The organism is Bdellovibrio sp. ZAP7 (genome assembly GCF_006874645.1).
Lineage (GTDB): Bacteria > Bdellovibrionota > Bdellovibrionia > Bdellovibrionales > Bdellovibrionaceae > Bdellovibrio.
Map to the genome: position 1 here is coordinate 1,728,988 of NZ_CP030082.1, position 922,746 is coordinate 2,651,733.

876 protein-coding genes, 8 tRNA genes, 3 rRNA genes, 1 pseudogene and 1 riboswitch (2 of these 889 cut by a window edge) are annotated in these 922,746 nt (G+C 45.2%); of the genes and pseudogenes, 459 read left to right on the forward strand and 429 right to left on the reverse strand.

What is annotated here, in order from left to right:
• Positions 1–117, reverse strand: the 5' end (the start) of a protein-coding gene (locus DOM22_RS08360; RefSeq protein ID WP_142699924.1) for a sensor histidine kinase. 936 nt of this gene lie to the left of the window's left edge; only the first 117 of its 1,053 coding nucleotides appear in the window; its start codon is at positions 115–117; its stop codon lies beyond the left edge, outside the window.
• 156 nt (positions 118–273) lie between these two features.
• Here DOM22_RS08360 and DOM22_RS08365 point away from each other — a divergent pair, with 156 nt between their 5' ends.
• Together DOM22_RS08365 and DOM22_RS08370 are read left to right on the forward strand one after the other, a co-directional pair.
• Positions 274–513: a hypothetical protein gene (locus tag DOM22_RS08365; RefSeq protein ID WP_142699925.1), complete on the forward strand. Its 240-nt coding sequence runs from the start codon at positions 274–276 to the stop codon at positions 511–513.
• The gene (locus tag DOM22_RS08370; RefSeq protein ID WP_142699926.1) at positions 510–1,505 is read left to right on the forward strand and encodes a hypothetical protein; all 996 of its coding nucleotides are present in this window, start codon (positions 510–512) and stop codon (positions 1,503–1,505) included. Before DOM22_RS08365 ends, DOM22_RS08370 begins: the two co-directional genes overlap by 4 nt.
• A 30-nt stretch (positions 1,506–1,535) precedes the next feature.
• On the opposite strand, the gene DOM22_RS08375 is transcribed toward DOM22_RS08370, so the two are convergent.
• Complete coding sequence (locus tag DOM22_RS08375) at positions 1,536–2,663, reverse strand: hypothetical protein (RefSeq protein ID WP_142699927.1); 1,128 nt, start codon at positions 2,661–2,663, stop codon at positions 1,536–1,538.
• Positions 2,663–3,238, reverse strand: a complete 576-nt coding sequence (locus DOM22_RS08380; RefSeq protein WP_142699928.1) for a cob(I)yrinic acid a,c-diamide adenosyltransferase — start codon at positions 3,236–3,238, stop codon at positions 2,663–2,665. The genes DOM22_RS08375 and DOM22_RS08380 overlap by 1 nt, the downstream gene beginning before the upstream one ends.
• A gap of 62 nt (positions 3,239–3,300) precedes the next feature.
• Here DOM22_RS08380 and DOM22_RS08385 point away from each other — a divergent pair, with 62 nt between their 5' ends.
• The 17 genes from DOM22_RS08385 to DOM22_RS08465 all read left to right on the forward strand — a co-directional run bounded on the left by DOM22_RS08385 (position 3,301) and on the right by DOM22_RS08465 (position 23,193).
• A complete protein-coding gene (locus DOM22_RS08385; protein ID WP_142699929.1) occupies positions 3,301–4,110 on the forward strand; it encodes an N-formylglutamate amidohydrolase in 810 nt (269 codons plus the stop codon).
• A 60-nt stretch (positions 4,111–4,170) separates the two neighbouring features.
• On the forward strand, positions 4,171–5,580 hold the full coding sequence (locus tag DOM22_RS08390) for a cytochrome c biogenesis protein ResB (protein WP_142699930.1): 1,410 nt from the start codon (positions 4,171–4,173) through the stop codon (positions 5,578–5,580).
• Positions 5,581–7,236 carry a cytochrome c biogenesis protein gene (locus DOM22_RS08395; protein WP_142699931.1) on the forward strand — a complete coding sequence of 552 codons (1,656 nt, stop codon included), beginning with the start codon at positions 5,581–5,583 and terminating at the stop codon, positions 7,234–7,236.
• 287 nt (positions 7,237–7,523) lie between these two features.
• The gene (locus DOM22_RS08400; protein WP_246845905.1) at positions 7,524–8,009 is read left to right on the forward strand and encodes a cytochrome c3 family protein; all 486 of its coding nucleotides are present in this window, start codon (positions 7,524–7,526) and stop codon (positions 8,007–8,009) included.
• A 17-nt stretch (positions 8,010–8,026) separates the two neighbouring features.
• The gene (locus DOM22_RS08405; RefSeq protein ID WP_246845906.1) at positions 8,027–11,170 is read left to right on the forward strand and encodes a TAT-variant-translocated molybdopterin oxidoreductase; all 3,144 of its coding nucleotides are present in this window, start codon (positions 8,027–8,029) and stop codon (positions 11,168–11,170) included.
• The gene (nrfD, locus tag DOM22_RS08410) at positions 11,167–12,528 is read left to right on the forward strand and encodes an NrfD/PsrC family molybdoenzyme membrane anchor subunit (protein ID WP_142699933.1); all 1,362 of its coding nucleotides are present in this window, start codon (positions 11,167–11,169) and stop codon (positions 12,526–12,528) included. The genes DOM22_RS08405 and nrfD overlap by 4 nt, the downstream gene beginning before the upstream one ends.
• A complete protein-coding gene (locus tag DOM22_RS08415; RefSeq protein ID WP_142699934.1) occupies positions 12,528–13,052 on the forward strand; it encodes a DUF3341 domain-containing protein in 525 nt (174 codons plus the stop codon). The genes nrfD and DOM22_RS08415 overlap by 1 nt, the downstream gene beginning before the upstream one ends.
• A 2-nt stretch (positions 13,053–13,054) precedes the next feature.
• Positions 13,055–13,636, forward strand: a complete 582-nt coding sequence (locus tag DOM22_RS08420) for a cytochrome c (RefSeq protein WP_142699935.1) — start codon at positions 13,055–13,057, stop codon at positions 13,634–13,636.
• Positions 13,637–13,638: 2 nt separating this feature from the next.
• Positions 13,639–14,838 (forward strand): molybdopterin oxidoreductase, encoded by a 1,200-nt coding sequence (locus tag DOM22_RS08425; RefSeq protein ID WP_142699936.1) that lies wholly within the window; start codon positions 13,639–13,641, stop codon positions 14,836–14,838.
• Positions 14,839–14,985: 147 nt separating this feature from the next.
• Complete coding sequence (locus tag DOM22_RS08430; RefSeq protein WP_142699937.1) at positions 14,986–15,531, forward strand: hypothetical protein; 546 nt, start codon at positions 14,986–14,988, stop codon at positions 15,529–15,531.
• A 69-nt stretch (positions 15,532–15,600) separates the two neighbouring features.
• On the forward strand, positions 15,601–17,847 hold the full coding sequence (locus tag DOM22_RS08435; RefSeq protein WP_168196603.1) for a hypothetical protein: 2,247 nt from the start codon (positions 15,601–15,603) through the stop codon (positions 17,845–17,847).
• Positions 17,848–17,925: 78 nt separating this feature from the next.
• Positions 17,926–18,504, forward strand: coding sequence for a hypothetical protein (locus tag DOM22_RS08440; protein WP_142699939.1), 579 nt, complete (start codon positions 17,926–17,928; stop codon positions 18,502–18,504).
• Between the two features lie 169 nt (positions 18,505–18,673).
• Positions 18,674–20,638 carry a threonine--tRNA ligase gene (gene thrS / locus DOM22_RS08445; protein WP_142699940.1) on the forward strand — a complete coding sequence of 655 codons (1,965 nt, stop codon included), beginning with the start codon at positions 18,674–18,676 and terminating at the stop codon, positions 20,636–20,638.
• Between the two features lie 131 nt (positions 20,639–20,769).
• Complete coding sequence (gene infC / locus DOM22_RS08450; protein WP_246845942.1) at positions 20,770–21,360, forward strand: translation initiation factor IF-3; 591 nt, start codon at positions 20,770–20,772, stop codon at positions 21,358–21,360.
• Between the two features lie 135 nt (positions 21,361–21,495).
• Positions 21,496–22,059 (forward strand): hypothetical protein, encoded by a 564-nt coding sequence (locus DOM22_RS08455; protein WP_210415710.1) that lies wholly within the window; start codon positions 21,496–21,498, stop codon positions 22,057–22,059.
• A gap of 167 nt (positions 22,060–22,226) precedes the next feature.
• Positions 22,227–22,706: a carboxymuconolactone decarboxylase family protein gene (locus tag DOM22_RS08460; RefSeq protein ID WP_142699942.1), complete on the forward strand. Its 480-nt coding sequence runs from the start codon at positions 22,227–22,229 to the stop codon at positions 22,704–22,706.
• A 1-nt stretch (position 22,707) separates the two neighbouring features.
• A complete protein-coding gene (locus DOM22_RS08465) occupies positions 22,708–23,193 on the forward strand; it encodes an Rrf2 family transcriptional regulator (RefSeq protein ID WP_142699943.1) in 486 nt (161 codons plus the stop codon).
• On the opposite strand, the gene DOM22_RS08470 is transcribed toward DOM22_RS08465, so the two are convergent.
• The 5 genes from DOM22_RS08470 to DOM22_RS08490 form a co-directional block, all read right to left on the reverse strand.
• Positions 23,190–24,179, reverse strand: a complete 990-nt coding sequence (locus DOM22_RS08470) for a hypothetical protein (protein WP_142699944.1) — start codon at positions 24,177–24,179, stop codon at positions 23,190–23,192. The genes DOM22_RS08465 and DOM22_RS08470 overlap by 4 nt on opposite strands.
• Before the next feature lie 100 nt (positions 24,180–24,279).
• The gene (locus DOM22_RS08475) at positions 24,280–24,819 is read right to left on the reverse strand and encodes a metalloregulator ArsR/SmtB family transcription factor (RefSeq protein ID WP_142699945.1); all 540 of its coding nucleotides are present in this window, start codon (positions 24,817–24,819) and stop codon (positions 24,280–24,282) included.
• A gap of 2 nt (positions 24,820–24,821) precedes the next feature.
• Positions 24,822–25,205 carry a hypothetical protein gene (locus DOM22_RS08480; protein WP_142699946.1) on the reverse strand — a complete coding sequence of 128 codons (384 nt, stop codon included), beginning with the start codon at positions 25,203–25,205 and terminating at the stop codon, positions 24,822–24,824.
• Between the two features lie 94 nt (positions 25,206–25,299).
• The gene (locus tag DOM22_RS08485) at positions 25,300–26,580 is read right to left on the reverse strand and encodes an NAD(P)/FAD-dependent oxidoreductase (RefSeq protein ID WP_168196604.1); all 1,281 of its coding nucleotides are present in this window, start codon (positions 26,578–26,580) and stop codon (positions 25,300–25,302) included.
• A gap of 91 nt (positions 26,581–26,671) precedes the next feature.
• Positions 26,672–27,631 carry a D-glycerate dehydrogenase gene (locus tag DOM22_RS08490; RefSeq protein ID WP_142699948.1) on the reverse strand — a complete coding sequence of 320 codons (960 nt, stop codon included), beginning with the start codon at positions 27,629–27,631 and terminating at the stop codon, positions 26,672–26,674.
• Positions 27,632–27,836: 205 nt separating this feature from the next.
• Here DOM22_RS08490 and DOM22_RS08495 point away from each other — a divergent pair, with 205 nt between their 5' ends.
• Both DOM22_RS08495 and DOM22_RS08500 read left to right on the forward strand, forming a co-directional pair.
• Positions 27,837–28,163, forward strand: coding sequence for a multidrug efflux SMR transporter (locus DOM22_RS08495; RefSeq protein ID WP_142699949.1), 327 nt, complete (start codon positions 27,837–27,839; stop codon positions 28,161–28,163).
• Positions 28,164–28,217: 54 nt separating this feature from the next.
• Positions 28,218–29,144: a glycerophosphodiester phosphodiesterase family protein gene (locus DOM22_RS08500; protein ID WP_142699950.1), complete on the forward strand. Its 927-nt coding sequence runs from the start codon at positions 28,218–28,220 to the stop codon at positions 29,142–29,144.
• Positions 29,145–29,147: 3 nt separating this feature from the next.
• On the opposite strand, the gene DOM22_RS08505 is transcribed toward DOM22_RS08500, so the two are convergent.
• Together DOM22_RS08505 and DOM22_RS08510 are read right to left on the reverse strand one after the other, a co-directional pair.
• Positions 29,148–30,635, reverse strand: a complete 1,488-nt coding sequence (locus DOM22_RS08505) for an acetyl-CoA hydrolase/transferase family protein (RefSeq protein ID WP_142699951.1) — start codon at positions 30,633–30,635, stop codon at positions 29,148–29,150.
• Positions 30,636–30,655: 20 nt separating this feature from the next.
• Positions 30,656–31,684, reverse strand: a complete 1,029-nt coding sequence (locus tag DOM22_RS08510) for an esterase family protein (RefSeq protein ID WP_142699952.1) — start codon at positions 31,682–31,684, stop codon at positions 30,656–30,658.
• Between the two features lie 149 nt (positions 31,685–31,833).
• Between DOM22_RS08510 and DOM22_RS08515 the strand changes: the two genes are divergently transcribed.
• The 9 genes from DOM22_RS08515 to DOM22_RS08555 all read left to right on the forward strand — a co-directional run bounded on the left by DOM22_RS08515 (position 31,834) and on the right by DOM22_RS08555 (position 39,575).
• Positions 31,834–32,292, forward strand: coding sequence for a DUF2844 domain-containing protein (locus DOM22_RS08515; RefSeq protein WP_142699953.1), 459 nt, complete (start codon positions 31,834–31,836; stop codon positions 32,290–32,292).
• On the forward strand, positions 32,285–33,583 hold the full coding sequence (locus DOM22_RS08520; protein ID WP_142699954.1) for a DUF3443 family protein: 1,299 nt from the start codon (positions 32,285–32,287) through the stop codon (positions 33,581–33,583). The genes DOM22_RS08515 and DOM22_RS08520 overlap by 8 nt, the downstream gene beginning before the upstream one ends.
• 189 nt (positions 33,584–33,772) lie before the next feature.
• Entirely contained in the window at positions 33,773–33,964 is a 192-nt protein-coding gene (gene rpmI / locus DOM22_RS08525) for a 50S ribosomal protein L35 (protein ID WP_088614378.1), read from the forward strand.
• Between the two features lie 75 nt (positions 33,965–34,039).
• Positions 34,040–34,387, forward strand: a complete 348-nt coding sequence (gene rplT / locus DOM22_RS08530) for a 50S ribosomal protein L20 (protein WP_142699955.1) — start codon at positions 34,040–34,042, stop codon at positions 34,385–34,387.
• Positions 34,388–34,414: 27 nt separating this feature from the next.
• Complete coding sequence (gene fni, locus DOM22_RS08535) at positions 34,415–35,470, forward strand: type 2 isopentenyl-diphosphate Delta-isomerase (protein WP_142699956.1); 1,056 nt, start codon at positions 34,415–34,417, stop codon at positions 35,468–35,470.
• Positions 35,467–36,777 (forward strand): hydroxymethylglutaryl-CoA reductase, degradative, encoded by a 1,311-nt coding sequence (locus DOM22_RS08540; RefSeq protein WP_142699957.1) that lies wholly within the window; start codon positions 35,467–35,469, stop codon positions 36,775–36,777. Before fni ends, DOM22_RS08540 begins: the two co-directional genes overlap by 4 nt.
• A gap of 11 nt (positions 36,778–36,788) precedes the next feature.
• Positions 36,789–37,721: a hypothetical protein gene (locus DOM22_RS08545; protein ID WP_142699958.1), complete on the forward strand. Its 933-nt coding sequence runs from the start codon at positions 36,789–36,791 to the stop codon at positions 37,719–37,721.
• Positions 37,718–38,698 (forward strand): diphosphomevalonate decarboxylase, encoded by a 981-nt coding sequence (mvaD, locus tag DOM22_RS08550; protein ID WP_142699959.1) that lies wholly within the window; start codon positions 37,718–37,720, stop codon positions 38,696–38,698. The genes DOM22_RS08545 and mvaD overlap by 4 nt, the downstream gene beginning before the upstream one ends.
• Positions 38,688–39,575, forward strand: coding sequence for a mevalonate kinase (locus tag DOM22_RS08555; protein ID WP_142699960.1), 888 nt, complete (start codon positions 38,688–38,690; stop codon positions 39,573–39,575). The genes mvaD and DOM22_RS08555 overlap by 11 nt, the downstream gene beginning before the upstream one ends.
• A gap of 212 nt (positions 39,576–39,787) precedes the next feature.
• Here the strand turns inward: DOM22_RS08555 and DOM22_RS20065 are convergent, their stop codons facing one another.
• The 4 genes from DOM22_RS20065 to DOM22_RS08575 all read right to left on the reverse strand — a co-directional run bounded on the left by DOM22_RS20065 (position 39,788) and on the right by DOM22_RS08575 (position 43,286).
• Positions 39,788–40,552: a transglycosylase SLT domain-containing protein gene (locus DOM22_RS20065; RefSeq protein ID WP_246845907.1), complete on the reverse strand. Its 765-nt coding sequence runs from the start codon at positions 40,550–40,552 to the stop codon at positions 39,788–39,790.
• 159 nt (positions 40,553–40,711) lie between these two features.
• Positions 40,712–41,953, reverse strand: a complete 1,242-nt coding sequence (locus DOM22_RS08565) for an FtsX-like permease family protein (RefSeq protein WP_142699961.1) — start codon at positions 41,951–41,953, stop codon at positions 40,712–40,714.
• Entirely contained in the window at positions 41,950–42,555 is a 606-nt protein-coding gene (locus tag DOM22_RS08570) for an ABC transporter ATP-binding protein (RefSeq protein ID WP_142699962.1), read from the reverse strand. The genes DOM22_RS08565 and DOM22_RS08570 overlap by 4 nt, the downstream gene beginning before the upstream one ends.
• Before the next feature lie 20 nt (positions 42,556–42,575).
• The gene (locus DOM22_RS08575; RefSeq protein WP_210415711.1) at positions 42,576–43,286 is read right to left on the reverse strand and encodes a DNA alkylation repair protein; all 711 of its coding nucleotides are present in this window, start codon (positions 43,284–43,286) and stop codon (positions 42,576–42,578) included.
• Between the two features lie 120 nt (positions 43,287–43,406).
• Between DOM22_RS08575 and DOM22_RS08580 the strand changes: the two genes are divergently transcribed.
• Positions 43,407–44,021 (forward strand): hypothetical protein, encoded by a 615-nt coding sequence (locus tag DOM22_RS08580; RefSeq protein WP_142699964.1) that lies wholly within the window; start codon positions 43,407–43,409, stop codon positions 44,019–44,021.
• A gap of 58 nt (positions 44,022–44,079) precedes the next feature.
• Complete coding sequence (locus tag DOM22_RS08585) at positions 44,080–44,655, forward strand: hypothetical protein (protein ID WP_142699965.1); 576 nt, start codon at positions 44,080–44,082, stop codon at positions 44,653–44,655.
• A gap of 75 nt (positions 44,656–44,730) precedes the next feature.
• On the opposite strand, the gene DOM22_RS08590 is transcribed toward DOM22_RS08585, so the two are convergent.
• Positions 44,731–45,705, reverse strand: a complete 975-nt coding sequence (locus DOM22_RS08590) for a DMT family transporter (protein ID WP_210415712.1) — start codon at positions 45,703–45,705, stop codon at positions 44,731–44,733.
• 115 nt (positions 45,706–45,820) lie between these two features.
• Between DOM22_RS08590 and DOM22_RS08595 the strand changes: the two genes are divergently transcribed.
• The 3 genes from DOM22_RS08595 to DOM22_RS08605 all read left to right on the forward strand — a co-directional run bounded on the left by DOM22_RS08595 (position 45,821) and on the right by DOM22_RS08605 (position 48,153).
• A complete protein-coding gene (locus DOM22_RS08595) occupies positions 45,821–46,876 on the forward strand; it encodes a S41 family peptidase (protein WP_210415713.1) in 1,056 nt (351 codons plus the stop codon).
• A 2-nt stretch (positions 46,877–46,878) separates the two neighbouring features.
• Entirely contained in the window at positions 46,879–47,640 is a 762-nt protein-coding gene (locus tag DOM22_RS08600) for a CPBP family intramembrane glutamic endopeptidase (RefSeq protein WP_142699968.1), read from the forward strand.
• A gap of 147 nt (positions 47,641–47,787) precedes the next feature.
• Positions 47,788–48,153 (forward strand): hypothetical protein, encoded by a 366-nt coding sequence (locus tag DOM22_RS08605; RefSeq protein WP_142699969.1) that lies wholly within the window; start codon positions 47,788–47,790, stop codon positions 48,151–48,153.
• 64 nt (positions 48,154–48,217) lie between these two features.
• Here the strand turns inward: DOM22_RS08605 and DOM22_RS08610 are convergent, their stop codons facing one another.
• Together DOM22_RS08610 and DOM22_RS08615 are read right to left on the reverse strand one after the other, a co-directional pair.
• Positions 48,218–49,258 (reverse strand): hypothetical protein, encoded by a 1,041-nt coding sequence (locus tag DOM22_RS08610; RefSeq protein WP_142699970.1) that lies wholly within the window; start codon positions 49,256–49,258, stop codon positions 48,218–48,220.
• On the reverse strand, positions 49,255–50,145 hold the full coding sequence (locus DOM22_RS08615; RefSeq protein ID WP_168196605.1) for a TIGR02147 family protein: 891 nt from the start codon (positions 50,143–50,145) through the stop codon (positions 49,255–49,257). Before DOM22_RS08615 ends, DOM22_RS08610 begins: the two co-directional genes overlap by 4 nt.
• Positions 50,146–50,350: 205 nt before the next feature.
• Here DOM22_RS08615 and DOM22_RS08620 point away from each other — a divergent pair, with 205 nt between their 5' ends.
• Positions 50,351–50,767 (forward strand): hypothetical protein, encoded by a 417-nt coding sequence (locus DOM22_RS08620; protein ID WP_142699972.1) that lies wholly within the window; start codon positions 50,351–50,353, stop codon positions 50,765–50,767.
• A gap of 30 nt (positions 50,768–50,797) precedes the next feature.
• Here the strand turns inward: DOM22_RS08620 and DOM22_RS08625 are convergent, their stop codons facing one another.
• From DOM22_RS08625 to DOM22_RS08635, 3 genes are all read right to left on the reverse strand, one after another.
• Complete coding sequence (locus tag DOM22_RS08625) at positions 50,798–52,129, reverse strand: PAS domain-containing protein (RefSeq protein WP_142699973.1); 1,332 nt, start codon at positions 52,127–52,129, stop codon at positions 50,798–50,800.
• Between the two features lie 230 nt (positions 52,130–52,359).
• Positions 52,360–53,118, reverse strand: a complete 759-nt coding sequence (locus tag DOM22_RS08630) for an RNA methyltransferase (protein WP_142699974.1) — start codon at positions 53,116–53,118, stop codon at positions 52,360–52,362.
• Positions 53,115–53,990, reverse strand: a complete 876-nt coding sequence (locus DOM22_RS08635; protein WP_142699975.1) for a 16S rRNA (guanine(527)-N(7))-methyltransferase RsmG — start codon at positions 53,988–53,990, stop codon at positions 53,115–53,117. The genes DOM22_RS08630 and DOM22_RS08635 overlap by 4 nt, the downstream gene beginning before the upstream one ends.
• A 665-nt stretch (positions 53,991–54,655) precedes the next feature.
• On the opposite strand from DOM22_RS08635, the gene DOM22_RS08640 reads away from it, so the two are divergent.
• Both DOM22_RS08640 and DOM22_RS08645 read left to right on the forward strand, forming a co-directional pair.
• Positions 54,656–55,654 carry an HNH endonuclease gene (locus tag DOM22_RS08640; RefSeq protein WP_142699976.1) on the forward strand — a complete coding sequence of 333 codons (999 nt, stop codon included), beginning with the start codon at positions 54,656–54,658 and terminating at the stop codon, positions 55,652–55,654.
• A 167-nt stretch (positions 55,655–55,821) separates the two neighbouring features.
• Positions 55,822–57,252 carry a short-chain fatty acid transporter gene (locus DOM22_RS08645; RefSeq protein WP_142699977.1) on the forward strand — a complete coding sequence of 477 codons (1,431 nt, stop codon included), beginning with the start codon at positions 55,822–55,824 and terminating at the stop codon, positions 57,250–57,252.
• 31 nt (positions 57,253–57,283) lie between these two features.
• Here the strand turns inward: DOM22_RS08645 and DOM22_RS08650 are convergent, their stop codons facing one another.
• The gene (locus DOM22_RS08650) at positions 57,284–57,985 is read right to left on the reverse strand and encodes a hypothetical protein (protein ID WP_142699978.1); all 702 of its coding nucleotides are present in this window, start codon (positions 57,983–57,985) and stop codon (positions 57,284–57,286) included.
• 175 nt (positions 57,986–58,160) lie between these two features.
• Between DOM22_RS08650 and pheS the strand changes: the two genes are divergently transcribed.
• From pheS to DOM22_RS08675, 5 genes are all read left to right on the forward strand, one after another.
• Positions 58,161–59,186, forward strand: a complete 1,026-nt coding sequence (gene pheS, locus DOM22_RS08655; RefSeq protein ID WP_142699979.1) for a phenylalanine--tRNA ligase subunit alpha — start codon at positions 58,161–58,163, stop codon at positions 59,184–59,186.
• A complete protein-coding gene (pheT, locus tag DOM22_RS08660) occupies positions 59,183–61,648 on the forward strand; it encodes a phenylalanine--tRNA ligase subunit beta (protein ID WP_142699980.1) in 2,466 nt (821 codons plus the stop codon). Before pheS ends, pheT begins: the two co-directional genes overlap by 4 nt.
• Positions 61,649–61,763: 115 nt before the next feature.
• A complete protein-coding gene (locus tag DOM22_RS08665; RefSeq protein WP_142702159.1) occupies positions 61,764–62,099 on the forward strand; it encodes an integration host factor subunit alpha in 336 nt (111 codons plus the stop codon).
• A complete protein-coding gene (locus DOM22_RS08670) occupies positions 62,068–62,694 on the forward strand; it encodes a MerR family transcriptional regulator (RefSeq protein ID WP_246845909.1) in 627 nt (208 codons plus the stop codon). The genes DOM22_RS08665 and DOM22_RS08670 overlap by 32 nt, the downstream gene beginning before the upstream one ends.
• A gap of 73 nt (positions 62,695–62,767) precedes the next feature.
• The gene (locus DOM22_RS08675) at positions 62,768–63,187 is read left to right on the forward strand and encodes an EamA family transporter (RefSeq protein WP_246845910.1); all 420 of its coding nucleotides are present in this window, start codon (positions 62,768–62,770) and stop codon (positions 63,185–63,187) included.
• A gap of 50 nt (positions 63,188–63,237) precedes the next feature.
• On the opposite strand, the gene DOM22_RS08680 is transcribed toward DOM22_RS08675, so the two are convergent.
• Complete coding sequence (locus DOM22_RS08680) at positions 63,238–64,002, reverse strand: ABC transporter substrate-binding protein (RefSeq protein WP_142699981.1); 765 nt, start codon at positions 64,000–64,002, stop codon at positions 63,238–63,240.
• 321 nt (positions 64,003–64,323) lie between these two features.
• On the opposite strand from DOM22_RS08680, the gene DOM22_RS08685 reads away from it, so the two are divergent.
• Together DOM22_RS08685 and DOM22_RS08690 are read left to right on the forward strand one after the other, a co-directional pair.
• Positions 64,324–65,046, forward strand: coding sequence for a PA14 domain-containing protein (locus DOM22_RS08685; protein WP_168196606.1), 723 nt, complete (start codon positions 64,324–64,326; stop codon positions 65,044–65,046).
• A 64-nt stretch (positions 65,047–65,110) separates the two neighbouring features.
• Positions 65,111–65,881, forward strand: a complete 771-nt coding sequence (locus tag DOM22_RS08690; RefSeq protein WP_142699983.1) for a YoaK family protein — start codon at positions 65,111–65,113, stop codon at positions 65,879–65,881.
• 21 nt (positions 65,882–65,902) lie between these two features.
• Here the strand turns inward: DOM22_RS08690 and DOM22_RS08695 are convergent, their stop codons facing one another.
• Positions 65,903–66,325, reverse strand: coding sequence for a hypothetical protein (locus DOM22_RS08695; protein WP_142699984.1), 423 nt, complete (start codon positions 66,323–66,325; stop codon positions 65,903–65,905).
• Between the two features lie 560 nt (positions 66,326–66,885).
• On the opposite strand from DOM22_RS08695, the gene DOM22_RS08700 reads away from it, so the two are divergent.
• Genes DOM22_RS08700 through DOM22_RS08720 form a run of 5 tightly spaced genes read left to right on the forward strand, consistent with a single transcriptional unit; the run spans position 66,886 to position 75,166 of the window.
• Positions 66,886–72,201 (forward strand): HAMP domain-containing protein, encoded by a 5,316-nt coding sequence (locus DOM22_RS08700; protein WP_371716812.1) that lies wholly within the window; start codon positions 66,886–66,888, stop codon positions 72,199–72,201.
• 12 nt (positions 72,202–72,213) lie between these two features.
• Positions 72,214–74,268: a response regulator gene (locus tag DOM22_RS08705; RefSeq protein ID WP_168196607.1), complete on the forward strand. Its 2,055-nt coding sequence runs from the start codon at positions 72,214–72,216 to the stop codon at positions 74,266–74,268.
• The gene (locus DOM22_RS08710) at positions 74,258–74,638 is read left to right on the forward strand and encodes a hypothetical protein (protein ID WP_142699986.1); all 381 of its coding nucleotides are present in this window, start codon (positions 74,258–74,260) and stop codon (positions 74,636–74,638) included. The genes DOM22_RS08705 and DOM22_RS08710 overlap by 11 nt, the downstream gene beginning before the upstream one ends.
• Positions 74,639–74,640: 2 nt before the next feature.
• Positions 74,641–74,898, forward strand: coding sequence for a DUF5985 family protein (locus DOM22_RS20240; RefSeq protein ID WP_142699987.1), 258 nt, complete (start codon positions 74,641–74,643; stop codon positions 74,896–74,898).
• Position 74,899: 1 nt separating this feature from the next.
• Complete coding sequence (locus DOM22_RS08720; RefSeq protein WP_210415714.1) at positions 74,900–75,166, forward strand: DUF5985 family protein; 267 nt, start codon at positions 74,900–74,902, stop codon at positions 75,164–75,166.
• Here the strand turns inward: DOM22_RS08720 and DOM22_RS08725 are convergent.
• The 4 genes from DOM22_RS08725 to DOM22_RS08740 all read right to left on the reverse strand — a co-directional run bounded on the left by DOM22_RS08725 (position 75,132) and on the right by DOM22_RS08740 (position 77,642).
• Positions 75,132–75,665 (reverse strand): GNAT family N-acetyltransferase, encoded by a 534-nt coding sequence (locus tag DOM22_RS08725; protein WP_142699988.1) that lies wholly within the window; start codon positions 75,663–75,665, stop codon positions 75,132–75,134. The two genes, DOM22_RS08720 and DOM22_RS08725, sit on opposite strands and share 35 nt — an antisense overlap.
• The gene (locus DOM22_RS08730; RefSeq protein WP_142699989.1) at positions 75,665–76,315 is read right to left on the reverse strand and encodes a transglycosylase domain-containing protein; all 651 of its coding nucleotides are present in this window, start codon (positions 76,313–76,315) and stop codon (positions 75,665–75,667) included. The genes DOM22_RS08725 and DOM22_RS08730 overlap by 1 nt, the downstream gene beginning before the upstream one ends.
• A gap of 148 nt (positions 76,316–76,463) precedes the next feature.
• Positions 76,464–77,063, reverse strand: a complete 600-nt coding sequence (locus tag DOM22_RS08735) for an LA_2272 family surface repeat-containing protein (protein WP_142699990.1) — start codon at positions 77,061–77,063, stop codon at positions 76,464–76,466.
• Between the two features lie 111 nt (positions 77,064–77,174).
• Positions 77,175–77,642 carry a GNAT family N-acetyltransferase gene (locus DOM22_RS08740; protein ID WP_142699991.1) on the reverse strand — a complete coding sequence of 156 codons (468 nt, stop codon included), beginning with the start codon at positions 77,640–77,642 and terminating at the stop codon, positions 77,175–77,177.
• Between the two features lie 120 nt (positions 77,643–77,762).
• Between DOM22_RS08740 and DOM22_RS08745 the strand changes: the two genes are divergently transcribed.
• Positions 77,763–78,119, forward strand: coding sequence for a helix-turn-helix domain-containing protein (locus DOM22_RS08745; RefSeq protein ID WP_142699992.1), 357 nt, complete (start codon positions 77,763–77,765; stop codon positions 78,117–78,119).
• A 2-nt stretch (positions 78,120–78,121) separates the two neighbouring features.
• On the opposite strand, the gene DOM22_RS08750 is transcribed toward DOM22_RS08745, so the two are convergent.
• Entirely contained in the window at positions 78,122–79,057 is a 936-nt protein-coding gene (locus DOM22_RS08750) for a trypsin-like serine protease (RefSeq protein ID WP_168196608.1), read from the reverse strand.
• A gap of 224 nt (positions 79,058–79,281) precedes the next feature.
• On the opposite strand from DOM22_RS08750, the gene DOM22_RS08755 reads away from it, so the two are divergent.
• Complete coding sequence (locus tag DOM22_RS08755) at positions 79,282–79,656, forward strand: hypothetical protein (RefSeq protein WP_142699994.1); 375 nt, start codon at positions 79,282–79,284, stop codon at positions 79,654–79,656.
• Positions 79,657–79,703: 47 nt separating this feature from the next.
• On the opposite strand, the gene DOM22_RS08760 is transcribed toward DOM22_RS08755, so the two are convergent.
• The 5 genes from DOM22_RS08760 to DOM22_RS08780 all read right to left on the reverse strand — a co-directional run bounded on the left by DOM22_RS08760 (position 79,704) and on the right by DOM22_RS08780 (position 85,105).
• A complete protein-coding gene (locus DOM22_RS08760) occupies positions 79,704–80,624 on the reverse strand; it encodes a trypsin-like serine protease (RefSeq protein ID WP_168196609.1) in 921 nt (306 codons plus the stop codon).
• A gap of 107 nt (positions 80,625–80,731) precedes the next feature.
• The gene (kdsA, locus tag DOM22_RS08765; RefSeq protein ID WP_142699996.1) at positions 80,732–81,586 is read right to left on the reverse strand and encodes a 3-deoxy-8-phosphooctulonate synthase; all 855 of its coding nucleotides are present in this window, start codon (positions 81,584–81,586) and stop codon (positions 80,732–80,734) included.
• Between the two features lie 93 nt (positions 81,587–81,679).
• Positions 81,680–83,776, reverse strand: a complete 2,097-nt coding sequence (locus tag DOM22_RS08770) for a hypothetical protein (RefSeq protein WP_210415715.1) — start codon at positions 83,774–83,776, stop codon at positions 81,680–81,682.
• A 205-nt stretch (positions 83,777–83,981) separates the two neighbouring features.
• Entirely contained in the window at positions 83,982–84,761 is a 780-nt protein-coding gene (locus DOM22_RS08775; RefSeq protein WP_142699998.1) for a hypothetical protein, read from the reverse strand.
• Positions 84,761–85,105 (reverse strand): hypothetical protein, encoded by a 345-nt coding sequence (locus DOM22_RS08780; RefSeq protein WP_142699999.1) that lies wholly within the window; start codon positions 85,103–85,105, stop codon positions 84,761–84,763. The genes DOM22_RS08775 and DOM22_RS08780 overlap by 1 nt, the downstream gene beginning before the upstream one ends.
• A 230-nt stretch (positions 85,106–85,335) precedes the next feature.
• Between DOM22_RS08780 and DOM22_RS08785 the strand changes: the two genes are divergently transcribed.
• Positions 85,336–87,579, forward strand: a complete 2,244-nt coding sequence (locus DOM22_RS08785) for a fused MFS/spermidine synthase (RefSeq protein WP_142700000.1) — start codon at positions 85,336–85,338, stop codon at positions 87,577–87,579.
• Here DOM22_RS08785 and DOM22_RS08790 read toward each other — a convergent pair.
• The 6 genes from DOM22_RS08790 to DOM22_RS08815 form a co-directional block, all read right to left on the reverse strand.
• A complete protein-coding gene (locus DOM22_RS08790; protein ID WP_168196611.1) occupies positions 87,576–89,672 on the reverse strand; it encodes a hypothetical protein in 2,097 nt (698 codons plus the stop codon). The two genes, DOM22_RS08785 and DOM22_RS08790, sit on opposite strands and share 4 nt — an antisense overlap.
• A 77-nt stretch (positions 89,673–89,749) precedes the next feature.
• Complete coding sequence (locus DOM22_RS19995) at positions 89,750–90,568, reverse strand: hypothetical protein (RefSeq protein WP_210415716.1); 819 nt, start codon at positions 90,566–90,568, stop codon at positions 89,750–89,752.
• A gap of 30 nt (positions 90,569–90,598) precedes the next feature.
• Complete coding sequence (locus tag DOM22_RS08800; RefSeq protein ID WP_142700002.1) at positions 90,599–91,807, reverse strand: hypothetical protein; 1,209 nt, start codon at positions 91,805–91,807, stop codon at positions 90,599–90,601.
• Complete coding sequence (locus DOM22_RS08805; RefSeq protein WP_142700003.1) at positions 91,804–92,841, reverse strand: hypothetical protein; 1,038 nt, start codon at positions 92,839–92,841, stop codon at positions 91,804–91,806. Before DOM22_RS08805 ends, DOM22_RS08800 begins: the two co-directional genes overlap by 4 nt.
• Positions 92,805–93,275 (reverse strand): prepilin-type N-terminal cleavage/methylation domain-containing protein, encoded by a 471-nt coding sequence (locus tag DOM22_RS08810; RefSeq protein WP_142700004.1) that lies wholly within the window; start codon positions 93,273–93,275, stop codon positions 92,805–92,807. The genes DOM22_RS08805 and DOM22_RS08810 overlap by 37 nt, the downstream gene beginning before the upstream one ends.
• 1 nt (position 93,276) lies before the next feature.
• Entirely contained in the window at positions 93,277–95,778 is a 2,502-nt protein-coding gene (locus tag DOM22_RS08815; RefSeq protein WP_142700005.1) for a hypothetical protein, read from the reverse strand.
• A 226-nt stretch (positions 95,779–96,004) separates the two neighbouring features.
• On the opposite strand from DOM22_RS08815, the gene DOM22_RS08820 reads away from it, so the two are divergent.
• Positions 96,005–96,184 (forward strand): hypothetical protein, encoded by a 180-nt coding sequence (locus tag DOM22_RS08820; RefSeq protein ID WP_142700006.1) that lies wholly within the window; start codon positions 96,005–96,007, stop codon positions 96,182–96,184.
• Positions 96,185–96,208: 24 nt separating this feature from the next.
• On the opposite strand, the gene DOM22_RS08825 is transcribed toward DOM22_RS08820, so the two are convergent.
• From DOM22_RS08825 to DOM22_RS08835, 3 genes are read right to left on the reverse strand one after another with little or no spacing between them, the layout of a single operon-like run.
• Entirely contained in the window at positions 96,209–96,589 is a 381-nt protein-coding gene (locus DOM22_RS08825; protein ID WP_142700007.1) for a hypothetical protein, read from the reverse strand.
• 35 nt (positions 96,590–96,624) lie between these two features.
• Entirely contained in the window at positions 96,625–97,767 is a 1,143-nt protein-coding gene (locus tag DOM22_RS08830) for a hypothetical protein (protein ID WP_142700008.1), read from the reverse strand.
• Between the two features lie 55 nt (positions 97,768–97,822).
• The gene (locus tag DOM22_RS08835) at positions 97,823–98,296 is read right to left on the reverse strand and encodes a hypothetical protein (RefSeq protein ID WP_142700009.1); all 474 of its coding nucleotides are present in this window, start codon (positions 98,294–98,296) and stop codon (positions 97,823–97,825) included.
• Between the two features lie 150 nt (positions 98,297–98,446).
• Between DOM22_RS08835 and queA the strand changes: the two genes are divergently transcribed.
• The 8 genes from queA (at position 98,447) to DOM22_RS08875 (ending at position 106,717) form a co-directional block, all read left to right on the forward strand.
• A complete protein-coding gene (queA, locus tag DOM22_RS08840; RefSeq protein ID WP_142700010.1) occupies positions 98,447–99,457 on the forward strand; it encodes a tRNA preQ1(34) S-adenosylmethionine ribosyltransferase-isomerase QueA in 1,011 nt (336 codons plus the stop codon).
• 2 nt (positions 99,458–99,459) lie between these two features.
• Positions 99,460–100,611 carry a tRNA guanosine(34) transglycosylase Tgt gene (gene tgt / locus DOM22_RS08845; protein ID WP_246845912.1) on the forward strand — a complete coding sequence of 384 codons (1,152 nt, stop codon included), beginning with the start codon at positions 99,460–99,462 and terminating at the stop codon, positions 100,609–100,611.
• Positions 100,612–100,675: 64 nt separating this feature from the next.
• Positions 100,676–101,017, forward strand: coding sequence for a preprotein translocase subunit YajC (yajC, locus tag DOM22_RS08850; protein WP_168196612.1), 342 nt, complete (start codon positions 100,676–100,678; stop codon positions 101,015–101,017).
• Entirely contained in the window at positions 101,017–102,705 is a 1,689-nt protein-coding gene (gene secD, locus DOM22_RS08855; protein ID WP_142700011.1) for a protein translocase subunit SecD, read from the forward strand. Before yajC ends, secD begins: the two co-directional genes overlap by 1 nt.
• Positions 102,706–102,719: 14 nt before the next feature.
• The gene (gene secF, locus DOM22_RS08860; RefSeq protein ID WP_142700012.1) at positions 102,720–103,673 is read left to right on the forward strand and encodes a protein translocase subunit SecF; all 954 of its coding nucleotides are present in this window, start codon (positions 102,720–102,722) and stop codon (positions 103,671–103,673) included.
• A 34-nt stretch (positions 103,674–103,707) separates the two neighbouring features.
• Positions 103,708–105,450, forward strand: a complete 1,743-nt coding sequence (gene recJ, locus DOM22_RS08865; protein WP_246845913.1) for a single-stranded-DNA-specific exonuclease RecJ — start codon at positions 103,708–103,710, stop codon at positions 105,448–105,450.
• Positions 105,447–106,142, forward strand: coding sequence for a 7-cyano-7-deazaguanine synthase QueC (gene queC, locus DOM22_RS08870; protein WP_142700014.1), 696 nt, complete (start codon positions 105,447–105,449; stop codon positions 106,140–106,142). The genes recJ and queC overlap by 4 nt, the downstream gene beginning before the upstream one ends.
• A gap of 5 nt (positions 106,143–106,147) precedes the next feature.
• Positions 106,148–106,717, forward strand: a complete 570-nt coding sequence (locus DOM22_RS08875; protein ID WP_142700015.1) for a DUF366 family protein — start codon at positions 106,148–106,150, stop codon at positions 106,715–106,717.
• On the opposite strand, the gene DOM22_RS08880 is transcribed toward DOM22_RS08875, so the two are convergent.
• Both DOM22_RS08880 and DOM22_RS20190 read right to left on the reverse strand, forming a co-directional pair.
• Entirely contained in the window at positions 106,714–107,154 is a 441-nt protein-coding gene (locus DOM22_RS08880) for a hypothetical protein (protein WP_142700016.1), read from the reverse strand. The genes DOM22_RS08875 and DOM22_RS08880 overlap by 4 nt on opposite strands.
• Before the next feature lie 56 nt (positions 107,155–107,210).
• On the reverse strand, positions 107,211–110,528 hold the full coding sequence (locus DOM22_RS20190; RefSeq protein ID WP_142700017.1) for a DUF3857 domain-containing protein: 3,318 nt from the start codon (positions 110,526–110,528) through the stop codon (positions 107,211–107,213).
• A 162-nt stretch (positions 110,529–110,690) separates the two neighbouring features.
• Between DOM22_RS20190 and DOM22_RS08890 the strand changes: the two genes are divergently transcribed.
• Complete coding sequence (locus DOM22_RS08890) at positions 110,691–112,853, forward strand: cation-translocating P-type ATPase (RefSeq protein WP_142700018.1); 2,163 nt, start codon at positions 110,691–110,693, stop codon at positions 112,851–112,853.
• Here the strand turns inward: DOM22_RS08890 and DOM22_RS08895 are convergent.
• The 3 genes from DOM22_RS08895 to DOM22_RS08905 form a co-directional block, all read right to left on the reverse strand.
• Positions 112,850–114,445: a hypothetical protein gene (locus DOM22_RS08895; protein WP_142700019.1), complete on the reverse strand. Its 1,596-nt coding sequence runs from the start codon at positions 114,443–114,445 to the stop codon at positions 112,850–112,852. The two genes, DOM22_RS08890 and DOM22_RS08895, sit on opposite strands and share 4 nt — an antisense overlap.
• Positions 114,446–114,511: 66 nt before the next feature.
• Complete coding sequence (locus DOM22_RS08900; protein WP_142700020.1) at positions 114,512–114,850, reverse strand: DMT family protein; 339 nt, start codon at positions 114,848–114,850, stop codon at positions 114,512–114,514.
• Positions 114,850–116,457: a Na/Pi cotransporter family protein gene (locus tag DOM22_RS08905; RefSeq protein ID WP_142700021.1), complete on the reverse strand. Its 1,608-nt coding sequence runs from the start codon at positions 116,455–116,457 to the stop codon at positions 114,850–114,852. The genes DOM22_RS08900 and DOM22_RS08905 overlap by 1 nt, the downstream gene beginning before the upstream one ends.
• An 83-nt stretch (positions 116,458–116,540) precedes the next feature.
• Between DOM22_RS08905 and DOM22_RS08910 the strand changes: the two genes are divergently transcribed.
• The gene (locus tag DOM22_RS08910) at positions 116,541–116,954 is read left to right on the forward strand and encodes a (deoxy)nucleoside triphosphate pyrophosphohydrolase (RefSeq protein WP_142700022.1); all 414 of its coding nucleotides are present in this window, start codon (positions 116,541–116,543) and stop codon (positions 116,952–116,954) included.
• Here the strand turns inward: DOM22_RS08910 and DOM22_RS08915 are convergent.
• A complete protein-coding gene (locus DOM22_RS08915) occupies positions 116,939–117,349 on the reverse strand; it encodes a thiol-disulfide oxidoreductase DCC family protein (protein WP_142700023.1) in 411 nt (136 codons plus the stop codon). The genes DOM22_RS08910 and DOM22_RS08915 overlap by 16 nt on opposite strands.
• A gap of 56 nt (positions 117,350–117,405) precedes the next feature.
• Here DOM22_RS08915 and DOM22_RS08920 point away from each other — a divergent pair, with 56 nt between their 5' ends.
• Positions 117,406–118,023: an LON peptidase substrate-binding domain-containing protein gene (locus tag DOM22_RS08920; RefSeq protein WP_142700024.1), complete on the forward strand. Its 618-nt coding sequence runs from the start codon at positions 117,406–117,408 to the stop codon at positions 118,021–118,023.
• Positions 118,024–118,026: 3 nt separating this feature from the next.
• Here DOM22_RS08920 and DOM22_RS08925 read toward each other — a convergent pair whose 3' ends face one another.
• A complete protein-coding gene (locus DOM22_RS08925) occupies positions 118,027–118,944 on the reverse strand; it encodes a heme A synthase (RefSeq protein ID WP_246845914.1) in 918 nt (305 codons plus the stop codon).
• 57 nt (positions 118,945–119,001) lie between these two features.
• On the opposite strand from DOM22_RS08925, the gene DOM22_RS08930 reads away from it, so the two are divergent.
• From DOM22_RS08930 to DOM22_RS08970, 9 genes are all read left to right on the forward strand, one after another.
• The gene (locus tag DOM22_RS08930) at positions 119,002–119,931 is read left to right on the forward strand and encodes a cation diffusion facilitator family transporter (RefSeq protein WP_142700025.1); all 930 of its coding nucleotides are present in this window, start codon (positions 119,002–119,004) and stop codon (positions 119,929–119,931) included.
• Between the two features lie 125 nt (positions 119,932–120,056).
• Positions 120,057–123,182, forward strand: a complete 3,126-nt coding sequence (locus DOM22_RS08935) for a PT domain-containing protein (protein WP_142700026.1) — start codon at positions 120,057–120,059, stop codon at positions 123,180–123,182.
• On the forward strand, positions 123,182–123,631 hold the full coding sequence (locus tag DOM22_RS08940) for a hypothetical protein (protein ID WP_142700027.1): 450 nt from the start codon (positions 123,182–123,184) through the stop codon (positions 123,629–123,631). Before DOM22_RS08935 ends, DOM22_RS08940 begins: the two co-directional genes overlap by 1 nt.
• The gene (locus tag DOM22_RS08945; RefSeq protein WP_246845943.1) at positions 123,631–124,629 is read left to right on the forward strand and encodes a type II secretion system protein J; all 999 of its coding nucleotides are present in this window, start codon (positions 123,631–123,633) and stop codon (positions 124,627–124,629) included. Before DOM22_RS08940 ends, DOM22_RS08945 begins: the two co-directional genes overlap by 1 nt.
• 46 nt (positions 124,630–124,675) lie before the next feature.
• On the forward strand, positions 124,676–125,947 hold the full coding sequence (locus DOM22_RS08950) for an EF-hand domain-containing protein (RefSeq protein WP_142700029.1): 1,272 nt from the start codon (positions 124,676–124,678) through the stop codon (positions 125,945–125,947).
• A gap of 212 nt (positions 125,948–126,159) precedes the next feature.
• A complete protein-coding gene (locus tag DOM22_RS19895; RefSeq protein ID WP_168196613.1) occupies positions 126,160–129,267 on the forward strand; it encodes a hypothetical protein in 3,108 nt (1,035 codons plus the stop codon).
• On the forward strand, positions 129,264–129,722 hold the full coding sequence (locus DOM22_RS08960; protein ID WP_142700030.1) for a hypothetical protein: 459 nt from the start codon (positions 129,264–129,266) through the stop codon (positions 129,720–129,722). The genes DOM22_RS19895 and DOM22_RS08960 overlap by 4 nt, the downstream gene beginning before the upstream one ends.
• On the forward strand, positions 129,719–130,735 hold the full coding sequence (locus tag DOM22_RS08965) for a hypothetical protein (protein ID WP_142700031.1): 1,017 nt from the start codon (positions 129,719–129,721) through the stop codon (positions 130,733–130,735). The genes DOM22_RS08960 and DOM22_RS08965 overlap by 4 nt, the downstream gene beginning before the upstream one ends.
• A 21-nt stretch (positions 130,736–130,756) precedes the next feature.
• Positions 130,757–132,028 carry an EF-hand domain-containing protein gene (locus DOM22_RS08970; RefSeq protein ID WP_142700032.1) on the forward strand — a complete coding sequence of 424 codons (1,272 nt, stop codon included), beginning with the start codon at positions 130,757–130,759 and terminating at the stop codon, positions 132,026–132,028.
• Here DOM22_RS08970 and DOM22_RS08975 read toward each other — a convergent pair whose 3' ends face one another.
• Together DOM22_RS08975 and DOM22_RS08980 are read right to left on the reverse strand one after the other, a co-directional pair.
• On the reverse strand, positions 132,029–132,523 hold the full coding sequence (locus DOM22_RS08975; protein ID WP_142700033.1) for a TlpA disulfide reductase family protein: 495 nt from the start codon (positions 132,521–132,523) through the stop codon (positions 132,029–132,031).
• A 6-nt stretch (positions 132,524–132,529) separates the two neighbouring features.
• Positions 132,530–133,960, reverse strand: a complete 1,431-nt coding sequence (locus tag DOM22_RS08980) for an AarF/ABC1/UbiB kinase family protein (protein WP_142700034.1) — start codon at positions 133,958–133,960, stop codon at positions 132,530–132,532.
• Positions 133,961–134,048: 88 nt separating this feature from the next.
• Here DOM22_RS08980 and DOM22_RS08985 point away from each other — a divergent pair, with 88 nt between their 5' ends.
• Together DOM22_RS08985 and DOM22_RS08990 are read left to right on the forward strand one after the other, a co-directional pair.
• Positions 134,049–135,347: a deoxyribodipyrimidine photo-lyase gene (locus DOM22_RS08985; protein ID WP_246845915.1), complete on the forward strand. Its 1,299-nt coding sequence runs from the start codon at positions 134,049–134,051 to the stop codon at positions 135,345–135,347.
• Positions 135,348–135,359: 12 nt separating this feature from the next.
• The gene (locus DOM22_RS08990) at positions 135,360–136,724 is read left to right on the forward strand and encodes a TIGR01777 family oxidoreductase (protein ID WP_142700035.1); all 1,365 of its coding nucleotides are present in this window, start codon (positions 135,360–135,362) and stop codon (positions 136,722–136,724) included.
• Between the two features lie 42 nt (positions 136,725–136,766).
• Here DOM22_RS08990 and adeD read toward each other — a convergent pair whose 3' ends face one another.
• The 5 genes from adeD to DOM22_RS09015 all read right to left on the reverse strand — a co-directional run bounded on the left by adeD (position 136,767) and on the right by DOM22_RS09015 (position 143,779).
• Positions 136,767–138,527, reverse strand: a complete 1,761-nt coding sequence (gene adeD, locus DOM22_RS08995; protein ID WP_142700036.1) for an adenine deaminase — start codon at positions 138,525–138,527, stop codon at positions 136,767–136,769.
• Between the two features lie 13 nt (positions 138,528–138,540).
• The gene (gene xdhC / locus DOM22_RS09000; protein ID WP_142700037.1) at positions 138,541–139,344 is read right to left on the reverse strand and encodes a xanthine dehydrogenase accessory protein XdhC; all 804 of its coding nucleotides are present in this window, start codon (positions 139,342–139,344) and stop codon (positions 138,541–138,543) included.
• Positions 139,331–141,664 (reverse strand): xanthine dehydrogenase molybdopterin binding subunit, encoded by a 2,334-nt coding sequence (locus DOM22_RS09005; RefSeq protein WP_142700038.1) that lies wholly within the window; start codon positions 141,662–141,664, stop codon positions 139,331–139,333. Before DOM22_RS09005 ends, xdhC begins: the two co-directional genes overlap by 14 nt.
• Positions 141,655–143,133, reverse strand: coding sequence for a xanthine dehydrogenase small subunit (locus DOM22_RS09010; RefSeq protein ID WP_142700039.1), 1,479 nt, complete (start codon positions 143,131–143,133; stop codon positions 141,655–141,657). The genes DOM22_RS09005 and DOM22_RS09010 overlap by 10 nt, the downstream gene beginning before the upstream one ends.
• Positions 143,134–143,260: 127 nt before the next feature.
• Positions 143,261–143,779, reverse strand: coding sequence for a hypothetical protein (locus DOM22_RS09015; RefSeq protein WP_142700040.1), 519 nt, complete (start codon positions 143,777–143,779; stop codon positions 143,261–143,263).
• A gap of 55 nt (positions 143,780–143,834) precedes the next feature.
• Between DOM22_RS09015 and DOM22_RS09020 the strand changes: the two genes are divergently transcribed.
• Positions 143,835–146,162 (forward strand): fatty acid cis/trans isomerase, encoded by a 2,328-nt coding sequence (locus DOM22_RS09020; protein WP_246845916.1) that lies wholly within the window; start codon positions 143,835–143,837, stop codon positions 146,160–146,162.
• Between the two features lie 34 nt (positions 146,163–146,196).
• Here DOM22_RS09020 and DOM22_RS09025 read toward each other — a convergent pair whose 3' ends face one another.
• Both DOM22_RS09025 and DOM22_RS09030 read right to left on the reverse strand, forming a co-directional pair.
• Complete coding sequence (locus DOM22_RS09025) at positions 146,197–146,676, reverse strand: Fur family transcriptional regulator (protein WP_246845917.1); 480 nt, start codon at positions 146,674–146,676, stop codon at positions 146,197–146,199.
• A gap of 25 nt (positions 146,677–146,701) precedes the next feature.
• The gene (locus DOM22_RS09030; protein WP_142700042.1) at positions 146,702–147,427 is read right to left on the reverse strand and encodes an EI24 domain-containing protein; all 726 of its coding nucleotides are present in this window, start codon (positions 147,425–147,427) and stop codon (positions 146,702–146,704) included.
• A 54-nt stretch (positions 147,428–147,481) separates the two neighbouring features.
• Between DOM22_RS09030 and DOM22_RS09035 the strand changes: the two genes are divergently transcribed.
• Positions 147,482–148,072 carry a histidine phosphatase family protein gene (locus DOM22_RS09035; RefSeq protein ID WP_142700043.1) on the forward strand — a complete coding sequence of 197 codons (591 nt, stop codon included), beginning with the start codon at positions 147,482–147,484 and terminating at the stop codon, positions 148,070–148,072.
• A 1-nt stretch (position 148,073) separates the two neighbouring features.
• On the opposite strand, the gene DOM22_RS09040 is transcribed toward DOM22_RS09035, so the two are convergent.
• The gene (locus DOM22_RS09040) at positions 148,074–149,582 is read right to left on the reverse strand and encodes a PAS domain-containing protein (RefSeq protein WP_142700044.1); all 1,509 of its coding nucleotides are present in this window, start codon (positions 149,580–149,582) and stop codon (positions 148,074–148,076) included.
• A 116-nt stretch (positions 149,583–149,698) separates the two neighbouring features.
• Between DOM22_RS09040 and DOM22_RS09045 the strand changes: the two genes are divergently transcribed.
• The 4 genes from DOM22_RS09045 to pstB all read left to right on the forward strand — a co-directional run bounded on the left by DOM22_RS09045 (position 149,699) and on the right by pstB (position 153,437).
• Positions 149,699–150,715 carry a PstS family phosphate ABC transporter substrate-binding protein gene (locus DOM22_RS09045; protein WP_142700045.1) on the forward strand — a complete coding sequence of 339 codons (1,017 nt, stop codon included), beginning with the start codon at positions 149,699–149,701 and terminating at the stop codon, positions 150,713–150,715.
• A 74-nt stretch (positions 150,716–150,789) separates the two neighbouring features.
• Entirely contained in the window at positions 150,790–151,665 is an 876-nt protein-coding gene (gene pstC / locus DOM22_RS09050; protein WP_142702168.1) for a phosphate ABC transporter permease subunit PstC, read from the forward strand.
• The gene (gene pstA, locus DOM22_RS09055) at positions 151,666–152,583 is read left to right on the forward strand and encodes a phosphate ABC transporter permease PstA (protein ID WP_142700046.1); all 918 of its coding nucleotides are present in this window, start codon (positions 151,666–151,668) and stop codon (positions 152,581–152,583) included.
• A gap of 80 nt (positions 152,584–152,663) precedes the next feature.
• Complete coding sequence (gene pstB, locus DOM22_RS09060) at positions 152,664–153,437, forward strand: phosphate ABC transporter ATP-binding protein PstB (RefSeq protein WP_142700047.1); 774 nt, start codon at positions 152,664–152,666, stop codon at positions 153,435–153,437.
• Positions 153,438–153,520: 83 nt separating this feature from the next.
• On the opposite strand, the gene DOM22_RS09065 is transcribed toward pstB, so the two are convergent.
• Positions 153,521–153,895, reverse strand: coding sequence for a hypothetical protein (locus tag DOM22_RS09065; protein ID WP_142700048.1), 375 nt, complete (start codon positions 153,893–153,895; stop codon positions 153,521–153,523).
• Positions 153,896–154,095: 200 nt separating this feature from the next.
• Between DOM22_RS09065 and DOM22_RS09070 the strand changes: the two genes are divergently transcribed.
• The 5 genes from DOM22_RS09070 to DOM22_RS09090 are packed head-to-tail and all read left to right on the forward strand — an operon-like array spanning position 154,096 to position 158,345.
• Complete coding sequence (locus tag DOM22_RS09070; protein WP_142700049.1) at positions 154,096–154,917, forward strand: hypothetical protein; 822 nt, start codon at positions 154,096–154,098, stop codon at positions 154,915–154,917.
• Positions 154,917–156,317, forward strand: coding sequence for a glycosyltransferase (locus DOM22_RS09075; protein WP_142700050.1), 1,401 nt, complete (start codon positions 154,917–154,919; stop codon positions 156,315–156,317). The genes DOM22_RS09070 and DOM22_RS09075 overlap by 1 nt, the downstream gene beginning before the upstream one ends.
• Positions 156,314–157,000, forward strand: coding sequence for a hypothetical protein (locus tag DOM22_RS09080; protein ID WP_142700051.1), 687 nt, complete (start codon positions 156,314–156,316; stop codon positions 156,998–157,000). Before DOM22_RS09075 ends, DOM22_RS09080 begins: the two co-directional genes overlap by 4 nt.
• Positions 157,001–157,041: 41 nt before the next feature.
• The gene (locus DOM22_RS09085) at positions 157,042–157,347 is read left to right on the forward strand and encodes a hypothetical protein (RefSeq protein ID WP_142700052.1); all 306 of its coding nucleotides are present in this window, start codon (positions 157,042–157,044) and stop codon (positions 157,345–157,347) included.
• A complete protein-coding gene (locus DOM22_RS09090) occupies positions 157,344–158,345 on the forward strand; it encodes an NAD-dependent epimerase/dehydratase family protein (protein ID WP_142700053.1) in 1,002 nt (333 codons plus the stop codon). The genes DOM22_RS09085 and DOM22_RS09090 overlap by 4 nt, the downstream gene beginning before the upstream one ends.
• A gap of 1 nt (position 158,346) precedes the next feature.
• On the opposite strand, the gene DOM22_RS09095 is transcribed toward DOM22_RS09090, so the two are convergent.
• Positions 158,347–159,057, reverse strand: coding sequence for a glycosyltransferase (locus tag DOM22_RS09095; protein ID WP_142700054.1), 711 nt, complete (start codon positions 159,055–159,057; stop codon positions 158,347–158,349).
• 177 nt (positions 159,058–159,234) lie between these two features.
• Here DOM22_RS09095 and DOM22_RS09100 point away from each other — a divergent pair, with 177 nt between their 5' ends.
• On the forward strand, positions 159,235–160,419 hold the full coding sequence (locus DOM22_RS09100) for an acyltransferase (protein WP_142700055.1): 1,185 nt from the start codon (positions 159,235–159,237) through the stop codon (positions 160,417–160,419).
• Positions 160,420–160,423: 4 nt separating this feature from the next.
• On the opposite strand, the gene DOM22_RS09105 is transcribed toward DOM22_RS09100, so the two are convergent.
• The gene (locus DOM22_RS09105) at positions 160,424–161,887 is read right to left on the reverse strand and encodes a glycosyltransferase family 39 protein (RefSeq protein ID WP_142700056.1); all 1,464 of its coding nucleotides are present in this window, start codon (positions 161,885–161,887) and stop codon (positions 160,424–160,426) included.
• 56 nt (positions 161,888–161,943) lie between these two features.
• Complete coding sequence (locus DOM22_RS09110) at positions 161,944–163,032, reverse strand: glycosyltransferase family 1 protein (protein WP_168196614.1); 1,089 nt, start codon at positions 163,030–163,032, stop codon at positions 161,944–161,946.
• A 137-nt stretch (positions 163,033–163,169) separates the two neighbouring features.
• On the opposite strand from DOM22_RS09110, the gene rfbB reads away from it, so the two are divergent.
• From rfbB to DOM22_RS09140, 6 genes are read left to right on the forward strand one after another with little or no spacing between them, the layout of a single operon-like run.
• Complete coding sequence (gene rfbB / locus DOM22_RS09115) at positions 163,170–164,234, forward strand: dTDP-glucose 4,6-dehydratase (RefSeq protein ID WP_142700058.1); 1,065 nt, start codon at positions 163,170–163,172, stop codon at positions 164,232–164,234.
• Positions 164,234–165,106, forward strand: a complete 873-nt coding sequence (gene rfbA, locus DOM22_RS09120; protein WP_142700059.1) for a glucose-1-phosphate thymidylyltransferase RfbA — start codon at positions 164,234–164,236, stop codon at positions 165,104–165,106. The genes rfbB and rfbA overlap by 1 nt, the downstream gene beginning before the upstream one ends.
• Positions 165,106–166,656 carry a glycosyltransferase family 39 protein gene (locus DOM22_RS09125; RefSeq protein WP_142700060.1) on the forward strand — a complete coding sequence of 517 codons (1,551 nt, stop codon included), beginning with the start codon at positions 165,106–165,108 and terminating at the stop codon, positions 166,654–166,656. Before rfbA ends, DOM22_RS09125 begins: the two co-directional genes overlap by 1 nt.
• A 56-nt stretch (positions 166,657–166,712) precedes the next feature.
• The gene (locus DOM22_RS09130; RefSeq protein WP_142700061.1) at positions 166,713–167,540 is read left to right on the forward strand and encodes an N-acetylglucosaminyltransferase; all 828 of its coding nucleotides are present in this window, start codon (positions 166,713–166,715) and stop codon (positions 167,538–167,540) included.
• Between the two features lie 2 nt (positions 167,541–167,542).
• Positions 167,543–169,090 carry a hypothetical protein gene (locus DOM22_RS09135; RefSeq protein WP_142700062.1) on the forward strand — a complete coding sequence of 516 codons (1,548 nt, stop codon included), beginning with the start codon at positions 167,543–167,545 and terminating at the stop codon, positions 169,088–169,090.
• Positions 169,087–170,244, forward strand: coding sequence for a glycosyltransferase 87 family protein (locus DOM22_RS09140; protein ID WP_142700063.1), 1,158 nt, complete (start codon positions 169,087–169,089; stop codon positions 170,242–170,244). Before DOM22_RS09135 ends, DOM22_RS09140 begins: the two co-directional genes overlap by 4 nt.
• Here the strand turns inward: DOM22_RS09140 and DOM22_RS09145 are convergent.
• The 3 genes from DOM22_RS09145 to DOM22_RS09155 are packed head-to-tail and all read right to left on the reverse strand — an operon-like array spanning position 170,225 to position 173,675.
• Positions 170,225–170,962, reverse strand: coding sequence for an SDR family oxidoreductase (locus DOM22_RS09145; protein ID WP_142700064.1), 738 nt, complete (start codon positions 170,960–170,962; stop codon positions 170,225–170,227). The genes DOM22_RS09140 and DOM22_RS09145 overlap by 20 nt on opposite strands.
• Positions 170,959–172,266, reverse strand: coding sequence for an FAD-binding oxidoreductase (locus tag DOM22_RS09150; RefSeq protein ID WP_142700065.1), 1,308 nt, complete (start codon positions 172,264–172,266; stop codon positions 170,959–170,961). Before DOM22_RS09150 ends, DOM22_RS09145 begins: the two co-directional genes overlap by 4 nt.
• Positions 172,263–173,675 carry a UbiA family prenyltransferase gene (locus tag DOM22_RS09155; RefSeq protein ID WP_142700066.1) on the reverse strand — a complete coding sequence of 471 codons (1,413 nt, stop codon included), beginning with the start codon at positions 173,673–173,675 and terminating at the stop codon, positions 172,263–172,265. Before DOM22_RS09155 ends, DOM22_RS09150 begins: the two co-directional genes overlap by 4 nt.
• 125 nt (positions 173,676–173,800) lie before the next feature.
• Between DOM22_RS09155 and DOM22_RS09160 the strand changes: the two genes are divergently transcribed.
• The gene (locus DOM22_RS09160; protein ID WP_210415717.1) at positions 173,801–175,039 is read left to right on the forward strand and encodes an O-antigen ligase; all 1,239 of its coding nucleotides are present in this window, start codon (positions 173,801–173,803) and stop codon (positions 175,037–175,039) included.
• 22 nt (positions 175,040–175,061) lie between these two features.
• On the opposite strand, the gene DOM22_RS09165 is transcribed toward DOM22_RS09160, so the two are convergent.
• Entirely contained in the window at positions 175,062–175,787 is a 726-nt protein-coding gene (locus DOM22_RS09165; RefSeq protein ID WP_142700068.1) for a hypothetical protein, read from the reverse strand.
• Between the two features lie 87 nt (positions 175,788–175,874).
• Between DOM22_RS09165 and DOM22_RS09170 the strand changes: the two genes are divergently transcribed.
• The 4 genes from DOM22_RS09170 to DOM22_RS09185 are packed head-to-tail and all read left to right on the forward strand — an operon-like array spanning position 175,875 to position 180,006.
• A complete protein-coding gene (locus DOM22_RS09170; protein WP_142700069.1) occupies positions 175,875–176,657 on the forward strand; it encodes a hypothetical protein in 783 nt (260 codons plus the stop codon).
• Positions 176,651–177,361: a GNAT family N-acetyltransferase gene (locus DOM22_RS09175; protein ID WP_142700070.1), complete on the forward strand. Its 711-nt coding sequence runs from the start codon at positions 176,651–176,653 to the stop codon at positions 177,359–177,361. The genes DOM22_RS09170 and DOM22_RS09175 overlap by 7 nt, the downstream gene beginning before the upstream one ends.
• A 6-nt stretch (positions 177,362–177,367) precedes the next feature.
• Positions 177,368–178,567, forward strand: coding sequence for a glycosyltransferase family 4 protein (locus DOM22_RS09180; protein ID WP_142700071.1), 1,200 nt, complete (start codon positions 177,368–177,370; stop codon positions 178,565–178,567).
• Positions 178,564–180,006 (forward strand): polysaccharide biosynthesis C-terminal domain-containing protein, encoded by a 1,443-nt coding sequence (locus DOM22_RS09185; RefSeq protein ID WP_142700072.1) that lies wholly within the window; start codon positions 178,564–178,566, stop codon positions 180,004–180,006. The genes DOM22_RS09180 and DOM22_RS09185 overlap by 4 nt, the downstream gene beginning before the upstream one ends.
• Here the strand turns inward: DOM22_RS09185 and DOM22_RS09190 are convergent.
• The 8 genes from DOM22_RS09190 to DOM22_RS09225 all read right to left on the reverse strand — a co-directional run bounded on the left by DOM22_RS09190 (position 179,993) and on the right by DOM22_RS09225 (position 187,338).
• Positions 179,993–181,219: a glycosyltransferase family 4 protein gene (locus tag DOM22_RS09190; RefSeq protein ID WP_142700073.1), complete on the reverse strand. Its 1,227-nt coding sequence runs from the start codon at positions 181,217–181,219 to the stop codon at positions 179,993–179,995. The two genes, DOM22_RS09185 and DOM22_RS09190, sit on opposite strands and share 14 nt — an antisense overlap.
• A 12-nt stretch (positions 181,220–181,231) precedes the next feature.
• Complete coding sequence (locus tag DOM22_RS09195) at positions 181,232–182,587, reverse strand: hypothetical protein (protein WP_210415718.1); 1,356 nt, start codon at positions 182,585–182,587, stop codon at positions 181,232–181,234.
• Positions 182,588–182,817: 230 nt separating this feature from the next.
• Positions 182,818–183,519 carry a hypothetical protein gene (locus DOM22_RS09200; RefSeq protein ID WP_142700075.1) on the reverse strand — a complete coding sequence of 234 codons (702 nt, stop codon included), beginning with the start codon at positions 183,517–183,519 and terminating at the stop codon, positions 182,818–182,820.
• On the reverse strand, positions 183,519–184,247 hold the full coding sequence (locus DOM22_RS09205; protein ID WP_142702169.1) for a glycosyltransferase family 2 protein: 729 nt from the start codon (positions 184,245–184,247) through the stop codon (positions 183,519–183,521). Before DOM22_RS09205 ends, DOM22_RS09200 begins: the two co-directional genes overlap by 1 nt.
• Before the next feature lie 5 nt (positions 184,248–184,252).
• Positions 184,253–184,975: a glycosyltransferase family 2 protein gene (locus DOM22_RS09210; RefSeq protein ID WP_142700076.1), complete on the reverse strand. Its 723-nt coding sequence runs from the start codon at positions 184,973–184,975 to the stop codon at positions 184,253–184,255.
• Position 184,976: 1 nt separating this feature from the next.
• Positions 184,977–185,612 (reverse strand): HAD family phosphatase, encoded by a 636-nt coding sequence (locus DOM22_RS09215; protein WP_210415720.1) that lies wholly within the window; start codon positions 185,610–185,612, stop codon positions 184,977–184,979.
• An 11-nt stretch (positions 185,613–185,623) separates the two neighbouring features.
• Positions 185,624–186,253 (reverse strand): hypothetical protein, encoded by a 630-nt coding sequence (locus DOM22_RS09220; protein WP_142700078.1) that lies wholly within the window; start codon positions 186,251–186,253, stop codon positions 185,624–185,626.
• Positions 186,254–186,345: 92 nt separating this feature from the next.
• On the reverse strand, positions 186,346–187,338 hold the full coding sequence (locus DOM22_RS09225; RefSeq protein ID WP_142700079.1) for a glycosyltransferase: 993 nt from the start codon (positions 187,336–187,338) through the stop codon (positions 186,346–186,348).
• Positions 187,339–187,405: 67 nt separating this feature from the next.
• Between DOM22_RS09225 and DOM22_RS09230 the strand changes: the two genes are divergently transcribed.
• Complete coding sequence (locus DOM22_RS09230; protein WP_142700080.1) at positions 187,406–188,617, forward strand: glycosyltransferase family 4 protein; 1,212 nt, start codon at positions 187,406–187,408, stop codon at positions 188,615–188,617.
• Here DOM22_RS09230 and DOM22_RS09235 read toward each other — a convergent pair.
• The gene (locus DOM22_RS09235) at positions 188,603–189,424 is read right to left on the reverse strand and encodes a WavE lipopolysaccharide synthesis family protein (protein ID WP_142700081.1); all 822 of its coding nucleotides are present in this window, start codon (positions 189,422–189,424) and stop codon (positions 188,603–188,605) included. The genes DOM22_RS09230 and DOM22_RS09235 overlap by 15 nt on opposite strands.
• Before the next feature lie 405 nt (positions 189,425–189,829).
• Here DOM22_RS09235 and DOM22_RS09240 point away from each other — a divergent pair, with 405 nt between their 5' ends.
• From DOM22_RS09240 to DOM22_RS09260, 5 genes are all read left to right on the forward strand, one after another.
• Positions 189,830–190,711, forward strand: a complete 882-nt coding sequence (locus DOM22_RS09240) for an SDR family oxidoreductase (protein ID WP_142700082.1) — start codon at positions 189,830–189,832, stop codon at positions 190,709–190,711.
• 2 nt (positions 190,712–190,713) lie between these two features.
• Complete coding sequence (locus DOM22_RS09245; protein WP_142700083.1) at positions 190,714–191,784, forward strand: polysaccharide biosynthesis protein; 1,071 nt, start codon at positions 190,714–190,716, stop codon at positions 191,782–191,784.
• A 4-nt stretch (positions 191,785–191,788) separates the two neighbouring features.
• Positions 191,789–192,904, forward strand: coding sequence for a non-hydrolyzing UDP-N-acetylglucosamine 2-epimerase (gene wecB, locus DOM22_RS09250; protein ID WP_142700084.1), 1,116 nt, complete (start codon positions 191,789–191,791; stop codon positions 192,902–192,904).
• Positions 192,905–192,993: 89 nt separating this feature from the next.
• Positions 192,994–194,061, forward strand: coding sequence for a hypothetical protein (locus DOM22_RS09255; protein ID WP_142700085.1), 1,068 nt, complete (start codon positions 192,994–192,996; stop codon positions 194,059–194,061).
• Entirely contained in the window at positions 194,054–194,623 is a 570-nt protein-coding gene (locus DOM22_RS09260) for a hypothetical protein (protein ID WP_142700086.1), read from the forward strand. Before DOM22_RS09255 ends, DOM22_RS09260 begins: the two co-directional genes overlap by 8 nt.
• A 37-nt stretch (positions 194,624–194,660) precedes the next feature.
• Here DOM22_RS09260 and DOM22_RS09265 read toward each other — a convergent pair whose 3' ends face one another.
• The 6 genes from DOM22_RS09265 to DOM22_RS09290 form a co-directional block, all read right to left on the reverse strand.
• Positions 194,661–195,194 carry a hypothetical protein gene (locus DOM22_RS09265; protein WP_142700087.1) on the reverse strand — a complete coding sequence of 178 codons (534 nt, stop codon included), beginning with the start codon at positions 195,192–195,194 and terminating at the stop codon, positions 194,661–194,663.
• A gap of 93 nt (positions 195,195–195,287) precedes the next feature.
• Positions 195,288–196,376: a glycosyltransferase family 4 protein gene (locus DOM22_RS09270; protein WP_142700088.1), complete on the reverse strand. Its 1,089-nt coding sequence runs from the start codon at positions 196,374–196,376 to the stop codon at positions 195,288–195,290.
• A 112-nt stretch (positions 196,377–196,488) separates the two neighbouring features.
• A complete protein-coding gene (locus tag DOM22_RS09275) occupies positions 196,489–196,959 on the reverse strand; it encodes a hypothetical protein (protein ID WP_142700089.1) in 471 nt (156 codons plus the stop codon).
• Between the two features lie 87 nt (positions 196,960–197,046).
• Positions 197,047–198,507, reverse strand: coding sequence for a glycosyltransferase family 39 protein (locus DOM22_RS09280; protein WP_142700090.1), 1,461 nt, complete (start codon positions 198,505–198,507; stop codon positions 197,047–197,049).
• A gap of 98 nt (positions 198,508–198,605) precedes the next feature.
• Positions 198,606–200,045 carry a phosphomannomutase gene (locus DOM22_RS09285; protein WP_142700091.1) on the reverse strand — a complete coding sequence of 480 codons (1,440 nt, stop codon included), beginning with the start codon at positions 200,043–200,045 and terminating at the stop codon, positions 198,606–198,608.
• A 68-nt stretch (positions 200,046–200,113) separates the two neighbouring features.
• Complete coding sequence (locus DOM22_RS09290; RefSeq protein WP_142700092.1) at positions 200,114–201,340, reverse strand: hypothetical protein; 1,227 nt, start codon at positions 201,338–201,340, stop codon at positions 200,114–200,116.
• A gap of 391 nt (positions 201,341–201,731) precedes the next feature.
• Here DOM22_RS09290 and cysK point away from each other — a divergent pair, with 391 nt between their 5' ends.
• Both cysK and DOM22_RS09300 read left to right on the forward strand, forming a co-directional pair.
• Positions 201,732–202,721 (forward strand): cysteine synthase A, encoded by a 990-nt coding sequence (gene cysK / locus DOM22_RS09295; RefSeq protein ID WP_142700093.1) that lies wholly within the window; start codon positions 201,732–201,734, stop codon positions 202,719–202,721.
• 7 nt (positions 202,722–202,728) lie between these two features.
• Positions 202,729–203,475, forward strand: a complete 747-nt coding sequence (locus DOM22_RS09300; protein ID WP_142700094.1) for an endonuclease/exonuclease/phosphatase family protein — start codon at positions 202,729–202,731, stop codon at positions 203,473–203,475.
• On the opposite strand, the gene DOM22_RS09305 is transcribed toward DOM22_RS09300, so the two are convergent.
• Together DOM22_RS09305 and DOM22_RS09310 are read right to left on the reverse strand one after the other, a co-directional pair.
• Positions 203,472–203,996 (reverse strand): hypothetical protein, encoded by a 525-nt coding sequence (locus DOM22_RS09305; RefSeq protein ID WP_142700095.1) that lies wholly within the window; start codon positions 203,994–203,996, stop codon positions 203,472–203,474. The two genes, DOM22_RS09300 and DOM22_RS09305, sit on opposite strands and share 4 nt — an antisense overlap.
• On the reverse strand, positions 203,983–204,522 hold the full coding sequence (locus tag DOM22_RS09310; protein WP_246845919.1) for an RNA polymerase sigma factor: 540 nt from the start codon (positions 204,520–204,522) through the stop codon (positions 203,983–203,985). The genes DOM22_RS09305 and DOM22_RS09310 overlap by 14 nt, the downstream gene beginning before the upstream one ends.
• A 54-nt stretch (positions 204,523–204,576) precedes the next feature.
• Between DOM22_RS09310 and DOM22_RS09315 the strand changes: the two genes are divergently transcribed.
• From DOM22_RS09315 to DOM22_RS09330, 4 genes are all read left to right on the forward strand, one after another.
• Positions 204,577–205,206 (forward strand): hypothetical protein, encoded by a 630-nt coding sequence (locus tag DOM22_RS09315; protein ID WP_142700096.1) that lies wholly within the window; start codon positions 204,577–204,579, stop codon positions 205,204–205,206.
• Between the two features lie 11 nt (positions 205,207–205,217).
• Entirely contained in the window at positions 205,218–205,493 is a 276-nt protein-coding gene (locus DOM22_RS09320; RefSeq protein WP_142700097.1) for a heavy-metal-associated domain-containing protein, read from the forward strand.
• The gene (locus DOM22_RS09325; protein ID WP_210415721.1) at positions 205,468–205,845 is read left to right on the forward strand and encodes a hypothetical protein; all 378 of its coding nucleotides are present in this window, start codon (positions 205,468–205,470) and stop codon (positions 205,843–205,845) included. Before DOM22_RS09320 ends, DOM22_RS09325 begins: the two co-directional genes overlap by 26 nt.
• 207 nt (positions 205,846–206,052) lie before the next feature.
• Positions 206,053–208,119 (forward strand): sodium-translocating pyrophosphatase, encoded by a 2,067-nt coding sequence (locus tag DOM22_RS09330; RefSeq protein ID WP_142700099.1) that lies wholly within the window; start codon positions 206,053–206,055, stop codon positions 208,117–208,119.
• 145 nt (positions 208,120–208,264) lie between these two features.
• Here DOM22_RS09330 and DOM22_RS09335 read toward each other — a convergent pair whose 3' ends face one another.
• Positions 208,265–208,657 (reverse strand): TMEM165/GDT1 family protein, encoded by a 393-nt coding sequence (locus tag DOM22_RS09335; protein WP_246845920.1) that lies wholly within the window; start codon positions 208,655–208,657, stop codon positions 208,265–208,267.
• On the opposite strand from DOM22_RS09335, the gene DOM22_RS09340 reads away from it, so the two are divergent.
• Together DOM22_RS09340 and DOM22_RS09345 are read left to right on the forward strand one after the other, a co-directional pair.
• The gene (locus DOM22_RS09340) at positions 208,628–209,191 is read left to right on the forward strand and encodes an exopolysaccharide biosynthesis protein (protein WP_142702171.1); all 564 of its coding nucleotides are present in this window, start codon (positions 208,628–208,630) and stop codon (positions 209,189–209,191) included. The two genes, DOM22_RS09335 and DOM22_RS09340, sit on opposite strands and share 30 nt — an antisense overlap.
• A gap of 68 nt (positions 209,192–209,259) precedes the next feature.
• Positions 209,260–209,697, forward strand: coding sequence for a cysteine rich repeat-containing protein (locus DOM22_RS09345; protein ID WP_168196618.1), 438 nt, complete (start codon positions 209,260–209,262; stop codon positions 209,695–209,697).
• Between the two features lie 33 nt (positions 209,698–209,730).
• Here DOM22_RS09345 and tsaA (DOM22_RS09350) read toward each other — a convergent pair whose 3' ends face one another.
• From tsaA (DOM22_RS09350) to DOM22_RS09365, 4 genes are read right to left on the reverse strand one after another with little or no spacing between them, the layout of a single operon-like run.
• Entirely contained in the window at positions 209,731–210,504 is a 774-nt protein-coding gene (gene tsaA / locus DOM22_RS09350; protein WP_142700102.1) for a tRNA (N6-threonylcarbamoyladenosine(37)-N6)-methyltransferase TrmO, read from the reverse strand.
• A complete protein-coding gene (locus tag DOM22_RS09355) occupies positions 210,486–211,268 on the reverse strand; it encodes an RNA methyltransferase (protein ID WP_142700103.1) in 783 nt (260 codons plus the stop codon). The genes tsaA (DOM22_RS09350) and DOM22_RS09355 overlap by 19 nt, the downstream gene beginning before the upstream one ends.
• Positions 211,268–213,343: a methionine--tRNA ligase gene (gene metG / locus DOM22_RS09360; RefSeq protein WP_142700104.1), complete on the reverse strand. Its 2,076-nt coding sequence runs from the start codon at positions 213,341–213,343 to the stop codon at positions 211,268–211,270. Before metG ends, DOM22_RS09355 begins: the two co-directional genes overlap by 1 nt.
• Before the next feature lie 18 nt (positions 213,344–213,361).
• A complete protein-coding gene (locus DOM22_RS09365) occupies positions 213,362–214,279 on the reverse strand; it encodes a carbonic anhydrase (RefSeq protein ID WP_142700105.1) in 918 nt (305 codons plus the stop codon).
• A 130-nt stretch (positions 214,280–214,409) separates the two neighbouring features.
• Between DOM22_RS09365 and DOM22_RS09370 the strand changes: the two genes are divergently transcribed.
• Positions 214,410–215,369, forward strand: coding sequence for an aminotransferase class IV (locus DOM22_RS09370; RefSeq protein WP_142700106.1), 960 nt, complete (start codon positions 214,410–214,412; stop codon positions 215,367–215,369).
• A gap of 52 nt (positions 215,370–215,421) precedes the next feature.
• Here the strand turns inward: DOM22_RS09370 and DOM22_RS09375 are convergent, their stop codons facing one another.
• Together DOM22_RS09375 and DOM22_RS09380 are read right to left on the reverse strand one after the other, a co-directional pair.
• A complete protein-coding gene (locus DOM22_RS09375; RefSeq protein ID WP_142700107.1) occupies positions 215,422–216,465 on the reverse strand; it encodes a rod shape-determining protein in 1,044 nt (347 codons plus the stop codon).
• Between the two features lies 1 nt (position 216,466).
• On the reverse strand, positions 216,467–217,084 hold the full coding sequence (locus tag DOM22_RS09380; RefSeq protein WP_142700108.1) for a hypothetical protein: 618 nt from the start codon (positions 217,082–217,084) through the stop codon (positions 216,467–216,469).
• Positions 217,085–217,142: 58 nt separating this feature from the next.
• On the opposite strand from DOM22_RS09380, the gene DOM22_RS09385 reads away from it, so the two are divergent.
• The 3 genes from DOM22_RS09385 (at position 217,143) to DOM22_RS09395 (ending at position 218,991) form a co-directional block, all read left to right on the forward strand.
• Positions 217,143–217,928, forward strand: coding sequence for a glycosyltransferase family 2 protein (locus DOM22_RS09385; protein ID WP_246845921.1), 786 nt, complete (start codon positions 217,143–217,145; stop codon positions 217,926–217,928).
• Entirely contained in the window at positions 217,909–218,835 is a 927-nt protein-coding gene (locus tag DOM22_RS09390) for a hypothetical protein (RefSeq protein WP_246845922.1), read from the forward strand. The genes DOM22_RS09385 and DOM22_RS09390 overlap by 20 nt, the downstream gene beginning before the upstream one ends.
• An 80-nt stretch (positions 218,836–218,915) precedes the next feature.
• Positions 218,916–218,991 (forward strand) — tRNA-His (locus DOM22_RS09395).
• A 51-nt stretch (positions 218,992–219,042) separates the two neighbouring features.
• Here the strand turns inward: DOM22_RS09395 and DOM22_RS09400 are convergent.
• Positions 219,043–219,435, reverse strand: a complete 393-nt coding sequence (locus tag DOM22_RS09400) for a hypothetical protein (protein ID WP_142700109.1) — start codon at positions 219,433–219,435, stop codon at positions 219,043–219,045.
• Positions 219,436–219,644: 209 nt separating this feature from the next.
• On the opposite strand from DOM22_RS09400, the gene DOM22_RS09405 reads away from it, so the two are divergent.
• Both DOM22_RS09405 and DOM22_RS09410 read left to right on the forward strand, forming a co-directional pair.
• On the forward strand, positions 219,645–219,959 hold the full coding sequence (locus DOM22_RS09405; RefSeq protein WP_142700110.1) for a BON domain-containing protein: 315 nt from the start codon (positions 219,645–219,647) through the stop codon (positions 219,957–219,959).
• A 124-nt stretch (positions 219,960–220,083) separates the two neighbouring features.
• Entirely contained in the window at positions 220,084–220,311 is a 228-nt protein-coding gene (locus DOM22_RS09410) for an AbrB/MazE/SpoVT family DNA-binding domain-containing protein (protein ID WP_142700111.1), read from the forward strand.
• Positions 220,312–220,328: 17 nt separating this feature from the next.
• Here the strand turns inward: DOM22_RS09410 and DOM22_RS09415 are convergent, their stop codons facing one another.
• From DOM22_RS09415 to DOM22_RS09430, 4 genes are read right to left on the reverse strand one after another with little or no spacing between them, the layout of a single operon-like run.
• Positions 220,329–220,754 (reverse strand): hypothetical protein, encoded by a 426-nt coding sequence (locus DOM22_RS09415; RefSeq protein ID WP_142700112.1) that lies wholly within the window; start codon positions 220,752–220,754, stop codon positions 220,329–220,331.
• Positions 220,751–221,179 carry a hypothetical protein gene (locus tag DOM22_RS09420; RefSeq protein ID WP_142700113.1) on the reverse strand — a complete coding sequence of 143 codons (429 nt, stop codon included), beginning with the start codon at positions 221,177–221,179 and terminating at the stop codon, positions 220,751–220,753. The genes DOM22_RS09415 and DOM22_RS09420 overlap by 4 nt, the downstream gene beginning before the upstream one ends.
• Positions 221,179–222,024: an alpha/beta hydrolase gene (locus DOM22_RS09425; RefSeq protein ID WP_142700114.1), complete on the reverse strand. Its 846-nt coding sequence runs from the start codon at positions 222,022–222,024 to the stop codon at positions 221,179–221,181. The genes DOM22_RS09420 and DOM22_RS09425 overlap by 1 nt, the downstream gene beginning before the upstream one ends.
• A 43-nt stretch (positions 222,025–222,067) precedes the next feature.
• Entirely contained in the window at positions 222,068–222,403 is a 336-nt protein-coding gene (locus DOM22_RS09430) for a helix-turn-helix domain-containing protein (protein ID WP_142700115.1), read from the reverse strand.
• A gap of 83 nt (positions 222,404–222,486) precedes the next feature.
• On the opposite strand from DOM22_RS09430, the gene DOM22_RS09435 reads away from it, so the two are divergent.
• Together DOM22_RS09435 and DOM22_RS09440 are read left to right on the forward strand one after the other, a co-directional pair.
• The gene (locus DOM22_RS09435) at positions 222,487–223,137 is read left to right on the forward strand and encodes a hypothetical protein (RefSeq protein WP_142700116.1); all 651 of its coding nucleotides are present in this window, start codon (positions 222,487–222,489) and stop codon (positions 223,135–223,137) included.
• An 11-nt stretch (positions 223,138–223,148) separates the two neighbouring features.
• Positions 223,149–223,772 (forward strand): iron-containing redox enzyme family protein, encoded by a 624-nt coding sequence (locus DOM22_RS09440; RefSeq protein WP_142700117.1) that lies wholly within the window; start codon positions 223,149–223,151, stop codon positions 223,770–223,772.
• Here DOM22_RS09440 and DOM22_RS09445 read toward each other — a convergent pair.
• Positions 223,729–224,424, reverse strand: coding sequence for a hypothetical protein (locus DOM22_RS09445; RefSeq protein WP_142700118.1), 696 nt, complete (start codon positions 224,422–224,424; stop codon positions 223,729–223,731). The genes DOM22_RS09440 and DOM22_RS09445 overlap by 44 nt on opposite strands.
• Before the next feature lie 179 nt (positions 224,425–224,603).
• On the opposite strand from DOM22_RS09445, the gene DOM22_RS09450 reads away from it, so the two are divergent.
• The 5 genes from DOM22_RS09450 to DOM22_RS09470 all read left to right on the forward strand — a co-directional run bounded on the left by DOM22_RS09450 (position 224,604) and on the right by DOM22_RS09470 (position 229,066).
• Positions 224,604–225,863: a hypothetical protein gene (locus tag DOM22_RS09450; protein ID WP_142700119.1), complete on the forward strand. Its 1,260-nt coding sequence runs from the start codon at positions 224,604–224,606 to the stop codon at positions 225,861–225,863.
• 164 nt (positions 225,864–226,027) lie between these two features.
• Positions 226,028–226,780 carry a bifunctional 2-polyprenyl-6-hydroxyphenol methylase/3-demethylubiquinol 3-O-methyltransferase UbiG gene (locus DOM22_RS09455; RefSeq protein WP_142700120.1) on the forward strand — a complete coding sequence of 251 codons (753 nt, stop codon included), beginning with the start codon at positions 226,028–226,030 and terminating at the stop codon, positions 226,778–226,780.
• A 21-nt stretch (positions 226,781–226,801) separates the two neighbouring features.
• Positions 226,802–227,869, forward strand: a complete 1,068-nt coding sequence (locus DOM22_RS09460) for a beta-propeller fold lactonase family protein (RefSeq protein WP_142700121.1) — start codon at positions 226,802–226,804, stop codon at positions 227,867–227,869.
• Between the two features lie 267 nt (positions 227,870–228,136).
• Entirely contained in the window at positions 228,137–228,595 is a 459-nt protein-coding gene (locus DOM22_RS09465; RefSeq protein ID WP_142700122.1) for a hypothetical protein, read from the forward strand.
• 198 nt (positions 228,596–228,793) lie between these two features.
• Entirely contained in the window at positions 228,794–229,066 is a 273-nt protein-coding gene (locus DOM22_RS09470; RefSeq protein WP_142700123.1) for a hypothetical protein, read from the forward strand.
• A gap of 1 nt (position 229,067) precedes the next feature.
• Here DOM22_RS09470 and DOM22_RS09475 read toward each other — a convergent pair whose 3' ends face one another.
• Positions 229,068–229,991 (reverse strand): SMP-30/gluconolactonase/LRE family protein, encoded by a 924-nt coding sequence (locus DOM22_RS09475; protein ID WP_168196620.1) that lies wholly within the window; start codon positions 229,989–229,991, stop codon positions 229,068–229,070.
• A 605-nt stretch (positions 229,992–230,596) separates the two neighbouring features.
• Complete coding sequence (locus DOM22_RS09480) at positions 230,597–230,857, reverse strand: hypothetical protein (protein ID WP_142700125.1); 261 nt, start codon at positions 230,855–230,857, stop codon at positions 230,597–230,599.
• 687 nt (positions 230,858–231,544) lie between these two features.
• On the opposite strand from DOM22_RS09480, the gene DOM22_RS09485 reads away from it, so the two are divergent.
• The 5 genes from DOM22_RS09485 (at position 231,545) to DOM22_RS09505 (ending at position 237,557) form a co-directional block, all read left to right on the forward strand.
• Positions 231,545–233,058 (forward strand): 16S ribosomal RNA (locus DOM22_RS09485).
• A 152-nt stretch (positions 233,059–233,210) separates the two neighbouring features.
• Positions 233,211–233,287 (forward strand) — tRNA-Ile (locus tag DOM22_RS09490).
• 123 nt (positions 233,288–233,410) lie between these two features.
• Positions 233,411–236,351: ribosomal RNA gene (locus tag DOM22_RS09495) — 23S ribosomal RNA — on the forward strand.
• A 252-nt stretch (positions 236,352–236,603) separates the two neighbouring features.
• Positions 236,604–236,720, forward strand: a 5S ribosomal RNA gene (gene rrf / locus DOM22_RS09500).
• Together the 16S, 23S and 5S rRNA genes with 1 tRNA gene alongside form the textbook arrangement of a ribosomal RNA operon.
• Positions 236,721–237,110: 390 nt before the next feature.
• Complete coding sequence (locus DOM22_RS09505; protein ID WP_142700126.1) at positions 237,111–237,557, forward strand: multidrug efflux SMR transporter; 447 nt, start codon at positions 237,111–237,113, stop codon at positions 237,555–237,557.
• A gap of 151 nt (positions 237,558–237,708) precedes the next feature.
• Here the strand turns inward: DOM22_RS09505 and DOM22_RS09510 are convergent, their stop codons facing one another.
• Positions 237,709–238,332 (reverse strand): NADPH-dependent FMN reductase, encoded by a 624-nt coding sequence (locus DOM22_RS09510; protein WP_142700127.1) that lies wholly within the window; start codon positions 238,330–238,332, stop codon positions 237,709–237,711.
• 380 nt (positions 238,333–238,712) lie between these two features.
• Between DOM22_RS09510 and kdpA the strand changes: the two genes are divergently transcribed.
• Genes kdpA through DOM22_RS09535 form a run of 5 tightly spaced genes read left to right on the forward strand, consistent with a single transcriptional unit; the run spans position 238,713 to position 246,376 of the window.
• A complete protein-coding gene (gene kdpA / locus DOM22_RS09515; protein ID WP_142700128.1) occupies positions 238,713–240,377 on the forward strand; it encodes a potassium-transporting ATPase subunit KdpA in 1,665 nt (554 codons plus the stop codon).
• Between the two features lie 14 nt (positions 240,378–240,391).
• Positions 240,392–242,470 carry a potassium-transporting ATPase subunit KdpB gene (gene kdpB / locus DOM22_RS09520; protein ID WP_142700129.1) on the forward strand — a complete coding sequence of 693 codons (2,079 nt, stop codon included), beginning with the start codon at positions 240,392–240,394 and terminating at the stop codon, positions 242,468–242,470.
• Entirely contained in the window at positions 242,467–243,006 is a 540-nt protein-coding gene (kdpC, locus tag DOM22_RS09525) for a potassium-transporting ATPase subunit KdpC (protein ID WP_142700130.1), read from the forward strand. Before kdpB ends, kdpC begins: the two co-directional genes overlap by 4 nt.
• Positions 243,003–245,687, forward strand: a complete 2,685-nt coding sequence (locus DOM22_RS09530; protein WP_142700131.1) for a sensor histidine kinase KdpD — start codon at positions 243,003–243,005, stop codon at positions 245,685–245,687. Before kdpC ends, DOM22_RS09530 begins: the two co-directional genes overlap by 4 nt.
• The gene (locus DOM22_RS09535) at positions 245,687–246,376 is read left to right on the forward strand and encodes a response regulator (RefSeq protein WP_142700132.1); all 690 of its coding nucleotides are present in this window, start codon (positions 245,687–245,689) and stop codon (positions 246,374–246,376) included. Before DOM22_RS09530 ends, DOM22_RS09535 begins: the two co-directional genes overlap by 1 nt.
• Here DOM22_RS09535 and DOM22_RS09540 read toward each other — a convergent pair.
• Entirely contained in the window at positions 246,373–247,008 is a 636-nt protein-coding gene (locus DOM22_RS09540) for a chalcone isomerase family protein (protein WP_142700133.1), read from the reverse strand. The genes DOM22_RS09535 and DOM22_RS09540 overlap by 4 nt on opposite strands.
• Positions 247,009–247,194: 186 nt before the next feature.
• Between DOM22_RS09540 and DOM22_RS09545 the strand changes: the two genes are divergently transcribed.
• The 8 genes from DOM22_RS09545 to DOM22_RS09580 all read left to right on the forward strand — a co-directional run bounded on the left by DOM22_RS09545 (position 247,195) and on the right by DOM22_RS09580 (position 253,898).
• The gene (locus DOM22_RS09545) at positions 247,195–248,472 is read left to right on the forward strand and encodes an HD domain-containing phosphohydrolase (RefSeq protein ID WP_210415722.1); all 1,278 of its coding nucleotides are present in this window, start codon (positions 247,195–247,197) and stop codon (positions 248,470–248,472) included.
• Positions 248,473–248,568: 96 nt separating this feature from the next.
• Positions 248,569–249,069, forward strand: a complete 501-nt coding sequence (locus DOM22_RS09550; RefSeq protein ID WP_142700135.1) for an organic solvent tolerance protein — start codon at positions 248,569–248,571, stop codon at positions 249,067–249,069.
• 18 nt (positions 249,070–249,087) lie between these two features.
• Positions 249,088–249,465 (forward strand): RidA family protein, encoded by a 378-nt coding sequence (locus DOM22_RS09555; RefSeq protein ID WP_142700136.1) that lies wholly within the window; start codon positions 249,088–249,090, stop codon positions 249,463–249,465.
• A complete protein-coding gene (locus tag DOM22_RS09560; protein WP_142700137.1) occupies positions 249,434–250,027 on the forward strand; it encodes a YdcF family protein in 594 nt (197 codons plus the stop codon). The genes DOM22_RS09555 and DOM22_RS09560 overlap by 32 nt, the downstream gene beginning before the upstream one ends.
• A gap of 113 nt (positions 250,028–250,140) precedes the next feature.
• Positions 250,141–250,923 (forward strand): ABC transporter permease, encoded by a 783-nt coding sequence (locus tag DOM22_RS09565; RefSeq protein WP_246845923.1) that lies wholly within the window; start codon positions 250,141–250,143, stop codon positions 250,921–250,923.
• On the forward strand, positions 250,923–251,633 hold the full coding sequence (locus DOM22_RS09570) for a cell division ATP-binding protein FtsE (protein WP_142700139.1): 711 nt from the start codon (positions 250,923–250,925) through the stop codon (positions 251,631–251,633). The genes DOM22_RS09565 and DOM22_RS09570 overlap by 1 nt, the downstream gene beginning before the upstream one ends.
• Positions 251,630–252,592, forward strand: coding sequence for an MlaD family protein (locus tag DOM22_RS09575; protein WP_246845924.1), 963 nt, complete (start codon positions 251,630–251,632; stop codon positions 252,590–252,592). The genes DOM22_RS09570 and DOM22_RS09575 overlap by 4 nt, the downstream gene beginning before the upstream one ends.
• Positions 252,593–252,638: 46 nt before the next feature.
• The gene (locus tag DOM22_RS09580) at positions 252,639–253,898 is read left to right on the forward strand and encodes an FtsX-like permease family protein (RefSeq protein ID WP_142700140.1); all 1,260 of its coding nucleotides are present in this window, start codon (positions 252,639–252,641) and stop codon (positions 253,896–253,898) included.
• Between the two features lie 51 nt (positions 253,899–253,949).
• Here DOM22_RS09580 and DOM22_RS09585 read toward each other — a convergent pair whose 3' ends face one another.
• Together DOM22_RS09585 and DOM22_RS09590 are read right to left on the reverse strand one after the other, a co-directional pair.
• Positions 253,950–254,771, reverse strand: a complete 822-nt coding sequence (locus tag DOM22_RS09585) for a 2,3,4,5-tetrahydropyridine-2,6-dicarboxylate N-succinyltransferase (protein WP_142700141.1) — start codon at positions 254,769–254,771, stop codon at positions 253,950–253,952.
• Between the two features lie 12 nt (positions 254,772–254,783).
• Positions 254,784–255,488, reverse strand: a complete 705-nt coding sequence (locus tag DOM22_RS09590) for a M14 family zinc carboxypeptidase (protein ID WP_371716814.1) — start codon at positions 255,486–255,488, stop codon at positions 254,784–254,786.
• Between DOM22_RS09590 and lysA the strand changes: the two genes are divergently transcribed.
• Entirely contained in the window at positions 255,482–256,657 is a 1,176-nt protein-coding gene (gene lysA, locus DOM22_RS09595) for a diaminopimelate decarboxylase (RefSeq protein WP_142700143.1), read from the forward strand. The two genes, DOM22_RS09590 and lysA, sit on opposite strands and share 7 nt — an antisense overlap.
• On the opposite strand, the gene murI is transcribed toward lysA, so the two are convergent.
• From murI to DOM22_RS09610, 3 genes are read right to left on the reverse strand one after another with little or no spacing between them, the layout of a single operon-like run.
• Positions 256,654–257,454 carry a glutamate racemase gene (murI, locus tag DOM22_RS09600; RefSeq protein ID WP_142700144.1) on the reverse strand — a complete coding sequence of 267 codons (801 nt, stop codon included), beginning with the start codon at positions 257,452–257,454 and terminating at the stop codon, positions 256,654–256,656. The genes lysA and murI overlap by 4 nt on opposite strands.
• 2 nt (positions 257,455–257,456) lie before the next feature.
• Positions 257,457–258,494: a guanosine monophosphate reductase gene (locus tag DOM22_RS09605; protein WP_142700145.1), complete on the reverse strand. Its 1,038-nt coding sequence runs from the start codon at positions 258,492–258,494 to the stop codon at positions 257,457–257,459.
• A complete protein-coding gene (locus DOM22_RS09610; RefSeq protein WP_142700146.1) occupies positions 258,487–259,164 on the reverse strand; it encodes a hypothetical protein in 678 nt (225 codons plus the stop codon). The genes DOM22_RS09605 and DOM22_RS09610 overlap by 8 nt, the downstream gene beginning before the upstream one ends.
• Positions 259,165–259,259: 95 nt before the next feature.
• On the opposite strand from DOM22_RS09610, the gene DOM22_RS09615 reads away from it, so the two are divergent.
• Together DOM22_RS09615 and DOM22_RS09620 are read left to right on the forward strand one after the other, a co-directional pair.
• On the forward strand, positions 259,260–260,150 hold the full coding sequence (locus DOM22_RS09615; RefSeq protein ID WP_142700147.1) for an SDR family oxidoreductase: 891 nt from the start codon (positions 259,260–259,262) through the stop codon (positions 260,148–260,150).
• Positions 260,151–260,165: 15 nt separating this feature from the next.
• The gene (locus tag DOM22_RS09620) at positions 260,166–260,717 is read left to right on the forward strand and encodes a HutD family protein (protein ID WP_142700148.1); all 552 of its coding nucleotides are present in this window, start codon (positions 260,166–260,168) and stop codon (positions 260,715–260,717) included.
• 2 nt (positions 260,718–260,719) lie between these two features.
• Here the strand turns inward: DOM22_RS09620 and ydiK are convergent, their stop codons facing one another.
• The 5 genes from ydiK to DOM22_RS09645 form a co-directional block, all read right to left on the reverse strand.
• Entirely contained in the window at positions 260,720–261,859 is a 1,140-nt protein-coding gene (gene ydiK / locus DOM22_RS09625; RefSeq protein ID WP_142700149.1) for an AI-2E family transporter YdiK, read from the reverse strand.
• A 121-nt stretch (positions 261,860–261,980) separates the two neighbouring features.
• Positions 261,981–262,484, reverse strand: a complete 504-nt coding sequence (locus tag DOM22_RS09630) for a DUF1993 family protein (protein WP_142700150.1) — start codon at positions 262,482–262,484, stop codon at positions 261,981–261,983.
• A gap of 103 nt (positions 262,485–262,587) precedes the next feature.
• Positions 262,588–262,947 carry a hypothetical protein gene (locus DOM22_RS09635; RefSeq protein WP_142700151.1) on the reverse strand — a complete coding sequence of 120 codons (360 nt, stop codon included), beginning with the start codon at positions 262,945–262,947 and terminating at the stop codon, positions 262,588–262,590.
• A gap of 15 nt (positions 262,948–262,962) precedes the next feature.
• Complete coding sequence (locus DOM22_RS09640) at positions 262,963–263,331, reverse strand: hypothetical protein (protein WP_142700152.1); 369 nt, start codon at positions 263,329–263,331, stop codon at positions 262,963–262,965.
• Between the two features lie 103 nt (positions 263,332–263,434).
• Positions 263,435–263,511: transfer RNA gene (locus tag DOM22_RS09645), tRNA-Met, on the reverse strand.
• 144 nt (positions 263,512–263,655) lie between these two features.
• Here DOM22_RS09645 and DOM22_RS09650 point away from each other — a divergent pair.
• Positions 263,656–264,588, forward strand: a complete 933-nt coding sequence (locus tag DOM22_RS09650; protein ID WP_210415723.1) for a hypothetical protein — start codon at positions 263,656–263,658, stop codon at positions 264,586–264,588.
• A 12-nt stretch (positions 264,589–264,600) separates the two neighbouring features.
• Entirely contained in the window at positions 264,601–265,452 is an 852-nt protein-coding gene (locus DOM22_RS09655; RefSeq protein ID WP_142700154.1) for an SDR family NAD(P)-dependent oxidoreductase, read from the forward strand.
• A gap of 18 nt (positions 265,453–265,470) precedes the next feature.
• Here DOM22_RS09655 and DOM22_RS09660 read toward each other — a convergent pair whose 3' ends face one another.
• Positions 265,471–266,514, reverse strand: a complete 1,044-nt coding sequence (locus tag DOM22_RS09660) for a rhodanese domain-containing protein (RefSeq protein WP_142700155.1) — start codon at positions 266,512–266,514, stop codon at positions 265,471–265,473.
• A gap of 200 nt (positions 266,515–266,714) precedes the next feature.
• Here DOM22_RS09660 and DOM22_RS09665 point away from each other — a divergent pair, with 200 nt between their 5' ends.
• From DOM22_RS09665 to DOM22_RS09720, 12 genes are all read left to right on the forward strand, one after another.
• Entirely contained in the window at positions 266,715–268,322 is a 1,608-nt protein-coding gene (locus DOM22_RS09665; protein ID WP_142700156.1) for a peptide chain release factor 3, read from the forward strand.
• Positions 268,322–269,212, forward strand: coding sequence for an ABC transporter ATP-binding protein (locus DOM22_RS09670; RefSeq protein ID WP_142700157.1), 891 nt, complete (start codon positions 268,322–268,324; stop codon positions 269,210–269,212). The genes DOM22_RS09665 and DOM22_RS09670 overlap by 1 nt, the downstream gene beginning before the upstream one ends.
• Positions 269,209–269,985, forward strand: a complete 777-nt coding sequence (locus DOM22_RS09675) for an ABC transporter permease (protein WP_246845925.1) — start codon at positions 269,209–269,211, stop codon at positions 269,983–269,985. Before DOM22_RS09670 ends, DOM22_RS09675 begins: the two co-directional genes overlap by 4 nt.
• Positions 269,986–270,079: 94 nt before the next feature.
• A complete protein-coding gene (gene ffh / locus DOM22_RS09680; protein ID WP_142700158.1) occupies positions 270,080–271,411 on the forward strand; it encodes a signal recognition particle protein in 1,332 nt (443 codons plus the stop codon).
• Positions 271,412–271,479: 68 nt separating this feature from the next.
• Positions 271,480–271,728: a 30S ribosomal protein S16 gene (gene rpsP, locus DOM22_RS09685; protein WP_142700159.1), complete on the forward strand. Its 249-nt coding sequence runs from the start codon at positions 271,480–271,482 to the stop codon at positions 271,726–271,728.
• A gap of 62 nt (positions 271,729–271,790) precedes the next feature.
• Complete coding sequence (locus DOM22_RS09690; RefSeq protein WP_038446499.1) at positions 271,791–272,030, forward strand: KH domain-containing protein; 240 nt, start codon at positions 271,791–271,793, stop codon at positions 272,028–272,030.
• 77 nt (positions 272,031–272,107) lie between these two features.
• Positions 272,108–272,620: a ribosome maturation factor RimM gene (rimM, locus tag DOM22_RS09695; protein ID WP_142700160.1), complete on the forward strand. Its 513-nt coding sequence runs from the start codon at positions 272,108–272,110 to the stop codon at positions 272,618–272,620.
• Positions 272,621–273,448, forward strand: a complete 828-nt coding sequence (gene trmD / locus DOM22_RS09700) for a tRNA (guanosine(37)-N1)-methyltransferase TrmD (protein ID WP_142700161.1) — start codon at positions 272,621–272,623, stop codon at positions 273,446–273,448.
• Positions 273,441–274,022, forward strand: a complete 582-nt coding sequence (locus tag DOM22_RS09705; protein ID WP_142700162.1) for an RNA methyltransferase — start codon at positions 273,441–273,443, stop codon at positions 274,020–274,022. The genes trmD and DOM22_RS09705 overlap by 8 nt, the downstream gene beginning before the upstream one ends.
• Before the next feature lie 48 nt (positions 274,023–274,070).
• On the forward strand, positions 274,071–274,505 hold the full coding sequence (gene rplS / locus DOM22_RS09710) for a 50S ribosomal protein L19 (protein WP_142700163.1): 435 nt from the start codon (positions 274,071–274,073) through the stop codon (positions 274,503–274,505).
• Positions 274,506–274,673: 168 nt separating this feature from the next.
• Positions 274,674–275,423, forward strand: coding sequence for a ribonuclease HII (locus tag DOM22_RS09715; RefSeq protein ID WP_142700164.1), 750 nt, complete (start codon positions 274,674–274,676; stop codon positions 275,421–275,423).
• A complete protein-coding gene (locus tag DOM22_RS09720; RefSeq protein WP_142700165.1) occupies positions 275,365–275,763 on the forward strand; it encodes a YraN family protein in 399 nt (132 codons plus the stop codon). Before DOM22_RS09715 ends, DOM22_RS09720 begins: the two co-directional genes overlap by 59 nt.
• A gap of 5 nt (positions 275,764–275,768) precedes the next feature.
• Here DOM22_RS09720 and DOM22_RS09725 read toward each other — a convergent pair whose 3' ends face one another.
• Positions 275,769–278,156, reverse strand: coding sequence for an LPS-assembly protein LptD (locus DOM22_RS09725; RefSeq protein WP_142702176.1), 2,388 nt, complete (start codon positions 278,154–278,156; stop codon positions 275,769–275,771).
• 175 nt (positions 278,157–278,331) lie between these two features.
• On the opposite strand from DOM22_RS09725, the gene DOM22_RS09730 reads away from it, so the two are divergent.
• Complete coding sequence (locus tag DOM22_RS09730; RefSeq protein WP_142700166.1) at positions 278,332–278,658, forward strand: STAS domain-containing protein; 327 nt, start codon at positions 278,332–278,334, stop codon at positions 278,656–278,658.
• A 26-nt stretch (positions 278,659–278,684) separates the two neighbouring features.
• Here DOM22_RS09730 and DOM22_RS09735 read toward each other — a convergent pair whose 3' ends face one another.
• Positions 278,685–279,806, reverse strand: a complete 1,122-nt coding sequence (locus tag DOM22_RS09735; RefSeq protein ID WP_142700167.1) for a hypothetical protein — start codon at positions 279,804–279,806, stop codon at positions 278,685–278,687.
• Positions 279,807–279,947: 141 nt separating this feature from the next.
• Here DOM22_RS09735 and DOM22_RS09740 point away from each other — a divergent pair, with 141 nt between their 5' ends.
• Entirely contained in the window at positions 279,948–280,541 is a 594-nt protein-coding gene (locus DOM22_RS09740; RefSeq protein ID WP_142700168.1) for a hypothetical protein, read from the forward strand.
• A 38-nt stretch (positions 280,542–280,579) separates the two neighbouring features.
• Here the strand turns inward: DOM22_RS09740 and DOM22_RS09745 are convergent, their stop codons facing one another.
• On the reverse strand, positions 280,580–281,788 hold the full coding sequence (locus DOM22_RS09745; RefSeq protein ID WP_142700169.1) for a DsbA family protein: 1,209 nt from the start codon (positions 281,786–281,788) through the stop codon (positions 280,580–280,582).
• Positions 281,789–281,866: 78 nt separating this feature from the next.
• Between DOM22_RS09745 and DOM22_RS09750 the strand changes: the two genes are divergently transcribed.
• Both DOM22_RS09750 and DOM22_RS09755 read left to right on the forward strand, forming a co-directional pair.
• Entirely contained in the window at positions 281,867–283,525 is a 1,659-nt protein-coding gene (locus DOM22_RS09750) for a ChaN family lipoprotein (protein ID WP_246845926.1), read from the forward strand.
• The gene (locus DOM22_RS09755) at positions 283,522–283,968 is read left to right on the forward strand and encodes a GYF domain-containing protein (RefSeq protein WP_142700170.1); all 447 of its coding nucleotides are present in this window, start codon (positions 283,522–283,524) and stop codon (positions 283,966–283,968) included. The genes DOM22_RS09750 and DOM22_RS09755 overlap by 4 nt, the downstream gene beginning before the upstream one ends.
• On the opposite strand, the gene DOM22_RS09760 is transcribed toward DOM22_RS09755, so the two are convergent.
• The gene (locus tag DOM22_RS09760; protein WP_142700171.1) at positions 283,961–284,233 is read right to left on the reverse strand and encodes an HU family DNA-binding protein; all 273 of its coding nucleotides are present in this window, start codon (positions 284,231–284,233) and stop codon (positions 283,961–283,963) included. The genes DOM22_RS09755 and DOM22_RS09760 overlap by 8 nt on opposite strands.
• 88 nt (positions 284,234–284,321) lie before the next feature.
• Between DOM22_RS09760 and DOM22_RS09765 the strand changes: the two genes are divergently transcribed.
• The 5 genes from DOM22_RS09765 to pyk all read left to right on the forward strand — a co-directional run bounded on the left by DOM22_RS09765 (position 284,322) and on the right by pyk (position 289,769).
• Entirely contained in the window at positions 284,322–285,047 is a 726-nt protein-coding gene (locus DOM22_RS09765) for a hypothetical protein (RefSeq protein WP_142700172.1), read from the forward strand.
• A gap of 42 nt (positions 285,048–285,089) precedes the next feature.
• On the forward strand, positions 285,090–285,770 hold the full coding sequence (locus DOM22_RS09770; protein ID WP_142700173.1) for a tol-pal system YbgF family protein: 681 nt from the start codon (positions 285,090–285,092) through the stop codon (positions 285,768–285,770).
• Entirely contained in the window at positions 285,770–286,507 is a 738-nt protein-coding gene (locus tag DOM22_RS09775; RefSeq protein ID WP_142700174.1) for a hypothetical protein, read from the forward strand. The genes DOM22_RS09770 and DOM22_RS09775 overlap by 1 nt, the downstream gene beginning before the upstream one ends.
• 96 nt (positions 286,508–286,603) lie before the next feature.
• Positions 286,604–288,277: a hypothetical protein gene (locus tag DOM22_RS09780; RefSeq protein ID WP_142700175.1), complete on the forward strand. Its 1,674-nt coding sequence runs from the start codon at positions 286,604–286,606 to the stop codon at positions 288,275–288,277.
• Positions 288,278–288,281: 4 nt separating this feature from the next.
• The gene (gene pyk, locus DOM22_RS09785) at positions 288,282–289,769 is read left to right on the forward strand and encodes a pyruvate kinase (RefSeq protein ID WP_142700176.1); all 1,488 of its coding nucleotides are present in this window, start codon (positions 288,282–288,284) and stop codon (positions 289,767–289,769) included.
• A gap of 86 nt (positions 289,770–289,855) precedes the next feature.
• Here the strand turns inward: pyk and DOM22_RS09790 are convergent, their stop codons facing one another.
• The 4 genes from DOM22_RS09790 to DOM22_RS09805 form a co-directional block, all read right to left on the reverse strand.
• On the reverse strand, positions 289,856–290,866 hold the full coding sequence (locus DOM22_RS09790) for a Crp/Fnr family transcriptional regulator (RefSeq protein WP_246845927.1): 1,011 nt from the start codon (positions 290,864–290,866) through the stop codon (positions 289,856–289,858).
• A gap of 165 nt (positions 290,867–291,031) precedes the next feature.
• Complete coding sequence (locus DOM22_RS09795; protein WP_142700178.1) at positions 291,032–291,688, reverse strand: CoA transferase subunit B; 657 nt, start codon at positions 291,686–291,688, stop codon at positions 291,032–291,034.
• Between the two features lie 3 nt (positions 291,689–291,691).
• A complete protein-coding gene (locus tag DOM22_RS09800) occupies positions 291,692–292,390 on the reverse strand; it encodes a CoA transferase subunit A (protein WP_142700179.1) in 699 nt (232 codons plus the stop codon).
• A gap of 50 nt (positions 292,391–292,440) precedes the next feature.
• The gene (locus DOM22_RS09805; protein WP_142700180.1) at positions 292,441–293,616 is read right to left on the reverse strand and encodes an acetyl-CoA C-acetyltransferase; all 1,176 of its coding nucleotides are present in this window, start codon (positions 293,614–293,616) and stop codon (positions 292,441–292,443) included.
• Between the two features lie 83 nt (positions 293,617–293,699).
• Between DOM22_RS09805 and DOM22_RS09810 the strand changes: the two genes are divergently transcribed.
• From DOM22_RS09810 to DOM22_RS09825, 4 genes are all read left to right on the forward strand, one after another.
• Positions 293,700–294,683, forward strand: a complete 984-nt coding sequence (locus DOM22_RS09810; protein WP_246845928.1) for a hypothetical protein — start codon at positions 293,700–293,702, stop codon at positions 294,681–294,683.
• Between the two features lie 68 nt (positions 294,684–294,751).
• Complete coding sequence (locus DOM22_RS09815; RefSeq protein WP_142700181.1) at positions 294,752–295,669, forward strand: hypothetical protein; 918 nt, start codon at positions 294,752–294,754, stop codon at positions 295,667–295,669.
• A gap of 343 nt (positions 295,670–296,012) precedes the next feature.
• Positions 296,013–296,111: riboswitch (purine riboswitch) on the forward strand.
• Positions 296,105–296,581 (forward strand): HNH endonuclease signature motif containing protein, encoded by a 477-nt coding sequence (locus tag DOM22_RS09820; protein WP_142700182.1) that lies wholly within the window; start codon positions 296,105–296,107, stop codon positions 296,579–296,581. It overlaps the preceding riboswitch by 7 nt.
• A gap of 160 nt (positions 296,582–296,741) precedes the next feature.
• Positions 296,742–297,182, forward strand: a complete 441-nt coding sequence (locus DOM22_RS09825) for a hypothetical protein (protein WP_142700183.1) — start codon at positions 296,742–296,744, stop codon at positions 297,180–297,182.
• 12 nt (positions 297,183–297,194) lie between these two features.
• Here DOM22_RS09825 and DOM22_RS09830 read toward each other — a convergent pair whose 3' ends face one another.
• Entirely contained in the window at positions 297,195–297,818 is a 624-nt protein-coding gene (locus tag DOM22_RS09830) for a hypothetical protein (RefSeq protein WP_142700184.1), read from the reverse strand.
• 81 nt (positions 297,819–297,899) lie between these two features.
• Here DOM22_RS09830 and miaB point away from each other — a divergent pair, with 81 nt between their 5' ends.
• The 7 genes from miaB (at position 297,900) to guaA (ending at position 306,947) form a co-directional block, all read left to right on the forward strand.
• The gene (miaB, locus tag DOM22_RS09835; RefSeq protein ID WP_142700185.1) at positions 297,900–299,273 is read left to right on the forward strand and encodes a tRNA (N6-isopentenyl adenosine(37)-C2)-methylthiotransferase MiaB; all 1,374 of its coding nucleotides are present in this window, start codon (positions 297,900–297,902) and stop codon (positions 299,271–299,273) included.
• Complete coding sequence (locus tag DOM22_RS09840) at positions 299,273–299,827, forward strand: bifunctional nuclease family protein (RefSeq protein WP_142700186.1); 555 nt, start codon at positions 299,273–299,275, stop codon at positions 299,825–299,827. The genes miaB and DOM22_RS09840 overlap by 1 nt, the downstream gene beginning before the upstream one ends.
• Positions 299,828–299,900: 73 nt before the next feature.
• Positions 299,901–302,108: a cation:proton antiporter gene (locus DOM22_RS09845; RefSeq protein ID WP_142700187.1), complete on the forward strand. Its 2,208-nt coding sequence runs from the start codon at positions 299,901–299,903 to the stop codon at positions 302,106–302,108.
• Between the two features lie 74 nt (positions 302,109–302,182).
• Positions 302,183–303,331 (forward strand): formylglycine-generating enzyme family protein, encoded by a 1,149-nt coding sequence (locus tag DOM22_RS09850; RefSeq protein WP_210415724.1) that lies wholly within the window; start codon positions 302,183–302,185, stop codon positions 303,329–303,331.
• A gap of 30 nt (positions 303,332–303,361) precedes the next feature.
• Positions 303,362–303,880 (forward strand): gamma carbonic anhydrase family protein, encoded by a 519-nt coding sequence (locus DOM22_RS09855; RefSeq protein ID WP_142700188.1) that lies wholly within the window; start codon positions 303,362–303,364, stop codon positions 303,878–303,880.
• 74 nt (positions 303,881–303,954) lie between these two features.
• On the forward strand, positions 303,955–305,418 hold the full coding sequence (guaB, locus tag DOM22_RS09860; RefSeq protein ID WP_142700189.1) for an IMP dehydrogenase: 1,464 nt from the start codon (positions 303,955–303,957) through the stop codon (positions 305,416–305,418).
• A gap of 5 nt (positions 305,419–305,423) precedes the next feature.
• Positions 305,424–306,947: a glutamine-hydrolyzing GMP synthase gene (guaA, locus tag DOM22_RS09865; protein WP_142700190.1), complete on the forward strand. Its 1,524-nt coding sequence runs from the start codon at positions 305,424–305,426 to the stop codon at positions 306,945–306,947.
• 7 nt (positions 306,948–306,954) lie between these two features.
• On the opposite strand, the gene DOM22_RS09870 is transcribed toward guaA, so the two are convergent.
• Together DOM22_RS09870 and DOM22_RS09875 are read right to left on the reverse strand one after the other, a co-directional pair.
• Positions 306,955–307,329, reverse strand: coding sequence for a cupin domain-containing protein (locus DOM22_RS09870; protein WP_371716816.1), 375 nt, complete (start codon positions 307,327–307,329; stop codon positions 306,955–306,957).
• A gap of 73 nt (positions 307,330–307,402) precedes the next feature.
• Entirely contained in the window at positions 307,403–307,915 is a 513-nt protein-coding gene (locus DOM22_RS09875; RefSeq protein ID WP_142700192.1) for a hypothetical protein, read from the reverse strand.
• Positions 307,916–308,078: 163 nt separating this feature from the next.
• On the opposite strand from DOM22_RS09875, the gene DOM22_RS09880 reads away from it, so the two are divergent.
• The 8 genes from DOM22_RS09880 to asnS all read left to right on the forward strand — a co-directional run bounded on the left by DOM22_RS09880 (position 308,079) and on the right by asnS (position 320,053).
• Positions 308,079–308,825, forward strand: coding sequence for a DUF5602 domain-containing protein (locus DOM22_RS09880; protein ID WP_168196621.1), 747 nt, complete (start codon positions 308,079–308,081; stop codon positions 308,823–308,825).
• Positions 308,826–308,851: 26 nt separating this feature from the next.
• Positions 308,852–309,793: a hypothetical protein gene (locus DOM22_RS09885; protein WP_142700193.1), complete on the forward strand. Its 942-nt coding sequence runs from the start codon at positions 308,852–308,854 to the stop codon at positions 309,791–309,793.
• A 66-nt stretch (positions 309,794–309,859) separates the two neighbouring features.
• A complete protein-coding gene (locus DOM22_RS09890; protein WP_142700194.1) occupies positions 309,860–311,116 on the forward strand; it encodes an MFS transporter in 1,257 nt (418 codons plus the stop codon).
• 36 nt (positions 311,117–311,152) lie between these two features.
• A complete protein-coding gene (dnaE, locus tag DOM22_RS09895) occupies positions 311,153–314,689 on the forward strand; it encodes a DNA polymerase III subunit alpha (protein WP_142700195.1) in 3,537 nt (1,178 codons plus the stop codon).
• A gap of 6 nt (positions 314,690–314,695) precedes the next feature.
• Complete coding sequence (locus DOM22_RS09900; RefSeq protein ID WP_142700196.1) at positions 314,696–315,862, forward strand: hypothetical protein; 1,167 nt, start codon at positions 314,696–314,698, stop codon at positions 315,860–315,862.
• An 11-nt stretch (positions 315,863–315,873) separates the two neighbouring features.
• Positions 315,874–316,800, forward strand: a complete 927-nt coding sequence (locus tag DOM22_RS09905; RefSeq protein WP_246845929.1) for a hypothetical protein — start codon at positions 315,874–315,876, stop codon at positions 316,798–316,800.
• Between the two features lie 38 nt (positions 316,801–316,838).
• Positions 316,839–318,602, forward strand: coding sequence for a substrate-binding domain-containing protein (locus DOM22_RS09910; RefSeq protein WP_246845930.1), 1,764 nt, complete (start codon positions 316,839–316,841; stop codon positions 318,600–318,602).
• Between the two features lie 59 nt (positions 318,603–318,661).
• Positions 318,662–320,053: an asparagine--tRNA ligase gene (gene asnS, locus DOM22_RS09915; protein WP_142700197.1), complete on the forward strand. Its 1,392-nt coding sequence runs from the start codon at positions 318,662–318,664 to the stop codon at positions 320,051–320,053.
• 36 nt (positions 320,054–320,089) lie between these two features.
• Here the strand turns inward: asnS and DOM22_RS09920 are convergent, their stop codons facing one another.
• On the reverse strand, positions 320,090–320,671 hold the full coding sequence (locus DOM22_RS09920; protein ID WP_142700198.1) for a TMEM175 family protein: 582 nt from the start codon (positions 320,669–320,671) through the stop codon (positions 320,090–320,092).
• A gap of 138 nt (positions 320,672–320,809) precedes the next feature.
• Between DOM22_RS09920 and DOM22_RS09925 the strand changes: the two genes are divergently transcribed.
• Positions 320,810–320,885 (forward strand) — tRNA-Val (locus DOM22_RS09925).
• 46 nt (positions 320,886–320,931) lie between these two features.
• Here DOM22_RS09925 and DOM22_RS09930 read toward each other — a convergent pair.
• Positions 320,932–321,291 (reverse strand): hypothetical protein, encoded by a 360-nt coding sequence (locus tag DOM22_RS09930; protein WP_142700199.1) that lies wholly within the window; start codon positions 321,289–321,291, stop codon positions 320,932–320,934.
• Between the two features lie 145 nt (positions 321,292–321,436).
• Between DOM22_RS09930 and DOM22_RS09935 the strand changes: the two genes are divergently transcribed.
• The gene (locus DOM22_RS09935) at positions 321,437–322,048 is read left to right on the forward strand and encodes a glutathione S-transferase family protein (protein WP_142700200.1); all 612 of its coding nucleotides are present in this window, start codon (positions 321,437–321,439) and stop codon (positions 322,046–322,048) included.
• Here DOM22_RS09935 and ttcA read toward each other — a convergent pair.
• Both ttcA and DOM22_RS09945 read right to left on the reverse strand, forming a co-directional pair.
• Positions 321,990–322,814, reverse strand: coding sequence for a tRNA 2-thiocytidine(32) synthetase TtcA (ttcA, locus tag DOM22_RS09940; RefSeq protein WP_168196622.1), 825 nt, complete (start codon positions 322,812–322,814; stop codon positions 321,990–321,992). The two genes, DOM22_RS09935 and ttcA, sit on opposite strands and share 59 nt — an antisense overlap.
• Positions 322,795–323,853: a mechanosensitive ion channel family protein gene (locus DOM22_RS09945; protein ID WP_142700202.1), complete on the reverse strand. Its 1,059-nt coding sequence runs from the start codon at positions 323,851–323,853 to the stop codon at positions 322,795–322,797. The genes ttcA and DOM22_RS09945 overlap by 20 nt, the downstream gene beginning before the upstream one ends.
• A 114-nt stretch (positions 323,854–323,967) precedes the next feature.
• Here DOM22_RS09945 and DOM22_RS09950 point away from each other — a divergent pair, with 114 nt between their 5' ends.
• From DOM22_RS09950 to DOM22_RS09965, 4 genes are all read left to right on the forward strand, one after another.
• Positions 323,968–325,515 (forward strand): hypothetical protein, encoded by a 1,548-nt coding sequence (locus tag DOM22_RS09950; protein WP_246845931.1) that lies wholly within the window; start codon positions 323,968–323,970, stop codon positions 325,513–325,515.
• 123 nt (positions 325,516–325,638) lie between these two features.
• A complete protein-coding gene (locus tag DOM22_RS09955) occupies positions 325,639–326,292 on the forward strand; it encodes a murein L,D-transpeptidase family protein (RefSeq protein ID WP_142700203.1) in 654 nt (217 codons plus the stop codon).
• Positions 326,293–326,553: 261 nt separating this feature from the next.
• Positions 326,554–328,455: a hypothetical protein gene (locus DOM22_RS09960; protein ID WP_142700204.1), complete on the forward strand. Its 1,902-nt coding sequence runs from the start codon at positions 326,554–326,556 to the stop codon at positions 328,453–328,455.
• 203 nt (positions 328,456–328,658) lie between these two features.
• Positions 328,659–329,057 (forward strand): RDD family protein, encoded by a 399-nt coding sequence (locus DOM22_RS09965; protein ID WP_246845932.1) that lies wholly within the window; start codon positions 328,659–328,661, stop codon positions 329,055–329,057.
• Here the strand turns inward: DOM22_RS09965 and DOM22_RS09970 are convergent.
• Together DOM22_RS09970 and DOM22_RS09975 are read right to left on the reverse strand one after the other, a co-directional pair.
• Positions 329,040–330,182: a class I SAM-dependent RNA methyltransferase gene (locus DOM22_RS09970; protein WP_142700206.1), complete on the reverse strand. Its 1,143-nt coding sequence runs from the start codon at positions 330,180–330,182 to the stop codon at positions 329,040–329,042. The genes DOM22_RS09965 and DOM22_RS09970 overlap by 18 nt on opposite strands.
• A complete protein-coding gene (locus tag DOM22_RS09975) occupies positions 330,179–330,817 on the reverse strand; it encodes a 2'-5' RNA ligase family protein (protein WP_142700207.1) in 639 nt (212 codons plus the stop codon). The genes DOM22_RS09970 and DOM22_RS09975 overlap by 4 nt, the downstream gene beginning before the upstream one ends.
• Before the next feature lie 142 nt (positions 330,818–330,959).
• On the opposite strand from DOM22_RS09975, the gene DOM22_RS09980 reads away from it, so the two are divergent.
• Positions 330,960–333,806, forward strand: coding sequence for a M28 family peptidase (locus tag DOM22_RS09980; protein WP_246845933.1), 2,847 nt, complete (start codon positions 330,960–330,962; stop codon positions 333,804–333,806).
• Between the two features lie 88 nt (positions 333,807–333,894).
• Here DOM22_RS09980 and DOM22_RS09985 read toward each other — a convergent pair whose 3' ends face one another.
• On the reverse strand, positions 333,895–334,596 hold the full coding sequence (locus tag DOM22_RS09985; protein ID WP_142700209.1) for a hypothetical protein: 702 nt from the start codon (positions 334,594–334,596) through the stop codon (positions 333,895–333,897).
• Between the two features lie 167 nt (positions 334,597–334,763).
• Here DOM22_RS09985 and DOM22_RS09990 point away from each other — a divergent pair, with 167 nt between their 5' ends.
• From DOM22_RS09990 to DOM22_RS10010, 5 genes are read left to right on the forward strand one after another with little or no spacing between them, the layout of a single operon-like run.
• On the forward strand, positions 334,764–335,165 hold the full coding sequence (locus tag DOM22_RS09990; protein ID WP_142700210.1) for a hypothetical protein: 402 nt from the start codon (positions 334,764–334,766) through the stop codon (positions 335,163–335,165).
• A 44-nt stretch (positions 335,166–335,209) separates the two neighbouring features.
• Positions 335,210–336,067: an alpha/beta hydrolase-fold protein gene (locus DOM22_RS09995; protein WP_168196623.1), complete on the forward strand. Its 858-nt coding sequence runs from the start codon at positions 335,210–335,212 to the stop codon at positions 336,065–336,067.
• The gene (locus DOM22_RS10000) at positions 336,064–336,381 is read left to right on the forward strand and encodes a KH domain-containing protein (protein WP_142700212.1); all 318 of its coding nucleotides are present in this window, start codon (positions 336,064–336,066) and stop codon (positions 336,379–336,381) included. Before DOM22_RS09995 ends, DOM22_RS10000 begins: the two co-directional genes overlap by 4 nt.
• Before the next feature lie 9 nt (positions 336,382–336,390).
• On the forward strand, positions 336,391–337,326 hold the full coding sequence (locus tag DOM22_RS10005) for a hypothetical protein (RefSeq protein ID WP_142700213.1): 936 nt from the start codon (positions 336,391–336,393) through the stop codon (positions 337,324–337,326).
• A 32-nt stretch (positions 337,327–337,358) separates the two neighbouring features.
• Entirely contained in the window at positions 337,359–338,120 is a 762-nt protein-coding gene (locus tag DOM22_RS10010; RefSeq protein ID WP_142700214.1) for a tetratricopeptide repeat protein, read from the forward strand.
• Positions 338,121–338,123: 3 nt separating this feature from the next.
• On the opposite strand, the gene DOM22_RS10015 is transcribed toward DOM22_RS10010, so the two are convergent.
• The 10 genes from DOM22_RS10015 to DOM22_RS10060 form a co-directional block, all read right to left on the reverse strand.
• Positions 338,124–339,050: a hypothetical protein gene (locus DOM22_RS10015; RefSeq protein WP_142700215.1), complete on the reverse strand. Its 927-nt coding sequence runs from the start codon at positions 339,048–339,050 to the stop codon at positions 338,124–338,126.
• An 889-nt stretch (positions 339,051–339,939) separates the two neighbouring features.
• Entirely contained in the window at positions 339,940–341,514 is a 1,575-nt protein-coding gene (locus DOM22_RS10020) for a hypothetical protein (protein WP_142700216.1), read from the reverse strand.
• Positions 341,493–343,832 carry a hypothetical protein gene (locus DOM22_RS10025; protein WP_142700217.1) on the reverse strand — a complete coding sequence of 780 codons (2,340 nt, stop codon included), beginning with the start codon at positions 343,830–343,832 and terminating at the stop codon, positions 341,493–341,495. The genes DOM22_RS10020 and DOM22_RS10025 overlap by 22 nt, the downstream gene beginning before the upstream one ends.
• A 150-nt stretch (positions 343,833–343,982) precedes the next feature.
• Positions 343,983–344,360 (reverse strand): hypothetical protein, encoded by a 378-nt coding sequence (locus tag DOM22_RS10030; protein WP_142700218.1) that lies wholly within the window; start codon positions 344,358–344,360, stop codon positions 343,983–343,985.
• A gap of 23 nt (positions 344,361–344,383) precedes the next feature.
• The gene (locus tag DOM22_RS10035; protein WP_142700219.1) at positions 344,384–345,541 is read right to left on the reverse strand and encodes a PQQ-binding-like beta-propeller repeat protein; all 1,158 of its coding nucleotides are present in this window, start codon (positions 345,539–345,541) and stop codon (positions 344,384–344,386) included.
• 19 nt (positions 345,542–345,560) lie between these two features.
• Positions 345,561–346,367 carry a tol-pal system YbgF family protein gene (locus DOM22_RS10040; RefSeq protein WP_142700220.1) on the reverse strand — a complete coding sequence of 269 codons (807 nt, stop codon included), beginning with the start codon at positions 346,365–346,367 and terminating at the stop codon, positions 345,561–345,563.
• A gap of 208 nt (positions 346,368–346,575) precedes the next feature.
• Positions 346,576–347,691 (reverse strand): Glu/Leu/Phe/Val dehydrogenase, encoded by a 1,116-nt coding sequence (locus DOM22_RS10045; protein WP_142700221.1) that lies wholly within the window; start codon positions 347,689–347,691, stop codon positions 346,576–346,578.
• A gap of 139 nt (positions 347,692–347,830) precedes the next feature.
• Positions 347,831–348,292 (reverse strand): ASCH domain-containing protein, encoded by a 462-nt coding sequence (locus DOM22_RS10050; RefSeq protein WP_142700222.1) that lies wholly within the window; start codon positions 348,290–348,292, stop codon positions 347,831–347,833.
• A gap of 6 nt (positions 348,293–348,298) precedes the next feature.
• Entirely contained in the window at positions 348,299–350,044 is a 1,746-nt protein-coding gene (gene argS, locus DOM22_RS10055) for an arginine--tRNA ligase (RefSeq protein WP_142700223.1), read from the reverse strand.
• Positions 350,041–350,664: a hypothetical protein gene (locus DOM22_RS10060; protein ID WP_142700224.1), complete on the reverse strand. Its 624-nt coding sequence runs from the start codon at positions 350,662–350,664 to the stop codon at positions 350,041–350,043. The genes argS and DOM22_RS10060 overlap by 4 nt, the downstream gene beginning before the upstream one ends.
• 370 nt (positions 350,665–351,034) lie before the next feature.
• Between DOM22_RS10060 and DOM22_RS10065 the strand changes: the two genes are divergently transcribed.
• Positions 351,035–351,568, forward strand: a complete 534-nt coding sequence (locus DOM22_RS10065) for a tyrosine-type recombinase/integrase (protein ID WP_142700225.1) — start codon at positions 351,035–351,037, stop codon at positions 351,566–351,568.
• Positions 351,569–351,667: 99 nt separating this feature from the next.
• Here the strand turns inward: DOM22_RS10065 and DOM22_RS10070 are convergent, their stop codons facing one another.
• Positions 351,668–352,000 (reverse strand): hypothetical protein, encoded by a 333-nt coding sequence (locus tag DOM22_RS10070; protein ID WP_142700226.1) that lies wholly within the window; start codon positions 351,998–352,000, stop codon positions 351,668–351,670.
• 272 nt (positions 352,001–352,272) lie between these two features.
• Here DOM22_RS10070 and DOM22_RS10075 point away from each other — a divergent pair, with 272 nt between their 5' ends.
• The 14 genes from DOM22_RS10075 (at position 352,273) to DOM22_RS10140 (ending at position 363,413) form a co-directional block, all read left to right on the forward strand.
• Entirely contained in the window at positions 352,273–352,830 is a 558-nt protein-coding gene (locus tag DOM22_RS10075) for a 2OG-Fe(II) oxygenase family protein (RefSeq protein ID WP_246845570.1), read from the forward strand.
• Between the two features lies 1 nt (position 352,831).
• Positions 352,832–353,575, forward strand: coding sequence for an ABC transporter ATP-binding protein (locus DOM22_RS10080; protein ID WP_246845572.1), 744 nt, complete (start codon positions 352,832–352,834; stop codon positions 353,573–353,575).
• A complete protein-coding gene (locus tag DOM22_RS10085) occupies positions 353,572–354,324 on the forward strand; it encodes an ABC transporter permease (protein WP_142700228.1) in 753 nt (250 codons plus the stop codon). The genes DOM22_RS10080 and DOM22_RS10085 overlap by 4 nt, the downstream gene beginning before the upstream one ends.
• On the forward strand, positions 354,321–355,268 hold the full coding sequence (locus DOM22_RS10090; protein WP_142700229.1) for an ABC transporter substrate-binding protein: 948 nt from the start codon (positions 354,321–354,323) through the stop codon (positions 355,266–355,268). The genes DOM22_RS10085 and DOM22_RS10090 overlap by 4 nt, the downstream gene beginning before the upstream one ends.
• 80 nt (positions 355,269–355,348) lie before the next feature.
• Positions 355,349–355,903, forward strand: coding sequence for a DUF177 domain-containing protein (locus DOM22_RS10095; protein WP_142700230.1), 555 nt, complete (start codon positions 355,349–355,351; stop codon positions 355,901–355,903).
• Positions 355,904–355,980: 77 nt separating this feature from the next.
• On the forward strand, positions 355,981–356,166 hold the full coding sequence (gene rpmF / locus DOM22_RS10100) for a 50S ribosomal protein L32 (RefSeq protein WP_142700231.1): 186 nt from the start codon (positions 355,981–355,983) through the stop codon (positions 356,164–356,166).
• Positions 356,167–356,190: 24 nt separating this feature from the next.
• Positions 356,191–357,186, forward strand: a complete 996-nt coding sequence (locus DOM22_RS10105; RefSeq protein WP_142700232.1) for a beta-ketoacyl-ACP synthase III — start codon at positions 356,191–356,193, stop codon at positions 357,184–357,186.
• A 4-nt stretch (positions 357,187–357,190) separates the two neighbouring features.
• Positions 357,191–358,165: an ACP S-malonyltransferase gene (fabD, locus tag DOM22_RS10110; protein WP_142700233.1), complete on the forward strand. Its 975-nt coding sequence runs from the start codon at positions 357,191–357,193 to the stop codon at positions 358,163–358,165.
• A 132-nt stretch (positions 358,166–358,297) separates the two neighbouring features.
• Positions 358,298–359,047, forward strand: a complete 750-nt coding sequence (gene fabG / locus DOM22_RS10115) for a 3-oxoacyl-[acyl-carrier-protein] reductase (RefSeq protein WP_142700234.1) — start codon at positions 358,298–358,300, stop codon at positions 359,045–359,047.
• A 92-nt stretch (positions 359,048–359,139) separates the two neighbouring features.
• The gene (gene acpP, locus DOM22_RS10120; RefSeq protein ID WP_142700235.1) at positions 359,140–359,376 is read left to right on the forward strand and encodes an acyl carrier protein; all 237 of its coding nucleotides are present in this window, start codon (positions 359,140–359,142) and stop codon (positions 359,374–359,376) included.
• 6 nt (positions 359,377–359,382) lie between these two features.
• Entirely contained in the window at positions 359,383–360,654 is a 1,272-nt protein-coding gene (gene fabF, locus DOM22_RS10125) for a beta-ketoacyl-ACP synthase II (protein ID WP_142700236.1), read from the forward strand.
• A 56-nt stretch (positions 360,655–360,710) separates the two neighbouring features.
• Entirely contained in the window at positions 360,711–361,187 is a 477-nt protein-coding gene (locus DOM22_RS10130) for an RpiB/LacA/LacB family sugar-phosphate isomerase (protein ID WP_142700237.1), read from the forward strand.
• Positions 361,188–361,342: 155 nt separating this feature from the next.
• Positions 361,343–362,590, forward strand: a complete 1,248-nt coding sequence (gene glyA, locus DOM22_RS10135; protein WP_142700238.1) for a serine hydroxymethyltransferase — start codon at positions 361,343–361,345, stop codon at positions 362,588–362,590.
• A gap of 250 nt (positions 362,591–362,840) precedes the next feature.
• A complete protein-coding gene (locus tag DOM22_RS10140) occupies positions 362,841–363,413 on the forward strand; it encodes a M23 family metallopeptidase (protein ID WP_142700239.1) in 573 nt (190 codons plus the stop codon).
• A gap of 313 nt (positions 363,414–363,726) precedes the next feature.
• On the opposite strand, the gene DOM22_RS10145 is transcribed toward DOM22_RS10140, so the two are convergent.
• Entirely contained in the window at positions 363,727–364,728 is a 1,002-nt protein-coding gene (locus DOM22_RS10145) for a hypothetical protein (protein ID WP_142700240.1), read from the reverse strand.
• Between the two features lie 491 nt (positions 364,729–365,219).
• Here DOM22_RS10145 and DOM22_RS10150 point away from each other — a divergent pair, with 491 nt between their 5' ends.
• Positions 365,220–365,501, forward strand: coding sequence for a hypothetical protein (locus tag DOM22_RS10150; protein WP_142700241.1), 282 nt, complete (start codon positions 365,220–365,222; stop codon positions 365,499–365,501).
• Between the two features lie 154 nt (positions 365,502–365,655).
• A complete protein-coding gene (locus DOM22_RS10155) occupies positions 365,656–366,828 on the forward strand; it encodes a patatin-like phospholipase family protein (RefSeq protein WP_142700242.1) in 1,173 nt (390 codons plus the stop codon).
• On the opposite strand, the gene DOM22_RS10160 is transcribed toward DOM22_RS10155, so the two are convergent.
• Positions 366,825–368,693: a potassium transporter Kup gene (locus DOM22_RS10160; protein WP_142702185.1), complete on the reverse strand. Its 1,869-nt coding sequence runs from the start codon at positions 368,691–368,693 to the stop codon at positions 366,825–366,827. The genes DOM22_RS10155 and DOM22_RS10160 overlap by 4 nt on opposite strands.
• A gap of 202 nt (positions 368,694–368,895) precedes the next feature.
• On the opposite strand from DOM22_RS10160, the gene DOM22_RS19900 reads away from it, so the two are divergent.
• The gene (locus DOM22_RS19900; protein ID WP_168196624.1) at positions 368,896–369,072 is read left to right on the forward strand and encodes a hypothetical protein; all 177 of its coding nucleotides are present in this window, start codon (positions 368,896–368,898) and stop codon (positions 369,070–369,072) included.
• On the opposite strand, the gene DOM22_RS10165 is transcribed toward DOM22_RS19900, so the two are convergent.
• Positions 369,053–369,628: an NADPH-dependent FMN reductase gene (locus DOM22_RS10165; protein ID WP_142700243.1), complete on the reverse strand. Its 576-nt coding sequence runs from the start codon at positions 369,626–369,628 to the stop codon at positions 369,053–369,055. The two genes, DOM22_RS19900 and DOM22_RS10165, sit on opposite strands and share 20 nt — an antisense overlap.
• A gap of 77 nt (positions 369,629–369,705) precedes the next feature.
• Between DOM22_RS10165 and DOM22_RS10170 the strand changes: the two genes are divergently transcribed.
• The 12 genes from DOM22_RS10170 to DOM22_RS10225 all read left to right on the forward strand — a co-directional run bounded on the left by DOM22_RS10170 (position 369,706) and on the right by DOM22_RS10225 (position 382,446).
• Positions 369,706–370,395, forward strand: a complete 690-nt coding sequence (locus tag DOM22_RS10170; protein ID WP_142700244.1) for a PilZ domain-containing protein — start codon at positions 369,706–369,708, stop codon at positions 370,393–370,395.
• Between the two features lie 148 nt (positions 370,396–370,543).
• Positions 370,544–371,365, forward strand: a complete 822-nt coding sequence (locus tag DOM22_RS10175) for a M14 family zinc carboxypeptidase (RefSeq protein WP_246845573.1) — start codon at positions 370,544–370,546, stop codon at positions 371,363–371,365.
• Positions 371,366–371,719: 354 nt separating this feature from the next.
• On the forward strand, positions 371,720–372,400 hold the full coding sequence (locus tag DOM22_RS10180) for a MotA/TolQ/ExbB proton channel family protein (RefSeq protein WP_142700246.1): 681 nt from the start codon (positions 371,720–371,722) through the stop codon (positions 372,398–372,400).
• Between the two features lie 33 nt (positions 372,401–372,433).
• On the forward strand, positions 372,434–372,895 hold the full coding sequence (locus tag DOM22_RS10185) for a biopolymer transporter ExbD (RefSeq protein ID WP_142700247.1): 462 nt from the start codon (positions 372,434–372,436) through the stop codon (positions 372,893–372,895).
• Positions 372,896–372,899: 4 nt separating this feature from the next.
• A complete protein-coding gene (locus DOM22_RS10190) occupies positions 372,900–373,385 on the forward strand; it encodes a biopolymer transporter ExbD (protein ID WP_142700248.1) in 486 nt (161 codons plus the stop codon).
• Positions 373,382–376,339, forward strand: a complete 2,958-nt coding sequence (locus tag DOM22_RS10195; RefSeq protein WP_142700249.1) for a lipopolysaccharide assembly protein LapB — start codon at positions 373,382–373,384, stop codon at positions 376,337–376,339. Before DOM22_RS10190 ends, DOM22_RS10195 begins: the two co-directional genes overlap by 4 nt.
• Entirely contained in the window at positions 376,336–376,602 is a 267-nt protein-coding gene (locus tag DOM22_RS10200; RefSeq protein ID WP_142700250.1) for a hypothetical protein, read from the forward strand. The genes DOM22_RS10195 and DOM22_RS10200 overlap by 4 nt, the downstream gene beginning before the upstream one ends.
• Before the next feature lie 8 nt (positions 376,603–376,610).
• The gene (locus tag DOM22_RS10205; protein ID WP_142700251.1) at positions 376,611–377,840 is read left to right on the forward strand and encodes an AgmX/PglI C-terminal domain-containing protein; all 1,230 of its coding nucleotides are present in this window, start codon (positions 376,611–376,613) and stop codon (positions 377,838–377,840) included.
• Positions 377,841–377,868: 28 nt separating this feature from the next.
• Complete coding sequence (locus DOM22_RS10210) at positions 377,869–379,299, forward strand: hypothetical protein (RefSeq protein ID WP_142700252.1); 1,431 nt, start codon at positions 377,869–377,871, stop codon at positions 379,297–379,299.
• A gap of 2 nt (positions 379,300–379,301) precedes the next feature.
• A complete protein-coding gene (locus DOM22_RS10215; protein ID WP_142700253.1) occupies positions 379,302–380,087 on the forward strand; it encodes an outer membrane beta-barrel domain-containing protein in 786 nt (261 codons plus the stop codon).
• Positions 380,088–380,104: 17 nt separating this feature from the next.
• Positions 380,105–381,151: a hypothetical protein gene (locus tag DOM22_RS10220; RefSeq protein WP_246845574.1), complete on the forward strand. Its 1,047-nt coding sequence runs from the start codon at positions 380,105–380,107 to the stop codon at positions 381,149–381,151.
• Entirely contained in the window at positions 381,148–382,446 is a 1,299-nt protein-coding gene (locus DOM22_RS10225; RefSeq protein ID WP_142700255.1) for a vWA domain-containing protein, read from the forward strand. Before DOM22_RS10220 ends, DOM22_RS10225 begins: the two co-directional genes overlap by 4 nt.
• On the opposite strand, the gene DOM22_RS10230 is transcribed toward DOM22_RS10225, so the two are convergent.
• Together DOM22_RS10230 and DOM22_RS10235 are read right to left on the reverse strand one after the other, a co-directional pair.
• Positions 382,443–383,168, reverse strand: a complete 726-nt coding sequence (locus DOM22_RS10230; protein ID WP_142700256.1) for an ABC transporter substrate-binding protein — start codon at positions 383,166–383,168, stop codon at positions 382,443–382,445. The genes DOM22_RS10225 and DOM22_RS10230 overlap by 4 nt on opposite strands.
• A 49-nt stretch (positions 383,169–383,217) precedes the next feature.
• On the reverse strand, positions 383,218–383,997 hold the full coding sequence (locus tag DOM22_RS10235; protein WP_246845575.1) for an MnmC family methyltransferase: 780 nt from the start codon (positions 383,995–383,997) through the stop codon (positions 383,218–383,220).
• A gap of 34 nt (positions 383,998–384,031) precedes the next feature.
• Here DOM22_RS10235 and DOM22_RS10240 point away from each other — a divergent pair, with 34 nt between their 5' ends.
• From DOM22_RS10240 to DOM22_RS10255, 4 genes are all read left to right on the forward strand, one after another.
• Complete coding sequence (locus DOM22_RS10240; protein ID WP_246845576.1) at positions 384,032–385,039, forward strand: TIGR01212 family radical SAM protein; 1,008 nt, start codon at positions 384,032–384,034, stop codon at positions 385,037–385,039.
• A 511-nt stretch (positions 385,040–385,550) separates the two neighbouring features.
• Positions 385,551–387,974, forward strand: coding sequence for a ribonucleoside-diphosphate reductase subunit alpha (locus DOM22_RS10245; RefSeq protein ID WP_142700257.1), 2,424 nt, complete (start codon positions 385,551–385,553; stop codon positions 387,972–387,974).
• A 98-nt stretch (positions 387,975–388,072) separates the two neighbouring features.
• The gene (locus DOM22_RS10250) at positions 388,073–389,071 is read left to right on the forward strand and encodes a ribonucleotide-diphosphate reductase subunit beta (RefSeq protein ID WP_142700258.1); all 999 of its coding nucleotides are present in this window, start codon (positions 388,073–388,075) and stop codon (positions 389,069–389,071) included.
• Between the two features lie 31 nt (positions 389,072–389,102).
• Positions 389,103–390,026 (forward strand): hypothetical protein, encoded by a 924-nt coding sequence (locus tag DOM22_RS10255; protein WP_142700259.1) that lies wholly within the window; start codon positions 389,103–389,105, stop codon positions 390,024–390,026.
• Here the strand turns inward: DOM22_RS10255 and DOM22_RS10260 are convergent.
• The 6 genes from DOM22_RS10260 to DOM22_RS10285 are packed head-to-tail and all read right to left on the reverse strand — an operon-like array spanning position 390,010 to position 395,683.
• Entirely contained in the window at positions 390,010–390,501 is a 492-nt protein-coding gene (locus tag DOM22_RS10260) for a hypothetical protein (protein ID WP_142700260.1), read from the reverse strand. The two genes, DOM22_RS10255 and DOM22_RS10260, sit on opposite strands and share 17 nt — an antisense overlap.
• A 50-nt stretch (positions 390,502–390,551) precedes the next feature.
• Positions 390,552–391,469 carry an HTTM domain-containing protein gene (locus tag DOM22_RS10265; RefSeq protein ID WP_142700261.1) on the reverse strand — a complete coding sequence of 306 codons (918 nt, stop codon included), beginning with the start codon at positions 391,467–391,469 and terminating at the stop codon, positions 390,552–390,554.
• Complete coding sequence (locus DOM22_RS10270; RefSeq protein WP_246845577.1) at positions 391,466–392,026, reverse strand: hypothetical protein; 561 nt, start codon at positions 392,024–392,026, stop codon at positions 391,466–391,468. The genes DOM22_RS10265 and DOM22_RS10270 overlap by 4 nt, the downstream gene beginning before the upstream one ends.
• Positions 392,001–393,536: an SMC-Scp complex subunit ScpB gene (gene scpB / locus DOM22_RS10275; RefSeq protein WP_142700262.1), complete on the reverse strand. Its 1,536-nt coding sequence runs from the start codon at positions 393,534–393,536 to the stop codon at positions 392,001–392,003. Before scpB ends, DOM22_RS10270 begins: the two co-directional genes overlap by 26 nt.
• 2 nt (positions 393,537–393,538) lie before the next feature.
• Entirely contained in the window at positions 393,539–394,972 is a 1,434-nt protein-coding gene (locus tag DOM22_RS10280; protein WP_142700263.1) for a ScpA family protein, read from the reverse strand.
• 45 nt (positions 394,973–395,017) lie between these two features.
• Entirely contained in the window at positions 395,018–395,683 is a 666-nt protein-coding gene (locus DOM22_RS10285) for a site-2 protease family protein (protein WP_142700264.1), read from the reverse strand.
• A gap of 192 nt (positions 395,684–395,875) precedes the next feature.
• Here DOM22_RS10285 and DOM22_RS10290 point away from each other — a divergent pair, with 192 nt between their 5' ends.
• The 3 genes from DOM22_RS10290 to DOM22_RS10300 all read left to right on the forward strand — a co-directional run bounded on the left by DOM22_RS10290 (position 395,876) and on the right by DOM22_RS10300 (position 399,817).
• Complete coding sequence (locus DOM22_RS10290; RefSeq protein WP_142700265.1) at positions 395,876–397,042, forward strand: acyl-CoA dehydrogenase; 1,167 nt, start codon at positions 395,876–395,878, stop codon at positions 397,040–397,042.
• A 79-nt stretch (positions 397,043–397,121) separates the two neighbouring features.
• Positions 397,122–398,600, forward strand: coding sequence for a peptide ABC transporter substrate-binding protein (locus DOM22_RS10295; RefSeq protein ID WP_142700266.1), 1,479 nt, complete (start codon positions 397,122–397,124; stop codon positions 398,598–398,600).
• On the forward strand, positions 398,543–399,817 hold the full coding sequence (locus DOM22_RS10300) for an EAL domain-containing protein (RefSeq protein ID WP_246845578.1): 1,275 nt from the start codon (positions 398,543–398,545) through the stop codon (positions 399,815–399,817). Before DOM22_RS10295 ends, DOM22_RS10300 begins: the two co-directional genes overlap by 58 nt.
• On the opposite strand, the gene DOM22_RS20195 is transcribed toward DOM22_RS10300, so the two are convergent.
• Positions 399,810–401,006 (reverse strand): IucA/IucC family protein, encoded by a 1,197-nt coding sequence (locus DOM22_RS20195; RefSeq protein WP_210415607.1) that lies wholly within the window; start codon positions 401,004–401,006, stop codon positions 399,810–399,812. The two genes, DOM22_RS10300 and DOM22_RS20195, sit on opposite strands and share 8 nt — an antisense overlap.
• Positions 401,007–401,190: 184 nt before the next feature.
• Between DOM22_RS20195 and DOM22_RS10310 the strand changes: the two genes are divergently transcribed.
• The 6 genes from DOM22_RS10310 to DOM22_RS10335 all read left to right on the forward strand — a co-directional run bounded on the left by DOM22_RS10310 (position 401,191) and on the right by DOM22_RS10335 (position 406,681).
• Positions 401,191–401,409 (forward strand): hypothetical protein, encoded by a 219-nt coding sequence (locus DOM22_RS10310; RefSeq protein ID WP_142700268.1) that lies wholly within the window; start codon positions 401,191–401,193, stop codon positions 401,407–401,409.
• A gap of 221 nt (positions 401,410–401,630) precedes the next feature.
• The gene (locus DOM22_RS10315) at positions 401,631–402,809 is read left to right on the forward strand and encodes a C1 family peptidase (RefSeq protein WP_142700269.1); all 1,179 of its coding nucleotides are present in this window, start codon (positions 401,631–401,633) and stop codon (positions 402,807–402,809) included.
• Positions 402,810–402,931: 122 nt separating this feature from the next.
• The gene (locus DOM22_RS10320; protein ID WP_142700270.1) at positions 402,932–403,681 is read left to right on the forward strand and encodes an SDR family NAD(P)-dependent oxidoreductase; all 750 of its coding nucleotides are present in this window, start codon (positions 402,932–402,934) and stop codon (positions 403,679–403,681) included.
• Positions 403,678–404,067 (forward strand): 6-carboxytetrahydropterin synthase, encoded by a 390-nt coding sequence (locus DOM22_RS10325; RefSeq protein ID WP_142700271.1) that lies wholly within the window; start codon positions 403,678–403,680, stop codon positions 404,065–404,067. Before DOM22_RS10320 ends, DOM22_RS10325 begins: the two co-directional genes overlap by 4 nt.
• Positions 404,064–404,804, forward strand: coding sequence for a pseudouridine synthase (locus DOM22_RS10330; protein WP_142700272.1), 741 nt, complete (start codon positions 404,064–404,066; stop codon positions 404,802–404,804). Before DOM22_RS10325 ends, DOM22_RS10330 begins: the two co-directional genes overlap by 4 nt.
• Before the next feature lie 137 nt (positions 404,805–404,941).
• Positions 404,942–406,681: a hypothetical protein gene (locus DOM22_RS10335; RefSeq protein ID WP_142700273.1), complete on the forward strand. Its 1,740-nt coding sequence runs from the start codon at positions 404,942–404,944 to the stop codon at positions 406,679–406,681.
• Here the strand turns inward: DOM22_RS10335 and DOM22_RS10340 are convergent.
• The 4 genes from DOM22_RS10340 to DOM22_RS10355 form a co-directional block, all read right to left on the reverse strand.
• Complete coding sequence (locus DOM22_RS10340) at positions 406,678–407,304, reverse strand: hypothetical protein (protein WP_142700274.1); 627 nt, start codon at positions 407,302–407,304, stop codon at positions 406,678–406,680. The two genes, DOM22_RS10335 and DOM22_RS10340, sit on opposite strands and share 4 nt — an antisense overlap.
• A 57-nt stretch (positions 407,305–407,361) precedes the next feature.
• Positions 407,362–408,183: an ABC transporter substrate-binding protein gene (locus DOM22_RS10345; RefSeq protein ID WP_168196625.1), complete on the reverse strand. Its 822-nt coding sequence runs from the start codon at positions 408,181–408,183 to the stop codon at positions 407,362–407,364.
• Positions 408,176–409,003, reverse strand: coding sequence for an ABC transporter substrate-binding protein (locus DOM22_RS10350; protein ID WP_142700276.1), 828 nt, complete (start codon positions 409,001–409,003; stop codon positions 408,176–408,178). The genes DOM22_RS10345 and DOM22_RS10350 overlap by 8 nt, the downstream gene beginning before the upstream one ends.
• A 508-nt stretch (positions 409,004–409,511) precedes the next feature.
• Positions 409,512–410,309: a DUF455 family protein gene (locus DOM22_RS10355; RefSeq protein ID WP_142700277.1), complete on the reverse strand. Its 798-nt coding sequence runs from the start codon at positions 410,307–410,309 to the stop codon at positions 409,512–409,514.
• 65 nt (positions 410,310–410,374) lie between these two features.
• On the opposite strand from DOM22_RS10355, the gene DOM22_RS10360 reads away from it, so the two are divergent.
• Positions 410,375–411,079: a YebC/PmpR family DNA-binding transcriptional regulator gene (locus DOM22_RS10360; protein ID WP_142700278.1), complete on the forward strand. Its 705-nt coding sequence runs from the start codon at positions 410,375–410,377 to the stop codon at positions 411,077–411,079.
• Positions 411,080–411,361: 282 nt separating this feature from the next.
• A complete protein-coding gene (locus DOM22_RS10365; RefSeq protein ID WP_142700279.1) occupies positions 411,362–411,628 on the forward strand; it encodes a hypothetical protein in 267 nt (88 codons plus the stop codon).
• Positions 411,629–411,733: 105 nt separating this feature from the next.
• On the opposite strand, the gene DOM22_RS10370 is transcribed toward DOM22_RS10365, so the two are convergent.
• The 5 genes from DOM22_RS10370 to DOM22_RS10390 all read right to left on the reverse strand — a co-directional run bounded on the left by DOM22_RS10370 (position 411,734) and on the right by DOM22_RS10390 (position 415,177).
• Positions 411,734–412,096 (reverse strand): hypothetical protein, encoded by a 363-nt coding sequence (locus tag DOM22_RS10370; RefSeq protein ID WP_142700280.1) that lies wholly within the window; start codon positions 412,094–412,096, stop codon positions 411,734–411,736.
• A gap of 353 nt (positions 412,097–412,449) precedes the next feature.
• Entirely contained in the window at positions 412,450–413,061 is a 612-nt protein-coding gene (locus DOM22_RS10375; protein WP_142700281.1) for a hypothetical protein, read from the reverse strand.
• 72 nt (positions 413,062–413,133) lie between these two features.
• Complete coding sequence (locus DOM22_RS10380; RefSeq protein ID WP_142700282.1) at positions 413,134–413,571, reverse strand: SufE family protein; 438 nt, start codon at positions 413,569–413,571, stop codon at positions 413,134–413,136.
• Complete coding sequence (locus DOM22_RS10385) at positions 413,571–414,386, reverse strand: hypothetical protein (protein WP_142700283.1); 816 nt, start codon at positions 414,384–414,386, stop codon at positions 413,571–413,573. The genes DOM22_RS10380 and DOM22_RS10385 overlap by 1 nt, the downstream gene beginning before the upstream one ends.
• A complete protein-coding gene (locus DOM22_RS10390; RefSeq protein WP_142700284.1) occupies positions 414,386–415,177 on the reverse strand; it encodes a phosphatase domain-containing protein in 792 nt (263 codons plus the stop codon). Before DOM22_RS10390 ends, DOM22_RS10385 begins: the two co-directional genes overlap by 1 nt.
• 233 nt (positions 415,178–415,410) lie before the next feature.
• Here DOM22_RS10390 and DOM22_RS10395 point away from each other — a divergent pair, with 233 nt between their 5' ends.
• The 3 genes from DOM22_RS10395 (at position 415,411) to DOM22_RS10405 (ending at position 417,199) form a co-directional block, all read left to right on the forward strand.
• On the forward strand, positions 415,411–415,674 hold the full coding sequence (locus DOM22_RS10395) for a hypothetical protein (RefSeq protein ID WP_142700285.1): 264 nt from the start codon (positions 415,411–415,413) through the stop codon (positions 415,672–415,674).
• Positions 415,675–415,760: 86 nt separating this feature from the next.
• Positions 415,761–415,955, forward strand: coding sequence for a hypothetical protein (locus tag DOM22_RS10400; protein ID WP_142700286.1), 195 nt, complete (start codon positions 415,761–415,763; stop codon positions 415,953–415,955).
• Positions 415,956–416,017: 62 nt separating this feature from the next.
• Entirely contained in the window at positions 416,018–417,199 is a 1,182-nt protein-coding gene (locus DOM22_RS10405) for an MFS transporter (protein WP_142700287.1), read from the forward strand.
• A gap of 1 nt (position 417,200) precedes the next feature.
• Here the strand turns inward: DOM22_RS10405 and DOM22_RS10410 are convergent, their stop codons facing one another.
• Entirely contained in the window at positions 417,201–418,094 is an 894-nt protein-coding gene (locus DOM22_RS10410) for a LysR family transcriptional regulator (RefSeq protein WP_142700288.1), read from the reverse strand.
• A gap of 77 nt (positions 418,095–418,171) precedes the next feature.
• Here DOM22_RS10410 and DOM22_RS10415 point away from each other — a divergent pair, with 77 nt between their 5' ends.
• Positions 418,172–419,119: an NAD-dependent epimerase/dehydratase family protein gene (locus DOM22_RS10415; RefSeq protein WP_142700289.1), complete on the forward strand. Its 948-nt coding sequence runs from the start codon at positions 418,172–418,174 to the stop codon at positions 419,117–419,119.
• 18 nt (positions 419,120–419,137) lie between these two features.
• Here the strand turns inward: DOM22_RS10415 and DOM22_RS10420 are convergent, their stop codons facing one another.
• The 3 genes from DOM22_RS10420 to DOM22_RS10430 all read right to left on the reverse strand — a co-directional run bounded on the left by DOM22_RS10420 (position 419,138) and on the right by DOM22_RS10430 (position 425,821).
• On the reverse strand, positions 419,138–421,456 hold the full coding sequence (locus DOM22_RS10420) for an ACT domain-containing protein (RefSeq protein ID WP_142700290.1): 2,319 nt from the start codon (positions 421,454–421,456) through the stop codon (positions 419,138–419,140).
• 27 nt (positions 421,457–421,483) lie between these two features.
• A complete protein-coding gene (gene mutS / locus DOM22_RS10425; protein WP_246845580.1) occupies positions 421,484–424,012 on the reverse strand; it encodes a DNA mismatch repair protein MutS in 2,529 nt (842 codons plus the stop codon).
• Positions 424,013–424,144: 132 nt separating this feature from the next.
• Complete coding sequence (locus tag DOM22_RS10430) at positions 424,145–425,821, reverse strand: methyl-accepting chemotaxis protein (RefSeq protein ID WP_142700291.1); 1,677 nt, start codon at positions 425,819–425,821, stop codon at positions 424,145–424,147.
• A gap of 199 nt (positions 425,822–426,020) precedes the next feature.
• On the opposite strand from DOM22_RS10430, the gene DOM22_RS10435 reads away from it, so the two are divergent.
• The 4 genes from DOM22_RS10435 (at position 426,021) to DOM22_RS10445 (ending at position 429,420) form a co-directional block, all read left to right on the forward strand.
• A complete protein-coding gene (locus DOM22_RS10435) occupies positions 426,021–427,118 on the forward strand; it encodes a helix-turn-helix domain-containing protein (protein WP_142700292.1) in 1,098 nt (365 codons plus the stop codon).
• A gap of 164 nt (positions 427,119–427,282) precedes the next feature.
• The gene (locus DOM22_RS19910; protein ID WP_168196628.1) at positions 427,283–427,426 is read left to right on the forward strand and encodes a hypothetical protein; all 144 of its coding nucleotides are present in this window, start codon (positions 427,283–427,285) and stop codon (positions 427,424–427,426) included.
• Between the two features lie 63 nt (positions 427,427–427,489).
• Positions 427,490–428,080, forward strand: a complete 591-nt coding sequence (locus tag DOM22_RS10440; protein WP_142700293.1) for a 2OG-Fe(II) oxygenase — start codon at positions 427,490–427,492, stop codon at positions 428,078–428,080.
• Positions 428,080–429,420 (forward strand): ABC transporter ATP-binding protein, encoded by a 1,341-nt coding sequence (locus DOM22_RS10445; protein ID WP_142700294.1) that lies wholly within the window; start codon positions 428,080–428,082, stop codon positions 429,418–429,420. Before DOM22_RS10440 ends, DOM22_RS10445 begins: the two co-directional genes overlap by 1 nt.
• 41 nt (positions 429,421–429,461) lie before the next feature.
• On the opposite strand, the gene mpl is transcribed toward DOM22_RS10445, so the two are convergent.
• Genes mpl through DOM22_RS10470 form a run of 5 tightly spaced genes read right to left on the reverse strand, consistent with a single transcriptional unit; the run spans position 429,462 to position 435,480 of the window.
• Positions 429,462–430,871 carry a UDP-N-acetylmuramate:L-alanyl-gamma-D-glutamyl-meso-diaminopimelate ligase gene (gene mpl, locus DOM22_RS10450; RefSeq protein ID WP_142700295.1) on the reverse strand — a complete coding sequence of 470 codons (1,410 nt, stop codon included), beginning with the start codon at positions 430,869–430,871 and terminating at the stop codon, positions 429,462–429,464.
• 27 nt (positions 430,872–430,898) lie between these two features.
• Entirely contained in the window at positions 430,899–431,960 is a 1,062-nt protein-coding gene (locus DOM22_RS10455; protein WP_142700296.1) for a serine hydrolase, read from the reverse strand.
• Complete coding sequence (locus tag DOM22_RS10460; RefSeq protein ID WP_142700297.1) at positions 431,957–432,892, reverse strand: LD-carboxypeptidase; 936 nt, start codon at positions 432,890–432,892, stop codon at positions 431,957–431,959. Before DOM22_RS10460 ends, DOM22_RS10455 begins: the two co-directional genes overlap by 4 nt.
• On the reverse strand, positions 432,893–434,182 hold the full coding sequence (gene purB / locus DOM22_RS10465; RefSeq protein ID WP_142700298.1) for an adenylosuccinate lyase: 1,290 nt from the start codon (positions 434,180–434,182) through the stop codon (positions 432,893–432,895). It lies immediately after the preceding gene.
• Entirely contained in the window at positions 434,179–435,480 is a 1,302-nt protein-coding gene (locus tag DOM22_RS10470; RefSeq protein ID WP_142700299.1) for a hypothetical protein, read from the reverse strand. Before DOM22_RS10470 ends, purB begins: the two co-directional genes overlap by 4 nt.
• A gap of 372 nt (positions 435,481–435,852) precedes the next feature.
• Between DOM22_RS10470 and DOM22_RS10475 the strand changes: the two genes are divergently transcribed.
• Both DOM22_RS10475 and DOM22_RS10480 read left to right on the forward strand, forming a co-directional pair.
• Positions 435,853–436,464 carry a glutathione peroxidase gene (locus DOM22_RS10475; RefSeq protein WP_142700300.1) on the forward strand — a complete coding sequence of 204 codons (612 nt, stop codon included), beginning with the start codon at positions 435,853–435,855 and terminating at the stop codon, positions 436,462–436,464.
• Between the two features lie 109 nt (positions 436,465–436,573).
• Positions 436,574–437,356 carry an outer membrane beta-barrel protein gene (locus DOM22_RS10480; protein WP_246845581.1) on the forward strand — a complete coding sequence of 261 codons (783 nt, stop codon included), beginning with the start codon at positions 436,574–436,576 and terminating at the stop codon, positions 437,354–437,356.
• Here the strand turns inward: DOM22_RS10480 and DOM22_RS10485 are convergent.
• From DOM22_RS10485 to DOM22_RS10515, 7 genes are read right to left on the reverse strand one after another with little or no spacing between them, the layout of a single operon-like run.
• A complete protein-coding gene (locus DOM22_RS10485) occupies positions 437,353–438,723 on the reverse strand; it encodes a sodium-dependent transporter (protein ID WP_246845582.1) in 1,371 nt (456 codons plus the stop codon). The two genes, DOM22_RS10480 and DOM22_RS10485, sit on opposite strands and share 4 nt — an antisense overlap.
• Positions 438,723–440,072 (reverse strand): ribosome biogenesis GTPase Der, encoded by a 1,350-nt coding sequence (der, locus tag DOM22_RS10490; protein ID WP_142700301.1) that lies wholly within the window; start codon positions 440,070–440,072, stop codon positions 438,723–438,725. Before der ends, DOM22_RS10485 begins: the two co-directional genes overlap by 1 nt.
• Positions 440,050–440,958: a GTPase Era gene (era, locus tag DOM22_RS10495; RefSeq protein WP_142700302.1), complete on the reverse strand. Its 909-nt coding sequence runs from the start codon at positions 440,956–440,958 to the stop codon at positions 440,050–440,052. Before era ends, der begins: the two co-directional genes overlap by 23 nt.
• Positions 440,959–440,960: 2 nt before the next feature.
• On the reverse strand, positions 440,961–441,650 hold the full coding sequence (rnc, locus tag DOM22_RS10500; protein WP_142700303.1) for a ribonuclease III: 690 nt from the start codon (positions 441,648–441,650) through the stop codon (positions 440,961–440,963).
• Positions 441,647–443,026 carry a tRNA (N(6)-L-threonylcarbamoyladenosine(37)-C(2))-methylthiotransferase MtaB gene (gene mtaB / locus DOM22_RS10505; protein ID WP_142700304.1) on the reverse strand — a complete coding sequence of 460 codons (1,380 nt, stop codon included), beginning with the start codon at positions 443,024–443,026 and terminating at the stop codon, positions 441,647–441,649. The genes rnc and mtaB overlap by 4 nt, the downstream gene beginning before the upstream one ends.
• A complete protein-coding gene (gene mnmA / locus DOM22_RS10510; protein WP_371715053.1) occupies positions 443,011–444,141 on the reverse strand; it encodes a tRNA 2-thiouridine(34) synthase MnmA in 1,131 nt (376 codons plus the stop codon). The genes mtaB and mnmA overlap by 16 nt, the downstream gene beginning before the upstream one ends.
• Complete coding sequence (locus tag DOM22_RS10515; protein ID WP_142700305.1) at positions 444,113–445,318, reverse strand: cysteine desulfurase family protein; 1,206 nt, start codon at positions 445,316–445,318, stop codon at positions 444,113–444,115. Before DOM22_RS10515 ends, mnmA begins: the two co-directional genes overlap by 29 nt.
• Before the next feature lie 154 nt (positions 445,319–445,472).
• On the opposite strand from DOM22_RS10515, the gene DOM22_RS10520 reads away from it, so the two are divergent.
• On the forward strand, positions 445,473–446,972 hold the full coding sequence (locus DOM22_RS10520; RefSeq protein WP_142700306.1) for a hypothetical protein: 1,500 nt from the start codon (positions 445,473–445,475) through the stop codon (positions 446,970–446,972).
• A 36-nt stretch (positions 446,973–447,008) separates the two neighbouring features.
• On the opposite strand, the gene DOM22_RS10525 is transcribed toward DOM22_RS10520, so the two are convergent.
• From DOM22_RS10525 to DOM22_RS10580, 12 genes are all read right to left on the reverse strand, one after another.
• Positions 447,009–447,566 (reverse strand): GNAT family N-acetyltransferase, encoded by a 558-nt coding sequence (locus DOM22_RS10525; protein ID WP_142700307.1) that lies wholly within the window; start codon positions 447,564–447,566, stop codon positions 447,009–447,011.
• 298 nt (positions 447,567–447,864) lie between these two features.
• Positions 447,865–448,317 (reverse strand): tRNA (adenosine(37)-N6)-threonylcarbamoyltransferase complex ATPase subunit type 1 TsaE, encoded by a 453-nt coding sequence (gene tsaE / locus DOM22_RS10530; protein ID WP_142700308.1) that lies wholly within the window; start codon positions 448,315–448,317, stop codon positions 447,865–447,867.
• Positions 448,318–448,323: 6 nt separating this feature from the next.
• On the reverse strand, positions 448,324–449,049 hold the full coding sequence (locus DOM22_RS10535) for a pyridoxine 5'-phosphate synthase (RefSeq protein WP_142700309.1): 726 nt from the start codon (positions 449,047–449,049) through the stop codon (positions 448,324–448,326).
• Positions 449,049–450,449 (reverse strand): phosphoglucosamine mutase, encoded by a 1,401-nt coding sequence (glmM, locus tag DOM22_RS10540; protein ID WP_371715066.1) that lies wholly within the window; start codon positions 450,447–450,449, stop codon positions 449,049–449,051. Before glmM ends, DOM22_RS10535 begins: the two co-directional genes overlap by 1 nt.
• Positions 450,427–450,849: a CdaR family protein gene (locus DOM22_RS10545; RefSeq protein WP_142700310.1), complete on the reverse strand. Its 423-nt coding sequence runs from the start codon at positions 450,847–450,849 to the stop codon at positions 450,427–450,429. The genes glmM and DOM22_RS10545 overlap by 23 nt, the downstream gene beginning before the upstream one ends.
• Complete coding sequence (gene cdaA, locus DOM22_RS10550; protein WP_142700311.1) at positions 450,846–451,658, reverse strand: diadenylate cyclase CdaA; 813 nt, start codon at positions 451,656–451,658, stop codon at positions 450,846–450,848. Before cdaA ends, DOM22_RS10545 begins: the two co-directional genes overlap by 4 nt.
• A 77-nt stretch (positions 451,659–451,735) precedes the next feature.
• Positions 451,736–453,691 (reverse strand): ATP-dependent zinc metalloprotease FtsH, encoded by a 1,956-nt coding sequence (gene ftsH / locus DOM22_RS10555; protein WP_142700312.1) that lies wholly within the window; start codon positions 453,689–453,691, stop codon positions 451,736–451,738.
• A gap of 140 nt (positions 453,692–453,831) precedes the next feature.
• Positions 453,832–454,812 (reverse strand): tRNA lysidine(34) synthetase TilS, encoded by a 981-nt coding sequence (tilS, locus tag DOM22_RS10560; protein ID WP_246845584.1) that lies wholly within the window; start codon positions 454,810–454,812, stop codon positions 453,832–453,834.
• Complete coding sequence (locus tag DOM22_RS10565) at positions 454,809–456,158, reverse strand: aldehyde dehydrogenase family protein (protein ID WP_142700313.1); 1,350 nt, start codon at positions 456,156–456,158, stop codon at positions 454,809–454,811. The genes tilS and DOM22_RS10565 overlap by 4 nt, the downstream gene beginning before the upstream one ends.
• Before the next feature lie 59 nt (positions 456,159–456,217).
• Positions 456,218–456,451, reverse strand: a complete 234-nt coding sequence (locus DOM22_RS10570) for a hypothetical protein (RefSeq protein ID WP_142700314.1) — start codon at positions 456,449–456,451, stop codon at positions 456,218–456,220.
• A 47-nt stretch (positions 456,452–456,498) separates the two neighbouring features.
• Positions 456,499–456,870 (reverse strand): hypothetical protein, encoded by a 372-nt coding sequence (locus tag DOM22_RS10575; protein ID WP_142700315.1) that lies wholly within the window; start codon positions 456,868–456,870, stop codon positions 456,499–456,501.
• Entirely contained in the window at positions 456,860–457,291 is a 432-nt protein-coding gene (locus DOM22_RS10580; protein ID WP_142700316.1) for a type II toxin-antitoxin system RatA family toxin, read from the reverse strand. Before DOM22_RS10580 ends, DOM22_RS10575 begins: the two co-directional genes overlap by 11 nt.
• A gap of 173 nt (positions 457,292–457,464) precedes the next feature.
• On the opposite strand from DOM22_RS10580, the gene DOM22_RS10585 reads away from it, so the two are divergent.
• Complete coding sequence (locus tag DOM22_RS10585; RefSeq protein ID WP_142700317.1) at positions 457,465–457,830, forward strand: response regulator; 366 nt, start codon at positions 457,465–457,467, stop codon at positions 457,828–457,830.
• 9 nt (positions 457,831–457,839) lie between these two features.
• Here DOM22_RS10585 and DOM22_RS10590 read toward each other — a convergent pair whose 3' ends face one another.
• The 5 genes from DOM22_RS10590 to DOM22_RS10610 form a co-directional block, all read right to left on the reverse strand.
• The gene (locus DOM22_RS10590) at positions 457,840–459,207 is read right to left on the reverse strand and encodes an ATP-binding protein (protein WP_142700318.1); all 1,368 of its coding nucleotides are present in this window, start codon (positions 459,205–459,207) and stop codon (positions 457,840–457,842) included.
• A gap of 189 nt (positions 459,208–459,396) precedes the next feature.
• Positions 459,397–459,771: a hypothetical protein gene (locus DOM22_RS10595; protein ID WP_142700319.1), complete on the reverse strand. Its 375-nt coding sequence runs from the start codon at positions 459,769–459,771 to the stop codon at positions 459,397–459,399.
• Between the two features lie 346 nt (positions 459,772–460,117).
• Positions 460,118–460,414, reverse strand: coding sequence for a hypothetical protein (locus tag DOM22_RS10600; RefSeq protein ID WP_142700320.1), 297 nt, complete (start codon positions 460,412–460,414; stop codon positions 460,118–460,120).
• 3 nt (positions 460,415–460,417) lie between these two features.
• Positions 460,418–461,386 (reverse strand): class II fructose-bisphosphatase, encoded by a 969-nt coding sequence (gene glpX, locus DOM22_RS10605; RefSeq protein WP_142700321.1) that lies wholly within the window; start codon positions 461,384–461,386, stop codon positions 460,418–460,420.
• A complete protein-coding gene (locus tag DOM22_RS10610) occupies positions 461,365–461,775 on the reverse strand; it encodes a thioesterase family protein (RefSeq protein ID WP_142700322.1) in 411 nt (136 codons plus the stop codon). Before DOM22_RS10610 ends, glpX begins: the two co-directional genes overlap by 22 nt.
• A gap of 68 nt (positions 461,776–461,843) precedes the next feature.
• Here DOM22_RS10610 and pgsA point away from each other — a divergent pair, with 68 nt between their 5' ends.
• A complete protein-coding gene (pgsA, locus tag DOM22_RS10615; RefSeq protein ID WP_142700323.1) occupies positions 461,844–462,407 on the forward strand; it encodes a CDP-diacylglycerol--glycerol-3-phosphate 3-phosphatidyltransferase in 564 nt (187 codons plus the stop codon).
• A gap of 165 nt (positions 462,408–462,572) precedes the next feature.
• On the opposite strand, the gene DOM22_RS10620 is transcribed toward pgsA, so the two are convergent.
• Both DOM22_RS10620 and DOM22_RS10625 read right to left on the reverse strand, forming a co-directional pair.
• A complete protein-coding gene (locus tag DOM22_RS10620; RefSeq protein WP_142700324.1) occupies positions 462,573–463,529 on the reverse strand; it encodes a hypothetical protein in 957 nt (318 codons plus the stop codon).
• Positions 463,529–463,852, reverse strand: a complete 324-nt coding sequence (locus DOM22_RS10625) for a hypothetical protein (protein WP_246845585.1) — start codon at positions 463,850–463,852, stop codon at positions 463,529–463,531. Before DOM22_RS10625 ends, DOM22_RS10620 begins: the two co-directional genes overlap by 1 nt.
• A gap of 122 nt (positions 463,853–463,974) precedes the next feature.
• Here DOM22_RS10625 and DOM22_RS10630 point away from each other — a divergent pair, with 122 nt between their 5' ends.
• Positions 463,975–465,414 carry an anion permease gene (locus tag DOM22_RS10630; protein ID WP_210415610.1) on the forward strand — a complete coding sequence of 480 codons (1,440 nt, stop codon included), beginning with the start codon at positions 463,975–463,977 and terminating at the stop codon, positions 465,412–465,414.
• A 17-nt stretch (positions 465,415–465,431) separates the two neighbouring features.
• Here the strand turns inward: DOM22_RS10630 and DOM22_RS10635 are convergent, their stop codons facing one another.
• From DOM22_RS10635 to DOM22_RS10660, 7 genes are all read right to left on the reverse strand, one after another.
• Positions 465,432–465,743, reverse strand: coding sequence for a hypothetical protein (locus DOM22_RS10635; protein WP_142700326.1), 312 nt, complete (start codon positions 465,741–465,743; stop codon positions 465,432–465,434).
• 222 nt (positions 465,744–465,965) lie between these two features.
• Complete coding sequence (locus DOM22_RS20155; protein WP_255489925.1) at positions 465,966–466,091, reverse strand: hypothetical protein; 126 nt, start codon at positions 466,089–466,091, stop codon at positions 465,966–465,968.
• Positions 466,091–466,882 carry a hypothetical protein gene (locus tag DOM22_RS10640; protein WP_142700327.1) on the reverse strand — a complete coding sequence of 264 codons (792 nt, stop codon included), beginning with the start codon at positions 466,880–466,882 and terminating at the stop codon, positions 466,091–466,093. The genes DOM22_RS20155 and DOM22_RS10640 overlap by 1 nt, the downstream gene beginning before the upstream one ends.
• Positions 466,883–466,995: 113 nt before the next feature.
• Entirely contained in the window at positions 466,996–467,463 is a 468-nt protein-coding gene (locus DOM22_RS10645) for a hypothetical protein (protein WP_142700328.1), read from the reverse strand.
• Between the two features lie 252 nt (positions 467,464–467,715).
• Positions 467,716–468,336 carry a phospholipid scramblase-related protein gene (locus tag DOM22_RS10650; RefSeq protein WP_142700329.1) on the reverse strand — a complete coding sequence of 207 codons (621 nt, stop codon included), beginning with the start codon at positions 468,334–468,336 and terminating at the stop codon, positions 467,716–467,718.
• Between the two features lie 47 nt (positions 468,337–468,383).
• Complete coding sequence (locus DOM22_RS10655; RefSeq protein WP_142700330.1) at positions 468,384–468,743, reverse strand: carboxypeptidase-like regulatory domain-containing protein; 360 nt, start codon at positions 468,741–468,743, stop codon at positions 468,384–468,386.
• A 72-nt stretch (positions 468,744–468,815) separates the two neighbouring features.
• Positions 468,816–469,253, reverse strand: a complete 438-nt coding sequence (locus DOM22_RS10660; protein WP_210415611.1) for a hypothetical protein — start codon at positions 469,251–469,253, stop codon at positions 468,816–468,818.
• Positions 469,254–469,538: 285 nt separating this feature from the next.
• On the opposite strand from DOM22_RS10660, the gene pgaB reads away from it, so the two are divergent.
• The 5 genes from pgaB (at position 469,539) to DOM22_RS10690 (ending at position 475,706) form a co-directional block, all read left to right on the forward strand.
• Complete coding sequence (pgaB, locus tag DOM22_RS10665; protein WP_142700332.1) at positions 469,539–471,179, forward strand: poly-beta-1,6-N-acetyl-D-glucosamine N-deacetylase PgaB; 1,641 nt, start codon at positions 469,539–469,541, stop codon at positions 471,177–471,179.
• Positions 471,176–472,405 (forward strand): poly-beta-1,6-N-acetyl-D-glucosamine synthase, encoded by a 1,230-nt coding sequence (pgaC, locus tag DOM22_RS10670; protein ID WP_142700333.1) that lies wholly within the window; start codon positions 471,176–471,178, stop codon positions 472,403–472,405. The genes pgaB and pgaC overlap by 4 nt, the downstream gene beginning before the upstream one ends.
• The gene (locus DOM22_RS10675; RefSeq protein ID WP_142700334.1) at positions 472,389–472,835 is read left to right on the forward strand and encodes a hypothetical protein; all 447 of its coding nucleotides are present in this window, start codon (positions 472,389–472,391) and stop codon (positions 472,833–472,835) included. The genes pgaC and DOM22_RS10675 overlap by 17 nt, the downstream gene beginning before the upstream one ends.
• Positions 472,836–473,262: 427 nt before the next feature.
• Positions 473,263–474,615 (forward strand): trypsin-like serine protease, encoded by a 1,353-nt coding sequence (locus DOM22_RS10685; protein ID WP_142700336.1) that lies wholly within the window; start codon positions 473,263–473,265, stop codon positions 474,613–474,615.
• Between the two features lie 98 nt (positions 474,616–474,713).
• Positions 474,714–475,706: a PAS domain-containing protein gene (locus DOM22_RS10690; protein ID WP_246845587.1), complete on the forward strand. Its 993-nt coding sequence runs from the start codon at positions 474,714–474,716 to the stop codon at positions 475,704–475,706.
• Positions 475,707–475,717: 11 nt separating this feature from the next.
• On the opposite strand, the gene DOM22_RS10695 is transcribed toward DOM22_RS10690, so the two are convergent.
• The 3 genes from DOM22_RS10695 to DOM22_RS10705 are packed head-to-tail and all read right to left on the reverse strand — an operon-like array spanning position 475,718 to position 477,736.
• A complete protein-coding gene (locus DOM22_RS10695; protein ID WP_142700337.1) occupies positions 475,718–476,344 on the reverse strand; it encodes a hypothetical protein in 627 nt (208 codons plus the stop codon).
• Positions 476,322–476,987, reverse strand: a complete 666-nt coding sequence (locus tag DOM22_RS10700) for a hypothetical protein (RefSeq protein ID WP_142700338.1) — start codon at positions 476,985–476,987, stop codon at positions 476,322–476,324. The genes DOM22_RS10695 and DOM22_RS10700 overlap by 23 nt, the downstream gene beginning before the upstream one ends.
• Positions 476,987–477,736 carry a TIGR02147 family protein gene (locus tag DOM22_RS10705; RefSeq protein WP_142700339.1) on the reverse strand — a complete coding sequence of 250 codons (750 nt, stop codon included), beginning with the start codon at positions 477,734–477,736 and terminating at the stop codon, positions 476,987–476,989. Before DOM22_RS10705 ends, DOM22_RS10700 begins: the two co-directional genes overlap by 1 nt.
• Positions 477,737–477,947: 211 nt before the next feature.
• Between DOM22_RS10705 and DOM22_RS10710 the strand changes: the two genes are divergently transcribed.
• A complete protein-coding gene (locus DOM22_RS10710) occupies positions 477,948–478,598 on the forward strand; it encodes a hypothetical protein (RefSeq protein ID WP_142700340.1) in 651 nt (216 codons plus the stop codon).
• Positions 478,599–478,600: 2 nt separating this feature from the next.
• On the opposite strand, the gene DOM22_RS10715 is transcribed toward DOM22_RS10710, so the two are convergent.
• The 22 genes and pseudogenes from DOM22_RS10715 to DOM22_RS10820 form a co-directional block, all read right to left on the reverse strand.
• The gene (locus tag DOM22_RS10715) at positions 478,601–479,173 is read right to left on the reverse strand and encodes an iron-containing redox enzyme family protein (RefSeq protein WP_142700343.1); all 573 of its coding nucleotides are present in this window, start codon (positions 479,171–479,173) and stop codon (positions 478,601–478,603) included.
• A 40-nt stretch (positions 479,174–479,213) separates the two neighbouring features.
• The gene (locus DOM22_RS10720; RefSeq protein WP_142700344.1) at positions 479,214–479,888 is read right to left on the reverse strand and encodes a hypothetical protein; all 675 of its coding nucleotides are present in this window, start codon (positions 479,886–479,888) and stop codon (positions 479,214–479,216) included.
• Between the two features lie 199 nt (positions 479,889–480,087).
• Complete coding sequence (locus DOM22_RS10725) at positions 480,088–480,576, reverse strand: hypothetical protein (RefSeq protein WP_210415612.1); 489 nt, start codon at positions 480,574–480,576, stop codon at positions 480,088–480,090.
• Between the two features lie 362 nt (positions 480,577–480,938).
• Complete coding sequence (locus tag DOM22_RS10730) at positions 480,939–481,226, reverse strand: hypothetical protein (RefSeq protein WP_142700348.1); 288 nt, start codon at positions 481,224–481,226, stop codon at positions 480,939–480,941.
• A 2-nt stretch (positions 481,227–481,228) separates the two neighbouring features.
• Entirely contained in the window at positions 481,229–481,795 is a 567-nt protein-coding gene (locus tag DOM22_RS10735; RefSeq protein ID WP_142700349.1) for a hypothetical protein, read from the reverse strand.
• Positions 481,796–482,018: 223 nt separating this feature from the next.
• The gene (locus DOM22_RS10740) at positions 482,019–482,402 is read right to left on the reverse strand and encodes a hypothetical protein (protein ID WP_210415613.1); all 384 of its coding nucleotides are present in this window, start codon (positions 482,400–482,402) and stop codon (positions 482,019–482,021) included.
• A gap of 16 nt (positions 482,403–482,418) precedes the next feature.
• Positions 482,419–482,703: a hypothetical protein gene (locus tag DOM22_RS10745; protein ID WP_142700351.1), complete on the reverse strand. Its 285-nt coding sequence runs from the start codon at positions 482,701–482,703 to the stop codon at positions 482,419–482,421.
• Between the two features lie 2 nt (positions 482,704–482,705).
• A complete protein-coding gene (locus DOM22_RS10750; protein ID WP_142700352.1) occupies positions 482,706–483,089 on the reverse strand; it encodes a hypothetical protein in 384 nt (127 codons plus the stop codon).
• A 164-nt stretch (positions 483,090–483,253) separates the two neighbouring features.
• A complete protein-coding gene (locus tag DOM22_RS10755; protein WP_142700353.1) occupies positions 483,254–483,706 on the reverse strand; it encodes a hypothetical protein in 453 nt (150 codons plus the stop codon).
• A gap of 659 nt (positions 483,707–484,365) precedes the next feature.
• A complete protein-coding gene (locus tag DOM22_RS10765) occupies positions 484,366–485,385 on the reverse strand; it encodes a hypothetical protein (protein ID WP_142700355.1) in 1,020 nt (339 codons plus the stop codon).
• A gap of 315 nt (positions 485,386–485,700) precedes the next feature.
• Positions 485,701–486,756, reverse strand: coding sequence for a hypothetical protein (locus tag DOM22_RS10770; RefSeq protein WP_142700356.1), 1,056 nt, complete (start codon positions 486,754–486,756; stop codon positions 485,701–485,703).
• Positions 486,757–486,774: 18 nt separating this feature from the next.
• Complete coding sequence (locus DOM22_RS10775; RefSeq protein ID WP_142700357.1) at positions 486,775–490,689, reverse strand: RHS repeat domain-containing protein; 3,915 nt, start codon at positions 490,687–490,689, stop codon at positions 486,775–486,777.
• A 339-nt stretch (positions 490,690–491,028) separates the two neighbouring features.
• Positions 491,029–491,295: a hypothetical protein gene (locus tag DOM22_RS10780; protein WP_142700358.1), complete on the reverse strand. Its 267-nt coding sequence runs from the start codon at positions 491,293–491,295 to the stop codon at positions 491,029–491,031.
• 103 nt (positions 491,296–491,398) lie between these two features.
• The gene (locus DOM22_RS10785) at positions 491,399–491,671 is read right to left on the reverse strand and encodes a hypothetical protein (RefSeq protein WP_142700359.1); all 273 of its coding nucleotides are present in this window, start codon (positions 491,669–491,671) and stop codon (positions 491,399–491,401) included.
• Between the two features lie 28 nt (positions 491,672–491,699).
• Positions 491,700–494,930: an RHS repeat-associated core domain-containing protein gene (locus tag DOM22_RS10790; RefSeq protein WP_168196630.1), complete on the reverse strand. Its 3,231-nt coding sequence runs from the start codon at positions 494,928–494,930 to the stop codon at positions 491,700–491,702.
• A 941-nt stretch (positions 494,931–495,871) separates the two neighbouring features.
• Complete coding sequence (locus tag DOM22_RS19920) at positions 495,872–496,030, reverse strand: hypothetical protein (RefSeq protein WP_168196631.1); 159 nt, start codon at positions 496,028–496,030, stop codon at positions 495,872–495,874.
• 98 nt (positions 496,031–496,128) lie between these two features.
• Complete coding sequence (locus DOM22_RS10795; RefSeq protein WP_142700362.1) at positions 496,129–496,437, reverse strand: hypothetical protein; 309 nt, start codon at positions 496,435–496,437, stop codon at positions 496,129–496,131.
• A 12-nt stretch (positions 496,438–496,449) separates the two neighbouring features.
• Positions 496,450–500,358 carry an RHS repeat domain-containing protein gene (locus tag DOM22_RS10800; RefSeq protein WP_168196632.1) on the reverse strand — a complete coding sequence of 1,303 codons (3,909 nt, stop codon included), beginning with the start codon at positions 500,356–500,358 and terminating at the stop codon, positions 496,450–496,452.
• Between the two features lie 400 nt (positions 500,359–500,758).
• On the reverse strand, positions 500,759–501,163 hold the full coding sequence (locus tag DOM22_RS10805; RefSeq protein ID WP_142700364.1) for a hypothetical protein: 405 nt from the start codon (positions 501,161–501,163) through the stop codon (positions 500,759–500,761).
• A 106-nt stretch (positions 501,164–501,269) separates the two neighbouring features.
• Positions 501,270–501,752: pseudogene (locus DOM22_RS10810) on the reverse strand (RHS repeat-associated core domain-containing protein); the annotation flags it as partial.
• Between the two features lie 232 nt (positions 501,753–501,984).
• Positions 501,985–502,215 (reverse strand): hypothetical protein, encoded by a 231-nt coding sequence (locus DOM22_RS10815; protein WP_142700367.1) that lies wholly within the window; start codon positions 502,213–502,215, stop codon positions 501,985–501,987.
• Between the two features lie 390 nt (positions 502,216–502,605).
• A complete protein-coding gene (locus tag DOM22_RS10820) occupies positions 502,606–506,406 on the reverse strand; it encodes an RHS repeat domain-containing protein (RefSeq protein WP_142700369.1) in 3,801 nt (1,266 codons plus the stop codon).
• Between the two features lie 743 nt (positions 506,407–507,149).
• Between DOM22_RS10820 and DOM22_RS10825 the strand changes: the two genes are divergently transcribed.
• From DOM22_RS10825 to DOM22_RS10845, 4 genes are all read left to right on the forward strand, one after another.
• Positions 507,150–508,028: a hypothetical protein gene (locus DOM22_RS10825; protein WP_142700370.1), complete on the forward strand. Its 879-nt coding sequence runs from the start codon at positions 507,150–507,152 to the stop codon at positions 508,026–508,028.
• Positions 508,025–508,702, forward strand: coding sequence for a hypothetical protein (locus DOM22_RS10830; RefSeq protein WP_142700372.1), 678 nt, complete (start codon positions 508,025–508,027; stop codon positions 508,700–508,702). The genes DOM22_RS10825 and DOM22_RS10830 overlap by 4 nt, the downstream gene beginning before the upstream one ends.
• An 18-nt stretch (positions 508,703–508,720) precedes the next feature.
• On the forward strand, positions 508,721–509,593 hold the full coding sequence (locus DOM22_RS10835) for a hypothetical protein (protein WP_142700374.1): 873 nt from the start codon (positions 508,721–508,723) through the stop codon (positions 509,591–509,593).
• Positions 509,594–510,104: 511 nt separating this feature from the next.
• Positions 510,105–510,287 carry a hypothetical protein gene (locus DOM22_RS10845; protein WP_142700377.1) on the forward strand — a complete coding sequence of 61 codons (183 nt, stop codon included), beginning with the start codon at positions 510,105–510,107 and terminating at the stop codon, positions 510,285–510,287.
• A 62-nt stretch (positions 510,288–510,349) separates the two neighbouring features.
• Here the strand turns inward: DOM22_RS10845 and DOM22_RS10850 are convergent.
• The 5 genes from DOM22_RS10850 to DOM22_RS10870 form a co-directional block, all read right to left on the reverse strand.
• Positions 510,350–510,425 (reverse strand) — tRNA-Gly (locus DOM22_RS10850).
• A gap of 202 nt (positions 510,426–510,627) precedes the next feature.
• On the reverse strand, positions 510,628–510,945 hold the full coding sequence (locus tag DOM22_RS10855; RefSeq protein ID WP_142700379.1) for a hypothetical protein: 318 nt from the start codon (positions 510,943–510,945) through the stop codon (positions 510,628–510,630).
• Positions 510,946–511,006: 61 nt separating this feature from the next.
• Positions 511,007–511,360: a hypothetical protein gene (locus DOM22_RS10860; protein ID WP_142700380.1), complete on the reverse strand. Its 354-nt coding sequence runs from the start codon at positions 511,358–511,360 to the stop codon at positions 511,007–511,009.
• Between the two features lie 176 nt (positions 511,361–511,536).
• Positions 511,537–512,367, reverse strand: a complete 831-nt coding sequence (locus DOM22_RS10865; protein ID WP_142700382.1) for a DUF6279 family lipoprotein — start codon at positions 512,365–512,367, stop codon at positions 511,537–511,539.
• A gap of 112 nt (positions 512,368–512,479) precedes the next feature.
• Complete coding sequence (locus tag DOM22_RS10870; protein ID WP_210415614.1) at positions 512,480–512,848, reverse strand: putative quinol monooxygenase; 369 nt, start codon at positions 512,846–512,848, stop codon at positions 512,480–512,482.
• A 173-nt stretch (positions 512,849–513,021) separates the two neighbouring features.
• On the opposite strand from DOM22_RS10870, the gene DOM22_RS10875 reads away from it, so the two are divergent.
• The 5 genes from DOM22_RS10875 (at position 513,022) to DOM22_RS10895 (ending at position 516,832) form a co-directional block, all read left to right on the forward strand.
• On the forward strand, positions 513,022–513,210 hold the full coding sequence (locus DOM22_RS10875; RefSeq protein ID WP_142700384.1) for a hypothetical protein: 189 nt from the start codon (positions 513,022–513,024) through the stop codon (positions 513,208–513,210).
• A 181-nt stretch (positions 513,211–513,391) separates the two neighbouring features.
• Complete coding sequence (locus tag DOM22_RS10880) at positions 513,392–514,414, forward strand: gamma-glutamyl-gamma-aminobutyrate hydrolase family protein (protein WP_142700386.1); 1,023 nt, start codon at positions 513,392–513,394, stop codon at positions 514,412–514,414.
• 85 nt (positions 514,415–514,499) lie between these two features.
• A complete protein-coding gene (locus tag DOM22_RS10885) occupies positions 514,500–515,696 on the forward strand; it encodes a hypothetical protein (RefSeq protein ID WP_142700388.1) in 1,197 nt (398 codons plus the stop codon).
• A 129-nt stretch (positions 515,697–515,825) separates the two neighbouring features.
• Positions 515,826–516,368 carry an SCO family protein gene (locus tag DOM22_RS10890; protein WP_246845588.1) on the forward strand — a complete coding sequence of 181 codons (543 nt, stop codon included), beginning with the start codon at positions 515,826–515,828 and terminating at the stop codon, positions 516,366–516,368.
• The gene (locus DOM22_RS10895; RefSeq protein ID WP_142700392.1) at positions 516,365–516,832 is read left to right on the forward strand and encodes a copper chaperone PCu(A)C; all 468 of its coding nucleotides are present in this window, start codon (positions 516,365–516,367) and stop codon (positions 516,830–516,832) included. Before DOM22_RS10890 ends, DOM22_RS10895 begins: the two co-directional genes overlap by 4 nt.
• A gap of 121 nt (positions 516,833–516,953) precedes the next feature.
• Here DOM22_RS10895 and DOM22_RS10900 read toward each other — a convergent pair whose 3' ends face one another.
• The 6 genes from DOM22_RS10900 to DOM22_RS10925 all read right to left on the reverse strand — a co-directional run bounded on the left by DOM22_RS10900 (position 516,954) and on the right by DOM22_RS10925 (position 522,336).
• Entirely contained in the window at positions 516,954–518,033 is a 1,080-nt protein-coding gene (locus DOM22_RS10900) for an ABC transporter permease (protein ID WP_142700393.1), read from the reverse strand.
• On the reverse strand, positions 518,030–519,139 hold the full coding sequence (locus tag DOM22_RS10905; RefSeq protein ID WP_246845589.1) for an ABC transporter permease: 1,110 nt from the start codon (positions 519,137–519,139) through the stop codon (positions 518,030–518,032). The genes DOM22_RS10900 and DOM22_RS10905 overlap by 4 nt, the downstream gene beginning before the upstream one ends.
• On the reverse strand, positions 519,139–519,882 hold the full coding sequence (locus DOM22_RS10910; protein ID WP_142700397.1) for an ABC transporter ATP-binding protein: 744 nt from the start codon (positions 519,880–519,882) through the stop codon (positions 519,139–519,141). Before DOM22_RS10910 ends, DOM22_RS10905 begins: the two co-directional genes overlap by 1 nt.
• Positions 519,879–520,622, reverse strand: a complete 744-nt coding sequence (locus DOM22_RS10915) for an ABC transporter ATP-binding protein (protein ID WP_142700399.1) — start codon at positions 520,620–520,622, stop codon at positions 519,879–519,881. The genes DOM22_RS10910 and DOM22_RS10915 overlap by 4 nt, the downstream gene beginning before the upstream one ends.
• On the reverse strand, positions 520,613–521,338 hold the full coding sequence (locus DOM22_RS10920; RefSeq protein ID WP_142700401.1) for an efflux RND transporter periplasmic adaptor subunit: 726 nt from the start codon (positions 521,336–521,338) through the stop codon (positions 520,613–520,615). Before DOM22_RS10920 ends, DOM22_RS10915 begins: the two co-directional genes overlap by 10 nt.
• A 104-nt stretch (positions 521,339–521,442) precedes the next feature.
• A complete protein-coding gene (locus tag DOM22_RS10925; RefSeq protein WP_246845590.1) occupies positions 521,443–522,336 on the reverse strand; it encodes a hypothetical protein in 894 nt (297 codons plus the stop codon).
• A 232-nt stretch (positions 522,337–522,568) separates the two neighbouring features.
• On the opposite strand from DOM22_RS10925, the gene DOM22_RS10930 reads away from it, so the two are divergent.
• Genes DOM22_RS10930 through DOM22_RS10940 form a run of 3 tightly spaced genes read left to right on the forward strand, consistent with a single transcriptional unit; the run spans position 522,569 to position 526,576 of the window.
• Positions 522,569–524,233: a methyl-accepting chemotaxis protein gene (locus DOM22_RS10930; protein WP_142700403.1), complete on the forward strand. Its 1,665-nt coding sequence runs from the start codon at positions 522,569–522,571 to the stop codon at positions 524,231–524,233.
• 42 nt (positions 524,234–524,275) lie between these two features.
• Positions 524,276–525,412, forward strand: a complete 1,137-nt coding sequence (rffA, locus tag DOM22_RS10935; protein ID WP_142700405.1) for a dTDP-4-amino-4,6-dideoxygalactose transaminase — start codon at positions 524,276–524,278, stop codon at positions 525,410–525,412.
• Between the two features lie 12 nt (positions 525,413–525,424).
• Positions 525,425–526,576 carry a glycosyltransferase family 4 protein gene (locus DOM22_RS10940; protein ID WP_142700407.1) on the forward strand — a complete coding sequence of 384 codons (1,152 nt, stop codon included), beginning with the start codon at positions 525,425–525,427 and terminating at the stop codon, positions 526,574–526,576.
• A gap of 243 nt (positions 526,577–526,819) precedes the next feature.
• On the opposite strand, the gene DOM22_RS10945 is transcribed toward DOM22_RS10940, so the two are convergent.
• The 4 genes from DOM22_RS10945 to DOM22_RS10960 all read right to left on the reverse strand — a co-directional run bounded on the left by DOM22_RS10945 (position 526,820) and on the right by DOM22_RS10960 (position 531,107).
• Positions 526,820–527,155 carry a hypothetical protein gene (locus DOM22_RS10945; RefSeq protein ID WP_142700409.1) on the reverse strand — a complete coding sequence of 112 codons (336 nt, stop codon included), beginning with the start codon at positions 527,153–527,155 and terminating at the stop codon, positions 526,820–526,822.
• 103 nt (positions 527,156–527,258) lie between these two features.
• Positions 527,259–528,761 (reverse strand): hypothetical protein, encoded by a 1,503-nt coding sequence (locus DOM22_RS10950; RefSeq protein ID WP_142700411.1) that lies wholly within the window; start codon positions 528,759–528,761, stop codon positions 527,259–527,261.
• A 205-nt stretch (positions 528,762–528,966) separates the two neighbouring features.
• A complete protein-coding gene (locus DOM22_RS10955; RefSeq protein WP_246845591.1) occupies positions 528,967–530,901 on the reverse strand; it encodes a ferrous iron transporter B in 1,935 nt (644 codons plus the stop codon).
• Positions 530,874–531,107, reverse strand: coding sequence for a FeoA family protein (locus DOM22_RS10960; protein ID WP_142700413.1), 234 nt, complete (start codon positions 531,105–531,107; stop codon positions 530,874–530,876). The genes DOM22_RS10955 and DOM22_RS10960 overlap by 28 nt, the downstream gene beginning before the upstream one ends.
• 214 nt (positions 531,108–531,321) lie before the next feature.
• Between DOM22_RS10960 and DOM22_RS10965 the strand changes: the two genes are divergently transcribed.
• Complete coding sequence (locus DOM22_RS10965; protein WP_142700414.1) at positions 531,322–532,371, forward strand: hypothetical protein; 1,050 nt, start codon at positions 531,322–531,324, stop codon at positions 532,369–532,371.
• Here DOM22_RS10965 and DOM22_RS10970 read toward each other — a convergent pair whose 3' ends face one another.
• On the reverse strand, positions 532,372–532,860 hold the full coding sequence (locus DOM22_RS10970; protein WP_142700415.1) for a 6-carboxytetrahydropterin synthase: 489 nt from the start codon (positions 532,858–532,860) through the stop codon (positions 532,372–532,374).
• 28 nt (positions 532,861–532,888) lie between these two features.
• Between DOM22_RS10970 and queD the strand changes: the two genes are divergently transcribed.
• Both queD and DOM22_RS10980 read left to right on the forward strand, forming a co-directional pair.
• A complete protein-coding gene (queD, locus tag DOM22_RS10975; protein ID WP_142700416.1) occupies positions 532,889–533,248 on the forward strand; it encodes a 6-carboxytetrahydropterin synthase QueD in 360 nt (119 codons plus the stop codon).
• Between the two features lie 141 nt (positions 533,249–533,389).
• Complete coding sequence (locus DOM22_RS10980; RefSeq protein ID WP_210415615.1) at positions 533,390–534,445, forward strand: DUF4421 family protein; 1,056 nt, start codon at positions 533,390–533,392, stop codon at positions 534,443–534,445.
• 98 nt (positions 534,446–534,543) lie between these two features.
• On the opposite strand, the gene asd is transcribed toward DOM22_RS10980, so the two are convergent.
• Positions 534,544–535,371 (reverse strand): archaetidylserine decarboxylase, encoded by an 828-nt coding sequence (gene asd / locus DOM22_RS10985; RefSeq protein WP_246845592.1) that lies wholly within the window; start codon positions 535,369–535,371, stop codon positions 534,544–534,546.
• 115 nt (positions 535,372–535,486) lie between these two features.
• Here asd and DOM22_RS10990 point away from each other — a divergent pair, with 115 nt between their 5' ends.
• The 8 genes from DOM22_RS10990 to DOM22_RS11025 all read left to right on the forward strand — a co-directional run bounded on the left by DOM22_RS10990 (position 535,487) and on the right by DOM22_RS11025 (position 544,362).
• On the forward strand, positions 535,487–537,031 hold the full coding sequence (locus DOM22_RS10990; protein WP_142700418.1) for an NAD(P)/FAD-dependent oxidoreductase: 1,545 nt from the start codon (positions 535,487–535,489) through the stop codon (positions 537,029–537,031).
• 53 nt (positions 537,032–537,084) lie between these two features.
• Positions 537,085–538,446: a TldD/PmbA family protein gene (locus tag DOM22_RS10995; protein ID WP_168196634.1), complete on the forward strand. Its 1,362-nt coding sequence runs from the start codon at positions 537,085–537,087 to the stop codon at positions 538,444–538,446.
• Positions 538,446–539,666 carry a metallopeptidase TldD-related protein gene (locus tag DOM22_RS11000; RefSeq protein ID WP_142700420.1) on the forward strand — a complete coding sequence of 407 codons (1,221 nt, stop codon included), beginning with the start codon at positions 538,446–538,448 and terminating at the stop codon, positions 539,664–539,666. Before DOM22_RS10995 ends, DOM22_RS11000 begins: the two co-directional genes overlap by 1 nt.
• Before the next feature lie 75 nt (positions 539,667–539,741).
• On the forward strand, positions 539,742–539,987 hold the full coding sequence (locus DOM22_RS11005) for a GlsB/YeaQ/YmgE family stress response membrane protein (RefSeq protein ID WP_142700421.1): 246 nt from the start codon (positions 539,742–539,744) through the stop codon (positions 539,985–539,987).
• Between the two features lie 167 nt (positions 539,988–540,154).
• Positions 540,155–541,051, forward strand: coding sequence for a hypothetical protein (locus DOM22_RS11010; RefSeq protein WP_142700422.1), 897 nt, complete (start codon positions 540,155–540,157; stop codon positions 541,049–541,051).
• Positions 541,048–542,532, forward strand: a complete 1,485-nt coding sequence (locus tag DOM22_RS11015) for a DUF1588 domain-containing protein (protein ID WP_142700423.1) — start codon at positions 541,048–541,050, stop codon at positions 542,530–542,532. Before DOM22_RS11010 ends, DOM22_RS11015 begins: the two co-directional genes overlap by 4 nt.
• On the forward strand, positions 542,529–543,128 hold the full coding sequence (locus DOM22_RS11020; protein ID WP_142700424.1) for a hypothetical protein: 600 nt from the start codon (positions 542,529–542,531) through the stop codon (positions 543,126–543,128). Before DOM22_RS11015 ends, DOM22_RS11020 begins: the two co-directional genes overlap by 4 nt.
• Before the next feature lie 10 nt (positions 543,129–543,138).
• A complete protein-coding gene (locus tag DOM22_RS11025; protein ID WP_142700425.1) occupies positions 543,139–544,362 on the forward strand; it encodes a DUF1501 domain-containing protein in 1,224 nt (407 codons plus the stop codon).
• A gap of 83 nt (positions 544,363–544,445) precedes the next feature.
• On the opposite strand, the gene DOM22_RS19930 is transcribed toward DOM22_RS11025, so the two are convergent.
• The 4 genes from DOM22_RS19930 to DOM22_RS11040 all read right to left on the reverse strand — a co-directional run bounded on the left by DOM22_RS19930 (position 544,446) and on the right by DOM22_RS11040 (position 549,919).
• Complete coding sequence (locus DOM22_RS19930) at positions 544,446–544,601, reverse strand: hypothetical protein (RefSeq protein ID WP_168196635.1); 156 nt, start codon at positions 544,599–544,601, stop codon at positions 544,446–544,448.
• A 326-nt stretch (positions 544,602–544,927) separates the two neighbouring features.
• A complete protein-coding gene (gene icmF, locus DOM22_RS11030) occupies positions 544,928–548,167 on the reverse strand; it encodes a fused isobutyryl-CoA mutase/GTPase IcmF (RefSeq protein ID WP_142700426.1) in 3,240 nt (1,079 codons plus the stop codon).
• A gap of 78 nt (positions 548,168–548,245) precedes the next feature.
• Positions 548,246–549,046, reverse strand: coding sequence for an enoyl-CoA hydratase/isomerase family protein (locus DOM22_RS11035; protein WP_142700427.1), 801 nt, complete (start codon positions 549,044–549,046; stop codon positions 548,246–548,248).
• Between the two features lie 12 nt (positions 549,047–549,058).
• Entirely contained in the window at positions 549,059–549,919 is an 861-nt protein-coding gene (locus DOM22_RS11040) for a 3-hydroxybutyryl-CoA dehydrogenase (RefSeq protein ID WP_142700428.1), read from the reverse strand.
• Between the two features lie 240 nt (positions 549,920–550,159).
• Between DOM22_RS11040 and DOM22_RS11045 the strand changes: the two genes are divergently transcribed.
• From DOM22_RS11045 to DOM22_RS11055, 3 genes are all read left to right on the forward strand, one after another.
• Positions 550,160–551,527, forward strand: coding sequence for a hypothetical protein (locus DOM22_RS11045; RefSeq protein ID WP_246845593.1), 1,368 nt, complete (start codon positions 550,160–550,162; stop codon positions 551,525–551,527).
• Between the two features lie 164 nt (positions 551,528–551,691).
• Positions 551,692–552,288 (forward strand): hypothetical protein, encoded by a 597-nt coding sequence (locus DOM22_RS11050; protein WP_210415616.1) that lies wholly within the window; start codon positions 551,692–551,694, stop codon positions 552,286–552,288.
• Between the two features lie 14 nt (positions 552,289–552,302).
• Positions 552,303–553,478: a zinc-dependent alcohol dehydrogenase gene (locus DOM22_RS11055; RefSeq protein ID WP_142700430.1), complete on the forward strand. Its 1,176-nt coding sequence runs from the start codon at positions 552,303–552,305 to the stop codon at positions 553,476–553,478.
• Positions 553,479–553,491: 13 nt separating this feature from the next.
• Here DOM22_RS11055 and DOM22_RS11060 read toward each other — a convergent pair whose 3' ends face one another.
• The gene (locus DOM22_RS11060; protein WP_142700431.1) at positions 553,492–553,965 is read right to left on the reverse strand and encodes a DUF421 domain-containing protein; all 474 of its coding nucleotides are present in this window, start codon (positions 553,963–553,965) and stop codon (positions 553,492–553,494) included.
• Positions 553,966–554,084: 119 nt separating this feature from the next.
• On the opposite strand from DOM22_RS11060, the gene DOM22_RS11065 reads away from it, so the two are divergent.
• The 7 genes from DOM22_RS11065 to DOM22_RS11095 all read left to right on the forward strand — a co-directional run bounded on the left by DOM22_RS11065 (position 554,085) and on the right by DOM22_RS11095 (position 564,841).
• Positions 554,085–555,092 carry a ligase-associated DNA damage response exonuclease gene (locus DOM22_RS11065; RefSeq protein WP_142700432.1) on the forward strand — a complete coding sequence of 336 codons (1,008 nt, stop codon included), beginning with the start codon at positions 554,085–554,087 and terminating at the stop codon, positions 555,090–555,092.
• Positions 555,089–556,714: an ATP-dependent DNA ligase gene (locus tag DOM22_RS11070; protein ID WP_142700433.1), complete on the forward strand. Its 1,626-nt coding sequence runs from the start codon at positions 555,089–555,091 to the stop codon at positions 556,712–556,714. Before DOM22_RS11065 ends, DOM22_RS11070 begins: the two co-directional genes overlap by 4 nt.
• Positions 556,701–559,148, forward strand: coding sequence for a ligase-associated DNA damage response DEXH box helicase (locus DOM22_RS11075; RefSeq protein WP_142700434.1), 2,448 nt, complete (start codon positions 556,701–556,703; stop codon positions 559,146–559,148). Before DOM22_RS11070 ends, DOM22_RS11075 begins: the two co-directional genes overlap by 14 nt.
• Positions 559,117–559,761, forward strand: coding sequence for a ligase-associated DNA damage response endonuclease PdeM (gene pdeM / locus DOM22_RS11080; RefSeq protein ID WP_142700435.1), 645 nt, complete (start codon positions 559,117–559,119; stop codon positions 559,759–559,761). The genes DOM22_RS11075 and pdeM overlap by 32 nt, the downstream gene beginning before the upstream one ends.
• Positions 559,762–559,829: 68 nt before the next feature.
• Positions 559,830–560,585 (forward strand): ABC transporter substrate-binding protein, encoded by a 756-nt coding sequence (locus DOM22_RS11085; RefSeq protein WP_142700436.1) that lies wholly within the window; start codon positions 559,830–559,832, stop codon positions 560,583–560,585.
• Between the two features lie 106 nt (positions 560,586–560,691).
• A complete protein-coding gene (locus tag DOM22_RS11090; protein WP_142700437.1) occupies positions 560,692–561,165 on the forward strand; it encodes a hypothetical protein in 474 nt (157 codons plus the stop codon).
• Between the two features lie 535 nt (positions 561,166–561,700).
• Positions 561,701–564,841 carry a S8 family serine peptidase gene (locus tag DOM22_RS11095; protein ID WP_142700438.1) on the forward strand — a complete coding sequence of 1,047 codons (3,141 nt, stop codon included), beginning with the start codon at positions 561,701–561,703 and terminating at the stop codon, positions 564,839–564,841.
• Positions 564,842–564,923: 82 nt separating this feature from the next.
• On the opposite strand, the gene DOM22_RS11100 is transcribed toward DOM22_RS11095, so the two are convergent.
• Positions 564,924–565,145: a hypothetical protein gene (locus tag DOM22_RS11100; protein WP_142700439.1), complete on the reverse strand. Its 222-nt coding sequence runs from the start codon at positions 565,143–565,145 to the stop codon at positions 564,924–564,926.
• A 195-nt stretch (positions 565,146–565,340) separates the two neighbouring features.
• Positions 565,341–567,359, reverse strand: coding sequence for a response regulator (locus DOM22_RS11105; protein ID WP_246845594.1), 2,019 nt, complete (start codon positions 567,357–567,359; stop codon positions 565,341–565,343).
• Between the two features lie 242 nt (positions 567,360–567,601).
• Between DOM22_RS11105 and DOM22_RS11110 the strand changes: the two genes are divergently transcribed.
• From DOM22_RS11110 to DOM22_RS11130, 5 genes are all read left to right on the forward strand, one after another.
• The gene (locus DOM22_RS11110) at positions 567,602–567,871 is read left to right on the forward strand and encodes a hypothetical protein (protein ID WP_142700440.1); all 270 of its coding nucleotides are present in this window, start codon (positions 567,602–567,604) and stop codon (positions 567,869–567,871) included.
• Positions 567,872–568,003: 132 nt separating this feature from the next.
• The gene (locus DOM22_RS11115) at positions 568,004–568,522 is read left to right on the forward strand and encodes a hypothetical protein (protein WP_142700441.1); all 519 of its coding nucleotides are present in this window, start codon (positions 568,004–568,006) and stop codon (positions 568,520–568,522) included.
• Positions 568,523–568,529: 7 nt separating this feature from the next.
• Positions 568,530–569,279 carry a TfoX/Sxy family DNA transformation protein gene (locus tag DOM22_RS11120; protein ID WP_142700442.1) on the forward strand — a complete coding sequence of 250 codons (750 nt, stop codon included), beginning with the start codon at positions 568,530–568,532 and terminating at the stop codon, positions 569,277–569,279.
• A gap of 83 nt (positions 569,280–569,362) precedes the next feature.
• The gene (locus DOM22_RS11125; protein WP_142700443.1) at positions 569,363–569,740 is read left to right on the forward strand and encodes a hypothetical protein; all 378 of its coding nucleotides are present in this window, start codon (positions 569,363–569,365) and stop codon (positions 569,738–569,740) included.
• Between the two features lie 133 nt (positions 569,741–569,873).
• Entirely contained in the window at positions 569,874–570,866 is a 993-nt protein-coding gene (locus DOM22_RS11130) for a phosphatidylserine/phosphatidylglycerophosphate/cardiolipin synthase family protein (RefSeq protein WP_142700444.1), read from the forward strand.
• Positions 570,867–570,893: 27 nt separating this feature from the next.
• Here the strand turns inward: DOM22_RS11130 and DOM22_RS11135 are convergent, their stop codons facing one another.
• From DOM22_RS11135 to DOM22_RS11150, 4 genes are all read right to left on the reverse strand, one after another.
• The gene (locus DOM22_RS11135; RefSeq protein ID WP_142700445.1) at positions 570,894–571,628 is read right to left on the reverse strand and encodes a 1-acyl-sn-glycerol-3-phosphate acyltransferase; all 735 of its coding nucleotides are present in this window, start codon (positions 571,626–571,628) and stop codon (positions 570,894–570,896) included.
• Between the two features lie 3 nt (positions 571,629–571,631).
• Positions 571,632–572,726, reverse strand: coding sequence for a TIGR04552 family protein (locus DOM22_RS11140; protein ID WP_142700446.1), 1,095 nt, complete (start codon positions 572,724–572,726; stop codon positions 571,632–571,634).
• A 46-nt stretch (positions 572,727–572,772) separates the two neighbouring features.
• A complete protein-coding gene (locus DOM22_RS11145; RefSeq protein ID WP_142700447.1) occupies positions 572,773–573,423 on the reverse strand; it encodes a hypothetical protein in 651 nt (216 codons plus the stop codon).
• Positions 573,424–573,609: 186 nt separating this feature from the next.
• Positions 573,610–576,360 carry a zinc-dependent metalloprotease gene (locus tag DOM22_RS11150; protein WP_142700448.1) on the reverse strand — a complete coding sequence of 917 codons (2,751 nt, stop codon included), beginning with the start codon at positions 576,358–576,360 and terminating at the stop codon, positions 573,610–573,612.
• A 107-nt stretch (positions 576,361–576,467) separates the two neighbouring features.
• Between DOM22_RS11150 and DOM22_RS11155 the strand changes: the two genes are divergently transcribed.
• Together DOM22_RS11155 and DOM22_RS11160 are read left to right on the forward strand one after the other, a co-directional pair.
• Positions 576,468–577,898, forward strand: a complete 1,431-nt coding sequence (locus DOM22_RS11155) for a peptide MFS transporter (protein ID WP_142700449.1) — start codon at positions 576,468–576,470, stop codon at positions 577,896–577,898.
• Between the two features lie 150 nt (positions 577,899–578,048).
• Positions 578,049–578,813: a 4-hydroxy-tetrahydrodipicolinate reductase gene (locus tag DOM22_RS11160; protein WP_142700450.1), complete on the forward strand. Its 765-nt coding sequence runs from the start codon at positions 578,049–578,051 to the stop codon at positions 578,811–578,813.
• On the opposite strand, the gene DOM22_RS11165 is transcribed toward DOM22_RS11160, so the two are convergent.
• Positions 578,810–580,996 carry a bifunctional alpha,alpha-trehalose-phosphate synthase (UDP-forming)/trehalose-phosphatase gene (locus tag DOM22_RS11165; protein WP_142700451.1) on the reverse strand — a complete coding sequence of 729 codons (2,187 nt, stop codon included), beginning with the start codon at positions 580,994–580,996 and terminating at the stop codon, positions 578,810–578,812. The genes DOM22_RS11160 and DOM22_RS11165 overlap by 4 nt on opposite strands.
• Positions 580,997–581,042: 46 nt before the next feature.
• Between DOM22_RS11165 and DOM22_RS11170 the strand changes: the two genes are divergently transcribed.
• Positions 581,043–582,848: a glycoside hydrolase family 15 protein gene (locus DOM22_RS11170; protein ID WP_142700452.1), complete on the forward strand. Its 1,806-nt coding sequence runs from the start codon at positions 581,043–581,045 to the stop codon at positions 582,846–582,848.
• A 9-nt stretch (positions 582,849–582,857) separates the two neighbouring features.
• On the opposite strand, the gene DOM22_RS11175 is transcribed toward DOM22_RS11170, so the two are convergent.
• A complete protein-coding gene (locus DOM22_RS11175) occupies positions 582,858–583,127 on the reverse strand; it encodes a hypothetical protein (RefSeq protein ID WP_142700453.1) in 270 nt (89 codons plus the stop codon).
• 196 nt (positions 583,128–583,323) lie between these two features.
• Positions 583,324–584,010, reverse strand: coding sequence for a HAMP domain-containing sensor histidine kinase (locus DOM22_RS11180; RefSeq protein WP_142700454.1), 687 nt, complete (start codon positions 584,008–584,010; stop codon positions 583,324–583,326).
• A 212-nt stretch (positions 584,011–584,222) separates the two neighbouring features.
• On the opposite strand from DOM22_RS11180, the gene DOM22_RS11185 reads away from it, so the two are divergent.
• Positions 584,223–585,023 carry a TIGR02147 family protein gene (locus tag DOM22_RS11185; protein ID WP_142700455.1) on the forward strand — a complete coding sequence of 267 codons (801 nt, stop codon included), beginning with the start codon at positions 584,223–584,225 and terminating at the stop codon, positions 585,021–585,023.
• Between the two features lie 154 nt (positions 585,024–585,177).
• Here DOM22_RS11185 and DOM22_RS11190 read toward each other — a convergent pair whose 3' ends face one another.
• The 3 genes from DOM22_RS11190 to DOM22_RS11200 form a co-directional block, all read right to left on the reverse strand.
• Positions 585,178–587,328: a 3-hydroxyacyl-CoA dehydrogenase NAD-binding domain-containing protein gene (locus DOM22_RS11190; RefSeq protein WP_142700456.1), complete on the reverse strand. Its 2,151-nt coding sequence runs from the start codon at positions 587,326–587,328 to the stop codon at positions 585,178–585,180.
• Between the two features lie 182 nt (positions 587,329–587,510).
• Positions 587,511–588,854 carry a thiolase family protein gene (locus DOM22_RS11195; protein WP_142700457.1) on the reverse strand — a complete coding sequence of 448 codons (1,344 nt, stop codon included), beginning with the start codon at positions 588,852–588,854 and terminating at the stop codon, positions 587,511–587,513.
• A gap of 348 nt (positions 588,855–589,202) precedes the next feature.
• Positions 589,203–590,165, reverse strand: coding sequence for an HNH endonuclease (locus DOM22_RS11200; protein WP_142700458.1), 963 nt, complete (start codon positions 590,163–590,165; stop codon positions 589,203–589,205).
• A 504-nt stretch (positions 590,166–590,669) separates the two neighbouring features.
• On the opposite strand from DOM22_RS11200, the gene DOM22_RS20200 reads away from it, so the two are divergent.
• Both DOM22_RS20200 and DOM22_RS11210 read left to right on the forward strand, forming a co-directional pair.
• Positions 590,670–593,033 (forward strand): NADP-dependent malic enzyme, encoded by a 2,364-nt coding sequence (locus tag DOM22_RS20200; RefSeq protein WP_142700459.1) that lies wholly within the window; start codon positions 590,670–590,672, stop codon positions 593,031–593,033.
• 149 nt (positions 593,034–593,182) lie between these two features.
• A complete protein-coding gene (locus DOM22_RS11210) occupies positions 593,183–593,368 on the forward strand; it encodes a hypothetical protein (RefSeq protein WP_142700460.1) in 186 nt (61 codons plus the stop codon).
• A 42-nt stretch (positions 593,369–593,410) separates the two neighbouring features.
• Here the strand turns inward: DOM22_RS11210 and DOM22_RS11215 are convergent, their stop codons facing one another.
• Positions 593,411–602,098: a GH36-type glycosyl hydrolase domain-containing protein gene (locus DOM22_RS11215; protein WP_142700461.1), complete on the reverse strand. Its 8,688-nt coding sequence runs from the start codon at positions 602,096–602,098 to the stop codon at positions 593,411–593,413.
• 200 nt (positions 602,099–602,298) lie between these two features.
• Between DOM22_RS11215 and hflX the strand changes: the two genes are divergently transcribed.
• The 4 genes from hflX (at position 602,299) to DOM22_RS11235 (ending at position 605,963) form a co-directional block, all read left to right on the forward strand.
• Entirely contained in the window at positions 602,299–603,564 is a 1,266-nt protein-coding gene (gene hflX / locus DOM22_RS11220; protein WP_142700462.1) for a GTPase HflX, read from the forward strand.
• Positions 603,565–603,658: 94 nt separating this feature from the next.
• Positions 603,659–604,915: a hypothetical protein gene (locus tag DOM22_RS11225; RefSeq protein WP_142700463.1), complete on the forward strand. Its 1,257-nt coding sequence runs from the start codon at positions 603,659–603,661 to the stop codon at positions 604,913–604,915.
• Positions 604,897–605,316 carry a hypothetical protein gene (locus DOM22_RS11230; protein ID WP_142700464.1) on the forward strand — a complete coding sequence of 140 codons (420 nt, stop codon included), beginning with the start codon at positions 604,897–604,899 and terminating at the stop codon, positions 605,314–605,316. Before DOM22_RS11225 ends, DOM22_RS11230 begins: the two co-directional genes overlap by 19 nt.
• A 110-nt stretch (positions 605,317–605,426) precedes the next feature.
• Positions 605,427–605,963 (forward strand): hypothetical protein, encoded by a 537-nt coding sequence (locus tag DOM22_RS11235; protein ID WP_142700465.1) that lies wholly within the window; start codon positions 605,427–605,429, stop codon positions 605,961–605,963.
• On the opposite strand, the gene DOM22_RS11240 is transcribed toward DOM22_RS11235, so the two are convergent.
• A complete protein-coding gene (locus DOM22_RS11240) occupies positions 605,960–606,436 on the reverse strand; it encodes an acyl-CoA thioesterase (protein WP_246845595.1) in 477 nt (158 codons plus the stop codon). The two genes, DOM22_RS11235 and DOM22_RS11240, sit on opposite strands and share 4 nt — an antisense overlap.
• A gap of 124 nt (positions 606,437–606,560) precedes the next feature.
• A complete protein-coding gene (locus tag DOM22_RS11245; protein WP_142700466.1) occupies positions 606,561–606,956 on the reverse strand; it encodes a response regulator transcription factor in 396 nt (131 codons plus the stop codon).
• A 199-nt stretch (positions 606,957–607,155) separates the two neighbouring features.
• Here DOM22_RS11245 and DOM22_RS11250 point away from each other — a divergent pair, with 199 nt between their 5' ends.
• Genes DOM22_RS11250 through DOM22_RS11260 form a run of 3 tightly spaced genes read left to right on the forward strand, consistent with a single transcriptional unit; the run spans position 607,156 to position 609,476 of the window.
• Positions 607,156–607,572, forward strand: a complete 417-nt coding sequence (locus DOM22_RS11250; protein ID WP_142700467.1) for a response regulator — start codon at positions 607,156–607,158, stop codon at positions 607,570–607,572.
• Positions 607,573–607,596: 24 nt separating this feature from the next.
• The gene (locus DOM22_RS11255) at positions 607,597–608,097 is read left to right on the forward strand and encodes a chemotaxis protein CheX (protein WP_142700468.1); all 501 of its coding nucleotides are present in this window, start codon (positions 607,597–607,599) and stop codon (positions 608,095–608,097) included.
• Positions 608,097–609,476: an HD-GYP domain-containing protein gene (locus tag DOM22_RS11260; RefSeq protein WP_142700469.1), complete on the forward strand. Its 1,380-nt coding sequence runs from the start codon at positions 608,097–608,099 to the stop codon at positions 609,474–609,476. Before DOM22_RS11255 ends, DOM22_RS11260 begins: the two co-directional genes overlap by 1 nt.
• 68 nt (positions 609,477–609,544) lie before the next feature.
• On the opposite strand, the gene DOM22_RS11265 is transcribed toward DOM22_RS11260, so the two are convergent.
• From DOM22_RS11265 to DOM22_RS11275, 3 genes are read right to left on the reverse strand one after another with little or no spacing between them, the layout of a single operon-like run.
• Positions 609,545–610,000: a hypothetical protein gene (locus tag DOM22_RS11265; RefSeq protein WP_142700470.1), complete on the reverse strand. Its 456-nt coding sequence runs from the start codon at positions 609,998–610,000 to the stop codon at positions 609,545–609,547.
• Between the two features lies 1 nt (position 610,001).
• Positions 610,002–610,649: an RDD family protein gene (locus tag DOM22_RS11270; RefSeq protein ID WP_246845596.1), complete on the reverse strand. Its 648-nt coding sequence runs from the start codon at positions 610,647–610,649 to the stop codon at positions 610,002–610,004.
• A gap of 10 nt (positions 610,650–610,659) precedes the next feature.
• Complete coding sequence (locus DOM22_RS11275) at positions 610,660–611,856, reverse strand: CCA tRNA nucleotidyltransferase (protein ID WP_142700471.1); 1,197 nt, start codon at positions 611,854–611,856, stop codon at positions 610,660–610,662.
• A 47-nt stretch (positions 611,857–611,903) separates the two neighbouring features.
• On the opposite strand from DOM22_RS11275, the gene queG reads away from it, so the two are divergent.
• Positions 611,904–612,953, forward strand: a complete 1,050-nt coding sequence (gene queG / locus DOM22_RS11280; RefSeq protein WP_142700472.1) for a tRNA epoxyqueuosine(34) reductase QueG — start codon at positions 611,904–611,906, stop codon at positions 612,951–612,953.
• On the opposite strand, the gene DOM22_RS11285 is transcribed toward queG, so the two are convergent.
• Positions 612,942–613,526 (reverse strand): hypothetical protein, encoded by a 585-nt coding sequence (locus DOM22_RS11285; RefSeq protein ID WP_246845597.1) that lies wholly within the window; start codon positions 613,524–613,526, stop codon positions 612,942–612,944. The two genes, queG and DOM22_RS11285, sit on opposite strands and share 12 nt — an antisense overlap.
• 5 nt (positions 613,527–613,531) lie before the next feature.
• Here DOM22_RS11285 and DOM22_RS11290 point away from each other — a divergent pair, with 5 nt between their 5' ends.
• The 3 genes from DOM22_RS11290 to DOM22_RS11300 all read left to right on the forward strand — a co-directional run bounded on the left by DOM22_RS11290 (position 613,532) and on the right by DOM22_RS11300 (position 616,054).
• Positions 613,532–614,437, forward strand: a complete 906-nt coding sequence (locus DOM22_RS11290; protein WP_246845598.1) for an HD-GYP domain-containing protein — start codon at positions 613,532–613,534, stop codon at positions 614,435–614,437.
• 66 nt (positions 614,438–614,503) lie between these two features.
• Complete coding sequence (locus tag DOM22_RS11295; protein ID WP_142700475.1) at positions 614,504–615,838, forward strand: chloride channel protein; 1,335 nt, start codon at positions 614,504–614,506, stop codon at positions 615,836–615,838.
• 9 nt (positions 615,839–615,847) lie between these two features.
• Positions 615,848–616,054 carry a SlyX family protein gene (locus DOM22_RS11300; protein ID WP_142700476.1) on the forward strand — a complete coding sequence of 69 codons (207 nt, stop codon included), beginning with the start codon at positions 615,848–615,850 and terminating at the stop codon, positions 616,052–616,054.
• A 237-nt stretch (positions 616,055–616,291) separates the two neighbouring features.
• On the opposite strand, the gene DOM22_RS11305 is transcribed toward DOM22_RS11300, so the two are convergent.
• Positions 616,292–616,573 carry a helix-turn-helix domain-containing protein gene (locus DOM22_RS11305; RefSeq protein WP_142700477.1) on the reverse strand — a complete coding sequence of 94 codons (282 nt, stop codon included), beginning with the start codon at positions 616,571–616,573 and terminating at the stop codon, positions 616,292–616,294.
• 92 nt (positions 616,574–616,665) lie between these two features.
• A complete protein-coding gene (locus DOM22_RS11310) occupies positions 616,666–617,505 on the reverse strand; it encodes a hypothetical protein (RefSeq protein WP_142700478.1) in 840 nt (279 codons plus the stop codon).
• 129 nt (positions 617,506–617,634) lie between these two features.
• Between DOM22_RS11310 and DOM22_RS11315 the strand changes: the two genes are divergently transcribed.
• The 5 genes from DOM22_RS11315 to htpG are packed head-to-tail and all read left to right on the forward strand — an operon-like array spanning position 617,635 to position 623,174.
• A complete protein-coding gene (locus tag DOM22_RS11315) occupies positions 617,635–618,228 on the forward strand; it encodes a hypothetical protein (protein ID WP_142700479.1) in 594 nt (197 codons plus the stop codon).
• Positions 618,228–619,184, forward strand: coding sequence for a formimidoylglutamase (locus DOM22_RS11320; protein WP_142700480.1), 957 nt, complete (start codon positions 618,228–618,230; stop codon positions 619,182–619,184). Before DOM22_RS11315 ends, DOM22_RS11320 begins: the two co-directional genes overlap by 1 nt.
• 4 nt (positions 619,185–619,188) lie before the next feature.
• Positions 619,189–620,214 (forward strand): low specificity L-threonine aldolase, encoded by a 1,026-nt coding sequence (locus tag DOM22_RS11325; RefSeq protein ID WP_142700481.1) that lies wholly within the window; start codon positions 619,189–619,191, stop codon positions 620,212–620,214.
• The gene (locus DOM22_RS11330; RefSeq protein WP_142700482.1) at positions 620,211–621,293 is read left to right on the forward strand and encodes a tryptophan 2,3-dioxygenase family protein; all 1,083 of its coding nucleotides are present in this window, start codon (positions 620,211–620,213) and stop codon (positions 621,291–621,293) included. Before DOM22_RS11325 ends, DOM22_RS11330 begins: the two co-directional genes overlap by 4 nt.
• A gap of 15 nt (positions 621,294–621,308) precedes the next feature.
• Positions 621,309–623,174: a molecular chaperone HtpG gene (htpG, locus tag DOM22_RS11335; RefSeq protein ID WP_142700483.1), complete on the forward strand. Its 1,866-nt coding sequence runs from the start codon at positions 621,309–621,311 to the stop codon at positions 623,172–623,174.
• 277 nt (positions 623,175–623,451) lie between these two features.
• Here htpG and DOM22_RS11340 read toward each other — a convergent pair whose 3' ends face one another.
• The 3 genes from DOM22_RS11340 to DOM22_RS11350 form a co-directional block, all read right to left on the reverse strand.
• Positions 623,452–623,874: a DUF4288 domain-containing protein gene (locus DOM22_RS11340; protein ID WP_142700484.1), complete on the reverse strand. Its 423-nt coding sequence runs from the start codon at positions 623,872–623,874 to the stop codon at positions 623,452–623,454.
• A 168-nt stretch (positions 623,875–624,042) separates the two neighbouring features.
• Positions 624,043–624,531, reverse strand: coding sequence for a peroxiredoxin (locus DOM22_RS11345; RefSeq protein WP_246845599.1), 489 nt, complete (start codon positions 624,529–624,531; stop codon positions 624,043–624,045).
• Positions 624,503–625,684 (reverse strand): hypothetical protein, encoded by a 1,182-nt coding sequence (locus DOM22_RS11350; RefSeq protein WP_142700485.1) that lies wholly within the window; start codon positions 625,682–625,684, stop codon positions 624,503–624,505. The genes DOM22_RS11345 and DOM22_RS11350 overlap by 29 nt, the downstream gene beginning before the upstream one ends.
• Positions 625,685–625,796: 112 nt before the next feature.
• Here DOM22_RS11350 and DOM22_RS11355 point away from each other — a divergent pair, with 112 nt between their 5' ends.
• On the forward strand, positions 625,797–627,461 hold the full coding sequence (locus tag DOM22_RS11355; RefSeq protein ID WP_142700486.1) for an AMP-binding protein: 1,665 nt from the start codon (positions 625,797–625,799) through the stop codon (positions 627,459–627,461).
• 293 nt (positions 627,462–627,754) lie between these two features.
• Here the strand turns inward: DOM22_RS11355 and DOM22_RS11360 are convergent, their stop codons facing one another.
• Together DOM22_RS11360 and DOM22_RS11365 are read right to left on the reverse strand one after the other, a co-directional pair.
• On the reverse strand, positions 627,755–628,114 hold the full coding sequence (locus tag DOM22_RS11360; protein ID WP_142700487.1) for a high-potential iron-sulfur protein: 360 nt from the start codon (positions 628,112–628,114) through the stop codon (positions 627,755–627,757).
• Between the two features lie 180 nt (positions 628,115–628,294).
• Positions 628,295–628,822, reverse strand: a complete 528-nt coding sequence (locus DOM22_RS11365) for a MerC domain-containing protein (protein WP_246845600.1) — start codon at positions 628,820–628,822, stop codon at positions 628,295–628,297.
• 115 nt (positions 628,823–628,937) lie between these two features.
• Between DOM22_RS11365 and DOM22_RS11370 the strand changes: the two genes are divergently transcribed.
• On the forward strand, positions 628,938–630,347 hold the full coding sequence (locus DOM22_RS11370) for a protein adenylyltransferase SelO family protein (RefSeq protein ID WP_142700488.1): 1,410 nt from the start codon (positions 628,938–628,940) through the stop codon (positions 630,345–630,347).
• Between the two features lie 36 nt (positions 630,348–630,383).
• On the opposite strand, the gene DOM22_RS11375 is transcribed toward DOM22_RS11370, so the two are convergent.
• The 3 genes from DOM22_RS11375 to DOM22_RS11385 form a co-directional block, all read right to left on the reverse strand.
• Entirely contained in the window at positions 630,384–633,488 is a 3,105-nt protein-coding gene (locus DOM22_RS11375) for an efflux RND transporter permease subunit (protein ID WP_142700489.1), read from the reverse strand.
• A gap of 3 nt (positions 633,489–633,491) precedes the next feature.
• Entirely contained in the window at positions 633,492–634,916 is a 1,425-nt protein-coding gene (locus DOM22_RS11380; RefSeq protein WP_142700490.1) for a TolC family protein, read from the reverse strand.
• Between the two features lie 211 nt (positions 634,917–635,127).
• The gene (locus DOM22_RS11385) at positions 635,128–635,325 is read right to left on the reverse strand and encodes a hypothetical protein (RefSeq protein ID WP_142700491.1); all 198 of its coding nucleotides are present in this window, start codon (positions 635,323–635,325) and stop codon (positions 635,128–635,130) included.
• 264 nt (positions 635,326–635,589) lie between these two features.
• Between DOM22_RS11385 and DOM22_RS11390 the strand changes: the two genes are divergently transcribed.
• The 4 genes from DOM22_RS11390 (at position 635,590) to DOM22_RS11405 (ending at position 639,113) form a co-directional block, all read left to right on the forward strand.
• Positions 635,590–636,528, forward strand: a complete 939-nt coding sequence (locus tag DOM22_RS11390; protein ID WP_142700492.1) for an HNH endonuclease family protein — start codon at positions 635,590–635,592, stop codon at positions 636,526–636,528.
• Complete coding sequence (locus DOM22_RS11395) at positions 636,528–637,202, forward strand: RluA family pseudouridine synthase (RefSeq protein ID WP_142700493.1); 675 nt, start codon at positions 636,528–636,530, stop codon at positions 637,200–637,202. The genes DOM22_RS11390 and DOM22_RS11395 overlap by 1 nt, the downstream gene beginning before the upstream one ends.
• A 171-nt stretch (positions 637,203–637,373) precedes the next feature.
• Entirely contained in the window at positions 637,374–637,763 is a 390-nt protein-coding gene (locus DOM22_RS11400) for a KH domain-containing protein (RefSeq protein ID WP_168196636.1), read from the forward strand.
• A 63-nt stretch (positions 637,764–637,826) separates the two neighbouring features.
• Complete coding sequence (locus DOM22_RS11405) at positions 637,827–639,113, forward strand: helix-turn-helix transcriptional regulator (protein WP_142700495.1); 1,287 nt, start codon at positions 637,827–637,829, stop codon at positions 639,111–639,113.
• Positions 639,114–639,168: 55 nt separating this feature from the next.
• On the opposite strand, the gene DOM22_RS11410 is transcribed toward DOM22_RS11405, so the two are convergent.
• The 3 genes from DOM22_RS11410 to DOM22_RS11420 all read right to left on the reverse strand — a co-directional run bounded on the left by DOM22_RS11410 (position 639,169) and on the right by DOM22_RS11420 (position 640,776).
• Positions 639,169–639,627 carry a hypothetical protein gene (locus tag DOM22_RS11410; RefSeq protein ID WP_142700496.1) on the reverse strand — a complete coding sequence of 153 codons (459 nt, stop codon included), beginning with the start codon at positions 639,625–639,627 and terminating at the stop codon, positions 639,169–639,171.
• 116 nt (positions 639,628–639,743) lie between these two features.
• Entirely contained in the window at positions 639,744–640,271 is a 528-nt protein-coding gene (locus DOM22_RS11415; protein ID WP_142700497.1) for a hypothetical protein, read from the reverse strand.
• Positions 640,272–640,362: 91 nt separating this feature from the next.
• Entirely contained in the window at positions 640,363–640,776 is a 414-nt protein-coding gene (locus DOM22_RS11420; protein ID WP_142700498.1) for a GFA family protein, read from the reverse strand.
• A gap of 122 nt (positions 640,777–640,898) precedes the next feature.
• On the opposite strand from DOM22_RS11420, the gene DOM22_RS11425 reads away from it, so the two are divergent.
• Positions 640,899–640,990 (forward strand) — tRNA-Leu (locus DOM22_RS11425).
• Between the two features lie 276 nt (positions 640,991–641,266).
• Here DOM22_RS11425 and DOM22_RS11430 read toward each other — a convergent pair.
• From DOM22_RS11430 to DOM22_RS11450, 5 genes are all read right to left on the reverse strand, one after another.
• A complete protein-coding gene (locus DOM22_RS11430; protein ID WP_142700499.1) occupies positions 641,267–641,746 on the reverse strand; it encodes a hypothetical protein in 480 nt (159 codons plus the stop codon).
• Positions 641,747–641,965: 219 nt separating this feature from the next.
• A complete protein-coding gene (locus tag DOM22_RS11435; RefSeq protein ID WP_142700500.1) occupies positions 641,966–643,813 on the reverse strand; it encodes a hypothetical protein in 1,848 nt (615 codons plus the stop codon).
• A gap of 53 nt (positions 643,814–643,866) precedes the next feature.
• On the reverse strand, positions 643,867–644,550 hold the full coding sequence (locus tag DOM22_RS11440) for a hypothetical protein (RefSeq protein ID WP_142700501.1): 684 nt from the start codon (positions 644,548–644,550) through the stop codon (positions 643,867–643,869).
• The gene (locus tag DOM22_RS11445; protein ID WP_142700502.1) at positions 644,547–645,227 is read right to left on the reverse strand and encodes a DUF3943 domain-containing protein; all 681 of its coding nucleotides are present in this window, start codon (positions 645,225–645,227) and stop codon (positions 644,547–644,549) included. The genes DOM22_RS11440 and DOM22_RS11445 overlap by 4 nt, the downstream gene beginning before the upstream one ends.
• Complete coding sequence (locus tag DOM22_RS11450; RefSeq protein ID WP_142700503.1) at positions 645,202–645,954, reverse strand: phosphatase PAP2 family protein; 753 nt, start codon at positions 645,952–645,954, stop codon at positions 645,202–645,204. The genes DOM22_RS11445 and DOM22_RS11450 overlap by 26 nt, the downstream gene beginning before the upstream one ends.
• A 96-nt stretch (positions 645,955–646,050) precedes the next feature.
• Between DOM22_RS11450 and mdtD the strand changes: the two genes are divergently transcribed.
• Positions 646,051–647,490, forward strand: coding sequence for a multidrug transporter subunit MdtD (mdtD, locus tag DOM22_RS11455; RefSeq protein ID WP_142700504.1), 1,440 nt, complete (start codon positions 646,051–646,053; stop codon positions 647,488–647,490).
• 99 nt (positions 647,491–647,589) lie between these two features.
• Positions 647,590–648,474, forward strand: coding sequence for a 3'-5' exonuclease (locus DOM22_RS11460; RefSeq protein ID WP_142700505.1), 885 nt, complete (start codon positions 647,590–647,592; stop codon positions 648,472–648,474).
• Here the strand turns inward: DOM22_RS11460 and DOM22_RS11465 are convergent, their stop codons facing one another.
• Positions 648,475–648,954: a GreA/GreB family elongation factor gene (locus DOM22_RS11465; protein WP_142700506.1), complete on the reverse strand. Its 480-nt coding sequence runs from the start codon at positions 648,952–648,954 to the stop codon at positions 648,475–648,477.
• Positions 648,955–649,015: 61 nt separating this feature from the next.
• On the opposite strand from DOM22_RS11465, the gene DOM22_RS11470 reads away from it, so the two are divergent.
• The 4 genes from DOM22_RS11470 to DOM22_RS11485 all read left to right on the forward strand — a co-directional run bounded on the left by DOM22_RS11470 (position 649,016) and on the right by DOM22_RS11485 (position 652,966).
• Positions 649,016–650,302, forward strand: coding sequence for an Hsp70 family protein (locus tag DOM22_RS11470; RefSeq protein ID WP_142700507.1), 1,287 nt, complete (start codon positions 649,016–649,018; stop codon positions 650,300–650,302).
• Positions 650,303–650,459: 157 nt separating this feature from the next.
• Positions 650,460–651,134, forward strand: a complete 675-nt coding sequence (locus tag DOM22_RS11475; protein WP_142700508.1) for a PilZ domain-containing protein — start codon at positions 650,460–650,462, stop codon at positions 651,132–651,134.
• Between the two features lie 105 nt (positions 651,135–651,239).
• Positions 651,240–652,319 carry an AI-2E family transporter gene (locus DOM22_RS11480; protein ID WP_142700509.1) on the forward strand — a complete coding sequence of 360 codons (1,080 nt, stop codon included), beginning with the start codon at positions 651,240–651,242 and terminating at the stop codon, positions 652,317–652,319.
• 179 nt (positions 652,320–652,498) lie between these two features.
• Positions 652,499–652,966, forward strand: coding sequence for a hypothetical protein (locus DOM22_RS11485; protein WP_142700510.1), 468 nt, complete (start codon positions 652,499–652,501; stop codon positions 652,964–652,966).
• A 94-nt stretch (positions 652,967–653,060) separates the two neighbouring features.
• Here the strand turns inward: DOM22_RS11485 and DOM22_RS11490 are convergent, their stop codons facing one another.
• Positions 653,061–654,677 carry a fumarate hydratase gene (locus DOM22_RS11490; RefSeq protein ID WP_142700511.1) on the reverse strand — a complete coding sequence of 539 codons (1,617 nt, stop codon included), beginning with the start codon at positions 654,675–654,677 and terminating at the stop codon, positions 653,061–653,063.
• A gap of 523 nt (positions 654,678–655,200) precedes the next feature.
• On the opposite strand from DOM22_RS11490, the gene DOM22_RS11495 reads away from it, so the two are divergent.
• Entirely contained in the window at positions 655,201–656,727 is a 1,527-nt protein-coding gene (locus tag DOM22_RS11495; RefSeq protein ID WP_142700512.1) for an MFS transporter, read from the forward strand.
• 125 nt (positions 656,728–656,852) lie between these two features.
• Positions 656,853–657,824, forward strand: a complete 972-nt coding sequence (locus DOM22_RS11500) for a universal stress protein (protein ID WP_142700513.1) — start codon at positions 656,853–656,855, stop codon at positions 657,822–657,824.
• A gap of 62 nt (positions 657,825–657,886) precedes the next feature.
• Here DOM22_RS11500 and DOM22_RS11505 read toward each other — a convergent pair whose 3' ends face one another.
• Positions 657,887–658,378 carry a helix-turn-helix transcriptional regulator gene (locus DOM22_RS11505; protein WP_246845601.1) on the reverse strand — a complete coding sequence of 164 codons (492 nt, stop codon included), beginning with the start codon at positions 658,376–658,378 and terminating at the stop codon, positions 657,887–657,889.
• 498 nt (positions 658,379–658,876) lie between these two features.
• On the opposite strand from DOM22_RS11505, the gene DOM22_RS11510 reads away from it, so the two are divergent.
• The 3 genes from DOM22_RS11510 to DOM22_RS11520 all read left to right on the forward strand — a co-directional run bounded on the left by DOM22_RS11510 (position 658,877) and on the right by DOM22_RS11520 (position 661,753).
• Positions 658,877–659,503 carry a TetR/AcrR family transcriptional regulator gene (locus DOM22_RS11510; RefSeq protein ID WP_142700515.1) on the forward strand — a complete coding sequence of 209 codons (627 nt, stop codon included), beginning with the start codon at positions 658,877–658,879 and terminating at the stop codon, positions 659,501–659,503.
• A 65-nt stretch (positions 659,504–659,568) separates the two neighbouring features.
• A complete protein-coding gene (locus DOM22_RS11515) occupies positions 659,569–660,771 on the forward strand; it encodes a voltage-gated chloride channel family protein (RefSeq protein ID WP_210415617.1) in 1,203 nt (400 codons plus the stop codon).
• On the forward strand, positions 660,755–661,753 hold the full coding sequence (locus tag DOM22_RS11520) for a nitronate monooxygenase family protein (RefSeq protein ID WP_142700517.1): 999 nt from the start codon (positions 660,755–660,757) through the stop codon (positions 661,751–661,753). The genes DOM22_RS11515 and DOM22_RS11520 overlap by 17 nt, the downstream gene beginning before the upstream one ends.
• A 79-nt stretch (positions 661,754–661,832) precedes the next feature.
• On the opposite strand, the gene DOM22_RS11525 is transcribed toward DOM22_RS11520, so the two are convergent.
• Positions 661,833–662,267, reverse strand: a complete 435-nt coding sequence (locus DOM22_RS11525; RefSeq protein ID WP_168196637.1) for a GNAT family N-acetyltransferase — start codon at positions 662,265–662,267, stop codon at positions 661,833–661,835.
• Positions 662,268–662,289: 22 nt separating this feature from the next.
• Positions 662,290–662,772: a DUF4442 domain-containing protein gene (locus tag DOM22_RS11530; RefSeq protein ID WP_142700519.1), complete on the reverse strand. Its 483-nt coding sequence runs from the start codon at positions 662,770–662,772 to the stop codon at positions 662,290–662,292.
• A gap of 594 nt (positions 662,773–663,366) precedes the next feature.
• Between DOM22_RS11530 and DOM22_RS11535 the strand changes: the two genes are divergently transcribed.
• From DOM22_RS11535 to DOM22_RS11545, 3 genes are all read left to right on the forward strand, one after another.
• Entirely contained in the window at positions 663,367–663,633 is a 267-nt protein-coding gene (locus tag DOM22_RS11535) for a hypothetical protein (protein ID WP_142700520.1), read from the forward strand.
• Between the two features lie 128 nt (positions 663,634–663,761).
• Positions 663,762–664,985 (forward strand): M48 family metallopeptidase, encoded by a 1,224-nt coding sequence (locus DOM22_RS11540; RefSeq protein WP_142700521.1) that lies wholly within the window; start codon positions 663,762–663,764, stop codon positions 664,983–664,985.
• Complete coding sequence (locus tag DOM22_RS11545; protein ID WP_142700522.1) at positions 664,982–666,112, forward strand: hypothetical protein; 1,131 nt, start codon at positions 664,982–664,984, stop codon at positions 666,110–666,112. Before DOM22_RS11540 ends, DOM22_RS11545 begins: the two co-directional genes overlap by 4 nt.
• Positions 666,113–666,137: 25 nt before the next feature.
• Here DOM22_RS11545 and DOM22_RS11550 read toward each other — a convergent pair whose 3' ends face one another.
• Genes DOM22_RS11550 through DOM22_RS11560 form a run of 3 tightly spaced genes read right to left on the reverse strand, consistent with a single transcriptional unit; the run spans position 666,138 to position 667,745 of the window.
• On the reverse strand, positions 666,138–666,524 hold the full coding sequence (locus tag DOM22_RS11550; RefSeq protein ID WP_142700523.1) for a DUF1634 domain-containing protein: 387 nt from the start codon (positions 666,522–666,524) through the stop codon (positions 666,138–666,140).
• Positions 666,524–667,336 (reverse strand): sulfite exporter TauE/SafE family protein, encoded by an 813-nt coding sequence (locus DOM22_RS11555; protein WP_142700524.1) that lies wholly within the window; start codon positions 667,334–667,336, stop codon positions 666,524–666,526. Before DOM22_RS11555 ends, DOM22_RS11550 begins: the two co-directional genes overlap by 1 nt.
• A gap of 16 nt (positions 667,337–667,352) precedes the next feature.
• Complete coding sequence (locus tag DOM22_RS11560; protein ID WP_142700525.1) at positions 667,353–667,745, reverse strand: hypothetical protein; 393 nt, start codon at positions 667,743–667,745, stop codon at positions 667,353–667,355.
• A 52-nt stretch (positions 667,746–667,797) separates the two neighbouring features.
• Here DOM22_RS11560 and DOM22_RS11565 point away from each other — a divergent pair, with 52 nt between their 5' ends.
• Positions 667,798–669,036 carry an MFS transporter gene (locus DOM22_RS11565; protein WP_142700526.1) on the forward strand — a complete coding sequence of 413 codons (1,239 nt, stop codon included), beginning with the start codon at positions 667,798–667,800 and terminating at the stop codon, positions 669,034–669,036.
• Here the strand turns inward: DOM22_RS11565 and arfB are convergent.
• The gene (arfB, locus tag DOM22_RS11570; RefSeq protein ID WP_246845602.1) at positions 669,033–669,437 is read right to left on the reverse strand and encodes an alternative ribosome rescue aminoacyl-tRNA hydrolase ArfB; all 405 of its coding nucleotides are present in this window, start codon (positions 669,435–669,437) and stop codon (positions 669,033–669,035) included. The two genes, DOM22_RS11565 and arfB, sit on opposite strands and share 4 nt — an antisense overlap.
• Positions 669,437–669,904 (reverse strand): OsmC family protein, encoded by a 468-nt coding sequence (locus DOM22_RS11575; protein ID WP_246845603.1) that lies wholly within the window; start codon positions 669,902–669,904, stop codon positions 669,437–669,439. Before DOM22_RS11575 ends, arfB begins: the two co-directional genes overlap by 1 nt.
• Positions 669,905–670,021: 117 nt before the next feature.
• Here DOM22_RS11575 and DOM22_RS11580 point away from each other — a divergent pair, with 117 nt between their 5' ends.
• The 3 genes from DOM22_RS11580 to DOM22_RS11590 all read left to right on the forward strand — a co-directional run bounded on the left by DOM22_RS11580 (position 670,022) and on the right by DOM22_RS11590 (position 673,385).
• Positions 670,022–671,605, forward strand: a complete 1,584-nt coding sequence (locus tag DOM22_RS11580) for an Rnase Y domain-containing protein (RefSeq protein ID WP_142700528.1) — start codon at positions 670,022–670,024, stop codon at positions 671,603–671,605.
• A 170-nt stretch (positions 671,606–671,775) separates the two neighbouring features.
• Positions 671,776–672,213, forward strand: coding sequence for a response regulator (locus tag DOM22_RS11585; RefSeq protein ID WP_142700529.1), 438 nt, complete (start codon positions 671,776–671,778; stop codon positions 672,211–672,213).
• Positions 672,214–672,356: 143 nt separating this feature from the next.
• Positions 672,357–673,385 (forward strand): hemolysin family protein, encoded by a 1,029-nt coding sequence (locus DOM22_RS11590; protein ID WP_142700530.1) that lies wholly within the window; start codon positions 672,357–672,359, stop codon positions 673,383–673,385.
• A gap of 32 nt (positions 673,386–673,417) precedes the next feature.
• Here the strand turns inward: DOM22_RS11590 and DOM22_RS11595 are convergent, their stop codons facing one another.
• The gene (locus DOM22_RS11595) at positions 673,418–673,954 is read right to left on the reverse strand and encodes a hypothetical protein (protein ID WP_142700531.1); all 537 of its coding nucleotides are present in this window, start codon (positions 673,952–673,954) and stop codon (positions 673,418–673,420) included.
• A gap of 256 nt (positions 673,955–674,210) precedes the next feature.
• On the opposite strand from DOM22_RS11595, the gene DOM22_RS11600 reads away from it, so the two are divergent.
• Positions 674,211–674,543 carry a hypothetical protein gene (locus DOM22_RS11600; protein WP_142700532.1) on the forward strand — a complete coding sequence of 111 codons (333 nt, stop codon included), beginning with the start codon at positions 674,211–674,213 and terminating at the stop codon, positions 674,541–674,543.
• A gap of 101 nt (positions 674,544–674,644) precedes the next feature.
• Positions 674,645–675,133: a hypothetical protein gene (locus tag DOM22_RS20005; RefSeq protein WP_210415618.1), complete on the forward strand. Its 489-nt coding sequence runs from the start codon at positions 674,645–674,647 to the stop codon at positions 675,131–675,133.
• A 70-nt stretch (positions 675,134–675,203) separates the two neighbouring features.
• On the opposite strand, the gene DOM22_RS11610 is transcribed toward DOM22_RS20005, so the two are convergent.
• Positions 675,204–675,509: a hypothetical protein gene (locus DOM22_RS11610; RefSeq protein ID WP_142700533.1), complete on the reverse strand. Its 306-nt coding sequence runs from the start codon at positions 675,507–675,509 to the stop codon at positions 675,204–675,206.
• Positions 675,510–675,724: 215 nt separating this feature from the next.
• Here DOM22_RS11610 and DOM22_RS11615 point away from each other — a divergent pair, with 215 nt between their 5' ends.
• Entirely contained in the window at positions 675,725–676,624 is a 900-nt protein-coding gene (locus tag DOM22_RS11615) for a TIGR02147 family protein (protein WP_142700534.1), read from the forward strand.
• Entirely contained in the window at positions 676,621–677,661 is a 1,041-nt protein-coding gene (locus DOM22_RS11620) for a hypothetical protein (protein WP_142700535.1), read from the forward strand. Before DOM22_RS11615 ends, DOM22_RS11620 begins: the two co-directional genes overlap by 4 nt.
• Positions 677,662–677,723: 62 nt before the next feature.
• On the opposite strand, the gene DOM22_RS11625 is transcribed toward DOM22_RS11620, so the two are convergent.
• The 3 genes from DOM22_RS11625 to mutM all read right to left on the reverse strand — a co-directional run bounded on the left by DOM22_RS11625 (position 677,724) and on the right by mutM (position 681,880).
• Positions 677,724–680,177, reverse strand: a complete 2,454-nt coding sequence (locus tag DOM22_RS11625; protein ID WP_142700536.1) for an acyl-CoA dehydrogenase — start codon at positions 680,175–680,177, stop codon at positions 677,724–677,726.
• 536 nt (positions 680,178–680,713) lie between these two features.
• Positions 680,714–680,941, reverse strand: a complete 228-nt coding sequence (locus DOM22_RS11630; protein ID WP_142700537.1) for an acylneuraminate cytidylyltransferase — start codon at positions 680,939–680,941, stop codon at positions 680,714–680,716.
• Positions 680,942–681,061: 120 nt separating this feature from the next.
• Entirely contained in the window at positions 681,062–681,880 is an 819-nt protein-coding gene (gene mutM / locus DOM22_RS11635) for a bifunctional DNA-formamidopyrimidine glycosylase/DNA-(apurinic or apyrimidinic site) lyase (protein ID WP_142700538.1), read from the reverse strand.
• Between the two features lie 72 nt (positions 681,881–681,952).
• Between mutM and DOM22_RS11640 the strand changes: the two genes are divergently transcribed.
• The gene (locus DOM22_RS11640; RefSeq protein ID WP_142700539.1) at positions 681,953–682,315 is read left to right on the forward strand and encodes an ASCH domain-containing protein; all 363 of its coding nucleotides are present in this window, start codon (positions 681,953–681,955) and stop codon (positions 682,313–682,315) included.
• Between the two features lie 85 nt (positions 682,316–682,400).
• Here the strand turns inward: DOM22_RS11640 and DOM22_RS11645 are convergent, their stop codons facing one another.
• Positions 682,401–683,909, reverse strand: a complete 1,509-nt coding sequence (locus tag DOM22_RS11645) for a methyl-accepting chemotaxis protein (protein WP_142700540.1) — start codon at positions 683,907–683,909, stop codon at positions 682,401–682,403.
• 319 nt (positions 683,910–684,228) lie between these two features.
• Here DOM22_RS11645 and DOM22_RS11650 point away from each other — a divergent pair, with 319 nt between their 5' ends.
• The gene (locus DOM22_RS11650) at positions 684,229–684,774 is read left to right on the forward strand and encodes a hypothetical protein (protein ID WP_142700541.1); all 546 of its coding nucleotides are present in this window, start codon (positions 684,229–684,231) and stop codon (positions 684,772–684,774) included.
• 69 nt (positions 684,775–684,843) lie between these two features.
• Here DOM22_RS11650 and DOM22_RS11655 read toward each other — a convergent pair whose 3' ends face one another.
• Both DOM22_RS11655 and DOM22_RS11660 read right to left on the reverse strand, forming a co-directional pair.
• A complete protein-coding gene (locus tag DOM22_RS11655) occupies positions 684,844–685,134 on the reverse strand; it encodes a hypothetical protein (RefSeq protein WP_142700542.1) in 291 nt (96 codons plus the stop codon).
• A 122-nt stretch (positions 685,135–685,256) separates the two neighbouring features.
• The gene (locus DOM22_RS11660; RefSeq protein WP_142700543.1) at positions 685,257–685,805 is read right to left on the reverse strand and encodes a hemerythrin domain-containing protein; all 549 of its coding nucleotides are present in this window, start codon (positions 685,803–685,805) and stop codon (positions 685,257–685,259) included.
• Positions 685,806–686,171: 366 nt separating this feature from the next.
• On the opposite strand from DOM22_RS11660, the gene DOM22_RS11670 reads away from it, so the two are divergent.
• Positions 686,172–686,444, forward strand: coding sequence for a hypothetical protein (locus DOM22_RS11670; RefSeq protein WP_142700545.1), 273 nt, complete (start codon positions 686,172–686,174; stop codon positions 686,442–686,444).
• A gap of 127 nt (positions 686,445–686,571) precedes the next feature.
• A complete protein-coding gene (gene gstA / locus DOM22_RS11675) occupies positions 686,572–687,180 on the forward strand; it encodes a glutathione transferase GstA (protein WP_142700546.1) in 609 nt (202 codons plus the stop codon).
• Between the two features lie 53 nt (positions 687,181–687,233).
• On the opposite strand, the gene DOM22_RS11680 is transcribed toward gstA, so the two are convergent.
• The 5 genes from DOM22_RS11680 to DOM22_RS11700 all read right to left on the reverse strand — a co-directional run bounded on the left by DOM22_RS11680 (position 687,234) and on the right by DOM22_RS11700 (position 689,771).
• On the reverse strand, positions 687,234–687,524 hold the full coding sequence (locus tag DOM22_RS11680; RefSeq protein ID WP_142700547.1) for a hypothetical protein: 291 nt from the start codon (positions 687,522–687,524) through the stop codon (positions 687,234–687,236).
• 126 nt (positions 687,525–687,650) lie between these two features.
• Positions 687,651–688,256, reverse strand: coding sequence for a hypothetical protein (locus tag DOM22_RS11685; RefSeq protein WP_142700548.1), 606 nt, complete (start codon positions 688,254–688,256; stop codon positions 687,651–687,653).
• A gap of 15 nt (positions 688,257–688,271) precedes the next feature.
• Positions 688,272–688,826, reverse strand: coding sequence for a hypothetical protein (locus DOM22_RS11690; protein ID WP_142700549.1), 555 nt, complete (start codon positions 688,824–688,826; stop codon positions 688,272–688,274).
• 143 nt (positions 688,827–688,969) lie between these two features.
• A complete protein-coding gene (locus tag DOM22_RS11695; RefSeq protein ID WP_142700550.1) occupies positions 688,970–689,320 on the reverse strand; it encodes a trypsin-like serine protease in 351 nt (116 codons plus the stop codon).
• Between the two features lie 97 nt (positions 689,321–689,417).
• Positions 689,418–689,771 (reverse strand): hypothetical protein, encoded by a 354-nt coding sequence (locus DOM22_RS11700; protein ID WP_142700551.1) that lies wholly within the window; start codon positions 689,769–689,771, stop codon positions 689,418–689,420.
• A 175-nt stretch (positions 689,772–689,946) separates the two neighbouring features.
• On the opposite strand from DOM22_RS11700, the gene DOM22_RS11705 reads away from it, so the two are divergent.
• Positions 689,947–691,068 (forward strand): hypothetical protein, encoded by a 1,122-nt coding sequence (locus DOM22_RS11705; protein ID WP_142700552.1) that lies wholly within the window; start codon positions 689,947–689,949, stop codon positions 691,066–691,068.
• Between the two features lie 40 nt (positions 691,069–691,108).
• On the opposite strand, the gene DOM22_RS11710 is transcribed toward DOM22_RS11705, so the two are convergent.
• Positions 691,109–692,068, reverse strand: coding sequence for a hydrogen peroxide-inducible genes activator (locus DOM22_RS11710; RefSeq protein ID WP_142700553.1), 960 nt, complete (start codon positions 692,066–692,068; stop codon positions 691,109–691,111).
• 166 nt (positions 692,069–692,234) lie between these two features.
• Here DOM22_RS11710 and ahpC point away from each other — a divergent pair, with 166 nt between their 5' ends.
• The 4 genes from ahpC to DOM22_RS11730 all read left to right on the forward strand — a co-directional run bounded on the left by ahpC (position 692,235) and on the right by DOM22_RS11730 (position 696,158).
• A complete protein-coding gene (gene ahpC, locus DOM22_RS11715) occupies positions 692,235–692,801 on the forward strand; it encodes an alkyl hydroperoxide reductase subunit C (protein WP_142700554.1) in 567 nt (188 codons plus the stop codon).
• Positions 692,802–692,965: 164 nt separating this feature from the next.
• Entirely contained in the window at positions 692,966–694,537 is a 1,572-nt protein-coding gene (gene ahpF / locus DOM22_RS11720) for an alkyl hydroperoxide reductase subunit F (RefSeq protein ID WP_142700555.1), read from the forward strand.
• Between the two features lie 149 nt (positions 694,538–694,686).
• The gene (locus DOM22_RS11725; RefSeq protein ID WP_142700556.1) at positions 694,687–695,367 is read left to right on the forward strand and encodes a DUF2259 domain-containing protein; all 681 of its coding nucleotides are present in this window, start codon (positions 694,687–694,689) and stop codon (positions 695,365–695,367) included.
• 74 nt (positions 695,368–695,441) lie between these two features.
• On the forward strand, positions 695,442–696,158 hold the full coding sequence (locus DOM22_RS11730; RefSeq protein WP_142700557.1) for a VC0807 family protein: 717 nt from the start codon (positions 695,442–695,444) through the stop codon (positions 696,156–696,158).
• 18 nt (positions 696,159–696,176) lie between these two features.
• On the opposite strand, the gene DOM22_RS11735 is transcribed toward DOM22_RS11730, so the two are convergent.
• Complete coding sequence (locus tag DOM22_RS11735) at positions 696,177–696,908, reverse strand: hypothetical protein (protein ID WP_142700558.1); 732 nt, start codon at positions 696,906–696,908, stop codon at positions 696,177–696,179.
• Between the two features lie 109 nt (positions 696,909–697,017).
• Here DOM22_RS11735 and sohB point away from each other — a divergent pair, with 109 nt between their 5' ends.
• From sohB to DOM22_RS11780, 9 genes are all read left to right on the forward strand, one after another.
• Positions 697,018–698,037 carry a protease SohB gene (gene sohB / locus DOM22_RS11740; protein ID WP_142700559.1) on the forward strand — a complete coding sequence of 340 codons (1,020 nt, stop codon included), beginning with the start codon at positions 697,018–697,020 and terminating at the stop codon, positions 698,035–698,037.
• A 15-nt stretch (positions 698,038–698,052) separates the two neighbouring features.
• On the forward strand, positions 698,053–699,024 hold the full coding sequence (locus tag DOM22_RS11745; RefSeq protein WP_142700560.1) for an ABC transporter ATP-binding protein: 972 nt from the start codon (positions 698,053–698,055) through the stop codon (positions 699,022–699,024).
• Between the two features lie 12 nt (positions 699,025–699,036).
• Entirely contained in the window at positions 699,037–700,023 is a 987-nt protein-coding gene (locus DOM22_RS11750; protein WP_142700561.1) for an ABC transporter ATP-binding protein, read from the forward strand.
• Between the two features lie 77 nt (positions 700,024–700,100).
• On the forward strand, positions 700,101–701,789 hold the full coding sequence (locus tag DOM22_RS11755) for a peptide ABC transporter substrate-binding protein (protein ID WP_142700562.1): 1,689 nt from the start codon (positions 700,101–700,103) through the stop codon (positions 701,787–701,789).
• Between the two features lie 23 nt (positions 701,790–701,812).
• Positions 701,813–702,784 (forward strand): ABC transporter permease, encoded by a 972-nt coding sequence (locus tag DOM22_RS11760; protein ID WP_142700563.1) that lies wholly within the window; start codon positions 701,813–701,815, stop codon positions 702,782–702,784.
• A gap of 28 nt (positions 702,785–702,812) precedes the next feature.
• Positions 702,813–704,009, forward strand: coding sequence for an ABC transporter permease (locus DOM22_RS11765; protein ID WP_246845604.1), 1,197 nt, complete (start codon positions 702,813–702,815; stop codon positions 704,007–704,009).
• A 221-nt stretch (positions 704,010–704,230) separates the two neighbouring features.
• Complete coding sequence (locus DOM22_RS11770) at positions 704,231–704,707, forward strand: hypothetical protein (protein ID WP_142700565.1); 477 nt, start codon at positions 704,231–704,233, stop codon at positions 704,705–704,707.
• 80 nt (positions 704,708–704,787) lie between these two features.
• Entirely contained in the window at positions 704,788–705,042 is a 255-nt protein-coding gene (tatA, locus tag DOM22_RS11775; RefSeq protein ID WP_142700566.1) for a twin-arginine translocase TatA/TatE family subunit, read from the forward strand.
• 32 nt (positions 705,043–705,074) lie between these two features.
• Positions 705,075–705,314, forward strand: coding sequence for a twin-arginine translocase TatA/TatE family subunit (locus tag DOM22_RS11780; RefSeq protein WP_142700567.1), 240 nt, complete (start codon positions 705,075–705,077; stop codon positions 705,312–705,314).
• A gap of 369 nt (positions 705,315–705,683) precedes the next feature.
• On the opposite strand, the gene DOM22_RS11785 is transcribed toward DOM22_RS11780, so the two are convergent.
• The 3 genes from DOM22_RS11785 to greA form a co-directional block, all read right to left on the reverse strand.
• The gene (locus DOM22_RS11785) at positions 705,684–706,382 is read right to left on the reverse strand and encodes a glycerophosphodiester phosphodiesterase (protein WP_246845606.1); all 699 of its coding nucleotides are present in this window, start codon (positions 706,380–706,382) and stop codon (positions 705,684–705,686) included.
• Positions 706,383–706,471: 89 nt separating this feature from the next.
• Positions 706,472–708,448 (reverse strand): hypothetical protein, encoded by a 1,977-nt coding sequence (locus tag DOM22_RS11790; RefSeq protein ID WP_142700569.1) that lies wholly within the window; start codon positions 708,446–708,448, stop codon positions 706,472–706,474.
• 51 nt (positions 708,449–708,499) lie between these two features.
• A complete protein-coding gene (gene greA / locus DOM22_RS11795) occupies positions 708,500–708,988 on the reverse strand; it encodes a transcription elongation factor GreA (RefSeq protein ID WP_168196638.1) in 489 nt (162 codons plus the stop codon).
• A gap of 136 nt (positions 708,989–709,124) precedes the next feature.
• On the opposite strand from greA, the gene DOM22_RS11800 reads away from it, so the two are divergent.
• A complete protein-coding gene (locus DOM22_RS11800) occupies positions 709,125–709,394 on the forward strand; it encodes a (2Fe-2S)-binding protein (protein WP_142700570.1) in 270 nt (89 codons plus the stop codon).
• Here the strand turns inward: DOM22_RS11800 and DOM22_RS11805 are convergent.
• Complete coding sequence (locus DOM22_RS11805) at positions 709,391–709,831, reverse strand: bacterioferritin-associated ferredoxin (RefSeq protein WP_142700571.1); 441 nt, start codon at positions 709,829–709,831, stop codon at positions 709,391–709,393. The two genes, DOM22_RS11800 and DOM22_RS11805, sit on opposite strands and share 4 nt — an antisense overlap.
• A 47-nt stretch (positions 709,832–709,878) precedes the next feature.
• Here DOM22_RS11805 and DOM22_RS11810 point away from each other — a divergent pair, with 47 nt between their 5' ends.
• Positions 709,879–710,721 carry a RimK family alpha-L-glutamate ligase gene (locus DOM22_RS11810; protein WP_142700572.1) on the forward strand — a complete coding sequence of 281 codons (843 nt, stop codon included), beginning with the start codon at positions 709,879–709,881 and terminating at the stop codon, positions 710,719–710,721.
• Positions 710,696–711,454 (forward strand): hydroxyacylglutathione hydrolase, encoded by a 759-nt coding sequence (gloB, locus tag DOM22_RS11815; protein ID WP_142700573.1) that lies wholly within the window; start codon positions 710,696–710,698, stop codon positions 711,452–711,454. The genes DOM22_RS11810 and gloB overlap by 26 nt, the downstream gene beginning before the upstream one ends.
• A 129-nt stretch (positions 711,455–711,583) precedes the next feature.
• On the opposite strand, the gene DOM22_RS11820 is transcribed toward gloB, so the two are convergent.
• From DOM22_RS11820 to DOM22_RS11845, 6 genes are all read right to left on the reverse strand, one after another.
• Positions 711,584–711,991, reverse strand: coding sequence for a hypothetical protein (locus tag DOM22_RS11820; protein WP_142700574.1), 408 nt, complete (start codon positions 711,989–711,991; stop codon positions 711,584–711,586).
• 173 nt (positions 711,992–712,164) lie between these two features.
• On the reverse strand, positions 712,165–713,766 hold the full coding sequence (locus tag DOM22_RS11825; RefSeq protein WP_142700575.1) for a tryptophan halogenase family protein: 1,602 nt from the start codon (positions 713,764–713,766) through the stop codon (positions 712,165–712,167).
• A gap of 62 nt (positions 713,767–713,828) precedes the next feature.
• A complete protein-coding gene (locus DOM22_RS11830; protein WP_142700576.1) occupies positions 713,829–714,578 on the reverse strand; it encodes a tyrosine-protein phosphatase in 750 nt (249 codons plus the stop codon).
• 15 nt (positions 714,579–714,593) lie between these two features.
• On the reverse strand, positions 714,594–715,331 hold the full coding sequence (gene tsaA, locus DOM22_RS11835) for a tRNA (N6-threonylcarbamoyladenosine(37)-N6)-methyltransferase TrmO (RefSeq protein ID WP_142700577.1): 738 nt from the start codon (positions 715,329–715,331) through the stop codon (positions 714,594–714,596).
• Positions 715,331–718,495: an isoleucine--tRNA ligase gene (gene ileS, locus DOM22_RS11840; protein ID WP_142700578.1), complete on the reverse strand. Its 3,165-nt coding sequence runs from the start codon at positions 718,493–718,495 to the stop codon at positions 715,331–715,333. Before ileS ends, tsaA (DOM22_RS11835) begins: the two co-directional genes overlap by 1 nt.
• Positions 718,496–718,571: 76 nt before the next feature.
• The gene (locus tag DOM22_RS11845; protein ID WP_210415619.1) at positions 718,572–718,958 is read right to left on the reverse strand and encodes a helix-turn-helix transcriptional regulator; all 387 of its coding nucleotides are present in this window, start codon (positions 718,956–718,958) and stop codon (positions 718,572–718,574) included.
• A gap of 39 nt (positions 718,959–718,997) precedes the next feature.
• Between DOM22_RS11845 and DOM22_RS11850 the strand changes: the two genes are divergently transcribed.
• Positions 718,998–720,224, forward strand: a complete 1,227-nt coding sequence (locus DOM22_RS11850) for an MFS transporter (RefSeq protein WP_142700579.1) — start codon at positions 718,998–719,000, stop codon at positions 720,222–720,224.
• A gap of 66 nt (positions 720,225–720,290) precedes the next feature.
• Here the strand turns inward: DOM22_RS11850 and DOM22_RS11855 are convergent, their stop codons facing one another.
• The 3 genes from DOM22_RS11855 to DOM22_RS11865 form a co-directional block, all read right to left on the reverse strand.
• A complete protein-coding gene (locus tag DOM22_RS11855; protein WP_142700580.1) occupies positions 720,291–720,971 on the reverse strand; it encodes a hypothetical protein in 681 nt (226 codons plus the stop codon).
• Positions 720,972–720,987: 16 nt separating this feature from the next.
• Positions 720,988–721,755 (reverse strand): TIGR02147 family protein, encoded by a 768-nt coding sequence (locus DOM22_RS11860; protein WP_142700581.1) that lies wholly within the window; start codon positions 721,753–721,755, stop codon positions 720,988–720,990.
• A 265-nt stretch (positions 721,756–722,020) separates the two neighbouring features.
• Positions 722,021–722,692 carry a carbonic anhydrase gene (locus tag DOM22_RS11865; protein ID WP_142700582.1) on the reverse strand — a complete coding sequence of 224 codons (672 nt, stop codon included), beginning with the start codon at positions 722,690–722,692 and terminating at the stop codon, positions 722,021–722,023.
• A 225-nt stretch (positions 722,693–722,917) separates the two neighbouring features.
• On the opposite strand from DOM22_RS11865, the gene DOM22_RS11870 reads away from it, so the two are divergent.
• Positions 722,918–723,715: a DUF4476 domain-containing protein gene (locus DOM22_RS11870; protein ID WP_142700583.1), complete on the forward strand. Its 798-nt coding sequence runs from the start codon at positions 722,918–722,920 to the stop codon at positions 723,713–723,715.
• 6 nt (positions 723,716–723,721) lie between these two features.
• On the opposite strand, the gene DOM22_RS11875 is transcribed toward DOM22_RS11870, so the two are convergent.
• Positions 723,722–724,510 carry a hypothetical protein gene (locus DOM22_RS11875; protein ID WP_142700584.1) on the reverse strand — a complete coding sequence of 263 codons (789 nt, stop codon included), beginning with the start codon at positions 724,508–724,510 and terminating at the stop codon, positions 723,722–723,724.
• Positions 724,511–724,742: 232 nt separating this feature from the next.
• On the opposite strand from DOM22_RS11875, the gene DOM22_RS11880 reads away from it, so the two are divergent.
• The 3 genes from DOM22_RS11880 to DOM22_RS11890 all read left to right on the forward strand — a co-directional run bounded on the left by DOM22_RS11880 (position 724,743) and on the right by DOM22_RS11890 (position 727,485).
• On the forward strand, positions 724,743–725,345 hold the full coding sequence (locus DOM22_RS11880) for a pyroglutamyl-peptidase I (protein WP_142700585.1): 603 nt from the start codon (positions 724,743–724,745) through the stop codon (positions 725,343–725,345).
• A 114-nt stretch (positions 725,346–725,459) separates the two neighbouring features.
• The gene (gene proB / locus DOM22_RS11885; RefSeq protein WP_142700586.1) at positions 725,460–726,245 is read left to right on the forward strand and encodes a glutamate 5-kinase; all 786 of its coding nucleotides are present in this window, start codon (positions 725,460–725,462) and stop codon (positions 726,243–726,245) included.
• The gene (locus DOM22_RS11890) at positions 726,229–727,485 is read left to right on the forward strand and encodes a glutamate-5-semialdehyde dehydrogenase (RefSeq protein ID WP_142700587.1); all 1,257 of its coding nucleotides are present in this window, start codon (positions 726,229–726,231) and stop codon (positions 727,483–727,485) included. Before proB ends, DOM22_RS11890 begins: the two co-directional genes overlap by 17 nt.
• Positions 727,486–728,128: 643 nt before the next feature.
• On the opposite strand, the gene DOM22_RS11900 is transcribed toward DOM22_RS11890, so the two are convergent.
• Positions 728,129–729,235 (reverse strand): calcium:proton antiporter, encoded by a 1,107-nt coding sequence (locus DOM22_RS11900; protein WP_142700589.1) that lies wholly within the window; start codon positions 729,233–729,235, stop codon positions 728,129–728,131.
• Positions 729,236–729,295: 60 nt separating this feature from the next.
• Entirely contained in the window at positions 729,296–730,870 is a 1,575-nt protein-coding gene (locus DOM22_RS11905) for an aldehyde dehydrogenase family protein (RefSeq protein WP_142700590.1), read from the reverse strand.
• A 188-nt stretch (positions 730,871–731,058) separates the two neighbouring features.
• Here DOM22_RS11905 and DOM22_RS11910 point away from each other — a divergent pair, with 188 nt between their 5' ends.
• Both DOM22_RS11910 and DOM22_RS11915 read left to right on the forward strand, forming a co-directional pair.
• A complete protein-coding gene (locus DOM22_RS11910; RefSeq protein WP_142700591.1) occupies positions 731,059–731,895 on the forward strand; it encodes a trypsin-like serine protease in 837 nt (278 codons plus the stop codon).
• A 22-nt stretch (positions 731,896–731,917) separates the two neighbouring features.
• Complete coding sequence (locus DOM22_RS11915; RefSeq protein WP_142700592.1) at positions 731,918–732,358, forward strand: OsmC family protein; 441 nt, start codon at positions 731,918–731,920, stop codon at positions 732,356–732,358.
• A 251-nt stretch (positions 732,359–732,609) separates the two neighbouring features.
• Here DOM22_RS11915 and DOM22_RS11920 read toward each other — a convergent pair whose 3' ends face one another.
• Both DOM22_RS11920 and DOM22_RS19935 read right to left on the reverse strand, forming a co-directional pair.
• Entirely contained in the window at positions 732,610–732,972 is a 363-nt protein-coding gene (locus DOM22_RS11920) for a hypothetical protein (protein ID WP_210415620.1), read from the reverse strand.
• An 8-nt stretch (positions 732,973–732,980) separates the two neighbouring features.
• On the reverse strand, positions 732,981–733,145 hold the full coding sequence (locus tag DOM22_RS19935; protein WP_168196640.1) for a hypothetical protein: 165 nt from the start codon (positions 733,143–733,145) through the stop codon (positions 732,981–732,983).
• Between the two features lie 226 nt (positions 733,146–733,371).
• On the opposite strand from DOM22_RS19935, the gene DOM22_RS11925 reads away from it, so the two are divergent.
• The 10 genes from DOM22_RS11925 to DOM22_RS11970 all read left to right on the forward strand — a co-directional run bounded on the left by DOM22_RS11925 (position 733,372) and on the right by DOM22_RS11970 (position 740,760).
• Complete coding sequence (locus DOM22_RS11925; RefSeq protein ID WP_142700594.1) at positions 733,372–734,121, forward strand: SDR family NAD(P)-dependent oxidoreductase; 750 nt, start codon at positions 733,372–733,374, stop codon at positions 734,119–734,121.
• A 35-nt stretch (positions 734,122–734,156) separates the two neighbouring features.
• Positions 734,157–734,690, forward strand: a complete 534-nt coding sequence (locus DOM22_RS11930; RefSeq protein ID WP_142700595.1) for a hypothetical protein — start codon at positions 734,157–734,159, stop codon at positions 734,688–734,690.
• Positions 734,691–734,780: 90 nt separating this feature from the next.
• A complete protein-coding gene (locus DOM22_RS11935; protein ID WP_142700596.1) occupies positions 734,781–735,422 on the forward strand; it encodes a phosphatase PAP2 family protein in 642 nt (213 codons plus the stop codon).
• A 145-nt stretch (positions 735,423–735,567) separates the two neighbouring features.
• Positions 735,568–735,990, forward strand: coding sequence for a hypothetical protein (locus tag DOM22_RS11940; RefSeq protein ID WP_142700597.1), 423 nt, complete (start codon positions 735,568–735,570; stop codon positions 735,988–735,990).
• A 242-nt stretch (positions 735,991–736,232) separates the two neighbouring features.
• Positions 736,233–736,451 (forward strand): hypothetical protein, encoded by a 219-nt coding sequence (locus DOM22_RS11945; RefSeq protein ID WP_142700598.1) that lies wholly within the window; start codon positions 736,233–736,235, stop codon positions 736,449–736,451.
• Positions 736,452–736,807: 356 nt separating this feature from the next.
• The gene (locus tag DOM22_RS11950) at positions 736,808–737,569 is read left to right on the forward strand and encodes a TIGR02147 family protein (protein ID WP_142700599.1); all 762 of its coding nucleotides are present in this window, start codon (positions 736,808–736,810) and stop codon (positions 737,567–737,569) included.
• Positions 737,570–737,571: 2 nt separating this feature from the next.
• Positions 737,572–738,615 (forward strand): hypothetical protein, encoded by a 1,044-nt coding sequence (locus tag DOM22_RS11955; RefSeq protein WP_142700600.1) that lies wholly within the window; start codon positions 737,572–737,574, stop codon positions 738,613–738,615.
• 77 nt (positions 738,616–738,692) lie between these two features.
• Complete coding sequence (locus tag DOM22_RS11960; RefSeq protein WP_142700601.1) at positions 738,693–739,610, forward strand: hypothetical protein; 918 nt, start codon at positions 738,693–738,695, stop codon at positions 739,608–739,610.
• A 115-nt stretch (positions 739,611–739,725) separates the two neighbouring features.
• Positions 739,726–739,808: transfer RNA gene (locus DOM22_RS11965), tRNA-Leu, on the forward strand.
• Positions 739,809–739,965: 157 nt separating this feature from the next.
• Positions 739,966–740,760, forward strand: a complete 795-nt coding sequence (locus DOM22_RS11970) for an ABC transporter substrate-binding protein (RefSeq protein ID WP_142700602.1) — start codon at positions 739,966–739,968, stop codon at positions 740,758–740,760.
• 1 nt (position 740,761) lies between these two features.
• Here the strand turns inward: DOM22_RS11970 and DOM22_RS11975 are convergent, their stop codons facing one another.
• The 5 genes from DOM22_RS11975 to DOM22_RS11995 all read right to left on the reverse strand — a co-directional run bounded on the left by DOM22_RS11975 (position 740,762) and on the right by DOM22_RS11995 (position 743,713).
• On the reverse strand, positions 740,762–741,760 hold the full coding sequence (locus tag DOM22_RS11975) for a hypothetical protein (protein WP_142700603.1): 999 nt from the start codon (positions 741,758–741,760) through the stop codon (positions 740,762–740,764).
• On the reverse strand, positions 741,757–742,578 hold the full coding sequence (locus tag DOM22_RS11980; RefSeq protein ID WP_142700604.1) for a TIGR02147 family protein: 822 nt from the start codon (positions 742,576–742,578) through the stop codon (positions 741,757–741,759). Before DOM22_RS11980 ends, DOM22_RS11975 begins: the two co-directional genes overlap by 4 nt.
• 91 nt (positions 742,579–742,669) lie before the next feature.
• The gene (locus tag DOM22_RS11985; RefSeq protein ID WP_142700605.1) at positions 742,670–743,020 is read right to left on the reverse strand and encodes a hypothetical protein; all 351 of its coding nucleotides are present in this window, start codon (positions 743,018–743,020) and stop codon (positions 742,670–742,672) included.
• A complete protein-coding gene (locus DOM22_RS11990) occupies positions 743,007–743,324 on the reverse strand; it encodes a hypothetical protein (protein WP_142700606.1) in 318 nt (105 codons plus the stop codon). The genes DOM22_RS11985 and DOM22_RS11990 overlap by 14 nt, the downstream gene beginning before the upstream one ends.
• The gene (locus DOM22_RS11995) at positions 743,306–743,713 is read right to left on the reverse strand and encodes a hypothetical protein (RefSeq protein WP_142700607.1); all 408 of its coding nucleotides are present in this window, start codon (positions 743,711–743,713) and stop codon (positions 743,306–743,308) included. Before DOM22_RS11995 ends, DOM22_RS11990 begins: the two co-directional genes overlap by 19 nt.
• A 597-nt stretch (positions 743,714–744,310) precedes the next feature.
• Between DOM22_RS11995 and DOM22_RS12000 the strand changes: the two genes are divergently transcribed.
• Both DOM22_RS12000 and DOM22_RS12005 read left to right on the forward strand, forming a co-directional pair.
• On the forward strand, positions 744,311–745,714 hold the full coding sequence (locus DOM22_RS12000) for an aldehyde dehydrogenase family protein (protein WP_142700608.1): 1,404 nt from the start codon (positions 744,311–744,313) through the stop codon (positions 745,712–745,714).
• 82 nt (positions 745,715–745,796) lie between these two features.
• Complete coding sequence (locus DOM22_RS12005; protein ID WP_142700609.1) at positions 745,797–746,447, forward strand: transposase; 651 nt, start codon at positions 745,797–745,799, stop codon at positions 746,445–746,447.
• Here DOM22_RS12005 and DOM22_RS12010 read toward each other — a convergent pair.
• The 3 genes from DOM22_RS12010 to DOM22_RS12020 form a co-directional block, all read right to left on the reverse strand.
• On the reverse strand, positions 746,440–748,659 hold the full coding sequence (locus tag DOM22_RS12010) for a cation:proton antiporter (RefSeq protein WP_142700610.1): 2,220 nt from the start codon (positions 748,657–748,659) through the stop codon (positions 746,440–746,442). The genes DOM22_RS12005 and DOM22_RS12010 overlap by 8 nt on opposite strands.
• 270 nt (positions 748,660–748,929) lie before the next feature.
• The gene (locus tag DOM22_RS12015) at positions 748,930–750,549 is read right to left on the reverse strand and encodes a S8 family serine peptidase (RefSeq protein WP_142700611.1); all 1,620 of its coding nucleotides are present in this window, start codon (positions 750,547–750,549) and stop codon (positions 748,930–748,932) included.
• A 339-nt stretch (positions 750,550–750,888) separates the two neighbouring features.
• A complete protein-coding gene (locus tag DOM22_RS12020) occupies positions 750,889–752,979 on the reverse strand; it encodes a site-specific recombinase (RefSeq protein ID WP_142700612.1) in 2,091 nt (696 codons plus the stop codon).
• 109 nt (positions 752,980–753,088) lie between these two features.
• Between DOM22_RS12020 and DOM22_RS12025 the strand changes: the two genes are divergently transcribed.
• The 4 genes from DOM22_RS12025 (at position 753,089) to DOM22_RS20100 (ending at position 754,983) form a co-directional block, all read left to right on the forward strand.
• The gene (locus DOM22_RS12025) at positions 753,089–753,643 is read left to right on the forward strand and encodes a redoxin domain-containing protein (protein ID WP_142700613.1); all 555 of its coding nucleotides are present in this window, start codon (positions 753,089–753,091) and stop codon (positions 753,641–753,643) included.
• On the forward strand, positions 753,644–754,087 hold the full coding sequence (locus DOM22_RS12030) for a FixH family protein (RefSeq protein WP_142700614.1): 444 nt from the start codon (positions 753,644–753,646) through the stop codon (positions 754,085–754,087). It begins immediately after the preceding gene.
• On the forward strand, positions 754,084–754,458 hold the full coding sequence (locus DOM22_RS20095) for a hypothetical protein (RefSeq protein ID WP_246845607.1): 375 nt from the start codon (positions 754,084–754,086) through the stop codon (positions 754,456–754,458). Before DOM22_RS12030 ends, DOM22_RS20095 begins: the two co-directional genes overlap by 4 nt.
• Before the next feature lie 138 nt (positions 754,459–754,596).
• On the forward strand, positions 754,597–754,983 hold the full coding sequence (locus tag DOM22_RS20100) for a hypothetical protein (protein WP_246845608.1): 387 nt from the start codon (positions 754,597–754,599) through the stop codon (positions 754,981–754,983).
• A 2-nt stretch (positions 754,984–754,985) separates the two neighbouring features.
• On the opposite strand, the gene DOM22_RS12040 is transcribed toward DOM22_RS20100, so the two are convergent.
• Positions 754,986–758,660 (reverse strand): efflux RND transporter permease subunit, encoded by a 3,675-nt coding sequence (locus tag DOM22_RS12040; protein WP_142700615.1) that lies wholly within the window; start codon positions 758,658–758,660, stop codon positions 754,986–754,988.
• A gap of 156 nt (positions 758,661–758,816) precedes the next feature.
• Complete coding sequence (locus DOM22_RS12045; protein ID WP_142700616.1) at positions 758,817–759,626, reverse strand: trypsin-like serine protease; 810 nt, start codon at positions 759,624–759,626, stop codon at positions 758,817–758,819.
• 186 nt (positions 759,627–759,812) lie between these two features.
• Here DOM22_RS12045 and DOM22_RS12050 point away from each other — a divergent pair, with 186 nt between their 5' ends.
• Both DOM22_RS12050 and ybaK read left to right on the forward strand, forming a co-directional pair.
• Positions 759,813–761,654 (forward strand): monovalent cation:proton antiporter-2 (CPA2) family protein, encoded by a 1,842-nt coding sequence (locus DOM22_RS12050; RefSeq protein ID WP_142700617.1) that lies wholly within the window; start codon positions 759,813–759,815, stop codon positions 761,652–761,654.
• Positions 761,651–762,142 (forward strand): Cys-tRNA(Pro) deacylase, encoded by a 492-nt coding sequence (gene ybaK, locus DOM22_RS12055; RefSeq protein ID WP_142700618.1) that lies wholly within the window; start codon positions 761,651–761,653, stop codon positions 762,140–762,142. The genes DOM22_RS12050 and ybaK overlap by 4 nt, the downstream gene beginning before the upstream one ends.
• A 233-nt stretch (positions 762,143–762,375) precedes the next feature.
• On the opposite strand, the gene DOM22_RS12060 is transcribed toward ybaK, so the two are convergent.
• On the reverse strand, positions 762,376–763,374 hold the full coding sequence (locus DOM22_RS12060) for a 3D domain-containing protein (protein WP_142700619.1): 999 nt from the start codon (positions 763,372–763,374) through the stop codon (positions 762,376–762,378).
• A 240-nt stretch (positions 763,375–763,614) separates the two neighbouring features.
• Here DOM22_RS12060 and DOM22_RS12065 point away from each other — a divergent pair, with 240 nt between their 5' ends.
• The 9 genes from DOM22_RS12065 to DOM22_RS12105 all read left to right on the forward strand — a co-directional run bounded on the left by DOM22_RS12065 (position 763,615) and on the right by DOM22_RS12105 (position 771,968).
• A complete protein-coding gene (locus DOM22_RS12065; protein WP_142700620.1) occupies positions 763,615–765,882 on the forward strand; it encodes a cation-translocating P-type ATPase in 2,268 nt (755 codons plus the stop codon).
• On the forward strand, positions 765,879–766,043 hold the full coding sequence (gene ccoS, locus DOM22_RS12070) for a cbb3-type cytochrome oxidase assembly protein CcoS (protein WP_142700621.1): 165 nt from the start codon (positions 765,879–765,881) through the stop codon (positions 766,041–766,043). The genes DOM22_RS12065 and ccoS overlap by 4 nt, the downstream gene beginning before the upstream one ends.
• 61 nt (positions 766,044–766,104) lie before the next feature.
• A complete protein-coding gene (gene ccoN / locus DOM22_RS12075; protein WP_371716819.1) occupies positions 766,105–768,153 on the forward strand; it encodes a cytochrome-c oxidase, cbb3-type subunit I in 2,049 nt (682 codons plus the stop codon).
• Positions 768,150–768,332 (forward strand): CcoQ/FixQ family Cbb3-type cytochrome c oxidase assembly chaperone, encoded by a 183-nt coding sequence (locus DOM22_RS12080; RefSeq protein ID WP_142700623.1) that lies wholly within the window; start codon positions 768,150–768,152, stop codon positions 768,330–768,332. The genes ccoN and DOM22_RS12080 overlap by 4 nt, the downstream gene beginning before the upstream one ends.
• Positions 768,319–768,897 carry a cbb3-type cytochrome c oxidase N-terminal domain-containing protein gene (locus DOM22_RS12085; protein WP_142700624.1) on the forward strand — a complete coding sequence of 193 codons (579 nt, stop codon included), beginning with the start codon at positions 768,319–768,321 and terminating at the stop codon, positions 768,895–768,897. Before DOM22_RS12080 ends, DOM22_RS12085 begins: the two co-directional genes overlap by 14 nt.
• Positions 768,894–770,300: a cytochrome c oxidase accessory protein CcoG gene (ccoG, locus tag DOM22_RS12090; RefSeq protein WP_142700625.1), complete on the forward strand. Its 1,407-nt coding sequence runs from the start codon at positions 768,894–768,896 to the stop codon at positions 770,298–770,300. The genes DOM22_RS12085 and ccoG overlap by 4 nt, the downstream gene beginning before the upstream one ends.
• Positions 770,297–770,941: a sulfite exporter TauE/SafE family protein gene (locus tag DOM22_RS12095; RefSeq protein WP_142700626.1), complete on the forward strand. Its 645-nt coding sequence runs from the start codon at positions 770,297–770,299 to the stop codon at positions 770,939–770,941. The genes ccoG and DOM22_RS12095 overlap by 4 nt, the downstream gene beginning before the upstream one ends.
• A 78-nt stretch (positions 770,942–771,019) precedes the next feature.
• Positions 771,020–771,532 (forward strand): hypothetical protein, encoded by a 513-nt coding sequence (locus tag DOM22_RS12100; RefSeq protein ID WP_142700627.1) that lies wholly within the window; start codon positions 771,020–771,022, stop codon positions 771,530–771,532.
• Between the two features lie 142 nt (positions 771,533–771,674).
• Positions 771,675–771,968, forward strand: coding sequence for a hypothetical protein (locus tag DOM22_RS12105; protein WP_142700628.1), 294 nt, complete (start codon positions 771,675–771,677; stop codon positions 771,966–771,968).
• Here the strand turns inward: DOM22_RS12105 and DOM22_RS12110 are convergent.
• Together DOM22_RS12110 and DOM22_RS12115 are read right to left on the reverse strand one after the other, a co-directional pair.
• A complete protein-coding gene (locus tag DOM22_RS12110) occupies positions 771,949–772,233 on the reverse strand; it encodes a YheU family protein (protein ID WP_210415621.1) in 285 nt (94 codons plus the stop codon). The two genes, DOM22_RS12105 and DOM22_RS12110, sit on opposite strands and share 20 nt — an antisense overlap.
• Positions 772,234–772,236: 3 nt before the next feature.
• Positions 772,237–772,710 carry a ribonuclease H gene (locus DOM22_RS12115; RefSeq protein ID WP_142700629.1) on the reverse strand — a complete coding sequence of 158 codons (474 nt, stop codon included), beginning with the start codon at positions 772,708–772,710 and terminating at the stop codon, positions 772,237–772,239.
• Positions 772,711–772,832: 122 nt separating this feature from the next.
• On the opposite strand from DOM22_RS12115, the gene DOM22_RS12120 reads away from it, so the two are divergent.
• The gene (locus DOM22_RS12120) at positions 772,833–773,120 is read left to right on the forward strand and encodes a DUF3817 domain-containing protein (RefSeq protein WP_142700630.1); all 288 of its coding nucleotides are present in this window, start codon (positions 772,833–772,835) and stop codon (positions 773,118–773,120) included.
• Here DOM22_RS12120 and DOM22_RS12125 read toward each other — a convergent pair.
• A complete protein-coding gene (locus DOM22_RS12125) occupies positions 773,117–773,863 on the reverse strand; it encodes a hypothetical protein (protein ID WP_142700631.1) in 747 nt (248 codons plus the stop codon). The genes DOM22_RS12120 and DOM22_RS12125 overlap by 4 nt on opposite strands.
• A gap of 76 nt (positions 773,864–773,939) precedes the next feature.
• On the opposite strand from DOM22_RS12125, the gene DOM22_RS12130 reads away from it, so the two are divergent.
• The gene (locus DOM22_RS12130) at positions 773,940–774,851 is read left to right on the forward strand and encodes a hypothetical protein (protein WP_246845611.1); all 912 of its coding nucleotides are present in this window, start codon (positions 773,940–773,942) and stop codon (positions 774,849–774,851) included.
• On the opposite strand, the gene DOM22_RS12135 is transcribed toward DOM22_RS12130, so the two are convergent.
• From DOM22_RS12135 to DOM22_RS12145, 3 genes are all read right to left on the reverse strand, one after another.
• Positions 774,848–776,908 carry an ATP-binding protein gene (locus tag DOM22_RS12135; protein ID WP_142700633.1) on the reverse strand — a complete coding sequence of 687 codons (2,061 nt, stop codon included), beginning with the start codon at positions 776,906–776,908 and terminating at the stop codon, positions 774,848–774,850. The genes DOM22_RS12130 and DOM22_RS12135 overlap by 4 nt on opposite strands.
• Positions 776,909–777,078: 170 nt before the next feature.
• Positions 777,079–777,903, reverse strand: coding sequence for a pyridoxal-phosphate dependent enzyme (locus tag DOM22_RS12140; protein WP_142700634.1), 825 nt, complete (start codon positions 777,901–777,903; stop codon positions 777,079–777,081).
• Complete coding sequence (locus DOM22_RS12145) at positions 777,903–778,754, reverse strand: ThiF family adenylyltransferase (protein WP_142700635.1); 852 nt, start codon at positions 778,752–778,754, stop codon at positions 777,903–777,905. The genes DOM22_RS12140 and DOM22_RS12145 overlap by 1 nt, the downstream gene beginning before the upstream one ends.
• A 136-nt stretch (positions 778,755–778,890) precedes the next feature.
• Here DOM22_RS12145 and DOM22_RS12150 point away from each other — a divergent pair, with 136 nt between their 5' ends.
• Positions 778,891–779,640 carry a hypothetical protein gene (locus DOM22_RS12150; protein WP_142700636.1) on the forward strand — a complete coding sequence of 250 codons (750 nt, stop codon included), beginning with the start codon at positions 778,891–778,893 and terminating at the stop codon, positions 779,638–779,640.
• Here the strand turns inward: DOM22_RS12150 and DOM22_RS12155 are convergent.
• Complete coding sequence (locus tag DOM22_RS12155; RefSeq protein ID WP_142700637.1) at positions 779,637–780,521, reverse strand: hypothetical protein; 885 nt, start codon at positions 780,519–780,521, stop codon at positions 779,637–779,639. The two genes, DOM22_RS12150 and DOM22_RS12155, sit on opposite strands and share 4 nt — an antisense overlap.
• A gap of 174 nt (positions 780,522–780,695) precedes the next feature.
• Between DOM22_RS12155 and DOM22_RS12160 the strand changes: the two genes are divergently transcribed.
• Entirely contained in the window at positions 780,696–781,034 is a 339-nt protein-coding gene (locus DOM22_RS12160) for an FKBP-type peptidyl-prolyl cis-trans isomerase (RefSeq protein ID WP_142700638.1), read from the forward strand.
• Between the two features lie 53 nt (positions 781,035–781,087).
• A complete protein-coding gene (locus tag DOM22_RS12165) occupies positions 781,088–781,693 on the forward strand; it encodes an HAD family phosphatase (protein WP_142700639.1) in 606 nt (201 codons plus the stop codon).
• Between the two features lie 41 nt (positions 781,694–781,734).
• Here DOM22_RS12165 and DOM22_RS12170 read toward each other — a convergent pair whose 3' ends face one another.
• The 8 genes from DOM22_RS12170 to DOM22_RS12205 form a co-directional block, all read right to left on the reverse strand.
• Positions 781,735–783,006: an MFS transporter gene (locus DOM22_RS12170; RefSeq protein ID WP_142700640.1), complete on the reverse strand. Its 1,272-nt coding sequence runs from the start codon at positions 783,004–783,006 to the stop codon at positions 781,735–781,737.
• A 78-nt stretch (positions 783,007–783,084) separates the two neighbouring features.
• Complete coding sequence (locus DOM22_RS12175; RefSeq protein WP_142700641.1) at positions 783,085–783,651, reverse strand: quinol:electron acceptor oxidoreductase subunit ActD; 567 nt, start codon at positions 783,649–783,651, stop codon at positions 783,085–783,087.
• Positions 783,652–783,663: 12 nt separating this feature from the next.
• Positions 783,664–783,999: a BON domain-containing protein gene (locus DOM22_RS12180; RefSeq protein WP_168196641.1), complete on the reverse strand. Its 336-nt coding sequence runs from the start codon at positions 783,997–783,999 to the stop codon at positions 783,664–783,666.
• Between the two features lie 251 nt (positions 784,000–784,250).
• Positions 784,251–784,324: transfer RNA gene (locus tag DOM22_RS12185), tRNA-Cys, on the reverse strand.
• Positions 784,325–784,382: 58 nt separating this feature from the next.
• The gene (locus DOM22_RS12190) at positions 784,383–785,831 is read right to left on the reverse strand and encodes an ATP-binding protein (RefSeq protein ID WP_142700643.1); all 1,449 of its coding nucleotides are present in this window, start codon (positions 785,829–785,831) and stop codon (positions 784,383–784,385) included.
• Positions 785,832–785,915: 84 nt separating this feature from the next.
• Positions 785,916–786,794: a site-specific tyrosine recombinase gene (locus DOM22_RS12195; protein WP_142700644.1), complete on the reverse strand. Its 879-nt coding sequence runs from the start codon at positions 786,792–786,794 to the stop codon at positions 785,916–785,918.
• Between the two features lie 125 nt (positions 786,795–786,919).
• Positions 786,920–787,552 carry a hypothetical protein gene (locus tag DOM22_RS12200; protein WP_142700645.1) on the reverse strand — a complete coding sequence of 211 codons (633 nt, stop codon included), beginning with the start codon at positions 787,550–787,552 and terminating at the stop codon, positions 786,920–786,922.
• 66 nt (positions 787,553–787,618) lie between these two features.
• A complete protein-coding gene (locus DOM22_RS12205) occupies positions 787,619–788,395 on the reverse strand; it encodes a hypothetical protein (protein WP_142700646.1) in 777 nt (258 codons plus the stop codon).
• Between the two features lie 428 nt (positions 788,396–788,823).
• Here DOM22_RS12205 and DOM22_RS12210 point away from each other — a divergent pair, with 428 nt between their 5' ends.
• Entirely contained in the window at positions 788,824–789,630 is an 807-nt protein-coding gene (locus DOM22_RS12210) for an ABC transporter substrate-binding protein (protein ID WP_142700647.1), read from the forward strand.
• Here DOM22_RS12210 and DOM22_RS12215 read toward each other — a convergent pair.
• From DOM22_RS12215 to DOM22_RS12230, 4 genes are all read right to left on the reverse strand, one after another.
• Positions 789,627–790,835, reverse strand: a complete 1,209-nt coding sequence (locus DOM22_RS12215) for a SpoIID/LytB domain-containing protein (RefSeq protein WP_246845613.1) — start codon at positions 790,833–790,835, stop codon at positions 789,627–789,629. The genes DOM22_RS12210 and DOM22_RS12215 overlap by 4 nt on opposite strands.
• Positions 790,836–790,933: 98 nt before the next feature.
• Positions 790,934–791,683 carry a slipin family protein gene (locus DOM22_RS12220; RefSeq protein WP_142700648.1) on the reverse strand — a complete coding sequence of 250 codons (750 nt, stop codon included), beginning with the start codon at positions 791,681–791,683 and terminating at the stop codon, positions 790,934–790,936.
• Positions 791,684–791,688: 5 nt separating this feature from the next.
• A complete protein-coding gene (locus DOM22_RS12225) occupies positions 791,689–792,969 on the reverse strand; it encodes a nodulation protein NfeD (RefSeq protein WP_246845615.1) in 1,281 nt (426 codons plus the stop codon).
• Complete coding sequence (locus DOM22_RS12230; RefSeq protein WP_142700649.1) at positions 792,966–793,487, reverse strand: hypothetical protein; 522 nt, start codon at positions 793,485–793,487, stop codon at positions 792,966–792,968. The genes DOM22_RS12225 and DOM22_RS12230 overlap by 4 nt, the downstream gene beginning before the upstream one ends.
• A 164-nt stretch (positions 793,488–793,651) precedes the next feature.
• Here DOM22_RS12230 and DOM22_RS12235 point away from each other — a divergent pair, with 164 nt between their 5' ends.
• Positions 793,652–794,146, forward strand: coding sequence for a hypothetical protein (locus DOM22_RS12235; RefSeq protein WP_142700650.1), 495 nt, complete (start codon positions 793,652–793,654; stop codon positions 794,144–794,146).
• A gap of 6 nt (positions 794,147–794,152) precedes the next feature.
• Here the strand turns inward: DOM22_RS12235 and DOM22_RS12240 are convergent, their stop codons facing one another.
• Genes DOM22_RS12240 through uvrB form a run of 4 tightly spaced genes read right to left on the reverse strand, consistent with a single transcriptional unit; the run spans position 794,153 to position 800,949 of the window.
• A complete protein-coding gene (locus DOM22_RS12240) occupies positions 794,153–795,364 on the reverse strand; it encodes an MFS transporter (protein WP_142700651.1) in 1,212 nt (403 codons plus the stop codon).
• 35 nt (positions 795,365–795,399) lie between these two features.
• The gene (gene murJ, locus DOM22_RS12245) at positions 795,400–796,965 is read right to left on the reverse strand and encodes a murein biosynthesis integral membrane protein MurJ (protein ID WP_142700652.1); all 1,566 of its coding nucleotides are present in this window, start codon (positions 796,963–796,965) and stop codon (positions 795,400–795,402) included.
• Positions 796,966–796,994: 29 nt separating this feature from the next.
• A complete protein-coding gene (gene uvrC / locus DOM22_RS12250; protein ID WP_142700653.1) occupies positions 796,995–798,884 on the reverse strand; it encodes an excinuclease ABC subunit UvrC in 1,890 nt (629 codons plus the stop codon).
• Positions 798,871–800,949: an excinuclease ABC subunit UvrB gene (uvrB, locus tag DOM22_RS12255; RefSeq protein ID WP_142700654.1), complete on the reverse strand. Its 2,079-nt coding sequence runs from the start codon at positions 800,947–800,949 to the stop codon at positions 798,871–798,873. The genes uvrC and uvrB overlap by 14 nt, the downstream gene beginning before the upstream one ends.
• 107 nt (positions 800,950–801,056) lie before the next feature.
• Between uvrB and DOM22_RS12260 the strand changes: the two genes are divergently transcribed.
• Both DOM22_RS12260 and DOM22_RS12265 read left to right on the forward strand, forming a co-directional pair.
• Entirely contained in the window at positions 801,057–803,351 is a 2,295-nt protein-coding gene (locus DOM22_RS12260; protein ID WP_246845616.1) for a penicillin acylase family protein, read from the forward strand.
• A 51-nt stretch (positions 803,352–803,402) separates the two neighbouring features.
• Positions 803,403–805,316: a glycosyltransferase family 39 protein gene (locus tag DOM22_RS12265; protein ID WP_168196642.1), complete on the forward strand. Its 1,914-nt coding sequence runs from the start codon at positions 803,403–803,405 to the stop codon at positions 805,314–805,316.
• Between the two features lie 319 nt (positions 805,317–805,635).
• On the opposite strand, the gene cysS is transcribed toward DOM22_RS12265, so the two are convergent.
• From cysS to DOM22_RS12295, 6 genes are all read right to left on the reverse strand, one after another.
• The gene (gene cysS, locus DOM22_RS12270) at positions 805,636–807,087 is read right to left on the reverse strand and encodes a cysteine--tRNA ligase (RefSeq protein WP_142700656.1); all 1,452 of its coding nucleotides are present in this window, start codon (positions 807,085–807,087) and stop codon (positions 805,636–805,638) included.
• Positions 807,088–807,235: 148 nt separating this feature from the next.
• A complete protein-coding gene (gene gltX, locus DOM22_RS12275; RefSeq protein WP_142700657.1) occupies positions 807,236–808,723 on the reverse strand; it encodes a glutamate--tRNA ligase in 1,488 nt (495 codons plus the stop codon).
• A gap of 79 nt (positions 808,724–808,802) precedes the next feature.
• Positions 808,803–809,297 carry a CarD family transcriptional regulator gene (locus tag DOM22_RS12280; protein ID WP_088613941.1) on the reverse strand — a complete coding sequence of 165 codons (495 nt, stop codon included), beginning with the start codon at positions 809,295–809,297 and terminating at the stop codon, positions 808,803–808,805.
• Between the two features lie 190 nt (positions 809,298–809,487).
• Positions 809,488–811,596 carry a S8 family serine peptidase gene (locus DOM22_RS12285; RefSeq protein WP_246845617.1) on the reverse strand — a complete coding sequence of 703 codons (2,109 nt, stop codon included), beginning with the start codon at positions 811,594–811,596 and terminating at the stop codon, positions 809,488–809,490.
• 69 nt (positions 811,597–811,665) lie between these two features.
• Positions 811,666–812,073: a hypothetical protein gene (locus DOM22_RS12290; protein ID WP_246845618.1), complete on the reverse strand. Its 408-nt coding sequence runs from the start codon at positions 812,071–812,073 to the stop codon at positions 811,666–811,668.
• A gap of 175 nt (positions 812,074–812,248) precedes the next feature.
• Positions 812,249–813,694: a hypothetical protein gene (locus DOM22_RS12295; RefSeq protein ID WP_142700659.1), complete on the reverse strand. Its 1,446-nt coding sequence runs from the start codon at positions 813,692–813,694 to the stop codon at positions 812,249–812,251.
• Positions 813,695–813,835: 141 nt separating this feature from the next.
• On the opposite strand from DOM22_RS12295, the gene DOM22_RS12300 reads away from it, so the two are divergent.
• From DOM22_RS12300 to DOM22_RS12310, 3 genes are all read left to right on the forward strand, one after another.
• Complete coding sequence (locus tag DOM22_RS12300) at positions 813,836–814,648, forward strand: DUF4423 domain-containing protein (protein WP_142700660.1); 813 nt, start codon at positions 813,836–813,838, stop codon at positions 814,646–814,648.
• Between the two features lie 85 nt (positions 814,649–814,733).
• Entirely contained in the window at positions 814,734–815,651 is a 918-nt protein-coding gene (locus DOM22_RS12305) for a TIGR02147 family protein (protein WP_142700661.1), read from the forward strand.
• 13 nt (positions 815,652–815,664) lie between these two features.
• Positions 815,665–816,735 carry a hypothetical protein gene (locus DOM22_RS12310; protein ID WP_142700662.1) on the forward strand — a complete coding sequence of 357 codons (1,071 nt, stop codon included), beginning with the start codon at positions 815,665–815,667 and terminating at the stop codon, positions 816,733–816,735.
• A gap of 94 nt (positions 816,736–816,829) precedes the next feature.
• On the opposite strand, the gene DOM22_RS12315 is transcribed toward DOM22_RS12310, so the two are convergent.
• Positions 816,830–818,029, reverse strand: coding sequence for a hypothetical protein (locus tag DOM22_RS12315; protein WP_142700663.1), 1,200 nt, complete (start codon positions 818,027–818,029; stop codon positions 816,830–816,832).
• A gap of 157 nt (positions 818,030–818,186) precedes the next feature.
• A complete protein-coding gene (gene recG, locus DOM22_RS12320) occupies positions 818,187–820,274 on the reverse strand; it encodes an ATP-dependent DNA helicase RecG (protein ID WP_142700664.1) in 2,088 nt (695 codons plus the stop codon).
• A 59-nt stretch (positions 820,275–820,333) separates the two neighbouring features.
• On the opposite strand from recG, the gene DOM22_RS12325 reads away from it, so the two are divergent.
• The 4 genes from DOM22_RS12325 to DOM22_RS12340 all read left to right on the forward strand — a co-directional run bounded on the left by DOM22_RS12325 (position 820,334) and on the right by DOM22_RS12340 (position 825,047).
• Entirely contained in the window at positions 820,334–821,278 is a 945-nt protein-coding gene (locus DOM22_RS12325) for an HD-GYP domain-containing protein (RefSeq protein ID WP_142700665.1), read from the forward strand.
• 4 nt (positions 821,279–821,282) lie between these two features.
• On the forward strand, positions 821,283–821,672 hold the full coding sequence (locus tag DOM22_RS12330) for a hypothetical protein (RefSeq protein WP_142700666.1): 390 nt from the start codon (positions 821,283–821,285) through the stop codon (positions 821,670–821,672).
• Positions 821,673–821,834: 162 nt separating this feature from the next.
• Positions 821,835–822,782 (forward strand): c-type cytochrome domain-containing protein, encoded by a 948-nt coding sequence (locus tag DOM22_RS12335; protein WP_142700667.1) that lies wholly within the window; start codon positions 821,835–821,837, stop codon positions 822,780–822,782.
• Positions 822,783–822,860: 78 nt separating this feature from the next.
• Positions 822,861–825,047 carry an ATP-binding protein gene (locus DOM22_RS12340; RefSeq protein WP_142700668.1) on the forward strand — a complete coding sequence of 729 codons (2,187 nt, stop codon included), beginning with the start codon at positions 822,861–822,863 and terminating at the stop codon, positions 825,045–825,047.
• Here DOM22_RS12340 and DOM22_RS12345 read toward each other — a convergent pair.
• From DOM22_RS12345 to DOM22_RS12360, 4 genes are all read right to left on the reverse strand, one after another.
• Positions 824,942–825,433 (reverse strand): YiiD C-terminal domain-containing protein, encoded by a 492-nt coding sequence (locus tag DOM22_RS12345; protein ID WP_142700669.1) that lies wholly within the window; start codon positions 825,431–825,433, stop codon positions 824,942–824,944. The two genes, DOM22_RS12340 and DOM22_RS12345, sit on opposite strands and share 106 nt — an antisense overlap.
• The gene (locus tag DOM22_RS12350; RefSeq protein WP_142700670.1) at positions 825,424–826,353 is read right to left on the reverse strand and encodes a sulfurtransferase; all 930 of its coding nucleotides are present in this window, start codon (positions 826,351–826,353) and stop codon (positions 825,424–825,426) included. The genes DOM22_RS12345 and DOM22_RS12350 overlap by 10 nt, the downstream gene beginning before the upstream one ends.
• 170 nt (positions 826,354–826,523) lie before the next feature.
• Positions 826,524–828,002: a lysine--tRNA ligase gene (gene lysS / locus DOM22_RS12355; RefSeq protein ID WP_142700671.1), complete on the reverse strand. Its 1,479-nt coding sequence runs from the start codon at positions 828,000–828,002 to the stop codon at positions 826,524–826,526.
• Positions 828,003–828,026: 24 nt separating this feature from the next.
• Positions 828,027–828,950 carry a class I fructose-bisphosphate aldolase gene (locus tag DOM22_RS12360; RefSeq protein ID WP_142700672.1) on the reverse strand — a complete coding sequence of 308 codons (924 nt, stop codon included), beginning with the start codon at positions 828,948–828,950 and terminating at the stop codon, positions 828,027–828,029.
• Between the two features lie 170 nt (positions 828,951–829,120).
• On the opposite strand from DOM22_RS12360, the gene DOM22_RS12365 reads away from it, so the two are divergent.
• From DOM22_RS12365 to DOM22_RS12385, 5 genes are all read left to right on the forward strand, one after another.
• The gene (locus tag DOM22_RS12365; protein ID WP_246845619.1) at positions 829,121–829,675 is read left to right on the forward strand and encodes a NifU family protein; all 555 of its coding nucleotides are present in this window, start codon (positions 829,121–829,123) and stop codon (positions 829,673–829,675) included.
• Positions 829,656–831,002, forward strand: a complete 1,347-nt coding sequence (locus DOM22_RS12370; protein ID WP_142700674.1) for an MATE family efflux transporter — start codon at positions 829,656–829,658, stop codon at positions 831,000–831,002. The genes DOM22_RS12365 and DOM22_RS12370 overlap by 20 nt, the downstream gene beginning before the upstream one ends.
• 97 nt (positions 831,003–831,099) lie before the next feature.
• Positions 831,100–831,612: a hypothetical protein gene (locus DOM22_RS12375; RefSeq protein ID WP_142700675.1), complete on the forward strand. Its 513-nt coding sequence runs from the start codon at positions 831,100–831,102 to the stop codon at positions 831,610–831,612.
• The gene (locus tag DOM22_RS12380; RefSeq protein ID WP_142700676.1) at positions 831,609–834,770 is read left to right on the forward strand and encodes a tail fiber domain-containing protein; all 3,162 of its coding nucleotides are present in this window, start codon (positions 831,609–831,611) and stop codon (positions 834,768–834,770) included. Before DOM22_RS12375 ends, DOM22_RS12380 begins: the two co-directional genes overlap by 4 nt.
• A 126-nt stretch (positions 834,771–834,896) precedes the next feature.
• Positions 834,897–836,180: a PA14 domain-containing protein gene (locus DOM22_RS12385; protein ID WP_142700677.1), complete on the forward strand. Its 1,284-nt coding sequence runs from the start codon at positions 834,897–834,899 to the stop codon at positions 836,178–836,180.
• Positions 836,181–836,287: 107 nt separating this feature from the next.
• Here the strand turns inward: DOM22_RS12385 and DOM22_RS12390 are convergent, their stop codons facing one another.
• From DOM22_RS12390 to DOM22_RS12405, 4 genes are all read right to left on the reverse strand, one after another.
• Positions 836,288–836,779: a hypothetical protein gene (locus tag DOM22_RS12390; protein WP_142700678.1), complete on the reverse strand. Its 492-nt coding sequence runs from the start codon at positions 836,777–836,779 to the stop codon at positions 836,288–836,290.
• Between the two features lie 177 nt (positions 836,780–836,956).
• Positions 836,957–838,597 (reverse strand): response regulator, encoded by a 1,641-nt coding sequence (locus DOM22_RS12395; protein ID WP_142700679.1) that lies wholly within the window; start codon positions 838,595–838,597, stop codon positions 836,957–836,959.
• A gap of 177 nt (positions 838,598–838,774) precedes the next feature.
• On the reverse strand, positions 838,775–839,254 hold the full coding sequence (locus DOM22_RS12400; protein ID WP_142700680.1) for a hypothetical protein: 480 nt from the start codon (positions 839,252–839,254) through the stop codon (positions 838,775–838,777).
• A 28-nt stretch (positions 839,255–839,282) separates the two neighbouring features.
• Positions 839,283–839,957: an SOS response-associated peptidase gene (locus tag DOM22_RS12405; protein WP_142700681.1), complete on the reverse strand. Its 675-nt coding sequence runs from the start codon at positions 839,955–839,957 to the stop codon at positions 839,283–839,285.
• Positions 839,958–840,117: 160 nt separating this feature from the next.
• On the opposite strand from DOM22_RS12405, the gene DOM22_RS12410 reads away from it, so the two are divergent.
• The gene (locus DOM22_RS12410; RefSeq protein WP_142700682.1) at positions 840,118–841,179 is read left to right on the forward strand and encodes a hypothetical protein; all 1,062 of its coding nucleotides are present in this window, start codon (positions 840,118–840,120) and stop codon (positions 841,177–841,179) included.
• 72 nt (positions 841,180–841,251) lie between these two features.
• Here the strand turns inward: DOM22_RS12410 and DOM22_RS12415 are convergent, their stop codons facing one another.
• From DOM22_RS12415 to fucP, 3 genes are read right to left on the reverse strand one after another with little or no spacing between them, the layout of a single operon-like run.
• Positions 841,252–842,043: an MOSC domain-containing protein gene (locus tag DOM22_RS12415; protein ID WP_142700683.1), complete on the reverse strand. Its 792-nt coding sequence runs from the start codon at positions 842,041–842,043 to the stop codon at positions 841,252–841,254.
• Between the two features lie 2 nt (positions 842,044–842,045).
• Positions 842,046–842,477: a hypothetical protein gene (locus DOM22_RS12420; RefSeq protein WP_142700684.1), complete on the reverse strand. Its 432-nt coding sequence runs from the start codon at positions 842,475–842,477 to the stop codon at positions 842,046–842,048.
• Positions 842,478–842,505: 28 nt separating this feature from the next.
• A complete protein-coding gene (gene fucP / locus DOM22_RS12425; protein WP_142700685.1) occupies positions 842,506–843,774 on the reverse strand; it encodes an L-fucose:H+ symporter permease in 1,269 nt (422 codons plus the stop codon).
• Positions 843,775–843,980: 206 nt separating this feature from the next.
• On the opposite strand from fucP, the gene DOM22_RS12430 reads away from it, so the two are divergent.
• Complete coding sequence (locus tag DOM22_RS12430; protein ID WP_142700686.1) at positions 843,981–844,904, forward strand: lytic murein transglycosylase; 924 nt, start codon at positions 843,981–843,983, stop codon at positions 844,902–844,904.
• 54 nt (positions 844,905–844,958) lie between these two features.
• Here DOM22_RS12430 and DOM22_RS12435 read toward each other — a convergent pair whose 3' ends face one another.
• From DOM22_RS12435 to DOM22_RS12465, 8 genes are all read right to left on the reverse strand, one after another.
• On the reverse strand, positions 844,959–846,329 hold the full coding sequence (locus tag DOM22_RS12435; protein ID WP_246845620.1) for an MFS transporter: 1,371 nt from the start codon (positions 846,327–846,329) through the stop codon (positions 844,959–844,961).
• A gap of 176 nt (positions 846,330–846,505) precedes the next feature.
• Complete coding sequence (locus DOM22_RS12440; protein WP_168196646.1) at positions 846,506–848,191, reverse strand: thioredoxin family protein; 1,686 nt, start codon at positions 848,189–848,191, stop codon at positions 846,506–846,508.
• 225 nt (positions 848,192–848,416) lie between these two features.
• Positions 848,417–849,388: a deoxyhypusine synthase family protein gene (locus DOM22_RS12445; protein ID WP_142700688.1), complete on the reverse strand. Its 972-nt coding sequence runs from the start codon at positions 849,386–849,388 to the stop codon at positions 848,417–848,419.
• Between the two features lie 155 nt (positions 849,389–849,543).
• A complete protein-coding gene (locus DOM22_RS12450; protein ID WP_142700689.1) occupies positions 849,544–850,335 on the reverse strand; it encodes a hypothetical protein in 792 nt (263 codons plus the stop codon).
• Between the two features lie 54 nt (positions 850,336–850,389).
• On the reverse strand, positions 850,390–851,445 hold the full coding sequence (locus DOM22_RS12455) for a class I SAM-dependent methyltransferase (RefSeq protein WP_142700690.1): 1,056 nt from the start codon (positions 851,443–851,445) through the stop codon (positions 850,390–850,392).
• Entirely contained in the window at positions 851,420–851,551 is a 132-nt protein-coding gene (locus DOM22_RS20160) for a hypothetical protein (protein ID WP_255489968.1), read from the reverse strand. Before DOM22_RS20160 ends, DOM22_RS12455 begins: the two co-directional genes overlap by 26 nt.
• Entirely contained in the window at positions 851,548–852,423 is an 876-nt protein-coding gene (locus DOM22_RS12460; protein WP_142700691.1) for a ThiF family adenylyltransferase, read from the reverse strand. Before DOM22_RS12460 ends, DOM22_RS20160 begins: the two co-directional genes overlap by 4 nt.
• Before the next feature lie 33 nt (positions 852,424–852,456).
• The gene (locus DOM22_RS12465) at positions 852,457–853,290 is read right to left on the reverse strand and encodes a TatD family hydrolase (protein WP_142700692.1); all 834 of its coding nucleotides are present in this window, start codon (positions 853,288–853,290) and stop codon (positions 852,457–852,459) included.
• 91 nt (positions 853,291–853,381) lie between these two features.
• Here DOM22_RS12465 and DOM22_RS12470 point away from each other — a divergent pair, with 91 nt between their 5' ends.
• Positions 853,382–854,440: a hypothetical protein gene (locus DOM22_RS12470; protein ID WP_142700693.1), complete on the forward strand. Its 1,059-nt coding sequence runs from the start codon at positions 853,382–853,384 to the stop codon at positions 854,438–854,440.
• 76 nt (positions 854,441–854,516) lie between these two features.
• Here the strand turns inward: DOM22_RS12470 and DOM22_RS12475 are convergent, their stop codons facing one another.
• Both DOM22_RS12475 and DOM22_RS12480 read right to left on the reverse strand, forming a co-directional pair.
• A complete protein-coding gene (locus DOM22_RS12475; RefSeq protein WP_142700694.1) occupies positions 854,517–855,452 on the reverse strand; it encodes a hypothetical protein in 936 nt (311 codons plus the stop codon).
• A 134-nt stretch (positions 855,453–855,586) separates the two neighbouring features.
• Positions 855,587–856,258 (reverse strand): DedA family protein, encoded by a 672-nt coding sequence (locus tag DOM22_RS12480; protein ID WP_246845621.1) that lies wholly within the window; start codon positions 856,256–856,258, stop codon positions 855,587–855,589.
• 95 nt (positions 856,259–856,353) lie between these two features.
• On the opposite strand from DOM22_RS12480, the gene DOM22_RS12485 reads away from it, so the two are divergent.
• On the forward strand, positions 856,354–857,202 hold the full coding sequence (locus tag DOM22_RS12485) for an RluA family pseudouridine synthase (protein ID WP_142700695.1): 849 nt from the start codon (positions 856,354–856,356) through the stop codon (positions 857,200–857,202).
• Between the two features lie 277 nt (positions 857,203–857,479).
• Here DOM22_RS12485 and DOM22_RS12490 read toward each other — a convergent pair whose 3' ends face one another.
• Positions 857,480–858,406, reverse strand: a complete 927-nt coding sequence (locus DOM22_RS12490) for a hypothetical protein (RefSeq protein ID WP_142700696.1) — start codon at positions 858,404–858,406, stop codon at positions 857,480–857,482.
• 135 nt (positions 858,407–858,541) lie between these two features.
• On the opposite strand from DOM22_RS12490, the gene DOM22_RS12495 reads away from it, so the two are divergent.
• Positions 858,542–859,723 carry an endonuclease/exonuclease/phosphatase family protein gene (locus tag DOM22_RS12495; protein WP_142700697.1) on the forward strand — a complete coding sequence of 394 codons (1,182 nt, stop codon included), beginning with the start codon at positions 858,542–858,544 and terminating at the stop codon, positions 859,721–859,723.
• 100 nt (positions 859,724–859,823) lie between these two features.
• Here the strand turns inward: DOM22_RS12495 and DOM22_RS12500 are convergent, their stop codons facing one another.
• The 5 genes from DOM22_RS12500 to DOM22_RS12520 all read right to left on the reverse strand — a co-directional run bounded on the left by DOM22_RS12500 (position 859,824) and on the right by DOM22_RS12520 (position 866,829).
• Positions 859,824–860,759, reverse strand: coding sequence for a hypothetical protein (locus tag DOM22_RS12500; RefSeq protein WP_142700698.1), 936 nt, complete (start codon positions 860,757–860,759; stop codon positions 859,824–859,826).
• Positions 860,760–860,811: 52 nt separating this feature from the next.
• Positions 860,812–861,993 carry an RNA methyltransferase gene (locus DOM22_RS12505; RefSeq protein ID WP_142700699.1) on the reverse strand — a complete coding sequence of 394 codons (1,182 nt, stop codon included), beginning with the start codon at positions 861,991–861,993 and terminating at the stop codon, positions 860,812–860,814.
• Positions 861,994–861,995: 2 nt separating this feature from the next.
• A complete protein-coding gene (locus DOM22_RS12510; protein ID WP_246845948.1) occupies positions 861,996–863,030 on the reverse strand; it encodes a hypothetical protein in 1,035 nt (344 codons plus the stop codon).
• A gap of 93 nt (positions 863,031–863,123) precedes the next feature.
• Complete coding sequence (locus DOM22_RS12515; protein ID WP_142700701.1) at positions 863,124–865,523, reverse strand: hypothetical protein; 2,400 nt, start codon at positions 865,521–865,523, stop codon at positions 863,124–863,126.
• Positions 865,513–866,829 carry a hypothetical protein gene (locus DOM22_RS12520; protein WP_246845949.1) on the reverse strand — a complete coding sequence of 439 codons (1,317 nt, stop codon included), beginning with the start codon at positions 866,827–866,829 and terminating at the stop codon, positions 865,513–865,515. The genes DOM22_RS12515 and DOM22_RS12520 overlap by 11 nt, the downstream gene beginning before the upstream one ends.
• 168 nt (positions 866,830–866,997) lie before the next feature.
• Here DOM22_RS12520 and DOM22_RS12525 point away from each other — a divergent pair, with 168 nt between their 5' ends.
• Both DOM22_RS12525 and DOM22_RS12530 read left to right on the forward strand, forming a co-directional pair.
• Positions 866,998–868,044: a glycosyltransferase family 9 protein gene (locus tag DOM22_RS12525; protein ID WP_142700703.1), complete on the forward strand. Its 1,047-nt coding sequence runs from the start codon at positions 866,998–867,000 to the stop codon at positions 868,042–868,044.
• Entirely contained in the window at positions 868,041–869,321 is a 1,281-nt protein-coding gene (locus DOM22_RS12530) for a 3-deoxy-D-manno-octulosonic acid transferase (RefSeq protein ID WP_142700704.1), read from the forward strand. Before DOM22_RS12525 ends, DOM22_RS12530 begins: the two co-directional genes overlap by 4 nt.
• Before the next feature lie 147 nt (positions 869,322–869,468).
• On the opposite strand, the gene DOM22_RS12535 is transcribed toward DOM22_RS12530, so the two are convergent.
• Positions 869,469–870,479 carry an HNH endonuclease gene (locus DOM22_RS12535; RefSeq protein WP_168196648.1) on the reverse strand — a complete coding sequence of 337 codons (1,011 nt, stop codon included), beginning with the start codon at positions 870,477–870,479 and terminating at the stop codon, positions 869,469–869,471.
• Positions 870,480–871,304: 825 nt separating this feature from the next.
• On the opposite strand from DOM22_RS12535, the gene DOM22_RS12545 reads away from it, so the two are divergent.
• Both DOM22_RS12545 and DOM22_RS12550 read left to right on the forward strand, forming a co-directional pair.
• On the forward strand, positions 871,305–872,438 hold the full coding sequence (locus DOM22_RS12545; protein ID WP_142700706.1) for a hypothetical protein: 1,134 nt from the start codon (positions 871,305–871,307) through the stop codon (positions 872,436–872,438).
• Positions 872,425–875,697, forward strand: coding sequence for a hypothetical protein (locus DOM22_RS12550; RefSeq protein WP_142700707.1), 3,273 nt, complete (start codon positions 872,425–872,427; stop codon positions 875,695–875,697). Before DOM22_RS12545 ends, DOM22_RS12550 begins: the two co-directional genes overlap by 14 nt.
• Here DOM22_RS12550 and DOM22_RS12555 read toward each other — a convergent pair.
• From DOM22_RS12555 to DOM22_RS12565, 3 genes are read right to left on the reverse strand one after another with little or no spacing between them, the layout of a single operon-like run.
• Positions 875,687–876,109: an NUDIX domain-containing protein gene (locus DOM22_RS12555; RefSeq protein ID WP_142700708.1), complete on the reverse strand. Its 423-nt coding sequence runs from the start codon at positions 876,107–876,109 to the stop codon at positions 875,687–875,689. The two genes, DOM22_RS12550 and DOM22_RS12555, sit on opposite strands and share 11 nt — an antisense overlap.
• Positions 876,109–876,843, reverse strand: coding sequence for a helical backbone metal receptor (locus DOM22_RS12560; RefSeq protein ID WP_246845622.1), 735 nt, complete (start codon positions 876,841–876,843; stop codon positions 876,109–876,111). The genes DOM22_RS12555 and DOM22_RS12560 overlap by 1 nt, the downstream gene beginning before the upstream one ends.
• Positions 876,844–876,866: 23 nt before the next feature.
• Complete coding sequence (locus tag DOM22_RS12565; protein WP_142700709.1) at positions 876,867–877,400, reverse strand: DUF3465 domain-containing protein; 534 nt, start codon at positions 877,398–877,400, stop codon at positions 876,867–876,869.
• 171 nt (positions 877,401–877,571) lie between these two features.
• Between DOM22_RS12565 and DOM22_RS12570 the strand changes: the two genes are divergently transcribed.
• Together DOM22_RS12570 and DOM22_RS12575 are read left to right on the forward strand one after the other, a co-directional pair.
• Positions 877,572–878,864 carry a hypothetical protein gene (locus DOM22_RS12570; RefSeq protein WP_142700710.1) on the forward strand — a complete coding sequence of 431 codons (1,293 nt, stop codon included), beginning with the start codon at positions 877,572–877,574 and terminating at the stop codon, positions 878,862–878,864.
• A 23-nt stretch (positions 878,865–878,887) separates the two neighbouring features.
• Positions 878,888–879,730, forward strand: coding sequence for an MBL fold metallo-hydrolase (locus tag DOM22_RS12575; protein ID WP_142702218.1), 843 nt, complete (start codon positions 878,888–878,890; stop codon positions 879,728–879,730).
• A gap of 55 nt (positions 879,731–879,785) precedes the next feature.
• Here the strand turns inward: DOM22_RS12575 and DOM22_RS12580 are convergent, their stop codons facing one another.
• Positions 879,786–880,496 carry a hypothetical protein gene (locus DOM22_RS12580; protein ID WP_142702219.1) on the reverse strand — a complete coding sequence of 237 codons (711 nt, stop codon included), beginning with the start codon at positions 880,494–880,496 and terminating at the stop codon, positions 879,786–879,788.
• 70 nt (positions 880,497–880,566) lie between these two features.
• Here DOM22_RS12580 and DOM22_RS12585 point away from each other — a divergent pair, with 70 nt between their 5' ends.
• The 3 genes from DOM22_RS12585 to DOM22_RS12595 are packed head-to-tail and all read left to right on the forward strand — an operon-like array spanning position 880,567 to position 884,113.
• Positions 880,567–881,709: a phosphatidylserine/phosphatidylglycerophosphate/cardiolipin synthase family protein gene (locus tag DOM22_RS12585; protein ID WP_142700711.1), complete on the forward strand. Its 1,143-nt coding sequence runs from the start codon at positions 880,567–880,569 to the stop codon at positions 881,707–881,709.
• A gap of 44 nt (positions 881,710–881,753) precedes the next feature.
• Entirely contained in the window at positions 881,754–882,356 is a 603-nt protein-coding gene (locus tag DOM22_RS12590; RefSeq protein ID WP_142700712.1) for an ATP-binding protein, read from the forward strand.
• Positions 882,353–884,113 carry a hypothetical protein gene (locus DOM22_RS12595; protein WP_142700713.1) on the forward strand — a complete coding sequence of 587 codons (1,761 nt, stop codon included), beginning with the start codon at positions 882,353–882,355 and terminating at the stop codon, positions 884,111–884,113. Before DOM22_RS12590 ends, DOM22_RS12595 begins: the two co-directional genes overlap by 4 nt.
• Before the next feature lie 46 nt (positions 884,114–884,159).
• Here DOM22_RS12595 and DOM22_RS12600 read toward each other — a convergent pair whose 3' ends face one another.
• The 3 genes from DOM22_RS12600 to DOM22_RS12610 form a co-directional block, all read right to left on the reverse strand.
• Positions 884,160–886,100, reverse strand: coding sequence for a response regulator (locus tag DOM22_RS12600; RefSeq protein WP_142700714.1), 1,941 nt, complete (start codon positions 886,098–886,100; stop codon positions 884,160–884,162).
• A gap of 118 nt (positions 886,101–886,218) precedes the next feature.
• On the reverse strand, positions 886,219–886,689 hold the full coding sequence (locus DOM22_RS12605) for a hypothetical protein (protein ID WP_142700715.1): 471 nt from the start codon (positions 886,687–886,689) through the stop codon (positions 886,219–886,221).
• Between the two features lie 72 nt (positions 886,690–886,761).
• Positions 886,762–888,510: a SpoIIE family protein phosphatase gene (locus DOM22_RS12610; RefSeq protein ID WP_246845623.1), complete on the reverse strand. Its 1,749-nt coding sequence runs from the start codon at positions 888,508–888,510 to the stop codon at positions 886,762–886,764.
• 194 nt (positions 888,511–888,704) lie between these two features.
• Between DOM22_RS12610 and DOM22_RS12615 the strand changes: the two genes are divergently transcribed.
• Positions 888,705–890,555, forward strand: a complete 1,851-nt coding sequence (locus DOM22_RS12615) for a FecR domain-containing protein (RefSeq protein ID WP_142700717.1) — start codon at positions 888,705–888,707, stop codon at positions 890,553–890,555.
• Entirely contained in the window at positions 890,552–892,501 is a 1,950-nt protein-coding gene (locus tag DOM22_RS12620) for an ATP-binding protein (RefSeq protein WP_142700718.1), read from the forward strand. Before DOM22_RS12615 ends, DOM22_RS12620 begins: the two co-directional genes overlap by 4 nt.
• Positions 892,502–892,503: 2 nt before the next feature.
• Here DOM22_RS12620 and DOM22_RS12625 read toward each other — a convergent pair whose 3' ends face one another.
• From DOM22_RS12625 to DOM22_RS12635, 3 genes are all read right to left on the reverse strand, one after another.
• Entirely contained in the window at positions 892,504–893,394 is an 891-nt protein-coding gene (locus DOM22_RS12625) for a hypothetical protein (protein ID WP_142700719.1), read from the reverse strand.
• A 12-nt stretch (positions 893,395–893,406) separates the two neighbouring features.
• The gene (locus tag DOM22_RS12630) at positions 893,407–893,814 is read right to left on the reverse strand and encodes a response regulator (protein WP_142700720.1); all 408 of its coding nucleotides are present in this window, start codon (positions 893,812–893,814) and stop codon (positions 893,407–893,409) included.
• A gap of 71 nt (positions 893,815–893,885) precedes the next feature.
• Positions 893,886–894,764 carry a ChaN family lipoprotein gene (locus DOM22_RS12635; protein ID WP_142700721.1) on the reverse strand — a complete coding sequence of 293 codons (879 nt, stop codon included), beginning with the start codon at positions 894,762–894,764 and terminating at the stop codon, positions 893,886–893,888.
• Positions 894,765–894,899: 135 nt separating this feature from the next.
• On the opposite strand from DOM22_RS12635, the gene rpmG reads away from it, so the two are divergent.
• From rpmG to DOM22_RS12650, 3 genes are read left to right on the forward strand one after another with little or no spacing between them, the layout of a single operon-like run.
• Positions 894,900–895,079 (forward strand): 50S ribosomal protein L33, encoded by a 180-nt coding sequence (rpmG, locus tag DOM22_RS12640; RefSeq protein WP_142700722.1) that lies wholly within the window; start codon positions 894,900–894,902, stop codon positions 895,077–895,079.
• Positions 895,079–895,615: a dCTP deaminase gene (gene dcd / locus DOM22_RS12645; RefSeq protein WP_142700723.1), complete on the forward strand. Its 537-nt coding sequence runs from the start codon at positions 895,079–895,081 to the stop codon at positions 895,613–895,615. The genes rpmG and dcd overlap by 1 nt, the downstream gene beginning before the upstream one ends.
• Complete coding sequence (locus DOM22_RS12650; RefSeq protein WP_142700724.1) at positions 895,597–896,298, forward strand: hypothetical protein; 702 nt, start codon at positions 895,597–895,599, stop codon at positions 896,296–896,298. Before dcd ends, DOM22_RS12650 begins: the two co-directional genes overlap by 19 nt.
• A 596-nt stretch (positions 896,299–896,894) precedes the next feature.
• Here the strand turns inward: DOM22_RS12650 and DOM22_RS12655 are convergent.
• The 3 genes from DOM22_RS12655 to DOM22_RS12665 all read right to left on the reverse strand — a co-directional run bounded on the left by DOM22_RS12655 (position 896,895) and on the right by DOM22_RS12665 (position 902,662).
• Positions 896,895–899,975 (reverse strand): hypothetical protein, encoded by a 3,081-nt coding sequence (locus DOM22_RS12655; protein ID WP_142700725.1) that lies wholly within the window; start codon positions 899,973–899,975, stop codon positions 896,895–896,897.
• A complete protein-coding gene (locus tag DOM22_RS12660) occupies positions 899,965–901,386 on the reverse strand; it encodes a transposase (protein ID WP_246845624.1) in 1,422 nt (473 codons plus the stop codon). The genes DOM22_RS12655 and DOM22_RS12660 overlap by 11 nt, the downstream gene beginning before the upstream one ends.
• Before the next feature lie 241 nt (positions 901,387–901,627).
• The gene (locus DOM22_RS12665; RefSeq protein WP_246845625.1) at positions 901,628–902,662 is read right to left on the reverse strand and encodes a M14 family zinc carboxypeptidase; all 1,035 of its coding nucleotides are present in this window, start codon (positions 902,660–902,662) and stop codon (positions 901,628–901,630) included.
• An 80-nt stretch (positions 902,663–902,742) separates the two neighbouring features.
• On the opposite strand from DOM22_RS12665, the gene DOM22_RS12670 reads away from it, so the two are divergent.
• Positions 902,743–903,543 (forward strand): DUF1338 domain-containing protein, encoded by an 801-nt coding sequence (locus DOM22_RS12670; RefSeq protein WP_142700727.1) that lies wholly within the window; start codon positions 902,743–902,745, stop codon positions 903,541–903,543.
• Between the two features lie 137 nt (positions 903,544–903,680).
• Here DOM22_RS12670 and DOM22_RS12675 read toward each other — a convergent pair whose 3' ends face one another.
• Positions 903,681–904,328, reverse strand: coding sequence for an HD-GYP domain-containing protein (locus DOM22_RS12675; RefSeq protein WP_142700728.1), 648 nt, complete (start codon positions 904,326–904,328; stop codon positions 903,681–903,683).
• Positions 904,329–904,482: 154 nt separating this feature from the next.
• On the opposite strand from DOM22_RS12675, the gene DOM22_RS12680 reads away from it, so the two are divergent.
• Positions 904,483–905,145, forward strand: coding sequence for a hypothetical protein (locus DOM22_RS12680; RefSeq protein ID WP_168196649.1), 663 nt, complete (start codon positions 904,483–904,485; stop codon positions 905,143–905,145).
• A 173-nt stretch (positions 905,146–905,318) separates the two neighbouring features.
• On the opposite strand, the gene DOM22_RS12685 is transcribed toward DOM22_RS12680, so the two are convergent.
• Complete coding sequence (locus DOM22_RS12685; RefSeq protein ID WP_142700730.1) at positions 905,319–906,305, reverse strand: hypothetical protein; 987 nt, start codon at positions 906,303–906,305, stop codon at positions 905,319–905,321.
• A gap of 130 nt (positions 906,306–906,435) precedes the next feature.
• On the reverse strand, positions 906,436–908,472 hold the full coding sequence (locus tag DOM22_RS12690) for a hypothetical protein (protein WP_246845626.1): 2,037 nt from the start codon (positions 908,470–908,472) through the stop codon (positions 906,436–906,438).
• Between the two features lie 111 nt (positions 908,473–908,583).
• Between DOM22_RS12690 and DOM22_RS12695 the strand changes: the two genes are divergently transcribed.
• Together DOM22_RS12695 and DOM22_RS12700 are read left to right on the forward strand one after the other, a co-directional pair.
• Positions 908,584–909,309, forward strand: coding sequence for an FAD-binding oxidoreductase (locus DOM22_RS12695; protein ID WP_246845627.1), 726 nt, complete (start codon positions 908,584–908,586; stop codon positions 909,307–909,309).
• Positions 909,310–909,322: 13 nt separating this feature from the next.
• A complete protein-coding gene (locus tag DOM22_RS12700; protein ID WP_142700731.1) occupies positions 909,323–910,219 on the forward strand; it encodes a DMT family transporter in 897 nt (298 codons plus the stop codon).
• On the opposite strand, the gene DOM22_RS12705 is transcribed toward DOM22_RS12700, so the two are convergent.
• From DOM22_RS12705 to lepB, 5 genes are all read right to left on the reverse strand, one after another.
• Positions 910,158–911,192: a DUF475 domain-containing protein gene (locus DOM22_RS12705; RefSeq protein ID WP_142700732.1), complete on the reverse strand. Its 1,035-nt coding sequence runs from the start codon at positions 911,190–911,192 to the stop codon at positions 910,158–910,160. The genes DOM22_RS12700 and DOM22_RS12705 overlap by 62 nt on opposite strands.
• Before the next feature lie 14 nt (positions 911,193–911,206).
• The gene (uvrA, locus tag DOM22_RS12710; protein ID WP_142700733.1) at positions 911,207–913,807 is read right to left on the reverse strand and encodes an excinuclease ABC subunit UvrA; all 2,601 of its coding nucleotides are present in this window, start codon (positions 913,805–913,807) and stop codon (positions 911,207–911,209) included.
• Positions 913,808–913,943: 136 nt separating this feature from the next.
• Positions 913,944–914,408, reverse strand: coding sequence for a hypothetical protein (locus DOM22_RS12715; RefSeq protein ID WP_142700734.1), 465 nt, complete (start codon positions 914,406–914,408; stop codon positions 913,944–913,946).
• A gap of 73 nt (positions 914,409–914,481) precedes the next feature.
• Positions 914,482–915,147: a J domain-containing protein gene (locus DOM22_RS12720; protein ID WP_142700735.1), complete on the reverse strand. Its 666-nt coding sequence runs from the start codon at positions 915,145–915,147 to the stop codon at positions 914,482–914,484.
• Positions 915,148–915,333: 186 nt separating this feature from the next.
• Positions 915,334–915,984 (reverse strand): signal peptidase I, encoded by a 651-nt coding sequence (gene lepB, locus DOM22_RS12725; RefSeq protein ID WP_168196650.1) that lies wholly within the window; start codon positions 915,982–915,984, stop codon positions 915,334–915,336.
• 78 nt (positions 915,985–916,062) lie between these two features.
• On the opposite strand from lepB, the gene DOM22_RS12730 reads away from it, so the two are divergent.
• Positions 916,063–916,269, forward strand: coding sequence for a helix-turn-helix transcriptional regulator (locus DOM22_RS12730; protein ID WP_142700737.1), 207 nt, complete (start codon positions 916,063–916,065; stop codon positions 916,267–916,269).
• A complete protein-coding gene (locus DOM22_RS12735; RefSeq protein WP_142700738.1) occupies positions 916,266–916,535 on the forward strand; it encodes a hypothetical protein in 270 nt (89 codons plus the stop codon). Before DOM22_RS12730 ends, DOM22_RS12735 begins: the two co-directional genes overlap by 4 nt.
• Positions 916,536–916,592: 57 nt before the next feature.
• Here DOM22_RS12735 and DOM22_RS12740 read toward each other — a convergent pair whose 3' ends face one another.
• Both DOM22_RS12740 and folE2 read right to left on the reverse strand, forming a co-directional pair.
• Positions 916,593–917,090, reverse strand: a complete 498-nt coding sequence (locus DOM22_RS12740; protein WP_142700739.1) for a Fur family transcriptional regulator — start codon at positions 917,088–917,090, stop codon at positions 916,593–916,595.
• 83 nt (positions 917,091–917,173) lie between these two features.
• A complete protein-coding gene (gene folE2, locus DOM22_RS12745) occupies positions 917,174–918,085 on the reverse strand; it encodes a GTP cyclohydrolase FolE2 (protein WP_142700740.1) in 912 nt (303 codons plus the stop codon).
• 80 nt (positions 918,086–918,165) lie between these two features.
• On the opposite strand from folE2, the gene DOM22_RS12750 reads away from it, so the two are divergent.
• From DOM22_RS12750 to DOM22_RS12760, 3 genes are all read left to right on the forward strand, one after another.
• A complete protein-coding gene (locus tag DOM22_RS12750) occupies positions 918,166–918,735 on the forward strand; it encodes a nucleoside triphosphate pyrophosphatase (protein WP_142700741.1) in 570 nt (189 codons plus the stop codon).
• A gap of 18 nt (positions 918,736–918,753) precedes the next feature.
• Positions 918,754–919,158, forward strand: a complete 405-nt coding sequence (gene cdd / locus DOM22_RS12755; protein ID WP_142700742.1) for a cytidine deaminase — start codon at positions 918,754–918,756, stop codon at positions 919,156–919,158.
• A gap of 171 nt (positions 919,159–919,329) precedes the next feature.
• Positions 919,330–919,842 (forward strand): hypothetical protein, encoded by a 513-nt coding sequence (locus DOM22_RS12760; RefSeq protein WP_142700743.1) that lies wholly within the window; start codon positions 919,330–919,332, stop codon positions 919,840–919,842.
• Between the two features lie 43 nt (positions 919,843–919,885).
• Here DOM22_RS12760 and DOM22_RS12765 read toward each other — a convergent pair whose 3' ends face one another.
• The 5 genes from DOM22_RS12765 to DOM22_RS12785 all read right to left on the reverse strand — a co-directional run.
• Complete coding sequence (locus DOM22_RS12765; RefSeq protein ID WP_142700744.1) at positions 919,886–920,323, reverse strand: hypothetical protein; 438 nt, start codon at positions 920,321–920,323, stop codon at positions 919,886–919,888.
• Positions 920,324–920,347: 24 nt separating this feature from the next.
• Positions 920,348–920,773 carry a hypothetical protein gene (locus DOM22_RS12770; RefSeq protein ID WP_142700745.1) on the reverse strand — a complete coding sequence of 142 codons (426 nt, stop codon included), beginning with the start codon at positions 920,771–920,773 and terminating at the stop codon, positions 920,348–920,350.
• A gap of 152 nt (positions 920,774–920,925) precedes the next feature.
• Positions 920,926–921,390: a hypothetical protein gene (locus DOM22_RS12775; RefSeq protein WP_142700746.1), complete on the reverse strand. Its 465-nt coding sequence runs from the start codon at positions 921,388–921,390 to the stop codon at positions 920,926–920,928.
• 10 nt (positions 921,391–921,400) lie between these two features.
• Positions 921,401–922,264, reverse strand: a complete 864-nt coding sequence (locus tag DOM22_RS12780; RefSeq protein WP_142700747.1) for a hypothetical protein — start codon at positions 922,262–922,264, stop codon at positions 921,401–921,403.
• On the reverse strand, positions 922,264–922,746 hold the 3' portion of the coding sequence (locus tag DOM22_RS12785) for a TIGR02147 family protein (protein ID WP_142700748.1). The gene runs 285 nt beyond the window's last position; the window shows 483 of its 768 coding nt (coding positions 286–768); the start codon falls outside the window, past its right edge — the gene reads right to left on this strand; it ends in the stop codon at positions 922,264–922,266. Before DOM22_RS12785 ends, DOM22_RS12780 begins: the two co-directional genes overlap by 1 nt.

Genomic DNA, 922,746 nt, shown 5'->3' on the forward strand with positions numbered 1-922,746 from the left:
AAATGTAACAATAATGCCAGCGATACCAATGGCAGATATTACCAACTCGGCATACGGAATGATATCTCCCGTATATGTATCCTTGATTTGGTCCGCAATCGGTAGGTTGTTTTTCATCCCCGTTAATTCGGAACTGAAAAGTGTCAACTAAACAGATCTCAAGAAATCTTGGCCCGAAAATTCAGATGTTTGCGAGTTTGTTCTATATAACTTCAAAACAGGACGCCGATAAGAAGAATGTCCTTTTTAACCCATACAATACATGGGAGACGTATGATTCCGCCGAAGGAGCATCCGCGCTGGAGAGAAATTGTTGCCCACGATGGCAATCTTTCTTTGCACGCTTTATCAACCAAGATGGTTATGACGCGAGTTAGAACCGTTTTAGGTACGAGCCCCACTGAAGAAAAGGTTCAGGAAGCCATTACTATCGCTTTTGACTTTTTTAAGAAGAATGAATTCGCAGTGGCAGATGATATTAAAACTTTATTTGGTGAGGATTCCGGAAGATGAAAAGTCTTTTAAAAGTAAATGAAGTGGTGGAGTTAATTAAGTCCGGAAAAAAACTAGTTTTAGCAGCTGATGAAAAGTTGCTGATGGCCCTGCCAAAGGGGCAGTGGATCGGCGGGACTATTCCGTATTTCATGTCAGAGAATGGCGGAATAGAAACCACGGAGCTCATTCAGGTCGGTGTACTGCCGGATTTTGTTGAGCACTGTACTGTCATTCACTACAGAGCCGATAAATTGCATAAGATACCTTCTGATTATGAACAAAATGGCGTGTCCTTTATCATGATACCTGCTTTTTCAAATGCACATTTTGAGTTTGCGAAAAATTGTTCAAGTTACCAAGGAATCTTTGATCATCCTCTTTTGGGTTGGATCACGGGCTATCAATTGGGACAGACTGTTCTGACTAAGCCAAAAACCTTTAATGGACTCACAGGTGAATTTTCGGAAGATGGCGCGCTGGTTATGCATTTAAATCTTCGCGAGGATAAATTCGGCAAAGTTAATATTATTAACATTTTTAACCAGGGATCTGGAGACGCGATTTCATTCAAGGAAACGGGGTTTGAGGTATCGTCCTGTTTGGTGAATGGTGTGGAAACGAGCTTTTTCGACTATATCAAATCCAATAATATCAACACGCAATTGCCACTGGTCGCAAATTATTCAGGCGCAGCCGTTAATGTGAGTATTATGACTCTTAACGAAGACAAAAGGACAGTCAGTTTATATGCGCCCGTATTTCCGGGGGTGGATTACAAAATCGCAGCTGCAGTGGAAAGTTACGAAGGCGAATTTGAAAAACATGTTTCCCGAATGAATCTAACCAAGCCAACGTTGTCCTGCAATTGTGTTCTGAATTACCTTTATGCAAATCTTGAGGGTAAAAAAACCGCGAATATCCTGGGGCCGATGACGTTCGGAGAAATCGCGTACATGCTCTTGAATCAGACGATGGTATATGTAACTTTTGAAGACAAGGTAGCGCCTTAAGTCGCGCTACCAAGAAAAGCCGCGTTAAACCTAGAAAGTAAAAAACGGCTCCATCTCAATCGGACGTTCATTGGACGGATGCATGAACTCCGGTGGTTCCGTATCCGGCGGCATCATCAAATAAACTCCAAATGGAATTTTCGCCGACACCCAATTCATCGGGCGACGGTAAACGTATTCAGAACGCATCTGATTATAAACCAGGAACTCATTTTCTTGAGCATCGTCAAAGGCTTTCCAAAGCAAAGCTTCAAAAATATCGCCATTATCCGCATGCAGGAAATTCAAATATTTAAAATTTAAACTTGCTTCGATTTTCAGACGAGAAAACGGCTTCGTCATCGTGCGAGTCCAGCCCAGCATTTTTCCGAATTTCAAAAACTGACGGAAGTTGTGGGCTTTCAAGTTGTAAGTCATCGGGATGAAGTCTTGCTTGCCCTCGGCGGACCAAGGAGCACAACAACCGACGATGTTGTCGTTCTTATCAATCGCGATAATGAAATCTTCAAGCTTCAAACCTTCCCAACGATCCAATTTATCGTGGAAGCTTTGTGCATCCCAAACCGTCGCCAAATCCTTAGAGCGGGATTTTTGCGAGATATAATAAATCAAAGCATCCACATTCGCGGGACTTCCATGGCGCATACGCAAGTGTGGCAGTGGATTTTTCGCCCAAGGAAAGCGTCCATGGACAGAAACCATGTTTAAACGACGGAACAAGTAATAACGAGGCAAAGGACGTTTCAAAGTTCTTTGGCGAACGAAGGCATTCATGGATTTTGCTTCGTTTAAGCTCATCACCGTAAAGAAATACTTCGCATCCAAGACGGAGGAGACTTCATTCATCACTGGCAAAAAGTGCTGACCCCATTCCAAGATCGCTTTACGATTCGAAGAAATACGTAAGTCCCGGCCAAAGGCCACGGTGCGAACTTTATTATCCAGCAAAACATCGCGAACCACAAAGCTCGCCATGCCTTCCAGTTTTCCTTCGTCCTTCAACATATAAGTTAAAGACTTTTCCCCATGAACTTCATAAGGATGAAAAAAATTTCCGTCACGATCAATTTTGATCTGCAAGGGACCATCTAACGGGAAACTTTTGTAAAATTCAACTAACGCGGCCGAATCATCCGGCGAGGCAATCTCAAGTTTCATTAAGTCTTTTTCCAAAGGACTTCAGATTGTCCCATTTTAAGGTTGGCCCAACGAGCAGCAACGAATAAGAAATCGCTTAAGCGATTCAAATACTGCAAACACATGGCATAGCGCTCATCTTTCACCGCGATTTCAGCAGATCTGCGTTCGCTGCGACGGCAGCAGGTACGTGCTACGTGCAAATGCGAAGCGACAATGTGGCCTGCTGGTAAAATGAAATTGCGCAGTTCCGGCAACTCCGCCGTTAATTCATCAATTTTAACTTCCAGCACGCGAATTTGTTCGCCAGTGATCGGTGGCAACATTTGAAAGACTTCGTCTTTCTCCGTTGCCAGCAGGCTTCCGATGTTGAAAAGCTCGTTTTGTATTTTCTCAAGGATCTCATCCAAAGCAAGCAGGGTCGGATAGGCATACAAAGTGGAACGACAGACTCCGATATAGCTATTCAACTCATCCACGGTGCCATAGGCCTCCACGCGTGGATTGAATTTTTCAACGCATGAACCATCCACCAATCGTGTGGTCCCTTTGTCGCCAGTGCGAGTGTAGATCTTTGCTTTGGGAGGTGTCGTCATAACTTTTGCCCTTTTCAATTTAAGTGTCGCGTTTTACTCTGGTGGGGTCAAGAGAGGTTCCTATGGAAATCACAGCTCCGTTAATGGTCACAATTCCACATTCGGGTGAGAAAATTCCACCCCAAACTCCGTGGTTAAACACGTTGCCTGAAGAAATCGTCATGTGCGATGTGGACCGTTACGTAGACTTCTTGTACGAACCGACACTTCGCAAACTGCAAATCCCATTTGTTAAGACCGAGTGGCATCGTTATGCCGCTGATATGAACCGTGTTCCAGAAGATGTGGATTCCTCCTCTGTGATCGGGAATAAAAATCCCGCGGGAATGCACAACCGTGGTTTCCACTGGGTGATCACAACCTACAAACATCAGTTGATGAAAGAGCCGATGACAAGCCAGGCGCATGATGAGTTGGTGAAACTGATTTATGAGCCTTTCCATAATAATATCCGCGACCTTTACGCGAAACTTCACGAGAAAGGTTATAAAAAAACCTTTCACATTGATGCCCACAGCATGCCGTCGGTGGGAACAAGTGAGCATCGCGATCCCGGGGAGCGCCGAGCTGATATCGTGGTCAGTGATAGCAAAGGCAAAAGCTGTGATCCGCGTTTCAAAGACCTGGTGATCGCTGCCTATGTGACTGCAGGATTCAAAGTTGGATACAACTGGCCGTATTTTGGCGGTCGCGTCACAGAGCAATACGGAGATCCGTCTCGTGAAATGCATACTTTGCAGGTTGAAATGAACCGCGAGCTTTACATGGACGAGAAAACGAAGAAGTTGAAACCGGAAGAAGCCAAGAAGGTTCAGGAGAAAATCGCCTTTGCTTTGAGCTATATCCGCAACAATTTACAGCACCTAGCGTAGGGCGTCGAAGACCGAAAAGCATAGTCATAGGGCAGGGTTTCATCTAATGATATTCGCTCTATGGCAGAATCATCCAAAAAATCTCTTTTGAAACGCATCAATAAGCCGCTCGCAAGTTTGAAGCTCGCGGTTTTCATTATTCTTTCGATTGCAACATTGACCGCTGTTGGAACTTTCGTTGAAGCAAAGTACGACGCGTACGCAGCTAAAAAACTCGTTTACGACACTTGGTACATGTACACAATTATGGGCATGTTGGTGTTGAACTTGGTCGCGGTGATGGTGGATCGCCTGCCGTGGAAAAGACGTCACGCTTCTTTTGTGCTGGCACATATCGGTATCATCATTCTGCTTTTCGGTGGTTTGCTGACGATGAAATACGGTTTGGATGGTTCCATGCGTATCGAAATCGGTCAGAAAAACAACCTCGTGCAAACTCCTGAAACTGATCTTGTGGTCTATAGCTCTTTTGATGGTGATCGCTATTCAAAAACTTTCGAGCAGGAAGTGGACTTTTTCAAATACCCACCGACAAAAGAAAAGCCGACAGATGTGCCGGTTTATGTGGGCGAGATTAAAGTTGTCGACTACAAAAAATACGTTCTGCCTTCTCGTAAAGTCGTAGTGGATGAGAGCGGCAAGGCGGGATCTGCTTTGCGTTTCCAAATCCAAAATCCCAATGTGAATGTGATCGAATGGCTGGTGCAAAAGAAAGCCAACTCCATTCAAACTCACGATTTTGGTCCGGCCCAAGTTCACATCGGTCCTATTCCTGAAAAAGGCCAAGGTCGCAATGAAATTTACCTGCAGCCAGATAAAGACAAGGGCGGACTTCGTTACGCTGTTTTCTATAAGGAATCTGAAAAACCTGGTAAAACAGGTTTTGTGAAAGAAGGCGACGTGTTTAATCCGGGCTTTAAAATGGCTATGGATTTCCGTATCCTAAGATTCATTCCTGCCGCTTTGGAAGACTGGGATCTGCAAGACATGCCAGCGCCAACGCCATTGACGACCTCTGCGATTCAAATCCTGTTTGAAGGCAAACTTCACTGGGTTCTTTTGAACGACATGGTGAAGCTGTTCACCAAAGATGCGGTTTATCTTTTCACATACGGCAATCGCCGTATCGACATCGGTTTCCCAATTCAGCTAAAATCCTTTGCGGTGGATCGCTATCAAGGAACAATGAGAGCGGCCGCTTACAAAAGCGTCGTGGAAGTTCCGGAGTTGGGCGAGCGTGAGATCTCCATGAATGAACCGATGAAGCACAAAGGTCTTACGGTTTATCAGGCCAGTTTCCAGGAGGAGAACGGTCACCCAGTGGCTTCGATTTTCTCGGTGAATGCGGATCCAGGTCGCGTGTGGAAATACATGGGCTCACTGATTTTATCGGTCGGTGTGGTTTTATTGATGTGGTTTAAACATTTAGATTTCAAAATAGCTAAAAAGAAAGAAGACGGGGAAGAATAGATGAAAAAGCTTTTGCTAGTTTTGACAACAGTTTTGCTTTCATTCTCCACAGTGGTGGCGTTCGCAAAGCCTGGTGACCAGCTAAAATATCTTCCAGTGCAAGATGGCGGTCGTATTAAACCTTACGACAGTTTCTCTAAAGAGATGCTGGAGATCGTTTACGGGAAAAGCACTTATGAAGGCCGCAAAGCGACCGAAATTATTCTGACCTGGATGCTTTCTCCGCAAGCCTGGGCTGACAAGAAAATCTTTGAAGTGCGCAATCACCAGGTCTTGGAGGCTTTGAAACTTCCTAAAGACCAAAGATATTTCAACGGCCAGGAACTTTTTGGCAGTGAACGTTTCACGCTGATTCGTCAAGAGCTTCAAGCCAAGCGTGAAACCAAAGAAAAATTGAATCCTTATTTCCAGGCGTTGCAACGTCTGGAAAATCAATTTTTCGTGTTTCAAGAAGTTGCAGCGGGACGCATGATGAAGGTTCTTCCTCCGAAAGAGGGCAGCAACTGGATTGCAGTGGCGGATTTGCCTGAGGCGTTTCAACAAAAATTCGTGGGTATCACGACGGCATTTGTGACTTATATCGGTCAGGTGGCGAGTGGGGCGAATGCGGCTGATATTGAATCTTCAGCGACAAAGCTTGATGAAGCTATCGTCGCATTTGAAACGGCGGCCCGTGCGGAAAATCCAACGGCTTACGATCACGATACAAAAATCAAAGCGGAAGTTCACTACAACGACTTCCATCCATTCCGTTGGGCTTACGTATTCTATATCCTGGCGGCGATTGTATTATTGCTAGTGTGGGCTCTTTCCAAAGAGTCTATGATGAAGGCTTCGTGGGTCTTGTTGGGCTTGGGCTTTATTCTGCACACGTATGGTTTCGGTTTGCGGATGTATATTATGGACAGAGCGCCGGTATCTAATATGTACGAGACGGTGATTTGGGTTTCTTGGGGCGTGATCTTGTTCGCGTCGATTTTGGAACTTATCTATAAATTCCGTATGATTTTGTTTGCAGGAACATTGGTTTCGGCGTTCGCGCTTGTGATTGCCGACTTCGCGCCCGCAGTTTTGGATCCTACTTTGCAACCTTTGGAGCCAGTGCTGCGCAGCAATTATTGGTTAACAATCCATGTGATGACAATCACTATCAGTTACGCAGCCTTTTTCTTGGCTTTCGGTTTGGGCGACCTTGGTTTGTTCTACTATTTAAAAGGTGAGGAAAAAAATCACGAGAAAATTCGCGCGATCGTGACAGCCATTTACAGATCGATGCAAATTGGCGTGGCATTCCTCGCACCCGGAATTATTTTGGGTGGTATCTGGGCGGACTATTCTTGGGGCCGTTTCTGGGGTTGGGATCCAAAAGAAACTTGGGCGTTGATTGCGCTTCTTGGTTATTTGGCGGTCCTGCATGCAAGGTACGCAGGAATGATCAAAAATTTCGGTATGGTAGTGACAGCGATTATCACTTTCTCTTTAGTGATCATGGCTTGGTACGGGGTGAATTTCGTTCTTGGTGCGGGGCTTCATTCTTACGGCTTCGGTGCTGGAGGTATCGAGTATGTGTCTGCTTTTGTGGCTGCACACATGCTGATGGTGCTTTATGTGTGGGTTATCCGTCAGGGTCGCACAAAAAAATCTGCAAAATCGTAGCAGATTCTTTGCGTAGGAAGTAGCGTCGCTATGCTCCGAGGCGAAAAGCTTTTGCACAAAAAGTAAGCGAAAGGGTTAAAACTCTTTCGCTTTTTCAATATGCTTGCAAAAAGAATATGGACAACTGGACTTTTAAGTCATTAAATAAGGGCAAAATAAATATAGGACAGCGTTGTTGGCCTCAATCCTCAATGTCATTAAGAGGATACGAGTTTGGCAAAAGGATGATTATGCATCGGGTATTTAGAAGTACGACGGCGGGCGTGTTAGCTTGTTTGAGCGCGCTCATGATTTTTTCAACACTTCTCACGGGTTGTAAATTCCAAACCGGTTGGGGATACAACAAAGGCTACGCTCCAGAGCAACCAATTGCCTTTGATCACCAATTGCATGCGGGAACCAACAAAATTCAGTGTCAATACTGCCACAATCAAGTGGAAAGAACGAAACACTCGAATATTCCGGCTCTCTCAACTTGCATGAATTGTCACTTGCAAGTAGCGACAGATAAACCAGGTATTCAAAAACTGCGTGATGCATACGACAGCGGCGGCTCAATTGAGTGGGTTCGCGTTCATATGCTTCCAGATTTTGTTCACTTCAACCACAACGCTCACATTGCGAAAGGCGTGAACTGTCAAACGTGTCACGGACCTATCGAAACGATGACGCGCGTGGAGCAATTCTCTGACCTTTCCATGGGCTGGTGTGTGAACTGTCACCGCCAACCAGAGAACAAAGCTCCTCTTAACTGCTCAACTTGTCACTACTAAGGGTTTCGGAAGGTATTATGTCTGAAATGCATACTGATAATGAATTAGAGATGAAAAAAGCGTTGCGCCCGAAGATCGTGCGCGACACGAAATTCTGGGAAACGATCGAAGAAAAGATCGGTGATGCTGAATTTCAAAAAATGGCAGAGACAGAGTTTAAATCTTCTCCTCTTCGTGAAAGCGACGGGGAAGACGGTTGGGCACGTCGTGAGTTCTTGAAACTTATGGGTGCATCTTTGGCTATGGCGACAGCTTCTTGCGTACGTCGTCCCGTGCAAAAGATCGTTCCATACAACAAAATGCCTGAAGAGGTTACTCTTGGTCAGGCGAACTACTATTCATCTGCTTTCTTTGATGGTAACGATGCGATGGGCTTGCTTGTTAAAACTCGCGAAGGCCGTCCTATTCATATCGAATCAAATCCTTCTCATCCGTTCAGCGCGGGTGGTTTGAGCGCTCGTTCTCAAGCGATTTTGATGTCCCTATACGATCCAGAAAGATTGCAAGGACCGAAACGCAACTTGTTCAATGAGAAAAAATCAAACTCTCAATTGATCGACGTTAAATGGGAAGAGCTAGATAAAAAAGTATCTGAGCAATTGGTAAAAGGCGGCGTTGTTGTCCTTTCTGCACCAATCTCTTCTCCTTCAACTCGCGCCGTGATCTCTGACTTCGCTCAAGGCTTCAAAGCTAAGACTGTGGTTTGGGATGCTTTCGCTCACGAAGAAATCCGTGACGGTCAAAAAGCTTCTTACGGTGAAGAAGTTGTCCCTCAGTACTGGTTCGATAAAGCGAAAATGATCGTTTCAATCGATGCAGACTTCTTGGGTACTTGGTTGAATCCGACTGCTTACACGCATCAGTTCACGCAAGGCCGTAAAGACATCAAAAACATGAGCCGTATGGTTTCCTTCGATTCCAACTACTCATTGACGGGTGCAAATGCGGATATCCGTTTCAAAATCAAACCTTCACAACAACTTGATGTGGTGATGGGTCTTCTTCACGAAATCATCGTGAAAAAAGGCCAATCTTCATACGCTGGTAACAGTGCTGTGAAATCTGCTCTGGAGCCATTCGCTAATACAGCTGCGAAGTTGGGTCTTGATGCTGAAATGTTCGCAAAAGTAGCTTCTGATCTTTGGGCAAACAAAGGGACATCACTGGTTGTTGCTGGTGGTATCACGACTTTGACAAACAAAGCGACGGAACTGCAAATTGCTGTGAACATGTTGAACTCTGTTTTAGATAACGACGGTAAAACTGTTGATGCTAAAGCGGGTAACGTTGCATTGTCTGCTTCATACGCTGAAATGGCGCAATTGATTCAAGATATGAAAGACGGCAAAGTTCAAACTCTTATCATGCACAAAGTGAACCCAGGTTACTCTTTGCCAGCAGCGATGGGATTTGCTGAAGCTGTAAAAAAAGTTAAAATGGTTATCTACACAGGTGACCGTGTTGACGAAACGGGTGTTTTCGCGGACTTCATCACTCCGGATAACCACGCGTTGGAATCTTGGAATGATTTGGAAGTTGGTAAAGGCGTGATCTCTATCTGCCAACCAGCAATTCGTCCTATGTACGACACGCGTTCGTTCCAGTTATCTTTGATGACTTGGGCGTTCATGGCGAAACAAGGTCCAGCACGTCTTCGTGATTACGAAACATTCTATGACTACTTGAGAGTTTACTGGAAATCAGACATCCACCCGAAATACGGTAAAGGCGCAGCCTTTGAAGATTTCTGGTTGGAAGGTCTGCAAAAAGGTTATGTTGGTGAATTGAGCCGCGGTTCTTCTGCGCGTTCATTCAAAACTGACGCCTTCACTAATATCAAACCTGCGAAAGCCCAAGAAGGTATGGAACTTGTTCTTTACCCTAAAGTGGCGATCATGGATGGGTCATTGGCGAACGTGGCTTGGTTGCAGGAGCTTCCAGATCCAGTAACAAAATTGACTTGGGATAACTATGCGATGGTTTCTATCGGCACAGCCGAGAAAAATCATATGAAAACGGGCTCTATGATCACTCTTAAAGTGGGTGATAAGTCTGTTGATCTTCCTGTTTACATCCAACCAGGTCTTCATGACGATGTTGTGGCAGTAGCTGTAGGTTACGGTCGCACTCGCGCTGGTAAAGTGGCAAACGGCGTTGGTAAAAACATGACTGAGTTCGTGTCAGTTGATAAAGCAGGCAAAGCAATCTTTGCTGGCCAAATAGCGACATTCACTAAGCTTGGCAAACACTACGATCTAGCTGGTACGTCTGGTAACTTCTCTATGGAAGGCCGTCAAATCGCTGCTGAAGCGACTTTGAAAGACTACGTAAAAAATAAATCTGCGGGTATCCACAGACACGAGACTTGGTCTATTTGGTCAGGTCACGAATATTCTGGTCACAAATGGGGTATGGCTGTTGATCTTCACACTTGCACAGGCTGCTCGGCTTGCGTGATTGCGTGCCAATCTGAAAACAACATCACTGTTGTTGGTAAGAAGTACGTTCTTGAAGGTCGTATCATGCACTGGTTGCGTATCGACCGTTACTATCAAGGTGATATCGCAAATGCAGAAGCGGTTTTCCAACCGGTTATGTGTCAACACTGTGACAACGCTCCTTGCGAAACTGTTTGTCCGGTATTGGCGACAACTCACTCAGATGAAGGTCTGAATGACATGGTTTACAACCGTTGCGTTGGTACTCGTTACTGTGCGAATAACTGCCCGTACAAAGTACGTCGCTTCAACTGGTTCAACTATGCGAAGTTGATTGAAAAACCAATGCACATGGCTTTGAACCCATCTGTTGGAGTTCGTACTCGCGGGGTGATGGAGAAATGTTCATTCTGCGTACAAAGAATCCAGGATGCTAAAACTGTGGCTCGTAACGAAAAACGCCAGTTGAAAGACGGCGACGTTAAAGTAGCTTGCCAAACTGCGTGCCCAGCCGGCGGTATCGTGTTCGGTGATCTTAATGATCCAAACAGTGAAGTAGCTAAGATTTGGAAAGCGGAAGAGAAAGAGCGTGGTTACGCATTGCTTGAAGAATGGCATGCAAAACCATCTGTTCGCTACCTATCCAAAATCCGTAACAATGATAAAGAATCAACTGGTGGCCACGATGGTCACGGTACTGCAAAACAAGGTGAGCACTCATGATTAAGCGTAGCCCATTAGTCCTTGGTAACAAGACTTTGAAAGATGTCAGCGATGACATCTGTGCTCCAGTGGAAAGATTCCCATCCAAAGGTTGGATCGGGATGTTCCTTGGCGCCAAAACATTGCTTCTATTTTACATCGTTATCCTTGCGTGCGTAGTAGGTATCGGTATCGGTTTGCTGGGTGTTACTCATCCGGTTTTCTGGGGTACGATGATCGTTACGTTCGTATTCTGGATCGGTATCGGTCACGCCGGTACGCTGATCTCTGCGGTTCTTTTCTTGTTCCGCCAAAAATGGAGAACGTCAGTTGCTCGTACAGCTGAGGCGATGACGGTTTTCGCCGTTATGACGGCGGGTCTTTTCCCGTTGCTACATACAGGTCGTCCTTGGTTGGATTACTGGTTGTTCCCGTATCCGAATCAACGTGGTCCATTGTGGGTGAACTTCCGTTCCCCACTTCTTTGGGACGTTTTCGCCGTATCTACATACGCGACGGTTTCCATGGTGTTCTGGTACATCGGTTTGGTTCCTGACTTTGCAACTATCAAAGACCGTGCGAAAAACAAACTTCGTCGCGCAGTTTACGGTGCGTTGTCTCTAGGTTGGAGAGGGACTGCGAAAAACTGGTCACACTACGAAATGTTGTACTTGTTGCTAGCGGGTCTTTCGACTCCACTGGTTCTTTCCGTACATACAATCGTATCCTTCGACTTCGCGGTTTCCAATTTGCCAGGTTGGCATACAACGATCTTCCCTCCATACTTCGTTGCCGGTGCGATCTTCTCCGGTTTCGCGATGGTTGTGACGTTGATGACTTTGGTTCGTATCGGTTTCCCTGAATTCAAAAACTACGTAACTCTAGACCATATGGAAGTGATGAATAAAATCATCATGACGACTGGTATGCTAGTTGGTTACGCGTACGCTTCAGAGTTCTTCATTGCTTGGTACTCTGGTAACCCGTACGAGCGTTTTGCCTTCGTAAACCGTGCATTCGGTCCTTACGCTTGGTCATATTGGATCATGGTTTCTTGTAACGTATTGTCTCCGCAAGTTTTCTGGTTCAAGAAACTTCGTCGTTCAATCCCAGTGATGTTCGTGGTGTCTATCTTCGTTAACATCGGTATGTGGTTCGAACGTTTCGTGATCACTGTGACATCTCTTCACCGTGACTTCTTGCCAGCCAACTGGGGTATGTACCAATGGTCATGGTTCGATACGGGCGTTTTGGTAGGCTCGTTCGGTATGTTCCTGACATTGTTCTTGTTGTACTTGCGCTTGTTCCCAGCGGTTTCTATCGCGGAAGTTAAGCCGGTTCTGCACGTTGGTTATGACACTGAAGGAGGGCACCACTAATGGCTGCTCAATATACTAAAGGTATTGCTGGTATCTGGCTTGAAGAATCAAAAATTCTTAAAGCCGCTACAAAAATGCGTGAATCTGGTTCTGATAAATTTGAAGCCATTTCTGCATACCCAATTCACGGTATGGAAGAAGCTTGCGGTATCAAACGCTCTTGGATTCCTTACGTAACTTTCGTTGCGGGTGTTGTAGGTTTGTCTGCTGGTTTGGGTCTGACTTATTGGACTTCAGCAGTCGACTGGGCAGTGAACGTAGGTGGTAAACCATTCTTCTCACTTCCAGCTTTCGTACCTATCATGTTCGAATTGACTGTCTTGTTTGCAGCTCTTTCTTCTGTAGGTGCTTTGTTCTATGCGTGCAAAATGCCACGTATCGACCCACCGGTTATCGATCCAGATTTAAGCTGCCATAAGTTCGCAATCTTCGTTCCTCACAATGACAATATCTATGATGAGACGAAACTGACGAACATGTTCAAAGAACTTGGCGCAGTTGAAGTGAAGAAGACGGAGTACTAGAAATGAAACATCTTGTGAAAATTACTCTAGGTGTAGCAGCAGCAGGCTTGGTGGCGTCAGCGCTAACAAGCTGTGGTCCTCGCGGCAACAATCCTAACGTTGAGATCATTCAAGATATGATGGAATCTCCGGCGATCAAAGCTCAGGAGTATGATGAATCCTCTCCTCACCACAGCGGCATGCGCGTACCTCCGGAACATACAGTTCCTCAAGGTTTCGAGCCATATCGTTATGCAACGGATGTTGAAGGTGCTGCAAAGAACCTTAAAAATCCACTTGCTGGTAAAATGGATGATGAGACTCTTTTGACGGGTCAAAAATACTACGAAACAAACTGCGCAGTTTGCCACGGCTATAAAGGCGAAGGCGGCGAGAAGTCTGGTGTACCGGTGTCTACTAAAATGGCATTGAAGCCACCTGCACTTTTGACTGACAAAGTTAAAGGCTGGCCAGATGGTCACTTGTACCACGTGATCACGATGGGACAAGGTGTGATGGGCCCTTATGCTTCTCACATTCCGCAAAAATACCGTTGGCAGGTTGTTAACTACATTCGTTTCCTTGAGAAACGGGATGGTAAATAGATATGGGCGAACATAAACACGTAGATCTACATTTGGGTAAATTCGAAGCACCTCAGTGGATGAAAACATTGAGCTTCGTTTTGATGGCGATCGGTTTGATCACATTCGCAGTGGGCTTGATCAAAAATCAAGACCGCTTGTGGACTTCATACTTGGTTTCTTTCTTTTTCTTCTCTTGCTTGGGCTTGAGCGGTCTTTTTTGGGTTGCTTTGAACAACGTTGCGAAAGCAGGTTGGTCAGTTTCTATCCGCCGTTTTGCTGAAGCGACGACGGCATTCATTCCATTCATCCTGGTATTTGGTTTGATCTTGTTGTTCGGTTTCAAAAAACTTTTCATCTGGGCAGATCCAAAAATCATCGCTGAAAATCCAGTGATCGCGGCAAAAACTGCTTACTTGAATCCGACATTCTTCGTGATTCGTTTGTTGGTTTTCGTTGTGGGTTGCATGATCTTTAAATGGGTGATGGTTGGTAACTCTTTGAAACAAGATAAATCAGGTGATGACAACTTGACTCACAAAAACGTGGGGCCGGCAGTAGGCTTCATCGCGTTCTTCGCGTTGTTGTTCTCGTTTTTCTCTGTGGATTTGATCATGTCATTGCTTCCAACTTGGTACTCTACAATCTTCGGGATCTATTGCTTCTCTGGATTGTTCCAAGCAGGTCTTGCGTTCTTGGCGATCACGATCGTGTTCATGAGACGCTCTGGTTTGGTCAAAGGCTATGTTACTGTTGAACATCAACATGACGTGGTAAAATACCTTAAAGGTTTCTCGATCTTCTGGGCTTACATCGCATTCTCTCAATTCATGTTGATGTGGTACGCGAATTTGCCAGAGGAAACTGAGTACTACATCATGAGATCTTTGGGCGGCTGGATGCAAATCTCCGTAGCTCTTTTGGTCTTCCGCTTCGTAGTTCCTTTCTTGGCTTTGCTTCCTCGTGATGCAAAAAGAAATGATGCGAACGTGTTGTTGATCTCTACAATCGTATTGATCATGCAATATGTAGATATCTACTGGATGGTGTATCCAAACTTTAACGATGGGGCGATCGTATTCGGTTTCTGGGAAATCGGTATCTTCGCGGGCTTCGCTGGTTTATTCCTTCTTTGCATCATGAACTTCTGGAGCAAAAACAACTTGGTTCCAGTTAAGGATCCACGCATGCACGAGGCACTAAACCACCACGTTGCGTACTAAAATTCGGAACGGAATTTTAAATAAGAGAGTGACAATGCGTTAATAACGCTGGACTCTTAACAAAAGCCACCCCAAAGGTGGCTTTTGTCGTTTAGACTATGATTAGATCTTTCATCTATCCTGGTGATGGGTGAGTTGGGGAGTCTTATGAGATTTCTATTGGGAACAATGATGGCAGCAACGGTACTTTCGGGCTGCGATTTTAAATTTGATTCTTTGGAAGCAACCAAAGAAGTAAAGGCCGTCAAAGCAGAGATGGCCTTTCTAAACAATCTTCAAGAGCCACAAACGGCGATAGTATATTCTTTGGATCCCACTCAAAAGGGTGACGGTGCTACAGACTTTCACGGCTTTAAAGTTTTGGGGGAGATCAAGTTGAATCCTGAGGACGTGACTGAAGCTGCTTTGGAGTTTAAAGACGCTGCTGAATCTTTTAAAGATGGATTGGCGCTGCCAGGTTGTTTCAATCCACGTTACGGTATTCGCGTAACGAAAGGCGGAAAAACTTACGACTATGCTTTAAGTTATGAGTGTAATCACTTGCGTGGTTACGACGGTGGTAAAGTGTATGATTTTGATGCCGCCGGAAATCCTCGTGTTCTGAAAGATTTATTCACGAACGCAAATATCCCTCAATCGACTCCACCAGCGACGACTCCAACACCAACGTCTAGCATAACTGAGGCGAAATAGCTGCTGAGTTATTCGTTAGACTGACTTTTCCTCTCAAATGGAAACTCATTGTGACCGATGAGTTTCCTGATGATCCTGCTTAAATTTCTGATTTCATTTTATATTTTCGTACACGCCACACTTGTGAGTGCAGGCCCGCTGGAAGCTTTGTCAGAGAAAGCCTTTAAGATCACGGGTCATACTTGCGAGCCTACGGCGACGAAGAGCGGACCGGCAGAAGCTTGCAATCCAAACGATTCAGAACTTCAGCGCAACAGCAAAGATGTTAAGAAAATTGCAGAGATAGCAGGACAATCTGAAGAAGATCGTTACTTTGCATTATTAGGGCAACAGCAAGTGCGTGAGCTTCAGTGTGCCAGTGATTTTGCACGAGATATCGTCGCACAAAATACCAAAGATTTTGCCAATTCAGATCTCAAGCAGAAGTTAACTCTTGCACGCCAAGTGCGCGCAAAGACCTCGGAACTCGCGAAAAAAATCGTTTCCGATCCGATGCTTGCGACGCCGGTTTGTCCGACGACTTTTGAAGCGCTTGAACAACAAGTCAAAGGCTTTAAAAAGAATGCTCGATATAATTCCTGCAAGAAGCTGATCTCTCTTCAGAATTCATACAAAGTGATTCTTAGTGCGATTCCTTTATCCGGCGCCCCGGAAGTGAAATCAGTCATCGAAAAGTATTCCACTAGTTCCACCGAAATTTCTGACCAGGACCTCAGCGGAAAGTTGAACGAAGCTTATTCCCAAACGCAAAAAGCGCTGGATGAGACTCGCAGCAATCTGACCCAAGCTTTGGTTGGTCAAGGTGGGACCGGTCTTGATCGAACGGCTCGCCATGATTTATTGGCGGACCCGGGATTAAGTGCGTCGGTGGTTCAAAGCGAACCGAAACTGGGTGAAGTGGCGTGCCTCGCAAACGCTCGCTATGGTTTGGGAGCTGACAACTTAAATAACGGTGTGATGATTGGTTCTTTGTTTTTAGGGGCGGGTGCTTCCGTTGTTGGTAAAGTCGGAGCTTTCACGGCCAAGGCCTTTTCAACGGCTCAATCCGCAAGAACATTGGGAATGGTTTCCTACAATGCCATGAACATGATGAAGTATGCGGTGATGGCCACAGACTTTGCAAGTATGGCAGCCGTGACCGATCAAGCTTGTTTCAAAACTAAAATCGCAGACTTAAAAACCAGTGGCGCGTGTGTGAGTGCGCCCACGGCGGAACGAATTGAGCAGGATAACTGTATCATGGCGGCGTCTTTGACGGCCCTGGGAGTGGTCCCGCAAAAAGCCCTCTCTGCAGTGACCGCCAAAGTTAAGAAAGCAATCAAAGAAGAAAACGCCAGTCAGGCACGCAGAATTGCTGATGCCGATGCCTTCATGGATACCAAAGCTTCCATTAAAAGGAATAACACGGCTTCGACGACAGCAGTTTCACCAGCTTCGAATGGCTTAAGACCCGGGGCCACGGCTTCTTCCGTTGCTATTGAAAAGAAGTTGGCAGAAGGAAATATCGTTTCTGAAAAAAGAGTCGGGCAAGGGGTTTATGGCGCCAGATTCGTTCGCTATGAAGATGGCTCCGAAGGCGTGTGGAAGCCAAGAACGACAATCGATGAAATCGACACGGCAAAAAGCGAAGTGGCCGCTTATAATATCGATAAATACCTGGGGCTTAATTCAGTGCCGGTCACCGTAATGAAAGAATACAAAGGCGAAGTCGGAACAGTTCAATACCGAGTGAAAAACTTAAAAGATCAAGCGCCGAACGAAGTTTTCGCAGATGATCCGGATCAACTTGGATTCTTTGATTATCTGGTCGCCAACGGGGACCGCCACGGTTTCAATTACCTGCAAAAAGAAGACGGAAAACTGGTGGCTATCGATCACGGGTTGTCATTTGGCGGTGGCAGAGGAAAAGACCCTTTTGTCACATTTCAGGGAAATGTGGGCGCTCTGGATAAGAACTTACGGGCCCAAGAAAAAATGACTAAGTCCATCCAAGCTGGCGGTCGTAATATCACTTCAATGAAAGAGCAACTGGCAGAACTCAAACGTCAGGAATCAGCATTGCAATCAGCTATCAAGGCCTTTGCTCCCCAGAAGGAAGTTGTCGAGAAATTAAAATCTACGGCTTTCGAAGACTGGAAAAAAGTGACTGACGGCAAATTAACAGATTATCAAATTCAAGATATGCAAAAGCGCCAGGAGACACTTTTACGCGCGATTGAAATGGCCGAGAAAAAAGTCGGTGCAGAAAGACTTTACCCAAGTGGTGATTCCTCACCACTCATCAAAAAAAACCGCCTGCAGTTTTATTCAGAGTAATTGGTTTTTGCCAAATTCATAAGCCCCAGTTTGTGAGTCCTCGCCCCCTCTGTTGAAATAGAATCCTAGGGGGAAGCGATGACTTTGATCAAGGCAGCGGCACTTGTTCTCGTTTTTGTTTTTGGTGGAGGCCCGCAATTCGCAACAGCCTCTGATGCAGACAGCAGACCTATTCAAGCGAATTATCAAAAATTGCAACTCTATGAGCAGATCCTGCGGGGGGAGCTTCCTCCACCGTTGCCTTTACCCGATGAACCAGGTGATGGTCCGCAGGAACCAACTCAACCCGGTCCGCAACCGCAACCACCCAGTCATCCGCCACGTCCACCAAAGCCACCTTCCAGCTGCGATCTTCGTCAAAATATCGGCTGCGTTCGTGCCGTCTGTGATCAGCTGCCAAACATGAATTGCAGTAGTGATCAAAAAGTGAAAGACATTGCCTGCCAGTGCGATGGTGTAAATGGAGAATGTGTTACGGCTGTTTGTAATCAACTGGATCGTTTCGATTGTGATGAAAAGCGTGAGCTTTTTGCGGTCACTAAAATGTGTCGGGGCGTGTATGATGCCAGATGTATTGATCGCATCTGTGGACAGCTGGGAAGATTTGAATGTGATGACATGAACGACATGAGAAGAGTGACTGAACTGTGTCGTTAAAAGCAATCCCGCATGTGCAATGCGTCATCGCCTGCGGGATCTCGCTCTGCGACCAAGAACACTTGACCCTCTCCAGCCGCAGGATTAGTAATAATGTGATGCAAAATTTCCCGTTTTATTCATCACTTATCTCTCTTAAAAATGGCTCGTTCACGAGCACGCAATCATAATGTCACAAATTACAATTATTCTGCCGGATAACTCGACGAAGGTTTTTGACCATGAACCGACAGCGCTAGAAGTGGCGCAGTCTATTGGCCCTCGCTTGGCTAAAGAAACTCTTGGTGCAAAACTGAATGGTTCAACTGAAATTTCTGATCTTCGCACTGTTTTGAAAGATCAAACGAAAGTGGCGCTGGTCACCACCAAATCTCCTGAATCAGTTGAAGTGGTTCGTCACTCTTGCGCGCATATCATGGCGCAAGCGATTCAAGATATTTGGCCAGAAGTAAAAGTGACGATCGGTCCTGTGATCGACAATGGTTTTTACTACGACTTCGATTCTCCGTTTGCCTTCACTGAAGAGCACTTCGAGAAAATCGAAAAGAAAATGACTGAGATCGTTTCTAAAGATCTTGCGATTCACCGTGAAGACTGGCCGATTGCGAAAGCAATTGAGACATTCAAAGGAATGGGCGAGCGCTTTAAAGTTGAATTGATCGAAGACCTTGCGAAAAAAGGCGAGACAACTGTTGGTATCTACTTCAATGGGACGAACTGGTTTGATCTTTGCCGTGGTCCACACATTCAGTCCACAGGTCAAATCAAAGCCTTTAAATTGCTGTCCGTAGCGGGTGCATACTGGAGAGGCGACGAGAAAAACGCTATGCTTCAGCGCGTGTACGCGACTGCGTTTAACGACAAGAAAGACTTGGATCTTTATCTGCACAATATCGAGGAAGCTAAAAAACGCGACCATCGTAAATTGGGTAAAGAATTGGGCATGTTCTATTTCAATGAACTGGCTCCAGGTTCTCCATTCTTCACAGGTAAGGGCGCAACGGTTTACAACTCTTTGCAAACATACCTTCGTGAATTGTATTTCGAAACAGGTTACCAAGAAGTGATCACACCGCAAATCTTTGACGTGAACCTGTTCCATACTTCTGGTCACTATCAGAACTACAAAGAAAACATGTTCTTCACAAAAGTGGACGAGCGTGATTTTGCTTCTAAACCCATGAACTGTCCTTCTCACTGTTTGCTTTATAACTCCGAGAAATATTCTTACCGTGATCTACCAATCAAAATGGCGGATTTCGGTCGCCTGCATCGCTATGAGAAATCAGGTGCAATGCACGGTTTGACTCGTGTTCGTACCTTTTGTCAGGACGATGCGCACATCTTCTGCCGTATGGATCAGTTGCAAGAAGAGATCGCAAAATTCATGGGCTTGCTTAACCGCGTTTACGACAAACTGGGCATGAGCAATTACAAAATCTTCCTTTCCACTCGTCCGGATAACAGAATGGGCAGTGAAGAGTACTGGGATATGGCCGAAGGTGCTTTGGCCGAAGCCTTGAAATCTCTGAATTTGCCGTTTGAATTGAACCCTGGCGATGGTGCGTTCTATGGACCAAAGTTAGATATCATGTTTGTCGATGCTTTGAATCGTCCATGGCAATTGGGGACACTTCAAGTGGATCCGAACCTGCCAACAGCGTTCGATTTGAAGTACACAGGTGAAGACAACAAGGAGCATCGCCCCGTGATGCTTCATCGTGCGATCTTGGGCTCATTAGAGCGTTTCATCGGTGTTTATTTGGAGCACACGGCGGGCCATTTGCCGCCGTGGATGATGCCGGTCCAGGTAGCGATCCTAAACGTTACCGACCGTGTAAATACGTTCTGCGAGGAATTGATGAAATCCCTCAAAGATCAAAAGGTGCGCGTGGAGTTTGACCGCCGCAACGAAAAATTGAATTATAAAATCCGTGAGGCTCAACTTCAAAAAATCCCATACATGATTATCGTGGGGGATAAAGAGGCGGAAAGCCGTACGGTTTCATTGCGTTTGAGAGACGGGTCTGAACATAAAGGGATGACTGTGGATCAAGTAATGAATTTGATTACGACAGATATTAGTACAAGAAGTTTGCAGAGCTCTCTTGCGAAGTCTGCAACAGTAAACTAGCCGTCACACTTACGTGACGCTGGTATTTAACGAAACCCCGGAGGTTTACCATTAGCAAGTTTTCAGGAAATTTTGGAGGCGGTGGCGGTCGCTTTGATCGCAACAAGAAGGACTCTAAAGACTCATTGAGAGTGAATCGTGAGATTCGCGCCCAGCAAATTCGCGTTATCGACGATGAAGGCAACATGTTGGGTGTCATGACTGTACCTGAGGCAGTTCGTATTGCAGAAGAACGTGGATTGGATCTACTTGAGATTGCTCCAACAGCAACTCCTCCTACTTGTAAAATCATGGATTACGGCAAGTGGAAGTACGAGAAAAAGAAACAAGCAACGGCAGCTCGTAAAAAGCAAACTGTTGTGACGATCAAAGAGGTGCAAATGCGCCCTCGTACGGATCAACATGACTTTGAAACTAAGATGAATCACGCTCGTCGTTTCTTGCTGGATGGCGATAAAGTGAAAGTATCTTTGCGCTTTATGGGTCGTGAATTGGCCCATCAAGAAATCGGTATGGATGTTATCAAGAAAGCCATCGCTTTCGTTGACGATTTGGCAATGGTCGAATCTCAACCGAAAATGGAAGGTAAGCAAATGTTCTTGATGCTGGCTCCAGATCCTTTGAAAATCAAAGAGTATCAAAAAGCACATCCGAACAAGTCTAAGCAAGACTCTAAAGAGCTCGATGAGCTTAAAGAAGTCGAAACAGACGACGAAGACTAAAATCTTCCGAAATAAAAAGGCAGCTTACGAGCTGCCTTTTTATTTTCTGAACCGGGTAAAAGGTGCCTGCCGGTTTTTTGGAATGCGGTGCGGAACCGTTGTGGAAATTTTGTTGCTGGTCTGAAGGGTGAATTGGTGGCTCAAGCTTTAGCGTTTAACTCGGTTAAAAATTCTTGGGATGTTTTTATGCTGTTCGCGGTGCCGATTGGTGGGGGCATTCCTGCGGGGGTGGTCTTAGCGAAAAGTCGCGGCATTGGTTGGCTTGCGATGTCTCTGCTTTATCTTGTTTCTGATCTGCTGCTGGCAATCGTGTTTGAGCCGATGATGTTTGTGATCTTGTGGATTGCAAGGCATTTGCCTTTTCTGCAAAGAACGATCGATATATCTCGGGATATCACTGCGAAAACCATAGCTCGTTATGGAGCTAAGCCGGGGCCCATCGTTTTGATCATGATTGCTTTTGGTGTGGATCCTATGACGGGGAGAGCGGCGGCTTTATCTCAGGGGCATGGTTTTTTTGGAGGCTGGGCCATTGCCATTGCTGGGGACATGCTTTTCTTTTGGGTCGTGATGTCTTCGACATTGTTTCTTAATAACTTATTGGGCGATGGCACTTGGGCTGCGGTGATCATTATGGTCTTGATGATTTTAATACCAACGCTTGTTCGAAAATGGAAAGACAGGAATCAAACTGTTTAATATGGAAAAGGCAGCTAAAAGGCTGCCTTTCTGGTTTTAGGACGCCTGTGTCGTTGTTGTAAGCGCCTGTAAATACTGTTGTTTATCGTCACTTTTATTAAGGATAAAAAATGTCTGGAATAAGCCCTATTAAGGATATATTATATCCTTAATAGGGAGGTTCACTTATGAGCCAAAGAGTTAACTACAACCAACAATCACCTGAAATCGTTCACAGTCTAATGGAAATCTCCAAACAGCTTTCTAAAAGCGAAATCAGCCAAACTTTGCGTGATATGGTTAATATTCGCGCGTCTCAGATAAACGGCTGTGCCTTTTGCATCGATATGCACGTGAAAGAAGCCCGTATTCACGGGGAGCGCGATCTGCGAGTGCACCACGTTCAAGTGTGGCGTGAATCTACATTGTTTAATGCACAAGAGCGTGCGGCGCTAGAATGGACGGAGGCTGTGACAAAGTTGACAGCGGAAGGAATCTCCGATGAGATTTATAACCGTGTGAAAGAGCATTTCTCTGAAAAACAAATGTCAGATTTAACTTTGGCAATTGGTCTGATCAATCAGTGGAACCGCTTAAGTATCGCATTTCGTGCGGTCCCAGGATCCGCGGATAAATTTTTCGGCCTTGATAAGGCAGGAATGAACTAAAATGATTTTAAGAAACCAGGTCGAGTGGGCTTTGCATTGTTGTAGTATTCTTTCGGCGTTGCCGGAGGGGGTCTATCTTGCAACCAAAGATCTGGCCGAGTTTCATGGCGTGCCGAAAGAGTATCTTTCAAAAGCTCTGCAGGCACTTTCCAATGCGGGCTTGGTTGATGCGACGCTAGGGCCTCGCGGTGGTTACCGTCTGGCTCGCGCTGCTGATAAAATCACGTTTTTAGATATCGTGGAAGCAGTGGAGGGGAAGACCTCCACTTTTGAATGTTCAGAAATTCGTAAAAATGGTCCCTGCAAGCAAGAAAAAAACGCTTTTAAAAAGCCTTGTCAGATTGCTCGCGTGATGTGGAAAGCAGACGAGGCTTGGCGTAAGGAATTGCGTGGCATCACTTTGAAAGACCTGGGGGATCAGCTTCTTCGAGAACTTCCTAAGGAAGTCCTCGAAGAAAATATGAACTGGCTTCTGTCCCGGTCTTAGTCAGCGATGCAAGGGCCTTCACGATCAGGTCCCGTCACATCACGGTGAGTGATGATTGCGGAATACACCGATTGTGAGCTGCTGTTTAAGATATCCATTTGAATAGTATAGTTGGTTGCATTCATAGTGCTACGCACAGTTCGGTGCCCAGGTCTTGTCGTTGTGATCACTTCGCAGCGTTCGCGATTGTAGTCGTCATGGTGATCACGATCGCCTTTATGGTCGTGTGGACCTCTGTCATCATGATGATCGTAATCACGATAGTCGTACTCAGGACGACGGCATTCGCGAGCGGAGTATTCAACTGTGCAAGATTGGCTGTGTTCATAATTATATGAAGGTTCTGATTTCACTTCCATGACACGGAATTTAATTCCCAAGTTTTGACCAGAAGAATTTTGCAGGATTTGAATCTGTGGAAAGTCTTTGGAATCACGGATCTGTTCGACGGGGCTTGCAATTCTAAAGGCAGCCTGTTTCCCCTGACTCGTGTGCGCGATCAGGTAATTGCCTTTTTTCTTATCCAATGAAAAGGACAGACGATCGATTTCTGCACTCACGGTTTTTGACGGTTTCTGACCAACCAAGGCCATACCCAGACTTTGCAAAGACTCCATAAAAATTTCGCAGCGTGGAGTTTTGCGAATCAGAGCGATTTCACGACTCGTAAGTTCACGTCGTTCAATTTCAATTTGGCTTGCGATCGTCAGGATGTCTACTTGGCGTCTAAGTGAAGGTTGCCCAGATCGGCAAAGGCTTTGATCCGCTCCTGATGCTTCCGGTAGATACTTCAAATAGTTGATAACTACAGGTGAGCTGAATTGAATGCGGCTACCATCAGTGGCGGTGAGCGCAAAGGATGCGTGAACTTGAGCTTCCTCGATAATTTCGTCACTGATATAAGGAATGCGTTTCCCCATCGCGTGAGATTGATGTGCGAAACACAAAGTTATAAAAGAAAGAGAAAATAAAATAACAGATTTCATGGTTAGGCCCCTCCCCAGTGGCGAGTTGGGCCTATTGCAAGCACTTTGCCAAGACTAAATGGTCATCTTGGCACCGTGAAAAAACTAGATGTTGCGAGAATTAGCAACGCTTGTATTTGCCGTCGTGCAAAGCAATCAATCCTGCCGCGTTCATTTCTGTGATCAGCAAGCCAGGGTCAGGGAAAATTTCCTGCAGAAGCTCCTTAAGATCATTGGGAGAGTAGGATTTGTTCGTAGCCAAGTTTTCTGAAACACGAGCCAAAACCCATTCGCGTTTCATTTTCTGCGAAGGCACTTTTACCAGTTTGCCATATTTAAAGAAGGATTTTAGCACCTTCTCTTTATACTGCTCTTCGACTTTGTCTTGTTCCTTCAGTTTTATGCCCGCGCCTAAAACCAACTCGCGCAGACTGACTTCTGCAACATCAGGAACGGCAAAGTAAATCGTGTAGTATTGATCCTTTTTGCTGGAAACAAGACCGGCCTCCACCAACTTCTTTAAATGAAAAGAAACAGTGGAGGGGGCCAGTTTCAAGCGCTCTGAAATCACCTCGATATAAGCGTCCCGCTCCAGTAAAAGGCGGAAGATGTTTAATCTTGATTCATCGGAAAGAGCTTTCAGGATCGTGAGGCTTTGCATAATTAATTACTCGCTTCATGCAAATTACGTCGCATGCTATCCAGGAAAGCGATTTGAATTTTGCCGATTTCGACTTCCTTGGTAAGATCGTGTTTCACGCTGTTAACAAGTTTCAAAGTGAAATCAAGCTCCATGCGTTCAATCAAATCTTGTAAAGCATAAACCATCTGATGTTCTTTGGGTTTTCCTGTAACTGCGCGCAAAACAGGGAAGTCGCTGCCATCATTGACTGCCTGTTCGTATTTATCTGCCATTGTCAGATAGATACCTGATAGTTCACTGATGATTTTGTTTTCGATCGTTGGTTCCAGCTTGCCACGGGATGCGGCCTGCATAGCGCTTTGAGTTTTCATAACTCGTTCTTTAAATACATCCTTATTGTACATAATAAGATACTCCATTTCTGATTTGATGAGTATCGAATCAGAAATGGGGAGTCAATAGGAAATAATTCGATATATATCGAATTGAAAACGCGCGTCAGAGTTTAATTCTCAGAATTTGCCGGGCGGCCCGCTCCCCGGAGGCCATTGCTCCTTGAATTGTACCGATCATGGATCCCACAGATGTTCCTTCTCCAGCAAGGACGATTCTTTTATGAAAGACCTTGCGAAGATTTCTATATTCACCATTCTTCTGAACACCCACATAAGTGTAAGCACCCAATGAGTAGGGATCCTGGCTCCAGTTATGTTCGTGTGAACGGAGGCAATGCCTTTTTAAGAAGGCAGGGCTTCGGCCCGTTATCAGACTTAACGTTTTAAAAGCGTGATGGACCCGTTCCTCTTTTGTCCAAAATGAAATTTCGTAAGCTTTCGGGCCCCCTTGCCACGCAATCAGAATGTTCGAGCGATGGGGAGCTTGGGTCCACCAAGTGGGATAATAATATTCTGGGCTTGCGTGCAAAAATGCCACAGGCCGCTTTGAGAGATTTTCCCAAAAGCGATGTGAAAATTCAAATGAAGTGCGCAATGCGTGTCCCATGTGTACGGATTCTAGGGCCTCTGCGAGTTTGGGGATTTCAGGAGTGAAAAAGTTTTTGGATCTTAAAACTCCGATGGGCAAGGTGACGACAGCAAAGTCTGCTTCCAAAGCTTTGCGCTTGTTATTGCAATAAACTCGAATCTTTTTATCGGTCCATTCAATTTCGCTCACTTCATGACGAAGTAAAATATCTGATTTACTTAAACCCGATGATTTGTACAGTTCCTCAATAAAATGACTATGGCCCAAGGAAGGACGAAACTGACTTTGCCCATTTAGTTCCGGTTCTTCAGCTTTTTCAGCTGCGGCTAATCCTCGTTCTCCCACTAAATCGGGATCTGCAGCATCAAAACCTTCAATAAAGGATTTAAAGATTCCCACATCGAGTTGGGGGAGGCTTCTTCGATGAGTTTTTAAAAATTCAGTAAGAGAGCGGTCTTCTTTGCGATCAGCTTTAAGGCGAGAGCTGATACGTTCGATCTTTTGCCAAAAGTCCCGAGTCTCATGAAGTTTGTTATTTTCGAAAAAAAGATGATTGTCGCATAGATCAGTAAAGGAAATTTTTCGATCGTTTAAGAGATCCATCATCGGAGCATAGGCTCCGTGAATGAATTCGGCCCCCAATTCGATAGCTGGAAAGGTGTTTTGAACCGACAGGGCTCGGCCGCCTATACGGTTGCGAGCTTCCAGAAGGGTGCATTTGATTCCGGCTTGAATCAGATGTTTTGCGCAAGTTAAGCCCGCGGCTCCGGCGCCAATGATGATTACACGTTTCACAGCAACCTCCCATATGAAAGGTTGCCGTTAATTCAAAACGTCATGCACGAATGACGGAAAGAAATGTAGAAAGACATGCAAAAGAAGCCTATCACCACAAGGCGTCTTGGGGTTTCTTGCCTTGTAGAACTTGTTCGATATTTTCCAAAGCACGGAATCCCATGGCATCCCGAGTTTCCCGAGTGGCACTGCCCATATGCGGTGTCAAAAAGACATTGTGAAATTCTTTAAGTCGTAAATCGTAAGCAGGTTCATTTTCGAAAACATCCAAACCTGCCGCAAATATTTTTCCGGATTGCAGGGCGCGAATCAGCGCCTCTTCCTGAACTAAGCTTCCACGAGCTACATTCACCAAGACTGCATCATCGGGCAAAAGCGCCAAGGTCTGGTCATTTATGATATGTCTTGTGTCAGCAGTTCCGGGCGCATTTAAAGAAAGAATCTGGCAATGCGGAAGCATATCTTCCAGTTTTGCAAAGTATGAAGCACCTTTTTCCAGTTCTGGGGAAAGACGGCGACGATTGCAATACACGATCTTCATTCCAAAGCCACGTGCGCGATCAGCCACGGCTTGACCGATACGTCCCATGCCATAAATTCCCAAAGTTTTTCCGCTGACTTTGATTCCCAGCATTTCGGATTGGCTGAAGGGTTTTCTCCAGCCCGCTTCCATGATCTCCAGATACTCGCGTCCGCGGCGGCAGGCGTTTAAAAGTAAAAGCATCGCAATGTCGGCGGTGCATTCTGTTAAAACGTCAGGAGTGTTTGTCAGTTGAATGCCACGTTCTTTCGCTGCCGCAATATCCAGATGGTCAAAGCCGACACTCGAGGTTGCGATGACTTTTACGCTGTTAGGAAGTTTTGCGATAATATCTTTTGTGAACTTTTGTTTTGGCACAACAATCATTCCCTGAGGTTTTTTCTCGTTCGCCAGCTGCACGATCTCGTCAGTCGTCATTTCATGGTCTGAAACAAAAGCATCAAATTTTTCTTTTGCGAGGGTCGCCACATTTTTGGGAGCAATGTAGGGAAGAAGGATCGTGTTTTTCATAAAGACAGTTTTATCCTTTGTGTTTTGAGTCGCAAGAAATTTTAGGCTTTTCTCAGATGATAGATTGTGAGATGCTAGAGTCATCTAAGCACGCTATGTTCACTCCAACTTCGTCGGAGTAGGGTGCATCTGGGATATAAAAGTCTCCCGCCAGTAACGACTTAATAAAAAATTGAATAGGTTTTCCTAGTAAAGGTGCTGAGTTATGACAACTACAACAGCTTGGATTTTATTGGTTATTGCAGGAGTTCTGGAGTTTATCTGGGCCACAGGCCTTAAATATTCTGAAGGCTTCACGAAATTAGTGCCGTCCGTTTTTACTTTGGTCACCATGGGGATCAGTTTTTACTTACTTTCCCTCAGTATGCGGGTTTTGCCAGTCGGTGTGTCGTACACAGTATGGACGGGGATCGGCGCGGTTGGTGCCGTCATCGTTGGTACTTTGGTATTCAAAGAGCCCCTGTCGTTGATGAAGCTTCTGTTTTTGGGAATGATCATTGCGGGCATACTTGGCCTAAAGTTCGTAGAATAGTCCTCTGTCGGGAAATCATTGGAAAATAATCCCAAGGCACGCCATTCTTAAAGCATGCGTTTCAGTGCTGTTTTCCTATCCTCACTGTTCTTAAGTGCTCCCTCAGCTTTTGCGGTTATGCCGCTCAAAATTCCGCGTGGTATCGCGAGTATCGGTGCCAGCGCCGTTCAGTGTTTAACCGCAAAGAAAATGGAAGTACACGGTCATCGTGGGATGAATGGTTATCCTGATAATACAATTGCTTCATTCAAGGCCGCATTCGATGCGGGTGTGGATGTTGTCGAGTTGGATTTACAAGTCACAGACGATAATCATCTGTTGGTCGCTCATGATGCTGTTCCGAATGTGGGGACTGAAAGATGCGGTGTTGATCACAAATCCTTACTAAAAGCAGCGCTGCGCGACCTGGATTTCACGACCGAACAAAAAGTTCGTTGTGGGATTAAAAAGTTTGATGAAGAAAAGCTTGAACCCATCCCCGAGCTGAAACAAGTTTTTGCAGAATTCAAAGATCGTAAGACGGCAGCTGGTAAGCCTGCGCGCTTAAACATCGAAGTGAAATACTTCATGGATCAAATCCAGTTTTATCCACCTGAAAACGAATACATCGACCTGATCATAAAAGTCATTCGCGAGAGTGGCTGGGCGACGGATCGTTTCTTTGTTCAGTCCTTCAATGTCGAGTTCCTAATGAAATTCAAAGCCAAAGCCCCGGATATCGAAGTGGTTCCATTAGTGGGTGATGCGCGTGCTGCAGAAAAGACGGCTCTGGAATTAGGATCTAAAAAAGTGACTCCCGGCTTTTGGCATGTGAACCCTGAATTGGTGTTCAATATGCAAAAGCAAGGAATTAAAGTCATCGTGTGGACGCCGAATCTTGAGGGCGAGATCCGCCAGGTCATTGAATCCGGTGCCGATGGTATCATCACGGACTATCCTGAATTGTTTTACAAAATCCGCGACGAGCTTTGCGGGATTTAAGCCTTAGAACTTCATAGTCCCGCGTTCATTAAAGTTCTGATGCCAGGAAAACGCACGCTCAATGATGTGCGGAGTGTGCCCACCGCGGGCGACAGCGTCTTTATAGTAAGACTTTAGTTGATCGCGATATTCGGGATGGCAGCAGTTCTCAATCACTCGCAAAGCACGTTCGCGAGGTGCTAAACCCCGCAAATCCGCAAGTCCCTGATCTGTGACCAAGATATCCACGTCATGTTCATTGCTATCCACGTGAGTGACCATTGGAACCACATGCGAGATGCTGTTATTCTTAGATGCTGACTGAGTGACGAAAATGCTTAAGTAGGAATTTCGGGCGAAATCTCCGGAGCCACCAATACCATTCATCATTTTGTTGCCGCCAATATGCGTGCTATTGACGTTACCGTACAGATCAAACTCGATGGCCGTATTAATAGCGATCACACCCAGGCGACGAATGACTTCAGGCGAGTTGCTGATTTTTTCCGGGCGTAAAAGAATTTTCCCGCGATAGTGATCCAGGTTGTTGAAGAATCTTTCATAGCAGGCTTCCGTCACCGCAAAAGAGCAGGCTGAAGCAAAGGCCATTTTTCCTGTATCAATCAGATCAAAGGTGCTGTCCTGTAAAACCTCAGAATACATTTTAAGATTTTCAAAGGGACCTTTTTGAAAGCCGCTGAAAACGGCATTGGCAATATTTCCGATTCCAGTTTGCAGGGGAGGAAGGTTTGCCGTCAGACGGCCTTTTTTGACTTCGTAATTAAAAAACTCCATCAGGTGATTCGAAATCGCCTGAGTCTTGTCATCCACAGCGCTGAGGTCCACTGGACTGTCTTTAATATCTGACAAAACCACGCCCACAACTTTTAAAGGATCAATGGGCATGGTCTCGGTTCCGATGCGAGTGCTGGCCTCGGTCACAGGGATAATTGAGCGCTGCGGAGAAATTCCGGTAGCGAAAATATCGTGAAAGCCCCGAATCTCGAGGGGAATCGTCGTGTTCACTTCCAAAATAATTTCTTTGGCATGACGAGCGTAAGTTAAGTTATTGCCAATTGAAGTCGTCGGCAACACAGATCCGTCGTCGTAAATCGCTGCTACTTCGATGACGGCAATATCGACCGCCGGTAAAAAGCCATAGGCAAGCAGCTCCGCCGTTTCCCCCAAATGAGGATCGGTGAACATCACTTCACCGGTATTAATTTTTTTTCGCAAAGTCGCATCAGATTGAAAGGGCATGCGACGGGCAATAGCACCAGCTTCCGCCAGCAATCCATCCAGATTGTGTCCTAAAGAAGCTCCCGTCATTAGATTGATTTTCAGTGGATTCTTTTTGGCTTTCTCCGCCAGAGCTTTCAAAGTCGCTTTTGCATCGCCAGCTTTGGTAAAGCCACTGGCTCCGACGACCATGCCGTCTTTAATGAGTTCAGCAGCTTGTTCGGCGGAGATAATTTTAGAGCGAAATCTTTCTGCAATGCGATCTTGAGCCATGGAATCCTCTGGATAAGAAACTATTTTCTCCAATAAGTCGTAAGCCACTTCCAAACTTCAGGGCGACGTTCGCCTATGTCAAAATGATTTCCGTCAAATTCGACATAGTCATGCGCAATGCCCATTGCCGTCAGCACTCCCGTGATTTGACGGGCACCGTACTGCAAGTGGAAGTTGTCTTTGGTGCCCACATCTAAATACAACGCGTGAAGATTGCGTAAAGCATCCTGACGTTTTGGCAAAAAGTGGACAGGATCTTTTTCCAGCCATTGCTGCCAAATTTCAACAATCTTGTTGCCCGTGCGCGGATCCAGTGGAAAATGAAAATCACCTGAGGAACCTTTTGGTGAATAGCATGCTGACATTCCAAAGGCGTTTAATAATGAATGCCAATTGCGAAACTTGGTCAGTTTGCCACTGCGGAGTTCTTCTAATACGCGTAATCCCGACTGGCCGTATTTTTCCCACACGGGTAGTGCCTGGTAAAGATCGTTGATGATGCTCGCATCAAAGAATGAATCCGGTGCAATCGCAGCACATAAACCGAAGATCTCTGGAAAAAGACTCGCCAGTTGTAAAGCTCCGTAGCCGCCACTGGAGCCACCCATCACACACCACTCTTTGGGATCTTTCGAAACCGGATAGTGTGAAAGTGCGGGAACGATTTCAGTCATAATATAGTCTTGGTAGTTTCCGACAGCCGCTGAATTCAAAAACTGCGCTCCACCCCAAGTCGTTAATGCATCCACAAAAACATACAATGCTTCTGGAGCTTCGCCACGGGAGCACGCCTGATCAATCACTTGAACAGTATTTTGCTCATTGAATTTCGCATTGAAATAAAAAGGCGCATTCCCACTGAATCCGCCCAAGACCAAAACCACAGGCCAAGGTCCTTTGCTCTTCGGCAAAAGCAGGGGGTTAAAGCGAGTGGCAGAGTCTTTCAAAGGATTGTCTTTCAAACATTGACTGCGAATTTGCAGTGTCTCGATTTGAAAGTTATGGACTTCATAGGCGCGATAATTAGTGAGTGTGTCGAAGTGTTTCATATTGAGAATGCTATCAGGCCTTTTAGATTAAAGGCAATATTCTCGAATTAAGAAAGCAGCGTCATGATGTGGGACTTAAGTGTTAAATCTTCATGTCGCCCTTACAAAACTCTCTGAAAAATCCGAAAATATAAGTATCGGGAGCACCAATGAAACTTCATTTCTGTGGCCTTCTTATGGGGGCGTTTATTCCGTTGTTTTCAATGACTGCCAATGCAGCATTGGGCGACCAACTTGTCACGACCTCATCAACAGCGACAGCACGCAAAGCCACATCATCTGGTTCCAGTTACTCCGTTTCTGAAGCCACAACGGACGACGGTGTGAAGGTTCGTCAGTACGCCGATTCCCAAGGACGCGTGTTTGGGATTTCTTGGAAGGGTGCAACTCTTCCGCCATTGAGTGAACTTTTGGGGACATATCTGCCAGAGTATAAAAAAGAAGTGAAAGCTCGTGGTCGTCAGTTTGGCCGCCGCTCTTTAAAAATTTCCACAGACAATATCGTGGTCGAAGGTTCCAGTCGTCAGACGGATCAACGCGGTCGCGCGTATATTCCTGCAAACTTACCGCAGGGCTTTGACCTAAAGGAAATTAACTTCAATGAATAAAATCAAAGCAGCTCTTATTCTGATCGGTGGACTCATTGGGAGTTTGAACCAGGTGGCCTGTACCGCCAGCGGCACAAGTTCGCGCTCGTTGGCGGCAGCCGTCTATTTTCCGACGACTCTGACTGGCAATAATGTCGTTCCCATGTCTGTGGGGGCTTGTGGCGTCAATGGCTATGAAAACGAGCCATGTATTAGCATCACCCTTTGCACTCCAGGCACCACGACTTGCCAGACGATTGATAACATCCTGGTCGATACGGGCAGTTATGGTTTGAAAGTATTTAAATCTTTAATCACAATTCCTCTGTCGCAAATTTCTGTCACTGGAGGAGGCTCTCTGGCAAGTTGTACCGGATACCTTGATGGTTCAGGTCACTGGGGTGAAGTCGTCCGAGCGGATGTGAAGCTGGGGGGCCTTAGCACTCAAGCGACAGTCACTGCGGGGATTCCGATTGTGACTTTGAATGCGAGCTATGCGAATGCTTCGGGTTGCAGTGATGATCCTGATACGACTCCTGCTGTGGCAGGGTTTAACGGCATCATTGGTGTGGGCCCCTTCGTTGAAGATTGCAGTGTGAATGACACCGGCACAAATCCTTGCATAGTGGCTGCTAAATCACTTTATTGGAAGTGTACCGGTAACAACTGTCAGAAAACGGCGGTGCCAGCTTCTGATCAAGTGGCCAATCCCGTGGCTAAACTCGCGGCTCCGTATAATACCGGCGTCGTCTTAAAACTTCCTTCGGTCAGTTCGACAGGAGCGGGCGCAGCTTATGGCTATATGGTCCTGGGGATTGGCTCTGATTCCAATAACACGGCGACGGGCACAACGATCTTTCCTGTGGAAAATGATGCGACCTTCGTGACGACCTATAACGGAACTTCGAATCCAAGTGGTGGATCCGACTATGATTATGCCTTTATCGATAGCGGAACGAACTTCAATGGTTTCCCTCGTCTGGGTGGCTCACCAACATTGTGTTCCGGTGGTTCAGGGTTTTATTGCCCGGCCTCTGAAATAAATGTCTACGCGATTATGAAATCCGGCTCAGTAACCCAGCAAGTTACCTTCAAAGTGGGGAACATGTTCACGCTGGCTTCGGCGGACCCACAAAGTAAGGTCTTCAATAATATCGCGTTCGACACTTCTAGTATGGGCAGCACCGTGGCTGATATCCCCTTTGACTGGGGATTGCCGTTTTTCCTAGGTCGCTCGGTCTATGTGGGCATCAAAGGAACCTCGCCTACGATCAATGGATCTGCTACGGCGGGACCCTTCTGGGCATTCTAAGTTATTGAAATCATAAGATTATTAAAAGGACGCCTGGGTGTCCTTTTTTCGTTTGAAAGTGCCCTTAAAGTGCTTGCTTTTCGTCAGTATTCGACCTAAAACCATGAGTCCGTATTTATGACTGACTAGGGCACTACTAAGAGTCTTCCCCATCGGGAGGAACGCCTTATCGGAGACAAGGGAATACCTATGAAAATGCGTACTCACTCAGGCGCTAAAAAACGCATGAAAGTTACAGCGAGCGGCAAAGTTAAGAAAAAAAGCACTCGCATGCGTCACTTGAACTCTCACATGAGCTCAAAAACAAAAAGACAACTTGGTAAAACATCTTACGTAGAAGACGCGAACATGCTTCAAGCACGTCGCTGCCTAGTATTCTAATTCGTTTTTAGTTAATTAAATTTTTCTCCTACGCCGTAATTAGAAAAACTGGCAGTAGACAAATAGAGGTTCAAAATGGCTCGTGTAAAATCTGGTAAAACAAATCGTGCTCGTCACAAAAAAGTTCTTAAAAGAGCAAAAGGTTACTACAGCGCTGGTTCTCGCGCATACATCCACGCGGTAGAAAAAAATGACCGTGGTATGGCTTTCGCTTACCGCGATCGTAAAGCTAAAAAACGCAACTTCCGCACTTTGTGGAATCAACGTATCAATGCAGCTGCTCGTGAAAACGGCACTACATACTCTCGTTTGATTGGTGGCTTGATTAAAGCTGGCATCCAAGTTGACCGTAAAGTTTTGGCTAACTTGGCTATCACTGACGCAGCAGGTTTCGCAGCACTTTGCAAACACGCTTTGGCGTAAGCTGATCTCCTCTAAGGAGCACCGGCAATGAGCGAATCCAATACTCAGTTTGAAAATAGAAAGCGCGATCATATTAGAATCGCGCTGGACCCAAGGTCTCAGACTGAAGGGCAAACGGGATTGGATTCGATCGAATTAATTCATGAGGCTCTGCCTGATTTGAATTTTAAAGAGGTCGATATTTCGACCTCTTTTTCTTTTTTTAAAGGGATGTCTTCTCAGGCACTCTCTCTTTCTTCTCCGATTTTTATCTCATCGATGACTGCAGGCCATGAGCATGGTCGTGAAATCAATATGGCTTTGGCTCGCTTAAGCGATCGTCGCCAGATTTTGATGGGTGTCGGATCACAACGTCGTGAATTGAATGATACCAATGCTGCCGAGGAATGGACTCAGGTGCGCAAAGTCGCTCCCAAAGCCCGATTGCTGGGAAATATTGGTATTGCACAATTGATCAAAACACCTCTGGATGGCATCCGTCGCTTGGTTGATGCGACAGAAGCTGTTGCGTTGTTTGTCCATGTGAACCCATTGCAAGAAGTCTTGCAGCCAGAGGGCACGACAGACTTTAAGAACTCCTTACAAGCCATTGAAAACCTCGTGAAATTCGCGGAGGTTCCTGTGATAGTGAAGGAAGTTGGCTGTGGGTTTTCAACAAGTACTTTGAAGCGCTTAGAAGGCACTGGCATTGCCGCTGTCGACGTTGCGGGCAAAGGTGGAACTCACTGGGGGCGTGTGGAAGGCTATCGTTCCGAAGAGACCGAAATGCTTTATCATGCAGCTCAAACTTACGCGAACTGGGGCATCAGCACGGTAGAGTCTTTACTTAATGCTGAGCAAGCCAGAGTAAGTTACGAGGTTTGGGCGTCGGGCGGCGTGCGTACGGGCCTTGATGTCGCTAAACTGTGTGCGTTGGGTGCAAAAAAGGTCGGCATCGCAAAACCGTTTTTAGAAGCGGCTTTGCAAGGTGATGACGCCTTGGAGAGTTTACTCAACCGTTTGGAAACTGAACTTAAGATCGCGCTATTTTGTACAGGCAGCAAGACAATCGCTGAGCTGGCAACGAAGAAGGTGATTCGATGAAAAAACAACTGCAAGAGATCTTTAAAGGTTTCTCAAAACTCACTCGCCAGGAACGTTTAGATTCTTTGGTGGAAGTTGGTGCTTTACAACAAGCAGACGTAGACTACATCTCTAAGGGTGGTTTGCGTGACACGACTCTGGGTGAGAAGTTCATTGAAAATGTGATCGGTTATTTCCAGATGCCATTGGGAGTTGCAACGAACTTCCGTATCGATGGTAAAGACTTTGTTATTCCTATGGCGGTGGAAGAAACTTCTATCGTAGCGGCTGTTTGTAAGTCGGCTAAATGGATCCGTGAGTCTGGCTCTATCACAACGGAAGTTGTGGGGGCTGAGATCATCGGTCAAATTCAAATCGCCAAAGTGAAAGACTTTGCGACTTTCGAAAAACAATTACTCGCTCAAAAAAACTACATGATCGAAATCTCTAACCGCGAAGTGGCTTTCGGGCTGGTTCGTCGCGGTGGTGGTGTTCGTGATATTCAAGTGCGCCGCGTTCCTCGTGGTGATGGCACTGATATGGCTGTGGTTCACGTTCTGATGGATCCTTGTGATGCCATGGGTGCGAACATCATGAATCAAGTATGCGAATACTTAAAAGAGCCAATCGAACAATTCACGGGCGAAAAAGTGACGATGTGTATCCTATCAAACCTGGTGGACACTAAAATCACTCGCGCCGTGGTTCATATCAAAGACATTGATCCTGCTTTGGCAGAAAAAATCGAAGAAGCTTCTTTGTTCGCGCAAATGGACCCGTACCGTGCGGCGACGAACAACAAGGGCGTCCTTAATGGTATCGACCCCGTGTTAGTGGCGACGGGTAATGACTGGCGTGCGGTGGAAGCGGGCATTCATGCTTACGCTTGCCGTGATGGTCAGTACCGCTCGATCACGAAATGGTACCGTGATAACGGTGGCCTAACGGGCGTATTCGAAGCTCCATTGGTTGTCGGCACTGTGGGTGGGGTTACAACTCTGCATCCAACAGCGATGATGTGTATGAAAATGCTTGGCACTCAGTCGGCAAACGAGCTTTCTCGTGTGATTGCGGCTGTGGGCTTGGTGCAAAACTTGGGGGCTTTAAAGGCTCTAACGACTGTTGGAATCATCGAAGGTCACATGAAACTTCATACGAAAAATCTGGCATTGGGTGCCGGCGCTGAAGAGCGTGAGATCCCGGCTGTTCAGAAAAAGCTTGAAGAGATTTTGACCATCCGTAAGCGTATTTCCCTTAGCAATGCGATTGAAGTTCTTAAGGAACTTCGTGCGGGTCAGGCGACAAGCTCGACTCAGCACCCTCATTAGAGGAGGGCCTTTTGGCATTGTCGTGCACGATTCCTGGTAAGACTTTTTTGGTGGGCGAGTATTTAGCTCTCCATGGTGGGCCGACCTTGTCGGCTCTGACAAAGCCTTGCTTTGAATTGATCGCACACAAAGGCAGCGGATGTTTGGGGAGTATTCATCCTGAATCTCCCGCTGGAAAATTCATTTTAGATCACTCCGATTATTTTAAAAAATTCGACCTTCAGTTCTCCGATCCTTATCAGGGCATGGGTGGCTTTGGTGCATCGACAGCTCAGTTTTTGGGAGCCTATGCTCTTTGGATGTATCAAGAATCTCATCAGATCGGGATGGAAGCGCCCTTTGATTTCAAGCATTTGCTTACAGAGTACCAGAAATATGCTTGGAACGGTCAGGGCACTCCGCCAAGTGGCGCCGATCTGATTGCGCAAATGAAGGGGAGCATGTGCTTTTTTGAAAAGCGCAAAGGCTTGGTGTCGATTGCCGGTTGGCCGTTTGAAGATCTGGAATTCTATCTGATACATACGGGCAATAAGGTGGCGACCCATGAGCATCTGAAGAGCTTAAAAGAATTTGATTCCGGCACTTTGGAAAAAGCCGCTTATCAAGTTCAGGATGCCTTTGCGACAGCGGATTCGGCTGAATTGCTTGCAGGTGTAAAAGCTTATGCACAAGCTTTGCAGACTTTGGGATTCACCTGTGAACCGACGTTAAAACTTTTGGAGGGCATCCGTGCCGTGCCGGGAGTTTTAGCGGCTAAAGGTTGCGGCGCTTTGGGTGCTGATGTTTTGTTTGTCTTTACTGGGAAAAATAAATCTGCTGCCTTGGAACAATATTGTCAGACGGTGAATGTGAAGCTGGTAGCTTCTCACCGCAGTATTTCTCTGGGTCTTCAAGTTGCAGAACGCACGGACATAGTCGGTGTGGTTAAGGAAATTGAGTCATGAATCAAGTTTTAGTCTCTGCTCCATCAAATATCGCTCTTATCAAGTACATGGGTAAAATCGAAGGTACTGGCAATAAGCCAACGAATGCTTCTTTGTCTTATACTCTAGATAACTTGCGCACGTTTGTGCGTTTGACGGAAATCGATGGTGGGGCTGACCAATGGAAGCCTTTGATTCGTGAAGATCTTGAAAAAATCGATCTTTCTGAAAAAGGTCAGCAACGCTTTCTAAAACATTTTGCGAATTTGAAGGCAAAATGGGGAGTCACAAAAAACTTCCTGGTGGAATCGGCAAATAACTTTCCTTCTGACTGCGGCCTTGCCAGTTCTGCTTCTAGCTTTGCTGCTTTGACATTGGCAGCTGCTGAAATGTTTCAAAAACTAAATCCACAACCGTGGGGAGCTGATCTGAAAACTTTGTCAGAGCTTTCCCGTCAGGGTTCTGGGTCTTCTTGTCGCTCTTTGTTTTCTCCCTGGGCTTTGTGGAAGCATGAATATGCGCAGCCGATGAATTTGCCTGTTAAAAACATGCATCACATCTGTGTCGTGGTAGAGGCTTCTAAGAAAGAAGTGTCTTCATCTGACGCTCACAAACTGGTTACAACCAGCCCTCGTTTTGAAGGTCGTGTTGAGCGTGCCGAACTTCGCTTGGCAGATTTAAGTCAGGCCTTGCAGTCCACAGACTGGCACATGGCTCGTCAAATCGTGTGGGATGAGTTCATTGATATGCATCGCCTGTTTGAAACCAGTCAGCCAGCTTTTAGTTATATGACTGACGCTTCCAAACAAGTATTGGAAGAGTGCCAAAAGCTTTGGAATCGTTGGCAAGATGGACCGCTGGTGACGATGGATGCGGGTGCCAATGTGCACATGCTTTTCCGTCACGATCAAATCAAACGTTACTCTGAATACCGCGAGCATTTCGGTAAGCAGTTTAAGATTTTAGCTTTTGAAGGCGTCATTCCAGATGTCCACTAATTTTCAGTGCACAGCTTATGGTAAATGGATTTTAGCTGGCGAACACTCAGTGATTCGTGGCTATCCTTCATTGGTATTTCCGATTCCGTCACGTACTTTGGAATTGGAATACAAAGCGGGTGATCATGCTTTGCAATTAGAACTTCGTGGCGATCATGGTAAGGAACTGCAATTATTGATTTGGGGAGTTCTGGAAAGAGCTTTCCAGTTAAAAGGAATTGCTCGTCAGAATTTGACTGGCACTTTGTATATGGATTCATCGTTGCCTGTGGGTGCGGGCATGGGGGCTTCGGCTGCTTTGTGCGTCGCTTTGACTCGTTGGTTGGGTCACCTGGGTTATGTGCAAGAGGCAGAGTATTTTGATTTCGCACGTAATCTGGAAGATCTTTTCCACGGTGAAAGCAGTGGGATTGATATCGCTGTTGCATTATCTGGCGAAGGTTTGCGTTTTGTTCGTAACGGGGAACGCAAGCAAATCACTCCGAAATGGAAACCTCGTTGGTATATTTCTTATTCTGGCAAACGTGGGGTGACTGTGGATGCCGTCAATAAGGTGAAAGACCTTTTGGCGAAGCAACCTCCGACGGGCCAGCAAATTGATTTGAACATGGCAAAAGCAGTCGAAACCGCTCAGCAGGCGTTGATGATGGACGAAGAACAAGGACGTAAGGTCTTGGTTCAAGCCATCGAAATGGGTGCAGAATGCTTTGAGCAATGGGGCTTGAATGATGGAGCACCAGCGAACCACATTCAGTGGCTGCGTAATCAGGGCGCCATTGCCGTAAAACCCACCGGTTCAGGTGGTGGCGGCTATGTGATCTCTCTGTGGGACAGAGAGCCTTCAGCAGAAGCTCTCAAGGAATTAATTCCCTGTTAGTTTAAGAAGTTCTTTTGACGATATAACCTATTGGGATATTTCTAAATAGCTTTTGGTAGTCAATATCCTCATCGGAGAGTGTTATTTGAAATTGGACGGATGCAGTGCGGAACCGCAGCGGAAATGAAAATGACAACTTTGTCTGCGGTTTAAAAAAAAAGCCTCTCGTTTTGCGAGAGGCTTTTTAGTTTTAATGGGGAATGAGTTGTTGGTTATTTACAGATCGAGATGGCTTTGGTCGCCGCCACGATTTTTGCGTAAGGCGAATTTGTTGAGCGTAATACCGCCCAATAACGTGCGCCACCTTTCCAGCTGCCGCTGACTTGGCCAGCGATGCGCGCGTCTTTGCCCATCCAGCGATTCAAGATGCGAATACCGCAGCTCAAATTTTTGTAAGGGTCATGCAGATCATTCGTCGATTTCAAACCGCATCCATAGGCATTGCCGCTTTCAACAGAAAGTTGTAAAAGGCCGGCACTGATCACGTTGTTGCCTGAGCTGTCGTTAAAGTTTTCAGTGTAGTTCAGGTTCGTATTGAAACTGCTTTCGTACTTAGTCATCTGCGACAACAAGTAAACCCAGAAGTTTTTGCGCTGATCACGCGTCAGGCTATTGTACTTCGGACAGAATGTCGTGCCATCTGCTGGGATTACGTCCAGAAGGTCGTCGCCCAGAACATCAAGTTGAGTCATCACGTGAGCAGTCCAGAGCTTGCCGTCAGATTTTGCAGCTTCCCAGATGGGTGCTACAGCCAGGGCGCCAGGGCTTGGGCTTGTCGTCGGTGTCGGCGTTACCGTTGGTGACGGTGACGGTGAAGGGGTTGGTGTTGGATCAGGGGTCGAAATTCCGGAAGATGAATTGTCATCGCCGGTCGTGCTAGAAAGTTGACTGGAGCTGAGGGAACCATTGTTTCCGCAGGCAACCAGAAATCCCGAGATCAAAATAAAAATTGTTGTTTTTAGTTTCAATCTTGCCATGACCAACAGATCGGTCGCGGCCCGGAAAACCTTTACAGTTGCGGAAACTGTAAAAAATGTGAACGGCAATGAATGGATTTTGAGACTAAAATTTAGACGCTAGTCGCGTGAAAAACACGACTGGCGCGGGCTTCATAGTGTTGACTCAGAGTGAATGCTCTAGTGAATATTTCGCAATGTCGAGTGAATATCCTGCCGGAAAAGTCTCCAGACGGGAGGAAGGCTTGCAATCATCACAGCGAAAACTGTGAAGGCTCCAGTAACTAATATCATCCACCACGGCCAATTGTTTGCCGTCGGAGCGGGCAAAGTGCTTCCTGCGGTCGAGAGAATAATCGGATTTAGTATAAATTCTAAAATGGCTGCGATGATGATGGCAGAGAAGCCCATCATCAGTCCTTCCAATATCAATAGAGCTGTTAAATCCTGACGAGAACGGCCCAATGCACGCAAAACTGCTAATTCCACAGTGCGACCTTCTATGCGCGTGTAAAACACCGCCAGAACCGTCAGTGTGCTTAATAAAAGAAGAATACCCACAACTAAAAGTTGCAGTGTTTGATTGGAACCAGCGAGCTCCTGAAGGCGAGTTTTTTCTTTTTCGACGAAGGCTATTTGTGAGACAGTTCGCTGATTGATGAGGCTCGCTAATGAATCCTGCCCATCGTTTTGAATGTTTAATATGAAATAACTTAGAACTCGAGGGCCCCAGATGGTTTGATATCCAGGGGTCGACGCAACCGCGGTCTGCGCCGTCGTCAAATTCGTAAATATTCCTTTGTCCCAGGATTTTCCGGTGGCTTTTAAAACACCCGTAATTTTTAATGGAAAAGCAGCACTCGAAATTTTAGATCCATAGATTTCGGCATGTGTGTAGATGCTTTGTCCAACCGTGAGCGATTGGGACTCCGCCACTTGCGAGCCGATGACAGCTTCTCCAGGATTTTGCGGAAACTGCCCTTCTTGGAGTTGCGGAGCAGATTCAGTGGGAACCATCGAGAGCAAAGATTCATCAGTCCCGACTAATTTAAATTCTTTGTATTTACCAAAAAATAAAAGCGGTGTGATGTGAGACACCGTAAAGCTATTTTGAAATTTCGCTTGGTCTTCAAAGGAGATATCTTTTTTCGCCTTTAAAGTTTCGTAAAGATTTTGGGGGATATAATTTGGAAGCTCGCCCTCGAAGTTCAGGGCTCCCAAAAGAATATCAATCCCACCGGATTTTGCACCAACGATGGCATCACCTTGAGTTGCGAGAGTATCAAAGCGTGAATGGGAAAGCACTTCTAGTTTTAAAAGGACCGTCACGGCGGCAATAGCAATGGCTAATGAAAACACGGTGATCGCCGTCGTCAGTAAGTGGCGTTTTAGATAAAGGTAGGAAAGTCGCAATAAACTCATTTCGCGATCTCCTTCATATCTAGAATGCGGGTGAAGTATTTCTCCACGCGGTGATCGTGGCTGACCATGACTACGGAGGGATTGTGAGATCCCTCGATAAGAAGCTTCATCACTTGTTCTGAGTTTTTATCATCCAGACTGGAAGTGGGTTCATCTGCTAAGATAATCGATGGCATAAGTCCCAAAGCGCGGGCTACGGCTATTCTTTGCTGCTCCCCCAGGCTCATGCTTTGTGTGCGGCTAAAGGACTTGTCTTTCAAACCTACGGCACTGAGCATTTCTTGTGCGGCATTTTTGTTTAAACCTACCAATTCCAAATTTTCTGTCGCTGTTAAATAGGGCAGCAGGTTTAGATTTTGAAAAACCAGCGACATGTTCTCTTTGCGAAGATGGCTGATTTTACTTTCCGAAAGTTTCGCTAGGGATTCTCCATCCCAAAAAACTTCGCCTGATTGGGGAGTGTAAAGTCCCGCAAGAAGATGCAAAAGTGTCGTCTTGCCTGTGCCACTGGGACCTTTAATTAAAACTCTCTCATGACTCGCAATAGTCAGTTCAGGCAGTTTAAAAAAAGGTGTGACGATGTTCTGCAGGCGAAGTTCCATAGCCCTATGCTATGCGCGGGTTACTTCAAGTTCAAATAATACTTGCGCTCTTTCTCGGGGAATTTTTCGATAGCATAGCGAAGCATCGTGCGCGGCATTTGTGTCGCGTATTTGTCGAGGAATTTTCTCTCGGCTTTGGCGTCACGATTTCCCACTTCACGAAGCATCCAGCCCACAGCTTTGTGAATCAGATCGTGCTTATCGTGCAAAAGAATTTCCGCAATTTTAAAAGTGTCGACAAAGTCTTTTTGGCGCAGGAAATAGAACGTCGACATGATCGCAATTCTTCGCTCCCACAGATTTTTTGATTTCGCGTATTTGAAAAGGATCGCGCGGTCTTTTTCATACAAGTAAGGCCCTAAAACCGCCGGGGCAATGGTGTCCACCAGATCCCAGTTGTTGATGCCTTTCCTATATTTAATTAAAAACTTAAAAATACGGGTTTGGCCGGTGGCATTTTCCTTAGGAAACCTCTGTGACAGAATTATTAAGGAAATGAGTCGTTCCTCATGAATGGGGGATTGGAGCAGGGTTGCAAGCTCTGTGAAAGGTAAGTCCTTGAAAGTCTTAGCAACCGCGCGGCTTTGACCCACGGTTAGCCCTAAAAAGACGTCGCCCTCCGCGTACTCGCCCGGGCCGGTTTTAAAGAATCTCTGTAATACAGGAACCCGTGTTTTGCTTTGCAAACGCTTGATTTCTTTTTGAATTGTCATGAATTGATCATATTCCATTTTAATCACCCGCGTCGACAGCATTTTGATAAACAACAACGCTTGATTGGAGTCATGGTCTTCATTAGGATGCGCCTCTATTCTTTAACAAATTTGAATACTAAAAAACAGGAGAACAAAATGAAAAAGTTTATGATGATGCTTTTGTCTTTGAGCTTTGTTGGTACAACAGCAATGGCATTCGAAGGTGCATTCGTTCCAAACGAAGATGGCGCGACAGTTCAACCTTTGAGAGGCATTTGCCCGGCTAAACCAGTTAAAAATGGTAACTACTGCAAACCAGTTGGCAACTCTTGCCCATCTGGATACGACCAATTCGCAAAACTTTGCTGGGGTGGTTGGAAAAAAGGTTTCTACAAATGTGGTATCTCTTGTAAGCCTAAAGAACAATGCGGTTGGAATCCACACGGTGACTACCGTTGCGGCAACCCAGGTTACGGTCCAAATCCAGGGCATCACTTTGCAGCCGTTGAAGGCGTGTTGAAATTGAATGTAGACGGCGCCGTTGAATTGAAAGCTGCTAAAAACATCTGTGAAGTTCAAGGTTCTGTTGCTGGTGATAACGATCATTGGACAGTTTGCCGTCCCGCTGACGGTGTGAACTGTGCTCCTGGTTACAAACGCATGAACAAATATTGCATCGGTAGCTGGAAAAAACCTTTGTACCGTTGTGGTTATGTTTGCGAAAAATCTCGCAATGCTAACGACGATGGCAACGGTGGCGGCATTAACTAGTTAGTTGGATTATTCAAGGCTCCCGTTCCGGGGACCTTTTTGTTTTTTCGGAGAAGATATGAAAAAAATGATGATGATGATTTTGTCTTTGGGATTTGTCGGCACAACAGCAATGGCTTTTGAAGGTGCTTTTGTTCCAGCTCTTGATGGCAACGCTAGTGTTCAACCTTTGAAAGGTACTTGCTCTGCGGAACCAACTCCAGGTGGCAACTATTGTAAGCCAGTTGGCAACTCTTGCCCTGCAGGTTACGACACTTTCGCAAAACTTTGCTGGGGTGGTTTGAAGAAGGGTTTCCACAAATGTGGTATCTCTTGTAAGCCAACATCTCAATGTTCATGGAACAACAGTGGTGATTACCGTTGCTCTGGCGATCACGCTCACAACTTGTCTGCAGTTTCAGGTGCTTTGCAATTGAATGCAGAAGGGGGCGTTGATCTTTTGAAAGCTAAAAAAACTTGTGAAGAGCTTGATCCAAGCCAAGCTTACCAAGGAAACACTTGTACTCCAGCTGATGGCAAAACTTGCTACGCTCCCTACAAGCGTATGGCTAAATACTGCTTCGGTGGTTGGAAACGTCCATTGTACAAATGCGGTATCGTTTGCTCGGTTCCTCGTGAACCAACTCAAAACTAAGATCGTCTGATTTTAGATTGAAAGCTCCGGTCGCGGAGCCAAATGAAAAGCCTGTTCTGAGAAGAACGGGCTTTTTTATTTTTCAACGGCCTTGGTGCCGTTTGAATTGTAACTCAATATCAAGATCGTGCAGATAATAAGAGTCGCACCAATCCAATCCGACGTATCAAATTTTACGTCCATCCACAGAACTGCAACAAATGAGGCGGAGAGTGGCTCGGCACAGGCAAGGAGACTTGCCTTTGTGGGGCCGATGAAGCGAACGGCAGTTAAGTAGGCAAAGAAAGCAAATAAGCTTCCGATCAAAACGATAAATCCAATCGAGGCGATGCTGGTAAAGGTCCAAACAGCTTCCGATGAAAACGGAGACTTGAATAGTGATATAATTATTCCACCGATTATCATGCCCCAACCCAAAACAACGGTTGAATCGTTATTTTTCAACAGGGGAACGGGGATGATGGAGTAAATGGCGAGTGTCACCGCTGATGCCAGGCCAAGAATTAGCGCTTTGTTGCTGATCGCGAGGGTCTTGAGATCTCCATGTGTTACCAGGAGCGCGGTTCCTAACATGGCTAAAATCACCGCCGTGGCTTCAATTCGTGTTGGGAGTCGTTTGTATTTTGCAGCGTAATAGGCCGTGATAAAAAGCGGCCCCAGGTATTGCAAGATGGTTGCGGTCGCCGCATTCGATGCTGCAATCGCCGCAAGGTAAGTATATTGAACTCCCAACATGCCAATGACTCCGAACGTTCCCAGGCGGAGTGCAGTTCTGCGATCTTTCCAGAGTGCAAAGATTTTGCGACCGGAAATCTGTGAAAAGATCAAAAGTATTAATCCTGAAATCAGAAGGCGAATGGTGACCAGCCATTCGAGATTCACGTTATAGCTTTCGAACACAAGCTGAGAAAAATTGCCGGAGACACCCCACGCCGTTGCCGCCAATATAGCAAGCAGACTTCCGATAAGTGTTTCACGCTGTTTAGAACTATTCATAATGTGAAGATAGCCCGTTGCTAAAGTAAGTAAAGAATAAACTATATGGTTCATTTACAAATCATCAGTCGTTAAATATCCTTATGTCATGAAGAGTTCCACTTATATAAACCTTCTTTTAAATCCTCAGAGTCTCAATAAGGGAAAGTCTATCCTTACTGCGAGCGAGGTGGCGAGTGACGTCGGACTTCTGATTCAGGCTTTAGAGTACGCTTATCCGGCGAAATGGATCATGAGTTCCGATTCGTGGGCCGATGTTCTGCAAAAAATTAAAGCGGTTCATTTTGAAGAAAATGTTTCGAATGAAGTTTTCGGTTCTGCTTTGGCCGATATCTTGTGGCAGATCCCTGATGGTCATCTGGCGGTGAAGCTCGATGGAAAAGTATTGGGCGAATTCCTTCATATACAAACGAAAATGCCCTCTACCGGTCATAATCTGGTTAGTTCTGGATCAAATTTAGCTTGGAATGTTGAGCAGAGGAAAAGTGCGACTGGCGTAGTATCGATTGTCGCTATTTCTCATTTTCCTCCGTCTTCGGATCCTCAGTGGTTTGGTTTTTCGGAAGCGATTCGCGGCACCCTGGATTCATCAGCTGTGATCGTAGATTTACGGGGAAATGTTGGCGGGGACGACGCCAAAGGTATTGAGATGGTATCCATTCTTCTGGGGCGAGAGCTTGAGATGGATTGGGTTCAAGAGGTTGTCTGTGAGACAGCTGAATCGTTGGCTCTTCAAATCAATACTTACGAGCTCATAATTTGGAATCGCTATACTTCTAAAAATATAACACCACCTGCCGAGCTGACAGATCATCTTGATTCATTAAAAGGTAAAGCGAACGCACTTGCGCTTGGTGCGAAGGATGGTGGCAAGGTAGTCGTTGACCACGCGCCAAGGTCTGCAACCTCTGAGACGACGCTGGCTTTTAAGAATAAGATATTCGTTTTAGTTGATCCGGTGACGGCCTCCAGTGGCGAGTGGGCCGCACTTTATTTAAAGCGACACCCCAATGCTGTGATTGTGGGTGAAAACACCCGCGGGATGATTCACTTTGGAAATTCGGGTTTGCTGTATTTGCCCCATAGCGGTCTTTGTATTACTCTTTGTATGAAAATTAATGATCTCACAGATGGCCGCTTTTTTGAAAGAACGGGAATTGTTCCCGATATGCGAATTGCGAACAGGGATTCTCTCGAATATGTTCTAAGTTTAGGTATTGAATAAGAATGAAAAACATCATTTATGGACTGTGGCTTATTGCCTATATCGTGCTTTCTTACTTCTTTTTTGTGGAAAGAGATTTTGCCACGGCTTTTTACAGTTGGTTGGGGTTGGTGATCGCAGTCGGTTTCGTTAAATCGCAGCGAGAACAATTGAAGCTTCTGATTTTGATCGGGGCATGTTTCACGGTTTTAAGAATCTTAGTGTATTCCAGTCCATTTTTAGAATGGCCAGTGGATTTTTATCTGGTGGCACTTTTTGGATACTTCCTTCTGCGCTTTGGTTTTCGCCAAAAGCCCGAAAAATTAAAGTGGTCTTTAAAGTTTTCAAAGCGGGAGTGGGCCTCAATATTTATCATTAATATTCCGGCCGTCGGTATTCTGCTTTGGTACTTTAAATTGCATCCCCAAGTCGCAGAGATGTTTCCGGAGCTGAATGTGCCGCTGTGGGGACTGCCTTTGGTGGTTTTGCTCCTGGCTGCCGTTAATGGTTTGCGTGAAGAGATCTTTTATCGAGGCCTGATACAGCCGGCTTCTTCGGTCAGCTCTCCTGCATGGTTCGTTGTTGGTTTACAGGCGGTGTTGTTCGGTTTTATGCATTACGCGAATTCGTTTCCCGAGGGTTGGTTGGGAGTTGTTATGACCGCCGCATGGGGAGCTGCCATTGCCATTCAGTATCGTATGTTTAAATCCATTTCTTTGGCCTGGTTGACTCATACGATCGCTGATGCCGTGATGTTTGGAATTATTCTATTTGTGCGATCTTAATCAAGATTGTCGGGAATTTTTAGCGTGTTTTCATTAAGGGAACACTTTCGCTATTTGCGCTTGAATCATTACAGAATTTATCAGTGACAGGAATAGCTGTTCCGAATTTAGCTTAGTGCACTTCAATCAAAAAAATAAGGAGTCACTATGAAGTTCTTGTCCACGCTTGTTCTTTTGTTCGCCTTCCTGGGGTCGGCAGCTCATGCCTACCAAGGCACTTTGGAGTTCACGCAAGACGGTTCTGTGGTTGTAAAGCCTTTGTCTGTGAAATGTACGCCAGATATCGCGGATCAGGACAATGCGCCTAGTTCTTGCGTTCCAACCGGCAAAGACTGTCCTGAACACTACACTCACTCAAGAAAATACTGCTGGGGTGGCTGGAAACGTGGGTTCTATCACTGTGGATACGCTTGCAACCGTAAGGCGGAATGCAAATGGGGCCCTCACGGTGATTACAAATGCGGTAACCCAGGCAGCGGACACAATCACGGCAGCAACCCAGGTCACGGTTAATTGAGATTTTTGTAAAGCCCGTTCAGAAATGAACAGGCTTTTTTCTTTCGGGGGAGACCGACGATTAAGGCTTTGTGAGCTCCATGCGTACCAAGTTGCGGCCGGCATAAATGTTTAATAATGCCATTTGAATCTTTTGATCCATTTCTTCGATAGCCGCGACCAGTTTTGCGAAGTCTTCTCCAGAAGCATTTTTTACGTCGATACGAGGCAAAAGATCCTGCGGCCGTTGCAGGTTTTTGACGATCCTTAAAAACATTTTATCGTTGAAGGCTTGAACCGTCACCTCTTTGGAGGGTCCAAAGATTCGTGTGAGTTGGTCTTGCGCCATCTTGTCAGCGCGGGCTGCGCGATAGCCGTCCGCCAGGATTTTCATATAGTTCAATCTGATAAAGATATCACCAGTGTAGTCACTCAGAGGCGGCAAGGCCGGGTAGTTGGTTAGCAGAATGCCATCGTATGTTGTCAGCTTTGCTTGATATTCAGTGATATAATCATTTACGAAGCTATAGAGCTCTTTTTTGTTTTTGCTAAGACGTCTGAACATATCTGCTCGACCTGCAATCCCACCGAAATCAGTCTGCAAAGAACCCGGCTTGGCGTAGCCGTTCACAGCTAAATAAAATCCAGACTGCTGTTGCAGTGTCGTTGCCTGTTCCTCGTTAAACCCGATCAAATGAGAATACTCATGAATCATTAGCGACAACACCTGGGACTTAAAGTTATCCAGTTGAAGCTTCGTTTTAAGTGTCCACGTGCTGACGCAAATGCTGTTGCTTGGAGTGCTGTAAGCGGCAGCATCTTTGCTTTCGCCATTGGCATAGCAGGCGTCGTGGCCAATGACGTTGATTGGGGTGTTGATTACCACCTGACGAAGTTTTTCCAATAATTCTGGCGTCAGAGGTGAATTTGCGGGATTCCACATCCAGCTGTGAATCAGAAATTGGGCATCTCTTTGGATGTTGCGAAGAGTATCGACCAACAGGTCTTCGGGAACGTGTTCGCTTTGCTGGGAGTCGCCACCACTGCCAATACGTACGGTATTGGTCCATGCGGCAAAGGGAATAAGAGTGATATAGATCAGGCTTAAAATAAACTTCTTCATACTGGTAACTCCGTAAATGATTCCATTTTTTGCCCACTGTGAGACGTGTTTTCTTTTAAAACTTCGCTGGTCGCAAAGATGTTAAAATTCATTTGAAAAATGCGGGCGCCATTCAATTCTTTTGAAGTGTAACGAGCAGAAAGGGCATCAAAAAACTCTTCCAGGTCGCGTTTTACGAGCGTGTACTCGTTGTCGTTCAAGGTCATCAGAAGGGTTCCAAAATGCCGAGTATTAATAGGAGCAGAGAGAGCATCCTGAGCTTCACCGAGGCTTTTATGATGAAAAGCCATCAGGGCCACATTCCCCAGTTCCGTTGGGATGTCCAAATCTTGCTCAGTCGCTTTCCAGCTATTTGATTCATCATCGAAATAAGATAGTCCACAGGCTTCGATGCTTTCCAAAATTTCTAGTGCTTCTTTCTGGGGCAAATTAAAAGTATTGGCCACGTATTCCACAGTACAAGTCAGTGACTTCAGACTCAGAAGTAAATGAACCCGGGGAGTTTTTGGATTGCGCAGAAAGTTGTAAACATCGGAAACTTTTTTTCCGCGCTGGTTTTTATTGAGCCTTAACATCTGCTGGAAATGATATTCTTTAATACGTATATTTGTGGCGTGGGTATATGCCACCAGATTTTCAAAGTATTCGCCATCAATTTGGCTGAGCTTTAAAGATTGCAAGACCGGCGCAATTGAATCGAGCCCCAGGTTTCTTTTGCCGATGGAAACCTGTTGCAGGAAGCTGCGACTTTTAAAACCGCATTGCAAAGTCCATGTACCAAAGGAGAATGTCGCTGATCGTTCCTTATTATACTGATACCACGCCTGCAAAAACTGCCGATAGTCGACGTAATCCATGACTTGTGGTTTAGGTTTGCTCGTACTCATTTTCGTGTTCTCTTTCGAAACCTTGAATACACTTAAAAATGAAATCAGGAAAGGATTGTGCATAACCATATGAAATATTTGCTGTATTCAAGGTGGACTACGAATTGTAGTTTTGGATTCTCGTAAATTATTGAATTTTCAGTGTACGCCACGTAGTTTTCGCCAAAACAAAAAAGCTGGTGTCAGCGAAAACAAGGAGAAACCAATGAAACAAATTATTTTGACGATTCTGACGTCCCTTATGAGTGCATCTGCTTTTGCGGGAGGAGCCCTCATCCCACTAAAGGTTGAAGTGACACGCTATCAAGACGGCGCTATTCTTTGCTCAGTGACTAATTATGTAGGGACTGACGAAGAAACATTGTTCCGTTGCCCAGTGGCTTTGCAAATGAATGTTAACGCAAAGTTTACCTCTGCCCCAGGCGTGCGAATTGGTAACGGGGATGTTTATTTCTTCGCTGATTTGTCTGCGGCAATTCAATTGGATAATGGTGCTGTTGGGTATGAGTTCATTGGATTTAATGAACGAAATCAAAAGGCCGTGTTTCATGCCAACAGCAAGCAGGGTATTGTGACCATCACCCTGACTCCTGATTATCGTCCGAAACAAATTGAACTTTAATAACCCCCGGGCATGGGTTAACTCCATCGCCTAAGACATTTTAAGAAGACGACTTTTTATTTCGTCTTCTTTGTCGCTGAGGTCTTCGCAAGTTTTTATATTCAGTTTGCACTCTCGTTCAAGGTTACCCAAGGTCTGCTTGAAAAGACTGTTGAGGGTGTCCATTTCTGAAAGTCTGGAGCTCAGGCTTTCTCCCGCACCCACTCGTGCCATTTCTATTTTTCCCACCACATGCAGCACTCCCATACCCGAAGTTACTTTGTTTAAAGTTTGGATGGAACTGAGCAGTGATTTACTGATGTGATTTAATTTCTCAGAGATTTCTCCCACCGATTGAATATTTTTGTTGATCAGATAGCGGATGGGTTCGCAGTTCAGTTGAAAAGATCTTTCAGTCTCAGCATCAAAGTCCTCCTTTTTTTGGCACGCCAACGAGGTTTCTTCTGCCAGCTGATTCATCATTTCAATTTGAAAACGAGAAATAGCCACCGCCACAAACATTTCAAAAACAGATTTTGAATAGTTTTTGAAAACGTCTTCGAAATGACCGGAGCTGATGGCAATTTGCGAGGTGAGCTCTTGGAGGTTGGCAGCGACGGCACCCAGAGGTTTGCCCTCTTCTTTCAGGCGAGAGGCGGCGACCATCAGGTTGAGGGTCACAAATTTAACTTTGTGGCAGGTTTCAAGAATTTCTTCGCAATCTTTAAACAGGGGCGCGGTTTGCTCAAACAGTTGATACGCTTTGGAAAAGGTGAGGCGGGCGGCTTGCGTATTCATTGTGGAGTCGTGAATGAATTTTTCCAAGGCTTCTATTTGAAATTGTGATTTGATCTCGGTGATTTCGGCGGATTGCAGAAGGTGGTCGCGGCTGGACATTTCTTCCAGTAAAGCGCGGCACATAAAATCAGAATAGTCAGCAAAGCCCAAAGTTCGCAGGCGTTCTTCAATCAAGGTGATTCCTTCGTCTAAAGGTAGACCCATGGTTTCCTGTGCTGTTAAGTCTTGATAGAGAGCCTGTACGATCGGAAAATATTTTGAACTGGGTTTTAAACGAATCGATAAAAATCCGTCTTCTAAGGGAAAGGCCATCGCAAAAACCCAATAGTACCGACCAGTTTTACTTTTGTTTTTTACATAGGCGGCGATGGGTTTGTTCGCGTCGAGGTAATTCCAAAAGAGTTTAAAAACCGCGCGAGGAGTGTCGGGATGGCGAATGATATTGTGGGGGCGGTTTAATAGGTCTTCGCGCTCATACTCACTGACTCGGACAAAAACGGTGTTGCCAGATTGGATGATCCCTTTGCGGTTGGTTTTGGAAAAGAAGAGTTCGTGATACGAAAAGTCGGCTTCCTGCTTGCTCATCTGAAACGTCCTTTAACAAGTTCTTAACAATATTATCGCGCGGATCTTTACAGAACTTTAACAACTTTTTACGGATCGTGTTTCATAAGTAGTTAGAACGACTTGTTTTGCCCATTTAATGTGCAATTTTGCAGGCGAGATGCTGTTGTGAGAGTTTTAAAGGATTACTAAATCCGGGGTGGATTTGCAGCGAGCAGTGACTCGAAATGAGTCACTGCATTTCGCAGGCTTTAAGAATGCTTTTGTGCGTAAGTAAAGAGGGCGATGGACGCCGCCACGGTGGCGTTCAGGGACTCGACGCCTTCAGTAGGCACAGCCAAGCGATTCAAGCCCTTGATGCCACTAAAGCCGGGACCTTCTTCGCCAATCACTAGGCGTAAGTTCATTGGCCAATTGAATTTAGCGACACTTTCGCCCTTCATATCCAAGGCATAGATATCGCCATGCGATTGGACGAATTCAGAAAACTTTCCAGCTTTTAAAATTGGAAGCTTCAGTAACGCCCCTGCAGAGGCTTTGATGGCTTTCGGATGGTAAGGTGTGCAGCTTTCCTCGGTCAGGATGATTTTGCTGACTTTAAAGGCCACCGCAGAGCGCGCCAGGGCCCCTAGGTTTGAAGGGTCCCCTAGGGGAGCAATGACTTCTAATCCCTCTGCTTTCGCTGAAGGATTCAGTGCTGGGATTTCTTTGGGTTCAAGCACCAAAAGATTGAAATGCGTGCCGATGACGTCCACTTCGTTAAACATCGCTTTCGGAAGTTTATAGATAGGGATGCGCTGAGTTTTTGAAATCGGGTGAGTCAGAGTCACGGACTTTAAGTCTTCGTGAACGATCTCGGCTTTGATTTTATAATTCGGATTAGCTAGAAATTCCTGAATAAGCTTTTCACCCATCAAGATAAACTCGCCGTGTTTTTTAATACCGCGTGAAGATGCTAAATCTGTCCAGCGACGAAAGTGTTCGTTGGTTTTTGAAGAAATCTCGATCATTTGTAAGCCGCCCAGCGTTTTTTCTCTTCAGGAGAGAGTTCTTCAAAAAGCATTTCTTCGCCTTCATCGTATTCCGGCAAAGCCATGTGTTTGATTTTTTCATAAACCACCATACGGCGTTCATGGGGAGTGTGAGGCAAAGAGTACGCTGTGTCTTCAACCAGTTTGAAATATTCAGACCAGTTTTCTTTCGCCATTTTGATTTCAGGGTCCACACCTGGGCCCTTCATGAAATACACGCGGCCACCGATATTCAAGCAGTTGATAACATTGCCCAAAGTGTTGCCGATATCTTCCACGGCGCGGGTGATCGCACCATTCACAGGATACACGCAGTGCTTGTTGATGTTGCGGCCCAGGATATCCAGTTTTGGAAGTTTCATTTCCGTGCGCACATGCTTTAGGAATTCCACACGGCGTTGCACGCCCTCGCCCAAAAGAATTTGTTCGTTCGGGTACATGATTTTAAGAGGAATACCAGGGAAGCCCGGGCCGGTTCCGACGTCCAAAAGCGGGAATTGAAGTTTCGTGTGCTTCATGATGATGATGGAATCAATGAAGTGCTTAATCGCAATGTCTTTTAGTTTTAACAAACGCGTGAAGTTTTCTTTTTCTTGGTTCAGCATCAAGAGACGGTAGAATTGCGCAAGCTGCATGCGCTGTTGATGATTGACCAAATCAAAATCGTGATTGCGAAAGATATCAGCCAAACGATCGTTGGCTTCGTTCACTTCGAAAATAGACTCTGGCTTTTTATGGCGTCCCTTTTGTTCGGAAGGAGCGGCGGCCGCAAACTTCGCACCGATCGCTTGAGCGCGGGCTTCTTGGCGGGCTTTATAGGGACTGTAATTGGTTTTATTTTTATGTGCCATGCAGGGTCGCAGTTATACCCCTTTTTCCCTGAAGATAGAAGGACTTAGCGGGTTTTTCAGGGAAATCGCCGGGAAGGGGAAAGCCGCCCTGTAAAAAGCCCCCGGCCTTGGAAGGATTTGTCGTCAAATTAGACACTGGTGAGGTTTTTTATCCTTTTTTTGGGGAGGGGGGCTTTCTGCTGATTTGGGATCGCGCTGGGATATCCATCTGTGAGACGGCTGCTTGCCGCCATCGTGGCGGTAAGAGGTTAGTTCTGAAACCGAGATCGTTCATGAGATTGGCTGCGATTTTCTTGCCGATTTTAGCGAATGAATGAATAGTTGATTTAGGGCGGAGCAAGTTCTTGGTCGTTTTTTGAATTCGTCCCAAATCAGTTGTCTGTTTAACTTTGAACACCAGAGGATATTTACTATTGTGAGCTGTTTTTTATTAACGACCATTAATGATTTTAGAATTTATTTTGTTGACGAGAAAAACGTGTGCTTTAGATGGTAGTGGTTCAACAAACAGAAAAGTTTTGCTTCGAAAAAGGAAATTCTGTTTTTCGCTCGTTAGAAGAGTCATTGGGAACTTATGGAAGGGATTCGCGTTGCATTAACGTTCTCCTGTGAAATCAGTCTGAAAAACCTGTGATAGATTGCCTTCTGAAATCAAGGAGGCACTTGTGAATTTGAAATATCTAAACCGAATTGAACTTGATCAAAGAATTAAATCTCTTTCGGCGAAAGAGCGTGACCTTTTGCATGAAGTGCTTTTGACAATCAAAGAGATTGATTCTCGCAGAACTTATTTGGATATGGGGTTTGGCAGCCTGTTTGATTATCTTGTGAAAGGCGTCGGATATTCCGAGGGAAGCGCGCAGCGTAGAATTGACGCTGCAAGATTGATTCGGGAACTTCCGCAAGTGGCTGAGAAAATTCAGTCTGGTGAGTTGAAGTTGAATCAAATTTCTCTGGTGCAAAAAGCTTCCCGGGAAGTTTGGAAGTCTCAATCAAAACAAGTTACAGCAGAACAAAAAATGGAAGTGCTTGAAAGTTTGATTGCCAAGGGGCATTCCGAATCTCATCAGCAAGTGACAGCGTTTTTTGATTTGCCTGCTGTGCAAAATAGTTACCAAAAAGTGCAGGCCGACGAAAGCGTTCGCGTTGAATTCACATTGTCTAAAGAAGCCTTTGCCAAAGTAAAGATAGCCCAGGAGTTGCTATCGCACTCCCTGCCAACCCAAGATATTGGCGATTTTTTGGAGTACTTGGTCGACAAAGTGATCAAACAAAAATTAGGGCCTGCTAATAATTCGGCAGAGAAACACATGGCAGAATCGGGTAAGGCTGCGACCGAAGCAAGAGAGCAAGAACAAAAAAATCAGGAGGATTTTCGCAACCAAGCGGCGAAAATCGTGCCGTCAGAACAGATTACTGCCACGATGGCGGCAAAATCGGCTCCTTCGCCGAAAGATATCAGAACATTAAAAGCCCAACAAAAATGCTGTCAGTTTAAAGATCCTGTCACTGGGAACAAATGCCAAAGTCGTTGGCTCTTGCAAGTTGACCATCAGCAAAGCCGCTGGGCGGGAGGAAAGCATGATCTCCCGAATCTGCAGCTGCTCTGTGCTAGTCACAATAAGCTAAAATATAAAAAAGAGACCGGAATCCGGTATCTCTAAAATGAGATTGCGATCGGGGTAATATGAAGAACCGCGCTTATCCCGCCGTTGTTTTCGAGTGATTCCTCTGAGAGGCGGCAATCCATTTTTCGAATTATCAATAAATGCTACCCGGCCGACCATATAAAGTTCATGATAAAGTTATATATTTGAAGGGGATTCTCATCATGGCAAAGTCGGTCGGTACTTTTAAAACTAGTCATTTGGAAAGGCTCGCTTCTTCGGTTACGAATTGGGCTGAAAAATGGTTTCCGGATTCTTATATATTCGCGGTGCTTGCGATCATTGTTGTCAGTCTTGGGGCTTTCTTGGTAGGGGTTTCGCCTAAAGCGGTGGCAACTTCCTTCGGAGATGGGTACTGGAGTTTGATTCCTTTCACGATGCAAATGGCGATTGTCACTATCTCGGGCTATATCGTGGCGTCATCTCCCCCGGCGGGGAAATTAATTAATTGGCTGGCGAAGTTGCCCAAGACCGAACGTCAGGCAGTGGCCTACGTGGCGTTCTTTACGATCTTGGCTTCCCTTTTAAATTGGGCCTTCAGTTTGGTGTTTGGTGGCTTGTATGTGCGAGCTATTGCTCGTCGCCAGGATTTGCGTGTCGATTATCGTGCAGCGGGTGCCGCAGGGTATTTGGGATTGGGTGCGACTTGGGCCTTGGGGCTTAGTTCTTCGGCAGCGCAGTTGCAAGCCAATGTGGATAGTATTCCGAAATCATTGTTACCGATCACAGGAGTGATTCCCTTTGCCGAGACGATCTTTTTGCCGCAGTCGTTGATTATGTTGGCCGTGTTGTTGATCGTCTCAGTAGTAATTGCTTATTTATCCGCTCCAACTCGTGAGCGCGCGGTGACCGCACAAGATCTGGGTATCGATGTTCAAGATGACGTAGAAAAATCCATAGCTCCACCGAGGCAGCCAGGGGAGTGGTTGGAGTATTCACCCATCCTTACGATCTTGGTTGTGGTCCTGGGCTTTTGGTGGCTGGCGCAGGAGTTCGCGAGTAAAAACGTGATCATGGCGATCTCGAATTTGAATACTTACAACTTTTTATTCCTGATGATGGGGATGCTTTTGACCTGGAGGCCGAAACGCTTTTTGCATTCCGTTGCCAAGTCAGTTCCTTCGGTGGCGGGGATTTTGATTCAGTTCCCGCTGTACGGAAGTATCGCTTATATCCTGACCAAGGCGCCGGGGGCTGATGGTCAGACGTTGTCCCATCATATTTCTAATTTCTTCGTTTCTATTTCCACGAAAGATACTTTCTCGGCATTGATGGGTGTGTACTCGGCGATCCTGGGATTCTTTGTGCCATCCGGTGGTGGTAAGTGGATTATTGAAGCGCCTTACCTGATGCAGGCGGCGAATGAACTTAAAGTCCATTTGGGTTGGACAGTGATGGTTTACAATGCGGCAGAGGCTTTGCCGAATTTGATCAATCCATTCTTTATGATGGCACTCCTTGGAGTGTTGGGATTAAAGGCGCGCGATATCGTGGGTTATACGGTGACTCAGTTGGTGGTGCATGCGCCGCTGGTGATATTCATGCTGTGGGCGCTCGGGGAGACGTTGACGTACCATCCTCCCGTCATACCGTAAAAAGAAAAAGGCAGCTCGAGGCTGCCTTTTTTTATTTCCCGTAAGGAGTTGATCCGCCTTCGGAGCTGACACCGCGGTAAACACGGCTGCCGTCCGCGCGGGCTCTTTCGTTATAGGATTCTTTTTGTTTCGCCTTGGCTGCGGCGTATGCGGCATCACGTTGCGCTTTCAAAGCTTGTTCTTTGGCTTCACGAGTCCACTTGGCGATGTTGTTGCCCTCTTCATTGAGGCGATCCAGCTCTTTCAAAGAAGCGTCTCTTTTAGCTCTGTATTCGCCAGCCACTTTTTTATAGTGTTCAGCTTCGGCTTTCGAGAATTCCATTTGTTTTTGCGCTTTAGCTTTGCGCTCTTCGTTCATTTTGATTTGGCGTTGATATTCTTTCACTTGCACCGTCAGCTGTTCTTTTTCAACACGTGTGCGTTGGGCTTCACGGGCGGCAGCGGCTTCCATGTTTTTTGCTTCTTGAGCAGACTTCAGAGCCTGTTGTTTCATTTGCTCTTTGCGGATCTTTTCGCGAGCCAAGAAGTTCTTTTGTTCTTGGGCGTCGATCTTGGCTTCTTCTGATTGTCCCATGGACATTTCAGCTTCGATGTCGGCATCAAGTTGTGCAAAACTTTGGTGTGAATATGTCATCATCGCAAGAGCGATCAACAAATATTTCATAAGAACTCCCATAGGAGTCATATCGGCTTTGGGCGTATTCGACTGAACGTCCTGAAGTCTGTTTCTCATGCTACAAATGCTATTTTCCGAGGAGAAATCTCAACTTGATACAGGCCTGGACGAGGTGTTTTCGGAGGAAATCCACGAGATTTGCTTAAAAGCTTAGCAGAGCGCCTTTGCTGCCATGAGCTAATTCGGGCCAAATCCTTGAATTTAGAGGGTTTTGGCGGGATATTTGGTCCCTATGAGCACAAGCAAACTCGACTCCATTAAAGAAGCAGCTCTGGCAGCCTTCAAGGCAGCGCCAGGCTCGAAGGAACTTTACGATCTCAAGGTTCAATACCTTGGGAAAAGTGGTTCATTGACTGAAATCATGAAAGAAATGGCATCGCTCCCGAAAGAGGAAAAACCTCTTTTTGGTAAGAAGGTCAATGAAGTGAAAGCAGTTCTTGAAGCTGCTTACACGGAAGCTGAAGAGCAACTAAAAAAATCTGAGATCGGTGCAAAGATGGCAGCTGAAGAGCTGGATCTGACTTTGCCAAGTGCTTCTCGCGCCAAAGGTTCGCAACATCCGGTGAACATGGTGATCGAAGAGATCTTCACGATCATGTCGCGTTTGGGTTACTCTGTGCGCACAGGTCCGGTGATCGAAAAAGATTACTACAACTTTGAAGCCTTGAACATCCCGGCAGATCACCCTGCGCGTGACATGCAAGATACTTTCTTTATCGACAAGACTCATGTGTTAAGAACTCACACCAGTCCCATCCAAATCCACACGATGGAAACTGAAAAGTTGCCGTTGCGTGTGATCGGGACGGGTCCTGTGTTCCGCTGCGATAGCGATATTTCGCATTTGCCGAACTTTCATCAAATCGAAGCATTGTGCGTGGATGAGAAAGTTTCCATGGCGGATCTTAAAGGCACGATCAGTTTCTTCGTTCGTGAATACTTCGGTCCGGGTTTGAAAACTCGTTTCCGTCCAAGCTTTTTCCCCTTCACAGAACCTTCTGCGGAAGTGGATTGCTCTTGCCCCATTTGTAAAGGCAAAGGCTGCAGCTTGTGTAAGCAAACTGGTTGGATTGAGATCGGTGGTTGCGGTCTAGTGAATCCTAAAGTTTTCCAAATGGCGAAAATTGAATATCCCAAATATCAAGGTTTCGCGTTCGGATTTGGTGTTGAGCGTATGGCCATCATCAAGTACGGAATCGAAGACATCCGTTTGTTCCCTGAAAATGACGTTCGTTTCTTAAGGCAGTTTGTAAAATGAAGATCAGTTTAAAATGGCTCCAAGAATATGTAGATGTGAAAGAGTTCTTCGCTAAGCCTGAAGAGCTTGCGGAAACGTTGACTCGCGCAGGTCTTGAGGTTGAAGAGATCACGAACCTTGCGAAAGATTTCAATCACGTGGTGATTGGTCACATCCTTGAAAAAGACAAACATCCGAATGCTGACAAGCTTTCTTTGTGTCGCGTTTCCACTGGTGATGTTGTTCACCAGATCGTGTGCGGTGCTCAAAATCATAAAGCGGGTGACCGTGTGATCGTGGCTTTGCCAGGCGCTGTTTTGCCGGGCAATTTCGCGATTAAAAAATCTGCGGTTCGTGGTGTGGATTCGGCCGGCATGCTTTGCTCTTTGAAGGAGCTGGGCCTGGCGAAAGAATCAGACGGCATTGAAATTTTGCCTGCTGATGCGCCGATTGGTAAGTCCTATGCTGAGTACGGCGGTTACGACGATATCACTTTCGAATTGAAGGTGACTCCGAACCGTGCAGACTGCTTGAGCCACTTTGGTTTGGCTCGTGAAGTGGCATGTTTGCTATCTAAAGAATTAAAATCTCCAAAAGCAGAACCTAAATTGGGTTCCAAGTCTTCTAAGAGCGAAATCGCTTTGGAAGTGAAAGCTTTTGATCTTTGCCCTCGTTACACGGCTCGTGTGATCAAAGGCGTAAAGGTCGGTCCATCTCCAGCTTGGTTGAAACACCGTTTGGAATCTGTGGGCATGAACTCGATCAATAACATCGTCGACGTGACAAACTTCGTGATGATGGAATTGGGTCAACCTCTGCATGCTTTCGATGCGAAATTCATCGGCGGCAAAAAAGTGATCGTGGATCGTGCAACAGCGGGAGAGAAATTCACTACACTGGATGGCACTGAGAAAACTTTGACGGGTGATGAGCTGACGATCCGTGATGCCTCTCATCCAATGTGTTTGGCGGGTGTTATCGGTGGTAAGAACTCTGGCGTTTCTGAAGTGACGACTGAAGTATTCTTGGAATCAGCTTACTTTGTGCCAATGAGTGCTCGTAAAACATCTCGCACTCATGGTGTGGATACAGATTCTGCTTACCGCTTTTCCCGCGGTGTGGATCCAGACGGGGCTTTGCGTGGGTTGAACCGTGCGACAGCTTTGATTTTGGAAGTGGCGGGTGGCGAAGCTTACGCTGATCATCATGATTTCTATCCAAATCCAGTTAAGAAAAATCCAATCTCGATCACTGTGAAAACTGTGTCGGATCGCTTGGGTTACACAGCTGTTGAAGCGCAATTCGTGGATTACATGAAGCGCCTGGGCTGCGGAATTGAAAAAAATGGCGAGACTTTCAAAGTATTGCCTCCAACATTCCGTTTTGACCTAGAGCAAGACATGGACTTGGTTGAAGAGTATGCACGCTTGAATGGTTACGACCATATTCCTGAAGCGTTGCCAGTCTTCACAAATCCTCCAGCTCACCATGATAAAGGTTTCTTGCTAAATAAATCAGTAAGTGAACTGGTGCGAGCGGATGGCTTCCAACAGGCATTTAACTTTGCCTTTGTTGGTTCTAAAGCTGAAAAAGCTTTCTTGGGTGATGTATCAACTATGAAGGCTGCGGGCCTCAATGCCACGGCGAAAGAGATTCGCATCATGAATCCACTCAATGAAGAGATGGACGTGATGAGATCTTCTTTGAGCTTTGGTTTGTTCCGTAACCTTACGACGAACTTCCACTATGGCAACATGATGGGTCGTTTGTTTGAAATCGGTTCGACATTCTTTACCGGTGATGATGGTTCTTACGGTGAAAACCCACGTTTGGGTTTTGCTTTGTGGGGCCGCAATGAAAACCTTTGGAATAAATCTTTGGATTATCCCATCGTGTTTGAATTGAAAGCGACGGTTGAGACTCTTTTGAAGTCATTAAATATTTCGTCCTACACGTGGGTGACTCCGGCAAACAGCGGTAAGTCTGGTGGCACCACAGGTGCCAACGAAGTTCCAGCTTTCATGCACTCGGGGCAATTTGCTCAGTTGTTGGTGGAAGGTAAGAAAGTGGGCTTTATCGGAACTCTTCATCCAGTTCTGTTGGATGATGCAAAAATCCGTGTACCTGCCGCAGTCGGTGAGTTCGACCTGGATCAATTGTACAAAGGTCAGCCTCGTCCATTCCGTATTCAAAGTGTTTCTAAGTTCCAGGTTGTTGAACGTGACTTTGCTTTCGTCATGCCAAAAACATTGAAAGTGGGCGACGTTCTGAAGGACATCCGCAAAGCTGCGGGTGCGCTTCTTGTGAATGTAGACGTGTTTGACTTGTATGAAGGCGACAAAATGGAAGCGGGTAAGAAATCCGTGGCCATCCGTTTGTGGCTTCAAGACAAAAATGGCACACTGCAGGAAGAGCAGATCTCAGGAGTGACAACGAAGGTTCTAGAGTCTTTGAAAAAGAATTTTGATCTTTCCGTGAGATAAATTCTTGATTGTTTTCAGATGCTTGTTACGCTTTAGTTAATTAAGCCCGCGAAGATATTCGCGGCAGGAAAAGTGAAGGATCACAATGGCTGGCCAAAACTTGGGAAAATCAACTGTGACGAAGGCCGATATCGTCGAAAACGTCTACCAGAAGATCGGCTTCTCTAAAAAGGAAGCTTCTGAATTGGTTGAATTGTGCTTCGATACCTTGAAGCATGTTTTGCAAAATGGCGATAAAGTTAAGATTTCTGGATTTGGAAATTTCGTCGTGCGTGGAAAAAACGAACGTATTGGTCGTAATCCACAAACGGGCGAACAAATCAAAATCTCTGCTCGTCGCGTTCTAACATTCCGTCCTTCTCAAGTGTTGAAGGCGATGTTGAATGGTGAAGAGTACGAACATCTCAAGGATGATGAAGATGACGATGACGACTACGGCGACGATGAATAGTCCTGAAGCGGATACGACAACGGCATCACACAGTGAGCGTACAGAGTATCCGATGACTCCGATCGTGGATCAGTCCGACGATCAACAAATGAGCTTTGATAGTTCTGAGTTGTCTTTGGGGGATCAACATTTGGAATTCGTGGAAGCGGAAACCGCGGGAGTGGCTACAGGCGCTGTACAAACTCAACAAATCTCAATCCCTGCCATGCTTTGCGATGATAAGCTGATGGATGAGATTAAAGCGATTCCAAATAAAATGGCTTTTAAAATCGGCGATGTGGCCGAGATTTTGGGAATCAAACAATACGTTCTTCGTTACTGGGAAACTGAGTTTGATGTTCTAAAACCAAAAAAAGCTTCCAACAACCAACGCATGTACACGCGTAAAGATGTTGAGAATGCTCTTCTGATTCGCAAGCTTTTGCACCGTGATCGTTTCTCGATCGAAGGCGCCAGAAACGCGATGAAGGAATTGAAAGCTCATGTTCGTAAAGAAAAAGACATGAGTCAGGTCTATCACAAGCTCGACAATGTGAACGAAATGGTCGAGGGATTGTTGATGGATATCCGCAAACTCCGCGGAATGTTTATGTAAACCTAAAAAGGGCTTCGGAAACGAAGTCCTTTTTATTTTCTGAATGCGCACTTAAATCACACCCGGAGAGTTTGTGAATAACTGGCTTATATATGCAATGGGCTCTGCTGTATTTGCGGCACTAACGGCAATCTTGGGTAAGATCGGTGTCGAGGGCGTAAATTCAAATCTGGCGACTTTCATTCGTACAATTGTGATCTTGTTGGTTGCGGCAGCCCTGATCAGTTTTCGTGGAGAATGGCAACGGGCGGATTCTATTTCTACTAAGACTTATGTGTTCTTGATCTTATCTGGAATCGCAACCGGGCTTTCTTGGCTTTGTTATTATCGTGCTTTGCAATTAGGGCCAGCCTTGAAGGTTGCTCCGATAGATAAGCTCAGTGTGGTGTTTGTCATTATTCTGGCTTTGATTTTCTTGGGTGAAAAACTGACATTGAAAACAGCCGTAGGTGCCGGGATGATTGCTATAGGTTCTTTGGTTTTAGCTTTTTAAAACTGCCCCCTTATGATGTGCCGGGATGAGCAGATCATCCTGGCTAGTTTTTACAGGTCGTGATCTTTGTATTTTAGGTTTATTTTTTGATAGTCGGTCGAAGCCTTCACTTTGTCGAGGGCTTTTTGCCAGCGCTGTATTTCCTGATCGGGAATGTCCAAACTTGCAGCGATATAAAGCGGAGAACTACTGATTTTTACGGAAGTTTTTTGCAAGGCGTCCGGCGGGAGGTTGGATTTTTTAAGCCAGTAAGCCACACCCCAAGAATCTTCTCCAATCGATAGGTCGCAGCGGCCGTGGATTGTTTTCAGATAGATCCCTTCAGGATTTACTCCCACATCGAGATTTTTAAAGCCGGAACTTTTTAGAAAATTAAATACAAATCCTTGGTCACGGCAGCAAATTCGGCGGACTTTTTTTACGTCTTCCAAGGTTTCAATTATTATTGGATTGCCTTTCTTTTTGAAAAAATAAATGGATTGTTCTCCAAAGGGCCCGATCCATTTAAACTTGTGTTTACGGTCCGGAGTTTGGATGAAAGAAAAAAACATCACGTTGCTTCGATTCTCAAAGGTATTCATTCCACGGGTTGAAGGATATAGCTCGACGGCGTAATTGGTGTTGAGTTCTTTCTGAATCAGTTTTACGACTTCCGTAGCAAAGCCTTTAAGTTCACCTTTTTCGGTGTAGTTAAAGGGTGGCCATTCTTCAGTTAAAAGTGTTAAAGGTGGAGTCGTTACGGCACCAACTGCTGTTTCATGAATCAGAGACAGAGCAAATAAAATCAGCAGAAATGAAAAGTTGTTGAGCCGCACTTTATATCCTTCTTAGGGGGCGTTATAACACCGATCATTCGATCTTTGCAGGAACTGAATGTCAATGCCGAGAGTAATGATTAATTGTGTCCCTGAGTTTGCACAATAAAAGCAGCTTTTGTTTCAGTATAAGACGTCTAATTTGAGTGCACCGCTTATCCCCTGAGCGAATACTATTTTTTACCTGTGGCCTGGCTGGCTTAGGATGTTAGCTGGTCAAAAAACAGACAACTTCTTTTTCATGTTTGCGCCTTCATTTCAAAGGTGGTGTTCCCTGGGCGGTCCTAAAATTGCTTTAGTATTTTGATGGAGGGCTGCGGGATGAAAAAAATCAAATATATAGTCTTCAGTGGACTCCTGGTTTTGGGCTTTCAAAATTGTTCGCCACAGGGTTTTTCTCAAGTATCTCCGCAGGCGGCTGCGGGCATCGCGGATGCTGGTGATGGCGCACAGACTGTCTGCAATCCATTTTCAAATAGTCAAAGCTCGAACAGTTCAGATTGCTCGACGGGTGATGGGTTGTTGGGGAATGTTTACTATTTTCTAAAAGGCGTCGGCGTTCAGAACTATATCGATCTTGGAATTTTATTGCCGATTTACGTGCAGATGTCTGATCTAAATATTCCACAGCGTTCATGGGTGGATGGTTTCCCAGGGCCTAATGGTGTGAAACTAACCCAAGCGGATGGTACTGATTTGAACGAGTATTTCGCGTTGAATTTAAAGGGATATTTACAGTTGAATTCTAGCTATCCTTCGGGAGCTTATGAATTTGCTATTTCCTCGGATGATGGGGCTATTCTAAATATCGATGGCCAAGAGATTGTAAATAACGACGGAACTCACAGTTTGGCTTGGGCTTGCTCAGGTCAGTCAGTTCAATTAACTCAAGGAACGAAACACAACATGCAGGTTCGCTATTATCAAGGACCTCGCATCTATATTGCTTTGCAGGTTTTTTGGCGACCCGCCTCTATGCATAATAAGCCTTGTGATTCCACAGGTGGCTGGTCGATCGTTCCTGCGGAACTCCTATCCCATTAAATCCCCATCCAGTTGATTAACAATTAGATTGGACTTCCAGCGTCTCCAGGCGAATAATCTAGAGGTGCTTTACGGTAATGAATCTATTTCCCATTATACTCGCAGTAATATCCTGATTTGGATGCTGATGGCATTCCAAGCGGGTGTCCTTAATATGGGCGGCTTTTTAGCCTGTCATCGTTTTGTATCCCACGTAACGGGGTTTGCGACGTTCTTTGGATATGAGTTTACGCAGAAAGATCGCGGTCATGCCTGGGGGATGTTGATTGTTCCTTTGTTTTTTCTGTTTGGAGCCATGGTCAGTGGTTATCTGGTCGACATTCGCGTAAAGCTTCGTAAAAAGCCTAAATACTATATTGCCTATGCCGTGATGCTGGTTTTGATTCTGGTTGCAACCCTGGGGGGTTGGTGGGGGTGGTTTGGCCCCTTTGGCGCGTCCCTCGAGGAATCGCGTAATGGTTATTTGCTTTTGATTTTGTTGTGCTTCACCTGCGGGGTTCAGAATGGCACGATCACCAGCGTTTCCCGGTCGGTGGTGCGTACGACTCACTTAACTGGTATCACCACGGATCTTGGAATCGGTTTGGTGCGTATTTTCAATAAAAAAATTCTGGGTTTCGAACATACCGAACTTGTTGAAAATGAATACAAAGCGACTTCCATGCGCTTGGGAATCATCACGATGTTCGTGTTAGGTTCTGTCTTAGCCGGTTTCGTTTATCCAGTCGCGGGCTTTTTGGGTTTTTTGATTCCCGCATTCACGACAGGCGTTTTGCTTGTTTCGATGATTTATTTTCAGATCATCAATCCACGAAAAAAACAGGCCGCCGCATAGGAAACCTGTTTCGGTGGTAAACTACTCAACCGCGCATTTCATAGCGATATTTGTTGCAGACCCATTTTCGCAAGTTCTGTTTACAAAACCGGTAAAGACGCTTCCCTCTGGAAGTGCTGCCAACTGTTTTGGAAGAAACGGTGAATACCAGCACCAAGCATCCTCTAAGGCGCTAAAGCGTGTGTAGTCTTGATAGCGAGGGTTTTTAGAAGTGAAGCCGGTGTCTGGAGTCGAAACATCTGCAGAGGCCAAAACAGCGCCGGAAAGTTTTGCAGAAGCCAATTCGTTATTCGCAGAGACCGCCGCAGTCAAATGAGCGAAGTCATGAGTGGCAGATCCGGTCCATCCCTCAATTGCCTCGAAAGACTGACAAGTTAAAAATTTTGCTTCGCTGATCGATGCAAAAGACAAAGTGAATATGATAGCAGAAATAAATGTTTTCATAAGTGAACCTTTTTAAAGTTGAATGTGAATTTCGAATTCGTGGTCTTATAGGTAAATGAGACTGTGAAGTACAATAGGCACTTATCAAGTTACTATGCTCTTTTTGAATAGTATTTTCTTCACGAGCGGAAATTTTAAAAAGCAGAGGCGATTCTTCGCAGGAACGTTCGTTGGGAAAGTTAAACCAAGCCTGAGTGAAACATGTTGTGATTTCTTAACAACTTTATTAAGTGCGAAAATAAATTAAAAACCATGTTCACTGCAGCGATCAAATGACTCTTTTGTAATTGACCGAGTGTGGTCAAAATCCTGCGTTAATCAATTAAGACCAAGTAATAATTCTGTTTTAGTTACATTTTTAAAATTGCCTAAGGTTAATTTAGGGTATCGAAAATGAGGGGGCCACCGTGGCAAAAATCGATTCCGTCGTTGAACCAAAAGCAAAGTCTGCGAAGAAAATCGCACCAAAATTAAAGGCGTTTTCAGAGGGAAAGAAAGCTTTGAATAAAACGCGAGAGAAAAATCACAATGAGGCTGAAGTTGATTTTTCCGGAGACGGTTTGGTTTTTGACAGCAATGCCAAAGAGCAATTACGCCAGCTACTTTTTACAGTGAAGGCTGTGCGTCGCGGAGATTTTGCGGTCAGAATGCCCATCAATCAGGAAGGCATTATCGCCGAAATCGGCGAAGTATTAAACGATATCATTGAACTCAATGAGAACATGGCCGACGAGTTTGTCCGTGTTCGTGCGATCGTAGGTCAAGAAGGTAAGATGAACGAACGTGTGTCGATGGGTTCCGTAAAAGGCGCTTGGTCGACATCTGTAGATTCAGTGAACTTACTAATCGGTGATCTGGTTCAGCCCACTCAAGAAGTGGCCCGGGTCATCACCTCGGTTGCCAAAGGGGACTTGTCACAAAAGATGTCGATGGAAATCGATGGTCGTCCGGTAAAAGGGGAATTCTTCCGTATTGGTACAACAGTAAACTCGATGGTGGATCAATTAAACTCTTTTGCATCCGAGGTAACTCGTGTGGCAAAAGAGGTAGGTACAGAAGGAAAACTGGGTGGACAAGCAGATGTTCGCGGGGCTTCTGGTATTTGGAAAGACTTAACAGATAATGTAAATAGCTTGGCGGGAAATTTGACCGACCAGGTTCGTAATATCGCGAAGGTAACCACGGCAGTTGCCAAAGGCGACTTGTCACAGAAAATCACCGTGGATGCCAAAGGTGAGATCTTTGAACTGAAAAATACCATCAACGTCATGGTGGATCAGCTTTCTTCATTCGCAGCCGAGGTAACTCGTGTGGCAAAAGAGGTGGGAACTGAAGGTCGTCTGGGTGGTCAGGCTGATGTAAAAGGCGTAAGTGGAACTTGGAAAGACTTAACAGATAACGTAAATGGTCTCGCGAATAATCTGACGGCCCAAGTGCGTAACATCGCTAAAGTAACAACGGCCGTTGCCAATGGTGACTTGTCACAAAAAATCACGGTAGATGCTCGCGGAGAAATCTTTGAATTAAAAAATACAATCAACGTCATGGTGGATCAGCTTCGCTCATTTGCTGCCGAGGTTACACGTGTTGCGAAAGACGTAGGTACCGAAGGAAAACTGGGTGGTCAGGCCGACGTAAAAGGTGTAAGCGGAACATGGAAAGACCTAACCGATAACGTAAACGGTCTGGCGAATAATCTGACAGCCCAAGTACGTAACATCGCGAAAGTAACAACAGCGGTGGCTAACGGAGACTTGTCACAAAAGATCACGGTTGATGCCAAAGGCGAGATCTTGGAACTTAAAGATACTATCAATACGATGGTGGATACACTTCGCTCGTTTGCTGCCGAGGTTACTCGTGTTGCCAAAGAAGTAGGTACCGAAGGGAAGCTGGGCGGTCAGGCCGACGTAAAAGGTGTAAGCGGTACCTGGAAGGACCTAACCGACAACGTAAATGGTCTGGCGAATAATCTGACAGCCCAAGTACGTAACATCGCGAAAGTAACCACGGCCGTGGCAAATGGAGACTTGTCACAAAAAATTACGGTTGATGCTCGTGGAGAAATCTTTGAATTAAAAAATACGATTAACGTCATGGTGGATCAGTTGAACTCATTCGCGGCCGAGGTGACTCGTGTGGCGAAAGAGGTGGGAACTGAAGGTCGCCTGGGTGGTCAGGCCGACGTAAAAGGTGTGTCGGGCACATGGAAAGACTTAACAGACAACGTAAACAGCCTTGCCGGAAATCTTACTGCACAGGTTCGTAATATCGCAAAAGTTACCACCGCGGTTGCCAAAGGTGACTTGTCACAAAAAATCACCGTTGACGCCAAGGGTGAGATCTTTGAACTAAAAAATACAATCAACGTCATGGTGGATCAGCTGAACTCGTTCGCGGCCGAGGTAACCCGTGTCGCCAAGGAAGTTGGTACCGAAGGGAAACTCGGCGGTCAGGCCGAAGTAACCGGAGTCTCTGGTACTTGGAAAGATTTGACCGACAACGTAAATGGTCTCGCAGGAAACTTAACAGCCCAAGTACGTAACATCGCAAAAGTAACAACGGCAGTTGCCAAAGGCGACTTGTCCCAAAAAATCACCGTTGATGCCAAGGGTGAGATCTTTGAACTAAAAAATACTATCAACGTCATGGTGGATCAGCTGAACTCGTTCGCAGCCGAGGTAACTCGTGTGGCAAAAGAGGTGGGTACTGAAGGAAAGCTAGGTGGTCAGGCTGACGTAAAAGGTGTGTCGGGGACCTGGAAAGACTTAACCGATAACGTGAATAGCTTGGCCGGAAATTTGACCGATCAAGTACGTAACATCGCGAAAGTAACCACCGCGGTTGCCAAAGGTGACTTGTCCCAAAAAATCACCGTTGATGCCAAGGGCGAAATCTTTGAACTAAAAAATACCATCAACGTCATGGTGGATCAGCTGAACTCGTTCGCAGCCGAGGTAACTCGTGTTGCCAAGGAGGTAGGTACCGAAGGAAAACTGGGTGGTCAGGCCGAAGTAAAAGGTGTTTCCGGTACCTGGAAAGACTTAACGGATAACGTAAATGGTCTTGCCGGAAATCTAACAGCCCAGGTTCGTAATATCGCGAAGGTAACCACTGCGGTGGCGAACGGGGACTTGTCACAAAAAATTACCGTCGATGCCCGAGGAGAAATCCTGGAGGTAAAAAACACTATCAACTCGATGGTGGATCAGCTGAATTCATTTGCAGCCGAGGTAACCCGTGTGGCGAAAGAGGTAGGTACCGAAGGAAAACTGGGTGGTCAGGCTGAAGTACGTGGAGTATCTGGTACTTGGAAAGACTTAACTGATAATGTAAATTTCATGGCGTCGAATTTGACGAAACAAGTACGTGGTATCGTGAAGGTCGTAACGGCCGTAGCCAACGGCGACTTGAATCAAAAATTCGTCCTGGAAGCAAAAGGGGAAGTTGCGGCCCTTGCGGAAACAATCAACTCGATGACCGATACCCTTAGAACCTTTGCCGATCAGGTAACGACAGTTGCCCGCGAAGTGGGTATCGAAGGAAAGCTGGGAGCGCAAGCCCGCGTGCCCGGTGTTGCCGGAACTTGGAAAGACTTAACCGACAACGTAAACTTCATGGCCTCCAATTTGACGACGCAAGTACGTGGTATCGTCAAAGTCGTAACCGCGGTTGCCAATGGGGACTTGGAACAAAAATTCGTTCTTGAAGCCAAAGGGGAAGTTGCGGCCCTTGCCGAAACAATTAACTCGATGACTGATACCTTAAGAACATTCGCTGATCAGGTAACGACCGTGGCCCGTGAGGTGGGTATCGAAGGTAAGCTGGGTGGTCAGGCAAGCGTTCCGGGTGCTTCTGGTACTTGGAAAGACTTAACGGATAACGTGAATCAGCTGGCCGGAAACTTAACAGCCCAGGTTCGTGCTATTGCGGAAGTATCCACAGCCGTAACCAAGGGAGACCTCACTCGTTCCATCTCGGTTGAGGCTGAGGGCGAGGTTGCAGCTCTGTCTGAAAATATCAATCAGATGATCTCAAATCTGAAAGACACGACTCAGAAAAATAACGAGCAGGACTGGTTGAAAACCAATCTCGCGAAGTTCTCAGGGATGATGCAAGGTCAAAGAAGTATCACGTCGGTCGCGCAATTGATCATGTCGGAGCTGACTCCGCTGGTTGACGCCCGCCAAGGAACGTTCTTTATGCTTGATAGCGAAAGTAACGAGCCGACTTTGAATCTGATCGCAAGTTATGCATTCACAGAACGCCGTACCGTTTCAAATAAATATAAACTTAAAGAAGGCCTGATTGGTCAGTGTGCCTTTGAGAAAAAACGCATTCTTCTGACGAACCCGCCAGATGATTATGTCGTGATCAGCTCTAGCATCGTGGAAGAAAAACCAAGAAACATTATTGTACTTCCGGTTCTTTTTGAGGGCGAGTTGAAAGCTGTAATTGAATTGGCGTCATTGCAGCCGTTTACTCAGAACTATATCAACTTCCTGGATCAATTGATGGACTCCATGGGAGTTATCTTGAACATGATCTCGTCAAGTATGAGAACGGAAGAACTTTTGCAAGAGCTGAAACGTTCCAACGTGGAGCTAGAAGCCCAAGCAAAAGAACTCGAAGACAAAGCAAAACTTCTGGAAGTCAAAAACCAAGAGGTCGAGCTTGCCAGCCGTTCCCTGGAAGAAAAAGCCGAACAGCTTTCTCTTATCTCTAAGTATAAATCAGAGTTCCTGGCGAACATGTCTCACGAGCTCAGAACACCGCTTAATAGCTTGTTGATCTTGTCTAAAACGTTGGCCGACAACCGCGAGAAAAATCTCAACGGGGAGCAGGTGAAGTTTGCAAGCACCGTACATTCTGCCGGTCAGGACTTATTGGCATTGATTAATGAGATTCTGGATCTTTCGAAAGTGGAAGCTGGTAAAATGCCAGTCACACCTAAGATCGTGGAAATCGCCGAAGTAAAAGAATACTTGGAGCAAACATTCCGTCCTGTGGCTGAGCACAAAGGATTGGAGTTTGTGATTACGGCGACACCAAATTTGCCAAAGACAATGGTCACTGATGAAAACCGTTTGCATCAGATCTTGAAAAATCTTTTGTCGAACGCCTTTAAGTTTACCGACAAGGGGCATGTGACTTTGGATGTGAAGCACGAATCTGGAAACATTGTTTACCGTGTGACGGATACGGGAATTGGTATCCCGGCTGACAAACAGAAGCTGATCTTTGAAGCTTTTCAGCAGGCTGATGGAACAACCAGTCGTAAATACGGTGGTACTGGTTTAGGTCTAACGATCAGTCGTGAAATCGCGCGCCTTTTGGGTGGTGTGATCAGTGTTGAAAGTACTCCAGGGCAGGGGAGCAGTTTCACTTTGACTTTGCCGGTGAAGTATTCAGCGCCAGAGGGTGCTATGGTGAATATAGCCGATGAACAATCTGAAGTGACACCACTTCCGAATGATGCTGATTTTACCGGCAAAAAAGTTTTGATCGTCGATGACGATGTTCGCAATGTTTTTGCACTGAGCAGCGTTTTGAAAATGCGCGGCATGAATGTGATCTTCGCTGAAAACGGCAAGCAGGGTATTAAGACGCTTATGGAAAATCCAGATACCGATTTGGTGTTGATGGATACTATGATGCCGGAAATGGACGGATTGGAAGCGATTCAAGAAATTCGTTCTTTGGAACAATTCATGAGTTTGCCAATCATCTCGTTAACTGCGAAAGCCATGAAAGGTGATCGCGAGAAGTGTCTTTCTGCGGGGGCATCAGATTACGTCACTAAACCAGTGGATGAAATTCACTTGTTAGCTGTTATGTACTCGTGGTTGCCGCAAAAGAGTGTTTCGCTAAATTAGGATGAGATGACCATGAAAACAGTGGATGTTCTTATTGTCGACGATCGCATGGATGGATTGCTTGCGTTGCAAGCAGTTCTGAGTATGCCCCAAGTAAATCTGGTGAAAGCGCAATCAGGCCCAGAGGCTTTGTCGCTTCTGGATGGTTACGAGTTCGCGGTGATTCTTTTGGATGTGCAAATGCCGGGGATGGATGGCTTTGAAACCGCCCGCCAGATTCGTCAAGACTCTAAAAATCGCCAAACTCCGATTATTTTTGTCACCGCGATCAATAAAGATGATCAATATATTTATCGCGGTTACGAAGCCGGTGCTGTGGATTATATTTTTAAACCCTTTGAGCCCAGTATTGTTCGCGCCAAGGTGAATGTCTTCGTTGAACTGTTCATAAAATCGAAACAGCTTGAAGAACAGGCTGAATTGATTCGCGAAAGTGAAACGCGTGAGCGTTATTTACGCCTGGCTGAATTGGAAGTCGAAAACTTGCGTCGTTACCGTAGTCTTGCAGATGCGATTCCTCATATTATCTGGCGCGCTAAGGCTGATGGGACTTTTGATTATTTTAACAAAGGCTGGACCGATTACACGGGGCTGACAATTGAACAAAGTCTGGGAAGTGGTTGGCAAAGTGTGGCCGTCGAAGAAGACTTACGTGAATTCTTAAAAACTTGGATGATGGCGATGAGTGACGGTCGTTCCTTTGAAACCGAGTGTCGCATGGTCAATAAAGAGGGCGAGGCGCGTTGGTTCTGGGTTCGCGCCGTTTCTGAAACTAATTTCTTGGGCCAGGTGGTTGCCTGGATTGGTACTTGTACCGATATTCACGATCGCAAAAAAATTGAATTGAAGCTGATCGAGGCTGAGCAGAAAGCCAATGCAGCGAGCGTTTCGAAAACTAATTTCCTGGCAAATATGAGTCATGAAATTCGCACTCCTATGAATGCTATCTTGGGATTTACGGAGTTGATGCTGGATGAAGAGCAAACAGCTGAAGAACGACATAAATGGATTCACACAGTGCAAAGAAATGGTGATCAGCTTTTAAAAATTATCGATGAAATTCTGGATATTTCGAAAGTGGAATCTGGTCGCTTGCAAATCGAGAAAGTCGATGTGGACGTCGAAGGTGTCCTGGAAGATATTCGCTCCCTTTTAAGATTGCAGGCCCTGGATAAGGCTTTGGATTTCAGAATTGATTTGGATACGCACATTCCTAAAATAATCACTTCCGATCCAACAAGGCTGCGCCAGATTCTGCTAAACTTAATTGGCAATGCCATCAAGTTCACCAGTGCAGGACACGTTCACGTGGACGTGGAGTGGAAGCCGCGTGGTTCTCTGGATCTGCACAGTAAAATGCAGTTTTATATTTCAGACTCAGGGGTGGGAATCAATCCTGCTCATGCAAATCACTTATTCCAGCCGTTCGTGCAAGAAGACAGTGCGACGACCCGTAACTTCGGAGGCACCGGCTTGGGGTTGGCCTTGTCTCGCCAGTTGGCGCGAGCTATGGGGGGCGATGTCACACTAGTCAGTAGTGTTCCTGGTCAGGGCAGTACCTTTTTGGTTGAAGTGAATGCCGACCCTGTCGATGGAACTATTTTTGTCGAGTCTTTAAGTTCAGAAGTTCCTCAGAATGACAAAGAGGCTCTTTATAAAGAGCGCAAAAAGCTTTCGGGTATGAAGATCTTGTTAGTGGAGGACGTCGAGGACAATCAAGCGCTTATCGCTCATTTCTTGGGAGCGGTGGGAGCGAGTGTCGATTTTGCTGACAATGGACGAGAGGGAGTCGAATCTGCACTTAAAAATGAATACGATGCTGTCCTGATGGATATCCAAATGCCCATTATGGATGGATACGAAGCCACGCGAAGATTGCGTGCGCAAGGGTATGATAAGCCGATCATTGCTTTGACGGCACACGCACTTAAGGAGGAGACGGTGAAAAGTATGAATGCGGGATGTACATGTCATTTGTCCAAGCCTGTGAATTTTAATCAGTTAATCGAAGTTCTAGCGAACATTCATCGGGACAGAGGGCACCGGGAGGATCATTGTGCCATTTGATGAGGCGGGTGACATTTCGATCGAGCTTAAAAACTTTATCAGACGTCACATTCACTCGATCGCAATTTTAGATGTTTTGTTTTTTTTGAAGCATCGCGAGTATAAGGCCTGGACTCCGCAGGAAGTCAGTGTGGAAATGCGTTCCAATCCCGGGTATGCCAAATCTCAACTAGAAGAACTGTTGAATTTGGGAATTGTGAGTTGTGAAGGGGCGGCCTATCGCTATCAAGTGTCTGATTCAGATACAACGATAGATAAGCTTGAGATACTTTATAATACGCGGCGATCCACTGTGATGAATTATATCTATTCACAACCGATCGATAACATTCGCGACTTTGCGAATGCATTTAAAATTAAAAAGGACTGATCGTGGCGTTCTATGTTTATTTATTGTGTTCGATCACCAGCTTCGGCTGCGCCCTTTGTTTAGGTCGGGCTTACTTCCGTAGTAAGACCCGATTGCTTTTTTGGAGCAGCATTTGTTTTGTCGGTGTAGCTCTGAATAATATCCTATTGTCAGTGGATTTTATGCTGGGGCCAGCCTATGATCTGTCGCTCTTTCGCGCCTGGATTATTCTTCTTGGAATGTTAGCCATGGTTTACGGCCTTATTTGGGATACGGTGTAAAATGAGTGCAGATATTTTGAAGCAATTTATTTATGGTGCGGTGATGATGGCTTCTTTCACTTCGGGTGTTTTCTTTTTAAAATTTTGGAGAAAAACCCGAGATCGTTTCTTTATGCTTTTTGCGGCAGCCTTTCTGATCCTGGCGGCGGAACGTTGGTTTTTTATTTTTCTGCCGAACTCGGATGAAGAAAACGCGTGGATCTTTTCAATGAGGCTGTTGGCGTTTCTTTTGATTATCGGTGCAGTGATTGATAAGAATCGCGAGTAAGCTCGTAGAGGTTTAAAAGCACCTCTTTTTGTAAGACTTTGTCTAGCTGCGAGTACTGCTTTACAAAGGCAAAGCCTGATTTTTCCAGAACACGGATGGATTGAGTATTTTTAGCATCCGTGACAGCACTAAGACCTGGATAGTTCAACTCCACCAGTGCCAGGTGAATCAGTCTTTGGCAGGCCTCGGCCGTATAACCTTGGCCCCAATGTCTTTGCACGATCATAAACCCCAGCTCCACGAACGGCAGATCCCGTTGCAGAAGCATCAACCAACCCACAAAGTCAGAACCGTCAGCCAGTTCCGCGGCCCAGATGCCTAGCGGAGCGCGAGAGGCTTCATTATCGATCATCGCTTGCAGCCGTTCCTGGATTTTTTCATCAGGTAGTGGAAAGCGGTGAGGGCTGTTGCACATCACATCGGGATTTGCTTCCAGCTCCCGCATGTTAGCGAAATCATTTAAATTGAATCGGCGAAGATTTAACCGGAGAGTTTTCATCAGTACGCGGGTGAGTCTGGTGGACGAATGACATTTAAAAGGAATGTTCTTTGGCGCAGGTACATTTTATTGCCTTCCCAAGGAGTGAAGTATGGGGGATTGCGCCCGATAATAACCAAGCCTGCAAGTTGCTCTAAATTCAACTCTTGCAGATTCTTTTTGAAATAATAAGGGCTGGCGTTTTGATAACCACTCATTTCCTTACCTTCAATCATTCCAAAGGGATAACGATTGATCAATTGTTCAATCTGATCGTTATAGCTGTACTTTAAAAATAAGCGTATGAAAGCCAATTGATCTTCATACATTTTGATGAAGCTTCCCTGATTACCTGCCGGCATCAGAATTTTGATTAACTCCCAGGTCAGGGCACAGTCCGGGTGCAATTGAGGAGTGTCTGAAAAAGCGCGCTCGAGTCCCGACCATTCATGGCACATCGCGGACTGAGGGTATTCCACATCATTGATAATTTTTACGAGAACTGGAGGCAATTGGGCATAAGAGACATAGGGATGAGGCTTGAATGCCATAGCGCGGTCTAAATTTTTACTGACTCGACGGTATTCTATCAGCGCAAAAAAGGACATTGCTGCCGCCAGAAACAGGGAACCGACTAAAAAAAATGTCACCGTGAACTTAACTGATCTCATGTTGTAAGCACGCTCCGGGATAAGAGGAGAATAGCAAAGCAACGGGAAAATACATAGCTTTTAAGAAAAATAATTTCCTATGAAACACCTCGCTGTCGTTGGTCGTGAGGAATCGACGACAGGAGGGGCTAAGGAGAGTTTTCTAGAGTTAGAAACCTACATTGAGGATCGGAGAAACTTTGAAAACGCCGGTGTTATTGAAATTAACTAGACCAATTTGCAAGCCATGAAGGTTGTCAGTGATATTTACCAACCCCAACTGAATCCCGTAAACTGATTTAGCACGATTATATACGCCCAGCTGAGCGCCATATACAGACGTATTCGTGCTTAAGTTCGTTACCGCTAACTGCACACCATAGACATTGCTTTCAGCGACGTTGATGTTACTGATGAGAGCGGCCTGCAAACCTACGACATTTGTCTTTTGTTGATTGTAGTTACCCAATCCTGCCAACTGGAGACCTATGATATTTGTGGAACCATAAGTGGCATTGAATCCACCTGCGATACCAATACCCACGAAGTCTTGATCAGTGATATTGCCCAGGACACCAAAATCCAAACCATAAACATCACGATGGTGGCCCCACAGAGCACTCAAACGAATCCCGGTAATGGAGAAGTCCTGAGGAGGAAATTGAACGGGTGGAGCAATAGCCACGGAAATCGGTGTGACTGCTGCAAAGCTTGCAGAGGCAGAACAAACGATAGTGAAAATGAGGGAAAGAAGGATATTTTTTTTCATATCCCCATTCTAGAAACAGACTGTGCTTTGCCGCAAATATTCGACAAAGATCAAGACTTTGGTAACTGGACAATTGCAGTGTTATGGAAACCACTGGAGCATATGAGGTCATTACTCGAGGCAAAGTTTCATTTCAATATTGCATCTCTCATAATCAGGATGGGCGCCCAAATGCACTGTTTGAAAGCCGTGCTTTTTGTATAGTGAAATCGCTGGTTCAAGAATAGTATTCGACAGCAGACTGATTTCTGCCGCTCCTTTCTGACGAGCCCACGCGATCGCGGTCTCCATTAATAAATCTCCCAAACCTTGACCTTTATATTTTGGAGAAACTGCCATCTTCGCAAGTTCAAAGGAATTCTTACCGTGTGGAACAAGAGCGCAAGTTGCGACGGCCTGATCCTGATCAAGAATAAAGAAAATCTCTCCACCGATATCTAAAATACTTTCTTTCGCTTGATTCAGTTGCAGCAGATCCATGGTTTCTAGGCGAAAATAGTGTTCAATCCATTGCCTATTCAAGTCGACGAAGGCTTGGTGGTATTCCGGTTTATAAATAGTGGTGGAAAATTTTGACATGAAGTTCTCCTGGTTGACGAGGGGATGTTATCACAACTATTTTGACGAGGAATAATAGTTAATTCTAAGTACTAGTATTATCTATGATACTAGATGTATTTTAAAGATTAGGACGAGCCCATGAATTTTAAAAAGAGAAAATTTAATTGCCCTGCGGAATTAACGGCGACGTTGCTTCAGGGAAAGTGGAAAGTCATTTTGTTGTACAACCTGCGAAAAGCGCCCAAAAGATTCGGTGAACTTCGCCGCCTGACTCCGGGAATTACTCAAGCAACTTTAACGAAGCAGCTGAAAGAGCTGGAAAACTCTGGCATTGTGAAGCGTTCTGTTCTGGGGAAAGACAAACTCTCTGGTGTGGAATATGAATTAACCAATGTCGGAGCGGAATTAAAGCCAGTCCTGTATGCGATGATTCGCTGGGGGCTGGCTCACCAAAAGGACTATGTCGCTGGATCTTTTGTAATGCTGGGAACTTAGATCTACTTTTTCTTTTTAAGCAAAGCCGCGGATTCTGTTTTTATCCACGAGCGATAAGGAACGATGTTTGTGTAGACTGTAGATGTTGCGCAACCCATCTCGCTGCGGCTGGTGAGTCCCCACACGAAATAGTCAGAACCGGATTTTACAAAGGCCGGGCCTCCGGAATCACCCGAGCAAGGACCGTGTCTTTGATCGTGAAGCAAGATTGCCTCAAAGGCATTTGGAAAGCTTCCGATATTTACAGAAGTGTATTTCAGAATCGCCGGTCCGTCCATTTCTTCAGTGAAGCATCGAGTTTCCTTAATCTCCATATCAAAGTCGCAAACAACTGTGCCGTCTTTCACCAGAGCTTGCAGTTCCTCGGGAGGAGTCTGCTTGGTATCAATTTCCACCAGATTGTCCGTCTCAACGCCATATCCCGCAATCAACGTCTCCGCACCTTCTTTTAATGAAGCGGCGTTATTAAGGATTTGTGCGGGCATATAGCCTTTAGGAATGGTGCCATTGAATTTCAAAAGAGCGATGTCGTGAGTGGCCTGGTTTGGCTCTTCCAGATCCGCGACGTTTTTGTATTTGTCATTGATAACTCCCGCACTGGCTCTACGAGTCAGGGGAGATTTGCGGATTTTGTCGTAATCCGTCAGCAGAGATTCCATGTCAGGAGAAAATACGATGAAGGTTTCGCTGATATCGTCTGATTGCACGCAGTGAGCGGCGGTCAGGATAATATTATTTTCTAAAAGAATGCCAGTGCAGACAGCGCCTATGTTCGCATTGAAAATACCCACTGTGCTCTTAGCAACGCGGGAGTCTTTTTTTACCACAGTTCCGCCGATAATAGCGTCGCCTTGGGCTTTCAACTCGCGATCTTTCTCCGGAGTGCAGGCCACCGCTGAAATCATTAATGTGAACGCCAATATTCCGGCAAGCTTCATAAGAAACATTCCTTAGGTAAAGTGGTATTTTAGCGTTAATTCAGGTGTTTACCAGCCCCACAAAATTTTTACCAAGCAGCCCTCAAAACTGTCGAATGTCTCCACAGGGGGAGGGGAAAACCCTGTCAAAACTGTTAGTTAGGCTGGGATTTGTGGGCTCTTTTATAAAGCGTTTGCCCCTCGTTCCTGGATACTCGAGAATCAAAAAATAGTGAGGAGTCCCTATGAAAACAGCTTTAAGCCTCTTTGCAGTCGTTTTTATGTTGATCAGCATATCGGGGGCGCAAGAGCCCGGGCCGTATTTTGAAAACACCATCGTACCCCGACAGGGCCGTTTATTTGCGATCGATTTTGATGCGGGCTCAAGAACGGTGCGAGTCTCTGCTGTGGGTAAGACAATAAAAGGTCTTAGCTCCTCTCGTTATGCGGTTTCCGCTGAAACAACAGATGCCGAAGGGATGGCGCGACAGTTGGATTTGGTATCGGTCGCTAGCGGCGGCTATCAGTTTAAAGATAAATTAGAGCCTAAAAAAGATGTGAAAATTAAGGTGCAAGATAAGCAAAGTAAAGAGACTGAAATTTTCTTGTTAAAACCTTAAGAAGCATATTCCTGAAAAAGAAAAGGCGGCTCGTAAGCCGCCTTTTTTTATTTTGCACCGAAAGATTTCGCAGTGTCTTTGATCCAAGTCGCGTAGTGCAGGATGTTCATGTAGATGATGTCGTTATTGCAGCCAATACCGCTACGGCTCGTCACGCCCCAAAGTTGAACTTCGTCACCAACTTGAATGTAGGCTGGGCCCCCAGAATCACCAGAGCAAGCCGCTTTGCCGCCTCTTTGATCCAGAATCACTTCGCCATCGTTCGGGCTGTATTTGATTTTTACTGTCACAGCTTTCAAAATCGCAGGACCGCTGATTTCTTCACGGATGCAGGTCGTGGCTTTTCGAGCGTCGTCGTTGTTACAGAAAACTTCGCCCTTATCGATCAGGTCTTGAAGGTTTTCAGTTTTCTTTGGATCAACTGGGATCACTTCTGCGTAATCCACGCCATAACCGGCAAGAATTGTTGTAGCGCCCGTTTTCAAAGCCGCTGGGTCCGTTAGGATCTTTGCAGTTTGATAGCCTTTTGGAGTTTCGCCTTCGTACATCATCAGGCCCACGTCGTTACCTGGGAAAGCCGCGTTTGCTTGGCCTGGATTCCAGTCTTTGTTTGCCTTCATCTGCACAACTTGGCGCACGGCTGGGGAGTTTTTGAAATTATTACCCATGTTCAGGATGGATTCCATGTCAGGGTGAAAGACGATGTAAACGCCAGACGTTTTTTTGCCGATGCAATGAGCGGCTGTTAAAACCAGATTTCCTGGAAGTAAAGAGCCTGTGCAAGTGTAACCTTCGTTGTCGTCGTAAATACCAACAACGCTTTGAGCGAGAGCAGTGCCCTCTTTCACCAGTTGGCCACCGATGATTGAATCGCTGTTTTTAGCAGTCAAATTGTTAGAATTTACAGATGATCCGCAACCAGCCGTGATCAATGCAACAGTCAAAAATAGAGAGCTTAAAACTTTCAACTCAGTGTCCTCGCAATAAAAAAGTATGGGGGCTCCTTTTATAGAACCCCCACGCATTTGCAAGAAAAATTAAAGACCTGCAATAAATTATTTTTTATCGTTTTCGATTAGGATTCAGTATCCAAAATCGGGAACGCCTTGACGAGGTCATCGATCGCTTTCATCTGTTGCAGGAAGGGCTCTGCTTTAGCCAGGGGCAATGCCGAAGGGCCATCGCATTTTGCTTTTGCCGGATCTGGATGAGCCTCAATGAATAGACCCGCAAGACCCACTGCTAGGCCAGCGCGAGAAAGTTCAGCCACCTGACCACGGCGACCTGCAGACGCAGCTCCACCTGGATCGCGGAACTGAAGCGCGTGAGTCGCATCCAGAATAACCGGAGCGCCTTTAGAAACTTTCTTCATGATATTAAAGCCCAGAGTGTCGACGACCAAATTGTCGTAACCAAAACAAGAGCCGCGCTCGCACAAGATGACCTTGTCATTGCCACACTCTTCGATTTTTTCAACGATGTTACCCATTTGCGAAGGGCTTAGGAATTGGGGCTTTTTCACGTTGATGACGGCACCCGTGCGAGCCATCGCTTCCACCAAGTCTGTTTGACGGGCCAGGAAAGCTGGCAACTGAATCACATCAGCGACTTCAGCCACAGTTTTTGCCTGAGCTACTTCATGAACGTCCGTGATGACTTTCACGCCGAAAGTGCTTTTAAGTTCCGCGAAAATTTTAAGGCCTTCTTCCATTCCCGGCCCACGGTAAGAATGAATGGAAGAGCGGTTGGCTTTATCGAAAGAGGATTTAAATACATAAGGGATGCGCAGGCGGTCTGTTAGCTTCACGAAATGCTCACAAACTTGCATCGCCAAATCACGACTCTCAAGAACGTTCATACCTGCGAAAAGCACGAAAGGTTTGTTGTTGCCGACTTCTATATTGCCAATTTTTACGATTTTATTTTGCATGAAGATGCCTTCTGGAAGTGATTTTCCACGGATTTTAACACCATTTTTGAAAACGGCGCAAATCAACAAACCTGAGGGTTTTGCAAGGCGTCTTTAAAAGATGCGCGAGCAGGGTTCTCCTTTGTCCTTAAACTCTTTGTGAAAGATCCAATTGCTGAATATACGGCACTTTTTATCGATTGCGGGGGACTTTAAAGCTGCCTCTTGGTCGACCTGCTCGTAAAGCTTAAAATACTGAACAATATTGTCCCTGGTTTGATCGCCGACCCAGCCAGGAGGGCGTTGCGCAACCAAAACATCCATGTACGGCTGGTCTAAGGTGTTCATCGGGGCATTTGGATTTTGTGGCGTGGTATTTACGGCGGGGAATCGCAGGGCTTCAAAAAAATCGGCATAACTTCTGGTGTCTGTCTGCATTAAATTTGCAGCGGCTGAGGGATGTTCATGCAAGGTAAGAGGGTGGTCACCCTTGCTGCAGACCAAGCTATAGAAATTAAACTGCAGATAAAACATATCACAGTGTTTAAACAGGTCTTGAGATGTTTGCAGGAGAATGTTTACGCTCTCTAAACTAAGCTCCCCATCCAGCCACTGGGCAAAGATGCCATCGTCTTCCAAGGAGTCGTAGACGCCCTCTAGGGCTTCTCGACTCCACAGTTTTGCTGCTGCAAAATAAACCGGAGAAGGGACATTGTTGATGATAAGATCATAGCGGCGTTTTTGGGTACGGAGAAAAGTCAGGCCATCTGCCTCGGTGAATTTAACATTCTTAGATTTAACTTTTTCAGCGACCAGAGGCATGAAGTCCAAGACTTTTAGCATCGTCGGGTCCAAGTCGACGACATCCACGTGCGAGAACAGCTCAGCAGCACCCATGACGGTTGTTCCTGTTCCTAAGCCAATGACGAGTGCATTGCCGTGTTTGTTTGTATAAGACAAAGGGGTGAGGCCCATAAAGGTATCCGCGGGGGAGTAGGACCTCCATGACGGCAGGTTGATCGAATGATGGCCATTCATAATCATGAGTTTATGGGAATGATCCAGCTCGACAAAGTTTACTTCGCTGGAGTTGTGTTTGAAAACTTTGACGTCCGTCACACTGCGGCTGTCTTTGACCCAGCGAGTGAGATTTCTATGGGAATAACTGCCCAAGGCCCACGAGAAATCAGTGACTAAAAAGTAAGTCAGCGTACACAATACAACGCTGACACCAGCGGTTAGAATACGCATTTTGTTTTCTTTGTTAGCAAAGATCAAACAAAGCAAACCCAATAAGGTCCACAACTGAAATATACCGGTTGCTTCGAACAGGATTGAAATAAACAGCAGAATTCCTACAGCATTCCCACTGCAGTTCACCGCAAGATACGTTCCCAATGGAATTTGATTATTCTCTTTTTTAACCAAAGGGAGAAGGCTGCCAAAGAAAAAGCCCGTCGGAAGTATCAAACCCACGCAAAACAAAGACCGTTGGAGGAATGTTGCCGTTGCGCTATCAGGCCATGAAATGAGCTCCATAATAGCAGCCCAAAAGACGGGCCACGAAAGACTCCAAACGAGGAGTGATAGAATAAGAACGGCGGAATGTTTTTTAAAACTATTCCAATTTAAAAATTCATAACCGCGCTTGCCTCGGAACCACAAGCTGGCCATGGCCCAACTTAAAATTAATGCTGCCAAATAAAGCGAATAGTGAAATGCCAATGGAGCCAGAACGTTTTGAATTTGGCGATAAAGAATGGATTGTATAATTCCGCTAACCACCGAAAAAGTAAATAACGGCAACAGTAGCGAAGGGAAGTGTCGTAGGTCCTCTTTAAAGGAACTTGTGGGAATCACTAAAGCTGTCGTCCTGGAGTGCTTCCACCAGTACATCGCCCAAATCCACTCCATGGCACATAAGGACAGTAAAATCTTGTTAAGTCCCCAAGTATGTAAAATGCCGAGCTCCATGTACACCAATACGACAACCACCAGGAGATGAAAGTAGAAATAGATTTTATTGAAGGCTGAGACCTCTTCCAGTCCTCGGCTTCGTTGCTCTTCAAAATAAAGAGGCAACAATAATGACGAAACAAAAGAGATCGCAAAAAACAAAATAAACCCGAAAATAAGGCTCATAGTGGGGAAAGCTAAAAGTTCTGAGCTTGCCTGGTCGAATCCAATAAGGAGCAAAATAAGGCCGAACATAAGGCCATGACTCTTGGCGAGGTTCAGTTTTAAACGAAGGCTTAGATAAGAACCTAAGGCTGTTCCTAAATAAGCCACAGCAATCAAAAAAAGCTGAATAAAAAATAGACTGCCAAAAACCTGGGTCAAAATTCTAGAGATAAGAATTTGATAAAGTAAGACGGGAGCGCCAAACCAAATTAAATAAAGAAACTCTATTTGAGCATTACGCAGTTTTATCATTATTTCTATTCACCCATTCTGGCAGTGCGAAAAGATACAACACTACAAAAAGATGCAGGAAGTATCGATACCCAAAAATTTCTTCGATACCAACATGAAACCCAATAAGCCCCAGTAGCCAGGTACGTCGCAGCCAACGATGGCCAAACAATAAAAAAGACCCGCACTCTAATAATAAAATCCCTGCCTGCAGAAATCGCGCGAAATCAACGTTCTGTAAAATCAGATCGCGTAGTAAGGACTGTCCACGGCCCGTGTAATGCACAAATATCTGAAGACTCGTTCCATTAACCCACGACAGCCCTGAAAAAAATATTTTCTCCCAACCCGCTAAAAAGTAAAATGAAACAGTAATGGATGCAGCTACCGGAAAAAAATAGTTCACTAACAGTCGATATTCACGGGCAGCAAGAGCCATCAAGAGTAAGCAAAATACAGACTGGCGATGATCGCCAAAGGGTTCGTTTTGCAAATAAAGTGATGTCGAGAAGATGAAAAGAGCGATTGTTAATACGGAGGCAAGTCGAGGCTTTAATTTAAACAGCCATAGCGTTGCACTAAGAATAGCCGCCAGCGTGACGCCTTGGAAAAGAGGATGGGAACTCATGATGTTTTCCGGCATCCATCCGGCGAAGGAGACAACGCGTATTTCGCCCCCTGAATGCCAAGGAATGAAAAGTTGATCAAATAAAAGAGCGATCGCTGATAGGATCGTTAGAACGCGAAAGCCTTGAAAATACTTTTCATGAGTAGGCCACTTCATTACTGTACTCCAGCGCTATGGCCGCACATGGATTTAACTATATTCTGATCTGCAGTAAGCTGTTGGTTTGCCCAGGTTAAACTTTCGGTAGTGACTGCGCCAAATGTTTTGTCAGGTTGAGTGCCCCAGATTGTGCGGGTTATGCAAAGGACCGGAAATTGCGAGATCACTCCCGAGCGAGGTGATTTGAAGTGTTCCTGAAGTTCGGCAACACTTAAAATGTGACTCCATTTATATGCGGTGGTTGGGTGTCGACCCACTGAATAAGTTGGATCACCGTCGTAAATGTTTTGCAGGTTGAATGATTGAGGTAAAAGCTCAAGGCCTTCTGGAGTTGTGATCAAATACGTCTCGTAAGATAAAGGCGCATCAGCAAAGAGTGGATAGCGCTGCACCGGAAATAACGGGTGCGCAAAAAAGCAGATGAAAAAAAAGGCCGCGCAACAAAAAATAATAGTGAGTTCGGCTCTTTTAGTCATTGCACATTTCCATAGAAATAAGGCTAGACCATTGATAGCATCTTTGACAAGTAAACAAGGAGGAGATTCTGAAATCAAAAATATTCAGACTGGGTATGATTGCCATGTTCCTGACTGGTTTTTCGGGACTTCTTTATCAGGTTCTTTGGATTCGCCTGTTTTCTTCCTTACTGGGTGGTACCACGCTTTCGATTTCCTGCGTGATCGCCCATTTTATGCTGGGTTTGGGGTTGGGCACAGCATCAGCTCCCAAATTTTTGCAGCGAGATTCTAAAAAACAAATTCCCCTGTATTCTTTGTGTGAAATTGCGATTGTGGTGGTGATTGGGGTTGGAGCGCTGTTTTTATTTGGAGCCCATGAAGGGTTGGCGCATGTCTTGAAAAGCAGTCCTTTGCCGAAACTTCTGAATCACTTTATTATGTCTGGAATTTTTATTTTTCCAGCGACTTTCTTGATGGGGCTTTCTTACCCGTTCATGAGTTATAAATTTCCATCCCCTAAAGAACATCAATGGCTTTATGCAGCGAATTGCCTGGGGGGAGCCTTTGGGGCATTGTGCTCATATGTTGTTCTTATTTATAATTTCGGACTTTCTGGAACTTTGATTTTTGGATTTGTTCTGAATCTTCTTGCGGCCGTTTTATTTTTTAAAGAAAAGTACACTTTTACTTCGAGAGCGGAAAATAAAATAGACGGAAACATGCCGTCAGCTGAAACCGGGGAGTTTTCTCCGGGCAAACTAAAAGTTTGGGCCATGTCATTGAGTGCTTTAAGTGGTTTTTTTGTTTTAAGTTTAGAGCAAATTTGGTTTCGACTGGCGCATTTGTTTTTGGGTGGTCGTGTGTACGTGCACACACTGGTCCTGGCGGTCCTTTTGTTGACCTTGGCTGCCGGAGCATTCTTAAGTCCTAAACTTTCAAAACTCTCGTCCGAGATTCAGTTGAAAGCGGTCTTGTTTATTCTGCGCTTAACCGGGGTTTTTGCAGCCCTGGGATTCATTTTTTTACCGTCAGGGATCGCTCAGGGAGTTGATTTAGACCATCCCTATGCGAAAACAATCAAAGCTGTTTATTTTGCAGTTTTGATATTTATTGCCGTTCTTCCTGGTTTTGTTCTGGGGCTTTGTTTTCCGTTGTCACTTGAGGTGATTCAAACGGGAATGAAAACAGCTTTACAAAAAACGCGCAGTCTGTCGCACGCGGTTTATATCAATACATTTGCATCTGTGTTGGGAAGTCTTTTGACGACCTATCTTTTATTTTCCTGGCTGGGAACGATTGGAAGTTTAAAACTGCTTTATATAACGCTATTAAGTTTAGGCTTGATTGGAACGTTATTGTTTGTACGTGGACCTGCGCGGATTTCTTCAGTCATTGTTTCAATTTTGTTGATTGGTTTTATTGGGACTCGTTCCACAAGTTTGAATCCCGCCGGCTCGGCACTTTTTGAAGCCGAGGATGAGTTTGGGTATTTGAATGTCATTCCTTTAATTCAGAATGAAAAAAACAAAATGGATCGCTGGGCCATGTTTCACAACTATACATCCTTAGTGGCTCCTTATGGATTTGGCGAAACCTCAACAGTGCAGCGAAGTTTGGCGTTATTCCCGACGGCTTTTGCGAAAGATATAAATGACGTTCTGGTTGTAGGCATGGGGTACGGAATTACCACGGAGGCTTTTAGTCGTATTCCGGATATTAATAAAATAACCAGTGTGGATATCCTGCCTTTGGTGATGAAGGCTCAAAGTGCACTGACCTTTAAAGATAATTCTTATCTGCAAGACCCTCGGGTAGAGAACGTCGCTGATGATGGCCGAAGTTTTATCGCTCTCTCAGACAGAAAATGGGATATCATCACTGTGAATGTTGATCCCTATGGGCCGGGCACCACATATTTGATGTCTCGGGAATTTTACAAGATCGTGCGTGGACATTTAAAACCCGGGGGTATTTATGCCCAGCTTATTTTTGGGGCGAATCGAGATCTAGTTTCCCTGCTTCATACCTTAAGCTCTTCATTTCCTTATTACCGGATTATGCCAGGATATTCCTATGATGGCTTGATCGTCATCGCAAGCGAAACTCCGTTGCCGGAGTGGTCTGAGGCCTCATTGCAAAGAGTGAAGCCCTTGCTGCCGATTGGGAGCTGGGATGGGGCTTCCCTAGAGAAAAACTCTGACTTCGCCTTAGCTGAATCGGTGGCTCGTGGTTGGGTGGAATACGTGCAGCGTGAAGTGCCTGGTCCTTGGAAGTTAATAACGGATGATAATCTTTTGGTTGAATCCAGTCGAACGAAGTTCACAGACCTCTTATTAACATATCCGAAAGACTACTAAAAACATTCTTGTGAGCGGGGCAGGCCTGAGTACTCCGCAAATATATATTCATCTCGTTGGTAGATATTTTGAATAATATTACGGATCGAAGTCGCTTCCAAAATGGCACGATCCAGAGTGTTCATCTTGCCACCTAAATAAAGTGGAATGTCTCGGTAAATTGTATTGCACTTTAGATTGAAAATGGGTTTTTTCTTTAAAGTCTCGTTGTAAAAGTGTGCATCACTTTCACGAAGAAACGACTCCATGGGGCCTGTAGTTAAAGCGCGGCTTTCATTGTAGGCAATCAAGATGGGGTAGTATCCCGCGATAATATCGATATGTCTAAAGTGAGCTTGGATGGGAGCTAGGAAATTCGCCAATTGTTCAGTGTTGTGAACAGTTGAGCCGTCGAAATAGGTTTGATAGATGCCATTGGGTTTCAGACAATTTTTTACAAGTTCCACAAACTCCACCGTGTACAGTTTTGCGGCGTTGAAATTTCCAGGATAGGTCGCTGTGTTGACTATTAAGTCATAGCTCCCAACTGGGCAGTTTCTTAAATAGGACATTCCATCGATCAGGTGAATGGATTTGTGGGAACTGTTCGCAAGATCATTATTGTATTCTTTAAAGACCTTCAGATTTTTCAAAACAGTCGGGGAGATTTCAATCAAATCCGTGTGCTCGCTGATTGCAGCAACACCCCAGGAAGTCTGCCCGGTACCGACACCAATGACTGCTGATTTTTCTAAAGTATCAGGAAAGTATCTTCGTGCATACAGTCCGATTAAATTTTCTGTGCCCCTGTCGATAATATGTGAACGATGTCCATCAATGATATAGTGATGGGATACTTGGTCGTCTGTAATGGGATCTTCCATGACAGCAATTGATGAAAAGGCTTCCGAGAAAATCTGCGAATTGATAGTGGCCGGTCTGATCTGCTTAACGAAGCGATTGTTAAATAATCCCGAAGCCTGATCTTTTTGAAATGCAAAAAAAGAAACAACAACAAGGGCCGCAATGCCCCAGGATGTTGAGACGTATTTTTTGTCAAAATAGGCCAGAATCACGGTGGCGACAATCACTATTGCCAGAGCGAGGGAAAAATAGAAATTCGTCCATAGGTACGGTGCCATGAGGGCAGCAAGCACCATCCCCAAAATATTCCCCACGCATGCGATCGCATTCAGATACCCGCTCGCCTGGTCAACTGCAAAATCAATAGATAATTCTTGCGTGCTTTTGATGAACACTAAACTGGATGCAAAAACGGGAAGTGTGAGGCAAAGAGCGAGTACCGAAGACCAAATAAAGTAGTTGGGCAGCTCGCCCGTAAAGTTCTCGGTGATTAGCGCTGGGAGCGTGGAAAAACTTGCCTGGAGAGCGAGTAGAGCTGCAGCCCATGCAAAAAATAAGAAGGTCCGAGAAGCATTTTGCAGATGTTTTTCGCTAAATCCAGCAACCGTCATCCAAAAGAAAACTGCTGCCGAGATTAAAGTGGCATGCAGGCGAAACGCTTCAGTTAAGAACACCTGAGTTTTTAGCGCCCAAAAAACTTGATAGGAGCTCAATAGGGATATGAGAAAAACAGAGAGCGGTATAACAATGAGCTTCTTAGTTAGAAGCTTTCTCCATGCGCCTGGGGGGCTTTGGTCAAGGTGAAATATATCGTGATTCAACAGATAACCAAGGACGGCACCCAGGGTGATCTGACCTAAGGAAAGCGCCAACAACGAAGCCTTAACCGAGAGGCCATAGGTAAAATAAATTTCAAAAGCCAACAGACCAATGATGGCTCCGCCATGATATAGGCCATAGATAAAATTAAAGCGAATTTGGCGTAGGTAGTAGCTGTACAGGGGAAGTTGAATGCCCAGTGATATTGCCGGTATCAAAAGTCCCAGAACAACCACGAATTGTGGAAGTTGGGTTTTATAAAAGTCTAAGGAAAGTGCCAGGAATAAACAGAGGTTGTAAAGACCCGTCAGAATTTCAACCCAAGGTAAAAAGCGACGGACTTTCGCGCTAAGTAGGCTTCCCAGTGCAGTTCCCGTAATGAAAGTCAGGGTGACCAATAAGAACGTAATATAAAGATCGCCCAAGGTCATTGAGACGATCTTTTGATAAAGGATTTGAGATGATAAATTGAGTAGCCCTGAGACCAGGGCTACGAAACTTAAAAACATTACTTATTAGAACCCGATGATGAAGAGCAGACCTTTCTCCCTGCAACGCAACCAGAACTTGATCTGCCTGGTGCAGAGAAGGAGTACAAACTGTTTCCATTCGAGCAGGCGTAATACCTAGTGGACGTTGTGTAACCCGCATTCTTGGACGTTTGCACGTAATTACTTTCCGTACAAGTCGGAGTCGCTGAACATCCTGAGCATGTCGGATTTCTTTTTTCCTCTTCCTCTTTGGCCTTTTTCTCCGCCGCAATTCGCGCCGCTTCTGCTTCTGCGGCTTTGCGTTGTTCTTCCGCGATTCTTGCTGCTTCCTCTGCTTTGCGTTTTTCCTCGGCTAGGCGCGCTTCTTCTTCCGCGCGGGCTTGAGCTGCCGTTTTGGCCACGCAATTCGCAGATTCAAGGATTGTCGTTCCATTGACACATCTAACGTTCAACTTTCCAGATGTCGTCGGATAACCATCCATATTTCTCATGGTTGGCTGAGCCGCCGTGCACTCGAATTCGGCTGCATCGCCATTTTTTAAGCGTCCCACAGTCAGACGGGACTTACCTTGGTCGCTTGGGCTATCGAACACTGTGTTCATCAATAGAACCGAATCGCGACAAGGAGCATTGCCACTGCCCGTATTCACAGGCGAAGCTGGGGCGACGGGCTCATTTTGTGTCGTTGAAGACGTCTTTGCCGGGGTGTCTTGTTGATAGCGATATTCATAGCGGTTTCCCGACTTCTCTCTTGAAAAACCTGTTTCTGATATCACTGCGATTACGAATAACAGCAAAACACCGGATGCTAATTTATAATGAGTTTGCCTTTTCATGGAATCCTCCCAGAAAAAATGCTATCTCAATTAGGGAACAATTTTAAGAAAAATATCCCAGACGCGGCCTTTCTTAATGTCGCCTTTTTTAGTTCGGTAAGTAAACTCGCCCGGGCCGACCACCTTAGCATGATTGTTTAGGTCCTGCGTGGTGTTTTCGTACTTCAAGGAAATGGATTCTACGCCCATATCTTTAAGTGTTTTAATTTCTTTTGCACTGCTTTTACCATCCTGATTGGAGTCTCTCCAAAGGCGGAGATGAGCCCAGATCGGGTCTTTAGCGTCAATGACTCCATCTTTGTTTTCATCGTAAGCGGCAAGGTTTTTGAAACCATCTTGGTAGTTATTAATATCACCGAAGAGCTCGGAGCCTGCGTCGACTTTGCCATTTTTATTCGCGTCATACGTCAACAAGTAGGTTTCGCTCTTAAATGTCGGCCAAGAGATCTTATGGGGCTTACCTTCAAACAATGGGAAGTAAGAGGTATCATTAACCACGGGAAGACTCTCGTCGTCGAACTTCAGTACGATCGGGGAGAAGTAACCGCCGCAAAAGCGATTTTCACCTGGGAATGATGCAAGCATCGTCAGGGTCTTGCCATTCTCTGAAACATACCATTGGCTAGAGGCCGTCACCGGACCATTGAACGCCATAAATTGGGAAGGAGTTGTAGCTACTTCCTGTCTGAAGCTGATATCTTTAAGGAATTCAGATTTGACCGCAAATTCAGAAAGCTTTGTAAAGTCCGTCCCTGAAGCTAAGACGTCAACGGGGATGGTTTTGGCTTCTGAAAGGTTGATGCGAATCAGGTTTCCCTTCAACGATGCATCCAAATGAACCTTCGCATCGCCATTGACTACCGTATTATTTGTTATATTTTGAGCGGCACCAGCACCATAAGTGTTCATCGTTGCAGTTGCCGGAAATTGGATCTCAACTTGTTTATAAGCGCCACTCACAGTCAAGTATCTTAGCTTCGCAAATAGCTGCGAGTACTCGGAGATCGGGTTGGGCACGGAGCGCAGATTCGTTCCAAAGCAACTAACATAAATATCGAGTGTAGTAAGGGCTCCGCTAGAGCCGCTTACTACCAATTGCGAATCCAAGACCACGTCATTTAGATTCGGACCTGTGAAAGGCAGAACACTTGTCGTTGCAGCTTTTGTATCCGCAGCAAACGCAGATGAACTTAGCAAGGAACTCATTGTAAGGAGTGTTGTTAGGAATTTAGGTGTCATCTGATGACCTCCATACTAATAAGCGGAAGCGTCACTGATTTACGAACTAAAGTGACGGACTTCAAGTCTGAAAGAAGCATGTTTTTATCAACATATTGACCTTGTTGATAAGTTTGGAAAACCAGATCATATTTGTTAGTCTTCGCATTCAATCGGATGGTCAATCGCGATAAATTAACGGGCTCAACCTTTACGAATGGGGCTGCGCCCCCCACTGGAGGCAGCGTGCGCAAAAAGATGTCTGCATTATTATAGCTCGCATTCGTTACCGGATGCGTATTTTGAAAATTGACCGATGCCAGTGCTGGCGTCATAGGGATAAGATCGTTACCCGCAACTCGTCCCAGAAAAGAAGCAAAACGTGGAGCGGTTAAGATATCAATTCCACCAGCGCTATTCAAGGGACGCAAGTAAGTTGGGCAGGAGAGCAAGAACAGCTTGCCGTCGGCCCAGCGAGTGGAAAAAACTTTGGTCATAGTGCCCGAGTTCGGACCTCCGGCAGTACCCGTCACATTCGCTATGGAATTTAGACCCACATATTGAATCGATCCGTTGTTCATGAGGTCCGGCGAATTGCCAGCATTCTTATAAGCAAACATTGGGTCATATACCAAAGAGTCAAATTGGTCTTCCTCAGTCTGCAAGAGATAAAAATACTTACCAGGAGTTAAGGTAAACTTTCTTTCCGCAATATTCGCTTTGTTCAAAGTCGAGTAAGGCACGTCAGGATAGTAGTCATAAAAGTTTTTACCAGTATCATCTGTCATGGAAAGCTTATTGAAACTTGCTGCCGATTTTTTTAGGATGTTGACCGTTGCGATATTCAACGTTGAAAGATCCGCCTCGCCCTCAGAACGTGCCGTTTGTTTTTTTAAAGCGGTCGTAAAGTCAGCAATAAACTTGGCATTACCCAAGGCCACAACGCCGATCATGCCGACGACAACCATTAATTCAGTAACCGTCATCCCGCGTTTATTATGAAGAGGATTAAATTTAGCTATTTTACAGTGATGAAGTAAGTGTACTTTTTCCACTGATCCTCCTTCCATTTGTTCGCAAGAATGTTTTGGCTTGCGAGGGCGATTTTAATGTCCACCTGATATAAATTTCGAACGAATAAACTTGGGATGATAACGTATCCAAAATAGGCCTGGCAGCCATCCTTCGCACATTGAGCTCGCGGAATTAAGTTGCCATTGGAAATTCCGAAGGGAAGCTTGTCAGCAGCCAGTAACGCATCTTCCTTTTTAACATTGGTTTCAAATGTCACTTGGTACATGGAAAGATTAAAGCGAATGCTTTCAACGATCGCTTGAACATTGTCGTTCGCAACACGCGATAGTTTAAGTTGAGAAGTCATATTCGCGACGTAACTGATATAATAATATGTAGAGTAGCTGACGATAATGCCGACTGCTACAGCCGCCAATAATTCGATCATTGTGAATCCGCGATTACCGAGTTTCATACTATAAACCCTTTCCGCGGCTCACTTCTTTGATCAAGAAGCGATTAGTTTGTTTTTTACATTTAACCAAAGAATCTTTTGCAGATACAATTCCGCAATCTGGATCCACTGTTGTCCATTTGAAGGGGTCCGATGTTCTTAAGCTTACAGGATTACAAATCCAGTGCTGGTACCTGTCGTTGACACCGATATTCGATTGCCACAATGGAGCAAGGGTGTTGGAGCAACCTAGGTAGTTGCCAGCTTTATCCTGGCCTAAGATCTTTGCATTGATAAGTTCTTGAACCGCTTGAGGTTGATAGATGCTGCTCCAACGAATGCCCGCAGTGTAGGCGGTCGGATGGATATTAAGTTGATTGGTGATGACTGTGCCGATGATACGTAGTGGTTGGGTACGCTGATTGATCGTCAGTTTTTCACAGACAAAGAAGCCGGTGATAAAAGTTTGATCTTGTGTGATCACGCAGTTAGCCACCAATGAATCGGTACGGAATCTACCACCGGAAAGATTTACGGTTCCCTCGTTGTAGCCCGGATCATTATTGTTAGCATAGGCAGGATTAAACTTCCAGGCGTGACGAGCTTGATCAGCGAAAGATGTATTCCATTTTGCAGCTGGGAACGCAGAATAGTCGGCGCCAGCATTGCCGGGATCTGGTGAGGCAAAACAACGGTCATCGAACTCCGCCAGATTCGTAGCGATTTCTGAAGGGCGGTGAAGTTTGTCATAATCAGCTTCATTTGGCATCGGATATTGAGGATCGTCTTGCCCCGTCATACCAGAAAAGTTAACCCATCTTGCCGGCGTCATGCCGTTGGGAAGTGCCCCGGTCAGTACCATGGCACTTCCGGACTTTGTAAATGTCACGCCGTTTGTTTTTCTATAAAATTCACTCGTCGTGTTTTGGCGTAAGTTTTCCCCATCCAAGTAACCATAATCGTAGGCTTCAAAAAGAAACTTAATACTTGGAGCCGATTTCACGTTGTTGTTAGCGGCACCGTTAGAATACGGTGCAAGATTCGGTTCGCCGTTAAAGGTAAATTTAAGATCCACTTGGTTGAACTGCTGACGTCCGGCGACGACCAAGGGAGTAGATTGAATGACGATTGAAGCGCCACCCATGCCGGAAGGATAAAGCGTAACTTGTCCTTCGCGGTGAACGTAAAATTCAGTATAGTAAATTCCGCGGTTTCCGGTTGGGCCTTGAAGGCCGTTATAGTAAACCTTTGCTTTCATGATCGGGGTGCCCTGCGCGACAGTTACGGCGGCGTTCGCAAGAACTCCGGGTACATTCGTTTTTGAACTATATCCGTCCACTTGACCTTGTTCGATGAAGTTGTCGACGTTTCCTAAGTTAAATTGAACTACTGCTTTGTTCGATTCACTTAATGTCGGTCGCACCCACAATTGTGACGTTGTCGTTTGACTCAAATCATAAGATGCCATGATACGCTTACGGCACATTTTCTGAACGTCGAATACGCTTTCGCTGGCCTTGATGATATTGAACAGGTAATCAAGTCCTGTGTCGCGAGTCGCATCCAGTTCGAAACCACCTAACATGCCTGAAAAATTCGGCATGCTATAGTTGTACATATAGCCATCGCCGCCGGCCGTTTTCACGATGTAGGGAGCATTGTCCATCTTGATGGTACCACCACCAAGAACAACTTTGTCTACAAAGATAACGTTGTTCATTGCTGGAGTTGTGTTGCTTGGAGGAAGACTTAAATCTCCATTAATAAAAACCGGACTTTCAAAGCGCAGACCACCATTGGTATTTTGTACGCCAATATTATCCAGGCGGATATTTCCCGTCCCTGCATCGTTAGTTCCAGAACCCAAATTCAAGTTGTTTGAAACAATCAAAGCGAAATAGGTGAGCTCCCGTGGATAAACGATATTTCTGGAAGTTAAAGTTTGATTTAACTCAGGGTTGGTTTTGTGCTTCAAGAACACAGTGATTCGTAATGGTACCTCGCGACCACGAACGGCGGAGATGGCTGTGGAATCGCGGTCGATCGTGATGTTGGCAGATTCAAATTCGTCAATAATAGGCGTCACCACGGAATAAAGCGGATGGCTGTTCGTCAAAGTGCTGAAATTAATATTACCCGTGATATTCATCAGGCGAGTGCTTGCCAATGGTTCGGGATGTGGAGTCTCAGAGTTTTTAATGAATAAAAGAGTTTCATCAGAAAGAAGAAGACGTTGAGTATAGCCTGCGTTTGTAAGACCACAGTTCATATCCTGCGACCAGTTGGGCGATAAGCACCAGCTCTGTTTAATCGCATTGACCGTATAAGAATAAACCCCATCCAAAACCACCCGGTGGTCAGTCTTAGTCGCGGCCTTGTTTAATACTTTTGCCTGAGTTTCGATATAGGCAATGGAGGCAAAGAACATAATGCAAATCACCACCCCACCAATCAATGTGGTGAGGAGCACGGAGCCCTGTTGCGAGCGCAACAATCGCTTATGAAACGCACTTTGCTGGTTCAAACAATCCCCTTTGTTCCATATTAATATCGGCAGAAATGTTCCCTTATGTGAGGAACGGCTGACAAAAAAATCCGACCGTTTTGTCTGGGATTGAGACATAATATTTTTAGGCGTGCTATATGCCATCTGAGGATTGCGAATAAGTATTCATATTCCGGTCTTGAGGTCGGTTCCTCGATTGAGCTTCCTTGGTAGTCTAAAGAGACCATACAAAAGGGAGGTCCCTATGTCTCGCCATAATAAGGGAAAAGGATTTAGTCAGACCAGTAAACGTTATGATGGAAACCTCAAGGAGCAGCGTCGTGCCGCCCATAATAAACAGATGGATCATTCTTCAGATGTTCAAGAGGAAGCACAGAGTGAGAACCGAGGTGGTGGTGAGAAAAACTCTACCAGCAGCCGCTGAGAATAAGTTCCGATAAATTAAATTTTAGGTAGAGCCTTGGCGGGAGCCAGGGCTTTTCTTTTTCGGAGATTTAGCTTTTTTCCCCGTCGATTTTTTCACGCTGGCGCTGTTACGAATTTTCTTTTTGGAAGCCGTTTTGCTGTTCGATTTTTTGGACTTTTTGCGGGACTTTTCAGCTCCGTACTTCTTTTTTGCTTCCTTCCGAATGGTGGCGTTTTCCTGAATGTACGGAAGCATTCCTTGATAGCCCGTAACAGGTTCTGCAGCAGAAGTGGGAGCAGTTTCAGCCGGTGCTGTTACTGGGCCAGCTGCCGGAGCTGAGGTTTCTTGCGCCAACGCTTGAGTGAAAAATAATGCCGAAAATGAAATCACCAGGGTGTTCTTCAGAAGCTGTTTTATGTTCATGAGCAAAGATTAACGTGAATTTTCTGTAAGCTCAACTATTTCCACACAGCTAATTCATCCCACGCACTGCGATTTTCAATCTGGCTGAAGTCATATACATCAATATGTGGAACATTTTTGGAGATCACCTGCAGACTTTGTTGAAACTCTTCCAGATTCGGAGTGACAGTGCTGTGCTGTCCTCGCCACGGGGAGATTTCAATATGAATGATGGAATCACTTCGGTTCGCGACCAGATTTTCAAACTCTTTTGAGGCGGGCAAAGTCCATTGTGGAGTAAATACTGGAGTGCCATATTCCGCGCGCCACTGTTGCCACAAAAGTTCACCCACAATGAAGTCGATTTTCTGCTGTTTTTTTAAACTCAAAATTTCATTCAAATCAAAACCCACAGCATCACGCATTTTTTCGGACGTAAATAAATGGCCTTCTGATTCCGCAGGCCAAGTTTGCACAACACCGGCTTTGATATTTTGCTGATGACTGATCTCAGCCATCATTCCTAAAAGTTCTGTCACACCTAAAGCACGCACCTTTTTCCAGTTTTCATCTCCTAATTTTCCAGAGGGAAAACGGGCAAAAAAAGCTTTATTGGCTTCGGAATTAAAATCGGCTTCGCCACGCCAGTAACAATCCACCGTGGGTTCGACAGCTTCCACCGCGTAAAGTTCGGGAAAGCGCATAACCAGATCTTGTAAAAATCCTTTCAGCCACACGCGATACTCTGGATGCCATGCTGAAAGAAAATAAGTCTGTGGCATCGGTTTATAATCATGACCCAAATTATTTTTTGAGCGCCATTCAGGACGAGCGTCCCAAACAGTTTTGTAATCGGTCAGTGAAATAACGGCGACAACTTTAAAGCCGTTAGCGCGGGCTAAATTATAAAGTTCGAGAAAAATATTTTTCTCTCCAAAGTGAGTTTCAACTTCCGTCAAAGGATACTCGGTTGGATAAAAGGCTCCATGATTTGAAACATAGGCATAAACGAACAATGTATTCACATGGGCTTCTTGCGCTCGAGAAATCACTTTTTGCGCAATTTCAGCAGCTGAAAGATGGGGATATAGTTCGTAAAAGTAGGAGGGGTCTACTCGCAGGCCGCGCAAAGATTCGCTGGCCCATACGAAAGAAGGAAGAAAGAAAAGTAAGAAGGCAGAGATCCATCTCGTCATCATGAGCTCCTAAAAGGGTCATGGTAACGAGGCTTAGTTTAGGAATCTACCGGCGATGCTATGGTATTTGACAAGCGCGACGAAGCAGGTCTGCTTCACGCCAAGTTTGTAGGTCGCGAAGCGCGCCTTTTAAGTACCACATGATTTTAAATTGCTCATTAAACGGAAGCTGACAAAAACCTGTGTCGACATAGCAGCTCACATGATCATCAATGGCTTTGGTTTTAATGTCCCCACATTGCAAGCCTTCAACAGTTTCACGAAGTCGCTCCTGCAAACACAGGCGAACATCTTGCAGCCACAACTGACTGGAGATCTTAAATTTGGGCTCGTCCTTGACGAAAAGTTCGCAGTAAGGAATTCCGAAATTCTGCCAGTAGCCTTTTTTACCACAAGGATGTTCCTGTTCCATGCAGTGATAAAACTCACAGGATTTATTAGAGATCGGGCAGTCCAAGCCGCTGGCTTTGGCAGCTAAGGGCAGGGTGAAACTTGAAATAAGAATAAGGATCCAATTTTTAAGCATTTTCATGAGATACCCGGGACTTTCTCAAAGAAGGGGCTTTTTAGCAATTTCGGAGGACCTGGTGGGAAATAACTATCGAATTTTCCAGGTTTTTGACAGGTAAAAGTTACTTCCGGAGCTTCATTCCCGCAGGGAGCTGTGGTAAGAAAGCCCCCTATGAAAATCACAGACCTCGTTTTTACATACCCCGAAGAGCTGGTGGCAACCAGTCCGCAACGTCCGTCCCGGGTGATGTGGGTCGAAAACAATCAGCCCCGTGAGATTTCACTCGTTGAGTTGTTGGGTAAAATGAGTGCCGGCGACGTGCTGGTGGTGAATAACACTCGCGTGCTTAAGCGGCGTGTGTTTTCCGGTGATGTTGAAATTCTATTTTTAAAACAAAACTCTGAGTTGGAGTGGGAAGTTCTATTTCCTTCCAAGAAATATAAAATCGGGCAGTCCCTGGAGCTTCCTTTGGGAGTCACCATGACTTTGAAAGAAAAGGGCCGTCCACAAACTGTGACTTTGAATCAAGCTGTCACGGAAGACTATTTCCAGAAGGTCGCAGAATTGCCGCTACCGCCGTATATTCAAAAAGCTCGTAATGAACGTCACACGGTGGATGCCGACGAGTCTTGGTACCAAACGGCATGGGCTAAAGAGCCGGGAAGCTTTGCGGCCCCCACGGCAAGCCTCCATTTTTCAAAATCTGATATGGATCAATTGCGTGCTCAAGGAGTGCAAATTGTTGAAGTGACATTGCATGTGGGGTTAGGCACGTTCCTGCCGGTGACGGCGGAAGATTTGAATGATCACGACATGCATGAAGAGTACGTCGAGATCTCGGCGCAAAGCTGGCAAGCGATCCAAGCTGCTCGTGAAGCCGGAAACCTCATCTGGTCTCTGGGAACCACGACGACACGCTCATTGGAAAGTGCTGCTGGTGGTCTGCTTCAAGGTTCTGCTACAGAAGGATTCCGTGGCTTTACCAAGCTTCTGATTCAGCCAGGATACAAATTTAAAGTCGTGCAGCGACTTCTTACGAATTTCCATCAACCCGAGTCGACATTACTGGCGTTGGTTTCGGGATTTTCGTCTTTAGAAACAGTAAAAACTTGCTACTTATGGGCTATTGAGAGAAAGTTCCGACTCTTTTCTTATGGCGATCTCACGGTTTGGGTGGATTGATTATGCTAGATGGTAAAACGATGACTGAAACAAAAAATGAAATGAAGTTGGGCGAGTTCACAGTCCACAAAACTGAAGGTCACGCTCGTCGTGCGACTTTGATGACCGCTCACGGTCCAGTGCAAACTCCTGTATTCATGGCAGTGGGAACGAAAGCCACAGTTAAGGCTATGACGCCGGAAGAACTTAAAGAGTGCGGAACTCAAGTCGTTTTGGGCAACACCTATCATTTGCATCTTCGCCCTGGTGAAAAGACGATTCAAAAAATGGGTGGTCTTCATAAGTTTATGAACTGGCATGGGCCGATCCTGACAGACTCAGGTGGTTTTCAGGTTTTCTCTTTGTCTAAACTTCGTAATATGTCTGAAAAAGGGGTGGAGTTCCGCTCACACCTTGATGGCGCAAAACACTTTATCTCTCCCGAAAAAAGCATGGAGATCCAAATGGATCTGGGCTCGGATATCATCATGGCCTTTGACGAGTGCCTTCAATATCCGGCTACTGATGAGCAAATCGATAAATCCATGGCTCTGACTTACCGCTGGTTGCTTCGCTCTAAAGAGGCGATGACTCGTAAAGAAAGTCTTTTGTTTGGAATTATCCAAGGTGGCTTGAGCTTAGAACACCGTTTGAAATCTTTAGAGCAAATCACATCTGTTGATTTGCCAGGTTATGCCTTGGGTGGTTTCTCGGTAGGTGAGCCGATTCATTTGATGCATGAACTTTTGCCGCACGTGGCTCCAAAAATGCCGGCCAATAAGCCGCGTTATCTGATGGGCGTGGGAACGCCAACGGATTTAATTATTGCAATCGATTCGGGCATCGACATGTTTGACTGCGTCATGCCTACGCGAGTGGCACGTAACGGAACGATCTTTACGTGGCAGGGTAAGGTCAGCATCAAGCGCAGCGAGTACAAAGAAGACCCATCTCCGCTTGATCCAGAATGTGATTGCTATACGTGCACGAACTATTCGAAAGCGTATCTTCGTCACATGTTCTTAAGTGGTGAAATTTTAGGCTCTCGTTTGAACACGATTCACAACATCCATTTCTATATGAAATTGATGGAAAAGGCTCGTGAGGCGATCGCAGAAGGCCGTTGGGCAGCGTTCCGTGATGACTGCTTAACGCGTTTCGTAAAGAAAGCGTAACTGACATAACTATTGATTCTTCCATGGAATAATGCTGAATTTTAGCGTCATCATTGGAGGAATCATGTTATTCAGACTACTAGTTAATGCAGCATTCGCGCAATCTGCTCCAGCAGCAGGCGGCCAACCATCCACTCTTGAGATGTTTGTCCCATTCATCTTTATCTTCGTTATTTTCTATTTCCTTATTATCCGACCTCAATCAAAACGCCAAAAAGAACATCAGAAGTTTTTGACTGAACTTAAGCGCGGTGACGAAGTCATCACGTCTTCTGGTATTTTGGGTCGTCTTGAAGGCATCACTGACCAATTCGTGACTGTAGAGATCGCGGATGGCGTGAAAGTTAAAATGCTTCGTACTCAAATCGCGACAACTCAGAAAGCAGCAACAGAGGAAAAGAAATAATGGAAGGACTACGTTGGAGAACCATCGGCGCGGCCGCTGGTATCGTATTGGCTCTCGTATGGTTTATGCCGAATATCGCTAACTTCGGTAATTCTTGGTGGCCATCTAAGCAAAAAATGAACTATGGCTTGGACATTCAAGGTGGTTTGCATCTTGTAATGGGTGTTGACGTTGATGGCGTGGTGAAAGAATCCACGACTCGTTTAATGGCATCCATTAAAGCAGACACTGCGAAAGACAACATCGCATTGACTGACGTTAAATCTGAAAAGCCTGAGTCAGGCGAGTTGACTCTGCATTTTGCGGCGGGAGACAAAGCTAAAGTTCTTAAATACATGGCTGATAAACATCCTGCAGACCTGCAAGAGGTTGGCACGACGGATACAACAGCGACTTATCGTTATTTCGATGCCTATTTGAATGACTATAAAAATCGCGTGATCCAGCAGGCGATTGAAACGATCCGTAACCGTATCGATGAGTTCGGTGTGGCGGAGCCTTCAATCTCTCAACAAGGTGCAAATCGTATCCTGGTTCAATTGCCGGGTATGGCCGACGCTGAAAAAGCAAAACAGTTGATCAATACAACTGCGAAACTTGATTTCATGATCGTGTCTCACGAAAAAACTCCTCAAGAACTTCAAGTTTTGATTGCTGAAGCTGAAAAAGCTGGCGGTTATAAATTGGAAGGCATGAAGTACTCTGACTACGTCACTCGTATCAATAACGACCTTAAAGGTAAATTGCCTGAAAAGTCTGTTGTGTACTTCGAGAAATCTTCGAATGCCGCGACAATGGAAGCTGGCGCCGTTCCGTATCTTCTTAAAACAGATACAGATCTAACTGGCTCTGCCTTGGATGACGCTTCTGTTGGTTATGACCAATATGGCGCTCCGATGGTAACTCTTCGTTTCAACTCTGCGGGCGCGACTAAGTTCAGCGACCTGACGGGTGCAAACGCTGGTAAGCAAATGGCGATCGTTCTGGATAAAATCATCAAATCTGCTCCAAGCATTCGAGAGCGTATTGGGGGTGGTTCTGCAACTATCACTTTGGGCGGCGGTCGTGACCGTAACCAAATGATGGATGAAGCGAAAATGATTTCCACAGCTCTTCGTGCGGGTGCATTGCCTGCGTCTTTGGAGCAATTGGAAGAACGTCGCGTAGGTCCTACATTGGGAGCTGACTCTATCAATAAAGCTAAAATGGGTGCCTATATCGGTGCTGCACTGATCGTTCTATTTATGCTTATGTACTACAAAGGCATGGGTGTTGTGGCGACTGTTGCTTTGGCTGTGAACGTTTTGGGTGTTTTGGCGCTTCTAACTTCATTCGGTGCAACTCTGACTCTTCCGGGTATCGCCGCGATCGCCTTAACGGTCGGTTTTGCGGTGGATGCGAACGTTCTGATCAATGAGCGCATTAAGGAAGAATTGGCAGCTGGTCACAGTTTGAAAGTGGCGATCAAAGAAGGCTACAACCGTGCGATGTCTGCGATCATCGACTCCAACGTAACGACGGGTGCGACAGCTGTGGTGCTTTTGTACTTCGGTACGGGCCCAGTGCGTGGTTTCGCGGTGAACTTGTTGATCGGTATCGTTACGACTTTGTTCGCGAACGTATTCTTCTCCAAAGTGATCGTGGATCAATTGGTTTACAAATTTAACGTGAAAAAGTTGTCAATCTAGGATCGGTAGAAAAAATGGCTAATAATAATACAAAAACTACGGCAACTGAATTTTCTGGCAAATACGACTTTATCGGTAAAGTAAACCTTTTCACTGGTATCTCGGTTTTGTTGGTAGTTATTTCTTTGGTTTACTTGGGCGTGAAAGGCATCAACTACGGTATCGACTTTAAGGGCGGTACCGAGTTCCAGGTAAAATTTGATAAAGGTGTTTCCATTGATCAGGTTCGTAAATCTGTTGATGAATTGCACCTAGGTGAAGTGGGCGTTCAATCTTTTGGTGATAATGATGAATTCATCATCCGTTTCCAAGGTAAGCAAGGTGCTACTGATAAAGAAACGAATGAAATCTTGAATGCAGATATCGCTAAGATTAAGGACATCGTTCTTAAAACATTCGCAGCAAACAATCCTGAAATTCGCCGTGTTGATACGGTAGGTCCTCAGGTGGGTGCAGAATTGAAACGTAACGGATTGCTAGCGGTATTCTATTGCTTGCTTGTGATCTTGATCTACGTGGCACTTCGCTTCGACTATAAATACGCGCCGGGTGCAGTATTTTGCTTGTTCCATGATGCGGTGATCACTTTGGCGATCTTCGTGGCTGTGGGTAAAGAAGTAAACGTACCTATCTTGGCGGCGATTCTGACATTGATCGGTTACTCGCTGAATGACACGATCGTCGTGTTCGACCGTATCCGTGAAACTGACTCGCACTACCACGATAAAGGTTATGCCTTCATCATCAATAAAGCGATTAACGACATGTTACACCGTACATTGATGACTTCCGGAACAGTATTCACTTCAGCATTGTGTTTGTGGTTGTTCTCCGGTGGTACAGTTGGTGATATCGCCTTTGCGATCTGCGTGGGTATCGTGTTCGGTACTTACTCATCTATCTACGTGGCAGCTCCGGTTGTCTTGATGATGGATAAATTGACGGGTAAGAAAACAGCTAAAGCTTAGTTAATAAAAACCAAAGGCCCCTTACGGGGCCTTTGTGCTTGGAGAATTTGTGAATCCATTGTGGAAGTTAAGAGAATCAGATACCGAGGTGGCGACACCTGAGAAAGTCGAGGGGCAATGGCCATCCTTGATCGGTAAGCTCTTGGCTGCGCGTGGATTCACTCAACCTCAAGAAGTTGAAAAGCTGTTATTTCCAAAGCTCGTAGATTTGAAAGATCCTCTTTTGTTAAAGGGGATGTCTCAAGCACTGGAGCGTCTGGGACAAGCTTATCTCAATAAAGAAAAGATCTGCATTTATGCGGATTTCGATTTGGATGGGACTTCAGGACTCGCTCTTTTAAAAACCGGTATGCAGGCTTTGGGTTTTACCGAAGTGTTGCACTATCAGCCCAAGCGCTTGTCTGAAGGTTACGGCTTTCATGCGGCAGCGGTGGAAGAGTTAAAGTCCCAGGGTGTGTCTTTAATTATCACTGTCGACGTCGGGATCACCGCTCATGCGGCGATCGATAAGGCTCGGGAGTTGGGTGTGGATGTGATCCTTACGGACCATCACTTGCCAGCAGAAACTTTGCCTCAAGCTTACGTGATCATTAATCCCAATCAGGGAACTTGCGAAAGTGGTTTAGGTTATTTATGTGGTGCGGGAGTTGCATTTTATCTGCTTCGCGGATTGAAAAGATACTTTCATGATCACGCCGAACTGCCTAAAAACAATTGGGATTTAAAAGAAGTCTTAGATTACTTCACGATCGGTACTTTGACCGATATGGTCCCGTTGGTTGACGATAATCGCGTGTTGGTAAAACACGGTTTGGTTAAACTTGCCGAGACGAAAAGAGCCGGACTTCGAGCATTACTTGAAGAGTTGGATCTGCAAGATCGTGCTTTAACCAGCCAAGACGTGGCGATTCGCTTTGCCCCCAAATTAAATGCACTTTCCAGAATGGAATCGGGGATTCTTCCGATTGATATTTTTCTTTTAGATGATGTTTCTAAAGCTCGCGATATGGTTCGTCAGGTGATGAAGAACAACTCGACGCGCGTTCAGCTTCAAAGTGATGCAGAAACAGAAGCTCAAGAATTACTTAAAGAGTGGCCACATAAAGACTTTGTATTTGTGGCTTCTCCAAATTTCCACCGCGGTGTTGTCGGTTTGATCGCGACGAAGCTGACTCAAGTCTATAACAAACCAGCCTTCGTCGGTTCTGTGGGTGATGACGGTATGATCGTCGGATCCGCTCGTTTGCCACAAGGTCAGGAAGCATGTCTGGTCGAGGCGATGGGTTCGGCAGCAGAGTTGATGAGCCGTTTTGGTGGTCACTCGGCGGCAGCGGGATTTGAAATCGCAGAAACGAAAGTCGCTCAGTTTGTGGATCGTTTGAGCGGGCATTTTTCGGATCTTCGCGAAAAGCCAAAGCCGTTAGAAATCTTTTACGATGTTCAAGCAAGTCTTCCCGAAGTCAGCGCCAGCCTAATGAAGTGGTATGATTTTGTCGGTCCTTTTGGGGCAGGCTTTGCGATTCCATTAATTCATTTTTCAAATATTCAGATTTTATCCAAACGCGAGCTTAAGGGTGGTCATCTGCGCTTAAAGCTGTTTGATCCTGATAGCAACGCGACGATGGAAGCCCTGTTATTTACACCGACTCCTCGTCAGGTGGAAACTTTGCACACGGTGCCGGGTTTTTATGATATCTTAGGGGAGCTTCAGTGGAATTACTTTGCTGGGCAAAAAACAATACAAATCCTGATTCGTGATCTGAAGGCCATGTCATGAAGAATAAGAAAAAAGTCGTTGTCCTTTTGTCGTCGGGCTTAGACTCGACTGTTAATATTTTTGAAGCGATCAAGCACCATCACGAAGTGGTGCTGGCTTTGACGTTTAATTATGGTCAAAAGGCAGCAAAAAAGGAAATCGAGCAGTCTGCTAAAATTGCGAAATTCTTAGGTGTGCCCCATAAAGTTTTGGATGTGACTTGGTTTAAGGAATTTAACAAGTCCTCTTTGCTGGTCGATGATCAAAAAGTTCCCACAGGCAATGATGTTGAAATCGACAATATGGAAAAATCTGCGGAATCTGCAAAATCTGTTTGGGTTCCCAATCGCAATGGGATTTTCCTAAATATCGCTGCTGCTTATGCAGAAGCCTTGGGTGCAGACTCCGTGATTCCGGGATTCAATGCTGAAGAAGCCGCGACCTTCCCTGATAACTCAATTGATTATCTAAAAGCGGCAACTCACGCGTTCTCATTTTCCACTTCCAACAAAGTGACAGTGGGTTGTTATACGGCTCACTTAAATAAACCTGCGATCGTTCTTTTAGGGCAAGGCCTGGATGTTCCTTGGGAATTGACCTGGCCATGTTATTTCGCCGGGGACGAGTGGTGCGGGCAGTGTGAATCTTGTAAGCGTGCGAAGCGCGCCTTTGCCTCGGCAAATGTTGACGTGAAAAACCTCTTTAAGGAGTAGTCGCCATGGAAATGCATTTTATTGAAAAAAAATTCGCTTACGATGGCAGTCAGCTTCATTCCTTGTTTGCGTATCTGGAGCACGGGGTTTTGGGGCCTTCCATTATTTCCTGGATCGGCCGCTGTGATATTCCGTTTTCTCATATGGTCGACGGAGAGGATTTGCTGGCGAACGCCGTGATCGCTGGCGATGAGATGCTTCACTTCATTATTGAAGTGTTCGATCGTGATCTGTTTAGTGGAGTGGCGTTGCAACGCCTGTTTGCCTCGATTGCCCGCGATTATATGCAGGCCCATGCGGGGAGTGCTTTAAAAACTGAAACACTGATCCGCGATGGTGACGACATCTATTGGGGAGATCGCAAACTTTCCATCAGTATCGCCACTCGTTCGCCGGTTTCTACGATGGTGCATTTTGCGATGAATATCACGAATGAAGGCACTCCGGTAAAAACAGCCTGTCTGAATGACTGGAAAGTAGATCCCCGCAGAACTGCGGAGGATCTAATGACTTTATTTAAAAAAGAATACGAGACGATTGTTACGGCGACTCAAAAAGTTCGCCCTGTTCCTTAGTGTCGAGAATGATCTACCGCCGGGACACCCGTGGTCTCGGTGAATTTTTTTAAAGGTAGATCATAGACGACTTCATGACCCACAGCATTTTCACGAACAGCTTTGATTTTCAGCTGGCCTTGGCCTGATATTTTTCCTTGCGGCACGCAGTGAAAATGATTTCCGCCCATGATTCCACATTTGTATGCGATCACTTTTGCGCGGCCTTTTCCTTGGAAAACCGCCGTCACTGAAGAGTTTTGAACAGTGGGATTTTTAAATTCCATGTCCAATAAGAAAATATGAGCACCTTGAACTGGGTCGATTTCAAGCTCGGTATGAAAAGGTCCTGGCATTTTTATGTGCCCGCCATTGGGACCAGGGCTATCTTCGCCGTGGGCTTGGACTAAAAGAGGAGAGGTGGCTAAGGCAATGGTAAGTAGGGTTTTATAAAACATGGCGGGCTCCTTATCCTGTAATAGGAATCAGGAGCTTACTTTGTGACAGCGAATTTTTATTTTGCGGGACTGGTCGCTGGAGAAGCTGCGGATACCGCTGGTGCGACCGGAGGCGCAGCTGGAGTCTTAACTCCAGCAGGTGTCGCACTCGCAGCCGGAACTTGAGCTGGTGTTGGCGGTGTTACGCTAGCTGGAGCTTTTGAGGGAGACTCAGCAGGGGCTGGGGGCGGTGGTACTGCAGGTGCCGTAACTGCCGGAGTCGACTTCGGAGCTTCTGTCGTCGGAACCATTGGCGCTGGTGCAGTTACGCTCGCTGGTGTTTTATTCGGTACGATGGCGACTGTCGGTGATGGCGATGGCGGCTTAGGTGGTTCTGCTTGAACCATGTGAACCGGTGTTGAAGAAGTCACCTGGTTTGCTAAAGCTGCGGCCTTATCTTTTGGCATCGAGCGCAGTGTGCCGGAGACAATCATATTCAAAGTGTTTCTCATCGGGATGAAAGCCTCTGAACTGATTTTTTTGCCGGCAATAGCTTTATCGATATAGCGCAAGGACTTTTGCGCCGTCATTGGATTGAAATCGGTCATCGCTCTTGCAAAATAAACCTCTGCCAGTCCCTTCAGACATTTTTCATTGTCAGGCGAGTGAGAAAGACCCTTGGCATAAAGCTGTTCAGCCGTATCTAAAGACTTCGCTTGATCCAGGGGATTCTTAGCCGCTTGAGTGCGGATATTTGTACCCTTGCCCGCATAGGCATCGGCTAAAGATTTCTTCGCCATGCCGTAGGGATTTGTTTTCACAACTTCTTCGCCCACGGAGATGGCATCATCCCAGCGGCCAAGTTGCTGAATGTAAGCCGTGAAATTACCAGCAAGCCAAGAATTACCTGGGTCGGCCTTGATCGCGTATTTATAAAATGCGATTCCATTTTCGACTTTACCTTGTTGAATTAACAACTCACCCAAGGCAGCACCAGCACGGGCTTTGTCGGCATTGTTATGGGCAATCTCAAGTGCTTTATTGTAAGAGCCAATGGCCGCCTGATTTTGATTTAATTCTTCCAGAACCTTTCCGCCCAGGAAATACAAATCAAAATCTTTTTGAGAGGCCTTATAGGTCTGATTGAAAGTATTAGAAAGACTTGATTTATCGTCCCGAGACAAAAGAATCCACGTTTTCTGTTGCAGAATTTTTGGATCATTCGGGTAAGCGCTATTAAGCTTGTCTACAATTTGCGACGCCAGGTCCAAGTATTCTTTTCTATCCACACCGTTATGAATATAGTTGATGCGTCTTAGGGCGCGAGCTTTAACTAGCAAAGCGTCCTTGTTTTCAGAATCTCTGTCTAAGATCTGGTTTGCGATGTGATAAGCATCATGGGCGCCTTGAATTGATTTTGGTCCACCGATGTCGAGTTTTTCGTTGGCCTTAACGATCGTGTAGTCTTCCAGACGGCTTTGCAGGGTTGCTGCCGGTGCAATCGGGTTGATTAAAACCTGGCGGCCTTTAAAGCACTCGGGGATATCTCCCGTCATATATTGGAATTTTTCTGAATTTAAATCCTTAGCAGAGATGCGCACTTCATTGAAGGCGATATCATCGACGATTTTAAAACCACCGTCTTCTTTGATAAAGTCGCGGGAAATCGTGTACCAGGGGGTGAAAATCGAACAGCCTTCTTGATAGCCAACGAAATCAAAACCTTTCACGTGAGTGATGGTTTTTTCCGAGTAACGTGCGATAAGATTCGCATCGGTCACACGGTAACCCATAAGCGCCATCGTATATAAAACAGTCTGCGGGAATCCCGTGTCCAGATAAAGCTTTTGATCATGCCAAGTGGTGAGCTCTTCGCCAATAGTCTTTTGAGTTCCAGAAATTTTATTGACGATACGATTTCGGAAGTTAACTCCCTCGTACATTCCTTTGGAGTTTTCAGGGTTCGAGCGCAAGTAAGTCATGATTGTTTTCTTACCTGCGTCTTCGCTTTTTGCTAAGGAGGCTTCGATCATGTATTTTGCGTACTCGCCCGTCGCTTCAAACTTTGTTGTCGTGTCGGAGGTATTGTCTTGATTGATTTTGATTGTTTTATCAAATGTCAGAAGGGACTCGCCGGATTTTGGGTAGGGCAGGTATTCCAAAGCTTTCGCCTGGTCGCTGACTTCGATCGCATGTGAACCCGCGATATCCGCAAACACATAGCCAGAGTTGCTCACCATGTTGGTCGGATCCACCCAAAGGATGTTGTCTCCATCTTTAACTTTTACGATCGCATGATTGAAAAGAGAAGGATTAACCAGCTCCGGAGCCGATAGTTCTGGTTTTAAACGAGACAATTCTTCCAGGCCTGAACGTTTAACCAGGGCCACCTTCGCATCCAGCCCCAGGGCTCTTAACATCGCCGTCGTCGCTAAAGAGAAGTCTTTGCAGTCTCCGGTTTTAGTGCGAGCAATATCTTTTAACGGTTGCGCGATGTACATCTTCTCAAGACTTGTCCAGTTGCCTGAATAAGTCATGACGTTGGCAAGCTCTGACGTCACGATATCGATTTTTTCTGTCGTCGTTGCGGCTTTTTTGGCTTTATTCACAATGCGCGTGAACGGAGCTGGCAATGTTTTTACAGCCAGGATCTTTTCCCATTTTTGAGAAACGGGAGTGATAAATTCAGCCCAGTTATTCATGGTGCTGACGTCAACACGGGAGATTTGGTCTTTGCGAAGGATCGCCAGGGCTTCTTCCGGAACTTTAAACAGAGGCTTAACTTGTTTAAATTCAAAAACGTAATATTCGCCCTCTTTGCTTTCTTTGGTTTCTAGAACTTTCCAAGGGTCGTTGACGTTCACGTACAGAGGCAGCAAAGACTTGATTTTTGCACGGCCAGCCCATTCCGGAGCGTGCACACCCATCACATAAGTTTGTTGAAAAAGACCTTTAACAAGGTTCTTTTTCGTTTTCATTTTTACTGTGTATTTAGTGATGGAGCCAATCTTGATGTTGTTAAAGGGAATGACCATTTCGCGAAGGTGATTGATGCCTTGTTGGGGGCCCTTGGCGCTTCTTGTTGTGACATCCTTGGGATTTACCGGTGACTCAACACCATCCGTGAAAGTGGAGCCTTTGATAAAAGTGACTGTGGCTGCATCCGGAGCAAAGGGAATGGTTTGTAATACCAATTCGTTACGACCTTTTTCATTCATCACTTTCATTTCCGATTCCAAAGTGGATTCGGCAAAACCATTTTTGTCGATGATGGCTTCATGAGAGCTATTCACGATGGTGAACGGCATTTCTTGTTCTTGCATCCAATCAGCCTGGGCAGAAAATGACATAAACAAGAAAGCTAGCGATGTTAGTGAAATCAGTCGTGTTTTCATATTATCTTTTTCGGATTTTAAGGGCCCAACTTAATTAGTTATCTGTTTATATTGTTCCTGGACCTACCGTTCTCAAATTGATTCGCTGATTTTTCTGTTTTTTGTATAGGAATCTGTCACAAACCTCGACCTTGTGCCCTAATATTACAGCAGGGAGATTTTATGGAATCGCAGCAATCAGAACATTCAAATTCAGTGACGGATCTTCAATTGGTGGGGATGTCTTGCGTAAACTGTGCTGCAAAGATTGAAAAAACACTTAATGCCATTCCTGGAGCTGTGGCCACGGTGAATTTTGCGACTGAAAAAGCGCATATTGAACATTCAGAATCTGTGGCTCCAGAGGATTTGATAAAGGCGGTCCAAAAAGTTGGTTATCAAGCCTTTGAAATGAACTCGCCAACAGATGTTCAGGCTTTTAAAAATGAAGCCGCTGCGGAATATCGTCGTGATCTGACTCATTTTATCGTTTCCGCACTTTTAACAGCTCCGTTTTTGCTGGAGATGGTGATGATGTTTTCCGGTCATCACGAATTTTTGCCTCGCTGGTTTCAGGTTGTTCTCGCGACCCCTGTTCAATTTTGGATTGGCTGGCGTTTTTACCGGGGATCTTATTATGCGTTAAGGAATAAAAGTGCCAATATGGATGTTCTTGTCGCCTTAGGCACATCCATGGCCTATTTATTGAGTGTGGTCGTGACCGTTTTAAACTGGCACGAACAGCATGTGTATTTTGAAGCCAGTACAGCAGTGATCACTCTGATTCTTTTAGGAAAATTGATGGAGTCCCGCGCGAAAGGAAAAACTTCTGAAGCGGTAGAAAGCTTGATTCGCCTGCAGCCAAAATCAGCGATGGTCAAAAAGGGCAGTGAGTGGGTCGCAACCTCCATTGAGCATGTTTTAGTGGGAGACGTCGTCCTGGTAAAAAACGCTGAGTCTATTCCTGTAGATGGCGTGGTGGTGGAAGGTTCATCGACCATCGATGAATCTATGTTGACCGGTGAAAGCATGCCCGTGGAAAAAAGTATTCAGGATCATGTTTTTGCGGCCACTCTAAATCAAGATGGAGTTTTGCAGGTTCGCGCTACGAGCGTGGGATCTAAGACTCAGCTTGAACAAATTATTAAAATCGTTTCAGCAGCTCAAGGATCCAAAGCCCCCATCCAAAGGCTTGCAGATAAGATTTCAGGAGTCTTTGTGCCCGTCGTGGTTGCAGTTAGCATTGTAACTTTCTTTGCAACTTGGTTGATTATGGGTGATTTGCAGGCGGCGTTTATTTCATCCGTATCAGTTCTGGTGATTGCTTGCCCGTGTGCTTTAGGTTTGGCAACGCCCACTGCAGTGGTGGTGGGGATCGGGAAGGCGGCTCCCCTAGGGATCTTATTCAAAGATGCAAAAGCCCTGGAGCAAGCTGAGAAAGTCAATTACGTGGTTTTAGATAAAACCGGAACGATCACGGAAGGACATCCCGTCGTAACAGCACACACCTCGGATGACGTATTGAAACTCGCAGCAAGTCTTGAGCGAGGTTCTTCGCATCCCTTGGCACATGCGATTATCTCCGAAGCGCAGCGCAAGGGTTTTGAATCGTATGAGGTGAAAGATTTCAAATCTGTGACCGGTCTTGGCGTCGAAGGCGTGATTGGAGGGTTGCATTACCGTCTGGGGCGTCCTCATTGGGTTTTGAATGGTCAGGGAATTGCTGCAGAAATGAAAGACGCTGAAAACAACGGGCAAACAGTGATGGTCCTAGCAAGCGAAACGAACGTATTAGGATTTATCGCCGTTGCCGATAAAGTCCGTGAAACCTCGAAGCAGGCTATTGCCGCATTAAAAGACCTGGGTATCACGGTGATAATGTTAACCGGGGATAACGAAGGAACCGCAAAAGAAATCGCTCGGCAAGTCGGAATCACTGAGTTTAGGTATGGTGTTAAACCAACTGACAAAGCCAATGTCATCGTATCCCTGAAACGTAAAAAACACGTGGTCGCTATGGTGGGTGATGGAATCAATGATGCCCCAGCGCTGGCTATGGCGGACATAAGTTTTTCTATGTCGTCAGGAACGGATATCGCCATTGAAACGGCGGATGTCACTTTGATGAATAACGATTTGATGTCTATTGTTCACGCAGTGAAACTTTCGCAAGTCACTTTAAAAAAGATTCGTCAGAATTTATTCTTCGCGTTTATTTATAATACTCTGGGTATTCCGCTCGCCGCATTAGGGATGTTAAATCCTGTGATCGCAGGGGCCGCGATGGCGATGAGCTCAGTTTCTGTAGTCAGCAATTCTCTATTGCTTAAGAAAAAGAAAGTTTAAGCAGAGTCTTTTTCTTTGGATTTAATATAGGCGTCCACCAACCACAGACGAATGTGTTTAAGGTAGGCGTCCTTCATTCCGAAAAAGACGAAATGGTTTAAATAACCTTCATCAGTTTTGTTTTCTTCAGAATAATTGACCGTCGCGATGATTTCAGGATTTTGATGTTCTTCCATACGCCATAAGATGAATTCGCGGAAAGCTCCCGTGCTGATTGCACGGTGATATTTCATCACAACTCCAGCTTCAGAGATTTGCGTGATTTCAACAGGATTCGCTACTTTCGCATCAAGCTCTGCTTTAACATATGGAAGCGTTGTCGGTTCCACGGTGGTGATCGCAAAGTTCGTGATAAGTTTCTTTGCAATATACATTTTGTCCAGCGGTGTGAAGTAAATGTCTTTACACCAGCGACTCATGTCAGCCACTTCTGGTGGATTAATTTTAGTGCGGGAAACAATAATCAGCTGGGGAGTTTCTTTCCACTCCGTGCTGTGTTTTTTTGCGCGTTCTTTCATTTTTTCAACCAGCGCGTTCCAAGTTTTCTCTTTCTCGATATCCAGCATGTGATAGTTGATGATGACCAAATCAGGATTGATTGGAGGATTTTGGCGTTCTTTGCTGTCTAAATCCTGCAGGTCAGAAAGAAGTTGCCCCTGGCTTTTATAGCTAAAGACTTCCACATTTTGAAAGCGCTGATTGAGCATCGTTTTAAACTCGATATCCAAGGGCTCGTCATCATTCAAAAGAATGATGCGAGTTTTCAAATTCCCCAGGGGAGTTTGTAAATCCAAGGTTTGATGGTTTTTATTTTGCAAAATGTCCCGTCGGATCTTGGCGATTTGGGCTGGATCCGCAGCGACAAATTGGAAGGTGCAAAGATACTCTTTGATCGAGATTTCTTTACAAGCGACACAAACAGCCAGCAAACTTTTCTTGCTATCAGAAGAAAAGGAATCGCTATAGTACTTGGTAATCGCACCAATTTTAATCTCGTGATTGTTCAAACTTGTAAACCCAATCTCAGACAATGACTGCAACTGAATATCTTTAAGCATTTCAATAGTCGCTGATATCTTCGCAGCAGTCAGTGTTGAGCTTGTCACAGGGTGGTGACCCGTCAAAGCGTATTGCAGATGCTCTTTGACGATTAATTTATCAAACGGCTTATAAAGGACGTTATTGATAATGCGATCTTCGGCAAGCTTGATATCAAAAGTAGGGCTTTCAAAAGCCGTCAAAATCAAAGCGGTGGGTTCTTGTTCAGAACACATTTTTTTACGAATGAAAAAGTCACGGGCGCGCCGAACAAGGCCCAAATTTTTAGTGCCCAGGAATTCATCTTTTGCAATGACCAGACGAAGTTCATCCGCGATGGAGGGCTCGGTTAAGTCGGAAAGGTCTGAGGGGTGTTTCGTGCCAGCACCAGCTAAAGCCTTAGCGCCTTCATGCACGGCAATTTTCAGAAATTCATGGAAGCTTGCAAGATTCTTGAAGAAGCGAATATGAAGCTGAGGATCTATACTTTTCAGGCTTTCATATAGATCCTGACTTGTTCTCTCATCATCTTCGAGTATCAGGATAAACTTCATAGTACTATTGTATCTTGAAATGGGACCAAAAACCAGATGGCTGGATTTTGGTCTCGAAATGAGAGTTTAGCGAAACAGGAAGTACACCGCTCCCACGAGACAAAGCCCCGCATAGAGGTAATCCATCTTAAGTGGTTGACCCATATACCAATAAGAAAATCCCGCAAAGACCACCATCGTAATGACTTCCTGGATGATCTTTAGTTGCGGCAAAGTATAAACTTGGGAACCCAATCTGTTAGCCGGTACCTGGAAAATATACTCAAACAGGGCGATACCCCAGCTGACCGCGATGGCGATCCAAAGGGCTGAGCTCTTAAGACTTTTCAAATGCCCGTACCATGCGAAGGTCATAAAGATATTGGAAATCAACAGCAGGACAAGAGGGCTTACGTATTGAAGCATTACTTATGGGTCCTTTGATTGTAGGCGTGATTGCACAGAAGACTTGCGATGCGACGATACTCACTCAATAAATCCAAATGGATCGAGCTGGTATTGATCGAAGTATTCAGGCCGCGATTCAAGCGGCTGATATGATTTTCGCGCAAAGAAATTTCAAGCTTCGCCAAATCCCGTTTCAGCTGAATGGCTTCCTCGCAGAGCTCACGGTTTTGATAAGCGTTGACCGCCATCGCAGCAACCTTCACAACTTGTTCGTGCATTTCGCGAATTTCAGCCCAGCCTTCACCAGAAAACTCCAGTTTTAAAGCATTCTTTTTAATCGCAAGCGCCAAAATGTTGATGTCAATTGCATCCGCCGCACGTTCTGCGTCACTTAGAAACATGATCATGTTCATGATGTTTTGATGAACTACGGTGCTGGATTTATTAGCATGGTCCAATAAGAACATTTTTGTTTCGCGGTAAAGGAAGTCGACCTTGTTGTCGCGATCTTTGATCGAATCAAAAACCTTTGGATCATTGGTTTCAAAAAGTTTGATCGAATCCTTGATCATGCCGATCACGATATCGGCCGTGCGCATGATTTCGCGGTTCGCATAAGACACTGCCAGGGCCGAACTCTGGTAGTTGTTCATGTTTACGAACTCTGTACCAAATTCCTCAGAGGCGGCTTTCGGGAACATTTTCTCAATCCACTGAGCCCCTTTATCGATGAACGGATAAAAAAGGATCGCTGAAATAATATTGAAAATCAAATGGGCGTTCGCAATCGAACGCTCCACAGTCGAGTCAAAGGTCATTAAGAAATCAATAAAGAGCTGCGTAAAGGGGTAAAAGATCACGACACTTATGGTTTTGTAAAAGAAATGGGCCCAGGCGACCTGACGCCCGATGTAGTTGCCGCCCGCTGCGGAAATCAATGCAACCGACGTCGTTCCGATATTAGCTCCGTAAACCCAGATCATGGCATCGTAAAAAGTGATCGCTTTCACCGCTGCCAAACTCATCGCCAGGCCGATCGTGATCGCAGAGCTTTGCACAAACGCGCAGAACACGATAGAAATCATCAACGAGTACCCAGGATTGTCACGAACACTTTGGAAGAACTCCGTTAGCATCGGATTTTCTGCAAAGTGATGAGAGGCCGTGGATACCAGCTTAAGACCTAGAAACAATAATCCAAAACCCATGCAGGCCAGTGCCAGATTTCTGAAAACAGTCTTTTTGGCTTTAAAATAAAACGCAAATGAAATTGCAAAAACGGGAAGTGCATACTGAGTCAGATCAAAAGAGATCAATTGTACGGTCAAAGTGGTACCAATCGCGGTCCCAATGATAACACCCATGACCTGACGTAAGTTAATGACTCTAGCGGAGCCCAGGCCCACAAGCATGGAGGTCGCAGCGCCCGAACTTTGCATCAGAGTGGTGAGGCCCACTCCGGTCAGGATGGCCAAAATTTTACTTTGGGAAAGATGATTTAAAAGGCTTGTGATCTTACCAGCCATCAACTTTTCCAGCGACGAACTGGTGATAGACATTCCGTATAGGAAGAGCGCAACACCGCTGACAAGTAAAATAAAGAAGGAATTCTCTGTATTGATCATAAAGAATTATTTTAGCAGCATTTTTTTAGTTTTAGGAAGCAGCAATTCTGATTTATGCTGAGTCTACCTCGAAGGAGTTTCCGATGTTGGATCTAAAAAAGCCCGTTTTGGTAGTGGCTGCAGTCATTCGTAAAGAAAATGACTCGGATAAGCGCATTTTGCTAGTGCGTCGAGGCCCCGAACAAAGCGGTGCAGGATTTTGGGAGTTCCCCGGGGGAAAAGTGGAGCCTTCAGAGTCGCCCGAGCAAGCGCTTCGGCGTGAAATTGATGAAGAACTCGGAATTGCTATCACCGTAGGCAAGTTTATTGGTGAGCAGGATTTCGCTTATCCTTCGAAAACCATTCGTCTGAGAGTTTACGAAGCATTGACTATGAGTTCAGAGATTATTTTAACTGAGCACGATGCGATGAAATGGTTAAAGGCCGATGAAATCGTCAAAGAAGAGCTCTCAGCCGCGGATCGACCTTTTGTAGAGATGCTTCAAGGTAAAAGATAAGTTCGTTCATTTGGAGTGGGAAGGCGGCAAAAGTCTCTTTTTCCAAACCATGAATAGCGATTTTTTGCGACAAGTTTGTAGAGACTGTCTCGGATAAATCCAGGGAGGACCCACCCAAGTCGAGACAGACCATAGACTCCACCCAAACCCGAAAGAATTTTAAGTACCGCCGCAGATCGGTGATAGATCTTACCTGACTCATAGTAGATCACTGTATCCAGGTTCTCGCGATCTTGAGCGGGAAGAAGCGCCTCCGCCGTCGAACCTTGGAGTGGGGCGAACAAAAAACGATGCTGTGGATCGCGAGTAATGACAGCATCCACAAAGCCATTACAAAGATGGCAGACGCCGTCGAAAAACACCACATTTCTCATTTTTACATCTTCCTTTTCCATAGCAATCCCAGGCTACAATCATTATACTACTTAAACAAGCTGTGGGGGCCTCACGAATGGAAGTATTTTTGTTTCCTTTGGTCAATGTGACGTTGTTTCCGCATACGACCAAACCCCTAAATATTTTTGAGCCTCGATATCTGACCATGGTGAAAAATGCTGTGGCCAATAATATTCCGATCGCCATGGGTTATATCGAGGATCCATCCAAAGTTGCTCCGGTTCCTCCGGGTGAGCCAGTGCCTTTTGTCCGTGAAATCGCTGGCTACGGCTATGCCCAAATTATCGAAGAACGAGTGAATGGAACTCTTCTGGTCTTTTTGCAGGGGCAAGGCAAGTTACGTTTGAAACATACTGTGGATTACAAAACTCCCTACATCGTTTGTCAGTCTGAAATCATTCCTGAGCAAACAATCGTCGATCCACATCACCTAGTGCGCCTGCATGCGCTTAATAAAGTTCTTATTCGCTGGATTCACACACACATCCCAGATCCTGCTCAGCGGGACATGTTTTTGCGAAATCTAAATCGCCCCGAAGAAGTTGTGGGAGCCTTTGCCTCTTACATGGTGCGCGATTACGACTTGCAGCAGATGGTGCTTGAGTACAACGATATTAACGAAAAGGTGGATTTTCTCCACCGTCTGACTGAATCAAATGAACTGACGACTTAAGGTTTAAGTCGTCGTCGGCGCAGGATTGCGCGTGAAGAAAACCCATTGAAGTAAAACCACCCAAATCACCTGCGCCAAGCAAAGGTGCGTGATTTTCATCCAGGTAGGCGCGTGTAAAAAGAGCGTGCTGAAGCCAAACAGAATTTGCACAATCAAGATCACACTCATCTGTACAGATTTTTTCTTTAGCAGAACGTTTTCCGTGGTCTGCGCTTTAAGCCAGAAAAACAAAGCCAGGCTTCCTGCCCCCACAACCGCAAGAACCGGGTGAAGTCCGCGCAGGCGAATTAGATAGTGAGAGTCTGAAGACAAATCCGCAAGCAAACCTTCCATAATATTATCAGTCGGGAACAGGGAATTTGAAAGGGCCGCCCAGGCACCGGTCGTACCAAGAGCTACGATAATCCAGGGAAGCAGTTTATACTTTTTGTAGTTCGCAAGGGGAGTCGGTGTCGTGTCATTCAAAGCGGCTGCTGCATAAGCCAAAGCCACAGCCCCCGTTAACATAAATGAATTCACCTGATGCAGGGCCATCACGAAGGCACGATAAGGTGTATCGTTCGTTGTCACGAGTTTAAAAAGAACAAGCTTTGCTCCCAGGAGCGCTTCGGTGACCATGAAAATCAGCGTTGCCACGGCGGCTTTACGTGCAAAGTGACCGACTGGATAAAGTTTTCGCGCCATCCAGAAAAAGTAAATCACGACAAAACCATAAATACCCGACATCAGGCGATGACCATACTCGACCCAGGTTTTCCCGCGTTGGGCTTCAGGAATCAACTGGCCGTGGCATAGTGGCCACGTATCGCCACAACCGTCGCCAGAGTGAGAAATACGCACCCAAGCGCCCCACAGAATCACCAGAATCGTGTAAATCAAAAGCCCAAATGCAAGTTTCTTGTATTGAGTTCGTGTCATCATGGGCAAAGGGCTATCACGGGCTTGAAACTCGGTCAATAAACGGCTCTAATAGACCGCATGAGTAATCAACATCACCATCATCATCACAGTCATAGCTCAGGCCATCATCACCATCACAGCCATGGAGCTGTCATCGGACGTATGCGCTTTGCATTCATTCTCAACCTGGGGTTTGCCTTGGTGGAGTTGGTGGGTGGCTATTTGACGAACTCCGTTGCAATCATGAGTGATGCTCTTCATGACTTTGGGGATGCGTTGGCGATGATTATTGCTATTGTGATGGAGAAAGTTTCTCACAAAACCAGTGATCAGAAATTTTCCTATGGCTATCGTCGTTTTTCTGTTTTAGGCGCTGTTATTACGGGCATGGTGTTGATCATCGGCTCCGTTTTTATTTTGATTGAAGCGGTCCCTCGTCTTTTGAACCCGCAGCAGGTTCATGCTGATGGGATGTTGATTCTTGCGGTGTTCGGAGTGGCCATCAATGGTTTTGCGGCACTGCGAGTTTCCAAAGGCACTTCATTGAATGAACGCATGTTAATGTGGCACATGATCGAAGACGTTTTGGGTTGGGTTTTGGTTTTGATCGGCGCCTTGGTAATGAAGTTTTGGGATGTTCCTCAAGTGGATGCGGGACTTGCCGTGACATTGTCGCTGTGGATTTTATTTAACGTCTTTAAAAACCTGCGTGAAGCAATGAAGGTTTTCTTGATGGCTTCCCCAACGGGGGCCTCTGTTGAATCTGTCTCTGACAATATCAAAATGAACCCGCTTGTCGTGGATGTTCATCACGCGCATCTATGGTCTTTAGATGGAGAAAATCACGTTTTTACCGCTCACGTAGTTCTAAAAGGGGATGCAACTCCGGCCGATATGGAAGCTGTGAAACACCAGATTAAAAAACAAGTGAAAGAATTTGGGATCATAGAAGCGACTATTGAAACAGAACTTATGGGCGTTTCCTGTGTCGATCCTCATCACGCCTAGGCTGAAACATTGTTCTCATTATATTCGGAACCTTCTATAAGGATCTGAAAAATCACGACAACTCGCGGATGTTCGTGGTGTCTTGTTTGTTTTGTTCCGATAAGGAGCGATCAAACGAGGCTTCTATGTCGGTGAAAAACAAGTCAGGGAACGCTATATTGCAGGTGCTTGCCGCGATCGTGGTTATGGGCATCAGTTTCTATTTCTTGTCGGCCTACGTAATCGCTCAACGAAAACAAATCGTAAAAACTAAAAATGTGGTGACGTTGAAATTCGCAGTGAATAGTGCGATGGACTACGTCGTATTCGGTGTTCGTCAAAAGTATTGCTTCGACAACGGAACGATTTTGCAAAACATCGATGCTTGTAATTGGAAGCACGCAGGGAATGTTGAACGCCTGGTTATGTCAGATGAGCAACTTCAATCTTTAAGAGAGATGGTCGCAGCCGGTGCCAATATCGGACCGCATGATGCCGATATGAGTAAGCTGCGCCTGGATAAGATTGACCTGATGTTAAACTTTCCGGTCTCTCCAGCACATCCCTTGTTTCCGATCGTGGATGCTTTAAAAACAGTTGTGAATGAAACAAACGGTCAAGTGATCAAGGTTAAAGGAATTCACATCGTACTTAATCGTCCTGAAAACAGTGGCTATTTACCCAAGGCAGGACGCGAAGTTTACATAATGGCCGAAGCTTCGTTATTAGATGATGGCAACGAAGTGATCCAAGTGGGACGCGTACCTTTAAGTGTTCGATCACAGATTGCGATTTATCCCCGGGAAATGGGTTCCTTCGCTTTGGTGCTGCCTAAGGATCTTCATATGGATCAGTCGTGGAATGCATCTACGACAAACGGCGACGTGATTCTTCACAAGTTTAATGACCGAGCCTCACTCGGTACAAGCACGGGGCTTGTCTTTAATAGTCCGGTGTTTGTGAACGGTAACATCTATTTACCGAATGACACCGGAGATGCAGGGACTTCGAACTATGCTGCGGTTACATTTGCAGACCGAGTTTATATGGGGAATGGGTGGATATTAAAGTCCGACGGAAATCCCTATGCTCCTGCGACCCTGGGTGGCTTGCCAGACCGGTATTGGTCGGACTCTCGCGTGTTTGGTGGTTTTTTAAATGGAATTGAAAATGACGGAAGTTCTGATGCCGGATTGGAAGTGATGTCTGGGCAAGTGAGTAATTTGCCCGCCGGCGATTTTGACTGGAATCGTATTTGTGCCGATTATAATAAAAAGACAGTCGACATTGGCACCATGAAAGTTTCTAAGATCAAAGCAAAAATGGTTGATGATTCAACTGACGGTTCCACGCAAAAATCCAAATATAAAATTACTTTGAGTAACTATAATCAGTACTATCCGCAAAAAAATCCGATTCCAGCTCCGAATGTTGAAAAGTGGAAGCCGGGGACAGCCTCTGTCACGAATATTAATAAGTATGGTGATGCAACGACCACGGGGGCAGTAACTTCCATCATTCTGGCCTACGGGATTGGATCAGACTATCGCGAAGTGATATTTGATATGACGAAATACGGGACAGCTGTTTTGCAGCCGCAGGTTGTAAATGAAGATCGTCGTAAAAATTTGGAAGCGGCTCTTAAAGAAGCTAACGATACGATCAATAAGTCCTCTGACAAAACGAATGCTCTGCAATCTGATTTAAATAAATCGAATACTGATTTAGCCGCTGCAAATACAGATTTAGCAAAAAAGAAAGATGAATTGAATGCAGAATTGGCAAAACCAGTTTACGCAAGCCCTTCTCCGAGTCCGACCGTAAGTCCAAGCCCCACGGCAAGTCCGAGTGCCAGCCCAACTGTGAGTCCTTCTCCGACGGCTTCACCATCTGTATCTCCGACCGTATCTCCTTCGGTAACTCCGACAGCGTCGGCCAGTGTGACTCCTTCACCATCAGCGACAACAAGTCCTTCTCCAAGTCCTTCTCCAACTCCAACTCCGACAGCAACCGTGGGAGATCCATCCCTGTATCAAAATCCTGATACGATAGCTAAGCTGAACCAGGAGATCGATGCTTTAAACAAAAAGATCAATGATCTGCAGGCGCATATTGCTGATTTAAAAAATGTTCAGATTCCAGCGAATGATAAAAACAATTCGGAAGCAAAGGCCACTGTGTCTTCAGCTACAGCGGCCCTGGCCGATTATCAGCAAATGATCGACAATCCTCCGAAATTTACGATTGAGATGGATGCGATGAAAACGGGAAGTGGTCGTGAATATCTGGACCGCGCCTATTTATCTGTGAACCTAACAAATGCAGCTAACTTACGCGACACTGATGGAAATAAGATCACCGTTTTTTCGGTCCGTTTTAAAGCCTATGATGGAACTTATTGGAATAGTATACCGGTTGCGCCCGATGCAAACAGCCCCACGCATTTGCTTGGTTATCTCAATTATTCTATTGATAGTGCTGGTAATATCACAAGACCTTCGGGGCTTTCTGCCACAGCTAACACCTCTGGCACAGAAGAAGATGAGTCCGGTAATTCAACCGACATTGCGCAAGCCTGTGAAGATTTTTACGACAACATGAACTCTCAATCCTTCGGAGCCGCAAACTGGGGAACAAGCTTTGCCGGAGGTACACGTTCTTCATGGAATTTTGCGGGTGTTGATAGTTCCGTTCCTAAAGAAAAGGGACACGAAAGTGAACCGATCTTGGAAGAAAGAATATTTAATTCAGACAGTACTGAATTCTTAGTGAATTCCATCGTTGGAAATTGTGTCATTAAAGCCGGTACAAACTTTGTCACGGGTTTTTATACTTGTGACAATTTGACTATCGAGGGTGGACGTACGAAGCCTCTGACAATCATTGGGACTTTTATCATTGGTAAGACTTTGAAAATCAATGAACAGGCCATTCGTATCGGAATTCAGTGGAGTAGCATTTATCATCCGCAATCTACGCGTATCTTGCGTTCACGAAAAATTTTGAAACCCATGACTGAGCCAGATAACGTCGCGAAGTGTGATAATTTACCATCTCCCATTTGGCATCCCATTCCTTCCATTCAAGAAACTGCAGATCGCATGGCTTGTAACGTGATCAGTCTGCGTGCGAAGGCGGATCCTTTCAAGTGGACGGCGGTGGATCCTGATTGTGGAGTGGATCCGGCAAAACAACAGACAGTTCCAACATGCAAACGTCGTATTATTCGTTATTTCGTGGTTGAGCAATCCAGAGAAGGGTTGGGAATGTAATGAAAAAACTTAATTCTCGGGGACAAACAATAGTTGAATCTCTGGTGGCGTTGGGATTGATTTCCTTTATCGGTCTTATCTTTTTTGGTGGTTTGGTGCAGCTTCGTAAAACGACGTCTGATAGTTTGCTGGATTCCGCTACGGATAGGCAGATTGCTGATATCGCTGAAAACATCAAGGCGGGCGTACAAAAGTACCAGGTGAATTTCAATCTTGATAAAGCAGCGCTAGAAACTTTATTAAAGCCGGAAAATCTTCCCATGGTGTGGGATGTCGGTGTGGTGGCTGAAAAAGGTCAGTGTGATCGATGTCAGGGAACCTATGGGTATGTCATTCAGCCTTTCGACAAGTATCGGGGTCTTTACATGGTGACCCTTCGTCTTTCACATAAAAGCTGGCTCCCGCATGAGACCTATCGTGACTACAACTTTATAGTGAGTGCGAAGTGATGTTTAGAAATCAAAAAGGCTTAACTTTAGTGGAAATGATGCTCGGGATCGGTTTATTCGCGATCGTGATTTCTATTATTGTTTCAGTTCAGGTGAAAATGTCTCAACAACAGGTCGAGATGATTAGAAAACTGGATGATTCCGTTGATCAGCATTTGGCTGAAAGGATCCTATTCAAAGATTTAAGTGGCATCGATATTTCCTACAATAATCTTATCGTTAAAGACGACCATGGAAATAACTTTTATGATTTTTATCCCGATATCACAGAGAACATTTTAAAAGTTCGGGCCGATCGCGAATTGAATTTAAAGCTAGGTGGGAAGGATTCATTTTTCGTTTTCTCTCAAAATTCAGCGGCAGGCCCACTTTTAACCTATGACCCTATGTGGGCCTATGATGTCGGTCCAGAACCCGCAGATCCAAATACTCCAGCAACACTGGAATTCAATGGTGAAAAAAATAGGAAATGGATTTCAAATGAAAGTAATGGCGGTCGTCCTGGCTTTTGGAAAGTCGGGCACCTTTTGTTTTATGATACTCCCAGCCGTATTCGTCCCAGTGTTGGGGATGTCATTGATAAAACGATTCCACCACGAAGTTCATTTTATTTGGGCGCTGTTATTTCTGGAAGCGATCTTTTACAAAATGTTTCAGGTGAGGCTGCAGGGCTTTTTAATATGACTGAACCAGACAGCGGGGATGCGATCCCGAGCCTTGACGGTTTTTTAAGAAATGTACCTTCTGTGGGGGGCGGTCAGACGGTGGTGCGTGTGCGTGCTGCTAGACTTGTAAAGTATTACATCGAACCTGATACGAAAAAAAATGCAGATCTTTATAAGCTTGCTCCAGCGAATTTTTTTATGGCGGAGTATCGCGATGGTCAGTTTGAAAAGCCCACATTGCTTGCTGACGGTGTGGGGCGAGTTTTGTTTCGTCGTGATTCAGTGGTCAAAAAAATGATTTACTTCAAAATTGAAAAAGCAGAGTTGAAATAGAATGAATTTGGATAGTTCAGGACGTTTTTTGCGCAAGGGGAGCGTTATGAAAAAAAGTATTTGCTTGATAGCTATCGTCGCGTGGTATTCCGCAGTTGCTCACGCTGATCAAGCGTCCGTGGTGACGGTCGGTAAAGACGTACCTATGGCGGTCAACTCTGTTTCCACTGGTGAATCCCTATCGGGTGCTCCAGCCTCTGGAACAGTGACTCGTTCGGGAAAAAGCACCATGACAGTTCGCTTGATCAACTCCTGCTTTGCAACGAATTTGCGGGCGGTTTCAAATCCGTTGGCGAAAAGCTCGCTGATTAATGCTGATATCGATATCATGGTGGGTGGTACCAAGTACCATCTGTTTGCAGAATATCCCGCTGCCCTCGTGGGTGCTGGCGGAAGTGGTGTTCCAGCTTCTGGGACCGTGTCGAACTTTAATGCTTCTAAAGCCAGTGTCGATCCTGTCGGGGGGACCGTTTCGGCGTTTGGTAATATTGTCGAATTCAGAACGAAAATACCTACGGCGGTTACCGTTGATAATGAAGCTAATATCACGATTTCGAAAGATTCAGTTTCTTTAGGAAAGATGTCTTTCCTGCAAACGGTTCAAGACTGCAATGCGGGACCTGTGTTTGGTGATTATGGTTGGTCATCTAAAATGCCGACTTATAAATGTGGTGCATTCATGGGGAAAGACGGGGATATAACCGCAACATTTGGTGGTTTTAACGTTGCTCCCGACCGTTCCTTGGTTGAACTTTTCATCAGCTTTCCGGGCGAGACGGGTTTTTGTGGAGGGTTCTGGTCACCGTTGATGGTATTCTTTGATGATAAACTTCCTAAGTTTAATACTCTTTCTGATTTCCCTTTAAACCCAGGGGGAAAAGTCTATTGGCCAGATGCAAAGAGCCCTGGATTTTTTCTGGCGATGGATCGCGATCGCAACGGAAAGATCGATCAAAAGGATGAACTTTTTGGTGATAACAATTCGGCTATTAATGGCTTTGAGTCTTTGAAGAAACTCGATAGCAATCATGATGGTTTCATTGATGCTAAAGACAAAGACTTTGCAAAATTAGTCTTATGGAATGACGAAAATGCAGATGGTATCAGTCAACCTCGGGAACTGACAAAAGCAGGATTGAAACTTACTAGAATTTCTTTGAAATACCGTGTGAGTGCAGAAAGTTTAGGAAACGCGGAAATTCGCGAGCGTGCAAAGTTCTGGTACACCGATTCGAAAGGAAAGGTGCGCGCGGGTAATATTTATGACATTTGGCTTGCACCTCATATTCCGAGCCGTCTTGCAGAAACGAAATTATGAGATGACAGGTCTCATGAAGAGACGTTTCCTATATTAGGATTTCAGTGCAAATTTTGAAATGTCTTTAAATGAAACAGAAGGACGTTTTTATTGATACAAAAGTGCGCAGATACTTAGCGTAATTACCTAAAATTCCTTGAAAAGTCCGGTTGTTCCATAAGGTTTGTCGGGTTCTTTACCGATAAGTTCTCACAGGAGCCATCGGTATGTTTATGAAAACGAGTAAACAAAAAGGTAACGCAATTCTGCAGGTGCTTACCGCTATCGCGGTCATGAGCATTAGTTTTTATTTCCTGTCTGCGTACGTTATCTCTCAACGAAGACAAGTAGTTAAAACTAAAAACGTAGTAAACCTAAAATTCGCAGTAAATAGCGCGATGGACTACGTGGTGTTTGGTATCCGTCAAAAGTATTGCTTTGATAATGGATCACTTTTGCAAAACACCACCAGCTGCGACTGGAACAACCCAGGTAACGTCGAACGTTTGGTGATGTCAGATGAACAGTTGGCATCCCTTAAGGGAATGGTGGCTGCTGGCGCGAATATTGGTCCCCATGATTCCAATTTGGATAAATTACGCCTTGATGCCATTGATATGACATTGAACTTTCCGGTGTCCTCAGCCCATCCCTTATTTCCGGTCGTGAACAATTTGAAACGTGTCGTGGATGAGCAAACGGGTAAAGAAATTCCCGTTCAAGGTATTCGTATGTATTTGAGTCGTCCAGCTAACTCCGGTTATTTGCCGAAAGCGGGACGTGAAGTTTACATCTCGGCACAGATTTCATTGATCGATAAAAACAAAACGGTCATCCAAATCGGAAGTGCACCTCTTGAAGTGCGTGCGCAAATCGCTATCTATCCACGCGAGCTAGGTTCCTTTGCGCTGGTTCTTCCCGGTGACCTTCGCATGGACCGTACGTGGGATTCCGTTCCGCCGAAAAATGGCGACGTTATTTTCCATAAATTTGCAAACAAAGCAACCATGGGCACAAGCCCCGGCATGATTTTTAAAAGCCCCGTTTTCGTAAACGGTAACATCAACTTACCTGTGGATAGCGGCAATGCTTCTAACTCGAACTACGCTGGCGTAACCTTTGCGGATCGCGTGTACATGGGGAATGGTTGGATTTTAAAACCCGACAACTCTCCGTATAATCCACCAACTCAGGGTGCACTTCCTGACCGTTATTGGTCTGATTCCCGCGTGTTTGGCGGTTTCCTAAGAGGTATCGAAAACGATGGTATGCGTGACTTGGGTCTTGACGTTATGTCAGGAACTGCCAGTGGCTCATCTGGTACTGAATTTGACCTTAATAAGATTTGTGCGGAACTTAATCAAAAAAGTACACAACTTGAATCCATGGAGGCGTCTAATATTAAGGCCACTCCTGGAACGAATCCAGACGACCCATATCGTGTTGTTCTTACGAATTACAATACGTTCTATCCTCAAAAAAATCAGTTGCCGTCTCCAACCACGTCAGGAGACTGGAGTACTGGTAAGTGGTCTGTTGATAATAAGAATAAGTTAACGGGTGCTATTATGAACGTTGAATTTTCATACGGTACAGGTGCTGATGCCCGTTCATTTAGTGTCGATCTGGTTAAGGACGGGAATGTTACAATTTACCCTCCTGTTCTAAATCCAGCGAGAAAAGCAGCAATCGTCGCAAGCTTAAATCAGGCTAACACTGATTATAAGAACGCAAAAAATGCAGACACATCGAATGCAGATAGCTTAACTAAGCTAAAAAATAAGTTAAATACCGCAGAATCGGAGTTAAGAAATTTAGAAGATCAATTAGATGCAGAGCAAGCGAAGCCAGTGGAGCCAGTGGCAACACCGTCTCCTTCACCGACGGCTACGGCAACAGTTTCGCCAAGTCCGACGGCAACAGCTACGGCAACGGCATCTCCGACTGCCACGGCTTCACCGACAGCTTCACCGACAGCTTCACCGACAGCAACAGCTACGGCATCTGCTTCGCCGACAGCGACAGCGTCGGCTTCTCCAACAGCAACAGCCTCGGCTTCTCCAACAGCCACAGCAACAGCAAGTGCTACAGCATCACCAACAGTTTCTCCGACAGTGACACCTCCTCCAGGTGGGTACCAGGATTCAGATAAGATCAAAGACTTAAAGACTCAGATTTCAGTCAAAAAATCGGAAATTTCTGATTTGAAAAATCAGATCAGTGCTGCTGAAACAAATTCGACGAATTATTCCAAGGCCATGACAGACGCCCAAAATAATATTGCGAAGTATACGGCACAGCTTGATGCCTATACGGCTTTGGAAAAAAATCCTCCGTCATTCGAAATTGACTTGGACAAAGCTTACAGCTGGACAGGAAAAGAATATAAAGATCGTCTGGATGTTTTTATCAGTATCAATAATGGGTTGTACCTAATGAACAGTGCGGGTGTCCGTATTGCTGATTTCTCAATTCGTCTTAAAGGTTACGACGGTACTTACTTTAATAGTATTCCGGTCCGTTCAACAGCGGATCCCGCCCATCTGCGTGGTTATTTAAACTACCATATCGGAGCTAGTGGTAATATCACTCGTCCTACCGGTCTTTCCTCAACGTCTTCAGCAGGTGTTACGTCCGATGAGACGGCAGATATGGCTGCAAAGTGCGAAGACTACTATAATATGATTAACTCCCAGTCTTTCGGTGCTGCGAACTGGGGTGTGAGCTTCTCTCCAGGTACAAGAAAATCTTGGAACTTCGCAGGTGATTTGAACGCGACCGCGGCTGACCCTGTGGTGCCAACAAGAGTTTGGCAAGTCGATGATCAAGACTTCTATGTTCGCTCGATCGTTAAAGACTGCGTGATTACTCCTAAGGCGAACTTTGTGGCTGGATTCTATACTTGTGACAACTTGACGATCCAAGGCGGTCGTACGAAACCATTGCGCATCATCGGTACCTTTATCATTGGTAAGACTCTGAAAATCGATGAACAGGCGATTCGCACGGGTATCGTTTGGAGCAGTATCTACTATCCTCAGGCGACTCAAGAATTGAGAGAGCGTGGAATTTTGCATCCATTATCAGAGCCTAGCAATATTACGAAATGTGATAATTTGCCGTCACCGATCTGGCATCCGATGCCGTCTATCCAAGAAACAGCGGATCGTATGGCTTGTAACGTGATCAGTTTACGCGCGAAAGCAGATCCATTTAAGTGGACAGCAGTGGATCCGGATTGTGGTATCCCGGTAGGGGCGACACAAACCGTTCCGACTTGTAAACGTCGTATCTACCACTATTTCGTTGTCGAGCAGTCTAGGGAAGGTTCAGGACTATGATTAAAAAATCACTTCTTCAACAATCAAAAGGTCAATCCATCGTTGAAGCACTGGTTGCTTTAGGTCTGATCTCGGTGATCGGTCTGGCTTTTACGGGTGGACTGGTGCAGCTACGTAATACTTCAAGATCGAGCTTGCTGGCTTCTGCGACAGATCGTCAGGTGTCAGATATTTCCGAGAACATCAAAGCCGGAGTTCAAGACTATCAAGTGAACTTTGACTATGATCCTTCCCAAATCGATACCTACCTGGCTTTGAACAATCTTCCAATGCAGTGGGATGTGGGCCGAGTTGCAGCCAAAGGGCAGTGCGATACTTGTCAGGGAACTTATGGATATTTGATTCAGCCGTATGAAAAATATCGTGGTCTTTATTTAGTGACCTTACGTATGACTCATAAAAGCTGGTTGCCTGAGAAATTTAGAGACTACACATTCGTGGTGAGTGCAAAATGATGATTCGAAATCAAAAGGGTCTATCACTAGCAGAGCTTCTGGTCGGGATAGGATTATCCGCGGTGGTTATTTCTGTTGTCGTTGCAGTGCAGGTCCAAATCACGAAAGAGCAAACAAAATTGACAAGACAACTGGACGATTCCATCGACCAGAATCTTGCCGAGCGTATTACATTTAAAAATCTAAATGGTGTGGAAGCTTCTTATAATAACATCGTCGTCAAAGACGATAACGGGAACAACTTTTACGATTATTACCCTGATATCACCGAAAATGTTCTAACTGGTAAAACTGACCGTGATTTTACATTAATCTACTCTGGCAAAAGAGCATTTTACGTTGTCACTCAGGATATGGGAGCAGGGCCTCTTTTAACTTACGATCCGGTATGGGCGTATATCATCGGTACGGATCCTGGGGATCCCAATAAACCAGCGTCTCTTACTTTTAGTCCCGCGAATAACAGAAAATGGATTTCTAACGAAGCCAATGGCGGACGCCCCGGGTTTTGGCGAGATGGAAATCTATTGATGTACGATACTCCAAGTCGCATTCGTCCTGCACCAGGGGGCGTGATAGATATGAAGATTCCACCACGCAGCCCCATCTATGTAGGCTCAGTTTCTACGGCAGCAGGTGATTCGTTGCAGGGATTGAATAATGAAGCAGCAAGCTTATTTAAGAATACACAACCGTATAATGGTAAAGTGATTGATAGTTTAGATACGTTTTTACGTACCCTTCCATCTGTGGGTGGGGGACAAACTATCGTCCGTACAAGAGTTATTAAAATCGCAAAATACTATGTTGAAATCGATGACAAGAAAAAGGCCAGCGAGTATCGCACGACGCCTTTAAATCTGTATGTCACAGAATACAGAAACGGCGGTTGGGAAAAACCGACGTTGCTTGCGGACGGGGTGGAAAAAATGATTTTCCGCCGCGATTCAGTCTTAAAAAGAATGATTTATTTTAAAATTTTTAAAGCGGAAAGATTAGACGGACAAAACTAGTATCCGCTTTAGGGGGACGTTATGAAAACAATAGCTATTTTGGGAGGCGCGCTGGTCTTGTTGACTTCCAGTGCTTTTGCAGACCAAAACAACGTTGTGACAGTCAGTAAAGACGTGCCGATGGCAGTGAACTCGGTGAGTTCCGGGGAATCCGTTGTCGGAGCTCCAGCTTCTGGAACAGTCACGCGGTCCGGCCGAGAAACGATGACGGTGCGTCTAGTGAATTCATGTTTCGGTACGAACCTTCGTGCTGTGACAAATCCACTGGCGAAGAGCTCACTCATCACCGCAGATATTAATATTCTGGTCGGTGCCACAAACTATAATCTGGGTGTTGAGTATCCAGCCGTTATCGTAACTCCGGAAGGTACCGGGAATGTCGGTAACGGTAGCGTGGGCAACATTAAAGCCTCTAAGGTAAGAATGACCCCGGCCGGCGGTACAGCTGCGGTCTACGGGAATATCGTTGAGTTTAAAACGAAAATTCCTACGGGCGTGACAGTCGATAACCAAGCAAATATCTCCGTTTCAAAATCAAATGTTTCTTTAGGGAATATGAGTTTTGAGCAAGAGATCTTGGACTGTAAAACGGGCCCGGTTTTCGGGGATTATGGTTGGTCATCAAAAATGCCAACCTATGGTTGCGGAGACTTCATGGGTAAGGACGGAACCGTTACAGCCACTATTGGTGGCTTCAACGTTTCTCCAGACCGCTCGACAGTTGAAATCTTCATCAGCTTCCCAGGTGAAACAGGTTTTTGCGGCGGTTATTGGTCACCTCTAATGGTGTTCTTTGATGACAACTTGCCAAAGTTTGAAAACGTAAGTTCATTTCCTCTGAATCCAGGCGGAAAAGTGTATTGGCCGAATGCCAATCATCCAGGGTTTTTCTTAGCGATCGACCGCGACAAAAACGGCATGATCGATAAGAAAGACGAGCTTTTTGGGGACAACAACACGGCGATCAATGGTTTTGAATCCTTGAAGAAATTCGATTCCAATAAAGACGGCGTGATTGATGCCAAGGATAAAGAATTTAAACGCTTGGTGCTTTGGAAAGACATCAACGGTGACGGCGTTTCCCAAAAAGGTGAACTGACGAAGGCCGCTTTGAAATTGGATAAGATTTCTTTGAACTATGAAAACTACGAGGAAGCTCGCGGTAAAAACGCTGAGATTCGCCAGCGTGCGAAGTTCTGGTATACCGATGCCAAAGGTAAAAAGAAAACTGGAAACGTTTACGATATTTGGTTTGCACCGTATATCCAAACGAATCTCGCTGACACCAAATAGTTATTTCCCGTTCAGTAAGTCCTGAACGGTTTTCTCTAAAGCCTGTGCTTTCTTAGCGTCAAAGCCGCGAACGAAAGTCACAGGCTTTGTGTTTTTATCAAACACGAAAACCGTAGGAATCGCCACGACATCAAAGGAATTCATAAATTTTCGATCTGGATCTACAAAGACAGGAAACGGGTACGGAGATTTCTTTAAGTAAGCATTCCGTTCCTTTTCGTTGTCGTCTTCATTGACCGCTAAAACCACTAAGCCCTGGTTCTTATACTTCTTATAAAGCGCCGAATAGTGGGGCAGGGCCTCTTTGCAGGGCTCACACCAGGTCGCCCAAAAATCCACCAGAACGACTTTGCCCTTTAAATCCTCAAAGCGAATCTTGTGTTCGTTAATTGAGTTTCCCGGAAGCTTATTAAATGAAATGTTCAAAGCCGTATCAGCAGCAAAAACCTGAAGCGAAATCAAAGAACCAAATACCAGGGCTAAGGCACGTAACATAAAACATCAATCCATTTTGTTTAAGTACTTAAGAAGCAAGTCGCGACCGCGCATTTTTGCTTTTAAGATTGATAGGAAAATAAAAACACCACCGGTTTTGCGATCCAGAAAAATAATTTCCCGCGGTGGGGTTCTAAAAGAAAACTGACGGGCAATCTGAAAAACCTTTTTTGATAAGCGTTGCGGAAGATCCGTATTTTTCCAGTCGTAATTACCTTGTTGGTCAATGACTCCCAAAGTATTGCGAGGATCATTAAACTCGATAAAGGGCTCGACCGTCTCAAAGCAGAAAGCTTCAAACACAGATTTTAATTCTGCGCTATCACCTTCTTTGATAAAGCCAAGCTTTAGGGCTGCTTCCGTGAACATCTCACGATTATTGAACAGGGAGCCTTTCACCATTTGGCGATAAGGAATCAAAAAGGAAGCGTCGTAAATGCGGGTTGCACCGAAATCCAGAAGGATCAATTGATCATGGCCTTGGGGATCGATGCGAATACGATAGTTTCCGCTATGTGGATCCGTTTGCACAACTCCCCATTCAAAAATTTCTTTAAAATACAGATCCAAGAAATTGGTGGCGAGACGATTGCGACGCTCCTGAGGCAAAGATTGAATCACCGGATCATCAGCACGAAGTCCGCGCTCAAACGAGGTCGCTAAAATCTTAGGCCCCGAAAATTCACGGAAAACTTTCGGGACGACAAAACGTTTATCTCCCTCCAGACGGCGGTGATAGTCTTCGGTGGCATCTGCTTCTTGCAGGTAGTCCGTTTCCTGCAGCAGCATCTCGCGAATTTCGGAAAATAAAGAATCCGTATTAAAGTCTTTAGGAATCAGCTTTAAAGTGGACAGCAAGGTTTTAATCGCACGTAAGTCGCTATCGATAGCTTTATCGACGTTGGGATACTGAATTTTTAAAACAATCAGTTCTCCAGTGGCTTTGATTTTTGCGCGATGAACTTGGCCCATGGATGCTGATGCCAGGGCTTCTTTTTCGATTTCAAGCTGTGCCAATTTTTCAGGCGGCAAAAGTTCCTTTAAGCGCTTCTCGATTGCGACCCAGTTCAACGAAGGAGAGTCCGACTGCAAAGACTTCAAAAATTCATTCGCCTCCGGCGGAAGGAAGTGCTCCCCATACATGGAAAGCATTTGCCCGGCCTTCATCAGGCTGCCTTTAAGCTGTCCCAATTCGGTGCTGATATTGGAGGCTTGAGTTTCTAAAAGCTTTTTCCAATTGGCTTCTTTAAATTCTTTGGATTTTAAAACCGTTGTGACTCCATGTTGCGCCACGGATGCCCCGGTTTGCAGGGTGAGCTTCGCGATAGAAAGACCCCGAGAGAAAACCGAGGACTTGATTTTATGAAGCCCCTGATCTTCATTCTTAGATGCCTGCGCATCATTATTCTGTTTTTTAGCAGACTTTTTCTCATCCATGCTTCAAAATTTTACCCATAACTTGATCAATGTTAAACCTTAAATGTCCACGCGCCGCATGAGTGTGTTGCTGAGCAAAGAGGATCCCATGGTTATTTTCTGGTTTCGTCGCGATTTAAGGCTGAATGACAATGCAGGTCTCTATCACGCCTTAAAAGAGAACACTGCTGTTCAACCGCTTTTCATTTTTGACTCAGATATCTTAGATAAAATCGAAGATAAGGCCGACGCCCGGGTGTCGTTTATTTACGACACCGTGGCAAATCTAAAAGCTTCTCTCCAAGAAAAAGGATCGGACCTTTGGGTGCGCCATGGGAATCCGCAAGATGTTTTTAAAGAGCTTTTTGAAAAAAATAAGATCACTGCAATTTATACGAATGGTGATTATGAACCCTATGCCCGAAAAAGAGACAAAGAGATCGCCACGATAGCTAAATCCTTCGGTGCTGAATTTAAATCGTACAAGGACCAAACTCTTTTCGAAAAAGATGAAATTCTAACTGGTCAAGGTAAGCCCTATACCGTCTATACACCCTATAAGAATAACGTGTTAAAAACTCTGACGCCTTTTTACTTGAAGTCTTATCCGAATGATAAGTACGAGTCAGCGTATCTAAAAAGTAAAAAGGCAGAAAAGCTTCCGAGTCTAAAAGACTTGGGATTTAAAAGAACTGCGATTCAGTTTCCGCCTCTGCAGATTTCTGCAAAAACACTTAAAAACTATGCAAAAATCAGAGATCTTCCAGCCGTTGAAGGTGGGACATCGCACTTGGGCCTGCATCTAAGATTTGGAACGGTCAGTGTTCGTGAACTTGCAAGGGAGGGAAATAAGTTTTCCCCGGTGTGGCTTAGCGAGTTAATCTGGCGCGATTTCTTTATGCAGATACTGTGGCATTTTCCGGAAGTTGAAAAACGTAGCTTCCGCCCTGAGTACGATAAGATTGCTTGGCGCAACTCCAAAGCCGATTTTAAAAAATGGTGCGAAGGTCAGACCGGGTATCCGCTGGTGGATGCAGGTATGCGCGAGCTTAATGCCACTGGTTTTATGCACAATCGTGTGCGCATGGTGGTCGCAAGCTTTTTATGTAAGCATCTTCTTATTCATTGGTCGGAAGGCGAGAGATACTTTGCTAAAAAGCTCTTAGATTATGATCTGGCTGCGAATAATGGCAACTGGCAATGGGCTGCTGGGTCGGGTTGTGATGCGGCTCCTTATTTTCGAATTTTTAACCCTGAAACCCAGGCGAAAAAGTTTGATCCTGACAATGAGTATATAAAAAAATGGGTGCCGGAGTTTGAAACAGAACAGTATGCTAAACCCATGATTGATCACAACGAAGCTCGTGGTCGTTGTCTGCAGGAATTTACGAAAGCGCTTAAAAAATAAAGGACGTGTCCAGTGAAAGTATTAATGACCGGTGCTACAGGCCTCATTGGTAAGGAACTTGGAAAAAAACTTGCAAGTGAAGGACATGAAATCACGGTGATCAGTCGCAGTCTGGCAAAGGCTCGTGAAGTCCTTCCTTTTCCCTGCGAAGTCGTGGTGGGAGATTTAGTTCATGGAAAAATCGAAGATAAACGCTTAGAACACATCGAAGCGGTGATTAATCTTGTGGGCGAACCCGTGGTCGGCATGCGCTGGACGGAAGATAAGAAAAAAGCAATCTATCAATCCCGAGTTCTAGCGACGGAAAATCTGATTAAAAGCATCCCACCAGATGTTCGTGTCTTTGTGGGTGGTTCCGCCATCGGCTATTACGGAAGCTGTGCTGATACCATTTTAAAAGAAGATCATCATGCCGGTATGGATTTCTTAAGCGAAGTCTGCAAAGAGTGGGAGCGCGCCTCCAGTCACGCACCTGGCAGAAAAGTTTTTATTCGCACCAGTATCGTTCTGTCCAAGCAGGGCGGTGCTTTGGAAGAAATGTTATTTCCCTTTAGAGCCGGGGTCGGTGGCGTTCTAGGTGACGGAAAGCATTGGATGAGCTGGATTCATATCGACGATATCGTTGCGATGTTTGCTGAAGCGTTGGCAAATAATAACTACGTCGGACCTATTAACGGCAGTACTCCGCATCCGGTTACGAACCGCGAATTTTCTCAAACCTTGGTAGACGCTCTGGGGAAATCGTTAGGACCAGCCGTGCCACCATTGGCGCTAAAAGCTCTCTTTGGAGAAGCAGCAGAAGTTGTTTTATCTTCTATTCGAGGCAGTGCTGAAAAAGCCATGAGTTTAGGGTTTGCATTTCAATATCCCAATCTGCGTAATGCTTTAGAGGAGATCTGTGCTCCCTATAAAGACGGTGAAGAAATCTTTTACGCAGAACAATTTATTCCTCAGCCACCAGAAGAAATCTTTCATTTCTTTAAAGACCCAGGAAACTTGGAAACAATCACACCGCCAAGTTTGAATTTTCATATCGAATCGGTTTCTACACCAGAAATCGAGCAGGGGACGGTTATTGATTATAAATTAAAGATTCGCGGGTTTCCCGCTAAATGGAAAACAGAAATTGACGAATGGAAGCCGCCTTTTCGTTTCGTGGATAACCAAAAAAAAGGTCCTTATCAGTTATGGCATCACACGCATGAGTTCAGGCCGTTTTTAGGAGGCACTCTGATGGTGGACCGGGTCCGCTATCGTTTGCCGTTGGGATATATCGGGTGGCTGACTGCGAGTAAGTTTGTCCGAAAAGACGTCGAGGAGATTTTCAAGTACCGCCGCAGTTATATTTCCCGGATGGATACGCCAAGAAAGCCTTAAGAAGGTCCAAAAAAAGCCACCTCTAAATGGTGGCTTTTTTATTTAAACCGTTGCTTCCAGGGGAATAAATTTAAACTGAGTCACATCGACCAAACCTTTATCAGTAAGCTTCAAGGTCGGAATAACTGGTAACGCTAAAAAGGCCATTTGAATAAAGGGTTCTTCTAAAACCACGCCCTGACTTTTAAAGGCACCTTTCAAATTCTCGATACCAGCTTTGATTTCATCAGCACTTTGCAGACTTAAAAGACCCGCAATCGGAAGTTCGACGGAAGCCTTCACTTGTCCCTGATCTGCAACGACAAAGCCGCCGCCCGTGCGAATGATCTCGTTCACGGCTACGCACATGTCGCTAAGATTGGTTCCGATCACCATGATGTTATGGGAATCATGGGCTACGGAACTTGCCAAAGCCCCTGAGGTTAAACCCGTGCCTTTGACGAATCCCAGTCCCGGCGGAAGGTTTTGCCCATAGCGTTCGATATTAGCCATATACAAAATATCACTTTGATCGAACTGCACACCATCGTAAAAGCACTTTAAATGCTTCGTGATGATTTCATTTTGCACGATCTCGATCACGTTATAGTGACCTTTTTTACCAGGATACTTCAAATCACTCTCTTTCAACGGAGGGCGTTTAATCGTATTTTCCATTGGAGGCTGGGAAGCCTGCAATTTTGCCGGAACTTCGTCGTGTAAACGCAGCTCAGAAACAAGTCGCCCACCAATCATCACGTCTTTGATTTTCACCTCAGAAAGATCAGTCAACAGAACCAAGTCAGCCTTTTTGCCTGGAGCGACCAGCCCCAAACGCTTTAAACCAAAGTGCTTAGCTGCGGAATAAGTGGCTAAGCGATAAGCGACATGAACTGGCACTTTATGAGTGTTGATTAATTCCTTAATAATATAGTTGATGTGACCTTCATGCGCGATTTCAAAGGGATTGCGATCATCCGTGCACAAAAGACACTGCGGAGATGAAAAATCATTCACCAACGGCGCCAGTGTCTTTAAGTTTTTAGCCACACTGCCTTCGCGAATGATAAGGCCCATTCCTTTTTGCAGTTTTTCTCGGCCCTCTTCCAAGGTGACCGTTTCGTGACAGTTCTGAATTCCCGCAAGCAAATAAGCATTTAATGCTTTTCCGCGAAGCAGGGGAGCATGACCATCCAGATTCAGATCAGAAAAGGCTTCCACCTTATCCAAAACATCTTTGTCGGCATTAATCACCCCTGGAAAATTCATCATCTCAGCCAGTCCCAATACGGCGGGATGGTCTTTGAGGTGTTTCATTTCGCTTAAAGTAAAATCAGATCCCGTGGTTTCAAATCCCGGTAAAGCCGGCACGCAAGAGGACATCTGCACAAAAAGATTTTGTTTGGTCAGCTCGGCGCACCTTAAAAACCATTCAAACCCGCGAGCTCCCAGGACATTGGTAATTTCATGCGGATCACAGATAGCCGTTGTGGTACCCAAGGGTAAGGTGGCTGCTTCAAACTCAAAAGGTGACATCATCGACGATTCAATGTGCAAATGTCCATCAATAAAGCCAGGAGTGATAAAGGCCCCTGCGGCATCAATCACGCGCTTTGCTGTCGCATCCTGGTAATCAAGGCCGACGCCAACAATATATTCCCCGCCAATGGCTATAGCACTGGGATAGGTTTCACCAGTGATGACGTCGAGAATTTGGACATTCCTGATTAACACGTCTAAAGCTTCATCACCCCGGGCCTGCGCCAGTCGTGTCGGTAATTCAGTGCGAGAAATATTTTGCGTTCTTTTGTTTTGCAATGACACGGGGAGAGTGCTCCTAGTTTTTAGAATTTAAAATGGCATCTCGGGTTTTTAAAATCTGGGCAACAATACTAAAGGAAATTTCCGCTGGATTATTGCCACCAAAAGAATCCCCCATCGGACAGTAAAATTCTTTAAGCAGGTTTTCAGAAATACCAGCCGCCAAAAGATCACTCTCAAGGCGTCTTCTTTTCTGATCGCTGCCCACGTTTCCCACATAACTAAAGCGACTGCGATTTTTCATGACTTCCACTAAAACAGGAAGGTCCGAAGAATGCCCCATCGTCATGAGTGTTACATAAGAGTTCTCTGGAAGTTTTGCCACTTCCTCTGAAAGTTTATCCGTTACAACAGTTTTTAATTTTGTAGACTGAGGCAGGCGGGAAATCCATTCCTCGCGTTGATCAAAGCAAGTGACGTGGCAATCCAGGAACAAAAGCATGCGCACAAATTCCTGAGAAATATGTCCTGCTCCGAATACGGCAATATGAAAAGGATTTTGAGATTTATGAAGTTCAAAAAAGAAACTTACAACTCCGCCGCAGGTCATGCCGATGTCTTTTTGTAAGTTCCAATCCACAAAATGATTCTTATGATCTTCACGGATCATGCGTTGAGCTTCTTTGATGGCAGCAGCTTCTACTTTACCACCACCGACAGTGCCAAACTCCAGGCCGTCAAGACTCACCAGGGCTTTTGCACCCACATCCTGAGGAGCAGACCCAATTTGTTTAACCATGGTGACCGCGACAAAGTTTTTTCCTGCCTCTTGCAGTTTTTTATAAGCGCTCAGGAAGGTTTCAAAATTAGGCCCGGTCATAGCGTGAAAGCTCCATCAAAACCACTTCTGGAGTGGCCGGTGATATGATCTGCGGGATTTTTCCCTGAGCCTTGTAGCGAAGAGCATCCTTGATTGCAGTCCAAGCACTGATTCCCAATAAAAACGGCGGCTCACCCACAGCCTTAGAGCCGTGAATATTTGCGGTGTTCCCATTGTTCTCGATGAATTCGACATTAAATACGCGAGGCGTATCTTGCACATTCGGAATTTTATAAGTCGTTGGCGAATGACTTAATAGTCTTCCGTCTTTATTATGGTAAAGCTTTTCAGAAGTCACCCAGCCCATGCCTTGAACAAAGGCACCTGTGACTTGCCCGCGATCAATGCCTGGATTTAAAGGACGACCCAAATCCATTAAGATATCTGTGCGAAGCATTTTGTATTCGCCAGTATTAGTATCGATCTCAACTTCCGTCGCGGCGACACCATTGGTGAAATACTTAAAAGGTGTTCCTTTGCCCGTGGCTTTGGAATAACCCAAACCTTCAGTTTTAAAATGAGCATACTCACCTAGGCTTACGCGGTTAAAGTAAGCTTTTAAAAGCAAATCCACCCACGAGAGCTGCGTCTTAGTCGGCAAGTGGGTGACTGTGCTATCTTTGAATTCAAATTCTTCAAACTTAAGAGCTGCCTCATCAAACGCCGGGCACTCTGCGATATCATCCATCGGAGCCTTGGCCAAAACCTGTTGAAAGACCCAAGCTAAACGCTTGCGGATCCCCATGGCCGCTTTCAAGGCTGCGGCTCCATTGATATCTGCCCCGCTAGATGCGGCGGTCGGAGAGGTATTGTGATTTTTCTCAGTCGAGGTTGCCATCACACGCACTTGCTCTGCGGGAATTCCAAAGCAGTGTGCAACGATTTGTTGGATCTTGGTGTTTACACCCTGACCCATTTCAGTGGCGCCCGTAGAAACCTGCACGGTTCCATCTTTATGCACATTCACGGAAGCGTTGCCTTGATTTAAAAAGCGTGCGGTAAAGGCGATACCAAACTTAGTGGCTGAGACAGATAGGCCGCGAATTTTTCCTTGGGAGTTTTTATTAAACTCATCAATCGCCAGACGGCGTTTATCATACTCGCAGTCTTTGCGCAGACGCGTGAATAAATCCGTCAGGGGAGTATTTTCAAGCTTTTGACCGTAGTGAGTGGTGTTGCGAGTGTGCTCCTGATAACAATTTCGCTCGCGAATCAGAAGAGCATCGATTTTTAAATAAGCAGCCATTTCCTCAATAATGCTTTCAATGGTCATCGTTCCTTGTGGACCACCGAAACCACGGAAGGCGGTATTAGAGTACATGTTGGTACGAACGACATGACCTTCAATGAAAGCATTTGGTAAATAGTAAGCCCCATCGATATGAAACAAAGCGCGATCTAAGATAGAGCTGGATAGATCGGCATAGGCTCCGCCATCCGCATAAAGATGGCATTTAAGTCCCAAGATCATTCCTTGGTCGTCAAAAGCCACATCCCAGAAGTTTTTAAACGGATGACGTTTGCCAGTCATCGCCATGTCGTCATCTTTAGATAAAATCAGACGGGCAGGACGATTCATTTTTTGTGCGACTAAGGCAGCCATCGCTGCAAAGGGTGCCGCCTGACTTTCCTTGCCACCAAAGCCACCGCCCATGCGCTTCACAACGCAGACGACTTGATGAAGAGAGAGCCCCAAGGCTTCTGCCACCAGATGTTGGGTTTCCGTGGGGTGTTGGGAACTGGAATGAACTTCGATCTGGCCATCCTCTAATGGGTAAGCGATACAAGCCTGAGATTCTAAATAAAAATGCTCCTGGCCACCACACTCAAAAATTCCACTTAATCTGTGGGGAGCTGAAGCCATCGCTGCATCGACGTCACCGCATTTCATCGGTCCCGCGTGATACATGAAATCTTTCTTTTCAATACCAGCATCAATGGTTAAAACTGCATCAGCTTTTTCAATATCAAAAGTGATCAACTGACGGGCTTGTAACAGTTGATCGTAATTTGTTCCGACCAAAATCATGGCCGGCTCTTCGTAATAACCAATTTTGCTTTCAACCAAAATAGGCTGCTCAACAACGATCGTGCCCCAGGTATTGTGATGTAAATCCTTCGCTGTAAAAGCCGCAAGAACTCCCGGAGCTTTCAAAGCTTTTTCATAGTGTATGGCTTTAAGTGTTCCCGCTGCCGCAGGCACACCCACGGGCAGGACCAAGACTTCTCCATGTTGCATAAGTCGATCATCAATAAATACACTGGTGCCGCTGACATGACCCGTAGAGGAATCATGCGGGATGTTTTTTCCTATGGACATAAAACCTCCATTGGTGACGACAACTCGGCCTGCATTTCATGGAAACACTTTTTAAACAGATTTTCAGTCACCAAGTGACGATATTCGGCGCTTGCGCGTAGATCTGAAATCGGCTTAATCGATCCCGAAGCCAGCGATCCCGCTGTAGTAAAGGTCATTTCATTAAAGGTTTTACCGACCAAATGAGCTTCAACGGAAGGCATGCGCGTAACGGTAGGGCCAACCCCACCCATTGCGACGCGGGCTTCAGAGATATTAGTCCCTTCCAATTTTAAAACGATGGCACAAGTAACCGCAGAGATATCCAGATCTTTACGCAATGAAACTTTGAAATAACGATGTAGGTAGTTGCCTTTAAGAGCTGGAACGAAAATGCCAGTGGCGATTTCATCTTCCGCTTTATCAAAGACCTTATAGCCCTTGTAGTAGTCATTTAGTTTTACAGTGCGAGCGCCGCGAACCGACTGCAGTTGGATTTCCGCATCCAGCACCATCAGTGCGGGAATGCTATCACCAATCGGTGAGCCATTTAGAATATTTCCTAGCAACGTGCCCTGGTTTTTAATCTGCGGAGAAGCAAAGATATGCAAAAGACGTTTTAGCTCCGGGTGAGCGGATTTTACAAAATTCTCAACATCGGTCAGTGAAGCCATGGCGCCAATCAAGATTCCATGAGCGGAGCCATTCACGGCGTGAACACCAGAAATTTTATTAAGAACCAGAATCTCCTGCAAAGAAGTTTTGGCTTTATTAATTAAAACCCCCAAATCCGTCGCCCCGGCCACTAAACGGACTTGCTTGGAAGCGGCCTTAATTTGGAAGGCCTCAGGTAAAGTCGTGGGCATATAGAGCTTTTTATTCTCAGAAGTGATTTCAATTCCGGCGTGAAGCTCTGATTGGAAGTGAGCCGTTAAGGCCGATGTTAAATAACGAGCTGCCAAAGACTCCCATTTATTTAAATCCAAATTTGTCGCAGCCTTTAAAATCGGCTCATAACCCGTACAGCGGCACAAATTTCCAGTCAGGTAATTGCGGGCCTTTTTCTCGGTGACTTCTTGTTTGGACTCTTTGCAGTCCTCTGCAAGTTGCGCCATCGAGCACACCATGCCCGGCGTGCAAAAGCCACATTGCCCACCGTGAAATTCACGCATTTTATTTTGCACTTCACTTAAAGACTCCGCATGCTTCATGCCTTCAACAGTCACAATGCAAGAAAGATCAAAAAGATAAACGGGAGCGATACAGGAATTAATCGCGCGCAAGGGAGGCCAACCGTCTTGACGTAAAGTCGCTGTCACAACCGTGCAGGCACCGCAGTCGCCTTCAGCGCAAACAACCTTAGTTCCGGGTTTATGAAGAGTATTACGCAAGAATTGAGCAAGAGGCAGAAAAGCCTCTTCGCCAGAGACCTTTATCGTCTCGCCATTGACGTTGATTAGAAGATGATTTCTTTTTGCTATTTGACCCATCCTATAGGCGTCTCATGGATTTTGTGAGGTAGCAAGTAGTCTGAAGTATCTAACGAGGCAGAGCGTAAAGAAAAAGGCCCTCCAGGGGAGAGCCTTTTTTAAATTATTGCAATAGTGAGAACTAAGATTAGTGGCGAACGATATCAGTCGCAGTTTCTTTAGCCACTTCGTTCAAGCAATCAGCAAAGAATTTGCAAACCATGAACAGGTGAATTTGTTCATCTTGTTCAAGGGCTGGTTCCAAATCTGGAGACATGAAAAGCTCTTCGATCATATAATTTACCAGCTCTGGCTGACCTTCCGCTTTTGCACGCTCTTGAATTTGCGTGATCATCTCGTCGTTCATTTGCAGGTAAGATTCCATTTCTGGTTCTGCTTTTTCGAAACGAGCCACAACTTCATCTTCTGTGATTGGGCGAAGTTTTTTATATTTTTCTTCAAAGGCGCGATTCAAGATCAAAGCCATCATAAAACCCAAGTCTTGAGCGCTTTCAGACATGTCTTCGATGAATTCCATGAAAAAGCCACCCAAATCTGGTTGCACATCAAACAGGTGCTCAGACGCTTTTTCCAAATCTGCTTCTGTGGTCATGCCGCAGATCACGTCGATAGAATCTTGTACAACTTCAAATGGGATTTTTTCCATGCTATTCCTCTTACTTGTGTTTACTATGGCAGAGGATACAGGGGAGATCGGCACGATGCAATTCATTAAGACATTAGTTATGATGCTGTTTACGACGCTGGGCTTCTGCCTTTGCTCTGGAGCATTGGCCGCAGAGACGCTTTCTGAAGACCTTTTCACTCACAAAATTCAGCCCCTTTTTGACAATCGCTGCCTGGCTTGTCACAGCTGTTTCAATGCTCCTTGTCAGCTGAATCTGCAAAACTTTGATGGTTTTGCCCGGGGAGCAAACAAATTAAACGTCTATGACGGTACTCGCAGTAAGAGTGTTGAGCCTTCGCGCATCTGGATCGATGCAAAGTCCACCAAAGAGTGGCGTGAGAAGGGATTTTTCACGGTTCATAATTCCATCGAACCTGAGAAAAATATCTTTTTCCAAATGCTGAATTTGCGAGCAATTAATACGTCTTCTGTTAAAGCGCAGGTACATGAAAGCCAAGTCTGCGCCGCCAACAGCGAAGAATTAGATTCCATGAAAACGGCCCAATCGCAGCTGGGGATGCCTTACGGTTTGCCGGCTTTGCGCGAGACAGAACTTGAAACTATCAAAGCCTGGATTAGCAAAGGTGCCCCGGGGCCAAGTCTTGATGCGGATAAGAAAGCCCATTCTATTTCCACGAAACTGGTGTCTCAGGTGGAGATTTGGGAAAAGTATTTAAATCAAAATGAGCTTAAGCAAAAGCTGGTCAGTCGTTATCTTTTCGAGCATCTGTTCTTGGCGCACATTTACTTTCCCGAAGAACCTCGAACATTTTTACGCTTAATTCGTTCTAAAAGGTCTTGTGATAAACCAGACGAAATTGCCACGCGCAGACCCAATGACGATCCGGGAGTTAAAAAATTCTATTACTGCCTGGTGAGGTTTCCCGGCACGATTGTATCAAAAACGCATTTGCCTTACGAGCTGTCTCACCAAAAGCTTGCGCGCTTTAAAGAGCTATTTGATCAAAAGTGGGATGTGCAAACCTTGCCGTCTTACGAATCTGGCGTGGCGGAAAACCCATTCATCGCCTTTCAAGATATTCCGGTGAAAATTCGCTATCAGTTTTTACTCGACGATGCCCAATACCACGTGGCGACCTTTATCAAGGGGCCTGTATGTAATGGCACCATGGCCGTTAATTCCATTCAAGAGCAGTTCTATACGTTTTTCTTAAATCCCGATTCTGACAATATGGTTCTGTCTAAGGAATATGAAAAGCAAGCGGCCCCTTTGTTGGCACTTCCTGGAAAATTTGGCTCTGATGTGGAGTTTACGTCGGCGCCATTGGACCTAAAACGCATCACTGATTATCGTGAGGCCTATAGACTGCTTCGCAGTAAAGAACTTATTAAGAATCGTCCCGACGGCTATACACTGAATGATATCTGGAATGGTGATGAGAAAAATAATAACGCTGTGTTGACCATTTTCCGTCATGACCAAAATGCCGTGGTGATAAAAGGGGCGGTCGGTGATCTTTCAAAAACTGTTTTCGTTCTTGATTATCCGCTTTTTGAAAGATTGGTTTATAACCTAGTTGTGAATTTCGATGTTTTTGGAAATATCGGGCACCAACTTCTGACTCGAGTTTACATGGATATGATTCGTATGGAGGCCGAGGAGTTATTCTTAAGATTTTTACCACCCGAGGAACGCCTGCAATACCGTCGGACCTGGTATCAAGGAATTTTGGCTAGCGCCAAAATGGAATATATTTATCCTCCAGTAGGGGCTGGAGAGCCCACGGGAGTTCGCTTTACCAAGGGAACCCAAACCAAGCGGCAAATGGTTGAAAAAATACTTTTTTATCGCATGAATGAAAAAGTGCGAGGAGAGATCGACGACATTAACTGGCGAAAGGTCACTCCGCCGGCGAGTCTGGGACTTAAAGTAAAAGCCACGGGACTCAACAACGAATTCCGTAAAATTTCTTCCATCGCCGCAGGAAACAGCACTCCCTTTGCGCGCTATTTTCCTGATGTGGCCTTTGTGATGGTTAAAGGCAAAGACGAAACTCGAGTCTTTTCACTCATTCACAATAAAGAGCATGAAAATGTCTCTTGGATCACGGCCGAGTCCTTACGGATGTCTCCGAAAGAAGACACTCTCACTGTCCGAGAAGGTTTCTGGGCCTATTATCCGAATATGATTTTCCAGGTACCTGAAAAGGAGTTGCCAGCATTTACGACTCTCATCACGCGTATAAAAAATGACCAAGGTTATGAAGCCTTGGTAGACAAGTGGGGAGTGCGCAGACAAAACCCCCATTTCTGGAGCGCCTACGACGAACTCCAAAAAGTGTATCTAGATTTCGATAGAATCAACGCTGGCTACATAGACCTCACCCGCTATTCCTTATAAGGTGCCAGGTCCTATTCCTGTATGCGATGCAGAACTACTGGCACTTCGAACAAAGACCGAAAAAATCCAAGCGGTGAGATAATTGTGTGTAACCCATTTTTTCGACCATTTGGATGTGTTGATCCAAATCGCAAATATGCAGAGGTTCCACGCTCTGACAATTACGGCAAATCACGTGATGATGGTGATGGCCTGATTCTAGTGTGAGTTCAAACCGAGCTACACCGTCGCCAAATTCCAAACGCGAAACAAGTAAGGTCTCTTCGAATTTTTTAAGAATGCGATAAATCGTAACCAGATCTACACCAGCGTCTTTACCGCCTAATTTTTTAAAGATCTCGTCTGCAGAAATAGGTTCAGGATGATGCAAAAGAATTTTAAGCATCTGACTGCGCTGCTGGGTCAATTTCATGCCTGCTTTGCGCACTCTTTCTTCAAGAGTGTCGATATCGATATTTTTACGTTCCTGACTGCATTTATTCACCGGGCCAAGATAGCTGATTTGCGGCCACAAAGCCAGCCCGGTGTTGTGAATATACTTAGGTTTTCTTAGATCTCAGTACTGTAAGTGCATTTAATGCGTAATAGGTGTAACAGATGGCTGCGAACACGGGAATAAAGAACAAGGCAAAGGGAATATAGGCACAAAATCCCAGGATCAGGCCCATGCCAAAAAGAGCTTTCCCCTCTTTTTCTTCAATCAACTGGCGCTCTTCCTCGCTCGCATAATCCTGTAAAACGTCGTACAAAAACACCTTTTTATTGAGCCAAGAAGTCAGACTTAAAGGGACCAGAATCGGGCCCATCGGTAGCAACCACAGTGGTAAAGTCACGGTGAACCAAAAAATAAATAAGGCTGTCGCATACAGTGTGTTCCAAAGGCTTCCGATTAAAGTGCCTCCGCGCTTTTTTTCAAGGTGAGGAAAATCTTTTTCAGCAATCCATTTTAAAGCCAATGGTAAAACAAAAATTGAAACCAGGATCAGCGCCAATAAAAAACAGGCCGGCACAAAAAGGAGCACCAATAAAATCGCGGCAATCGCATCGATGTATCCCTCTGCGCCCGTGAAATTGTGAATCCACTGAAACGGCCACAGCCCTTGTAAAAATCCTTCAAGACCAACTGTCCAGCTGCCCCAAAAGAAAAAGAAAACAGCAAAAACTGCCACGACGGCAAGAATAGGAGGAAGAAACGTTAGAAGCAAAAGGCGAGAGCTAAACAAGGATTCAAAAGACTGTCTGAAAGTTTTGATTATCTTGTGCATGAAAACATTTTTCCTCTTTTAAATTCAGCTTGCAAGTGTTTCAATGAGGCGATCATGAGAAAAACGATTTATCTTTTCCGACACGGACAAACTGACTGGAATCTGGTGCGCAGACTCCAAGGACATTCAGATATTCCCTTGAATGAGGAAGGCCGCAGACAGGCACAATGTCTGCAAAGTTTTTTTAGCGAAAATCCGGTTGAAATCATGGCAAGCAGTGATCTTTCCCGCGCCCAACAGACGGCGGCCATTGCCAATGAAAACCTCAATGCGCCCACATTTTTCTCAGAAAATTTCCGCGAAGTATTTCTGGGGGATGCTGAAGGTATGTCTCAAGATGAAATCCTGGAGAAACACGGCGAAGACAATTGGAAGCGGTGGACCTCTCATGAAACCAAACATTTTGATTTTACGTATCTTAATGGGGAGTCAGGTGTTGAAGCGATTGAACGCTTTAAAAAAGGCTTGCTGGAATTTTGTGAAGGCGAAGATTTCACCGTAGCCGGTCTTTGCACTCATGGATTGATGCTAAAAAGATTTTTGCACTCGCTTCGTCCTGATCTACAAGAGCCCCTGCCGATTCCAAACTGTGTCGTTTACAGAATCGAATGGAGCCCGGAAGCAGGTTTTGAGTTTAAACTTTGATCTACTGCAGTCTTGGAAGTCGCATCACGAAAGTAGTGTTCGCGGCACCGCGGTCCAAAAACAGACTTCCTTTATGATTTTTCATAATCCCCGAGGAAATACTGAGTCCCAAGCCGGTCCCTTTGCCAAGCTCCTTGGTCGTGAAGAAGGGCTGCATGATCTTTTGGGCCACGTCATCGGGAATTCTTGGACCGGAATCTGTCACGCGAATATCGATATAGTCTCCGTACTCGACGGCGTCGACACGAATCCATTTTTCCTCTGATTTTTGAGCCGCATCGAACGAATTATTCAATAGATTTAACAGCACTTGCTCGACTTGAATAACCCGGCATTCGATTTCAAAATCTTCGTCGATAGGAGAAACCTCAAGTTCCACACCGTAATTGTAAAAACGCGTTTTACAGAATTCCAAGGTTTCTTCAACCATCGCTTTGGCGGAAACCAACTCAAACGGATCTTGTTCGCCTTCACGGGAAAAGGAACGTAAGGATTTAATGATTCTTGCGATTTTGTCAGCGGTCTTGCTGATACTTTCCGCGGCCTGTTTGATTTTTTCGGGATCGAGTTTTTCTTGCTCCACCATCTGGGTCAGTTGAAAGGAGCGCGCCTGAATGACGGTCAAAGGGTTGTTAATTTCGTGAGCGATGCCCCCAGACATTTCACCAAGGGCTGCCATTTTCGCAGCGGAAATCATTTTCGCCTGGGTTTCCGCAATTTGCTTTTCCGTTTGAATTTCACGCGTCGAATCCCAGGCCACACCATAAAACCGAGTGCCCATCTGTGATTCTTGTTTTCGGCCATACATGTTGATGTGATGAATGGAGCCATCATCGTGGCGAACTCGATAGCGAATATAAATTTCGGGATCGTTACGATTATAAGCGTCCATAAAGGCGGAGTACGAAGGCTCTCGATCTTCCGGCAAAACACGACGACGGAAGGTTTCTAAAGGATCTTCATTGGGTTGTTCTCCGTGAAGTTCAAACATGCGTTTGTCCCACACACCGATCGGAGCCACCGGGTCGTATTCAAAAGTCGCCATCTTTGCAGCTGACAACGAGAGATTTAATTTCTCCAAAGTTTGCGAAAGCTGCATTTCGTGTGCTTTTTGATCATCAATGACTGCGGCAATTCCGACAACGCTGATCGGAACACCTTTATCATCGCGTTTAAAAACAGAAATACGATCATCAATCCAGTGATACTGACCCCATACATCTTTAAAGCGATACTCAAAGTGCAGGACTTCGCCGTCCACCATTTTGTTCAAAACATAATCACGGGACTTTTCCAGGGTTCCTAAATCGTCAGGATGCATCACTGTGGGCCAGTAATTTTGGCCCATGGCTCGAAGCTGTTCTTGAGTCCAACCGAAGCGGCTAGCGACATTTTCGTTAAACCACGCCATGGTGCCTGTTTGTAAATCAAACAGGTAGACAGCACTCGGCAGGAATTCAAAAACCTGCTCCACAAGATTTTTTTGGTTCTTCAAAATTTCTTCAGCCATATGGCTTTAAATGATAGCTTGAACAGCCTCATAACGCAAAATGGCTAAATCATAATCAAACCTTAACAATACACAAAAAATACCCCGTGCTAGATTCCGTTCGAATGGGAAAGTGTATGAAATACCTTCAGTTACTGTCAGCTTTGCTTATATTTGCAGCATCTTTGATTTTTAGTTCGCACGCGCACGCTCAAGTGCCAGTGATTCGCATTGATGGATCCAGCACTGTGTTCCCAATTACTGAAGCCATGGCTGAGGAGTATCAAACTTCCAAACGCGGTAAAGTCCGTGTGACAGTGGGCATCTCTGGTACTGGTGGTGGCTTTAAAAAATTCTGCCGTGGTGAAACGGACATTCAAAATGCCTCTCGTCCCATTCAAGCTGCTGAAATTGAAAAGTGTCGTGCAAAAGGTGTGACGTTTATCGAGCTTCCAATTGCATATGATGCGACAGCCATTATCGTAAGTCCTAAAAACACCTGGCTTAAATCCATCACGGTTGATGAGCTTAAAAAAATGTGGCAACCAGCAGCTCAGGGTAAAGTGATGTTGTGGTCTGATGTGAATCCCGCTTGGCCAAAAGAAAAAATGAAGCTTTACGGTGCAGGTTCTGATTCCGGGACTTTCGATTACTTTACGGAAGCTATTGTCGGCAAAGCTAAAGCTTCACGTGGAGACTATACGGCCAGCGAAGACGACAACACCTTGGTCACGGGAGTTGCGAATGACCCCAATGCCTTGGGATATATTCCACTGGCATACGCGGAAGAGAATGTTTCAAAACTTCGCATGGTGCCAGTCGTGGGTGGCGAGAAATCACCAAAAAAAATGGAAGCAGTCATCCCAGCTCGCAAAACGGTTGAAACGGGGGATTACTTCCCACTTTCAAGACCGGTGTTCATCTACGTCAGTGCAACGTCGTTGGCTAAGCCTGAAATTTTGGAATTCGCCAATTTCTTCTTAAAGCAATGTCCAACTATCGTTCCTGAAGTTAAGTATGTTCCACTTCCAGGGTCTGCTTATACGATCGGGCAAGATCACATCAAAATCAAAAAAGTGGGAACTGTATTCGGTGGCCACTCTGAGATCGGGATTAAGATCGAAGACCTGATGAAGCGCGAAAGCGCACAGTAAGAAGTCACACCGTGAGTAAAAAACAACTTAAGAAACTATCTGAATTTACCTCTGCGGATCATCCTGTCCGCCGCATGCGCCGTTTGAAGGAACGCTTAATCGAGGGCGCTTTATTCCTGGCGGCAGCAAGCTCCGTATTTGTAACCTTGGGGATCGTCGGTATCCTGATTACCGAAAGTATTCCATTTTTTGAACACGTAAGCATTTGGGATTTCCTGACAGACCGTGAGTGGACGCCGTTATTTGAAAATGCCCATTATGGAATTTTGCCGCTGCTTTGCGGGACATTCTTAACGACAATCATCGCGTTGATCATCGCGATTCCCTTGGGAACAGTGGCGGCAGCATTCTTAAGTGAATATGTTCGTCCGAATGTGCGTGAAGTGTTAAAGCCGGTTTTAGAGCTATTGGCAGCGGTGCCAACGGTGGTTTACGGTTACTTTGCTCTTTTGTTCGTGACCCCACTTTTGCAAAAAGTTTTCCCTTCCATGGGGGGCTTTAACGTACTCAGTGCAGGGCTCGTGATGGGTGTGATGATCATTCCTTACATCAGCAGCTTAAGTGAAGATGCCATGCGCGCAGTGCCCGGACATTTGCGTGAAGCTTCGTTTGCAGTGGGTGCTTCTCGTATGCAGACGGCCTTCCGTGTGGTTATTCCGGCGGCTTTCTCGGGTATCACGTCAGCTTACATCCTGGGTATTTCCCGTGCGCTGGGGGAGACGATGGTCGTTGCGATCGCAGCCGGCATGCAGCCAAATCTCACTTTAAATCCTCTTGAGCCCTCAGCTACGATCACAGCTTTTATCGTGCAAGTAAGTCTGGGAGATCTCCCGCACGGATCGATTGGATATCAATCGATCTATGTCGCGGGACTCAGTCTTCTGTGTCTAACGTTATGTTTTAATGTGATTGGTTTGTGGCTTCGTAAAAAGTTTCAGGAGAAGGAATAGATGGAATCCAGACAAGACCTTCTTGCCAATATTAAACGTCGTCAGCTGTGGGATTTTTTCTTCGCACTGGCGGGGCTTCTTGCATTATTATTTGCTTTGGTGACGTTGCTTGCGTTGATTGTGGATCTGGCGATGACAGGTGTTCCGCGTATCAACTTTGATTTCTTCACAAACTTCCCATCGCGTTTCCCGGAAAAAGCAGGGATTTTGTCTGCGTGGGTGGGCTCTTTTTGTATCATGCTGACAACAGCATTCTGTGCGATTCCTTTGGGAGTGGCGGCAGCCGTTTACCTTGAAGAGTACGCTAAAAAGAACTGGGTTTCCTCCCTGATTGAACTCAATATCGTGAACCTGGCGGGAATTCCATCCATCACTTACGGTTTGATGGCACTTGGACTTTTTGTGTACAAATTAAAATTAGGTCAAAGTATTCTAACTGCGGGTCTAACTTTGGGTTTATTGGTGTTGCCAATCATTATCGTAACCACTCGTGAGGCCATCAGATCCATTCCCAATATTATTCGTGAAGCTAGCTACGCAATGGGAGCCAGCAAGTGGCAAACCATCCGCTATCATATTTTACCGTACTCTTCCGGTGGTATTTTGACTGGCGTGATTATTTCCCTTTCGCGTGCGATCGGTGAAACAGCTCCTTTGATCACGATTGGTGCCTTGACGTTTATCGCGTTTTTACCAACGTCGCCGGTTGATACGCATTTACCGTATTTAAATTTCAAATGGTTGATGGATCCGTTCACAGTCATGCCGATTCAAATGTTTAACTGGTTGTCTCGTCCCCAAGCGGCGTTCCACACGAATGCAGCAGCCACCGGTGTGGTGTTGTTGTTGATGACGTTGATAATGAATGGGGGAGCCATCTGGCTTCGTTCCCGCTTCCGCAAAAAAATGAAGTGGTAAAAGGTACGACACAATTTCTCCATTTGTTTTTTGAAAGCAAAATGTCCGAAGAAGTTTAGTTTTAGAGTTTAGGAAGTTTTATGAGTAACGAATTAGTACTAAGAGCCGAAGTAAAAGATCTGGTTTTCTCTTATGGAGAGAAAAAGGTTTTGAACGGTATTACTTTGCCTATTTACGAAAACCGCGTGACGGCGCTGATTGGACCTTCCGGTTGTGGTAAGACGACTTTGCTTCGTTGTTTTAATCGTATGCATGATCTGTATGCGAATGCTCATTATCAAGGTGAAATCACTCTGCATCCGGATGGCATCAATATTTTGGGTAAAGACATTGATCCTATGGAAGTGCGCATGCGTATCGGGATGGTTTTTCAAAAACCAAATCCGTTTCCAAAAAGCATTTATGAAAACGTGGCTTACGGTCTAAAAGTTCGCGGTGTGAAAAAGAAAGCCTTCATCGAAGAGCGCGTTGAAAAGTCACTTCAGCAAGCCGGTCTTTGGACGGAAGTTAAAGATCGCTTGAGTTCTTCAGCAACGGCATTATCAGGCGGTCAGCAGCAACGTCTGTGCATCGCTCGCGCATTAGCAACAGAGCCAGAAATCTTGCTACTAGATGAGCCGACGTCTGCCTTGGATCCGATTTCCACTCGTCACATCGAAGAGCTTATTCAAGAGCTTCGTAAGGACGTGACCATCGCTATCGTCACGCACAGTCTGCATCAGGCAGCCCGTGTTTCAGATTATACGGCGTTTATGTACCTGGGTGATTTGATTGAATTCGGTGGAAGTGATCAAGTGTTTACGAATCCGAAAGATCAAAAGACCGAGAACTATATCACAGGCCGCTTCGGTTAACCCGGATCGGTGAAGAAGGCACGACTGCGTTGTTGAATCGTGCCTTACGCTTGTACCTTTTTGACCGATCCTTGTGACCAGTTTTAAGCTTCCTTTTTTTCCATTCGCACTACGCGTGCGCAGCTTTGGCAGATTTCGGTGACCGGCCAGTTGAGTTCGCCTTTTCCGACTTTGATGTTATTTCCGCAATGAGGGCAGGTGGTTTTTCCATCTAAAACCTGTCCTTCAGACTTAAAGCCTTTCCAGGCAAAGAAAAACCCTAGAAAGAAAAACAGTGGCACTAAAACAAAGTGAACGACTGGCAACAGAACAGAGATTAAAGACAATCCCCACCAAAGTGCGAGCTTTTTAAGGGCCGTGCGCGTTTTGTCAGATTGATTAAAAATTTTGATTTCAAGCTCGCCAGATGTGCGGCGCTCATCCATCACGTTTGATTCGATGCTAATTTTTTCAGTCATGTCATGAAGCTTACGCCTAACAAATGATAATAGATATACGCGCCGTTTCGATGCAACGCCCAACACTCAGGTACGCTAAGAAGTTTGTATTCCAGCAAGCGATCCGGACTTTCACGTTCGTAACTCCTCTTTAGAAATGCCTTCTTTTAACCTCATTTTTCGTCGGAACTTTCTAATTTCCAACCAGTTCGGAGAATGAAATGCGTCAGATAAAAGTGGCCATCATGGCGATGGCACTTGTCGGTTTAACACAGTCAGTGATGGCACAATCTCAAGGCGGAAGTGCGGAGGCCGCGGCCTCGGATGTGCCCGCAACTCTTTCCATGCCCATGGATTCTTCCACTTTGATCCTTAAAAAAGGCTTTTTCGATTTTTATTCCGAAAGCAGCTATTACTACGACTATGATTTCGTGACAGATTCACGACTTCGTTACTATCAACCAGTGACTGATCTCGGCTCCATTGGAGTCTCTGCCTATATCGGTGCGAACATCCAGTATCAATCACCGGGTGCGAGTGAAAAATACTATGACAATACTTTTAATCCAAATGTGGGTTTGCAATTTCAATTTGTACCAGGGGTGAAACTAAATGCTCAAGTCGGTTACCGAACAGTGACAGGAATGAACGATGAACCCCGTCAGACCACTTGGGACCCGCGTCTGGTATTTAGCGCCGGTGATATTTTGATGTGGGGAATGACCAGAAACTTTACCGAGGGGTATCTTGAGTCAGCCTTTGTTCCGCGTTTGGATCGAACACCCGTGTCTTTGGTTTGGATCAAGCAAGGGTATCGTTGGTTTCCCAAAGCGAAGCTCTCCCTGGATGCCTATGGCGAAGGTTATCAACGTGTCAGCAACAGTGAAGATCTGGGGCCGACAATTACCGAGTGGCGCGCCGGGGGGCGTTCTACCTGGACTGAAAAATCCTGGAACATCAGTGCGCTCGTTTATCATCCCTTTCCTAAACATGTTTCCAGCGGAGAAATTGAAGGCTTGGTAACTTTGGGAGGCCAGTTTTAATGGAGAACGTGGGACTAACAGACCTATTTTCAACGCTTACATATTCCGTAATCATCGCGACCAGCGTTTTTATCTTGGATGATCTTTTTATTGATCTGATCGCCCTTATTAAACGTCTTCGCCCACTGGCGATCTCGAAGCAGACCTTGCAATTGATGAAGCAAATGGACCAAAAATCCATCGCCATCATGATCGCAAATTGGAAAGAGGCCGAAGTCATCGGTCCTATGATCCGCGGAAATATCCGCGGCATCGACTATCATAACTATAAATTCTTTTTGGGGGTTTACCCCAATGACACAGCAACTTGGGAAGAGGCCGCTCGTTTAGAAAAGCTCTATCCAGATAAAGTAACAGTGGTTGTGAATTCAGAACCAGGACCCACTTCCAAAGGGCAAATGCTGAACGAAATTGCCCGACAAATTCTGGAATCAGAAAAACAGACCGGAAAAAGAATGGATTTATTCCTGCTGCAAGACTCTGAAGATGTTTTGCACCCCCATGCCTTTTCGCTTCTAAACTATTTTAGTCGCGAGGCCGACTTTATTCAAATTCCCGTGTTCTCCTTTGATGTCCCAAAAACTTCCTTGGTCGGGGGAGTGTACATTGATGAATTCAGTGAGTCCCACACCAAAGATCTTTTAGTACGGCAGGCTCTCGGGGCAGCAATTCCGTCGGCCGGAGTGGGGACATGTATTTCTCGTGAATTCGTCAAAGCCATGATGCTTCATCAAGAGGGCCAATTGATGAAGGAAGACACTTTGACTGAAGACTATCACTTAGGAATCACGGCAAAGCCCATGGGGTTTAAATCGCGTTTCGTCTGTGCTCAGTTGGTCGATGAAAATGGCGGCAGAGAATTCATCGCGACACGTGAATACTTCCCGAATAAGTTCACCGCCAGCGTTCGCCAAAAATCCCGTTGGACCTTAGGAATTGCATATCAAGGTCTTGCGAACCTTCAGTGGTCCGGTGGATTGATTGACCGTTACTTTTTACTGCGGGATCGAAAAGGTCCTGCGTGCAGTGTGCTAACCGTTTTTTCCCTGATCGTACTTTTGGGTATGATCTCATTGCAAATGGTGGACGGTGAAATTCCACCTCTTTTGCGCACGGATTTTTTCTCCGTACTCTTGACCTTTAATGCTCTAGCGATGTTTTTAAGAATTGTGCAAAGAATGTCTGCTGTGAACCGCGTGAATGATTTCAGCCAGGCCGCAATGGTTCCGGTGCGCTGGTTGGTTGCGAACGCTGTTAATGTTCTGGCTTCGTTAAAAGCGCATTTGCAGTACCGGGAAAGTGTTAAAACAGGAAAACGACCCGTGTGGATTAAAACCGAACACCAGATGCCAGCGCATTTCGGAATGGATCTCTCCGAGGTCGAGGTTCAAACCAAATGAAGAAATACATTTTCGCTTCGATGTTAATTTTGACGGCAGCTTTCGCGACCCTCGCGGAGCTTCAGGTTTCAAAACCATCAGGTGAAAGATGTATTTTGGTGATTTATGATAATGCAAAAGTGCTCAGCAGTATTCGCAGCTCACTTGCGCATTTTCCCGAATTTCAAAGCCATATGATTGCCATGGCTGACTATGAAGCTGGAACCATAGAACGGTGTCAGGCCACGTTTATCGTGAATACAGAATTTGATAATCAAGTCCCGCGCCGCCTGGTCGAAGACTATTTGGCAGCGGAAAAGCATGTAGTGTGGATGGGATATAACATTTGGTATCTGGGAGAGCAGTTAAGTAAAAAGCTCGGCATTCGCTATATCGGATCCCTCTCGAAAGTGCGTAATCAGTCTTGCGCCTATTTTTATATGGGCCATTCGGCTCGCTGTGATGACGAGGGCCTCTCAATGCAGCCGGAAATCGTGCCAACCAATGAAGTGCGAATCGAAATCATGGCTGAAAGTCGCACCCGGGGGCGGGAGCTAAGTCCTTATGTTGTGCGCGCAAAAAACCTTTTTTACATGGCCGATGTCAACTTCGGAAGCGTCTTTCAGGCACTACTCACTGAATTTGTGGGCAGTCCGATGCGGGTAAAAACCCTAAAACCACAGCAAGTCGCTGGCCCCAACTGAATTGGCCTTGACCTGGTCCTGTCCTTTTTTAGAATAAAGGCATGACATCATTTCACTCAGACAAATATTTTATCCGTGATTCCGTTTACAACTTGGTCGAGCTATCTCTCTTGGCGAGAATGTATGAAGAAAACTGTCTGCCAACTTCGGGCAACGGTGTTCTGAATAAAACTTCTTTGTCCCAGACGCTTTTAAAAATGAAAGCAACGGAAGGTAAAGGTCAACTCCGCGTGGCTATTCATGATACGGATCCCGTGGGCTTTTACTGGAACTACGAAGGTCATGAAACGCTATGGGTTCATCCCACGCATCGTGCAGAAGGTGTTGAACAAGGGCTTCGTGGATGAGTTCTGATTTCTGGCGGGGTCGCAGAGTTTTTATTACCGGTCACACGGGCTTTCGCGGCAGCCACCTGGCACTCACTCTTAAAAAAGCGGGTGCCGAAGTTTTTGGATTTTCTTTAAGTCCTTCCACCAATCCCAACTTTTTTGAAGTCGCCAATGTCGGTCAAGGCTTGAGCTCCACTTTTGGAGACGTGCGCGATGTCGCGGCTTTAAAAGCTTCTCTGGAGTTTTCTCAAGCCGAAGTGGTTTTTCATTTAGCCGGTGGCGGTGGCTTGCGGGATTCCTGGGATAAAGTTTCTGAAACCTATTCCTCCCAAGTTATGGGCTCCGTGAACTTACTTGAATGTCTACGAGAGACAGCCACAGTTCGCGCGGTTGTGTTTTTATCCTCTGATAAAGTTTATCGTCCCTCAAAAGCTGATTTAGTCGAAACGGATCCTCTGGCCGGTGGAGCCCCTGCTGCGACGGCAAAGGCCTGCACTGATTTGATTTTGGAATCTTACCTGCAAGGTGTATTTGCTCCTGAGAAATATAATAAGCATAAAATTGCTCTCGCCTCAGCACGCATGGGCTCGGTCATCGGCGGAGGAGATTTTTCTCCCGAGAGTTTCATCTGGCAATTGGCTCAAGCAAATCAAGCGGGCTTGGATTTGCCTTTAAAAAATCCTGATTCCATTCGTCCCTGGATGCACGTGGATGATGCGGTCTCTGCACTTATGATGTTAGCCAAGGCTTTGTTAGAGCAAGGCCCCAAAGCTTCAGGGGGATGGAATTTCGGAGTCGGTAGCGCACATCAAATGTCCGTCGGCCAGGCGGCCGAGATTTTTAAATCCAAATATGGCAATAGCAAAGCTCAGGAATTTCAACTGACCTCTAAGGGCTCCACTCACGGCATGCTTAATAGCGAAAAAGCCAAGAACCAGCTTTCTTGGAGTCCACAAATTACAGTCGAAGCAGGACTGCAAAGAACGGCCGAGTGGTATAAGAACTATTTTGCTTAAGCTATGAGATATATTTTTTGCGAATCTTCAAAATTTCCCAGAACACGCGGAAAATTTCACGACTGATTTTAACTTTGGAACCCGGAACGTCTCTCCAGATGGTGACAGGATATTCAACGACGTTGTGATTTTTCAGGCGCAGTAAAATCTCTACGTCAAAAACCCATTTACCAATGAACGTTTCTTTAAAGGCCACAGGAACGATCGAGGGTCTAAATAATTTAGCACCACATTGAGTGTCGTAACTTTTCACGTGCAAAAGCTCGCCCACCAAAGTTGCAAAGCCCCGGCCCAGATAGTGACGAAGCGGAGATCTTTTCACATCAGCACCCAGGCGATAAACGCGGCTGCACCAGATGGAATCAACATTTTCATAAAGATTAGAATACTGAAGCATTTTGGGAATTTCAGACAGGGGAGTCGCTAAATCCGCATCCCAAAATCCAATCCAAGATCTATCATCCCAGCTAAGTTTTTTATAAACTTCCAGCATCCCATGACGAACGGCTTCCGCTTTGCCGCGATTCTTATCCATACGTACCAGATGGATAAAGGCATGCTTTTGTGAGGCTTGCTCTATGATTTCCGCGGTTTTGTCCTTGCTGCCATCGTCGACAAAGAAAAAATCGATACCCAGATCGTGATGCTGGATAAAGTTTTCAATGTGCAGGCGCTTTTCTTCGTTATAGCAAGGAACAATAAGTGCGATCATGGGCTCTCTATGGTTGTTAAATTATGCTACCACACGTCAGACCTATTTCAACGCATAGGGCAGTGAGGGCCAGAAGATCGTTCCCGTCTCAATGTTCCCTACGCAGCGCAGCAGTCTGCGTGAGGTTTGGAAATTACCAAAAGTTCATCTATATTCGGCATCTTTCGAGAGTAAAAAATGAAGACGATTGAATTCTTTAGAAAGAGCTTTTTCAGTGCGGCCAAGTACCCGGCGTTAACGGGTTTGCGCGCGCTTGCGGCGTATTTAGTTTTCACTCGTCACTATCCAGTCCTTGAAGATGTTTCGCCAACACTTTCTTCGATGCTCTCTCAAGGTTATTTAGGGGTGGCGATCTTTTTTGTTCTGAGCGGTTTCTTGATTCATCAGACCTATGGACTTACACGCAGACTTTCTGAAGAAGGTCTCTTCGTTTATTTCGGCAGACGTTTTGCCAGAATCTATCCTCTTTACTTTGTGGTTTGTATTGCGACGTTTGTGTATGCGAATAACTACGAGCCTTTTGATCTCTTTATTAATCTCACAATGTTAAAGGGTTTTTTTAACGATGTGATCTTCACAGGGGTTGCTCAGGCTTGGTCTTTAACGACTGAAGAGACCTTTTACTTCTGCGCACCGATCATATTCTTTTTCGCCAAGGGCTGGCGCCGTCTCGCATTAGCTTTAATTGGCACTTATTGCGTGGGCGGTCTGCTAACGGTTATCGGCTCCCAACTTAATTGGCTGGGATTCTTCGAAGATATTTACTTCACTTTAGAGTGGAGTTTCTTTGGTCGAGCTTTTGAGTTTTTTGCCGGCATCGGTCTATCGATGTTTCTTTCTTCGCGTAAATCCGTTCGCTCCTGGAAACTGCCGCTTGCAACCTATACAGGTGTCGCCGGTGTGATGCTGACTTTGTATTTGTTGGCAGTGGTGGGGCAGGAGAGATCTGATGGTTTGGGTATTTTCAGTCCCAAGGGGATTTTCCTGAATAACTGGTTCTCTGTGGTATTTATCGTGTTGCTGATCTATGGACTGGCGACAGAGTCGAGCCTGCTTTCAAAGTTGCTCTCCACGCGATTGTTCAGTCTTTTGGGTAAAAGTTCCTATGCGTTCTATTTACTTCAACAGGGGCCGCTACAGAACATTTGTGATGGTAATGATCTGACCGTCGCTGAAACTTTCGGTGTGACTATCTTGGTTTCGATTGTGGTATTCGCTCTGATCGAAGAGCCGATCAATCATGTTATCCGTAGTCAGCTTCTAAAATTTAAGAAAAGCCCTGTTCGAGTCGCTCACACTGAGGCTGCACCGGTGGCAGTTACCACTCCGGTTTCTGCCCCAGCCCCAGCTCCCGCGACTTAATTTCCTATCTTGTAAAAGTCTGCGTTTTTGTTTCAATAGGGCGATAGCTTTGCACTGACGAAGGACACTGTTCTTCAGTTGCAAGTAAGATCAATTCTTCATTCCACAAACATTTATGGTGAATATCGCCATCTTCTTTTTTGAATGAGAGTTCATTAAAGGTCTTCGTTTCAACGATCGCTAAAACTTCCGGATGCTGTCTTAAAGTCTCTTTGAATTTACTCGGTTCCACTCCTACGGGTGTTTTATCCAAATACCAGGAAATGAATGATCCGGTAATTTCCCACATATCCTGATCTTCGATGGTGCTGGGGAAGTACATTTCTTGAACTTTACTGAAGGACCCCATCGCGGGCATAAAAGCTCTGAAAGGAACTTCATTTCCGGAGTGAACGCGAATCGGCAGCAAATCGACGGCGACGAAAAAGAATAAAGCAATACCGGCTAAAACTTTGGAAATTTTAATGGGGTTGGCATTTGCGAATTTGGTTGCCAGCAAATACCCCGCCGTTATTGCAAGCCAAGGATAAATAGGCAATGTGTATTGGTCATAGTGACGTGCGCTTGTCGAATAAACGGCAATGTGGATAAGCAGCTGACCCAGAACCAGAATGCATAAAGGGCGCTGATCTTTCCAAAGTTTTCTAATGGCGAACGGAAAAAGAAGTAACAAAATGGCCGCTCTTTCCCAAGTCGCGCGGAAATACCAAAACGGTTCGTGCGCAGACTGCTGAACAACGTTTTGACCAAATTGACGTTTCAAATAGGCGGACCAAAAGATGAAGCCCTCTTGCTGATAGTGAAGGAACGTAAAAAGCGACAGGGGAGCAACAATCCCTACGGCGAAAGAGGCTAAAGCTTTAGGTGATTTGAAATTATAAATTAAAATAAAGAGCCCAACCGGAATCGTCCCTAAAGCACCGGCTCCTTTTGTCAAAACCGCACAAGACAGGCAAAGTCCTGCAAGAAACACGTTAAGACTGCGATTTTTACGTTCAGCTAATGTCGCAAAATAAAATCCACCCAAAGTGAAAGCCACCATGGGCATGTCCAGCCAACCACTCGCCATGAAATTAAAAAATGTCGTCACCGGAATGATGATTAAATAAGTAAAAACAGCATGGCGTTCATTTGTAAGATTCTTTACGGCACCAAACATCGCGGCAATTGCCAGAATTCCTGCTATGGAAGAAACCAGACGAATTGTTTGCGCTGAAATTCCAAAAAGCTTAAAGGCCAAAGCATCTAGCCACAAAGCCAAGGGCGGGTGATCCACGAAGGGATCATAAAGTCCCGGTCCTAAGTTAAAATGAAACAGATTTCCAGTCGACAGAATGTTTTTCGCTAAGGCTCCGTAAGTGGTGCTGCTGACACCAATGCCGGGCTCCCAGTTCTTCGCAAAAACCAATAAAAAAACACCAGCGATAATATATAAGAATGTGCGAAGACTGTTTTTACTCTCTGTCATGCCGACATTTAAGCATGCTAAGTTCGGGCAAGCCAAGTCAGAACGGGTAATGAAGTTTAGATTTTTTGATAAACCTTCAAGGTCTCTTCTGCGCAGGTTTTCCAAGTGAAACGACGCGAATGCTCTTTGCCAAGTTTGATCATTTTACTGCGAAGTTCTTCGGAATGAATTAACTGTTCCAGTTTTTCAGCAATTTCTTGTGGGGAGTGAGGGGAGGCGTGAAGTGCGGCCTCGCCTGTCACTTCTTTTAAAACCCCTTCGTTGGATGTGACAACCGGGCAGCCGAGGCTCATTGCCTCGAGCACTGGAATTCCAAATCCTTCATACAGGCTCGGAAACACAAAGGCCGTGGCTTTTTTAAATAGTTCTTCGATCTGTGTGTTCGGGACATAGCTTAAATGAACAAGTTTTTCAGGAAACGGAAACTTCGCAATTGCCGCTTTGATTTCGTCATCGCCAAAACCCCAAGTGCCCGCTAAGACCAGTTTGTGGTCTGTGCCTTTTTGGCAAAGGATTTTAAAGGCTTCAAGTACTGCCGTTACGTTTTTGCGTTTTTCTAATGTTCCAAGGAACAGAATGTATTTCTCTGTCGATAATGAGGCGATTTTCTCTGGTAGAGGATAAGAACGATCGCATCCCAAGTAAGTTACATAAGTTTTCGAAGCGAGTTCTGGGAAATATTTTAAGACCTCTTGCTTGGTGAATTCCGAGTTCACGATCACGGCACTCAGGTCGCTTTTTAAGACGGCGGTAAGGTCGTCTATTCCCTTATTGTAAAATGCAGAGGTGTTGTACGACTTTTCAAAAACAACCATGTCGTGAATCGTGACGACCTTAGGAATGCTTGAGCCCATGGAGATTTTAAAATCGGGTCCATGATAGACGGCGTTTTTAGTGGCGATCCCGGTCCAGGGCCACAACGGTTGAATTTTTCGTCCCAAGTAGGCTTCAAGCTTCTTCCTATTTTTTAGGCGAGAAAGCTTAATAACTGGGATGAATTTTACCTTGGGATGGTCTTTCAGGTGCTGCCACAGTTGATTCATGTACACGCCAATCCCCGTGACCTTGTCTGGGTTTAACGTACTAACGTCAAAGAAGACTGTTCGTGGCGCTTGATGCAAGGTGTTGGCTGTCTGTGAATCCATAGGCATAATCTTTGGTACCATAGAGATTTGGGGTGCGCCTAGAAAGAATCTTTCTGCATTGCATTCTAGTACAGCTTAGTAACCAAAAAAGCATAGAGTATTCCTCTATAAAAAATGTGTAATTCGGGGTTTTTGACATGATTTTTGTTACGGGCGGCGCGGGCTTCATTGGTTCGAATTTTATTCTAAACTGGATCAAGAAACATAACGAACCTGTCGTTAATATTGATAAATTAACTTATGCGGGGAACTTGGAAAACCTTAAAGAGGTTCAAGACAATCCCAACTACATTTTCGCCAAAGTCGATCTTTTGGATCTGAATGCTTTGGAAAAATTAGTGAAAGAACACAAGCCTCGCGCGATTTTAAATTTCGCGGCAGAAAGCCACGTGGACCGTTCGATTCATGGTCCTGGTGAATTCATTCAGACAAATATCGTTGGCACATTCAATCTTCTGCAAGTGGCAAAGGAATACTGGTCACAACTTCAAGGCAGCGACAAAGAGAAATTCCGTTTCTTGCATGTTTCAACTGATGAAGTTTACGGAAGCCTTGAGTTGAAGGATCCTGCCTTCAGCGAAACGACTCCTTATGCTCCGAACAGTCCGTATTCTGCTTCTAAAGCCGCGAGTGATCACTTGGTGCGTGCGTATCATCATACGTACGGTCTTCCGACGGTGACGACAAACTGCTCGAATAACTATGGGCCATATCAATTCCCAGAAAAGCTGATCCCTCTCGTAATTCACAATGCTTTGAATGGTAAAAACTTACCGATCTATGGTGATGGCTCAAACATCCGTGATTGGTTGTATGTGGTTGATCACTGTGAGGCCATCGAACTTGCTTTGGAAAAAGGTCGCTTGGGTGAGACTTACAATGTCGGTGGCTGGAACGAAAAAAAGAACATCGAAGTTGTCGACACTATCTGCAAAACGTTGGATCAAGTTCGCCCTCGCAGCGATGGTAAGAGCTATTTGACTCAGAAGGTATTCGTTACCGATCGCCCAGGCCATGACAAGCGCTATGCGATCGATGCAACAAAAATTGAAAAAGAATTGGGCTGGAAACCGAAAGAGAATTTCGAAACAGGTCTTGATAAAACTATTCGCTGGTATTTAAGCAACGAGACTTGGGTTTCTAATATTGTTTCAGGTAGCTACCGTGAGTGGTTGGATAAAAACTATGGAGGACGTCAATAATGAAGGGAATCATCTTAGCTGGCGGCTCTGGGACGCGTCTTTATCCTGCAACGACTGTGGTCAGTAAACAGCTTCTGCCGATTTACGATAAGCCAATGGTTTATTATCCACTAACGACTCTGATGATGGCAGGGATTCGCGATATCCTGGTTATTTCTACTCCTCAAGACACGCCTCGTTTTGAACAGCTGTTGGGGGATGGTTCGCAGTGGGGAATTAAGATTTCTTATGCGGTTCAGCCGTCTCCGGATGGTCTGGCACAGGCATTTATCATCGGTGAGAAATTTATTGATGGTGATGAGTGTGCGTTGGTTTTGGGAGATAATATTTATTACGGTCACGGCTTCATGCAGCTACTTAAAGAAACTGCGAAGCAAAAATCTGGTGCGACTGTGTTTGCGATTAAAGTTCCAGATCCTGAAAGATACGGCGTCGTTGAATTTGATAAATCTTTCAACGCTGTTTCTCTCGAAGAAAAGCCAGCAAATCCTAAATCCCATTATGCAGTGACTGGTCTGTATTTTTACGACAAGCATGTCGTTGAATATGCAAAATCACTTAAGCCGTCACCGAGGGGTGAACTTGAGATCACTGATCTCAATCGAATTTATTTAGAAAAAGGCAATCTGGACGTTCAAGTAATGGGTCGCGGTTTTGCGTGGCTTGATACAGGAACGCATGAAAGTCTCCTTGAAGCGAGTATGTTCATTCAGACGATTGAAAAGCGTCAAGGGGTGAAGATTGCTGCTCCTGAAGAAGTGGCTGCGCGCATGAAATATATTAACAAGGAACAGTTGTTGAAGCTTGCTGAGCCTCTTAAGAAGAATGCTTACGGCCAGTATCTGATTCAGCTTAGCCAAGAACTTGAATAATGGACAAATTGGATTCTATATCCTCCATATTAACGAACTTTGTTCTGGTGTTAATTATTGGAGGTTGGGCTCAACGCTACCAGCCGGTTCGTTTCATTTTTAAGAAACTTTTGGTTGTCGTGTTGTTTGCTTGCCTGGGCTGGCATTTGTTAACTGCTTTAGCCTACCTTTGTGTGCCTCAATTCTTCGATCACGTAGAGTTAAATATTGCAGCGGTAGCTAGTATCTGGAAGCTAGGGAATCCAATTTATACGCTACCGGATGCAGCCTCCAGATATTCTTTGTTATATGGATCATGGCCTTATTTAGTGAATGCAGCTTTTCAGTCCTTAAGTGGCTCCGTTTACCTTTTAAGTAAGCTTCCGGGGGTTTTGAATTTCTTTATTTTATTTTCTGGATTTTATCTGACCATCAGAAAATTGAACCTGTTAGATCGCTTGCTCAGTATGGGTGTGTTGAGCAGTGTCCTCTTGGTGTTTTACCATTTCAGTTATTGGAATCGACCTGACTCATTTCTGATGACGTATGCTTTCCTGGCGCTGATGCTTGTTGTCTATAATGAAAAGATCGGAGACCTGGCGACGTATTTGGGAGTGGGGCTTCTTTGTGGACTGGCTGCGAACTGTAAGATTCATGGAGTCGTCTATTTTATTCCCCCAGTGGTTTATTACTTTGAAAAATCGGGGAGAAAGATCAATTGGTCCTACCTGATTTTTGGTGCTTTGCTTGCATTTGCAGGACTGCTGTTGCCGTTCTTTCTTAAAAATGTCGGTGAAGAGAACTACCTTGTTTGGCTTAAGCTTGCCTCCAAGCATGGTCTGGATGCCCTGGATTTTGTTAAGACCACAACATTTATTTTTTGCTTCCTACTCTTCCTGTTCCTGTTGAAGTTTCACAAACGGTATCGTTGGACGTATTTATCATTGTGCATCACCGGATTTATGGTGGCGATTGTTGCTAGTAAGCCTGGGGCGGGTACTCATCACTTTATGCCCTTCGTTCCGGCTATAATATTTTTTGCGATCCAATCTTATTTTGGTGTTTCAATGGAGGATCGTCGTTCGATGAACTATGTCCTTGCGGCCTTTGTAATATCAATGGTGTTTGAAGCACATCACAGGCAGAGACGCGTTGTTAAAGAGTTTGAGCAGACCCGAAATGCAATCGCGCAGCTGAAAGACTTTGAAAACATATTAAAGGAAACGTCTGGTCTGATAGAAATGGGATATTCCAATAGCGAGTCCTATGGTGCAACTTTCTTTAGGCTGACGGCCATTGCAGATCAGCGTTCGGGGTTGTTAATAGAGGGATCTGCTTTGATGGATATGAATGCCAGTGGACTGAGTATTCCGCCATCCACTGTGGAGACAATTAAAAGTTGTCAGATTCCTACATTCGTTTTTCCGGCGGAGGGTGCTCCATGGAATATCATGAGTTACTACGGCGAAAAACCTCTGTATTCCCAGGAATTCAAAGATGTCTTCGCTGAAAAGTATGAAAAGGTCCGCCAGACCGAATATTACGCAGTTTACACCTGCGTAAAGAATTAGCAATTTGGCGGGAGTTTCACATTGCAATTTCAAGGTACGAGGATTAGGTTTTTCGCATGATTTACGACTGTTTTGCATTTTTTAATGAGCTGGATTTACTTGAGATTCGTTTAAACACACTAAACGACGTTGTAGATCGTTTTGTTTTGGTCGAAGCGACTAGAACTTTTCAAAAGAAAGAAAAACCGCTTTTTTTTGAATTGAATAAGGAACGCTTTAAGCCTTTTTTGCATAAAATCGAGCACGTCGTAGTCGATGAATATCCAACTTTCTTTTCTAAATGGCGTATTCCAAAAACCTGGGACTATGATGATCATCAAAAGGAAGGCATTCTTCACGGATTAAAAAAATGTCATCCGAACGATGTGATCATTGTCTCCGATGTGGATGAAATTCCTCGTCCAGAATTAGTCCGTGAATACGCGAGCAAGCCGGGAATTAAAGTTTTCCAGCAAAAGCTTTACTATTACTATCTAAATTGTTTCATCAAAACCTATCCAGAGCCAATTCCGTTGGTTGATGGTTATATGCCCTGGTATGGCACCGTGATGTTGAACTATAAAGACATCAAAACGATCAAAAAGACGCGTCTTCATCGTGAAACACGTCAAAACACTGATCTGGTCACAATTGTACCAAACGGTGGTTGGCATTTCAGTTATCTCGGTGGCGCTAAGAAAGTGATCGAAAAGATTGAGGCCTATGCTCATAAAGAGCATAATCGCGATGAATTTAAAGATCCGAAAAAGGTAGAGGATATCATCCGCAAGGGTGGCAGTCTTTACGGGGATAAACTAGATTCCCAGTTTGTTAAAGTGGATGAATCATTCCCAAAATACGTTCAGCAGCACAAAGCTGAACTGCACGAACTGATACTTGAGTAAATATGCCAGTCTCATCCTTGCTCGTTAATTTTTTATCATTGATGTTGTTGGGGTTCTATCTCCAACGATTTTCATTTCTGCGAGCTGGTGTTGCTTTCATATTGAAAGCACTTTTGTTTTCGTCATTGGCCTGGTTGGTATTTACCGGCGCAGGTTATTTATTTACGCCGCTTTATTTTGATCATGCCGAAGTTAACATTGTGTCCGTCGCAAGTTATTGGCTTCAAGGGCATCCTATTTACACAGCCCTTCAAGATCCCTCGAGATACTCATTGTTATACGGGCCTTGGCCTTACCTGGTGAATGCGTTCTTTCAAAGTAGCGGGTTGTCAGTTCTGGTGATGGGAAAGATCCCAGGGGTTCTAAATCTTTCTATTTTGCTGGCCGCTTTTTACTTAAGTATAAAGCAAATCGGGCTATCGCGTTCTAAGCTTTTGTTGGCACTGGGAACTCTGAGTGTTGTTTTGCTCGGCTATTATAATTTCAGTTACTGGAATCGACCGGATTCTTATTTAACAGCCTATGCTTTCCTGGCTCTTTTTGTCGTTCTCATGAGTGATAAGCTCGGAGTCTATGCGACCTATGGACTTCTAGGATTGCTTTGTGGTTTATCTGCAAACTGCAAGCTGCATGGAGTTTTGTACTTCGTGCCGGCGGTGGTGTTCTATTTGGAAATGAATCGCACCAAAGTAAAGCTGCTTCCGTTGCTGTGTGCATCGGTTCTGGCAGTCTTTGGATTGCTGATGCCCTTCCTGCTTAATAATGTCGGTGCCGAGAATTATTTCGCCTGGATCGAAATGGCTTCCAAGCATGGTCTCGTGATGAAGGATTTCGTAAAAAATCTGACCTTCATCGGCAGCTTTTTAATCTTCATTTATTTATTGGGGTTTCAGCGAAAGTACAGATGGACTTTCATTGCGTTAGTGATTGTAAGTGTCGTGGTTGCGTTGGCGGCCAGTAAGCCGGGGGCTGGGCCTCATCACTTTATGCCATTGCTACCACTTGTGCTTTATTTTGCCGTAGACGCGTATTTCAGTATGGGCTCTCAGGAGCGCAGCCGATTGAATTTTGTCGTTGCAGCCTTTTTGTTAACTGTTTCCTTAAATGGAGTGAATCGACAAAAGCGTGTGGCAGCGTTGTTTCAGCAAACCATCGTGCGTAAAGAAGAACTTTTGGATTTCTCAGAGGTCTTAAATAGTACGGAAGGGAAGCTCGAAGTCGGATATTCAGAAGTAAAAAACTATGAATCGAGTTTTTTAAAAGTAGTTTCAGTAGCTAAGGAGCGTGGCCTTTTGTTGGATGGAGCCGCTCTGATGGATATGAAGGCTTCAGGTTTAGCTATTCCCCAAGAGACAATTGAATCAATTAAAAACTGTTCCATTCCCAATTTCGTGTTTCCAAAAGATGGTGAACCATGGGGAATGACCAGTTTCTATGGACATAAACCCCTGTTTGATGAAGAATTCAAAGAAGCTTTTCATCGTGCATACCTTAAAGAGCGTGAGTCCAAGTTTTATTCTCTTTATAAGTGCAGAGAGGGGTTGCGATGATAAATCGTAAGAAGACAATAGGAGAATTTATTTTCCTATTTGTTATCATCGCAGCGTTCATCCAGAGTGTTATTAAGTTAATGCGTAGAGCTTCTACAGGATGGGATCATGAGATCTACTGTAAGGCTTCTGAAGTATGGAGCAGCGGCTTAGATCCATATATTGCAGAAAATCTGGGGATGAAGCTTTCTTATTCATATCCGGCGTTATTTCTGACTTTTTACCAGTACCTATGTTCAATTAAGTTTATCTTCATCTATATCGACATACTTCTCATTGGTGTTATCGTGTGGCTTCTGGTGCGTAAGCTTTCAAGTAGTTTGATTGTTGCGCTTCCTGTTGTGCTTCTGGGCTATAACTCGACATATTCCAATATCGAAACGGGGAATCTAGGTGTCGTTGAAGCTTTTCTGCTAACTCTTGCACTCGTATTTACGGTTCAGAAAAAAAATTGGTCTTCGATCTTTTTGGTTCCAATGGCATTTTTGAAAATCGTTCCTTCGATGCTGGCTTTGCCAATCTGGTTTTCGAGCCCAAAATGGAAAGACAGAGCGATTCAGTTTATAGTGTTTGTAGGCGGAATGATTTCTCTTATTGTTGCGAATATTATTTTCTCAAAAGAGCTGGCCTTATCATTTTTTAGACAGCTTACGGGTGGGTATTTAAATCAACATAGCCCCGCTAATGAAATGACGGCAAACGCATCGAACCCGACAGTTCTTTTGTTCTTCAAAAACCTGGCAATGATGTTTACAGAGCAATATTGGTTTGCGATTTTTGTAATTTTGGTTGCAGGGCTGGCTGCTCTTACATATTGGGTTTGGAAAAACACAATTCGTAACGAAGCAAGTGCCCTCTATAGGCTCTGCTGGAGTTACCTTCTGATTTTAATGTGGATTCCACGTTTGAAGCCGTATGCGCTTATTCTTTTATGTGTTGCCATGGTGCCATTGCTTTCGCGTGTTCCAAGACGATTCGCATTTTGGATCTTCTTTGTTACCGTGTTCCATCGTGTATTAAATGGAACTAAGAACAATGAATGGTGGGAATTGATTTCGAACAACACAGCAATCTATACGATGATTGCCGTGTTGATCCTGCTGACTCTCCAATGGAGAAAGCAAAGACAAACGTCTAAAGACGTAGACGTTTAAAAATATTTTCAGGAATAGAACAAATAATCCACATGATGTATCGCCAGAAGAACGGCAGATAAACAGTGTTTTTCTGATCTTCGATGGCCCTGGCGATACCCGCACCCACTTGTGGAGCCTTTCCAAATAACGGCGATTTCTTGTGATCTTTCGTCATGGGTGTGTCTACAGGTCCCAGTTTTAAATTTACAATATGGACGCCAGTTCCGAAGAGTCTGTTGCGCATACCATCCAGGAAACAAGTCATACCGGCTTTGGCAGATCCATAGACATAATTAGATTGTTTGCCACGGTCTCCCGCCACGGATGAAATCACAGCGATCGTACCATTTTTTTGCGCGACCATTTTCGGAGCTATATAAGTCAGCAGGGAAGCATGGCTTACGAAGTTACTGTTTAGCAGGTGAAGCATTTCGGCTTGATCGACTTCGGCTTTTCTTGGATCTCCCAAAACCCCGTGAGCTACCAGTACGACATCGACGGACCCATGATTTGTCCAAATGTCGTTAACAAGCTTTTGATGAGATGAAAGATCATTCAGGTCATGGCTGATGACTGAAACTTTTCCGGCACCACGGACACGAAGATCACTGGCAATCGCTTCCAGCATTTGGGAGTTTCTGCCCCACAAAATAAGTTCATTTTTTGCTGTGGCATATACTTTAGAAGTCTCTTGAGCAATTGCTGAAGTGGCTCCAATAATCAGGATTTTTTTCATCGGACTCGTCTCCAAAAACTAGAAGAAAACTGAGGATCAATAAATTGTTCAAAGGATTTACGCTGGGGATAGAAGGCGGAAAAACTTTCTTTCGACATTCTGGCGTCTTTTGCCGGATAGACGGCGCCACCGGCGGAGCGCACGATTGCGTCGCACTCTTCCAGGACCTGATAAAGGTCTTCGCCGTAGTTTGCAAAATCTAATGCAAGTGTCACGCCCTCTTTAGGAAATGACATCATTCCCTCTGAAGGTACGTTTCCAAAGGTTTTCAGCACCGCCAGGAAAGATCCCATTTGGCTCTTGTTCAACAGTTGGATGATCTTTTGTACTGCGGCACCGGAGTCGTTCTTATATGGAACGACGAATTGATATTGTAAGAAGCCTCTTTTGCCATAGATGCGGTTCCAGTTGTGAATTGCATCCAAAGGGTAAAAGAAGGGTTCATAGTGAACAAGGTTTTTCTTTCGTGGAGTAATATTCTTTCTGAAATACAACTCGTTGAAGGCGCGAATCGAAAACTTGTTGAGTGTTATCTCGGGGAAATACACTGGGATATTTTTGAGGCTCGTTAGTTTGTGAACTTTGTAGTTTTCTGTGGCTTGTGGTTTTGCAAAGTTGCCACGAATAAAAATACCACGAATATCTTTTTCGCTGCTGACACAATCTACCCAGGCAACTGTATATTCATAGCCAGTTTCAGATTCGGCAGCGATTTCGAAAAATTCGCTGAGGGAGTGGAATTGAATTTGCTCTTGATCGATCCACGATGAATCGATTTTTGTAAGATTAAACTCAACCCAGGTGATGAATCCTGTCAGCCCAAGACCACCGATGGTCGCATAGAAAAGATCGCTGTTTTCATTTCGAGAACAAATCAGTCTTTCTCCAGACGATCGAAGAATTTCAAAGCGGCTAACGTGATGGCCAAAATTTCCCGCGATATGATGGTTTTTTCCATGGATATCATTGGCAATGGCGCCGCCGACCGTTATAAATTTTGTACCCGGAGTAACGGGTAGGAACCACCCTCGCGGGACTGCAAGTTGAAGTATTTCGTCAAAAGAAACTCCCGCTTCGCAACACAGAACTCCCGTTTCCTGATTAAAATCGATATAGCGATTTAATCCGGTCGAGGAAAGAAGTACGCCATGGTCATTAAGGCAAGAGTCACCATAGGATCGTCCCAATCCGCGAGGCAATAATGAAGCACTGACCTTTGGCAATAACGAGAACCGGTTCGAAAAGGGATAAAGGGTCTGATCTGTCGCCAGGGGATATTGTCCCCAGCTCTGATTATCTCTCATGTCGAAATCCAACCGATCAAACCTAGAATAGCAAAGCAGACCCAGCTGATTTTGTCTTTAACCGCAAATACAACGGGATCATCATGCATTTCATCTCTATTGGTAAGAATCCAAATTCGCGAGATCCAAAATAGCAATATCGGCGTCGCAAACCACAAATGTTGTGGATTTGTGTAAAGGGCACGAACATCTTTACTTTGAAGGTAAAGAAGAATGATGAGAATCGCAATCAGTCCCGAGCCGGCCCCCAATGACTGAATCATGGGATAGTCAACTTGGCGATAGCCTCGTCCATCTATCGTCAGCTTGTTTTTACTTCTGATGATTTCTGTACATCTCTTAACGCAAGCCAGACTGAAAAAGAATAACGTCGCAAAACTCAATAACCATTCTGAAACTGGAATAGATGTGGCGCCTGATCCCGCAAAGATTCTCAAAGTATACATCATGGAAAGAATGATGATGTCCACGACAACACTTTGCTTAAGGTAAAGTGAATAGGCCAAATTCAACATCAGGTAACCTGATATCCACGCCAGATATTCATTTGGCAATGGAAGTGCGAAAAGAAACGACCCCAGGAGAAGTGTCGGTAAAAGCAGTATTCCCCATTTGATTGATAGATTGCCCGAAGCGAAGGGTCTATTCTTTTTGGTGTGATGGTTGCGATCAGAGCGTAGGTCCAAGATGTCGTTGAATATGTAAACGAAGGATGCGGATAGGCTAAAACCTGCAAACGCACAAAGGCAATTGATGACAATGTCTATATTCCAAATTTTGTGACCTGCGAGTGCAGGGAGGAACACCAAAGCATTCTTGATCCACTGGTGTGGTCGCATTTGCTTGATAATTAGTTTAAAAATACTTTTTTTATCGTCGACGATGTACTGCGTAGGTTTTTCCAGCCGTCTAATTTTTGCACGTAAATTGTTCGTCGGATTAACCGCAATAACTTCATCTGCATCAGTCCAAATTTTTAAATCTGCATCATGGTCCCCAACATATGCGAATTTTTGACTTCCAATCATTTCTTTTATAGCAGCGAGCTTATTTTGACCTTTATAGTTTTTCTCCATAGTCGAACCGATTGAGCGATTAAATATACCCAAGTGATTGGCTACTTCTTGGACCCATAGATCAGGGCTTGCAGATGCCAAAATGACTTCTCGACCTTCCGCTTTAGCATTGCGCAAAAGATCTAAGACAGAGATGCGATAAGGCAAAAGTTTGGCAACAACGGGAGCATGTTTTGCAAGTTGTGCTTTGAAATATGCTTTGCCTTTAAGTAGCCACAAAATACTTTTCAAAAACTGTAAAGGGTTACTCTTAAGTAGCACAAGCCATTGCTCATAAAGTAAATCAGTTTTTATGAGGCAATCATCTAAATCACAAACAAGCGTATGTTTCATAGGAGGTGGATGTTAGCGACTCCACTCGGGGAGAGCAAGTGGGCGCGTTGTGTCAACCTGATTCGCAAAATATTTGCCACAGTGTGGAATGGTTGGAATAATTCGACCCTTGCGAGGGCAGGTCAGTGACTGAAATAGTGCAGAATGAAGAGAGAAAAATTTGGAGTATCTTAGCGATACTTTTAACTCTAGCAACTGCAGTTAGTCGAAATCTCGTAGATCTTCTTTTCGTTTTGTCGGCGCTTATTATCATTTACCATGATTTTAAAAGTTGTAAATTGCGTGGTCTAAAACAAATTTTTTCTAATTTAAAGTACGCCTCGATCCTGATTGGAGTGTGGACCGTTGCAAATATCGCAGGCTACTTTTGCTCCTCTGGAGTTGGCCCTTTGCAGCTGAAAGAAATATTGAGTCTGCGATGGGTACTTAGTTTTTATGTCTGCATATATCTGGGAATGCACATGGCTTTCCGCGAGAGTGTTTTTCGCAAAATTGCGGTAGCATACTGCCTTATTCTACTTGTGAGTACTTATCTTCAGTATTTTGTCTTCGCTCAATTTGGACGATTTCAAGGTTTATTTGAAAATCCCAATATCGCCGCATTTTGTATAGCGATGCCTTTGGTTTTCTTGTTTGTATGGGAATCGGTGAGTTATCAGGAAACTAAAAAGATTGATTGGACTCTTAGTGTTTGCAGTCTGTTTTTAGCGATCCTGATTTTCTTTACGTTGGGTAGGGGAATTTGGATTAGCGTAATCTTTAGTTTTTTCGTTATTTCGCTGCTTTTAAAGATAAAAAGAAATCTTCTTGTCGCGATAATTGCCTCCTGTTTCATAGGTGGTTTATTTGCGGGTAACGTCTTTGGGCTAAAAGACCGTGTTATGTATTCGTTCGACACGACCGAGAACTCTTCTCAAGGCATTCGATTTCTTTTGTGGCGTAGTAATTGGGAAATCCTTAAAGATTATCCTTTGTTTGGCGTGGGATATTTAGAAAACTACCGTTTGGAAATTCCCTATTTCAAAAAAATTGGTATTTCGAGCTATGTGGATGAAACAAATCAATACAGCAGTCATGCTCACAACGACCTGTTGCAGGTTGCGGTGGGGGGAGGGGTTGTTGCTGTTATTTCGTTCTGCTTGCTATTTGGTGGTGCGATTAAGCTCAGTTATGGTGTATTTCGTAGGTCCAGAAGTCAGGAAATACGGATGTTTGCGTTGGGCGGCCTTGCGATTTTGATCGTATTTCTCGGAATGGGGATATTTGATAGTCCTTTCGTCATTCCGTTTTCAAGGAATTCCTTTTTGATCTTTTTTGGGCTTTGTCTTGGACGAATGCAAAGAATGTCCAAAGGTTCTATTTAAAAATAGCTTGGGCGAAATGTTGTTATCTCAAAAGGGTAAGCCACTTTTCGATGGACTTCTTGCAATTTATTTCTAGGATTTCACTGATTTTTCTCAGTGTCTCTTCTTGGAGGCCGATATAAGAGATCATTTTTTCTTCATTCTCTAAAAGAGGTAACACAGATTGCCGAAAGTAGTTTGGTTCTGTAATGGCGCCGGCGAGCACTACAGTTGTTGTGGCAGAGTTGAGTATTCTATTCTGTAAGTTATTTTGGGCGCAGATATCATATGCAAATTTTGTTTTTCCATCCTCTTGCGTCGCAAGTATGGAGTCTTCGTTGATTGATATAATCAGCTCATTCGCCGCGTCACTCGCATCGAGATCATAGTAACGTGGCGCCGTTTTTTGGTCAAAATGCTTAAATAAGATACATTTATCAGGCATTGACAGTTTTGAAACGCTGTATACATATTTCCCAAGGCACTTGAGTACCTGTAGTAACCGTCTTTTTCTTCCTGCTGAATAACGATGGTAATCCAGGTTAACCAATTCAAAAAAAGAATTTATTTTGAAACCATCATTTAAAATTGTGTCTTTTGAAGTCGGATTGAATTCGCCGAGTGGTCGGAACTCACAGCGACCTTCTGGCCAACGTTCATTACCATAAAAGCAAGCTCGAATGCCGGCAGAGTTTAGGCTATTCACTAGATGGATTTTGGCAAGTGTCGAGATACTTGGCCCCGTATAAGCGGAAATTAATTTAACCATGATGCTGTACTCTAATGTATTATGCTTGTTTTAACTAGAAAATTTGTGTGAGATAGTTGGCTATCTTGAATTTATGACGAGAGCCCGATGAAGAGTTTTGAGAACGATTTTTATAGAATATTGGATCTTTTGAAAAAAAGAATTCCATTTGCGTTTAATCGTTTTTCTGATGGCGAGCTTTTCATTTTTCAGAATAAAGAACTGATCTTGGGTGATAATCTTATTAAAATTGGTAGCGAGAGTCGAGGTGGTCCTTATAAGAAGGAAGATCACAAGCACTTCGACCCAAACCAGCACTCTTTCTATCGTGATAGACTAATGGATGCATTTATATTTCGTAAAGACAATTACTTCAAAGGCATCAGTTGTCGTTGTTGTGTTGGAAGAGAAAATCTAAATTGGCAATTGAAACATCTGCAAGAGTCTGCTGATGATCAATTTCTTACTTGGGCCAACCTTCTCGTTAATGGAAACTATCCGAAATTCATGGCAGAGATGCTTCCGCTTTTTGCGTCCTATCCAACAGTTTTCATCTGTAATGAGAAAGCTGAGTTAAAGAATTTGCCGTACGTAGTGAAGGACTTCAGGGTCGGATATAATGCGATGATCAATGATTATCATAAAATTGAAGAGATCGCATCTTGGATTGGGCAAAACAATATTACGGGGCATCTGTTTCTATTTTCGGCGTCTTCATACAGTAAAATGGCGATTCACCAACTTTACGATAAATTCCCTCTAAATACTTATATTGATGTTGGCACAACGATGAATGCATTTATGAATATGAGCATTGAGCGAGTGTATTTGGGCGATTACTGGTTTGAGAAACCAAGTCCATCCGACATCTATAAAATCTGTGTATGGTAGTTATGTTATTAGATCATATAAAGGTAACTAAGCTTGAATGGGATAGCCACTTTTTTGAAAAAGGTGTTTATATAGTTGAGACGTCAGACTTTTCAGCCTTGAAAGAGTATCTATCTAAATCTAACGAGCCGGCGCTTTACTATCTTTTCTCCAACATAAAAATAAATGAATTGTCTGATCGCCTTATGGATCATAAAATGACGTACGCTATTGATGTTAAGGGCATAGTCAATTTTCCTACTCCAAACTCCTGTGTTTTTTATGATGGAAAGAATGCGCGTACTGCAGAACTTGAGCATTTGGCCGTTCTATCCAGCAGAAATTCGCGTTTTCGCACGGATGATTTGATTCCAAAGAATAAAGTAGATGAGTTATTTAAAATGTGGATTGGTAATGCTTTAAAGCCAAATCCTGCGACAAAAATACTTCTCAAACATATAGATGGAAAAGTGGCTGGCATGGTCTCATTTCGGCCAACTCCAGATCTACTAAAAATCGAGTTGGTTGCAGTACGCGAAGATTTTCAGCGAAGAGGATGTGCTGCCGAAATGTTGAAGGCTTGTATTGGGTACGCTCAAGATCACAGCATTAAACGAATTGAAGTGGTAACTCAGGAAGTTAATAAAGGTGCTTGTGAGCTTTATGTAAGAGCCGGATTTAAACTTGTAGATAGTAAGTATATATATCATGTGCATACAACTTAGGAATTCATGAAAATTGCCATTGTCTCTTTGGATAATTCAGATCGTATTCTCGCTGGAGGCAAGCACGTCCATCAGCAGTTGCTGAAGAAGGCTTTTCAGAAGCAAGGGCATTCAGTTTTGATGATTTTTCCCAAAAGAACATTGATTTTTTTGTTTGGAAGAGGCCTTATTGCTGTGCTATCGAAGTTGCGCATCTTAGATCGATCTTTTAGTTATGCTTGGACTCTTGAATGTTATTGCAAAAGCATAAGTCAGCAATTGAGAACAGTATCACAGGATTTAAATGTTGTATTTGCACAGGATCCTGTTTCCTCCGTAGCTGCAGGACGTGTCTTAACAAATTCGGTTCCGATAGTGATGACATTGCATGGTTACCTAGCTCGTGAGTCCGTCAACTACGGAAATTATTCATCAGATGAACAGAAAAAGGTGACTAAAGAGGCCCTTTGGTATGAACGGGAGTCATTGAAATTTGCTAAAAGAGTGATCACCGTTGACAGCAAAATTGAATCTTACTTATCAGAGTTTTTTGATTCCCATAAGTCAGTCACAGTCCTTAAAAATGCGGTGAACCCTGAATTGTTCCGATTACTCGATTCAAACTCGTCTAAGATTCTAAAAAGCGAACTTGGCTTACCAGGAAATAAAGATATTGTATTGGTGCCGCGTCGGCTGGTTCGTAAAAATGGTGTCGATATCGCAATAAGGGCCTGTGCCGAGTTAAAAAAGACAAATACTTCTTATTATTTTGTAGTCATTGGTGGCGGCCCTGAACATTCCAACTTAGCCGATCTTATTCGACAGCTGGGTTTGTCATCCGACGACATTGTTCTGAAAGGAGACACGAATCACGATCTTGCTATTAAATATTACGAAGTAGCAGACGTGGTCTTAGTTCCTTCGGTTATTCGAGATGGTGTTGAAGAGGCTACTTCTTTAAGTATGTTGGAAGGTATGGCTGCCCGAAAAGTCGTCGTCGTATCTGCGATTGGTGGAATGAAAGAAGTCATCGTTAATAGAATTAATGGTTTTTCCTTTGAACAAGGGAATGTAGGTGAGCTCACTGAACTATTGAGTGGTTTGAAAAAACTAACTAACGAAGAGAGGTCCAAAATAGTTGATAGGGCCTATCACGATGTGTGTGAACGCCATCATTACGAAAGACATGCTGAGAATTACCTTCTGGAATTTGAGAAGTCCAAATGAGCAAAAAGAATATCAGAATTAATGTCATTGCTCGAAGTGTTGTAACAATTGTTGAATTGTTATTTTCACTTTTCTCATTTCCCTATGTCGCACGTATCTTGGCACCCGAAAGTATTGGGCATATTGATTTCGTCAATGCGGCAGTGGCCTACTTTATAACTATCGGTTCATTTGGTATAGCAGAATATGCAGGTCGGGAGATTGCTCAACACAGAGACGACCTTAACGTTGTAAGTTCCGTGCTGTCGAAATTTCTGGGATTACGGCTGAAGCTAGCCTTTGTTTTAATTATTGTTTACCTTGTTCTGGTTGTGCCATTTTATGGGCACAGCACTCCGTTGTTTTATTGGTCGACAATTCTTATTCTGACGTCCGCATTCAATTTGGTCTGGGCATTAGAGGCCTTGGAAGATTTCTCTTACCTAGCAACGGCGCGTATTTTATCTAAAGTTGGACTTTTGGTTTATCTTCTTACAATGGTAAGAACGAAAGAAGACGTCGTTACCTATTTTCTGGGAATGATACTGTTCGATTTCATTTATTATATTTTAGCCGTTTTTAGATTGAAGGCTACCTATCATGTGAAGTTTGGCTTAAAAGTCCTACGTGAAAAAATTGATACTAGTGAGTTTAAGAATCTAATCCGAATATTCATGATGGTGCTTATTCAGGGTTCAATTGCGGGAGTACCTTCTCTGGTAATGGGCCATCTGCATTTGTTCCATGATCTCGGACTACTATCGACAGCTATGAGGTTCTTTTGGATGGGTTATTATTGTATTACACCGCTCTCGACGGTTTTACTTTCCAGAAGCATGAGCTTTAAGTCCCACGTTCATAAGAATGAAAGATTTGATCATCTAGATGGAGCTGCATTGTCATTATTGACTCTTGGTGTGCCCGTGACATTTGGTTTGATTGCGACCGCTGCCGATGTAATTCCGCTATTAGTCGGTGGAGAATATACAGGATCGATTCTTCTTTTGATGATGTTGTCGCCTTTGATTTTGCTTTTTGTATTAAATAATTTCTGGAGTATGCAGGTCGTTTTTTCTCACAGAGGTGATCGTGCCTTGATTATTTCAAATTCCTGCGGATTGGCGACAGTGATACTTTCATCAGTGATATTGATCCCCTGGTTAAGTGCCGCAGGTGCAGCAATATCATATTTTTTAACCTACGCAGTTATGTGTGCTATTCCGTATTTCTATGGCCGAGAATATTACAGAATGTCAGGGGTCTTATTGGATATCGGAAAAACCTTAATTGCCGGAATCGTAATGTGTGCCGCAATTTACTTCGTTCAGGCGACGTCGTTTGCTAAATTAGGTGGCAAGATTGCGATGGGGGTTGCAATATATCTCTTGGTTCTATTTATCTTCCGCCATCGCATGGTCGTCTCTTTTTTAGACAATTTTAAGAGTGCTAAAGTTCAATAATTTTTTCAGCCTGTTTTAATGGGTTGATTGTTGTTGTGTATGTCTTCAAACTCTTACGTTTTTCATAAATTGTATAAACTTCGTTGGCGATCGCTTCTATATCCGAAATATTCGCATGGAAATGGCCCTGGGAAATTAAAAGATTCTCTAGCTCAGTGTTATTCGTAAGCCCAAGTATTGGCTTACCAGAATTTAAATAGTCATAGAATTTATAGGGAATCGTCGTAGCGCTACGTTCGTCAGTATGTTGAATTAAAACACAAACGTCATTTTCCTGAATAAAACTAATTGCCTCTGTGCGGGGGCGAATCGGAAACTGCTTAACATAGCTCTTTTTCAGATAGGACTCTTTATACTCACTATAAATTTCACCTAAGTTAATAAGTTCAATATCGTTTTCTTTAAGTTTATCGTTTTTAATCAAATGTTCTAATGCGGCTATAAGCGTATTGAAGTTTCTATTTGAATAAAGCGTTCCGAGGTGAAGGAGTCTAAATTTTTCATGTGCGATAGGAGCTCCTGAAGCTTCAAATTTGCGGGCGCCTGGATACACACAGATAATATTTTTAGCTTTGTACTTCTCGCGAGCCTCAGTCGCTGCTTTTTCTGTAACGAAAATAACTTTCTTAGAGAATTTAACAATGAACTTTTCAAGTAGAGCAAGAAGTTGTGCAGATCGGGAGTTTCTGCCTATACCGCTGCCGCTTAAAGGATCCTGGAGTTCTACTGTGACATCTTTTCTAAAAATTGTGCCGGCTGCCACCGCAGATAAATGTGAAGACGCTGCTCCGCCCGTCGAAAAGACAACATCGAATCGATTAGTCAACAAAAGCCAAATAGAGGCCAAAAACGAAGTTACTGCCCAAGATAATTTGCCTCCGCCAAGTCCATTCGTGAACACGATTAATAACCAATCGATGGGATATCCGATAAGCACGATTAACGGAGACCACAGCCATGCGGATGCAGGAGTTTTGCGGTGAGTACTTTTGAGCTCGTTGCGCTCTGTTTTGAAGTCTGCCGGTGATAAACTTGGAATTCTGTAGTGCTTGACGTTCGGGTTGCTATTTTTTGCAGAGGACATTCCTGAAATCAATGTCACCTTATGGCCTAGCTTCGTCAGGCTATCTACTTTATCGTCTAGCCATTCAGCAGGGCAGCAGCCTGTGATTCCAGCAAAGTAAGATACGACTAGGATATTTTTGGATGTCATGCTCAAGTACCTTTAATCTTCAAATTTACCGCGAGCATTGGCGTTAATGCCGTACTGGGGGAGGAGTGTCTGAAGTTCTTTTTTATATTCTTTGAAGTTCCATTTACCTTTTACGATTGCCGTCGCAACATAGGGATAAATATTGTTGTCCCAATGGTGGGCGCCGCGCTTAATGCCATTTCTATGCATGTATCCACAGCGTAGTTTTAATGAACGACATGTTTTTTGGGCTTTGAGTTCGAGTTCCCAAATTGTATTGCCTTTATGCTTACTCAACATGGCGGTAAAAGAATCGATATTCCAAAGTGTGGGTTGTACCGAAAATAACCATTTCGAGATAGGCAGCATGCGATAAATATTTTTTCGTCGAAGCACAGGAATTGAAAAGCTTTGAGATGCCTTAATCAGACGGATGCTGTCTAAGCCTTTCATTAGAAAGCGCGGATGTTTTCTACGAATTAACAAGTTAATCGCGGTCTCAATTTGTTTGTAATCAACATCTTCAACCAACGGCATATCTTCGTGTTCAAAAAGGCAATATTCAAAGCCTCTTTTTTTAAGCTCACCAAAACAATGAAGTAAACGTTCAGGATACGATTGCTTGTCGTCGAATATAACTTGCTCGAATCCTTCAGGAACAAGATCCGAATGTTTATTCAAGAACACGAAATTCGTGCCTAAATTCGGACGATGCTTTTTAAGTTGTCCGAAATAAAGAGGCCAGACGTCTGAATAGTCCGTGTGACTATACATAACTGTACAAACACTGGTTGAAGGGCGACTAAGAAATTTTGATTTTTCGTAGAGGCCTGAATCCATAAAAAACCATTTGTGCAACAGGTGGTTGTTCAATCCTTGGGATGGAGAGAGCGTGACTAGCGCTCTAGGGGATTTTTTACTTTCAGATAGCATTTCGTTGCTGAATGGATTGTCACGGTTACTGTCAGGTAGTCCGATCTCAATAGTTTTTAAGAACTTGCTATCAGGTGCAAGGTATCCCAAGGATCGTTGGTACATTTTACCGAGGATGTCGATGTTTTCGCTGGAGGAATAGAACCACATATCTGCGTATCCCTCGTTAAGCTGGTTCCACATCGCAGAATAAACAAAGTTCATGTCTTTATTCACATCAAATACAATTTCAGATACTTTGTAAGGCTGATATTGATTGTATTTGTCCATTTGGCCAAGATCGAATCGCGACACAACGACGACATCATATTTGAAGTTATTTTTCTGCTCGTATTCAGCCTTTAAAGAAATTGCTTCTTTTCGCGAGTAAAAAAAACTTAATGAATTTTCAACCGTGCGAAAAGCTTGGCCTCCAGGAGGGATAAAGAATTCTTCGGTCACGCCTGCAGATGCCATATCTTGCTTAAAGGACTTCTGTTGCTCAAATGTTGAGGTTTTTAGATAGGGGCCATAGCACTTTTTAATAACATTTTCGTTTTCAATATCCCAAGAGTGAATAAAGACATCAACATTCTGATTATTTAAAACGTGTTCTTTGATGTATTCGAAGCCATCCATACCGGAGCTTTTAGACAAACGATTGTTGAATTTTCCATAGAGGCAAAGTGCAATTCTTTTCATAAGACCTAATGAAACAATAGACTAAGGTTTACGACGTCAGTGACATCGTGGTTTATGACCTTTAATTTATCGTCGATAAGAAAGTTAAATGACGGACAAAGGAAAAGGCTGTTCTTAAATGCCACTCGTTCAGGATTCTTAACGCTGCCCAAAGCGGCGTGCAAAAACGTTGGTAAGTTTCGGAAGAAATAGGTACCTGCTGAGGCAACGTCAGAAATGACCTTTTTCTCTGCACACTCAAGAACTACATTGTTTTGCATTTTAAGATAGCTGAACTTTGGATTAGAATCATTGAATGTAGGAATGATTCCAAACAGTGTTGGATCCAAAGCAAACATTTTGCTTGGTGAGAAGTCTGGGGCCGAATAATCAATATCGACAAGATCTACGGCGATTGGCTTCCCGAAATCTTTAACTAGGGATACTCCAGCCAGGGCCGTGTTTAGCGCCCCACGTGTCATTTCTTTAAGTATGACTTGTTTTGATCCTGGAAAACTACTTTCTAAATAATCTTGGAGTTCAGGTAGTTTTTCAACTTCACGAAGTACAAAGATAAGATCTTCTGCTTTAGCTTCTCCAGATTTGAACCAAGGACGGCTACTGATTATTTGTGTAATCATAGGCTTTCCTTGATATGGAAAAAACGGGCGAAATGTCCCGTCTTTCAACACAAGATCCGGGCCTGCTAAAGGGACGATGATATTCATTAATTAGTCTCTTTTAGTAATTTCAGATAAACTTCTAGATCTTGAGGTGTGCCGGTACCGTGCATTTTGTGTTTATCGATTTCGTAAATACCAATTTTAGCACCGTCGTTGATGCAGTAGTTGTAAGTCGGACAAACATAGAATTCGTTATTTACGCGATCGTTTTGAGTGATCATGTCAATGGAAGCGTCTACAAACATTTTTCCAGATTTATATAGGTAAATGCCCACAGTTGCTTGATCGCTAATAACTTCCTTTTCGCGCACCATAGTTACATGGTTTTTAGCATCGAGCTTTGCATAGCTCCATTTTGGATCGTTATCGATGAAAGTCATAATTGATCCGTCTAAAGAGCGATCAAACATATCATCTACATAGGCTTGAATATCGACATCGACAATCTGATCACTGTTCGCAATTAATAGTGGCGAATCATTATTGATATGTTTTCTGGCGTGAAGAACTGTGATTGCAGCGCCTTCAGTAAGGCGATCAATAGTTACAAAGCTAGCGTTGTAGTTTTGTTGTATTTTATTGGCAAGTTCGCGTTCTTGCTCAAGATGTTCTTTGCGAGCAATCAAAATATAACGAGCATCCTTAACTTTAAGGTTGTTCATAACTCTTTCGATCATTGGGACACCCATTACATCGATAAATGGTTTTGGTTTTTTATAACCAGCATTCGCGAAACGGGACCCTGCACCAGCCATAGGAATCAAAACATTAATGCTCATTACTTATCTGCCTTTGCGTAAGTGTCGTAGGCGCGTGCTCCTTCAACGGTAGCAAGCGAGTGATATTGATTGCGATCGATTTTGAAAGTGCCTAATTTTCTTTGCTCCAGAATTAGTTCGTTAAAAACTGGGCACACGTAATAATTTCCATTCACGTGTGCATCTTTTTTGATCATTGCAGAGGCACCAGCGACGAAGTCCTTACCTTTTTTGAAGTAATAAACACCGGCAGTAGCATTGCGGCTGATTGGACGCTTTTCTTCTGCCTGAACAATGTAGCCATGTGAATCTAGGCTTACGTAAGACCAACGTGGGTGAACAGAATCGAAAATAACAGTGCCACCGTCATAAGTACGGATCGCTGTTACGAACTCCTTTAGGTTAATGTCTAAGATCTGGTCGCCATTGGTGATCAAAAGTTCTTCGTCGTTATTGATGCTGTCGATAGCATAAAGAGCTGAGCAAGCTGCACCTTTGGTGCTTCCTTCGACAACCATTACTTCAGCCGTAGGACATAGTAATTTAATAACGTTGTCCATATGCCAGCGTTGTGCGTCCTCTTTGTTGATTAAAAAGATGAACTTGGATGCGACTGACGAAAGGTTCTTTACCACGCGTTCAACAAGGGGAGTTCCATTTACTTCAAATAGGTATTTCGGGTATTTTAGGCCTTCTTTAAAAAATTCTTCAGAATTTCCGGCCATTAAAACTACGATATTCATTTTACATCTTTCCCGCTACTGAGTTGATCTCGTTGATGCGTTGACGGATTTTTTCATACGAAACATCGTAAACAGTTTCGATTTTCATAAGGTGAGCACCACTCGCTAACGCAGCCTTGATCCCGTTCTCATTGTCTTCCAAAATCAAACACTCTTCGGGCTTCAATTCGAAGTGCGCCATCATTTTTTCATAGATTTCAGGATGTGGTTTCGAGTGAGTAACGTCCTGATTGCTTAATGTGCGATCAAGATATTTTGCTAAGTCACTTTTTTCCATCATCAAATCGATTGTCTGGCGAATCGAGTTCGAGCATACACCGAGCTTGTAATTTTCAGATTTCAATGTCGATAAAGCACGTTGATGGCAAAACATAGGCTTACAACGTTGATAGATCATTTCCATGGTGTAGATTTGCTTCAAATTATTGATTAAGCCGTGCAAACCTTTGGGAAGTGCTCTTTCCATGCTAAGCATTTCAAGTTTCTTTTTGGTCGGAAGTCCATCGTACGTTACTAAGTGATCATAGCGGCTGATTTGAAAGCCAAACACGTCCAAAGCTTTGTTCAAAGACTCGTAGTGCCAGTCTTTTGCATCGATGAGTACGCCGTCCATGTCGAAAATAATGGCCCTAATCATTCCAATTCCTTTTATTCTTTAATAGCCAATTGAAGATCTTCCGGGATGTCGGTGCAGATCCATAGGTTTTCTTGTTTATGCATGTTGTTTTGCATCAGCTCACTCCAGAAGGGTTTATGGTCTCGACCATGAAGTTCGGGGGATACGAGACATACTATTTTATTCTGTCCGAGGTAGGAGTGAATACGTTCAAGATTTAAATAGCTTTTGCTAAAGTGATCGTACCAAATTCCCTTCACACCTTGAAGCAAGGTCGGAGTGGGAACTTCGTATTCACTTTCTCTTGCGAAACAAGTTAGGCCTTTTGCTAAGCTTTTTACTGTATCTGGAATGGACATATCGAAAAGAAAGTAGTTTTCAAGTCCATATTCATTCAACGCTTTTTTCAGAATATCCTGTAAACCGTCTGATTTGATATTGATGGCTAAAGGCAAATTTTTAAATGGTTTAAAAATTTCAAGAAATTGTTCGAGTGGCATTTCTCCGCCAGTTGGTAAATCGTGGCAGATAACTAATTTGCCGTTTGCATCTCTCAAGTCGGTTTCAGTTCCATACCCCAGTTCGAAAGATCTACGAAAGGCTACTTCCGTATTCTTTTCGGACGCGATTTTCCAATAGCCTCTATGACTTAAAATTTTCATGCAGTCAAAATACATTGCCCGATTAAGTTTCTCAAGAGATCTAGATGCTTTATCGTTGTTTTAGTGACGTCTTTGCGCCTGGCGTAAATGGGTCATGGGTTTTTATTAAGAAAAGCCGCTACCGCAGTCGCTATGCTCTCTGCCGACATGGGGTTAAAGGTTTCTTGAGGATCGCAAACGTCTCTGACGAACTCGCGATCTGAAGCAACAATTGGAGCGTTCAGTTGATTGGCCTCAACCAATGGCAATCCAAATGATTCAAATAGTGACGGGTAAATAGTGACAGAATTAGCTATAGCATTGAGCAAATTTGAATGCTCCATTTCATTTACGATGCGGACATTGAGACGTTTTTGACTTGCGATGTCGACAAGTATCTTGTGAAGGGTGGGGTAGTTTTTTGCATTTAAAATAAGCACTAATTCAGGATGTAAACCGAATTTTGAGGATAGTATTTCCCAGGCCAAGATCAGATTTAAATGATTTTTATGTGGTTCGCCAGATGCCACATAAAGGAATGGCTTTTGACTGTTAGGCTTGTTTTCAAATCTAATTTTCTCCCAGGAAACTTTTTCGGTAAAGGGTAAGACCTTTAAAATGGGAGAAAAGTGAAGAGATTGTTTTACCAAAGCTGCCATCGTTTTTGTTTGAACAATGAAGGTATGTTCTTTTCTACTGCAAAGTTTGAATAGAGTTTTCTGAAGTGCAACTTTGATGGCGAAGATTCTGGACACTTTTAGGTCAAGTGGTCCGACGATATAGCGGTTCTGGCAGAATACATAAGTTTTAATCGGTAAGGGAAGAAGTGGTGGGAAGTTGCCAAAATATAAGGCCGCAGTGTTGGGCGTATTGTGATTTTTAAGAATGACTAGGTCTATCTTCAAACGAGCAAAAATCGAACGAGGCATTCTTATAAATTCAACCCCCGGTATTGGCTCTATTTGAAAAGTGTCGTTAATTATGCAAACTACACTTTTCTTGGTAGAAGCTTGTCTGAGTGTCTGATTAAGTAAAACGGCGCCGCCACCTGAACTAATATTTTGGGCGACGATAACTATATTTTCTTGTGGCAATTCTTCTAACATAGCGTAATCTTGGCGATCAGCAGAGTATTGGTCAATTATATATATTAAGTGGCCAACGGAGGCATTTTTGAGGGTTGCAATTCATTCCTATGTTTACTATCCAGAATCATTTTTAGTGAATGAATTGGCTGCAGAGTTAGTTGCAAGGGGTTATGCAGTTCAGGCTTACACGGGCTTACCCAATTATCCAAAAGGTGAGTTCTTTGCGCCATATTCTTTGTTGTCCGGGCCGTACACCGAGAAACACGAAGGTGTTGAAATTATTCGCTACCCAATCGTTCCGCGGAAAAAAGGTTTTTTTTGGCTTGCACTTAACTATTTGTCCCATCTCGTGAGTGGATTGTTATGCAGTTTTCGCCTAGAAAAAGTAGATGCTCACATTGTGTTTGCAACGTCGCCAATTACCACTGCAATTCCCGCTATTATAAAAGCGCGTTTTACGGGAGCAAAGGTTATTATTTGGTTGCAGGATTTGTGGCCGGAAAGTGTTTCTGCGGTGGGCGCTCTCGGCAGGAAGTCAATATCCTATAAAATTATCGGTAGTATGGTTCGATGGATATACAAAAATACTGACGTTATGTTGATCCAATCTCCCGCCTTTAGGTCGAATTTGAATGAATTTGGCTTCAAAGGTAAAATAGTCGATGTGCCGAATTGGGCTCCTTCAGAAATTGAGCAGACGAAAAAAGAAGAACCATCCTGGCTTAAAGAATTTCCTCAAAATGAATTAACTATTACTTTTGCTGGTAATATTGGCAAGGCGCAAGCTGTTTCGACGGTCCTGAGTGCAGCCAACTCCTTGAAACATCATCAGGAAATTAAATTTGTTTTTGTTGGTGACGGAAGTCAGAAAGAATGGGCAGAGAAGTATGTTCGTGATCGTGAGCTACCAAATGTAATCTTTTTTGGAAGAAGGGCGGTAGCTGACATGCCAGCATTGTTTCGTAGATCCAGTGCTTTATTGGTGAGCCTTTCCGATGAACCCATTTTTTCTATGACAATTCCGTCTAAAATTCAGGCCTATATGGCCGCGGGACGTCCCATTGTTGGCTGTTTAAATGGGGCTGGTGCCGACGTTATCAGGCAGTCTGGTTGCGGCCTCGTCGCATCAGCACTGAATAGCGAGGAATTGAGTCAGGTAATTTTAAATTTCAAGAATTCGTCGAAAGATCAGGTTAGCGAGTTTGCTGCAAATGGTAAAAGTTACTATCAAAAACATTTTGCCAAGGAAGTTGCTATTAATGCGATTGAAGGTGTTTTGAAATTAGGGAGTTCTTAAAAATTTGCGCATTTTAAATTGAATTCTATCAGCAAAATGTAAAATTGGCCCCCGAGGTGCGCAGTCTTCGATAGTTTTAATGTTTAATAGATTCAGTACTGTATCACGTTTCAAAAAATCTTTTAATGAAGTGATTTCTCCCGCTGCAGATGAACGTATTAGGTAAGGGGAGAAGTTTTCAACGTTAATGATTTTGAATTCATTTTTCATTATTTCAAATGCTCGTGTTTCCGGGCAATTCAAAAGTAAATCAATTTCGTAGTTAGAATTTAGAAGGTATAGAAGTCCAATTTTTGCTTCAGCTGGTGTTCTGTCTGTCCAGATTGGGTACGGTACTTTAGACGTATCCTCGAGTACCTCGCGGAGTCGCTGAAACGTCTGAAGTAGCTTTACGGTTGTTCCGCCAAATAGATGGTCTGAAATATGATACCGTTTGTAGCTAACATCACGGACAAAAATATTGCCATATACAAGTTTCGATGGATCAAGTTCTTCAACGAACTTATTTAAATTCGAATAAAATTCATCCGTTCGTGTTTTTACTACTAACGGCGTCATAACAGACTCAAGACCCAACAGCGTGCTTCGTGTCTGATAGTAAATATTTTGGGCATTGTGAGTTTGGATAATTTTCGGAAGTTCTTGATGAACTATATGCACGTTGGGAAGGTTTACCGATGGCGCTGCGTTAGACCAAGTTGAAACTATAATGTGCTTAAAATGATCGGCGTTTTTCTCAATCATTTTCATTGTATTTGCGTGCCAAGGGCCCGCGATCAACAGCGTGCAATCATAATTCGTATTCATGAATATCCTAAATCGGTTTCAAAGATATTCCGGATGTTAAGAAGTTCGTGCAACACAATTCATTCGAGCAATAAAAAAATGATCGCTGCGTTGCGCGGTTTTGCTGTATTCGCAAACATACAATATGTGAACCCAGATTTTAGGAGTAACATCAACTTTACGAAGTTTATTGTGAAATGCCGTTCGGGTTTGATGGAGAATATTATTTTTGTTTCCCCTTAAGCTAAATGCGCAAATTACCGTTAATGGAAGTTTAAAGGTAAATTGGGCGATGTGGACGTAGTGGTGTAATAGCTGACCTCATTTGTGGTGAGGGTTGGAAATAAAAACTTACTGAAGCATTGAGTTAAAACTATCTAAAATACTAAAAACACTGAAATATCTTCGCTTAAAGTGGGGTTGTAAGTGAAAGTATTAGTGCTAGGTGCTGCCGGAATGTTGGGGCACCAAGTGTGGTTAAAATGTTTAAAGTCTTTTGGTGTTGGTAGTGTCGCTGCAACACTCCGCAAATCTAAATCCCATTACGATAATTTCGGAATTTTTAAAGAAGGTGACGTCTATGACGGAGTCGATGTTTCCAATTTTGAATCTTTATCGGGAGTTCTTACTACGATCAAACCAACCATTGTCGTAAATTGCATCGGCCTGACCCTTCGAAAAGAAGAATTAGGCAATATCGAAAAATGTATCGAAGTGAATTCAATGCTGCCACATAAGCTTGAGCTGTGGGGGAAAAATAACGACTGTCGCGTTATTCATTTTAGTACAGATTGTGTCTTTGACGGTGCGAGAGGTAATTATTCTGAATACGATGTGCCATCGGCAAATGATCTTTATGGTAAATCCAAATTCTTAGGCGAAGTTGGTGGCGTAAATGCATTAACTTTGCGCCTATCCATTGTTGGTCGGGAGCTTGAAGGTAAAACAGAACTAATCGAATGGTTTTTGTCTCAATCCGGACGCAAAGTAAATGGTTACAGTCGCTTTATGTACTCTGGTTTGACGACCAACTTTGTCGCAGACGAAGTCGTGCGATTGATTCGCGATTTCCCTCAGCTAAGTGGGGTCTATCATGTCTCTAGCGAATATATTTCCAAATATGACTTATTAGTGAAAGCAAATGAGATTTATCATTGTGGCGTAGAGGTGAAGCCTTACGATGGTTATGTCGGCAATAAAACTTTAAATTGTGAGCGTTACGCGAAGGCCACTGGATTTGTTAAACCAAGCTGGGATCAAATGTTGCGTACGATGAATCAAGACAGTTCAGTGAATTACGGAGTTTAGTTATGTATTTTGATGGCAAAGTGGTTTTAGTTACGGGTGGAACGGGATCAATGGGTAAAACTTTCGTGCGTAGAGTTTTGACTGGCGAGATGGGCGTTCCTAAAAAACTGATCGTCATGTCACGTGATGAAGGCAAGCAACATAACATGCGTCTTTCATATCTACATAAGACGGTGTCCACTGATGAGGTCGTATATAATAACTTTAAAAATGTGCTGGAGTTCAGAATTGGTGATGTTCGGGACTACGCTGATGTTTGTGCTTCCGTAAAAAATGCTGACATCGTAATTAATGCGGCTGCTCTAAAGCAGGTACCTACGTGTGAGTATTTCCCAGAGCAAGCAATTATGACTAACTGTCTTGGAGCATATAATATTTCGCGCGCTATCAGAGAGCACGACTATCCGGTACATACTGTTGTGGGCGTTTCGACTGATAAGGCTTGTAAACCAATCAACGCTATGGGGATGTCTAAAGCTCTTCAAGAGCGTGTTTTTATTTCTGCTAATGTTTCTGCACCTAAAACACGATTCATCTGTGTTCGATACGGTAACGTTCTTGCTTCGCGCGGGTCAGTTATCCCGTTATTTCATGAACAAATTAAAACGGGCGGTCCAGTAACAATTACTGATACGCGTATGACACGATTCTTATTAAGCCTGGATCAAGCGGTTGATACCGTCTTTAATGCATTGAAATATGCAAATGCAGGAGAGATCTTCGTGCCACGCGCACCTGCGGCGCTTATGACTGATGTCGCAAAATGTTTAATCGGAGAAAGAAATATTGAAGTTAAAGTAACGGGAATTCGTCCTGGTGAAAAACTTCATGAGATTATGATCTCTGATGAGGAGGCTCCATATGTCGAGCCAAGAGGCGACTACTTTGCCATTAAGTCAATGCTTCCAGAACTAAATGGTGGCACTGTCGATGTGAGAAACTCCTTTTTGAAAAAAGAATTTGCATCGACTGACACGCTTTTGGATCTAAGTGGTACAATGGCTCTTTTAAAGAAACATCAACTCCTGATCGATGATTCTCCTGGATTCACGGATGACGAAATGTTGAGGTAATTTTATGAAGGTGATGACTATTGTCGGAACACGGCCTGAGTTGATAAAGTTGTCTCGTGTGATCGCTGTTCTTGACGCGCATTTGGAGCATATTTTAGTTCATACGGGCCAGAACTATGACTATGAGTTAAATGAAGTTTTTTTTGGTGATCTGGAAATTCGCCGTCCCGATTGTTTTATGAATGCAGCAGCGTCAACACCAATTCAGACAATAGCCAATGTTCTTGTCGAGTCGGAAAAGTTGATGCTTGAGCATAAACCTGATGCAGTATTGCTTTATGGAGACACGAACTCCTGCATGGCTGTTATAGTCGCAAAAAGATTGAAAATTCCGATTTTCCATATGGAAGCTGGAAACCGTTGTTTCGACCAACGTGTACCAGAGGAAATTAATAGAAAAATTGTAGATCATCTTTCGGATATCAATATGCCGTTGTCCGAGCATGCGCGAGGCTACTTGATCAGAGAAGGGCTGCCGGCTCAACAGACTATTAAAGTTGGATCCAGCATGAAAGAAATTTTTGAGTATTATATGCCGAAAATTGATAGTTCCAAGATTCTCGAGCAGCTTGGCGTACAGTCCAAAAGTTTCATTCTCGTTAGCTTGCATCGTGAAGAGAATGTCGACTATACAGAGAATTTAAATAATATATTGGAGTCTTTTCAATTTTTGGTGAAGACTTTTGATAAAGATGTTTTGGTTTCGACTCATCCGCGTACTCAGAAAAAGCTCGATAGCTTAGGGTTTGATATTAATGCGAACAAAAGGGTTAAGTTTCTTAAACCGTTTGGATTTTGTGACTATATTAAGCTACAGAAGAATGCTTTTTGCGTTGTATCGGACAGTGGAACGATTACTGAGGAGGCCAGTCTGCTTAGAGTCCCTGCAGTTACAGTTCGTAATGCCCACGAAAGACCGGAAGGAATGGATGTCGGCACGTTGATTATGTCTGGTACTGAGCCTCAAAGCATTGTGGATTCGGTTAAAATCGCAACGGCGACGGAAATATCAACGATTGTGTCTGATTATGACAATGGAAAAGTTTCAGAAGTAGTTCTTAAGGTCATTTGCAGCTATGCCCACTATGTGAACCGCTATAATTGGCGAAAGATGATTTAACTATTGTGTCTAACTTAATGGGGAAACTAATTTGTCTGTTTTACTCACGAAGAAGTACTCGAAAGTTTTTTCACAAATGAGGAATAGCTGTGCGTAAAAGACTGGTAGCCTACTTTGAAGAGATTTTGTCGACCAGGATTGTTGAACAATTGTTAACTGCGGTATTCTATGGAATTTTGCTGTGGGCTAGCTATCACTATTTATTTGAAGTTAGACCATGGCTTGAAAATCTAAGTTTTGACTACCCCGCCACGCTCACTATGTTGCCAGCGGATCCGCATGTGTACTGGAAGTTTTCTGGATTTATGGATTGGAAGGATCTCCAGATTAATTTATATGGTCCCTATTTTGTGTTGAAACTGTTCGGTTGCAATCCTGATTTGGTTTTTACCTTCAATTTGTTGTTGTTGCTTGGTGCTTTATATTATTTTGCCCAAGCTGTTCAGAAATCATTCTTTGCAGTTTCTTGCTTAGTATTGCTCAATCCGATTATTCTTAGTCAGGTTTTTTATCCGAATAAAGAAATATATATGCTTGTTTCTTCTTTTCTGTTGTTAACCTCAGAAAAGTTGGAAAATAAAAACCTTCTTTGTTGTGGGCTTTTTGTCGCATTTTTTGCAAAAATTGAGTTTATCCTAGTTGTGCTCTTTTGGGTTTTTGCGCGACGGTATTCAACACGCATCTACTACGTTATTGTTTCTTTAATTTTAGTGGTGATATCGATAGGGTATAGCATGATCCCGGGTATGAGTGGGAAGTTGACTGTGCTAGGTGCCGCCGAGCAGTTTAAGAATTTCGGTTTTACTGCTGTGCTTCAATATTTGGCTGAAAAGTATCATCTATTCTTTTTGGTTGTTATACCTCGTGTCGCGATTTCAATGCTCGAGGGCGTCATTAATTTTATAAGGGTTCCATCTTCTTTTAGTGAAGGTTTTCATACGATTATTTCCAGTTTCGTGATGAGTACGCTATTTTTACTTGTTCTTTTTCGGACGCGTTTTAATCGTCTTTCAAGTGAATATTTGTTTCTTGCGTTGTGGCTAATTGCTGTGGGTACCGTTCCATTCGCATTGCATAGATACATGATTCCAATTTACCCTTTTCTGTTTTCTATTTTGCTTTCCCCGAAGCTCACAAATGAGACTGTGAATGAGTAAGATTATTCTCTCCATAAGTATTTTAATTTCGGTTCTTTGTGGAGTGTGGTATTTGAGCGTTCCTCAGCAGTATGTTACACGCGTCAGCGTGATAACCGGGCCGCGTGTATTGGACGGTGAATTGAGTCTCATTCCACCTCAGTTTAAAGTAGAAGACTATTTCCAACAGATGGTCGAAGAATTGAATCCTGATGTTAAAATATTAGCAATTCAGTCGACTCAAGGAAGTCGCATCTTTTTTGACTTTAAGGCTTCGAATGTTGATGAGGTAAAACCATTAGCAAGAAAAATTTTCTTTGCGGCCCTACAGAAGCAAATTAATCTCGTAGATGAGAAATATCCCAATGCGCATCTTTTGGCGGGATATAGTTCAGTGATTGATTTTTATTATTCTAACCTTTTATCGCGAATAAATGTAGATCAAGGCAACGCTTTCATGACGTTTAGATTCAACTATATATTTATAGATCGTGAAACGAAGTCTGGTCTCAAATATGTTATCTTTGCCGTTATCGCCATGGTACTAGTCAACCTGGCAGTTTGGCAAATAAGGAAGATTTAGCTATTTTTCTAAAAAATGGATCTAGTGCGAACAGTGGCTATTTTTCACGAAGTTTGATAATTTCCTCGTAGGAGGTCGGGCACATATAGTTCTCTATATGGCCATATTCTATCTCTTGTAATTTATTTTTACGATACTTTGCAATTGCTACGGAGCCTGTGCCGTGAATCTCGTCACAGTAAATTCGAGTTGTAACATCATTATCAATGTGGCTCCTGTAGTGGCTCCACTTGATAAAAATTCTTTGCCTCTTGATGGTCTCATCCATGACATCTTCAATTTCTTTATTTTCTACGTAGTTATCTGCGAAATTTATACCTATCCAAGTAGAGCCTGGAATTCTCATTGTTTGTACTAAAGAAATGCTTTTCGAAAAGAATAGTTCCAACCTTCTGGTTGATATTCCCTCATCATTTTTTGACTCGTTATAATTGCATCTTAGAGGGGGGCCATATTTTGATGTCACGTATTTGAAGAGATACTCGTTAGGGATAGAGTCTACTGCCTTTTTAACCCAATGTTTTTGAATTTGCTCAGGGCAAATAGAACTCCAGGAGTTTAATGAAAACATCGTTAGAATTGTCGTGATTAATGTAAAATACTTCCTCGTTATCAGCATTGAATATCCTGTGGGCTAGACTAATTTGAAATTGCGGCAAAACGATTAAATCATTTTTTTTTCGGGACGAAAGGTAAACCTTTCTTTACGAGTTAAGTGGCAATATCTAATTGCCACACTCATAATAACGCCAAGTCCGGCTAGAACTCCAACAAGCTCCAATGATCGTAGGTTTTTTAGGTAAACTGCTAGTCCGATAATTGAAACGGAAATAATATAAAGGACGAGAGCCGCTTTTGTGTGGCTAAGCTTTTCATCAACTAGTTTGTGATGAATGTGAATTCTGTCTGCTGAAAATGGGCTTTTTCTTTTTACTATTCTGATAAGAATCACGCGAGTCATATCGAACAATGGAATGAATACAGCTGCAATCGCCACACCGGGAGCTGCTTTAACGTAGAAAACTGATGTTTCGAATCCCGGGATACGGTTGCATTCGATAAATTTGATTGCAAGGATTGAAATGATGAATCCAATAAGCATGGACCCGGTATCACCCATAAAAATTTTGGCTTTTCCAAAATTAAAGTAAAGAAAACCCAGTAGTGCGCCTGCTAGAGAAAACGCAAGTATGCTTAGTGATTGAAAGTTCGTTGCGGAAAACCAGGCGCCGAAAAATATACTGGCTATGAAGCCAAGCCCACCGGCTAATCCATTAATTCCATCGATTAAGTTAAACGCGTTGATCAGAGCCACAAATGTGATGAATGAAAGGAACATTCCTAAGATCGGTGGTATTTCATTTATTCCGAACATGCCCCATAGGTTTGTAAGATAGAGGTTTCCAAATACGGTCACAAGAAGTGATGATGCACACTGAATTAAAAGCTTCTTAATGGGGGATAGAACCAAAATGTCATCTTTAATGCCAGCCAAGAAAAGAAGGATAATTGATGGAGTCATGAAGCGAATTTCGTCGGCATGAATAAAATCGGTAAAGAATGAAAACGAAATGCTTAATCCGGCAAAGATGGCGACCCCACCTAATGTGGGTGTTTTAATTGAGTGGAATTTTCGGTCCTGATCGGGCTCATCCATCAAGTGCTTGAGATCAGCAACTCGAATGATAACTGGAATGCTGACGACTGCGATAATTAGAGATAAAATGAATGGACCTATGCAGCTAAGAAACATGCTTCGAGTCTAAATTTGGTAACGGTTGATTTCAATAAATATTACGAATGTTGCAGTAAGCCTCATGGGGACAAATATATCGCCCCCATGCCATTGTTGCTGCGCAGTTTAATTAAAATCTAAATCTCGCCCCAGCCCCAATATCCAAATCCGCATCCACTTTCGGAGACACATCCAGAATCAAAGCCGCTTCAGCAAAAAACTCAACCTTAGGATCCGCCCACATGTAAGTCATGCCCACAGGTGCGCGAGGTCCAAATGCCACATCGCCGTCATATTTACCATCATTGATAAAGATCATGCGAGCGCCGATACCCAAATAAAGGTTCATCGGGCCTTCTTTCGCCATCTCCCAAGATTGGAATTTATCGAACAAGAATGTCGAGTGCAGTTGCAAGCCACGGTATGTGCCGCCAGATGCTCCAAGGAATGCATCCACTGAATTTTGGTCATTCAAAGACATGCGACCAGAAAAACCGATCGGATCGCCGATCATAGCTCCCAATGCATATTCAGCACGGGCATAAGAAGTCGAAAATAGAGAAGCAGAAAGAAGTAGTCCTGCGATTAACTTGTTGCTCATGAGTATAAACCCTCCGCGATAAATTCTGGGGGGCGTGTCCGGGATTGTCAATTAATCGTGTCCAGGAATTTCCCTGCGGCAATCTGCTTAATTGGCTGGCACTTTTTTGAATTTTCGTTCCACGCTGGAGCAGTTTTCTTTAGTGGAAATAAGAATCCAAGCGTCATTCCAGGCACAAACCAGGTCGGGTGTTTGCAGGTAGTGATTGTTCGCGCCATTAAGAGCCAACAAGATGGCATCGCTATTCGTGAGCGATGAAATCACGAGGGGTAATTCGGGGGCGGTAAACATCACCGGTACAACTTGCCAGTACCAGGTAAAATAAGAACTCCTTAGCTCGCCAGTCGCTTTCTCTTCTTCAGTGACCTCAAAATAGACATTTTTAATGGGCGAGTTCTTTATTACGGAAGTGAACGCATAAAACTCCGCTCCACTCATCGAGTGAACCGTCACTGGCAGAACGGAAACCGTAAAGAAATAAACGACACTTAAATAGAAAAGACCTTTTGTCCACTTTTCTGTATTGAGCTTCCAGCGAAGAGAGATAAGGAATCCCGCGCCTAATGCGAACCATGGAAAGATCGGAAGTAAATATTGTCGGTTTTGACGTATACTAAAGGCGTAGACGGCAAGGTGAATTAAAAATTCAAATGCTGCGATGAATGCGAGCCAACGAAAATTTCTTTTCCAAAGTATAACCAAGCCAGGAATAAATAGCAGCGCAACTAAATGTGCGTGGGATACAGCATCCTGAATATACCATGTCCATCCAGCGGAATCGGGACTGGCTTCGCGAGGATCGTTATGAATAACAAATTGCTTGTGAAAGTACTCTTTCCAAAAGGAAAACCCTTGCGATTCATAATGAGCAATCGAAAAAGCGGCGATTGGTGCGACAAGTCCCACACTTAAAAATAAAAGTGGACGCCAACGCCAATGACATCGAGAAGCAGTAAATAAAAGAATCGGAAAAATTCCGACCGCGGCGGCGCCTTTTGTCAGAACCGCAAAACTTAGAAAAAGTCCCGTAAGGAAAGCTGTGAGCAGATCATCGCCGTCTGAAATTCTGCTTGAAAAATAAAATCCGATCAACATGAACGCAACCATTGGCATATCGAACCAGCCACTGGACATAAAGTTCATGAACACATTGATGGTCATTAAAAGTATTGTTGCTAACAACGCCGTATTTTCATCAACCAGCCTACGGATGGCGCAGAAGAAAGCAAGGACCCCGAGAATACCTAATACTGAAGATACAAAATGAATTCCCATGGCTGTAGCGCCCCAAGCTTTAAGTGAAAGGGTGTCCAGCCAAAGTGCCAGATACGGATGTTCCACAAAAGGGTCGAAAATGTGCGGCGCTAGTTTTGGATTAAACCACGTACCGTTGTGAAGAATATCCTGCGCGATCGAACCATAAGTCGCACTGTCGAGTCCAACGCCAGGTTCCCAACTTTTGGCGAATACAAACAGGATCAGAGCAAATACCAGCCATCTAATTCGAGAGTCTATTTGTGCAAGATTCTGGAATATTTTTTTGCTCATTAAATTGATCCTCGACCGTGAATTCTTACGGCTCAGGATTGAGATGTCTAATTGCGATATTGTTACAATTGCCCTGCGAAGGCGGGGCGTCGGCGAACTTAACCCTGAATCATCGCCAAGATCTTGTGCAGCGCAGCCGCACTTAAAAGATCAGCATCTTTCTGCGAGTCAGATTCCGTATAACATCTAAACTCCGGCGCATTCCCAGAAGGACGCAGGTGAATCACTTTGTTTTTATCCGTCGTCATGCGCAGTCCATCTTGGGTGTTGATCGACTGGATCTTTGCGTCAGGAATGATTTGCTTCACAAAAACTTCAGGTGCAGCGCCCGCAGCTTGCAAAATCTTTTGGCTTTTCTCAAGAGGGCAGTTCTTCGCGAGAACGCTGGAAGTAAATCTGTTAGGAAGTTGGTCAACGACCTCGGCCACACTGCAATTGTGTTTTTTAGCAGAAGCAATAATCGTAAGCGCCGGTAAAACAGAATCTCTTGTCGGAAGCGGTTTCAAAACACTCGCGCGCTTAACCGGCGTGGCAAGAATAAATCCACCATTAGCTTCAAATCCGGCAACAGACTTAAATTCCGTCATCAGGTTATTCAGCGCCTCGACTACGTACGGTGAACCAATTTTAGTAAAATTAATCTTCTTAAAACTAGAGATCCCAGAAATTCCAGAATTGCAGCTAATAGGCAAAGCAACAGCTTCGATAGCTAAAAACTCAGAACAAATAATTCCAAGCTTATCCCCTTGAACCAAACGTCCTTGGTTATCGATAACCAAGGGGCGGTCACCATCTCCGTCTGTGCTCACCAAAATGTCAGCGTTATGTTCTTTGATCCACTTGCTGAAAAGGTCCAGTGATTCAACAGCCTCAGTATCTACGGGAATAAACTTATCACTGTAGCCAAGGCGAATCACTTGTGCACCCAGCTTTTCCAAAATAGCGCCGAAAATTCCGCGAGCTGCCGAAGAGTGCTCGTAAAAAATCACTTTCATGCCGTTAAAAGAAATATCAGAGAAGGCATTAACATAGCGCTGAACGAACAGGTCATTTGCTTCTTTAGAGCAGTCAGTACTTTTAGAATTTGAGCTTTGTAGAAATTCGCCCTTGTCGTTAAAGAGCTCCTTTTTATAGTTCTCTTTTTGCAGGCTTTCGTAGTTGTTAAAAATCTTCTCGTCATCACTTTTCAATGTTTCACCAGAAGTCAGATAAAACTTGATCCCATTGCGATCGGCAGGAATGTGACTCCCAGTGATCATCACGGCCATTGACCCTTTTTCAGCAGAAAAATATGCCAATGCAGGTGTCGGTAAAACACCGCAAAATTGAACAGTCTTGTTATGATCTTGAAGAGCTTTTTGAACAGCGGCCGTGATCTTGGGACTGCTTTCGCGCAAATCCATTCCAACAGCCACAGTTTGAGAAGGGGAGACGATGTCAGCATGTTTCAAAAAAGCGCAGGTTAAAAGATACGCTTCTCTATCAGTAAACTCAGTAACCAACCCACGAACACCACTAGTTCCAAACTTCAATGCCATAAAGCCCTCAATAAGGGCTCGATTGAATCAAATCTGATGGGAAAAGTCTTGTCGAGGTGCGTATAGGGCTATCTAATTCGTTGGTTTCTTACCTTAGTATCCAAGACAATTGCTCTGCCCTCAACTCCGTCTTTACCATCCGGGCCGGGATTGCCAGACTTTCCATCAGTGCCGGCAGAAGCGCTTTTAGAGCACGCAGGTGGTTTTTTTCCAGCAGCACCGCCTTTTCCGCCAGCCTGACCTGGTGATCCTTTTCCACCAAGTCCGCCTTTTCCGGGTTTTTGATAGATTTCCAAAAAGAATTCGGAGTCATCAGTAACTTCAATTTTAACAAACCCGGCGTCGCCCCCATTTTGACCGTCTTGGCCCGGAAAACCATCCGCGCCGTCCGCGCCATTAGAGCCGCTTGTGGGAGATGATGTACAAGAATCAGGAACGCAGGTATCAGGGTTTTTTTTGAGAGAGCAAATGTTGCGAGTCATGGTGCCATCTTTCCCATTGATTCCGTCCATAGCGCGCGCAGGAAGTAATGAAATCCCTCGTTCAGTTGCAAACTCTTCGCCATTCTTTCCGTTTTGACCATCTTTACCAATCATCGCGATTTGCAATGTGCCGATAGCAACTTTTGCTTGAATATTAATTTTTGACGAAAAATTTGTTTTTGATGGTTCACTTGTTTCGTGAGTAACAATTTGGGAATATTGTGCTGGGTTTCCAGACTGTGGACCTTTAAATTCCGCCACAATCAGTTTTTCAGCTTTTATTGTGAGATTATGCCCATTCGTTACTATTTTTGAACCACTATGAATATATGCTCTTTTGGCTTCAGCGACGACGTCTTCTTTCATGTTGAAATTCTGGTATATTAGGAAGTCAAACGGAGCCTGTGAGGTATTAAAATACTCCTGGATAAATGCACCACCACGCTGTACGGATGCATATGCACGAATACGGTAACTTACGACTTCGTTGTGCAGGACAACTTTAGTGAAATAGTTCTTCCCTGTAACAGTAGTCTCAAAGTTATTGTTCAAATAAACTTCAACAGACCCAACTGATTCGGGCCATTGAATCTTAAATTCATAATAACCAAGATCCTTCTCCTCAAAAGTAACCGGAACAGTAGATTCCTTAAGCTCCACAACCGAATTCTTCTGATCCTCTTGAATCTTTTTAGCGACATCGTCTGCGAGGTCTTGACGCTGTTTATCTTCAGCATCTTCCTTCTTAAAAGCACAAGCTCCCAAGGAAACACATAATCCAATGATCAAAATATTTCGCATCGAAATCGACATAGTGGACTCCACCCATGACGGGCTAGAATAAAAAATCACATTCTTTATAACCGAAAATCAGTTTGGAAAGGGTCTCAAATCAAGGGCCAGAAATATCTACTAAGGTTGTCTGAGTTTTAGACAGGACGGGGTGATTGGATCCATCGGGCATCATCTAGGAATGAGGTGCGGAACCGCAACGGAAATGAAAGTTACCACAAGGGCCGCAATAAAATGCCGGGCGACACCTGTCTAAAAACTCGACATCCGCGCTCGCCCAAGCCCCATTAAACCTTACGAGCTCAAAAACTCCCCAGACCCACGAATCTTCCCTAGAATCACTCCCAAAGCAGGAGTAGAATAGACATCTAATCTCCAGTCCGAGGAGACCAACAATAAAGGACACTTCAGCATGAGAATCTATTCAGATATCACAAAAACCATCGGAAAAACCCCGCTCGTACAAATGCAACGTCTGGGTAAAGACCTGCCAGGAAAACTTCTGCTAAAACTCGAGTTTTTTAATCCCCTAGCGTCAGTTAAGGACCGTATCGGTCTTGCCATGATCGAAACTGCCGAACTCGAGGGTAAATTAAAAAAAGGTATGGAGATCATCGAACCCACAAGTGGAAACACGGGAATCGCACTAGCCTTTGTCGCAGCTGCAAAAGGCTACTCCATCACACTCACAATGCCAGAAACAATGTCCCAAGAGCGCAGAACTTTGCTTTTGATGTTGGGAGCAAAAATCATCCTGACACCAGGTCCGTTGGGCATGAAAGGCGCCATCGCGAAAGCCATGGAACTTCATGAAGCCAATAAAAACTCCTGGATGGCAGGCCAATTCGATAACCCTGCGAATCCAGCAGTCCACGCTGAAACAACTGCTCTTGAAATCTGGCAAGACACTGACGGACAAGTCGACATGGTCATCAGCGGAGTAGGAACATCAGGTACTATCACAGGTGTCGGCCGAGTTTTAAAATCTAAAAAACCATCAGTAAAAATGATCGCAGTGGAGCCAACAGAAAGCCCCGTCCTCTCCGGCGGCAAGCCAGGCCCCCATAAAATCCAAGGTTTGGGAGCGGGCTTTATTCCATCCGTAATGGATCGCTCTGTGGTCGATGGAATTGAGCAAGTATCTTCTGAGGAGTCCATGAAAATGGCTCGTGAAGTAATCAAAACTGAAGGCATCCCCGTGGGCATTTCTTCAGGGGCTGCGATCCTAGCAGGTCTTCGTCAAGCGGCTAAAGAAGAAAATCGCGGAAAAAATATCGTGGTCATCATACCAAGTACAACCGAGCGATATCTTTCAACGCTTCTTGCAGAACAAGAGCGCACTGAATCTCAAGCTTTGAAAGTCCACGAAGTGGACGAAAAATATTTGGCGCGAGTGAAATAAGGAGTCTATGGTTCCTTTTAAAATTCCAGACATGGAGAAAGTTTTAATGAAGATCGGGGAGGCTGGCCAGGTGCTGGCTCCCACGTCTGAATTAAACATCTTTGTCTGGAATGTGTATAAGGGGCAGGGCGCGAAGATTTTTGAAAATGATTTTCGCAAACATGGGAGCGGTAAAGACTTTATCATGCTTCAAGAGGCCCTCGTCGATAACAAAATGCCGCTGCTTTGGACCAAAGATTTTTCCACTTACGAGTGGCATTTAGCTCAAAGTTTTCACTATAAGAAAAATCAAAACAGCACGGGCGTTGCGATCGGTTCCAAATACACTCCGAGTGCTGTGGACTTCATTCGTTCAAGCTCCAGAGAATTTTTTTGGCTGACACCGAAGCTGACACTTTTTAGTGAATATGATTTTGAAGGAAAAAAAATCTTAGTCGTCTGCACCCACGTCCTAAATTTCGTTACAACCGGGGCGTTCACGACATCCCTTTACGAGATCGCCGAGCGCATCGCAAAATTCGAAGGCCCCGTGGTGCTCGCCGGGGATTTCAACACGTGGAATGTAAAACGCCATCTGATTATGAAAAGCATTTTCCGAGATTTGGGCTTAGAACATATTGATTTAGAAAATGACGGACGCCTGTTAAAACTAGACCACGTCTTCGTCAGAGGCTTTGAAGTTCTAAAGGCAGAGGTGCATGGCTCTGTGATAAGCTCTGATCACTTCCCCTTAGAAATTAAATTGAAACTTTAAGAACGGCTAAAAACCTTTTTCAAAGTCATGCGTGAAGCAGATGCCATCTCTGCGGCAACCACCGCACCAAAGACCCACAACAGCCCCGCTTCAAATGAAATCCCACGAGCGAGCATTGCGAACGCCCCCAACGACAACAAAGCCACAGAGCCAATCGTCAGCACACGAGAGCGCATCAACACCAACCATTCGTCATATTTCAAAAGCACACGAGCCATTAAGAATGTAACCGCCAGGTAAAAGGCGCCACAAAATGCCTGACAGAAGGAGGGGGAGATCTTCATAAAGAAGTCCATCAATCCCTCGCCCGAAAAAAACAAGCGAGTTCCAAATTGAGGACACGCCATCAAAGTAAAGAACGAACTCACCAGGTGAATCCCGCCCAGTTTCAAAGCTACCGAAGATGTTTTCGGAGCAGAAGCAGAAATTTCCGCACGAATTTTGTTCAAGACAAAAGAAGAACCCGCAGTTTCCCCTGCATCGTTTTTAAAAGACTCAAAATCATTTTTAATGTCTTTCATTGTTATTTCTCCTTAAGGCTTTCAATGCACGGCTGACCAGTTGGCGGATATTGCTGTTTGAAGTTTTCATACGTCGAGCCATCTCTTCGTATTCCAATTCATCCAGATATCGCAGCCGCAAGGCTTCCTGCTCCCGAGGCCCCAGTTCCTTTAATAAAACTGCAGCCTCTTCCTCATGCTCCACACTAGGAGCGGACTCGTCACTTTGTGACATTTTGTCGTCCCATTCGAGGTGGTTTTTGATTTCACGATTTCTATAGTCTTTTAGCTCACTTCGAGTGATGACATAGATCCAGGCCAGGGCCTGGTGTTTTGGATCATAGAGGTGCTTTTTACGAAAGATCTGCATAAACACGATTTGCAGGACATCATCAGCGCGTTCCGCCGATAGACCACGCTTCTTAATATAAGATAAAACGCGGCCAGAATGTCTCGTATAGAGATAATCCAATGCCTTTGTTTCTCCCTCGGCGAGGGAGATCAAAAGTTCTTCGTCTGTTTGGTCTTCCAACTTTTTTTCAATCACTTTGTCACAAAGCCTCTATCTCCATCCTAATAGCGTATGAAGGAACAAACAAGTATGAAGATGCTCACCTTATTTTTGATACTCATCGCAGGCTTTAGCACACAAGTGAACGCCCATCCTGTGTCCTATCAGGGTGCCACGTCGTTGATGTCCTATAATAAGCCCGGTGAAAACGAGTTGCTACTGACCTATTCTTTTCGGTCGTATCTCGCAGCTGGTCTGTATTATTTCAAAGTCGAAGATGTGAACTATACCTTGCCGCGAATTAACTATCTCGCCAAACGCTGGAATAACGAAGACTCCCAGGGAAATATCTATCTGAGCGCTGGTTACGGTGCTGAGAAATCCTATGATCAAAATAAAGGTGTGGGGTACGCTTCCATCGATCTTGATTGGGAGTCGCGCAAATATTATACCGCTGCTTCTTACGGACGGTTCTTTCGTGATCACTCCGAACCGCAATTAAGACCCGATTTTGAAATGATGAAGCTACGAGCGGGGATTGCTCCGTATCTGGCAGATTATAACGACATCAATGCCTGGTTCATTCTTCAGGCCGACAAACAAAATGATACGGGTGTGGAACTCACACAATTTATCCGTCTTTTTTACCGCAATGTTCTGGTTGAGTTCGGCGCAGGCTTTAACGGCAATTGGGCTTTTAATTATATGGTGCATTTTTAAAGGGAGAATTTATGAAGTCGTTGATTTTGGTTTTGTCACTTTTGTTTTCGATGAATGCCTTCGCTGCTGAAACAGAAACCGTAGGCGTTAAAGGCATGGTGTGCTCTTTCTGTGCGCAAGGAATTACAAAAAAATTCCAAGAGCAACCCGAAGTATCCAAAGTTGAAGTAAGTCTTGAAAAAAAATTCGTGAAGCTTACTTATAACGAAGGTAAAAAACTGACCCACGAAAAAATTGAAACCTTGCTAAAGGATGCTGGCTATGAAGTTAGCTTCGACAAAAAATAGTTTTTTAACTTATCTGACTTTATTTAGTTCTGCGGGAACGCTTGTATGTTGTGCGCTTCCTGCTTTATTTGTAAGTCTTGGATTGGGAGCGGTCCTTGCCGGTGTTGCTACAAAAGTGCCTGGGCTGATCTGGATATCCGAGCATAAAGTAGAAGTGTTCATTTTTGCGGCAGTCATGCTTTCTGCAAACGGATTGTGGATGTGGTTTAACCGCAACGCTCCTTGTCCCATCGATCCTGTTCTACGAGATGCCTGCATAACAGGCAGAAAGTTCTCAGCTCGAGTTTATGTGATCTCTGTGATCATATTCTTGATCGGAGCCTTCTTCGCTTTCATCGCACCCCTTCTTTAAAGGTCGCGCCAGAGGTAAAGACACACTTTCTCCATAAGCTGGAAAAAGTGTGTCTTTACCTCTGGCGCGACCTTTTCCCGGCATCCATCTAACGCAGTGAGCCTCAAAAAGCGAATCCGCGAAATTCACTTCGTTGACTGGATGCAATGTTTTGATTATCCCTAAGTCTTCGTAATTTAAACGAGAAATCAAACATGGAGTGCAACAATGTTTAGTAATAACTTGCTAATGTCTCCAGCGATCGCTGGGGTTATTGGTTTGGTGTTGGCAGTAGTTCTGTACCTTCGCGTGAAGGCACAACCGACTGGCAATGAAACTATGAATCGTATCGCGGGCTACGTTCGTGAGGGCGCGATGGCTTTCCTTGTACGTGAGTACAAGGTTCTTTTTGTCTACGCAATCGTCGTAGGCTTGGTTCTTTGGTACGCTCTAGGCGCGATTGCAGCAGGATCATTCATCCTGGGCGCATTCTTGTCTTTGCTTGCGGGCTTCTTCGGTATGAAAGCTGCGACTTACGCAAACGTTCGTACGACTCAGGCAGCAGCAACTGGTTCTAAACCAGCAGCTCTTCTTGTTGCGTTAGATGGTGGCGCTGTTATGGGTCTTTCCGTAGCAGGTCTTGCATTGATCGGTTTGGGCGTTATCTACATGATGTTCAAAGATCAAACTGAAATCGTTGGTACAATTCTTCACTCGTTCGCAGTAGGTGCTTCTTCTATCGCACTTTTCGCGCGTATCGGTGGTGGTATCTACACTAAAGCGGCTGACGTAGGTGCAGACATCGCTGGTAAAGTTGTAGAAAACATTCCTGAAGACGATCCTCGTAACCCAGGCGTTATCGCCGACAACGTTGGTGACAACGTGGGTGACGTTGCGGGTATGGGCGCAGATATCTATGAATCAATGGTTGCGGCCATCGTTTCTGCAATGGCGATTGCTTTGACAATCCCGGCAGAAGGTCTGAGCAAACTTTTGACTGATGCTTCTGATGCAGCTGTTGTTCGTGGTGCGGGTGTGGCTTTGCCTCTGGTTCTTTCTGCTCTTGGAATGGTTATCTCTATCGTTGTGATCTTCTTGGCGCGCGCTTTTAAAAACGGCAAGCCAGCGACAGTTCTTCGTAACGCTTTGATCATCCCACCAATCTTGTTGACGATCGCAGCAGCAATCGTTCTTCCAATGTTCGGTATTTCTCAAGCAGTAACTGTTGCTTTGGCAGCGGGTGCGTTTGGTGGTGCTTTGATTGGTCTTATCACTGAGTACTACACAGCTCATCGTCCAATCCGTCTGGTTGCTGAGGCAGCTTTGACTGGTGCTGGAACTGGTGTGATCCGTGGTTTGGCAGTAGGTATGGAATCAACTGCTATCCCAATGTTGATCGTTGTGGCTGCAGCGTACATCGCTGACCACGCTTTGGGTCTATATGGTATTGCTATCGCAGCAGTTGGTATGTTGGCTGGTACTGCAGTTGTAATGACTGTAGATGCTTACGGTCCAATCGCTGACAATGCGGGTGGTATCTCTGAAATGTCTGGTCTTGGTAAAAACGTTCGCGATATCACTGACGAATTGGATGCTGTTGGTAACACAACTGCAGCTATCGGTAAGGGGTTCGCGATCGGTTCTGCGATCTTGACAGTTCTTGCTCTATTCTCTGCGTTCAACATGGAAGTGAACCACATCCGTTTGCAAAAAGGTTTGCAAGCAATGTCTTTGGATCTTACTTCTTCTGGCGTATTGATCGGTATCTTGATCGGCTCCATCCTTCCGTTCCTAGTTGGTTCAACAACTATGACTGCGGTTGGTAAAGCGGCTCAAAAAATAGTGGTTGAAATTGCTCGCCAATTCAAAGAGATCCCAGGTCTTCGCGAAGGTAAAGCTGAACCACAACCGGCACGTATCGTAGACATCGCGACTCAAGCAGCGTTGTTCGAAATGATCTTGCCAGGTATGATCGCGATCCTTGCTCCAGTAGCCGTTGGTTTCTTGTTGGGGCCTCAAGCTCTAGCGGGTCTTCTTGCTGGTGGTTTGGCTGTGGGCGCGACTTTGTCTCTGTACATGGCGAACGCTGGTGGTGCATGGGATAACGCTAAGAAATTCATCGAAAAAGGTGGATTACCAGGTCATCCAAAAGGTTCCGACGCTCATAAAGCGGCAGTTGTTGGTGACACTGTAGGTGACCCGTTCAAAGATACTTCTGGTCCTGGTATCGCGATCTTGATCAAAGTTATGTCTGTCGTATCTTTGTTGATCGCTCAATTGATCGCTACTATCTAGTTGCGATCTTCTGACCGAAGTCGAAAATAAAAAAGGAGCCCATGAGGCTCCTTTTTTTATTTTGTCGAATGCTAGTGTTACATAACGCAAGTTTGCCAGTTATCAGATGTTAGCGCGCAAAAAAATCCCTGTCGTTTAACGACCTCTAACTTTTAGCAGTTAAAACCCAAATACCGACCAGAATAAATAAAGTCCCCGAAACGTATTTCATAATCTGCGGATTTAACATTTGTCCAAGATAGCGTCCAAAAATCACGCCCAATGCCCCAGCTAAACCAAGAGCCAATACCACAGCAATTAAAACCGTCATGGTTGATTTCGTCTGGCTAGACGCAGCGAGTGCTGCGAACTGAGTTTTGTCGCCCATTTCTGCCAGAAAAATAGTGATGAATGTGCTCGCAAAAATCTTCCAATCCATAGCCGGTCCTTTAGAATATAAGTCAACTTCGACTATTTTATGAAACAGGTTGAAAGGAAGGCAAGATTGAAAAGTGAGTTTATTGCCGCCATGGATCTTTTGCAGGAAGAGGCGAGCCATGGTGACCTCTCGCTAAAAAAGGTATTCAATCTTCTGGGGGAGGAGGGCCACGGCATGATTTTGCTCGTGTTGTGCCTGCCGTATCTGTTTCCCATTCCTGTTCCAGGTCTTTCAACAATATCTGGCGGCTTGATCATTCTGGTTTCATTTTTTCTTTTTCTGCGCAGACCCCCGTGGCTTCCGCGCCGCTGGGAGAATGTTAAAATTTCTGCGAGCACGATTTTAAGAATCAGCAATCATGCTGAAAAAGTATGGACCTATGTCGCTAAGATCGTAAAAAAGCGCATGCTGTTTTTGCATGACACGCATTTCTTTCGTCTGTTGAATTTCTTGGTCCTGGCCGTGAATGCAGTTCTGCTGGCGCTTCCGTTGCCAATTCCTTTTTCAAACACGGTTCCCGCTATTGCCATCGTCCTGTGTGCAATCGGTTATCTGGAAAAGGACGGACTTTTCACACTGTTTAGTTATTTGTGGTGTGGGGTCGTTGTTAGTTTTTTTGCATCCCTTGCCATGGGAGCAAAGCATCTGTTTTAGTGCAGAGATCATTTGCAATCATAGGTTCACCCGCTATGATTTATATGTTCAATCAACAGGAGGAAAGAATGAAATCTTTGATCGCACTTTGTGCTTTCGCCATGACGGCAACTTTAACTACAGTTTCTTTTGCACAAACGCATGAAACGACGGCGCCAACGACAACACCTTCACCATCTGAACCTGCATCAGGTGCAATCGGCATGGGCCCTTGCGCAAAAGATATGGATCTTTTGTGTCCAGGAGTGAATCCGGGCAAAGAGATGCATAAATGCATGAAGGACAACCGCAAAAAGGTTTCAAAAGAGTGTAAAGCAAAAATGGCTGACATGAAAAAAGCCATGAAGGGTATCCATGCGGCCTGCCACGAAGACGCTGAAAAATTCTGCGGCGATGTAAAGCCAGGCAAGGGTGCAATGATGTCTTGTATGAAAGATCACAAAGACGAAGTTTCACAAGTCTGCAAAGACAAAATCGAAAATGTGAAAGCCAAACGCAAAAAGTAAAAAATAAAGCCGGGGAGACCCGGCTTTTTCTTTTCAAAAATGCTGCTTTAAAAAATCACGATGCAATTCTTTATCCTGATAGGTGTCTTCGGGATTTTTTAAATCCTGTTCGGAATAACCACTTTCAACTCGCACCACTGTGATTTTTTTCTCCGCCAAAGTGAAGACTCCGCGCCAAGTGCGATACGCGATCATGAATTCATTTTCAGACAATGCTTTCACTCTTTTCTTCTTTGAATTCACGGGTTCAAATTCCAACTGATGTTGAAGAAATCCCCGCAAGTTTTCAAGGCCCTTGGCTTCCAGATAAACCAAAGCTTTTTCGGCACTCACTGAAAATTCCACCTCATGCTTTTCAGCCTCATTCAGCCATTCAGGTTCAATACCTGGAAATGCATCTGCGTAGGCAACATAAGGTTTGATGTCCAGAATCGGGGATCCGTCTAAGATATCGGCACCCGCAACTTCGATTTTCAATTTATCAATCGAAACGACATCGACACAGCTCATGCCTACGGGATTTGGACGATAAGGTGAGCGTGTGGCAAAGACGCCAATCTTTGTGCTGCGACCGCGGGGAGGCAGCACCATAGGATTCCAGTGATTATTACGATGGAATGTAAAGATCACCCAGACTTTTTTGCAGCCCTCAAGGCCATCCAGAGCTTGCTCAAAATTTTGTCCAGCTAAAAGCTCAATCACACCATTGGCGTGATGGGCATCAGGCTGTCTCCCAGCTTCATAGGGATGCACCTGTGAGCTTCTAAAATGCCCAATGGGAGTTAGTTCTATTTTTTCGCTCGCCATTGCCTCATCCATTCAAAGCCCGCCACAGCGGCCGTCACACCAACATTTAAAGAGTTCTTGCGCCCGCGAAGAGGAATCACTCGAACCTCATCGATGACTTTTAAAATTTCGGGATCCAGACCGAAACGCTCATTTCCTAAAATGAACGCGGTCGGCTCTGTATCAAAAGATTCGTATAGATCTGAAGCAGAAGCTGCCGTTTCTAAAGCCACCAAGCGATAGCCATCTTCTTTTAAAGTTTCCAGGCAATCCATTAAATGGGAGTGTTCTTCCCACGGCATGTATTCCTGAGTGCCCATCGCGGTCTTTTCAACTTTCCACTGGGTGGGATTAGGAGTGTAGCCGCAAAGTAAAACGCGTTCAGCACCCAGACATTCTGCCGTACGAAAGATCGAGCCCACGTTAAAAGCGGAGCGAATGTTGTCCAGGACAAAAACCAGCGGCAAAGATTCCTGCGGCGTCGCTACCTTATCATTTTCAATAATAAGGAATTCGTCGTCCTGCAAATTGCGATGCAAAACACGCTCAAAGGGAATTCCATAAGCTACAAAATGCTTTAGAGTCATTTTGCCATGAAGGTGGGCCTCTGAAGCAGCCAGACGACTGACGTCGCTATTTTCGCTGCCAGAAAGTGCCGTGATCTTTTTCTTAAGTTCAGAAAGTTTTAAAGCATCAAAAGAAAAATCCCCCGATGATTTTTCAAGCTCCATAAAAAGCTTATGAATTTCTTCGAGGGATTTTTTATCTTGAACAGAAAGACTCATTATTTGACTCTTTGGCCGACCTGAGCGCCGTCATCCGGAGAAAGCATGAATAAATCGCTTCCACCAGTTCCCGCGGCTAAGACCATGCCTTCAGACATGCCGAATTTCATCTTGCGAGGTTTCAAATTCACACAAACCAAAAGTTTGCGACCGATCAATTGCTCGGCTTTGTAAGCCGCCTTGATACCAGAAATGATCTGACGAATCTCGCCACCACCAATATCAATTTTCAATTTCAAAAGTTTATCTGCTTCTTTGATTTCTTCGGCTTCAACCACCAAACCGACACGAAGCTCGACTTTTTCAAAGTCAGCAAATTCAATTTCGCCTGGTTTCGTGTCGCCCGCAGCTGCAGCTGCTTTTTTATCGCCACCAGTCGCTGCCGCAGCAGTTGGAGCCGTGGAGGCTGCCTTTTTAGCTGCTTGAATCTCTTCATTGATCTTACGGCTTTCTTCGACCATCGCTTTTACTTTGTCAGCTTCCACTCGAGTTGCCAGATGCTCGTAATCACCAATCTCACGGTTCGTAAGAACAGTGTTCACGTCATTCCAAACGTAATCTTTTTCACCCAAAAGCTTCGCCACTTTTTCGGTGTAGTACGGAAGAACTGGTTTCAGATAAATCGCAAGCATTCTGAAAACATTCAGAGTCGTCGTGATAACTTGCTTCGTGCCAACAGGATCCGCATCCAATGTTTTCCACGGAGCTTTTTCGTCAAAGTACTTATTGGCATCATCCGCCAAAGTGCGAATCTCAGCCAAGGCTTTAGCAAAATCACGAGCTTCATAATGGCCAGCAATCACTTCCGATTTTGCTTGAGCATGAGCGATCAGCTTTTGCCCTTCAGCATCTGGAGTGCTCATTTTGCCGTCCATTTTCTTTTTCAGCATCTGGCCACCACGAGAGCCCAAGTTTGTGATCTTGCCCACAAGCTCAGAATTCACGCGATTCACGAACTCTTCCAAATTCAAATCGATATCATCCACAGAGCTATTGAGCTTCGTGGAGTAATAGAAGCGAAGGTATTCAGGATTTAAGTGATTCAAATACGTGCGAGCCGCAATAAATGTCCCTTTTGATTTAGACATTTTTTCGCCATTCACCATCAAGTGACCGTGAACGAATACTTGATTTGGTGAGCGGAAGTCCGCAGCTTTCAAAAACGCTGGCCAGAAAATAGTGTGGAAGCGAGCGATGTCTTTACCGATAAAGTGGTAAATTTCACGCGTCGGATCCTGCCAGATGTCTTTCAATGTCTTGCCATTGTTCTTAGCCCAGATTTCTGTCGTGGACATATAGCCCATTGGAGCATCCACCCAAACATAGAAAAACTTTTTGCCATCAGTTCCCGGAATCGGAAAACCAAAGTACGGCTCATCACGAGAAATATCCAAGTCATGAAGATCTTCGTTAAACCACTCCAGCATTTTTTTAGCAATATCCGGTGCCGAGTGCTTTGGAATCCACTCTGCCAAATAATCTTTAAAGTCATTAAGCTTAAAGAAAATACTCTCAGAACCTTTAAGGACCGGAGCTGTTCCGCACATAGAACAGTGCACATCTTTCATGTCACTTGGAGAATAAGTCGAAGCACATACGTCACAAGAATCGCCATACTGCTCTTTAGCGCCGCACTTAGGGCATGTGCCTTTCACGAAGCGGTCTGGTAGAAACATTTTATCGTGATTACAGTAAAGCTGTTGAATCGCTTGGGTGCGGGTGTGACCACCTTCAACAAATTTACCATAGAACTGCTCAATCAAAGCTTTGTTCTCAGGTGCATTCGTTGAGCCATAGTGCGAGAACTTCACTTGGAAGTCTGCAAAGTCCGCCGTGTGTTCTTTAAAAGAATTAGCAATCAATTGTTCCGGAGTGATACCCAATTCACGGGCTTTTACCATGATCGGAGTTCCGTGAGTGTCATCCGCGCAAATAAAAACGCATTCATTGCCGCGCATATTTTGAAAGCGTGCCCAGAAGTCAGCTTGCAAGTACTCCACCAAGTGGCCCAAGTGAATGTAGCCGTTGGCGTAGGGAAGGGCGCAGGTCATCAAAATTTTACGCGGGGAACTCATCAGTTAAACTCCGTTTTTTTACTTATCTTGCCACTCCACCTTCCCGGTCTCGAGATGGTAAAGGGCTCTAGCAATTTTTACCTCACCAGAGGCTACAGCGTCACGCAAGATTTGTGATAGAGCTAAAAGATCGTGAGCTACTCCATTCACGTTTGCTGTGGATTCCTCAACGACACCTTCACTAGGTTTTTTGCTCGCGTATTGCTGCAAATGAGGCTTTAAATCCGCCACCAGGCCGTTTAATGCGGGGCTACCAAGGTCGGCTCCATCCAAAGACGCTAATGCCGCCCTCACGGCTCCACAGGAGGTATGTCCCATGACTACGATCAGATTAGACCCTAAGTGATCCACTGCGTACTCAATACTTCCGATGACATTGTCATCCAGTGCTTCGCCAGCCGTGCGCACAACAAAGATTTCGCCCAATTTTTGGTCAAACAAAACCTCAGGTGGAACGCGGGAATCACTGCAGGACAAAATAACCGCATGGGGTTTTTGACCTGAGACCAGGCGAGCCCGGTCTTTGGCGGAGGCGCCGTCTTTACGAACGCTGCCTTTCACAAAGCGCGTGTTTCCATTTTTTAACCAACCCAAAGATTTTTCCGCTGTCACGGGGCCTGCTTCGCGAGGTTTATGTTCGGCTGGTACTTGATGATGATCGCTGTGGTCGTGCTCATCTTGAGGAGGTTTGGTGATTGCTTGAGCCGTCGTTGCTGTCGCCGTAGCTTCGGGGTTTCTTTGTTTTTGTTTCGCCGTTTCAGCTGCAACCGCGTCGCGCAGTTCTTGGGCGCGGGCTTTATCTGCGGCAGTAGTTTTGTCTTCCGCCGGGGTTGTTAGGGGAGGAGTTTCGGTTTGATTTAAAGAGCGTCGACCTTGAAAGGCCGAACAAGCGGACAAACTTAAGGCAGCCAGTAAAAGAGTCACACGAAAAAACATTGAATCCTCCCTGATCGGTAATCTTATTGTCCAAATCGAAGCTTAAGATCGTCAAACTAAAAAACAAAAAACTTGCCAGAGTGAAAAGCTCTTCTGAGAATAGAAAAAGCACCTTAAGGAGTCGTCATCTATGTCAGTTGCCTTACTTACCGCCGAACAAGCCCGCGCGAAGCTTGCAGATAAAAATTATCCCGCACAGCAGACATATCTGGCCATGTATTCAACTTGGTGGGACGGCATTGTGACCGAGCCCGGAATGATGGTGGTGCCTATCGATGATCATCTGGTTCATCGAGGTGACGGGGTGTTTGAGGCCATCAAGGTCGTAAATGGTCGAGTTTTTTTATTCGAAGAACATCTGCGTCGCTTGGAAAATTCCGCCAAGCTCATCGGAATCAGTCTCCCGATGTCTCTCGATAAAATGAAATCCATCATTGCCGAAACCGTGACGGCAGTAGGAGTAAAGGACGCCCTGTTAAGGCTCTATGTTTCTCGTGGGCCTGGTGGCTTTACGACAAATCCTTATGACTCCGTGAGTTCCCAAATGTACCTGGTGGTGACGACACTTAAATTGCTGCCGTCAGAGAAATATCAGCAAGGCGTAAGCATCGGTAAAAGCTCCGTGCCACCGAAAGATCCTACGCTCGCAAGAATCAAATCCTGCAACTATCTTCCCAACGTTCTTATGAAAAAAGAAAGTGTCGACCGCGGGATTGATTTCACCATCAATGTGGACGAACAAGGAAATTTCCTTGAGGGGAGTACGGAAAACATCGTTATTCTAGATCAAGACGGATTCCTGGTAAGACCACCTCTTCATCAAATTCTTAAGGGCACAACCATGATTCGGACATTTGAACTTGCTGAAAAACTGGTGAAGTCCGGAAAAATCTCGGGCATCCAGGAGAGAAACTTTACCGAAGCCGACGTGAAATCCGCAAAAGAAGTCATGATGATTGGAACAACGCTCGATGTTTTGCCAGTGACGGTTTACGAAGGATCTAAAATCGGTTCCGGTAGTCAGGGGCCTGTTGCCAAAGAGCTCAACGAGCTTTTGCGCGAAGATATGAAAAACGCTGTCTTGATATAAAAAAAGCTCCGGCATTCCCCGGAGCTTTTTTAATTTTGACTCTAAATAAAAACTAAACTTCCAGCTGAATCTTATCTAAAAGTTCAGGATCAGAAAGCACAGCCTCGCCACCCATAGCGATCGCTGTCAGTGGGTTCTCAGCCACGCGAACAGACAGACGCACTTCATTTTGAATACGCAAATCAAAATCACGAATCAAAGCGCCACCACCAGCAAGGACAACACCACGTTCGATGATATCAGATACCAATTCCGGTGGAGTGTGTTCCAAGGCTTTGTGAATCGCATTGATAACTTCCTGAATACAGGAGTTCATCGCAAGACCCACATCTTCCGAGCTCACTTCGATCGTTCTATTCATGCCTGTCTCAGCATCACGGCCGGTAATAGTCGCCATTTTTATATCTTTTTTCGGAACTGCAGTTCCGATAGTGACTTTGAGATATTCAGCAGTTTGATCGTTGATGTGTAATTTTTTATAGCGTTTGAAATAATCGATAATCGCATCATCAATTTTGTGACCACCCACGCGAGCCGCTTCACAATAAACGATATCGGCAAGTGCGATAACAGCAACTTCCGTCGTGCCGCCACCCATATCGATGATCATATTGCCTTCCGCAGATTTAACATTCAGACCCGAGCCAATAGCCGCAGCCATCGGTTCGTCGATCAAAAATACTTCTTTGGCGCCCGCTGCTTTACAAGATTCAATAACGGCTTTCTTTTCCACTTCAGTCACGCCGTAAGGTAATGAAACCACGATGCGAGGGCGAGAGAATGCGGACTTTACACCCGGCTGACTTAAGAAATGTTTTAACATCACTTCCGTCGTTTCAAAGTCGGCAATGACTCCGTCACGGATTGGTTTTTGTGCGAAAATATTCCCGGGATTGTTGCTCAGTTTTTCCTTGGCATCAGTTCCAACCGCGATCACGCGTTTGCGACCGGGGCTGGTTTGTTGGTAAGCAATCAAAGAAGGTTCGTTCAGGATAATTCCTTTACCGCGAGCTGCGATCAAAGTATTTGCAGTTCCCAAATCCACGTAAAGGTCTGCAGCAGTACCGGCTTCGTCTTTAAACAACCATGAAAACATACTATCTACCGAATCCTTTGCTCGTCTCGAACGGAAAAGTCGCGAAAATGCTGATGTAAGTGTAAGACTTATTCAAGTCTACACCAAGTTCTGCACCCAACGTCATTGTGTCTTTTAACTCGGGATGATGCCATTCCGTGCCCACTGCCAGATTTGTTGCGACGTAATTATCATCTTTTGTGTTCAGGTAAGTGAATGGAATCGCCAGATATGGAACTGTCAGTCCATACTCGGTATCAAACTTTTTGCTCACCAGTGGAGCTACTTGAAGTTGAACAATGTTTTCATCTTTTTCACGAGCGATGCCCGCGCCGAAGCGAAGTCCCATCGCTGGTTGATTGGCAACGTCTGGAAAAGGAACCCATTTAACACTCGCGAAAGCATTAAAGTCGATGGAGCCGCCACCCAAAGTTAAGCGACCGCTTGTGGAATCATTGAAACCAGTTTCCGCAAAAATATTAAAATTTGCGCCGCTCTCTCTGTTTGTCAAAATTTGCGGCTCAACCCCGAATTGAAAAAGGTTGGAAGGAAGAACCTCCGCTGATTCGATAATGCTTAGGTAAGCATGGGCAGTGGAGGATAAAAAGAGACAGAAAACGAAGTATTTAGCAAATTTCATCAAGAAAGACCTTTCACTCAAAAAAATGGTATCGAGTTGCGAATCATTTGACAAGACCTTGATCGAACACCAAGCTAAATCAGTGACGAAACTTCCAATTTCCCTTGTTGTGATTGCCTTGAACGAAGAAGCCCATATCGACCGCTGCATTCGTTCCGTTCCCTTTGCTGATGACGTTGTCGTCGTGGATAGCTTTTCGACGGATCGCACCGTGGAGATTGCTGAAAAAGCGGGCGCCCGTGTTTTCCAGGAAAAGTGGCGCGGATTTGGTCCTCAGAAAGCCTTCGCCGCCGATCAGGCTAAGAATCACTGGATTTTGTCATTGGATGCTGATGAAGCGCTCAGTCCTGAGTTGGCTTCGGAAATCGTAACTCAGTTTTCTTCGCTCAATCCTGAAGCTGGCTATCTGTTTCCGCGCAAATCATTTCATATGGGACGTTGGATAATGCATGGAGGTTGGTATCCTGATTTCCAACTTCGTCTGTTTAACAAAGCTCAAAGTCGTTGGAATTCCGCAAACGTACATGAAAAGGTCGAAGTAAAAACTGTGCTTAAGATGAAGTCACCGCTGCTTCACTATGTCTTTGATGATCTCAGCGATCAGGTCGTCACCAATGATCGCTATTCCAGTCTGGGAGCTCGCGAACTTCAAGCCAAAGGCAATAGCTTCTCATATCTTAAGATGATTTTTAAGCCCTTCGGAAAATTTGTGGAAACCTATTTTGTCAAAGCTGGCTTTATGGACGGGCTTCCAGGATTTGTTATCGCTATCGGGGCGGCTTATTCGCTATTCTTGAAGTATGTAAAACTCTGGGAGCTTGAGCGTGTTAAAGAGACTACTTAAACTTAAAGTCCTACTTTCACTTTTATCTTTAACTGCTGTCACATCACGGGCGGCCCCCAGATACCCGGCGGTCGAAGACGTGCAGGGTATCGCAAGCTTAACTGGCAAAGACGGTGCAAAAATTAAACTGACGACTAAGACACCTCTTCAAGAGAAAGCTCTTTTCGAAACTGCCGATGATTCCACGGTGCGTGTCGCACTCGATGGAGTTCGCTATTTTGTGGTTCAACCCAATAGCTCCGTTTTATTGCCAACCATCAGTTGGGAGGGGGGCGAGGCGCCCGTCTTAATCCTGCGTTCTGGAAGCGTTCGCTGGGTGCAGAAAGATAATGAAAAGCCGAGCTACAACACGGTTTTGCGCTCCGACCTTTACGAATTCCTTCCGCCAGCTGGGGATTTTATTTTCCATATCAACAGCCCCAAAGCCTATGGCGAAGTGAAAGTTCTAAAGGGTTCCATCGAGTTCTCGGCTTTAAATGGTGAAACTACCGCGCAGGCAAAAGCCGGGGAGCAGGTCGGATTCCAAGGCATGGTTGAAGGCGGAGAGATTGCCTATGATGTTTTGTTAAAGGGTAAGAAAATCCCCCGAGGGAATCTCACTCCGGTGACCAAAATCAGCGACAAAGAACTTGCTTCCTTTGATGGGGCCGAGAAAAAACGCCAAGCCCACGCAGCACAGCTGGCGAAAAAGCAGCAAAAAGCTGCCCAGGCAGCAAAAAAGTCAGGGGCGATTTGTTCTGCTCCCAACGCTCGTTTTAATGAATGTGCATGGGTTAAGCTGGGGAGTTCGTGCCAGCGTCGCCGCTGTAACGCGAATGGGGATTGGGCTGAAGAAACCCTGCTAAATGCGCAAAATGCGAGCATCAACTGTAAGGCGCAACCCGTCGTAGCTCCTTGTGATTACTAGGCTTTAAAGAATTTTAAGATTCCGCATTTTTCCAACTTGCACTTTACCTTGGGAAGCTCTATAAAAGACCTTCCTTTGTGGTGGCCGTAGCTCAGTTGGTAGAGCATCGGATTGTGATTCCGAGTGTCGCGGGTTCAAGCCCCGTCGGTCACCCCAATTTTTCCTTTCAAATCCCCGAATAATTTAAAAGCAACTTCTCATCGAAACTTAAATCGCAGTGAACTTTACACAGCGAACGCGGTGATTTTTACCATAGCTCGGTCCATAAGATCCCCCTGAAGAAAAGCGATACACCGCTGGCAATCCGTCGCCAACAGCATAAAGTTTTGATTTGGTCCAAACGAAGCGAGCGGAAGGAATCTTGGGTGAAAGCTGATCTAACTCTTCTTTGGCAGGAATCACCCATTTTGCATAAACCTTATCATCACAAGGCCCCTGAGTTTTGCTTTCACAAACAGATTCAAGCTCGCGACAATATTCGTGAGACTTAGAGTAAGGCATTTCAGAAGAAGACTCCGGCGACATCATCAGAACATATTTAGAGCTACCCCAAGAAACATTCGCCGACACTAAAACGGTCAACACGATCAAGGCCTTCATCGCATCCTCCAAAAGAGGCTCAACATCTTTTGATTTTACTCCAAAGTCACATCGATAAAATTTATGGCAGTTATCATGTCATTCTAATGGTGGCAGGCTTTTGCCCAGTCATAAATAAAGCTCGTCGTCGAGGTTTTGCGTTCCTAAGTTTAAATTACTTCTCAAACCAGGAATTGGCCCTCACACTTAAAGAAACTACAGAGGATATCATGAAAAGATTTTTGATATTTGCGGCTCTGTTTCTAATATTGAGTGCTCAGGCAAACGCGATTCCTGAAGGCTCGGTCCAGGAACAAGAAGAATCAGCAGCAGAAACTTTGGAAATCAGCGATGCGATCCGCGCTCTTCTAAAGAATGATTCCACTCTCTCTGTCGGCGCTCAAAATGTCGGTATCTTTGAAAAACACAACTGCATCATTCTAAAAGGCTCTGTTAAATCCGCAGAAGAGCAAGCCAAGATCGGTAAAATCGCCGAAGAAGCCAGCCCCGGAATGAAAATCATCAACGACACCAAAGTTCGCTAAAAATAACTGGTACAAAGGATTGTTTGTAAGGTCTGGTCGAGACATCTGTTCGACAACAGACTAGTAAACCCCCTATCCTGGTGTCAGCAAGTCCCTCAGTTAAGTCACGTTGGAGCAAGCAACAATGAGTAAAACAGCTGCCACTTCCAAAGCTTCTAGAAAAAATCAAACGACGATTCCAGCTCGAGTGCGCAAGGCCTTAAGAATCGCCAAAGGCGATACCCTGCTGTGGACGATTAACGGCGATGAAGTATCGATCAAAATCATCGGCAAGGTGAATGTCGATTGGACTAAAACCTCTGAAATGTCACTTCTTGAATGGACAGACAAAGACGAAGAAGTCAGCCTCTAGGCTGACTTTTTTTATGATCAAGATTCCTTTTTGGGAGTCTCAAAATACATAATTGAAAGAGTCAGTAAAGCCGGCAGAACAATCGCCACAATCAGTGGATTGTTAAGCGGGTGATTGCGCAAGGATGAAAATTCCAGCGCATTTAAACTGATCTGTTGGTAAAAGCCATACAGGCATCCCAGTAAAGCCGCAGCCTTGTATCCACTGAGGCGGCGACTGATCACAAAAAGTCCCGCAAGAATCAAAATGTAATAATTAACAGAATGAAGAGTGAACGCTGCCGTTCTTATTGCCAGGGTATTCGTTGCACCGTACTTTTCATCCCATTGGTTGAATCCATAAACCACGACGACACTGCATGCTGCCGTGATTGCGAATGTAAGGCCCAGAGCGGTTAAAATATAAAGCAGTTGATTTTTAATATCTAAGACATTCTTTTTCACGGCTGATCCTTTGCTTTGATTTCTTGCAAAGTTCCGCCGAACTTAAATTTAAAAAAGCTCAAGCTCCCTGAGTCGCCCTTGTAGGCGATAAGTACCTGATAGTCGTCTTTACCAACATAAGGTAAATCTTCAACAGACAGTCGATTCTTGTACTCCTGAGGAACTTTATCAGCTTCAAGATAAAATTCTCCTCGCAGCTGTCCTTCAGGTGAGTATCCAATGGCGCTAAAGTCGGCAGAGTATTTGTCGTACTCTTGATAAAAAGCCTCTTCCGCCGTGATGAGCGAGGCTAGATTCGTTTTGATCTCGCTCAAACGAGCCTTATCCACCATGTCTGTCCCATAGATTTTCCACCACAGAAAAGACATTCCCGCACACAACAGAATGATAGCAATAGCGGTTTTAATATTCTTCGAACTAAACATCAGCGAACGTCCTTGCTCCCAGTGTGTTGATTCAAAAATCCTTTTATAGAATCCGAGAACTTCGGAAACTCTTCCAGATCATTGTGATGGCCGCGATTGATTTCAACGAACACGGCCTTCTTGGAAATTGCTGAAAGCTCTTTGCCTTGAGTGAATGGTATCACCTCATCCTCATTACCATGAAGAATTAAAATAGGTGCAGAGACTTTCGGAATCCACTCAGAACTTTGCATGGGATATTTCATCAGAAAAGCAGGGATTAGGGGAAATCGATGTTTTGCCATAGCAATCAAACTTAAGTAAGGTGTTTCCAAAATCAAAGCTTTAACCCTGGGATCACTTCCCAAATAGACAGCGATTCCTGAACCCAAAGACCGTCCAAATAAGATGATATTTCCGGTGGGGTATCTCTCTTTCGCTTGCGCTAAAGTCGCTTCTGCAATTCGCAAAAGCTGCTCTTGTGAAGAAATTTTCCCGGAACTTTTGCCATAGCCCGGGTAATCAATCATCCACACATCAAAACCGGTTTGTTGCGACAGAGTCTGTCCTACCTCACCCCAGCCTTCTAGGGAGCCAGCATTTCCATGAAAATAAACGATCACACCGCGAGACTGTTCAGCTTTTAAGAGCAAACTGTGAACGCGGTCGTCGCCAGATTTTATGTAAATTTCTTCAAAGGAAATATTAAAGGGAAACTTGAAGTCCTCGGGGAGAGGTGAAGGGAAGAAGATCAATTTTTCTTGTTGGAAAAATACCAATGCGAGAATCCCAAAGTAAGAGGCCGCGCCGATTGTTGCGATCTTAACAAGGTAACTTTTTAAAGTTGAGACATCCACCGAGAACATAGGAAAAGTATAACCCAAGTCGCAGAGATAAAATTTTGAAATCTTATTTGGCTGTTGGATTCACTAGCTTTTGTTCCAAAATAATATCTTCGGGCTTTTTAATGTCACCCACCAGATCTCTATGGAGTTGGATTGCGATATCTCTTAGATGCTGTTCTAAAACCACGTTAAAGATTGTTTCTTCAGGAATTTGGAAAAGCTTAGCAAGATCTTTTAACACAGGAATCGGCGGTTGAGACTTGTCACGTTCCCAGTTCGAGATGAACTGTCCATTTTTATAACCCAAATAGTCCGCAACATCTTTTTGAGACAACCCTCTGACTTTTCTACAATGCGCGAGGAAACCACCGCAGGTAACCATGAAAAAACCCCTAAACATTATTCGTTTATTTACCGAAATATCACCGTACCGAAGTTTATACAAACTAAAACATGTTTGAGCAAAATACTTAGAGGAATTACATGAACTTTTCGTATCGTCTCATCTATACGCTCGGATCAAAAACTCAACAAGAAATTGACTATGTTAATAAGTGTTTTCGTCTATGGTCTGAAGAGTTTGGCGCGGATCTAGCCTCTCGTGGCGCCAAATTGAACCATGATGAGTTTCAGCGTGCTCGAGTTATCGCTGTCATTTGTAAGGATGACGAAGTAGTTGGATTTCATCTGTATTCGCCCTTCGATTTGCGTGAAGACAGTAGCTGCGAACATTCCTACATTCGTGCAATCCCAGATGACGTAAAAGTAAAGCTAAGAGAACACCAAATCAATTCATTCATGGCTATGGAGTATTTAACTGTCGCTCCTGCTTTTCGCTCGCGAGAGGCAGGTGGGCCCAAAGTTGCGGAGCTCATCATACGCTTGGGACTCAAAGTAATGTATGAACTGGGAGTTGATGCTGCCGTAGGAATCGCGCGCGTAGATCGCAAGGTGAATTTCCTAGGCGAAATCATCGGCTTTTCCGAGTTCGCCCAAATCACAAAATACAATAACCAATGTGCCGTCATGGTTTTTGGCAGACAGAACAGACTCATTGAGTCTGATGAGTTCACCAAAAGAACGGTCGATGCACTTTGGACTGAAAAATATCAACCAAGAAAAATCGCAGCCTAAAAGGAGAACGTATGAAATCAAACGAGTTTAATGAAAAGGCCCATGCCAAAGTAAACGAGCTTTGCAAAACAATCGAAGCACTTCCCTGGGAAAACGTCAGATTCTATAATTCCTGGTGCGCGCAAACTCATAACTTCGTAGGGCATACATCGATCTTTCTAAATCTTTGCAACGAAAGACTGCCAAAGGATCACCCTTTGAAATCTCAATTCGAACATCATATCGAAGAAGAGGTTGGTCACGAAAAGATGAGCGAAAATGATCTAAAATTCATGCATGCGGAAGGTACAAAGGTATTTGAGGTCACCAAAGCGTTTTGGAAAACTCAATACTACTGGATCAAAGAAGTCGGACCAACAGCCCACTTGGGTTACTCACTTTTATTGGAAGGCTTGGCGGCTAAATCTGGCCCAGGAATTTTAAAACGTGTTAAGGCCGCTGGCATTCAAGGTTATACCTTCCTTAAAGTCCACGCTGAAGAAGATACAGAACATTTCAATGATGCCTTAAAAGCGGTTGCAAAAGTTTCTGATAAAGAGCGCGAGCACATTTATCAAAATCTTTGTGAGGGTATGGATATGTATCTCAGAATTATGAATGAATGTGTGCGTGAGTCAGTGCAGTTAGCATCGTAAAACGTTCAAGTGCCGCAACGCCAACAATCGTGTCCCCTGCATTGACGGGGGACATGAGTTTGATTTCCACGTCAGACTCATAACGACCTTGAGAGCGAATTTCTTTAACTTTATGCACAGGCAACCCCGGGCGGAATGGGATTTTATTCAAACCCATAAATGTCGCATAAGCCATTTTTTGAATCTTCGCCGAGATGTCAGTGTTGCGCTCATAAAGATTCCACCACTGTTTGGAAAACATCACGTCAGGCGCATAGGAAGAATAATCAAAAAGTTCGGGATTAAAGAACAAACGCTTGGAATCGCTTCCGTAAATTTCAACGATGTCACCATCCTGAATTTGTTCAATAAAGGCTGAAGGAATTGTGACATTCAATCGCGAGAGATAATAGCGAACCAGGTCCTTGGTGTTCTTTGGGTTGCCGTTATGAGCAACGAAGTCCAGCATCAGATGCGACCATCTGCGGATTCCATCAAGCAGGCTGAGTTTTTCATTTTCACTTAAAGAAAAGAAATGATCATCGAAGCGATAGGAAAGGTAAACCCGTCCTGTAGCTTTTAGGGCGTCTCGCAAAAGCAGCCTTGCCGCCGCATACTGTTCAGTCATACTCGGCTCTTGGTTTTCAAGGTTCGCAACTTGTTCCAATTCCATTCCCACTATTTACCGATTTCTGGGCGGTTAAACAAATATTTTGTAATAAAACTGATTAACTACGGGGGTGACCCTCTGGAATCATTCATTTTCGATGTACTGTCTGTAATAAATGCCTGTTTGTTTTGAGTGTGGGCACACTTTTGGATTCACATCAAAGATGAATAGGAAAACAGGGCATGAAAAAGTATATATTCCTTTACGCATTCATAGTTTTGACAGTTGGCTGCCAACCTTCCAAAGACGGCACCTTATTGACTCATTATGAGACAGATCCTTTTGCTGGAAAATCCAAGGATCGACAAGATACAACCGTCCTCAAAGTCGATGGGCAAGTCACTCAAGGCTACAATACCACAACGTCAGAATCGAACATTGGTGGGGTGGCGGAAGAGCCATCATCAGTCAATGATAAAGCCCTGGCGACGGTTTATGATGCCATCGTTCGCCTCAGGATGGATATTGCTGGAACCACGGATCCGGGCGAGGATCTAAAGCTTTTAGAGAAACTGCTGCAAAGTAAGCAAGGTGCAGAAGGTCTCGATATCCTAAAAGCGATCGAAGCTAAAAAGCTAGCGCTCCATTTTCAGCTAACTGACGAAGAAAAATCATCCCCAGATGTCGCGATGAACATTCTCGCTCAAGCCTTTAAGCAAATGGCTGCAGCAAATGGCCTGGACGAGGAGTCTCAAAGTTTGATTTCTAAAGCCATCTTGACTCGTGCAAAAATGCTCGCACCTTCTGAATCGCAAAAAAGCCTCGCACAAGTAAATGGTCAACTTTTGCAGGATAAAATGAATGCTTTGATCGTTGCCGCGACAACTAATAAGACTGCAGCGTGTGCAGCGATGTCAACCTTTGCGGGGGCCATCACTAATTTCTATGAAGACACGCAATATTCTTTGCCGGCACTCATTAAGAATAAAATTAAATATGTCAGAGCAGAACTCGTCGGGTCAGCGCAATGCCAGCTTTCCTATGCTTCTCTTTTGTCTGTCGTTGATATGATCACATTTGATCTTGGATCTTTGGAGCTCTATTTGACTCCTAAAAACACCTTTAACTGGGAAAATCTCGAAGACTATAAAATCAAAGCTCCACTTCAAGAGGCTGTCGCGATGGTTAAAGAAGGAAAAGAAATCGGCACACTTGCGGCGACTGATGTTGTCTGTAAATTAGACGGGGGAGAGGTGAATTTTCAAGAATATCCACTTAAAATCGAGAAAGCCGGTAATCAAAGGGGCGTCACGGTTTCATTTGTGGCTGAGAAAGGAAAAGTTCCCGACTTTCAAAAAATGAATCTGACGAAAATAGAGCCTGATATTTTGGTTCTGGCCGTTAATGTTATCCCCGGAAGTGCGGTCCCATTTCAATTCACGTTTTTTAATGCCAAGCGCGGTGCAAACTCGACTATCAAATGTAGTCTAGCTACTCCTTAGGTAAATCTGCCGGGCTCCCGGCAGCAACCGAAAGCCCGACAGAGGATCTGTCGGAATCCCGGCAGCTCACATCTCAAATCAAGTTTACGCCGTATTGAAGGTCATTTTGCCTGGCATTCCCTGTGCTTTATTGAAGTTCATCAAGTCAACAACCAGGAGGACTTATGAAAGCACAATACCAAACATTCATCGGAAGCAACGTTCAAAACAATCCCGAGTCAAACACCTTCGCTAACGTAGTTGCTCTTAAAGGACTTTGCGAGCGCGACACTATTCGCCACTTGCAGGCGGTCATTCATGATTACTACCCACAAGTGATGGGTCTCTCAGCCCTCGATTTGTCTTCAGGTCAGGGAGTGGCAGCAATGACTTTGGCAGAGCTTGGCTTCAACGTGGCCGCATTTGATATGAATCGTGAATCCATAGCTATTCTACAAAGAATCGCTTGGCAGCAAGATCTAAACATTTATTTCGGAATGGGTGGAATTTTGCAGATCGAAAAACTGCAAAAAAGATTCGATCTGATTCATGAGTCTGATTGCTTGGTAAAAATCCCTCATGCGCATGAGCGTAAAGCGTTCCTGGCTGCGGTACGAAACACATTGGTGTCAGGTGGTAAATTCGTCATCAGCACTTCAGTATTAACTGAGAACTATGACGTGACTGACACTTTTGAATCTATCCGTATGGGGGAGGATCACATCGTATGGCGCCAAACTCCGGATGCAGAAGCTCCAGGTGTGGTTCAAGATGATGGTAAAAACTGGGTTGCGCAAAAACGACTTTCAACTCCAGCTGAAATCAAATTAGAAATGATGAATGCCGGTTTCGAGGTTTTAGAAGAACAATTAACAGTTCACCCTGGTAACAATCCCGGCACTCTTCGTATGGTCTTAGCTAGCACTTCGCAGTGCTAGCTTCTTTTTCTCGAGGCATTCATGAAAACCATACTTGGAATTTTATCCTTTCTGCTTTTAATTTTGTCTGGATGTGCCCCTGAGACAGGCTCAAAAGCTTCACCGCAAATGCGCACCTCTCGATTGGTATACATTCTTAATTCCGGAGATAACACCATCGGACAGTTTCGGCTGAACACATCAGGAAATTTGGAAGCATTGACTATTCCAACAGTGGCGACTGGTTCGTGTCCACGAATGATGGTGATGGATAAAAAAGGGGAGCACGTCTACGTAGGAAACTATTGCGACGACACGATCTCTCAATTTCAAGTGGGGCAGGATGGGGCTTTAAGTGAAATCGGAGCTCCTGTGTCAATTCCCGCGTTAGCAGAAGCCATGGTGCTTTCACCAGATGGTAGATTTATTTACACAACCAGCTTCCAGGACAGAAGCATTTCTCGGTACCAAATCAACACAGACGGCACTCTTTCTTTAGTCGGGGCCACCTCACATCCTGATGTTCCGCTAAATTTGATTTTCTCACCCTCAGGAAAATACGTCTATGTTGCAAGCCTCGCGATAGACGACATTACTCAGTACGAAGTTCACTCTGATGGCAGTCTTTCGCTGCTATCACCTGCAACAGTTCCAACACAAAGTTGTCCCTCTGGCCCATTGGGGGTAAAGACAGTCCAAGGGCATGACTACGTCTATGTTTTAAGTTGCGCGGGAGCGCAAATAGAAAACTACAAAATTGGCACCGATGGCGCCCTTAGTTCACAAGGAGTTGTGACGACCGGATTGTTTCCAATAAATTTTGCGTTTACTTCCATGAATGTCTACACGGCGAATATCGGTGATGCGAGCATTTCATCATACTCGATTCAAGTTAATGGCGAGCTTCAGAATCTTTCACAGATTTCGATTCCTGCGGGATTAACTCCGGAAAATGTCGAAGTTGATGAGTTGAATAATGAGGTCTACATTTTGGATTCGTTCTCCAATAAAATTCTAAGATACGCAAAAAATGTGGGCGGCACGCTGAGATCAGAGCCAAATCTAGTTATTGATTCAGGCGCTACTCCTAGCCGTATTTTATTTAAATAAGTATTCCTATGCCGAGTATCTCGCACTCCTGCTGAGGCTTTCTTCGCGATTAGAGTCGCAATTTAATTTTGGGGCTGAGGATTGTTGTTAGCCTCCCGAGGTACAAAATCAGAAGTGGAGTCACAGAGTTCGGAAATATCACTCACGATTTCTCTCGAGAGATTCCACGAGCATCTAACAATGAAACTATCAAATCCGAATATTCTTATTCTGCATTACGAATGTTTAAGATGCGTCTATTCTACCTTCGTTAGGTGGGGAATTCGTATGAACTTTTTTGTATCCGTTGCCGTGGGAATGCTCGTTGTATTTCAAGCTTTCAAAATGATGGGCCCGTTGCCCGAAAAAATTCATAACAAACTAAACACTGAGCTTTCGGTCCGAGAGCGCAACATGCAAGCCGCTATGGCAGACGACTTTTCATCGAGACTGTCTTACTCGAAGCCAACTCGTATGATTGCATCAGCCGGAAGTTTTGGTTCTACACCAAACACTGTCAGTCCAGAGGCAACGCCGATTCGCAGATGGCCTGAAGTTAAGCACACCAATAAACCCCTTGTGACGTTTGAACGTTACATCGCTCACCAAAAGAAATTGAAAAAACACAAACGCACAGTTGCGAGTGCCTCGGTGGCCAAGAAAGCCAAAACCAATAAATACCAGCAGGTTAAAAAACCCGCATTTAAGCGCAATCAAAAGGTCGCGAGCTCAGCGACTCGCGTGTAGCAGTGTGAGACGTTTCCGCTGTAAAGATTGGGAACATGTCGTGTTTCCAGGCAATTTCCTGGAAACTCATTGTGGAATCAAGGTCTTTTGATTGCGATCGATTAAAAGTCACCCAAATCTTGGCCACCTCAACTCAAAATCAAAGCACTTTAAGGGTGGTCCAAGCCTTGCTTTAAGAACTCATATCACGGGGGAATTATGAGCATTCAAGTTTTAGCTGTAATTGGAGTGATCTTATTTTCATCCTCAAGCTTTGCTCGCAACGATTTTGGATCACTCATCGAGAATTCAAATAAAGAAGGCCAAGCTGTTCAGCAAAAGGTGAAACGCGCTGTTAGCTCCAATAAGGATTTTCAGGCCGATGTGGTCTCTGCAAAAAGAGTCCGTGCCTATAATCCTGTGACGTACAACCCGATGGCGTCCTCAGATGGCGACGTCGAAGTGATCGTTCACCGCGACGCCGATCAATAAACTATTTCACATCAATGAAATACACGCGATTCGTACTCATCTCAGGGATACCAATCACTTTTAACTCAGCCGAGTAACCAACGTCTGCAATATGCGAGAAACCCTGTGCCCAAACGCGGGGTTTCTTCTTTTCGTCAAAGCGGAAAATACGTCCACCCATCCAGTCGGTACCAAACATGTACTTTCCCGCCTTAGTGATTCCGTCCATGTTGCCCAAGGCATCTCCCGTTCCCATCGAGATCTTCTTGGTCTTCATATCAATAAAACGCAAATACCCCGGGCGAGAGGTTTTAGAAGTGGCCGTATCTACAATCGGACCCCAAGTGATTACATATAATTTGTCACCATCAATCTCAAGGCCGTTCGGAGTATCCAAATCCCGAGACTCAAACCATACCTCCGCTTTTTCCATGCCTTTTTTCCAGCGATAGATCTTATTGGCCGCCATATCTGTCACATACACAGATTGATCTCGAGGATCGCAGGCAGAGTCATTTGGAAATACGACACCCGGCATTTCAATTTTCGCGGTAATCGCAGCTTTATCTATGTTCACCACCACAATGCCGTCGCGATCTACTACGTAAAGATCTTTCCCCAGGTGGCAAATCCCACCCGGCGCATGGAAGCCTGCCTGCACCCAGCGCGGGTCAGTGACTTTACCATTCTCATCCAGGCGAGTGATCCAGCCATAGTTATCTTTCGCCAGGATATTGGGGCCGCCCATGCTGCTCACGAACCAAGCGCGCACCTCTGGGACCCAGTGAACTGACTCAGGGGAATCATAAACTTCCGAAGAGGGTGCTTTTGAAATATCAATTCCCGCAAGCGTTTGCGGCTCTGTCTTGCCTGGTTTGCTTTGGCAGGCGCAGATGAAAACAGAAACAAGAGCAGTCAAAAACAGTGAATGAATAGTTTTATTCAAAACGAACTCCCGAAGTTGATTGATAAAGTCATTCTACAAAAACTACTTTGAACTGCAAACGAATGTCTGCAAGGCCGCATACTTTGCTCGGACGACAATTCGCATCTGCATGTCCGCACCTTGTATTGATGCACTTATCGCGCGTCCTATCGCAGAGTCTGATCCTTGTAGGATTACCGCACCATTTTCTTTTCAGAAATCACGTAATCAAATGCCTTGTAGCCGTTGTTGGCATTCAACTTTTAACCGTCGCCTAGAGTATCAGACTATGGATTTGATCAGCAAAGCCCCTTCCCTTTATGGAGCCGTCAAGCTACCGCCTGTATTTGACGCTTCAGCATCGCTAACTGCCTTAGTTATCATTGCCGTTTATTTCGTTATTCATGATTTAAGGAAAGGCAAAGGATGGCCTTGGGTCGGAGGACTCAGAGTTTTTGTGTTATCACTCATGACATTCGCATTCTCTGTGACCATCTATAATTGATTGATCTGTCTTATCGACGAAAGAGTTCGTACGGATTATATCGCTGAGCTTGAGGTCGCAATTTAAATAAAAAAAAAGAGCAGGGGTTGCCTGCTCTTTTCGCTTTATCTCTATAAAGAGATTAGTGGCTTTCAGTGTGCTCAGTCTCAGTAGTTGTTTTAGTAGAACCATCTGAATGTTTTTTAGTTTTCTTTTTGGACTTCTTTTCCATCTTAGAGTTATCACCCTTAGCTTTCATCTCCTCTTTTTGAGTAGTTGTCTCTGTTCCAGTCATTGGATTTTTAGAAGTCTCAGTTGAAGAACTGTGAGATTCGCCTTCAGCCAATGCCAAGTGACCAGTTAACATCATAGAAGCTGCCATTAATAGAACGTGCTTTTTCATGTATTATCCTCCTTGTGGATATAAATAGGGCACGGTCCGATAGTGTCAGGAATCAGCAGCAATCATAATTTACAAACAAGTAAGATGTCGGAACACATAAGGGAAAGTACATGAATTCCAGTGTGAGGGGCTGCGGATAGGGCTTTTATGGGAATTTCTGCCTATATATTAGGGCCCTATTTTTGGGCATGAAGCGCTGCGGAGGCGTTTTCTGCCTAATAAGTCAGCAGAAAGTGCACTTTTTTGCCCGAATAAGCTGCAAACGAAAATAAAATAAAAACCCCTTGCGCGGTTTAGGGATTGAGCCTATAACTCAGCCTCACCGCCGCGATGTTTGAAAAACCAAGCATAAACAGCTGATCTAACTTATTGATTTGTATTCAATATGTTTTCTTTCGCTGGCAGCCGTGAACCCGAACAATTTTCTGAATTTTTTGATTTTAAAAAAATTGAGAAAAAAGTTTGAACGGGTGTTGACAAGGACTTCGGTCTTCGATACAACCGTCTACCTCGTCGCTAAGTAACATTAACGATGAGAAATGTTTCGCTCTTTGAAAACTGAATAGCTAGAAGAAATAGATTTTTGGGCTCTTTGAATACTGGGTAACTAGTATTCACAATTTCAAAATTAAATATATTCGAACAAACAACAGCGTAAAAGCTAGTAGTTTGATTGATACAGAATTTAAACTGGAGAGTTTGATTCTGGCTCAGAACAAACGCTGGCGGCGTGCCTAATACATGCAAGTCGAACGGGGAAAGCTTTCGGGTGAGTACTAGTGGCGCACGGGTGAGTAACGCGTGGATAATCTGCCTTAGAGTGGGGGATAACGAATCGAAAGATTCGCTAATACCGCATAAGACCACAAGAACTGCGGTTCAAGGGGTCAAAGGTTTTTCGCTCTAAGATGAGTCCGCGTAAGATTAGCTAGTTGGTGAGGTAATGGCTCACCAAGGCAACGATCTTTAACTGGTCTGAGAGGATGATCAGTCACACTGGAACTGAGACACGGTCCAGACTCCTACGGGAGGCAGCAGTAGGGAATATTGCACAATGGAGGAAACTCTGATGCAGCGACGCCGCGTGAGTGATGAAGGCCTTCGGGTCGTAAAGCTCTGTCGCAGGGGAATAACACAATGAATGTACCCTGTAAGAAAGGATCGGCTAACTTCGTGCCAGCAGCCGCGGTAAGACGAGGGATCCTAGCGTTGTTCGGAATTATTGGGCGTAAAGCGGGTGTAGGTGGCTATGTAAGTCAGGTGTGAAAGCCTAGGGCTCAACCCTAGAAGTGCATCTGATACTGCGTAGCTTGAGTGGTAGAGAGGATAGTAGAATTCTTGGTGTAGTGGTGAAATACGTAGATATCAAGAGGAATACCGGTGGCGAAGGCGGCTATCTGGCTACACACTGACACTCAGACCCGAAAGCGTGGGGATCAAACAGGATTAGATACCCTGGTAGTCCACGCCATAAACGATGGATACTTGTTGTTGGAGGTATTGACCCCTTCAGTGACGAAGCTAACGCGTTAAGTATCCCGCCTGGGGAGTACGGTCGCAAGATTAAAACTCAAAGAAATTGACGGGGGCCCGCACAAGCGGTGGAGCATGTGGTTTAATTCGATGCAACGCGAAGAACCTTACCTAGGCTTGACATGTACTGGAATATTGGCGGAAACGCCGTAGCTCGCAAGAGTCGGTACACAGGTGCTGCATGGCTGTCGTCAGCTCGTGTCGTGAGATGTTGGGTTAAGTCCCGCAACGAGCGCAACCCCTACATTTAGTTGCCAGCATTCAGTTGGGCACTCTAGATGGACTGCCGGTGTTAAACCGGAGGAAGGTGGGGATGACGTCAAGTCCTCATGGCCCTTATGCCTAGGGCTACACACGTGCTACAATGGTAGTCACAAACTGAAGCGAAGTCGCGAGATGGAGCTAATCGGAGAAAAGCTATCTAAGTTCAGATTGGTCTCTGCAACTCGAGACCATGAAGTTGGAATCGCTAGTAATCGCGGATCAGAATGCCGCGGTGAATACGTTCCCGGGCCTTGTACACACCGCCCGTCACACCATGAAAGTTGGTTGTACCAGAAGTCGCTGCGCTAACCGCAAGGAGGCAGGCGCCCAAGGTATGGTCGATGATTGGGGTGAAGTCGTAACAAGGTAGCCGTAGGGGAACCTGCGGCTGGATCACCTCCTTTCTAAGGATTATGGTGATAGGCGTTTCAAGTTTAACTTGAAAAAAGCAATCACAATCTTAGGTCAACTCACTCTTCCCGAGTGGGTGAGTCCCAAAAATCTATTCTAGCTGTTTAGTTTTGAAAGAGTGAAAACTCTTATACGCATCTAACATGGGCCAGTAGCTCAGTTGGTTAGAGCACACGCTTGATAAGCGTGGGGTCGGAAGTTCGAGTCTTCCCTGGCCCACCAACTTTCAACAAATTGAGTTGGTCTGTTAGAGGTGAATAAGAGATTTTTTGCGCTTGAAGGTTTTCGTTCTTTGACAATTGAATAGATTGATTTAGTTGATTTTTAGCGAGGTTAGTTCCATTTTTTAAAGCTACAAAGGGCTTACGGTGGATGCCTTGGCACTAAGAAGCGATGAAGGACGTGGTAAGCTGCGATAAGCTTCGGGTAGTGGCACACACACTTTGACCCGGAGATCTCCGAATGAGGAAACTCATCATTTTATGATATCATTCACTGAATACATAGGTGTCTGAAGCGAACGAGGGGAAGTGAAACATCTCAGTACCCTCAGGAAAAGAAATCAATTCCGAGATTACCCTAGTAGTGGCGAGCGAACGGGTAACAGCCTAAACCTTAATCATTTATTTGATTGAGGGGTCGTGGGACCGCGATATGGGACCGGAGAGTATAGAACAACAGTCTGGAAAGTCTGGCAAGATAGGGTGATAGCCCCGTGTTCGAAATGCTCGAAGGCTCTAGCGGCATCCCGAGTACCACAAAACACGTGAAATTTTGTGGGAATCTGTGAGGACCACCTCATAAGGCTAAATATTCCTTAGTGACCGATAGTGAACAAGTACCGTGAGGGAAAGGTGAAAAGAACCCCGAGAGGGGAGTGAAATAGAAACTGAAACCGTAAGCTTACAAGCAGTTAGAGCCCCTTACGTGGGTGATAGCGTACCTTTTGCATAATGAGTCAGCGAGTTATGTTTGCAAGCGAGATTAAGCCGTTGAAGGTGTAGTCGTAGCGAAAGCGAGTCTGAATAGGGCGTTTAGTTTGCAGGCATAGACCCGAAACCCGGTGATCTAATCATGGACAGGTTGAAGCGAGGGTAACACCTCGTGGAGGACCGAACAAGTTGAGGTTGAAAACTCTTTTGATGATCTGTGATTAGGGGTGAAAGGCCAATCAAACTGGGTGATAGCTGGTTCTCCCCGAAATATATTTAGGTATAGCGTTGAGTAAAAAGTATCGTGGAGGTAGAGCACTGAATGGGCTAGGGGTCTTTACCGGATTACCAAACCCAAATAAACTCCGAATGCCACAGATATGTTCCTCAGCAGGCAGACGCAGGGTGATAAGGTCATGCGTCGAGAGGGAAAGAGCCCAGACCAACAGCTAAGGTCCCTAAATGCACGCTCAGTGGAGAACGTTGTGGAGTTACTTTGACAACTAGGAGGTTGGCTTAGAAGCAGCAATCCTTTAAAGAAAGCGTAATAGCTCACTAGTCTAGTGACTCTGCGCGGAAGATACAACGGGGCTAAGCGTGTTACCGAAGCTTTGGATTAAGATATTTTATATTTTAGTGGTAGGGGAGCGTTCTAGCGTAGGATGAAGGTTGACCGGTAGGACAGCTGGACGAACTAGAAGTGATCATGCTGACATAAGTAGCGTTGAACTCGGGTGAAAAACCCGGGCGCCGAAAACTCAAGGATTCCTGGGTAAAGATAATCTTCCCAGGGTTAGTCGAGTCCTAAGATGAGGCCAAGTGGCGTAATCGATGGCAAAACGGTTAATATTCCGTTACCTAGCAAATTGTGTTTAAGGAATGACGGTATAGGCTATCTCAGCCTCTTATTGGATTGAGGTGTAAGCGTGTAGGTGGTGTCGTAGGCAAATCCGCGGCACATAACACTGAGGCGTGAATGCGAGGATCTTTGATCCGGAAGTGAGAAAAGCCATGTATCCAAGAAAAGTTTCGTAAATTTAGATTTGTTAGCTCGTACCGTAAACCGACTCAGGTGAGTGGGGTGAATATCCTAAGGCGATGGGGTGAATTTTGGTCAAGGAACTCGGCAACTTAACACCGTAACTTCGGGAAAAGGTGTGCCCGCGAGAGTGTAAGGATTTACTCCCCAAGCTTTTTCGGGTCGCAGAGAAATGGGAGTAGCGACTGTTTATCAAAAACACAGGTATGTGCAAAGTCTCAAGACGAAGTATACATACTGACGCCTGCCCGGTGCTGGAAGGTTAAGAGGATTAGTTAGCGTAAGCGAAGCTGAGAATCGAAGCCCCAGTAAACGGCGGCCGTAACTATAACGGTCCTAAGGTAGCGAAATTCCTTGTCGGGTAAGTTCCGACCTGCACGAATGGCGTAACGACTTCTCCGGTGTCTCGACCAAATGCCTCGCGAAATTGAATTCTCGGTGAAAATGCCGAGTACCCGCAGAAAGACGGAAAGACCCCGTGAACCTTTACTGTAGCTTGGCAGTGATTTTAGAGTTGGCATGTGTAGGATAGGTGGGAGACTTTGAAGCAGGGGCGCTAGCCCTTGTGGAGTCAACCTTGAAATACCACCCTTGGCACCTTTGAAATCTAACCTGCTGCTCTTTACGAGCAGAGGGACACTGTCTGGTGGGCAGTTTGACTGGGGCGGTCGCCTCCCAAAAAGTAACGGAGGCGCGCGATGGTCCCCTCAGCCTGATTGGAAACCAGGCGTCGAGTGCATTGGCATAAGGGGGCTTGACTGCGAGACCTACAAGTCGAGCAGGTGCGAAAGCAGGCCAAAGTGATCCGGTGGTCCCGCGTGGAAGGGCCATCGCTCAACGGATAAAAGGTACTCCGGGGATAACAGGCTTATTCCATCCAAGAGTCCATATCGACGATGGAGTTTGGCACCTCGATGTCGGCTCATCACATCCTGGGGCTGGAGCAGGTCCCAAGGGTTTAGCTGTTCGCTAATTAAAGTGGTACGCGAGCTGGGTTCAGAACGTCGTGAGACAGTTTGGTCCTTATCTTCTGTGGGCGCATGAAATTTGAGTAGACCTGTCCTTAGTACGAGAGGACCGGGATGGACGAACCTCTGGTGTTCCTGTTGTTCTGCCAAGAGCAATGCAGGGTAGCTATGTTCGGAACTGATAACCGCTGAAAGCATCTAAGCGGGAAGCAGACTACAAGATTAGATTTCACTGGGGCTTCGGCCCCCTAAAGACTCCTCGGAGACTACGAGGTTGATAGGCGGAAGGTGTAAGTACAGTAATGTATTCAGCTGATCCGTACTAATAGGTCGTGAGGCTTTTTTAAAAAATATTCTTCTAACTTTAAGTTACGAAGATTTCGTCTCAGTGACTTCCCTTTATTGGGAACGAGAGACTAGCTCTCTGAATAAGTAAGAGAGTTAAAACTTGGAACTAACAACGACTCGCTAAAAATCAATTAAATCAATCATTCAGTTGTCTGAAATAGAAAGTAACTTCTCCATTTGTATTGGAAGTAAGTTGCAAAGAAGAACGACGAAGTATAAACGTACTTCATCTTTGTTTTAATAAACGCTTTGCTGGTGTTTATAGCAGAGGGGCCACACCTGATCCCATTCCGAACTCAGAAGTTAAGTCCTCTTGCGGCGATGGTATTGCATGGGCGACCATGTGGGAGAGTAGCACGACGCCAGCTCTTTTTTACTCGAACCCGGTCTGGAAACAGATCGGGTTTTTTTATGTCTTCACGTCAAACAAGTTCATATTTGTTTTGACCTCAAAATAAGTTATTTATCCTATCAAAAGTACGGTCCAAAATATCAAAATAAGTCGATCAAAATGAGACTAATCACGCAGTTAAGTTATTGATTTAACGGCACTTATTAAAATTAGTCCAGTCGCGAGAGCTTTTTGTCATCCATCATGGTATCCTAGTTATATCAAAGACAGGAATTTTCTTCCTGTTCGCTTTTTTAAGTCTTTTTTCCGCTATGGATTCAAAAAAAGATCTCCCAGAGGGTCATCTGGGACACGGGAAATGAAAACTGAATAAACGACAAGAAAGGTTCATCCTAAAAGGTGCTTTATGCCATATGCATATCTTGCGGCGGCAATTGTATTCGAGATCTTGGGGACTATCGGTATGAAATACGCGGACGGCTTTACTCGGCTGATTCCGTCGGTATTAATGGTTCTCTGTTTTGCTATTTCTTTCTTCTGTATCACTTTTGCTTTGAAAACACTTCCAGTCAGTCTCGTCTATGCGATTTGGGCTGGGGTTGGAACAGCTATCATGGCAGTTGTGGGCCTTGTCATGTTCAATGAACCACTTCCTATTCAGAAAGTAGTTGCGACATCTCTTATCATTCTTGGTGTGGTGATGTTGAACTTCTCTGGTCAGCACGCTGGTGAACAAGTTGCTGCCGAAACGGAAGTGAAAGAAATGAAAAGAGTTCCTTCAACCACAGTCGTAAACCCTTCTTCGGTAGAAATGCCAGGAAGAACGGCATTGGTGAATCGAAACTCTGGCTAAAGTAAGAAACAGCAAAATAGAAAACAAAAAGACCGAAGGAAACTTCGGTCTTTTTGTTTTCAATCAATCAATCAATCAATCAATCAATCAATCAATCAATCAATCAATCAATCAATCAATCAATCAATCAATCAATCAATCAATCAATCAATCAATGTGGGTGTTTTTCGTCGTGGCTGTGTTTTTGTTCCTCGAAGAATTCTCCCAGGCGATCGAAAGGTGTTTCTGTTCTTGAGGCGTACTGCAGGAAACTTGAAACAAGTTTTTTTAATCGTTCGCTTTGCTTTTGATCTTTTAGCTGATCTTCTTCGTCGAAGGCAGTTTCCGAGAAAGCTACGCCGAAATAGTCCGGGTAAACGAATGATTTTAATACGTGAAATGGCACTCGGCTGTGGAAGTTGCCTTTAATCGCTGCAAATTGGCTTATAGACGCTCCGATCAGCAGGATCTGCTTTGACTCGAGTGGAACCGGTTTAAGTCTTGAGATCCAGTCTATGGCGTTTTTAAACGGTCCTGGGATACTGCCGTTGTATTCGGGTGAAGAAATGATGATGGCATCGGCTGCCGTGATTTTCTCTGCGAGTTTATTTACAGCTTCGGGAATTCCTTTTTCTACTTCGAGGTCGCCATCGTAGATGGGCATGGGGAATTCATTGAATTCGCAGAGTTCGACTTCTGCTCCGGGAAATTCTTCGGCATAGGATTTGGCGATGCGGATTAGTTTTTTATTGAAGGAGCCTTTTCTTAAAACGGGTGCGAAACAAAGTATCTTCATCGGAGCATCCTTTCCTTACCGTTCAACGACAGCGAAAGCCCTATAAAGCTCTTCTATTTTCTCCGAAGTAAATCGGTTCGATAAGAAATCATCACCTAAACCTGCCAAGTTACATTCGTGACTATGAAATCCAAATCCGTATTCAAAGCTTGAAACATAAGATTTGTTTGGTTTTGCTTTGGTTTTTTGATCGCGTGTTCTTTTTTTGGGAGAGCTAATAAATGCTCTCTGCAAATTGATTTGGACGGAAGACATATGGGTGATCAGAAATGAGTCATTTTCAGAGCGGTTTTTATGTTTTCTTTATGCTGTTGAGCTGGGTTTTTATCTTCGATTGAGGTCCTGGGGAATATAGTGAAAACAATGTAAAGGACTGTTTTATGGCATTTGCTGGTGTGAATCTCGTCCAAGTGATTGCGGCGTTGATGGCTGTGATTTTTGTGACCCCGTTTTTGGGTGGCTATATGTTCAAAATATTTAGTGGGCAGCGAAATATTTTGATTTCTATTTTACGACCTGTTGAGAGAGCCGTTTATAGGGTTTCTGGTATTCAGGAAACAGATGAAATGAATTGGAAAGAGTATGCGAAAACTCTGCTGATTTTTAACTTAATTGGGATTGTGTTTTTGATGCTGCTGCAGATGGTGCAGGCACATTTGCCATTGAATCCGGAAAAGCTGGGAAGTGTTTCGTGGCATTTGGCTTTTAATACGGCTGTGAGTTTTGTGACGAATACAAACTGGCAGGCGTATTCTGGAGAAAATACTTTAAGTTATCTTACTCAAATGCTTGGTCTTGGAGTGCAAAACTTTGTGAGTGCGGCGACGGGGCTTGGAGTCTTATTGGCAATCGCTCGTGGTATTTCTAATAAGCAAAACCCTCATCTTGGAAATTTCTGGGTGGATTTAACTCGCGGGACGGTTCATTTGCTTTTACCACTGTCGGTGATTTTCGCAATCGTCCTGATGGGCCAAGGAGTGATTCAGAACTTTCTTCCATATGACCATGTGAAAACTGTTGAAGGTTATGAGCAAGTTATTCCTCAAGGACCGGCGGCTTCGCAAATTGCGATTAAGCAGCTGGGCTCAAATGGTGGTGGATTTTTCGGAGTTAACAGTGCTCATCCATTTGAAAATCCGACACCGCTGACTAATTTTCTGGAGTTGATTGCGATCCTGGCGATTGCGGCTGGTTGCACTTACTTGTTTGGTTTGATCGTTGGATCTCGTCGACAGGGATGGGTGTTGTTTGGCGTGATGATGACTCTGATGACGGCGTTGCTTGCTGCCTCCCTGTGGTCTGAGTATCACTTTGGGAGCATGGAGGGAAAAGAGACCCGATTCGGAATGACCAACACCGTGATTTGGTCGGTCTTTACGACGGTTGCTTCCAATGGGTCGGTGAACGGAATGCTTTCAAGCATGTCACCTCTGTCTGGTGGGATTGCGATGCTGAATATGATGTTGGGCGAAGTGATATTTGGCGGAGTTGGTGCCGGCATGTATGGAATTCTTTTGTATGTCATTCTGACTGTTTTCTTGGCGGGACTGATGGTCGGTCGAACTCCTGAATATTTGGGCAAAAAAATTGAGGCGCGTGAAATTACCTGGGTGATGGTTGGAGTCTTGGCTCCTTGTGCGACGATTCTGTTGGGCTCGGCGGTATCGGTCGTGAGTTCTCTTGGGCTTGCGGGATTAGGACATCAAGGCCCGCATGGTTTGAGTGAAATCTTATATGCGTTTTCTTCGGCTGCGGGTAATAACGGCTCGGCATTTGGCAGTCTTAGTGTGAATACGGTTTTCTATAATTTGATGTTGGGTGTTGCTATGTTGATTGGGCGTTTCGCGATCATCATTCCTGTATTGATTGTCGCTGGCAGTTTGAGCATTAAGAAGATCGCGCCGCCGTCTTCTGGAACTTTTAAAACAGATTCTCTGTTGTTTGGAGGATTGTTGGCAGGTGTGATTTTAATTGTCGGTGCGCTGACATTTTTTCCGGCTCTTTCTTTAGGGCCTATTTTAGAACATCTTTTGATGGTTACTTAAGGTTAGGTGCTGTTATGAAAAATTCGTTTTTTGATAAGAGTCTTTTTATTGAAGCCGTTAAGGCAAGCTTTGTGAAGCTGGATCCACGGGTTCAGTGGGGAAATCCTGTGATGTTTGTCACCTGGATGGGAGCAGTTGTGGTGACGATGATTGTAGTATCGTTGATCACCCAGGGACGGGCGTTTTCCTTTGAATTGCAAATTGCTATGTGGCTATGGTTTACGGTTTTGTTCGCAAACTTTTCAGAGGCATTGGCGGAAGGACGTGGAAAAGCCCAGGCCGAGAGTTTAAAGAAAACGAAAGCTCACAGCGTTGCTCGTAAAATGGTGCACGGTAAAGAGATAAGTTTGGCGGCGGCTGATCTTCGCTCTGGCGATGTCGTGGTTTGCGAAGCGGGTGATATTATTCCGGGTGATGGAGAAGTGATTGAGGGGATTGCGACTGTGGACGAATCCGCTATCACTGGAGAGTCGGCTCCCGTTATTCGTGAAAGTGGCGGAGACCGCAGTGCGGTGACAGGGGGAACACGAGTGATCAGTGATCGCATCCTTGTTCGTATCACTGCAGATCCTGGGCAAAGTTTTTTGGATCGAATGATTAATTTGGTTGAGGGTGCCAGTCGTCAAAAGACTCCTAATGAAATTGCCCTCAGTATTCTTCTTATCGCACTGACGGTGGTGTTTGTTCTTGCGGTATCGACGCTGAAATTCTTTGCCGAGTTTTCGGCAGCGGCGGCTCATCAGGATCTTTCAGGAGTTGTGACATTTACGGTGTTGATTGCGCTGCTGGTTTGTTTAATTCCGACAACGATTGGTGGATTGCTAAGTGCAATTGGTATTAGTGGCATGGATCGTATGATTCGAAAAAATGTAATTGCAAAAAGTGGTCGTGCGGTTGAGGCCGCAGGAGACATCGACGTTTTGATGCTTGATAAAACAGGCACAATCACTTTGGGAAATCGCATGGCCAGTGAGTTTATTCCTGTGCCTGGCATCAAAGACGAAGCCTTGGCGGAAGCAGCGCAATTGGCTTCGCTTAGTGACGAAACCCCTGAAGGACGTTCGATCGTGGTGCTTGCGAAACATAAGTATTCTTTGCGCGCAAAATCTTTGGAACCACATATGGCGGAGTTTGTACCGTTTACGGCGCAGACTCGAATGAGTGGCGTTAATTTAAACAATCAGCAAGGTGTTGTGATGATTCGCAAAGGGGCTGGCGACGCGATTCAAAAACATGTGGAATCGCTGGGCGGGAATTATCCTTTGGCTGCACGAGAAATTGTTGAACGCATTGCTAAGCAAGGTGGAACACCGTTAGTTGTTTCAGAGGGAAGTAGAGTCCTTGGTGTCGTCTATCTTAAAGACATCGTAAAGGGTGGAATCAAGGAGCGATTTGCCGAGCTTCGCAAAATGGGCATTCGTACGGTGATGGTGACAGGCGACAATCCTTTAACTGCGGCGGCAATTGCTGCGGAAGCCGGTGTGGATGACTATATTGCGCAAGCAACACCGGAAATGAAGCTCGCTCGCATCAGGGAAGAACAAGGGCGTGGCCATCTAGTGGCGATGACAGGTGATGGAACGAATGACGCTCCGGCATTAGCTCAGGCGGATGTGGGGGTAGCGATGAATACGGGAACTCAGGCGGCCAGAGAAGCTGGAAATATGGTTGATCTGGATTCTAATCCGACCAAGTTAATTGAGATTGTTGAAACAGGAAAGCAGCTTTTGATGACTCGTGGAGCTCTGACGACGTTCAGTGTGGCGAATGACGTTGCGAAATATTTTGCAATCATCCCTGCGATGTTTGCGACTTTATATGCGACCCAGACAATGAAGGGTCCTTTGGCGCATTTGAATATTATGGGGCTGCATTCGCCACAAAGTGCAGTTTTAAGTGCCGTGATTTTTAATGCACTAATCATTGTGTTCCTCATTCCTTTGGCGCTGCGAGGTGTGGAATACAAACCGATGGGTGCCAATGTCATTTTAAGAAAAAATATTATCAACTATGGATTGGGTGGTTTGATTGTACCTTTTGTCGGAATAAAACTCATTGATCTGTTGATCGTGGCGGTGGGAGTTGTGTCATGAAAAATCTTTGGACCGGTGTTCGTATTTTTACTGCTTTGTCGCTGCTCGCAGGAATTGCTTATCCTCTGTTGGTCACTGGAATAGGTCTGGCTGCCTTTCCTGAGCAAGTTCGAGGTTCCTTAGTTACGAAAAATGATGTGGTGGTGGGCTCGTCTTTACTGGGACAGAAATTTACTGGTGAGGGCTATTTTAAGTCCCGTCCCTCGGCCGTGGATTATAATGGCATGAGCTCGGGAGCCAGTAATATGTCTCCAACAAATGAAACTTTAAAAAAAGCAATTGCTGAGCGTCAGGCTCAAGGCTTAACGCGAGAAATGCTCTATGCGTCTGGAAGCGGATTGGATCCTGAAATCAGTCCTGAGGCCGCAATTGACCAAGTCGAGCGAATCGCCAAGGAGCGTAAATTAACGGCGACGCAGACAGAACTAGTCAGTCGCTTGGTTCAGGAATACACTCAGCCTCGGCAATGGGGTTTCATGGGTGAGCCCCGTGTGAATGTTTTAAAGCTTAATTTAGCTTTGGATCAGAAATTATGAATGATGACTATCGTCCCGATCCGGATCGTATACTCGATGGTATAAAAAAAGCGGAGGAGTCCACATATCGTGGTCACCTACGCATTTTTTTTGGGATGTGTCCTGGGGTTGGCAAAACCTATGCAATGCTTGAGGCGGCACAAGAACAATTCCGTCAGCGAGTGGATATTGTTGTCGGTGTGGTTGAAACTCACGGCCGTAAAGAAACTGAAGGACTGCTGCTAGGTCTGGAAGTATTGCCTCGTAAAAAAATAAAATACAAAGATTCTGTTCTTGAAGAAATGGATATTGATGCCATTTTAAAGCGGAAACCTGAGATCGTCTTGGTCGACGAGTTGGCGCATACCAACGCTCCCGGTTCTAGGCATCAAAAAAGATATCAGGATGTCTTGGAGCTATTAGATGCCGGCATTCATGTTTATACAACGGTGAATGTTCAGCATATTGAAAGTCGTGCGGACCTGGTGCAACAAATTACTGGCGTTCGTGTTTTTGAAAGAGTTCCCGATTCCGTCGTGGATCAGGCTCAACAAATTGAACTGGTCGATATCAGTGCGCAGAATTTGCGTAAGCGCCTAAAAGAAGGCAAGGTCTATCACGGGGATCGTGCCGCGAAAGCCGGAGAGAACTTTTTTAAGGAAACTCATTTGCTGGCTTTGAGAGAGTTGGCGCTTCGTTATACTGCCGAGAAGGTAGATCAAGACCTTCAAGATCAAATGGTCGTACAAAGAGTGAGTGGGCCTTGGAATACTCAAGAGCGTCTTTTGGTAGCGGTGGGATACAGTCCTTATTCGGCACGCTTGATACGTGCGACTCGAAGGATGGCTTACAGTTTGGAGGCTCCTTGGCTGGCCTTGTACGTGGATACGGGAGAGCAAATTTCTGCGGACGATCAGGCCATGCTCAATAAGAATTTGGCCCTGGCTCGAGAGTTGGGTGCGGAAGTCGTGGCGGTTCGTGATGCCAATATCGTGGAAGCCATCCATCGGATCGCTAACGAACGAAATGTTACCCAAATTATCATGGGGCGTCCGGTGGGGCGCTGGTGGGATTTCATATTCCGCCGAGGATCTTTGTTGGATCAACTGGTGCAAAGAGCCAGTCTGGTCGATATCCATATCATTCGCCAGGAAGAACAAAAGACTAAGAAAAAGTTTCGGTGGGCTCCGCCAGCATTGTATGCGCCAGGGACGTCTTACTGGAATGCATTTTGGTTTGTGGGTGGAATTTCCTTTATCAGTGAATTGCTGAATCCTTATTTAGGATATCGAGCGGTGGGGTTTATATTCTTGCTGGCGATTTTATTGATGGGATTTGTTAGTACGTTGGGGCCGATTTTATTTGCCGCAAGTTTAAGTGTTCTTGTTTGGAATTTCCTATTTATTCCACCATTATTTACTTTTCACATCACCGCTGCGGAAGATGTGATGATGTGTTTTGCTTATCTTTTTGTTGCCATAATGGGTGGTTTTTTAACTGCTAAGATTCGTCGTCGTGATCGCGATTTGTTGCAAAGAGACCAATACAATCGGGCTCTTTTGGAATTGGTTCAGGATATGTCTACGGCGGTCACTCCTACTGAAGTGGCTTATTCAGCTGCAGAAAACCTTGAGAAAGTTTTAAATGGAAAAATTAAAATTCTATTTTCCACTCAGGAAGGAAAATTGGAGCGTCGTCCTTATAATTCCGCCAAGTTAGATGAAAAAGATTTGGCGTTAGCACTGTGGTCTTTTGACAATCGCAAGAAGGCAGGATGGAAGACGGAGACGCTGACAGAGTCTCGCTGTTTGTGCTTGCCGCTAAAAGGCAAAAACAGTCTTGAAGGTGTGATGTTATTCTATCCTCGAGTTCAGAATCCGTTATCATTGGAACAGGATAATCTGATTGAAACGGTCGCTTTGCAGTTAGGAGCGTCTTTAGAGCGTCTGAAATTGCAGAGCACATTGCAGGATGTGAAGTTGCTTGAAACCTCTGAAAAGCTACATCAGGCTCTTTTGAATTCTGTTTCCCATGAGTTGCGGACTCCACTGACAGCAATTATCGGATCTGCCTCAGCTTTACAGGATTCAAAATTGAGTGCTGAAAACAGGGTGCGAGAAGACCTGGTTGACTCTGTCATTCAGTCTTCGCGAAGACTGGATCAAGTCGTTGAGAATTTGTTAGATATGTCACGGTTGAATTCGGGAGTTCTGACGCCTAAAAAAGTTTGGGTGGATTTCGTGGATTTCTGTTCGGAATTAACTCAAAGGATGAAACCCTCTGTCGTTGGCTATCATTTGCAATTCCAATCATCCGAAGAACAGTGTTTGCTGCAGATCGATGAAAAATTGATGGAACATGCGATTTCAAATTTAATACTGAATGCGGCAAAGTACTCCAAGGCAGATTCAAACATTGTCTTGAAACTTCAACATGAGGGACGAAAGGTCACCTTGAGTGTTTTAGATGAAGGAAGTGGAATTCCTGTGGAACAGTTGGAGAAAATATTTGAGGCATTTCATCGTGTGCCGGGGACGGCCGCTGGTGGAGTCGGTTTGGGATTGGCCATTGTTAAAGCATTTGTTGAAGCCCACGCAGGACAGGTTTATGCTGAAAACCGTGGGGACCGTAGCGGGGCTGAGTTCGTTATTCAGCTTCCGTATGAAAATCCTCCAGCTATTTTAACTTCAGAGGGTCGTTAATGAAGGATCTGCGTCGAGTTCTGGTAATTGATGATGAGGCACCGATTAGAAAGCTTTTGCGAGTCACTCTTGAAGGCAATTCTTATCATGTCATTGAGGCCCACAGCGCACAACAGGGTATTTCCATGGCCGCTTCGGAAAGACCTGAGTTGATTCTTTTAGATCTAGGGCTGCCTGATAAAAATGGCTTGGAAGTTTTGCGTGAAGTCCGCGAGTGGTCCCAAGTTCCTATTGTGGTTCTGACTGTGCAAGATTCTGATGAAGATAAAATTGCGGCTTTGGACGGCGGAGCTGATGATTACGTCACCAAGCCCTTTAGCGTTCCTGAGCTTTTGGTTCGTATGCGCGTGGCTCTTCGTCACTCAAGTGGGGTTACAGAAAAAACTGAATTTAAAAGCGGCCCCTTGGTTGTAGATATTCCCGGACACGTCGTTAAGGTTTTGGGTCAAGAAATCAAACTGACCGCGACTGAATTCAATATTGTGAAAGTACTGATGAAGCATAAAGGGAAAGTGGTCACGCATCGAATGCTTTTGAATGAAATCTGGGGGCCCAATTCTGTGGAGCATACTCACTATTTACGCGTGTATGTGGGCGCTGTCCGAAAAAAGCTTAAGCTGGATGAAGCAACGCCTGAGTTGATTAGCACAGAAGCCGGCGTGGGCTACCGGCTTCTCGATTTGGATTAATCTTTTAGTAGGGATTTTTTAAGTTCCGCAACGCCGTCATCTGCTGGCTTACCCAACCAGATTGAGAAAACTTTTTCAATTAGTCCGGACGAACCTTTGATTTCAGTGACTGCGCCTGAGGTTGTTTCATAAGAAATTTTCTCTGATCCGTCTTTCATGCGCGACCCCAGAATTGTCAGGGCTTTTCCTTCTTTTGCTTCGCCGCCTTTAGAAACAGCATCTAAAAATTGTTTAAGAGAAGCATCATCCAAATTCACAGAGTTTGCAGAAAGGGCTTCTTTGAAGGATTTCTGAACATTCTCACCGTCCACCGCGCGCAGGAAGTGAAGTTGAATCGCTACGGCCTTTTGATCTTTTAAAGAGGCCAGGGCATCTGTTTTTTTGAATTTCGCCATATCAGCCACATAAAGTTCGCCGATATAGACTTTTACGTTAACAAAAACGACTTTTTTCGCACGAAGTCCTGCGCCGACCTCAGTGAGTTTCACTTCTTCTCCATCTACATTTGCAGTGGCAGAAGGCGACAGCGCAATTTTCTCCATTTTTTGAGTGCCAGATTCTGTTTTCAAAAGAGCGGCGTTTGCAGAGAAGGACAAAAGTGAAGCGATTAGAGGTAAAATGATTGTTTTCATAGCACTATGATTGGATTTGCAAATGAATATGTCAATGCTGAAAAGTTTTGTTGGCAGTCAGAGAGTGCGTAAAGTAACATTTTAATGTTTATGGCTGAAAAACGTCCCGCTATCTTTTTTAGACAGAAATTGGAGCTCTTGCTGTTGAGTCAGCGAGAGGACGTTTTGTCTCGTGTTCAGAAGCTTATGTCTGAGCATAAATTTACATTCAGACATGTTTTGGCTATGGATGATCTTAAAGCACGGCCCTTTGAGCTGCAACGAGCTTTGACTATTGTGGTTGCACAAGAAGAGTCGGAGCATATCGGGGCATTTACAGAAAGAATTCTCGCGCTGGTTGAGAAATTTCCCCTTTCCACGATTTTTACGCTGACCCACGAAGCACCTGAAAAAAATAAATTTTCTGGTCCAAAGTTTTCGCGAGTGCTTTTAATAACTCCCTTCGATTTCTTTCAGAATTTCAAATTTGAATACATGCTGTTGTTGAAGTGTCGGGCGCAGTTTTTTGATATTTTGCCTTCAGATTTATTTTCTATGACGACGTTGCCATTTACGGTTTTTGTGCGCATGCCGATTAATCAAAGAATTATGGGTGTTGCATTCCGGGGGGCTGTTCTTTCGGATTCGAAATATCAGAAAATGCTGACGAAGGGTGGATTTTTAGTTCATGGGCGCGAAACCCCTGCGTATGTTGAATACATCAACACTTATTTTGATCGTTCTGGAATGTCGCTCAAAAAGAGAATGCGCGCCGTATTCCTGTCTGTTGCAGCAGTTTGGGTTGAGTTAAGTGAAGTTATTCTTTTTGAATTTAAGACGGCATCGGATGAAGAGATCGTCGCACTTTATAACCAGTTGGAGCAATTGGCTCAGCAGATGATCGATGTCTTTAAAAGCGATGAGAACCTGTGGGAAGCTTTGCGCGAAGTTTTAGAGAATGATCTTTTCGATAAATGGCGCAGCCCTTGGGTAGCTGCCTATGGCGCTTATATATCTGTGAAGTCAGGTTTGGGAAATCCTGTGGATGTTTTGCTTGCTGGAATATTTTGTGATGTGGGGCTTTTGGATATTCCGGATTCCACCTATCAGAAATTCCTGAAGGAGGGGGAATCTCAGTTGGATCCTCAGCAAACAGAAGAGTATCGAAAGCATCCAATGATGTCTTTGAATCGCTGTCTTTTTAAAAAGGTTCCAGTCAGTGAATCTGTTAAGGCAATCATGGTTTGCGTCCACGAGCGCGCAGACGAAAAAGGATATCCAAGTCAGACACCCTTTGAGATGGTTCCGGTGGAGTCCTCTTTGATCCGATTCGGCGAAATGATCGATTTTGGAGTGCGGACGACTATGGCTGAACAATCGATCGGCTTCGGTTATCTTCGAGACAAAATATGGCAAGAAGCCAAGGAAAAGCCCGGTAATTTTTCAAAAGACTTCCTTGAACAGATTTCTCAGAGCTTGAAGTAGTCATTCTGCCTATGACACCTATTGTAAGAGTGAAAATCTTTTGCCCCTATTTCGGCTTTTGCATTTAATAGAAGCCTTAATAAGGAGTACTAGAAAATGCTTAAAGTTGTGGCAGTGGTATTTGCATTTTTGGCTGGCGTAAGTGTAGCTGAAGCGAAAGATTTGACGAACCGTTTGGGGGTTGGGGTTAAATCTCATTCAACTTTGGATCTTCCAGAGCTCGCTATTGTTTATAATCCTTCCACTGAAATTCAAATTTCGGGTGGGTTGGGAATTGATACTCAAAAAGATCAATCCAAGTTTGCAGCGACTGCTGGTGTTCGTCGTATCGTTTTTAAAGAACAAAACATGAACTTCTACATGGGTGGAACTTTAGGCTTGGTTAACTGGGAAGAAGTTAATGCCACGACTGCGAAAAATGAAAAGCAATCCGGCTTTGAGTTGGATGCAGTTTTCGGTGGAGAATTTTTCTTTGCAGGTCTTGAGTCTTTGGGTTTCACATTTGAGGGTGGTGTGGGTGTGATTTCTGCCGATAACGTTCGCTTTAGAACAATTGCGGATAGCCCTTTCCGCGCTGGTATTATTTTTTACTTCTAATTCACAAAGGAAATTTTCATGAAAAAAGTTATTCACACAGACAATGCTCCTAAGGCCGTAGGTCCATACTCTCAAGCCGTTGCCATGGGCGATTTTTTGTTCTGCTCTGGTCAAATTTCTATCGATCCAAAAACGAATGAAGTTTTCACTGGTGACATCAAAACTCAAACTGAAATGGTTATGAAAAATGTTGAAGCAGTTCTAGCTGCAAACAACATGAATTTCACAAACGTCGTAAAAACAACAATCTTTCTGACGAACATGGCGGATTTCGCAACTGTGAACGAAATCTATGCGAAATCATTTACGGCGGCTCCTCCAGCACGTTCTACAGTGGCTGTTGCAGCTTTGCCTAAAGGTGTGAATGTCGAGGTTGAAGTCCTTGCTCACCGCTAAAGCCCTAGTGCGCACGCGTACTTTTTGGATTTTGATCGTTCTGGGGGCGCTGGTTGTTCAGCGCTTTATTCATGAATATCATCAGATCGAAAAAGAACCGATGATCTCTTGGACGAAATCACAGAATGCAGATTGCGCTGTGGTTTTGACCGGGGGAGCTGGGCGTGTGCGTGAAGGCTTTGATTTGCTTGCGAATCAAAACGTTAAAAAACTTGTGATCTCGGGCGTGTATTCGAATGCAAGAATGCGCGAGATCATGCCGGTATGGCCTTTTTATGGCAACTTGAATGAGAATGACGTGGTGTTGGACCGTCGATCTGAAACTACGTTCGGAAATGCTCAGCAAAGTTTGCCAATCGTGGAAGCTTTAAAGTGCCGGGATATACTTTTGGTGACTTCGCGTCTGCACATGTATCGTTCGTATAAAACCTTTCGTTCCGCTTTTCCGGAGAATATTTTCATCCAGAAACATCCCATTGTGGGAGGCCGTTACGAGCCTTCGGTCGTGGAGATCTCTTTTGAGGCATTAAAGTCTTTCTTTTATTCGTTGTGGGCCTACTAAAACCAGACCTTGGTTTGTAAACGAAAGTTCTATTTTCTCCGATAAATCACCTAGGAAACTGGGGATCTTCGATGAATTCGTTACTCTTGCAAATAGACTCCCTCGGGAGATTTGTGACCAAGAATGTGGAGTATACATGGCGTGTACTCTTGATGGTTTATCTTTCCCTTCGCGCTACCATTCTTGATCAGACTCAAGGTGCACGTGAAATCGTGCGCGTGATTTCGGCGCAAATTTATTTTACAGGCTGGCAGGCTTTGCCGCTGGTAAGTGTACTGGCGCTAACTTCTGGAAGTGTCCTGGTTCTTCAATCCCTTTCAAATCTCTCCATGTTCGGCGGAACGCAGATGATCGGTCAGTTTTTGATCGTGATGATTTTACGTGAAGCGGGGCCGTTGTTGGTGGCTCTGGTCGTGGTTGCTCGATCTGGAACAGCCGTGGCCTCGGAGATTGGCAATATGCGCGCCAACCGCGAGATTGAAGCCTTGGAAGTGATGGGAATCAATCCGTTGAGCTATATCGTTTTCCCACGTGTATTGGGTGGCGTGATCAGCATGTTATGTCTGGCATTTTATTTCAATTTCGTCGCTTTGATTGGCGGTTTTTTTGTGACGAAGTTCATTCAAGACATGCCCTTTGCGTTTTATGCTGAGTCACTGATGACTTCGTTTGCTATGGATGACTTTTTGATATTCCTTCTGAAGAACAGTTTCAGTGGAATGATTATTTTCGTTGTTTCCTGCTATCAGGGATTGTCGGTTAAGAAAAGTCCTACCGAAGTTCCGCAAGTAACAACCCAGGCGGTTGTGAACAGTATCATCTTCGTTATTATTTTCAATTTAGTTGTAACAGCTTTGTTTTATTTAAATCAGTTACGCAACCTGGGAGTCATTTAATGAAAATCGAAAGTCTAAAATTTGAAGGCGTTTCTTTTTGCCACGAAGGTCAGGACCCCGTCGTTGCCAATGTTGAATTTGATTTTCCGATGAATGAAATTCTTTGGGTAAAGGCTGAAGAAGGGGCCGGTAAGAGCTCTTTACTGCAAATTCTTGCGGGTTTGCAAATGCCTCAATCCGGTCAGTTCTTGATCAATGGAAACAATGTTTGCGATATGTCTTTCGAGGAGTTTTTGCCTTACAGACTGCAAATTGGCTATTCGTTTGATTACGGTGGATTGATCAACAATCAAACGTTGTTCGATAACATGATGTTGCCGCTTTTGTATCATAAGACTTTAAGCCCGGCGGATGCGAAAGCTCGAGTGGATGAGATCTTTAAAATTTTTGATGTGACGAAGTATGCACACGAGAGGCCAGCTCACGTACCGGGGCGTTTGCGTAAACTTGTCTGTTTGCTGCGTGCGATGGTTATGCGTCCACAAGTGTTGTTGCTGGATGATCCAAGCGTGGGCTTGGGACAAGACAGCGTTTACACGTTGGTGGACTATATCCATCAGCTGCGTAAAGAGGGCTGTTTGCAGCACGTCTTTATCAGCTCTTATGACGAAAAATTTATGAATCTTTTCAGTTATCAAATTGTTCATTTGGATGATGGACAGCTTTATTTTCAACCGGTTGATCCAGAGAAGAGAGTTGTACATCTATGATGAAGGTTAAGTTCAATAAATTTGAACGAATTGCGGGACTGTTTGTGGGGCTGGCGATCCTGGGTGTGATCGTGACTGCAATCAGTATCGCTATCAAACAGGGTTGGTTTGACTCAAAAGTCTTTTATACAACGACGTTTGAGAATGCCGATGGTCTCCATCAAGGGACGACTGTGCAAATGGCAGGTCTTCGTGCTGGCGCTGTTGAAGACGTGGAGCTTCGTGCGGATAATAAAATCCAAGTGACTTTCTATGTTTTAAGCAAATTCCAAGAGCGTATTCGTCAGGACAGTTCTGTTTCCATGAATCGCCCGTTTATTATCGGGGAAAAAATCCTTGAGGTGACGGTGGGTTCGGAAAAGCTTCCTATGCTTGCTAACAACAGTTTGATTGGTTCACATGAAACAATGGACGTGGTGACAATGCTCTCTAGTCGAAACATCAGTACGACAATGTCTCGGGTGGGTGGGCTTTTGGAAAATATGCAGATGTTGGTGGAAGCTTTCGCGGATAAAAATCGCGCCCAAAGTTTCGTTCGCGTGATTGACCGGATGGATCCGTTAATGAAAAATATGACGGTGATGTCACAAGAGGTGATCAAGCTCTCCAAGCAGGCGACTAAAAACGACTCGATGGAAGTGTTGATGACGAATCTGGCGACGACCACGACAGAAATCAATCGCATCCTGCCAGAATTAAATAAGCAGAATCCAGAGCTGGCAAAAGATCTGGCCGTTATGACTCAAAATCTGGCTGTCATGACTCACGCGTTGGGGCCGGTTATGAAAGAAGTGGAACCCGAGCTTCCGCATGCTTCGCGTCGTTTGCTTGAAGTCATGAATGAGACTGTCGTCACATTGAAGGCGATGCAAAAAAGCTTTTTTATGGAAAGCAATGTGCGTGAGGTTCGTAAAGAAGAAGCTCTGCAGCGTGCTCCGGCCAGCGACAAAGCTAAATAGCCGACAAAACGCTTGAATCCCTAAAATGAAACCATAAGATAAAGAGATGCTAGTTGGGCATCTCTTTCGTCATTTTATCTTCTCAAAACGCGCAGGCGCACTGATTCGTCGTATCGCGTTTTTGTCAATTGGTGGCATCACGGTCAGCGTGACGGCATTCTTGGTTGTCTTGTTTGTGATGAATGGAATGAATGCCAGCATTCGTAAGCGCATCTTGGGGCTTGAACCGCATCTTTATGTCACGGTTCCGGGAATGCAAAATGCTTTGGGACTTGAAGCTCACCCGGTATTTTCGCGAATCAAAGAAGACACGACAACTCAAGCCTATGTCTACGAAACACAAGATGTGATTCTGCGCAGTCAGGATGGTCAATTTCGCGGAGCTTTTGCGCGAGGTGTGACTCGCCCGAGTCTTGAGCATTTCATTTCACAGCTAGCGAAGCTTGATTCAGATAAGCCGCAAAGTTCTCGCGGTGGACCTCCTTCTTTTACTTGGGATCCACAGGATGTGCCCGATGAAGGGGAGGTCGTGTTAGGTGTTGACCTGGCGCAATCCCTGGGTGTGTTTGAAGGTGATTTTATTACGGTGGTTTCGCCATCGGGATTGCTATTGCCTCCAGGAGAAACTCCTAAGTTTGAGCGGGTGCGAATTAAGCGTGTCGTGACGACAAGTTTAACTGACGTAGATTCTCAGTATCTTTTTTATCAGCGCGGTAAAGCCTTGAAGGCTTTGGGCGGCGGGGATTTAAAGAAAATGGGAATCGAGATGTGGCTGGCTGATGAAGGTCGCGTTGATAGCGTTAAAAATGATTTGATGAAGTTTACGGATGTTCAGGTTGAGACTTGGAAGGATCGTAACTCGGCATTGTTTTATGCGTTGAAATTGGAAAAGCTGACCATTGGTGTATTTTTGGGATTGGCTGGTATGATTGCGGCGAGTTCTATCTTAACTGTACTCGCCCTGTTGTTATCACAAAAGCGTCGCGATATTGCAATTCTTAGAACGATTGGTTTGTCTGGGAAAGAAACAGTGAAGATCTTCACTCAAATGGGTTTTTTCCTTTCGGGAGCGGGCGTTGTGATGGGCACGATCTTGGGTACGGGCCTTAGCTTGTATGTGCAAAAAAATCCTATCAGTATGTGGTCCTCACAAGTTTTTTACGATACGAGTATTCCAGCGCTGGTTGATTGGTGGTTGGTTGTGGGAGTGATTGTGGTGAGCTCCGCGATTGCTTATTTTGGATCTTACATTCCGGCACGAACGGCTTCGGATGTTCAACCTTCTGAAGCTTTGCGAGTGAAATAACAAAAAGCCCAATGATTTGTTGGGCTTTTTAGTTCCAGCTGTCTTTTTAATCTACACGCTGACTTGGAAGTCTCTTAAAGCATCTGTTAACGATGTCTTAAGATCCGTACTTGGTTTGCGTTGACCAATGATCAGTGCGCAAGGAACGCCGAATTCACCCGCGGGGAACTTTTTCATTTGTGTTCCTGGGATGACGACAGAGTTCGCTGGCACGCGACCTTTCATTTCAACGGATTTTCCACCAGTGACGTCGATGATTTTCGTGCTTGCAGTGATCGTGACGCCCGCACCAAGTACCGCACCTTCTTCGATTACAGCTCCTTCAACCACGATACAGCGGCTGCCGATGAAAGCGTTATCTTCGATGATCACCGGAGAGGCTTGAACAGGTTCAAGAACGCCACCGATTCCGACTCCACCAGAAAGATGGACGTTTTTACCGATCTGAGCGCACGAACCAACAGTCGCCCATGTGTCGACCATAGTGCCAGCGCCTACGTAAGCACCGATGTTTACGTAAGAAGGCATCAAGATCGCGCCCTTTTCAATGAATGAACCTTTACGTGCCAATGCGTGAGGTACCACACGCACGCCGTCTTCTTCAGACCACTTTTTTACGGGGATTTTATCGAAGTAAGTAAAGTCTCCGGCTTGCATCACGGTCATGTGTTGAACGCGGAAATAAAGAAGGATGGCTTTTTTAACCCACTCATTCACAATCCAGTTTTTATCTTTTTTCTCAGCGACACGCAGACGACCTGCATCCAGACCTTCGATCACTTCAAAGATCACTTTCAGCTCACTCGCCATCAATTGATCAACGCGTTTGCCGTTTTGAATTTCTGTATAGAGTTGTTCAACAGATTGTTGCATCTCGGAGTCTCCTTACTTGTCGTAAACTTTCAAAGCGTCCAGAATTGCTGGGACGTGGATTTTAATTATGTCTTCAGCTGATTGACCGCGCTCAATTTCGTAAGTCAAAGTCGGGCATGGTCTTTCAAGGCCCGCATAAGTGCCAAGGCAGCCTGGTGTAGGATAGCCGATGTCGTCATCGATCTTATAACCCGTGTGTTGAGCTAAGACATTTGCAAACTCGTAGCAGTCACCATTGACGTTCAAGACGGGCTGCCAAGAGTGAAGCGAAAGAACTAATTTTGGTTTTTTTTGTTCAAGATAAGTCATCAAACCATGATTCTCAGTTTCGCTGCCTGCTTTTGGTCCCGGATGATAACGAGGAGTTTTGATTTCTGGAGACCAGTCTTTGGTTGGCAGGTTGCGATTCAAATCAACGCCGTTACCATTGCCGCGAGTTTTGTAAATGACTCCCTCAAGATTGAATTGAGGAACTACGGTCAAAGTGAATTTATGATCGAAAGATTTCATGAAGTACTTAAGAAGTTCTTGAGCACAGATCACGCCTTCGATTTCATCGCCATGCACGCCACCCAGAATAAGCAATTCGGGACCCGGGCCATTTCCGAATTCGTAAGCCAGTACTGGCATGCCTTTGGAGGTGTAAGTAAAAATAGAAGTTTTCATGACAAACGTCCTTTGTTCGGCGATGATGTTAGCACGAGGTTTTTGTGGAATACATCAATAATGAGCTTCATTTTGGTCCCGGTAAAAAGAAATTATCTTCATTATGTGCGAACTACATTCGCCCGATCTATGTCTACGACCTTGATTTCATTCGCAGCCGCTTTAAGCAGATGGCAGACGCGCTTGCTGGTGTGCGTTTATACTTCGCAGTGAAAGCCAATCCGAATCCTCAAGTTTTGCAATGTTTGAAGTCTGCTGGTGCGGGGGCCGATGTTGTTTCCCTCGGGGAAATTAAACGCGCCTTAGAGAGTGGTTTTCAGCCTGAGGACATCGTTTATTCCGGCGTTGGTAAAACGCGCCATGAGATTACGGAAGCACTGCAGTTGGGAGTCTTGCAAATCAACGTAGAAAGTTTGCCGGAGCTTGAGCGTATTGGCGAGATCGCTGAAAAATTGGGCAAAAAAGCTCATGTGGCTTTGCGCTTAAATCCCGATGTGAGCATTCAAACTCATCCCTATATCGCGACAGGACTGCGCGATAATAAATTCGGTATGGAACTGTCGATGATTCCGGAGCTGACGACTTGTTTGAAAAAATATGCGAGTTCGTTGGAGCTCGTAGGTGTCAGTTTGCATTTGGGATCGCAAATGTTGGAGTTTTCTGGTTATCAGGAAGCTTTGATGAAACTTAAAGAAGTGTTTAAAAATCTGCAGCGGGATTTCCCAACGCTTCGTCGTTTTGATTTTGGTGGTGGCCTGGGAGTTGTTTATGAAAAGCAAGACCTGGAGCTGGAAGCACGCCTTTTAAAAGAATATGCAGGGATCACTCAAGAGATTCTTTCCGATCTAAAGTGCGAGTTACAATCAGAGCCGGGCCGCTGGTTAGTCGCTCACGCAGGAACTTTGTTGACTCAAGTTCAGTATGTGAAAAAGACCTCTGCAAAAACCTTCATCATCGTGGATGCAGGAATGAATCATCTGATCCGTCCTTCTTTGTATGAAGCAGAGCACTTAATCAAACCTTTGGTGAAATCCGCAAAGCAAATTAAATGCGATGTCGTGGGGCCGATCTGTGAGTCGTCAGATTTCTTTTTGAAAGACTATGAAATGGATGAAGTTAAAGAGGGAGATATCTTAGCGGTTCTGGATTCGGGGGCTTATGGTTATTCGATGGCGAGTACTTATAATCTACAGGAACTTCCTTTGGAAGTTTGTATCTAAACTAAATCCACCACTCGAAACTCATCAGCTTTAATGGGTTTCAAAATTTTAAGCGCCATCTCTGTAAAGTGCGCAGAAGAATCCGTCGTCATGATTTCAATTTTCTGACGGTTGTCTTTGGAGTTCATTTCTAGGCGATTCTTACTAAAATCGCGATTAAGCCAGCGAGCAATAGCCTCGCCAGAATCAACCAATTCAATGGATGAACCTGTCACACGTGCGATTGAATTTTTCAAGAGCGGATAATGAGTGCATCCCAAAATCAATGTATCGATTGAGTGCTGAAGGATCTGACTTAAGTAACGGAATACGATCAGATTCGTCACCGGATCAGAATCCCAACCTTCTTCGGCTAGAGGTACGAAAAGAGGGCACGCCTGATCAATCACTTGAGCAGTGGGTTCTAGCTCTAAAATTTTATGACTGTAGGCTTTACTGTTGATGGTCGCTCTTGTTCCGAGAACACCAATGCGTTTGCTTTCGCTCACTTCAAGGGCTCGCTGAGCACCAGGGCCAATCACATTGTAAATTGGAAGTCCCTCAAGCTCCGGTTCAGGAACTTGAGTGGAAGCCGTGTTACACGCAATCACGATGGCTTTGACATCGAGTCTTTTTAAGAACGCAATGTTTTGCTCTGAGTATTTGCGAATGGTGTGAGCTGATTTCGATCCATAGGGAAGGCGTGCGGTGTCGCCCAGATAGAGAAAATTCTCATGGGGAAACTGCAGGGCCAGTTCTTTAAGAACAGTAAGGCCCCCGATGCCTGAATCAAATACCCCTATGGGTCTGGAATCCATTTTTACTTTACTCCATGTGCACGAGACTCAGAGATACCATTAGAAGACATTTCCATAAAGAGGGCTTTCTCTTTTATCTCAGCAATGCTCGTTGCATTGATGTAGCTCATGCCGGAACGAATTCCGCCAGTGACTTCGTGGATAACGTCTTTCACGTGTCCTTTGACATTTACTTGAGTAGATTCGCCTTCTGGAGCCATTCCTTCAGGAACGCCACCGCGCCAAGAATCTTGAGCGGATTTAGAAGCCATGCCGCGATATTGCTTCTTGCCGTTTTTAATTTCTCCCGGAGTTTCAATTGTTCCGGAAAGCATAGATCCAAGCATCACAGTGCTTGCGCCGGCTGCGAAAGCTTTCACCATGTCACCAGAAGTACGGATACCTCCGTCTGCGATCACAGGAACACCGTGAGAGGCTGCAACTTCTGCGCACAAAGCGATTGCTGTTAATTGCGGAACTCCGCAACCGGTGATGATACGGGTAGTACACATTGATCCTGGCCCGATACCGACTTTGATAGCATCAGCTCCCGCTTCGATCAGATCGTGTGCAGCATCTGGAGTTGCCATATTGCCGGCGATCAAATCGACTTTAGGATATGTGTCTTTAAGCCACTTCATTGTCTCCATCATTTGAACGGAGTGACCGTGGGCGATGTCGATCGTGATGATATTAACACCGGATTCAACCAATGCTTTCGAGCGTGTTTTGAATTCTTCACCCACGCCAACGCTTGCAGAAATCAGTTTCAATCCCGCTTCTTTCAGGCGGCGTGCTTGGGCCGCTTGCTCTTCGATGGGAAGGAAGCGGTGAAGAATGCCCATGCCACCTAATTGGTGCATTGCCAGAGCCATGTCGTACTCCGTCACCATGTCCATATTGGCGCTGATGATCGGAGTATCCATTGTGAAGTTGCGAGTTACTTTTGTCGTCAACTGAGGATCGCGACGGGAGCGTACATCCGAACGTGCCGGGATAATAAGAACGTCATCGAAGGTTAAACCTTTGCCGCGCGATTTGATATCTTTCCAATTAAACATGAGAGTCATGTCGTCTTACCTCGTCTTGAAATACATTAAATAAAAGCTGTGTTGAAATAATAAGTAAATAAGTGTCCAGCAGATTCAAAAGAAGACTCGCCACCGGCGTCTTCCAAAGCAGGCGATAGGAATCAAACACGCTTGCTAAGATCAGTGGAATAAAGAGATGAAACAAAATAAGAATGCCGATAATTTTAAACCAGTGTCTTCTAAAAACATAAGACGAGGCTTTCAGCGCATCGATCTTGCCTTCGTCATAGCGAGTGGAGCTTGTGACCACCATCGGAACCAGGCTGTATTCAAGATACTTCCAGATTCCCGGAACAATGAATAACAGCGACCACATCAGGGTCTTGCCCCAAGTGCGAAGTGTTTCAATAAAAATCTGATTGATATATTTACCGTAAAAGTCATTCAGGCTTTCCACGAAGCGGCTGACTTGCATGGCGTACAAAGTCGTTGTCATCAAAAGGATCGGAAAGATGATGCTGCTGATGACTGACAAAAATCCAAACCAATAAACCTGCGGAGCGGCTCCTAAAGGATCGCGTAAGGCGTCTTCGACTTTGATATTTAGAAACTGATCGATGTTAGTAGACAGCACCACAAGGATGAACAAAGGAAAGGCAACTTTTTTAAAAACCTTGAGGTTCTCGGTAAAGAATTTCACCCCCCAACTAAATCGAGAAACTAGAGGGGAGTCAAGCGGACCTTTGCTAATATACACCTCCCAAAGAAGGCCCATTCTCGAGATACTAAGACCCTATGCAAGAAAAAATATTAGTCACCGGTGCCACCGGAAACATCGGCCGTGAATTGGTGGGACGCCTTCATGATAGACAGGCTCATTTTGTTGCTACAAGTCATCAGGAGTCGATCTTTACTCCTGAGGTGCGGCATCTGAAATGGGACTTGGGGGAGCGATCCTTGGTGCAAGAGGCAGTGAAGGACGTCGATGTCCTGTTTTTGCTTTTGCCTATTTCAGATTCGATGTTGATCTATGCGCAAAATGCGATTCTTGCCGCTAAAAATTCAGGCGTTAAATTTATGATCTTAAGTTCGATCATGGGAGCGGATACGGAGTCGCATTTTCTACTCCACCGGATGCATGGCGAAATTGAAGAGATGGCTAAAGAAAGCAAGATTCCTTTAGTGATCTTGCGTCCGAATGTATTCATGCAAAATTTTGTCACTCGCCATTCGGAATCTATTCGCCAGGGAGCTTTGTTTCTGCCTGAAAGTGAAGCAAAAAGTTCCTATGTGGATGTGCGTGATATCGCAGATGTGGCAATCAAGGTGATCGAAAATCCATGGTTGTATGAAAATCGCGTTATTGATCTGACGGGGCCTGAGGCTTTAAGTAACGAAGATGTCTTAGCGAAAATCTCTCAAACCTTGGGGCGGCGGGTGACCTATGTTCCAGTGACGGAGGCTGCGACCAAGCATCGTCTTGTGCGAGAAGGGTTAAGCTCCTGGATGATTGATGCCTATTTAAGCATACATCGTGCCGCGAGAGAAGGTATGACCGCAATGGTTCATCCCAGCAATCAGCAAGTTCGGGGAGTGGCGCCGAGGAGCTTTGATCAGTTCTGTACGGAGGTGAGTCATTTATGGCAAACGCCTTATTCAGAAGCTTTGCGTGAAGCGAGCCTCTGATTTAGTATTTTAGGAATGATCACATATTTGCCAAAAGCTTCCTATAACATTATGCCCTGGAAAAATGGAAAGGGTCTGACTTCGCAAATTGCGTTAGGACCTGAAGGCTCGACTTTTCCTGATAACTTCTCTTGGAGAATCAGTTCGGCGCAAGTTAATAGCAATGGTCCATTTTCTAACTTTTCTGAGTGTGATCGATTATTGACGGTGACTCAAGGGGCGGGGCTTTCACTGAACGACAGTCATTTGTTGCCTCTTCAGGTTATTTCATTCGCCGGTGAAACAGAAATTCAAGCGGAACTTATCGAAGGTCCTGTTGTTGATTTGGGTGTCATCTTTAAAAGAGATTCCGTGCGTTCGGAAATGAAAGTTTTAGATCTTTCAGAAGTTGCTGAATTGCCTCTCGAAGATGGAGTTCATTTTATTTATTGTTTGCGGGGGCGCTTGAATCTTCAGGGGTTGGTTATTCATGCGGAAGACACTGTCAGGATCGAGAAGGAGTCTGTGATTAAGCTTGATGGGCTTAATCACAGTTCATATGTTTTGATTTCTGTTTTTCCAATATAGAATTAATGATCTAAGGGTTTTTCTTTTGGAGATTGAGTGGCTTTCGGTCTTATAGCGTGTGGCAAGGGCTTGATGTTCGCGACTAGCTCCAATTCAATTCTTTGTTCGGTCACCCAGGATTCCAAAAGTCGGTAAGTCACAGCTAAGATGACGGGGCCGATAAATAGACCAATGGGTCCGAAAGATAATAAACCACCGATGACCCCCGCAAGAATCAGGATCATGGGAAGATCTGCGCCTTTGTGAATTAAAACGGGTCTTATAAAATTATCAATCGCTGTGACGAACAATGCCCAAACCAAAAGACTTGTTGCGACGACAGTTTGTTCTTTAAAGTAAAGCCAACCCACTGCGATCAACATTGGGATGATGACGCCGATTTGAGCAATGCAAAGAATAAAAGCCACTGCGGTTAAAACTCCGGGCAGTGGAACGTCCGTCAGGAAGAGGCCTATTCCTGCTAGTCCCGTTTGAATTGCAGCGGTGATGACGATTCCCATGGCGACGGCTTTTACAGATTGAGCGGCTAAGATGACGGCGTGATCTCCGCGTTCTCCCGCGAGGCGAATAAAGAATTTTCGAACTCCATTCGCAGCGGTCTCACCGGTGGCATACAGAAATCCGGTCAACCCCAGAGTTAGCAAAAGATAGACGAAGAACAGCGATGCTTCCTTGGCGGCCGTTGCCATGTAGTTCATGGCAGACAGAGAAAACGCACGAACTTGTTCCGTGATATAAGTGGGATCTTTAGCTCCAAATTCGGCCCACTTTTCACTGATTTTCGGCCCAACCACAGGCATTGTTGTTACAAATTCAGGAAGTGGTGGGAGTTGTTTGTTGGGAAGGTCTCGTAACCAAGCGATGCCATCATCCACGTGAGTGAAAAGTATGTAAGCACCGGCTCCTATGGGTGCGATGACCAAAGTTGCCATTGCGATCATCATGATAGTGATGGCGAGTCCACGTCGGCCGCCCATTCTGCGTGTGAGTTTTTCTAAAAGAGGCCATGTGGTGATGGTGATCATCGCCGCCCAAAACAGGGACGGTATAAAGGGCGATAGCACCCAAAGGCTTACTAGACCTAACGAGAGAATAACGACCGAAGTCAGGAGCGTTTTTGTGATCGGTGTGGATGTTTGCATGGCATCAGCGTACACCCACCATGAAAGTCGGCAATTCAATCAGATCAAAAATGAGACCTTACAAAGATCGGCCCCGACTTTAGAGTCGAGGCCTTAATAGATCGAAATAAATTCGGGCAGATTACTTAAGGGAAAGTGTTCCCAAGAAATCTTTTTTACCCAAATCCACGCCGTTATGACGAAGAATCGCGTAAGCCGTCGTCATGTGGAAATAGAAGTTTGGAATGGCGTGCTCATTTGCGTAGTCTTCACCCATCATGTGTTTACCTTCCCAGCGCGGGTTGGTGATTTGCTTTGTTCTCGCATTTTCAAAGTTCGCTGGCTTCAGTGTCTGCAGATATTTGATGGTATTTGCAATACGCTCTTTGATTTCAGGAAGAGTTGTTTCTTTGTCTTCAAATACCGGAGCTTCAACACCAGTCAGGCGAGCTGATGCAAGTTTCGCAGTGTCGCAAGCGATTTGAATTTGGCGCATCAAGGGAAATTGATCCGGCGCCAGACGAGAGTTCAACAGAACTTCTGGTTGGAACTTTTTGGCATCAGCAAATTGAGCGCTTTTGTCTAAGAAATTGTTCAAATTACCGAGCATTTTCGTGAATTGAACTACAAGAGTATCGTACATCATAAAGTCTCCTTTGATAGTCAAAAGGTAGGATTATAATGTAACCTTGTCTAACACAAATGAGTGTCGACACTAAGTTCCAGCAGGAGTTCGTGTCGACTGGTCTTTATTTTTGCGTGGGCATCGGAAGGCATTCCATAATTTCCACGGACTCGCCCGGAAAAATCGTGAAATGCGGATGATTCACAAACATTTTTGCCGCTGCTTCGTGGGATTCAGCTTCGACAACTGTGAATGCAGTGATCATATTGTGAGAATTGGAAATGCCATCTTTGTTGGCTAATTTCGTTTTGCCGATGGGAGCACCCATATCCACGATCGCTTTGTGATGCTCTTGACCCCATTTTTGCCAAGCTTCCATGCCGGCTTTTTCTAAGGACTTTCTTTGTTCTTCGGGTAGTTTGTCCCATTCAGCTTTTTTGGAGGAGTTCGGAGATCCCATATAGGTCGCTAAAAATCTTTTCATGTGTTCTCCTGAAAATTAAAACTTACATGTTCCGGGAATTTCACGAGTGGGCCCCGACATAGACGGATTGATTAATTTACTTTTCATTGATCCGCCATCAGCCGCGGGCAATTGAACTTTCATATGAATTTCATTCTGTGGGTCATCTTTAAAGAAAATCACATTCAAAAAATCACCATGTTTAGGAATAACCGGAGTTACAGGGGCATCCTTTGCGGGCGTTTGAAAAAGAGCAACTGATGCATGATCAGCAGGATTGCCTTCCGCGGAAACTTCCATTCGCACAGTGCCAGCGGGGGCTCCATAGAAAATAAAATCGCAGTTTAACATCGCAGCCATCGCAAGATTCGGAAGCAAAAGGATAAAGATAATAAATGTTTTCATGTTTCAAGCTTAGGCGTGGAATGCGGGAAATGTAAATGCTGAGATTAAACAGACGAGGGTATAAAAATGGAAAAGGCCCCAAGGTTTACCTTGGAGCCTTTATTGGTTGCGGGGGCAGGATTTGAACCTACGGCCTTCGGGTTATGAGCCCGACGAGCTACCAGACTGCTCCACCCCGCGACAGTGACAAGTGAATGTCTGAGCAGTCAGTTGTAGTCACTTACTTACCCTCGGTCAATCACTCATTTGCTAATTTTTGAAATGGCTCCTCGTATCATTGCCTCTAATTTGCTCATCCAAGGCGATTGTGCTCTAGTTGAAGGCATGAATTGGAAAAAACTTCTTAAAATCACCGCAATTTGCGTTTCATCTGTCGTCGTCGTTTTCGGAATTCTCGGAGTATGGCTCCTGACAAAACTTCCGGGACCTTCCCAGGTAAAACAAGTTTTGAATTCTTCAGCGAGTAAGTTGGAAGAAAAAGCTCAGCTTGCAGAAGCGAAACATCCAACAAAAATCGAAGACACCTATGCCGCTGAGGAAAATCAGGCGACGCAAGAGTCATCTGCACAGACTGAAACGAAAATTCATCACCAAACCACTAAAATGGATATGTACGTAATCTTAAATGATCTCGCCAATCCTGATGCGCCCGTGGTTTCTGCCTGCCGTGATCTAGGGCGTGCGGGGGAGAGTGGCTTCTTTCCAAAAAGAACCGACAGAACCGCGGTTAAGTTCTTAGATTCAATTGTTAAGCCACAAAAAGATCCAGTTTTGGAATCGGTTGCTCCCTTTTTGCGTTATGTGTTTCGCGCTCCAGGCGTGAGAGAAATGATCCAGCTTTCGCAAAATGCTCAAGGCGATGACAGTTTGTTTCAAAAGGCAGAGTTTTACAAAGAAGCCTATCGAGCAGCGAACTTCCTTCGTAATAACACTCAAGAAATGAATCAGGTGGTCCAAAAGTCCTACAACCTGCATATGTTTGCAAAGGCCGTGGCTCTAAACCCGCAGCTTGCGAATGACAATGCGGCGATGAGTTTCTGTGAGCAGATGGAAAAAAGTCTGACTGAAAATCAGAATCTGAATGTTGAAGAGCAAGTTCAAGAAATGCAAAAATTCCTGCAAGATGCTGGTATAGACGCAAAATCAATTGGTTTCGACCCGAAATATCGTGCGCACGTCCAGTCGGAGTTTTCGAAAAACTCGCTGACGGTGACTGATAGTTGGCTGAAAGAACTGGTCAGCAAGGGCATGTTCTAAAAGGAGAACTCTTTGAAACAAGTTTTGATCACGGGCGCTTCGACAGGAATTGGATTTGATCTTACCAGAACTCTTTGTGAAAAGGGCTATAAGGTATGGGCGGGAGTGCGTAAGCCAGAATCCCTGGATCGTCTGACTCAAGACTTCTCCGATAAGTTAACTGTCCTAAAACTGGATATCACCAACAGCCACGATATCGAGCGCGCACTTAAAATCGTTCAAAACGAAATAAATCCTGATCAAGAATTGATTTTAGTAAATAACGCCGGCATCGCCAGTGGGGGGCCCATCGAAGGACTCAGTCTTGAAGAGTGGCGCAAAGTTTTTGATGTGAATCTTTTTGGTATGGTTGAGATCACGAAAATGTTTCTGCCGCTGATTCGTCACACCAAAGGCCGTATCATCAATATGGGGTCAATCAGTGGGCGAGTCGCATCTCCCTTTCTGGGGCCTTACACGGCTTCAAAGTTTGCAGTGAAAGCATTTTCAGACAGTCTTCGTCGCGAAACTGCAAGCTTAGGTGTGCATGTTTCCCTGATCGAAGCGGGGCCGATTCGTACGGAGATCTGGTCTAAGTCGATTGATAGTTCAGATGAAATCGCAAAAAAGCTTTCTCCCGAAGTTCGTGAAACATATGGTTCCATGATGGCAGCCCTTCGCGAGGGAGTTGTCGAAACTGCCAAAGAAGCGGTGCCTGTACAGCATGTGACAATGGCGATTCTGCACGCCATTCAAAGTCGCTTGCCACGAGTGAATTATCTGGTTGGAAAAAATATCAAGCTTCAAGCGGGATTGATGAGATTTATGTCCACGCGAATGATGGATAAGGTGATCAAAAAAAGTCTGCGCTTTCAAAAAAGCTAAAGCGCAGACCTAAATATACTATTCTTTGATAGAAACAGTTTGGGCTTCACCTTTGTCGTTCAATTGAACAACTTTGGTTTTGCTGACACGGATGGTAGGGATGTCAGTAGCACCCTCGGCCTTCATCTTTTCAATATTGAATGGAACGATTTGCTTGCGAGCTTTTTTACCAGGATGAAGTTTCAAACCGTGAGCACAGTTTCTTGAGCAAGTGTCTTTTTTAAACTCAAGCTCGCTACAGTTCACACAAACCATACCTGGTTCATCACAACGCAAGCATTCAATTTTGATTTCAGACGGCTGGCCGCAGTGAGGGCATAATCCGTACTTTGTCGAAGGTTTCAACTCTTGATCGACAGCCACACGGTGGTCGAATACGAAGCACTCGCCTTCGTACTGGTCATTTGGATACTCGTTTAAATAATTCAAAATCCCGCCTTCAAGTTGGAATACGTTGTCGTATCCTTTGTCTTGAAGTTCCAAAATACCTTTTTCACAACGGATGCCGCCAGTACAGAAGATCAACATCTTCTTATCCTTAGGAATCCCTTGAGCCTCGATGTATTGAGGGAAGTCAGTGAATTTTTCGATATTTGGATTCAAAGCGCCTTTGAAAGTACCGATTTTGTACTCGTACCAGTTGCGGGTGTCGATCATCACGTAATCAGATTCTTCCTTCATCACTTTGTTCCATTCAGTCGGAGTCAAGTGATGGTTCACGCCTTCTGGCGGTTGCATTTCAGGAATCCCTGTCGTCACGATCTCTTCGCGGATTTTAACTTTAAAACGGCGGAAGGGGGCTTTGTCAGAATAAGAATCTTTGTAGAACTGAGTCGGCTTGTGGAAATACTCACGAACGAACTGCTTCCAGGCTTCAAAAGATTCTGCGGTAACTGCTGACACCGTGGAGTTATAACCTTCAGTTCCTAAAATGATCAGACCTTTCACATTCAGCTCTTCAGCCTTTGTTTCCAGATCTAATTTAACTTGTTCGGGATTTTCGATTTTTTGGAAGCTGTAAAAAGTCGTAACATAATGCTTCGGAGCATTTTCGGTCGTCATATTATCACCTTCAGTTGTCCTAACCGGGTTCCAAACCAGGCGGAGTTGTTAGTTCGAAGAGGGTTATAATGCCCCGGTGGTCCTCAGTGCAAGAGGGAAAAAGACAGCGGGCGTTAATTCCATCCCGGGAGGGGATTCCCTTGCCCCTCTGGTTGTGATCGAATAAAACGGTTTTTTATAGTCAATTTAAAGGTTTAAGTATGTTAGCGACACCTCAGATTCAAAAAGAAATTCAAAGACGCCGTACCTTTGCGATCATCTCGCATCCCGACGCTGGTAAAACCACGCTGACGGAAAAATTACTTTATCACGGGGGCGTGATCCACGAAACCGGCGAGGTCAAAGGTAAATCAGGCTCTAAAGCAGTGACATCTGACTGGATGGAGCTTGAACGACAAAAGGGTATCTCGATCACATCATCTGTCATGACGTTTGATTACAATGATCTTCGTGTGAATCTGTTGGATACACCGGGACATAAAGATTTCTCCGAAGATACCTACCGTGTATTGATGGCTGTGGATTCTGCCGCAATGTTGATCGACGTTGCCAAGGGTGTGGAGGAGCGTACGAAGAAACTTTACGAAGTTTGTCGCCTGCGCAAAATTCCTATTTTTACATTCGTAAACAAACTTGACCGTGAAGGTAAGGATCCTCTGACATTGATCGACGAAGTTGAAAAAACTTTGAATATGCAATGCTATCCAGTGACTTGGCCTTTGGGTATTGGTCAGCGTTTCCGTGGAATCTACAATCGCCTGACTCAAGAAATCTGGATCTATGATCAACGCCGTGAGGAAGTGGAAGACTACCAAAAAATACCATTCGTAAAAGGTAAAGACGATCAAATTCTTTACAACTACCTGGATAAAGAATCCGCTGACCAAGTTTTGGAAGAGCTGGATTTGATCGAGAGCGCGCTTCCGCCGTTCGACGTGAACGAATTTCTAACTGGCCAAATTTCGCCTGTGACATTCGGTTCAGCGAAACAAAACTTCGGGGTGGATACATTCCTTCAGTTTTTTACCAAGTACGCTCCAGGGCCTCAGGCTCGTGTAACCAAGGATGATCAAAAGATGGATCCTTTGGATGCGAAATTCACAGGCTTCGTGTTTAAAATTCAAGCCAACATGGATCGTCGTCATCGTGACCGTATTGCCTTTATTCGTATTTGCTCAGGTAAATTTGAGCGTGGCATGAAAGTGCAACATAGTCGTTTGGAACGCGAGCTTCGTCTTTCATACTCATCGCAATTCGTTGCGGCTGACAAAGAAACTGTCGATGAAGCCTATGCGGGTGACATCGTCGGAGTCGGCGATACAGGAAACTTTGCCATCGGGGACTGTGTTTCTTCCTCTGGAAAAGTGCAGTTTGAAGATATTCCAAAATTTGCGCCTGAGTTGTTTGGTCGTCTTTCAGTCCGCGATGCTTTGAAGCGTCAAAAACTTCAAGAGGCACTCAAGCACTTGTCTGAAGAAGGTGCAATCCAGTTATTCATCGAACCACATATTGGACCACAAGATCCAATCATCGGTGCGGTCGGGGAACTTCAGTTCGAAGTTTTGTTGCACAGACTTCAAGATGAATACAACTTGGAGGTAAAACTGGCTCGCTTGCCGTACAGTGTGTGTCGTTGGCCGCGTACTGCTGATGGCAAAGCTGTTACCAGCCTTAAAGGTGGCGCAAACATGGCAGAAGACCTTATCGGCAATCCGGTTGTGTTGGTGAATCAAGAGTGGGATTTGAACTGGCTTAAACGTGAAAATCCAGATGTGGAATTCCAAACAAGTATTTCGAGAGCTCGTTAATGTTGCCTTTAAAAATCGATAATCTGAAAAAGAAATATCCGGGCGGCCAAGAGGCCGTCAAGGGTGTGAGTTTTGATGTAAAACCAGGCGAGATCTTCGGTCTTTTGGGGCCGAATGGTGCTGGTAAAACCACAATCATCTCCACGATCACAACTCTAGAAGAGCCTTCCAGTGGTGTGGTTGAAGTGTTTGGACAAAACGTTGTGGCAAGTCCGCGTTTTACAAAACAACAGCTGGGAGTTGTACATCAGGAAGTCATCACGTCCGGTTTTTTCAGCGTTGATGAAATTCTGAATTTTCAGTCGGGCTATTACGGAATTCGCAATAACAAAGATCGTATTGATTTTCTGTTACATAAGCTTTCCTTGTATGAACACCGCCACAAGAAAGTAAAACAGCTCTCCGGTGGTATGAAACGTCGTCTGATGATCGCTAAAGCCCTGGTGCATACGCCTCGCTTGCTTTTGCTGGATGAGCCGACGGCGGGTGTGGATATTGGTTTGCGCGAAACTTTGTGGCAGTTCGTACAAGAGCTTCGCAAAGAGGGTATGTCGATCCTTTTGACGACTCATTATCTGGAAGAGGCGGAACAACTTTGTGACCGGATCGGCATCATCAACTTGGGTAACCTAGAAGCCTTGGGTGAAACCAAAGAGCTGGTTCGTAAATACACACAAAAGAAAATTCGCTTAACTCTGTCCGAATCTTTTGCTTTCGATACTCAGTATTTGTTCTTCCAAGAAGGTCTGGAGTTCATGTTCATGGTGCCGCCTGGAAAATTAATGGGTGAGTTTTTAAACGAAATAAAAGTGCCCGTAAATATCATCAAAGACGTGAAAATCGAAGAGGGTAATTTGGAAGAAGCCTTTATGAAGGTGGTGAGCAAATGATGATTCCATTTATCGCTCTTTTTCGTCGTGAAATTGCGCGTTTTTTAAAAGTGATCGTACAAACGATCGTAACACCCTTCGTCTCATCATTTCTGTATTTGCTTATTTTCGGTGTGTCTTTGGGGGCAACGATGCCGACTCATCAAGGTGTAAAGTATCTTTCATTCTTGATCCCGGGTTTGATGATGATGGGCTTGATGAATAATGCTTTCCAGAATTCATCCTCTTCGATTGTCTCTTCGAAATTTTCAGGAGATCTGGAAGACTTGCGCGTGGCCCCGATAAGCAATCAAGAAATTATCTGGGCTATGAGTCTGGGGGCCTTGGTTCGCGGCTCTATCGTGGCGCTGATCACTTATATCGTGGGCTCCATTTTCTGTTGGTATCAACAGGGGGAGATTCTGACAATTGCCCACCCACTGTATGCAGTTTTCTTCGTTATTGTGGCGGGATTGATTTTCGCTCTTTTGGGAATTTCCGTGGCATTCTGGGCAACAACATTCGATCAGCTCTCCGCATTTTCAGCATTCATTTTGTTGCCTCTGACTTATTTAGGGGGAGTGTTCCTATCTATCGATCACTTGCATCCTTTCTGGCAGATGTTGTCAAAAATGAACCCGCTGCTTTATTTGATCAACGGGCTTCGATATGGCGTGATTGGTGTCAGTGACGTGGGGATGGAAGTTGCCGTTCCTGTTTCTGTTCTGGGTTTTATTGTGTTCTATGGCCTGGCAAATTTTAGCCTCAAGCGCGGATCATTCCAGCGCTGGTAGCGTGATTTCGACAAGTTGACGCTGATAGTAAAACTGAGTTCTTTGTGAATCAGCGTCTCTTGGGTTAATTAATTCGATCATTCGGAGAAATACGATGTTTGAAAACTTATCTGATAAAATTATGGCGTCCCTTAAAAAGGTGCGTGGTCAAAACAAGATCACGGAAGCCAACATTGAAGACGTTATCAAAGAGATCCGCTTAAGCTTCCTGGAAGCTGACGTGAATTTTAAAGTCGTAAAAAACTTTGTAGACCGCGTAAAAGCCAAAGCCCTGGGGGCGGAAGTTCTTCAGAACGTAAATCCAGGTCAGCAATTCGTAAAAATCGTGCACGATGAATTGGTGCAAACTTTGGGTGGCGGTGCCGTTGATATCAACGTGCGTGAAAACCCAAGTGTGATCTTCATGGTGGGTTTGCAAGGTGCTGGTAAGACTACCTCCTCTGCAAAATTGGCCCTTTATATTCGTCAGAAATTGGGCAAAAAACCAGGTTTGATTCCAGCCGATATCTATCGTCCCGCGGCGATTGATCAGCTTCAAACTTTAGGTAAACAAAACAACATCCCAACATTCCCAACTCCCATTGGAATGAAACCAGAAGAGATTCTGGAAAAATCCAAACAATGGGCAAAAGACAATATGATCGACGTGGTTATTGTCGATACGGCTGGTCGTTTGCAGGTTGATGATGAGTTGATGGGTGAGCTGGGCCGTTTGAAGGATATCTGGGCTCCACAAGAGATCTTGTTGGTGGCGGATGCAATGTTGGGTCAGCAGTCTGTGAATGTCGCAGAGGGGTTCCACAAGCGTTTAAACCTGACGGGCCTTGTCCTTACTAAAGTAGACGGTGACGCCCGTGGTGGTGCTGCCTTGTCTATTCGTGAGGTGACCGGCATTCCTATTAAATTCCTTGGCGTCGGCGAGAAGGTGAATGCTCTTGAAGTATTCCATCCAGATCGCTTGGCTGGTCGTATCCTTGATATGGGTGACGTCCTTTCTTTGGTGGAAAAAGCCGCTGAAGTGATGGACGAAAAAGCGGCTCGGGAGTCCGCTAAGAAGATGATGAAGAATGAATTTACCTTGGATGACTTCCTGGGCCAGATTCAGCAGCTTAAAAAGATGGGTGGCTTTGAGACTATCTTGAAATTTTTACCGGGCATGGGTGAGATTTCAAAACAGCTTAAAAATATGACCCCTCCTGATAATGAGATTAAGAAAATCGAGGCGATCATTCGTTCGATGACGATCCAAGAACGTAATAACCATAAGATTCTTAACGCCTCGCGCCGTACGCGTATTGCTAACGGTTCGGGGACCCAAGTTTCTGACGTAAACAAGCTGATTAAGCAGTTTGAGGACGCTAAGAAGATGATGAGTGGGATGATGAAAATGGGCATGGGTCGCGGTGGGATGAAGTTCCCATTTTAAGGCTTGATATTTTATTTTAAACACAGTACACACTTGAGCTTACTGTTTTGAACAAGAGGTTTAGAAAAATGGCAGTTGTAATTCGTTTGGCTCGTATGGGCGCTAAGCATGATCCTAAATACCGCATCACTGTTGCGGATTCTCGTCGCTATGTTACTGGTAAATTCCTTGAGATTCTTGGCGTTTACAATCCAACTCCACGTGGTAACGACAAAAAGGTCGAGCTTGATCTAGCAAAAGTAGAAGCTTGGATCAAAAAAGGTGCACAACCTACTGACCGTGTGAAACACGTTATTAAGTTGGCCCAAGGTAAATAAATAGTTGGCATCTGAGTGATATGCGATAAAATATCACTTAGGTAACTTCTGTTGGGGGTAATATGGATAGCTTGAAAGACCTCGTTGAATTCATGGCGAAGTCCCTTGTTGATAAGCCTGAGAATGTTGAAGTGGATGAAATTCCAGGTCAGCAAACGACTCTACTTGCTCTTAAAGTAGATAAAGAAGATCTTGGTAAGGTTATCGGTAAACAAGGTAAAACTGCGGCTGCGATGAGAACAATCATCCGTGCGGCAGGTACTAAACTGAATAAACGCTATCATTTGGATATCGTTGAATAGTATTCAGACATATTAAATTTTAGATTCTTAGGGAAGGGGTTGTGTTACACAACCCCTTTCTGTTTCTTGAGGTACTTATGAAATTGGTTGGAAAAGTCAGAGAAGCCCATGGTTTGAAGGGCGATCTTTATGTTCTTATTTTCTCGGGCGAGATCGCTTGGGCAAAACGTATGAAGAAATTCGTTCTTCAAGGTAAAGATGGTTCTACAAACGAATACACTGTTGAGCGCACAAAACCTTTCAAAAAAGGTTTGATCGTGAAAGCCGCTGAGATCGCGGATCGCACGGCTGCTGAAGGTGTTGAGCACATGGAATTCTTGATCGAAGAAGATCTGATGGTTTCTAAACCAGGCGAAACGATTTACCTAGCGGAAATCAAAAACTTCAAATTGAAAGACACGGAACAAAACATCCTGGGCGAGATCGTGGATTTCTCCAGCAATGGTGTTCAAGATCTTTTGGTTGTGGAAGCGAACGGTAAAAAAGTTGAAGTTCCGTTCGTGGATGCATTCATCAAAAAAATCGATTTCAAACACCAAGCTGTGGTGATGGACCTACCAGAAGGCTTGTTCGACCTAGAGAACGCATAAATGCTCAAAGTCGATGTGATCACTCTTTTCCCAGAGATGATTGAGAGCGCTGTATCTTACGGCGTTCTGGGGCAGGCTCTAAAGAGTGATCGACTGACCGTTGCAGCTCACACGCCTCGTGAGTTCGCGGCAGATCGCCACAAAACTGTGGATGATCGTCCTTTCGGTGGCGGCGACGGCATGATCATGCTGGCCGAGACTCTGGAAAAAACAATTCTAAAAGTGAAACATAAAAATTCAAAGGTGATCTATATGTCTCCGCAAGGAGAAGTGCTCACTGATGAAAAGGCCCGCGCCCTTGCTAAGGAAGAACATTTGGTTCTGATTTGTGGTCGGTACGGCGGGATAGATCAACGTATTATTAATTCTTACATCGACGAAGAGATTTCCATTGGAGATTATGTTTTGTCAGGTGGGGAGTTGGGTGCATTGGTCGTTGTGGATGCAGTATCGCGCTTTATCCCTGGGGTTCTGGGACACAATGAGAGCGCTGATAAAGACAGCTTCTCGGCCGGGTTGTTAGAGCATCCCAATTTTACTCGCCCGCGTGAATTTCAAGGTGTTGTGGTTCCAGAAGTTCTGTTGGGTGGGAATCACAAATTGATCGGGGAGTGGAAGGATAAAGTTTCGGCTTTGGTCACTTTGGTGAAGCGTCCTGATCTATTTCAAGCGTACCTTGAAAAAGAAAACGAGCAGTATCGCTCGCTGAAGAAAAAGAAAAAAGAAGCTCCTCTAAAAGAGCTTAAAAAATTTTGGATGAATTTGTCTGAGCAGGAGCGCCAGTCTTTGGGGCTTGCTGAACTCAGTGAGGAAGACTTCAATGGCTGAAAACTCTGTCTATGTTCCACGTCTGGCAATTGGCCTGGTTCATTATCCGGTTCGCGACCGTCAGAACAAAACGGTGGCGACTAACATCACGAATTTCGACATTCATGACATTGCGAGAGCGGCTCAAACTTTCGGAGTGGAAAAATATTACATCATCCATCCGATGCAAGAGCAGCTAATGTTCGTAGACCGCGTTCTGGATCATTGGAGAACGGGGCAAGGCTCCAAGTTCAACCCGATGAGAAAAACGGCGCTAGGGACGGTTAAAGCGATCGAGAGCGTTGAAAAGGCCCTGGAAGACTGGAATACTCCTGAGACCTTGCTTATTTCGACTTCAGCTCGAGATGAGGGCTTGAAAAAATACTCGTTTAGCGAGTTGCGTCATGAAATGCACGTAGAAAAAAAGCCCGTATTCATGTTATTTGGTACTGGCAACGGCATGACTACAGAGCTTCTAAGATCCTGCTCCGGCGTTTTAGAAAGCATCCGAGGGGCACCGCCCCAGGACTATCGCCATCTCTCTGTGAGATCGGCAGTAAGTATCTGTCTTGACCGCGTAATGGGTCCATGGTAGACCCTTGTTTTACTTTTTGAAAATTCGATTGGCATAAGGGACTAAGCAATGGCTAAAGCTGCAAAAAAGACTGTTAAAACTAAGACTGTAAAAGCTAAATCTGATGTTAAAGAAACGAACCTAGTTCGTCGCGTAAGCATCAAGGCTGCTAACAAAAGCATCCAAGCTTTCGACTCTGGCGACACTGTTAACGTATACGTAAAAGTAAAAGAAGGCGAAAAAGAACGCGTTCAGCTTTACAAAGGTATCGTAACTAAAATTCAAGGTGCAGGCGCTGCGAAATCTTTCACAGTTCGTAAAATCTCTGCAGGCGTTGGCGTTGAAAGAACTTTCCCGTTCAACTCTCCAGCTTTGGATAAAGTTGAATTGGTTAACGTAGGTAAAGTACGTCGTTCTAAACTTTACTTCCTTCGCAAACTTTCTGGTAAAGCTGCGAAAATCGAATCTGAATTGGTAACTCAATCTGCAACTGCAGCTGAGTAGTTTTCCAATTTAAATTTCTATAAATGAAATTTCAAAAGACCTGATTCTAACGAGTCAGGTCTTTTTTTGTCCATTGTGCATCTCGTTTTCAAGTGACCACCTAATTCGCCTCTGTCTAAAATCACCGTGCTTTAACTTTTAAGCATCAAGCAACGGGATACGACAGCCATGGCAAAAACTAAATCAGCAAAATCTAAAAAGACGTTGAAAGCTGCCAAGGCAAAACGTCCAGTGATCAAGTATGCGGCGGCAGGGAAATCTGCGAAGTCTGTGACTGTAGTTAAGGCAAAAAAAGCGACGAAGCCTAAAAAGAATCTGGATCTTCCCAAAGTGGAATGGAGAGATTTTTCTCCCACCCCGGTGATCGGTGTCGATGAAGTAGGTCGCGGTTGTCTGGCGGGTCCTGTGTATGCGGCTGCGGTGATTTTTGAGTCGGAAGATCTGCAAGATCTGGTGACGGACTCAAAACTTTTGTCCGAAGAGCGTCGTGAAGAGTTAGCGATACTTATTAAAGCAAAACATAAAGTCGGTATCGGCTCTGCAAGTGTCGAAGAGATCGATGAACTGAATATCCTGCAGGCATCTTTGCTTGCGATGAAGCGCGCGATTGAAGCACTTGGTGTGACTTCTGGACATGTATTGGTGGATGGAAATCAAAAGATTCCGAATCTAAATGGATTTCATCAAACGACCGTGATCAAAGGTGATTTGCGTGTGGCTCCAATTTCTGCGGCATCGATTGTTGCGAAGGTAACTCGTGACAACTTGATGAAAGATTTGGGAGTGAAATTTCCAGTTTATGGCTTCGAAGGACACAAAGGTTACTCAACGCCAGTGCACAAGCAATCCATCGTCGAGCATGGACCGTGTGACCATCACCGCAAGTCCTTTGCCGGTGTTAAAGAATACGTCCGTTAAAAAAGCTTACTGGGCTCACGAGCGCGGAGTTCAGTCGGAAGAGTTCGTTTCTAAATATTATAGCCATCGAAACTATCAGTTACTTAAGCGTCGTGTGAAAACTCCGTACGCCGAAATCGATTTGCTGTTTCGAACTCCTGATGGCAGAAATCTTTTAATGGTCGAAGTGAAAACGGCCAATCAAACAACATTCTACAACGCAAGAATCTCACCTCGACAAAAATTTCGTTTAAAAGGGGCTGCCGTATTTCTAGCTGCGCGATTCAATTGCCTGGTCGAAGTCCATTGGGCCTTTGTCACCAAGTTTGGAGAAATCACAATCATAGACGATGTAACATAAATTTATTAGAAGCCGAATTGGTCCAATGCTTCTGGTGGCATTGGTGGTTTTGGTGTTCCGTCGAAGTTGAACTCGGCACTGAGACGCAAGTTGGTGTCACCGCCAGTCACTTGGTCTTGAATCAAAGTGATCATCCAGCAATCGCCGGGGGGTTTAAACTGAGCGATGTAGGCCCAGGACTTTGGATTATCGGTGCTTCCGCGCGCATTTGCATCGTAAACCAAACGACCCATTAAATTTACATAACGAGAAATAAATCCTGCGGAGAAAGCCCAGTCTTCTGTACGTGTTGTTGGGTCAACAGGTTTACCCGGAGAAATTTTGTACTGCTTCGTTAAAGCGACTTGAGCAAATTGACCCATATCATTCAAGACGCGCACACGTGAAGATGCATTGGTGACGCCGTGATAAGGATAGTAATTGAAAATAGAATATGTCTGGAAACGCGCCAAGCGCACATCTAGCGTCGCACTTAAGTCAGACCAGGGTTCACCCTGCGCTTTATTGTTTTGAGTGCCGTCATAGGATTGCGCAAGTTTCAAGTAACCGATCTGTTGATATTCAGGGCGGTCACTCAACCAGGTTTTTCGAATAATTTTATTCGTTAAAGCAAATGTCACCAGATTTCGATCGTACACGCGGTCCGTATAGTCAAACTGCAAGCCGTAATCAGATGCCAAGTCCAAGTCGGAAATGGAATCTGTGGAGGTATAGGGAGCATCATTTACTTTGCCTTGGCCGTAAAAAGGATGCGTCCCTTGATCAATCCAAGGTATGTTGGTGTAGGAAATTTCGGGTATAATTTCGTGCTTAAAGCGAGTGGCTTTGGAATCCACTTGATCGCCGTAAATACGACTGAAATCCATGCGACCGGTAAGTTCAGTACGGGCGTATCTGCGCACGTAGTTTTTTTGATCGCTGACTTCGAAATTATAATGAGTCTCGCGGTAGCTTACTCGTGGAAGGACGTCGATACCGTCAGACACTTTGATCGGATAAGAAAGTGTCGGTAAGAAATCCAAACGTTGACCGGTACGAATAAGATCCGTCGATGGGTCATAATTGCCGTCGTACTTTTTTTGACAACCAGGAGTGTCAGACCATTGTGGAGTTCCGCAGGTGCTGTCGACATAGCGGATTTTGTTTCCATTTGCGTCGACGCCATAAACCATGTCGTCATAGGCCTGCCCACTGCGTGCGAAATTCACATAGTCCAAATTAATTGTGTAAACGAAATTTGTCTCGCCAATGTTTTTTTCAACTTGCGACCAGCGGATTTCCGGCAACCGGTGAACCGCGTCTTCATTTCCTGCTAATGGATCCGCTTGTAAAATATTGTAATAGTATGACGTATCGACACTGGTGTGAGTGTCTTTGGTATTTTTTGTCACTGACACGCGACTTTCCATCGCTGAGTCACCGTGATTCATTGTCTCCAAAGGGAAATCTTTGGGATACTGAAGGTCACTGGCCAGATTTACGCTGGCACGATGAACGTAATCGTTGGGCATTGTTTGGTAGTGATCGTATTTAACGTACCAACGCTCAAGCGGCGTATTTTTATCGGCTGGGGAGCGGTAGTCATTGAGGCGCGAATCGTGACCGAAGGCGCTATCGTAAAGTGTTGCCGTATTTAAAATACCGCCACTGTCTTCATTTAAGGCATAGCGGTATTCAAGCATTCCTTTTAGACCACGCTTTTCGTAATTCTTAAGTGTGATCGTGGCATCGGTATTACGAGAAATTGCCCAGAAGTACGGTTGGTAGAATGTAAAACCCCCGTTGTCAGATAACTCGAAACCAGGTGTTAAAAGACCTGTTTGTCGGTCACTCTTGAGTGGAACAACCAGATACGGAAACCAAAATACGGGAATGTCAGAAACTCTTAAGATCGCATTCTTGATATAAGCGTAACCACCCATTTCAGCGCGAACGGTGGAACCTGAAAAACTCCAGGATGCCGGACAGTTCGTGCAAGTCGTATAGTCGGCGTTGCTAACGATAAATTCCTGATCGCCGGTTTTTTCTAAAACACTTCCGGAAAACGCAACAGGTCCTGATGAGACATAACCATTATAGATAATACCCGTGTTGTTTTCGTAATCGAGATTGATATGTGAACCAGCGATCGTATTTTTCATGTCGCTGATTTCGACATTGCCCACTAATTCTGCGCGATGAGTGCGAAGGTGAACGACGGCTTTGTCGGAGCGGATGTGTTGACCTTGATAAACGATCTGTACGTTGCCCTCAAGTTCAACCGTTTCATTCTCGTTATCGCGGAACATGCTGTCAGCATTCAGCATTATCCCCTGAATTTTTGCAGCTGGTGCTGTCGGCGTTGCCGCAGGAGTCGGCGTTGGTGTAGGAACCGGATCCACAGCAAAAGCCATAGATGACGTCACCAAAGACAGGAATAGAGATGAAAACAAGATGAACAAACGTAGATGCACCAAACTATGGTAGGGAGTCTTTAGCCCTTTGTCGAGCTTGAAATTTGGACTCAAAACGGCATGAAAATACGCCGTTAAGTTAGAACCTGATCGGTGAAGAAGAAGGGATTATTTCATGGATTTGAAACTCGTTTTAGACGGGGATATTACTATTATTTCTTTAAGCGGCCGCATTGAGATCGAAAAAGCTCAGTCATTCAAAAAAGCCTGCTTAACCGCTTTCGCCGACAAAAAAGTCGTCTTTTGTATGAAGAATTTAAATTTCGTGGGATCATCAGGCATTCAGTCATTTTTCGGTCTGTTAAATGAGATGAATGAAACTAAGCAATTGAATGTGAAAATCGCGGGATTGAATCCAGATTTCCAGCGCCTTTTTGCGTTTTCTCAGTGCCTGGCGCTGGAAGTTCATGAAAGTATTGAAGGCGCTCTACAAAGTTTCTAGGTCCGTCGCCGCAGCGACGGCGGAAGTTATTCCTGTTTACGCATATCGTTCAATTTCTGACTCAACTCAAGGTTCAAGCGCTCCAAAGCAGCGGCTGCAGCCTTGAGTTTTTCATTTTCTTCGTTCTTGGCATTCCACATGTAGCGAAGACTTTCGAGTTGCTCGAAATACTGGCGATTTTCCTTCTCCAGTTTTTGAATCGACTCTTGGTCTTGTACCACGCGGATTTGCAAGTCGGCATGCTCAACACCCAGCTTTTGATTCTGACGCGTAAGCTCGCTCATGCGCTCTTGTTGGCGCGCGATTTCTTGCTCCAGGCGATGACGAATTTCTTCTTTGCTACGGCGAACAACAATCAACTCATTCTCAAGGGTGTCTTGGCGTTCAAGTGCTGAATGCAGTTTTGCTGTCTTCACCTCAAGATCTTCTTGAGCTTGATGTAGTACTTGAAGTTCCTTATTCATACTCGCGATCTGGTCTTCATAATGTTGAACCATTTCTTGAGCTTTTTTATCCGAAGTCTCGACTTGGTAGCGAGCATTCTTAGTAACTTCAATGACTTGATGGCGAAGGTCACGAAGCAAGGCTTCGTTATGATTGAGGCTCGCTTCAAGTTCTGAAACACGAGCATCTTGAGCAGCTGAATATTCTTTCAGCTGCTGGATGTAGGGTTTCACCTGAGTTTTGATGCGATCATGATATTTCTCATGGCGGACGATATCCGCTGTCATCACTCGGACTTTTTGCTCAAGGGCACGCATTTTTTCTGCCTGAATTTCTTTTTCGCGCTCGATTTGATCAACCTTGTGTTTCCACATGTTGTCTTTTTCGCGCCAAACAAGAATCTGATCCGTTACGGACGACTGTGACAGACGAGCTTTTGCGCTTTCCTCGCTTAGACGTTGATTCTCATTTTCCAATAAAGAGAGTCTGCGTATCGCAACTTTAAGTCGCGCCATCAAATCTTCATTCTGGGAAATAAGGTTTTCCACAGTTGATGATTTCAAAATCTCTTTTGGTAAATGACTGACGTCAGCTCTTTTGGGAAGCTCGTCGGGAAGTGGAATAGGAGCGACCCTGGGCTGGTGTTGCTCAAATTCGAAGTCTAAATGTGCTAATTTCGCGCTCTGGAATTGTTCGGTGTCCATAGCCCTCCTCCATGAAGTCTAGGTCGCCCTAAATCCAGTTTCTCAGCCTGAGACAAATCCGTCAAACCAAAGGCTTAAGACTAGACTAAGATCTCGTGAAATAGGCTTTATGGTTTGATATTAAAGTCCGAAAAGTAATCCATGGCAGTTCCAGCATTAAAAGACAATGCCGCTATGGCATCAGAAATTAAGAAGATCGATGACGCTGGCCTATTTGATATGGGTAAGGTGGATAGTTCTGAGTTGGGAAGTCCTGAGTCTTTCCGCTATAAAATTCTGACATTGGTGTTGGGCGAAAGATACGATCGCGCGATCGAAGAGTTAAAAGACTTTTTGGATGAGCCGTCGGAGTATCCAGACTTTAAAGGTAAGATCACAAGATTTATCCACCACGGGATTGATTTGATTTATGCGATCAAGGCGAAGCGTGGTTTCCCGGGGATTAATTCTTTGACTCGCGCCAAGCAACAAGAGCTTCGCGAGAAATTTAAAGAACACTTTAAAGAGCTTCAGTATATCCTTAAAACTATTGAAAAAATTCAGACGGATCTGCGTATTGCGGATGCTCGTTCTACGATTTATGTGGTGCGCGCGTTGTGTGCGGCTGCGTTGGGTATCATTATCTTGGCATTTTGGATGGATATTGTTCACGGTCTCGCTCAGACGAGTGTGATTGTCTTTGATGATGCCTTCGGGCGGCTGGCAAACTGGCTGGTTGAACTCGTCGGACTTTAATAAAAAAGCCACCTTCTGGGTGGCTTTTTTATTTTCTATTACTGCTTAATAGTTCTGTAGACCTCTTCTAGGATCGGTTTAGATTGGCCGCCGCTTAGAAGTTTTCCGTTAACAAACACCGTTGGTGTCCCTTGGATTTGAGCGTCGCCGCCTTCTTTAGCCATGGAAGAGATCATCTCTTTTGTTGCCGGGTCGTTCACGCATTTTTTCAGATCTTCCAAAGGAATTCCAACCTTTGTGGCGATTTGCTCAAGCATTTTGTCGATCAATTGAAGCTTGTACATCTCCATTTGATTTTCGAAAACAAAGTCATGGGCTTCCCAGCCTTTTTTAGCAATTTGCTCTGAGCACATAACGGATGCTGCCAATCCGCAACGAACTCCGTCTCCGCCGCCCCCTTGCATCGCAGGGTTGCAAGTCGGATCCAATGGGAATGGTTTGAAAACCAATTTTACATCGGGGTGAGCTTTTACGAAGGCATGAATTGGTGGAGCTGCATCTTTGCAGTGAGGGCAAAGGAAATCTGCAAACTCAACAATAGTCATCACGGCTGGTTCTGTTCCTGTTTGTAGGACAAGGCCCTTCGCGATATCGAATTTTTGCTCTGGTGATGGAATCCAAGAGCGTACTTTATCTTGAGTCATTTTTTGCAGATCACCGAAGCCTTGGCTTTCCATATACATTAGGTTTGCAACAAAGGCGAAAACCGGGATGCAGATCAAAGAACCCAAAATCCAACGATCTGTTACGAAAATGTCCTTAATATCCTCAGTCAGGTTGCGAGCTGACAGGTTTTCAGCGCCTTTAAGTGCGCCCACGAATGTGATGATTGAAAGTACGTACGTACCAATGCAAACCAGGCAGTAGGCTGTCATCGCTGTTGCGGAAATCAGGCCCATGATGACGGATCCTAAAAGGACCAAGCTTGCCATCAAGAACGTATAGCGTGAAGTTTTCTCTGGATCTTGAGTTAGATTCCAACGAGTTACGCTTAAAAGGAAAAGTAAAATAACATTTGTTACCAAGCCCCAAAGTGCAACGGGAATTCCTAGAAACGAAGCAAACTTGCTGGCTGTCACCGTGTCGCAATTAAATGTTGCGCTCACATTGCAGAAAGAGGTTCCAGTCAAAGTCCCGAACTTAACCGCATAAAAGTGCTGAGTCAGATACGCGTGGCAGCCGATTGCGATCAAAGTTGCCAAAAGAGCGACAGTAAGGAAGACATTTTTATTTGAAGTTTGTTTCATGCCTTATTCAATCTTAGATTCGTGTTTGAAATCAATAAATTTTATGTAAAAATTGAAAGGCTATCAAGGAAGACAGCTTTGAACGACATACAGAAGTGGATACGCATTCGTAAAGATCTCTATTTGCAAATGGAGAAACAAGTCCGTCATCGTCTGGGGGAAGATACCCCAGAGTTGATGCGTTATCATAAAACCTATCAAGGTGAGTTTACCCGTAAATGGCAGCCGGCCGCACCTGCGGACCTGTGGGAGCAAATTGCGAATTCTCAAGTGGTTCTTATGGGGGATTTTCATGCTCTTCATCAATCACAAAAAGCTCAGCTTCGTGTCTTAAGAAATATTCCTAAGGAACGTAAAACGGTTTTGGCTGTGGAGTTTTTTGATGCTGCTGACCAGTCAAAAATTGATAAATTCATGCAAGGCAAAATGGCTGAAAAGGATTTTTTAAAAGCCATCAAATGGGAAACGCGATGGGGTTTTCCATGGGAGCACTATCGGCCTCTTTTGCGTTACGCTCAGAAACATAAGATTTCCGTGTATGGTCTTAATAAGTCCTTCACAAAACGAAATGCTACGACTTTAAAGTCGCGGGATGTTTTTGCCGGTAAAAAAATTGCAGAACTGACCAAGGCGCACCCGGAGAGTCTGATCTTTGTGATTTACGGTGATTTGCATCTGGCTTCGGCACACATTCCCGCTGAAATTCAAAAAAATCTGGGTAAGCCATTTTCGAAAAATGTTCTTAGTATCTTTCAAAATGCGGAAAAGATCTATTTCCAGCTTTTAAATCAAGGTGCCGAGGGAAATACTGACCTCATTCGTATCAATCGCAACACCTTTTGTCTGATGAGTGTTCCGCCCTGGGTGAAATGGCAAAACTATTTGATGTATCTAGAGCAAACTTACGACGAGGGTTTGCAATTCCAAAGTGAAGACGATGATGATTGGGATGATGACGAGGATTCTGATTTTGAACCTCTGGATTTCACGGATCACATTGGACGCTATGTAAAGATCATGGCCGAGGAATTGGGCTTGGATGTGTCCTTGTCGGCTTTGTCGGTCTACTCCGCCAATGATGATTCCTTTTGGACTCAGGTGCGTGAACATTATGACGCGAAAAAGCAGATTTGGATTCAACGTCTGATTGAGGATGAGTATTCTTTCTATTTGCCTGAAATCAGCGCGGCTTATTTGGCGCGGGGGACGGTGAATCACGCGTCAACTTTAGCGATGCAGTACATTCATGCTCAGGTGAGTGGAAGTAAGAATTTGTTTTGGGAAATGCCCCAAGACTTTCTGCGCTGGATTTGGATGGAGGCAGTTGCTTATTTTGGATCCAAAATGATCAATCCAAAAAGAAAGACCGACACCATTGCGGATATCAAAGCAAGCTTGGTGCATAAGGATTCGTCCGATATTGGTAAAGAGGCTTTGCAGCTGGCTCTTGCTCAGAAAATGCATGAGTTGATGGTGATCACGGGGGTTCCGGGTCATAAGCTTCAAGCTAAACCTCGTCGCAAAGCGAGCTATATGGTGGCGGCGACTTTACTTGGAGGCATGATGGGGGAGCGTCTTTTCTTTGGATATCAAAAGAAGCTCTTAAAGGCGTCGACAATGGCGTCTTTCATGCAAAAACCTATGGATAATGAAAACTTCGAAGTAGCGTATTATGGCATGTTGGAAATTGTAGAGTCATTGCCAACACCGTTTCACAGTAAAAAGGAAAAGCTATGAAAAAAACCTGGTTTCGCAGCATTCAACTAAAACCTGTGGGTCCGTTCAGTCTGGAAGAGATGCGCGCCTTTATTCATCGTGGTGAAGTTGGTTTGCTGGATTTAGTTTTGGATGAGAGTCATGGCGATGTGTGGAAGCCCGCAGCCGAGTGGAGTGTCTTTGAGCTGTCATTGTTCCCCGCAGCTCAGTCGTTTATTCCTGGAGTGGAGCTTGATGAAAACCTTCCGGAATGGGTGGTTTTGGTGGAGCAGAAAGGTTCCGCTCCATTGCAAGAAGGTCCTTATTCAATTGCCAATATTAAAAATGGAATCCGTTCAGGAAAATTTTCGCCCTATCAGCATATTTGGAAAAGCGGATTAAGTGGCTGGTGTCAGGTGAAGGATCGGCCTGAGTTTTATGCGTCAATTACGTCGGAGCAGTTAAGCCCCGAAGGAACTAATTAAGAGCGTCTTTTAGGTCTTTACCTGGTTTAAAGCGGGGCACGTGGGCACTCGGGATTTTCACCACTTGGCCTGTTTTTGGATTGCGACCCTGACGAGGCTTGCGAGTGGCTTTAGAGAATGTGCCAAAGCCCACGAGCTTTACTTCGTCACCTTTTTTAAGTGCTTCTTGAATTACACGAAGGGTAGCGTCAAGGATATTTTCTGATTGAGCTTTCGTAGATTTTGTACGTTCAGCGATGATTTCGATCAGTTGAGCTTTGTTCATTGCTAATATCCTTTAGATTGCAGGGAATGAACACTAAATTTTGCTAAGAAAATGGTCAAGTTAAAATTAGAAATGGGAGAGTTTTTCGATGAATAATTTGTTTCGAACCTTAGTCATTTTGTTGTTTCCATTGACTTTATCTGCGCAGCAAAAAGTTGCTGCTCAGCTGTATGGTTTGAAGTCGGAACGAAAGCAAAAGCTCTATGACTTGACGGTTGATTTTTCTCAGCAGGGGGCGGAAATTCTTGTGCAGAGCGATTTTCGTGACACGGATGGGAAAATGGTGGTCGCGGAAAAAGGTGTTGTCGCAGGCGATAGAATTCTTCGTTATGAAATTGTAAGGCCCCAGACTTCCGAGAAAGGCACCATCGTTGTCGATAGCGAGAAAATCAAATTCGAATACGAAGGCGCTGACGGAAAGAAAAAATCAGCTGAAGAAAAAGCCAGGGGTTTGATAGTATGTTCTTCCAGTTTTGCTTTGTTTGTTAAGTCCCATTTTGAGCAATTGAAAAAAGGCGAAGACATAGCCATCCGTTTTGCGGTGTGGGATCGCTTGGAAACTGTTGGGTTCACGCTTCGTAACCTTGGTATCAAAGAAATTGATGGTGAAAAGATGATGGAAGTACAGATGAAGCCGACAAGTTTTGTGATTGCTGCTTTAGTCGATCCTGTCCATTTCTGGTTTGCTGAAAAAGACCAAACTTTGAGAGTGATGAAGGGCCGCGTGGCTCCTAAGCAGATGAAGGATGGTAAGTGGAAAGACCTCGACGCTGAGGTTGTCTATACTATGGTCCAGACTCCAGTCTCAAAATAATACAGTCTCAATTTTTACCTGTTTCCCGCCGATAAGTGGGGCATGAAGAATCAGGACTCTCTCTTTGTAGTTTTCTGCTTGTGCCTCACGATCGGCATCGTTGCGGTCTATGGAGTGCTTGTTGGGCACTTTAACGGTCATCAGAAATATGAAATTCAAATCTCCGCTCTCAATAAAAAAGTTGAGAAGGAGCAATTCAATAATTCTTTGTTAAGTTATCAACTTAAGGATTTTCAACAAACTGTTGCTCAAGTCCTTCCGGATAATAAAACATTGCAGGCCAAGTTTGAAGTGAGCAATCTGGCGTCTGCAGTTCGCTCTCCAGCCAGTGAATCCGCTATTGATCTGTCGCCGATCATTTTTGAACGCGCAAAAAAATACTTCACTCAGCAAAGCTACGATAAAGCCATCAAAGAATTCAATAACTTGTTGGATAAATATCCACTGAGTTCTCATGGTGTTGAAGCTCACTTTTTTATAGCTGAAAGTTACTTCCTGAAAAAGGATTTCCGTAATTCTTTGGCGACTATTGATGATATGGTGACTCAGTATCCAGATAATGACCTGACAGGTTTCATTTTGCTTCGCATGGGGCAAATCAGTGAAATCAATAATCAGGTGGATGAGGCGTCTGAGGTCTATAACACCGTTCTAAAAAACTTCAAAAACGAAGATCTTCGTAAGCAAGCCCGCAAGCTTGCTCAAAGCGTGGAATTCAAATAATGAAGAAGGCCTTTCAGATTCTTCTTTTTGTGATGGCGTTTCAAATGGAGGTTCGAGTTCGTGCCTCCGCAGATACGTTGCAGCAGCCTTCGGGTTGTTTGAAATCCGCAGACAGTTGCGCGATTCACGTTCTGGGTTCTCCGTTTCACTTAAAACAAGAAGAACTGGAATTGCACTCAGCTGAAGGTTCAACTTTAATGCGTCTGTCGCAGGCCCAATGGCGTTTGGTAAAAGGTGTGTTGTGGGTCGAGGAAGCTCCGCAAGTGACTGTTGAAACACCTTATGCGACTGCAAAAGCAGCTCATGGCCAGTATTGGTTAATTGACCGTGGTGAAAAGCTTGTGATTCGTAATATCAATGCTGACTTAAATGTTGTCCTAAGAGACGGCAAAAAAATGGACGTGCCTGCAGGATTTGAATTCTGGGTTGCTGGGATCAATTCCAAAGGAAAGAATGAATATGGCATGATTCAAACGGTGGACATGAAGGATCATCTGGTGCTTTGGAATAAATTGTTTAAAGGCACTAAAGAGCAGTTTAAAACAGAAGTGACTGAGCTTCGTGAAAACTGGAAAGATCTGGCTGAACGCGGTGGCAGCCTTTATGAAAAGATAGCCCTTCGTCAGATTGCTTCCATCCAAGAAAGCCAACGAATTGAAGCTGAGAAAAAGCGCCAGGCTCAGATGGAGCGCCAGAAAACCCGTGAATTAATGTACAAACGTGCCTTCGACAGATGATTCCATTAAAACTTAGGTCCTGATTTCCGTTTTGAAAACCGAGTCCTGAAGTTTCTTCCGGCTGTACATGCTATTCTGCAGGCTGGGAGGATAAGGATGTCTTCTATTTCATCAGACCGCTCGCGCCAGGACGATACAATTAGACAGACTCGTGAAGAGTATGAGAATCGGGAAACCGAGAATGCCAAGCGCCGCAATGCGGAAATCAAGCGCCTTGAAAAACGCTATCATGACGATGTTAAAGCCATCACGGATAGTTATGAAAACAAGCTAGATACTTTGAATCAACGCAATCGAGATTTGTTGACGGAAAAAGATTTCGACAACAATCGTAAGATTGATGAAGTTCGCAATACGTATCGCGAATCTTTGCGCAATAAAACAGAAGAATCCTATAATGACCGCGCTTTGATGCGTGAGTCGTATGAAGCCCAAATTGATAAGCAAAAAAAGGTCAATGAGTCTCAGAAAGAAAATCTGGCTGGACAGTTGACTACCGAAATCAAAAATCGTGACGATCAAATGCAGCGCATGAGTAATGAAAATCGTCAGCGCGCCCGTGAGGACGTGGCCAAAAATACGCGTCGCTTGAATGATGCTCATGAAAAAGAGAGAGATGCGATGGCGAGCTCTCATCAGCAAGAGCTTGCGACAAAAAGTCGTGCCACGAATGAAATGCGCAAATCCTATGAGTCTCGCTTGAAAGAAAGCGAACGTATGCGCAATGATCAAAAAGAAAGTCTTCAGCAGAAGATCGCGGATGTCATTACGAATGATAAAGAAATGTATTCTGATAACTTGAACATGAAGCAGGAAGTGATGAATTCCGAGCTGAATCGTGTTCGTGATAAGTATCAAAATACTTTGGAGAGCAAAGTGCAGTCTATCGACGAGCAGAATGCAGAGTTCCGTGATACGGTGAATGATCGTATTTCGACTCAAGTGCGCTCTCGAGACTCTCAAATTCAACGTCTGAATAGCCGCTTGAATAATGAAATGGCTAAGAATGAAAAACTGCGCGGTATTGAGAGAAAAAATCTGACTCAAGCCTATGAAAAGCAGATGGACATTGTTGAGCAACGCCGTGAAGATGCGGTGAATGATATGCGTGCCTTATCAAATGAGCGCATTGACAAAATGAATCAAAAAAATCAGCAGCTTTTGCATAATGTGGACCGTGAGTATCAATCGCAGGCTAATGTAACGAATTCGCGAATGTCAGCGGATCGAGAGATGATGAAAGCAAGCCACGAGGATCAAATGATCCAAGTGAATAACTCTGCGGAAACTCGTGTTAAAAAGATCACGGATCTTTCCAATAAAAATGCAAAAAAATTGGGCGAATACTACGGTAGTTCTTTAGATCAAATGGAAGAGAACTATAGCCAACGTATGGAAGGTCAGCGTCAGCGTTTCACAGAAGACCAAGTGGCTAATAACAAAGCCATGACGGAGCGTTTCCGTGGCATGGAGCAGAGCTTCAACGCGAAACTTGAGCAAACTGTGAAGACATACGAGGACAAATTGGCTTCGATGAAAGACAATCAAGATCGCGAAATCAAGCGTCTTGAGAAGTTGTATTCACAACGTATGCAAGATCAAGGCAAGGCGAGTAAGAATGAGAAAGATTCTGTGGCCATGCAATATGAAGCGAAGCTTGCGCAACTCAGTGAGTCGCACAACGATCAGATTGAGAGAATGAATAGACGCCACCAGGAGGATATGCAAAACTTGTCTGTAAAGATGAGTTCATACTCTAGGAAGGCATAGGTTCATGCTAGCAGATCGACGAGCAAAAATTGTGGCGACCATTGGGCCGTCAACTCGTGATGAGAAAAATCTAGAAAAAGCAATTAAGGCGGGCATGAACGTGGCTCGCCTTAACTTTTCCCACGGTGCACATGAAGATCACCTGAAGGTGATCCACTCACTTCGTAAACTTTCAAAAGAGTTGAAGGCGCCGGTTACAATCCTTCAGGATTTACAGGGGCCGAAAGTTCGCGTTGGTAAAATTGAAGGCGGGAAGATTGAAATTAAACCCGGCGAAAAATTTACTTTCACGACAGCACCTGTCTTGGGCCGTCAGGGCCTTATCCCATCTGACTTTAAAGAATTGCCTCTGGCTTGTACTCCAGGCACGCGCATCCTTTTGGATGACGGCTTGATGCAAGTGGAAGTTTTGCAAGTTCGCGGTGACGAAGTTGACGTTGTCGTTATCGACGGCGGTATCTTGAAAGATCGCAAAGGCATGAACTTGCCAGGCGTGAATCTGCCTGTGGATCCAATGACTCCGAAAGATTTGGAAGACCTGGAATTTGGGATTGCGAATAAAGTGGATTATATCGCTTTAAGTTTTGTGCGCCATGCGCGCGATATTCGCAAACTTCGTGAAATTATCGAAGCTCGTGGTTCTCAGGCTAAGATTGTCGCTAAAATCGAAATGATCGAAGCTATCGAAAACTTGGAAGAGATCTGTCGTCTTTCAGACGCCGTGATGGTGGCTCGCGGTGACTTGGCTGTCGAAGTCGGTCAAAGCCGTTTGCCGGGTTTCCAAAAACGTATCATCAATGTTTGCAACCAATTGGGGCGTCCTGTTATCACGGCAACGCAAATGCTGGAGAGCATGATTGAAAACCCTCGTCCAACGCGCGCAGAGATCACTGACGTGGCGAACGCGGTTTTGGATGGTTCAGATGCCTTGATGCTTTCTGCAGAGTCTGCAAGCGGTAAGAATCCGTTTAAAGCGATTCGCACTATGCATGAGATCATTCTTGAAGTTGAGCGCAACGAAGAGGAATATTACAAAATTTCTTTGGACAGCGAATTCCTAAGTACACCTGCATCGATCGCAGCGAGTGCTTCTTTGAGTGCTTTGAAATTGAATGCCACGGCAATCATCTGTCTAACCAGCACAGGTAAAACTGCTAGCATTATTTCATCGTTCCGTCCTAAAGCTCGCATCATATCGGTAACTCAGCACCATGAGGTGTTGAATTCTCAGGAATTAAACTGGGGTATCCAAACCCATGCGATTAAGCCTTACAAAAACATGGAAGACATTTTGTCTGAAGTGGATCGCTTGTTGGTGACTCATGGTTTGTCTAAAACAGGTGATAAAGTGATCGTCACGTTGGGGCAACCTATTGCGAGTGGTGTGAAGACAAATTCTTTGTATGTTCATACAGTGGGCGGAGAAGATTTGACGAAACTTCCGGATGAGCAGTTGCCACTGCGTTGTCAGGCTGATCCAAACATCGACTAATAAATCCGAAATATGTAAATTAAAAAAGCCCTGGTTAACCAGGGCTTTTTTAATGCGTTGGCGCTACAAAAAACGGCAGGCGCCTTTTAGCGCAGTCTGCGTTTTAAGTTGTTTAGCAGGGTCCAATTGTTTGCCTGGGGTTCCACAAACGGAAGTTCCAGCAGAACAAAAACGCTTGAGCCATCCATGATTTTTTCATTTAAGTATTTCTTTTCAATCAAGCTGTTCACGTCGTCAGGTTTGATCAGTTGACCAAATTCTTTCACGGAATCATTTTGCAAATCCGTCAGACTGACTTTGTTTAAACCTTTTTTATCTGGTTCAACTTTTTTTGCAAAGTGAATCAGAGCGTTTAGAACTTTACACTCTTGTTCCGTCAAAGGATCTTTTTTGTCTTTTTCTTGTTTGTAGATCCAGTCGTTGTGCCAGTCTACGAAAGCAAAAAGTTCAGCAGCTTTCATGTTAACGATTTTTTGAGTGCCATCGCCGCGGTCTTCCTGAGTAGCGAAACCCAACTCAGTCAACGCGTTTACCAGTGAGTTCATTTTATTCGTAGCTTCCTGGAAAATTTGAATCGTATAGTTGCGAAGCAAGACCGAAGATATGCTGACGCCATTGGCTTCGGGTTTTCCATACTTATTGCAAACAAAATTGAAAATCGACATCAGCTTGTTGATCACATGAGGTGGAAAGCGCTCTTCATCGGCATTGGCTGTTTCCAGCTGCTTTAGTTTTTTATTTGATTCGCGAATAGTCTCATTCAGGTTTTTTAGAATCGCACGAACCCATACTGGCAACTGATCTAGCTGTTTATTTAAAGATTCATAGGGGAGTGCGATTACTTCTGTTTCTTTGATTGCTTTAACGTTCGCACTGCGAGGCTTGTTGTCGAATAAACCCATTTCCCCAACCATGGAACCGGGGCTGATCTCTGCCAGAGAAACTTCTGATTGGCCTTTTGTTTTTGTGACCGCAAGCAATCCGGATTTGATAATATACATCGCGTCCGCAGGATCACCTTCGCGAAATAAGTAATTATCTTTTGCGATCTTTTTTGCCTCAGCCACAGACAGGTCCTTCCCGAGAAATTGTTGCATTTAGTATCTCGAAAAAATGCCCTGTGATCACTGGGAAAACTACGGACTGGACTTTAGCTAGAGACAGTAGACAAAAAACCAAAGACCCTGCAAAAAGGTACGGCCTTACTTGAACAAGTAAGGCCGTACCTTTTTGCGTTTTTGATTTGAATTGTTTGGTTAAACTTAGAAAGTCATCGCTTTGCAGTCAGGGGCGATAGTCATTTTGCCCTCTGTGGCTGCGAGAACTTTTTCCGGAGACAAATCCGGAGCATATTCTTTTAAAACGAAACCTTTATCAGTTACTTCGATCACGCCGAAATCGCTGACAATTTTCTTGATACACTTGATACCTGTTAATGGCAGAGTGCATTTTGTGCGAAGTTTGGAATTTCCTTCTTTGTCAGTGTGTTGCATGGCTACGATTACGTTACGAGCGCCGGCAACTAGATCCATTGCGCCGCCCATGCCTTTTACCATTTTGCCTGGAACCATCCAGTTTGCGATAGAACCTTGCTCGTCCACTTCCATAGCGCCCAGAACTGTCAAGTCCACGTGGCCACCGCGAATCATCGCGAAAGAGTCCGCGCTGGAAAAGAAACTTGCTCCTGGTACGGCTGTCACAGTTTGCTTACCAGCATTGACGAGATCAGCATCGACTTGATCTTCAGTTGGGTATGCGCCCATTCCTAAAAGACCATTTTCGCTCTGTAACATAACGGACATGCCCTTAGGAATGTAGTTTGCAACCAAAGTTGGAATGCCGATACCTAAGTTCACGCAATAGCCATCTTGAACTTCTTTAGAGATACGTTGTGCGATTTGTTCTCTTGTTAGTGGCATGTATTACCCCTTGCTCACAGTGCGCTGTTCGATGCGTTTTTGATAGTTCGTTCCTTGGAAAATCCTTTGAACGAATACGCCGGGAGTGTGAACTTGATCTGGATCCAGTTCACCCACTTCAACCAATTCTTCAACTTCTGCAACAGTGATTTTGCCAGCAGTTGCCGCCATTGGATTAAAGTTGCGTGCTGTTTTTCTGAAAACAAGATTTCCGAATTTGTCGCCCTTCCAGGCTTTGACAAGTGCGAAATCACCAACGATACCGTGCTCAAGAACATAATCACGACCGTCGAAGTTTTTGATTTCTTTGCCTTCAGCTACCAAAGTTCCCACACCTGTTGGGGTGTAGAATCCTGCGATACCCGCGCCACCGGCACGAATACGCTCGGCCAAAGTTCCCTGAGGGCAGAACTCAAGTTCAAGTTCGCCGCTCATATATTGTTTTTCGAATAAGGCGTTTTCACCCACATAAGATGAAATCATTTTTTTGATCTGACGTTTTTGCAAAAGCAAACCCAAACCAAAATCATCCACGCCGGCATTGTTGGAAACGCAAGTCAGATTTTTTACTCCGCGTTCAACCAAGGCCGCGATGGAGTTTTCAGGAATACCGCAAAGACCAAAGCCACCAACGACCAAGGTCATTCCGTCTTTTACGCCTTCAAGGGCCGACATGGCATCTTTATAAACTTTTTTGCTCATGATGTTTCTCCAAATGAAAAAGGCTGCCTCACTGGGCAGCCCTTAAGCGATTAAGCTTTTTCGATAATAAGAGCAACGGCTTCGCCGCCACCAATACACAAAGTCGCTAGACCATAGCGTTTGTTGTGCGTGTGAAGAGCGTGAACCAATGTCGTAAGGATACGGGCACCAGAAGCACCGATCGGGTGACCGATAGCTACCGCACCACCGTGGACGTTGACTTTAGCGGCTGGGATTTCCAGTTCTTTCATTGCTACCTGAGTAACAACTGCGAACGCTTCGTTGATCTCCCAAAGATCGATATCGCCAACTTTCAAGTTTGCTTTTGCAAGCGCTTTTTTGATTGCGCCCACTGGAGCTGTTGTGAAGTATTTTGGTTCGTGTGCGAATGTTCCGTGAGCCACGATTTTTGCCAAAGGTTTTGCGCCACGTTTTTTAGCTTCAGATTCAGACATCAAAACGTGAGCAGCGCCACCGTCGTTGATTTTAGAAGCATTCGCCGCCGTGATCGTTCCCGCTTTATCGAAAGCTGGTTTCAATCCAGGAATTTTGTCGAAGTTCGTGTTGAATGGTTCTTCGTCTTTATCGATAACCACGTCACCTTTGCGACCGGCAACCGTTACTGGCACGATTTCGTTTTTGAATACGCCATCAGCCCAAGCTTTTTGTGCTTTTTTGTATGAATCAACAGCGAAAGCATCTTGTTCTTCACGAGTGAAGTTATGCTCTTTCACGCAGATCTCTGCAGCGTTACCCATGTGGAAATTGTTGTATGGATCCCATAGACCATCTTTGATCATGGAGTCAGTCATTTGTGTCGCGCCCATGCGGTAACCGGAACGAGAATTTTCCAGCAAGTGCGGAGCCAAAGTCATGTTCTCCTGACCACCAGCCACTGCAATTTTAGTGTTACCCAATTGAATATTATCAGCAGCCAACATCACGGCTTTAAGGCCAGAGCCGCAAACTTTATTGATCGTCATGCATGGAGTGTTGTTGCTAAGGCCAGCAAAAAGAGCTGCTTGACGAGCGGGAGCTTGTCCAACACCGGCAGTCAATACTTCACCCATAATGACTTCATCGATTTCATTCGGGGAAACATTTGCACGAGTTAGAGCTTCTTTAATCGCAGCTGCGCCTAGTTTGGGAGCAGGGACTGCACCGAAACCACCTTGAAAGGATGCGACAGGAGTTCTGACGCTGCTGACAATCACTACATTTTCCATAATTCACCTCTTCATGTTGAAAATCGTAAAAAAATTATCTTAAATAGAGTCTGAGTCAATATTTCAGAATTTGGAGACAACGCATGTCAGCGATCACGGTCATCTTGATGAGTCTTTTTGTTCAGCCTCTTTTTGCAGCCACGTTTGAGGCTCCGGTTCAAGAAGGTACTCGTTTGGTTCTTAAAGGATTTGAAGCTCAGGTGCAGCTTGTCGCAGTGCCCGGATCAAATGCCGTAAAAATCTCTGGAGTGGACGAATCAGGTATGGAAGGCGCTTACGTGGTGACTAAGAAAGATAATACCATCGAAGTCAGCATGAATGAATTCGGCAGTAAGAAAACCTGGATGAATATCTTGCCGAAAGCGAACTCTCAGATGAAAAAAATTGAGATTTCCGGTGCCCCGATCCCGGTGGAGATTCAGCTTAAAGGTGGCAGCGTCATTGCGCAAAAATGGAGCAAAGATCTGAAAGTGAGTATGACTTCAGGTCGTACGGTGGCATCTAATGGCACGGGCTCTTTGCAACTTTATGTGCAAAAAGGTGAGATCAGTGTCAGTGATCATGTGGGTCGCGTAAATGCCGACGGTTATTCAGGAGTGATGAATCTTAAAAACATCCAAGGCGACATCGATGCGTCGATGTTTTCTGGTCAGTTGAATATCGAAAAAGTTCGCGGCTTCGTATCGCTTTCAACACAGCAGGCCACAGGAAAAGTGAACCAAGGTTCGGGCACAATCCAATTTGAAAATGGAAAAGGCAGTTTGAATTTGCAGGCGTTCCAAGGCCGTCTTGAAGGACAAAACCAAGAAGGAAACGTCAGCATCACAATGGCATTGGATTCCGAAGTGGATGTAAAATCCAAAGCGGGTCGTATCAATATCACCTCGCCCGCAGCTTCGGGGGCTAGCGTCAATTTGTACACAGTCGATGGTGAGATCTTTGTTCCTAATGAGTTGAAAGTGAACAAGTTAAGCTCAGAGAAAAGTGTTCGTGGCCGCCTTCGTGGCACAACACAAAGAGGCAGCATTTCTGTGCGCAGCCAAGAGGCGACAATTCTAGTGAAATGAGTTGACAGCCCAAGCTCTATGATTCAGGTATTTGAAGGTACATTCACCATCGTCAACTAGGTAAAATAATGGCAAAAATCGTTAAAAAGAAGCCCGCAGCAAAGACACCAGCAAAACCGGCCAAAAAAGCCCCAGTAAAAGCTGCGTCAAAACCTGCACCTAAAAAAGCAGCTCCGAAAACTGTTGTTAAGAAGAAGGTTGAAAAAGCTCCTGTAAAGGCTGCTCCCAAAAAACCGGAAGTTAAGAAAAAGGTCGAAGCTAAGGTTGAGCCTAAGGCAAAAGTTCCTGCGAAGTCCGTGAAGGAAGTCAAAGAGACGAAAGCCGAAGTTGCAAAAAAAGAGAAAGTCGAAAAAAAGGCTGCTGCCGCTCCAGCTCCTGAAAAAGCTGTTGCTCCTAAAAAAGAGGCGAAAGCCGCTAAAAAAGGTGCAAAAGGCAAAGGCAAAGAAAAAGACGACTCTGAAATGGATGATGATTTTATCGCCGATGACGACATGATGGGCGATGAGATCGGGGAGTACGAAGAGGAGCTTAAGGCCGTTGAAGAATCCGAAGAGGAAATCGACGTTGTTGAGGAATGGGCTCCTGAAGATAAAGACAAGTCAGACGAAGAAATCGTACTGACAGATGCTGAAGGCCGTCGTTACTGCCGCGCTCGTGATTGCGATCAAGTTGCGGTTGTTGATGTGTATTGCCGTTATCACTACCTTTTGTTCTGGAAGAAAATCCAAGTACGTAAGAAGATCCTTACGGATGGTAAACTTGAGCGTTACGTTGAGGAATTGACGTCACGTTACCCAGATAAGTTCCTTGAGATGATCCGTCGCGATTTGCGTACTGAGAAGGATTTCTTGGCTGCTATCCAGGAGCTAGAGATTGACGAATCAGCAGCAGAGAACGAGTTTGAAGAAGATACGAATGCGTTTATCGAAGAAGTACGCGGCATGGGGGACTCCGGCGGGAATGCGTCGGACGACGACGAGTACTAATAGTCTCGTCGCACGTCGGTAAATCCGATTTACCTGCGTTGCTTCGTCGTCGGCGTACGAGGAGTACGCCTTCCTCCTAGCGCCTTGTTAAATCGAATTTATCGACATGCTTGGTTCCCGGAGCGCGTTTTTGGGAATAGAATTGAAGCCTCACTTTTTAGTGGGGCTTTTTTTTGGACACTTTGCTGCTGTGCGCAAAGGGCTCCCTTTTTTGGGGTGGGGTGAGGATTTGTTTGGGAAATCGGGGGTTTACATTTGTTAATTTTGGGAGGGTGGACGCGAGTGCTTGCGTCATGAAATTTTGTAGTACATATTTTATTGCCATCTCGAACCCAGATTGGTACCAGTAGCCGCAAGTTACCTAAATATATGCTGGAAATACGGTCCGGCGTTTCTACCTGCCACCATTTAATGGCAGACTATTTGGAGATATAAATGAAGAACTTATTCGTTCTTTTCGCGATCCTCATTGCTTCCGTTACTTCACACGCACAAGAGCAATTCCCAATTGGGCCAGATCACAATCTGACTCCGGGTTCATTGTGCTCTCGTCCAACTGAACACCGCTATCCAGAAGGTATCAATTACTGTGAGCGTGACGTTGATTCTGACGTTAAAAGAGGTCGTTTCGCAGCCTACGATCAGTTGGGCTTCCGCACTCGCCAAATGGACCGCCAAGCTTTCAAAATCGACCATTACATCCCTCTTTGTATGGGTGGATCTAACAACATCGATAACTTGTGGCCACAACACAAATCTGTATACGAAATCACAGACTCTTTGGAGCAAGTTCTTTGCCAGAAAATGGCTGAAGGCAAACTTTTGCAAAAAGATGCTGTTCGTATCATCGTTCAAGCGAAAAACAACTTGGATCAAGTTCCGGCGATCCTAGCGCGTGCCTACGCTCTATAATTGATTTGATTATCTCTCTCGAGGGGTAAGGCTCACTTCCAGTATTAGGGGTGGGCCTTTTTCGTTTACAAGCCTGAATTTTTGCCACGGGGACGCCTAAACGCCCAAATTCCATGAGATTTATGATAGAAATCCTCATTCTTTTGAATGGAGTTTCCTAATGAAAATCCTGGTCCTTATTATTACATCCCTGGTCGGCATTGTCGCAGGGGCCGCGCAACCCAAAGAATCTAAAAATCTCAGCTGCAGCGTCCTTTATAACGTTGAAAACAAAGACGGCTCTGACGTTCCGGGTGTCTACGAAGACCTAGATACGTCCAAGCTGGATATCAAAACAGCTGTTGGTAAAACAGCGACGTCATCTGATGCTTACGTTAAATTGCAGGTAATGACTCAGACAGATGAAAATGGAAAAGATCTGCTGACGTTAAATGTATGGGATACGAAATCTAAAGTGCTTTTAACGAAAATTAAAAACACGGTGTTGGTAAATGAGTTGAATTTATTTGTGCGTTTACCAGAGGAGACTCGAGGCCGCATGAAAAAGAAAAACATGGGCGATATCGCCTGGGCGGAACTCTGGTGTTCAATCTCGGAATAAAAAAAAAGCTCCCTAGTGGAGCTTTTTTTTATTCCCGCTAAACATCTTCGGGCCTTTTCCGTCGTCATCTTCAGAGTCTTCGGTGTCCTCTTCTGATTCTTCATAGTCCTCATCGTCTTCGTCGCGTGGAGGGCTCAGCTCTTCGCTTTTTTCGGCTCTGGAAAGAGCATCTTCTGATTCCGACTCTTCGTAAATCATAGCATCATCGTCGACGCCCAAAAGCTTGTTTGCTTCGGCTTCCAGATTTGAATTTTCTGTGGAGTATTGAAGATACAGTTTTTTGCCTTGGAATGGAAATTCCTGCCACACGTAAGGGAAATCAACTTCGCCTTCTTTTTCAAAGTATTCCATCATCATGGATGCAGCTGCATCCACGCAGTTGTGAATACGAGAAAGGGCGTCTTGTTGTTCTTGGGAGTAGTTCATTGAAACTTCGAAGTTTGCTTGCGCCAAGCGACCTTGCTCGTGGTATCCAACGCGTAGCACAATTTCTTCGGTGTAGATACGACCTTCGATAATCAGTTCAGCCTCATCAAGGTATTGAGCGAAATTCTCGTTGAACACCGTCTGAATTTGATCTGAGTACTCTTTGGGAAAATTAGTCCATTTTTTGGAACTTTTCAGTCTTGGATTCATAGAGAGGGGCTCCTCGAACTTTGACATTTCTAAAGTGCTCCTCTATAACTCACTTTCTTTGATGACACAAGAGGTAAGAACGTGGATGAAGTGAGCCAAAATCCTGAAATCACCAATCAAATTCAGAGCATGAATCAAGATGTCGGTCAGGGCCGTGGCGTCTACATTTCTACGTATGGTTGCCAGATGAACGTGAACGATACAGAGCGCATGCATTCTCTTTTGGAGATGCAAAACTTTGTTCCGGTGCAAACACCGGAAGAAGCGTCTTTGATCATCATCAATTCCTGCAGCGTTCGTGAAAAACCGGTACACAAGGTTTATTCTGAAGTCGGTACTTTCAAAAAAATGAAAGAGAAAAACCCGGAGCTTCGTATCGGCGTTGGTGGTTGCGTGGGCCAACAGGAAAAAGAAAATCTAATTAAGAATCAGCCGATGATTGATTTCGTATTCGGTACGGATCAGATCGACAGTCTTCCGTATCTGGTGGCTGATAGCTTTATGGATCGTGAAAAACGCATCAATACTAAATTCCAGCATCGTGCACCTTATCACATAGAAACGATGGTTCGTAATCCAGGTGTCGCGACTTTCGTGAACATCACCAAGGGTTGCGATAACTTCTGCACATTCTGTGTGGTGCCTTACACTCGTGGGCGTGAAAAATCCCGTCCTTTGCAACACATTCTGACGGATATCCGCCACCTGGTGAAACGCGGGATGAAGGAAGTGACTCTCTTGGGTCAAAACGTGAATTCTTACTCTGATAGTGACGTCGACTTTGCTGATTTGATGGCAAAGGTGGCGACAGAGACGGACGTGGAAAGAATTCGCTTCACGACATCTCATCCGAAAGACTTTAATCAAAAGCTTGCGGATACGATGGCGGCTCACCAGAACAAAATCATGGAGTACATTCATTTGCCATTCCAAAGCGGTAGCACGCGCGTATTAGAGCGTATGAATCGCATCTACACGCGTGAAGAGTATCTGGAGAAAATCGCGATGCTTCGTAAGTCGATTCCAAATGTAGTTTTTTCTACTGACATCATCGTGGGTTTCCCAGGTGAGACAGAAGAGGACTTCCAGGACACGATGAACATGGTGCAAGAGGGTGGCTTTGAAACTATCTTTGCTTTCAAATACTCCCCACGTCCATTTACGAAGGCAGCGAAATTTGAAGATCAAATTGCGGAAGAAGTAAAATCGGAGCGTTTGAATCGTCTGTTTGATATGCACGATAAAATGTCTTTCGAATTGGTGAAAAGATATGAAGGCCAGGTCTTGAAAGTTCTGGTTGAAAATACAGATCGTGAAGAAGGAAAAGTTCACGGTCGCAGTACGGGTAATAAACTTGTTCACTTAAAGGGCTCTGCTGATTTGATTGGGAAAACAGTTGATGTTCGCATCACGCGTGCGTTTCCCGCGACATTCCACGGAGAGTTGGTTCAATAATGAAAGAAGAAGTTTTAGATTTGAATAATCTGAAAGCAAACATCATCTTCGCAGAGGAATCTCACGACGAAGAAACATTTCATCAGGAAGACCTGGTGCAGTTGTTTCCGTACGGTCTTTCTGTGACAGGGGATATCTCTCGTCCTTTCCTTTTATTGAAAGACGAATCCCACGCATACACTTTGCCTGTGGCGGTTTCGCCGATCGAGGCCGGTGTGGCATTGTCTCAGTCCAATAAAAGCATTGCAGAATCGACTCCGCACAAATTCACCCAGCTTTTGATGGAATCATTGGGGATTGAAGTTCGCCAAGCCGTGTTTGTTGAAATCAAGGGCGCGAATCAGTACGTTCGTCTTTATTTGACGGGTCATCCAAAAACTAACTCGATCAAAGTGCGCGCAGATGAGGCAATGTCTTTGTGTCTTCACTTGGGCACTCCGATTTTTGCGACAAAAAACTATATCGGCCGCTCGAAAGTGATGAACGCAGCGGTGGAGAGCAACTCCCACGTACTCCAAAACATGTCTGGCGAAAAGCCTAGATATCTGAATTAATAATTAAATTAACATTTGAAAAATTGCTGTACTGCAAATTGTTTTAAGGCTCTGTTGTTGAAACAATAGGGCCATGATTCATCTACCACCATTAATTTACGATCTTGGGATAATTCTGGTAGTGGGCGCTTTGGTGACCCTGCTGTTTAAAAAGCTCCGCCAACCATTGGTGTTGGGCTACCTCGTTGCGGGTTTCCTGGTCAGTCAGCATTTTCCCTATCTTCCAACTATTCAAGATAAAGCTAATATCAGCACATGGGCCGAGATCGGTGTGATCTTCCTGTTGTTCGGTTTGGGTTTGGAGTTCAGCTTTAAGAAACTGGTGAAGGTTGGTGGCTCTGCCGGATTCACTGCGGTGTTTGAAGTAATCTTCATGGTGGGCCTGGGCTATCTGGTGGGACGGTTGATCGGGTGGAATTCCATCGACAGTCTTTTTATGGGTGGTGTGCTTTCGATTTCTTCGACAACCATTATCGTACGAGCCTTCCAGGAATTGAATATGAAGGGCCAGCGCTTTGTGGAGTTGGTCTTTGGTATCCTGATCGTGGAGGACATTGTAGCTGTTTTGCTTTTGGTCTTGTTGCCGTCACTGGCGATGAGCGAAGGCTTAAACATGGGTTCACTGATGACGGTGACCCTGCGTATGGTTTTCTTTATTTTGCTGTGGTTCGTGGTGGGAATTTTTCTTTTGCCCGTTTTCTTGCGCAAAATTCGTACGCTGCTTGAAGAGGAAACGACTTTGATCGTTTCTATCGCATTGTGTTTTATGATGGTGGCAATTTCATCTTTGGCGGGATTCTCGCCGGCGTTGGGTGCTTTCGTGATGGGTTCGCTTTTGGCGGAAACTCCGGAAGGTCATCACATTGAAAAACTGATCAATCCGGTAAAAAATCTTTTTGCAGCGGTGTTCTTTGTTTCTGTGGGCACGATGATTGATCCGCAGATCATTATGGATAAGCCCGCATTGATTCTACTTCTGACGCTGGTCACGATCTTTGGTAAATTCCTAAGCACTTATCTGGGGGCGTTGCTTACGGGTCAAAGTCGAAAAACTTCGATGCAGTCGGGGATGAGTCTTGCGCAAATCGGAGAGTTCTCTTTTATCATCGCAGCTCTCGGTACGACGTTAAAGGTGACGAGTGACTTTATTTATCCTTTGGCAGTAGCGGTTTCTGCGGTCACGACCTTTACGACACCTTATTTGATCAAAGCATCTCCGTGGTTCACGGAAGCCATGGATCGAATCTTGCCAGATCGTCTTAAAAAGGCCATGGATAACTATAAATTATCTTTTGAACGTCAAGGCTCCCGCAATGTGGGCTCTTTGCTTGCCGAAGCTTACGGGATGAAGATCATTTTAAATTCCGTGGTGATCGTTGCTTTAACTTTTGGATTTAAAAAATTTGCGGCTCAGTTTTTACAAAAAATTTTGCCGAACTTTGAGCATGTGAATGGTGTGAGCTTAATGCTCTGTATGATCCTCTCGGCACCTTTTTTCTGGGGCTTGGTTAAAGGACGTCCTTCAAAGAAAATGGCCCAAGATCTGGATGTGATGGCAAGACTTCGTCGTCTGATTCCAGGGATCACCTTTGTGCGTGTGCTATTGGCAATCGTGTTGTTGGCAGGTTTGGTGGCGCAGTTTATTTCTTTAAGATTTGCCTCCGGGGCCTTGATCGGAGCAGTTTTGGTGATGGGTGTGCTGTCGTACCGTTACGGTGAAAAAGTGTACAAACTTTTTGAGGGAGAGTTTTTATCAAACCTTTCTGAAAAAGAGCGCGAAGAAATTTCCAAGCGTGACGAGATCACTCATTTGGCCTTGCCCTGGGATGCGTCTATCAGCGTTCTGGAAGTGGCAGTGGATTCCACCTGGGCAGGTCGCACTTTGCGTGATTTGAAATTTAAAGAAAATTACAGTGTCACAATCGCCTCTGTGGTTCGGGGAACTCGTCGTTTTTTTGCGCCCTCCGGAGATTTTGTCCTGTGGCCTTTTGACAAAATTGTCTGCTTTGGAAGCGAAGCTGAACTTCAGGATCTAAATCAAAAAGTAGAGCAAGAGCGAATTCAGAAATGGCAGGAAGCGGAAACGCCGAAATACCGAATGGGCTCCTTTGTTGTTCAAGACGAAGCGACGTATTTGGGTAAGACCATTCGCGAGAGTGGTATTCGTGAAGCGAAGAAAATCCTGGTCGTTTGTGTGGAGCGGGGCAAAGAGAGAATCCTGGGACCCTCTGCTGGCACGGTTTTGCAGGCGGGTGATCTAGTCTGGTTTGTGTCGGAATAAAATTTGACGAGTCCCCTTGCTAGGGCGAAAATTATAAAAGTATCTTCAAAAGTTTTGTTTGAAAGGCTTCGGTCATGCTTACAAAGTTTTCTCGCAAGATTCTTTTATTTGCTGCCATTATTATTGGCTTGGGATTTTTCGTAGGTGGCTCCACCGCCATTTCTCAACTTCATTCTCCTTTCACTCAAGGTGACATAGCTGGCTTGCCAGAGTCAGATTTTTCTGACGATGTGGCTGCGGCGATGAAACCTTCGAATCCCAACTTTGGTCAAAGTATGGTTTGGATTCCCGGTGGTGAATTTTGGATGGGCAGTAATAATCCCAGTGTGATCGATGCCCAACCTGAACATCGCGTTCATATCGACGGCTTTTGGATGGATCAATATCTTGTCACCAATCGTGACTTCATGGATTTCGTTGATGAAACTGGATATGTGACGGTTGCGGAAAGACGACTGGATCCAAAAGACTATCCTGATTTACCGGCAGAGTTGTTAGCTCCAGGTGCCATTATTTTTAGTCCTCGTATCGAGAGAACCGATTTGGGAATTTCTGGCTCCGTTTATTGGCGCTGGCAACCCGGCGCCAACTGGCGTCATCCGGAAGGGCCTGGCAGCGATTTGCGCGGACGAGAGTTGATGCCCGTGATTCATGTGTCCTATGCAGATGCAGAGGCTTATGCGAATTTCAGAGGAAAACGTCTGCCTACGGAAGCCGAGTGGGAGTACGCCGCTCGTGGTGGGCTGGATCGCATGCCATTTAGTTGGGGAAAAGATTTTCGTCCTTCTGGAAAGTTTATGGCCAATACCTGGCAGGGAAATTTTCCTTACTTTGATTCCGCCGAAGATGGTTTTAAAGGACTTTCTCCCGTGGGAAGTTTTCCTCCGAATGGATATGGTCTTTATGATATGACCGGAAATGTCTGGCAGTGGGTTTCTGATTGGTATCGCGCCGATTATTTCAAACACCAAGCAGACAAAGTGACGGTAAATCCGCAAGGACCAAAAAGTTCAGAAAAAGGTCCGGATCCATCTTATAAAAAAAGAGTTCAAAAAGGCGGTTCGTATCTTTGCACGGATTCCTATTGTTCTAATTTAGATCCTGGAGCCCGTCGCCGTGGTGATGTTTGGAGTGGATCTCCTCAAGTGGGTTTTCGTCTGGTCACCTCCGAGCCCGCGAACGCTTCATTTACGTTTAAGCAAAAATTTTCCCAATACCGTTGACCCTGTGCTAGGATTGCTTACGAGGTTTTTATGAGCAATCCATTTGTCAAAGCACGGGGTAAATCTCCTATCGTTGCAGAAAAAGTTTTTATTGCCGACAACGCACGCCTCATTGGTGATGTCGAAGTCGGTGAAGGCTCTTCCATTTGGTACAATGTTACGATCCGCGGCGATGTCATGCCTATCAAGCTGGGTAAGGAAGTGAACGTTCAAGACGGTAGTGTCGTTCATGGAACATATGGAAAGTATGGAACAACTTTGCATGACCGAGTCACTGTTGGGCATTTAGTTATGTTGCATGGCTGCGAAGTCGGTCGCGCAACGCTTGTGGGAATGGGTTCTATTTTGATGGATGGCGTAAAAATCGGTGAACACTGTTTAATTGGAGCGGGGTCGCTTTTGACGGAAGGCACTGAAATCCCTCCGCGCAGCCTGGTTGTGGGGCGCCCGGCTAAGGTTAAGCGCGCTCTGACAGACGAAGAGGTCGCTTTGCTGGAGAAATCAGCAGACAATTATCTCCTGTATAAAACGTGGTACAACGAGGTCTAGTCTTAACAAACTCCTGAAGGTCTTCTTGTTGAACTCTGTATTGATTCAACAGAGAATACTTGCAGGAGTTTTTTATGGAACGTGAAATACCTTTAGCGCTGACTTTCGACGATATCTTACTTCTTCCTCAATTCTCAGAAATTATTCCCACTGATGTAGTCCCAAGATCTTTCTTTGCTCGGGATAAATTTTTAAACACGCCCATTGTTTCTGCTGCCATGGATACGGTCACTGAAAACCGCACCGCACGGGTGATGGCTCAATTCGGTGGTCTTGGGATCATTCATAAAAACTTCTCTATCGAGAAACAAGCTCTTGAAGTTGAAAAAGTAAAAAAATATGAAAGCGGAATGATTATGGATCCCATCACATTGGGACCGGATCAGCTGCTGCAAGAAGCTTTGGATCTGATGGAAAAGTTTTCTATCAGTGGCGTGCCTATTACTGTCGATGGTTTGTTAGTGGGAATATTAACAAATCGTGATTTGCGTTTTGAAGAAAATTTCAATCAACCGATTCGCAACTTGATGACTCAGGAAAAACTGGTTACCGCGAAAATGGGCACGACGCTGGAGGAAGCGAAAAAGATTTTGCAAAAGCATCGTATCGAAAAACTTCCGGTTGTGGATGCTAAAGGTAAACTTAAAGGTTTAATCACCATCAAAGACATCGAAAAAGCGAAAAACTATCCGCAAGCCACCAAAGACAATCATGGCCGTTTGTTCGTGGGTGCTGCGATCGGTGTCGGAACTGATTCCGCAGAGCGCGCCGAAGCTCTGGTGGCAGCAGGTGTTGACGTTTTGTGTGTGGATACAGCACATGGTCATTCCAAAAATGTTTTGGATATGGTGAAGCATGTTTCTAAAAAATTTAAAGACGTGATCATAATCGCAGGTAACGTCGTTACCGCTGATGGCACGAAAGCTTTGATCGACGCGGGTGCTGATGTTGTTAAAGTCGGCGTAGGCCCGGGCAGTATTTGTACAACTCGTGTCGTGGCGGGTGTCGGTATGCCGCAAATTTCTGCGGTGATGGATTGTGCGCGTGTAGCGAAAGCTGCGGGTAAAACAATTATCGCCGATGGCGGTATTAAATTCTCTGGTGACATCACGAAAGCTTTGGCTTTGGGTGCAAACACCGTGATGATCGGGAACTTACTTGCCGGTGCGGAAGAATCCCCGGGTGAAACGATTTTGTTCCAGGGTCGTAGTTATAAAGTTTATCGTGGCATGGGTTCCATCGGAGCGATGGCTCGCGGTTCGAAAGACCGTTATGGCCAGATGGATATCGAAGATAATGAAAAGCTGGTACCAGAAGGTATTGAAGGTAAGGTTGCTTACAAAGGACCTGCTTCAGGAATCATTCATCAACTGGTGGGCGGCTTGAAATCTGGCATGGGATATTTGGGCGCAGGTAACATTGATGAACTTCAAAAACGTGCGAAGTTTGTTCAAATCAGTGCGGCCGGTTTGCGTGAATCTCATGTGCACGATGTTAGCATCACCAAAGAAGCTCCGAACTACAGAATTGAAAGTTAATTAATATGCTACGTGGATTTATCATTTTGGATTTCGGTTCGCAGTTCACTCAGCTGATTGCGCGCCGTTTGCGTGAAATGGGATATTATTCGGAGATTCATTCTTACCAATATCCCACAGAAGAAATCATTAAAAAGAAACCTTACGGAATCATTCTGAGTGGCGGTCCGAATTCGGTTTACGAGACAGGATCTCCGCAAAGAAATATCCAGGAACTTCGTAACATAAGTCCTTTGTTTTGCGTTTGTTATGGAATGCAGTTGTTGACTCATTCCTTGGGTGGCAAGGTTACAAAAGCTCAGCATCGTGAGTACGGTCTTAATTATGTAACATGGACTGAAGTCGTAAAAGGCGTTCCGCAAAAACAGAAAGTGTGGATGAGTCACGGTGACGTCGTCGAAGCCGTGCCTGAAGGTTTTAAAGTTGTCGCGACATCTGATGGCGATCACCCTGCAGCGATGCGTGGTGATAATGTCCTGGCGGTGCAATTCCATCCTGAGGTGGCTCACACCGAACATGGCCTGGATCTGTTGAAACATTTTACGGCGGACATGTGTAAAGCCCCTGCTGATTGGGATGCTCCTCATATCAAAGATCACTTGATGGATGATATTCGTAAAAAGGTCGCTCCGGAAGATCACGTTTTGGTTGGATTAAGTGGCGGAGTTGATTCCACGGTGGTCGCAACGTTATTAACGAAAGCACTGGGCGCGGAACGTGTTCACTGCGTTTTTGTCGATAATGGTTTGCTTCGTAAAAATGAATACGAAAATGTTTTGCAAAGCTATCAAGGCTTGGGTTTGAACGTTCGCGGAGTTGATGCCTCCAAAGAATTCATGGAAGCGCTAGCTGGTAAAACAGATCCTGAAGATAAGCGCAAAGCCATTGGCCGAGTGTTTATCGAGATTTTTGATAAGAGTTATGACAAGGCTCTTCCGATCAAATGGCTTGCGCAAGGGACCTTGTATCCGGATGTGATTGAAAGTGTTTCTTCTATTGGTGGCAGTGTCACCATCAAGTCTCACCACAATGTGGGTGGCTTGCCGGAAAAAATGAAATTGAAACTGTTGGAGCCTGTGCGTGAACTTTTCAAAGATGAAGTTCGCGCGATGGGTGCTCAGCTGGGATTGTCGAAAGAGCTATTGTGGCGTCATCCTTTTCCGGGCCCGGGTCTCGCAATTCGTGTCCTGGGTGAAGTGACTCCGGAAAAGTTGCGCATCTTGAAAGATGCTGACGATATTTATATTTCACAACTGCGCAAGCACGGTCTGTATGATAAAATATGGCAGGCCTTCTGTGTGCTTTTGCCAGTGAAAACAGTGGGCGTGCAAGGTGATTCCAGAACCTATGATCACGTTCTGGCTTTACGTGCGGTGACTTCTAGTGACGGCATGACGGCGGATTGGTATCCGTTTGAATTCGCCTTTCTGCGCGAAGTTTCCAACCTTATTACCAATAAGGTAAAAGGTGTGAATCGCGTGGTCTATGACGTCACCAGCAAGCCTCCCGGCACGATCGAGTGGGAGTAGTTTCTATTTAATGCTGGTGGGTGTGTCCTTGTTTGGCATAATCCACCATGCCTTGAAAGTCGATCAGAACCACGGGTTCATCGCCAACGACCCAAGCATCATGTCCCGGAGGAATAAGTGAAACTTCGCCGGGGCCACATTCGATCTCTTTTCCGTCATCCATTTTAATTCTTAAAGTTCCCGCCACATGATACTGAAAGTGCGGAGCTTGGCAGCTGTCAGTATGTGCAATCGGTTTGACAGATTCAGACCATTTCCAGCCGGGTTGTAATGTCGCGCGACCCACAATAGCGCCGTCAAAATCCAGCAGCTCCAGGCGTCCTAGTGGAAATTCGCGAACTTCTTTGGTTTCGGAAAAATCCAGGGCGGTCAGTGCGCCCATGACGTTTGAGTTCTTATTGTGTTGTTGTTCAGAAGAGATATTGTTTTGCAGAGCCATCTTGGCCTCCTTTAATTTATGGAAGTCCGCATTCTAATTTAAATTTTTCCCAGTTTCCGATTTGCTTGGCGTCGGTATGAATGGTGTTGGTGATGCGTCCACCGCCTCCCACTGCTGTGACATAGTTACCACTGATGGTTTGTAAGGCATAAATCCCGCCGCCAATAGAGATGGTTTTAAACTTTTCCCACGCTTGTAATTGGGTGGCATCCGAATGGATGACGTCGGTGATGCGGCCGCCGCCACTGACTGCTGTCAGATAGTAACCTTTGACAGTTTTTAAGCCGTAATTAATATAGGAATCACCATCGCAGGAATCTTCAAAGACGAATGTTTCCCAGGATCCAATTTTTTTAGCGTCCGTATGAATCACATCCGTAATTCTGCCTCCGCCGCCCACTGCGGTCACATAGTGACCATTGTATGTTTTAATTGCACATTTAATAGGTCCATTGCAAGCCAGAGAAATACTGGCGAAGGATTGCACGATCAGCAGAGAGAATCCTCCTAGTATCAGAGTCTTTTTCATAGGCACTCCTTTTGAGTGATGTCGTTGTGACTTTAGCAAACTCTCAAGAAATCGATCGCGCAAGGCCGGGATGTTGCAATGCAATTTGAATTTCAGCATAACCGTATTGGTTCAGAAAAATCCCAGGAGTAGAATTTAAAAAGTCTTCTGCCTTGGAGGCTTCATGAAGTCATTTTTCGTAGCGATATTTCTTTTTTCTTTCGCGGCTCATTCTGAAAGTGTGATCTTAGGGCCAACACAAAACATAGGAGAAGGTCAGGCTTCAAGTTTTGTAAAAATGGATGAGACCAAAGTGATTACATCTTTGGGATTGGTGTTTTCCGGAAAAAGTCTGCAAGGACTGCCCGACAGTAAAGGTCATGATTACGAATACAATCTAGATTTGCCAGAGGGTGTTTCAGCGCCTCCCTTTGATCACTTCACCATGAATTGGAATCCTCACGGTCATGTGCCTGACGAAATTTACGGTGTTCCTCATTTTGATTTTCACTTCTATTTTATAACCAAACATGAACAGCACATGATTCCGTGTGATGGGACAGACGATGCGACATGTATGAAGCAACCGCCTGCTGAATACATTCCTCCCTTTTATATTTCAGGACCGGGTGGCGTGCCGATGATGGGATGGCACTGGGTTGATTTTCGCTCGCCCGAATTTCATGGTCAGCCTTTTACTACGACATATATTTACGGATTCTATAATGGAGAAATGATTTTTCTAGAGCCGATGATCGCTCGTTCTTTCCTGCAAACTAAACCGCAGTTCACCAAAGAAGTGCCGCTACCTAAGAGCGTGGCAAAGCCCGGAAATTACCCGGCCAACTATTCACTGATGTATGATTCGGTTCAGGACTTATATTGGTTGTCTTTGGAGAAGTTGACGGAACTTAAGAACAGTCCTTTATGATTTGAAAATTAGAAACTGGAGGTTTCATGAATCGCTTCAAGTGGATTTTGCTGGCTATAGCTTCAACAGCTGTCGTGGCTGTGGCTGCTGAACATGTTTTTTTTCAAACGGCGGGTACATCCGCTTTTGGCTATGTGAAAGATCTCAACAATCTTCGCCAGGTTAAAAAGGTCTTACAAAATTATGAATTGTTGGTGATGTATGGTCCGTCAGATTCGCAAAGTCTGTATCTGGTCGACAGCAAATTGACCACGCAATATTCTTTGGATGTTGATGGCATCACCGGAAAACTGAAAATGGAAGTCCGTACGGGAGACAATTTGCAAATTCCTCTTTGGAATAAAGCCGAAGACGCGACCTCCATCGATTACGATCACGAATTTGGTCTGGTAACGACCGGACTTTCCCAATGTTGTGGGGCCACTACTGGATATCGTGCCTATGATGTGAAGTCGGGATATTTAATTCTGTCATTCAATTCTTTTTCGAGTGGCAATGGCGCCGTTCAACATCCCTTCGTGCTTGATGTGCCAAATTCACAGCTGCCACAACGATATATCGGTGTTGTCAGTGGCGACAGCACCCGGGATCAGGATTTCGTAACACCGGCGCCGGGGATGGTGAAAACGGCATTGGTAAAAATGGGAATTGTCGGCAAGTTTTATCAACGTCTGCAGTTGGATATGAAGGTCGCTGAAGGTTACGCACCAAGTATCATGTCAGTCACGATGGAAAAGAATTCCAATGTTCCGGACAGTGGTAAAATTGAAATCAATAATGATGTAGCGACACTTTGGAATATCGATGGTGGTTCAGATCCGAGTGCCATTCAGGGCGTTCAGATTAAGATTGTCGTTAATGGTGGTGACGGAGATAAGACCGTGATTATTCCAGTTATGAAGGATCGTCTGAATCTTGACCAAGCGACAGTCCCTGAAGGGGTGAGCCTTAAAGCACAAGCATTGTAAAATCATTGCGCTTTCAGAAGGGGTCTCAAGTCTTGCGAACTGTTGGGAGTTACACTATTATGTCTCATGCTTATTAATGTGACTCCTCTTCGCAAGTATCGTGATTTCCGTCTTTTATTTTTTGGACAAATGGTTTCTCTCTTAGGAAGTATGGTGACCTATGTTGCTATTCCTTATGAGGTCTATGAACTGACCAAGGATAACTGGTTGGTAGGGATGTTGGGGCTTGTGCAACTTCTTCCGGTTTTGATTTTCGGTATTTTGGGTGGCACCTATGCAGATCGCATGGATCGCCGTAAGCTTCTTTTGACTTCCGAAATTATCATGACCTTGATTATTTTAGCGCAGGCTTTGAATGCCTGTCGGGAAAATCCTTCCGTTCCTTTGATCTTTGTATTGGTGGCGATTTTTCAATCAGTTTTGGGTTTCCATCGCCCCGCTATGGAAGCGACGACTCAAAAAATCGTCGCTCCAGAAGACTATCCAGCGATTGGCGCCTTGGGGAGCTTTCGTTGGGCTACGGGCGCGATCGTCGGCCCCGCTTTAGGTGGCGTGCTGATTGCAAAATTTGGTGTGAAGGGCGCTTACTTCTTTGACGTGATAAGTTTTGCCGCAGCCTTTATCGCATTGTGGATGATGAGTCGTATGCCAGCTCCCGAAAAAAGAGATGTTTCTCCCTTGGAAGACGCGAAGGCAGGGCTTAAGTATGCGCTGTCTAAACCTGAGCTTGTCGGAACTTACGTGATCGATATCGTCGCGATGGTTTTCGCATTCCCCGTCGCACTATTTCCTGCGATGTCCGAAAATTGGGGAGGCGCGACGGCTGCTGGAGCCTTATTTTCGGCAATGGCCGTGGGTTCTTTGATTATGACTTTGTTCAGTGGTTGGACCGGAAAAATTCAACATCATGGACGAGCGGTGGTAATTGCTGCCACTTTGTGGGCTGTGTTCATTGTCGGTGTGGGATTTGCGCAAAACCTTTGGGTCGCGGTTTTATTTTTAGGTTTGGCGGGTGCCGCTGATATGATGAGTGGTTTGTTCCGTGGAATTATTTGGAACCAAACTGTGCCCAATGATTTGCGCGGACGCTTGTCAGGGATTGAAATGATCTCTTACATGTCGGGTCCACTCCTTGGAAATGCCCGCGCCGGATGGGTTGCTGCGAAATATTCCGTGCCGGTAAGTATTGCCAGTGGTGGTTTAATTTGTGCAGTTATGGTTGTTCTGACGGGGTTTATGCTCCCCCAGTTTTGGCGCTATAAGAGTCAAGGCAAAGATGAGCAAAAACTTATCCCTGCAGAGGGGTTAACGCAAGGCTCCTAATTTGAATAAAGGGGCTAGCTAAGATAAGAATTTAACATGTCTTTTGTTCATTTACATGTCCATTCTGAGTACTCTCTTTTAGAAGCTGCTTGCCGGGTCAAAGCGATCGCAAAAAAAGCAGCTGCCATGAATATGCCTGCTGCCGCATTGACGGATAACGGGAACATGTTTGGCGCTGTTGAATTTTACTTTGCTTGTAAAGACAACAACGTCAAACCACTGTTGGGATTGGACGCCTATCTTGCTCCAGGATCACGTTTAGAGAAAAAACAAGATCGTGATCAAGTGGCTCAAGGACCTCGTCGTCTGGTGTTCTTGGCTCAAAATACCAAGGGCTATCAAAATCTTTGTAAGCTTTCGACAATTGGTTACCAAGAAGGTTTCTACTGGAAGCCTCGTATCGATTATGAAGTGATCAAAGAATATAATTCTGATTTGATCTGTTTGACGGGTGGACTTCGTGGTGAAGTCGCGGAAGCCTTCATGAAAGAAGGTGCGGACGCAGCTTTGGCGAAAATCCGTCAACTAAAAGAAATCTTTGACGATCGTCTGTATTTGGAAATGTGCCGTACCGGTGTTCCAGAGTGGGATCAAATCAATCCATTCTTGCTAGAGGCTTCAAAAATCACTGGTGTCCCTGTGGTGGCCAGCAATGATGTTCACTATATGACCCAAGACGATCAGATCGCCCAAGAGGTTTTGATCTGTATCGGTACCAATAAAACTTTGAGTGATGAGAGCCGTTTCCGTTTGGGAACGGATGAATTCTATTTTAAAAAACCAGAGCAAATGGTTGAGTTGTTCTCTGATATTCCAGAGGCTATCAGCAATACTTTGCAAATCGCAGAACGTTGCGATGTGAAATTCAAACTTAAGGATGATGCGGGAAAGCCGATTTATCACTTACCAACATTCCCGACAGAAGATGGCGTGACTTTGAAAGAAGATATTGCCCGCCGCTCTAAAGAAGGTTTGTTGCTGCGTTTTGAAGAAGCTGCGGAACGGGGTGAACCTGTACCAGAGGAAAAAAAGCCCGAGTACTACGCGCGCTTGGATTATGAGCTTGGTATTATCGACCGCATGGGATTCAATGGTTACTTCTTGATCGTCCAAGACTTTATCGGTTGGGCGAAAGATAATGACATCCCGGTAGGTCCCGGTCGTGGTTCCGGTGCTGGTTCCCTAGTTGCCTATGTTTTAAAAATTACGGATTTGGATCCACTTCCAAATTTCCTTCTGTTCGAGCGTTTCTTGAATCCCGAACGTATTTCCATGCCCGACTTCGATATCGACTTCTGTCAGGATCGTCGTCAGGAAGTCATCCGTTACGTGACTCAGAAGTACGGACAGGCTTCAGTTTCTCAAATCATCACTTACGGTAAACTTCAAACTCGTGCAGCCCTGAAAGACGTGGGCCGTGTCTTGGGAATGCTTTTCGCGGAAGTGGATCAAGTAACAAAATTGATTCCAGATAAATTGGGTATCAGTCTGAAAGAGTCATTGGAGATGGAGCCTCGTCTGACTGAGATGATGGAGATGAATCCCACGGTAGCGACTTTGATCGACCTTGCCCAACGTGTGGAAGGTATGGTCCGAAACGCGGGTATCCATGCTGCCGGTGTTATCATTGGTGATGGTCAGTTGGTGAAGCATGCGCCTTTATATAAGGGCGCCGATGGCGAGCAAGTCGTTCAATACGATATGAAGCATGCCGAGAAAATCGGATTGATTAAATTCGACTTCTTGGGGCTAAAGACCCTAACTCATATCAACATGGCGTTGAAACTTATCAAAAAGAATCGTGGTAAGACGATCACGTCACGCATGATTCCGATGACTGATACGGCCACTTTTGAAATGATGTCACGTGGTGATACAGCCGGGGTGTTCCAGTTCGAGGGTGAGGGTATCACCGATGCCACTCGTAAAATCCGTCCGTCATCATTTGCTGATATCACTGCGATCACGTCGTTGTACCGTCCGGGTCCGATGGCGAACATTCCTGACTTTACCGATCGTAAACACGGAAAAGCTCCTGTTGAATACTTGCTTGAAGATACCAAAGAGGTTTTGTCAGAGACCTACGGTATCATGGTTTACCAAGAGCAAGTTATGGGTATTGCCTCGAGAATTGCCGGCTACTCTCTGGGTGAAGCCGACATGCTTCGTCGTGCGATGGGTAAGAAAATCAAAGAAGAAATGGATCAGCACCGCGAACGTTTTATGAAGGGTGCGATCGAAAGAGGCCACAACAAAGAACGTTCTTCAGATCTTTTCGATTTGATGTATAAGTTTGCGGACTACGGATTCAATAAATCCCATGCTGCTGCTTATTCTGTTGTTACGTTACAGACGGCCTGGTTGAAGTGCCATTATCCAGTTGAATTCTTTGCAGCACTTCTATCGACCGAGTTATCTGATACAGAAAAAATCGTAAAATACTCCAAGGATGCTGCCAAGCGCGGTATCACGGTGAAATCACCTCACGTGAATTTCTCGGAATACTTCTTTGGTGCCCACGGTGACGAAGTTTACTTCGGTCTGGGTGGTATCAAAGGTGTGGGCCAAAATGCGGTGGAAGCGATTGTCGAAGCTCGAGAAAACATGCCAGACAAAAAGTTCAACTCCCTGGATGAATTTTTTAATGCTATCGATCTTCGCCGTGTGAATAAAAAAGTAATTGAATGTTTGATTAAGGCTGGTGCCTTTGAAGGTTTCGGCGCGCATCGTGCTCAATTAATGGCGGGATATCAGAAATTCCTGGATCGCGCTCAAGGTTTGCAAAAAGACCGCGAGTTGGGACAGTCCTCCCTTTTCGATTTGGGTCCTTCGACGGAAACGATCGTAAAATTGGAAGACGTTAAACCATGGAGTCGTACGGCCTCTTTGGCTTATGAAAAAGAAGTTTTGGGCTTCTATCTAAGTGATCACCCTTTGAAAGGGTTTGATACTTTGTCAGAGATATTTACGTCTTGTAAAATCATCGATTTGCCAGCGCAGATGCCCGCACAAGGCTCTCCGGAATGGGAGGCTATGCAGGCAGCCAAAAAAGATTGGAAGAACCGCGATGCCGCAAAAAAACGTGTGGTGGTTGCCGGACTTATTACCGAGCTTCGCGAGCTTATCACTAAAAAAGGCACGCGTATGGCCTTCGGTAAGGTCGAAGATTTAACCGGAGCGGTGGAGTTGGTGATCTTCCCTGATGCGTTTGCAAAAAATGGCGAGATGCTAAAGGACGAGCGTCCGATGTTGATCGGTGGCGGTCTTGAAGTCGAGGAAGGCAATGCTAAAATCATGGTGGATTCAGTTTCTCCGTTGGAGGATATCCTGAAGAAAACCAAGCGCATGGTCTTTAGGCTGGATCGCATTCCCCACGAGGATTATGGGCGTTTAAAATCATTGATGACAGAGAATCCAGGTCCAACGGCAGTCAGTCTAGAAATTGATATACCCGACGTCAGTCGCCGTGTGATGATGGATATAGGCGAGGGATCCGGCGTCAATGTCAGCAATGAATTCTTTGAAGGGGTGCATTCCCTTTTTGGACGAACGGATTTTATTGAATTGAGGTAAGAACAAATGCGTTTTGCAGCTTTGATTGGTTTCTTCTTGATGTTTACTTCTTCGGTTTTTGCGCAACAGGCAGATTTGCTTGAGCGTAACTTTTCTGGCACTTCCAAACAAACGACGCCTCAGGCGGCGAAAGCGGATATTCAAAACCAAGCCGCTCAGAAAATTTCTGAAGAGGTTATTCGCGATTTGATTGGTGAAGATCGTTACAACAAAAACAAAGCCTTGATCGCCAATAAAGTGATCAAGCTTTCCGGTCGTTACATTCCTTTTGTTAAACCTTCCGCGATCACTCAAGAGGGTGAAGAATTCAAAATGACGGTGAACATGAAAGTGTCGATGCCGGATTTGAAACAGCTACTTCAAGTAAATTCCCTTTTGAATGAAAACGACACAGTCCCTGTGGTTTTGCCGGTGATCAGTTTCGTTGATAAGGTGGAAGGTCGTAATTACCGATGGTGGCAAAATTCTTCTGATAAAAGCCAGGTGTTTTTGATCAAGCAAGGTCGCACCTTGGAAGAAGCTTTGCGCGGTTCATTTCAGAAAAATAATTTCTTCGTGATCAAACCAGTTGAAGCGGGATTGGGTACGAACATTCCGGCAAGCTTTCAAAATGAAAGAGTCGCTGGCGAAGATGCTCAATTCTTTGCGCAATACTTCAACGCACCTGTATTGATTGACGGCCAGGTTTTGATGAATAAAGCGGATAAAGGTGGCGGCTATCGCGTGGAAGTGCGTATGACGGCTATTCAGGTCAGCAATTCGCGCCCGATCGCCGATGTTTCGCGCCGGTATGATATTCAAGGCTCCTTTGAAGGTGCTGTGGATAAAAAAATCCGCGAAGTGGCGGAAGCGGTCACGAATGACCTGGCTTCGCAAGTTTTCGAAGCATGGCAAAGAGGTTCCGTGGGAACTTCCGTCATTCGCGTCACTGTAACCGGTAAACACACATTGCCTTCGATGGAGGCTTTAAAAGAGCGCATTCGCTCTCAACTAACTCAGGTAAAAAATATTCGCGAGCGTTTGGTAAGTTCTGATTCTGTAAGTTTTGAAGTCGATACGGCGGCTTCCTCGAATGAACTTGCCACTAAATTGGAAGCTTTGGACGTCAACGGCAAGAAGCTGGTGAAAGTATCTGAAGATCGCGAAGAAATCGTTCTAAGACTGGCACAATAAGGAGGCCTTTCGTGAGATTGTTTTTGGCTTTGGCAGTTGTGATGTCCATGGTGGGATGTATGACTGTGGACCGAGCAGGTGGTCCTCGTCGCGAAGTGCGCGATGAAAATCAGGTCACCTTGAAAGACGAATCCTCGCCAAGAAAACGCCTGATGGTTTTGCCATTCTTGGATGTTTCCGACAAAAGACCGCAAAGTTTCAGAGATCGTGCGCGCTCCGCTTTCATCACGGATCTTAATCGCTCCGGAGATTTAATTGCTTTGGATAGTCGTGAATTGAGTTTGGATCTGTCAAAGATGATGGATCCTGCCGGCGGTTATAAAATGACGGAAGTTGCAAAAGCTGCAAGTGCTTTGGGTGTCAGTGCCGTTTTAGAGGGGCGTATTTTAGATATTCGCGTACAAAGAAAATCAGACAATGTGGGTGTGGTTCGACAGTTGACGACAGGATTTGAAGTCGTTGCACAAGTGCGTGTCGTCACTGCTCGTGGTGGAAAAGAGATTTTCAACACAGTGAAAACTGTTACTTTGAAAGAGCAGGGGATCCGCGTTGCTGAGCGTGTGGAAACTGACAAGTTTTTGCAAAATAATCCTGAGATGATTGAAGTGATTGTGAAAGATGCGTTCTTGGACTTCTCTCCGCAAGTGTTAGCGGCTCTTGATAAGATCTCTTGGGAAGGCCGTATTGCTGCCATTCAGGGAGATCGTATCTACCTTAACGTTGGAAAAATTTCCGGTTTGCAAATGGGAGATCTTCTGAAAGTAATGGAAGATGGTGATGATATTTACGACCCAGAAAGTGGGACGCATATTGGACGCGCTCCAGGTCGTTTAAAAGGCACGCTGGAATTGATTTCTTACTTCGGCACAGATGGCTCAATTGCAATCATTCACAGTGGTTCAGGCTTCAAAGAAAACGATCGCGTGGAACTCTATTAGTCTTTGAACAACAAAATAATTAGGGCTATTATCAAAGTGTGAAATCATCATTCGCGCTTTGTCTTACTATTCTCGTTTCGTCTTTATTTTCCTCGGTCACTTACGCCAAAGACTGGAAGGTTGCCGTTCTTTATTGGAGTATGAAGATCGAAGGCCAAGTTGCTATGCGCAAAGGTCTTGAAGAGCAGGTGCAACTTTTCAATAAAGAAAATAAAGGCAAAAACTCTATCGTCCTGGTTCCATTTGTTGCCGGAGAAGGCCGTAAGGGAATTGAAAATCAAGCCGCGCAAATGCAGCAGGCTTTGAAGGATAAACCTGATCTTATCGTGATCCAACCGACGGATAACTCGACACTCGCTTCTTCACTGCAAGAGGCGAATGCATTGAAAATTCCTGTGATCGCCTATGACCAATACATCGTGAATGGGGAGCTGACAGCTTTCATTACGAGTGCGAATTATAAAGCGGGACAAGATAACGGCGAATTCATCACAGCCCAGTTTAAGTCAGGTCAACAAATCCGTATCGCTGTGTTTGAGTATCCGGCGGTGTCTTCGACGACGGAGCGTGTGGACGGTTTCTTTGACTCCCTTCGTGCACAAAATGCAAAATTCAAAGTAGTGGGTGTCTACCAGGCGGTGGATCCTGAATCTGGCAAAAAGGCTGTTAAGAAATTCCTAAAAGACTTTCCTGATAAAAACAGCGTCGATGTTGTTTTCACTGTGAACGATGGCGGTGGTCTTGAAATCGTTAAAGAACTGAATGCCAAGAAGCGCACCGAAATCAAACATGTGACTTTCGATGGCGATCCTGAATCTGTTGAAAATATTCGTGCGGGTCGCCTGACAGTTATTGATTCCGCGCAGTTCTGTGGAGAATTGGGTCGTGAGACAGCAAGGACCACGATAAAAGTTCTAACAGGCAAATCCGTTGAACGTAAAATCCGTGTGCCCACTTTTCCAATCACGAAAAAGACATTAAGTGAATATCCAGGTTGGATGGGGGTGCCGAAGCCTGAATTGAGCAAAAAAGCTGACCGTCCTCGCGCGGGCCTCGTTCCTCATGAAGAGCTCGATCGCAATCAAAAACGTATCATTCGAATCGGTACAACGCCACTTTGTCCATATATCTGTGAAAAAAGCCCCGGTGTGTGGACTGGTTACTTGTTTGAGATTCTGGGGGAAGTTTCCAGGGACCTTGGCGTGGAATTACGCCTTGAGAACGTGGCAACGAACCGCTTAAAGCAAGGTTTGGAGTCGCGAAAGCTAGATTATATCATCGCTCCAGAGTACGTGGTGCGCTATATGGATGACATCTTGGTGGTGGGGCCTCAGTTGGGTGTGAACTATACCGGTGCCTTGCTGCAAAAAGATAAAAAAGCTCCCCATATCATCGATAGTAAGTCCTTGGAAAACCAGCGCATCTTGTATTCTGATTTTGGCTTGCAGGACGGGCGTATTGAGGCGGAATTCACGGGTCATAAGATCAATAAGCTTTCAGGTTCTGATGTTGTGGAGCGCATGTTCCGCATCGTGGCGCAAAAGCGAATGGATGTGGCATTGGGGGATTACAACGTTCTTCGCTACTATCAGGTTCGTGATAAAGGCCAATTTACCCTGTATCCGACTTCCATCACTGGATTTAGTTTCCTGGTGCTGGTGGGGCTTAAGAAAAACCCTCAAGTACAATTATTGGGCGATGGATTGACGGATTGGTTCAATCAGGCTCGGAAAAGTTCTCACCTTCAGGAAGTCCTGGGTCGCTATAATCTGACCGACTGGAACATCCTGACTCGCGATTAAAATATTGATTTTACAGCCTAAATTGCATAATCATAGAAGGTCAGTTGAAAGGGCCTTCTATGCAAACAACTCTGGTTAAGTCGCTTTTTAGAGAAACAGAAAAATTCTTGGACAAAGAAATCCATATGTCGGGTTGGGTTCGTAAGATTCGTGACCAAAAGAATTTCGGTTTTATCGAGTTGAATGATGGCTCTTTCTTTAAAGGCGTTCAGGTTGTTTTTGACGAGAAGCTTGCAAACTTTGAAGAGTTGGCAAAACTTTCTATTGCAAGCTCCATCATGGTGACTGGTAAAGTTGTGAAGTCTCAAGGTGCGGGACAAACTTTTGAAGTTTTGGCTTCCAAAGTCGAAGTGATTCAAAAAGCCTCTGCTGAATATCCTCTACAAAATAAACGTCACAGCTTTGAGTATCTGCGCGAGATAGCTCACTTGCGTCCACGTGGTAACACGTTCTCTGCAGTCTTCCGTGTACGTTCGGTGCTGGCTTACGCCATTCATAAGTTCTTCCAAGAGCAAAATTTTGTTTACGTGAATACGCCCATCATCACCGGATCTGATGCTGAGGGTGCAGGCGAAATGTTCCGTGTAACAACTTTGAAGTTGGAAAATCCTCCTAAAACTGCTGACGGTAAAATCGATGCTACCAAAGATTTCTTTGGTAAAGAAACGAACCTGACCGTTTCTGGTCAATTGAACGGTGAAACATTCTGTGCAGCTTTCCGTAATATTTATACTTTCGGTCCTACCTTCCGTGCCGAGAACTCAAATACGTCTCGTCATGCGGCGGAGTTCTGGATGATTGAGCCTGAGATCGCATTTGCTGATTTGACAGCAAATATGGAATTGGCTGAGGACATGATTAAATATGTGATCCGCTACGTGATGGAGCAATGCCCAGAGGAAATGGAGTTCTTCAGTCAGTTTATCGAAAAAGGTTTGTTCGATAAATTGAACAACGTTTTGAATAACAAATTTGCCCGTGTCACTTATACGGAGGCTATTGATATTCTTCAAAAATGTGGGAAAAAATTTGAATACCCAGTTGAGTGGGGTATCGACATGCAATCTGAACACGAAAGATTCTTGGCCGAAGAACATTTCAAACGCCCGGTGTTCGTGACGGATTATCCGAAAGACATCAAAGCGTTTTATATGAAGTTGAATGCCGATGGAAAAACGGTCCGTGCGATGGATTTGCTAGCGCCTGGTATCGGTGAAATCATCGGCGGTTCTCAGCGTGAAGACAGTCTTGAGATCTTGGAAAGTCGTATGACAGGTCATGGATTGAAATTGGAAGATTATTCTTTCTATACAGATCTTCGTAAGTACGGCAGCTTCCCGCATGCGGGTTATGGCTTGGGCTTTGAGCGTATGTTGATGTACGTGACAGGTATGACGAATATCCGTGACGTGATTCCATTCCCACGCACTCCGAACAACGCACTTTTCTAGAGTGCAAAAAAAAGGCTGCTTGATAAGTAGCCTTTTTTATTTCTGTTTTGTCGGGTTTTTTTCGATTCTTGTGTCTGGTATCACCCACATCGCCGCGACAATCACATACATCGCGCAAGCAAGCCACACATTCACAAAAGCCAAACCCATTCCTGCAAGATACAAAACAGGGGAGATCTTGCCTTTTATATCCTTGCCAATGACCTGCCGCAGATGCTCGTTTTTATGGGCTCCACAGGTCAGAGCTTGGACTAAAAGATAATAGGCAATCGCTGATGCCAATAAGACCAATCCATACATGAATACGGGCCACGCTCCGAAATGATTTTCACCCATCCAGGCCGTTGTTACCGGAATCAGTGATAGCCAGAACAACAGGTGAAGATTGGCCCACATGGATCGGCCATCGATTTCCTCAATAGAATGCATAAGATGGTGATGATTATTCCAGTAAATCCCTACGTATATAAAACTCAGGACGTAAGAGAAAAGGACTGGCCACAAAGGCAATAGATCTTCCAGGTGATCTCCATGGGGAACTTTTAGCTCCAGGACCATGATGGTGATAATAATCGCTAATACGCCGTCACTGAACGCTTCCAATCGTCCTTTTTTCACTTCTAAGCCTTTGTTTCGTTGGTGGTGATGGATTGACGATAAAGATCTTTAGACAAATCTTCAACTGCGGCGGTTCTGCGTTGTGCCATTTCTTGCGGATGTCAGAACCACCGTATAGATTTAACGTTCCAATTATGTGCGGATATAGCGTAGTTGGTAGCGCGCTTCCTTGACATGGAAGAGGTCACTGGTTCAAGTCCAGTTATTCGCACCAATTTTTCTTATCTTATTTTTTAAATTTAAAATAATTACTTCTTACCCTAAGCGTTTCTACGTCCGAACGCGATGAAACCGCAGATGGCAGCGACGATAAGCCAGTAAGCGATTGAAGCGTAGTCAACAGTCCCCGAAAATACCGAAAGCGTACAGAACATCAGCATTTCAAAAACGATGATCAAGGCCGAAATGGAGATGAGAGATGTATAGCGTTTTAAATATCCCGGAACCACTAACCCGATTGCGCAAAGAAGTTCAATGATCGCAAGGGCAATCCAAATTCCGTAAGGAATCATCGCTAGTGAGGGGTTGGTTTCTTCTGCAGTTTTCGTAAATTTCCAGGCCGCACCCAGACCTGTATGCAATGCCATCAACACCTGTAAAACCCACAAAAGAATATTCATGCTGTTGTCTCCTAAGTAAAAGCGTAAACCATGCTTATAAAATGACAAGAAGAAATGCGGATACCGAATTGTCATGTGACGGCAGCATTCGACATTGATTTTTTCATTCAATGGAATTCCAATTTAAACATCGAGGAGGCGCTGAATGATTGATTTTTACACAGCTCAAACACCCAATGGTCGCAAAGTTTGGATTATGCTGGAGGAGCTGGGTATTCCTTATAAGCTTCACGAAATCGATCTTAAAAAAGGCGAGCAAAAAACTCCCGAGTTTCTAGCGATGAATCCAAATGGCCGTATTCCCGTGATAGTGGATAATTCAGCGATTGATTCAGTGACGGTTTTTGAGAGTGCCGCGATTTTATATTACCTGGCTTCAAAGTACGAAGGTCGTTTCTTTGGTTATGGTTTGGATGAGCGCACACATGTGATGGAATGGATGATGTTTCAGATGTCAGCGGTGGGACCTAATTTTGGAAATTTGAATTATGGACTTCACTCAATGGAGCCGAAAAATCCTGCCTTCATCAAGCGCTTTGAAAAAGAAAGCACTCGCATTGTGGGTGTTTTAGAGACTCAATTGGGAAAAAATGATTATCTGGCCGGGGGCAATTACACGATCGCTGATATTTGCACATACCCGTGGGTGGCTGGAATGATGGACAGACAGCCTCAGATTTTTGCCCAAGCTCCGAAACTTAAAGCTTGGGTTCAGAAGATTTCTGAGCGGCCTGCAGTGAAGAAGGGGATGGCTTAAGGCCTTTAAAATCCCATAATGCCTGGTCAAGCATTTGGCTGGGCTTCACATTCCCCAATGAGTTTTGAATCGTAGAATAAATATTGGGAATTTCTTTTTCCAGATCGCGCACCAATTTTTTCACACGGTTGCGTTTCAAGCCATCCTGAGATCCACACAAATTACATGGAATAACCGGGAAAGCCCAGTCTGCTGCCAAAGACTCGATGTCGCGCTCAGAAACATACGCCAAGGGACGAAGCAAAATATTGCGCCCGTCATCGGAGCGAAGTTTGGGTGGCATCGCTGCAGTTTGGCCCGCATAAAGCATATTTAAAAGTGCGGTGTGAACGATGTCATCACGGTGATGACCCAAAGCCATTTTCGTGAAGCCCAGATTGTGAGCGTAATCATACAAAATTCCGCGACGAAGGCGAGAGCACAAAGAACAGTAAGTCGCCCCCTGTGATTTTTCTTTTACGATCGAGTAAGTGTCTTTTTCGATCACGTGAAGTTTTACGCCCAATGACTCAATCCAGACTTTGAATTTTGTCGCATCAAAGCCAGGCTGTTTTTGATCCAAGATTGCGGCTTCAATTTCAAAACGACGCTCAGATCGTTTTTGGATTTCGGTCAAAAGAGCCAAAAGGATGCTAGAATCCTTACCGCCGGAGACGCAAACCATCAGTTTGTCGCCGTCCTCGATCATATTGAAATCGTTCAATGCCTGAACGATTTGCTTGCGGATTTTAATGGCGAGCGGGTGCTCAAAGTTGACTTGTGACATCAGGAGTATTTTTAGACGAAATTTCGACGACTTGTCGAGCTAATTTCACGCCTGCTGACGTCAGTTCCGCTATACCGCGGGTATAGACCTTATCCCCAATGCTGTATTGGGCGCTATAGTGGTCGATAAAGTAAATTATTTTCAGTTCCACCCAGTTTTCGTTGGCGTCAGACACGTAAGCCCACGGTGCCGGGATGCCACGGACCTCCCCAATGCCAGAAACCACTTTCTCCAGGATTTGTTTGGCGAGTTCAATATTCGACCCATAAGCCAGGCGGAAAATCTGACGACGCAAAATCGGATTGTCAGGCGGGGAGAAATTAGAAATCTGCGCATTCGCCATAAAGCGATTGGAAAACGTAATCACTTCGTCAGAAAAACCAATCAAAGTCGTCGATCTCCAGGAAATTTCTTTCACTTGGCCTGTCGCTTTTTGAATACCGCTGACGATTTCCAACCAGTCACCGATTTCAAAGTTGCGATCCAATTGCAAAGAAATTCCGGCAAAAAGATTTCCCAGCGTATCTTGCAAAGCCAAACCCAGAATTACCGACGCCGCAGCAGATGTTGCCAGCAAAGGTCCCAGTTCTAAACCAAAGATGCGATTGATGCCCCAAAATAAAAGAGCGATGGACATGATTAATGAAAAAATATTTACCAGAAGCAGGGGAACACCATGCTTCATGGAACCTAGGAAAAGGTACTGGAGTACCATGAGACGCGCGGTTTTTACGAAAACCACGTTCGCCCAGATAAACGTCATCACGGCGACGTAAGGCGTGAAACGATTTATACTTCCCAGCTGAGCTTCTGAACTTTGCATGAAAATAAATAAGACAAAAAGAAAACTTAGAATAACGAAGTGACGAAGTAAAATACGGAAATGATTGCGAATACTTTTATGACGTTCATCGCTGACCTCTTTTAAAAAAAACTTATAAAAGAGCCACGCCAGTGCGAGGAGACTTCCAATCAGGATGTAACCTTCCAGTTGAAGAATGTCGTACAGTACATGAATTTTGATGAACTTCTCTGCCATGATTTCTCTGTCCTCGTTAACTATGAGTATAGTGACTAATTTTTAGTCTAGTCGAGCAGAAATATTTTTCGTCGAAGTGTTTGGAAGCTGCGTCGGTGAGCCGATAAGCTTTTCATGAGAAATCTAATATTATCTATGAGTGCATCCGTATTACTCGCAGGCTGTGGCCAGCAGTACTCCGTTGCCGTTGATGGTATGGCATCTCAGACCGTTTCAGACATTGCCTGCAAAAATCAGCAATTGGAAGAAAAGCTTTACGACGGCCTTAAAAGCTATTTAATTGAACAAAAAAACATTCCTTCTGCGACCGAGTTGAAGTCGGCCTTCAAAACTCAAGTCGAGAAGCTTGCACAAGACAATCCACGCATGACCGCTGAACAGCAGTCGCGCATCCAATCTAATTTGGATCAATTGGTTGATTCTCTTCTGGAAGAAGCTCCGCAGGGTGAACGTGTTGAAACTTCCGAGCAATTGCTCGGTTTGCTGTCTGCCATTGATGTCGGCGACCGTTCAACGACGTTCCGTTCTTATATGCAAGACCGTGTGCGCAGCAATTTCAATCAGCTTGCAACAACAGTTAAAGCGATGGATTTAGAGTGTCCACCGACAGGTGACAGTACGCAATCAACAGAGGGCGGCTCTGCGACGACTCCGGTTGAACCAACAACGCCACAAATTGAAGCAAATCCTGATTATGACTATCATAAAAAGCAAGCCGTCGCAGCGGGAGTTCCGCTCGCGGTATTTGGTGAGCGTTGGGCTTTGGCAACTGCCTACCAGTCTTGTAATAGTTTGGAAATTCCCGCCTTGAATGATTCCGTGGCAGATATCAAAGGTATTGCGATCACGGGCAAGCACTCCGATGGCGTGGGTAATAAACGTGTGATCGCAAGTTTGTCACAGGTTCAGGCGACTCATCCTTATCTTAAAGAAGTTTCTTCCTATGGATCGGCTTGCTTTAACGTTCGTCAGAATCCTCTGATTTACGATTACGGCGGTAAGCCCTATGCGACGACATCCAGCACTTCGCCGATTGATCTTTTTAAAAACGGTGGGGACGGTACGAGCGTTCTGGGCATTGACTGCTCAGGTTATGTCTATACTTCAATGGCAACCGCGGGTCTTCGCTTGAAAGAAGGTCGTGCACTGAAAGCTTCCGATTCCTGGGCCTGGGGATCCACTTCTTATGTGGAGCCTCAAAGCAATGGTCTGACTTGTTTAAGTAAAATCACAGTGACTCCTTCCATGAGTTTGAAGGCGGGGGATATCGTCGCGGTTCCAGGTCATGTGATCATTATTGATCGCGTGGGTGCGGATCCATTTGGTATTAGCACAGCGCAAACAGTGAGTGATTGCTCTAAAATCACTTCGGATGTTTTTGACTTTACAGTGGCGCAAAGCTCCCCAAGCAAAGAAGGTGTGGGCATTAACCACTCCATCGCCAAGGATTATCTGCCCACGAGTGAAAAGATGAAGGCAGGTTTGCAAAAGTATGCTTATTACGCTTGTCTTGCGAAATTTAATGCCAAAAACTATACGCCAAGCCTGGGTACGCTTTCAGTTGTACGTCATAAAGGGACTTCGGCTTGTACGGATAAGCGCGTCGTTTTAGCTCGTGAAAGCTGTATTCAATCCTGTTCATCTTCAGCATTTACACAGTAAGAATTTTTGAAAAAAGATCATGACTCATAAGGGCTCCTACGTATGGAGCCCTTTTTAATTATAAAAGAGAAATATGCGTAAGAGTGCTTTGCAGGGAGCGGGGGCTGCGCTATAACCCCGGCCATGAAAACACTCTCTTTAGTCCTATCCGTTTTGATTTCCGCAGGCAGTTTCGCTTTCGCTGACACTCGCTCTTATTGTGATGAGATAGAGCGTTTGGATCAGTTGCAGCACTTAACATCTGATCAATTCAAAAACTTCTTTATTGATGGAACTAAAATTGATCGCATTGTCATTTCCAAAGATCGCAAAAAACTTTATGCGCTTCGTGATGATGTGGTTTTGAAATCTTACGATGTGGCGTTTGGTTCTGTTCCGTACGGACCAAAACAATTCGAGGGCGATCATAAAACTCCAGAAGGCATCTATACGATTGACTCTAAAAACCCAGAAAGCGCTTATTACCTGGGGCTCCATATCGATTATCCAAATAAGGCGGATCGCGCGTTTGCGAAATCCAAAGGTCGTTCTGCTGGTGGCGATATTATGATCCATGGGTTTCCTAATGATGCCGCTAAAAATGCCATGGTCTCAGCGGTTCATCCTTTTTATAACTGGACAACCGGATGCATTGCTTTGACGAACTTGGAAATCCAACAGCTCTACACGATGACTAAAAAAGGAACGAAGGTGGAGATCTGTAAAATGAAAGCACCACCTACTCAACCTGCACCTCCCCCAGAAACCCCTCAGCCACCGGAAGACGTGGAACAGTAGGGACCGAAAAGCCTCCTGACTCATCGGAGGCTTTTTTTATGTCAAAAAAAGTCCAGGACCTCACAGAATTATTAGAAAATCTGAGTAAATCCCTTAACATGATAAATAGTTTATTTAGTGGAATAGCATCGACAAAGGTCTTGCTGTGCGTGGTATCTCGTATCTCAATATGAGACTGCATGGTGGAATCCAAGTTAAGTGCAGGTTCTTGTTAAGTATTTACCGTGATGTACCGAAAAGAACCACAACTATGAGGTCGTTATGAGATTGAAATTGAAGCCGTTTAGTACACTCAAAGCACTCGCTGCCAGCGCATCCGTATTTACGTTTTGCATGGCACCAGTCGCACAGGGCGCAGCAGCGGCCAATCAAAAACAACTGATCAATCAGTTTTTGAAAGACACGAAAATCACAACGAAGAAACAGACTGTCGGTGAATTCTGGGCAGGCGTTCGTCAGGTTTTCCCTAAGAAACCTCAAAGCCAAATGGATCAATGGATGCGCATCAATGGTGATCAACCAATGCCTTCTGTTGAAGCGACGACTTTCAAAGGTGCTGATGGTAAAGAGCAAGTTCGTTTGAACTTTCTTTCTAAAGACGGCAAAACTATGACAATGACTTTCACAGGTGATGAAGAGAGATTTGTAAAAATCAACTCTGTCTACTTGTCTGCGAAAGACTTGCAACGTTACAACAATTTCGACCAAATCGTAGCAAAGCTTGCAAAAGATCCGGCACTTAGAAAATCTCTTGAAGGCCCTGTGGTTGCTGGTATGTCAACTCCAGCGAAAAAGAATCCAGCAAGAAGAATTCTTACTGGTCGTGAGATCGCTAAGCTTAAAACGACGCGCTCTCAAGCTGAATACCTATTGCGTTTAAGAATGGCTTCTGAAGCTGCTGACAAAGTTTTCACTTCTGGCACTGGTAAAAAAGGTGCGATGAATGAAATCCTGAACCAAGATGCGATTCAATATGTTTGGAGCTTGTTGCTTCCAGATGCGAACGCAGCGCAAGGTCCTTGTGTGGCTTCGGGTTGGGTTGCTGAGTACGATAAAAACTCTTGTGCTGCGGCACCAATGGGTCGTGAAGCTTTGAACTCGAGAATTGCGGAATTGCCTTTCTCAGACAAGATCAAGTCCGACATGCAAAGTTGTTCCTCTGCCGGGAATCTTCCTTGTAATCCGATGATCTTTGGCTTTAAGGACAACAACGGAACTCCAATTTGTATCCAGCGTACGGCTGACCGCCGGGCTTTGAACTCAGCAACAAGTCAGTGTAATAAATTGGCGCCAATCGATACCGCATCTGCTAAAGAGAAAATCATTCAATCTATCGTGGCGGCTAAAGGTAAAGAGGCTTCTCTTTGTAAGTTGAGTGGCGAAAAAGAAGTTTCTGAAGACTGTATCAATTCACTTGAGAAGTACACGGATGGCCTAAAAGACCATTACATGAACGCTGCGAACTTCTGTACAGCTAACAAAGTTAAAGATCCAACGGACAGAGCTTCGTGGGTGACTCGTACTGATCTTAAAAAAGATCAGGTTGATGCTTGCGAAAACTTGAAAGATCGTTACTTTGACTTGGTGACTATCCTTGATCCTAAGACAGGTATCGCAGCTCCTCCGCCAGTACCAGCGGATCCGTGCCCGCAGCAAACTGCAGGCACATACCAAGATTCAAACGGTCAGTGCGTGTGTCAGTCGACTCAAAAACCACCAGAAAAAAGCGAAGCCGTTGGTCCGGTTAAATTGACTTGCCCTGCTGCAGTTATTCCAGGAGTTGGCGAGCCAACTGATAAAGCTGCTGAAGAATGTACTGAGTGGAGCTGGTGTAAGAAAAAAGGCTTGTACATCGGTGCAGGTATCGCAACAGCTGCTTTGATCGCTTGGTTGTTGTTGAAGAAAAAGAAAAAAGACAAAAAAGACCCAGTTTACGAAACTCCGGTAACAGTTGAGCCATCTGTTTCTCCAAGCCCAACTGCGACGACGCCAGGAACTGTGATTGAAACTCCAGATCCAGGACCGACGACGCCTTCTTGTGAAGTACCGCCGAACTCAGTGATCAATGGTGTTTGTACTCCTCCGACGGTTGTGATTCCTGATCCTCCACCGTCTGAAGGTGGAACGACAGTGGGTGCGCCGACAAGCGGTGGCGTTCGCTAGAAAAAGCGATGATCAACACAGAAATTAAAAACCCAGAAAATCCACAGCGGGCTCCTCGGAAACGAGAAGCCCCTGTGCCGTTAAGGGGTCCATCAAAGGACCTTTTTAATTCGCGTAAAGGGATTGATTTCTCGGTGGGCACTGGATTTCAAGGGGGCCCATCACGAAAACGCAAAGGTTATCGCCTGGCTTTGTGGTCTTTAATGGCATCAGTCATTGATGGCCTGGTTCTGATCGCGATCAGCTGTGCATTCTTGGTTTTGTTTTCACTCTTGATGAAAACTAATGCCAGCGTCGTGATTAAAAACTATTTCCATACTGAATCGCAAATTATGTTACTGGTCGAAATCTATGCGGTGAGTGCGTGGGTGTATTTGATTGCAACCCGGGTGCTGACGGGTTCTAGCATTGGTGAATGGGCTTGTAATATCCGATTGGGGCAACCCCATGAACGCTTGGAAACTCGTTATGTCTTGCGCGTATTAGCGCGCTCTACGCTGATCGTAGTGACTGGCGTTGTCACTCTGCCAGCATTGTCTTTGATTTTGGGTGGAGATTTGACCGGCAAGCTTTGCGGTCTTCGTTTATTTTCTTTGAAGTAAGCCTAAAACTTCATAGTGAGTTGTTTGCGGGAACTGATCCAGTATCGCAAGCTCTTTGATTTGATATCCAAATGACTGAAGACGTTGCATGTCTTTCGCCATCGACTCTGGAAAGCACGACATATAAATGAAAAATGGCGGTCTTTGCTCCTGATTCAGTTTTTCCAACGGATTTAAGAATCCCATCAGACCTGAGCGGGGTGGGTTTGCCAAAACTCCATCGAACTGACTAAAATCCTGCAGAATTTTCTTTTGAAAATCTCCCCGGTAAATTGTTAATTTCTGACTGTGGGATTTTAATTCGGAAGGTAACATAAGAACTGTTTTTTCAAGCCCTTCCAAAGAAAGTGCGTCGATCTCGCAGGCCAAAACAGATTTTGCTGTCGTCAGTGCTGGTAAAGTTAAATTACCAATTCCAGAACCGAATTCAATAATACGTGCCTGAGGGAATTGATTCACCCAAGAGGAGATTTTATCTGCAATCAGTTTATTTGCCTTAAGGCTTGGCTGTGTAAAGCTCGCAACATGGCAGTAAAGTTTCACAGCCAGATCGCCCATCCATGTTGTGAACCAAACATTCAGCTCGGGATCCTTTAGTTTGAATTCTTGTCCATTCCATACGGGGATTTTGCGGCGTTGACCAATCTCAACGAAGGCTTGTTCCTGAAGATTTTTAAGAGTGGATTGTTCGTCCAAAAGGGCTTTGATGTCGACATTCGCGAAATCAAGCCAAACCCCACGTTGACCTTCAGTTCCCACGCGCAAACGGATGGAGCCTTTGCTGAAAGGCCATTTGATTTTTCTGAATTCTGTATACCAAGTCTGAAGTTCTGAAGAAAGTTGTGCGCAAATTTCAATATCCACGATCTCGCGAGAATTTTTACCATAAAGACCCAAGCGACCGTCCTGCAGACTGAAATCCAAGCGGTCCCGTAGATATCCTGTTCCGGCACTTAAGAATTCGATTCTTTCAGGAACAAGTAAGTCGTGACTTTGTAAAAGTCCACGCAGCTCAGCCGTTTTGCTTTGAACTTGCTTGCTATAGGGTTGATCCAGCAGCTGGCAACCAGAGCAGGTATCTTTGTAAGGGCATGGAATAAGAGTTTGTGAGTCAGTTACAGTCATTTAGAACGGGGCACAGGCTCCAATTTGTATATGCAGCTGGCAGCGTCTTTTTTCACGCCATCTTCATAGTGTAGATCGCGTTCAGTATAACCCAGAGTCACGTGGGGGAAAAACAATTCCGGATTAAATTCACCAGATTTCCCACCCTTTTTGATATACAACGCCTCAATGGCCTGACGAACCTTAAACAGAGTTTCCGATTCCACCACGATGAAATACGTGCTTTCCTCTTTTCCTTGGATATTTAAGGCGCCTTTTCCCAGGCACAGCGGATGATAGGCACTTTTTTGCAGGTTCATTTGCTCTGCCACCTGATGAATGTCCTTCATTTTCAAATGACGGCTTAAAACTTTATCAAACTCGACGGGTGAGATCACCGTGATGTGAGCCTCGCCGCGGTTTTTTAAGGGCGATTTCAAAATTTCTTCGACTTGCTTCAACAGAGGTTGATAGCCTTTGTATTCCAAATTCATTGCCAGGTAATTTTTAAAAGCACCACTGCCTTCATGAGCCACAAAGGGCGCTGGAGAGTAGATTTCGTCCGTGTATTTGATTTCAGGAAGTTTTGTTTCCGGTGGCGCAGTTACACAAGAGCTTAGCACTAGCATAATGAAAACCCATTGAATTGCGCGCATAAGCATCCTCCCAAGATAATTGACATAATTCCCCATGTACTTCTAGCCTACACAGACTATGAATAAAGTGAAAGCGCTTCTTATAAATCTTCTGTGTCTGATGGTCTTCGCGGGTGTAATTTCCTCCTGCCAAAGCAAAGAAATGAAAGCAAACGTTCCCGAGTCTCATGGTGGAGCGGTCGCGGGTTCATTTGTAAACTCCCCGAACAATTTGTTGAGCGAAACACGTCAGTTAACCTTTGTCGGTCCTAAATCGGGCGAAGGATATTTCAGTCCTGACGGCCGTTATATGATCTTTCAAAGCGAAAGAGAGCCAGGCAATCCCTTCTATCAAATGTACGTGATGGATCTTAAAAATGGCGAAACACGCCGTGTGTCTCCTGGATTGGGTAAAACCACTTGTGGATGGATTCATCCATCCATGAAAAAAGTGATGTTCTCCTCCACGCATTCGGATCCTGATGCGAAAAAGAAAATGGCGGAAGAGGTCGAGAATCGCAAGAAAGCGGTGAAGGCTAAGTACTCCTGGAGTTTTGATGAAAACTACGACATTTGGACCTCGAATTTGGATGGCAAAAATCTAAAAAGGCTGACGAAAGAAAAAGGCTACGACGCGGAGGGGGCCTATTCTCCAGATGGTAAATTCATTGTCTTTGCTTCAAACCGTGCGGGTTTCACAGAAAAGCTTTCAGCGGATGATCAAAAGCTGTTTGAGCAGGACCCTTCCTACATGATGGATATTTATATCATGAAGGCTGATGGTACGGGCGTGAAACGTCTGACAGATTCCAAAGGATATGATGGAGGTCCGTTCTTTAGCGCTGATGGCAAAAAAATCACATGGCGTCGTTTCAATGCGGCGGGTACCACTGCCGAGATCTACACCATGAATGTTGATGGTTCCGATCAAAAGCCTGTCACTCATATGAAGGCGATGTCCTGGGCGCCCTTCTTTCACCCCTCAGGTGATTACATTGTCTTTGGGTCCAGTGCTCTTGGGTTTGCTAATTTTGAACTTTTCATCGTTGATGCTGCAGGAAAATCTGAACCTGTGCGTGTGACATTTGCGGATGATTTCGATGGTCTTCCTGTGTTCACTCCCGATGGCAAGCATCTGTCCTGGACTCATCGTAATCAAAAAGGGGATTCCCAGATCGTGATGGCGAAATGGGATGATGCTCAGGCGCGACGTCTTTTAAAACTTCCTTCTCTGGACCCCAGCAAGGCTTCTTTGTCTGTTGATATCAATATGGATGATCTGAAAACTTGGATCGCTTATTTAACACAAAATGAATTCGCAGGACGCAGTACGGGTGGCACTCAGGAGAAGGTTTATACTGACAAAATTGCTGAAGCCTTTAAGGCCTGGGGTTTGAAACCTGCAGGAGTTCATGGGACTTACTTCCAATCCTTCGAATTTACTTCAGGCGTGAGTCTGGGAGATAAGAACTTACTTGAACTCATTGGTAAAGGTCAGACATCTTACAAGCTTTCTCAAGATTACGAGCCCCTGTCGTTCTCTAAAACAGGACCTGTCAGTGGGGCTCCGATTGTCTTTGTCGGGTACGGAATTAAAGCGCCGGCTTCAGATAAAGAAGCGGCCTACGACTCCTATAAAGGTCTCGATGTTAAAAACAAATGGGTTATGGTGCTTGCGGATTTACCAGCAAATATTCCATCGACTCGTCGCCAGTATTTGAATCTGTATTCCAGAATGCAACATAAGGTGACGGTTGCGAAAAATGAAGGTGCCATCGGTTTGATCGCGGTTCATGGGCCTTTAAGTGATTTGAAAGATCAGTTCGGGAAAATCAAATTTGAAGGCTCTCTGTCAGAGTCCAGCATTGCAGTGATTCGACTTTCAACAGCCGCGGCATCCACCATAGTTCAAGATGCTGGGAAGGATTTGAAATCTGAACAAGCTCTTTTGGACAAGGGTGAGGTTCAACCAGGATTTGCAATTCCTTCCAAGTACTTAAAAGGCAATATTGATCTGCAATTTCAAAAGTCCAAAGGCACGAACGTGATCGCGGAGCTTCCTGTGAAAGGTGCGATGACTTCGGTTTTGATTGGAGCCCACGGAGATCATTTGGGTCTAGGTATGGCGGGTAGTTCCCTCGCTAAAAAAGAAGAAGCGGGTCTGCCTCATGGAGGAGCTGATGACAATGCTTCAGGAGTCGCCGGCGTTTTGGAGCTGGCTCATTCCTATGCTCAACTGCAAAAGTCTTCCCCAGGAAAGCTTAAGAAGAACTTGATGTTTGCTGTTTGGTCCGGCGAAGAGCTTGGTAATTTAGGTTCTACTCATTTCACTAAAACTCTTCAGGGTAAAAAAATTGAAGCTTATCTGAATATGGATATGGTGGGGCGCCTGCGTGATCGCTTGTTTGTTCAAGGTTTGGGCTCTGGAGATACTTGGAGTGCCATGGCTGAACGTGTGGAGGCTCAAACGCATTTACCATTGGTGATACAGGATGACCCCTATTTGCCGACCGATTCATTGGCATTGTACATGGCAGGCATTCCGACAGCTCATTTCTTTACGGGGGCGCATTCTGAATACCACACACCAAGAGACACCATGGATCTGATTAACTTTGAAGGTCTAGTTAAAGTATTAGGTGTAGTTAAAGGCTTTAGTGATCAGATTGTTATGACTTCTAAGCCAAGTGTTAAATACGTGAAGGTCGCAAGCTCGCAAAACAACATGGAAGGTCGCAGTTTCCGCGTCTATGTGGGAACAATCCCGGACTATACACAAGAAGGTACGAAAGGCGTTTTGCTTTCAGGAGTTTCCAAAGACAGTCCAGCTGAAAAAGCCGGTTTGCTTGAAAAGGATGTCTTGATCGAGTTCGATAACACCAAAATCGACAATATCTATGACTACGTTTATGCGCTTCAAGCGGTGAAACCTAACAAAGAAACGAACTTGAAAGTTCTAAGACAGGGCAAAGTCGTGGAATTAAAAGTCACACCGAAACTCAAAGAGTAAAAGCACTCCCCCCAAAGGGACTTTTTAACAGCGGGGAGTCCAGGAAAAACAAAAGGGGAGTGTGTAACTCCCCTTTTTTATTAGATTCCTACAAAGTCGGAAATTTTAATTTTGAACACTTCTTTTTCAGAAAGCTTGCCAGGTTTTTATCAGAGAACTTCACGTAAGGGTCACCATCTTCGCGGTAACTAAAGATATCTCCCACAGTGAGTTCACAAGTTTTGCCCACTTCATCCGTGAACTTAACTTTGCCGCGAGGGTTGCTGGTTGGCGCTGAACCCATTTTAAATCCGGCATCCAGGATCAGGCCTTTGTAGTTTTTGATTTCCACGCCACCGGCATTGCCCTTGGCAATTTCAGGTGCGACATAGACCTCAGCCTTGCTTTGACCTTTTAACTGGGCAGAATCGAAATCAAAATAATATTCGTCTCCAGTCGTAGAGACGACCTTAAGAACACGTTGCTCCTGGTCCCAAGTAAATGATGGATACTTGAAACGACGTGGGAATGTGTAGAATTCGCGAGCTCCCGTAGTTTCTGAAACTGGACCAGCACCAAAAGAGTTAAAAACCATCAGGTTGCCATCAGCTGCGAAAACGTATCCGCGATAGAACATGGAATCCTTCTTGTAATCACTAACGGATACAAAACAATCTCCGTTCCCTGTGGGGCGCATTTGCACTTGAATGCTGCCACCGCGCTCGACGCGATCTTGGCATGTGGAATTGTCCAAGGCTTGAGTGGAAGCAAAGCTTGGCAGAGCCATGAACAAAGAAATCAAAAGTTGCATAAAAACCTCACTGAGTTATTTCAGGAGAACTCATCGAATTGCCACTGTCAGCAAGGGACACGGAGCGGCGAAATAAATCTTCAACAAAACTTTAACCATTTCTGGACTCGATGATTCTTAACCTTTTGTGTTCTTATAAGAGTCTCCTTATCGAGAGGGATTTGTCTATGTCTTCTACTTTTTCCGACGAATTTAGAAAGTATCAAAAACAGGAGCGCCGCCTGACAGCTGCGATCGTCTTGGTGTCTGTATTGGCGCCGGTTTCTTTTACTTTGTTGTTGGAAAGAAAGTTTCATTGGACCGTTTGTGGAACGACAGCTCTTTTGTTTTTGGTGGCAGCGGTGGCTTTGCACGTTTACCGTGCGCAGGTGTCTCAAAAACTTTTAAAGAAGTATGAAAATCTTGAAGTAGGTTCGGTGTTGGCGAAAAAGATTTCTCCAAAAGCCCCAAGTCGTTTTGTGATCACTAACACTGGCTACAATCACTTCTATCTAAAATGCCTGAATACGGGCGAGCAAGTTCTCGTGTCTAAACACAGAGTTCGCGAAGATTTCGATATTGCAAATTGATTTCAACATTCTCATGACGGAGCCTATTTCAAATGGAGGCTCCAGTGCGAAGACTTGCGTTTATTTCAGCGCTCTTCACTTTGCTATATCTAAAGATATCTGTCGCTGGTGTCTTAGATTATAGCTGCTCTTCGAAAACTCTGAATGGCGTCAATTTCAAATATTGTATCAATCAAGTTGATCGCACTCGCAATCACGACATCGTCTATTTCTTTCACGGCATCTCTGCCAACGCCGAATCCTGGTTTAATAAAGGCGACACGCGATCCATATCCAAACGCTGGTTACTAAAGGGTTATGAACCGACAGTCATCACAATCTCTTTCGGTCCGGCTTGGATGCTGGTGGATAATGCCAAAGCCAGAACTCTGCCTCTTTTTAAAGATCACATTCTGCCATTCTTAGAAAATGAAGTGGGTGGTTTGGGGCAAGGTCGACGGATGTTGATTGGGCAATCTATGGGGGGCTTTAACGCGGCTGAAGCGACGTTAAGAATGCCTGGATATTTTTCGAAGGCACTTCTTTTGTGTCCCGCTTTATCGGTCATTGGCCCTTATTCAAGCAGCCAGGATATCGCAGACTACAAGCAGCGAACGCGGGCTGAAAGCTTCCTGGTGGATTCTCTTATCGATATTTCAAAAAACTTTATTGTCGATGCTGCGGATTGGGATCACCACGATCCCTTGAAATTACCGGTGTCCTATCCTCAAGGGGTTTTGAAGCCAGTGTATTATGTATCAACGGGTCGGGGAGACAATTTCGGCTTCCAAGAGGGCTCTCAATTATTCGTTAACATCACAAATAAATATAGCTTCCAGGCACAGTGGGCACCCGTTTATGGATATCACTGCAGTTTCAATCGTCAGGGAGCCGCTGATTTTATTAGAGGAGTTTCGAAATGAACGATATGGAATCATATAAAGGTTTTAAAGAAGAAAATCGCATCAAAGGTGATGACATAAATGCTGATGAATACCGCGAGGAAATCCGGCAACTGATCGAAAAAGTGGTTCGCTTCTTAGTGGACCAGCCTGAAACAGTCACGGTCACGACTTATGTGGGACCAAAGACGACGGTTTACCGTGTGAATTGTGCGAAAGACAATTTAGGTCAAGTTATCGGAGCTCAAGGAAAAACCATCATGGGATTGCGGGCCGTTGTACATGCCATGACAGCACGAAATGGAATCCGTTCTATTGTGGAGATTCCGGTATAGGCGGCAAGAGTGACCAGAAATTCTTTGATCATTTTAGTGGTGGTCTTGGTGATCGGCTTTGGAGTCTGGTTTACCAAGTTTGGCCAAGAACTAAAAAGAACACAGGAAATCGTCAATGAAAAGAACGACGACACCCAACGCCTTTTACGTCGTCGTACCGCAGCCGTAACGGAACAGCCCACCGTCGATAATTCCCTTCGTAAAACTCAGCTGCAAAAAGAGATTCAGGATCTTTCCACGCAGCTGTATCAGGAAAATCAGAAACTCGATACGCAGCGCAAATATCTGGATGATCTCAGGAATAAAACCAATCCTGATCGCGTTGAAGTGAACTATCGCAATCAAATCAGCACGGCCAATCAAGAGATCCAGACTTTGTCAGATACTCTTCGCGGAGATCAATTTAATGAAGCGGAAATTCAGCGCGAGGTCCAGCGCATTTCGACCGAAACTAATACGGCCGCTCGATTTTACACCGAGCAAATGGACAAAAACATCAAGGATCAAGAGGCCATAATTCGCAGAACTCAAGAGGATCTTGAGTATTGGATGGGCAATTTGAACTACATGACTTTGCGGGATCAAAACGTCAGCATTTTACAACAACAGCTGGCGGCCCAAAACCAACAATTGCAGGATATGAAAGTCCAAAGACTGCAAATTTCCGCACAAGCTTTGGAACAAACTCAGAATGTGCAAGCTCAAGCCCGGCAAATTGCCTCTGAAAATGCAGCGGCCCGGGCTGATGTGCAGGATCAAATAGATTCGTTGCGTGAACAGATTCAAAGATTGGAATACGCTTATCGACAAACTCGCTATGGGCAAATGTCTGCACAATCTCAAGTCAATCAGGCTGAACGAAACCTACAGGGCCAGCAGGAAGTAATCCGTTCCGTTCAAGAGCTCTTGCGGGAAAAACAAGGTGAATTTAATCAGCTTCAGTAGACCTTGAACTAAAACTGGTTCATCATAAACCCATGAAAAACAGAAAAACCGCCATCATTCTTTTTGTGATTTTAGTCATCGTGATTGTTCTAGCCGTGATTTTCTTCCCGAAAAAAACGGGTAATGAGGCCGGGGAGTCGGTCGCAACAGTTGATTCGACTCAGCCCCCTGTTATTCCGGAAAACAGAATCACCCGTGTTCAGCTTCCTCAAGGCACAGATCAAGTGATCTATCACGATGAGGCTCAACCCGAAAAACCGGTGATTACTTTGAACACAGGTAATTTTGAAAGCTTTGTTCTAAAGTGCTTTCAAGGCGAAAATTGTGTTTTGGGCGATGACCCCATGAAAATGTACCAGGACTTTAAGGCGGCCGGAAATAACCGGGCAATTGATAGTTTGATTTCATTTTTACGTTCTAAATTAAGAAAACCTGAATTCAAAGATCAGTACAAAGACATCGTAAAAAAAATGATCGAAGATTTTTATCCACCGGAAGAAAAACAATTTCAGGAAGCCGCTTATTACAATTACCTGGGTGATTTAAATAAGTCTTTGGAATTGTATTTGGATCTCAAAGAAAAAGCGAAAACAAATCCCAAACTTCATGATGTTCCGAATTTGAATATCGCTAACACTTATTACGACTTAAAAAGATACTCTGATGCTCAACCTTACTATGAGGCAGCCTTACTGGACTATACTTCTGGAAAGTTCAAATCAACTCCAGACCCAACTCCATTTGTGGAAGAGCGTATTTCTGAAATCAAAGCACGACTTTATCACACTCAATAGTATTTATTTAAAAGGCAAGATGTCCTGGCGCAAAGTCTCTTGTAGCAACGGTCGTAAGGTTTCCATGGATTTAATCCCTGTGAAAACAACCTCGAATTCAAGATCGACTTTGCCGTGCCATAATTCATTGTGAGAAACCATATCGTAAGTATTGATTTCAACATCACCACGGCGATAGGCATTCAGAAGCTGTTCCTTGGAAAAAGGAATCAAGTATGGTTCCTGCTTTTGAAACTTAAAATAGTTAACCGCGAAGTGAGTTCTGGCGCCGAAAGGGTCTGTTTTAATGGGTTTTCCATCCACCCATTGCTCGCGTTCAGTTTGATTCATAACTCTGGAAAGATTAATTTGATCGGGTAGACTGGAAATAAAAATCTCACCTTGGTCTGCCGTTTTAATCGTACCATTTTCGTCAACATAAGAAGCTTTAAATCTTCGCACTACGGGATCATTGGAAATACCATCACGGAATTGAAAAGATCTATCCACAAAAGCGGCATAGCCATTAGAACGAATTTGTTCAAACTCGATATCGCCATCGTGTTTGTTAATGAGTTTAACGATAAAAAGACCATAACCATCGACCAAATTGCCAGGCATTAATTTAACGTCGGCAACGGTGAAATCAGTCATGTGAACTTTGTTGTAAGCGCGGCCTTTTTCAATAGTTCGGGAATTTTCATGGAGAACGGCCTCGGCCAATTTTGCAATTTGCGCTTTAATCTGATTGTTCTGAGCAGAGTTTTCGACAAGATTTTTACTGACTATACGTTTATAAAACACGCGTGGAACGACCAAAAGTTCCTCTGCAAAGACGTATTCGCAGCTATGGGCGCCATGGGCATGAAACGGCAATACAGCTGTAAATAGAATGAACAGCCATAGCGAAGCCTTAAGGTTTAAACCAGCACATATGCGTCGAATACTCATGGATTTTAAATATTGCAAGCAAAGGACCAGACTGAAAAAGTCAGCTGTCGACTCGTTATTTTAAACAAATACATCATGTTAAAGTAGTTAAGTTTTGACGTTAAACAGGGTCTGGAAAGAGACCCACAAAAGCTTCTGATAAGTTATATTATGTAACGGTGTATATGTATCTGATTTGATTAGAGGGCTTCTTTAAGGTTTAAATCGTATATATTTGATCTGATATTTAGTGGGATTTGTATCCATTTCAGCGATCAGATCCATTGAAACTCCCCATTCCTGGCTGATTTAATGAATCGATCTTCGCTGATTATTTAAGCCTATATTTTTGCTGTTTAAACTCAATCTTTGAATGCTTTTAAACCTTGAAACTCGACCTAAATTCAACGTCTCTGAATTCATCGTTTAAAAGCCCTCCTTTAAACATACCTTTTTATGGGTCTATTGATATGCCTGGATTCGTGATCTTTTAATTAAAGCCAAATAGGCATCAAAAACCTTACTTATTTGATGATCCTTTTAAATGTTTTAAAACGAATCATTTTAAAGCCACCAATTAGGTAGATATTTCGATGTAAATGCGTCGGATTTTAATTCGATGAGATTTTGGTTCGAAATCGATATATTTAAAAACCTAGTTTCAATGATGAATTCGAATCCAAACTGATTGTTGAAATATAAAATTTGATTTCAAACATTCAAATCAAACTTCAAAGAACAAATTTTTACGCGGAATAATCTCGAACCATTTCTTTAATTTATACGATTGGAATTAAGGATAAAATAACTAGCAAATTCAGTAGGATTAAACGTGAAATCAGAGTTCAGATTTAACACCTGGACCCTGCGTGAAAACTATCTTTAAGAAGATATCATTATGTTTCAATGGTTATCTGAAAATACGTGAACACAATGGCGCAGATATCGGATTATTCGGCAGGAATTTTTCCATAAAGCCGTATCCATCGCGTTTAAAATAGAATTTAAACACAGATTTCTTAGCCGCGCGATCAGTCCAAATGGTCACCTTAGTATTTGTCTTTTCTGCGACCGTTTCTAAAAAGGCATCCATCGTGTCATTGTTGGTTTGTCCTGTAAAAGGACCTTCTTTATAAGCGACAACTTCATCAGGAAAGATAACTAATGGCGCCAGCAATTCGATTTCCCCAGGATATTCCGACATGATGTTTGGAAATAAACGACGACTGTCAATTCTTACGGCCAAAGTCCCGCCGTTAGGAATGTGTTTCATCTTGCCTTTATCATCGAGAATCTTTTTTCTGCCCACGAACTTTGTAGCCACCCAAGGATCATAGGTAAACGACAAGAAACTTGAACTTCTTGGTTCATGCGCATGGTTCGTCATTTGATCTGATATTCCAACGACGGCCGCACCCGATTTGTACTTTTCAATAGCGATATCGCCATTCTGCAAGCGATTTACTGAAAGAGATCTTAAACGTCTGGTATAGCTGCCTTGATTCTTGGTTAAAACCGTCGACATAAAAGCCACGCGACTTTCACCATCAGGCATGTTTACACGTTGAATTTTATCAGTCGCATAATCAACACCGCGAAATGCCACCGTGGATTTTGTTAAATCAGGATGACGAATAGCTTCAAGCCACAAGTTCCAAGCGCTGGATTCTGATGGAGACATCGAAGCCCAAGGTAAGAAATCAGAAATCATTTGTGCAACAGCCTGGCGATCATTTTTTAAAATCAAATCATTCAGTTTGTCCGCCTGGGATTCCCATTGATCCAAAGTCTTGGTTTCAGATCTCCAGGTATCCGTTGATTTTTTCTGTAAGCGTTCCGATTTTAAAGCCAGTAGATCTGATTCTTGAGTTTGTTTTGTGGAATCCTGAATCAAGCTTGGTAAAAGCCTTTGAATTCGACCCGATGTCTTAGTGATTTGCTCCAAAAACTCGGCAGTAGGTTGTGCATAAGATGATTTTAACAAATCGTTTTCAATATGAGCCAGACGGGCACGAGCTGCCAGACTCCCCTTTTCACTATTAAACTGTAATTCAGCCCAGGTATGTGGCGAATCAAATATCAATTTATCAAACTCACGGTCCGCGACACGAATATCCGCACCTAAATCAAAATGAGTCAGACGCGTGAATACCAAAAGGTTTTTAAATAGCAATTCAGGCTTTTTTTCGACCGTTTCGTCGTACTGCAGGCGTATAGTTATGCCATCAGAACCATAACTAGAAACGATTCGGCTATGGTTTTCATTATCGATCAAAGGAACTTTTTCGATGGCTGTGACAGCGGATTCGCGAAGTTCCAGTTGATTTTCATAAATGCCACCGCCATGTTTTCGGCTCATATTATCGCCAATTAAGAATGCTAGCTTACGAATACTTTCATCAAACGACAGCTCCTGCGGAGTACCCGCAAAAGCGAAATTATGTATCAAAAGAATCGCAAGGACTACATAAACACGGATGAACATCTTGGTGCTCCCATAGATCCAGCAAGTTCTTTCAAACGATAATTACCAGAGATATCTATCTCTAAGCCAAAGCCAGACTTGGTTAGAGCATCACGATACACTTCAAAGAGAACATCTGAACTTAAAGTCCAAACCGAACGGCCTACAGAAGCCGCGGGATCTTTTGCATCAACCACACGAATATCAAAGTATTTCTTCATAAAATCTAAGCTGGTGGGATTGATGTAAGCTTTAAACTGGTCCGCGCTCATTCCATCAGGAGCAATCACATAAACTGTCGATTTCACTTTGGGATTGAAAGTACCCTTCATGATGTCTTCGCTGGAAACTTTCAAAGACTGTCCACGAGGCAAAGCTTGCTGCGTATTTGTCAGTAAACTTCCCAGACTCTTCATCGAGAAGTCAAAATCCGCTCGTTTGAAGTTTGGTTGCTTCATAATAACAGACAAATCTGATTCCGCCGTGTATCCAGCACGCATTGCGGTTTGTGCCATTTGGAATACCGAGATTGCATCACGGCTTGGACTTAGCTCTGTGAGCTTGCGGAACAAAGCCTTGAATCGTGCATTTTGTGGAATCGGTTCATAGTTAGAAATAGGCGCACGAATTCCGTTTTGAATGAATAGGTTTTCTAAAAGCTTCAATTGATTGCGCTTACGTCGTGAAGACGACTGGGCTGCATGAGCCAAAGTCTCATTCTCAGATCCTACAACGTCTGAAATTAAAAAGTAGGTTTCAAGTTTTGTTTGTGCACCCATGATCTCGCGCAAATAACCTGTTTCAACTTCAACGATATCGAATCCAGCAGCCGTCTTTTTGAGCCACGCGTCTGTTTCTTCAAAAGGTGTGTGAACTTGCCCCACAACAGCCACGCGGTCTTGGGGTGTTGGCGCAAGATGACCTTGAGTAAAAGCTAGTTTTTTTCCGGAATGAGTTTGCACGACTCCACCACGGATGACATCCCCGACTTTAATACCTTTATTGGCCATAGCGCCGGCCGTACCAATATAGACGATGTCCTTATGACCTGTGTCTTTCAAAGCATGAGCGATCGGAACGATTTCATCTCCCCAGACCGCAGAAAACACACGCCAACGTTTAATCTGACCATTTGAATCTTCTAATAAATAGTCACTGAACTCGTGGCTGGCTTGTTCTGACGTAAACTGAGCATACGAACGTGAAATACTATCGCCGTATTTTTCATAAACGTTTTCAATTTTTATACTGCTGTTGTTGATAGCATCTAATTGAAACGAAGATTCCTTCATCGCTCGCTGAGCCATGCCATTAAACTTAGATACTTGTGATGGCTTATCAACTCCCATCGTTTTAAGCAGCTCCGAGGACTGCGTTTTGACGATATCTAGCATACCAGCATCTCTGATAGCCGTTTCAAACGCGCCTTTTTGACCAATCAAAACCTTATCTGCAACCGGCAGATTCTTGAAAATGTCTTTTAAGATGGTCGTCTGTTTTTCATGAAAACGATCCGCATCGCCATAGATTGAAACCTGGCCTTTTTTTGAAGCAAATGTTTTGCCATCAAACTTAAGTGCCTTGATTTGATCCACAAAGTGCAAAATACGATCAGCACCGGAGATCAGATTCACCATATAAAAGTGCTTTTGAGTCTTGGGATTAAACGCCAGATAAATCTTATTATAGTTTCTGGCCATGGGTTTGATTTCTTTTACGATTTCAAAGCCATTTCTTTCCACGGTTTCAGTGAAGTCGCGTTGATCACCAATAGTGAATGAAATATTACGCTCGTTAATGATCGCATCCCAAACGAAAGCACGAGTTGTTTTTTCAGAAATGTATCTTTCAACGTCCATCAGGTATTTTGATTCAAGACGTTCTTCTGGAGTGTCATTCAGTGGAGCGTCCGCAAAATCCAAAGCCAATGGTTTTATACCTTTGATCCCTTTTGGAGAGTCAGCAACGAACTTCGTCGCAAGTTTGTTTTTAAAGAAATTATAATCCCATTTAAAATCAGCCGCGGTGGCTTTCACCTCTGGAGCTTTCTTATTCACGATAGATAAAATCAAGCCATCCCAATGAGCTGGAGTATTTAAAATCGTCGCATCTGACGTCGCCTTATAGATGTCTTCAGGAGTGATTGAATAAAGAGTTTTCACCAAGCTTGGATCGCGCTTATTACTTAAAAAATCAGCTAGGTTTAAGATGTAGAACTGAAGGCGATCTACAGCGAGCAATCTATCCACGGATTCAACGACGGCAGCATCTCTCGATGAATCTGCAAAGGCCTGAACCCCCATATTGAATATAAATAGCAATACGAATAAAAAGCGCACACGACACCTCAACGTGTTCCAGGTGCAAAACGGGTGCGCAGTTAACTATTTGATTTCATGTAATTTACAAGGGGAATAGAGAGTTCCCCGCGTGGATTGTCATCTAAGCGTATACAGAGCGTACGTCTCAGAATGAGACGAGTGCTAAAACTACTCTGCAGTCCACTCTTTAAAGCCAGCTTTTTGAGCGACTGCGAGATCTTTGCGATCGATTTCATAGACATTGCAGTTGCCAGTAGGACTGCCGCAAAGTTGAATGCGCATCATACCGTCATTTGCATTTTTGCTGGAGTAAACTTGAACCGAGCCCAAGTCTTTTTGCATATCAACCAACGGAATACGTTTACCCTGACCACATTGCAAAGAGCCATCTGGCTTAAATACTTTCACACGATCTGATGTATTCGATGTTGTCACGGCAGCTCCTGGTTCGGCTTGAGTCTTTTTCATTTTCTCGCCACGGCAGTCACCATGAGAGCAAGCTGCCAAAATAAGGACTGGAATAATTGCTGTTACCCATTTTCTCATCGTCTCACTCCCCGACCTTGATACTAGTTAATTGTACGAACCCATTGTGCATCAATCGCATACAGATTGGCTTCACCTGAGATGAAATACACACGGTCCATTTTTTCATCCACCTGCGGAGCCGACAAAATACCACGGCCTGGCTCCATATCGCCCAAGACTTGACCAGTTCCTGCATCCAAGAACTGCAGACGACCTTGAGATTCACCAAAGGTCAGAATGCCTTTAAAGACTTTTACTTGCGTTGCGATACCGTCTTTAACTTTAAAGCTCCAGACCTTTTGGCCATTGGATTTATTTAAAGCTAAAACCTCACCCGTTGTCGTTGGATAATACACACGATCGCCAACAATTGTAACCGAGCTATAGCCACCTTGATCCACACGCCACAAGACTTCACCTTTGGCAGCAGAAACGGCATAAAGCTTGTCATCATATCCAGCGATATAGATTTGCTCCCCATCCAAAATAGGACTCGCATCGATATCACGGAAACGTTTGTTGCGGTTTAATTGCAATTCCCAAGTTACAGCCCCTGATTTCGCGTTGAACGCGACCAAAGAACCATCGGAGAACCCAATATAAAGAACTCCATTACGGATCGCTGGCTTGCTGCCACCACGAATTGAGAACACCGAAGTGTCCTGACGAGAGTACAACCAAACTTGACGGCCTGTGGCTGCATCTAATGCATAAAGAACGTTATTTCCCGCTAGGAAATACACAATACCTTCATCAAGCAACGGCTCGGACAAGTTTTCTGATTTCGTTGGGAAGGTCCATTGCACGCGACCAGTACTAGCTTCGATGGAATAGAAATTACCATCACTAGCACCAACAAACAGACGGTCACGAATCAAAGTCGCACTAGGTTCAACACCGTTTTTAACTGGCAGACGCCATTTCAACTGACCGTCTTCGCGGCCATAAGCGGAAATACCATCCATACCGTTACCCTGAATAACCAGGCTGCCGGCCAAGATCGGCGTCATACGATTGATTTTACGGAAGCCCAGATTATCTTTTTGAGTCGTTTGACGAACCCATGCGGTCTTAACTTCGAAAGTTCTTTTGCTGTTATTGAGCGCACGCCATTGCTCCATAGTTTTATCTACGGACTGGTCAATTGTCGTACATCCCATCATAAAAAGAGCCAAAGCCCCAAAAATCAAAAACTTCATGGTCGCCCTTACTTAAAAACTAAAGATTCTTTTTCGCTTTCAACAAACGAAGGTATTTCGCAGCTTCACGAGAAGAGATGGAATCTGTGTTTTGTGTATCTGCTGTATTGGAAACTTCAGTGTATAGTTGCTCTGCTTTCGCAGAGTCATTTAAAGTCTCATAGCAAAGACCTTGACGAAGTTTCGCTTCATCATGAGCAAAGTTAAAGGCTTTAGATGCTGTAATCACGTTCCATTTTTCAATCGCACCTTTGCAGTCACCTTTGTCAGCCATGACGTTGCCCATTTGCATCCAAACCAGACCTGAAGTCAGATCAGACTTGTTCAAACCTGCTTCAACTTTATTCAAAGCCTCAGCTGCTTCGTCGTATTTTTTGTAAGACAAGTAGATATCGCTCAAATTCAAAGCCGCCATTTGGCCAGCCACGGTTTTCGGAGCTTCATTAATCAAAGCCTCAAAGCCCGTGATCAAAGTACCGAAGTCCTTTTGCATGTCACCGCTGGCTTTTTTGCTTGGGTCAAATGCTGGAGCGCCTTTTTTATCTTTTGAGGTCGCTGCCATCATTTCAGCGCGGGCTGCTTCTTCAAAGCCACGTTTTTTTTCAGTGTAGGATTTTTCCAAAGAGAAGTATTTCTCTTGAGTCGCCACTTCTTTTTTATTGGAAAGATAGCCCATCAAAGATGCGCCAGCCCCGATAACAACAAACGCGATAACGGCAGTGATCACAATTTTGGAGTGAGTTGTCGTCCAAACAAAGCCTTGTCTCAATGTTTTAGTCACTTGGTCTGGGTTCTTCAAATCTTCTTTAGAAAACTTCGTGCTCAAGATAATTCCTCGCTGTTAATAAATACTTAGACCGAATAATTGTTAAACCCGGACCCTCGAGAGTCAACCCCGAGCGTCCCGTAGTTCGCTGCGTCGACTGAAAATAAAAAGGCCCGTTACCAAATGGCAACGAGCCTCGAATTTGCGTTCAAATAGCTGCTTCAGCCTGCGCGCCGACCGGCGCTCCGGCTCTGCCGGCTACCGCCGATTAGCGGTTGTAAACTTCTTTCAACGTCGTGAATGAACGAGAAGATTTACCTGGGTGACGTTGTTTCAAGCGACCAATAGTATTGATACGCTCTTCAGCCAAACGGTCTGCAGCAGTGTGCGTACCGATATTGTCACGTTTAGCAACTTCGTAAACTTTCGCGATATTGTCATAAACGCGTTTAGTTTTTTCGAAAGCACGCTCTGGAGAGTAACCTTCAAGCTCAACAAATACGTTCATCAAGCCACCAGCGTTGATAACATAGTCTGGAGCGTACAAGATGCCCAATTCTTTCAATTGGTCACCGTGACGAGCTTCAGCCAAAACGTTATTCGCGCCACCAGCGATCACTTTAGTTTTGAATTTAGTGATGGATTGATCGTTAACGATCGCACCCAAAGCACACGGAGCCAAGATATCGCACTCAGTGAAAAGGATTTCGTCAGAGCTTACGGCTTTGGCACCGTAAGTTTCAGAGATCTTTTTAGTACGAGCCATATCGATATCCGCAACGATGATCTCTGCGCCTTCTTCTTTAAGGTACTTAACAAGGTTGGAACCTACGTTACCAAGACCTTGAACCGCTACGCGCATACCTTTCAAAGAATCAGTGCCGAATTTTTCAGCTGCAGAAGCTTTGATACCCATCAATACACCGTGTGCAGTGTATGGAGATGGATCGCCAGAACCACCGAAGTCTTTAGGGATACCAGTTACGAATGGAGTCTCCATATAGATATGTTCCATGTCTTGAACTGATGTACCCACGTCTTCAGCCGTGATGTATTTACCATTCAAAGAGTTCACGAACTGACCAAAAGCACGGAATAGACCTTCAGACTTTTGAGTCTTAGAGTCGCCGATGATAACAGCTTTACCACCACCCAAGTTCAAACCTGAAGCAGCCGCTTTATAAGTCATACCTTTAGACAGACGAAGAACGTCTACCAAGGCTTCATCTTCATTTTTATAGTTCCACATACGAGTACCGCCCAAAGCAGGACCCAAAGATGTGTTATGGATTGCGATGATCGCCTTAAGACCCACAGCAGGGTCATTACAGAATACCACTTGTTCGTGGTCACCATGTTTAGAGATTAACTCAAACGTTCCCATGGAAAATTCTCCTTAATTAGAATTGCCTAGGGATCATTGTTCTATCTGAGTAAAAATACTAGCACTTACACCCAGCACTAGATGCACCGAGCTAAGACTCGAGACCAGTCTATTTAATGAAATCGATGATTTTACTCTCTTAAGGAAAAACTTTTTCGAATTCCTCGAAAACGATGGGCATTGTTTCTTCGAAAGTGAGGCCCAGCGGAGCAAACTGTCTTTTGTAAAATTCAATGTGAACTCGGCGCCAGTACTTAAGAGACTTGTCACCTTCGCCTTCTGTAAAAGCATTGTCCTCACTGATTTCATTAAAAGGGATAATGGACACCTTCGTGGTCTTTACGATGCAGACGGCTTCGCCTTTACCATCAGTTACGATAAAGATCCCACCAACCGCAGGAATTTCGGTCGAAGTTTTTTCGAAAGACCAAAGAGCAGATGCCGTGGCCCGTTTAACACCCTTGTCTACGAGCACAGAAAGTTCAGTCGCTTCTTGTGGGTTATCGGAAAAAGAATCAGCAACGATTGCAGCTGGCACCAAAACCCCAAGTGCCTCGTGATACGTTTGCCACATTTTCGTTACCGATTCAGCGTATGTCATAGCGCTTTACATCTTGTCAGGCGCAGGCATTCCAAGAACAGCCATGCCTTGTTTTAAAGTCGCACCTACAGCAGCGCTTAAAGCAAGACGTGCTTCACGAATAGATTCGTCTTTTTCAGTACCAATCGCGCACTCGTGATAGAACACATTAAATTTCTTAGCAGTCTCATACAAATAAGTACAGATCGCAGCCGGTTTATAATTTTCTGCAGCTTGCGCCACAGCCGTATTAAATCCAGACACTGCCTGCATCATTTGTTTTTCTGCCGGGTGAGTTAGCAACGCCCAGTTCACAGTTTTTTGAGTGCGCGGGAATTTACGTAACAAGCTTTGAATACGTGCATGAGAATACTGGATGAATGGTCCAGACTCCCCATCAAGTTTCAACCACTCGTTCATATCGAATACGATCTTCTTATTTGTATCCATACGAAGCATTCCATAGAAAATCGCACCTTTTGCCACTTGCGCAGCAATCAAGTTCACGTCTTCTTGAGACCATTCGTCTTTATAACGAGACAAGTATTGAGTCTTAACGTGCTCTTCCATGTTGCGAACCAGATCATTTAACGGAACGATATTCCCTTTACGAGAGCTCATCGCGCCATCTGGAAGTTCCACATAGTTGTATTGAAGATGGAAGCAATTCTTAGCTTGTTCAAAGCCCAGCATTTCAAGAACGCGGAAGACTTGTTTAAAGTGCAAAGCTTGGCGCATATCCACGATATAAACTGATTTCTCAATTTGTACGTCTTGGAATTTATGACGAGCCAACAACAAATCTTTGGTCGCATAAAGTCCTGTGCCGTCGGATTTCAAAAGCATACAGAAGCCCAATTTCTCAGCTTCCAAATTTTTACCGATCGCACCTTCGGACTTTTCCAATTTACCTTCAGCATATAGTTCTTTAACCCATGCTGCAGATGGAGCATCCATTTCGGATTCAAAATACCATTCGTCGAAAGTGACATCCGCCCATTTATAGACAGACTTCATCAATTCGATAGACCATTCGCGAGTCTCTTTCCAAAGGTCATAGTAAGGACCGTTTTCAGCTTCCAATTGTTTAAGGATCGCTGTCAGCTCCTGACGATTTAAATCTTCCTGGGGAGTTCCGTTTTGATCTTCCAATAGCAAATTGGCCTTGGAATACATGCTGCCTAACCATTCGCCTTTTCCAGTTGCAGGAACAGGTTCTTGGTTGTGCTTTTTCATATACCAAAGACATTTAGCCACGTGAGTTCCCATATCACCTGGGAAAGTTGCAGAAACGATCTCGCGACCTGCGTATCTCAACATACGAACAATAGAATCACCCAAACACAAGTTACGCATGTGCCCCACGTGAAGTTCTTTGTGCGTATTTGGCTGAGAGTACTCGATCATTGTTTTCGGTGCCTTTTCAACAAGGGCTTTTTTAAAGTGTTCGCCCGTTAAAATAGGATTCAAAACTTTTTCACCAAAAGCTTGCGGAGCAAAAGTCAGATTCAAATACGGTCCAGCAGCTTGAGCGCGAATCAAGTTGGAATCTAGTTCCATATTAGCAGCTAATTCGCCAGAAATTTGCGGAGGACCTTTTTTCAACGATTTCGCCAAAATAAAGCAACCATACGCCAAGTCACCCATGTCTGAATTTGGCGGTTCAACCAAAGCTTTATAGATTTCGTCTGCAGATAAAGAATGACCCATCTTTTCAATCGCAGCGGCGATTTTTTCAGTGGCTAAAAGGCGGATTGAATCGTGTTTAATCATATAAATTTCCAAACTAAGAAGACTGCAGCCCAAATGAGTGACAGAGAAAGAATGAATATACTGATTTTTCGGTGAAATTTAAGGTCTTTTTTAAGCTTTGCGACTTCTGCGTTCAAAGCCTGCTTTTCAACCGAAAAACCATCCAATTTGCGCGATAAAACCGACATTTCAGCCTGTCTTTCGGCTTTTTCTGATTCCAATTCCTGCAAAGCCTTTTGATGAAGGACCTGAGGGCTTTGATTCATGAAATATTGCGGCGTCAAACCAGGGATTTTTTCGTTCAAAATCGAATACCACTGAAGAGCGCGCCAAACATGCGGGGGAGCTTCATCGCCTTGCTTCGTCCATCGAGTCCAACTGCTTGGATCGACCATCAATAATTGGCTCATTTTACGTTGCGAAAGGCCTAATCCCAAACGAATCGATTCCAAGTCCCCCATCTGACGACGAAGAACTGAAACTTGGGCTTCATAATGCATTCTTAAAGAGGTCTTTGAACGGGGAGTATCCTCCCCTGCCTCGATTTCAAATGAAGGGTTCAAAGACCCTTCGATATAGCCCTCGTTTGAAACGTCCTTTTCAAGGGGTCCCTGACCTAGACCATGGGTCTCCATATCCATTTAAAGCCTCCCGGACTGTTGTAATTCACAATATTAGTGTTGTTATACGCATTGAAATACGTTGTGAAATACATGTATACTTTAAAAGGTCCCGATGGGGAGTCAAGCTAAGTCTTTGAAACCACAAAAGAATCCGTCCTGGGTACCCCTGTAGACCCCTTTTTCAATTCCGACTATAGCTTATAGCCATAAGCTATAGTGCTATGTATATGAATATACTGGTTATTTTATGTGGTGGTTTTTAGGGATTAACCTAGACGCGTCGAGTCTAGCGCATGTAAACAAATATTATTTACCTATCACCACTTTGAATGCAATGCGTTGCGAGATATCGATTGCCAGACCCCATTTAACTTTTGAATGATGAATCATGGCTCCGGCACCTAGGTATCAACTCAATAAGAACAAATATCTCCTCGAACCCGAGGTTGAACGTTTGCGAAAAATTCTCACGGATTTTGAACTCAAGGATCCACGCAATTGTTTGATGTTTTGGGTGGGTTTGAAGACCGGCGCCCGGGCCCAAGAAATCCTTAATATTCAAAGGTCAGATCTAAACCCCTACGATGAAAGCATCTTTATCCGGGGTCTTAAGAACTCAAATGACCGGGAAATCCCGATTCATTCAGCTATTTTTGAACGCCTTCATCGGTTCGCCGAACAGCAGGGTGGTCATCAGGTTTTTCCGATCACCTATCCCCGACTTTATCAAATCTGGGAAATGTATCGCCCGGTCCCTAAAAAGTTCCACTCTTTAAGGCATACTTTTGCGATCGAACTGTATCGAAAAACCAAGGATTTGCGCCTGGTGCAGGTCGCTTTGGGCCACAGAAACATCGCAAATACGATGGTCTACGCGGACTACGTTTACTCTCAACAAGAGCTTCGTAAGCTTATTCTTTAAACAATCTCCGCATCCAAGTCTCCAATGAAAAAAGCGCTGGTGGGGGAACCAGCGCCTTAAGGAGTGCACAATTAGGGGTTGGGGAAATTTTATTTAAAACTATTGATCCATTGAGCGGATTTCATTCGCAAGACGGTCGAATTGCTTGTCTTGAGCTGGTTGCGCTGCAGATTTTTCTTTAGCGAAACGCATGAAATCTTTGTTCGTTGGTGAATTATAAGAAGTGCCAGATGCTTCTACGATAACGATTTTCTCTCTAGCTTCAGGCTTAGCAGCGATTTCGCGAGTTTCTTGAAGATTGCCGCGAACTGATTCGTGAAGCTGTTTTTGAGCTGCTGCATTTTCAGAGATCATTGAACCGAAATCAGCAACTTTTGCGAAAGAAGTCATTGGGATCAAAGTCATCATTGCGATCATTACTTGCTTCTTCATAATTCACTCCTTGGTTATACCAATCACTATTGCATCGGCGGTGCCAACTGGAGCGGCCTTAAAATAGACTTGGCCCAGGGGTGTGACCTTCCGCGCGCGGCGCCTGTAAAAGAAATGAACACGGCGTCTTGCACTGGGTGCGTTTTCAGCCTAAAGTCCCAATATTAGACAGGAATTTCGTCTCAATATTGGACAGAACTGGACAGGAATTAATGATCAAAGCCCTCTTTCCTACGTTTGTTTACTATTCCCCACTTCAAGAGAAAGCCAAAATGGCGGCTCTCAATAAGGACCTGAAACAAGAAGCCTATAAAATCGCGGAAATCGATGAAGAGGGTCAGGCTTGGTCGCAGAAAAACTATAAGGGTGGATACACATCCTATGGGTCAATGTCTCAGCTGCATCAATTTTCCAGCACCTTTGGCGATCTGGAAAAAGCCATCAATAAACACGTTTATAAATTCGTGAAGCATCTGGAGATGGATATTAATCCCAAAGAACTTAAAATGAGTTCGTGCTGGGTGAATATCATGCCGACCTCGGTGATTCACACCATGCACCTTCACCCGCTGTCTGTTATTAGCGGGACTTATTATTTGCAAACACCGAAAAATTGCTCTGCGATTAAATTTGAAGATCCCCGTATGGATTCGTTCATGGCGTCTCCGCCACGCAAACACAATGCAAAGACTCATAACCAACGCTATCACTCGGTTGAACCTCAGGAAGGCAATCTGGTGTTGTTTGAAAGCTGGCTTCGCCATGAGGTGCCAGCAAATGATTCTGCCAAAGAACGCATCAGCATCAGTTTTAATTACGACTGGGTTTAAAATGTCAGCGTTTGCAGGGATTCAGCTTCAAAATCTAAAGAAAAGCTTCGGCCTGAAAGAGGTTCTGAAGAATTTCAATCTGCAGATTCCTGCGGGGTCTTTTATTTCTTTGGTCGGCCCCTCCGGCTGCGGAAAATCCACCGTCTTAAGATTGATTGCGGGTCTTGACTCTGCGACATCAGGAGATGTACAAAACACCCAGGCGAATCATTTCGGTTTTGTATTTCAAGACGCAAATCTGCTGCCTTGGAAAACCGTTTTTGAAAATGTCGCTCTTCCATTTGAGATCAGTCCAGAACTTAAAGCGATTTCAAAAAATGAAATCAAATCCCGCGCTTTGGAAGCTTTAAGCAAAGTGAATCTTCAAGACAGTGAAAATCTATTTCCCCATCAGTTGTCTGGCGGTATGAAGATGAGAGTTTCAATAGCCCGCGCACTGGTCACCAAGCCTCAATTGCTTTTAATGGATGAGCCGTTCGCAGCGTTGGATGAATTCACCCGCTATCAAATGCAAATTCAATTAAGAAACCTATGGCAACAAGAAGGCATCACGGTTTTATTCGTGACACATTCCCTGTCTGAAGCCGTTTTTATGTCTGAACGAGTGGTTTTGATGAATGCAGTTGGTGGCGACATTGGTCTGGATCAGAAATTAGATCTGCCAAAAGAGCGCAATGACGAATTACGGACTTCTCCAGAATTCAATCGCATCATCCGCACACTGTCTGAAGGATTGAAACGATGAAACGAATGCTGCCAGCCCTTGGATTTTTTCTTTTAGTGACCTGCATTTTGCAAGTTTTAGTAAAGCAAAACATTATTGCCGAAAGTTTACTGCCTTCACCGGAAACTGTCGTAAAAACTTTGATTGAGATGAATCTTGATTATGTTACATCGTTTTTGCAGACTTTAAAAAACACCCTGACAGGTTGGATCTTAAGTATTTTCTTTGGAACTGCACTGGCTGTGATGTTTTCTCTATCTCACTTACTGAAACGCGCTATTTTGCCATTTGCGGTGTTTTTTCAGACCGTACCGATCATTGCGGTGGCTCCGCTTTTAGTGATCTATTTCGGCTTTGGCGCGCCCACAGTGATCGCCTCAAGTTTTATCGTTTCGATCTTTCCAATCATCGCAAATACTTTAATGGGACTTGAAAGCGTTCAACCGGCGCAACTGGACCTGTTTAAGATCTATCATGCGAATGCTTGGCAGGTTTTATGGAAACTGAAACTCCCCGCGGCTTATTCCTATATCTATTCAGGCTTAAAAATTTCCGCCGGTCTTTCCATTATCGGGGCGATCGCCGGAGAATTTGTGGCTGGTGGAGGTTTGGGAGCGATGATTGATGCTGCCAGAACTCAACAAAGGGTTGATATCGTCTTTGGCGCTTTGATTTTACTATCTTTGATGGGCTTATTAATGATCGGTGCTTTGACTTTAACTCATCGTTTGCTGCAAAAATACCGTCCGTATTCCACAGGAGATTTATGAAAACACTTCTTTTGACCTCGCTTTTTTTCTGGGGAGCTATATCGTTTGCCGCTGAAAAAAAGGAAACAGCCGCGGCGGAGGTGACACTCGCTTTAAACTGGAAACCAGAACCTGAATTCGGTGGCTTTTATGAAGCGGCCACGCAGCGAATTTACATGAAGCATGGAATCAGTATTTCCATCCAGGAAGGTGGTTCCGGAACACCGACAGTGCAAATGCTGGCAAATGGTAAAGTTGATTTCGCGATCGTGAGCGCAGATGAAATCGTGATCTCGCAGGATCGCAATCCAAAAAACAAAGTCGTGGGATTATTCGCGGTTTATCAAACGGCTCCATATATAATCATGACTCATGCTGAGAATGATTTTAAATCTTTGAAAGACGTCTACGGCAGCGAAGGCACGTTAGCGGTTCAGGCGGGCCTCCCCTATCATCAATATCTGGTCCAGAAGTTTGGTAAACCCAAAGCGACAGTTGTTCCGTATCTTGGGGGAGTTTCTAATTTCTTGAGCGACAAGAAGTTTTCACAGCAAGGCTTCATCACGACGGAACCTTTGGCAGCAGAAAAAGGCGGCGCAAAAGTAAAAAGTTTCCTGGTTTCTGATGAAGGATTTAATCCTTACGTCGTAGTTCTTGCCGCTCGCGAAGAGACTATTAAGAAAAACCCGGAATTGGTGAAAAAGATGGTTGAAGCCACTCGCGAAGGTTGGGTCGGCTATCTGAAGGATCCCGCTAAAACCAATCAGGTCATGGCTAAGATGAATAAAGCTTTGGATTTAGAGACTTTCAATAAGGCAGCTCAGATTCAGCAGCCTTTAATTGAGGTCAAAGGACAAGTTCTGGGGGCGATGACCACGGAACGCTGGGAAACTCTGGTAAAACAGATGAAGGAACTAAAGCAGATTAAGTCCACTCCTGCAGCAAAAGACCTGTTTAGACCGTAAAAGGACTCCACTCTGCTCATTCTATTCTTGACCAAGCGTTCCATCTAAATTAGAAAGGAGCGCTTGCCGGAGTACTTATTATGAAAATCAATCTTGCTGAAATTCCTGAAGATGGCCGCACCTATGTTTGGACGAACCAAACCGGTGAAATTAACGCCGTTTTGGCCGATTTAATCGCTAAAGAAGCCTATAAAGCGGAATTCACGATCCGTCCCTTGAACTCCAAAGACTTTGATATGACTGGCAAAATCGTCACGGACCAGCCTTGCCAGTGCTCTCGCTGCGGCAATGACATGAAATTACACATGACAGAGAAATTCCACGAAATCCTGATCCCTAAACAAGATCAGCCCCGTGGTGGCAAATACGCGAAAGTTAACCATGTTAGCGATATTCCAGAAGGTGAAACAGATTTCTGCGAATACGAAGGCCAACATTTCGATATGGGTGAATACCTGCATGAAGTGATTGCCCTAGGGACGCCATTTAATCCGGTATGCCCTAAAGAAGATAATCCTGAGTGCTCAATTTACACAAATCCTGAGCCAGAACACGGTTTTATCTATAATGAGGAAATGCCCGTAGAAAAGCCGGAAAGCCCGTTTGCCGCTTTAAAGAATTTAAAGCTTAATTAAAGACTTGATTTTTATTGTAGTTTATATAAATTACCGTACTTCTGATTCCATATTGTTAGATTTAAAAGAGGTTTGAAATGCCAACTCCTAAGAAAAAAACATCCCGTTCTAAACGCGATATGCGCCGCTCTCATGACGGTTTGTCTGCTCCAGCAGTAGCTGTTAACAAAAAAACTGGTGAACTTGTTCGTCCACACCGTGCAACTAAAGGTGCTGACGGCGCTTTGTACTACAAAGGCAAACAAATCAGCGCAGCTAAGTAATAACTTAGAGTTAGGTTGATATCCATGGCAGGAATTTATCGATCTCGTGTAGCAGGGATTGGGTCTTATCTACCGGAAAAAATTCTTTCAAATTTCGATTTGGAGAAGATGGTGGAAACGTCCAATCAATGGATCGTTGAACGCACCGGGATCGAACGCCGCCATATCGCAGCCGAGGGTGAAGGCACATCTGACCTTTGCCTTCGTGCCGCACAAAGAGCTCTTGCAGACGCAAATCTTACCGCACAAGACATTGATATGATCATCGTCGGCACCGTTACCGGTGACCGTCAGATGCCTTCCACAGCTTGTTACGTACAAAGTAAACTAGGCTGTCGCAATATCGTGGCCTTCGATTTGAATGCCGCTTGCTCGGGTTTCCTTTATTCAATTTCTATCGCTGACCAATTCATTCGCACAGGTATGTACAAAAACGTTCTGGTTCTTGGAGCAGAAGTTCTTTCTCGCTTTGTGAACTTTAAAGACCGTGAAACTTGCATCCTTTTCGGTGACGGTGCTGGTGCTTGGGTTCTTTCCCGTGCAGCTGAGGGTGATAAAAATGTGATCGCATCTACGCACTTGCATGCGGATGGCGATCTGGCAGAACTTCTGACACTTCCAGGTGGCGGAAGCTTGATGCCGCAATCTCAATATGTTCTAGACAACAATCTGAACTACGTTTCTATGAAAGGTCGCGAGATCTTTAAGAACGCAGTTCGTACAATGGCTCTTTGCTGTAAAGAGGCTTTGGAAGCGAATGAAATGTCTGCTGATCAAGTGGACTGGATCGTTCCGCATCAAGCGAACAAACGCATTGTTGAGGCAGTTGCAGATCAATTTAAATTCCCAATGGAGCGCGTGATCCTTTATCTGCACGAAACAGGTAATACTTCTTCCGCTTCTATCCCGTTGGCCTTTGACTGGGCCGTTCAAAATGGAAAAATCAAACGTGGTCAAACGATCTTGCTTACTGCATTCGGTGCAGGCTTGACGTCTGGTTCCGTTCTCTTGAGGTACTAAAATTATGTTCACTCTGGTATTTCCCGGACAAGGCAGCCAACAACCTGGCATGGGCCGTTTTTTATTCGATAACTTCAAAATTGCTCAAGAAACTTTCGAAGAAGGTTCTGAAGCTTTAAAACAAGACATGAAAAAACTGTGCTTCGAAGGCACAGAAGCTGATCTTGCTTTGACTGAAAACACTCAGCCGGCATTGCTGTTGGTTTCAACGGCGACTCAAAAAGTTTTACGTTCTGAGTTCGGATTGAAAGTTCAATCTGCTGCTGGTCACTCCATTGGTGAGTATGCGGCACTGGTGGCAGCTGACGTGATGCGCTTTGAACAAGGCATGCAAGCCGTTCGCACTCGTGGACAAGCAATGCAATCTGCAGTTCCCGTGGGTCAAGGTGGCATGGTCGCAGTTCTTGGTCTTGAACCCGAACAAGTTGAAACCCTTTGCCAATGGACAGTTAAAAATTCTGGGTTTGGTCCCTTGTCTCCAGCGAACTTCAACTCCCCTGGCCAGATCGTTATTTCTGGTTCCATGAAAGCAATCAACTGGTTGAAAGATAATTTTAAACCGGAAGCTATCTGGGCTGAAGCACCGAAACGCGCGAAACTGATTCCTTTGGTTGTGTCCGCACCATTCCACTGCGAAATGATGAAACCTGCCGAAGACACTATGCGTTTAGTTTTGACCGCGATGGAGTTTAAAACCGCAGCATTCCCGATCGTTCAAAACTTCCATGCGAAGTTTGAAACTGACGGCGCTATTCTTCGTGAAAATCTGATCCGCCAAGTTTCAGCTCCTGTGCGCTGGATGCAAAGCATGGACACTTTAAAGGCCTCTGGTCACTCTCAAGTGATTGAATGTGGTGCTGGAAAAGTTATCCAAGGGTTGCTAAAGAAAATTGATGGCGAATTCTTTAAAGTAATGACCACAACAAGCATGGAAGATCTCAAAACTATTGAGGATTTTTTGAAAGCTACGAGTCATTGAAATTTCTTGAGCTTTATTTCGAGTTCAGACACAGTGGACTCGCATAAAAATCGATGAGCTTTTACCCTAGTTTTTCAAGCGGCATCGAGGGCACTTCGACACTTGTCGAAGCTGGAACTTAAGGAAATATTCATGAGCGGAAATTCACTTCAAGGTAAGAAAATTGTCGTCACTGGTGGCAGCCGTGGTATCGGTGCTGCTATTGTTAAACTTCTTGCTGATGAAGGCGCTCAAATTGCTTTCACTTACTCTTCTCGCGAAGAATCCGCACAACAAGTTGCTCACACTCTTAAAGGTGAAGGTCACTTCTATATCAAGATGGACGTGGCTAACGAACAATCTGTGAATGAAGCGGTCGAGCACATTCTTGAAAAATGGTCAGATGTTGATGGTGTTGTTAACAATGCTGGTATCACCAAAGATCAATTGTTGTTGCGTATGAAAGCAGAAGATTTTGATTCTGTTGTTTCCACAAATCTGCGCGGTACTTTCTTGGTTACAAAGGCTTTCACTAAATCGATGATGAAAGCTCGCAAAGGTTCTATCGTTAATATCACTTCAGTTATTGGCCAAACAGGTAATGCAGGACAAGCGAACTACGCAGCTTCTAAAGCTGGTACAGTTGCATTCGCAAAATCTGTGGCGTTAGAACTTGCTTCAAGAAATGTGCGCGTGAACAACGTGGCACCTGGTTATATCGCTACTGAAATGACAGACGTGTTGCCTGAAGAAGTAAAAGCGAAGATTTTAGAAAAAGTACCTTTGAATAAAATTGGCGAAGGCACTGACGTTGCTCAGGCTGTGAGATTCTTGTTAAGTGATGAATCTAAATACATCACGGGACAAACTCTGAGCGTGAACGGCGGAATGTATATGGAATAAACCCACTTTCAGCTCGACTGAAGTGAGGTTATGAAATTGTTTTTGATAAATTTGATTAATACTTAATGGGATTAATGTACTAGGAGGATTAAATGGCATTGCATCCAAAAGTTAAAGACATCATCGTAGAACAACTTGGCGTAGATCCAGATAAAGTTAAGCCTGAGGCTTCTTTCATCGACGATCTTGGTGCAGACAGCTTGGACATCGTTGAGCTAGTAATGGCTATGGAAGAAGAATTCGATCTTGAAATTCCAGACGAAGATGCTGAAAAGCTTAAAACTGTTCAAGACGTTGCTTCTTACCTAGAAAAAAAAGGTAAAGCGTAGGTCTTTATGACATCCCGATTTGAACGCCCATCTATTTCACAAAGAAGAGTCGTTGTAACAGGCGTTGGTGCTGTTACTCCCCTTGGTAATACCATTGAGGAGAGCTGGTCTAATGCTAAAAAAGGTGTATCTGGCATAGCTCCGATCACTAAATTTGATACAACAGGCTTCGATGTGACTTTTGCCGGTGAAGTGAAAGGCTTTAATGCTGATCAATACATCGAGAAAAAAGAACAGAAAAAGATGGATGAGTTCATTCACTATTCAATCGCCGCTTCAAAAATGGCGATTGAAATGGCGAAATTGGAGCTTTCTGAAAAAGAGAAAGCGACAACGGGAGTGATCATTGGTGTGGGTATCGGCGGGCTTCAAAACCTGGAAGAGACTTCCATCAAAATGAAAGAGAAAGGACCAGGACGTGTGAGTCCTTTCTTTATCCCAAGCGTAATCACGAACTTGGCTGCAGGTCAGGTTTCGATCGCCCTGGGTCTTAAAGGTCCAAATTATTCTGTTACATCGGCTTGTGCATCAGGTGTTCACTCTATCGGAGATGCCGTTCGCTATATCCGTGATGGAGTTGCTGACGTGATGCTTGCTGGTGGCGCAGAAGCGACTATCTGCCGTTTGGCGGTGGGTGGGTTCGCTGCGATGAGAGCTCTTTCTACTCGCAACGAGGCTCCTGAAAAAGCCAGCCGTCCTTGGGATAAAGACCGTGATGGTTTTGTTCTGGGTGAAGGTTCTGCGATGTTAGTTATTGAATCTTTGGAACACGCTGAAAAACGCGGCGCTAAGATTCTTTGCGAGATCACAGGTTATGGCGTTTCATCTGATGCCTACCATATGACTTCTCCAGCTCCTGAAGGTGCTGGTGGTTATGCGGCAATGGCGATGGCTTTAAAAGACTCCGGTCTTAAAGCGACAGACATTCAATACATCAATGCACACGGAACTTCGACTCCGGTGGGTGATGGTTTGGAAACAGCTGCGATCAAACACCTTTTGGGTGATCATGCGAAAAACGTGATGGTATCCAGCACGAAATCTATGACAGGTCATGCGTTGGGTGCGGCTGGTGCGATTGAATCTGCTTTCTGTGTGATGGCGATTCGCGATCAGATTGCTCCACCAACTTTGAACTTGGATAACCCAAGTGAAGATTGTGATCTAGACTATGTACCTCACAAAGCACGTGAGGCGAAGATCGACAATGTTCTGAACAACAGCTTCGGCTTTGGTGGAACAAATGCTTGTATGATCTTCTCTAAATTTAAAAACTAATTAAAAGCCCTGGGAAATCAGGGCTTTTTACTTTGTACGACTTCAAGGAATTTATCATGATTGTTTATATCGGCTGCGACCATGCTGGGTTGGATTTGAAACTTAAAGTGATGTCGGCATTTCCAGAAATTGAATGGAAAGATCAAGGCACATTCAATGGCGACTCTGTCGATTATCCTGATTATGCGGATAAGGTTTGCAAAGAACTGACGAAGATCGAAATCCTAAATCAAAAATCGGGAATCACGGATCCCGCGTTTGGACCGGCCATGGGAGTTTTGGTTTGTGGCTCCGGTCAGGGTATGGCGATTCGTGCGAATCGTTATCCACACATTCGCGCAGCCCTGTGCTGGAACGAAGATATCGCTCGCCTCTCGCGTGAACATAATAATGCCAACGTAATTACTCTGAGCGCTCGATTTACAGCACCCGACCTTGCAATCAAAATGGTTAAGGCATTCTTAAGCACCAAGTTTGAAGGTGGACGCCATCAAAAACGCGTCGACAAATTGGCTGCCGACACTGGTTGTTGAGACTTTTAAATTAAATCTGTTCAAGTGATACTTACGCATAACAGTTTTTCGTAATATCGATTTTTACAAGGCGGAAGGCGTACTAGCTGTACGTCGACAACGAGCAACGCAGACAAAAATCGACATTCCGAAAAACCTTTGATCGGAGTTTTTATATGAATTCGACGTCTCTAACTTTAAACCAAGTTGATCCCGAAGTATTTGCGGTGATTCAAAAAGAATCTGAACGTCAACAGTTCGGTCTGGAGATGATCGCTTCTGAAAATTACACATCAAAAGCTGTGATGGAAGCACAAGGCTCTATCCTGACAAACAAATATGCGGAAGGCTACCCAGGCAAACGCTATTACGGCGGTTGCGTGAATGTCGACACGGTTGAATCCCTTGCTATTGAACGTGCGAAAAAACTTTTCGGAATGAACTTTGCGAACGTTCAACCGCACTCTGGCTCACAAGCTAACATGGGTGTTTACCTTGCCGCTTGTAAAGCGGGCGACACGATCCTGGGTATGGATTTGTCTCATGGTGGTCACTTGACTCACGGATCTCCAGTGAATTTCTCTGGTATGCTGTTTAAAGCCGCTTCTTACAAATTGGATCCGGAAACAGGTCGTATCAATTACGATACAATTCGCTCAGTAGCGAAAGAAACAAAACCTCGCTTGATCATCGCAGGGTACTCGGCGTATCCGCGCGTTTTGGATTTTGCTAAATTTAAAGAAATTGCTGTGGAAGTGGGAGCCGATCTTTTGGTGGATATGGCGCACTTTGCAGGACTGGTGGCTACAGGCCACCACCCGTCTCCCGCTGAATATGCTGATTATGTTACCACGACGACTCACAAAACTTTGCGTGGACCTCGTGGCGGTATGATCCTTACGAACTCCGAAGAAAAAGCGAAGATCATGAACTCTCGCATCTTCCCTGGTATTCAGGGTGGACCGCTTGAGCATGTGATCGCTGGTAAAGCTGTGGCATTTGGTGAAGCTTTGAAACCTGAATTCAAAGACTATAGCGGCAAAGTGATTCAGAATGCGAAAACCTTGTCTGAAGAACTTTTGTCTCAAGGTTTCAAACTTGTGACTGGCGGTACGGACAATCACTTGATGTTGATTGATCTGTCTGACCGCGAGATCACGGGTAAAGTTGCTGAAATTGCTTTGGATGAAGCCGGGATCACTGTGAATAAAAACACTGTTCCGAATGAAAAACGCTCTCCATTTGTGACAAGTGGCATTCGTATTGGAACACCTGCTTTGACGACTCGTGGAATGGGAACTTCAGAAATGAAGAAGATAGGTCAATGGATTGCGCAGGTTTTGAACAACGCTGACAACGCAGATGTGAAAAACAAAGTGCACGCAGAAGTTAAAGAAATGTGTAAGCACTTCCCAATCTACTAGCTCTGCTTCTCCCTCGAGAAAATTGAATGAAGGCGTGCTTCGAGTGCGCCTTTTCTATTTCTAAGCCTCTCATTTTCATACAGACTTTAGGCTTGAGTGGTACTCTAAAACTGTCATCGACTTTTGTGGTTATCCGCGCGAAATGACTGAAAAATGGGCAATTAACATTTGGTAATTTTGCGTCATTTTTTATGCCTTTTTAGGGCAAAAAATCCTTTGGATACGAGCCCTTGTACGTTATAGTCAAATTATGACACCAGGATGGAAACAGCTAGTTAACTTTGCAGGATGCATTATTGCGACAGGAACTTTGGGTTCTTGTACGACTTTTCATACACCCCTTTCCCGAGAAATCATGAACGGCTCCTCCCAATCACGTGGAGTGGCTTCAGATCAACCAATGACCATTGAACAACAGGATAAGTCGTTTGATTGGCCGGTGGATGCTGCCCGCATGACTCGTGGATTCTTACCTAATAAACGCCGCCCGCATTTGGGTATCGATTTAGCCGCACCTAAAGGAACGCCTATATTGGCTGCCCAAGGCGGTACAATCATCTATGCAGGTCGTGAGTTTAAAGGGTACGGAAAAATGGTTCTAATCGAGTCTGGCGACGGTTGGGCAACATTGTATGCTCACTTCGACAAGATCTTGGTTTCTGAAGGCCAAAAAGTTCGCAAAGGCGAGGTGATTGGTGCCATGGGAAGAACTGGACGCGCAACGGGAGTGCATCTGCACTTTGAAATCCGCAAAAATCGCGGCCCGATCGATCCACTTCCGCTTCTTCCAGAGACAGCGGCGACTTCAACAGCAAAACTTTAAAACTTAGAAGGCTCCCGCAAGGAGCCTTTTTTTATTTGGGCTATAACTGGTCGGCACTTTTTTGTTTCTGCAAAAACGCGCGTCCTTAACATCTGATGCTGATGTTTTATGACAATCCTGCAATTTCCACTTCCGCAGCGGAGGTGGAAATTGCATCAATGAAATATTGATCACCGAAAATATCGAATCCGGATTCTCATAACAGCTAAATTATTAAGGATCCTATATGAACCGAAAAGCATGCCTCTCTGGAAATAAAAAAAGGCAGCCGTTTTAAGGGGCTGCCTTTTTAAGTTCAACTGTAAGTCTAAGATTAGAATACGTTGATTGTAGCTGACATACCTACGTTCGTTTTATCAGCCGTGAAGTATTCAGGTGCGAATTGCATGTTCGGGTAAAGGTAGATGTCACGAGTCACCGCGATACCGATACCAACTGATTGCGTGTACAAGCTTCTCAACCACTCAGAACCATCGTCAGATCTGAAGTGAGAGAAGATGAATGGACGGAATACAGTTCTGAAAGAGAACATGTCGTTGAACGCGTACTCAACGAATGGATAGAATCCAAGAACCCAGTCCGTACGACCACCACCGTGAACATCAGTTCCGCGGTTTTGGATAGTATCAATGTCGTCAGCGCCTTCAGTATAGGCATTGTAACTGACGTCTAAAGAAACACCTGGTTGCCAGTTAGAGTTCGGGATTTCGAAAAGCAATGTATGACCAACGCTTAAAGCACCCAAAAGTTTCAAAGTGTCAACATCGTAAGCATCAGTAGCGTAAGAAGCGCTAGAGCTAAATGATTGTTGGATACCTGCAGCTCTGAATGAACGAGAGTACCCTAATGATGGCGTTGCGATAGAGAATTGTCTGTTACCGTTCTGGTTTGATGTCTCTTCCCAATTGTTCTGGAAAGGAGTGTACAAAGAAAGACCTGTAGAGAAATTCAAAGCAGAGTTTTTATCCAAACGATAGTTGATACCAACAGAACCAACTAGGTTTGTCGCTGGTTGTGTTCCCGCTTCCCCAGCGTAGTTAGGACGTTCAGCACCAAATGGTTTTTCAAGGTTACCACCATTGTAAGCCCATGAAGTCGATACAGACCAGATAGATTTAGAACCAGAATCCGCACGCATTTTCGCGTTCGTGATTTCGTTGTCCAAGTCACCGTTAGTTTGTTCGTCCTTTTTTTGAACGTCAGTTACTTTAACTGTGCTTGTGTTTGCGCTTTGGTTTTTTTCTTCAGCGTGAGCAGAAACTGCTACTACCAAAGAACCTGCCAAAATAAGTGATGAAAGAATTTGTTTTTTCACCTGTGTGGTCCCCTTTTTTGTTAGAACTTTGTTAATCGTTAATACTTTTAAGTAAGTTTGGTTTCTTAATTCTTATTCAAGTCGCTTGCAGGTGCTTGTCGTTTCACATTCACTACGATTTCACCTGCTGACTTCAAGTGGTCCCAAAATGGAGCCAACTTGACTGTCATTTTTTATTAAGCAATGAAAGTGCCAGCACTTTGGTCCTATTTCAACACCAAATCCTGACAATAACCTAATATTTACGGGCAGTAGACGCACTGAAGCCTAAAAATTAAGCAGGTTCGTTTTCACACTTGTTACTAAAACTAAGCTCATTTTGACTCCAGTAGCGGGCTATAAATTATTCACGCGCAGCAGTATCAGATGATAATTCGCCGCATTCCAAAAAACGCGCGAGTCCGCAGGCGCCTTTTCCTGTAATGCTACATGTTGAGCGGGCGCGTTCTCGCCCGGATAATTCAGCCAGGAAGTGTTCTGAAGGGAGCTTTATGGTTGAGCGCGAGCTGTATGAAGAAACCGAATTTCTGCACGATGTAGGCGTTAATCTTAACGCCGCTCTCTTTATAATAGACAGACTGATTGAAGAAATTAAGGGCGAGGAAGGTCGACTGGAAACTGACTCGCAAACCGAAAAGTTATTTCATCACCTGGCGACTTATTTAAATCAAATCGATCGCACCGTTAAAAATCGTCGCACGCATTTATCAGAACTTTTGGAATCTCAACGCCGGGCCGAACAGGAAGCATATCGCAACTCGCGATCTCCTTAGGCGGAAAAAGAAGGGCGCCGTCGGCGCCCTTAGCGAGATCAATTTGCTCTTTCAATGGAGCGGATAAAAATCGTAATTTTTATCTCGACCTCGTCTTCGTTTACAGTTTCTCAAAGTTCAATCTCCCCCACAAGTCCAAAAGGAGTCTTGTATTATGTCGAACTTAGGCCTGGTTCTATCTGGTGGAGGCGCACGAGGTGCCTTTCAGGTCGGCGTATTGGCGGCTGTGGCAGAAATATGCAAAGAACTTTCAATCAACAATCCCTTTGAAATTTACACGGGCGTCAGTGCCGGCGCGATCAATGTTTGCGCATTAACAGCACATCCCGGAAGCTTCACCGAAGCTTGCAAAACTTTGCAGGGAATTTGGGGAGGACTGAAAAGCCAAGATGTCTTTGTATCTGATCCGGTGTCCCTGACAGGAGTGGCTTTGCATTGGATGATGGATTTAGCGAGCGGCGGTATGAAACCTACTCCCGGAAAATCACTTTTAAACACCAAACCGTTACGCGAACTTATTTCCAAAAACTGTCCCTTTGAAAATATTCAAAAGAAAATTGATTCAGGTCTAATTCGGGGCGTGGGAATTTCTGCATTGGATTTCCACTCCTCATCAACAGTCACCTTCATTCAAGGTGTTACGGAGATACCATTATGGGAAAGAGTCAGAAGACAAGCAGCGAGATCGGAACTCAACGTAGATCACGTCATGGCCTCGGCCGCCATCCCGGTTTTGTTCCCGCCGATTGCGGTGGGTTCCAACTATTTCGGGGATGGGTCGATTCGGAACTTCAGCCCTTGCGGTCCCGCCATTTACATGGGAGCCGAGCGCCTGCTTGCCATCGGTGTCAGATGCAGAGAGGAGACTTGCTTCAGGCCTCGTCAAGTTGCACCTACAGAGATGCCCAGTGTGGCACGTGTTGCGAGTGTGCTTCTTCACGCTCTTATGAGCGATGGAATCGAATTTGATATCGAAAGAATTGAGCGTATAAATCTGGCCTTATCAAAGTTGGGGCGCTCGCAACGTAAATATCTGGCAGTGAAACATATAGACACTCTGTGGATCTCTCCGTCCCGTGATTTTTCAGAGATCGCCTCTCGACATGCGCATGAGTTGCCACGAATGATTCGCTATCTCTTGCGGGGATTAGGTGGCCTGGAAGAATCAGCTGAACTTTCTAGCTTCCTTTTGTTTGAAAAAGAATATGTGCACACTTTGATGGAGATTGGCTATGAAGATGGGTTGCGTGCAAAAGCTGAACTCACTCAGCTGCTCACAGGTCAAACAATGAAAGACACTATGGCAGCCGAATTACGGGAAAATTAAATCTCGACCTGGATTCCCACTTCGATCACTTGATTCGGTGGAATACGGAAGAACGCTGTTGGACGTTGCGCATTTTTCGACATCACCGCAAACAGACGTTCGCGCCAATGAGACATATGAAGCTCGTCAACTTTCGCAGGCCCCTTCGTTGTAATGATCGTTTCACGACCCAATACGAAAGTGGTCTCGTTTACATTAAAGTTGATGTCTTTATTACGGCAGGCTTCCAGGATGTGCTTCATTTTAGGCGTTTCCATAAAGCCGTAATAAGCCAAGATACGATAGAAATTTGGAACGATTTCTTGAATCGAGATATTGTCTTTCTTAGAAACAAAAGGAACCTCGCGCGTTTGAATCGTTAAGATCGCCACCCGCTGATGCAGAACTTTGTTGTGTTTTAGATTATGTAACAACGGCGCAGGCACCCCCCAAGGATCTCCCGACATGTAAATCGCTGTCCCTGGAACACGAATGGGTGGCTCGCGTAAAAGCTTCAACATGAAATCTTCTGTTGGCATTGAACGGTCTTTTAAACGACGGAATAAAACCTGACGGCCTTTTTGCCATGTCGTCATCAACAGATAAATCACCGCACCAATCACCAATGGCACCCAGCCACCATGGGGGATTTTGTGGAAGTTTGCCGCAAAGAACGCGATATCGATGATTCCAAAAATACCGAAAATTCCGGCAGCCTTAAAGAAACTCCAATTCCATTTCTGGCGAGCGACTTCGTATGCCAGAATGGTCGTGATAACCATCGTACCCGTCACTGCGATACCATAAGCGGCAGCGAGGTTGCTGGAAGTTTTAAATGTGAGAACCAACCACACAACACCCACGAACAATGACCAGTTGATCGCTGGAATATAAATCTGCCCGATCTCTTGCGAAGATGTATGCACGATGTTGATACGTGGACAGAAACCCAATTGAATTGCCTGACGCGTGATAGAGAACACACCGGAAATCAAAGCTTGAGAGGCAATCACCGCCGACGTAGTACTTAAACAAACCAGAGGAATGACCGCCCACTTCGGCGCCAACATGTAAAACGGATTTGAAATCGCATCGGAGTTCGTCAAAAGCAAAGCGCCCTGACCAAAGTAATTCAAAAGCAAAGCTGGCAAAGCAACAAAAAACCACGCCATGCGAATCGGTGTCTTACCGAAGTGCCCCATATCGGCGTAAAGAGCTTCACCACCGGTTACAACCAGGACAACCGATCCCAAAACCAAGAAACCGTGCACACCATTTCTAAAGAAAAACTCAATCGCATGATGCGGCCACATCGCTTCAAGAATTGAAGGATTGTCCAAAAGACTGTTCATCCCTAACACACCGAGCGTTGTAAACCACAGTAAAAGGATGGGACCAAAGATGACACCGATTCGCCCGGTTCCATATCGCTGCATTAAGAACAAAGCATTGATAATAAAAATCGTGATCGGAATGATGAAAGGGTCAAACTGATCAGTGACGATCTTTAAACCTTCCATCGCAGACAAGACCGAAATCGCCGGCGTAATCACACCATCGCCATACAATAGTGCGGCGCCGAAAAGCCCCAGAATTGTCATGATCCAACGACGATGGGTGATGTCTTTCGTATGTTGCGAGCGCACTGCCAGCGCCATCAAAGATAAGATACCACCTTCACCTTTATTGTCTGCGCGCATGACGTAAGCCATGTACTTTACGCAAATCGTGGTGATCATTGTCCACACGATGAGAGAAAGAATTCCGACGACATTTTCCGGAGATACGGCAAGTCCGTACTCGCCCCCAAAACATTCGCGCAAGGCGTACAAGGGGCTGGTTCCGATATCCCCAAAGACAATGCCCAAAGCAGCTAGTGATAGCATTGCTAGATTGGTGTTCTTATGACCATGGTCTTGGTGTTCGATGTCGCAACTCCATTTTAATTTTGAACCCCAAGTGTATGGAATCGCGAAGCTCTTGTCAGCAGCTGGACCACATGCCATAACGCAGCACTTCACATTACCTGATAGTCAGTTGCCTTCTTTTTAGGCCCTGGGAGAAAATAAGAGCTCAGGGAGTAAACTTATGTTTCGATCTGGTGATCTTAAAAACTCTGTTCTTCGTACCGTAGCCCACTCTAAATGGGCATTGGCAGTATTGATCTTGATTGGATTGGTGTATTTTGAAACTCGATTGAGCGATAAAAGTGTGGCTGACAACCGCCAGCCCACTTCATTGACAACTACTTCTTTGACGCAATAACTGAGTTGGCGTCGAGGTTGAAGGCCGACAGAGCCGAAACGAAGTTTCGGAAGCCAGTCGCTTGCTTCACTAGCAACTTTTTCAAACCCTCATCCTGAGGCTCCCCTTGCTCATTCAAAACTTTTGGAGCATTGGTGATGAAGATGCGCTCTGGATAAATAAAGGCGTTTCTGTATCCAAACACCTGTTGCAAATGCTCAACGGGACGAAGTCCACCAAACATCCAACCCAGGCCAATGAAACATACAGGGCGATACTCGAACGTTTCAGGGAACTTCATGTGATCGATGAAGTACTTCAAAGCACCTGGCATAGAGCCATTGTACTCAGGGCAAATCACAATCAAACCTTCGGAAGCCACAAGTTTGTCCAGGTAAGGCTGTAATCCGGAATGCTCTTTCCCATAGTGAGGACCGGTGTGGAGATGCTCTTTCACTTCGACCAGATCGATGATCTCGACTGTTTCCCCTTGGGACTTGTAGATCCCTTGGATATAGTTAGCAAGCTTCAGAGTGTTGGAACCTGGGCGATCAGTGCCCGCGATAATGTACTTCATTCGTAAATCTCCTAGACAAAGTGATATACCTTTCGTTGTAATAAAGGCAATACAGTTTTCAGAAGGGTGTCTTCGCAATGTCGAAAATTTGGTTTATCTTAAACGAAGGACAAGTTACAGGACCGTTTGAACCAGACGAAGTTGAATCACAAGTTGCATCCTTCAAAGAACCCCTGGTATGGGGTCGTGGCCAAGGTGAGTGGGATACTCCTGCCAAATGGCGCACGAAAATCAAAGATCTTTCGCCTTCCACTCCTGCCGGTGATCAAAGCAAAACCTGGATGACTCGCATCGAAGGCAAAATCAACAAAGAACCCATGAAGTACGCTGATATGATTGTCGCACTGAAAAAGCTGACAGATCTTTCACAAGTCGACATTTCCACTGACGGCGGAAAAACTTGGAAGGAAGTTTACGCTCTTCAACAGGTTGTGGATGATTTGGGCATCAGCCGCAGATCTCATCCTCGCGTTCCGATCGTGGGAACTTTGGAATTTGAGCCCAGCGAAACAGCACCACCCCTTAAATGCCGCGTGATTTCGATCAGCGAAGGTGGCTTGGGTATAAACGACGCCGAAGGTCTGCAAATTGGCCAAAAGTTTTTTGCGACTTTGACCAGCCCGAACCTTTATCAAACGATCACAACCACGTGCGAAGTGGTTTACATGGGAAATGATGGTTACGCAGGACTGCGTTTCGTAGGTCTGCCAGAGGAATTTAAATCCTCGGTTATTGAATACGTGCGAAAGTTTGCGACAGTTTCCTAAAGTTCGCGCGACTTACCAATTACAGTTCTAAGTCCAGTTTCAAATTGGAGCCACCTTAGTCTTTTGACAAGTCTGGTCTACATTCTTCATCGTGATATGCATGCTAGAACTATTATTCTCACTCTTAGTGTCCCCTTCGAATGCACCTGTGAACAACTACGCAACAGTCGTTCAGACTTTGCAACAGATCCAGGCTGCGAATCCCTCAACAACTGAACTGATTGATCTTGGTCAGAATGATTCCGGGCAAAACATTATCGGTATCAAAATTGGCGATGGTCCAACAGCAGATCTTATTGTGGGAACTCACCACGGCAATGAATATGGTTCCACTGCCGTTGCAATGGGTGCGGCTGATGCCTTTGCGAAAAATCCCATCAAAGGTCACACAGTTTACATCGTTCCGGTTTTGAATATTCCAGGCTTTAACTCTCGCTCTCGTTATGAGCGTCTAGGCGGCATGAGCTCTGTTGACCAGAATCGTGACTACCCAGGACCTTGCATCCCAGGCCAGCCGTTCAAATCCAAATCTACAAAAGCATTGGCGAACTTTATTGATCAAAAAAATATCATCAGCTCTGCCACTCTTCACACTCATTGGCCTGCAGTTCTTTATCCGTGGGGGTTTTCAACTCGTGATGTGATGACGAAAGACGATGCAACCTTCATTCAGCTTAGCAAAGACGCCGCTGTTGAAAGTGGTTATGATGTTGGAAATTCAAAAGACTTGCTTTACGCAGCAGATGGGGCTTTTGAAGACTACGCTTACTGGAAACATGGTATCTGGTCTTTGTTGTTTGAAATGGGTGAAACTCACACACCATCTGAAGCACAAATGGCACAAATGGTTTCCGTGAATGTTCCCGGTATCCGTCGCTTTTTTGAAAATGCACCGAAAGAACGCGCGAAAGATCATGCCTTCACTGGTAAATGTGATCGCAGCATTATGCAAAGAACTCATTTAGAGTAGTCAGACTGGTCTACACTCCGACTTCGCAGGAGTAGTTCCACTTAAATTCAGATTTAAACCCGATCCCACAAAGATCGGGTTTTTTATTTTCTAAAGCGCCTTCTTTACGGCCCAAACTTTGTATCAATCTGAGACCGAGCCTGCCTTTCATTTGGACGATTTCATCGTCGTTTTTAGCAAAAAAACAGTCCTTTCCGAATCTTATGGAGCACCACCAGGTGACGACAATTTTCGTCACAAAGTGACGTTTTAGTCGTCTCTAATTGAGCCAAGTACCTGTTACCTGGATGGTTTTTTATGGCACTGGCCTTGCTCATAAGGCTTCGGGAAAACTTTTAACCCCGGAGGATATACATGGAATTTCTAATGTCACTTGGTCGCGGTTTCACTTCTGGCGATGCTATCTGGATGTGGACTATTTTGGCTGCTCAAATCGTTTCAGTTGCTATTATTGCTGAGCGCTCTGTAGCACTTTTTATGAATCGTAAAGTAAATCAAAAGGATATCTCTAAAACGATCGCAGACGACATTAAAGCCGGCAAATTGGACCAGGCACTACGTCGCTCTATGCAGATCGGTTTGACTCAACCATTGGGCGTTGTGGCCTCTGCAGGCATCCAAGCCGCGATGGATTTGGGTGGTAAAGAAGAGATCCAACTTAAAATGGACGAAGTTCTTCTTGAAGAATCCAGCCGTGTTGAAAAACGCATCGGTTTCTTGGCGATGTTCGCGAACGTTGCGACTTTGTTGGGTCTTTTGGGTACGATCACAGGTCTTATCCACTCTTTCGCCGGTATCGCGAATGCGAACCCAGCTGAAAAAGCAGCGATCCTGTCTCAAGGTATCTCTCTTGCGATGAATACAACAGCTTACGGTCTGGTCGTAGCAGTTCCAGCGTTGATCATGTACGCGGTTCTACAAAACAGAGCGACTCGTTTGACGGAAGATTTGAACAAAGCGGCTTTGAATTTGTTCATCCAACTTGGTTACCACTACGCTCCAGTTTCTGACAAAAAAGAAAAAGCACTTAAATAGTACGAACGTAAGACATCTAACTGAGAGGGCTTTATGAGCGCATCAGGTAACGGTAACGACAAATTAAACTTCGAAATCAATATCCTGCCGATTCTGGATATCCTTTCTGTACTCATCTGCTTTTTGCTTTTGACTGCGGTTTGGTTGCAAATCGGTACTCTTGATACGAAACAAGCTATTGGTGACAACTCCACTGCGGGAGCCGTAAACCCACCGTCACTTTGGGTGACGATGGAAGCCGACGGCAGCATGCAACTTTCTTTGCGTGACGTTCCTAAAGCGAAAACTTTGGAAGAGCGTATCGCAAGATCGACTGAAGGTGTGGATTTGCAACGTCTTGAAGCACGTTTGCAAGCCTACAAAGCACAATGGCCAGATCTTAAAACAAGTGTGGTTCGTCCCGGCGCGCAGACCAATTATGGTGATGTGATCCGTGTGATGGATAAATTGAAGCAGAACTCATTCGAAGGCGTGGGCTTGTCCCCACTAGGGTAATTATATGAGAACTTCATTTGTAAATGTAAACAAAGCCCGTTCTCCCTTGATGGAAACCCAATCGCTGAAACCAGGCGGCAAAAAGAAGTCTTCTGGTGCACGCAATCTGGCTTTGGCGCTTCCGTTGACATCATTGATCGATGCTTTCTCTATCATCGTGATCTATCTTTTGATCGGTACGCAATCAAACGGTATCGAAGTTAAAAGCGGTCAAATGAATCTGCCAATCGCAGAACACTCTCAAGGTGTTGATAAAGAAATGGCGATTTTGAGAATCGAAAAAGGCAACTACTTCATTAATGACGAACGTGTCGTCGGCAGCCAGTTGGGATCTAAATTGGAATCCTTGAAAAAGGCTTCTAAAGAAGAGGTAGAGCTGATGATCCAAGCTGACACCGAAATGAAATACGCTGACCTGGATCCAATCATCAAGGCTGGTTCTTTGGCAGGTATTGAAAAACTTAAATTTGCGGTGGTACCAAAACAATGAGAACACTAAAACGCCTTCTAATTATCAGTCCGATTCTGGCAGGCGCTCTGTTTACGCAGATCGCTCGCGCAGAAAAGATGAACTCCGACACGCAAGATCTTGTCGTCGGCAAGATGGAGCGCGTTTTAAAGGCGATGGACAGCAAAGATCCATCGTGGGTACCAACGCAACAACGTTTGGCGGATACACTTGCTGAAAGAGCGCGCACGCGCTTTATGCAAGAAGTTGAAGCAAACTGTGACGGCTGCAAAGGCTCTAAGGCCGACCGTCAAAAAGCGATCGAGATCTATGAAAATGTCTTAGCTAAAATTGAGCTGAATGAACATGGTCCGATCTTGTTCCAATTGGGTCACTTGTACGAAATGGCTGGTCAAAACGACAAGTCCATCGAACTTTTCCAAAGCATCGTAAAAGACGCCAAGAAAAAATCCATCTCTGCCGATATCGTTTCCCGTTCCCACGCAGAGTTGGGCGATTTGCTTTTTCAAAAAGGCAAATTCAAAGAAGCGAAAGCTCACTACGTCATCGCTCTTAAAGATAAAAAACTTCAAAACCGCGCCTTGGCGACTTACAATATGGCGTGGAGTGATTTCAATGACGACAAACTGGCGTCAGCGATCTCCACTATGGAAGGCTTGCTTTCTAAGCCTGAACTGATCACTCGCGATACTGAAACAGGTGCTTCTTACGACCCTGTTTTCCACGCAGATATCGTGCGTGACCTTGGTACATTCTATGCGCGCAGAAACATCTCTGTGAAAGAAATCGCTCGCTATGAAGTGCTTTCCCCTAAAGAAAAACGTAAAGAATTGCTTCTAAACTTCGCTCAGGAAGCAGACCGTGTTGGTCAAAAACAAGCCGCTGCTGATATCTTGAGCCGTTATATGGATCAAGAAGGTTTGACAGATGCTGAGACTCTGGAAGCTTTCGTTCGTATGGCGAAAATCAACTATGACCGGGGTCAAACAGGTAAATCGACTCAAGACTTTGCCAAAGCTGCCAAGTCGTTCAAAAACACATGCAAAGACGCAACTAAATGTGAAGAGTTGAAAAAGACGATGAAGACGTATGTAACGGAACTTCACCGCTCTAAAAAATTGAAACCAGACCAGGATCTTTTGAACTCTTATGTGATCTATTCAAACACTTTCCCAGAAGACACAGAGATGACGACTCGCGGTGCTCAAGTTGCAATGGACATGGGTAAACCTGCTATTGCGGCTCAGCTGTACCGCGCAATCAGCGACAACTCTGATTTGTCTGAAAAAGAACGTCAAAATGCACTTTTGAATGAAGTGGCCGCTGGTGAAAAATCCAACGATGCGAGTATTCAAAAAGCGGCTTACATCAACTTCCTTAAAAAAGGTAAAGATGAAGGCAAATCTTTTGAAGTTCGTTACCAAATGGCTTACCTAAGCTACCAACAAAAACAGCTGAAAGAAGCTGCTGTTGCCTTCAATGACTTAGCGACAGATAAAAAAGGCAATGCGGATCTTCGTAAGAAATCAGCAGACCTGGCTTTGGACAGCTTGGCGCAATTAAAAAACGACGAGCAAATTCAAGAATTGGCAGCGAATTACGCAGTGATCTTTCCTGCTCACAAAGCGGAATTCGAATCCACAAGCCGTAAAGCTTTGATGAACCAAGCAGCGGCTTTGGCGAACAATCCAAACTCCAGCAAATCAGATATGCGCACTGTTTTGAAGCGCATTACGAACACAAATCTGGCATCTGCTAAATCTGAAGAAAAGATTTTGTTCTATACAAATGAAAGCATTTTGGCGCAAAAACTGGGTGAAGAAGAAATTTATGTTCAAGCCTTGAACAAATTGATCGCTTCTGATGTTTCAGCTGCGAAAAAAGAAGCTTACCTTGAGCAATTGACTGGCTACTATGAAAAGAAACTGGATTTCGCCAACGCTTATAAAACAGCTCTTCGTCTGAAAATGCCTAAAGTTTCTGAAAAAGACCGCGAGTTCCGTTTGGGTACTTTGGCAGACCTTGCCAACATGAATCCGCAACGTCACTACCGTGCCGCTTTGAAATTGGGCATTAAGGGTGACCGCGCAATGGTTATGCGCACTCGCCTGGTTCTTATGTCTGGCAATCCAGCCTCAGAATTGAAAGCTCAATCAAATGAACTTCGCCGCAGTCCTTCTCTATTGAATGACACGGCATTGTTGGTATTCGCTCGCCACGGTATGAGCGGTAACCTTAAATCTGTCTTGGACATGAAAGAGATCCGCAACCGTTCGGCTGCTCAATTCATCCAAAAACAGCCTTTCTATAACAAAGCATTGAGCTTTAAAAATCAGATCGCGTCCCACATGATCGTGACGAAATCTGATAAGCAAATGCAAAGAGATATCACGGAGCGTATCAAGCTTTTGGCTAAAGCCGATAACTTGCTTCAAGAGGCGAATCGCACTCGTGATATCACGGCTCAATTAATGGCACTTGAGATCGTTTCTGTTGAGAATGACAGAATGGTTCGTGATTTAGTGAACTTGCCTATGCCGAAGGGTTTAACTCCACAGGAGCAGGCTCAATACGTGGGTATCTTGAAGTCCAAATCCAAACCCTACCTGATGAAGGCGAAATTCGCGGAACAACGTGAAAATGACCTTCTAAACAACTCTCAGGCCCTGGCGCAAATGGCTCAGGATTACAGAACTGCCCGTCCTGAGATCCAAAACATCCTGAAACGCGAGATGACTTTGATCACTCAATTGCAAGCAAGTGGCAAAATGAAGTCAGCTGTTTCCGATGCGCTAAATTCGTCACAGGCAACAGCGTCTGATTTGGCCTCCGCGCGCAAATCAGTGGCAGCTGAGCCTAACAACGCAGGTGAGATTGTAAAACTTAAAACTCTAGAGACGAAAATGGGCCATCCCCTAATGGCTTCGTACCTGGAAGGCCGTTTAAATCAATTACAGAGAGGAAAAAGCCTATGAAAACGCTAATTCTATTGGCGCCCTTCTTGCTTAGTATACTGGGTGCCCCTGGCGCCTTAGCGGCAAATAAAGCTAAGAAGGCCGAAGGGAACAAACCGCAACTAGGCACCTCCTTTAAGTTTGATGGAAGTGCTCTTCGCGGGAAATACCAAAGCTCTCTGAATACGAAAGCCACGGTAGAAAACGATAAATTATTGGAAGATCTTTTGGCTGGACGAAAAGAATTTAACGACAGAATCCAAGACGATCTAAAAAGAAACTAGGACGTAACATGAACGCAGCAAAACTAATCATTCTAGAAAACATCGCGGGACAAAAAGTCCGCACGTTTGCGGTTGATTCAGAGTCCTTGAACATCGTGTACCTTAAGGATCAACGCCGTGTTGAAGCCTTGGCAGACTTGAAAGTTCTTAAAGACAATGACATCGACTATAGCCTTCTTAAAAAGATCGATCTTTCTAAGTTGAGCGCTAAAGGTGAATCTTTGGCCGGTTTAGGTCGTATCCGCCTGGCAAGTAACGATGACGTGACAAGCCCTCAATACTCTTTGCATGAAGAGCAGGATGAAGAGCAACTAAAGACAATGTTGACTCGTACGGCACTTACTCACTTGGTCATTGTCGGGATCATCATGATGGGTACTTTCATCGCCGCAAAATACTTTACTAAAAAAGATGAAGCTCCTTTGGTAACTATCGTTATTCCTAAAGAAGCTCCTAAAGTTGTGGAAAACAAACCGGTTCCTCACGTGAAGATGTCTGAAAAGAAAATCAAGCCATCTAATAAAGTGTATAAACCAGTCGTTAAGAAACAACCTATCAAAGTTAAGAAATACACTGTGAACACGAACAAAGCGAAAAGCGTACAACGCGTGGGTGCTTTGGCTGCCTTGGGTGGAACTCCTAAAGGCACTCGTGGTTACGAAGGTCTTGATAACAACTCCATGAAAGCCATTCGCTCTGCAGGTATCGGTAACGGTGGCGGCGGTGTTGGTTCAGCAGGTCGTGGTGGTGTTAAAGGTTACCTTCCTGGCAACGGCTTGATCGCTGGTTCTGCAGGCGAAGGTGGTCGTGCAGAAAGCGCTGGCGGCTACGGCACTCGTGGTGTTGGTGGCGGTCGCGCGGGTTACGGTAAGATGAATATGGTTGGTGGTACTGCTGCTTCCAGTCTTCCCCTTGATGCGGAAGCGACTGTTGAAGGTGGTTTGGACCGTGACCAAATCATCGCGGTTATCAACCGTAATAAAGGTCAAATCGTATATTGTTACGAAAAAGGTTTGCAAGCCCAACCCGCAATCGGTGGTCGTGTAGCAGTTGACTTCGTGATCGGTCCAAATGGTCGCATCACAACAGCTAAAGTGGCACAAAGTTCTTTGGGTTCGGCAATGGTTGAAAACTGCATGATCGCTAAAATGAAATCATGGCAATTCCCGAAACCAGTTGGAAAAGTAAACGTTGATGTTCTTTACCCATTCGAATTAATGCGCGTTTCGGCTCGCTAAGAATTGAACGAGTATTAAAGAGGTTTATATGAAGACGGTAAAAAGTTTGATGATCGCAATCCCAGCAGCAATGGCCCTCACAGCATGTGATGGCTGGCAAAAGAGTCCTTCATCGGACCTTCAAGAAATGCGCGCTCAAGCGAAAACTATCACTGAGATGGGGCCTGATAAGCCTCAGACAATCACTGAGACCGTCGTGGTGACTCAACCTTCACCAGTAGAAGTAACTAAGACTGTTGTCGTTGAGAAACAAGTCGAAGTTAAAGTTAAAGAAACAGATATCACTCGTTCAATGATCCTTTTGACGGCTGATTCTGAAATGACTTTCTCGGAAGGCGTTTCTTCTTCATATAAAATCCGCGCTTCCCTTCCAGTTCCAGGTGCAGCAGTTACTTTGACTGTTTCCAACCTGCCTGAAGGCGCTTCTTTGAAGCCTTCTTCTGAAAAAGACGTTTACGTTTTGTCTTGGAATCCTCCAATGTACACAGTAGACGCTGGTAAATCTTTGAAATCTATCCCTGTGAAATTCACAGCAACAGTTACTAATGCTGGGACATCTAAAAACGCCGAAGCGGTTAAAGGCATGATCAACGAACTGGATAAAACTTTGTTCGTGACTAAGAACCAAGTGGCTCCAAGTGCCTTGTCAGTATCTGGAATCGCAGCTGAAATTTCTGAAGATCAACTAACACCGTTCTCTGTAACAGTCACTGTTCCAGGTATCGATGGTAAATCTTCTCAAAAACCACGTATCGTGATCAGCTACGATGCAAACGCTATCACTGCAGGCAACGACTTCCTGGAGCTTGATGGTTCCCGTTATGTAATCGCTGACCTTAACAAAAAAGATGCTGAATACCTTGGCGATTCTAAATGGAAAATCAACTTGATCTTCGATACTAAAAATATCGCTGTTCAACCCCAATTGGCCAAAGACGGCACTATTATGTTGCAAGCTAACGGCACGCGCGTTCGTTTCAGCGTAAAAGCTTTCAGCCCGAACGGTCTTTCAACGGCTGAATCAGTTGTGCAAACGAAGATCGTATACACAAAAACTATCTCTGCTCCCCGTTTTGACGTTTCCGGTCTTGGCAAACAAGGTTTGGAAGTTTCCCCGGGCGAAAAAGTAACTCTTCGTTTCTCAGCTTCTTCAAGCAGCAAAAACGCAGTGGTTGCGGTTGAATCTAAAAACTCTGGTTTGCCAGGCAATCCACAAGTTTCTTGTGAGGCTTCCGCTGCCGGCAGTAACAAACAAGAATGTACTTTGACTTGGGAAGTTCCTTGCGATGCAACTTCAAAAACATTGAAGGGCGCAATCGAAATGTCTGCGACGGGTTCTTTGAACGGTCAAATCTCTAATGTCACTGAATACGCTTTGAAAACTGTCAAAGCAGCTAAAGACAAAAAACTTTGCGCTGCTACTGCTACAACGGCCGCTAAAGCTGTGGAGGCTAAATAGTTATGAAAAACTTTAAACTTCTTTCTGCAACTGTTTTGTTAATCGCACTTAGCTCGCAAAACGCTTTCTCAGCTCCTGCCAAAAAAGCTGTGAAAAAAGCGGCAACGGCTTCTTCTCAACCTGCTCGTGTTAACGACAATAGCGATGTCACTAATGACATCGACTCTTTGGGTGGTAACGAACAGTTGATGAACATGGCGCAAAATATCAAATCTGAAAGCCGTTCTCGTATCGTTCAAGAGCGTATCGTTGACAGACGCAACCGACTTGAAGTGGGTGTTAACTACGGAATGAATTTCGGTGGTGATGCTTACACGAAAACTCAAGCTATGGGTGCTGCTCTGGATTTCCACATCACTCCTCGTTGGTCTATTGGTGCAAGATACTTTGACTATGGAAACTCTTTGTCTCCAGAAGGAAAGCGTATTTTCGATCAAGCTAAAGCAAACTACCAAGCCGGTGGCCGTGCTTACGCTGTTGATATCGACTACCCAGAAAGTTCTGTAATGGCAGTTCTTAACTGGTACCCAATCTACGGTAAAACAAGCTTTATGGATGTTGGTGTAACTCAGTTCGATATGTACTTGCTTGGCGGTGGTGGTCAAATTACTTTGTCCAGCGGCTCAACTGCAGTTTACACAGCAGGTCTTGGTATCGGTGCTTGGATTACAAAGCATCTAACTGCAAGAGCTGAAGTTCGTTACATGAATTACAACGACAAACCAGTAACAGGTGAACGCAACTTGAATGTTGTCACTGGTAACCTTGGTCTTGGATGGATGTTATGATTTCCAAAAAGACTTTTGTGTCTCAACTTCTAATGGTCACGGCTTTAAGTGTTGGTCACAACGCTTTGGCTGCTGAGCGCTTTTCGGTGAAGGACTGGGGCAACTCCCTGGAAAATTCTTTGTCTGAAAAAAGCGGCAAGACCACTTTGAACTTGCTGGACTTCAACAAACTTGAAAGCAAAGTGATTGGTTCTTCTAGTGATAGCAAAATCAAACAGAAAATCCAAAAAGCCCGTGAGTTATTTGCGGCTGGCAAATACTCTCAATCTTTGGCTCTTTACAATGAAGTTCCACGTGGCTCAGACTATTGGTTCCAAATCGTAGAGGAAAAAGGTTGGGCTTACTTCCGTCAAAACGATTCGGAAAAAGCTCTGGCTCAATCTAAAACTTTGTTGAGCCCGCAATTCGCAGAAGTGGTTAACTCTGAAGCCTACTTGCTTCAGTCTTTGGCTGAACTAAAAATCTGCGATTATAAGTCGGTTTTTAAAACGACTCAGATGTTCAAAGAAAAACAACGCGATCGTATCGCTTCTGTTCAAGCTTTGACCAAAGAAGGTTTTAACGACGCGTTCCTGACTGTTTTGAAAAAGGTTGATAAATTCCCATTGCAAGCAACTGAAGTGGGCGAATCTTTGTTGAAGCTTCCGGTTCTTTACTACAAAGACGTGGAACTTCAGAAACAGATGTTGCGCTTTAAGTTGAGCCAAAAAGGGATGGAAGTTTTGGCGGCTAAAAACGTACAGCGTACTTTGCAAACTCAACTGGACCAAATCAACAAGGAAGCTTTCATCAATATGAAAGTGCGCCTTCAGGAATTGGCTAACAATGAAACGGCTGACAACAAACGCGTTATCGGCAAATTGAACCTGGTAGAAGTTGAAGCGATTCAACGTGTTCACACGGATCAAAAACTTGCGGATGCGGCTTATACGAAAAATGATTTCAAAGACACAAATGTCGACCAGTTGGTATTTAAAGACGACGGCCGCCCTTGGATTGATGAATTGGACAAGTACGACGTAGTAACGAAGTCTTGTGCTCAAAATGTTAGGAGAAAAATGTGAAACCACTTATAGCTCTTTGCATTTACCTTTCAGCGTTTTTGTTGCTTTCAGCTTGTGCGCAAGAATCTGGCACTATCATTGCGCAAAAAACTCTGGAACAACCAAAAGTTGAGCTTCCTGTTTACCCGGACGTTGTTCAACCAGAACAACCAGAAATTCCAGTTTACCCAACTGTGAATCAGCCAGAAATCGTTTGGATCACAGAGGACGGCGGTCAAAGTCAGCTTGATTTCAACCCACGCGTTGACATCCTGTTTGTAACTGACAACTCGGACTCTATGAAATCTGCGCAAGCAAACTTGATCAAGAACTTGAACCGTTTCACAAATGGTATCACGAACAACAAGATGATCGACTACCATATCGGCGTGATCTCCACTTGGGACAGCTCGGAGCGTTTTGCGACGAAGAAAAAAGATACTTACCAAATTGGTGAGCTTCGCAATGTTAAATCGATAGCAGGTACTGATTCTAAAGAACGTTTTGTAACTAAAAAAGACTCTGCCGGTGTTTTGGCGAACACTTTGAAAATCGGTGTTGCTCCTTATGCTGAAGGTGGCCCTGAAGTTGAAGAATTCTTCTCTCCCCTTGCCGCAGCTTTAGATAAAAGCGGTCATGCAGCAGTGAATGAAGGCTTCTTCCGTGAAGACGCCCAACTCGTCGTAATCTTTATGACGGATGCTGATGATTCTTCAACTCGCATCACTCCAGAGCAAATGGCGCAAACTTTGATTGATTTCAAAGGTGGTCGCCAGGATAAGGTTTCCGTATACGGTGTCTTGGTTAATGCCAAAGATCCAGACTCTGTAAAAGACTGGGATTTGCGTGTTCACCCGAAATACCACCCGGAGTGCTTTACGGGTCAAAAGAACAACGGCAAATGTACTGGTTTCGGTCCAGAGCGTTTGGAAGAAATGATCGTGGCTGCGAATAGCGGTGCCGGCAATCCAAAACAAATCCGTGAACAGTATATCATGAGCATCACTTCCCCGATCTTCGGTACAGAGTTGGGTCGCATGGGAGATTCCATTACGGTTAAGACTTTGGAAAAACAAATTTTCCTAAGCCAAATCCCACGCGTGGATGACGCTGGTAAATTGATGTTGCGTGTTCGTTACGGTACGGCTGATGTTTTGGCTCAAGGCAAAGGTCAGTTGATTCCTAACAAAGCGAACGGTGGTTGGACTTACAATCCAAGTTCAAACTCTGTGAAACTTTCTGGTAACGTAAAATACGAATACAAAGAAGGCGCTAGATTCGCCGTAGACCTGGTTCCAGTTCCTTTAGCTAACTAAAGATTCGATTTCATCACAGAAGGTTCTGTTAACTTCAGAACCTTCTGCAGACTTCCATCCGCTTTCATTTGTTCCAAAACCGTATTAAATTCTTTTAGCAGATTCTGCCCCTCTTCATCATTTCGAAAAGCAAAATAACAATCCTGACTCGATACCGGATTTTCACGGCTATAGTTGATACCTTGAACTTTACTTAACTCTAAAGCACGAAGCCCTGACCGTTCCTCAACGATAAAGGCATCAATGGTTCCATCAGCCAAGCGGCGCATATTGGCAACGTCATCATCGGCATAGATGAATTTCACTTTGCTGTTTTCCTGAATCTCCGCCGGATAGTGATAACGGAAGGTTAAGCCAACATTTTTTCCGTAAAGCTCTTTAAATGTCTTCAAGGGACGTTTTTCACGATAAAAAATAAAATTGGTCCGAATATAAAAGGGCGTGGATTTCAACGCATCTTTCGGAACGGAGTTGTCCATTCCCGGAAAAAACCCTTCCGCTTTTCCATTAGAAAAAGCTAACTTTGCTTTATTAGAAGTCAGAACCTCGACCTTGAATTTACTTTTAGTGCGAGAGGAAATTTCGTTAGCGAGCTTTAGAAATGATCCTTTGTCTTTGCTTTCCACAAATAAAGGAATAGGAAAAGTCACCAGGCGTGCGACCTTGGCTTCCACAGAACCGGAAATACAAAATAAGGGAAGAACCAGATATTTGATTTTCATGCACAGATAGATTGCATGGTCTCACGGTCATTTAGCAAACAATTTATGTTTACTGATCAACAATTGGGAACGCCTTCACTCCCAATGTCGAACCTCGTTTAGAAAAAAATCCGGGACGTTCAGTTACGACGAATCCTTGCATTCGTAAAGCGCGCTTCATATTGCTTTTGCAAGCGTAAGTCGTAAGGACACTTTGTTCAGCAGAAGATTCCAACAGCAGACGATTCAAAAAATCCTCACCCCATAGATGGGGATGAGTTTTAGAACTGAAAGCATCATAGAAAAAACCGTGATAACGAGAAACGAATTTTATGCCTTCATGAAGAGAACCATGAATATCCGTGAGATTTACGAAATGTTGCTTCAAGAAAGACTTTAACTCGCTGACTTGAATTTCGGTGCCTTTCAAAACGTGCATCAAAGCATCATCATAAACTGCGGCAACATCTGGTAAAAGACTTGAGTATTGATCATGCAGCCACAGATAAAAGAACTCACGCAGTTCAGGAATACTTTCGTAGCTGGTGATAAGGCCCACGGATTTATTTCGCTTAAGGGCCTCGCGGGCAATATTCATTTCGATGTAGCCCAAGCCCAATCCCACCACCATAAAATGAGGATTATCAACTTTCTCTAAAACATCGGCCGCCACATTCCCGTAAAGATGGGTGGTTTCAGTGCTCGCCCCGCCGGAGTGATGCATGGACTCGCCATAGGGTTTTGCAGGATCTAAGGATTCCAATAGACGCAAAGTGGGGCTTTGATCCTTGGTAATTTCGATCTCAAACCCTAGATCACGCCATGATTTCAGTGGTTTTGGCTCAATCATTGACTTCCCGCAAAATAAAACCCATAAACGCCCTATGGAAAAAGGCTGGTTGGGACTTCCCTATCACACTATCAGTGAGCACTACAATCATCTCTTTGGCGAGAAGGTCTATAAGATCCCCGTCACTGTGGTTGATAATTGCCCAAACCGTATGGGTTTAAAGGGTATGCAAACCTGTGTGTTTTGTGATGTGTGGGGATCCGCTGCAAATGCGGAAGCCATGACCATGGAACTTCGCGAACAGATCGAAAAATATCATGCCCACATTGCTGATCGTTACAATGCCAAGGCGTTTTTGATTTACTTCCAAGCCTATACCAACACTTTCACCAAAGTGTCGGCTCTTCGTAACAATTTTGATATCGCACTTTCCTATCCGTGGGTAAAGGGCTTCACCTTAGGAACTCGCCCGGATTGCCTTTCCAAATCCGTGATGGACCTGTGGAACGAGTATCATGAGAAGTCCTTTGTCGCGGTCGAGATGGGCGTGCAAAGCTTCTTTAATGATGAATTGGAGTTCATGCGCCGGGGTCACACTGCGGAGGCCGCTGTGGAAGCCATCCATAAGATTGCTGATAACACCAAAGTGGACTTGGGAATTCATTTGATCTTTGGAAGCCCGGGTGAAACGGATGAGCGCATTATTAAGACGGCAGAGATCGTAAACACTCTGCCTATTACCAATGTGAAACTTCACAATCTGCATGTTCTTAAAAACACTCCGCTGGAAGGCATGTACCACGCCGGGGAATTTTCTCCGATTGATCAGGTCACTTACACGCGCCGAGTGGAGTTGTTCCTGCAGCATTTATCGCCGCGCTTTGCTTTGCACCGTTTGGCGGCTTATTCGTCTCGTTGGGATGAGTTGGTAGCGCCGGATTGGACAAAAAATAAAATGGGCACACATCAAGCGATCATCGATCACTTGCGCGCCAATGGATCCTATCAATCTCAATATTTTCACGCGAATTCGGAGTTGGATCTTTCCGCCCAGGCAGTTTTGCTAAAAAAATCCCGCCGCGTGGACGCATCTCCGTGCTGAATTTCTGCACAATTTAAGTTCCTGTAAGATCACGACAGGTAAATTTCAGGCTGAGGAACGAAAAATCGAGCATTTAGCGCTAGACCTTGGTTTTACACTCGGGAAACAGGGGTCACTTGCACTCTTTTTTCGCAGGACAGACGTGTCAATCGCTAGGATATATCTGCTTAAATGATGAGCAACGTCACAAAAAAATCAGCGTTATTTCAAAAAATACTCTTGCAACTTTCCGGAAAGAATTACACAGTTGGAATTGAGATCGATACCCGCCTTATTGACGAGGCACCCGGGACCGACCCCTAGATATAGGGGTTCACACAGGGAGGTACTAGACGTTTTTGATGAAGCAAAACTTATGTTTCAGCGACCTCAAAACTTAAAGCTAATGGATTAGCGCTCAGTCTCAACCAATCTACATCATTATATTTAACGGCGGCGGATTTTGCGAGGGGCAGAATGCGGCGGCGGGATTTTTTTGCCCAAAAGGAACTGGGCAGAGGGGATTTGCACCATGTTGGAAACAACAGCTCACATCATGAGAGTTAAAAAGAGAGATGGAACTCTTGAACCAGTCGACGTAACGAAGATCGTTGAACGTGTGACTCGTAATTGCCAAGGTTTGACTCAAGTCGACCCACTTCGCGTTGCTACGAAAGCAATCAGCGGTCTTTACGATGGCGCAACAACAAATGAGTTGGATAATCTTTGTATCCAGACGGCTTCTTTGTTGATCGGTGAAGAACCAGAATACTCTCGTTTGGCTGCCCGTCTTTTGGGCATCTATATTGATGAGGAAGTTCGCTCTCAAAAAATCCAGTCTTTCGCTGACTCTGTAAACTATGGTTTCCAAGCCGGTTTGTTGTCAGAGACGACTAAAAACTTCGTTGAAGCAAACAAAGCAGCTCTTTGCGCGGCAATCGAGCCTTACCGCACAGACCGTTTTGAATACTTCGGCTTGAGAACTGTTTACGATCGTTATTTGCTAAAAAATCCAACTTCACGCCAGGTGTTTGAAACACCTCAATACTTCTTTATGCGTGTGGCTTGCGGTTTGGCTCAAACGGTTGATGAAGCTATCGAGTTCTATCGCTTGATCTCTTCTCATGACTACATGGCGTCTACGCCAACATTGTTCAACTCTGGTACTTTGCGCCCTCAAATGTCTTCTTGCTATCTTTTGGATTCTCCAACAGATGACTTGGAAGCGATCTACAAAAAGTACACAGACATCGCTTTGCTATCTAAATTCGCTGGCGGCATCGGTGTTGCTTACTCTCGTATCCGTTCCCGTGGTTCTTTGATCAAAGGAACAAACGGTCACTCTAACGGCATTATCCCTTGGTTGAAAACTATGGACTCTTCTGTGTCTGCAGTTAACCAAGGTGGTAAACGTAAAGGTGCTGCTTGTGTGTACTTGGAAACTTGGCATGCTGATATCGAGGAGTTCCTTGAACTTCGCGACAACACAGGTGACGAAGCTAAACGTACTCACAACTTGAACTTGGCAAACTGGGTTCCAGATTTGTTCATGAAACGCGTTGAAGCTGACGGCATGTGGTCTTTGTTTGACCCACGCGTAGTGCCTCATTTCGTAGACACTTATGGCCCGGAATTCGAAGCGGCTTACGAACAAGCTGAAGCTGAGAAAAAATATTCTAAACAAATCAAAGCCCGCGACCTTTACTCTCGCATGATGAAAACTCTTGCGCAGACTGGTAACGGCTGGATGACATTTAAAGATGCTTCCAACATGAAAGCCAACCAAACTGGTGAGGCTGGTAATGTGATCCATCTTTCAAATCTTTGCACAGAGATCCTTGAAGTGACTTCAAACTCTGAAACAGCGGTTTGTAACTTGGGTTCTGTGAACCTTGGCAGACACGTTGAAAACGGTCAGTTCAACTTCGACAAACTGGCGAAATCTGTTCGCACAGCTGTGAAGTACTTGGACCGCGTTGTTGATATCAACTTCTACCCTATTTCAACGGCTCAGGATTCCAACCACAAATGGCGTCCAGTTGGTTTGGGCGTGATGGGTCTTCAAGATGCTTTCTTCCAATTGAAGTTGCCTTTTGACTCCCAAGCGGCTCGTGATTTGTCTGCTAAAATCCAAGAAGAGATCTACTACAACGCTCTTTTGACTTCTTGTGAACTAGCTGAAAAATACGGCGCTCATGGTGCTTACGAACAAACTCGTGCAGCTAAAGGTTTGTTGCAATACGACCTTTGGGGTGTGACTCCGACTCAACCAGAGCGATTCAATGCTTTGAAAGCGAAAATCAAACAACACGGTTTGCGTAACTCTTTGTTGATCGCTATTGCTCCCACAGCAACTATCGCTTCTATCGTAGGTTGCTACGAAGCGATCGAACCTCAAGTATCGAACTTGTTCAAACGTGAAACGCTTTCTGGTGAGTTCATGCAGATCAATAAGTACTTGGTCCAAGATCTTAAAGCGATTGGTCTTTGGACTGAAGACATGCGCAATGAAATCAAATTGAACGATGGTTCAATTGATGAAATTGCGATGATCCCACCTCAGATCAAAGAACTTTACCGTACTGTTTGGGAAATCCCAATGAAGTCATTGATTGAAATGGCTGCAGACCGTGGCGCTTACATCGACCAAGCTCAATCTTTGAACTTGTTCATGGAAAGCCCGACTATCGGTAAAGTTTCTTCTATGTACATGTATGCATGGAAGAAAGGTGTGAAAACGACTTATTACTTGCGCTCTCGTCCAGCGACTAAGATCGCAAAAACGACTGTGAAGTCTTCTAACAACGGTATGGGAATGACAACAGCTGCTGCAAACACAATGGATGCAGCTCCTGCAGCTCCGACTCAAGAAGCCGCTCCTAAGAAAACTTACACAGATTCAGAAGTGATTGCTTGTTCTTTGGAAAATCCAGAGGCTTGCGAAGCTTGTCAGTAATCCAGCTTTAAGCTGTCAGAGCTGAAAGTCCGAGGTGGACTTTCAGCTCAAAAAAGAGCACCGGTGCCTTTCGCCGGAAAAACTTTTAGGGACTTTTTATGATTTTAGATCCAGGCTTTAACTTAACTCTTCGTCCGATGAAATACCCAACTATGTACGAAATGTACAAAAACGGTATCAAGAACACTTGGACAGTGGATGAAATTGATTTCTCTACAGACCTTGTTGACCTTCATTCAAAAATGACAGCAGCTGAAAGGCATTTGATCTCTCGCCTGGTGGCATTCTTTGCGACGGGTGACTCTATCGTCGGAAACAATCTTGTATTGAATCTTTACAAGCACGTAAACGCGCCAGAAGGCCGTATGTATTTGTCTCGTCAGCTTTATGAAGAAGCTTTGCACGTTCAGTTCTATCTGACTTTGCTGGATACTTACATCCCAAATCCAGATGAGCGCGCGGAAGCATTTGCTGCGATCGACAATATTCCTTCCATCAAAAAGAAAGCGGATTTCTGCTTTAAATGGATCGATTCCATCAACGAATTGGATCAATTGAACACGAAAGAAGACCGTCGTCGCTTCTTGATGAACTTGATCTGCTTCGCAACTTGCGTTGAAGGTTTGTTCTTCTATGCAGCTTTCGCTTACGTTTACTTCTTGCGTTCAAAAGGTTTGTTGCAAGGTCTTGCATCTGGCACAAACTGGGTGTTCCGTGACGAATCTATGCACATGGCGTTCGCTATCGAAGTGATCAAAACAGCGCGTAAAGAAGAACCAGATCTTTTCAATTCTCAAATGGAAGATATGGTTACGCAAATGCTTGAAGACGCTATCGAGTGTGAGATGGACTTTGCAAACGACGTATTGCAATTGGGTGTTGCCGGTCTTTCTCCAAAAGACATGCGCCAATATCTTGAATACTGCGCGGACCAACGCCTTGAAAGCTTGAACATCGCTCCACGCTACAATGTGAAAAATCCATTTGGCTTTATGGAACTTCAAGACATGCAAGAACTTGCAAACTTCTTCGAAAGACGTGTTTCTGCTTACCAAACTGGTATCAGTGGCTCGGTAGCCTTCGATGAGGCGTTCTAATTTACTTTGGGTATTACTATTTATAGTATGCATGGGGGTGGGTTTCCTACACGGGTACCTGCCCCAAGGCATTTCTAGGGACTATGTCTTACGGCCTACCAAAGTTCGCATCCTGGTAACAGATGAATCTCTTTTTCCAAAAAGTATTCAGGAAGAACTGGAAAACGACCTTCGCATTAAATTCGAAGTGACAGTCACTCGCGACTGGAATTCGATACAAGCGAAAGTGATTGCATCCCCTTCTCAAGACATTTTGCTTTTGCCGTCCTATTGGGCACACACGATGAACAGACAGAATCTTTTGTTTGTGACATCGGAAAATTCTTTATCGCTAAAAATTGCACCGGACTTTCTGGATCCCGTCATCACAAAACGCAGCCTTTATTTTTATCCTCTTTATTGGATGAAGACAGGCTTTAAAACTGCAGGCAACAACAGCTTCGAAGAATTTCTTAAAGACAAGAAAGCCACGACATTGTTTTTATTGAACGACGAAGACTTGTTACTTAATCACTTCCAGATTTGGCAGGACAAAGGCTGGCTCGCTTTAGTTCAGCAAAAAAAGATTCTCACGTTGCCCCTAGATCAATTGGTTTTAAATGATAAAGCCGAAGGCGCAAGGGAACTTCCCTTGAATGAATCAAATCCCGATCTAACGGTTCAGGATGACCTAAGCGCCCTTTTGGTATGGGGAGCCGCAATACCTGCTGCCTCTGATAAAAAAGAGCTCGCAATCGAGATTCTGACGGCCTTAACGGCAAACTCCATTCAGGAACAAAACCTAATGAAGACACCATTTAACAGCACTCTTCAGGAATTAACGACGCCGGCACTTCCGCCACAAAGAAGAGCTACGCATATTCGTGAATTGAAATTAAAAGGCACGATCTTGATTGGCACCAAGAATTTGGAAGCACCTAAAAAATTAAGAGATGAGTTTAATCTGATCTTATAACTGTATAGCGAGTCACAGCATTCCCACTCGTGGAGGGTGTGCTGTTCGCATCATATCCCGTCAATGTCAGAACAATTGCATTCGTACCATTTCTTAAAGCGGAACCCTTAAGAACAATATTGAAGCGGCCATTGCGGCAAGTTCCATAACCCGTCGCTGTTGAACTGGACATATCATAAACAGCAGATGCAGTTGCCGGCGCACCATTTACCGTCACCGTGATTCGGTGAGTGGGAAAAGTCGAAGCATAACAAGCTCCACTCATCTCCACATAACGAGCCGCCACGATAGAACCCAAGCTGTAAGCATCGGCCACCAGCTGCAATTCCGTCGAAGAAGGATCGGTATTCAATGTGTGGGAATTTGGATTCGAGGGATCATCCGTCAAAAGGGAATTATCTGACGTCGGTGCACAAGACACCAGAAGCGCCATCATCGCGAAACTGGTCGCGAATTTAGATAAATCGGTTTTCATAGAAAGTCCCCCGTTCCTTTAGAATAAACGAGGGAGCGACCAGAACTGAATCAATTTTTAGAAAAGTCCAGTTTTGAGACAATTTTCTGCTCTAAAGCGATCGGGCTTAGGAACAAGAAATAAGTGGAAAGCATTATAGTTGCAAAAGGCATAAGCCCCATGAAGATTCCAATCCCCAAATGCATTCCCACCCCTATAAGCAACCAGATATGGCGACTCTTATTCCAGATCACCATTGGCGGAAAATAGACTTCAAAAATGATCGTCATATAACCCAACACCGGAATCACCCAAGGGATCTGGCGTAGGAAACTAAAATCCACTGTCGTCATTTGGGGATTTGCAAGCACGGACCATAAAGCCGTTCCATCCCACCAACTATAACCTTTTAGTTTTTCCCATCCCGTATAGGCATAGATCGCCATGATCTGAAACTGCATCATGCGAATCATCATACTGGAAACCATGTCCGAGGGCTTAAAGGTTTTCTTTTTACGAATCAAATTCAAGACACTTAAGCGCTCACAGGAGTTCGTAAAGATCAGATAAAATAAGAACAACGAACCAATCACATCCGCACCAAAATGTGCCGGGTAATTGCGATTCAAAAAGCCGATATTAATAATCCACGCCAGCGCCGTAAATATTCGACCACCGATACCCAGAGTTAATAGCGCAAATAAAATCACAACCAGAATATTGATTTGCAGATTCATGGAATCAGGCCAAAAGTTCCAGGAAAACATCGGTCTGCCAAACTCGGGCAGAATCAAAAGAGCTTTATCTTTCGGGAGCCAGCTCGCATCCGTGAAATACCACAGATTATAAAACCTCATGATACTCATATACAGAAAAGTCCCGCACAAAGTGATGCGCAGAAATGCCAGCCCTAACAAATTCTGCGGAGCAAACCAGAATTCATCCCACAAAGCCCAAGCTTTTTTGATTTGAAATTGAAGATGCTTCATAGCAACTCCTCGTCACCAGGACTGTTGCAACGAACGGAAGCCTTGGCTGCGCGACGCTCTTGGGACATATCCAACAAGTTCACTTCGCTTTTTGAAACAGCTTCATCCAGCAATGGAAGAGTGTCGATGACGTGCTCCATGTCTATACTTTCTGCTTCGGGAAATTGCTTACACAACCAGGGACCGAAAACTTGGCGCAGGCGACGAGGGTCCATCACCATATAGCGCATGACCGCCCATTCTCTTTTTCGGGTGAGGCTCGGCATCGTTTTTTCTGATTCCGCAAAAGGAAAAGCTGTGATCAACGGTTCACGATAAGCTCCGTCTTGGGCCATCGGATAATTCACAACTACTTTGAGATACATCGGATGAGCTGGGTCCGGAGAAAAGAAATTCCATCCAGCATTGAGGCCAACCTGATTTGCATAGGGGCCGAAAAACTTGGAAGCAACACGCCCAAAGTAAGAACTTACGTTGGGCATGACCATAATTGCACAGATATTATAAACGATCCAGATACTTGCCAGGATCTTAAGTAACGGCTTCACCTTCGCCATCGATCTCGTCCGCCTCTCCATAGAACGGTAGTTCGTCTTCGTCAGATGACTCCCCTTCTTCGTTATCAGCGTATACTTGATCGTCAGAAGCCATCTCCATGTCTTCATCATTGTCGAAAGCTTCTTCAGCTGCAGTCAATTCATTTTCTAGCTCAGCATCAGCAGACATTTCTTCGGAACCTGTTGCATCGATTTCAGCAACTGCCTCTGTCGCTCCACCCTCAGTAGATTCTTCGGAATCAGCTGATTTACCAGCTTTCAATGCTGCCATTTTAGCGGCACTTTCAGCAGCTTTGATTTGCACCAAAGTCGTTCCAGCGGCCAAAGCATCATCATATTTTTTCAACCAGTTGGCGTCACGAGTCGGCACCGGTTCATCCATCGCCAAAGCTTCACGGATGTTTTGTGCGCGCTCAAGATCGCGTTTTTCAGCCTGACGGCGTTTTTCTTCTTCAAAGAAAGTCGAAGACGTCGTGATCTCTTCAAGTTGGTTCGAGATTTTCATCAATTCATCTTCACCAGACGAGTAGCTGACATGCTCAACGTCAGTTGCAACCAATGAATCAGTGATAGATGCCAATGTCGGTTTTTCTTCCGCCATTTGTTCATCCATACCGTCTGGCAACAATTCGTCGATTTGCGACAAAGTTGGAAGCTCTTTCAAAGATCTTAGACCAAAAATTTCCAAGAACTTACGAGTTGTACCGTATTGCATAGGACGACCTGGAAGATCTGATTTACCTTCGAAGGAAACCAGATTTTTTTCCATCAACGCACGCAACAAGTGACCAGACTCTACGCCGCGGATTTCATCCACATCAGATTTAACACAAGGCTGTTTGTACGCCACGATAGAAAGAGTTTCCAAAGCTGGACCGGAAAGCTTGAATTGACGAGCTTTCAAAGTGCGTTTTAGGAAATCCATATTGTCGATTTTAGTGCGCAGCTGGTAACCACCTGGAACTTCTTCCAAAGTAACACCACGACGGCCACCAGCGTATTCCACAGCCAATTGATCCAAAGCTCTGCGGATTTTATCGCCTTTGATATTTGTACCTTTAAACAGAAGCTTAATCGAAGCCAAAGAAACTGGACGATCGGAAGCAAACAAGATGCTTTCTACGATACTTTCCAGGCGCTCCTCGTCTACGAACTCAACCTCTTCGATGTCTGCAGATTCAAAGCCATCAAGCTCTGTGCCTTCAACAGAAACATCATCAGCACCTTCAGAAGCTTCCATTTCAGCCGCTTCGTCATCAGTTGCTTCTGGTAAGAAGCCCTCAGATTCTTCCTCTTCTTGAAGGAAGATAGAAGCATCCGCCTCAATACCATCAAGCTCATTCAATTCATCAGAACCTTCTTCTGCAGAAGTTTCTTCTGTTTCTTCAGCAGTCATTTCAAAAGTGACTTCTTCTGTTTCAACTTCCGTTGCCACAGCAACTTCGGTTTCCATCACTTCTGTGTCTAAAACTTCTTTATTCTTTTTGGAGTTCTTTTTCTTCTTAGACATTTCTACGCCTCAGCTTCAGTCTTAGGATCAGTATCAATAAATTCTTCAAAAATTAGTTCAGATTCAGCAACTACATCGTCAGATGTCGCAACCATTTCAGCAGCCACCACCGCTACGGCTTCTGCTGGCTCAAAAGTGGCAACTTCAAGTTGTTCTTCAACTTCTGTTTCAATGAATGATTCAGAGATCGGCTCAACAACGGTTTCAAACGGTGCCTCCACCTCTGTTTCAGCGACAACTTCCGTCATTTCAACTGTCGTATCTGCAAGGATTTCTTCAGCAGCAGTGATAGCTTCTTCTGTCATTGCTTCTTCAAGTTGAAGTTCAGCTTCGACTTCAGCTACAGTTTCCTGCGCCATCTCAACAATCACTTCAGATGCAGCCACAGTTTCTGTAGCCATCTCTTCTAATTCGCCTTCAGCAGCCAGAATTTCTTCATCCGAGGCAGCCTCTGCGCCACCCTCTTCGGCTTCCAAGAAGTCCAGCTCTGCATCCATACCCGCAATTTCCGCTGTTAGATCAGACATACCTGCCGTGAAATCCATTGGAGTTTCAACAAAGCTCATTTGAGCTTGCTGCTCAACCGGAGCTTCATCAGCACTGTCATCCATAAGATCTTCTGTTGGATCGGCTTTTTTAGCGTCAGCCATCATTTGTTCAGCGATTCTGTCAGCGCCCATAGAATCGTACTCTTCCACGCGGGACAGAACATCTGTTTCGATCGGTTTTTTTGTATCAACCCAGATGTCTGAATAAACTTCTGACTGGTAAAGACCTACGAAGCCCATTTTACCAAGCTCAAGCAAAGACAAGAACGTGATCAAAGCCTGACGAGCGCGATCTTCTGTCGCATTCACCAACTCCATCATTGTGATTTTGCGGCCTACGATAAGGTAGTCTTTCAACTCCAATACGCGGCTGGAGATGGATTGAGCTTTCGCTTTAACTTCGTGGACTTTCTTTTTAACAGAACGCAAAACTTTGCGATAAGAAGAGATCAACGCAAACAACGCGTTGTCTTCAAGAATGATTTCGTCTTCTTTTTCATCCAGTTTTTCACGGGAACCACGCAACCAAACGTCACGACCCACCAAAGGACGATCATAAAGAAGTTTCGCGGCCTCTTGGTATTTTTGGTATTCCAAAAGTTTTTGAACCAACTCTTTACGTGGATCTTCCTGCTCGATGACTTCGCCGTTCTCATTATATTGAGGCAGAAGCATGCGGGATTTGATTTGGATCAAAGTGGAAGCCATGGCGATGAACTCACCCGCTACTTCCAAATCCAATTCTTTCATCAAACGAATATAATCAAGGTATTGCTTTGTGATCTCATGGATTTTGATATCCATAATATCCATCTCTTCCTTGCGGATGAGATATAGCAACAAGCCCAATGGTCCTTCAAACTTGGGCAATTGAACTGTAATACTCATGAAAGCGGTCCCCTCTAAAACGTTCTGAATGAATGGAATTTCTGTTTAAGAAATTCCGAACCCAGCCAGAGCTAACGTAAGTAAACTTTGTGCACTCCAAAACACAGGGATTGCCAAAATACGCAATGCACCTGTCAGAACTAATCCCATCAAAACCATGCTGGTGATTTGTTCATTCTGTTCCAACTTATAATTCAATTGGGCCGGCAAAAATCTTGCGAGCACTTTACCGCCATCCAGTGGATGAAGCGGGATCATATTGAAAAACGCCAGGAACAAGTTTGTCATCAAAAATGCTTTTAAAATCTCGAACACCGGTTTGAAATAAATCGATGCGGAAAAGAACTTCGCCAGGAAGCCAATAAGGAACGCCGCAACAATCGCCAATAGAATGTTTGAAAGCGGACCGGCAAGTGCAATCCAGAACATATCCACGCGAGGATTTTTTAAATTACGGGAATTCACCGGGACTGGCTTAGCCCAACCGAAGAAAATCGGAGTTGCCAGAACGATGGACACCAGTGGCAAAATAAATGTACCAATCATATCCATATGAACCAAAGGGTTCATGGAAAGACGGCCCATTTGTTCCGCCGTGTTGTCACCACGCAGACGCGCAACCCAGCCGTGTGCAAATTCGTGAAAGCACAGTGCGAAAAGAAAAGGGATAAAATAAATGCCAATCTTGGCGCCGATTTCTGCAATATCCATATAATTACCTTCAGAGATTAGACGGCAAACCTAGACCCTTGTCTAGTGTGAGAAGTCATTTGCACATAATAAGTGCAATCATCATAACACAGTCCGTTAAGAGAAAAGCTCCTGTCCTTCCAACCTCTTGAATAAAAATCGCGATCTGGATATGGTCTTCCGACTTGTTAATTAACGTATGAGGGAGAAACCATGTCTGACGTAACTAATGCACGTCCAGCTTTGACAACACTATCTGAAGACGAAACGGCTTTCCGTGATGCTGTAAGAGCCTTCGCAGAATCTGAAATCAAACCCCATGTGACACACATGGACGAAAAAGCTGAGATGAACAAAGACATCCTTAAAAAGCTTTTCGAAATGGGCTTGATGGGTATCGAAACTCCAGAAAAATACGGCGGCGCAGGTTCCACTTTCACAATGGCTTGCTTGGCTGTTGAAGAAATCGGTCGCGTAGACGGTTCAGTTTCTGTTCTTGTTGACGTACAAAACACTCTAACGACAAACGCATTCCTTAAATGGGGTACAGAAGCGCAAAAAGAAAAATACTTGGGCGCAATGGCTTCTAAATGGGTTGGCGCTTACGCTTTGTCTGAATCATCTTCTGGTTCTGATGCATTCGCATTGAAACTTAAAGCAGAAGATAAAGGTGATAAATGGGTTTTGAATGGTTCAAAACTTTGGATCACAAACGGTAACGAAGCTGACGTATTCATCTGCTTTGCAAACATCGACCACGCAAAAGGCTACAAAGGCATCACAGCGTTCATCGTTGAGAAATCTTTCAAAGGCTTCAAAGTTGGTAAAAAAGAAGACAAACTAGGTATCCGCGCTTCTTCTACTTGCGAATTGCTGTTCGAAAACTGCGAAGTACCAAAAGAAAACGTACTTGGCGAAGTTGGCAAAGGCTACAAAATCGCTATCGAAACATTGAATGAAGGTCGTATCGGTATCGGCGCACAAATGATCGGTATCGCTCAAGGCGCTTACGAAGCAGCATTGGGTTATGTTAAAGGTCGTGAGCAGTTCGGCAAACCAATTGCTCATTTCCAAGGCGTTCAATTCCAGTTGGCAGAAATGCGTACTGAATTGGAAGCCGCTCGTTTGATGGTTTACAACGCCGCTCGTTTGAAAGACGCGGGTCTTGATTTCATCGAATCAGCAGCGATGGCGAAACTTTACTCTTCTCGTGCAGCGGAAAAGATCACTTCTAAAGCGATCGATTTGTTCGGCGGCAACGGATTCACTAAAGAATACCCAGTTGAAAAGTTCTGGAGAGATGCAAAAATTGGTCAAATCTACGAAGGTACGACTAACATGCAACTTCAAACGATCGCTAAAATGGAATTGGACAAATAGTTCGGCGGGAGCCAAGGAGGCTGCAGCGCCGGCGGCGCGAAAGCTGGACTTCGCCCCGACATTGATTCAAAATGGTCGGATGAAACGTATTCTTCCGGCACTTTTAATTCTAGTTTCTATAAATGCCAAAGGTGCTGATTCAAAATCAGCACCTTTTGTTTTTCGCCTGCATCTTTCGGGCGAACCCACACAAATGGATCCGAATCGTCAAAAGACTTCGGCTTCCAGCTATCTTTTAGCGAATCTTTTCCGCAATATTTATATCTATGATAACGACAAGGGACTGGTCCCTGATCTGGGCTCTTGCACCCGTGAAAAATCACAAGCTTTGGTCTGCAAGTTAAAGAAAGACCTTCAATGGAGTGATGGCTCCCCGCTGACTTCAGCGGATTTTCTACGTACTTACAAGAAAATGTTAAATCCAAAAGTCGCAGCTCCGCGCGCGGATTTATTATTCAAAGTTAAAAACGCAGAGGACATTTATAAAGGCCTTAAAGAGATCGACACACTAGGCATCATCGCACCAGACCCGGTGACTTTACGTTTTGAATTTCAAGGAAAAGCCCCGGACTTTGAATACAACCTGACAAGCTTTCTGCTCGCTCCTACCAAAGAAGATGTGAAAGTTTACTCGGGCCCTTACAAACTGAAAGAGTGGCTGCAAGGACAACGAATCACGCTGGAACCTAATTTCAAATATCAAGGCGGGCACCCACAGCGTCCGTTGGTAGAGTTTCTTTTTATCGAAGAAGACACTGTCGCTTTGCAACTGTACGAGAAAAACCAGCTACAGTTGCTTCGCCGACTCCCCACTTTATTTATTCCTAAATCTAAAAACCGCCCCGACTTTCACTGGATTTCAGCGATTCGCTTTGATTACTTGGGTTTCGGACCTGATTTGCAGAAAAGCGACGAGCTCCGTAAAGCTTTGACTTACTCTCTCAACTATCCGGAATTGCAAAAGCTTTTTTCTTCGAAAGGTCGTCCAGGTTGTGCCGGTTTACCTGACTCCTGGTTTCCTGAAAAAGCACCCTGCTATGATTTCGATCTTAAGAAAGTTCCAAAAGTTAAAAGCGACAAAACGTTCACTTTGATGTTTTCCTCTTTAGGTGGCGAAGATCACAAGCGTGCGACGGAATGGATGCAGGCGCAATGGCAGAAAAATGCGAACCTGCGCCTGCACCTGGAAATGAAGGAAAACAAAGTTTTCATCAACGAACTTCAGACCAATCCTCCGGCGATGTTTCGTAAAGGTATTGCTCCGGATCGACCGACTTGCCTGGCAGCACTGGAAACTTTTGCCAGCGACAGCCCCGAAAATTACATTCAACTGAAAAGTCCCGAATATGACAAAATCCTCGAGCAATTGGGGAACTCCGTGAAAACTGCCGAACAGAAAAAATTATGTCTCACAGGGGTAAAATTTCTGATGGATCGAAACCTGATCATTCCCTTAGGAGCATTTGATTTTGCTATGTTGATCAAGCCGGAATTTGTTGGATGGAAATTCAATCAAATGAATCAGCTGGACTTGTCGCAGTTACATCCAAGACCTTAAACTGTAACCATATGACATTGTTACCCCAATCCGTGGATATCCTGAAAGATCAGATCGTTTTTAATGAGGGCGACGCCGGAGATTGCGCTTACATCATCGAAAAAGGTCGCGTACTTGTTTACCTCTCCAAAGATCAGGAAGAAATTCCTATTTCAATTTTGGGTGAAGGCGAAATTTTTGGTGAGATGTCATTGATCGACAATCAGGATCGCTCCGCTTCTGTCCGCGCGTTGGAAGATGTCAGACTTAGCATTGTAACCAAGCAACAACTTTTAGAACGCGTTTCTATGGCGGACACAGTTGTGCAGCTTTTAATGCGTGTTTTACTCAAAAGACTTCGTCGCAATACCAATATGAATTTGGGTGGCAACCTTAAGATCGCCGATATGCAAATCGAAAGCATGATGGGCACTGACGATGGCGCGGCGGACGCCTTGCAAAAAATCAAATTGGAAAATGAAATCTTTCAAGCTTTCCAAAACAAAGAATTCGAGCTTTTCTATCAACCGATCGTGGAACTTAAATCCCGCAAAATCAAAGGCTGCGAAGCTTTGCTTCGTTGGAAAAGTCCAACGCGTGGCTTGATCTCTCCGAATGTTTTCATCGACGTGATTGAAAACTCCTCGATGGTTATTCCTATCGGTCACTGGATTATCAATGCGGCTTTGAAAGAATTGAAAGTCATTCAGGATCATTTAAAATCCAAAAGCAAAAACAAAGAAGCTGATGAATTCATGATGAGTATCAACATTTCCGGCCGTCAATTCACTCACTCAGACTTCCTGGAAAACTTGGAAGACCTGCGCGAAAAACAAGGTTTGGATGCTAAAAACATCAAACTTGAAGTGACAGAACGTGTGATGATGGATGGAGTTTTAGCGCTTGAAACTTTACATAAATGCCGTCAACACGGTTACGCTATTTCAATTGATGACTTCGGCACCGGCTTTTCAAGCTTGCAGTATCTGACACAGATGCCGATCACTTATCTTAAAATCGATCGTTCTTTCGTAATGAAGGTTCTAAGCGATCCAAAATCCAAAGCCGTTGTCAGTGGTATTATCTTTCTTGCGCGCGAAATGGATTTTGAAATTATCGCTGAGGGTATTGAGCATCAAGACGAAGCCCTGGTTCTTGAAACTTTGGGTGCGCAATGGGGCCAAGGGTATTTATTCTCGAAACCCGTTGATCACTTTGCTTTTATGCAACTTATCTAAACACCGCCTGACAAGAATTCACTGAAGGAGAGCTTTTCTGAAGCTCTTCATAAATGATCTTCTCTATACGGAATGGCGAATAGCCTTTTTGATCCTGAACAGCTTTTCTTAATAAATAGATGGAAGAACCTACCATGTACCTTTGAAACGCTGTTTCGAGTACTGGCGACCAGGCTACAGGACGTCCCCTTGGGACAAAGGTGTTCTCCCGCATCTTTTGCAGATTTTCCAAATCAAAGATCCAATGACTGTCTTGAACCTTTAGAAGCTCTTTCGTGGGAAGATTCAATTTTTCGCGAAGGTTGAAATCAATTCGGGCGCCATCTAAGTCACGGTAAAAAACGCGCCCCGTAAAGCTTCCCTTAGAATCAAGCTCCAACAACGTGTTCTGTTGATGCGCCTCAAGGACCACACCATACTGAGCTGCAAAGGCATAGCTTTTCACGAGTGCAGGAATTAAATATCTTTCAACGAGCTCAATAGCTGAAATCCCTTGAGTCTTTGCATCGACTTCCAACAATGAAGCTCCCTGATTTTTTGCGACATACGACAGCACTGGAACCAGAGTGGTAGTACCATTACGAATGTGCTCCGGAATCTTTCTTACCAAGAATCCAAAAGGGCTGTTGGGTGTTTTATCAAAAACCCCGATGGGTTCGGGCAAGAAACCAAAACCATTTTCTTTCTGAGAGGATTCAGGAAGATTAGCAAGCAACGAACTAATAGCAGTCGCTCGCTGCATTTGCATCGGATACACAGTACGAATCGCACCATTCACCTTATCTGACAAAGAGACTTTCACCATCATATCGGCAACAAAGAAAGTTCGGGGCGACGTTGTGGGTTTAGCAGCAACCTTCGTAAGTTTTCCGTGAGAAATAAGTTCTTTAAAAAGCTCCAATGAAGATGGATGAATGAAAAATTTCACTTTGCCATCAGCAGTTTTAAGTTCCGCCGGAATTTCTACGCTTTCAGCAGACACGGTATCGACGAATCTTGGATCAACTTCCAAAAGATAAAGCGTCTCAGTCTGATACGCCTTCAATTCGGCGGAATCAGGAAGCTTGTGATAGAGCTTTTCGTTGGACTGTAAATCATTGCGCTCGACTTCCCATTTTTGCCAACGTTCAAGGTCAGCAAAGCCGGGTAATACAAATAGAAGCACAGTGATGAATGAAATCCACTTCATACCTGATAACTTAGCAAGATATTCGCCAGGGACTTTTGATGTCTCATTCTGAGAACACACAAGCCTATGGACCAGTTATTCGAACTTTCTTCTAGGCAGACTCAAGTCGATAAGACCAACGCCGATAAGCTCTATGTCTTAAGACATTTAACCAGCTTAAGATTTACAACTGGGGGTCATAACAATGGCTGACAAAAAGTTTGAAAAGCAAATTCCAAATAACGTAGTAACTCTTGCTTCCGAAAAATGCTGTGGCGAAGGCTGCAAAAAGAAAGCTGATAAAGCTGGTTTCTGCGGTGAGCATTTCATGTGGTTCAAAGAAGGTTTGATCACTAAAGAGGGTTTGAAAGCTGCTGACTTCGACAAGAAGTATTATCAGTTCATCTCTCGTAAAGCCGCTTAGTTTTATTTTAAAACCTCTGATCTACGTCAGAGGGTTTACAATCATTAGTATTTCGAATTCCAAATCCGTTAAAAGCCGGGAATCCCATCCCGGCTTTTTTATTTACACCTGGTTCCCTATTCCGTCACCCGCCCCAATTGATTTTCATCTGATTCCACCAAATCCAACCTGATTGCCTGCGACGTCGACCAACTGGTCCTGCCTTTGCACATTTCGAGGGTATGAAGTCATTCGTATTCGCGCTGCTATTTTTGTCTCAATTTGGAACACTGAGTTTTGCAGTGGCCGCAGGCCCTCCACTATGCTCAATGATCTTCACCGACACTCCCTGGGGTGAACTGCGCCGCGATTTCCAGCATAACGATCACTACACGAAAGAAATTCCTCAAGATACGGCGATTAAGAATCAATGCAACTTGGGCACGTGTCATTTGCACTCTTGGCTAGGTGCTATGGAGAAAACTTATACTTTGCGCACAGGCGAAGTCATGACCCTCTCAAATCAATTTATGAGTGCTCACCAACTTTTGGCGCGCTCAATCATGCAGCTTAAAACTGGTGAAGAAAATGTCGCCAAGGTCGAGCTGGGTGCAGGGCCTTTAAATTCCCGTGACAGTATTATGCTTTATGGAGTGATCCCCGAGGGACTTTGGACTCCAAAAACTGAATTCTATAAAAACCCACAGGCGCAAATTTTAAAAGAGTACACCGAAAACATCATCGGCCGTACCAAAGCGTTGGCGGCTAAAGTTGAAGACCCTGCTCAGAAAAAAGCCATCATTGAAAACGGCGTTGAACAACTGCGCAAACTACACCGCGATTTCGTCGGGGAACTTCCTAAAACTTTCCAATGGGAAGGTCGCCAGTGGACTCCTCAAGAATTCGCCTGGAAGAAATTTTCATTCTTTCTGGGGCCACAGACTCAAATGATCATCCAGGCAAACCGGAAAGCCATGCCTCATACCGAAAGAGTCGGAAAAGATCAGCGAGTTTATACTGACATAAACTCGGTTGAAACAATGGCCGCAAATATGATTGACCGCGGAAGCATGGTTTATCTTTCCTATGAGCACCATCATGAGTATGTGGACAAGCCGACAGGAATTATGTCGATTCGCGCATTCTATACTCCCGATTTCGCAAAACCTTTGACTCGCCAACTACGAGAGCAATTTGACAAAAATGGCGGTGGTCATGCGGTACAGATTATTGGATATGAGCGTCACCCACAAACGGGTCATATTGTTAAATGGAAGATCAAGAATAGCTGGGGCGAAAAAAGCGGCGATGAGGGTTATTATCACATGTATGATGACTATTTCAGAGCTTTCGCTAAGGGCATTACCTATCAGGAAATCGATCCGGCTATAACTCTAAAAATGCCCGTAAAAGGCAACTAGGATGGCCGTCCCGAAAATGAAGTATTTTAATCCGATTGAAGCAGCTTCGCGCAATGACATGACTTCCTATCGGCCAGGACCTTTGCTAGCATGAGTCTTTCTTTGAGACAGAGGTAATTTAGATGAAAAAAGCGGTCGTAATCACAGGAGCTTCCAGCGGGATCGGTGCAGCCACAGCCATTCATTTTGGTAAGCAGGGCTATTTCGTCTATCTGATGGGTCGTAACAAGGACCGCCTGGCTGAGGTGGCTGTTCAATGTCGCAGTGGAGCCTCTTTGATGAGCTGTGATCTGACGGACCTTGCAGCCCTTAATAAACGCATTGGCGAGATCACCTCGACCACAATTCACAGAGTCGAAGTCTTGGTAAATAACGCTGGCATCTTTGACGTGCACTCGACAGAGCAAGGTTCTGATGAATTGTGGCAAAAAGAATTTGAAGTGAATTTAATGAGCGCCGTGCGTTTGACTCGCGCGTTCTTTCCTTATTTTAAACAACACGGTGGCGGTTCTATCGTAAATGTTTCTTCGTCTCTTGGATTAAAGCCAACAGCAGCTACGTCGGCATATTCTGCAATGAAGGCCGCGATGATCAATCTGACTCAAAGTAACTCCCTTGAGGGCGGTGCTTTTAATATTCGCGTAAACTGTGTGGCCCCAGGGATCGTTGATACCCCTATTCATCAGTTCCATTCATTAGAAGAAACAAAACGTAACGCCGCTATTGAACAAATGAATCCAATGCAACCCTTGGGTCGCATTGGAACCTCAGAAGAGATTGCTAAATCCATTTATTTCTTAGGCAGCAATGAACACTCCAGCTGGACCACAGGCGCTGTGCTTGCGGTCGATGGTGGAATTACCAACACATGATCCTCACTTTAAAAAGCTCGTTTTCGAGCGCCCATCTTTATCACCAACCACTATGGAGTTCCGAGGAAAACCTTAAGAACTTTGGCAGATGTTTTACAGAACATGGGCATGGTCACAATTATACACTTGAAGTAGGTTTTCATCTGACGGAAGACGAGCTTAAAGCTAAACTTGAAGAGTACAGACAGCTTTTAAAGAGCCTGACATCGGTGCTTGATCATGAGCATTTGAATTTCGCGATTCCTGAATTTAAAACTAAAATCCCAACGACAGAGAATATCGCCCTGTATTTTATGGAAAAGCTGAAAGAGCATTTGCCACAAAGCCAGATCGCCCATATTCGTCTGTACGAAATGAATGACCTTTGGACGGAGATCCAGCCATGAGTGAAGAAAAAGAAAAAGTACGCCTGTCCAAACTGATGGCTGAAAGAGGTATTTGCTCTCGTCGTGAAGCGGATGACTACATCTCGCGCGGCTTGGTCATGGTCAACGGTCAAGTCGTCGATCAATTGGGAACCAAAGTTGATCCTAATGTTAAAATCACTCTGGAAGCTCAAGCATTAAAACAGCAAAAAAATCTGGTGACGATTCTTTTGAATAAACCCGTGGGATACGTTTCGGCACAACCAGAACCGCAATATATTCCTGCGATTCGTCTGATCACAGATCAAAATCAATTCGGCGATTCAAAGTTGCGCTTAAAGCCGGAACACCTGAAAGGCATCGCTGTTGCGGGCCGCCTGGATATCGACTCCCAAGGGCTCTTACTGTTCACTCAAGATGGCCGTATCGCTAAGAAAATCATCAACGAAGAAACCAAGCTCGAAAAAGAATATATCGTGCGTGTGCAGGGAAATCTGCCTGACGATAAATTAAAACTTCTGCGCCATGGCCTTTCCTTAGATGGCAAGGAATTGAAACCTGCTATCGTGGAATGGATTAACGACGATCAATTGCGCTTCGTTCTGAAAGAAGGAAAGAAACGTCAAATCCGCCGCATGTGTGAGGCTGTCGGCTTAAAAGTTACGGGCTTAAAACGCGTGCGCATCGGGAATATCCGCCTGGGTAAACTTCCCGAGGGGAAATGGCGCTTTCTTGAGGCGGACGAGAGCCTTGATTAGGGATCAAAAAGAGTGCCCTTTATGGGCATCGTTGACAGCTAAAACCCGGTCAATTCCACTACACACCCCGCCACCCTAGCATCTGACTTGCATCATGTTTCCTCGTGGAGCACCCCCAATAGGATGTAAGCTGGAATATGAAAACACTTCGTTTCATTAAGTATATTTTAGGACTCAGTATTGCGGGACTTTTCGTCTCCAACACCGCCTATGCAAAAACATTCTGTAGCATGACTTTAAACTCGAATGACGAGATCAATACTTTTGCTTTAGCCCTTTCAAAACAAGGCTTCGACTTCGTAGAACTGGTTCCCCAAAACAAAGACCCTCGCTGGTTCCAACAGGCCTGCGCGAGCGGTATTAAGTGCGATGTTCTTTTGATTTCAGGCCACTTTGGTGGTCTATTTTTCGGAGAAGGCACATCCCAAACCATCGACATCGCGCAGATGGAAAAAGCCAGCTGCGATAATTCTTGCCCCGGAATTCTCAAGAACCCTAAAGAAGTTTTCTTAATGGGTTGCAACACTCTGGCGAGCCAAGCCCGCGATCATCGTACAATCGATCAATATCTGAATGTTTTGTTGAACGACGGTATCCCTCTGGACTTTGCCGAGCAAGTTGTGGCGTCTCGTTATTCGCAACAGGGATTCAGCCTTGAGAAGCGCTTTGCTTCTATCTTCCCCGAAACTCCAAAACTCTATGGCTTTTTCTCAACGGGGCCCTTAGGAAAATACGCGGCACCTATTTTAAACCGTTATTTGAAAAACGTGGGTAACTATAACACCCACCTTGATACAATCTCTAACTCTCCGAACACAGCGCTTTTAAATGCTTTTAAAGGTCAGGCTTTCCGCGAAACAATTCCTCAAAAAGCTGTTCCGCCAGAAGCTCGTGGTCTTTACTGTGCTCTTCGCTCTAATGACAAGTCCATACAGAGTGCTGCACTAACCAGAATTGCACAGGAAAACAAAGTCACAACATATTTCGATTCCCTGGCAAGTCAGTTGTCTTATGGCGACAGCATCGCGGGACAAATTGACCAGGCAACGAAGCAGATCATCAGTAAATCTTTAGCAAAAATTAAAGCCAACAACAGCCAGCTCGTAACAATTCAGCATGATGTTATGCAGGTTGCATCCAGCCTTGGCCTGATGGATCCTATCACGCGAGACTTCCAAGTGCGCATGCTTTTAGATCAAGCCTATGCCCAAAACATGAACTACGCAAAAGTTCGTCAAATCTGCGGCATCATCCGCGACGAGCCGGGCTTCCAAAACATGACCTTTACCCGCCTTCAGGAACTTTCCAAACGTTCGCCTTATTTCATGCTGACTCTTAGCTGCTATTCTGAAATTAATAATGACATCCGTGATTTCTTATTCAGTAAAATAGCTTCCCCAGATAAAGAACATGAAAGAACGATCGCCCTTTATGTGATGAAGCCTTTCTGGAATGAAAGCGATATGGACTTTCTGTCGATGGTTTTAAAAACGACGGACCCGGTCCTGCGCACGCGCATTTTCATCAGTGCTAAAAAGGTCTTAAGCCAATATCGCTATTCTTTGTTAAACGCCCCAGGCTTACCTGCTTGTGTATTTAACGCTGAATCCAGAATGGATTACTCTTTGGGTAAAGAGTGGAGCTGCTTAAGTGAAAATCAGCCCAATCTTTCTCCAGATATCTGTGACTACTTTGCCGGTCGCAATCCAGATCCAGAAAATGCCGATGATATGCGTTGGTACTGCTGGAGTAATAACAAACAAAGATTCTTAAATTCTCGCCCTGAATGTTACCTGCTGGCTGAGACCTTTAAAATTCGCGGCAACCAGATGAAGAATATCTGGAACTGCTCGAATCGCGATATTTACGGGTATTAGTACACCATGAACTGGCTGACGGAAACGGAAATGACTTTTCCCTTTTCTAATTTAACATGAATTACGGACGTGACATCAAACTTCACGCCGTTCAATTTCATCTTATCCTCGAAATAGTATAGAACAAACGCCTTGGCCTGTTTGCTGGGCTCCCCCAGCTTTTTTACCACTTCTTTTTCCGTCATACCCAAAGTCAGACCGGCGATTTTAGTCTTACCAAATCGCTTATCGACCGTTTCGCAATCTTTCTTGTGTTTATATTTAGAAGACTTTTGATACAAACCAATCGTCAGAATTTGGTTGGACTCCCCACCAAGATCCCCGGAAGTAAACTCCAAAGCCGATTTGTCTGAACCAATCAAACACACCAGGGACACCAGATCTTCACCTTCGCCGAACTCTTTAATTTTAGTTTTATATTTTTTTGCAACAGCATCCAGCGAAGAACTTTGAATGGTATAACCGCTGACGGTCAGTTGATCCTTTTTGGGCTGACCTTTTTTAACCAAAACATCTTCTACGACGACCTTTTCGTCAATTTGAAGAGTCGCACGCTCCTGCTCCTTCGCACTCACCGAAATGCTTAGCAATGTCATAATGAGCAAAGACAGCAGGAATTTCACATTTTCTCCGATTGAGAAATTGTACCGGGGTCTAGAGGCAAACACAAATCACATATATCAAAATGAACCGATCGGCTTATAGTAGACAAGATCTTCGGGATTCACGTATTTAGCAGCTATTTTCAGCAAGGTCCCATCGGCACGGATCTCGTGAATGATCTCGCGGATTTTACCTCGTTCGGCCTCTGTCAGACGCTTACGGGCCAAATAAAAACCAGCATGATAAAGGCCCCCCTGAGGATCAGGAATCGCCCGGAACTGATCCATCTTCTTTTCACGGGTGATAAAATAGTACGTAAATGCCGGAGAACTAAAAGTCGCCTGAATTCTTCCTTCAAGGAGGGCATTAAAGACGCTGGTAGGCCCCGTAAACTCACGCAAGCGATGCTTCGCCTCAAGCTCTAATCTTTCCTGAGGTTGAATAAATAAAAATCCACCCGTCACATTGCCGAATATAATTTTCGGATTTTTCAACAGTGTCGCTACAGTGTCTTTGTCATTGGAATCTTTCTTACTCACCACCAGGGAGCGCGGAAAACTGTACATCTCCACAAAATCGGCGACCTTATCCATTTCCTTATCTTGAGTCGACAGGGCATAGATATCGGATTTATTGCGCTGGAAGTTTTCTTTATTTTTTAAATAGGGCGTGATTTGCTCAGTGGATTTACACCCCAGTCGTCGCACAATCTCTAATAAAAGCTCATAGGCTGTGCCATTTTTATTGTTATTCTTGTCGACGAAAAATCCCGGAGCATCGTCTTGAAAAGAAAGGACATAGCGTTTTTCACAACCCGGCGCCAACGGCCGAATTCCATCCTGCGCCTGAGAAATCAGTGGAACCATCGCTATAAAGACAGAAGCAATTAACTTATTCAATGTGACTGACATCCTTTAAAGCGACGGGTTCGTAATAAATATAATCTGCAGGATTCACGTACTTCTTTTCAATTTCCAAAAGCGTTCCATCCTGACGAACGTTGCTGATAATTGCGCGAACGCGCTGACGCTCCTCTTTTGAAAGTCTTTTGATAGATAAATAAAACCCTAAGGACTGCCACTCACCTTTTTCATCGGGAATAATCTTAAATTGAGCCAATTTATTCTGACGTTTTAAATAGTATGCAGTGAATGCCGGAGAACTGAACGTCGCCTGAACCCGGCCTTCGGATAAAGCATTGAAAACTTCTTGAGGACCTGGAACTTCGCGCAGTCGACGCTCTTTAAATAGTTGTTCTTTTTCAGACTCTTTGATGAAAAAGAGTCCACCGATAATTCCAGCAAAAGTGATTTTAGGATTTTTTAAGATACTTTCGATGGAATCGTTCACACCGAAGGAATCTTTGCGCACCACCAAAGAACGAGGCACGCGGTACATTTCCACGAACTCGCCGAAATTTTCCATCTTAGGAGATTTCGTAGTCAATCCGGTGATATCCACTCTGTGTCTAACAAAACCATCGAGAATGGCTGAATAGGATCCCGGTTCTTCACTCACTTTACATCCCAAACGGCGACCGACTTCCATCAGAATGTCATAAGATGAGCCTTCTTTAATTCCTTTTTCGTTTTTATAAAAACCCGGAGCCGCATCTAGAAAAGCCAAGACATAGCGCTTTTCACAAGGAAGATTCCCACGCAATTTGACTTGCGCGTACACAGGAAATGACAAGACGAAAGAAACCAAAAGACTCAACATGAGTACAAGACTATCTGGCCCTGTTCTGCTCTGTCAAAAAGTGTTAAAGATCGGGCCAGGCCAAAGACATGAGTTGAGTGGGCTGATAGAATTTTAAATCAAGAGGGTCATTGTATTTGCGCTGAATTTTTTGAAGCGTACCATCCTCTCGAATTGTACTGATTAGCTTCTTAAGACGTTCCCTGTCGCCCTCCGAAAGCCGTTTGTGAGAAAGATAAAACCCAACAGAGGTCCAGCTCCCCACATCAGTTCGACTACGACTTCATAGGCAGAACCGCTTTTTTTCCTTTTTCTTCGATATAAGCCGGTGGAGTCCCGAGAAACGTAACAACATAACGCCGCTCGCAGCCGGGTGAGGAACGCGTAAAGAACTTCTGCGCCTGCGCTGTTGATGAAAGCAGGAAAATAGCAAACCACAATTTCAACATGTCCTTAAGATAGAAGGACCTCAACAGAATATCATGGCTTCAAAAGAAGTTTTGTCTATACCAATTTTTAAAAATGTCGATTAGCGCTGCGACAGCGAAGAAAGCGGATTGATAAAGTCCAGACGAAGATTCTCATAGTACTGAATTTCTTCATCTGTGAAACCGGCCTTTCCGCGCAGGATGCGGTTGATCGGCTCGACACGTTTTGGCAGACGATAGCGAAGTTCATCCATGCGTTTTGGGAAGTCTTCGTTAGGATTTATTTTATTTTGCAGGCAAATTTCACGGTACCAACGAGATCCAAAATCCACGTGACCGATTTCTTCGAAATTAATTTGCTTCACGATTTTTTGAATCGTTTCTTTTCCTGAAGTGCCCTCCAGACGACGAATCAATGTGTCGCCCGCATCCAGACCACTGCCTTCCAAATAACGGTGAACGATCAAAATACGATCAAGCAACGTGTCTTCAGGAGCGACGGCATACCAAAGAGCCGCATGAACAGGCCAGTCTCCCCATTTGAATCCCAGAGATTCAATCGCCTCTAAGCACATACGCAAATGTTGAGCTTCAGAAACTGTGACTGCGACCAACTCTTCTTTGAAACCTTCTGGAGCATCCGGGAATTCAGACAGAGTCCTTACCCCTAATTCCATCGCTTGAAGTTCAATGCTGGCCAAATCATGAAGCATGCGAGCCTGCCCCTCGATCGTCGAAAACCCCTTTTTCGGGGGATGATATTTTGGATGCAGCAAGTCAATATCGCGATTTGGGTCCTTCGGAGCCAAATGAGGGGTTTTAAGCTTAAAAGCTTCCTCACAAGACTTCTCAATTTCATTAATTTTGGCCCAAACATCGGCAATTTCGAACGTCAACATAGGAAGCGTTTTACATGCAGCTCCCTCGCTTGCCAAATACTTCGTGATTTGGTGAAATTCCTCTCATGGGAAAATCATGGAAAACCGCAGGTAAAGTAGAGAAAGCCCAACAAAAGGGTCAAATATTCACAAAACTAGCGCGCGAGATTCAAGTCGCTGCGAAAGTTGGAGGCCCTGATCCGGCAGCGAATGCTCGTCTCCGTTTGGCGATTGATGCCGCTAAAAAAGTATCATGCCCGAACGACACGATTGATCGTGCGATTAAAAAAGGTGCTGGTCTTTTAGATGACGGTAAAGTTATCGAAGAGTTGATGTACGAAGGCTACGGCCCTCATGGCGTTGGTGTTATCGTTGAATGTCAAACAGACAACAAACACAGAACTGCTCCAGACATGCGCCACGCTTTCAAGTCTCACGACGGCAACATGGGTGAAACAGGATCTGTTGCCTGGATGTTTGAGCACGTAGGTCTTTTGGAAGGTGTTAAAGCTGGAACTTTTGATCCAGATGAAGAAGCTATCGAAGCTGGTGCTAACGAAGTTGGCCCTGGTGAAGACGAAGGCTCTTACGAATTCTACACGGGAGCGACTGAACTAGACGCTGTTCGTGATGCTTTGATCAAACGTGGCTGGAAAGTGACGAAGTCCGAGCTTTCTTATAAAGCAAAGAACATCACTGAGCTATCTGATGAACAAAGAAAAGACGTTGAAGAGTTCTTGAACTACCTAGACGACATGGACGACACTCACCGCGTTCACGCAACGATCTAAAAGGTACGGACACACTTTCTCCATTCATAAATAAAAAAAAGGCAGAATAATCAAATTCTGCCTTTTTTTTATTCTACAGGCGATATTATGGAGAGAGTAAGTCCGTACCTTTTACAGAAATAGTTAGTTTGAAAAACGAAGTTCCTATTATGATACATCGGCTTTCAATTTATTTTGAAAGCGTATTTTACAGTCAAGGAATTAACATTTTTTAATTCCAAACTCATCTCGGATTAATCCTTGTGCAGTAGCATTTTATTAACAAAGTTTTTAGGAGGATTTATGAAATCTCTAGTTATGGCTCTTGTTCTTATGGGTTCCGTCTCTGCATTCGCAAACGAAGGTCACGGCGGCAAAGATCACCCTTGCCAAAAAGTTAAAGCCGCTTGCGAAGCAGCGGGTTTTAAAAAAGGCGAACACGCTAATAAAAAAGGTCTTTGGAAAGACTGTGTAGATCCAGTGATGGAAGGTAAATCAGTCGCTGGCGTTACTGTAAGTGCAGCGGATGTTTCCGCCTGCAAAATCAAAAAAGAAGAACACAAGAAATAGTTCGCTCTTTAAATTTGAACAAAAAAGGCTGGATGACTCCAGCCTTTTTTTGTTCTGATCTCAGCGGCCTCATCTCCAGGTTTGAAATGAGGTGGCGTTTTCTATCTATTTACAGCTTTTTGAATCACCATGATCACCAAAATCAGAAAGTGTGTGCTGAATGCCGTCTTTATCAACAGCAAGGATTATTCCTATTCCGCTGTCTAATACGTAGATCGTGGCAGCAGTAAGGCGTACCTCTGGAAACCAATCCGCCTCACGAAGGTCTTTACGGCTTGCCTCATGAACTGATGCTATTTTAAATGAATCCTTACCCTCTGCGGTTTTAACAATCAAAGTTTTACCTTTAACACTAAATTCAACAGGGGTAGCTTCTAGGTTACAGACTTTTGCATACTTCACCGAAGCAGACGCCGCACTAGCAATCAATAGGTTGGCCATCAATAGTAAGGCAAATTTTTTGTTCACGTTAATACTCCATCTCTAAGGTCGATTGTTTAAATTTTGAATACGCTGTCCGGAACCTTATATCATGCTGCGCCCAAACGAACTCACGAACAAATCTGAACAAAATTTAACAAGTAATTTTTATCTGTCGAGCCTCTAGACACCCCCATCAGAAGGTAGGAAATACCATTCATTTCATAGCTCCGTGCACGTTTAGTTATTGCGGCTTCCACTCCCGCTTTATCAGGTGTGATTGTAAGTGCAGCTGATGTTTCTGTCTGCGAAATCAAAAAAAGAAGAACACAAGAAATAGCTCTGACTTAGATTTAAAACTAAAAAGGCTGGATCTTCTTCAACCCTTTTTTTGTTATGTGCTACTGGGGATCTCTGCCCATAATAACGTGGGGATATGTCTTACCGCTGACATTGATATGAACCTCAGAAACATGAAGAATCTGACTGAATCCTAATTTAGAAAAGCTCTTATAGATTGGGGTCAGCTTAAGACGTTCTTCATATGAGAGTTCTTTATGAGAATCGAAAGCTTCTTTGTTCACCATATCTAGTTCAAAAATAACTCTACCAATATTGGGTGATTTTTCGATGCACATTTTCAACAGTGCACTACTAATCCCCATGTTACGATAGTCTACCGGAACTTTGATGAGGTCGATAGCGATAGCATCACTATTGGGAATATCACGATAGTACAAAAATGCACCACTCGGCTGGGCCTTGATACTGTTGAACTCATACTTCCCGTCTTTACGGGACGAGAGTAGTTTACCTCTCAGATCAGAATCAGAAATAGCTTTATCCAAGGCATCCGCAATTGTGTTCGGCGTTCCGGTAACTTTCTCAATGATGTATTCTTGATTCTGTAGTGCGAAGACGTGGGAACACTGTCCTGCCGCAAATAGGTTCGCCGTCCAAAATGTAGACAGAAGTGAGGCGATGATAAGCAAGCTATTGATTTTAACTTTCATGCAATTACTGGTAGCAATTGCAATACCATATTAAAAACAACCGACCTAACAATAGGGTACTCTGGGGAACGCTTATTTCTTTATCTTCAACATGTAATCAAATGCCGTCGCATAAAGCTTGATTTGCTTTAACATCGAATGCAGACCGTTCGCGCGGCTTGGGGAAAGATTTCCCTCAAAGCCCAGAGCTCGTAAAAACTCCGGTGGCGTCATCAAAACTTCATTGGGTGTGGATCCTGAATAGACCTTCAAAAGCAGTGCTACAAGACCTTTAACGATCAAAGCGTCGCTATCACCCACCAACAACATCTTGCCATCATCAGTAACCGAAGCATGCAACCAGACTTGAGATTGGCAACCCTTGACGATGTTTTGTTCGGTCTTCAAAGCTTCCGGCATTTCCGGCAGGGATTTACCCATCTCGATGATTTTCTTATAGCGATCTTCCCAATCCGTGAAAGCGGAAAAATCAGCGATAACTTGTGCCTGGCGTTCCTGGATAGTCGACATTATTCAATCACTTTCAATTCTGGGATGATTTCAAACAGGGTTTCTTCTAAAGATTGCCCCTGCTCCCCTAACATTTCGTGGAAAGCTTTTTTATCCAAGTTCGACACGATCTCAAAGCATTTTTTGTAAAAACCCTCGATATCGTCATGATATCCATTCCAAAGTTCTTTGAATTTCACTTCTGGCATGCTCCAGGATTTTTTCTCAGCCGCCGTCCCGTCCGTACGATTGTGATAATCCAACAGCGTCATAGTCTGGCGAGGAGAGAAATCCATCATCACCAAGGCTTCTTCCAACAAAGCAAGCTCCACATACCAAAGGTAGTTATTCAGATGCTCCCAGAAATCGATACCACGGTCACCGTAAGAACTTTTACAGAAGAACGTCGTGCAAACCACACCGCGATTTCTCCACACGTTGCAGTTGGATTTTTCTTTGTTGTAGTAAGGGCATAACCAGTCTTCACGTTGACCGAAGTCACCTTCTTCACGATTATTAAAAGCGACTTGGTATTTTACCGGAGCGACCATCCCGATCGGCAAAGAGTATTCACGATTTGCGATTTTAGCGCGGAAGATGCGATGAGCTTCCGTGGCATTGGGATCGCTTAATAAAGCTCCCACCATGAAGTTTGGAATAAAGGGATGGAAAGTACAGCACTTCAGATCCTCGCGATAATGGATCGGGCCCTTTTCGCGAGGACGAGACATCGCGCAAGTATCACAGGTGGCCTTTTTTTCCTGAGGTTCAAAATTCAGGATCTCGCGAGGGAGAAGGGTTTGGTAAACTTGCGGAAGCTGGTACTTTAAAATCATTAATTATTGCAGCGTTTTTCGATCTTCGCTTTGAGATTATTCAGCAAAGGATAGTCTGAAGTTTCCTGATCCCAGGACCAGACAAAATCGCGGCATTCCACAAAGTAGGGGAAGGCCATGATACCTCGCTTTGGTTTCCCCTTTTCTGCCACAATTCGAGGTACCAAGTAATCAACTAAAAGTTGGACGGAACTATTTTTCAAAAATCCACGTCTCTTAAGCTCTAGGGCGACTTCCACAGGAGTCACGAAATACATCTGCCCCAAGTAAAGCGAAGAACCCTCACCACCGAATTTGGGAGTGTTATAGGCATCACGGATGAATTGGTGAAAACGGATGTGCGGGTACCCTTCGGCGATTGTATTGTAAACCTTGGCGTCGACTTCGCCATTATCCCCGAGCAAGATCACGTCTGTCGGGTGAGTTTTATCGATGATTTGCACCAGAGTTCTGACCTTGTGCTCATCCTTCGAATAAACTGTGCGAGGGAAATAGACCCCTGATGGGAATCCACCGCGCTCCAGGGCCGCCGTGTGCGTATTACCCATCAACCATTCAGGGGCACGGGAGACGTAAAACATACGAGCCCCCGTATCCTGAACGACGGCATTTAAGAGCTCACTCATACCCATAAACAGGCTGTCTTTATCAAAAACGTATTTTGCCGAATCAGAAAGATCCTGCACATATTGCGGGCGAATCGTATCATCGATATCGCTCACCACGATCGTTTGCGCGGATGCCGCAAACCCAACAAACAAGAAGACTAAGGATACTAAAAACCTTTTCATGAATCCCCCATTGACCCTGTCCAATCCCTCGACAGGGGTTGCACCATTCACGTCACCCGTCTCACAAGTAAACAGGCCCCTTTAATGGTTCAAATTGAGACCGATTAAATCAGCAATTTCATGGGGTTACAAAGGTCTTTTTGAAGTCCGTGCAAGATTCTTTGGCACACCCCGTGCTTTACCTAACAGTATCAAGTCACTTCGAAATGAAGGGCTTTAACCAAGGGGTTTTTATGAAAGCACTTTTGACTATCTTCGTACTCGCTTATTCTTGCAGTTCCTTTGCTTGGATCTCTAAAGACGCGGTTCAAAAGGAATATACGTTCAAATATAAGCTTTCTGGCCAATCCTTTGAGGTTAAAAAGCAAGCTGCTAGCTATGAAGACGCTTTCCAAGTTGCCGCTCAACAGTGTTTTAATCACTACAAAGGCGCTGGCAAAGTTTCCGAAGAACGCGGTTTGGATATTATCGACGTTTGCGCAAACCCACGCTCTTAATTCAACGCATCGAGGCAGGATTTCCTATTCCCCCGTACGAGGTCCTGCATTATACTGGCTCTGTTTTAATTTGAAGGAGCCTTCTTATGGGTATCATGAAATCCGTACTTGAATTCATCGCTGGTAAAGACCCAGATATCTTCGACGAAAAGGGCAATGTGTCCCACAAACTTCCTAAGAAAAAATGGGAAGCTTGGCACAACCGCACAAAAACTGATCCTCAATACAATTGGCGCAACCACACGGGGATCACAGGCGCTCCAAAGAAAAAATCGAATTAGTCACTTAAGACACCCACCCTCAAAGTGGGTGTTTTTCTTTTCCCATCTTGCAGGCTTCACCTATGACTCAATCTCATTCATCGACAAAACTTTCCCCTACCACTGTTTGGATCATGGCTATTGCCACGGGTCTTAGTGTCGCCAACCTTTACTACAATCAACCACTCTTGGCAGAGTTGCAGAAAGAATTCGGCGTAACCGTGAAAGAGGTCGGCATCATCCCGACATTGACTCAAGTGGGTTATGCTTTAGGGATGTTATTCCTAGTTCCGATGGGTGACATGTTTGAACGAAGAAAACTGATCGTCATCACATCATTAGCGGTGACGGCGGCACTAATCATGGCAGCGACTGCGCACAGTCTGTGGATCATGGTTATTGCGAGTTTACTGATCGGACTTTTTACGATGGTGCCTCAGTTGATCATTCCCTTTGCCGCACACTTGGCGAGCAATGAAAATCGCGGCAAGGTGATCGGCATTATCATGAGTGGTTTGCTGATCGGAATATTATGTTCGCGCACGATCGCTGGATTCTTAGGAGATCTTTTCGGCTGGAGAATCGTGTTTTACTCAGCTGCGGGATTGATGATTGTTTTGGCGAGTTGTCTTTGGTTTATTCTGCCTGCGAGCGAAGTGACTTATAAAGGTTCTTACTTTGGGTTGATAAAATCGATTGGAACATTAGTTAAGGAAGAAGCCATCTTGCGCGAATCCGCCGTGATTGGCGCGATGATCTTTGGTGTATTCAGCTCTATCTGGGCAACATTGATTTTCCTTTTGTCGTCACCGCATTTTGGAATGGGTGCAAAAGAGGTCGGCTTGTTCGGATTACTGGGAGCAGCTGGCGCGATGGCAGCACCTGTTGTCGGTAGAGTCGCAGATAAAAAAGGCCCGCGCACTGGGGTTGCTATTGGTTTAAGTGTTTTGGCTTTATCGGTTCTCATCCTGTGGGGATCTGGAGCTAGCATCTTGGGTCTGATCATTGGTATTTTCATTCTTGATTTCGGAATTCAAGCGACCCACATCTCGAACCAAACACGTGTCTTTGCTTTGCGTGAGGATGCTCGCAGCCGCTTAAACACAGTTTATATGTTTTCTTACTTCATGGGCGGAGCCCTGGGCTCGCTAGTCGCTTCCTACGCTTGGAATGCTGGCCAATGGATGGGGGTTTGTATCGTCCTGTCTGCGGGTACCGCCATCGCAATCGCCGCATTCCTGATCGGGCATCCGCAAAAAAAATAATTTATTTTAAATAGTGCGCGAGCCCTTCGCTGAGGCCCATGAAAACTGTTTTATACCGAGCCGTTGTTTTAAGATTTTCATGCATAGCGACCCACAACCCCAGCTTGGGATTCACATCGTTTCTTAAAACTCTGATGAGGTTTATATCTTTCTCCGCAATTTTGGCCTGGCACATACCTATTCCCAAACCATTTCTGATAGCGCTTAATTGAACGAGGTCATTATCAGTTCTGAGTGAAAAATCTCCTCTGTGGAGATTTCCAATTTTTGTTTTGAAACTGCGAACAAAATCCGTTTCCTCGTCAAATCCAATTAATGAGTGACCTTTCAGTTCGATTTGATTTTGGGGAGTACCGCGTTTTTTAAGATAAGATTTGTGAGCAAACCAACCTAATTCAGTATCGCCGACTTTTTTAATAAGAAGAGCTTGTTGCGTGGGTTTAAACATTCTCACAGCTATATCTACTTCTCGATCAAGAAGATTTTTGGGTGAATTGGATGCAACCATCTCAATGTCCAAATCGGGATGCCGGCCCATTAATTCGGTCAGAATCTTGGGCAAAACTTCAACACTGATTACGTCACTTGCCGTGATTCGCACCGTACCTTTAATCGAATCGCTATATTCCGAAATTTCTCGAACCAAGGCCACGGCATTAGAGGCGATGACTTCTGCATACGGAATAAGCCGTCGCCCCGCCTCGGTGAGAGCGAAACCACTTTGAGATCTTGTAAAGAGCGATGTGCGCAGTCCCTGCTCCAAAAGATCGATATGCCTACCCACCGTCGGTTGCGATATACCCAATGATTTGGCTGCTCCAGAAAGAGACTTTGCACGAACAACCTCTAAAAACGACTTGTATAGATCCCAACTCAGACTATTTTCCATATACATAAATGTATAGCATATATAGAATTATATGCAATTTTCTTTAGGCCAAATAAGTGCGAATATAAGTGCATGGAGGTTCCATGAAAAATAAATCCGCACTCATTCTGGGAATATCTGGCGGCATTGGGGGAGAAGTTGCAAAAGCTCTTATTGCTAGTGGCTGGAAAGTAAAAGGTCTTTTACGTCACGAAAACGATTCAACCCCCACCGAGGTAGACATAATTAAAGGAGATGCACTGAATCGCAATGATGTCATTGCTGCCGCAAAAGGAGTTGACGTTATTGTTCACGCTTTAAATCCGCCGGGCTATAAAAACTGGAGTTTGCAGGTTTTACCGATGATCGACAATACGATTGCTGCTGCTAAAGCTGTCGGTGCAAGAATTGTTTTGCCTGGGACAATCTACAATTATGGAATCAAAACTCCGCCAATAATTACAGAAACCACCCCCCAAGAACCCAGCACCAGAAAGGGACTGATTCGCAAAAATCTGGAAATAAAGCTCTTACAGGCTGCAAACGAAGGCATTCGCGTCTTGATTGTACGCTGCGGAGATTTTTATGGACCGAAACCTGGAAACAATTGGTTTTCCCAAGGCATGGTAAAACCGAACAGACCGGTCACCATCATATCGAATCCTAGTACAAAAGGCGTCGGACACGCATGGGCATATTTACCAGACGTGGCAAGTACGATGGTTCAATTGCTCAACCAAGAAGAACGCTTGGCCACTTTCGATGTTTTCAACTTCGGTGGAAACTGGGATTTTGATGGTCAACAGATGGCCAATATGATTAATGCGAACCTAAAAACGCCAGCCAAAGTCCGAAAAGCCCCTTGGTTTATATTTTTACTACTAGCCCCCTTCGTGCCTACATTCAGAGAACTGCTGGAGATGAAATATCTGTGGAGAAAAGAATATAGGTTGGATAATTCGAAACTTAAGGCTTTTTTAGGCGCGGAACCCAGCACCCCATTTGCACAAGCCGTCGGTAATACTTTACGGGGTCTGGGATGCCTGAAGTGAGACACGAATCGGGCAATTCTATGGAGTTGCCCGGATGGTGAATCTATCGTGCAACGCTTTGATCAGCAATTGAGGATCCCCTTCCGCTTTAATCATAAAAATATCGTCCACTTGTCGGCCCCACGTATGCACGCGGGCTGATTTGATGCTGACATTTAAATCACTCAAAGCCTTGGCTGCCGCCGCAAGCAAACCTGCTTGGTCGGGACCACGGAAACTGATAACCCATTCTTTGTCGTGGGCACTCATCAATTGAATTTGATCAAATTGGACTTGGGGAATCTCTTTTTCTTTTAATTGCGAACTCTTTAACAACTGCTCAAGAGTTTTCAAGTTTTTTTGCGTAGAAACTTGGAACCAGTCATAAACTCCCACCTTGGGTAGCGTATGAATCGAAGCATGACGAATACCCAAACCCAAGGAATAGAATTGACCTACATAGTCGGCCAAGATCCCCTTGCGATCGCGCTTTTGATGCATTCGCACCCACGTATCGCCTTGTTTGGTTTGCATGATTTTAGGAGGTAACGATTCACTGGAGTCTTCGGCTTTTTTTAAATCCTCAACCAAGTCATTCATGGAAAGACTATCAACCAAGACAGGTCCCAGCTCTTCATAAATCTCCTCAGAAATATGCAGATGCTTTTTCGCCTTCAAAGTTCTGAAAGTGAAATAATCTTGAGCTTTTTTACTTTCAAGATTTTCAACCAATTCGGCCAGCAAGCGCCCCTTCCACTCATTCCAAGCTTCGGGATTGGTTGCGCGAATATCGACCGCTGTAAAGATCGCCAGACGTTTTAATGCATCACCCTCGACACCCTTGTCGCGCAATTCTTGCCACACGCGAGGATCTTTGGAATTTTTACGGAAAGCCGCTTGTGAAAGCTCCAAGTGGTTTTTCACCATCCAGTTCACGTCGTCGGTGAATTTCTTTTTAAAGCCGAAAGCTTTAAAGTCACGGGTAACGATCGCCGTCCCCGCTTCCGAGTGATCTCCACTATCTATACCCTTGGCCAAATCGTGATACATACAAGTCCAGGAAAGCACTTGCCAGTCATAAGGGTTCAGGGATTTAGCGACCGCCTGCAAGGGACCCAGTTCTTTAGGTTTTGCAAAGACACGTTTGATCTCACGACAGGCTTGCATGATATGCGAATCCGCCGTGTAGCGATGATACTGATCGTGCTGAACGTATCCAACCAAGCGCGTGATTTCCGGCACCAACTTATCAATCAAACGAGACCGGAAAATACTATAAAGGAATTCATCCTTGGCTTTAACACTCAAGACTTGATCCAGTTCCTGACCACGAAGTTTACCCATTTTTTTGATTTCTGTGGCTGGCAAAAGATGATCCAATTCTTCACGAACTTTCTTTTGCATCAAAACGCTGGAGTTTTTTTCTAAGGCAGAAAACAAATCACTCGGTTTATAAAACTCGGAGCGTTCAATTTTCTTAAGAACTTCTTCAGGAGCATCTGCAACCGCAATAATCCAGTCTGAATAGAAATTTACACGGGACAAACCACGCTGCAAAGAGCGCATGAAGTCCTTGTGGGATTTAAATCCCATCCATTTACCTAAATCGAACTGTGCTGAACTGGAAAGGATATCACTGTGTCCTTCCAGATGAAGTTTCTGACGAAGGCTTAACAGGTAATCTCGGTAGTAATTTAAAACATTAAGCGCATGTCCTGGATTCGTGAACCGCTCAGCGAACATTTCATAAATCTGCAGACCTTGTTCAAGGTCACGCAAACCTCCAGGTCCGTACTTCAAATTAGGCTCGAGATAATTTGTGATGGAATCAAATCTGTTTTCGCGTGCTTTGCGTTCTTCCTTTACCGCTTTAAGCAAAGTCTTACGCCACATGTTCTTTTTCGACCAGATGCGCTTCTGTTGTTCAAAAAGCTTTCGCGCCCCTTCTGGAGTTAAGGGCTTTGCTTTTAAGAGAGCCAAAACATCGAATGCTTCTACCCCCTCAGTCCAATCTTCGGGATTGGCCGGCATACGATAGCGAAGCTTTAAACCCTTTTCCTGAAGCTGGTTGGTAAATTCACGGACTTTGTCTTCGTCACCACAGAATAAAATATCAATATCAGATTTCGGACTAAGCTCACCGCGAGCCCAAGAGCCCAGCATGATCGGATGAGTATCTCGCCACAAAGGATTGCTTTTGAGCGATTCCTCCAGCTTGGCACCAAGCCATAACGAAAAGCTCTGACTGGAAAAACAAAACACCTGACGGACATCTCCGTCAGGTGTCATTAGTGGTGGATTTAAAATTTCTTGAGCCTGAACAAGCTGCTCGCTGGTGAGATACGTCTTAGCTGCCATAGTTAAAATGATCAGCCAATTTACCCTCTATTGCAAGCTGGTGTTTTCAGCGATGGCTTTCCATTTGGCAACCTGACCCATGACTTCTAGAGGACTTGATTGCAACAGTGGATACTTTTGCAATTCATCCATCAAAGATTTCACGCTTTCAGGGATCACTGGAACCTCAACCGCAGGAGCCGTTGCCATTTCCATAGGAGAGTCTTCCACGTGGTCCAGAAGGGACAACTGGCTACTTGCTTGAACACGTTTAGATTCAATCTCACGCAACAAGCTTTTCGCACGTTTCGTCACCGTCGGAGGAAGCCCCGCAAGTTCCGCCACCTGAACCCCGTAGGATTTCAAAGCTGGACCTTTCACCAAAGTATGAAGGAAACGGATTTCGCCGTTTCTTTCAGCGACAGTCATATGTGAATTTGTGATCTGACCGTAGCTTTGATCCAAGGTCGTCAATTCATGATAGTGGGTCGCAAAGAACGTCAATGCTTTCACTTCGCTCAGCAAGTGCTCCAAGATAGATTGCGCCAAGCACATACCATCAAACGTACTTGTACCACGACCGACTTCATCCAGGATAACCAAGGAGTTCTTCGTCGCGTTTTTAAGCATCGCCGAAGTTTCAGTCATCTCAACCATGAAAGTTGATAGACCTTCTGACAATTGATCGCTGGCACCGATACGGGTAAAGATCGCATCAAAGATCGGAAGTTTTGCTTCATCAGCGGGAACGAAAGATCCCATTTGCGCCATGATCGCGTTCAAGGCCACTTGGCGCATCAAAGTCGATTTACCGGCCATATTCGGGCCTGTAAGCAACAGGCAAGAATGCGGATGCAGTTCGATGTCGTTTGCAACGAAATTTGTTTTCACCGTTTGCTCGACCACCGGATGGCGGCTGGCTTTTAACTGCAAAGAATTGTTTTCAGTGAATTTCGGACGAGCGTATTTTTCTTCAAGGCTTAACCAAGCAAGACTTGAGATCACGTCCATTTCGCTGCACTCATGAGCAAGCGTTAGCAATGCTGGACATTGAGTCAGGATCTCTTTGCGAAGCATATCAAAGAATTCAAATTCAAGATCGGCACGCTTTGTATTCGCTGATAATACTTTTCTTTCAAGCTCTACCAACTCATCTGTGCAATAGCGCTCGGCATTCGTCAAAGTCTGCTTACGTTGATAGTTCGCAGGTGCTTTGTCTTTATGAGAGTTTGTGATTTCGATATAATAACCGAAAACGTTGTTGTAACGGATTTTCAGACTGGAGATTCCAGTTTTTTCTTTTTCTTCCGCTTCCATCTTAGCCACAAGCGCTTGAGCATTTGTGGAAAGATCAATCAACTCGTCCAATTCAGAAGAAACACCCTGACGGATCAAGTAACCTTGTTTTGTCGCCAAAGGTGGATCTTCCACCAAAGTTCTTTCGATTTTATACGCCAACTCACGAAGGCTTTCAAAATTGGCTGTTGAACCACTTGCCTGAACAAATACTTCCAGCGCACTGACACCGGCATGAACGCTGCCGGCTAATGCCAATAAATCACGACCATTGCATTGAGGTTGAGAAATTTTACCCAAACGACGTTCAATATCACCCATTTGACCCAGAATTTGACGAGCACGTTTTAATTCCAAAACGTGACTGCGCCAAAATTCAACAGAATCCAAACGGTTTTCGATAGCTTTCACATCACGCAAGGGGAAGCTTAACCACTGGCGAAGCATACGGCTGCCGGCTGAAGTTTGCGTGCGATTGATCGCATGGAACAAGCTCCCCAAGCCTTCACCTTTGTATGTCGAGAACACTTCTAAGTGTCTTAGAGTCGTGCTGGAAATATCCAGGCGGTGCTCAAGATCTCTTTCCACGAATGGAGAAAGAGTTTTCAAAGCTTCCTCACCTGACAACTGCAAAACATAACTTAGAAGCCTTGCCGCTGAAGCCGGAGCTGCATTTTTAAGAAGATCATTCCCTGTATCCATCATTTCTTCATGATGACTGATCAGAATATTTTCCAGACCCGCAAGCAAAGCTTCATGTTCTTTAGAGATCACGATCTCTGCCACTGGCAAGATTTGCACAAAACGCAAAAGCTCATGAGAGTTTTTAGATTTAAAGAAGAACGCCTCGCCCGTTGTTGAATCCAGGAAGCTGATCGATGTTTGATCAATGCTCACCAGGTAGTGCGGCTTAGTTCCGTCTAAAGTATCAGAATCATAAACCATACCCGGCGTCAGAACGCGTGTTACTCCACGCTTAACGATGCCTTTAGCATTTTTAGGATCTTCAAGTTGATCACAGATCGCTACTTTAAAACCATGCGCCAAAAGTTTATTGATGGGACCTGCCACAGAATGGTGAGGCATCCCGCACATCGGAGTTTCGTCCTGCGATTTTTTGTTTCTTTGAGTAAGCGCAATCCCTAAAACAGGCGCCGCTTTAACCGCATCATCAAAGAACATTTCAAAAAAGTCCCCCATGCGGAATAAAAGGACCTTATCTTGATGGACAGATTTAATGTCCCAGTACTGCTTCATTAGTGGAGTAAGATTAGCTGACATAGGCTGAAAAAAGTACCCCAGCTTCACCCCACGTTTCACTCACAAAACACTGTTAACGCGGCGCTTGTTTGGAAATAAAAAAGGGAGCCTTTCGACTCCCCTTTTATTTTTACTTAAAGCTGCTTTTAACGATTAAAAACCGTCTGTATTCCCAACTTTTCGCGTATCGTCGTCAAAAGGAATCAATTCAGAAGCTTTGACTTCTCCAGAACTTGCTTGGGCCTTGGCAGCAGGCTTAAACTTCACCACATTAGTTGCTGCTTTTTTAGTCACAGGCGCTCCTGGCTTTCCTTTGAGAGCGGCTTTCTTTTTCTCAGCGACAACGGGCTGACCTTCACTCATAGCCTCTTCACCATGACCACCCATCACTACATTCGATAATGTTACAACGACACTGTACATTTGTTTGGACTGCGCAGCCATTTCCTCAGAGGTTGCTGCGATCTCTTCCGAAGAAGCTGCATTCGCCTGAGAGCTTTGATCCAACTGATTCATCGCTTTACTGATTTGCTGAATGCCCGTTGTCTGTTCAGAACTTGCAGCGGAGATTTCGTTGTTCAAATCAGAAACTTTCTTAATCGAAGTCACGATGTTTTTAAGAACCTCACCCGCTTTGTCGGCGATTTTAGATCCGCCTTCCACCTGGTCTACGGAGTTCTTAATCAACCCATTGATGTCTTTTGCTGCCACTGCAGATCTTTGCGCAAGACTGCGAACCGCTTCTGCCACGACTGCAAAACCTCGCCCCTGCTCCCCTGCGCGCGCAGCCTCCACCGCTGCATTCAAGGCCAACAAATTTGTTTGGAAAGCGATATCATCGATGACATTGATAATCTCTTCGATTTTTTTAGATGACTGAGAAATGCCGTGCATGGAAGTCACAAGCTTTTGCATTTCCTGCTCTCCGTCTTCTGCTGCTGAACGCGATGCTTGCGACAAATTTGCCGCCTGCTTAGCATTGTCAGAATTCATGGAAACCATCGAAGACATTTCCTCCAGGGCGGCTACTGTTTCCTCCAAGGAAGCTGCTGACGTCGTAGAAGATTGCGACAAGCTTTGTCCCGCTTCGGTTAATTGAGTGATCGCCATATTCACTTGATTGCAAGAATCTGAAAGCTGACCCACAACTTCTGATACGTTTTTACTTAAACGAGAAGCAATCACTATTAACGCAAAGAAGACACCAAAACTACAAGCCAAACCAATTCCCACGAGTAACTTAAAGACAGAGGCTTTCTCTGCTTCTTGCGCCAGGTTGTTCTTTTTCACAACCTCGTTATACATGGCCATGATTTTTCCCGTCGTACCTTTGATTTGTACGGATTCCTGCTGGTAAGCACCTTCGGCAGCTGCCGCACGAGCTTTTTCATAGTTCTCAGGCGTCGGAATTTTTAAGATCTGAATGAACTCTTCCACGTGAGCCACGTAGCTTGCGTGGCTATTTTTCATGGGCGCATAGATTTCTCTTTCACCCTCAAGATCAGGAGAAGCCTCGTAAAGCGCAACAGCATCCTTATATTCCTTCAATGCCTGTTCAAGTTTTTCGATATAGATGTTTCGACGCTTTTCAAAATTCAAATTTGCAATCGCGCCCCAAAGATACTGACCGATACGAGCACGCCCTCCCTCGATCTGCCCTAAGGCATCAACATTAGGAATGATCTGTGTGTACGAGCTGCCTAACATCCCACCGATGGAAGTAAGCCCACTAAATGCCACATACCCCAGAACCGCAAAACCCACTAACGGCAACAGGGCCGCCACCAAAAGCTTGGCCTTAATGCCCTTAAACCACGAACCTAAATTCATAATCCCCACCTTAATTATAAAAAAGCCGCAGTACCTATCGGGATAAAAGACCAGGAAGTAAAATGTGAGTACAACGCGTCTCAATTTGAGAGCATCGACTCCGCTAGTCATGCCTAATTAGCGGGATTTCGGAACATTTTCTCATTTCACTTTCTGTAAGATGTTGACGATTCACCCACATAAAACTATTTAGTACCGCATGTTGAGTGAAATGAGTTCCAACATCAATCTTGCCAAACTGAACTATCAGCGCGGCCACTACCAGGAAGCTTGCGATAATTCCGAACGAATCTGCTCTGATGCAGAGGCCATCGGTGATTTGCAAAGCTGGTTGTTTGGCGTTCGCTTTTTGATTCAGGCAAGTTCTGAACTGGGAAAGCTTGATCACTTTCATAAGCACTTCAGTAAACTTCTTGTCTACGAGAAAGAAAATGCCTCGTCCGAGATTTACGGCAAAGTCCTTCATAATATTGGTTTATGGAAGATGGCTCTGGGTGATAACACTCACGCGAAAGAATATTTCCAAAAAGCTTTGCATGAGTGCACGCAGGCACAGGACCTGGAAACTGTCTCCAGACTTCTGCAAGAACTTGCTATCGTCACAATGAATGAAAATCCTATCGAGGCTTTAAAGTACCTAGATAAGGCGTTGCTTTTAACTCAGGAATTAAATCTGGAAGAGATTCACACCAGCTGTCTGGTCGTAAAAAGCCATGTCTTCTTGGACGAAAAACGTGCCGACGACGCCTTGGATGCGATCTGGAAGGCTTACGAGAAAGCCCAACAGAACTCTCTGCACTATTTAATTGTCTATATCTTGGTGCAAATGGCGGCGGTTTACGAAGCTCAGGGCAAACGCAATGAGGCAGCGATTTATCGGTCCTTGGCGATGAAGGGTATGGGCAGCGAAGGCTCCACAAGACTTCGCACCGTGAAAGCTCAACTGGCGAAAGAAAATCACGTCTCGTCCGAAGCCGATCTGATCATCGATTCCACAAGCTTTAAAGTGAAAACAACCAGCAAGGGTTCTGTTGATTTTAAAAATCAACACATCCTTTTTGATCTATTAAAGCTGTTTGCCCAAAATCAGGGAATTCGTTTCACCAAATCACAACTTATCGAAAAAGTTTGGGGTTATGCTTATGATCCTGCCGTCCACGACAATCTAATTTACGTATCAATCAAACGTTTGCGCAACTTATTAGAACCCGATGCAAACTCTGCAAGCATCGTTTTACGCGATCGCAAAGGCTACTACCTGCCACCCAATATCACCGTGCGAGTTATTGCCAATTAATCCGTCCACGGATCGCTCGTCCAGAATGCGATTCTCAAATCCAATAATAAAGATCATCCTTCTGGACTCATTTCCAATATATTGATTTATAGCTCAAAAAAGTCCGGCACCGTTCCTGCTCTATCCCCTGACAACAACGCCAATCACGGCACAAAGGAGATACCATGAACAAACTCGAAATTTTTGAAAACATTATCGCCGAAAGAAACAAATCTGGAACTGGCGTCCGCGCAGTTTTGGAAAAATCCAGCATCCCTGCAGAAGTTCAGGAAATCATGAACTCTCGCAAAGCTAAAAAGAAAAACTAGTTTCTTTTAAAGGGAGAGGCACCCCTCCTCTCCCTTTTTCAATTTTTAACATAGAGCAAATCCATGAACTCATCTTTTCTGCAAAATACTTCAGTAAATCAATTTCAAATTCCCTGGAATCATTTTGTAATTGATAACTTTCTTCCCCAGAAACAATTCAAAAAAATCCAAAAACAGCTTTGCTCCATAGTTGGTGGCTATCAGAAAAGAGAAAACGATTTATTCGATTTGAACTTTATGTTCGTCCCCGATCTTAATCTCGCCAAATTCTTCTTGAGCGACGATTTTAAATCGTTCTTAGAAGAAACAGTTCAGGAAAAACTCGAGCTCTACGAAGAAGGTCTCGTTCAATTAAGATTGATGACCCCCGCCTCGCCCGCAATGCCACCACATATCGATGACCAGGAAGATGGGCGATCACTCGTTTGCATCTATTATCTCTCTTCGGACTGGCATTCTGACAAAGGTGGCGAGCTGTGGCTTCATGAAAACAACGTCAAAACTAAAAGAGAAGAATCAAAAGTAATCCAACCTCTGGAAAACAGAATGGTACTGTTTTTCGCAGATGATACGAACTGGCACAGTGTTACCAAAGTTAAAAACTGGAACCGTTATTCCATTATTTCAGAGTGGATTGTTCAGGAGGCTCAATAATGTTGTCACCGTCAGTACTGAAATATGTAGACAGAATTTCTCAGGTAAAACTAATCGGAGTTACGACTGGCCAGCAATTGATTGCAGTCACAAGTACGTTCGCTTTAATGCAGGCAGGTCTTTCTTTAGGCGATCAGAATTCTTTGATCAAGTGGTTGGCAATCGCCCTTGCCTGCCATGTTATTGTACCCTTTTTTGGATTGATCCAACGCCCTCTGGAAACTGCACTGGGGTTTTCAGCTTACAAAAATTTTCTAGAAGAAAACCTTTTGAACAAAGCTCAAAGACCCGGCATCTGGCAGGAAAAACATCAAAAAGAACTATTCATATCATCCATTGGATCTGAGGCTGAAAACTATTTGGCCGTGATCATCTTTTTGGGTTTGGATCTATTTACTTTCATCCTATCCATCGGCCTGGGTGTTTTGGCCATTGGCCTGACATTAGATACGACATTTATCCCCGCGTACATTATGTCTGGTTTGCTTTCATTTTTCGCATTTAAATATTTTCAAAGAATCGCAAAAGCAGCTGCTGAGTCAGAACAACACTCCCGAAGCAAGTTCGAAAGCTACCTATTTAAGGCCTGGGAAAACATCTTTTTCAAAAACTCTCACGTGGTTGCAAACTACATCGATAACTTCAACTCCCATTTGAATGATGCGAAGATAAAATCACGTCATTCTTCCCTGATGAGCGAGACCATGGTGGCCGCTTTGACCTTTATCGCAAGTCTTCCAGTGATTATCGCCGTCTTTGTGGTTATTAGCCGACATAATGGGGATGTGAAAGTGATGGCGGCGATATTGGCTGCGATTCCTCGTCAGCTAAATATGCTAGCTACTTTTAGAACGATCTTCCAAACTGTGTCCTCTCTGGTTTCGTTCGAAGCGAAGTTTAGTACTATGAAGGCCAACGCAATCCTGTCAGAAGCAGTTCTTTCTTCACGTATTTCTGTTAAAAACATTACAGTCCAAAATGAAGTTTTCTCTACATTGGAAGATCTATCAAAGTCTTTATCTTCATCTCTACCATCCAGAATTCAGATCAGAGGATCAAATGGTGCGGGAAAATCGACATTAATGCTTCATCTTAATGAATCACTTGAATCGTCATTTTACATTCCAGCTCATCCACAATTTGAAATTGCAGATGCACAAGAAGGCTCAACGGGACAAAAAATGCTAAGACATATCGAGTATGCCGCTTCATTAGACAACAAACATCTTTTGCTGGACGAATGGGACGCAAACTTAGATCAAGAGAATATTTTCAGGATCAATGACCTATTAAATAGGATCAGCAAAGACAAAGTGATCATTGAAGTTCGTCACAGATAATAAAAAAAGCCCGGGGTCGCCGGGCTTTTTATTTGATTTTGCTACTCAAGAGCTCTCATGAGTTTTGTGTAGATGCCGTCAAAGCCGCCGTTCGACATAATGAGGATCACATCGCCGCGTTTTGCGCGGGCTTTAAGAGCTGCAACGATTTGATCAGCGCCATCGAAATCTTCGGCGGTTACCCCAGATGCCTTAAGGTCCGAGATCAATTCATGAGAAGAAAAGCGGTTTTCAGCATCGATTTTAGACTGATCAAAGGCTTTTGCCAGCATCACTTCATGGGAGCCTTTAAACGCTTCTACGTAGTCTTTCTGGAAGACTTTACGCCGAGACGTCGCACTTCTTGGTTCAAAGACAGAGAACACTTTGCGACCTGGATATTTCTTTTGAATGCCTTTTACAGTCTCACGCACCGCTGTCGGATGATGGGCGAAGTCTTCAATCACCAGAATACCGTTCGGCTCTCCCAGGATTTCTTGGCGGCGTTTAACGCCTTCAAAAGATTCCATCGCGATTTGAATTCTATTTTCAGAAAAGCCCAGGATTTTAGACATTGCTACAACCGCTGTCGCATTCAGGATGTTGTAATCCCCTGTGATTTGCATGTTGTAGGGGCCCATGATTTCACCTTTGTGGTGAACTTCAAAGCCAACGCCTTTTTCATTTTGGAAAAGAACCTTTGCTCTGAAGTCTGCATCGGCTTTAAAACCGTAGGTAAAATTATTCTTCGCTTTGCAAAGCTTGCGAAGTTCCATCACGTTTGCATCTTCGGCACAGGCAAGCAAAGTTCCTTCAACAGGAATCAAATGCATTAGCTTTGCAAAGGAATCTTTTACCGCCTGAAGATCTTTATAGATATCCGCGTGATCAAACTCGACCGAAGTTAAAACCACATGCTTTGGTTTGTAGTGAACAAATTTTGGAACTTTATCAAAGAAAGCCGTGTCATATTCGTCACCTTCAATAACGAAAAGATCGCCTTCAGGATTCTTAAAGCTTTGCGAAAAGTTTTTAGGAATACCACCGATTAAGAAACCTGGCTTCTTACCTGCATTTTCCGCCACCCAAGACATCATTGACGTTGTAGTCGTTTTTCCATGAGTTCCAGAGATGACAATGCTTTCGCGATTTTCAATAATGAACTCGCCCATTGCTTTTGGTAAAGATGTGTACGGGATGCCAAGCTTCACCAATTCTTGCGCCTCTTCGTTATTCGCTGAAATAACATTTCCGACGATGACGAAATCAGGTTTCGGATGAAGGTTTTCAGCTTTGTAGCCTTTTTGAATATTGATTCCCAAGCTTTCAAGCTGCGTCGACATCGGCGGGTACGGGTTCATATCACTGCCTGTGATTTTGTAACCGCGATCTTTTAAAAGACCTGCCAAAGACGCCATCGCTGTCCCACAGATCCCCATCAAGTGAATATGACTACCAGGTTTTAAATCCATTTATACTCCCTGTTTTAAGCCCGAGGCTTAAACTCCGCTTCTGCGATAATTTTCAACAATCCAATTGTGAATCTCGGAACGCAATTTTGCAAAGGCCTTGTTCTCGGACCCATACAAAACTCGATTCGAAAGAATATTCACACTCATGTCCATCTTAGGATCGTACCAAATCGACGTTCCTGTGAACCCTGTGTGACCAATAGAATCCAGTGAGAAATAGCTGCCACAACTTGCAGAGCCTGGCGTGGGCATCATATAGCCCATAGCCCAGTCGCCTTTTCCTTCAGGCAACGCACGCTTTGCAAACAGTTGCGCCGTCTTTTGACGGATGCTGTATCTTGCAATTCCCAAAAGCTGAGAACGCAGATGAAGGGAATACCAACCCAAATCATCAATACTTCCGAAAAGCCCCGCATGCGTCGAAACACCACCGAAAGACCACGCATTCAAATCATGAACTTCGCCTTGCACCAGTTTTTTACGAACCGGGCATTCTTCTGTCGGCGCAAACAAAGAGATCTTAGTGTTAGTCGTATTATTGGGATGAAACTCTAAAGTCGTTCCGGCATAGAATTTATTTTTAGTGTCTGTCCAAACATCCAAAAGAGGTTTTTCAAAAATCACTTCTAAGACATAACCCAACGCTAGGAAGCCGACGTCTGAATAAACAGCCGTTTCACTTTTCTCAAGTTTTAGCCCCTTAATGATATCGCGCAACTGATCACGGCGTTTTTCCATCGACAAGTTCATATTGATCTCTTGATAGAATGGAAGCCACCAAGGCAATCCCGAACTGTGAGTCAATAGCTCGGTGATTTTAGTTTCTGTTGAAGGAAACCAAGGAAGAAATTGGGAAACTTTGGTTTCAAAATTCCATTTACCCAATTCATAGGCATACATCATCGCCTGCTGAGTGAAGATGACTTTCGTCACACTCGCAAAATCGTAGTAAGCATAAGTGTTGCCCACAGCAACGTCACAAATAATACGACCGCCCTGATAAGCGCGAACCATCACGCCGGGCGTGGTGTCGCGAATGCGATCTTCCAATTGCGAAATCAGATTCTTTTCTAGAACTGAAAATTTCATGACGCTTTTCCTCCTGTATCGATACTGAGCAGCACCTTGCCGTTCTTCTGAGTCAGAACGCATGAAGTGTTTAAAGGTACTGGTCGTTGAATGACATCGTGGCCCGCTTCCAATCCCTGAAAAACAGGAATATCTAGGTCTGCAGCCCAACGTTTAAAGACTAGTTTATGTTTTGTTTCTTCTGATCCGGGCTCATTGCCCCCAATGAAATCACCCAGAATCAATCCATGGCATTGCTTAAAGACGCCCGCCTGGCGCATATGTTCCAGCATTTTATCAATGCGATAACCACGTTCGCCAGTGTCTTCCAAAAACAAGAAAGACTTCTTGGCTTCAATCTGCCATGGAGTTCCCAAAGTTGTCTGCAGAACCGCGAGGTTTCCGCCAACAATCTTGGATTTTTGAAGTGTTATGTTACGTGCCTGATCATTCAGAGGTTTTAGCTTTTTAAATTCTACGGACTTCTCTTTACCGAACAGGACATTGTGCAATTCCTTTTCGTGCTTGGCTGATACTAAACCTCTTCCCAAACGATCCAAAAGTGGTGCGTGCAGTGTGCTCCAACCCCATTCCTGAGTCAGGAACGTGTGCAATGAGGTGATATCACTGATGCCAATCAAAAGTTTTGGCTCTTTAGGTTTTTTTAGTTTTGCGAGCATCGGCAACAAGCGGTTGCTACCGTATCCTCCACGCATACACCAAATCACACGAGAGTCTTTAGATTCGATCGCAGCCTTCAAAAAACCAAAGCGCGCCTCATCTTCATTAGCGTGCAGGAAGTGTGGCTTAATCAAATTTTTTGGAATGCGTGGTTGTAAATTCCACTTTAAAAGAAAAGCGTGAGCCCCCTCCACTTCGTGGGGCTGCGATGGGTAACCCGGAGCTACCACGTCGATAATGTCGCCTTCTTTAAAATAATTCCAGCGTGTCATCTAAACTTTCACTCTCTTGATGATGTCTTTGATCGACTTCTTATGTTTTTTACCTGCAAAAATCTCTTCGATCTCTTTTGGTTTTAAAAGTTCGCGGGCTTCATCACTGCCCATTAATTTATCTTTCAAATGTTCGCCATAACCCAATGTATGACAAAGTCTTTGCACCAAAGCATAGGCATCTTCACGACGCATACCTTTGGCAACCAAAGCCAACAACACATGAGAACTGAATAACTGCCCTTGCGAGCTCTCGATATTATCGAGCATGCGTTTCTTATTAACTTCCAAACCGTCCAGCAAAATGCTCATACGATGAATGGCATAATCCGCGACGATAAATGCGTCAGGGAAGATCACGCGCTCGACCGAGGAATGGCTGATGTCGCGTTCGTGCCACAAAGCCACGTCTTCCATCGCTGCTACTGCGTAACCACGAAGCAGGCGAGAAAGACCCGTGATGTTTTCCGCACTGATCGGATTTTTTTTATGAGGCATTGCTGAAGAGCCTTTTTGACCCTTGGTAAATCCTTCCGTCACTTCCCCCACATCACTGCGTTGCAAGTGACGAAGTTCCACAGCCAGGCGCTCAAGACCTGTTCCAATCATCGCAAGTGACAACATCATTTCCGCATGACGATCACGAGGAATAACTTGAGTTGCAATCGGCTCTGGTTTTAAACCCAGCTTACGTGCAACCATCGCTTCAACTTTAGGAGACTGACTGGAGAAGGTTCCAACAGCACCACTTAGTTTGCAGATGTTCATATTTTCTAAAGCGTCTTTCACCCGTTTTTTATTACGGCGAAGCTCCGTTAAGAAACCTGCCATCTTAAAACCAAACGTTGTCGGCTCGGCAAACATCCCGTGCGTACGACCCGCACACATGGTTTCCGCGTGCTTGCTGACCAATGTTTGCAAAGACTTTTCCATACGTAAGATCGAGCCCATCAAAACTTGACCCGCTTCACGCACCTGCAAACTGAAGGCTGTATCTAAAACATCCGAGGATGTCATACCGAAGTGAATGTACTTGCCATGAGGTCCGACATTTTCAGCCACATTACTAACAAAGGCGATCACATCATGCTTGGTTTCTTTTTCAATTTCAGAGATGCGTTTCACACTGAAGCGAGCTTTTTGTGCAATCGCTTTAGCGGCAACTTTCGGAATCAAGCCCAATTGTGCTTGCACCTGTGCCACGGTGATTTCAACCTGCATCATCTTGCCAAATCGTTGATCTGCATCCCAAATAAGGCCCATCTCAGGGCGCGTGTAACGTTCGATCACTGACCGGCTTCCTTTCGTTTCTCTTTTTGCTCTTTAAGAAGTTTCTCTTTCCACCAGTTTTGGATATGCATTTGTGAGATCTCATTGCGCGCAAACATCGCTGTCCACGAAAAATGAGGCCACACCTCAGGTCCATCCAGGTGAAGATTTCCGTAAGCCACTCTGCCACGACGCGAAGAGTGTTTCGCTGAAAACACTGGGAAGCGCGGAGCTCCCAGCTGGGCGTAGGTGTAATAGTATTCTTGCGGGAAGCTTAAAACTTCCGGCTGCGCCAATGACATGCGACGAAGCAAAATATCTTTCATGCGCATACTACGGCTGGTGAGGTATTCTTTATTGAAACGCTGAACCGTGGGGATACGCATCCATACGTCGAACTGCTCTGCCGAAGAGGTTCGTTGCAGGACCATCATGTTTTCATGAGTCCACGGAGAATTCACATCATCCAAAAGCACCATATGCAATGGAAGAGCGTCTCTTTCCGTACAAGCTTTCAAAGACACGCGGTAACGAACCCAGCACCATTCAGACTCCAAGGGACCTTCGTTGAACAGGTACTTACCCAGGCGTTCATTCAAGAAATAAGTTTCTTCACTGGAAAGTGTCCAAACAAGTTGTTCCAATTTCAAAAGACCTTGGTTTTCACCTGCGATCTCAAGACCCGTCACCGTTTTACCAGCACCGAAGGAAGCATCCACGATTTTTTGTGGTTTGATCACTTCGACACCCTTATCACGTAACCACGCAAAAGATTTTTCCAAACCATCACGAGTCGCCTGACGAACCAGGAATGAAGAGAAGATCGGCAATGCCTCTCCTTCAGTGGCAGCGAGTGCATTCGGTTTAAATGTTGTCCCCGCCCACTGGTGAGCGAAATGCAAAAGCCAGCTTTGTTCAAAATCAAACGACGTGACGTTGCGACTGACTGCACGCTGTAATTTATCAGGAGCATTGGAAAGCAAAACGTCTTTCACTTGTGGAGCTAGCTGCGAATTATCAACTTTGAATTTCGTCAAAGGACCTTTGCACTCCAGCGGACCTTCGGGAAGCCACATCGTGAAACCGTTGTGCAACTCTTCGAAAGAATCATCGGAGTACAGACGCTCCATTTGAGATTCAGAAATTCTTTCGTTACGGAAAAAACCGAAGGGGCCTTCGAGGTCTTCGGAGGGCCACACACCAAGTTTAGAAGACACATCAAGAACAGTCGTCTTGATTCCCTCGCGCGAAAGTGCGGCAGCCAACCAATGACCACGGCCGAATGCAGACACTATAACTATCGGACTGCGCAGTTCCATCTACCACTCCAAAACTTAGCTAAATTATTCAAATTAATTAGAAATTCATACCCGTCCCAAGTCAAAGATTCGCACCGCGACATTGGGGAAATCCGCTCCTTACACGAAGCTCTCGGTTCGTAGGGAAGAGTGGCTAGGAACGCTACTCCGCGACACGCCATCCTTGGCTCACCGTCGCCCGCCTTTGGCGGGTTCGCGCATCGTGCGCCGACGGAGGTCGCTGCTTAGCGTTCCTAGCCACTCTTCCCTACGACGATGCTTTGTTTGTGGGCAGATTTTCCCAAGTTGGGTGCTTCATTGGAGTTGTTTTTGTCTTGGGTTCGGCGGATGATTTTCTCGAGTACTCGAAAATCTCACGACTTTGGAGATGTTATGTTTCGTTCTTTTGCGTTCGCTTTAACTTCGTTATGTCTTTTTTCGTTCGTTTGTTCTTCGGCGGGCTTTGCGGTTGAGAAGCCTGAGGTTTCGGAATCGACTTCTTCTGAGAGGAAGATTTCTAGTTTTTATGAGCTTTCGGCTAATGATATTTCTGGGAAGAAGGTTAATTTTTCAACTTATCGTGGGAAAGTTGTTCTTGTTGTTAATACGGCTTCCCAGTGTGGGTTTACTCCGCAATTGAAAGATCTTGAGATGCTTTACAAAAAATATGCGGATCGTGGGTTTGTGGTTTTGGCTTTTCCTTCTAATGATTTCAAACAGGAAAAAGGCGATAATACTGAGGTGCAGTCTTTTGCTAAGAAAGAGTATGGATGTACGTTTCCGTTTTTTGATAAGGCGCCAGTTACTGGGAAAGATAAGCAGCCGGTTTATCAATTCCTGACTGAGCAAAAACCGGGGTTGATTTTTAAAGATGTTAGTTGGAATTTTGAAAAGTTTTTGGTGAATCGTAAGGGGCAAGTGATCGATCGCTGGACCTCGATCACTAAACCTTCCTCTGATAAAATTGTTGAGGCGATCGAAAAAGCTCTCAACGAACCTCTCTAGCCCAGTCACAGTGTTTCACTCTGAGACACTGTCTCACTGAACGAGCGGATTTGACAAATTTCCCTGAAGTTTTTGACAGTTTCACTCGATAATACACCTAGGGGGAACTGTGAAAACCACCGGAAATATTCTACATTCTGGCCTTCTGGCTTTGTTGTTGGCTGCGGGAATGCTTTTGGCGCCGCAAGCTTACGCCCAAAGCTCAGATCAAAAACATTATCTTATCGCACAATCTGATCCAGATGAGGCCTTTGACCCCTTCTCTGATTATTCTGAATTCGATGAAGACTCTGACGAAGAAGCTGATGTTAACTTCTTCCGTAACGGTCGTTTCTTCACTGTGGGTCTTGCCGGGGGCTACACTGGTTTCACTGGAAACTTTGCTGACCAGTATTCTGCAGCTCCGTCATTCGGTTTGTTTCTAAGTTATTTCTTCGACCTTCGCCTGGCTCTAACTTTGGGTTTCCAGACCGGTGACCATGCGGTGAAGTTTTCGACTTTGAATGCCGGAAATGTGACGAACTACACGGGTAATGTGTCTTTGACTTCGATCAATTTCGACTTGAAGTATTACTTGAATACGCAAAACGTAACGCGCGGTTTGGCTGATTTGAATCCCTACATCTTAGGGGGCTTAGGTCAGTTCTATCGTACGTACACAATCTCTGGTATCGACTCTTACTCTCGTGATTCAACGATGGGTTTTGATATCGGTGCCGGCGTAGAAATCCCCTTGATGCGTAAGAAAGCCTACCTGGGCTTGCAAGCAGCCTATCACTATGTGAATTTCTCGGACGAAAACAAATCTTATGTTCAGGGTACTGAGAAATTGGAAAAAAATCTTTCCGGTGACTTCTATGACTTTACTTTCATCTTAGGGATGAACTTCTAATAGACGTTCTGGAATAACGCCACCACCTGCAGTAGGAATCCAATCAAGATCACTGCAGGTGCGACCCACTTCAAAATCACAATCCAATGCGAATACATGGAATAGCTGACGAACTTCTCGCGATCGATGAAGCTGGTCTCTTTTTCTTTTTCCGATGTGCCTTTATAGAAGGCCCACAAAATTCCCAGCGCCACCAGCGGCAAAAGCCAATTAATTAACAAAGAATCCAAAGATTCAATCAAGGAACGACCATTGATACGCACAGATTTAAGCACAGAACTCGAAAGAGCTGGCAAGATAGCCAACGCTAAAGCTGCAGCTCCTGAAAGCCACGTGGCCTTTTGACGCTCCATTTTTTTATTGCGGTCCACCAGATTTGAAACCACAACTTCAAGCAAACCAATGCTGGCATTCAATGCCGCTAGATATAGACAAACGAAGAACGCGAGACCAAACAGTGCTCCACCCGGAATTCCCAAAAGGTATCGAGGCAAGACTTCAAACATCAATGCAGGATCTGTTAAAGGCACGTTAGACGCTTGAAATGCCACCGGGAAAATCATCACCACGGCCAACAAAGAAATCAAGGTATCAACCAAGGCCACCCGGAAACCCGCCGTCGGTACGTGGTCTTCCTCACGAAGATACGAACCAAACGTCACCATGGTTCCAAAGCCCACAGAGAGAGTAAAAAACACGTGCCCCAGGGCATGCCCCAAAGACGACAAAGTCAGTTTTGAAAAATCAGGATAGAAAAGAAAGCGCATTACTTCCGGTGTCGATGGCAACGAGAACGACTTAAACAGCAATATCGCAACCAGTGCTGCGAAAAGTGGCATCATATAACTGATCCACTTTTCCAACCCCTCTTGAACACCTTTTAAAACAACAACAACCGTGATGAGGATATGAGCACTTGCTAGCATCAACTGCAACCACCCGTTTGACATCAAGGCTGCAAGATTTGTTTTATTGGCAGCGCCCTCAACATCCAGGAACAGAGAGATAAAAAACTGGGTCATGAAATGCAAAACCCAACCACTGATCACGGCGTAATAAGAGAATACGACCACCGTCACTAATACGGCCAGACGACCCACCCAGCGAAGCGGAAGCTTGGCTTTCTGACCCATCACATCTGTCGCAACAATGACCGAGCGGCGGGTGTTTTTACCCAACATCAACTCGGCAATCAAAAGAGGGGCGCCAACGGCAAGAGCAAGAAATACGTAAAGCAGGATAAAAGCTCCGCCCCCGTTTTCTCCCACCACGTAGGGAAAACGCCAGAGATTACCCAGGCCGCAGGCAGAGCCCACAGCCAAAAGGTAAAATCCAAAACGTGTTCTCCACGAGCCGCGCTTAAGCATTATTCCTCGATGTTCGCGCCACGGCGAGACTTCATACAGAAAATACGAATCGGCAAACCATGAAGGTCCCATTTTTCCTTGATATGTTTAATCAAGAAGCGGCGATATGAGTTTGTCACGCCATCCGGGTGATTCGCAAAAGCAATGAACGCCGGTGGACGTTGGTAAGTCTGAGTCACGTAATAGAATTTCACGTTCGTAGTACCCCAAACCGGAGCTGGAGTTTTACGGATCGTCTCAAAGAAGAAATCATTCATTTCGCGAGTTGGGATACGGAAGTTGATTTGTTCAGAGACTTTTTCAATCATCTCGAACAAGTCATCAATACCCTGACCGGATTTCGCACTCGTAAATACGATATTTACGTCAGTGAAAAAGTGGAATACGCGTTCACATTGCTCACGGAATGTTTTGCGGTATTCAGGAATCTCGGCGCCACCAATATCTGATTTATTGGCAACAACGATCACGCCTTTATGGTCTTCCAAAATGGATTGCATAATACGCGCGTCCTGGTCCGTTGGACCTTGAGTTCCATCCACCATCAACAAGATCAAATCCGCACGACGAATCGACTCTTGGGATTTAAACGCAGAGATGATCTCTAGATCTTCTTCGCGACGACGAGACTTACGAAGACCCGCTGTATCTACCAATGTGTAGTTCTTTTCGTTGTATACGAATGGGGAATCAACCGCATCAATTGTCGTACCTGCGATATCGGAAACCATCATACGGTTCACGCCCAGGATACGATTACAGATAGAGCTCTTACCCACGTTAGGTTTACCCACGATGGCGATTTTCATCCCTTTATCGTAAGTGAATTCCTGAACCGGAATTTGCTCAACCACCCACTCCAGGATCTGACCGATACCACGACGCTGTTCGAAAGCTGCAGAAATGATATCCACACCGAATTCATAGAAATCGGTTTTTGCCATTTCCTCATCCTGAGTACTGTCTACTTTATTGATAACCAAAAGAAATGGTTTACCCGTTTGTTTTGCCACGCGGATAATATCCCGATCTTCAGGAATCAAACCGGCACGACCATCCATCACCGCGATAATATAATCCACAGAGTGAAGGAATTCAGAAACCTGCTCTTTGATCAATTTAGAGAAAATATCACCGGCTTCAGTGATACCACCTGTATCGATCAAATCAAATTGCTTACCCCAGATATCCACGGGTTCAATCATGATATCGCGAGTAACCCCAGCTTGGTTTTTAACCACGGCCTTACGAGTTTCAGTGATAATATTGAAAAGAGTCGATTTACCGACGTTGGGGCGACCAATGATCGCCACCTTAGGAGCGAACTCAGTCCTCTGATTCTGCGACATAACCCAACTCCTTCATAATACGTTTATTATCAAACCACTCTGGTTTACATTGAACTTTCAAGTCCAAAAACACTTTTCCATCGACCAATTTTTCAATCTCTTTGCGCGATTCCATACCAATTTGCTTGATCACGGAAGCACCCTTACCGATCACGATCGCTTTTTGGCTTTCGCGGCCAACCAGAATCTCGGAGTAGATTTTCGGCATAACGCCCGTTTCATCAAATTTTATGATACGCACAGCGATTTGGTACGGAACTTCGTGATGAAGGTTTTCAAAACACTTCTCACGAATGATTTCGCAAACCATGTCACGAACATTTTCGTTCGTGAAAAGCTCCGTATCGTAAAGTGGAGCTGGAGACTCTGGCAAAATAGCCAGACACTCAAGCAAGATCGCTTCGCGCTCTTCCTTGTCGTTTGCATAGGTTTTTGCAGAAACCGAAAGTGCCTTACCGCCTTTTTCTTCGATCATTTTTTTGATAATCAAAACACGGTGAGCTTTGTCTTCGATATCTGTTTTAGTAACGATACCAATCCACGGCTTTCTTGAAGAAGCCACCAGATTGATGATTCTTTCGGCATCATCTGACTTTGCTTCATCAACACTCACCACGGCCACTAAAGCATCGGAGTTTTTGATAACTTCGTCAGCTTCTTTAGCTAGGAATGCGTTCAAACCTTTATCAGCTTTAATCAAACCTGGAGCATCCACGAACACAACTTGCCCCGCATCTGAAGTCCACATACCCAGAATACGACGGCGTGTTGTCTGCGGCTTTGCGGAGACGATGGACACCTTTTCGTCGACAAGGAAGTTCATCAATGTGCTCTTCCCGGCATTTGGCTGCCCGATTAATCCTAAAAATCCTGCCTTATAACTCATAACTAATTCGTCTCCTTAAACTTTGCATCTAAAGCGCTTTTCGCCGCATCTTGTTCGGCATTTTTTTTACTGCGTCCGCGCCCCTTGGACCAGATTTCTTCTTTAACTTTCACACACACTACAAACTGACGATCATGAGGAGGTCCCTCCTCGGCAAGAACCTCGTACTTAGGCGTTTCTTTCATCGCCTTTTGCACAAGCTCTTGCAGTCTTGTTTTATAATCGCGCTCGAAGTCTTCATTCGCACAGGTCTTATCACAAAGTGGTAAGAACTCTTTGCGTACAAAAGCTTGAGCAGCGGCAAAGCCGCCATCCAAATACATCGCCCCAATGACTGCCTCCAACGAAGAAGCCAAGAGACGTGGCTTTAAGGCACCACCTGTAAGTGCTTCACCCTTTCCCAATTGAAGGATTTTGTTCAGCTCCATATCGCGAGCCAGTTCAAACAAAATCTCTTCATTTACGATCGAAGCACGTTTTTTAGACAAACCACCTTCGTTGTCTTGAGGATACTTTTCATACAAAAACTCCCCGACAACCAAATCCAGAACGGCGTCACCCAAGAACTCAAGCTTTTCATTATGCTCAGTATGGTTCTTAAGCTCATTGGCATAACTCTTATGAGTTAAAGCGCGCGCTAAAAGCGCCATGTTTTTAAATTTATATCCCAGGCGTTGTTCTAGAGAATTCATGACAGAACCTCCCCGATCAAATGACCTTCCATATGATTTTTATTGGAATGATCATAACCTGTGATTTTCACTTCTACCTCTTGCCCCGCCCAGTGAGTCAGGAACGCTTCTGCGCCCGCAATATCCACTGGCCAGTAGTCATGACTTAAACCTTGACCACCTTTAGCAGCGTTTTTCAAAACCAGAACTTTCTTAATTGTTCCAACTTGTAGATTCGCCTGCTCCGTATAACGAGCGATACTAAGATCACGAAGCTTCGCTCCGCGCTCTGCACGCACGTGAGGATACACAGAAACATTCATCGCTGCGGCACGGGTCCCCTGACGTTCGCTGTAAGGAAAAACATGCAGCTTCGTCCAAGGAAGTTCGGCCAGACAGTTATAGGTATCTTCAAACTGCTCTGCGGTTTCCGTTGGAAAACCCGTGATCACATCCATACCCACGAAAGAGTTTGGAACGCGTTTTTCAATCGCTAACAATGATTTGCGAACATCGTCTTGAGTGTACTTGCGCTTCATGTGGTGAAGCACATCGGTATTCGCACTTTGAATACTCATATGGAAATGAGGGCAAAGTCTGGAATCAGAATAAAGATCCAAAAGTCTTTCAGAAACTTCCACTGGCTCCAATGAAGACAAGCGGAAGCGTGGCATTTTAGTTCTAACCAAAAGATTTTCGATCAGATCTTCCATCACCATTTTTTTACCGTTCACTTCGTCTTCGTAGTCACCGATATGAACACCGGTCAACACGACTTCACGGGAACCTTCCGCGTAAAGATCATTGATACGCTGAACCAGGTTCGCAATAGAGATCGAACGAGACTTACCGCGAGCATAAGGAATAATGCAGTAAGTGCAGAAACTGTTGCAGCCATCTTGAATTTTTAAGAACGTACGAGTGTGGTGTTTTTCAATACCGCCACCCATTTCCAAATCTTCTTTTTTAAAGATATTGGATTTAAAGACTTTCTCTGTCAGCTCGCCCCGGAAATGCTTATTGAGCAAATCCGGTAAGCTTCCTTTATGAGAATTCGCCACGATCAGATCCGCCCCCGGCAAAGACGAGAATGAACCCGTATCCACCTGAGCCGCACAGCCCGTTACCACGATCGTGCAAAAGGGATCTTTGACTTTTAAACGACGGATATAGCGAACTGCTTCCTTCGTCGCCTCTGCGGTCACCGCACACGTATTCAAAACGTGAATGCGTGCGTCTTTTTCGCCACGGATCACCGGAGCAAAACCGTTCGCATTTAGGTTCTTTTGGATAAGACCTGCATCGTAAGTGTTCACCTTACAGCCAAACGTATGAACCTGATATTTCACATCACGGTTCACTTGTGAAGGAATCGGCGTCTCTACAGAGTGATCCATCCGCCTCCCACCAATTCGCGTTCGCGGTAAAACACAGCCGCTTGACCCGGAGTCACGGCACGCTGAGGTTGTTGGAATTTTAATTTGAACCCAGTTTCAGTTTTGAACACCAAAGCCGGAGACCCTTTGTGTTGATAACGGATTTTTACGTTCATCAACTCGCCATCCTGCAAATCACCCAACATGTGAGGATCCACAACATCGACTTCATGGGCAAACAAATACTCTTCATCACCCACCCACACGGTGTTGTCAGCAGAGTCGATTTTGATCACGAAAAGCTTTTCGTGGTGATCCATACCCAGACCCTTACTTTGACCGTAAGTGTAGTTATGAATACCTTCGTGCTTAGCCATCACTTCACCAGTTGGGAAGCGCTTGATCAGACCTTTTTTAGAATCCAAAACAGCTTTTGGAACTTGGCCTTTGATAAAGTTTTGATAGCCCATGCCACCCACAAAGCAAATGCCTTGGGAGTCTTTTTTCTTAGCCGTCACCAAGCCCATTTTCTCAGAGTACTCACGCACCTGAGGCTTTTTCATGTCGCCAATCGGGAATAACAGTTTTGGTACCAGCTCGGGGTCAATCGTGAACAAGAAATACGTTTGGTCTTTCCAGTCATCTGTCGATGTGTGGATTGAAGACTTGCCGTTTTCATCGGTTACGATTTTTGCGTAGTGACCCGTGGCCAGGTAATCACACTCAAGCTCTTTCATCTTTTTAACCAGATGGTCGAACTTTAAATACGTGTTACAGTTCACACACGGAAGTGGTGTTTGCCCTTCAAGATACGCTTTCAAGAAAGGATCAATAACGGCCGCGCGAAATTTCGCTTCGCAATTCAGTACATAAAATGGAATGCCCAAACGATCCGCTACTGAGCGCGCATCATCCACATCGATAGAAGAACAGCACGTGCCGTTGCCTTCTTCGATATCACAAGTTGAGTAATCCCAAACTTGCATAGTGGCCCCGATAACTTCATAGCCTTGTTCGACTAACAGCGCAGCCGCGGCGGAACTGTCCACGCCTCCGCTCATAGCAACAAGTACCCTACCCTTCGACTCCGTCGAAGTAGTCATCCCTTTAGACATGATATGTCTCTCCCTCTTCATGTTCGATCGATCGTAAACGAGTCACGACCGCCTTTAATGCTTCCACGAATCCATCGACCTCAGCCAAAGTCGTCTCCCAACCCAAACTCACACGCAAACTGTTTTGCGCTTCTTGACGGGAAAGCCCCATCGCAAGTAACACCGGACTTGGTTCTGGATTCCCACTTGAACAAGCAGCCCCTGTGCTGACCGCATATCCCTTGATATCCAAAGACATCAACATTGTCTCCCCGTCAGCTCCTGGAATTACCAGCGAACTCGTATTACCCAAACGTGGAGTTTCTACCGCTGTAATCGTGACATCTGAAATCTCGGACAAGATGCGAGCTTCCATGTGATCGCGCAACTTGCTCACTTCGAATGCTTTATCAGCAACCAATGGAGCTCTTTGCGCCATCAAGCCAAGACATGCAATACCTAGTGTGTTTTCAGTGCCACCACGACGATGACGTTCTTGACCGCCACCATGAATCAGCGGACTTACGTTGGTGCCCTTTTTCATATAAAGCACGCCCGTCCCTTTGATCGAATAAAACTTATGACCCGAGATCGAAGCGAAATCGACATTGAGCTCTTTCAAATTCAATGGAGCTTTACCAAAACCTTGAACGGCGTCAGTGTGAAACAAGGCTCCCTTGGCGTGAGCCATCTCCGCCATTTGCTTGATCGGAAACAATGTGCCTGTTTCATTATTCGCAAACATCACAGACACCAGAGCTGTTTCTTCAGACAAGTGCTCTTGATAGAATTTCATATCGATCACGCCTTCGCGGCTGACAGGGATGTAGCTGACTTTGGCACCCATCGCTTCCAGATGAGACATCGTCTTCATGATACTTGGATGCTCAACCGCAGAGCACATGAAGTGCGTGCGACGGCGCTGTTCAGGAGTTAAGAATTGAGCTGTGTGATAGTAATCAAACAAACCTTTAAGAACGGTGTTGTTCGCTTCACTGCCGCCGGAGGTGAATACGATTTCCAGCGGAGAAATATTTAAGGCTTCAGAGATGGATTTACGCGCATCACGAATCAGATTTTTTGGTTGTCTTCCGCCCCAGTGAATGGAGCTGGGGTTGCCACCAGCGGTCGCAAACTCAGGCAGAGCTGCAATCACTTCCGCGCACACCGGAGTGGTCGCATTGTGGTCGAAATAGTGAAGAATTTTGGTCTGAAGCATAAGTGGGCGGAGACTACCACATTTGCTAAGTATTGAAAACCTCTATATTTTTAGCGTCTATTCAGTACGCAATGCTGCAAAAAATTCAAGCAATCTAAGCTTGGACCTCGACCTAGACTCAGGTTTCCCCCCTTTTAAGCCGATAAACAGAACAATGAGCACTTTAGAATGGTTTGAGCATTTTAAACATAAACTTCAAGGACTTACCGAATCTCACACGGCAGGTGGATCGCCTTTGAGCCTTCTCGCCTATGCCTTGAAGGAAAATCAACTCACTGCTGAGGAATATTTTCCTTGGGCCATGGCTCATTATAAACTACCTCGTCTTCAGGCAAGATTTTTTACAGAAACTCCTCCTCGCAAGGAAATGTTAGCTAAGTGGGCGACTCATTACTCATGGACGGTGGAGTGTCTGCCTGTGGCGGAGTGGGATGGCATTCTTGTAGTGGCATGTCTACAACCGCCGCAGGATTTCCCTTCTTCTCCAACTTGTGTTTTTGTTTTGGCTCCTCAGGAAGCTTTGGAACAATGCTGGAATACTTGGCACCCCCAAGTGGCGGCAAAAATCCCAAGCTCTGCTCCTGAAAAATCAGCAGCTGTTGAATCTGAAATGCCAGAAGGCCTTGCGGGTCTTAAAGCCCCGGCTGCTAAAAAATCTGGCGACAGTTTTTCATTCGAAGATTTGGGTGATGTGGGTTCTGATGAATCACACAACGAAGAGGCTTCTTCTGAAGAACACAGTGAATCTGCCGGTGAAGAAATGGGCGGACTTGAAGGTCTGTTCGATGCTCCCGTCGTAAAACTTCAATCTTTCGGTTCAGATGAAGCGGCTTCGACAACTCCTCCAGCATCAGTGCCAGAGGAAACTCCGGTAGACCAAATCCTAAATTCTAAATCAGCTTCTGAAGAAGAAGCAGCAAAAACTTTCGACAGAACTGTGGTGGATTCCCGCCCAAGTCTCTCCAAAGTAGAACCCGTTTTAGAAAAGAAATCTGAACCAGCTCCAGCTGTGGCAGCTTCCATTCCAGCAGCGGCGCCTGCTGCTTCTAAAGCTGGCGGCCCACCGCCTCCACCCAAAGACGATTTGCCGGATTTGACGGAAGAAAGCTTCGGTAACAAACCGATTGCTCCTATCGTAACTCGCCCAACGGGCGTGGCGAAACCGACTATGAATCCAGTGGCGAGCGGCAGCTTTTCACTTGAGAAATTGAAAAAGAAAAACAGTGGCATCATCGCCGACAAAGTAAAACGCGTTCTTTCAGAAATGAAAGCGCACTTTGAAAAATCCATGATTTTGACTCTGGACGAGCAAGAATCTCAAGTGACAGCGTTCGCGTGGGATGAAAACTTCCAGGAAATCAAAGACACTTCGATGCGAATTCCTTTGGAATCACCAAGCATCTTTAAAATCGTGGCTTCAACTCAAAAACCTTTCCATGGTTACATCTCTTTGAATGATCTGAACGAGAACTTCTTTGAGCAATGGAACCAAGGCGCGATCCCTGATCATGTGACAATCACGCCGATTGTTATCAATGAAAAATTGGTGGGGATGCTGATGGGCTTGGCAGAAAAATCTGCTTATAACAAGGCATCCTTGGGTCTGGCAGAAAGACTTTCCACTGAGTTTACAAAAGGACTTCAAGCAGCGTAAGGCGGCTCCGGCTTCGACTGAGCCGAGACCAATCTGCTAAGCTGACTCCCATTCACGACGAAGCTTTCCAAACACTTTTGTACTGCGATACTCGCCGTTAATCAGTGAGTCTTCGCGCAATTCGCCTTCGAGTTTATAGCCATTTTTAAGAGCGACACGAGCCGATGCTTCATTAAAACCCGCACAACGAATTTCCACTCTGTGAAAACCCTGTTTAAAACACGCGGACTCCAAAAGTTTAACGACTTCACTGACAATGCCGCGACCCTCGAACTCTTTGGAAATCCAGTAACCCAGCTCGCAATTTTTAAACTCCCAATTGATACTGTGAACCCCGGCACTGCCTACGTAGCGACCTTCTAAATAGATTCCGTAATCAAACAGGGACAAATTATCCCACTCGGCCAAGGTCACATCGATCCATTTTTTAGAGTCATCCGCGGTCTTAGTGAACTGAATCCAGGGCATGAATTGTAAGTGCTCACGATTGGCATCAATCGTCGCAAACATTATGGGCGCCAATGATGAGGTATGGCGTTCAAGAGTGATTCTAGGGCCTTTTAGAGCGGACGGCAGGGGTTTTTGCGTGAACATACTGACAGGGTATTTGGTCAGACCACTCAGCGCAACTTTAACGCGTTGTTTGTGCAAAAACCGGCAGGCACCTTTTGCAGCGGTTATGTTACAGAAAAAAACCTTTTCCGTGCTCCCCGGCCTGGAGAAAAATGCGCCATGCAAACTGTTTGGGATTCTTGATTTTATTCTCTAACACGAGTGGTTTTTCAGAGGAGTTGTTATCCATAAATTTCCTCCTGATGCCTATGATTTTACTCCTGAGACTGCAGAGCCACGAGGGTGCACAATGCGGTATGAGGAAAAACAAAATGCAGGCTTAACCTAAGACTCGGGAGGTAATAATACGCTCAGTTTCCGAAGGACCTTTGGTGATACTGACTTCGATTCGCTGCCAGTTTAATGGAAGATAGTCGTAATCCAAACGCTGTGCCCATTCGATCACAACCAGACCTTGTTTGGGTGCAAACAAATCCCAAAATCCTGAACTTTCCAAATCATCGTCGTCGTCCAAGCGGTACAAATCCAGGTGATCCATCGCTTTGCCTTGGGCGTTTTCGTAACGAAGGTGAATTGCGAAAGAGGGTGACTGCACATCTTTCATCCCCAAAACTTCGGCAATGGCCTGAACAGAAGTTGTCTTCCCTGCCCCGACGTCACCACTTAAAAGTAAAACACAGCGATCACTTAAATGTGGCAGGAACTCCTGCCAAAACACTTTAAGTTCTGGCACGGTTTGTATGTGGCGTTGAGAATTCAGGATAGAAGACATAAAGTTTTACTTTAAGATCTTACGCATCTTTTTAACGGCTGTTTCCATACCGTCTTCAAGTGCATAACAAACCAAAGAGTGACCGATGTTCACCTCTTGAAGGTATGGCAACTTGTTGATTTCTTTTGAGTGTGCGTAATCTAGACCATGCCCCGCATGCACATTCAAACCCAAGTAATTCGCCCACTCTGCGGCCTCAACCAGGCGTTTCCATTCTTTGGCTTTCGCGGCCCCTTTAAGATGAACCCATTTGCCGGTATGAAACTCAACGGCATCAGCACCCACTTCAAAAGAAGCTTCAACTTGTTGGATGGAAGGCTCGATAAACATGGAGATTTCAATACCGATGCGTTGAAGTTTCTCAACCATCGGAAGCATTTTCTTATAACCTTTTTTTACATCAAGGCCACCCTCGGTCGTTAATTCAGCACGCTTTTCCGGAACGAAACAAACCCACTGAGGACGGTACTTTTTAGCAAATGCCACCATTTGAGCTGTCGCAGCCATTTCCAAATTCAAAGGCACCGGGCAAGACTTAGAAAGCGTTTTCAAATCATGCAACTGGATGTGACGACGGTCCTCACGCAAATGAATCGTGATTTGCTCAGCACCGCCCTTAACAGACTTTTTCACCATATCCAGTAAATTAGGATAAGACGTGGTTCCACCACGAACCTGACGAAGTGTAGCGACGTGATCAACGTTCACGCCCAAGCGAATTTTATGTTTCATTAGCTAAGTTCTTTCTCGAGGAATGCCGCAATCTCGTCAGCATAAGTGGAGATTTCAGTTTTGTCTTTGCCTTCAACAAGGACGCGGATCACAGGTTCAGTTCCAGAGAAACGAACAAAGACGCGACCGTTGCCAGCAAGTTTCTTTTCGATGTGCGCAATCAAATCATGGTAACCCTTGATGTCATCAAGCTCCATACGACGTTTCACGCGAAGATTGATTAAAACCTGTGGCATATCATCAAAGACACGCGCAAGGTCGCTCATTTTCTTATCTGTTTGCTTCATCACTGCAAGAACACTCAAAGCCGCGATACAGCCGTCACCCGTTGTGGTGTGATCAAGGAAAATAATATGACCAGATTGTTCGCCACCCAGGTTATAACCATTTTTGCGCATCTCTTCGACAACGTATTTGTCACCCACACCGACTTTAACAACTTTGATACCCGCATCGTTCATGGCTTTTTCAAGACCGAAGTTCGACATCTGTGTAGCTACCAACGTGTTGTTTTTCAAAAGACCACGCTCTTTCATATGCAGAGCACTGATTGCTAGAATACGGTCACCATTTACGATCTGACCTTTTTCATCAACCATGATCACACGATCAGCGTCACCATCAAGACTGATACCCACGTCAGCACGGTACTGAACCACTGCTTCCGCAAGTTTGGCTGGATACAAAGCACCAACTTTATCATTGATGTTTGTACCATTTGGATCGTCACCCAATTGGATCACTTCCGCACCCAACTCTTGGAAAATCGAAGGCGCCACCTTGTAAGCCGCACCATTCGCCGTATCCAGAACGATACGCATCCCATCCAATGTGTATTCCAATGGGAAAGTGGATTTTACGTAAACGATATAACGGCCTTGGGAGTCGTCGATACGACGAGTACGACCGATCTCTTTGCTTGGAGGCAAAAGAGCTGTCAGATCTTCTTCCAGAACCAGGCGCTCGATTTCGCGCTCCATCTCTTCAGAAATTTTAAAACCATCCGCACCGAAAACTTTAATACCATTATCGTGGAATGGATTGTGGGAAGCGGAAATCACGATACCCGCCACCGCACGCATAGTACGAGTCAGATAGCCGATACCGGGAGTTGGAAGTGGCCCCACCAATTGTACAGCTACCCCCATAGAGTTTAGACCACTCGCCAAAGCTTGCTCAATCATGTAACCGGAAAGACGCGTGTCTTTACCTATAACCACTTTACGAAGCGAGGGATGGGCATTGTATTTTTGTTTTTGCAAAATGTAACCGATCGCTTGACCGATTTTTACTACCATATCCGGAGTCATTGGATATTGATTGGCAGTTCCACGGATTCCATCCGTACCAAAAAGTTTTGCTGATTTCTTTTCCACTTTACTGACCTTTTTGTTCGTCATTTTCGTCGCCTTTAATCTTCACTACTTCAACCTGAATCTGATTTGGACGAACCCCCAGGATTTTAACTCCCAGTGGGACGTCGATCTTATTCAGTGGAATATCGACATAAACTACGCCTTCGCCTTTTTGAGAGATATCAAGATTGATATTCTGAGACAAAGAGCTTTCCATAAACTTCTTTAAAGCAGCTCGGGGCCCTGAAACCTTTACCTTGATGTGGTCAGTTGTCTGCGCCACCACATGGGTGCCGGGGGCTGTCACCAGGTCGACTTCGACGTTTTTGCTTAAAACAAAATCGCGGCGGCCCAAAATGGTCAACCACAGAATCAGGGAAATAAACAAGGCTACTACTTTGTAACTAAAATTTTCAGTCACAGCATTGGTCCAACGGCGTCTCATGACAGATCCCCCTGCTGCGAGAAAGCTTTATATTTAAGACCAAACGTCTCATACAAGGCCTTACGAATATCACCCAACTCCACGTTCGGGCTTAAATGACCACCCTGTACGATACCAATGGATTTGTTTTCCTCAGAAACCACAAACACCAGAGCATCCGTTTCTTCCGTTAAACCAATCGCAGCACGATGACGTGTCCCTAAGTTTTTATCCAGAGCTGGGTTTTTAGAAAGCGGCAGGAAACATCCGGCAGAATGGAGCTTACCGTTTCGGATAAGCACGGCGCCATCATGCATGGGACTTTCAGGATGAAAAATAGAAGCCAGAAGCTCCGCCGAAACTTTTGATTCCATCTCAGTTCCAAACTCAATGTGATAATCGATCACGATCTCACGCTCCACCACGACGAGGGCTCCAAAGCCCTTCTGTGCTGTGAGGATGATCCCTTTAGCAATCTCTTCGATAACTTGAGTTTCCTGGATTGTAGAGGCATCTGTGAAGAATGGATTAGATCCAATGTGAGCCAAGGCTCTGCGAATCTCGGCCTGGAACAGAACCACCACAATCACGAATAAATTAGAGAAGAACTTTTCCAAGATCCAGTTGAAGGTAAATAGCTCAAGCCAGATGCTTAGGATATAGCCGATAGCTAACACGCCTAGCCCGGAGAGCATTTGAATCGTTCCCGTTCTTTTAATCAGAACCAGGATACGATACACAACCATCCACACCAGGATCATGTCGATCGCATCTTGCACACGCAAATGCTGAACGATGAAGATGAGGTTGTCGAAAAACTGCTGCAACATCAAGATGCCCAATCAAAAAAAGTAATGGGGTTAAAGCACAAAAAGCTCCGAGTTTCCCCGGAGCTTTAAAAGATTCATTAAATTGTCACTGGCCCGGTGTTCCCAACTGGATCGGACCCAGAGGAATCATCCTTTTTACCGACACCCGAAGCTGCCGCCAATGCCAGATTGGTGTCACGGCGATTATTTCTGTATTTTTCAATTTCAGAAACCGCAGCACCGTTGATCATCATATCAACTTCATGACCATCAATCGTTTCATATTCAATAAGTGCTTGAGTGATAGACTCAAGAGCTTGCTTGTTCTCAGTCAAGATACGAACTGCAGTTGCGTAACCTGTATTGATGATTTTTGAAACTTCCGCATCGATCTCTTCAGCTTTCGCTTCAGAGTATTCTTTGTGGCCTTGATGACCGTATTGCATACCCAAGAACACTTCGCCGCCAGATTTTTCAAACGCCAAAGGTCCAAGTTTCGACATACCCCATTCGCAAACCATACGGCGAGCGATGGAAGTGGCGCGTTCGATATCGTTGCCAGCGCCCGTCGTTACATCCTTAAAGATCACTTCTTCAGCCGCACGACCACCGAACAAGAATGCAATCATGTTCTCAGCAGTGGATTTCGACAAAGACACGGATTCTTTTTCTGGAAGCGTTTGAGTAACTCCCAAAGCCATACCACGAGGGATGATCGTAACTTTATGGATCGGATCCAAACCTTGAAGTTTTCTGTTCACCAAAGTGTGACCCGCTTCATGGTATGCGGTCACTTTTTTATCTTCATCCGAGATAACCATAGATCGTCTTTCAGAACCCATGATCACTTTGTCTTTAGCTTTTTCAAAATCTTCCATCTCAAGATACTTTTTGTCTGTACGAGCCGCCACAAGGGCTGCTTCGTTCACCAGGTTTTCAAGGTCTGCACCCGAGAAGCCTGGAGTACCACGAGCGATTTTAGAAGTATCCACGTCAGGCCCAAGTGGAGTCTTACGCGTGTGAACGGCCAAGATTTGCTCACGACCTTTAAGATCTGGTTTATTCACAACAACACGACGGTCGAAACGACCTGGACGCAACAACGCTGGATCCAGAACGTCAGGACGATTCGTCGCTGCGATCATGATCACACCTTCAGATGACTCAAAACCATCCATCTCAACCAAAAGCTGATTCAGAGTTTGCTCACGCTCGTCATGACCACCACCCATGCCGGCACCACGATGGCGACCTACGGCATCGATCTCGTCGATGAAGATCAAGCAAGGAGCATTCTTTTTACCTTGTTCAAACAAGTCACGAACACGGGACGCACCCACACCCACGAACATCTCGACGAAGTCAGAACCAGAGATCGTGAAGAATGGAACACCTGCTTCACCCGCGACGGCGCGAGCAAGCAATGTTTTACCTGTACCCGGAGAACCCACCAAAAGAACACCTTTTGGAATGCGGCCACCCAGTTTTGTATATTTCTTAGGATCTTTCAGGAAGCTTACGATCTCTTGCAGATCGTCCTTCGCTTCGTCAACGCCAGCGACCTCTTTGAACGTCACACGGTTTTTGTGCTCAGTTAAAAGACGCGCACGCGATTTACCAAAAGACATCGCCTTACCACCACCGACTTGAATTTGGCGCATGATAAACAGGAACATCGCCACGATCAAAATCAATGGCAACCAGTTCACGATCAATGATTGGAAGAAGCCACCATTATCAGCACGCTCGTAATTTGGCGTGATGCCGTTAGCTTCCAAGAATTTGAAACCTTCATCTTGCGTGTTACCGACGATTTGGAAATGAGTGCCGTTGTACTTTTTCTCAAAGTCAGGCTTCATCTCACCGATAATTTCGCTGGTCTCTTGACGGAAAGTTACGGAAGCTACTTCTTTAGCTTTTACCGCTTCTGTAAATTTAGAATAATTAAACTCGCCAATCAGTCTTTGGTGTTTGCTCTCATAGGCTTGAAACAAAAATACAGCCATGATGATTAGGAAAAACCATAAGGCGAGTGTTTTCTGTGTAGATCGCATTTCGATTCCTTTCGCTCACTTCTCTCATCCAGATAGAACCATCTTAGACTAACAGAAGCCCCGAGCTAATTAAAGCAACTTTACGCAGTTTTCTCGAGAGGGAATGTCTCCGCCTAAAGGGCGGGCAACTTGGACTCAATTCAAGACTCGACCTTGATTTGCTGCGCGTTAATTTCCCAATCACAACCACTAACCTTAAAGCTGATCACTTTTTGCGGTTTGTCTAGGCGCTTTTGAATTTCTTCAAGCTGAGATTGTGAAAAATCTCGTTTTCCGAGGGAGAATAAATACTGTGCGAGAAGACGCCGTTGCTCAAATGGAGATAATGTTAAATAGAAAGCTCTAGAGAGTCCTTTGACGTCCTGTGGTTTATTAGCCTCATTTTGACTCAGCAAATCAGTCCCTGGCTTGTGCTCCAAAGAATGCAGCTCCTGAGCCAACGTTTCGAGCGAACGAGCCAGACTGTTCACAGCCCCTTTCTGACGCTTCTCCAAGGACTTTAGCCAGTCTTCACGGACCCAGTTTCTGAAAGGGTCCAGGAGCGCATTCGAGGGATCTTCAAAAGCGCGAAGCTTTTCGGAACGTAAATATTTACGAAGTTCCGATTTAGGCGTTTCCAAAAATGGTCTAAATACGCCGCCACTGTAGTAAGACATAGCAACCAAACCCTGAGCCCCTGTGCCGCGCACGATACGCATCAGACGTGTTTCCAAAAGATCATCAGCATGATGTCCTGTCGCCAAAACTTCGAATCCTTGCTCTTTTTGCAAACGAGCCAAAGCCTCATAGCGCTGATCACGGTATTGAGCTTCGGATTTTGCCAGGGAGCGGGATTTTAAAACAAAAAACTCCACATGTAATTTCTTGCACAGTTTCTCGCAAAAAAGCTGCGCCTCTTTGCGGTATTCCTGATTTTTATCGTCACCATGGTGAAAGTAACAAGCTCCCAGATTTTCGGGCTTCACAACTTTCGCCAACACGGCAAGAGTTGCAACAGAATCTGCCCCACCCGATAAAGCCACTAAAATTTTCTTGTCTTGCAGATCAAATTTTTTAATTAATTTCCAAACGTGATGATCCAAATCCTGCTTGGGGCGCGCGCTGCCCGTCAATTTCTTCACTCAACTGCTCCCACGCCGACGGTCTTGATGTTCACAAATTCCATGATTCCGAAATGACCCAGCTCACGGCCGTAACCAGAATCTTTCACTCCGCCAAAAGGAATGCGGGGATCTGATTTTACAAAATCATTTACGACAACAAAGCCCGCTTCCATTTCTTTCTCGATGAGCTCTTTCCCTTTTTGCAGATCGCGTGTGAAGATACCACCGCCTAAGCCATAGGGTGAAGAATTAGCGATCGCCATCGCCTCGTTGGCGTCTTTCGCCACAAAAACCAAGGCCACCGGCCCAAAGACTTCTTCGTGATGAACTTCGGAATTATTTTGCTCAAAAAGCACCATGGACGCCGGATAAAAAGCCGCAGGCCCTTGCGGAGCTGTTCCTCCAAAGACGACTTTACCACCCCAGTTTTTCAATTTTTCCACTTGAGTAATGATGGTGTCTTGAAAACGCTTACTTGCTAAAGGAGCCAGAGGCAGGATTTTCATCTCATGCTCCATCGCTGATAAAAATTCTTTCAGGACTTTTTCGACGACGATAAAGCGTTTCCCGGCAACACAGCTTTGTCCACAGTTTTGCAAACGCGTTTTAGCACAAGCTTTTGCAGCCTTATAAATATCTGCATCCTCCAAAACAATGTAGGCATCGCTGCCACCAAGCTCCAGAACGATTTTTTTCAGATTCTTGGCTGCCGTTGTTGCGACAGCACGTCCACCCTCAGTGCTTCCGGTGAAGGTGATCCCTCGAACCATCGGGTGAGCGATGATTTTTTCGGCGACCGCATGGTCCACCTGACAATTGCGTAAAAGAGTCAGGTCAGATGTCAGGTCTTTAAAAATCTTGCCGATTTTTTCAGCGACCCCAGCCGTTAAGTCTGCATGTTTTAATATAATCACGTTCCCCGCCATTAAAGACGGAGCCGCAAAACGAATCACCTGCCACAAAGGAAAATTCCACGGCATCACACTGAAAATCACACCCAGAGGGGAAAAGCTGACTTCGGCATCTTTATAGGGAGAGGCGCTTTTTTGATTGGCCAGCATCCCGGCTGCTTCTTTTGCATAGTACTCGCAAGTGACAGCACACTTTTCAACTTCGGCCTTGCCTTCGGGAATCAATTTCCCCATTTCCATATGCATCTGCAAAGCCAGATCATCACCGTGTTTACGAAGGCTTGCGGCGAGATTGTGAAGAACTTTCGAGCGCTCTGCGAAAGAATATTTACGCCATTTTTCGAAATCTTTTTTAGCATCCAGAATCATCAACTCGGCTTGATCCCAAGTGACGTGATCAAATTTTGAAAGCTGTTCGCCTGTTGCCGGATTAACCGTAGAGAATGATGCCATCGAAACCTCCCAACGCCGAACGGATCCACCGATCGTTCACTAGGATAGTCACATAGGATTTAGAGAGTTGTAAACACTTGATAAAATGACACAGCGGTGCCGACTAAAAACACGGACGTCATGAGGGCCCACGCCATTATTTTGTAGCCCTTGCCAAGTTGCATGGCTCTGTGGGCGTAAGGTCTTTGATTGGCAAAAACTGGGATGGGTGCCGTCACCGTATGAATCAACTGGCGGCAGCAAAAACAAAATAAAACAACCGATATAAATGTCAGGATTTCTGTTTCCATCATGACATTCTTATCGGTTTTATTTTTCCCAACTTGAGACGGACAAGAGTCTAGGCTTCGTCAGTCTTCGTGTCTTTGGAATCTTTTTTAATAATATCGATTTCGGCAGAGATTTTGAATTTATGCGTCTCTGCGAATTTAGAAAACTCTTTAACGAAATCAATTTTTTGAATGATACCGACGACTTCTTTGGTCACACGCTGGGTGATTTCGTCCTTGGATTTATTCGCCCCCTGAATCAGCAAGTTCAGAGCTTCTTTAGGAAGTTTCAGTTCAGAAAGATAACTTTTAAGGCCTTCTTCGCTCATGAAAGCGGCAGAAACGCCCGCCGTAAAAACTTTCTTTACGGTGTCACCCAAAAGACCTTTGATGTCTGTCGGGCTTTCTTTTTCATCTTTCTTGGAACCGGAATCAGACGCCATATAGTTGCTTCACTCGTTTGTGATAAGAGCTCATCATGTTCGGCAAATTTACACTCACCAAGGCATTGGCAATAGGGCCCGGAACAAACATGTTAAATGTCGCTTCAACAGTGTATGTGGCACGTGTCTTACCAGCCTCATCTTGAAGTTTCCAAGAGCCCACAGATGTTTTAAACATATCACCGGAAGCGAACTCCCAAGTGATGCCAGTGGACGGCGTTTCCGTCATCCACAATGCATATTTGAAGGTTTTAACGACCGCGACGTTGTATTCAACGAGTTTACGATTACCTTCAGTTTTTAGGACTTTGCATTGTTTAACCTCTGCCAAAAACTCATGATATTTTTCATAGTCAGAGATGATTTTAAAGAATTGTTCAGGGGTGCAGTTGAAAACTTCTGTGGTTGATGCTTTTGCCATATGCAATCACTGTGACTTTCGGATCACATACAGTCAACGCTAGCCTAGACCACATCCTACAGATGGCTTAAAATGCTTATGTTACATCGACTTAATCTTGCGTTCGACGTCAGGCTCTTAACTGGACAAGGTATAAAAGCTTGCATATACCGGAGGCAGAAAGGAGTTTGATCATGAAACACAAGATTCTCATCGTAGATGATGAAAAAGACTTACGTGACTTGATCTCCTACTTTCTGACTCGGGCCAACTACGACGTTGCGCTGGCTGAAGACGGCTGCGTGGGCTTTGAGAAAGTCCAATCCTGGAATCCCGATTTAGTTATCAGCGACATCCGGATGCCTGTTTGCGATGGCTTTGAACTCCTAAAGCGCATTAGTGCCGTTCCTGACGATGAAACCCGTGTGATGTTTATCTCAGGCTATGTGGGTGGCGACGAAGACGAACTCAAGAAAAATCCCCATTGTGTCGGCTTCATTCCCAAGCCCGTCAACAGAGCCGAACTTTTGGAAATGGTCAAACAAGCTCTGCCCGCTTAATTTTAATTACTATTTTGGAAGTCGAATCACGAAAGACGTGTGTTTGTGGTCGGTATCGACATAAAGCTGCCCGTGGTGCGCCTCGATCAAGCCGCGGGAAATACTTAAACCCAACCCCGTCCCCTTGCCAATTTCTTTGGTCGTATAAAACGGCCTAAAGATTTCCGCCTGAATCGAAGGATCAATTCCCTCGCCACTGTCAGTGATGCGAATTTCAATTTGGTCCCCCAAATCAAGCACCTCAATCGCGATCCATTTTTTAGGCAAATCACGAATCGCCTCAAAAGAATTATTTAAAAGATTCAGCATCACCTGTGAGATCTGAACAGGACGGCAGCGCAAAACTAAATTCGTTGGCGGGGGTAAACGCAGATCCACATTCGCTAGTTTAAACTTCTCATAGCAAAGCGAGAGCGTGTTATCGATAAGGGTTTGCACCGGAATCGCTTCAATCGGATCCTTCGCACCATCACGAGCAAAAGTACGAAGACCGCGCACAATCGTTGCAATTCGATTTGTCGTTGATTGAACCTTTTCAATCGAAGCCTTCATGGTCTGACGATCCATATGGCTGTCTTCTAAAAGTTCCATCTGCTGTTCGGCGGAAAGCAAAATCACATTAAGTGGTGTATTGATTTCGTGAGCAATCCCCCCGGCCATCTCCCCCAGGGAGGCCAGTTTGGCAGAGTACTCGGCACGGGATTTCTGGTTTAACAATTCGTCCTGGGTATTTTCCAATTGTTGAATCGCCAAAGTCAGATTTTGTTTTTCGATAGTCAGCGCTTCTTCTGTTTCATAGCGCGTGACCATACTTTGGTAAAATTCGCGCGAGTTTCCGTAAACGTAGACCACAAACGTAAAGACGAAAACTGTCCAAACTCCGTAGGGTAGATCACCCTGATGGTTGGAAAACGCCAAGAAAAGCCCGGGAATGACTCCAACCCAAATTAAGAAGTAGGCTGAAATGCGCGGACTTAAAGAAAGGGATGTCGCAGACCCTGCCATGATCGCACTGACCAAAAAGCTTGTGACAAAGATTTTTGAGTCGGGATTTTGTGGATCCCAAAAACCCATCGAACAAAGAATTCCCAAACAAGTTGAACTGATCAGAATCAGAACGCCATGAAGTCCAGCCCATTTATAAAGTGCTTTCAAGCCATCACGGCTAACAATGATACCAATAATCAAGCGCAGAGTACTGCAGCCCAAAGCAAGCCCTGCTGCCAACTGATGCCAGATATAAAAAGAAGGAGTGGTCGCTACGGGTTTGATTAATAAAATCGTAAAAACAACCATAAAGCCGACGGCGGCCGCTTTACTACGACGGCAAAAATCCAGTTCAATATTATCCAATACGGCACGGCTCAGAGCTTTCATCTGTCTAGACCTTAACAGACGTACGAAATGCTGTCACCAGCGCGACTCCAAAATAGAAATTTAGTGTGGTAACTTGCCGGGATATTTGTACGCATGGCTAAAAAAGAAAATGCACGACTTAAAAGGCCGTGCATTTTCACTCGAGCGTCCGTCGTTAGCTTAAATCTTTCTCATCATTCAATTTCTTGTTCAATGAGTTGATTTTTTACTACGTCTTTCGCTGGAATTTTCATCTATTAAACTTTCGCGTCCAGTTCGCTCAAACTCGGTCAGATCATCATCTTCTTCCGGCTGTTGTCTGCTTCCAGTTTTAGCCTGATTCACTTTCGAACCGCGCAGTGAACGATCGGCTTCCGTGGCGCCAGGGGGATTTCGTTGCGAAGCATTTTGCGCCGAAGACTCATCTTCCTCGGGCCAATTGCTGTCTGCTTGGAATTCCTCATCAGGCAGCTGACCGGATTGATCGGAATGATATTTTTTATGAGTGTCCTCGGAAAATTTCGGAGGCACATCGGATTTTGGCATACTACTATTTTGTTTTTGAGGCATCTCTCTGTTAGGCATCTTACCCTCCTTTAAGAAAACTCGCAGTTACAAGTACAATCTTAAACACGAAAAGCGATAGTGGCTATGGACGGAAGCCCCCTTTTACATTTCGATTAAGCAAAAGAAAAACCCAAAAGTCCAAGAACTCCAGCCCAAAGCCCCCAAAACAGCGAGCGCGCAGCGCAAGCTCTAAAAGCGAGTGCGCCAGCACAAGCTCCCCACTCCCCCAACGCAAAACAGAAATGGTCAAAACAATGCAAGCGCAAGGCGGAGGGTGCTCGCTGCCACGCAGGCGTACTCCCAGTACGCCGAAGAGCAAGCGAGTGCCCGACAACGCAGTCGATTGCGTTGTTTTCACCATTTCCTACTTTTTAAAATTGAAAAGTGCTTCGGCGGCGGCTTTTAATTTGGCAGCTTGGTCTTCTTGACCTGCTCCACCTTTGCGCGGAGTGAAGTAGTCGCAAAAGTTCGCGCGATCTTTTTCACGCACGACATCGGCCGAAGTTTCACGGCATTCGTTGTAAACTTTTGGATCATAGAAATCGCAATTTTTGCAGACATGCACATCGGCGCGACAGTGAGGGCATTCCTCACGACGGCCAATGTTTCCTGCGAAGGACATCTCTTTTTTGCAACTGAAACAAAAAAGCTGCACACTCATGACTTAGCTCTTCTTGTTTTTCTTCCAAGTGAAATCATGGAACGATTCAATGGTACGGATAGTGCCCGTTTGAGAACGCATCACGATCGAGTGGCTTTTCGCCTTTCCATCTGGAAGGAAGCGAACACCCTTAAGCAATGAACCATCTGTGATCCCTGTGGCGACAAACATAACAGAGCCACTTGCAAGTTCATCACAAGTGAATTTTTTGTCCAAGTCTTTAAGACCCATTTTAGAAGCACGAGCTTTTTCTTCGTCGTTTCTCCATTTCAAGCGACCTTGAAAGTCACCACCCAAGCATTGCATTGCGGCTGCGGAGATAACGCCTTCTGGGGCGCCACCGATACCGATAAGCAAATCGATACCCGAGTCAGGCCAAGCTGCAGAAACCGCAGCAGAAACATCACCATCACCAATCAACTGGATGCGAGCACCCGTTTTACGAACTTCATCAATCAATTCTTTGTGACGAGGACGGTTCAAGATCACAACCGTCATGTCGCTGACTTCTTTACCCAAGGCCTTAGCGACGGCCTGTACGTTTTCAGTCGGAGATTTGTCGATATCGATTTTACCCTTTGCCCCAGGACCACATGCAATTTTATCCATGTAAGTATCAGGCGCATGAAGGAATTTTCCTTTTTCAGCCACCGCGATCACAGAAATAGAGCCCGGGCCACCGGTTGCGCAGATTGTAGTACCTTCAAGCGGATCCAAGGCGATATCCAATGCCGGAGCATCGTCTGTTTTAGTTCCTACTTTTTCACCGATATAAAGCATTGGAGCTTCATCACGCTCCCCTTCGCCGATGACAACAGTGCCGTCCATACGAAGAACATCGAAAGCTTTTCTCATGGCATCCACGGCTGCCGCATCGGCGGCTTTTTCATCGCCTCTTCCCATCCAACGAGCGGATTCTAGTGCTGCTGCTTCGGTGACACGTACAAATTCTAAAGCCAGGTTTCTGTCCATGATTCTTTCTCCACTGCGGCCTTAATCCCGGCCGGTAATCTCATCAATTTCAAATCTTTATCCAAGGCCACATGCACTGTTTGGGCAACAGAACACGTCGTGCCTCCACGCCCGCGCATGCGGTACTGGAAAATCAGACGGCTCAACTCCACACGAGCTTGGACCTCGATTTCCAGATCATCGCCAAAAAATGTCGGCTTCAAATGCTTAACCTGGGTTTCATAAACTGCAAAGTAACTGGCGGATTCCGGTTTTTGATAGTCGATCAAACCCTTGTCGATGGCCCACGCCACCCGCGCTTCTTCGTAAAAACGCAGGTAATTGCTGTGATGGACAATTCCCATGAGGTCTGTTTCGTAAAACTGCACTTTATGACGATGAATAAACATTGATTATTTCTAGACTAAATTGTTAGTTTAAGTCTACGCATTATTTTTTCGTGCGATTTGGAGAATGCATGCAAGTCACTGAGTGGCAAAAAAAGCTTCCCATGAGAATTACCATGAGCCGCATCTTTATGGTGCCGTTTGTTGTCGGGGCCATGTACCCCGACAAGCTGGCTTGGAATATCGTCGCGGCGCTTATCTTTATGCTCGCTTCTATCACGGACTATTTTGACGGCTACTATGCTCGTAAATACGGCGCCGTCAGCAATTTCGGTAAATTCATGGACCCAATCGCCGATAAAATCCTGGTGACCAGCATCCTCGCAATGCTGCTGGCTTTGGGTAAAATCGACGCCTGGATGGTGATCATTATCCTGGCCCGCGACAACTTTATCGGAGGCATCCGTTCCGTTGCTGCGGCAGATCAAATCATCATTGACGCCAAACCAGCGGGAAAATGGAAAACGGCCATGCAAATGGTGGCCATTCCCTGTGTAATTATTGGAAACATTGACCAATACATCCCTTATTTGGACAAAGTTGGCTACGGGGTCTTGTGGGTAAGCGTCATTTTGAGTATAACTAGCGGTATTGAATACTATGTTGGTTACTTAAAGAGCAAAAAAAGCTCCTAGGAACGTATGCTTTTACACCTTTCACCAAGCAATTGGTTTTTCATCTTCTTGGCTCTTCTTTTGAGCAGCTACTTGAAGATCGCTTCTGCAAAAACGCAGAAGCCGGTGTTTTTTGCAGCAGCCGGCACTTCTGTTTACCGCCTTCTTTCCTCTGATCGCTAAAATCTAAAACAAAGACGTTAATTGCAGCTTCAGGTAAGGACTTGTTCCCAAGTGAATCGCATTCTTGGGGCTGATATCATAGTTCTCATCCTGAAAATAACGGCGATCAAATGAATATCCCGCTTCCACTTCCGTCATAAACTGCATAGACAGTGGAGTTTTAAATCCGACGTACACACGCTTTTCATCATAAAACAGACGCTCTTTACGGTTCGCTCGTCCATACAAATAATAAGTAGACTGAGAAAAATCCAATCCCAAGGAAGCCTTCATTGGCCCCGCGATAGAGTAATCCACTGAAGTTTTAATCACCCAAGGAATCAACGTGAAGAAGTTAAGAGACCACCGGTCGACAAACTCCCAATAGATCGTCGCGAAGGGAGCCCCGAATGTCCCGCGGAAAGTTTTCGAAGGCGTGTACATATAAGCAAAACCCGGAAGAGGAATTCCATTCAGGATCGGGCGATTGTTCGAATAATTCACCAAATAAACCCAGCTGCCAGTTTCATCCACCGGATCGATATAAAAGAAATTTCCGCCGATAGTATCTACCGAAGGATCTTTAAACGGTTTATCACTGGCAGAACCAAAGTTTCCGTTCAAAGCCCAATAAGCTTTTTCATCCACCATGCGAGTGTACGTCAATCCCACGTCAAATTGATAAAGATCCGGCATAGCTGCTTGGTCAGGATACAAATCCATCCAATGTCCCAACATGCTAACGCCATAACTTTCTTTTTCAGTCTTATAAACCGGAACGCTGGTGATGACCGTGCCACGATTTAAGCTAGCCTTGCCGTCCGTTGAATTGAACGTCGTATCTGGCTGGATGGAACCTGTGTAAGTTAAAACTCCGCGCTGCTTCGAAGGAGGCATCAAGCCTGAAAACATTTGCGCATGAGCCGCGAATGAGCAAAAAATCAGAACAGTAAAAATAACTTTTGAAAAACAATTCTTCATTAAAAATCCTGCAGTCCTAAAATGTCTTTACAAATATCCATCTGACGATCAATTTCAGCGACGGCTTTTTGCAATCGCAACGCATCTCGCGCATCGACTTCCGCCTCCATCGCAGCAAGGACGATGGGGTGTTTCTTAAGCCAGGCCCCTTGCTTAGAAGCATAATTTTCGGGAACACCGGAACGAAACGCCGCCAAGCGAGCGTTGCCATCACGAAGATATTCCACGATGAATTTCAAAGTCTCCAAAGTCAGGAGCTTGCGATGAGCTTTTAAGCGAGATGAGAAACCAACTTGTCGGATGCGCATACGATGATGATACATAGCAAGAAGGGGTACGCAAACATCTGACGTTTAGCATGACAGATTATTTTTCGTTAAACTCAAGTCCTTTACAGTCTGAAACAAGTCCTTTACGCTAGTTTTATTCAAGCGAAAGGATTCTCATGAATAAAGATCAGGAAATGAACTATAAGGCCTGGCTCGCAGTGGTTATTTTAGGCGGTCTTATCTGGATCACTCCTCCCCCTGCCGGACTGAAAGAAGGTGCCTGGCATTTATTTGCGATCTTTATTTCAGCGATCTTTGGTATTGTTATCAAAGCCGCGACCATGGGAAGTATCTCGATGATTTCGATTGCCTTGGTGGCAGCCCTGCAGTTGCGCGCCCCGGGTGATATTTCTCAATCAGTGAAATTAGCATTAAGTGGATTCGGCAACGGCACCATCTGGATGATCACCATCGCCTTTTTTATTTCTCGTGGTTTCATTAAAACAGGTTTAGGAAAAAGAATTGCTTATTGGTTTATCGTAAAATTGGGCGGCACACCTTTGGGTATCGCTTATGGTTTGGCGTTTTCGGATTTGGTGTTAGCTCCCGCCACTCCAAGCAACACGGCTCGGGCCGGTGGTATTTTGATGCCAATCATGAAATCCATCTCGATGGGATTTGGTTCTGATCCTGCCGATCCTAAAACTCACCGTCGGATGGGTGCGTATTTAACTTTGAATTCTTATTACGCCAATCTCTTGGGTGCGGCGATGTTCATCACAGGAACCGCCTCCAACTCCATGTGCCAGAAGTTTGCAAAAGACTTGGGCGTGGAAATTTCCTGGGGTGGCTGGGCGATGGCAGCTTTGGTGCCGGGACTTGTTTGCTTGGCCTTAACACCGTGGTTATTATTTAAAATCTATCCGCCGGAATTAAAAGACACTCGGTCGGTTCAACAGGAAACCAAGGGAAAACTAAAAGAACTCGGCACGGTCACCCGCAATGAGTGGTTGATGGTGGTCGCGTTCGTGATGCTTTTGGTGATGTGGATTTTCGGACCACAATTAAAAATTGATGCGACTGTTGGCGCGATGATTGGACTTTCATTCCTGCTGTTAAGCGGAGTTCTAACTTGGGAAGATGTAAAGGGTGAAAAAGGCGCGTGGGATACGATGGTGTGGTTTTCAGCCCTCGTGATGATGGCTGAAGGCCTTAATCAATTGGGCTTCGTCAGCTGGTTTAGCGGCATTGTGAAAGGCGAACTTGGACATCTTCCGTGGTACTGGGCTTTCCCTGCTGTGATCTTGGTCTATTTTTATACTCGTTATTTGTTTGCGAGTGCGACCGCTCACGTGGCGGCAATGTATTCAGCGATGCTTGCAGTTGCGCTCGCCGTTGGCATCGAAGGAAAACTAGTGGCGCTGATGTTGGGTTTTACGGGTTCACTCTCTGGAGTTCTGACCCACTATGCCCATGGACCTGCACCGATTTTATACGGCGTCGGTTACGTCGAGCTAAAAGACTGGTGGAGAATCGGTTTCATATTCTCCATCGTCTACATCATTATTTGGATGGGCTTAGGCGCCGTTTGGTGGAAGGTCTTGGGTATTTACTAACAAGACCTCGCTCGTATTTATATGACCTCGTCAGACACAGCTTCCCAGAGCTCCTCTTTGAGGAGCTCTTTTTCATGCAGCCCCAGTTCTTTCATATAGTCTTTGATCAGTTCAATTTTTAGCATCTTGGATGTGTGAGCATCCATTTCCAGCGTCTGAATGATTTGCTCCAACCGCGAAGTTGGGACCGTTTGTTTTCCAGTCAAAATACGAGAAACAAAACTTGGATTGACCGCAAGGTCTTTAGCGAAATTGCGTAACGAATATTTAGGATTTAGATTCTGTCTTCTCTCCAAAGCAGATCTTAAGATATGATGCACTCGACTCACTTGTTGTTCCCTACCCCTCAGTGTCACTTTGCTCCCCTGCAAAGCTCATGAAAGATAAAAAGCAAATCGTGTACCAACAGTACATGGAGCCGTTTTAATACTGTTGCGATTCAGAGCAACAGCGTAAAAAGAAAAACCCGATACATTTCTGCATCGGGTTTCATAAATTGTATATCAAATGTTTGATAACGGCTATCTACCGTTTCCTGATATCGGAAACAGCTATCTGCCGTTTCCATGCGGAGGTTGGTTACCAGAACCACCAGAAGATCCGCCACCTGCGTATGCACTTTGGCCAGCGCCAATAACTAGAATCGAAGCAATAAGTAGTGCGATAAATAGTTTCATTATTCATTCTCCAAAAGCGTGTCGATCGCCGTGAAAGCAAAAACCGGAATGTTTCCTTTTGCTTCAGGTTTTTCGAGAAGCTTTACGCGTTCTTTAAAAGCGCGCTCTTCAATCAAAATCCATTCACGATATGTCTCTTCGCTAATTGATTCGAAGTAAACATTCATTAAGTTCGCGAAGTTAACGTCGGAGTTACCCGGCTTTAAATATCGCTCTGTGAGCCTGATTCCCACGGATTTAATAGTTTCCGCAGAAAATGGTGCTCTCACCTCACCTTGCCCATAAAGTCCATTCCCGAGGGGTCGGAGAACTTTTTGGTCAATCATGCGTTCGAGCACGCCTAAACCATAAGAACCGAATCTCTGTTGGACAAAATTAGCATCGAAGGGGCGAGTTTCAGCCAGAACATAAAGCTCCGTGAAACAAGGATCTTTCTGCAAATCTGCTTCAAGATCAAAATTAAAACGATGAAGGGGCGAAGACTTTAATTGTGGATCCGTCTTTTCAAGCTTTTCGCGAACCGAAGGCGGAACCTTCGTAACCAGATGAGTAAGATCGCGAGTATCAAGCAAGCAGGAATACAATTTGTAAAGAGTGGAGTAATTTGGATTGTGAGATTTCTCTCGCAATCTGTTCAGCGTCTTTACATGAATCTGGGACTTCGTCGCCAACATACTTAGACCCTTTTTCGGGTCCTTGAAACGCAACAAGTAAGTCTCAATATCCTGGGACACTTGGTCCGGAATTGAACTTACCGTTTGGCGCTCGTTTAGTTCGACGTTAATTTCCATTGTTCCCCATCAATCGATGGCTTTCACTATCTCAGGACGGGGTTCAATGCAACGAGACAAACGACTTTCGGGGCTTGGTGTCAAGCCCCGGAGTCCTTACTAACAGTAAGTAATTACTGGCAGTTTGGTACGTTCAATTGTTTTGTGAACAAGAACTTTTCGTAACCGTTTTTAGTGTTAAGAACTTTAGAAACTTTAGCGTCTACAGTTAGAGCGTAAGTTCCAGAGATAACTTTGTCAGCGCAAGTGCGGTGTTTACCGTTAACGTTCCAGTCACATTCCCAAGCAGTACGAGTGTAGTTGATTGGAGTCGTCAAGAATTTAGAACCTTTGTAAACTTCTTTACGGTAGTTGTCACCGATAGTGATAACGTCGTATTGAGCTACTGGTTTTTTAGTACGTAGGTTAGCGCCATCAACACACACGAAAGTGTAGTCAATTGCAGAACCCATGAATACTGTGCCAGCTTCGATTTTGATTGTTGGGTCTTTTTCAAGAACTTCCCAAGAAGTGTCAGCAGAGTAGTTAGCTGCGAATGCAGAAGAAGAAACCAATAGAGCGATGATTGCTACGAATTTCATTGTTATTCCCTTTGTTAAAAGTGTTTTTGTTTTAAAAACTTGTTCGTTTCGAATGAGAAGGTGTTTCTACTTTTCCGCCGGAAATGTAAATTCGAAATTAAAGGGGTTATTTTGATTGTTGGACAGACCAAACTTTGTCCAAAGTTTGTCTGGACAAAGTTGGATGTGTCCAGCGTCAGGCGCGATTTTTAAGGCGCGCCGCGAAGGGATCTTGAGAAGATTTTGATAAACGGCGCCCGATTTTAACGGGCTTTAAGAGTTCGCTTTTCTTTCAAAGTATTGAAGGTCGATGAAAATCGCGGAAGCCAGGATCAAACTGCGCTCTTCTTCGCTAAGCTCGGCGCGACCAAACTCCACTAGGAAGTTATCCGCATCCATAAAGGCTTCTTTAAATAAGCCTGACCATTTCTTTCTGATAACGGCGGCTTCCTGGGAGTTTTTAAAGATAGGGAATGTCCAAAACTGCAAAAAGCCCGACTCCATTTTCATGATCACTCGGCCTTGGGGAGTTTCAATATCAAACTTCTTACGAAAGATACCAAAGCGCTGCTGAAGAGCACCTATATATTGCCCCCGCACGGAGAACACTTCCAGACGTTGAAAAAAGATCTTAAAAGGATGTTTTACGGTAAAGACCTGCTGCCGTTGATTATCAAAGAAATGCAGTTCAAAGCTGCGCCAGTGACCCAAAAACTGTCTTATTAAAAGACCAAAAAAACCTTTTTGTTGTTCAGCGCAGAAGCCAATCACCTGCCCGTTTTGATCGCAAATTTCATACTTATTGCGAGTTTCAAAACCGATCAACTCAGCCAATTCCTTGCGCTGACGAATGATCAATTGATTTTGGTCTTTAAGGGTTTCCAACAACGACATAGATCGATCCTTCGTTAGATAATCTAGTAAATCGTAATTGAAGTTTCTTATGGCGACAAGGTGGCGTTACGAATCAACGTCGATTCATCACAGGTGCTGTCATACTCATCCAAAGCCGTAGAACTCACGGTTTGATATCCTGATTTGGAAAATACCAAATGCGCCCGCCCCATCCGTTGAGACGCGCCAGGAACGTGGTGATATTCGCCGTTTGCATCCGTGATAGTAATGGGCTCTTGGCGCCCATAATGAGAGACAAAATCGACCTGCACATTAGAAATTGGATTTCCCAGGGTGTCCGTGACGACTCCCGTAAGAATCCAAGTCTTGCCGCATTTTTGCTCTGGACAGTCCGTTAGACATCCCGACAAAAATGGAAGAGTAAGCAGTAGATATCGAAGGCCCATTCCCTAAGTATAAACCAGGGACGCACTAAACATGCGGTTATTTTATCTTAACCGGGTCGTATTGGGACGGGCTTACTTACCCACCTGTGGGTACCACTTAAATTCTTTGCCATCCCAGTACAGAGTGCCCGAGGTCGCAAATTCTTCGGAGAGCTTTAGAGTATCACCTTTGGCAGAAGGAGCTTTGCCGGAGCCTTTGATCGTGGCTTTTTCGATAGGTCCTTTATGTAGCTCCCAAAGGTTCATCCACATTAAGTCCGTAAGGCCTTTGATAGACTTTTCCCCCGCACCGATAATGACCTGCTTGCCGCTTCCAAATTTGATGCGAATGCCCCGCTTATTAGAGTTTTCGACGAGGTCTGCGACGTCTTCCTTTGTGTCGCCATCGAAGTCTCCTTTGATGGAACATGGCTGCGCAAAACAATGGGGTTTTATTTGAGCATTTAACATTGCTGGAGCAACTAAAAGAGCAAGTGTTATGAAGGCTGATTTCATAGATTCATGATTCAAAACTTAGTCTCCAATGTCACATCCAAAACCGGGCGGCTGGACTGAAAATGACTTCTTAGGGACGGTTGGCATTTGAAAATATTCCCACGCCGTTTTTGGGCCCTATCCTATAAACTTCCAGGTTCGTTCCGGAGCCCACGAGATTAAAAGATTTTTATCTGTTTGCGAGGTTAATTTCAGACGCGGCCCCGTTCTAGGACATTTGTTGACGCCTTGCTTGATCTGGATTACAAATCTGCCACTTAAAAAACAACGGGGCAATCCCCCGTAAGCGGTGTAAAAACGATGACTTCCGTCCAAGACGTGAACTTACTAAATTTGATGCTGAAATCAGCCCGATTTCTTATCTCATCGCTTGCCCTGCTTTGCAGTGCTGTCGCGACAGCGCAAGTTCTGAATTCGCCCGCAATGACATCCGCTCCACCAAATTCTTTTGCAGTTCTTTGCTACCATGACGTCAGCACGGGCTTTGTCGGCAACGAGTTCAGCATCCGCAAAAAAGATTTGGTCGACCAATTCGATTATCTTAAAGCTCACTATAACGTCGTAAGCCTGCAAGACATCATCGATGCCAATCACGGCAAAAAAACTCTGCCACCAAAAGCTGTTCTTATCACAGTGGATGACGGCCTGGCTTCATTTTATGATAATGTCTATCCATTGCTAAAACAGTATAAGTACCCAGCTGTCTTTGCTGTTGTGACGAAATGGACAGAAGACGGCGCGGCTCCTGATTATGGCTTTAAAGATTCCAATCCTAAGATGGCGAACTGGAAGCAGCTTAAAGAAATGCAAAAATCAGGATTGGTTGAGATTGTCTCTCACACTCACGACCTGCATCAGGGCCAAGTTTTTAATCCTCAAGGTAACCAGGCAGCTGTTGCAGGTTATTTTAAATACGATCCAACGACAAAGTCCTATCAATCCGAAGAGGAATTTGTAAGCCGCGTTCAAGCAGATCTTAAAAAGAGCAACGAGGCCCTTAAGAAGCACTTAGGAAAAGACAATACCGTCATCGTTTGGCCTTACGGCCAATCCAATGGGCTGTCACGCAAAGCTGCAGAAGACGCTGGCATGAAAATCCAGATGAGCTTGCGCCCTGGCCTCAACAACGCCAATGATATTTCTCATATCGGCCGCGGCCTTGTGATGTCGACGATGGAGATCCCTCAATTTGCGACAGCTCTTGAGAATGCCTTCAATGATCAATTTCCGATGCGGATGATTCGCGTCGACATTGATAGTTTCTGGAAAAACACAGAGTCCGAAACCGAACAAGGCTTGGGAGATTTACTGGAAAAGGGCCTTGCCCTGGGTCCAAGCGCAGTTTTGATTAAAGCACTGTCTGATTCTGGCGAAGCTTATTTTGCAACAGATAAAATGAAAATGCATGGCGACTATTTAAATCGCACAGCACACACGATGAAAAATCGCGCTCGCGTAGCATACGCGTATGCGCAGTTTCCTCAGTCATTCGTGAAAAACACGGAACTCGCAACCGCTGCAATTCGTGACATGGCTAAGTTTACAGATTTGGATGGCGTCTTTTTTGAGGTTTCTCCGAAAGACAACTTAGAGGAGCTTCCACTTCAAACCTTGATCTCGACGGCTCAATCGATTCGTCCCCGCTGGAAGTTTGGCATCATTGGTCAACAGCCTTTGAATCCCAATATGTTTGACTATGTTATGCTGACGAGCGCTCAACTGGAAAAGGCGAAAACCTTGCCAGGAGCTGGCATTATCCCGGCCAAAGAAGTCGTGTCTTTACCAAAAGATTATAAATCAGATGCCGCTCACCTGATTGCCCAAGGTTACTTGAATTTATATTATGATGTGAACTTTAAAGGATTTGAACCGGATCCAGAATTTACCAATCTGTTCTCGGTGATTAAAAGCGTCCCTCAACACAAGGGAGAGGCAAAATGATTATTTCGTACCTGCCTGCGATTTTGAAATTCCTGTTTTTAGTTATTCCTTTCATGTTGCCGATGATCTGGATCATGGGCGCTTTCGTTTTCTATTTTAAAAGAGAACGCAAACGCCTGGAGCTGACTGAGTTTTCAGATCAGCCCTACACTATTTTGATTCCTTGCTATAACGAAGAAAACTGCGCGGAAGCGACGATCCGTTCGTTGGATCATTTGCCTGCTGATAAATGCGAAATCATCGCCATCAACGATGGAAGCCGCGATAAAACGCAAATGGTTCTGGAAAAATTGGCGATGACTCGTCCCCACATGCGCGTGATCAACCTAGTGCAAAACCGTGGTAAAGCCGCTGCTTTGACTTTGGGAGCGATGGCCAGCCGTTATGAATTCATCCTATGTATTGATGCGGATTCAGAGCTGGATTCGCAAGCTCCACGCATTATGCTTGAACACTTCCGTGACGAACACGTGGCCGGCGTAACTGGCAATCCACGCGTAAAAAACCGCGGGACACTTGTGGGTCGATTGCAGGTTGGCGAGTTCTCGGCACTCGTGGGCATGATCAAACGCTATCACCAGACTTTGGGTCGTTTATTTGCGTTGTCTGGCGTATTGGTGATGTTCCGTAAATCTGCAATTGAAAGCATCGGCTACTGGGACACGGACACTGTGACTGAAGACGTCGGTATCAGCTGGAAATTGCAAACCTCTGGTTGGTCATTGAAGTACGAACCCAAAGCAAAATGCGACGTCTTGATGCCAGACACTTTGAAAGGCTTGTGGAAGCAAAGACTTCGCTGGGCCCAAGGTGGTTTTGAAGTTGTTCTTAAACACGGCAAATCTGTCTTAAACAGCCGCGACGTGGGCTTACGTTTGATCCTTTTGGAATATATCTTTTCTGTGACTTGGGCCTTTATGTTGCCGGTGACGATTCTGTGCGCGGTATTCGGAACGAACTTGCACGACATCAACCCAAGTTATGCGATTTTATTGACTGGCGTAATGAGCTTCACCCAATTCTTGGTGGGCTTATTTCTGCATGGTCGTTACGAGCGTTCGACGGGCCTGGGCTTTGTGGCCATCTGGTATCCGTTCGCTTATTGGATGATTAATAGTTTTGTTTTATTTGTGGCGATCCCGAAAGTGCTGTTTGGCCCAAAACGCCAATTCAGTTCATGGATCAGTCCCGATCGAGGCGGAGTAACTTATGCGAAAATTGATTGAAACTGGTTGCACACTAATTTTATGGGCTGTGTTCATCAGCGGTAGCAGTATTGCTATTTTTGATTTCTTCTTTAACGTCGAGGCGTCGGAGAAGATTACTTCTCACATGCTTGTGATTGGCTGGGCACCCTTTTTCGCGGTCTTGATCTTTGGAGCGATGATGTTCCTGGTGCGTGTTTCAAAATACGATAACACTAAGAAAGCTATCGCAAGCGAACACACGGTCCAGTGGACTTCTGAAGAACTAGCACTTGCTCAAAATGGGAAAGTCGTGGATTTACATTTTGCTGGAGCAGGGCTTGCTTGCCAAGTAGTAACTCGTGATGAAGTTGCGGCAGTTTTGCATGCTGAAAACAAAACTGTGCATGTCACGGTTGCAGCTCAAACGACGGAAGAATCCGTTATGGGCCTAGTTCGCCAAGCATTCTAATTTTCGATATTTATTTTTTAAATGATAATCAGCCTGTCTTTAACTAAGACAGGCTTTTTTTTCGTCTATCGTCCAAAAGATTCAGCGACGGCGGTTGTGAATAGCACCAAAAAACAACCAGAAAAGAAGACGTGAAAATCTGTTGTCTCGAGTTTATCGATAAGACTGATACCACTGCCCAAGGCAATCATACCGGCGAAATAAATTGATTCTTTTCTACGTAATAGATGAAGTCCCACAGATGTCATGTAAACAAACTAAAGCTTGTTGTCATGAGATTTTGTTTAGATGCGGCTTGTAAATTGCTTAGCCTTATCCGAGATCTATTAAAGACCCTTAGGGGTCAATAAATCGCACTTGAGGCTATCAAGGGACGCCACTTTACGTCCTTTGATCAATCTTTATTCACGTTGGCGGAGTACCTGGGATGACAAATAGCATGTTTTTGGTGATTTCGGTTTTAATGACACTGACAGCCTGTACGAACTCCCAGGGCAATGGCAATTTGGCTAAATCTAAAGCCCGTGACAATATCTACGATGGCGAACTGACCCGCGAAGAAGACCTTATTTCAAAAACGACAGTATTAATACATACAGGCAATGGCGTCTGCACAGGCAGCTTGCTAAGCCCCACGATTATCATTACTGCCGCGCACTGTGTGACCGAAGAAAAGTCTCCACGTACACTTATCCCTGCAGAGAATTTCACGATCCTAGAGCCGTCGAATGCCAGCACCTTTTCTGAGTGGATGAAAAACCCGGTGCCTGTTGCAAAGGTCGAAAAAACCATCGCTCATCCCATTTATTTGGGCTTAACTCAAAGCACTTCACATTACGATAAGGGATATGACGTTGCTTTGATCAAGTTGAAAACTCCGATGCCAGCGAAGTATAAAGCCGTAGTGATCTCTGACAAGTATGAAGCGTTGACGCGGAATCAAATTCGCATCGCAGGTTTTGGTACACACTCGAATGACGTTGAATTGGAGACCTCGCTGGATGGTCGCCTTCGTAACGGCAATGCGACTTTGAATTTAAATGATATTGCTATCACAGCTCCGATAGATTCTCCTGGACACCCCAAAGAGATTCCTTATTTGGTTACAAATAGACCGGAGTCATCGATTTTGTCTTTGGTCAAAAGCCCCTCCGACACCAGTCTTTGTCACGGCGACTCGGGCGGCCCGGTGTACTTTGAAAAAGATGGCAAAATCAACTTGGTTGGCGTGAATCAAGGCATGAATGCGAAGGCCGGCGATAAAAACTGCGCCACTGACGGTATTGCACAGACTATCGTGAACTTGGCGGGCCCGTCCCTTCGCTTTGTACTCTCTTCCTATAAGGAACTGACGGGCGAATCTTTACCAAACAAAGTCGTTCCAGCGGAAGAAGATTCCTATACTTTTGAATTCCAACTGAAGAACAATGAGCTTCATCCGAAAAACGAGGACACAAGCATTGAAGGTTTGTCCGTTCTTCATGATGATACGACCGGCGAATCGGCATTTATGGAAAACGACAGAGTGGAAGACATGTGTAAGACAGGAAAATTCTTCGGCAAGTATCCATCACTGCTGCTCTTGTTTCAGAAAACCCAATTTGACGGGAAACTGCCTCTAGCTTTGATGGTCACAAGGGACAACGTATTTCAACAGCTGGTGGAGGCTCGTATTGAAGCTCGTGGTGACAAGGTAAAAACCGTTATCCTGACGTCGAAAGGATACTTGTCTGCAGAAATGCCTTTCATCAAGTGCAACCCTCCCGCTGATTCCAAATAAGAAGTTTTTTTCCAGAACAGCCCCAGAGAGAAATCCCTGGGGTTTTGTTCTTGAAACTTGAGCTGAAATTATGCTCCAATGCCGTTGTGAGGGGTCACTTGGATTCAAATCAAAAGAAAAAGCCGATTGAGTATTTCAATTTTTGGCAGATTCAAAACAAAATGACTTTGCTTTCTTTGATTGCCGTGTTGGTTTTGGCGGCGCTGTATGCAATTGGCAACGTCCTTTTACCTCAATACAGAACATTCCAATTCGTTGCCTTCATCGTCTTGATACCGACCTTCGCCTGCTTTGGGATTGCAACCTGCCATGCCTCTAATCTTGAATCAGCAAAGGCAAAACGCGTTTACGGTATTTTATTAGAGCGCCTTTCTGAAACTGAGAGCTCGCAACTGACACTGGATCGCTTTTTTTCCATTTCCAGTGACCTGATGGCCGTGGCCGGGAAAGATGGCTTGTTGAAAAAAGTCAGCTCCTCCCTGATAAATACATTGGGTTACAGCGAAGATGTTTTACTTACCACTCCCTTCTTCGAATTCATTCATCCCGACGACAAAGAAGCCACTCGCAAAAATATCGATGCGCTGAACTTGGGGTTGCGCACGATTGGCTTTGAAAACCGCTACCGCGCAGCAGATGGTAATTTTCGCACACTAAGTTGGAGTGCGGCAGCTGATAAAGAGCTTGGTGTTCGATTTGCTTCGGCTCGTGATGTGACTGAAGAGCGCAACTATCAAATTCGCATGCAGCAGATTATGGATGCAGCCCCCTTTATTTTAATGATCAAAGATATCGAAGGGATCATTACTGGCTGCAACGCTGCCTTGGCGGAGTCTTTGAATGTTTCTAAAGAGCAACTTCTGGGACAAAACGCGAAAAACTTAATGACGGCAGAAAGTTATGCGGTCATCCAGGTCCAAGAAGATCAAGTACTGAAATCACAACGACCACTATCATTTGATGAAGTTTTGTATGATCAGGGCGATGCCAGAACTTATCGTTCGACGATTTTCCCGATCTTTGATCAGGCAGGGAAAATCGTCTCAGTGGGTAAAGTCTCGATAAATATCGCGGGTGGCAATCGTACTTAGTATAAAATAATTTAAGGGTAGATCGGAATTTCAAGTCCTTGAATGAATTTCCAGAATTTTTCACTGTCGTACTTTTCGCCAAAGACAAATCTATTAAAGGCTCTGGCTTTCACGGAATCCGTTGCCCCCAACTTCATCAGATGTTCATAGATGATTTCATGAGAAATCATTCCTGCTTGTTGCACTGGCGACAGGCGATCCCAAAGATCCTGGCTGATAATGAATGTCTTTTCACTAGGCAATGGCGAACGTTTACGGATCACCACCTGAAGCACTTCACAATGGGCCTCTGCTGGCTTAAAAAGGTGATTAGAGTCTTTGATGTTTGTTAGCGCAACACCCGCTTTAAAATCAATTTCTGAACGGATGGCCTTGAGACGACTTAGATACTGCTCACCCAATTTTGGTGCGACACTTTTAAGGTCAGTAAACTTCTTCTCAACTATCGCGTAGGGATCTTTCTCGCTCGCATTGGGTTTTAAATTCCCTTCATAGAAATCCAGGATCTGCGCGGACTCATTCGAGCCTTTGCAAAAAACACCATCCCCACCATTGCCGACTTTATTGCCTTCCGCCTGCACCAGACATACGGAAAGCAAAATCAAAATAGAACTGCTAACGGGATAACGGAATTTCATATACGCCTCTTTTACCATCCACAGTCATCACGTCAATTACCAGGGTTGTCAGCTCTGCATTCGGTGGTTTGTTAAGCAAAAGCCAGCGGCGCAAAAACATTTTTGCAGGGACAGACACTGGTGCATACAGATGAGTACTTGGAACTTTGATCACTTCGTTTGCGTGACGCTGGTCTGCGGTGATTCCTGCGACCGCCGCCCATCCAATCCCTCCCAGTGCCGCTGCAGACCCTAAAGAAGATACAGTTGAATTTTTACTGGTTGCAGCCAATACACCCGCACCCATTAATGAAGCCTGAATGATATCCTGATTTAACTTATCGACTTTTGCTTGAGCTTGTTTTGCCTCAGCCCAGTCCACTAAGTCTTGCCCTAAGACGGCGCTGACTTTGCTTTCTGCAGGATTTGGCAAGCGTGGGCGAATCGACTCGATACGAACCCACTCTTCGGAAGTGTTTTCGATGGTTACTTCGATCAATTGGAAGCTGTCTCTTTTAGAGTAATCCAGATTTTCGGCACTGACGTTAATTTTGATGGGATTTGGTTCATCATACGAATGCCCCATAGCGCCGGGATGAACGCTGGCGCAGGAAACCAGTAAGCTTGATAAGAAGATTGCCAAGGTGATGCTTAGATTTTTCATTATTTCTCCAAAGGGGATGTAACGGGAACAAATTGAACATTTAAACTGTAAACTTCGGTACCAGCAGACTTACCAGAAAGGTCCGAGGCATTTTCCAGGAAATCATCGATCAGCTTTTTAAAGGCCTCGATCTTTTTTGGATTGATCGGCAACGACATGGATTGAATCTGGCGCAGACTGTTTTCGACTGTATCTATTTTCTCGATAGCCAGGTCTAAATTCTGTTTGTGGTATTTGCGGATGGCTTCAGAAGGTATTTCCGAATCCACATCCAACAAATTACCTACTTGCTTGAACTTAGGCTTAGTCTGCAGAATCCCCATGCGTTCCATTCTAAGAACAGCCTGATGGGCCTCTTCCACACTGATTCCCAGCCGACGCGCTATCCAGCGAGGGTCAGCCTTTGAATCCTTGATGCGGGTCAGACTTAAGATCGCGAAGTGATACCAGTCTGAAATCACGTGAAAGCGATCTTGATCTAATTTCACTCGATAAACCTCTTGAGGTTGCCGAGAGCCGTCTTTTAAAAGAGCCTGGGCAATCTCGCTTTTTTCTGTTGGCGAAAGATCCAAACGGGAGCCCATTTTTTTCATGGTTTTTACCGTAATGGTTCGTTTGCCCGTCATCATCTGTGACAGCTGTGCTGGGCTGACTTCCAGATATCTGGCAAACGCTCTGAGGGAGAAATTTGGATTTCTCTCGCGGCGTTTATCAAATTCCAGTTTTAATAGCTCTTGTGCTGTTTGCATGAAGTGAGTTGTATAAAGCCCTTAAACCACGGTCAATAGACTTTTTGAAACAGTGTTTCAGCTTCTGAAACACCCCTAGAACAAGAATCCTTTACACTGAGACCCCCGGGGCTTGCAACATATGCTGGAGACTGGAGCGTACTGTTTTCAACAAACGTACATTTGTCTAATATCGATTTACAAATCGCGGATTTGGCGTTATCTCCTCCCAATGGAAAATGCTGTAGAGTCCTTTAAAGCCAATGCCCTTAAGCTTTCTGAAGTGCTTAGGGAACGCGGTATTCATACGCCGGCATTTTCCCCTTCCAGTCCATTTATTCGCGCAAGTCATGAAATCCAAACCAAAGCGATCGAGCGAACTCAAAACCAAATAAAGCAGATGGAAATCGTTCCGGTCCGCCTGGAGGAGTTTGAAAAGCTTCGCATGATTTGTCGCTTCCATGGCGTGAAACCTGTTTCCACCGAGGTCTATGAACGGCTAACGAACGACATGGCTTGGGAGATCTTGGATTTCGGCTTAAACCAGCTCTACAGAAACGAAACGATCTTTAAACTTGGTAATTACTCTATCGAAGACTATGAGTCTTACACCCCGGCGGAGCTCTTCAGCCGTCCGATGTCTGTTTTAAAGCCTTTGGTGGAAAAAACTTTGGAAGTTAAAGCAAGTACGACGGTTGTGGATCTAAGCAGCATTCCGTCTTATGTGATCGAGGAAACTCAAACTCGTCTAAAAGCGCAATATCGCATCACGCATGCCTTCGCTTGCGCACTGAAGTCGATTTCGAGCCATGAAAACACGATGTTTGTGTTTGCATCTTATATCGAGCCCATCGACCCCAGTCGCCGCGTTTCAATTATGTAGGTTTAAGCAGAAGCAACTAGCTTCTGATAGCTACACTCATTCACGGTTCTTAAGATATTAAAATACATCTCGCAGGCTTGATAGAAATTCTCTGTCGCACCGGCTTCGTTTTCTGGCGGGAATGATTTGATTGTCTTTACCGCTTTTTCAACGTGGTCCACGTCTTCAAAAGCATGGATCTTTACGAACAGCGCTGCTTTTTCGCCGTGGGCTTTTCTAACTGTTTCATACATTTTTGCGCCGACCTCAACCGAGAAGGCCTCAAGCATTAGGATTTGGCCCAAAAGGTGATATGGGTGTTCAAACATCACTTTGAAGTATTGAGATTGATAGAAGGCACTTGTCACACCGAATGGTGGGTATTGCGTGATTTTCTTACCCATGGCTTCCATATCTTTAACAGCCACAGTGTGATGACCCTTTTCTTCGCCGATATGGGCCAGCATTCTTCTGCCCACAGGATTATCGATTGGCAGACGGCCCGCACTTAGGGACATCAAACGCACCGAGTGGGATACAAAGTGGTACGTTTGCGCCAGCCAGTTTGCGTAAACCTCGGGGTTAGAGAAATCCATTGTGTTGAAATATTCTACGACCGCTCGAAATTCTTTAGATTTATGCAACTCGTTCACGTCTTGCCTGACCTTTCTTAACTAGTTCATTGGAATTAAACGTCTCTAAAACATAATTTGGAAATTTGTGACTTGTTTGGATGATCTTTGCTTTTTCGAACGTGAAAAGATCCGTGGGAACACCGTTATGGGTGACTGTTTCCAGCGCATCCCCGCCCCACATTTTGCCTAAGGAATTCATCGAGCGATTGTTTCTCATCATACCCAGCATCAGATCAAAACCTAAGTGCACTTGATAAAGCACTGACAGGCAGCCGGTTAGAAATGCGGTGTTGATGTTTCCGCCCTCGATGGTTCTGCGGTGGTCTTTGTGAACGGTAAAATAGGAGTTCACCAAGGCATGGTCATTCCCTTGCGCCACAAAGGTTTCAAAATGCTTTTGCTGCCAGGGTTGGAACCAGGAATCCTGCGTCTGGACATAGCTTTTTAGTGAAACCTCGCGCATGCAATCTAAAGCGACGCAGGTGTCGTCTTTATAAAGCGCTACGATGTAATCCTGGCGTGTGAAATCGTTGGAGGGCATGACCATGGCTTGCCCTTTGATCGAGGAAAACTCCTCGCTCCATGTGGATTTAAAGGTCTCGTACGCTTGCTCATAGCGATTCGTTAATTGAGCGTCGTTGAAACGTCCGTTTAAAACGTGAAACTCATACTGCACTAGGCGCTCCCCTGTTATGCGACAAGCACAGATTAGTTTACTAGCGTCTTATTTGTTTATAGTTATGTTAAATGCGGGTGGAAAACTGTCCTTAGAGATTGATTTGGGGACAGGTGGAGACAAAAGGATCTAGGAGCGTTTGCTGTGGGGTTATGGACTAAAGGCTTTTATAAATCCTACGAGTACTATTGAATTTTTATCACTTCACCAGCCATTCAATACGTTCATTACAGATAACCTCTAGGGGATCTTTTTTCAGCTTTGCTTCATCAGAGGGCAGCCTACATCCTGCCCAACCTTCTTGAACTAACTTTGCTTCTTTTCGAGCGCAGCAAACATTGTCGCTCGACTCCAGGGATAACTTAACTTTATCACCCACTTTTTTATGACATCGACTATCCTTCAAATAAATTACGTAGTCACTTTTGGTATTTACCTCTGTTCTCTGCAGCGTCACTCTACAACCTGTTACTTTTATCGCGATAGTCTGACGATCCTTCAGTGACGCACCGTCTTTTAAACAACTGATTTGTAAATCTTCAATATTCGTAATTCTAAACCACCCTAAAACCGGATCTGCTTTTTTAGAATCACAATGTCCATAAGATGTTGGGCAATATACAGCAATTGTCACTAATAGAATATAAAAGTAGTTCTTCAAGTTTAAAATCCTTACAGCTTCATACATCAGCTATCGTTTGATCTTCTTTTGGTGTCCATTACAACTTTTTTATGATTCGAATCTTTTTTGGCAAAGATATGCCTAATTTTTCAAATTTATTAAGAGTGTTATAGACAAAATGACTAAGAATACACAGACCATCCACCACTTGAATCGATATCCAAAAAGTTTATCCGCTAGAATAGATAGAAGAAAATAAACTAGAGCTATACAGAATGTAACAACGGCGAGCATCCCAATTAAAAGAATCCCTGGCCCCAAAATCTCCCGTACCATCCACAATCCCACCACCACAAATGGAATCCACAGTGCAGCCCATATTACAAAGGACTGCTTCACAAAAATTCGATGGTTTTTAGATATTTTCATTATTTACCATCCAAGAACTTCAGCAATATACAAATCGTAAGCGCTAGGCCAATTACTCCCCAACCAATTCTGTAGGAAACTCTTTCTTTAGAACTCATGGATGCCGAGCCCCATTCAATCAATTTCTTTGATCTCAATTTTGAACTGACTTTTGATTTAATAACAAACCAGGCACCGACAAATCCCAGTACACCGACCGGATGAATCAGCATTAGAACTAACGGAATCAAAAACGGTCCATACAATAGCCACACTTGCACTTTCGCTGCTTTTTCAAAGTTCGGCATTTCTACTCCTTACAATATTCTCGAGGTTCGCCTTTAATGGTTTTCATATTCCATTTTCCGGACTGGTCTTGCTCAAAACTGTATTGCGTCTTTCTTGGGGCATATCCGCCACGCTCGCAGAACAAATACCAAGAATTATCTGAATCCCTACAAGCTAAGAGCAACTGAGCATTAGGACGTCGATCCCAAACGTCACTGAAGTTATAGTCTTCGTGCCTGTCAGCAACCCGTCCACCATTGTCAAAGCAGACTTTAATAATCTCAGCAGGAACTTTATCCTTCCGGACAGAATTAATATCTACCGCTTTACAGGATTTGTTTTCACAAACTGCTCTGTAATATTCTTTCCATTGCGGCTTAATTCCCAATTCACACCGCATCTTGGTATGAGACATGTAGTCTTTATGCTTTTGAATATTTGAGTTACTTATAGCCTTAACGCGATAACAATGAGTATCGACTATCACGCAGTCGCGATCACTTTCACATCCAGCCAGATCCTCAATTTCCAAGGCTAATAAAGTCTGCGGAAAAATCAAAACAGAAAAGACAAAACTCAGAAATTTCATTTAATTTCCATCTCCCGGTAAAAACAGATCGATTCAACTAGAGACTTTAAAACTCACCGGACGCACCCACTTCAAGACGCCTAAAGAACTCAACTTTTTCTGGATCTTTTGTTTTCCAAAAAATGGAATGTTAAACCCGCGATGGCGTCCCTTAATCCACCCCGGTAATGACATTGCCATCGTCAAAAGGCTAATCAGGAATAAAACAAAAACTAAACGTGGTTCATTCGCTATGTGCATCGAATTTTCCACACTTTCTATTCACTCCAACATCACTGGATACATTTATTTGAGCACAAGGCTTCATCACTACCGGAACTTGCGCAATCAAATATATAACCGTAGCGATAATGCAGTTTAATATAAGAACTCCAACTAAGGTTCTCGTTAGAGTTCTATTTAATTTTAGCTTCGGATATTGCTCGGCAAAGATTTCTTTTTCATGTGGAAGTTCGACCAGGGAAACTTTCAAACGATCCAGGTATTTAAGTTTGCGCATATTTTTAGGCTTAATAAACATCACGCCAATAAGCAAAACTATACTTATTCCTCCAAGAGCAATATTCACATAAGAACCATATAATACGAAATCCACCGTCCAAGGCATATCAACTACTTTCTCACTAAAAAATCACTGAGACCTGACCTGCACATACTGTAACCTTGCGGCCATCTTGGGTAGGAACTTCATAATCAACATCGTCCTTTCGCACATAGGACGACAAAATCTTGAGATCACCAGGACCGTCGATGAAGCCTAGAAAAGCTGGAGATTTTACGGCGGCTTCATGCATCCAAATATCCAAACGATTACTTACTCGGTTGAGAACCATTTCAAAATCAAATTGAAGAATTTGGCAATCGTGAAATCCATTTGGCAAACTTTCAGAAATTGTTTTTAAGCTCATTATCACTTCTCAACGCGCCAAAACTTAAATACAGACTTTATCTTCCTTAGCCAAACATCGAAAATCGGCTCGTTCAAAAATGGTTTTACAAGCAATTCATCATAATGACTTTCAATGTATTCCAGGTGGTATCTAAGCTTAGAGATTGCTTCGTCAATTGACGAATAATCCAAGCGTTCAATATAGCAATTATATATCGGTCCGTAAATCTCAAGCTGTCCGTCGTCCAGAAGCACAACCTTAGTTTCACCAATATCAATCAACAATAACTGATCATTTTGCTCAATTTTACATATCTTCGCGACACCAAATTTTTTAAACTCTATTTGTTCGAATATGAGTTTTTTAACTGCTTCAACTAAGTTAGCCTTCTCAATTTCTACCATTTCCCTATGTCCCATAAATAATGTGTCCCGTTTTAGATTTCTTAATGCCGACTTTCCCCAACCGGTCAACAGACTTACCTGGCACTCTTAAAACCTTGCGCCCATTGTGTCGACCAGCTCCAATGCGCAAGTACTTTGATATTTTCTTAGTCTAGATCACGTTACTACTGTTCGATCCCTTGCAACTTCTTTATGTAGTCTTCCGTTCGCCTACACTCATTAAGAACCTCTTTGCAGAAGGATTGCTTTTGAGGACACTTATTTTTAGCGTTTGCACAGATTTCATTAAAGACTGTATTCGTGGAACCATCATTAACCATAAGAAGTAAAGATTTTCTGAAGCCAGAATCTTTAAGCTCTTTCGCCAAAAGGACTTGATCCCACTGCTCAGCTAAAAGCCGATTGGATTTTTCTTGATAGCCTTCGGCAACCCCACCATCCATCGCATTACAAGAATCGATTTGTTTGTAGTAGTGATAAATGTCACCTAAGGATATTTTGGTCTTACTAAAGATGCTATCAATTTCTATGATTCTTTCCGTAGAGCATTTGGATTTAGACCACCCAACATTACCTACAAAGAAAATGACTATAGTGAGTATCGCATGAATTCCCATGCCTTAAGTTATACAACTATACTTTGTTTATAGATACTTCTTGTTTTTGAACTGGACGCTTTGGTACGATTTCCCCATGCAAAAAAAATTTATTATTCTTAATCTGTTTTGGTTCGCTCTTGTAATAGCCTCGAACATCGTCACATTTGACAAAACCAAACGTGCTTATGAAAGCTATGACCACACTAAAGGCATGATCGATACTAAGTGGGAAATCTTTAGACGAATCGAAAAGTTTAGTCCGGTCACATGTAAATTAGATCCCGATGATGATCCCAATCTTCTTTTTTCGTTTAAAGACACGATCGTTGGCGTAAAGACCATTCAGGGAAATACATATCAATTTTGCATCGATGACCTTACTCCTGTCATACCAGAGATAACGCCTCAATAGCCTGAAGCAAGGTCAATTTGGACAGGTCTTGCAAACAAAAGAGATGGCAATATCCCGACCTTTTAGTTAATTCTTTTTTTCTAATTTATACGTCGACCGAAAGCACTGAAGCTCAAATGGGTCCAAAGCTTTCTTTTTCGCTAAATCCTCACAAAGCTTCAATGGATTATTTCGATACTGCCCCTCAAGCGCAGTACAACAATGATCAACGATTACGTATAAAAAAGAAGAGATGAATCTCTCCTTCTCTTCTTTAACTTTTGGCCTATTTTTTTACCAAAGTTACCCGAACAACCGAATCCTTTTTCCCATAGACAGTAACTTTAATTTCATTTTTCTGTTTCAAGTTTACTGTGGCATAAACGTCTTTTTTGGACTTACAACGCTTACAACGATCAATATCTGCATCATCGTCATCGTCTCGACCTGCCCACTTTTCTTTATCTTTCTTATCAGGCTGCGTCCCTACACAGAAATCCTGGGAGTTAAGAACTTTACTACCATTGACAGAAATTTGAGCTCGAACCGCACGATCATGATTACTCAATACATTCGCCTCAAGAGTGTACTCGCCATCTAGCGGGAACTCAGGATTAAATGTTACTTCGCTGCCCACTGGAATGAACGATACCATATCGTATTCCCCAACCAGCTTAATACTATCTCCTTCTTTAAGATAAATACGCTTTTTTGCAAATTTATCATTAGGATCTACATCTACAATCAGTAGCTTTTTACCAATCGGCTTTGCTGAAACCGTCATTTGACGAAACTTTTTGACCAATTTTCCACTTTTGTTTTCAACCGGAGTAATTTCCACCAGTTGACGACCATTCCATCTTAAAATTGAAGGAATTCCCACTTCTCTCCCAAAAGACGTTGAGACAACTAATTCGGGTTTGCCATCCTGATCTAGATCTTTCTGCTCGACTTCAAAACAACCATTGAGGCTTGTCGGATACTGTTGAACTGTTTCTTGAGTGAGAGAAAAAGTATTTCGTTCTTTCTTCAGAACTCTAAACGCGCATCGATCCAATCTGTCGAAATATTGTAATACAATATACTCCGTTTTATTCCCGTCGAGTTTAATATTGTACGTTGAAACCTGAATGCCATCATCTAGACTCTGAATCGAGTTTGTATCTGGTTCCTTCTTAAGAAACTCGGGCACATACTTTTCCAGTATTTTATCGTCAAGAGCTTCGCGATTAGCCGTGACTGCTAACGAGATTATCGGAAACAGCGATGTTGCTACCAAAACTAAGCACTTCAGTATTTTTCCCATAATAGTCTCCATTATTGTCCCGAAAGGTGCGACGGTTGATTAATCATATACTTCTTAACAAGACAGCTGAGGACGCAACAAGGATCGCCGCTGATTTTCTCACTAAAACCATCGGCGGACAGATCGTCATAAAGAACCTCAAGGAATATGGCGGACTAACATGGAAGCTCGCCACATTCCTGTGGAAAAAGATTTTATAGTCCACTCTTTTATCCGGACTACTTCATGCTTAGGAGAAGCTCAGAAGTGGCGTGTTAAAAACGCCGAGTTCAATCGTCATCATTTCCAACAAGTACTTTAATAAGTTCCAGGCATTTATTGTTTTTCAGACTTCCGTCTGAAGATCATAAATGAGAATACAATCAGAACCACGACAACCACCAACCAGATCAAATTTTCGAAAAAAGAAAATTCCGAAGCGGCGTGTTTGCTCTTAATATTTTTAATCTGCAACAGCTCTTCCTGACTATACCAACTTTGCCGATCTTCCACCCGCTTTGCTTCTCTCTCAAATACAATTCTGTCGTCCAACTCAGTAGCGGAAACTAAAAGAAATAAGTTAACATACGGTGACACATATTTTCTGGTACTGATTGTCCGCTCCAGGACTGGCTTTGCTTCTAAATATTTTTTTTGAGCTATCAATTGTTGAGCAAAAACTATCACAAACTCTTGATTGAATGGACATTTTTGATATGCGGATTCGAATCCCTTAAAAACACTCAAGCTAACATCACTTGACGTCGCACGATCTTTTGCAACTCTTAAAATATCAAGCTTACTCAAAAGATAGAGTTTATATGGATCTTCGTCACTCAACCCTTCAACTTTATCGACATACTCAGCCGCTAAAGATTCGCGACTGCCCGCCACTACATCCGCATCAATCATCTGTGAGAAAATCGATGGGTCAAAATAACCAAGAGCACTCAATACATCCTTAAAATTTTCCACTTCTGTTTTTCCAGGGCTCTTAATTCTTAGACTCTGAAGAAGCGCGCGCCGTAACCCCTCCACCATATTTGATTTGGATTTAAAGTTTAGAATACTTAAAACATCATTAGGGAACCTTAGGCTGCTTCGCGCTTTAGCTGATGCGACAACAACTTTTTCTGGCTCAGAAATTCCTTCTAAATTAACTTTTGAATATCTTTCCAGGATTTGATCCACGATTTTATCGGATTGTAATGCGTTTAGATATATAGGCAAATTGGTAGGATCGGCTATATCAAGATTTAGAATAAAATTGAAAGAATCTATGCTTCCAGAGCAAAATTCTTTATTTGCTTCCGAAATCTTACTAACTGCGCTCGCATCTATGCAAACGCAGATTTGAATTAAAATAATCGCCAATAGTCTAAACATATTCATGAACAATTCTATATACAATTACTTAATTGGACACATATTTCCTGGAGGTTGCGGAGGTGGCCAATTGCACGTGACAGGACTCACTGCACATCCTGGAGGAACAGGGCTCTGAACTGGTGGTCGATAATCTGAACCAAAAGCAGAAGAGCAATAGTTTTTATCCGGGAAATAGCACCAGTCATCAAGATCAAATGGCCCCTGATCAGTAGGCCACCCCCAGCTTCCCGCGGGAGGCATCGGCCGAGGTATGACAGATTGTAAACCAGTGATATCGATTAAATTTACTGGATCATTAATCACATAACCGAATAAATTTGAATCTCCACCTTTAAATATTATTGGATCTTTGGATGTCCAGCGACCATACTCTGGATCGTAGTCGCGCGCACCGAATCTAACGATCCCCGTTTGATAGTCATATACCCCACCAGCAAAACCAAAGGGCGTAAATCCCGGGTTTGTATCTTCGATCACACGTCCAAACTCATCATGATCCATGCGCTGAGTAATTGTTCCGTCTGATTGCTTCACTACCAATCTAGGCGAACCTAGGTGATCGGAAATGATTCTATACTTCACGCCTGATGCGATCATGTAATCTGGGATATTTGATTTTGAACCATAGATGAAACGCTTTGTGATTGTGCCTGCAGAGTTTAATTCTGCAGCAATACGGTACTGATCCATGTATACAAATCGGCGCTGAACTGTACTTCCAACTTTTTTGCCAACTCTACGGTTTAGGCCGTCGATTTCATACGTGATGGTTGTGGGAGTTGCGCCAGGAAGAACAACTTGAGTGAGGTTACCAAAAACATCATACGTGTAAGACGTGGTCTGACTTGTCGTTGAGTTCGTTTTTGTTAACAAGTCCCCGTTCGCATTATAAGTGAACGACAGCGTGTTGTACGTGAGTAAGCGGTCTTGATCGTCATAAGTGGCCGTTGTGGTTTGTGCGCCGACATTTCCCGAAATGCGATTAGAATTTGAATCGTAACTGTAGTTGCTTGCCACAACCGAGTTCTTAGTTACTTGATCCAATCTTCCTGAACTATCGAAATTATAAACATAAGCATTGGTCGTGGAATTCATTGTTTGTGATTTTCCACTGATACGTCCCATGCCATCACGAGTAAGTGTCAGATCATAAATTATCGCCGTTCCGCGTTTTGCTTGATAGCCAGTCACTTCTCCATACGTGTTATAAGTGTATGTATCGGTGAAACCTGTGGTACCCGTGCCCATTGTGGTTCCCGTGATGTAACCATTTGGAACGTGATACGTGATGTTTACGTCACCGGCTTTACTGAGTTCAGCGTCGTTATTGTAAAGGTAAGAGATCGGTGAAGTGGTTGAGCCAGCACCGCCGCTTTGGACCGAATCAGAATCAACACGCTCATTGACTCCAAAGACTTTGCTATAGGCGCCAATTGAAGTTCCGCTAACATTCGTCCCGATCCATGCCATGTTTGTGCCGACATAGCTTGCGTTGATTGCGATATTCGATGGTGTAGTAATCGAGTTCGGCAAACCAGTCACAACGTCAAAGTAAAATGGATAATTTCCCGCAGGCGTATCGAGACTCTCAAGAACACCTGTTGATGAATTGTAATTAAAAGAAACATAGCCACCGTCTGGACGACTAATATTTGTAACCTGTTTATCAAGGTTGTACGTGTAAGTGGTATTAACAGTTGAAACACCACTCAGAGTTGGGGGCTGATAACTACCAACCAAACCATGTGCATTGATAGAAAAACCGTGCACGGGTCTACTTGGAGGAGTTAAACTTGTTAAATTTCCAACTCCGTCATAGCCGTAGTTTACCACACGACTATCAGGGAATACTTTGGTAGCAATTCTATTTGCTGAGTTATAAGTATATCCAGTTGTTTGTGAAAGTGGATTTGTCACACTCTGTAGCAATCCGAGCGTGTTATAGCCTAAAGTCGTCGTTCTAGTCCCCTGAACCATCGACGTGAGATTTTCATTCGTATAGATCAAACTCGTTGCATTTAGGCTTCCAACCTTAAATCCAACAGTACGCTCGTACGTGTCTATAGTGCGTTCAGATGTTTTTCCCATATAGGAACTCGAAGAAAACTTTTTTGTTACTGGATCAAACGATGTGGTGATCAACGTGTTTGTTCCACTAATTCCGGCTGATTTCGTCGCGGCCGTCACGGAGAATGGATCCGCCGGGTTGGATAAAGTCACGGAATCTGTGAAGTCGTAATAGGTTGCTGCCCCACCACCACTTGGCGTCACAATCATTTGCCCGAGGGATTTTGCTGAACTGCCCAGTTGAGGATCATTTGCAGCATTAAACTGCAATGAATACCCACCACTATTGATACTCTTTTGTGTATTGTTTCCGTCCGTGTAGAAAGTTGATGTGTATACCGATCCGTCCGGATTGTTAACAGTTTGCGATGAGTTCTCATCAGAGTACTTTGTAAGTACCTGAGTCGATCTCCCCATGACCGTCAGATGCTGAACATCCCAGTCATGGGCATCATTCAAGGTTCGAATCAGATCAAAGAAATATCCACCTGAATGGGAGTCCTTAATCAAATATCCGTTAGAATCAAAAGTAAAAGTATTCACTTCGGTATTCGGCTTTGTAAATGTCTGCATCAAACCAAAAGCATTATAAGTAACGCTGTAAGTTTCAGAATTTGGATTTGTAAGTGAACTTAAGTATCCATTTGAATCAAGACTAACATTCGATACCTGACTGTTCGGGGCAGTGACGGATGTAAGAGCTCCCGAGAAATTACGATTGAAAGTTGTTACTTTACCGAACGGCTCTGTAATCGAACTCAGACGTCCACTTGAATCATAGGCAAAGGCTTGAATAGTTGTTCCCAAAAGACTCGTTTTAGTTTGAACATGTCTCCCATTAGAATCAAATATATATACTCTTGATCCATTCCCTTCAGCTACATACAGTTGCGACGTACCATAGGGTATTGCTGTTACTTTACGGAACTCGCCATTTGCGTAATAAAGCCTTTTCGCTTGTACATCATATGATGTAAGACTAGTGGGGACCCAACCACCAAGGCCTAATTTAAAGACATTCCAATGCCCGAGAATATATTTATATCCGATTGAAAAGGTACCGCTTGGTGAGGTCTCTTTAACCGTAACTTCGAAAGTTGAAGTATCGACTGGACTACCCAGTGAATCGAGTCCGTTCCAATTATATGTGTAAGTTTGATTTGCCACATTTGAAAAAGTAGCAGAATTTACTAGAGTACCGCCCCTTCTAGCTTCTACAGTAAAAGAAGTCACATAGGATCTAGGAGTCGCACCTGAAAGTGGAATTTCTATTATATAGTCGGAAGCTCTACCTGCTTGATGTGCTGAATAATAATATAAAGATTGATTCGAGCCAATAATCGGCAAAATCTCACCCAATGCTCTAGATTCTACAGTAACAATTGAGCCTGATTTAACTAATGGACTATTTGGACCGCCAGGATTCGACGGACAGCAAGCACCACTACAATCTCCGGGACCACCCGCGCCTCCGGAAGCTCCAGGGCCTCCACCTGCCCCCGGTGGGCTATCAGGTTTTGGACGAGGTGGTGGCGGCTGGTTTAAGCATCGACGAACGGTGCCACCGATGACCGAATCTTCTGATACGTCCATGATCTGTTCATCATTTTCCCATTTCCGTGTGCGAACAGTTCGCACGCATTCATATCTGTCTTGTTCGGGCTGGTGCTCCACAGCAGCAATTCCAGAGTAAGAATAGCAAATTATGGTATTCCATCCTGGAGTACCTTGTTCATAGCATCCTGCATTTTGACTACAAGCCAAATTCAAAAGCGCCAAATCATCAGCCCTGGCTTGTTCGCAGGTTGGGTCTGCAAAAGATTTTAGAGATATCGAGAACAACACTACGAATAGAAATAGGACTTTCATTACCACCTCAACAAAAAGTGTGAAGCAGCAATTCTGACTAAACAAATATTATTTTGTTTTATTTAAATCGTGACGCACTGGAAAATCAAACAAGATCTCTTGATCTGTTTCCTAAATTTAAAAATAAGAATTTGTTGGTGATGGCGTTGCCATGAAGGCCGGGCCACCCGGTTTCTGGTTCAGACAGATTCTTTTTCCGATATAGAAGCTTCTTTAATTATTCGCGATGTTCAAATTAGGCAAGATTCGAGGCGGAGTAGATGAAGTTACCACAGGCGTACACCTTGGTACGTCGAGGACAGATTCGAGTGCGACAACAAAGCAGTTGCTTTCACAAACTCACAGAGAGGTGCCAATAATAGATGAAAAGATCTTCAGAATCGCCGCCCCTATCCCCATTAGTAAGCAGTGTCCGCCCCCAATGCCGAGCCCAAAGGAATACAGTATTCCGGCAATCGTGATAACAATTCCGACAGTTGCAACACCAATTCGAAGAAAATAGATTTGAGCAGATACGCCCATTTCAACAGCATCACGAGCAAGAGCTGCGTCTGTGACTAAAAATGTAAGTGATATGAAAATAAATAGAACAATGAATGATTTCATTAAGCACCCTCCGCGATGAGGGTGCTTTGAAACTTAAGAGACTAAGTAGATTCAAATAAAACAGCGGCGAAAGACAAAAGAAGGAAAAGACAAACCAGGAACTTTAGATTCTACCAGATTTCCTTTTTTGAAAATCATTCAATATTTTCTCTGCAACCATCTTCGCTTTACGATCATCAACTTTTACCTCTAGCTCATCCTTTTCGACTGACATTAAATACTCAGCTATCGTGCCGCTATTTGCACCATTATGAAGCATCCCTACCACTCTAAGTGCATAGCAATCATACTCTGCTGACGCATGAGGATTATCTCTAACGCCAATCGGATCCCAATCAGACAATAGAATATTGCTAACGACGCCTTCGAACTTCATACATCACTCCTGAAAAAATGATTGTAAATCAATTACCCGGACTTCCCCTAAAAGAACCAGAGCCTGATGGAATAACTGTAATAACTTTTCCGGATGAATTCAATACTACAGTTCCACTTGGACCGTTGTAAACGATCCCCCCACCCGGATTTGGAGAAGTAGAGGTCGGTGATTTAACTGTGTTTAGAATTGCTCTAGGACTCATACTACCCCCGTCTGCACGTGAAATCGCCGTATTGATGCCATGCTTAGTGTAACCTGAAATGGGACACGTCTCTCCAGTAACTGGAGCCTTGGGAGCGACAGGCTGAGAAGGAGGAACACGCGGAGCTGGACCAGGCTTAGCTCCTCCGATTGGCGCACCACCTCCACCACCTGCATCTGGTATCCGTAAAGCTCTTGATTTACTAGCACCATTAATGTCTATCCAGTTAACAGGCTCATTTTCAACGTAGCCGTACAAATTAGCATCACCGCCATCAAAGTCGATCGGATCTTTCGCTGTCCACCTTCCAATTTCCGGATCGTAGTCCCGGGCACCGAATCTCACGATGCCGGTTTGATAGTCATAAAGTCCACCGGCGAAACCGAACGGAGTAAATCCTGGATTTGTATCCTCAATCACACGACCAAACTCATCATGATCCATTCGCTGAGTGATTGTACCATCCGACTGTTTTACGACTAATCTTGGCGAACCCAATTGATCCGAGATGATTCGATACTTCACTCCTGATGCGATCATGTAGTCTGGAATATTTGATTTAGAACCATAAATGAAACGCTTCGTAATTGTACCCGCAGAATTAAGTTCTGCAGCGATACGGTATTGATCCATGTATACAAATCGGCGCTGAACAGCACTACCAACCTTTTTACCGATTCTGCGGTTTAGGCCATCGATCTCATAAGTGATCGTCGTTGGCGTCCCGCCTGGCAAAATTACCTTCGTCAAGTTTCCAAAAACGTCATATGTATACTGAGTAGTTTGGCTCGTAGTTGAATTTGTCTTAGTTAATAAGTCACCGTTTGCATTATACGTGAACGACAACGTGTTGTATGTAAGTAAGCGGTCCTGATCGTCGTATGTTGCAGTTGTTGCTTGCGCACCAACATTTCCGCTAGTACGGTTGGAGTTAGAGTCATACCCATAATTACTTGCGACAACTGAATTCTTAGTTACTTGATCCAATCTCCCCGAACTATCGAAATTATATACGTAAGCATTGGTTGTGGAATTCATCGTTTGAGATTTTCCACTAATACGACCCATGCCATCACGAGTAAGCGTTAGATCGTAAATGATCGTCGTTCCTCGTTTTGCTTGATAACCAGTCACTTCACCGTAGGTGTTGTATGTGTAGCTATCCGTGAAGCCAGTTGCCCCCGTACCCATCGTAGTGCCAGTTAGCTGCCCGTTCGGAGTATTGTAAGTAAGAGAAACATCACCCGCTTTTTTTAAGTATTCATCATTATCATAAAGATAATTAATTGCCGAAGTTGTGCCTGTCGGATTAGTTACAGTATCTGTCTGAATTAACCCCGTTGACGCCATACTTTGGGAATATGAGCCTAGCAAGCTTCCGGTCGAACTATAAATAGAGGTGTCGCCAAGACTAGTTTGAATGTAAGTGATCGACGTCGAAATCCCCGCAGCAGTAGTTATGCTCGACGGCAAACCAGTGGAGTAGTCCATCGACTGACTGTATACTCCAGCTGGCGTGTCATAAGTTTCTAATACACCTGTTGTCGGGTTATAATAAAAGTTAATTACCGCTCCATCTGGTCGAGTAATAGATGTAAGTTGCTTGTCTGCATTGTAAGCATATGTAGTATTGACCACGGAAACGCCACTTAAAGTGGGAGGTTCATACGAATTGATCAATTCTGAAGAATTAAAACCAAAATTATGAGCCGGTCTTCCTGGTGGCGTAATGCTGGATAAATTCCCGTTACTATCGTAAGAATATCCAATAACACGAAGATCTGGCAATACTTGCGAAGTCAATCTTCCAGCTGCATCGTATCCAAATATCGTGGTTTGAGAAAAAGGATTCGTTACCGACGAAAGAAACCCAGTAGTTGCATCGTATGCGAACTGCGTCTGACGTGTTCCTTGATTTATTTGTGTTAAATTCGCGCCGGTGTATGTGAATGTTGTAGAATTTAGATTTCCTTGTTTTTGCGAAATAATTCTTTCATATGAATCAAGACCAACTTTATTGGTTTTCCCCATACTGGTACTATTGGTCCACTCTTTTGTAGCGGGATTGAATACGGAGTTTACGACCAAACTGTCTTTAGTGGACTGATATGCCAATGCAGAAATAGAAAATGGATCGTCAGGATCCAATAAAGTAAAGTTGTGAGTCGTATTAATAGTGTAAGAGGCAGACGCGTATGTAAAATACTTAGAAGCTTGATAATAAGCGCCGTTTGAATACCGCTCATTCCTATAAGAAGTCGTATTTACGGTTACACCATCCTCATAAACCGTTTCGTATAATTGATATGGATCTATGCTGTAACCAATACTGCTTTGCACGCCGGACGGATAACTATGGTAAGTATTTGCCGACGATCCAGTTCCATTCAAGGTATAAACATTTGTTCGCCCTAAACCCGTGGTAACAGAAACTTGTGCATATGGAGGGTTTATTCCTTTTATTAGATCGAAAAAATACCCACCGGAATGAGAATCTTGAGTCAAATACCCATCCAAATCATATGTGAACGTATTTGTCTGCAAACCGGGCTTTTGAAACGTGACAAGCAGTCCGCTGGTTCCTGAGTATGACATCTGATAAGTTTCGCTATTTGGATTGGTGACCCCTGTTAGGAAACCATTTGTATTTAGTGAAACCGTTGACGTTTGTCCTTTTGGAGCAACAATCGAGGTTAAATTACCAGAACCATCACGCGTAAATGTTACGACTCTGGCGAATGCATCCGTTATTGAACTTAATAGCCCATTGCCGTCATAAGAGAATGTCAGCAATGTCGTTCCAAGCAAACCAGATTTTGTATTTACGAGCTTCCCTTGACTATTGAAAACATAAGCTAAGGAACCATCTTCCTCAGGAACTAAATACTGCCCAGTACTCAAAGACTTTGCTTCAACATTGCGAACACTGCCGTCTGCTTTATAAATTTTCTTAGCATTTACATCATAATATACAAAATTACTAGGAATCCATCCCCCGAGACCTAAAGACTTCGCTTTAAAAGTTCCCAAAGTGACAAAAGTTTGCGATGGCACCGTCATCCCTGGCGATACTTGACTAATAACGACCTTGAATGTTTTCGTTCCATTAACTGGATTTCCCGAAATATCCAGACCATTCCAATTAAAGCTATAGTTGACGTCACTCCCTGACGGATAAAACGTTTGCGTATCATATGTGCCATCGGTCGATGTTACTGAGACATTCACCTGAGTAATGCTCGATGGAAAATCAGAAGCAACGACGGGCGCCGAAATTTTATAATTTGCTCGGTATGCATCAGTCCAATGAGTGAAATAAGCCAAAGAAATATCGGTTCCTACAATTGGAATGTCTTCTCCAAGCTGTTGACTTTCTGTGTTAACAACAGACCCGCAGGTCAAAGATGATCTGAGTCGATTTGTCTCCTCAAATTTCACACGCAGACTTGGACATACATAGAGACTCCAATAACTACCCGTCTCCTCACCATTTGGATTACAAGCTGTGGTGTTACATCCAGAAATCATATTGCTGGGATCGTGACCTTCAATAAAGTCAGGTCCTACGTAGAATGTTGCACAAGGCTGAGACGCAAGACAACTATCTTTGGATGCATTCAAACCGTTCAACAAATCTTCGTCACAACCAGCATGCGCAGATTTCACTGCGGTCATCGTTAAAATAAATATAATCAAAACAAAAACCATTTTCATGGAAACTTCCTTGTAAACAATAATCTATACCGTAAACAATTTACGGTCTATTCAAAGATCCCGATAGGCTAGATTCTTATTAAGATACTTATAACAATATTTATGACTATTGATTGATCACGAAAGTCTTGGTTAAGAACTGGTGAAGGCACTATTCCCTAAGCAAGAATTCATCCAACGAGAACACTAGAAACGAACTTAATTTTGCCAATGGGTATAAGCGATAAACCGAAAAACATCCTAATCGTACTTATTCAGAAGACAGTCACCAAGATCAGAACCTATCCGATGGTGATTCCGAGCCCAACAGTCGCAACGCCAATTGGAAGAAAATCGGTTTGGGCTGATACGCCCATTTCAACAGCATCGGGAGCAAGAGCTGCGCCTGCAAATAAGAATGTTAGAAATGTTAAAATATATAAAAAAAAGACATGCTTCATAAAGTACCTTTGGTAGTTAAGGTTCTTTGCGATTCCTAGTGAGCCAAGTCGGCGGGTTTGTGTATACACCAGAGCCGCCTGACGAATCTAAATACATGCTAATTTTTTTTACTAAACCAAATTTCATCTTCGGGATTGGGAACTCTATCAAGGACCGACCAATATTGATCAATTTTAGTCACTATTTCAAGTGAACTTCCAGTCCAAGGAGTAAAACTCTCCCCGTCTAATTCGCCAACTTGAATAAGATCGCTGCTCAATAAGCAAGTCACAGCATCCAAAACCGCAGGTTTAACTTGGCTATCTTTATAACCACAGTTTTCCGCAACACCACACAAAACCCATAATTGAACCCAGTCCTCTTCGAGGAAACCAAGAATCTCACGCTCAAATTTTTTATCTATCATCTCAAGCTCCAATTATTTTGAATCTGTAAACTTTAATTTAATTTGCTGCGTTCCAATGTGGATATCAATTGTTGGTGGTCCTTTGTTGGACGATACCGGTCGATACTGCAAAAAGGTTCCGTCGGGATAGACTACTGCTCTACCATTCTTGTTAGCAAGAGGTTTCCCACCTTTACATAGACGCTTAAACAATTCTACTGCGGCATCTTTGCCTCCATTAAGCAGTCGAATTAAGTTTGAGTTCTTACTTGCTTCCCCAATAAGCTTACCGTCTGGCTTTATGATTTTTGTAATTCTAGGAGTTGCTCCGGAAATCGGAGCACCGCCGCCGCCGCCCCCATCAGGAATTCTGAGCGATCTTGACCGATTAGCTCCATTAATGTCTATCCAGTTAACAGGCTCATTCTCAACATATCCGTATAAATTATTGTCTTCTCCTTCGAAATCAATCGGATCTTTCGCCGTCCATCTTCCAACTTCCGGGTCGTAGTCGCGGGCGCCGAACCTCACCAATCCAGTTTGATTATCATACAGCCCCCCAGCGAATCCGAATGGCAAATATCCGGGATTAGTATCTTCTGTAACTCGGCCGAACTCATCATGGTTCATCCGCTGTGTGATCGTACCATCAGATTGCTTCACCACCAGCCTTGGCGAACCCAATTGATCTGAAATGATTCTGTATTTTACACCGGATGCGATCATGTAGTCTGGAATATTTTCTTTTGATCCATACACGAATCTCTTCGTGATCGTACCACTGGCATTCAGCTCAGCTGCGATTCTATACTGATCCATGTAGACCCAACGTTTTTGAAGGATGTTATTAACTTTCATTCCTACACGGCGATTGAGTACGTCAATCTCATACGAAATCGTAGTCGCTCCCCCTGGTAGAACGACCTGAGTTAGATTACCAAACACGTCGTAAGTATATTGAGTTGTGGTGTTCGTAACATTATTGGTTTTAGTTAATAGGTCACCATTTGCGTCATACGTAAATGTAAGAGAATTATACGCCGTCAATCTATCTTGATCATCGTAGGAGGCAGTTGTCGTTTGCGCTCCGACGTTTCCTGCATTTCTATTAGAATTCGAATCGTAACCGTAATTTGCAATCACCGCTGCATTCTTAGTCACCTGCTGCAGTCTTCCGGACAGGTCAAATACATAAGAATATGCATCCGTAGTGCTATTCATTGTTTGAGTTTTAGTATCAATACGACCAAGAGCATCCCTGGTTAGAGTCATCGTATAGATAGTTGTTGAACCACGCTTAACCGTATAGCCAGTGACTTCTCCAAAAGTGTTATAAGTATACGTATCTGTGAAACCAGTTGTTGAGCTTGTCCCCATCTTAACAGTCGTAAGCTGACCGTTGGGAGTGTTATAGCTCAAAATCATGTCACCAGCATTAGTCAGATCCTGATCGCTATTGAAAGTATAAGAAATTGAAGACTGAGTCCCGCTAGGGTTTTCTACGACATCGCCCAAAAGGACACCGTCATACTGGTAGTTTTTTCTATAAGCATAAATTTGGCCGTAAGAGGCATTTCGATATTGATTATAGACAATCTCGTCACCAGCCCATTCAATGTAGTTATTGCTTCCATTAGGCATGATAATTGTCTTCGGCTTGTCGGAAGTTGTCCACCTCTCAACGGTGTACGAACCGAGGGGGGTAGAATATCCGGCAAGCACTCCGGTCGTTAAGTCATAGTCATAAGAGATAGTTTGCCCCGTAGGCTTCGTTATTTGCGTGAGTTGTTTATCATTGTTGTATGTATAAGTAGTATTTACATTTGAAACGCCCGTTAACGACGGTGGTTGATATCCAGATAAAAGTTCATTTGCATTACTGGTGAACTGATGGACAGGACGTCCAAAAGGCGTAATGCCCGTGACATTACCATTAGAATCTCGTGTATATGCAACAGATCGCAAATCAGGTCCTATTTGACCGATCAATTGACCTGCGCTGTCATAACTAAACATGGTGGTTTGATTTAAAGGATTAGTTATCGACTCAAGATAGTTTGTCGTCGAATTATATCCAAATGAAGTCGTTCTTGGGCCTTGAGCAACAGTAGTTAGTTTTTCGTTCGTATACCCATATTGAACTGGGCTTAGATTTCCTTGTTGCTCCGACACTATTCTTTCATAACCATCAATAGTTGTAGTACTTACTTTTCCGATCCCAGTTGTATTAGTAAATGTTTTTGTAGTAGGATTAAAAGAACTTACAAGTGAATAAGAATTCGGACCATATATTTCATCTCTATATGAAACAATTGAAAATGGATCTGATGGATCATTTAAATCAACGAATTTTTGCAAGTAATAACTTACACCACCTCTTACTTCATCACGATAGGTTACAGAATTTGCGTATGATCTGTCGACAAATCTTGGATCAGGATTCGTAGAGATAGCAGAAGTAATCCCCCGATCTAAAGTTTCAATCGCCTTATTCAAACCATATGTAGTTTTCGTCTGACTTCCACTTGGGTAAGTAGTTGTAACGACGCCGGTTCCATCATTTTCGATACTTCCGGAGTAATTCGTCTTCCGAGACATCGGTGTGGACATAGACGCATTGATATTTGATTGGCCATCAATTTCCTTAAAGAGATTGTAAAAAAAACCTCCAGAGTGCGAGTCTTGAGTCAAATTTCCCAACCAGTCATAAGCAAATGAGCTTACTTGCCCTCCAGGTTTAGTAAACGAACTCAAAGCACCTTTAGTACCATAGTATGTAAATGAATATATTTGATTTTTTGGATCTGTAATAGAGGACAAATAGCCATTCACGTCAGTCGTTACTGTTGTTACTTTACCATTCGGTGCAGTTATAGAAATAAATTTTCCATTGGCGTCTCTATTGAACAGGGTTATCTTTCCAAACGGCTCAACAATTGAAATAAGATACCCTGAAGAGTTGTAATTGTACGTAACAAGTGTCGCACCGAGGAGTCCGCTTTTAATTTCAATGATTCTTCCTACCGAGTCGAAATATAAAACTGAGGACGCATCATCGATTGCGACATAATACCCACCTGAAGGGATCTGGGTAGCTTTTACCTTCTCAGTCTGTCCATTACCTTTATACAATGATTTACTGTGAATATCATAAAAGTAGTAGTTGCTCGGTAGCCACCCACCCATTCCTAAGTAAATGGCCTTGAGGCTTCCGACTGTGATTTCTGATTCAATCTCAATGGGTCCTGACGTAGTTTGAAATGTAGTTGTAACCTTTGCAGGTACAGTTCCCAACGTTGTATTTCCGTTTTGATCAAGCCCATCCCAGCCATAACTATATTCATCTGTTGAAATATTACTAGCAGAAGACTTAACACTTCCAAACATGGAAATTTTTCCGTCGTAAGTGACCGGCACAGCATAGTTGTATTGGCCAAGCCTAGCAGAAATTAATCTAAATCCAGCCATATAGTCACCGTATCGACCCTCAACCCAAGTCGAGAAGTAATTCATCGAGAAGTTTGTATCCACTATTGGGACAGACTCTCCCAACACACCTGACTCTGGATTAATAATTGATCCACAAACATTGGTTGGTTGGTCCATATTTTTAGTTAATGTCCCGGGCTCTACTCCTTGCATCGAAGGGCACTTGGTGACGTACGCAGGAGAAGAAACTTGTAGCCACTCTTCTCCCGTGCAGAGGACATAAAAACACTGCATCTCAATATAAGTAGGAAAATCGAATTTCTTAATAACGGTCCCGCCAATGCCGCTAATCGCACAGTTATGTCCTGCACCTACGTCATTACAGAATGATGTAAATGAAGACATTTGAGCAATGAGCGACGTTTCGCACTCTTGATCTTCGGCAAATCCAATTGAGACGATAAAAATAGATATAAATGACGTAACAACAGCTTTGAACAAACAAGAATGCACGAGTCCTCCGGACCATTAGAAAGTAATGACCCTGACTTCTCGACATGCGCTGATGGCTTCTTAAGCACTAAATAGTCTGGTATTTAGAATATTTTGTTTCACAGAAAGACAAAGAATGGCGTGGAGAACCTTGTAATCAAGAACCCAACAAAATGCCTCAAGATTTGTGGATATCCTTGAAGACGAGTTGTAATTCTATCTTTAATCGGAAGTGAGTTCCAATGCACCAAATCCCATCTGATTCGCGGAAGCCAAATTAGTACCGACATATCGTCCGGCATTTTTTTAAAAAGACAATTTCATCAAAAAATACATTTCGGTATATTTTCGATCATAAAACAGAATACACTAAACGTAATCCTCTGCCGAAAGACTTTCAGATACCTTAGATTGAAATATATCACTTCAAAAGATCGATCCGAACCTCATGCGCAATAACGAATACTTCACAACCGACTGAAGGAAAAACATTGAAAAGTGAATAATTGGTTTCCTTAATCAACTTCAATAAAACTTTAAACTTCTCATCACCTATTTCAAATGACTTTCGGGCTTCATTTATCACGTCTTCAGGGGCATCGTCGTTGAAATATTGGACATTCAGAATAACATTCTGAGTTTGAAATCCAAAGCATGACATCTCCACGACATCCAGGAAAATTAATTTAAAGTTTACGTCAGAAGAAGAAATGCAAGTCAAAATGAGGTTTTTATCTTTAAACCGATTATATTCAACTCCAACAATCTCAGCGTCATGCAAGTATGAATGTATTACGATGTTGTCTTCAAGTTTGATTTCATTCACGGACATTCTCCTTTATTAGGTGGGCGAGGCTTTCCTCTTTCATCCGGGCCCCAATCGTGGACATGTGGCTTTCCTTGGCCATGATCGTGTCCATAATCAATATCCTTTATAGGGCACCTTTGTCATCATAGAATCGCTCCTGCCACTTCTTGCTTGGATCCTTGCTATCTGGGATTACTAGTGAATCATTAGGAGGTCCGTTCTCTTTCGGAAGTTTTCGGCTTTCAACATAGTAGTCTATCGCCTTAGAGATTCCGTATCCAACAACAACAGCAGATGCCGCAGATGCAACAAATGCAGCCCCAGCTATAACCGTCAGCGCTGAAACAATTGCAGCACCCGTCGTAATTACAATCGCGAGGGTTTCATCACTACCTCTCATATCGAAGTAGTTTATCGGATCAGAATGAACACAAGCATATAGATTTACATCTCCGCCCCTAAATCTAATAGGATCTTTCGCAGTCCATCTTCCAATTTCAGGATCATAATCACGCGAACTAAATCTCAGCAGACCCGTTTGACTATCATACAGCCCGCCAGCAGAACCGAACGAAGTAAATCCTGGGTTTGTATCTTCGATCACACGACCAAATTCATCATGATCCCTTCGCGCACATCGCGCAGGATACGGAAAGCCGCATGGCTTGGGAGTTCAACTATGCCGAAACCTTCGCCCACATTTTTCAACGAAATAATGTCAAATAGAGAAGCTTCGAATTAATAATCAAAATAAAAAAGAGATGCCGAGGCATCTCTCAAATTCAAATTAATGTTTAGATTATTGTAACGGAATAAAATATTAAGACTATTTGTACTTCCTAAGAAGCGGATAGAGCGACAGCAACTTTGCACGCTTTTCCTTCTAAAACTTTTTCCTCCACTCTAACAAATGATCCCGGAGAAAACTCCCACTCTTCTTCGTTTGAAAAGTTACCTTCTCGTTCCGTTAGGATTTGATACTCAAATTCATTTGCGCATTGTTTTGCTTTTACAGGACGCCAAACATCCAAGTCTTCATCAAGCAACTTTATATAAATAGTTTCAATCATAAACTCCTCAATATTTAAATCCTTTACTACCAATATGGAAATCTGTGCGCCTTAGCGTAGATAACAACAGATTGCCCAGTTCCAGGATGTACATGAAAATAATAGGACAATGAATGATTTCATTAAGCACCCTCCGCGATAAGGGTGCTTTGCAAAAAAATTAAAAGGTAAAAAGTGGAATCAGGATCAGCTCTATATTTCGGAAAAGAATCTGACCGGCAGTCTAGTACAATTCAAAATTAATACAACCGCTGAAACTTCTCAATTCGCAAATAGCCCCGGTGCTTCTTTAAAATATTTAAGCCAAATCACATATAGCACAATTAAAATGATTATAATCATCAGAAAAACTTCTAAAATATTTATTTTATTTTTCTTATGACTCATAATTCAACAGATTTTACCACGAGGTGGCTCCCAGCGAAATGGCTTATAGAGATTTTTTTTCTTGGGGACTGACTCATTCTTTTTACCCCTAAGTACGTTCAACTTAGCTTTCACATTATCAAACTCTTTCTTTTCTTCATGCAAGTTAATAATCTTACTTCTCCAGGCCTGATCCTTAACACCCTCTACGAGCCTATCTCGATTATCAATTAGATAGATAACTCCTCCAACAATAACGACACGCACTGCCACAATCGCACTCTCTCCGCTTTGATCAAAATAATTTACCGGATCAAAAAAGGAGTAACCGTATAGATTTTCCATCTCACCATCAAAGTCGATCGGATCTTTTGCGGTCCATCTTCCAATTTCAGGATCGTAGTCACGAGCACCAAATCTCACTAAGCCAGTTTGATTATCATACAGCCCCCCAGCAAATCCAAATGGAGTAAACCCTGGATTTGTATCCTCGATAACACGACCAAATTCATCATGGTTCATTCGCTGTGTGATCGTACCATCAGATTGCTTCACCACCAGCCTTGGCGAACCCAATTGATCTGAAATGATTCTGTATTTTACGCCGGATGCGATCATGTAATCTGGAATATTACCCTTAGAACCATAAACGAATCGTTTCGTAATCGTACCCGCCGAGTTCAACTCTGCCGCAATACGATACTGATCCATGTAGACCCAACGTTTTTGTAGAACGTTATTTACTTTCATTCCTACACGGCGATTCAACCCGTCAATCTCATACGAAATCGTAGTCGCTCCCCCTGGAAGAACTACCTGAGTTAGATTACCAAACACGTCATATGTGTACTGAGTTGTGGTATTCGTAACAGTATTGGTTTTAGTTAATAGGTCACCATTTGCGTTATACGTAAATGTAATTGAATTATAAGCCGTCAATCGGTCTTGATCATCATATGTCGCAGTTGTCGTTTGTGCTCCGACGTTTCCTGAATTTCTATTAGAATTCGAATCGTAACCGTAATTTGCAACTACCGATGCATTCTTAGTTACCTGCTGCAGCCTTCCGGACAGGTCAAATACGTAAGAATATGCATCAGTGATACTATTCATTGTTTGTGTTTTGGTATCGATTCTTCCCAAAGCGTCACGAGTAAGATTCATCGTATAGATAGTTGTTGAACCACGCTTTACCGTATAGCCAGTAACTTCTCCAAAAGTATTATATGTGTAGGTGTCTGTGAATCCAGTTGTTGAGCTGGTGCCCATTTTCACAGTCGTAAGCTGACCGTTGGGAGTGTTATAGTTCAAAATCATGTCACCAGCATTAGTGAGATCCTGATCGCTATTAAAGGTATAGGAAATTGAAGACTGAGTCCCGCTAGGGTTTTCTACAACATCATTTAAGAGTACGCCATCGTACTGGTAGTTCTTGCGGTAGGAATATATCTGCACATCAGATGCATTCCGATACTGATTATATACAATATCTTCGTTAGCCCAATCGAATCGATTTTTAAAGTTGTTAGGGGTCGTAATTTCCTGAGGTCTTTCAGATTGTGTATTCATCTGAACCAAATATGTGCCTATAGAGGTAACATAGTCTGTTAGCAATCCCGTCGTTGCATCATAGTTATATGTAATCGATTGACCATTCGGCTTAAGGATTTGCGTCAGCTGCTTATCCAAATTATATGAATAAGAAGTATTAACATTCGGAACACCAGTTAAAACAGGCGGCTGATAGCCGGATGGAAGCTCACTTGAATTAGCAGAAAACTGGTGTATCGGTCGACCAAAGGGAGTGACGCCAGTTAAATTGCCATTGGCATCGTAATTATACGTAATCAATCTTAAATCAGGCCCAATTTGTCCAATTAATTCACCAGCATTGTTATAACTAAAAAGTGTTGATTGACTTAAAGGATTCGTGACTGACTCCAAATATCCTGTTGTAGAATTATACCCGAAGGTACTAACTCTGGCACCTTGGGTGACTGATGTTAATTTCTCATTTGTGTACCCATACTGAATAGGCGTAAGGTTTCCAGTAGTTTCTGAAACAACCCGTTCATAGCTATCAATAGCCAAAACCGATGTTTTGCCTACTCCTGTTGTCGTAGTAAATGTTTTCAACGTCGGATTATATTGCTCAGTTGCCGTAAATGAAGGCGCAGCATAGTAATCCAAAGAATAACTTAAGATAGAAAAAGGATCTTGAAGATCTTGAAGTTGCGCTTGGCGAATGACCCCTGAGACAACGCTAGTCCTTACTTGGTCCCTATAAGTTATACCACTTGTGTAGCGAGAGGTCGGAAATCTTGGATCAGCATTCGTCCCCTCGCTCCAAGTAACTTCCAAAGTTTTACGATCAAAATTATTCTGATCTCGCTGATAAGTATTCGTAGCTCCAGAAGGGAGCACCTCGCGAGACATCGAACTATTGCCATCATTTGAGCCTATGTAATTTGTGGTTCTCCCCATAGGAGTTTGAAGAACGGAATTAATTCTATCTGGAAGAGTAATATTTTGAGCCAGAGTCCAAAAATATCCACCTGAATGACTATCGGTCGTAAGGTTGCCCCAAGCATCATAACTAAATGTACTGACTTGACCGCCTGGCTTAGTGAATGTCTGCAGCAGCCCTTTTGTACCATAGTAAGTAAATGAATGCGTTTGATTCATCGGATTTGTAATAGACGAAAGATAACCATTTGTATCCGTGCTTACAGAGGTCACCGTCCCATTAGGAGCTGTTATCGAAATAAAGTTCCCAGCACCATCACGATTGAAGTAGGTAGTTCTTCCAAAAGTTTCCGTAATCGAATTTAATCGACCCAAACTGTCGTAGGCAAATGATTGAAGTACAGCACCAAGTAGTCCACTTTTTATTTGGACGATACGCCCAGTAGAATCAAAATAAAGAATTCGACTAACGCTATCTATAGGATAGTAGAATCCCCCATTGATCCAAGGATACACAGTTACTTTTTGCTTTTCGCCATCACCAGAATATAAATGCTTACTATTCGGATCGTAGTAATAGAAATTATCTGGGAGCCAACCTCCCAAGCCCAAATGTATTGCTTTCAGGCTGCCTAGAAACATTTCATTTGTCATTTCGATCGGCCCAGACAAAGTTTGAGCTGTCACTACCGTCTTGGCCCCCACCGAGCCTAAAATGGGGTTACCATTAGCATCAAGCCCATCCCATGAATACCCGACATCCGGTGTGGTGATATTTACCGCTGACATAACCGGTGCGGGCCGATCGGCAAGATAAACATTCATGTCATAAGTTATCGGAACCGAATAGGTGTAAGCATTTGTTAAGGCCAACTCAAACGAGGCTTTCATTCTAGAAGTAGCAGTCCGGCCTTCCACCCACGAAGTGAAGTAGTTCATGGCAAAACTCGCTCCCACAACAGGCACCGATTCACCAAGTATTTGGTTTTCCGCTTTAATGATTGAGCCACATTGGTTGGTACCTTGATAAAGATCTTCGACCAGAGTTTTTGGATCAATTCCAATTTGCGAAGGACATTTTTGAATATTCTGTTGCGATATGACCTCATGATGATCTCCGCTTCCACACAAGATCCAGTCACATCTCACACTTATAAACATCTCTGAATTACTAAGAATTGGAATTCCTTGCGCAACATATACACCAGGCTCACAGGTAGAATTCCAGGCAGTACAACCAGTGATTGCCGTATTAAGATCTTCAACCAACTGAGCTTCACAAGTCTTCTCCTGAGCGGAAGAACTAATTGAGAAAACCACTGAAAACATAAATAAAGCCATTGCAACCATGGAACTCATAAGTCCTCCGGACCATTAAAAAGAAATGACCCTGACTTCTCGACATGCGCTGATGGCTTCTTAAGCACTAAATAGTCTGGTATTTATATAATTTTGTTTCACAGGCGGACAAAGAATGGCGAGGAGAAACTTGTAATCAAGAACCCAACAAAATGCCTCAAGCTTTGCGGACAATAGCAAAGGCGAACTGTAATTAGATTCTTTTTTATAGTACCACATCCAAAACATAAATGGTTGCGAGACACGGAAACAAAAAAGTGGAAACAATTCTCAAGTTATGAAAAATCAGAGCCCTGTTCGCGAACGCATACAAAAGTTACCAAGCGCATACCGCAAATAAGAATCACAAAGAGAAATTTTAAAACTGAATGAAAAGAGAACGTGGCTTCAACCTGTTTCCTTACCTCGAAACAAACAAATCGAGGTGAATGTTTTAAGATTTCGTAAGATTTTATAAGCTGGTATAAAGAATTATCAAAGCTCGATTGGATCATACAATACAATTGGATATTTTAATGACTGCCCTAAACGTCGTGTGCACACTTATATCGCACAACAGGTCAGACAAGATTTTAAAAATCTATGCCAATTTGATAAGCAACGTCATATTTTTTTGATCCATTTTTGAGGCAGTTCCGTTGACATAACTGCAAGGTTATTCAACAACATCCCTACGTACTTGCAATTCAGTACGCTTCAACAAGCAGGCCTCGGCGAGGTGATCCGGTGGTCAAAGAGGTTCCATGCCAGTAGTTCCAAGGATTAACTACGATACGAAACGACTAGTAGCATTTTTAGATGTCATGGGCTTCCAAGAGCTACTAAAGGATTCAACTCTAGCAAGTTTGCAAAAATACTACGACATCGCAAATAGTTTTCTTGTCGACAAAACGAATCTCTACAATAGCGTAGCGGTTGATGACAACTTCCAAAAGATATTTGTTAGTGATTCTATAATAATGACCGTCGATCTTTTGAGTGAAACCGAAGTTGACAACGAACAGGAAAATTTTGAACGCGTAAGAAGACTGATTAGCGCTGTAGGTTTACTTCAATACCTATTAGCTATTCAGGCCAATATTTGGACTCGCGGAGCCATTTCAATTGGAGACCTCTTCCTAGAGGAAAACACTCAGACTCTAGTTGGCCCCGCTTTTATTCAAGCATATGAACTAGAAAAGAAGGCTGATTACGCGAGAGTTATTATCGATCCGAGAGTTATAGCTGCATTCAATATTAGCTCTATGGAATTCGGTGATCGACTAAACTCAGCAGACACAAACTCATGTCATGTTATCATCCCCGAATTCAAACAGCCATTTGGACTTCCACAGATGCAAAATGATGCTGTCATGATTGACTGGTTTAGACAATCTTTTGACAGAACTGAACCAACGGAAAATTTCTTTCAAGATTTGAAGTCGAGGATGCTAACCAAGCAAGAACTTTTTGAAAAAGGAAATAAGCTAATCAGGTATTTGGTGGAATCCTATATTGTTCGAACAAGGACCCCGCTCGAAACTAATTCTATTACCAGAGCAGAAGTTATCCAGAAACAAATTAACCAAGCTTCTGGGCTAAATCTTCCACCGATGAAATATAAAGGACTCGCGACAAAATGAGCAAAACCGTATCACACGATTTTTTAGAACGGATTCAAAGAGATCTTACCAGAAATTTTAAAGAGTGCATGGAAAGAAAATCCATTGGCTCTGAAGATATAGTTTACTGGTTTGTGAAATTAAGACAGTTTACAGAGTTTCTAGATTTAAATCCAAATCCGTACTCACACGTAAATCTATATGGAAATTGGATTTTACACACAAAACTTGATAAAGCCAAATCAACTAGTTTGGTTAAATCTTTATCAAAAATCGCAGGTGATTACCTAAGCCAGACAAATAAAATAAAGAACCACAGTGATCGAATATCGGAGACTATAAGTATAGCCATACTGAGAAAGGAAATTCTTGACCTGTTGGCAATCTTAAAATGTTCAAAGACTCTTTTCGATACCGAATTTTTCTGGAATAAGATTGTTAGTACTCTCATGCTAGAGATTGTCAATAAGGACTTTTTAATAGCAGATGATATAGAGATCGAAAAGCTGTTAGAAAAAACCCCGTTTGCTGCGAAACAATTTCGATTGATGAGCTTCGGTCCAAACACGGACATAAGGTGGCTTCTACTTCCCCATGAGAAAAGTAAATTTGGAAAGCCGTTAACTGGCAAATTGTATATTACGGAAGGACCTGATTCCTTCGAGGAACGCAGTGATCTTTATGAAGATATTTAACGAGGGAACTAAGTCACATTGAACTTTCTAATCGATAATTCTGCTCTCAACGAGATTCTCAAAATCCGACCATTAACGGAGAATGTTACGACCAACATCATCCGTACTGGTTCACGGTTATTCATTAGTTATGAAGCTTATTTAGAGAATGCATCTGGAACCAAACGTGAAAACGTAAAACTAAGAGCTGGAAACTTACATTGGATGCTATCAAACAGCAGACCCAATCAAATAGTTATCACGAAACCTGTTATAAAATGGCTAGAAAAAGAACTAAAGAACAATGGCAGGTTCAACTACCTACCTACACTCTACACAGAACAAAGATGGCCAAACTTTCTTAAGTTTCTATCTCAAGACGAAAACTTCTCCGATATCTATGACTCATCAGAAGAAGGAAGAGAATGGCTCAAGCAGTCCAAAGACCATTTTAAGGAGCGGGACAAAGTCTTTAGAGAGGCCGGAAAGGTTCTATCTCAAGATGAACTAAGACAATCGATAGTAAACATCAATTTACAGACTCCAGCATATCAACTCACAACGTTTCGACGTATATTTGGAATATCGAACAACCTTATAAAGAACATAATCTTCACACCAAATAGAAAACTGTATCGAATACATCGAACTTATTTTATGCTTATCTACCTCAGAATGCTTGGTAATGCATATTCGGAATATAAACATCAAGATGAAATAGGTTTTCTACGAGAAATCATCCGAGGCAATTGGTATGATTTGGCCATCATTGCACAGGCCTCTCAATTCAACTATCTTATCAGCAATGATGCCGACCAAAGAGCGATGACAAACTTTCTTTTCGACAAAGGACTCGTTAAGTGCAAAGCAATTTCACTTCAAGAGTTTGTGGAGAAGATATCAAAGATTTGACCAGATCTTTGTTTCAGACGCTCCAGGTTCACCTCAACAAGTGGTTTAAGATTAGTATCTTTAAAATCAAACCTGAACGTGACTTTCTTTAAGCGAATATTTTGGTTAGAGTAATATTTGGAGGCTCTTTCCTTCCAAAGCTTTAAGTTTTCCTCTCCCTTTGGATAACGACTACAAAAGACCGCTTCACTCCTTTGTGCCGATAAGTACCCAATTAAAACACTATTCATCGTTACAATTGTACTATGAGCAGCGGGTTGCGCATCAAATCGCAACTCATACACTTCGGAAACGATGCTTCCCTACGGCAGAACATGCCTCAAGAGCTCATAAAATAAAAGTCGCGAAAGCAGAGAGAGAGAGAGAGAGAGAGAGAGAAGAAAATGTCGTTGCAGAAAAAGCGGCAAAAAGAGCAAATGAAGAAAACTTCATGAAGGAAAAGTTTGGGACTGCGCCAATTCAGAGCTCCTAGGATGGATCCTACAGGGTGATAACTCGTTACTTACAAGAAATGGCTAATGATTCAGATAGCATCAAATTTAAGACGTACACAATTCCACTTGCAGATAAAAAAAGAGGATGGCCAGTCGGCGGTGACTTTTATGGAAAGAACGCATTTGGTGGTACGGTTAAAAATTCCAGATGGTTTTTAATCCAACACGACATGGTCGTCAGCTCGTCAGAAACACCGTAATCGCGGAAAAAGAAAAACCCCGATATTGCTATCGGGGTTTTAAAAATTTATCCAAAAAAAATTGGAGCGGGAGACGGGGCTCAAACCCGCGACCTATGCCTTGGCAAGGCATCGCTCTATCAACTGAGCTACTCCCGCGCTCAAAGAGAAGCCAAAATTACAGTTGCCACTGTTGGTTGTCAACGGCTAAAACTAAAAAAATGAAAGCAATTTTGATGAGCCGCGCGAAAAAATGGATGATTTTAGCCCTTATAGGCTGTTCTGCTTATTTTGTGGGCTACATTTGGGGAAAGGGCGTACAAAAGGCCCCCGTCTCCCCGCCAGAAATTCGAGAAATTCGCTAATATCCTTGAGGCTGCTTAGATTCGGCTTTGGTTTTTTGGTCTTCTTTGATCTTTTGATTTACGTCTTCGCGGTTTTCTTTCACGCGATTTCTTTGCAACATCGTTTTTTTGCCGTGTATTTCGGCCGTAGGCGCGCCTTCCTTCATCTTGGTGTTCAAGTCGGCCTTATCCTTTTCAACCATGTCACGGGCTTCTGTGCGCTCTTTAGATTCATTGGCGCGCGCGGGCGGGGTATCTCTTTGTGAATCGAGTGTTACTTGGGCGAATGCCAGGCCTGAAAATAGGCTAAGAGCGATGATGGCGTGATAATTCATAAGTCCTCCTGTCGCCAGACTTAAACCAGCATAGCGACAGCGAAGGACTTAGGCAGTTTGTTTATTTACAAGCGATCTCTTTGCTTTCCAAAGCACCCGAGATGTCGTTAATGCTCACCGTGATTTTGCACGAACGGAACATCTCCACACGGTCAACCACCACTTGGTATCTACCAGAAGCATCGCCGTCGTATTTCAAGTGAGAGACATAAGACACATTGTATTTAGGAAGGTAGTTCATGCGAGTGGAAACCTGGATGTCAGCTTCCGCACCGATCACACGGGCGTGAACGATGGCTACGTTTTTAGCCTGCTCTTTGGACATGGCTTGAGTTTGCGTCAGCATACCGGCTTGGGAAACGGATACTGTCAAAGAAATTGCCAGCATGCTCAAAGTCGTCATCATTTTTTTCATAGAAACTCCCTTATTCCGATTTAAACATTTGTAAATCTATATAAGGGAGATATTGCAATTCGAGTGCTTAGCTTCGGGGCATAATTTGGAAACTAGAGGAACACTAAGATACCAACTCCAAAAACTAAAACGGCCGCGAGGTGGATCCAGATATGTTTACTAAAATTCATTCTAAATTATAGCGCGGAAATCGACCGCAGCTGCTCGGCTTTTTCGTTAATATTACTTTTGAAAGCAATCTTCTGCTTATCCGTCAGATTTGTCATCACCTGAGTGATCAGCTTTTGCAGATTTTCTTGATACGCCTGATTCGCCACCCGAAATTCCGGCATATCAAATTTATCCGCGGCCGTTGTGTAATCACGAACGAACTTTTTCATCTCCTCCATTGAGTTTTGATGGGTCACGAACTCCGCAAAAATATAAGCTTTGTTTTTAGCTTTAAGTTCTGCCGGGTATGGAGAAGCCTTAACACTTTCTTCGATCATCTGTTTTTGTTCTTTGGTTAAAGATCCTAAAAACATCTCAAAGATATCTTCGTACTTACTGCAATAGTCCTTCTGAAGCTTCGTTACGTTCTGTGCTTTCTCGATATCTTCCTGATTCTTTTTCGCGAAGGATTTTTTGAAATACTCAATCTGTTTCGGCTGAGTGGTCGCAATGAAATCCACGGCCGTCGTAGCAAAGTGCGCATTGATTTGTTCGATGTCTTTAAAGAAAGAACCGAAATAGCCCGCAACCTTGGCATCATTTAAAGTGCCTTGATCGATGTCATTTTGAATTTTATCAATGCGTTCCATCCACTGCGGAAGCAGCGTGGTTTTCATCAGCCCCAGATCTTTCTTGATATCTTTCTTAAGAGCTTTACTTTGCTCAGAGGAGATATCGAAATAGTCATCCACTTTAGAAGCGATATAGGTATCGGCCCAGCGATACGCGATATCCAAACGACTACAACCTGATAAAAGCATCATACCGAGCGACAGAAACAGTAATGTATTCTTCATGCAACCTCTTCCAACAAGGCTATCAAACCCTTGCTGGCAGAGGTTAACAGAGTGAAGGCACCCGACTTTCGCTCTATGCAAAGTGTCGGATCTTCATATTTACGGCCCGACTTTAGAGATGGCTGCGATAATCGGCGTCAGGTCTTTGCAGATCTTCTTCCTCTTCTTTTGCAGAGAAGGACCCTGGTAACTTATCCGCCAAAACATCAAAGCGCTCCACAATGGGCGGGCGAGCCAAAAGGTCTGAGGCACGGGAAATCAAATTTGATGCGACTTTACCTTCCAAGTGCGCACGACGGCCATACTCATCAGGAAAAGCATCAAAGATCGCAAAGGTGGAGGGTCCCATACGACACGCAAACCACGCTGTGGTATTCACTTCTTCTTTTACCAAAGGAAGGGCGTCCCTTAGAAAGTTTTCAAGTTCAAATTCCCGCCCCGGCTTTGCTTCTAAATGAATGTACAGACCCAACGTTGTCATGGGGACCTCCGATAATTCACGATACTTTTTCTGGGAAGTGTCTCCAACTGAAACGATCATGTTTCTAATCAGAAAAAAATCGACTTTTTCCGGATTCTCCCTTCTTAAGTCCAGAGAAACTCCGATAGGTACATCATCGTTCCTTTAAAGAGGAACTCACCAAGGAGTGCAGAATGTTAAAGTTCACAGCAAAGATGACACTAGTAGTAGCAATGTTAGGAATGGGCGCTTGCGCTTACTCTCCTGTAAATGAAGAACCTCGCTCTCCGTCGAGCTATACTGAAGAAAAAGCAGAGACTCCGCGTCCATGGCATTTTCCTTATATTCAAAAAGGAACTTCCCGCGCCGCTGCTTACTACTAATTTGAAATTAAAATTAAGTTTGTGCATAGACCGGATGATCGAAAGACTCCGGTCTTTTTATTTACAGCTATCGACAAAACTCCGCCCTGTCCCAGTTTGAGACATCCCGCCATTCCTCGCCTCCAATTAAATCAGTTTTAAAACGCCGCAAGCTGGTATCAATTTTGAACATAAAGTTTACATGGGAATTTTGCGTTTATTATTTTCAGTAATATTGTGGACTGTTATTCATTCATCTGTCGCCTTAGCTGGCGGAGAAGTCACCCTTTATCAATGGTTGCCGATGGGCCACTTTTCAGCTCCCTTTATTCTTCCTGTAAAATCCGGCGAAACACCGGAGGCCGCAGCGGAACGCTATCTTTCTAATTTGGAAAAACATCCTGATCTGATGGAACTTTTCCAAGGCCAGCGCCCGCAAATGTCAGCGCAAAATCTCACTCCTCTGGATGAGGCCCGTGAAAAACGCGCTCTTTTAATTGCGAACTTACCCAAAGACTATGGAATGAACTCCCAACGTGTGAACAGCTTTAAGCGCATTTTCAAAGAAGGCGGTCACATCAGCTATTTACTTCCTATCAATGCAAATCTGGGTCTGACAGTTGATGAAACTCGCAGTCTATTCACAAAAATTTCTGAAAGCTTTCCGATGATGGTAGCGATGGGTGGAGACGACGTTGACCCAGCTCAATACAAAAAAGATAACATGCATGCCAGAAATACAATCCCCACACGAGATCAATTCGAGGTCTCTCTGATCAAGAATTATGTTGCAAGCGAAAAAGGCTTTTTCTTGGGAGTGTGCCGCGGTTCGCAGATTGCTTCTGTGGCCTTGGGTTATAAACTTGTGCAAGACGTTCCGGTGCAAGTGGGACCAGAACTTCCCCATGGAAATGATTGGCATGAGATTGAAGTTAAAAAAACCACAAATGGAATTTTGTCTGCTCTTTTACCAGAAGGTTCGAACAAGTTGACGGTGAATTCCCTGCATCACCAAGCCGTGCAATTTAAACCCGGCGGTCCTTTGGAACTCGCAGCCACAGCCGCTGATGGAGTCACTGAGGCGACAGAGTTTAAGAATGGTCGAGGTATTTTACTGCAATTCCATCCGGAACTCATGGATAACGAATTAGGCAATAAGATCCTGTGGAAAGTTCTCCAACAAAAGTCGAAAGTCATGCCTGCAAGCTGTTCCAAGGTCTTTTAGCTTAAGGTCCAAATTTCCGCTTAAAATTTGAACAGAACCTCAAATATGCCGATCTCCTACTTACATCTTCAAAAGGTAGGACGTTATGAATATCGGCTTTTGGATGACAGCGCTTGTACTTTCATCTTCTGTAGCAACCACGGTTGCACATGCACAAACTGTTGAAATCAAATGGGCTGGCAGCGAGCATCTTTCCCTGGGTGAAAGTGGGGCCTTCGCGGCTTGCCGCCAACTTGGGATCAGTAAAACAGACTGCCCGGTCACAGATCTTCCCCGTGGTGATAAAAAAATCTCTTTCCGTTATGGCGAAATCTTGATGTCTGCAGACTTTTACAACAGTCCAGACGAATTTTATTCCGACCGTCGTAAAGGCATCAAACACGTGATCAAGTGCACGCACGATGAAATTCATGGCGACAAACCAAAAACTTGCAACAACGTCGCAACGTTTTTCTCGATGCCAAAATACCTGGGTGTGGTGACTAAGAACTACAACCACTTCGGTTGGTACAACATGAAAGACTATGTGAAGTACCACCAGCAAGCGATTGATAAAGCCCTGAAGTCTTACGCTTTGAAAGATTCCAATCCAGAAAAAAGCTTGTTGCTGTACCAACAGGCGATGATCGCAAATGCATACGCCGATCACTATTTGACAGACGCCTTCGCTTCTGGCCACGTACGTGTTCCCCGCGTGCAAGTTGTGGAATGGGCGAAAGCGAACCTTGAAGGATTCCTTAAAAAAAACCGTGGTGACTTAATCACCATGCTTTTGCATGACAACGAGAGCAAAAACCTGAAAACGGGAGTCGAAGAAGCCTTCCCGGTTTCCAATGCTTACGGTGATGAATGGGAAACTCGTGGTGACGGTCACTTGCAAATTGATGAAAATCCATTGGATCCCGTTCGCCTGCATCCAGAACACGCTGTGCGTGAATCTGTGAAAGAAGTTTTGGTGGCAGCTCTTTATGGCGTTGAACCAAAAGGTATTTTCTCCGCCACCTGGATGGTGCCATTTAGCCAGGACATTCCGTTCCATCAAAAATTTACGGCATCTCATCAGCAAATGACGGAAATGGATTTCGTGAATTCGTTTTTTAGAAAACAGCCTTTGATTAAAGCCACTCATGTGGCGCGATATGATTTAGGCCGCTGCCTTAAAGCAATGCCTGATATTTTCGCGGAATTCCGCAAAGCTGTTCGTAAAGACATCCAAACAACTCCAGAGCTTTCTCGACGTTTGCCGGCGCGCTATCTGGAAGCTTTCAGCAACGTCAACTAACACCCCAGCAGCACTTTGTTGCGTTGGCTCGTGACTCCCTGGATGCTATGAGTTAAATCCATAGCATCTTTGTGAGCATCGGCCTTCTGTGGGGGAATTATTAAAAAGCACATCGTTCTTGCATCTTTGGTGTCGGCAGCCCTGGCTGTTACATTGGTTTTTGCTTTGAAATGGTACCAAAACCGCCAGCCTGAGCTGGGTGGTGACTTCCAAGCAAACTACAATGGTTCTTCCTGGAAATTTTCCGACGATCCTAAAAAATTGAACCTTCTGTATTTCGGTTATGCGAAATGCCCTGACGTCTGCCCGATGGCTTTAACTTATACCAGCCAGGCTTTTCAATCTTTGACGGAAAATCAAAAGAAAAACGTTCGCCTGATTTTCATCAGCGTGGATGTCGAACACGACACACCAGCTAACGTAGCTGTTTATGCTCAGAACTTTGATCCGAGCTTCATTGGCCTAAGTGGCACAAAGCAAAACATTGATACCGCGGTCAAAACCTTTGCTGCGAGCTATATCGAGGAAAAAGACACCAAGTCCTATCTGGGATATTCAATCTCCCACACGGACCGCATTTATTTTCTGAACAAGAATGGTATTGTACTTGATACATTACCAAATCCGCGTTCAGCTGATTCTATTGTACAAAAAATTAAGGAGAACCTATGAAGTCTATGATTCTTTCTGCAGTATTGGTCTTGGTTTCTTCTGTCGCATTGGCAGCAGATATCGAATTTTCTAATCCCCACGTTTTTGTTCCCCTAAAAGGCACAAACACTACAGCGGGTTTTGGAACCATCAAAAACACGACAAAATCTGAAGTAACGGTTAAAGTCGTTTCCGCAACTCCATTTAAAGCCGTCGAACTTCATGAGTCTTCTGAAAAGAACGGTCGCATGACGATGTCCAAAATGGAAACGATCAAAATTGCAGCTGGCCAAACTTTCGAACTAAAACCCGGCGGCAATCACATCATGCTTTTCGATGCGACTAAACCCGTTGAAGAAAAACAAACTGTGGCGATCAAATTGCTTGTGAACGACAAAGAGCAAACAGTGAACTTCCCCGTGGTCACTCGCTTGTCTAAAGAAACAAAAACTGAAGACAAAAAAGAAGAACACCACCATCACTAAGAGTGAGCTCGGTCATCACAAACTAAGAAAAGGCAGATCTAAAAAGTCTGCCTTTTTTATTGGATCTAAAAGGTACGGCCTTACTTTCTTCAGGGTACTGGAGGAAGTAAGGCCGTACCTTTTAGAGGGTGGTTTTAAAGCGTTGCCAGCTAAAACCAATCGCGGCCACGGCCATCGCTGCTAAAATCGAAACGTCGAATAGAATGAGGTTTGCGTCCCCGCCTTTTAGCATGATGTTTCTTAAAAGATCGATGTAATAGGTGATCGGGTTTACGTAGGAAAACATGCGCATGGCCCAGGGCATGTTTTCGATGGGGAATGCAAGACCTGACAGAAGCATCGCTGGCAGCAGGAACAGAAATCCCCCCATCATCGACTGCTGTTGGTTCTTCGCCAAAGTGGAAATCATCAAACCAATTCCCACCGTGCAGCAGATGAACATGAACGAAGCAAACATCAAAACCAGCAAACTTCCCCGCATGGGAAGTCCAAAGACAAAAACGGCCACAGCTAAAATCAACGGAATATTACTCATCCCCAAGATCACATAGGGCACTGTCTTACCCATAATGACTTCTTCCGGTTTTACAGGTGCCGCAATCAGAGTTTCAAAAGTGCCAAGTTCTTTTTCTTTCGTGATCGACATGCTGGTTAAAAGAATGGTGATCAAACACACCAGCATACTCATCACACCCGGAACCAGAAATAAAGCCGTCTGCATCGCAGGATTGTAAAGAACCCGAACGTCGAACTCCAATGGATTTTTTAAGCGATCCGTTTGCTTCATTTGCATAACGGCATTTACGTAGCGCTCGATACTTTGCCCGCGCGTGACGTTGGTCGCGTTGATCAAAAGCTGCACCCTGCCCTCGCCCCGTCCGAGGCTGCGATCTAATCCTCCTGGCGGTGCCACCAAGACCGCATCCGCCTCGCCCCCTTGTACTTGAGTGTAAGGATCTGACGAGCTTACCTTGGCCGGAATAAACCATCCTGATGCCAGACAGTCGCGATACAAGTTCATCAACGAAGAATCCGAGGGAGCCCCGAATACACTAAGTCTTATGTTACGCGCCTCAGTCGATAAAGCGGTCGCAAAAATAGTGAGCTGAATACACGGCGCCACGAAAAGTAAAATGCGCATGCGTGGATCGCGCAAAGTCTGCAGCATCTCTTTTTTCATAAAGCCCAACAGAGTTTTCATGGCTCGACGTCCTTTTTAAATTTTCGCGTCGCAACCATCAGCATCATTAGCAACAACAAGCAGAGCATTGCAAGCGAAGGAAGAATTTGCATGAATCCCGCACCTTGTAAAAACAGTTCCCGGCTGATTTTAATAAACCACCGCGCCGGCAGGATCATCGTAAAGTAATAAAAAAACGGCGGCATATGCTCGACCGGAAAAATAAATCCCGATAAAAGCATCGACGGCAAAAGTCCCGAAAGCATCGCAAACTGCATACTGAGCTGCTGACTGCGAGTGAGCACAGAAATAAGCAGGCCCTGCGCAAGATACGTACAAAGAAAAACCAAAGCCGAAAACATGTACAAAATAAAGCTGCCCCGAAAAGGAACCTGAAAAATCAACTTCGACATCATAAAGATGAATAAAACCGAACCCAGGCCCATCACGGCGTAAGGCAGAAGTTTACCAATGATGATTTCTAAGGGGCTGACGGGTGTCCCCAGTAACAACTCCATCGAACCGTTCTCCCATTCGCGCGCCACCGTCAAGGCTGTCAGCAAAATCGATAAGATCGCGATGATCACTGCCGCAAGCCCCGGCACCACAAACCACTGACTGTTCAGTTCCGGATTAAATAGGAATCGGGATTGAATTTCTAATTTCTGACGAAGTTCCACACCAGGAAACTCCCGCATAAGTGCGAGCTGTTGCACTCCTCCTAAATATCCAACCACCGATGCCGCCGAAGAATTATCAGCACCATCAATCAGAATTTGCACGGATGTCTGCCGCGTGGGAGTGAGATCACGCGCAAATTCCGGTTTAATGATAAGTGCGGTCTTGGCAAGCCCACCATCCAAGGCTTCAATCGCATGCGCCGGACTAAAAACATAACGAGGAATAAAATATTTGGAGCTGACAAAGGAATCGATCAAAATCCGGGACTCGGCGGTCTTACTGCCATCAAAAATCGCCAAGGGAATTTTATCCATGTTAAATTCAATCGCGAAACCAAAAAACAAAACCATCACGATCGGCATAAAGAACGCAACCGCTAGTGTGAAGGGATCACGCACGATGTGAAAAATTTCTTTTCTGGTGACGGCCCAAATAGATCCTTGCATCAGCTGGTCCCTTCGACCTGGGCAATAAAGACGTCTTCCAAGGTTACATCTTTAGGATTTTTGTGGGGAAAGGAATACTGCTTTAAATTCACCGCAGAATCCAGTGCAATCAACTCCCCGTCCTTCATCAAAGCAATTCTTCCGCACTGCTCAGCTTCATCCATATAGTGAGTCGTCACAAAGACCGTCTTTCCGCTGGCAGAAAGATCCCCGATCAATCCCCAAAAACGCTGACGAAAGGCAGGACTGACTCCAGCTGTGGGCTCATCCAAGAAAACCACTTGGGGATCATGCAGGACCGAGGCAATAAGACTTACCTGCTGTTTGATCCCGCCGGGTAAATCTCGCACCATGGTTTTTTCACTGCGCTGAAATTTAATGAATTCCAAAAGCTTTTGCTTTTGTTCTTTGAATTTCGCCTCATCGATTTTTCTTAAAGCTGCCGTGAATGCCAGATTTTCTGCAACAGTCATATCGTCGTACAGAGTGAATTTTTGCGACATATAGCCGACTTGCTTTTTTACAGCGATGGAATCAGTGCGCACATCGATTTCACAGACATGGGCTTCACCCTCGGACGGAATCAACAAGCCACACAATACGCGGATCGTGGTGGTCTTGCCTGCACCATTGGCGCCTAAGAAACCAAAAATCTCTCCAGCCTCCACGGCAAAAGAAACATTTTTAACGGCATAGAATTCACCAAACTTGACCGAAAGATTTTTTACTTCCACCGATTTCATGTTTCCGCACCGAACGCTTCTAACGAGGAATCATAGCGCAAAAAAACTTCATCAAAGGTGTCGCAATGTTCTTTTTTTAAAATCGCTTCAGGCTCTCCCTCAAGTAAGGTCTTGCCATCAAATAACAGATGCACATTTTCGCACTTATAAGCTTCATCCATATAAGACGTTGTCACCAATATCGTGATCTTTTCCTGCTCGCGCAGCTCATACAAGAGTTTCCAGAAATCACGGCGACTTAAGGGATCGACACCATTCGTGGGCTCATCTAGGAATAAAACTTTCGGAGAAGCGAGCAAGGCACAGACCAAACCAAGCTTCTTATACATCCCCCCGGATAATTGGGACGCCAAACGTTCTTGAAAACGATCCAGGCGAGTCATCTCTAAAAGTTTACGACTGCGCTCTTGAAATTCTTCTTCATTTAACCCATAAAGAGTTTTAAAAAATTCCAGATGTTCCTGAATACTGAGCTCACCGTACAGGCTTTGGGTTTGCGGCATGTAAGCAAGTTGATGACGTATTTTATCAAATGAAACGACCTGACCCTGGTGCAGATATTCAATTTGCCCCTGATCCGCTTTTAACAATCCCATCAGGTGACGCATTAAAGTTGTTTTGCCTGCGCCCTCGGGACCGATAATTCCATGAACCAAGCCATCCTCGAACTCCATATCGAGTCCTTTCAGGGCTTGGACCTTTTTCATTTTCTTATGAAGATCTTGGACTTTTATTTCCATTCCAGAGTCATTCCGGGTTTCAGAATCCCCTCTTTATTGGCAAAGCGGATCTTAACCCCAAATACCAGGCGCGTTCGTTCATCACGGGTTTGGACATTTTTCGGAGTGAATTCAGCATCAGGATTAATAAACTCAATCACACCGGGAAACTTTTTATCGTCCATCTCAGGAAGAGTCGCTTCGACTTGTTGATTGATTTTTAAAGAAGCAATTTCATCATGAGGTAGATAAAAATAAGCATACACCTCTTCCAAATTCCCGATGGTCACAAGCTTAGCGCCCGGATTCACCATCTCGCCTTCTTCAAAATATTTAGTCAGAACAGTCCCTTTGAGTGGGGAAACTACCTCACACCAGCCCACACGGGTTTCTAAATCATCTTTTTTACTGCGAACTTGGTCATAAGATTCCGCCGAAATATTTCCACTCTTATAAAGGCTCGCACTTCGACGATAAGTGGATTTCGCAAGCTCATAGCTGATCTTGATATCTTCACATGAGAGGGAAACCAGCTTCTGCCCTTTTTCCACGATCATGCCTTCTTTAACGGGCAAGTGGCTGATGACGGCTTGAACTCGCAGAGGCACGTCCACTTTGGTGACTTCAATGGTGCCGGCATAGCGGAAGCTTGTACGAAATAAATATTGGCGAACAAGGAAAGCGACCAGAATCAGAACGACGATGATGACGACGGGAACGATCTTCTTTTTGCTCATGCTTAAAAGGCTAGCACCAAACTATGCAAACACAATCGTGAAAATAAAAAAAAGCCGATGTTACAAACATCGGCTTCTTTATTCTAATTTACTCTAAGAGTTAATTAGTTATTGCCTGGAAAGAACCAGCAAAGAGGTCTTGTACCTACAGCGTCACGAGGAGCGTAGCAAGAGCCTTGTTTGTAGTCTGTGTCAGACAAACGATCGTTGATCGCAACTGGGCACAAAGCACCTTGGAAATATGTATCCAAGCGGCATTGAGTTTTAGGGTGAGAGTCGTCAGTACGACGAACAACAGTTTTATCTGGAGTGTCGAACTTAGGAGCTACTTTATCTTTAGAAAGATCCATGAATAGGTTAGCTACTTGCTGACCAGCTTCAGAGATTCTTTGGCAGATAAGTTGGTCTGCTGTGTTGTGGTATTGAGTTTCGCAAGCTGCTTTAGCAACTGGATCGATAGTCAAACCAGCTACGATAGCTGCGTTGTCGTCTTCAGCGAAGAACAAACGAAGACATTTCAAAGATGCGAAATAGTCAGAAGCACCTTCGTTAGATGCCCATGCACCACCGTACCAAGAATCGATTTTAGGCGCGCCAGCATTGTGGTGACCCATTTCGTGGCAGGCAACCAAAGCCATACCTTCTACACCGATAGTTTTATGACGAGCCAAACCACCGTACATATTAAGGATACGAGTGTTGCCTTGGCGTTGAGCTGAAGCATTCACAGTACCATCTGTCCATAGACGGTTGATTTTCAATTTGTCACCAGCAGCAGTGATTTCTGGTGTATAGATTTTCTCCATACGATCCATAACCATCATGAACTGCTCTTGTGTGATCCCGCCGGTTTGGAACAAACCTACTGGAATATACATAGAGTTCTCTGGTACGAACCCGTGGCAACCTTCTTCTGTGCGTTCTGTGTTGAATGTGAAACCTACTGTTGCGATCAATGCAACTACGGCCAATCCACGACGTAGCGTTGTATTTGTCATGACTACTTCCCCTCCTTGAGTCTAGACGTTGGAAAAATGCTACCCTTAAGTCGCGGACAATTACAAATATAAAACTTTAGTCCTGTCGCATAGCAATAAAAAAGACACCACCCCCTGCGGAGATCGAGTCCTGTTTTTCGAGGACATTCACGAGAACTTTGACCTCACTAAAATGCGAGTAAAGAAATTGGTAAAATACTTCGATAAAGAAACCAACAAGGGAGTCTTGTTTATGAACGGTTTGAAATCGTGGTTTCGTGGCATTCGTGGAAAATTATTGTTCTCTGCCTGTCTGCCTGTTGTTGCATTCACTATGATGACCTTTGTGGCGTTACGTAGCACCAATAAGCTGGGCGATATGCTTAATACTGCCTATACAGATATCGTTCCCAATATGGATGCCTTGGGACAACTTGCGATGCAACGTGCCCGTGTGGGTTACTTCTTTTGGGCTGCGGTAGGTTTGCACGGTGAATCCCGTACTAAGTTCATCAAAAAGACTGAAGACGCATGGCAAGACTTCAAAGAAGCTCAAGAATACTACGAGAAAACTCCATTTGGTGAAGTTGAAGGCAAAAACTATCAAATCGTAAAAGACAATAAAGCAACATTTTATAAAGTAACTGAAGCCCTAACGGAAGCCCTTCGTAAAGACACTCCGGAAGTGGACGAAAAAGTTCGCGCCTCATTAAATGGTGGCGAATGGCACTTATTAGCTCTGCAAGTTCAAAAAATGTCAGAGCAGAACTTTAAATATTACCAAGAGACGGCAACTGAACAAAATGCTCAACAAGTAAAAGATCGCAAAGCTCTGACAGAAATGTTGATCTTAATTGCGGCGATGAGTGTCTTTGCTCTTTTCGGTATCTTAATGTGGATCGCTTACAAGGTTTCTAACACTGTCAGCAGCATTGCAAATAAACTGACGGATTCTGGAAACCAAGTTTCTTCAGCAATCACTCAGCTTTCTGTGGCGGGTCAAACTCTTTCCACGGCGTCTACTGAATCTGCAGCGTCTTTGGAAGAGACAGTTGCTTCCCTAGAAGAGATGTCTTCGATGGTTAAAATGAATTCTGATAACGCCAAACAAGCGGCGACTTTATCTCAGTCCTCAAAAGATTCTGCAGAGGAAGGTCAACGCGAAATGGCTGCTTTGATTCAATCGATGCAGGGTATTTCTCAATCTTCCAAGAAAATCGAAGAGATCATCAATGTAATCGACGATATCGCCTTCCAAACGAATCTTTTGGCACTGAATGCAGCGGTTGAAGCGGCTCGTGCGGGTGAACAGGGTAAAGGGTTCGCCGTGGTTGCTGAAGCCGTGCGCACTTTGGCGCAACGTTCCGCAGTTGCAGCGAAAGACATCTCGACACTTATTAAAGACAGCGTTGAGCAAGTTGAAACCGGTGCAAAAGTCGCCGACCGTTCTGCTGAAGTTTTAAACACAATTGTGACTTCCGTTAAAAAGGTTTCAGACCTTAACAATGAAATCTCGGCAGCAAGTACCGAGCAAACAACTGGTATCTCTCAGATTTCTCAGGCCATGAATCAATTGGATGCGGGCGTTCAAGGCAATGCGGCTTCCTCTGAGGAAATCGCTGCATCATCTGAAGAAATCTCGGCTCAAGCCGATCTTATGAGTAAATTGGTTGCTGACTTAAACCTTGTGGTGACTGGGAACAGTGAAACTCAGGTGGAGCGCTCGGCTGCATCAGCCGCTCCACAAAGAAATGCAAGCGGTGGGAAAGTCGTGCAATTTAAAACAAAGCCGGCACCGACCGCTAAAGCAGCAAAGTCCCCTGCCCCTAAAAAAGCACAAGGCGGCGCAGCAGCCGATATGATCCCTTTTGACGATGAAGGTCCACGGGGCAAAGTCGGCACTACGGACGGCTTTTAATCCGTTGCAGTATTTCTAGATTTCGGGCTATCTTTACGGGGCATGAAAATTCCATTTAACCTGCCCCCGCATAGCCACAATGAAGAGAAATATATTTCTCAAGCCATCGCCAATCGTAAATTATCTGGCGAAGGTGTATTTAATAAAAAAGTCGTTGAGTGGTTTAAAAATCATCTAAAATGTGAAATGGCCGTCATCACTCCAAGCTGTACTTCTGCTTTGGAAATGGCGATGGTTCTTGCAAACATCGGCCCGGGTGACGAAGTCATCTTGCCTTCTTATACATTTACTTCCACAGCTAACGTTATTGCCCTTTATGGTGCTACTCCTGTTTTCGTTGATATTGATCCGAAGACTATGAATATGGATGTGGCGGCTATGGAAAAAGCAATCACTCCCAAAACCAAAGCAGTTATGCCCGTTCATTATGCTGGTATTTCCTGCGAAATGGATCGCATTATGGCTTTATCAGAAAAGCATGGTTTCATCGTCGTGGCCGATGCCGCTCAAGCGATCTTCTCTAATTATAAGGGAAAACCTACGGGAGCCTGGGGTCACATGGCCGCTTACAGCTTTCACGAAACGAAAAACATCGTTTGCGGCGAAGGTGGTGCTTTAGTTATTAATGATAAACGTTTCGTTGAGCGCGCTGAAGTCGTGCGCGACAAAGGCACGAATCGTCAGCAATTCTTAAATGGTCAGGTGGATAAATACACGTGGCAGGATAAGGGTTCTTCGTACCTGCAATCTGAACTGGCCGTCGCTTTCTTATTTGCCCAATTGGAAGAGGGTGAAAAAATCACTTCTCACCGCGTGGCGCACTGGAATCAGTATCATCAAGGTTTTGCTGATTTGGAAAAACAAGGGCATTTGGCTCGCATGCAAGTTCCCGGCGATTGCCAAACGAATGCGCATATCTACTACTTCTTGTGCAAAAACCCTGAAGAGCGCGCAAAACTTTGGTCTTTCCTTAAAGAAAAAGATATTCAGTCAACAACTCACTACGTACCACTTCACTCGGCTCCAGCCGGTCTTAAATATGGCCGGGTTGCGGGTTCCATGAAGGTGACGGATGATTTAGCGAATCGCCTGCTGCGTATGCCGATGTACGAAGATCTTAAAAAAGAAGAAATAGCTTTTGTGATCAATCAAGTTCACGAATTCTATAAAAACCAATAGGATCTTTTGACCATGAAACCAGTCCGACTTCTGCATGCAATACATTCTTTTTCATGGGGCGGACTGGAGCTTTACTCGACAGAACTTATTATTAAACTTCAGGCAACCCATGTTGAACAATGGGTGATGTGCTTTGAAGGATCGCGTATTGCTAAGGAATTAAAATCCGCCGGCGTGCGCACGATTGAAACAACTGGTAAAAAGATTTCCAAAATAGATGAAGCCGGTCTGATTCGCGGAGCTATTCGCAAACACGATATCACTCACCTGCACTCCCATACTCGAATCGATATGTGGGCCGCATGTGTGGCTCGCTGGTTTAATAGCGACATCAAACACGTTTACAATCTGTATATGAATGCCATTCCTAAGCGGGATTTCGTGCACAGAGCTTTATTTCGCCGCGTGGATGCCCTTTGCAGTTCTTCTGAAGACATCTTGAAGGACGTTAAAAAGAACTTTCCGATGGATCCATCAAAGTTAAAACTAGTTCGTTATGGGCGCGATACGGATAAGTTCGTTCCCTCCCCGGCACTTCGTGAACAAATTCGCGAAAAGTTTGCGGTTCAAAAAGATCAAATGGTGATCGGAACACTTTGCCGCATCGATGCGGGCAAGGGCGTTCGCGAACTGGTGGAGTCTTTGGATTATCTGCCTGATGAAGATCTTAAAAAGGTACAAATCTGGGTTATTGGAGATCGCACAGTTTTAGGCCAAAGCGATAAGGGCGAAGTCATTTACGAACCGGATTCTCAGGCTTTATATGATTGGATGCTGGCTCGAGCTGGATCTGAGCGCTTGAAAAATCACTTGCACCATATTTCTTTTCAGCGCGAGTACATTCCCTATATTGATGCTTTGGATATCTTTGCCCTGGCATCTTATAACGAAACTTATTCTTTAAGTGTGATTGATGCGATGATGATGGGAAAACCTGTGATCGGCACTAATGCGGGTGGAACTCCTGAACAAGTCGGCGGCAGCGAGCGTGGAGTTTTAGCAGAACCACGCTCTGGCCAGTCCTTGGCAGACTGTATTCGCTATTACCTTATGCATCCGGATAAAGCGCAAAAACACGGTGAAAAAGGCCGTGACTGGGCTTTGCACAACCATAACTGGCCGAACACTTTGAAACATTTCACTGAGCTTTATCAGAAGCTTTAGTTTCAAATGATTTAGGCTTTAAAAAAGTCCTATCAAGTATTCTGCATTCAGAACTTCGATTGCGACAGATCATATCGTCACAATCATGGGGCAAAAAAACTGCCCTACAGGTCAACGCCCGCCCGCCCCAAACGCAGCGCGGAACCGCAGCGGAAATGAAAATGACAAGTTTGAACGCAAACAGGAAGTCTAAACATTTTTGAACAGGCTTAGAATTAAAGTAAGGGGTTTATTTCAATCGAATTACTTCTTCAAATCAATTCGATCAACATATTTCCAAACAATTTTCTCTCCTGCTTCAGGAATAAGTTTGCTCTCTTCATGATATGCAACCTTCAAAACCTTCCCTTTGTAGGAGTCTTGATTTTTTGCAAGCTCATTACAATCAATTCCTTTAACTAAGGACTTCGGAAGATCTGAACACACTAGTGAAACCCTCTCGTCCTTTGGAACTTTTAAAATAAGGTGAATGTAATCACCCGACTCAACCTTCTCAAAGGCACCTTCAACGGTCATCACTTTGGTGTTAGAAGCAAAAGCAAATGTAGAAATAATCAAGGATGCAATTAGTGTTGTCATACCGACAATATGATCAAGTCATTAAGATACAGTCAACAATCTAAAGATTCATGACTATTCCGCGTATCGAAGGTGTTTTTGGTGAACACACCAGTCTGGAAATTTAGTTAGGAAAAAAATTACGCATCACCGAGTCGGGAGCCATAACTTTATCGAAATATATATAGGAAGATACGGGACTTCCGTGCCAATTAAGACTTGAATCTTTTGTTGCCGGAATTGATGAGTTCAACATATGAATCATGCCTTGATCAACACTTGCAACCTCACCTGTCGATCCGTATAATGCCCCAGTCGATCCTAGCACCATATCTAGCCTCATCGAATTTAGTCTTTTATCAAAAGCATCCTTTTCGAAGATGTCATTCGGGTCACGCGTAGCAGTTACATACAACATTTGATACGCCTTTTCCGCTGTAAATGCAGCGTAGGCAGCGTCTTTACGTGATAGGCCTTCTTCGTCTGTAAGACGATGAGCGAAGTAGGCCGTTAACCAAAAATGGTAATTCTTTCCGTTATCACAGGAGAACTTCATTCCCTTGGGGTACGAGTATCTACCCGTTTCTCCATTTTCAGAAAGCAGGTCTAATACTGGTGTAGCTCGAGAAATTGCAGAAAGCGCGGCGATAGACTTGTCAGAAGTGGTGCGCCCCACTAGTTGCTGAAGACGGTTGGATAAATTTGGTCCTGCGGTTGCGATGAGTCCGACTGCATCCCAAGCATTCTTTTTAGCTTCAGCATCTGTACAGCCATTTTCTTTGAACGACTGATAGAGATCATCAAAAAAATGGTTTTCCCCTGTTTTCTTTTGCTCGACCATCGAGATCATTTTTTTTGCAGCGGCGACTATTCCTTTTTCGAATTTCTTATCTGTCAAAGCCTTCAGCATCACTTCGGGGAGTGAGATATCGTCCGCTTTCATCCAATCAACTACTTTACTAAGTCCTTCACCGCATTTACCCGGCAAGCCATTTTTAGCGGCAATGCAAAGTCCGTTCGTCGCCAATGAAGATACCGCCTTGTTTGAAATGAACTGAGTACTACTTTTTTCTTTGTCCTTTGAGAGCTCACGGAGATATTTAGCGTTATCCATATTATTAACAGGGTTCAAATGTTTTTTTCCATCCAACACATTCTTGATGTCGCTGATATTCAGCTCATCATCTGCCAAAAAATACCCCTTTTGATAATAGTACATTCTTGTCTCAAGGTTTTTTGGAACTGAATATGCCCAGGCGCTAGTACTTGCCTCTGGTAAACCATGCAGCCAGTTTTCATCTTCGAATGGCACTTCAATGCCAGCATCTATTTTCTTTTTAACCCGCAAGGAACGCGGCATTTCGCGAGTTCCCAATTGGTCGCAAGTTTCCTTGATATTATCTGTCATTAATTTTTTTTGAATATAGAATGCGTCGTCTCTAGTTCTAATGTAAGCATCAGTTTTTTTAAATTCGAGGCACGCAGGATAGCTCGGGCCAGTTCGTAAAACACAATCTCCCGATTCGGCATCGTATTTATAATCTGGCCCCATCATTGCGATGCAATTGGGCGGACTTGCGAATGTAGAAAATGGCGCAAGTAGAAACGTGATGAAAATGAACTTCATTAGTCTATTCTATCCGCGGGGATCAAATATGCTAAATTAAATACCATAACGTAAGAACGCACGCACCTTTGTCTAGGTCCCTCGCCACATGCTGGCAGTTAGGAAACATTTACGAACCATGACAACCCAAGCAGCTGACAACACGCTGCGGAATCGCAGCGGAAATGAAAATGACAAGTTTGAACGCGCACTGAAATTACGAAAACTAGGATACGCCTAAAGCTCGAAGTCCTTGGACGACAGTAACGACTAAGACATAGGCTACGACATTAAAGGCGATCAACTGACCGACTGCCATCTTGATGGAGCCGCTTTCTTTGGCTTGGATCGCAACGGTGGTCATACATTGAAGCGCGATCATAAAGAATATCATAAGCCCAATCACACTGCTGATCGTAAAGACTTTCTGACCGTCTTTATTGACCGCCTCGCTCATTTGAGTGAGTAAGGATTGTTGTTGAGTGTCTTCGTTGTCGTCGGCAACGTTGAACGTTACTGCCAAGGATGAAACAAACACTTCACGTGCTGCAAAGGCCGAAATCAAGCCCACACCCACGCGCCAGTCAACTCCCATTGGAGCAACAACAGGTTCGATCACTTTACCCAATTGACCTGCGTAGGATTGCTCAAGCTTGTCATGGGCGTTTTCGTTATTGTAGTTCGGGAAGTTTGTTCCGACCCAAATGATCACCGCAAATACGAAAATCATAGGACCCGCGCGTTTCACGTAGTTCATCGTACGAGTCAAAGACTGACGAAGAAGAACGCGGAACTTAGGACGGCGGTAAATTGGAAGTTCCATCATAAAGAACGAGTTGTCATTATGCGGAAGGAACTTATTCACAATACCGGCAGCCAAGCCACCGACGAACAAGGACCCAAGATACAAGGACGCAAATACAATCCCGGCCATCAACGCCGATTCACCGTGGAACAGGAATGCGATCAACAAAGCATAAACCGGCAAACGAGCCGAACACTGCATAAGTGGAATCACGAAAGACGTGATCCAACGATCGCGAGCTGAAGAGATATTACGAGTCGCAATGATCGCAGGAACTGCGCAGGCAAAACCAGACAAAATCGGAACGAAAGAGCGACCGCTCATACCCAAGGCCGAGAACGGACGATCGATCAATGTTGCCGCACGCGCAAGGTAACCAGAACTTTCCAGCAACCCGATACCAAAGAACAAAATGAAAATCTGCGGAACGAATACCAGAACGGCACCGAAACTTGAAACCACGCCGTTTGCCAGGAAGTCGGCCCACAAGGTGCCCGGTCCTAAATCGTTGACGACTTTGTTTAAGAAGCTAAAACCTTGATCCACATAATCCATGAATGGCGCTGCCAACCAGAAAATGGAAGAAAACAGCGCACTCATGATGACTAAGAACATGATCAAACCAAATGTTGGGTGCAACAAAAGGCGATCGATCTTTTCCGTTTTCTCGACAATCTTTTTAAGGCGAACTTCCGGATGATCGGTTTTGTGAGAAAGAGCTTCCTTCGCAATGCGATCACACTCTTTCATTTTCAAATCTAATTCATCAAAGTCCCACACGCGAGGACGTTTGGGGAATGAATCTAGAGATACATTTTTGGCAGCTTCAACGATTTCAAGCAAGCCACCCGCTAGCAATCCATCAAATTGGATCACTGGACATTCAAGCGTTTTACGCAAGTACTCCATATCGATCTCGATACCTTCTTTGCGCAAAAGATCGGCCATCGTGATCACCACGATCATGGGGAACCCTGTTTCTTTCACTTGCAAAGCTAGTTGCAAGTGACGAGACAACTGCGTGCCATCCAAAACTACCACGATGGCAGTGGCTTCACCGAATTCAGGATTTTCATAGATAGATTTGATTGTGACAACTTCGTCAGCACTCTTAGGATGAAGACTGTAAGTCCCCGGCGTATCCATCGCCAAGATACCAGTGCCCAAATGTGGAGCTAGTTTTCCAAGAGAATACTCGACCGTCGCACCCGGATAGTTCACGGTTTTAAAACGCGAACCCGTCAGCCAATTATAGAGAGTTGTTTTCCCAGAGTTCGGCGCACCGACCAGAGCGATTACACGTTCTTCACTGCCTGCAGCAGCAACGTTTACGCTTTCAACGTCACTTGGGCACATGCCGCCTCCTCATTACGTAAAGCCAAAAAGCTGGTTTTGAAACGAACAAGCAGCGGACCACCGAAAGGTGCTCTGCCCAGGATCGTTAATTCCATACCAGAACGCAGTCCCATTTCATGAAGACGTTCACGCAAGAGATGCTCCCCGTCTATTTTAAGGATTTCAACGGTCTGACCCGGCTTTAATTTGGCGTCTAACAAAGTCATTTTTCCCTCTGAGAATGCGCGAATTACTAGTTAAAGTTATACCCCCGCAAATGGTAGTTCTTTACCCCCAGGTCCAGGCATTGAAAACCAGTTGATAATGGGTTTCATTCCAGCCCCCGTGGAGGCTGCTTAAAGTGAGGCCCTATCGAAGACAATGGTCGTGATTTTGAGGCCTTAGATTAAGTTCCCCCCTTTAAACCCGATCTGAAAATAGATGCTATTTAAAGCCAAAACCACCCTTGTTGCCGGCTTCCTGTTATCTGCTTCTGTTGCACCAGCGGCGGAGCTTTTCTATGCGCCGGGCTTTTGTGATCCCAAGGCTCTGACTGTTTTCGTTCAAAACAAATCAGCCGAACCTGAAAAATGGTGGACCCAGGTTCATGAAAACGGCGTTGTCAAAGAGGGCTATCAGGAACTCGATGCGAAATCAGAAATGAAATTAGCGGGAGCAGACTTCCTGCCCGATAAGCGTGGTTTTTCTGTGAAAGCAGCGACAGCGAATGTTTTACGTTTTACTTTAACTTGTGACTCGCAAAAGGTTTTATTGGGTTCAACGACCTCACCTCAAGTAACACATTACCTTCCTGCGAACACGTCCGTGGTGAAGCTTTCGTTGTTAAACCTTTACTTGAACTCTAATGATCTGAACTTAAAAGCCTTTGATACCGCGGGTTTGCTGATGGAAGAAAAGTCCGTGCACTTTACAAAGCATTATGAAACACAAAACTTAAAGTGGAACTTGAGTCGTACAGTATCCAGAGTGGAAATCACGGCTCCGAATCGTTTTCATTCTGAAGTGTTTTATGGTGACGACGACAAACAAAGTCCTCCCCTGGCTTTGGCGCCAGTTAGATTGCCTGCGGATATTTCTAAAAAGTACTTCCTGATTTCGACCAAGACTCCGAGCGAGAACGGCTCCTTTGTAATTGGTCTGGATGACGAAGAAACAATCGCGACCGCTCGCGAGCAAATCCGTCGCCCTGAACTTGAAAAGATCATCGTGGCACGAATTGCTTTAGGGATTGGTCCAGTTGCGAACCGAAACTTTCAGGCCCGCGATAAAGCTCCCTATTCCTGGAATGTGACTTATGTCGATGCGTTTGGGGATTTTGCGCACATTGATTGCGATGGCAACCCTGATCTGGTCGAAGAACGCTTACAACAGCGCTTAAACGAAGGCGGTCGCATTTGTTTCTGGCGCTATCGTGTGGTGCGTGAGCTGACTCCTTTTGAAGTGAGCTCAGGGATTTTATCTAAGCCTTAGTTATTTTCCGACAGTTGTCGAAGCGCCTTGGCCTTGAGTTTCCTCAACCGAAACCACGACTTTTTGCACGCCGTATTTTTTGAATTCTGCATAGAACTCTTCCGCTAAAATCTGAGAGAGATTTTCAACACTAGTATTCGTCACAGGCAGCAAGATCACTTCGTTTAACGGGAAAACATAAAAACGATCACGGAAAGTCACTTCCAGGGACTTATCCGTTTTTTTGAATTTCATGTCGGGATGATTTTGCGGCAACAGAACGATTTCGTCCCACACATCCAAGCGCGCCTTGATGAATTTCTTAAAGACATTGAAATCCATGAAATAACCGTCAGAGTGCTGAGCTTCGTCGGCTGGGGCATTGATGTCGACTTTGACCTGATAATTGTGGCCATGAAGCTTTTCCGCATGCGTTTCATCAAAAATCAGAAAGTGGGCTGCTGAAAATTTGAAATTTTGCTTGGCCAAATGCAAGGTGGTCGTAGACATATCTCTCCCTAGTGGTTATATCCATAGCATGAAATTCGAACTGAAACAGCATTTTCAAATTGAATCCGCCCGATTCCTGCCCCATTTGCCAGCCAGTCATCCTTGTTCACGCATGCACGGCCACAGCTTTAAGATTGTGCTGACTCTTGTTGGACCCTTGGATGAAAAAATTGGATGGGTCATCGACTATAACGACATTCAAGCGGCGATGAAACCAATTCTGGAACAGATCGATCACCACGTTTTGAATGAAGTGGCGGGGCTGGAAAATCCCACGTCAGAGCTTCTGGCAAAATGGATCTTTGACCATGCGAAAAAAGTGCTCCCGATTTTGACTCGTGTTTCAGTCGCGGAAACGCCACTGACCGAATGTGCCTACCCCGCATAAGGACTGGTCTAGAACCGTCAATTGACAGTTTTTCCCTTTAGAATCGCTCGCTCCACCTTGTAGAATAAATTCTGAGATGGAGTGAGCTTTTTGTTTTTAAAGGGATCGATTTTATTCAGCCTTTTAGTTTTGAGCTTAGGAGTGTCGGCACAACCGAACACACCGGCAAAACGTAACAAGAAGACGCCGGTCACGATCACCTCGCAGCCGGTACTCACTCCATCGAAAACTTCTCCTCCGCCAACGCCGCATCCATCGCCGACACCCACTGGTGTTTCTGCAGCAGACAGCGCAAGATCCGAAGCAACTAAGAAAGCTATCAAAAGGGATTACGAAAATTCTCTGCAAGTCGGTATGCTTTTAAAAACTTTGAAAGCGACGACTTCGGGAGCTGGCGACAATCACAACGTGGCACTGGATCCGAACACTCCGCCCGGCTATGCCCTGGGTTATTCCAACCGACCACTAGGTATCTCTTTGGAAGCCAACGTGGCTTACGGGGCGGCTCGTGCGGATAAAGTGGCAACTTCAGCTGAAGACTATCAGCTTCGTTATTTCAATGGCCGCTTAGGGGCTGAGTTTATTTATCAGCGCTATAAAGGATTCAATCAAAGCCCGACCGCTGATGCGAATAATGATGGCTTCATCACGGCTGACGAATATTCTTTGCCGGATTTAAAAATCTCGATGCTACAATCACAATTTGAGTGGGCTTACTATGGCGTGAGTGCCTTGGAAGCTTTTGGTCCCAGCTGGAAAAAGCCTTCGGTGGACGGCTTGGCTTTTTATGCATTGATGAGTCTGTCACAAGTTGAAATTGAAAATCCCACTCCGTTCCTGCCACAAAGTGCGCCCGCCGATTACGGCGAAGATGCTACTTTGGTGAAGGGAAAATATCAGAGTATGGCCGTGGGCCTGGGGTCTTCGTATGTGTGGCAGTGGACCAGATTTTACGTCGCGATTTTCGGAAGCGCGCAAGCGGGGCCGCAAAAGCAAGTTTACGAAACGACCACCACTCGCTGGGATAATCTAAAATACACGTGGTGGGTTCAAGCCAAGATGGCGATCGGTTATGACTGGGGCCCTTGGTACGTCAGCATCATCGGGCACACCCAGCCCGTCAACGTCGACCTGAAAACGATGGATATGTCGTTCTTCTCGCAAGCCGCCGGGCTGTATGTTGGATCGCGCTTTTAGCGCGAAACGTAGGCTCCCGCTTTTAAGGTGCCAGGTCCTAGTTACATATGCAGCGCAGAACCGCTGCGGTTCCGCACTGCATTCCGAAAAGGGAACTGTTACCCGATAAGGGACGCGTTTACTTTTACGGAAGGTCCTAGGTTCAATTGGGCTCCGAATTTTTCGCGGAATGAAGGTGGATAAAGCATCACGATTGTGGAGCCCATTCGGAACATTCCGAGCTCATCGCCACGTTTTACAGTCAATGCCGGAGAGTATTTTTTGTGTTGGTATTCTGGCTCGCCCGCTTGGTTCCCGCGGATTTTTTCGTCAAAACTTAGAACGATGTGACCTACGTTCGTAGCACCTACGAATACGACTCCCACAGGGCCCATATCTGTTTGCACTTCCACCAAAACACGCTCGTTGATCGAGAAAAGATCTTTGACGTTCGTAGTGCTCCATTCATTTACGGGCCATAACTCCCCTGGCATATAACGTACATCACTGATGCCACCATCCACGGGAGAGTGCACACGGTGATAGTCCGTTGGGCAAAGATAGTAAGTCATAAAGAACCCACCATCCCATTTTTTATAAGCATCTGGATCCATCGTGAACTCTTTTAGTTCATAAGTGTGACCCTTTGCCTGAATCAGAGTGCCTTTCTCAATTTGTTGAGCTTGCGTGATCACGCTGTCAGCAGGATGAACAGCCCATGAGTTGCCAACCGGGCGGATACCTGGTTTGAGCTTACGAATGAAGAACTCACCAATGCTTGGGTATTGGTCATAAGCTTTTTCAGCGTCCTCAAGAGCGATGTTATACCACCAGGCAAAGCCGCGGATAGACAGGTTTGCCCACCATTTAGGCCCTTCAAAGTGCATTATTTTTCCAACCAGGCGGCTGAGGCTTCTTTTAGGTAAAATACGAGTGATTGCTGACATATATAAATTATCTAACTGAAGTTACCCCCTTTGTCACGACACGAGCTTTCTGATATAAGCTTTGAAAACAAAAAGTTAATCGATTTGGCTTTTAACAGGGGCCCGCGAGGTGGAAATGGCGAAGATATTCAATAATATCGAGATTCCTATTGATCAGGATCTTGAAGAGAAACTTCAATGGTTAGTTCCCGAGCATGGGCCCTACCGCATCCTTCGCCAAAGCGTCGACGCCCGTCGCGCTCACTCTCCCCACTTCGTTTATTCAATTGAGGTCGCCGAAAAAGGCGAGACCCTTAATATTCCTGAATTCAATTTAGAAAAAATCGCGACTCCTAAAGAGAAACCCTTGATTGTGGGCACGGGTCCTGCGGGTCTGTTTGCAGCTTTGCGCTTTGTCGAGCGCGGAGTGCCTTGCGTGCTGTTTGAACGTGGTTCTGATTCAGGAGCCCGCATGAAGGGCATCAATCAGTACTGGCGTCATGGCAAACTCGACACACGTAACAACGTTTGTTTCGGTGAGGGCGGCGCGGGTCTTTATTCTGACGGTAAACTTATCACGCGTATTAAATCTCCGCACATTCCTTATGTGATGAATCGCCTGGTGCAATTTGGTGCGCCAGCGGAAATTCAATGGTTGTCGAATCCTCACGTGGGTTCGGATCGTATTCGTCGTGTGATTCCAAAACTTCGTGAATACTTAAAAGCCAATGGTTGCGAAATCCATTTCAACACTCAGGTGACTGAAGTTTTAATGGAAGGTAAGCAAACTGTCGGCGTTCGCACAGAGCACGGCACTGAGTTTAAGTCTCCGCATGTGATCTTGGCGACGGGTCACTCGGCTGAAGACATGATCAATCACTTGAACGACATTGGCGTGCACCTGGATGGTAAATCCTTTGCTATGGGTCTGCGTATCGAGCATTCCCAAGCCGAGATCAATAAAATCCAGTATCGTCAGTTTTCTGAACATCCAAAATTGGGTGCTGCGAACTACAAACTTGCAGACCATGACGATAAAACCGGCATCGGCGTTTACTCTTTCTGTATGTGCCCAGGTGGTTACGTATTATCTGCGGGAACTGAAGAAGACGGTATCGTGTGTAACGGGATGAGTAACTATAATCGTAACTCCCCGTTTGCGAATGCGGCGATCGTGGTTTCTATCGATCACAACAAACTTTTCGGCAATGACGTGTTCGGCGGAATGAAACTGCGCCGTCAGCTGGAAACTCAAGCTTTGAAATCAGTGCGCGAAGCTGGCGGAACAAAAGAATTGCCAGCACAAAACCTTTTGGATTTCTTAGGCGGCCCCTCTAAAAAAGGTCCTCGCAATTTGCGTGCGGGTTCTTCACCTTCGGGCGCGATCAATATCCGCCTGGATGAGATTTTACCGGCACACATGACTAAACGTATTCAAGAAGGCCTTCAGAAATTCAACCGCAACATGAAGGGCTTCGTGGTTGAAGACGCGCAATTGTACGGAATTGAATCCCGCACGAGCTGCCCGGTGCGCGTCACGCGAGATAATGAGTCTTTAGAGAGCATTTCTCATGCGGGATTGTACCCAGCAGGAGAAGGCGCAGGGTACGCAGGCGGAATCACTTCGGCCGCGTGCGATGGCATCAAAATCGCTGAAAAAATCATCGAAAAGCTTATGTAACGCTAGCTCCCGTTGAAATGTCCATGATAGCCTTTTATTTCTTAGGAGCTGTCATGGACATCAAAAGCCTGCTGAACAATCTCGATTTAAAATCTATTCCCTGTGAATACTGCGACGTGCGCATTGAAGAAACCTTTCAAAGCTCGATTCGCTTTCAAAACCATGAACTCACAACCAGCCTGGAAAAAAGCTCTGTCGGCGCTTTCTTGCGCGTTCGTCAACATGGCCAGTGGTATTTTTCCGCCACCACGGAACTGACGACTCTTAAAGAGCAGCTTCTGACACTTGCGACCTCTCCAGATATTGGTGGCGGAACGGCTTGGACAAAGCTTCCTGGAAATTATGGTCATTTTGAAAATGTTCAGTCAGCTAAGATCAATCCTGCTTTGATTTTTTTGAACGAAAAAGTCGAGTTGATTAAAAAGTACGATGAGCTTTCAAAAAATAATCCATTGGTGAAAAGCAGCCGTTCTGTCTATGGCGACATTTATAAAATGAAATCCTACAAAAATTCTGTGGGAACTTCGTTTCAGTATGACTTCACTCAATGCGGTGCTACCTTTATGTTTGATCTTGCAGAAGACGGCAAAATGTTCTCGGACCGCGCCTCGATTTATGGAAACAGTTTTGCCGAAATAAAAAACCAGGAACACGAAATCCTGGGAGTTCTTAATAACTCCCATAAATTCCTTCATGCACCTTTGGTGACACCTGGAAAATACAATCTGGTTTTGAACCCAGAGATCACGGGCGTTTTTGTGCATGAGTCTTTTGGTCATATGTCAGAAGCGGATTCTATGATTGGCGACCCCGTGGCGAAAGAAACCTGGAAGCTGGGGAAAAAGGTTGCAGCGGATTTTATTTCTATCGTTGATTCCGGCTCTCACGAAGGTGGTTCGGGATATTGTCCGATTGATGATGAAGGCCATAAAGCGACCAAAACCTATTTGGTAAAAAATGGCATACTGTCAGGACGCCTGCACTCATTTGATACAGCCTTGGCATTGGACGAACAACCCACAGGAAATGGTCGAGCGATCGGTTTTGAATTTGATCCCATCGTGCGTATGACGTCTACCTATATTGAAAATGGCACAACACCCATCGAGGATCTTTTCAAGATGGCTGGCGACGGTATCTACATTGAAAACTTCGATTACGGCACTGGTGGAGATTTATTTACGGTGGCGCCTTCTCGCGCCTACACCATCAAAGACGGAAAGCTCTCGACACCCATTCGCGCGAGTGTGATCAGTGGACAGCTGTTTGAGACTCTGCATAACATTCAAGCGATCTCAAACGACTTCAAATTAGAACATTCCGCTTTGGGTGGTTGTGGTAAGGGAGGACAATTCCCACTGCCCGTTTCCGATGGTGGTCCGACAATTCTTGTTAAAGACATGCAGGTGAGCTAATGAAATTTGATACATTAACTTTCACAACCGATATGACAGAGATGAAGGTTCAAGGGAGCCGCATTTCATCCATTCAGACTCAGAATATTCAAAAGTCAGCTGCGCGCATTTTTAAAAATGGCGAGATTTTTTCTTCGGCTGTCGTGGGTGCTATCACTCCCGAGCAGCTATTAGAAAAAGCTGAAAGACCTGGCAATATGGGGCTGAGCTATGACTATGATTTACCCGCTACGGCAGAACTCAAAAGTCAGCACTCGGCTTTAGGTTCTCGGGATGCGACTTTGACGTCCTTTAAAAACTTTATCGGCGATCTTAAGAAGGACTTTCCGCATTTAAATTTTTCAGGAAGATTTGCAGTTAATAAATCAGGATCCACATTTAAGAGCAATTACACCGGGACACTCGAAAGCAGCGGCGAAAAGTGCGAAGGTTACCTGTTGTACAAAAGATTTGGAGCGGTGGAATTTGCGGAAGGCTTTTTCATGCTGGACGGAGCTGCCCCGGATTTTACAGCTATCAGAAAACAATACGAGCCCTTACTTCAAGCTGTAACCCTGACTTCATCCATTGAAGCTAAGAAGATGCCGGTTTTGATTTTTGATTATGACGATATTTTGCAAAAAATCACGGATGACATAAAACCCGAAAAACTCCACAGCGGAAGCTCGTTCCTTTCTGGCAAATTGGGGACTGATATCTTTAACTCCCAAATTACCATCAAAGACATCAGTTACGATCCAAGCCTTGGAGCCTTTAGTCGTTTTGATGGCGAAGGTGTGCTTCACCAAAACCCTGTGGTTTTCAAAAATGGTACTTTCTCAAATATTCTTTACGATCTTCGCCAGGCTAAAAAAGCTGGCACGTTAAGCACGGGGAATGGAATCCGAGCTTTCGACACAGGAGTCAATTGCAGACCTCATGGATTGACGCTTACTCGCGGCAACACAAAGACCTGGGACATGATTAAAGATCTTCCCGAGTGCCTGGTATTAGTTGCAAGTTACGGCGGCGCGATCACGGATCAATGGGAGTTTTCAAATCCCGTTCAAGTGGGCATGCTCTTCCGTCATGGCAAAGCTGTAGGACGTATTCCTTCAGTCAGCGTAAAGGGACTTCTGCGCGATATGTTGGGTCAGGATTTAATCGGACTTTCCAGTGATTCGTTCTCGGGAAATCAATCCCCTGCCATCCTCACCCAAATGGAAGTGATCACGCACTAGTGAATGCTAAACAACAAACGCACTTGATTATGTTGGCTGAGTCCTCAATAATTTTATTTTAGAGGAGACTTGGAAATGCATATTTTAGGGGTTTTGTTGATTGGCTTTCTGGTAGGACTCGTAGCTCGCTTCTTTATGCCGGGCAAACAGGGCTTGGGCATTATCATGACAACTATCCTGGGCATCATCGGTGCGGTGGTGGGAACTTATGTCGGGCAACTTTTAGGATGGTATGCAGAGGGAGAACCAGCTGGTTTTATCGCTTCTGTTTTCGGTGCTATGGTAGTTTTGTTCGTCGCAAAACTGTTATCAAAAAAATAGAAATATCGGGTGGAAACGGTTACTTAAAGAGTTCGTCTCCACCCTCTCTTTGGCGCCCTAATTGGGCACTTCGACAGTCTGTTTTCATTTAGATCACATATATACGTTATAAGTCCATTTTGAGACGGTATCGCATTTGCTTTAAATCCCCCAAAAGGGATTTAACTATGAAGAAACTGAATTGGGCTTTCTCCATTGCGATAGCTTTGTCTGGCGTCTTGGCGCACGCGGAATCTGACCGACCACTGGGCATTCAGGATGACTCCGTTAAATTGGTAGAGTTACCAAATCAACCTTCCCGTTTGGTATTTGGTGACGGCCGTGAAGCCACGTTGATGGTTTCCAAAGATACTATCGCTCAAGTTAATGTCCCTTTTAAAATTACCGAGAATAATTGCGCACCCTCCGCACGAGCGCCTCGCTGTACATATACGATGAATTTGGCTCGTTCGTTCGCAAATTATCTTTGGACGAAAAATCCAGATGCCAGCCGCTTGGGCCAACCTTTAATAGTCAGCTATGGTGGCGATCAAAATCAGCCTGTAAACCCACAGGATATTATAACTACCAATTATACCAAGTTCGCAAGCCCCAATACTCCGAACAGCCTTACTGCCGACACCATCACTTGTGATCAAATGGACTGGTTGCCGCAAGGCCAACAACGCGAACAAAACGTAACGATGAAATTGTGGTCTGGCGAAGTTATGACTGCAAATTCTGAATCCGACATGAATGAAAATCAGGCATTTTTCACTTATGGTGATCTTACTTGGCAGCGTCAGGGAAATAAACTGACGCTTAAAAATATCAAACAATTAAATACGATCGTTCTGTTTCCAGCTTTGACAGATACATCCATGATCATCATGGATGACAGAGGTCAAGAATGCCAAATCTCTAGCGCGGGTTCACTGAAAGCCTTAAATGGAGTGGGCTCGTCACCATCGACAGAGCTCGTCGATATCGCACCTCCATCACTAAGAATACGCCAGACTCCAAACTTAAAATTTTCCCTGGATTACCCGTTGAACCAGGTTAATGGTGGGAAATATATCAAATGAAAAATTTTATAACTCTATCATTAGTTTTGCTTCTGTCTGCGGCAGCATCTGCACAAGACAAGAGTCTTTCTGATTCCTCTTACTTGAATAAATTAAGTATGTCCTTGCGTGGATACGCACCTTCCCTGGAAGAATACGCAAACCTACAGAAGGCGCAGTCTGAATCCGGTGGCTCTGCCGCGTTCTTGCAAGAGACTATTCGCAATTATATGAAGACTCCGCACTACCGCGAAAGAATGGTCTTGAGAGTTGATGATCTTCTTTTCTTAAAAGCGTCCGGCGCAAATCTGGCTTTAAATCCCCAATCTCAACAGATGTACGGCGGATTCATGGATTACAAACAGTTTTCCTCAGCTCAAAATTTAACTCGCGCGATCACAGCGAATAACCTTTCCTGGGATCAGATTCTGACGGGGAAGGATTATAAAGTGCCATACTTCGAGGGGGAGAACTATAATGAGTTGGCCTTTTATGATGGCCCTCGCGGAACCAAGCAGGATCTAAGCTATACATTCTTGGATATCAATCCACCGAGCACTCCGCCTAAGTTTCAAGATATTCATTTTGCTGAAAACGATCCGCGCATTGCTGGAATCATCACAACTCAACGTTTTTATGCGCGCTATACAACGACGGCTCTAAATAAAAATCGTCGTCGTGCAGCGGCTGTTTTCAGGATTTTCCTGTGCGATCCTATGGCCGCGGCAATTCCTGAAGTTCATGATACTTCGAAATTAAAAGACCTTATTTTCCCGGCAAATGGTCAAGTGACCGAAAGCCAAGTGCGTGAAATTTTGGACGACAAGCACGGAACGCAAGAAGACTGTATGAAGTGTCACTATAAATTGGATCCCTTGGGTGCAACTTTAAGAGCAAGTCCTTTGGTATTGCATGAACGCCCGTCCGCGGGAAGTTTGGTTTATCGTCGCGCGAACGGCGAAATGGTGAACAAGCATGTCGCTGGCGTTGGTGAACTTGCAAAAGCGATCACTGAGCAGCCGGAATACGCTGCTTGCCAAGTTGGCTATTTCTGGAATTGGTTCATTGGTTCTGACATTCCAAGAACTGCGGAAATCAATCAGTCATTGATTGAGAAATTCAATCAATTGGGTCGCAAAACGAATGACTTCGTGGCCTACATGGTCAGCCGTCCAGAATTCCGTCAAAGAAAACTCTCGACTCCACAAGCAGTGATGGCTTCAAATGTTCGTACTTTTTTACAGCGCTGTGATTCTTGCCACATGAGTCAGCAGCCGCATCTGCCAGCTTTTGCAAAATGGCCCATCGGCGGAGATGCTGGAAGTGCAAAATCATGGCTTCGTCAAATTTCAAAAGAACTGGATCTTGAACACGGCGGAGACAACCGCAGTATGCCTCCAGAAGATGGCTTCCGTCCATCCAAGGGTGATCTAAAGCTGATTAAGCAATGGATTGAATTGGGTGCCCCTGATGACCAAGGAAAAGTGATGGTGACGCCATGAAAAATATTTTGATTCTTTTATTGCTAATTAGCTCATCAGCACAGGCTGCTTTTGACTTAACTAACACGCGTTACCTCAGCGGCACTGAAGTTGTGGAACGACTTAACTTACTTTTTCCCCATGCTAAGAAGTATGCGACCGATAATGGCAATTTGCTTTGTTATATCCGCGCAACTGATCAATCCGCATCTGGGATAAGCAACCCTGCCACGGGTCGCTCTATTTATCTGGAACCAGGAACCGCATTCTTCACTTGGTATAAAAAATGTGTCGATACATATCTCTATTACGAGTTTCAAAAAATTACGCCCGAAGTTTCAAAAAATCAGCTCGGACCGCTTTACAACGCAGCTATTGAACTCGACAACGCACGCGTCACAATATTTTCAGATGCCGAATTGATGACTTTGCTAAACTATCAGATGGCCCGCATTTTAGGTCCTGATGAAGTGATTTTAGAGTTTGGGTACATCACTGATCTTAATCAATTCCGCCAGGAGCTTCTAAAAAAAGCAAAGTCCTACGGAGATTTGAAATACTTTTTGCAAATCATTGAACTTGAGCTCATCAGCCGTGATGAGTTCCTAAGCTACTAAAGAGGAATTTATGAATCGTCGCCATTTTTTAAAAAACAGCGCCAGTCTTTTCGCTCTTAGTGGTCTATCACAATTGATGCCTGCAATGAGTTGGGCTTTGCAATCTCAGGATCAATACTTACTAACATTTCACCTCAGCGGTGGCGCTGATGTAAGCCTGGGCCTTGAGCCTTGGACCGCAGAACAGCGTCCCTTGGAAACCGACTATTTCATCGAGTACGGTATCAATGATCTGGTGCGTGTGGGGAATGTCATCTATGGTCCTGCGATGGCAAGAATTCAAAATGTCCTGAATGACTTTTCTGTGATTCGCGGGGTATTTTTGTCTGAATCTGACAACGGACACCCAGCGGCTGAAGCCATGATGAGAACTGGTAATGGTTCTAATAAATTTCCGGATTTGGCGATTGAGTTCGCAGCCATGCATGATGAAGATGATAACTTCGGTGTGATCTCGTCCTCTCCCCTGTCCATTGCTGATCGTATTGTGAATCAATACAGCATCAGTGACTTGGCATCAATGAGTGGATCAAATGGTTTAAATTCCGGCACGTCCCGAGGTGGAGCTTTAGACCGCGCTCGCGAAGAGCTGATCAGAAAATCGGGCCAAATTGCCAAGTTTGTGCAGCTTCGTGATAAAATCGTTGCCGATACGAAAGCACCTTCTGATATAGCGGCTATAGCGGCCTCTTTTGCGACGGGTGTTTCAAGATCTGCTAGCTATAGATCTAATACAGATCTTGATACTCACTCGGAACATGTGAAAAATCACCTCACAAAGCAGGCCGACCTTTGGGATCAATTTGCAATGATGGTGAAAGTTCTAAAATCCGTGCCCACAGCTGATGGACAAACTTTGTTTGATAAAACGACGATCATTGCCTTCTCTGAGTTCGCTCGTACGCCAGCATTGAATGAAGCAAAAGGTAAAGACCACAATCCACTGACGAACTCCGTGTTGGTGTCTGGACCTGGCTTTAAAAAGAACACTGCAATTGGTGGCAGCCGTATTGTGAACCGCCGTGTTTCTGGTTCAGGTATGCCTTACCACGTGGCCGTTCCGGTAGACTTCACTACGGGCCGTGTGGCGACTCGCAGAGATGAGTTTTCGATGGGCGAGATGATCACGCCAGAAAACGTGATGGCGACCGTGGCGGATAGTTTAGGCTTAAGCCGCGCGATGTTCGGTTGCGCCCGTCAGAATACGAAATCGATTCGTGGAGTTTTAAAATAGTTGTAAGTTAAAAAAGAAAACGCCGCGGATGAAGCGGCGTTTTTGTTTTATAAATTGTTTGTTAGATTCCTCAAAGAAATGAACTAGCGTTTTTCCCAAGCGATATTATGGAACGAATGAGCCTTCGTTTCTTGTTCCCCAGACATCGCATGTGCCGCTGTCAGAAGAACATTGACGCCTGCTAAAATGATAGTCACGTAAACCACTGCTTTTTTGAGTTTGGAGATATTGTTTTTCATACAGGTTTACTAATGCAAACCCAGGGCCGTCACTCAAAGTGGAACAATCCTTCTTCAAATCCACCCTGTTCGATCTCGGACTTTATATCTCATCCTGAGACAGATAAGTGTTCCATTTATTGCGCTGGGCCTGACAAGGATTGCAGGGTGTTTTACCTAATTTACCGAAGATGCTTTTTTAATTTGGATTAGTCTTGGAGAAAGTAAGTCCGTACCTTTTTTCTCAATAAAAAAAGAGAGTCTTGCGACTCCCTTTTTCTTTAATACCTTTACGCCTTGCCGAACCGCTGCGGTTCCGCAGTGCATTCCGAAAAGGGAACTGTTACCTACAAGTTTCTTCGGTATTGGCCGCCTACTTCGTAGAGCGCTGTCGTCATTTGATAAAGGCTGCAGTATTTTGCGGCGTTCATCAATGCGGCGAAGATGTTTCCGCCGTTGAGGACTGTTTCTTTTAGCTTTTTCAATGCCAAGTCACCTTCTGGTTGGTGGCTTTTTTGGTAAGCATGAACATTGTCGAGCTGTTGGTTTTTCTCTTCGTAGGATGCACGAGCCAATTCAATTTTTGGCGGAACGTAGTCCGCTGCCATTGTTTTGGGATCGATGAATGTGTTTACGCCGATGATTGGTAATGTGCCATCATGTTTTAGGCGCTCATAGTACAAAGATTCTTCCTGGATCTTAGAGCGTTGGTATTGAGTTTCCATTGCACCCAAAACACCACCGCGTTCGTTGATCTTTTTGAACTCGTTAAGGACTGCTTCCTCAACCAGGTCCGTTAACTCGTCCATGAAGTAGGAACCCTGCATAGGGTTTTCATTCATGGTCATACCGAATTCGCGGTTGATGATCATTTGGATCGCCATCGCACGGCGAACAGATTCCTCTGTCGGCGTTGTGATTGCCTCATCGTACGCGTTCGTGTGCAAGCTGTTGCAGTTATCATAGATCGCTAGCAAGGCTTGCAACGTTGTACGGATGTCATTGAAATCGATTTCCTGCGCATGCAAGGAACGACCTGAAGTCTGGATATGGTACTTCAATTTTTGCGAACGATCGTTCGCCTTGTAAAGGTCACGCATTGCCACGGCCCAAATACGACGAGCCACGCGGCCCAAAACTGAATACTCAGGATCTAGGCCATTTGAGAAGAAGAACGACAAGTTTGGAGCAAAGTCGTCGACTTTCAAACCACGGGACAGATAGTACTCAACGAATGTGAAACCATTTGAAAGTGTAAACGCCAATTGAGAGATCGGATTCGCACCCGCCTCTGCAATGTGGTAGCCCGAAATAGAAACCGAGTAGAAGTTACGGATTTTTTGCTTAACAAAGTATTCCGCAATATCGCCCATCATTTTCAATGCGAAGTTGATTGAGAAGATACAAGTGTTTTGACCTTGGTCTTCCTTCAAGATGTCCGCTTGAACCGTTCCGCGCACCTGTTGCAAAGTCCAGATCGCGATATCGTTGTACTCTTCAGGCGTCACTTTACGACCGAGTTCTTTTTCTTTCTTTTCAACCTGCTGATCAATCGCTGTGTTGAAATAGAAAGCCAGGATCATTGGTGCAGGACCGTTGATTGTCATGGATACGGAAGTGTTTGGATTGATCAAATCAAAGCCTGCGAAAAGCTTTTTCATATCATCCAAAGTACAAATGCTGACACCTGACTCCCCGACTTTACCAAAGATATCTGGGCGTTGATCAGGATCTTGTCCGTACAATGTCACAGAGTCAAAAGCCGTGGACAGACGATGAGCCGTTTCACCTTTAGTCAGGTAATGGAAACGACGATTTGTTCTTTCAGGAGTGCCTTCCCCCGCAAACATACGCTTAGGGTCTTCATCGGCACGTTTTAAAGGGAATACACCACCTGTGAATGGGAATTCACCCGGAACGTTTTCAAGTTTCAAGTAACGGAATCTGTCGCCCCAGTCCTTCATTTTAGGAACTACGACTTTACGGATTTTCGTACCGCTTAAAGATTCACGAACCAATTTTTGGCGAATTTCTTTATCACGAACTTGGAACACCAATTCGTCACCAGAATAACGCTCGACCAATTGATCGAAGTTTTTAAGTGCTTCCAACTCTTCAGCCGTAAAGTCAGCCTCAAGTTGATTTTGAACTTTTTGAACTGTCTCTGCAGGAGTTCCCAACATTGGAGCAAGCTTTTGTAAGCCGCCAAGTTTCGAAGCGACTTCAGCCAGCTCCTCAGTACGCTTTTTGTACTTATGAACTGTGCCCACGATCTCAGCCAGATAGTTTTGACGATCTGGCGAAATGATTCCGTGCTCTTCCGCGGAAAGGATGTTGTTTTTATAAGCGGCATCCACCACCCAGCGGCCCTTTTGTTTTTCTTCCAAAAGGTCTGCAATCTTAAAGAATAATTTATTAACGCCGCCATCATTGAACTGAGACGCTTGAGTCAAGAACACAGGAACTTGAACTTTTTCGTCAAAGATCTTGCGCGAGCGTTTGTACTGCTTGGATACGTCACGAAGAGCATCCAAAGCACCTCTGCGATCGGCTTTATTCACCGCAATCAAATCCGCAAAGTCGATCATGTCGATTTTTTCAAGTTGGGATTGAGCACCGAAATCCGATGTCATCACGTACATGGACATATCACTCACTTCAGTGATCGCCATATTGCCCTGACCGATACCTGATGTTTCTGCGATAATGAAATCGAAGTCCAATTGGCGAACGAATTTCAAAATCTCTGGCAAGCTCGATGCGATCTCACGACCTGATCCACGGGAAGCCACCGAACGCATGAAAACCTTTGTACGAGACAAAGAGTTCATACGGATACGGTCACCTAACAAAGAGCCACCGGTTTTACGCTTTGATGGATCCACGCAGACCACTGCGATTTTTTTGTCTGGATAAGCATTCAAATAACGCTGAACCAACTCATCGATCAATGAAGATTTACCCGCACCACCTGTACCTGTGATACCAAGTACCAATGGTGGTTGTTTGGCTTTGAAATTTTCAAGGCCATAGGAAGAAAAAGAAACATCTTTGTTACCGTTTTCGATAGCGGTCAAGGCCACACCCAATTCCACTGAAGGAACGGTGTCACCAGGAAAGATGTTTTTCTTAGTTTTAAATTCTTTTTGTTTTTCCAAAAGATCGAAATCACAACCTTTAACGATCATTTCAATCATGCCTTCTAACCCTAAACGACGACCGTCATCGGGATGGAAGATTTGCGAGATGCCGTAGGCTTCAAGTTCTTTCTTTTCGTCGTAAACGATAACTCCGCCGCCACCGCCGTAGATTTGTACGTAACCCGCACCCGCTTCGTTCAAAAGATCACGCATGTATTTGAAGTATTCCATGTGACCGCCCTGATAAGAGCTGATGCACACGCCTTGCGCGCCTTCTTGCAGAACAGCTTTCACCACATCGCTGACTGATCTGTTGTGACCCAAGTGGATCACTTCCGCGCCCATATCTTGTAAAATACGGCGCATGATATTGATGCTGGCGTCGTGACCGTCGAATAGTGCTGCGGCCGTGACAATTCTAACTGGATGCTTTGGAGTATATGCCATAAAAACCTTATGTAACATCAGCAAGTAGTTTCACCTCGCTGACAATGTAAACTACTCCGGCAGGGCCGGAGTGTAGAACTACTGCCCTTTGAATACTGCTTTACGTTTTTCAATGAAGGCACCGGTGCCTTCTTTAACGTCGTCGGTGTTGAAAAGTTCAGCGAAGATTCTTGCTTCGTTTTTCTGAGCTTCCTCAACGTCCATATCCCAAGCTTGATTGATCGAACGTTTTGCCATGCCCACTGCGATAGGAGCTTTTGACAAGATCGCTTCAACAGTTTTCATGACTGTCGCCATCAATTCCGCTTGCGGAACAACTTTGTTTACCAGGCCATAACCCAGAGCTTCCGCTGCAGTGATCATGTTGCCAGTGTAAGTCAGTTCACGAGCCTTACGTTGACCGATAGCGCGAGCCATACGAACCGTACCGCCAAAGCCCGGGATCAAACCAAGGCTGACTTCAGGCAAACCGAATTTTGCATTCTCAGCAGCGTAGATAAAATCACAACCCAATGCCAACTCACATCCACCACCCAATGCGAAGCCATTCACAGCTGCGATCACCGGAATTTTCAAAAGAGTCAGCTCGTGGAAAATAGACTGACCACGTTGAGCGAAGATCATACCTTTTTCTTCGTCCAGAGCATTGATCTCTTTGATATCAGCGCCCGCAACGAAAGCTTTTTCGCCCGAGCCTGTAATGATCAAGGCGCGAGCATCGATATACGGCATTTCGCCGATTTGACGAAGGGCATCCGCCATCTCTTCAAGGACTGTTGAATTCAAAGCATTCAAAGCTTCAGGACGATTTACGGTTAGAACCCAAACGCCGTTCGCTTTTTGCTCAAGAAGAAGTGTTTTATAATTAAAACTTGCCATAAATACTTAAACCTATTTCTGAGAGTAGTCGTAGAAACCACGACCTGATTTACGACCCATCCAACCTGCTTCAACGTACTTCACAAGCAGTGGGCATGGACGGTATTTAGAATCACCTAGACCATCATGAAGCACGTTCATGATAGCAAGACATGTATCCAAACCGATGAAGTCTGCCAAAGTCAAAGGACCCATGGGTTGATTTGTTCCCAATTTCATTGCCGAGTCGATGCTTTCCACAGAAGCAATGCCTTCGTGCAAAGTGTAAACAGCTTCGTTGATCATTGGCATCAAGATGCGGTTTACGATGAAGCCTGGCATGTCTTTCACAGATTCAACGAACACTTTGTCCATTTTCTCTGCCAAAGCGCGAACTGTTTTGAAAGTCTCGTCAGAAGTTTGCAAACCACGAATACCTTCGACAAGTTTCATCAATGGAACTGGATTCATGAAATGCATACCAGCAACTTTGTCTGGACGTTTCGTTACTGCTGCAATTTTAGTGATGGAGATTGAAGACGTGTTAGAAACCAACAAAGCTCCGGGTTTAACAGTCGCGTCCAAGTCTTTGAAAATTTTAAGCTTAAGATCGATGTTTTCTGTCGCAGCTTCAATCACGATGTCGCTGTCTTTAAGACCTGCTGTTTCTTGGGTTGTTTTAATACGACCCAAAAGAGCTGCTTTGTCAGCTTCAGTCATCGTGGCTTTTTTGATCAAGCGATCACAGCTGCCAGAAATTGTTGCCATACCTTTTTCAAGAGAAGCGCCGCTGACGTCCATCATGACCACATTGAAACCAAAGTTTGCTGCCACTTGAGCAATCCCGTTCCCCATTTGTCCCGCGCCCACAATACCGATCAATTTGATATCCATATACCACTCCGTGTTATAACTTCGTAAAACAGAACTGTTCAAAATGGTCCAACTGCAAGGTGGAGGGACTTTTCCGTAGTGAGGCGTACTTCACATACGCCGCAACGAGGGAAAGGTCCGACAACGATGTCAGTTGGGGTATTTTCAACAGTTCCGACGTAAATTAGGTACTTTACTTTAGACCTGGGGTCAAAAGTTCTGGTCTTGAGAGCGGTGGGTCGCGGGCCTCACAATAGACTGATGCACGCTATATTTTCCGCGGTTTTTCCCATTTTGCTCGTTGCTCCCTCTGCTTATGCGGCTTTAGCCACGGATGCCAGTGCGGCCATCTCATTTTACCGTACAAAAGAAAGCTCTTTCGCCTCTGGCCAGGCGAGTCGAACTATCCTGGAAGCGAAGCTGATTTCGACGCAGATCGAAAGCACGTACCGTGTACGCTGGGACCGTCGCGAGTACGAACTGGAAGCAAAACAAATCCTGAAAGACATCCAAGTCGCGCGCTTAGTGGACACCAACTCCGCCTGCCAACTTCAGTCATTAAATCGCAACGATTCTGGCACCATCAAAGTTTTAAGTCCGGGGGCCACGGTTGAGATTTTGGAAACGGATGATTATTGGGCCCGCGTAAAAACATATCGCGATCAAGTGATTGGCTGGGTGCCTCTTTCGATGCTTAAAAATCGTCACGACGACACCGGTGTTTTCGTGAACATCATGGATACTTATTTGCGTAAAGAGCCAACCAGTCTTTCGGGAGTGATCACCACGGTCCCCCGCCTCAGTCGCGTGCAACCTGCTGGTTTTGAAAAAGGCTTTATGAAAATCACGTTCAACGGAATGAGCGGATTCGTGGATGTGAATCACTTTGCTTCCCGCGCTGATTTTTCAAACCTGGCTTTCGTTGATAACAAATGGATTCCGATCACTCACCGAAATGGCGAGTATCTGGTTACCGCTCAACGTGCACAGATTCCTATTCAACGTGCCCTAGGTTACATCACAAGTGGTACTCGCGGAGTTGTGACTCGCGCAACACCAGGTGGCCCACAACTGCTTTCTCGAGTGGAAATCACGAAACCTGAAGCCAATGTGTGGGCGCTAAGCAAAGTCGACGGCCATGGGGAAGTTTGGTGGAAACGAAATTTCGTTCCTCATGAAACGACTCAAGCCGCAGACAAAAACACGATCACAACGGAACAACTGATGAAGCGCGAAATTTATTCGATTGCTTTTGAAAGCAAGACTTCCGTGCGCGGAATTGTTTCAGCTGAAGGTGTTTACACTACCGAAGATGGTTTAACGTGGAAGCAGATTCCGCAGTTTGGAAATCAGAACTACCCGGTTTATATTCATCCCAAAGGTCAGTGGTTTGTAGGCTCTTACAAAAGCACCAACCAAGGACATAGCTTTGAACCGTTTATTCGTTGGGAAGTCGTGGCCGATGCGATCGAAGCCTCCATTCACAAAAATCCAAAAACACTGCGTTTGACTCAGATTGAAGCCGTTTCCAATTCGCAAATCATCATCAATGTCGACACGGGCTCTTCAAAAATAAAATTGGCTGGATCTCTTGCTGACTCGACTCGCTGGTCAGTGGTTCGTAAATAAATTCAAATAATTTGTCACAAGTTCCATTACGTTCATCCCACTTTCTCGTTCACAGAGTGCGATGAACATGCATCCCTACACTGGACCCTTATTTTTGTTTTACCCATGTTCTTTCCAATCTTAGCATCAACCTGGTCAGTTGAAACTATGTGGAAAGGATTCGTATGTGCCCTTTAACTTCCTCTGAACAAGCAAAAAAAATTCAACATAAATCCAAGAGCCAAATTATAGAGACTATGCGTGCTGAGCATGACGAGAAAAAACTTCCCCTCAGTATGACCATTCACAAAAAGACTCCGGAAGAAGTCTTCCAATTACTAAAATTACCGGAAAACCTTCCGTATTTTTTTGAAAACTTAAGCAAGACCGAATTCGTTTCAGAAAACAAAAACAAATGGTTTTTTGACGCTAACGAAGAATCACCCGAGGCCTTTGATTTCGTCATGCAAAGTGAATTTGACGAGAACAGTCCCGCTCTTCTTTGGCGCTCTGAAGACGGCGCAGGATTTGATTACTCGGTGGCAATCGAACTTGAAAGAGCTCAGGCAAATCGTGGCACGATCGCGCGAATGACGGTGGTATATGACAATAAAGCGGGCAAATTTGCATCCCTCTTTGAAAAATTCATGGGCAAAGATGCAGAGACCGTTTCCAGAAAGATTTTAGGCCGTATCAAAGCTTTCTGCGAAACAGGCAGTGTTCCAACCACGAAAGGCCAACCCAGCGGTCGTGCCGAAGATCTTCCACAACTTAAACATTAAAAAAGGACGAATCAATGAGAGCACTTACTTGGGAAGGCAAACACGATGTTCAAGTCAAAACCGTCAGAGATCCAAAAATTCTGGCGCCGGATGATGTGATTATCAAAATCACCACAGCCGCCATTTGTGGATCGGATCTTCATTTATATAATGGTGTCATGCCCACTATGAAAAAAGGCGATATTTTAGGACACGAAAATATGGGCGAGATCGTTGAAGTCGGACCCAATGTCAAAAAATTAAAAGTCGGAGACAAAATTGTCGTCGCTTTTGATATGGGTTGTGGCAAATGTTATCACTGTGAACGGGAAGAGTTTTCCGCGTGTGACAATTCAAATCCCAACGCACATATGGCGGAAGCTCTTTATGGAGCTAGTGGCGCAGGGCTTTACGGCTATTCTCACATGTATGGTGGATTTGCGGGAGGCCAAGCTGAATATCTGCGCGTGACTTACGCTGAAACAAATTCAATTGTCGTTCCCAACGGCATTCCCGATGAAAAGGTTTTGTTCTTAAGCGACATCTTTCCCACCGGCTACATGGCGGCGGAAAACGCGAACATTAAACGTGGAGACACCGTTTGTGTTTGGGGCGCAGGCCCGGTCGGACAACTTGCGATCCGCAGCGCATTTTTGCTGGGCGCCGAACGAGTGATCAGCATTGACCACTATGCAAGTCGCTTGGCACTCGCCAGAAAAGCCGGAGCCGAAACAATTAACTTCGATGAAGATGAAAACGGCGTGCTTGATGAAATCAAGTATCTGACTGGTGGAGTCGGTCCCGATTCCTGTATCGATGCTGTGGGGCTAGAAGCTCACGGTCACACCGCTATGGAAATTTTAGACTACGCAAAAATGTCTGTGATGCTGGCAACCGATCGCCCGAACGTTCTTCGTCAAGCGATCCAGGCCTGCCGTAAGGCCGGGACGGTTTCGATTCCTGGGGTTTACGGTGGGTTCCTAGATAAAATTCCTTTTGGAGCGGCCTTTGGAAAAGGTTTGAAATTTGCGATGGGTCAGACTCATACGCAAAAATACATGAAGCCGCTATTAGATATGATTTTGCAGGATAAAATTGATCCGTCAGAAATTATCAGTCATCGTATTGATATCAGCCAAGGACCGGACGCCTACAAAAACTTCAATGATAAAAAAGAAGAGTACCGCAAAGTCGTGATCAAAATGCATTAGTGATTACAGCAGCCTACTTTGCCGTGGGCTGCTTTACGACCGTGATCCTACCATTGGTTTCCAACATGGCTAAATCCACCTTCCTAATGTCTTTGATACCGTGCTCACGAAGCGCTGAAGCGATTTCATCAAGCGTGATATATTCCTCTTTACAGAGCTCCAAATTTATCACTCCATTTTCAATGATCTTTTGCGCTTCACCTTCCAGCAGCCGCTCCACTTTTTTTGATTTGAATCCCAGTATATCCAAGCAGTAGTTGCCGATAACAAACGTACTCACGCAAATAATTCCTGCGGTCAGCGAGTTATCTCCCCCCGTGATGGCGGCACTGACAGATTCACTGATAATTAAAAGTAAGACCAGATCAAAGGGACTTAGTTCACCAATCTGCTTTTTCCCCATGAATCGCAAAAGAACAAAGACCGCTGCATAAACTAAAATCGCTCGGACAACGTATTCCCACCACGGATTTTGCAGTGCCCACACCCGTCACCCCCGTCCATTCATCAAAATTAAAGCACGGTCTTATTTTGTCGAGGGCGAACTCGCCAGAGCTGTTATTACACATACAGAATTTCCCTCTTAATTAACGTATATTGACTGACATGAAGTCGAAGTCCACCGAGCTCGTCAGGGCCACCAATGAAGGTTTATATTGCGAACAAGGCGACTTTTATATCGACCCTTGGCGCCCCGTAAGCCGAGCTTTAATCACACATGCCCATTCCGATCATGCACGCTGGGGCTCAGGAGAGTACCATGCAAATGTCAAGTGTGCGCCCCTTTTAAATCTACGTTTGGGTGCCGATCTTCCTCTTAAAACTTACAAAGCTGGTGAAAAATTTAAGATGGGTGACACTTGGGTAAGCTTTCATCCCGCGGGTCATATTCTGGGTTCTTCACAAGTAAGGATCGAGTATCAAAACAAAGTCTGGGTGGCCTCGGGGGATTATAAAAGAACGCCCGATCCTTCCTGTGATCCCTTCGAAGTGGTTCCTTGTGACACCTTCATCTCGGAAGCCACTTTTGCTTTGCCCGTATATAAATGGGATCCCGGCGAAGTAACCGCTGCGAAAATATTTGAATGGTGGCAATCAGATCAGGATCGTCCCAGCCTGCTTTTTTGTTACGCATTAGGAAAAGCGCAACGGATCCTGGCTGAACTGAGCCGTTTAACGGATCGAACGATTTACATTCATGGAGCCGTGGAAACGCTGACGCAAATTTATCGAGATGCGGGAATCAAAATGCTTCCCACATCTTTAGTCCAAAACCATGAAAAAGGATATGGTTTTAAAGGCGATCTGATCTTAGCACCACCGTCTGCGCATCGCTCGCCGTGGATGAAGCGGTTTAAAGACCCACAAACGGCATTTGCATCGGGCTGGATGCTGGTACGAGGGACTCGCCGTCGCAAAGGCTACGAGAGAGGTTTTGCACTATCCGATCATGCCGATTGGAATGAGCTAAATCAAACCATCACCGAGACCGATGCCTCAACAATTTATCTCACACACGGAAGAACCGACGTTCTACAAAAGTATCTTCAAGAACAAGGTAAAGAAGTTAAACTTTTCCACACTGAATACGAAGCCGAAGAGGAGGCGTCGTGAAGGAGTTTGTGAAACTTTATGAGGAACTGGATTCAACAACCTCGACCAACGAAAAAATCGGGGCTCTGAAAAAGTACTTCGAAAAAACGATTCCGGAAGATTCGATGTGGACGTTAATTTTATTGACGGGAAAATTATCACGCAGAACTATTACCTCCAGGACTTTAAGCAGTCTGTTTTTGGCCAGTACACACTATCCGGCGTGGCTTTATGATGAAAGCCGCGATCACGTGGGTGACACGGCAGAAACTTTAAGCCTGCTAGCGCATTCACTGAATTTATGCCGCGAAACTTCGGGCAAGGAAAATAAAAGCCTCACGGAGTGGATGGAAATAGAAATCCCAAAGCTTGCTGCGATTAAAGACGAAGTTCAGCAGGCAGATCAGCTCTTAAAACTGTGGAGCAAGCTTACCACCCAGGAAGTTTATATCTTGAATAAACTTATCACCGGAGCCTTTCGTGTTGGCGTGAGTGATAAACTGGTTATTCGAGCCCTGTCTGAAGTTTATGGTGTCCCCACAGATCAAATAGCCCACCGCTTGACCGGAACCTTGGAAACCGGCGAAGAGGCTTTTGAAAAAATCGTTACCCAAGAAGCAACGGCGGCGTCATTCAGTCAGCCCTATCCCTTTTGCCTTGCTCACTCTTGGAGTGAGCGCAGCGAGCAAAGTTTTAATCCAGAAGAATGGTGTCTAGAATGGAAATACGATGGCATTCGCGCCCAAGTCATACGCCGCGAAAGTCAAACCTGGATCTGGTCCCGAGGAGAAGAAGACATCACAGAAACTTTTCCGGAACTTGCGGAAATCTTCAGCGATCTGCCTGAGGGCTCGGTCATTGATGGAGAAATTCTGGTTTTTAAAGACCAAAAGATCTCTTCGTTTCAAGCGTTGCAAAGACGTTTGGGAAGAAAAAAGGTTTCAGCGCAAATGCTAAAGGAATTTCCCGCAGGGTTTATGGCCTATGATTGCCTGGAAAATAAGGGCCGTGATATACGGCAGGAAACTCTGCGAGAAAGAAAAAAGCATCTCGCCCAGGTATTAGGAAAGATCAAAAGCCCGCAAGTGCGAATGTCTCCAGTCGTGGAAGCTGAATCATCGAAAGAACTGAATGATCTGCGCCTGCAGGCCCGCGAGAAAGATGCCGAAGGCTTGATGATAAAATGGTGGGCGGGAATTTATTCCGTGGGCAGAAAAACCGGGAACTGGTGGAAATTCAAAGTCGATCCATTAACTTTAGATGCGGTCCTGTTGTATGCCCAATCGGGAACAGGCCGTCGTTCGAATCTGTACACCGATTATACTTTCGCTCTTTGGAATGAAAATCATGAGTTGATTCCCTTTGCCAAGGCCTATTCCGGACTTACCCAACAAGAGATCGACGAACTGGATGCGTGGATACGCCGCCATACCAAAGAAAAGTTTGGACCTGTTCGTTCAGTCCAGCCAGAACATGTTTTTGAAATTGGCTTTGAAGGAATTGGTGCCTCCACTCGTCACAAATCTGGGATTGCGGTGCGCTTTCCCCGGATCTTACGCTGGCGGAAAGACAAAAAAGTCGACGATGCTGATACCCTAAACTCCGCCCAAGAATTATTAAAGGCCGTCAATGGCGAAGGATGAACTAAAGCCCATTCATGATTTTTTCACGAGTAAGAAATGGAAACCCTTTCCATTTCAGGAGCAAAGCTGGAAAGCCTATTTGAAGGGCGAATCCGGGCTTTTGCATATCCCCACGGGATCGGGAAAAACCTATGCCGCGGTTATGGGACCGTTGGCAAAAATGATTGCAGAACCCCGTCCCGGTTTGAAAGCTCTTTATCTGACTCCCCTGCGTGCCTTAACTCGTGATATTGAAGCGGCCATTCTAGAACCCATCCAAGCCATGAAGTGGCCCATCAAAGTCGTCTCGCGCACCGGTGACACGGGATATGCGCAAAAGAAAAAACAATTAACCAATCCACCCGATCTGATGTTGACCACACCAGAATCCTTGGCCGTGATGATCTCGCAACCTGAGGCAGAAGATTTCTTTAAGAATCTTCAAGTCGTCATCCTGGACGAGTGGCATGAATTGATGGCGAGCAAACGTGGAAGCCTTTGTGAATTGTCTTTATCTTACCTGCGCTCGATTAATCCAGAACTGCAGACCTGGGCACTTTCGGCCTCCATTGGAAATTTGGATGAGGCTGCTAAGGTGGCTGTGGGCCGCGCTGTCGAACCGACCATTATTTCGGGAAGCTCGGATCGCAAGCTTGATCTGGACTGTCTGCTGCCGGAGAAGATAGATCGCTTTCCTTGGGCAGGGCATCTGGGTTTTGCCCTGAAAGATTCACTACTTGAACTTTTAGATCCTGAAGTCTCAACTTTGATATTTACGAACACTCGGTCCCAAGCGGAGAGATGGTTTGAGGCCTTGCTTGCCGCCAAACCTGACATGGAACCCTTCATGGCACTTCACCATAGCTCTTTAGAAAGAGAAGAGCGGGAATTAGTCGAAGAGGGCGTTAAAAATGGTGATCTTAAGTGGGTGGTTTGCACTTCTTCGCTGGATTTAGGTGTCGACTTTCAACCCGTTGAACGGGTTGTACAAATTGGCTCTCCGAAAATGGTCGCTCGCATGATTCAACGAGCAGGACGATCTGCCCACCGACCGGGTGGGAAAAGTCGTCTGCTATTTGTTCCCACAAATTCTTGGGAGATATTAGAGCTTGAGGCGGTGAAGAAAGCTTTGAGCGAAAAACATATCGAAGCCCGCAGACCCTTAAAAAAACCCATCGATGTCTTACTGCAACATATGATGACACTTGCTTGCGGGCCCGGCCTTAGAATGGATGAGTTGTGGCTTTCTTTGAAAGAAACGTTTTCATTTTCAGAAATCACACAAGAAGAACTTAACTGGTGTCGCCGCTTTCTGACTCAAGGGGGGGAAACTCTGCAATCATATCCCCAGTTTCATAAATTGGTGATGGACGATGAAACAGGAAAATATCGCCCTGCGGATCCGCGTATCGAAAAACTTCATCGCATGAGTATCGGCACCATCGTTTCCAGACAATCCGTTCAAGTTTCTTACACCAACAGATCCCGCATTGGTTCGGTTGAAGAAAACTTTATCTCCAAACTTAAAAAAGGAGACGTGTTTCAATTTGCTGGCAAGAAACTGGAATTTGTCCTGTTGAAAGATATGACGGCCTATGTGAAGGCCAGCAAAGCTCCCACGAACAATGTGCCTTCCTGGTATGGTGGCCGCTTTCCCATTTCCGAAACACTGGGTAACGCCTTTCGTGAGGTTCTGACCGAAAAGCATCCTGGTCTGGACAGATTTTTAAAACCTCTTTTGGGAACACAAAGTGAAATGTCGATTTTGCCTTCACCGGATACTTTGCTGATTGAAAAATGGACTTCCAAACAAGGCACGCATATTTTCGTTTATCCTTTTGAAGGTCGTTCGGTTCATGAGGGTATGGCACAGTTGTGGGGCTATCGTTTTGCACAACGCGCGCCCACGACATTTTCTTTTGCCTTGAATGACTATGGTTTTGAGATCATGGGTCCTGTTGAATATGACTTTGAAGGTCTGTTTGATGATGACTTTTTTTCTGACCACGGCTTGGTGGAAGAGATTGGTCAGTCTTTGCAAATTGGACAATTAAGCCAACGCCAGTTTAAAGAAATTGCGCAGATCGCGGGTTTGGTATTTGTGGGTTATCCTGGCTCCCCTAAAACCGGCCGTCAGATGCAGGTCAGCGCTTCGTTACTTTACGATGTTTTTAAAAAACATGAACCAGGAAATCTGCTCATTCGTCAAAGCTTTGATGAAGTCTTGGCGAACTCTTTGGAAAGTGGGCGCATTCGTCGCACCTTACAACGGATGAGTAAAATGAAAGCCGTATGGGTGGAGCTTGATTCTCCCTCCCCGCTATCTTTTCCGCTGGTGGTGGAAAACATAGCGATCGGAAATCTTTCAAACGAAAGCCTGGAAATGAAAATCGCACGGCTTAAAAAAAGTTGGGAAAAGAAGAATGATCATTCAAGCAGCCCAACAAAACATTGAACTTTTACCCGAAAAGGCATTCCTCTGGCGCTCCGAAAATCTGTTGGGTTTATCGGACCTGCATTTAGGAAAAGCAGAAAGCTATCAATTTGCCGGAGTGCCTATGCCATCAGGTGGACATCTGGCTGATCTGGACACATTAAATCAGCTGATCCACTATTATGCCGTTCATCGCGTGGTAATTTTAGGTGACTGGATTCATAATAAATATTCTTTGAGCGAGATTGTGGTCAGAGATCTTAACAGCTTTTTTGCGGCTCATCGGAATATCGAATGGACTCTGCTTTTGGGAAATCACGAAACGGGGTCCCACGACATTCTTCGGAATATGCCGTTTCACTTTGTGGAAGAGGAACTGCAGATGGGCCCCTTTTTGATGACCCATGGGCATAAGAACCCAGACACCGATCTTTTCCAGATCCAAGGCCACACCCATCCACTCGTGAACATAAACCAAGGAGCTCTGCGTCTGAAACTCCCATGCTTTGTTTTAGAGAAAAAAGCCCTCACCATCCCCGCTTTTGGTAGCATGACGGGTGGCTACGCCGTCAAGCCAGGACCAAATAAAAGAATTTTCGCGATAGGAAACAGAGAAATCTTTGAAGTTGAATAGATTCACAAAATTTAAGCTTTTGCTGGAAAACTATATGACATACAGCTGCCATTGGATATGCTGTGGTAATGAAACAATTGTTTGTCCTCATACTTTCTGCTCTCCTCGCGAGTTCTGCCTTCGCCAAAGGTAAGAGCCAGATCGTATTTGGCGTCAACATGGATTATGCGATGCCGCTGGTGAAGTTGAAAGATGACAATGGAAGTTCCCTACTCATTGGCGGAATTCTGAAAGACCTAGGCGAAGCCCTGGCTAAAGAAATGGACCTGGATCTGAAGTGGTATCTGGTTCCAAAAAGAAGAGTGGCCCCAAGCCTGTCCTCAGGAAAAATCGATATCCTGTGCCACCTTTCCGAAGTTTGGCAGCCCGCTATAAAAAACGATGTTTGGTGGTCGAACAAACTTTACCGCAGTTCGAATGTGCTGGTTTATTTAAGAGAACAACCGGTCACCTCCCTCAAAGAAATCTATGGCGAACATGTCGGCGTCGTATTGAACTTTATCTACACCAGCCTGGAAGATTCTTTCGAATCCGGCGCCCTAAAACGCGAAGATGGCCCCAACAACATCTCCAACATTAAAAAGCTCCTTAAAGGCCGCATCAACTATATCGTGATGTCGAACTTGGAGTATGCCTATTACAACAATCTCTATCCTCCGCTGCGCTCTGTAGACCTGACACTGGACGAAGTGATCACCAAATGTGCTGTATCTAAAAAATCAAAAATTAAAATCGAAGACGTAAACAAAGCCATCGCAAAAATCACCCGCAACGGCACTTTGAGCAAGATCCTAAGCTCCTACTATTTCAAGAACCTTGAGTAGGACCCGTTCCATATATATGCTTAAAATGCATATTAACTTCTAGTTAATTCACTACTCTGTGAGCATTCTTCAGGATAATTCCTTAGGCATAAAAAAAGGAATAACCATGAAAACAATGATCCTCTCACTAGCATTGCTTATTTCAACAAACGCGTTCGCCGCTGCAGACTTTTCAAAAAAGTTAGAACTATGCGCCCTACAAACTTCTGACGACCCAGAGGCTTATGAAAAAGCCTTCTCTGAAACTTTCATCTACGTAAACAAAGCCACAAGCCTGACAGATGAACAAGTAAGAATGATCAACGCCCACCTGATTCAAGTTGAATACACAACAGAACCATTAACATTCGCCGAAATTAAGGCCCTGTTCACAACCGGCGAACAACAATACAACGACCTTTATTTCGTAACAATGAAATCAAAAACCACTGGCGCCATCTTCTTCGAAGCCAAATCCTACCCAGGTGACAACCCCTACGGCGTAGTATTCACAGCAACCGGCGACCTAGCAGCCTACAACCAAGACGACAACATCACATTGGTAGAAGGCCAAGCAACATACGCCTGCCCTTGGAAATAAACAAAAAAGAAAATCAAAAAAAGGGGATCACAACCCCCACTTCTAAAAAAACCAAATCAAATAAAAAGCCCCGGCACCCCGGGGCTTTTTATTTTTGATCTCCACCACCCCATCAACTCCAATTAAAAAACTAACTTCCGCACAAACAATACCCGACACCAGAAATAATCCACGAGGAATAGGATCCAACATTGCCCCATCGATCGAAGAAGATTTGAACCCGCCACCCGCAGCTGACCTGGGCACAGCGGGCCGTGCCTGCCACGAAGCGACCTCCGTGGGCGCCACGATGGCGCGCACCCGCCAAAGGCGGGCCACGGCCGAGCCCGGATGGCGTGTCGCGAAGAGGCAGGCACGGAACGATGGGACCAGGGCAGATGCGGGTGGCGGGTTCAAACCCTCTTAGCATTCCGAACTAGAGCCAAAAAGGAAGCAATTCCCCGGCACGATTATTGGATTACCCCAGAACGGAAATACTATTTCTTGGGATAACGGTGTCTTTATGGCACTTGAACGTTTGTTGGGAGAATTGAAGATGATTAACTTAAAGACAGAGCAGAAATATTTTTCAACTCTCCTTATTTCACTTCTGGTTTTAGGGGGTTGCGGCCCCACTCAACCAGATGCCCCGATCTTTAAATCCGCTCTTTTAGACGGTCTTTACAGCACCCGTCCTTCAGTTGAAGAACCCGAAATCTTCATCATTAAACTTTCCACGCCAGCTCTTTTGGAAACGGCGAAAATGAAGAACGGTAAACCGCAAATCAACGCGCAACAGGTTGAAGCTATCGCAGCTGAACAAGAACAAACGATCGCGGATCTAGCTAAAATCTCTAAAGACATTCGTGTTTTGATTCGCTACCGCCTGGTTTTAAATGGCTTGGTCGTTTGGGCACCCGCTGACGCTATCAAAAGCATCAAAAATATTCCGAATGTGACTTTGTCTGAAAAACCCGGCCAGTTTGCTCGTTTGAATGACGAGGAAGACGAATTCAATAAAACTGGCATGGTAGGCGATAAAACTTCTGTGAAATTCATCGGTGCCGAAGCCGCCTATGCGCAAAATATCCGTGGCCAAGGTATGCGCATTGGTGTGATCGATACAGGTATCGACTACACTCATAAGATGTTAGGTGGTATCGGCTCCCCTGACGCTTACAAAGCAATCAACCCTTCCTCAACAACGTCTGCCTTCCCGAATAACAAAGTTGTGGGTGGTATTGACCTGGTTGGTACTGAATATTCTCCGAGCTCTCCAAACCTAAAAGCACGTATTCCCGTTCCGGATCCAAATCCGTTGGATGAGGCCACTCACGGTACTCACGTAGCGGGTACAGTTGCGGGTCTTGGCGACGGCGTGAACACTTATGACGGTGTGGCTCCTGATGCTGATCTATACGCGATCAAAGTATTTGGTGCTAAAGGCGGAACAAGCGACGAAGTGGTTATCGCGGCGTTGGAATATGCTGCCGACCCAACGGGTGATCTAAGCTTTGAAAAACAATTGGATGTCGTGAATCTTTCTTTGGGTTCTAACTATGGTAACCCGCATATCATGTACAACCATGCGATCAAGAATCTGGTTCGCGGTGGTACGGTGGTTGTGGCATCCGGTGGTAACTCTGGTGATGCGGCCTTTATCGTGGGCGCTCCTGGTATCTCCGATGATGCGATCTCGGTTGCATCCAGCATTGATAACATGACTCACAATGTGTCTGCTCCGGGTGCAGAATTCGCTTTAGGCGAGCAAAAGGTTTTGGCAGAGTTCACAGAAGCCCAATCTTCAAAACGTCTGGAAGAGATTTCAGAAGCAAAAGCTGATCTTATCTTTGTGGGCCTTGCTGACAAAGACTTCGATGCAGAACAAGCCGCACACATCAAAGGTAAAATCGCTTTGATCGATCGTGGCGTGGTTTCTTTCTCGGATAAAATCAAACGCGCCCAAGATGCGGGTGCGATCGGTGTCGTGGTTGCGAACAACGCTCCTGGTGACACGAACGTAATGGCTGGCGATATAAAATTTGAAATTCCCGCGATTATGATCAAACAAGATGCTGGTCAAAAGATTAAAGCTTTGTTGTCGCAAGGTGTGGTCACTGCGAATTTAAAGTCTCCAGCTAAAATTGAAAAACCTTGGATGGCAGATACTATTTCTCCGTTCTCGTCTCGTGGTCCCCGTTCTGAAGACGGCATGATTAAGCCCGAGATCGCGGCTCCAGGTACAAATATTATTTCTGCTGCTCGTGGAACTGGCGATAAAGGTGCCAGCATGTCTGGTACTTCCATGGCAGGCCCTCATATCGCGGGCGTGATGGGACTTTTGAAACAAAAATTCCCAACTCTTTCTGTTCCGGAATTAAAATCGGTGCTTTTAGCTCATGGTAAGGTGATTTCCGACAAGGATCAAAAAACTTATCCCGTCAGCCGTCAAGGTGCGGGCCGCGTGCAAATAGCTGAAAGCTTGAAAGCGCAAGTCACAAGCGAACCTGCGACTTTGTCTTTTGGTTTGACGGATATTGAAAACTCAAAAACGTTGTCGTTGAATGTGACTCTGAAAAACATCTCTTCTGATACAGTCACATTGACTCCGAAATGGAGAGGCTCTGAGGCGCTTCAAGTTTCCGTACCGACTGTGACTCTGGAACCAGGTCAGACTAAAACAATTACGGTAACTGCCAAAGTGGTGGGCCCCTTGATGAAATCTGCTAACGACGAGTTGGATGGTTTCTTGGATCTTACTCAAGGTGATAAATCTGTATTGCAGCTGCCTGCCTTGGTGGTGGCACGTCAAATTTCAAGAATTGAAGCGACCTCTCTGACAGTGCTTTCTTCATCTAAAGAAGATGCCGCGGGTAGTGCGGCGGATTTGAAACTAGTGAATAAGAGCGCCAACAAAGGCAATGCCTATGTCTTTACGTTACTTGGTAAGGACGGCCGTAAATTAGATACGAAACCAGATCTTACGCACAACAAAAACTGTGACCTGCAATCTGCGGGATACCGTGTGGTTTCCGCGGAAGGCAAACGATACCTGCAAGTCGCTTTGAAACTGTACGAGGGCATGACGACATGGCACCGCTGTGAAGTGAATGTGCAAATCGATTCCAATGGTGATGGTATCGCCGACCAGGAATTGTCTGGCGTGGTGGGCTCTGACTTGCCCGGCTATCCAGTTGAGAAATTCGTCAGCATGTTGCTGGATGCAAACCAAGCTCGTGCAATTCGTAAAACCTATGAAGACTCCATTGCTTCCGGAAAACCAGTTGCGGAAAACTATGGTCCGGCCCTGATTGATGCTTTGCCCATGGATACTTTCGACAACTCTACTTTGGCAATTATCACTGCGGATGCATCACTGCTGGCAGTCGCTCCGACGGGTGAATTGAACATCAAGGTTTCCACTTCTCATAACGACTATAGCTCTGTCGAATACGACGACTATCTGGGTAATGAAAAGACTTGGTCTAAAATCTCATTAGGCGAGCTAGGACAAGCAGTAACAGAGATGCCTGAGTCCATCGAGCTGGCCGGCCATTCTGAAACGACAGTGCGTCTTAAAAAGGGTTACAGCACTTCAGATGTGGTGATCTATACTCCGCAAAACAAATCCGTGCGTGATGCGCTGATTGAAGATGCGCAGTCACAGACGATCAAACCGAAATACGACGGTAAATAAAAATAAAAAAGCGGGTCTTAGAACCCGCTTTTTTTTCGCCTGAATTGAAATAGAATTCAGGCGTCTTAAATTGAGACAAGGACTAACGAGTCTTTGTCTCTTTGTTTTTTACTGGTGATTGCGATGTCACGTCTTGAGCTTTTTCGCCGCTCATGTTCTTTTTCACCGCGCGCAAAAATGGTGTCTCAGTTACTTCCCAAACCACAGCCGTATCTTGAGCTGCGTGGTTTTCAGAAGATGTTGCACACGCTGCTAGGAAGTTCATCGCGATCAATGTTGTGAGGATTTTAAGTGTGTTTTTCATCTTTGTACTCCTAACGATCTGAAATAATGATACCACCTTATCGGAATGCAAAGAACCGACCATAAGGAGCCGGTGTTAAATTGGACCCAAAGGTGATGAAATGTTGAATTGGGGCACAACTGAACAATAAATGTCAGACACTGGAGCAGAAATACTAGTGTATTTATTGATTACTTATCGGCTAATTAGGGGGCTTTATTTTCTTCTCACCGAAGAGTTTCTGTCACCCTTGCGAGTCAGCTCCAAAAGCGTCGCATACAATTGTTCAGAGACAATGGGCTTCGTCAGATAGTCATTGCAGCCCACCCCCAGACAGCGTTCCCGATCTTCCTTCATCGCGTGCGCAGTGAGTGCCACAATCGGCCGCTCATAACCGCGCTCGCGCAGCTTACGTGTTGCTGTATAGCCATCCATGCGGGGCATTTGCATATCCATCAATATCACATCATAAAGAGTATTTTCGGCAAGCTCACAAGCTTCCACACCGTCCATCGCGGCTTCACAAAGAACGTGATATTTTTTAAGGTAATGCTGAATCAATGCCTGATTATCTTCGGAGTCGTCGACGATCAAAACTTTTGAGCCTTTCAGTTCCGCTTTGGCTTCTTCTGAAACTTTGACCGGCTCGGAAATAGTCCCGCGACTGATTTCATGCTGAGGGATGGTAAGTCTAAATACAGAACCCTGCCCTAAAGCACTTCTCTTAAGGACAACATCCCCACCTAAGGAGCGAGCAAGTTTACGAGAGAGCACCAGCCCGAGCCCCGTGCCTTCGTACTTGCGGGTGCTCGAAGTATCCACTTGAAAGAAATTTTGAAACAGACTGCTTTGCATCGCCTCCGGAATTCCAATTCCGGAATCAGCGACTTCAAAATAAATATCGCCGCCACTGCGTTCTAAATCGACACGCACTTCGCCGTCATTGGTAAATTTCAAAGCATTATTAATCAGATTCACCAGGATCTGCTTTAGGCGGTTGCGATCGGTGGCAATTTCCATTCCCCGCAGTGCTGAATCCATATGAAAGGATAAAGTAAGCCCCGACTTGGAGGCCTTCAGATGCATCATGCTTTCGATCTCTTCCATCAGGGAATCCAGCTTCACACCTTCAAATTCCACTTCGATGTGACCCGATTCCACTTTGGTGATATCCAAAATATCATTGATCAAACGCGCAAGATTTTGCCCCGTACTTTCGATCACGTCGAGGTACTTGCGCTTTTGCCCTTCGCTGACCTGCGGATCTTTAAGAATTTCAGTCATGCCAAGGATAACTCCCAAAGGCGTGCGTATTTCGTGACTCATATTCGCCAGGAACAGCGTTTTGACCTGATTCGCATTTTCCGCTAGTAAGCGCTGGGAGATGTTCACATCCAGATCGTGACTCATTTTATTAATCGAACGTGCAAGTTCCCCTAACTCATCAGCGGAGTGCACGGGGACTGTGATTCCCAGATTCCCCTGCCCGATCTCACGGGTCGCTGCATTCAACTCCAGCAAACTGCGATTCAGATTCTTGGCAAAAGAGAATGTTAAGAATAGTCCGGTTCCTTCGATTGTAACCACCGCGAAGACCAGGAGCATCATCAAAAGATGTTCCAGCCAACGCGAGCCTTCCCCAAGAACATTTGAGAATTGTGTTTCTAAGACAGTGAGCTTGCTGTTGATGACATTAATCTCGGCCAGAATGCGTTTCACCTCATTGGAGTCCGCGTTGGGTCGAGCAAAGAGTTCGCGCAGTTCTTCAGATTTTTCAATTAAAACGTTTAACAATCCATCAGCTTCCGTCCAAGCCGCGACGGCGCGTTTGATGTAGGAAACTTCACCGAAGCGACTAAGCATGACAATCACACCGGGAATATCGTCAGGGTGAACTCCCCCTTGAATAAATCCTGCATAGACTGAGGACATATCGGGCTCGTGCTTCATTAATTCTAAGCGCGCACGGCGATCGCCCATGGGGATTTTCATATGCTCATGAAAGGCGTCGTAATAATGCTGCTCTTTGGTGAAAATATAAGAAGACAGGGAGTGAATCGCATTTTTTTGAGCCTTGGACCAGAGTCCTTCACCACCCACGAACGCACGAACTGAAGACAACGTCGAAAGAGCAAAGACCAAGGTTCCCAACTCTATGGCAATCAACAAAGCCATTCCGCCAACGACTATGTAAAGCTTTTTAACGACAGATAGATTCTTCCAGAAATTAAACACGTTCCAATTTTCCTCAGAAGTAAACTTGTACGAATACGATGGACTCACTTCAAGCGATATTCGACTCTTGTTAGATACGTTACACACTCGCAATACAACAATCGGTTTAACTGCATTTTAGCTGCACCCGCCTTCGTATGCGTTGCGCTATACGTTTTGATTATTGGCGATCTTTTCAAATCAGGACTGGTGGAAATCAGTCTTCGGGAGAAACATGAGGGCATAGTCTTTAGGAGGAAGTCATGAAAAAGCTTATTCTCTTCGCACTTACAATGATGTCGTTCAGTTTTGCCCAGGCCGAAAGATCTTTGCTTGAAACAATCACGCAAGACAGAAATTCCAGCCCTTCAAAACTAGATACAACGAACGAAGCCCGTCGCGCCCGCCAAGCCAGTGCCGCGGAATACATGCGCGAGCGTCAACCAAGAACAGAAAGAATCTACATCGAAGAACGCATCAACGAGCCACAATATCGTGAGCCCGGCTATCGTGCTCCAGCGGATTCTCAATAATAATTTCATGAGTGTATAAACTCTGAACAGAGCCCTCCATCGATTGATTTTCATTCTTACCGAACAGTGGAATGAAAGTATCGATGGAAGCCTGTTTCTGCTAGAACAGGGACTTCTGAAATAGGAGTCCCTATGTTGAAACTTTCCGCTGCCGTTATCACAATGGCGCTATCATTCGCAGCTTCCGCTCACCCCGTGGATGGCGATCTGATTCTTGAATACAAACACTATTATTCTGAATTCGATAAATACGTTTGCAAATCTTCGAAAGAAAAAGCGATCACTATCCCTGATGAAGTGAAAGACTTGAAACTTTCTTTCGAAGATTTGAATGTCAGTATTTTTCTGGACAATGCGATCCTGACAGCTGAATACAAAGAAGACGAAACCGACTGCCGTTACAGCGCTTTGTATGAGATCGATAAAAATACAAAAGTCATCACAGCGACAGAATCAAAAGCCTTCGATCTGCAGGGAGATAAAAGCTGCGAACCAGGTAAAAACAAAGTGGATCAGTTGCTTAAGAAACTTGAATACGTCGTTCTTCACGAGCACATCACGGTTAAATTTCCAACGACGAGCTTAAAAGAAGCTTGCGGGGAAAATTCTGATTCTGTGCTTCTTGCTTTCAAGCGCATTCGTAAGAAATAATAACCGTATGGCTAAGGAACCACTGGAACTAAAATGGATTGAAAACCTTCTCCCGGAGGAGGGCTATCGACGAAAATCCATGTTCGGCGGTTTCGCATATTATCTGGATGAGAAAATCATTCTGATCACTTTTGAAGCCGGTCACAAATCCAATTGGAACGGCTGCATGTTTCCGGTTGAGCGTGAGTTTCAAAATAAAGCTTTAGAGAAATTCCCGATTTTAAATCCCCATCCTGTTTTACCTAAATGGCTTTACCTGCCGATTGAAACCGAAGGTTTCGACGAATGGGTTTCCGATATTTTACGCGTGGCTTTACGCCCGAACAGCATTTGGGGCAGTATTCCCAAAGAAAAAACTAAATCGGCTCAAGGCAAAACCAAGGGTCGCAAAGCGACTGCTGCTAAAGAAGTCATCACCGAGAAAATAGATACGCGCCGCCCGCGCATGTTTTCTGACGATGACCCTGTAGCTGTGCTGCAAAAGGCCAAAAAACTTACGGACCTTAAGAACATCGGCCCGGTCCTTGAAGGATTGCTGCATGACGCCGGAATTAAGACGCCGCAGCAAATGCAGAAATTGGGCTGGCAGAAGACCATGGTGAAACTGGTCAAAGTTCATCCTAAGACCAATCATTCCATGTACGCCTACACTATTATCACAGCGCTCGAGAACAAAGATTTTGGTGGAATGTCAGAGCAGCAAAAAGCAGAGGTCCGTGCTTACATGAAAACCCTGCGAGATCGCTTAAAATCGTAACCTGTTTTGATCTTGACTCGTTTTCCGAATCGGGAGCATAGTCGTTGCGTCATCACGACACTGTTAAAGTGAAAGGTTAGATTATGAAATCCGTTGTTATCGCTTCTTTGATCGCATTGTCTGCAACAGCTGCACAAGCTTCTCAAATGGACGTTCACTGCACTGCTGGTGACGCCGTTATCTCTGCTCAACTAAATGTTGAAGGCAGAACTGTCACTGGAACTGTTGATGCTTCTGGTGCCGGAGTAGATTTTAAAGCTCCAGCTTCTGGCTCTTACATTTTCTACCCAGCGGGTTCTTACTACAAATTCGACGAACTTGAAGTGATCGAGTTCTGGGCGACTTCTGGTAAAGACTCTGTTGCGTTCAAATCTGTTCGTGGCGAAAAAGGTTCTTACCAACAAACTCTTTTGGTTAACAAGCACACTGTTGAAGGTACTTGCGTAGTTTCTAAAGAGTAGTCCTCTTCGTTATTCATAACGAATGAAAAAAAGGCGCAGATCTTCGGATCGCGCTTTTTTTATTTCTGATTGATGACATTCCCAAGACCCCTCCCCTTTCATGCAGATTCGGCTCGCCATAGAATAAGCTTCTATGACTTCACCACAAATTGTTGCTGATTCTGAATATCTGCCCGTCCTGCTTAAGCTTTTAGATCAGGCCCAAAAGAGCATTGATATTCTTGAATACTCCTTTGCCATTGGCAGCGCTGCGGGGAAAATCAACATCAAGACCGCGCCTTTTGAAATTGCCCAGAAACTGATTGAAATCAAAAAAGCCAAGAAACGAAAGATTCGCATTCGACTTTATATCGAAGGCTATCGCGAAACAGCTTCGCGCAACCAAGTGACGGCAAAGTATTTAGAAAATCACGGTATTGAGGTGGTATATGGCGCGACTCACGCCAAAGGATTTTGCATTGATAAAAAGTGGTTGTTGTTTGGCTCAACAAATCTGACTCAACAGTCCATCCTGAAGAACCATGAGACCAATTTGCTGATCACCGACACAAGGGCCATTGTTGGGTTTATGAAGTATTTTGAATTTCATTGGAAAGGTGGTGATCATGGCGGTATCACTTTGCCGCCGCCGATGATTGCCGATGGCGGATTTAAAGACGTCTTGATCGATATGATTGATCGCGCGCAGGTGTCGCTTTCGTTTTCGATTTATTTCTTTCATATCACCGAGATCGAAAAGGCCTTTATACGCGCTCACAAACGCAAGGTTAAGATCACCGGATTAGTGCATCATCATGGCGCCTTTGCCTTAAGTTACGTCAGGCGCACCCGTGGTACCGCTGATAGAATGCTTGCCGCTGGCATTAAGGGACTTCATTTTGGTCCAGGCTCTTTATTCACTCACTCGAAATTCATTGTGATGGATAATAAAGAAGTTTTATTGGGAACCGGCAACTGGCTTCACGAAGATGTGAAGATTCATCCTCAGCTGTATATTCATTTAAAAGACCCCATGCTCGCTAAAAAACTAACTAAGCATCTGATAAAAACAATCGATGGCACAATACTACGATCCCCAAGAACAGCAGATGGCATTCCACCAATTGGTGCTGAAGATCATCTTTGAGGATTAGGTGCTTCGGGTGGGTGGAAATTATTTTGCGCCTGGAAAATGCGGGAGCATCAAATTGCGAACATGTTCTTGCAACACAGGACGCTGTTCGATGGTGTAAATGCTAGTATCAACGGGTGGCAATACTTCCAGCGTGATCGTACGAGTCCATACTCCCCAATTCGGAACCCAGTTTCCTTTTGGCATAATCGCTGCGGCTCCTTTGACTACGACAGGAACAATCGGCGCTTTGGCGTTGATTGCAAAAATAAAAGGACCGGATTTAAAAGAGCCCAGAGTTTCTTGATGTTGGCGTGTGCCTTCGGGCGCGAGTGCAAATCTTTCGCCGTTGGCGATTCTTTTTTCGGCCTCTTTATAAACTTTGAAAACTTCTTCGCGGCGATTGCGAGCGATAGGCAAAATCCCAGCCCGTCTCATTCCCCACCCAAAGACAGGGATATTGAAGAGTTCAATCTTGGCGCCAAAACGGAAGCTTCCTAAGTAGCCTGACATCGCAAAGATATCAAAAAAACTGGTGTGATTAAAAACGTAAAGGTAGCCACCTTTGGGAACGTTCTCCCAACCTTTGACAATGACTTTTACACCGAACATCCAACATGTCGTACGGGTCCACGCATAGACAATCTGATCTTCCAGCCAACGGTTCGGATAAATAAAAGTCACCAGGATCATCGCTGCGGAAGCAATTACTGTGATAATTGGCAACATTACTGTCGCCAAAAGAGAGCGTGGATAAGAAAGAAGCTTTAGAAACATGACTTAACTTTCAGGGAATAGACGTTTACGAGCGGCTACACGTTGGCGCTCTTTATAGGCTTCATGCTCCGAAGGACCTGACAGAATTTTTTCGTGTGCGGATTGATCCATGATTTGCACTTCATAAGGATAAAAGAAACTGAAAGCTTCTTTGCTCCCTTGAGGTTTGATATGAATCAGTTTACGAGAGATAAATTTAATAAATTTATAATCTTCGCCTGAGAAGAAGTTTTCCTTACGCAGGAACTTCACGTTCTCTCCCATCTCGGAGAGTTTTTGATCAAAAGCTGCCTGAATGGTTTTTTCATCCATGGTGTCCAGTCGCTGAGCAAGTTCCGTGCAAACCTGCATGAACAAGTCCACGGGATAAAGATTGTTCGAGCTTTGATCCGGCATAATATGCGGGAAACTGATCACATTTTCACGTACCAGGAAGCGCACGACCTGGAACGTATCAAACAGATTGCGGGTCACAAAGCGCACACCCAGTTTATCAAAGATCTTCATCGCCAAGGCATCGGGTTTAGCTAAAAGCTTAATCACTGTGCTGGCAGACGTTTTAAACGGTTTTACTTCAAAACCCAAGAGCTCGATAGATTCTTGGTTTTCACCGTTGCATCTTAAAAACGTGCGATGGGTGTTACCATCATGAAAAATCGTGTCCTGAAATGGAGTTAAAATTTGCGACTGAATTTCTTCAGAGAACGAGCTGAAAAGATCATTCTCAGCATGAACGAAAACATGAATACCACGCAGGATCGCACAGGCCCACCGTTGGAGATTTACTTGATCTGGATCACTGGAGCTTGCGTACAGCAACAACTGGCGGATATCGCCAAGCTTTTTAGGGTCTAAGAAAAGCTCTGGGATATCAGCGTCGTTAAAACCTAGCTTTTCGACCATCAACACAAGGGCGCGGCGATGGTAGTACCAAAGTTTTTCGACGTCGTTTTTTTGATTTGTATCAAACCCATAGCTTAGCAGGAACGCAGAAGCTTCATCCAAAGATTGGATATTAAGTTTAGGGATATCGATCGCGGAACCACCGCCAACAACTGAGCCCAGTATGGAAGAATCGAATAAAAAACGTTGAGGCATTGCCTCTATCTTATTGGGGATAGAGGCTCAGGCAAGACGCGGCGCCCTAGTTAAAGAGGCCACAGGAAGGAACCCAGAATGACCCCATTGTTTGTTGAGTCAATGGGCTATTATCCACAGAAGAGTAGTTTTGGAAGTACACCGTACCAAATGCGTTTGTCGCATCGTAAGAACCTGTGAAGGCGATCCAACCGAGGCTGTCTTGGAAAGTTACAGTGAAAGTCTTGTTAGCTTTATTAACAGAACCAGCGTAAGCCGTTGTGAATTGTACTTCATAAGGTGGAATTTCTTTACCAGTCTCGCCGTCTTTAGTTCCCACCAAAGAGTCTCTGATTTGAACCAACACTTTGGATGACGTTTTATCGATCTGTCCAGAAGCATCGAATCTTAAGTTCATTGTTACAAACACACCGTTAGCTTGGCTGCCCGTAGCATCGATATTACCGAAGCTCGTGCCTGGAAGAGTTGTCGATACGAAGATTTTAACTTTGCTTTCAAAAGAATTCGCTGTGCTGGATTTATCGTAGATACGACCGATGGCTGATGCACCCGTTGTACAAGTGGAGTTGGTAGTAACCTCACCGCCACGACCGGCAACACGAACGGAGGATTCGCCTTTCTTTGCGCAGGCAGCAAGTCCCATGGACAAAGCCATCACAGCACCCAGAGCAAGTTTGGTAAAGATTGACGATTTCATAAAAGCCTCCTGCACAGACAAGAGGCAAGCATTGGACCAACCGGGCCCTACTTATATTCGAGATGGAAGAGATTTTGCGTCTCAGAGTGAGACAGCACCACGGTGACTGACAATTTCGGGAAGCAGATGATTACTTTTAGGTCAGGGCCTCCGGATGGGACCCCTGACTCTTATATTCATAGAAAGCTATTTTACTGCTTCAATAGCTTGGAGGACTTTTACTTGAGCGGCAATCCAGTTCGCTCCTGTTGCATCCACCGAACCCGCCTTAAGCAGTTTACCTGCGAGATCGGCTTGCTCTGCCGTCGTCAAAGTCTCGATATTCAAAGTCGGATCGACTTTGTGCAAGAACTCATTAATTGTCGCCGCCAAGGCCGCTTGGACCTGAGCACGCTTTGTATCCATCGCAAAGGTTACGCCTTGAGATGAAAGGATGGAAAGCAAAGACACACGTTCTTTGGCGGTCAAGAATGGAATAGGCAGCTGAGCTTTGTTAGCTCCACCATCGCCCACTTGAACATCCAAAGACTCTTTGCTGACCAAAACCAGATCCAAAGCGATATTCCCCAACATATCGGCGTCAGCTTGCTTGACCACGTCGATTGGCAGGATCTTATTCATCACTTTTACAGTGCCATCGTCACCTTTGACCTGGCCTTGAATCATGGGCAACAAATCACGAACAGCCGAGAAGATGATTTTCTTATTTGCGGCTGTGATATCCTGATAGAACTTAAGAACTTTGCCTTGTTGTTCTTCCGTTAAAGAATACTCACGGCCCGCCAAAGTTTTACCTTTCGCCAGAGTGCCGCTTTCTTTCAAAGCTGCGACTTCTTTTTCGAACCAATCGATATCGATCTGCCCTTGAGGGTTGCGCAAGAAACCATTCAACATCGCCGCATAGCCCCCGACTTTATCAGAGATGCCATCAAGACCTTGAAGGTATTTAGCTGTCTCTGCCAAGTGAGCTAAACGCAACTCTGCAAATGATGAATCTTGGCCCGTACGCGCCGTTAGGATATTTCCGCCTTTCACAGCATCCAATGATACCAGCGCAGGAACTTTCGCAGATCCCGCGCCTACGACTTGGGAAATATCAAACAAAGCGTCGCCCACGAATCCATAGTCGATCGCAGCTGTGCCCCATTTGTAAGTGTCTTTAAGAACGTTATCCAGATTATTCACCACATCTGGCTGATCGCCCGGGTACATGCGACCAATGATGGAAGCGAACAGAACGTTTACCAAGCCTGTTTTTTCGTCACGGCCATCCAAATACTTTCTTAGCAATGGATTGTTCCCGTTATCGAAACGCTCACAACCATAGATCGACATCTTTTGGCTGTTCGCCAACGAGATATCTTCGTCCGTACAGAACTGAGAGATTTTAGTATCCAGAGCTTTGTCATCATCAGAATAAGCCCAGTCCATCGCCATCTTGTCATAAGAAAGAGGCGCGTGTTTGATGTAGGCAGCACTTAACACGTTATCAATACCGCTCACGTAGTCCATGATACTTGTTGTTGTTTCAAGTCCCGGATGATTCGGGTTTTTCAAATACGTTTTTGCGGAATCATAGATTTCTTTCGTTGTCGCTTTCGCAGAAAACGATCCTGCGAAATTATGGCGAAGCCCCAAAGCATGCCCCAGCTCATGCGCAACAGTCGCGCGAACGCTGTCTTGCCCCAAGCGCAGTCTTTGGGAATCCGAAGCTTCACGAGTCAGCTTCTGCAATTCTTTAATTGTCTCGCTGAAATCGCAAGCCATAGCACCCGTCGCCACCGGTGAACCACCGTTTAGCAATACCAGGTCAGCAGAGCCCACTTTCGTAAATACGGAAGGCATGAACACCTGCGCGCGCAACAACTCCCCCGTCAATGGATCAGACTGACTGATCGCATACGCGGCACCAGCATCAAGCCATGTCACCCAGCGCACCATGATGGTGTGATCTTTAGGTGGAGCTTGCGGATCAACGCCGGTTTCAACAGCGACGACGTCTTTACCAAATACTTTATTCCAGTAAAGGGCGCCTTCTTTCACGGCTTGCACATAGTCTTCAGGAACTGCTGCAGAGATGCGCACTGTGATCGGTTCGCGATCGTCAGAGATATCCCATTTAGCGATATATTTAGTAACATCTTTGCTCATCGCTGCTTTCGCCACGCGAGTCACAAAGAACCCGACCGTGCGAGACGCATCGGCAACTTTAGGTTTAAATTTAGATTGCAAACGGTAGGCGCGGATCTGGATATTCATATCCAAAGTTTCTTCAACGCTTTCAATGGCGATTTTATTGGCACCCGCACCCTTGCCTTGAAGAGATTGGATCTTAGAAACCTGTTCAAGCTCGATGCTGTTATTAGTGATTTTGATGTTACGCGTGTACGAATCCAAAACCGAAATAGATGGCAAAGAAGACTCTGTCAGAGCCTCATTCAAACCCGGGCCGGAATCGATATCATAAGCATTCTGCGCGATCAGAGTTTTGAGTCCACGACCCCAATCAAAAGTGATTGTCTCTGTGTCCTCACCCACGATGCGGAATGTTTGCACCAGACTTTCCGTTTTAAGCTCGTCGTAAATGCTATTATAGTTTTGGCCAAGCAAGGCCAAGCGGCTGCCGGATTTTTCAAAGCTCACCACTTGCGGCTTCAAATCATACCACTGCGGAGTTGAGCCCCCCGTTTTGCCTGAAGCGATCAACAAAAAGATTTTACCCAAGGAAGATTTATTGATCGTTAAGCACGTCGCTTTTTCGCACTGGGCCGCGATCTCCGCGGATTGCGTTCCAGGGATGGAGAAGGAGTCCACGATTTGCTTCGGAGCTTGCTTTTTCTCTATCAGAGGGCTCACTTCGAACCCGTTTGTACAACCGGTTACAAAGATGATTGAAAGCAGTGCGCCGAAGACAGAAATGTTTTTAGAAAAGGACATTATAAAGCCCCTCCATTTTTCAGGTGTCTTTATCTCAAAAAAAGGCCAAGATCAAAAGGCACCTTAGAAAAAAGTAGCAATCGTCAACCTTTTGTACAGAGAGGCTTATGGCTCAAACAGCAGAGAAAACATTTTTTGGACATCCCCGCGCCTTGTTCACGCTTTTCTTCACGGAAATGTGGGAACGATTCTCGTTTTACGGGATGAGAGCGCTTCTAGTGCTTTATATGGCTCAATACCTTTTTATTGAGGCTGACAAAGGAAAAGATGTTTGGGGATACGGAGCTTTGAAAGGTGGAATTGAACACTTTTTTGGACCGGTTTCAGCGCAGGCTTTGTCTTCTCATATCTACGGCCTCTATATGGGCCTTGTGTATTTTACACCATTTTTTGGTGGAATCATCGCAGATCGCTACTGGGGTAAGCGCCGTTCGGTGTACGTCGGCGGGATTTTGATGGCCATCGGTCACTTTTTGATGGCCATGGAAAGCATGTTCTTCCTGGCCTTATTGTTTATTATCGCGGGCAACGGATTCTTTAAGCCTAACATTTCTACTCAGGTGGGCGAGCTTTACCCTGCGGGCGACAAGCGCCGCGATGGCGCCTTTACGCTTTTCTATATGGGCATCAACTTGGGCGCGTTCTTCTCTCCATTGGTTTGCGGAACTTTGGGGCAAAAAGTTGGCTGGCACTGGGGCTTCGGCGCCGCTGGTATTGGGATGCTTGCGGGCCTAGTGATCTATCACTTTGGCGGCAAACACTTGCCATCATCTGAGCAAAAACTTTCTGTAAAAGAAGTTGAAGCAGCAGCGCAAAAACCACTGACGAAAAATGAGTGGAAGCGCACGTGGGCGTTGACGTTTATGTGTGCGATCACGATTTTCTTCTGGGGCGTTTACGAACAACAAGGCAATACTTTGCAGTTGTTTGCGGATCAATCCACTGATTGGAATTTCTTTGGTTGGGAAATGCCTTCTACTTGGTACCAATCCTTCAATCCGTTTATCATCTTTATATTTGCACCGATCTTAGACCGTGCTTGGGCATGGCAATCTCGCAAAGGCAAAGAGAACACGACGGCTATGAAAATGGCGATTGGTTGCTTCCTGGGAACTGCGGCACTGATCGTGATGTTCATGGGTGCAAAATCTATCGGCGACGGCAAAGGCACAGCTCTTTGGTTGCTGGGTTCAACATTTATGCTGACTATCGGTGAGCTTTATCTTTCTCCGATTGGCCTATCATTGGTAACGAAAGTATCTCCAACGAAGATCGTTTCTATGATGATGGGTGTTTGGTTCTTGGCTTCTTTCTTTGGAAACACGGTTTCTGGTTGGATCGGGGCTCTTTACGACAAAATGCCTAAAGATAGCTTCTTCCTATTGCTTGCGGCCCTTGGATTTGTTCCGGGCGTGATGTTCTTTATCTGCAACAAGGTTCTGACGAGCTCTTTGAATGCGGAAGACGACGAGCCAGCACCGAAACACACTGGTAAATCCAGCTCTGGCGTCGGAGCTCATGCCGAAGTGACTGTATAACTGTCTGACATGCCAAGAGTGCGCGGCGCGCATTGCGTCCTCTTGGCTGTCTCCCTATTGTAAATAAATAAAATTAAATAATCAAAAAGGGTGTGAAGCCAGTCTTCATAGTGTTCGGAATTTGCAGGGTCGCTTTTTCAGGGGGAATCTATGCCTTTGAAAATAGGACTTTTCGGCTTTGGAAGAACAGGATCTGTTGTTGCAAAAGAAATAACCAACGATCCTTCTTTGTCTTTAAAGTGGGTGTGCCGCAGGAGCACGGATCCCTCCATTCCATTTGCCAGCAGAGTTCTGGGATACACCGAGGATTTCGCTCCATTTATTTCTTTTGACGAAATGGATGACTCCTTTCTAAGGACGAATCCGGTTGATTTGGTTATTGATTTTTCTTCTGGCAACACAACTTCGATTTACGAAAAAATAGCGGCGTTTAATATTAAAGTCGTAAGTGCAATTTCAAATTACTCTAGTGAAGAAATTGAAAAGGTTAAATCCGCCAGTCAAGGAACGGCCATTTTATATTCTCCCAATATTACTTTGGGAATTAATTGGCTCATAATGGCTTCCAAAATTCTGAAACAGATGATTCCTCACGCAGATATCGAAGTGATCGAAGAACACTTCAGACAAAAGAAAGATATCTCTGGAACAGCCCTCAAGTTGGCTCGACATCTTGATTTAGATCCTCAAGAGCATGTAAATTCCATTCGTGTGGGTGGAATCGTAGGCAAACACGAAGTTATTTTTGGCTTACCATACCAAACCATTCGCTTGGTCCACGAAAGTATCAATCGCGCTGCTTTTGGAACCGGTGCAATTTTCGCCGCGAAATGGCTCCAGTCTCAGCCCCAAGGATTTTATTCGATGGAGCAAGCGCTTCAACAATCTTTTAAAAACCGATTACAGGAAATCTAAGAGAGGGCAGAAACAAGACTCCACAGCCACTGCGTGACGTCCTTTTGGGACGACAGGCGGTATTGCGCCAGCGTTTGACCGTCGCCCACTTTCACAGACACCCCCGCCCCGCCAAGCGCCTCGAACATATCTTCATCCGTGCGATCATCTCCCACACATAGGAAGGGCACAGAGTTCATTTGCTGTCGCAACCAACGCAGAAAACTTCCCTTATTGCATTCGATGGCTTTTGCCTCGACGATCGCTTTACCAATATTCACAGTGACGGGCTGATTCGCCATACCCAACTGCAACTCGTCATCCATCTTTTTACTTTGGAAGGCAGCAAAGTCCTGAGGAGAGAGACGAAAATGCCATACCAAGCTGGCCTTTTTCTTTTCAACGAACGACAGAGGAACTTTCTCGGTGTAGTCATTCATGATTTTTTCAATGTGCGGATACCAAGAATTAATATCAGAGGAAATACGCGTCTTCCAATCTTCCCCAATTAACTTTACGAAGGCTCCGTGTTCAGCGGCCAAATTTACTTTCATGCCTTGAAACTGACCATCCAGAAACTCGCGATTTCTGCCACTTAAAATAAATAGATCTGTTTTTTCGGCCAATGCCAAAAGTGCCTTTCGAGTTTCTTCAATTAACACCACTTGATCGGGCCGCTTCACAATTGACACCAAAGTGCCATCATAATCCAACAGTACTGCAAGCCGAGGACTGGCGATGAACTTTGCAAAATCACTGTTCCAATCTTCTTTACGAACAGGCATTGGTTTTGGAATACGACGAGGCGTAAGAATTGTATTCTCTAAATCATGAATAAATCCTTGAGCCCATTTTGTCGAAGAGTACTTAGACAAAATATCCTGCAGATGCGAAATTCTATCTAGACGCTCCTCAAATTCCATATCGTGAGCCTTTTTAATAGCATCCGCGATGGAATCGACATCCCATGGATTTACCAACAAAGCATCGCTTAGTAACGACGCCGCTCCGGCAAATTCACTCAAAATTAATGATCCCGGCGTCTTAAGATCTTGCGCCATCACATATTCCATGGCCACTAAGTTCATCCCATCCCGCTTACTGGTCACAAGAATCGCACTGGCTGATCGATACAATGCCAACAGTTCAGTTTCTTGAACGGAGTTGTAAACGTAATGAACCGGATTGTGAGACGGCGTTCCGAACTCTCCGTTGATCGAGCCAACAAGATGCTCAACTTCTTTGCGGATACTCATATAAGCAGGAACATCTTCACGCGTGGGAATTGCAATTTGCAGCAATGACACGCGCTCACGAAGCTCTGGATATTTCCTAAGGGCGTGTTGCAATCCGCGCAGCTTCAACTCCAAACCTTTGCTGTAGTCCAAGCGATCAATCCCCACGATAACGAAAGGACTGGAGTGCTGACGACGGTATTCCTCAACTTTAGCTTCGACTTCTGGGGTTTGAGATTTTTCGCGAAACTCGTCACTCTCGATACTGATAGGATAAACTCCCAGCTGCGTGCGATGACCTTCGTATTGGGCTTGGATAAAGTTGGCATCCACTCCCAAAACCATTTTCAAAGCCACGATGAATTGTCGCAAATAAGAATATTCATGGAAGCCAATCAAATCACAAGCCAAGATGCCACTGAGCAATTCTTCGCGCACAGGAATTTGCCTAAAGAGCTCAGCACTTGGGAATGGAATGTGAAGGAAAAATCCAATTTTTACCTCAGGGCACAGATCACGAAGCATCTTAGGCAATAAAAAGAAATGAAAGTCATGAATCCAAACTGTGTCACCAGCTTGCGCGACTTCGGCGATTTGCTGAGCCATCAATTTATTGGCTTCTTGGTAGAACTCCCAATTGCTGCGATTAAAATTGGCGAGGTGGGACTCGTAGTGAAATAACGGCCACAAAATATCATTGGCAAAACCGTTATAATATTTCTCATAAACATCTTTATCCAAATACACCGGATAGCAGTTTACATTTGTTTCCGTATTTTTAACTAAGTTATGCATTTTTAAGGCGTGATCTTCATTCGTTTCAAAGCCAAACCACGAGAAACTTTCACTGCGACTCACCCCCATCAACGCGGAGACAAGGCCTCCACTTCCACGCTTGAGGTCACCATTTTCATTGATGCTGTATGGCAAGCGATTGCTCACAAAGATGCGTTGGGGCTTTCTAATCATTCTTCCTCCGTTTAGAATCAGAGTTGCATCACAGAAAGGTTTCGCGATGAACTCTACTGCAGAATTAAAAAATCATCGATATCAACAAGGCCTGATCGGAAATTGCGCATTCTTAGCGCTGGTAGATCTAAACACCAACGTCAGTTGGATGTGTTGGCCAAGGTTCGACTCTAGTTTTATTTTTGGTTCCTTGCTTGATAAAGACCGAGGCGGAGAGTTTTCTCTTAAACCTCACTCTGACAGTTTTAATTCCCATCAAAGCTATCTCAAGAATACCAATATTCTTCGTACTCGTATCGAGACGAAAGAAGGTGCATACGATGTGATTGATTTTGCACCCAGATTCACTCTATTCGAAAGATATCATAAACCCTTGATGCTTTTTCGAAAAGTAAAAAAAGTCTCTGGGCGTCCGCGCATTGTTGCAAAATGCAAACCTGTTGGAAAATACGGTGAGATCGTTCCTGGAAGTTTAATGGGAAGTAATCACATTCGCTACGAAGGACTTGAAAATCCAGTACGTCTGACAACGAACGCTCCTCTCACATATGTCCAAGAAGAAAAACCCTTCTATCTTGACGACGATATTTATTTTGTACTTTCATGGGGCATTCCACTAGAAGGTCCTTTGGAGACCACATTTGAAGATTTCTTCAAACGCACAGAAAATTATTGGCAAAAATGGATTGAACACTGTCATCTTCCACAAGTTTTCCAAAACGAAGTGATTCGCTCGGCCCTTGCGTTAAAAATTCATCAGTACGAGGACACCGGCGCGATCATCGCTTCGGCAACAACAAGTCTTCCAGAAATTCCTCATGAGGGACGTAACTGGGACTATCGTTTCTGTTGGTTACGCGATACCTATTACACTTTATCGGCGATCAATTCTTTAGGACATTTCGAAGAGATGGAGAAGTACGCGCACTTCATCGAAAATATCGAGATTCAAAATTCTAAAACATATCAGCCGTGCTATCGCATTGATGGATCGACAGATCTCACAGAACTTATTTTACCTCTAGATGGATACATGGGTAACAAACCTGTGCGCATCGGAAATCAAGCGGCAGAGCAAATTCAGCACGATGCCTATGGGCAGATTTTGATGGCTCTGTTTAAGCTTTACACGGATGAACGTGTAAATTCGAAAACAGGTCGTTCGTTGCGCTTGGTAGAAAAAGCCTTAAGCTATATCGAGCAATATATGACGACTCCCGACAACGGAGTTTGGGAATTCCGTGGCAAGCAAGCCTTGCACTCTTATGCATTGATGTTCCACTGGGCTGGAAGCGCAGCTGCAAGATCTGTCGCGCGCAAGCTTGGTGATCAGAGTTTAGAACAGCGTGCGGATGCCGCACTGAAACGGTCTGCAGGACTTATTGAAGAATGTTATTCAAAAGAAAAGAAAGCCTACACGCAAGCTATTGGCAGTGAGGAATTGGATGCAAGCATTCTGCAACTCATTACGATTGGCTACTTCCACGACAAACCACCGGAGCTTGCAAAAGATCTGATTGCCGCAGTGGAAAAGGAATTGATGATTTCTCCAGGGTTCTTAGTTCGCTATGCCCATGTCGATGATTTTGGTTTGCAAAAATCAGCGTTTCTGGTTTGCAGCTTCTGGTATATCGAGGCCCTTGCAGCCACAGGACAAGAAGACAAAGCGGAAGAGCTTCTGCGCCACATCACCGCAACAGCTTCGAATCAGGTGGGTTTGTTGGCTGAAGACTTTGACGTTGAAAACAACAGTCAATGGGGGAACTTCCCCCAGACTTACAGTCATGTCGGCCTGATCAACTGCGCTTATGCGATTGATAAAGCCAGAAAGAAACCGCCGTTTTTATCTTAAAGATTTTTATCAGCGACAGTCCTGCTGAACAGTGACTGTCTGGAGCCCTTTGGGGGTGGAAAAAACCAGATGCTGCTTTTGATATTCGATCTCCATCGTTTCGGTCAGATTGCCATCAAAAGCTGTTTGAGTGAACTCTGCCCGTCCATTTGAATCGGTTGTCGAGGAGCCTTTCTCCGCGCCGATTTTCCATTTAAAAGAAGCATTCTTTGCTGGCCTGCGAATGATATTCTCTCCGGCCGGCTGACAACTGATGCGAACCAAATAGCGATAAGACATCGAACGCGATCTCGCGCTAAAAACCCGGTCAACCATGATTGTATGAGTGGATGTTTGCGCAAAGACCTCCAGACTTGAAGTCAAAGTGAGCGCGAAGATAATGCCCGTGAGAAGTCGTCTATGCATTCCCTATAGTAATTCCAATAAGGCGCGTTCTAAATATGTATTCTTTCAAAAATTCGAGAAGGATGCAGGACTATGATAAGCGGCGGGGCAATTTGATTTTAATCATGGTGCCCACACCCTCCTCGCTGATGATACCCATTTCGCCACCGAAGTGGTTAATAACAGTTTTTGCGTGATACAAACCAAGCCCTGTACCACCTTTACGAAAAGTAGCTCCCTTACGACCCAACAGAGGCAGACGGTGCGAAGGAATGCCAGAACCATTATCATGGACCTGGATCGAAAGGGAGCCGTCGATATTCTCCGTTACCATGATCTGAATTCGCCCAGCTCTCTCACCCATGGCTTGGATAGAATTATCGACAAGATTAGAAACGATTCTTTCAAAATAAGTTCTTGGCAGCGCAACCGATGCAGATACATTTTTAAGGTTGGCATGAAGAACGACTTCACATTGAGTTTGCACACGTTTTTCGCTCACTAGACCTTGAAGTGACGCTTGAAGCTCTGCTCCACTCATCCGTTTGCCGCTTGTGATTTCTACAGATCCTTCTTGAGAAGACTCTTCGATCGCCAGAAGATCCGCTGCAATCTCGTTAATTCTTTTAATAGAAGCTTCAAGTAATGCTTTAGCTTCCTCTGACAATGAATCACCGCAAGTCTTAACAAGAATATTCAAAGCAGATAGCGGCGAGCGGATATCATGAGCCGCTTGGCGTACCTTTGAATGTTCTTTTAGCTTGATTGCTGTGTTCATAATCGCCTCTTTGTTACCAGTTATCTGGTGAAGCTAAGATAACCTCGGGGAATGCTTTAAGCGACTTACCTGAAGTTAAAAACAGGGCCTTTCGGTTTACTGTTAGTAAAGTCCGGGTATTCGGATTTTCACCGTTAACCTATTGATTTTATGAGGTTTTAAACTAAGATTTATATATATCGGAGACGGACACCCCCCTCCAAGGACGGCCCATGAACATCTTTGAGTACGAAGACTATCGCACCTATTTGAAGGCTTTTTTGGCCTTAGAAGAAAACCAGGCATCGGGCCGCCGCAAACAACTCCTGGCTTCTGCCAATATGAGTAGCTCCTATCTGACTCAAATCCTTGCAGGCACCAAACATCTGTCCTCTGAGCAAGCTTATGAGATGGCTTTAGACATGGGACTGACAGAGAAAGAAACAGACTATCTGTTGGTTCTCGTCGACATCGGCCGCGTGGGCACCGTGAAGTTGCGTGAACGTTTGATGATGAGATTGCGCGCCCTTCAAGCGGAATCAAAACATGTTTCTGCGAAAGTCAGCACCGATCGCCATCTGACGGACCAGCAAAAGGCGGTCTATTATTCGAATTGGCTTTACACGGCTGTTCGCAATCTTGTGCCTACCGAAAAAGGTCGCAGCATCAAAGACATCGCCATGAAATTGGACGTGCCAGAGCCTCGCGTGGAAGCTGTCGTGCAATTTTTAATCGACGTCGGTTTGGTGGGTAAATTTGATGACGGCTTAAGATACCGCCGCGGCTACACTCACCTGGATGCGTCTGATCCATTGATCTTCCGTCATCATCAAAATTGGCGTCAGCGTGCCATTCAGCGCATGGATCACTATAACGAAAATCATCTGCATTACACTTGTCCCATGGCAATTTCAAAAGATCTTGCGATCAAACTGCGCGCGCAACTGCTTGAAGAAATCAAACGCTTGAATCAATCGATGAAAGACACGCCTGAGGTTTCCTACTGCTTGAATATTGATTTGTTCGAGTACTAGATTTCGCTCGCTTGTTTGTTAACAAGCGTAGCTCGCGTGCAAAAACAAAAGCCGGAGATTTCACTCCGGCTTCGGTTTAGTAAGGATATTTTCCAAGTTTTCGCAGTCCCAACAAAGCTCCCCAATTTCTTGATAGAGCCCTTACTGATGGCGATTACTTGTAGAACTTAGCGTTTGATTTAGCCATGTTCGCCAGTGGCGTTGCTGGCTTCAAACGTTTAGCATTGCGGCTGGAAGCATATGTCGCCAATTGATCAGCGATATATTGCGAGCCAATGCTGTCGGCATACTTAAGCAAGCCACCACGGAATGGTGGGAAGCCTGTACCCATGATCATACCCAAGTCAACTTCGTGAGGAAGTTCAACGATATGATCTTCGATCAAGGCCAGCGAGCACTCATTCACCATCGCGAACACACCGCGCTCGATGCATTCCTTTGGTTGCAGAGGATTACTTGGCGAACCCAAGCCCAATGCTCCATATACTGTTTGATCGACGTCACCGCGTTTGCCATCAGCCTGGTAAGTGTAGAAACCTTTACCATTCTTACGACCCAAGCGGCCTGACTTCTCAAGAGCTTCCATACAAGGCGCCATTTCAATGCGCTCGCCGAATGCTTTTTTGAAGATTTTTAGAACTTTGATACAAACATCCAAACCAACTTCATCCATCAATTCAAATGGACCCATTGGCATTCCGAATTCTTTTACGTAGGCTTTATCTACGACTTCAATGCTCATACCTTCTTGCATCAACCAAGCAGCTTCCGCCATATATGGCAAAAGAAGACGATTCACAAGGAAGCCCGGGCCGTCTTTAACCACGACAGGCATTTTACCCATTTTCTTAGTGAGTTCAAAAATAGTCGCGATAGTTTCGTCAGATGTTTTTTCACCGCGGATAACTTCAACAAGTGGCATTTTATTTACCGGATTGAAGAAGTGCATTCCTGCAAAGTATTCAGGACGTGGATGACCCTTGGCCATTTCAGTCACTGACAAAGAAGACGTGTTCGTCGCAATAATCGCGTCAGGGCGCATTTGACCTGCACACTCACCGATGACTTTTTGCTTGATACCCATGTCTTCAACGATCGCTTCGACAACCACATCCAGGTTTTTGAAACCCGAGTAATCAGTTGTTACTGATACTGCGTCGATTTTTTGTTGGAATTGATATTTGTCGATGGATTTACGTTTTACCAACTTCATCCAAAGGTCGCTGGCGTGCTTCAAACCTTTTGCCAACGCATCTGGATTCAAGTCTTTCATACGAACTTGAATGCCCTTATCTGCCGCAACGTAAGCGATACCGCCACCCATGGTACCAGCACCCAAGATACCCAGGCCTTTAACTTCTTTCGGTTTTACATTCACACCTGATACGCCGGTTTGCTTTTTAACCATTTCAGTTAAGTAGTAAACGTGGATCAGGTTTTTAGATTCCGCCGTGACACCCAACTCACAGAAGCCTTCGCGTTCGATACGCATACCCGCATCACGATCGCTCATGCCGTAAGTTTTTTGAATCACATCCAATGCTTTAAGTGGAGCTGGATAGTGACCTTTGGTTGCTTTCATTACGCCTTCACGGGCTTTCTTAAACACAATGCCTTTTGCTGGGCCTTCAAGAACTTTATTGACCAAACCTTGCGGTTGGAACTTCTTGCGACGTTTTTGACCGCCAGCTGCGATGACTTCTTTCGCCCATTTGATCGCTTGCTCATCCAACAAGTTCGGATGAACGACTTTGTCCACTAGGCCTGATTTCAATGCCTTTTTAGAATTCACTGCCTTACCAGCAAGGATGATATCCAATGACGCTTGCAAGCCCATGATACGAGGCATACGTTGAGTACCGCCAAAACCTGGCAAGATACCCAATTGAATTTCTGGAAGACCGATTTTCGTTGAGGAATCATCGGAAGCGATACGGTAATCGCAAGACATGATGAACTCACAACCACCACCCATACACGCGCCATTTACAGACGCGAAAGTTGGCATTGGGAGGTCTTCAACCATATTCATGATTTCTTGACCGGCTTTAACCGCGTCGTTGAATTGTTCTTTCGTCGTCATGCCTTTGATCTCTTCGATGTCAGCACCAGCGATAAAGATTTTCGGCTTCATGGATTTAAAGATCACCGCTTTGTAAGAAGACTTACGTAGTTCTTCAACGACGTCTTTCAGTCTCATCATAACCGGTGTTGAAAATTTATTAACTTTTTCACCCACAAGATCGAACTCAACAACTGCGATTTCACCTTGTGGATTAATTCTGATACTTTCTAGCATAGACATTTTGCAAACTCCTAAGTTGCTAATCAGTTTTTTACCGCCTCAAATACAATCGGGTCGACCAAAACGACCCAGATGCAAGGCGGAGGGCACGAACCGCAGCGCAGGCGTACTTACAGTACGCTGGAGCGAGGACCGCGCCCGACACGCAGTCAGATGGGTCGTTTTCATCGACCCCCTTAGTGCTAGCCCTCATTCTCCAGAATCATAGAACCACCTTGACCGCCACCGATGCAAAGTGTTGCAAGACCGTGCTGTACGCCTCTGCGTTTCATTTCTTTCGCAAGAGTCAATACGATACGAGTCCCTGTCGCACCTACTGGATGACCCAATGCAATCGCGCCACCGTTAACGTTTAGGATCTCGTCACGAATCTCTCCGACTTTTGCAGACAAGCCAAGTTTCTCTTGGGCAAATTTGTCAGAATCCATGGCTCTTTGGCAGGACATAACTTGAGCGGCGAACGCTTCGTTTAGCTCTACCAAACCGATGTCTTTCAAAGAAAGACCTGCGCGCTTAAGTGCAAGTGGTGTTGAGTACGCCGGGCCCAGCCCCATGCGCTCTGGCTCCAGGCCTGCGAAGCCGTAAGAACGGATTGTAGCCAGAGGTTTGTAACCTGCTTGCTCTGCTTTCTCACGAGACATTAAAAGCACCATCGCGGCACCATCTGTAATTGGGCAAGAATTACCAGCTGTGATTGTCCCTGTTGCTTTATCGAAGAACGGCTTCAATTTCGCTAGTGCTTCCATAGTTTGAGTGTCACGAGGACCGATGTCTTCAGAGATCACTTCTTTGTATTCAGGAGCCAAGTACACGGGAGTTGATTCTTCCTTCATGCGACCTTCTTTCATCGCTTTGGAAGCCAACTGATGGGAACGAAGAGCGAAAGCATCTTGCATCTGACGATTCAAGCCCCACTCTTTTGCCAGGATCTCAGCTGTTTGTCCCATGTTGATCCCTACGAAAGGATCTGTCAGACCCAACATCACACCGATTTGTGGGAAATAGGGATCTCTCATGTTGCCTTGAAGAAGCGCTTTGATTTGACTGACGTCTGCTTTAAAAAGCTTCCACAACAATGGCAAAGCTTGCTTTGGACCTTTTGCCGCGAAAAGTTTTTCATAGATGTCTTGGAATTTTTGCGGCGCTAGAGTTGGGATTTGCGACATGGATTCAGTACCACCCGCGATCACAACATCCATCGTGCCGGATTTGATTTTTTCAAAACCGTTAGAGATCGACTCAAGTGCTGAAGCACAGTTTCTGTGAACGGTGTACGCCGATGTTTTCATCGGGATACCTGCATTCAAAGCAACAACGCGCGAGATATTCACAGCATCTGGTGGATTACCAGTGTTTCCGATGATCACTTCATCAACGGAATTTACATCCAAGTTCGTTTGCGCGATTAATTGCTTAAGCGCAACTTGTCCCAACTGTGCTGGGTGAACTTTTTTAAGTTTTGTACCTGATTTTGCGAATGGTGTACGCACACCTTCAACGAGAACCACATCACGTGGTGACTTCATAGAAAACTCCTGTTGGGTAATTCTGACTAACCACTGAAAATCGTACAGGTTTTCCATGTGAGGACCAAACACAAACGCAGAATTACGAAGTGAGGTCTAGTTTCGACAACCTTTCTCGAATGCCCTCAGGGGGTCGAGGGACTTTTTCGAAACACTTTCTCAGTTTTTACGAGGGAAACTAGAACCACGGCTCTAGTTTAAAGCACGCTCGGGTCCAGGCTTGCCGCACCTGAAGACTTATGTTTCACACGTGCCTCACCGCAAAAGAGCAAGGGGTCACTCAGCGACGAAGCTGCTTTCAATAATCCTGCGATTCGGTCTTGTGCGCACTTTTAATTCTCGTCGCAGTCACCTCGAAACTCGCCGGAGTTTTATACCCGCCTCCTCACGATATTTAAGACTATTGTGAGCACCACAGAGCGCCTGCAAATTCGCAGGCGCATGAGTTCCTCCACTCCATCGCGGAACGATATGATCCACTTGCAAACCGTAGGTACTCCGGCACTGCCGCCCCGTATGTTTGTCTTTGTACTGGCAACATTTGTCGCGATTAAGAATATATCTGCGTGTTTTTAGGGTGAGGGATTTATTGTCTGACTTGATAACATCACTACTATTAACATCCTTGTGAATTGCATCACCGTCTGTGACATTTGGCGAACTTTTCACGGTTTTCGAAATAAATAATTTTGAATCTAAGTATTGGCCCGCAACGACTTCGATAACCTTAGCCCAAGAATAATCTCCATCAGCGAGCTGAAGGCTATGCGCAGCCTTATCTTTACAACTGGTGAGCAGATTATACTGCTCACGAGTCAACGTAATCGATAGATGAACGGAGTCGTCTTTTTGAACTCTAACTTTCTCCGGCTCCCTCAAATCGACATCCAAACTCAAGGCCACGACCTTTTGAGTTTCCTCACTATTTAATCCAGAAATCTGATCTAGGATTTGAATTTTGGCTTCATCGGAAACCTTAAATCCACTCTTTTCTTTTTCTTTGATTGCCCTGGAAAGCTCACCCACCTGGGTTAAGTTCACATCTCCTTGCTGAATTTTATCTGCAAGTGAAGGAACAGCATTTAACATTCTCGCTGCATCCAATCTTCGCATCGCAGCTGAACTCGAGTAACCTAGTTCACTCATCATATAATGAAACATCGAAGAATGAGCTCGTTCTAAATAGATCTTTCGCGCATCAATCTCCCTGATATGTTCCAATATTAAATGAAGCAACATCCGCTCTTTTCGAACAAGACTTTTTAAACTACTCTCAAGATCTTGGTTACTCACCAACGACAGACCACTCATTACAATCTCCACAAAACAGAATTTGTCGATCTATCGAACAGCAATTGTGAAGCCGACTTTTACATCTCTCACGTTCAAAACAATCAAAATGCACAAACTAAATTCGGACACCTCCGGCACAACATCACAAATCAGCAACTTTCACTGCCGCTCCGGTTGCTTAGCGCATCATTTTTCCATCGAGGAAAAAGACGTAAACGCATTCAACACGGATGAATTGTCACATATAGATCGCCAACCGACGGTTACACTGTTCCCAGAAACGCCACTTTCGCAGGCAGAATCTCTTCTCGCGAGCGAAAAGCGGCATGCGTCATGGCATTGCTACCCGCGCCAATCACCCCCACGTATTGACCCCCTCTGTAAAGGTTTTATAGAGTAACTGCACTTATTTCGCGAGAGAGCTAAACGCTGAAAAGCTTTAGAAAATTTCTAAAAATCTCCCTCGCGAAAAAGGAGCATGCTCCGGCCCAATCGGAGCGCAGACTGCGAAAGGAAATTTCCTTGGAAAAAGAATTAAACAAGAACTCAGACAAAGCCGCCACAGAAGCAAAACACGCGACAAACAACTTCGACCAAGAAGCTCTGGAATATCACAGCCGCGGTAAGCCCGGAAAAATCGAAGTGATCTCTTCCAAACCCTGTATGTCTGAAAAAGACCTAGCGCTGGCCTACTCCCCAGGAGTAGCAGCTCCTTGTAAAGTCATCGCTAAGGATTCTTCCAAAGTTTACGACTACACTGCCAAAGGAAACTTGGTGGGAGTTATCTCTAACGGAACAGCGGTTCTGGGGTTGGGCAACATCGGCCCTCACGCTTCGAAACCCGTGATGGAAGGCAAAGGAATTCTGTTCAAACAATTCGCCGGCATTGACGTATTCGACATCGAAGTGGATGCAAATGACGTGGACACATTTTGTAACGCGATCAAAACACTGGAACCCACATTCGGTGGTATCAATCTGGAAGACATCAAAGCTCCAGAATGTTTTGAAATCGAAGAGCGCTTGAAAAAAGAAATGAAAATCCCGGTATTTCACGATGACCAGCATGGAACTGCGATCGTGTCGGGAGCAGCCTTACTGAATGCCGTATCCATCACGAACAGAAAAATGGAAAACGTACGGATCGTGGTAAACGGTGCGGGTGCTTCTGCGAATTCTTGCGCAAAAATCTTTATCTCATTGGGCGCACGCCGTGAAAATATCATCATGTGTGACTCTCAGGGCGTGATCTACAAAGGTCGTACTGCGGGGATGAATAAATACAAAGAGTATTTTGCAGCAGAAACAGAAGTACGCACACTCAGCCAAGCTTTGCATGGTGCTGACGTATTCGTGGGTCTTTCTGTGGCAGGAGCACTGACTCCGGAAATGCTGAAAGATATGGCGAAGGATCCAATCATCTTTGCGATGGCAAATCCTGAACCAGAAATCACACCAGACAAGGCACGCGCGGCTCGTCCAGACGCTATCATTGCCACGGGCCGTTCAGATTATCCGAATCAAGTGAACAACGTCTTAGGTTTCCCATCTATTTTCCGTGGAGCCTTGGACACCCGTTCAACTCAGATCAACGAAGAAATGAAATTAGCCGCCGTTCATGCTCTAGCGAAACTTGCGCGCGAAGAAGTTCCAGACCGCGTGTCGGCGACTTACGGTGGCAAAACATTTAAATTCGGTCGCGAATACCTAATTCCAAAACCATTCGACACTCGCGTCCTTCTTTGGGTTGCTCCTGAAGTAGCAAAAGCTGCAATCAAAACAGGTGTCGCAACAAGAACGATCGAAGATTGGGATCACTACCGCGAAACTTTGGAAGCGCTTCAAGGTCCGTCGAAAGTTTTCATCCGCTCGGCCATCAACCGCGTTCATCAAAACGCGACAGCGATGGGAGGAGAACTTCCTCGCATCGTATTCCCCGAGGGCACCAGCACAAAGGTTCTTAAAGCCCTCTCCACTTTGGTGGAAGAAAAAATCTGCCAGCCGATTTTATTGGGTTACCCAGACCGCGTGAAAGAAAAAATCCAGGCCTTGGATATCCCGGCGCTGAATGACGTCCCGGTTATTCATCCCGCGACTTATCCAAAATTCTTTACGTACGTTGAAAAACTTTACTCGCTAAGACAGCGTAAAGGTATCAACATGCGCGAAGCTGAGCGCTTGATGGCGGATCCAAACTATTTTGCAGCGATGATGGTTACCATGGGAGACGCTGATGGCGTGGTGAATGGGGCTTCTGTGAATTATGCAGACGCTGTAAAACCAATCTTGCAGACTGTGGGAGTTTACCAAAACGGCATCCCCGCCGGTTTGAACTTCATCTTACTTGAAGACAAATTCCTGGTACTTGCAGATACGACGGTGAACTTCAACCCAACGGCCGAACAATGCGCGCAAATTGCAATGCAAGCTGCGAAAGTTGTTGAGTACTTTGGTATTGAACCAAAGGTCGCGATGCTTTCGTACTCAAACTTCAGCGGCGCTGAAGGCACTCCATGCAAAATGAAAACAGCGGCTCAGATCGTTAAGAAAAATCGCCCTGGCCTGATGGTTGATGGTGATATGCAAGCGGACACAGCTGTGAATCCAGAGATCATGGAACGCTTGTTCCCGTTCTCTGATCTTAAAGGTGGCGCAAACATTTTGATCTTCCCGAATTTAGAGTCGTCCAACATCGCTTACAAATTGATCCAACAAGTGGGTAAAGTGGAAGTGATCGGGCCTTTCTTGACGGGAGTTCGCAGATCTTGCAACGTTTTGCAAAGAACGACGACAGTGGATGGTATCGTGAATTCAGTAGTATTCACGGCACTGGAAGCTCAATTCATCAAAGATGTTTTGAAGTCCCGCGAAGCAAAAAAACAGTAAGCTCCTTTGAATGTGGTCATAAAACTTAAAGCCCGTGTTAATTACACGGGCTTTTCTTTTATCAAAGTATGCATCTTTACAAGCTTGACCAGTTCGTCCTGCAATAGTCACCCCTACACGTTAAACTAATACTAACGAGAGGGGTTTAGATGAGCCGTCCGGAAAACATTCAGGTTAAAAAAATTATCGACGCAGTTCCCGCGATGACCACAGGCAATCCCTTAGAGTATGGTTATAAAGAAATCAATTCCCGCAGCTTTGAAAGCAGTCTGAGTACTCTGGTAAATCATTTTAAAAATAAAACTCCCAAGACGAAACCCCTCAAGAAAACTTAAAATCAATTTTTCAAAACAATAAAACCATCCCTGGGAATCCCACTAGGGATGGGAGTCTTTGGGAGCTTGTTCCTTTTCTGGCGCTTCATCTTTAAATTCGACGACGATCTCCTGCGTGCCCCCCACGTCCTTCAGTGGAATTCGTTTTTCAGTCAATCGTCCCTTTTTAGATATCTGCACCTTGATGACATAGGTCGTACTTTTAAATCTATACATAATCTCAAAGCCGAACCAATCCTCCGGCACACAAGGGCAAAGCACCATCTCGCCATTTTCGATTGTAAAGCCCAGGACGGATTCCAATCCCGCACGGTAAAACCAGCTCGCAGATCCCGTGTACCAACTCCAACCCCCGCGCCCCACGTGAGGTTCAACCGCATAAACGTCCGCCGCAATCACATAGGGTTCGATTTTATATTTCTGCATCCCCGCCCGTGTGCGACCGTGATGAATAGGATTGATAATATTATAAAGCTCCAGAACCTTTTCACGCTCTTGAAGTTTGGCAAACGCCATGACCACCCAAATCGCCGCATGCGTGTACTGACCGCCATTCTCGCGCACGCCAGGCACATAGCCTTTAATGTAACCCGGATCCAAATTGGTCTTATCAAAAGGTGGCATCAATAGTTTGATGAGTCCTTTTTCTTTTACGATCAGGTTTTCTTCAACCTTACTCATCGCCAACAACTGCCGTTCGGGATTTCCTACCCCGGACAAGACCGACCAGGACTGCGATAAGGAGTCGATGCGACACTCCTGCCCCCAAGCAGAGCCCAACGGGGTCCCGTCATCAAAGTAAGCTCGACGATACCATTCCCCGTCCCAGGCATTGTTTTCTAAAGCATCTCTAAGTTTAGCCATGTGCTCTTTGTATCTAGTCGTGTGCTCAATATCACAGAAGGGCAGGAAGTCTTCCAACACCCGGTGCAGGAACCACCCCATCCACACACTCTCACCTTTGCCTTTTTCCCCAATGCGATTCATCCCATCATTCCAGTCCCCGGAGCCGATCAGTGGCAAACCGTGCTCTCCGACTCGCAGGGAATATTCGAGTGTACGAATGCAATGATTATGTAACGTCGCCTTTTGATCACTAAGTGTCGGTTGCGTGTAAGAGTCTTCTTGTTCCGGAGTCAGTAACGGCGCCTCGATAAACGGAACGTGCTCTTCCAGGATAGAATGATCCCCACTGATGCGAATATAGTGAGCCACCACATAAGGAAGCCACAATAAATCATCCGAGAAATGCGTGCGCACGCCACGTCCAGTTGGCGGATGCCACCAGTGTTGTACATCGCCCTCGGGGAACTGACGAGCCGCTGCACGCAAAATATGAGCGCGCGCGATTTCAGGAGTGGAGTAGACAAAGGCCATGCAGTCCTGCAACTGGTCGCGGAAACCATAAGCTCCACCCGATTGATAAAAGGCCGAACGTGCCCACATACGACACACCAAAGACTGATACAAAGACCAATGATTCACCATCAAATCCAATGACGGCTCGGGAGTGGAAACCTGAATCGCGCCCAAATGATGCATCCACATGCTTTGCACATCTTTGAAAGCCTTATCGACATTTTCAAAATCAATATATTTTTCGGAAAGTGCAAATGCGTCCGCTTTGTTCGCGGCCTGCCCTAGCAAGATCAGAATTTCAATTTCTTCTCCGTCACGAATGAAATAACTCGCATGAAGTGCCCCGCAAGGATCCTGACCTATACCTGAATAGCCACTGAGCCCACGCCGTTTCAGGGCCTCGGGCGAAGCATAGCTGTGATTTCGTCCCAAAAATTCTTTCCGATCAGAAGAGTACGACTGAACTTCCGAACTGATTCTAAAAAAAGAAATTCTTTCCGCAAACTCATGGTTGTATGCATTTTTAGCGTACAAGACTTTATCGTCGTCCACTTCACACAAAATATACGGCGCCGACTTTTCGCGCAGATTTCCCAAGACCCACTCCACATAGGCCCAGAATGACAAACGACGATTCCGTCCGGAAACGTTTTTCACTTTTAACCGCGAGATTTTAACCGAATCATCCGGAGGCACAAACATCATCAGTGTGTGTTCCATCCCGTAAGCATTGTGCTCAAAAACGGTGTATCCCTGCCCGTGGCGAATATTGTATTGATCGCGCCCACGAATGGGCAACGGTGTTGGCGTCCACAATTCCCCTGTGTCATCATCGCGGATATAAATAATTTCACCAGGCGGATCTGAAATTGGATCATTCGACCAAGGCGTCAGGCGATTTTCACGACTGTTCACAGACCACGTAAAGCCGGATCCCGACTCACTGACCTGGAATCCAAAATCATTGCCATTTGCAATCACATTAATCCACGGAGCCGGAGGCCACTGATCCCCGGTGAGTGAAATCACATACTCTCGTCCATCAGGAGAGAATCCCCCGAGTCCGTTAAAGTACTGCAGATTTTTAGGCGTGACGTTCTTAGTTTCGTAAGATGAACGGGTATTTTTCGGAATAAAGCTTTCCGCGTACTTGATTGGTAAAACTTTGCGCGATACTTGTTCTTTGAAAGTTCCCGCATCACTCGAAATCACCACACGCGCCATAGCTTGAATCAAAGCGCGATCGGCCTCCTGCATATTATCCAAACGCAGACTGAAAATTCCGCCGGGCTTATTCAGCCAATCCTGAAGACCGGCATAACGAATCTGCCACAAAACTTCATCCTGCAGTTCCTGAAGGTACGTCGACTTGGAGTCGTTCATGATCACCAAATCATATGGCAAACCTTTTAATCGCAAGTATTCATGCCCCCTTAAAAGTTTGCGTACGAGTCCCATATCCTTTTTATCGCCGATCATCACGGCAACAATAGGCACATCCCCGCTGATACCATAGGGCCACAGACTCGCTTGTTCTCGAGTGTGCACAGCTAACAAGTGCGCAGGTTGTCGCATTGATGGATCCGAGAACAGCAAACGCTCGGCCAATCGCTGAAAGGAATAAGCTGATTCGGCGTCCATTCCCAAGTGACGAAGATCAATTCGTGACTTCGTCCAGGCAAGTTTCGTTTCGCGTTCAAAAGTATGAGGGTCGTGATAACGATCCACCATTTGCAACATTTCGTCGCGCGTCGCCGCAAAACCTGTTTTGAAAATAACCTTCCGAATGCCCGCCGGCGGAATGCGGATCTTTACACGCAGACTTAAAATCGGATCTAAGACCGAACCAGAACTGTTCGAAAGAGTGCTCCCGGTTTTTAAAGCCGCCGGGTTCGTCACGTCGCGACCGCGACCGATAAATCGAGAGCGATCTGATTCGTACTCCACATCCCCATCAAATTCCGCATCAGAAACAACACCATGCAGGCCGTATATTTCCTTTTGCTCAGCAGAACGTGGACGACGCTTCACTACCAGGCACTGTTTTTGTTCCAGATACTCTGTCTGCAAAAACAAATTACTAAAGCTTGGATGAGCCTGATCTGCAGCCATCGTCGCCAGCACGGGCTCCATATAACTGGTCAGTTCAATAATTTTCTCTTCGGTCGAGGTGTTCGTCAACGTCACCTGACGAAGTTCCAAATTATCTTCTGGTGCGACAATAATTTGTGTGGAGGTTCTTACATCCATGTCATGGCGTAAGAACTCGACCTTATCTTCTGTAAAGACTGCTTTGTACGAATCAGGCTTACGCATATACGGTTGCAAAGTCGCCGACCACACGAGGTTCATGCCGACATCGCGAACGTAAATATATTGGCCCCAGTCATCCTGCGTTGAGTCTTCGCGCCAACGCGTGATCGCAATCTTGCCACACTTCGAATATCCAGATCCTGCCGACGACAGAACCAAAGAGTAATCTCCATTGGATAGAATCTGCACCCTTGGACTATGATGAGGGGCTTCATCGTAAACTCGCACAAAGGATTTCATCAAAGAATCCCCGGCACTTTCCCACTCGATCTCAGCTGCTTTTGGAGCTGTCAATGCCACGTGTTCTGGCACGCGCTCTTGTAACAAAACTTGAGCCGCGCGAACTCTCGCGTCGCTATGGAAGCGATTTTGCATAACTTCCGCATTCAAAATATTATCGATCGCGATCAAACTCATGCCCTGATGATGGGCCATATAAGATTTAACCAGAGAGTATTTCTGTTCGGGGGCCAAGCGCTCCGGCGTGTAATCGATGGCTTCGATAAAACCAAATTCCGTTAAAATATCCGGACTCCGCATCTCTTGCAGATTTTGAGTGGCAACAACCGGATCCACTAAAGCCGCCAAGAAACTCGAATACGGAGAAACCACCAGATCATGCCCCAAGCCCCGCTTCAAACCCAATCCTGGAATCCCAAAGGGTCCATACTGATAGTTAAAATTCAAATCACGGGCGTTATAACCAGCTTCAGAAATTCCCCAAGGCACGTTCAACTTTTTACCGTAACTGATCTGACGATCCACAACCGCCAGCAAAGTTTCACCAATCAAAGTCTTTTCAAAATTCTTCATCACCAAATGAGGCATTAAGTATTCAAACATCGAAGCGGACCAGGAAACCAGGGCGCGCTTCCCCTCCACCGGCACAAGTTGTCGTCCCAGGCGGAACCAATGTTTAGCAGGCACATCTCGCTTTGCAATAGCGATAAAGCTCGCCAAACGACACTCTGACGCCAACAGGTCGTAATAAGAGTTATCATGGCGATTTTCGCTGACATTGAAACCGATCGAAAACACTTCACGATCCCGCTCGATCAGAAAGCCAAATTCCATTTCAGTAAAATAGTTTTCACAAGCATCACCGATACTTTGCAGATCCTGGACGAGCTCCCGCAAGTTCTTGGAAACCTTGGCACAAGAGTCGCGAAACTTGATAATCTCTGCCGACAATTCTTTGTCTGGAATTGCAGTCAACTCAGCCATGAACTGGAAGTAAGACTGGATCATATCCTGTAGCGGTTGATTCAGATCCAGTTCGGGATAAGACCCAATTTCTGACAAGCGCGTTTTCGCTGCCGCACTTAACGTTTGAGGAGCAATGAATAATTCAGAATCTTTTTTTAGATCCGCAATCAAGGTGTTCAAAGAGTTGGTCCAACCACGAAGCTTAGAATAGTAACGAACACCATGTTCAATTTCCAAGGCTTCCAGGCTGTCTCGGAAGTCCTCGACAGAAAGCTGAACGGCACGAATAAGTCCCAACCACTCCGACATTTTTTCAGGTGGTTTTTCAGCCAGAATCTCTTGCGTGCTGCGAATTTGATCAATTAAATGCGTGGCACTGAGTGCGCCTGTCTCCTGTCGTTGAAGTTGAAGCTTTTTTACTTCATCTTCCATAAATTTCAGATTGGAATTCAGTGCATGCAGGTAATTCAATGAAAACAACGGCGAGCGCGTGAATTCTTCCACGCCTTGCTTAATCACCAGCAAGTAGCCCGCAAGGTTGCCACTGTCCACGGTAGAAACATACTGAGGATACAGGGGATTTAAATTTGTCGTATCATACCAGTTCAGAAAATGCCCGCGATAGCGCTCCATGCGACTTAACGTTTGAAATAAAAGTCGAAGTCGATCTGTGGCCCCTCGTAAAGAAATAAAACCAAAATCCTGCGCCGAGAAAATTGCAAGGCCATACAAGCCAATGTTCGTCGGCGACGTGCGATGAGCAACAACCTGTTCGGGATCTTCCTGAACATTATCTGGCGGCAGCCAGTTATCAGTAGGCCCCACAAAAGTTTCAAAGAAATACCAAATCCGGCGCGCAACTTCGAAAAGAAATTCTCGGTCCGCCGTCGTCAGATCTTCACGCTTTTTCTCCAGGCGCTGCTGAGTAAACTCCGAGACCCATGGATAAATCGCCCAAAGAAGTAAAAACGGAATCGCCACGGCCATCACTGATAGATTCCAGCGAATGATAACGGCTGCAAAAATGACTCCCAAAATCGTCTCGACGCCAGCGGTACTTTTCCAATAAGCCGTCTTCATGTCATATTGAATGGTCTCGGCCTTAGCCGCCGTCATCCATTCCAAACACTTCGTTTTTGAAACCCGCGTACGATACAACGCCCGGACAATCGCATCCACATCATTTACGGCCCGATGAGGTAGGAAAATCAATGAAAGCAAGAACTGCGCAAAATGCATTTTAATTTTACCAAGTTCACTCCAAAAACTGCTGGTCCAACTTGCCCCGCGAGTATTCACAAGCAAGCTGTTCGCCACATGGAGAAATATGGGAATTCCGATAATACAGGTCGTAACAACCGTCCAGAACCACGCATCCCCCGGCAAAATCAACCACGAGGCGACGTACATCAGAACCAAACATGGTGCAACCAAACTGCGACGAAGATTGTCGCGAATCTTCCATTTAGAAAGGACCGAAAGATCATTGCGAACTAATTTTCCCTCACGATTTGGGACAAAGGGAAAAATCCAAGGACTTATTTGCCAATCCCCCCTCACCCAACGGTGCGCGCGCGTGGAAAAGCTTTTATAAGAGCTTGGGTAATCATCCATAACCTCGATATCCGTCGCCAGGGCCGTGCGCACATACAGACCTTCAAACAAATCATGGCTAAGAATAGTATTTTCAGGAATACGCCCTTCCAACGAGCGCTCAAAGGCCTCGATGTCGTAAAGACCTTTTCCGGTAAAACTGCCCTCAGAAAAAAGATCCTGATAAACATCTGAAACCGCCGTCGTATAGGGATCAATGCCCGTATGACCGGAAAAAATAGCTGCGAACAACGAACGCGAAGAACTTTCCAGCGAAATACTTACGCGCGGCTGAATGATCCCATATCCTTCCGTCACCCGACGACGAAGCTCGCTGAAATGAGGACGATTTAAGGGGTGCGCCGCCGTTCCAATCAACATACGGGCTCCACCCAAACCCAACTGCGTATCCGCATCCAAAGTGATCACATACTTAAATGTTCTGACCATCTCTGCAGGAATCGTCATCACAGTGTAACTGGTGTCGCCCTTACCTAAAAGAATGCGATTAAGCTCTTCCAGTTTTCCGCGTTTTCGCTCCCATCCCATCCACTTGTCTTCATTCGGATTCCACAGACGTTTGCGATGAAGTAAAAAGAATCGATTCTCTCCATAGATTTGATTCAAGCGAACAATTCCGTTTAAGACCTGAGCCACTAGTTCATCATCATTCTCGACATGTTCATCGGTCGCATCCGTAAAATCCGTTACCAATGCAAAGAACACCTGGGGATCCACATTCCCCAAATAATGAACTTCAATTCTTTCCAGCAAAGCTTGAATGGTTCCAGGATCCGTTAACATGCAGGGAACAATCACCAGAGTTCTAAACTCTTCGGGCACTCCTTTGCTGTAATCCATTTTTGCCAAACGACGAGGACGCACGATGTGGGTTAAAAGATAATTGAATAAAGTGATCGCCAAATCACTTAAAGGGAAAAACATCACCAGGACGGCAATAACCATCCCATACCAGGATTTGGAATGATCCATGGCGTACGAGATGGGACCAATCATAGTCAAAATAATTAGCGACGCAATACTTGAGAAATAGCAGACCGTCGGATATTTCAAGGTCACGCGCAACCACGTCTCACGCAGTCGTGGACGATATTTACATTCCTTTTCTAGTTTCTCCAGTCCCCGTCCATATAGGAAATACCCCACGTGGCGGTTTTCCGAATTTGCCATCTCCAACGCGCGTTTCGCGATATCAAGTTCTGCCAATTTGGTGCATTTGCCGATTTTCTCAATATTGTGACGGTAATCATCGCGCGTGGTGAATTCCATACGCACGTAATCCCCCGACGGATCCTTTTCCAAAAGACGATCGATCAAACTGACGCTTTCAAAGAAAACCGTCCAATCGATATTGGATAACAAACGCATACTGGAAATCACGTTGGCGATCGTCACTTGATTCGCAGCTTGACGTTGATGTTCGGTTGAAACGACTTGTTCAACACTCGTGTCCTTTTTTTTAAGCTCCTCGTTCATGGCTTCAATGACGGGCCAGATATCGGCTTCGGCATCACGCAGGCGTTTTGCGACCTGAGAAATAAATGTCAGCTCCCCTTCCACGGGGTTTTCACAATGATGCACGATAAGTTTTAAATATTTCTGAAACTTACGCGGACGCCGGGCATTTTCAATCAGATGATCCACCAGCTCGTCAGCTTCGGCCGATTGATTGAAATCCCACGCAATTCGCGCAGCGACACGACGTAGGTTTTCCACCAGAGCAATACGCAAGGTGATCGCGACAGCCCAAAGCTCTCCCATTTTCAAATAGGATCGCGTCTGAAAGGCTGCGATGAAGCGCCGGATATTATCAACAGTCAGATGACTGTCGGTGTGAGCAATCAAGGCCAGCGCCAATGCATAGATTCGCGGAAACCCTTCCAGGTCTCCCATCGAGAGCTTAGGCAATTCTTTGTAATAGGAAGGCGGCAAGTCTTCTTTGATTTCCCGGAGCTGTTCTTCGACGATGTGAAAATTATCGATTAACCACTCGGCCGCAGGAGAAACGGATTCTTTTTTACGACCAACTTCAGCGAGCAGACGATAAGAAATAAGGAGCTTGTCACCGTTTTCATAGATTCGCTTTAGGAGGCCGCGATGAACCCGGGTCGTTTTCCCGGTTTGCAGATTATCACCTAAATAAAGAGCGTATTCCTCAAGTCTTTCACTACTGAAAATCTCTGCCTTAATAGGTAATTCTAAAATATCTTCCAGAGCTAATCGCAGCTTCTTTGCCATTCAGTTAAACTCTCCACATGCAAAGGACTAAAAGAAAAATTTAATATTGTTTAACCCACAGGGCCAATCCGTGTGTCTAGAACTGCGAAAATGCATGGCCCGCAAAGCCTTTGCAGTTCAGCAAAAATGGCAGAAAATTGTCTTTGACGGACCCGCAGACGGTGTTAGAATTAAGACAGACCAAGGGAGGGTTCTTAGATTTGAGTCAACAAGCCCATGTCAAAGTTCACGATAGAGCCATTGTCATCGGGGTCGGTTTAAAAACCGAACCACTCACCGAAATCAAAGAAAATCTGCTGGAATTGGAAGAGCTCGTCACCGCTGCTGGCGGAGAAGTCGTTGGCTCCATCATCCAAGTTCTGCCCACTTGGAATCCCGCAACACTTATTGGATCTGGAAAAGTCGATGAAGTCGCGGAAATGGTTCGCGACAGCCAAGCGACAATCGTGGTCATGGATCACCAGCTTTCCGGCGTTCAACAAAGAAACTTACAACAGATAGTTAAAGTTCGTGTGGTCGATCGCAATCAGTTGATCCTGGATATTTTCGCCCAACGTGCTCAGACCTTTGAGGGAAAACTTCAAGTAGAACTTGCACAGTTATTAGATCAAATGCCCCGCATGGTCGGCGCGTGGTTGGAATCCCTTTCTCGTCAAGGTGGCGGTATCGGTACCCGTGGTCCCGGTGAAACCGCCCTTGAGAACGACCGTCGTCGCATCCGCGAACGTGTGGCCATTATTAAAGAAAAACTTGAAGGTGTTCGCCGTAATCGTGCGCAACACAGACAATCTCGCAAACGCCACGAGATTCCGTCCTTTGCTTTAATTGGCTATACCAACTCCGGCAAAAGCTCGTTACTAAACCGCTTAACTGGCGCGCAAGTGATGACGAAAAATCAGGTCTTCGCGACATTGGATCCTACAACTCGTAAGATCTTCTTAAACGATGGCCCGCCTGCCGTTGTAACAGACACGGTGGGTTTCATCCGCAAACTCCCTACACAGTTAATTGAGGCCTTTAAAGCAACACTTGAAGAGTCGGCTGAGGCAGATGTTTTACTTCACGTGGTGGATTTATCTTCACCAAACATGGAAAGACAAATCGAAGTCGTCGAAGAGCTGATCAAAGAGTTCAACTGGGCTGACAAGAAAATCATCCATGTATTTAACAAAGTGGATGCTGCCCCCATCGAAAGACAATTCCGCGTGAAACAATACCCACGTGTTTTCGTCAGCGCTCTAACCGGCCAAGGCATGGAACAATTAAAAAAATTGATGGCCAGCATGGTGAGCGAAATGCAAACCGATGTGCAGTTGTACTTCCCGCGCTCTGAAGAATACAAAATCTTCGATTTGGGCCGCGAAGCACAGATCTCAAGAAAAGAGACCGCGACCGAGGGAACAGTTTGCTATACACAACTGACACCTTCTCTGATCAATCGCTGGAAAGACTACATCGTAAAATAGCTCTCAGACCTTTGTACCCACAAAGGTCCTGCCCCAATCAAGGAAACCTCATTTTTTACTTTAGGTCACTTATTGATTCCGATAGGCTTTGTATATGCAAAAGCTTTCGGTTTACCTTTTCGTTTTAGCAGCCATCCAAAGCCCCGGTGCCTTCAGCGCGGACAAACCAGCGAAGGACACACCTGCATGCATGAACAACGCAAGTGACAAGAATCTAAAGCTCTACAACTCTTTTAAAGACAACGCCGACCCCTTGAAAAAAGCTTTCCTTCAAGAAATGGCGAATGGCGCTTCAGGCCCTGCCTGCGAGCCTCCGCCCCACAGCCCTTCACCGGGCAAGCAAACTAAAGATCTGAACGAGATCGCACACGCAACCAACGCTCAGCCAGAAAATACGGGAATCTGGGATTTGGACGACCGCTTAAAAACTCCTGATCAACTTCCTAATTTAATTAAGCGTGAATGCATCAACGCGTCTCTGATGCGCGATCCGGGACAAAAAGGTTACGCGTGCACAGCGAATAAAAAAAGCACTGATCAAGACAATGAAATTTCCTATGGCCAAGTCGGAGGAAAAACCCAGCAATGTATCACGGGCGATATGGTGAGCTATATCCAGTTCGCGGTGAACAGCGCGATCAAATGTCTTTCTCCCGACAACCCGGTCGATGCGCGCGTGATTTATCAAAAATTCAATAACGAAACAGGCTTTAATTATTCCATCGCCTGGAACGGCGGAGCAGGTATCGGTCAGATGACGAATATCGCAGTTGAAGAAATCGCCGAAGGAAATGGCAAAGGCATCTTAGAAGGCGTTGCGAACAGCAGCAAACACTCTTGCCAGGCCTTTAAAGGCATCGCGAAATCAGATTTGGCAAAACGCCCGCGCATCACTCCCAACAACTACTGCGACTTCGTCAGTGCTGGTGATGGCCTGGGAAGAAACTTGATGTACGGAATCGCCTATTACCTGCACATGCGCGACAGCGTGATCGAACCACAACTCTTTCAAGAAAACAAATCCTTCTCTAAAAACCGCGATATCGTCAGCGCATTGACCGCTGTCAGTTATGGCGCCGAAGGAATCAAGAAGGCCCGCGCACTTGCTGAAAAAGCCGGACTCTATACTGAGAAAAGCAACCCGTGTAAGAGCCAAAAAATCACAGCGGCCAAATGTTATTTACAAATGGTTCAAAAAAGCAGCGTTTACCTGAAAGCTATTCGTGGAAAAATGGGAGAAACCTACTGCCTGAAAGATGGCGTTGAACCTTCTTCCAAAGAATGCACTCAGAAAAAAGCAGCCATGACAGATCAACAACTGGGAGCCAACGAATGTGTAAAACCACTCTAGCACTTTTTCTCGCATTTGCTTCCATCGCTTGGGCCACCCCGCGCACGAAGGCAGATCTATTAGCCGATTTAAAAGTGCGCCGCGAAAAAGCCGCAAAGCTTGATTTTACAGATGCCGCGGCCGAATTCATCAAAGCCAACGCCGTGGTGAAATCCTCTGCCGACAGCTATAGAAAAATGAAAAATCCCGTTCTTACTGAAGCTGAAGAACAAGTGCTGTTTGTCGCTTACAGCATGGAACCCGTGAAGTCTTTGGCAGGCACCAGCAAACCTTCTGCTCAAGCGTGCGCAAAGGCCAAACGACAGATCATATTAGAAGACAAAGGCACAAAAACTGAAGACTCGAGTTTTTCTCACGAAGCCACCGAAGCCCTCGCATGGCTCGAAGTCCTTTGCAAATAAGCGTCTCAAAATAGGATTCTGTTTTAAAGCGTTACCGGATCAAAATGATCGCTCTGTCGAATGTCAGATATAATAGCCTTACACGCGCACGTCGGTGGAGACTTGTTACTATGTTCGAAAGCAGCGATTTTTCTCTTAATCAAAACCATCTCGGTAGATACGTAAGCCTCAGCGTGTGGGCCGTCAGTATTACTTTTTGTTTTTACTATCTGGCGATGGATGCTGATTTTAAAAAACTGATCAGCTTGGGATTGATCTCTCTGACGGGAATAGCCTCCTCGACACTCTTCACAATTAAACGAAACCGTGAAGCCGTCATCGTCCAAAGCTTGCTGATGTATGCATCACTTATGATTCTGCTTTCCATGCCCTACATCAGCAAATACGCGATTTTGACAGTACTGATCGTCGCGTTAAATCCCGTTATTTTTCTAAATAAAATGAAAGTGGAATTGGTGTTCGGAAATCTGATCGTATCGCTGATGGTGCTGATCATTTATCAATTAACTAAACCCATCAGCTCCGCTCCTATCCTAGAGCAGCTTTTGGATTTCTTTATGAAATTCATTATGATTGTTTTTGTTTTTGTGCAGGTCTATGGCATGAGGCTGATGTACGAACGCAGTCAGCCCCGCGATTCAGATTAATCTTTACGTTTTTCTTTCAAGCGCAATTCACGACGAGCTTTGCCTTCATTGTAGCGGCGCTTGTCGTCTTCAGAGCTTAGCTCTAAGCCCGGAACTTCAATTGGCTTGCCATTCGCACCCAGGGCCACGAATGTCGTGTAGGCCGTGGCGGTATGGAATGTCTCCCCGGTCTTAGGATCTTCCGCATCCACACGAACTCCTACTTCCATTGATGTACGAGAAGTGAAATTTACGCTGGCCTTCAAATTTACCACCCAGCCTTTATAAACGGGCGCCACAAAGTTGATACGATCGATCGATGCCGTCACCACGTCTTTGTTCGAGTGACGTTGAGCTGCGATCGCTGCTGCAATATCAATCCACGACATGATCGTGCCCCCGAAAACGGAGCCCAAAGCATTCGTATGTGAGGGAAGCACTAATTGAGTCATAACGACTTGGGAAACAGAGACGGGCTTGGAAGATTTAGCCATGAGGAAGAGCCTTTCAGGAGAAGACCCTTTTGCTTTGATTTAAAAAAACAAAAGGCACAACATTTCTGTCGTGCCTTTTATACTAAACTCTTATCGAGTTCAGTCAACGCTTTGGGCGTCTATATTAGATGCCGCCCATACCGATGTCTGAATTACCGTTTCCACGGTTCATTCCGCCACCTGGCAAAGTCGTAGCACCAGCTACAGTCGCAGATCCAGCTGGGATCGTTTGCGTTTGGTTATTGTTGTAAGTTTGAGCAGTTGTTGCACTTTGATTGTTGTTCTCAGCGCGGATTTCACTCTCAACAAAACCAAGATGAGGAAGGCACCACACGATCAATTGTGCACGAGACTTCACATTCATCTTTTTGTAGATGTTTGTAAGGTGAAATTTTACTGTTTTTTCAGTTACAAAAAGCTGGTTCGCAACTTCCTTGTTGGACAAGCCTTTAGACACAAGTTCAGCAACTTCTGCCTCTCTATTTGAAAGACCTTTTTGAATCAGGACATCTCTGAGCATCCTTGCTCCCTCCCGCTAATTGTTTTATTTTTCTATCTAAACCGTTTGCACTACCCAGGACTCATGTCCAAAAGCAGCACGACCACCTGTAATAAAGTCTGACATAAATTCTAAGTTTCGCAATAGCTTTGGACTCTAGTTTTAAAAAACTAGACCGATAATAAGGGAGATTTTACACAAAAAGCCCTTAGGAGATATTATGTTTCCCAATACGACCAAATTTTTGATCGTTGACGACTTCTCAACTATGCGAAAAATCATCAAAAAAGTTCTAAACGAGCTTGGCTACACGAACGTCGAGGAAGCTGACGACGGAAAAACAGCCCTTCCGATGATTTCTGCTGCCCATGATGCAGGTAAGCCATACGAATTCATTATCTCCGACTGGAATATGCCTGGAATGCAGGGCATCGACCTTTTGAAGGCCTGTAAAGCCGACCCTCGCTTTAAAGCGACTCCATTTATGCTAGTAACTGCCGAATCTGAACAAAAGCACATCCTCGAAGCTGCAAAAGCCGGCGTTTCTGACTACGTGGTCAAACCGTTCAACTCCCAGACTCTAAAAGGGAAAATGGAACGCGTTTGGGCTAAACACTCTGGCACTAAAGCAGCTTAATCAAGGCATTGAGGAGAATTTAATATGTCTGCAGCACCGAAAGTGGATGCTATAAATCCGCTCTTTGACAAACGTCTAATCAATGCCTTTGTTGATGGAGTTATCAAAACTCTTAAAACGATTGCACAAACTGATGCTTCCCCAGGTAAACCATTCATCGAGCCTTCCTTCGTATTGAAGGGCGAAATCGCTGGTATGGTGGGCATGGTGGCTCCCCCTCTCAAAGGGACTCTTTTGATTTCTTACGGTAAGGATTCCATCTTCCATATTCTTGAGAATATGCTGGGCGAGAAGCACACCGAGATCAATCAAGAGGTTCAAGACGCCGTGGGTGAAATGACCAATATGATTTACGGGTCTGCGAAAACGACTTTGAATCAGATGGGCTATAACTTTGAAATGGCGATCCCGACTGTTATCTCTGGTAAATTTAATATCACTCAGGCAGATAAAGGTGCGACTTTGGTTATCCCTTTCAATCTACCTAACAACTCTACGTTTTACGTGGAGATCACGGTGCAATAATGGCTGATAGCCCAGGAAAGACTGTTGATGTGATTGTAGGAAGCCCGGCCCCGGGCTTTCTGGAAACCATCAAAACTGTCTTAAAGGGCTATTACCCGTATATCTTACAAGAATTTAAAAGCGTTGATGAAATCATCGACGCTTCATCCAAGCCTGAATTCAAACCTATTTTAGCTTTAATCGATGGCGCCGGCGGAACAAACACCACCAACGAGTGGGTTCAAACCACCAAGATGAATTATCCTGATTGCCATTTGATTGTTCTTCACGCCTCGGCTCCGCTGGATTTCAATATTGTGAAAAAAAATGGTGCTGACGAAGTCATGCACATTAATTTTGACCGTGAGTTCATCTCCGACATGGTTTTGCAATTAGCCCCCATCGAGCTTGAGGGTGAAAACATCCCCATCACTGCTTTAATGCCCGTGGATTTGCGCGACATGGAGGCGAACATCAATTTAAACTTTGATGTCTATGCTCACCTCCCGGCAAATCATAGATCCGTGATTTTACGCCGCAGTGGCGATGTGATTGAAGACCGTCACGTGGAAAAGTTTAAAAACATGCGTCAACAGATGTACGTTAAGAAAACTCAGATGAAGCAATTCTTTGAGTTTGCCAGAACCATCATGAGCATGCGCAATCTTCCTTTCCCGATTTCGATGACGGAAAAGTTCCACCGTTCTAAAAAGAATATCTACGAATTCATGCAGCAATTCCTCAACGCCGCCTCCGGGGACTACTCCATGGGGAAAGGCATTCTGGATAAATGTAAAACGATTATCACGGAGCTCGAGTTAAATAAGACTCTGCCACTGCCCGAGCTATACGATGAAGTTTGTCGTTATACGGGCAACACGCGCTCTTATTACCATGATTGCTTGTGTATTTCAGCCTACGCAGCTTATTTCGCACAGCTATTAGATTGGCCGGAAGATAAGCGCGAGTCCGCGGCGATTGCGGGGCTGTTGCACAACATCGGTCTGTCACAAGCAAACTTTGCGGCGACTGAAATCGACATCTCAAAGCTCTCCGCAGAACAAGCGCACGACTATAAATACTATCCCGAGCGCTCCGTGAACATGGTAAAAGCAAAAAAGGTCCCCATCAATCAGGACATCCAAGACGGCATCATGCAACACCGTGAAAACTTGCGTGGTACGGGATTTCCCAAAGGCCTTCCCGGCGATGATATTTCTGCTTTCGGTAAACTTTTGTTCATAGCCTATTCATTTCATGAAGCGACGGCTTTACGAGAAGGTCTCGCAGCGGCAGCTCCACAGGTTGCGATGGCCGCTTTAAAAGAAGACGCTGTCAGCGGTAAGGCACAGATCGATCTGGTGATGATCAGCACCATTGCTAAGAAATTTAAACCTTAGATTCCCATAAAACGCCGGCGAGCTATACCGCAGGAGAAACCACACCAGACGCCGTCAGCCACGCCCTCTTATGGAAACAACTGCTTCGCCGTTACTTTGTAAAAGTCTTTAGGCTGCTCGTTCGGAATCCCCTGGGCCACATCCAAACGGTCGTGTTCGACATTCATGATTTTCATGTTCGACGGATACATGGCTCCTGCCATGGTGTAATAGATATTCACAAATTGAAACGTGCCATCCGCGCCTTTACCGACGAAAACAAAAATATTTTTAAAAGACGTTTTTTCGGCGAGATAAAAAATCGGAGAAACGATCTTTGTCGAAGACACGTCTTCAAGCTTTTTCAAAAGATCTTCCCAGCCATTCACCATCGGTTTCACGGCCCACGGGAAAGCATTGTCCCCGGAGGCACTTAAGACCTCCACCCCAACAAAGTTGATTTTAGAAAAATCCGCCTGGGAAGCCGGTTGTGCCCACGCCGCACCCACAAACAACAATGATAAAATAAATGCGGTGATTTTCATCTTACTCCCCTTCATCTTCCATATCGAAATCTAACTGCATGTCATCCATTCCACCCACGGCCAAAAGATCACGCAGATCTGCTTTGCCTTCTTGCCAATGAATTTCATTTAAGATCGCAGCTGCATAATGCAGGCCTTCATAGCTATAGGATAAAACCAAGAAACACCCCAAAATCCAACGGATTCCGGCCCGCGTGCTGCGCGGCTGGAATTGCACGACGCGAGTTTCCGCAACCCAGTCAGACAGATGCGTTCGATCGTACCGAAAGAACGCCAAAGCAAAGATCGCCCAGGAGAAAAAGAAGCTTAAACGACTGGTCAAAGGACGCAAAACACATTGGGTGTAATCCAGTTCTTCCTGAGGATTATGTGCGGGAACGACTTTAAGTCCCATAATCCATTTTCCCGGAGTGGCTGAAATCAACATCAAAGATGCCGCCTCATACAAAGCGGGAATCAAAAACAACATCAAAAGCTGGAAGAGACTGAACTGCACGTCGGCTTCTGTGAACCACACAGTATAAAAAGCTTTATAGAAAGGCGAATAGCAAATCGCGAGAAACACCTGATCAATGGTGATTGCCAAGAGCCTTTTCCAAGTGCTCGGGACATAAATATCTGCAGTGTTTTCAGCGGTCCTGTTCATCATTCCAAATTCCTTAATTTGTTTTTTTTAGAAAGCTTTCAAGCCATGAAAGAGCTTGGTTGCGATCTTTCAAACTTTTCTCCAACTGCAGGCAATAAACCTCTTGCAGACACTGGCCAATTGCGGGACCTTGAAGTTTTCCTTTAAGATCTTCACCCGTTAAAAAGGGCTTTGGCAATTCCTCACCAAAACTGCGGGCCTCGTTTAAAAGACGCAAAATCGCCTCTTCATAGCGCCCTTCCTTCATTAAAACTTCCAAGGCCCAAGCTTTCCCCGGTTTTTGTATTTGCTGAAGTTGCAAACCCAAACGCAGAGCCAAAAAATCCTCGGGCTTTTGCCAAAGCTCCCAGGCATCTTCGATCCCGCGGCGTTCTTTTGTGGATAGGCGTAAAAGCTCAATGCTCTTTTCTAAATCAGAATTGCCTGCGGGGCGCAGAAATAAACTTAAATTTTGCCAGATCTCACAACCCGGATACGGGGTCCAATTCACATCGGGAGCTTTCCAGGGAAAAAGCTCGCTTTGCAAACCCGTGTCCTGCATCACTCTTAAACCCAGAGGCACATTTTTGGATTTTAAAAGTTTTCCCATTTCATCACGCAAACGTTCGCCGCTGACAGTTTTCACCGCCGCAGCCATTTCTGTCATGGCTGTCAAAGTCCCAGACTCCACTGCGAAATCCAGTTGCGCTGCAAAGCGGGCCCCTCGAAGCAAACGCAAATGGTCTTCTTGAAAACGTTTTTTTGCCTCGCCCACAGTGCGCAGAACTTGTTTTTTCAAATCCTCTTGGCCATGAACGAAATCCAGAACTTGGTGGTTTTGCATGTCATAGAAAAGGGCATTGACGGTGAAATCCCGGCGTTGCGCGTCCTCTTCTGGAGTGGAAAATTCCACGTGATCAGGGCGACGGCCGTCTTTATAGCTGCCATCATTTCGAAAGGTCGCAACCTCGATATCGGCGCCGCCCAGAACGACTCGCATGACCCCGAAACTTTTACCCACGCTGATAGTTTTTTCGAACAACTCTTCGATTTTGTCAGGAGTGGCATCTGTCGCTATATCCAAATCATTCGCTTTAAGCCCCAATAAAGCATCACGCACGCAACCGCCTGCCAAAAAGGCCTTGTAGCCTTCTTGCGCCAATTTGTGGTAGATTGCCTCCACCGCAGGCCAATGGGGATGAGATTGCAAAATCGTGCGAACTTGATCCATGCCTTTAAGTGTACGGAAAAACCTGTTGAAAGAAAGAAATTGTTCGCGTGACGCCTCAGGAGATAAAACCTCTTTTAGATCCTTTTTTAGCTGAACTGGGAGTTTCCCATTTCGGCTGGGCGCCATTGCAAAATCCTTTGAGCTTTGATTTCTATCGCAGTTGGATCGAAGAAGGCTTGCACGGCGAAATGAAATATCTGGCCGAGCACGCTCCGATCAAAGAAAATCCCAAAAGCAAATGGGGTCGCGCCGAAAGCGCCTTGGTTTTCGCCATGCCGTACTTCCCCCATCCTGAAAAACTCGAAAACTTCCCGCTTAAATCAGCTCGGGTAAGTCTGTATGCCCAGGGTATGGATTACCATTTTTGGTTTAAGCAACGCATGCAAAAGCTTTGCGAAGAACTCACAAAACTTTTCCCGCAAGAGGAATTCCTCGCATTCACGGACAGTTCCCCGCTCTTAGAACGTGATTTGGCAAAAAAAGCGGCACTGGGTTGGGTTGGAAAAAACACTTGTGTCATCCATCCTAAAAAAGGCAGCCTCTTTTTCATTGGCGAAATCGTGACTTCATTGAAAGTGACGACAGAGATCGCTCCCTTGCCTGATTTCTGCGGCACCTGCACCCGTTGTTTGGATATTTGCCCAACGGGAGCTTTGATTGAGCCTAAAAAAATGGATGCACGAAAATGCATTTCCTATCTGACAATCGAATCCCGCCAGATACCCGAGGAAGCTTTGCGCGAAAAAATTGGCGATTGGTTTTTTGGTTGCGACCTTTGCCAAACAGTTTGCCCGTGGAATCAAAAAATCTTTAAAGGACAACTTTCCATCGAGAAAAGTCTGACATTAGACACAGAGTCGGCGGAATCGTTAAAAAAAGAGTTAAGTTACATCCTGACGGCATCAGGAAAAAAACTAACCAAGGATTTCTTTGGCACACCCCTGGCCCGTGCGGGTTCCTTCGGTCTTAAGCGCAATGCGATGATCGTTGCGGCAAATCGCAAAATAAAAGGGCTTCAACCAGAAATTGAAGCCCTGAAAGAGCACGAAAAATTAGGGGAACTGGCCCAGTGGGCGCTTTTGAAACTACAGTCCTAGTTTCTTCAAAAGATCATCGATCTCGTTCTGTTTCAGCTTCTGCTTACCAACATCGTCTTCAGCAGCTTTCCCCGTGCCCACACTCATCGACACATCATCCGAAAACTTGCCCGAAACCCAGCGCAGACGATCAATAAAGGCCTGAGGAATGCTGGTTTTCAATTTAGACAGGGGCTCTTCAATGCGATCAAGCAAGGTGCTCAATGTTTCCGAGCCATCCAACAAAGTGGCGACACACACATCAAACAATTGCTCATTGTCTTTGATTTGCGAAGCCTTATAACCGACGGCCTTGCACAGGGCTGTATAGTCAGAAATCAAATGAACCGCGTGATCTGGGGAGGCTGACAGGGCTAAACTCTTGGCCCCCCCCATGATGCGGTCGACACCGTTTCCATAATCTGCCAACTTTTGCACTTGCGAGAAATCGCCTTCAATACCTTCGAGAAGATCTATCATATCCTCAATCAAGGTCTTTGACTCGTTCACAAAATCTTTTACAATTTCTTTATCAATAGACATCGTTTTAACGATAGCAATCGGAAGGTTTGGAAGCAATGGATTATGTCTCAATTCGCGTGAGCACACTTCGGGGAGACCAAAAGATTGATTTCAATGCCTACATCAAAATCAATGATAAGATGATCCTCTACCTACGTCGTGGTGACAGTTTCGAGGGAGACCGTTTAAAGCGTCTGAAAGAAAAGCAGCTTCGCAAAATGTATATTCTGACTGGTGAAGAACAGCTTTACCGTGGTTATTTGGATCGCAATCTGGAAATGGCTTACGACAACTCATCGGGCAAAGACCTGCAAACCCGTGTTGAAGTTATTCAAGGCGCCCAGCAATCGAACTGCGAAGAAGTTTTCGAAAATCCAGAAAATGTTGAAACATACAACTATGCTAAGGAAGCTGCAGGGAAATACGTTAGCTTCGTCATGTCCAATCAACAATCCGTCTCTTCCATCATGCATCTGGAAAACACGGATAAAAACCTGGCCCATCACGGCGTGACGGTTTCAACTCTGGCAATCGCTTTGGCGCAGAAATTAGGCATCAATGATCTGAAAAAAACACAGCTTCTGACATTGGGAGCCTTATTGCACGATTACGGCCACTTCTTAACTGGCATGAACGTAAATCAAAAGCTTTCAGCAATGAGTCCAGCAGACAAACTTCTGTGGTGGAAACATCCCTCTGAAGGCGCCACAAAAGTTCGCGATAAAAAACACTTTGATCAATCGGTGATCAATATCATCGCTCAGCATGAAGAATTGATCGATGGTTCGGGCCCCTTGGGAATGCGCGAAAAAGATATCGATCCACTGGCGGTGATTGTGTGTTCTGCCAATGCAATTGACCGTCTGATCACATTCGAAGGCGTTGCAAAAGCTGATGCTGCAAAAAAACTGATGCTTGAGCGCGTGGGACAACATCCACTGCAACACATTCAGCTTTTAAGCGATATTATGAAAGGCATCTAAACTGACCCCCCGTCACAACGGGAAATAATCATTCCCATCTGCGCCGGATGGGAGTATTTGTGATGCATGCCTAAATCTCCCGTCGGCTTTCAACTTCACAAAATCATCGAAAGACTTCAGTACAAAGAATCTTTGCGAATCCTGCCATTTTTAGTGGCAAGTTTGGTCGCGGCCTTCGTTTCCATTGTCTATACGAAAATATTTTTTGCAGCCGAAGAAATCTCTTTGCGAGTTTTACATGAAACTCATTGGGCGATTTCTCTTTTTGTAACATTGCTGACCGTTTTTTTAAGCTGGTTTCTGCCCCATCGCTTTGCACTTCAAGCCAGCGGCAGTGGCATTCCACAGATGCTTATTGCAAATGAACTTGACCCCGCCAGCGACAGCGCTTTGATTCGCTCGTTGATTGGCGTGCGCGTGATCTGCATGAAAATTATCGCAAGCATCGTCTGTGTCCTGGGTGGCGGAGCCGTGGGACAAGAAGGCCCTACGCTGCAAATCGTATCCGGTATTTTCTATCGCCTCGGCGAAAAGTCCACGCGTTGGATTCAACAGGCTTCCACCCGAAGTTTTATTCTGGCGGGCGGCGCTTCGGGCCTGGCTGCGGCGTTTAACACCCCCCTGGGTGGCATTGCCTATGCTTTGGAGGAGCTCAGCAAAGACTATTTTAATAATTTTAAAACCTACGTTTTGTGGTCCGTGATGGCCACGGGACTTTTAGTGCAGACCGTGCTTGGCGGATATTTGTACTTTGGCTTTCCTTCTATTCAATCTGTCGGCGTTCAAAGTTACTTTTCCATTGTCGCCTTAGCCGCAATCACAGGCATCCTGGGAGCGCTGTTAGGGAAAATTCTTTTTCGCATCAATCAGGAGCGTAAAAAGATCAGAAATTTTAAAAAGCTGATCGCCGTGAACTTGGTTGCAGGTCTGCTGTTCTGGTGTGCAATTTACTTCTGGAACGAACACGGCGTGGGTGGCGGCAAAACCGTCATCACGAATCTTTTATTTAAAGAACAATGGGCCAGTGCTTCTGACGTAGCCATTCGCTTTGTCGGCCCGGTTTTAATGGCCATTGCCGGTGTGGCTGGTGGCTTATTCGCCCCGACCCTTGCCATAGGTGCGACCGTCGGCTCGCTGTTTTCAGAGCTGGTATGGACTCACAATCACCACCTGCTGATTTTATGCGGAATGATTGGATTTCTTACAGGCTTTATGAAAACGCCATTTACCGCCTTTATTCTTATATTCGAGATGACCGACCGTCACTCCTCCCTCTTTCCTATGATGTTGAGTGCAGCAGTTGCAGCGGGTGTGTCCCATATGATAAGTCATCACTCATTCTATGACCTTGTGAAGGAGGACTTCTTTCACAAGAAAGACATGGATAATCCCGCACCCTAGAGGCCTAAAGTGGATGAATCGCGTTTAATAAATTTAGAAATTAAAATATCACATCAAGATCAAGTGATCGAAGAGCTACATCAAGTAGTCTACGAACAACAAAAAGCGATCGAAAAATTGGAAGTCCTATTGAATGGACTAACCAGCAGATTGAAAGAAGCCCTCGAAGCCGAAGGCTCCGAAATCCGCGGCAACGAAAAACCACCACACTACTAATTGAACATAGAAAAAAACCAAGTCAAGATCCCTCCCCGCCCCAAAAATCGAGACGCAGTCGAGATTTCCCCCCCGCTCCCAAAATCGAGACGCAGTCGAGATTTTTCCCCAAAAAAAAGGGCAAGATGACGGAGGGAATTTTAGCGCCGAGAAGGTTTTATCAAGGCGCAAAGAGGAAGGCGTACACCGTACGCCGACGATGCAGCAACGCAGAGAAAACCTTCTCCGCGCTAAAATTTAGCTGCTTTTGGCTTGTTTGAAGCGAGTCTTTAGGTTGATAGCAGTTAGACGAAGTTCTTCTTCCAAAACCACATCAAACAACTTTTGTGCGGAGATTTTGTACAAACCCGCCAATTTCCACAAAATAGAAATCGGTGGAGAAGAAACGCCACGCTCCCAGTTGGAAACGAACTGAGCTGTTTCATAACCTAGAACAGTTGAAACTTCTTTTTGTGACAAGCCAGATTTCAAACGACACTCTTTTAGGAAAGCCGCCAATTTCGATTCTTGTGTAGCCATTACTTAATTCCTCCAAATACGTACCTGAGTCCAAGCGGGACGCTACCAGCGACGCAAAACAAAGACAAGCATTCGATTCAAATTTTTTTTACTCACGCCTTCACGATTACTTTGGACGCGAGAAGCGCTTCAATTTTTTTTTGCCACTGATCTCGTGTCGGCGGTGAAGACAACTCTTCAAGAAGTGCCATTTCTAAAAGTTGTTCCTCTGTATACTCACGATCACCCATAAGTAAATCCAAGAGTCCGGCCTCATACATATCAATTTTCGCCTCGGTTATTTTAACCGATTCTTGATCATATACAAATGTATAAAGACCTGACGAGCATTGAATGTGTTCATTATCGTGAGATAAATTCAAAGTCTGCAAACTCGGGTTAACAAGCAAATGTTTAGAGGAGCCCTTTAACATTACGAATGGTTGAATCTCAAGCCAGGCGTGAATCCACTCCCACTGCACGAGCTCAATCAGGGATTGTTTATTCATATATTTCTGACGAAGAAAACCACTGAAGTAACGCCAGTGATCTTGCAGCAACCAACTGCTCCACTCCATCTCTTTTAAATATTCGGCGCAAAGTTTTGAACTCATGACTCCGAGTTGGTGATGAGTCTTCGGAAAAATACGAACAAATGTTTTTAAAACTTCTTCTTCAAAATTAAATTTGGATTCAGCGATCACTCGCGACGGAGTCAGCCACTGAAGTGTTCTCTGTAATTCTTCATCGTAGATCGCGCGCACTGTTGTGGGAATGAACGAGGAATGTGTTTGTAAAACAATCTCTCGCTCTGCTTTTATTTTTAGCAGTTGTTGCTGGCGAAGAGCTCCCACTCCCACGACATCAAAATCACGCACGACCACTTGCGCGGACTCCGGCAAAACTCCATCCCAAGGAAACGATAATATAGCGAGGTCATTTGATTTCGACATTTCCAAATAGTGTAGGATTCTATGGGTTTGCGGGCAAGATTTGCTCATCACTTGTGCATGACTATGTCAGTCAAACGAAGGAGTGCTTTTAATGTTGACCCGGTTTTTCACCCATGGAACAAGGGTGCCATGAGAGTTTTAATTTTCGTCCTCACAGCTATGATGTCTGCTGTTGCCTTTGGTGCGCAACAAGTTGGTGGCGTTGTATCTATTGAAGGCGGAAGCATGTTTCTGAAGTCTGAAGACCCTTGCCACCGCTACTTGATCGCTTCTAATAATGAAACGGCCTTGAATGCTTTAGTGAAACTAGCAGCGGGTGACTTCATCACAGCAACGGGATTGAAAACTCCAGGAAACTGCACCGTTGCTATTGAATCCGTGGAATATGTTGGCCTTCGCCGCATGCTGGGCAACTGGTACTCTCGTGAAGCCGTTATCAATGTTCAAGACTTTAACTCCATGAAGTACTACCCGGCACAGACTGTCGTGACTAACGGCAATCGCGTGTACACTTCAGTATCGGCAAGCCCCGTGGAGTACAACTACAGCTTGGTTCCAGGCTCTGGTAAAGAATGGGTGATGTTCCTGTCTGACTCTAGAAGTACGACATTTGGAACGATCCAATTCAATCGTGGATCTGCAGTGATGAAGATCTACAACTCTGAGACTGGTGAATTGAACAAAACCCTGCTTCTTTATAGAATGACATCCGGACAAAATTAATGAGTTGGCTACATCCCACAGACAAGCATCTTCTTTTCACAAAAAATGACAAAGAGGATCCTCGCCTTGGGGAATGCGTACAGCTACTGCCAAAGGGCGAACCCTCTCTGGAATCCTACGATTTCAATTTTGCTCTTTTGGGATATCCCGATGACGAAGGTATTGCCTTGAATGGCGGCCGCGTTGGCGCTCAAAATGCTCCCAAAGAAATCCGTACCTATCTTTATAAAATGACTCCTCACCTGGCTTCGACCACCCTTCCAAAAATTTTGGATATGGGGGATTTGGTGAACCGAGAAAAACCGATCGAAGAACGTCACGCCAAGGGCCGCGAACTGGTCAGCCAATTGGTGAAAATGGGCAAACGCTGGATTTCTTTCGGCGGAGGACACGATTATGGTTACTGCGATAGCACTGCTTTCGTGGAAAATCATAAGGGTAATGCCGTCGTGATTAATTTTGATGCTCACATGGATGTTCGCCCAACTGACAAGGGCATGAACTCCGGAACGCCTTTTCATCGCCTGCTTCAGGAATTTTCTGGCCAGGTGGATTTTGCCGAAGTCGGCATTCAAAACCAATGCAACAGCCAGGCACATATTGCTTGGGCGCGCGGCAAAGGCGCTGAGATCATCACCTTGGATCAAGTGAATGAAAAAGGACTTTTGAATTCCTTGAAAGATTACTTACGCGGCAAAGAAGGCAAAAAGGTTTTCTTAAGCGTGGATATCGATGCTTTTACCTCCAACGAAGCTCCGGGCTGTTCTCAGTCCTGGACGACGGGACTTTTCACGAAGGATTTCCTGGAAGCCCTTCAGTGGATGATGAAGAATCACGATGTTCGCGGCATGGGAATTTACGAAGTCTCCCCGCCTCTGGATTCTGATAAGCGCACATGCAAATTAGCGGCGTTGATTTCTCATAATTTTATCTTTGGTCTTTTAAATAAAGGTTAGCTTTATGAATCGCGGTTTTGGCAGCGACAATCATGCGGGTGTTCACCCCAGGATTTTAGAATCATTGGCAAAGGCCAATGTCGAACACGCGCCATCTTATGGAACCGACGAATGGACCGAACAAGCTGTTGGCGCATTTCGCTCGCACTTTGGTGAACAATCCCAGGTCTTTTTTGTTTTCAATGGCACCGCTGCAAATGTCACCGCTTTGCGTGCGATCACTCGCCCCTGGCAAAGTGTTCTTTGTGCCGATGTTTCTCATATCAATATGGACGAGTGTGGCGCTCCCGAGCAAATGGGTGGTTTCAAACTGCAAACAGTGCCGACTGTCGATGGAAAACTTTCGGTCGCAGCTTTAGAAAATCAATTCATCCGCCGCGGCGATCAGCACTTTTCTCAGGCTGCGGTCTTAAGTATCACTCAGCCAACAGAGCTTGGGACGGTCTATAGGTTGGAAGAACTGCGTTCTTTGATCGGTTGGGCTCGCGAGCGTAAACTCTTGGTACATATCGACGGAGCGCGCTTAAGCAATGCGGCAGTATCTTTGGGGCTGGGCTTTAAAGAATTCACGACAGATTTGGGAGTCGATGTAGTCAGCTTTGGCGGGACAAAAAATGGCCTGATGATGGGTGAAGCTGTGATTTTTCTGAATAAAGCTTTAGCGCATGATTTTAAATATGTGCGCAAACAAAGCAGCCAACTTCCTTCCAAATCCCGCTTTATCGCCTGCCAGTTTATCGAGTATTTTAAAAATGATTTATGGAAAGACATTGCTGGAAACTCTTTGGAGCGCGCTCAAGAACTTTATGAAGCAATCCGTGAAGTTCCCGGTGTTGGCGTTCGTGCAAAGCCGACCAGCAACGCTGTCTTTGCCACAATTCCCTCCGCCTGGGTGAAACCCTTGCGCGAGAAATTTTTCTTTTATGTTTGGGACGAAAAAACTTTCGAGTGCCGCTGGATGACTTCCTGGGACACGCAAAGTTCCGACGTTCAAAATTTTGCCAATGCTATTAAGGAGCTTTCACGATGAAATACCCTCCGGTTCATTACCACGATTACCTAGGTATCGATAAAATCCTGGGCGCCCAACACCCCAAAAGTGTGGAGTACGGAAAACCTGCTCATGATGAATTGCTTTTTATCATCGTTCATCAGGCTTACGAGCTTTGGTTTAAGCAGATTCTTTTTGAATTGGATTCGGTTCTAGCGACTTTCCAAAAGCCGACCGTGGCCGAGGAAGAAATGGGTCAGGCCACTTCTCGCCTGGAAAGAATCGTCGCGATTCAAAAATTGATCATGGGCCAAATCGATGTTTTGGAAACCATGACACCTTTAGATTTCTTGGATTTCCGTGATATGCTTTACCCGGCATCGGGTTTCCAAAGCTTCCAATGGCGTTTGATTGAAACTAAATTGGGTCTGCGCATTGGCGACCGCTTGGCTTACAACCAGGCTCCGTTCTGGAAGTCTTTAAGCGAAGGTCAGCAAAAAGAAATGCTGGAAGTCCTGGACAAGCCTTCCCTGTTTGACTCCTTGGAAAAGTGGCTTGAGCGTACTCCGTTCCTGCAAGGTGAAAACTTCAATTTCTGGGATTCTTACAAGCAGGCCGTGAACAAGATGTTCAATGAGGATATAGCGACCGTTCAGGCCAATGCGAAAATTCCTGATGAAGAAAAAAAGAAAACCATCGAAGGTTTGGAAAAATCTTTGCAAAGTTTTGACGCTTTGTTTGACGAAGCGGCCTTCAACAAATTGCGCGCTGAAGGTCAGTTCCGACTGTCTTACAAGGCCATGCATGCTGCCCTGCTGATTCAGCTGTACCGCGACCAACCCATCCTGCAAACGCCGTTCAGAATCATCCGGGCACTTTTGGATATCGATGAAAACATGACGAACTGGCGTTACCGCCACGCGATGATGGCCATGCGCATGCTGGGGAATAAAATCGGTACTGGCGGCTCAAGCGGCCACCAATATCTGGCTGCTGCGACCGCAAAACACAAGATTTTCAGTGATTTCTTTAATCTAACGACATTTTTTATTCCAAGAAGTCAGGTCCCGGCCTTGCCAAAATCGATTTCGGACCGAATGTCGTTTCACTACACTTAATTAAGGAGCTTATTTATGGCAAAACAAGTTCAAGCCTTTAATGCAGAAATTAAACAGCTTTTGGATATCGTGATTCATTCACTGTATTCACATAAAGAAATTTTTATTCGTGAGTTGGTTTCCAACGCATCGGATGCGATTGATAAATTAAAATTTCAATCTCTGACTCACCAAAGTTTGCTTCCGGCTGACTGGTCTCCGGAAATTCGTCTAGAAGGCGATAAAAACCAAAACACTTTGAAAATTATCGATAACGGTATCGGTATGGACCAAGAAGAAGTGGTTCAGTTCATCGGAACGATCGCCCGTTCAGGTGCTAAAGCCTTCATGCAAATGAATGAAGAAATGCGTAACAAACCTGAATTGATCGGTCAGTTCGGCGTGGGCTTCTATTCTGCATTTATGGTTGCTGACAAAGTGACTTTGCACACGCAAAAAGCTGGCACAAACGAAGGTGTGGTTTGGGAATCCACTGGCGATGGCACTTACTCTATTGATTCAGTTCCGCGCCCAGGTGGCACAGGTACGACAATTACTTTGCACCTGAAAAAATTCGCAGAGGAAGAAGAAGTTCAAGACTTCACAGACGCGTGGGTTTTGAAATCCTTGATCAAGAAATATTCTGACTTCGTTGCTCATCCCATCAAAATGAAAAACGATAAAGGCGAAGACGAGACTTTAAACTCGCAAAAAGCGATCTGGTTGAAATCACCTTCTGAAGTGACGAAAGAAGACCACAAGGAATTCTATCAACACTTGTCTCATGACTTTAACGAGCCCTTGAAAACAATCCACTACCGCGCTGAAGGTACGATGGAGTTTAATGCCTTGATGTATATCCCGGGCAAACGTCCTTGGAATTTCAACAACCGCGAGATGGAATACGGCTTAAGCCTTTACATCAAACGCGTGTTCATCATGGCTGATTGCAAAGAATTGCTTCCACAGTACTTGCGCTTTGTTAAGGGCTTGGTGGATAGCTCGGATCTTTCACTGAACGTTTCTCGTGAAATCTTGCAACAAGACCGTCAAGTGACTGCGATTAAGAAAAACGTGACGAATAAAATTTTGAGCGGCTTGAAAGATTTGCTCAATAAAGAACGTACGGAATACGAAAACTTCTGGACTGAGTTTGGTTCGACTTTCAAAGAAGGTCTTCCAGTCGATCCATCGAACAAAGACAAAATACAGGAACTTTGCCTGTTCCACTCCACGACTTCCGACAAAATGACGACTTTGGATGAGTACGTGGCACGCATGAAGCCTGAGCAAAAAGACATCTATTACATCACGGGTGATTCCTTGTCTCAGGTGACAAACTCCCCTTACTTGGAAAAACTGAAAGAAAAAGGCTTTGAAGTTCTTTTGATGGTGGATCCTGTGGATGAGTGGGTTGTAAACGCGATCAGCACATTCAAGGATAAAAAGCTTCAGTCGATCACAGCTGAAGGACTCAACCTAGACACAGAAGAAGAAAAGAAACAAAAAGAAGAAGAATTGAAAGCCGCCGCTGCGACTTTGCAACCTTTGATGGACACGATGAAAAAGACGTTGGCAAACCAAGTTAAAGACGTGGTGTTATCAGAGCGCTTGACGAACACGCCAGTGTGCTTGGTTTCTTCTGCTCATGATCCGTCTGCCCACATGCAAAAGCTCATGGCGCAAATGGGCCAAGAGTACAATCAGCCAGTGAAACGCGTGATGGAAATCAACGCGAAACATCCGCTGTTTGAAAAAATGCTGAAGGCTTCTCCAGAACAACAAGCGAAGTGGTCTGAGATCTTGTTCGCACAGGCATTGTTGAACGAAGGTTCATCGATTCCAGATCCAGTGAAATTCTCTCAGCAAGTGGCTGAGTTGATGATCTCTGCGGTTCACTAAATTACATTAAGTACGGAAGTAAGTCCAAAAGGCACGGCCTTACTTCCACTAAGGCCGGATCAAGTAAGGCCTAACTCAGGAACAAAAAAAAGCCCTGGCTATTAACCAGGGCTTTTTCTTTATTCATTTACAGATTGCAACTTTCACCTCCGCATCGGTAACCGATTGCTTCGGTCCGACGAGTGTTCCGGACGACAATTACTATCTTTCCAGATTCACTGCCGCTCCGGTTGCTGCGCGCGTCAGTCCGATAGAACGTTCGACGCGCGAACCGAAACTAAATGTAGGCGCTCAATTCTTTACTCATGAAACGTTTACGCATTTTGATTGTGCTGTTTGTTTCAAGTTTACCAAGACGGCGTGCGATCAAATCGTTTTTTGAAGCTTTTTTAGTCAAAACTTCAGTGGATGCGAACAACTCAACACCGCTTTCCAAAGTTTCATACAATTCAAAAACGTCACAAGCATTCAAGTACTCTGTGCGTACAGCTTGACCTTCGAAGTTTGCATAAGTGTATTGGCTGTATTCTTTCGCATCTTTTTCAGCTGCTTTAACTGCGGCACCTGCATTCGCTGCCTGGAACAACACCACGCGCTCTTCAAGCAATTCTGCGAAAGGAGCTTTGCCTTTAGCCGTGCTTTTACCAACTGCGCGAGTAACATAGAGAGTTTTAACAGCGAACCATTTTTTGCTTTTCATTCTTTTTCCCATTTTAATTTGCGGAGGAGAAAATTCGAATTCTCCTTTCGCTTCAGTTTTCAATTTTAATTTTAATTTTAATTTATTTATTTATTTATTTATTTATTTATTTATTTATTTATTTGATATTCTGCTTCTCAGACTTTAACCAGCGTTAAGTTGTAAATTCTAAAGAGACTTTACAAACTTCAACATCTCAGCCGCGTGACCTTCCGCTTTGATTTTACGGAACTCGCCCACAAGTTTGCCATCTTCATCGATCACGAAAGTGCTGCGCTCAATACCCATCACTTTTTTGCCGTACATGTTTTTTTCTTTAATCACATCAAACATTCCGCAAAGCTCTTCGGCTTCGTCAGACAAAAGTTGAAACTTAAAGTCATACTTACAGATGAATTTATCGTGGGATTTCAAGCTGTCACGAGATACACCGATGATCTCGGTATTCTCTTTTTTAAACTTCGGCAACAGCTCATTGAACTCAATCGATTCCGTCGTGCAACCCGGTGTGCTGTCCTTCGGGTAAAAATACAGAACAATCTTTTTGCCCTTCAATGAAGACAAGGCAAACGTCTCCCCACTGGAAGAAGGAATTTTAAATGCGGGAACTTTTTTACCCAATTCAATTTTAGCGGCCACTTGGTGCTCCTTGATCATGCAGGATTTCCTGCTGTACCGGCGCTTGCTGTTGTCCTGGCTGCGCACCAGGTTGCCCCTGCTGAGCAGGATCGCCGTCAACTTCAAGCGGTTGCGGATTTTCGATAATATTACCGTTCTCGTCCGTTGGCCAGCCATGATTAGTCGCTTCAGGATTTGCACTCTCAACCGGAGCATCCGAAGAAGGCGCACCTTCGCCCCCGATCACGCCTCCTGGCAATAAAACCGTCGGCTGATCCATGGGAACCACCACAGGGCCGGAAGGACTCGCTGCGGGAGCCTGCCCCTCGCCTGACTGTGGCTGGCCCTCAGCGACTGCGGAGGCCTGCGGAGTGACTGAAGGCATTGGTGTAACCTTAGGAGTTGGCGACGGTGTCGGAGCATACAGCTCGGTTTCCGTGACCGTGATCTTACCCGTCATTGGCACGTCGGCTTCAATTTTACGAATGTCCGTCAAGTTTTCATAAACTTTCCCGCGAAGGCGAATCATGTCCTTGCCTTCTTTTTGATAGTCGTAAACATCCAGACGAATCATCTGCGTTTTATTTTTTTCTTGAGCCCAGTCTTTGCAATTTAAACCCAGCAACTGTTCCGAAGAGTTCGTGCGAATTTTACAGACAATGGCTTTATTCAAAATCGCTGCACTCATCCCCAAGACCTCTTGCAGGCCTTCGGGATAAAAAGTGACTTCAAACTCACCTTCTTTTTGCGCATTCAAAAATGCCATGTGTTTCGCAGGAGCTTTCGAAGAACACTTTTCAAACATATCGATTCTTTGCGGATATCCCGTTTGCGACAGGACGTCGCGCTTGACTTCGTAACGGTCACAACTGAACAAGGATTTATTTCCCAGCTTGGCATTTGATTGCGACAAAATCGCACGCTGAACTTTTCCGAAGGCTGATTTTAAAAGTGGAGGACGCTCACCCGTTAATACCCACCATGCCTCGCGATGAACACTGTCGGCTTGTTCCATCAAATGCGCGAAAGAGTTCATTGCTTTGTCCTGAGGACTCACAACTAACTTTTTTGGCATGTTCACCACAGTCGGTGCGCTGGCCGCCGCATCCCCAGATGAATCCTTCTTACGAACACAAGAGGTAAACAAACTTATTGGAACCACAAGGATGAGAAGGATTTTACAAATGTTCATCCCTTAAGTCTTGCAAAGGGACCGTCTGAACACAAGAATTTCCTTTACCCGTCTCGAACCTTTACTCTAGAATAAGGGCTCAGCACAATTGAGAACGTCATCAGGAGGCATCATGGAAAAGATTTGGCTCAAGAACTACCCTGCAGGAATTGGCCCTGAAATTGACCCAAACGAGTACCAATCTCTGACTGACATTTACGACGAAGCCGTTCGTAAGTTTTCCTCCAGAAAAGCTTTCACCAACATGGGCGTCAGTCTCACGTTTTCGGAGCTGGACCAAAAAGTAAACAACTTCGCTTCATTCCTGCAAAACGAATTGAAACTAAAAAAAGGTGATCGCATTGCGATTCAAATGCCGAATTTATTGCAGTTCCCGGTGGCAGCCTTCGCAGCTCTTCGCGTGGGTCTCACAATTGTGAACACCAACCCCCTTTACACAGCTCATGAAATGCAACATCAGTTCAAAGACTCCGGGGCAAAAGCGATCGTGATCATGGCGAACTTTGCAAATCATCTGCAAGCCATCATCAAAGACACACAAATTGAAAGTGTTGTAATTACAGAGCTTGCGGATCTATTCCCGACTCCGAAAAGAATTTTGGTGAACTCGGTTGTGAAATACATCAAAAAAATGGTTCCTAAATATGACATTCCTCAAGCTTACACTTTCCGTCAGGCTTTGGAATTGGGAGCGATGCGCCCGCACCAAAACGTAAAAACGAATCACGAAGACTTAGCTTTCCTTCAGTACACAGGAGGAACGACGGGTGTTGCAAAAGGCGCTATGCTGACTCACAAAAACGTGATCTCAAACATGATGCAAATTCGTGAGTGGATGAGACCGAAACTGGAAGAGGGCCGCGAAATCGCCATTGCCGCTCTTCCGCTATATCATATCTTTGCATTGACGGTAAACTGCTTGGCGCTTTTAAAAATGGGTGCCGAAAATATTCTCATCACAAATCCAAAGGACATCCCAGGCTTTATCAAAGAATTGAAAGCTCGACCTTTCTCTGTGGTATCGGGAGTAAATACATTATTCAACGCTTTGATGAACAATCCAGAATTCGCAACGATTGATTTCAAATCCGTGCGCGTGAGCGTGGCGGGCGCCATGACTTTGCAAAAACCTGTGACAGAAAAATGGATTAAGATGACGAACTCCGTGATCGTCGAAGGTTACGGCTTAACGGAAGCTTCTCCCGTGGTTTCCTGCAACCCTATCGACGGCACGGACCGTGTTGGCACAATTGGTCTGCCAATGCCTAGCACAGACGTAAAATTGGTTGATGACGATGGCAACGAAGTGAAACCAGGCGAAGCCGGCGAGCTTTGCGCTAAAGGCCCACAAGTGATGAGAGGTTACTGGAATCGCCCGAAAGAAACTGCAGACGTGCTTTCAGCTGATGGCTGGTTAAAAACTGGTGACGTCGCGACCGTGGACCAAGATGGATTCTTCAAAATCGTAGATCGCAAAAAAGACATGATCTTGGTTTCAGGCTTTAACGTTTATCCAAATGAGGTCGAAGAAGTGATCGCATCCCACCCGGGCGTGCTAGAAGTAGCTGCCATCGGTGTTCCAGACGAACACTCCGGTGAAATCGTAAAAGTGGTGATCGTCAAAAAAGATCCAAGCCTGACACCAGAAGATGTGATCGCTCACGCCAGAAAGAGCCTGACGGGTTACAAGATTCCTAAATTGGTAGAGTTCCGCACAGAACTCCCAAAAACAAACGTAGGCAAAATCCTACGCCGCGCCCTAAGAGATCCCAAATAGCAAAAAAGCCCAAAGGCGCTCGCCAACCATCCCAAGCAAGAAAGCCCGAAGGGGCTTTCGAGCCATCCAAAGCAAGAAAATCCCAAAGGGATTTTCTTGCGCCCCAAAAATAAAAAAAAGGTCCCACCAGGGACCTTTTTTTTATTTCAAAAACCGAGAACCAAGGTTGGTCAAAACGGTTCGATTGCTAGGCGGAGTGACTTGCTCGCAGCGCAGGCGTGCCCCAGGCACGTCGGAGCGAGAACAAGTCGCTCCAACAACGCAAGCGGGCCGTTTTCACCAACCGCCCAGAACTAAGCTTTTTTGTTCCAGGATGCACACCACCCATTCGCCTTAACCAATTTTCCAGCGAAGATTGTGCAAGTGCCTTTATCCGCGTCTTTCTTGCCATAGAAACCGCAAGTCGCGCAGTGATTGCCCTTTGCTTCAGGCGCTTTGGTGTGATCTTCAACGTACTTCACTGCTTTTGCTACAGAATCATTTGGATCAACCATTGGCATTGCGCCGCCAGCTGCCGCACCACCAGAAGGGGCTGCGCCTCTTCTTTTCTCCTGAGCCTGAGCTTCAGAAGAGAATGCACGCAAAAGTGTTGGAGCGATAACAGCGACTCCTGCTACGGATGCCAGTGTTTTAAAAAATCCACGACGGTTCATATGTTGCCTCCTGTATGTTCGATTCGTATTATCAAATAGTATTCATTTTCACTATGTTTTCAATTACAAATCAAAAATAACCAGACACGACATAATCTGACAAGGCCACAAAACGTTGCATGAAATAAAAAAGCCGCATCAACTGCGGCTTTTAACTTATTATAATGTCTAAGAAATTACTTAGTGAGAGTGAACTTCGCACTGACAGGCTTTGCGATTCAGCCAATGCGCGGATACTAAAATTAGACTTCCTAAGATCGTCACGACATCGTGCTCAAATACTTCAACCATTTCGTGAGGCAAAACCGACCCTGCACAAACCAGCAGCAATCCTGTCACACCCATTGCTAGCACCTTGCTTTGACGATGATGCTTATAGCCCGACCAAAACGCAAACAACCCGATCGGTAAAATCACCGCGGCCATCGACAGATGCACCCAGTGAGACTCAAAAGCCTGCCCCATCACAGGCAAAGCCAGAATCAAAAGCGGCGTTACTAAACAGTGAATCGCACACAACGTCGACAAAAACATCCCAAGCCTATCCCAGATGTCGGTTTCTTCGGCGAATTGATCATGCTGAGAGTGATCGACATCGCAGCAAGGGGCTGCGTTTGGATTCATCGCGAAGGAAGATTTTAGGTCCGTGCCGGAAACAGTTTCCACTGCTTTAAAAACTGGTTTTCCGTTTAAAATTTGCTCGTCCACATGCACCGCCTAAGCTACGGTTATCCCCTAAATGCAAGTCACTGTCAACTAGCCCCAAGGTCCCTCGTAAACTCTACAGCTTGCCTTTCACCCCTGGGAAGCTCATACATGAGATATGAGCACTCACCAGCCCCCTCCTATTTATGAATTGGGACCCGAATTTTATGACGAGGTCCAGCCTGCAAGTTTCCCTAAAGCACAACTGCGCTATCGAAATCAAGCGGCGGCAGAATCTATCGGCTTGGGAAATTTAACTGAATCAGAGTGGAAATCTTATTTTGCGGATTTTAAACCGATGCCGGGAAATTTGGTGACGGCCCTGGCCCTGCGCTATCACGGGCATCAATTTCGCTCGTACAATCCGCAAATTGGAGATGGCCGAGGCTTTTTATACGCTCAGTTTTTAGTTAAAGAAAAACTTTATGATCTGGGCACAAAAGGCAGCGGACGCACTCCCTATTCGCGCACAGGCGATGGTCGCCTGACATTGAAAGGTGCCTTTCGCGAAATTCTCGCAACTGAACTTTTGGAAGCTTACGGTGTAAACACCAGTAAAACTTTTTCCGTTTTTGAAACCGGTGAAGAATTGGAAAGACACGACGAACCGTCACCGACCCGCGCTGGTGTACTAGTGCGTTTAAATCACAGCCACATTCGCTATGGTACTTTTCAACGTCTGGCATTTTTTAAAGAGTCTCAAAACATCATAAAGCTCGTAGATTACTGCTGTCGCCATTACTACCCAGAGCTTTTGCAATATCAAGGCGAAGAAAGAGCCGCTGCATTTCTCCAAGCGGTTTGCAGAAATGCAGCACGCACCGCTGCGGAATGGATGTTGGCTGGATTTGTTCATGGAGTTTTAAATACTGATAACATGAATATCACGGGTGAGTCTTTTGACTATGGTCCGTATCGCTTCATGCCGCAATATGATCCCGCGTTCACAGCTGCGTATTTTGACCAAAGTGGTCTTTATGCCTACGGTCGTCAACCGACTTCGGTGCTGTGGAATTTGCATCAATTAGGATTCGCTTTAAAAGTCGGATATCCGAATCTGCCCTATGAAGAATTACTTGAAGAGTTTGCCGATGACTTTAACTTTGAAAGTCGCAGACTGTTCATGCATCGCTTAAACATCAAGAATCCACTTCAGGATGAGCGTGCTTCCTTGGAGATGGATCAAGAGATGATGATGAACTTCTTTAGGTTTTTAAGCGAAGCTCAACCGTTGTTTGAGCAAACCTTCTTTGATCTGCATTCAGGGATCGACGAAGATCGTCTGCGCAACTCCGCACAAAGTGCTGTTTATGCTCATCCAAGTTTTGCGGATTTAAAAAAGAATTTAGAATTTTATGAAGTCCTAAACGAAGAAAAAGCGGCGCACCCGTATTTTAAAAACAACAAGTGCTGCTCTTTGCTCATCGATGAATTGGAATCGATCTGGGCGCCCATCGCCGAAAACGATGATTGGAGTCTGTTTGATAAAAAGCTGCAAGAGATCCGCGCCATAAAAGGCATTTATTAGGTGCCACGTCCTGTTTACGGACGCGGCACCTTTTTTTTAACCGCCTTCGTAGCCAGAGATTTTGGCAAGCACCTTGCGCACCCAAATGCGGAAGTCATCGATAAAGCCGAAGGCTGCAGGGACCACGACCAATGTCAAAAGCGTTGAACTGATCAATCCACCGATAATGGCGATCCCCATAGATGTTCTCATCGCCGAGGCCTCGTTCAAACCAATCGCGATCGGAATCATACCCGCGATCAATGCCAGTGACGTCATCAGGATCGGACGCAGACGGGTGCGGCAGGCTTTTAACAAAGCATCCTTACGCTCCATACCCTCTTGCAAAAGATGATTGGTGTAATCGACCAGCAAGATCGAGTTCTTAGCCACAACCCCCAAGAGCAGCACAATCCCAATCAGCGAGAAAATATCAATAGTTTTTCCCGTGATCAAAAGTGCAATGAAAGCCCCCGTCATCGCCAAAGGCAATGCGAGTAAGATTGTAAATGGAGTGATGAAGCTTTCATACAAGCTCGCTAAGACCAGATAGATGAACGTGACCCCTAGGAAGATCGCGATCAACATATTGTTGATCAAATCTTTAAAGTCATCAGCCTGACCTTGGAAGCGATACTCAATCCCTGCTGGTGGCTTCAATTCGGTTTTAAAGATCTTTTCAATCTCTTGAGAAACAGTTCCTAAGGCGCCTCCTTTTGCCAAGTTCGCTGAAACTTGGATGAAACGACTTTTATTTTGACGGTTGATTTGCGAATAGCCTTTTGATTCTTCACCACGAGCCACCCGGGCCAGCGGAATCATATTAAAGTTGGCATTCGGAACCAACGTCGTTGCAAAGTTGCTACGCAAATCACGGTCTTTTTCATTAAAGCGCACGCGCACTTTGTAATCGATTCCGTTTTCACGATAGATCGTGTCTTCGTTTCCTTCGGTACGGTTACGAAGCTCCGCACCCGCCTTGACCGTGGAAACACCCAACGCCTCGGAACGATTGCGATCAAAGATCACATGATACTCAGGCTTTCCAGCGCGGAAGTTCGTATCCACATCCACCAAACCTTTGATTTGACGAATACGCGCGACCACTTGTTCAGCGTATTTATTCAACTCTTCCAGATCTTGGCCGGTCAGATTGATATTCAAAGGTTTTTGACCTGAATTTACGGGATCAAACTCTCCGATACTGACAATGGCGCGTTTTTTAAATGGCTCCAAGCGCTTACGCAAATCTTCCGTGTAATCTGTTGTCTTCATCGAGCGTTGCTTCGGATCTACCAAGCGGACATACAAACTTGCCTTGTTGGATTCGTTATTAAAAGAACCCACCGTAGCAACCACGATGTCGACGGCTTTATCGCCATCAAAAACTTTTTCAACTTCCGAAACAAAATTCCCCGTCGCCTCCAATGAAGAACCCACCGGCAATTCTATAGAAACAGAGAACTCTCCGGCATCGGCAGCGGGCAAGAACGTCTTAGGAATAAACGCCACAGTCACCATAGACGCCACGAAAACAAAAAATGCCCCAGTTAAAATGGTTTTAGGATGATTGATGGTGAATTTCAAAAGACGTTCGTAGATGTCCTCTAAGCGAGTTTGAAATCTATCAAAAGCACTTAGCATCTTACCGATGATGTTATTGCCTTTATTGTGTTCATCCGGATGCGCCAGGTAAGCTGACATCATCGGTGCCACGGTGAAGGCGTCGAACAAAGAAATAAGCATCGTAAATACGACCGTTAAACCGAATTGCTTAAAGAATTGCCCCACAATCCCTTGCAAGAAGGAGATCGGACCGAACACCGCGATCACAACCAAGGTCGTTGCGACAACGGCCATGGCCACTTCTTTAGTTCCATCCAAGGCGGCATCCTTAGGACGTTTACCCATTTCCAAATGTCGAAAGATATTTTCCCGCACCACGATCGCGTCATCAATCAATAACCCAACCGCCAGGGAAAGCGCCAACAGAGTCATCAAGTTGATGGTAAATCCCATGGCAAACATGATCACAAAGCCACCCAGCAAGGAATTCGGCAATGCCATTCCCGTGATAAGTGTCGAACGCGCCGATCCCAAGAAAAAGAAAACGACCAAAACGCAAAGCCCAATACCGATCATGATGGACTCATTCACGTCGGCCACGTTCAGACGAATCGGACGTGACGTATCACGCACGAGCTTCACTTCAGCTTTAATGCCTTTTGTCTGTAATAGCTCATTGGCCTTAGCAATGTTCTTTTTGATATTATCAGCCACGGCGACAGTGTTGGAACCGCGCTGTTTGTAAACTTGCATCAACAGGGCTTTTTTTCCTCGAATGCGGCCCATGGTTTTTTGATCTTCAAGACTTTTAATAACCTGACCAATATCTTTGACCATCACCGGGCGATCGGATCCGATGAAATTGACGTTTACTTCCTCGATTTGTTTTAAAGATTCAAACTCGCCGCTGGTACGTAAGGTGGTTTCATGAGTGGGATTTTCGATCTTACCAATCGGCGTATCTTTGGAAGTTTCTAAAACTCTTTGAGACACCTGCAACATCGAAATTTTACGATCCTGAAGTTTGTTTTTATCAATGACAACGTGAATCTCTTGCTTACGCCCCCCATAGATATCAACCTGCCCCACATCTTTAAGACGTTCAAAGATCGGCTTTACGACTTCATTCGCAAGGTCGTAGGCCTCCCCGTCCTCCATTTCAGCGACTAAAGCCAAAGTGACAATCGGTTGATCGGCGGGGTCAAAACGACGAATCACGGGTTCGTACATATCCGCTGGCAAATCACGGCGAATATTGCCGATACGATTACGAACATCTTGTTCCATCTCTTTGATGTCAGTGCCAAGACTGAATTCCAATACCAGAACCACCACGCCATCCAAATTGTTTGCTGTCAGAGTTTTTAACCCGGGCAATCCACCCAACTCATCTTCGATCGGTTTGGAAACTTGCTTTTCCAAATCCAAAGGCGAAGCCCCTGGATAAGTGATTTGCACCGACAGAATCGGAAACGTTACATCAGGAAAAAGATCCACGGGCATTTTAAATAAAGAAAACACACCCAGAATCAGGGTTAACAAAACCACACAAAGAATTGTGATCGGTCTACGAATCGAAAGACTTGGTAAATTCATAACCTATTCCTCCACCGTCATAAATAAACGGGCTTGGGCTTCCATTTTTCTTTGTTCAGCCTTTAAACGATTCATATTTAATTCCGAAGTGGCAGCATCATTTTCGGCGTCGACCACATTCATCGTAATGGTGCGACCTTTATTAAAAAGATCATTCGTCGCGCGCGAGCGATCGTTTTGCAGCTTATTAAATTGCTCGGCACTTTGCACTCGACGAGTCATCTCTCCGTAACGTCGGTTGAGCTCACTCCAGGCGCTATCACTTTCTAAGAGTTGACGTTCCGCGAGTAAGCGTGAAGCCAGAGCATTCTTCTTAGAGGCATCTTTAGCCGCACGTTTAACCGAAGTATCAAACATGTATTTTAAAGTTAATGCCACCTTTGCAGTCGGATTATTTACGTCGCCCAGATTTTGGGTCGCATCTGGCATGTCTTTAGAAAAAGTATTGGTATTATAGGAACCACTTAACACCAGGTCAGGACGGAAGCTGTCTTCAACTTCTTCGGCTTGGACGGCTGCGGCCTTTGCTTCAAGGGATTTTAAATAAGCTTCCATTTGTACAACTCGGCCCTTGCCGCCACTTACTAATGATTCCAATGGACGAGTGGCACTTAAATCCCCTTCCAAATTCGGAAAGGAAGACATCTCTTTAAGCTCCATCGCATCGAGGACCGCCTTTTTTGCCGCCTCCAAATCATCTTCGGCGGTAATCAAGACCAGCTGACGTCCCGCCACCAGGGCCTGACCTTGTAAAAGATCGGCACGATCACTGATCCCATCTGCCACGCGGCGACGAGTCCACGATTCAATTTTTTTAGCGCGCTCCAAAGAACCTTTCGCTGTTTTCAAATTTTCCACAGCGTACAGGTACTCCCAATAAGCGGCTTCAGCTTGCACCAGGACTCCCCGGATTTTATAGTCAAAGTCCCCTTTTTGTGCGGCTGTCGCAGCATCTTGCCTCTCCCAACGAAGACGTGTCGCATGACCGAAAGCATCTTTCCACAAGGATTGAGAAAGAGTTAATCCCAATTGCCCGTAGCCGAACTTGCTGTAAGCCGCAAACTGCGGGTTTACTATTCCTGGGTTATCAAATTGAGTAACCGTCCCCCACAGGGAAGCTTGAGTACCGGAAGAAAACTTTTTCGAGAATCCCAGATTATAGGCAAGCTGTTTGCTTTCAGGAACACCGAACATCGCAAACTGACTTAAAGGATTCTTATCACTTAAATAGCTTACTTCAGCTGACATCGCGGGAACCAATTCCAAGTCGCCGGCCAAATTTCGATCATCTGCCGCTTCTTTTGCGACATCCAAGGCTTTAATTGTTTTGTGATGCATTTCTACGGATTTCAAATACTCCTGCAAGTTCATGGCAAAGGCTTGCGACGATACTAACAGAAAAAGCGCGACACACAGTTTACTTGTCATAGAGATAAGCCCTTCCGTGACTCATTCTTGTTTACCCCAAAAGCGTAAAATAATTAGGGTCAGTAAACAACTCTTTCGATACAACACTTTTAACATTCCAACAAACATACCCGATGTGTGAACTAGAGTAGCGACTTTACCAAAAGAAAAACCCTCGACTGGCGAGGGTTTCACGAACATTTCGATTCAAATGTTAATACTGAAAAGAGACTTAGTTGCTCTTTTTATCTTCCGCAGCGTGGCAGTCAGCGCAACCAGAAGCCGAAGCTTTTTTATCTACGGCACACTCGCCACCGTGGCATGCTGATTTGGCTTTATCCATTCCACATGCACAAGATTCTTTTTTTGCAGTCGATGCACACGCACCCAAAAACAAAGCGACTAAAGATGCGAACACGATTTTTTTCATCAGGACTCCCTATGTTGTTTATCAAACTAACTGAATTTTCTGATTATTTCTCGGGCAGATCAAGGGAACTCTTCCAGACGCACCATGATACTAACCCTGCGCACCAATGAGTATTTTCAGAGCAGAAACATCGTCCTGCCTGCACTTAACGCAAGGTGATATCCCCCGAACCAAAAACTGACAGAATCAATTGTTGAAACTCCAATAATTCTCAAGGTAAAAATTTATCCATTCGCGGGGGGAATAATGGATTTCGTGAGGGGCATGAAATTCGCTACGTTTATGGGGGTCTTTGCAACAGCTTTGCTGAGTGCAAATACGACTCTGGCCGAGGAGTCATCACAGACGATGCCTCCGGTGCACGCATCACAAACGGGCGATTCACAGCAAGCGGTACCCGCTCCATATACAGATAAACCACAATGGCATCAGTTCTATATGATTGATGATACCAACTTGGATCAAGTCACAGTTCGCGGCACTCAAACAATGCCTATGGAACTGATGGCTCCCACGGAACTGATCTCGGCATTCGCCAGAAAAGTTAAAGTGGCAGTCGTGAACTTGCTTCGTTGGAATCAATATAATTACGACATGCCAGTACCGACTGAAAAGTACATGCGCAAGCTGCACTTCGGCCGCTGGATCAATGATCCTTCGGACGAAACCTGCATGAATACACGCGCCAAGGTTTTGGTTCGTGATTCCAAAGGCGAAATCACTTATCGCAATGGCAAAACCTGCGTAGTGGAAGATGGCCTGTGGGACGATCCGTACACGAACACGGAAATCACTTCATCTCGTCAAATTCAGATCGATCACATGGTTCCACTTAAAAACGCTTATATGTCAGGTGCATTTAACTGGGACTATAAAACGCGCTGTTTGTATGCGAACTACATGGGCCTGAAAGAGCACTTGGTTTCAGCCGAAGCTCACCAGAACATGTCCAAAGGCGATAGCGGTCCTGAAGGTTACCTTCCACCGTTTGAACCAGGTCGCTGCCAATACATCCGTAACTGGATCGCCATCAAAATGATCTGGCGTTTGACGTTGAATCCTGAAGAAGCAAAAGCTATCAGTGACAACATCATCAAGTACAACTGCAAGGCTTCTGATTTCGTCTTTACTAAAGATGAATTGGACAACCAACGCAACGTTATCACGCAGAACTTAAACTTCTGCATGATCAATAAAAGATAATGTTTAAAATTCTGTTCGAGGATGACTGGTTTTTAGCGGCTGAAAAGCCCGCCGGTCTTCCTTCGCAAGCGACGGTGGACAAAAGCCGTCCTGACTTCTTCACTCAATTAAAAAAACAACTTCAGGCTGAGCGAGGCGCTGATTTTTATCTAGCCCTACACCACCGCTTGGACCGCGACACTTCGGGCGTGATGATCTTTGCAAAAAACAAAGAGGCGAATGATCCTTTGGCCAATATGTTTAAAAAGCATTTGATCCAAAAAACCTATCGCTGCCTGACCCGCAATCGCAAAATGCCAGAAACCTGGGAAATCCAGAACCATCTGGCTGAAGTGAAAGATCACAAACTAAAAAAAACCAAGATGAAATCCACCACGTCCGGTGGCGATAAAGCTCACACCAAATTCCGTTTGATTGAAAAATTCAAATCAGGAATGCTGGTGGAGGCACAACCGCTGACAGGACGTATGCATCAAATCCGCGTGCATTTGGCAGAAGAACACATGGGTATCTTTGGCGACGACATTTACCCGTGCAATAAAACGCCAGTAGCTCCCCGCCTGATGCTGCATGCACTAAGCCTGGAATTCACTCATCCGTTTACCCACGTTCCGATAAAAATAGAATCTGCTTTACCCGAAGACATGGAAGAATTTATTAAGACGCTCAGATAATTCAGCGTGAATCCTACGAGTTCTGCGACCAACAACCTTGTTTATTACAGAATTCTTCCCGGACATGGTGGACAGAGGCTAGTGATCCTCAGGTACCCTCATTTCCAGTGGCGCATTTCCGACATGTAATCCAACAATGGCTCATAACGGAGAGAAGGAACCATGCCGGATATGGAAAAGAAAATACCAACAATCATCGTTCGTAAACCTCAAACCGACAGCGGATCAAAGTCTGGAGCTGAGGACACTTCAACGATGGATTTCATCCCCAACAAAAACGAGATTATAGAAAACGCTCGCATCAAACTCGAGGAAATCCTCAAGTTGATCGTCGACTTCCCGGAAGAAATTTCGGTGACAGTAACCCAAGGTGAACGCACAACCATCTTCAACATCGATTGTTCAAAAAGAAATTTCGGAAGAATGTTAGGTTCTCGCGGAAAAATGATCGGAAGCCTTCGTAATGTCACGCTAGCGATGACGGCTCGTCATGGAATCCGCTCGATAATAGAAGTTCCTTACTTTTCTCAAGACATGAAGCCACTGAAACAATCGGCATAAACAGATTCACAATTATCCAAACTAGACTGTCACTTTTTAGACCAATTAGTATGCTTATGTAATATGAGCAATGAACTAATTGAAATCGATTCGAACGCCTTACGCAATTTACTAAAGCATCACCAGATGTCCCAGTACGATCTTGCGGTAAGGCTTGATATCTCGACGAAAACCATCCAGCGCTGGATGAACCAAAGTATTCGCCGAGTAAAGCCTGAGACAATCAATAAACTCATGGAAGTTCTGGGTCCAACCGCGGGGGAAATCAAAAGAGACTCCCCTGCTTTAAGTCTGCGCCCCACCGACAAAGCCGTGGCGGAGATTTGTTCTGAACGATCCTTTCAATCCATTCGCTTAACTGATGATTGGAATCGGTATCTGGAAATTCTAAAATCCATTCACACCGAAGCCTTATCCAGTGAGCAATGTTTTGTGATTTCCCGAAACATCGGAATTTCTTCTTTCTATCTGGGAAAATTCCAGGCTGCCAAAATTTACCTTAGCAAAGCGATGAAATACGCAGAACTTTTGCAAAACGAAAATCACATGGGGGATATTCGCAATTGGTTTGCACGCTTGGATGAAGCTGTCGGAAATCTTTTTAAGGCCGAGGACTATTTAAATCAGAACCTGCAAAACCTAGAAAAGATCACTCGCCCCAGTGTTCTGGCAGAGTATTCCTATGTCCGTGGCCGCGTCCATTTGCATCGCTGGCAAAATGCTGAAGCCGAGATCCAACTGCGCCGGGGTTTGCTTACGACTTTAAAAGCGCGCTCCAAACCTTATCCTTTGCTTGCGGCGTGGATGTATCTTCATTTGGTTCATTTATACTTACGTACCAAAAATCTTCCAAAAGCCCAAGCATGCTGCCGTCGATTCTTAAGTACCGCAGAAAGATCCGGGTGGGGCCGTGGGATTCTTTTGGGAAACTATTATTTGGGAATTATTGAAGAGTTTAAAAATGGTTCAACCACGCGCTCGAATCAATATTTTGGCAAAGCTCGCATGATGCACAAATGCACTCTGGTGGATCGCTATTGCCCGCTACTTTCCCAAGCCGAATTTTTGTATTTTACTTTAAAGGGCCGTTACGCTGAAGCCCGAACAATTCTTGCACATAGATTGTTTAAAACTCGCCGTGCGGAATTTTATCTGGCATCGACTACGATCGATGGCCTATTGCTTTCAAAATTAAATCCTGGCAGCCATGGCATCCGCAAAAGCATGATCACGAAGGCTAAAGAATACTATCAAACACAGGGCATTCAATACCCTCTGGCTTTGATTGAAAAACTTGAAGGGCGCACAGAAGTGTCACCTCAAGAAATCGCGGAATTTTACTACTACTAATCTGCACTCGTTAAAAACTAAAAACCCCACATCGCTGTGGGGTTTTAAAAAGTCATTATTTTTTTGCGAAAGTGCAAGTATCTGAAGTCGTTCCGTTACCGTAGTCTTCGCTGTATGTGTATTCAGCTTTAACTGACAAAGCGGCCTCGGTGCGAGACAATACGAAGTTTGTTTCTTCGCCATCCCAACCCCAGTCACCCATTTTGATTTCTGTTGCAGTGACGCTTTCAAGTTTAGAGATCGCAGAAGAGTAAATCGCCACCTCTTTGAAAGCTTCTGTATCACCAGCAGTCAAGCTGACGTAAACGCTGCCTTTACCGTTGATCACTGTATAGTCGAATTTCAAGCTGCAAGGGTGACCGTTAGCTGCTTTACCCGCCGTCAAATCGTAACCGCGAGTGTATGAGCGAAGAAGTTGGAAGGTATTCAAAGCCTCATCAGGCAATTGAGATGCTTGAGCGAAACCAGAAATCATAAGACCAGTCAAAAGAACCACTGACGAAAGCGCTTTCATAAAAAACTCCCTATTAGGTTTTGGCTGGAACCTCTTTTACTCGGGAATGGCTTTTTATGAAACAATATTCTCTGGGACCATAGAAGGATTACCCGACTCTCGCAGGATTTTAACAATTAAGGCTCATCCGGGGTTTGTAGAGCACTCTCGCAAACCAGATCAGATTGCTTTACAGAGCAGGAATAAAGCTCATTGGCATCGGCAGAAGGGCTCGAAATACGACCATAAACCGTCGCCCCCAGCTGCCAGAATTTAAGCTGACCGATACCCCAGGGACGAGGGATTTGGGTCTGTTGAAAGGCCGCCTCGTATATCGCCATCGCGGAATAGCTTCCACCCGGCGTATAGTAAAAACAGCGCGGATCCCGGGCCACTTGCTCGCACCCCTGGCTGGAGCAAACGTAATCGTTTAAAATCACATCCACCGGTGAATCGGCATGATAAACGGTGACCTTATTTTCGTTTCCCGCTGCCGTAATCGAAAAGCCCATAAAGTTATTGGAAGGCTTATTTAAGCCCAGATTGTTCTGCTTAGCATAGATCTGCAAGGCCTCCAGCAAGTCCCCTTTAAAAGAGCTTTCTGCCGCAATGACCGGTACCGATAGAAAAAGAGCACATAAGAACAGTCTGAACGCATTTCTCATAGAGGGTAGATCGGAACCCACCCTTATTACTTAACCAAACGTCTGAATGACTAGACTTAGTTATGTAAAACGCGACAACCGTACTGTAGCACTATGATTCATCAGGGAATGTTTCGAACTTCCTGATCTTTTCAAGATCGACATCCCAGTTGGCTTTACTTGAACAAAAAATATGAGCATTGGGTTTCATAGAAACCTCGCCGTCTAAACTTCCCGCAGGAACGACCAGCAACTGCCCATTCATCTGCAGACCCGGCAAGGCCGAACCACATTCGCTGCAAAAGCTTTTGGAATGGCGGGTACCTGGCAAAGTAAAACTCTTTACCAACTCCTCCCCACTCAACCATTTTAGGCACGTTTTGGAGGAGAACAAGTTCGCTCCGTGAGCAGAGCCTGTGTCCTTTTGGCAGTGCTTGCAGTGACATAAAAAGAAGCTTTCAAAGCTGCCTTCGATTTTAAACGTCACTCGCTGACACAAACAAGAACCCTGATATTGATTACTCATGGGATTATGGTGCCATACTTGCCTGATATTATGGCAAGTCTTTGGTTTTTAGATTTTAACGCTGCGCCTAAAGTTGACCTTTAAGCAAAGACAGGTATCATCTGTTCTTCTTCGCACGATTTGCCTCGGTGGCGAAATTGGTAGACGCACAGGACTTAAAATCCTGGGATTCCTTTACAGGGTCGTGCCGGTTCGATTCCGGCCCGAGGCACCATTCCCTCTCCAAATTTCTTCGGACAGTCCTCGCTCGGGATTACTTCTTTTCATTTAGTTTTGTTTTTGGCTCGATGTTTTTTCTATGGCTTCGTTGTAGCTACAGAGGACTGCGGAACTTGAAATTTGGAGAGGGAATGGTTTTAGTGTTTGGGATTAGCTGGCCCCTTCGGGGCTCGCTTTAGTGGGGCATGTGAAATTACCGCGAAGCCTTGCGAATAAATAAAAAAACCGCTGAATAAAGTCAGCGGGTTTTAATAATCTTTTTGATGGCTCGTTATTCGTTATCAGACTTAAGAGAGAATGGTTTTACATCGACCAGTTCCAAAGTGCGAACTCCGCCTTCAACTGTGTCTTTGATCACGATGATGTATGAAGTACGCATGTTATGACCGTTGTAAGCCTTCTCTTGAGTGTTCACCATCGCAATTTGCTTGTTATATGATTCACCGCAACCCATGCGCACGTGAGCAGCCAAGGTCGGCTCTGATACCCAAACGTAAACTTCGGCTTTGCGTTCTTGTGCTGCTTTTTGTTCAATTTTGTAAAGCTTAGAATTTTTATCAGCTTCCATGTTTTTGATGAACTCACGTACAGTCTCACCATCAGTGGAGTTTGCACCATTTGAACAAGTATCAGCGTAAACGGCGACGCCTTTATCGCTCGAAATCATTTTCAAAGGTTCCACTGGAGCTGGTGCTGCGAAAACAGAACGTGCTACTAAATTTGTGACTATAAAAACCAACATTTTTTTCATAATGAATTCTCCCAAAATTGTTTTGCACCCAAGCTACATGCAAGTGTGCGTTGAACGAAGAGAGGTTTAATTCAGTATGTCGGTCGGTGTATATTAGAGATATTCGAATCCAAGCTTCGAATTATTTGAAGGGAGTCCGCAATGGCCTCCATTTAAAGACAGACAATCCAAATTGCGAATCGGAAAATGAAAAACCTGTTCCTTCGCTTGGAACAGCATTTAGCGACTGTTGTTAAACACCTGTGGCAAAGGAATGTCGGTGGATTTTAAACTGTCCAAACGTAAAGATCCTTTTACGGTTTTTGGAAAAGTTATGCCTTCGGCTGATCTAAGAGATTGCAGATTCAAATTTCCATTTACAATGCTTGGAAAAACCAATCCCGGAGCCTGCTTCAGATAACTCAACTGAATGTTTCCTCCAACTTCCAAAGGCAATTTAACTCCTTGGGCATGAATGACATCATCCATTATTAAATCACCAGTCACCTTGCGCGGGAAAATCATCCCTTCTGCAGAATCTACTCTCATAAACGACAAATCCCCATGCAACAGCTCTGGCATTTTTTGAGTAGATTCAAGAATAACCAGATTGCCCACAAGGACTTTAAAGTTCTGACCTGCGTTAATAAATTCTGCCGCTGAAAGCGCGATCTCTTCTTTTTTATAACGACCATCGAAAATCAATACGTAGTCTTCTTTAAGATCGCGCTTAGCGAGGATCTCGTCTATACGCGGATCTTTTTGATGACCGAATCCTTGAATAGGTCTTTCCACTTCGCGAAGAAAGACAAGTTCGTCTTTATTTAAAGACTGTCCTAGGCGAAATTTCTTTTCGATGAGGGTAAGCTTTTTCATATCCGCATCTTTTTGCGCAAATGCGGCTCCACGCTCACCAAAGGAATTCACTTTATCTGAAACGATTGAAGTCGAAAGAATCTGCGAATCTAAATTCTGATCTTTACCGACACCGCGAACTTCAGCAATCTGATCTCCATCCATGCGAATCGCGGCACGAGGCAGAACGCTTTGTCCTTTATTATTTTTGCTATAGTAGACATAAAAATCACCACTGCTTAACTGTCTTTGTGCCGTGGCTTCACCAGAGGTACACCAACCTGTATTACGACCTTCCAAAGACTTAACCAACGGCATGTGGTCAGAACCGCGATCATAGCGAACCCATTGACCTTCGTTGGTTAAAAATGATCCTTCCCGACCGATGCCTAATTTAAACAAGGCTTGCCCATACAATTTACCGAAACTCATGCCCTCCAGAGCTTTTAGAAATACTGGATCTTCGATATCAGCCAAAGACTTCTTATTTACTTTTCTGACAACAACATCGGCAACATATGCCAAGGCCTCGTGATTCACTTCAACATAAGGAGCCACAGTTTCTTTGCTTCTATTACCAAAGCCGCCCGTTTCGGCGTCAAACTTTGAAAGCTTTGTCATACCAGTGAACATCCAGTACTTCAGCCACATCGGATAGACCTGGGTGTCTTTGGAAACTAGATAGTCCACCCACAAATCCAAGGACTGTTGTTGATCTTTAATGACTGTTGCCGCGAGCTCAACTCTTTGTTGGGCATTCAATTTAACGTCACCGTGACCGCGCTCTTTGGCGATACGCGCTTGCTGTGCATAGTAGCTTTCAGGTACATCCAAAGGATTCATCACGTATTGATTGCGCAGAATTTCCTTCACTTGCTCTCTGGCAAAAGCGGAATGACTGGCTTTAGCTGAAACTTTAGCTAACTGTCCCAACCACGCATTCAACTTATCACCGGGTTTAGACACTGAAGTGCCGGTAGTTCTTTGGGATTGCTTTACGGTCCTTTCAACGAATGACGAAGTGTGAAGTTTAGAGTCTTTTTCGTGAAGGAAAAGAGCACCTTGCCTAAGTTCGGCTTTTTGAATACTTGTAAAAATACTGGAGCATGACTCTGCGGCGAGTGTCTCATTTTGAAACAGCACACTGAACGTCAAAGAAAATAGGAAGACACCTGTAAAGAGTCTAACCATGGCTGAAAGCCAAAGGCCTTTATCTTTGAATTGAGTACGCATAAGAGATTCTCCTAATATGCTGTACTTCATTTTCAAGAATGGGACCTAGGATACTAGAATATGAATCCACCCATGGTGATATAGATGGTATAAAGCTGAGAGCGGCCATCCAAGGCCGAGCGTGCGACAACAACAGGAACGTCTTTGTCCATTTGAATGCCGCTTTCACGAGTCATCCACTCACCCGTCGCCGAGACTTCCCAGAACCAGATATTCTTTTTTTCTGTTAAGCGCATGCCGCCGAAAGCGATGCCAACCATAGGGCCTTCGAACTGAATGCGGCTATAGGCCTCTTCAAATTCAGGCAATTTCTGACCATCTGTATAGACGACATTCACACTGGTACCCGTAAAAAAACGGAAGTAAGGAACTTGCTCGTCATACCAGCCTTGCGGCAAACGATAACGAAAGCCCACGCCAAATTCAGTTCCCCAAATGCGCAGTTCGTTTATTCGCGCAAATTTAATCAATGAACCTGTTTCTAGTGCCCACCGATCATTTAAGTAGTAACTCACATCCGTTTTGATCGCGAGACCCATCGCGTACTCTCGTGCGGATCCCTCTGCCAGATAAACTCCGCCATGAATTCCAAGACCAGCATCAATGTGCAAGCCCTCACGCCAGATTAAATCCACGGAAGGTAATTCGGCTGCAACATTCACGATGTCCGTTTGCGCATGAGCTGACCAGGATACTAACAATGACAAAATGAGGGAAAAGAATTTTGAAGTTCTCATTCAAAACTCCAAGACAGATTCACCCCATGAAAGTTTTGAGATACAACCGGCACCGCCACATATCCATATCGAGAACTTTTCAACAAACTAAATGGATTGAATACATAACCCAACAGCCGATTCGACCACGTTTTTTTAGAGTGAAAATAGAGACTTAATTTTTCAAAACCGACACCCACGACAGTCCCCAGCACCGGGGTCTGATAAAGATCTTGATAGCTGGGAGCTTCAGTGACAGTTTCAATTGTAAATTCAAACGCTGTCGACGAAGCCACCGTCCATAAAAAGGCTTCGGTTTCCGTGTACCCGCGCGAACGATAGAATTGATAATACAATTCACCCGACAAAGAGTGCTTAAAGATATTATAATCGTAAGTATCTTTGTCGTACTCAGCATAAGAGGGATTCGTGATCCAGTTATGAAAGGATCCGTGCTCCTGAATGGTCTCTGCTTGAGTGATAGCATACACAACCCACTGCAAACCATACATGATCCCAAAGTTTTTAAGCTTTTCATATTTTTCAAACTCTGGTTTTTCAAAATGACGGTACTCTTCATAAAGACCGGAGGGATCTTTTTGAAAAGAAGGTGTTTCCTCTTGCGCATGAGCGGGAGACGCCAACAAAAGGGCTGCACTCAGAAAAAGTGCACTAAAAATCTTTAGAGAACTGAACAAGAAGGCCTCCGTCAATAGGCACTGGATAGATCATGGTCGTATTCTGTTTCTGACTGTCGGTCACAAGGGCACTCGCACGGCCCCAATAAATTCCGAGCGCCGCTGCCGCAACGACATCACTTAGCCAATGGACTTGTGCGGATATTCTGGATGCCGCAATAAAAGTTGCCACGCCATAGGAAGCCGTCCCCACCCAAGGCCCGTAGGAATAAGCCATCGAAGTCGCAATCGCAAACGCATTCGATGTGTGACCTGATGGCCAAGACCAACCGCGATCTCCTGTCGGTCGTTGTCGATTGATACTGGCCGCCAATGTTACATGAGTCACTGTCGTTAATAACATCGCACGGAAAGTTTGTAGACCGCCCGGTTGATCCCACCAAAGTTGGGAAATTGCCAGGATCACTCCAGGGCTGCCACTACCAAGGTAACCACCCAGTTGCTCCCAGGAGTCCGACATGATCGTGTGATGCTGAGTATACTCAAATACTTTATCATCCTGAGTACCGGCCGCGGCGGAAGCCATTAAGCCCCCAACAATAATTCTTGCACCCTTCTCATCAAAACCTTTTACGATAGTTGGTTTTAATTGGTCATCCCACACCCACGGGAAAAATGCTTTGCCTTCGGTTGGATCATGCCACTCCCCCTCGCCAGAGGCGAACGAGACATTTGAGAGTGAAAAAAGCAGGAATGTGATTGCGGCTAACAAACGGCGAGCTGTCATTTTTTTAGTTTAACTGCATTTCAACATTCACGTCAAAAGCGATCTCTCTTTGCTAGTCTTTCAAAAGAGGAGTAAAACAGAAGATGAGGTTCATCTATGTCCCCTACTCCCACCTCCACTCACTCCGCATCCCCCGCTTCAAATCGTCTTCTGTGGTTAGTCGCCATTGGCTTTTTCATGGAGACCCTTGATTCAACGATTGTGAACACCGCCCTCCCCAGCATGGCAAAAAGTCTGAATGCCAGCCCACTCCTGATGCAGTCAGTGGTGATTGCATACGCCCTCACAATTGCCGTCCTGATTCCCGCGTCGGGTTGGATCGCTGATCGCTTTGGCACTCGTCGAGTCTTTTTCTCGGCGATATTTTTATTTACGATTGGATCCTTGTGCTGTGCGATCTCACAAACTTTACCTCAGTTGGTGGCATCAAGGGTTTTACAAGGAGTCGGTGGTGCGATGATGATGCCCGTCGGTCGTCTTGCAGTACTTCGTGCATTTCCGGCAAACCAATTTCTTCGCGCTATCAGTTTCGTCACAATCCCCGCTCTGATCGGACCCTTGATTGGTCCAACACTGGGGGGCTATCTTGTCGAGTACGCCTCGTGGCACTGGATTTTTTTAATAAATATCCCCGTGGGAATTTTGGGTTGCATTGCAACTTACATCGACATGCCCGACATTCGCGGTGTGGAAGTACCAAAATTTGACTTGGCTGGCTTCATCATGCTGTCGACATGTATGGTGATGATCTCCTTTGCACTGGATGGAATGTCGGAATTAGGTTTTCAACATGCGACCGTTTTATTGTTAGTTATTTTTGGTATGGCGGCACTGACCGCTTACTGGCTTCATGCCCGTCGCCATCCTCGCCCTCTATTCTCGTTAAAGCTTTTTAGTTCGCAAACATATACTATTGGACTTCTTGGAAACCTGTTCGCACGTATTGGCAGCAGTAGCATGCCTTTCTTAATTCCTCTGTTTTTACAGATTAGCTTGCATTACTCACCATTTGAGGCGGGACTCACAATGATTCCTGTAGCTCTTGCTGGGATTTACGCTAAAAAATTAGCAACGCCTCTTATCATGCGTTTGGGCTATCGCAAAACCCTTGTGTTCAACACCTTGTGTGTCGGGATCATGATGGCAAGCTTTGCGTTGATCACCGTCGATCAACCCAAATGGATTCGGGTTCTTCAGCTGTTATTATTTGGAACTGTGAATTCACTTCAGTTCACAGCGATGAACACTCTGACACTTAAAGATCTGAATGCGAAACTCGCCTCCAGCGGGAACAGTCTGTTTTCCATGGTGCAAATGTTAGCGATGAGCTTTGGCGTGGCGGCAGCTGGAGCTCTACTTTCCACCTTTGCCACGCACTATCCAGCAATGGAAGGTGGAGGCATGGCTTTGCAAGCGTTCCGTGCCACTTTTCTTTGCATGGGGCTGATCACTTGCAGCTCGGCCTGGATATTTTGGCAGCTACCATCCGAGATGATGGCGCGCGCCGAAGATCCAAAGAAAGTTACCGTCGAATAGATTGGATTTGAAGCCGACGCTGCATTTCCTGACACAAAAATCAGATGAAACAACCGTTAAGATCTACAATAATCCCCTTAGGAATTCGGGGGAGATTTTATGGCATTTCGTTGGATCGGCAAATCACATGATGGAAACACAGTCACACTGAATAAGCTTGTGGAGTGCCCGGTTAAATTCCCCGAATACGCCACGGACACTTGGCTAAATACCAATCAAGATATCGTTCGCAAAGGCATGGTTTTGGACGTGGAGACAACAGGTCTTAACCAAACTGACGACGTGGTGATTGAAATTGGTATGCGCCAATTCGATTTCAATAAAAATACGGGCGAGATTTTACGTTTAGGTAAATCTTATTCCGCATTCCAAGATCCGGGCCGCCCGCTTTCTCCAGAAATTATCGCGCTAACTGGAATCACCGATGCTGATCTTGAAGGTCAGAAGATTGATTGGGCCCATGTGGATCAATTGATCTCAGAAACTTGCCTGGTGATCGCTCACAACGCAAAATTCGATCGTCCCTTCATTGATCGCAAATCTAAAACCTCTACAGAAAGAATCTGGGGTTGTTCGTTTAAACAAGTCGACTGGAATTCCAAAGGCTTTACCAGCCCAAAACTGGAACTGCTGAACATCTATCACGGCTTCTTTACGGATTCGCATCGCGCCCTCAACGACGTCGACGCCCTTCTTTATTTGCTAAGTCATACTGCACACGACACAGATAAAACGTATTTGCATGAACTGACTAACAATGCCAAACGCATGATGACCCATGTGATTGCAAGCTCCGCTCCTTTCGAATCCAAAGAGCATTTAAAAACTCGCGGTTACTCGTGGGATAACACCAATCGCTTCTGGTCTAAAATTATCTTTAAAGACGATGTGAAAAACGAAGTGACCTGGCTTGAAGACACCGTTTACTGCGGCCCCTTCAATGGCATTCAACGCGATATCGCGTTGATGGATAACTTTAAGTAATTATTGAACGGAAAGAATTTCGTACTCACGAACCTGGTCGCCCTGCTCAACCACGGCGACGTCTCCTTCGCGAAGATCCAGCAGTGCCTCCCCCAGAGGGCTGCTGGGAGTGACGATCTGAATGCGTTTACCGTCGAAGGTCACATTCACACCCCCACCATGAGTCATCATGAGCAGAAAGCTGTTCTTGCCACTGTGTTCAACTTCGATCAAGGCCGTGCCAGCGATTTTATCGTCAGGACCGAAGTCCTTGATATTCACGTGAGTTAAAATCACCAGAAGTTCTTTAATTTCAGAAATACGTTTCGCCTGACCTCGCGCTAAGTAAGAGGCCTCCAGGCTACGCGTATCGTATTGGTTCTCAGGCTTAGCTTCCTCGCTGGTGGCGGCTTCGATGGATGCCTTTGCGGCAGCCGTCAGACTTTCTAAATCTTTCTCAAGTTCCATTCGAATTTGAGCTATCAATTTTCTCTTATCCACAAGGCCACCTCAATGCTACAATAACTCCTTTAGAGTGTCTGATTTAAACAAGGATTGCAATATGTCTGATTCGTTTCTTGCTATTGACTTTGGAACCAGCAACTCCCTGGTGGGCGCATTCCATAATGGAAAAACTCATGGGGCACTTCCGCTGGATCACAAGGCCGCAGATCCGACATTAATGCGAACACTTCTATATTTTCCAAATCCCGATCTTTGTTATTACGGCGCGGAAGCGATCGAGCAATACATCGAGCAGGATATGGAAGGCCGCTTATTCCGTTCTTTCAAATCCCACTTACCGAATCAAAGCTATTTGGGCACGGTGATCGACAATCGCATCGTCACCCTTGAAAATATGGTGGGTATTTTTTTGCTAGAATTAAAAAAGCGCGCTGAAAAACATTTGAACCATGAAGTTACCAAAGCTGTGATCGGCAGACCCGCGCGTTACTCGATGGATCCCGTGGCAGATGGTTTTGCTTTGCACCGAATGGAAAAGGCCGCAAAGATGGCTGGCTTTACCGAAGTTCAATTTGTTCCAGAACCCTTGGCCGCGGCCTTTGACTATCGCAAACAAATCACTCAGGAAAAAATCGTTATGATTGGCGACTTTGGCGGAGGAACCTCGGACTTCACTTTGATTCGCTTGCGCGCCGAAGGTTTTGATAACAAAGACGTACTGGCGATTGATGGCTGCCCGATGGCGGGTGATGCCTTGGATTCGGTTTTCATGAGTCACCGTTTGAATCAATATTTCGGCGCAAAATCTCGTTATCGCCTGCCGATGAGCAATAATGTTCTGACGATGCCACCAGCGGTATCACAAAAATTGAATCACCCTGCGCACATCGTGCACCTGAAAGAAAAAGACACTTACGAATTTATCCGTGAAGTGAAAAAGTGCTCATTAACGGCTCAAGACAAAGAAGCCATCGAGCGTTTGTTTATTTTACTGGAGGACCAACAGATCTTCCCATTCTTTGAAGCGATTGAAAAAACCAAACGCGGGCTTTCCGCTTCTGAAGATTTTGACTTTAGCTTTGATTACCCGGAAATCGAAATCACCGAGAAATTCACGACCACGCAATTCGTTGATTGGGCGATGAACACCCGCGAAAAGATCTTTGAAGGCCTGGATCGCTGCCTGGAATCTGCAGGGGTCACTGCAGAACAAGTAGACTTAGTGTGTCTCACTGGCGGAACAGCCAAAGTGCCTTTTATTCAAGGTGAGCTGGAAAAGCGCTTTGGCAAAAACAAGCTTCAGACCCAGTCCCACTTCCACTCCGTGCTTTCGGGCCTGGTAGAATCGGCTAGCTTCTGGGCAAACGGTCAAAAGGTCACTTAATTTTCAGCTCATATTCATCCTGTTAGACTTTAAAGGCTGTCATCTAAAACCATGACAGCTGTCTAACTTTTTCGTCTCTCCCTTCGGTATTTTACAATTGGCCCTGGCCCCCAAGTTGCTTTGTCTCATTGTACGAACACGCTCTGGGGAGGGCTCAATGATGAAAGCACATGTTTATATCAACGGTATCCACGCACTGCCACCACAACTTAAAAAAGACAAATCACTGAAATCAGAAATTGTCGATAATCCGTATGAATTGCGCGATAAAATGAAAGACGAAACGATTGCGGAAAAAATCATCGTCGCTTTTCTGCCCTTTTTGGAAATCCGCCACTATGAACTGTACATGCACCTACAAAAAACTACTCCGAACCTTAAGATCTTTTTTATCGTGAGTGAACTTTCCAGCAATATGCGCATTCGCCTGCGTGCCGACAATAACTTTGTGGTGATGTGGAAAACGGAAGAAACTAATCTGGTCAAAAATATTCACAAATATCTGGATGGCAAATCTGTGGAGTCACGTCAGGATCGCAGAGAGCATGCAACCTCCAAGGGTCTTTTAAGTCCTTCGAAGTTGCCACTGGGGCATCAAAACAAAGGTTTTCAACCGATTCTGGGCGGAAGTTTCGAAAATCTCTCGCCCCATGGAACCTGCATGAAGATTCAAGCTCCATTTTACGAGCACAAAGACTTCGTGAACCTGACTTATCAAAATAAAGAGGGCGAGTTTGTTTCGCTAGAAGGCCAAGTGCGTTGGTCCAAGTGGAATACAGACACGAAAACGCAAGAACTGGGAGTGCAATTTCTCTCTTCCGTCATAGTTTAAAAAAATTTAATGTACGTTTCTTTCCGCGGGAAGTTATAGATCGTTAACTCCCCTTCCCGCGTCTCTTTTCTTGCATGCGTTCACAAAACGAAGTTTAATCTATCCATGATTGAAGCATTAAAAGAAAAATCTGAATTAATCACTTGGGCCCTTCTGATCACCCTGTCGGCACTTTTCCTTTACATCAATTTACCATTCTTGGTGCCTCTGATTTTGGCGGGCATCTTTGCGATGGGATTAATTAACTTCGTCAACCGCATGGCTGCAAAAACTCGCGCACCACGATGGTTGTCAGTTCTGGGAATTGTATTAGTCGGTTTAGCTTTGATTTGGATTCCTATTTCTTTGGCACTGTATCGTATCGGTGTTCACTTAAGTGCTCCACAGGAATTTCAGTCTTCACCAATCATGACTCAGCTTAAAGGTCTGCAGGAATCAGGTCTTAATCTTTTGAAACAAGCGACGGAGTGGACTGGATATGACCTGGTGAAACCAGCTCAAGGCATGATGACGAATGTCTTTGGCAAAGTTGGAAATTGGGCCTTGGCTTATTCTTCAGACGTCGTGGCACAACTGCCGGGTATTTTATTTAATTTCTTTATCTTTGTTTTGTTTTTGTACTTCCTGCTTTTAAAAGCGGCGCAAATCAAAGAATTCGTCATTCGCTATAGCATCGTTGACGACAACTTGACCGAATCTCTGATCAAGCTTGCTAAGGACTCTTGTTCGGTGACTTTGTTTTCGACCTTTGTAATCGGCTTGATTCAAGCCTTCTTCATCGGCATCGGCGGATTGATTTTCGGCGAGGGAGATTTCTGGTTAGTCGTGACCGTGACGTTCGTAGTTTCCTTTATCCCGATCATTGGAGCCGCCCCAGTAGGTTACTTGCTTTCAGCACTTGCCTTTATTGGTGGTCGCACAGGATCTGGTATCGGTATGGCCGTGATCGCAACGATCGCGGGAACCATCGACAACGTCTTAAAACCATTTTTTGTGGGGAACTTGGGCGATCAAAAAATCTCCCCCCTGGTGGGCTTTACGTGTGTTATTGGTGCCATTGTGATGTTTGGTATTTCCGGCTTGCTTCTTGGCCCAGTGATCATGAATCTCGCTTACGGCGCGATCCCGTTGCTATTAAAACACTTAAAGCACAACGGTTCGACATTCTTTACTCACGACACCTAATAGCTCCCCAGAGCCAACGAAAACTCCCCCCAAATTTGAATACCTTTACAAAACGGCAAGGCTTCTTGCCGTTTATTCTTCGTTAACTTTGCGTTTACCAGAATCCGTGCACTAATTAGAAAAATGATTGGTGCTATCTTTAATTCATAGTAACTCCCCCCCAATAAAGGAATTTATCTATGAATAAGTTTTTAGTATTTACTTTGGTTATTTTTGTTCAATCACTTGGCTTTGCTATGACAAATGCGAAAAAGTTTGAACTAAAGCTAGGCGAACCCGGATCTCGCTTGATGGCAGATGGCCACGCACCCAACGGCGCGCCTTGCAAACTTGATGTCACTTATATTGGCCTCTCTACCGACGATAAAGAAGGTTTTGGATTAGACGGCGTCTTGCGCTTGGGTTTCCATAACGGACAAGTTGGAACGAATGCGTGGGGAACAGCCTTTTTTGATTCCAAAGAAAACACGGACGACACAATCCTGTTAGTTCAGAACTTCACGCACAGTACGGCAAAAAGCCGCGTCCTTATTACATTCGGTGATAATGGCGATCCGATTTACGCAAAAAGCAAATTCACTAAGTTTCTGAAAGAAACCAAAGTGATTGAGTGCAAGATCGAAAAGTACAATTATCTACCTCGTTAATTTTCATTCAATAAAACAAAAAAGGCAGGATCTCTCCTGCCTTTTTATTTCACCCGTCGTTGAGAAAGTGTGTCTTCACCTCTGGCGCGAACTTTTAGACTTTCTTTAGGAAGGATTTGAAGAAGTCGTTTCCTTTGTCGTCGACGATAATAAACGCTGGGAAGTCTTTCACTTCGATCTTCCACACGGATTCCATGCCTAGCTCTGGGAAATCCAGAACTTCCACTTTCGTGATGCATTCTTTGCCCAAACGCGCAGCTGGACCACCGATGGAGCCTAGATAGAAGCCACCGTGCTTTTTACAAGCGTCTGTGACCTGTTGGGAGCGATTGCCCTTGCCTAGCATGATCATCGAACCACGCAGACCTTGGAACGTATCCACGTAAGGATCCATACGCTCTGACGTCGTTGGACCGAAGGATCCTGATGCATAGCCTTTAGGAGTTTTCGCAGGTCCCGCATAGTAAACGGCGTACTGCTTAAAGTAATCAGGGACGCCTTCGCCGCGATCGACTTTTTCCTTAAGCTTAGAGTGCGCAATATCGCGCGCCACGATCATCGGACCGTTTAGCATCACACGAGTAGCGACCTTCAGCGATGAAAGGATTTTCAGAGTTTCATCAATCGGTTGATTCAAATCAATGCTGATCGCTTCAGCTGCTGTGTCTTGCAAGTGATTTGGCAAGTACTGCTCTGGGTGAAGCTCCAATTGCTCAAGGAAGATACCTTCGCGAGTGATTTTGCCACGGATATTACGATCCGCAGAACAACTCACGCCCACACCAATGGGACAGCTGGCACCGTGACGAGGCAGACGAATCACGCGCACATCATGTACGAAGTATTTACCACCAAATTGCGCCCCGATACCGCTTTCGCGCGCCCACTTCTCGACATTTTTTTCCATCTCAAGGTCACGGAACGCACGGCCCCCCTCAGATCCTGAAGTGGGAAGTCCATCGAGATAACCCGCAGAAGCATATTTTACGATTTTCAAAGTTTCCTCGGCGGAAGTTCCACCCACACAGAACGCCAAGTGATACGGAGGACAGGCCGCAGTCCCCAAAGAAACCAAAACTTCTTTTACGAATTTCTCAAATCCTTCCGGATTCAAAACCGCTTTGGTTTTTTGATGCAAATATGACTTATTGGCAGAACCGCCACCCTTAGCCAGAAACAAGAAGTGATACTCGTCACCCTTTTCAGAATAGATATCAATTTGTGCTGGCAAATTCGTCCCGGTATTTTTCTCGTCAAAGAAAGTCACCGGAGCCATTTGCGAAAAGCGCAGGTTGCGTTTTTGGTAAGTGTTAAAAACACCCTTAGACAAATACTCTTTGTCATCAAAGCCCGTGAAAACGCTTTCACCTTTTTTACCCACCACGATTGCCGTTCCCGTATCCTGACACGAAGGAAACTCCATTTGCGCCGCGATGATCGCATTTTTCAATAGATCCACAGCAACGAAACGATCATTCGCAGAAGCCTCAGGATCCTGAAGAATGTGTTCAAGCTTTTGCAAGTGCGCAGAACGAAGCAAATGTGAAACATCACTTAAAGCTTCTTGCGCAATTAGTTCCAATGCTTCGGGTGCGACGACTAAAACTTCGCGCTCGCCCAGCTTTTGCACACTCACGTGATCTGAGGAAATCTTGCGATATTGGGTTGTATCTTTTTGCTTTTCATAGAGAGGAAAATACTTAAATGACATGCAATTGAGAATACGCTTGCGAGCCGCTCTCCGCAAGGCTTGATGCGGACGCGCGCAAGCCCTCGGTTGGCTTTTTAGGTGGGACTTATAGGGTGGGACTTCGAACGCCGCGATTACGGCAAAAAATTTGTGGGACCAGGGCTCTCTGTGCGTTCGAGAGGGGTCCAAGGACCTTCCGAGGGAGGAGAATCAAACTTGTTGTCTCCTTCTGAAACCCAACATATCAACCTGGACCTATAAGCACAAAACGATAATATTTGTCTCATCCATAAGTTTTGCTTATGGATGGATAATGCCGAAACTGAGCCTTATTTGAGGAAGTTTCTGTAATTTCTCCATGAGAAATTCCATTTGTGAATGATAGCCACCCTATGAATATCTTGATGCGCTGAATTTATAGCCATCTGAGAGCTAAAATAGCGAAAACCTAAAGATTGTTAAGCGATTATCGCACCTCCCCCGATTGCATAATTTATATTTATCGCTTACCTTCAGCTCGCAAATTTACATTTGGAGGCTTTCCATGGCTTTAGCTCTCGTGGGACTGTGTCTTGCTGCGGTAATTTTTTTATACTTCAGCAACAATCCGTTGAATCATTCACGCAAGTTTATGATTCGTCGCTTCGTTAACTGGTTCCCGTTGGGCATGTCCTATGCCTTCTTGTACATGGGCCGTTACAACCTGAACGTTTCCAAGAACGCCTTGGGCGATATGATGACGAAAGAACAATTCGGTATCATTTTCGCCGCCGGGACCATCACTTACGGTCTTTCTTTCCTGATCAACGGTCCCATCGTCGATAAAATCGGTGGTAAAAAAGGGATCATCATCGCAACCCTGGGTTCATCGATCATGAACTTACTGATGGGTGGAGCGACTTACCTTTATCTAATGGGTCGTTTGAAAACAAACATGGTTGTGGCTTTCTCCATCCTGTTTGCGATGAACATGTTCTTCCAATCTTACGGCGCCGTTTCCATTATTAAAGTAAAAGCTTATTGGTTCCACGTTCGTGAGCGCGGGGTCTTCGGAGCGATCTTTGGTACTTTGATTTCTTTCGGTGTGTACTTTGCATTCGACTGGGGTCAAGCGATCGTCGAAGCTTCCAAGCTTCACATCGAAGGTCAAATGACAGCCTTCCAATCCTTTATCCAACACATCTTTGCGATCGACACAGGAACTACGAATGCCACTTGGTTGGTATTCACGATCCCAGCTTTCATTTTGATCTGCTGGGCCCTGATCGACATGGTTCTTTTGAAGGACTCCCCTCAAGAAGCTAACTTCGGCGAATTCGATACAGCCGATGCTTCTTCGGATGACGACGAAAACGTTAAAATCACAATGGGCTTGGTACTTAAAAAAGTTTTCTCTAATCCCATCATGTACACGATTGCCTTGGTAGATTTCACTTCCGGTGTTCTTCGTAACGGTATCATGCAGTGGTATCTGGTTTTCGCGCACGAGATGAAAGCGACAGACGAAGCCTTCTATAATGCTTCCGAGTTCTTCGTTAAGAACTGGGGCTTGCTACTATGCTTAACCGGTATCATTGGTGGCTTCATGGCCGGCATGATGTCTGACCGCTTCTTCCAATCCCGCCGTGGGCCGCCAGCGGCGATCAACAACGTGATTATGATCTTCCTTTTGATCTTGATGTCGATTTTCCTGACGAAAGAACCCAACATCGTGGGTGGCTGTGCGATCTTGATGACTCTGGCAGTTATCGGCGTTCACTCTTTGATGTCTGGTACAGCTGCTGCTGACTTTGGTGGTAAAAAAATGACGGCGACTGCTTCTGGTATCGTGGATGGTTGCGTGTACTTGGGTTCAGGTATCCAATCATTGGCGATTGGTTACTTGTCTGCGAAAAGCTGGCATTATTGGCCATTGTTCCTTCTGCCGTTCTCTTTCTTGGGCTTGTACCTTTCTCTTCGCATGTGGAATGAACTTCCTGAAGCGACGAAGAAGTACATCCTGAAACAAGAGCAGGAAGCTGCTAAAGAACAGGGAAAGACTTTAGGTAGCGAATCCCCAGCTACCAACTAAAACAAAATCAAGGCTCACTTCTGTGAGCCTTTTTTGTATCCTCACACAAAGATCTTCGCTGGTCTTGCCCTCCCCCCACCTTATCGTGCGCAATAAAAAGGTCTAACTTGCGCCGGGAGGTCGGAATGAGAATCATCTGGGCTATGGATGCCTTTGAAGACAATAAAGAGCTCAATCAAAGAATGGCTTCATATCTAAGCCGCCTACATGAAAGCACCGGCGCAGATATAGAACCCGTTTATCTTCTTCGAGAAAACGAAATCGTGCTCCCCAGTTATGAAGTTCCGACGTGGGTGACAGATCACTCCCGCACCGCGGAAGCACTATTTAAAGAAGTCCTGGGCGATTATGACTTAAGCTTCTTGCTTGAACCCAAAGTCATTCCCCATGCCTCACAATCTCACGCTGGCGCTGCTGAAACGCTCTCGGCCTATGCCGACCGCACCCACGCTGATCTGATCGTGGTGGGCAGTCATGGACGCCAGGGCTTCCAACGCTTCCTCTTGGGAAGTTTTGCGGAAAGTCTGCTTTTAGAATCAGATGTCCCGGTTTTTGTTGTCGGCGCACACACCACGCAAAAGCCAATTTCAAATATTCTGTTCCCGACAGAGTTCGGTGATCACTCCAAAGAAAACTATCGCCATGTTTTAGATCTGGCTAAAAAGTTTAATGCCGAAGTAACTCTGTTTCACTGCATCGCCCGCCCGATTGAAAGTCTGTTCGAGATGGACACGCGCCCGCGCGTTTACAACTTTAAAGGCAAGATGCTGACCCTCGAACAAATAGTCCAGCAACAAATTGAGCACCAATCCCAGCGCGCCGAACACTGGATCTCTTGGGCACGCAGCGAAGGTGTGGTGGCGCAATATCACATTGATAGTTCCTATAAGTCTGTGGATGAGGCGATCTTGGAAGCTATACCCCAGCACGATGTTGGTTTGGTGGTGATGGAAGCACAGAGCGGACCGTTAAGTTCTGCCATACTAGGCAGCTTCACTCGCAACGTGGTTCGCCAGGCAGAATGTCCGGTGTATGTTCTGACTCGTCACTTTTACGATCATGTGGAAGATCGCTTTGGCGATGCAGCTGCGCCTTAAATTAAATTTGAACATGAGAACTAAAAAAGGGCTCCAGAGGGAGCCCTTTCGTTTTTAGAACCTTATGCGACGCGACCCTGTGTGGGGCGCATGGATGGTGGAAGTTTTTTATAAGCGTTATTCAAATGAGTTTTCAAAGTCGCTTTCGAGATAAAGAGTTTATCAGCGATTTGTTGATTCGTCATTCCTGAGGTCACCATGCGCATGATGCGAATTTCACTAGGAGTGAGACCTTTATTCACGAAGAAAGCTTCTTGAGCGGCTAGCTTCTCGGCTTCGTTTTTAATTGGGTAAAGGAACGTCATCACATTCTCGCCGTCTTTTACCAACATCACATCGACGAATTGACCTTCAATGTGCTGGCCTTTGTGAAGCTTCATGCCATCTTGGATCGGCGAAGTCTCTTCCACCTGCTTCATCATCTCTGCACACGCGGTATTTCCGCAAACACCCGGTGCCTTAGAACCACAAGTCTTCTGCGAAGCTTCGTTCTGAAATAGAACTTCATTTTTACTATTGCGGATACAAATACTAAGTTTGTCACCTGTGCACATTTGCAGATCCTCCATCCAACTAAGTATATTATGTCATTTACCGCCTAAAACCGAGGATGATCTCGATCATGTTTTCTTGAACTTTTTTAAATGTGAGGTCCAAGGTCGATTGCACAATGACTAGGCATGGCGGACGAGAGGGTTTCATATTGCAAGATCACAGGAGCTTGCTTGATTTATTACTAAAATGTAAGAAGGAACCTAAGGATTCTCCTCTGGAATCTCATGGAAATCGTGAAACTTATGTGCGAATAATCCGTATAAATTTCGGAAAAATGCCGTTTTCCGGGTGGATTTATTGCGTCCATGTAATAAACGAGCCGCAATTTGATGCCGTATCAGAATAAGCCAATGGTTCAGAAAAAATTCTCGCATGTACCCCATGCCGACTCCTTGGTACTGCTAATTGATACTTGAACTACTGGTATTGAATATTAAACCGCTCTGACCGAATATGAACCTGAGCCAAGTTAATAAAACCTCAGACAAGGAGGAAGTATGGGTGCCAGTCCAGTAAGCCACTCGAATCCGGATAAAAAGTATATGTTGAAAATTCCGGTGCAAAAACGCTCGAAAGAAACAGTGGCGAGCATTGTTGAATCCTGTGCACGACTATTAGTACAGGAACCATATCACGCAATCACTACAGATAAGATTGCGGAGATGGCCGGTGTAAGTATCGGATCGTTATATCAGTTCTTTGCAAACAAGGAAGCCATCGTCGCGGCGGTTATCGATGATCTTCTGCAAAAAGACTTGATATATATTGAAGAGAACTTAGCAAAACTAACGACACATGACTTGGATACTAAAATCCACGCATTTATCGATATCGGTTTTGCGCGTTTCCATGACAATCGCCCTCTAAGAACAGCCCTTCAAGGCGTTCAAGGAATGCTCGATTATTGGGAAACTCGCCGCGTGTTCTTTGAACATTATCAAAAAGCCGTGTTAGCGCATATGCCGCAAATCCCAGGGCGCGATCGCGAGATGATTGCACTGTTCATTGTGAGCAGCTTCAATAACATCCTGCAATTAAGTCTTTTGGGTCCACAATCTCCGGAAAGAGAAAACGAAATCAAAAAAGAAGTGTTCATTTTGATCAATCGTTATCTAAAACCTTAGTCATAAGAAAAACCTTGTGACTTTATAAATCCTCCTCGTATGCTGAATGTATCGAGGGGGATTTTTTGTTTAAAGCAGTACTGCAGTGGTTTGGTTTGTCTTTAGTTATCGGCGCTCTGGCCGGAACTGCCTCTGCGGGATTCTTAGCTTCCCTTGATTTCGTCACTAAAACTCGTCTTGAATACCCTGCTCTACTTTTCTTGCTGCCCGTCGCGGGAATATTAGTCGCGTGGCTTTATCATCGTCATGGAAAAGCTGTGATGGCGGGAACGGATTTAATTCTAGATGAGATTCACAGCCCCAAACAAGTCGTTCCCTTGCGCATGACTCCTCTGGTTTTACTTGGGACTTTGATCACTCATCTTTTCGGTGGCTCCGCGGGACGCGAAGGCACTGCTGTGCAAATGGGTGCCTCACTATCGGACCAGCTCACGCATGTGTTTAAGTTCGAAGGACAACAGCGAAAAATCTTGTTGATGGCGGGCATCTCTGCCGGGTTTGCCTCTGTATTTGGAACTCCCTTGGCAGGAGCGATTTTTGGTTTGGAAGTTTTGCGTGTGGGTCGCCTCCGCTATGCGGCCCTGTTGCCCTGCTTTGCTTCGGCGATCATCGCGGACCGCGTGACTTCTTTATGGGGCATTCATCACACTGTTTATAAAATTTCAGAATTCGCACCTTTAGAATTAGCTCCTCTGGGTTATGCGGTTTTTGCGGGGATTGCTTTTGGTTTGTGCGCGCGACTTTTTTCACAAAGCCTGCACCATATGATTCGTCTTTTTAAAAATGGCGTGAGTAATCCGATGGTACGCGCCTTTGTCGGCGGAATCATTGTGATTGTTCTGGCCGCTTTGATGCAATCGGATCGCTATTTGGGATTGGGCTTACCCGTTATCGTTGAAACTTTTAATCGACATGTTCCAGCCTATGACTTTATTTTAAAGACCTTGTTCACCGCGGTCACCTTAGGCTCCGGATTTAAAGGTGGCGAGGTCACGCCGTTATTTTTTGTGGGTGCGACATTAGGCAATGCTTTGTCTTGGATTCTTCCCTTACCAATGTCACTCTTAAGTGGAATGGGATTTGTGGGAGTTTTCGCAGGCGCAGCCAACACACCTCTGGCGTGCACAGTAATGGCCATGGAGCTTTTTGGAACTCAAGGCGCCGTTTTCTGTGCGATTGCTTGCATCGTTAGTTATCTCTGCTCGGGTCACAAAGGCATTTATCATTCGCAAAGAATTGGGGTAAAAAAGCATGTTGAAACAAATTAAAACTCCCTTTACTGAAATGATGGGAATTGATTTTCCTATCATCGCAGCTCCGATGTTTTTGGTAAGCAATGCGGATATCGTCTCTGAAGCCAGTGAAGCTGGTGGTATTGGCACCTTCCCCGCTTTGAATTATCGCCCTTTGGAAAATTACGCCGCTGCTTTAAAAGAAATGCGCGAAAAAACGAAAAAACCGATTGGGCTTAACATTATCGTTAATAAATCGAACACGCGCCAAAATGATGATTTAAGAATCGCCTTGGATCACGGGGTGAATCTTTTCATCACTTCTTTGGGCAATCCTAAAACTGTGATTCAAGAAGCCCATAAAAATGGCGCTAAAGTTTTTTGTGATGTGACGAACCTGGATCACGCTTTGAAAGTTCAAGACTTGGGTGCGGATGGCGTAATCGCCGTCGGCGCGGGCGCTGGGGGTCATGCGGGCCCCATCTCCCCTCTGGTTTTGATTCCTTGGCTTAAAACTCGCTTGAATATTCCTATCATCGCAGCCGGCGGTATTTCTCATGGCTCAATGATAGCTGCATGTATGGCACTGGGAGCTTCTGGCGTCAGCGTGGGAACCCGCTTTATCGCAAGCAAAGAAGCCAACGTCGATCAAGCCTACAAAGACGCCATTATCAAATCCACGCCAGAAGATATCGTGATGACGACACGAGTGTCGGGCACCCCTGCCGCCGTGATCAACACACCTTACGTGCAAAAAATGGGTACGGACTTACCTTGGGCAATGAAGGTTTTAAAAGACCACAAACTTACAAAAAAATATATGGTCCCGTTGATTCACTTGATGGGTATGAAGTCTTTAGAAGAAGCTGCGGTGAAACCAACTTGGAAAACAGTTTGGACTGCAGGACAGTCCGTGGGCTTAGTCGAAGAAATTCTGACGGTGCGTGAGATCTATAAAAAACTGATTTCTGAATACGAAGAAAGCGTGAATAACTTAAACCAACTCGGCATCAAATAGGTGCCAGGTCCTGTTTCTTGTTGCACGCAGCCGAAGTGCTTGTTCGCAAAAAAAAGACACAGAGTTCTGTGTCTTTTTTTTATAAACTTTTGCGCATTTTCTTATGCGGAAGACCCACTTCACCAAAGGTTTCACCGACGACCTCATAGCCAAGCTTCAAATAAAACGGAACGGCCGTTTCGCGAGCATTCAATTCGATTTCTTTATATCTCAACTCTCGGGCCTTGGCTTCAGATGCTTCAACCAGAATTCTGCCAACACCGGTGCCTTGAGCATGCGGATCGACAGCCACTTGGCGCATCTTCACAACCGTGTCGCTGACTTTTCTTAAAAGCAGGCACCCGAACAAAGCTTTGCCGCGAAAGGCACCCAAATGAACGTCGTCTTTCTCGGCACGCAAATCTTCTTGGGAAAATTTAAGTCCCAATGGTTTTCGCAAAACTTCATGCCTTAGATTAACTTCTAGCTGGTACTCGCTGGAAGCATATTTGATCTCTTTAACTTCGATACCCACAAGGAAAACCTCAGAAATCAGTTTAAGACTTCAGTGATCTATTACGAACCGACAAAGTCAGCTCATACGTCATGACGGGCTCTTGGCTTTTGCTTGGAACAATCGCGTAGCCTTTCATTTTTCTTTCCAGACGTTCTGGATTTTTCTTAGCCTCTTCGATCAAAGATTTTACAGCTTCCACTTCATCACAGATAAAATGAACATCGCCATCCGCGCGCTTTCCATACTGCGCAGTAAAGTCTTTAAAAATGAAATCGATCTTTTGCTTGCTTTCGGCGATCACCTGCACCGCCGGGGCTGCGATAGAAAGTTCTGCGCCTACTCCCAAAGCACCAAAGTACATCGAGTTCAGATGATTTTTTGTGCGATAGCCCAATGGAATTTTGATTACGAACTTCTTATCCGTCATCTCAACCACTTTAGGGCCGATGAAAACTAAAAGAGGAATTTTTAAAAGACCATAGACAGCTAAGAAGGCATTAAATTTGAAAATTTTTGTATTCATGCCCTTTATCTTAAGACTCGAGACCAGAGAAGGGCCAGCACTTTTCACTGAGGGCGGACTATTTTGACATTTTCCACTTAGAAGGAGACAATATCCTTAGACAGACAGCTCTCACGGGAAGCGGATCCCTCAGTTCTCATTCCCTCTGAACACACTTCCCCTTGACGGAGCTGATCTCATAGACCCCCGATTCAAGTTCGCTTAAGGAAGAACTTTTGCAACCGGGGGTTTCCTTTTTATCTCCCCAGCTCCGATGCGGCCTCGAGGGAGAGGTACTTATTTAATTTTTTAATTTAAGTCGACGCGCCATCCAGGGCTCAACCGTCGCCCGCCTTTGGCGGGTTCGCGGATGTCAAGGGCTTCTGCCCTTGCCCCTTCGGGCTTCGCGCAAAAATAGCATCCTGCTATTTTTGACTATGCGCCGACGGAGGTCGACTTACATAAGTACCTCTCCCTAGCAGCCTTCGAAACTGGGATTCGAACGGGAGATCCCAATGAGGGCGCGTAGGAATTTCATTGTAATTTTGTTCGGTTTTGTACGTGGACCGTTGGGCTCTGTTTGGAATATTTTTTGGGCAACGGAGGTATTGATTTATGAAGGCTTTTTTGATGATCGTTTTGTTGGGTTTTGGGATTAATGCTCGCGCGGATCAGGTGTTTTCTATTCGGGCTTGTTCTAGTTACTTTAAAGCTACGATTGAGGACCATGCAAAGTCGGCACAGCAGAATTTTACTGATAAAGCCAATCGTACTTGCCAGGGATTGGGGTCTTTGACTTGGGATGTGATTGAAAGCCAGACACATTCTGCTTTTAATGTCCCGGTTTATTGTATTTCTGGAAAGATTCTTTGCTACCAGTAGGTGACTAACTTTTTAACATGGATCCGCAGATTGGGAGCGAAGGGGCTATTTCTCCCCTTCATTTCTCTTATAGTGAAGCTGTCTAAGCATGGGATTTGAAACAGTTTAGCTTACCAAGGAGCGTTCCCATGTCACTGCCAAAAACAGCCAAAGAAGCACTCTATGAGGGTCGTTACAGCGACGCTCTGGTTTTATTGGATGCGCAGCTAAAGGCCACTCCTCAAGATATCGAAGCCCTTTGCGATCGAGCACTGTGCTGGCATCAATTGGGTCTTCCACAGGAGCTTGATAGAGACCTTCACCAGGCCCATCAGCTACTCACTGGCCATGATCTGGCGGCTCGGGAAAATTTCAGTCATTTTATTTTTGTTGCAAAGTTGATGGAAGAAAAAGGTCTGTATTCGGAGGCGATTCAACTTCTTTCAGTGATTTGGGATGAGCCTTTAAGCATCAAACAAATGCAAATGCTCAAAATTCAGCAATTGCGTTTGGCGACTGAAACTCGCGATCTGCCATTGATCAAAAGTCTTTATGCAAGCGTCGTTGCGGGAACCAACCACAGTCTTAATTTTGAAATTGAGCGTGAGCATGCTTTAATGCTTGCGGACTTTGTTATATTTGGATTTGAGCAGGCGCTGGAACGCTATCAGATGGCGCTGACTCACGATTTGTCTGCGGCGGATATTTCGTTCTTAAAGGGCGAAATTATGGAGCTTGCGATATTATCGAAAAACTTTGAGGTTATTGCCTCATTGAATCCTGATTCTGCTCTTGAAGGCGAATATGAAAAGCTTCAGGCAGCAATGGGTCTTGCCTTTATCAATAAGGCGCAGGACTTTGAATTTTCAACTCTCCGACTGGAAAAGACGCTGAGCTTGGTTTCGATGTTAAGGGTTTTACGCCAGGCGGTGCTTTTATTTCCGCAGTCTCCTCTAAGGGAAAGTCGCTTGGAAAGATTTAAGTTCCACGTACAAAGACTGACTCACAAAACCGTGCAGGAAAACTTTTTAGCTCCGCTATACCTAAACAACATCCCTAGCAAAGTTATCGCCCAAGCGGATCGTCAAACTGTTACGATCAATGGGAGCGAAAAGATTTTTAAGTCCAAACTCTTTTGGCAACTACTTCCTCTGTTTTCAGCCGACAGCAAAGAAGTGGCCTTTGACGATGTCATCACCGCGCTTTACGAAGAAACACCGAATATACAGCACTTTGATCGCTTAAGAGTTGGTTTGACTCGTCTTAACAAAGATATTGAAATGCATTTCAATATCAAATCGTTTTTTAAACTTAGTAAGACCAAATTATCGCTTTTGATTCCCATCACTATTACAGCAGAGGTCGCAGAATGAAATCCCTCCTTTCACTCGTTCTTGTGATATTGAGTTTTGCAACGAGCGCGTACGCTGCTGACGAATGGAAAAGAACTGCCATTCCAGTGCGACCGTCATCGAAAATACAAAAGCAAATCGATCTGGCGGTTAGCCAAGTGTTTGCGGGTAAAATCCATAATACCTTCTGCCAGGTCTTTCAAAATAAAGAATCCTTACAAAAAAGCCTGGGCGTCACCCCTGCAACCGCGGAGTCTTTGCGCCGCAGTTGCCCGCGTTCTACGGAAACAACTGCGCTTAGTACAAAACTGAATTCAAAAATTTATCTTTTGTCCTTTAACGGTCCCCGCGATCTGGACAGCTGGACAGATTCTAACAACAGAACTTATATCTTTATTAACGGCAGATTAAGTCAGCGCAAATTAGAAAGCATCTTGCTTCATGAAATCTCTATCGCGCTAGATGCGAAATATAATTTCACGATGAAGGAATACCTCAGTGAATTGCAACGCCGCGGATATTCGCCTGCGGGCAATCAAAACGATTTGGAAAATGCATTTATAGGTTCCATGTGGAGACCCGTCGCTTTGACGTTTGCGACTCTTAGAGCATTCAATATTGAAGCTATAAATAACGGACGACCTTCGCTGACACTCTCGCAAAGTTCTTGTGCTTCGCATTTCCGACAAGCTTACCAGGTTATTCAGCGCATTCCTTATACGCCACCGGCGCTCACTACTGAAGCCATGCTCTACAATGCTTCGGAGCTTTTAATCGCCAGACAAAGCGAAGCGGTTGCTCCGCAGTCGGCGGCAGAAGCACAACGACTTATATCTTTGCTGTCGTCGTCCTCAATACAAGTGAGAGATTTCAAGGGTCGCCAGATCAGTTTCTGTGAATTTATGGCGGCACCTGCATTAACTTCCAACGCCTTGGGTAGTTTTTTAAGCAATGGTCCAAGACCAAGATTAACAGGTGGCTCTGGTGGCGAAAGTGGTTTTACTTCACAAGATGATGGAAAAGTTCAAGAAGCACTGGATGAGGCTCGTAAAGAACAATCCAAATATGCAGCCGACTACAGCAAGGTTCTTCAAGCTGATTCGATCCTGAGCGGAGTTTCCGGCGGCAATATTAATGATCGCAATTAGGCTGCCTTACAGAGAGCGGCCAACTCTAAAGATCAATTCCTAAAAAGAACGAAGCGACCAAGCAAGCAAAAACGGCAAAGGCCATCACTGCTAAGACACGATCTTTCTGTTTTACGAATAAGACACCCGTTAAAAACACGCGTGTGATGGGAAGTAAAACCAGAACGACCAAACCTGCCAATGAAATCAAAAGCGGACGGTCGTGCATAACCACGGCCCAGTGGATGGTTTCAAACAAAGATCTGGATTCGTAAGTTGTAAAGTTGTCCAACGTATCTCCGCTATTGAACAACTGCCACAGCCAGCCGATCAACAGCAACATCCCAGCGACGTAAACTCCACTGCGAAGCATTTTGCTAATTTTCAATTCCAGATCATGAAGGACTTTGTCTTGTTGAGGTTCAACAGCCATTATTTAAGTCCTTTCATAATCATTTGCACCGATACGATCGATAAAACGACGACAAAGATCTTACGAATAATTCCGGCTGGCATTTTTACCATGGCTTTTGCACCGGCCATAGAACCAATGATGATTCCAACGGCCACGGGTGCCGCGATTTCAGGTCGTACGTCGCCTTTTAACAAATAAGCTCCAGCACTTGCAGATGCTGTTACCCCAATCATGAAATTCGAAGTGGCTGATGAAACCTTGATCGGAAGTTTCATGGCGCCATCCATTGCCAGGACTTTAAAAATTCCGCTGCCGATACCTAGCAATGCCGATAGGATGCCTGCACCGAACATGGCAAACAAACCCAGAGGCACGTGTTCAACTTTGTAAGTCTTCCACTCGCCGCCTTCGGGGAATCCGCCGTCTAATTTTAATTTTTCTGCCCAGGGGTGATTATGGGCTGAGTAGTGTTCGTGACGTTTTCTTAGCATCATCAGAGCGGAAAAGAACAAGAATGTACCGAACAGCAAAAATAGAAACTGGGCTTTAATGTACGTTGCCAGCAAAAAGCCTACGATTGCGCCGCTGACTGTGCCGATTTCTAAAAACACGGCTAAGCGTAAATTAGTCAGAGAGTCTTTAAGGTAACTGGCAGCTGCACCAGAAGAAGTGGCGACAATGGAGATCAGACTGGCTGCGATCGCGTAGCGGATGTCGATGTGATAGACCAGAGTGAGAACAGGCACGATGATGATACCTCCTCCCAGGCCAAGGAGAGCTCCCAAGAAGCCCGCCCCGATTGCTGTGATTAGAAGAAGTATCTCATGCATAAAAAAACCTAGAACCTTACTTTTTCGGGCATTCGTACAATTTAACTAAGCGGGCACCAAAATATGTTCCGCGTTTTTTTAACTCCCAAGGTGGGTATGGCAAATACACTGCTTCTGCACATTGTCCTTTTTGTACAATCGCCCATTGACGATCTTCAGATGTGGCAGCAAACAATTCATTGGTAGTGTCATCTTTAATACTGATAGCGAAGGAAAACACTTTTTCATTCAGCTCGCCACCGGCACGGGCAATCAAAGCCACCGGAAGCTCGACACGTTCCACATTGATGACTTCTCCGACGACCGTTTTTGAAAAGATCACGCTGTAGTTCGCAAGAACAACCCAAACAATCGCGACCAAAAGAACAAAGCCCAGAACCGATTTCAAAATTTTACTTAGTGTTGCCATAGAGTTGGATTATCGGGTATTTTTCTATAACGTCAACCAAAAGGACCCCGCAGTGTTTTCCAAAAAAGAAAAAATCCTTCTCGGCATTCTCGCTTCTGTTCAATTCAGCTCTATCGTGGATTTCATGATCATGATGCCTTTGGGACCCCAATTGATGCGTCTTTTTGGAATCACTCCCCATCAGTTCGGACTCCTTGTGTCATCGTACAGTTTCTGTGCGGGGCTAAGCGGCTTCACTGCTTCATTCTTCATGGACAAATTTGATCGCAAGAATCTTTTGCTGTTTTTCTTTGTCGGATTCTCGGTCGGCACGGTGGCGTGTGCGCTTTCTCCGACTTATGAACTTTTGCTTTTGGCCCGCGGACTGACAGGAGTCTTCGGCGGAGTCCTGAGTTCTCTGGTGCTTTCCATCGTCAGCGATGCCATTTCTTACGAGCGTCGTGGTTCCGCGATGGGTGTTATCATGACATCTTTTTCAGTAGCTTCGATTTTCGGCGTGCCATTTAGCTTATTTCTGGCAAATCAATTCTCGTGGCATGCGCCCTTCTTCTTCTTAGGGATCGCTTCTTTGTTTTTATGTGTGGTTGCCTACTTTGGTGTGCCCTCAGTGAAAAGTCACTTGGAACACCCTCGTCAAAAAGAGGCCGTTTATCAGGGCTTGGTGCGTATCTTTAAGAATCGTAATCAGGTTCGCGCCTTGATCTTTATGGCTGCCGTTATCTTTGGTCACTTTGCGATCGTTCCTTATCTTTCACCCTCGATGGTGTCCAATGCCGGACTGACCGAGGCCCAACTTCCCTTGATCTATATGATCGGTGGCTTGTTCACGATCTTCACATCGCCGGCGATTGGCCGCATGTCAGATAGTTTTGGTAAGCACAAAGTTTTCTTGTATGGTGCAGGCCTTTGCACTTTGCCGATATTTGCCATCACAAATCTGGGACCTAATCCTGCATGGATTGTTCTAGCGATCACGTCGGTATTCTTTGTGGTTTCTGGTGGCCGGATGATTCCTGCCACAGCACTGGTTTCTGGAACGGCTTCTCCGCAAAATCGCGGAAGCTTTATGAGTATCGTCAGTTGCGTGCAACAGCTGTCTTCGGCGGCGGCAAGCTACCTGGCGGGAATAATCATCGTAAAAAGCGATGTGGGTCGTTTGGAAAACTATGAAATCGTAGGTTACATGTCGATTGCCGTGACATTGCTTGCGATCTATTTATCAAGAAGAATTCAAGCCACTGAAGGCCCATCCAAGACTCCCCAAGAACCTGTCGTTGCAGAGGTTCACTAGTAGAGCTTCTTACGACCTGCTTTAACTTCGGAATGACGTTTTTTTGAATCCAGGCGCTTGCGCACAGAGCTGCGCGTCGGTTTTGTTGCCACACGTTTTTTAGGTACGAACAAAGCTTTTTGCAATAAGGCCTGCAGTCTTTTTAAGCAGGCGGAACGATTTTGATCCTGGTCACGGAACTCTTCACTGCGAATTAAAATATCGCCATCAACAGTCAGCTGCGCTGCTAACTTTTCCAACAGACGTGCTTTAATATTTTCAGGCAAAGCTTGAGAGTCGCGCAAATTCCAACGCAGAATCGCAGCGGAATTGGTGCGATTCACATTTTGCCCACCCGGTCCCCGCGAGCGAGCATAGGTGAAATCAAATTCATGATAAAATTGCGACACATCAATCAACATTAAGAATGTGATTCCTTTTCGTGCGGCGTGAAATCCGCTTTGCCTTCATGGATTTTAGTTTCGTTTAGAAACACTTCAAATTCCACAGGAGAGGTTGGACACACCATGGCCGTTACACCACAGTACTTCGTCATCGAAAGCACCACTGCTTTGGTTGCCTGTTCTGGCTTGATATTGCTGCCTTTGATTTGGTATTTAACGCGAACTAATTTGAAAATCGCAGGATGGCCTTCGGTGGTTTCGGTTTGCGCATCAACATCGCAAGATTGAAGATCCAGTCGCATTTTTTGCAATATTGAAACCACGTCCATTCCAGAGCAGGCACAGATACTTGCGAGCAATACTTCCTTTGGAGATGGACCTTGATCGCTTCCGTCAGCAGGCTTTCCGTCCATAACGAACTTCATTCCACGTGACTCGGCCGCAAAAGCCAATCCTTTACCAGTCCACTGCGTCTTCGTTTCCATCTGGGCCATATTTGCCTCCCTGCGCGTCAGTCTAGACTGAATAACACACGAAGTAAACCCTCTGAAAATTTGCGTTATTAACATATGGGCAGTAAACTTAAAGGGTTAGGAGTATTTATGACTGCATTGATTGCTACAGCCCTGGTTGGAATTATCGCCGGTGGGATTTTGGGTTGGGCCTTGCACAAGTTGAATGTGAAACGCACACTTCGTCTGGCGCGTGAAGACGCCCAGGAAATTGTCGATGAAGCGAAGGAAGCGATCGAGCTGAAAGAGCTTGAGCAAAAAGAGCGCATTCAAGAAATCGAAATGGAAATGTGGACCAAAGTTGAACCTGACATGTTGAAGTCAGAAGGTCGCATTGAAGATTTGCAAGAGGTCGCAAACGAAAAAAAAGCCAAAGCCGATTCCATCGTTCAAGAAGAGAAAAAGAAACTTCAGGAACGCGAAGCCGACGTAAAAGCACAGGAACAGGCTTTACGTGGCCAAGAAGCCGAACTTACGAAAATCAAGGATGCACAAAAAGCATTGAATAATGAATTCGTACAAAAGCTTACGGTAAAACTGGGAACTTCTGCGGAAGATTTCAAAACGGAACTAAAAGCTAAAATGGAAGACGAAGCTGTTCGTCGTGCTGCGCGCTTGGCACAAGAACACGAAGAAGATGCAAAAGAACACGCGGAAACCCGTGCAAAACGCATCCTGGCTTTGGTGATCGACCGTTTTGCAAGACCGTATTGTCCTGAGCGCGGCATTGGTGCCGTGAACTTCCCGGATGCTCACGTGCGCAAATTGTTTGTGGATCCAGCGGGAGCCAACATCAAAGCAGTTCAAGAGAGCTGCGGTTGCGATATCATTGTGGAACAAGACATGGAAATGGTCGGCGTTGCCGGCTTTGACCCTGTTCGCCGTGAACTGACGCGCAGAACTTTAGAAAGAATCTTTAAAGAAAAGAAAAGCATCACCCCTGAGTTCATCAAAAAAATTGCTGAAAATCAGAAGAAAGAACTTTTCAAAAACATCAAACACGATGGCGATGCTATGGCAAAAGAGCTTAAGCTTGAGGGCCTGAATGCGGAAGTTCGTCAGATGATGGGTTCTTTGCGCTATCGTTACTCCTTCACGCAAAACCAATACTTTCACTGCGGCGAAGTGGGTTGGCTTGCGGGATTGATGGCTGCAGAACTGGGGCTTGATATCAAGAAAGCTCGCCGTGTGGGCATGCTACACGACATCGGCAAATCCATGGACCACGTGATGGAAGGTGGACATGCCGTGATTGGTGCCGACTTTATCGCGGCCCGCGGTGAAGCGCCTGATGTCGTTCACGCGGTTAAAGCCCATCACTTTGACGAACAACCCTCTACAGATCATGCCTTCCTGGTTATCGCAGCCGATGCAGTGTCTGGTGCGCGCCCTGGGGCTCGTCGTTCAACGATCGAGTCTTACAATCAAAAAGTTTCTGAACTTCAAGACATTGCTCGCAGCTTTCCTGGAGTTACAGACTGCTTTGTATTGAGTGGTGGTCGCGAGTGCCGTGTGCTTGTGAACGGTAAAAAAATCGACGATATGCACGCTTTAGATCTGTCTAAAAAAATTGCAGCGAAGATCGAAGAAGAGTGCAATTACCCTGGGCAAATCAAAGTTGTTGTGGTCCGAGAAACCGTGGTGAGTGAGCAAACGCGCAAAGAACTTGCGTAATTACTCAGCGCTTAATTCATATTTATTTAGCCTTTAGACTGTCGAAACACGAGTGATTTGTGTGTTTCGACAGACCTTTTATTAAGATCCCGTCAGACAGCCTCTTTTAGAAGATTCTCCGTTTTACATCGGTTCAAATGATCGAAGTAAGACAATTACAGGAGAGTTTTATGGTGCTAGATACCAGTTCATCGACATCACTAGAAAAACAACGCATCCCTCGAGTTCTTGTCATCGACGACAGCTTGGACTCCGTTAAGTTGATGTCACACATTTTAGATCACTATAAATGCGACGTTACCATGGCATTCGACGGTCAGGACGCCATCCCCCTACTTGCGAGCAAACCCTATGACCTCGTAGTGCTAGATTGGCAAATGCCACAGATGGGCGGCCGCGATACACTTTTGTTAATGGATCGACTGCTAACTGAGAAAAAGGTCAATAAGATCAAAAAGACCATTCCCGTGGTGATTTATACAGGCCACAGCGAAGAGGAATTGGATCTACCATTGGTGCGTAACTTCTCGTATTTAGGCTTTATTAACAAACGACAGGCATTCAGCTCCATGATGCGCTCGTTTAACTTTATCCTCAAAAGTATCTAGCTAACACAATCTTGTTACATGGTGCCCGAATTCATCTTTGATTCGGGCCTTTTTTTTGCTACTGTGAGCACCTATGAATCCTGACCCCTTACCCAATTTTCTAGTAGCCTCCCCTTTTTCAACAATTAAACTAGGCGACGACCGTGACTGAGTTTTTAGTCGTCATCATTTGTCTAGCGATCAATATGCTGTTGTCGGGCGCTGAAATGGCCTTTGTCACAGTTAGAAAAGTACAATTACAAAAACTTGGAAACGATGCTCGCGCGCGCCTTTTGTTAAAGCTGAAAGCCAGCCCTGAACGCACACTTTCGGTCATTCAGATTGGCATTACTGTCGTGGGTGCTGTCGCTGCTGCCGTGGGTGGTGCTGGTGCTGAAGAAGCACTTTCTCCGCTATATATTGAGCACTTTAAGGTTTCACCAAGCACTGCCGATGCTTTATCAATCGTCACCGTGGTTTTGCCTTTGTCTTACTTGAGCGTCGTTGTCGGCGAGTTGGTTCCAAAGACATTGGCATTACGAAAATCTTTGATCATTTCCTTATGGACTGCGCGTGCGCTCTATTACGGTGAAAAAGTCCTCTCCCCCTTTGTATCGATTCTCGAAAAATCGACACATATGATCTTAAAGGTCTTTTCTTTGGGACAAACCCATGATGCTAACCATGGCGAGCATGACTTTGAACTTGAAGATCTGCCACACCAAACGAAGCAATATATCATGAACCTGGTGAGCGCTGATAAGCTGCTCGCTCGAGACATTATGGTGCCCTGGAGTGAAGTGGTTTTCGTTCGCAAAGACGATGCCATTGAAGACGTGGAAACGATTATCGTTAACTCAGGTCACACCCGCATCCCGGTCATGCACGATAACGAAATCATTGGTTTGATCAACTCCAAAGAGTTCTTTACGGCTCTTAAATATAAAAACCTGGATTGGCAGACACTGATTCGCCCGGTTCTAAAGTTCAAAGCTTTTGAACCCGTGTTCCGCATTTTGCTGCAAATGCAGCAGCAGAATTCGCACATGGCGATCATTTATGAACGCGCGAATTTAAATGGCCTGGTCACGATGGAAAATATCTTTGAAGAGATCATCGGAGATATTTTTGACGAAGATGACGATGGGTTTGTTAAAAAGCTTTTGGCAGCGAAATCTCGCCGCCGTCCTTAATTCAAACTGCCCTTGGGTGCCCCAAGGGCGAATTAAAACTCCAAATTATCAACTTGAATTGGCAGGCCATAGACTTGCTCTTCCTGGGTATTACCTTCCAGCGCGTCGCCTACGACTTCGATTTTTCCATTCATAGTTCCTGCTATATCATCAGCAAACTCGATCCCACCGCAAAGCATGGCGCAATCAGTGCCCACATAGGTGTATTGATGATTTGCTGACTTTTTAATGGTCAGCCAATCTCCCATACCCAGAGCCAGCAATTCGTCACCGACGACACTGCACTTATACTCGCCGCCTTTTAAAATTTTGTCGCGGATGGAAACGCGGATTTCGCGAATGCGGAAATCCTTTTTTGGATTAGACCAAAGGAAACTAAGATTTCCGAGGTTGATGTATTTAGGTTTGATGTTATCCTGCTCTTGACCATCGTTCCAGGCCTTGCAGCTTTTTGAAGTGGATGGCACCGCCCAGATATTTTGATTCGCGGTAATTTGCAGCTCTGCCTGCGCGAACGACGAAGACAATAGCAGCCCCACAAAGATGGTCCCACCTTTTAATCCAAACACTGTAACCTCCGATGAAGCTCAAGCTTAAGAGAGCTCCCCTCTCGGAGCCATCCACCTTGGTAAAATACAAAAAGATTCAATTAAAACCCTGGGCACATCACCTGGGGTTTTCTATTTCAAATCACAGATCTTCAATCCCCTCTGGGAAACAGAAGTTGCGTCTCGCCTTGAGATTCTAAGCAAACCATATTTTGCGCACCTAATTTATCGCCGAAAATAAAATATCATCTTTTCGCAATTGCACAGCGGAGGACACTTGGGAAGAACCTACTCCATACAAAAGTTATTTTGGGTGATCGGGACCGCCATAACCGTCGTCGCATTTAATAACTGTGGTCAAGGGTTCACGATCCTAAATTCAACCTCCCTCGGTGGGAGCACTGAATTTTCCACTGCCAATGGCGAGACCTGCGAAGAAGCCATCGTTCAAGTTTACGCTAGCACCTTTCATCCATTTTTGACTCAGACTTGCGGTGGTTGTCACGTGGCTGGTGGTATCGGTAAAGGCGTGTTTGGTAGCGCCGATGTTCTGACTTCTTACAATGCCTTTACACCCGTGGGGCGGCGAAAATTTCTAGCCAAGCCGTAAATGCTTCTCACCAGCCGCCCGCGACGGGACCCGCAAATCAAGCGCGCATTGATGAAATCAATCTGTACTGGGCACGCGCTCAAGATAAATACGCTCAGTGTGTGGCGGATAATGGACCAGTGGTGCAACCAAGCCCAACGGTGACACCGATGCCGACTGCGACAGTAACCCCATCGCCAACGGCTTCGCCTTCACCATCACCGACTGCTTCGCCGACGCCTACTGTGACGCCGTCTCCATCACCTACGGTCACTCCAACTCCTTCGGTCACTCCGTCACCGTCGCCAACACCAACGGTAACTCCGACGCCGACTGTGTCGCCGACGCCTTCTCCAACATCTGCGACTGTGACTTACACTCAACTTGCAGCTTCGGGAGGAGTGTTTGCTACAAACTGTTTTGCTTGCCACAAAGCTGGTGGCGCCTCTGCAGGATTGGATCTAACCAGCTATACTCAAGCGAAAGCCGCGGCATCGAAAATCAAGTCGCGCATGAACAACTCAAGTAAGCCAATGCCGACTAGCGGTTTGTTGCCTCAGACACAAAGAACCCTGGTTGACACTTGGATTGCGAACGGCACTCCACAATAGATGATCTAAAAAAGAAAAACCCCAGGCTCACCATCTGGGGTTTTTTCATTTTCAATTTTAATAGATCAGATTACTCAGCGCAAACTTCCATTTTGCGGCCTTCCTTATCAACACTGATCGTTTTTTCAGTCGACCACTTATAGACAATCTTTGTATTGATTGGATCCCAGCTGGCTTTCTTTACTTGAATCTCAACAATGTAAGACTCGCCATCTGGAAGACATGGATTTTGATCTTGGTCATTATTTACGACTTTAACAACAGTTCTAGTGTCGTTTTCTTTGATTTCTTTCGCAATCTTTTCGATCGATACACCGGCTGCGAAAGTTGTGGAAGTCATACCAAGGATTGCGATAAGTGCGATTACGGATTTCATATTATCTCCTGTTAAATATTTGGGACGTTTTAGCTAACTGCTGACATCCGCATATTTACACGACTGCATTCTTACTCCGCAAGTTTCTACCCTATCTATAACTCACTTGTCGTATTCTAAATTTGAATACAGTAATATTTACCGCTATTTAACTATAGTTTTACATTAGAACGTATTCCATGGTGTATTCTTGCTGAACCTAAACTGGACACTTAATGAATACACCCTCCGCCAAACCCTCTATCTTGTCTTACGTGGACTATCGCCTGTTTTTACAGGCGTGGTATGCCTACAACAAAGAACATAAAAGAGGTTTTTCTTACGGCACGTGGACGCTGCAACTGGGTTTCAAAAGTCGCAATCACATCCGCTTGGTGATGATCGGCGAAAGAAATCTGGGTACGGATTCAATCGCACCAGTTATTAAATCATTGTCCTTGTCTGCAAATGAAGCGGAATACTTTGAACACTTGGTCCACTATGCGAATGCCACCAGCTTTGACACCAAGGACTATCACTTTCAACAGATTGTTCGTCTGAACAAGGGGCAACTGGGCTCACAGATTCGCGATGTTTATAAATTTCTATCCAATCCAAAAACTCCCCGCGTGCATCTACTCTTAAGCCTAAAAGACCTTAGGTGTACTGTTTCTTATGTTGCTGAGACTTTGGGAATGACTCAGGCCGAAGCCCAAGAAATCTTAAACAACATCCACAGCTGCGGACTGGCCACTTATGATCAAGCCACAGAAATCTGGGCAGCGTTAGAGCGTGATTTACAAATCCCCAACCAATTGGGCAACCAAGCCATTCAGTCTTTTCACAATAAAAGCCTGGAAGAAGCCCAAGCGGCGATCACCAAAAATCCAACAGAGCGCTTATTGAGCGCTCTGCTGATGACTTTGGACGAAAGCGAATACCAAGAACTGCAGCAAGACGTTGAGCAGTTCCAAAACTTTTTAACTAAGAAATACAGTTCAAAAAAACTAGCGGGCTCACGCATCTTTCAAATGAACCTTAACGTGATTCCGACGAGCTCCCTTCTGCAGGAAAAAGCCACCGAGCCTCTTTTTGAACAAGCTGAAAATAAAATTACGATGGAGATTGAGTCATGAAAATCGCCGCAATGCTAACCGCTCTTTTACTGGTGTCCTCCTTTGGATACGCCAACACAGTTCGCATTGGGAATGGTGGCGACACCCAGGCAGACCAGACCTTGACGGACCAAAACATCACGCATGCCATTTATCGTGCTGCCACTGATGCTCAACTTTTGATTCATGCTTGGCTGCGCAATCCCCCGTTTAATCTTCAGCTAAAGAAAAACCAGCCTTTGGATCTTTTGAATATCATTCGCACAACTCCGGTCGACATCATTGGTTACGATGGTTGTTCTGATGGCGTTAGCAAAAAAGATGCAGTCGCATATTCGCAACCTTCAAATCGTATTTGCGTAAGCTCGTTGCAACTAAAAAGCAAATTGAGCTCTGCAAACTATCGCCTGCAAATTTTAGCTTTGATGATGCATGAGTATTCACATCTGATTGGATTTGATGAAGCCGCGGCCACAGAATTTCAACAATACATTTTACGATTTATCGAATTCGCTGGCTATCCGGTGACTCAGCCGGAAGGCATCGACGATTTTGTTTTATACAATCCTTATTCCATCTTTGAAGGGGTTTGGAGCAATAAACAGCGCCTGTCCGAAGACGTGACCGCATACAGCAAAGACCTCCGCGAAAAAATCCAAAGCTATGCAGCCTACACGTCGAGCAACTACCCTTTGGTGCCACCACAGATGGATCTGACGGGCGATATTTTATTACGCTTAACCTATTTGGACTTAGTGAATAAAGCTTACTGGAAACAACCTGGAGATGCAGAGCTACGCAAGCGTCTGAAATTTATGGCAGGACATGATGGCCAGGTAGATATGTTGATTTTTAATAACTCTGATATCAACCCGACACTTATGCAGTTCAGTCGCACAAATCTGACGACACCGCGAGTACAGGATCAAAAGGAAGCCGACTTCAAAGCTTTCATTCTGCAAGTCGATCAACTGAAGGTCGAAATGGAAGCGTATATGTTAAGCGTTTTAAGGCCCACTCCGAAATTTAACTACTACCCGACACCACCTTCGAAATAATAAAAAAACCCCGGTTCATCACCGGGGTTTTTTATTTTTAAGCTTTATTAAAGCGGATCCGACTAAGGGATCACTTTGTTAGCGTGATATTGCTCTTCGTTGTAATCATCAACCAGGATCGCGTCATAGCGAACTTGGTCGGCTTCTTTAAGAAGCTTAGCTTCTTCCGCCGTGATGATGTTTTTGTTCAAAGCTTCATCAACCAAAGTGTTTGTCTTCTGTTTAGGAAGAGCTTTGTCACGGATGGCTTTTTTGATTTTCTTCTCAGCAGCTTCTGCTCTTAAAGAAACCGAGAAAGCGTAATCCAAACGGCCTACAGCTTGATCACGTTCTTTAGGAAGGTAAATACCTTGAGTCAAACGATCACGGATGCCGCCTTCTTTCATCATTTCTGATGCGATAGCGTGAGTCCAACCGTCAGAGGCTTGAGAACCGATAGAGTTGATACGAGACCAAGCACCGATCCAACCTTTAAAGAACCAACGAGCACCTGGGATCTTCAAGTTATCAAAGATACCGTCGAAACCTTTTTGGATTTCAACCATGCACATTTTCAAATTGTAGTGAGCGAATGCCAAGTCTTCTTCTTTGCGGCCTTCTGCTTCGAAACGGCGAAGGATCGCAGTTGCGATATACATGTGAGCCAGGATATCAGCGAAACGGCCCGTAATTTTCTCTTTCATTTTCAAAGAACCACCCAATACACCCATCGCTACGTCAGATAGCAATGCGAATGTAGCGGAAGCCCAAGACATACGACGGAAGTAAACTTTCATTTGCGGATGGCAGTCTGGAGTGGCAGCTAAGTAACCGCGAGAGCATGACAACAAGATCGCACGGCACGTGTTACGAACGATGTGACCAATGTGACCGAAGAATGCTCTGTCGAAACCTTTTAGATCATTAGCTTCGTAAGCTTTCACTTCCGCATAAGCGAACGGATGCGCACGAAGAGCACCTTGACCAAAAATGATCAATGTACGAGTCATGATATTTGCACCCTCAACCGTGATACCGATTGGAGTTGCGATATAGATTTCTGCTAGCACGTTACGGGGACCCAAAGAAATACCGGCACCGCCCATGATATCCATAGCATCGATGATCACTTTACGACCCATTTCAGTCGCATAGTATTTTTGCATCGCTGTGATAACGCCTGGCTTAATACCTTTATCCAAAGCACCCAAGCAATATCTTCTCATTGCTTCCAATGCATATGTCGAGGCACCGATACGAGCCAGAGGCTCTTCAACACCTTCGAATTTACCGATAGAAACACCGAATTGACGACGAACCACTGCGTGAGCCGAAGTTACGCGCATCGCAAGTTTAGTACCGCCTGTAGCTTGAGCTGGAAGAGAGATACCGCGACCCGCAGCCAAACACTCCATCAACATCATCCAACCACGACCTGCACCACCAAGACCGCCAACGATTGCGTCTTCAGCAACGACGACAACGTCTTTACCTTGTGTTGGGCAGTTATAGAACGGAGTACCTAGTGGATCATGGCGACGACCCAAAACCACGCCTGGCGTGTTCGAAGGGATCAAACCGCAAGTGATACCAAGGTCCTCACCTTTACCCAAAAGATTTTCGGGGTCACGAAGACGGAACGCCAAACCGATAACCGAGGAGATCGCAGCAAGAGTGATCCAACGTTTATTCCAGTTTAATTTAATTTTGATTTTGCCATCAGTGTCTTTGAAAAGAACGCCTGAAGAAGTGATCGCACCCGCATCAGAACCCGCATTTGGTTCAGTCAAACCGAAGCATGGGATTTCCAAGCCATCAGCCAAACGAGGCAACCAGTGTTTTTTCTGAGCATCAGTACCGTAGTGAGCCAATAGCTCTGCAGGACCCAATGAATTCGGAACCATCACCTGAATCGCAACTGCCAAAGAGCGCGAAGAAAGCTTCATGATAACTTCAGAGTGACAAAGTGCCGAGAAGCCAAGGCCGCCGTACTCTTTAGGAACGATCATTCCTAAGAATTTTTCTTTCTTGATGTAATCCCAAATAGCTGGAGGAATTTCTTTCGTTTTATAGATTTCCCAGTGGTCAATCATTTTACAAAGAGTCTCAACCGGGCCCTCAACGAAAGCTTTTTCTTCCGCAGTCAAATCCGGATAAGATTCTTTCATCAAGTTAGAGAAGTTAGGCTTACCAGAGAAAAGATCTTTCTCTACCCACACCACACCGGCATCAAGTGCCGCTTTCTCAGTATCAGAAATTTTAGGCAGAAACTGGAACTTTTTAAAGATCGCAAACACACCTGAAGTAACAAGTGCTGTACGAATCGGCGGCACGTTGAAGATCACTGCCAAAACAGCACCCACAACAAACAACCACATTGGAGCCGCAAAGCCCACCATGATGGCCGCTAACAAGATCGTCCAAACGATCAAAGGACTTCCAAAGAAGCCAACAAACAACAGCGCCACAATCGAGCCCAAAACCCAAGCCCAAGTGCAGCACTCTAAGAAATACCCATAAACGCTGATTGAATCCACGATGATTCTCCTTATTAATGCTTACCCCATTAATTAGACGCCTCAATCGTGCACTAATCAAGCGCGATCCCACATTTACCCAACAAATACGAGGGCTTAAGTACTGTCAAAACTAGAGCCCCAATCCTAGTTCCAAGTTTCCCTCTCCACCCACGCAGCAGAAAAACCCGGCAAAAACCTCCCCGTCCCCAGGGGGACAATGGGTGCAACCCCACCCGGGGGCAAGGGGCTGAAAGCCCCACCAGAAGCGGCGCTAAGTCTTCAAAGGCGACAGTCAGCCAGAAAACAGCGGCGCCCGCAGGGCCAGCCAAAAAACAAACGGAAAGCTCGTAGAATTGTCCCAAACAAGAGGGTTGATCAAAAAGGTCCAGATGCACAAAATGTCGAAGGCATTTTGCGGCGAAGCCCACGCGGAGGGAGCGAACCGCAGCGCAGGCGTGCCCCAGGCACGTGGGAGCGAGGACCGCACCCGACAACGAAGGCAAAAAAAAAGCCACCTAAGGTGGCTTTTTGAACTAACTAATCTAGCAAACTAATTACTTAGTTTCGCCAGCAGGAGCTGCTGGAGAAGCTGCTGGAGTTGCAGTTGCATCAGCTGCTGGAGCCGCTGTAGCGTCAGCTGCTGGAGCTGCAGTACCGTCAGCTGGAGCTGTAGTAGTTGTAGTCTCAGTTGTAGTTGTAGTTTCAGCTGGTTGGTTTTTAGAGCAAGTGAAACCAGTTGTGAAAGAAAGTGCTAGCAAAGCTGCGATAACGATAGCTTTCATTGTTGTGTCCCTTCGTAAATTTACAAACCCACCGAAATGGCGAATCTGTGTTTTTTGTTAATCTCGACTAAGGGCTAAGTTATACAAATTTATAATACCTTAGCAATAAAATTTTAAAAATTATTTCTGACAATGTCCGCACCAAAAAGTATTTCGACCGCCCATCACTTTCGATTTGATCTGTTGTTTGCATACAACACAGGGCTGTCCCGCGCGATCATACACTTTGAAAGTGTTTTGAAAGTACCCGCTTTCGCCCGAAGTTTGGGCAAAATCACTGATCGAAGAACCACCTTTTTTTATGCTCTCAGCAAGAATGCGACGGATCTCTTTTACGAGTAAATTTGCTCTCTCAAGAGAGAGTTTTTTTGCAGGCAAAGTGGGTTTAATTTTTGCGGCAAAAAGCGCTTCGCTCGCGTAAATGTTCCCCACCCCGACAACGATTTTTTGATCCATAATGGCGACCTTTAAAGCGATCTGTTTATTGCGCAAACTCTGCCACAAAGATTCGCCTGTAAATTCAGCACTCAGCGGCTCAGGCCCCAAGATCTTCAGTCTTGGATGCACAGCAACATCGTCTGCGGCCACAAAGTCAAAAATCCCAAACCGGCGCGGATCACGGTAAGCCAAGCGCAAACCACCTGAAAAGTGCAAATAGATGTGATCATGCAACCGTTCATCACCCTTCTCCGCGACTCGCCACGTCCCCGTCATTCCCAAATGTGAAAGCATCCCGCCCTTGTCGGTCCAAATCAAAAGATACTTAGCGCGACGCTCGACCTTGCGAACCTTCTGACCAATCAAAGTTTTTAGTTTTTTTAGCGGAATCGGATCGCGCAAATCCGGACGTTTGAGCTCAATATCTAAAAGCGTCGGTTCTTTTTTAAGAATTTCTTCCAGCCCCTTACGGACGACTTCGACCTCTGGCAATTCAGGCATACGCACACCTCGTGATTTCTGCTTTCTATCACTGCTTGCATTCGATCACCAACCCAAATAGCGTCATCCTTGATGAAATATAATGCCCTTTCCATTGTTTGGCCGAACGGAAGTAAAATTGCGTCGGGCGAGAAAAAGCTAGAGATCCGATCTTGGACTCCCCCAGCCGACTTTGATTTCAAGGGGGATCTTCTGATTGTTGAAAACAACAACTTCCTGAGAAAAGAGGGCGAAATCGATCCCGCGGGTAAACCCGTCGCCTTAGTTAAGATTAAAAATGTCAGACCTTTTAGGGCCGATGATTTATTGGATGCTTGCTGGGATAAGTGGGAACCTGGTTTGTTTGCTTGGGAATTGACTGACGTGCGTCCGCTTAAATCAGACAAGGTGGCTGTCGCGGCTCGGAAGATTTACGAACTGGAGATCGACCTATAAGCCTTCGTACAACAACACTTTAGGTATCTAAAAAGCAAAAAGCCTGCTCATTTCTGCGCAGGCTTTTTTTTAAATAAATATTTTCTTAAACTGCCGTTTGCTGATCTGCTGCATGGATGGCGTCGGATTTTAAGCCGGTTAACGACGCCAGATTTTCAATCGTTGACGTCAACCCTTGCGTCGATTCATTTAGACGTGCCGCTGCTTCCGAGATCGCTTCTGAAGAGGCCGCATTTGACTGCGTCACTTGATCTAGCTGATTCATAGCTTGAGTGATTTGCGAAACACCGGTGCTTTGTTCATTGCTGGCTGTGGAAATTTCGTTATTGAGGCCTGCTACCTTAGTCACAGAACTTACGATTTTCTGCAATGCTTCGGCACTGGTTTCAGCGACATTTTTACCCGCCTCTACTTGATCAACACTTTCCGAGATCAAACCCGAGATTTCTTTGGCAGAAGCAGCACTTCGTTGTGCCAGCGCACGAACTGCTTCAGCCACGACCGCAAAGCCTTTGCCCTGTTCCCCTGCACGCGCAGCTTCAACCGCGGCGTTAAGTGCCAATAAATTTGTTTGGAACGCGATATCGTCGATCACAGACACGATGTCTTCAATTTTTTTAGAAGAGTTTACGATCGCACCCATGGCATTCATTAGGTTCTGAATTTCACGAGAGCCTTCTTCCGCCGTACTTTTCGAAGTTTGTGACAATGTGGATGCAGAAAGCGCGTTCTCGGCATTCATTTTAACCATGCTTGATAGCTCTTCCAAAGAGGCCACGGTTTCTTCTAGCGATGCTGCCGACTCGGTTGATGCCGCAGACAAATCTGCACTTGAACTGCTAAGACTTGCCACGGATTCGCGAATTTGCACATAGGACTTCGTTAAAGATTCAGCTTGGGTACGGATACCCTGACGAAGCGCGCGCGAAGATAACAACATCGTCATAGATAAAACAACGATAAGCCCGGCCACACTGTATAGAGCCAACGTTGAATACCGAAGCGCTTCCTCGACGCGAGCAAAAGTTCGCGCCTCCATCATTTTTAAAAACTGCTGAATGGGTTCACCAATCGAAGCTGCCGCTTTGTGATAGAAATCATCATGCATCAATTTTCTTGCGAGATCTAAATCAGGATCCTTTTGAATTGTGAATTTCCCACTTCCGTCAGCAAATAAACCTTTAACCGCATTCATGGCGATCGTTTCTTGCTTAGCCAAGTCATTAGAGCGCTTCTCGGCCTCAGTTAACAGAGCAAATTCTTGATCAGTAAATCCAGCTTGGCGCATCAATTCTTTCAAGGCAATTTTACGGCCGTCAGGGCGAGCCTTTTCACCGTTACGAATCGCGATAATATCAAAGTACTCTGTTTCAAATTTCGGATCTTTCGTCACAACAAAAGTACGAGCGGTGCGTGTAAGATCATACGAGCTTTGCTGCAGCTCTCCTGCAAGCTTCATCGAAACGAATTTATTGTCGTGGGCTTTATTTAGCTCCGACTTGTAGTGAAACGAAATCGCAATGGCGACGTACAAAGCGACAACCGATGTAACAGACAAAATATTAAACAGACGAACTTTGGCAAAAATGTTCACGCTTCCTCCCGAGAAACACGGATATTTATCGGGATTTCAGATCGGAGTTCTAAGCAAGCCTAAGAGTCTAGAACTGGATTTTTGATCGGAACTTAACTGCAATTTGGACTAATAAATAAAAGTTTATTCGGTCGAGCCGCATCCAAAATAGAAACACGATCGGCCTGAATAAGGCTTTTTATTAACGACGCATCTTGCATACATCAATTACGGTTTAAAATAATTTTACTATGTTCATCTTCAATACTTCTCTAAACATTCCCCGTGACGTCACTAAGATCACCGCCTAGCGTTTGATTTCAACTACGGAGGACTCTTCATGAACATTTATGATTTTATTACGGCACAACACAACCTGGTCTTACAGAAAGTCGATTTGATCCGCAGTCTTCATATTTCTGACAAAGTCAGCCGCGATATATTCGTGAAGGATCTTTACGAAAGCCTGGAAAACCTTTTCCGCACAGAACAGATTTCCTTTTACCCACCACTTTTAGAATCCAAACAATACGGTGACATCACCGAGACAGCTTTGATGCAACAGCGTAATATTTTAAACAGCATTCAAATGATCCCACATCTGTCACAAGAAGAATTCATGCAGACACTTCTACGAACACTGGCCATCTTAAATGCCTATAACTCCAATCAACAATTATTTCTTTTTACCGTTTTGCGGAATCAACTAGCGCCCGACGTTGCTGTAAGGTTGGGAACTTTTGCCATGCAATTTCATACGGAACTTACGATCGGTAAAGACTTGCAAACAGCTTATGATGTTTGCAGTCACTTGATGCCTTCCACCTTTTCTACGAAATCTCGTGGCCATATCAAAGCCATGGCCAATCAAGTTCGCCAAGCCTAACCAGCACTGCCACAATAAAAAAGGACGATGGATTAAACCACCGTCCTCTATTTTTCAAAGACTTTAATCTTATCTTCTTAAGGTGTTGTTATCTGTTGTGGATTCGTCTTCCATCGCTCTGCGACCGAAATCATTCAAATCTAGAGATTTTGAAGGACGCGATACCCGTGGATTCGTTGGCATTGCGGAAATATCATCACGTGCCCAAGGGTCAGATGATTTAGGATGACGAGTGTTAATATTTTCTGAATTAGATGGCGGCGGATAAGGTTTATTTTTACTTTTACTATAATCTGCCGCCATGGATGTGCTCGTAGCCATAACAAAAATCGATGTGAGGACAAGACCTTTCAGTTTCATAGTTGCTCCTTTTATTAGCTCCTTCATGGTCCATGAAATTAAGGGCTTTGAGCAGCCGGATCTTATTTTTATTTTCAAAAAACAAGGGAACACGTTCCCGGCTGCCAAACGTCAGTCCACAACTAATGAATTTCAGAATTCCAATCTGATTCATGCGGAGTTTCTTGCCCGCCTTTCTCCAAATACTGAACTTTCAATGCCAAGAATTTTTCACCCAACTGCATGCGCTCCTGAGGTTCAGAGTTCTTTCTGAACTCTGGTAAAAGATCCTCTTCCTCTTCTTCAATATGATGCTCGACCAATTCGGCGAGCACTTTGATTTTTGCTCCGATCTCATCTGGATCTTCAGTGCGCATAATCTCTTCACAAAGTTGATCGGCCAGTTGATGCTCAACATCTCCTTCAAACCCATCTTCGCGAAGTTCCTCATTGCCTTTCATATATACGTAAAGACTTTGTTCTTCGGGTTTTGCGTGGCAGACTAAAAGTGGAGCGAACTCCGCGAAAGCATCTTCACGAGCTTCCAGATCTTTATCCGAGTCCTTCATAATTTTAATCAGCTCTTTTAGTGGTTTATGATCTTCCAAAATCATTTCGACGATGTCGTCTTGTTTTGAAAACTCTTTGCCACCCGACCATTGATTACCTTGCTGTTGCTGATGTTGTGCCATGGAATATTCCCCCTTGCTGAGTGTGATCTATTTTTTACCATCGGATTTCGTACGATTGTGAGTTGTCGCCTGTGAATGATTGACGAGCGTTTCCCTCACATCCGCGCCCTGATTTTCCGTGCGGAATTCCTCCCCTTCGATCTGAGATTGTATGATCTTCTCTCTCAGAGCGGGGCCTCGTACTGTGGTAGGTCGCTGTCCTTTGCTTGAGTTTGAATTTTTCATAAATGTCTCCTTGGTCCACAGTATAACGCCGGCATGGCTGCAGAAAATTTGAAAGTGATTGTTTTTAGTCACTCGCCTAAGGGCTGTAAAGCCATCGTGTAGATGTTGCTTGAAACAGGACTTCTCTGAAAGAATAGATGAATGGAAGATTTTGAAACCGTCCCATCGATTCCGTCCCCACTAGAAACAATGCAAACGCTGGGGTTTGACTACAGTGTGGGCGCCCTTGTTGCCGCAACCCTTTTCGGAATCATCGGGATCTGGCTGTTTCGCAAAGGTCGTCGCGAGGCCCACCTTCCTAACGTCGCTGTCGGGGTTGGACTGATGGTCTACCCTCTTTTCGTCACAAGCACCCTTTACACCTGGGTCGTTGGGACTTTGCTGTGCGGCATTGCCTATTATTATTGGCCTTAATCAAATAAACGCCTTTCTCACTTTGACGCCAGACAAGATTGAAACTTTACATATGTATCAGTTACTGATACATTAATGTCGCTTTCGTTATTCGTTATTCGTTATTTACCAACAAAGGAACATTTCAATGAATCTGTTTTATTCTCCAGGCGCATGTGCCCTTGCTTCCCAAATCGCTCTTCGTGAAGCCGGCTTGAACTTTGAACTCGTTAAAGTAGATCTAAAAGCGAAAGAATATTCTGGCGGCGACTATAAAAAAATTAATCCAAAGGGTTACATTCCGGCTCTGCAACTGCCTAACGGTCACTTGATGACTGAGGGCGCGGTGATCTTGCAATGGATCGCTGACCAGGTTCCAGATAAAAACCTTCTTCCAAAGTACGGGACAATGGAGCGCTATAAAGCTATGGAGTGGTTAAACTTCATTGCGACAGAAATCCATAAGGGATTGGGTTCATTGTTCGGTGGCGCCGTCATGAATGAAGAAACAAAAGAGCAAATCAAAGGCAAAGTTCAATTGCGCTTGGCAGTTTTGGATCAACATCTTCAGCAAAATCCATTTATTTTGGGCGAGACCTTCTCTGTAGCTGATGCTTACGCCTACAACGTTCTTCGTTGGACAGGCTTGGTTGGTGTGGATATCGCTCACCATAAAGCTTTGCAAAACTTCATCAGCAAAATGGCTGACCGTCCGACAGTAAAAGAAGCTGTTGCCGCAGAAGGTATTCGTCTTTAATTAAAAAGAGCGCAGGCAACTGCGCTCTTTTTTCCCAAGTTTTTCAAACCGGATCAATGTCTTGGATTCTTCTCGATCTCGATATTGATATTTTTCTGATTCCAATCTTCTTTTTGATCGAAATCCATATCATCCGGTTCTAATTCGTCAGTGTTGAAATCTTCGTTTTGCGAAGTTGCCTGTTTAATCTGACGAGCGTCTTGTTTAGGAGCTTCTTTTCCGGCAGGCTGCACAGTGCTTTTATCTGCGCCCGTTTCTAGTTCGTCTTCCTGCTTCCAGTTTTTGTTTTTCTGATTCTGATTTAAGTTCTGACTTGGACCGCTTTGTTGATTTTGGGTAGCCATAAAAACCTCCTGCGCCTTTAACAGCACGTGTTCGGTCATCATATACCCAAAAAAAAATGAGGACTGTTTTTGCAGTCCTCATTTCAAGGCCATGGGCCAATTAATTTCAATATAAAAAGCTATGGACTAGTAACCGCGACCGTCATTGCGACGTTGCTCACGTTGCTTTTTTAATGACATCGTAAATGGACCGCCACAGATATTTTCTGTTCCGTTGTCTCTTAAAACGATCGCACCAGATTTTTTACGACGTGGCGATGCCGGGTTGATTTCAACTTGCAAAGTATTGCTGCGAGCTCCTTGCAGTTCATAGCCCTGTTCATTCACCAAACGAGTCTGGTTGATAGTGAAGGTACCTGCATTTACCGTGTATGTTCCCGAACCAAACATAAGACAGTTTCTCATACAGCGGTAGTCCGCACTGACTTCCTGAGCATAAGAACCATCCTGGTTAAACGAAAAAGCAATGCTTGTTCCAACGATGCGATCCGTTGCCCAATCATTATCGCAACGAACAGTTGCAGTGTATGTCCCTGGCTCGAGCGCACTTTGATTAGGGTAAACACCACCACTATTCGGCGGATACTGATTTTGATCATAAGGACCAATTACAGTGGGCTGCGGATAAACGGCGTTATCAGGATTACCACCGCCGCCACCGGAATTACCAGTACAAGCAACCATGGCTACCGATACGATCATCAAAGAAAAAACAGACTTCATAGTATTCATAAATTTTCTCCGCAGTTAGCGACGTTGAGTGCCGCCGTCTTTAGTCAAATATAATTCCATTGGGCCACCGCACATATTGTTGCTGCCTTTATCGACCAGAACAATCAAACCTGATTTTCTGGAAGTGATCGGGCTGAACTTGCGAGTGTAGGTGTTATTACGAACACCTTGAACGATCGCACGGTTGCTAGAAACAATTTGGCGTTGGTTGAAGGTCATACCTTCAGCAGATGAAAGGAACGTGCCCTCACCGCGCAGATAACAATCTTGTCTGCAGCGTCTTTCAAGACTTACGATTTCTTGAAGATAGCTGCCGTTACGTTTCAAAGTGAATTTCATCGCCACATCGGGAAGATTTTGAGTCGCTATTTCATCGGCACAATTAACAGCAACACTGTAAGTGCCCGGTTCATCAGCCATTTGATATCCACCGTATGGCGCGCCGGATTGGTCTGACGGAGTGACTACTTGCTCTGCGGTATTGCCGTTATTATCATTGGATTTTGAGTCACAACCAACAACAGCTAAAGTCACAACCATCACCGAAACTAATGATTTGAATGTGTTCACAGCGCGCTCCGATTATTAGGTAGAGAGACAACACGCGCAATTTATACCATACAATGTAAAAAGCCTCAGGGTTCCCTGAGGCTCTTTGCAATGCTTTCCTGATTGTACAAACTTTGGACAGGTCAGCCCTGCTCCAAAGGCCTTTAAAGCGCTTTAATCGTTTTACGGATCCAAGTGAGCTGAGACTTCACATAAACCGAGCCACCTATGTAACCGCAGGGATCCTTTTCAATGCCTTCTACAAACGAATTGATCCCAGCTACCTGCATTTCATTTCCCACCTGACAAAGACCGGTCCCCCCAGAATCGCCACTGCAAGTTCCGTTATGAGGCTGCTGGATAATGAGCAGATTGCCACTGCGAATGCTGACGTCATCCATGTCCTTCGTAGTCATACGCAGATATCCAGCATCGTCACCATTGGAACTGGTAATACAATATCCAACCAAGGTCACAGTGTCTGAAGTGACCTCTTTGGGCGTGGTAATCATCATGTGCCTTAAAAGAATTTGCGACGAGATATATCACAAAAACAAAAGAGCCTTGGAAATCCCAAGGCTCTTTGCAATGCTTATCGGAATGTAAAAAAATTTACCAGCCGACTTGCTGGCAATAGTTCGTTCTAACGATATAATTTAGAGCTGAGACCTGGGCTTTCAAACCCACTTGATCTTTTTCAACGTAAACGAAAGTTTTTCGGTCAACAGATTTGAACATCATGACGTTTTCGTCGGAGTTTTGGTAATCGTAATTGACTGTTTTAGTCACCAGCGTTTCGCCCTGACCGGTGATTTTCATGGTCATAGAATCACGACAATCTTGAATCAACGTGACTGTGTCTGCACCTTGAAGATCGCCTGAAGTAATCGGACAGCGGTAAATTCCCGATGCCATTGAAGTTGAAGTAGCAAGTAATACTGCGGCCGATAAAATCAAAGACTTCATACAAACTCCCTTTTTAAGATATCTATGAAGTCCATGGTGAGGGAAGAAGCGGCCTTACGCCACCCCTTCTGCGCCGTTACATTTATTTGATTACGGCAATGGATATGCAGACAATCGGTTGTCACCGCTTCGCTTAATATCTATCCTTAAATCACTAACAACCAAGGATTAAGCCATGCGCATCTCAACTTTGATTCTTTTAATTGCGACTTTTATGGGTGTTCCCGCGGGCGCGGCTGGCAACGAAGTTTCGGTAACAACTAAGGGCGATGACAAACTTAGTATTCCTGGTGTTGCAGAGGTTGAGATTCCAGAAAAGTGTTTTAAAGACAAAACCAAAATCACTCTAAATAAGACTGCTCTAAAAGAAGCCATCGAGGACTTTAATGCGCACTATGAAGGAAAAGACCGTGTTCCTTATGAAGTTCGTATTAATACAGGTAAAACTTTGCCGGAATGTGCATTTAAATTGAAAATGACCGTTCCGTCTGAGTTCGCAAAAAAGTCGACCGATAAAAATGCAGAACCTGCGCTGTATGGCCAAGAGTTCACGCGCACCGAAACGGAAACTTACGATATCTTTCAAGTGGTCACGGCCGACTTTGACGCAAAAAAGGAAACTTTATCTGGCGAGATCTCGCCTAGGCTTTTTACAAATGAAAGAACCAAAGACGATACCTATGAAGCGGTCTTTGTTATTTCCCAGGACTTAAAATTCATGCCGCCACAAGAAGATCTTCTGCCTTTGCCAAAATCAGAAGTTGCTAACGACGCTTATATCATCGCGGATGCACAGTTTGAACGCCAGGACTTTACTGCAGCCAATCCTCTGGATGAAAAACGAAACGACCTCCCCGTCACTTTTCACCGAATTAAAAGCGGCAAAGGGACCGTTATTGCTCTAAGAATATTCGATCCGATGGATACAACGACTGCCGACGACGAGATCTTTGAGAAAGTCACCATCTGGATGGAGCAATGGAAGTCAGGAACTTACACTTTCGGTAAAGACAAAATGACAGCCTTCTATGCGAGAGGTGGATCGGCTTGGCCAAAAGCTGAATGCGGCTATGTACTTGATAATGGCACCTTGAGAATCACGGAAGGTAGAGATGGAAAAACCGAAATTACAATCTCAACCGAAGTAAAATGCAACAATCCATTCCAAAAAGGGAACTTCAAAATCGCCAAGACTTTCAGCGCTAAAAAAATCACCGCAAAAGAAGTCACACCTTGGATTGGCAAAAAGGGCGAGCATATTTACGACGAAACCTACATCAGAAGAGGAGCCATGTAACCATGGCTCCGAAAAGCGCGGCTCGACCAGCCACCGAGGTTTAAGCGATAGGAAGTACATCCAAGTCTTTAGGTTTGATCTTGCGTAGGTCCTCCGGGATCGCTTTTAGAATCGCCTCACCCAAAGCATCGACTAGTTCACTCTTATAGTGTTCACGACGACATACTAAACCGATTTCACGGGCTGGAATGGGGCGTTCGAATTGCACGACCTGGCTGCGATCCCCCACGGTGTGGGTCGCGAGTTGTGGCAACAGAGTATATCCACCATAAAGATCGACCAAGTTTTTCAAAGTTTCCAACGAACCACTTTCGAACTTGTACTTACGTTCCGTACCCTTTTTCTTTTTGATGGAACACAAATCTAAAACCTGATTACGCAGGCAGTGACCTTCTTCAAGTAACCAAATGTCATCCATGGATAAGGAATGATATTTGATCTTTTTCTGTTGCGCATATTCATGGTTCTTATCGCATAAGACATAAAACGGTTCATAGTACAGCGGATACTCAAACATCCCTGCGATCTGCGTGGGAGTTGCTAGCACCCCCACGTCGATTTCATCCTTATTCAAAGCTTCGATAATTTGATCTGTCTGCATTTCTTTAATATTCAGCTCCAGATCTGGAAGCATCTCCACACAAACTGGCAAAAGTCGTGGCAATAAATATGGTGCAATCGTCGGAATGATCGCGACGGTCAAAGTCCCCTTACGAGAACCCTTCGTTCCCTCCAACAGAATCGATTCGATTTTGCGCGCCTCAAACAGGACCGTCTGCATTTGAGAAATAAGTTTCTTACCAGCGTCCGTCAGCAGAATAGGTTTTTTCGAGCGGTCAAAAATCACCACTCCCAGCTCATCTTCGAGCTTTTGAATTTGCATACTCAGAGTGGGCTGCGTCACGTGACAGGCCTCTGCGGCCTTCGCAAAGTGTCCATACTTATGGACAGCCATCACATATTCGAGCTGCGTCAAAGAAAAGTTCACCTTTAATTTCACCGTAAACCCCTTGTCTTATAAGGATTCTACGCCGATAGATAAAATCTATCAAGGTATATTTATAATCTATTTTACTAATGGATCCAGATCTTCTAGTCTAATCAAGTACCACAGTTATTGATCCGAAAGGGTCCACTATAAACACCGCTATTCTTAAGGAGAATACATGCAAACATTGATCAACACGCAAGTGCCTGACTTTAAAGTTCAAGCTTATCACCACAACGATTTCAAAACTGTTACTTCTAATGACATTAAAGGCAAATGGTCTATTTTCTTCTTCTACCCAGCTGACTTTACATTCGTGTGCCCTACTGAACTAGGTGACATGGCTGACAAATACGCTGACTTCCAAAAATTGGGCGTAGAAGTATACGGCGTATCTACTGACACTCACTTCACGCACAAAGCTTGGCATGATGCTTCTGATACAATCAAAAAAATCAAATACCCAATGTTGGCAGACCCTACATTCCAATTGACTCGCGCATTCGGCGTTCACATTGAAGAAGAAGGTTTGGCTTACCGTGGTACTTTCTTGGTAAACCCAGCTGGTAAAATCGTATTGGCTGAAGTTCAAGACAACGGTATCGGCCGTAACGCTGATGAATTGTTCCGTAAAGTTCAAGCGGCTCAATACATCGCTGCAAATCCAGGCGAAGTTTGCCCAGCTAAATGGACTCCAGGTAAATCTACTTTGAAACCTGGTTTGGACCTTGTTGGTAAAATTTAATTCTTAGATTTTTGAACGTTCTACTTCGACGCGAGTCGAAGTGTATAATTCGGCTGGTGCGGCGGCTCTCTCATCCGCACCAGCTCTCCATGCGACGATTTTAAAGGTTCTATTCAACTTTGGATGGCAGCTTTAAAGTCGTTTTTTATTAAAGGAGGCCACTCATGTTAGATCAATCACTCCGCGAACAGCTAGTCTCTGTATTCGGCAAACTTGAAAAGCCGGTCGAGCTCATCATCGATAACAGCCCCCACGAAGATCACAAAGACCTTCTTGAAATGTTGAATGATGTTGCTGAAACATCTCCAAATATTACTATTAAAGAGTCTGGCAACACTTCGCCAGTTCCAGCTTTCCAAATTGCTTATCAAGGCAAACCAACAGGAATTTCTTTTAAAGGTATTCCTGGCGGTCACGAATTCACTTCGTTGATCCTTGCTATCCTAAACACTGATGGCAAAGGTAAACTACTAGATAGTTTACTTGCAGACCGCGTAAAGCGTTTGAAAAAAGGCATCACCGTCCAGACGTTCATGTCTTTGACTTGTGAAAACTGCCCTGAAGTTGTTCAAGCTTTGAACTTGATCACCCTTGCTCATGGCAACATGAAGCATGAAGTGATCGACGGCGGCTATGTTCAAGATGAAGTTCAAAAATTGGGTATCCAGGGTGTGCCAAGCTTGGCTGGCAACGGAAAAATGTTTCACTCGGGTCGCATCAGCGTTTTGGACTTGATTGAAAAACTAGAAAAAACATACGGCATCGACGAGAACGCTTCGACGGAGCCTTCTGAACCCGTTAACAAAAACCTGGGTCACTTTGATGTCCTGGTTATTGGTGGCGGTCCCGCAGGAGCGTCAGCCGCGATCTATTCTGTTCGTAAAGGTTTAAGCACAGCTTTGATCACTGAGAAAATCGGTGGCCAAGTTCAAGAAACCAAAGGTATCGAAAACTTGATTGGTGTGACTTACACAGAAGGTCCTCAATTGGCAGCGCAATTGAATCAACACGTGGCAAGCTATCCAGTTCGCGTTTTGGAAAACCGCCGCGTGAAAACGATCAAAACTGAAGGCAAGATCAAAACGGTCGAGCTTGAAAGTGGCGAGCACTTGGTTGCGGATTCCATCATCGTCACAACGGGTGCAAAATGGCGTGAGCTTGGCGTTGAAGGGGAAAAAGAATATATGGGCCGTGGTGTGGCGTACTGCCCTCACTGTGATGGCCCATTCTATAAAGGTAAAAAAGTTGCGGTAATCGGCGGAGGAAATTCTGGCGTGGAAGCAGCAATTGACCTTGCGGGTATCGTGCGTGAAGTGGTTGTTATTGAATACAATAACGAACTTAAGGCGGATCGCATCCTGGTTGATAAACTTAAATCACTGCCAAACGTTTCTGTGATCACAGGAGCGAAAACTGAAAGAGTTCTAGGTGATGGCCAAAAGGTTCATCAATTGGAATACACAGATCGCACAGCTGGCAAACTTGAAAAGTTAGATCTTGATGGTGTATTCGTTCAAATCGGCTTAGTTCCCAACAGCCAATTCCTAAAAGGCACTGTGGAACTGACGAAGTTTGGTGAAATCATCACCGATGAGAAATGCCGCACGAATGTTAAAGGTATTTATGCTGCTGGTGATGTGACAACAACGCCATACAAGCAGATCGTGATCGCCATGGGCGAAGGCGCGAAAGCCGCTTTGGCGGCTTTCGAAGATCGCATGTACGATCACGCCTAAGCAATCGTCGACCTAACGTTTACGATTCGTAAAGTTATTACCTGCGAAAACTCAAGGTGCGGCAGTTTTGCCGCGCTTTGATTCTGAAGTTCTCTTAGTTTTTGCCGCACCTGCGGTAAAAGATTCCTATCAACCAAATAGGAGTCTTTATGAAAAAACTAATTCTTTCTCTGGTCGTCCTTTCTTTCGCCAGCGTCACTGCACAAGCTGCTGACACACTTAAATTCCACAACCTTGGTTTTTCTACGGATGGTAAATACTATTCATACGCGACATCGGCTGTTGGTGATGGGTCCGGTTACGGCTATGCGAATGTGTTTATCAAACAAGTGGACGAATACGATCGCGGAGAAATCTTGCGTGTCACGCGTGACACAGAAGTTGATAATGACAGACTGGCACTTAAACTCGCAATTCAATCTGTGAACTTCACAAGCTTTGGTGGACTTATCCCATATGGTATCCGAGGCGAAACTGTCACTCCCACGGCAGACAAAGAAATCACACTTAATACCTATAATGCAAAATACCGCCTCCAACTAAAAACACTTCCTGCGCGCTTTCCAAATCCAATGTGTAAAAATGACTGGGACATCGCGAGCAGTCGCCTTGAACTAGCAGTCACGAAAACAGATTCTAAAGGAAAAAGCGAAACTCAGGTTTTATTTTCCGACTATTCTGAACCAGGCGCTCGCATCTGCGCACAAAACTATAAAATTGCACAAGTCATCCGTCACGACGACAGACTGGTGCTGGTTATTTCCTATGACAGCCCGGGATTTGAAGGTATGGACCACGACTTCGTCGTTCTATCCACAAAACTGAACTAGTCCGCACACTCCTAGTCGGCTGACGCGGCATGCATCCTTGCATTTTGCCGCGAAGCCGACAAATATATCCCACCATGACTGAAACCACTGCCCCTCAAGCAAAACCTGAAAATAGCTGGCTGAACTTAATTTTTAACATTCTGTTGCCGGTTCTAATCCTGAACAAACTGACTAAGCATATCGGCCCACTGAATGCTTTGGTTTTGGCACTGGCTTTCCCGTTGATCTACGGCATCTACGATCTTTTGAAGCGCAAAAAGGTAAACGCGTTCTCTATCCTGGGATTATTGAACGTGGGTTTGACTGGTGGACTTGCGGTCATTGGAATTCACGGATTCTGGTTTGCGGTCAAAGAAGCCGCGTTCCCGTCTCTGGTAGGTCTTTTCGTCTTGGGATCTGCATTTACTAAAAAACCATTCATCGAAAGCCTGTTCCTAAACCCCGGCGTGATGAAAGTAGACTTGCTGGAAGAAAAATTAAAAGAGCACGGCAAACAAGCCGAGTTCCACGATCACATGAGAAAAGCAACAATGTGGCTCTCTCTCAGCTTCGCATTCAGTGCGGTGCTAAACTTCGTGTTGGCAAGAAAGATCTTCCTAGATATCGACTCAACATTGGCCGCCGATGCCCAATCCATAATCCTAAACGAACAAATCGCAAAAATGACCACATGGTCCATGGCCATCATCATGGTCCCATCCATGATCTTCCTATTGGGCATCTTCTGGTACCTAATGAAAGGCGTAAAAGAATACGCCGGCCTAAGCACCGACGAACTCCTAAAATCCTAAAAAAGGGAACTGTTACCTCTAAAAATCTCCGGATTCGAAATTTCCGGGAGGTGGAGGTGGCGGAGGGATAAATTCGCTGCCATTACTGAAATCACCAAAGCCCGTAGGCATTGGTGGAGGTGGTGGCGGTGGTACATCGCCAAAGTCCTCTGGGGACACGTTCGGTGCTGGCACGTAGCCATCGCTAAAGTCATCAAATGTTGGTGGAGGTGGAAATGAAGAGTTTCCTGGGTTGAAACTGCCGCTGCTTCCCCCGCCGCCGCGACCCGTTCCTGAACTGCCCACAGTCGAAGTTCCGAAGTGACGTTTGGCGAAATCAAAACGTGGACGTTCTTGATCAAGCCCCAACTCTTGCGCCAAAGTCGGTAGACCTTTCGCTTCGCGGTCCAAAGCCTGATTCTTTGCGGCTTGAGCTGAAAACGCCTTACGAGTCTCTTCGTAGGCTTGCTCTTCAGATTTTTTTTGCTTTTCCCAAGCGCGGTACTCGGGACTATTTTCGTCCATCACCGGTTCCGCTTTAGGTTTGTTCTTTTTGTAAGCAGCCAGATCGCGGTCTTTTTCAGACGCCCACTGCTCTTGTTCCTCGAGGTATGCGCGCTTGCCACCCTCGCGGGCTTCGTCGAAACGGCTGAACTTACTTTGATGCTCAGCAAAACCACGCAGACGTTCCTCTTCCGCATCCATAGCGTGAGCTACAACGGAGGAAAAACTGAGACCTAAAATAAGCAGTAAACAGCGAGGAGGTTTCATTCTTGACCCAGTCTATCAGGAGGCTCCCTTTTTTTTGAGCAAACAAAAAAAGATGCTCGACCTTTGTCCAATAACTTAATAACGTAGGCCCTTGCATCAAGGAGCATCAATGGACGCAATGCAGAGCATCGGAATCTTCGCCGCACAGACCTTTCTAATCCTCTTTGCTATTTTGGCGGTCATTATCGTGATCGCCATCCTTGCTGCCAAAGCGGGCCATAAAACAGAAGTTGAAGTAGAACTTTTGCATAAGAAATACAAAGGCTTCCGCAATCTCCTTAAAGCGCACACGGTTTCTAAATCTGAGCGCAAAGAACTTAAGAAAAAACTTAAAGCAGAACGTAAAGCTCACGATGCAAAGTCTCATGCTGTGGAGAAAAAAATCTTCGTTGTAGACTTTGAAGGCGACGTGAAAGCTTCTGCGGTTGAGAACCTGCGTGAAGAGATCACGGCGGTCCTAACTATCGCCACTCCACAAGACGAAGTTGTCGTTCGCGTGGAAAGCCCGGGCGGCGTGGTTCACGGTTACGGCTTAGCGGCTTCCCAGCTTTTGCGTGTTCGTGAAAAAAACATTCCTCTGACTGTGTGCGTGGATAAGGTTGCTGCCTCGGGCGGTTACTTGATGTCTGTGACAGCTAACAAAATCCTGTGCGCACCTTTTGCGATCGTGGGCTCCATTGGCGTCGTCGCTCAGGTTCCAAACATCCACCGTGTTTTGAAAAAGCATGATGTGGATTTCAAAGAATACACTGCCGGCGAGTACAAACGCACCGTGAGTCTTTTGGGTGAGATCACTCCCAAAGGTGAAGAAAAATTCAAACAACAACTTGAGGACACGCATGTGTTGTTCAAGGGTTTCGTGGGCAAATTCCGTCCACAACTTAATTTAGAAGAAGTGGCCACAGGCGAATACTGGTATGGCGAGCAAGCTATCGGTAAAGGTTTGGTGGATGAAATTCGCACGAGCGATGATTACTTGATGACGTTGGCCGACCAACACCAAGTGATCAAAGTGAAGTACGAACATAAACAGTCTATCGGCGATAAACTGACAGGGATTTTAGGGAAAGCCATGAAAAAGGCAGCCCTTTCCATCGTTGAAGAACTAGAAACACGTCGTTTCCTTTAAAGAGGTACATAGATAGTGCAAGAAACTCCTGTTATCGAAGTCAAAAATCTTGAAACGACCTTCGTCACGAAGGCTGGCCCCTTCAAGGCCGTTAACAACATTTCTTATTCAATCAACAAAGGCCAAACTATGGGCATCGTCGGGGAATCTGGTTGCGGTAAATCCGTAACTTCTTATTCCCTGATGCGTTTGATTGAAAGACCCGGAACCGTCACTGGTGGTCAGGTATTGCTAAACGGTCGCGATCTTTTAAAAATCAATGAATCGCAAATGGAAGAAGTTCGCGGTGGCGAGATGGCCATGATCTTCCAAGAGCCGATGACAGCTTTGAATCCCGTTCTTACGATCGGTCGTCAAATGGACGAACAGATCATGCGCCATAAAAAGTGCACTCAAAAAGAATCTAAAGAACGCGCCATTGAAATGTTGCGCCTGGTAGGCATTCCCTCCCCTGGCGAACGCTATAACTCCTATCCGCACCAACTTTCGGGCGGTATGAGACAGCGTGCGATGATTGCGATGGCTTTGTCTTGTGATCCTATGTTCTTGATCGCCGATGAACCGACGACAGCTTTGGACGTAACAATCCAAGCGCAGATTTTGGAATTGATCCAGGGTCTGCAACAAAAATTTAATATGACTGTGCAATTCATCACTCATGACCTGGGCGTGATCTCTGAGATCTCGGACCGTGTGATGGTGATGTACGGCGGTCAATTCTGTGAACAAGCTGATACTCAAGAGTTGTTCCTAAATCCACGTCACCCCTACACGGCGGCTTTGATTGCGTCCCGTCCAAAATTTGGCGAGCGTGTGGCAAGACTCAGAACCATCGAAGGCTCTGTTCCCGCTCCTCACGAGTTGCCTAAGGGCTGCCCGTTCACAAATCGCTGCCCGCGTGCCGTGAACGAATGTGCGGTTCTAAAACCACCTGTTGTTGAATTTAAACCTGGCCACACTGTGGCTTGCTTTAACCCGGTAGCCTAAGGAGTGATGCAGATGAACGAAATCATTCTAGATGCCAAAAATATCAAAAAGCACTTCCCGATCAAAAAAGGTTTTTTGATGCGCGAAGTGGCTTCTGTTAAAGCCGTTGATGGTGTTTCTTTGGTCGTACGCAAAGGTGAAACTTTGGGTCTGGTTGGGGAATCCGGTTGCGGTAAATCCACACTGGGTCGCACGCTGATTCGCCTTTACGAACCCACAGCAGGTTCGATCCATTTTGAAGGTCAAGATTTCTTAAAATTATCTGGTGAACAGCTTCGTAAAAAACGTCGCGACATGCAGATGATCTTCCAAGATCCATTTGCTTCTTTGGACCCGCGCATGACTGTGGGGCAAGCGATCCGCCAGCCGATGGACATCCACAACGTGGGCACCATGGAAGAGCGTGAAAAACGCGTTTTGGAATTAATCGAAATCGTGGGTCTTAGAAAATCCACAGTGAATCGCTACCCGCATGAATTCTCTGGCGGGCAACGTCAGCGTATTTCTATCGCGCGCGCGATCGCTTTGAATCCTGAACTTATTATTTGTGACGAACCGGTTTCAGCGCTCGACGTTTCCATTCAAGCTCAGATCTTGAACTTGCTGGAAGATCTGCAACAGAAATTGGGTCTGACTTATATCTTTATTTCTCATGATCTTTCAGTGATCGAACACATCTGTGACCGTATTGCTGTGATGTACTTGGGTAAGATCGTTGAAATCGCGGAACGCGATGAACTTTTCTCAAACCCACAACATCCCTACACTCAGGCGTTGATCGGTGCGATTCCACGTGTGGGTCACGGTAAGAAAATGATGAAGAAATCATTGGGTGGCGAAGTGCCAAGCCCGATCAATCCACCTTCAGGCTGTTCTTTCCATACACGCTGCCCCTATGTCATGGACGTTTGTAAGGAAAAGATCCCGGTTCTTGAAGGCGCTGGCACTCACCACAAAGCGTGCTGGTTGGAAAAAGCACCGCAGATGGCTCCGGCCTAGTTGGGCTGGTTGGACTCCGATTTTACCGGAGTAAACTGTGAACGAATTTGTTTTTAGGTATCAACAAGGAGAAACGAATGTTGAATAGACTTGCAAAAGGATTGTTGCTGGGAGCCGCTCTTGGAATGAGCGTACAAGCTGTGGCAGCTCCTTCTAATGCCGAATTGAAAATCGGTATTTCTCAGGAATTTGAAACTTTGAATCCAATCATCATGTCCATGTCGGCTTCTGCTTACATGTACCGTATGGTGGGTCGTTCATTGGTAAACCTGACTCCGGATGGAAAATGGGTTCCGCAATTGGCGAAAGAGATTCCTTCAATTGAAAAAGGCACTGCTAAAATCATCGACGATGGCGGCAAAAAGAAAATCGTAGCTAACTGGGAAATCATTGAAGGTGCTAAATGGGGCGACGGCAAACCAGTTATCTGTGCTGACTTCATCGCTTCTCAAAAAATTGCCACTTCTCCTAACGTAGCTGTTGGTGAAAAAGAGCAATGGACTCAAGTTGAAAAAATCGACGTTGATCCAAAAAATCCAAAAAAATGTACTTTCAAATATGACAAAGCGATCTGGAGCTTCTATCAACTGGCTCAGTTCTTCCCTGTGCCTGCACACTTGGAGCTAGCTGTATTTGAAAAACACGGCAAAGCTAAAGAAGGTTACGAAAAAAACTCTAACTATGTTCGTAATCCAACCAACCCAGGTCTTTACAGCGGTCCTTATGTGATCACTGAAGTGAAATTGGGTTCACACGTGGCTTTCGCACCAAATCCACATTTCTATGGTAAAAAACCAAACATCCAAAAAGTGATCGTTAAGTTGATTCCTAATACAGGAACAATGGAAGCGAACCTTCGCTCAGGCACTATTGATATGGTTTCTGTTCTTGGTTTGGATTTTGACCAGGCTTTGGCTTTCGAGAAAAAAGCAAAAGCTGAAGGTCTGCCATTCGACGTTCAGTTCGTTCCTTCAGTGACTTACGAACATATCGACTTGAACCTGGATAATCCGATCTTGAAAGATGTGAAAGTTCGTAAAGCACTTTTGTACTCGATCAACCGTGATGACCTGGTTAAAGCTTTGTTCGAAGGCCGCCAGGAAGTCGCTGTTCATAATGTATCCCCTAAAGATCCTTGGTTCACAAAAGATCCTAAAGTGATCACGACGTACGCTTACTCTAAGCGCACCGGTGGAAAATTGTTGGATGAAGCTGGTTGGAAAATGGGAGCGGATGGTTTCCGTTCAAAAGACGGCAAACGCCTTTCCTTGGTATTCCAAACAACTGCGGGTAACAAAACTCGTGAGTTGGTACAAGTTTACCTACAAAACCAATGGAAACAAAATGGTATCGAAGTTCTAGTTAAGAACGAACCGGCACGCGTATTCTTCGGCGATACAATGTCGAAACGTAAATTCGCGGGAATGGCGTTGTTTGCCTGGGTTTCTTCTCCGGAGAACTCCCCACGCTCGACTTTGTCTTCTAAAGCGATCCCATCCAATAAAAATGGTTGGTCAGGTCAGAACTACATGGGCTGGACAAATGCTCAAGTTGATAAAGATCTAGATGCTTTGGATCTGGAGTTTGATGCGAAAAAACGCACAGCTTTGGTGCACGATATGTTGAAACAATACACTGACGAAGTTCCTGTACTTCCGTTGTACTACCGCTCTGACATCTCTGTAGTTCCTAAGAATTTGAAAAACTACAAAATGTCTGGTCACCAGTTCTACGAAACTAACTATATCGAAGACTGGTCTTTGTAATTCGTATTTAAGAGAGGCTACCCATGACTACATTTATCACCCGTCGCATCTTGCAAACTCTCGCAGTGATAGCCGTGCTATCCTACGTGGTTTTTGTTCTGATGAGTTTAATGCCCGGAGATCCGGTAGACATGATGGTGGCCTCAAACCCCAAAATCACGGCTGAGGACGTTGCCCGCCTAAAAACTTTGTATGGGTTGGATCAACCAATCTATAAACGTTACGGCAACTGGATGGCGTCTTTAGTGACTGGCGACTTGGGTTACAGCCGTACTTATCGTGTACCCGTTCAGGAATTGATGGGCCCACGTCTGTGGAACACATTTATTCTTTCTGCAGCATCACTGTTTTTGTCGATCGTGATCGCGGTTCCACTGGGAGTGATTTCGGCTTTAAAACCAAACTCCAAAACTGACTATTTCATGAACTTCTTCTCGTTTGCGGGTATTTCGATACCCTCGTTCTGGCTGGCGATCGTTTTAATTATCGTCTTTGCCGTAAAAATTCCGCTGTTCCCGGCCGGAGGCACGCAAACTATTGGTGCTGAAAATATGGGATTCTGGGCTGACATTATGGATCGCGCGAAGTATCTGGTGCTGCCAGTGCTTTCATTGTCTATTCAGCAAATCGGTCGTTTCTCGCGCTTTACTCGTTCCGCAATGGCCGAGGCTATGCGCAATGACTTTATCCGTACAGCAAAAGCCAAAGGTCTTAACTACAAGACCGTGGTTTGGAAACATGCTTTCCGCAATGCTTTGATTCCTTTGATCACGATCCTGGCTTTGAGTATTTCCACTTTATTCTCGGGCGCTCTTTTGACGGAAACTGTTTTTGCTTACCAAGGTGTGGGCAAATTGGTTTACGACTCTATCATCGGTAACGACTATAACGTGGCGATGATTTCATTCGTTATTTCTGTGAGCATGGTTTTGTTAATGAACTTAGTGGCCGACATCCTTTACGGATTCGCAGATCCACGTATTGCTTACAAGTAGGTCGCAGATGTCAGGAAGTGAATTAACAATGAATAACATAGATATGTCGACAGCACTTACAGACAAAGACCGCGCAGACCTTGAAAAAGCGATGCCGATGTGGAAGATGATTCTTTCCCAGTTCTTGGACCACAAGTTGGCCGTGGCGGGATCGATCATCATCGCTTTATTCCTTCTGGTTGCGATCTTTGCAAATACAATTGAATCCATCACAGGTCTTGATCCCGATGCGCAAAATGTAGCAAATCGTTACGTCGCGCCATTCGAAACAACTCAAGCTGGTCCTGATGTTCGCGAAACTGAAATTGAAAAATTCATTTTAGCGAATCCGAACGAGGCTGACAAAATTCAAAAAGCCTTGGTTGAAAAAGGTTTGGTTTCTGTTCCTGAAGCCGATGCGATTTACGATGTGGGCTCAAAAGAAGTTCCAGAAGCTATCAAGATCTTTAAGTCCTTGGACATTCCGGAAACGAAAGGTTTGCTGAAAACCTTTGATGGCTTTAAGACTTTCCACTTTTTCGGAACAGATGAATTGGGCCGCGATGTTTTCATCCGCCTGGTTTATGGAACTCGCGTTTCCATGGGTGTGGGTGTTTTGGTTGCCATCGCATCTGCGTTGGTGGGCCTATTGATCGGCAGTATTGCTGGCTACTATGGTGGTTGGATTGATACCGCATTGATGCGTGTAACGGATGCTTTGTTAAGTCTTCCGACTATTCCGGTTTTGATCGTCATGGCAGCTATCGACTTTACTAAAATCCCAGTTTTAAATGCCATCGTCAGCACCCAGAATGAATCTATCTTTAAGATGATCATCATCCTGTGCTTGTTCTCGTGGATGACGGTTGCACGCTTGGTGCGTGGAAGTATTTTGTCGTTGCGTGAGCGCGAGTTCATCTTGGCAGCAAGAACTTTGGGTGCAAAAGACAGCACGATCATCATCCGCCACATGTTCCCGAACGTGATCGCGCCCATGTTAGTGTCGATCACTTTGGGTGTCGGCGAATCCATCTTATTCGAAGCCGCCCTTTCCTTCTTAGGCTTAGGTATCATGCCCCCAACACCAAGCTGGGGTAACATGCTTAACAACGCCCAAGAGTTGATCTACCAAGCTCCGTTCCTAGCGATCTTGCCAGGTATCTTGATCTTGCTGACAACGATCAGCTTCAACTACCTGGGCGACGGCCTCCAAGACGCCATCGATCCAAAATCAGTTCGCAGATAGTTTCTCAAACTAAGCAAAATAGCAAAAAGCCACTCCGAAAGAGTGGCTTTTTTTATTCCCCGCAAATGCAGATGGACGAGGCTTGAAGAGCGAACCACCTGCCAATTTGCTGTACAGCCGTGAAAAAACCACCCACTCCCTCTCTCGTCCTGCAATCCAATTGAGCACGAATAGGCACGGAACTTGGAATAGCAACTCCTAGATTTTCCATGGGAGTCTTTATGAAAACTGTCTTGTCTTTTGTTTTCACAATTCTATTCGCTAATAACACCTTCGCGGCGGCGAACTCAACACCAGCTTCTGGTGAGGTCATGTGCCGTGCGAAAGCGAAAGAAATCGCTGCTTCCACCTACTCTGGCTGTATGGATGAGTACAATACAGCGCAGGTAAAATCGATCCGCGAGGCCTATCAAAAAGACCTGGCAGCCGTAAAAGCTAAGTACGATAAAAAGCTTAAGGCTCTTAAAAAAGGCTCTTCAAATGTGAATGCGAATAACACTGCAAATGCTGCTAAACCGGCTAAGGGCTTGGCTAAGGAGCTTCCTGCGAAGTCAGTGAGCCAATCTGAGACTGCTCCAGTGAACATGAACACCTCTGACGAGAATGCCGTCGTAGCTAATCAGTCTTCAGACGCGGCGCTAGAAAATGAGGCCGCTTTATCCGACCAAAACGAATTAAATGAGACTACAGCCCAATAATCCCTAGTCTTGGATTGATTTTCCTCCCTGAGCAGTCTAAAACGTGTAGACTGATTAAAACCTCTGGGAGGAGCCTTTCAATGGGTGAGTTTAGCGTTACACATCTTCTGTTACTTGGTCTGATCTTCTTGATCTTTTTTGGACCAAGCCGTCTGCCACAACTAGGTCAATCTTTGGGTAAAGCCATCCGCGGATTCAAACAAGGCTTGAACGAGATTGACGTTGATGCAAAAGACATCAAAGACAACGTAAACAACCAACAAGTTTCTCACCAACAACAACAAGGCCAACAAGTTAACCAAACTCAAAGCCAAAAAGATCCGCACAACACTTAGTTGTGTGATTCTTTGGAATCGGGAGATTTAAAATGGGTTCATTAAGCCTGACACATCTTCTTCTAATCGCTCTAGTTTTCTTGGTCTTCTTTGGTCCAAGCAAATTGCCTCAATTGGGTTCTTCTTTGGGTCAAGCCATCCGTGGCTTCAAAAAAGGTTTGAACGAAATTGATGCTGACGAAAAAGTGGCGCCACAACAGGTGTCCCACCAACAAAATCAAGGTCAGCAAATGAATCAAACGCAAACAAACAAAGAGCCTCATAACTCTTAGTTGTTTTCGAAAAATTAGATTTAATAAAAAGCCTTCTGGAAAACCACGAAGGCTTTTTTGTTTTCGAAGTGCATCCGTCTCCGCACGCCTCATCCCCTTGGTTTTTTCGAAGATTTTCGTTTTTGGTAATTCAACTTTGCTTTGTCCTGATCACGCAAAACAGTTCATCTCCACTTCGGTAACTGAGTGGGACAATCGAATATCCTAACGTACTCGCAAGATTCACTGCCGCTCCGGTTGCTGCATGCATCAAACAGATTGTGACAGTTTACCTCCGCTTCGGTAACTGTGTGCGTTGGTCCGGCCGAATTTACGCATACGCCGAACAGCTTTAAATCAAAAATCAACAGAAGGCATTTTGAATCGGATTCAAACTTTGGGAGCAAGGGTATCGCTGATGATAGATTGAGCGCCGTTTGCCAGCAACTCATCAGCGCGGAATTGTTCATTCACGGTCCAGAAGCTTACGGGGATTCCGCGCTTAACAAATTTGCGCAGATCTTCTGTACTTACAAAACGATGATCCAAATGCAGAATATTCGCGTGAATATACGGAGCTAGGACTAACAATTTCAAATACCAGCGGTTTGCGGGATCTTTTTCTTTCGTCGCTAATAAAGCCCGGGGAACTTTTGGCAAAAGCCTATAAAGTTCACGAATAGCCAAGGGATTGAAACTTGAAAATAAGATGCGAGAGGCTGATTCCGTTTCGTGAATCACGCGCACGACTTTCGCTTCCAAACTGCGATCGGTGGATTTGTTGGTCTTTAATTCAATATTCAAGAACGGCGGCACATCTTTACTTAACAAAACTTCACGCAAGGTTGGAATATTCGCAATGCGCTCAAGCTCTGCCGCAGTTACGTCTGCCACGCGTCTGGTATCGCCGATGATTCGCTTTAGATCATCATCATGAAAGACCACCACATGGCCGTCCTTCGACAAGCGCACGTCCATCTCGACCATTTGCCAGCCGCGCTCTTTCGCTGCCTTAAAGGAAGCTAAAGAGTTTTCCTGAGCGCCGCCCTTCCAGTATCCACGATGACCTTGATATGGTGGAGGTTTCACTCCCCCTTCTGGCCACGGGTCTGCTTTCCACAGGAAATGCTTATAAAACAGAAGCGAGATCACCAAAATAAGGAAGATTAATAAAAGAATCATTTGCGAGTGTTCGCATGAGCTTCAAACTCGAAAGTTGGCAGATCACGACTGCCACCAATTTTTAGAACTTGTAAGGACTTACCTGCGCGAGCATTCACACGCCCCGAAAGCATCCCGTACTGATCCCACGCTCCTGTCGTCTCAAGCTCTTTATCTTTATCGACTTTAGCTTTCACGTTTTTCCACTGCAGGCTTTGATCGTTTTTCCAATGAACTTCACCATTCAAATCACGCATGGAAAGTTTTTGATCCACCCACCAATCAGGATTAGTGACTTTGCCAAAAACTTCAACTCCGACAGAATCATCCTCTACGACCATGCTTTGTGCTTGGGCCAGGATCACGACATCTTTTTGTTTCAGGTCAAATTTGGCTTTGGATTTTCCAAAAGTCATACCTTCCACATCCAAAGTATCCAGCTGAGCTGAACCATGAACCGAGGAGACCTTTCCTTCGGTCATGCGGGCTTCGGCATTTAAAGTCAAAGTTCCGATTTCTCCCCCGTCCGTCATCAAGGCTTGCACAGCGGGAGCCAAAGTCACTTCGTCAATATCGGCGTTTAAACTCACATCCTTAAAGTCACGATCGGCTTTCACTTTAACATTCCCAATAAATTTACCGCCGCGAGGCTCGGCACGAGTCACCGCGATATTCCAAGTATCCCCCTTAAGCGACATCTCGCCAGCAATGCGATCTACAGCCTGAACTTCACGTTCGCTTTTATTCGAAAAAATAAACTGCAACCCATGGTGCTCGCCCACCAAACGAATGTCCTTTTCAGATACGAATTCCGCTTGTCCCGTAAAAGACCCCAAATCACCAAAGATGCGGGCTTTCTGAGGGCGATTGATAAAGGCCATCAACTTATCGATACGCATATTTTGAATATCAATCAACAATGGTTTGTAACGAAGAGGATCCACCGATGTGAACGAAGCCTGATCAATACTCATCTCGCCCAAATCACCTTCGATACGGAAGTCTTTCACTTCCAAAGGTGCTGACTTTAACTTTTCTACCTCGCCAGTCATACGAGCTTTCGCTGACACCCAAACTTGTTTGCCATTCAGGTCTTTAGAGACCAGATCGTACTTTTGTAAAACCTGCAGCACCTGACTTAAAGGAATGTGTTTCATGTCGGTTTCAACATTCAACAAGTGATCTGCCGAAGAGTAATGGGCAATAACCGAATAATGTCCCTCGCGCCAGTTACCGAAAAAGTGCGCTTGCAAGGACTGCTCTGGTACCTCTTTGTATTCCAAAAACAAGTTCGCATGGGAAAGATAATCTCCCACCGTTTCATCGCGCAGGAAATTAGTTTTCGCATGGACTTCAACCACGCGCGGCTCAAAAGATTTCACCGAAGCTTTGAAACTTAAAAGTTCCGAAGGATACTGGGGATACTGAGCCGAGATAATCTTGAAACTTTGAATATTCAAACCACGAATGTCATTGCGGTATTTGTCGGCTTGTTCGGAAGGGCTTAACGTCACCAGAGGAGCCTGCTCTTTATCCCCCCCCGCCGCCGCTTTCTTTAACTCCTGTTTTTCTTTTTCACAGGCATCGACAGTTCCACGCAAAGTCAGCTGCATGTTATCAGCATCAATGGTTTTAATGGGTGACTCTTTAGTGATCAGTCCCCAGACAGAAACTGGCAACCGCATTTCATCGATCTCCAGCACCGGAGACATCCAGCAAGCTTGCTCCGACTCCATGCGCACCTGCTTAATCACGATCGCAAATCGCGGCAAAATTCCATCAGCGAGACTGAGCTCGGCAGAATCGAAAGAAACTTTGATGTCTTTGTGTATGTGGCTCGCGGCTTTTTCCAACTGCGCTTTGATACGTGCGGGAGAAAGAACAGATTTTGTCGTGTAGCCAATAAGAAAAGCCAGGATCAAACCCGTCAAAAGGATTTTCATACCTGGCTGTTCAGAGATCAAATATTTATCAGAGCGGTTTCGGCGATCCATGACCTATTCTTATTCGAAAGGTCCCGACCGCCAAGGTCTTTTTAGAAATGACTACTTGTATTCGAAGTGAAGGATTTCAAATTCCTTGTCACCTTTAGGGCTTTGCACCGTTACAGTATCGCCAACTTTTTTACCGATCAATGCGCGAGCCAACGGAGAAAGCACGGAAACCATGCCTTTTTTAACGTCAGCTTCGTCAACGCCTACGATTTGATAAGCCACTTCTTCTTCTGTTTCAGTATCAACGGCTTTAACATGTGCACCGAATACAACACGGTCTGCTTTGATTGTGGATACGTCAATCACTTCAGCGCCAGCCAATTTGCCTTGGATTTCAGCAATACGGCCTTCAATCATAGATTGGCGTTCTTTAGCAGATTCGTACTCCGCGTTCTCAGAAATATCGCCTTGAGCGCGGGCTTCTTCGATAGCCGCGATAACAGAGGGTCTTTCCTCTAACAATAGCTTCTTAAGCTCTGCATCTAGCAGCGCTTTTCCGCGAACTGTCATTGGAAGTTTGTCGTTTGTACCTACAGACATGTCTATCTCCACTGTTAAAGGGACATTACTTTTACCCGAGAAGGGCGAACTTATCAACCGCGCCCCCACCCAGACTCGACGCAACGCATTTAGATAATGCATTGAGCCGCATATTCCTCCGGCGTACCATAAACCCATGGGTCAAAAGAAAAAAACCGAAATCATCTGCCGTTGCAACAATGTGTCCCGGGCGACCATTGAGCAAGCTATTACAGATGGCGCAAAGACCCTGAACGAAATATTCGACACCACCACCGCCGGCGTCGGACCTTGCGGAGGATCCTGCCGCCGTAAACTCGCCCCTCTTCTTGAACATTACCTGAAAACCGGTCAATTTCCTGAAAAAATTCAGGAGGACTTGTCAGGCAAAAATAATGGAAAGAGTGAGGGCGAAAAGAAAGACTAAGAGGCTTTTTGCTGATTCAGACGATACTGAATCATTTTGTGCACTTCAGGACGACACGTCCCGCACTGAGCACTCGCCGATGTCTGACGAGTCACCACTTCAGGAGTACGAGCTCCCGCAATAATAGCTTGATCAATAGTATGCGCAGAAATGCCACGGCAGTGACAGATCTCTGTATCACCAGTAGCAGCTTGCCACTCACCACGCAGACGCAAAACCATTTCGCGCAGTAAAAGACTGCTGTGATCTTGCCCTTCTGGTAAAGGCCATTTTGAAATATCCGCGCCAAACGAACGACGCATTTTCTTCATCATATCCATAAATTCAGTACATCCCACATGAGAGACATTCAATACTCTACCGGGCGCCGAAGGAGTTTCTCCTTCGCATTCCACTTCAATAAAATCACGTCCGTCGAGTTCGACTTTGATCTTCATATAAGCTATTATGATAGGCCAAACTCTCACTTGCCCCAAGGCCAGTTATGCTAAATCTCAAAATACTACTGCTCAGTCGGAAATTTGAAATTCACAGCAGCCGTCGCTTGGTCGAGGAAGGTGTTTCTCGTGGACACACCATGCTCTTGTGGGATCCGGAATGGCCTCTCACGCGACTGAAAATCAAGCCTGACATTATCATCCCACGCATCAGTAGCTTTCAATTTAATAAAGCTGTGAAGGTTTTAACGACCTTGGAGAACCAAGGTATTCTTTCAGTGAATCCGTCTCAAAACTACACAGTGGCTCGCAATAAATGGTTCACCTATGTTGCGCTGACGGAAGCAAATATAGCTTCGCCATCCTCTTACTTAATCACTCGTTTTGAGGAAAGCATTCCCTTGGAATTTCCAGTGATCATCAAACGCCTGGAATCCAGCAAGGGCGAGGGCGTTTTCTTAGCGGAAGATGCGCGAGCGATTGCGGATATTTTCGCAAGCACTGGCGATGAAGAACTTTTAGCACAGGAATATTTTCCCGAAGCTTTCGGAACCGATGTACGCGCATTCGTCGTTGGCGGTGAAATAAAAGCTGCGATGAAAAGAACGGCACGCCCGGGAGAGTTTCGGAGCAATCTCGCATTAGGTGCGACGGCTGAACCGTGCACTTTAGAACCTTATGAATCTGAATTGATTTTAAAAACTATTCGTACTTTGGGTCTGCAGGTCTCAGGTGTCGATCTATTGCGAACGCGTAAAGGCAGTCTGGTTTTAGAGGCGAACCCTTGTCCTGGCTTGGAAGGCATAGAAAAATATAGTCAGCAGAACCTTGCAAATAGCATCATTCAATATGCTGAGGAGCTGTATGACAAACACAAGACCTCGCGTTGAACTTATCCCTATCTTTGAAGACAACTATGTCTTCTGTTTGATTGATGATAACAATCAAGAGGCCTTTGTTATTGATCCTGGCGAAGCTGCGAAAACTTCTCAATACCTAAAAGACAACGGACTCAAATTAAAAGGTGTTTTACTGACCCATCACCACAACGATCATGTCGGTGGAGTGCGCCCTTTGGTTTCTGAACACCCCGCCCCGATTTATGCGCCTTTGAAAAATAAAACTCAGATCGGTCACGCCGACACCTGGGTGACTGAAGGTGAAACCGTGCGACTGGGACCCTTTGAATTTAAAGTTCTGGAACTGCCCGGCCACACGCTAGGACATGTTGCTTATTGGGAGCCAAAAATGAAATGGCTTTTCTCTGGGGATGTTTTATTTGGCCTCGGATGTGGACGACTTTTTGAGGGTAGCTATGAACAAGGTTACGAAAGCCTGCAACGAATTAAAAAACTTCCGGCAGACACTTTGGTTTACTGTACTCACGAATACACTGAAGCCAATTTGAATTTTTGCAATATGCTTTCGAATTTAGACAACTCCCCGATCACCGGAGACAATGAAGACCTGGAACTTTATGCGAATCAATTGTTGTCTCGTCGTGAAATGGAACTTCCCTCCGTGCCGTTGAAATTATCAGTAGAGCTGCGAGTAAATCCGTTCCTGCTGGCAAAATCAGTTTCGCAATTCACTTACCTGCGGGATCTGCGCAACAAACAATAAAAGAACATGCTATTAGGCTTCATAGTTAAGTTAAGCAAAGGCTGTTAATTGTGCCTTTCAATAAAAAAAGCCCAGCATTTGCTGAGCCTTTCCCTCTTCCATTTTCGAATTTCAATTTTTGATTTTCGATTAACGGGCTTGTTCAACAACTTCACATGTGAAGTTGCCTACATGAGTTTTCTCGCCCAAACCCCAATAGTAAAGTTTTGCAGTGTGATCAACGACGTTGATAGACAATTCGAATTCAGTCGAAGCTTCTACAGAGAAAATGTATTCAACAGACACTGGAGTGGAATCGATATCCAACGCCAAAGCAGGACCATTCAAATCTTGCGTATCGATTTTGTAATCGCCAACATTCAAAGACCATTGTTGCAAACCGTGGCGGAACAAAACTGTGGGATTGTTTTGAATGTTGATTTCAGCAGGTATCTCAGCAGATTTATTAAGCTGCGTAGCTTGGCAGTCAAACACACGCTCGTCAGCAAAAGAGATTGAAGCGAACAACATTGTGAAAGCGATAATTGCAGATTTCATGAATTCGTCCTTTGTTTAATGCCCATCACCTATCGTGATTCCCCGACAATGTCGTTCATTTTCTATATTTTACACACTCCTCATCGCGGGAAGGATTCGCAACTTAACATTTGTTACCCATCGCAATGAATCCCAAATGAAAAAACCGCGTTCATCACGCGGTTTTTTCATTTTTAAGCTTCAGTTTCGACGATCCAAGTGTCCTGGTCTTCAAAAAGTTGCTCCAACAACCCACCCTCAATCAGGTAGTCCTCGCTGAAAAGCTCATGCAGACTGAGCGCCTTTTTAGTCAGCTCCTGATAAGAAAGCGTGCGCTGCACGTATTCTTCCTTAGACATCTTAGGGCGCACCGGGGGACGCTCCAAAGCCTTTTGACCGTACAACAAAGTATCATAGCTGTAGCTATTAAACACCAAGGCTTCACAAGCTGTGTAGGGTGAGTTCGTTCCCAGATTGCTGGCACTGAGTGGCGCACGCTGGTTGAAAAGATCCACCACCATCTGCGCATCACCCATTTCGGTGTTTGCACGGCAGTCTTGCCAGTATTTAGTGTCCATTTGCTTATTGTATTTGTAGTGAACCGCTAAGAACCAACGGAACGTGTCCCACGTCGCCGCGATCTCTTGATTGATGGCTGCGATGCTGGAGCTGTCGTGGTGATTGTTCGGCATCAGCTTACACAAAGTCATAATGCTGTGAACGGCCGTTTGAATCGCAGTGGATTCCAAAGGTTCAACAAATCCGTAAGCATTCCCCAAACCAAAGACGTTTTTATTCCAGGCTTTTTTATGGCGACCCGTACGGAATTCCACCATTTTGTATTTTTCAAAATGACCGAATCTTGCGCGAGCTTCTTTCAAAGCTTGCTCTTCATCACAGTAATCTGTCGAATGCACGTAACCATGGTGATTTTCACCACGCATAGGAATAGTCCAAGCCCAGCCATTCGGCATCGTTGAACATTGGGTATAAGGACGGATGTCATTGTTGTTGGGAGTATCAAAAGTCAGCGCGCGGTTATTACGCAATGTCGATTTGTAAGAAATGAACTCTGTTTTAAGGCCTTGCCCCAAGATACGAGAGCGGAAACCAGAACAATCAATATACAAATCAAATGAATGCTTTTTGCCGTCATCAGTTTCAATGGATGTCACAAAGTCATTGTCATCCAAGTGAACATTCTCAACCACCGCATCGATAATCGGAATTTGTCTTTGCTTAACAATGTTATTCAAGAAACGGATCAGGTTCTTATTATCAATGTGATAAGAAAAAGGAATGCTTTGAAGCAAGGAGATCATCTCCCCGTTTTTTTCGCGGATCACAGGGATTTTATGATTATCCATCAACACCGATGCCCAGTTGGCATTATTGATAGAGTCTTCGTAGTAGTAACTCTCCTGCTGATGACCCGCAAAGAAGTTAAAGTTAAAGTGATAATCCCCTGGGCAGCCCCAATCAAAACGAATACCCAATTTGATTGTCGGTTGAACCGCTTGAAAGAACTCCTGTGGGTCAATCCCCAAAGTACGATGCAAGAACGGCACGATCTCTGTCGTCGTCGACTCACCCACCCCGATGACCGGAATTTTGCTGGATTCGATGACAGAGGTTTGAATTTTAGGGTGCAATTTTTTAAGAGCGAGGGCTGCCAAGTAACCAGCCGTCCCGCCGCCCAGGATCCCGATGGATTTGATTTCTGTTTGAGGATATTTGGAAAAATTCAGGTAACTAAGATCAAAAGCTGTGTCGATATAATCTGACAAAGACGCCATGGGAAAACCTCGTTTAGATAGGTCTTCCTTATCCCATAACGCCCGTCAGGTTTCAAAGGTCTTTAAGACTGAAAGAACTTTTGCTGCCACATCGCTTGGCGCTCGTCAGTGATACCGTATTCAGTAAGTAAAAATTTCTGGATGCTACCGGCTTTGGACTTCATTTCTTCCATCGCCGCATTCAGGAAGCTCTCGTGAGCGCCCATCATGTATTGGAATCCCTCCATGGCTCTATCAGAAAGAATGTTCTTAAACTGGATCATCAAGCCTTTACGAAATGGCTCAAGACCCGTTTGGGTTTGCAAATAGTCTTTCATGACCTGGGACTCATCCACCCCCAATGCCAAAAGCATCAATGCAGTCCCTACACCTGTGCGATCCTTACCGACCGCGCAGTGCTGAAGCATCCCCTTGCCTGACATTTCATCCATCACCGCGAACATGCGGCGGTAGGCCTGATTATCAAACGGCAAGGTCCGGTAAAGCTTTTCCATGTACTGCGGAGGAATATTTTCTAAATGCTCTTTAGTAAAAAATGAACCCAGGTTCGCGCTCATACGATAGGCCACGGGATTAGCCGGACAGTTTTCGTAAGCCACGCCCTCCCACAAAACATCTTTGTCGTGAGCAGCTTCAGAGGGATCGCGGAAATCAATGACGTGCCCAATTGTCGTTTGCAAAAGCAGGACATCGTCTGATGTTAGCTTCGACAGTGCTCCAGAACGATAGAATTGACCCGATTTAAGCTGATGACCTTGGACGGAAACATGACCACCCAGATCGCGGAAGTTAATGGCGCCAGTTAGTTTCAAATGAGGAACTCCGGTTTAAAGAATTTCGTAGACGAAGAAGTGGCCTTCTCGCAGTTCGTATTTTACATCACTTCCCAGGATATCAAAGCCGTATCTCTGTCCCCAGCTCTTTGAGTCCGTAATGGGATCTTGGCGCTTCTGAAACGCTGGACGAGGGTCCAATTCGAGAATGCTAACGATAAGATTGCGAAGGTTGTTCTCGTTGTTAGGATCGCGTTTTTTTATCACCGCGTCAGCTTCGTCAGAGAACACTACTTCGGTGCGCTCAATGGGATCACTGGCCCACCCTGCATTCGCCTCAGGAATCGAATCTGCGTAAGGAATATAAGGCTTAATATCCAGAACTGGTGTGCCATCCAAAAGATCCACCCCATGCACGTGAATTTCGGGGCCACCCTTGGCATCAAAATCAATCTTTTCAATTTTTACCGCAGACATCCCAATCGGATTCGGTCTGTGCGGAGAACGTGACGCCAGAACTCCGACTTTACGGTTCCCACCCAGCCTTGGTGGACGAATACTCGGCTTCCAGTTTTTCCCACCATGCTCGTGGAAAACAAAGACGATCCAAAGATGACTGAACTCTTCCAGACCGCGAATCGCAGTTAATAAATCGGGATCAGGCAAAAGCTTGATAATCCCTTTAGCAGGATTCACCAAGCCCGGCTGACGAGGAATTCCAAATTTATCATGAAAGGGCGTTTGCACATGCCCGATCGCTGAAAATTCAAAACTCTCCCCGTGCTTTTGCATTAGTTCTGAACACCAATTTTGATTGGAGCACCGTCGATATCGCTATCGTCTACGTGGGCGCCTTTTGGCGTTCCAGATAGAGGCAGGATATTCAACGTGTGAGTCAAAGTTTCAAATGTGATCATGTCCTTGTGCGCGTTCAAAGCGTCAAGCAAAGCGCCGTCGCAGGCGATTTCAAGAGTGATTTTATCATCAAGCTTGAAGTCTGCTGTTTTACGAGCGACCTGGATCTTACGCATTATTTCTCGAGCCAAACCTTCACGCTCTTGTTCCGGCGTCACAGTCGGATCCACTTCGATCGATACCACTTGGTGAACTGACAAGTTCGCATTGCCACCCTTAGGCGCTCTGCGGATTTCAACGTCAGCCAATGTGATCTCTTCGCCGTCAACCGTCACAGAACCACCCGTTTCAAGTTTCAAGATGCTTTCAAGAGGCAAAGCCATGATGCCCGCGCCCACTGACTTCATCTTAGGTCCCAGGCGTTTACCCAGAACTGGGAAGTTTGCTTTTGCTGTTACTTGGACGAATTGGTCTTCGTTCGAGTTGTAGACAACTTTACGGAAGTTCAATTCATCAACAAAGAACGGTTCGAACTTTTTCAAAGTCTCAAGAAGTGCAGCACTTCTGTGGATGATTTTGATTTCGTTCAATGGGATTTTCGCTTTAACACCGATTTTTTCACGGTGATTACGACCCAGCGTCACCAAGGTATCCATCGCCTTCACAGCTTCTTCAAGTTCTGGGCGAAGCATAGAAAGGTCTTCTGGTGGGAAGCTTTCCAAGTGAACCGAATCTTTTTTGTTTGGCAAAACTTGCGACAAGTTTTTGTAAGTGACTTCCGACATGAACGGAGCAAATGGCGCCATCAAACGTGACAACGTCACAAGCACTTCATGCAAAGTCTCGTAAGCGTAACGTTTTGTTTCAGGCATGCCTTCTTGCCAGAACAAGGAACGGTTGAAACGGATGTAGGTGTTCGTCAGGTCTTCGATGAATTGAAGAAGATGAGGAACAACGTTGTACAAGCGATAAGCGTCCATCTCTTTGTGAGTGTTCGCAATCAAACCATTCAAACGAGAAAGAACCCATTGATCCAGGATGTTTGGAGATTTCTTAGCATCGCCCTTTGGAACGAAGCCATCAATGTTCGCATAGTTCGCGAAGAATGAATAAGAGTTCCACCATCTTAACAAGATTTTACGAACGATATCGTAAACGCCTTTTTCAGAGAATTTCAATTCTTGCGCTTTCACCACCGGAGAGTCGATCAAGTACAAGCGCAAAGCATCCGCACCATGCTGATTCAATACTTCCATTGGATCAGGATAGTTTTTCAAAGACTTGGACATCTTGCGACCGTCTTCAGCCAAGACCAAACCATTCACAACAACGTTTTTGAATGGAGCTTGGTTGAACAACGCAGTCCCGATAATTGAAAGCGTATAGAACCAACCACGAGTTTGATCCAAACCTTCAGCGATGAAATCCGCGGGGAAAGCTTTTTTGAATTCTTCCACATTCGCATCAGGGAACCCCCACTGCGCGTATGGCATAGAACCAGATTCAAACCAACAATCCAAAACGCCATCAACGCGTTTTAGTGGTGATTTACCAGTCGGAGATGGGATCGTGATTTTATCCACAAATTCAATGTGCAAATCTTCAACTTTTTGACCAGATAATTTTTCAAGCTCTGCACGCGAACCCACGCAGATCACTTCGCCTTCTGTATTTCTCCAGATAGGAAGTGGTGTCCCCCAGAAACGATTGCGCGAGATCGCCCAGTCACGAGCGCCCTCCAACCAATTTCCGAAACGACCGTCACGAAGATGATCAGGAACCCAAGCAGTTTGCTTGTTGTTTGCGATCAAATTCTCTTTGATTTTCTCAACAGCCACGAACCAAGAAGAAACAGCACGATAGATCAGCGGAGTATCTGAACGATAGCAGTATGGGTAACTATGTTGGATCGTATCTTGTTTGAACAAGTTCCCTTTAGCTTTCAAGGCCGCGATGATGTCTTTGTCAGCATCCTTAACACGCTTCCCTTGATAATCAGAAACTTCTGCCGTGAACATACCGTCATCGTCCACTGGATTCACCAATGGGATACCAGCTTTTGCACATGCATAGTAATCTTCCTCACCGAACGCTGGTGCCATGTGAACAACACCCGTACCGGAATCAGTCGTTACGTGCTCAGAAGAAATAATACGGAACGCACCTTTTTCAGCGCGATCGCCAAAGTATGGGAATAAAGGTTCGTACGTTAAACCTACAAGCTCACTGCCCTTCATCATTTGCAAAACTTCAACTTCTTCATCTGGTTTCTTAAACACAGACGGAAGCAATGCTTGCGCCAAGATCAATTTACGACCCGAAGACTTTTCTTGAACCTTGACGTAATCCATTTCCAAGCCCACAGCCAAAGCCATGTTCGACGGAAGAGTCCAAGGAGTCGTCGTCCAAGCCATCACCGCTGTATCAGGTTGATTGATAAGCTTAAACATCACCGTGATCGCAGGGTCTTGAACCATTTTATAGTTCTGATTCGCTTCGAAATTTGAAAGCGATGTCGAGATCCCTACAGAGTAAGGAACAACTTTGTAACCTTCATAGATCAAGCCTTTTTTGAAAAGCTCTTGGAACACCCACCATACGGACTGCATGAAAGAAACGTCCATAGTGAAGTATGGATTTTCCATATCCACCCAACGACCCACGCGGCGTACAGTTGTTTTCCATTCAGTGGAGTAACGTTTTACAATCGAGCGACAAGCGTCGTTGTATTCAGCCACGCCCATTTTGAAAACGTCTTTGCGAGATTCAATTTTATGAGTCTTGTTGATTTCGTATTCAACTGGAAGACCATGACAGTCCCAACCAAAACGACGAGGCACAGTGTACCCCTTCATTGTCCAATAACGAGGAACCACGTCCTTCAAAACACCTGCCAGCAAGTGACCATAATGCGGAAGACCTGTCGCAAACGGTGGACCGTCATAGAAGCTGTAAGTTTTTTTACCTTTAGGATCTAGTGACTGTTGGAAAATCTTTTGCTGATCCCAGAAATCTAAAATGCCCTCTTCTTGCTTCGCAAGTTGGACATCAGGTTTTACAGCAGAATATGGAGTCGTTTTAGGAGTGTTTGCATTCGTCATAGGTCCTTAAGATTTATCAGCTTTTCCCTGATCTTGCACCCTTTCAGGACCTTGAACCCACGGAATGCGCAACGCATCATAGGTCTTTTTGCAACATCTCCATCAGACCAGGGAAGCGCTTCTTCACTTCCTGCATGCGCAAAGAGACAAAGCGCCTTGTCCCTTCGTCACGAAAACGAATCAGCCCCGCCTCGCGCAGGATCTTTAAATGGTGAGAGAACGTCGCTTTGGTTATGGAATACTCGAAAGTCCCACAGACTTTCTCCTCGCCCTTCATGGCCAATAACTGCTTAACCGCAGAAATGCGCACGGGATCACCCAGGGCTTTTAAGACCTGCTCCAAAGTGATATCTTTAAGTTTCGGGTGAGTGATAGCTTCCATTGTTAGATAAGTATCTAACATTGATCTTGCAATTCCACAAGCAAAGAGTATAACGGATATTGTTCGATATTCATCGAACATACCCCCGCCCCAAGCTTGGAGCCCAACAGGAGTTTCTTCATGAGCCCATCAGAATCCCACTCGACACCCGTCGAAGTTCCCGCCAGAACTTTAACATTACTATTAGGCCTTACTGTCGGAGTCATCGCAGCAAATCTATATTATGCACAACCACTCGTGGCGATGATAAGCCTTGCCCTTGGCATTGCAACATCATCAGCAGGATTGGTTGTGACATTCACACAAATCGGTTACGGTCTGGGAGTTTTATTCCTGGTTCCACTTGGCGATTTGGTGGAAAACAAAAAACTTATCCTCACTTTGATGATGATCGCCGTGGCAGCACTGCTAGCCCTCGCCTTCACCACTCATGTCATTCCGTATTTAACCGCCGCTTTGATTCTGGGAATTGGCACCTCGGCCGTACAAATTGTCGTACCTTACGCGACTCACATGACATCGGAATCCCACCGCGGTCGCGTGGTGGGAAGCTTAATGAGCGGACTGATGTTAGGGATCATGCTTTCTCGCCCGATATCCAGCCTTTTAACAGACATGCTTTCCTGGCATGCGGTGTTTTTCCTTTCGGCTGTTTTCATGTCGATCATGGCGTTTATTCTTTATAAATTCCTGCCACCCAGAAAACCCGCTCACACTGAAAATATTCACTACGTAAAACTGATTGCCTCTATGGGTGAGCTTTTCATGAATACTCCGGTCTTACGCCGTCGCGCGATTTATCAGGCCTGTATGTTTGGCGCCTTCAGTTTGTTTTGGACAGCAGCTCCCCTTTATCTGATGAGTGAAACTTATCACCTTTCCCAAACCGCGATCGCCATTTTCGCCTTTGCCGGAGTGGCCGGCGCGATTTCAGCTCCAATTGCAGGACGACTTGCCGACAAAGGCATGAGCACCCAAGCAACAGCGGTCGCGATGATTTCAGCTATTGCATCTTTCGCGGTGACTCATATCGTGGAACCCGGGTCATATACAGCTTTGGGAGTATTGGTATTTGCTGCGATCTTACTGGATGCAGGTATCACCGCGACACTGGTGTTGGGCCAACGTGCGATCTTTTCTTTGAAACCAGAATATCGCGGTCGCTTGAATGGACTTTATATCGCGACTATTTTCGTAGGAGGGGCCCTGGGTTCTTTCGCGGGAGCGTGGGCTTACGCCCATGGCGGCTGGACGATGACAACAATCGTGGGATCTCTATTCCCCGCAACCGCACTGGTCTATTTCTTAACCGAATGGATCACAGGGTTTCGTAAAACTCAGAATTAAAATGCCTGAAAGGTCGTTCTCACTTGGTTCAGATCTGAACCAAGTGAAACGAGCAGAAACTCGGCTCTATTTTGTAGGAGCCGGAGTCCCCGGAGAACCCGGAGTGAATACCAATCTTAGAAGATTCGCGAACTCATCTTCAGACATGGTTTTAACTTTGTTAGACAAGATCACTTCATTGATCAAACGAACACCTTCAGAAGATTCAGGTGCTTTTCCACGAGACAAAGCCACGCGGTAAATAATTTCGTGAAGAATCGCTACAGCGCGATCTTGAGTCGAAAGTTTATCCCAGTAAATTTGGTTGATCGTGTACAAAGATTTTTTTGGATATTGAACTGGCTTCTGTACGATCAAAAGTTCCAAAGAACAATCTTTCGCTGGCAATACAACCACACCGGCATCATCCAACACATTCGGCAAATAACCTTTTACAAATGTTACTTCATCCCTGAATGTCGAAAGATACGTGCTCAATTTCCCAAAAAGGATCGGATTCAATTTTTGAATACGCTTAATATAAGCACCAGCCAATTTAACTTCGTCGAACTCTGAGCCACTGTCTGTTTGATCGATAATTTCCTGATCCCAAACCCAGTCATAACGCAGGGTCAATTCGAAACGATCATAAAAACCCATCACTTGATCTGAACAAACAACCACGTTGCCTGCATTACCCACATAAGTCCACGCGTGACTTAGCGCTGGGAAAGACATCAAACCGACCAACAAAACACTCTTCATCATACTTTTCATCAAGGTCCTACCTTCCCGCTACTGTTATTGGTACTAATTGCACTGCTAGGCTGTACACTTCCGTTGTGTCGCCCTTATCCATAAGTTCAGCCATACGCACATTGAACTCAGCGATGATTTTTTTCGCTTTCGCCAAGTTCTTAACGTTCGCTGGGAAAACCATGCTGGTGATGCTGCGAGAATCGACGGAATCACGCTGTAACGAGGTTACAGAGCGACCGATGATTTGACGGTGGAACTCGCGCAAAACTTCAGATGGTACTTCATTTTGAGTGGTGATGTTCGTGAATGCAGGAACATAACGTCCATCTTCTTCTAACACCAAACCTTGATCAACCAAGCGATTCAAAGCACCTTCGGCTTGCAACTGAGAAATCTCCAAACGAGCCACAATACTATTGATGGTGTGATCAAAACCCTTCGTCGAAATCAAATTGAAGATCGCCAAATGCTCCCAATCCGAGATCATTGCAAACTCATCATTGGAAACAGAACGCATCGTTGATACTGGTTGTGCCTTTTCAGCAGCGATCAACATCTGCATTCTGCTTTTATCTTCCGGTGAAAGTTTCAAAAGTTCAGAAATACGCTCTGTCACTTTTGCACCTGGAATATAGCGGCCATGGATCAATTCCCAAAGACGACCTTGTGTTAACGACAGGTCACGAGCGAAAGCTCGCATTGAGTACTTTGGATTTTTGCGGCGGCGATTTAAGAAAATCTCGTTAAAGAAATTTGATAATTCTGATGTTTTTTTAATAGAAGTGTTCCCCATGGATAAAAATAACTATTGCAAAAGAGAAGGAGACGCAATGCAATTGCCATGTCGCTCTGACTCCATTGGAGTCGCAAATTGAATTTTTTGCATTTTGGAAAACTCGTGGAATGTCGTGGAATATCTAGAGCTTGGAGCCGAACGTCAGGATTTTGTCAGAATTAAACTAGAGGAATTTTGTTTACCCAAACAAGAATCATCTGATTATAATTCGAGCACCAAATTTCAAGCACCCTCAGCTTCCGCACTGAGAGCGCTTTTCCGGTTAGACCTGTACTTTCGAAATTTCAAGCTCGCGAAACGCATCTGTCACTTCATCATAGAAAGACAGCTTCCCGTCTTCCAGATCGAAGTACACACCGATCAATTGCAAACCACGATTCTTCACCGCGAAATCGATGAATGGAAAAGTACGCAGGTTGTCAAGTGAGGTCACGATTGAAGTCTTCTCACACTCGCGGCAATGGGAGTCCACGTCGCCTTCGGGGTGCGCTTTCAAAACTTTTTCTTTCGCTTCACCGGCAATCGTCATCCATTGTTGCACGAATCCACCCTCACGAATGGCATCTGGCTGGAACAAGGAGCGAATACCACCGCACTGACGATGTCCTAAGATCACGACATTTTCGACTTGTAGATTAACAACCGCGAATTCAATCGCTGCGGAAACCCCGTGGAAACCAATATTAGATTCAAATGGAGGAACCAAGTTCGCAACGTTGCGAACGACAAAGATTTCACCGGGTGAAGAAGAAAATAAAATCGCCGGATCAACGCGTGAATCACTGCACGCGATCATCAAAGTTTTTGGACTTTGCCCCGTGGCCAAGTTGTCATAGACAGAGTGCTGTTCCTTAAAGAAACGCTCTCTAAAGCGACGAAAGCCAACCATCATTTTTAGAATTTCTTTTTTTGTAAGAAGCGATTCCTGAGTCATGCTTCATTTACTAATCCTTCACTAGGAATTGTACAATTTGGCGTTTATGCATAACTCGCTGAGTCATCACATTTGTGAGCACTCTTCAGTGACTTTTTCCTCCCACGAAACCGCCGAAAACCCTTTCCTAACAATCATTTCATGATTCGTTGTTGGACTTTTCTTTCCGGCAGTTCATAGAATTTTTTTGGACAGCCTAAATACATTTTTACAAAAGAGTGTTCTATGAACCTGAATAAATTCGCTTTCAGCAGCCTCATCTTGTCGCTTTTGCTTACAAGCTGCAGTCCGGATCAACAACATCCGAGTGATTTCGATCATGAAACCAATACGATTCTTTGGGAGAATGTGGGAAGCGAATTCAATCCGCAATCATCACAAAATGATGTGGACATCAAAGACGTCGAAAAGATTTTAGTTAACGTTCCGAGTGCTGCAGACAAAGTCATTGTTAAATACTCCACGACACTTCCTGCAAACACCGCGATTGTAAAAATATTTACGATCAGCAAAGACTCATTAACGTCTTCCAACTTCCGCCGAGGACGTCGCAACAACACCATTGAAATGTCAGACCCTTCACAGCCTTGCAAACTGACCGTCGAAAACGGCCACATCAAAGATGTAAACGGTTATTGCTATGCTCGTATTGAAATTCACCTTCGCGAAAATGCACCGGTGGAGGTTTATAGCGGCTCAAAAATTATCACGGACCACTATTACCCCGTATCTTTGGCAGATTTAATGAAGCGCCTGGAAGATTGCCACGAGGATTCTGAACGTTTAGCACAGGTAGCGGATTTTTCGTCGTCCTATAGCGAAACGGGTGTACGCATTCCTTTATATACAACAGATCTGGTTCCCATCTTGCGCAAATTTCAGACGACGAATCCCAAACTGCAAGTCTTGCGTTTAGTGCAGATCTATATAGTGGATCGTGATCAGTTAGAAAAAATGATAGAGGAAGAGTTTGAATACTTTGATCGCGCCGAAGCCCGCAAGATTGTGGGCCTCGGAGTTTAGAAGACTTTAGTTACTGGAACGAGAAACGTAGTCGAACATTTCTTTGCGACCACCATAAGAGCATTTACCCTCTGCGCACGTGCGAGTCGCACATTTACCGCGAAGACCTGAAGGAGCTTTGGCATCATTCTTTGCCACGCAAACTTTTTTGAAGCCCTCTGCACTTCCTGCGACCGAGGCAGGTTTTCTGGAGGGAACCGGAGCTGCCGCCACAGGGGCTGCTTTGGCCGTGTCGGCTTTTAAAGTTACATTAATAGGAGCGGGCTCAGCTGGTTCCTGAGAAACTGGTTTCGGTGCAGGTTTTTGCACAATCGGTTCAGGCTTTGCCGGCATTTTAGGAAGTTGAGCCGTCGGATCGACATCCAACTCTTGCTGAGCTTCCATGGCCTTCTTGCCTTTTTTTCCTTTGGATTTAGAGATCTTTTTACCTTGCCCCGAAGTTTGGGCCGATTGAGTCCCGCCCTCTTCGTCATCAAAGTAACGATGGCGCATCAGTTCCGAATATTGATCAAGCACGCCGATCTCACCGCGCAACTGACAATCCGTGTTTGAACCCTTGCTACAGATTTTTTCCACGCATTTGCCACGCAAAGATGCCAGGGCATTGCGATTCTGCGAGCCAATACAACGTGTGGTTACGACTTTGCTTTCGTCGTTTACACGTTCGGCTTTACACACATCCTGACTTTCACCGTCACCAAAACAACTGGCAACGATTTCAGGAGTTTTAACTTCTTGTTTGTGGGCGCAACCAAAGGCTGCCAGGGCCGCCAAGACAACAACGTACTTTTTCAATGGATTCCCCTTTTGGTGTCTGCATTTAAATTTAACAAATTATCGTTTGGCAGGTAAAGGACTCTGCCAATTAGCTTTCAAACTGAGACTAAAATAGAGTTTCTTAACTGTTCGTTCCCAGGGACAGGCTATAAGCGAATTGATTAAACTTAATAAGCATTATACGCACTTTGATCCCCGGTCAGATTTCCAGCGCTTCCAACGTCCGTTGGGTTCTGCTAAGCTGACCCCTATGAAACGCGTCCTGGTCACGGGCTTTGAGCCCTTCGGCAATCAAGAAATCAACCCCTCGGAACTGCTAGCAGTCGAGCTGGCAGCCACATTGCCAGCCGTGACTTCACTGATTCTTCCCGTGGATTTCAAGGAAGCCTTTCAAGAACTTTTGAAGTTTATCGAACACCAGCCGCAGCCCTTTGATTTTATCGTGATGTTGGGACAAGCAAGTGGTCGTGCGCAAATCTGTTTAGAGCGCATGGCCCACAACTGGATGGAAAACAGAAACGCCGACAAGAAAAACCCTGCGATCCCCGCGCAAAAAATCTTCCCCGGACATGTTGATGCGGTGACGACGCCTTTGCCGGTGGAGCAAATTCGTGACGAACTAAATCTCAATTTTGCGAACTTCCCCGTCGCGGTTACCCTGTCTGCAGGCGTGTATGTCTGTAACAATCTTTACTATAAAGTTTTAAATCACCAAGAACTTAAGAACATCCCCGCTCTGTTTGTTCACGTCCCTCTGTTACCTGAACAACAAAAAGACTCCTCCCACCCGGTGATGGAATTCAAGCTGCAGGTTCAAATCCTGACCGCCCTTCTTGAAACACTAAAAATCTAACTTTTCAATTGCGAGGAACCTGCCTCCCTCCTAGACTTGAAAAGGTGCCAGGTCCTATTTCTTGCCGCTCGCCGACAAGAACCAGGACCTGGCACCTTTTCTCGGAGTGGAAGTATGGCAAAGAATCGTCGTTGGGTTATTAAAGCTGGCAGTAAAATGGTTTGCGATGGCGGTCCTCTGCTTATGAGGGCTTGGATGCTGCAAGTGGCGCAGCTAAAAAAGAAGTACAACATTGATGTGATTTGGGTGACTTCCGGAGCTATTGCCTGGGCTGTGGCTCGCACGAATTTCAAAGCCACTAAACGTACCCTTCCGCAAAAGCAGGCTTTGAGCGCGATCGGACAACCTTTAGTGATGGATCAATATGTTCTTGCTTTGCAGTCTGCAAATCTTTTGGGATCGCAAGTTTTGCTAACGGCTGGAGACATGAAAGATCCTGTTCGCCGTAAGAATTTGCAAAACACTCTTTCCGAACTCGTCAAAATGAAAGTCATCCCTATTTTAAATGAAAACGATGCGGTTGCGACCGAAGAGATCAAGTTCGGCGACAATGACTCACTAGCTGCGAAAGTGGCGGTAATGATGAAGGCTGAACGAGTGGTCTTGATGACGGACGTGGAAGGCCTGTTTGATTCTGATCCGAATAAAAATCCTGATGCAACACTGGTTCGCTATCGCCCTAAAGTGGGTAAAGCTGAATTCGCTTTGGCGGATCGCAAATCGATTTCCAAAGTCGGCACGGGTGGAATGTATTCAAAATTATTAGCGGCAGAAACTGCGGGTAAAAATAAAATCATCACGCACTTGGTGAAGGGCGATATTCCTAACAACTTACTGCACATCGCTCAGGGCACAAGTATTGGAACTCAATTCGGAGGTCGCGATGCACTCGCAAAATGACTTGATGCTGGCTGATTTAAAAAAAGCAGCGCGCGAACAGCGCAAACTGGAGAGTTCGACTAAAAACAAAGCGCTTTTAAAAATTGCTGAAAAGCTTTCGTTGGCTTCAAAAGATATTATCTCTGCTAACCAAAAAGACCTGGACGCTTTGGCTCCGGATACAGCTGCGGCCTTTCGCGATCGTTTGACTTTAACTCCCGAGCGTATTGATGGAATGATTGAAAGCCTTAAGCAAGTGGCGGCCCTTCCCGACCCTGTCGGCGAAATGATTGACCAGCAGACTTTGAAAAATGGTTTGTTACTTAAAAAGATCCGCGCCCCACTGGGTGTGATCTTTATGATCTTTGAATCCCGACCCAATGTTATTTTGGAAGCGTTTTCGCTGGCTTTTAAAGCTGGCAACGTCATTTTACTTCGCGGAGGGTCTGAGTCTAAACACTCAGCGGCTGCGATTTATAAACTGATGCGCGATGCTTTAACGGAAGCTGGTTTTAAGTTCATGCCATTCCATGGAGTCGAAGATTACGAGCGTGGCTTGGTCGAGCAGCTTTTAAAACGCAAGGACATGATTGATATCGTGGTTCCTCGCGGTGGTGACAAGCTGATTGATTTCGTTCAACGCACGGCTTTGATGCCAATCATTAAGAACGACCGAGGCATGTGTCATACGTTCGTTGATGAGGACGCTGATTTAGCAATGGCGGCTAAGATTGTAACCAACGCGAAAACGCAACGTCCGGGCGTGTGCAATGCCCTGGAAACAGTTTTAGTTCACGAAAAGGTCGCAGCTCAATTTTTGCCGATGCTTTATAAGGAAACTGATTCCAAAAAACTTCAGTGGCATGTCGACAGCGCTTCACTATTCATTTTGAAAGATCACGAGCGCGTAACTTCCGCAAAACCTGAAGACTGGGACACAGAGTACTTGGACCTGATCATGAACTGCCGTGTGGTTTCAGGAATCGATGAAGCCTTGGCACACATTGAAAAGCACGGCAGTAAGCACTCAGAGGCAATCATCACAAAATCTGAAACCAAGGCTCGCCTGTTTCAACAAGAAATAGACGCCGCCGCCGTTTACTGGAATGCCTCCACTCGCTTTACGGATGGCTTTGAATTCGGCTTAGGCGGAGAACTTGGGATCAGCACACAAAAGCTGCACGTGCGCGGGCCGGTGGGTTTACGCGAGCTAACGAACGCCCGCTGGCTGGTAGATGGCTCCGGACAAACACGCGGATAAAGCAGTACTAGGGCGCGAGTTTGCGCTCTGCCTGGCATTTATTTTTATTGCATTTAGAAACGAACTTATCAGCCGTATCGTCTCCAAGAGCGCAGCTAGATAACTCTTCATTCTGCAATTCTTCAAACTCGGACGGAAAGTCCGTGTTAATGGCTTGAATATGCCGGCAACGGTCTACAAATAACGTACATTCTTTGTCCGAATCACAGGAATAATAATCAAGGCCCTGAAGGGAGAAGCGCTTTCTCTTTTTATCACATTGTCCTTTAGCGCACACAACTTCATAAGTCTTGATTAAACGCTCTAGAACGTTTCCCCTGCTATTATATGGTGGCTCGCAGAATACTATGTCAGTTTCCGTAATCTTTCTATGAATTGGAACCGACAAAATCTTAGAACAATGATACACAATCAATTGGCAGTCTTTGGCTCTATCACACTGCTTTGGATATTTTGGGGGATTTTTGGGGTCAAACTTATCTTCCCACTGAACCCTTTTTATCGAAACTGGTTCCTTTGCCCTAGCGAGCGAAAAAAACAAAATAGACGACATAAAAATTGAAAACACGAAAACTAATCTCATATAGAAATGATAACTATAAACAATTTTCTGTCACTATCATTTCTATTGAAACTAGTAATATTACGGATTGAATACAAGAACCAAGAAAACGAAGAACAACACTAAGTGCACTGTTCCTTCGAGCATCGTGGTGCGCCTGTTCGAGAACGTTAACGTGCTTAAGATTAAAGTCATCCCCAGCAACGTCACTTCACGTGGAGCTAAGCCCAGGACGACTTTTTGACCCGTGAACGATGCGATCGCAAGGATCACGGGAACTGTCAGACCGACCGTTGAGGTGGCAGCCCCTAAACACAGATTCACTGTACGTTGCAGGTCATTACGAGCAACCGCACGAAGGGCACTGATGCCTTCTGGTGCGAATACGATCGCAGCTACAACCACCCCGCCCAGAGCCAATGGCAAATTCAAGGCTTTGATTTCTGCATCCAGGATTTTTGCCAAGCCCTTGGATAACAAAACGATCGGTAGGATGTTTGCCAGCAACAGGATCACGTGATTGCGCAGCTTTGCCATATCAATCGGTGGTCGCGGAGCATCGACGTCTTCGTCAACCTTACCTTCGATTTGATGAACGTAAAAAGCCCGGTGACGCCCTGTTTGTGTGATCAAGAAAACGCCGTACAAAGCGATCGAGAAAATCGAAAAGTACGTGGACTGCCAAAACGACAAGGTTCCTGACTCTGTCGAAGTTGTAAAATTCGGCAAGATCAATGCGATACATGTTAAAGGAATCAACACCGACAAATAGGAAGCGGCACCTTGAAGATTGTAAGACTGCTCACGATGTTTAAGACCACCGATGAACAACCCAAGACCGACGACACCATTCATAACAATCATCAGAACCGAGAACATCGTATCACGCCCCATAGTGGGAGCGGCATTTGAACCCAACATCACGGCCGCCACTAACGCCACCTCGATCACGACGATGGATAAAGTCAGGATCAACGTTCCGTAGGGCTCCCCCATAATTTCCGCAAGTTCTTCGGCCTCATGAACAACGCCAAAAGCTGACCACATGATCACAGCAAAGAACAACGTGAACAGAACCATCAACACCGCAGGCGATGTTACGGTGTCCATCCAACCGGCAAGAACCAGGAAATATAAAAGGACCGAACCCCATGAGGTTAACAAACGTAAATTAGAAAGATTGAACATAGGCTCCCTTTTTATATTTATTTATTTCCAAGGGAGCAGTGGGTTATGTCAAGGTCATTCCTACAACACCACGTTTGTTGATAAGAACTTAGAACTGTCTTGATGCAAAATTCCCTGAATGACCTGACGACTTGCTTGATCTTGTTTCGCTGCAACCATGCAACGAATACTGAAAGAGCGAAGCGCATCGTAAACACTCAAAGTTCCTTCGGCGGAATTCTTACGCCCGGTGAAAGGATAAACATCCGGACCACGCTGGCATTGGCTGTTAATGTTGATACGACAAACCTGATTACTTAAGCGATCGATCATTCGTCCCATTTTTTCAGCATCGCGACCAAACACACTCGCCTGATTCCCGTAAGGAGAATTCAAAATATAATCTTCGATCTCTTGAAAACTTTCATATTCAGCCAGTGGAATCACCGGACCGAACTGCTCTTCAACAGCAGCGCGGGAATTCAACGGCACATTCCCCAGAATCGCCGGGAAGAAAATATTTCCTTTAAGCTTTCCACCCTGCTCTGGATTTGCCAGCACCGCACCTTTGGAAATGGCATCGTCGATCAGACCTTGCAAATACTTTGGCTTTTCTGGATCTGGCAATGGAGTGATCGCAACTCCCTTATCCCACGGCATACCAGCAACCAGACTATTCACTTTCTGAACCAGTTTTTTAGTGAATTCCGCAGAGATCTTTTTATGCACGAAAATCATTTTTAAAGCCGTACAGCGCTGACCATTGAAGGACAAAGCTCCCCGCACGCATTCGCTCACTGCGTTGTCCAAATCCGCGTCCTCTAAAATAATCGCGGGATTTTTAGCTTCCAGACTAAGAATACTGCGGAAACGGAACGGCTGAGGATGCGCCACCTTGATTTGATTTGCCACGCGACTGGTGCCGATGAATGCCAAGACATCAATCTTGCCATCTTTCACAACGGGATTTACGATCTCACGTCCCAAACCATTGATGATATTCACCACGCCTTTAGGGAAAGCCGTACGGAAAGGCTCAAGCAACGGCTCCCACAAAAGCTGTCCGTAACGAGCAAGCTTCACCACCACAGTATTGCCCATTATCAGTGCCGGAATCAGCGTCGTGAACGTTTCGTTTAAAGGATAATTGAAAGGCCCCATACACAGGGTCACTCCCAATGGAGCCCGGCGAATCTGCGCCATCACTCCACCCGAGAATTGAAAACGACTGGCTTCGCGGTCCATGTTTTTTACTTCATTCACCGTATCATCGATGTACTGAATCGTACGATCAAACTCAGCTTGGGAGTCTGCCCAGTTTTTTCCGATCTCCCACATAAGCAGGCGACAAATGATTTCACGCTGCTCAAGCATGCCATTTCTGAAAGCCACGACCGCATTCATACGATCTTCCATGCGCGATGTTGGCCAATCGCCCAACCCCTTTGCCCAAGCTTTCGCAGCTCCGTCGACAGCTTCACCCAATATATTCGCGCTTACGTGCGGAGTCGTTCCGATTTGTTTTGGCTGACCGTCTTCTGTACAGGTCGAAAAAACCGGCTGAGCTTCATAGCCTTTATCGCGGATTTCGCCGTTAATTAAAATACGGCCATTTAACTGAGGAATACCCGGAAATTCTGGGAGCTGATAGTTCATCACGGTGGTCCTTTCAGAGGTGATAAGTTAGGTTACTCTCCTCTGGTCGTCGCGCAAGGCCTTTAGCAGCTATGTCATACCCTTGCCACCAGACATAATGTTTAAACTGTTTACAATCCTGAGGAGTTTTCAGCCCCTCTGGCGGGAGCCCTGTTGTTCCGTTAAACTCCCGGCTTAAGGAAAAACATATGAACAAGAATCTAACGCAAGTCGCATTGTCTCTTCTTGCCCTGACCCTGATCGCCGGCTGCCAGGGAACCAACCCGGGTGCTCAAGTTGAGCTAACTAACGAAACCGGAATTGTTGGTGGCGAGCCGATTGCTAAAAATAGCTCCTTGATAAAACATGCCGTGGGGCTTTTGATATTGCGCAAAGATGAATCCCAAACCACCTGCTCTGCCGTTATAATTCGAAAAGATCTAATCTTAACTGCTAGACATTGTCTGACCAATGCTAAATTGGTCTATGTGATGTTCACGAATGATATGCATTCTAAAGACTATTACTATCTGAATTCGACGACATTCATTTCATATGAAAAAAACCCTGACACGGGCAAGGATGCTGATCTTGCGTTAATCAAAGTCCGTGGGGATCTGGCACCGGGATATGAACCCATCAATATGCCGACCGAAACCATTCGCGCTAAACCAGGTTTGGACATTATTCATATTGGCTTTGGGCAAAGCAAAAGCATCGCAAACAGTCCGACCGACGAAAAGGGATGGGGAATCCTTCGTACCGTCAAACAAAAGGTCTTGTACATGTACGACATTATGGAGAAGAATTCGCAATCTTTTGTGGTGGATCAATCCAATCTTAAGGGAATCTGCTATGGAGATTCCGGTGGCCCAGCTTATACGGTCTCGAACGGTAAGTACTACCTAGTGGGTATTAATGAAGGAACCTTGGCTGGTTACAACAAAGACCCCAATGACACGGACACCTGTCATGGTCGCAGTTTGCTCGTCGACGTTTTTGCCACGAAAAAATGGATATTAGACAACGCTGCGAAACTTCAATAAGCTTCTTACCCAAGGAGCTTTCATGAGAGCAAAAGTCCACAGAATTGATGGTCATCATTTTAAATTTGAAGTTCGCGGAATGCAGGGAGATATCGACGTTGCCTTCGCTGATGGCAAGTCCGCAGGCCCAAGCCCGAAAGAATTAGTACTTGCCGCTTTATGTGGATGCACAGGAACAGACGTTGTTGATCTGATGGCCAAGTTTCAAGTGCAATATGAAAGCTTCGATCTGGAAGCCCGTGCGGGACTAACCGACAAGCATCCAAAAATCTTCACGCGCATTGATTTGACCTACTCAGTAAAAGGCGCTGGCATCGACGCCGCGCAAGTTGTCGAGGCAGCCAAACGCTCGACTCATCAATACAGCGGAACCGCAGCGATGCTTTCAAAAGCGGTTCCCATTTTCTATACTGTTCAAGTCAACGGAGAAACCGTTGCCACTGATCAAGCGCAATTCGCGTAAATAAAAAAGCCCCGGGGGACAATCCGGGGCCTTTCGAGTGCAACCGCTATTCGAAATGCGGGTACACAAATAATTTAAAGATCACCAAAAGAACAACCAAAACTCCCAGAATAATAATTCCACGAGAATTGTGTTTTACATCGGGAGGCACGCTAGTGTGTGATGACTTGTTTTCCATACAAATAAATCCATTCCCTTCGCTTTCAAAGCAAAGGTGTTAAGTTCGTAAAAACTAAAATTAAACTGTGGGATTAGATGATGGAAACTGGCGGGGCTCGGGACTGAGACCAATTAAATTCAACAAGACTTTGATAACGATAGGAAACAGGATCGCGATGGCCGTATTCGACCTCGGGATTTAAAAGTACAAATTCCGTGACGACAGCAAAGAACGTCGGCAGACGATCTGTGTTTTTAAAGAAACGAAGATTACTTGAAAGTTCAAAGGCTAGCGTGGGACTCGCAACCAGACGTTGCACTGAAGAAACAGACGCACCACTGCCCGCTGCGACTTCCAGTTGTGGAAAGCTCGCAAAAAACAAAAATGCGAAAAGAAATAGAAAACCTGAATACTTCACAAGCTTCACGCTAACAGCGTTTGCAAGTCTTGTCAAAACTCGGACTATTCGCCTGAGACGATTGAATTGGAAGTGGAGCTGACATGGATTGTGATCGTTTTCGCATCCTGCTGCGCACGATACTCTGCGGAACCATTGACCAAAGCCACTGCGCCACAAAGCACCATAATAACCAGAACGCCTAATCCAAAAATTTTAAGTGTGTTCATGCTTCTTAGTATACAAGCTCCCCAGAGGGACCGCGAACCGCGTTCTCACAACGGGACGCTATATTCACGAGTGTCGAAAAGTTAGCGCATAATTCCTTCACGGCTCAGAGGAAAATCGTCAATATCTTCGACACGAACTACAGCACTGATAATTCACAGTGAAAGTGCTCATTGATTGTGAGTCTTTGTGGAGATTCCTAGAATATCCCTCTGCAAGGAGTTTTTCATGGAATTAAAAGATCAGGTTATCATCGTTACGGGTGCCGCCAGTGGAATCGGAAGAGAGTCCGCCGTCGCTCTTGCTAAAAAAGGCGCAAAAATAATTTCTGCTGACTACAACGATCAAGGGGCGGAAAAGACCGCCGAAGAATTGCGCGAAATCGGCGTCCCCGCCTTTTCATTCAAAGTCGATGTTTCCAAAGCGGAACAAGTCAAAGCTCTGGTCGACTTTGCTGTCGAAAAATTTGGGACCTTAAACGGGATCTTTAATAATGCCGGTATAGGTCTGGTGAAACCGTTTCTGGAAATGGAACCCGCCTCTTACATGAAAGTTATCGAGGTCGATCAACACAGCGTTTATTATGGAATGTGGTACGCGGCTAAGAAAATGGTGGAACTTAAAGCCAAGGGTACATTCGTTAACACCGCTTCTATATATGGGACCATGGCTTCTGAAGGAAGTTTCAATTACAACGCCGCGAAAGCCGCCGTCGTGATGATGAGCAAAACCGCCGCATTAGAACTGGCTCCGTATGGCATTCGCGTGGTCGGAGTGGCGCCGGGCTTTATCAACACATCAATTCTGGGTGATGATAAAGCCATGAAGGATACTTTGGCGAAACAACATATGCATGGGCGTTTGATTGAACCCGAAAAAGTGGCAAGTGTAGTGGCCTTTTTGTTCTCTGACGCTGCCCAAGCGATCAATGGAACAACTGTTCCCGTGGATGACGGGTTTCTGGTGTTTAAGAAATAGTAGAATTTTATCCCGCGACGCCTTAGGATTTTCTTATGAACAAAAATCTTCAGAAAATCGTTTTGGCTGTCGTGGGAATTGTCATTGTCGCAATCGCAGCTCGTTATAGCTATTACGGGTCCCTGGTTCGATCTTGCATTTACACCGAAGAAGAAAAAACCGTGGCGCCCCGCTTTAAAGATGCCAAGATCCATTTATTCCGACAAGCCGCTGTCATCTCGGGTCCCACCGAAGAATATGCCTGCCTGCCTTTGATGAATCAGTTCACCAACCGCATTCAAGAAGTCCAATATGCTCATCACGACAAAGGCGACAAAACCCTGATCGACGAGAAATCCAATTTAGAGTTTTCTATTGTCCGCTATATCTCGGTCACTAAACATGGGATTACGACCATCGATTCCGGCAAAGGCCCCATTGATTACCTGATATTGCAAGACCAGCTGGGAAAATTCTATCGCGTCGCCGTCGTAAGCTTAGGGATCAACCGCGACAGCGATGAATACCTAAAGGCCTCCACCAGCGAAGGCGAGGAAGTTCTCTCTCCGGAGACGGCCTTTTTAGAATAACAACACCGCGCGTCCTGTAATAACATCAGGGTTTCGTCAAGAATTGTGAATTTTATTGAGTCACGGAAATACCGGGACTACAAAAGTTCTATGAAAAGACTGACTCTGACAGCTTCTTTGATCCTGATTCTTCCTTTAACGTCCCAAGCCGACTGGACACAGATTTCGGCGCGGGATTTTACCATGCAGGATCCACCGATCTCAGAATCCTCGGTTGAAAAAGCAGAAGTCGACGTCATGTTTGATCTGCAAAACCGCCGCACCGAAGCTGAGTGCGCCATGGCCGAAAAACAGCAAAGCCCCACATTCGATGCTTTCTATAAAAAATCAGGCCTTTTCACTGCCGAAGAATACGCAAAAATCCAAAGACCTCTGATGCAAGCCTCCTCCCTGGCTTCAAAAATTTCTGAATCCTTTAAAGACCACTATCACCGCCCCCGTCCTTACAGCGATTACTCTCGCCTTCGTCCCTGCATTCCTCCTCCAGGTGGTTCAAAATCTTACCCAAGCATGCACGCCGCCGTCAGCATGACTGACGCCTGCATTATGGCTGCGATCTTTCCAGATCGTGCTCAGCAGATTTTGACTTACGGAGATCGTCTGGGAACTCTACGTACAGTGGTGGGAGTTCACTATCCTTCGGATGTTACGGCGGGTAAAATCCTGGGTGAGCAAATTTGCAAGGCCCTGTTAGCTGATCCTTCATATACAAAGCTCCTGCCTCATAATTAGCTCTATAGTCTGCGACACTAAATAGATCGAAATCCAAAACTAAACAAATGCGACTTGAAAGTCTCATCATGAGACTTTCATCAAATACTACTGTTTCCAGCCAAAAGTGCCGATTTATTCCGTAAGTACTTTGAAAGGTGCCGGAATGTTGAAACTTATTGGTAAATCCACCGCCATTATTCTTTTTATCGCCTCTCTTTTCTGTGGTGCCTATGCCCTTGCTGATGACGCCAGCGACATGGCAGGTGCGATTGAAAAAACCCAAAAAGACCTGCGTAGCTCGCAAACTCGCCAAGGTATGACCAAAGAGTCCCCTGAGGCCGCTCAAGTCGCTGAAAAAGTTAAAAGCATGTCAGGCAGCTCAGCCAACGAAAACGAAATGTACGACCTTGCAGCAGATGTTTTGGGCAACATGAAGGGCATGTCTCAAGAGCAGCTAATGAAAGTCATGCAGGAAGCGCAAAAAGATCCAGAGGGCTTTTTGAAAACATGGACTCCCGAGCAACGTAAGAAATTGGAAGGCATCGCGGAGCGCCTGCCCGCTTCTAAAAAAGGCAAACAGCCATAATCTCTATCCGTCAGAGAGTGTCTGTCTCACGGAACGATTCACACGGAACAACTACACCGTCAAAAAACGAAGTCATAAGAATTTGACAGCATAAAGCCCATGCTGTCACTTTCGTACTTTTCATCTACTTCAGCTAAAAATGAACAGACTCTCGCCGGGCCAGAATTTGCTTTGATAACTTGTGAAAGGATCGCAACAAGACTCGCGGAATTTTCCCGAATCTTGGATTGCGAAAACAGGCTATGAAAAAGGCATTTATTATTTTGAATCTTTTAATTTACAGCTTTCACGCCAACGCAAAAACCGCCTCGATTCTGGAATCCCTCAGCAGCAGTTGTAAGTACCGTTCCGAAAAATTCATCGCGAGCATGGATAAAATCAAACCGCGCTATGCTTACGGATACATCAACGACTGGCTGATGAATTTGAATTGCAAGATGCCGCCGAACGCGAAGGACTAGATCCCATCGTCGCTGTCACTCCGGAAATCTTGTCACAAAAATACTGCGACCAGATAAAATCAGTGAAAAGTCAGGAATTTGAAATTTACTTTTTAGATAAACAGTTCAAGGACGCCGGGATGAAAAAAGCGGAGATTGAAAAAGAACTGTTCAAAGCCAAGTACCTTTTAGACTCGCCGATGCTTTAGAAGGCTTTAAAATCAAAGTAAAGGAGTGACTTAAAAAATCACTCCTTTCACAAGCTCAGTGAAGAGATTATTTAACTGAAAATCGCTCACTTAATGTGTCCTCGTTTTGATTACAGTCGTAATCACACCTCTTGACCCGCTCCTGCTCCCCACGCTAGAAGTCGCACCATGAACCACACTTATCGCGACATTCTTTCTTCAGAACTGCTCACACGCAAGCAAAGCAATCCGCGGTTTTCTTTGCGGGCTTTCGCGAAACAATTGGATTTGAGTGCCAGCCATCTTTCTTCATTGATTATCGGAAAAAGAAATCTGACGCCGCAGCAGGCTCACAAGCTTTTAAACAAACTTGAACTATCTCCGGCAGACAAATCTTTATTTTTATCTTCGGCCTTTCCTCATATACTAGAAACACCCACAGCTCAGGAACGCCAGACGCAGCTTATCGCCGACGACAAATTTACTTTTCTGGCCGATTGGTATCACTTCGCAATCTTGAGCCTGGGAGATATTTCTCTCAATAAAGCCACACCGGCTTGGGTTTCAGAACGCCTGGGAATCAGCGAGCTGCAAGCCCGCGATGCTCTCAACCGTCTGCAACGTCTGGATCTAATTTCTATTAAATCAGACGGCAGCTTTAAACAGACTGGAAATCCCTTAACGACGACGGATGATATTCCATCAGGTGCCATCAAGGCCTACCACCGCAGTGTGATCGATCTGGCAAAAACAAAACTTGATACAGTTCCTGTCGAGGAGCGTGAATACGGCGCGATCACATTGGCCATCAATCCCGCGAAGATTGGTAAAGCCAAAAAGATGATTCGCGATTTTCAGAACCAGCTTTGCGAAGAACTCGAAGTCGGCAAAAAGAAATCAGTCTACACGCTCTCTGTGCAATTCTTCCCCGTCTCGGAAACCAAGGAATAAAAATGAAACACCGCTTTTTAATTTCAGTCTTATTCCTTTTAGTAAGTTCAACTTCTTTTGCCTGGAACCGTGTTGGTAACGGCGGCGGCGCCTGGATATGTCGCAGTTACGTCGGAAGTTTTTCTAATACCGAAGTTTCATGGGTTGCCCAAATCGATTTGCATGAAGCCTCATCGCAATACGGCCTTAAGATTAAAAACTTCAGTGGCAACTATCGCAGCATTGTTAAAAAAGTGGCCCAGCGTTTAAGCGCGTTGCCAAACAATCCTCTTGCCGGACTTGCGCCATTTTTGAAAGAGGTCAATGATCTAAGACCGGGACAACACGTCACTTATGTCGATCATGATTTAAACATCATCAACGATGCACTTTATTTTGCAGTACCAAAGGCATCGGCTTGCCCCAAGGGACGAATTCGTTACGAGCAAATCGTAAATTTCGACAACAATGGTTTCATTTTTGTTCAAAAAAGTCTTTTTAATCATTTATCGGAAAGATCCAAGGCCGCAATGGTTCTGCACGAAGCCATCTATGCCTATCGCCGCAGCTTGGGTGACACTGATTCCTTAAACAGCCGTCGCATTGTGGGTTTGGCTTTCTCAACTTTACCGGACGAGGAAATCAGCTGGCACCTTTCGTATTTAAAAAACGACATCGCACTCCGGTACCCACCTAGCTATAATTTTTATATTAAAATGATATCCGATGAAGGTCAGATTCAACCGTTGTGGAGCATCCCGATTCGTTTGACAGGTTTGACTAAAGGGGCCTCGACGGAAAATGCTGCCCTGGAAGTCGTTTCCAATTACTTAGGGTTTGCTTTCATGTACGTTGATCCTATAATCAACCCGATTAAAGCCGCTCCGAACTTAAGCATCCGCCTCAATGATGGTAATACCTATACAGCGCCGCTAACACCGAATGGTTGGGCGAAAAGACTGTCCCCCAACCTATTTAGCACCAACCCTAAATACTCCTGCGAAGCTGTCACCATGGTTGGCTATAACGACGTTCATATCATTTGCGTAAGCCTGCCTAAGAACTAAGAGAACTTTCCCCTTGTCTCATTTTGAGATAGAACCGGACACCTTAAGGACCGAAGTCCTTAAGCCGATAAAGGTTCATGTCAAATGCAGCCGAAAAAATTCAGTTCGTTCCAAGAGGTAATCTAAAAAGAACTTTGGCGTATCGTCCAATGCTGAACCGATGGTCCTATTTCCAGATGGGTTATGGGGGCTTCTTATTTCTTTTGGGAATTGGCGCAATTATCCATAATGCGACTTGTGATTGCTCCGCTCAAGCAAGGATCTCTTTAGGGAACTCCACAGCCCTCTTTCTTGGCCTGTCTGCAGTCCTTTTCTGGGCCGCGCGCAAAACACGTGAGCTTTCCAAAACGTTAGTGCATGTCACCCCAGAAGATATCACCCTCGATAAACCGAACAAGACGATTGAGATCGCTTACAAAGACATCAGCTCCGTCAAACTGGCATTCGTTCCCAGACTGGGCGGATGGATTGAGATTCATCTTAAAGACAAATCCATGCACAAATTTCCGGTAGGACTTGAGCGTAGTGAATATATTTTGGAATCAATTGCCAACTACAATCCGCAACTGGTCTCAATGGAACAGATCGAACAGTACCGCAGAACTTCAATTGTCGGTGATCACATAGGGGCGCGCATAGAAGAAGTCCTTCGCAATTGGCGCTCCATGTTGGCACGATATGTAGGATTACCTTTGATGACTGTCCTTATCGCGACCGGTATAAGATACCTGCGTGGCAAGCCTATGAATAATGGTGATGATCTTATGATCGTAACCATGGTCTTTGGAATGATCAGCATGGTCATAGGCGCCAACTTGTACTGGCTGACAGAGAACCGAATCTCGACAAATATCCGCAAAAGACTTATCAATGATCCGAACAACGCTGCCCGCGACTTGGCCTACGAAAGTAAAGTGATCAAGCTGGCACAAAAAGCCCACGTGGTACTTTTCTTTTGTGCTGTTGCTGCGCTTTTTATCTGGATTAAAAAGTAAATGGACGTGATACACCCTCCTTGGCGCGTCGCGCATCATTGACGACGCCCACACCCAAGGTTAAATTTAAAGTCCCTTAGCAAAGCTCCTCCTGGGAGCTTTTTCTTTTCGGTGCGCGCGGGTGGTGGAATTGGTAGACACGTACGTTTGAGGGGCGTATGCGCAAGCGTGAGGGTTCAAGTCCCTCTCCGCGCACCATTCTATCGGTGGCAAATTTCCACAAGTGTTACGTCTAATTCTGTGAGTTTTCCCTCTCTCGTAGTTACAAGTTCGCAATCCGATGAAATAAAATGGAAAGCTGTAGGAAGACACAGTACAGATTTACTGTATCGCCATTTTGGCTATTGGGGGATCTGTGAAAACACTTAAACATTATTTGTACGCACTAGCGATAGCAGCGACTTTAATGAGTTCCGTTCCCGCATCAGCTGACACCATTGAATTGCGTTCCGATACCTGGTGTCCCTATGTTTGCGACAACAAAGCCGCTCCCGGATACATGATCGAAGCCTTCATCCGCATTTTTGAAAAACACGGCCACAAAGTAAATTTTGAAATCGTCAATTGGGCTCGCGCCGTCAATGAGACCCGTCAAAACAAAGCCCATGTTATTGTGGGTGCGATGGTGAATGACTCGCCCGATTTTGTCTTTCCGGAAAAATCCTTTGGTACGGGTGATGACTATTTCTATGTTCCACGCGACTCAACTTGGACCTATACCGGCGAGCCTTCTTTGAAAGGCAAAAAAGTCGGTGTGATCAATGGCTATGCCTATGGCGGTTTGGTTGATGATATTATCCGTAAGCGCAAAGACGTCTTCATTTCTATGTCGGGTGATCACCCGCTTGAACAACTTTTCCGCATGGTTAAAAACAAACGCTTAGATGCTTTTATCGAAAACGATGCCGTCTTTAAATATACTCTTAGAGAACTAAAGTTAAATCCGAACGACTATAAACGAGTCAGCGAAAACGTCGCAGATGATCCAAGATTATGGGCCGCGTTTTCTCCGAAGAATAAAAAATCGGTTGCCTACGGTAAGATTTTTTCAAAAGGCATTGTGGAACTTCGCCAAAGCGGCGAACTGCAAAAGATCCTGGCTAAATACGGGCTCACCGATTGGGAACCCCTGCCAAAACAATCACGTTAACTTATAATAGATCGCGATCCAAGGGGCTACTGGATTCACAGCTGAACTTCATGCTCTGCTCGGTGTCGCGCTTCAACGTAATCGTGGTGCGACGAACGGAATTAAAGACAGACACGATATCGGAACCGTCCAACACGCTTGTAAAACCCGTTTTCTCGTCAGTCACTTCCATACTGAGTGGGCTTCCATCAATCAACGAAGTGGAAAGCTTTAACAGATATCCATCCACCGTCATTTGCGTCACCTCTCCCGGAACAATAGAAACCCACGGGAACGAATTCTGATTATTTAATATCACCGAGCACGCTAAACGAACGTTGAACAATGCTGGACCGTTCTCAAAACCAAAAATCCCTGGGCGAGACCGAGGTTTCGCTTTAATCACCTCGTCAATACCACCACGCAAAAGATCGTCATTCATTCCCGAATACAGCAAGCCCATGATTTGACGAGTGCGGTAAGAACTCTCATCACCCAGCTCTTGCCTTAGGGCATAGTAGATTTCTTCGTGCAGCAGGATTGCTGCCTTCTGATAATTCGAGAACTGAGGCAATCCCCAAACACGACTTGAATAAATTACTTCACCATCAAGATTGGCGTCTGCCAGTTGAACATAAGACACCACTCCCGCAGGACAGCTGGAGACTGGTGGTTTATAACGAAGCTCCGCATCCGGTAGATAATTTAAAGCATCAGGAACGGGGCGTAGTCTGCTGCGGATGTTTAAAGGGTGCTTTTCCAAAAGAGCATCCAGCTTTGGCAGTACACGCTTAATGTAAGCGCGTTGCTCTTCTAACAGGCCCCACTCGCTTCCCTCTTTTTCAACAAGCTTTCCTGGTAGTACGAATTCAACCTTGGTTAAATCCGCGGCTTTAACCCAAAGGACCTCGCCGCCATCGATTTTGCGGCAAACCCAGCCGCCCCCCCCACTGTTCACGCGTGGAGCTGCGAATACTAAAGAAGCACTTAGCAAAACGATCAACACAGAGAAATATCTCATATAAGATCCTTTTCAGATTTTTTGGAAAGCATATAAAATTGCAAATTCACTTGGAAAACTTCTTCGCCCTGACTTTTTTCAAGATCACGGATGAAAGCATCCATAAACAGGCGCAGACGCTTTTTCGCTTTCGGAATATCCGCCTTGTTCATAGGAATAGAGGCATTTTGAAATTCAAGCTGTTCTGGTGGCAAAGACGTCAAAGCCAATCCTGCCAGATGCAAATGCTGACGGTGATTTTCACGCACAGCTTGCGAGGCGACATCATGGGGAGTTTCGATATCCCCGTCATTCATTGCAACATACTTGCCGTTTTCTTTACTAATGAAGCCAAGCTTAATCAGACGCTCGAAAGATTCCTTCGCGATTTCGTGCGGGATACCCAAGCGCTCCCCGATCCAGCGACCCGTCCCACGGAAGTCTTTTGTATTTAAAAGCGCCAGAATCGCAAAGTGATGCCACTCGGCCACGGCTTTGAAATTATCTAACGTTACTTTGTTCTGAGGCGAACGTTTGGTTTTTAAAATACGGGCACGTAATTGCTGACCACTGCGCGAGTTTTCTGCAAGTTGGTCACGTGCCACTAAACGCATCAAGTGAGCTTCTTCTTCGGGAGTCATATCCAGGATCTGACTGATCTTGCTGGCAGACGCGATAGACAAAGTCTTTTGCGAATTCATCACGCGAGACAAATAGGAATGAGAGATACCCGCGATACGCGCAAAGCCGCGAAGACTCATGTTACGCTGGGAAACCTTGCTGGAGAAAAGATCCTGCAAAAATGTCTGGTAATCTTGGTATTCGAGAGGTGAAATCATGGGGCTGGTATATGCAGCTTTGACGCGATTGTCTAGCTTAGTGGTGCCCAATGGACACCATTATAATACGGTCACAAATCACGTGTAAAAATCACCTATTTATAAAGAGCAAATAAGTTAGGATCGGAGCCAATTGCCACGAAAGCAAGTTCGCTGTGAGGGATGCTTTCCAGGTCGTTTTCAGAGGGAGCTTACCGAAATAGGCATGCAGGAAGGACTCAGCGACAAATGCGAAACCCTCGGCGAGCAGTATCGCCTCTAGATAACTTAAACGCGAAGCCATGACGACAAAAAATACAATCGGATGAGTAAGAGTATTAGCTAAAGTGGTCAACACGAAGGTGGAACCAAAAGGCTTCATACCTCTGTAAAACAAAAAGTAAACGAAGACTTCGATGGTACTCGACTGCAGAAAGATATAGACGTAACTAAGTTTTTCCATGGGTCTTTCGCAATCTGATTAACAAATACAAAGCCACGGCGATTAATCCCATCCAGCTCGCCGTAAAACCAGGATCTGAGAAAAGATATTCACGGGCTTGAGTCGCTTGAAACAAATAAGGATACAGATAGTGCTCATCAGCACTTAAAATATGCAGCAAGCCCAGCGGTGTCAGCATCGTGGCGATTTCAAAATTCACATCACCAACAGAGCCCAGCACTGTAAAGCCGCTAAATACAGACAGGGCCAGGAGAGAAACTCCCCACAGCCCTGCAAATAGAAAGTTTAGTTTCTGCTTTGGCACGAGTTTGGTTCCCAAACGTGATTGTCGCCACCGTCATTATCAGATTCGTAGGGACGACCAAAACTGATTGAGCACTCCGTCGTGGAAGGAATTGTTTCAATCGGCTTTGAATAGTCGTTATCTTGTTTGTTGTTTTTGCGTTTTTGATTGCAATAGATAGAAACAGAACCATCAGGACCTGTGATTAAAACACTGCGCTGTGTGAACCAAGGAGCGCCTGAACCACTCAAACCCAACGCTTCATAAATTTTGTAAGCGTCGCCGCCCTTAAAAGTAATCTCGCCGTTAACAGATTTAACCGAGTTTACTTTGATAAATGGGATGGAAGAATCGTTTGCAGATGCTGTCACTGCGGATAGTAAAAGAGCTAGACCTAAAATAATGCGCATAAATCTCCTAAAGAGTGAGTTGTTGTTGACGTGATTTTTATGCGCAGTTCAAAAAAGGTACAAGATACCCACCTGCCAAAGTGGTTCCCGCTGGTCACCACCGTAACATTCTTACCTGTTGACCGATTTTTCGCCCCGCCTAACCCCACGAAACCCGGATCCTTTATGGGTTTCCCACCGTTTAAGCCCACTTTTTCCGCATTTTTTTTATTTCCCGATTAACCCCTGTCAGGGGGCAGATCGTCTTACTTACAACAGAGCATGGATGCTCTAGAGGGGGATGAAGGCCACGGAAGGCCAGCTGACACCCTCAAACAGGAAAACGATCTTAAGAAGGAGGTACGAATTTATGGAATTAAGAGAAGTTGCAATGTTCTGCCTCTTCTACTCAGGAGTTGTCATGTACACCCTGTGGCTCACGGTGGCTCGAAAGCCCGAACGAGTGAGATCTTCGCGGAAATAAAATTATTTTGTGGATCATGAGGGTTTGGTGGTTCCCCTCACGATTCAGGGGGAGCAGGTGCTCCCCCATTTTTTTTGTCTTCATGCAACCACTCCCTGCTTTACCTTCTGCTGTTCAATGCCTAAACTTAATGCATGCTTGAACAACTCGTGCTTCGTCAAAAGTCATTCGCCCAACACGCCCGTACTGAATCCTGGCACCAACGCTATGATTATCTTGAATCCTTGAAAAGCATGATCACCGATCACCAACAGGAACTGTGCAAAGCTTTATACGAAGATTTTAAAAAGCCTGAGTTAGAATCCCTGGCTACTGAGATCATGCCTCTTTTAAAAGAAATCCGTTTTGCGCAAAAGCATTTGAAAAAATGGATGAAGCCGCAACGGGTTTGTACTCCGCTGCTTTTATTTGGATCTAAAAGTTACACGCGCTTTGAGGCCTTAGGGTCTTGCCTGATCATTTCACCGTGGAACTATCCTTTGTATTTAACGATCGCCCCCCTGGTTTCGGCCCTTGCTGCGGGGAACGCAGCGGTGATTAAACCTTCCGAGTACGCCCCTCACACCAGCCGTTTGATGCATTCTTTATTATCGAAGTACTTTAAGCCTGAACAGGTATCGGTCATCGAAGGTGGTCCTGAAACCACGACCGAACTTTTAAAGCAGGCCTTTGACCACGTCTTTTTCACCGGCAGTACCGAGGTTGGCAGAATTATCATGAAAGGTGCCGCTCACAGCCTGGCCCGAGTCACTTTGGAATTGGGTGGCAAGTCACCGACCGTTATTGATAATACAGCGAACCTAAAACTTGCGGCGCAAAAGATCATCTGGGCGAAATTCGTGAATGCAGGACAGACTTGTGTGGCTCCGGACTACCTGTTTATTCAAGAAAGCATCCATCACGAATTCCTGCAAACACTTAAAGTGCAACTTCAAGAGAGTTTCGGAAGCAGCAAAGATGACGTGAAATCATCCAAGAGCTTTGCCCGCATCATCAATCGTCGCCACACGGATCGCCTTAAAGGCTTACTTGAAGATGCGATCAGTAACAGCGCAAGCGTGGTTGCCGGAGGTGAAGTAGATCTTGAACAAAACTACGTTGCCCCGACCCTGCTTGATAACGTTGATCCGCACACCAAAGTGATGAATGAAGAGATCTTTGGCCCGATTTTACCGATCTTGAAGTTTAAAGACATCAGCGAAGTCGTTCACTTTATCAACGAACGCCCGAAGCCTTTGACGATTTATTGCTACTCCCATTCCGAGCACAACATCAAAAAACTGATGAAGGAAACAAGTTCGGGAACACTATCGGTTAATGATTCATTGATCTCGTTATTGAATCCCCACCTTCCGTTTGGCGGCGTGGGCGCAAGTGGTCTGGGTGCTTACCATGGGTACCATGGCTTTGAGACCTTCTCCCACAAAAAGGCGATCTTTAAACAAGGCTTCGCCGGAAGATTGATGGCCATCATCTATCCTCCGTACAACCAGACCAAACTCGATCTATTAAAGCAAATCATCCGTTTTACTGGGTAACAGTTCCCTTTTCGGAACACGCCGCTTCATTTTCAATCGGTTCATAGATGGGATCGGCGCTGAGTTTGCAATCCACTATTGCATGCCTAGAAAAACATTAATTTTAACAGACGATTTCCCCTACCACGTTACAAACCGTTCAAATAATCGAGAGAAATTTTATCTAGAAAATTACATTTTGTGGACTATCTTTCTGGATTGTTTCGAAGAACTAAAAAAACAATACACCTGCGAAATTCACGCATTTGTTTTAATGTCCAACCACTATCATCTCATAATCAGCACGCCGAAAAGAAATCTAGGGGAAGCCATGAAGTATCTCCATCGGGAGGTCGCTCGCAAAGCGAACAAACAATCCGGACGCATCAACCATTTTTTTGGGGCGCGATACAAATGGTCCGTAATAAACGCAGAAGCCTACTATTGGAACTGCATTAAATATGTTTTTAGAAACCCTGTACGAGCTGGTATCTGCACACGGGTGGATGACTATCGATTCTCTTCGCTCAATAGCCAACCAGCATCTTGGAAATGGAATATGTGTGATTGGTTTCACCGAGATCAGCCTCAAATCACGCCTGATCATGATTGGCTGAACGAACCATTTCATTTAGAGCTGGAAGAAATAATTCGACTGGGACTAAGACGAAGGGAGTTTTCACCTCCGCCAGATTCCAAGAAAAAGAGAAGTTATTTAGACGATCTGCAGTACGAAAAGGGAACTGTTACCTGAGATCCAGGATGCGGGAGCGGTCGCCTACGATCCACAGAAGATCATCGACCTGCAGGATTTCGGCAGAGTCGGGGTTTAAAATACGGCGACCTTGGCGTTCAATACCGACCACTAAGCCATGGGTTGTTTCTCGAAGCCCGCTATCCCGAATGCTTTTCCCTAAGAACGCTGATTTGTCTGTTAGCAGATATTTTTCCAATGAGTATTCCGAAATTTCTGATTCCAGAGTTTGGTAATCCTGTTCTGCATCGATGAATTCTTTAAATACTGCGAGCTGAATATCATTTCCAATCACGAATACGATATCTTGAGGCATGAACATCACGTCTGCACCGGGCGCCATGATCTTTCTGCGTCCGCGCTCGATCAAGGCCACTGTCACACCAAAACGTTCACGAATGGAGAGCTCGGATAAAGGCATTCCCACATAGTGAGCTTCTGCTGGCACACGGAATTCAGTCAAATGGGCATCCCAAGGAGCCAAGGCTTGGCTATGAGTTTTTGGTGCCACCTTATGAACATCTTCGGTTAAGTTTGAAATAAAACGATTTTCAAACCACTGATAAATCGCCCGCAGCCTTGTGGAAAGCACATAACCGACAACGACCGCCATCCATGCAGTGATTCCCAAAGCCCACCCCAGTGGAACAAATTGCGCAACCATTGCGCCGATCAATCCCACGGCAACCATAATTCTAGAAACCACAAAGACATAGTTCTGACTTCCGCGAGAGCCGCCGGCGACCAGGCTATCAAATTGCTTCGTCCGACCAAAAGCCAATGCCCATAAGAACGGTGAACTTAAAATCAAAGTTGCCGTTAAAGTCAGAAACTTTGCAGAGCCCTCTTCGACTTGGTGATTTAATAAGTAAGGCAATGTCACTCGGCCCATCAGCAAAAACACGCCAATCACGATCACCACATTTAAAAAAATCTTAAAGATGTAAGAACGAACTTGGTCGCGGGATTCTTTGTGCGCTGTCATTGCGAAAGAAAACATCGAATAGCGATCTAAAGAGTCAATAAGGTCTCGTGGCAATTTTCTTTCAAGCAAACCATATGCTCCATCAGCCATACGAATCATAAATGGAGTCGTAAATGCTGTCACCACACTCACAGATACCGCTAAAGGATAGAGCTCGGGTCGAACAACTTTAAAGCCCACACCCACCGTCGCAATAATGAAAGAAAACTCTCCAATTTGGGACAGACTCATACCCGTCTGCAAACTGGACTTCAATGTTTGACCGGATAAAACACTTCCGACGGTCACGCCCAAAGTTTTTCCCATAAGCACCAACGCTGACAAGAGCAGAATCACCTGCCAGTGGGCTGTGATCACATCCGGATCAATCAACATCCCCACCGAGATAAAGAACACAGCAGAGAATAAAGTTTTGATGGGATTCACCAAGTGATGAATACGCTCACCTTCGATCGTTTCAGCTAAGATCGATCCCGTGATGAAGGCACCCAAAGCTGCGGAGAAACCCACCTTCACCGCAAACACCACCATGGCAAGACACAAGCCTACCGCCACAACCAGAATCGTTTCTTCATTCAATAATTTTTGTGCACGCTTCAGTGCCGTCGGAAGCCAAAAGATCCCCACCACAAACCACAGGGATAAATAGAACGCGAGTTTAAGGAATGACAGCAACATATCACTGCCCGCGAACTCCCGAGTCAGCGCAATTGAAGTTAGGAATACCAGCAGCAATACCGCCACCAGATCCTCGATAACCAAGACGCCCATAACGATACTGACGAATTTCATATTCTTGAAACCCATCTCTTCGATAGTACGCATAGAGATCGACGTCGAAGAAATCGCAAGAATTCCGCCCAGGAACAGGCAGTCCATCAAATCCCAACCCAATAGCTTCCCCGTCGTAAAACCGATCAAAGTCATAAAGCCGACTTCGAACAACGCCGTCACACCAGCCGAGCCCCCCACACGGAAAAGCTTTTTAAAACTGAACTCCAGGCCCAAGGCGAACAAAAGAAAGATCACCCCGATGTCAGCCCAAAGCTGAACACCTTCTGCGCTGCTGACAGTTCCAAACAGTCCGACCTTAGGTCCGATCAAAAATCCGGCAACCAGATAACCTAAGACCACAGGTTGATTTAATCTTTTAAAGAGAAGAGTCACGATACCCGCGGTACCTAGAATAAGAGCCAAATCGCTGATCATTGCCGGAAGACTATGCATACATAAAGCGTACGCTCTAGGAACCCACCGAGGCAACGGGAGGAGCTTTTTACCTCCGCTTCGGTAACTGCACGCGTTATCTCGGAAGCGGTTGCCACAAAAACAAAAAGCCCCCTTACCGGGAGCTTTAGAAAACCATCGCGCTAAAATAAGCGGTCAAAATGGTTCGGATGCAAGGCGGAGGGTTATCCCCGCAGCGCAGGCGGGCTATATGCCCGTCGGAGCGAGGAGATGGCCCGACAACGAAGTCAGACGGGCCATTTTCACCGCTTACTTCGCTTGAAGAGCTGCGGCTACTGCCGCTTCAGCATTTACGATACCCGCGCCGTATTCGTTTTGAGTGTTAGGACCCAAAGCCGTCGCAGTTGATTGCAAGATTTGCTTAACTTGAGCGCCGTTAAGGTTTTTATTAGCTGCTTTTACAAGAGCTACAACACCTGCAACGTGCGGAGTTGCCATTGAAGTCCCATCGAAAGCTGCGTAGTCAGTTGCAACTGTTTGAAGAGTCGCTTTAACTTCTGTGCCCGCTGCCAATGTCGTTTGGATTTTTTTACCAACTTCTTGTTCAATCATGAACACAGCAACTGGAAGAGTTGAACCGTCAGAAGTCAAAGCACCTTGGATCAAACCTGGAGCGTTGTTGTAGATAACTGCGCCAACTGCACCCGCTTTGATAGCGTTTTGAATTTTAACAGAGAAGTTGATTTCGCCGCGACCGATAAGTGCGTACTTACCTTTAACGTCTTTACCAGCGAAGTCAGTGTCTTTACCAAGACCGCAATCAACCAATGAGTTCGTTTCAGCAGTCAATACTTCACGAGCACCTTGGAAAGTTGTGGAGTTAACCGCTGCTTTTTTACCAGCAACAGTCAATTGAACAGAAGCTTCACGACCAGTGCCTTGCGGAACTGTAGAAACAACTGCTGCACCCGGAGCTACGATCGCCAATTCTGGACCCCATTGAGAGAAGTCCGTTTTCTTAAGATCACTATTCACTGCACCAACTGCGATAACTGTTGGAAGAGCTGCTGGGTAAGAAACTTTACCAGTACCATCGTTACCAGAAGCCGCTACCACAGTAAGACCTGCTTTAGCCGCTTTTGCGATAGCGTCGCGCTCACCTGGAGTCGACCATGCGCCACCAAGAGACATAGAGATCACATCAACTTTCTGAGTGATACCCCAGTTGATACCTGCTGCGATCGCTGCATTCGAGCAACCGTTTTCAGAGCATACGCGACCCATCAAGATTTTCGCTTGAGGAGCAACACCTGTGAAACCGTTGTTATCCAATACACCTGCAATCGTACCAGAGCAGTGTGAACCGTGACCTACTTTATCAGAGAAATCAGAACCATCTGATTCACCAGTAAAGTCTTTACCTTGTTCGAAGTTAGCTTTCAAAGAAGGATGGTTTTGATCGATACCAGTATCTAGAACAAGAACGCGAGCGCCTTGACCTTGATTGGACTTTGCCCAAGCTTGAGGTGCTTTAACTGCCATAATCCCCCATGGAGTTTTCGCGCCCGGAACTGTCGGAGTGTTTTTAACTGGAGTGCCCAACCAACCACGAACTGGAAGTGGAGCTGGATGGAAAACTTCTTTTTCAACGTAAGCTACTGCTGGGTCGTTTTGAAGTTTAGAGATCTCATTGTCGTTTCTTGCATTCACGATCAATGTGTTCAAGTTTTCAAGAGATTGTTCGATTTCAGCATCAACTGGAGTAGAAACTGCTTTACCAGTTTTAAGAGCGCCAGAACCTTTAACTTTATAAGCCATGTGAGCAGCTTGGAAAGTTTGCGAGTCTTTCATGATTACGATAACGCGCTCAGCATGAGCAGATGTCGCAACCAACAGAGACAGGATAAGTGAAAACAAATTAAGTTTCATGAATAGGTCCCCCCATATTCCATGGACTTCACCCTTTAGAAGTCCTTATGGAGAGGCACTTCATTTCATGCTGAACATTTTATCAAGTACTCTTTTGGAACCACCTGCATATTTTTTTTGAACGCAGAAAAGTGAAATTATCTGTCATGGTGTCAACCCAGAGTTGTAGTTCCAAAGTGGCACCCCAGTTCAAAACTAGAACCATTTCGTGCGAAAGTATTAGAAGTACTTATGGAAGCCATGATTTTATCTGAGATTAGTTGCTTAAAATTAAATCAGCGCAAGTAACGCAATGCGCTGATTTAATGCTGGCGATGAACAGTTTTTAAGCACCAAAAATCAGTGCGAATGCCCGCCTGGAGCGGATTTCGGAACCGTTTTTCCCACCGGCAAGATAAAGCTCAGTGGATGATTTAAGAGACGTCGAAAAACAGCCTTGCGAATGGCACGACGAGTGGGTGGAGTGACTCCACGGGCTTTGATCGCCACCAAGAAGGCCATAGCAAAGCTTACCGTCACGTTAAAGAAACCAATACAAAGAACACCGATCACCGCACGCCAGAAAATCCAAGTCTTTAAAAAGGACGCACCCATGACCGGCAGGGCCGCCCCCATGGTCCCCGACGAAAGAGTCACATGGCGCACATCCAATGGAATCCCGATAAAGCGCATGATCTCTGGAGTAAAGCCCAAGAGAATACCCAAGGACGCATTTCCCAAAAGACCGGAAATGTTTTTCTCAAAGAATGAAGCAATTCTTCTCGCTCCGACTCGTCCAAATATAGTTGTCAGTGTAGGACTGCGCGCCAAAGTTGTGCGTAATGAATTCAGGGCAAACCAGTTGTCCCCCCATCCAGCAAATAAACTTGAGAACCACAAGAGTATACCGGTGAATGCAGCATAGAATATCGCAGGCCCAAAAATGTCGACCGAAGTGAAGGCTTTAATCGCCGTTGCATCTGACATAATATGACGCCCAGAAACCAGAAAAAAAATCGTATCAATAACGAGTGTTGTTGGAACCACCATCAAGATGTTTCCACCCACTGCTGCCACTTGCGAGCGGATAATATGCGCAATCTGATCCACCATGCGCTCCATGCCCTCTTCAGTATCTACGTCGCGCATTTGCTCTGCAAGTGCTGGCGCTGTCATTGCAGGCTGCTTAGTTCCTAAAGTAAAACCCGCAAGATGGATCACGATGAAACTGATCGCATAGTTTGTCGATGCCAGAACACCGATCATAAATTCAGAAGGACCCAATGCCAGAATTCCTGTCTTAATATAGACAGTGAATGCAGTGACAAAACCGCCACCCGCGGCAGCTTGGACCATGCGACGGTATTCTTCTTTGGTGCGAGTAATATAGTGCTCGCCGGTTTCTGCTGCACGCTCGACCATTTTCTTAGCGAGCAAATTGATGTTTTGTGAAAGGAGTGCACCCACACTTTGCAAATCATGATTTTCTTCAATTAGATTTGCTAGAAATGACGTCACCTTTTTTGCATCTGGAACATCTGTGATAAGAATGTCCACCAGACTGTCCATGCGCTGCAGATAAATTCTTAAGCGAGTCATCTGGAAAACCAGATTCACGCTGACACCGTACTCGTCCAAGTGACGATACACTTGCGTCAGTTCCCGACGACACTCCCAAACCAACAAGCGTAAGCGCGACGCCTTTTCATAGAACAGCTCCGGCTTACCGGATTGATGAGCCGATAGGAAGTCTTCCAGAACGCGCACCAAATTAAAGAAAGCAGAGTCACGGAAGTTGGGTTTATCCAGGCGATGACGAATCCCTGGTGAAAGACCGATGGCGCGAACTTGAATGCCCAGATAAATCAAAGCATCTTCCATGTCGCGATCCAGACGATTCCAATCTGATTCGAGCGGTGAAACGTCGTAGTTAAAAAGCTCCACTAATTTATCGAATAAAACGTGATCAATCGAAGCGATCCACATCGGATCCTTGGCACTTGGGAACAACTCCCAAAACAGATAACCCAGTTCGTGATCCAACGGAGGACTCGGCAGGATTTTCATCATCATGCGATCAAAGAACTCCCCGATCACCCCTACTTCATGTGGGAGACCCGTCTCTGTATAGAGCTCAAGACCGCTGACGTTCTTAATCACCGAACGCAAGATCACAGCCACATCGCGCTTCCAGCCGGGATTGCGATCTAACACCATCAATACATAACGAAGACGTGCAATGGGAACATGCCCAGAAGAGTTATCCAACCCCTCCACCGCAGTACCTTCATAGCGCACCCAACGTAATAAATTCACCAACCAATGAAGCTGGTCTTCTAGATTCTTTTGATCTGAAGCAAAGCTTAACAGGGCATCCAAATCACTGTGCACGTTACTGCGTTGGCGATGAAGTTTAAATCGGTGAAAGTACTTGCGAAGTTGATCAAACATGGGGAAATTTTGCCCGAACACATCCCTTCCTGCAAGCAAGGCGCGTCAAAAACTTAGGTGCAACAATTTGCCATCTTGCCTCTAAGACCCTCTGTGTTAGAACCACCCCATGAAACGATTCATTCTTCTTATATCATTCTTGGGGTCAGTAAATACTTGGGCCGCCAAACAAGTCTCTTCGATCGATGGAACGAATGTGTTGAATGACAAATTCGTCCATCTAGAAACGAAGGCTGCAGCAAAAGGCACTGTCGTTATTTTCATGTCAGCAAAATGCCCTTGTTCTGCCAGCCACGAAAGCTTGCTAAAAGATATGTCTGCTGAATTTAAAGATTTCAATTTCGTCGCGGTTCACTCCAATTCTGACGAACAATCGGCGATGACCAAAGAACATTTCGAAAAAGCAGCTTTGCCATTTCCCGTCATTCAAGATTCCAAGTCACGGTTAGCGAACGACTTCGGTGCTTTGAAAACTCCCCATGCCTTTGTCGTAAATCCGGCGGGAGAAATTGTGTATCAAGGCGGCGTGACCGACAGTCACGTGGGTCCTTCGGCGAAAAAACAATTCTTAAAAGATGCACTGGAAGATATTCAAGCTGGCAAAACCGTGCGCATGAAAGAAGGCCGAGCTTTAGGTTGCTTCATTCAACGCGAGGACAGCTAGATGAAAAAACTTTTGCTGGGATTGTTATTTCTGACTGCCTGTGCCCGTCCTGACTATATCAATCCGGCGGCAAAAAATAATGCCCAGTCACCACCAGCTGCGGAGTGCACCTTAAAACTTGCACAATCCCAGCTGTGTGCTTCTATTCAGTGGGTGTCGGGACCTCAATCTCCTGACGAGTCAGAATTCATTTTAAAATTCTGGAATGAATCCACTGCCACGATAAATGGTCCTTATACAGACCCGACAACGGCTTTAAGTGTGATTTTGTGGATGCCTTCGATGGGGCATGGTTCCTCACCTGTAAAGATCGATAAAATTGAAACCGGCGTGTACCGTGTTCATCGCGTGTTCTTTATTATGCCTGGTGACTGGGAAGTTCGTATCTTCTTAAAAGATGGCGCGACGACGGTTGATCATGTGATTGAAAGTCTTCAGCTGTGAAGCATTTCATCCTGGCTTTCTTATTCCTTGCTTTAAGTTCGCGAGCATTCGCTGCCAGCTGTTGCGGTGGCGGTTTTGCATTTCCGGCTTTAATTATGGGTGACGATAAAGCCCAGATCACAAGTTCTTTAAGTTACGGCCAAGTAACTGATGAGGTTTTACCCAATCAGAAATGGATCAAGCGCGGTGATGACAACCACAGCCAGACATTTAAAATTGAAGCAGCCACGCTACTGACTGACTCCCTTCAAAGCGGTATTTCTATTCCCGTCGTCAGCCGCCAAGTTGCGAATGAAGATAGCACAGGAATGGGCGATATCTCTTTGAACCTGGGTCATGAAACTTTCCCGGAGCTTAGCTACTCTCGCTGAAAACCCAAAGGCATCACGTTCTTACAAGTCACTCTGCCGACATCCCCTTCCGTGTATGATGCTACCAATGTCTTAGCTGCAGATTCCCGCGGTCGTGGATTTTTCACCGTTGGCGGAGGGGTAGCTTTTATCAAAACCATGGGCACATGGGATCTAAATTCCAGCGTGGAGCTGCATAAGTCCTTTGCCCGTGATTTTACCAGCGAATCTTCTGGTGGTACGATCACGGCCAATCCTGATTTGGGTCACAGCTGGACTGTGGGTGGTGGTTGGAATAAAGGCGACTTCAGAGTCGGCACAAGCTTTACCGGTATGTATGAAGATGCGGTTGCGATTTCAGGCGCGCAGACATCGTCAGGTGCTGTTCAAAAAAATGTCACGTGGTCTGCGATGGTAAATTATATGATGGGTCTTGAGAATGCTTGGACGTTTTCTTACGCCGACCAAACTTTGTTCGGCACGCCCGAAAACTCAAGCCTTTCCAAAACTGTGACATTGAGTTTCCAGACGCGCTGGCAGCGTTAATTTCAATGATCGCGATCGCGGTCCCGATCCGGATGCTGACTTAACATTGAGCGATTGGCTTTACGTTTCTCTTCGCGAATCATACGGCGTTCTTCCCTTTCACGATCCCGGCGGTCTTTATTTGCTTCTGACATAGAGCGGACTTCTGCCACATGAGGCATTCCTCGATCAAAATCACCTTCGATATCTTCAGCGCGTGGCGGTCGCGATGGCACTGTTGGTGACGGATGCACATCTTCGGCGTGGGCGTTTTGATCCGGCGAAAGTACTTTCGAGGGTTTCTTTTCGGTTTTGGGTTGGTACTTTCTTTTTAGAAAGTCAAAAAAGCCTCGTTTCGGTTTTTCATGATTAGTCTGTGACATAGCGGGCTCCTTTCGCGGTTCATTCTGATCATTATCTTCTGAAAATTCCGGCATGGTTTGATCTTGCTTAAAGTAATCTTGCGACGCGGTCGTTGCCTCCTGATCTGCAGGCTGTGGACCTTCACCATTATTTAAGACTGGTACACCATCGGCATTGATGGAAGTCGCATCTCCGACTTTTAGGAATGCTTCACGCACATCTTTTTGTCTGGCGTCACGCTTGCGGAATCGATCTGATAGCGAATAAACGACAGGAACCACATACAAAGTCAGTAACGTTGAAACCAAAACCCCGCCGATCAACGTGATCGCCATGGGTTTAAATGTTTCAGAACCCGCCCCTTGTGCGAGGGCCGATGGCAAGGCCGCAGTGATCGTCGCCACACTGGTCATAATGATCGGACGTAAACGCACCGGGCAGGCTTCCTTCAACGCCGCATCTGCAGTGACGTCAGTTCCTCCCGCGCGATCACGAACGGCATTGGTAAAGTCGATCAAAAGAATCGAGTTCTTTTTCACAATCCCCATCAACAGCAAAATACCAATCATCGAATACATGTTGATGCTTTGCCCAGTGAGATTGAGGGCAAAGAAAGCGCCGGAAAAGCTAAACGGCAAAGCCATCAAGATCGTCAGCGGATCCAAGAACGAATTGAACTGACTGGCTAAAACCATGTAGGCGACGATCACGCCCAATGCCAACGCAAATATCAAACTATTAAATGACTCACTGAAAGATTTTGCGGCTCCAGATTGATCGATATGATAACCCTCGGGAAGCTCCTTACTTTTATTAAATATAAACTCCAACGCTTTTTGTTGTGAAACTCCCGGAGCTAAATTCGCATACATCGTAATCGCGCGTTGACGATTCACCCGAGTCACCTGCTGCAGACTAGCCCGTTGCTCAACCTCGGCCACCTGAGTGATGGGAATCAGGTTGTTACGATCATTGGCAATTAATAATTTACTAAATTCATCGCGAGGATCGGGAGTTTTCTTTAACTGCACATAAACGTCGTAGCGATGCCCGTCTTTGGTGTACTGACCATTCTTAACCCCACCAATCATCGCCTGCACGGTGATCCCGATATCTTCAGCACTGACCCCACGGCGAGCGGCCTTATCCCGCGCCGGAGTCACTTGAATTTCCGGCATACCCGCAAGGTAATCAGAATCGACGTCGACCATCAGTTTTGAATTACGCATGTCTTCTTTAAATTTATTATTCAACTCTTCAAGCTTGGCCCAATCCGGACCTTGCAAGATAAATTCTATCGGATAACCTTTCCCTGTCGAAAATCCCCGACTGGAGGGATCCATCATAAAGACCATCACGCCTTGAATATTTTTAGTAAGCTCACTGCGCGCATAGGACATGAATTCTTGTTGCGAGCGTTCTTTAACCTGACCAGGTGCTATGCCCCGATTACCTTTGTCTTTTAAGGTGATGAACATCATCCCCGTATTGGCGTCACTGCCCCCACCTGACCCCAAGCCCCCGACGCTCGCATAAACATGAGCAACTTCTTGCTGAGAGCGCATCCATTTCTCAATCTCTTTTGCTTTTTGATCCGAGGTCGCCAGCGAAGTTCCAATGGGTAAAAATAAACGCATGATGAAAAGACTTTGATCCATGGTCGGTGTCATTTCTTTATTCAAGGATTTAACTGAAACGAAAGAAACCGCCACGAACACGATTGAAACTGCCAGAACCGACCAACGATGCGCCAGGGTCCAATTTAAAGACTTCCCATAAAACTCTTTCCACTTGGCCATAAACCATTCAAAGGACTTCCCGATGCGTGTTGTACGCTCGCCAGTGTGAACAAACGAAGAGCAACGCATCGGCGTGATGGTCAATGATTCAAGAAGCGACAACATCACGGCCAGTGAAATTGTGATCCCATATTGCAAAAAGAATTTTCCGATCACACCTTTCATGAAGGCCACGGGTAAAAAAATCGCAATGATCGCGATACTGGCCGCCAATGCCGCAAAGGTGATTTCCCGCGCGCCAACGATGGCAGATTCAATCGGCCTCAGTCCCCGCTCGTTATACCGGAATATATTTTCAAGAACCATGATGGCATCATCAACAACGATACCAATGGCGAGAGTCAATCCAAGCAAAGTGAACGTATTTAAAGTAAAACCAAAGAAATATAGACCAATGAAGGCGCCCATAATGGAGGTCGGAATCGCCAGCAACACATTCAAGGTCGCAGTGAAACTTCCCAAGAACACCCAGCACACGATGGACGTCAAAATTACTGCCAAGATCAAATGCTTGATCATTTCATGAATACTTTGTTCGATATAGCGAGAGGAGTCGAAATTGATGGCCAGACGCATGCCTTCAGGCAGATCTTTTTGGATCTCTTTCATTTGCTCTTTGACGGCATTAGCGACCGCCACGGCATTTGACCCCAGTTGTTTTTTTATTCCCAGCCCCAAAGCCATCACACCATCAAAGCGCGAGATACGATACATTTCCGCAAGGGACTCTTTGGCGAACCCAACATCTTTCAAACGAATTGTATTAAAGGGATCCTGGATCACCATACCCGCACGCTTATTGATGATCATGTTATCAAACCCTTTGGCGTCCTTAAACTCCCCGAGGGTTCTGACGTTAAAGGCATTTTTGGGATTCTGAATAAATCCACCAGGGACTTCTGTATGCTGACTGGTGATCGATGCCATTACGTCGTTGACAGCGATATTGTGTTTACGAAGTTTATCTGCATCCACCCATACCCGCATGGCAGGATCAGTATAACCCCCAAGGATGATATCCCCCACCCCTGACACCATGGTAAAGCGGTCTTTCAGATAATCCTTGGCATAGGTCATTAAAAAATACGGATCATTTTTTTCATACACCAAAGCCAGCCACAAAATCGGCTGATCATCGGGATTGGTCTTGGTTATGCTGGGCGGATCCACAGCCGGTGGTAACAGACGCTGGGCTTGCGCAACCTTGGTTTGCACCTCTTGCAAGGCCACATCAATATTGCGGTCCAGTTCAAATTCGATGGTGATATTGGCAATACCGGTTTTACTGACGGAGCTGATGCGCTCCACTCCCTGCACGGAGGACAGCGCGTCCTCGATCGGATCGACGACGGAGGTTTCCATAATTTCTGGTGCGGCTCCCAAAAGAGTAATGGAAACATTCACGACTGGAAAGTCGACGTCAGGAAGCTGACTCACACCCAAACGCATAAATGAGATAAAGCCGAAAATGATGAATGCAGCAAACAGCATCCACGAGAACACAGCATTGCGAATGGAGACGTCAGAAATACGCATGATCGACCTCCCCTCGATTGTAGAGGCAAATCCCAGCGCGCGGAATTTGTGGAGGCAATCATGACAAAGGACAACTTATTATTTGCGTAAGAGCATAAAAAAAGGAGATCCAGTGGATCTCCTTTTTAGTCTTAAACAAATTCTATGATCGAATAATTATTTAGATTTAAGATCTGCCATGTTGTCAGCAATCCATTTCGCGTAGATGTCTGCACGAGTGTAGATAGACATCAAGAAGCAGTCAGGAGTAAGACGCGTTGGCAAAGCGTCGGAACGGCTCGCAACACCCCATACTTGCAACTCACCATCAACCTCTAGGTAAGCGGGGCCACCCGAGTCACCAGAGCAAACGCCACGGTTGATAGTTTGCGCCAAAGATGTTTCAGTCGCTGTCATATTTGGATCTGCAATTTTAAGCGTTGTCGTTCTAAGAACGCCCGCGCCTGATTTAATAACCCATGAACGATTCAAGCCGTAACCCGCCACGATTGTTGTTGTGCCTTCACGAAGAGCGCCTGAGTTTTTAAGGATTTTTGCAGGACCGTAAGAAGCTGGAAGGTTGCCTACGAAACGCACAAGAGCGATGTCAGCTGTGTTTTCTTTACGGGATGTGCTGTAGTCTTTGTTCACAATCGCAGCATCCACGACACGAACTTGTTCTTTTTTGGCTTTTTCAACTTCATTGGTAAAGAACACCATCATCTTTTTAGGATTTGGTCCCACGCAGTGGGCCGCAGTTAAAACGATGTTTTCAGAAATCAAAGTGCCTGAGCACAAAGCGCCCACTTTCGAGTCATAAAGAGCTACTGTAGAGCGGATGATACGAGAACCTGGCAATACTTTATCGCCACCGATAATTTGCCCCTCATTTTGAGCCGTCATTGTCCCGTTTTGATTGCCTGGAGAACATGCTGTCAATGCTGTGGCTGCCAACAAACCTGATACTAGTACTTTAAAAGATTTCATTCGAAAAACTCCTGATTAAGATACGATTTCGAGAAGGGTTCTACACCCCTTCTTGTGAAACCCAAAATGAAATTTTCCTAATCGGGACACTCTTTAAATCGGGACAGTCGCTGACTATGAACTCAGACGCGCACCTTGTACTTTTTTTAACTTGGCGACCTAAGGAGCAATTGTTACGCTCTCTTCATGTTAGAACATCCGCATTTACTTCAAGCTCTCGCATTTTTAGGATCTTCCGTCCTTCTTGTTCCCGTATTTCAAAGATTAGGTCTCGGCAGTATCTTAGGATACCTTGCGGCAGGCATTCTGATTGGTCCTCAGGGAGCAAAACTGATCATCGACGTGAAGGCGGTTCAAAATCTCTCCGAGTTCGGTGTGGTCTTTCTGTTATTCCTGATTGGTCTTGAACTTCAACCCAAGAAACTTTTGGCCATGAAGCGAACGCTGGCGGGTTTTGGTGGCTTACAGATCATCACTTGCTGCTTAGCCTTAGGAGCTCTGGTTAAGCTTTTAGGAGCCTCCTGGCAAAGTGCTATGGTGGCGGGATTTGCGTTGAGTCTTTCGTCAACGGCGTTCGCCCTCCAAGCCATGGCAGAAAAGAAAGTTCTAAACACTGAATTTGGCAGATCTTCGTTCGCAATCTTACTGATGCAAGACGTGGCCGCAATTCCTGCCTTGGCCATCATCCCCACACTGGGATTGGCCCAAGCTACTTCAGGCCATGAAGTAAACTGGTTGGGAGTTTTGGGAATATTCCTGGGGCTTCTACTTTTCAATTATACTTTGATGGGACCCTTTCTGCGTCAGGTGGCAGCACTCCGCAGTCGCGAGCTGTTCACGGGTGTCACTTTGACGATCGTGATCGGTGTTGCGTACCTGATGGAGCACATGGGGATCTCGATGGCCTTGGGGGCATTTTTAGCGGGCGTTCTTTTATCTGAATCTGAATATCGCCACGAGCTTGAAGCCGACCTAGAACCGTTCAAAGGTTTGTTGATGGGTCTGTTTTTTATCTCGGTGGGTATGTCAGTGAATATCACTCTGCTGATGAAAAACCCAGCCTTCGTGTTATTCGCGACAGCTCTTTATATGATGGTCAAAGGCTTCATGCTTTACGGTGTGGGCCGCACATTGAAACTTCATTCGACGGCCTCCAGAAACATGGCAGCTTACCTCGCTCAAGGGGGTGAGTTCGCCTTCGTGATCTTCGGTGTAGGCCAAAACTCAAATGTTTTAAGTCAGGAACTTTCAGACACGCTGACGTTGATCGTAACTTTGTCGATGATCATAAGTCCGTTCGTCATCGTCGCGAATGCAAAATTCGAAAGCTGGGTGGCCACTCACAAACCAAAACAAGAATGGGACAGCTTTGAAGGAGTTGACAGCGAAATCATTATCGCGGGCTTTGGTCGCTTCGGTCAGATCTTTGGCCGTATCTTACGTGCCCAGGATATTAAATTCACCGCGATCGATCACGATCCCGAACAAATCGAGTTACTAAGACGCTTCGGCAACAAGGTCTATTATGGAGATGCCTCCCGTCACGAAATTATGGAAGCTGCCGGAGCTGGCAAAGCGAAGTACCTGATCATCGCCGTCGATGATGTCGAGACCTCCAAAAAACTCGCGCAAATGGCGAAAGAGCATTTTAAAAACTTAAAAATCTATGCCCGCGCCAGAAACCGTGCCCACGTTTTTGACTTGCTAGACATCGGTATCGAGATGACTCACATTCGCAGAGAAACTTTCGAATCAAGTTTGCTGCTGACCAGAGAACTCTTATTGGATCTGGGCTTCCCAAGTGATCGCGCTCGCGCAGTTATCGAAAGATTCCACCGCCATGACGAATTGATGATGGCCGAACAATACAAAGTCCGCCACGATCAAAAACTTTTCCTGGATACATCCCGCCAGGGCATGCAGCAATTGTCTGAAGTTTTACGTGAAGACCAAATCAGAACTTATATCGACGCCAAAGATCTACAAAAACCGGAAGACCCAGCCCCGGAATCGGAGACTCGCGCATGAGCCAACAAGAAAAACCGCCAATGACTTTGGCTTTGCGTGAACTAGAAAAACACGGCGTCGAATTAACCTACCACCTATTCACATACCAAGAAAAAGGCGGCACCGCTCATTCATCGAAAGAAATGGGCGTCGACGAACACGCCGTCATCAAAACCCTGATCATGGAAGACGAAGACAAAGCCCCACTCATCGTCCTCATGCACGGAGACATGCAAGTCTCCACCAAAAACCTTGCAAGAACCTTAGGCAAAAAATCCATCACCCCTTGCAAACCCGAAGTAGCCGACCGCCACTCCGGATACCAAGTCGGCGGCACCTCCCCTTTCGGAACAAAAAAGAAAATGCCCATCTACATGGAAGAATCAATCCTAACGCTCCCAAAAATCTACATCAACGGCGGCAAAAGAGGTTTCCTAGTAGGCATGGATCCCAAACAGGCCGAAAAAATCCTAACCCCCACCCTAGTAAACGTAGGAATCAAAGGCTAAAATCCCTTTTCTCTAATAACCAGCCTGTTAAATAAATAAACTGCGTATGGCAGAGAGATTCAGACTCGGGCAAGGCAGACGAATGCCTGCACGCAGTCGACCTCCGTCGGCGCACGATGCGCGAACCGGCGCAGCCGGCGACGGTGAGCCTGGATGGCGTGTCGACGGAGCTGCAGGCAGGCGACTGACTTGACCGAGGCTGAAGCGCTCGGCCATTCGTTGATCTAACTTATTTATTTAAGAGGCTGGTTATCAGCAGGAATGCGAGGGTAAGCACGACGAGCTTGAATCTCTTTAGCTTTAGCGCCAGTGATTCTGAGATAAGGAACTGCCGTATTCTTGTCGGCAAGCCCAATACGATTGAAAGGGTTCGTTTTTTCATACCATGGGACGAAGCCCGAGTAGAAGTCAAAGCGACCACGGCCATTGATGCCTGATCCCTTGTCGCGGATGATGAAATAACCATCGTGCAAAGTACCATCTGGCAAGATCAGGCCAATAACTGATGGGATGTAAATCACCTCACCCAATTTATAAACCGTCAAATCCGCTGCCAATGTGTGGAAAGGATCCAAGCAAACCGTACGATCGCCGTAACCGTATTTGCATTCTTCACGATTGATTTCGAAATAGCGGTTTTGGCCTTTGATACGCGCCAAGATATTTAGCATGCGAATCTTGCCTTTTTGTTTGATGGAGCAAGAACCTTGCAGACCACACGCCATCGAATTCTTTTTGCACACACGGATCAAAGCTTTTCCACCTTGACCATGCAAAGTGACTTTTTCAGAATCAGGGCAAGATTTTTTATCTTCATCAAATACTGGGAAGAAATAAACTGTCGGTGTGAGTTTCGCAGTCCCCTTCACGTCAGCTGCTGCAGGACGATCTTTATTGATCTGCTCCTCAGAGACCGTGCCATGCGTGGGTGTCGTCTCGGCTTCGAAAGTCGCTGGCTGTGTTGGCAGCGTCGAAGTGTTTTCTTCCACTGCGGGTGGATTTGTGGGAGCTGGAAAATCCTCGGGTTTGCCGACGGTCGCGTGCTCCGTAGGAAGGGTTGTTCTCCAGTCATCGGAATTATCATCAGTCTGGATTCTTTGGTGATTCAATGCGATTCGACCGCTGTCATCAGACTGCGTATTATATGAGGCAAATTGGTCGGCAGATCCACAAGCGGATAAAGCCATGGTTCCCACGACTCCCAACAAGGTAAAAATCCGTCTCAATTGCATGCGACCTCCAAAGATGAACAGGGCTTAAAAGTACCAGACATATGACAAAGAAACGAAGCCTTTTTTATGACTGAAAACAAGTGAAATGCTGTGCCGAAAAATGGTACTTTTTGTCTCTATCATGCCAGCAATTATTGACCTCCACCCGGTGTTGATTTTATGGTCATCGTGACGGCGATCATTGCTAATTCCGCATATTTACCCGATAACGTTCTCAGCACATGTTAGGAGTCTGTACACATGGAGCTCGATCGGCAAATCACTTGTAAATACTGTCAAAGCCCCTCAAATGGAGCTGAGTACTGCTGTGAAGCCTGCAAGGTCCTAGATACCCAGGTTGGGCCCCTCAAATTGGCCCCCAAAAACCCCTTTGCTCACCTGGATCAACCACAATTTAAAGCGCTTTATAAACAAGATGAATGCAAAGATTACGACTACCTTATTTTCGCCGAGGGCATGCACTGCTCATCTTGTGTGCATCTTTTAGAAAAGCTACCTGAATTTTGCCCTGGAATTTTGGAAGCTCGCGCTAATTTTGGTCAATCAACAATTGCCGTGAAGTTAAGTGAGACAGGTTCTTTGGCAAAAGCGGTGCAAAGTATCGCTGAACTTGGTTACGATCCCAAAATCTTGAGTCCTGAGGACAACCTTCAGGAGAAATACAAAGAAGAAAATCGCACTTTCTTAAAACGAATTGCTGTAGCTGGCTTCTGTGCAGGGAACATCATGCTTTTCACAATTCCGATTTATGCGGGCTTGGAAAGCTCTTGGGCGTATGTTTTTAACGGCATTTCTTTGGCACTGTTCTTACCGATTCTATGCTATAGCGCGGTTCCTTTTTATCAAGGCACATTGAATGCTTTAAAATTCCGCATGATGAATGTGGATCTGCCAATCACAATCGCCATGCTCAGTGGATTTGCCTTTTCCACTTGGAATTTATTCCACAAACGAGATGGTATTTATTATGACAGCACTGCGAGCTTTTTATTCTTAATTCTGAGTGCCCGTTATCTACTCAAAAGAGTGCAACAGAACTATCTAGCGCCGGCACGCATGCAGACTTACTTTAAGGATCAGACCTATGAGCGTCTAACTCGCGATCACACGGATCTGATCCCGTGGAATCATATCCGCCTGAATGACACCCTGGTGATTAAACAAAATCAAACTCTGCCAACAGACTGCGTGCTCTTAAGCGACAGAGCTACCGTGGACTTGTCTTTGTTCAATGGCGAGTCTTTGCCGCAAATTTACTCTTGTGGCATGACTTTATTGGGTGGAACCAAACTTTTAAGTGAAAATGTAAAAGTTCAAGCGAGCTCCACTTTCGAAAACAGTCAAATTGGAAAGCTCTTTAATGATCTGGATCAAAAGAGTTACCAAAAAAGCAACTTTGTGAGTTTGACGGATCGCCTGGCGCAACGTTTGATCGCCATCGTATTTGGATTAGCCGCCCTGTTTTTGGTTTTGTATTCTTTCGTGGATCCGATGGCGGCCTTTCAACGCTCCCTGGCGCTGATTGTGATCGCCTGCCCGTGTGCTTTGGCGTTCGGTTCACCTTTGACTTTGGGACTCGCGATTAAAAAAGCGCAGCGCTTGGGCATCTTAATGAAAAGCGCCAATACGTTTGAAAAAATCCTGGATTTGAAAAATATTTTTTTCGATAAAACCGGAACACTCAGCGAAGGCAGTTTGACTTTGGTTCATTCCGCTCCGGAATCGCTGCCCGTAAGCCTGCAGCAAATCGTCCTTGCTCTGGAATCCCACTCTCACCATCCGGTGGCCTTTGCCCTTCGTAAAGCTTGGGGCCATATCCCGGCGGCTAAAAATGTAACCAATGCGCAGGAAATCCTGGGTCAAGGTGTTCGCGGTTACGTCGGCGAAGACCTTTACGAAATCTTCCCTTACACTACGGCATTGCCAGGCAGTCAGATTGCCGTGGAGGTTCTAAAAAACCATCGCAGTATTTGTCAGCTGTATTTCGCGGATCGTTTGCGTGAAGACTCGGCTCGCATCGTAAATGAGCTGCAAAAACGCGGTCTTCATACTTTCCTGATTTCCGGAGATAAATCCGTGCGCGCGAAAGAAGCGGCCCTTCACTGCAATATTCCTTCGCAAAATGCTTATGGAGATTTGAATCCACAAGCCAAGTACGAACTGATTAAAAACTATCCGGGCAGCTGCATGATTGGTGATGGCGCCAATGATTCCCTGTCGTTGCAAAACGCCACTGTTGGCATCGCTGTTAAAGGCAGCGTCGATCTAAGTTTGCAACATGCGGATATCTATTTCACTCGTGGAGGCCTGCAACCTTTGATGGATCTGTTTGCCCTCACAGAAACGACTCGCAACGTTATGGCGAGAACACTGACGGTTTCCCTGGTATACAATTGCCTGGGTGGAGCCGCCGCACTTTTAGGTCTTATTAATCCGATGATGGCAGCGATCTTAATGCCGATCAGCTCCGTGTTGATTGTACTCACTTCACTTTGGGGTATGCGATGAACATTGTCATACTGATGATACCCATGGCGTTACTTCTCGGTGTTGGATTCTTGTATGCCTTTTTCTGGGCCAACAAGAGGGGTCAGTTTGATGACCTGGAAACACCTGCTCACCGTATGCTTTTAGATGAAAACGAAAGGACTGAACGTGAACACACATAGTAATGTCGTAGAAAGAATTACCTACGACGACGATATAGTAAAGAAATTCGCAATCGCTACCATGATTTGGGCGGCGGCTGCATTTCTTTTTGGCGTTGTCGCTGCTATCCAAATCCCATGGTGGCCAGCCAATTTGAATTTAGAATGGATTACCTTTGGCCGACTGAGACCGCTGCACACGAACGCTGCGATCTTTGCCTTCGGTGGTAATGCGATCTTTGCGGGGATCTATCACTCTTCTCAACGCCTGCTTAAAGCTCGCATGTTCTCGGATCTTTTGTCCCGCATGCATTTCTGGGGTTGGCAATTAATCATCGTGGCGGCTGCGATCACTTTGCCATTGGGTTACTCCCAAGCCAAAGAATACGCCGAATTGGAATGGCCTATTGATATCGCCATTGCTGTGGTGTGGGTTATCTTTGCCGTGAATTTCTTTATGACGATCCATCGTCGTCGTGAAAAACATCTTTATGTGGCCTTGTGGTTCTATATTTCCACAATCATCACAGTGGCAGTTTTGCACATCGTGAACTCGATTGAGATTCCGGTGTCTTTCATGAAATCTTTCCCGGTTTATGCCGGAATTCAAGATGCCATGGTTCAATGGTGGTACGGCCATAATGCCGTGGCCTTTTTCCTGACAACGCCGTTTTTGGGTTTGATGTACTACTATGTTCCAAAAGCTGCGAACCGCCCGGTTTATTCATACCGCCTGTCGATCGTGCATTTCTGGTCATTGGTTTTCATCTATATCTGGGCCGGCCCACATCACTTGCTGTACACTTCCATGCCGGAGTGGGCGCAAACCTTGGGCATGATTTTCTCGGTCATGCTATGGGCTCCATCTTGGGGTGGTATGATCAATGGTCTTTTGACGTTGAAAGGCTCTTGGAACCTACTTCGCACGCAACCGTTGCTTAAATTCTTCGTAGCCGCGCTAACCTTCTATGGTATGGCGACTTTCGAGGGGCCACTTCTTTCCATCAAATCCGTCAGCGCGCTGGGACACTACACGGACTGGATCATCGGTCACGTTCATGCGGGTACCTTGGGGTGGAACGGCTTCTTAACGTTTGGTATTTTGTATTACATGATTCCGCGCTTGTGGAAGACAGAACTTTACTCCAATAAACTTCTGGAAAACCATTTCTGGATGGGGCTACTTGGCGTCATTATGTACTACGTGTCCATGGTGGTTGCAGGTATCACTCAAGGTTTGATGTGGAGAGCTGTGAATAAAGACGGCACTCTGGTTTACCCTGACTTTATCGAAACAGTGGTTCGTATCATTCCACTTTATTGGGTGCGTGCTTTAGGTGGAATGCTCTTCCTGATTGGTTTCTTGTTGATGTGCTACAACATCTACATGACGATCAAACTGGCTCCGAAACAAGTCAAAGAAGAAGCTGTTGAAGTGACTCGCACGGGTTACAACGAAGTTCCAGGTACGGGTCACCGTAAATTGGAAGGCATGGGCTTTGTATTCTCGGTCTTGGCATTCCTGGCAATCGCGGTGGGATCTTTTATTGAAATCTATCCCACACTGTCTTTGCATAAATACATCACTCCGACAAATGTGACGGAGCCCTACACGGCTTTGGAAATCGCCGGTCGCAGTATTTATCAAAAAGAAGGTTGCTACGTTTGTCACTCGCAACAAATTCGTCCGATTGTATCTGAAGTTCTTCGTTACGGAAATGCTTCGACAATTGAAGAATCCATGTGGGATCACCCTTTCCAATGGGGTTCAAAACGTACCGGTCCTGACTTGGCCCGTGTTGGTAAGAAATATCCAAACTTGTGGCACTTCAGTCACATGATGGATCCTCGCACGGTCACTCCAGCGAGTATCATGCCCAACTATCCTTGGCTTGCGGATAAAGACACAGACTTCCTGCGCCTGCGCAAAGAATTATCTGTGCTAAGAAGATTAGGTGTGCCGTATGACGACGACACTGTGGTTAATGCCGACGGTATCGCTCAAAAACAGGCAAAAGAAATCGCAGCCGATATTGAGGCCAACGGCGGTCCAAAAGGTATGGAGAAAAAAGAAATCATCGCCCTGATCGCTTACCTTCAAGCCCTAGGTCAGAAAGGAAAAGCCCAATGAAACAAGAAGGATTAAAATACTTCACAGATCTTCATTTAACTTCTATCGGTCTGATGATTTTTTTCGTGTTCTTTATTTGTGTATTGGTTTGGGTATTTCGCAAAAACAGCAAGTACTTCTACAATGAAATGCAGAATATGCCTTTGAAAGATCAGGAGTTCACAGATGCAAGACAATAACAACGGTAAACCAGAAGGCTATAAGCAGCTCTTCCATGAGTATGACGGCATCATTGAACACGACAATCCACTACCAACGTGGTGGTTGTGGACATTCTTTCTGACGATCATCTTTGCTTCTCTTTACTTCCTGCACTATCAGTTTGGTGGTGGCATCACATTGCAAGACGAACTGGCGATTCATATGACGGCCTTGGAAAAAGAAAAAGCGACTCAGCAGGCTTCGGCCCCGGCTGAAACAGAGGACTCTTTAAAAGAAGCCTTTGAAAAGATCGATGCGAACGCTGGTGCCGCAGTTTTCGCTGGCAAATGCGCCGCTTGCCACGGTCAGGAATTGCAAGGTTTGATCGGTCCTAACTTGACCGATCACTTCTGGATTCACGGAAAAGGCACTCGCATGGATATCGTCAAAGTTATTCGTGAAGGTGCCGCTGACAAAGGGATGCCACCCTGGGGCCCAGTCCTGAAACGCGAGGAGCTTTATTCCGTCGCAAAGTATATAATGGCGAAACTAGATTCCAAACCTGCTGGAGCTAAGCCTCCACAAGGAGAAGAAGTGAAATGAGCTTAGACCCGAACCTCCTTACCTCTGTTGATGAGCACGGCGATCACATCGCCATAATTCCTGCTGAAGTAAAGGGGTTCTATAAAAAGCACCGCACCTGGGTGCATGCTGTCTTGCTTGTAGTTTTTCTAGCACTGCCGTGGACTTCGATCCGCGGCGTGCAAACGATTTTGATCAATATTCCTGATCGCGAATTTTCTTTCTTTGGTCTTTTATTCCACGCCCACGATGCTCCTTTATTATTCTTTATTATCGGCACCCTGGTGATAGGCCTCGCCTTCGTCACTGCCGTGTGGGGCCGTGTCTGGTGTGGTTGGGCTTGCCCACAAACCGTCTTTATTGAATCTGTTTTCCGTCGAATCGAGCAATGGACGGAAGGTAACTACATTGAACGTCGCAAACTTCGCGAAGAAGCTATGACGTTTAATAAAATTAAAAAAAGCGGAACCAAGTGGGTGTTATTCGCTTTGGTGTCTTCGCTGATTGCGCATAGTTTGATTGCTTATTTTGTCGGAGCAAAGGACCTGTTGCATATGATGGAGCAACCTCCGGGCGACAATTGGACCTATTTTATTTTAGTCTCTCTGGTGACTGCGGCTGTTCTTTTTGACTTTGGCTGGTTTCGCGAACAGTTCTGCGTGATCATGTGCCCTTACGGTCGCTTTCAATCTCTTTTAATCGATAATAAATCTTTGGCGGTTATTTACGACGTGAAACGCGGCGAACCTCGCCGCGGTCGCAATCAGCCCGGAGAAGCGCAAGGTGACTGCGTGGCCTGCAATCGCTGCGTGAACGCCTGCCCTACCGGTATTGATATTCGTAATGGTCTGCAAATGGAATGTATTGCCTGTACGGCTTGCGTGGATGCCTGTGACGAAATCATGGAGAAAGTTAAAAAACCAAAAGGTCTGATTCGTTATGACACTTTGGATTTTAGCAAAATCAAACTGACTCGCCCGCGTCCCTTGGTTTACATGGGGGCTTTGCTGATTTTAGTTTCCGGTCTTTCCTACGCCATTGCGACTCGTGATCCTTTCCATTGGACCTTGTTACGTGGTCAGGGCTTGCCTTATTCCTATGTACAAGACGGCGATACGAAAGATGTGATTCAGAATCAATTCAAGATTCACATCCAAAATCAGGAGCGCGAAGAGACCTCATACACGCTGTCGATTGATCCTGAATTGATTAAATCAGGTGCCAAGCTAACGATTGGAGAAAATCCAAAAGTTCTGAAACCTCAAGGCACGCACGAATGGTATTTCTTTGTGCGCCTGCCTGAAAGCAGCTTCAAAGGAACTCACGGTAAGATTTTATCCCGAGTGACCATCGAAAGCCGCCATGGGGATGTGGTAAATCGCAGTGACAAAGAACTTATCATCGTGGGACCTCAAGGATTATGAACTCGGGAATGCTGCTCGCACTAGGAATTCTCAGCACCAGCTTTTTCGGAAGCTGGCATTGTGCTGCGATGTGCGGGCCGATCTCCTGCTTGATGGGAGAACGTAAATCCCTGCTTTCCTATCACTTCGGCAGATTGATTGCCTATGTCTCCCTGGGTGCTCTAGCAGGAGGCCTCGGGCAATTTCTGCTCGATTCCCAATACGCATGGCTTAGAACAGCTTCGGCAGTTTTATTTGCCGTGGTTTTACTGAGCATGGGGCTGCGCCTGCTCGCTCCTTCATTCACTCAGAAATTAATTCCCAAAGTGGATCCGCACGGCTTGATGAAAGTCTTTCGTCAGCTTAGAAAATTTCACTTAAACCAATCTGGAATTGTGGTTGGATTCTTAACCGGACTTCTTCCCTGCGGCTGGCTTTATACCTATGTCACTGCTGCAATCGCGATGCAAAATCCATTGATGGGGGGAGCATTGATGTTTTTATTCTGGGTTGGTGGTTTGCCTGCGCTTAGCATCCTGCCCTCAATGGTTCAAAAAGGTTTAAGCCAAATCCCGATGCGCCAACAGCGTATCGCTGGCGTCATTCTGATTGTCGCCTCCATTTACTCCGTGTGGAGTTTCGTTTACTTCACCCACGCTTAAAGTCGATATTGATTCTCCGCAGCTCGAAAAGCAGAGTGTGACTTGCTCTAAAATCGGTTTTATCGCTACCATAGGACTATGAGTTCTTACGTTTTTTTGACGGAAGTCGCAGATTTTCCACAGGCACAGGTTGTGAAATCCTTTTTGGTGGCCCAGGGATTTCACCCACGTTTGCGTGATGAACAAACCCGTGCTGTTGCGCCTCACTTGGAACAATTCTTAGGAAAATTGATTATCGATATTCCTGAAGAAGAATTTCTGCAGGCTTCACAAACTTTGGAAGAACTGCAGGACTCTCATCGACTGAAAGTCGCAGGCCAGGAAGAAGAAGAACTTGCTAAGGATCAAGCCCTGTCAGAGAGCCAAGCGATGGCCAAGCAATGTCTGGTGAATGCGGTGTTGGGCTGCGTTTTGATCCCCGTCGTGTGCAATCTTTATTCAATGCTTTTGGGATTCAGAGTTCTTGGCAAAGAAATGCCACTTTCCCGTTTGTCCCGAACTCGTTTAGTCATGGCCTTTTTCTTTAACTGTGCGGGTTTTTATATCTGGCTTACATTCGGCGGAAGAATTCTACGCAACATGTTCATGTAAGTTGATTTGTAGACTGAATTAGTTTTTACACTAACTGCGGCGCATCATTCGCAAATGCTTACTCATGTCGCAATTTGATTGATTGCCGACCTTTTTCTCATTACCCCCTTCATATCTATAACTTTTCAATGAAGGGATTGTTATGCGTTTTCTATTAGCGACTGTAGCTTCTTTGTTCATCTCCACAGCGGCTTTCGCGTGGGTGCCTCAATGGAATTATCAAATCAATGGTTACCAAGCGGCTGTTACTATGTACAACCCGACTGGTTTCACAGTTTACTGCCAAGGTTACGTGACTGGCCAAGTTCAGAATGGATTTGTGGTAAATGCTTGGTTTGCTGACTGGGTCGGTCCATTCCAATACCGCACGGCTTGGGTTTATGCGACTCCACCGTATTTCTTTGTCAATGCTTGGGCTAACGTAAACTGCCAGTAAGCTTTTTCCAGTCAGAGTCGGTCATCATCGTGACTGACTCTGTATTGAAATCGTAAACAATGCGGATATCATTTTTCTGCAGCTGTTTACGAACTTGTTCTTTCTTTTTATCTAAAGAAATTTCGATCACACCGTAATCGGTACCTTCACGCAAAATAAACGCTTCAATCACCGCATCCACCACTTCTGCCGACAGCTGATCCATGGGGATCACCATTGGTGGCTGAGGATTCTTTTCCAATTCATTGTCGTTTTCGAAATTCATAAATCAGATCTCCAGATCCTTGCTTCTAGCACGAATACAAAGTTCGTCACATCTTTCATTAAATTCGATGCCAGAGTGCGCCTTCACCCAGCGCCATTCGATACGATGCTGACACTGAAGCGTATAGAGTTCACGAATCAGGTCCACCTCAGGAATCGGCTGTCCCTGATTTTTAACCCAGCCATTGGCACTCCACCGCGGGCTTTTTTCCAAGGCCTCAAGCATCACTCGCGAGTCGGTATAAAGCTTCGCGCGACTGTTTTCAGGTAAAGCCTTTAAAGCCTCGATAGCTGCTTGAAACTCCATACGGTTGCTGGAGGTTTTCTTTTGTCCTGCAGAGTCTTCACTGAGGATCTTGCCACGACGGCTGATCACGTAAGCCCATGCACCCTTACCATGCTTAAGACTGCCATCTGTGTAGATCTCAAACACATTACCAGAAAATAAACGAAGCACTCTTTGCCAGAATCGATACATACTACAAAGCATTCCATAAACATTTGATAAGCGCATTAAATTGTTGCGGAATTAACGCGGAGATTTTGGATGCGCGGGCTGAAACTTCAAGTTATCCCTCTCGAGATCAAACGAGGTGATATATGGTTCAAGCATTCAGAATATTGGGCTGGCTCGAAGGAGCTTCTTTTCTAATTCTACTTTTCATTGCGATGCCAGTTAAGTACATGGCTCACAATCCTGCGATGGTCAAAGCTATGGGACCTATCCATGGTTTCTTGTTCGTGGCCTATGTGCTTTTCGCAAACTTTTTGGCTGGTGAATTGAACTGGTCCGGAAAAACTCGCATCAAAGCATTCCTTGCGGCGGTTCTTCCTTTTGGAACTTTCTGGTTCGAGAAAAAATATTTGGTAGTAACTGAAAAAGTTTAACGCTTTTTCTTAGGTTGCGTCGTGCCCTTCTCCGGAGGGGCCGTCTCATCCGCTTTGTTTTCAGGCGCGGTTTTTATCTCCGCCGGCTTTTCTTGAATCGGCGCCAGCGCCTTCGGTTTTTCCACGCGGCTTTGAATGAAATAGCGAAGCCCGATCATAAACGCATACTGATCAGAATATTCATTGGGCTGCTTTGACACGGCATAAGTGTATCGGGCATCAGCCATCACGGCCCACAATCCCGCATTCCAAATTTCGCCTTCAAGGGCCAGGTTCGCACCACTTTCTGAAGATGACCAAGCAGAGGTTTGAATTCCCTCCGCCGGAGTGAAATCCGTGTGGACTGTTTTAACTCCGCCCATAGGATAAGTAGTATAAACACCCAACGAAGTTGAAAAAGAAGGCGCCCAGTAACGGCGATAAGCAATGGTCACCTGCATCGCTTGAGTTTTCTCGATAACCGAGCGACCCGCCGCCTCGTCGCGGAAATAATATTTATTAAAATAAACTGCTGCCATCTCCAGCGCGCCATGATCACTTACATCACCAGATGCGACCAAAGCAAGCCCGGGCATGGTCTCATTTAAGTCCGAATAGTCACCGTCGTAAATTGTGCGAGAGAAATAAGGACCGACATAGGCCATGACATTTCCCCGCTGAGGTACGTAGGCTTCAGCAAAATCTGCACACAGAATAAAGATACTCAGAGACAGAATGGAAAGTGTCCGTTTAAGATAGACCATAACTGGAGCCTAATGGTTGATGAGTAAAAAATCATTATCTTTATACATAAAAAAATTTGCATTGTTGGCGTCAACAATGACCGCCTTTTTATGGCTCATGCCCACTCAGGCTGCAAAGAATGAAACTCCTCCGGAAGATAAAACCACGCTGGAAGAAGACTTCATCAACAGCAACATCTATGTCTCCCGCTTCTTCGACAACATGGCGGACAGTATGGATTTGTTTTTAGCGGGGCAACAGTACACGGAAAGACCCAACACCACATCGGCGGTTTTTGAAACAGCGTCGTACTATAACTCCCTCGAGGGGTTAAGAAACGATCTGAGCTTTGACTTCTATTTACGTCTTCCGAATGTGGAAGAATACTGGCAAGTGACATTTACATCCTATGACGAAACAGCTGAACGCGGCGTGAGTCAAGAATACCTCAGAAATCAACCCCGTCAGCGTAATGCCGGGGCGACCTTCGGGTTTTTCAGACAATTGGGAAATGTCAGAACATCCTATCAACCCCGTATCTCATTTTCTTTGCCTCTTAAGATTTCTCACACTTTGACGTTTGAAAGCATTGTGGAAAAATCAAAATCCTATCGAATCAATCCCAAATTGCAATTTTACGCGGATGCCGACAAGGGAACCGGGATGTTCCAGGCTCTGAATTTTAACTTCACGCTTTCCCGCCGCTTCAGCTTAACCTTCGTCAACGAGGGGGATTATGAAGACAGGATTGCTACTTATACGGTGACGAACGGTGTGGCCTTGGGGCAGTGGTTTAGCAAGATGTCGAGCATCTCTTATAATATTTTCTTTACGTCGAAAAATCGGCCGAATTACCACCTGTACTCGTACAATTTTTCAGCGGCATTTAGTCAGATTTTATATAAGAATATTTTAGATTATCAGGTTCAGCCCAATATCGATTTTTCTGAAGAGCATGACTTTGTCAGAAACCCAGGCGTCAATTTTCACTTGTATATCAGATTTTAAACCGAGGGCGTTATTTCGCCCTGGCGTTTTTCAAACTGCCCCAAAAAACCCATGAGCCGTTGAATCAAATCATGACGACGGATGGGCTTGCTTAAATGCGCATCAAAGCCTGCGGCTAAACAGCGATCACGCTCTTCCTTCATAGCATTTGCCGTCAATGCAACGATCAAGTTGGAGTAACCCTCTGAACGAAGCTCCATAGTGGCTTGGCAACCATCTTTGATTGGCATTTGGACGTCCATCAAGATCACGTCATAGCTCTTAAGACGCGCAGCCCGCACACCATCTTCACCGTTGTTTGCGATAGAAATCTTTGCACCAGCGCCTTCCAGAAAGCGCTGAAGCAACGCCTGGATGTCAGAAGAGTCTTCAACCAACAAAATCTCGCGCCCCTGCAACGCTGTCGCAAAATCCAAGGACGTGACATCCATGATCTTGATTTTGTGTTCGTTATCTTGCTCCGACAGGTTGGTAAACATCGGACCATTTTCAGGACAAATGCAATCCACAGTCACCAGGAAGGAACTTCCTTTACCCAGTTCAGAATCCATCAGTACCAGGTCTCCGCCTAAACGACGAGCCAAAGTCCGTGACAAAGCCAAGCCCAGGCCTGTGCCACCAAACTGGCGGGTATGAGAAGCATCTGCTTGCGTAAATGGCTGAAACAAAATACCGGCTTGTGCAGGACTGATCCCGATACCGGAATCCGTAATTTCAAAACTTAGAGACTGATGAGTCTCGGATTTACTGACGCTTAAACGTACAAAGCCTGAACTTGTAAACTTAATGGCATTGCCAATCAGATTAGATAAAATCTGCGACAAACGAGTCGCATCGGATTTAATAAACCGAGGCATGGCCGTTTCAATGACAACTTCAAAATGCACATCTTTACTGGCTGTACGGGAATCTGCGAACAGAGTCAGTTCACGCAAAAGTTCGCGCAAATCCACCTCACTGATTTCCAGCTCCACTTTACCTGCTTCGACTTTGGAAATATCCAGAATGTCATCGATGATTCTTAGTAAGTAAGTGCTGTTGGTACGAACTTTCGCAGCCCAATCCTGACGCTCAGACACCGTCGAGGTCGAATTTGTCAAAAGATCCGAGAAGCCTACGATAGCGCCCAAAGGGGTGCGAATTTCATGACTGACATTCGCGATAAAATTGGTTTTCGCGCGGTTGGCGGCCTCGGCCGCATTTTTCATTTCAGCAAGATTTTTATAGAGCAAAGCTCTTTCGATATTTACCGCAAGCTTGTTGGCAAATTCTTCCGCCATCATTGCATCGACGGCATCGAAGTTTGCTGAGCCGGGAGCGCGCGCCAAAGTCACGCAACCAATCGTGTCGCCGTTTTGTTTGATTGGCATGCAGATGTAAGAGCGCAGCCCCACTTTTGTAAACAACGCAAAAGTGCGAGGTGAAATGGAAAGCATGCGAAACATTTCTGGCAAAATGTCTTCATGAAAAACAGAAGCGCCCGAGCGCAGAACTTTCAGAGGACTTAGAACATCATCAGGATTTTCAAAGCCAATATCTTGAAGCTCTTTTAAAAACGGTACAAGTGCGGTGTGCTTATGAGCCACAGTGCCCGGCCCGACTCCTAAGTCTTCACGCAAATCTATACGGCACCAGTCCGCCATATTTTCAATGGCCACTTCAGCGGCGGCAGTGATTACGGAGTTGCAACAGGCCGTTAAATCAAAATTCCTATCCAATGATTTCAGTGTTGTTGCATAAAACGTCAAAAGACGTTCGGCATAATAGTTTTCGCGTGTATCGTGAAGATAAATCAAAAGGTGTTCATTGTAAGGAGCCGGTGCTAAGACTTTTTGAATACGAATCATTTGGCGCAAGGAAGGATTTAAACGCGCAAGCAGCTTATCCAGTTTGTGATCAGTGATCTCGCCATCAAAACCCAAAAGGTCACGGGCTGAATCGTTCAATTGCAGCACACACTCATCGAGAGTCGTGATAAGAATCGGTAGATGCGTAGCAAAGAAGATGTGCTTCCACATCTCTGCTTCAATCTCCGAAAGCTGAATTTGACCGGCCATTTCGCCCCTCACATGAAATAAGGTTTAGTTTTACCTTATTGAGTAGAGCGCCTCTAAAACTTATCTTTTGTATTATATTTTTTATACCGAATAGTACGCATTTGCTTACGCTCCGAGCAGTTACATTGCTAACCAGCAAGGGATCTAAACAAGTCTTTGAAAAGATTAAACTAAACACGTTTTAGAGAAGCCCCTAAAGCAAAGATGTTCTGCTGACTTTTTCCGTGCAAAAAATGCTGAACTCCCGCCAAAACCAGCTTAAACGAAGACCCGACACTCACCATGCCGGCGTCGGTTTTTATGACATCCGCAACTAGCATTTGTTCCTTTGAAACCAAAACTCGCTGATTGAAATCCTGGGGGCCCAGCTCATCGCGCTCGCCATAACGATTCAGTTCAATGTTGCGCACTCCCGACACTGCCAATCCTGCTTGAGGCTCCGTGCTGACCACCCATTGCGCCTTTGCTCCCTCGGCAGTTCCCAGCAGGGAGTGACCGGTACCCACAGCACCAATCAGGGCTGAAACGGGACCGCCAATGTGCGCGGCCGCCTGCTGACCCAAGAAATGATAGTGACGGCGTTTTTGAAAATCAAAGAGCTGATCAAATCGCACGCTTCCCGGCTGGTCGAGCAAAAACTTTTCGTAGTTGGGATAGATATTGCTCATGTCCTCTTGAAAAACTTCAGCACCTTGGGAGGTCAAGGACTCCACCAGAGAAGGCATAACAGTTTTCGGCACGAACAAGGTGCAGCGAAGCCCCCTCTCTTTGCAGTAGTGAGCCAAAGAAACCGCCGTACTCCCTGCACTGACTTCAGAAATAATGGAACCTTTTACCACCCGTCCAGATTCAAAAAGATAAGAGATCTCCCCTTCGACCATATGATCCTTCATAGAGCCGCCGGGGTTTTCACCCTCCAAAGAAGTAAAGACGCGGTTGCCGTCCCGAAGGTTTAATTCGGGAGCGACGATTTCAACAATACGCGACCGAGGCATTAGGCAACAATCGGCTTATCAGCGTGCTTCAAGTTTTCAGGAATGTTCAAAGCGCGCGCTTTGTAAGACGCTTCAAAGATCGTCGTTTTAACTTGTGCTACGTCCACGAAAATTCCATTGGGTGAGTGCACAGTTTTACCCATACCCACAACATTTTTTGCAATTTCCGAAGCTGCCACCGCAGCCGAAGTTTCCCCACCTGGAGTCACAAACGGAATATATGATGAACGATCCATTGCATGAATCAACTGGCCCCATAGGTAAGTTGGAACTTCAGGACAGATGAAACGCAGGAAGCGAGACAGATTTTCTTCGTAAGGAAGTTTATCTGAAATCCCTGTTTGCTCAGCAAAAGAAGGCGTATTCTTATTAAAGACAACCACCGAACCGGAAAAACCCAAAGTCGCGCAGGATGCCACAGGAATACCGCGTTTATGAGCTTCGACATTAAGTGCAAGTTTGTCTTCCATGGCAAATAGATCCACCACGTCCACCACCCAGTCGACTCCTTTTAGGAATTCATCCAGGTTTGCTTTCTTAACGCCTTCAGGAAAAACTTTGATTTTCACAGCAGGATTAATCGCGCGAGCTTCCGCCAAAGAGCATTCGTCTTTGCGCATACCAATAGTCGTTTCTTTCGCCATACGCTGACGATTAATGTTCGTTCTTTCGAAAGTATCCGGGTCCGCAATATGGAAATTTTCAAATCCCATACGAACCAGGTTGATAAATATTGAACCACCTAAACCCAAACCGCCGACAGCGATTTTTGTGTTTTTCATTTTCTCAAGTTGGCCTTCTGTGAAGATACCAATGCTGCGAAGAAATCTTTCTTTGTAATGTTGATCCATGATGAGCTCCTTCAAATTATTTTTGAACGAAATAAAATTTTGTGTGCAACAACAATTTATTTATGCAGATAATCTGAAAGAAGACTAATAAAATTTTATTTAGTTTTAACTCGATATGATAAAAGCGGAGCCCATCTTGAAAAACCTCAAAGATTTATTTCAGCTTGTGATTTTAGATTCTCCCATCGAAAACTGGGAAAACAGTGACACTCAAAATGTCTTCGCAAAAATGGTCACCTTAAAAAAGAAAGGTTATGAAAGCTGCTACCAGCAAGGCGTTCTGCCCGTGGACACTTCTGATTTTTTTGCGACGCACGTGATGCTTTTCGCAAAAGAAGACAACCAAGAATTAACTCCGGTCATGGGATATAAAACAATATCTCTTAACAAGTGCCGTGAATTCAATCAGACATTCCCAGGCCTGGCCTTAGTGACCAACGCGAAGATGCCCGAGCATATTGAAGTCATAAACAACATCATCTCTCGCTGTGAAAAAGAAAATCGCCATCTCGCATATCTAGGATCGTGGACAAAAAATCCCCACTACGACGTCCCCGCAAATATCAATTTAAAAGATGCCTTTCGCGCCTTTTACCGCCAAGTCTATCGCGAGCAAAATGTCCAGGAGGTCGTGATCGGCGGCACTCTTCGCTTTCGTACAGAAAAATTATTCTTCGAATTAGGTCACAGACCACTCGAAGCGAACGGCGCTCCACTATCCCACATCAACGTTGCTCACTTGGTAAAGGAACCGGTGTTGGTGATGCACTCGATGAAATTTAATGACGAAGCCACGGTGGCGGCTGAAAAAATGTGGGCTGAGGTTTGGAACAACCGCCTTGAAATTGGTGCGGCTGAAATTAAGAAAATGCCTTTGGCTGTTTAGTGTTTCTGACTGTCAAAAGTGATTTCGAAAACGCAGGCTTGCGCTCCTTTGTGGGCGCAGCACTTTTCGACAACACGGGCCTGAGCTTGTCCTAAATATAAAGGTGCAGACGCCATCATGCCTGCCTTCAGGTGGCAGACATGCTCATTGCCCAGATGTTTTACGCGCATTTCATCTGCGACGTCTCTTTCCGAGGTCACTTCTAACAAAGCCCCCTGCTCATCAAGACTCAAGAAGCGATAGCGGCAGTTCTTTTCATAAAATTTAAGGCAATCACTCCACATGTGCTCGATGATTTCTCGAGCGCTGGCCATCTGCCCATAGTGATCACCCAAGATCGTGGTGGCATTACCGACATAGGTGTAAAGCCCCATCGCAAAAAAGTCTTTGGGTTGAAAGTGACGTTTCGCCAAGTAGTTGAGCGTATCAGAAATCACGCGCATGCTGATCGTCGCAAAGGGATCCTGCAAAACGGACTCGCTTAAGCCCAAATGCTTTAGAATATCAAAGCGCAACTTCCAGCCGTGATATCTTTCGATATATTCAAACGTGGTAATCGTCGTGCGACGACGGCCATAATTTGCATAGTTATATGGTTGAGGCAAAGCCCAGGATGACTTTTGATCCGCGCGAATTTGTAAACCGTGATAGTCGACTTCGCCTAAAAGAATCTGCTCGGGGGAATAAAGAATTTGATCGGAAATACGAATCAACGAATGCTCAGATAGCTTGCGCTGACCAGTGCGGATAAGGGTGTAATCCCACCAGCTCAGGTCCAAAATATCCTGCCATTGATTCTCTGAAAACTGAGAAACTTGGCGGATACGCTCTAATGTGTCGAAGGACAAGACCTTGCCCGTTCGTGCAACCGTTGTATTCATGATGCTCCAAATGACGCTGTGGGTTCTACATGGAATCCAGGCCACCTAAAAGCACTTTCTGTACTCACCTTTGTTTATTTAGGGTTCTAAGGGACCACCCGTGCGGTTTTTACAGGGGTCCGAGAGCGGGTTTTCACCTGACATGGCACCATTCGATCATTTAAGGTGGGGACAATGTCACCTTCAGAAGTTCAAATTACAGATCAAATCACGGGGAGCGGCCAAGTTGCCAGCAAAGGCGCTTTGGTTTTCATTCATTATACGGGCACCTTAAACGACGGAACCGTTTTTGATTCCTCCTACACCCATGGTCGACCGTTCGAATTCGTCGTGGGCTCTAAGAAAGTCATTCAAGGGATGAGCCAGGGAATCCTTGGTATGAAAGTCGGTGGCAAGCGCACGATACACATTCCTGCAGACCTAGCCTATGGCGAACGCACCGTGGGTAAAATTCCTGCCCATTCTGATTTGACCTTCGAAGTAGAGTTGCTGGAATCGCGCCCTCGTGAATAATCCTCAAGATACAGCGTCTGGTCACCAAGGCATTGCTATGCTACACTCTGTGTATGTTGAAATCATTTTTCCCGAATCACGATTTTAAAGCCTTGCTCTTTGACTTTGACGGCACTGTTGCCGATACGATGCCCGCTCACTTGGGCGCCTGGAATAAGGCACTGGCAAAGTATTCTTTGTCTTTAAGCCGCGAACAACACCAAGCCTGGGCTGGCCGCCCCACTCATCGCATCGTTGAAATGATGAATGAGCTTCATAAGTCGACCATTGATCCACAGCAGTTCTTGGCGGAAAAAGAAGTTCACTATCTATCCTCCCTGCATGAAGTAAAAACCATCACTTCTGTGATGGACGTGATCACTCACTATCATGGCCAAGTTCCTATGGCGATCGTAACTGGCAGTCGTCGTAAGATCGTGGATCTGACAATGAAACAACTGAATCTGCATTCCTATTTTGATCTGTTGGTTTGCGCGGAAGACTACACCCAAGGCAAACCCGCACCGGATTGTTTCCTGATGGCAGCTTCAAAACTTAATATAGCTCCCCAAGAGTGTTTGGTTTTTGAAGATGCGGTTTTGGGTATGCAAGCAGCCCACTCCGCAGGAATGAAATGCCTGATGGTGGATGAGAAATACAGCCTGACCCACACACGATAAGATAGACTTTAAAGCCCGCAGAATTTGAGGGCTTTTTTTTATCAGGATATACCTTCAAAGTGCGGACGATTTCTTCTGCGATAAACTGTGGCTACAACTCCAAAAACGGCCGCCACCACCAACGCATACGCTATTCCCCCGTACATGGAACCGTAGTTTTGATAAATATAGAAACTGACCAGATAAGCCGTGCCGCCCACCGCCCCTGTGGCAATATTATAACATAAACCATACAGCGTGCAGCGGTGCTCATGGTGAACCAATCCGCAGACCAACATCACAAATGGCCCAAAGCAAGCCGTGGCAATCGTGCTGACCGCAATGGAAATCAGGAAAGTATAAAACCATGAGAGCGAGAAGGCCTGAATATAGCCATCTGCCACTGCAACTTCAAAAAGTTTAAACAGAGGTAGCATCAGAACCACACCCGCAATCAAACCTGCCTTCGAAACCTTTCTGGGCCCAATACGATCTGCCAAAGAACCCCACAACGCATAAGTGGGAGCATAAAATATCGTCGAGTAAGCAATCACGTGATTTGCGGTAAGGGAATCGAGTTGCAACATCGATTTTAAAAAAAATCCCTTAATATTGACACCCATGATAGCTATGCACCCGAGGGCGGTAGCCATCAATAAGGCATAGACAGCGCATTTTTTTTCTTGTGGGGTCCAATCCTTGAGTCTGATAAATTCCCAACGGGAAATTTCGGGATGATCATAAAATTCAACATTTTTTAAGATGCGATTTAGTTGCCACCAGATCGGAAACATCATGGCACTATAGACAAAGGCCGTACGCCACCCGTGCTGTAAGAATTGATCTTCGCCGATCAAAAGTTTCGAGACGATCGTCACCGCCAGCGCAAAGAGATACCCTGCTGGAACAGAGGTTTGAAAAAGTCCGGTATATACTCCCCGATGTGTCGAAGGAGACGCTTCGTAGACAATCACGCTGAGGATCGGGTAACAACCTCCCAAAGCGAATCCTTGAATCACACGTAAGACATAGTACGACCAATGATTGCTATCTGGGACCAGACAAATCAGACAGGATGAAATACCAATCAAAAAAACACTGACCCGAAGACCTTCGATACGACTTTTGCGATCAGCAATAACTCCCAAAAAAAGAGAACCAACGGGCCTCACGATGAATCCGATTAGAAATGACGACATAGAAAATGCGAAGGACGAAGGCAGAGCCTTCGCAAACTCGGTCATCAGCATTCCCGGCAGATAGAACGAGTAAAAGCTGAAAAGATTGAGAAGGCACGCATAACCCAGAACATCTTGTATTCTTCTATGAGGCATTCTCACTCCGATAATTCCAAGTGATCAGCAGCCGTGCAATCCAACAAAAAAGGGAGCTGGCGCTCCCCTTTTTTATCTTTACGGATGAATGTCTTTACGTTGTTCCGTTTTTCTTGAAGGACCTTTTTCGTTGGATTTCGAAATGTCCCTTGCTCCACATTGTTTCAATATTCTTTCAGCCTTATCTTGCCAGTCGCTGTCATCGACATGAACTGACAACAGAATGCCCCCATCTTTCACCATCGTCTCGTAACGTTTGGCTTCGTATTCAGGAATTCCCATTCCCACCAAGGCTCCAGCCAAGCCACCGACAGCGGCCCCAGCACCAGCTCCCGCAAGAGCTGCCATGATAGGCCCTGCTGCCACCAAAGGTCCCAACACGGGCAAAGTCGCTATTGCACCTGCACCGACCAGCCAACCTAAAGTGCCTCCCAGGAGGGCCCCCGTGCCTCCACCGATTGTTGCACCTTCTGGCGCCTTCGTGTCTTTCTCGTGAGCAAATTTTGCGGTATCACCTTTGTCAGGCATCAACACAGAAACGTCTTCATTACGGAAGCTCTCTGTGCGCAGTTGCTCAACACATTTTTCCACTTGTGAACGAGTTTGAAAAATCCCAAATACGACTTTATCTCCACGTTGTCCCATGGCTGTACTCCTTTATTTTGTAACTACGGTCTTATTGATTACTTGGGTATCGCCGGCGACGCTTTTCGCGATACGTTCGACTTTTGCTTTTTCATCGGCAGAGCTGACGTTGCCTTTCAAAATCACACGCTTGTTATTATCAGTGATGATTTGAATATTGTGTGCCTTCATGGACAGTGAATCATCGGCAACGATTTTTTCACGAATCATCCGCGTGATATCCGTCGCACGCTGAGTGGTCATCGCCTGATCATCAGCTTTCCCTACCGAATGACCTTGATTCGTAGTCCCTGCAAGAGCTGCACTCGCAGACAGACTTAAGACGATTAATGAAACAATCATTTTCATAAAGCCTCCCTTTACTCCCACCCACGATAATGGTGGCACGAAGTATTTCCAGCTTTCTGAAACGAAATTGTGAACTGTCATGCGAAAAAGAACGTATATGACTTAAAAACAAGATTTATAAATCAAGATGAGTGGACTTTTCTCGACATTGGTGTGACCGCTTGAAGTCAGACGAGAGGTCGGAGAAGAGCAAAAAAAAATCCCGAACAGTGTCGGGATTTTTGGAGGCGCGAAATTTAGACAGAAAAAATTGGAGGTGACGAGCGGACTTGAACCGCTGTAGCAGCTTTTGCAGAGCTGAGCCTAGCCACTCGGCCACATCACCCCAGAGTGATTTCGAAGGTCTAATCTATGCTAAGTCGGTGATTTTAGTCAATCGAATCCTAGCAACCGAGTCTTTTGAGGGCTTCTACGGGCTCGAAGGTCATTTTTAAGGCAGTCTCTACATGGTGGGGTTGCAGCTTTTCAGTTTGTTCGAGGTCCGCAAGGGTTCTTGCGACTCGGAGCGTTGCGAGCTCACGACGGCGGCTGGAGATCTCCTTAGGAAAGAGTTCTTTCATATAAAAACTCGGAAGATCGGCTACCAGTTCCTCATAATTCCAGCGGCTGGATAGCTTTTTAAAACGCTTATCCACTACCGACTGCTTCGCTCTAAATATCCGGCTGGCTTCAAGCTTCGCCAGGATCTCCGCACCTGATACGGACTCACCTTCTTCTCTTTTTTGCGTAAAAAACGTAATATGAAAGCGATCCACCAAGGGACCTGAGAGTCTTTCCATATAGGACTGACATTTTTTTAAAGATCTGCCGCAGACGACTTTGGATTTGGGAACCCAATCGCCACAGGGACAAAGATTCGTGGTCGCAATCATCAAAGACTCCGCCGGGAATTCTTCGACGAAACGCCCCCGACGAATGCGGATCATGGATTCCTCCATGGGTTCTCGCAAAGATTCCTGTGCGCGCACGTTGAACTCGAGCAGCTCGTCTAAAATCATTACGCCTTTATGGGCGCGGGTGATTTCCCCTTTAAAGGGTGGCACACCCCCACCTATCAACCCAAGAGCGGTGGTTGAATGATGGGGATGAACCACGGGACGCCAGCGAAGAGGGGCTTCACTGCCACCCCGGTTGTTTTTAGAAATTGTATGCATGTCTTCCTGAGTGGGAGCGGCAAGCAGCGCTGACAAAGTCCGGGCAATCGTACTTTTCCCCGAGCCAGCGGGACCTGCGAGCAACACAGAGTGTTCACCTAAAGCGATAATCTCTAAAAGCCGCGCCTGCCTTTGCGGAAATAGAAGATTTAAATCACTTTCAGGTCTACGCACTTCGTATTGCCTAGGTACCGCCGTTACCACCACCGGCTCACGAACATCCTGCAAACAACTCATCACCCGTCGATCAAATACCGCCACTGTGTTTTGCGACTGCCCTGTCCATACCGGAACATTTTCGTCAGGCTCAAAATCCGTAGCGAGATCTTCGGGTTCATAGACTTCACCAAGTAATCCCAACTCCCCATACACCATCACATTATCAGCGGGTTTCGAAAGCTGTTCAGATTCCCACAAAATTCCCAACGCCACGGCTAGTTCCAAACCACGCGAGGATTTTTTCAAATGATTGGGACGAAGATTTACCAACACCTGCTGCGCTTTCGGAAATTCAAACCCTTGGGCGCGGATAGCACTTTTGATACGATGGATACTTTCGCGGATTCCCTGATCCGGGAGTCCTAGGAATTGAATTTGCGGCAGTCCCGCGGTGAAATTGATTTCGACCTCGACAGGAACCAGAGCTTCATTTTCGCGAATCAGAGATTTGATTTTCATGAATCAAACTAAAAGCAAAAAAAAGCCCACAACTGGGGTGGGCTTTTTTCGTAAAATCACTGAAATTTGAAACCGAAGACCGGACTACTTCTCTACTTCAGCCATTTGCGAAAGCGGATGATGCTCCTCGATTGTACGAGTCATCGTGTTCGTCGTTACATTCGTGTAGATCTGAGTTGTCTGGATACTTGCGTGACCCAACAACATTTGAATCGAACGAAGATCCGCTCCACTTTCCAGCAAAGCAGTCGCGCAACCATGTCGGAAACGATGCGGATTTACCGGTTCAGCAAAGCCCGCACGTGTCGACCAGCTCGCAAGCCATCTCCACACGTCCACACGAGACGGACGGTGACCACGGTCATTGATCAAAATCGAAGGACTGTTTTCTTTCATCAACACCGAACGATGCTCACGAAGATAAGTCGTCAACGTCTCTGCCAGCTTTTCAGTCAAAGGAACCAGGCGCTCCTTGCTGCCTTTACCCAAAACCTTGATCCAACGATCTGTTTGGTTAAAGTCAGTCACATTCAAACCAATCAATTCAGAAACACGGCAACCCAGGCCGTATAGGAACAACAACGTCAATTGATTGCGTGCTGTCTTAACGGGATCTGTCACCTCAGCGGCATCGAAAAGCTGCTGGAACTCTTGCGGAGTAAGAACTTTCGGAAGACCTACTTTGACTTTCGGTGGGCGCAGCTCACGCAGCTCAGGGCTGTTATGACCGCGAGTTTCGCAGAACTTAAAGTACGTGCGCAATGACGAGATCACACGCGCCTGAGAGCGAGTGGAAAGCTTATGCTTTTTCATAAACTCGTAAAATCCAGTCACGTTGTTATGGGTTTTGCGATACTCGATATAGAGTTCCAGATCACGACGATAAGCCATCACCGTATTTTGGGAACGTCCACGCACATTTTGTAGTTCATCAAAGAAGTCGATCCAAAGAGGTAGTTCCATAGCTAATATTAGAACCAGACTTTGGACCAAGCGCAAGAAATATTATGTCACCGTTAGAAAATAAAAAACGCCCTTCACTGCGAGGTCAGTGAAAGGCGTTTGCGATTTGAAATCTATTTTTCGTCTTAGTTGAAAGTTCCACCGAAGACAGGGCTGCAATTGATACCGTTTGCTTGCGCCACATGGATACCACCTGGAGGAATTGCTACCAAGCGATTGCCATTGATCATACCACCATTCACTTCCATGATAATATTACCTGGGTTCGCAACCAATCTTACTGTCGACATCATGCCCGCGTAAGCCATCGTACCCGGAGTCACTGTATCAACAGTGTATGTGCCCGGAGCTACCTGACAGCCTGAACCGTAAAGATCGAACCAGTTCACACCCACAGTCATCGTTCCTTGGAACGCCACGGGGCCCGAGTACTGATTCAAGTTTGTACCAATATTAGAGTAACCTGGATAACCATACGGATAACCGTTGGTATATGCTCCGTTGTAAGCTGTCGCACCATTATCCACGATCACATTCAAAGCCAAAGAAACCGAATTCATCGGATTCACACTTTGAACTGAACCGAATTGCTGGGCATTTGCGAAACCCACACCGTTTGTCCAAACAGTTCCTGCTGGGACTCCGCCGCCTCCGTCATTGCCCTGGCAGGCTGCCATGAATGCTGAAATAGCCAGCATCGCAATAAGCTGCATGATCAATGTCGGAAAACTTACTTTGCGTAAATTAAGTTTATCCATATTTTACTCCTCGTTTAAAAATCGTTCTCAAAATTCACACTCCGACAAAAGCCGGAGCGTTTAAAGTTATTGGAAAGCTGCTGCTTTAGAAATCCCAGAGAATGTACCAAGCTTTCTGTAACCGTCGTTTGGAATCACAGCTGATTTGTTGATCACTGAACCCGAGCGGCAGTTGTAAGGACCGTCATAAATGAACCAGCATTTTCTGTAGGGAGACTGAGTCGCGTAAGATTGTGCGAAGTTCTTGTAGTAAAGAGAACCCGTCACGATCGTGCCACCTTGAGCGTCACCTTGGCTGATAACATTATCAACAACCAGAACCACACCGCCCCACTGATCTTGGAAGAAACCAGTGAACACAGTTTTGCCACCAGAAGTGAAGAATCTATTGTATTCAGCTTCCAACGTATTGTTGTCTTTCAAACCAGAGTAGCTCGCATTTTTACCCGTGCCCGCTGTAAAGGAACCTGTGTATGTCACACCTGAATCTGTATAAGACATGCTCACAGTTCCTGCGTAACGACCGTTACCCACATCGCTCAATTGAACCTTCAATTTAAAGTTCTTAGGGTCATTGACCGGGCGAGTACCAATGTAATTATTTAACTCTGTGATAGAGACCGGTGTGAAAGTGCCTTCATTAGAATAGCTTGTAGTCGTGCCACCTGTGTTGGTGCCAGAGCCATCTGGTGAAGTTGGGATCGTGCCCGTTCCACTATTATTAGAATCAACAACAACTGCAGTAGACTCTGCAACGGCCATCTTATTATTGCCACACCCAACACCTGCTAGTGCGATTGCGGCCACCAAGATCATCATTGGAGCGTTGAATTTGTTGTTCATACCTTGCCTCTTTCAAGAACCCGTTTTCAATGGTGGGTCCTCACGGTTCTGTAATGCTATGCCTGTGCCAACATCCAGAAAGTGGCCTAAGTTATCGATAAAAGGACGCATTTCTAGCGTTTCTCAAGGTGATACAAACAACCGTTCTGTGACTAAGACCCAAGGGGTAAGCGCAAATGCGGCACTTATTCTAAAAATAAGACATGTCGAAGATATGTACGCAAAAATATTATTTAAGATTTTCCCTAACATTACCGAAATGGGATGTATCACGTACAAAAAGGACGCAAAAATGACTGTCACTGCAACGAATGTTTTGATCCTCGGCGCTGTATTCATGTTCGCAGCACGAGTGTTCATGGGGTTCTAGGAACCACATTACACACAAGTAAGATGATCCCTGGTGTTACGCCTGTTAAACAGCAGTAATGCTTTTTCTGTTTAAACGATTTTTACCGATCTTTGTGCTCCTTGCAAGCGTCCCCGCTTTTGCAAAGCCTATCAAAATCCTCGTTGAGGACTCCTGGCCTCCCTTTGCTTTTAAAAAAGAAAATCGTGCTGTTGGAATGTCGATTGATATCGTTCGTGCTGCATTTAAAAACGTCGGTGAAAACATTGAGCTCGTCCAAGTCCCTTACACCCGCTGCAAAGCGCAAACGGCAACAGGTCGTTATGTGGCCTGTTTTAACTCCGCTCATTCCAAAGAAATGGATGCCGATTTCCTCTTTCCCAAAGAGCCTCTTTTTAAAAGCAAAGGCTTGATCATCGCCAATAAGATCACGGTTCGCAGCAAACCCGCAAAAGTGAAAGATCTTGAAGGAAAATCCGTGGCTTTGCCGGCGGAGTTTCCCTTCGGCAAAGAATTCGATGAAAACACGCAAATCAATAAGATCTTCACCTCCAGCGATCAGACGTCGCTGATGATGCTAAAATCAAATCGCGTGTCCTATGTCGCAATTGATGAATTCGTTTACTACTATTATTTGAAAACCAATCCTGATTTCAAAAATCAGTTTTATGTGGTTTTGGAACTTTCCGAAGAGCCGATCTTTGTGCACTTTTCCAAAAAACACCGGGACACCGCAGACCTGATTAAAAAGTACGACATGGGACTTGCGATGCTCAAGGTTTCCAATCGCTATAACGAAATTCTGGAAGACTGGGTGGGAGTAAAGGGTCAAAAGCGTGTGCAGATCTTTTCAGTTCTGCCTAAGACTCACGCCTATGACTATTAGTTTTGCGCGACGCGAGCTGCAGGATAGTAGTGCTTAAGAATCTGCACAAAGTTTTGACCTTTAAGTCCCAGGGCACGACTGCCCCACTGACAAAGACCTACACCGTGACCAAATCCGCGACCGGTGAAAGTGTAAAGATCACCATCTTGTTTCATTTCAAATAAAGTACTGCGAAGTTCTGAAAAGCCCAAGGCCTGACGAAACTCGTTGGCATTCACGTACTTTTGCTCCCCCTCGTTCATTGCGACTTTCACACCGCGCACGCGTGTGTCGTTGCTAGCGCGATCCAAAGTGAGCTTTGTCACGTCATCCATGCGAAGTTTTCGAGCCAACTCTGTGCGAGTGATTTTAACAGTCCAATTTGCTTTGGGATTTGTAGGGCAGGAATTATCAACGGCCACGCCACTGTTCACGCCCCCACTCCACACATTCTTCGCCAGAGTTGTGTGACCACCGCAATCGGCGTGATAATAGGCTTTTAGAACATTGTGATTACCAGCAAAGAGTTTTACTCCCGCTGTATCGCGCACGGCTTTCAAAGCTTTTTGCAGTTTGGGATCGCTTTCATCACCATCTGCAACGTGACGGAAGACTTGATCCAAAACAGAACTTTCCAGGTGATACGGTTTATCGGCGCGCTCTTCCATCACAGACAGAGCATAAGATCTTGCTGCAACCGCTTGGGCCTTTAAAGTTTCGATCGGCCAGTTGGTTGGCATTTCGCTGGAGAGAACTCCCGCAAGATATTCATCCAAGGGCAGAACACCCACCACGTCCACTTGCTCGCCGGGGCCTGCTGAAAGCAAGACTCGGGACGGAAGACTTTGCGCTCCCACGCGCAGGTTTTCACCTTGGATCATCAGATATTTATCTTTGAACAGATGCTCGTTATCGCGATTATTTAAACGCAAAGCCCAGATGTGCTTGCCGTTTTTTTTCATCACGCGAACTTCAGCGGAACCACTGTCAGGAATTGCAACGTTACGATATGGCTGAGAAAGAATTTGAAAACGCAGAGCTTGCCCCGCCACTTGCACACGTTTGGAATTCGTCAGCAAACGAACTCGAACAAGTTCTTTATCGAATGGGAGTTTTGCAGGAACTTGAGATGGTGCCTGCGGTTGCAGTTGAGTTTGGGCTTGCGCTTCAGAGATGGAGTATGTCAGAGCTGCTAAAAAGCACACCAGGGCCCAGAATAATCTCACGCGCAGTTCTCCATCCTAGAGTTAAAAAAAGAGGCCCATTCCGTAGGCCTCTTATAGCTATGCTTCTATTTAACCAACATCCGCGAAGGGATGAAAGTCTAGTTTTGATTGCCAGAGTTCAAGAACGGTCTAACCATATCTAGCGGCAGCGGGAAGATCACCGTGTTCGACTTATCACCAGCGATTTCTGTTAAGGTCTGCAAATAAGCCAGCTGAAGGGCTGACGGAGAACTTGCCAACATCTGCGAAGCCGCTGCCAGCTTTTCGGATCGTTGCACCTCGCCATCGGCGCTGATGACCTTGGCGCGGCGTTCACGCTCGGCTTCCGCTTCGCGAGCCATGGCTCTTTGCATTTCTTTTGGCAAATCGATTTGTTTTACTTCCACCATCGTTACTTTGATACCCCACGCTTCCGTGTGTTTATCAAGGATGCCTTGAAGCGCGCCATTGATTTTATCACGGTGCTCAAGCACGTCATCCAACGGATATTGCCCCATTACCGAGCGCAATGTCGTTTGTGACAACTGGCTGGTCGCAAAATAAAAATCTTCGATTTTCGTGATCGCTTCCATCGGAGAAATCACTTTAAAGTAAACGACCGCATTCACTTGCATGCTGACGTTGTCTTTCGTGATCACGTCTTGAGGTTTCACGTCCATGGCAATGGTACGCGTGTCGACTTTGATCATACGCTCAATAAAAGGAATCAAAACAATCAAACCCGGGCCACGCACGCCGACAGCTTTCCCCAGGCGCAAGACCACGCCGCGATCCCATTCGTTCAGGATCTTGATCATCGAACTTAGAATGATGGCGCCAACCACCAGCAGAATAATAATAAATTCCATCGCACTTACTCCTTATTTTTTTTTACATTCAACGTAAGCCCCTGGCGTGCCGTCACATTCACCGGCTCTCCAGGTTTCAGGGAATCCTCAGAAACAAAATTCCAGGTTTCACCCATAATCTGCATCTGACCACGATGACCATTTTCATCAGTGCTCACCACGACTCCGACATTATCTTTTAAATCTTGATCCGCATCACGGGACCTTAAACGCAACGTTTTAAGCGCGAGATATCCCACTCCGAAAAACACGGCACCAATCGCCAGCACCACGGGCAGGATCACTGTATATGGCAAAGTGTAACCCGTACTTTGATCAAACAGGAAAACGCTTCCGACAAAAAGAGAAACCAACCCCCCGACACCAAGGATACCAAAACTTGGAATAAAGATTTCCGCAATCAGAAAGCCGATACCCAAAAGGATCAAAGCGAGTCCACCCCATGCCACTTCCAATTTATGGAAAGCAATCATTGAGAACACCAAGCCAATGCCGCCAATCACACCCGGCGCAATGAGGCCTGGATGAGTCAGCTCCACATACAAAAGCCCCAGGCTTCCCATAAATAACAGGTAAGCAAATTCGGGGTCGGCGATAAAACTTAAAATCTGATAGCGAGTATCGGGAGTGAATTCGCGCAAGTCGCCAACGACCACTTGGATGGGAGCTTTGTCTTGCATCAAAACTTTACGGCCTTCTGCTTTCTTTAAGAAGTCAGCTTCATCCTCCGCCAAAATATCCAAAGCTTTGGATTCCACCGCTTTGGCCGAGCTAACAGATTTTGCTTCCGTCACGATGTCTTTGGAAAATTTCAAATCACGTCCACGCAAAGTGGTGACACCTTCAAGCCAGCTGACTATATCGTTGATCATCTTGTTGCGAAGATCGTCGGGCATTTTTTCGCCAGTTCCCAGGATCGGCGTGGCTGCGCCCACATTGGTGGCAATCACTCCCCCGTTCACATGGCAAGCTTGCAGAATGATCGCCCCCGCACTGCCGGCATGGCCGCCGCGTGGAGTGATCAAGCACAGATAAGGAACTTTAGACGCCAACATGCGCTCGACAATTCGGCGCGTGCTCATCAAGCTTCCACCGGGAGTATTCATTCTGACAAATATGGAATCGCATTTATTTTCAAGGGCCCGCTTTTCAGCGCGTTCCAGATAATCTGTAGTTGAAGCTGTGATAGCTTCGTTGATGGTGATCGCAAGCGTGCAAGTCGCTGCTGACGAAACTTTAGTCCCCAGCAACAACATCAGCAGCACAGGAACAAAGAGCTTCATCATAAATTCAACTCCTTCATCACTTTTTGAAGATCATTCCAGACGACCTTTTTCGCCGCCGCATCCTCCAGCAGATACGCAGGACTGTAGGTTTCAATCCACTTGCCCGGGCCTTTGTAAATCATCTCTCCCAGATCTTTCGGGAAAGAACTAAAGACCACAACCACTTTGCTTTCACAAAACTGTGCAAGCTCCGATGGCAACAAAGAACGATCTTCCACCGTGCAATCCAATTCCAAAACTTGAATATTGCGAATTTTCATCGCTGATTTCATTTTATCAAATAGATCGCGTGTTTCGGGCAGAAAGAAACTTTCTTTGGCTTGAGTCAGAATATTCAGGAACACCAGTTCACGATGAACCATTTCTGCAGGAGCGTAAGGACCTTTTTGGGTGAAAAATTGGATTTTTGCAGCTGTTGGAGTTGCGTCGGACGCAACTCCCACGGGTGCTGTCGTGTCATTCAGCATGACCTTTTGCAAACCCAAAACTTCTTCCAAATATTGAACGTAATCCTTCATGGGCAGGAGCTTACTCCGCCCCCCGTTTCTAGACTATAAAAACCGCAGTTAATGCGCTGCTTTGTGTGGTTTGATTCCTAGCAAGAAGGCTCAAATTTATTCCCAGAGCATGAAAGCCCTGTGACATTCTAGAAAAGCTGATCGAAAGACCCTAAGGAGGGCCCATGAACGCACGTTCTTTAGTGTTTGCCTTTACATTTGTGACTTTTGGATCACTCCAAGCCATGGCTTATCCCAGTGTGGGAGATAAAGTCACATGGTCAGGAGATTTTAAAACGGCGGACGGCATTGCCTCTGAAGTTCAAATCATCAAAGAAGTTGTCGCCTACAATAAAGACACCAAAGTTTGGTCTGTGAAAATAGACACTCGAGTGGGTTCTGAAACCTCCACTCAAACAATCGAAACTGCAGATCTGTACACTCCCGCAAATTACAGTTCGATGCTGACTCAATGTAAGGATAAAGGTGGAGTTCTAGAAACGTTGGAAACGAATCCAGGAAAATATAAAACCTGCAAAATCACGACAACTGAAAATGGCGTGGTGATTGAAAAATGGTGGGGCGATATTCCGTTTGGAATCGTCAGTAAAGCAACTCGCGCTCCCACAGGTGTCAATGGCAATGACTCCCCTTTGAACGTGGCCACCCGAGGTCTTTAATTTCCCTTACAAAGATTTTACGACTTTGGAATTCAGAAATTTATAAAGAGCAATAACCGTTAACCCGGCAGATGACGTGATCAAGGCCATAGTTGTTGATCCCATGCGTGCCATGGCACCCCAGCTGACAGAACCCATGGCCATCCCAGCATAGAACACCGCTAAGAAAACACCGAGCATCGTCGCTTTTAGATGCGACTTTCCTGTAAGCTGGCGGGAACTCATGTTCATCAACGTCGCCAGGATCAACCAACCAATCCCCGCAAAGAACATCCCCTGACACATAAAAATATAGCTGGGCGCCACGCCAATAAAAAATAATCCCACGGCATAGACAAAGTAAGCACCCGCCAAGGACTGGCCGGTTCTTTCTGGCAGCATGATTTTGTTAGAATAAATCGTCGCAAAGCATGCACCTAAACCAAGAAATCCAAGCAGTGAACCATATTGCCAGCTATTCAAACCCAACTCCAAACGACCGCGCGTTGGATAAAGAGCCCACAAGCTGGAAGCAAAGAAAGTGACAATGAAAATCTCCGCCCACAATTTCATATTGTGGAAGGAAAACAGAAATTCGAATTCTTTTTGTGTGAATTTGATTTCCTTTTTTTCTTCGTGCTGAGGAGCCGCTTCTTTCACCGGCCATTTCCAGAAAAATAAAATCAGCCCCAGGAATGAAAGACTGTTTAAGCAAAAAGCGGCAGCAGGCCCGACTCCCCCAAGGATCACACCGCCCAAGGTGGGACCCAAAACGCGCGTGATGTTGATGCCAATATAATAAACCAACACAGCCTGAGCTTGACGCTCACTGGGCACCAGATCTGTCAGCACACTTTGAAAGGGTGGGTTAGACAATGCAAAGCCCACTCCCATCACCAAGGATAGTAAAAGCAAAGTCCCTTCAGTGATTTTTTCCTGCCAAACCAAATACGCCAAAATGGCTGCGGAGATAAACATCATGCTTTCCGAAGCCAGCAAGATGCGACGACGGTGTCCTTGATCCGCAAAATATCCCGCAGCAATACTTAAAAATACCACGGGTAAATTACTGGTGAATGAAAGCAAAGAAACGATCAACGGAGAGGTTGAAAGATGCGTCATCACCCAGCTTGCTGCCACATCCTGAATCCACGTTCCCAGGTTTGACAAAAAAGCACAGATCCAAAAGTTACGGTAAACTGAAATTTTGAGCGGTGACCACATAGATGAATCATTCATGACGAACAAATCTTACTATGGTTTAAAGGCACCGACTAGCGTTTCAAGCGGCGCAAGACTTTTTCCAAGAAACCTTGTGCTTGCTCAATCTTGAACATATATCCCAATCCAAAGTAAAGGACGCCATAGATGACCACGGCAACCAATGCTCTGATGATGACATGCAGATCCTGAGACAATACAAAGCGAGCGACAACGGCACCCATCGCGGCACTGACTGCAGCGATAGACCAAACCTTGGCTTGGAATTTAAGGGGCAACCCCGTCTCGCCAATCTTACGATTTAAAGCACGGCGCAGGTAATAGAACTCAATCCAACCGGCGATTCCCGCCGACGCCGTCAAACCTGGCGTCCCCCACTGGGCATCAAGATGCAACCAACCAGGAAGGTAAAATGCGAACAGTATACCTAGACCTGTGGTTGAAATCACACGAATCACCGCATACTTCAAGGGCGTGCGCGTGTCTTTTAAAGAATAAAATGTCGAGGAATACAACCGACCCAAGGTGGAGGCCAGCAGACCTACCGTTGAACCGATCAACACCATCCATACTGTCTGCGTGCTGCTGGCATCAAATTGCCCCGTTTGAAAAACGGCACCTACGATCAGATCGCCCATAAGCAAAAAGGCCACGACGCTTGGAATGACAAAGAAAGCAATCTGCTGCAAGCCGCGATTCAAACGACCTTTAAGGTAAGTCCGAATCTCTTCGTCGCTGCCCACCGCCTGGGACATACTGGGAAGTTCCGCTGCAGAAACACTCATTCCGAATAAACTTACCGGCAACAGGTACAACGTTTGTGCATACGCCAAGGAGGAAACCGCACCCGTCGGTAACAGACTGGCCAGCATACTGTCGATATAGGCACTGACTTGCACAACACCACGAGAAACGACGACGGGAACAAAATTTCTCATGACCGTCGTGACACTGGAAATTTTCAGATTAAGCGAAGGTTTGATTTTTTTGCCCAGGCGAAGCGCTGATGGCAATTGCACGAAAAATTGCAAGAAGCTGCCGGCAACCAACCCCCAGGCCACCGTGATGGCCAATTCAAATTGCATCTGCTTGGAACCCCAGATCACCAAGGTCGCGATGATCGTCAAATTCCAAATGACGGGCGCAATGTAAGACAAGAAAAACTTTTTATGAGAATTCAAAATCCCCAAACACCAAGCAGACATGACCAGAAAGCCTGTCCCGGGGAACAGGATCTGCACGATTTGAATTGTCAGTTCGCGTTTTTCACCCGTGAAACCGGGCGCAATCAAATCAATCAGAAAGGGTGTGGCAAAAACCCCGCTGATCACCAACAACGAAGTCAGAAGGAACATCAAGCTGCCAATAACAGAAGCGACTTTGGCGGCCTCTTCGTCATGCTTTTTTGCTAAAAGTTGAGCATAAACGGGAATGAAACTCGCCGAGAGAACGCCCTCGCCGAAAAGATTCTGTAGGAAGTTTGGAATTTTAAGCGCGGCCTTGAAAGCATCCCCGGCAGCTGAGTTACCAAAGAAGTGGGCAAACACACGCTCGCGCACAAGTCCCGCGATACGACTAAAGAAAATGGCAATTCCCACTAAAAAGGCATGATTCTTCATGTGCACTCTATTCGGCTATAAGCCGGGCATTATTCTGCTTCGACTTCTACTTCTTCCGATTCATTCAATTGCAAAATAATTCGCTCAGCCAAAACGCGGTTAAAGCTTTTTAGTTTCGCAATCTCACTGGGATCGGCCATTCTGATTTCATCAATAGAGTTAAACTGAGTCAAAAGAGTTTTCTTTCTTTTTTCGCCTAAGCCCACAACGTAATCCAATTCGCTCTCTAAAGACGTTCCTTCGCGTAACTTACGGTGATAAGTGATGGCAAAACGATGGGCCTCGTCACGAATGCCCACTAAAATGTGCTGAGCTTCGGAGTTGTTCTTGAAAATCACCGGATTTGCACGGCCCGGCAGAAAGAAACGTTCATCCGTGGACTCAACTTCCGCCTTTTGGAAGTCACTTTCAGTACGAGCCTTGGCTAAACCTACTACCGGAATGTCATTTCGCCCGATTTCAGTTAAAATCTTGATGGCTTGGGACAACTGCCCTTTACCACCGTCGATAACGATCAACTGCGGGTCTTCGTATTCCGTGTGCTTAAATCTGCGACTTAAAACCTCGTACATGGAGGCAAAGTCATTGATGCCTTCAACTGTTCTGATTTTATAGCGGCGATAGTGATCCTTAGCAGGAACACCTTCTTCAAAAACCACTTGGGAGGCGACAGTCTCCGCACCCTGGAAGGTCGAAATATCATAACACTCGATACGACGAGGCATTTCCGGAAGATTGAATTTCTCTTTAATCTCCTGCAGACCACGGAGTTTCTCTTCGGATTTTGAAACATATTTTAAGAAATGAGCTTTGGCGTTTTCATTGGCCATTTCCACCAAATTTCGACCGCGCTCATCCGTAGCAAAACGGACTGTGGATTTCGTTTCAGAACGCGATTCCAAAACCTGCTCCATCAGCTTATTCAAGTCACTGCCAATATCCAACGGCAATAAGACGTCATCCGGGATGAAGTTGTCTTCGTAATACTGATTCAGGAAGTCCACCATCCACTCGCGCGGATCTTCCACTGGATCATTCGGATCAAAATGCGGCAAGAAGTGAGGACGTGTTCCGATCACACGACCTGCGCGCACGTGAACTGTTTCAATCAAGCAGCCACGTTCATCTCCGTAATAGCCCACGGCATCCTGATCTTTTTCAGTGGTATCATTGATGACTGATTGTTTTTCAAGAATCGTTTTGATGGCTTCGATCGAATCACGCAGGCGCGCGGCCACTTCGAATTTTTCTTCGTCGGCTGCACCCATCATTTTTTCTTTTAAGGCTTTAATGACCTTTTTGTTCTGGCCTTTCAGGAATAGCTTCGCGCCTTCAACTTCACCTTTATACTCTTCTTGAGAGATATATTCCACGCACGGAGCCGTACAACGACCAATCTGGTACGTCATACAAGGGCGTTTGCGGGTGTTGAACATAGCATCTGTACAATCACGAATTTTAAAAGTGCGGTTCAAGAAACGAATGGTCCCCTGCACAGCCAATCCCGACGTATAAGGCCCAAAATAAAGACTGCCATCGCGCTTCACTTTACGAGCAACAAACAGACGAGGAAATTTCTCGGACCAACTGAGGCGAATGTAAGGATAGGCCTTATCGTCACGCAGTCGGATATTGTATTTGGGACGATGCTTTTTAATCAGCGAGGCTTCCAGCAAAAATGCTTCAACCTCGGTTTTGGTTAAAATGTATTCGACTTCCAGAATATTGGAAACCAGAAGTCTGGTTTTTGGAGAGTGATCTTTGCTGTCCGTAAAGTAACTTCGAACGCGATTGCGCAAGGACTTGGCTTTCCCGATATAGATAATCTTATCGCCAGGTCCTTTCATCAGGTACACGCCACTTTGCGTGGGGAATTCGCGCACCTTATCGCGTATTTCTTCGAACTTACTCGAGGCCATCTTTATTCACCTTGGCACTATCGCCCTCAACTTCACCACTGCGAATCCCCAGCTCAACGATCTGCAAACGTTTGATTTCATCCCGCACTTTCGCAGCTTCTTCGAAATCAAGATTTTTAGAAAGCTTGCGCATTTTATCTCGAAGCTTATCGATTTCCTGGGTCAGCTTGTCTGGAGCGTGGGAGTACTTATTCACAATCGCTTCCTGGCGATTCTCGCCCTTCAGCGGTTGTCCGCCCACAGATCCATCAAATGTTTCGCCCAAACCGTCACGGATTTTTTTGCGAATGGATTGTGGCGTAATCCCGTGCGCTTCGTTGTGTTCCTGTTGAATGCGACGACGACGCTCGGTTTCCCCGATCGCTTTTTTCATACTGTCGGTAATCACGTCACCATACAAAATCACGCGCCCATTCAAGTTACGGGCCGCGCGACCAATTGTTTGAATCAACGATCGCTCGGAACGAAGGAAGCCCTCTTTGTCGGCATCGGTGATACCGACCAGACTCACCTCTGGAATATCCAATCCTTCTCTTAAAAGATTGATTCCGACCAGAACGTCGAAAACCCCCAGACGCAAATCGCGCAGGATTTCAGAACGCTCGATCGTATCGATGTCACTGTGCAAGTACTTGATCTTGATTCCCAAGTTTTCATAGTACTCGGTCAAATCTTCGGCAGACCGTTTCGTCAGCGTGGTGATCAGCACACGTTCTTTGAGTTTGATGCGCTCACGGATTTCTTTCAGCAAATCATCGACTTGATGTTTTACCGGGCGCACTTCCACCACAGGATCAATCAATCCGGTCGGACGAATGATCTGCTCAACGATGATCCCTTCGGATTTTTGCAATTCATAATTTCCCGGTGTCGCAGACACATAGACGACTTTATCCATCATCTTTTCAAACTCTTGGAAATTCAAAGGTCTGTTATCCAAAGCTGAAGGCATACGGAAACCGTGCTCTACCAGCGTGGACTTACGTGCGCGGTCTCCACGATACATACCGCCGATTTGTGGCACGGTGACGTGGGATTCATCGATAAAGGTGATGAAGTCTTTGGGGAAATATTCCAGCAAAGTTGGAGGCGGCTCGCCCTCTCCACGGCCCGTTAAGTGCCGGGAGTAGTTTTCAATCCCCTGACAGAAACCCATTTGTTCCATCATCTCGATGTCGTAATAGGTTCTTTGTTCGAGGCGCTGAGCCTCCAGGAATTTCATATTTTGATTTAAGTACTGCAAGCGATCGCGCAACTCATCTTGAATAGTCTTGATGGCGCGTTTTAGATTGTCATCACCGGTCGCATAGTGACTTCCGGGATAGATGCCAATTTGATCGATCTCTTCCAGAACTTGTCCTGTCAAAGGATCAATCCAAGAAAGTCTTTCGATAAAGTCGCCAAAGAATTCCACGCGGATCGCACGGTCTTCCTCGTAGGGTGGGAAAATTTCGACATTATCGCCACGCACACGCACTGTTCCGCGAGTGAAGTCGACGTTATTGCGCTGATATTGTACACGGATTAGTTCACGTAAAAGATGATCGCGCTTCATTTCCGTGTTCGAAACCACCTGAATCATCATACCTTCGTAGGCTTCGGGAGATCCCAAACCATAGATACAGGATACGGAACTGACGATGATCACGTCGCGACGATCAAACAAAGAACGCGTCGCCGAGTGGCGCATGCGATCAATTTGCTCGTTAATCGCAGAGTCTTTTTCGATATAGGTGTCGGTCGACGGAATATAGGCTTCCGGCTGGTAGTAGTCGTAGTAACTGACGAAGTATTCCACCGCATTTTGGGGGAACAGCTCCTTAAACTCTGCATACAGCTGAGCCGCCAATGTTTTATTGGGAGCCAATACCAATGCAGGTTGATTCAGTCGGGCAATGGTATGTGCCATACTGAATGTTTTCCCCGAGCCGGTCACACCTAACAGAGTTTGGTGTTTTAAACCTGCAGCAATATTTTCCACCATCTGCTCGATCGCTTTGGGCTGATCACCAGAAGGTTTGAATTCGGACACCAGTTGAAAGTTCTTTTTATAAGCTTTGGCCATCCCTCTGATCCTAGCATAAGTGAAAGCCAATTCGCTAGAGGTCCCTGCGGTGCATGATAACATCTCGGAGGCTTGCCTGAAGAGCTGGTCTTTGTGACAGTGAGAGCATGAGAAAACTCAAAATCTCCCTGTTGATTCTTGCAGTAATAGTCGCAGTCGCCGGTATTGGAACTTATGCCTTCATGCGACGTTCCTTGGCGCCTCTTGATGGTGAAATTTCGCTCACAAACATGCAATCTCCCGCCAAAATCCAACGTGACTCCTTTGGCATCCCTCATATCTTTGCTCAAAACAAAACTGATGCTTTTAGAGCCCTGGGATACGTCATGGCCAGCGAACGACTTTTCCAAATGGAAATGGCTCGCCGCCAAACTCAAGGATTACTTTCAGAAGTGATCGGCGAAAAAACCATCAAATCCGATATGCTATATCGCAGTCTTGCCCTGAAACAGACCTCAGAAAAAATGCTGGAGAAAAAGCGTCAAGACGGAACCCTTGATCCCGAGATGTGGGCCTTGATGGAAGCTTACAGCGACGGCATCAATCAATACGTCGCAACTCGTCCCGTTCCATATGATCTGGCAATCCTGGGAATCAAACCAAAGCCTTTCTCCCCGATTGATTCTTACGTGATGACAGGACAGATTGCTTACAGTTTCGGAATTGCTTTGCGAGTGGATCCGACGATGACTTCTTTGTCTCAGAAGTTTTCTCCTGAACTTTTTAACGAACTTCGTAACGACCAGCTGAAGACGCCTTATAAAACAGCTGGCAACATCGATTTAACTCCCCTGTACTCTGTGGCGGATCATTCTTTTGCGACGGTTTTTGATAGTAGCAACTCGTGGCTTTTAGCACCTAAACGCTCTGCCAGCGGCAAAAGTATTTTTGCCAACGACCCGCACATTGCTTATTCGCATCCTTCCGTGTGGTTCGAAGCTCACATTCACACTCCGGACTTTGAAATTTACGGGCATTATCTGCCGCTGGTTCCTTTTGCGATCTTGGGGCACACGCCTCATCATGCTTGGGGCTTTACGATGTCACAAACTGACGACATGGATCTTTATACTGAAAAGATTGATCGCACGAAAAAAACTTTAATATTTAATGGCAAGGAGCAGCCTTACAGCGTTCGAAAAGAAACGATACTAGTGAAAAAGCAGGCACCTATTGATCTTGAGATTATTGAAACTCCCCATGGTCCCTTGATGAATAATGTGATCGATGCCGATCTGTCTATGAAGTGGGCTTATCACAAAGTCGAAAATGATCCTTTGTATGCACTTTACATCATGGGCAAGGCAAAGGACATGAAGACCTTTGAAAACTCGTTGAAACCGGGAACTGCTCCGGGATTGAATGTGATGTACGCTGACGCGGAAAATATCGCATGGTGGATGTTTGGTGACGTGGAGGTTAAAAACAATCCCAATTCAGATTTGATTTTAGATGGTGCGAGCGGCAAAGACGAATACAAACGCCTGTTGTCATGGCAGGAAAAACCTCACACGGTTAATCCTGAATCTGGAGTGATTGTGACAGCGAATACTCGCCCAGCTGCAGTGGATTCAGAAATTCGTGGCGACTGGCAAAGTGCGGATCGCCAGAACACTATCCTGACGGAACTCAGTCATAAAGAAAAATGGAACAGCGAAGAGATGCGCGCCCTGCAAGTGAAAAACTACAACATGGCGAACGCCATCTTGCTGCAAAAAATGCTGGGTTATTTGAAACTTACCGGCGAAGAGCAAACCAAATATCGACCCTGGTTAAATCGCCTGAAGAATTGGAATTACATTTCTAATCCTGACTCCCAGGAAGCAAGCCTTTACTATGAATGGGTTAATCAAAGTCTTTTGCTGATGCTGGCACCGTTGGATGAGTTGCGCGCGACGTATCTTTCAACTCCCCACGCGTGGATGTTTTTTGAGCGTGTTGTGAAAAATGAAAACTCGCCGTGGTGGACGATCGTGAAACCTTCCGAGGTCTTTACGGATGGATGGCGTGCGACTTTTTCCAAATGGGCACAACCTCCACCATGGGGCAAGCTTCATTCGATTGAATACATTCATCCCCTGGGCCGCGACAAGCCTTTGAGTTACATTTTCAATCTAGGCCCTTATCCGATGGGTGGTGCTTACAATGAAATCACCAACAATAAAGCTCGCTCCTTGGGTGGAGATTTCAATGTGACTGCCGGTGCCTCCACTCGCCGAGTTGTTGATATGGCAGATGTTGCGCACAGCTGGGGAATCAATCCAATTGGTATCAGCGGGCACATGCTGTCGCCATTTTACCAAGATCAGGTGGAACTTTTCTTACAGGGAAAACATCGTCCTCAACTGATGAATCCTGACGAGATTGAAAAGAATAAATCCCACGAGTTGATTTTAAAATAATGACCAGTTAGTAACTTGCCGCAAATCATGACCGAGGCTACAGCTTCGGCCATGGAATTTGCACGAACACGCCTGTTTTGGTTCAGTTTATTTATGGGGATCCTTTGCCTGAATTGGTTTCAATTGCTGACACCAAAAATGCAAAACATCCAAATCGTGCGTCCGAATCTAGAGACTGACGCAAACTCACCCATTCCCTTAGTCATCAAAGATCACAATCCGGCCGAGGGAGGACTTTTTTGGGTGCAGTTCAATACTCGCGCCTCGCTTTTGCCATCGTGGATGAATTTAAAACAGCTTCGCTTGCGAACTTTGAGTTGTATTAACTCCATGAGTACCAATGGACAGGATTGGACTTTGCCTGCTTCTCCGGAACTTCGTTGCAATAACGAACGAGGCCTTCCGATTTATTCTCACTTGGATGTGATGGGGAAAGCCACTTCTTGGAATCTTACTGGAGATTCCTTTGGTGGGAGTTTTGGTTTTTACCTGGACAAAGATTGGAGCGCCCCCCAGTTGCTCGGCGGATTGATCGTCTTGTGTTTGGCTTTGTGCGGAATGCTGTATGCGAAACTGCCTTTGTCTTCTGATCGCTGGAAAACTCCCGTTATCGCGATTTTCCTGGTGGGATTTCTTTTGCGCTTTTGGACCACGCAAGTGGCGATGCCTCCGGAAATGTTTTTGTTTTCTGATATGGCGGGATACTTTCAGCGCGGCATTCAGATGCTTCGGGGATCTTTCAATTTAGGTCAGACATTTCAACCGATCGGTTACACGATTTACGGTCTGGCTTTGCGCCTGCTTGGTGATTGGGAACTCCATAAGTGGGTGAGTATTTTGGTATCGATGGGCACGGTCTTGCTGGGATATCTTTTAGTCTTGAAATATTTTGGAAAAACGGCGGCTTTGTTCACGCTTTTGTTTTTGTCGTTGGATGTTCCGCAAATTGGCTTCACGGCCCGCTATATGGCGGAATCTCCTTACAGCTTTTTGATCATGCTGACGTTGTGGGGAATCTCCCGGGCTTTGGAATCTGCTAAGTTTCGCGACTATTTCTTGGTCGGCGTTTTACTGATGGTATCGTTTTATTTTAAGGGCAATCACGCGTTCTTTATACCCGCATTCAGCTTGTGGCTTTTGTATCGCGAGCGCGCGCAGATGCGTTTGGCTTTCCGCAAAGTCGCTATGATGGCCCTGGGTTGCTTGATTGTGATGGCTCCCCACTTGGCCTTTACAAAATGGGCCTATAGCCAGTGGCAATGGGGTCCAACAGCGGGAGCTTTAAATTTCGTCGAAGGAAAATGTCCCTCCAAAAACAATTCCGATTCCGCAGGCGCAGGCTGGATGTCTCCGCTGTTTGTAACCTTAAAAGAAACTGCCGCGAAAAAATGGGACCGTCCCTTCACCGACCAAGCTTACTTCTGGAAGGCTGGCGCAAATTGCATAAAAGAAAACCCGTGGGTCATGGTGGAAAGCCTTCGCTATATAAATTACCTATTTTATGGAAACAGCACCTGGCCCGTCGCGGGCTCCGACATCGACTTCCTATACAAAATCTGGGCACCGATTCTCGAATGGATTCTGCTACCATTGGCATTGATAGGCGCATGGACCTTCAGCCGCCGACGCAATTCTTTTGCACAGAATTTGGATCCCCGCCTTGGCTCAAGAAACCAGCATCTGAGAAATTCGAGCCCACATCAAAACATTTCAATCTCCGACGACGAGCAATCTTCAGCTGAAAGAAGTAATTCCTTCAATGAAGTCTGTGCACTATTAATCTCAACGATTTTCTTTACCGTTTATATTTTCAAATCCGAGAATCGTTTCCGAGTTCCATTCGATGGAATCCTCCTAATGTGGAGCAGTCTCGGAGTGATTTATTGCGGAAGCTTCGTGCGAGCAACATTGCGGCTCGTAGTTCCACACAAAAAACCACTTTCAGAAACCACCACGGCGGGATAACTGCGTTCATTCATGACAGTTTCATCTTCGCTTCGGTAACTGATTGCAGTAATTCACCCGGTTCGAACCATTTCTCTTTGCCAACATGACAGCGATGCAATTTCCACTGCCGGAGCGGTTGCTGTGCGCGTCACTGACACAACAATTTACCAATATACTCATGGAAACGTGAACAAACCACGATAAGAACTTGCGGTTATCCGTCGCTTGAGAGACAAAAAAAAAGGCTTCATACGAAGCCCTTTAAGTTAATTTCTAATCATCCGAAATCCATTTTCTATTTTTTGGAAACGAATCTCTTCCGAATATAAATCGCCCTCTATTTCGTAACTTCCCAGAAGGAACCTTCTGGAGTGTCACTCACAGAAATATTCATCGCCACCAGTTTATTACGAAGCTCATCCGATTTTGCGAAATCTTTATTCGCACGAGCAGCGGATCTCTCTGCCACCACTGCATCGACGTCAGCGCGTTTGATGTTTGCTTTATCCAAAAGCATGTTATCTAGCTTTATCAAGAAATCATGTGCTGGCTCTTGGAACAATGCCAATACTGCACCCATCTTTTTGATGAACTGACTGAATGCCAAAGCTTTTCCCTGAATTGCAGGATTTGCCTTCATACCTCGGCGAACCTGGTTATTGAATTGGCGAACCACTTCAAACATCGTAGCGAACACTTCCGGCGTTCCGAAGTCGTCATTCATTGCCGCTTCAACTTTTTTCCAAGCGTCTTCTGTGATTTTCGCAAAACCCGCATCCACTTGAGTTACCTCCGGAGTCAGATAGCTTTCCGCCATCGCCATCGCAGAATACACACGCGCAAGGCCAGAGATCGCGCGATCCACAGCTGCGTCACCGAACTCACTCATCGTGCGGTAATGAACGGACTGAATCATCCACTTATAGATCTCGGCATTGTACATCGTAACAAACTCACGAAGCGAAACGATATTACCCAAAGACTTCGACATTTTTTGACCGCCGAAGTTTAGCATATTGTTGTGCATCCAGTATTTTACGAAATGCTTACCCGTGCAGCCTTCTGACTGTGCGATTTCATTTTCATGATGCGGGAAAATCAAATCCATCCCACCACCGTGGATGTCGATTTGATCACCAAAAATATTCTTAATCATCGCCGAGCATTCGATGTGCCATCCGGGACGACCCGGACCCCATGGAGACGGCCAAGAGATTTCTCCGGGTTTAGCAGCCTTCCACAAAGCAAAGTCCATTGGAGAACGCTTTTTCTCATCCACTTCTACACGGGCACCCGCCAGCAATTCATCCGTGTGACGACCGCTCAGCTTGCCGTAGTCTTTGAAAGTTTCGATCGAGTAAAGTACGTCGCCTTGAGCTTCGTAAGCCACCTTCTTGTCGATGAGTGTACCCACCATCGAAAGAATGTCTTCCATATGTTCAGTTACTTTTGGATTCATGTCGTGAGGACGAAGCCCCAAGCTTGCAAAGTCAGTCTTGTATTCAGCAATGTACTTTTCAGAAAGCTCGCCCGGAGCCATCCCCAATTCATTCGCTTTCGCGATGATTTTGTCGTCCACGTCTGTAAAGTTCAAAGCGTAAGACACTTTGTACCCCAGATACTCCAACCAATTACGAACCATGTTGAAAACAACAGGTCCACGGAAGTTACCCACATGAAGGAAGTTATAAACCGTCGGCCCACACACATACATTTTCACGTGCTTGGGATCGTAAGGAACAAATTCCTCGGACTGACGGGATTGAGAGTTGTAAATCTTCAAAGACATAATTTCCTCAAAAAGGTACGGACAAACTTTGTCCATTCCACTTCATAAAAAGGTACGGCCTTACTTAGCCGAACACTTGATCAATATTAAAACACCCAGTAAGACCCCACCCTTTTTAGGTAAGAACGTACCTTCAGGCGGTGCGAGCTTAAGCGATTGTCGCCAGGGCTTTTTCAGCGCGCGTAACCAAGGATTGCTTTTTCATCAACGGAACCAGAATTTTAAGCTCGGCCCCGTGGGGCTGACCGATCACGGCCACACGAATCGGCTGGAACAAGTTCTTACCTTTAGCACCCGTTTTGTTTTTAACTTCGTCTTGGATTTTCAGGAATTCCTCTTCGGTCATGTATTCAGCACCGTGTGCCTGAACCAATTCTTTCCAGGTCGTCAATACAGCTTTCGTCGTTTCAAGTTTCATCACTTCTTCAGCATCTGGTTGAATCACGTAAGAGTTGTCATTCAATGGACGATACAAAGTGATCGCATCAGCCAAAACTTCCATATACGGCTTAAACAAGTTCAAGGACTTATCCTGCCATACCGGATCGCTAGGCAATTCCATTTTCTCGCGAGCCAGGAACGGCTGAATCGCTTTCCATAACTCTGCATTCGGCAAAGCACGCAAGTGCTGCGCATTCATCCATTTGAATTTCACGCGGTCAAAGATCGCGCCCGAAGGATTCAAACGAGAGATATCAAACGCTGCAACCATATCGTCTACAGACATGATCTCTTTACCTTCAGGATGTGACCAACCAAGAAGCGCGATGAAGTTCAATACAGCCGATGCCAGGTAGCCTTCGTCTTTCAACTGACCACAAGCGACAGCACCTTTACGTTTAGAAAGTTTTTGACGGTCTTCATCCAAGATCAAAGCCATGTGGCCGAACTCAGGCGCTTTCCAACCCATCGCTTCGTAAATCATCAACTGACGAAGAGTGTTGGGAAGATGTTCTTCCGCACGGAAAACGTGGGTCATCTTCATCAAATGATCATCCACCACACAACAGAAGTTATAAACCGGCATACCGCCGCCACGAAGAAGAACGAAATCACCAACCATGTCGGATGGGAACTTCACTTCACCGCGAACGATGTCGTGAAAGATGTAGTCTTTTTTAAGGTGCTTTGTTTTAAAACGGACAACCGGTGGAGTTCCACCTTCAGCCATTTTCGCTTTGGCTTTATCCAAAGTCCAATCTGCATACGGAGATTGAATGTGCGGCTGACCACCCGCCTTCATCTGAGCTTCACGTTGCATTTCAATTTCAGCGTCAGTCAAAAAGCAGTAGTAAGCTTTGCCGTCAGCCAAAAGCTGCTCAGCAATTTTCTTATAAATGTCCATGCGTTCACTTTGTTTGTAAGGACCGTTGGGACCTTGGTCTTTCAAAGTAACTGGGTCAACGCCTTCGGCCCATAACAGGTTCAACCAAACCAAGTCATCAACCACACCACGCAAAGATTCTTGAGTGGAACGTGCTTCGTCGGTGTCTTCAATACGAAGGATGAACTCACCACCGTTTTTCTTAGCAAAAAGGTAGTTGTATAAAGCAGTTCTCGCGCCACCAACATGCAAATAGCCAGTTGGAGAAGGTGCAAAACGAACGCGAACTTTGGGAGAGATTTGTGAAGACATCGAGTCGGCTCCAAAAAATAAAAAAGGCCCGGAAAATCCAGGCCTTAAAACTAATATGAATTTTTAGAATCGTCCAGAATTAACCAGTGATGCCGAAGATCGCTTTCACTTCTTCTTCGTTGAACAATTCAGCTTCGCTAGTAGCCAAAGTCAGTTCTTTCAACAAAAGGGAACGAGCTGAATCAAGCATCTTGCGTTCGCCGAAAGAAAGCTCTTTATCTGCTTTCAAAAGGAACAAATCGCGTAAAACTTCAGCGATTTCGAATACTGATCCTGTTTTGATCTTTTCCATGTACTCGCGGTAACGGCGATTCCATGTTTGATTGTCGATTTTAACGTCTTTTTCTTTAAGAATACTAACAACGCGAGCTGCTTCATCTTTAGAGATGATCGGGCGAAGACCCGCAGACTTAACGTTTGTTGTAGGAATCATGATTTTAAGGCCCGTATCTACCAACTGCATGTTGTAGAAAGAGATCTTTGCGCCGAGCATTTCTTTTGTCTCGATCGCGACGACCTTTACCACACCATAGCCGGGATAAACTGCATTATCGCCGATATTGAACGTCAGCATCAGGAAACCTCCACTTATAGCCACTTATAACCGTGCTAGTTCTATCAAATTTGACACGAGTTATCAAATCTGAGCGGCGCATTGGAAAAGTTTTCCAAGGTTTTCAAATGAAAAAGCCCCATCATAAATGGGGCTTTTATTCAATTATTTCAATTACTTAATCAATAATCGATTAATTACTAAACAGTCACTACTGAACGCTGAAAACAAGGGCGTATGGCTGACGGCCACCGTTTTTGCCCGCAGGAACGTTGTTACCTTTAACAGTTAGCTTGTAAGAGCCCGCTGGCAAAGACGTTTCGATCATCTCGGCATTGTTCACGTGATCATTCATAGATACTGTTCCGTTTGGACCAGTCAAAATCAAATCAAGGTCATTTACCAATGCTTTAGATGCATTCGCAGACCCCGGAGCATCTGTCCAAACCAAGTTTGCATACAGTTTGCCTGGAGCATTTAGATTGAACTCATAAGTTTCAGATTGGTTCGTCGCGACACCGTCACGGTCATCAGCAACGATCGTGTTGCTCATCATTTTAACCATGTTATCCATGTTCACGCGGCCGTAACCTTCGTCCGAATTTGGTCTACGAGTCAAAAGCTCTTGGCCGCGAGAGGCACCGACCTCACCGAACTGACCTGGGTACAAATCATCCGCAGAGTGCATGATCATTGCTTTTAGCACAGCTGCAGAAGGATTTTGCACGCCCCATTTTTCAACCAACATTTGGCGAGTAACAGTTACCGCCCCTGCTGTTAGAGGAGTCGCCATAGAAGTACCACCCGACCAAGCGTAGTCATCATTGTATGCGCCCCAAAGTGGAGAAGCATTTTTGATGTGAGAACGGTTAGAAAGGATGTTTGTACCTGGAGCCACGATTTCTGGTTTCACACGGCCATCCAAAGTAGGACCACGGGAAGAGAACATCGCGATACCATCATCACGGTCAGACAACATAGACGAGAAGATCGGCTCTGCAGACCAAGCTTCAGCAGCTGCACGAAGCTTGCTGACTGGAACCTGGATACCACCTGTTGAGGTTTTATTTTTAGAAGCACCAACAGTCAGAACGTTTTTCGCAGTCCCTGGAGTTCCGATAGAACCGCCATCAATGCGACCGTCTTTATTCATGTCCACACCACTGTTACCAGCTGCGAAGATCACAAGCATATCTTGGTTGTTGTTCATCCACTCGTCGACTTGAACAGCCATAGAGTCGTAAGCACCGAAGTTCTTAACTGCGCCCCAAGAATTGGAGTGAACACGCGCACCGTCTGCGTTTGCTTTTTCAAACAAATCTGCAAGCTTAGAAGGAACACTTAAACCGTTAAGCATTGGAGACCACATACCTTCAGCAACAAACTGAGCATCATAGGCGCCACCTTTAAGTCTGCCACCTGAAGCAGTTCCACGGCTCAAGATAGAACCCGCTACGTGAGTTCCGTGACCCATTGGATCTTCCCAAGTTTTAGCCCACAAACCGAAAGCGTAACCGGATTTAACTGCGCCCGAAAAATCAGATGCGATTTGGTTGATGTTACCAGAATCCAAACCTGTATCTGCCATAGCCGCGATTTGACCACGACCTGTTAGACCCAAGGACCAAACAGAATCAAACTTCATAGTTTTAGTTCCTGTTTCGTCACCTTTGATGTCTGAGTAATCGCCAGCACCTTTAACGATCGGATCCATTTTTTGATCCAATGGGAAATCCATAGTTGTGATTTCCGGCGTGTTTTGAACGTGCTCTACACCCGTTAGGTTCGCAATATTATAGATTTGGCCACGAGCAACCAAGGCTACGATAGATTTACCATTTACAACTTGAAGGCTGGCATTCATTTTTTTCAATGAAGCAACAACCGCTTTTGCATCAGAAGCTTTGAAAAGCTGGATCAAAAGACTTTGAGATTGATCTTTATTAAATACGCTTACAGGAGCGATATCATTGCTGATTTTGTATTGAGCTTGGTATTTTACGATCGCGTAAACACCCGGGTGCGATTGACGGAATGAATTCAAATCCGACAATGTCCCACGCACAACCAAAGCGTCGTCTGGCAAATAGCCAAACACTTCAAAGCGCGCTTGAAGAGCAGAGCGATCCTTCGCTGTGATCTTGTTAGAAAATTGAACGATATAGTCTGAAGCGACTTTATCAGAGAAAGTAAGAGCTTGAGCTTGCAAACCAGGATTTACTGTTCCTGAATTGAATCTCAATAGGCTTCCTGCGTATGCAGGACTAGCAGTCGTAACCGCAAGTGCTGACGTAATAAATAGACGAGTCCATTTTTGCATAATTCCCTCCATGCGAGAAAAATTGCAACATGATGAACCCACCAAAGCAAAGGAACTTCACAATTTTTATTAAAGTTGATGCGCCATGACGGCAAGCGAAAGATTGCCAGCCATCTTTCCTTTACCACTCACACCGTACTCAGTTTCCTGATTTTCCGGAGCGAAAACCTGTGTGCGCTCTGAGATTTTCTTCTGCCCACGAACACGTTTTGTGACAGTCACATCCATAAATAATCCCGCTCTGTTATTTTGCTGGGATTTGCGCGCCATCACTTCCACGATCAACTCATTTTGTCCATCGTCAGAGAATTCGCTGATGTAAGCTTTTTTGCCGGATTTAGTAACTGTGTTAATCGAAATAGGAGCAGAACCTTTAAGGCCCACGCGCATATTCACTTTGTATTGGGGAACCGCTGCGAAAGCAGAGGTAGAAAATAAAATAGAAGCGGCTGCCATGCCGACTAGAAACTTATTCATGAAGAACACATCCTTGTGTACATAGAAGCCACTATCCAAGCGACTCCTAACGAAAGCATGAGGGAGTTTGTTTCCTAAGGCAAGTTCCAAAAAATATTTTTTCAAAAATAAAAACGCCGATCTTTTCGGGATCGGCGTTTGACGCTGGACGGAGATGGAAATTTGAAATTGGAGATTAGAAATTAGAAACGGTAACGGGAGCTGACAAAACCACTCCTTCTTGCGGGTCCCCATTTTCACCTTGAGTATACCCATAAACTTTTACCGTCCCCGTGGCTGTGTAAGGCTTGTCCATATCGAACCCGCCACAGGTAACTGGGCAGTCCGTACCGAACGCGGTAGCGCCCATGGGAATTACGGCTTCTTTATTTGTACTACTCCACCACTGATCACTTAATGATGCTAATTGTTCTCCGGCGTATGTGCACGTCGTCTCACGACCATCCACACCAGAGACTGATACTTTGACTGCGCTTACGAATAGATCACGGTTGGGATTAGTTTGCTTAAAAAGCAGCTTAGGAATTTGCGTGTATGCACCCTCAACATCAAGCTCTGGCACGGTCCCATTGGCTGCCGCAGTTTTCCGCGCATAGCAACTGCTAGTCTGAGCAGGAATAACATAACGTGTAGATTTAGTTACTTCCAACTGCACCACATTGTCATCGGAACCAGGATAGCAGTTCAATGTATGCTTGCCGACGGCGTCTTCAAGATAAAACATCTCACGATTGTACGGCCCATCTTTGAAAACCCCACGAGAAACCTGAACCGAACCTACACCTTCAAATTTAGAAGCCACGACTCCTTCTGTAACTTTGCATTCAGGATTTCCATTGCAGCGACTTGGTAGACTGCTAAGCCAAGGCAATGCGATTGGAAATGTCGCCGTTTTCTTGGTAAAAACAGGCTTCCCGTCAAACCATTCAAATTGCATGACTGTATTTTTGCCATCTGTGGATGGATAATAGTTAAATTGGTAGGTCATGCGCCCGTTAAGCGAAGCGGTACAACTTTTCGCCCCCTTAGGGATCCCGCCATTGACTTCTTCAAAAGCAAAGTCAGAAAATAGATGGGCAACAATACGGCGAGCTCTGCGAGAGTCTTTTGCACCGAAGGCACGATCCACGCGATAAACAGCTTCATGAGAAATCAATGCGGCTTTTTCTGTATTGGAAAGATGATTCCAAATTTCCTGACTCACCAGCAGCGTCTCGTCATCCACATAGTGCGCCAGCTGTTCAAGTTGACAGTTTTTTGGCAAAACCACTTCTGCCGCATCATCAATCGGTTTAATCACAGCGCTGGCTGGGACGAATTTCATGATTCTATTCACGCGCACATAGAATGGATTATAATCGTATCCTGATCCGATCGAATCCTTAAGCTTACCTTGAACTTTGGCTGAGATTTCTTCAGAAGTTCCGGCAAAGGATGTCAGTTTCAAATTATAGACGTTCTTGGCTTCAAACAAATCCAATGTTTGAGCGGAAGTGATTTGACCTTTGGAATTGCGGCAAACAACACTCTTGCCTCCGCCGCCATCCACTCCACCTTGCGGCTTCGCGTGACTTTGAAAAGACAAAACTAGCAATCCTGCTGTGATCCATGCTGACTTCATTAAACCTCCGTGTTTATTCAATCGTTGAACAAACTCAGTATCGCCTTGTCGAAATTTGAATTCTACATCTATTAATTTAATTGTTATCTATAAACTTAACATTTACGCTAACTTTAAATCCAGGCCTAAAGGAAGCATTCCATGAACATTTTTGACTTTCACGACTATAAACACTGCATCAACGAATGGATCGCAAGCCAGCCGCGCAACGGCCATGGACAACTTCGTCAGATGGCTTTGCATTTAAACGTGAACTCGGTGGTGATGAGTCAGATTTTTCGCGGTGACCGGGATTTAACTGCGGAGCAAGGTCTCGCTATTTCTTCTTTCATTGGCTTTACAGATTTAGAGCGCGATTACTTTATGTTGCTGATTCAAAAAAGCCGCGCTGGGAACAGGGATTTAGAAGCTTACTTTGATAAGCAGTTAGAGCAAATTCGCACGGCCGCTACTGCTTTAAAAAACCGTGTGAAACACCAAAAGTTCACCGACGAGGATAAAGCGACATTTTATTCCCAGTGGTATTTCAGTGCGGTTCGCCTGGGGGTATCTATTCCTCATCTCGATAGCGCCACTGCCGTTGCCCAGTATTTGAATTTAGACCGCGCCCTCGTCAGCAAGGTTATGGACTTTTTAAAAAGCCACGAATTGATCGTCGAAAAAAAGGGCCGTTTAGATATCGGCCCGCAGGTAACTCACGTGGGACACGACTCCCCGTTCGTCAATCGCCATCATTCCAATTGGCGTTTAAAGGGCCTGCAAGCGATGGAGAGTGCTTCGGAGAAAAATTTGTTTTACTCCGGTCCTATGGCATTATCCCAAGATGCGGCGAATGAAATCAGAAAAATTCTGGTGGAGACTGTCGAGAAGGCAACAAAAAAAGCTGCGCCTTCCGATTCGGAAGTTTTGCGCTGTTTGAACATCGATTGGTTCGAAGTGGGATCAAAAAAGTAAATCCCAATCGCAGACAAAATGGTAAATTTCATTTCCGCTGCAGTTCCGCAAGATGTCATAAAGTCAGCGCAATAGAAGACTCTCTTTGCCTGAAAAACATTTCTTTTCTGGTCGTTGCACATGTAAAGCACGGATGTGGCAAATAAATTTGCCACATATAATGGCAAAAACTCTTGCGTTGGCCCGCAGGTGCGACTATTCAATTCGCATGGATAAGTTGACTAAAGAAAATTCAAAACCATTTGCAAGGGTCGATTTCAGAATTTGGCTGCAGCAACAGTTTATGGCGCGTATTAAGCGCAATCCAAGATATTCTCTCCGGGCTTTTGCAAAGCTGCTGGATATGGATCCATCAAGTGTTTCTCAAATCTTTTCAGGTAAACGTAACGCTTCCACAAAAGTTATCACAAAGGCTTGTAATGTCTTGGGTGCCGGGATCAAACAGCAAGAATCTTTTATTTACAAATCTAAAGAGAAGTTTAAAAACTCAACTCATAAAAGTGACTCTGAAACAGATTATGAATTGATGGCTGAGGATGTGTTTTCGATCATCTCAGACTGGTACCACTTTGCATTGCTCGAATTAATTAATATTGATGGTTTCGATTCAAGACCATCATGGTGCGCACGAAGTCTGGGAATCTCAACTTTTGAGGCCCAATCAGCGATTGAGCGGATGGTTCGAGTTGGTCTTCTTAGGTACGAAGAAGATACTCTCGTTCGTACGGGTAAAGCTTTAACAAACTTTTCGCCGGGGATGACCTCTCCGGCACATAAAAACTTGCAACGTCAAATTATTGAAATGGCCCTGAAAGCGGTAGATGAGATTAAAAGTGAAGATAAAGATATCACCGCCATGACGATGGCGATTGATATTAAGAAACTTCCTGAGGCGAGAAAGAAAATCGCCAAGTTTCGACGCGAGCTCTGTGACTTCCTAGAAGATGGGGAGCAGACAAGAGTCTATCAAATGGCATTTCAACTTTACCCAGTATCAAAATAGTTAGGAGATGTTTATGAAAGTTCAAACAATCGGAAGAATACTCGGTCTTTTGCTTTCCTTAAATGCGCTTCCAGCAAATGCGGAAGTCATTCGTGGCACTGAAAGTGGTGGCGGCGGTCATGTTTTGGCCTGCTACACAGATAACACTCATAAAACTCTTGAATCGGTCGTTTTATATGATTTGTGGGAGCAAGCTCAGTTGAGCGATATGGTGTATTTGCAATTCAAGGACTTTGCTGCGGCTTATAGCTTTATTGATAAGCAGCTTGCCAAAATCGATGACTCGAGTTTTGCAAACTCTTGGTATTCACGCCATTTGGAAAGTGATTCGAATACGCTTTATCAAGAAGTTGTAAATGGCCAAAATGGCGATTCATCTAAGAACACTATTATCAGATTTATCGGCGATAGTTCTAATTTGAAAGTCATTCCGGACCTGGGGAGCTTCATAGAGCCAAATGATGATCGCTGTATAATTCAGGCAATGGGAAACTATAGATCTAATGGAATTCTATATATTTCCAAACCACTGTTTGAAAAGCTTTCGCCAACGAGCCAGGCTGCCTTTATCCTTCACGAGACTATTTACCGCTACAGAAGAAATTTTGGAGAAACTAATTCCGTATATACTCGTAGACTTACAGCTCAAACAATGGCGGGTACGGAGCTGATAAATGCTGATGGCGGCCTTTCTGAATATATCGTAAATAAAAAAGCCATAAAATGCTCGAGTACAGATAACTCTTATGTGTTTTATGCTTTTAAGCCAGCAGTTGATTCAAGTGGGATACAGCTTCAGTTTGAGCGCATACAGGGCTTTGATGTTCTCAATAAAACAACAGCCGCCCGCAATAGCACTAGCTACTTCTATAAAGACTTCTTTGGGGAGCCACATCAGTGCGCGGGAGAGTGCACACATCCCGAGGGCTTCGTGGTCACGAATTCATGGACGCCGGTGGATAAATTGCCGGAGTCCATCATGTTTCAACGGACTGTAAGTTCTGAAGGGAAGACAATTTGGGAAATTTACTCTTCCATTTCTGGGGCTTCTAAACGCATTCCTTTCAGTTGCCAAACGCTCTAGTATCACTAGTTAACTGAACTGATGTTGTTATAAAAGACGCTGAAAAATAGTCAGCGTCTTTTATAGATCACTCCCACCGCAGCTTTGCTGAATATCAATGACACTTGCTCGCGTATCCCTCTAGCAAAACTTCCATCGCGGAGACGTCGGCGCGTAAAGGGATCAGGCGCTTTCTTAATTCATCATACTCGCTTTGTTTTAATGAATCGTAACTGCGGCGGCTGGAAAACTTCCACGCTGGATGTTGAGTACACTGAGTGATATTTTTCTTTAAGGACTCGAGTTCTGCTTCGAAAAGATTCGAACACTGAGAAATCTCCTCGGTGGTGAGATCATTCAACTGCCCTAGCTCAGCCAGACACAGCATTTCAAGGCGTTTTAAAGCTGCGACATCGCTATCTTGATAGGCAGCTTGAGTCCGTTGCCATTTTACTGCGGCCCACTGTTGGTATTCCAAAGACTGCTCGACTAATTTATCGGGATGGAGCAAACGTACAAGTTTGTAATAAGTCGCACGTAAAACTGTGTCGGCATCCGATCGGCTTTCTTCCAAGGCTTCGTCACGTTCGTTGTCAGAAATGACTTTTTGCCAGAATTTTTTAAGATGCATCGGCATATTGTGCAGGTATCGTTGACGATAACCGGGGTCGGCACTTTTCCAGACTCTGCCTAATAGATGCCAGTCCCCGCACTTGATGGTGATTTGCAGGCTTTCTTTGAATAAACGATAGCCTGCGGTCGGATCTGCCAGATGCTGCTCTATTTTCCGGTTATCGATGTCGCTTAAATAATGATAAACCGAGCGCGCTGTGCGTTTTAGTCCGCTTAACGCGGAATCGTCCCTAAAAAATATTTCGGCAAAGTCGACGCGTTCGACAGAATCCATCGCGGGATTTTGAGTTCTCGGCAGTGCTTGTGTTGCGGATTCGTATCGCGATTTTCGCAAGTTATCGATGACGTACTTCCACATATCATCACCGCACTGATACTGGCCTTCCTCTTCTTTAAGCATCGCATAGGCTTGAGCCGGCGATACATTGGAGGTAGTTGCGACGTAATTCAGATGCACTTGAAAGGTGTTTAAAATCTTTTGGCGTCTTTCGAGCGTCTCGATTTCTTGCAATTCTTCTCGGAAAGTGAGTTTACGCCAATCGTGATACATCATCTGATCACACAATAGAAAATCGGAGTGATCTTTCTCTAGTTTGCGGATTTTTTTAATAAGTTGGCTCGAAGTCGAAAACAATTCAGTGCGGATTTTTTGATCATCCGCTTTTTGTAAATCATGCTGCATAAGGGACGAGCTTTTATCACGTCGGAGGATTACTCAGAATCAAAAACCGGTTTCTGCTAAATCAATCCGCAGTGAAAGCTTAAGACATAAGCAGTTTTTGTGAGTGAGACTTTATTGTGCTGAAGAACTGTGCGAATGGAGATGAAAAAACGTGCAACTAGGCGATTGAGGCAAGAGCGGCAGGGCCATGTTCGCGCAGGAGTTCTTGTTTCATTGGACGGTTGTCGGGCCAAACGAGCGTTGGATCTTTTTTAAGCACTTCGAAGGCAGCTTCGCGGGCTTGTTGCAAAAGCTCCATGTCGCGCACTAGATTGGCCATTTTAAATCCAGCTAAGCCTGATTGACGAGTTCCCATGAACTCCCCTGGCCCGCGCATTTCTAAATCGAATTCTGAAATTTTAAAGCCGTCGTTGGTTTTTTCCATGAATTCGGTGCGCTGCTTGCCTTCTTCGGAAACGGCATAGCCCATGATCAAAATACAGAAGGACTTGTGCTCTCCCCGGCCCACACGACCGCGGAGCTGATGGAGTTGTGACAAACCGAAACGCTCGGCATGTTCGATAATCATGATGTTGGCATTCGGAACGTCGACACCCACTTCGATCACGGTTGTGGAAACCAGAACCTGAATTTCGTGGCGACGGAATTGATCCATCACTTGATCTTTTTCATCTGGTTTCATTTTTCCGTGTAACAAGCCGAATTTCACCTTAGGAAATTGCGCTTTCAGTTTTTCAAACTCTTCCACGGCATTTTTCAGATCGATCTTTTCTGATTCCTCAACCAGTGGATAAACGAAATACGCCTGACGGCCTTTTTGCAATTGCTCAAGCATAAACTGTAGCGCTTGCGAGCGCTTATTTTCAAAGATCGCACGAGTTTGAATTGGACTGCGGCCCGGAGGCATCTCGTCGATGATGGAAACATCCAAGTCTCCATAGACGGTCATTGCCAATGTGCGCGGAATAGGTGTTGCTGTCATCACCAGGAAATGTGGCGAGTTTCCTTTTCTTTTTAAAATGCCCCGCTGTTCAACCCCGAAACGATGTTGTTCGTCGATGATGGCAAGGCCCAGGTTTTCAAACTCCACTTCGTCTTCGATCAAGGCGTGAGTTCCGATAATCAAATCGGTATCACCCGTTTTAAGGTCGAATAAAATCTGTTTTCGCTCGGAAGCTTTGGTTTTTCCGACTAACAATGAAAGACGAATCCCCAAAGGCTCCAAAACTTTTTTAGCATTTTTAAAATGTTGTTCGGCCAAAATCTCGGTCGGCGCCATCAGACAAGATTGGAAACCGCTTTCAGCGGCATACACTGCCGCCATAAAGCTTACCAAAGTTTTACCACTCCCCACATCCCCTTGAACCAGGCGATGCATCGGATGACCTGCTTCTAAATCAGCTTTGATTTCACCAAAGACGCGTTTTTGTGCGCCCGTTAATGGAAATGGCAATGACTTTTCCAAAGCGGAAACTTTCTTGCCATCGTTGTTAATCAAAGGTGCCGTTTCCTTCTGAAAACCAGCCTTTTTCGCAGCTAAGAAAAGTTCCAACCAAAAGAATTCTTCAAAAATCAAACGACGTTGAGCTGCACTTTTATATTCAACATACTCTTGCGCACGATCCGGCAAAGGATGATGGATTTCCATCAAAGCGTCTTTGCGGGATTTCAGATTATATTTTTCGCGCATCCATTTTGGCAGAGTCTCCTCGGGCCATTCTTCGATTTGCGCGAAAGCAGCACGCACGAGCTTCATGATTTTCGCTGTCGCTAACCCCTCGATTTCTGTGTACAGAGGAATCAAGGCATCTTGATTTTCTTCATCGCCTTCGATGTCACGAATATCGGGATGATGAAATTCCAAACGACCGCGGTACTCGGTCAATTTACCGACAACACGCACTTCGGAAAAAGGTTTAAAGCGTTCAAAGTAACCTTTGTAAGGCACACGAAAATATTTGCAGTGAATTTGTCCAGAGGCATCGCGAACGACGACATCGTACATTTTGCGAGTTGAACGTCCCATATTGACACTGTGGACAGCTTGCACTGTGGCCTTGATGCTGACAATGTCGTCCGGTTTGAGACTGGCAATGTTACGAGCGGCCCTTTGATCTTCGAAGGCTCGCGGGTAAAACTCAAAGAGGTCCCTTAAGGTTTTCAAGCCCTTGCGCGCGAAGAGGTCTCCCAGTTTGGGACCCACTCCTTTTAAGTACATAATTTGCGTATCTAGACGAAGGGCCATAGTTAGGCAGTATTGCGGATTTTATTTCTAAGTCAATGTATTCATGGCAGAATTTCCCTATGACCGATGCTCAATATTTCAGAATTCGCCTCAGTACTATCCGTCCTGATAAAGTCACCAGCTTTGACATCTTTTTGCAGGTGGACGGCAAGTACATCATGTACCTTCGCGCCGGAGATAAGCTCTCTGACGGCAAAATCGAGCGTCTGCATGCTCGTGACACAGGGGATTCATTCTTTGTGCGCACGGAAGACAAACAGACCTACCGTGACTGGGTTAAAGAAGAAATGAACTCTGACAAGCTGGATCCTTTTGCAAAAGCAAAAATCCTGCGCGAGTCGTCTGTTGCCCTGATGGAAGATCTTTTCGAGAATCCAGATGTGAACAAAGCCTTGGATGAGTCCCGCCCGATCATCACGGACTTCATCGATCTAATGGAAAATGCTCCGGAAGCCATGGGCTTTATGATCTCCCTTTCCGGTCATGACTTTTATACTTACAACCACTCCCTGGATGTCTCTATCTACTCCTTAGGTTTGGGTAAAGCCATGGGCTATAACCCCAAAGAATTGGAAGAGCTGGGTGTTGGCGCCCTTTTCCATGACATTGGTAAACGCAATGTAAGCCTTGATATTCTTTGCAAAAAAGGCGGACTGACGGATGCGGAATGGGAGCAAATGAAAATGCATCCCCAGTATGGTCTAGTCATCCTGAACAACCACCCCAATATCTCAGATGCCATTAAAGCAGCCTGCTTTGAGCACCATGAGTCCTGGTCTGGGAACGGATATCCCCAACAATTGATGGGTGACGAAATCCACCCGTTCGCTCGTATCGTGGCCATCACGGACACCTATGATGCCATGACAACTCAGCGCTCATATAATGTCCCACTTACGCCGATAGATGCAGTAACGATGATGAAAGAGAAATTGGCGGGTCGCTATGATCCCGACATGTTGAAAGCTCTTTACTCGGTACTCTTCAAAATTAAGGTTGCGTAGGACAATGAAAAACATTTTGCACTCTATCGTTTTAATCGCATTAATTCCTTTGATTGCTTTGGCTTTAGAGCCGACGAACCCACCGGGAATTTGTGACCGCTTTGTTGGCGAAAAAGACGCTGAACAGTGCCGCGAGAAGGTGCAAAAAAACGAAAACGTCGACTGGTACGCAGTCACGGTTTGCAACCTGCAAAAAGACGACTCTCAATTCTGGAAATGCTGGGATTCTATTCAAGGACAAAGCTACAACCCGCAAGCCCTTGAGAAATGTGGCGAAGAAAAAGAGCTTTCGGACACTCAACGTTTTGAGTGTGTGAGCACGGCCCGTAGCGATCGCAAACCAGCTTCGCAACAAGCGAATTTTCAGCCCCTGACGATCAAAAAGACTAAGTAAATACAGCTGTTTAAAACTTCAAAGCCCAGAGCCAAACTCTGGGCTTTTTTTTATTCTTAGAGTGGCTATTCAAGTGTCAAAATTTGTGACACTTCAGCAAGTTTTTCTTTAAAGGATTCTTCCTCTCCCAAGTCGCTGTTTCCTTTGGTAAAACTGCGAGTGATGAAAACGTGGGTTCTTCTTTTACAAACTGCTGCCATCTCTTTCGCCCTTTCGGGGTGTGGCTATGCCATGGAAGAAATGGGTTTGTTTAAGACCGGCGAAATCATTCTGAAAGCTCCGAAAGTAAACGAGTTCTCTGAATCCCTGATCGACTATTACGTCGTTAGCAAAACTTCGCTAAAAACTTGCATGGACTGCCACTCTTCCAAAGCTCCCATTTTGGATACGGAAGAGCGCGTGTACAATGTGCGCGATGATATCATGGCGACTGTTGAAGCGGGCGACATGCCTCCTCGTCGTAAAGGTTATGAGCCACTGACTGCGTGTGAACTTAAAATTCTTCAATCGTATTTCGATAACAAAACGAACAATCGCGCGGCTCAACGTGTGAAGGAAATCCCAGAGTGTAAGTCTGCGACAAAACCTACACCAGCTCCGACGGCAGAACCAACAGTGACGCCGTCGCCAACCGGCTCTCCACTGCCTCCGCCCCCTGGAGCACCACCGACTCCGCCGAAGCCACCGGGACCTCCGGGGCCACCACCAGGTCCTCCAGGCCCACCGCCTCCACCTCCGCCAGGTGGTTCGCCAACTCCGACTCCGCCACCGACGAATCCTCTTCCGCAACCGGATCTGGGTCAGCTGGAGTTGAGTTATAAAAATCTGCGCCTGGCTTTCTTTGATGCGAAATGCTTAAGCTGTCACAGTGAATTGGCAAAACGCCCTAAGGATCCTCGTTTGGATTCCATCGCTCATATCCTGGATGCGAAGGACGCTTTTGACAAACCGATCGTGGTTTCCGGTCAAGGTGCCGAGAGCTTCTTGTATAAAATCACAGTTCCGGGCCTTACTGATGGCATCATGCCTCCTCCGCGAGTGAACATGCAGTTGACTCCAGCGGAAGCGGACTATCTTAAACGTTGGATCGATGCAGGCATGCCGGAGTAAAGTCCGGCTTGTTTTTGTTCCTTCACACTTACCAGAATCTTGAAGTGCGGCTTTTCAAATAGCTCCTAAAATGGAGACATGACGAAGAAGCGTTTACCGTGGTGGATTTGGGTTTTGTGTTTTGCAATCTTCCAGATCAACACTCATCTCAGTTTAAATTATATCGCAACAACCGGGGCATCTTACTTTAACTTCCCGGTTGCGCTAGCCATTCCCATGACTCTGTGGTGGGGACCTGGCGTTTTAATTCCACTTTTTTTAAATGCGACGATCTGCGCGCCCTTGTGGGGAGTCACAAATCCGTTGTTCTATCCCCTGGCCGCGCTTCCTGAAACATTACACGTGGCTTTGTCCTGGATGCTGGTCAAAGAGCGCTTTAAAACAGATGGCTGGAGTCCTTCACCCAAGGGCATTTCCCTGTACGCCCTGTACGGAATCATCATCCCATCTGTTTTGCTATCGCTTGGCGTACAAGGAATACTGCTGGGTGCGGGTCAAATCAATCGCGATCAATTCATTTGGACGAGCATTCTAAATTTAATCGGTAACTTCATGAGTGGCGTGATTTTGTCACTGCCGCTTTTAATTTTGCTGACACCGTGGCTGGACAAAAAGCTTTTGTCAAAATTCGTTTCCACTGAAAATGTCGAAATGCGCTGGTTTCATCACTTGTCTCGTCGCGAAAAGCTGGTGATGGTTTCTTTGCTTGCGATCAGTTTGGGTATCAGCTTTAAACTTCCGATCTCCCAATCCTGGTATGCTTACGGCATCGTGGTTCTATTCTGTGCAAGTTGGTACGGTTTGAAAACTGCCATCTTTGTAAATACCTGGGTTTCATTTTTAGCTTTGGCCATGCCGATTCTAATGGGAAATCCCTGGCCCCAGGACTTTTCCGCGGTACAAACTCCCGCCACACTTTTAACTTTGTGCTTTTCAGCATTGATGGCCGGAGCCGCCGTTTCGGGATTAACAGACAAAATCGATCGTCTGCGCTATACCGAGCAGGAACTAAAATCTGCGAAAGAACAAGCCGAGGAAGCCTCTCGAGCGAAATCAGAATTCCTGGCTCGCATGAGTCATGAAATCCGCACGCCTTTAAATTCCGTCTTAGGGATGCTGGAACTTTTGAAAGAAACCAATCTTTCTAAAGACCAGGAACGCTATCTGACTTTGTTCAGCCATGCAGGTGAAAACCTAAAAGCCCTGATCAATGACCTTTTGGACTTTTCAAAAATCGAAGCCAAAGCCCTCTCGATTGAAAACATCACTTACAACCTGCACAGCACCGTGCGTTCGGTATTTGAAATACTGCAGATCAAAGCCGAAGAAAAGGGACTAAATTTTCAACTGCATATCGACGAAAAAGTTCCGCTTTATCAAAAAGGTGATCCCACTCGCCTGCGTCAGGTTTTATTTAATCTGATTGGCAATGCACTAAAGTTCACCGAAGAAGGTGAGGTCGACATTCGCGTGCTGATTGAAAATGAAAACACTGCCAAACCTGAACTCGTGCTAGAAATCCGTGACACCGGGATCGGTATTCCCCGAGAAAAACAAAGCAGTCTTTTCTCTCCGTTTTTTCAAGCAGAGGCGACCACAACTCGGCGCTATGGCGGCACAGGACTCGGGCTGGTCATTTCCAAAAATCTGGTGGAAATCATGGGCGGCACTCTGGAGCTTCGCAGTCTTGCGGGCCGCGGTACCACATTTAGAATTGTTCTGCCTCATCGACCTGAAGAAGTGAGTGCGACCGAAGTAAAACCAGCTCCAATTGTAAATTGGGCGGAGCAGTTTGCGGGAAGAACATTTTCGTTATTACTGGTGGATGACTCTCAAGACAACCGCCTGCTTTTGACCCACTATTTGAAAAATCAGCCATTTAAATTTACTGAAGCTGTAAATGGGAAAGAGGCAGTCGACAAATTTAAAGAGGGCAAATACGATCTGGTCTTTATGGACATGCAGATGCCGATTATGTCGGGCTATAAGGCCACAGAAATGATACGCCACTATGAACGAGAGAACCGCAAAGGGCACACGCCAATCGTGGCTCTTACGGCAACAGCGGTTCTTGAAGACCTCCAGCGCGCGATCGTCGCGGGTTGTGATATGTATATGGTGAAGCCCGTGAAGAAATCAGAAATCCTGACGACGCTTTCTCACATTCTGACGACGAAAGATCCTACCAATGTGGCGCCCAGCAGTCCGGATTCTGGTGCCGCTCCCAAAGAAAGACCTTCAGAGCCTCCGCCTTTGAATATTTGAACTTTCAAATCTCGGCGCACACGTTTCTTGTCTTGAAGCTCTTCGTAGAAAGACTTTTCTTCGTCGAGACTGGGAAATTCGCAGAGAATTCTAAAATCGGAATCAATCGGTCGCAGGTATTCAATCACACCTTTTGCGATCACGATATTTTCCGTGTCGATTTTATAGTGTTTCAATCCCGCCAAAACCAAAGCATAAGCACTCATCACGCCCGTCGCATAAAGACTGCCACCGAAAGCGGTGCCTTTGTGATTTAAGTTTTTCTGCAGGTCTACTTTTAAAACGGCACGATGGGAATTTAAGGTTTCCACCGTAATTCCCAAATGCTCGTAAAGCTTGATATTGTCAGAGAGGATTTGAATCAGATCTTGAGTGTTTATTTCCACTGTTCATAGCCTCCGGCAAAATTCACACTTTGACGGAAACCTGATTCACGAAGGGCATAAGTCACGGCACCGGAACGCACGCCATGGTTGCTGATCACCATCACAATTTTGTCTTTGGTGATGCCTTTGGATTCTAATTTTTTCTCGATATCTTTTTTAACGGAATTGTCTTCGTTGAAGAACTCTTTCCATTCCAGTTGCACAACGGGTGCTTTGACGTTTTTATATTTCGTCAAATTATTGATCCCGTACTCTGCCGATGCACGTACATCCAGGATAACGACCTTACTTTTCGCATCATTGAAGTTCATTCCAAACAAAGAACTGACTGGCAGATCCATGGTCTTTTTATGTTTCTTTTTACCCGTCATTTTTAACGGAGAAAGCTGGTGAGTCGCATAGGCTTTGAAATTACGAGCATCGATGAACAAAGACTCATCCACCACAGGTTTCCAGATGGATTTATTTTTAACCAAAGGCTCGTCCCCTTTAGGATTTGTCGCACGAGCCACCGTATGAAGAGCGGTGTGAACGTTCTTAACGCCCAGAACATTCAAAGTCCAAGCGATACGCCCCTCTTCACCATTCCCTAAAGAACCTTTACCCAAAATCACAACTTTGGCATCAGGATCAATACCAATCAAAGAAAGTCTGCGCGCAATCGCAAACAAATCATCCTGCAAAACCCCACGGGAATTCGGATCCTGAGAAGAAAAATCCTCCCAGCGAACATTAATCGCCCCCGGAACATGAGAAAGATTGAACTCAAACGGCGCCCTGACATCAAGAATGACAGGACTACCTTCCATAAGCTTCTCGGGAGCACCCACCACACCCTGTTCAGATGTGATTTTTGTAGGTTTCGTTTGGCAGGCAACAAAGGCTAGAAGAATTAACAAAGCGCCAAGAATATTTCTCATAAGTACTCCCAAAAAAAGACTCACTTCAGGTGGTCATCAAGGTACCAGATGCACTGAAGGCCGCAGGCGTTCAGCGGCGCAGCCCACGCGCAAGGAGGAAGGCGTACTCCTCGTACGCCGACGACGAAGCAACGCCGTCAGCTGGTGCCTTGAGGGCCGCCTCCACTATTCTACTTAGTTATCCTCATGGTAGGAAAGAAGATAATATCTCTGATCGAAGGACGATCTGTAAGGATCATCACGATACGCTCAATTCCGAGACCCACACCACCTGTTGGTGGCATACCGGCATCGATAGCCAACAAGAAATCTTCATCCATTGGATGCGCTTCTTCGTCGTTACCACGGTTGGCTTCTTGTTCTTTCAAACGTGCCAATTGATCTTCTGGATCGTTCAACTCAGAGTATGAGTTGCCGATTTCCATGCAAGCTGCGAAGGGCTCAAAACGCTCTACCAGACGATCATCACCGCGGTGAATTTTCGTCAATGGAGAGATTTCTTTCGGATGATCCATAACAAATGTTGGCTGGAACAAGTGTTGCTCTGCAGTTAGCTCGAACAACTCCATGATCATTTCGCCGCGTTTACCTGGAGCATCCAAGTCACCGCCCATTTTGTTAACCGCATCGAACAACTCTTGGTCCGTTGCCTTATCTGGATCGATCTTCGCGTATTCACGAACACCGTCGTGAACCGTCAAACGTCTCCAAGGAGGCGTGAAATCGATTTCTTTACCTTGGTAAGAAACCTTCATGCTGCCCGTGATTTTCAAAGCCAATTGGGAAACAAGTTCCTCGAATTGATTCATTTGATAGTTGTAGTCCGTGTACGCTTCGTAGAACTCAAGCAAAGAGAACTCAGGATTGTGAGTTCTGTCGATACCTTCGTTACGGAAGTTTTTAGAGATTTCGTAAACTTTCTCGAAGCCGCCCACCAAAAGACGTTTCAAGTAAAGCTCTGGCGAAATTCTCATGTACAACTTCATATCCAAAGCTTTGTGGTGAGTTGTGAACGGAGTCGCCGCGGCACCACCATAGATTGGCTGAAGTGTTGGAGTTTCCACTTCCATAAAACCGCGAGAATCCAAGAATCTGCGGATTTCAGAGATAATTTTAGAACGAGTTTCGAAAACTTTACGAGAATCGGCATCCGTCATCAGATCCAAATGTCTGTGACGGTATTTGATTTCGATATCTTGCACGCCATGGAATTTCTCTGGCAATGGTTCGATAGACTTCGTCAAAATTTCGAAATGCTTTAGGTAAATGGAGAATTCGCCTTTTTGCGATTTGAAAACGTAACCTTCAACACCGACGATGTCGCCCAGGTCCACAAGTTCAAATGCGGCTTTTTCTTTTTCTGCCAATTCTTCGGTTTTTACGTAAACCTGAACTGTTCCAGACTGATCTTGCACGTTAAAGAAGCAAGCCTTACCCATCGCACGCAAAGTCATCAATCGACCTGCAATACGGTAAACTGATTCAGGCTTCTTCTCGCCCGCCTGCAATCCCGCTGCGTGTTTTTCAACGATCTCAGCGATCGCTGTCTTATTCTCGAAAGAATAAGGATAAGGATTAATGCCCTTCTCGCGAAGGGCGTGCAATTTTTTACGTTTCTCCGCGCGCAGCGGATTTTCTTGAATCGACATAGTTACCAGATACCTAATTTAAGACTAAAGTTTTTTACCAGCGAAAGCTTCCATAACACCGTGAAGAAGAGCGATAGACTCTTTCTTAGGACGTTGGAATGCATTACGGCCCATGATCGAACCAAAGCCGCCGCCTTGACCCATTTCTTGAACTTCTTTTAGAAGCTCTTCAGTGCCTTTAGCTTCGCCACCAGAGAAGATCACGATGCGTTTGCCGTTGAAGCAAGATTGAACAACGTGGCGGATACGATCAGCCATTGTCGTTACTTTGATGCCTTGTTCAGCGTAAACTTTTGCAGCCGCGGCTTGCTCGATGTGCGCTGTTGGAGGTTTAACTTTGATGATGTGAGCACCCAATTGAGCTGCGATGTGAGCTGCGTATGCGATCACGTCGATAGCTGTTTCACCCTCTTTGGAAAGTTGCTCACCACGAGGGTAAGACCAGATCACAACCACAAGACCCGCTTGTTTTGCCAAGCGAGATGCTTCAGCGATCTCTTCGTACATTTGCTTACGCTCAGCAGAGCCTGGGTAAACTGTGAAACCGATACCCACGCAACCAAGTCTCAACGCATCGTCGATGTAAGACGTGACTGCAGAGATGGGAGCTTTGCTACCGTAAAGAGATTCAGAGTTGTTAATTTTCAAGATCAATGGGATTTCGCCAGCATAATCACGAGCGATCGCCTCGATGAAGCCCAGTGGAGCCGCGTAGGCGTTGCAACCAGATTCAATCGCAAGTTCTACGTGGTAGTTAGGATCGTAACCATCTGGATTTTTCGCGAAAGAACGTGCCGGACCGTGCTCAAAGCCTTGATCCACAGGCAAGATAACCATCTTACCAGTACCCGCCAATTTACCGTGATTCATAATGCGAGCCAGGTTCGTCAAAACGCCTGGGTTGTCAGCTCCGTACCAGTTCAAAATCTCTCTAACTCTTGGTGTCATGTGTGCTCCAGAAAATGATGGAAAATGTGAATATCCAGTTAATTAGCGGGCTCGAGGTTAGTGAACTTTCTATCGTTAATCAAGCGTCTACATCATAGCGAGCAACGCAGCAATTTCCTTTCCAAAGCGGATTCTGTGGTATACTGTGGGCACGAATTTTAGAGGTGAACATGAGCACACAAAGAGTTTCTTTCGAAGCAACACCAAATCCAGCAACTATGAAGTTCCATTTGCATACGAAAGTAGCAGATGAAGGTTTTGATTGTCCTTCTGCGCAAGAAGCGGATCGCTCCCCTTTAGCCTCTAAAATCTTTGGTTTCCCTTGGACAAGCTCCGTTTACGTGGGAACTGATTTCATCACCGTGACCAAGCAAGACTGGGTTGACTGGGAATTACTGGCCCACCCGTTAAGCAGCTTGATCCAGGAACATATGGACAGCAAAGAGCCTGTGGTTGTGCAGATCGTGCAACACTCAGACGTTGATGATCCCAATGACTCCCCAATGGTGCGCAATATTAAATCTGTTTTGAACCGCGAAATTCGACCTGTTGTAGCTCTAGATGGCGGTGACATTGTTTTCAATAAGTACGAGAACAACAAACTTTACATCCACATGCGTGGAGCATGTGCGGGCTGCCCGTCTTCTCAAGCAACGCTTAAAGACGGTATTGAAGTTCGCATGAAAGAATTGTTCCCGGAAATTCATGAAGTTCTTGCGATCTGAGACCGTACACGAGTCTAAACTTTTATTAAAACTTGCCGGCCCTATCATTGTTGGACAGCTTGGTCAGAATTTGATCCAGTTGGCTGATACGTTGATGGTTGGTCACTTGGGGCCCGTCGCCCTGGGGGCTTCTGCTTTTGCGAGCAGCGTGTTTATCGTTTTCCTTATTTTTGGATTGGGGATGCTGGCTCCGATCACAGCAATGTTTGCCCATGCGCAAGGTCAGGAAGATCATCCCCGCGGTGGAGTTCTTCTGGGTCACAGTTTGATTGTGGCTTTAGGTATTGGGGTTATCATCACAGCAATCCTTTTAGGGTTGCTCCCCCACTTACATATTTTTGGACAACGACCTGAAGTCTTAGCCGAGGGCTCTGCCTTTTATAAAGTCATCACTTGGTCGATTGTGCCGTCATTGATTTACCAAGCGTATAAGCAATTCACCGATGGACTGGGACGTACGAAAGTTGCGATGTACGTGATGCTTGGTGGTGTTGTTTTTAACGTGGCTGGTAACTATCTTTTAATCAATGGCTATCACGGATTTCCAAAAATGGGTCTGGTGGGAGCCGCATGGGCCTCATTGGGCGCTCGCATCTTGATGATGATCGTGATGATTGGTTACGTGCATCTTCACCCGCAGTTCAAAAAATATCTGACGCTGCCATGGATTCATTCTTACGATCAGCAGATTTTGAAAAACATCATTCGCTTGGGGATTCCAAACGGCTTCACTTTCTTTTTCGAAGTGGGAGCTTTCGCTTCGTGCGCGGTGATGATGGGTTGGTTTGGCGCCATTCCTTTGGCGGCGCACCAGATTGCTTTAAGCTTGGCGAGTACGAGCTTCATGGTGACGTTGGGTATCGGCATTGCTTCCAGCATTCGCGTGGGCTTTGAATTGGGCCGCGGCGATTACAAGCTCGCTCGGCATGCAGGCTTCACGGCGATTATTCTGGGTGGCTCTTACATGAGTCTTTGCGGTTTGGGTTTCTTGGTGTTCAGACATTGGTTCCCGACATTTTACGTGAATGACCCGGATGTGATCGCCTGGGCTGCGCAATTCTTTGTTGTGGTCGCTCTGTTTGAAATCTTTGATGGTGTGCAAGCAGTCGCGATTGGGGCTCTTCGTGGCATGAGCGATACGCAGTGGCCAAGCGTGATTGCCTTCTTTGCATACTGGATCATGGGCTTGCCGGGAGGCTATTTATTGGCCTTCCACCTGGGCGTAGGTCCCATCGGAATATGGATAGGACTTTTGATAGGCCTCATATTTGCCTCAATCCTACTTACGTATCGCTTTCATCGTCTCAGTAAGAGATTCATTACTTAGTAGTACTTCAGTAAGTATTGGATTATTCCGATATTTCTAGTAGATGCAAAAAAATATTGTTGGGTATTTGTTTACCCTTTTCAGCTTGTTTTTACTTATGGGATGTTCTGATGCAGATCCCAAGGTTTCATTTTTGCGTCCGATGGACAATTTTGAATTTAAGCCAACAAACTCAGTTGTTACCTCAACACTGACGACAATTTCACTCAAAGCAGAATGCTCGCGTTTCATCAATACCGTGGACCTTTCGTTCGATGGCGGTACGACGTGGCTGAATTCCGCGACGTATGATTCGTCCTACGTGATTTGTTCGACGGATGGAGAATACAAAATTACGCTATCGAACAGCAAGCCACCGATGAGCACGATGACGATCAATAACGGTGATAGCTTCACAGTGAAGTTTCGCGCGACTTCCCGCTCGGGAAATCAAATCGTGAAGGATGTGAACATCCGCTTCGTTCCACCCGCACAAATCAAACAAGCAATTCTTGCTGGAGCTAGCGTGCAAACGGGCTCAGGCATGGTTTTACGTGGCAGAATCCTTTCACACAAACAAGACACCGCTTCTGGTGGCGGTTATAAAATCTGGGGAAGGGTTGCTGAATGAAGAAGACCCTTTCTATTTCAACACTGCTGATCTTACTAGTGAATACGGCCTTTGCCGTTTCTCCTGGGTCTTTGCTGACTTATGAAGGTCTTTTGACGGACTCCACTGGCACTCCGATCACGACCACTCAAACTGTGGGTTTTCAAATTCTTTACGGCGCTTGTGTGATGTATTCAGAAACACAATCCGTGGTCCCGGGATCTGCGGGTGAGTTTTCAGTGATTGTTGGAACAGGGACTCGTACAGATACAACCAACAACACCGCGGACCGCATCTTTGCTTCGACAGGAAGTGTGAATTGTAACGGCTCTTCAGCTGCGACGATGACGGGATTTACGACTCGTGCTTTACGAATCACTGTGAACGGTGTGGATTTGACTCCTGATGTGCAAATCGGAAACATCCCCGTTTCAATCAACTCGCAAAAACTTGCGGATAAAGGGGCTTCTGAATTCCTGCAAGTCAACGCCAGCCAAACGACCACTCAGGCAAATCTGGAAAGTATTCTTTCTCGCTATACGACTTTGAATAGTTTGATTTCAGCTTATGCCGGCAACACCCTAACTGCACAATCTGCACAGACGGCTGTGAATTTCACCGGCGCATTGACGGGAGATGTTTCTGGTACACAGACCACGACTTCGGTTGATAAAATCAAAGGTGTTGCGATCGATACGACAGGCATCGCCACTGGCAAGGTTTTAAAATATGACGGTGCAAAATGGGCCGTTGCGGATGATGCAACGGGAACTTCGCCAGGAGATGCTTCGTACACTGCAAAGGGCTTAGTGCAACCGATGACGGATGCCGCGACTTCTGGCATTTTAATTTCTTCGGGTGTCATCAAAGTCAACTATGGTACCAGCGCAAATCAGATTGTGAAACTCGATGCCAGTGCAAAACTTCCAGCTGTGGATGGTTCGCAACTAACAGGCATCTTACCGACGGGTGCTTCTGCTGGTCAGGTTCTAACTTCCAGTGGTTCAACATTATCTTGGACGACACCTTCGACAACGGATACAACCAAACTTCCACTTGCAGGTGGCACGATGTCAGGCCCTATCAATATGGGGTCTTTCAACATCACGAATGTTGGCTTTATCACGATGAATCCAAGTTCCCAACTTCACCTTTCCAATAACTCCGTGGATCCGTCTCTTTCGACGGCGGATAAAGGTAAAGTTTGGTTCAATTCGACAAGCAACCAAATAAAATACTGGGACGGTTCTGCGACTCAAACTTTGGGTATTGCTGGTGCTGGTCTGACAAGTTTGAATGGACAAACTGGATCCTCTCAAACTTTTGGAACTCCGACGACTGCGGGCACAAGTCTTTCCTGGTCCTCTACATCAAATAATCACGTACTAAATATTCCGCTAGCTTCAACAACTGGTGTAACAGCGGGTTTATTAAGTAAAACTGATTACGACGCCTTCTCTGCAAAACAAGCCGCAGGTAATTATATTTCATCATTAACTGGTGATATCACGGCCACGGGTCCCGGTGCCGCAGCAGCAACTATTTCAAATAGTGTCATCACAAGTGCTAAGATTGTAGATGGCACTATCCTTGGTACTGACATGAACTTTACCGGCATGGTGAATGCCACGGCTGGTATCGTGATCCAAGACTCCACGGGAAAATTCAGTAGCTTTGCTTGCTCGACAACGGGCCATGTTCCGACTTGGACCGTGACGGGCTGGATTTGTTCGGCCCTGGATCCTGCGAACTTGTCTGCGGTCGTTCCAATCACGAAAGGTGGTACGGGAGCTTCAACTGCAAGTGGTGCCTTCACTGCTCTTTCTCCGATGACTGCTAAGGGTGATTTGATTTCTTACTCGAGTTCTGCGCCTTCTGTTTTGGCCGTGGGAACTACAGGTCAGATTCTGACTGCCGATTCAGCGCAAGCCACAGGCTTGAAATGGGCCACACCGACATTCTTTGCAAATGGTGGCAACACTTTCGGTGCCGATGCCACCTTAGGCCTGACAGATGGCTATGGTCTTTCGATTAAAACGAACAGCGCCACTCGCCTGCATATTAATGCTGCCGGTAATGTGGGTATCGGTTCCACTGCGAACTCTAACGTTCCTTTGACATTGTCTTCGTCCCTAGCCGGCGGCACGACTTTGCATTTGGTAAATACCAATTCATCCAGAAACTATTCATTCAACACGGGAAGTTTATCTTCGACTTATGGAGCCAGTGCATTTGCCTTGAACGACGAAACCGCTGGGAAAACACGCTTCTTAATCGATACAAATGGTGCTGCATCTTTAGGTGGAACGATCACAAATATGATCGCAGCTGCGGGCCCGGGTGTTCTTACCCTGAATGGTCCTGGCACAACAACTTCCGACACTGGCGTACTGGAGATGAATAATAATATTGCCACAGTAGCTGCAGGTACTTCCGGCGGTAAAGTCACATTTAATGCATACAACAATTTGGGTTCAAAGAACCTAGCAAGTATTCAGGTCCTTACTGATGGCTCCGGTGGCGCCAACGGGTATGGTGGTCGTATTATGTTTACGACCAAAGCAGACAACTCGACCTCTCAGGGAATTAACTTCATTATGACGTCCACGGGGAATGTCGGAATCGGCACGGGCGTTCCATCCTATCGGCTTGATGTCAGCGGTGATGCAAACTTATCAACAGGATCCGTCTACAGAATTGCTGGAACTCAGATTTGTTCATCTTCAGGCTGTACGTCTTCCTCTGACAGAAGACTTAAAGAGAACATTCAGCCACTGCAAAACTCTTTGGAAAACATTTTAAAGCTTGATGCGGTTTCCTATAACTACATCGACACGGCCCGCTTCGGTGACAAACACCAAGTCGGTGTGATCGCTCAAGATGTTGAAAAGATCTATCCAGAAGTCGTTGTCACCGACGAAAAGACTGGCATGAAAGCTGTGGCTTACGATCACTTGGTGGCGCCACTGATTGAAGCGGTGAAATCACTCTATTATAAAGTCACAGCATCCGAAGAGAAAATCGCCGAGCACGATCGTCGTATTGCTTCGGTTGAAGAACAAAAGAATTTGGATCGCACTGAGATTGAAAAACTCAAAAATGAGAACGAAGCACTTAGGAAACAGAACGAGAACTTACAAAAAGATCTCAATTTGATAAAATCCAAGCTCGGTCTGTAAAATAATATTGATCTTTGACTCCAAAACATTTCGCTGTTTGTCTCACTATAGTATTAACAATTCGCAAAACTTTTTTATCGTCCCAATCGTGGTAACATTAATTATTCACGTAAGAGGTACGTAAAAATGAAAAAAACTGCTGCTTTGCTTATTGCTTCATTAGCATGCTCCCCTGCTTACGCCATTTCACTTGGCGACATCATCAAATCCATTTTTAGCGCCCCTGTAAAACAGGAAAGCCGTACGCCGGCTAGTTCAGGATCGAACTCTACTGCTAAATCCGAACAACAAAGCCTGGAAGAGTTACGTAAGACATTAGGCTTATTAAAAAAGATCAGCTGTACCTATCATGGTAGCAACTATGGTGTAGACCCAAATGCGATCTTTGAATTCCCCGATAATCCAGATCAAACAGTCTGTGACCCATTATCTGGCGAAGCTTCAGAATCCCGTACCAGCGGTTTGGCTGCGAAACTTTATGTTCGCAGTGAAGAAATGAAAACCGTAAATGGTGTGATGGATTACTATAGTAAAGGTATCCGTCTGGATCAGAATCTTTATTTTGCTTCTATTAATGTTCCGACTCGTATGTTCACCAAAGGTTTCACGACTGAAGGTGGCGCAACACTGGTTGACGGTTCGGGTAATAAACTGATTGAAAACTTCGCGGTGGAGTATAACTCCATTCTTAAATTAGGTGCTGACGACAAAGAGGGTGAATACGAATTGGGTATCATCTCTGACGACGGTGCCCGTGTGTTCTTTAAAGAAAATGATCAATGGAAAGAGTTGATCAACAATGACGGCAACCATCCTTCCCGTTTTGGTTGCACATTCAGAACTCTATCCATGAAAAAAGATACCGAAGTACCGATTAAGGTTCTTTACTATCAGGGCCCTCGTTATCACATCTCGAACGTGTTGATGTGGAAATACCATAAAGATGTTAAGGCCTTCCAGAAATCTTATAAAGACAACTGGGTTTGTGGTCAAAAAGGCAACGAGCTTTTCTATTCTCCTAAAACAGAGAAAGCCACGGCCGTTACGAAATGGTTGGAAAACACGGGTTGGAAAGTTATCGCCAACGCCAACTATAAAATGCCTGAGCAAAAAACCAATCCTTGCGTAGAGGAAAAACTGCAGATCACTGATTTAATCGCGACATCTGTTGAAGCTCCACGTGCAACGATTGTTTGGAAAACAAATATCAAATCGACAAGTCAGTTGAAGATTTCAAACTTCTTCACGGGTGAGGTTATCTACACTGAGTTGAACTCAGAGCTTGTAACTAACCACGAAGTACAACTGGACGGTCTGGTTCGCGGTATCTACTACTTGATCAACGCGATCTCTGTGGATGAAAAAGGCAATCAAGTTATCAGCTCTCCAGACTACTTGATCACTCCGTAATCGAATCTTAGTTATTAAAAACACAAAGGGCAGGTTTACCACCTGCCCTTTTTTTTATACTTTTATACCGATAATCCATGGAACAAAAATGATGTCCGTTTTTATACTCAAGGTTTATGAATAATCTTAGTAATTTCGTTCTTTGTTCCAAGAGCGCATGGTGAACTAGTACAGGAATTCATGCAATCGCAGCACATCTCATGAATTACAACTTCCGCAATTTTGCTCTTAATAAACTTTTCGCAGTAATTGCGATCTTTCGTACGTAAAAAGGCCGTTAAATTATTGGTTTGATTGTTCAGCTTACCTTGCAACAAAACGCCCCGATTTTCTTCAGAAAGAGAAAAAATTTTCGGCTCACCCTTTTTTTTATCTGCCTGTAATGCAAGAAGTGGATTTTTATCGATATCTACTCCTTTAATCGATTGGAGGCGAGGATCCTTATAAACTCCATTTGTGGTCGAATGATAAGCACAACTTTCGACATTGAAGGAACCTTGGTCTAAAACTACTTCTGGCTCCAAGCACCCAGCTGAGCTACTTGAAACAGTGAATATGCCACTTAACAAAATCATGAAAAATAAAGATTTTAATGCCATGGCACTCCTTCGATTGAATTCAATAAACTAGTAGGTATTTACAAGAATAACGCAATTTATTTATATAACTCAATGTGCAACTAATTGATGTCAGAAAAATTCGTGTTTTTCGAGGCCCTCCGGGGGAACTCAAAACTACATAAAACACAAAGGGCAGGTTTTCACCTGCCCTTTTTTTTATTTTACTGTAACTAGATTTCTTTGAATCGCCTGTTCGATCTGGGTTTTGTTGATCGGCTTTGTCAGATATTCTGCAAATCCCAGCCCCAGGCAGCGTTCTTTTTCTTCTTTTAAAGCATTGGCAGTTAAGGCAATCACGGGGGTTCGGTAATGGCGTCGCTTCATCTCTGTCGCGGTCGTGATGCCATCCATTCGCGGCATCTGCAGATCCATCAATACCAGGTTCGGCTCAAAGACCGGAAGTTTTTCCAGACACTCGATACCGTCGCCCGCCGTCTCAACCACATAGTGATTTTTTCGAAGTAAGATACTCAGCAGTCGGCGATTATCGGCATTATCATCCACCACTAATATTTTGGCGGCGATTTTATCTTTCTTTATGCTGTCATAGACCGGAATCTCCTCAATACTTGCATCTTCGTCTACGATAGGAATCGTTAAAAGGAAAGTTGACCCTTCTTGCAGAGCACTCTTTGACAAATCCAAATCCCCGCCCAACGCTTGCGCTAGACTTCGAGATAAAACTAATCCCAATCCGGTGCCACCGAACGATCTGGTGATGGAAGAATCTGCCTGCTGGAAAGGACTGAACAATATCCCCTGCTGTTCTTCGGAAATACCGATTCCCGTATCCGTGATTGCAAAGCTCACAAACTCTTTGCCACGCGGATAAACCCTGATAGTCACCTTGCCGCTGTCGGTGAACTTAATCGCATTGCCAATGAGATTGTACAAAATTTGTTTTAAACGGACTTGATCCGTCACTAAAGTTTCCGGCAAAGAAGATGTAAAATCCAAATCAAAACCAATACCCTTATTTCTTGAAAGCGAGCTAAACGTTGCCGACAGCTCTTCTTTCAAATCATTAAAGCGTATGCGGGATTTTTCGATCTCCATTTTGTGCGCTTCGATTTTTGATAAATCCAAAACGTCGTTAATCAGGTTCATCAAAAGATGACCGTTTCGCAGAATAGCTTCCCTAGCCGTTTCTTTTTCCTCAGGAGAAGCACCGTCCTCGGTGATCATTTCCGAAAACCCCAGAATCGCCCCCAGTGGAGTGCGAATTTCATGGCTCATATTGGCCAGAAACGTACTTTTCGCAGCATTGGCTCTTTCGGCCTGTACTTTGGCGAACTCAAGTTCGCGCTCACGAAGCTCTAGTTGAGAAGTTCTCTCCAAGACACGAAGTTCCAGTTCCGAATTCAACTTTTTCTGTTGTTGTTCCGCGTTTTTACGATCTGTGATATCTCGAGTGACTTTTAAAAAGCCTTTCACCTTATGGTTCTTATCGTAGAGTGCCGTAAGAACCACGTTGGCCCAAAACATCGTGCCATCTTTACGAAGGCGCATGCCTTCCTCTTCAAATCTGCCCGTTTCTGCAGCGACTTTTAATTCGTATTCCGGGTACCCAAGGTCGATGGCCTCTTTAGAATAGAACGTGGAGAAATGTTTTCCCAGAATTTCGTCAGCAGTATAACCTTTGATCCGTTGAGCACCGGCATTCCAAGTACTCACATATCCATTACGGTCCAACGCAAAAATTGCATAATCAACAACACTTTGCACCAACGCCTCAAAACTTTCGTTTTGAAGAACTTGTGCGTCTTCTCTATTTGAAGTCGTTTTGCCTGTGTCCATGTTGTCCCCTAACAGATTAAGAAGACAGCATTGCACACTTCAAATCAAGAGCGCCGAAAAAACATGTCACAATTGAAATGTTCTACAACGAATGGTTGTTTTGATGCGAGGCTTAATTCAGGCGACCTCAGTCGAGAATACTGAATATACGAGGCACGCCTCGCGTTGGGTGCTGAACTATTTTTTCTGAGCTATTACGAGCTCACGTACTTTTTGCAAAAACTTATCATCGTTCGTCTTCACGATCTCAAAACTCTTATACGTATACGGTTGTTTAGGAAAAATAAGGTAGCGTGTGCCTTTGGTAAAAGTCGGCTGCACTTCGCACGAAGGATCATTGATCAAACGACCTGAAGTATTGTTGCTCCAGAAGGTTTCATCCTTATGACCGTCAAAATCCGAAAAAGACTTCTCGTCTTTTGCGCGGTGACCTTCGATTTTCATAGTCGAAACGGATTTACCTTTTAAAGTTTCAATAACTTTGAATTTAAAAACCGGAACTCTGGCTGTGCGACCAACATGGACGGCTTCAGCCACATAAATATTCTCGTTGGACTGGACCATTTCTTCCAAAGGAACCATCGCACTTTGAGGTGGAGCAAAACAAGCCCAAGCTGAATTAAGATTGAAAATCGCCAACAAGAATAAGTTAAACATAAAAGCCCCCGATGAAAATTATCTTATGTCATTCGTCTGAGTCGTCAAACAGATTCATCTGACCGGTGTAGCCTTTAAGTTTTTCGCGGGATTCGAATTGCAGCTCGCAGAACTCACGCTGAGTTTTCAAAAAACTCACCCATTCCGCGCCAGACTTTTTACCTTTTAACCATTCATCAAAAGCATCCGCTTTCAAAAACAGCGGCGAGCGATCGTGCCCCGCCGCAAGAATCTGCGGTGTTGGTTCTGTCGTGATAATCGCAAATGAATCCACCACCTCCCCCGTCCGCTGATCCTGCCATGTATCCCAAATTCCCGCCGCGGTTAGCAACTCTTGATCGCGGCTTTTGATCGAAATCCAATTCCCCGCAAAGGTTCCAGTGTAAACCGCTTCGTAAAATTCACGTATCGGAACAAGACAGTGTCTCGTTTCGAACGGCTTTTTCCAGGAAGGCTTGTTTAAAACTTCTTCAACGCGTGCGTTGTAGGCCGCAAACTGGGGCTTTCTGACCTTTGACCACGAGGGCACCAGGGAATAACTCATCAGGTGAAGTTTGCGCTCCTGGTGCTCTTGTACGATCACTGGAGCCAGTGTGTGTGGATAAATGATTTGCTTTGGAACGAAGTGGATAGGAGGAAGCTCTACCTTGTAGGTCTTATGTAACAGATTGAATTCGCCAGCGGCCCCATAACTTGCACACATGGATTGAATTTTACGTATATTTCCCGTCTCAAATCAAGAAAGCCTGCGAAAACACTATCAGTATTTTAGACGATGTTTCCTAGTTCTACACTTGGAACGAATTTACGTGGAGTACGGCTGGCCCCCACCTTGCACTGTCTTATGATGTGGGGGAATTCAAATGAGAAATCTAAACTTTGCATACATCACGGTGATGACATCTGGCATGCTTCTGAGCGCCTGCGCTCCTGACGTTAATTTCATGACGTCACAGCAGAACTTGGCGTCCTTGGATGGCGGTGGTGGTGGCGTTAAGTTTCAAAGCGTTTCTCAAAGCTTTGAGGTTAAAGCGAACTCCGACATCGACGTTCTTTTCGTCGTCGATAATTCGGGTTCGATGGACGCTGAGCAGAAAGGTATCTCCGCAAAAATCAATGGCTTCATGAACATCATCAAAGATGCAAACTGGCATGTGGCCTTGACGACAACTGATCCAAAAGTGAACACGATTGCTCCTGATAAATCATCCCGCGCATGGGGTGATGGACAGTTCCGCCCTTTTGACTCTGACTCTGGCAGCCTTTTTGTTTTGAAAGCTGGTCAGACATCGTTGACTGATGCTCAGAAAATGCTAGCGGCTGCGGTTAACGTAGGTCTTTTGGGTGATGGTAGCGAGCGTTCAATTAACGCTTCTTACCGCGCAATCGAGCGCACAGCAAACACTCCGGCGAATCAGGATTTCTTTCGCGAGAAATCAAAACTGATCGTCATCGCTATTTCTGACGAAGACGAATGCTCAAACGGCAAATGTGCTTCTGCTCCAGAAAAAAGTGTTCCCGAGAACTTGGTTAAACTGGTTCGCGAGCGCTTTGGTGCTGAAAAAGTCTTTATGTTTAACTCCATCGTAAAAGCACCAAGCGACACAGCTTGTACAACGGCAGCGGTGGCTCCGATTTATGAAGCTATGTCTAAATTGACGGGTGGATTGATCGGTTCGATCTGTGCGACAGATTACACTTCAATCTTAAGCAAAATGGGCACGAAAACTGTTGAGCTGGTGAAGTCTATCAATTTGAACTGCCAACCTGTGGATGCTAACGGGGATGGCGATATCGACTTCTCTTTGATCGATAGCAAAGGAAATAAAATTGCAGCCGGTTACTCTATCAGCGGTACGACTGTGAGTTTCGCGGCAAACCTAGAAGAAGGTTCTTATTCAGCGGCATATAGCTGTGTGCAATAACCACTTCAATACCACTTTAAAACCATCAAAGGGATCCACACGGATCCCTTTTTTTTATTTGGATGATTGAGATCAGGAAAGAACTTCCACCGGGGAATCCATCAAGATCGTCCCCTCGTTTTCAGGAATCCACAAAGTTCCAAAATTCACTTTGGTCCCATCACGACGATAGGTTGCCAAGGTTTTTAACGGCTCAGGACCACCTGGAACCCCCGTCTGCTGATCAATCGTGATGATGTTGCAGCGGGCACTGAGTTTGGGCTGAGATAAGATCACATTACCGATCTTGATTCTTTTCCACTTATCTTCCTCAAAAGCCAGATTGCCCTGAACAACGATATTAGGACGAAAGCGATTCATAGGAACGGCACTTGGGAGTTTTGAATTCAAATCTTCCAGGCTTTTGGTATTTACCAACAGCAAGGGACGGCCATCGGCAAAGCGGACTTCGGGCTTCCACTCTTTTTGAGTTGAAAGAACACGGCGCTGAGAAAAGGGAGCATAGCGAACAAGGCGAACATTCACACCCAAGTATTGAGACAAAGCTTGAGAATACAAATCTGGTTCAAGAGCTGCAGTGAAGGAATCATTCCACACCTGAACCTTCACCTCGCGACTGAATGAACTTTTGCGACCAATTTTAAAGAACATCTTTTCAAAAGCCAAAGTCAAAGAGGTGGGATCAAAGACGGCATTTACCGTCGCAAGCTTAGGCAAAGTTCGTTGCGAAACAAATTTGCCACTGTCATCCACAAGCATCCACTCACGATCCCCTTCTGGGCCCTCGTGAGTGATTTTCATTTCTGACAAGGACTGGCCTCGTGCAGACTTTAAGGGATAAATATTCAGCTCGGAAACCTGCATGTCTATTGAACTGATTTTGGATCCGCTGGAGGAGCCACGGGTGCACCTGTTTCGGGCTTCACCATTTGTGGTTTTTCTTTATCAAGCTTAACCAGTTTTTTCTTTACGATTTTCAAAGCCACTTCATGAGATTCACAAACTGTCTTGGCGTCATCACAAACATAGAAACTGATTGTAAAAGGCTTATCGCCCGCCTTCGTCGCGTCGAATTGGATCAACTTTTCAGTTTTCTTAACTGGATCGATAGAACCCATTTCGCCATCGATATAAAGACCCGATGGAGATGGAACAGAGAAATGAAACCCTTTATCCAAAGTCGTGTTGATTTTTTTGCCCGACAACTTGATATGATCTTTCCCGTCAGACAAACGAGCGGCGAAAGAAATTGAAGGAACAAGGACGGCTGCGATAATAAGTGCTTTTGAAATTCTCATAGGCCTATTAGACGGCCCCAAGACCATCTCAGTCAACCCTAGTGACACGATGCCCCTCCTTGAATCCATAGAAAGAAATGAAAACATAACAGATCATCGGTAACAGAAATGCGTGCTGCAGACCCATTCGATCGGCAATCACCCCTTGGACGAGTGGAATCACCGCACCGCCGACGATAGCCATGATCAATAGACTGGAAGCTTTCTCGGTGGCAAATCCCAAACCACGAATCCCCAGACTGAAAATCGTCGGAAACATGATGGAGTTAAACAAGCCAACGGCAAGCAAAGTCCACGCCGCTGCGGGACCGGTTGCCATGACCGCACAACCAACCAAAACAGTTGCAACACTTGCTGCCACACCGAGCATCTTTGCGGCATTGAGCTTTCTCATTAATAACGAGCCCACGAATCTTCCCACCAAGGCGCCACCCCAGTACAAGGGCACATAACCTGCCGCCACACTTTCACTGACATTCAAAATATCTGCCTGGGACATGAAGTTGATCAAAAAACTGCCGATGGAAACTTCCGCCCCCACATATAAAAACAAAGCGATGACGCCTAAAACCAAATTCGAATGTTTAAAGGCATCAGAAAACGTGGCCGCAGCCTTCACTTCTCCCTGTTTTTCTTCTTTCAAGTTTGGCAGGCGCAACAAATACATGCCGATTGAGAGCAACAAAAGAATAACTGTCAGCACGGCATACGGTCCTTGAACGGACTGTGCCTGCTGAGTTTTATAGGCAACCTGCTCTGTCATCGAAAGCGCTGCCAGTTGATCAGCACTCATCACCACACCGGATAAAATAAATAAACCACCGATTTTTGGCGCGACCGTCGTCCCTAAGGAATTCAGCGCCTGCGCCAAATTCAAACGACTGGACGAGGTTTCTTCTGATCCCAACAAGACCACATACGGATTTGCAGCGACCTGCAGAAGCGTAATTCCTGACGCCAAAACAAAGAGCGCAAATAAAAATAGCGGATAGGATTCCACTCGAGCTGCGGGTAAAAACAAAAGCGTTCCAATAGCGGCGACAAAAAGTCCTGCGCTGATACTGTTCTTATAACCTATTTTTGCAACCACACTCCCCGCTGGCAGAGACATGATGAAATACGCTCCAAAGAAGGTGAATTGAATAAGGGCACTTTCCGTGTAGGTTAAAGAGAACACTGACTTCAGGTGAGGAATCAGAATATCATTCAAGCAGGTTAGAAAACCCCACATGAAAAAGATGGTGGAAACAATCACCAGGGCTCGGGTGCGCTTAGTTTCCTCAGGTGCTTGGTTCATGGTTCCTCCAAATTAGTTAAACTCTAATAAATACTGCCGAATTTACAAACCGGCAGCAAACGATATCACAGCGCATGCAAGTTCATTCCGACACAGGACCTTTGCCTCGCACAGACTTCAGTTCCGTTTTTTCTTCGGTTGCAGCCTCACAGACGTTTTTACATTAGCATAGACTTTTAGACCCCTTCACCTTTGGGAGCTCGCGAGTGCGTATTCTGCCCGTCCTTCTTTTCATTTTGATTTCCAGCACGAGCGCATGGGGCCGTCCGGTCAATTTGAAAGCCGAAGACTCTGCCTGGGTGGAGACAAAACTAAAGCGCTTAGGCTTTTCAAACTCCTTCTCTGAAGAATCTGCAAAGTACTACGAACCCAAAGGTTTTAAATCAGTTGTGACCTTGAATCTATTGGGATTCCTTACTCCATCGGGTGCACATCTGACTGAGCTTGATCCAAAAGCCGTACAGAAATCTTCAACGTTTATCAAATCCAACCCCGAAGCTTTTCAAGCAGCGCAAAAACAGTTCGGCGTACCTGCCGAAGTGATATCTTCATTATTGTATATTGAAACACGCCATGGAGCCGACATGGGAACCTTCCATATCGTGAGCGTTTATCTTCATCTGATGCAAGTGAACAGCCCGGAAAATTTGAAAGAGCTGACTCGTTTGGCGATTTTAAAGAACAAAGAAATCAAGAAGTACTCTACAACCAAAGAAGTCCGCGAAATCATGAAAAAGCGCGTTGAGAGCAAATCAAAATGGGCTGAAGAGCAATTGATTGCCCTGGCCGAGATCCGCAAAAAGAAACATTTGAATCTGAAGAAACTGCGCGGATCCTACGCGGGAGCGTTTGGCTTACCGCAGTTTATTCCTTCCAGCTACCGTGACTTTGCTGAGGCCTTGGTAGCAGAGAGCACTCCGGATATCACCAAGCCGGCAGACGCCATCATGAGTGTCGCCAACTACTTACAAAAAAGCGGTTGGAAGCAGAAAAACTTAGAAGCCCAAGTCACCGCACTGATGAAGTATAATAACAGCCGCGACTATGCGAATGGGATCTTAAACATCTCACAACGAGTTCCACCACTTCCTACTCTAGAAACCACCGCCACAATTCAACAGACCCAATAAAAAAGGAGCCCTCGAGCTCCTTTTTTTTATTAGCTTTGAAGAAAGTCCGTGCCTTTATGCGTGCCACTTAATATTGGTTGGCTCTTTCACCATCGTCATCCCGATAAAGAAGGTCATCACCGCAACCGCAATAGGGTAAATCAAACCCGCAACATGATTGCCAGTCGCCGCCACCATCGCTGTCCCAATGAAAGGAACGAGACCACCGAAGACCCCATTTCCAATATGATATGGAAGTGACATCGACGTATAGCGGATATTCGTCGGGAACATTTCAACCAAAAAAGCGGCGATGGGTCCATATACCATCGTTACAAAGATCACCTGCAACCATACCAAGAAAACCAACATGGGGATATTTGGATTCGCAGGACTTACCAGGGGTTCTAAGGAGTTCCAACCGGAGCGATATTCCATGGCCTTATAGATAGGAACGTAGCTGGCTGCTGCGATCGCACAACCGGCCATAATGATTTTCTTGCGCCCAATTCTGTCAGACAACCAACCAAAGAAAATAAAGAACGGAGTTCCCAAAAGCAACGCCATAGCAATAACTTTATTAGCGACGACGAAATCGACTTTCAAAACTGTTTGCAAAAAATAGAGAGCATAGAATTGCCCCGTATACCAGACAACCCCTTGCCCTGCAGTTGCTCCAAACAAAGCTAGAATCACCAGTCGACGATTCTCGGGTTTCATGAAGCTGTCTCTCAAAGGACTGGACGAGGTTTTACCTTCTGCCTTCATTTGCAAAAAGACTGGAGACTCTTGCATTTTTCTACGGATCAAATAAGACGCGAATACCAAGATCACGGAAAGTAAAAACGGAACACGCCAACCCCAGGATTTGAATTCATCTTCTCCCAAGCCTAAGCGAGTTGCCAGAATAACTCCCAAAGACACGAACAGACCGAGAGTGGCAGTGGTTTGAATATAGCTTGTATAGTAACCGCGCTTTCCATCGGGACTATGTTCGGCGACGTAAATCGCTGCACCACCGTACTCCCCGCCCAAGGCTAAACCTTGTAACAATCGTAAGATAAGTAATAGCAACGGAGCAAAGACTCCGATGGTCTCATAGCTTGGCAGCAGGCCGATCGCTGTTGTCGCAAGACCCATGATAAGTAAAGTCACCATAAAGGCGTATTTACGACCCACAACATCGCCAATGCGACCGAACACCAAAGCTCCAAAAGGACGAACAATGAAGCCCGTAGCGAATGTCGCCAGAGTGCCTAAAAGAGCGGCCGTTTCATGTCCTTTTGGGAAAAAGTGTGCAGAGATAATTGTCGCTAGACTGCCGAAAATATAGAAGTCATACCATTCGATCAGTGTTCCCGCGCTAGATGCCGCAATAACTTTCCAAATCTTGCTTTTTTCAGAAGCAAATGATGATGCGTTCGCAGACATGGTGCCCGTGGCCATAGAATTTCCTCCGTAAGGAGAAAACTTTTACGGAGACTTCACAAACGTTCAAACAAATAACAATATATTTCCCAGGTTTAATCTGAAATAAAAAAGGAAGTCGCCCGGACTTCCTTCTTTCGTTCTTATCCGCGGGCAAAATGGTCACTTTGTTCGCGCATTTTTAGTGGAAAAACCTACAAGGATTTTTTTAGATCCAGCAAGCCTGTCACAACAGATTTATTGCTTTCAAGTTTTGCTTCCGGCATCGCAAGAGCCTTACTAATGACGTCCATTGCCTTCTCTTTTTGCTTAAGCTCTTTAAGAACATCCGCCAAAATTCCTTGATAGTACAAGGCCGAGTCCGACTTCATCACCGCTACTTTTTCTGCGTAAGGCAGCGCTTGCGCAAATTGTTTCTCGCGCATGTGGAAGACAACCAATTTCATCAAGTAAACATCCGAATCAGGATGGGCCTTCAATAGTTTCTCTAGCCATTCTTGCGCATTTTTTTTCATGTTCGCCGTCTTGATATATGGAAGAGCCACCAATACCTGACCGGGACGCTCCACAGATAAATTAAAAGTAGCGACTTCTTTAGCCAAAACTGCTGCGGATTCTTCTGACTTTTTCGTCTCGTTCATTAATTTATAGGTTTCGATCTGCTGGGACAGCAATTCTGCTTTTTCAAATCCCGTCATGTCGCCAAATTTATTTACCGCGAAAGTTTCTGCACGAGCTTTTTCATCGTCCAAAAGCTTTTGAATTTCGGAAATATTCTCAGCCCCGATCTTTTTTATCTCTGCCGAGGCTTCTTTACTTTCGCCCTTAATCAACTTCATCAATTCCGGGCGCCATTCAATCGCATCGATGGAGTGCGGGAAAACAGCGATCCATCTTTCGAAAGTTTTGCGGTATTCAGCTGCATTCTTTTTATCTTTTTCATAAGCGCTCTCAGCGACTCTGATTTCACTGTTGGCCAAAAGCAGGCTTTGCTCCCCTGTCGGCGCTAACCATTTAACCACGTCTTCAAATTTAAGAGCGGCGTAAGCTTGATCCGCCAAAACTTTACGAGCTTCCAGATCTCCCGCCTCTGCTTTTTTGCGAAGTTCAGTTAGAGTTGCCTTGTTGGATGCCTGAAAGATGGCGATCTCTTTTGCCAGTACCGGAGCCGGTTTATAATCCAGGATGCGAGTAAGCTCTTCACCTTTGGGATTCATCACGATCATTGTTGGAATGCCCCTAATGCCGTACTTTTTGCCGATATCTTTCAAAGCCGGTTTATCGACATTTAAACTAAATTTGATGAATTTTTCCGTCGCCTTGATAAACTCGGCCTCGCCAAAGGCTTCACTTTCCAAACGAATGCACGATGGGCACCAAGGCGCATTGAAATCCACCAGCAACAACTTCTTTTCTTTCGCTGCGAGCTTTAACGCTGCATTAAAGCTGTCTTCATAAAACCCGTGTTTGTTCTTTTTCAGGGGAGCTTCAACCACCATAGCAGTGTTTACCGCTTTTTCAGCGACAGTCGCAGTCCCACCAGAAGCCGCTACCAACTTCCCATTCGTGATCTGAAATTTCTCTTCATGAGCTTCACACACAGTGTTCTTGTCGTCACAGACGTAATAGTTAACCGCGAATGGTTTTTTCTGAGCCTTTGCCGCATCAAAGATAAATTCTTTCGGCTCCTTCTTAACAGCATCAATGGATTCCTCGCCCCTCACCAAAGCCGCTGGTGCATCTTTATTAAAGTGAAACCCTTCATCCACGCTCGCAAAGATTTGCGAACCTTTAAGTTTTAAATGAGCCTTGCCATCTGAAAGACGAGCAAACGAGGAAGAAACAACCAACAGAGATAAAGTTAAAATCAGAATTTTCATGGAAAACATTAGAATCCCGCCAAAGCCCCTTGTCCAGAAAAACCCCTGCCTAAACAAGTCACTGCCACTGTGGCGGTAGCGTTACCAAACCCACTATCATAGATGTAATTTCCGTAGCGGCTCCGCAATGCGCCATTTGAACTTGCTAAAAGTACTGCAACGAAAAAACAAAAACCCCAGCCTTGTGAGCTGGGGTTTCAATACATTCAGATTTTAAACCTTTAATTACTGACCAAGTACGTAAGCAAAGATCAGTGGTGCTACGATTGTAGCATCTGATTCTACGATGTACGACGGAGTCGTTGGAGCCAATTTACCCCAAGTGATTTTTTCATTTGGAATCGCGCCAGAATATGAACCGTATGAAGTCGTAGAGTCAGAGATTTGCGCGAAGTAGCTCCACAATGGGATGTCTTCGTGGCCCAAGTCTTGTTCAAGCATTGGAACTACGCAAATTGGGAAGTCACCGGCGATACCACCACCGATTTGGAAGAAGCCCACTGGAGCTTTTTTAGAAGCGCCCATGTACCACTCTGCCCAAGTTTTCATGTATTCGATACCGCCTTTAACAGTCGTCGATTTTTTGATGTCACCTTTGATGATGTGACCAGTGAAGATGTTACCCAAAGTAGAATCTTCCCAACCTGGAACAACCATTGGAAGGTTCTTTTCAGCAGCAGCCAACAACCAAGAATTTTTTGGATCGATTTGGTAGTACTGTTCCAATTTTCCAGAAAGAAGGATTTTGTACATGAATTCGTGTGGGAAGTAAGACTCGCCTTTTTTATCGGCGTCTTGCCAGTATTCTAGTACAACATTTTCGATACGACGAATTGCTTCCTCTTCAGGGATGCAAGTGTCAGTCACGCGGTTCAAGTGACGTTCCAAAAGTTTTTGTTCGTCAGCTGGAGTAAGATCACGGTAATTCGGAATACGCTCGTAGTGATTGTGAGCGACCAAGTTGAATACGTCTTCTTCAAGGTTCGCACCCGTGCAAGAGATCGCGTGAACTTTACCTTGGCGGATCATTTCAGCCAAAGAAAGACCCAATTCAGCTGTAGACATTGCACCAGCAAGTGTCACAAGCATTTGGCCTTTGTTATCGATGTGTTTTTTGTAACCAACAGCAGCATCTTTCAATGCAGCAGCGTTAAAATGACGGTAGTTGTGTTCGATAAACTTAGAAATCGGTCCCATTACATGCTCCTGTTATGCGAAGAGGCGCAAAAGTAGCATGTTTAAGCAAAAACTCAAGCAGAGAATGGCTTTTGCAAAACTTCAATCAGCAGAGATTAGTTCTGTATTTCCAATAACCTGCAAAACAAGGACGCACTGAGTTAACTAGTCCTCTTTCAACATCCCCAGCTTCCGCAGAGACTCTTCCATTTTTCGACTTTGTTTTTGTCAATTTTAACGAAATCACCGCAGTCCCCGTCTTTAATTAAGATCGTCGTTGTTCCATCCTTAAAAATCTCTCCGGCAAAAACATCAATGCCCGTAACATAGGAAGCGGCTTCAAGATCGACCTTGTAGATGTCCTCACGCTTTTTGCCGGCATGAAGAACTATCGTAAATTCCCCAACAAGAAAGCCAGATTCGTCTTTACCATTTTTTATATCAAATTCTTTTCCATCCTTTTTTAATTCCAAACTAAGCTTAGAATCCAGACGATAAATTCCTTTGGAGCTGAAAAGAGTTTTCATAGCGACATCCCTAAAGGGATTTTCTTTGCCGATCATCGCAATCGCGGCTCCATCTTCACGGTATTCAAACCCAAAGGACGCCACGTGGGTGCCACCTGCGAAATTTAACTCGATTACAAAGTTCAATTTTGAAATAGCGTGAACTTCTGTTTTCTCTTTATCAAAAATTTTCAAATACAAATTATCTGTCTCTGCGATACCCAATTCCGTTAAGAACTGAGCCCGCAATGGAGAGCCAACCACCCAGTAGCCATCTCCGTCTCCAATAACGGTCTTTCCTTTAGTTTTGGTGCCAAATTCATTGAGTGCCAGTTCTTCAAGTGCTCCGCTGAGATTTCTACCCAATGAAATATATTTTTCGGACTTAGATAAATAGATCTGCTCTTTTGCAATAGCACTCAAACTGAAAAAGAAAAGAAGAAGGGAAATAAGTGTTTTCATATGTTACTTATCGGAAAAAACATACAATAGTTTATCCAACAAATGGATGTCGTCTTAAGACCTGATGGATGGCTTTTGTGCAAGAACCGCTTTACTGAAAAATCCTGTGTCTTTTCGGAGATCTAAAAAGCCCACATCTTTTAACAAGTTCTCAATGGGATGCAGACTGTAGTTCTTGTAAAAAGGCTCGTGAAAGTCCTTAGGGAATTGCTCCAGCGCCCAATTCAGGTCCTTGGCTTCGTCCTTTTGCACAGAGTCGACCAGGCCATAATAGCCCCCAGGTTTCAAAACCCGCATGCCTTCTAAAACAGCAGCATCCCGCACTTCTGCTGGGAGCTCGTGAAAAAGAAAGCAGGAATAGACGAAATCAAAGTGGCCTTCCTTAAAAGGCAGCTCTTCGGCCGCCCCTTGCACGAAATCAAGGCCGCGGAAGTTTACCAAGTTCTTGCGCGCCTGTTTCAAATAGGGCTCGCTTAAATCCAACACCGTGATGTGTGCTTTGGGAAATGCGAGCTTCATAAACCGCGTAAGCCTTCCCGTCCCGGCGCCCACTTCCAAAAAGCGCAGCCCCGCCCCTTCGTTTAAGAAAACGTCTTTGGCGAGCGGAATGATCAAGCGGCGCATGGCATCGGCGGCACCGGCGAACAAAATTTCCACCTGATGCTCGTAAAGTTCCGCGGATTTTTCAGTCAGGTAGCCGCCACTTTGATAGTGAAAATTTCTTTGATAATACTCGGGCAAATCGGCCAGATATTCGCGCGCTTCCTGATTGAATTCTTTGGCATCGCGCTCATGACGGCGACGGGAAATATGAAACCCATCCACTAAAATTTTAGGATAGCGAAGAGCGTGCTTGGCCAGATTTTCGGGGTACAAAACTTCCAAAGGATAAAGACCTTTATCGATATTATCGCTGTCTTTTTTTAGAAGTTTATAAAGTTCAGTATAAGATTTTTTGATATTTTTGATTTCAACTGAAGGGCGGTCTTTAACGGACTGCCCGACCAGTCGTTCTAACAAAGGCAAAGTGAACTGTTGTGCAGTGAAATGCACAGAACGGGCTAACGAATAGCCCAGACGTAATTTACTTTTCAACTGTTTTCGCGCCATTGGTCACCTTCTTTTGTTGTGCCCAATGTCTTAATGTTAAACCCACCATTGCGAAGCCCGCAATAATCACCAAACCAACCATGGTAAACCACATAGCTACGATCATGCTTGTGCTCCTTCTAATTTTGCTGCCACAGAAGCTCTGACTTCATTCACAATGTGCGAAGCCATCACCAGACCAAAAGTCCCTGTAATGTAACTTGCTGATCCATAGATCATATTGCGATTGTCACAACCGTGGAAGTCATTCGTTTTCGGGCACACGCATTTAAAGCCCATGCCTTTATCGTAAGTTAATTCTTCTGGCATCATCACCGGTTCATCCGAGAACACGCAAGGAATACCGAATTCTTTTTCTGGGAAGTCGTATTTTTGACGAAGAATTTTACGCAATTGATGAGCCAAAGGACATGTGTGAGTCACGCCCAGGTCTTTTTTCTGAATACGCAATGGATCCATTTTCGCAGCCGAACCCGCAGACGTGATCACATGAATATTTTCTTTCACACACGTCGCCAGCAAGTGCGCTTTCGCCGTCAAATTGTCGATTGCATCAATCAGGTAATCAGGTTTGATCGCAAGCATTCTGTCAGAATTTTCTGCATTATAGAATTCAGGGATCACAGTAACTTTCATTTGCGGATTAATTTTGCGCAGGCGCTCGCCCATCACTTCGGCTTTTTTCTTGCCCACCATGCCTTGAACCGCGTGCAATTGACGATTGGTGTTGGTGATACAAACTTCATCGAAATCGATGATCGTGATGTGGCCCACACCCGAACGCGCCAAAGATTCAGCAGCCCAAGAACCCACTCCACCGATCCCCACAACCATTACGTGTGTGTTCATCAACTTTTTCATTGTCGCATCGCCAACTAAGCGACCCATGCGATCAAAACGGCGATGTAGAACGTATTCCGTTTCTGGCGGTTGTTGTGGTTGAAGAGGAGTCGTGATTTCTGTGGTCGTTGTATCCATGTACCCTACTCACGCACGACCCGAAAAACAGGGTCAATGCAGACTGTCTTTGGGGTCCACCAGATGCAGATCTGTCGAGCCAAAAAGACGGTGAAAATTCCCTGTAGTGATATCTAATATTTCCAAAGGATCAAGGGATTTTAGCTTCCCTATAGTCTTTGCCACCTCCCAAATTGATTCAGGTGGATTTAGCTGCCCTTTAAACGCCGGCGGAGCCTGATCCGGGCTGTCACTTTCGATCAATAAAAACTCCATAGGAATCTCTTTAACAGCCTGGTGAAGCTTTTGATTATCCTCGCGGCACACGGGTCCCCCAACAGACAGGTGTAAACCTCGTTTTAGGAAATCCTGAGCCTTATGAGCACTCCCGTTAAAGGAATGAACCATGCCCTTTTGGGGCGGCAGTCCAAACAGATCCATGATCATCAAGCTTTCGTCATGGGCCTGCACGATGTGCAAAACCACGGGACGATTTCCGATGTGACTGATTTCCAGTTGTTCTTCAAAAGCAGTGATCTGACGGTCCCTGGAGTCCTTCATAATATGCGGGCGAAAATCCAAACCCACTTCGCCAAGTCCCATGGCTTCCGGAAGCTCCTGAGCGAGAAGATTTAAGGCCTCTTCCAATTCTTCATCGGAATGATCGGCCACCCAATAAGGATGAACTCCATAACAAAGACCGATGTGGTGAGGAAAACGTGCCTTTAAGCGGCGTTGACGTTCCCAGTCCTCAGGACCCACTCCCCCTTGCATAAAGAAATGAATGCCCTTCGCCTGAGCGGCTTCAATGATCTCTGCCTGCTTGCCATCCCAGCGAACATCAGCAAGGTGTCCATGAGCATCAATCCAACGTCCAAACGCCGTCATACGCCTCCCAACCCCGACTTTAGGTTTGCATAGTTTCAGGACTCTAACAAGTGGTGTTCTATCCCGATACGGTGATTGCGAAGGAGTGTGTATGAAGCACAAGGGTCTACGTTTGGGTTTTGATGTTTCTATGGCAAAAGGAGCGACATTGAAGCCGCTCAAGGTTCAATTTTGGAGCGACGAAGCCGCTTTCCAAAAATTCAAACCTCATGCACCGTTCAAATATATGAGTGATGCCCTGGTGGGTTTGTCACTTGTCAAATTGAACTCCTATATCAAATCACCACTGACGACGAAGCACATGGACTACCCGTTTGCTTTGGATGCGTGGAAAACTTTGGATCCACATGTGGAGATCTATGAACGTTCTCAAGAACGTGTTCGCTCCCTGCAATCTCATATCGCGGTCGTTGATCCACAGCTTTGCGCTCTGTTTGAAGAGCACTTCAATGAGACGTTCGATTCAGCCATGACACCGTCGGGTTTTGATCTGACAGCCATGGGTCCTTTGCTTGAAACCTTCGCCTGGTTTGAAAACAAAATGTCTTCTCCATTGCTTTACAATTTCGGTTTGAATTTTTCCAAACCGTTTATGGATAAGCTGCACACACTCTACTCTTTCCTTTATAACTTGCGCAGCCTGGTTGCGATCGATCACAACGCTCACGTGGCGGACGCTTCTCACGAAGCCGTCAAGGTCGACGCCGTAACGGACTATTTACCACGCGTTGAATACGTGGTGAACGATGCTTTGCTCTATTGGAATTTCAAACGTTTTTCAGAGCCGTTCACGGGTCGTGGCACTCCTGATCAACGTGTGGAAAAGCTTTTCGCAAACCCCATGGAAAAAGCTTTCCAAAAATACTCGCACAACGCTTGTCACTTGGTGCACAACTTGCCAAAATCTTTCATCTCGTCTTTGAATCCGGTAGAGCTTGAAGAAGCTTTCTATCTGGTGCAAATCGACTGGCTTTTGGGCTCCCCTGCAGGATTGCTATTTAAAATCCGCGAAGAGATCTTTGCTTTGCAGAACGGTTACGAAAAAATCTTCTGGAAAGACATTGAACCGAAAAGCCATAACAAACCGGTCGCGTTGCATTTATCATGTGAAGTTTCTGAGGAGTTAGTTCACGGAGTAAAAGCGGCTTAGCAGCCGCTTTCGAAAATCGAAAAGTAGAAAATCGAAAATGGAAGTTATAGAAAAGGCGCCTCTCGGCGCCTTTTTTTTATTTGGGTGGGATGGCTACTATGCCGGAGCGGTATTTTTCGATCTTGGTCCATTGGGGGGCTCCGCCGACTGCCAAGGGATTGAATTGGCCTTTTTCTAAGTTATCGATGGAATCTAATCGGCGCATGCTGTGGGCTTCGATCACTTGACCGAAGCTGCCTGGGAATACGTGGTAGCCTGCGTGGGCTACGCCGACAAAGAAAGCGTTGTCGATAAAGGCTTGAGGCAATTCAATATCGAAATTAACCAATGTCGTTTTGTCGTCGACCTTCACGTTATAATAAACGTCTTTCTTCATCACTTGGTTGTATCTCATGCCGTGCATGCCCCACGCTGGATGATAGATGAATTGGCCCTGGCTGTTACGAATACCTGAATCCCAAGACACGGGCTTGCCAGCCATAATCATCGGGTCTTCCGCATCCCATTCTGCATTTAAATCCGGGCGAGGATTCCAATAAAGAATTTTCCATCCCAATTTCTGCAAGTGCTGAGTCAGCACCAAACCATCTGTCCCGCGCGAGATCAGATTTTGATCAAGACGACTCCACAACGCTGACATCAGCGGATTTTGAGTTGCCTCAAAGCCCTGCTTTAAGCATTTACGAGTCAAACCAATGCAACTGATACCTTCCAATTGATCGATAATGGAGGCCGGCGCGCCAACGGATTTAATAACTGCCAGACGCTTTTCACGTGTGTTCAAAGAGGGATTGCGATCGCCATAGTATTTGGAAATACCGTACTTGTTAAAGAATGCGATATGGGTTTTGTAAGTTTCCTGAATGCACTGGCTTGCAACATCAACCACAGTTTGGTTGTGCTCAAGATACATAGCTTTTTCCTGGGGAGTGACCACCAAGTCCGCTGGCTTTTCCTGGCTCCAGCCCAAAACCGGAGAAACGAGAATCAAAAGAGCACCCGCTAGCGACATCGTACACCTCATGTTAATAATGCTTAGAAGTACAAAAAGCATTCCATGACGAAGTCTCATAAACTGAATACAGCCACAATTTAATTGTTCATTTCTTACGCAGGTTTGTAATTTTTAGGAGTGCAGAACTGCCCTTAGGCAGTTCTCTTTTTTTGAAGCATCTTTTCGCGGATTTTGCGGAACACGAAATAGATCAAAAGCAGGCCGATGATACCGAAAACCACCAGTTTGAACTGGCGAAGTTTCATCAAGATAGGTTCACCGTAGTGAGCTAGCAAATAAATTTGCGTCGGAACGCTGATCGCTGCTGCCAAGCCGTCAATCAACAAGAACTTCCACACCGGAAAGTGTAACATCCCGCAAGCCAAGTGACCTGGAAAACGAATACCCGGAGTGAAACGGAAAATACCGCACGCGTAAGCGCCGTATTTATGTGTCCACTCCTCCACTCGCTTCATCAAGTGAGGTGGAAACATTTTATGAACACGCGGATGATAGAGAAGTTTTCGTCCGAAGACTCTGCCGACACCATATATAAGGAAGTCGCTGACGAAGACGGCAAAGAAAGCAATGATGGCGGCGGTGTGAACATTTACAACCGGAGCGCCAGGAAACGGAGGTGGGAAATGCTCAGGGTGAGCCCCCATGAACGCCAGAATACCAACACTAATAAGAGTCACTTCTTCGGGCAATGGCAAGCCAACTGCTGACAGCAACATCATTCCGACCAACGCGAAGTAGACCGTATAAGGTTGGTAAGCAAACTGCGACATCCACTGAAATATCGGCTCGTTGGCAAATTCCAAAAGTAATCTCCTAGGTCCCTACTATGCAGGGAACTGTCCCACTTGAACACCCACGTCACACTGTGCTATGTTCACTTTCCGCTATAAGGAATAGTATGCAGAGCGAAAGAGGATTTGAATACGGTGTAAAACACATTATCAGCCCGATGTCCGGGTCGGTGCGTGATGTTTTATTAAGCATTCTTGAACTTAGCGCTGACCAAGTGGACTTTTTAATACACCTTGGTTCGATCTATCTCAACCATAGTCGTATTGCAGATAATGTTTCGGTTTCTAAGGGTGACTATTTACGAGTCCATACTAAGCCGCGAAGATTCCCAAAAGGTAACGTCGACTTCACAAAGCGTATTGTTTTTGAAAATGACCACTTCGTGGTGGTCAACAAAGTCTCGGGGATTCCTGTTCATGGCAGCGTTGATAACATTCAAGAAAATCTGCAATCCTACATGGAAGAAGCTTTAAAGCAGAAGTTATATGTCACTCACCGCCTGGATGTTCCCACGAATGGTCTGATCGTTTATGCAAAAACTGTCGAATTCCAAACGGCCTTCAATAAATTATTGATCGCCCGAGAAATCAAAAAAATCTATCGAGCCAAAATCGAAGGCCCAGCTCCCACAAAGAAAATCCTGACTCATTATATGGAGCCATCCCCGCGCGCACCGAAAGTCGTCAGCCATGAGCCCAAAGATAAATGGCAAGAATGTATTCTTGAAATTTTAGAAGTAAAAGAAAACTCTGAGCACACAGAATTAAGAATTCACCTGCACACAGGCCGAACACATCAAATACGCGCCCAATTAGGTTATGAAAAATCCCCGATTATCGGCGATCACGCCTACGGCGCACAAAAAAGATGGGACGAAGAAAAAATCGAACTAACCGCCTGCGAACTGCAATTCATCAATCCCATAACCACCGAATCACACCACTTCAAAATCTAAAACAGCCCAGCCACCCCGGCGGCAGCCCAAAAAGAAAGCGGCCTGCCAAAGGCAGCAGCGCAAAAAAAAGAAAGCGGCTCTGCCAAAGGCAGAAGCCAAAAAAAACCGCCCGGGAAAGAGCGGTTGATCAAAATGGTTTGACTAATTTCCGCAGGAAATTTGCGGCGTAGCCCATGCAAGGCGGAAGGACTTCCCGCAGCGCAGGCGTGCTCCAAGCACGTCGGAGCGAGGACAAGGCCTGACAACGAAGCAGTCAGGCCATTTTCATCAACCGCGGCTACAATACGTAGATGTTGGTCATTAGGGAGTACTGTGTGTTGAACGGTTGCCAGATTTTTGCATCTTCACCCTTATAAGATCCCAACATAGAATCATTGCCGATTCCAAGCGTGAACGAAAATCCGCGGGCTGGTTTAATCCACAAGCTTGCACCCAAACGAAGTGCTGTCGTGTGATCTCCATCTAAACCTTCCACTGCCGATGAATGGTACCAGTTTTCTACGAAACCAGTTTTAGTCGTAATTTGGAAAATCGAATTGATGTAGTATTGGAATTGCACGTAGTGCTCAAGACCGAACTGTTTGTTCGTCTGACGAGGATCTGTCACGTACATACCGTCGTCAAATGTCGGGATGGATGTATTGATACTTGCTGTTTGGCTCTGCCAGTAAATATCTGGTTTAGCCACGTAAACCACGGACCATGAACGATTGAAGTTATAATCAGCGTAACCTTCAAGACGGATTTTAGTGATCAAGCCATTCTCTTGAGAGACTTTGCTTGAAGGAAGGTAAGCTTTTACTTTACCAGAAAGATCGATGTCACCGAAGTAACCCAAGTCGTAGTTTGAGTAAACGAAGTGAATGTCTTGCATGGAAAAGTTTGAAGTTTGCTTTTCACCGTACTCATCCATACCGGCTGTGTTGTAGTTGAATGGCAAACGCAAAGCTGCTTTTTGATCAGCACCCAATTTATAATTGATAGAGAAATAATCGTAAGTATCAACCGAACGTGCTTCAGAAGTTGATTTGCCCGGCTTCATGTTTGCTTGTGAAGCAATAGAGAAGAAAGTCAGTGACCAGTCGTTCGCACGACCACTTACGGAAGTAGCGGAAACGAAGTCGTCACCATCCAGCACCGCTGCGAAAGAAGACGTCGAAACCAACAAACTTGCGATCAATAAACCGGTCGCTTTTCTTAACATTTTTCACTCCTAATTACGGATGCTTACGACAAAGACTTGAAAGTTATGCCATAGCGCCTTGCATTAAACAATAGTCAAAAATTAGACAGTCTTTTGACTTGAGCAGACGCGCAAGAACGCCTACTGTGATTGCCTATGAAAAAGTACACATTCCTTAAGAACCTGATTCTGTCTCTGGTATTGGCCCTCGCAACGGGTTGTGCTGTCTCCTTCTCGAAAAAACACTGGGATCTTCCACCGAAAGCGGAGAATGAGATCAGCGTTATGTCATTCAATGTCGAAAACTTATTCGACACTGTAAAGACTCCAGGCCATGACGACGAAACATTCTTGCCCGCATACATGAAAAAAGGCGATGCAAAACTACGTGCTGCTTGTGTCAAAAACAATGACAGTTCTTATCGCCAAAACGAGTGTCTGACAACGGACTGGAATCCAGATGCGTTGGATACGAAGCTTAATAACATCTCTAAAGTTGTTTTGGGCGTTGATAACAACGGTCCCGACAACTTGATGCTGATCGAAATCGAAAGCGATGTCGTTCTTAAGCAATTGAATGAAAAATTGGCGGCTGCGAACTATATCACTCAGGTGATTATCGATGGACCAGACAAGCGCGGTATTAACGTCGCATTCTTGTCGCGCTTCCCTCTTGTAGGCAAGCCGGTCTTGCACCCGATCCCATGGAAGCCTGAAAATGAAAAAGATGGCGAGTGGATGGAGCGCTCCCGTCGCATCCTGGAAGTGACTGTGAAAGCACCCAATGGGGACCCTATCACGTTCTTGGTGGGCCACTTTCCTTCGCAATCGAATCCAACTTACTGGCGTCAACAGATCGCTCAGTTCGCGGTGGATTTGATTAAACAAAAAGGTCCCAATGCGATGGTGGTTTTCGGGGGAGACTTAAATATCTCGGCCGAGGAAGAAGACAGAGTTCATATCTTCCGCGATATCCTAGCTAAGGGCGGAGCAGTTTCTCACTTTGTGGGTTGCAAAGAATGCCAAGGAACTCATAACTATCGCGGCACCTGGTCTTTCCTAGATGCTCAGGTTTACAGCCCAGCACTTTTGGGTGATGGCTCTGGCAGCTACCAAATGATGCCCAACACGATCGACGTGATCCGCTACAATCCTGTTCATCTTAAAAAAGGTAAATACCCAAAACGCTGGGATTACGATGAGCAAAATGGCGTATCAGATCACTTTCCACTTTATGTTCGCTTGAAACAAAGAAGTGAGGCGAAGGCTCCGGTGAAAGATGAAAAACCCGCAGTAGAGAAGAAAAAAGCTCCTGCGAAAAAGAGCAAAAAGAAATAGCACCTCAATCTAAAAATAAAAAAGCCGCGTTTTAAACCGCGGCTTTTTTATTACCCAGGTCAGTTGCCCGACCACCCTTGCTTTTTTGCTTTCGAAATTCTTAGTAAACCAGCAAACGACCGATATCAACCGTTGGACGGTGACCGCAAGTCGCAAGATCTTGCTTCCACTTTTTACCGACGGAAACAGACGTGTTGTTGAAAGTAACTGGATTTTTGTATTTGTCGGATTCAATCACGCCGGATCCTACAAGTTCATTACAACGACCTTCAATTTTTACAGTTAAATCCTTGGCAGAAACCGCGTATTGATCCTTACCTAAAACCATCGCCATGTCGGAATTAAGGATAGAAACCGCAGGTGCTGTCAAACTGGCGCGATCTATTTGCATTTTCAGAACATAAGTAAACGACTCTTCTCTAACACCGCTCGCCGAAGAAGCTTTAAACTTGCCGCTGGATTGAACTCCGAGACCCAATTTCGAAGGATCGTCTTTCAATGTAACTAGAACCATTTTGTAGGAGTCTTCAAATACGTTCACATAGGTCTTTTTCAAGTCCAAAATATCAGCGAAAGATTTTACTGGCTGCCCCAGAATTTCCACACCAATTTCACCGTCTTCTGCGGTAGCTATAGTTACAGTGAAGGCTTTGTTCATTTTGCCTTTGATAGCTCCCAACCCGTTTGAATAGTTCAGATCTTCTTTCAAAGAAGTGATCTTTAACGTTGTGACACCTTTTTCATCAGTCGCTTTATCGCTGATGGAGTATAAAGATTTTGTGACGTCAGCGTGGCCCAAAGCCAATTGCGCAAGTTCCAATGCCTCAATTTGTTTTTCCATCATCACAGTTGAAGCTGCGTAAGCTCCGATCTTCAAACCTGAAGAAGTGCCGACGTTACCGCCTTTATTACCTTTAGGCTTACGGATTTTCGCCATAACCTCAGGAGTTCCAACTTGCTTGTCTTGTGGAGTACAAGCAGACGTTAAAAGTGCAGATGAAATAAATAGAGCGGAAAGTACTTTTAGGCTTTTCATAGGGGCAGAATCTAACCTGATCGGTTCGATTCCGCCAGAGGCAAATCCTCTTTTACAGGGGTGTCAAAATCGTAAACAGACAGCGGATCCCGCCATTGTTGATTTTGAGCTCCTTTTCGATTTGGTAGCCATTAGGAGCCGGTTGAACCCGGTCCTTTTCCGGATACAGGATCCCAAGCTTCTGGGGCTTATAGAGACGGCATAGCTCCGCCGCCAGGGTCTTTAGGCCCCCTTTGCCCGCCACCGGCAAACGCTCCCCATAGGGAGGGTTTACGACCATCCACAGTGGACCGGGCAAGTCCACACCTTGAAGGGCGTCCTGAACCCAGAATTTGTGCTCCTGGGATTTAAACTCATCCCGTTGATAAGCTTTTAACTGAGCTTCGACTTCATTGAAGTTCTTAAGTCCGATTTCAGGCATCTCGGGATTGATGTCCATACCCAAGACCGCTTTGAACGGGGCACGGGCCGGGATTTCATAGTTCAAAGCAAAGCTTGGCGACAAGAAAAGCTTTGGACACTTCTTCCATTGCTTAAAAGAATAATCTCTTTGGAATTGTCCTGACCATAAACCTCGGGCCTCTGTCAGGAAAGTTCCCGAACCCATCATCGGATCACACAGGTTCACCGAAGACACTTCGGCAGGAGTCGCCTCCCCGATCATTTCTCTTAAAAGTTCAGCTGCGATGGTTTCACGCATCGGAGCTTCACCTTTTAAAACGGTCCAGCCACGTTTATGTAAGTGCTCGCCTGTCGCATCCAAACTGATCGTGCACAGATCATCTTCCATGCGAATGTAAATCGCAGCACAGGTGCTATCACCGTTTTGACCTGCGAAAATTTCCTGCAGGGCTTTTTCAGCACTTTCCTGCAGACGCTTTTCATTGTTCAGACGGCTTTTTTGTGCAGCCACTTCCCAATCGACGTTCGCGTGATGAAGGTATTCCTTCCATGGGAGTGATTTAAATTTTTGATAGAACTTTGGCAGATCTTTCGTGCGAAACGAAGTCATTCGCAACAACAGACGGTTCGCCGTTTTCAAAAAGAAATTCAATTGCAGAGCCTGAAACAGCTCTGTTTCAAATTCCAGCCCACCCATCAGCACGGCGACTTCTGGAAATGGCAAAGAATGAGTTTTTGCATCTTTTCCTAAAAGATAGGGCCAGATCTCTTTCATTTCCTGAAGAGCGGTGTTTTCGAAACCAAGGGGTGTGGAAATAAAAAAACGATTCACAGTTAGAATCTCCAATACGCATCAAACAAAACGTAATAACCATCCGTCGCAGAAAGCTTAAAGGACGAAACATCCGTTGAGTTGAGCGATAAACTGAAATGGAAGCGATCCCAAATCTTGACGTAAGTTAAATATCCACCGAGCGCTTTGGTTTCAAAGTTATAACTCGGCCCCAAAAGAATACGGTCCCAGTTATCACCGATAAACTCATATCCCGTTTGGAAGGATGTTGTACCGAGAGTTTTTACCGCTGTGACATCCGCGGCGTTCGCAAATGACATCGCCGCCACCGTGAACATCGTATGCGAGATCACGCTTTCTGAAGAAATCGAATCCCAGTACACCGTAAAGTTGAGAGTGTTGGAATTATCACTTGGAACGTGAGCTGTATTGGCGCCGATAGAAAAAGTATTTGAATCCGAGGCGAAGACACGGAATTTACCAGAACCATTGTAGGCGCCTGCGATATCCCCGGGGATGATTGTTCCCACAGAAAGCCTATCGGTGATGCCATAATTGATCTGACCATACCAGCTCATGACGTATTCATTTTCCCACAAGGTCTCGGCGGTCTCGCCGACGGACACACCTTGGGTGAACAATGGTTTGTACTTCGCAGAAATATTTTTGCCACGACGTTTGATAATCAAATCCGTCGTGCCTTTGTACTTGTTATTATCCGAAGACAAATTGATGTGATAAATCTGATCACCCAATTGGATGAAATGCAGGCGTGACTGACGCTGAAGTTCTGCTGTCACCTGGAACGTGCCATCTTCGTTATTGGAAACACCGATGATCTCTAAAAACCCGATGATGCCGACGCCACTTTTTTGCGATTCAACGGCGACCGTCTCGCCCACGCGCCAATCATTGAAGGCAGTGGTTGCTTTGATAGTTTTATCATCAATGATATGGTCGATGCGGGCACTGGCATCTTGATTGGCGTAATAAGCCGGTTCGGATGCTGGCTCACGCATAACGATGGGAACCTCTTCGTCCATTGCAAGGGCGCTGGCCATCACCACCGGTGACACCAATAACAACCCCAAAACTGCAACCCAAAACCTAGTCCCCAACATCTGGGAAACCTTAACTTAGTTTGGGGACGGGTTCAATTTCCGATATGGCTATTTCTGGCTATTTTTAGCTTTATTTTGCATCACGGCGGCATCAGCTGCTTTTTTTTGCAGCTTCTTTGCGGCAGCTCTTAGCTGCATGTCCTTGATAGCTTTCATGGCGCGCATCAAATTCAGGCGATCCGCTTCATCCAACCAGATTTTTTGCGCTTGAAACCAGGCAATTTCCGCAGCGGAACCTTCTTTGCCATAGAACACCATATACGCGAAACCTTGGTTTAAAAGCGTATCAAATGGAATATCTTTCTTCATTTCTTTAATGTACGGCAGGAACCTTGGTGAGGCCGCATACACTTCATCAAGCGAAAGCTTTTGATTGCGATCTTGATCATAAATCAACATCACGGACTCCATATAGTGAAGCACTGTCACCATTGTACGGATATTGGCAACCTCCACCAAACCTTGATCTTCTTTGGGCGACACGTAAGCCAAATAACGAAGTGTCGTATAGAACTCTTTCCACTGCTCGGGTTTTAGGTTCGCTACGAACTTGGCCATCTCGGGCAAGTTATCAAAGTACTTGCTGAAATTCAGACGGAGGTTCGATTGGAAACACTGCTCGTTCAAATAATAGAAGCCCAAAGGATCCACATCCTCCGCCAAAGACTTCCCGTTCGCTTTACCACAACCCGCCAGCAGCATGTCGTTGTAAACGGAACCCGACGAAGACAAACCCGCACTGAATAACAAGCTTACGAATTCAAAAGTTTCCCTTTGATTCATGTACGAGTCCCCATTGCCACTGAAGGTAAAGAAATTAGCTTCCTGGAAGCTGCGCTCTCCGGTATTTCCCGTGCGTGGGTCGAAGGCTTTTAGATCGAACATCAACTCTTTAAAGTCTTCGTACCAAGTCACCAAACCACTTGTTTGCATCGCCGCTTTGGTCAACTCGCCACTGGTGTTGCTGCCATAAGCCAGAAGCAAACCGCGAGACATAGTTCTCATCAAATTAGATGTCGTTAGACTTTTCCAAGTGGTTGTTGAAGCGTGAGCGTTGTTGAATTCCTCGATACGGCCTTTAGCATTATAGGAAATCAGCACCGCAGAGTTTAAAAGATCGCCATAGTCCTTCCAGGCATTTTCCAAAGCCATGTGTTCGTATGGATCTGTGGAAAGTCCCGCCTTGATATAACCAACAGCATTGAATTTTCCATATTTATCCAAAAGCTCTTCTTTGGAAATCAAAGAATCTGCGGAACGACCACTCACCAACTGGGCGTCGACGAAGTTTTGTACCAGTCGCCACACATTGTACTCACGTCTTAAGGCGACGATATGCTTTTTCTCTAAACCTAAAATACCACGAGAGTCACCATTACGACCCGGTTCAAGCAGGCGCAAGATGGCTGCACGATACAATGTTTGAATCGAAATGGGTCTGATCTTCGCGATCGCCTGAATTTGAGGAAGACCAAGAATCGTTGTGATCAAATTGTCGATGTCTTCCAACGGAATCATTCCACGCGTCGCGATCTGAGGTGCACCTTCAATCAAGTCGATGGCTTGACCGATAAACTGACTCACCTCACGCACTTTGGGCTGCGTGCTCATATCGAAATTGTGAATGATATAGTGATATTTTAAAACCAAGCCATACAGATCAATCAAACTGTTCAGGCTGCCCTTCCACTGAGTGTAAGTCGCAAGCTGAGCTTCTTGACCCATCAAAACGTTTTTAACCACTTCCACAACTGGCAACCACTGAGTCACGTTTTTATCAGTGTCTTCGTCTTTGATAAATTCTTTGAAACCTTTAAGGGCCCGTTTCCCGTCCTCGAAAGAATAATCCGAGCGCGACGTTTCAGTTTTCTCTAAAAGGCGTTGCAAGCCCACCCGCAATTGCTCGACCGCCGCGGAAACCTGTTGCCAGTTTGCTTGATCGACCGGAACACCCAACAGGAGCAATTTAATATGCGGAGCTAAATCGACGGCTTCATCACGAACGATTGCCAGAACATCAATCAGGCGCGTGATTTCTTCTTTGGTCAAATTATTGCTGGAACCACCCAAGACCGCTTTCTTGATTTTCATCAATTCCAAAGCGAATTCCGGCGTCACGACATTCTCTTTTAAGAAATATTTCGAGAAAAAGCGGCGCATTTCCTCGACCGTATAGGCATTACCCTGCGCCCCATAGGTTTTCTTTTGGAAATACATCAAGGCCTGGCGCAGACAGTCCACCGACGTGCGGATTTCTTCTTTTTCGCCATCACCGTTTGTCAGACGTTTCAAAGTTTCCGGAACGCCTTGCAAACAAGCTAGTTTTTCATTCGAGAAATGCAGTTCTTCTTCTTTGGTTTGCTGACCATTGATAAAGTCGCTGCAACCCACAGCCGTGATCATCAAAACCGAAGCTATGAGCAAAGAGAACTTACGCTTAAAAGACATAAGCTGCTCCTAACATCAATCGGTCATTATTTGCAAACTGCGCCAGTTCATTTTGATTGCTTTGCGATGTCGGCCCCGCTTTAAGCATTTGCATCTCGCCAAAGAACGACCACAGACCAGAAATACGCAGACGCGCATTCACCCGGAACAATTGAAAATCATTTTCATCGGATTGCGTAAAGCTCAATTTTGTAATCAAACGACGCGCTTTCCCCAATGAAAAGCTGGTTAAAAGTGAGGCTTGATTCGCGTGATAAAACGGATATAAATTTGTCAAAGGCTCATTGGCGCGGTCCGCCCCCGTCTCAGTCACTCGGCCACCGTGAATATCTAAACGCATAATATTAAACGCCCACCAGCCATTGTCCCACTCGACGAACGGACTTACCATCAACGCGTCTTCAAAAACGGGCTGAGTCCAATCAGGATCCTCGAATACTTTTTCTTTCGTCGGGCGATCTAAAATAGTGCTCACACCCACGCGCAGATTTTTCATTTTATAAGTCACATCAGCGCCCGTCAGTGAATGATAAAACACTTGCGGACGCAATTCGACATTTCCTTTAAGAGTACTTAAATCCAGACTGCCTTGATAACCAATCGCCAACGTATTATCGGGCTTATATATATAGCTCAGCTGTGCTTTAAATCCGTTGGGATCTCCCACTGCGATCTTCGCACCATAGGAATTTTGCACAACAACTTCGGTCGTGGACGGCTGATTCATGTTGTATTGCATTTCCGTGGCTTCGTCCCAGATACGAACGCTTTGTGGAGGCTGATGAAACCAAGGATTTCCTCTGACAAAATCCCCGTCTTCGATTTCAAAGCTCGGACCTTGGCTGGGAATATAAATCGGAGATGCAAACAAAGTGAAATTGTAAGTCGGTCCTTCTGTTTGCCAAAAAATTCCGGACAAGCCCTGACGGTCTGGTGACAGTGGATTCCACTTAAAAAGTGGCTCCCACACACCTAATTCCCAGCGCGCATCCAGTTCACTCCACAGCATTTTCTTACGACCGATATAGAATGTTTCGGTGTCGCTCTGTTTCGTTTGCACATAAAGTTCCGAGATATTTAGGTAATTTAACAGAGGCGAGCCGATCGCCACACCACCCGAGATATCCATGCGCAGGGCGGAGTCAGAAAAGGGCTCTGTCTTGATCGCAGCACCGACAAATTGATAGTTGGTTTTCTGCGTAGCTTCAAACTCGGGACTGATAAAAGAGTCGGAGAATAGCTTCATTTCTGTGCGCACTTGCGCCACAGCGAATCCTGGCAGTGCTAACACTGCCCAAAAAATCATCAAATGAAATATAGAGGCCCCTTTGGGGGGACACCTAAATAGCATAGTTCTCCCTATCTGCCCTTAATACATCAAAGGTTGTGCCCTGATGAGGGGGAAATTAGGAGGTATTGCCGTGGAACGTTTTAAACAAGTGACCTTTTTGGGCGCCCTTGCTAGGATTCCCTCATGTCTCAAATTGAGACCCGTAAGGGTGCTAAATTTTTAATCATTCGCTTCTCAGCGTTTGGCGATGTCGTGCAGACATTGAGCGTGCCTTCTGCAATTGCGCAAGCATTTCCAGAGGCCCAGATCCATTGGATCACACGCAAAGACATGGCGCCCCTACTGCGCAATCATCCGCACATTCACAAGGTGTGGGAGTTTGATCGCAAGGCTGGTGCACTGGGTTTGATGAAGCTTGTCTGGTCGATGCGTCCCGAGAAATTCACGCATATTTATGATGCCCATAACAACAGCCGTTCACGCATTATTTCTTTGCTCCTGCGCCCGTTTGGTTTCTTGGGCTTGGGACCTAAATTCATTCGTCGTTCGATTCGTCGTTGGAAACGATTTTTACTTTTCAGATTCCGCATTAATAAATTTGAACAACCCTTCAACGGTCAGCGTGATTTGCTGGAGCCTTTGCAAAAATGGGGTGTGAGTAAAGCGGCCCCAGCGGCTCCGCAGATTTTTCCAAGTGCTGACGTGGTTGAGAAAGCACGTGGGATTTTGGGCGATTTCGCGAATGCGGTTTCATTGGCGCCTTCAGCGGCTTATTTTTTAAAACGTTGGCCAAAAGAATACTGGGCTCAGTTGATTCAGCTGATGCCAGGGCAGAAGTTTGTTTTACTCGGCGGCCCCGAGGACTCGTTTATCGAAGACATTCATGCGGTGGCTCCAGAGCGAGTTATGAACCTGGCTGGGAAAACTTCACTTCAAGTAAGCTCTGCGGTGGTGGGACTTTCTCGTGTGGTGATCAGTAACGACACCGGGCTTTTGCACGTGGCCGAGCAATTGGGAAAACGCACGATTGCTTTGATGGGCCCCGCTCCTTTTGGATTCCCTTCGCGCCCGACCACGAAAATCATGGAACTTGATTTGTACTGCCGTCCTTGCAGCAAGCACGGTCAGGGTCCATGTGTGAATAAAGAAAAATTCCATAAGTGCCTGGTAGATATCACTCCCGCACAAGTAGCAGAACAGTTGCGCCACATCCTTGAGGAAACAAAATGAGTCTGTTGGTGTTTTGGTTTTATAAATTCGTATTGGTGCCTTTTGCCTGGATCGTGTTACAGCTTCTTCGTCCGTTTATCAGTGGCAAGTTGCGCGATATGATCGAGGATAAAAACCATAGCTTTTATAAAATGACTCACCCAGGGACTGAAAAACTGATTCCTTTACATCGTCCGCTGTGGATCCATGCCGCCAGTGGCGAAATTGAATACGCGCGTCCCGTGATTCGTGAATTTAAAAAGGCCCATCCCGATATTCCGGTGATTGTGACCTACTCGTCGCCGTCTGCTAAAAAGATTTTAGAAAGCATGCACGACATTGATATGTGGGCGGCTTTGCCCTGGGATTTTGATATTTCGGTCGCTTCTTTTATCGATAAATGGAATCCCCGCGCTTTGCTTTTCTCGCGCACAGATGTGTGGCCAGTTTTGGCTCGAGTTGCTAGGAAAAAGCGCCTGACAACGGGTTTGTTTTCAGCGACTTTTGCTGACAACTCTTCCCGCCTTAAAGGTCTTTCAAGATTTGTGACGAAGTATGCGATGAATCAGTTGGATGAAATCCACTGTGTGACCGAGGAAGATCGTCGCAATTTGTATGATCTGGGAATTAAAACCAAAATCGAAGTCAGTGGCGACACACGTTTTGATCAGGTTTTCCATCGCCTGGAAAATCCGAAACAGTTGAAAAATGAATTGATGCCTTCGACGGATGATTTCGTTTTTATTGCTGGTTCCACTTGGCCCGAAGACGAAGAAGTTTTGGTTCAGGCGTTAAGCAAAATCAAACGCGATAATTTGAAAATGATCATCGCTCCCCATGAGACCACAGCCGCGCACTTGGAAAAGCTGGAAAAGCAATTCAGCGATGCGGGCTTGCCGTATGTGCTGTATTCAAAATCCACGCATTGGCCTTTGGGTAGCATTCTGCTGGTTGATAAAGTCGGCATTTTGGCGGAGCTTTACACTTGGGCGGATATCGCCTTTATCGGTGGCAGCTTTAAGAAACAAGTGCACTCCGTGATGGAAGCTTTAGCTGCGGGCTTGCCCGTGATGGTGGGACCCCACCATCAAAACAACCGCGAGGCTTTGTTCTATCAAAAGAAAAACTTCTCTTCAGGTATGATCGTGCAAGTCGTGCACAACTCTGAAGACGTGATGGTTTTGATCGATCGCATGCGTAAGAAATCCTTCGCCTTCCCTCACATCAAAGAGGAAATCCGCTCTGAGATTGGCAAGAACAAGAACTCCACGCAACGAGTATTAAGCAGCTTCTTTTAGGATTTACAAAATAATCATGAAATCAGCGCCCGGCCGTCCTTGGCAAAGCCGTACACGGGGCCTCGCCGCTGATGCCGCAGCCGTGGACGCCATGAGAAAGGCTTTCGACGTTCTTCGTATGGACGGCACACACTGCAGTCGAACCATTCATGAAAGATACCTAATCCCAGCTTCAGTGCGATACTTCGATCTATTGTGACCCGCACATAGCAGCTGCAGGTTCTCGACCCGATGCCCACCGCCCGCCCACTGGCTATGCTTATGATCTACTTGCAGACGCCAAGTGCTTTCACAGCGTCTTCCCGTAACCGGATCTACAAACTGGCAGCAAACCTGTTTTAATCTGATTTTCTTAGTGTCAGCTGCTGAAGGCTTCTGTCCATATACCGCCATCGTGGCGGTAGCTCTCGTATTCACATTCGGGGTTTTGGATACGTTGACTTTATCAGATGAAATTGACTTGTCAGAATTCCCAACTTGCACTTTATCCTCCAACGTTATTGCGGCATCCGTTTCAGGCATTTTCTTCGCTTTCAGGGAGCTAGTTTTTTGCTTGATAACTTTATCTGACAGAAATTCTAAAAAAGCCCCAAGATCTGCGGAAATTACAGCGTGAGATAAAAGCGCCTGAGCCTGCTTTACTTTTGCATAAGCTTCTTTTGAAAGGGTAAATTCAATACGGACGCTTTCGTCGGCCTGAGTTTTTTGATGTGTAGTTTGTAGAACTGGCAAATCAAAGAACGCCGCCACCTGTTGTTGAGATTCTGTGTGGTTTTTGCCGCAAAGGTCATGAATAACTTCAAGTTTCTCATCAGTAGTTACGGTGATGGACTGATTTTTAAACACCTCTCGGGAGGCCTTTTGGATTAGGGATATTTGATTTAACTTTAATTCGCCTGTCTGAATTTTCGCGGCAATCTCAGGAATTTCTCGAATCATCCGCGCGGCATCGATACGGCGCTGGGCACTTCCTTCAGAATATCCCACGCCTTTTACCAAATAATCAAATAGACTGCCAAATCCAAGATCCAAGTATGTGCGACGAGAATCGATTTCTTTAATCGTCAAAAGCACTTCGTGCAAAAGATCACGTTCCCTCTGCGCCAAAGTTCTTATTCTTTGATCCAGTTCTAATTTATTAAGTACTTTTAGATTCACTGGCGACCTCCTGATTTTGAAAGCACAATATCATAGGTTTTCAGAGGATCTTTTTTGAGTAGTCTAGAATACCAAACAAGCTCGCCTTGTAAACGCATTATCGCCTCAAGATTGAGAGATTGGCGAAAACTTGTTTTTTCGAGCGAAAAAAATGAAAATCAGCGCACGGGGCTTATTCTGGAAACTCATTTTAAGCGTCAACATTTTTGTGCAATCGAAGCCGTTATAAAATTGAAATATTTGGCGCTAAGAATCTTCACAAAAAAATTTAGCAAACCTGCCGGGCGGAAGAAGAAGTAGAAGAAGTAGAAGAAGAAGTAGAAGAAGTAGAAGAAGAAGAAGATGAAGATGAAGATGAAGAAGAAGAAGAAGAAGAAGAAGAAGAAGAAGAAGAAGAAAAAAATGATGAGCATGAGCTAGCTTTTCTTGAACAGCTTATTTATCAGTCAAATTCTGAATTCTTCCCCTGAATTCCGACAAATTTATAATTCTACCTACGAAAACAAATACCAATGCCTATTGCAATCATGGCAGGAACACATAGCCGACAGCTGTCGAGAAAGCACTGCCACGGTGGCGGTGGATTTGTACCTAAAAACCCGGGTTTATATGCGCATATTTCTGCCTCAGGAAATGCCCCATTTGAGCGAAGAAAAACTCACGTTACCCACCTCCCCCCGGCGCCTTCCCCGATACCTCTCCCCGGAAAGTGACCAGCCCTTTTTGTCACCGGGTGCTCCAGCCGTATCCTATTTGTAATATATAAGAATAGGCCTCCCAACTTGTGTGCACAGAACTTGAAGTGAACGGTGGTACTGGGGTTTTATGAAAACGGCCGCTATTACATCACTTTGTCTCATTTTGATACTGGCGACTAAAGTCTTCGCTCAAGGCACGTCTGTGACCAACGTATCAACCGACTCTGAGAAGAAAAAGTTCTCAGCGGAGTGGCGTTTATCTATGAAGGGCGCGGATGAGGGCGATGAGCAAACTCAAGCGACTTACGTGGACCTGCGTTTAGAGGTTAAATCCAAGTATATCTTAAGCAATTTACTTTATATCGATCTTCAACCTGCGATCCGTTTGGTTTCTGGCCAAGCTCAGACATTGGACGGCGCAGACAACATGAAAAACTCGATCCTATTGAACCAAGCTGGCTTGATGTTTAAACCAGCAAGCTTCTTCCAATTAGCAGCCGGGGCTTTGGATCAGCGTTATAACCATACGTCTTTACTGGTAGATTCTATCGCCTTCCCTTCTGCGCGCATGCAAAGCCTTTTCAGAGTAGGCCCTGGCATCGCGGGTTTAGTGATTGAATCAGCTATTCCGACATCGACTTCGTTAAGCACGAACACCCAGGAAAAAGAGCCTACTCCAAGCCTTAACTCCGCATCGTTGCGCTTAAACTTTAACTCTTCCAAGAATGCTTTCTGGAAAAATAAAGTGGGCTATTTCATCTACAACAATCTGCCGTCAGCAGTGGCTCAACAGTCCATGCTGTTGGGTAATGAAGTGAACACGGTTTCTGACGCTCACTATGAATTCGTAAACAAATATGCCGGCGTCGAAGCCAGCACGGAAATGCAAATTCCATTGGGAACTTTGCTGGATATCACCTTGGAATCTGAGTACGTTAAAAACACTGAAGCCAAAGAGGATGTGAACACGGCCTATAATGTGGCTTTGGGTAGCATCCTGCATGTGTCTTCGGCTTTGGATATCACTTTAAAAGGCAAATACTACTCTGTGGCTCCAGAAGCTGCGGTTTCTTACTTCAACTCCCGCGGCTATGAAACAAACCGTATTGGATATGAAGTGAGTGGTTACTTGAATTTCTTAAAACAGGGATACAACTTGGGCGCCTCTTATAAAGACGCTGAAGTTATGTTCACGAACACTGTTCAATCACGCGAGAAGACAATTATGATTAAGCTGGAGACTTCTTATGCCAACATCTAAAATGTTTTTCGTAAAAGTCATTTTAGGATTGAACCTTTTGACGCTGGCAGCGTGTAACCTGCCTTCTCCAAAAGACAAGACAGAAGGCAGCTCTGAAGCTGCGACCTTCACAATCGACAGCATCAAAGGATCTGCTGCCTCTGAACAAACGGCGGGCGCTTTTGCTTTGCCTGAATCTAAAGTATTCAACTTCTCTGTTTGCGTAAAAGATGTCGCTTACAATAAAACGATCGCGGGCCATAAATTCAAAGTCACTGAAGTAGACCAAACAGTGACATCTGATGCTGCTGGTTGCATCAACTGGTCTGAAAAAATCAAATACAACTATCTTGCGAACTCTCAATACATTGAAGTGACTCGTCATATTCAAGGCTTGGGGTTGCAAAAAGGGACTCGTGAGATCGACCTTGCGATCAACCCTTGGTCTCACGGTGAAACTTTGCCGGCAGTGGTTGACTTGCGTAAAGAGCAAGTGGACCAACTGGTTTCTGATAAAAAAGCGATCCAACAAGCTCTTAAGGGATTTGGCACAGACGACAAACCGCGCACGCGCAAATTGTGGGTGGAAGACGGCCGTCTGTTCGTGAACGAACAAAAGATGACCTCTGACGGAGTGACTTTGATCGCAGAATTCCGTGGCGCTCCTTCCGTGCAATTAACCAAAATGAATGGCGAGTTCATTCTTAAAACCCTAGCTTCAGGCACGTTCAAAGCGCGCATGAGCCTGATCCATATCTACACTGAAAAAAACCAGGAAATTCACCGTCTTTTGGCGCAATCCGAAGTCATTACGACTTCGATGGCCAACGGTACTTTAAGTTTGAAAGCTCCGATTTCCTTGAATGCGGTTCCAACTCGTGGCCAAGTTGCTTTTGGTTTGGAACTAGCTCCCCTTGACGGCCCAGAAGGCCTTACACCCTTCCAAGGTTTCTTCATGATGAGCGAGTACGACCAAATCAAAGGTACGAACATGTTGAAGGTCAGCTCTCAAGTGGCTCAATCTAAAGACTTTAAATTATCAGAGTTCGTGAATGCACAAATGATTCAACCGTCAAAAACGGGTGCTAACACGGTCGACGATGAGACGTACCAAAAACCGAAAATCGAAGTTTCCCAGTTGGAATATAAATTCATTCGCGTGGGCGAAGAAACAACGGCAACTCGTGAAGTGATCTATAGCGTAAAAGCATGTGTTAAGAGTGGTTTGGATCAAAAAACAACTCGTGCACACACATTCACGATCACCAAATTCCGTCAAAATACGACTGAGGCAGCACAAACTGTAAATATCAAAACAGATAACAACTCTTGCATCACTTGGGACGAAAGCATCAAGTTTAAGTACTTTGATTGCCAACGTTTCCTTAAAGGTTCTGTGATGATTTCCAATAAAGAATTGGGAATGAACGAAACGGTACCAATGTTGGTAAATCCTTGGGAAACTTGGGGTCCCATGGGTCGTGACGCTCGTTACATCGATCCAACTGAAAAGTTGATCTTGGATTGTAAGATGGAAAACCGTCCACGCACGCAAGTGATGTTGGATGCTTACAGCTACAACACGGTTTCTTACAGCTACTCTGTGGATTCTTTATTCAATTTAAATGTGACAAAAAAAATCCAAGTTCGTATGGATCCACATTTGCTGGTGTATTCAAGTCTATCGAACGGTCGTTCCGAAGTTCAAAAGCTTCGTGATGGTACTTACTTGCTAAAAATGGCTGTGGTTAAAAATGCGGATTACGACTCTAAAAGAACTGTGGTTTCCTATGCCCAGAAACTTGTGACGGTTCTGACAGGTCAAATCAACACAGAGATTCAATTCCAAACTCAAGATTTGAAAGCCTTGGGGAATCGTAACAACATGCTGATCGAGATCTACCCTGTTGATGAATCTAAAGTTCAAGTCGGTAAAGACGGTCAACTGGCAATGAAGGATGCGAAAGCTTCCTTGGATTCAGCTATCGACAAAACAAGTCAGCTTGAAACTCCGACCTTCATGGGCCCGGTGGTTCTGAATGTGGATGAAGCCGGACGTAACGTGCGCGTGGCCGACGCGTCTGCCATCAATAAATTCTTGCTTGAAGGCAAGGGTGACAACGTTCAAAAACCGACAATCCAACAGATCATCAACCAAGGTCAGATTGAACAATCGGAGCGCATGAAAAACCAGGTTGCTTTGGCGAAACCGGCGACTTATGCGATCAATAACAACTTGGACTTGATCACTTTAAACACCGCTGTGAACTACAACACACTGGGTGCTTTGGTACCTTCAATGGTGGGGCGCAACCCTCGCCTTTTGACGACGAAAAAAGATCTTGCTGATATCGTGACGACAGGCAAATTGACAGCAGACACCGCACAAAAACTTTGTGCTTTCTGGGCGCAAGACTACTTGCCACGTATGAACCGCGAAAAAGGTGGAGCGATCCAAACTCAGTTCGCGACTTTGTTCGGTGGCGATTGCATGAGCACGGTTAAGAAAAATCCTGAAGCGTTCTTCCAAATCGAACGCCGTATGAACGTTAAAAAGGTCATGGGCAGCCGTTACTTGCAAGGTTACAATCAAGGTTTGCAAGTCGGTACAAGCTTTGGTTTAAGTCACTCTAAATCCAGAACGTTCTCGCAAAGTGTAGGTGCTAAAGCGGGTCTAAGCTTTAAGTTCTTGGAGTTCTTCTCTGTCGGCGCGGATGCGGGTGTGTCTTTGTCATGGGCAGAAGCTCAAGCCACAGCAAACGGTATCGGTGTGAACACGTCGACAACGATGACGGTTCAACAAAGCAAAATCAAAGTGCGCGTGGGTCAATACGAACAATGTGCGATCGTAAAATTAAATCCGGCATTGTTCATCAAAGGTCAAAAACCTTGGTATGACATCCGTCGCTCTGATTACGTGAATATCTTGAATCCGGCTTTGAGCGAAAACGAAACTGCAGCTGCTGTCACTCGTGGCTTGATGTTGTGTGAAGGTACGGATCGTACTTTGCCAGTGGATGTGACTGAAAACTTCTATTTGATCGCACAAGAAACATCCAGTACGCAAATGCAGGATAATGGCGATGATCGCAATCGTAACTTCTTCCTGGCTTTGCGCTCCACGACGGACTTCAATAAGTTCGTTGCAGCCATCAAAGGCAATGTGATTATGCCTGCGACGGCGCAAGCGAAAGAAGCGACTGTGACTGACACTACGGACATGATCACGAAGATGTTCTCTGCAGGCTTACCAACCAGCCCAGGTATGTTCAGGAATTAATTTTCTCTAAGGCCCAAGTTAAAACTCGATTGAGTCTTGGGCCAAATAAGTACTTACACTCATCTGCTGATGCCCAACGATATTCATGATGTTCAGGCGCACCCAACACCTCACTGATGGGCATTTCAATTTCTGGAGTGCCTTCGACCAAGCCGATATAATAGCGTGCGACTTTCCCCTGCCCATAGCGTTCGGTTTCATAGTAGTCGTGACCGAAGGGGAAGTCTTTGGGAAGCAGGCTGGTTTCTTCTTTCATTTCACGCAAAGCTGCTTTGAAAGGATCTTCCTTGGATTCCACTTCGCCTTTGGGAAAATCCCAATAGTTGAAACTGCGTAGAATCAGAAATCTTACGCCCTCTTTGTTATTACTGAATGGGACCACTCCCGCGGAAAGAATATTTCGGGTCGTCATTATTTCAGAGTCTCCTTAAGAAACTGGATCGAGCGGTAACCGAACCACGAGAACGATTCCCCGTTCACGATGGCTCCTTCCACTCCCAGGCCCTTAAGGTCTGAAATCTTTTTGGCAAAAGGAAAAGGTTCTGAAGAAAACAGACAAAGAGCATTCGGGTGATCTTCCAGTTCGATGACAGGATACTTTTCCCCTTCGGGAAACTCGACCACTTTCATTCCAAGTTTGTTTAAAACAGATCCGATATAGGTTTCTTTGCTGACTGCCATCCACGGTTTTTTCCAGATCAGGTACAAAACTTCGCTGTAATTCTGATGAGGGATTTTCACCCAGTCCAAAAACCCTGGAATTTTTCGGGAATCAAATGCAGGCGTGGGTTTTTCTAAAATATCCAGGCAATCCACGGCCATTTCCATCAATGTTGCGTTTTCGAAAAATTCGCCGAGCTTCACTAATTCTTGCTGAAGAGTTTCAAGAGAATGAACGTGCGTTGCCACGTACTTAACCGGGCACTCTTCCGCCATTTCATAGGGATTTTCTTCCTGATCCAACAGAACGATGTCAGGTTTAAGATCCATCACCAGATCCCAGGAAACTTCCTTGGTCCCACCGACAATGGGAATATTGGTGATCATTTTTTCGGGATGAATACAAAAACGCGTGCGGCCGACAACATTGATTCCAGCTCTTAACAATGTCTCGGTCCACGATGGGACCATGCAAACCACACGCATTTCTTGTCTCCTATAAAAGAAGACTACATGGCTGGTTGAAGGGAGTCAAAATCTGGTTCCCAGTCATAGAACGGGCGACCATGGGGCATTCCGTGCAAAACGCCATCGACCATCACATAACCGGAGTCATGACGGCTGTTTGTTGATTCGTGAACCCAGTGAAGGATCGCACCATCTGGAGACGGTTTATAGTGACCCGCTTTGGCATTAGAAGTGATGTAATCACCGCACGCCTCAACCACACCGCCGATGCGCAGGTTGTCGATTTCGCGAAAGCTTGTGTTGTAAATCACTTCGATCGTATCGCGAGGACCATCGCCGATTTTAACTTGGAAATGCTGGTGGCTGGCTTTGCCTTGGTAGATATTCGTCACGACACCATAAATATGGCCGCGATTTTTGTACTGATTCTTAGTTTGTTTCTTCCAAAGCAAGATCTGTTCGTTGATGACTGGGATGGGTTGCCCATTTGCTATGCAATCTGGCGCTGCCTCTGTCGCGAAGGCGATAGTTCCTGATAAAATCAGAGCTAAAACCGTCAATAAATTCCGTTTCATAATGCACTCCTTTGCATATAAAAATCGTCGGCTATTTTCGCGGCCAAAGCCAGTAAGATGTGCCGCTCCATTGTCAGAGTTCTGTTAACCCCGCAGAGCGAAAATAAAGTGAAAACTTGATTCTTGTTGGGAGGCAGATAACTATGTCCCCTTTCAAATACGAGGTAAAAAATGACGCAACTATTCCCGCTTAAGGAAAAACCAGCTCTGAGCCCCTACAAAAAAGGCGATGTCCTTGTTTTGTTCGGCGAACTATTCTCCCGTGGTTATGCCAACGGTTTAGTCGAAGAAGCTGAACGTCGTGGAATGACGATCGTTCGTGCAACTGTCGGTCGTCGTGAAAAAGACGGAACTTTGCGCGCGTTGAATGCTGAAGAAACAGCCAATATCCCCCAACCTTTTATCAACGTTCCTTTGGAAGCCGGATTCGATATGGAGCCCGCAACAAATGGCGTGACTCCTTGTGATCAATTGGCCGGAATCAAATTGGGCGAGTGGGAAAATGCCAAGCTTGATTGGAAAGCGATTGATGAATCACAAAAAGCGGGTTCTGAACGTTTCAAAAAGAACACTGAGATTTTCATCAAAGAACTAGAAAAACACATCCCAGCGGGAGCGAACGTTTTGTTTGCTCATTTGATGGCCGGTGGTGTTCCCCGCACTAAAATCATTATGCCGATTTTAAATCGCGTTTGTAAGGGCACGGGCGATCGCCACGTGGGCTCGCAAGCTTTGATGGATTCTGAAATCGGTCAGTTCTGTTTGCGCAACTTTAAAGAAGTAACTTCTGAAACTTTCAAACACTTGGTTGAAATTTCGGCACCGCTTCGTAAAAAATTGGAAGCTTCGGGCAGCCATGTTTCTTACACAGCTTACGGTTACCACGGCACGGAGGTTTTGATTAAAAACGATTATAAATGGCAGACTTACACTTGCTACTTCCAAGGTTGGGCGAAGATGGCGTTGGAAGATCACTCCATCGCCTTTGCAAAACAAGGCATCCATTGTTGCGTTTACAACTGCCCAGAGATTTTGACGAACTCAAGCTCGGTGTTCCAAGGTGTTGAAGTATCACTTTACCCTTTGGTTACAGCTATTCAAAAAGACGCCGGAGATAAAAAACACGGCGAACAAGTTTTGAAACAATGTCAGGAGCTTTTGAAAGACGGCGTGACCTTTGAACATATCAAGGCTTTCACCGACGAATATCTGACAAATCCACTGACTTTGGAGTTTACAAAGTACGACCAGTGGCCGCAACATACTCGTCAGGATCAGATGGAGTACATGTTGAAGTCTTCGGACTATCTATTTGATTTGCATAAGGATCAGAAGAATCTGATCACAGCTGTTTTGTCTGAAGTTGTCTTTAAATCTTGTGGCTATGTGATGCTTCACGATTCATGGACTCCGAAGTCACCAGTTGCTTGGTTGGGTCACGATATCGTTGCTCGCTGCATGTAACATCAGCGAAAGAAAGGCTCAGGATGTCCGTCGTTGCTGGGGAAAGCTGGAGTTATCAAAAATATAAATTCCATGGCCTTTCCCTTTCGGGCATCCGCACCGCCATCGCCATGCCGGAGCTTTCTTTAAGTTTCGACGTGGCTCAGGGCTTCCCCTATCTTTTGAATCTTAAGAAATTCTTTATCAGCCATGGCCACTTGGACCATGCCGCTGGAATCCCCTACATCATTTCCCAAAAAGCCATGACCTCGCAAAATGCGGCGCAGTTTTATATGCCCGGAAGCCTGGTCGAACCGATGACCAATATCATGCGCGAGTGGGAAAAAATCGAGGGTCATCAGTACAAGTTCGAATTCATCCCGGTGAAAGCCGACGATGAAATCGAAATCAACCAGCAAAATTATGTTAAGGTGTTTCCAACCACTCACCGGATTGAATCCTTCGGCTACACCCTGTTTGAAACGTCAAAAAAGTTGCGTGCGGATCTTCAGGGGAAATCGCAGGAAGATATCGTAAATCTGCGTCGCAAAGGTGAAGATGTAAATGAAATACACCACCACCCGATGGTCACTTTCACTGGCGACACTCAGATTGAGTTTTTAGGCGTTCGCCCTTGGGTGAAGAAATCAAAGATCTTGATCATGGAGTCCACCTACCTGGACGATCGAAAAACCATCGCGAATGCTCGCGAATGGGGTCATACCCATTTAGATGAGATCATTCCCCATCTTGATGAAATCGAATCCGAACAAATCGTGCTGATTCACATCTCCAGCCGTTACTCCGATGCCGAAGCCCTTCGCTTAATCAAATCTCGGATCCCCGACAAACACCACGATCGCATCGTGCTTTTCCCGGGGCGCTAAAAAGTACGGACTTACCTTTAGAAATAAAAAAGGCCGGGATTACCCAGCCTTTTCCTTAGAACAAATCGTTTAGATCCATCCAGATTTTGCGATTCTTTTGTTTTTTGCTTTTGAAATAATCTGTCCACTCTTGAGGCGTGCGTTTATTCCATTTATCAGCCAAATTAGCAGCGAAGATCAAAGGCGCTTGGCCTTGCCCCAATTTATCTTTGGGTGGACGAAGTGCTGTTAGCATTTCAGGACCATAGAATGCAGAAGGCATCAAACGATCTCTGTCACCCAACTCGCCAATGATCACTGCATTGTGGACTTGCCCCAACACCGTGCGAGTCAACGGACCTGAAGCTTCATTCGTCTTAGGAGCACCCGCAGAACCCACAACGATCATGCCGCTGTCTGCGCGCTTGTTCAAAGCATCCAAGAACGCTTTGCTTTGCTCATTAGATTTCAAGTTGAAATCCAAGAATACAAAACTTGTATCTGCTGGAAGAGTGTTGATGCGTTCATGCATCGCTGCCTCATCCACAGTGCCTTCAGCTGTGTACGGAGTATAGTTGATAATTTCGCAATTTTTGCACGATGCCGTGGAATCAAAAACGGGCTTCACTTTCAATTCAAAGTCAGCCTGGTTCTGCATACCGAAATAGATCACACGTGTTTTGCCCGCAGGAACGGATGCTTGCGCCAAAGCGCTGCCCCAACACATTGCACCGAGAAGACTTACTGTCACAATTTTTTTAATAGTTCTTATTTTGCTTGATGCCATAGATTTCAAGTTTGCCCTCCCCCTTGCTTTGCTGTCGACTTTTTTAATTAATTATTGAACAATGCAGCATATGGATTCATGGAGTGCCGTAAAGCTGTTTCATAATGGTGATGCTTATTTTGAAAGTCTGATTCAAGACATTCAAAATGCGAAAGAATCCATTACTATTGAAAGCTATATTTTCGATCTCGACAAGCTGACAGAAAACATTCTGAGTGAGCTTTCACACGCCGTAAAAAGAGGTGTTTCCGTTAAATTGATTCTTGATGGGTTCGGTTCTTACTATAGTATTCCGCCGGTTTTGCGCTATTGCCAACAACATGGCATCGAACTTCGCGTATTTCACATCATGCCCTACCCATCTTCGTGGCTGCACCGCTTGCCTGCTTTTGAAACCATCAGCAAAGCAAGCTGGTGGAGACGTATGAACCGTCGCAATCATCGCAAAGTGATTATTTTCGATGAAAAAACAGCTTATTTGGGAAGTCTGAACTTCACACAAGTTCATTGTGCAAAATATGTAGGCAATAAGGCGTGGCGCGATACAGGCGTTCGCGTGCAAGGTCCCGCAGTTCGTCAACTGGTGATTGCGACACAAATCACTTATCTGCGCACTATATATAAAGGATTTTTGTCGTGGATCAGCAGGTGGAGAGCGCCTTCTTCTCCGTTAAGCTCCGCTGTTCAATTGAACACCACCCAAAAGATGCGAAAACATCTTTATCGCGACATGCTCCGTAAAATCTCTCACGCCAAACATCGCGTTTATATTACAACGGCCTATTTTCTCCCCAAACGCTCGGTGATGCGGGTCTTGATGCAAGCAAAAGAACGTGGCGCTGATGTCAGACTTTTGATTCCCGGGAAATCCGACGTGCCTTTTTCCAAATGGGCATCGTTTTTCCTGGTGCGCTTCTTGATTCAAAAAGGCATTCCGGTTTTTGAGTACCAAAAGTCTATTTTACACGCGAAAACCATGGTTATCGATGATGAAGTCTATGTCGGCTCTTTTAATTTAAATTATCGCAGCCTCTTTCACGACCTTGAAGTCATCGCCCACTTTAAAGACCAAGACACTTTGGAAAATATGCTGACGCAATGGAATGAAGATTGTGAGAACTCCCAGAACATCGCAGAGACCAGCTTGGGCGCAAGATCCTGGTTTCTCCGTGTCCTCTATAAAATTGCTTTCAGACTGCGATATATGCTCTGATTTTTACTTTGACCTCAGGCTTGGTTCTATCCGATCCTAGGAGTATGAAACAGGTAAAAATCGTTATTACAGGTGGTCCTTCCGGCGGAAAAACAACTTTGATTGAAGCTCTGAAAAAAGAGTTGGGACAAAAATGCGCCGTCGTACCTGAAGCCGCCAGCATTCTTTATCGCGGTGGTTTCCCCCGCACCAAAGATCCTCAAGGTTTGATCAATGCCCAACGAGCGATTTACTTCGTTCAAAAAGAACTTGAAGACATGATTTGCAAAACCAGTCAAAAATCTTTGATCGTTTGCGATCGCGGTTCTATTGATGCTTTGGCGTACTGGCCGTTTGCTTCTGAAAACTTTTTTAAAAGCATTGATTCCAGCAAACAAACTGAATTTGATCGCTATGACTGGGTTCTGCATTTGGATACAGCGGATGTCGACTATTACGACCTCAGTAATCCGATTCGTACTGAAACATTCGATGAAGCTGAAATTTTGAATTCAAAAATTATGGAAGCCTGGAATGGCCATGCCCGTCGCGTGGTGATTGGTCACAACAAGGATTTTCTTTCAAAAATGACGACGGCATTATCCGTGATCAACGCCATCATGGCCCATAAAAGTGCCAACGATATCAACAAGGAGCTTTTGGCATGAAAAACAGCAGTATTTTCTTCTTAGCCCTTGTTACCAGCGCAGTCGCTCAAGCGGATGTGCGAAAACCCATGCTGTTTCAAGCCAGTAAAAACAATCTTCAGGTTCTACCGCAAAGATTTGAATATACTTTGATGGATGAAGACCGCCTCAAGGTCGGCGATATTTTGATTGATTCCACGAAAGTGACATTCGATCTGCAAGCACCGACGAAAAACGATGCACCTTACAAAGTGCGATTCACTTGGCCGGCGGATCTTTTAAAAGATGGCGAGCTTGCGATCAAGAACAACGCCGGGAAAGCGATCTTCACAACTCGCCTGGATCAAGAAAACGTTAAGATCTCCAAGAATGAACGCGACCAGGAGAATCTTCGTTCAGATTTGGCCAGCCTGACTGTGGAATTGAAAGACGCTAAGATTGTCGACGACATGAAGTATCTGCCATTCATGACATTCTGTATTTACCGTCAAAGCGATGAAACGCAAACATACCTGTGCTCGAAAGAGTTGTATCTTTCTTCACAACAAGGCCAATTGGAAGTCCGTCCCCGTTCTTCCTCTAAAAAAACGGCTCAGGTTGAAATCAATGGCAAAGTCGTGGGCAATCAAGGGATCATCTACTTGAATGACCGCTCCGAAAGCGTTTCGTTCAAAGCCCTGACTCAAACCGGTGCTTTCCTGGAAATCGCGACTCGTATGAATGACGTTGATTTCAAAGACGCCGTGCAAACTGAAAATGGTCAAAGAATCGTTCTGACAGCTTCGGGAGCCGATCCCGCAGATGGCAGCAAAGTGCGCCGTTTGGCTGATGGCAGCTGGCAAGTGGTTCTTTCTAAAGAACGTCCCCTTTTGTATCTTAAAGGTGATGGCGACATTCCCATGCGCCAAGAATTTTATGTTCGCGGAGCCATTGCTCCGGCAAAAATCCGCCCGACACTTTCTTCAAAGTCCGTGACGAAAACTTATTCTTCCAGCGTAACGCTTGAAGGAAGCGCTCCTGCCGACGTATCGGTCAGCGGCGACGGTGCTGATAAAGATGCACTTTTCCAAGGCGATGGCCATCAATTCAGTTGGACTTTGAGCAACTTGCCTTCTGGAAAAAGCACTCGCCACTTTGTGAATGTGAAATCAGGTTCCGATAATTTCATGGCGGGATACGATATCGAGCGCGGAAATCCGTTTTCTGCTTGGATCGGTGCTCGCTACCAAACGCCTTCAGGAATTGCCTTTGGGACATTCGGCTTTGAGTGGTGGTTTGAAAATTTCCTGGGTCTTCACTCGGATGGCACTCGCCTACACTGGGGCTTGGCATTAAGCCGTGATCAGCATTTAACGACAAATGCCGACTACCCTGAAGTTGATTTGACGACGGCAGAACTTATCTGGCGCGCTTCACCCGGCTTCCACTTACAAGATGAAACTTGGGGTCTCAGCATTCCGTTCCAAATGGTTCAAGGCAAAGACGCAAGCTCCATGGTTTATGGCGTGGGCTTTTTCGTTCAGAATCAGCCGACAGCTAATTGGTTGAAAAAAATGATGGAATGGTCTGAGTTGAAATTGCAATACTTCCCCAGCGGCACGGGCGATGATTTTAAAGTCAGCAACGCTTACCGCCTGGAAGGTAATGGCTACTATAAATTTAAAAAAGATTTCTATCTGAAATACGGCCTGGGTGTTGTGAGCTATAAATACGACCCCGCAGCTCCGAAAGAAGACCTGCAAATTGAACTAAACGGCATGGCTTTCTGGAAATTCTAAATTATTGATATTTAGAAAAAGAAAAGGCTCCTCATGGGAGCCTTTTTTATTTCTTCTTGAAGAATCCTGAAACCATTTGTTTCAGGTCCATATTGAAGACGTCTTGTTTTTGATTTTTCGCTGCTGCACTCAAAGTCGACAATTCACGACGTGCTGACATGAACGATGCATCCATCGCAATTGCTTTTTCCAGCTGTTTGCGGGCTCCGGCCAAATCACCACGGATCTTTTGGAACAGACCCATCACGAATGGATAAAGAGCATCATAGCGCTCATCTGGAGGTACTTGCATCATCTCCATTTCAACTTCTTTACTAATCGCTGCACGACGAACACCGTCAGCCGTTGACGCTACACCCAATTTTGCCCAAGAGCTATATAGATGAAGCTGAGCTTGCTGCGGATTCAATTTCGCAATCTCTGTCACCATAGTCATGGCTTTAGAGTACTGCGTATACTGAAGGGCCTTCTTCACATCTTCCATCATGCTATTAGCTTTAAGCTTGTTCTCGGCCTCAGAGCGCTGAGCTTCTTGACGGAATGCAGATGCTTTGTTGGAGTCTTGAGCAACCAGAACAGCGTCTTCCGCTTCCTTCTTGATCTTATTCCACAAATTCGCCACTTCTGATTTTGAATCTACAGGTTCTGGGCCCAATGTCGTCAAGAAGTCTTCAAGGACACTTTCCAATGAAGAGCCCATCGTACCGCTTTCCATGTAGGCCACGATTTCAAAACCGTTTTTACCTTCAAGGTTCGCCCAGATTTTTTGCAAAGACTTCAATTGAACTTCCGGAGATTCAAAAGCTGCTCTTTGAGCAAATACAATCAAACCCTTGGTCAAAAGGAAGTGGACTGCCTTATAGACGCCGATCTCTGTATAGCCTTTGACGTCCAAAAGCTTATTGATCGTCGTCTCGCCGTCAATCTTCGCCATAAAACCATCCAGGGATTTAATCATCGACATGCTAAGTGCCGGATGATCATCCGTGTATGTTGGACTTTTCGCAATCACGTTGCCCGTCCAGATCATGTAGAAAGATTTCAACCAGTTCAAAGATAATTTCGAAGCAATCCAGTCATGCAGATAGTGCGAAAGCGCATCAGCATCGATACTTGGATTGGACATTTCAACTTCTGCCGACGCAAAGTTCACGCGGATTTTTTCATCCACGATTGTTTTCACCAGACGGATATTCATTTGCTCCATCAGGATCAAATCAAACGCATGCGGGCTCAATTGATTGTTCTGAATCAAATAGTTACCAATACGGCGATTGTTTTTATCACGCAAAGCCGTTTGCACGTCTCCCGGAGTGGCGTAACCACTTTGAATCAACATCTCACCCAGGAATGTCGTTTTATCATCAACGTCAACGCCGACAATATTGCCATTACAGAACGAGATACCGGAAACAGATCCATCAGAATTATAAATATTCAAATAACCACTGCTCTTAGTTTCCACCAAAAGTGAATACAAGAACGGCAAGTCAAAGCCGCTGACTTCTTCAATCGACTCGATAACTTTACGCTTTTGGCGATTGGTCACTTTGGGATTGGAGAACATCTGATAAAGAAGCTTACGAGCACTTGTAGTCTCTTCTTTCGCAGAAGCTTCTTTCTTAACCAGCTTTAGAACTTGATCCATTTCAAACGGCTTACGCAAGAAGGCCAATGCCTGAGTCTTGTTCGTCGCCTCTTGAATGAATGCTTTATCTGTGAAGATACCGCTCATCAAAACGACTTTGAAACGAAGGTTGGGATTTTCCGCGCGCGTGCGCTCGATGAAATCCATCCCCGTCATTTGCGGAAGCATACAATCACAGAAAAGAAATTCAATATTATTGGACGTGAGCATGCCTGTCGCTTCATCAGGACGGCTTGCAACAAGTACGGAATGCCCTGCACGGCTCAGAATTTCCTTCAGTGCCGTGGAGACCGACTCGTCATCTTCCAAAATAAGGATTTTACTTTTAGCATCACTCACGATTCTCTATTCGGCTTTAAATGCTCGTATATTTAGGTTTAAAATGAAGAAAGCGAGCCTGGACCACAGGACTCGCTTCACTTTCTAGACCTTAAACCCAGACTCTTGTCTGGTGTTTTTACTTCTTGATGAACTTGAAGTATTTGGACTCGATCACGTCCATTTCCATGTCGTTACCGTCCTCGTCCTTAACAGCCTCAGGTGGCGTTACGGAACCCTCTTTGAACTCAGTACCGTATCGGAATAGGACATTCTTCTCGGCACCGGAATCGTCGTTGTAGTAAGGAACATAGAACGAAGACACCTTCGCAGATGATGGTAAAAAACCATCTACCATATTGATTTGGTCGACAATAACTTTCGGGCAGTTTGCAAATGTGATGTCAGCAGCACCTGCCGTACCCATCCACTTGATCCACTCACGGATACCGCAAGAATTGATACTCTTAACGCCAGCAAGTTCCATTTCAATCGCCTGATTGCCAGACAAATCGAATTGGGAAAAATCAACGTCTTCGTCGATTGTTCCATTCATCTGAACAGACAACTTACTAGCTGCTTTGTTCATTTTAACGTCGAGTTTGCTCATCCTTAATTCTCCCACTCATCTTGCACAAGAGGTGCACAAATCTAACCTATAAAAAAATCATTTATGATTTTACTAAATACCGTCGTTCTTCACCACAAAAAAGGTCACGTCATCGACTAAAGGCGCTCCCTGACGGTGTGCTTGGAAACTGGTTACAAAACGCTCCACAGAATCCGCAACAGAAGGGAAATCTTTATTCGCCGTGATCAGCGCTTTAATAAATTCGCGCTCGCCCCAGGCATTCTTCCCTGGATTTTGAATGTCTGGGATACCATCAGTATAAAAGAAAACAGCGTCTCCGGGGGATACCTGAATGCTCGTTTGCTCATAAAGAGATTCACGAGACTGTCCCAATCTGGGATTATTCACTTCATTTAGGGCCACTAAATCCTTTTTCTTTAAGGCATCGTCGGATTTTTTGATCAAGAATGGCGCTTCATGGGAGGCGTTACAATAAACCAGTCTGCCCGTTTGCAAATCGAAACTTGCCAGGAAGAAAGTCATCATGATGCGACCTTTGGAAACATCATAAATAGAGCGATTCAAAAGCTCCATCGCTTTCGCCGGAGAAATATCCAAGCGCTCGATGATCGTCGAAGCCGATTTTGCGGCACTCGTGATCAAGGCGGCAGGAGCTCCATGCCCGGTCGCATCCCCGATCCACAAAAAGATCTTTTCGCCCACTTGGCAGTAATGCCACCAGTCACCACCACACTCCGAAGCTGGTTCGTAAAAACCTGCAATGGAAAGAGGACCGATTTTAGCTCTGGCATCCGGGAACAGGGTTTCTTGCACCGTTTTTGCGGTTTGCAGCTCCGATTCCATACGCGCTTTTTCAGCTGTTTGCTCCAACAGACGGGACACCTCGGCCGCCATCAAATTGAAATTATCCGCAAGACTTCCCACTTCATCCGTGGAGGTCACATCGACGCGCACATTGAAGTCACCTTCGGCGACTTTCTTGGTTGCAGAGAACAATTGAGTCAAAGCTTGCGTGATACCGGTCGAAGCAAAAAGACTGATAATCACAGTCAATGAAATCAAGATACCGAAAAAGATCAAAGACTTTCTGATCAAGATTTGCATCGCGCCCAATGCTTTGGATTTTTCAATCGTCGTTACAACCGTCAAATCACCAAAGCCCGCTTTCGAGAAAGACACGAGGTAATCCACACCATTGGGAGCTTTTACCGTCTCAGCCCCCTGCCCGATTTTGCTGGCTGTATCCGTCAGGAAATTCGGCGTGATGATGGATTGCAAGTATTGACCGACCATTTTCGTTGGACCAAACAAAACCATGCCATCTTTGGCGATCAGATAAATTTTTTGTGAAGTCGCTGCATTGAACATTTCTGCAGATTCACTCATGCGCACTAACAGGGCGAAAACTGTGGCTTTGGTTTTATCCTGATTCCAAACTTTATCCATGATCAAAACACGGTCGTCGTTGAAAGGAACTTTCACGACCCGTTGATTGGCGTCCACCTCTGTAAAGTACATCGGAAGATTCGCCTGCAATGACTTGATCAGGTTGTCTGCCCCATCAGGAACTTTTTCCAGGGCCGCGACTTTCTGATATTGGCCATTCGCGCCCGGAGTGAAAACCACGACATCTTCAATGGAATATTCATTGTCGAAAATGGATTTCGCTACAGGAGTGAATTTATAAACCGAAAGGTAATCTTGATAGATCGGCTTGGCAGTTCCCAGCACAGCATTAAGCTGTGTCTTAATTTGAGCCGCCATCGTTCCTGACATGCTGCTGGAAGAATCAAAGACGTAAGCAATCTTATCGTCTTCAAAGATCCGCAATGCCAACACGAGATATGCCGTTAACGTAATCAACGGGATAGAAGTTAAAAGTAAGAGAATCTTATATCTAATTGATATGCCACGTTTTTTCACAGAGTCAGTATGACTCGTAACAAGAATCCCGAAAAGAAATTCTCATATAAGTTAGCCTTAGGTCCGTAAATTAAAAACCCGACTAAGCCGATGAGTTTACCGGGAGATATATGACACGTTTAGGAAAAACAGAGAAAACAATATTCGGAGTAGCAGTCCTCGTGTTGCTGTTGTTCTCGTACTTCTTGTACGACGACTCCTTGCTATTCCCTAAATCCAACCAAAGCGAAATGGAACTGATTGGTTCCGTCGCGACATCGCAAAACGACGTTCGCAGAAAGAACCTGGATACGTTCAGTTGGTTGCCTGCGACTCGCGAAGATAAAATCTTCGATAACGATTCCATTTACACTGGGGACCGTTCCGAGGCTCAAATCCGCCTACAAGATGGCACCTTGATTCGCATCGCCCCTAATTCATTGATCACTTTGAACATGAAAAATGGCCAGATGATGCTCGACCTGCGTTACGGTAACTTGGTCGGTGATATCACTCAGGGTTCTCAAATCAAAATCAAATCCGGCGCCGAAGAGTTCAACCTGGATGGTGGCGGCAAGATCGAGTTCAAAAAATCCCACTCCGGTAACGTCGACCTTCGTCTGTTAGCTGGTAAAGTGAACTATCAGGACAAAAAAGTTCGTAAGTCTTTAGATAAAGAACAACCGATAGCGGTCTCACCTCAGGGTGTGAAAGCCTTGGTCAAACCAACCGTTGAACTTTTAACGGCGAACAACACCACTTTCGTGCGTGAAAATCCAGATGATAAAATGCCATTCAACTGGCGTGGTCGCGGTAATATCGCGCGCTTTGAAATGGAAGTTTCACCGACAGCTGACTTTAACAATGTCGCAGTTCTAAAAACCACAACTGAAGGCAAAACAGAAATCTCTGAGCCTTTGGAACCAGGTCCTTACTTCTGGCGTGTTAAAGCCTACGATCGCAATGGCGAAATTGGCCTATCTGAAACTCGTCACATGTCACTTCTTCATTTGAATGTTCCGGTGATCACATCTCCAGGGCAAAATGCTGAGTTCCAAATGGAACTGGAAGTGCGTGACCCCTCGCAGCTGGCGATTTCGACTGAGGTTCGTTGGTCTGCAGATTCAATGCTTAAATCCTATCACTGGCAAATTTCCCAGGATGAAAAGTTCGAGAAAGTTGTGAAAGAAGGCAATTCCTTCGTACAAAACACTCTGACTCCTCGCCTGCCATCCGGTACTTACTGGGTGCGTGTGAATGGTGCAACTCAAGATAAAAAAATCTCCGGTTGGTCTGCAGCGGTTCCTTTCACGATCCAAGTGACAGCGAAAAAAGAGCCGATCCCGGATCGTCCAGAACTGATTGCCAAAGATATCAAGTTCCGTCTGCCTCGTCCTGACGAGCGTCGTCCAGCCAGTGAGATGGCTCCTAAAATGGAGTGGACTTCTGTTGCTAAAACCCGCGGTTACCGCGTGCAGGTTTCTAAAGACCTAAACTTCCAGCAGCCGCAACAATATGATGTGCAAGACACGTCTGCGTTGTGGTCACAAATGGAAAAAGGTCAATCCTACTACCGCGTGTATGCAGTGAGCCCCAAAGGTCAACTGAGCCCGCCAAGTGATATTGGCAGCATCCTGGTTGAAGATATGAAACCGATTTTGACGTCTCCTCAATTGATGGAGCCGTTTAATAATATGTCGATCTTCCTGCAAACTCAGCAAGAGCCTTTCATCTGGCTTGAGTGGAGAAAAGTTGCAGGTGCTACGGGTTATACCGTGGAAGTTTCTGATAAAGAAGACTTCTCGCGCATCCTGTACACGTCCACTTTGCCGGGCAATCGCTATCTGATTAAAAGCAAAGTGCCATTGGGTAAAATCTATTGGCGCGTACGAGCAGAAGCCAAAGACGACTTGCCGTCCTCATGGACTGATAAGCGCGAATTCACGGTTTACCATCAGAAAAATGAAACGTTCGTAAAATGAAGATTCAATACTCGCTGTTTGACACCTTGCTAGAACCCGTTTTTGTTCTGAATACAGATCAAAAGGTCATCTATTGCAATGAGACAGCGGCGGTTGTTTGTGGTCTTTCGGTTAGAAAAATCACTCGCGGCTCGATGAAGTTCCTGGATCTTTTTACGTTCAGCGAACCTATTGAACAGCTGGAAAGGTTGATTCACGTCTGCGACCCGACCCCCTACAAAGAAGTGACGTTTAAAACTTCTCAAGGTGGTGAAGGTAAAGTGCAGATCACTTTGCAACCCGTCTTTGATTCCATGGGTGATAAAAACTGGATCGTCTTTGTGCGCGACGTGACTTTGGAAGAACGTCTGCAAAAGAAATATCGCGCCGAGCTTGAACAAAAAGAAGACGTCATCAAAGACCTTGAAGACGCCAAAGTTCAGCTGGAAAACTACTCTAAAAACTTGGAAAAAATGGTAGCGGACCGTACTGCTGAGTTGTCACGTTTGAATCAAATGATGACCGCCCTGCTGGACAGTTTGAACCAGGGCTTCTTGATCTTTAATGAACAAGGTCGCGTGCTAGAAGTAACTTCCAAAGCCTGCGAATCCACGGTGGAAGATCGTCCTCAAGGAAAAAACATTTGGGATGTATTAAAACTCCCCGCAAACAAAGTCGATGGCTTCCAAAAATGGATGAAAACCATTTTCATGGAAATGTTGCCGTTTGAAGACTTGGCTCCACTGGGACCTGAAAAATATCCGCACTCTCAAGGCAATCAGATTGCCTTAGAATACTTCCCGCTTCGCAATGCGGAAGGTAAGATGGATGGCATCGTGATGGTCGCCTCCGACATCACTCGCCTGGTGGAAGCTCAAGAGCAGGCTGAACGCGATCGTGCTTATGCAAATTTGATCATCAATATGGTTCAGAACAAAAACCAAATCGGTCGTTTTGTTCGCGAATCCGAATCCCTCTTGTCAGAGCTAAAATCAGGCCTGAAAGCTTCCTGGGAAAATGCAGATGATGAATCGCTTTTCCGTCAGTTACATACTTTAAAAGGTGGCGCGGCGTTGTTTTCTATCCAGGATATGACGGAAGCCTGCCATAAAGCGGAAACGTTGCTTGCGGAATTTAAAGAATCCCGCAGCGCCGATCAATATCAAAAACTTCAGGATGAAAGCCTGTTGGTTGAAAAAACCTTTCAAGCTTTCCTTACGAAAACTCAGGAAATCCTGGGTGGCAAAGCGTTATCACAAGAACGCCTTTTGGAAATCCCCGTCAGCAAACTTCAATCCACAGTCGCGCAACTGCAAAATCTTCCGCAAGGAAACTCTGCAGCCCGTCTGCTATTGAATGAATTCATGATGGAAACTGTGGGCTCTTTCTTTGCAGCGTATGACGATGTCGCTCAGAAGGTCGCCGAGAAGCAAGAAAAACAATTAAATCCTGTGATCTTGAAAAATGCGGAACTAAAAGTTTTACCGGAAATCTACTCAAACCTCTTTGCGACGTTTGTGCATTCTTTCCGTAACTCTGTGGATCACGGCATCGAGCTTCCCTCTGTTCGTGCAGAGCTAGGCAAACCCACTGCTGGTACGATCAGCGTGCAATTCGATCTTTTAAGAAAACCTGATGTGGACTGGTTGCAAATTCGTGTCGACGATGACGGTGCCGGTGTAAATGCCAAAGTCATTCGTGAAAAGCTCACAGCAAAAGGTTTGGATGTCTCTAAAGAATCTGATCAGGAAGTGATTCAGCATATATTTGACAGTCAATTCTCTACTCGTGAACAGGTCACTGAGACTTCCGGTCGCGGCGTTGGTATGGATGCAATCAAACACGCTGCTGAACTCCTGGGTGGCACTGTTTCTGTGAGCTCTGAAAATGGAAAAGGCACGTCCCTGATAGTGGAAGTGCCTTATATTATAGATATATTGCCAGCGAAAAAACTCAACGCCGCTTAATCTTAGCGAAGTGTGAAATAAACCACAAATCCCGCAAAACAAACCCAGTGTACGATACTTGCCACCAGGTACACTTTTCCTTCCATGACCATGTCACGACGGGCATTGTTAGGCTCGCGGATCAATGCACGGTTGGTAATTCCCGTAATCCACAGAGCTGCGATCAGGAAGCACGCAACTCCCAAAACCAAATTCACGATGGTGATGGAGCGAAACACATTATCCAAAGCTTCTGTGATCGACAGACGCCCTAGGTAAGGCGCCAGCAATACAACCGCCACGGAAACGATCACTGGCAGAAGTAAGTACTTCACCACCAGGATGCGCCAGTTTTTCAAAGCATCATTGATACGAGTGTAGTTATGATCGGCGCAGATAGCGGTGCGACGGTAAAGCTCAAAGGATTCCGGCGGAAGCAACTGAGGATTGTAAGATGAGATCGCTTCCAAAACGTATTCGCTACGCTCAAGGATCACGGTGAATTTGTATTGCTTGCCGTCGTTCATCACGATCACAAACGAACCACCTTGATATGGAAGGTGGGACAACTTCACTTCTTTGATATCTGCAAAAGGGACTTCGATGGACTTTTTATCTTTACCCGTCATCTGCAGGCGATCTGGGAAGATCGCGACATTCGAGAAAGCCAGAGGCTTAAAGAATGAAAAAGCCTGGAACAACAAGATCGCGGGCATCGGCAAAGCAAGAACAAGGAAACTTACCGCCGTCAGGATCGAGCCTTCTTCGATGGCCATCAAAACCATCGGAACATAAGGCAGCACAAAGGCCAACGCCAAAGGAAAGAGCAGATAATAAAAAACTTTTAAGAGTGCCCGATCAGAGAGTGTTCTTTTCAGTCCCACCCTCGGAGAAAACGTTTGGGATTGTTCCATACCCCTCACTTCTTATTTTTGATTGTGTTTAGTCCACGCTGCTTTAAGTTTATCTTCGAAAATTTTCGCCGAGAACGGCTTAACGATATATTGAGAAACGCCGGCTAAAACCGCTTCAGTGACCTGATCGCGCTCGGACTCTGACGTTAAAAGAACGAATGGAAGATTCTGCCATTCGGATGTCGCACGCACGTGCTTTAGTAAATCCAAGCCCTTCATTTTCGGCATGTTCCAATCGGAAATAACCAACTGAATACTGGAGCCAGGATTGTTCGACTGCATAAGGACTTTCAAACCCTCTTCGCCGTCGCCCGCTTCTTGAATGTTTTTAAAGCCCATCGCCTTCAGTGTGTTTTTCACCAGGTCTCTGATAGAGGGCATGTCATCAATAACTAAGATGCGTGTTTCGAGGGGGAACATAGGACTCCTTAAAACGGTTCCCCTTATTTTAGAAAACTCCGTACAATTAACAACGGATTTCAGTGCGCTGACTATGGGGCTGGACTTTTCGCTGGCGCAAGCCACAGATAATTCGCACGGACTCCATAATCCGTATGAGGATTCACCTCATCCTGGATCTCCGATTCACTAAGGTCCGTGGTATTTATCTGAGAAAACGTAATCACAGGAGTTCCCGGGGAACGAGCCAGTATTCGATCGGGCAATCCTCCCCCAAAGCGGGTGTGAAATTCTCCGACAACAATCACCAAGACTTGATTCGGGTGAGCCGCAATATAGTCCGTCGCTCGCCACGCCATTGTGTCATCCCAAATAGACTGCGCCGCAAAGTAGCGCTCACCTGCTTCCGGATTTGGCAGATGAGGCATTTGCTCCAAGAATCTTTTTTTATAGGAATCACGGCCCAATGCAAACTGCGGTGGTAGCAGAGCTTGTTCTTCGGGTGACAGGGAGTTTAGACCTGTCTTAGCCACTTTCCCCGTCAACTCACGAGGTGCATTCAACGCCAAAGTCTTTGCACCTTCTTGGAGGTTCGGGAATTGCGCCTGATCGCGGTAGAACTCATAAGAAGGTGATTTCCACTGAATCGCATTTAAAAAGTCGGCTTCATTCAGGCCGCCTGTGCGGTAGGCATCTACGTGACTCTGGTCGGTGTATGTAAAAAATTCCAATCCCACGGCCACGACATGCCCGGAGTGTCGCAGCTGACGCATGATTTCGACCTGTTGACGCTGGTGCTCTGGTAATCCGTGATTCTCTCCAACCAGCACAATTGAGCCCGGAGTGACTTTAGAAAGGGACTCGGATAAGGTCGTCGATTGGAGGTCGTTCCCTCTGAGGATGCCCGTCGTTTGAGCATGGGCGCAGGCAGAAACGAGAGCGGCTACCAAAAAAAGGTTTAAAGACTTCATGATTTCCCTCGTAAGACGTGAAATTGGCTGTTGAAGTTTCCGTTTTCCTTTGATACCTTGAGCCCCTTTGAAAAGGTATTGTCATTTTTCGCATTATGCGCGAGGCAATACATATAAGTTTTAAGAGGTACGAAAATGGCTAAAAAATCAGGAAGAATCATCATCACTCTTGAGTGCACTGAAGCTCGCGGTGAAGGCAAACCAGTTTCTCGTTACACTACAACGAAAAACAAAACTAAGACTCCAAGCCGTCTTGAAAAGAAAAAATACAATCCAAATTTGAAACGTCACACGGTTCACAGAGAAACTAAGTAATGATTCTTACGGATCAGCAGATTCTCTCACACATGGAAGCTGGCACAATTAAAGTTGAGCCCTTCCGCAGAGAATGCCTAGGTACGAACTCTTACGATGTTCACTTGGGTAAAACTCTTGCAGTGTATGAAGACGAAGTGCTGGACGCTAAGAAGCATAACAAGATTCGTACTTTCGAGATTCCGGATGAGGGCTTTGTTCTCATGCCGGATACTTTGTATTTGGGCGTTACTCAGGAATACACTGAGACTTTGAAACACGTTCCATTCCTTGAAGGTAAATCCAGTGTTGGTCGTCTTGGTATCGACATCCACGCAACTGCCGGCAAAGGCGACGTGGGTTTCTGTAATTTCTGGACCCTGGAAATCTCCGTAAAACAACCCGTCAGAGTTTACACTGGAATGCCCGTTGGGCAGCTGATCTACTTTGAAGTAAAAGGTGAAATTCTCACGCCATACAACGTGAAGCCTTCTGCTAAGTACAACGAGAAGCTTCCATTACCAGTGGAATCAATGATGTGGAAAAATTCATTCTAAGAATTTCCCGTAAAATTGCGATTCTTTACCCTGCCCTGTTATCAGGCGTAGTGGTTTTCTTGCTGGTCGGCGCTACTCTCTCTTTGGTGGCGTGTGGTGGTACTAGCACCGACGTGACTGGTATTGATCCGTATACTCAAATTGGTGGAACATTAACAACAGCAACCGCCGACGAAATTTCCGGCATCGGAAAAGTCCGTTTCGTTACGCCACTCGCCGGAGTTTTGACGAACAACTCAATCAAATTTAAAGCGGCCCTCGATGGCAGCAGCACAAACTCAACAGCAACAATCGTTTTCAACTCAAACGATCTGAACATCACCGAATCCACAGGTATCGCCGTGAAGTTTAGCCGCACCGGCGTGAACGTCTCCTGCCAAATCGGCGTGAACGGCAACTGGGTCACCGTAGCAAGCTCCATCACCAACATGTATGCACCTTTGGCATTGGACTTCGTCATCGACATCCACAACAACACCGGCGGCAGCAATAAAACCAGAGTGTTGATTTGGAGATACACTCCCTATGCTGCAACCACAGCCGACGTAGACACCAACAGCAGCGGCGACCTAACAAGCAGCTACCCGGCAGCCCAGCAAGCCCCAGGAATCTACACCGGCATCATTGTAAACCAAGCGACAGTCACAGGTGCTGCCATCAGCACGAACAAAATCGTAAATTAGTTCCAGCATCACAAAATAAGAATCAGTAATTCGGAAAGCCAGATAGGCAAATATAAGAACGACGATAAGGTTTCTTATGAATTGGGCTTATCCATAAATATCCAAGCAACTCTTCACGCACAACAAACTCACGACCAAACACATTCACCAGCCGTATAAAAACAAAATCAGGAATCGGCATCCTAACAATCCTGCAATTTCTACTGCCGGAGCGGTTGCTGCATGCGTCAGATTTACTTCCGCTTCGTCAACTGATTGCATTAATTAGAGATGCATTCAATTACGACGGAAGATCACGGTCCAAATTATTCAGTTACTAAGAACGAAACAACGACGAAGCCTCAGGGCCATCTAAAGCAAAAGACCTGATGCTCCCCACCTCCGTTCCCCCTTCGAATATTAAGAAAGACAAGACAGGAGCGCCAGCGCGACTGGCCTGAAGCAGGCCGATGGATGCCTGCACGAAGTCGACCTCCGTCGGCGCACGATGCGCGAACCGCCGCAGGCGGCGACGGTGAGCCACGGATGGCGTGTCGACGCAGCTGCAGGAAGCCAGCGGACTGATTCAGGCCAGTCGCGCGGGTCAAAACCATGAACTAGTAAGAATTAAGATCCGACTCAGGAACTTCAGGAATAGCATCAGCAGTAGCCTTGCTACTCATATCTGCGATGTATCCCAAGATGCGAGCCAACTGACTGCGATCCGCAGCCACATTCCAGTTGTCAGGTTTGCCCTTCCAACGCAAGAACCACGTCGCTTTTTCTTTCAACGTCGTCGGTGCTTTTCCATAACGAAGCAAGAACATGAAAACAGAATCCAAATCTTTCGGAGCGACCTGATCGCCCGCGTATTGCTTCAACAAATCTGCAAACAGATCGTAAGCTTTCAAGGCTTCATACTTGGTCAACACGCCGTCGCTGTTTTCATCAAAACGCGTGAAGATCATTTCCACATATTGAATGGCGTGGGGAACTTGGCCCAAATCTGCAAGCTTGGTCGTGCGGGATTTATTTGGCACGTAGCCTGACGATTTAAAGATGTTATTAATAAACTCCAAGGTCTCGTCACGATCCGCACCTTGCAGGTATCGGCGGAAGACTGGTGTTGCCGTCATTTTATCCATCAACAAGAAACGATAGGCGTTGGCAGCACAATCCACCTTCACCATCTTTTCCAGTTTCTCGACACCCGTCTTTTTGCTTTTAACCATTTGCTCAAACAAACAATCTTTCGGCAGTGCTTCGGTCAACATCGTGTTGATGCTAACACCCGACCACAACATGCCGACTAAATCCGTTAACTCAACAAAGGACGCAGTTTTGTTTCCGTCCGAGTGAGGCATAAAGATATTGGCATCGCGGAAACGCGCATCTCCGAACGTGTCGTTTTCGGGCTCAAGAAGTCCCAAATCAACAAAGAATGGTTTCACAGTTTTAAAGACGGCGTTCACTTCCTCGACCGTCACGCCCGCGTTGGATTTGATACGACCCAAATCACCCGCAAAAGAACGAATCATGATACGAGCCAGGCCACGGTTCAGATTCAACTGACTCAACGACTGCTGATTGTACACCTGCTGTAATTCGCGCGAGATATACATGCGGCCTTGAGCATCCACCGTCAAAGGAGACGGCGTCTGCACCACCGGCCCCAGTTCGCGCAAAGCTGTGCGAAGAGCCGCAGAACTGTTCGGGCTGGTACGGCCTTTTTCAATTGCATCGGCTAAATCACGAGGGCGAAGACCTTGATTTGCCGGGAACTTGCGAGTTAATTGAGCAAAAAAGATTTCGGTATCAATCCAAATCTGCAACTCTTCACGCAGCAACTCGACCGAATGCATCGTGATAGCGTTCGGAACATAGCCACCCAAGCGGTCTTCAGGAGCAACCAAAACGTTATTCACGGCCAGACCCAAAATCGTTTTCAATGATTTCAGATTGGTTTTTTCGGGCAAGTATTTCAGGTCATTTAAACGGTTCACGATCTGCATGATTTCACTCATGCTGACTTGATGAACGGATTTTTTAACCAGAATATCGCGCAACAAATTCAAACTTTGATTTGAAAACGTGGAAATCGACCAAAGGGTTTCGGATTTTTCCATCGCCTTTTCAGACACAAAATAGTGATGATACAAAACGCTAGTATAGACACGAGCGCCCATCCCCAACAATGGACTCCAGATTTTCTTAGACAATGAAGAGTCATTACCACCGAAAACCATGTTTTTCGCATCTACTACTAATGGCAGAAGCTTATTCAGCTCTTCGCTGATTGGGACATACTTTTGATCTTCCTTGCCGCCCTTAGGTTCTTTGTTTTTATGCGGATACAAAGTTTCAAACTCACGCAATAAAGCGATCAAGTCCTTCAGGTCGTAAGGGCCCTCAACCAAACCACCAAGCTCAACACCCGACTGCTCAAGTACCGCCTGCGCATCTTGGAACAGCTTTTGAGACTCCTGATAGGAATACAACTGCGGATCCCAGTCGCGACTGTAAATTGGATAGAACGGCAGGAATCTTTCCACGATCGCTTTCAGGCGATTGACCTTCATGCGCGCGGTTTTGAAATCATTCGTCGTGAAGGAATCAACACTGCCACCGAAGACCAATTGTTTGACCTTCATGGATTCCAAAATCATTTTCGGAGAAATTTTAAACGCTGGCCATACTTTCGAGAACGTCAAAAGCAGGTCATTCACTTCATCACGGGAAACCACGCCCTCAGGCTTTTCCGCAACCAGATCCTGGAAAACGGAAAGAACGTCTTCCATCGTGCGCGCCAAATAAGTCAGGCGGTAACCAGTGTCGGTTTCAGGAACTTGTTCGATGAAATAGTAATAACGCAGGTATTGAACATACCCACGGGCACCCAGCATACTGAAACGGCGCCATTCATTTGGAGCAATGGCATTTTCATTGCCACCTGCCAAAGCCTTTTTAACTTTCTTAACCACCGGCATATAAGTGCGCACCGTTTCCACGGCAGACCATTCATCACCCAAGGTGTCTGAAAGTTCCTGCAGGAAGGTCACAAAGTCAGAAAGATTGTAAGCTTGACCATTTTTTTCGATATGAGTCGCCAAAACCTTGGCGGAGTTTTGCAGCTCTTTATTCGCTTCTTCAAAGAACAGCATATCTTTTTGAACTTGGTTCGTGTCAGACACAGACCACTTCAAAACCACAATCTTCATATAAGGATTCATGCGCACGGTGATGCCGTTAAGCATTCCGAACACTTCTTGAATGCTGGTCAGTTCTTTTTGCGTCAGATAATTAACGTCACCACCCAAGAACAACTGTTTTAGCTTCATGAACTCGCGCTGAAGTTCCGGACTGATTTTCGCACCTTTGGTTTGATCCAGGTAATTTTTCTCAAAGAACGTTGCAAGTTCTTGCGAAGAATAGCGGGATTTATCACTGCCACGGACATAACGTTGAAAGCTTTGAACCGCTCCCCCCAGGCAACCCCACAAAGCATTCAAGTCTGCTTCTTTGGCGTTCCCTTCGATAAATTCACGCATCACAGAGCTGGTATTAGACAAACACGCGGCCCCTGCATATTCGTGGGCTTTTGTTTCCGGAGGTTTTTCACCAATATTGGAATCACAACCGGTAACAACGGCCATCATGGCTGCCATCAAGACAGCCATCAGAGAGTTCTTAGAAAACATAAGTCATGCCTCCATAGAAACGGTCGTTGGCGCGGAACTGGTTCAGGAAACTCGAAGTTTTGTAGTTTTCATCCTGAACGCCCAGAACGTCACCACCCATCACCACGGCCCATTTCTGATTGGGGTAATATTGGAATTCTGTATTTAACAGAGATCCACGTTGATCATAGTCGTAAAGATACTTCACGCGAGTCACCAGCGGACGATTATAAACCGTCACAAGCTGGCCTTCCAAACGAAGCATCACACTGTTGGTAAATTTCAAACGAGATTCATAAAGAGTGAAATCATCTGGAGTTCCCGTCGAAGTCACGTCTTGGATACCGCCGCCGACAACCTTCAAATAAGCCACTTGAACTGCGATGGTTTTCGTCAAAATATCCTGCAAAGCAAAATCCAAAGCCGCAGAGTACGCCTGAAGCGGTTGCAGGTTTTGAATCACCCACTCTTCATTCGGCAGAGTTTTTTCAGGAGTATCCTGCAAGTACGAAAGAGTTGTTTTGATAGATTTAAAAGTATAACCCAGATCCGCTGATTGGATTTGGTGATAAGTCACTGCCGGCTGTACGGTCACGTCAACTTTGTCTTCAGAAGTTTGTTTGAAGGCCTGGCGTTTCAAAATCAAATCATTCACTGGCAAGTAACCGGCACTCACCACCATCCAAGTACCTTTGGATTTGTCCCCCAGGCGAGTCATCAAAGAAGCACCGCCGTTATTCACAAGCTTGGCTTGCTCGGGAATGTCGAGCTTATAGGAAATCGTATTGATACGTGCATTCATGATGTAATCGCGGGAAGGAGCACGATACCAGCGACTGTCGGCAACCAAGCCGCCACCCTCTTCACGAACATCGGGTCCCATGCTGGGGATAAACATAGGAGTGACCATCAACATCACTTCCCAGTCCTTTTTGTTGTAATCAAAAAAGACGCCGGTCAAACCTTCCTCTTCGGGACGAAGAGCATCGATCGTCAAATACGGCTGCCACAATCCCAAATTCCAACGGTGATCGATATCACTCCAGTCCTTTTTCTTACGACCGGCAAAGACTTTGAAAGTCTCACCTTTGGAGGCCACATAGGCTTCGTGAACAATCAGATGCGTTTGCCCGCGAGAAAAGAAAGTTCCCGCAGAAACATCTGAAGCCGCATCAATCCAGCTGGCTTCTTTCAAAATCGAAAGACGCGCGGACAAAAGCTGACTGTAAGTTAATCTGGGAGCATCAGGGACGGGAGTGAGATACTGCATTCCCTCTAAACGAATTTGACCATAAACGTGCGCGGGCTTGGAATCATCTGACGTAATTTCAGGATTCTTAAGCGTAGTGATCCCTTCAGCCTTTTTCAATTTTAGGCTGGAATCGGCGGCCATGGTTTTGGAACCTGCAAATAAGCTCAGAATTAGAGCCAACAGGTAAGTGGTTCCCCTCACGTTTCCCTCTGGATAAAAGTCCAGTTGGTAGAAGATAATATTCAGATAAGGGAGTCAACGACACCCTGTTTCCGAGGTGTCTCAAGTCAAATATATGAGCTTTGATAGCATCGCTGAAAATCTTTCTGTGAACTTTGGGTGCTAAATTAGAGCAAGTGCTCCAGCATGCTTTTGGGGGCAATTATTGGGTCACTAAGACTCTGTGCGTTATGTGACGCTACTAGCGACGGAATCCTACACCTGCATACCACAGATTCTGGGCCTGCAAACGATGCTGATCAAGTTGCTCGGCCGTCAAAGCGGCCCAAACACTAGGATTCGCAATAGCGCGAATCATCAGCTCCAACAAAGTATTATGCCGACGCAAGGTGCGCTGATGACGATGTCCAATCAACGGATTGAAGGGACCATCTGCTCTGAAAAGTTGCGACGGATGCTTTTTAACCCACATCCACGAGCCCATTTCCAAACACAAGGGAAGATACTGCTTACCACGTTCAATACCCTGATGTTGCAGATACAGATAATCCCACAGATCTCCGTGAGTCGTGTACGTCCCAGCCTGGGGTTCAAATTTATAAAAGTGATGGGGATACGTCTGATCCAAAAGATTTTTAAATGAGTGAGCCAGTCCCAATTCCGGAAAAGGATCTTGGGTGCGAGCATAGGGAAACCACAAGCGATCCTGCAAACCAAAACCCGAATGACAATCCAAAGTGATGGCAAGCTGACTGTCTTTGATCTCTTGCTGAACTCCGCGGACAAGGCCTTGAGCCTCCACTTCCATCGGTTCGTTTTCTTTGCCACGGTACCACGGAAGTTTTGCAGAATAGCGATGCCCACCCAACCAACGTGCTGGCTTATCTGCATCGATGGGTGCGTTTCGCATCAAATCCACACCGCGAGGATTGCTACGCGTTTTACGTAAAATTCCAATGGGATTTACTGTGGGGATAAAAAACACCCGCACGTCTTGCAAAGTGCGTTGCATTTGACGGTCCCACCTCACTAATTCTGCAAATGAATTTAAAAGTGATACTGTGACTTGAGCGCCGATACGCTCAAGACCATGCACTCCCCCGACGATTCCTAAAACTGGAGCTTGGGGATCTGTGGTGCCAAATGAAACTTTATAAATTGGCAGCCGCAAATCTCCATCCTGGCTGTATTCCAGAATTTCTGAACGCATGGCTGAACCCATAGATTCAATGCGGGCTTCAATTTGTTGGATCTCAGGAAGTGTACTCATTGCCATTATACGCTCCGACATTAACGCTTAAAGCATTGCTCCGTTTTCCCAACAGAAGTATCCTTGATTTCTAAACGGGAGACAACATGACCCTTGATACTTTACTAGAAAAAATGTGGGTAGATTATTGCCAACTAAATCCAGCAGCAAAACACATCCATGACTTGTTCGTGGCTGAGGGCGAAACTGTCCTTAACGACCACATTGCTCTTCGCACCTTTAATCATCCACGCCTGGGTATCGAATCTTTGGCGAAGCAATTCAAAAAATTTGGTTATGAACAAAAAGGTGAACCATATATCTTCACCGAGAAAAAATTGTTCGCACGCCACTATGAGCATCCTAATGAAGACATGCCGAAAATTTTTATCTCTGAACTTGAGCTGGAAAAAGTTTCTCCGTTTGTTCGCGAGACTTTGACGAAACTTGCTGACTCCATCCCGCAAAGCGTGATCGACAGCGAAGATTTCTCGATGTGTGGTCGTCCTTGGGACATGTCTTGGGCATTGTACTCAGAACTTGCCAAAGAATCTGAATACGCCTCTTGGGTTGCGGCTTATGGCTTCCGCCCCAATCACTTCACTGTGATCATCAACAAACTTAAAAAATTCCAGGACATCAATCACCTGAATGAGTTCTTGCAAGGCAAAGGCATTGTATTGAATAAGTCAGGCGGCTTGGTGAAAGGAACGCCTGCGGATTATCTTGAGCAATCTTCGACGATGGCTTCTGAAATTCCTGTGAAATTCAGCGATGGCACTCACAATATTCCTGGTTGCTATTATGAATTTGCAAAACGTTATAAAATGGATAACGGCAAATTCTATCAAGGTTTCGTTGCGAAATCCGCTGACAAGATCTTTGAAAGCACGAATAAGCAAAAGTAACCTAAGTCTATAAATCGGCCAAAAAAAAATACCTCCGCAATTTGCAGGAGGTATTTTTTTATCAGGATGCACTCTTCGGAATCTTCTTTCTGGCCCGCCCTAGACGAATGCGCCTGGAGAAAGTGTGTCCGTACCTTTTAGGCGATTTTTTTAATTAACAGATGTTCTGTTTCCTGGTCGTTTTGTTGATCTGCCCAATGGGGATGTGCTTGTAAAAAGATTTTCACTAACTGCGAGTCAAATTGTGTTCCTGAGCAACGCACCAGTTCCTCGTACACCACCTCATCCGGCAAACCTTTGCGATAGGCACGCGTCTGCGACATGGCATCATAGGTATCCACCACCAAAATAACTCGGGCTAAAATATCAATTTTATCACCGGCGATTTTATCTGGGTAACCTGTGCCATCGACACGCTCATGGTGCCCGCGAATTGCTGGCAAGATAGTTCCAAAGAATTTATGCGAAGCTAACGGTTGCACGATATCTTCACTCATCACCGGGTGAGAGCGCATGATCGCTTGTTCTTGTGGATCTAGCTTTCCTGGCTTTGCAATAATGCTTTGAGAAACACCCATCTTACCGATGTCGTGAAAGAGACCAGCAAATTCAGCAAGCTTTTGTTCGTACTCATTAAGACCCGCATCGCGAGCCAGTTTGCGCGACATCTCGCCAACACGGCAACAGTGCGCATAGGTTTCAGGGTCGACTATCTTCAAAGTTTGCATGAGTGCTTTGGCCGAATCGTAAGCCCACGACGGTATATTCCCCCATTTTGCAGACATGCGATTCCCCTTTCATTCCCCACAAAACTTTTCGGTCTAGGTCCGGACAAACTTTACTCAATACAATCGGACATTCCCAGAGTGAGACAAGTTCCCGTTGACAGTATTGTGGATCACTTCGAAAATAGGCAGACGCCAAAAACAAAGGACCAACATGAGACACCTTCTTTTGATTATAACCATGATGACCCTCGGCTCAGTTTCCGCATACGCCCAAAAAATTAAAGTGCGCAAAGTAAAAGGCAACACCGCTATTATTGAAAGCACCTCTCCCCTGGCTCCCGGCGCTGTCTATGATCTGATTTCGGAAGATCAATTAGGCGATGACTCCGGCCCCGCAACCCGTAAAAACTTTGTTGGTTTGAATTTGATCTTTGGAAATACAAAATCGGATGCACCCAATTCAACAAATGAAACAACTATGAGTCTAATGGCGCGCTATGGATGGAACCTGGGAACCTATGAATTAGGGCCATTGGTGCAGATGACGATGACTCACGTCAGTGACGTAACTGCGACAACTTGGCGCGTGGGCGGATTTGCCGATTATAACTTCACACCGAATACTCCAGGTGAAGCCTTTATCTTTGGCTTAACGGCCTGGGGCGCCTTCGGAAATGAGGATCGTGGCAATGGAGCAAAATTTGATATCGTGGATATTTTTGGCGGTGGCTTCGTGAAATGGTACCCAACGACATCCAGCTCCGCATGCTTTCGCATCGACTTTGGCTATCAGTATGAGCGCCAGACTGTGGCTGGGGGTTATTACTCAGATACAGGGATCACAGGTTCTGCCGGGATATTCGCTTACTTCTAATCCGCAAGACTTCACTTAAGAAGTCTCAACAGCACGGTTTCGCCTAAGAAGTCCCAACAGGAAAGCTTTGCTTAAGAAGTTACCACCGCAAGAATCATCAACAAGAGAGCACAAGCAAAAACTATTTTTAGTGACATGCTCCTCTCTTTCTTACGGCCGTCAGTTGACGGTTTTTACTTGGCACATTCCGCTTTATAATGCTTTAGCATCGCAGCGTCGATCGCTACTTGTTCATCTTCATCTACTATAAATACCCCAAGAGACCGGCCATGGTCACCCGTCTTTTCTAAAACCGACATGATTGCCGGAGCATGGAAAGACTGAGTGTTTTTTTGATAATACATCGGCATATCTGCCAAGGGATTGTTAGAATCATAAACCATAATCAGGAAGTACTTGCCCATATCCAGTATTTCTTTCGCCACCACGACGTGTTGTGTGGTCGTACCACCCCGAAGTACAAGCATTGTTAGACGCTTGGCTTTCAAGTTTTTTTCCAATTGTGTAACTGTCAGTAAGTTTTCAACGGGACTGCGGTCCGTTGTATCACCCATGATCATCTTTACGTTTCCACCGCGGAAAAAATGCTGCTGTTGAGAGCGCTCTAAATCCAATTTGAAAGTCATCCAAGTTGATTCACCATTGATGGTTTCTTTGTATCCACGATTCAACATGGGGAATAAGCCCTTCGGGTTTCGCTCTGCCAAGGCCCAAGAGGCCATCAAAGATCGATCCGAATATTTAAGGACCTCCAAGGTCGCTGGAGTCTGAATCATGCGGGCTTTGCCATTGCCTGACTGCTGAGCCGTGAACTCGGCACCACGGAACATGTTCAAAGTTTTACGAAGCAGATCTTCCTTGCTGAGCTCCTCTTTTTCATCAAAGCGAGCCAGGTAAAACATCTTACGTTGCGCACTGGAAAGACCCCAGCACACACCCAACGTAGGCCCGCCGGAATGGAACTTCCAATTGGTGATGGGGATATGAAAATAAGTGTGAAAAGCCGTCGGCTGAATGGCCTGATAGATGCTATTGATCGTCAGATTTTGACAGGAAAGATTATTTACGAAGGAATCAGTGATTGTCTTGCTGTCTGCTGCGACAGCGGCTTGGTGAAGGCTCGTGATGCTAATTAAAACTGCGGAAATCCACTTTTTCATAGGCTGCTCCATCTGAGCCTATCAAAGCAATTCGGGTACCACGACCAGCTGGAAACATTTGGTTAATGGAGGCCATAGCCTGTCTAAAGGTTCAACAGCCTGCCATTTGCGGTCAGCGGGTCAATTTTCCCTAGAAGCTCAGCCCCATTCCGACTGTGCCATAAAAGGTATTCAAGTCAGCTTTTTGATTCAAAACGGAGTCCACAAACGCATAACGTTTGATACCGAAACCCGCCTCACCAAAAAGATTATTGGTCCACAAAACCTTACCGTGGAAGTTGAGTGACATCGAAGAATTCAAAGTCACATTGCTATCCAAGCTTTGCGCGTAATAGATAAACTCCACGTCCACCCATTTTGGATATCTGAATAACGGCAGGATATTGAAAACATCATCTATCAATTTCGGCATGGAGCGGGCCCAGAACAGACCACCACCCACCATCGGCGCTGTCAAAACACCAAAGTTTACGTTTTGATAAGAAGCCATCATCCCCAAAGTTTCATCACGATTCCAAAGACCCGGGATAAAACGATATTTCAAATCCACAGTCAAAACATCCAGCGGAGCCGTGCGACCCGAAGTGCTGACTTTGATTTCATTGAAAGACTTAAAATACTTGGCACTGATACCCCAACGCTGACGAGACACCCAGTAATTAGACCAAGTGAAAAGGTCCTCAAACCATTGGTTGTAAGCAAGCTCGCCCATGAATACGAAATCAGAAGAAGATTTTGCCACGGACAAACGTGCAGACAACTCGCGCGGATACCCTTTATAGATCTCAAAGTACGAACGATATTTTTGACCTTGGTAATCCAAATCCAAATAAGAGCGATTGATTTCACCACGTTCCGTGGCTTTAAATCTCCACTCAAATTCATTCGGTTCGTCTTTTTCAACATTCACAGAGTTTTGATCTGTGCTGACTGTGACTTCTTTAAGTTTGCGACCGAACAGACGGATGTTGTCATTGTACGTCCCTGTCGGCGTGCGCTCGTGAACATAAAGACGCGCCTGACGACGTGGGATCACAGACAATTCGAAGCGCTGCTTAAAGATACCACCGCCCTGGCCTGGCAGATAAATTTTGGCATCGTCTTTTTTCAAGGAAGCCGCCCAGAATTTACGACTGTCACCGATCGTCGACTCAAATCCGATGATCGTCGTGATTTTCAAATACTGATCGGGATTTAAAACCACCGATCTTCCCAACGGACGCGTGTCGTAACCCACGATACGAAGCAAACCCGGGCGAGCTGTGTCTGCGATATCCATCAGCTGCAGCTTATTCGGCTCAACCATGAATTCGTAGCTTTCGCCTGTTGCAAGCTCCGCAAAGAATGACGTCGGACCTTCCGAAGCTGTCGGAGCGGACTGACGAGGCAAAGTTTCTTCGTTATTTAAAAGCACACGTGGCGTTGTGGCATCAACGCGGGCTTTACCCAAGACCACTTTGTTTTCGATTTTCTGATTTCCGTACCACTGTGAACAAAGGCGGCTGTATCCCCGTCCCACTTGCTGCGTCAGACAGAAACGGAAGATCTCGTTCAATTTACCGAATGGCGATCCCGCGTTTTTAAAATTAGGAATCGCGAAGGAACTTCCAAACAAACCTGTTGTCGTTAGCTCTGCCGGTGAAACCTTTTGCGCCAACAAAGCCCCGCGCCAGCTTTGCAGTTGAGCGGCCCATTTTTTCTGCTCCAACTCACTGATATCGTATTGCCATAAAACTGCACCGGTACGAGAGATCATTTCCAAAGAACCAGAGCCCATCAACTCAATCGGCCAATTGATGATAAGTGCTTCGTCATTTTTTTCAGTGGGAGTCAATACACGAGAAATCTGCGGATGAGCTTTCCCCAAAGGCATCAGGCTGAAATTGAAAGTCTGCTCGCTCAAAACAACAGGCCCGATTTTTAAAACCTTGCCATTTTGACCAGTCAAATCGTACTCAAGCTCAAGCGGCGGCAATAAAACCCCGTTATCCAGCTGGTCAAAAAAGAGTGGTTTATTAAATTCTTTGGTTGCTGCCGACTTCATTAAAGACTGCTGCGGAGCAGGAACATCATCTGCCACACCAGCGGCATCAACATTCTCTTGTGCACGAGCAGAAAAACCCGTGATCAATAACAGAGATAAGATCAGATGCTGTGCACTATTCACGATGGATACCTCACTGTTGATAAGTTTATTGATTAGGAACTGATGTAACAAGCTAAATTGTTGGACTGTCTGGGAATTTCGGATTATGAATGGCCCTTATCTCAAGGAGAAATGATGTCTTCAGCGCGCAAAATTTATCACATGAAAGTCGAACAAATCATCGACCACACACCGGCGGTTCGCGAGCTGGTGTTGAAAACAGACGATCCCGCAGAGTTTGCGTTCAAAGCTGGACAATTTGTAATGTTAAATGTTCCACAGGGTGAAGGGAAGCCTGTTTTGCGCGCCTATTCCATCGCTTCCGATGACAGAATAAAAAATGGCTTTAGACTGCTTTTCAAATACGTTGATAACGGTATTGCCTCGACTTTTGTTTGGAATTTGAAAGGTGGAGAGACTCTTAACTTCACCGGTCCTTTCGGAAAAGTTTTTTTCCAGGAACCACCAACAGAACAAATTGTGTTCTTGAATACCGGCACCGGCCTTTCTCAACATATCTGTTATTTGCTATCTAAAAAAGAACAGTATCCAAACTTGAAATACCGCATGCTGTTCGGTGTTCGCACAGAAAAAGACATGTACTACCAACCGGAACTGGAAGCCTTGGCAAAAGAACTTCCTGATTTCAAATGGGAGTTTGTCTTGAGCCGTCCCCAAGATTCGTGGACAGGCAAAAAAGGTTACATCCAAAACTTTATTTCTGAATACGATTACAAAAATATTCCAACCACATTCTATATGTGCGGCAATGGCGGTATGATCAAGGAAGTAAAACACCAGTTGATCGAAGTGGATGGTATCGACAAATCCCGCATCTGGTCTGAAGCCTTCGACTAGGTTTGCGACTTAGGTGACCACCAAAAACAAAGCAGCCATTGAGTTGATTATCGCCGGAGCCCTGTGGGGTTTCGGCTTTATTGCAACCGTCTTCGCTTTACGTGCATTCACGCCTGTGGAAACTTTGGTTTACCGCTTTCTGATAGCCTCCGTCTTTGGCGAATTGATTTATCGGTGCGTAAGAAAACCCAATTTGCCTTCGATGAAATCAGATTTCAAACGAGCATTGCCTGCAGGATTTTTCTTGGGAAGCCTCATGATTCTGCAAACCATCGGTCTTCAGCACACGACTGCGACCAAAAGTGGCTTCATCACCAGCCTCTATGTTATTTTAGTTCCCTTAATTAATACGCTCATCTTCCGTGCTCGCAGCAGTTTGATAAACTATGGACTTGCACTGCTGGCGTTAGTGGGAACTTTTATTTTGATGGATGCCAATATCACGGACATCAATGTGGGAGATCTATGGACGTTAGCTTGTTCGGTGATGGCAGCCTGTCACATTATTTACATCGGCAGAGTTTCAAATAAGGTCAATAACGCCTTTCGCTTTAATAATTTCCAATCCATCTGGTCATTACTACTGCTCTCCCCGCTTTTGCTGACTCAGCAAAGTATCAACCTGACAGCTCCTTGGACTGCATGGATGGGCGTGATTATTTTAGGGATGGGATCCAGTGTGATTGCATTTTCAATTCAGATTCGCGCGCAAAAGACTTTATCAGATACGACGGCCAGTATGATCTTCCTGTTGGAATCGCCGTTTGCTGCGCTGTTTGGATTCTTGCTCTTACAAGAGCGCCTTTCCTGGTTTCAGGGACTCGGCGCTTTGATAATTATGGGAGCTTCTATTCTGCAGATTCTGTGGGACCCTTCTTCAAAGACCACAGAAACGCAACCGCAAGGATAAGAGCACCTGAAAGACCCGTCACCCACTCAGGTATGTGGACGAACGGAGCTGTTAGCATCACCAAAGCCAACACCCAGATAGCATAGAAAGCACCATGCTCAAGGTAGGCGAATTTCGCCAAAGCTTCTTTTTCGACAAACATAATTGTAAGGCTTCGTACAAAGAATGCACCGATCGACAAACCAATCATGATAATGAACAAGTTGTGCGTGATCGCAAAGGCACCCACGACACCGTCAAAACTGAAAGACGCATCTAACACTTCCAAGTATAGGAAGCTTGCCGCACTTGCCTTGTGAACGTTGTGCATAGTTTCTTCGGAAGCTTCCATGAAAGCCCCGATACCATCCACCGCAACAAACACAATTAAACCAGCAAGACCCGACTTTAGAAACGCATAGGATTCAGCCTGTTGAGGCATGAAGTGAGCGATCGTGATCAAGATCACCAAAGCCAAACCGATTTCGATCGCTTCCACGCGACCCAAGAACGCAAAAGGCTTTTCCACTGTGGCGAACCAGTGTTCGATTTTTTCAGCATCAAAGAAGAAGCGCAAAGCTACCATCAACAGGAATGTTCCACCGAACGCTGCCACTTCCAAGTGAGCGGCTAACATCAGTTTCGCATACTCATCAGGACGAGTGGCTGCCATCACCAAAGCTTCCCAGGGATTAATACTTGCCATGACACTCACGATTCCCAATGGGAATACCAAACGCATACCAAAGACGGCGATCAACATCCCCCACGTCAAAAAGCGATGGCGCCAAACCGGCGTCATGTCCTTCAGAATAGTGGCGTTGACGATCGCATTATCGAAAGACAAAGAGATTTCAAGTACTGCGAGCACAGCCGCGATAAACAAAGCCTCAAGCCCTGCCGCTGTTGTGCCACCATAAAATTGACCCACAAAAAAGGAGCCGATCAAACCCAGAATTGTAATGAAAATGGAACCCGTAAAGTATTTAAGCATCCCTTGAATTGATTCTATTTAAGGATCTTTTTCAAGAACTTTCCGGTTTCGCTTTCTTTAACTTTTGTTACATCTTCAGGAGAACCGGTCGCAACAATGCGCCCCCCGTGTTTTCCGCCGTCAGGTCCCAGATCAATCACATGATCCGCGGTTTTAACGACTTCCATGGCATGTTCAATCACCAGCACGGTATTGCCCTGATCTGCTAATTCCTGCAGCAACTCCACCAGCTTTCTGACATCGTCAAAGTGGAGACCTGTCGTTGGCTCATCCAGGATATAAAGCGTTTTGCCGGTGCCACGACGAGAAAGCTCTTTAGAAAGCTTCACGCGCTGAGCCTCACCACCCGATAACGTTGTCGAGCTTTGACCCAAGGTCATGTAATCCAAGCCCACCCGGTGGAGTGTCTCGAGTTTACGATAGATCTGGCTGTGGTTTTTAAAGAACTCCAAAGCCTCGCCCACATTCATATCCAAAACATCGGAAATAGATTTTTCCTTATATTTAATATTCAACGTTTCGCGATTATAGCGTTTACCCATACACGTATCGCAAGTCACAAACACGTCGCTAAGAAAGTGCATCTCGACGCGAATTTGTCCGTGCCCCATGCATGTCTCGCAGCGCCCACCTTTGACATTGAAACTGAAACGACCCGGCTCATATCCACGAAGTTTTGAATCCGGCAAATTCGCAAACAAATCACGAATCATCGGGAATAAACCCACATAAGTCGCTGGAGTCGAACGCGGCGTACGACCGATCGGTCTTTGATTGATATCAATGACCTTATCGATTTTATCCAGACCTTCGATTTTTTTATAAGGAGAGGGCTCTGCCAAAGCCTTATAAAATTTCTTGGCCAAAATTTTGTACAAAGTATCAATAATCAATGTCGATTTACCAGAACCGGAGACACCTGTGACCGCCGTCAAAGTACCCAGTGGAATTTTAAGATTCACGTTCTGAAGATTATTCCCCGTCGCACCGATCAATTCCAAAAACTGACCATTGCCAGGACGACGTTTTTTAGGGACTGGAATACGCACTTCACCTTTGAGGTATTTCCCTGTCAAAGAGTTGGGATTATTTTCCAACTCTTCCGGAGTCCCCTGCGCCATTTTCTCGCCGCCCAGGCGTCCTGCACGAGGACCCAAGTCGACAACGAAATCGGCATAGCGAATGGTGTCTTCGTCATGCTCTACCAGCAAGATCGTGTTACCGCGATCTTTTAGTTCTCCGATAATATCCAGCAAGCGATGGTGATCGCGCGGATGTAAACCGATACTGGGTTCGTCCATCACATAAAGAACACCAATCAAGGAAGAACCCAACTGCGAAGCCAGACGAATACGTTGCGCCTCCCCACCCGACAGAGTGCGGGACGAACGATTCATCGACAGATAACTTGTGCCCACGCGGATCATATAGTCCAGGCGGTCAGAAATCTGCTTGGTGATTTTTTCTGCGACCAAGCTGTCTTTCTTGCTCCATTTGATATCGCTCACGAATTCACGCAAATCCGCGGCACTCATCAAGGCCATATCCGAAATTGTTTTATTCGCGACTTTGATATTCAAAGCTTCAGGTCTTAGACGAGAGCCATGGCAATCAGGACAATCATGAAGGACCATTTCGTCGCCTTCTTCATCGTCCTCGTCAGAAGTTTTTTTGCCTTTGTATTTGTAAACAACCTTGTCGAGTTTTTTACCACCGACTTCGCCGTCCGAAAAAGTTTCTTCTTCGACCAGATCCAGAGTCCCCAAGCCGTTACAAGTCTGACAAGCCCCACGCGGACTATTGAAACTGAACATACGCGGTTCAATTTCAGGAAAGCTGTAACCACAAATAGGACAAGCCGAGTGCAAAGAATAATTCGTGCGATTGCCATCGAGTGTTTCAATGATCACGCGCCCGTTGGCCATGGCCAAAGCGGTGTTAATGCTTTCACTTAAGCGATGTTTTAAAGTGTCTTTTAGGATCAATTGATCGATCACCAGATCGATATCATGGGTTTTGGTTTTCGCAAGCTTGGTGGCTTTATCAAGATCGATCATTTTTCCATCGACCTTGGCTTTCACGAAACCTTTTTTAGCCCAACGCTGGAATTCGGCTAAGAACTCCCCTTTTTTTCCAGAAGCCATCGGAGCCAAAACATAGAACTTAGCCCCTTGGCCTTTTTTGGTAACTTCATCAATGATCTGCTGCGGAGTTTGTGAGCTTACTGGAATATGATGCGTAGGACATTCAGGAACGCCCACTTTTGCATAAAGCAGACGAAGGAAGTCATAAATTTCGGTGACGGTACCCACCGTCGAGCGCGGATTCGTGCTGACAGATTTTTGATCGATCGCAATCGCTGGCGACAATCCTGTGATGGAATCCACTTCAGGTTTTTTCAGCTGCTCTAGGAAATTACGAGCATAAGCCGAAAGACTTTCCACATAGCGACGTTGACCTTCGGCATACACTGTATCGAACGCCAGGGATGATTTCCCCGATCCACTCAGTCCCGTGAACACAGTGATTTTGTTCCGAGGAATAGTCACACTGACATTCTTAAGATTATGCTCTTTCGCGCCTTTTACTATGATTCCATCTTCTGCTTGCGACATAGCCTAACAGTGTACGCCTGATAAATTCCTTGGACAACTCTCTGGCCCAACGCCTTGGCGCATCACAAACAGACAACAAAAAAAGGCCACTTCGCAGTGACCCTTTTTTGATATTTCAAATTTTTGCAGAGCAATACTAAGCTTTTGGAGCCGCTGGAGCTTTGCCTTTTTTAGCAGCGATTTCTTCAGGAGACATACCCCATGGAGAACCGCCTTTTTTATCGCCGCCGCCACGGCCACCTTGACCACGACCTTTACCACCGCGGCCACCTTTGCCGTGAGCTTCTTCAGCTACAACTGGTTTTGCAGTGGCTACGAATTCAGGAACGTAATGAAAAGCTTCCACTTGAACAGCTTTAGCTGGAGCTTTTTCGCCTTCGTTTAAACTCATAACCACAACGCGTTTCAATGTGTTGTTATTATTTTGCGCAACAACATCAAGGGCATTCACGAAATGAGTCAGTTTTTCGCCTTCGAATTTAAAAGTTTCGGAAAGCGCTGTTTGAATTTCTTCAGCTGCTTTACCGTCTGTCGTCAAAGCGGCTTTCGCTGCCAAACCCTTGCTCAAAGTAAAGTAATTGAATTCTGTAACTGATTTCATAGGAACACCCTCTCGGTTTGATTTGCGATGATAATGACCACCTAAGCATATTCCGTCAATGAATTGGCAGATTTTACGACAAATAATCCATCAGAATTTGGTAGTTTTCGTTCAAAATTACGGACTCATCGTGTGTTCCGCCCTTATCGGGATGAAAAACCCGCGCTAACACCTTTTTGGCGTTCTTTAGGGACTCCTCATCCAGATTGTTTTCCAAAGGAAAACCATTCAGGGAGAAAAACTCAAAGGCCGTATTGACATCTTGGGAATAGGTCGTGCCTTTCGGTGACTTACTGGAAACACCTTTGGCTTTGTTCTTTATTTGTTGGCGTTGTTCTTTCGCACGAGCTTTTTGTTTTTGATATTGAATCTTTTTAAATTCAGCCTGCTTGGCCTTGAATGGTGATTCCACCACCTCAAACAATGAACCTTTTTCGATATTCGTCTTAGAATCTAAAAAATCAGGATGTTTTTTTTCAGTCTGCAAAAGGATCGCCCAGATATGTTTGCAAAATGTCCCTTTCGCCGCCGAACTGCACATACAATCCACCGCGAACGAAGAGCTTGCGATACTTTCCGCAACAAACAAAACCTTTACCGGCTTTGACGCCTTCACATAACCCTCGATACGCGCATCCCCAGCCACAGAAAGCACCGCCAAGCCCGCAGCAAACTCCTCGCGACCTTGCTTACGCACTTCCGGCTTAAAAAAATGTTCGTAAAGTTTTTCAACTGACACTGGGGATCCTCTTCGAAGGTGAAACTGTTAAGACCTGCAACCCAACAGCCATCCTTAAAAAGCAGTCTAAGCACATCCAGCACTCCAGACAACCGCAACCCGCCTGCACGCAACGCAGAACCCTAGCGGTTCTGCACCGCATATGCAAAAATCGGCAGGCACCTTTTGCGAACAGGACCTGGCACCCTAGAGAACTTTGGAACCAATTCTGTTTAATTCTAGCTCTGGCAGGATATTGTCGAACCGGATATTCCACAGGACGAAATCAACTTTCCCCTTCAAAGCTTCACGCTTCACAAATCCCCAGTAGCGGCTGTCGAGGCTGTTGTCGCGATTATCACCCATAAAAAAATACTCACCGTCGGGCACAACTAAGTCGAGTCTCTGTTCGCGCGCGATACGAGGGACTCTTTGTACATGATAAGTGTGACTTTCCAGATGCTCGTCATAAAGTAATTCCTTCGCAGATCCTTCGAGCGCAAAGTCTGCCAGTTTTGCACCATTAATTGTGACAAAGCCATTCTCGATATGAATGCGATCGCCCGGCAAACCAATCAATCGTTTCACGAATGTGGAAGAGTTATCCCCTGGCCAGATAAAGACAATGACATCCCCCCTCTGAGGATCAGATATTTTCTTAAGACTTTGGCTCGTGAAAGGTAGCTTCAGATCATAGGCCATTTTGTTCACAGCAATATGATCACCGATATGAAGCTGGGGAAACATCGACTCGGAAGGCACGCGGTATTGATCAGCAAAGGACCAACGAACCGCAAAAAGAAGCAAGATACTCAAGAGGAAGCTTCTGTTTTTCTTAATGATTTCAATGACTTTCATAATATCTCCGTAAACTATATGCGACATTTTGTAATTCATACTTTACATTATGTCAACTATGCTTTACATTAATCCCACATGATTATAAATAAGGTAAAACTCGCCCGAATCGCTAAGGGTGATCTGACACAACAAGAACTGGCCAACAAAGTCGCCTGCTCACGGCAAACCATCCACTCCATCGAGAGTGGAAAGTTTGTACCCTCTGTCGAGTTAGCTTTGCGCTTAGCTCGCGAACTCGACACCGCTGTCGAAGAATTATTTAAATTAGAGGAGCAAAAATGATCTCATGGATCGTTGTTCTATCCGTCGCTATCTATGTGGTTTTTTATTTGTGGGATCGCAAACAAATCAAAGATGAGCGCGCACAGCTGATTGATCTTAAGGCTTCCGAGTTACAAAACAAGGTAACGATTTTTACTTTGATCGTTCTTGCCGCTATCTACTGGGTGAATCCCGACGTCCCCGCATGGTTCTTATTACTCGCGATAAATATCGGCAGTTTGTATTCGGAAATTTTCGGGAAGATTTATTATCGTTTTAAATTCTAAAAAAAGCCGCTCGTTAGCGGCCTTTTCTGCGCAGCGTCCGTAAATAGGACCTGGCACCTATTTCGCTTTTGCTTGGCACTCGGGGCAAACCCCGTAAAGTTCCAAGATGTGGTGAGTCAGTGCGAAACCGAATTGGTTCGCGACTTTTTCTTGTAGCTGCTCGATCGCGCGGTTTTCGAATTCACAGATCTTGCTGCATTTTACGCAGGTCAAATGGTCATGGTGACCCTTAGGTGTTAACTCGTAACGAGCTGGCAAACCACCCATGCGCACTTCTGTTACGAAAGCGCCTTCAGTCAAAGTACGAAGGAAGCGGTAAACAGTCGCGAAACCAATTTCAGGATGATCCTTCGCCAATTTTTCGTAAAGCTCTTGAGCTGTCACGTGACGACGGCCTTCGTGAAGAGTCTTAAGGATCGCCATACGTTGAGAAGTCACTTTCAAGTTCAACTGACGGATGATCTTTTTGAGTTCAGCCTCATCAAACGGATCGTGATGGATCACGATGTCTTCGTCGTGTTGTCTTGGTAAAAGTGGTACTGAATCTCGTCCCATGTGCGGTGGCTCCTAGATCCCTGATTTATAGGACGCCACTGGGGTCAAAGTCCAATATTCTGACAATGATTATCAGTTAGATTTCAAAATGTACGTAATTTTTTCCCGGCAGAAATATGAGAGACCGCGTTGTGAGGGTGCAAACTCTCAACATGGCTGAATTCAGCCACATAATCCAGAATATCACTCTCTTTATCCAAGGCCTCTTTCGCACGACGAGCTGCGTCCTCGCAGAACATCAAGTTCTGTCCGTTACGAAGGGCGAACTCCTGCTCGTCCTCACGCTTTACCGCACCTTGAACTGCTGTCTGCAAAGCTTCCTCGATCACGTCGATGATTTTTGCGTAGTTATAGTTCGGGCCGACTTCGATTTTCACGCGGGCAAAACTGCGTTGGGCATGCGGAGTTGCCACGATCCCTTGAGTTGTTCCCAACCACTGGTGAACAACGTCAAAATCCAAGGACTCACTGCCAAACTGCTGTTTGAAATTATCTTGAATCAACTGGCGAGAGAGCGCCGCTGATGCAGGACATGTCGAAGAATAAGTAATGACGGCTTCAACATAGTATTTCTTTACACCGTTCTCGTTGAAGGCAGAAAGAACCACCGGGTACGAGCGCCAAGCCTGGTTGGCACTCTTTAAAGCTTTACGCACCAAGGGAGCTTCGAATTGCACCTGCACCAAGGCTTGTGTGGAAAGGTCTTCGTGAGTTTTCAAAAACTCGTCTGTCGCCTGACCTAAAAGCCCCAGGGACATTTCATTTTTAGAAAGCGTTTCCTGAGTGATCAAATACAAGCGTGACATGTGGATGCCACGAGAGGGTTTTTTATCCAGGCTGACTTTCGCGTCGGCGCGCGCAGGAATGCGGTACACGCCATCTGCTTGTTTCAGCATAATTGGAAGTTCGATGGAACCCATACCCACCCAGTCAATGGGAGCGAATTTTTCTGTATGAGTTTCTTTAGCGACGTCTGGAAGATGTTTGTTCGTCATGGTCAGCCTTCTACCGCAGATTCCCTGTAAAGACTCTGTTTTTATAGTTTTTACAGCGAAATTGAAATATAACCGATAACATGAAAAAGCAACTGATCCTGGCTTCAACTTCCAAATACAGACAAGAACTTCTCTCTCGTTTAGCTGTGCCTTTTCAAGCACAACCACCCCTTATCGACGAAGACAAAGAAAAGGATCCATCATTGGCTCCCCGCGCGTTGGCAGAGCGTCTGGCTTACCTGAAAGCCGCTAGCCTTAAAGGCGAAGGCAAAGTCGTGATCGGCGGTGATCAGTTGGTGTCCTTCGAGGGGCGCATTATCGGGAAAGCCCACACGCGCGAAAAAGCCATTGAGCAGCTTTTAAGCATGCAGGGCAAAACCCATGAATTGGTCACGGCCATTTGCGTTTTCGACGGTGAAAAAGCGATCCCCTACACTGACATCACGCGCATGCACATGAAGTCCATGAGTCGCGAACAAATTGCCCGCTATGTCGACTTGGATATGCCAATTGACTGCGCAGGGAGCTATAAGATCGAAAAGCACGGAATCATGCTGTTTTCTAAAATTGAAAGCCAAGATTTTACTGCCATTCAAGGATTACCCTTGATTGAACTGTCAAAAATATTAGAGACTACTAGTCCGCTTTAAGGCGAACAGGAGATCACTATGAACGACATGCAAAAAAAACTCTTTGATGCTGCAGCAGTTGCCCAGAAACGTGCCCACGCCCCTTATTCAGGCGCGCATATCGGTGCCGCGGTTTTGATGGCTGATGGTCAAATTTTTAACGGATGCAATGTCGAGAACGCTTCTTACGGTGGGACTGTTTGTGCAGAACGTGTTGCTCTTTGGAAAGCCGTCAGTGAGGGCGCTTCCAAACAAGTTAAAGAAGTGATGGTTATCAGTGATGCTGACAAACCATGGCCACCTTGCGGTTTCTGCCGCCAAGTGATCGCGGAATTTGGCAGTGAAGACACCAAAATTTACACGGCCAATCTGACCGGCAAAATGAAAGAATTTAAATTCTCCGAAATTTTCCCAGAGGCATTTACGCCAAAACATCTAGATTAGTTTTCACGCAGAAAATCCCGGCAACAACCGGGATTTTTAACATCAAGTTAACGTTTCCTAGTTGTTCAATTTATCAGACGATATCCTTCGAATTTCTCTAATTTACACCAGGCATCATCGGCTTTAAAAACCTCTCCATAACGTACCACTAAAACGTATATGGAGATTTCAATGAAAAAAGTCCTCTTCACTTTGATCGCAGTTCTTCCAGCAGTTTCTTTCGCTAAAAAGATCGATTCTTCTTTGGCATCCCAAGGCAAAATCACAATCAAATCTACGACTGAAGTGAAAGCCATCACTTCTGAAGAAGCCGTAAAAATCGCTTATGAAATTTTCGCTAAGAAAAACCCATTGGTGATCAATGAAGTAAAAAGAGTTCAAGAAGTTGTAAAAGAAACTGATCCAAACGTGTGCGGCAAACTTGATGCAGTAAAATACCTTGCCCTGACTGACTGGGGTGGTGGTCGTCCTTCTGTCGACGGTGAAATCGGTGGCGACACAAACTATATGGTGATTCAACCCGTTTCTTGCGATGGCGTTGGCACAGGTTTATACGCTGGTGTAGCAGACAATGCGATCATTGCAATTACAGTTGAAAACACCATTAAAGACGTCTTCAGTGACGATTTGAAACAAGTTTTGACTGTGACGATTCAAGGCAAAGGTCAGATTTCAGTTCAATAAGAACTCGAATGAAAAAGCCCGGTCACCCGGGCTTTTTTTTTATCTAAAGAAAGTGGCAAGCCATAGGCTCACTGCTGCTGCCCGAAAGATCTTTGGGAATTAATGTCCCCGAGAACGCATGGTCATAGTCATACCAATTGATATCTGAATACAAATGCACGTCCAGAACTTTAACTCCCAGTTCGGCTTGGTCCCAAGCCAGAGAAAGAATACTGGAGCTCGCACGAATGACATGGATATTAAATTCCTCGCCATAACAACCCGCACATTGCACAACTACTTTGTCGCCCTCCTCAAAGAGTTTTGCCATATCACCAGCATAAGGTTTGGCTGACTCAAAGATCATGTACTTATTCAAACTGTCGTTCTCGCAGTAAAGACGTACTGGCTGACCTTTAACCGGCTCGCGCAGCACTTCACGGGATGCCCACACGTTCACACCCGACAACATCACCAATAAACTTACAATTAATTTTTTCATTTTCAATTTTCCTAACGTTTTAATTTAGAAGCAGTGGCCGGGATAAAAACTTTGATCACAAATCACGGTTTCGTGGCTGATCAATTTTCCCTGCGGATCGCGAACGATAAGTTTTGCGGCAAAGATATCTTCTCTGCCAACATTTCCACATTCGTCGGTTTGCGCACGATCTACGATTTGTTTTTTCTTACCGACAATTTCAATCGAAACGGCCGTTTTAGGATTTTCGGGTTTCTCAGAGGCATAGTCCGGCAAAGTCTTGCTAGCATATTCGACGGGCATCAGTTTGTCTTCGCCGTTAACTGCATCATATTGCTTTAAGAAGGCCTGGCCTTTGCTGATCTCGATAATTCCATAAGCATCGGTGCACGAAAAGCCGTAGGCGCCCGCGTGCGCGAAAGCTCCCGTCATCATCACAGCCATTGCTAAAATCATATTCATTGTTTTCATTGAAATCTCCTTTTGATGAACTTGTTTTACAAGGAGATGAAGAGAAAAAGCCAAAGATGCGAGATCAAATCGCGGCAGATTTGCCGCAACGGTAAAAAATAAAAAACCCCGTTTTGTGACGGGGTTTTTCAAAATTCTACGTTTTAAAAGTCTTATTGATCCAAAGAGAAATTACAAATGACATCCGTGAACTGGCTCTGTTGATCCGCCGGGAAGCCAGGACCGCGCCATACGCGCATTTCATTTCCTGGTTGCTTCACGCGAGCGGGATCGCGAAGAGTCGCCACCAAGTCACCATGATAATTGATGCCTTTGTACATAATCCACACCGGATTGTTCATCGCTTGATAAGCCGCCAATCCCACCATCGTGTTGTTGGTATCGCCACCTTCAAAGTATTGAACGATTTCAGATTGTTGCAGTTTATAAGAAACTTTCTCAACACCTTTGTCAGCAATCGTCACACTACCACTGTGGGCTTTGCCAGTCGTTCCTTCGGTCGTGATTTCAACGATCACGATTTTCCCCTGGTAAGTCTCGCCCACACATGCGGTGTAAGCAAAACCTTGAGAAGTCATCATCACAGCACTTAATAAAATAAATAACTTCAGTTTCATATTCGTATCCTTAAGGTCTTAACCAAAAAATAATTTCTACGCCGCCCACAAGCAATTTGCCCGAAGAAGCACATGCACCGGTCTGCGGGCCCAAACAGCGGCCCCACTCTGGTTCATATGTCAGCTGTCCCAAATTGTTGCCCGCTTGATCCGTAACCGCTATTTGAAAGCGATGAAAAGTTCCACGGGATCCAGACGATGGCGGAGCCGTCAAAGAGCTTTTAGCAATGATCACCTTACGGTAGTCATCCCCACAGTCGCCTTTTGTTTCGACCATCACCATCTCTTCTGTTTTTGCTAAATTGAACGAGGTCCCCGCAAGTGTGCAGGCACCACTGTTGTATACCAGGTTCAACATCAGGTAATTAACGGGGTTTAGCGGATTCCACCATTTGGAAGGGTCATAGTTTTTCACTGGCAACAAAGCCACAATCGGAGCCGACACCTTATATTGAGTATCGTCGATACCCATAATCCACAGATATTCATGCAACACAAACGTGTAACGATGAAGGGTTTCTGTTTCGACGCGGTTTTCACGCCACATGCGACGATTGATCAAAATCAACTTTTGCTCGGGCTTATTGATACCTTCCACTTCACGTCCGTCTTCATAATAAAGAACGTCTTCACTGCGAACAGTGGTGGTTTCAATCGCACCGATCAGGGTTTCAATTTTAAAACCCTTCAGTTCTGTGCTGGGCAAAGTTTTAAGATGCTGGACCAGATCTTTTGCGGTCATGATAAATTCTGCCGCATAAGAATCGCCAGCATTACCGTGATCCCACCCTTCTCTCATCGGTCCAGCCTCTGCGGTCGCGAACGAGAAAAGAAGAAGCACAGTCATGAATTGCGAGGTGATTCGCTTCTTCATTATTGGTTCTCCTGACTTAGAGGAAATAATTGAACGTTCAATCTGTAAACGGAATCGCGGGGACCGACTTCCAGAAAGGCCGACAGCCTGCGCCGGAAATCCTCGATCAAGCTTTTCGCTTCACCGAGTTTTTTCTTATTAATAGCCATAGTGATACCGGTGATATCACGTTGCTCGACTGAGTGCGCTTCTAACGAGTCAATCGCTCTTTGGATAAATTGACGATGGCCTTCACGGATTTTGGCACTGGGAATATTTCTTGGCGTCGACATGTTGTTGCCCGTCAGTTTCCACTGAGTGGTTTCTTTAGAAACCAGACCCAACTTTTGCAACCGCACCAGGCATTCTAATGCGACTCCCAAAGGAATATTCAAACGCTTGGCAATCGACGTCGTATCTGTTTTCGCTTTCGGAAGCTCTAAAACCGCAAGAATAGCAAAATGCTCCCACGAGCTGATCATTTCAGCCGAATCTAAATCGAT

Bases quoted from the DNA above. Each gene is read 5' to 3' on its own strand.
- DOM22_RS08365 (WP_142699925.1), top strand. From the start codon at position 274: ATGATTCCGCCGAAGGAGCATCCGCGCTGGAGAGAAATTGTTGCCCAC.
- DOM22_RS08370 (WP_142699926.1), top strand. From the start codon at position 510: ATGAAAAGTCTTTTAAAAGTAAATGAAGTGGTGGAGTTAATTAAGTCC.
- DOM22_RS08375 (WP_142699927.1), bottom strand. From the start codon at position 2,663: ATGAAACTTGAGATTGCCTCGCCGGATGATTCGGCCGCGTTAGTTGAA.
- DOM22_RS08380 (WP_142699928.1), bottom strand. From the start codon at position 3,238: ATGACGACACCTCCCAAAGCAAAGATCTACACTCGCACTGGCGACAAA.
- DOM22_RS08385 (WP_142699929.1), top strand. From the start codon at position 3,301: ATGGAAATCACAGCTCCGTTAATGGTCACAATTCCACATTCGGGTGAG.
- DOM22_RS08390 (WP_142699930.1), top strand. From the start codon at position 4,171: ATGGCAGAATCATCCAAAAAATCTCTTTTGAAACGCATCAATAAGCCG.
- DOM22_RS08395 (WP_142699931.1), top strand. From the start codon at position 5,581: ATGAAAAAGCTTTTGCTAGTTTTGACAACAGTTTTGCTTTCATTCTCC.
- DOM22_RS08400 (WP_246845905.1), top strand. From the start codon at position 7,524: ATGATTTTTTCAACACTTCTCACGGGTTGTAAATTCCAAACCGGTTGG.
- DOM22_RS08405 (WP_246845906.1), top strand. From the start codon at position 8,027: ATGTCTGAAATGCATACTGATAATGAATTAGAGATGAAAAAAGCGTTG.
- nrfD (WP_142699933.1), top strand. From the start codon at position 11,167: ATGATTAAGCGTAGCCCATTAGTCCTTGGTAACAAGACTTTGAAAGAT.
- DOM22_RS08415 (WP_142699934.1), top strand. From the start codon at position 12,528: ATGGCTGCTCAATATACTAAAGGTATTGCTGGTATCTGGCTTGAAGAA.
- DOM22_RS08420 (WP_142699935.1), top strand. From the start codon at position 13,055: ATGAAACATCTTGTGAAAATTACTCTAGGTGTAGCAGCAGCAGGCTTG.
- DOM22_RS08425 (WP_142699936.1), top strand. From the start codon at position 13,639: ATGGGCGAACATAAACACGTAGATCTACATTTGGGTAAATTCGAAGCA.
- DOM22_RS08430 (WP_142699937.1), top strand. From the start codon at position 14,986: ATGAGATTTCTATTGGGAACAATGATGGCAGCAACGGTACTTTCGGGC.
- DOM22_RS08435 (WP_168196603.1), top strand. From the start codon at position 15,601: ATGATCCTGCTTAAATTTCTGATTTCATTTTATATTTTCGTACACGCC.
- DOM22_RS08440 (WP_142699939.1), top strand. From the start codon at position 17,926: ATGACTTTGATCAAGGCAGCGGCACTTGTTCTCGTTTTTGTTTTTGGT.
- thrS (WP_142699940.1), top strand. From the start codon at position 18,674: ATGTCACAAATTACAATTATTCTGCCGGATAACTCGACGAAGGTTTTT.
- DOM22_RS08460 (WP_142699942.1), top strand. From the start codon at position 22,227: ATGAGCCAAAGAGTTAACTACAACCAACAATCACCTGAAATCGTTCAC.
- DOM22_RS08465 (WP_142699943.1), top strand. From the start codon at position 22,708: ATGATTTTAAGAAACCAGGTCGAGTGGGCTTTGCATTGTTGTAGTATT.
- DOM22_RS08470 (WP_142699944.1), bottom strand. From the start codon at position 24,179: ATGAAATCTGTTATTTTATTTTCTCTTTCTTTTATAACTTTGTGTTTC.
- DOM22_RS08475 (WP_142699945.1), bottom strand. From the start codon at position 24,819: ATGCAAAGCCTCACGATCCTGAAAGCTCTTTCCGATGAATCAAGATTA.
- DOM22_RS08480 (WP_142699946.1), bottom strand. From the start codon at position 25,205: ATGTACAATAAGGATGTATTTAAAGAACGAGTTATGAAAACTCAAAGC.
- DOM22_RS08490 (WP_142699948.1), bottom strand. From the start codon at position 27,631: ATGAAAAACACGATCCTTCTTCCCTACATTGCTCCCAAAAATGTGGCG.
- DOM22_RS08495 (WP_142699949.1), top strand. From the start codon at position 27,837: ATGACAACTACAACAGCTTGGATTTTATTGGTTATTGCAGGAGTTCTG.
- DOM22_RS08500 (WP_142699950.1), top strand. From the start codon at position 28,218: ATGCGTTTCAGTGCTGTTTTCCTATCCTCACTGTTCTTAAGTGCTCCC.
- DOM22_RS08505 (WP_142699951.1), bottom strand. From the start codon at position 30,635: ATGGCTCAAGATCGCATTGCAGAAAGATTTCGCTCTAAAATTATCTCC.
- DOM22_RS08510 (WP_142699952.1), bottom strand. From the start codon at position 31,684: ATGAAACACTTCGACACACTCACTAATTATCGCGCCTATGAAGTCCAT.
- DOM22_RS08515 (WP_142699953.1), top strand. From the start codon at position 31,834: ATGAAACTTCATTTCTGTGGCCTTCTTATGGGGGCGTTTATTCCGTTG.
- DOM22_RS08520 (WP_142699954.1), top strand. From the start codon at position 32,285: ATGAATAAAATCAAAGCAGCTCTTATTCTGATCGGTGGACTCATTGGG.
- rpmI (WP_088614378.1), top strand. From the start codon at position 33,773: ATGAAAATGCGTACTCACTCAGGCGCTAAAAAACGCATGAAAGTTACA.
- rplT (WP_142699955.1), top strand. From the start codon at position 34,040: ATGGCTCGTGTAAAATCTGGTAAAACAAATCGTGCTCGTCACAAAAAA.
- fni (WP_142699956.1), top strand. From the start codon at position 34,415: ATGAGCGAATCCAATACTCAGTTTGAAAATAGAAAGCGCGATCATATT.
- DOM22_RS08540 (WP_142699957.1), top strand. From the start codon at position 35,467: ATGAAAAAACAACTGCAAGAGATCTTTAAAGGTTTCTCAAAACTCACT.
- mvaD (WP_142699959.1), top strand. From the start codon at position 37,718: ATGAATCAAGTTTTAGTCTCTGCTCCATCAAATATCGCTCTTATCAAG.
- DOM22_RS08555 (WP_142699960.1), top strand. From the start codon at position 38,688: ATGTCCACTAATTTTCAGTGCACAGCTTATGGTAAATGGATTTTAGCT.
- DOM22_RS20065 (WP_246845907.1), bottom strand. From the start codon at position 40,552: ATGGCAAGATTGAAACTAAAAACAACAATTTTTATTTTGATCTCGGGA.
- DOM22_RS08565 (WP_142699961.1), bottom strand. From the start codon at position 41,953: ATGAGTTTATTGCGACTTTCCTACCTTTATCTAAAACGCCACTTACTG.
- DOM22_RS08570 (WP_142699962.1), bottom strand. From the start codon at position 42,555: ATGGAACTTCGCCTGCAGAACATCGTCACACCTTTTTTTAAACTGCCT.
- DOM22_RS08575 (WP_210415711.1), bottom strand. From the start codon at position 43,286: ATGGAATATGATCAATTCATGACAATTCAAAAAGAAATCAAGCGTTTG.
- DOM22_RS08580 (WP_142699964.1), top strand. From the start codon at position 43,407: ATGAAAAAGTTTATGATGATGCTTTTGTCTTTGAGCTTTGTTGGTACA.
- DOM22_RS08585 (WP_142699965.1), top strand. From the start codon at position 44,080: ATGAAAAAAATGATGATGATGATTTTGTCTTTGGGATTTGTCGGCACA.
- DOM22_RS08590 (WP_210415712.1), bottom strand. From the start codon at position 45,705: ATGAACCATATAGTTTATTCTTTACTTACTTTAGCAACGGGCTATCTT.
- DOM22_RS08600 (WP_142699968.1), top strand. From the start codon at position 46,879: ATGAAAAACATCATTTATGGACTGTGGCTTATTGCCTATATCGTGCTT.
- DOM22_RS08605 (WP_142699969.1), top strand. From the start codon at position 47,788: ATGAAGTTCTTGTCCACGCTTGTTCTTTTGTTCGCCTTCCTGGGGTCG.
- DOM22_RS08610 (WP_142699970.1), bottom strand. From the start codon at position 49,258: ATGAAGAAGTTTATTTTAAGCCTGATCTATATCACTCTTATTCCCTTT.
- DOM22_RS08615 (WP_168196605.1), bottom strand. From the start codon at position 50,145: ATGAGTACGAGCAAACCTAAACCACAAGTCATGGATTACGTCGACTAT.
- DOM22_RS08620 (WP_142699972.1), top strand. From the start codon at position 50,351: ATGAAACAAATTATTTTGACGATTCTGACGTCCCTTATGAGTGCATCT.
- DOM22_RS08625 (WP_142699973.1), bottom strand. From the start codon at position 52,129: ATGAGCAAGCAGGAAGCCGACTTTTCGTATCACGAACTCTTCTTTTCC.
- DOM22_RS08630 (WP_142699974.1), bottom strand. From the start codon at position 53,118: ATGATCGAGATTTCTTCAAAAACCAACGAACACTTTCGTCGCTGGACA.
- DOM22_RS08635 (WP_142699975.1), bottom strand. From the start codon at position 53,990: ATGGCACATAAAAATAAAACCAATTACAGTCCCTATAAAGCCCGCCAA.
- DOM22_RS08645 (WP_142699977.1), top strand. From the start codon at position 55,822: ATGGCAAAGTCGGTCGGTACTTTTAAAACTAGTCATTTGGAAAGGCTC.
- DOM22_RS08650 (WP_142699978.1), bottom strand. From the start codon at position 57,985: ATGAGAAACAGACTTCAGGACGTTCAGTCGAATACGCCCAAAGCCGAT.
- pheS (WP_142699979.1), top strand. From the start codon at position 58,161: ATGAGCACAAGCAAACTCGACTCCATTAAAGAAGCAGCTCTGGCAGCC.
- pheT (WP_142699980.1), top strand. From the start codon at position 59,183: ATGAAGATCAGTTTAAAATGGCTCCAAGAATATGTAGATGTGAAAGAG.
- DOM22_RS08670 (WP_246845909.1), top strand. From the start codon at position 62,068: ATGACGATGACGACTACGGCGACGATGAATAGTCCTGAAGCGGATACG.
- DOM22_RS08685 (WP_168196606.1), top strand. From the start codon at position 64,324: ATGAAAAAAATCAAATATATAGTCTTCAGTGGACTCCTGGTTTTGGGC.
- DOM22_RS08695 (WP_142699984.1), bottom strand. From the start codon at position 66,325: ATGAAAACATTTATTTCTGCTATCATATTCACTTTGTCTTTTGCATCG.
- DOM22_RS08705 (WP_168196607.1), top strand. From the start codon at position 72,214: ATGAAAACAGTGGATGTTCTTATTGTCGACGATCGCATGGATGGATTG.
- DOM22_RS08720 (WP_210415714.1), top strand. From the start codon at position 74,900: ATGAGTGCAGATATTTTGAAGCAATTTATTTATGGTGCGGTGATGATG.
- DOM22_RS08725 (WP_142699988.1), bottom strand. From the start codon at position 75,665: ATGAAAACTCTCCGGTTAAATCTTCGCCGATTCAATTTAAATGATTTC.
- DOM22_RS08730 (WP_142699989.1), bottom strand. From the start codon at position 76,315: ATGAGATCAGTTAAGTTCACGGTGACATTTTTTTTAGTCGGTTCCCTG.
- DOM22_RS08735 (WP_142699990.1), bottom strand. From the start codon at position 77,063: ATGAAAAAAAATATCCTTCTTTCCCTCATTTTCACTATCGTTTGTTCT.
- DOM22_RS08740 (WP_142699991.1), bottom strand. From the start codon at position 77,642: ATGTCAAAATTTTCCACCACTATTTATAAACCGGAATACCACCAAGCC.
- DOM22_RS08745 (WP_142699992.1), top strand. From the start codon at position 77,763: ATGAATTTTAAAAAGAGAAAATTTAATTGCCCTGCGGAATTAACGGCG.
- DOM22_RS08750 (WP_168196608.1), bottom strand. From the start codon at position 79,057: ATGAAGCTTGCCGGAATATTGGCGTTCACATTAATGATTTCAGCGGTG.
- DOM22_RS08755 (WP_142699994.1), top strand. From the start codon at position 79,282: ATGAAAACAGCTTTAAGCCTCTTTGCAGTCGTTTTTATGTTGATCAGC.
- kdsA (WP_142699996.1), bottom strand. From the start codon at position 81,586: ATGCAAAATAAAATCGTAAAAATTGGCAATATAGAAGTCGGCAACAAC.
- DOM22_RS08770 (WP_210415715.1), bottom strand. From the start codon at position 83,776: ATGTTCGGCCTTATTTTGCTCCTTATTGGATTCGACCAGGCAAGCTCA.
- DOM22_RS08775 (WP_142699998.1), bottom strand. From the start codon at position 84,761: ATGAAGTGGCCTACTCATGAAAAGTATTTTCAAGGCTTTCGCGTTCTA.
- DOM22_RS08785 (WP_142700000.1), top strand. From the start codon at position 85,336: ATGATTGCCATGTTCCTGACTGGTTTTTCGGGACTTCTTTATCAGGTT.
- DOM22_RS08790 (WP_168196611.1), bottom strand. From the start codon at position 89,672: ATGACCTTGGGCGATCTTTATATTACGTTCTTATTGGTCACCCTGACT.
- DOM22_RS19995 (WP_210415716.1), bottom strand. From the start codon at position 90,568: ATGAAAAGGCAAACTCATTATAAATTAGCATCCGGTGTTTTGCTGTTA.
- DOM22_RS08800 (WP_142700002.1), bottom strand. From the start codon at position 91,807: ATGACACCTAAATTCCTAACAACACTCCTTACAATGAGTTCCTTGCTA.
- DOM22_RS08810 (WP_142700004.1), bottom strand. From the start codon at position 93,275: ATGAAACTCGGTAATCGCGGATTCACAATGATCGAATTATTGGCGGCT.
- DOM22_RS08820 (WP_142700006.1), top strand. From the start codon at position 96,005: ATGTCTCGCCATAATAAGGGAAAAGGATTTAGTCAGACCAGTAAACGT.
- DOM22_RS08825 (WP_142700007.1), bottom strand. From the start codon at position 96,589: ATGAACATAAAACAGCTTCTGAAGAACACCCTGGTGATTTCATTTTCG.
- DOM22_RS08830 (WP_142700008.1), bottom strand. From the start codon at position 97,767: ATGATGACGAGATGGATCTCTGCCTTCTTACTTTTCTTTCTTCCTTCT.
- DOM22_RS08835 (WP_142700009.1), bottom strand. From the start codon at position 98,296: ATGAAAATGCTTAAAAATTGGATCCTTATTCTTATTTCAAGTTTCACC.
- queA (WP_142700010.1), top strand. From the start codon at position 98,447: ATGAAAATCACAGACCTCGTTTTTACATACCCCGAAGAGCTGGTGGCA.
- tgt (WP_246845912.1), top strand. From the start codon at position 99,460: ATGCTAGATGGTAAAACGATGACTGAAACAAAAAATGAAATGAAGTTG.
- yajC (WP_168196612.1), top strand. From the start codon at position 100,676: ATGTTATTCAGACTACTAGTTAATGCAGCATTCGCGCAATCTGCTCCA.
- secD (WP_142700011.1), top strand. From the start codon at position 101,017: ATGGAAGGACTACGTTGGAGAACCATCGGCGCGGCCGCTGGTATCGTA.
- secF (WP_142700012.1), top strand. From the start codon at position 102,720: ATGGCTAATAATAATACAAAAACTACGGCAACTGAATTTTCTGGCAAA.
- queC (WP_142700014.1), top strand. From the start codon at position 105,447: ATGAAGAATAAGAAAAAAGTCGTTGTCCTTTTGTCGTCGGGCTTAGAC.
- DOM22_RS08875 (WP_142700015.1), top strand. From the start codon at position 106,148: ATGGAAATGCATTTTATTGAAAAAAAATTCGCTTACGATGGCAGTCAG.
- DOM22_RS08880 (WP_142700016.1), bottom strand. From the start codon at position 107,154: ATGTTTTATAAAACCCTACTTACCATTGCCTTAGCCACCTCTCCTCTT.
- DOM22_RS20190 (WP_142700017.1), bottom strand. From the start codon at position 110,528: ATGAAAACACGACTGATTTCACTAACATCGCTAGCTTTCTTGTTTATG.
- DOM22_RS08890 (WP_142700018.1), top strand. From the start codon at position 110,691: ATGGAATCGCAGCAATCAGAACATTCAAATTCAGTGACGGATCTTCAA.
- DOM22_RS08895 (WP_142700019.1), bottom strand. From the start codon at position 114,445: ATGAAGTTTATCCTGATACTCGAAGATGATGAGAGAACAAGTCAGGAT.
- DOM22_RS08900 (WP_142700020.1), bottom strand. From the start codon at position 114,850: ATGCTTCAATACGTAAGCCCTCTTGTCCTGCTGTTGATTTCCAATATC.
- DOM22_RS08905 (WP_142700021.1), bottom strand. From the start codon at position 116,457: ATGATCAATACAGAGAATTCCTTCTTTATTTTACTTGTCAGCGGTGTT.
- DOM22_RS08910 (WP_142700022.1), top strand. From the start codon at position 116,541: ATGTTGGATCTAAAAAAGCCCGTTTTGGTAGTGGCTGCAGTCATTCGT.
- DOM22_RS08915 (WP_142700023.1), bottom strand. From the start codon at position 117,349: ATGGAAAAGGAAGATGTAAAAATGAGAAATGTGGTGTTTTTCGACGGC.
- DOM22_RS08920 (WP_142700024.1), top strand. From the start codon at position 117,406: ATGGAAGTATTTTTGTTTCCTTTGGTCAATGTGACGTTGTTTCCGCAT.
- DOM22_RS08925 (WP_246845914.1), bottom strand. From the start codon at position 118,944: ATGATGACACGAACTCAATACAAGAAACTTGCATTTGGGCTTTTGATT.
- DOM22_RS08930 (WP_142700025.1), top strand. From the start codon at position 119,002: ATGAGTAATCAACATCACCATCATCATCACAGTCATAGCTCAGGCCAT.
- DOM22_RS08935 (WP_142700026.1), top strand. From the start codon at position 120,057: ATGTCGGTGAAAAACAAGTCAGGGAACGCTATATTGCAGGTGCTTGCC.
- DOM22_RS08940 (WP_142700027.1), top strand. From the start codon at position 123,182: ATGAAAAAACTTAATTCTCGGGGACAAACAATAGTTGAATCTCTGGTG.
- DOM22_RS08945 (WP_246845943.1), top strand. From the start codon at position 123,631: ATGTTTAGAAATCAAAAAGGCTTAACTTTAGTGGAAATGATGCTCGGG.
- DOM22_RS08950 (WP_142700029.1), top strand. From the start codon at position 124,676: ATGAAAAAAAGTATTTGCTTGATAGCTATCGTCGCGTGGTATTCCGCA.
- DOM22_RS19895 (WP_168196613.1), top strand. From the start codon at position 126,160: ATGAAAACGAGTAAACAAAAAGGTAACGCAATTCTGCAGGTGCTTACC.
- DOM22_RS08960 (WP_142700030.1), top strand. From the start codon at position 129,264: ATGATTAAAAAATCACTTCTTCAACAATCAAAAGGTCAATCCATCGTT.
- DOM22_RS08965 (WP_142700031.1), top strand. From the start codon at position 129,719: ATGATGATTCGAAATCAAAAGGGTCTATCACTAGCAGAGCTTCTGGTC.
- DOM22_RS08970 (WP_142700032.1), top strand. From the start codon at position 130,757: ATGAAAACAATAGCTATTTTGGGAGGCGCGCTGGTCTTGTTGACTTCC.
- DOM22_RS08975 (WP_142700033.1), bottom strand. From the start codon at position 132,523: ATGTTACGTGCCTTAGCCCTGGTATTTGGTTCTTTGATTTCGCTTCAG.
- DOM22_RS08980 (WP_142700034.1), bottom strand. From the start codon at position 133,960: ATGGATGAGAAAAAGTCTGCTAAAAAACAGAATAATGATGCGCAGGCA.
- DOM22_RS08985 (WP_246845915.1), top strand. From the start codon at position 134,049: ATGGTTATTTTCTGGTTTCGTCGCGATTTAAGGCTGAATGACAATGCA.
- xdhC (WP_142700037.1), bottom strand. From the start codon at position 139,344: ATGACCGGGCCTAATTTTGAAACCTTCCTGAGCGCTTATAAAAAACTG.
- DOM22_RS09005 (WP_142700038.1), bottom strand. From the start codon at position 141,664: ATGTCCATAGGAAAAAACATCCCGCATGATTCCTCTACGGGTCATGTC.
- DOM22_RS09010 (WP_142700039.1), bottom strand. From the start codon at position 143,133: ATGGGTCAAATAGCAAAAAGAAATCATCTTCTAATCAACGTCAATGGC.
- DOM22_RS09015 (WP_142700040.1), bottom strand. From the start codon at position 143,779: ATGGAAAAAATCCCATTTGAAGTTGTACAAGATTCTATCGACGTGATC.
- DOM22_RS09020 (WP_246845916.1), top strand. From the start codon at position 143,835: ATGCAATTCATTAAGACATTAGTTATGATGCTGTTTACGACGCTGGGC.
- DOM22_RS09030 (WP_142700042.1), bottom strand. From the start codon at position 147,427: ATGCACAAGATAATCAAAACTTTCAGACAGTCTTTTGAATCCTTGTTT.
- DOM22_RS09035 (WP_142700043.1), top strand. From the start codon at position 147,482: ATGAGAAAAACGATTTATCTTTTCCGACACGGACAAACTGACTGGAAT.
- DOM22_RS09040 (WP_142700044.1), bottom strand. From the start codon at position 149,582: ATGGCTGAAGAAATTTTGAAGAACCAAAAAAATCTTGTGGAGCAGGTT.
- DOM22_RS09045 (WP_142700045.1), top strand. From the start codon at position 149,699: ATGAAATACCTTCAGTTACTGTCAGCTTTGCTTATATTTGCAGCATCT.
- pstC (WP_142702168.1), top strand. From the start codon at position 150,790: ATGCGCCGTTTGAAGGAACGCTTAATCGAGGGCGCTTTATTCCTGGCG.
- pstA (WP_142700046.1), top strand. From the start codon at position 151,666: ATGGAATCCAGACAAGACCTTCTTGCCAATATTAAACGTCGTCAGCTG.
- pstB (WP_142700047.1), top strand. From the start codon at position 152,664: ATGAGTAACGAATTAGTACTAAGAGCCGAAGTAAAAGATCTGGTTTTC.
- DOM22_RS09065 (WP_142700048.1), bottom strand. From the start codon at position 153,895: ATGACTGAAAAAATTAGCATCGAATCAAACGTGATGGATGAGCGCCGC.
- DOM22_RS09070 (WP_142700049.1), top strand. From the start codon at position 154,096: ATGCGTCAGATAAAAGTGGCCATCATGGCGATGGCACTTGTCGGTTTA.
- DOM22_RS09075 (WP_142700050.1), top strand. From the start codon at position 154,917: ATGGAGAACGTGGGACTAACAGACCTATTTTCAACGCTTACATATTCC.
- DOM22_RS09080 (WP_142700051.1), top strand. From the start codon at position 156,314: ATGAAGAAATACATTTTCGCTTCGATGTTAATTTTGACGGCAGCTTTC.
- DOM22_RS09085 (WP_142700052.1), top strand. From the start codon at position 157,042: ATGACATCATTTCACTCAGACAAATATTTTATCCGTGATTCCGTTTAC.
- DOM22_RS09090 (WP_142700053.1), top strand. From the start codon at position 157,344: ATGAGTTCTGATTTCTGGCGGGGTCGCAGAGTTTTTATTACCGGTCAC.
- DOM22_RS09095 (WP_142700054.1), bottom strand. From the start codon at position 159,057: ATGATCGCACTTATTGTTCCTTGCTATAACGAAGAAAAGCGCCTGCAC.
- DOM22_RS09100 (WP_142700055.1), top strand. From the start codon at position 159,235: ATGAAGACGATTGAATTCTTTAGAAAGAGCTTTTTCAGTGCGGCCAAG.
- DOM22_RS09105 (WP_142700056.1), bottom strand. From the start codon at position 161,887: ATGACAGAGAGTAAAAACAGTCTTCGCACATTCTTATATATTATCGCT.
- DOM22_RS09110 (WP_168196614.1), bottom strand. From the start codon at position 163,032: ATGGATTCACAGACAGCCAACACCTTGCATCAAGCGCCACGAACAGTC.
- rfbB (WP_142700058.1), top strand. From the start codon at position 163,170: ATGATTTTTGTTACGGGCGGCGCGGGCTTCATTGGTTCGAATTTTATT.
- rfbA (WP_142700059.1), top strand. From the start codon at position 164,234: ATGAAGGGAATCATCTTAGCTGGCGGCTCTGGGACGCGTCTTTATCCT.
- DOM22_RS09125 (WP_142700060.1), top strand. From the start codon at position 165,106: ATGGACAAATTGGATTCTATATCCTCCATATTAACGAACTTTGTTCTG.
- DOM22_RS09130 (WP_142700061.1), top strand. From the start codon at position 166,713: ATGATTTACGACTGTTTTGCATTTTTTAATGAGCTGGATTTACTTGAG.
- DOM22_RS09135 (WP_142700062.1), top strand. From the start codon at position 167,543: ATGCCAGTCTCATCCTTGCTCGTTAATTTTTTATCATTGATGTTGTTG.
- DOM22_RS09140 (WP_142700063.1), top strand. From the start codon at position 169,087: ATGATAAATCGTAAGAAGACAATAGGAGAATTTATTTTCCTATTTGTT.
- DOM22_RS09145 (WP_142700064.1), bottom strand. From the start codon at position 170,962: ATGAAAAAAATCCTGATTATTGGAGCCACTTCAGCAATTGCTCAAGAG.
- DOM22_RS09150 (WP_142700065.1), bottom strand. From the start codon at position 172,266: ATGAGAGATAATCAGAGCTGGGGACAATATCCCCTGGCGACAGATCAG.
- DOM22_RS09155 (WP_142700066.1), bottom strand. From the start codon at position 173,675: ATGAAACATACGCTTGTTTGTGATTTAGATGATTGCCTCATAAAAACT.
- DOM22_RS09165 (WP_142700068.1), bottom strand. From the start codon at position 175,787: ATGGTTAAATTAATTTCCGCTTATACGGGGCCAAGTATCTCGACACTT.
- DOM22_RS09170 (WP_142700069.1), top strand. From the start codon at position 175,875: ATGAAGAGTTTTGAGAACGATTTTTATAGAATATTGGATCTTTTGAAA.
- DOM22_RS09175 (WP_142700070.1), top strand. From the start codon at position 176,651: ATGGTAGTTATGTTATTAGATCATATAAAGGTAACTAAGCTTGAATGG.
- DOM22_RS09180 (WP_142700071.1), top strand. From the start codon at position 177,368: ATGAAAATTGCCATTGTCTCTTTGGATAATTCAGATCGTATTCTCGCT.
- DOM22_RS09185 (WP_142700072.1), top strand. From the start codon at position 178,564: ATGAGCAAAAAGAATATCAGAATTAATGTCATTGCTCGAAGTGTTGTA.
- DOM22_RS09190 (WP_142700073.1), bottom strand. From the start codon at position 181,219: ATGACATCCAAAAATATCCTAGTCGTATCTTACTTTGCTGGAATCACA.
- DOM22_RS09195 (WP_210415718.1), bottom strand. From the start codon at position 182,587: ATGGCATCTGCAGGCGTGACCGAAGAATTCTTTATCCCTCCTGGAGGC.
- DOM22_RS09200 (WP_142700075.1), bottom strand. From the start codon at position 183,519: ATGAATATCATCGTCCCTTTAGCAGGCCCGGATCTTGTGTTGAAAGAC.
- DOM22_RS09210 (WP_142700076.1), bottom strand. From the start codon at position 184,975: ATGAATATCGTAGTTTTAATGGCCGGAAATTCTGAAGAATTTTTTAAA.
- DOM22_RS09215 (WP_210415720.1), bottom strand. From the start codon at position 185,612: ATGATTAGGGCCATTATTTTCGACATGGACGGCGTACTCATCGATGCA.
- DOM22_RS09220 (WP_142700078.1), bottom strand. From the start codon at position 186,253: ATGAAAATTTTAAGTCATAGAGGCTATTGGAAAATCGCGTCCGAAAAG.
- DOM22_RS09225 (WP_142700079.1), bottom strand. From the start codon at position 187,338: ATGTTAGAAGAATTGCCACAAGAAAATATAGTTATCGTCGCCCAAAAT.
- DOM22_RS09235 (WP_142700081.1), bottom strand. From the start codon at position 189,424: ATGAATACGAATTATGATTGCACGCTGTTGATCGCGGGCCCTTGGCAC.
- DOM22_RS09245 (WP_142700083.1), top strand. From the start codon at position 190,714: ATGTATTTTGATGGCAAAGTGGTTTTAGTTACGGGTGGAACGGGATCA.
- wecB (WP_142700084.1), top strand. From the start codon at position 191,789: ATGAAGGTGATGACTATTGTCGGAACACGGCCTGAGTTGATAAAGTTG.
- DOM22_RS09260 (WP_142700086.1), top strand. From the start codon at position 194,054: ATGAGTAAGATTATTCTCTCCATAAGTATTTTAATTTCGGTTCTTTGT.
- DOM22_RS09265 (WP_142700087.1), bottom strand. From the start codon at position 195,194: ATGTTTTCATTAAACTCCTGGAGTTCTATTTGCCCTGAGCAAATTCAA.
- DOM22_RS09270 (WP_142700088.1), bottom strand. From the start codon at position 196,376: ATGTTTCTTAGCTGCATAGGTCCATTCATTTTATCTCTAATTATCGCA.
- DOM22_RS09275 (WP_142700089.1), bottom strand. From the start codon at position 196,959: ATGAGCAACAAGTTAATCGCAGGACTACTTCTTTCTGCTTCTCTATTT.
- DOM22_RS09280 (WP_142700090.1), bottom strand. From the start codon at position 198,507: ATGAGCAAAAAAATATTCCAGAATCTTGCACAAATAGACTCTCGAATT.
- DOM22_RS09285 (WP_142700091.1), bottom strand. From the start codon at position 200,045: ATGGCATTGAAGTTTGGAACTAGTGGTGTTCGTGGGTTGGTTACTGAG.
- DOM22_RS09290 (WP_142700092.1), bottom strand. From the start codon at position 201,340: ATGTCGATTTCGATGCGAAATATTTTGATCATTGGATTATGTGTTTCC.
- cysK (WP_142700093.1), top strand. From the start codon at position 201,732: ATGAGAATCTATTCAGATATCACAAAAACCATCGGAAAAACCCCGCTC.
- DOM22_RS09300 (WP_142700094.1), top strand. From the start codon at position 202,729: ATGGTTCCTTTTAAAATTCCAGACATGGAGAAAGTTTTAATGAAGATC.
- DOM22_RS09305 (WP_142700095.1), bottom strand. From the start codon at position 203,996: ATGAAAGACATTAAAAATGATTTTGAGTCTTTTAAAAACGATGCAGGG.
- DOM22_RS09315 (WP_142700096.1), top strand. From the start codon at position 204,577: ATGAAGATGCTCACCTTATTTTTGATACTCATCGCAGGCTTTAGCACA.
- DOM22_RS09320 (WP_142700097.1), top strand. From the start codon at position 205,218: ATGAAGTCGTTGATTTTGGTTTTGTCACTTTTGTTTTCGATGAATGCC.
- DOM22_RS09325 (WP_210415721.1), top strand. From the start codon at position 205,468: ATGAAGTTAGCTTCGACAAAAAATAGTTTTTTAACTTATCTGACTTTA.
- DOM22_RS09330 (WP_142700099.1), top strand. From the start codon at position 206,053: ATGTTTAGTAATAACTTGCTAATGTCTCCAGCGATCGCTGGGGTTATT.
- DOM22_RS09340 (WP_142702171.1), top strand. From the start codon at position 208,628: ATGGATCTTTTGCAGGAAGAGGCGAGCCATGGTGACCTCTCGCTAAAA.
- DOM22_RS09335 (WP_246845920.1), bottom strand. From the start codon at position 208,657: ATGGCTCGCCTCTTCCTGCAAAAGATCCATGGCGGCAATAAACTCACT.
- DOM22_RS09345 (WP_168196618.1), top strand. From the start codon at position 209,260: ATGAAATCTTTGATCGCACTTTGTGCTTTCGCCATGACGGCAACTTTA.
- tsaA (WP_142700102.1), bottom strand. From the start codon at position 210,504: ATGGCGAGCGAAAAAATAGAACTAACTCCCATTGGGCATTTTAGAAGC.
- DOM22_RS09355 (WP_142700103.1), bottom strand. From the start codon at position 211,268: ATGAGTCTTTCTGTTCAAGATAAAAAATCCCTCGAAGAAATTCATAAG.
- metG (WP_142700104.1), bottom strand. From the start codon at position 213,343: ATGAGTTCCCCGCGTAAAATTTTGATGACCTGCGCCCTTCCCTACGCC.
- DOM22_RS09365 (WP_142700105.1), bottom strand. From the start codon at position 214,279: ATGTTTTTTCGTGTGACTCTTTTACTGGCTGCCTTAAGTTTGTCCGCT.
- DOM22_RS09370 (WP_142700106.1), top strand. From the start codon at position 214,410: ATGTCAGTTGCCTTACTTACCGCCGAACAAGCCCGCGCGAAGCTTGCA.
- DOM22_RS09375 (WP_142700107.1), bottom strand. From the start codon at position 216,465: ATGTTTTCATGGTTGTTTAAAGACGAAGCCGGTACTGCTGCAGACCTT.
- DOM22_RS09380 (WP_142700108.1), bottom strand. From the start codon at position 217,084: ATGAAATTTGCTAAATACTTCGTTTTCTGTCTCTTTTTATCCTCCACT.
- DOM22_RS09400 (WP_142700109.1), bottom strand. From the start codon at position 219,435: ATGAAGGCCTTGATCGTGTTGACCGTTTTAGTGTCGGCGAATGTTTCT.
- DOM22_RS09405 (WP_142700110.1), top strand. From the start codon at position 219,645: ATGAAAAGATTTTTGATATTTGCGGCTCTGTTTCTAATATTGAGTGCT.
- DOM22_RS09410 (WP_142700111.1), top strand. From the start codon at position 220,084: ATGAGTAAAACAGCTGCCACTTCCAAAGCTTCTAGAAAAAATCAAACG.
- DOM22_RS09420 (WP_142700113.1), bottom strand. From the start codon at position 221,179: ATGTTTAGTTCGAAGAATATTAAAACCGCTATTGCTATCATTCTGTTG.
- DOM22_RS09425 (WP_142700114.1), bottom strand. From the start codon at position 222,024: ATGTTCTCGGTGGATGTCTCAACTTTAAAAAGTTACCTTGTTAAGATC.
- DOM22_RS09430 (WP_142700115.1), bottom strand. From the start codon at position 222,403: ATGTTTAGGGGTTTTTTCATGGTTACCTGCGGTGGTTTCCTCGCGCAT.
- DOM22_RS09435 (WP_142700116.1), top strand. From the start codon at position 222,487: ATGAACTTTTCGTATCGTCTCATCTATACGCTCGGATCAAAAACTCAA.
- DOM22_RS09440 (WP_142700117.1), top strand. From the start codon at position 223,149: ATGAAATCAAACGAGTTTAATGAAAAGGCCCATGCCAAAGTAAACGAG.
- DOM22_RS09445 (WP_142700118.1), bottom strand. From the start codon at position 224,424: ATGGAATTGGAACAAGTTGCGAACCTTGAAAACCAAGAGCCGAGTATG.
- DOM22_RS09450 (WP_142700119.1), top strand. From the start codon at position 224,604: ATGAAAAAGTATATATTCCTTTACGCATTCATAGTTTTGACAGTTGGC.
- DOM22_RS09455 (WP_142700120.1), top strand. From the start codon at position 226,028: ATGAAAGCACAATACCAAACATTCATCGGAAGCAACGTTCAAAACAAT.
- DOM22_RS09460 (WP_142700121.1), top strand. From the start codon at position 226,802: ATGAAAACCATACTTGGAATTTTATCCTTTCTGCTTTTAATTTTGTCT.
- DOM22_RS09465 (WP_142700122.1), top strand. From the start codon at position 228,137: ATGAACTTTTTTGTATCCGTTGCCGTGGGAATGCTCGTTGTATTTCAA.
- DOM22_RS09470 (WP_142700123.1), top strand. From the start codon at position 228,794: ATGAGCATTCAAGTTTTAGCTGTAATTGGAGTGATCTTATTTTCATCC.
- DOM22_RS09480 (WP_142700125.1), bottom strand. From the start codon at position 230,857: ATGAAAAAGCACGTTCTATTAATGGCAGCTTCTATGATGTTAACTGGT.
- DOM22_RS09505 (WP_142700126.1), top strand. From the start codon at position 237,111: ATGCCATATGCATATCTTGCGGCGGCAATTGTATTCGAGATCTTGGGG.
- DOM22_RS09510 (WP_142700127.1), bottom strand. From the start codon at position 238,332: ATGAAGATACTTTGTTTCGCACCCGTTTTAAGAAAAGGCTCCTTCAAT.
- kdpA (WP_142700128.1), top strand. From the start codon at position 238,713: ATGGCATTTGCTGGTGTGAATCTCGTCCAAGTGATTGCGGCGTTGATG.
- kdpB (WP_142700129.1), top strand. From the start codon at position 240,392: ATGAAAAATTCGTTTTTTGATAAGAGTCTTTTTATTGAAGCCGTTAAG.
- kdpC (WP_142700130.1), top strand. From the start codon at position 242,467: ATGAAAAATCTTTGGACCGGTGTTCGTATTTTTACTGCTTTGTCGCTG.
- DOM22_RS09530 (WP_142700131.1), top strand. From the start codon at position 243,003: ATGAATGATGACTATCGTCCCGATCCGGATCGTATACTCGATGGTATA.
- DOM22_RS09535 (WP_142700132.1), top strand. From the start codon at position 245,687: ATGAAGGATCTGCGTCGAGTTCTGGTAATTGATGATGAGGCACCGATT.
- DOM22_RS09540 (WP_142700133.1), bottom strand. From the start codon at position 247,008: ATGAAAACAATCATTTTACCTCTAATCGCTTCACTTTTGTCCTTCTCT.
- DOM22_RS09545 (WP_210415722.1), top strand. From the start codon at position 247,195: ATGTCTGAGCATAAATTTACATTCAGACATGTTTTGGCTATGGATGAT.
- DOM22_RS09550 (WP_142700135.1), top strand. From the start codon at position 248,569: ATGCTTAAAGTTGTGGCAGTGGTATTTGCATTTTTGGCTGGCGTAAGT.
- DOM22_RS09555 (WP_142700136.1), top strand. From the start codon at position 249,088: ATGAAAAAAGTTATTCACACAGACAATGCTCCTAAGGCCGTAGGTCCA.
- DOM22_RS09560 (WP_142700137.1), top strand. From the start codon at position 249,434: ATGTCGAGGTTGAAGTCCTTGCTCACCGCTAAAGCCCTAGTGCGCACG.
- DOM22_RS09570 (WP_142700139.1), top strand. From the start codon at position 250,923: ATGAAAATCGAAAGTCTAAAATTTGAAGGCGTTTCTTTTTGCCACGAA.
- DOM22_RS09575 (WP_246845924.1), top strand. From the start codon at position 251,630: ATGATGAAGGTTAAGTTCAATAAATTTGAACGAATTGCGGGACTGTTT.
- DOM22_RS09580 (WP_142700140.1), top strand. From the start codon at position 252,639: ATGCTAGTTGGGCATCTCTTTCGTCATTTTATCTTCTCAAAACGCGCA.
- DOM22_RS09585 (WP_142700141.1), bottom strand. From the start codon at position 254,771: ATGCAACAATCTGTTGAACAACTCTATACAGAAATTCAAAACGGCAAA.
- murI (WP_142700144.1), bottom strand. From the start codon at position 257,454: ATGGATTCCAGACCCATAGGGGTATTTGATTCAGGCATCGGGGGCCTT.
- DOM22_RS09605 (WP_142700145.1), bottom strand. From the start codon at position 258,494: ATGTTTAATTGGAAAGATATCAAATCGCGCGGCAAAGGTTTAACCTTC.
- DOM22_RS09615 (WP_142700147.1), top strand. From the start codon at position 259,260: ATGCAAGAAAAAATATTAGTCACCGGTGCCACCGGAAACATCGGCCGT.
- DOM22_RS09620 (WP_142700148.1), top strand. From the start codon at position 260,166: ATGATCACATATTTGCCAAAAGCTTCCTATAACATTATGCCCTGGAAA.
- ydiK (WP_142700149.1), bottom strand. From the start codon at position 261,859: ATGCAAACATCCACACCGATCACAAAAACGCTCCTGACTTCGGTCGTT.
- DOM22_RS09630 (WP_142700150.1), bottom strand. From the start codon at position 262,484: ATGATGTACGATACTCTTGTAGTTCAATTCACGAAAATGCTCGGTAAT.
- DOM22_RS09635 (WP_142700151.1), bottom strand. From the start codon at position 262,947: ATGAAAAGATTTTTAGCGACCTATATGGGATCTCCGAACTCCTCCAAA.
- DOM22_RS09640 (WP_142700152.1), bottom strand. From the start codon at position 263,331: ATGAAAACATTTATTATCTTTATCCTTTTGCTTCCGAATCTTGCGATG.
- DOM22_RS09650 (WP_210415723.1), top strand. From the start codon at position 263,656: ATGAATTGGAAAAAACTTCTTAAAATCACCGCAATTTGCGTTTCATCT.
- DOM22_RS09660 (WP_142700155.1), bottom strand. From the start codon at position 266,514: ATGACGACCGAAAATGCTCCGAAGCATTATGTTACGACTTTTTACAGC.
- DOM22_RS09665 (WP_142700156.1), top strand. From the start codon at position 266,715: ATGTTAGCGACACCTCAGATTCAAAAAGAAATTCAAAGACGCCGTACC.
- DOM22_RS09670 (WP_142700157.1), top strand. From the start codon at position 268,322: ATGTTGCCTTTAAAAATCGATAATCTGAAAAAGAAATATCCGGGCGGC.
- DOM22_RS09675 (WP_246845925.1), top strand. From the start codon at position 269,209: ATGATGATTCCATTTATCGCTCTTTTTCGTCGTGAAATTGCGCGTTTT.
- ffh (WP_142700158.1), top strand. From the start codon at position 270,080: ATGTTTGAAAACTTATCTGATAAAATTATGGCGTCCCTTAAAAAGGTG.
- rpsP (WP_142700159.1), top strand. From the start codon at position 271,480: ATGGCAGTTGTAATTCGTTTGGCTCGTATGGGCGCTAAGCATGATCCT.
- DOM22_RS09690 (WP_038446499.1), top strand. From the start codon at position 271,791: ATGGATAGCTTGAAAGACCTCGTTGAATTCATGGCGAAGTCCCTTGTT.
- rimM (WP_142700160.1), top strand. From the start codon at position 272,108: ATGAAATTGGTTGGAAAAGTCAGAGAAGCCCATGGTTTGAAGGGCGAT.
- trmD (WP_142700161.1), top strand. From the start codon at position 272,621: ATGCTCAAAGTCGATGTGATCACTCTTTTCCCAGAGATGATTGAGAGC.
- DOM22_RS09705 (WP_142700162.1), top strand. From the start codon at position 273,441: ATGGCTGAAAACTCTGTCTATGTTCCACGTCTGGCAATTGGCCTGGTT.
- rplS (WP_142700163.1), top strand. From the start codon at position 274,071: ATGGCTAAAGCTGCAAAAAAGACTGTTAAAACTAAGACTGTAAAAGCT.
- DOM22_RS09715 (WP_142700164.1), top strand. From the start codon at position 274,674: ATGGCAAAAACTAAATCAGCAAAATCTAAAAAGACGTTGAAAGCTGCC.
- DOM22_RS09720 (WP_142700165.1), top strand. From the start codon at position 275,365: ATGGACCGTGTGACCATCACCGCAAGTCCTTTGCCGGTGTTAAAGAAT.
- DOM22_RS09725 (WP_142702176.1), bottom strand. From the start codon at position 278,156: ATGGCTTTTGCTGTGGATCCGGTTCCTACACCAACGCCGACTCCTGCG.
- DOM22_RS09730 (WP_142700166.1), top strand. From the start codon at position 278,332: ATGGATTTGAAACTCGTTTTAGACGGGGATATTACTATTATTTCTTTA.
- DOM22_RS09735 (WP_142700167.1), bottom strand. From the start codon at position 279,806: ATGGACACCGAACAATTCCAGAGCGCGAAATTAGCACATTTAGACTTC.
- DOM22_RS09740 (WP_142700168.1), top strand. From the start codon at position 279,948: ATGGCAGTTCCAGCATTAAAAGACAATGCCGCTATGGCATCAGAAATT.
- DOM22_RS09745 (WP_142700169.1), bottom strand. From the start codon at position 281,788: ATGAAACAAACTTCAAATAAAAATGTCTTCCTTACTGTCGCTCTTTTG.
- DOM22_RS09755 (WP_142700170.1), top strand. From the start codon at position 283,522: ATGAAAAAAACCTGGTTTCGCAGCATTCAACTAAAACCTGTGGGTCCG.
- DOM22_RS09760 (WP_142700171.1), bottom strand. From the start codon at position 284,233: ATGAACAAAGCTCAACTGATCGAAATCATCGCTGAACGTACAAAATCT.
- DOM22_RS09765 (WP_142700172.1), top strand. From the start codon at position 284,322: ATGAATAATTTGTTTCGAACCTTAGTCATTTTGTTGTTTCCATTGACT.
- DOM22_RS09770 (WP_142700173.1), top strand. From the start codon at position 285,090: ATGAAGAATCAGGACTCTCTCTTTGTAGTTTTCTGCTTGTGCCTCACG.
- DOM22_RS09775 (WP_142700174.1), top strand. From the start codon at position 285,770: ATGAAGAAGGCCTTTCAGATTCTTCTTTTTGTGATGGCGTTTCAAATG.
- DOM22_RS09780 (WP_142700175.1), top strand. From the start codon at position 286,604: ATGTCTTCTATTTCATCAGACCGCTCGCGCCAGGACGATACAATTAGA.
- pyk (WP_142700176.1), top strand. From the start codon at position 288,282: ATGCTAGCAGATCGACGAGCAAAAATTGTGGCGACCATTGGGCCGTCA.
- DOM22_RS09790 (WP_246845927.1), bottom strand. From the start codon at position 290,866: ATGCAACAATTTCTCGGGAAGGACCTGTCTGTGGCTGAGGCAAAAAAG.
- DOM22_RS09795 (WP_142700178.1), bottom strand. From the start codon at position 291,688: ATGCCACTAACAAGAGAACAAATCGCACAACGTATCTCTAAAGAAGTT.
- DOM22_RS09800 (WP_142700179.1), bottom strand. From the start codon at position 292,390: ATGAGCAAAAAAGTTTATAAAGATGCCATGTCGGCCCTTGAAGGCGTA.
- DOM22_RS09805 (WP_142700180.1), bottom strand. From the start codon at position 293,616: ATGGAAAATGTAGTGATTGTCAGCAGCGTCAGAACTCCTGTCGCATCC.
- DOM22_RS09810 (WP_246845928.1), top strand. From the start codon at position 293,700: ATGTCAGCGATCACGGTCATCTTGATGAGTCTTTTTGTTCAGCCTCTT.
- DOM22_RS09815 (WP_142700181.1), top strand. From the start codon at position 294,752: ATGGCAAAAATCGTTAAAAAGAAGCCCGCAGCAAAGACACCAGCAAAA.
- DOM22_RS09820 (WP_142700182.1), top strand. From the start codon at position 296,105: ATGAAGAACTTATTCGTTCTTTTCGCGATCCTCATTGCTTCCGTTACT.
- DOM22_RS09825 (WP_142700183.1), top strand. From the start codon at position 296,742: ATGAAAATCCTGGTCCTTATTATTACATCCCTGGTCGGCATTGTCGCA.
- DOM22_RS09830 (WP_142700184.1), bottom strand. From the start codon at position 297,818: ATGAATCCAAGACTGAAAAGTTCCAAAAAATGGACTAATTTTCCCAAA.
- DOM22_RS09840 (WP_142700186.1), top strand. From the start codon at position 299,273: ATGAAAGAAGAAGTTTTAGATTTGAATAATCTGAAAGCAAACATCATC.
- DOM22_RS09845 (WP_142700187.1), top strand. From the start codon at position 299,901: ATGATTCATCTACCACCATTAATTTACGATCTTGGGATAATTCTGGTA.
- DOM22_RS09850 (WP_210415724.1), top strand. From the start codon at position 302,183: ATGCTTACAAAGTTTTCTCGCAAGATTCTTTTATTTGCTGCCATTATT.
- DOM22_RS09855 (WP_142700188.1), top strand. From the start codon at position 303,362: ATGAGCAATCCATTTGTCAAAGCACGGGGTAAATCTCCTATCGTTGCA.
- guaB (WP_142700189.1), top strand. From the start codon at position 303,955: ATGGAACGTGAAATACCTTTAGCGCTGACTTTCGACGATATCTTACTT.
- guaA (WP_142700190.1), top strand. From the start codon at position 305,424: ATGCTACGTGGATTTATCATTTTGGATTTCGGTTCGCAGTTCACTCAG.
- DOM22_RS09870 (WP_371716816.1), bottom strand. From the start codon at position 307,329: ATGGGCGCACTGACCGCCCTGGATTTTTCCGAAACCAAAGAAGTTCGC.
- DOM22_RS09875 (WP_142700192.1), bottom strand. From the start codon at position 307,915: ATGAAAAAGACTCTGATACTAGGAGGATTCTCTCTGCTGATCGTGCAA.
- DOM22_RS09880 (WP_168196621.1), top strand. From the start codon at position 308,079: ATGAAGTCATTTTTCGTAGCGATATTTCTTTTTTCTTTCGCGGCTCAT.
- DOM22_RS09885 (WP_142700193.1), top strand. From the start codon at position 308,852: ATGAATCGCTTCAAGTGGATTTTGCTGGCTATAGCTTCAACAGCTGTC.
- DOM22_RS09890 (WP_142700194.1), top strand. From the start codon at position 309,860: ATGCTTATTAATGTGACTCCTCTTCGCAAGTATCGTGATTTCCGTCTT.
- dnaE (WP_142700195.1), top strand. From the start codon at position 311,153: ATGTCTTTTGTTCATTTACATGTCCATTCTGAGTACTCTCTTTTAGAA.
- DOM22_RS09900 (WP_142700196.1), top strand. From the start codon at position 314,696: ATGCGTTTTGCAGCTTTGATTGGTTTCTTCTTGATGTTTACTTCTTCG.
- asnS (WP_142700197.1), top strand. From the start codon at position 318,662: ATGCAAACAACTCTGGTTAAGTCGCTTTTTAGAGAAACAGAAAAATTC.
- DOM22_RS09930 (WP_142700199.1), bottom strand. From the start codon at position 321,291: ATGAATATTCTTTTGTGGGTTTTACAGGTGTTGATGGCATTGCATACA.
- DOM22_RS09935 (WP_142700200.1), top strand. From the start codon at position 321,437: ATGATTGATTTTTACACAGCTCAAACACCCAATGGTCGCAAAGTTTGG.
- ttcA (WP_168196622.1), bottom strand. From the start codon at position 322,814: ATGTCACAAGTCAACTTTGAGCACCCGCTCGCCATTAAAATCCGCAAG.
- DOM22_RS09945 (WP_142700202.1), bottom strand. From the start codon at position 323,853: ATGGCAGAGAAGTTCATCAAAATTCATGTACTGTACGACATTCTTCAA.
- DOM22_RS09950 (WP_246845931.1), top strand. From the start codon at position 323,968: ATGAGAAATCTAATATTATCTATGAGTGCATCCGTATTACTCGCAGGC.
- DOM22_RS09955 (WP_142700203.1), top strand. From the start codon at position 325,639: ATGAAAACACTCTCTTTAGTCCTATCCGTTTTGATTTCCGCAGGCAGT.
- DOM22_RS09960 (WP_142700204.1), top strand. From the start codon at position 326,554: ATGAGATTGAAATTGAAGCCGTTTAGTACACTCAAAGCACTCGCTGCC.
- DOM22_RS09965 (WP_246845932.1), top strand. From the start codon at position 328,659: ATGGCATCAGTCATTGATGGCCTGGTTCTGATCGCGATCAGCTGTGCA.
- DOM22_RS09970 (WP_142700206.1), bottom strand. From the start codon at position 330,182: ATGACTGTAACTGACTCACAAACTCTTATTCCATGCCCTTACAAAGAT.
- DOM22_RS09975 (WP_142700207.1), bottom strand. From the start codon at position 330,817: ATGCGCGCAATTCAATGGGTTTTCATTATGCTAGTGCTAAGCTCTTGT.
- DOM22_RS09980 (WP_246845933.1), top strand. From the start codon at position 330,960: ATGAAAGCAAACGTTCCCGAGTCTCATGGTGGAGCGGTCGCGGGTTCA.
- DOM22_RS09985 (WP_142700209.1), bottom strand. From the start codon at position 334,596: ATGCAACTTTTGATTTCTTTGTTCATGGCTCTGCCAAGCTTTGCTTCC.
- DOM22_RS09990 (WP_142700210.1), top strand. From the start codon at position 334,764: ATGTCTTCTACTTTTTCCGACGAATTTAGAAAGTATCAAAAACAGGAG.
- DOM22_RS10000 (WP_142700212.1), top strand. From the start codon at position 336,064: ATGAACGATATGGAATCATATAAAGGTTTTAAAGAAGAAAATCGCATC.
- DOM22_RS10010 (WP_142700214.1), top strand. From the start codon at position 337,359: ATGAAAAACAGAAAAACCGCCATCATTCTTTTTGTGATTTTAGTCATC.
- DOM22_RS10015 (WP_142700215.1), bottom strand. From the start codon at position 339,050: ATGAGTATTCGACGCATATGTGCTGGTTTAAACCTTAAGGCTTCGCTA.
- DOM22_RS10020 (WP_142700216.1), bottom strand. From the start codon at position 341,514: ATGTTCATCCGTGTTTATGTAGTCCTTGCGATTCTTTTGATACATAAT.
- DOM22_RS10030 (WP_142700218.1), bottom strand. From the start codon at position 344,360: ATGAGAAAATGGGTAACAGCAATTATTCCAGTCCTTATTTTGGCAGCT.
- DOM22_RS10035 (WP_142700219.1), bottom strand. From the start codon at position 345,541: ATGAAGTTTTTGATTTTTGGGGCTTTGGCTCTTTTTATGATGGGATGT.
- DOM22_RS10045 (WP_142700221.1), bottom strand. From the start codon at position 347,691: ATGGGAACGTTTGAGTTAATCTCTAAACATGGTGACCACGAACAAGTG.
- DOM22_RS10050 (WP_142700222.1), bottom strand. From the start codon at position 348,292: ATGACATACGCTGAATCGGTAACGAAAATGTGGCAAACGTATCACGAG.
- argS (WP_142700223.1), bottom strand. From the start codon at position 350,044: ATGATTAAACACGATTCAATCCGCCTTTTAGCCACTGAAAAAATCGCC.
- DOM22_RS10060 (WP_142700224.1), bottom strand. From the start codon at position 350,664: ATGGATATGGAGACCCATGGTCTAGGTCAGGGACCCCTTGAAAAGGAC.
- DOM22_RS10065 (WP_142700225.1), top strand. From the start codon at position 351,035: ATGGCTCCGGCACCTAGGTATCAACTCAATAAGAACAAATATCTCCTC.
- DOM22_RS10070 (WP_142700226.1), bottom strand. From the start codon at position 352,000: ATGAAGAAGCAAGTAATGATCGCAATGATGACTTTGATCCCAATGACT.
- DOM22_RS10075 (WP_246845570.1), top strand. From the start codon at position 352,273: ATGGCGGCTCTCAATAAGGACCTGAAACAAGAAGCCTATAAAATCGCG.
- DOM22_RS10080 (WP_246845572.1), top strand. From the start codon at position 352,832: ATGTCAGCGTTTGCAGGGATTCAGCTTCAAAATCTAAAGAAAAGCTTC.
- DOM22_RS10085 (WP_142700228.1), top strand. From the start codon at position 353,572: ATGAAACGAATGCTGCCAGCCCTTGGATTTTTTCTTTTAGTGACCTGC.
- DOM22_RS10090 (WP_142700229.1), top strand. From the start codon at position 354,321: ATGAAAACACTTCTTTTGACCTCGCTTTTTTTCTGGGGAGCTATATCG.
- DOM22_RS10095 (WP_142700230.1), top strand. From the start codon at position 355,349: ATGAAAATCAATCTTGCTGAAATTCCTGAAGATGGCCGCACCTATGTT.
- rpmF (WP_142700231.1), top strand. From the start codon at position 355,981: ATGCCAACTCCTAAGAAAAAAACATCCCGTTCTAAACGCGATATGCGC.
- DOM22_RS10105 (WP_142700232.1), top strand. From the start codon at position 356,191: ATGGCAGGAATTTATCGATCTCGTGTAGCAGGGATTGGGTCTTATCTA.
- fabD (WP_142700233.1), top strand. From the start codon at position 357,191: ATGTTCACTCTGGTATTTCCCGGACAAGGCAGCCAACAACCTGGCATG.
- fabG (WP_142700234.1), top strand. From the start codon at position 358,298: ATGAGCGGAAATTCACTTCAAGGTAAGAAAATTGTCGTCACTGGTGGC.
- acpP (WP_142700235.1), top strand. From the start codon at position 359,140: ATGGCATTGCATCCAAAAGTTAAAGACATCATCGTAGAACAACTTGGC.
- fabF (WP_142700236.1), top strand. From the start codon at position 359,383: ATGACATCCCGATTTGAACGCCCATCTATTTCACAAAGAAGAGTCGTT.
- DOM22_RS10130 (WP_142700237.1), top strand. From the start codon at position 360,711: ATGATTGTTTATATCGGCTGCGACCATGCTGGGTTGGATTTGAAACTT.
- glyA (WP_142700238.1), top strand. From the start codon at position 361,343: ATGAATTCGACGTCTCTAACTTTAAACCAAGTTGATCCCGAAGTATTT.
- DOM22_RS10140 (WP_142700239.1), top strand. From the start codon at position 362,841: ATGACACCAGGATGGAAACAGCTAGTTAACTTTGCAGGATGCATTATT.
- DOM22_RS10150 (WP_142700241.1), top strand. From the start codon at position 365,220: ATGGTTGAGCGCGAGCTGTATGAAGAAACCGAATTTCTGCACGATGTA.
- DOM22_RS10155 (WP_142700242.1), top strand. From the start codon at position 365,656: ATGTCGAACTTAGGCCTGGTTCTATCTGGTGGAGGCGCACGAGGTGCC.
- DOM22_RS10160 (WP_142702185.1), bottom strand. From the start codon at position 368,693: ATGCTATCACTAGCTGCTTTGGGCATTGTCTTTGGGGATATCGGAACC.
- DOM22_RS19900 (WP_168196624.1), top strand. From the start codon at position 368,896: ATGTTTCGATCTGGTGATCTTAAAAACTCTGTTCTTCGTACCGTAGCC.
- DOM22_RS10165 (WP_142700243.1), bottom strand. From the start codon at position 369,628: ATGAAGTACATTATCGCGGGCACTGATCGCCCAGGTTCCAACACTCTG.
- DOM22_RS10170 (WP_142700244.1), top strand. From the start codon at position 369,706: ATGTCGAAAATTTGGTTTATCTTAAACGAAGGACAAGTTACAGGACCG.
- DOM22_RS10180 (WP_142700246.1), top strand. From the start codon at position 371,720: ATGGAATTTCTAATGTCACTTGGTCGCGGTTTCACTTCTGGCGATGCT.
- DOM22_RS10185 (WP_142700247.1), top strand. From the start codon at position 372,434: ATGAGCGCATCAGGTAACGGTAACGACAAATTAAACTTCGAAATCAAT.
- DOM22_RS10190 (WP_142700248.1), top strand. From the start codon at position 372,900: ATGAGAACTTCATTTGTAAATGTAAACAAAGCCCGTTCTCCCTTGATG.
- DOM22_RS10195 (WP_142700249.1), top strand. From the start codon at position 373,382: ATGAGAACACTAAAACGCCTTCTAATTATCAGTCCGATTCTGGCAGGC.
- DOM22_RS10200 (WP_142700250.1), top strand. From the start codon at position 376,336: ATGAAAACGCTAATTCTATTGGCGCCCTTCTTGCTTAGTATACTGGGT.
- DOM22_RS10205 (WP_142700251.1), top strand. From the start codon at position 376,611: ATGAACGCAGCAAAACTAATCATTCTAGAAAACATCGCGGGACAAAAA.
- DOM22_RS10210 (WP_142700252.1), top strand. From the start codon at position 377,869: ATGAAGACGGTAAAAAGTTTGATGATCGCAATCCCAGCAGCAATGGCC.
- DOM22_RS10215 (WP_142700253.1), top strand. From the start codon at position 379,302: ATGAAAAACTTTAAACTTCTTTCTGCAACTGTTTTGTTAATCGCACTT.
- DOM22_RS10230 (WP_142700256.1), bottom strand. From the start codon at position 383,168: ATGAAAATCAAATATCTGGTTCTTCCCTTATTTTGTATTTCCGGTTCT.
- DOM22_RS10235 (WP_246845575.1), bottom strand. From the start codon at position 383,997: ATGATTGAGCCAAAACCACTGAAATCATGGCGTGATCTAGGGTTTGAG.
- DOM22_RS10240 (WP_246845576.1), top strand. From the start codon at position 384,032: ATGGAAAAAGGCTGGTTGGGACTTCCCTATCACACTATCAGTGAGCAC.
- DOM22_RS10245 (WP_142700257.1), top strand. From the start codon at position 385,551: ATGTTGGAAACAACAGCTCACATCATGAGAGTTAAAAAGAGAGATGGA.
- DOM22_RS10250 (WP_142700258.1), top strand. From the start codon at position 388,073: ATGATTTTAGATCCAGGCTTTAACTTAACTCTTCGTCCGATGAAATAC.
- DOM22_RS10255 (WP_142700259.1), top strand. From the start codon at position 389,103: ATGGGGGTGGGTTTCCTACACGGGTACCTGCCCCAAGGCATTTCTAGG.
- DOM22_RS10260 (WP_142700260.1), bottom strand. From the start codon at position 390,501: ATGAAAACCGATTTATCTAAATTCGCGACCAGTTTCGCGATGATGGCG.
- DOM22_RS10265 (WP_142700261.1), bottom strand. From the start codon at position 391,469: ATGAAGCATCTTCAATTTCAAATCAAAAAAGCTTGGGCTTTGTGGGAT.
- DOM22_RS10270 (WP_246845577.1), bottom strand. From the start codon at position 392,026: ATGGCGAAGGTGAAGCCGTTACTTAAGATCCTGGCAAGTATCTGGATC.
- scpB (WP_142700262.1), bottom strand. From the start codon at position 393,536: ATGTCTAAGAAGAAAAAGAACTCCAAAAAGAATAAAGAAGTTTTAGAC.
- DOM22_RS10280 (WP_142700263.1), bottom strand. From the start codon at position 394,972: ATGAGTATTACAGTTCAATTGCCCAAGTTTGAAGGACCATTGGGCTTG.
- DOM22_RS10285 (WP_142700264.1), bottom strand. From the start codon at position 395,683: ATGGATATTGCAGAAATCGGCGCCAAGATTGGCATTTATTTTATCCCT.
- DOM22_RS10290 (WP_142700265.1), top strand. From the start codon at position 395,876: ATGTCTGACGTAACTAATGCACGTCCAGCTTTGACAACACTATCTGAA.
- DOM22_RS10295 (WP_142700266.1), top strand. From the start codon at position 397,122: ATGAAACGTATTCTTCCGGCACTTTTAATTCTAGTTTCTATAAATGCC.
- DOM22_RS10300 (WP_246845578.1), top strand. From the start codon at position 398,543: ATGGAAATTCAATCAAATGAATCAGCTGGACTTGTCGCAGTTACATCC.
- DOM22_RS20195 (WP_210415607.1), bottom strand. From the start codon at position 401,006: ATGAAGTGGATTTCATTCATCACTGTGCTTCTATTTGTATTACCCGGC.
- DOM22_RS10310 (WP_142700268.1), top strand. From the start codon at position 401,191: ATGGCTGACAAAAAGTTTGAAAAGCAAATTCCAAATAACGTAGTAACT.
- DOM22_RS10315 (WP_142700269.1), top strand. From the start codon at position 401,631: ATGAAGTCATTCGTATTCGCGCTGCTATTTTTGTCTCAATTTGGAACA.
- DOM22_RS10320 (WP_142700270.1), top strand. From the start codon at position 402,932: ATGAAAAAAGCGGTCGTAATCACAGGAGCTTCCAGCGGGATCGGTGCA.
- DOM22_RS10325 (WP_142700271.1), top strand. From the start codon at position 403,678: ATGATCCTCACTTTAAAAAGCTCGTTTTCGAGCGCCCATCTTTATCAC.
- DOM22_RS10330 (WP_142700272.1), top strand. From the start codon at position 404,064: ATGAGTGAAGAAAAAGAAAAAGTACGCCTGTCCAAACTGATGGCTGAA.
- DOM22_RS10335 (WP_142700273.1), top strand. From the start codon at position 404,942: ATGAAAACACTTCGTTTCATTAAGTATATTTTAGGACTCAGTATTGCG.
- DOM22_RS10350 (WP_142700276.1), bottom strand. From the start codon at position 409,003: ATGTTGAGTCTTTTGGTTTCTTTCGTCTTGTCATTTCCTGTGTACGCG.
- DOM22_RS10355 (WP_142700277.1), bottom strand. From the start codon at position 410,309: ATGTTGACGTTCGAAATTGCCGATGTTTGGGCCAAAATTAATGAAATT.
- DOM22_RS10360 (WP_142700278.1), top strand. From the start codon at position 410,375: ATGGGAAAATCATGGAAAACCGCAGGTAAAGTAGAGAAAGCCCAACAA.
- DOM22_RS10365 (WP_142700279.1), top strand. From the start codon at position 411,362: ATGAAATCTCTAGTTATGGCTCTTGTTCTTATGGGTTCCGTCTCTGCA.
- DOM22_RS10375 (WP_142700281.1), bottom strand. From the start codon at position 413,061: ATGAAAGTTAAAATCAATAGCTTGCTTATCATCGCCTCACTTCTGTCT.
- DOM22_RS10380 (WP_142700282.1), bottom strand. From the start codon at position 413,571: ATGTCGACTATCCAGGAACGCCAGGCACAAGTTATCGCTGATTTTTCC.
- DOM22_RS10385 (WP_142700283.1), bottom strand. From the start codon at position 414,386: ATGATTTTAAAGTACCAGCTTCCGCAAGTTTACCAAACCCTTCTCCCT.
- DOM22_RS10390 (WP_142700284.1), bottom strand. From the start codon at position 415,177: ATGAAAAGGTTTTTAGTATCCTTAGTCTTCTTGTTTGTTGGGTTTGCG.
- DOM22_RS10395 (WP_142700285.1), top strand. From the start codon at position 415,411: ATGAAAGCACTTTTGACTATCTTCGTACTCGCTTATTCTTGCAGTTCC.
- DOM22_RS10400 (WP_142700286.1), top strand. From the start codon at position 415,761: ATGGGTATCATGAAATCCGTACTTGAATTCATCGCTGGTAAAGACCCA.
- DOM22_RS10405 (WP_142700287.1), top strand. From the start codon at position 416,018: ATGACTCAATCTCATTCATCGACAAAACTTTCCCCTACCACTGTTTGG.
- DOM22_RS10410 (WP_142700288.1), bottom strand. From the start codon at position 418,094: ATGTATATGGAAAATAGTCTGAGTTGGGATCTATACAAGTCGTTTTTA.
- DOM22_RS10415 (WP_142700289.1), top strand. From the start codon at position 418,172: ATGAAAAATAAATCCGCACTCATTCTGGGAATATCTGGCGGCATTGGG.
- DOM22_RS10420 (WP_142700290.1), bottom strand. From the start codon at position 421,456: ATGGCAGCTAAGACGTATCTCACCAGCGAGCAGCTTGTTCAGGCTCAA.
- mutS (WP_246845580.1), bottom strand. From the start codon at position 424,012: ATGTCAGCTAATCTTACTCCACTAATGAAGCAGTACTGGGACATTAAA.
- DOM22_RS10430 (WP_142700291.1), bottom strand. From the start codon at position 425,821: ATGAATTTAGGTTCGTGGTTTAAGGGCATTAAGGCCAAGCTTTTGGTG.
- DOM22_RS10435 (WP_142700292.1), top strand. From the start codon at position 426,021: ATGTTGAGTGAAATGAGTTCCAACATCAATCTTGCCAAACTGAACTAT.
- DOM22_RS19910 (WP_168196628.1), top strand. From the start codon at position 427,283: ATGAACAAACTCGAAATTTTTGAAAACATTATCGCCGAAAGAAACAAA.
- DOM22_RS10440 (WP_142700293.1), top strand. From the start codon at position 427,490: ATGAACTCATCTTTTCTGCAAAATACTTCAGTAAATCAATTTCAAATT.
- DOM22_RS10445 (WP_142700294.1), top strand. From the start codon at position 428,080: ATGTTGTCACCGTCAGTACTGAAATATGTAGACAGAATTTCTCAGGTA.
- mpl (WP_142700295.1), bottom strand. From the start codon at position 430,871: ATGGATTTAAAACCTGGTAGTCATATTCACTTGATGGGGATCTGTGGG.
- DOM22_RS10455 (WP_142700296.1), bottom strand. From the start codon at position 431,960: ATGAAATTTTCAGTTCTAGAAAAGAATCTGATTTCGCAATTGGAAGAT.
- DOM22_RS10460 (WP_142700297.1), bottom strand. From the start codon at position 432,892: ATGACACGCTGGAATTATTTTAAAGAAGGCGACATTATCGACGTGGTA.
- DOM22_RS10470 (WP_142700299.1), bottom strand. From the start codon at position 435,480: ATGGAACTGCGCAGTCCGATAGTTATAGTGTCTGCATTCGGCCGTGGT.
- DOM22_RS10475 (WP_142700300.1), top strand. From the start codon at position 435,853: ATGTTTCGTTCTTTTGCGTTCGCTTTAACTTCGTTATGTCTTTTTTCG.
- DOM22_RS10485 (WP_246845582.1), bottom strand. From the start codon at position 438,723: ATGCTTAAGCGCGGCTCGTGGAGAACACGTTTTGGATTTTACCTTTTG.
- der (WP_142700301.1), bottom strand. From the start codon at position 440,072: ATGTCGCAGAATCAGAGGACTGAGTTCGCTCCTAAGGTGGCGATCATT.
- era (WP_142700302.1), bottom strand. From the start codon at position 440,958: ATGAGTTATAAGGCAGGATTTTTAGGATTAATCGGGCAGCCAAATGCC.
- rnc (WP_142700303.1), bottom strand. From the start codon at position 441,650: ATGAATTCTCTAGAACAACGCCTGGGATATAAATTTAAAAACATGGCG.
- mtaB (WP_142700304.1), bottom strand. From the start codon at position 443,026: ATGGATCACTCTGTAGAGACGCCGATTCCTTCACAAGTGAACCGTGAT.
- mnmA (WP_371715053.1), bottom strand. From the start codon at position 444,141: ATGAAGAGGGAGAGACATATCATGTCTAAAGGGATGACTACTTCGACG.
- DOM22_RS10515 (WP_142700305.1), bottom strand. From the start codon at position 445,318: ATGCTTCAGACCAAAATTCTTCACTATTTCGACCACAATGCGACCACT.
- DOM22_RS10520 (WP_142700306.1), top strand. From the start codon at position 445,473: ATGAGCACTTTAGAATGGTTTGAGCATTTTAAACATAAACTTCAAGGA.
- DOM22_RS10525 (WP_142700307.1), bottom strand. From the start codon at position 447,566: ATGTTCACGCAAAAACCCCTGCCGTCCGCTCTAAAAGGCCCTAGAATC.
- tsaE (WP_142700308.1), bottom strand. From the start codon at position 448,317: ATGTCTTCTATCCTGAATTCTCAACGCCACATACAAACCGTGCCAGAA.
- DOM22_RS10535 (WP_142700309.1), bottom strand. From the start codon at position 449,049: ATGAAACATAAAATTCGCTTGGGCGTGAACGTTGATCACGTCGCTACA.
- glmM (WP_371715066.1), bottom strand. From the start codon at position 450,449: ATGACGAACAAAAAGGTCAGTAAAGTGGAAAAGAAATCAGCAAAACTT.
- DOM22_RS10545 (WP_142700310.1), bottom strand. From the start codon at position 450,849: ATGAGACGCCGTTGGACCAATGCTGTGACTGAAAATTTTAGTTACAAA.
- cdaA (WP_142700311.1), bottom strand. From the start codon at position 451,658: ATGTTGCAGCAGTTTTTCGACAACCTCATCTTCATCGTTCAGCATTTG.
- ftsH (WP_142700312.1), bottom strand. From the start codon at position 453,691: ATGCGATCTACACAGAAAACACTCGCCTTATGGTTTTTCCTAATCATC.
- DOM22_RS10565 (WP_142700313.1), bottom strand. From the start codon at position 456,158: ATGGCATCATTCTCTACGGTTAATCCGGCAACAGGCGAACAGCTTTCA.
- DOM22_RS10570 (WP_142700314.1), bottom strand. From the start codon at position 456,451: ATGATGGAAACAGAAATCCTGACATTTATATCGGTTGTTTTATTTTGT.
- DOM22_RS10575 (WP_142700315.1), bottom strand. From the start codon at position 456,870: ATGGCGTCTGATTCCGGTTCCAAGAAAGATGAAAAAGAAAGCCCGACA.
- DOM22_RS10580 (WP_142700316.1), bottom strand. From the start codon at position 457,291: ATGGCAAAAGCATCAACCACAGAAGTTTTCAACTGCACCCCTGAACAA.
- DOM22_RS10585 (WP_142700317.1), top strand. From the start codon at position 457,465: ATGAAACACAAGATTCTCATCGTAGATGATGAAAAAGACTTACGTGAC.
- DOM22_RS10590 (WP_142700318.1), bottom strand. From the start codon at position 459,207: ATGAAAGCTCTGAGCCGTGCCGTATTGGATAATATTGAACTGGATTTT.
- DOM22_RS10595 (WP_142700319.1), bottom strand. From the start codon at position 459,771: ATGCCTAACAGAGAGATGCCTCAAAAACAAAATAGTAGTATGCCAAAA.
- DOM22_RS10600 (WP_142700320.1), bottom strand. From the start codon at position 460,414: ATGAGTGTGCAGCTTTTTTGTTTCAGTTGCAAAAAAGAGATGTCCTTC.
- glpX (WP_142700321.1), bottom strand. From the start codon at position 461,386: ATGGACAGAAACCTGGCTTTAGAATTTGTACGTGTCACCGAAGCAGCA.
- DOM22_RS10610 (WP_142700322.1), bottom strand. From the start codon at position 461,775: ATGTTTATTCATCGTCATAAAGTGCAGTTTTACGAAACAGACCTCATG.
- pgsA (WP_142700323.1), top strand. From the start codon at position 461,844: ATGCAAGTCACTGAGTGGCAAAAAAAGCTTCCCATGAGAATTACCATG.
- DOM22_RS10620 (WP_142700324.1), bottom strand. From the start codon at position 463,529: ATGAAGAATTGTTTTTCAAAAGTTATTTTTACTGTTCTGATTTTTTGC.
- DOM22_RS10625 (WP_246845585.1), bottom strand. From the start codon at position 463,852: ATGTATCATCATCGTATGCGCATCCGACAAGTTGGTTTCTCATCTCGC.
- DOM22_RS10630 (WP_210415610.1), top strand. From the start codon at position 463,975: ATGAATAAAGATCAGGAAATGAACTATAAGGCCTGGCTCGCAGTGGTT.
- DOM22_RS20155 (WP_255489925.1), bottom strand. From the start codon at position 466,091: ATGAAACTATTTATCGCACTACTTATTGCTTCGATTCTAGTTATTGGC.
- DOM22_RS10640 (WP_142700327.1), bottom strand. From the start codon at position 466,882: ATGGAAATTAACGTCGAACTAAACGAGCGCCAAACGGTAAGTTCAATT.
- DOM22_RS10645 (WP_142700328.1), bottom strand. From the start codon at position 467,463: ATGAAATTCGTAGCAATCATCGCTCTATTGGTTTCTTCTTCTGCATTC.
- DOM22_RS10650 (WP_142700329.1), bottom strand. From the start codon at position 468,336: ATGTCGTTGTTGGAAACCCTTAAAGACCAAAATCAATTGATCATTCGT.
- DOM22_RS10655 (WP_142700330.1), bottom strand. From the start codon at position 468,743: ATGGGCCTTCGATATCTACTGCTTACTCTTCCATTTTTGTCGGGATGT.
- pgaB (WP_142700332.1), top strand. From the start codon at position 469,539: ATGACTTCCGTCCAAGACGTGAACTTACTAAATTTGATGCTGAAATCA.
- pgaC (WP_142700333.1), top strand. From the start codon at position 471,176: ATGATTATTTCGTACCTGCCTGCGATTTTGAAATTCCTGTTTTTAGTT.
- DOM22_RS10675 (WP_142700334.1), top strand. From the start codon at position 472,389: ATGCGAAAATTGATTGAAACTGGTTGCACACTAATTTTATGGGCTGTG.
- DOM22_RS10685 (WP_142700336.1), top strand. From the start codon at position 473,263: ATGACAAATAGCATGTTTTTGGTGATTTCGGTTTTAATGACACTGACA.
- DOM22_RS10695 (WP_142700337.1), bottom strand. From the start codon at position 476,344: ATGAAATTCCGTTATCCCGTTAGCAGTTCTATTTTGATTTTGCTTTCC.
- DOM22_RS10700 (WP_142700338.1), bottom strand. From the start codon at position 476,987: ATGAAAAATCTAAGCATCACCTTGGCAATCTTCTTATCAAGCTTACTG.
- DOM22_RS10705 (WP_142700339.1), bottom strand. From the start codon at position 477,736: ATGCAAACAGCACAAGAGCTATTAAAACTGGAATTTGATAAACGCCGC.
- DOM22_RS10710 (WP_142700340.1), top strand. From the start codon at position 477,948: ATGGAAAATGCTGTAGAGTCCTTTAAAGCCAATGCCCTTAAGCTTTCT.
- DOM22_RS10715 (WP_142700343.1), bottom strand. From the start codon at position 479,173: ATGGATTTCTCTAACCCCGAGGTTTACGCAAACTGGCTGGCGCAAACG.
- DOM22_RS10725 (WP_210415612.1), bottom strand. From the start codon at position 480,576: ATGTATGAAGCTGTAAGGATTTTAAACTTGAAGAACTACTTTTATATT.
- DOM22_RS10730 (WP_142700348.1), bottom strand. From the start codon at position 481,226: ATGCCGAACTTTGAAAAAGCAGCGAAAGTGCAAGTGTGGCTATTGTAT.
- DOM22_RS10735 (WP_142700349.1), bottom strand. From the start codon at position 481,795: ATGAAATTTCTGAGTTTTGTCTTTTCTGTTTTGATTTTTCCGCAGACT.
- DOM22_RS10740 (WP_210415613.1), bottom strand. From the start codon at position 482,402: ATGCCTTGGACGGTGGATTTCGTATTATATGGTTCTTATGTGAATATT.
- DOM22_RS10745 (WP_142700351.1), bottom strand. From the start codon at position 482,703: ATGAGCTTAAAAACAATTTCTGAAAGTTTGCCAAATGGATTTCACGAT.
- DOM22_RS10750 (WP_142700352.1), bottom strand. From the start codon at position 483,089: ATGGTAGAAATTGAGAAGGCTAACTTAGTTGAAGCAGTTAAAAAACTC.
- DOM22_RS10755 (WP_142700353.1), bottom strand. From the start codon at position 483,706: ATGGGAATTCATGCGATACTCACTATAGTCATTTTCTTTGTAGGTAAT.
- DOM22_RS10765 (WP_142700355.1), bottom strand. From the start codon at position 485,385: ATGGGAAAAATACTGAAGTGCTTAGTTTTGGTAGCAACATCGCTGTTT.
- DOM22_RS10770 (WP_142700356.1), bottom strand. From the start codon at position 486,756: ATGAATATGTTTAGACTATTGGCGATTATTTTAATTCAAATCTGCGTT.
- DOM22_RS10775 (WP_142700357.1), bottom strand. From the start codon at position 490,689: ATGAAAGTCCTATTTCTATTCGTAGTGTTGTTCTCGATATCTCTAAAA.
- DOM22_RS10780 (WP_142700358.1), bottom strand. From the start codon at position 491,295: ATGAAATCATTCATTGTTCTATTTATTTTCATATCACTTACATTTTTA.
- DOM22_RS10785 (WP_142700359.1), bottom strand. From the start codon at position 491,671: ATGAAGTTCGAAGGCGTCGTTAGCAATATTCTATTGTCTGATTGGGAT.
- DOM22_RS19920 (WP_168196631.1), bottom strand. From the start codon at position 496,030: ATGAAGCATGTCTTTTTTTTATATATTTTAACATTTCTAACATTCTTA.
- DOM22_RS10795 (WP_142700362.1), bottom strand. From the start codon at position 496,437: ATGATAGATAAAAAATTTGAGCGTGAGATTCTTGGTTTCCTCGAAGAG.
- DOM22_RS10815 (WP_142700367.1), bottom strand. From the start codon at position 502,215: ATGATTGAAACTATTTATATAAAGTTGCTTGATGAAGACTTGGATGTT.
- DOM22_RS10820 (WP_142700369.1), bottom strand. From the start codon at position 506,406: ATGAGTTCCATGGTTGCAATGGCTTTATTTATGTTTTCAGTGGTTTTC.
- DOM22_RS10825 (WP_142700370.1), top strand. From the start codon at position 507,150: ATGCCAGTAGTTCCAAGGATTAACTACGATACGAAACGACTAGTAGCA.
- DOM22_RS10830 (WP_142700372.1), top strand. From the start codon at position 508,025: ATGAGCAAAACCGTATCACACGATTTTTTAGAACGGATTCAAAGAGAT.
- DOM22_RS10845 (WP_142700377.1), top strand. From the start codon at position 510,105: ATGGCTAATGATTCAGATAGCATCAAATTTAAGACGTACACAATTCCA.
- DOM22_RS10855 (WP_142700379.1), bottom strand. From the start codon at position 510,945: ATGAATTATCACGCCATCATCGCTCTTAGCCTATTTTCAGGCCTGGCA.
- DOM22_RS10860 (WP_142700380.1), bottom strand. From the start codon at position 511,360: ATGAAAAAAATGATGACGACTTTGAGCATGCTGGCAATTTCTTTGACA.
- DOM22_RS10865 (WP_142700382.1), bottom strand. From the start codon at position 512,367: ATGAAGAATACATTACTGTTTCTGTCGCTCGGTATGATGCTTTTATCA.
- DOM22_RS10870 (WP_210415614.1), bottom strand. From the start codon at position 512,848: ATGACAACGTTGGGTCTGTACATTCATTTAGAAGCAAAGCCGGGGCGG.
- DOM22_RS10875 (WP_142700384.1), top strand. From the start codon at position 513,022: ATGTTAAAGTTCACAGCAAAGATGACACTAGTAGTAGCAATGTTAGGA.
- DOM22_RS10880 (WP_142700386.1), top strand. From the start codon at position 513,392: ATGGGAATTTTGCGTTTATTATTTTCAGTAATATTGTGGACTGTTATT.
- DOM22_RS10885 (WP_142700388.1), top strand. From the start codon at position 514,500: ATGAATATCGGCTTTTGGATGACAGCGCTTGTACTTTCATCTTCTGTA.
- DOM22_RS10895 (WP_142700392.1), top strand. From the start codon at position 516,365: ATGAAGTCTATGATTCTTTCTGCAGTATTGGTCTTGGTTTCTTCTGTC.
- DOM22_RS10900 (WP_142700393.1), bottom strand. From the start codon at position 518,033: ATGAAAACTCTGTTGGGCTTTATGAAAAAAGAGATGCTGCAGACTTTG.
- DOM22_RS10905 (WP_246845589.1), bottom strand. From the start codon at position 519,139: ATGCAAGGATCTATTTGGGCCGTCACCAGAAAAGAAATTTTTCACATC.
- DOM22_RS10910 (WP_142700397.1), bottom strand. From the start codon at position 519,882: ATGAAATCGGTGGAAGTAAAAAATCTTTCGGTCAAGTTTGGTGAATTC.
- DOM22_RS10915 (WP_142700399.1), bottom strand. From the start codon at position 520,622: ATGGAAATAAAAGTCCAAGATCTTCATAAGAAAATGAAAAAGGTCCAA.
- DOM22_RS10920 (WP_142700401.1), bottom strand. From the start codon at position 521,338: ATGAGCAAAAAGAAGATCGTTCCCGTCGTCATCATCGTCGTTCTGATT.
- DOM22_RS10925 (WP_246845590.1), bottom strand. From the start codon at position 522,336: ATGACAAATACAACGCTACGTCGTGGATTGGCCGTAGTTGCATTGATC.
- DOM22_RS10930 (WP_142700403.1), top strand. From the start codon at position 522,569: ATGAACGGTTTGAAATCGTGGTTTCGTGGCATTCGTGGAAAATTATTG.
- rffA (WP_142700405.1), top strand. From the start codon at position 524,276: ATGAAAATTCCATTTAACCTGCCCCCGCATAGCCACAATGAAGAGAAA.
- DOM22_RS10940 (WP_142700407.1), top strand. From the start codon at position 525,425: ATGAAACCAGTCCGACTTCTGCATGCAATACATTCTTTTTCATGGGGC.
- DOM22_RS10945 (WP_142700409.1), bottom strand. From the start codon at position 527,155: ATGACAACACTAATTGCATCCTTGATTATTTCTACATTTGCTTTTGCT.
- DOM22_RS10950 (WP_142700411.1), bottom strand. From the start codon at position 528,761: ATGAAGTTCATTTTCATCACGTTTCTACTTGCGCCATTTTCTACATTC.
- DOM22_RS10955 (WP_246845591.1), bottom strand. From the start codon at position 530,901: ATGTGCCCAAGTGACGTTGAAAGCGTAAACGTTGCTGCTGCAGGCAGT.
- DOM22_RS10960 (WP_142700413.1), bottom strand. From the start codon at position 531,107: ATGACTTTGTTAGACGCCAAATTAAAGCCGGGTCAGACCGTTGAAATC.
- DOM22_RS10965 (WP_142700414.1), top strand. From the start codon at position 531,322: ATGCTATTTAAAGCCAAAACCACCCTTGTTGCCGGCTTCCTGTTATCT.
- DOM22_RS10970 (WP_142700415.1), bottom strand. From the start codon at position 532,860: ATGTCTACGACCACCTTGCATTTGGCCAAGCAAAATTTCAAATTTTCA.
- queD (WP_142700416.1), top strand. From the start codon at position 532,889: ATGAAATTCGAACTGAAACAGCATTTTCAAATTGAATCCGCCCGATTC.
- asd (WP_246845592.1), bottom strand. From the start codon at position 535,371: ATGTCAGCAATCACTCGTATTTTACCTAAAAGAAGCCTCAGCCGCCTG.
- DOM22_RS10990 (WP_142700418.1), top strand. From the start codon at position 535,487: ATGGCGAAGATATTCAATAATATCGAGATTCCTATTGATCAGGATCTT.
- DOM22_RS10995 (WP_168196634.1), top strand. From the start codon at position 537,085: ATGGACATCAAAAGCCTGCTGAACAATCTCGATTTAAAATCTATTCCC.
- DOM22_RS11000 (WP_142700420.1), top strand. From the start codon at position 538,446: ATGAAATTTGATACATTAACTTTCACAACCGATATGACAGAGATGAAG.
- DOM22_RS11005 (WP_142700421.1), top strand. From the start codon at position 539,742: ATGCATATTTTAGGGGTTTTGTTGATTGGCTTTCTGGTAGGACTCGTA.
- DOM22_RS11010 (WP_142700422.1), top strand. From the start codon at position 540,155: ATGAAGAAACTGAATTGGGCTTTCTCCATTGCGATAGCTTTGTCTGGC.
- DOM22_RS11015 (WP_142700423.1), top strand. From the start codon at position 541,048: ATGAAAAATTTTATAACTCTATCATTAGTTTTGCTTCTGTCTGCGGCA.
- DOM22_RS11020 (WP_142700424.1), top strand. From the start codon at position 542,529: ATGAAAAATATTTTGATTCTTTTATTGCTAATTAGCTCATCAGCACAG.
- DOM22_RS11025 (WP_142700425.1), top strand. From the start codon at position 543,139: ATGAATCGTCGCCATTTTTTAAAAAACAGCGCCAGTCTTTTCGCTCTT.
- DOM22_RS19930 (WP_168196635.1), bottom strand. From the start codon at position 544,601: ATGAAAAACAATATCTCCAAACTCAAAAAAGCAGTGGTTTACGTGACT.
- icmF (WP_142700426.1), bottom strand. From the start codon at position 548,167: ATGGCATATACTCCAAAGCATCCAGTTAGAATTGTCACGGCCGCAGCA.
- DOM22_RS11035 (WP_142700427.1), bottom strand. From the start codon at position 549,046: ATGGCAAGTTTTAATTATAAAACACTTCTTCTTGAGCAAAAAGCGAAC.
- DOM22_RS11040 (WP_142700428.1), bottom strand. From the start codon at position 549,919: ATGGATATCAAATTGATCGGTATTGTGGGCGCGGGACAAATGGGGAAC.
- DOM22_RS11045 (WP_246845593.1), top strand. From the start codon at position 550,160: ATGCACGCTATATTTTCCGCGGTTTTTCCCATTTTGCTCGTTGCTCCC.
- DOM22_RS11050 (WP_210415616.1), top strand. From the start codon at position 551,692: ATGTGCCCTTTAACTTCCTCTGAACAAGCAAAAAAAATTCAACATAAA.
- DOM22_RS11055 (WP_142700430.1), top strand. From the start codon at position 552,303: ATGAGAGCACTTACTTGGGAAGGCAAACACGATGTTCAAGTCAAAACC.
- DOM22_RS11065 (WP_142700432.1), top strand. From the start codon at position 554,085: ATGAAGTCGAAGTCCACCGAGCTCGTCAGGGCCACCAATGAAGGTTTA.
- DOM22_RS11075 (WP_142700434.1), top strand. From the start codon at position 556,701: ATGGCGAAGGATGAACTAAAGCCCATTCATGATTTTTTCACGAGTAAG.
- pdeM (WP_142700435.1), top strand. From the start codon at position 559,117: ATGATCATTCAAGCAGCCCAACAAAACATTGAACTTTTACCCGAAAAG.
- DOM22_RS11085 (WP_142700436.1), top strand. From the start codon at position 559,830: ATGAAACAATTGTTTGTCCTCATACTTTCTGCTCTCCTCGCGAGTTCT.
- DOM22_RS11090 (WP_142700437.1), top strand. From the start codon at position 560,692: ATGAAAACAATGATCCTCTCACTAGCATTGCTTATTTCAACAAACGCG.
- DOM22_RS11095 (WP_142700438.1), top strand. From the start codon at position 561,701: ATGATTAACTTAAAGACAGAGCAGAAATATTTTTCAACTCTCCTTATT.
- DOM22_RS11100 (WP_142700439.1), bottom strand. From the start codon at position 565,145: ATGAAAAACACACTTAAAATCCTCACAACATTGATCGCGATGAACTTC.
- DOM22_RS11110 (WP_142700440.1), top strand. From the start codon at position 567,602: ATGAAAAAGCTTATTCTCTTCGCACTTACAATGATGTCGTTCAGTTTT.
- DOM22_RS11115 (WP_142700441.1), top strand. From the start codon at position 568,004: ATGTTGAAACTTTCCGCTGCCGTTATCACAATGGCGCTATCATTCGCA.
- DOM22_RS11120 (WP_142700442.1), top strand. From the start codon at position 568,530: ATGGCTAAGGAACCACTGGAACTAAAATGGATTGAAAACCTTCTCCCG.
- DOM22_RS11125 (WP_142700443.1), top strand. From the start codon at position 569,363: ATGAAATCCGTTGTTATCGCTTCTTTGATCGCATTGTCTGCAACAGCT.
- DOM22_RS11130 (WP_142700444.1), top strand. From the start codon at position 569,874: ATGACTTCACCACAAATTGTTGCTGATTCTGAATATCTGCCCGTCCTG.
- DOM22_RS11135 (WP_142700445.1), bottom strand. From the start codon at position 571,628: ATGTTTCTAAAGCTTCTTTCTTATCCACGCTCTCTTTTGGCGACAGTA.
- DOM22_RS11140 (WP_142700446.1), bottom strand. From the start codon at position 572,726: ATGCCTCAACGTTTTTTATTCGATTCTTCCATACTGGGCTCAGTTGTT.
- DOM22_RS11145 (WP_142700447.1), bottom strand. From the start codon at position 573,423: ATGAAATCGTCAATCTTTACCAAACTTGCTCTGGGTGCTGTGATGGCT.
- DOM22_RS11150 (WP_142700448.1), bottom strand. From the start codon at position 576,360: ATGTCCTTTTCTAAAAACATTTCTGTCTTCGGCGCACTGCTTTCAATC.
- DOM22_RS11155 (WP_142700449.1), top strand. From the start codon at position 576,468: ATGGCTCAAACAGCAGAGAAAACATTTTTTGGACATCCCCGCGCCTTG.
- DOM22_RS11160 (WP_142700450.1), top strand. From the start codon at position 578,049: ATGCCTTTGAAAATAGGACTTTTCGGCTTTGGAAGAACAGGATCTGTT.
- DOM22_RS11165 (WP_142700451.1), bottom strand. From the start codon at position 580,996: ATGATTAGAAAGCCCCAACGCATCTTTGTGAGCAATCGCTTGCCATAC.
- DOM22_RS11170 (WP_142700452.1), top strand. From the start codon at position 581,043: ATGAACTCTACTGCAGAATTAAAAAATCATCGATATCAACAAGGCCTG.
- DOM22_RS11175 (WP_142700453.1), bottom strand. From the start codon at position 583,127: ATGTCTTATCGCTATTTGGTTCGCATCAGTTGTCAGCCGGCCGGAGAG.
- DOM22_RS11180 (WP_142700454.1), bottom strand. From the start codon at position 584,010: ATGAACACAGCAATCAAGCTAAAAGAACATTCAAAGGTACGCCAAGCG.
- DOM22_RS11185 (WP_142700455.1), top strand. From the start codon at position 584,223: ATGAACATCTTTGAGTACGAAGACTATCGCACCTATTTGAAGGCTTTT.
- DOM22_RS11190 (WP_142700456.1), bottom strand. From the start codon at position 587,328: ATGTCTATGCTAGAAAGTATCAGAATTAATCCACAAGGTGAAATCGCA.
- DOM22_RS11195 (WP_142700457.1), bottom strand. From the start codon at position 588,854: ATGAAGTCACCACGTGATGTGGTTCTCGTTGAAGGTGTGCGTACACCA.
- DOM22_RS11200 (WP_142700458.1), bottom strand. From the start codon at position 590,165: ATGAGTGGTCTGTCGTTGGTGAGTAACCAAGATCTTGAGAGTAGTTTA.
- DOM22_RS11210 (WP_142700460.1), top strand. From the start codon at position 593,183: ATGAGCCGTCCGGAAAACATTCAGGTTAAAAAAATTATCGACGCAGTT.
- DOM22_RS11215 (WP_142700461.1), bottom strand. From the start codon at position 602,098: ATGGCAAAGAAGCTGCGATTAGCTCTGGAAGATATTTTAGAATTACCT.
- DOM22_RS11225 (WP_142700463.1), top strand. From the start codon at position 603,659: ATGCAAAAGCTTTCGGTTTACCTTTTCGTTTTAGCAGCCATCCAAAGC.
- DOM22_RS11230 (WP_142700464.1), top strand. From the start codon at position 604,897: ATGTGTAAAACCACTCTAGCACTTTTTCTCGCATTTGCTTCCATCGCT.
- DOM22_RS11235 (WP_142700465.1), top strand. From the start codon at position 605,427: ATGTTCGAAAGCAGCGATTTTTCTCTTAATCAAAACCATCTCGGTAGA.
- DOM22_RS11240 (WP_246845595.1), bottom strand. From the start codon at position 606,436: ATGGCTAAATCTTCCAAGCCCGTCTCTGTTTCCCAAGTCGTTATGACT.
- DOM22_RS11245 (WP_142700466.1), bottom strand. From the start codon at position 606,956: ATGCTCAGAGATGTCCTGATTCAAAAAGGTCTTTCAAATAGAGAGGCA.
- DOM22_RS11250 (WP_142700467.1), top strand. From the start codon at position 607,156: ATGTTTCCCAATACGACCAAATTTTTGATCGTTGACGACTTCTCAACT.
- DOM22_RS11255 (WP_142700468.1), top strand. From the start codon at position 607,597: ATGTCTGCAGCACCGAAAGTGGATGCTATAAATCCGCTCTTTGACAAA.
- DOM22_RS11260 (WP_142700469.1), top strand. From the start codon at position 608,097: ATGGCTGATAGCCCAGGAAAGACTGTTGATGTGATTGTAGGAAGCCCG.
- DOM22_RS11265 (WP_142700470.1), bottom strand. From the start codon at position 610,000: ATGAAAATCACCGCATTTATTTTATCATTGTTGTTTGTGGGTGCGGCG.
- DOM22_RS11270 (WP_246845596.1), bottom strand. From the start codon at position 610,649: ATGATGAACAGGACCGCTGAAAACACTGCAGATATTTATGTCCCGAGC.
- DOM22_RS11275 (WP_142700471.1), bottom strand. From the start codon at position 611,856: ATGGATCAAGTTCGCACGATTTTGCAATCTCATCCCCATTGGCCTGCG.
- DOM22_RS11295 (WP_142700475.1), top strand. From the start codon at position 614,504: ATGCCTAAATCTCCCGTCGGCTTTCAACTTCACAAAATCATCGAAAGA.
- DOM22_RS11305 (WP_142700477.1), bottom strand. From the start codon at position 616,573: ATGGCTACACAAGAATCGAAATTGGCGGCTTTCCTAAAAGAGTGTCGT.
- DOM22_RS11310 (WP_142700478.1), bottom strand. From the start codon at position 617,505: ATGTCGAAATCAAATGACCTCGCTATATTATCGTTTCCTTGGGATGGA.
- DOM22_RS11315 (WP_142700479.1), top strand. From the start codon at position 617,635: ATGAGAGTTTTAATTTTCGTCCTCACAGCTATGATGTCTGCTGTTGCC.
- DOM22_RS11320 (WP_142700480.1), top strand. From the start codon at position 618,228: ATGAGTTGGCTACATCCCACAGACAAGCATCTTCTTTTCACAAAAAAT.
- DOM22_RS11325 (WP_142700481.1), top strand. From the start codon at position 619,189: ATGAATCGCGGTTTTGGCAGCGACAATCATGCGGGTGTTCACCCCAGG.
- DOM22_RS11330 (WP_142700482.1), top strand. From the start codon at position 620,211: ATGAAATACCCTCCGGTTCATTACCACGATTACCTAGGTATCGATAAA.
- htpG (WP_142700483.1), top strand. From the start codon at position 621,309: ATGGCAAAACAAGTTCAAGCCTTTAATGCAGAAATTAAACAGCTTTTG.
- DOM22_RS11340 (WP_142700484.1), bottom strand. From the start codon at position 623,874: ATGAAAAGCAAAAAATGGTTCGCTGTTAAAACTCTCTATGTTACTCGC.
- DOM22_RS11345 (WP_246845599.1), bottom strand. From the start codon at position 624,531: ATGATCAAGGAGCACCAAGTGGCCGCTAAAATTGAATTGGGTAAAAAA.
- DOM22_RS11350 (WP_142700485.1), bottom strand. From the start codon at position 625,684: ATGAACATTTGTAAAATCCTTCTCATCCTTGTGGTTCCAATAAGTTTG.
- DOM22_RS11355 (WP_142700486.1), top strand. From the start codon at position 625,797: ATGGAAAAGATTTGGCTCAAGAACTACCCTGCAGGAATTGGCCCTGAA.
- DOM22_RS11360 (WP_142700487.1), bottom strand. From the start codon at position 628,114: ATGAACCGTCGTGGATTTTTTAAAACACTGGCATCCGTAGCAGGAGTC.
- DOM22_RS11370 (WP_142700488.1), top strand. From the start codon at position 628,938: ATGAGCACTCACCAGCCCCCTCCTATTTATGAATTGGGACCCGAATTT.
- DOM22_RS11375 (WP_142700489.1), bottom strand. From the start codon at position 633,488: ATGAATTTACCAAGTCTTTCGATTCGTAGACCGATCACAATTCTTTGT.
- DOM22_RS11380 (WP_142700490.1), bottom strand. From the start codon at position 634,916: ATGACAAGTAAACTGTGTGTCGCGCTTTTTCTGTTAGTATCGTCGCAA.
- DOM22_RS11385 (WP_142700491.1), bottom strand. From the start codon at position 635,325: ATGAAAAAAATCGTGTTCGCATCTTTAGTCGCTTTGTTTTTGGGTGCG.
- DOM22_RS11390 (WP_142700492.1), top strand. From the start codon at position 635,590: ATGAAATTCGCTACGTTTATGGGGGTCTTTGCAACAGCTTTGCTGAGT.
- DOM22_RS11395 (WP_142700493.1), top strand. From the start codon at position 636,528: ATGTTTAAAATTCTGTTCGAGGATGACTGGTTTTTAGCGGCTGAAAAG.
- DOM22_RS11400 (WP_168196636.1), top strand. From the start codon at position 637,374: ATGGAAAAGAAAATACCAACAATCATCGTTCGTAAACCTCAAACCGAC.
- DOM22_RS11405 (WP_142700495.1), top strand. From the start codon at position 637,827: ATGAGCAATGAACTAATTGAAATCGATTCGAACGCCTTACGCAATTTA.
- DOM22_RS11410 (WP_142700496.1), bottom strand. From the start codon at position 639,627: ATGAAAGCGCTTTCGTCAGTGGTTCTTTTGACTGGTCTTATGATTTCT.
- DOM22_RS11415 (WP_142700497.1), bottom strand. From the start codon at position 640,271: ATGAGAAATGCGTTCAGACTGTTCTTATGTGCTCTTTTTCTATCGGTA.
- DOM22_RS11420 (WP_142700498.1), bottom strand. From the start codon at position 640,776: ATGAGTAATCAATATCAGGGTTCTTGTTTGTGTCAGCGAGTGACGTTT.
- DOM22_RS11430 (WP_142700499.1), bottom strand. From the start codon at position 641,746: ATGAAAAAAATGTTGGTTTTTATAGTCACAAATTTAGTAGCACGTTCT.
- DOM22_RS11435 (WP_142700500.1), bottom strand. From the start codon at position 643,813: ATGCGTACTCAATTCAAAGATAAAGGCCTTTGGCTTTCAGCCATGGTT.
- DOM22_RS11440 (WP_142700501.1), bottom strand. From the start codon at position 644,550: ATGAGAACTTCAAAATTCTTTTCCCTCATTTTGTCATTGTTAGTATCC.
- DOM22_RS11450 (WP_142700503.1), bottom strand. From the start codon at position 645,954: ATGACAGCTCGCCGTTTGTTAGCCGCAATCACATTCCTGCTTTTTTCA.
- mdtD (WP_142700504.1), top strand. From the start codon at position 646,051: ATGTCCCCTACTCCCACCTCCACTCACTCCGCATCCCCCGCTTCAAAT.
- DOM22_RS11460 (WP_142700505.1), top strand. From the start codon at position 647,590: ATGGCATTTCGTTGGATCGGCAAATCACATGATGGAAACACAGTCACA.
- DOM22_RS11470 (WP_142700507.1), top strand. From the start codon at position 649,016: ATGTCTGATTCGTTTCTTGCTATTGACTTTGGAACCAGCAACTCCCTG.
- DOM22_RS11475 (WP_142700508.1), top strand. From the start codon at position 650,460: ATGATGAAAGCACATGTTTATATCAACGGTATCCACGCACTGCCACCA.
- DOM22_RS11480 (WP_142700509.1), top strand. From the start codon at position 651,240: ATGATTGAAGCATTAAAAGAAAAATCTGAATTAATCACTTGGGCCCTT.
- DOM22_RS11485 (WP_142700510.1), top strand. From the start codon at position 652,499: ATGAATAAGTTTTTAGTATTTACTTTGGTTATTTTTGTTCAATCACTT.
- DOM22_RS11490 (WP_142700511.1), bottom strand. From the start codon at position 654,677: ATGTCATTTAAGTATTTTCCTCTCTATGAAAAGCAAAAAGATACAACC.
- DOM22_RS11495 (WP_142700512.1), top strand. From the start codon at position 655,201: ATGGCTTTAGCTCTCGTGGGACTGTGTCTTGCTGCGGTAATTTTTTTA.
- DOM22_RS11500 (WP_142700513.1), top strand. From the start codon at position 656,853: ATGAGAATCATCTGGGCTATGGATGCCTTTGAAGACAATAAAGAGCTC.
- DOM22_RS11505 (WP_246845601.1), bottom strand. From the start codon at position 658,378: ATGTGCACAGGTGACAAACTTAGTATTTGTATCCGCAATAGTAAAAAT.
- DOM22_RS11510 (WP_142700515.1), top strand. From the start codon at position 658,877: ATGGGTGCCAGTCCAGTAAGCCACTCGAATCCGGATAAAAAGTATATG.
- DOM22_RS11520 (WP_142700517.1), top strand. From the start codon at position 660,755: ATGTTGAAACAAATTAAAACTCCCTTTACTGAAATGATGGGAATTGAT.
- DOM22_RS11530 (WP_142700519.1), bottom strand. From the start codon at position 662,772: ATGAATACAAAAATTTTCAAATTTAATGCCTTCTTAGCTGTCTATGGT.
- DOM22_RS11535 (WP_142700520.1), top strand. From the start codon at position 663,367: ATGAAGGCTTTTTTGATGATCGTTTTGTTGGGTTTTGGGATTAATGCT.
- DOM22_RS11540 (WP_142700521.1), top strand. From the start codon at position 663,762: ATGTCACTGCCAAAAACAGCCAAAGAAGCACTCTATGAGGGTCGTTAC.
- DOM22_RS11545 (WP_142700522.1), top strand. From the start codon at position 664,982: ATGAAATCCCTCCTTTCACTCGTTCTTGTGATATTGAGTTTTGCAACG.
- DOM22_RS11550 (WP_142700523.1), bottom strand. From the start codon at position 666,524: ATGGCTGTTGAACCTCAACAAGACAAAGTCCTTCATGATCTGGAATTG.
- DOM22_RS11555 (WP_142700524.1), bottom strand. From the start codon at position 667,336: ATGCATGAGATACTTCTTCTAATCACAGCAATCGGGGCGGGCTTCTTG.
- DOM22_RS11560 (WP_142700525.1), bottom strand. From the start codon at position 667,745: ATGGCAACACTAAGTAAAATTTTGAAATCGGTTCTGGGCTTTGTTCTT.
- arfB (WP_246845602.1), bottom strand. From the start codon at position 669,437: ATGTTGATTGATGTGTCGCAATTTTATCATGAATTTGATTTCACCTAT.
- DOM22_RS11575 (WP_246845603.1), bottom strand. From the start codon at position 669,904: ATGGAAACGAAGACGCAGTGGACTGGTAAAGGATTGGCTTTTGCGGCC.
- DOM22_RS11580 (WP_142700528.1), top strand. From the start codon at position 670,022: ATGACTGCATTGATTGCTACAGCCCTGGTTGGAATTATCGCCGGTGGG.
- DOM22_RS11585 (WP_142700529.1), top strand. From the start codon at position 671,776: ATGGTGCTAGATACCAGTTCATCGACATCACTAGAAAAACAACGCATC.
- DOM22_RS11610 (WP_142700533.1), bottom strand. From the start codon at position 675,509: ATGAAATCCGTAATCGCACTTATCGCAATCCTTGGTATGACTTCCACA.
- DOM22_RS11615 (WP_142700534.1), top strand. From the start codon at position 675,725: ATGAATACACCCTCCGCCAAACCCTCTATCTTGTCTTACGTGGACTAT.
- DOM22_RS11620 (WP_142700535.1), top strand. From the start codon at position 676,621: ATGAAAATCGCCGCAATGCTAACCGCTCTTTTACTGGTGTCCTCCTTT.
- DOM22_RS11630 (WP_142700537.1), bottom strand. From the start codon at position 680,941: ATGAAAGCTATCGTTATCGCAGCTTTGCTAGCACTTTCTTTCACAACT.
- mutM (WP_142700538.1), bottom strand. From the start codon at position 681,880: ATGCCTGAATTGCCAGAGGTCGAAGTCGTCCGTAAGGGGCTGGAAGAA.
- DOM22_RS11640 (WP_142700539.1), top strand. From the start codon at position 681,953: ATGAAATATAATGCCCTTTCCATTGTTTGGCCGAACGGAAGTAAAATT.
- DOM22_RS11650 (WP_142700541.1), top strand. From the start codon at position 684,229: ATGAACATTTATGATTTTATTACGGCACAACACAACCTGGTCTTACAG.
- DOM22_RS11655 (WP_142700542.1), bottom strand. From the start codon at position 685,134: ATGAAACTGAAAGGTCTTGTCCTCACATCGATTTTTGTTATGGCTACG.
- DOM22_RS11660 (WP_142700543.1), bottom strand. From the start codon at position 685,805: ATGGCACAACATCAGCAACAGCAAGGTAATCAATGGTCGGGTGGCAAA.
- DOM22_RS11670 (WP_142700545.1), top strand. From the start codon at position 686,172: ATGGAAGATTTTGAAACCGTCCCATCGATTCCGTCCCCACTAGAAACA.
- gstA (WP_142700546.1), top strand. From the start codon at position 686,572: ATGAATCTGTTTTATTCTCCAGGCGCATGTGCCCTTGCTTCCCAAATC.
- DOM22_RS11680 (WP_142700547.1), bottom strand. From the start codon at position 687,524: ATGGCTACCCAAAATCAACAAAGCGGTCCAAGTCAGAACTTAAATCAG.
- DOM22_RS11685 (WP_142700548.1), bottom strand. From the start codon at position 688,256: ATGAATACTATGAAGTCTGTTTTTTCTTTGATGATCGTATCGGTAGCC.
- DOM22_RS11695 (WP_142700550.1), bottom strand. From the start codon at position 689,320: ATGATGATTACCACGCCCAAAGAGGTCACTTCAGACACTGTGACCTTG.
- DOM22_RS11700 (WP_142700551.1), bottom strand. From the start codon at position 689,771: ATGAAGTCTTTGATTTTATCGGCCGCAGTATTACTTGCTACTTCAACT.
- DOM22_RS11705 (WP_142700552.1), top strand. From the start codon at position 689,947: ATGCGCATCTCAACTTTGATTCTTTTAATTGCGACTTTTATGGGTGTT.
- ahpC (WP_142700554.1), top strand. From the start codon at position 692,235: ATGCAAACATTGATCAACACGCAAGTGCCTGACTTTAAAGTTCAAGCT.
- ahpF (WP_142700555.1), top strand. From the start codon at position 692,966: ATGTTAGATCAATCACTCCGCGAACAGCTAGTCTCTGTATTCGGCAAA.
- DOM22_RS11725 (WP_142700556.1), top strand. From the start codon at position 694,687: ATGAAAAAACTAATTCTTTCTCTGGTCGTCCTTTCTTTCGCCAGCGTC.
- DOM22_RS11730 (WP_142700557.1), top strand. From the start codon at position 695,442: ATGACTGAAACCACTGCCCCTCAAGCAAAACCTGAAAATAGCTGGCTG.
- DOM22_RS11735 (WP_142700558.1), bottom strand. From the start codon at position 696,908: ATGAAACCTCCTCGCTGTTTACTGCTTATTTTAGGTCTCAGTTTTTCC.
- sohB (WP_142700559.1), top strand. From the start codon at position 697,018: ATGGACGCAATGCAGAGCATCGGAATCTTCGCCGCACAGACCTTTCTA.
- DOM22_RS11750 (WP_142700561.1), top strand. From the start codon at position 699,037: ATGAACGAAATCATTCTAGATGCCAAAAATATCAAAAAGCACTTCCCG.
- DOM22_RS11755 (WP_142700562.1), top strand. From the start codon at position 700,101: ATGTTGAATAGACTTGCAAAAGGATTGTTGCTGGGAGCCGCTCTTGGA.
- DOM22_RS11760 (WP_142700563.1), top strand. From the start codon at position 701,813: ATGACTACATTTATCACCCGTCGCATCTTGCAAACTCTCGCAGTGATA.
- DOM22_RS11765 (WP_246845604.1), top strand. From the start codon at position 702,813: ATGAATAACATAGATATGTCGACAGCACTTACAGACAAAGACCGCGCA.
- DOM22_RS11770 (WP_142700565.1), top strand. From the start codon at position 704,231: ATGAAAACTGTCTTGTCTTTTGTTTTCACAATTCTATTCGCTAATAAC.
- tatA (WP_142700566.1), top strand. From the start codon at position 704,788: ATGGGTGAGTTTAGCGTTACACATCTTCTGTTACTTGGTCTGATCTTC.
- DOM22_RS11780 (WP_142700567.1), top strand. From the start codon at position 705,075: ATGGGTTCATTAAGCCTGACACATCTTCTTCTAATCGCTCTAGTTTTC.
- DOM22_RS11790 (WP_142700569.1), bottom strand. From the start codon at position 708,448: ATGGATCGCCGAAACCGCTCTGATAAATATTTGATCTCTGAACAGCCA.
- greA (WP_168196638.1), bottom strand. From the start codon at position 708,988: ATGTCTGTAGGTACAAACGACAAACTTCCAATGACAGTTCGCGGAAAA.
- DOM22_RS11800 (WP_142700570.1), top strand. From the start codon at position 709,125: ATGGGTCAAAAGAAAAAAACCGAAATCATCTGCCGTTGCAACAATGTG.
- DOM22_RS11805 (WP_142700571.1), bottom strand. From the start codon at position 709,831: ATGAAGATCAAAGTCGAACTCGACGGACGTGATTTTATTGAAGTGGAA.
- DOM22_RS11810 (WP_142700572.1), top strand. From the start codon at position 709,879: ATGCTAAATCTCAAAATACTACTGCTCAGTCGGAAATTTGAAATTCAC.
- gloB (WP_142700573.1), top strand. From the start codon at position 710,696: ATGACAAACACAAGACCTCGCGTTGAACTTATCCCTATCTTTGAAGAC.
- DOM22_RS11820 (WP_142700574.1), bottom strand. From the start codon at position 711,991: ATGAAATCTGCAATTATCGCTTTCACAATGTTGTTCGCTTCAATCTCT.
- DOM22_RS11825 (WP_142700575.1), bottom strand. From the start codon at position 713,766: ATGGCGTCTTTGTCAGATTATATCGACACAGCTTTTGATCTTAGTTAC.
- tsaA (WP_142700577.1), bottom strand. From the start codon at position 715,331: ATGCAAAAGCACGGGGAGAGTTTTGAATTTTCAGCGATCGGGCATGTG.
- ileS (WP_142700578.1), bottom strand. From the start codon at position 718,495: ATGACGAATGCAAACACTCCTAAAACGACTCCATATTCTGCTGTAAAA.
- DOM22_RS11845 (WP_210415619.1), bottom strand. From the start codon at position 718,958: ATGTTCGATGAATATCGAACAATATCCGTTATACTCTTTGCTTGTGGA.
- DOM22_RS11850 (WP_142700579.1), top strand. From the start codon at position 718,998: ATGAGCCCATCAGAATCCCACTCGACACCCGTCGAAGTTCCCGCCAGA.
- DOM22_RS11855 (WP_142700580.1), bottom strand. From the start codon at position 720,971: ATGATGAAGAGTGTTTTGTTGGTCGGTTTGATGTCTTTCCCAGCGCTA.
- DOM22_RS11860 (WP_142700581.1), bottom strand. From the start codon at position 721,755: ATGGGGAACACTTCTATTAAAAAAACATCAGAATTATCAAATTTCTTT.
- DOM22_RS11865 (WP_142700582.1), bottom strand. From the start codon at position 722,692: ATGACTCAGGAATCGCTTCTTACAAAAAAAGAAATTCTAAAAATGATG.
- DOM22_RS11870 (WP_142700583.1), top strand. From the start codon at position 722,918: ATGAACCTGAATAAATTCGCTTTCAGCAGCCTCATCTTGTCGCTTTTG.
- DOM22_RS11880 (WP_142700585.1), top strand. From the start codon at position 724,743: ATGAAACGCGTCCTGGTCACGGGCTTTGAGCCCTTCGGCAATCAAGAA.
- proB (WP_142700586.1), top strand. From the start codon at position 725,460: ATGGCAAAGAATCGTCGTTGGGTTATTAAAGCTGGCAGTAAAATGGTT.
- DOM22_RS11890 (WP_142700587.1), top strand. From the start codon at position 726,229: ATGCACTCGCAAAATGACTTGATGCTGGCTGATTTAAAAAAAGCAGCG.
- DOM22_RS11900 (WP_142700589.1), bottom strand. From the start codon at position 729,235: ATGTTCAATCTTTCTAATTTACGTTTGTTAACCTCATGGGGTTCGGTC.
- DOM22_RS11905 (WP_142700590.1), bottom strand. From the start codon at position 730,870: ATGAACTATCAGCTCCCAGAATTTCCGGGTATTCCTCAGTTAAATGGC.
- DOM22_RS11910 (WP_142700591.1), top strand. From the start codon at position 731,059: ATGAACAAGAATCTAACGCAAGTCGCATTGTCTCTTCTTGCCCTGACC.
- DOM22_RS11915 (WP_142700592.1), top strand. From the start codon at position 731,918: ATGAGAGCAAAAGTCCACAGAATTGATGGTCATCATTTTAAATTTGAA.
- DOM22_RS19935 (WP_168196640.1), bottom strand. From the start codon at position 733,145: ATGAACACACTTAAAATTTTTGGATTAGGCGTTCTGGTTATTATGGTG.
- DOM22_RS11925 (WP_142700594.1), top strand. From the start codon at position 733,372: ATGGAATTAAAAGATCAGGTTATCATCGTTACGGGTGCCGCCAGTGGA.
- DOM22_RS11930 (WP_142700595.1), top strand. From the start codon at position 734,157: ATGAACAAAAATCTTCAGAAAATCGTTTTGGCTGTCGTGGGAATTGTC.
- DOM22_RS11935 (WP_142700596.1), top strand. From the start codon at position 734,781: ATGAAAAGACTGACTCTGACAGCTTCTTTGATCCTGATTCTTCCTTTA.
- DOM22_RS11940 (WP_142700597.1), top strand. From the start codon at position 735,568: ATGTTGAAACTTATTGGTAAATCCACCGCCATTATTCTTTTTATCGCC.
- DOM22_RS11945 (WP_142700598.1), top strand. From the start codon at position 736,233: ATGAAAAAGGCATTTATTATTTTGAATCTTTTAATTTACAGCTTTCAC.
- DOM22_RS11950 (WP_142700599.1), top strand. From the start codon at position 736,808: ATGAACCACACTTATCGCGACATTCTTTCTTCAGAACTGCTCACACGC.
- DOM22_RS11955 (WP_142700600.1), top strand. From the start codon at position 737,572: ATGAAACACCGCTTTTTAATTTCAGTCTTATTCCTTTTAGTAAGTTCA.
- DOM22_RS11960 (WP_142700601.1), top strand. From the start codon at position 738,693: ATGTCAAATGCAGCCGAAAAAATTCAGTTCGTTCCAAGAGGTAATCTA.
- DOM22_RS11975 (WP_142700603.1), bottom strand. From the start codon at position 741,760: ATGAGATATTTCTCTGTGTTGATCGTTTTGCTAAGTGCTTCTTTAGTA.
- DOM22_RS11980 (WP_142700604.1), bottom strand. From the start codon at position 742,578: ATGATTTCACCTCTCGAATACCAAGATTACCAGACATTTTTGCAGGAT.
- DOM22_RS11985 (WP_142700605.1), bottom strand. From the start codon at position 743,020: ATGGAAAAACTTAGTTACGTCTATATCTTTCTGCAGTCGAGTACCATC.
- DOM22_RS11995 (WP_142700607.1), bottom strand. From the start codon at position 743,713: ATGCGCATTATTTTAGGTCTAGCTCTTTTACTATCCGCAGTGACAGCA.
- DOM22_RS12000 (WP_142700608.1), top strand. From the start codon at position 744,311: ATGCTTGAACAACTCGTGCTTCGTCAAAAGTCATTCGCCCAACACGCC.
- DOM22_RS12005 (WP_142700609.1), top strand. From the start codon at position 745,797: ATGCCTAGAAAAACATTAATTTTAACAGACGATTTCCCCTACCACGTT.
- DOM22_RS12010 (WP_142700610.1), bottom strand. From the start codon at position 748,659: ATGCATAGTCTTCCGGCAATGATCAGCGATTTGGCTCTTATTCTAGGT.
- DOM22_RS12015 (WP_142700611.1), bottom strand. From the start codon at position 750,549: ATGAAACTTAATTTGTTTTCACTTATCCTGTCTCTGTTGGTTGCGACA.
- DOM22_RS12020 (WP_142700612.1), bottom strand. From the start codon at position 752,979: ATGTTTGATCAACTTCGCAAGTACTTTCACCGATTTAAACTTCATCGC.
- DOM22_RS12025 (WP_142700613.1), top strand. From the start codon at position 753,089: ATGAAACGATTCATTCTTCTTATATCATTCTTGGGGTCAGTAAATACT.
- DOM22_RS12030 (WP_142700614.1), top strand. From the start codon at position 753,644: ATGAAAAAACTTTTGCTGGGATTGTTATTTCTGACTGCCTGTGCCCGT.
- DOM22_RS20100 (WP_246845608.1), top strand. From the start codon at position 754,597: ATGGGCACATGGGATCTAAATTCCAGCGTGGAGCTGCATAAGTCCTTT.
- DOM22_RS12040 (WP_142700615.1), bottom strand. From the start codon at position 758,660: ATGCGTATTTCTGACGTCTCCATTCGCAATGCTGTGTTCTCGTGGATG.
- DOM22_RS12045 (WP_142700616.1), bottom strand. From the start codon at position 759,626: ATGAAATCTTTTAAAGTACTAGTATCAGGTTTGTTGGCAGCCACAGCA.
- DOM22_RS12050 (WP_142700617.1), top strand. From the start codon at position 759,813: ATGTTAGAACATCCGCATTTACTTCAAGCTCTCGCATTTTTAGGATCT.
- ybaK (WP_142700618.1), top strand. From the start codon at position 761,651: ATGAGCCAACAAGAAAAACCGCCAATGACTTTGGCTTTGCGTGAACTA.
- DOM22_RS12060 (WP_142700619.1), bottom strand. From the start codon at position 763,374: ATGCAATTGAGACGGATTTTTACCTTGTTGGGAGTCGTGGGAACCATG.
- DOM22_RS12065 (WP_142700620.1), top strand. From the start codon at position 763,615: ATGGAGCTCGATCGGCAAATCACTTGTAAATACTGTCAAAGCCCCTCA.
- ccoS (WP_142700621.1), top strand. From the start codon at position 765,879: ATGAACATTGTCATACTGATGATACCCATGGCGTTACTTCTCGGTGTT.
- ccoN (WP_371716819.1), top strand. From the start codon at position 766,105: ATGATTTGGGCGGCGGCTGCATTTCTTTTTGGCGTTGTCGCTGCTATC.
- DOM22_RS12080 (WP_142700623.1), top strand. From the start codon at position 768,150: ATGAAACAAGAAGGATTAAAATACTTCACAGATCTTCATTTAACTTCT.
- DOM22_RS12085 (WP_142700624.1), top strand. From the start codon at position 768,319: ATGCAAGACAATAACAACGGTAAACCAGAAGGCTATAAGCAGCTCTTC.
- ccoG (WP_142700625.1), top strand. From the start codon at position 768,894: ATGAGCTTAGACCCGAACCTCCTTACCTCTGTTGATGAGCACGGCGAT.
- DOM22_RS12095 (WP_142700626.1), top strand. From the start codon at position 770,297: ATGAACTCGGGAATGCTGCTCGCACTAGGAATTCTCAGCACCAGCTTT.
- DOM22_RS12100 (WP_142700627.1), top strand. From the start codon at position 771,020: ATGAGTTCTTACGTTTTTTTGACGGAAGTCGCAGATTTTCCACAGGCA.
- DOM22_RS12105 (WP_142700628.1), top strand. From the start codon at position 771,675: ATGCGTTTTCTATTAGCGACTGTAGCTTCTTTGTTCATCTCCACAGCG.
- DOM22_RS12110 (WP_210415621.1), bottom strand. From the start codon at position 772,233: ATGAATTTCGAAAACGACAATGAATTGGAAAAGAATCCTCAGCCACCA.
- DOM22_RS12115 (WP_142700629.1), bottom strand. From the start codon at position 772,710: ATGTATCGATTCTGGCAAAGAGTGCTTCGTTTATTTTCTGGTAATGTG.
- DOM22_RS12120 (WP_142700630.1), top strand. From the start codon at position 772,833: ATGGTTCAAGCATTCAGAATATTGGGCTGGCTCGAAGGAGCTTCTTTT.
- DOM22_RS12125 (WP_142700631.1), bottom strand. From the start codon at position 773,863: ATGGTCTATCTTAAACGGACACTTTCCATTCTGTCTCTGAGTATCTTT.
- DOM22_RS12130 (WP_246845611.1), top strand. From the start codon at position 773,940: ATGACCGCCTTTTTATGGCTCATGCCCACTCAGGCTGCAAAGAATGAA.
- DOM22_RS12135 (WP_142700633.1), bottom strand. From the start codon at position 776,908: ATGGCCGGTCAAATTCAGCTTTCGGAGATTGAAGCAGAGATGTGGAAG.
- DOM22_RS12140 (WP_142700634.1), bottom strand. From the start codon at position 777,903: ATGCCTCGGTCGCGTATTGTTGAAATCGTCGCTCCCGAATTAAACCTT.
- DOM22_RS12145 (WP_142700635.1), bottom strand. From the start codon at position 778,754: ATGGATCAACATTACAAAGAAAGATTTCTTCGCAGCATTGGTATCTTC.
- DOM22_RS12155 (WP_142700637.1), bottom strand. From the start codon at position 780,521: ATGAATACAACGGTTGCACGAACGGGCAAGGTCTTGTCCTTCGACACA.
- DOM22_RS12160 (WP_142700638.1), top strand. From the start codon at position 780,696: ATGTCACCTTCAGAAGTTCAAATTACAGATCAAATCACGGGGAGCGGC.
- DOM22_RS12165 (WP_142700639.1), top strand. From the start codon at position 781,088: ATGTTGAAATCATTTTTCCCGAATCACGATTTTAAAGCCTTGCTCTTT.
- DOM22_RS12170 (WP_142700640.1), bottom strand. From the start codon at position 783,006: ATGCCTCATAGAAGAATACAAGATGTTCTGGGTTATGCGTGCCTTCTC.
- DOM22_RS12175 (WP_142700641.1), bottom strand. From the start codon at position 783,651: ATGGGACAACGTGGAGATAAAGTCGTATTTGGGATTTTTCAAACTCGT.
- DOM22_RS12180 (WP_168196641.1), bottom strand. From the start codon at position 783,999: ATGAAAATGATTGTTTCATTAATCGTCTTAAGTCTGTCTGCGAGTGCA.
- DOM22_RS12190 (WP_142700643.1), bottom strand. From the start codon at position 785,831: ATGAAAATCAAATCTCTGATTCGCGAAAATGAAGCTCTGGTTCCTGTC.
- DOM22_RS12195 (WP_142700644.1), bottom strand. From the start codon at position 786,794: ATGGAACTACCTCTTTGGATCGACTTCTTTGATGAACTACAAAATGTG.
- DOM22_RS12200 (WP_142700645.1), bottom strand. From the start codon at position 787,552: ATGGATAAACTTAATTTACGCAAAGTAAGTTTTCCGACATTGATCATG.
- DOM22_RS12205 (WP_142700646.1), bottom strand. From the start codon at position 788,395: ATGAACAACAAATTCAACGCTCCAATGATGATCTTGGTGGCCGCAATC.
- DOM22_RS12210 (WP_142700647.1), top strand. From the start codon at position 788,824: ATGCTTTTTCTGTTTAAACGATTTTTACCGATCTTTGTGCTCCTTGCA.
- DOM22_RS12220 (WP_142700648.1), bottom strand. From the start codon at position 791,683: ATGGAATTTATTATTATTCTGCTGGTGGTTGGCGCCATCATTCTAAGT.
- DOM22_RS12225 (WP_246845615.1), bottom strand. From the start codon at position 792,969: ATGATGAAGCTCTTTGTTCCTGTGCTGCTGATGTTGTTGCTGGGGACT.
- DOM22_RS12230 (WP_142700649.1), bottom strand. From the start codon at position 793,487: ATGAAGGATTACGTTCAATATTTGGAAGAAGTTTTGGGTTTGCAAAAG.
- DOM22_RS12235 (WP_142700650.1), top strand. From the start codon at position 793,652: ATGAACGCACGTTCTTTAGTGTTTGCCTTTACATTTGTGACTTTTGGA.
- DOM22_RS12240 (WP_142700651.1), bottom strand. From the start codon at position 795,364: ATGAATGATTCATCTATGTGGTCACCGCTCAAAATTTCAGTTTACCGT.
- murJ (WP_142700652.1), bottom strand. From the start codon at position 796,965: ATGAAGAATCATGCCTTTTTAGTGGGAATTGCCATTTTCTTTAGTCGT.
- uvrC (WP_142700653.1), bottom strand. From the start codon at position 798,884: ATGGCCTCGAGTAAGTTCGAAGAAATACGCGATAAGGTGCGCGAATTC.
- uvrB (WP_142700654.1), bottom strand. From the start codon at position 800,949: ATGGCCAAAGCTTATAAAAAGAACTTTCAACTGGTGTCCGAATTCAAA.
- DOM22_RS12260 (WP_246845616.1), top strand. From the start codon at position 801,057: ATGAGAAAACTCAAAATCTCCCTGTTGATTCTTGCAGTAATAGTCGCA.
- DOM22_RS12265 (WP_168196642.1), top strand. From the start codon at position 803,403: ATGGAATTTGCACGAACACGCCTGTTTTGGTTCAGTTTATTTATGGGG.
- cysS (WP_142700656.1), bottom strand. From the start codon at position 807,087: ATGTCTTTGAAGATTTACAACTCTCAATCCCGTCAGTCCGAGGAATTT.
- gltX (WP_142700657.1), bottom strand. From the start codon at position 808,723: ATGTCTTCACAAATCTCTCCCAAAGTTCGCGTTCGTTTTGCACCTTCT.
- DOM22_RS12280 (WP_088613941.1), bottom strand. From the start codon at position 809,297: ATGCTGACGTTCAATATCGGCGATAATGCAGTTTATCCCGGCTATGGT.
- DOM22_RS12285 (WP_246845617.1), bottom strand. From the start codon at position 811,596: ATGCAAAAATGGACTCGTCTATTTATTACGTCAGCACTTGCGGTTACG.
- DOM22_RS12290 (WP_246845618.1), bottom strand. From the start codon at position 812,073: ATGAATAAGTTTCTAGTCGGCATGGCAGCCGCTTCTATTTTATTTTCT.
- DOM22_RS12295 (WP_142700659.1), bottom strand. From the start codon at position 813,694: ATGAAGTCAGCATGGATCACAGCAGGATTGCTAGTTTTGTCTTTTCAA.
- DOM22_RS12300 (WP_142700660.1), top strand. From the start codon at position 813,836: ATGAACATTTTTGACTTTCACGACTATAAACACTGCATCAACGAATGG.
- DOM22_RS12310 (WP_142700662.1), top strand. From the start codon at position 815,665: ATGAAAGTTCAAACAATCGGAAGAATACTCGGTCTTTTGCTTTCCTTA.
- DOM22_RS12315 (WP_142700663.1), bottom strand. From the start codon at position 818,029: ATGCAGCATGATTTACAAAAAGCGGATGATCAAAAAATCCGCACTGAA.
- recG (WP_142700664.1), bottom strand. From the start codon at position 820,274: ATGGCCCTTCGTCTAGATACGCAAATTATGTACTTAAAAGGAGTGGGT.
- DOM22_RS12325 (WP_142700665.1), top strand. From the start codon at position 820,334: ATGACCGATGCTCAATATTTCAGAATTCGCCTCAGTACTATCCGTCCT.
- DOM22_RS12330 (WP_142700666.1), top strand. From the start codon at position 821,283: ATGAAAAACATTTTGCACTCTATCGTTTTAATCGCATTAATTCCTTTG.
- DOM22_RS12335 (WP_142700667.1), top strand. From the start codon at position 821,835: ATGAAAACGTGGGTTCTTCTTTTACAAACTGCTGCCATCTCTTTCGCC.
- DOM22_RS12340 (WP_142700668.1), top strand. From the start codon at position 822,861: ATGACGAAGAAGCGTTTACCGTGGTGGATTTGGGTTTTGTGTTTTGCA.
- DOM22_RS12350 (WP_142700670.1), bottom strand. From the start codon at position 826,353: ATGAGAAATATTCTTGGCGCTTTGTTAATTCTTCTAGCCTTTGTTGCC.
- lysS (WP_142700671.1), bottom strand. From the start codon at position 828,002: ATGTCGATTCAAGAAAATCCGCTGCGCGCGGAGAAACGTAAAAAATTG.
- DOM22_RS12360 (WP_142700672.1), bottom strand. From the start codon at position 828,950: ATGACACCAAGAGTTAGAGAGATTTTGAACTGGTACGGAGCTGACAAC.
- DOM22_RS12365 (WP_246845619.1), top strand. From the start codon at position 829,121: ATGAGCACACAAAGAGTTTCTTTCGAAGCAACACCAAATCCAGCAACT.
- DOM22_RS12370 (WP_142700674.1), top strand. From the start codon at position 829,656: ATGAAGTTCTTGCGATCTGAGACCGTACACGAGTCTAAACTTTTATTA.
- DOM22_RS12375 (WP_142700675.1), top strand. From the start codon at position 831,100: ATGGGATGTTCTGATGCAGATCCCAAGGTTTCATTTTTGCGTCCGATG.
- DOM22_RS12380 (WP_142700676.1), top strand. From the start codon at position 831,609: ATGAAGAAGACCCTTTCTATTTCAACACTGCTGATCTTACTAGTGAAT.
- DOM22_RS12385 (WP_142700677.1), top strand. From the start codon at position 834,897: ATGAAAAAAACTGCTGCTTTGCTTATTGCTTCATTAGCATGCTCCCCT.
- DOM22_RS12390 (WP_142700678.1), bottom strand. From the start codon at position 836,779: ATGGCATTAAAATCTTTATTTTTCATGATTTTGTTAAGTGGCATATTC.
- DOM22_RS12395 (WP_142700679.1), bottom strand. From the start codon at position 838,597: ATGGACACAGGCAAAACGACTTCAAATAGAGAAGACGCACAAGTTCTT.
- DOM22_RS12400 (WP_142700680.1), bottom strand. From the start codon at position 839,254: ATGTTTAACTTATTCTTGTTGGCGATTTTCAATCTTAATTCAGCTTGG.
- DOM22_RS12405 (WP_142700681.1), bottom strand. From the start codon at position 839,957: ATGTGTGCAAGTTATGGGGCCGCTGGCGAATTCAATCTGTTACATAAG.
- DOM22_RS12410 (WP_142700682.1), top strand. From the start codon at position 840,118: ATGAGAAATCTAAACTTTGCATACATCACGGTGATGACATCTGGCATG.
- DOM22_RS12415 (WP_142700683.1), bottom strand. From the start codon at position 842,043: ATGCAGGTTTCCGAGCTGAATATTTATCCCTTAAAGTCTGCACGAGGC.
- DOM22_RS12420 (WP_142700684.1), bottom strand. From the start codon at position 842,477: ATGAGAATTTCAAAAGCACTTATTATCGCAGCCGTCCTTGTTCCTTCA.
- fucP (WP_142700685.1), bottom strand. From the start codon at position 843,774: ATGAACCAAGCACCTGAGGAAACTAAGCGCACCCGAGCCCTGGTGATT.
- DOM22_RS12435 (WP_246845620.1), bottom strand. From the start codon at position 846,329: ATGGCCACGGGCACCATGTCTGCGAACGCATCATCATTTGCTTCTGAA.
- DOM22_RS12440 (WP_168196646.1), bottom strand. From the start codon at position 848,191: ATGAAAATTCTGATTTTAACTTTATCTCTGTTGGTTGTTTCTTCCTCG.
- DOM22_RS12445 (WP_142700688.1), bottom strand. From the start codon at position 849,388: ATGGGACCGATTTCTAAGTTTATCGAACACAACTACCGTCATTTTAAC.
- DOM22_RS12450 (WP_142700689.1), bottom strand. From the start codon at position 850,335: ATGAAAACACTTATTTCCCTTCTTCTTTTCTTTTTCAGTTTGAGTGCT.
- DOM22_RS12455 (WP_142700690.1), bottom strand. From the start codon at position 851,445: ATGGCGCGAAAACAGTTGAAAAGTAAATTACGTCTGGGCTATTCGTTA.
- DOM22_RS20160 (WP_255489968.1), bottom strand. From the start codon at position 851,551: ATGATCGTAGCTATGTGGTTTACCATGGTTGGTTTGGTGATTATTGCG.
- DOM22_RS12460 (WP_142700691.1), bottom strand. From the start codon at position 852,423: ATGGATACAACGACCACAGAAATCACGACTCCTCTTCAACCACAACAA.
- DOM22_RS12465 (WP_142700692.1), bottom strand. From the start codon at position 853,290: ATGACGGCGTTTGGACGTTGGATTGATGCTCATGGACACCTTGCTGAT.
- DOM22_RS12470 (WP_142700693.1), top strand. From the start codon at position 853,382: ATGAAGCACAAGGGTCTACGTTTGGGTTTTGATGTTTCTATGGCAAAA.
- DOM22_RS12475 (WP_142700694.1), bottom strand. From the start codon at position 855,452: ATGTCGCTAGCGGGTGCTCTTTTGATTCTCGTTTCTCCGGTTTTGGGC.
- DOM22_RS12485 (WP_142700695.1), top strand. From the start codon at position 856,354: ATGCAGAGCGAAAGAGGATTTGAATACGGTGTAAAACACATTATCAGC.
- DOM22_RS12490 (WP_142700696.1), bottom strand. From the start codon at position 858,406: ATGTTAAGAAAAGCGACCGGTTTATTGATCGCAAGTTTGTTGGTTTCG.
- DOM22_RS12495 (WP_142700697.1), top strand. From the start codon at position 858,542: ATGAAAAAGTACACATTCCTTAAGAACCTGATTCTGTCTCTGGTATTG.
- DOM22_RS12500 (WP_142700698.1), bottom strand. From the start codon at position 860,759: ATGAAAAGCCTAAAAGTACTTTCCGCTCTATTTATTTCATCTGCACTT.
- DOM22_RS12515 (WP_142700701.1), bottom strand. From the start codon at position 865,523: ATGTCTTTTAAGCGTAAGTTCTCTTTGCTCATAGCTTCGGTTTTGATG.
- DOM22_RS12520 (WP_246845949.1), bottom strand. From the start codon at position 866,829: ATGATTTTTTGGGCAGTGTTAGCACTGCCAGGATTCGCTGTGGCGCAA.
- DOM22_RS12525 (WP_142700703.1), top strand. From the start codon at position 866,998: ATGTCTCAAATTGAGACCCGTAAGGGTGCTAAATTTTTAATCATTCGC.
- DOM22_RS12530 (WP_142700704.1), top strand. From the start codon at position 868,041: ATGAGTCTGTTGGTGTTTTGGTTTTATAAATTCGTATTGGTGCCTTTT.
- DOM22_RS12545 (WP_142700706.1), top strand. From the start codon at position 871,305: ATGAAAACGGCCGCTATTACATCACTTTGTCTCATTTTGATACTGGCG.
- DOM22_RS12550 (WP_142700707.1), top strand. From the start codon at position 872,425: ATGCCAACATCTAAAATGTTTTTCGTAAAAGTCATTTTAGGATTGAAC.
- DOM22_RS12555 (WP_142700708.1), bottom strand. From the start codon at position 876,109: ATGACGACCCGAAATATTCTTTCCGCGGGAGTGGTCCCATTCAGTAAT.
- DOM22_RS12560 (WP_246845622.1), bottom strand. From the start codon at position 876,843: ATGCGTGTGGTTTGCATGGTCCCATCGTGGACCGAGACATTGTTAAGA.
- DOM22_RS12565 (WP_142700709.1), bottom strand. From the start codon at position 877,400: ATGAAACGGAATTTATTGACGGTTTTAGCTCTGATTTTATCAGGAACT.
- DOM22_RS12570 (WP_142700710.1), top strand. From the start codon at position 877,572: ATGACGCAACTATTCCCGCTTAAGGAAAAACCAGCTCTGAGCCCCTAC.
- DOM22_RS12575 (WP_142702218.1), top strand. From the start codon at position 878,888: ATGTCCGTCGTTGCTGGGGAAAGCTGGAGTTATCAAAAATATAAATTC.
- DOM22_RS12580 (WP_142702219.1), bottom strand. From the start codon at position 880,496: ATGGCATCAAGCAAAATAAGAACTATTAAAAAAATTGTGACAGTAAGT.
- DOM22_RS12585 (WP_142700711.1), top strand. From the start codon at position 880,567: ATGGATTCATGGAGTGCCGTAAAGCTGTTTCATAATGGTGATGCTTAT.
- DOM22_RS12590 (WP_142700712.1), top strand. From the start codon at position 881,754: ATGAAACAGGTAAAAATCGTTATTACAGGTGGTCCTTCCGGCGGAAAA.
- DOM22_RS12595 (WP_142700713.1), top strand. From the start codon at position 882,353: ATGAAAAACAGCAGTATTTTCTTCTTAGCCCTTGTTACCAGCGCAGTC.
- DOM22_RS12605 (WP_142700715.1), bottom strand. From the start codon at position 886,689: ATGAGCAAACTCGACGTTAAAATGAACAAAGCAGCTAGTAAGTTGTCT.
- DOM22_RS12615 (WP_142700717.1), top strand. From the start codon at position 888,705: ATGACACGTTTAGGAAAAACAGAGAAAACAATATTCGGAGTAGCAGTC.
- DOM22_RS12620 (WP_142700718.1), top strand. From the start codon at position 890,552: ATGAAGATTCAATACTCGCTGTTTGACACCTTGCTAGAACCCGTTTTT.
- DOM22_RS12625 (WP_142700719.1), bottom strand. From the start codon at position 893,394: ATGGAACAATCCCAAACGTTTTCTCCGAGGGTGGGACTGAAAAGAACA.
- DOM22_RS12630 (WP_142700720.1), bottom strand. From the start codon at position 893,814: ATGTTCCCCCTCGAAACACGCATCTTAGTTATTGATGACATGCCCTCT.
- DOM22_RS12635 (WP_142700721.1), bottom strand. From the start codon at position 894,764: ATGAAGTCTTTAAACCTTTTTTTGGTAGCCGCTCTCGTTTCTGCCTGC.
- rpmG (WP_142700722.1), top strand. From the start codon at position 894,900: ATGGCTAAAAAATCAGGAAGAATCATCATCACTCTTGAGTGCACTGAA.
- dcd (WP_142700723.1), top strand. From the start codon at position 895,079: ATGATTCTTACGGATCAGCAGATTCTCTCACACATGGAAGCTGGCACA.
- DOM22_RS12655 (WP_142700725.1), bottom strand. From the start codon at position 899,975: ATGTTTTCTAAGAACTCTCTGATGGCTGTCTTGATGGCAGCCATGATG.
- DOM22_RS12665 (WP_246845625.1), bottom strand. From the start codon at position 902,662: ATGGCAATGAGTACACTTCCTGAGATCCAACAAATTGAAGCCCGCATT.
- DOM22_RS12670 (WP_142700727.1), top strand. From the start codon at position 902,743: ATGACCCTTGATACTTTACTAGAAAAAATGTGGGTAGATTATTGCCAA.
- DOM22_RS12675 (WP_142700728.1), bottom strand. From the start codon at position 904,328: ATGTCTGCAAAATGGGGGAATATACCGTCGTGGGCTTACGATTCGGCC.
- DOM22_RS12680 (WP_168196649.1), top strand. From the start codon at position 904,483: ATGAGACACCTTCTTTTGATTATAACCATGATGACCCTCGGCTCAGTT.
- DOM22_RS12685 (WP_142700730.1), bottom strand. From the start codon at position 906,305: ATGAAAAAGTGGATTTCCGCAGTTTTAATTAGCATCACGAGCCTTCAC.
- DOM22_RS12695 (WP_246845627.1), top strand. From the start codon at position 908,584: ATGATGTCTTCAGCGCGCAAAATTTATCACATGAAAGTCGAACAAATC.
- DOM22_RS12705 (WP_142700732.1), bottom strand. From the start codon at position 911,192: ATGCTTAAATACTTTACGGGTTCCATTTTCATTACAATTCTGGGTTTG.
- uvrA (WP_142700733.1), bottom strand. From the start codon at position 913,807: ATGTCGCAAGCAGAAGATGGAATCATAGTAAAAGGCGCGAAAGAGCAT.
- DOM22_RS12715 (WP_142700734.1), bottom strand. From the start codon at position 914,408: ATGAAATCAGTTACAGAATTCAATTACTTTACTTTGAGCAAGGGTTTG.
- lepB (WP_168196650.1), bottom strand. From the start codon at position 915,984: ATGAAAGTCATTGAAATCATTAAGAAAAACAGAAGCTTCCTCTTGAGT.
- DOM22_RS12730 (WP_142700737.1), top strand. From the start codon at position 916,063: ATGATTATAAATAAGGTAAAACTCGCCCGAATCGCTAAGGGTGATCTG.
- DOM22_RS12735 (WP_142700738.1), top strand. From the start codon at position 916,266: ATGATCTCATGGATCGTTGTTCTATCCGTCGCTATCTATGTGGTTTTT.
- DOM22_RS12740 (WP_142700739.1), bottom strand. From the start codon at position 917,090: ATGGGACGAGATTCAGTACCACTTTTACCAAGACAACACGACGAAGAC.
- folE2 (WP_142700740.1), bottom strand. From the start codon at position 918,085: ATGACGAACAAACATCTTCCAGACGTCGCTAAAGAAACTCATACAGAA.
- DOM22_RS12750 (WP_142700741.1), top strand. From the start codon at position 918,166: ATGAAAAAGCAACTGATCCTGGCTTCAACTTCCAAATACAGACAAGAA.
- cdd (WP_142700742.1), top strand. From the start codon at position 918,754: ATGAACGACATGCAAAAAAAACTCTTTGATGCTGCAGCAGTTGCCCAG.
- DOM22_RS12760 (WP_142700743.1), top strand. From the start codon at position 919,330: ATGAAAAAAGTCCTCTTCACTTTGATCGCAGTTCTTCCAGCAGTTTCT.
- DOM22_RS12765 (WP_142700744.1), bottom strand. From the start codon at position 920,323: ATGAAAAAATTAATTGTAAGTTTATTGGTGATGTTGTCGGGTGTGAAC.
- DOM22_RS12770 (WP_142700745.1), bottom strand. From the start codon at position 920,773: ATGAAAACAATGAATATGATTTTAGCAATGGCTGTGATGATGACGGGA.
- DOM22_RS12775 (WP_142700746.1), bottom strand. From the start codon at position 921,390: ATGAAACTGAAGTTATTTATTTTATTAAGTGCTGTGATGATGACTTCT.
- DOM22_RS12780 (WP_142700747.1), bottom strand. From the start codon at position 922,264: ATGAAGAAGCGAATCACCTCGCAATTCATGACTGTGCTTCTTCTTTTC.